The organism is Kitasatospora purpeofusca (assembly GCF_036010405.1).
GTDB classification, from domain to species: Bacteria; Actinomycetota; Actinomycetes; order Streptomycetales; family Streptomycetaceae; genus Kitasatospora; species Kitasatospora purpeofusca.
In genome coordinates this window covers 4,337,989-5,255,045 of the sequence record NZ_CP108561.1, presented here as the reverse complement: position 1 = coordinate 5,255,045, position 917,057 = coordinate 4,337,989, and the positions used below count along the sequence as shown (strand labels likewise).

General features: G+C 73.3%; 809 protein-coding genes, 19 tRNA genes, 3 rRNA genes, 11 pseudogenes and 2 riboswitches (2 of these 844 only partly in view). Of the genes and pseudogenes, 459 read left to right on the top strand and 383 right to left on the bottom strand.

Annotated elements, in window-relative coordinates; translation table 11 throughout:
* Both OG715_RS23310 and OG715_RS23305 read left to right on the top strand, forming a co-directional pair.
* On the top strand, positions 1-755 hold the 3' portion of the coding sequence (locus OG715_RS23310; protein ID WP_266270802.1) for an ABC transporter ATP-binding protein. It extends 13 nt beyond the left edge of the window; the window shows 755 of its 768 coding nt (coding positions 14-768); its start codon lies beyond the left edge, outside the window; its stop codon occupies positions 753-755.
* Positions 756-784: 29 nt separating this feature from the next.
* Entirely contained in the window at positions 785-3,082 is a 2,298-nt protein-coding gene (locus OG715_RS23305; protein ID WP_327064156.1) for an ABC transporter permease, read from the top strand.
* 87 nt (positions 3,083-3,169) lie between these two features.
* On the opposite strand, the gene OG715_RS23300 is transcribed toward OG715_RS23305, so the two are convergent.
* Both OG715_RS23300 and OG715_RS23295 read right to left on the bottom strand, forming a co-directional pair.
* On the bottom strand, positions 3,170-4,012 hold the full coding sequence (locus OG715_RS23300) for an NmrA family NAD(P)-binding protein (RefSeq protein ID WP_266270800.1): 843 nt from the start codon (positions 4,010-4,012) through the stop codon (positions 3,170-3,172).
* Between the two features lie 175 nt (positions 4,013-4,187).
* Positions 4,188-4,670, bottom strand: a complete 483-nt coding sequence (locus OG715_RS23295; RefSeq protein WP_266270799.1) for a CBS domain-containing protein — start codon at positions 4,668-4,670, stop codon at positions 4,188-4,190.
* Between the two features lie 326 nt (positions 4,671-4,996).
* Here OG715_RS23295 and OG715_RS23290 point away from each other — a divergent pair, with 326 nt between their 5' ends.
* Positions 4,997-5,398, top strand: coding sequence for a DUF5994 family protein (locus OG715_RS23290; RefSeq protein WP_266270798.1), 402 nt, complete (start codon positions 4,997-4,999; stop codon positions 5,396-5,398).
* A gap of 206 nt (positions 5,399-5,604) precedes the next feature.
* Complete coding sequence (locus tag OG715_RS23285) at positions 5,605-6,198, top strand: DUF5994 family protein (protein ID WP_266270796.1); 594 nt, start codon at positions 5,605-5,607, stop codon at positions 6,196-6,198.
* A gap of 77 nt (positions 6,199-6,275) precedes the next feature.
* Here the strand turns inward: OG715_RS23285 and OG715_RS23280 are convergent, their stop codons facing one another.
* The 3 genes from OG715_RS23280 to OG715_RS23270 all read right to left on the bottom strand — a co-directional run bounded on the left by OG715_RS23280 (position 6,276) and on the right by OG715_RS23270 (position 8,268).
* Complete coding sequence (locus OG715_RS23280; protein WP_266270795.1) at positions 6,276-6,527, bottom strand: hypothetical protein; 252 nt, start codon at positions 6,525-6,527, stop codon at positions 6,276-6,278.
* Positions 6,528-6,598: 71 nt separating this feature from the next.
* A complete protein-coding gene (locus OG715_RS23275) occupies positions 6,599-6,844 on the bottom strand; it encodes a hypothetical protein (protein ID WP_266270794.1) in 246 nt (81 codons plus the stop codon).
* A 215-nt stretch (positions 6,845-7,059) separates the two neighbouring features.
* Positions 7,060-8,268: a PP2C family protein-serine/threonine phosphatase gene (locus OG715_RS23270; protein ID WP_266270793.1), complete on the bottom strand. Its 1,209-nt coding sequence runs from the start codon at positions 8,266-8,268 to the stop codon at positions 7,060-7,062.
* A gap of 340 nt (positions 8,269-8,608) precedes the next feature.
* On the opposite strand from OG715_RS23270, the gene pdxR (OG715_RS23265) reads away from it, so the two are divergent.
* Entirely contained in the window at positions 8,609-10,156 is a 1,548-nt protein-coding gene (gene pdxR, locus OG715_RS23265; RefSeq protein ID WP_266270792.1) for a MocR-like pyridoxine biosynthesis transcription factor PdxR, read from the top strand.
* Here pdxR (OG715_RS23265) and OG715_RS23260 read toward each other — a convergent pair.
* The 8 genes from OG715_RS23260 to OG715_RS23225 all read right to left on the bottom strand — a co-directional run bounded on the left by OG715_RS23260 (position 10,125) and on the right by OG715_RS23225 (position 18,176).
* Positions 10,125-11,630 carry a UbiD family decarboxylase gene (locus tag OG715_RS23260; protein WP_266270790.1) on the bottom strand — a complete coding sequence of 502 codons (1,506 nt, stop codon included), beginning with the start codon at positions 11,628-11,630 and terminating at the stop codon, positions 10,125-10,127. The two genes, pdxR (OG715_RS23265) and OG715_RS23260, sit on opposite strands and share 32 nt — an antisense overlap.
* Positions 11,627-12,070: a chorismate mutase gene (locus OG715_RS23255; protein WP_266270789.1), complete on the bottom strand. Its 444-nt coding sequence runs from the start codon at positions 12,068-12,070 to the stop codon at positions 11,627-11,629. Before OG715_RS23255 ends, OG715_RS23260 begins: the two co-directional genes overlap by 4 nt.
* On the bottom strand, positions 12,067-12,462 hold the full coding sequence (locus OG715_RS23250; RefSeq protein ID WP_266270787.1) for a cupin domain-containing protein: 396 nt from the start codon (positions 12,460-12,462) through the stop codon (positions 12,067-12,069). Before OG715_RS23250 ends, OG715_RS23255 begins: the two co-directional genes overlap by 4 nt.
* A 52-nt stretch (positions 12,463-12,514) precedes the next feature.
* Positions 12,515-13,195 carry a flavodoxin family protein gene (locus OG715_RS23245; protein WP_266270786.1) on the bottom strand — a complete coding sequence of 227 codons (681 nt, stop codon included), beginning with the start codon at positions 13,193-13,195 and terminating at the stop codon, positions 12,515-12,517.
* 192 nt (positions 13,196-13,387) lie between these two features.
* Positions 13,388-14,689 carry a TrpB-like pyridoxal phosphate-dependent enzyme gene (locus tag OG715_RS23240; protein ID WP_266270785.1) on the bottom strand — a complete coding sequence of 434 codons (1,302 nt, stop codon included), beginning with the start codon at positions 14,687-14,689 and terminating at the stop codon, positions 13,388-13,390.
* A gap of 52 nt (positions 14,690-14,741) precedes the next feature.
* Positions 14,742-16,049 (bottom strand): MFS transporter, encoded by a 1,308-nt coding sequence (locus tag OG715_RS23235; protein ID WP_266270784.1) that lies wholly within the window; start codon positions 16,047-16,049, stop codon positions 14,742-14,744.
* Between the two features lie 5 nt (positions 16,050-16,054).
* Complete coding sequence (locus OG715_RS23230) at positions 16,055-17,275, bottom strand: ATP-grasp domain-containing protein (RefSeq protein WP_266270783.1); 1,221 nt, start codon at positions 17,273-17,275, stop codon at positions 16,055-16,057.
* Positions 17,276-17,330: 55 nt separating this feature from the next.
* Positions 17,331-18,176 (bottom strand): B3/B4 domain-containing protein, encoded by an 846-nt coding sequence (locus OG715_RS23225; protein ID WP_266270782.1) that lies wholly within the window; start codon positions 18,174-18,176, stop codon positions 17,331-17,333.
* A 228-nt stretch (positions 18,177-18,404) separates the two neighbouring features.
* Here OG715_RS23225 and pdxR (OG715_RS23220) point away from each other — a divergent pair, with 228 nt between their 5' ends.
* A complete protein-coding gene (gene pdxR / locus OG715_RS23220) occupies positions 18,405-19,898 on the top strand; it encodes a MocR-like pyridoxine biosynthesis transcription factor PdxR (RefSeq protein WP_456077713.1) in 1,494 nt (497 codons plus the stop codon).
* Between the two features lie 127 nt (positions 19,899-20,025).
* Here the strand turns inward: pdxR (OG715_RS23220) and OG715_RS23215 are convergent, their stop codons facing one another.
* On the bottom strand, positions 20,026-22,233 hold the full coding sequence (locus OG715_RS23215; RefSeq protein ID WP_266270779.1) for an MMPL family transporter: 2,208 nt from the start codon (positions 22,231-22,233) through the stop codon (positions 20,026-20,028).
* Between the two features lie 234 nt (positions 22,234-22,467).
* On the opposite strand from OG715_RS23215, the gene OG715_RS23210 reads away from it, so the two are divergent.
* Together OG715_RS23210 and OG715_RS23205 are read left to right on the top strand one after the other, a co-directional pair.
* Positions 22,468-23,739, top strand: a complete 1,272-nt coding sequence (locus tag OG715_RS23210; protein ID WP_266270778.1) for a sensor histidine kinase — start codon at positions 22,468-22,470, stop codon at positions 23,737-23,739.
* A complete protein-coding gene (locus OG715_RS23205; protein WP_266270777.1) occupies positions 23,736-24,446 on the top strand; it encodes a response regulator in 711 nt (236 codons plus the stop codon). Before OG715_RS23210 ends, OG715_RS23205 begins: the two co-directional genes overlap by 4 nt.
* 9 nt (positions 24,447-24,455) lie before the next feature.
* On the opposite strand, the gene OG715_RS23200 is transcribed toward OG715_RS23205, so the two are convergent.
* Positions 24,456-26,009, bottom strand: coding sequence for a PLP-dependent aminotransferase family protein (locus OG715_RS23200; RefSeq protein ID WP_266270775.1), 1,554 nt, complete (start codon positions 26,007-26,009; stop codon positions 24,456-24,458).
* Between the two features lie 159 nt (positions 26,010-26,168).
* Here OG715_RS23200 and OG715_RS23195 point away from each other — a divergent pair, with 159 nt between their 5' ends.
* The gene (locus OG715_RS23195) at positions 26,169-26,657 is read left to right on the top strand and encodes an Lrp/AsnC family transcriptional regulator (protein ID WP_266270774.1); all 489 of its coding nucleotides are present in this window, start codon (positions 26,169-26,171) and stop codon (positions 26,655-26,657) included.
* A gap of 48 nt (positions 26,658-26,705) precedes the next feature.
* Here the strand turns inward: OG715_RS23195 and OG715_RS23190 are convergent, their stop codons facing one another.
* Positions 26,706-27,524, bottom strand: a complete 819-nt coding sequence (locus tag OG715_RS23190) for an isocitrate lyase/PEP mutase family protein (RefSeq protein ID WP_266270772.1) — start codon at positions 27,522-27,524, stop codon at positions 26,706-26,708.
* Positions 27,525-27,692: 168 nt separating this feature from the next.
* Here OG715_RS23190 and OG715_RS23185 point away from each other — a divergent pair, with 168 nt between their 5' ends.
* On the top strand, positions 27,693-28,415 hold the full coding sequence (locus OG715_RS23185) for an ArsR/SmtB family transcription factor (RefSeq protein WP_266270771.1): 723 nt from the start codon (positions 27,693-27,695) through the stop codon (positions 28,413-28,415).
* A gap of 35 nt (positions 28,416-28,450) precedes the next feature.
* Here the strand turns inward: OG715_RS23185 and OG715_RS23180 are convergent, their stop codons facing one another.
* The 3 genes from OG715_RS23180 to OG715_RS23170 form a co-directional block, all read right to left on the bottom strand.
* Entirely contained in the window at positions 28,451-28,981 is a 531-nt protein-coding gene (locus OG715_RS23180; RefSeq protein ID WP_266270770.1) for a DinB family protein, read from the bottom strand.
* Complete coding sequence (locus OG715_RS23175) at positions 28,978-29,781, bottom strand: VOC family protein (protein WP_266270768.1); 804 nt, start codon at positions 29,779-29,781, stop codon at positions 28,978-28,980. The genes OG715_RS23180 and OG715_RS23175 overlap by 4 nt, the downstream gene beginning before the upstream one ends.
* Positions 29,782-29,942: 161 nt before the next feature.
* A complete protein-coding gene (locus tag OG715_RS23170; protein ID WP_266270767.1) occupies positions 29,943-32,417 on the bottom strand; it encodes a terpene synthase family protein in 2,475 nt (824 codons plus the stop codon).
* Positions 32,418-32,666: 249 nt separating this feature from the next.
* Here OG715_RS23170 and cyaB point away from each other — a divergent pair, with 249 nt between their 5' ends.
* Together cyaB and OG715_RS23160 are read left to right on the top strand one after the other, a co-directional pair.
* Positions 32,667-33,275, top strand: coding sequence for a class IV adenylate cyclase (cyaB, locus tag OG715_RS23165; RefSeq protein ID WP_266270766.1), 609 nt, complete (start codon positions 32,667-32,669; stop codon positions 33,273-33,275).
* 146 nt (positions 33,276-33,421) lie between these two features.
* Positions 33,422-34,042, top strand: a complete 621-nt coding sequence (locus tag OG715_RS23160) for an HhH-GPD-type base excision DNA repair protein (protein ID WP_266270765.1) — start codon at positions 33,422-33,424, stop codon at positions 34,040-34,042.
* 96 nt (positions 34,043-34,138) lie between these two features.
* Here OG715_RS23160 and OG715_RS23155 read toward each other — a convergent pair whose 3' ends face one another.
* The gene (locus OG715_RS23155) at positions 34,139-35,575 is read right to left on the bottom strand and encodes an MFS transporter (protein WP_266271796.1); all 1,437 of its coding nucleotides are present in this window, start codon (positions 35,573-35,575) and stop codon (positions 34,139-34,141) included.
* Between the two features lie 180 nt (positions 35,576-35,755).
* Here OG715_RS23155 and OG715_RS23150 point away from each other — a divergent pair, with 180 nt between their 5' ends.
* Positions 35,756-36,721, top strand: a complete 966-nt coding sequence (locus OG715_RS23150) for a helix-turn-helix transcriptional regulator (protein ID WP_266270764.1) — start codon at positions 35,756-35,758, stop codon at positions 36,719-36,721.
* Between the two features lie 108 nt (positions 36,722-36,829).
* Here OG715_RS23150 and OG715_RS23145 read toward each other — a convergent pair whose 3' ends face one another.
* Positions 36,830-37,348 (bottom strand): YbhB/YbcL family Raf kinase inhibitor-like protein, encoded by a 519-nt coding sequence (locus OG715_RS23145; RefSeq protein WP_266270762.1) that lies wholly within the window; start codon positions 37,346-37,348, stop codon positions 36,830-36,832.
* Between the two features lie 119 nt (positions 37,349-37,467).
* On the opposite strand from OG715_RS23145, the gene OG715_RS23140 reads away from it, so the two are divergent.
* Positions 37,468-38,142 carry a rhomboid family intramembrane serine protease gene (locus tag OG715_RS23140; RefSeq protein ID WP_266270761.1) on the top strand — a complete coding sequence of 225 codons (675 nt, stop codon included), beginning with the start codon at positions 37,468-37,470 and terminating at the stop codon, positions 38,140-38,142.
* A 170-nt stretch (positions 38,143-38,312) separates the two neighbouring features.
* A complete protein-coding gene (locus OG715_RS23135) occupies positions 38,313-39,476 on the top strand; it encodes a hypothetical protein (protein WP_266270760.1) in 1,164 nt (387 codons plus the stop codon).
* Between the two features lie 64 nt (positions 39,477-39,540).
* Here OG715_RS23135 and OG715_RS23130 read toward each other — a convergent pair whose 3' ends face one another.
* Positions 39,541-41,136: a helicase HerA-like domain-containing protein gene (locus OG715_RS23130; RefSeq protein WP_266270759.1), complete on the bottom strand. Its 1,596-nt coding sequence runs from the start codon at positions 41,134-41,136 to the stop codon at positions 39,541-39,543.
* A gap of 180 nt (positions 41,137-41,316) precedes the next feature.
* Here OG715_RS23130 and OG715_RS23125 point away from each other — a divergent pair, with 180 nt between their 5' ends.
* Together OG715_RS23125 and OG715_RS23120 are read left to right on the top strand one after the other, a co-directional pair.
* Complete coding sequence (locus tag OG715_RS23125; RefSeq protein ID WP_030061387.1) at positions 41,317-41,613, top strand: type II toxin-antitoxin system VapB family antitoxin; 297 nt, start codon at positions 41,317-41,319, stop codon at positions 41,611-41,613.
* A gap of 243 nt (positions 41,614-41,856) precedes the next feature.
* Positions 41,857-42,525, top strand: coding sequence for a LytR C-terminal domain-containing protein (locus OG715_RS23120; protein WP_266271795.1), 669 nt, complete (start codon positions 41,857-41,859; stop codon positions 42,523-42,525).
* An 80-nt stretch (positions 42,526-42,605) separates the two neighbouring features.
* Here the strand turns inward: OG715_RS23120 and upp are convergent, their stop codons facing one another.
* Positions 42,606-43,241 carry a uracil phosphoribosyltransferase gene (gene upp, locus OG715_RS23115; protein WP_030392574.1) on the bottom strand — a complete coding sequence of 212 codons (636 nt, stop codon included), beginning with the start codon at positions 43,239-43,241 and terminating at the stop codon, positions 42,606-42,608.
* A gap of 173 nt (positions 43,242-43,414) precedes the next feature.
* On the opposite strand from upp, the gene OG715_RS23110 reads away from it, so the two are divergent.
* The 8 genes from OG715_RS23110 to OG715_RS23075 all read left to right on the top strand — a co-directional run bounded on the left by OG715_RS23110 (position 43,415) and on the right by OG715_RS23075 (position 48,521).
* Positions 43,415-43,651 (top strand): hypothetical protein, encoded by a 237-nt coding sequence (locus tag OG715_RS23110; protein WP_266270758.1) that lies wholly within the window; start codon positions 43,415-43,417, stop codon positions 43,649-43,651.
* A 241-nt stretch (positions 43,652-43,892) separates the two neighbouring features.
* Positions 43,893-44,438 (top strand): tRNA adenosine deaminase-associated protein, encoded by a 546-nt coding sequence (locus tag OG715_RS23105; RefSeq protein ID WP_266270757.1) that lies wholly within the window; start codon positions 43,893-43,895, stop codon positions 44,436-44,438.
* A gap of 57 nt (positions 44,439-44,495) precedes the next feature.
* On the top strand, positions 44,496-45,005 hold the full coding sequence (tadA, locus tag OG715_RS23100; protein WP_266270756.1) for a tRNA adenosine(34) deaminase TadA: 510 nt from the start codon (positions 44,496-44,498) through the stop codon (positions 45,003-45,005).
* Positions 45,006-45,074: 69 nt separating this feature from the next.
* A tRNA-Ser gene (locus OG715_RS23095) sits at positions 45,075-45,164 on the top strand.
* 555 nt (positions 45,165-45,719) lie between these two features.
* Entirely contained in the window at positions 45,720-45,860 is a 141-nt protein-coding gene (locus OG715_RS23090) for a hypothetical protein (RefSeq protein ID WP_266271863.1), read from the top strand.
* Positions 45,861-45,920: 60 nt separating this feature from the next.
* Complete coding sequence (locus tag OG715_RS23085) at positions 45,921-46,214, top strand: Dabb family protein (RefSeq protein WP_030304383.1); 294 nt, start codon at positions 45,921-45,923, stop codon at positions 46,212-46,214.
* Positions 46,215-46,515: 301 nt separating this feature from the next.
* Complete coding sequence (locus OG715_RS23080) at positions 46,516-47,385, top strand: RNA polymerase sigma factor SigF (RefSeq protein ID WP_380391018.1); 870 nt, start codon at positions 46,516-46,518, stop codon at positions 47,383-47,385.
* 176 nt (positions 47,386-47,561) lie between these two features.
* The gene (locus tag OG715_RS23075) at positions 47,562-48,521 is read left to right on the top strand and encodes an RNA polymerase sigma factor SigF (protein ID WP_266270755.1); all 960 of its coding nucleotides are present in this window, start codon (positions 47,562-47,564) and stop codon (positions 48,519-48,521) included.
* Positions 48,522-48,557: 36 nt separating this feature from the next.
* Here OG715_RS23075 and OG715_RS23070 read toward each other — a convergent pair whose 3' ends face one another.
* Entirely contained in the window at positions 48,558-49,484 is a 927-nt protein-coding gene (locus OG715_RS23070) for a tyrosine-protein phosphatase (protein ID WP_266270754.1), read from the bottom strand.
* Between the two features lie 412 nt (positions 49,485-49,896).
* Between OG715_RS23070 and OG715_RS23065 the strand changes: the two genes are divergently transcribed.
* From OG715_RS23065 to OG715_RS23030, 8 genes and pseudogenes are all read left to right on the top strand, one after another.
* Entirely contained in the window at positions 49,897-52,275 is a 2,379-nt protein-coding gene (locus OG715_RS23065) for a type IV pilus biogenesis protein PilM (RefSeq protein WP_266270753.1), read from the top strand.
* Positions 52,276-52,379: 104 nt separating this feature from the next.
* Positions 52,380-53,885, top strand: coding sequence for a GT4 family glycosyltransferase PelF (gene pelF, locus OG715_RS23060; RefSeq protein ID WP_266270751.1), 1,506 nt, complete (start codon positions 52,380-52,382; stop codon positions 53,883-53,885).
* A 52-nt stretch (positions 53,886-53,937) separates the two neighbouring features.
* Positions 53,938-55,449, top strand: a complete 1,512-nt coding sequence (locus OG715_RS23055) for a hypothetical protein (protein WP_266270750.1) — start codon at positions 53,938-53,940, stop codon at positions 55,447-55,449.
* 154 nt (positions 55,450-55,603) lie between these two features.
* Complete coding sequence (locus OG715_RS23050; protein WP_266270748.1) at positions 55,604-56,596, top strand: SDR family NAD(P)-dependent oxidoreductase; 993 nt, start codon at positions 55,604-55,606, stop codon at positions 56,594-56,596.
* 72 nt (positions 56,597-56,668) lie between these two features.
* Positions 56,669-57,370, top strand: a pseudogene (locus OG715_RS23045) (nucleotidyltransferase family protein); the annotation flags it as partial.
* A 164-nt stretch (positions 57,371-57,534) separates the two neighbouring features.
* Positions 57,535-58,440 (top strand): NAD-dependent epimerase/dehydratase family protein, encoded by a 906-nt coding sequence (locus OG715_RS23040; RefSeq protein ID WP_266270747.1) that lies wholly within the window; start codon positions 57,535-57,537, stop codon positions 58,438-58,440.
* Complete coding sequence (locus OG715_RS23035; RefSeq protein WP_266270746.1) at positions 58,437-59,141, top strand: spherulation-specific family 4 protein; 705 nt, start codon at positions 58,437-58,439, stop codon at positions 59,139-59,141. The genes OG715_RS23040 and OG715_RS23035 overlap by 4 nt, the downstream gene beginning before the upstream one ends.
* 22 nt (positions 59,142-59,163) lie before the next feature.
* A complete protein-coding gene (locus OG715_RS23030; protein ID WP_323182154.1) occupies positions 59,164-60,273 on the top strand; it encodes an endo alpha-1,4 polygalactosaminidase in 1,110 nt (369 codons plus the stop codon).
* A gap of 54 nt (positions 60,274-60,327) precedes the next feature.
* Here the strand turns inward: OG715_RS23030 and OG715_RS23025 are convergent, their stop codons facing one another.
* Complete coding sequence (locus tag OG715_RS23025; RefSeq protein ID WP_266270745.1) at positions 60,328-60,522, bottom strand: hypothetical protein; 195 nt, start codon at positions 60,520-60,522, stop codon at positions 60,328-60,330.
* A 127-nt stretch (positions 60,523-60,649) separates the two neighbouring features.
* Here OG715_RS23025 and OG715_RS23020 point away from each other — a divergent pair, with 127 nt between their 5' ends.
* Positions 60,650-61,615, top strand: a complete 966-nt coding sequence (locus tag OG715_RS23020; protein WP_266270744.1) for an aldo/keto reductase — start codon at positions 60,650-60,652, stop codon at positions 61,613-61,615.
* Between the two features lie 66 nt (positions 61,616-61,681).
* Here OG715_RS23020 and OG715_RS23015 read toward each other — a convergent pair whose 3' ends face one another.
* From OG715_RS23015 to OG715_RS22990, 6 genes are all read right to left on the bottom strand, one after another.
* Entirely contained in the window at positions 61,682-62,872 is a 1,191-nt protein-coding gene (locus OG715_RS23015) for a C40 family peptidase (protein ID WP_266270742.1), read from the bottom strand.
* Positions 62,869-64,209 carry an SPFH domain-containing protein gene (locus OG715_RS23010; RefSeq protein WP_266270741.1) on the bottom strand — a complete coding sequence of 447 codons (1,341 nt, stop codon included), beginning with the start codon at positions 64,207-64,209 and terminating at the stop codon, positions 62,869-62,871. Before OG715_RS23010 ends, OG715_RS23015 begins: the two co-directional genes overlap by 4 nt.
* Positions 64,210-64,394: 185 nt before the next feature.
* Positions 64,395-67,859: an Ig-like domain-containing protein gene (locus OG715_RS23005; protein ID WP_266270739.1), complete on the bottom strand. Its 3,465-nt coding sequence runs from the start codon at positions 67,857-67,859 to the stop codon at positions 64,395-64,397.
* 318 nt (positions 67,860-68,177) lie between these two features.
* Positions 68,178-68,253, bottom strand: a tRNA-Arg gene (locus OG715_RS23000).
* 31 nt (positions 68,254-68,284) lie between these two features.
* A tRNA-Arg gene (locus OG715_RS22995) sits at positions 68,285-68,360 on the bottom strand.
* Between the two features lie 164 nt (positions 68,361-68,524).
* Positions 68,525-68,615 (bottom strand) — tRNA-Ser (locus OG715_RS22990).
* Between the two features lie 180 nt (positions 68,616-68,795).
* On the opposite strand from OG715_RS22990, the gene OG715_RS22985 reads away from it, so the two are divergent.
* On the top strand, positions 68,796-72,542 hold the full coding sequence (locus tag OG715_RS22985; protein ID WP_266270738.1) for a PAS domain-containing protein: 3,747 nt from the start codon (positions 68,796-68,798) through the stop codon (positions 72,540-72,542).
* A 90-nt stretch (positions 72,543-72,632) separates the two neighbouring features.
* Here OG715_RS22985 and OG715_RS22980 read toward each other — a convergent pair whose 3' ends face one another.
* Positions 72,633-74,294 carry a long-chain fatty acid--CoA ligase gene (locus OG715_RS22980; protein ID WP_266270737.1) on the bottom strand — a complete coding sequence of 554 codons (1,662 nt, stop codon included), beginning with the start codon at positions 74,292-74,294 and terminating at the stop codon, positions 72,633-72,635.
* Positions 74,295-74,473: 179 nt separating this feature from the next.
* Here OG715_RS22980 and OG715_RS22975 point away from each other — a divergent pair, with 179 nt between their 5' ends.
* Positions 74,474-74,671 (top strand): hypothetical protein, encoded by a 198-nt coding sequence (locus OG715_RS22975; RefSeq protein ID WP_266270736.1) that lies wholly within the window; start codon positions 74,474-74,476, stop codon positions 74,669-74,671.
* 7 nt (positions 74,672-74,678) lie between these two features.
* On the opposite strand, the gene OG715_RS22970 is transcribed toward OG715_RS22975, so the two are convergent.
* A complete protein-coding gene (locus OG715_RS22970) occupies positions 74,679-75,557 on the bottom strand; it encodes a DUF1906 domain-containing protein (protein WP_266270734.1) in 879 nt (292 codons plus the stop codon).
* Positions 75,558-75,709: 152 nt separating this feature from the next.
* Between OG715_RS22970 and OG715_RS22965 the strand changes: the two genes are divergently transcribed.
* The gene (locus OG715_RS22965; RefSeq protein ID WP_266270733.1) at positions 75,710-76,780 is read left to right on the top strand and encodes an EamA family transporter; all 1,071 of its coding nucleotides are present in this window, start codon (positions 75,710-75,712) and stop codon (positions 76,778-76,780) included.
* 144 nt (positions 76,781-76,924) lie between these two features.
* Here OG715_RS22965 and OG715_RS22960 read toward each other — a convergent pair whose 3' ends face one another.
* From OG715_RS22960 to OG715_RS22925, 8 genes are all read right to left on the bottom strand, one after another.
* Positions 76,925-77,695, bottom strand: coding sequence for a pyridoxal 5'-phosphate synthase (locus tag OG715_RS22960; RefSeq protein WP_266270730.1), 771 nt, complete (start codon positions 77,693-77,695; stop codon positions 76,925-76,927).
* 480 nt (positions 77,696-78,175) lie between these two features.
* The gene (locus tag OG715_RS22955) at positions 78,176-78,505 is read right to left on the bottom strand and encodes a hypothetical protein (protein WP_030392549.1); all 330 of its coding nucleotides are present in this window, start codon (positions 78,503-78,505) and stop codon (positions 78,176-78,178) included.
* 425 nt (positions 78,506-78,930) lie between these two features.
* Positions 78,931-80,295, bottom strand: coding sequence for an FAD-binding oxidoreductase (locus OG715_RS22950; RefSeq protein WP_266270729.1), 1,365 nt, complete (start codon positions 80,293-80,295; stop codon positions 78,931-78,933).
* 147 nt (positions 80,296-80,442) lie between these two features.
* Positions 80,443-81,789 (bottom strand): MFS transporter, encoded by a 1,347-nt coding sequence (locus OG715_RS22945; RefSeq protein ID WP_266270727.1) that lies wholly within the window; start codon positions 81,787-81,789, stop codon positions 80,443-80,445.
* A gap of 61 nt (positions 81,790-81,850) precedes the next feature.
* Positions 81,851-82,687 carry a MerR family transcriptional regulator gene (locus OG715_RS22940; protein ID WP_266270725.1) on the bottom strand — a complete coding sequence of 279 codons (837 nt, stop codon included), beginning with the start codon at positions 82,685-82,687 and terminating at the stop codon, positions 81,851-81,853.
* Between the two features lie 86 nt (positions 82,688-82,773).
* A complete protein-coding gene (locus OG715_RS22935) occupies positions 82,774-83,901 on the bottom strand; it encodes a peptidoglycan-binding protein (RefSeq protein ID WP_266270724.1) in 1,128 nt (375 codons plus the stop codon).
* Positions 83,902-84,112: 211 nt separating this feature from the next.
* Positions 84,113-84,200 (bottom strand) — tRNA-Ser (locus OG715_RS22930).
* Between the two features lie 60 nt (positions 84,201-84,260).
* On the bottom strand, positions 84,261-86,063 hold the full coding sequence (locus OG715_RS22925; RefSeq protein WP_266270723.1) for a S1C family serine protease: 1,803 nt from the start codon (positions 86,061-86,063) through the stop codon (positions 84,261-84,263).
* A gap of 327 nt (positions 86,064-86,390) precedes the next feature.
* Between OG715_RS22925 and OG715_RS22920 the strand changes: the two genes are divergently transcribed.
* From OG715_RS22920 to OG715_RS22905, 4 genes are all read left to right on the top strand, one after another.
* Positions 86,391-87,782, top strand: coding sequence for a purine-cytosine permease family protein (locus OG715_RS22920; RefSeq protein WP_266270722.1), 1,392 nt, complete (start codon positions 86,391-86,393; stop codon positions 87,780-87,782).
* Between the two features lie 329 nt (positions 87,783-88,111).
* Positions 88,112-88,975, top strand: a complete 864-nt coding sequence (locus OG715_RS22915) for a glycerophosphodiester phosphodiesterase family protein (protein WP_266270721.1) — start codon at positions 88,112-88,114, stop codon at positions 88,973-88,975.
* 497 nt (positions 88,976-89,472) lie between these two features.
* Positions 89,473-89,892, top strand: coding sequence for a hypothetical protein (locus OG715_RS22910; RefSeq protein ID WP_323182153.1), 420 nt, complete (start codon positions 89,473-89,475; stop codon positions 89,890-89,892).
* A gap of 166 nt (positions 89,893-90,058) precedes the next feature.
* Positions 90,059-91,045, top strand: coding sequence for a DUF5926 family protein (locus OG715_RS22905; RefSeq protein ID WP_266270719.1), 987 nt, complete (start codon positions 90,059-90,061; stop codon positions 91,043-91,045).
* 281 nt (positions 91,046-91,326) lie between these two features.
* On the opposite strand, the gene OG715_RS22900 is transcribed toward OG715_RS22905, so the two are convergent.
* The gene (locus tag OG715_RS22900) at positions 91,327-91,983 is read right to left on the bottom strand and encodes a bifunctional DNA primase/polymerase (protein WP_266270718.1); all 657 of its coding nucleotides are present in this window, start codon (positions 91,981-91,983) and stop codon (positions 91,327-91,329) included.
* Between the two features lie 715 nt (positions 91,984-92,698).
* On the opposite strand from OG715_RS22900, the gene OG715_RS22895 reads away from it, so the two are divergent.
* Both OG715_RS22895 and OG715_RS22890 read left to right on the top strand, forming a co-directional pair.
* Positions 92,699-94,324 (top strand): PP2C family protein-serine/threonine phosphatase, encoded by a 1,626-nt coding sequence (locus tag OG715_RS22895; RefSeq protein WP_266270717.1) that lies wholly within the window; start codon positions 92,699-92,701, stop codon positions 94,322-94,324.
* A gap of 234 nt (positions 94,325-94,558) precedes the next feature.
* Complete coding sequence (locus tag OG715_RS22890; protein ID WP_407661007.1) at positions 94,559-96,064, top strand: aminopeptidase P family protein; 1,506 nt, start codon at positions 94,559-94,561, stop codon at positions 96,062-96,064.
* A gap of 130 nt (positions 96,065-96,194) precedes the next feature.
* On the opposite strand, the gene OG715_RS22885 is transcribed toward OG715_RS22890, so the two are convergent.
* From OG715_RS22885 to OG715_RS22875, 3 genes are all read right to left on the bottom strand, one after another.
* Positions 96,195-97,829, bottom strand: a complete 1,635-nt coding sequence (locus OG715_RS22885) for a hypothetical protein (RefSeq protein ID WP_266270716.1) — start codon at positions 97,827-97,829, stop codon at positions 96,195-96,197.
* Complete coding sequence (locus tag OG715_RS22880; protein ID WP_266270715.1) at positions 97,826-98,512, bottom strand: RNA polymerase sigma factor; 687 nt, start codon at positions 98,510-98,512, stop codon at positions 97,826-97,828. The genes OG715_RS22885 and OG715_RS22880 overlap by 4 nt, the downstream gene beginning before the upstream one ends.
* 233 nt (positions 98,513-98,745) lie before the next feature.
* Positions 98,746-99,777, bottom strand: coding sequence for a hypothetical protein (locus tag OG715_RS22875; protein ID WP_266270714.1), 1,032 nt, complete (start codon positions 99,775-99,777; stop codon positions 98,746-98,748).
* Between OG715_RS22875 and OG715_RS22870 the strand changes: the two genes are divergently transcribed.
* From OG715_RS22870 to OG715_RS22855, 4 genes are all read left to right on the top strand, one after another.
* Positions 99,770-100,084, top strand: a complete 315-nt coding sequence (locus OG715_RS22870) for a hypothetical protein (protein WP_266270713.1) — start codon at positions 99,770-99,772, stop codon at positions 100,082-100,084. The genes OG715_RS22875 and OG715_RS22870 overlap by 8 nt on opposite strands.
* A 270-nt stretch (positions 100,085-100,354) precedes the next feature.
* Positions 100,355-101,482 (top strand): helix-turn-helix domain-containing protein, encoded by a 1,128-nt coding sequence (locus OG715_RS22865; RefSeq protein ID WP_266270712.1) that lies wholly within the window; start codon positions 100,355-100,357, stop codon positions 101,480-101,482.
* A gap of 198 nt (positions 101,483-101,680) precedes the next feature.
* Positions 101,681-102,163: a hypothetical protein gene (locus tag OG715_RS22860; protein ID WP_266270711.1), complete on the top strand. Its 483-nt coding sequence runs from the start codon at positions 101,681-101,683 to the stop codon at positions 102,161-102,163.
* 40 nt (positions 102,164-102,203) lie between these two features.
* Entirely contained in the window at positions 102,204-103,211 is a 1,008-nt protein-coding gene (locus OG715_RS22855; RefSeq protein ID WP_266270710.1) for a hypothetical protein, read from the top strand.
* Positions 103,212-103,293: 82 nt separating this feature from the next.
* On the opposite strand, the gene OG715_RS22850 is transcribed toward OG715_RS22855, so the two are convergent.
* Positions 103,294-104,091: a MerR family transcriptional regulator gene (locus tag OG715_RS22850; RefSeq protein ID WP_266270709.1), complete on the bottom strand. Its 798-nt coding sequence runs from the start codon at positions 104,089-104,091 to the stop codon at positions 103,294-103,296.
* A 171-nt stretch (positions 104,092-104,262) separates the two neighbouring features.
* Here OG715_RS22850 and OG715_RS22845 point away from each other — a divergent pair, with 171 nt between their 5' ends.
* On the top strand, positions 104,263-105,066 hold the full coding sequence (locus tag OG715_RS22845; RefSeq protein WP_266270708.1) for an aquaporin: 804 nt from the start codon (positions 104,263-104,265) through the stop codon (positions 105,064-105,066).
* On the opposite strand, the gene OG715_RS22840 is transcribed toward OG715_RS22845, so the two are convergent.
* The 5 genes and pseudogenes from OG715_RS22840 to OG715_RS22815 all read right to left on the bottom strand — a co-directional run bounded on the left by OG715_RS22840 (position 105,063) and on the right by OG715_RS22815 (position 110,345).
* Complete coding sequence (locus OG715_RS22840) at positions 105,063-106,391, bottom strand: hypothetical protein (RefSeq protein ID WP_407661006.1); 1,329 nt, start codon at positions 106,389-106,391, stop codon at positions 105,063-105,065. The two genes, OG715_RS22845 and OG715_RS22840, sit on opposite strands and share 4 nt — an antisense overlap.
* Positions 106,392-106,532: 141 nt before the next feature.
* Positions 106,533-107,792: an LPXTG cell wall anchor domain-containing protein gene (locus OG715_RS22835; RefSeq protein ID WP_266270707.1), complete on the bottom strand. Its 1,260-nt coding sequence runs from the start codon at positions 107,790-107,792 to the stop codon at positions 106,533-106,535.
* A 283-nt stretch (positions 107,793-108,075) separates the two neighbouring features.
* A pseudogene (locus OG715_RS42450) lies at positions 108,076-108,966 on the bottom strand (NAD(P)-dependent oxidoreductase); the annotation flags it as partial.
* Between the two features lie 134 nt (positions 108,967-109,100).
* The gene (locus OG715_RS22820; RefSeq protein WP_266270706.1) at positions 109,101-109,514 is read right to left on the bottom strand and encodes a YunG family protein; all 414 of its coding nucleotides are present in this window, start codon (positions 109,512-109,514) and stop codon (positions 109,101-109,103) included.
* Between the two features lie 267 nt (positions 109,515-109,781).
* Positions 109,782-110,345 carry a GlcG/HbpS family heme-binding protein gene (locus tag OG715_RS22815; RefSeq protein WP_266270705.1) on the bottom strand — a complete coding sequence of 188 codons (564 nt, stop codon included), beginning with the start codon at positions 110,343-110,345 and terminating at the stop codon, positions 109,782-109,784.
* A gap of 289 nt (positions 110,346-110,634) precedes the next feature.
* On the opposite strand from OG715_RS22815, the gene OG715_RS22810 reads away from it, so the two are divergent.
* From OG715_RS22810 to OG715_RS22795, 4 genes are all read left to right on the top strand, one after another.
* Positions 110,635-111,930, top strand: a complete 1,296-nt coding sequence (locus OG715_RS22810; RefSeq protein WP_266270703.1) for a sensor histidine kinase — start codon at positions 110,635-110,637, stop codon at positions 111,928-111,930.
* Complete coding sequence (locus OG715_RS22805; RefSeq protein ID WP_266270702.1) at positions 111,927-112,571, top strand: response regulator; 645 nt, start codon at positions 111,927-111,929, stop codon at positions 112,569-112,571. Before OG715_RS22810 ends, OG715_RS22805 begins: the two co-directional genes overlap by 4 nt.
* 610 nt (positions 112,572-113,181) lie before the next feature.
* Positions 113,182-113,832 (top strand): TetR/AcrR family transcriptional regulator, encoded by a 651-nt coding sequence (locus OG715_RS22800; RefSeq protein WP_266270701.1) that lies wholly within the window; start codon positions 113,182-113,184, stop codon positions 113,830-113,832.
* A gap of 155 nt (positions 113,833-113,987) precedes the next feature.
* Positions 113,988-115,784, top strand: a complete 1,797-nt coding sequence (locus OG715_RS22795) for a hypothetical protein (RefSeq protein ID WP_266270700.1) — start codon at positions 113,988-113,990, stop codon at positions 115,782-115,784.
* On the opposite strand, the gene OG715_RS22790 is transcribed toward OG715_RS22795, so the two are convergent.
* Positions 115,723-117,861, bottom strand: a complete 2,139-nt coding sequence (locus tag OG715_RS22790) for a tetratricopeptide repeat protein (protein WP_323182152.1) — start codon at positions 117,859-117,861, stop codon at positions 115,723-115,725. The genes OG715_RS22795 and OG715_RS22790 overlap by 62 nt on opposite strands.
* A gap of 282 nt (positions 117,862-118,143) precedes the next feature.
* Between OG715_RS22790 and OG715_RS22785 the strand changes: the two genes are divergently transcribed.
* From OG715_RS22785 to OG715_RS22775, 3 genes and pseudogenes are all read left to right on the top strand, one after another.
* The gene (locus tag OG715_RS22785) at positions 118,144-118,839 is read left to right on the top strand and encodes a response regulator transcription factor (protein ID WP_266270699.1); all 696 of its coding nucleotides are present in this window, start codon (positions 118,144-118,146) and stop codon (positions 118,837-118,839) included.
* Positions 118,832-119,941, top strand: a pseudogene (locus OG715_RS22780) (sensor histidine kinase); the annotation flags it as partial. The gene OG715_RS22785 and the pseudogene OG715_RS22780, both read left to right, overlap by 8 nt.
* Positions 119,942-120,026: 85 nt before the next feature.
* A complete protein-coding gene (locus OG715_RS22775; protein ID WP_266270698.1) occupies positions 120,027-121,094 on the top strand; it encodes a serine hydrolase domain-containing protein in 1,068 nt (355 codons plus the stop codon).
* A gap of 52 nt (positions 121,095-121,146) precedes the next feature.
* Here OG715_RS22775 and OG715_RS22770 read toward each other — a convergent pair.
* A tRNA-Gly gene (locus tag OG715_RS22770) sits at positions 121,147-121,220 on the bottom strand.
* A 275-nt stretch (positions 121,221-121,495) separates the two neighbouring features.
* Between OG715_RS22770 and OG715_RS22765 the strand changes: the two genes are divergently transcribed.
* Both OG715_RS22765 and dcd read left to right on the top strand, forming a co-directional pair.
* Positions 121,496-121,717 carry a hypothetical protein gene (locus tag OG715_RS22765; RefSeq protein ID WP_030392517.1) on the top strand — a complete coding sequence of 74 codons (222 nt, stop codon included), beginning with the start codon at positions 121,496-121,498 and terminating at the stop codon, positions 121,715-121,717.
* Between the two features lie 82 nt (positions 121,718-121,799).
* Positions 121,800-122,375: a dCTP deaminase gene (gene dcd / locus OG715_RS22760; protein WP_266270697.1), complete on the top strand. Its 576-nt coding sequence runs from the start codon at positions 121,800-121,802 to the stop codon at positions 122,373-122,375.
* A gap of 67 nt (positions 122,376-122,442) precedes the next feature.
* Here the strand turns inward: dcd and OG715_RS22755 are convergent, their stop codons facing one another.
* The 4 genes and pseudogenes from OG715_RS22755 to OG715_RS22740 form a co-directional block, all read right to left on the bottom strand.
* Positions 122,443-123,357: an alanyl-tRNA editing protein gene (locus OG715_RS22755; protein ID WP_266270696.1), complete on the bottom strand. Its 915-nt coding sequence runs from the start codon at positions 123,355-123,357 to the stop codon at positions 122,443-122,445.
* Between the two features lie 150 nt (positions 123,358-123,507).
* A complete protein-coding gene (locus OG715_RS22750) occupies positions 123,508-124,557 on the bottom strand; it encodes a YIP1 family protein (RefSeq protein WP_266270694.1) in 1,050 nt (349 codons plus the stop codon).
* 235 nt (positions 124,558-124,792) lie between these two features.
* A pseudogene (gene manB / locus OG715_RS22745) lies at positions 124,793-125,866 on the bottom strand (mannose-1-phosphate guanylyltransferase); the annotation flags it as partial.
* A gap of 397 nt (positions 125,867-126,263) precedes the next feature.
* Positions 126,264-128,486 (bottom strand): (Fe-S)-binding protein, encoded by a 2,223-nt coding sequence (locus OG715_RS22740; RefSeq protein WP_266270693.1) that lies wholly within the window; start codon positions 128,484-128,486, stop codon positions 126,264-126,266.
* Positions 128,487-128,819: 333 nt separating this feature from the next.
* Here OG715_RS22740 and dnaK point away from each other — a divergent pair, with 333 nt between their 5' ends.
* The 6 genes from dnaK to OG715_RS22710 all read left to right on the top strand — a co-directional run bounded on the left by dnaK (position 128,820) and on the right by OG715_RS22710 (position 135,568).
* Entirely contained in the window at positions 128,820-130,667 is a 1,848-nt protein-coding gene (gene dnaK, locus OG715_RS22735; RefSeq protein WP_266270692.1) for a molecular chaperone DnaK, read from the top strand.
* Complete coding sequence (grpE, locus tag OG715_RS22730; protein WP_266270691.1) at positions 130,664-131,299, top strand: nucleotide exchange factor GrpE; 636 nt, start codon at positions 130,664-130,666, stop codon at positions 131,297-131,299. Before dnaK ends, grpE begins: the two co-directional genes overlap by 4 nt.
* Before the next feature lie 158 nt (positions 131,300-131,457).
* Entirely contained in the window at positions 131,458-132,609 is a 1,152-nt protein-coding gene (dnaJ, locus tag OG715_RS22725) for a molecular chaperone DnaJ (protein ID WP_266270690.1), read from the top strand.
* Between the two features lie 7 nt (positions 132,610-132,616).
* Positions 132,617-133,144 carry a heat shock protein transcriptional repressor HspR gene (locus OG715_RS22720; protein WP_323182151.1) on the top strand — a complete coding sequence of 176 codons (528 nt, stop codon included), beginning with the start codon at positions 132,617-132,619 and terminating at the stop codon, positions 133,142-133,144.
* Between the two features lie 203 nt (positions 133,145-133,347).
* Positions 133,348-134,379, top strand: coding sequence for a TrmB family transcriptional regulator (locus OG715_RS22715; RefSeq protein WP_266270688.1), 1,032 nt, complete (start codon positions 133,348-133,350; stop codon positions 134,377-134,379).
* A gap of 562 nt (positions 134,380-134,941) precedes the next feature.
* Complete coding sequence (locus OG715_RS22710; protein WP_266270687.1) at positions 134,942-135,568, top strand: TIR domain-containing protein; 627 nt, start codon at positions 134,942-134,944, stop codon at positions 135,566-135,568.
* 160 nt (positions 135,569-135,728) lie between these two features.
* Here OG715_RS22710 and OG715_RS22705 read toward each other — a convergent pair whose 3' ends face one another.
* Positions 135,729-136,763, bottom strand: coding sequence for a LuxR C-terminal-related transcriptional regulator (locus OG715_RS22705; RefSeq protein WP_266270686.1), 1,035 nt, complete (start codon positions 136,761-136,763; stop codon positions 135,729-135,731).
* Positions 136,764-137,369: 606 nt separating this feature from the next.
* Positions 137,370-138,494: a TDT family transporter gene (locus tag OG715_RS22700; protein ID WP_266270685.1), complete on the bottom strand. Its 1,125-nt coding sequence runs from the start codon at positions 138,492-138,494 to the stop codon at positions 137,370-137,372.
* 71 nt (positions 138,495-138,565) lie between these two features.
* Here OG715_RS22700 and OG715_RS22695 point away from each other — a divergent pair, with 71 nt between their 5' ends.
* From OG715_RS22695 to pyrE, 8 genes are all read left to right on the top strand, one after another.
* Positions 138,566-139,633, top strand: a complete 1,068-nt coding sequence (locus OG715_RS22695; protein WP_323182150.1) for a LysR family transcriptional regulator — start codon at positions 138,566-138,568, stop codon at positions 139,631-139,633.
* Positions 139,634-139,704: 71 nt separating this feature from the next.
* Entirely contained in the window at positions 139,705-142,311 is a 2,607-nt protein-coding gene (clpB, locus tag OG715_RS22690) for an ATP-dependent chaperone ClpB (RefSeq protein WP_266270684.1), read from the top strand.
* Between the two features lie 182 nt (positions 142,312-142,493).
* On the top strand, positions 142,494-143,060 hold the full coding sequence (locus OG715_RS22685; RefSeq protein WP_266270682.1) for a type III secretion system chaperone family protein: 567 nt from the start codon (positions 142,494-142,496) through the stop codon (positions 143,058-143,060).
* 149 nt (positions 143,061-143,209) lie between these two features.
* Positions 143,210-144,400 (top strand): pyridoxal phosphate-dependent aminotransferase, encoded by a 1,191-nt coding sequence (locus tag OG715_RS22680; protein ID WP_266270681.1) that lies wholly within the window; start codon positions 143,210-143,212, stop codon positions 144,398-144,400.
* A 443-nt stretch (positions 144,401-144,843) separates the two neighbouring features.
* Entirely contained in the window at positions 144,844-145,371 is a 528-nt protein-coding gene (locus OG715_RS22675; RefSeq protein ID WP_053642292.1) for a DUF2617 family protein, read from the top strand.
* 142 nt (positions 145,372-145,513) lie between these two features.
* Positions 145,514-147,163 (top strand): spermine/spermidine synthase domain-containing protein, encoded by a 1,650-nt coding sequence (locus OG715_RS22670; protein WP_407661005.1) that lies wholly within the window; start codon positions 145,514-145,516, stop codon positions 147,161-147,163.
* Positions 147,164-147,301: 138 nt separating this feature from the next.
* Positions 147,302-148,468 (top strand): SRPBCC family protein, encoded by a 1,167-nt coding sequence (locus OG715_RS22665; protein WP_266270680.1) that lies wholly within the window; start codon positions 147,302-147,304, stop codon positions 148,466-148,468.
* 212 nt (positions 148,469-148,680) lie between these two features.
* A complete protein-coding gene (gene pyrE, locus OG715_RS22660) occupies positions 148,681-149,217 on the top strand; it encodes an orotate phosphoribosyltransferase (RefSeq protein WP_266270678.1) in 537 nt (178 codons plus the stop codon).
* 92 nt (positions 149,218-149,309) lie between these two features.
* Here the strand turns inward: pyrE and OG715_RS22655 are convergent, their stop codons facing one another.
* A complete protein-coding gene (locus OG715_RS22655) occupies positions 149,310-150,035 on the bottom strand; it encodes a DedA family protein (RefSeq protein WP_266270677.1) in 726 nt (241 codons plus the stop codon).
* Between the two features lie 362 nt (positions 150,036-150,397).
* Here OG715_RS22655 and fbaA point away from each other — a divergent pair, with 362 nt between their 5' ends.
* The 3 genes from fbaA to OG715_RS22640 all read left to right on the top strand — a co-directional run bounded on the left by fbaA (position 150,398) and on the right by OG715_RS22640 (position 153,124).
* Positions 150,398-151,426: a class II fructose-bisphosphate aldolase gene (gene fbaA, locus OG715_RS22650; RefSeq protein ID WP_266271787.1), complete on the top strand. Its 1,029-nt coding sequence runs from the start codon at positions 150,398-150,400 to the stop codon at positions 151,424-151,426.
* Between the two features lie 56 nt (positions 151,427-151,482).
* A complete protein-coding gene (locus OG715_RS22645) occupies positions 151,483-151,896 on the top strand; it encodes a DUF3151 domain-containing protein (RefSeq protein WP_266270676.1) in 414 nt (137 codons plus the stop codon).
* 385 nt (positions 151,897-152,281) lie between these two features.
* A complete protein-coding gene (locus OG715_RS22640) occupies positions 152,282-153,124 on the top strand; it encodes a DUF3152 domain-containing protein (protein ID WP_266270675.1) in 843 nt (280 codons plus the stop codon).
* 40 nt (positions 153,125-153,164) lie between these two features.
* Here OG715_RS22640 and OG715_RS22635 read toward each other — a convergent pair whose 3' ends face one another.
* From OG715_RS22635 to purS, 4 genes are all read right to left on the bottom strand, one after another.
* Entirely contained in the window at positions 153,165-153,992 is an 828-nt protein-coding gene (locus OG715_RS22635) for a sterol carrier family protein (protein ID WP_266270674.1), read from the bottom strand.
* A 68-nt stretch (positions 153,993-154,060) separates the two neighbouring features.
* Positions 154,061-156,316: a phosphoribosylformylglycinamidine synthase subunit PurL gene (gene purL, locus OG715_RS22630; protein WP_266270673.1), complete on the bottom strand. Its 2,256-nt coding sequence runs from the start codon at positions 156,314-156,316 to the stop codon at positions 154,061-154,063.
* On the bottom strand, positions 156,316-156,993 hold the full coding sequence (gene purQ / locus OG715_RS22625) for a phosphoribosylformylglycinamidine synthase subunit PurQ (RefSeq protein ID WP_266270672.1): 678 nt from the start codon (positions 156,991-156,993) through the stop codon (positions 156,316-156,318). The genes purL and purQ overlap by 1 nt, the downstream gene beginning before the upstream one ends.
* Entirely contained in the window at positions 156,990-157,250 is a 261-nt protein-coding gene (gene purS / locus OG715_RS22620; RefSeq protein WP_078879748.1) for a phosphoribosylformylglycinamidine synthase subunit PurS, read from the bottom strand. Before purS ends, purQ begins: the two co-directional genes overlap by 4 nt.
* A 459-nt stretch (positions 157,251-157,709) precedes the next feature.
* Here purS and OG715_RS22615 point away from each other — a divergent pair, with 459 nt between their 5' ends.
* From OG715_RS22615 to OG715_RS22585, 7 genes are all read left to right on the top strand, one after another.
* Positions 157,710-158,027, top strand: coding sequence for a histone-like nucleoid-structuring protein Lsr2 (locus OG715_RS22615; RefSeq protein WP_266270671.1), 318 nt, complete (start codon positions 157,710-157,712; stop codon positions 158,025-158,027).
* A gap of 126 nt (positions 158,028-158,153) precedes the next feature.
* Positions 158,154-158,226: transfer RNA gene (locus tag OG715_RS22610), tRNA-Gly, on the top strand.
* Positions 158,227-158,265: 39 nt separating this feature from the next.
* Positions 158,266-158,341, top strand: a tRNA-Gly gene (locus OG715_RS22605).
* A 164-nt stretch (positions 158,342-158,505) separates the two neighbouring features.
* Positions 158,506-159,510, top strand: a complete 1,005-nt coding sequence (locus tag OG715_RS22600; RefSeq protein ID WP_266270669.1) for an ABC transporter ATP-binding protein — start codon at positions 158,506-158,508, stop codon at positions 159,508-159,510.
* The gene (locus tag OG715_RS22595; protein ID WP_266270668.1) at positions 159,507-160,361 is read left to right on the top strand and encodes an ABC transporter permease; all 855 of its coding nucleotides are present in this window, start codon (positions 159,507-159,509) and stop codon (positions 160,359-160,361) included. Before OG715_RS22600 ends, OG715_RS22595 begins: the two co-directional genes overlap by 4 nt.
* Before the next feature lie 98 nt (positions 160,362-160,459).
* On the top strand, positions 160,460-161,686 hold the full coding sequence (locus tag OG715_RS22590; protein ID WP_266270667.1) for a sensor histidine kinase: 1,227 nt from the start codon (positions 160,460-160,462) through the stop codon (positions 161,684-161,686).
* 25 nt (positions 161,687-161,711) lie between these two features.
* Complete coding sequence (locus OG715_RS22585; RefSeq protein ID WP_266270666.1) at positions 161,712-162,332, top strand: response regulator transcription factor; 621 nt, start codon at positions 161,712-161,714, stop codon at positions 162,330-162,332.
* 28 nt (positions 162,333-162,360) lie between these two features.
* Here the strand turns inward: OG715_RS22585 and OG715_RS22580 are convergent, their stop codons facing one another.
* The 4 genes from OG715_RS22580 to purD all read right to left on the bottom strand — a co-directional run bounded on the left by OG715_RS22580 (position 162,361) and on the right by purD (position 168,655).
* Positions 162,361-163,260 (bottom strand): phosphoribosylaminoimidazolesuccinocarboxamide synthase, encoded by a 900-nt coding sequence (locus OG715_RS22580; protein ID WP_266270665.1) that lies wholly within the window; start codon positions 163,258-163,260, stop codon positions 162,361-162,363.
* A 117-nt stretch (positions 163,261-163,377) separates the two neighbouring features.
* Positions 163,378-164,919 (bottom strand): N,N-dimethylformamidase beta subunit family domain-containing protein, encoded by a 1,542-nt coding sequence (locus tag OG715_RS22575; protein WP_266270664.1) that lies wholly within the window; start codon positions 164,917-164,919, stop codon positions 163,378-163,380.
* Between the two features lie 235 nt (positions 164,920-165,154).
* The gene (locus OG715_RS22570) at positions 165,155-166,732 is read right to left on the bottom strand and encodes a M48 family metalloprotease (protein WP_266270663.1); all 1,578 of its coding nucleotides are present in this window, start codon (positions 166,730-166,732) and stop codon (positions 165,155-165,157) included.
* Between the two features lie 678 nt (positions 166,733-167,410).
* Positions 167,411-168,655: a phosphoribosylamine--glycine ligase gene (purD, locus tag OG715_RS22565; RefSeq protein WP_266270662.1), complete on the bottom strand. Its 1,245-nt coding sequence runs from the start codon at positions 168,653-168,655 to the stop codon at positions 167,411-167,413.
* Positions 168,656-169,126: 471 nt separating this feature from the next.
* Here purD and OG715_RS22560 point away from each other — a divergent pair, with 471 nt between their 5' ends.
* Complete coding sequence (locus OG715_RS22560; RefSeq protein ID WP_266270661.1) at positions 169,127-169,912, top strand: SLATT domain-containing protein; 786 nt, start codon at positions 169,127-169,129, stop codon at positions 169,910-169,912.
* A gap of 118 nt (positions 169,913-170,030) precedes the next feature.
* On the opposite strand, the gene OG715_RS22555 is transcribed toward OG715_RS22560, so the two are convergent.
* The 3 genes from OG715_RS22555 to OG715_RS22545 form a co-directional block, all read right to left on the bottom strand.
* Complete coding sequence (locus OG715_RS22555) at positions 170,031-170,678, bottom strand: hypothetical protein (RefSeq protein ID WP_030392479.1); 648 nt, start codon at positions 170,676-170,678, stop codon at positions 170,031-170,033.
* Between the two features lie 120 nt (positions 170,679-170,798).
* Complete coding sequence (locus tag OG715_RS22550; RefSeq protein ID WP_323182149.1) at positions 170,799-171,914, bottom strand: GntR family transcriptional regulator; 1,116 nt, start codon at positions 171,912-171,914, stop codon at positions 170,799-170,801.
* Between the two features lie 201 nt (positions 171,915-172,115).
* The gene (locus tag OG715_RS22545) at positions 172,116-172,913 is read right to left on the bottom strand and encodes a carbon-nitrogen family hydrolase (protein ID WP_266270660.1); all 798 of its coding nucleotides are present in this window, start codon (positions 172,911-172,913) and stop codon (positions 172,116-172,118) included.
* 176 nt (positions 172,914-173,089) lie between these two features.
* Here OG715_RS22545 and OG715_RS22540 point away from each other — a divergent pair, with 176 nt between their 5' ends.
* The gene (locus OG715_RS22540) at positions 173,090-173,911 is read left to right on the top strand and encodes a maleylpyruvate isomerase family mycothiol-dependent enzyme (RefSeq protein ID WP_266270658.1); all 822 of its coding nucleotides are present in this window, start codon (positions 173,090-173,092) and stop codon (positions 173,909-173,911) included.
* 149 nt (positions 173,912-174,060) lie between these two features.
* Positions 174,061-174,900, top strand: a complete 840-nt coding sequence (locus tag OG715_RS22535) for a BRO-N domain-containing protein (protein WP_266270657.1) — start codon at positions 174,061-174,063, stop codon at positions 174,898-174,900.
* 62 nt (positions 174,901-174,962) lie between these two features.
* Here the strand turns inward: OG715_RS22535 and OG715_RS22530 are convergent, their stop codons facing one another.
* Both OG715_RS22530 and OG715_RS22525 read right to left on the bottom strand, forming a co-directional pair.
* On the bottom strand, positions 174,963-176,336 hold the full coding sequence (locus tag OG715_RS22530) for an MFS transporter (RefSeq protein ID WP_266270656.1): 1,374 nt from the start codon (positions 176,334-176,336) through the stop codon (positions 174,963-174,965).
* Positions 176,337-176,411: 75 nt separating this feature from the next.
* Positions 176,412-177,647 (bottom strand): M64 family metallopeptidase, encoded by a 1,236-nt coding sequence (locus OG715_RS22525; RefSeq protein ID WP_266270655.1) that lies wholly within the window; start codon positions 177,645-177,647, stop codon positions 176,412-176,414.
* 177 nt (positions 177,648-177,824) lie between these two features.
* Here OG715_RS22525 and OG715_RS22520 point away from each other — a divergent pair, with 177 nt between their 5' ends.
* Complete coding sequence (locus OG715_RS22520) at positions 177,825-177,992, top strand: hypothetical protein (protein ID WP_266270654.1); 168 nt, start codon at positions 177,825-177,827, stop codon at positions 177,990-177,992.
* An 81-nt stretch (positions 177,993-178,073) separates the two neighbouring features.
* On the opposite strand, the gene OG715_RS22515 is transcribed toward OG715_RS22520, so the two are convergent.
* Genes OG715_RS22515 through pdhA (OG715_RS22505) form a run of 3 tightly spaced genes read right to left on the bottom strand, consistent with a single transcriptional unit; the run spans position 178,074 to position 181,654 of the window.
* On the bottom strand, positions 178,074-179,522 hold the full coding sequence (locus tag OG715_RS22515; RefSeq protein ID WP_266270652.1) for a dihydrolipoamide acetyltransferase family protein: 1,449 nt from the start codon (positions 179,520-179,522) through the stop codon (positions 178,074-178,076).
* Between the two features lie 15 nt (positions 179,523-179,537).
* A complete protein-coding gene (locus OG715_RS22510) occupies positions 179,538-180,512 on the bottom strand; it encodes an alpha-ketoacid dehydrogenase subunit beta (RefSeq protein ID WP_407661004.1) in 975 nt (324 codons plus the stop codon).
* Complete coding sequence (gene pdhA, locus OG715_RS22505; protein ID WP_045938867.1) at positions 180,512-181,654, bottom strand: pyruvate dehydrogenase (acetyl-transferring) E1 component subunit alpha; 1,143 nt, start codon at positions 181,652-181,654, stop codon at positions 180,512-180,514. Before pdhA (OG715_RS22505) ends, OG715_RS22510 begins: the two co-directional genes overlap by 1 nt.
* A gap of 380 nt (positions 181,655-182,034) precedes the next feature.
* Here pdhA (OG715_RS22505) and OG715_RS22500 point away from each other — a divergent pair, with 380 nt between their 5' ends.
* Positions 182,035-182,694 (top strand): response regulator, encoded by a 660-nt coding sequence (locus OG715_RS22500; protein ID WP_045938868.1) that lies wholly within the window; start codon positions 182,035-182,037, stop codon positions 182,692-182,694.
* Between the two features lie 65 nt (positions 182,695-182,759).
* Positions 182,760-183,848, top strand: coding sequence for a phosphotransferase enzyme family protein (locus OG715_RS22495; protein WP_266270651.1), 1,089 nt, complete (start codon positions 182,760-182,762; stop codon positions 183,846-183,848).
* Between the two features lie 53 nt (positions 183,849-183,901).
* On the opposite strand, the gene OG715_RS22490 is transcribed toward OG715_RS22495, so the two are convergent.
* From OG715_RS22490 to OG715_RS22440, 11 genes and pseudogenes are all read right to left on the bottom strand, one after another.
* Positions 183,902-185,716 carry a protein kinase domain-containing protein gene (locus OG715_RS22490; RefSeq protein ID WP_266270649.1) on the bottom strand — a complete coding sequence of 605 codons (1,815 nt, stop codon included), beginning with the start codon at positions 185,714-185,716 and terminating at the stop codon, positions 183,902-183,904.
* Between the two features lie 110 nt (positions 185,717-185,826).
* Entirely contained in the window at positions 185,827-187,236 is a 1,410-nt protein-coding gene (locus OG715_RS22485) for a protein kinase domain-containing protein (RefSeq protein ID WP_266270648.1), read from the bottom strand.
* Between the two features lie 331 nt (positions 187,237-187,567).
* Positions 187,568-188,125, bottom strand: coding sequence for a bacterial proteasome activator family protein (locus tag OG715_RS22480; protein ID WP_266271785.1), 558 nt, complete (start codon positions 188,123-188,125; stop codon positions 187,568-187,570).
* 288 nt (positions 188,126-188,413) lie between these two features.
* On the bottom strand, positions 188,414-189,367 hold the full coding sequence (locus OG715_RS22475) for a hypothetical protein (protein ID WP_266270647.1): 954 nt from the start codon (positions 189,365-189,367) through the stop codon (positions 188,414-188,416).
* A gap of 150 nt (positions 189,368-189,517) precedes the next feature.
* On the bottom strand, positions 189,518-190,495 hold the full coding sequence (locus tag OG715_RS22470) for an NAD(P)H-quinone oxidoreductase (RefSeq protein WP_266270646.1): 978 nt from the start codon (positions 190,493-190,495) through the stop codon (positions 189,518-189,520).
* Between the two features lie 99 nt (positions 190,496-190,594).
* Positions 190,595-191,590, bottom strand: coding sequence for a potassium channel family protein (locus OG715_RS22465; RefSeq protein WP_266271784.1), 996 nt, complete (start codon positions 191,588-191,590; stop codon positions 190,595-190,597).
* Between the two features lie 77 nt (positions 191,591-191,667).
* The gene (locus tag OG715_RS22460; RefSeq protein WP_407661125.1) at positions 191,668-192,870 is read right to left on the bottom strand and encodes a molybdopterin molybdotransferase MoeA; all 1,203 of its coding nucleotides are present in this window, start codon (positions 192,868-192,870) and stop codon (positions 191,668-191,670) included.
* Positions 192,871-192,875: 5 nt separating this feature from the next.
* Positions 192,876-193,160 (bottom strand): annotated as a pseudogene (locus OG715_RS22455) (DUF6457 domain-containing protein); the annotation flags it as partial.
* Between the two features lie 106 nt (positions 193,161-193,266).
* Positions 193,267-193,836: pseudogene (mobA, locus tag OG715_RS22450) on the bottom strand (molybdenum cofactor guanylyltransferase); the annotation flags it as partial.
* Between the two features lie 22 nt (positions 193,837-193,858).
* Positions 193,859-194,809 (bottom strand): MBL fold metallo-hydrolase, encoded by a 951-nt coding sequence (locus OG715_RS22445; RefSeq protein ID WP_266270644.1) that lies wholly within the window; start codon positions 194,807-194,809, stop codon positions 193,859-193,861.
* A gap of 230 nt (positions 194,810-195,039) precedes the next feature.
* Positions 195,040-195,801 (bottom strand): polyprenol monophosphomannose synthase, encoded by a 762-nt coding sequence (locus tag OG715_RS22440; protein ID WP_266270643.1) that lies wholly within the window; start codon positions 195,799-195,801, stop codon positions 195,040-195,042.
* 321 nt (positions 195,802-196,122) lie between these two features.
* Between OG715_RS22440 and manA the strand changes: the two genes are divergently transcribed.
* A complete protein-coding gene (manA, locus tag OG715_RS22435) occupies positions 196,123-197,322 on the top strand; it encodes a mannose-6-phosphate isomerase, class I (protein WP_266270642.1) in 1,200 nt (399 codons plus the stop codon).
* Between the two features lie 41 nt (positions 197,323-197,363).
* Here manA and dnaB read toward each other — a convergent pair whose 3' ends face one another.
* Positions 197,364-198,851, bottom strand: a complete 1,488-nt coding sequence (gene dnaB / locus OG715_RS22430; protein ID WP_266271782.1) for a replicative DNA helicase — start codon at positions 198,849-198,851, stop codon at positions 197,364-197,366.
* Between the two features lie 596 nt (positions 198,852-199,447).
* Here dnaB and OG715_RS22425 point away from each other — a divergent pair.
* A complete protein-coding gene (locus tag OG715_RS22425; RefSeq protein WP_266270641.1) occupies positions 199,448-200,773 on the top strand; it encodes an MATE family efflux transporter in 1,326 nt (441 codons plus the stop codon).
* A 138-nt stretch (positions 200,774-200,911) separates the two neighbouring features.
* On the opposite strand, the gene rplI is transcribed toward OG715_RS22425, so the two are convergent.
* The 4 genes from rplI to rpsF all read right to left on the bottom strand — a co-directional run bounded on the left by rplI (position 200,912) and on the right by rpsF (position 202,693).
* Positions 200,912-201,358, bottom strand: coding sequence for a 50S ribosomal protein L9 (gene rplI / locus OG715_RS22420; RefSeq protein WP_030392448.1), 447 nt, complete (start codon positions 201,356-201,358; stop codon positions 200,912-200,914).
* A 17-nt stretch (positions 201,359-201,375) separates the two neighbouring features.
* The gene (rpsR, locus tag OG715_RS22415) at positions 201,376-201,612 is read right to left on the bottom strand and encodes a 30S ribosomal protein S18 (RefSeq protein ID WP_030304537.1); all 237 of its coding nucleotides are present in this window, start codon (positions 201,610-201,612) and stop codon (positions 201,376-201,378) included.
* Positions 201,613-201,689: 77 nt separating this feature from the next.
* Positions 201,690-202,307, bottom strand: coding sequence for a single-stranded DNA-binding protein (locus tag OG715_RS22410; protein ID WP_266270640.1), 618 nt, complete (start codon positions 202,305-202,307; stop codon positions 201,690-201,692).
* 95 nt (positions 202,308-202,402) lie between these two features.
* Positions 202,403-202,693 carry a 30S ribosomal protein S6 gene (gene rpsF / locus OG715_RS22405; RefSeq protein ID WP_030304539.1) on the bottom strand — a complete coding sequence of 97 codons (291 nt, stop codon included), beginning with the start codon at positions 202,691-202,693 and terminating at the stop codon, positions 202,403-202,405.
* Between the two features lie 299 nt (positions 202,694-202,992).
* Between rpsF and OG715_RS22400 the strand changes: the two genes are divergently transcribed.
* From OG715_RS22400 to OG715_RS22390, 3 genes are all read left to right on the top strand, one after another.
* Entirely contained in the window at positions 202,993-203,292 is a 300-nt protein-coding gene (locus OG715_RS22400) for a hypothetical protein (protein ID WP_266270639.1), read from the top strand.
* Positions 203,293-203,517: 225 nt separating this feature from the next.
* Positions 203,518-204,636 (top strand): lipid II:glycine glycyltransferase FemX, encoded by a 1,119-nt coding sequence (locus OG715_RS22395; RefSeq protein WP_266270638.1) that lies wholly within the window; start codon positions 203,518-203,520, stop codon positions 204,634-204,636.
* A 58-nt stretch (positions 204,637-204,694) separates the two neighbouring features.
* Entirely contained in the window at positions 204,695-205,729 is a 1,035-nt protein-coding gene (locus OG715_RS22390) for an alanine racemase (RefSeq protein ID WP_266270637.1), read from the top strand.
* A gap of 34 nt (positions 205,730-205,763) precedes the next feature.
* Here the strand turns inward: OG715_RS22390 and OG715_RS22385 are convergent, their stop codons facing one another.
* The gene (locus tag OG715_RS22385) at positions 205,764-207,302 is read right to left on the bottom strand and encodes a glycosyltransferase family 87 protein (RefSeq protein ID WP_266270636.1); all 1,539 of its coding nucleotides are present in this window, start codon (positions 207,300-207,302) and stop codon (positions 205,764-205,766) included.
* 191 nt (positions 207,303-207,493) lie between these two features.
* Positions 207,494-210,283 carry a transglycosylase domain-containing protein gene (locus OG715_RS22380; protein WP_266270635.1) on the bottom strand — a complete coding sequence of 930 codons (2,790 nt, stop codon included), beginning with the start codon at positions 210,281-210,283 and terminating at the stop codon, positions 207,494-207,496.
* Between the two features lie 352 nt (positions 210,284-210,635).
* Between OG715_RS22380 and OG715_RS22375 the strand changes: the two genes are divergently transcribed.
* The 5 genes from OG715_RS22375 to OG715_RS22355 all read left to right on the top strand — a co-directional run bounded on the left by OG715_RS22375 (position 210,636) and on the right by OG715_RS22355 (position 215,913).
* Positions 210,636-211,334, top strand: coding sequence for a PadR family transcriptional regulator (locus tag OG715_RS22375; protein WP_030392441.1), 699 nt, complete (start codon positions 210,636-210,638; stop codon positions 211,332-211,334).
* A gap of 128 nt (positions 211,335-211,462) precedes the next feature.
* Positions 211,463-212,545, top strand: coding sequence for an inositol-3-phosphate synthase (locus tag OG715_RS22370; RefSeq protein WP_266270634.1), 1,083 nt, complete (start codon positions 211,463-211,465; stop codon positions 212,543-212,545).
* Positions 212,546-212,674: 129 nt separating this feature from the next.
* Positions 212,675-214,012, top strand: a complete 1,338-nt coding sequence (locus OG715_RS22365) for an MFS transporter (RefSeq protein WP_266270633.1) — start codon at positions 212,675-212,677, stop codon at positions 214,010-214,012.
* 109 nt (positions 214,013-214,121) lie between these two features.
* Positions 214,122-214,793, top strand: coding sequence for an LppU/SCO3897 family protein (locus OG715_RS22360; RefSeq protein ID WP_266270632.1), 672 nt, complete (start codon positions 214,122-214,124; stop codon positions 214,791-214,793).
* A gap of 34 nt (positions 214,794-214,827) precedes the next feature.
* A complete protein-coding gene (locus OG715_RS22355; protein WP_266270630.1) occupies positions 214,828-215,913 on the top strand; it encodes an LppU/SCO3897 family protein in 1,086 nt (361 codons plus the stop codon).
* Positions 215,914-216,015: 102 nt separating this feature from the next.
* On the opposite strand, the gene OG715_RS22350 is transcribed toward OG715_RS22355, so the two are convergent.
* Positions 216,016-217,437, bottom strand: coding sequence for a CCA tRNA nucleotidyltransferase (locus tag OG715_RS22350; RefSeq protein ID WP_266271781.1), 1,422 nt, complete (start codon positions 217,435-217,437; stop codon positions 216,016-216,018).
* 380 nt (positions 217,438-217,817) lie between these two features.
* Between OG715_RS22350 and OG715_RS22345 the strand changes: the two genes are divergently transcribed.
* The 7 genes from OG715_RS22345 to trxA all read left to right on the top strand — a co-directional run bounded on the left by OG715_RS22345 (position 217,818) and on the right by trxA (position 228,563).
* Positions 217,818-220,307 carry a DUF6049 family protein gene (locus tag OG715_RS22345; protein ID WP_266270629.1) on the top strand — a complete coding sequence of 830 codons (2,490 nt, stop codon included), beginning with the start codon at positions 217,818-217,820 and terminating at the stop codon, positions 220,305-220,307.
* 56 nt (positions 220,308-220,363) lie between these two features.
* Complete coding sequence (gene murJ, locus OG715_RS22340) at positions 220,364-222,931, top strand: murein biosynthesis integral membrane protein MurJ (RefSeq protein WP_266270628.1); 2,568 nt, start codon at positions 220,364-220,366, stop codon at positions 222,929-222,931.
* Positions 222,932-223,162: 231 nt separating this feature from the next.
* Entirely contained in the window at positions 223,163-225,205 is a 2,043-nt protein-coding gene (locus OG715_RS22335; protein ID WP_266270627.1) for a protein kinase family protein, read from the top strand.
* Between the two features lie 43 nt (positions 225,206-225,248).
* A complete protein-coding gene (gene sigM / locus OG715_RS22330) occupies positions 225,249-225,986 on the top strand; it encodes an RNA polymerase sigma factor SigM (protein ID WP_266270626.1) in 738 nt (245 codons plus the stop codon).
* Positions 225,983-226,963 (top strand): anti-sigma factor family protein, encoded by a 981-nt coding sequence (locus tag OG715_RS22325; protein WP_266270625.1) that lies wholly within the window; start codon positions 225,983-225,985, stop codon positions 226,961-226,963. Before sigM ends, OG715_RS22325 begins: the two co-directional genes overlap by 4 nt.
* A gap of 173 nt (positions 226,964-227,136) precedes the next feature.
* Entirely contained in the window at positions 227,137-228,102 is a 966-nt protein-coding gene (gene trxB / locus OG715_RS22320) for a thioredoxin-disulfide reductase (RefSeq protein ID WP_266270624.1), read from the top strand.
* A 134-nt stretch (positions 228,103-228,236) separates the two neighbouring features.
* Entirely contained in the window at positions 228,237-228,563 is a 327-nt protein-coding gene (gene trxA, locus OG715_RS22315) for a thioredoxin (protein WP_045938899.1), read from the top strand.
* Positions 228,564-228,689: 126 nt separating this feature from the next.
* On the opposite strand, the gene OG715_RS22310 is transcribed toward trxA, so the two are convergent.
* The 9 genes from OG715_RS22310 to rpmH all read right to left on the bottom strand — a co-directional run bounded on the left by OG715_RS22310 (position 228,690) and on the right by rpmH (position 235,528).
* Complete coding sequence (locus OG715_RS22310) at positions 228,690-229,307, bottom strand: GNAT family N-acetyltransferase (protein ID WP_266270623.1); 618 nt, start codon at positions 229,305-229,307, stop codon at positions 228,690-228,692.
* Positions 229,308-229,430: 123 nt separating this feature from the next.
* On the bottom strand, positions 229,431-230,504 hold the full coding sequence (locus tag OG715_RS22305; protein WP_266270622.1) for a ParB/RepB/Spo0J family partition protein: 1,074 nt from the start codon (positions 230,502-230,504) through the stop codon (positions 229,431-229,433).
* Positions 230,501-231,478: a ParA family protein gene (locus OG715_RS22300; RefSeq protein ID WP_323182148.1), complete on the bottom strand. Its 978-nt coding sequence runs from the start codon at positions 231,476-231,478 to the stop codon at positions 230,501-230,503. The genes OG715_RS22305 and OG715_RS22300 overlap by 4 nt, the downstream gene beginning before the upstream one ends.
* A gap of 268 nt (positions 231,479-231,746) precedes the next feature.
* Positions 231,747-232,592, bottom strand: a complete 846-nt coding sequence (gene rsmG / locus OG715_RS22295; protein WP_266270621.1) for a 16S rRNA (guanine(527)-N(7))-methyltransferase RsmG — start codon at positions 232,590-232,592, stop codon at positions 231,747-231,749.
* Positions 232,593-232,767: 175 nt separating this feature from the next.
* On the bottom strand, positions 232,768-233,304 hold the full coding sequence (locus OG715_RS22290) for a Jag family protein (protein WP_266270620.1): 537 nt from the start codon (positions 233,302-233,304) through the stop codon (positions 232,768-232,770).
* Between the two features lie 84 nt (positions 233,305-233,388).
* The gene (gene yidC / locus OG715_RS22285; RefSeq protein ID WP_266270619.1) at positions 233,389-234,579 is read right to left on the bottom strand and encodes a membrane protein insertase YidC; all 1,191 of its coding nucleotides are present in this window, start codon (positions 234,577-234,579) and stop codon (positions 233,389-233,391) included.
* Positions 234,576-234,947, bottom strand: a complete 372-nt coding sequence (gene yidD / locus OG715_RS22280) for a membrane protein insertion efficiency factor YidD (protein ID WP_045938903.1) — start codon at positions 234,945-234,947, stop codon at positions 234,576-234,578. The genes yidC and yidD overlap by 4 nt, the downstream gene beginning before the upstream one ends.
* Positions 234,944-235,372: a ribonuclease P protein component gene (gene rnpA, locus OG715_RS22275; protein ID WP_078896308.1), complete on the bottom strand. Its 429-nt coding sequence runs from the start codon at positions 235,370-235,372 to the stop codon at positions 234,944-234,946. Before rnpA ends, yidD begins: the two co-directional genes overlap by 4 nt.
* 18 nt (positions 235,373-235,390) lie before the next feature.
* Positions 235,391-235,528: a 50S ribosomal protein L34 gene (gene rpmH / locus OG715_RS22270; protein WP_030392420.1), complete on the bottom strand. Its 138-nt coding sequence runs from the start codon at positions 235,526-235,528 to the stop codon at positions 235,391-235,393.
* A gap of 353 nt (positions 235,529-235,881) precedes the next feature.
* Between rpmH and dnaA the strand changes: the two genes are divergently transcribed.
* From dnaA to OG715_RS22205, 13 genes and pseudogenes are all read left to right on the top strand, one after another.
* On the top strand, positions 235,882-237,732 hold the full coding sequence (gene dnaA, locus OG715_RS22265) for a chromosomal replication initiator protein DnaA (protein ID WP_266270618.1): 1,851 nt from the start codon (positions 235,882-235,884) through the stop codon (positions 237,730-237,732).
* A 953-nt stretch (positions 237,733-238,685) separates the two neighbouring features.
* Positions 238,686-239,816: a DNA polymerase III subunit beta gene (dnaN, locus tag OG715_RS22260; protein WP_093861215.1), complete on the top strand. Its 1,131-nt coding sequence runs from the start codon at positions 238,686-238,688 to the stop codon at positions 239,814-239,816.
* Positions 239,817-240,011: 195 nt separating this feature from the next.
* Positions 240,012-240,908, top strand: a pseudogene (gene gnd, locus OG715_RS22255) (phosphogluconate dehydrogenase (NAD(+)-dependent, decarboxylating)); the annotation flags it as partial.
* A gap of 61 nt (positions 240,909-240,969) precedes the next feature.
* Positions 240,970-242,103 (top strand): DNA replication/repair protein RecF, encoded by a 1,134-nt coding sequence (recF, locus tag OG715_RS22250; RefSeq protein ID WP_266270617.1) that lies wholly within the window; start codon positions 240,970-240,972, stop codon positions 242,101-242,103.
* A 183-nt stretch (positions 242,104-242,286) separates the two neighbouring features.
* Positions 242,287-242,805, top strand: coding sequence for a DUF721 domain-containing protein (locus tag OG715_RS22245; RefSeq protein ID WP_266270616.1), 519 nt, complete (start codon positions 242,287-242,289; stop codon positions 242,803-242,805).
* Between the two features lie 259 nt (positions 242,806-243,064).
* Positions 243,065-245,086 (top strand): DNA topoisomerase (ATP-hydrolyzing) subunit B, encoded by a 2,022-nt coding sequence (gyrB, locus tag OG715_RS22240; RefSeq protein WP_266270614.1) that lies wholly within the window; start codon positions 243,065-243,067, stop codon positions 245,084-245,086.
* A 122-nt stretch (positions 245,087-245,208) separates the two neighbouring features.
* On the top strand, positions 245,209-247,755 hold the full coding sequence (gyrA, locus tag OG715_RS22235) for a DNA gyrase subunit A (RefSeq protein ID WP_266271779.1): 2,547 nt from the start codon (positions 245,209-245,211) through the stop codon (positions 247,753-247,755).
* 158 nt (positions 247,756-247,913) lie between these two features.
* Positions 247,914-248,651 (top strand): DUF3566 domain-containing protein, encoded by a 738-nt coding sequence (locus OG715_RS22230; protein ID WP_406091051.1) that lies wholly within the window; start codon positions 247,914-247,916, stop codon positions 248,649-248,651.
* A 284-nt stretch (positions 248,652-248,935) separates the two neighbouring features.
* A complete protein-coding gene (locus OG715_RS22225) occupies positions 248,936-250,330 on the top strand; it encodes an SAM-dependent methyltransferase (protein WP_266270612.1) in 1,395 nt (464 codons plus the stop codon).
* A 16-nt stretch (positions 250,331-250,346) separates the two neighbouring features.
* Positions 250,347-250,423, top strand: a tRNA-Ile gene (locus tag OG715_RS22220).
* Positions 250,424-250,563: 140 nt separating this feature from the next.
* Positions 250,564-250,959, top strand: a complete 396-nt coding sequence (locus OG715_RS22215) for a DUF6191 domain-containing protein (RefSeq protein ID WP_323182147.1) — start codon at positions 250,564-250,566, stop codon at positions 250,957-250,959.
* Between the two features lie 256 nt (positions 250,960-251,215).
* On the top strand, positions 251,216-251,344 hold the full coding sequence (locus OG715_RS22210) for a DLW-39 family protein (protein ID WP_014137031.1): 129 nt from the start codon (positions 251,216-251,218) through the stop codon (positions 251,342-251,344).
* Positions 251,345-251,535: 191 nt separating this feature from the next.
* Positions 251,536-251,608 (top strand) — tRNA-Ala (locus OG715_RS22205).
* Between the two features lie 72 nt (positions 251,609-251,680).
* Here OG715_RS22205 and OG715_RS22200 read toward each other — a convergent pair.
* Positions 251,681-252,388, bottom strand: a complete 708-nt coding sequence (locus tag OG715_RS22200; RefSeq protein ID WP_266270611.1) for a DUF5324 family protein — start codon at positions 252,386-252,388, stop codon at positions 251,681-251,683.
* Positions 252,389-252,663: 275 nt separating this feature from the next.
* Here OG715_RS22200 and OG715_RS22195 point away from each other — a divergent pair, with 275 nt between their 5' ends.
* On the top strand, positions 252,664-253,572 hold the full coding sequence (locus tag OG715_RS22195) for a rhomboid family intramembrane serine protease (RefSeq protein WP_266270610.1): 909 nt from the start codon (positions 252,664-252,666) through the stop codon (positions 253,570-253,572).
* A 361-nt stretch (positions 253,573-253,933) separates the two neighbouring features.
* Here the strand turns inward: OG715_RS22195 and crgA are convergent, their stop codons facing one another.
* Entirely contained in the window at positions 253,934-254,185 is a 252-nt protein-coding gene (crgA, locus tag OG715_RS22190) for a cell division protein CrgA (RefSeq protein WP_266270609.1), read from the bottom strand.
* A 120-nt stretch (positions 254,186-254,305) separates the two neighbouring features.
* Between crgA and OG715_RS22185 the strand changes: the two genes are divergently transcribed.
* From OG715_RS22185 to OG715_RS22165, 5 genes are all read left to right on the top strand, one after another.
* On the top strand, positions 254,306-255,061 hold the full coding sequence (locus OG715_RS22185) for a DUF881 domain-containing protein (RefSeq protein WP_266271778.1): 756 nt from the start codon (positions 254,306-254,308) through the stop codon (positions 255,059-255,061).
* A 74-nt stretch (positions 255,062-255,135) separates the two neighbouring features.
* Positions 255,136-255,315, top strand: a complete 180-nt coding sequence (locus OG715_RS22180; RefSeq protein WP_266270608.1) for a hypothetical protein — start codon at positions 255,136-255,138, stop codon at positions 255,313-255,315.
* A 57-nt stretch (positions 255,316-255,372) separates the two neighbouring features.
* Entirely contained in the window at positions 255,373-256,035 is a 663-nt protein-coding gene (locus tag OG715_RS22175) for an aminodeoxychorismate/anthranilate synthase component II (protein WP_266270606.1), read from the top strand.
* 5 nt (positions 256,036-256,040) lie between these two features.
* Positions 256,041-257,483: a class E sortase gene (locus tag OG715_RS22170; protein WP_266270605.1), complete on the top strand. Its 1,443-nt coding sequence runs from the start codon at positions 256,041-256,043 to the stop codon at positions 257,481-257,483.
* A 34-nt stretch (positions 257,484-257,517) separates the two neighbouring features.
* Positions 257,518-258,342, top strand: a complete 825-nt coding sequence (locus OG715_RS22165; RefSeq protein WP_407661003.1) for a class E sortase — start codon at positions 257,518-257,520, stop codon at positions 258,340-258,342.
* A gap of 261 nt (positions 258,343-258,603) precedes the next feature.
* Here the strand turns inward: OG715_RS22165 and pknB are convergent, their stop codons facing one another.
* The 6 genes from pknB to OG715_RS22135 form a co-directional block, all read right to left on the bottom strand.
* Complete coding sequence (pknB, locus tag OG715_RS22160; RefSeq protein ID WP_266270604.1) at positions 258,604-260,769, bottom strand: Stk1 family PASTA domain-containing Ser/Thr kinase; 2,166 nt, start codon at positions 260,767-260,769, stop codon at positions 258,604-258,606.
* 310 nt (positions 260,770-261,079) lie between these two features.
* Positions 261,080-262,537, bottom strand: a complete 1,458-nt coding sequence (locus OG715_RS22155) for a peptidoglycan D,D-transpeptidase FtsI family protein (protein WP_266270602.1) — start codon at positions 262,535-262,537, stop codon at positions 261,080-261,082.
* Positions 262,534-264,003 carry an FtsW/RodA/SpoVE family cell cycle protein gene (locus tag OG715_RS22150; protein ID WP_266270601.1) on the bottom strand — a complete coding sequence of 490 codons (1,470 nt, stop codon included), beginning with the start codon at positions 264,001-264,003 and terminating at the stop codon, positions 262,534-262,536. The genes OG715_RS22155 and OG715_RS22150 overlap by 4 nt, the downstream gene beginning before the upstream one ends.
* A 127-nt stretch (positions 264,004-264,130) precedes the next feature.
* The gene (locus OG715_RS22145) at positions 264,131-265,813 is read right to left on the bottom strand and encodes a PP2C family protein-serine/threonine phosphatase (RefSeq protein ID WP_266270600.1); all 1,683 of its coding nucleotides are present in this window, start codon (positions 265,811-265,813) and stop codon (positions 264,131-264,133) included.
* A 53-nt stretch (positions 265,814-265,866) separates the two neighbouring features.
* A complete protein-coding gene (locus OG715_RS22140; RefSeq protein WP_266270599.1) occupies positions 265,867-266,403 on the bottom strand; it encodes an FHA domain-containing protein FhaB/FipA in 537 nt (178 codons plus the stop codon).
* A gap of 13 nt (positions 266,404-266,416) precedes the next feature.
* Entirely contained in the window at positions 266,417-267,292 is an 876-nt protein-coding gene (locus tag OG715_RS22135; protein ID WP_266270597.1) for an FhaA domain-containing protein, read from the bottom strand.
* A 417-nt stretch (positions 267,293-267,709) separates the two neighbouring features.
* Here OG715_RS22135 and OG715_RS22130 point away from each other — a divergent pair.
* Positions 267,710-267,793, top strand: a tRNA-Leu gene (locus tag OG715_RS22130).
* 124 nt (positions 267,794-267,917) lie between these two features.
* On the opposite strand, the gene OG715_RS22125 is transcribed toward OG715_RS22130, so the two are convergent.
* Both OG715_RS22125 and OG715_RS22120 read right to left on the bottom strand, forming a co-directional pair.
* The gene (locus OG715_RS22125) at positions 267,918-269,000 is read right to left on the bottom strand and encodes a sensor histidine kinase (RefSeq protein ID WP_266270595.1); all 1,083 of its coding nucleotides are present in this window, start codon (positions 268,998-269,000) and stop codon (positions 267,918-267,920) included.
* A 53-nt stretch (positions 269,001-269,053) separates the two neighbouring features.
* Entirely contained in the window at positions 269,054-269,704 is a 651-nt protein-coding gene (locus OG715_RS22120) for a response regulator (RefSeq protein WP_266271776.1), read from the bottom strand.
* 356 nt (positions 269,705-270,060) lie between these two features.
* Here OG715_RS22120 and OG715_RS22115 point away from each other — a divergent pair, with 356 nt between their 5' ends.
* Positions 270,061-271,827, top strand: coding sequence for a phosphatidylglycerol lysyltransferase domain-containing protein (locus tag OG715_RS22115; RefSeq protein ID WP_266271775.1), 1,767 nt, complete (start codon positions 270,061-270,063; stop codon positions 271,825-271,827).
* Positions 271,828-272,045: 218 nt separating this feature from the next.
* On the top strand, positions 272,046-272,813 hold the full coding sequence (locus OG715_RS22110; protein ID WP_266270594.1) for a hypothetical protein: 768 nt from the start codon (positions 272,046-272,048) through the stop codon (positions 272,811-272,813).
* A gap of 139 nt (positions 272,814-272,952) precedes the next feature.
* On the opposite strand, the gene OG715_RS22105 is transcribed toward OG715_RS22110, so the two are convergent.
* Entirely contained in the window at positions 272,953-275,778 is a 2,826-nt protein-coding gene (locus OG715_RS22105; protein ID WP_266270592.1) for an ATP-binding SpoIIE family protein phosphatase, read from the bottom strand.
* 266 nt (positions 275,779-276,044) lie between these two features.
* Here OG715_RS22105 and OG715_RS22100 point away from each other — a divergent pair, with 266 nt between their 5' ends.
* The 5 genes from OG715_RS22100 to OG715_RS22080 all read left to right on the top strand — a co-directional run bounded on the left by OG715_RS22100 (position 276,045) and on the right by OG715_RS22080 (position 281,808).
* Positions 276,045-277,205: a rhodanese-like domain-containing protein gene (locus OG715_RS22100; protein WP_266270591.1), complete on the top strand. Its 1,161-nt coding sequence runs from the start codon at positions 276,045-276,047 to the stop codon at positions 277,203-277,205.
* A 35-nt stretch (positions 277,206-277,240) separates the two neighbouring features.
* A complete protein-coding gene (locus OG715_RS22095) occupies positions 277,241-277,540 on the top strand; it encodes a hypothetical protein (RefSeq protein WP_266270590.1) in 300 nt (99 codons plus the stop codon).
* A 94-nt stretch (positions 277,541-277,634) separates the two neighbouring features.
* A complete protein-coding gene (locus OG715_RS22090) occupies positions 277,635-278,294 on the top strand; it encodes a DUF5819 family protein (protein ID WP_266270588.1) in 660 nt (219 codons plus the stop codon).
* Positions 278,295-278,332: 38 nt separating this feature from the next.
* Complete coding sequence (locus OG715_RS22085; RefSeq protein WP_266270587.1) at positions 278,333-279,655, top strand: HTTM domain-containing protein; 1,323 nt, start codon at positions 278,333-278,335, stop codon at positions 279,653-279,655.
* 5 nt (positions 279,656-279,660) lie between these two features.
* Positions 279,661-281,808 carry an FUSC family protein gene (locus OG715_RS22080; RefSeq protein ID WP_266270585.1) on the top strand — a complete coding sequence of 716 codons (2,148 nt, stop codon included), beginning with the start codon at positions 279,661-279,663 and terminating at the stop codon, positions 281,806-281,808.
* A gap of 75 nt (positions 281,809-281,883) precedes the next feature.
* On the opposite strand, the gene OG715_RS22075 is transcribed toward OG715_RS22080, so the two are convergent.
* Positions 281,884-282,540, bottom strand: coding sequence for a hypothetical protein (locus OG715_RS22075; RefSeq protein WP_266270584.1), 657 nt, complete (start codon positions 282,538-282,540; stop codon positions 281,884-281,886).
* A 102-nt stretch (positions 282,541-282,642) separates the two neighbouring features.
* Between OG715_RS22075 and OG715_RS22070 the strand changes: the two genes are divergently transcribed.
* Both OG715_RS22070 and OG715_RS22065 read left to right on the top strand, forming a co-directional pair.
* Complete coding sequence (locus OG715_RS22070) at positions 282,643-283,296, top strand: TetR/AcrR family transcriptional regulator (RefSeq protein ID WP_266270583.1); 654 nt, start codon at positions 282,643-282,645, stop codon at positions 283,294-283,296.
* 5 nt (positions 283,297-283,301) lie between these two features.
* A complete protein-coding gene (locus OG715_RS22065; RefSeq protein ID WP_266270582.1) occupies positions 283,302-284,066 on the top strand; it encodes a TrmH family RNA methyltransferase in 765 nt (254 codons plus the stop codon).
* Between the two features lie 43 nt (positions 284,067-284,109).
* Here OG715_RS22065 and OG715_RS22060 read toward each other — a convergent pair whose 3' ends face one another.
* The 4 genes from OG715_RS22060 to OG715_RS22045 form a co-directional block, all read right to left on the bottom strand.
* Complete coding sequence (locus OG715_RS22060) at positions 284,110-285,513, bottom strand: peptidoglycan-binding protein (protein ID WP_266270581.1); 1,404 nt, start codon at positions 285,511-285,513, stop codon at positions 284,110-284,112.
* Positions 285,514-285,785: 272 nt separating this feature from the next.
* Complete coding sequence (locus tag OG715_RS22055; protein WP_266270580.1) at positions 285,786-286,718, bottom strand: pyridoxamine 5'-phosphate oxidase family protein; 933 nt, start codon at positions 286,716-286,718, stop codon at positions 285,786-285,788.
* Between the two features lie 153 nt (positions 286,719-286,871).
* Positions 286,872-287,339 carry a VOC family protein gene (locus OG715_RS22050; RefSeq protein ID WP_266270579.1) on the bottom strand — a complete coding sequence of 156 codons (468 nt, stop codon included), beginning with the start codon at positions 287,337-287,339 and terminating at the stop codon, positions 286,872-286,874.
* Between the two features lie 200 nt (positions 287,340-287,539).
* Entirely contained in the window at positions 287,540-288,562 is a 1,023-nt protein-coding gene (locus OG715_RS22045; protein WP_266270578.1) for a hypothetical protein, read from the bottom strand.
* A gap of 340 nt (positions 288,563-288,902) precedes the next feature.
* Between OG715_RS22045 and OG715_RS22040 the strand changes: the two genes are divergently transcribed.
* Positions 288,903-289,469 carry a CGNR zinc finger domain-containing protein gene (locus OG715_RS22040; RefSeq protein ID WP_266270577.1) on the top strand — a complete coding sequence of 189 codons (567 nt, stop codon included), beginning with the start codon at positions 288,903-288,905 and terminating at the stop codon, positions 289,467-289,469.
* Positions 289,470-289,552: 83 nt separating this feature from the next.
* On the opposite strand, the gene OG715_RS22035 is transcribed toward OG715_RS22040, so the two are convergent.
* The 3 genes from OG715_RS22035 to OG715_RS22025 all read right to left on the bottom strand — a co-directional run bounded on the left by OG715_RS22035 (position 289,553) and on the right by OG715_RS22025 (position 294,353).
* The gene (locus tag OG715_RS22035; protein WP_266270575.1) at positions 289,553-291,046 is read right to left on the bottom strand and encodes an FAD-dependent monooxygenase; all 1,494 of its coding nucleotides are present in this window, start codon (positions 291,044-291,046) and stop codon (positions 289,553-289,555) included.
* Between the two features lie 168 nt (positions 291,047-291,214).
* The gene (gene paaN / locus OG715_RS22030; protein WP_266270574.1) at positions 291,215-292,915 is read right to left on the bottom strand and encodes a phenylacetic acid degradation protein PaaN; all 1,701 of its coding nucleotides are present in this window, start codon (positions 292,913-292,915) and stop codon (positions 291,215-291,217) included.
* Positions 292,916-293,084: 169 nt separating this feature from the next.
* Positions 293,085-294,353: a glycosyltransferase family protein gene (locus tag OG715_RS22025; protein ID WP_266270573.1), complete on the bottom strand. Its 1,269-nt coding sequence runs from the start codon at positions 294,351-294,353 to the stop codon at positions 293,085-293,087.
* A 126-nt stretch (positions 294,354-294,479) separates the two neighbouring features.
* Between OG715_RS22025 and OG715_RS22020 the strand changes: the two genes are divergently transcribed.
* Positions 294,480-295,064: a TetR/AcrR family transcriptional regulator gene (locus OG715_RS22020; protein ID WP_266270572.1), complete on the top strand. Its 585-nt coding sequence runs from the start codon at positions 294,480-294,482 to the stop codon at positions 295,062-295,064.
* Between the two features lie 73 nt (positions 295,065-295,137).
* Here the strand turns inward: OG715_RS22020 and OG715_RS22015 are convergent, their stop codons facing one another.
* Positions 295,138-295,584, bottom strand: coding sequence for an Lrp/AsnC family transcriptional regulator (locus OG715_RS22015; RefSeq protein WP_078879731.1), 447 nt, complete (start codon positions 295,582-295,584; stop codon positions 295,138-295,140).
* A gap of 164 nt (positions 295,585-295,748) precedes the next feature.
* Here OG715_RS22015 and pdhA (OG715_RS22010) point away from each other — a divergent pair, with 164 nt between their 5' ends.
* From pdhA (OG715_RS22010) to OG715_RS21995, 4 genes are all read left to right on the top strand, one after another.
* Positions 295,749-296,888: a pyruvate dehydrogenase (acetyl-transferring) E1 component subunit alpha gene (pdhA, locus tag OG715_RS22010; RefSeq protein ID WP_266270571.1), complete on the top strand. Its 1,140-nt coding sequence runs from the start codon at positions 295,749-295,751 to the stop codon at positions 296,886-296,888.
* On the top strand, positions 296,885-297,895 hold the full coding sequence (locus tag OG715_RS22005; protein WP_407661124.1) for an alpha-ketoacid dehydrogenase subunit beta: 1,011 nt from the start codon (positions 296,885-296,887) through the stop codon (positions 297,893-297,895). The genes pdhA (OG715_RS22010) and OG715_RS22005 overlap by 4 nt, the downstream gene beginning before the upstream one ends.
* Before the next feature lie 5 nt (positions 297,896-297,900).
* Positions 297,901-299,262, top strand: coding sequence for a dihydrolipoamide acetyltransferase family protein (locus OG715_RS22000; protein ID WP_266271774.1), 1,362 nt, complete (start codon positions 297,901-297,903; stop codon positions 299,260-299,262).
* 230 nt (positions 299,263-299,492) lie between these two features.
* Positions 299,493-301,373, top strand: coding sequence for a globin domain-containing protein (locus OG715_RS21995; RefSeq protein WP_266270569.1), 1,881 nt, complete (start codon positions 299,493-299,495; stop codon positions 301,371-301,373).
* Positions 301,374-301,417: 44 nt separating this feature from the next.
* On the opposite strand, the gene OG715_RS21990 is transcribed toward OG715_RS21995, so the two are convergent.
* Positions 301,418-301,945, bottom strand: a complete 528-nt coding sequence (locus OG715_RS21990; protein ID WP_266270568.1) for an NUDIX domain-containing protein — start codon at positions 301,943-301,945, stop codon at positions 301,418-301,420.
* 169 nt (positions 301,946-302,114) lie between these two features.
* Positions 302,115-302,489, bottom strand: a complete 375-nt coding sequence (locus tag OG715_RS21985; RefSeq protein WP_030392367.1) for a phage holin family protein — start codon at positions 302,487-302,489, stop codon at positions 302,115-302,117.
* 103 nt (positions 302,490-302,592) lie between these two features.
* On the opposite strand from OG715_RS21985, the gene OG715_RS21980 reads away from it, so the two are divergent.
* The 3 genes from OG715_RS21980 (at position 302,593) to OG715_RS21970 (ending at position 304,055) form a co-directional block, all read left to right on the top strand.
* Positions 302,593-302,910 (top strand): cupin domain-containing protein, encoded by a 318-nt coding sequence (locus tag OG715_RS21980; protein ID WP_266270567.1) that lies wholly within the window; start codon positions 302,593-302,595, stop codon positions 302,908-302,910.
* Positions 302,911-302,947: 37 nt separating this feature from the next.
* Positions 302,948-303,616 carry a thiaminase II gene (tenA, locus tag OG715_RS21975; protein ID WP_266270566.1) on the top strand — a complete coding sequence of 223 codons (669 nt, stop codon included), beginning with the start codon at positions 302,948-302,950 and terminating at the stop codon, positions 303,614-303,616.
* 238 nt (positions 303,617-303,854) lie between these two features.
* Complete coding sequence (locus OG715_RS21970) at positions 303,855-304,055, top strand: DUF5326 family protein (protein ID WP_266270564.1); 201 nt, start codon at positions 303,855-303,857, stop codon at positions 304,053-304,055.
* Between the two features lie 71 nt (positions 304,056-304,126).
* Here the strand turns inward: OG715_RS21970 and OG715_RS21965 are convergent, their stop codons facing one another.
* The 7 genes from OG715_RS21965 to OG715_RS21935 all read right to left on the bottom strand — a co-directional run bounded on the left by OG715_RS21965 (position 304,127) and on the right by OG715_RS21935 (position 311,648).
* A complete protein-coding gene (locus tag OG715_RS21965) occupies positions 304,127-305,059 on the bottom strand; it encodes an NAD-dependent epimerase/dehydratase family protein (protein WP_266270563.1) in 933 nt (310 codons plus the stop codon).
* A complete protein-coding gene (locus tag OG715_RS21960; protein ID WP_266270562.1) occupies positions 305,050-306,294 on the bottom strand; it encodes a cytochrome P450 family protein in 1,245 nt (414 codons plus the stop codon). Before OG715_RS21960 ends, OG715_RS21965 begins: the two co-directional genes overlap by 10 nt.
* Entirely contained in the window at positions 306,291-307,778 is a 1,488-nt protein-coding gene (locus OG715_RS21955) for a class I adenylate-forming enzyme family protein (protein ID WP_266270561.1), read from the bottom strand. The genes OG715_RS21960 and OG715_RS21955 overlap by 4 nt, the downstream gene beginning before the upstream one ends.
* A gap of 83 nt (positions 307,779-307,861) precedes the next feature.
* Positions 307,862-308,602, bottom strand: coding sequence for a glycosyltransferase family 2 protein (locus tag OG715_RS21950; RefSeq protein ID WP_266270560.1), 741 nt, complete (start codon positions 308,600-308,602; stop codon positions 307,862-307,864).
* A complete protein-coding gene (locus OG715_RS21945; protein ID WP_266270559.1) occupies positions 308,599-309,612 on the bottom strand; it encodes a 3-oxoacyl-ACP synthase III family protein in 1,014 nt (337 codons plus the stop codon). The genes OG715_RS21950 and OG715_RS21945 overlap by 4 nt, the downstream gene beginning before the upstream one ends.
* 81 nt (positions 309,613-309,693) lie before the next feature.
* Complete coding sequence (locus OG715_RS21940; protein ID WP_266270558.1) at positions 309,694-311,271, bottom strand: SPFH domain-containing protein; 1,578 nt, start codon at positions 311,269-311,271, stop codon at positions 309,694-309,696.
* A gap of 170 nt (positions 311,272-311,441) precedes the next feature.
* Positions 311,442-311,648, bottom strand: coding sequence for a hypothetical protein (locus tag OG715_RS21935; RefSeq protein WP_266270557.1), 207 nt, complete (start codon positions 311,646-311,648; stop codon positions 311,442-311,444).
* Positions 311,649-312,029: 381 nt separating this feature from the next.
* Between OG715_RS21935 and thiC the strand changes: the two genes are divergently transcribed.
* Positions 312,030-313,802 (top strand): phosphomethylpyrimidine synthase ThiC, encoded by a 1,773-nt coding sequence (gene thiC, locus OG715_RS21930; protein ID WP_266271773.1) that lies wholly within the window; start codon positions 312,030-312,032, stop codon positions 313,800-313,802.
* A gap of 134 nt (positions 313,803-313,936) precedes the next feature.
* On the opposite strand, the gene OG715_RS21925 is transcribed toward thiC, so the two are convergent.
* Complete coding sequence (locus OG715_RS21925; protein ID WP_266270556.1) at positions 313,937-315,349, bottom strand: LPXTG cell wall anchor domain-containing protein; 1,413 nt, start codon at positions 315,347-315,349, stop codon at positions 313,937-313,939.
* A gap of 300 nt (positions 315,350-315,649) precedes the next feature.
* Complete coding sequence (locus tag OG715_RS21920) at positions 315,650-316,042, bottom strand: VOC family protein (RefSeq protein WP_266270554.1); 393 nt, start codon at positions 316,040-316,042, stop codon at positions 315,650-315,652.
* Between the two features lie 123 nt (positions 316,043-316,165).
* On the opposite strand from OG715_RS21920, the gene OG715_RS21915 reads away from it, so the two are divergent.
* Positions 316,166-317,113: a LysR family transcriptional regulator gene (locus OG715_RS21915; protein ID WP_266270552.1), complete on the top strand. Its 948-nt coding sequence runs from the start codon at positions 316,166-316,168 to the stop codon at positions 317,111-317,113.
* 12 nt (positions 317,114-317,125) lie between these two features.
* On the opposite strand, the gene OG715_RS21910 is transcribed toward OG715_RS21915, so the two are convergent.
* From OG715_RS21910 to OG715_RS21900, 3 genes are all read right to left on the bottom strand, one after another.
* Positions 317,126-317,809, bottom strand: coding sequence for a hypothetical protein (locus OG715_RS21910; protein ID WP_266270551.1), 684 nt, complete (start codon positions 317,807-317,809; stop codon positions 317,126-317,128).
* A gap of 322 nt (positions 317,810-318,131) precedes the next feature.
* Positions 318,132-319,349 (bottom strand): metallophosphoesterase, encoded by a 1,218-nt coding sequence (locus OG715_RS21905; protein WP_323182146.1) that lies wholly within the window; start codon positions 319,347-319,349, stop codon positions 318,132-318,134.
* Positions 319,350-319,497: 148 nt separating this feature from the next.
* Positions 319,498-320,655: a LacI family DNA-binding transcriptional regulator gene (locus OG715_RS21900; protein WP_078879728.1), complete on the bottom strand. Its 1,158-nt coding sequence runs from the start codon at positions 320,653-320,655 to the stop codon at positions 319,498-319,500.
* Positions 320,656-320,988: 333 nt separating this feature from the next.
* On the opposite strand from OG715_RS21900, the gene hisC reads away from it, so the two are divergent.
* The 8 genes from hisC to OG715_RS21860 all read left to right on the top strand — a co-directional run bounded on the left by hisC (position 320,989) and on the right by OG715_RS21860 (position 330,063).
* Positions 320,989-322,059, top strand: coding sequence for a histidinol-phosphate transaminase (gene hisC / locus OG715_RS21895; RefSeq protein ID WP_266270550.1), 1,071 nt, complete (start codon positions 320,989-320,991; stop codon positions 322,057-322,059).
* Positions 322,060-322,379: 320 nt separating this feature from the next.
* The gene (locus OG715_RS21890; RefSeq protein ID WP_266270548.1) at positions 322,380-323,888 is read left to right on the top strand and encodes an efflux RND transporter periplasmic adaptor subunit; all 1,509 of its coding nucleotides are present in this window, start codon (positions 322,380-322,382) and stop codon (positions 323,886-323,888) included.
* Positions 323,888-324,748, top strand: a complete 861-nt coding sequence (locus tag OG715_RS21885) for an ABC transporter ATP-binding protein (RefSeq protein ID WP_266270547.1) — start codon at positions 323,888-323,890, stop codon at positions 324,746-324,748. Before OG715_RS21890 ends, OG715_RS21885 begins: the two co-directional genes overlap by 1 nt.
* A complete protein-coding gene (locus OG715_RS21880; RefSeq protein ID WP_266270546.1) occupies positions 324,745-325,956 on the top strand; it encodes an ABC transporter permease in 1,212 nt (403 codons plus the stop codon). The genes OG715_RS21885 and OG715_RS21880 overlap by 4 nt, the downstream gene beginning before the upstream one ends.
* Positions 325,957-325,972: 16 nt before the next feature.
* On the top strand, positions 325,973-326,641 hold the full coding sequence (locus OG715_RS21875; protein WP_266270545.1) for a hypothetical protein: 669 nt from the start codon (positions 325,973-325,975) through the stop codon (positions 326,639-326,641).
* Between the two features lie 335 nt (positions 326,642-326,976).
* A complete protein-coding gene (locus OG715_RS21870; RefSeq protein WP_093861266.1) occupies positions 326,977-327,732 on the top strand; it encodes a response regulator transcription factor in 756 nt (251 codons plus the stop codon).
* Between the two features lie 20 nt (positions 327,733-327,752).
* Positions 327,753-329,324 (top strand): sensor histidine kinase, encoded by a 1,572-nt coding sequence (locus OG715_RS21865; protein WP_266270544.1) that lies wholly within the window; start codon positions 327,753-327,755, stop codon positions 329,322-329,324.
* 127 nt (positions 329,325-329,451) lie between these two features.
* A complete protein-coding gene (locus tag OG715_RS21860; RefSeq protein ID WP_266270543.1) occupies positions 329,452-330,063 on the top strand; it encodes a Uma2 family endonuclease in 612 nt (203 codons plus the stop codon).
* On the opposite strand, the gene OG715_RS21855 is transcribed toward OG715_RS21860, so the two are convergent.
* Positions 330,041-330,721 carry a helix-turn-helix domain-containing protein gene (locus OG715_RS21855; protein WP_266270541.1) on the bottom strand — a complete coding sequence of 227 codons (681 nt, stop codon included), beginning with the start codon at positions 330,719-330,721 and terminating at the stop codon, positions 330,041-330,043. The genes OG715_RS21860 and OG715_RS21855 overlap by 23 nt on opposite strands.
* 57 nt (positions 330,722-330,778) lie before the next feature.
* On the opposite strand from OG715_RS21855, the gene OG715_RS21850 reads away from it, so the two are divergent.
* Positions 330,779-331,696 carry an oxidoreductase gene (locus OG715_RS21850; protein WP_266270540.1) on the top strand — a complete coding sequence of 306 codons (918 nt, stop codon included), beginning with the start codon at positions 330,779-330,781 and terminating at the stop codon, positions 331,694-331,696.
* Between the two features lie 97 nt (positions 331,697-331,793).
* On the top strand, positions 331,794-333,170 hold the full coding sequence (locus OG715_RS21845) for an EF-hand domain-containing protein (RefSeq protein ID WP_266270538.1): 1,377 nt from the start codon (positions 331,794-331,796) through the stop codon (positions 333,168-333,170).
* Between the two features lie 3 nt (positions 333,171-333,173).
* Here OG715_RS21845 and OG715_RS21840 read toward each other — a convergent pair whose 3' ends face one another.
* Complete coding sequence (locus OG715_RS21840; protein ID WP_266270537.1) at positions 333,174-333,683, bottom strand: hypothetical protein; 510 nt, start codon at positions 333,681-333,683, stop codon at positions 333,174-333,176.
* Between the two features lie 296 nt (positions 333,684-333,979).
* Between OG715_RS21840 and OG715_RS21835 the strand changes: the two genes are divergently transcribed.
* From OG715_RS21835 to cydD (OG715_RS21825), 3 genes are read left to right on the top strand one after another with little or no spacing between them, the layout of a single operon-like run.
* Entirely contained in the window at positions 333,980-335,530 is a 1,551-nt protein-coding gene (locus tag OG715_RS21835) for a cytochrome ubiquinol oxidase subunit I (protein WP_266270536.1), read from the top strand.
* Positions 335,531-335,561: 31 nt separating this feature from the next.
* The gene (gene cydB / locus OG715_RS21830) at positions 335,562-336,587 is read left to right on the top strand and encodes a cytochrome d ubiquinol oxidase subunit II (protein ID WP_266270535.1); all 1,026 of its coding nucleotides are present in this window, start codon (positions 335,562-335,564) and stop codon (positions 336,585-336,587) included.
* Positions 336,588-336,591: 4 nt separating this feature from the next.
* The gene (gene cydD / locus OG715_RS21825; protein ID WP_266270534.1) at positions 336,592-340,089 is read left to right on the top strand and encodes a thiol reductant ABC exporter subunit CydD; all 3,498 of its coding nucleotides are present in this window, start codon (positions 336,592-336,594) and stop codon (positions 340,087-340,089) included.
* 101 nt (positions 340,090-340,190) lie between these two features.
* Here cydD (OG715_RS21825) and OG715_RS21820 read toward each other — a convergent pair whose 3' ends face one another.
* Both OG715_RS21820 and OG715_RS21815 read right to left on the bottom strand, forming a co-directional pair.
* Complete coding sequence (locus OG715_RS21820; RefSeq protein WP_266270533.1) at positions 340,191-340,412, bottom strand: DUF397 domain-containing protein; 222 nt, start codon at positions 340,410-340,412, stop codon at positions 340,191-340,193.
* Positions 340,409-341,266: a helix-turn-helix domain-containing protein gene (locus OG715_RS21815; RefSeq protein WP_266270532.1), complete on the bottom strand. Its 858-nt coding sequence runs from the start codon at positions 341,264-341,266 to the stop codon at positions 340,409-340,411. The genes OG715_RS21820 and OG715_RS21815 overlap by 4 nt, the downstream gene beginning before the upstream one ends.
* 357 nt (positions 341,267-341,623) lie before the next feature.
* Between OG715_RS21815 and OG715_RS21810 the strand changes: the two genes are divergently transcribed.
* The 15 genes from OG715_RS21810 (at position 341,624) to OG715_RS21745 (ending at position 358,831) form a co-directional block, all read left to right on the top strand.
* Entirely contained in the window at positions 341,624-342,145 is a 522-nt protein-coding gene (locus tag OG715_RS21810) for an ATP-binding protein (RefSeq protein ID WP_266270531.1), read from the top strand.
* Positions 342,142-342,438, top strand: a complete 297-nt coding sequence (locus OG715_RS21805; protein ID WP_266270530.1) for a hypothetical protein — start codon at positions 342,142-342,144, stop codon at positions 342,436-342,438. Before OG715_RS21810 ends, OG715_RS21805 begins: the two co-directional genes overlap by 4 nt.
* A gap of 63 nt (positions 342,439-342,501) precedes the next feature.
* On the top strand, positions 342,502-343,245 hold the full coding sequence (locus tag OG715_RS21800; RefSeq protein WP_266270529.1) for a nucleotidyltransferase family protein: 744 nt from the start codon (positions 342,502-342,504) through the stop codon (positions 343,243-343,245).
* Between the two features lie 19 nt (positions 343,246-343,264).
* Positions 343,265-344,083 (top strand): STM4013/SEN3800 family hydrolase, encoded by an 819-nt coding sequence (locus OG715_RS21795; RefSeq protein WP_266270528.1) that lies wholly within the window; start codon positions 343,265-343,267, stop codon positions 344,081-344,083.
* 108 nt (positions 344,084-344,191) lie between these two features.
* Complete coding sequence (locus OG715_RS21790) at positions 344,192-346,054, top strand: sensor histidine kinase (protein WP_266270526.1); 1,863 nt, start codon at positions 344,192-344,194, stop codon at positions 346,052-346,054.
* A 275-nt stretch (positions 346,055-346,329) separates the two neighbouring features.
* Positions 346,330-346,752 carry a DUF1508 domain-containing protein gene (locus OG715_RS42445; RefSeq protein ID WP_327073738.1) on the top strand — a complete coding sequence of 141 codons (423 nt, stop codon included), beginning with the start codon at positions 346,330-346,332 and terminating at the stop codon, positions 346,750-346,752.
* Complete coding sequence (locus tag OG715_RS21785; protein ID WP_266270525.1) at positions 346,742-347,149, top strand: hypothetical protein; 408 nt, start codon at positions 346,742-346,744, stop codon at positions 347,147-347,149. Before OG715_RS42445 ends, OG715_RS21785 begins: the two co-directional genes overlap by 11 nt.
* Positions 347,150-347,547: 398 nt before the next feature.
* Complete coding sequence (locus OG715_RS21780) at positions 347,548-348,615, top strand: substrate-binding domain-containing protein (RefSeq protein WP_266270524.1); 1,068 nt, start codon at positions 347,548-347,550, stop codon at positions 348,613-348,615.
* Positions 348,616-348,789: 174 nt separating this feature from the next.
* A complete protein-coding gene (locus OG715_RS21775) occupies positions 348,790-349,374 on the top strand; it encodes a hypothetical protein (RefSeq protein WP_266270523.1) in 585 nt (194 codons plus the stop codon).
* A 405-nt stretch (positions 349,375-349,779) separates the two neighbouring features.
* Positions 349,780-352,461, top strand: coding sequence for a hypothetical protein (locus OG715_RS21770; RefSeq protein ID WP_266270521.1), 2,682 nt, complete (start codon positions 349,780-349,782; stop codon positions 352,459-352,461).
* A gap of 111 nt (positions 352,462-352,572) precedes the next feature.
* Positions 352,573-353,592: a phosphate ABC transporter permease subunit PstC gene (gene pstC / locus OG715_RS21765; RefSeq protein ID WP_266270520.1), complete on the top strand. Its 1,020-nt coding sequence runs from the start codon at positions 352,573-352,575 to the stop codon at positions 353,590-353,592.
* Between the two features lie 58 nt (positions 353,593-353,650).
* Positions 353,651-354,907, top strand: a complete 1,257-nt coding sequence (pstA, locus tag OG715_RS21760) for a phosphate ABC transporter permease PstA (RefSeq protein ID WP_266270518.1) — start codon at positions 353,651-353,653, stop codon at positions 354,905-354,907.
* A gap of 65 nt (positions 354,908-354,972) precedes the next feature.
* Positions 354,973-356,907 (top strand): substrate-binding domain-containing protein, encoded by a 1,935-nt coding sequence (locus OG715_RS21755; RefSeq protein WP_266270517.1) that lies wholly within the window; start codon positions 354,973-354,975, stop codon positions 356,905-356,907.
* On the top strand, positions 356,904-357,845 hold the full coding sequence (locus OG715_RS21750) for a class E sortase (protein WP_266270516.1): 942 nt from the start codon (positions 356,904-356,906) through the stop codon (positions 357,843-357,845). The genes OG715_RS21755 and OG715_RS21750 overlap by 4 nt, the downstream gene beginning before the upstream one ends.
* A gap of 209 nt (positions 357,846-358,054) precedes the next feature.
* Positions 358,055-358,831 carry a phosphate ABC transporter ATP-binding protein gene (locus OG715_RS21745; RefSeq protein WP_266271771.1) on the top strand — a complete coding sequence of 259 codons (777 nt, stop codon included), beginning with the start codon at positions 358,055-358,057 and terminating at the stop codon, positions 358,829-358,831.
* Positions 358,832-358,866: 35 nt separating this feature from the next.
* On the opposite strand, the gene OG715_RS21740 is transcribed toward OG715_RS21745, so the two are convergent.
* A complete protein-coding gene (locus OG715_RS21740) occupies positions 358,867-359,706 on the bottom strand; it encodes an HAD family hydrolase (protein ID WP_266270514.1) in 840 nt (279 codons plus the stop codon).
* Between the two features lie 186 nt (positions 359,707-359,892).
* Between OG715_RS21740 and OG715_RS21735 the strand changes: the two genes are divergently transcribed.
* Positions 359,893-360,069 carry a hypothetical protein gene (locus tag OG715_RS21735; protein WP_266270512.1) on the top strand — a complete coding sequence of 59 codons (177 nt, stop codon included), beginning with the start codon at positions 359,893-359,895 and terminating at the stop codon, positions 360,067-360,069.
* A gap of 48 nt (positions 360,070-360,117) precedes the next feature.
* On the opposite strand, the gene OG715_RS21730 is transcribed toward OG715_RS21735, so the two are convergent.
* The 5 genes from OG715_RS21730 to OG715_RS21710 form a co-directional block, all read right to left on the bottom strand.
* The gene (locus OG715_RS21730) at positions 360,118-360,519 is read right to left on the bottom strand and encodes a DNA-binding protein (RefSeq protein ID WP_266270511.1); all 402 of its coding nucleotides are present in this window, start codon (positions 360,517-360,519) and stop codon (positions 360,118-360,120) included.
* A complete protein-coding gene (locus tag OG715_RS21725) occupies positions 360,516-360,764 on the bottom strand; it encodes a type II toxin-antitoxin system CcdA family antitoxin (RefSeq protein WP_266270509.1) in 249 nt (82 codons plus the stop codon). Before OG715_RS21725 ends, OG715_RS21730 begins: the two co-directional genes overlap by 4 nt.
* A gap of 99 nt (positions 360,765-360,863) precedes the next feature.
* Positions 360,864-361,589 carry a hypothetical protein gene (locus tag OG715_RS21720; RefSeq protein WP_266270508.1) on the bottom strand — a complete coding sequence of 242 codons (726 nt, stop codon included), beginning with the start codon at positions 361,587-361,589 and terminating at the stop codon, positions 360,864-360,866.
* Between the two features lie 94 nt (positions 361,590-361,683).
* On the bottom strand, positions 361,684-362,487 hold the full coding sequence (locus OG715_RS21715) for a hypothetical protein (protein ID WP_266270507.1): 804 nt from the start codon (positions 362,485-362,487) through the stop codon (positions 361,684-361,686).
* On the bottom strand, positions 362,484-362,966 hold the full coding sequence (locus tag OG715_RS21710; protein ID WP_266270506.1) for an RNA polymerase sigma factor: 483 nt from the start codon (positions 362,964-362,966) through the stop codon (positions 362,484-362,486). The genes OG715_RS21715 and OG715_RS21710 overlap by 4 nt, the downstream gene beginning before the upstream one ends.
* Before the next feature lie 148 nt (positions 362,967-363,114).
* Here OG715_RS21710 and OG715_RS21705 point away from each other — a divergent pair, with 148 nt between their 5' ends.
* Together OG715_RS21705 and OG715_RS21700 are read left to right on the top strand one after the other, a co-directional pair.
* Positions 363,115-364,026 (top strand): serine/threonine-protein kinase, encoded by a 912-nt coding sequence (locus tag OG715_RS21705; RefSeq protein WP_266270505.1) that lies wholly within the window; start codon positions 363,115-363,117, stop codon positions 364,024-364,026.
* Between the two features lie 46 nt (positions 364,027-364,072).
* Positions 364,073-364,312, top strand: a pseudogene (locus OG715_RS21700) (LLM class flavin-dependent oxidoreductase); the annotation flags it as partial.
* A 36-nt stretch (positions 364,313-364,348) separates the two neighbouring features.
* Here OG715_RS21700 and OG715_RS21695 read toward each other — a convergent pair.
* Complete coding sequence (locus OG715_RS21695; RefSeq protein ID WP_266270504.1) at positions 364,349-364,741, bottom strand: type II toxin-antitoxin system VapC family toxin; 393 nt, start codon at positions 364,739-364,741, stop codon at positions 364,349-364,351.
* Positions 364,738-365,019, bottom strand: a complete 282-nt coding sequence (locus OG715_RS21690) for a hypothetical protein (protein WP_266270503.1) — start codon at positions 365,017-365,019, stop codon at positions 364,738-364,740. The genes OG715_RS21695 and OG715_RS21690 overlap by 4 nt, the downstream gene beginning before the upstream one ends.
* Positions 365,020-365,111: 92 nt before the next feature.
* Here OG715_RS21690 and OG715_RS21685 point away from each other — a divergent pair, with 92 nt between their 5' ends.
* The 5 genes from OG715_RS21685 to OG715_RS21665 all read left to right on the top strand — a co-directional run bounded on the left by OG715_RS21685 (position 365,112) and on the right by OG715_RS21665 (position 369,784).
* Positions 365,112-365,999 carry an LLM class flavin-dependent oxidoreductase gene (locus OG715_RS21685; RefSeq protein ID WP_266270502.1) on the top strand — a complete coding sequence of 296 codons (888 nt, stop codon included), beginning with the start codon at positions 365,112-365,114 and terminating at the stop codon, positions 365,997-365,999.
* 106 nt (positions 366,000-366,105) lie between these two features.
* The gene (locus OG715_RS21680) at positions 366,106-367,152 is read left to right on the top strand and encodes an ABC transporter ATP-binding protein (RefSeq protein WP_266270501.1); all 1,047 of its coding nucleotides are present in this window, start codon (positions 366,106-366,108) and stop codon (positions 367,150-367,152) included.
* Entirely contained in the window at positions 367,136-368,047 is a 912-nt protein-coding gene (locus OG715_RS21675; RefSeq protein ID WP_266270499.1) for an ABC-2 transporter permease, read from the top strand. The genes OG715_RS21680 and OG715_RS21675 overlap by 17 nt, the downstream gene beginning before the upstream one ends.
* Before the next feature lie 9 nt (positions 368,048-368,056).
* Positions 368,057-368,974, top strand: a complete 918-nt coding sequence (locus OG715_RS21670; RefSeq protein ID WP_266270498.1) for an ABC transporter ATP-binding protein — start codon at positions 368,057-368,059, stop codon at positions 368,972-368,974.
* Positions 368,975-369,067: 93 nt separating this feature from the next.
* Entirely contained in the window at positions 369,068-369,784 is a 717-nt protein-coding gene (locus OG715_RS21665) for an ABC transporter permease (protein WP_266270497.1), read from the top strand.
* Between the two features lie 71 nt (positions 369,785-369,855).
* Here OG715_RS21665 and OG715_RS21660 read toward each other — a convergent pair whose 3' ends face one another.
* Positions 369,856-371,121: a CynX/NimT family MFS transporter gene (locus OG715_RS21660; protein ID WP_266270495.1), complete on the bottom strand. Its 1,266-nt coding sequence runs from the start codon at positions 371,119-371,121 to the stop codon at positions 369,856-369,858.
* Positions 371,122-371,194: 73 nt separating this feature from the next.
* Entirely contained in the window at positions 371,195-371,935 is a 741-nt protein-coding gene (locus OG715_RS21655; RefSeq protein WP_266270494.1) for a FadR/GntR family transcriptional regulator, read from the bottom strand.
* A 255-nt stretch (positions 371,936-372,190) separates the two neighbouring features.
* Here OG715_RS21655 and OG715_RS21650 point away from each other — a divergent pair, with 255 nt between their 5' ends.
* Positions 372,191-372,955: a sporulation protein gene (locus OG715_RS21650; RefSeq protein ID WP_266270493.1), complete on the top strand. Its 765-nt coding sequence runs from the start codon at positions 372,191-372,193 to the stop codon at positions 372,953-372,955.
* A 64-nt stretch (positions 372,956-373,019) separates the two neighbouring features.
* Here OG715_RS21650 and OG715_RS21645 read toward each other — a convergent pair whose 3' ends face one another.
* The 10 genes from OG715_RS21645 to OG715_RS21600 form a co-directional block, all read right to left on the bottom strand.
* Entirely contained in the window at positions 373,020-374,870 is a 1,851-nt protein-coding gene (locus tag OG715_RS21645) for an LCP family protein (RefSeq protein ID WP_266270491.1), read from the bottom strand.
* A gap of 281 nt (positions 374,871-375,151) precedes the next feature.
* Positions 375,152-376,000: an HAD family hydrolase gene (locus OG715_RS21640; RefSeq protein WP_266270490.1), complete on the bottom strand. Its 849-nt coding sequence runs from the start codon at positions 375,998-376,000 to the stop codon at positions 375,152-375,154.
* Between the two features lie 54 nt (positions 376,001-376,054).
* Positions 376,055-377,329, bottom strand: a complete 1,275-nt coding sequence (serS, locus tag OG715_RS21635; RefSeq protein WP_266270488.1) for a serine--tRNA ligase — start codon at positions 377,327-377,329, stop codon at positions 376,055-376,057.
* 502 nt (positions 377,330-377,831) lie between these two features.
* The gene (gene pheA, locus OG715_RS21630; protein ID WP_266270487.1) at positions 377,832-378,767 is read right to left on the bottom strand and encodes a prephenate dehydratase; all 936 of its coding nucleotides are present in this window, start codon (positions 378,765-378,767) and stop codon (positions 377,832-377,834) included.
* A 173-nt stretch (positions 378,768-378,940) separates the two neighbouring features.
* Entirely contained in the window at positions 378,941-380,245 is a 1,305-nt protein-coding gene (efeB, locus tag OG715_RS21625) for an iron uptake transporter deferrochelatase/peroxidase subunit (RefSeq protein ID WP_266270486.1), read from the bottom strand.
* Between the two features lie 13 nt (positions 380,246-380,258).
* Complete coding sequence (locus OG715_RS21620; protein ID WP_266270485.1) at positions 380,259-382,544, bottom strand: copper resistance CopC/CopD family protein; 2,286 nt, start codon at positions 382,542-382,544, stop codon at positions 380,259-380,261.
* 11 nt (positions 382,545-382,555) lie between these two features.
* On the bottom strand, positions 382,556-383,059 hold the full coding sequence (locus OG715_RS21615; RefSeq protein WP_266270484.1) for a copper chaperone PCu(A)C: 504 nt from the start codon (positions 383,057-383,059) through the stop codon (positions 382,556-382,558).
* Complete coding sequence (locus tag OG715_RS21610) at positions 383,056-383,736, bottom strand: SCO family protein (protein WP_266270483.1); 681 nt, start codon at positions 383,734-383,736, stop codon at positions 383,056-383,058. The genes OG715_RS21615 and OG715_RS21610 overlap by 4 nt, the downstream gene beginning before the upstream one ends.
* Positions 383,737-383,836: 100 nt before the next feature.
* Complete coding sequence (locus OG715_RS21605) at positions 383,837-384,607, bottom strand: YcnI family copper-binding membrane protein (protein ID WP_266270481.1); 771 nt, start codon at positions 384,605-384,607, stop codon at positions 383,837-383,839.
* Positions 384,608-384,812: 205 nt separating this feature from the next.
* Positions 384,813-385,646 (bottom strand): hypothetical protein, encoded by an 834-nt coding sequence (locus tag OG715_RS21600; protein ID WP_266270480.1) that lies wholly within the window; start codon positions 385,644-385,646, stop codon positions 384,813-384,815.
* A gap of 228 nt (positions 385,647-385,874) precedes the next feature.
* On the opposite strand from OG715_RS21600, the gene OG715_RS21595 reads away from it, so the two are divergent.
* Positions 385,875-386,528: an ATP-binding protein gene (locus OG715_RS21595; protein ID WP_266270479.1), complete on the top strand. Its 654-nt coding sequence runs from the start codon at positions 385,875-385,877 to the stop codon at positions 386,526-386,528.
* A gap of 17 nt (positions 386,529-386,545) precedes the next feature.
* Here the strand turns inward: OG715_RS21595 and OG715_RS21590 are convergent, their stop codons facing one another.
* Together OG715_RS21590 and OG715_RS21585 are read right to left on the bottom strand one after the other, a co-directional pair.
* A complete protein-coding gene (locus tag OG715_RS21590; RefSeq protein ID WP_266270477.1) occupies positions 386,546-387,577 on the bottom strand; it encodes a hypothetical protein in 1,032 nt (343 codons plus the stop codon).
* A 103-nt stretch (positions 387,578-387,680) separates the two neighbouring features.
* The gene (locus tag OG715_RS21585; protein ID WP_266270476.1) at positions 387,681-388,778 is read right to left on the bottom strand and encodes an LAETG motif-containing sortase-dependent surface protein; all 1,098 of its coding nucleotides are present in this window, start codon (positions 388,776-388,778) and stop codon (positions 387,681-387,683) included.
* 168 nt (positions 388,779-388,946) lie between these two features.
* Here OG715_RS21585 and OG715_RS21580 point away from each other — a divergent pair, with 168 nt between their 5' ends.
* The 4 genes from OG715_RS21580 (at position 388,947) to OG715_RS21565 (ending at position 392,770) form a co-directional block, all read left to right on the top strand.
* Positions 388,947-389,855 carry a LysR family transcriptional regulator gene (locus tag OG715_RS21580; protein ID WP_266271770.1) on the top strand — a complete coding sequence of 303 codons (909 nt, stop codon included), beginning with the start codon at positions 388,947-388,949 and terminating at the stop codon, positions 389,853-389,855.
* A 59-nt stretch (positions 389,856-389,914) separates the two neighbouring features.
* Positions 389,915-391,015 (top strand): allantoicase, encoded by a 1,101-nt coding sequence (alc, locus tag OG715_RS21575; RefSeq protein ID WP_266270475.1) that lies wholly within the window; start codon positions 389,915-389,917, stop codon positions 391,013-391,015.
* 90 nt (positions 391,016-391,105) lie between these two features.
* Complete coding sequence (locus OG715_RS21570; protein WP_266270473.1) at positions 391,106-391,381, top strand: hypothetical protein; 276 nt, start codon at positions 391,106-391,108, stop codon at positions 391,379-391,381.
* A 48-nt stretch (positions 391,382-391,429) separates the two neighbouring features.
* The gene (locus tag OG715_RS21565; protein ID WP_266270472.1) at positions 391,430-392,770 is read left to right on the top strand and encodes an amidase; all 1,341 of its coding nucleotides are present in this window, start codon (positions 391,430-391,432) and stop codon (positions 392,768-392,770) included.
* Positions 392,771-392,811: 41 nt separating this feature from the next.
* On the opposite strand, the gene OG715_RS21560 is transcribed toward OG715_RS21565, so the two are convergent.
* A complete protein-coding gene (locus OG715_RS21560; protein WP_266270471.1) occupies positions 392,812-393,456 on the bottom strand; it encodes a TetR/AcrR family transcriptional regulator in 645 nt (214 codons plus the stop codon).
* 154 nt (positions 393,457-393,610) lie between these two features.
* Here OG715_RS21560 and OG715_RS21555 point away from each other — a divergent pair, with 154 nt between their 5' ends.
* The 3 genes from OG715_RS21555 (at position 393,611) to OG715_RS21545 (ending at position 396,288) form a co-directional block, all read left to right on the top strand.
* Positions 393,611-394,516, top strand: coding sequence for an alpha/beta hydrolase (locus OG715_RS21555; RefSeq protein ID WP_266270470.1), 906 nt, complete (start codon positions 393,611-393,613; stop codon positions 394,514-394,516).
* Complete coding sequence (locus OG715_RS21550; RefSeq protein ID WP_266270469.1) at positions 394,513-395,157, top strand: TIGR03086 family metal-binding protein; 645 nt, start codon at positions 394,513-394,515, stop codon at positions 395,155-395,157. The genes OG715_RS21555 and OG715_RS21550 overlap by 4 nt, the downstream gene beginning before the upstream one ends.
* Before the next feature lie 309 nt (positions 395,158-395,466).
* A complete protein-coding gene (locus OG715_RS21545; protein WP_266270468.1) occupies positions 395,467-396,288 on the top strand; it encodes a protein phosphatase 2C domain-containing protein in 822 nt (273 codons plus the stop codon).
* Positions 396,289-396,351: 63 nt separating this feature from the next.
* On the opposite strand, the gene OG715_RS21540 is transcribed toward OG715_RS21545, so the two are convergent.
* Together OG715_RS21540 and OG715_RS21535 are read right to left on the bottom strand one after the other, a co-directional pair.
* Positions 396,352-397,311, bottom strand: coding sequence for a pirin family protein (locus OG715_RS21540; protein WP_266270467.1), 960 nt, complete (start codon positions 397,309-397,311; stop codon positions 396,352-396,354).
* Between the two features lie 141 nt (positions 397,312-397,452).
* Positions 397,453-397,953, bottom strand: a complete 501-nt coding sequence (locus OG715_RS21535; RefSeq protein WP_380518932.1) for an SseB family protein — start codon at positions 397,951-397,953, stop codon at positions 397,453-397,455.
* Between the two features lie 227 nt (positions 397,954-398,180).
* On the opposite strand from OG715_RS21535, the gene OG715_RS21530 reads away from it, so the two are divergent.
* Together OG715_RS21530 and OG715_RS21525 are read left to right on the top strand one after the other, a co-directional pair.
* Positions 398,181-400,010: an acyl-CoA dehydrogenase gene (locus tag OG715_RS21530; RefSeq protein ID WP_266270466.1), complete on the top strand. Its 1,830-nt coding sequence runs from the start codon at positions 398,181-398,183 to the stop codon at positions 400,008-400,010.
* A gap of 271 nt (positions 400,011-400,281) precedes the next feature.
* On the top strand, positions 400,282-401,595 hold the full coding sequence (locus OG715_RS21525; protein WP_266270465.1) for a M18 family aminopeptidase: 1,314 nt from the start codon (positions 400,282-400,284) through the stop codon (positions 401,593-401,595).
* Between the two features lie 103 nt (positions 401,596-401,698).
* Here OG715_RS21525 and OG715_RS21520 read toward each other — a convergent pair whose 3' ends face one another.
* From OG715_RS21520 to OG715_RS21510, 3 genes are read right to left on the bottom strand one after another with little or no spacing between them, the layout of a single operon-like run.
* Positions 401,699-403,513 (bottom strand): NHL domain-containing thioredoxin family protein, encoded by a 1,815-nt coding sequence (locus tag OG715_RS21520; RefSeq protein ID WP_266270464.1) that lies wholly within the window; start codon positions 403,511-403,513, stop codon positions 401,699-401,701.
* Positions 403,514-403,564: 51 nt separating this feature from the next.
* Complete coding sequence (locus OG715_RS21515; RefSeq protein WP_266270463.1) at positions 403,565-404,794, bottom strand: glutathionylspermidine synthase family protein; 1,230 nt, start codon at positions 404,792-404,794, stop codon at positions 403,565-403,567.
* A 6-nt stretch (positions 404,795-404,800) separates the two neighbouring features.
* Entirely contained in the window at positions 404,801-405,172 is a 372-nt protein-coding gene (locus tag OG715_RS21510) for a hypothetical protein (protein ID WP_323182145.1), read from the bottom strand.
* Positions 405,173-405,349: 177 nt separating this feature from the next.
* On the opposite strand from OG715_RS21510, the gene OG715_RS21505 reads away from it, so the two are divergent.
* Positions 405,350-405,772 carry a DUF350 domain-containing protein gene (locus tag OG715_RS21505; RefSeq protein WP_266270462.1) on the top strand — a complete coding sequence of 141 codons (423 nt, stop codon included), beginning with the start codon at positions 405,350-405,352 and terminating at the stop codon, positions 405,770-405,772.
* 31 nt (positions 405,773-405,803) lie between these two features.
* On the opposite strand, the gene OG715_RS21500 is transcribed toward OG715_RS21505, so the two are convergent.
* Positions 405,804-406,118: a winged helix-turn-helix transcriptional regulator gene (locus OG715_RS21500; RefSeq protein ID WP_266271767.1), complete on the bottom strand. Its 315-nt coding sequence runs from the start codon at positions 406,116-406,118 to the stop codon at positions 405,804-405,806.
* 156 nt (positions 406,119-406,274) lie between these two features.
* Between OG715_RS21500 and OG715_RS21495 the strand changes: the two genes are divergently transcribed.
* Entirely contained in the window at positions 406,275-407,207 is a 933-nt protein-coding gene (locus OG715_RS21495) for an NAD(P)-dependent oxidoreductase (RefSeq protein WP_407661002.1), read from the top strand.
* Positions 407,208-407,240: 33 nt separating this feature from the next.
* Here the strand turns inward: OG715_RS21495 and OG715_RS21490 are convergent, their stop codons facing one another.
* Positions 407,241-408,299: an aldo/keto reductase gene (locus OG715_RS21490; RefSeq protein WP_266270461.1), complete on the bottom strand. Its 1,059-nt coding sequence runs from the start codon at positions 408,297-408,299 to the stop codon at positions 407,241-407,243.
* 202 nt (positions 408,300-408,501) lie between these two features.
* On the opposite strand from OG715_RS21490, the gene OG715_RS21485 reads away from it, so the two are divergent.
* Positions 408,502-409,512, top strand: a complete 1,011-nt coding sequence (locus OG715_RS21485) for an NAD(P)/FAD-dependent oxidoreductase (protein WP_266270460.1) — start codon at positions 408,502-408,504, stop codon at positions 409,510-409,512.
* Positions 409,513-409,541: 29 nt separating this feature from the next.
* A complete protein-coding gene (locus tag OG715_RS21480) occupies positions 409,542-410,453 on the top strand; it encodes a class I SAM-dependent methyltransferase (protein ID WP_266270459.1) in 912 nt (303 codons plus the stop codon).
* 46 nt (positions 410,454-410,499) lie between these two features.
* On the opposite strand, the gene OG715_RS21475 is transcribed toward OG715_RS21480, so the two are convergent.
* The 3 genes from OG715_RS21475 to OG715_RS21465 form a co-directional block, all read right to left on the bottom strand.
* On the bottom strand, positions 410,500-410,838 hold the full coding sequence (locus OG715_RS21475) for a DUF6087 family protein (protein WP_266270458.1): 339 nt from the start codon (positions 410,836-410,838) through the stop codon (positions 410,500-410,502).
* Positions 410,839-410,950: 112 nt separating this feature from the next.
* Positions 410,951-411,271 (bottom strand): DMT family transporter, encoded by a 321-nt coding sequence (locus tag OG715_RS21470; RefSeq protein WP_266270456.1) that lies wholly within the window; start codon positions 411,269-411,271, stop codon positions 410,951-410,953.
* 66 nt (positions 411,272-411,337) lie between these two features.
* Positions 411,338-411,715 (bottom strand): DMT family transporter, encoded by a 378-nt coding sequence (locus OG715_RS21465; RefSeq protein WP_266270454.1) that lies wholly within the window; start codon positions 411,713-411,715, stop codon positions 411,338-411,340.
* A 117-nt stretch (positions 411,716-411,832) separates the two neighbouring features.
* On the opposite strand from OG715_RS21465, the gene OG715_RS21460 reads away from it, so the two are divergent.
* Positions 411,833-412,309: a MarR family winged helix-turn-helix transcriptional regulator gene (locus OG715_RS21460; RefSeq protein WP_323182144.1), complete on the top strand. Its 477-nt coding sequence runs from the start codon at positions 411,833-411,835 to the stop codon at positions 412,307-412,309.
* 139 nt (positions 412,310-412,448) lie between these two features.
* On the opposite strand, the gene metG is transcribed toward OG715_RS21460, so the two are convergent.
* From metG to OG715_RS21440, 4 genes are all read right to left on the bottom strand, one after another.
* Positions 412,449-414,179: a methionine--tRNA ligase gene (metG, locus tag OG715_RS21455; RefSeq protein WP_266270453.1), complete on the bottom strand. Its 1,731-nt coding sequence runs from the start codon at positions 414,177-414,179 to the stop codon at positions 412,449-412,451.
* Between the two features lie 293 nt (positions 414,180-414,472).
* Positions 414,473-414,664 (bottom strand): DUF397 domain-containing protein, encoded by a 192-nt coding sequence (locus OG715_RS21450; RefSeq protein WP_030392270.1) that lies wholly within the window; start codon positions 414,662-414,664, stop codon positions 414,473-414,475.
* 34 nt (positions 414,665-414,698) lie between these two features.
* Complete coding sequence (locus OG715_RS21445) at positions 414,699-414,899, bottom strand: DUF397 domain-containing protein (protein WP_266270451.1); 201 nt, start codon at positions 414,897-414,899, stop codon at positions 414,699-414,701.
* A gap of 2 nt (positions 414,900-414,901) precedes the next feature.
* Entirely contained in the window at positions 414,902-415,798 is an 897-nt protein-coding gene (locus tag OG715_RS21440) for a helix-turn-helix domain-containing protein (protein WP_266270449.1), read from the bottom strand.
* A 185-nt stretch (positions 415,799-415,983) separates the two neighbouring features.
* On the opposite strand from OG715_RS21440, the gene OG715_RS21435 reads away from it, so the two are divergent.
* On the top strand, positions 415,984-416,400 hold the full coding sequence (locus OG715_RS21435; protein ID WP_266270447.1) for an ATP-binding protein: 417 nt from the start codon (positions 415,984-415,986) through the stop codon (positions 416,398-416,400).
* 140 nt (positions 416,401-416,540) lie between these two features.
* On the opposite strand, the gene OG715_RS21430 is transcribed toward OG715_RS21435, so the two are convergent.
* Together OG715_RS21430 and OG715_RS21425 are read right to left on the bottom strand one after the other, a co-directional pair.
* Positions 416,541-417,143, bottom strand: a complete 603-nt coding sequence (locus tag OG715_RS21430) for a GNAT family N-acetyltransferase (protein ID WP_266270446.1) — start codon at positions 417,141-417,143, stop codon at positions 416,541-416,543.
* 123 nt (positions 417,144-417,266) lie between these two features.
* Positions 417,267-418,550: an adenylosuccinate synthase gene (locus tag OG715_RS21425; protein WP_266270444.1), complete on the bottom strand. Its 1,284-nt coding sequence runs from the start codon at positions 418,548-418,550 to the stop codon at positions 417,267-417,269.
* Positions 418,551-418,880: 330 nt separating this feature from the next.
* Here OG715_RS21425 and OG715_RS21420 point away from each other — a divergent pair, with 330 nt between their 5' ends.
* The 3 genes from OG715_RS21420 (at position 418,881) to purM (ending at position 422,696) form a co-directional block, all read left to right on the top strand.
* Positions 418,881-419,642, top strand: a complete 762-nt coding sequence (locus tag OG715_RS21420; RefSeq protein WP_266270443.1) for a diacylglycerol kinase — start codon at positions 418,881-418,883, stop codon at positions 419,640-419,642.
* A 304-nt stretch (positions 419,643-419,946) separates the two neighbouring features.
* Positions 419,947-421,530, top strand: coding sequence for an amidophosphoribosyltransferase (gene purF, locus OG715_RS21415; protein WP_266270441.1), 1,584 nt, complete (start codon positions 419,947-419,949; stop codon positions 421,528-421,530).
* An 80-nt stretch (positions 421,531-421,610) separates the two neighbouring features.
* Positions 421,611-422,696 (top strand): phosphoribosylformylglycinamidine cyclo-ligase, encoded by a 1,086-nt coding sequence (gene purM, locus OG715_RS21410; protein ID WP_266270439.1) that lies wholly within the window; start codon positions 421,611-421,613, stop codon positions 422,694-422,696.
* A gap of 200 nt (positions 422,697-422,896) precedes the next feature.
* Here the strand turns inward: purM and OG715_RS21405 are convergent, their stop codons facing one another.
* Positions 422,897-423,160, bottom strand: a complete 264-nt coding sequence (locus tag OG715_RS21405) for a DUF3073 domain-containing protein (RefSeq protein WP_266270437.1) — start codon at positions 423,158-423,160, stop codon at positions 422,897-422,899.
* 373 nt (positions 423,161-423,533) lie between these two features.
* Positions 423,534-424,649, bottom strand: coding sequence for a Glu/Leu/Phe/Val dehydrogenase dimerization domain-containing protein (locus tag OG715_RS21400; RefSeq protein ID WP_266271765.1), 1,116 nt, complete (start codon positions 424,647-424,649; stop codon positions 423,534-423,536).
* A 278-nt stretch (positions 424,650-424,927) separates the two neighbouring features.
* On the opposite strand from OG715_RS21400, the gene OG715_RS21395 reads away from it, so the two are divergent.
* Positions 424,928-425,839: a hypothetical protein gene (locus tag OG715_RS21395; protein ID WP_407661001.1), complete on the top strand. Its 912-nt coding sequence runs from the start codon at positions 424,928-424,930 to the stop codon at positions 425,837-425,839.
* Positions 425,840-426,381: 542 nt separating this feature from the next.
* A complete protein-coding gene (gene bldC, locus OG715_RS21390) occupies positions 426,382-426,588 on the top strand; it encodes a developmental transcriptional regulator BldC (RefSeq protein WP_014137253.1) in 207 nt (68 codons plus the stop codon).
* 408 nt (positions 426,589-426,996) lie between these two features.
* Here the strand turns inward: bldC and OG715_RS21385 are convergent.
* The 6 genes from OG715_RS21385 to OG715_RS21360 all read right to left on the bottom strand — a co-directional run bounded on the left by OG715_RS21385 (position 426,997) and on the right by OG715_RS21360 (position 435,427).
* Positions 426,997-427,070: transfer RNA gene (locus OG715_RS21385), tRNA-Asp, on the bottom strand.
* Between the two features lie 146 nt (positions 427,071-427,216).
* The gene (gene hrpA, locus OG715_RS21380; protein WP_407661000.1) at positions 427,217-431,215 is read right to left on the bottom strand and encodes an ATP-dependent RNA helicase HrpA; all 3,999 of its coding nucleotides are present in this window, start codon (positions 431,213-431,215) and stop codon (positions 427,217-427,219) included.
* 155 nt (positions 431,216-431,370) lie between these two features.
* A complete protein-coding gene (locus tag OG715_RS21375) occupies positions 431,371-431,943 on the bottom strand; it encodes a hypothetical protein (protein WP_266270435.1) in 573 nt (190 codons plus the stop codon).
* Positions 431,944-432,044: 101 nt separating this feature from the next.
* Positions 432,045-432,830 carry an alpha/beta fold hydrolase gene (locus tag OG715_RS21370; protein WP_266270434.1) on the bottom strand — a complete coding sequence of 262 codons (786 nt, stop codon included), beginning with the start codon at positions 432,828-432,830 and terminating at the stop codon, positions 432,045-432,047.
* 53 nt (positions 432,831-432,883) lie between these two features.
* On the bottom strand, positions 432,884-434,344 hold the full coding sequence (locus OG715_RS21365) for an MFS transporter (protein ID WP_266270433.1): 1,461 nt from the start codon (positions 434,342-434,344) through the stop codon (positions 432,884-432,886).
* Between the two features lie 99 nt (positions 434,345-434,443).
* The gene (locus OG715_RS21360) at positions 434,444-435,427 is read right to left on the bottom strand and encodes an NADPH:quinone reductase (RefSeq protein ID WP_266270432.1); all 984 of its coding nucleotides are present in this window, start codon (positions 435,425-435,427) and stop codon (positions 434,444-434,446) included.
* A gap of 232 nt (positions 435,428-435,659) precedes the next feature.
* Here OG715_RS21360 and OG715_RS21355 point away from each other — a divergent pair, with 232 nt between their 5' ends.
* The 3 genes from OG715_RS21355 to OG715_RS21345 all read left to right on the top strand — a co-directional run bounded on the left by OG715_RS21355 (position 435,660) and on the right by OG715_RS21345 (position 439,131).
* On the top strand, positions 435,660-436,850 hold the full coding sequence (locus OG715_RS21355) for an acyltransferase family protein (protein ID WP_266270431.1): 1,191 nt from the start codon (positions 435,660-435,662) through the stop codon (positions 436,848-436,850).
* Positions 436,851-436,892: 42 nt separating this feature from the next.
* Complete coding sequence (locus OG715_RS21350) at positions 436,893-437,741, top strand: NAD(P)H-binding protein (protein ID WP_266270430.1); 849 nt, start codon at positions 436,893-436,895, stop codon at positions 437,739-437,741.
* A 187-nt stretch (positions 437,742-437,928) separates the two neighbouring features.
* A complete protein-coding gene (locus OG715_RS21345) occupies positions 437,929-439,131 on the top strand; it encodes an IS701 family transposase (RefSeq protein WP_327064155.1) in 1,203 nt (400 codons plus the stop codon).
* A gap of 31 nt (positions 439,132-439,162) precedes the next feature.
* On the opposite strand, the gene OG715_RS21340 is transcribed toward OG715_RS21345, so the two are convergent.
* Positions 439,163-441,202 (bottom strand): helix-turn-helix domain-containing protein, encoded by a 2,040-nt coding sequence (locus OG715_RS21340; protein WP_266270428.1) that lies wholly within the window; start codon positions 441,200-441,202, stop codon positions 439,163-439,165.
* Positions 441,203-441,574: 372 nt separating this feature from the next.
* Entirely contained in the window at positions 441,575-442,738 is a 1,164-nt protein-coding gene (locus tag OG715_RS21335; RefSeq protein ID WP_266270426.1) for a transaldolase family protein, read from the bottom strand.
* A 303-nt stretch (positions 442,739-443,041) separates the two neighbouring features.
* Between OG715_RS21335 and OG715_RS21330 the strand changes: the two genes are divergently transcribed.
* The 8 genes from OG715_RS21330 to OG715_RS21295 all read left to right on the top strand — a co-directional run bounded on the left by OG715_RS21330 (position 443,042) and on the right by OG715_RS21295 (position 451,723).
* Positions 443,042-443,659: a flavodoxin family protein gene (locus OG715_RS21330; RefSeq protein ID WP_266270425.1), complete on the top strand. Its 618-nt coding sequence runs from the start codon at positions 443,042-443,044 to the stop codon at positions 443,657-443,659.
* A 30-nt stretch (positions 443,660-443,689) separates the two neighbouring features.
* On the top strand, positions 443,690-444,865 hold the full coding sequence (locus OG715_RS21325) for a 3-deoxy-7-phosphoheptulonate synthase (RefSeq protein ID WP_266270424.1): 1,176 nt from the start codon (positions 443,690-443,692) through the stop codon (positions 444,863-444,865).
* A gap of 124 nt (positions 444,866-444,989) precedes the next feature.
* Positions 444,990-445,763 (top strand): 2,3-dihydro-2,3-dihydroxybenzoate dehydrogenase, encoded by a 774-nt coding sequence (locus OG715_RS21320; RefSeq protein WP_053648643.1) that lies wholly within the window; start codon positions 444,990-444,992, stop codon positions 445,761-445,763.
* Entirely contained in the window at positions 445,756-447,756 is a 2,001-nt protein-coding gene (locus tag OG715_RS21315; protein ID WP_323182143.1) for an anthranilate synthase family protein, read from the top strand. Before OG715_RS21320 ends, OG715_RS21315 begins: the two co-directional genes overlap by 8 nt.
* A 181-nt stretch (positions 447,757-447,937) precedes the next feature.
* Entirely contained in the window at positions 447,938-448,741 is an 804-nt protein-coding gene (locus OG715_RS21310; protein ID WP_266270423.1) for an arylamine N-acetyltransferase family protein, read from the top strand.
* 8 nt (positions 448,742-448,749) lie between these two features.
* Entirely contained in the window at positions 448,750-449,157 is a 408-nt protein-coding gene (locus OG715_RS21305; protein ID WP_266270421.1) for a YybH family protein, read from the top strand.
* 17 nt (positions 449,158-449,174) lie between these two features.
* Positions 449,175-450,287 carry a phenylacetate--CoA ligase family protein gene (locus OG715_RS21300; RefSeq protein ID WP_266270420.1) on the top strand — a complete coding sequence of 371 codons (1,113 nt, stop codon included), beginning with the start codon at positions 449,175-449,177 and terminating at the stop codon, positions 450,285-450,287.
* Positions 450,288-450,361: 74 nt separating this feature from the next.
* Positions 450,362-451,723 carry an aldehyde dehydrogenase family protein gene (locus OG715_RS21295; RefSeq protein ID WP_266271762.1) on the top strand — a complete coding sequence of 454 codons (1,362 nt, stop codon included), beginning with the start codon at positions 450,362-450,364 and terminating at the stop codon, positions 451,721-451,723.
* 98 nt (positions 451,724-451,821) lie between these two features.
* Here OG715_RS21295 and OG715_RS21290 read toward each other — a convergent pair whose 3' ends face one another.
* From OG715_RS21290 to OG715_RS21260, 7 genes are all read right to left on the bottom strand, one after another.
* Positions 451,822-453,237 (bottom strand): lyase family protein, encoded by a 1,416-nt coding sequence (locus tag OG715_RS21290; RefSeq protein WP_266270419.1) that lies wholly within the window; start codon positions 453,235-453,237, stop codon positions 451,822-451,824.
* On the bottom strand, positions 453,234-455,372 hold the full coding sequence (locus OG715_RS21285) for an FAD/NAD(P)-binding protein (RefSeq protein WP_266270418.1): 2,139 nt from the start codon (positions 455,370-455,372) through the stop codon (positions 453,234-453,236). The genes OG715_RS21290 and OG715_RS21285 overlap by 4 nt, the downstream gene beginning before the upstream one ends.
* Positions 455,369-456,604 carry an FAD-dependent monooxygenase gene (locus OG715_RS21280; protein WP_266270416.1) on the bottom strand — a complete coding sequence of 412 codons (1,236 nt, stop codon included), beginning with the start codon at positions 456,602-456,604 and terminating at the stop codon, positions 455,369-455,371. The genes OG715_RS21285 and OG715_RS21280 overlap by 4 nt, the downstream gene beginning before the upstream one ends.
* Entirely contained in the window at positions 456,601-458,181 is a 1,581-nt protein-coding gene (locus OG715_RS21275; protein ID WP_266270414.1) for a class I adenylate-forming enzyme family protein, read from the bottom strand. Before OG715_RS21275 ends, OG715_RS21280 begins: the two co-directional genes overlap by 4 nt.
* A 116-nt stretch (positions 458,182-458,297) precedes the next feature.
* Positions 458,298-458,855: an SRPBCC family protein gene (locus OG715_RS21270; RefSeq protein ID WP_266270413.1), complete on the bottom strand. Its 558-nt coding sequence runs from the start codon at positions 458,853-458,855 to the stop codon at positions 458,298-458,300.
* 134 nt (positions 458,856-458,989) lie between these two features.
* On the bottom strand, positions 458,990-459,421 hold the full coding sequence (locus OG715_RS21265; RefSeq protein ID WP_266270411.1) for a GNAT family N-acetyltransferase: 432 nt from the start codon (positions 459,419-459,421) through the stop codon (positions 458,990-458,992).
* 22 nt (positions 459,422-459,443) lie between these two features.
* Positions 459,444-460,148: a TetR/AcrR family transcriptional regulator gene (locus OG715_RS21260; protein WP_266270410.1), complete on the bottom strand. Its 705-nt coding sequence runs from the start codon at positions 460,146-460,148 to the stop codon at positions 459,444-459,446.
* Positions 460,149-460,265: 117 nt separating this feature from the next.
* On the opposite strand from OG715_RS21260, the gene OG715_RS21255 reads away from it, so the two are divergent.
* From OG715_RS21255 to OG715_RS21240, 4 genes are all read left to right on the top strand, one after another.
* On the top strand, positions 460,266-460,649 hold the full coding sequence (locus OG715_RS21255) for a VOC family protein (protein WP_266270409.1): 384 nt from the start codon (positions 460,266-460,268) through the stop codon (positions 460,647-460,649).
* A 152-nt stretch (positions 460,650-460,801) separates the two neighbouring features.
* Positions 460,802-462,148: an FAD-binding oxidoreductase gene (locus OG715_RS21250; RefSeq protein WP_266270408.1), complete on the top strand. Its 1,347-nt coding sequence runs from the start codon at positions 460,802-460,804 to the stop codon at positions 462,146-462,148.
* Between the two features lie 159 nt (positions 462,149-462,307).
* On the top strand, positions 462,308-462,829 hold the full coding sequence (locus OG715_RS21245; protein ID WP_266270407.1) for a SigE family RNA polymerase sigma factor: 522 nt from the start codon (positions 462,308-462,310) through the stop codon (positions 462,827-462,829).
* A complete protein-coding gene (locus OG715_RS21240) occupies positions 462,826-463,761 on the top strand; it encodes a hypothetical protein (protein WP_266270406.1) in 936 nt (311 codons plus the stop codon). Before OG715_RS21245 ends, OG715_RS21240 begins: the two co-directional genes overlap by 4 nt.
* 87 nt (positions 463,762-463,848) lie before the next feature.
* Here the strand turns inward: OG715_RS21240 and OG715_RS21235 are convergent, their stop codons facing one another.
* Together OG715_RS21235 and OG715_RS21230 are read right to left on the bottom strand one after the other, a co-directional pair.
* A complete protein-coding gene (locus OG715_RS21235) occupies positions 463,849-464,535 on the bottom strand; it encodes a 2-phosphosulfolactate phosphatase (RefSeq protein WP_266270405.1) in 687 nt (228 codons plus the stop codon).
* Between the two features lie 270 nt (positions 464,536-464,805).
* Positions 464,806-465,030: a hypothetical protein gene (locus tag OG715_RS21230; protein WP_030392229.1), complete on the bottom strand. Its 225-nt coding sequence runs from the start codon at positions 465,028-465,030 to the stop codon at positions 464,806-464,808.
* 376 nt (positions 465,031-465,406) lie between these two features.
* Here OG715_RS21230 and OG715_RS21225 point away from each other — a divergent pair, with 376 nt between their 5' ends.
* On the top strand, positions 465,407-465,610 hold the full coding sequence (locus tag OG715_RS21225) for a cold-shock protein (protein WP_030918248.1): 204 nt from the start codon (positions 465,407-465,409) through the stop codon (positions 465,608-465,610).
* Between the two features lie 282 nt (positions 465,611-465,892).
* Here the strand turns inward: OG715_RS21225 and OG715_RS21220 are convergent, their stop codons facing one another.
* Positions 465,893-467,005 carry an EcsC family protein gene (locus OG715_RS21220; RefSeq protein ID WP_266270404.1) on the bottom strand — a complete coding sequence of 371 codons (1,113 nt, stop codon included), beginning with the start codon at positions 467,003-467,005 and terminating at the stop codon, positions 465,893-465,895.
* Between the two features lie 525 nt (positions 467,006-467,530).
* On the opposite strand from OG715_RS21220, the gene OG715_RS21215 reads away from it, so the two are divergent.
* From OG715_RS21215 to OG715_RS21205, 3 genes are all read left to right on the top strand, one after another.
* On the top strand, positions 467,531-467,761 hold the full coding sequence (locus OG715_RS21215; RefSeq protein ID WP_266270403.1) for a FitA-like ribbon-helix-helix domain-containing protein: 231 nt from the start codon (positions 467,531-467,533) through the stop codon (positions 467,759-467,761).
* A complete protein-coding gene (locus tag OG715_RS21210; protein WP_266270402.1) occupies positions 467,758-468,162 on the top strand; it encodes a type II toxin-antitoxin system VapC family toxin in 405 nt (134 codons plus the stop codon). The genes OG715_RS21215 and OG715_RS21210 overlap by 4 nt, the downstream gene beginning before the upstream one ends.
* A gap of 86 nt (positions 468,163-468,248) precedes the next feature.
* Complete coding sequence (locus tag OG715_RS21205; RefSeq protein WP_266270401.1) at positions 468,249-470,672, top strand: helicase-associated domain-containing protein; 2,424 nt, start codon at positions 468,249-468,251, stop codon at positions 470,670-470,672.
* Between the two features lie 134 nt (positions 470,673-470,806).
* Here the strand turns inward: OG715_RS21205 and OG715_RS21200 are convergent, their stop codons facing one another.
* The 6 genes from OG715_RS21200 to OG715_RS21175 all read right to left on the bottom strand — a co-directional run bounded on the left by OG715_RS21200 (position 470,807) and on the right by OG715_RS21175 (position 472,625).
* Positions 470,807-471,232, bottom strand: coding sequence for a cytotoxic translational repressor of toxin-antitoxin stability system (locus tag OG715_RS21200; protein WP_266270400.1), 426 nt, complete (start codon positions 471,230-471,232; stop codon positions 470,807-470,809).
* Positions 471,229-471,645 (bottom strand): prevent-host-death protein, encoded by a 417-nt coding sequence (locus OG715_RS21195; protein ID WP_266270399.1) that lies wholly within the window; start codon positions 471,643-471,645, stop codon positions 471,229-471,231. The genes OG715_RS21200 and OG715_RS21195 overlap by 4 nt, the downstream gene beginning before the upstream one ends.
* Before the next feature lie 171 nt (positions 471,646-471,816).
* Positions 471,817-471,893 (bottom strand) — tRNA-Phe (locus OG715_RS21190).
* A gap of 27 nt (positions 471,894-471,920) precedes the next feature.
* A tRNA-Asp gene (locus tag OG715_RS21185) sits at positions 471,921-471,994 on the bottom strand.
* 65 nt (positions 471,995-472,059) lie between these two features.
* Positions 472,060-472,132: transfer RNA gene (locus tag OG715_RS21180), tRNA-Glu, on the bottom strand.
* A gap of 151 nt (positions 472,133-472,283) precedes the next feature.
* On the bottom strand, positions 472,284-472,625 hold the full coding sequence (locus OG715_RS21175; protein WP_266271761.1) for a metallopeptidase family protein: 342 nt from the start codon (positions 472,623-472,625) through the stop codon (positions 472,284-472,286).
* A 98-nt stretch (positions 472,626-472,723) separates the two neighbouring features.
* Here OG715_RS21175 and crcB (OG715_RS21170) point away from each other — a divergent pair, with 98 nt between their 5' ends.
* The 8 genes from crcB (OG715_RS21170) (at position 472,724) to OG715_RS21135 (ending at position 480,513) form a co-directional block, all read left to right on the top strand.
* Entirely contained in the window at positions 472,724-473,185 is a 462-nt protein-coding gene (gene crcB, locus OG715_RS21170) for a fluoride efflux transporter CrcB (RefSeq protein ID WP_407661123.1), read from the top strand.
* On the top strand, positions 473,182-473,616 hold the full coding sequence (locus tag OG715_RS21165) for a DUF190 domain-containing protein (protein WP_266270398.1): 435 nt from the start codon (positions 473,182-473,184) through the stop codon (positions 473,614-473,616). The genes crcB (OG715_RS21170) and OG715_RS21165 overlap by 4 nt, the downstream gene beginning before the upstream one ends.
* Positions 473,613-473,987 carry a fluoride efflux transporter CrcB gene (gene crcB, locus OG715_RS21160; protein WP_266270397.1) on the top strand — a complete coding sequence of 125 codons (375 nt, stop codon included), beginning with the start codon at positions 473,613-473,615 and terminating at the stop codon, positions 473,985-473,987. Before OG715_RS21165 ends, crcB (OG715_RS21160) begins: the two co-directional genes overlap by 4 nt.
* A 205-nt stretch (positions 473,988-474,192) precedes the next feature.
* Positions 474,193-475,038, top strand: coding sequence for a hypothetical protein (locus OG715_RS21155; protein WP_266270396.1), 846 nt, complete (start codon positions 474,193-474,195; stop codon positions 475,036-475,038).
* A gap of 210 nt (positions 475,039-475,248) precedes the next feature.
* Positions 475,249-477,609: a DEAD/DEAH box helicase gene (locus tag OG715_RS21150; RefSeq protein ID WP_266270394.1), complete on the top strand. Its 2,361-nt coding sequence runs from the start codon at positions 475,249-475,251 to the stop codon at positions 477,607-477,609.
* A 173-nt stretch (positions 477,610-477,782) separates the two neighbouring features.
* A complete protein-coding gene (locus OG715_RS21145) occupies positions 477,783-478,637 on the top strand; it encodes a TIGR02452 family protein (RefSeq protein WP_266270392.1) in 855 nt (284 codons plus the stop codon).
* 209 nt (positions 478,638-478,846) lie between these two features.
* Complete coding sequence (locus tag OG715_RS21140) at positions 478,847-480,052, top strand: low temperature requirement protein A (RefSeq protein WP_266270391.1); 1,206 nt, start codon at positions 478,847-478,849, stop codon at positions 480,050-480,052.
* Positions 480,049-480,513, top strand: a complete 465-nt coding sequence (locus OG715_RS21135) for an RICIN domain-containing protein (protein WP_266270390.1) — start codon at positions 480,049-480,051, stop codon at positions 480,511-480,513. Before OG715_RS21140 ends, OG715_RS21135 begins: the two co-directional genes overlap by 4 nt.
* Positions 480,514-480,612: 99 nt before the next feature.
* On the opposite strand, the gene OG715_RS21130 is transcribed toward OG715_RS21135, so the two are convergent.
* The 3 genes from OG715_RS21130 to OG715_RS21120 all read right to left on the bottom strand — a co-directional run bounded on the left by OG715_RS21130 (position 480,613) and on the right by OG715_RS21120 (position 483,529).
* Complete coding sequence (locus OG715_RS21130) at positions 480,613-481,341, bottom strand: tyrosine-protein phosphatase (protein ID WP_266270389.1); 729 nt, start codon at positions 481,339-481,341, stop codon at positions 480,613-480,615.
* A 90-nt stretch (positions 481,342-481,431) separates the two neighbouring features.
* The gene (locus OG715_RS21125; protein ID WP_266270388.1) at positions 481,432-482,220 is read right to left on the bottom strand and encodes an SDR family oxidoreductase; all 789 of its coding nucleotides are present in this window, start codon (positions 482,218-482,220) and stop codon (positions 481,432-481,434) included.
* Between the two features lie 46 nt (positions 482,221-482,266).
* Positions 482,267-483,529: a DNA glycosylase AlkZ-like family protein gene (locus OG715_RS21120; RefSeq protein WP_266270387.1), complete on the bottom strand. Its 1,263-nt coding sequence runs from the start codon at positions 483,527-483,529 to the stop codon at positions 482,267-482,269.
* A gap of 104 nt (positions 483,530-483,633) precedes the next feature.
* Between OG715_RS21120 and OG715_RS21115 the strand changes: the two genes are divergently transcribed.
* The 5 genes from OG715_RS21115 (at position 483,634) to OG715_RS21095 (ending at position 487,970) form a co-directional block, all read left to right on the top strand.
* On the top strand, positions 483,634-484,347 hold the full coding sequence (locus OG715_RS21115; RefSeq protein WP_266270386.1) for a nucleotidyltransferase domain-containing protein: 714 nt from the start codon (positions 483,634-483,636) through the stop codon (positions 484,345-484,347).
* 324 nt (positions 484,348-484,671) lie between these two features.
* On the top strand, positions 484,672-485,496 hold the full coding sequence (locus OG715_RS21110; protein WP_266270385.1) for a hypothetical protein: 825 nt from the start codon (positions 484,672-484,674) through the stop codon (positions 485,494-485,496).
* 89 nt (positions 485,497-485,585) lie between these two features.
* Positions 485,586-487,181: a hypothetical protein gene (locus tag OG715_RS21105; protein ID WP_266270383.1), complete on the top strand. Its 1,596-nt coding sequence runs from the start codon at positions 485,586-485,588 to the stop codon at positions 487,179-487,181.
* Positions 487,182-487,257: 76 nt separating this feature from the next.
* Positions 487,258-487,509: a hypothetical protein gene (locus OG715_RS21100; RefSeq protein WP_266270382.1), complete on the top strand. Its 252-nt coding sequence runs from the start codon at positions 487,258-487,260 to the stop codon at positions 487,507-487,509.
* Positions 487,488-487,970: a TIR domain-containing protein gene (locus tag OG715_RS21095; protein ID WP_323182178.1), complete on the top strand. Its 483-nt coding sequence runs from the start codon at positions 487,488-487,490 to the stop codon at positions 487,968-487,970. The genes OG715_RS21100 and OG715_RS21095 overlap by 22 nt, the downstream gene beginning before the upstream one ends.
* An 81-nt stretch (positions 487,971-488,051) precedes the next feature.
* Here the strand turns inward: OG715_RS21095 and OG715_RS21090 are convergent, their stop codons facing one another.
* Complete coding sequence (locus OG715_RS21090) at positions 488,052-488,939, bottom strand: macro domain-containing protein (protein WP_266270381.1); 888 nt, start codon at positions 488,937-488,939, stop codon at positions 488,052-488,054.
* A 107-nt stretch (positions 488,940-489,046) separates the two neighbouring features.
* On the opposite strand from OG715_RS21090, the gene OG715_RS21085 reads away from it, so the two are divergent.
* A complete protein-coding gene (locus OG715_RS21085; protein WP_266270380.1) occupies positions 489,047-490,399 on the top strand; it encodes a macro domain-containing protein in 1,353 nt (450 codons plus the stop codon).
* Between the two features lie 286 nt (positions 490,400-490,685).
* On the opposite strand, the gene OG715_RS21080 is transcribed toward OG715_RS21085, so the two are convergent.
* On the bottom strand, positions 490,686-494,000 hold the full coding sequence (locus OG715_RS21080) for an SdrD B-like domain-containing protein (protein WP_266270379.1): 3,315 nt from the start codon (positions 493,998-494,000) through the stop codon (positions 490,686-490,688).
* Positions 494,001-494,082: 82 nt separating this feature from the next.
* A complete protein-coding gene (locus OG715_RS21075) occupies positions 494,083-494,883 on the bottom strand; it encodes a helix-turn-helix domain-containing protein (protein WP_266270377.1) in 801 nt (266 codons plus the stop codon).
* Between the two features lie 239 nt (positions 494,884-495,122).
* On the opposite strand from OG715_RS21075, the gene OG715_RS21070 reads away from it, so the two are divergent.
* A complete protein-coding gene (locus OG715_RS21070; protein ID WP_266270376.1) occupies positions 495,123-495,782 on the top strand; it encodes a DUF4097 family beta strand repeat-containing protein in 660 nt (219 codons plus the stop codon).
* A gap of 101 nt (positions 495,783-495,883) precedes the next feature.
* Here the strand turns inward: OG715_RS21070 and cydC are convergent, their stop codons facing one another.
* From cydC to OG715_RS21050, 4 genes are all read right to left on the bottom strand, one after another.
* On the bottom strand, positions 495,884-497,599 hold the full coding sequence (gene cydC, locus OG715_RS21065; RefSeq protein WP_266270374.1) for a thiol reductant ABC exporter subunit CydC: 1,716 nt from the start codon (positions 497,597-497,599) through the stop codon (positions 495,884-495,886).
* Positions 497,600-497,688: 89 nt separating this feature from the next.
* Complete coding sequence (gene cydD / locus OG715_RS21060) at positions 497,689-499,461, bottom strand: thiol reductant ABC exporter subunit CydD (RefSeq protein ID WP_266270373.1); 1,773 nt, start codon at positions 499,459-499,461, stop codon at positions 497,689-497,691.
* Positions 499,462-499,543: 82 nt separating this feature from the next.
* Positions 499,544-500,626: a cytochrome d ubiquinol oxidase subunit II gene (locus OG715_RS21055; RefSeq protein WP_266270372.1), complete on the bottom strand. Its 1,083-nt coding sequence runs from the start codon at positions 500,624-500,626 to the stop codon at positions 499,544-499,546.
* Between the two features lie 60 nt (positions 500,627-500,686).
* Positions 500,687-501,982, bottom strand: a complete 1,296-nt coding sequence (locus OG715_RS21050) for a cytochrome ubiquinol oxidase subunit I (RefSeq protein ID WP_266270370.1) — start codon at positions 501,980-501,982, stop codon at positions 500,687-500,689.
* A 248-nt stretch (positions 501,983-502,230) separates the two neighbouring features.
* Here OG715_RS21050 and OG715_RS21045 point away from each other — a divergent pair, with 248 nt between their 5' ends.
* The 12 genes from OG715_RS21045 to OG715_RS20990 all read left to right on the top strand — a co-directional run bounded on the left by OG715_RS21045 (position 502,231) and on the right by OG715_RS20990 (position 512,904).
* Complete coding sequence (locus tag OG715_RS21045; RefSeq protein ID WP_266270369.1) at positions 502,231-503,154, top strand: LysR family transcriptional regulator; 924 nt, start codon at positions 502,231-502,233, stop codon at positions 503,152-503,154.
* Between the two features lie 248 nt (positions 503,155-503,402).
* Positions 503,403-503,726, top strand: a complete 324-nt coding sequence (locus OG715_RS21040) for a 2Fe-2S iron-sulfur cluster-binding protein (RefSeq protein ID WP_266270368.1) — start codon at positions 503,403-503,405, stop codon at positions 503,724-503,726.
* Complete coding sequence (locus tag OG715_RS21035; protein WP_266270367.1) at positions 503,726-504,991, top strand: NAD(P)/FAD-dependent oxidoreductase; 1,266 nt, start codon at positions 503,726-503,728, stop codon at positions 504,989-504,991. The genes OG715_RS21040 and OG715_RS21035 overlap by 1 nt, the downstream gene beginning before the upstream one ends.
* Positions 504,992-505,324: 333 nt before the next feature.
* Positions 505,325-505,813, top strand: coding sequence for a PhzA/PhzB family protein (locus OG715_RS21030; protein ID WP_266270366.1), 489 nt, complete (start codon positions 505,325-505,327; stop codon positions 505,811-505,813).
* 36 nt (positions 505,814-505,849) lie between these two features.
* Positions 505,850-507,025 (top strand): 3-deoxy-7-phosphoheptulonate synthase, encoded by a 1,176-nt coding sequence (locus OG715_RS21025; protein WP_266270365.1) that lies wholly within the window; start codon positions 505,850-505,852, stop codon positions 507,023-507,025.
* Positions 507,026-507,118: 93 nt separating this feature from the next.
* A complete protein-coding gene (locus OG715_RS21020; RefSeq protein ID WP_266270364.1) occupies positions 507,119-507,742 on the top strand; it encodes an isochorismatase family protein in 624 nt (207 codons plus the stop codon).
* Positions 507,739-509,691: an anthranilate synthase family protein gene (locus tag OG715_RS21015; RefSeq protein WP_266270363.1), complete on the top strand. Its 1,953-nt coding sequence runs from the start codon at positions 507,739-507,741 to the stop codon at positions 509,689-509,691. Before OG715_RS21020 ends, OG715_RS21015 begins: the two co-directional genes overlap by 4 nt.
* 297 nt (positions 509,692-509,988) lie before the next feature.
* Positions 509,989-510,825, top strand: a complete 837-nt coding sequence (locus OG715_RS21010; protein WP_266270362.1) for a PhzF family phenazine biosynthesis protein — start codon at positions 509,989-509,991, stop codon at positions 510,823-510,825.
* Positions 510,818-511,513 carry a phenazine biosynthesis FMN-dependent oxidase PhzG gene (gene phzG / locus OG715_RS21005; protein ID WP_266270361.1) on the top strand — a complete coding sequence of 232 codons (696 nt, stop codon included), beginning with the start codon at positions 510,818-510,820 and terminating at the stop codon, positions 511,511-511,513. Before OG715_RS21010 ends, phzG begins: the two co-directional genes overlap by 8 nt.
* 55 nt (positions 511,514-511,568) lie before the next feature.
* On the top strand, positions 511,569-512,051 hold the full coding sequence (locus OG715_RS21000) for a PhzA/PhzB family protein (protein WP_030397798.1): 483 nt from the start codon (positions 511,569-511,571) through the stop codon (positions 512,049-512,051).
* A 50-nt stretch (positions 512,052-512,101) separates the two neighbouring features.
* Positions 512,102-512,725: a hypothetical protein gene (locus tag OG715_RS20995; protein WP_266270359.1), complete on the top strand. Its 624-nt coding sequence runs from the start codon at positions 512,102-512,104 to the stop codon at positions 512,723-512,725.
* Positions 512,726-512,748: 23 nt separating this feature from the next.
* Complete coding sequence (locus OG715_RS20990) at positions 512,749-512,904, top strand: hypothetical protein (RefSeq protein WP_157855447.1); 156 nt, start codon at positions 512,749-512,751, stop codon at positions 512,902-512,904.
* Between the two features lie 183 nt (positions 512,905-513,087).
* On the opposite strand, the gene OG715_RS20985 is transcribed toward OG715_RS20990, so the two are convergent.
* The 7 genes from OG715_RS20985 to OG715_RS20955 form a co-directional block, all read right to left on the bottom strand.
* Positions 513,088-514,263: a hydroxymethylglutaryl-CoA synthase gene (locus tag OG715_RS20985; protein ID WP_266270357.1), complete on the bottom strand. Its 1,176-nt coding sequence runs from the start codon at positions 514,261-514,263 to the stop codon at positions 513,088-513,090.
* A 2-nt stretch (positions 514,264-514,265) separates the two neighbouring features.
* Positions 514,266-515,324 (bottom strand): hydroxymethylglutaryl-CoA reductase, encoded by a 1,059-nt coding sequence (locus OG715_RS20980; RefSeq protein WP_266270356.1) that lies wholly within the window; start codon positions 515,322-515,324, stop codon positions 514,266-514,268.
* Entirely contained in the window at positions 515,321-516,403 is a 1,083-nt protein-coding gene (gene fni / locus OG715_RS20975) for a type 2 isopentenyl-diphosphate Delta-isomerase (RefSeq protein WP_266270355.1), read from the bottom strand. Before fni ends, OG715_RS20980 begins: the two co-directional genes overlap by 4 nt.
* Entirely contained in the window at positions 516,400-517,587 is a 1,188-nt protein-coding gene (locus OG715_RS20970) for a phosphomevalonate kinase (protein ID WP_266270353.1), read from the bottom strand. The genes fni and OG715_RS20970 overlap by 4 nt, the downstream gene beginning before the upstream one ends.
* Complete coding sequence (gene mvaD / locus OG715_RS20965; RefSeq protein ID WP_266270352.1) at positions 517,584-518,657, bottom strand: diphosphomevalonate decarboxylase; 1,074 nt, start codon at positions 518,655-518,657, stop codon at positions 517,584-517,586. Before mvaD ends, OG715_RS20970 begins: the two co-directional genes overlap by 4 nt.
* A complete protein-coding gene (gene mvk, locus OG715_RS20960) occupies positions 518,647-519,654 on the bottom strand; it encodes a mevalonate kinase (RefSeq protein WP_327064154.1) in 1,008 nt (335 codons plus the stop codon). The genes mvaD and mvk overlap by 11 nt, the downstream gene beginning before the upstream one ends.
* Before the next feature lie 190 nt (positions 519,655-519,844).
* Positions 519,845-520,756 carry an aromatic prenyltransferase gene (locus OG715_RS20955; protein ID WP_266270349.1) on the bottom strand — a complete coding sequence of 304 codons (912 nt, stop codon included), beginning with the start codon at positions 520,754-520,756 and terminating at the stop codon, positions 519,845-519,847.
* Positions 520,757-521,186: 430 nt separating this feature from the next.
* Between OG715_RS20955 and OG715_RS20950 the strand changes: the two genes are divergently transcribed.
* The 8 genes from OG715_RS20950 (at position 521,187) to OG715_RS20915 (ending at position 530,674) form a co-directional block, all read left to right on the top strand.
* Positions 521,187-521,259 (top strand) — tRNA-Lys (locus OG715_RS20950).
* 386 nt (positions 521,260-521,645) lie between these two features.
* Entirely contained in the window at positions 521,646-523,463 is a 1,818-nt protein-coding gene (locus OG715_RS20945; RefSeq protein ID WP_266270348.1) for an LCP family protein, read from the top strand.
* Positions 523,464-523,650: 187 nt separating this feature from the next.
* Positions 523,651-524,436, top strand: coding sequence for a VOC family protein (locus OG715_RS20940; RefSeq protein ID WP_266270347.1), 786 nt, complete (start codon positions 523,651-523,653; stop codon positions 524,434-524,436).
* A gap of 126 nt (positions 524,437-524,562) precedes the next feature.
* Positions 524,563-525,345 carry an HAD family hydrolase gene (locus OG715_RS20935; RefSeq protein ID WP_266270346.1) on the top strand — a complete coding sequence of 261 codons (783 nt, stop codon included), beginning with the start codon at positions 524,563-524,565 and terminating at the stop codon, positions 525,343-525,345.
* Positions 525,342-527,753, top strand: coding sequence for a glycoside hydrolase family 65 protein (locus OG715_RS20930; RefSeq protein ID WP_266270344.1), 2,412 nt, complete (start codon positions 525,342-525,344; stop codon positions 527,751-527,753). The genes OG715_RS20935 and OG715_RS20930 overlap by 4 nt, the downstream gene beginning before the upstream one ends.
* Before the next feature lie 117 nt (positions 527,754-527,870).
* The gene (locus OG715_RS20925) at positions 527,871-529,610 is read left to right on the top strand and encodes a pyruvate dehydrogenase (RefSeq protein ID WP_266271758.1); all 1,740 of its coding nucleotides are present in this window, start codon (positions 527,871-527,873) and stop codon (positions 529,608-529,610) included.
* Positions 529,611-529,707: 97 nt separating this feature from the next.
* The gene (locus tag OG715_RS20920; protein ID WP_266270342.1) at positions 529,708-530,415 is read left to right on the top strand and encodes a helix-turn-helix domain-containing protein; all 708 of its coding nucleotides are present in this window, start codon (positions 529,708-529,710) and stop codon (positions 530,413-530,415) included.
* A gap of 31 nt (positions 530,416-530,446) precedes the next feature.
* Positions 530,447-530,674: a DUF6126 family protein gene (locus tag OG715_RS20915; RefSeq protein ID WP_266270341.1), complete on the top strand. Its 228-nt coding sequence runs from the start codon at positions 530,447-530,449 to the stop codon at positions 530,672-530,674.
* 28 nt (positions 530,675-530,702) lie between these two features.
* On the opposite strand, the gene pdxR (OG715_RS20910) is transcribed toward OG715_RS20915, so the two are convergent.
* Positions 530,703-532,355 (bottom strand): MocR-like pyridoxine biosynthesis transcription factor PdxR, encoded by a 1,653-nt coding sequence (gene pdxR / locus OG715_RS20910; protein WP_266270340.1) that lies wholly within the window; start codon positions 532,353-532,355, stop codon positions 530,703-530,705.
* A gap of 165 nt (positions 532,356-532,520) precedes the next feature.
* Here pdxR (OG715_RS20910) and OG715_RS20905 point away from each other — a divergent pair, with 165 nt between their 5' ends.
* The gene (locus OG715_RS20905; RefSeq protein WP_266270339.1) at positions 532,521-533,435 is read left to right on the top strand and encodes a hypothetical protein; all 915 of its coding nucleotides are present in this window, start codon (positions 532,521-532,523) and stop codon (positions 533,433-533,435) included.
* A gap of 31 nt (positions 533,436-533,466) precedes the next feature.
* Here OG715_RS20905 and OG715_RS20900 read toward each other — a convergent pair whose 3' ends face one another.
* Positions 533,467-533,937 carry a carboxymuconolactone decarboxylase family protein gene (locus tag OG715_RS20900; protein ID WP_266270338.1) on the bottom strand — a complete coding sequence of 157 codons (471 nt, stop codon included), beginning with the start codon at positions 533,935-533,937 and terminating at the stop codon, positions 533,467-533,469.
* Positions 533,938-534,041: 104 nt separating this feature from the next.
* Between OG715_RS20900 and OG715_RS20895 the strand changes: the two genes are divergently transcribed.
* From OG715_RS20895 to OG715_RS20880, 4 genes are all read left to right on the top strand, one after another.
* Entirely contained in the window at positions 534,042-534,935 is an 894-nt protein-coding gene (locus OG715_RS20895; RefSeq protein WP_266270336.1) for a sigma-70 family RNA polymerase sigma factor, read from the top strand.
* Positions 534,936-535,149: 214 nt separating this feature from the next.
* Positions 535,150-535,524, top strand: coding sequence for a YciI family protein (locus OG715_RS20890; RefSeq protein ID WP_266270335.1), 375 nt, complete (start codon positions 535,150-535,152; stop codon positions 535,522-535,524).
* A 98-nt stretch (positions 535,525-535,622) separates the two neighbouring features.
* A complete protein-coding gene (locus OG715_RS20885; RefSeq protein WP_266271757.1) occupies positions 535,623-536,873 on the top strand; it encodes an RNA polymerase sigma factor in 1,251 nt (416 codons plus the stop codon).
* Entirely contained in the window at positions 536,870-537,673 is an 804-nt protein-coding gene (locus tag OG715_RS20880; protein ID WP_266270334.1) for an alpha/beta fold hydrolase, read from the top strand. The genes OG715_RS20885 and OG715_RS20880 overlap by 4 nt, the downstream gene beginning before the upstream one ends.
* Positions 537,674-537,756: 83 nt before the next feature.
* On the opposite strand, the gene OG715_RS20875 is transcribed toward OG715_RS20880, so the two are convergent.
* Positions 537,757-538,338, bottom strand: coding sequence for a GNAT family N-acetyltransferase (locus tag OG715_RS20875; RefSeq protein WP_266270333.1), 582 nt, complete (start codon positions 538,336-538,338; stop codon positions 537,757-537,759).
* A gap of 143 nt (positions 538,339-538,481) precedes the next feature.
* Here OG715_RS20875 and OG715_RS20870 point away from each other — a divergent pair, with 143 nt between their 5' ends.
* Both OG715_RS20870 and OG715_RS20865 read left to right on the top strand, forming a co-directional pair.
* Complete coding sequence (locus OG715_RS20870) at positions 538,482-540,329, top strand: serine/threonine-protein kinase (protein WP_266270331.1); 1,848 nt, start codon at positions 538,482-538,484, stop codon at positions 540,327-540,329.
* 113 nt (positions 540,330-540,442) lie between these two features.
* Positions 540,443-540,943 (top strand): hypothetical protein, encoded by a 501-nt coding sequence (locus tag OG715_RS20865; RefSeq protein WP_266270330.1) that lies wholly within the window; start codon positions 540,443-540,445, stop codon positions 540,941-540,943.
* 103 nt (positions 540,944-541,046) lie between these two features.
* Here OG715_RS20865 and OG715_RS20860 read toward each other — a convergent pair whose 3' ends face one another.
* A complete protein-coding gene (locus OG715_RS20860; protein ID WP_266270329.1) occupies positions 541,047-541,844 on the bottom strand; it encodes an NRDE family protein in 798 nt (265 codons plus the stop codon).
* A gap of 279 nt (positions 541,845-542,123) precedes the next feature.
* Between OG715_RS20860 and OG715_RS20855 the strand changes: the two genes are divergently transcribed.
* Both OG715_RS20855 and OG715_RS20850 read left to right on the top strand, forming a co-directional pair.
* Complete coding sequence (locus OG715_RS20855) at positions 542,124-542,618, top strand: carboxymuconolactone decarboxylase family protein (RefSeq protein ID WP_266270328.1); 495 nt, start codon at positions 542,124-542,126, stop codon at positions 542,616-542,618.
* Positions 542,619-542,632: 14 nt separating this feature from the next.
* The gene (locus tag OG715_RS20850; RefSeq protein ID WP_266270327.1) at positions 542,633-543,457 is read left to right on the top strand and encodes an isocitrate lyase/PEP mutase family protein; all 825 of its coding nucleotides are present in this window, start codon (positions 542,633-542,635) and stop codon (positions 543,455-543,457) included.
* Here the strand turns inward: OG715_RS20850 and OG715_RS20845 are convergent.
* The 9 genes from OG715_RS20845 to OG715_RS20805 all read right to left on the bottom strand — a co-directional run bounded on the left by OG715_RS20845 (position 543,447) and on the right by OG715_RS20805 (position 552,380).
* Entirely contained in the window at positions 543,447-543,773 is a 327-nt protein-coding gene (locus tag OG715_RS20845; RefSeq protein ID WP_266270326.1) for a hypothetical protein, read from the bottom strand. The two genes, OG715_RS20850 and OG715_RS20845, sit on opposite strands and share 11 nt — an antisense overlap.
* On the bottom strand, positions 543,770-544,036 hold the full coding sequence (locus tag OG715_RS20840) for a hypothetical protein (protein ID WP_266270324.1): 267 nt from the start codon (positions 544,034-544,036) through the stop codon (positions 543,770-543,772). Before OG715_RS20840 ends, OG715_RS20845 begins: the two co-directional genes overlap by 4 nt.
* 59 nt (positions 544,037-544,095) lie before the next feature.
* A complete protein-coding gene (locus tag OG715_RS20835) occupies positions 544,096-545,202 on the bottom strand; it encodes a cytochrome P450 family protein (RefSeq protein ID WP_266270322.1) in 1,107 nt (368 codons plus the stop codon).
* Positions 545,166-546,782 (bottom strand): cytochrome P450, encoded by a 1,617-nt coding sequence (locus tag OG715_RS20830; protein WP_266270320.1) that lies wholly within the window; start codon positions 546,780-546,782, stop codon positions 545,166-545,168. The genes OG715_RS20835 and OG715_RS20830 overlap by 37 nt, the downstream gene beginning before the upstream one ends.
* Positions 546,779-547,405: a GTP-binding protein gene (locus tag OG715_RS20825; protein WP_266270318.1), complete on the bottom strand. Its 627-nt coding sequence runs from the start codon at positions 547,403-547,405 to the stop codon at positions 546,779-546,781. The genes OG715_RS20830 and OG715_RS20825 overlap by 4 nt, the downstream gene beginning before the upstream one ends.
* Positions 547,383-547,733, bottom strand: a complete 351-nt coding sequence (locus tag OG715_RS20820; protein WP_266270317.1) for a DUF742 domain-containing protein — start codon at positions 547,731-547,733, stop codon at positions 547,383-547,385. The genes OG715_RS20825 and OG715_RS20820 overlap by 23 nt, the downstream gene beginning before the upstream one ends.
* Positions 547,730-548,143 carry a roadblock/LC7 domain-containing protein gene (locus OG715_RS20815; RefSeq protein ID WP_030397833.1) on the bottom strand — a complete coding sequence of 138 codons (414 nt, stop codon included), beginning with the start codon at positions 548,141-548,143 and terminating at the stop codon, positions 547,730-547,732. Before OG715_RS20815 ends, OG715_RS20820 begins: the two co-directional genes overlap by 4 nt.
* Positions 548,127-549,737, bottom strand: coding sequence for a sensor histidine kinase (locus OG715_RS20810; RefSeq protein WP_266271756.1), 1,611 nt, complete (start codon positions 549,735-549,737; stop codon positions 548,127-548,129). Before OG715_RS20810 ends, OG715_RS20815 begins: the two co-directional genes overlap by 17 nt.
* Before the next feature lie 153 nt (positions 549,738-549,890).
* Entirely contained in the window at positions 549,891-552,380 is a 2,490-nt protein-coding gene (locus OG715_RS20805) for a SpoIIE family protein phosphatase (protein ID WP_266270316.1), read from the bottom strand.
* Between the two features lie 191 nt (positions 552,381-552,571).
* Between OG715_RS20805 and OG715_RS20800 the strand changes: the two genes are divergently transcribed.
* Positions 552,572-552,645 (top strand) — tRNA-Ile (locus OG715_RS20800).
* A 111-nt stretch (positions 552,646-552,756) separates the two neighbouring features.
* On the opposite strand, the gene OG715_RS20795 is transcribed toward OG715_RS20800, so the two are convergent.
* From OG715_RS20795 to OG715_RS20785, 3 genes are all read right to left on the bottom strand, one after another.
* Positions 552,757-553,323 (bottom strand): TetR/AcrR family transcriptional regulator, encoded by a 567-nt coding sequence (locus OG715_RS20795; protein WP_266270315.1) that lies wholly within the window; start codon positions 553,321-553,323, stop codon positions 552,757-552,759.
* Between the two features lie 126 nt (positions 553,324-553,449).
* A complete protein-coding gene (locus OG715_RS20790; RefSeq protein WP_266270314.1) occupies positions 553,450-554,277 on the bottom strand; it encodes an alpha/beta fold hydrolase in 828 nt (275 codons plus the stop codon).
* A gap of 107 nt (positions 554,278-554,384) precedes the next feature.
* Positions 554,385-554,675, bottom strand: coding sequence for a YiaA/YiaB family inner membrane protein (locus OG715_RS20785; RefSeq protein ID WP_030397838.1), 291 nt, complete (start codon positions 554,673-554,675; stop codon positions 554,385-554,387).
* 245 nt (positions 554,676-554,920) lie between these two features.
* A riboswitch (cyclic di-AMP (ydaO/yuaA leader) is annotated at positions 554,921-555,091 on the top strand.
* A 12-nt stretch (positions 555,092-555,103) separates the two neighbouring features.
* Between OG715_RS20785 and OG715_RS20780 the strand changes: the two genes are divergently transcribed.
* Positions 555,104-555,973 (top strand): M23 family metallopeptidase, encoded by an 870-nt coding sequence (locus tag OG715_RS20780; RefSeq protein WP_266270313.1) that lies wholly within the window; start codon positions 555,104-555,106, stop codon positions 555,971-555,973.
* Positions 555,974-556,043: 70 nt separating this feature from the next.
* Here the strand turns inward: OG715_RS20780 and OG715_RS20775 are convergent, their stop codons facing one another.
* Positions 556,044-557,069: a hypothetical protein gene (locus OG715_RS20775; protein ID WP_266270312.1), complete on the bottom strand. Its 1,026-nt coding sequence runs from the start codon at positions 557,067-557,069 to the stop codon at positions 556,044-556,046.
* A 43-nt stretch (positions 557,070-557,112) separates the two neighbouring features.
* Between OG715_RS20775 and OG715_RS20770 the strand changes: the two genes are divergently transcribed.
* From OG715_RS20770 to OG715_RS20760, 3 genes are all read left to right on the top strand, one after another.
* On the top strand, positions 557,113-557,712 hold the full coding sequence (locus OG715_RS20770; RefSeq protein WP_266270311.1) for a GNAT family N-acetyltransferase: 600 nt from the start codon (positions 557,113-557,115) through the stop codon (positions 557,710-557,712).
* A gap of 124 nt (positions 557,713-557,836) precedes the next feature.
* Entirely contained in the window at positions 557,837-558,589 is a 753-nt protein-coding gene (locus tag OG715_RS20765; protein ID WP_266270309.1) for a sensor domain-containing protein, read from the top strand.
* A 127-nt stretch (positions 558,590-558,716) separates the two neighbouring features.
* Positions 558,717-559,490: a hypothetical protein gene (locus OG715_RS20760; protein WP_266270308.1), complete on the top strand. Its 774-nt coding sequence runs from the start codon at positions 558,717-558,719 to the stop codon at positions 559,488-559,490.
* Between the two features lie 13 nt (positions 559,491-559,503).
* Here OG715_RS20760 and OG715_RS20755 read toward each other — a convergent pair whose 3' ends face one another.
* The 8 genes from OG715_RS20755 to OG715_RS20720 all read right to left on the bottom strand — a co-directional run bounded on the left by OG715_RS20755 (position 559,504) and on the right by OG715_RS20720 (position 570,125).
* Positions 559,504-560,601, bottom strand: coding sequence for a hypothetical protein (locus tag OG715_RS20755; RefSeq protein WP_266270307.1), 1,098 nt, complete (start codon positions 560,599-560,601; stop codon positions 559,504-559,506).
* Positions 560,602-561,128: 527 nt separating this feature from the next.
* Positions 561,129-562,847, bottom strand: a complete 1,719-nt coding sequence (gene ltrA / locus OG715_RS20750; protein ID WP_266270305.1) for a group II intron reverse transcriptase/maturase — start codon at positions 562,845-562,847, stop codon at positions 561,129-561,131.
* A 792-nt stretch (positions 562,848-563,639) separates the two neighbouring features.
* A complete protein-coding gene (locus tag OG715_RS20745; RefSeq protein ID WP_266270304.1) occupies positions 563,640-564,422 on the bottom strand; it encodes a hypothetical protein in 783 nt (260 codons plus the stop codon).
* Between the two features lie 236 nt (positions 564,423-564,658).
* A tRNA-Met gene (locus OG715_RS20740) sits at positions 564,659-564,732 on the bottom strand.
* Positions 564,733-564,782: 50 nt separating this feature from the next.
* Positions 564,783-566,201, bottom strand: a complete 1,419-nt coding sequence (locus OG715_RS20735) for a PrsW family intramembrane metalloprotease (RefSeq protein ID WP_266270303.1) — start codon at positions 566,199-566,201, stop codon at positions 564,783-564,785.
* A gap of 126 nt (positions 566,202-566,327) precedes the next feature.
* On the bottom strand, positions 566,328-567,158 hold the full coding sequence (gene trmB / locus OG715_RS20730; protein WP_030398586.1) for a tRNA (guanosine(46)-N7)-methyltransferase TrmB: 831 nt from the start codon (positions 567,156-567,158) through the stop codon (positions 566,328-566,330).
* Positions 567,159-567,298: 140 nt separating this feature from the next.
* A complete protein-coding gene (gene lhgO / locus OG715_RS20725; protein WP_266270302.1) occupies positions 567,299-568,537 on the bottom strand; it encodes an L-2-hydroxyglutarate oxidase in 1,239 nt (412 codons plus the stop codon).
* A 160-nt stretch (positions 568,538-568,697) separates the two neighbouring features.
* Complete coding sequence (locus OG715_RS20720; RefSeq protein ID WP_266270301.1) at positions 568,698-570,125, bottom strand: MFS transporter; 1,428 nt, start codon at positions 570,123-570,125, stop codon at positions 568,698-568,700.
* Between the two features lie 725 nt (positions 570,126-570,850).
* Here OG715_RS20720 and OG715_RS20715 point away from each other — a divergent pair.
* From OG715_RS20715 to OG715_RS20705, 3 genes are all read left to right on the top strand, one after another.
* Positions 570,851-573,154, top strand: a complete 2,304-nt coding sequence (locus tag OG715_RS20715; protein WP_266270300.1) for an asparagine synthase-related protein — start codon at positions 570,851-570,853, stop codon at positions 573,152-573,154.
* Positions 573,155-573,338: 184 nt separating this feature from the next.
* Positions 573,339-573,860 carry a universal stress protein gene (locus OG715_RS20710; protein WP_266270298.1) on the top strand — a complete coding sequence of 174 codons (522 nt, stop codon included), beginning with the start codon at positions 573,339-573,341 and terminating at the stop codon, positions 573,858-573,860.
* 79 nt (positions 573,861-573,939) lie between these two features.
* Positions 573,940-574,644 (top strand): DsbA family oxidoreductase, encoded by a 705-nt coding sequence (locus OG715_RS20705; protein WP_266270297.1) that lies wholly within the window; start codon positions 573,940-573,942, stop codon positions 574,642-574,644.
* 33 nt (positions 574,645-574,677) lie between these two features.
* Here the strand turns inward: OG715_RS20705 and OG715_RS20700 are convergent, their stop codons facing one another.
* Together OG715_RS20700 and OG715_RS20695 are read right to left on the bottom strand one after the other, a co-directional pair.
* On the bottom strand, positions 574,678-577,053 hold the full coding sequence (locus OG715_RS20700) for a sigma-70 family RNA polymerase sigma factor (protein WP_266270296.1): 2,376 nt from the start codon (positions 577,051-577,053) through the stop codon (positions 574,678-574,680).
* A gap of 335 nt (positions 577,054-577,388) precedes the next feature.
* A complete protein-coding gene (locus tag OG715_RS20695) occupies positions 577,389-578,459 on the bottom strand; it encodes a TetR/AcrR family transcriptional regulator (protein WP_266270295.1) in 1,071 nt (356 codons plus the stop codon).
* Positions 578,460-578,994: 535 nt separating this feature from the next.
* On the opposite strand from OG715_RS20695, the gene OG715_RS20690 reads away from it, so the two are divergent.
* The 13 genes and pseudogenes from OG715_RS20690 to pstB all read left to right on the top strand — a co-directional run bounded on the left by OG715_RS20690 (position 578,995) and on the right by pstB (position 597,563).
* Entirely contained in the window at positions 578,995-580,389 is a 1,395-nt protein-coding gene (locus OG715_RS20690; protein ID WP_266270294.1) for an NAD(P)/FAD-dependent oxidoreductase, read from the top strand.
* Positions 580,390-580,562: 173 nt separating this feature from the next.
* Positions 580,563-581,978, top strand: a pseudogene (locus OG715_RS20685) (SpoIIE family protein phosphatase); the annotation flags it as partial.
* Between the two features lie 630 nt (positions 581,979-582,608).
* Positions 582,609-584,132 (top strand): 16S ribosomal RNA (locus OG715_RS20680).
* A 280-nt stretch (positions 584,133-584,412) separates the two neighbouring features.
* Positions 584,413-587,535: ribosomal RNA gene (locus OG715_RS20675) — 23S ribosomal RNA — on the top strand.
* An 87-nt stretch (positions 587,536-587,622) separates the two neighbouring features.
* Positions 587,623-587,739, top strand: a 5S ribosomal RNA gene (gene rrf / locus OG715_RS20670).
* The 16S, 23S and 5S rRNA genes sit together here, the layout of an rRNA operon.
* Positions 587,740-587,812: 73 nt before the next feature.
* Positions 587,813-588,844, top strand: a complete 1,032-nt coding sequence (mshD, locus tag OG715_RS20665) for a mycothiol synthase (RefSeq protein WP_266270293.1) — start codon at positions 587,813-587,815, stop codon at positions 588,842-588,844.
* Between the two features lie 343 nt (positions 588,845-589,187).
* Positions 589,188-591,341: pseudogene (locus OG715_RS20660) on the top strand (RNA degradosome polyphosphate kinase); the annotation flags it as partial.
* A gap of 240 nt (positions 591,342-591,581) precedes the next feature.
* Entirely contained in the window at positions 591,582-592,667 is a 1,086-nt protein-coding gene (locus tag OG715_RS20655; RefSeq protein ID WP_266270291.1) for a CHAD domain-containing protein, read from the top strand.
* Positions 592,668-592,683: 16 nt separating this feature from the next.
* Positions 592,684-593,160 carry an NUDIX hydrolase gene (locus tag OG715_RS20650; RefSeq protein WP_407660999.1) on the top strand — a complete coding sequence of 159 codons (477 nt, stop codon included), beginning with the start codon at positions 592,684-592,686 and terminating at the stop codon, positions 593,158-593,160.
* A 246-nt stretch (positions 593,161-593,406) separates the two neighbouring features.
* Positions 593,407-594,540: a phosphate ABC transporter substrate-binding protein PstS gene (gene pstS, locus OG715_RS20645; protein WP_266270290.1), complete on the top strand. Its 1,134-nt coding sequence runs from the start codon at positions 593,407-593,409 to the stop codon at positions 594,538-594,540.
* Positions 594,541-594,687: 147 nt separating this feature from the next.
* Positions 594,688-595,665 carry a phosphate ABC transporter permease subunit PstC gene (gene pstC / locus OG715_RS20640; RefSeq protein ID WP_030397518.1) on the top strand — a complete coding sequence of 326 codons (978 nt, stop codon included), beginning with the start codon at positions 594,688-594,690 and terminating at the stop codon, positions 595,663-595,665.
* Complete coding sequence (pstA, locus tag OG715_RS20635; protein WP_266270288.1) at positions 595,662-596,738, top strand: phosphate ABC transporter permease PstA; 1,077 nt, start codon at positions 595,662-595,664, stop codon at positions 596,736-596,738. The genes pstC (OG715_RS20640) and pstA (OG715_RS20635) overlap by 4 nt, the downstream gene beginning before the upstream one ends.
* Positions 596,739-596,786: 48 nt before the next feature.
* The gene (pstB, locus tag OG715_RS20630; RefSeq protein ID WP_266270286.1) at positions 596,787-597,563 is read left to right on the top strand and encodes a phosphate ABC transporter ATP-binding protein PstB; all 777 of its coding nucleotides are present in this window, start codon (positions 596,787-596,789) and stop codon (positions 597,561-597,563) included.
* Positions 597,564-597,748: 185 nt separating this feature from the next.
* On the opposite strand, the gene OG715_RS20625 is transcribed toward pstB, so the two are convergent.
* Entirely contained in the window at positions 597,749-598,741 is a 993-nt protein-coding gene (locus OG715_RS20625) for an inorganic phosphate transporter (RefSeq protein ID WP_266271754.1), read from the bottom strand.
* 11 nt (positions 598,742-598,752) lie between these two features.
* The gene (locus OG715_RS20620; RefSeq protein WP_030312623.1) at positions 598,753-599,373 is read right to left on the bottom strand and encodes a DUF47 domain-containing protein; all 621 of its coding nucleotides are present in this window, start codon (positions 599,371-599,373) and stop codon (positions 598,753-598,755) included.
* A gap of 419 nt (positions 599,374-599,792) precedes the next feature.
* Between OG715_RS20620 and OG715_RS20615 the strand changes: the two genes are divergently transcribed.
* Complete coding sequence (locus tag OG715_RS20615) at positions 599,793-600,185, top strand: metal-sensitive transcriptional regulator (RefSeq protein ID WP_266270285.1); 393 nt, start codon at positions 599,793-599,795, stop codon at positions 600,183-600,185.
* A gap of 35 nt (positions 600,186-600,220) precedes the next feature.
* On the opposite strand, the gene OG715_RS20610 is transcribed toward OG715_RS20615, so the two are convergent.
* Together OG715_RS20610 and OG715_RS20605 are read right to left on the bottom strand one after the other, a co-directional pair.
* Positions 600,221-600,463, bottom strand: coding sequence for a hypothetical protein (locus OG715_RS20610; RefSeq protein WP_266270283.1), 243 nt, complete (start codon positions 600,461-600,463; stop codon positions 600,221-600,223).
* Between the two features lie 172 nt (positions 600,464-600,635).
* On the bottom strand, positions 600,636-601,547 hold the full coding sequence (locus OG715_RS20605; RefSeq protein WP_266270280.1) for a hypothetical protein: 912 nt from the start codon (positions 601,545-601,547) through the stop codon (positions 600,636-600,638).
* A gap of 165 nt (positions 601,548-601,712) precedes the next feature.
* Here OG715_RS20605 and OG715_RS20600 point away from each other — a divergent pair, with 165 nt between their 5' ends.
* A complete protein-coding gene (locus tag OG715_RS20600; protein ID WP_266271861.1) occupies positions 601,713-601,904 on the top strand; it encodes a hypothetical protein in 192 nt (63 codons plus the stop codon).
* Between the two features lie 15 nt (positions 601,905-601,919).
* Here the strand turns inward: OG715_RS20600 and OG715_RS20595 are convergent, their stop codons facing one another.
* Both OG715_RS20595 and OG715_RS20590 read right to left on the bottom strand, forming a co-directional pair.
* Positions 601,920-602,660, bottom strand: coding sequence for a phosphatase PAP2 family protein (locus OG715_RS20595; RefSeq protein ID WP_266270278.1), 741 nt, complete (start codon positions 602,658-602,660; stop codon positions 601,920-601,922).
* Positions 602,661-602,855: 195 nt separating this feature from the next.
* Positions 602,856-604,043, bottom strand: coding sequence for a C40 family peptidase (locus tag OG715_RS20590; protein ID WP_266271753.1), 1,188 nt, complete (start codon positions 604,041-604,043; stop codon positions 602,856-602,858).
* A 248-nt stretch (positions 604,044-604,291) separates the two neighbouring features.
* Between OG715_RS20590 and OG715_RS20585 the strand changes: the two genes are divergently transcribed.
* From OG715_RS20585 to OG715_RS20560, 6 genes are all read left to right on the top strand, one after another.
* Positions 604,292-604,642: a hypothetical protein gene (locus OG715_RS20585; protein WP_266270277.1), complete on the top strand. Its 351-nt coding sequence runs from the start codon at positions 604,292-604,294 to the stop codon at positions 604,640-604,642.
* A 293-nt stretch (positions 604,643-604,935) separates the two neighbouring features.
* Entirely contained in the window at positions 604,936-605,760 is an 825-nt protein-coding gene (locus tag OG715_RS20580) for a hypothetical protein (protein ID WP_266270275.1), read from the top strand.
* Positions 605,750-607,111, top strand: a complete 1,362-nt coding sequence (locus OG715_RS20575) for a hypothetical protein (RefSeq protein WP_266270274.1) — start codon at positions 605,750-605,752, stop codon at positions 607,109-607,111. The genes OG715_RS20580 and OG715_RS20575 overlap by 11 nt, the downstream gene beginning before the upstream one ends.
* Positions 607,112-607,118: 7 nt before the next feature.
* Positions 607,119-608,693, top strand: coding sequence for an SCO6880 family protein (locus OG715_RS20570; RefSeq protein ID WP_266270273.1), 1,575 nt, complete (start codon positions 607,119-607,121; stop codon positions 608,691-608,693).
* 38 nt (positions 608,694-608,731) lie between these two features.
* Positions 608,732-610,081, top strand: coding sequence for an ATP-binding protein (locus OG715_RS20565; protein ID WP_266270272.1), 1,350 nt, complete (start codon positions 608,732-608,734; stop codon positions 610,079-610,081).
* A 257-nt stretch (positions 610,082-610,338) separates the two neighbouring features.
* Entirely contained in the window at positions 610,339-612,132 is a 1,794-nt protein-coding gene (locus OG715_RS20560; protein WP_266270271.1) for a bifunctional metallophosphatase/5'-nucleotidase, read from the top strand.
* Between the two features lie 83 nt (positions 612,133-612,215).
* Here OG715_RS20560 and OG715_RS20555 read toward each other — a convergent pair whose 3' ends face one another.
* From OG715_RS20555 to OG715_RS20535, 5 genes are all read right to left on the bottom strand, one after another.
* Entirely contained in the window at positions 612,216-613,718 is a 1,503-nt protein-coding gene (locus OG715_RS20555) for a sensor histidine kinase (protein WP_266270270.1), read from the bottom strand.
* Positions 613,715-614,491, bottom strand: a complete 777-nt coding sequence (locus tag OG715_RS20550; RefSeq protein WP_266270269.1) for a response regulator transcription factor — start codon at positions 614,489-614,491, stop codon at positions 613,715-613,717. Before OG715_RS20550 ends, OG715_RS20555 begins: the two co-directional genes overlap by 4 nt.
* A gap of 57 nt (positions 614,492-614,548) precedes the next feature.
* Positions 614,549-615,718: a S1C family serine protease gene (locus OG715_RS20545; protein WP_323182141.1), complete on the bottom strand. Its 1,170-nt coding sequence runs from the start codon at positions 615,716-615,718 to the stop codon at positions 614,549-614,551.
* A gap of 106 nt (positions 615,719-615,824) precedes the next feature.
* Positions 615,825-616,871, bottom strand: coding sequence for a LacI family DNA-binding transcriptional regulator (locus OG715_RS20540; RefSeq protein WP_266270268.1), 1,047 nt, complete (start codon positions 616,869-616,871; stop codon positions 615,825-615,827).
* 147 nt (positions 616,872-617,018) lie between these two features.
* The gene (locus OG715_RS20535; RefSeq protein WP_266270267.1) at positions 617,019-617,753 is read right to left on the bottom strand and encodes a response regulator transcription factor; all 735 of its coding nucleotides are present in this window, start codon (positions 617,751-617,753) and stop codon (positions 617,019-617,021) included.
* A 686-nt stretch (positions 617,754-618,439) separates the two neighbouring features.
* Between OG715_RS20535 and OG715_RS20530 the strand changes: the two genes are divergently transcribed.
* The 7 genes from OG715_RS20530 (at position 618,440) to OG715_RS20505 (ending at position 623,372) form a co-directional block, all read left to right on the top strand.
* Positions 618,440-618,739 carry a MoaD/ThiS family protein gene (locus tag OG715_RS20530; RefSeq protein WP_266270266.1) on the top strand — a complete coding sequence of 100 codons (300 nt, stop codon included), beginning with the start codon at positions 618,440-618,442 and terminating at the stop codon, positions 618,737-618,739.
* A 5-nt stretch (positions 618,740-618,744) separates the two neighbouring features.
* A complete protein-coding gene (locus OG715_RS20525) occupies positions 618,745-620,325 on the top strand; it encodes a hypothetical protein (protein WP_266270265.1) in 1,581 nt (526 codons plus the stop codon).
* Positions 620,326-620,527: 202 nt separating this feature from the next.
* On the top strand, positions 620,528-621,244 hold the full coding sequence (locus OG715_RS20520) for an LmeA family phospholipid-binding protein (RefSeq protein ID WP_266270264.1): 717 nt from the start codon (positions 620,528-620,530) through the stop codon (positions 621,242-621,244).
* A 236-nt stretch (positions 621,245-621,480) separates the two neighbouring features.
* Positions 621,481-621,561 (top strand): Ms5788A family Cys-rich leader peptide, encoded by an 81-nt coding sequence (locus tag OG715_RS42440; protein WP_350517234.1) that lies wholly within the window; start codon positions 621,481-621,483, stop codon positions 621,559-621,561.
* 257 nt (positions 621,562-621,818) lie between these two features.
* Positions 621,819-622,652, top strand: a complete 834-nt coding sequence (locus OG715_RS20515; protein ID WP_266270263.1) for a sulfurtransferase — start codon at positions 621,819-621,821, stop codon at positions 622,650-622,652.
* Between the two features lie 40 nt (positions 622,653-622,692).
* Entirely contained in the window at positions 622,693-622,983 is a 291-nt protein-coding gene (locus OG715_RS20510) for a DUF1416 domain-containing protein (RefSeq protein ID WP_030397542.1), read from the top strand.
* 83 nt (positions 622,984-623,066) lie between these two features.
* On the top strand, positions 623,067-623,372 hold the full coding sequence (locus tag OG715_RS20505) for a DUF3099 domain-containing protein (RefSeq protein WP_266270262.1): 306 nt from the start codon (positions 623,067-623,069) through the stop codon (positions 623,370-623,372).
* Here OG715_RS20505 and OG715_RS20500 read toward each other — a convergent pair.
* Together OG715_RS20500 and OG715_RS20495 are read right to left on the bottom strand one after the other, a co-directional pair.
* Positions 623,366-623,734: a DsrE family protein gene (locus tag OG715_RS20500; RefSeq protein ID WP_030397544.1), complete on the bottom strand. Its 369-nt coding sequence runs from the start codon at positions 623,732-623,734 to the stop codon at positions 623,366-623,368. The genes OG715_RS20505 and OG715_RS20500 overlap by 7 nt on opposite strands.
* A 10-nt stretch (positions 623,735-623,744) precedes the next feature.
* Entirely contained in the window at positions 623,745-624,698 is a 954-nt protein-coding gene (locus tag OG715_RS20495; RefSeq protein WP_266270261.1) for an IS481 family transposase, read from the bottom strand.
* 379 nt (positions 624,699-625,077) lie between these two features.
* Between OG715_RS20495 and OG715_RS20490 the strand changes: the two genes are divergently transcribed.
* From OG715_RS20490 to ygfZ, 3 genes are all read left to right on the top strand, one after another.
* On the top strand, positions 625,078-625,680 hold the full coding sequence (locus OG715_RS20490) for an FABP family protein (RefSeq protein WP_266270259.1): 603 nt from the start codon (positions 625,078-625,080) through the stop codon (positions 625,678-625,680).
* A gap of 103 nt (positions 625,681-625,783) precedes the next feature.
* Positions 625,784-626,248 (top strand): Fur family transcriptional regulator, encoded by a 465-nt coding sequence (locus OG715_RS20485; RefSeq protein WP_045938991.1) that lies wholly within the window; start codon positions 625,784-625,786, stop codon positions 626,246-626,248.
* 19 nt (positions 626,249-626,267) lie between these two features.
* Positions 626,268-627,230 (top strand): CAF17-like 4Fe-4S cluster assembly/insertion protein YgfZ, encoded by a 963-nt coding sequence (gene ygfZ / locus OG715_RS20480; RefSeq protein ID WP_266271752.1) that lies wholly within the window; start codon positions 626,268-626,270, stop codon positions 627,228-627,230.
* 32 nt (positions 627,231-627,262) lie between these two features.
* Here ygfZ and dtd read toward each other — a convergent pair whose 3' ends face one another.
* Positions 627,263-627,703 (bottom strand): D-aminoacyl-tRNA deacylase, encoded by a 441-nt coding sequence (gene dtd / locus OG715_RS20475; protein ID WP_030397548.1) that lies wholly within the window; start codon positions 627,701-627,703, stop codon positions 627,263-627,265.
* Between the two features lie 523 nt (positions 627,704-628,226).
* On the opposite strand from dtd, the gene OG715_RS20470 reads away from it, so the two are divergent.
* From OG715_RS20470 to OG715_RS20460, 3 genes are all read left to right on the top strand, one after another.
* Positions 628,227-628,808, top strand: coding sequence for an RsiG family protein (locus OG715_RS20470; protein ID WP_266270258.1), 582 nt, complete (start codon positions 628,227-628,229; stop codon positions 628,806-628,808).
* A 75-nt stretch (positions 628,809-628,883) separates the two neighbouring features.
* Positions 628,884-629,840 carry an asparaginase gene (locus tag OG715_RS20465; protein ID WP_266270257.1) on the top strand — a complete coding sequence of 319 codons (957 nt, stop codon included), beginning with the start codon at positions 628,884-628,886 and terminating at the stop codon, positions 629,838-629,840.
* 272 nt (positions 629,841-630,112) lie between these two features.
* Positions 630,113-630,328, top strand: a complete 216-nt coding sequence (locus tag OG715_RS20460) for a dodecin (RefSeq protein WP_266270256.1) — start codon at positions 630,113-630,115, stop codon at positions 630,326-630,328.
* A gap of 13 nt (positions 630,329-630,341) precedes the next feature.
* On the opposite strand, the gene OG715_RS20455 is transcribed toward OG715_RS20460, so the two are convergent.
* Genes OG715_RS20455 through OG715_RS20445 form a run of 3 tightly spaced genes read right to left on the bottom strand, consistent with a single transcriptional unit; the run spans position 630,342 to position 633,261 of the window.
* Entirely contained in the window at positions 630,342-631,166 is an 825-nt protein-coding gene (locus tag OG715_RS20455) for a heme ABC transporter ATP-binding protein (protein ID WP_266270255.1), read from the bottom strand.
* Positions 631,163-632,236 carry a FecCD family ABC transporter permease gene (locus OG715_RS20450; protein ID WP_407660998.1) on the bottom strand — a complete coding sequence of 358 codons (1,074 nt, stop codon included), beginning with the start codon at positions 632,234-632,236 and terminating at the stop codon, positions 631,163-631,165. Before OG715_RS20450 ends, OG715_RS20455 begins: the two co-directional genes overlap by 4 nt.
* A complete protein-coding gene (locus OG715_RS20445) occupies positions 632,233-633,261 on the bottom strand; it encodes a heme/hemin ABC transporter substrate-binding protein (protein ID WP_266270253.1) in 1,029 nt (342 codons plus the stop codon). The genes OG715_RS20450 and OG715_RS20445 overlap by 4 nt, the downstream gene beginning before the upstream one ends.
* Positions 633,262-633,433: 172 nt before the next feature.
* Between OG715_RS20445 and OG715_RS20440 the strand changes: the two genes are divergently transcribed.
* Both OG715_RS20440 and OG715_RS20435 read left to right on the top strand, forming a co-directional pair.
* Positions 633,434-634,987, top strand: coding sequence for an HtaA domain-containing protein (locus tag OG715_RS20440; RefSeq protein ID WP_266270252.1), 1,554 nt, complete (start codon positions 633,434-633,436; stop codon positions 634,985-634,987).
* A gap of 39 nt (positions 634,988-635,026) precedes the next feature.
* Positions 635,027-636,691 (top strand): HtaA domain-containing protein, encoded by a 1,665-nt coding sequence (locus tag OG715_RS20435; protein ID WP_266270250.1) that lies wholly within the window; start codon positions 635,027-635,029, stop codon positions 636,689-636,691.
* A gap of 84 nt (positions 636,692-636,775) precedes the next feature.
* Here OG715_RS20435 and OG715_RS20430 read toward each other — a convergent pair whose 3' ends face one another.
* Both OG715_RS20430 and OG715_RS20425 read right to left on the bottom strand, forming a co-directional pair.
* Positions 636,776-636,967, bottom strand: coding sequence for a DUF397 domain-containing protein (locus OG715_RS20430; protein WP_266270248.1), 192 nt, complete (start codon positions 636,965-636,967; stop codon positions 636,776-636,778).
* Positions 636,968-636,977: 10 nt separating this feature from the next.
* A complete protein-coding gene (locus tag OG715_RS20425; RefSeq protein WP_266270247.1) occupies positions 636,978-637,838 on the bottom strand; it encodes a helix-turn-helix domain-containing protein in 861 nt (286 codons plus the stop codon).
* 258 nt (positions 637,839-638,096) lie between these two features.
* On the opposite strand from OG715_RS20425, the gene OG715_RS20420 reads away from it, so the two are divergent.
* The 4 genes from OG715_RS20420 (at position 638,097) to OG715_RS20405 (ending at position 640,047) form a co-directional block, all read left to right on the top strand.
* Positions 638,097-638,462 carry an ATP-binding protein gene (locus tag OG715_RS20420; RefSeq protein WP_266270246.1) on the top strand — a complete coding sequence of 122 codons (366 nt, stop codon included), beginning with the start codon at positions 638,097-638,099 and terminating at the stop codon, positions 638,460-638,462.
* Positions 638,459-638,692 carry a hypothetical protein gene (locus tag OG715_RS20415; protein ID WP_266270245.1) on the top strand — a complete coding sequence of 78 codons (234 nt, stop codon included), beginning with the start codon at positions 638,459-638,461 and terminating at the stop codon, positions 638,690-638,692. The genes OG715_RS20420 and OG715_RS20415 overlap by 4 nt, the downstream gene beginning before the upstream one ends.
* Positions 638,689-638,865, top strand: coding sequence for a hypothetical protein (locus tag OG715_RS20410; protein WP_266270244.1), 177 nt, complete (start codon positions 638,689-638,691; stop codon positions 638,863-638,865). The genes OG715_RS20415 and OG715_RS20410 overlap by 4 nt, the downstream gene beginning before the upstream one ends.
* Positions 638,866-639,108: 243 nt before the next feature.
* Positions 639,109-640,047, top strand: coding sequence for a TolB family protein (locus OG715_RS20405; RefSeq protein ID WP_266270243.1), 939 nt, complete (start codon positions 639,109-639,111; stop codon positions 640,045-640,047).
* 39 nt (positions 640,048-640,086) lie between these two features.
* Here OG715_RS20405 and OG715_RS20400 read toward each other — a convergent pair whose 3' ends face one another.
* The 3 genes from OG715_RS20400 to OG715_RS20390 all read right to left on the bottom strand — a co-directional run bounded on the left by OG715_RS20400 (position 640,087) and on the right by OG715_RS20390 (position 642,183).
* Positions 640,087-640,674, bottom strand: a complete 588-nt coding sequence (locus tag OG715_RS20400; protein WP_266270241.1) for a hypothetical protein — start codon at positions 640,672-640,674, stop codon at positions 640,087-640,089.
* Positions 640,675-640,794: 120 nt separating this feature from the next.
* Positions 640,795-641,469, bottom strand: a complete 675-nt coding sequence (locus OG715_RS20395; RefSeq protein ID WP_266270240.1) for a biliverdin-producing heme oxygenase — start codon at positions 641,467-641,469, stop codon at positions 640,795-640,797.
* A 222-nt stretch (positions 641,470-641,691) separates the two neighbouring features.
* Entirely contained in the window at positions 641,692-642,183 is a 492-nt protein-coding gene (locus tag OG715_RS20390; protein WP_030397564.1) for an inorganic diphosphatase, read from the bottom strand.
* 77 nt (positions 642,184-642,260) lie between these two features.
* On the opposite strand from OG715_RS20390, the gene dacB reads away from it, so the two are divergent.
* The 6 genes from dacB to folE all read left to right on the top strand — a co-directional run bounded on the left by dacB (position 642,261) and on the right by folE (position 650,296).
* The gene (gene dacB, locus OG715_RS20385) at positions 642,261-644,000 is read left to right on the top strand and encodes a D-alanyl-D-alanine carboxypeptidase/D-alanyl-D-alanine endopeptidase (RefSeq protein WP_266270238.1); all 1,740 of its coding nucleotides are present in this window, start codon (positions 642,261-642,263) and stop codon (positions 643,998-644,000) included.
* Positions 644,001-644,082: 82 nt separating this feature from the next.
* Positions 644,083-645,261, top strand: a complete 1,179-nt coding sequence (locus OG715_RS20380; protein ID WP_266270237.1) for a zinc-dependent metalloprotease — start codon at positions 644,083-644,085, stop codon at positions 645,259-645,261.
* Positions 645,262-645,528: 267 nt separating this feature from the next.
* Complete coding sequence (tilS, locus tag OG715_RS20375; RefSeq protein WP_266270235.1) at positions 645,529-646,668, top strand: tRNA lysidine(34) synthetase TilS; 1,140 nt, start codon at positions 645,529-645,531, stop codon at positions 646,666-646,668.
* A 70-nt stretch (positions 646,669-646,738) separates the two neighbouring features.
* Positions 646,739-647,293, top strand: a complete 555-nt coding sequence (gene hpt, locus OG715_RS20370; protein ID WP_030059589.1) for a hypoxanthine phosphoribosyltransferase — start codon at positions 646,739-646,741, stop codon at positions 647,291-647,293.
* A 230-nt stretch (positions 647,294-647,523) separates the two neighbouring features.
* Positions 647,524-649,578, top strand: a complete 2,055-nt coding sequence (gene ftsH / locus OG715_RS20365; RefSeq protein ID WP_266270234.1) for an ATP-dependent zinc metalloprotease FtsH — start codon at positions 647,524-647,526, stop codon at positions 649,576-649,578.
* A gap of 112 nt (positions 649,579-649,690) precedes the next feature.
* Positions 649,691-650,296 carry a GTP cyclohydrolase I FolE gene (folE, locus tag OG715_RS20360; protein ID WP_093861483.1) on the top strand — a complete coding sequence of 202 codons (606 nt, stop codon included), beginning with the start codon at positions 649,691-649,693 and terminating at the stop codon, positions 650,294-650,296.
* A gap of 43 nt (positions 650,297-650,339) precedes the next feature.
* Here the strand turns inward: folE and OG715_RS20355 are convergent, their stop codons facing one another.
* A complete protein-coding gene (locus OG715_RS20355) occupies positions 650,340-651,128 on the bottom strand; it encodes a ferritin-like domain-containing protein (protein ID WP_266270233.1) in 789 nt (262 codons plus the stop codon).
* Between the two features lie 130 nt (positions 651,129-651,258).
* Complete coding sequence (locus OG715_RS20350; RefSeq protein WP_266270232.1) at positions 651,259-652,413, bottom strand: alpha/beta hydrolase; 1,155 nt, start codon at positions 652,411-652,413, stop codon at positions 651,259-651,261.
* A 377-nt stretch (positions 652,414-652,790) separates the two neighbouring features.
* Between OG715_RS20350 and OG715_RS20345 the strand changes: the two genes are divergently transcribed.
* From OG715_RS20345 to OG715_RS20315, 7 genes are all read left to right on the top strand, one after another.
* Positions 652,791-654,629: a phosphatidylglycerol lysyltransferase domain-containing protein gene (locus OG715_RS20345; protein WP_266270231.1), complete on the top strand. Its 1,839-nt coding sequence runs from the start codon at positions 652,791-652,793 to the stop codon at positions 654,627-654,629.
* Positions 654,630-654,805: 176 nt separating this feature from the next.
* A complete protein-coding gene (folP, locus tag OG715_RS20340) occupies positions 654,806-655,678 on the top strand; it encodes a dihydropteroate synthase (RefSeq protein ID WP_266270230.1) in 873 nt (290 codons plus the stop codon).
* 24 nt (positions 655,679-655,702) lie between these two features.
* Entirely contained in the window at positions 655,703-656,203 is a 501-nt protein-coding gene (locus OG715_RS20335) for a nuclear transport factor 2 family protein (protein ID WP_380507270.1), read from the top strand.
* Positions 656,204-656,460: 257 nt separating this feature from the next.
* Positions 656,461-656,820 (top strand): dihydroneopterin aldolase, encoded by a 360-nt coding sequence (folB, locus tag OG715_RS20330; protein ID WP_266271750.1) that lies wholly within the window; start codon positions 656,461-656,463, stop codon positions 656,818-656,820.
* Between the two features lie 61 nt (positions 656,821-656,881).
* Positions 656,882-657,481 carry a 2-amino-4-hydroxy-6-hydroxymethyldihydropteridine diphosphokinase gene (folK, locus tag OG715_RS20325; RefSeq protein WP_266270228.1) on the top strand — a complete coding sequence of 200 codons (600 nt, stop codon included), beginning with the start codon at positions 656,882-656,884 and terminating at the stop codon, positions 657,479-657,481.
* 205 nt (positions 657,482-657,686) lie between these two features.
* Entirely contained in the window at positions 657,687-658,181 is a 495-nt protein-coding gene (locus OG715_RS20320) for a DUF3180 domain-containing protein (RefSeq protein WP_266270227.1), read from the top strand.
* A gap of 122 nt (positions 658,182-658,303) precedes the next feature.
* A complete protein-coding gene (locus tag OG715_RS20315; RefSeq protein WP_266270226.1) occupies positions 658,304-659,602 on the top strand; it encodes a hypothetical protein in 1,299 nt (432 codons plus the stop codon).
* 194 nt (positions 659,603-659,796) lie between these two features.
* Here the strand turns inward: OG715_RS20315 and OG715_RS20310 are convergent, their stop codons facing one another.
* Positions 659,797-660,372, bottom strand: a complete 576-nt coding sequence (locus OG715_RS20310; RefSeq protein WP_030397579.1) for a TerD family protein — start codon at positions 660,370-660,372, stop codon at positions 659,797-659,799.
* Between the two features lie 112 nt (positions 660,373-660,484).
* Positions 660,485-660,973, bottom strand: a complete 489-nt coding sequence (locus OG715_RS20305) for a hypothetical protein (RefSeq protein ID WP_266270225.1) — start codon at positions 660,971-660,973, stop codon at positions 660,485-660,487.
* A 78-nt stretch (positions 660,974-661,051) separates the two neighbouring features.
* Here OG715_RS20305 and arfB point away from each other — a divergent pair, with 78 nt between their 5' ends.
* A complete protein-coding gene (gene arfB, locus OG715_RS20300) occupies positions 661,052-661,486 on the top strand; it encodes an alternative ribosome rescue aminoacyl-tRNA hydrolase ArfB (protein WP_266270224.1) in 435 nt (144 codons plus the stop codon).
* Positions 661,487-661,522: 36 nt separating this feature from the next.
* Here arfB and OG715_RS20295 read toward each other — a convergent pair whose 3' ends face one another.
* Entirely contained in the window at positions 661,523-662,050 is a 528-nt protein-coding gene (locus tag OG715_RS20295; RefSeq protein WP_266270223.1) for a flavin reductase family protein, read from the bottom strand.
* Between the two features lie 395 nt (positions 662,051-662,445).
* Between OG715_RS20295 and OG715_RS20290 the strand changes: the two genes are divergently transcribed.
* Together OG715_RS20290 and OG715_RS20285 are read left to right on the top strand one after the other, a co-directional pair.
* Entirely contained in the window at positions 662,446-664,290 is a 1,845-nt protein-coding gene (locus OG715_RS20290; protein ID WP_266270222.1) for a GGDEF domain-containing protein, read from the top strand.
* Between the two features lie 181 nt (positions 664,291-664,471).
* Complete coding sequence (locus OG715_RS20285; protein ID WP_266270221.1) at positions 664,472-665,479, top strand: carbohydrate-binding protein; 1,008 nt, start codon at positions 664,472-664,474, stop codon at positions 665,477-665,479.
* A gap of 78 nt (positions 665,480-665,557) precedes the next feature.
* Here OG715_RS20285 and nagA read toward each other — a convergent pair whose 3' ends face one another.
* Both nagA and OG715_RS20275 read right to left on the bottom strand, forming a co-directional pair.
* Complete coding sequence (gene nagA / locus OG715_RS20280; protein WP_266270220.1) at positions 665,558-666,730, bottom strand: N-acetylglucosamine-6-phosphate deacetylase; 1,173 nt, start codon at positions 666,728-666,730, stop codon at positions 665,558-665,560.
* Positions 666,727-667,671, bottom strand: coding sequence for an ROK family protein (locus tag OG715_RS20275; RefSeq protein WP_053647100.1), 945 nt, complete (start codon positions 667,669-667,671; stop codon positions 666,727-666,729). The genes nagA and OG715_RS20275 overlap by 4 nt, the downstream gene beginning before the upstream one ends.
* Positions 667,672-668,033: 362 nt before the next feature.
* Between OG715_RS20275 and OG715_RS20270 the strand changes: the two genes are divergently transcribed.
* Positions 668,034-669,317 (top strand): extracellular solute-binding protein, encoded by a 1,284-nt coding sequence (locus OG715_RS20270; protein WP_266270219.1) that lies wholly within the window; start codon positions 668,034-668,036, stop codon positions 669,315-669,317.
* A gap of 69 nt (positions 669,318-669,386) precedes the next feature.
* Here OG715_RS20270 and OG715_RS20265 read toward each other — a convergent pair whose 3' ends face one another.
* Entirely contained in the window at positions 669,387-669,737 is a 351-nt protein-coding gene (locus OG715_RS20265; protein ID WP_045939548.1) for a cupin domain-containing protein, read from the bottom strand.
* 103 nt (positions 669,738-669,840) lie between these two features.
* On the opposite strand from OG715_RS20265, the gene OG715_RS20260 reads away from it, so the two are divergent.
* Positions 669,841-670,161 carry a DUF3263 domain-containing protein gene (locus tag OG715_RS20260; RefSeq protein WP_266270218.1) on the top strand — a complete coding sequence of 107 codons (321 nt, stop codon included), beginning with the start codon at positions 669,841-669,843 and terminating at the stop codon, positions 670,159-670,161.
* 67 nt (positions 670,162-670,228) lie between these two features.
* Entirely contained in the window at positions 670,229-671,080 is an 852-nt protein-coding gene (gene otsB, locus OG715_RS20255; RefSeq protein WP_266270217.1) for a trehalose-phosphatase, read from the top strand.
* Here the strand turns inward: otsB and OG715_RS20250 are convergent.
* Positions 671,055-672,533, bottom strand: coding sequence for an alpha,alpha-trehalose-phosphate synthase (UDP-forming) (locus tag OG715_RS20250; RefSeq protein ID WP_266270216.1), 1,479 nt, complete (start codon positions 672,531-672,533; stop codon positions 671,055-671,057). The two genes, otsB and OG715_RS20250, sit on opposite strands and share 26 nt — an antisense overlap.
* A 47-nt stretch (positions 672,534-672,580) precedes the next feature.
* On the bottom strand, positions 672,581-673,591 hold the full coding sequence (locus OG715_RS20245) for a glucosyl-3-phosphoglycerate synthase (protein WP_266270214.1): 1,011 nt from the start codon (positions 673,589-673,591) through the stop codon (positions 672,581-672,583).
* 175 nt (positions 673,592-673,766) lie between these two features.
* A riboswitch (SAM riboswitch) is annotated at positions 673,767-673,898 on the top strand.
* A gap of 18 nt (positions 673,899-673,916) precedes the next feature.
* Here OG715_RS20245 and thrC point away from each other — a divergent pair.
* The 7 genes from thrC to OG715_RS20210 all read left to right on the top strand — a co-directional run bounded on the left by thrC (position 673,917) and on the right by OG715_RS20210 (position 682,531).
* Positions 673,917-675,224, top strand: coding sequence for a threonine synthase (gene thrC, locus OG715_RS20240; protein ID WP_266270213.1), 1,308 nt, complete (start codon positions 673,917-673,919; stop codon positions 675,222-675,224).
* Positions 675,225-675,274: 50 nt separating this feature from the next.
* A complete protein-coding gene (locus tag OG715_RS20235; RefSeq protein ID WP_266270212.1) occupies positions 675,275-675,550 on the top strand; it encodes a MoaD/ThiS family protein in 276 nt (91 codons plus the stop codon).
* Positions 675,551-676,135: 585 nt separating this feature from the next.
* On the top strand, positions 676,136-676,339 hold the full coding sequence (locus OG715_RS20230; RefSeq protein WP_030289665.1) for a cold-shock protein: 204 nt from the start codon (positions 676,136-676,138) through the stop codon (positions 676,337-676,339).
* Between the two features lie 406 nt (positions 676,340-676,745).
* Positions 676,746-678,368, top strand: coding sequence for a chaperonin GroEL (gene groL, locus OG715_RS20225; RefSeq protein ID WP_266270211.1), 1,623 nt, complete (start codon positions 676,746-676,748; stop codon positions 678,366-678,368).
* A gap of 153 nt (positions 678,369-678,521) precedes the next feature.
* Entirely contained in the window at positions 678,522-678,878 is a 357-nt protein-coding gene (locus tag OG715_RS20220) for a hypothetical protein (RefSeq protein ID WP_030393674.1), read from the top strand.
* 147 nt (positions 678,879-679,025) lie between these two features.
* Entirely contained in the window at positions 679,026-679,772 is a 747-nt protein-coding gene (locus tag OG715_RS20215) for an ABC transporter ATP-binding protein (protein ID WP_266270210.1), read from the top strand.
* A complete protein-coding gene (locus tag OG715_RS20210; protein WP_266270208.1) occupies positions 679,769-682,531 on the top strand; it encodes an FtsX-like permease family protein in 2,763 nt (920 codons plus the stop codon). The genes OG715_RS20215 and OG715_RS20210 overlap by 4 nt, the downstream gene beginning before the upstream one ends.
* 65 nt (positions 682,532-682,596) lie before the next feature.
* Here the strand turns inward: OG715_RS20210 and OG715_RS20205 are convergent, their stop codons facing one another.
* Positions 682,597-683,286, bottom strand: a complete 690-nt coding sequence (locus OG715_RS20205; RefSeq protein ID WP_266270207.1) for an HD domain-containing protein — start codon at positions 683,284-683,286, stop codon at positions 682,597-682,599.
* Positions 683,287-683,366: 80 nt separating this feature from the next.
* Here OG715_RS20205 and OG715_RS20200 point away from each other — a divergent pair, with 80 nt between their 5' ends.
* The 3 genes from OG715_RS20200 (at position 683,367) to OG715_RS20190 (ending at position 685,630) form a co-directional block, all read left to right on the top strand.
* The gene (locus OG715_RS20200; protein WP_266270206.1) at positions 683,367-683,774 is read left to right on the top strand and encodes a PadR family transcriptional regulator; all 408 of its coding nucleotides are present in this window, start codon (positions 683,367-683,369) and stop codon (positions 683,772-683,774) included.
* A complete protein-coding gene (locus tag OG715_RS20195; RefSeq protein ID WP_266270205.1) occupies positions 683,771-684,736 on the top strand; it encodes a hypothetical protein in 966 nt (321 codons plus the stop codon). Before OG715_RS20200 ends, OG715_RS20195 begins: the two co-directional genes overlap by 4 nt.
* A gap of 207 nt (positions 684,737-684,943) precedes the next feature.
* A complete protein-coding gene (locus OG715_RS20190) occupies positions 684,944-685,630 on the top strand; it encodes a copper homeostasis protein CutC (RefSeq protein ID WP_266270204.1) in 687 nt (228 codons plus the stop codon).
* Between the two features lie 65 nt (positions 685,631-685,695).
* On the opposite strand, the gene OG715_RS20185 is transcribed toward OG715_RS20190, so the two are convergent.
* On the bottom strand, positions 685,696-687,747 hold the full coding sequence (locus OG715_RS20185; RefSeq protein WP_266270203.1) for a HelD family protein: 2,052 nt from the start codon (positions 687,745-687,747) through the stop codon (positions 685,696-685,698).
* Between the two features lie 342 nt (positions 687,748-688,089).
* On the opposite strand from OG715_RS20185, the gene OG715_RS20180 reads away from it, so the two are divergent.
* Positions 688,090-688,251 carry a hypothetical protein gene (locus OG715_RS20180; protein ID WP_266270202.1) on the top strand — a complete coding sequence of 54 codons (162 nt, stop codon included), beginning with the start codon at positions 688,090-688,092 and terminating at the stop codon, positions 688,249-688,251.
* Positions 688,252-688,312: 61 nt separating this feature from the next.
* Here the strand turns inward: OG715_RS20180 and OG715_RS20175 are convergent, their stop codons facing one another.
* Together OG715_RS20175 and OG715_RS20170 are read right to left on the bottom strand one after the other, a co-directional pair.
* A complete protein-coding gene (locus OG715_RS20175) occupies positions 688,313-689,950 on the bottom strand; it encodes a DNA repair helicase XPB (protein ID WP_266270200.1) in 1,638 nt (545 codons plus the stop codon).
* 115 nt (positions 689,951-690,065) lie between these two features.
* Entirely contained in the window at positions 690,066-690,470 is a 405-nt protein-coding gene (locus OG715_RS20170) for a hypothetical protein (RefSeq protein WP_266270199.1), read from the bottom strand.
* Between the two features lie 129 nt (positions 690,471-690,599).
* On the opposite strand from OG715_RS20170, the gene OG715_RS20165 reads away from it, so the two are divergent.
* Positions 690,600-690,878, top strand: a complete 279-nt coding sequence (locus tag OG715_RS20165; protein ID WP_266270198.1) for a hypothetical protein — start codon at positions 690,600-690,602, stop codon at positions 690,876-690,878.
* A gap of 25 nt (positions 690,879-690,903) precedes the next feature.
* Here the strand turns inward: OG715_RS20165 and OG715_RS20160 are convergent, their stop codons facing one another.
* On the bottom strand, positions 690,904-693,408 hold the full coding sequence (locus OG715_RS20160) for a helicase C-terminal domain-containing protein (RefSeq protein ID WP_266270196.1): 2,505 nt from the start codon (positions 693,406-693,408) through the stop codon (positions 690,904-690,906).
* Positions 693,409-693,826: 418 nt separating this feature from the next.
* Between OG715_RS20160 and OG715_RS20155 the strand changes: the two genes are divergently transcribed.
* The 3 genes from OG715_RS20155 (at position 693,827) to OG715_RS20145 (ending at position 697,368) form a co-directional block, all read left to right on the top strand.
* A complete protein-coding gene (locus tag OG715_RS20155; protein ID WP_266270195.1) occupies positions 693,827-694,927 on the top strand; it encodes a hypothetical protein in 1,101 nt (366 codons plus the stop codon).
* Positions 694,928-695,238: 311 nt separating this feature from the next.
* The gene (locus OG715_RS20150; protein WP_266270194.1) at positions 695,239-696,924 is read left to right on the top strand and encodes an alkaline phosphatase D family protein; all 1,686 of its coding nucleotides are present in this window, start codon (positions 695,239-695,241) and stop codon (positions 696,922-696,924) included.
* 69 nt (positions 696,925-696,993) lie between these two features.
* A complete protein-coding gene (locus OG715_RS20145) occupies positions 696,994-697,368 on the top strand; it encodes a VOC family protein (RefSeq protein WP_266270193.1) in 375 nt (124 codons plus the stop codon).
* On the opposite strand, the gene OG715_RS20140 is transcribed toward OG715_RS20145, so the two are convergent.
* From OG715_RS20140 to OG715_RS20125, 4 genes are all read right to left on the bottom strand, one after another.
* Entirely contained in the window at positions 697,365-698,126 is a 762-nt protein-coding gene (locus OG715_RS20140) for a potassium channel family protein (protein WP_266270192.1), read from the bottom strand. The two genes, OG715_RS20145 and OG715_RS20140, sit on opposite strands and share 4 nt — an antisense overlap.
* A gap of 237 nt (positions 698,127-698,363) precedes the next feature.
* Positions 698,364-698,663: a Sec-independent protein translocase subunit TatA gene (tatA, locus tag OG715_RS20135; protein ID WP_266270191.1), complete on the bottom strand. Its 300-nt coding sequence runs from the start codon at positions 698,661-698,663 to the stop codon at positions 698,364-698,366.
* 175 nt (positions 698,664-698,838) lie between these two features.
* A complete protein-coding gene (locus OG715_RS20130) occupies positions 698,839-699,477 on the bottom strand; it encodes a class I SAM-dependent DNA methyltransferase (RefSeq protein WP_266270190.1) in 639 nt (212 codons plus the stop codon).
* Positions 699,478-699,618: 141 nt separating this feature from the next.
* Positions 699,619-701,169, bottom strand: coding sequence for an MFS transporter (locus tag OG715_RS20125; protein WP_266270189.1), 1,551 nt, complete (start codon positions 701,167-701,169; stop codon positions 699,619-699,621).
* Between the two features lie 136 nt (positions 701,170-701,305).
* Here OG715_RS20125 and OG715_RS20120 point away from each other — a divergent pair, with 136 nt between their 5' ends.
* Entirely contained in the window at positions 701,306-701,932 is a 627-nt protein-coding gene (locus OG715_RS20120) for a TetR/AcrR family transcriptional regulator (RefSeq protein ID WP_266270188.1), read from the top strand.
* Positions 701,933-701,935: 3 nt separating this feature from the next.
* Here the strand turns inward: OG715_RS20120 and OG715_RS20115 are convergent, their stop codons facing one another.
* The gene (locus OG715_RS20115) at positions 701,936-702,253 is read right to left on the bottom strand and encodes a cupin domain-containing protein (RefSeq protein ID WP_045939570.1); all 318 of its coding nucleotides are present in this window, start codon (positions 702,251-702,253) and stop codon (positions 701,936-701,938) included.
* A gap of 191 nt (positions 702,254-702,444) precedes the next feature.
* Here OG715_RS20115 and OG715_RS20110 point away from each other — a divergent pair, with 191 nt between their 5' ends.
* Positions 702,445-702,711: a hypothetical protein gene (locus OG715_RS20110; RefSeq protein ID WP_266270187.1), complete on the top strand. Its 267-nt coding sequence runs from the start codon at positions 702,445-702,447 to the stop codon at positions 702,709-702,711.
* 99 nt (positions 702,712-702,810) lie between these two features.
* Here the strand turns inward: OG715_RS20110 and OG715_RS20105 are convergent, their stop codons facing one another.
* A complete protein-coding gene (locus tag OG715_RS20105) occupies positions 702,811-703,968 on the bottom strand; it encodes an acyl-CoA dehydrogenase family protein (protein WP_266270186.1) in 1,158 nt (385 codons plus the stop codon).
* A 354-nt stretch (positions 703,969-704,322) separates the two neighbouring features.
* On the bottom strand, positions 704,323-704,637 hold the full coding sequence (locus tag OG715_RS20100; protein WP_030393697.1) for a hypothetical protein: 315 nt from the start codon (positions 704,635-704,637) through the stop codon (positions 704,323-704,325).
* Between the two features lie 261 nt (positions 704,638-704,898).
* Here OG715_RS20100 and OG715_RS20095 point away from each other — a divergent pair, with 261 nt between their 5' ends.
* From OG715_RS20095 to OG715_RS20080, 4 genes are all read left to right on the top strand, one after another.
* On the top strand, positions 704,899-705,606 hold the full coding sequence (locus OG715_RS20095; protein WP_266270184.1) for a DedA family protein: 708 nt from the start codon (positions 704,899-704,901) through the stop codon (positions 705,604-705,606).
* A gap of 127 nt (positions 705,607-705,733) precedes the next feature.
* Positions 705,734-707,611, top strand: coding sequence for a threonine/serine exporter family protein (locus OG715_RS20090; protein ID WP_266270183.1), 1,878 nt, complete (start codon positions 705,734-705,736; stop codon positions 707,609-707,611).
* 69 nt (positions 707,612-707,680) lie between these two features.
* On the top strand, positions 707,681-708,811 hold the full coding sequence (locus tag OG715_RS20085) for a hypothetical protein (protein ID WP_266270182.1): 1,131 nt from the start codon (positions 707,681-707,683) through the stop codon (positions 708,809-708,811).
* Between the two features lie 321 nt (positions 708,812-709,132).
* Complete coding sequence (locus OG715_RS20080) at positions 709,133-710,554, top strand: C40 family peptidase (protein WP_266270181.1); 1,422 nt, start codon at positions 709,133-709,135, stop codon at positions 710,552-710,554.
* A 45-nt stretch (positions 710,555-710,599) separates the two neighbouring features.
* Here the strand turns inward: OG715_RS20080 and OG715_RS20075 are convergent, their stop codons facing one another.
* Entirely contained in the window at positions 710,600-711,208 is a 609-nt protein-coding gene (locus tag OG715_RS20075) for a hypothetical protein (RefSeq protein ID WP_266271749.1), read from the bottom strand.
* A 164-nt stretch (positions 711,209-711,372) separates the two neighbouring features.
* Between OG715_RS20075 and OG715_RS20070 the strand changes: the two genes are divergently transcribed.
* Complete coding sequence (locus tag OG715_RS20070) at positions 711,373-712,686, top strand: GNAT family N-acetyltransferase (protein WP_266270180.1); 1,314 nt, start codon at positions 711,373-711,375, stop codon at positions 712,684-712,686.
* 81 nt (positions 712,687-712,767) lie between these two features.
* Here OG715_RS20070 and OG715_RS20065 read toward each other — a convergent pair whose 3' ends face one another.
* On the bottom strand, positions 712,768-713,568 hold the full coding sequence (locus tag OG715_RS20065; protein WP_266270179.1) for a TetR/AcrR family transcriptional regulator: 801 nt from the start codon (positions 713,566-713,568) through the stop codon (positions 712,768-712,770).
* Positions 713,569-713,765: 197 nt separating this feature from the next.
* Between OG715_RS20065 and OG715_RS20060 the strand changes: the two genes are divergently transcribed.
* The gene (locus OG715_RS20060; protein ID WP_266270178.1) at positions 713,766-714,308 is read left to right on the top strand and encodes a GNAT family N-acetyltransferase; all 543 of its coding nucleotides are present in this window, start codon (positions 713,766-713,768) and stop codon (positions 714,306-714,308) included.
* On the opposite strand, the gene OG715_RS20055 is transcribed toward OG715_RS20060, so the two are convergent.
* A complete protein-coding gene (locus OG715_RS20055; RefSeq protein ID WP_266270177.1) occupies positions 714,293-714,784 on the bottom strand; it encodes a macro domain-containing protein in 492 nt (163 codons plus the stop codon). The two genes, OG715_RS20060 and OG715_RS20055, sit on opposite strands and share 16 nt — an antisense overlap.
* 10 nt (positions 714,785-714,794) lie before the next feature.
* On the bottom strand, positions 714,795-716,054 hold the full coding sequence (locus OG715_RS20050; RefSeq protein ID WP_266270176.1) for an MFS transporter: 1,260 nt from the start codon (positions 716,052-716,054) through the stop codon (positions 714,795-714,797).
* Between the two features lie 172 nt (positions 716,055-716,226).
* Here OG715_RS20050 and OG715_RS20045 point away from each other — a divergent pair, with 172 nt between their 5' ends.
* Entirely contained in the window at positions 716,227-717,195 is a 969-nt protein-coding gene (locus OG715_RS20045; RefSeq protein ID WP_266270174.1) for a LysR family transcriptional regulator, read from the top strand.
* Positions 717,196-717,417: 222 nt separating this feature from the next.
* Here the strand turns inward: OG715_RS20045 and OG715_RS20040 are convergent, their stop codons facing one another.
* The gene (locus OG715_RS20040; RefSeq protein WP_266270172.1) at positions 717,418-718,044 is read right to left on the bottom strand and encodes a YceI family protein; all 627 of its coding nucleotides are present in this window, start codon (positions 718,042-718,044) and stop codon (positions 717,418-717,420) included.
* Positions 718,045-718,233: 189 nt separating this feature from the next.
* Here OG715_RS20040 and OG715_RS20035 point away from each other — a divergent pair, with 189 nt between their 5' ends.
* From OG715_RS20035 to OG715_RS20020, 4 genes are all read left to right on the top strand, one after another.
* Positions 718,234-719,376, top strand: coding sequence for a DNA polymerase III subunit beta family protein (locus OG715_RS20035; RefSeq protein ID WP_266270170.1), 1,143 nt, complete (start codon positions 718,234-718,236; stop codon positions 719,374-719,376).
* Between the two features lie 109 nt (positions 719,377-719,485).
* Positions 719,486-719,923 carry a helix-turn-helix domain-containing protein gene (locus OG715_RS20030; RefSeq protein WP_266270169.1) on the top strand — a complete coding sequence of 146 codons (438 nt, stop codon included), beginning with the start codon at positions 719,486-719,488 and terminating at the stop codon, positions 719,921-719,923.
* Between the two features lie 20 nt (positions 719,924-719,943).
* Entirely contained in the window at positions 719,944-720,471 is a 528-nt protein-coding gene (locus tag OG715_RS20025; protein WP_266270168.1) for a hypothetical protein, read from the top strand.
* Positions 720,472-720,609: 138 nt separating this feature from the next.
* The gene (locus tag OG715_RS20020; RefSeq protein WP_030393714.1) at positions 720,610-720,963 is read left to right on the top strand and encodes a DUF2516 family protein; all 354 of its coding nucleotides are present in this window, start codon (positions 720,610-720,612) and stop codon (positions 720,961-720,963) included.
* A gap of 111 nt (positions 720,964-721,074) precedes the next feature.
* Here the strand turns inward: OG715_RS20020 and OG715_RS20015 are convergent, their stop codons facing one another.
* On the bottom strand, positions 721,075-722,649 hold the full coding sequence (locus OG715_RS20015; RefSeq protein WP_266270167.1) for a PP2C family protein-serine/threonine phosphatase: 1,575 nt from the start codon (positions 722,647-722,649) through the stop codon (positions 721,075-721,077).
* Positions 722,650-722,887: 238 nt separating this feature from the next.
* On the opposite strand from OG715_RS20015, the gene OG715_RS20010 reads away from it, so the two are divergent.
* The gene (locus OG715_RS20010) at positions 722,888-723,439 is read left to right on the top strand and encodes an O-acetyl-ADP-ribose deacetylase (RefSeq protein ID WP_266271748.1); all 552 of its coding nucleotides are present in this window, start codon (positions 722,888-722,890) and stop codon (positions 723,437-723,439) included.
* Between the two features lie 182 nt (positions 723,440-723,621).
* Here OG715_RS20010 and OG715_RS20005 read toward each other — a convergent pair whose 3' ends face one another.
* Positions 723,622-724,455 (bottom strand): class I SAM-dependent methyltransferase, encoded by an 834-nt coding sequence (locus OG715_RS20005; protein ID WP_266270166.1) that lies wholly within the window; start codon positions 724,453-724,455, stop codon positions 723,622-723,624.
* A gap of 364 nt (positions 724,456-724,819) precedes the next feature.
* Between OG715_RS20005 and mshA the strand changes: the two genes are divergently transcribed.
* Together mshA and OG715_RS19995 are read left to right on the top strand one after the other, a co-directional pair.
* The gene (gene mshA / locus OG715_RS20000; RefSeq protein WP_380514385.1) at positions 724,820-726,211 is read left to right on the top strand and encodes a D-inositol-3-phosphate glycosyltransferase; all 1,392 of its coding nucleotides are present in this window, start codon (positions 724,820-724,822) and stop codon (positions 726,209-726,211) included.
* Positions 726,212-726,332: 121 nt separating this feature from the next.
* Complete coding sequence (locus OG715_RS19995) at positions 726,333-726,875, top strand: type III secretion system chaperone family protein (protein ID WP_266270161.1); 543 nt, start codon at positions 726,333-726,335, stop codon at positions 726,873-726,875.
* A gap of 36 nt (positions 726,876-726,911) precedes the next feature.
* On the opposite strand, the gene OG715_RS19990 is transcribed toward OG715_RS19995, so the two are convergent.
* The gene (locus tag OG715_RS19990; RefSeq protein ID WP_266270160.1) at positions 726,912-728,255 is read right to left on the bottom strand and encodes an MDR family MFS transporter; all 1,344 of its coding nucleotides are present in this window, start codon (positions 728,253-728,255) and stop codon (positions 726,912-726,914) included.
* A gap of 148 nt (positions 728,256-728,403) precedes the next feature.
* Between OG715_RS19990 and OG715_RS19985 the strand changes: the two genes are divergently transcribed.
* From OG715_RS19985 to OG715_RS19975, 3 genes are all read left to right on the top strand, one after another.
* Entirely contained in the window at positions 728,404-729,162 is a 759-nt protein-coding gene (locus OG715_RS19985; RefSeq protein ID WP_053651102.1) for a phosphoglyceromutase, read from the top strand.
* 199 nt (positions 729,163-729,361) lie between these two features.
* Complete coding sequence (locus OG715_RS19980; RefSeq protein WP_266270159.1) at positions 729,362-730,171, top strand: protein phosphatase 2C domain-containing protein; 810 nt, start codon at positions 729,362-729,364, stop codon at positions 730,169-730,171.
* Positions 730,172-730,417: 246 nt separating this feature from the next.
* Positions 730,418-731,005 (top strand): lytic polysaccharide monooxygenase auxiliary activity family 9 protein, encoded by a 588-nt coding sequence (locus tag OG715_RS19975; protein WP_266270157.1) that lies wholly within the window; start codon positions 730,418-730,420, stop codon positions 731,003-731,005.
* Positions 731,006-731,547: 542 nt separating this feature from the next.
* Here OG715_RS19975 and phoU read toward each other — a convergent pair.
* A complete protein-coding gene (gene phoU / locus OG715_RS19970) occupies positions 731,548-732,231 on the bottom strand; it encodes a phosphate signaling complex protein PhoU (protein ID WP_266270156.1) in 684 nt (227 codons plus the stop codon).
* A 309-nt stretch (positions 732,232-732,540) separates the two neighbouring features.
* Between phoU and OG715_RS19965 the strand changes: the two genes are divergently transcribed.
* Entirely contained in the window at positions 732,541-733,812 is a 1,272-nt protein-coding gene (locus tag OG715_RS19965; protein WP_266270155.1) for a sensor histidine kinase, read from the top strand.
* Between the two features lie 2 nt (positions 733,813-733,814).
* Complete coding sequence (locus OG715_RS19960; protein WP_030305055.1) at positions 733,815-734,507, top strand: response regulator transcription factor; 693 nt, start codon at positions 733,815-733,817, stop codon at positions 734,505-734,507.
* Positions 734,508-734,637: 130 nt separating this feature from the next.
* Here the strand turns inward: OG715_RS19960 and OG715_RS19955 are convergent, their stop codons facing one another.
* Positions 734,638-735,294, bottom strand: coding sequence for a DUF461 domain-containing protein (locus tag OG715_RS19955; RefSeq protein WP_266270154.1), 657 nt, complete (start codon positions 735,292-735,294; stop codon positions 734,638-734,640).
* Between the two features lie 413 nt (positions 735,295-735,707).
* On the opposite strand from OG715_RS19955, the gene OG715_RS19950 reads away from it, so the two are divergent.
* The 7 genes from OG715_RS19950 to OG715_RS19920 all read left to right on the top strand — a co-directional run bounded on the left by OG715_RS19950 (position 735,708) and on the right by OG715_RS19920 (position 742,915).
* A complete protein-coding gene (locus tag OG715_RS19950; RefSeq protein ID WP_030244332.1) occupies positions 735,708-736,190 on the top strand; it encodes a CarD family transcriptional regulator in 483 nt (160 codons plus the stop codon).
* A 257-nt stretch (positions 736,191-736,447) separates the two neighbouring features.
* Entirely contained in the window at positions 736,448-737,206 is a 759-nt protein-coding gene (gene ispD, locus OG715_RS19945; protein WP_266271747.1) for a 2-C-methyl-D-erythritol 4-phosphate cytidylyltransferase, read from the top strand.
* Positions 737,196-737,696: a 2-C-methyl-D-erythritol 2,4-cyclodiphosphate synthase gene (ispF, locus tag OG715_RS19940; protein ID WP_266270153.1), complete on the top strand. Its 501-nt coding sequence runs from the start codon at positions 737,196-737,198 to the stop codon at positions 737,694-737,696. Before ispD ends, ispF begins: the two co-directional genes overlap by 11 nt.
* A 188-nt stretch (positions 737,697-737,884) precedes the next feature.
* Positions 737,885-738,280, top strand: coding sequence for a PPOX class F420-dependent oxidoreductase (locus OG715_RS19935; protein ID WP_266270152.1), 396 nt, complete (start codon positions 737,885-737,887; stop codon positions 738,278-738,280).
* Between the two features lie 140 nt (positions 738,281-738,420).
* The gene (gene cysS / locus OG715_RS19930) at positions 738,421-739,815 is read left to right on the top strand and encodes a cysteine--tRNA ligase (RefSeq protein ID WP_266270151.1); all 1,395 of its coding nucleotides are present in this window, start codon (positions 738,421-738,423) and stop codon (positions 739,813-739,815) included.
* 140 nt (positions 739,816-739,955) lie between these two features.
* Positions 739,956-740,951 carry a 23S rRNA (guanosine(2251)-2'-O)-methyltransferase RlmB gene (rlmB, locus tag OG715_RS19925; RefSeq protein WP_266270150.1) on the top strand — a complete coding sequence of 332 codons (996 nt, stop codon included), beginning with the start codon at positions 739,956-739,958 and terminating at the stop codon, positions 740,949-740,951.
* A 203-nt stretch (positions 740,952-741,154) separates the two neighbouring features.
* The gene (locus OG715_RS19920) at positions 741,155-742,915 is read left to right on the top strand and encodes a DoxX family membrane protein (RefSeq protein ID WP_266270148.1); all 1,761 of its coding nucleotides are present in this window, start codon (positions 741,155-741,157) and stop codon (positions 742,913-742,915) included.
* Between the two features lie 119 nt (positions 742,916-743,034).
* Here OG715_RS19920 and OG715_RS19915 read toward each other — a convergent pair whose 3' ends face one another.
* The 3 genes from OG715_RS19915 to OG715_RS19905 form a co-directional block, all read right to left on the bottom strand.
* Positions 743,035-743,814, bottom strand: a complete 780-nt coding sequence (locus OG715_RS19915; protein ID WP_266270147.1) for a nucleotidyltransferase family protein — start codon at positions 743,812-743,814, stop codon at positions 743,035-743,037.
* Between the two features lie 136 nt (positions 743,815-743,950).
* Positions 743,951-744,394 (bottom strand): hypothetical protein, encoded by a 444-nt coding sequence (locus OG715_RS19910; protein ID WP_266270146.1) that lies wholly within the window; start codon positions 744,392-744,394, stop codon positions 743,951-743,953.
* A gap of 191 nt (positions 744,395-744,585) precedes the next feature.
* Positions 744,586-745,677, bottom strand: coding sequence for an ABC transporter ATP-binding protein (locus OG715_RS19905; protein WP_045939607.1), 1,092 nt, complete (start codon positions 745,675-745,677; stop codon positions 744,586-744,588).
* Between the two features lie 321 nt (positions 745,678-745,998).
* Between OG715_RS19905 and OG715_RS19900 the strand changes: the two genes are divergently transcribed.
* Positions 745,999-746,072: transfer RNA gene (locus OG715_RS19900), tRNA-Thr, on the top strand.
* 86 nt (positions 746,073-746,158) lie between these two features.
* Here OG715_RS19900 and OG715_RS19895 read toward each other — a convergent pair.
* Positions 746,159-747,115, bottom strand: coding sequence for a site-specific integrase (locus tag OG715_RS19895; RefSeq protein ID WP_266270145.1), 957 nt, complete (start codon positions 747,113-747,115; stop codon positions 746,159-746,161).
* Here OG715_RS19895 and OG715_RS19890 point away from each other — a divergent pair.
* The 3 genes from OG715_RS19890 to OG715_RS19880 all read left to right on the top strand — a co-directional run bounded on the left by OG715_RS19890 (position 747,114) and on the right by OG715_RS19880 (position 749,434).
* A complete protein-coding gene (locus tag OG715_RS19890; protein WP_266270143.1) occupies positions 747,114-748,472 on the top strand; it encodes an MFS transporter in 1,359 nt (452 codons plus the stop codon). The two genes, OG715_RS19895 and OG715_RS19890, sit on opposite strands and share 2 nt — an antisense overlap.
* Before the next feature lie 51 nt (positions 748,473-748,523).
* Entirely contained in the window at positions 748,524-748,760 is a 237-nt protein-coding gene (locus OG715_RS19885) for a hypothetical protein (protein WP_266270142.1), read from the top strand.
* Positions 748,761-748,882: 122 nt separating this feature from the next.
* The gene (locus OG715_RS19880) at positions 748,883-749,434 is read left to right on the top strand and encodes a methylated-DNA--[protein]-cysteine S-methyltransferase (RefSeq protein ID WP_266270141.1); all 552 of its coding nucleotides are present in this window, start codon (positions 748,883-748,885) and stop codon (positions 749,432-749,434) included.
* Positions 749,435-749,453: 19 nt separating this feature from the next.
* Here the strand turns inward: OG715_RS19880 and OG715_RS19875 are convergent, their stop codons facing one another.
* Positions 749,454-750,539 (bottom strand): ATP-grasp domain-containing protein, encoded by a 1,086-nt coding sequence (locus OG715_RS19875; protein WP_266270140.1) that lies wholly within the window; start codon positions 750,537-750,539, stop codon positions 749,454-749,456.
* A 371-nt stretch (positions 750,540-750,910) separates the two neighbouring features.
* Here OG715_RS19875 and OG715_RS19870 point away from each other — a divergent pair, with 371 nt between their 5' ends.
* Complete coding sequence (locus tag OG715_RS19870; protein WP_266270139.1) at positions 750,911-752,338, top strand: family 2B encapsulin nanocompartment shell protein; 1,428 nt, start codon at positions 750,911-750,913, stop codon at positions 752,336-752,338.
* A gap of 135 nt (positions 752,339-752,473) precedes the next feature.
* On the top strand, positions 752,474-753,523 hold the full coding sequence (locus OG715_RS19865; RefSeq protein ID WP_266270138.1) for a family 2 encapsulin nanocompartment cargo protein polyprenyl transferase: 1,050 nt from the start codon (positions 752,474-752,476) through the stop codon (positions 753,521-753,523).
* A 174-nt stretch (positions 753,524-753,697) separates the two neighbouring features.
* Here the strand turns inward: OG715_RS19865 and OG715_RS19860 are convergent, their stop codons facing one another.
* Positions 753,698-754,729, bottom strand: a complete 1,032-nt coding sequence (locus tag OG715_RS19860) for an NAD-dependent epimerase/dehydratase family protein (protein WP_266270137.1) — start codon at positions 754,727-754,729, stop codon at positions 753,698-753,700.
* A gap of 231 nt (positions 754,730-754,960) precedes the next feature.
* Here OG715_RS19860 and OG715_RS19855 point away from each other — a divergent pair, with 231 nt between their 5' ends.
* Positions 754,961-756,301 carry a DUF1254 domain-containing protein gene (locus OG715_RS19855; protein WP_266270136.1) on the top strand — a complete coding sequence of 447 codons (1,341 nt, stop codon included), beginning with the start codon at positions 754,961-754,963 and terminating at the stop codon, positions 756,299-756,301.
* 82 nt (positions 756,302-756,383) lie between these two features.
* Here the strand turns inward: OG715_RS19855 and OG715_RS19850 are convergent, their stop codons facing one another.
* A complete protein-coding gene (locus OG715_RS19850) occupies positions 756,384-758,519 on the bottom strand; it encodes a BACON domain-containing protein (RefSeq protein ID WP_266270135.1) in 2,136 nt (711 codons plus the stop codon).
* Positions 758,520-758,686: 167 nt separating this feature from the next.
* On the opposite strand from OG715_RS19850, the gene radA reads away from it, so the two are divergent.
* Complete coding sequence (radA, locus tag OG715_RS19845; protein ID WP_266270134.1) at positions 758,687-760,186, top strand: DNA repair protein RadA; 1,500 nt, start codon at positions 758,687-758,689, stop codon at positions 760,184-760,186.
* 142 nt (positions 760,187-760,328) lie between these two features.
* Complete coding sequence (disA, locus tag OG715_RS19840) at positions 760,329-761,435, top strand: DNA integrity scanning diadenylate cyclase DisA (protein WP_051741604.1); 1,107 nt, start codon at positions 760,329-760,331, stop codon at positions 761,433-761,435.
* A gap of 98 nt (positions 761,436-761,533) precedes the next feature.
* Here disA and OG715_RS19835 read toward each other — a convergent pair whose 3' ends face one another.
* Complete coding sequence (locus tag OG715_RS19835) at positions 761,534-762,481, bottom strand: hypothetical protein (RefSeq protein ID WP_266270132.1); 948 nt, start codon at positions 762,479-762,481, stop codon at positions 761,534-761,536.
* 182 nt (positions 762,482-762,663) lie between these two features.
* Between OG715_RS19835 and OG715_RS19830 the strand changes: the two genes are divergently transcribed.
* A complete protein-coding gene (locus OG715_RS19830) occupies positions 762,664-763,638 on the top strand; it encodes an HhH-GPD family protein (RefSeq protein WP_266270131.1) in 975 nt (324 codons plus the stop codon).
* Positions 763,639-763,722: 84 nt separating this feature from the next.
* On the opposite strand, the gene OG715_RS19825 is transcribed toward OG715_RS19830, so the two are convergent.
* On the bottom strand, positions 763,723-765,348 hold the full coding sequence (locus OG715_RS19825) for an MDR family MFS transporter (RefSeq protein WP_266270130.1): 1,626 nt from the start codon (positions 765,346-765,348) through the stop codon (positions 763,723-763,725).
* 253 nt (positions 765,349-765,601) lie between these two features.
* Here OG715_RS19825 and OG715_RS19820 point away from each other — a divergent pair, with 253 nt between their 5' ends.
* Entirely contained in the window at positions 765,602-766,228 is a 627-nt protein-coding gene (locus OG715_RS19820; protein ID WP_266270129.1) for a TetR/AcrR family transcriptional regulator, read from the top strand.
* 132 nt (positions 766,229-766,360) lie between these two features.
* Here OG715_RS19820 and OG715_RS19815 read toward each other — a convergent pair whose 3' ends face one another.
* From OG715_RS19815 to OG715_RS19730, 18 genes are all read right to left on the bottom strand, one after another.
* Positions 766,361-767,287 (bottom strand): M23 family metallopeptidase, encoded by a 927-nt coding sequence (locus tag OG715_RS19815; protein WP_266270128.1) that lies wholly within the window; start codon positions 767,285-767,287, stop codon positions 766,361-766,363.
* Between the two features lie 402 nt (positions 767,288-767,689).
* A complete protein-coding gene (locus OG715_RS19810) occupies positions 767,690-770,038 on the bottom strand; it encodes an immune inhibitor A domain-containing protein (RefSeq protein ID WP_266270127.1) in 2,349 nt (782 codons plus the stop codon).
* A gap of 350 nt (positions 770,039-770,388) precedes the next feature.
* Positions 770,389-772,908 carry an ATP-dependent Clp protease ATP-binding subunit gene (locus OG715_RS19805; RefSeq protein ID WP_266270125.1) on the bottom strand — a complete coding sequence of 840 codons (2,520 nt, stop codon included), beginning with the start codon at positions 772,906-772,908 and terminating at the stop codon, positions 770,389-770,391.
* 670 nt (positions 772,909-773,578) lie between these two features.
* Positions 773,579-773,929: a histone-like nucleoid-structuring protein Lsr2 gene (locus OG715_RS19800; RefSeq protein WP_266270123.1), complete on the bottom strand. Its 351-nt coding sequence runs from the start codon at positions 773,927-773,929 to the stop codon at positions 773,579-773,581.
* Between the two features lie 92 nt (positions 773,930-774,021).
* Positions 774,022-774,558 (bottom strand): amino-acid N-acetyltransferase, encoded by a 537-nt coding sequence (locus OG715_RS19795; protein ID WP_266270122.1) that lies wholly within the window; start codon positions 774,556-774,558, stop codon positions 774,022-774,024.
* Positions 774,559-774,567: 9 nt separating this feature from the next.
* Positions 774,568-775,017 (bottom strand): BlaI/MecI/CopY family transcriptional regulator, encoded by a 450-nt coding sequence (locus tag OG715_RS19790; protein ID WP_266270121.1) that lies wholly within the window; start codon positions 775,015-775,017, stop codon positions 774,568-774,570.
* Positions 775,018-775,157: 140 nt separating this feature from the next.
* Positions 775,158-775,280 (bottom strand): hypothetical protein, encoded by a 123-nt coding sequence (locus OG715_RS19785; RefSeq protein ID WP_030393758.1) that lies wholly within the window; start codon positions 775,278-775,280, stop codon positions 775,158-775,160.
* Between the two features lie 4 nt (positions 775,281-775,284).
* Entirely contained in the window at positions 775,285-776,841 is a 1,557-nt protein-coding gene (gene lysX, locus OG715_RS19780) for a bifunctional lysylphosphatidylglycerol synthetase/lysine--tRNA ligase LysX (protein WP_266270120.1), read from the bottom strand.
* A gap of 99 nt (positions 776,842-776,940) precedes the next feature.
* On the bottom strand, positions 776,941-778,743 hold the full coding sequence (locus OG715_RS19775) for a hypothetical protein (RefSeq protein WP_266270118.1): 1,803 nt from the start codon (positions 778,741-778,743) through the stop codon (positions 776,941-776,943).
* A gap of 204 nt (positions 778,744-778,947) precedes the next feature.
* Positions 778,948-779,721: a hypothetical protein gene (locus OG715_RS19770; protein ID WP_266270117.1), complete on the bottom strand. Its 774-nt coding sequence runs from the start codon at positions 779,719-779,721 to the stop codon at positions 778,948-778,950.
* A gap of 86 nt (positions 779,722-779,807) precedes the next feature.
* The gene (locus OG715_RS19765) at positions 779,808-780,611 is read right to left on the bottom strand and encodes a type III pantothenate kinase (RefSeq protein ID WP_266270116.1); all 804 of its coding nucleotides are present in this window, start codon (positions 780,609-780,611) and stop codon (positions 779,808-779,810) included.
* A 57-nt stretch (positions 780,612-780,668) separates the two neighbouring features.
* A complete protein-coding gene (gene nadC, locus OG715_RS19760; RefSeq protein ID WP_051741594.1) occupies positions 780,669-781,661 on the bottom strand; it encodes a carboxylating nicotinate-nucleotide diphosphorylase in 993 nt (330 codons plus the stop codon).
* A gap of 4 nt (positions 781,662-781,665) precedes the next feature.
* On the bottom strand, positions 781,666-783,339 hold the full coding sequence (locus tag OG715_RS19755) for an L-aspartate oxidase (protein ID WP_266270115.1): 1,674 nt from the start codon (positions 783,337-783,339) through the stop codon (positions 781,666-781,668).
* 16 nt (positions 783,340-783,355) lie between these two features.
* Positions 783,356-783,805 carry an aspartate 1-decarboxylase gene (panD, locus tag OG715_RS19750; RefSeq protein ID WP_030393765.1) on the bottom strand — a complete coding sequence of 150 codons (450 nt, stop codon included), beginning with the start codon at positions 783,803-783,805 and terminating at the stop codon, positions 783,356-783,358.
* Positions 783,806-783,943: 138 nt separating this feature from the next.
* On the bottom strand, positions 783,944-784,849 hold the full coding sequence (gene panC, locus OG715_RS19745) for a pantoate--beta-alanine ligase (RefSeq protein WP_266270114.1): 906 nt from the start codon (positions 784,847-784,849) through the stop codon (positions 783,944-783,946).
* Positions 784,849-785,805 (bottom strand): Rossmann-like and DUF2520 domain-containing protein, encoded by a 957-nt coding sequence (locus OG715_RS19740; protein WP_266270113.1) that lies wholly within the window; start codon positions 785,803-785,805, stop codon positions 784,849-784,851. The genes panC and OG715_RS19740 overlap by 1 nt, the downstream gene beginning before the upstream one ends.
* Before the next feature lie 187 nt (positions 785,806-785,992).
* On the bottom strand, positions 785,993-786,685 hold the full coding sequence (locus tag OG715_RS19735; protein ID WP_266270112.1) for a response regulator: 693 nt from the start codon (positions 786,683-786,685) through the stop codon (positions 785,993-785,995).
* A 77-nt stretch (positions 786,686-786,762) separates the two neighbouring features.
* Positions 786,763-787,992, bottom strand: coding sequence for a sensor histidine kinase (locus OG715_RS19730; RefSeq protein ID WP_266270111.1), 1,230 nt, complete (start codon positions 787,990-787,992; stop codon positions 786,763-786,765).
* A 139-nt stretch (positions 787,993-788,131) separates the two neighbouring features.
* Here OG715_RS19730 and OG715_RS19725 point away from each other — a divergent pair, with 139 nt between their 5' ends.
* Both OG715_RS19725 and OG715_RS19720 read left to right on the top strand, forming a co-directional pair.
* Positions 788,132-789,187 carry an SAM-dependent methyltransferase gene (locus OG715_RS19725; protein WP_266270109.1) on the top strand — a complete coding sequence of 352 codons (1,056 nt, stop codon included), beginning with the start codon at positions 788,132-788,134 and terminating at the stop codon, positions 789,185-789,187.
* Complete coding sequence (locus OG715_RS19720) at positions 789,184-790,353, top strand: NADH-quinone oxidoreductase subunit D (protein WP_266270108.1); 1,170 nt, start codon at positions 789,184-789,186, stop codon at positions 790,351-790,353. Before OG715_RS19725 ends, OG715_RS19720 begins: the two co-directional genes overlap by 4 nt.
* A gap of 62 nt (positions 790,354-790,415) precedes the next feature.
* Here OG715_RS19720 and OG715_RS19715 read toward each other — a convergent pair whose 3' ends face one another.
* Complete coding sequence (locus OG715_RS19715; protein WP_266271746.1) at positions 790,416-791,240, bottom strand: hypothetical protein; 825 nt, start codon at positions 791,238-791,240, stop codon at positions 790,416-790,418.
* A 324-nt stretch (positions 791,241-791,564) separates the two neighbouring features.
* Between OG715_RS19715 and OG715_RS19710 the strand changes: the two genes are divergently transcribed.
* The 5 genes from OG715_RS19710 to OG715_RS19690 all read left to right on the top strand — a co-directional run bounded on the left by OG715_RS19710 (position 791,565) and on the right by OG715_RS19690 (position 797,253).
* Positions 791,565-792,530: a Ppx/GppA phosphatase family protein gene (locus OG715_RS19710; protein WP_266270107.1), complete on the top strand. Its 966-nt coding sequence runs from the start codon at positions 791,565-791,567 to the stop codon at positions 792,528-792,530.
* A 455-nt stretch (positions 792,531-792,985) separates the two neighbouring features.
* Positions 792,986-793,789: a sugar phosphate isomerase/epimerase family protein gene (locus OG715_RS19705; RefSeq protein ID WP_266271745.1), complete on the top strand. Its 804-nt coding sequence runs from the start codon at positions 792,986-792,988 to the stop codon at positions 793,787-793,789.
* Between the two features lie 32 nt (positions 793,790-793,821).
* Positions 793,822-794,610, top strand: a complete 789-nt coding sequence (locus OG715_RS19700) for a class I SAM-dependent methyltransferase (protein ID WP_266270106.1) — start codon at positions 793,822-793,824, stop codon at positions 794,608-794,610.
* Between the two features lie 189 nt (positions 794,611-794,799).
* On the top strand, positions 794,800-796,644 hold the full coding sequence (ilvD, locus tag OG715_RS19695) for a dihydroxy-acid dehydratase (protein WP_266270105.1): 1,845 nt from the start codon (positions 794,800-794,802) through the stop codon (positions 796,642-796,644).
* Positions 796,645-796,725: 81 nt separating this feature from the next.
* Positions 796,726-797,253, top strand: a complete 528-nt coding sequence (locus OG715_RS19690) for a hypothetical protein (protein ID WP_266270104.1) — start codon at positions 796,726-796,728, stop codon at positions 797,251-797,253.
* Between the two features lie 21 nt (positions 797,254-797,274).
* Here OG715_RS19690 and OG715_RS19685 read toward each other — a convergent pair whose 3' ends face one another.
* Both OG715_RS19685 and OG715_RS19680 read right to left on the bottom strand, forming a co-directional pair.
* Positions 797,275-798,612 carry an SCO2583/SCO2584 N-terminal domain-containing protein gene (locus tag OG715_RS19685; RefSeq protein WP_266270103.1) on the bottom strand — a complete coding sequence of 446 codons (1,338 nt, stop codon included), beginning with the start codon at positions 798,610-798,612 and terminating at the stop codon, positions 797,275-797,277.
* A 107-nt stretch (positions 798,613-798,719) separates the two neighbouring features.
* On the bottom strand, positions 798,720-799,169 hold the full coding sequence (locus OG715_RS19680; RefSeq protein WP_266270102.1) for a hypothetical protein: 450 nt from the start codon (positions 799,167-799,169) through the stop codon (positions 798,720-798,722).
* Positions 799,170-799,341: 172 nt separating this feature from the next.
* Between OG715_RS19680 and proC the strand changes: the two genes are divergently transcribed.
* Positions 799,342-800,169, top strand: coding sequence for a pyrroline-5-carboxylate reductase (gene proC / locus OG715_RS19675; RefSeq protein WP_030393780.1), 828 nt, complete (start codon positions 799,342-799,344; stop codon positions 800,167-800,169).
* Positions 800,170-800,199: 30 nt separating this feature from the next.
* Positions 800,200-800,856, top strand: a complete 657-nt coding sequence (locus OG715_RS19670; protein WP_266270101.1) for an HAD family hydrolase — start codon at positions 800,200-800,202, stop codon at positions 800,854-800,856.
* 83 nt (positions 800,857-800,939) lie between these two features.
* Here the strand turns inward: OG715_RS19670 and OG715_RS19665 are convergent, their stop codons facing one another.
* The gene (locus OG715_RS19665) at positions 800,940-801,302 is read right to left on the bottom strand and encodes a peptidoglycan-binding domain-containing protein (protein WP_051769304.1); all 363 of its coding nucleotides are present in this window, start codon (positions 801,300-801,302) and stop codon (positions 800,940-800,942) included.
* Positions 801,303-801,707: 405 nt separating this feature from the next.
* On the opposite strand from OG715_RS19665, the gene OG715_RS19660 reads away from it, so the two are divergent.
* Positions 801,708-802,910, top strand: a complete 1,203-nt coding sequence (locus OG715_RS19660) for an MFS transporter (protein WP_266271744.1) — start codon at positions 801,708-801,710, stop codon at positions 802,908-802,910.
* 40 nt (positions 802,911-802,950) lie between these two features.
* On the opposite strand, the gene OG715_RS19655 is transcribed toward OG715_RS19660, so the two are convergent.
* Positions 802,951-803,436: a MarR family winged helix-turn-helix transcriptional regulator gene (locus tag OG715_RS19655; RefSeq protein WP_266270100.1), complete on the bottom strand. Its 486-nt coding sequence runs from the start codon at positions 803,434-803,436 to the stop codon at positions 802,951-802,953.
* 106 nt (positions 803,437-803,542) lie between these two features.
* On the opposite strand from OG715_RS19655, the gene OG715_RS19650 reads away from it, so the two are divergent.
* The 6 genes from OG715_RS19650 to OG715_RS19625 all read left to right on the top strand — a co-directional run bounded on the left by OG715_RS19650 (position 803,543) and on the right by OG715_RS19625 (position 808,313).
* A complete protein-coding gene (locus OG715_RS19650) occupies positions 803,543-803,950 on the top strand; it encodes an HGxxPAAW family protein (protein WP_266270099.1) in 408 nt (135 codons plus the stop codon).
* A gap of 69 nt (positions 803,951-804,019) precedes the next feature.
* Positions 804,020-805,216 (top strand): acetoin utilization protein AcuC, encoded by a 1,197-nt coding sequence (locus OG715_RS19645; RefSeq protein ID WP_266270098.1) that lies wholly within the window; start codon positions 804,020-804,022, stop codon positions 805,214-805,216.
* Positions 805,217-805,466: 250 nt separating this feature from the next.
* Positions 805,467-805,676: a helix-turn-helix domain-containing protein gene (locus OG715_RS19640; RefSeq protein WP_045937940.1), complete on the top strand. Its 210-nt coding sequence runs from the start codon at positions 805,467-805,469 to the stop codon at positions 805,674-805,676.
* Between the two features lie 173 nt (positions 805,677-805,849).
* Entirely contained in the window at positions 805,850-805,966 is a 117-nt protein-coding gene (locus tag OG715_RS19635; RefSeq protein ID WP_425311139.1) for a 30S ribosomal protein bS22, read from the top strand.
* Between the two features lie 196 nt (positions 805,967-806,162).
* Complete coding sequence (locus tag OG715_RS19630) at positions 806,163-807,293, top strand: NAD-dependent epimerase/dehydratase family protein (protein ID WP_266270096.1); 1,131 nt, start codon at positions 806,163-806,165, stop codon at positions 807,291-807,293.
* Positions 807,294-807,299: 6 nt separating this feature from the next.
* Positions 807,300-808,313, top strand: a complete 1,014-nt coding sequence (locus OG715_RS19625; RefSeq protein ID WP_266270095.1) for a lysophospholipid acyltransferase family protein — start codon at positions 807,300-807,302, stop codon at positions 808,311-808,313.
* Positions 808,314-808,405: 92 nt separating this feature from the next.
* Here OG715_RS19625 and OG715_RS19620 read toward each other — a convergent pair whose 3' ends face one another.
* From OG715_RS19620 to OG715_RS19610, 3 genes are all read right to left on the bottom strand, one after another.
* Positions 808,406-809,758, bottom strand: coding sequence for a DUF5667 domain-containing protein (locus OG715_RS19620; protein ID WP_266270094.1), 1,353 nt, complete (start codon positions 809,756-809,758; stop codon positions 808,406-808,408).
* A 280-nt stretch (positions 809,759-810,038) separates the two neighbouring features.
* The gene (locus tag OG715_RS19615) at positions 810,039-810,803 is read right to left on the bottom strand and encodes an ECF subfamily RNA polymerase sigma factor, BldN family (protein ID WP_380299901.1); all 765 of its coding nucleotides are present in this window, start codon (positions 810,801-810,803) and stop codon (positions 810,039-810,041) included.
* Between the two features lie 657 nt (positions 810,804-811,460).
* A complete protein-coding gene (locus OG715_RS19610; RefSeq protein ID WP_266270093.1) occupies positions 811,461-812,504 on the bottom strand; it encodes an HAD family hydrolase in 1,044 nt (347 codons plus the stop codon).
* A gap of 118 nt (positions 812,505-812,622) precedes the next feature.
* Between OG715_RS19610 and OG715_RS19605 the strand changes: the two genes are divergently transcribed.
* The 7 genes from OG715_RS19605 (at position 812,623) to hemB (ending at position 819,972) form a co-directional block, all read left to right on the top strand.
* Positions 812,623-812,907: a glutaredoxin family protein gene (locus tag OG715_RS19605; protein ID WP_266270092.1), complete on the top strand. Its 285-nt coding sequence runs from the start codon at positions 812,623-812,625 to the stop codon at positions 812,905-812,907.
* 144 nt (positions 812,908-813,051) lie between these two features.
* On the top strand, positions 813,052-813,837 hold the full coding sequence (locus tag OG715_RS19600; RefSeq protein ID WP_266270091.1) for a 3'-5' exonuclease: 786 nt from the start codon (positions 813,052-813,054) through the stop codon (positions 813,835-813,837).
* Between the two features lie 101 nt (positions 813,838-813,938).
* Positions 813,939-814,835 (top strand): redox-sensing transcriptional repressor Rex, encoded by an 897-nt coding sequence (locus tag OG715_RS19595; protein WP_266270090.1) that lies wholly within the window; start codon positions 813,939-813,941, stop codon positions 814,833-814,835.
* A 34-nt stretch (positions 814,836-814,869) separates the two neighbouring features.
* Positions 814,870-816,204, top strand: coding sequence for a glutamyl-tRNA reductase (locus OG715_RS19590; protein ID WP_266270089.1), 1,335 nt, complete (start codon positions 814,870-814,872; stop codon positions 816,202-816,204).
* Positions 816,205-816,245: 41 nt separating this feature from the next.
* The gene (hemC, locus tag OG715_RS19585; RefSeq protein ID WP_266270087.1) at positions 816,246-817,259 is read left to right on the top strand and encodes a hydroxymethylbilane synthase; all 1,014 of its coding nucleotides are present in this window, start codon (positions 816,246-816,248) and stop codon (positions 817,257-817,259) included.
* Entirely contained in the window at positions 817,256-818,926 is a 1,671-nt protein-coding gene (locus OG715_RS19580) for a bifunctional uroporphyrinogen-III C-methyltransferase/uroporphyrinogen-III synthase (protein ID WP_266270086.1), read from the top strand. Before hemC ends, OG715_RS19580 begins: the two co-directional genes overlap by 4 nt.
* 65 nt (positions 818,927-818,991) lie before the next feature.
* Positions 818,992-819,972 (top strand): porphobilinogen synthase, encoded by a 981-nt coding sequence (gene hemB, locus OG715_RS19575; protein ID WP_266270084.1) that lies wholly within the window; start codon positions 818,992-818,994, stop codon positions 819,970-819,972.
* 80 nt (positions 819,973-820,052) lie between these two features.
* Here hemB and OG715_RS19570 read toward each other — a convergent pair whose 3' ends face one another.
* From OG715_RS19570 to OG715_RS19560, 3 genes are all read right to left on the bottom strand, one after another.
* Positions 820,053-820,319: a hypothetical protein gene (locus OG715_RS19570; protein ID WP_266270083.1), complete on the bottom strand. Its 267-nt coding sequence runs from the start codon at positions 820,317-820,319 to the stop codon at positions 820,053-820,055.
* Between the two features lie 251 nt (positions 820,320-820,570).
* Positions 820,571-820,915: a hypothetical protein gene (locus OG715_RS19565; RefSeq protein ID WP_037779809.1), complete on the bottom strand. Its 345-nt coding sequence runs from the start codon at positions 820,913-820,915 to the stop codon at positions 820,571-820,573.
* 81 nt (positions 820,916-820,996) lie between these two features.
* Entirely contained in the window at positions 820,997-821,341 is a 345-nt protein-coding gene (locus OG715_RS19560; RefSeq protein WP_093861613.1) for a rodlet layer protein, read from the bottom strand.
* A 300-nt stretch (positions 821,342-821,641) separates the two neighbouring features.
* Between OG715_RS19560 and OG715_RS19555 the strand changes: the two genes are divergently transcribed.
* On the top strand, positions 821,642-822,298 hold the full coding sequence (locus OG715_RS19555) for a hypothetical protein (RefSeq protein WP_266270082.1): 657 nt from the start codon (positions 821,642-821,644) through the stop codon (positions 822,296-822,298).
* Positions 822,299-822,394: 96 nt separating this feature from the next.
* Here the strand turns inward: OG715_RS19555 and OG715_RS19550 are convergent, their stop codons facing one another.
* The 3 genes from OG715_RS19550 to OG715_RS19540 all read right to left on the bottom strand — a co-directional run bounded on the left by OG715_RS19550 (position 822,395) and on the right by OG715_RS19540 (position 823,516).
* On the bottom strand, positions 822,395-822,769 hold the full coding sequence (locus tag OG715_RS19550) for a hypothetical protein (protein WP_266270081.1): 375 nt from the start codon (positions 822,767-822,769) through the stop codon (positions 822,395-822,397).
* Positions 822,770-822,888: 119 nt separating this feature from the next.
* The gene (locus tag OG715_RS19545; protein ID WP_045937921.1) at positions 822,889-823,164 is read right to left on the bottom strand and encodes a chaplin; all 276 of its coding nucleotides are present in this window, start codon (positions 823,162-823,164) and stop codon (positions 822,889-822,891) included.
* Between the two features lie 109 nt (positions 823,165-823,273).
* Entirely contained in the window at positions 823,274-823,516 is a 243-nt protein-coding gene (locus tag OG715_RS19540; RefSeq protein WP_266270080.1) for a chaplin, read from the bottom strand.
* A gap of 476 nt (positions 823,517-823,992) precedes the next feature.
* Between OG715_RS19540 and OG715_RS19535 the strand changes: the two genes are divergently transcribed.
* From OG715_RS19535 to OG715_RS19490, 10 genes and pseudogenes are all read left to right on the top strand, one after another.
* A complete protein-coding gene (locus tag OG715_RS19535) occupies positions 823,993-824,232 on the top strand; it encodes a chaplin (protein ID WP_030393803.1) in 240 nt (79 codons plus the stop codon).
* 332 nt (positions 824,233-824,564) lie between these two features.
* Positions 824,565-825,893 (top strand): glycosyltransferase family protein, encoded by a 1,329-nt coding sequence (locus OG715_RS19530; RefSeq protein ID WP_266270079.1) that lies wholly within the window; start codon positions 824,565-824,567, stop codon positions 825,891-825,893.
* A gap of 85 nt (positions 825,894-825,978) precedes the next feature.
* On the top strand, positions 825,979-826,467 hold the full coding sequence (locus OG715_RS19525) for a MarR family winged helix-turn-helix transcriptional regulator (RefSeq protein WP_266270077.1): 489 nt from the start codon (positions 825,979-825,981) through the stop codon (positions 826,465-826,467).
* A 126-nt stretch (positions 826,468-826,593) separates the two neighbouring features.
* Positions 826,594-828,041 (top strand): annotated as a pseudogene (locus tag OG715_RS19520) (DHA2 family efflux MFS transporter permease subunit).
* A 230-nt stretch (positions 828,042-828,271) separates the two neighbouring features.
* Positions 828,272-830,059, top strand: coding sequence for an LCP family protein (locus tag OG715_RS19515; RefSeq protein WP_266270076.1), 1,788 nt, complete (start codon positions 828,272-828,274; stop codon positions 830,057-830,059).
* Between the two features lie 489 nt (positions 830,060-830,548).
* Positions 830,549-832,681 (top strand): ATP-dependent nuclease, encoded by a 2,133-nt coding sequence (locus OG715_RS19510; protein ID WP_266270075.1) that lies wholly within the window; start codon positions 830,549-830,551, stop codon positions 832,679-832,681.
* 478 nt (positions 832,682-833,159) lie between these two features.
* Positions 833,160-833,891, top strand: a complete 732-nt coding sequence (locus OG715_RS19505) for a hypothetical protein (RefSeq protein ID WP_266270074.1) — start codon at positions 833,160-833,162, stop codon at positions 833,889-833,891.
* A 222-nt stretch (positions 833,892-834,113) separates the two neighbouring features.
* Positions 834,114-834,749, top strand: coding sequence for a hypothetical protein (locus OG715_RS19500; RefSeq protein ID WP_266270073.1), 636 nt, complete (start codon positions 834,114-834,116; stop codon positions 834,747-834,749).
* 54 nt (positions 834,750-834,803) lie between these two features.
* Entirely contained in the window at positions 834,804-835,421 is a 618-nt protein-coding gene (locus OG715_RS19495) for a hypothetical protein (protein WP_266270072.1), read from the top strand.
* Between the two features lie 189 nt (positions 835,422-835,610).
* On the top strand, positions 835,611-836,672 hold the full coding sequence (locus OG715_RS19490) for a phosphotransferase (protein ID WP_266270071.1): 1,062 nt from the start codon (positions 835,611-835,613) through the stop codon (positions 836,670-836,672).
* Here the strand turns inward: OG715_RS19490 and OG715_RS19485 are convergent.
* The 8 genes from OG715_RS19485 to OG715_RS19450 form a co-directional block, all read right to left on the bottom strand.
* Complete coding sequence (locus OG715_RS19485; RefSeq protein WP_266270070.1) at positions 836,662-837,870, bottom strand: DegT/DnrJ/EryC1/StrS family aminotransferase; 1,209 nt, start codon at positions 837,868-837,870, stop codon at positions 836,662-836,664. The genes OG715_RS19490 and OG715_RS19485 overlap by 11 nt on opposite strands.
* A gap of 28 nt (positions 837,871-837,898) precedes the next feature.
* Positions 837,899-838,867, bottom strand: coding sequence for a phosphotransferase family protein (locus OG715_RS19480; protein ID WP_266270069.1), 969 nt, complete (start codon positions 838,865-838,867; stop codon positions 837,899-837,901).
* A complete protein-coding gene (locus OG715_RS19475) occupies positions 838,854-839,822 on the bottom strand; it encodes a Gfo/Idh/MocA family protein (protein ID WP_266270068.1) in 969 nt (322 codons plus the stop codon). The genes OG715_RS19480 and OG715_RS19475 overlap by 14 nt, the downstream gene beginning before the upstream one ends.
* Positions 839,819-840,436 (bottom strand): AAA family ATPase, encoded by a 618-nt coding sequence (locus OG715_RS19470; protein WP_266270067.1) that lies wholly within the window; start codon positions 840,434-840,436, stop codon positions 839,819-839,821. Before OG715_RS19470 ends, OG715_RS19475 begins: the two co-directional genes overlap by 4 nt.
* Positions 840,433-841,941, bottom strand: a complete 1,509-nt coding sequence (locus tag OG715_RS19465) for a glycosyltransferase family 2 protein (RefSeq protein ID WP_266270064.1) — start codon at positions 841,939-841,941, stop codon at positions 840,433-840,435. Before OG715_RS19465 ends, OG715_RS19470 begins: the two co-directional genes overlap by 4 nt.
* Positions 841,938-842,816: a glycosyltransferase family 8 protein gene (locus OG715_RS19460; RefSeq protein ID WP_266270063.1), complete on the bottom strand. Its 879-nt coding sequence runs from the start codon at positions 842,814-842,816 to the stop codon at positions 841,938-841,940. Before OG715_RS19460 ends, OG715_RS19465 begins: the two co-directional genes overlap by 4 nt.
* Positions 842,813-843,799, bottom strand: a complete 987-nt coding sequence (locus OG715_RS19455) for a UDP-glucuronic acid decarboxylase family protein (protein WP_407661121.1) — start codon at positions 843,797-843,799, stop codon at positions 842,813-842,815. The genes OG715_RS19460 and OG715_RS19455 overlap by 4 nt, the downstream gene beginning before the upstream one ends.
* A 94-nt stretch (positions 843,800-843,893) precedes the next feature.
* Positions 843,894-844,100: a hypothetical protein gene (locus tag OG715_RS19450; RefSeq protein WP_327064153.1), complete on the bottom strand. Its 207-nt coding sequence runs from the start codon at positions 844,098-844,100 to the stop codon at positions 843,894-843,896.
* Between the two features lie 158 nt (positions 844,101-844,258).
* On the opposite strand from OG715_RS19450, the gene OG715_RS19445 reads away from it, so the two are divergent.
* Positions 844,259-845,605, top strand: a complete 1,347-nt coding sequence (locus OG715_RS19445) for a transcriptional regulator (protein ID WP_266270059.1) — start codon at positions 844,259-844,261, stop codon at positions 845,603-845,605.
* Positions 845,606-845,636: 31 nt separating this feature from the next.
* Here the strand turns inward: OG715_RS19445 and OG715_RS19440 are convergent, their stop codons facing one another.
* The 10 genes from OG715_RS19440 to OG715_RS19395 all read right to left on the bottom strand — a co-directional run bounded on the left by OG715_RS19440 (position 845,637) and on the right by OG715_RS19395 (position 856,173).
* Entirely contained in the window at positions 845,637-846,596 is a 960-nt protein-coding gene (locus tag OG715_RS19440) for a hypothetical protein (RefSeq protein ID WP_266270058.1), read from the bottom strand.
* 259 nt (positions 846,597-846,855) lie between these two features.
* Positions 846,856-848,706 (bottom strand): hypothetical protein, encoded by a 1,851-nt coding sequence (locus OG715_RS19435; protein ID WP_266270057.1) that lies wholly within the window; start codon positions 848,704-848,706, stop codon positions 846,856-846,858.
* The gene (locus OG715_RS19430; RefSeq protein ID WP_266270056.1) at positions 848,703-849,164 is read right to left on the bottom strand and encodes an ABC-three component system middle component 2; all 462 of its coding nucleotides are present in this window, start codon (positions 849,162-849,164) and stop codon (positions 848,703-848,705) included. Before OG715_RS19430 ends, OG715_RS19435 begins: the two co-directional genes overlap by 4 nt.
* Positions 849,161-850,258, bottom strand: a complete 1,098-nt coding sequence (locus OG715_RS19425; RefSeq protein ID WP_266270055.1) for an ABC-three component system protein — start codon at positions 850,256-850,258, stop codon at positions 849,161-849,163. Before OG715_RS19425 ends, OG715_RS19430 begins: the two co-directional genes overlap by 4 nt.
* A gap of 182 nt (positions 850,259-850,440) precedes the next feature.
* Entirely contained in the window at positions 850,441-850,815 is a 375-nt protein-coding gene (locus OG715_RS19420) for a hypothetical protein (protein WP_266270054.1), read from the bottom strand.
* A 130-nt stretch (positions 850,816-850,945) separates the two neighbouring features.
* Complete coding sequence (locus OG715_RS19415) at positions 850,946-851,326, bottom strand: hypothetical protein (protein WP_266270052.1); 381 nt, start codon at positions 851,324-851,326, stop codon at positions 850,946-850,948.
* A 201-nt stretch (positions 851,327-851,527) separates the two neighbouring features.
* The gene (locus OG715_RS19410) at positions 851,528-853,249 is read right to left on the bottom strand and encodes a relaxase/mobilization nuclease domain-containing protein (protein ID WP_266270051.1); all 1,722 of its coding nucleotides are present in this window, start codon (positions 853,247-853,249) and stop codon (positions 851,528-851,530) included.
* Positions 853,246-853,800, bottom strand: a complete 555-nt coding sequence (locus OG715_RS19405) for a MobC domain-containing protein (protein ID WP_266270049.1) — start codon at positions 853,798-853,800, stop codon at positions 853,246-853,248. Before OG715_RS19405 ends, OG715_RS19410 begins: the two co-directional genes overlap by 4 nt.
* A gap of 859 nt (positions 853,801-854,659) precedes the next feature.
* Positions 854,660-855,829 carry a DUF3631 domain-containing protein gene (locus tag OG715_RS19400; RefSeq protein ID WP_266270048.1) on the bottom strand — a complete coding sequence of 390 codons (1,170 nt, stop codon included), beginning with the start codon at positions 855,827-855,829 and terminating at the stop codon, positions 854,660-854,662.
* A 128-nt stretch (positions 855,830-855,957) separates the two neighbouring features.
* The gene (locus tag OG715_RS19395) at positions 855,958-856,173 is read right to left on the bottom strand and encodes a helix-turn-helix domain-containing protein (protein WP_266270047.1); all 216 of its coding nucleotides are present in this window, start codon (positions 856,171-856,173) and stop codon (positions 855,958-855,960) included.
* Positions 856,174-856,770: 597 nt separating this feature from the next.
* Between OG715_RS19395 and OG715_RS19390 the strand changes: the two genes are divergently transcribed.
* The gene (locus tag OG715_RS19390; protein ID WP_266270046.1) at positions 856,771-858,072 is read left to right on the top strand and encodes a tyrosine-type recombinase/integrase; all 1,302 of its coding nucleotides are present in this window, start codon (positions 856,771-856,773) and stop codon (positions 858,070-858,072) included.
* A gap of 66 nt (positions 858,073-858,138) precedes the next feature.
* On the opposite strand, the gene OG715_RS19385 is transcribed toward OG715_RS19390, so the two are convergent.
* A complete protein-coding gene (locus OG715_RS19385) occupies positions 858,139-858,621 on the bottom strand; it encodes a hypothetical protein (RefSeq protein ID WP_078879960.1) in 483 nt (160 codons plus the stop codon).
* 467 nt (positions 858,622-859,088) lie between these two features.
* Here OG715_RS19385 and hemL point away from each other — a divergent pair, with 467 nt between their 5' ends.
* The 7 genes from hemL to OG715_RS19350 all read left to right on the top strand — a co-directional run bounded on the left by hemL (position 859,089) and on the right by OG715_RS19350 (position 866,290).
* Positions 859,089-860,417, top strand: a complete 1,329-nt coding sequence (hemL, locus tag OG715_RS19380) for a glutamate-1-semialdehyde 2,1-aminomutase (RefSeq protein ID WP_266270045.1) — start codon at positions 859,089-859,091, stop codon at positions 860,415-860,417.
* A gap of 94 nt (positions 860,418-860,511) precedes the next feature.
* Entirely contained in the window at positions 860,512-861,159 is a 648-nt protein-coding gene (locus tag OG715_RS19375; RefSeq protein WP_045937916.1) for a histidine phosphatase family protein, read from the top strand.
* 267 nt (positions 861,160-861,426) lie between these two features.
* On the top strand, positions 861,427-862,032 hold the full coding sequence (locus OG715_RS19370; protein WP_323182140.1) for a TlpA family protein disulfide reductase: 606 nt from the start codon (positions 861,427-861,429) through the stop codon (positions 862,030-862,032).
* Positions 862,029-862,802 (top strand): cytochrome c biogenesis CcdA family protein, encoded by a 774-nt coding sequence (locus OG715_RS19365; protein WP_037779811.1) that lies wholly within the window; start codon positions 862,029-862,031, stop codon positions 862,800-862,802. Before OG715_RS19370 ends, OG715_RS19365 begins: the two co-directional genes overlap by 4 nt.
* Before the next feature lie 3 nt (positions 862,803-862,805).
* On the top strand, positions 862,806-864,620 hold the full coding sequence (gene resB, locus OG715_RS19360; RefSeq protein WP_266270043.1) for a cytochrome c biogenesis protein ResB: 1,815 nt from the start codon (positions 862,806-862,808) through the stop codon (positions 864,618-864,620).
* 3 nt (positions 864,621-864,623) lie between these two features.
* Complete coding sequence (gene ccsB, locus OG715_RS19355; RefSeq protein ID WP_266270042.1) at positions 864,624-865,757, top strand: c-type cytochrome biogenesis protein CcsB; 1,134 nt, start codon at positions 864,624-864,626, stop codon at positions 865,755-865,757.
* A gap of 125 nt (positions 865,758-865,882) precedes the next feature.
* Complete coding sequence (locus tag OG715_RS19350) at positions 865,883-866,290, top strand: hypothetical protein (RefSeq protein ID WP_266270041.1); 408 nt, start codon at positions 865,883-865,885, stop codon at positions 866,288-866,290.
* Positions 866,291-866,355: 65 nt separating this feature from the next.
* On the opposite strand, the gene OG715_RS19345 is transcribed toward OG715_RS19350, so the two are convergent.
* Positions 866,356-867,435 (bottom strand): ScbA/BarX family gamma-butyrolactone biosynthesis protein, encoded by a 1,080-nt coding sequence (locus OG715_RS19345; protein ID WP_266270040.1) that lies wholly within the window; start codon positions 867,433-867,435, stop codon positions 866,356-866,358.
* A 361-nt stretch (positions 867,436-867,796) separates the two neighbouring features.
* Between OG715_RS19345 and OG715_RS19340 the strand changes: the two genes are divergently transcribed.
* Complete coding sequence (locus tag OG715_RS19340; protein WP_266270039.1) at positions 867,797-868,456, top strand: ScbR family autoregulator-binding transcription factor; 660 nt, start codon at positions 867,797-867,799, stop codon at positions 868,454-868,456.
* Here OG715_RS19340 and OG715_RS19335 read toward each other — a convergent pair.
* The 4 genes from OG715_RS19335 to OG715_RS19320 all read right to left on the bottom strand — a co-directional run bounded on the left by OG715_RS19335 (position 868,453) and on the right by OG715_RS19320 (position 872,038).
* A complete protein-coding gene (locus OG715_RS19335) occupies positions 868,453-869,070 on the bottom strand; it encodes a ScbR family autoregulator-binding transcription factor (RefSeq protein ID WP_266270038.1) in 618 nt (205 codons plus the stop codon). The genes OG715_RS19340 and OG715_RS19335 overlap by 4 nt on opposite strands.
* Before the next feature lie 237 nt (positions 869,071-869,307).
* Positions 869,308-869,517 carry an acyl-CoA carboxylase subunit epsilon gene (locus tag OG715_RS19330; protein WP_030393819.1) on the bottom strand — a complete coding sequence of 70 codons (210 nt, stop codon included), beginning with the start codon at positions 869,515-869,517 and terminating at the stop codon, positions 869,308-869,310.
* A gap of 77 nt (positions 869,518-869,594) precedes the next feature.
* On the bottom strand, positions 869,595-871,196 hold the full coding sequence (locus OG715_RS19325) for an acyl-CoA carboxylase subunit beta (RefSeq protein WP_266270037.1): 1,602 nt from the start codon (positions 871,194-871,196) through the stop codon (positions 869,595-869,597).
* A gap of 440 nt (positions 871,197-871,636) precedes the next feature.
* A complete protein-coding gene (locus OG715_RS19320) occupies positions 871,637-872,038 on the bottom strand; it encodes a PLD nuclease N-terminal domain-containing protein (protein WP_266270036.1) in 402 nt (133 codons plus the stop codon).
* 131 nt (positions 872,039-872,169) lie between these two features.
* Here OG715_RS19320 and OG715_RS19315 point away from each other — a divergent pair, with 131 nt between their 5' ends.
* Entirely contained in the window at positions 872,170-873,627 is a 1,458-nt protein-coding gene (locus OG715_RS19315) for a menaquinone biosynthesis decarboxylase (protein ID WP_266270035.1), read from the top strand.
* Positions 873,624-874,529 (top strand): menaquinone biosynthesis prenyltransferase MqnP, encoded by a 906-nt coding sequence (gene mqnP, locus OG715_RS19310; protein ID WP_266270033.1) that lies wholly within the window; start codon positions 873,624-873,626, stop codon positions 874,527-874,529. Before OG715_RS19315 ends, mqnP begins: the two co-directional genes overlap by 4 nt.
* Positions 874,530-874,564: 35 nt before the next feature.
* Here mqnP and OG715_RS19305 read toward each other — a convergent pair whose 3' ends face one another.
* A complete protein-coding gene (locus OG715_RS19305) occupies positions 874,565-874,789 on the bottom strand; it encodes a DUF4287 domain-containing protein (protein ID WP_266270032.1) in 225 nt (74 codons plus the stop codon).
* Positions 874,790-875,157: 368 nt separating this feature from the next.
* Here OG715_RS19305 and OG715_RS19300 point away from each other — a divergent pair, with 368 nt between their 5' ends.
* The 3 genes from OG715_RS19300 to OG715_RS19290 all read left to right on the top strand — a co-directional run bounded on the left by OG715_RS19300 (position 875,158) and on the right by OG715_RS19290 (position 878,969).
* The gene (locus OG715_RS19300) at positions 875,158-877,677 is read left to right on the top strand and encodes a collagenase (protein ID WP_266270031.1); all 2,520 of its coding nucleotides are present in this window, start codon (positions 875,158-875,160) and stop codon (positions 877,675-877,677) included.
* A 103-nt stretch (positions 877,678-877,780) separates the two neighbouring features.
* On the top strand, positions 877,781-878,260 hold the full coding sequence (locus OG715_RS19295; protein ID WP_266270030.1) for an HIT family protein: 480 nt from the start codon (positions 877,781-877,783) through the stop codon (positions 878,258-878,260).
* Between the two features lie 85 nt (positions 878,261-878,345).
* A complete protein-coding gene (locus OG715_RS19290; protein ID WP_266270029.1) occupies positions 878,346-878,969 on the top strand; it encodes a DJ-1/PfpI family protein in 624 nt (207 codons plus the stop codon).
* 36 nt (positions 878,970-879,005) lie between these two features.
* On the opposite strand, the gene OG715_RS19285 is transcribed toward OG715_RS19290, so the two are convergent.
* Positions 879,006-879,761 (bottom strand): alpha/beta fold hydrolase, encoded by a 756-nt coding sequence (locus OG715_RS19285; RefSeq protein WP_266270028.1) that lies wholly within the window; start codon positions 879,759-879,761, stop codon positions 879,006-879,008.
* Positions 879,762-879,802: 41 nt separating this feature from the next.
* On the bottom strand, positions 879,803-880,933 hold the full coding sequence (locus tag OG715_RS19280) for a GNAT family N-acetyltransferase (RefSeq protein WP_323182139.1): 1,131 nt from the start codon (positions 880,931-880,933) through the stop codon (positions 879,803-879,805).
* Positions 880,934-881,023: 90 nt separating this feature from the next.
* Between OG715_RS19280 and OG715_RS19275 the strand changes: the two genes are divergently transcribed.
* Positions 881,024-881,398 (top strand): VOC family protein, encoded by a 375-nt coding sequence (locus OG715_RS19275; RefSeq protein ID WP_266270027.1) that lies wholly within the window; start codon positions 881,024-881,026, stop codon positions 881,396-881,398.
* A gap of 61 nt (positions 881,399-881,459) precedes the next feature.
* Here OG715_RS19275 and OG715_RS19270 read toward each other — a convergent pair whose 3' ends face one another.
* From OG715_RS19270 to OG715_RS19250, 5 genes are all read right to left on the bottom strand, one after another.
* On the bottom strand, positions 881,460-882,461 hold the full coding sequence (locus OG715_RS19270; protein ID WP_266270026.1) for an ABC transporter permease: 1,002 nt from the start codon (positions 882,459-882,461) through the stop codon (positions 881,460-881,462).
* Complete coding sequence (locus OG715_RS19265) at positions 882,458-883,360, bottom strand: ABC transporter ATP-binding protein (protein WP_266270025.1); 903 nt, start codon at positions 883,358-883,360, stop codon at positions 882,458-882,460. Before OG715_RS19265 ends, OG715_RS19270 begins: the two co-directional genes overlap by 4 nt.
* A 24-nt stretch (positions 883,361-883,384) precedes the next feature.
* Positions 883,385-883,792, bottom strand: coding sequence for a GntR family transcriptional regulator (locus tag OG715_RS19260; protein WP_407661120.1), 408 nt, complete (start codon positions 883,790-883,792; stop codon positions 883,385-883,387).
* A gap of 107 nt (positions 883,793-883,899) precedes the next feature.
* On the bottom strand, positions 883,900-884,616 hold the full coding sequence (locus tag OG715_RS19255) for an MOSC domain-containing protein (RefSeq protein WP_266270021.1): 717 nt from the start codon (positions 884,614-884,616) through the stop codon (positions 883,900-883,902).
* A gap of 66 nt (positions 884,617-884,682) precedes the next feature.
* Complete coding sequence (locus tag OG715_RS19250; protein WP_266270020.1) at positions 884,683-885,426, bottom strand: cyclase family protein; 744 nt, start codon at positions 885,424-885,426, stop codon at positions 884,683-884,685.
* Between the two features lie 54 nt (positions 885,427-885,480).
* On the opposite strand from OG715_RS19250, the gene OG715_RS19245 reads away from it, so the two are divergent.
* The 6 genes from OG715_RS19245 to OG715_RS19220 all read left to right on the top strand — a co-directional run bounded on the left by OG715_RS19245 (position 885,481) and on the right by OG715_RS19220 (position 891,600).
* Positions 885,481-886,146 carry a UbiX family flavin prenyltransferase gene (locus OG715_RS19245; RefSeq protein WP_266270019.1) on the top strand — a complete coding sequence of 222 codons (666 nt, stop codon included), beginning with the start codon at positions 885,481-885,483 and terminating at the stop codon, positions 886,144-886,146.
* Between the two features lie 129 nt (positions 886,147-886,275).
* The gene (locus OG715_RS19240) at positions 886,276-886,737 is read left to right on the top strand and encodes an Lrp/AsnC family transcriptional regulator (protein ID WP_266270018.1); all 462 of its coding nucleotides are present in this window, start codon (positions 886,276-886,278) and stop codon (positions 886,735-886,737) included.
* A 114-nt stretch (positions 886,738-886,851) separates the two neighbouring features.
* Positions 886,852-887,814 carry a threonine ammonia-lyase gene (locus OG715_RS19235; protein WP_266270017.1) on the top strand — a complete coding sequence of 321 codons (963 nt, stop codon included), beginning with the start codon at positions 886,852-886,854 and terminating at the stop codon, positions 887,812-887,814.
* A gap of 91 nt (positions 887,815-887,905) precedes the next feature.
* Positions 887,906-889,069, top strand: a complete 1,164-nt coding sequence (gene mqnE / locus OG715_RS19230) for an aminofutalosine synthase MqnE (protein ID WP_266270016.1) — start codon at positions 887,906-887,908, stop codon at positions 889,067-889,069.
* Positions 889,070-889,689: 620 nt separating this feature from the next.
* Entirely contained in the window at positions 889,690-890,493 is an 804-nt protein-coding gene (locus OG715_RS19225; protein ID WP_407661119.1) for a L,D-transpeptidase family protein, read from the top strand.
* 162 nt (positions 890,494-890,655) lie between these two features.
* Positions 890,656-891,600: a beta-ketoacyl-ACP synthase III gene (locus OG715_RS19220; RefSeq protein ID WP_266270015.1), complete on the top strand. Its 945-nt coding sequence runs from the start codon at positions 890,656-890,658 to the stop codon at positions 891,598-891,600.
* A gap of 257 nt (positions 891,601-891,857) precedes the next feature.
* Here the strand turns inward: OG715_RS19220 and OG715_RS19215 are convergent, their stop codons facing one another.
* Positions 891,858-892,505, bottom strand: a complete 648-nt coding sequence (locus OG715_RS19215; protein ID WP_266270014.1) for a TetR family transcriptional regulator — start codon at positions 892,503-892,505, stop codon at positions 891,858-891,860.
* Between the two features lie 457 nt (positions 892,506-892,962).
* Here OG715_RS19215 and OG715_RS19210 point away from each other — a divergent pair, with 457 nt between their 5' ends.
* Entirely contained in the window at positions 892,963-895,359 is a 2,397-nt protein-coding gene (locus OG715_RS19210) for an outer membrane protein assembly factor BamB family protein (protein WP_266270013.1), read from the top strand.
* 52 nt (positions 895,360-895,411) lie between these two features.
* Here the strand turns inward: OG715_RS19210 and galE are convergent, their stop codons facing one another.
* Positions 895,412-896,395: a UDP-glucose 4-epimerase GalE gene (gene galE / locus OG715_RS19205; RefSeq protein ID WP_266270012.1), complete on the bottom strand. Its 984-nt coding sequence runs from the start codon at positions 896,393-896,395 to the stop codon at positions 895,412-895,414.
* A gap of 232 nt (positions 896,396-896,627) precedes the next feature.
* Here galE and OG715_RS19200 point away from each other — a divergent pair, with 232 nt between their 5' ends.
* On the top strand, positions 896,628-897,725 hold the full coding sequence (locus OG715_RS19200; RefSeq protein WP_407661118.1) for a S1C family serine protease: 1,098 nt from the start codon (positions 896,628-896,630) through the stop codon (positions 897,723-897,725).
* Positions 897,726-898,024: 299 nt separating this feature from the next.
* On the opposite strand, the gene OG715_RS19195 is transcribed toward OG715_RS19200, so the two are convergent.
* On the bottom strand, positions 898,025-899,242 hold the full coding sequence (locus tag OG715_RS19195; protein WP_407660997.1) for a sensor histidine kinase: 1,218 nt from the start codon (positions 899,240-899,242) through the stop codon (positions 898,025-898,027).
* Between the two features lie 325 nt (positions 899,243-899,567).
* Between OG715_RS19195 and OG715_RS19190 the strand changes: the two genes are divergently transcribed.
* From OG715_RS19190 to htpX, 11 genes are all read left to right on the top strand, one after another.
* Complete coding sequence (locus OG715_RS19190) at positions 899,568-899,984, top strand: NADH-quinone oxidoreductase subunit A (RefSeq protein WP_045937876.1); 417 nt, start codon at positions 899,568-899,570, stop codon at positions 899,982-899,984.
* Entirely contained in the window at positions 899,975-900,691 is a 717-nt protein-coding gene (locus tag OG715_RS19185) for an NADH-quinone oxidoreductase subunit B (RefSeq protein WP_266270011.1), read from the top strand. Before OG715_RS19190 ends, OG715_RS19185 begins: the two co-directional genes overlap by 10 nt.
* Positions 900,688-901,848, top strand: a complete 1,161-nt coding sequence (locus OG715_RS19180; RefSeq protein ID WP_266270010.1) for an NADH-quinone oxidoreductase subunit C — start codon at positions 900,688-900,690, stop codon at positions 901,846-901,848. The genes OG715_RS19185 and OG715_RS19180 overlap by 4 nt, the downstream gene beginning before the upstream one ends.
* Positions 901,845-902,804 carry an NADH-quinone oxidoreductase subunit NuoH gene (nuoH, locus tag OG715_RS19175; RefSeq protein ID WP_380383369.1) on the top strand — a complete coding sequence of 320 codons (960 nt, stop codon included), beginning with the start codon at positions 901,845-901,847 and terminating at the stop codon, positions 902,802-902,804. Before OG715_RS19180 ends, nuoH begins: the two co-directional genes overlap by 4 nt.
* On the top strand, positions 902,801-903,358 hold the full coding sequence (locus tag OG715_RS19170; protein ID WP_266270009.1) for a NuoI/complex I 23 kDa subunit family protein: 558 nt from the start codon (positions 902,801-902,803) through the stop codon (positions 903,356-903,358). Before nuoH ends, OG715_RS19170 begins: the two co-directional genes overlap by 4 nt.
* Entirely contained in the window at positions 903,355-904,050 is a 696-nt protein-coding gene (locus tag OG715_RS19165) for an NADH-quinone oxidoreductase subunit J family protein (RefSeq protein ID WP_266270008.1), read from the top strand. Before OG715_RS19170 ends, OG715_RS19165 begins: the two co-directional genes overlap by 4 nt.
* Positions 904,050-904,445, top strand: coding sequence for an NADH-quinone oxidoreductase subunit NuoK (gene nuoK, locus OG715_RS19160; RefSeq protein WP_266270007.1), 396 nt, complete (start codon positions 904,050-904,052; stop codon positions 904,443-904,445). Before OG715_RS19165 ends, nuoK begins: the two co-directional genes overlap by 1 nt.
* Positions 904,442-906,493 carry an NADH-quinone oxidoreductase subunit 5 family protein gene (locus OG715_RS19155; RefSeq protein ID WP_266270006.1) on the top strand — a complete coding sequence of 684 codons (2,052 nt, stop codon included), beginning with the start codon at positions 904,442-904,444 and terminating at the stop codon, positions 906,491-906,493. Before nuoK ends, OG715_RS19155 begins: the two co-directional genes overlap by 4 nt.
* Positions 906,494-906,543: 50 nt before the next feature.
* Positions 906,544-908,100, top strand: coding sequence for a complex I subunit 4 family protein (locus tag OG715_RS19150; RefSeq protein WP_266270005.1), 1,557 nt, complete (start codon positions 906,544-906,546; stop codon positions 908,098-908,100).
* Between the two features lie 2 nt (positions 908,101-908,102).
* On the top strand, positions 908,103-909,713 hold the full coding sequence (locus OG715_RS19145) for an NADH-quinone oxidoreductase subunit N (RefSeq protein ID WP_266270004.1): 1,611 nt from the start codon (positions 908,103-908,105) through the stop codon (positions 909,711-909,713).
* A 152-nt stretch (positions 909,714-909,865) separates the two neighbouring features.
* Positions 909,866-910,726: a zinc metalloprotease HtpX gene (gene htpX / locus OG715_RS19140; protein WP_266270003.1), complete on the top strand. Its 861-nt coding sequence runs from the start codon at positions 909,866-909,868 to the stop codon at positions 910,724-910,726.
* Between the two features lie 27 nt (positions 910,727-910,753).
* Here the strand turns inward: htpX and OG715_RS19135 are convergent, their stop codons facing one another.
* A complete protein-coding gene (locus OG715_RS19135; protein WP_266270002.1) occupies positions 910,754-912,223 on the bottom strand; it encodes an aminotransferase-like domain-containing protein in 1,470 nt (489 codons plus the stop codon).
* On the opposite strand from OG715_RS19135, the gene OG715_RS19130 reads away from it, so the two are divergent.
* The gene (locus tag OG715_RS19130) at positions 912,222-913,208 is read left to right on the top strand and encodes a DMT family transporter (RefSeq protein WP_266270000.1); all 987 of its coding nucleotides are present in this window, start codon (positions 912,222-912,224) and stop codon (positions 913,206-913,208) included. The two genes, OG715_RS19135 and OG715_RS19130, sit on opposite strands and share 2 nt — an antisense overlap.
* 51 nt (positions 913,209-913,259) lie before the next feature.
* Here the strand turns inward: OG715_RS19130 and OG715_RS19125 are convergent, their stop codons facing one another.
* On the bottom strand, positions 913,260-913,733 hold the full coding sequence (locus OG715_RS19125; protein ID WP_323182138.1) for a DUF7144 family membrane protein: 474 nt from the start codon (positions 913,731-913,733) through the stop codon (positions 913,260-913,262).
* 270 nt (positions 913,734-914,003) lie between these two features.
* On the opposite strand from OG715_RS19125, the gene ctaD reads away from it, so the two are divergent.
* The 3 genes in view from ctaD to OG715_RS19110 are tightly spaced (at most 36 nt apart) and all read left to right on the top strand, a layout consistent with a single transcriptional unit that may run on beyond the window.
* On the top strand, positions 914,004-915,662 hold the full coding sequence (gene ctaD / locus OG715_RS19120) for an aa3-type cytochrome oxidase subunit I (RefSeq protein ID WP_266271736.1): 1,659 nt from the start codon (positions 914,004-914,006) through the stop codon (positions 915,660-915,662).
* 36 nt (positions 915,663-915,698) lie between these two features.
* A complete protein-coding gene (locus OG715_RS19115) occupies positions 915,699-916,139 on the top strand; it encodes a BlaI/MecI/CopY family transcriptional regulator (RefSeq protein WP_266269999.1) in 441 nt (146 codons plus the stop codon).
* A gap of 10 nt (positions 916,140-916,149) precedes the next feature.
* Positions 916,150-917,057: the 5' portion of a M48 family metalloprotease gene (locus OG715_RS19110; RefSeq protein WP_266269997.1), read on the top strand. The gene runs 43 nt beyond the window's last position; 908 of the gene's 951 nt are visible here — the first part of the coding sequence; the start codon lies at positions 916,150-916,152; the stop codon falls past the right edge of the window.

Below are 917,057 nucleotides of genomic sequence, written 5' to 3'. Positions count from 1 at the left end.
GCGGTTACGAGGAACGGGACGTCGTCGTCCGACTCACGGACGTGCGGAAGGACTTCGGTGACTACGCGGCCCTGGACGGCGTCTCGCTGACGATCGGCGCGGGCGAGTCGGTCGCCGTGATGGGGGCTTCGGGCTCCGGGAAGTCGACGCTGCTGAACATGGTGTCCGGGCTGGACCGGCCGTCCGCCGGATCGGTCGTCGTCGGCGGGGAGGACCTGGTCGGGCTCGACGAGAAGGGCCTGGCCCTGTTCCGCCGCCGCCGGGTCGGCATGATCTTCCAGTTCTTCAACCTGCTGGACGACCTGCCGGCCCTGGACAACATCGCCCTGTCCGGGCAACTGGTCGGGCTGAAGGCCGCGGTGGCCCGCAAGCGCGCCCTGGAGCTCATGGACGAACTCGGCATCGCCGACCGGAGGAACGTCTACCCGGCCTCGTTGTCCGGCGGCGAGCGGCAACGGGTCGCCACCGCGCGGGCCCTGATGAACCGGCCGGCGCTGCTGCTGGCCGACGAGCCGACCGGTGCCCTGGACAGCCGCTCCGGCGACCAGGTGATGCAGTTGCTCATGGATCTGAACGGGCTCGGCCAGACGCTCCTGGTCGTCACCCACGACCCGCGGCTCGCCGCGCGGTGCGCGCGCCGGGTCGTCGAGGTCGCGGACGGGCGCATCGCCCGGGACAGCGCCATGAACGGCGCGGCGGACACGGTGGCCACGACGGTCGCGGCGGACACTGCGGCCACGGCGGTCGCACGATGAGCGCCGTCTGGCGGGCCTCCCGGGCAGCCGTGAAGCGACGCAGGTTCCAGACCTTCGTCCTCGGTGTCGTCGTCATGGTCTCCAGCGCCATGGCCATCGCCACGCTGGGCCTGCTGGCGGCCGTGTCGGGCCCCTTCGACCGGGCCTACGACGCCGCGAACGGGGCGCACGTGGTCGCCGAGTTCGACAGTTCGAAGGTGACCGCGGCGCAGCTCGACCGGGCCGCGAAGGCCCCCGGCGTCGAGGCCGCCGCCGGCCCGTACCCCGTGGCCGTCCTCCACTCGCCCTCGGAGACCGGCGACCACCCGATCGGGATGTCGGGTTCGTTCACCGTCGTCGGCCGCGACCGGCCGGACACCCCGGTCGACACCCTCGGACTCAGCGCCGGCCGCTGGCCGTCCGGCCCCGGCGAGATCGTCCTGAACGCGCCCGCGTCCCTCGGCCGGATGGAGATCCGGTCCGAGCACGAGGTCGTCACCCCGGACGGCGTGAGGCTGAAGGTCGTCGGTTACGCCTCCTCGGCGAGCCGGTCCGCGGGCGGCTGGGTCGCACCGGACCAGGCCCGGGCCCTGGGCGCGGCCTCGTTCCAGATGATGTACCGCTTCGAGGACGCCGGGTCGGAGTCGGCGCTGAAGGCCGGCACCGCCGCCGCCACCGAGGGCCTGCCGTCGGACGCCCTGACCGGGACCGGCTCCTACCTGGCCCTCAAGGCGGAGCTCGCCAAGGGACCGAACACCTATGTGCCCTTCCTGACGGTCTTCGGCGTGCTGGGTCTGATCGTCTCGGTCCTGATCGTCGGCAACGTCGTCAGCGGCGCGGTCGTCTCGGGCTTCCGGCACATCGGCGTCCTCAAGGCCCTCGGGTTCACACCGAACCAGGTGACGGCGGTCTACCTCGTCATGGTCACCGTCCCCGCCGTGATCGGCAGCGTGCTCGGCTCGGTGGTCGGCGGCCTCGTCGGCAGGAAGCTGGTGCGCCAGGCGTTCTTCGGGATCTTCGGCAACGATCTCGTCGTCGACGGGGCGACCGTGCCGAGCTGGGTCCATCCGGTCGTGCTGGTCGGGATGCCGGTCCTGGTCGCGCTGTCCGCGCTCGTCCCGGCGCTGCGCGCCCGCCGCCTGCCCGCCGCCGTCGCCATCAGCGCGGGCGGCGCCCCGCGGACCGGACGCGGACTGGCGGTCCAGCGCAGGCTCGGCGGGCCCCGGCTGCCGCGACCGGTGAGCCTGGGCCTGGGGTGGCCGTTCACCCGGCCCGGCCGCACCGCCCTGACGCTGTCGACCGTCGTGCTCGGCGTCATGACGGTGACGATGGCGCTCGGCGTCTCCGCCTCGGTGGTCGAGTTCGGGAAGCTGCGGGACCAGACGGACCGGGTCCAGGTGCGCGTCGACCTCAACAACCCCAAGTGGAACCAGCCCGGCCCGACCCACTCCGACGCCGAACTCTTCGCACTGCTGCGCGCGCTGCCCGGCACCGCCCACGTGTCCGCGCGGAGCGTGGCGGAAACCCGGATGGCCGGCTCGCCGGACATCGTCCGGGTGGGCGTCGAGAGCGGCGACACGGCCGAGCTGCACCCGGACCTCGTCCGGGGACGCTGGATCGAGGGGCCGAACGAGATCGTGGTCTCGTCCGAGTTCTGGCACCGGCACAAGGTGTCCCTCGGCGACACGATCACGCTGGACACGAGCGACGGGCCGCAGCCGCAGAAGATCGTCGGCGAAACCACCGAGGGCTGGGACGTGACCACGCTCGACTGGGACCGCTTCGTCCCGCTCACCCCGGTCCAGCGCGCCCAGGGCTTCTCCGTCCAGCTCACCAAGGGCACCGACGCGCAGGGCTACGCGACCGCGGCCGCCGGCACGGATCCGGGGCTGAACGCGTCGGTGAACGGCGCTTCCGACACCGTCGAGAAGGTCATCATCGGTGTGGTGTCGACGCTCACCCTGATGCTGGTCCTCGTCTCCGGCCTCGGCGTGTTCAACACGGTGCTCCTCAACACCCGCGAGCGGCGCAAGGACCTGGGGATGCTCAAGTCCATCGGTATGACTCCGCGCCAGGTGATCGCCATGACGGTGACGTCCGTGGCGGCGATCGGGGCGGTCGGCGGGATCGTCGGCGCGCCGCTCGGGATGCTGGCGCACCGGATCGTCGTCCCGCTGACCGGACGCGGCACGGGGCTCGATCTGCCGGACTCGCTTCTGCAGGTGTGGAGTTGGCCGACGGTGGCGCTGCTGGTCCTCTCCGGCCCCGTGATCGCCGCGCTGGGGGCCTACCTCCCGTCCCGGGGCGCGGCGAGGGCACCTGTGGCGGAGGTCCTGCGGACGGAGTAGCGGGGGCGAGCGGACGGACCGCGAGCGGCACGGAGGGCCCGACCGCGCACGCGGCCGGGCCCTCCGGCGTTCCGCCGGGGCGGGTGGTCAGCGGAAGGCGGCCAGGTTGTCCGCGGCCCACCGGGTGTACGGGCGGGGCGGGTGACCGGTCAGGTGCTCGACGGTGTCGTTGACCGGGGCGGGCTTGCCGACGGTGTCGGCCATCAGGTCCAGCAGGGCGGCCACGAAGTCGGCGTCCATGAACTGGCTGAGCTGCTGGCGCACGGCCGGCGCGGGCACCTCCTCGAAGCGCAGCTCGCGGCCGAGGGCCCGGCCGAGCGTCTCGACCTGTTCGGTCTGGGTGAGCGACTGCGGGCCGGTCAGCTCGTACACCCGGCCGAAGTGTTCGGGGCTGCCGAGCACGGCGGCGGCCGCGTCGGCGACATCGCGCTCGTGCACCACCGAGGCGGCGGCCGCGGCGTGCGGGCCGCGGAGGACGTCGCCGCCGCCCTGCAGCTGCATGGCCCAGGCCAGCGAGTTGATCGCCGGGAAGAACAGCCGCAGGAACGTCCGGTCGATGCCCATCGCCGTGATCTCCTCTTCCACCCGTGCGTGGTAGGCGCCGATCACATCGGGCTGCGGGTCCGCGCCGTCGACGACGGCGCCCGAGGACAGGAACACGATCTGCCGCACTCCCGCCTGCCGCACCCGGTCCAGCAGCGGCTGTACGTCCATGCCGTAGGGCAGCACCAGGAACAGCTCGGTGACACCGTCCAGCGCGGGCCCGAGTGTCTCCGGACGGGCCAGGTCCCCGCGCACCACCTCCACGCCCTCGGGAAGTCCGGCCTTCTCGGGGGTCCGCGAAAGGGCCCGGACCTTCCGCCCGGCACCCGCCAGCGCCTCCACCGTCTGCCGTCCGAAGTGCGCGGTCGCGCCGATCACAAGAATCATGGCGGATCCCTCCCCATCACCGTTCCGGTCACTGCCTTCGGGAGAGACAGTAGGGACCGTCTAGGACAGATTCCGTCCTAGACGGAGCCGATCACGAAGCCGATCACGAAGTCGGCCACGAAGTCGGCCACGAAGCCGATCACGAAGCCGATCACGAAGTCGGCCACGGAGCCGGTCACGGGGTCGGCGCGGTGGTGGCGAGGAGGCCGGTGACGAGGAGGCCGGAGGCGCGGTCCGCGGTGAGTACGCCGAGGATGTAGCCGTCCTCGTCGACGACGGGCCAGACCGCCAGGTGCTTGATCCGCATCGCGATCGCGGCCAGGGCCAGGCCCATCGTCGGCCAGGCGAACGGGCCCCGCTGGTGGGTGGTCGCGCTGATCGCGGTGCGCTCGGTGGACCGGGCGCGCTCCAGGAAGGGGTGGAGTCCGGTGCGGGTGACCAGCCCCTCGCACCGGCCGTCGTGGTCGCGGACCAGCAGGTACTCGATGTCGGCGCCGTGCAGGATGTCGTCGGCCTGGTCGACGGTGCTGTCGTCGGCTATCTGGTACTCGCAGGGTTCCATGGCGTCCGCGACCGTGAGGCCGTGGCCGGGCCGTTCCGTCTGCGGGGAGCAGGTGGTCACGTCCGTGTGCGGGGAGTAGGTGGTCACGGTGTTCACCGGTCCCGTCTCCGGTCGCCCACCGGGGGCCACCGGATCGCCCTTCACCCAGAACGAAGCCGGAACGGGTACCGGAATGCGTCATGCCCTGGATGTCTACGACCCTACTCCGGCGGCGGGCGGACCGGACCGGACGGACCGGACCCGAACGGACCGGAGCAGCCCGGAGCGGACCGCCGCGGAGTACCGTGAAGGACAACCGAGGACATCCCGCACACCGGCATCAGCGTCGACGTCGCCCTGGGTCATGACGGGTCCCTCGTGGACCGGACTGGCGGCCTTCGATGATGCCGATCCCCCTCCCCGTATCCGCAGGGCGGTGGTCGGTGCCCGGTGTGCCGCTGCTGCCCCGCCTGCTGCTGGAACCGACGATGTCCCGCGACGGGGTCTTCGACGGCGCCTGGTGGCCCCGTACCAACCACCTCGCCGCCGAACTGCCGGACCTGATCACCGCGCTCGGTGCCCACTTCGGACGCATCGTCCGGGTCGGCCTCGACAGCTCGGCCTGGGACAGCGTGCCCCGCTCGGTCGCCGCGAACGGCCTGACGGTCAGGATCAACTGGTTCACCGGCAGCGACGCGACGATCAGCGTCACCCGCGGCTTCCAGGACCACTTCCTCCTGCTGGTGGTACCGCCCGGCACCAGCGCGGCGACGGCCTTCTCCGCGATGGCCGGCGCATCGACGACCGGGAACCGCACTCCGGCGGCGGAACTCCTGCTCGGCTGAACGGTGGCCGACCGCACGGTGGTCCGCTCCGATGCCGGGCGCCGGAACCGGCCACCGCGACCATGCCGGGTTCGGAGCGGACGGGGAGTAACCTGGGTATTACCGAAGGCACTTCGCATGCCGGCACCGGACACTGGCGTCGTCTCCGGCGCTCGGCAATGCCGGACCCGGCCTCGTGGGCCGGGCCCGGGGACAGGTCCTTGACCATGACCACGACGCTCGATCGTGCGACGACGCCCACCGCCCCGGATCCCCCCGCCCGGCTCTCCCTCGTGCCCGACGGCGCGCGGCCCGGCGGCGTGCGACCCGGCCGCCTGGACGGAGCCTGGTGGCCCCGGTCGCGCGATCTTCTCCTCGAACTCCCCGCCCTGGCCTCCGACATCGACCGGCGGTGGGGCCGGATCACCCGGATCACCCTGAACCCCGCGCAGTGGCCCGTCATCCCCCGGCGGATCCCGGTCGCCGGGCACACCGTGCACGCGGGCTGGTTCACCACCGAGCAGGACGAGCACACGATCGCGGTGTTCTCGTACGCCCCGCGCAGGCTGAACCTGCTGGTCGTCCCGCCGGAGACCGACGCCGACGACGCCGCCCGGCTGATGGCCGAGGCCGCCGGTTCCGCGAACACCACGGGCGCAAGCGGTCTGCTCGCCGCGGGAACGGGCGGCGGAGGCCGGGGGCCGGGATCCCGTGCCGACTTCCTGCCGTCGGCCCTCGCTCCCTCCGACAACGACGGTGCGGCGGCCAGGAGGGCGGACGTCGCCCGCGGCCGGGCCGCCTCCTGGCCGGTGCCCGCGTAGCCGGCCAGTGCCCGCACAGTCGGACCGGTTCCCGCGCAGCCGGCCGGACACCGACCGGTCCGGTCGCGGGCCGGATGTCACTCGCGTGACCACTCGGCCTCGGCCTGGGGCCGGCCGGCGATGTCGGCACCGTCCCAGAGGCGGATCCTGATCGCCCGGGGACCTGGCGCGGGCCGGGAGAGCGTGCGTACGAACACGTCCCGCAGGTGGTTGGCCGCCCGTTGGGGAGGCCCGTCGTACTCCAGTGGATCCGGCAGGGCGGTGTGGTCCTGCCGGGACCAGTGGCCGCCGTCGTCCTGCGTCTCCAGGGCCCATCGGTAGTGGGGCATCCTGACCTCCGCCTCCCGTTTCGGGGATCGCCGGGCAACCGCCGCCGATGCCGGTGCCGGTGCTGATGCCGTCAGTACTCGGCACCGCTCCGCAGGTAGCTGCCCGCGACCTGGAGCCACGCCCCGGGGCCGAAGCAGACCTCGATCCGGTACGGAGTGTCCTCGTAGACCCGCAGGACGCGCAGCGCACCGCTGGGATGCAGGTCGTACTCGAAGGTGACGCCGTCCGCGCCGTCCTCGTACTGCAGGTCCAGCGGCCCCTTCGACGGCTCCGCCGGAGCCCGGGCTTCGGCCGAGAGCTTCACGTAGACGGACATCTCTCGCCCCGCCTTTCCTGTTCGCCCGAGGGAGCGCCGCACCCGAGGAAGCGACGCACGACGCACCGGGGAAAGCGGGCTACGCCCGAGGAAAGCCGACCCGCTCCGACATCCCCACGGTACTCCGCCGCCACCGAGCCGACCCGCCGGGACGGAGGCCGGGACGGAGGCCGGGACGGAGGCCGGGGCCGCGGCCGGGGCGGCAGCCGGGGGTCTCAGCGCCACTCGATCAGGAACAGGGTGGCATCGTCGCTCGTCCGACCGCCCCGCCGCTCCTTCAGGACGTGGGAGAGCGCACGCACCACGGCCCGCACCCCGGTCTGCGAGCGCTCGACGCGGTTGACCCAGTCGATGAGCTGATCCTCCCCGAACTGCTCCCCGCCGGCCTCGCGCTCCTCGACCAGGCCGTCGGTGAAGCACAGGACCCGGTCGCCGTGCCGCAGTACCCGCTCGCTGATCACCGGCTCCTCCCCGCCGAAGCCGACCGGCAGGGTGGTGGCGCTCTCCAACCGCTCGACGACGACGTGCCCGCGGATCAGCAACGGCTGAGGATGCCCGGCGTTGACCCACTGCAGGTGGCCGGTCCCGGTGTCCAGGCGCATCATCTGCGCGGTGACGAAGTGGTCCGGCCCGAACTGCTCGGCGATGGCCCGGTCCATGAACGCGTAGATCTCGGCCAGTCCGATGTCGGCACGTCGGGCGTGCCGGTACGCGCCGATGGCCACGGTCGCCATGGTCGCGGCGTCCAGCCCGTGACCCATCGCGTCGATCGTGGCCACGTGCAGAACGTCGTCGTTGAGCGCGTAGTCGAAGCTGTCACCGGCCACCTGGTAGGCGGGTTCGAGGATGCCGGCCACGGCGACCCGGGGCACGGCCATCGACAGCGGCGGCAGCAGTGACCACTGGATCTCGGCGGCCACGCTCATCGCTTCGACGCGCCGGGCCTGGAAGATCCGGTCGGTGTAGCCGCTCTTGGTGACCAGCAGATCGGTGACCATGGCGGCGAAGCGCCGCAGCAGCGGCCGGTCGTCCTCGTCGACGGCGTCCAGTGTGAGGGCCAGGACCCCCACCTCGTCGCCGCCGTCCAGCAGCGGCAGGTACAGCCGCACCCCGTCGGCCGTCGGCTCCTCGACCGGGACACCGCCCAGGAAGGCGGCACCCGCGGGGGTGCCGTCGATCGGCACCGGCTCCCCCGCGACCGACCCCCGCCCCGGCAGCGGCGCGAGCACCGTCTGGCCGTAGTCCTGCAGCAGGAGCACCGGGTCACGGCCGCCGAACCCGTGCACCACGGCGGCGACCAGCGGGACGATCAGCTGGGGCGGCAGCTCGCGGGACCGGTCGAGCAGCTCCCCCAACAGGCGTTCGCCCCGCCCCTCCGACCACCGGTCCCGACCCGCCGGACCGGACTGCCGCTCATCGCTCATCCTCGTTCACCACCGTCCTCCTTCGGTCGCGGCACTCGGCACCGGCCGGATCAGAACCGGCTAGACCGGCACCGGCTCGACCGACCCCGGGCCCGGTCGACCCCGGCGCCCCGGTGCGGTGCGCGCGGGGGCGGGTCCTTCCATTACGCCCGACAACGGGGCATCCCGCCCCCGGTCGCCCTCCGCCGGGCCGACCGGTACCCCGCGGGAGCCCGGATCCCGTCCCCTCCGCCCACCGAAGGACCGGAACGGCACGCGGGGAGGGCGGGCCTGCGGCCGGACGGCCCCACCAGGTGTCGTGCATGCGACACTTCGGGAAAACGGGGCCGGAGGGAGAGGCGTGGGATCGTCGGAGCTGCTGATCGTGCTGGACCGGGGCAGTGCGACGCCCCTGCAGCAGCAGGTGTGCGACGGCATCGCCGGGCTGGTCAGGTCGGGGCGGCTGCGGGCCGGGGAGGCGGTGCCCGCCTCGCGCGAGCTGGCCGCCCAGCTCGGGGTGTCGCGCACGGTGATCCTGCGGGCGTACGAACTGCTCACCGCCAACGGCCTGCTGACGGCCCGCCGGGGATCGGGGACCAGGGTCGCGGAGCGGGCCGCCGGGGAGGGCTCCGCGCCCGGTCCGGCCCGGACGGCGCTCGCGCCGCAGCCGCCGCTCGCCACCGACGGCGGGGACGCGCTGTGGCAGCCGTGGGAGCCGCCGCCGATGCAACAGGCCGGCGCGGCGCTGGACTTCCGGCACGGGACCCCGGCGCTGGCCAACTTCCCGGTGTCGCGCTGGCGGCAGTCCGTGCACGAGGCGTACGCGCGGGCGGACGTCGCCGCGCTCGGGTACGGGCCGGCCGAGGGCTCCGCCGCGCTGCGGGCGCAGATCGCCACCCTGGTCCGGCAGAGCCGGGCCCTGGACGCCTCGCCCGACAGCATCCTGGTGACCAGCGGGGCCACCCAGGCGCTGGACATCCTGGCCCGGCTGCTGGTCGGCCCGGGCGACGTGGTGGTGATCGAGGACCCGAGCCACACCGTGCTGCGCCAGGTCTTCGGCTCCACCGCCGGGACCGTGGTGCCGGTGCCGGTGGACGAGGAGGGGCTGCGGGTCGCGGACATCGACGCCCACGTCCGGGCGCACGGCCAGGACCCGGACCGGGTGCGGCTGGTCTACGTGACGCCCTCGCACCAGTTCCCGACCGGGTTCATCATGTCCGAGGACCGGCGGCGGGCCCTGCTGGCCTGGGCCGGGCAGCGCGGGGCGACCGTGCTGGAGGACGACTACCACAACGAGTTCACCTTCGCCGCCGAACGGCTGCCGGCCCTGGCCGCCGCCCGGCACCAGGGCACGGTGGTCTACGTCGGCAGCTTCAGCAAGACGCTCTTCCCGGCGCTGCGGATCGGCTACGCGATCCTGCCGCAGCGCCTGGTGCGGCCGTTCCTCGGGATCAAGTGGATCACCGACCGGCTGACCCCGACGGTCGACCAGGAGGCGCTGGCGCACTTCGTCGCCACCGGCGCCTACGCCCGGCACGTCAGCCGGATGACCCGGCTGTACCGGGAGCGCCGCCGCTCGCTGCTGGACGGCCTCTACACGCACTTCGGCGCCGAGGTGCGGATCTCCGGGGCCGCCGCCGGCCTGCACGTCCTGGTCGCCCTCACCGGGGCGCGCGGCGTCGGCGAGGACGAGATCGTCCGCCGGGCCGCGGCGCTCGGTGTGCGGGTGTACCCGGCCTCGGGGTACTTCGTGCGGGAGCCGCCGGCCGAACCGACCTTCCTGATGGGCTACGCCGCCCTGCCCGGCGCCCGGATCGCCGAGGGCACGGCGCTGCTGGCCGCAGCGGTCCGTGAGGCCACGGCGGTCCGGGAGGCCGCTACCGCCGGTCGGAGCCGGGGGCGTCGGTGAACCGGGCCCGGCGGAAGCGGCGCCGCTGCGCGTACGGCACGGTGCAGTCGAACACCGCCTTCGCGGTGCGGCCGTCCGCCGACAGCGCGGGCGAGTAGGCGACCGACTGGGTCGGGTCGAGCGGGAAGCCCTCCCGGTCCGGCAGGACCAGCAGGTCCCGGTCGGCCTGCCACCGGGTGACCATCGCCCACCACAGGTCCTGGTCCGACTCCAGGTCCACGTCCTCGTCCACCGACAGCACCAGCTTGGCCATCCGGAACTCCTCCAGGACGGCCCGGGACGCCTCCCGCACCAGCGCGTCGTCCTCGGCCGAACGCTTGGCCGCCCACTGGAGCACGACCATCAGCTGCCCCCCGCCGGCGGTGTGGCAGTGCACCGCCCGGACGGGGGCGCCGCGGCGGCGCAGCGCGGCCAGCACGGCCGCCTCCATCCCGAAGCCGAGCAGGACGGACTGTTCGTGGCCCGGGCCGGAGACCGCCTGGAGGATCGGGCCGCGCCGGGCGGTGATCCCGGTGATCCGGACGGTCGGCAGGGCCGGGTGCGCGGTGCCCTGGTAGCCGAGGAACTCCGGGGTGGCGGCGGTGCCCCGGGGGTTCTCCGGCATGGTGTCCGGCAGCAGCTCGCCCTCCAGCACGTACTCGGCGTGGGCGATGTACTCGGCGTCCACCGTGCGGCAGGGCAGCAGTTCCACCGGCGCGCCCGCGAGCGCCCCGGCCACCGCCAGTTCGTCCGTCCCGGTCGGGACGAGCGAGGTGGGGCAGCAGGAGGCGAGCAGCACGGCGGGGCCGAGGCCGAGGTGGATCGCCACCGGCAGCGGCCGTCCGGCGGCGAGGGAGTTGCGGTGGGCCTGTTCGAGGTCCCGCCCCGGCACCATCCAGATGGTGAGCAGGTCGGGGCCCTGGACGCACATCCGGTGGATCGACAGGTTGCGCACGCCGGTGGCCGGATCGGTGGCCAGCACGGCGCCGAGGGTGAGGTAGGGGCCGGCGTCCTCGTCGGTGAGCACCGGGACGGGCAGCGTGGTCAGGTCCGGCTTCCGGTCGCTGCGGGCCCAGCGGTCGGGGTCGGCGGCGGGCACCGGCGGCAGCGGCGCGGCCACCGCGTCCAGCAGCCGGTGGGCCAGCTCGGCGGGGGTGGCGCCGAGCAGGGCCGCCGCCCGGCGCCTGGTCCCGTAGAGGCCCATCAGGACGGCACTGGCCCCGGGTTCCGCACCGTCCCCGGCCCCGTCGTCACCGGCGCCGCCGTGCCCGCTCCCGCTGTCCTCGGCCGCGCCGCCCGACGGCGTCACCTGCTCGAACAGGACGGCCGGGCCGGGGCCGGTGGGCGGCGCCGCCGGGGCGCCGGCCCACCGGGCGTAGCGGGAGGAGACCCCGAACCGCGCCGGGACCTCCTCCCGGACCCGGACCAGTTCTCCTGGCATCAGGTCCAGCGCGGCCAGCGCCGCCCGCAGGTCGGCCGGGTGCCGACGGCTCATGGCCCTTCCCCGGCGGCGACCCCGGCAGCGGCCCCGGCCACGGAACCGGCGGCCGCCGCCGCGGCGGCGGCGGCCCGGCGCTCCTCCAGGAGCACCATCTGCATCCCGGTCAGCTCGTCGATCAGCGTGCGGTAGGTGGCCTCGGCGATCCCCGGCGGCATGCCGTGCTCGTCCGCCAGGCCCCGGACCTTGGCGACGACCTGCTCGACCCGGCCCGGGGAGCGGACCGTCTCCTCGTCCCGCTTGAACCCGGTCAGCTCCCGCACCACGGCGGTGCGCTCCGCCAGCAGCCCGACGATCCGCCGGTCGAGGGCGTCGACGGAGAGCCGCAGTTCCTCGATCCGGGGATCGATCGCGGGCGACGACGGGTCGGCCCCCGTACCGTCGGCCCCCGTGCGGTCGGCACTCGTACGGTCGGCGTTCGTGCGGTCGGTGCTCATGCGGTCGGCACCACCTTGTCGACGACGTACACGACGGTCGGCTCGCCCTGCGCGCCCTGCGAACGGTGCTTCTCGTCGTCCGGGATCACGAAGCCCATGCCGGGGCGGCACGGCACCGAACGGTCCTCGAAGTGGATGGTGAACTCGCCCTGCAGCACATAGCCCTGGTGGCCGCGGTGGCACCACTCGTGCTCGTCGAAGCCGGCGGGCAGCTCCATCAGGCGGACCCGCAGGCCCTGGGTGTAGGCAATCTTCACCCGGCCCTCGGCGCCCGGCTTCTGCCACTTCTCCCAGGGGATCAGGTCGAAGTCGACGCCGACCAGGACGGGGTCCGCGGTCCGGTCGACGGCCTGGCTGCCGTGCTGGTCGCCGGTCTCGGTCTCGGTGGACATGGCACTCCTCAACAACACGTCGGAAAGGGGATATCGGTGGATCGGCGGCGGTTCAGCTGACCTGCTTCTCCGAGGAGGTCCGCTGCCCCGGCAGGACGACGCGGGTGGCGCGGGAGACGCGCTCGTTGCGGTCGTCGACCGGCAGGACGGGCCGGCCGTCGGCCGTCTGGTTGCGGCGGAGCAGCTGGGTCATGTCGATCATGCGGTGGAGCATCCGCTCCAGTGCCTCCAGGCCCTCGGCGTCCTGGAGCTGGGGCTGCGGCGAGGTGTTGCGCAGCAGCGCCGGAAAGCCGCTGCCGACCAGGATCATGCGGTTGAGCAGCAGGTTGTCGACCAGTTGGCTGTGCACTGCGGCGTCGCTGTACCGGCGCGAGACGACGATGATGCCGCCCACCTTGTTGGCCAGGGGGCGGTCGAAGCGCAGGAAGCCGACGCCGGCCCGTTCGATGAAGATCTGCATCAGGTGGGCGGGGCCGAAGCCGTGCACCGGGGTCGCGTAGACAATGGCGTCCGCCTGCTTCATCTGCTCGACGATCGCGGGCATGTCGTCGCGGAGTTCGCAGGGAGTGGTCCGCTGGTTGCAGTCGCCGCACGGGCTGCACGGCGAGATCCGGTGCTCGCGCAGGTGGACGGTCCGGAACTCGGCGCCCCGTTCGCGGACCAGGCGGCCGGCGTACTCCAACGCGAGGTCGGTGTTGCCGCCCGGCCGCTCGGAGCCGCAGATCCCGAGCACGATCGGAGTCGGAGTTGATCCTTGCACGTGGGTCCCCCTCGTAGTCTGCCCCTACGGGGGCGGGCGGCCGGACGGGCCCGTGGTGCGAGGGCCCGTCCGGCTGTTCGCCCGCCTGTCACCGCTCAGTACTCGTCAGTCCTTGAGCTTTCTCGCCGGTCCTAGATCGTTCTTGTCGGTCCTTGGGCGTTCTCGTCAGTCCTTGAGCTTGCCGGCGAAGTAGTCCGTGTAGGCCTGCATGTCGAAGTGCCCGTGGCCGGACAGCGTGAACAGGATGGTGCGGGCCTCGCCGCTCTCCTTGCAGGCCAGCGCCTCGTCGATGGCCGCCCGCACCGCGTGGGTGGACTCCGGCGCCGGGACGATGCCCTCGTTGCGGGCGAACAGGACGCCGGCCTCGAAGCAGGCGGTCTGCGGGACGGCCCGGGCCTCCAGCAGGTCGAGGTCCTTCAGGGCGCTGATGATCGGCGCCATGCCGTGGTAGCGCAGGCCGCCCGCGTGGATGCTCGGCGGCACGAAGTCGTGGCCGAGGGTGTGCATCATGGTGAGCGGGGTGAGGCCCGCGGTGTCGCCGAAGTCGTACTCGTAGCGGCCCTGGGTGAGGGTCGGACACGAGGCCGGCTCGACGGCGAGCGCCCGCACCGAGCGGCCGCCGCGCAGCTGCTCGCGCAGGAACGGCAGGACCAGGCCGCCGAAGTTGGAGCCGCCGCCCGCCGCGCCGATCACGATGTCCGGGTAGTCCTCCGCCAGCTCCATCTGGAGCAGCGCCTCCTGGCCGATCACCGTCTGGTGCGTCAGCACGTGGTTGAGCACCGAGCCGAGCGCGTACTTGGCCCGGCCGCCGCTCCTGACCGCGGCCTCCACGGCCTCGGAGATGGCCAGTCCCAGGCTGCCGCTGGCGTCGGGGTCGGCGGCGAGCGCGGCCCGGCCGGCGTCGGTGAGCACACTGGGGCTGGCGTGCACCGTCGCCCCGAAGGTCTCCATCAGGGCCCGGCGGTAGGGCTTCTGCTGGTGGCTCACCTTCACCATGAAGACCTCGCACTCGAGGCCGAAGTAGGCGGAGGCCATCGCGAGCGAGCTGCCCCACTGGCCGGCGCCGGTCTCGGTGGTGAGCTTCTCCACACCGGCCTGCTTGTTGTAGTACGCCTGCGGCACCGCCGTGTTGGGCTTGTGGCTGCCGGCCGGGCTGACGCCCTCGTACTTGAAGTAGATCCGCGCCGGGGTGTCGAGCGAGCGCTCCAGCCGGTGGGCCCGGACCAGCGGGCTGGGACGCCACTGGCGGTAGACGTCGATCACCGCGCCGGGGATGTCGATCTCGGCCTCGGTGCTGAACTCCTGGGCGATCAGCGACTCGGGGAACAGCGGCGCCAGGTCGGCCGGGGTGAGCGGCTCCCTCGTCCCGGGGTGCAGCATCGGCGGCACCGGCTTCGGCAGATCCGCCAGCACGTTGTACCAGGTGGTGGGGATTCGGTCCTCGGGCAGCAAGAACTTGGTGATCATCGGGCCCTCCCGGAATGCATGGATACGGCGGTCGATCGGACGGTCACACGGTTCAGGCACCGGAGCGGACGGCATCGGCCGGTCCGGGTCCGGCTTCGACGGAAGCGGAAGTGGGAGTCGAGGCGGCCGGCGCGCTCGCGGCCGAGGACCGGATCCGGAGCACCGCGAACACCGCGATGCCGACCAGCGGCGTGACCAGCATGGTGTGCAGCACCGGACGCGCCCCGTGGTTCTGCCAGATCACCCCGAGGCCGAACGGCACCACCAGCCGGGCCAGGCCCAGCACGAAGCCGTTGAGCGCCATGAAGCGGCCGACCCGGTGCTCGTCGACGTGGTCGGCGATGTAGGTGGGCACCACCACGGAGGCGATGATCTCGCCGAGCGTCCACACCACGGTGGAGGCCAGCACCGCCGCGAGCGAGAAGCCGAAGTCGAGCACGGCCAGGCCCAGCGCCCACAGCACCCCGGCCACCAGCAGCAGGGTGCGGATCGGGTAGCTGGCGATCCGCTTCTCCAACTGGAGCCCGAGGCCCACCACCACGACGCTGTTCACCGTGTACACCACGCCGACCAGCCCGGCCGAGGCGTTCAGCTCGGTGGTCACGGCCAGCGGCAGCACGTACTCGAGGCCGATCAGCGGGGCCACGTAGAAGAAGGAGGCGAGCACCATCCACAGCACGTGGCCGTGGACGCCGCCGAACCGGAGCCTGCCGCCGCCGGCCGCCTTGGGCGCGGCGGTGCCGGACTTGGTGTCCCGGGGCACCCAGATCCGGATCACGACCGCGCACAGCAGCCCGACGACGATGTTGCCCGCGAACATCACGTGGTACGAGTACGCGGCCGCGACCCCGCCCAGCAGCGGGCCGATGCCCATGCCCAGGTTGTTGCCGATGTAGCTGACCGTGTACGAGAACGGCCGCTGCTCGGGGGTCGCCAGGTCGGCGATCAGGGTGTTGGCCGCCGGACCGAACATGCCCATCCCCACCAGGGCGACGAACAGCAGCAGGGCGTACGTCCACGGCGCGCCGTCCAGGGTGCCGAGGCCGAGGTAGCCGACCGCGTTGAGCACCAGGGCGGCGACCAGGGCGTCCCGGCGGCCGCGCAGGTCGCAGACCGGCCCGCTGAGCAGCGAGCCCACCAGCAGGCCGGTCGAGCCGACCGAGATCAGCAGGCCCGCCTCGGCCGTGCCGAGGCCCTTGCTGCGCACCAGGTACACGGCGAGCAGCGGGAAGACGAACATGCCCGCGCGGTTGACGAAGGACGTCACGAACAGCACCCGCAGCGGGAGCGGTAACTCCTTGAACCTGGCCGTCCAGGTCTTCGGGGCGGCGGCGGCCCCTTCTCCGGTGCTCGTGGCCATCCCGCTCAGACCGCCGACTCGGTCTCGACCCGGAAGGCCTGGCGGACGGTGCGGAACCGCGCCAGCACGTCGTCGTAGTCGCTGCCCTCGCAGACGTACCAGCCGAGCACGTCGTTGGAGGCGACCGGCGGGGCCAGCACGTCGCCGACGGCCTTCCAGACGTCCGCGTCCAGGACGCCGTCGAGCTCGTTGAGCTCCCCCGGCGAGCTGATCCCGGTGATCCGGCCGTACTTGCCCGAGGACAGGTACTCGGTGCCGATCTCCGGGCCGAGCCGGGCCTCGGTGCGGTGCTCGGGGTCGAGTTCGAGCCGGGCCCACTCGCCGGCCAGGTTGATGCCGCGCCCGGCCTGGATCGCAGGGACGATCGAGCCGCCGCCGGCCCGGGCACCCGCCTCGCCGAACACCGCCTCGCCGTCCTCGTCCAGGAAGAACTCGACGTGCGCGACGCCGGTGCGCATGCCGAAGCCGCGCAGCACCGCGGCGTTCAGCTCCAGGATCCGCTGCTCGTGCTTGCTGAGGTCGTGCTTGCGGGAGATGGTGCCGCCCGGCTCGTCCCGGTACTCCAGCACCGAGTAGGTGTAGCGGGACAGCTGCTCGAAGACGACCTCGCCGTCCTGGAGCAGCGCGTCCACGTGGAACTCGGTGCCGCGGACGAACTCCTCGACCCGGTACTCGTGCCGGTCGTCGCCCATCTCCTCCCACACCTCGGCCAGCCGCTCCGGACCGTCGACCCGGTAGGTGCTGCCGCAGGCCCAGCCCGCGTACGGCTTGATGACCAGCGGGTAGCCGGTCCGCGCGGCGAACTCCTCGACCGCGCCCAGGGTGTCGGGACGGCAGGAGCGGGCCACCTTGACGCCCAGCTCCTCGGCGCGACGGTGCATCACGTTCTTGTCGCGGAAGTTGAGCGCCTGGTCGGGCGTCAGTCCGGGGATGCCGTGGTCCCGGCGGGACCGGGCGGCGGGCAGGACGTCGCCCTCGAAGAGCGGGAAGATCCGGACCAGCCGGTGCTCGGCGGCGACCGCGTCCACGGCGGCCCGGAAGGCCGGGGTGGAGTCCAGGTCGGCCTCCCGCACCGTCAGGCCCTCTACCTCGGGCGGGACCTCACCGGTGGGGACCAGGACGACGGGGTGGTGGCCGAGTTCGGTGGCGACCTCGACCACGCTGCGGAACTGCGCGAGGTAGCGGCCGGCGGCGGGGCGGTAGACGATCAGAATCGCGGGGTTCATCGGGTTCTCCTGGAGGTAGCGGTCGGTCCGGCACCGTGGCCGGCTCCCACGACGATCAACCCGCGACGACGGACGACCCGGCCGCCGACTCCACTGCCGACTGCTCCGGCACGGTCTGCTCGGACCCGGACTGCTCCGGCACGTCCTGCTCGGACACGTCCTGCTCGGGCACGAACAGCTCGGCCCCGGGCCCGGCGGCGTCCAGCACGATCGGCCGCTGACGCACCGCCCCGAGCGCGTCGAGCGCGGCGGCGAGGCGGTCGAGCGCCCGCTCCACGTCCGCGCGCCCGCCCTCGTGCACCGCCTCGACGGTGAGCAGCAGCCGGCGTCGGCCGACGTCGGTCCTGATCACCTCGCTCTGCCGCCAGTTCCACCGCCGCGAGTGCGCGCGGTCCTGGGTGTCCGCGTAGACGACCTCGCCCGGCTCCGGGTGCTCCGGTGCCTCCGGCGCGCCCAGCGGCAGGTAGGTCTCGCCGCCGTGGGCCAGCCGGACGGCCAGCTCCCCGGTGATGTCGCCGACGTCGCAGGAGGCGACCGGCAGCCGGCTGTCCAGCGAGACGGCGTTGCAGAGGTTCACCAGGGCGTTGATCCGCGGCAGCCGGTCGCCCTTGGCCACCCGCCGCAGCACCGATTCCGCCGCGCAGGGGAAGCGGTTGGGGTTGACGTCGACGCTGCGGTACGCGTCCCGCCAGGCGGCGATCGGGGGCAGGGCGGAAACCTCCGCCTTGCCCAGGGAGAGGCCGTGGACGGCGTCCTCGGCGGCGGTGAGGAGGTCGTCGACCTCCGCCGCGGCCGCCGCGACGTCGACCACCGGGACGGCGATCAGTCCGAGGACGTAGCCGGGCACCCGCGCCAGAAGGCTTTCGTCGACGATGACCTTCAGGGCGCTGGTCCGGTCCATGAGGTGAGTCCTTCGCGTCCGAGCTGGGTTGATGACCTGACCGACGATAGGGAGCCGGGCCGCGTCCGACTGCGGCCAATTCCCGGACATCTGTTGGTGCCACTTCCGTCCACTCGGCCACCCGACGGCGCCCGGTCGGCAACCCGCCGCTCCCGCGACGGGCCCCGGGCCCCTCGCGCGTTCCCGCGCGGCGGTTGCCTGTGCGGAACGAGTCCATCAAATGTGACAATGCTCGGTCCATACCACTTCGCCCTCTGCACAGGAGGCCACTTGGCCTGGCATCTGGCCCTCGACGTCGATCGCGGCTCACGCGTCCCACTGGCACTCCAAGTGCGTGACGCGGTACGTCGCCTGGTCGAGGACGGGACCCTCCGCCCCGGAACCCGATTACCCTCCAGCCGCCAACTCGCCACCGACCTGGGCGTCTCGCGCAGTGTCGTGGTGGAGGCGTACGAACAACTCACCGCCGAGGGCTACCTCGTGACCCGGCGCGGCTCGGGCACCTCGGTCGCCGAGGACGGCGGCGGCCTGGCCCCGGTGTCCTCCGCCCTCACCGCCGCGGCCGCCACCTCCGCCTCCGCCCCGGTGGACGGCGACGGCACCGAGGCCGCCTGGGACCTGCGGACCGGCACCTCCAACCTGCTGGCCTTCCCGCGCCAGGAGTGGATCCGCTGCGTCACCGTCGCACTGGGCGCCGCCGGGCACCGCGAACTCAGCTACTCCCCGCCCGCCGGGGTCCCGTTGACCCGTCACATCCTGGCGGGCTACCTCGGCCGGGTCCGCGGGGTGCGCACCCGCTCCGAGGACCTGATGATCACCTCGGGTTTCGCCCAGGGCCTCGCCCTGCTCTGCCGCGTCCTCGGCGACCGGGGCCACCGGACCCTGGCCGTGGAGGACCCGGGGCACCCCGGCGAACGGGAGTTCATCGCGAGCGCCCGGATCCGGCCGGTCGGCATCCCGGTCGACGCCGAGGGCATCCGCGTCGACCTGCTCGAACAGTCCGGCGCCCGCGCGGTCCTGACCACCCCCGGCCACCAGTTCCCCACCGGCGCGTGCCTGAGCCGGGCCCGCCGGGAGCAGCTGATCGCCTGGGCCCGGGCGGTCGACGGCTATGTGATCGAGGACGACTACGACAACGCCTACCGGAGCCGCTCCGGCCAGCCGTCGGCCCTGCAGAGCCTGGCGCCGGACCGGGTCGTCTACGCGGGCAGCGCCAGCAAGGTCCTCGCCCCCGCCCTGCGGCTGGGCTGGCTCGCCGCGCCGTCCGAGCTGATGGCCTCGCTGGAGCACGTCCGCGCGGGCTGGGACATCGGCTGCTCGGGCCTGGAACAGCTCGCCTTCGCCCGCTTCATCGACACCGGCGGACTCGACCGCCACCAGCGGCGCCTGCGCGCGGAGTTCGCCGGCCGCCGGGAGGTCGTCCGGCGGGAGGTCGCCCGCCGGTTGCCCGGCACCCGGGTGCTGGGCGGGGACGGCGGCCTTCAGGCCTACCTCGAACTGCCGCCCGCCGTGGACGAGGACGCCCTGATCCGCGCGGCCCGCGGCCGCTCGGTGCTGATCCGCGGCGGGCGCTTCCACACCCTCACCGACACCGGCCGGCCGCCGGCCCTGGTCCTCAGCTACGCCACGGTCGGGTGCGAGGGACTGGCCCGCGGGATCACCGAACTCGGCGTCGCCTACCGGCGGTTGCTGCCGGGAGCGGAAGAGGGGGAAACGACGTGACCCCCGGTGCCCGGCCTGCGGGGGCAGGCCGGGCACCGAGGGGGTACCGGGGGTTGCGGGCACTCAAGCGCTCAAGCGCTCAAGCGTTCAAGCGCTCGGCTGTTCGAGCACTCGGCTGTTGGAGCGCTCAGACGTTCAGTCGCTCGGGGACGGGCTCCCGGTGCGGCGCCGCCTCCTCCGCCCCGGCGGACGCGTGCCGCGGGGCGGTCCGCAGCGGCCACCAGAGGCCCCGGCCGAGCAGCGCGGCCATGGCCGGCACCAGGACCAGGGAGAGCACGAGCGCCGAGAGCAGGATGCCGAGCGTCAGCGCGAAGGCGACCTGCTCGCTGCCCGGGGTGGTGGCCAGGGTGGCGAAGGAGCCGGCCAGGACCAGGCCTGCGGTGGCGATGGCGGGCGTGGTGTGGCGGACGGCGCGGGCCACGGCGCCGCGGACCGGGCCGGGCTGCTCCATCTCCTCCCGGATCCGGTCGGTGATGAGGATGTTGTAGTCCGTGCCCAGCGCCACCACGAACAGGAACAGCACCAGCGGCAGGGTGAAGCTGACACCGGGCTTGTCCAGCAGGTGCTGGAACACCAGGGTCGAGGCGCCGAGGGTGGCGGCGAAGCCGAGCCCGACCGCGAGCATCAGCACCAGCGGGGCGAGCAGGCTGCGCAGGAGCAGCAGCAGGATCAGGGCGATCAGGGCGGCGGCGACCGGGAAGACCACGGTCAGGTCGTGGTCGACGGCGACCGAGATGTCCGCGAAGATCGCCGCCGTGCCGCCCACATGGGCGCTGGTACCGGCCGGGGTGTTCGCGGCGACGGCGGCGCGGACCGGGCCGGAGACCAGCTCGCGGGCCTTCGCGCTCTGGGTGTCGGCGGTCAGGTAGAGGTCGATCCGGGCGGCGCGGCGGTCCGGGCTCAGCACGGTGCCGCCGACCTGGCCGACCCCCTCGACCTTGCCGAGGGCACGGGAGAGGCCGTCCAGCTTGCCCGGGTCCACGTCACCGCCGCCGGTGGCGGTGACGTAGACGCCGGTCGGATCGGACACGCCGGCCGGCAGCGCCCGGGAGATCTCGGTGGCGGTGGCCGCCGCCGCGGTCTTGGAGCCGCCGCCCTGGCCGTAGTCCATCGTGATGCCGGCCGTCCCGGCGGCCAGGGCGCCGAGCAGCGCGACGGAGGCCAGCAGCATCGCGGCCGGCCGGCGGGCGACCAGTGCGCCGAAGCGGGCGGCGACACCCTCGCGCGGCTGCCGGCGCAGGCTCCGGGACGGCCAGAAGATCTTGCGGCCGCAGGCGGCGAGCAGGGCGGGCATCAGGGTGAGGCTGCCCAGCAGCATCACCAGGACGGCGACCGCGATGGCCGGGCCGAGCGAGCGGAACTGGCCGAAGCTGGCGACACCCAGGGTCGCGAAGGCGGCCACGATGGTCAGGGCGGCGGAGGTGATCGCCGTACCGACCCGGCCGGACACCTCGGCGGCGGCCTCCCGGGCGGGCTGCTCGGGCCGGGCCCGCAGGTGCTCGCGGAACCGGAAGAGCAGGAACAGCAGGTAGTCGATCCCGATGCCCAGCAGCACCACGGAGATCAGGCCCGGGGTGGAGGCGTCCAGCTTGAGCCCGGTCAGCGACGCGGCGCCGGCCACGGCCCCGCCGGCCGCGCCACCGATGAAGGCGACGGCGAGCAGCGGCAGCACGGCGGCCAGCACGCTGCGGAACACCAGCACGTTGAGCAGCACGATCAGGCCCATCACCAGGGCGCCGCCGACCGTGGTGGCGGTCCGGTTGTCGTCGGCCGAGTCGGCGGCCTCCGCCAGACCGCCGGTGAACCCGGTGCGCATCCCGGCCTCGGCGAACTGCGCGCGGGTGGCGTCCCGGAAGGCGCGGTAGACCTTCTGGACCCCGTCGTCCCCGGCGTTGCCGGTCAGTTCGGCGCTCAGCAGCTCGAAGCTCCGGTCGGGAGCGACCATCGCGGGGGCGACCTTGGGGGTCTGGGAGCGGTCCGGCAGCAGGAAGCTCGGCTCGTCCTTCATCCGGGGCATCTCCACCCGGCGCTGGCCGAGCTTCGCCGCCTCGGCCCCGATCCGCTTCTCGTCGGCGGGGGTGAGGGCCTTGCCGTCGGTCCTGGCGACCAGCACCGTCACCGTGGTGGCGTCCGGGTCGATCCCGAAATTCTTCTCGGCGATCCGCAGGGCCGCCGCCGAGTCGTAGCTCGCGGGCAGGAAGTCGCCGCTCTGCGACTGGGTGACGCGGGACATCAGCATCGGGCTCAGCAGGGTGAGCCCGATGCCGAGGACCGCCCAGAGGGCGATGACCTTCCACGCGTTCCTGGTCGAGAAACGGGTCAGTGCGCGGATCACGCTGCCCTCCGGTGGCTGGACGCGAACGTCGGCTTGGGAACCGGGGGTTCCCGGCCTGTTCCAAGACCATCAGGCGGAAGGGGGGTCCGGCGTCGGGGCGACGGACGATCCGGGCCGGGGGTCCTGCTCCCCCGGCCCGCCCCGACCCGGGACCGTGGTCCTGGGCCCGGCCCCCGGCTCTCGGCCGCGGGGACCACGTCCGGCCCGGCGGGCCGGTGCCAGAATGGGGGCGTCATGGCTGATCAGCCGGGGAGGACCGAGATGGACGGGCGTCAGCGCCCCGCAGCGGGCACGGCCGATGCCGGGGGTCCGCCCGGGAACACGCCCGGCACAGCGGACGGCACCCCGTGGAGCCACACCGACGGGCTGGTGGCCGTCGGCGCCGGCCTGCTCGACCTGGTGGCCTACCTGCTCTTCAACCAGGTCGAGGGCGGCCGCGGCATCAGCGTTCCGGGCTTCCTCGTCCTGCTGCTGTCGGGTCTGCCGCTGGTCGCCCGGCGCCACCGCCCGCTGGGGACGCTCGCCGCCGTCCTGGTGCTGGGGAGCCTGGCCAATGTGCTCGCGCCGATGGGGGCTCACTTCGGCGCCGTCCTCACGGTGGCCGTGTACTCGGTCGCCCGGCACTGCAGCGGTCGCGCCACCGCCGCCGCGAGCGCGGCGACGGCATTGGCGACCATGATCAGCCAGAGCGGCTTCGGCGTCCCGGGCTCGGGGGAGGCCATCGCCGCCACCGCCTCCACCGCGCTGGTGGCCGCCGGCGGCCTCGCGATCTCGCGCTGGCAGCGCGAGGTCGCGGCCAACCGCCAGCTGCTGGCCGACCGCGCGGTGGCCGAGGAACGCCGCCGCATCGCGCGGGAGCTGCACGACATCGTGGCCCACCACATCACCACCATGCAGCTGATGTCGGGCGGCGCCCGGGCCAACCTCGCCAACCCGGAGGTGGTCCGGGACGCCCTGGTCACCCTGGAGTCCTCCGGCCGGCTGGCCCTGCGCGAGATGCGCCAGCTGCTGAACGTCCTGCGGGCCGGCGACGAACCGGACGCCGCCCCGCCCTCGCCCCAACCCGGGGTGGAGGACCTCGACCGGCTGGTCGAGGAGTCCCGCCGGGCCGGACTGCCCACCGAGCTCAGCATCCACGGCGCCCCGCAGCCGCTCCCGCCGACCCTCGGCCTGACGGTGTTCCGGATCGTCCAGGAGGGCCTCACCAACGCCCGCAAGTACGCCGGACCGGCCCGCGCGTCCGTCCGGATCGACCACCGTCCGGACGGGATCACCGTCGAGGTGCGGGACGACGGCGCGGGCTTCGCGTCGCCGGACACCGGACCGGCCGCCGGGGAGCGGGGCGGGTACGGCCTGATCGGCATGCGCGAACGGGTCGCCCTGCACGGCGGCACGCTGCGGACCGGTCCCCGGCCGGAGGGCGGATTCGCCGTCCTGGCCGAACTGCCGCTGGCCCCCGACGAGACCGCAGAGGCGGCCGTCCAGCACGGGAAGGTGACCCGATGACCACCACGACGCCCCCGATCCGGGTCCTCCTCGTGGACGACCAGCCGCTGGTCCGGCGCGGCCTGTCGCTGATCCTCTCGCCGGACCCGTCCGTCGAGGTGGTGGGCGAGGCCGAGGACGGCGAACAGGCCGTCGCCCTCGCCCACCGGCTGCGCCCCGACGTCGTGGTGATGGACATCCGGATGCCCGTCCTGGACGGCGTCGGCGCCACCGAGGAGCTGTCCCGCACCCTGCCGGACTGCAAGGTCCTGGCGCTCAGCACCTTCGACATGGACGAGTACGTGGTGGCCGCGCTACGGGCGGGCGCCCACGGCTTCCTCCCCAAGGACGTCTCGCCGGAGGACCTCGGCGCGGCGATCCGCACCGTCCACGCCGGTGAGGCCGTGGTCGCGCCGCGCCTGCTCTCCCGACTGATCTCCACCTACGTCCGGGCGCCCCTCGACACCCCGCCGCCGCCCGCCGCCGCCGTGACGGGCGAACTCACGCCGCGCGAGGTGGAGGTCTGGCGGCTGATGGCCACCGGCCTCGACAACACCGGGATCGCCCGGTCCATGGACATCAGCCACTCCACGGTGAAGAACCACATCACCAGCATCTTCGGCAAGCTGGACGTCCGCGACCGCGCCCAGGCGGTCATCGCCGCCTACGAATCCGGCCTGATCACCGCCCGCACAGGGAGCGGCGACCAGGCCGGGGGCCAGGTCTAGGCCCTGACGTCACTCGGTGCCGAGGATCACCGGGTCTCGGGCGAGGTCGGCGAGGAGGGCGTCCAGCTTGGCGCGGTCGACCGAGGGCATCAGGAAGACGTGCACATAGCCGCGCAGGCCGGCCGGGTCGCCGGGGGTGGTCGAGACGTTCTCGGAGGAGAGCGACCACTTGGCCACCAGGGCGGGGCCGGGCTTGCGGAAGCGCACGGTGATCGCGCCGGGGGTGCGGGCGGGCCAGAGCTCGGCGCCGGTCTCCCGCTCCAGGGCGCGGAGCCCGCGCTCCAGGTACTCGGCCAGCTCCTGGGAGCGGCGGATCCGGTCGACCTGGTCGCGGTAGGAGAGCCGGGACAGGTGGTCCCACAGCACCAGCGGCGAGAACCCGTTGCGGGAGCCGGCGAAGGTGCTGTCCGGGGCGCCGATGTACTCGGGCTGGGTCGGCGGTTCGAGCTGGTACTTGGTCTTCGTCATGAAGACGCCGCACGGCCACGGCACACCGGCCCACTTGTGGCCGCTCATCGCGATCGACGCGACCATGTCGATGTCCCCGGACTCCCCGGACTCCCCGGTCGGCAGGGTGAGGCCGAAGTCGAACTCCGGCAGCTCCGTCTCCGGCGTCCAGCCGAACGCCGGGTCCGCCGCGGCCATCCGCAGGAACGGCGCGTAGCCGGCGCCGAGCGCGCCGTCCACGTGGATCCAGAAGCCCCGGCGGGCGTCGTCCCCGGCGCGCGGCAGCAGCCCGTGCCGCTCGAACACCGGCAGCAGCCGCTCGCACGCGCCCCTTACGTCGTCGTGGGCGCCCTTGAAGGTGCTGCCGAGGTTGAAGTTGACGAAGACCGGGTGCCCCTTCGCCGCGAAGAACTCCACCAGGACGGCGAGCGCTTCGGTGTCGACGGCCCCGGTTCCGTCCCAGGAGCGGCCGGACGGGCCGGGCGTCGAGGGCACCTCGGCCGGCCAGTCCCCGCCGAGCGGGCACTCACCGGGGTAGTCCGCCTCGCCCACGGCGGCGAAGGTGTCGACACCGAGCACCCGGACGGCCTTGGCGAAGGAGTAGTGGGTGTCCTCGGAGTAGAAGGCCACCGGCCGGGGCGCGCCGGGCCGGGTCAGGTAGTCGCGCGCGTTCCAGAGCGCGTACATGTTGCCCTCGGTCGAGCCCATGGACAGCATGTAGCCCCAGTAGGACTCCGGGTCGGCCGGGTCGTACGACGGCCCGGCGTGCCAGAGCCGCGCGTAGTAGTCGAGCACCGCGCGCTCGACGACCTTGGTGTTGGGCTTGTAGCCGCCGCTCTGGAACGGGTCGCCGAGGTTGTTGATGTTGCTGAGCATGAAGCGGGCGAGGTCGAGCGCGCTGCCCGCGAGCTCCTGGGTGGCCTGGTAGCCGACCAGGTTCCGGCGCTTGCGGGTGAGGTAGCCGTCCATCCGGTCGAGCGCGCGCAGCCGCTCGCCGTCGGTGAGGCCCTCGGCGGGTATCGCGAAGTCCCCGTGCTCCGGCTCCGCGTCGAGGTCGGCGAAGGGGGCCGGGGCCTGGGCCGGGAGCGCTGGGGCGGGGACGGTGGTGGGGCTCATGGGCGCGGCGCTCCGGTTTCGCTGGGCGGGGGTCGGCCGGGGCCGCTCACCCGCCAGAATGGAACTTCTCCGCACCCCGGCGATAGCCTTCCGAACAAGATTCGAAATCGATCATGTTTGTCTTGCCAATGTGCGGCCGGGTCGGCGACTCTGGGCGACGTGCCGAATTTTCCGCAGGCCCACCGGGCGCCCGTCGACGACATCGACCGCGCGATCCTGCGCGTCCTCGCCGAGAACGCCCGCACGCCGAACAACGCGCTCGCCGAGGCCGTGGGCATCGCCCCCTCGACCTGCCTGGCGCGGGTGCGCACCCTGCGCGAACGCGGCATCATCCGCGCCTTCCGGACCGAGATCGACCCGGCGGCGATCGGACTGCCGCTGCAGGCGATGATCTCGGTCCGGCTGCGGGCGCACACCCGCGAGCAGAACGAGAGCTTCCGCAGCACCGCGCCCGACCTGCCCGGCGTCCTGGCGGTGTTCCACATGGCCGGATCCGACGACTACCTGCTGCACGTGGGCGTGGCCGGGCCGGAGGAACTGCGCGACTTCGTCGTGGACCACCTCACCACCCACCCGGCGGTGGCGCAGACCCGGACCAACCTGATCTTCGAGCAGATACCCGGCCGCCGGTACCTCACGAACGACTGACGCTCCCCGACCCGTCCCCGGAGTGCCGTCGCAGGCCCGGCCCCGCCCTCACCGCCCGTCGGCGTACAGCGACTGGACGGCGGCGTACCCGGGAGTCCCGGCCGCGGCGGCCGGAGCACCGTCGCGGACGGCGAGCGCGGTCGAGACGGCGGCCGCGAGAGCGGTCCGGTAGAGCAGCGAGCCGAGGCTGACCCGGGCGACCCCGAGGCCCGCGAGTTCGGCCAGGGTGGGGCCGGTCGGGGACCAGAGGATGTTCAGCGGGGCGGTGACGGTGCCGCAGATCCGCGCGACGGCGGCCGGGTCGGTCAGCCCGGGGACGAACAGGCCGTCCGCGCCCGCCCGTTCGTAGGCGGCGAGCCGGCGGTCGGTCTCCCCGGCGGGATCCGGCACGGCGAGCCAGTGGGTGTCGGTGCGGGCGTTGACGAACAGCGCCGGCACGGCGGCCTTGATCGCGGCGATCTTGGCGGTGTGCACGGTCGCGGGGGCGAGCGTGCCGTCCGGACGGCCGTCCTCCAGGTTGATGCCGACCACCCCGGACTCCGCCAACTCGACTGCCAGCTCGGCGACTTCGGACGGGTCGTCGCTGAACCCGTTCTCCACGTCGACGGAGAGCAGATAGCGCCCGGACCGACCGAGGCGCCGGGCCAGCCGGAGCGTCTCGTCCCGGGTGGCGGCGGCGCCGTCGGGCAGCCCGGCCGCCGCCGCGACGCCGAGGCTGGTGGTGCCGATCGCGGCGAAGCCCTGCTCCGCGAGGACGGCGGCGGAGGCGTGGTCCCAGGCGTTGGGGAGCAGCAGCGGCACGCCCGGGCGGCGGTGGAGGGCGGCGAACGGGGTGTCGAGCGGGGTGTCGAGCGGGGCGGTGCTCATCGGACGGTCCTCTCGTACGAACGGGGATCGGGTCGGCCCCACCGGCTTCGGGCTCCGGGGGCTCGCCCCCACCGGCTCGGGGCGTCGGAAGCGGTGATCCCGGGGTACCGACCCTAGGACCACGACATTTCGGCGCCCGCCGAACCGTCCCCGGGGCACCATGGACCCATGTCCCTCGCCCGACTGGCCGCCCTGCTCGCCGATCCCACCCGGGCCGCGTTCTGCACGGCCCTGCTCGACGGCCGCGCCTGGACTGCCGGCGAACTCGCCCGGCACGCGGGCGTGGCGCCGTCCACCGCCAGCGAGCACCTCTCCCGACTGATCGGCGGCGGACTGCTGGCCGAGGAACGCCAGGGCCGGCACCGCTACGTCCGGCTGGCCGGACCGGAGGTCGCCACGCTGATCGAGGACCTCTCCTCGTTCACACCCCCGGCAGGAGCGCCCGGCGGGCCGCCGGCCGCCGGCTCCCCCGCCCCGCGCTCCCTGCGCGAGAGCACCCGGCAGAGCGCCGAGGCCCGCGCCCGGACCTGCTACGACCACCTCGCCGGCCGGCTGGGCGTGACGGTCGGCGACGCCGTCCTCGCCCGGGGCCTGGTGACGGAGGAGGACGGTCCGACCCTGACCGCCCTCGGCCGGGCCTGGCTGACCGACCTCGGCGCGGAGCTGCCGCCCCGGGCCGGACGCGCCGGTGCCCGCCCGGTGGTCCGCACCTGCCTGGACTGGACGGAGCGGCGCAACCACCTGGGCGGAGCCTTCGGCGCGCTGCTCTGCCGGACGGCGCTGGAACGGAGCTGGGTGGAGCGGATCGGCACCGGCCGCGCGCTGCGGGTCACGCCGGACGGCGAGCGGGCCCTGCGCGAGCTGCTCGGCGTGGAGCCCCTGACCGTCTGACCCGACGGCGCCCCGGCGCCCTTCGGGTCAGGTGATCAGCCCATCGTCCTCGCCCCGTCCAGCGACTCCCGGATGATGTCGGCATGCCCGGCGTGCTGCGCCGTCTCCGCGATGATGTGCAGCAGCACCCGCCGCGCCGACCAGGCGGCGCCGGGCTCGAACCACGGCGCGGCGGGCAGCGGATGCGCCAGGTCCAGGTCCGGCAGGCTCGCCACCAGCGCGTCCGTCGCGGCGGCCACCTGCTCGTACTCGGTCAGCAGCCCGGCCAGGGTCTCCCCCTCGACCATCCTGAACTGCGCCTCCCAGTCGCCGGGGTCGGACACCATCGCGTCCGCGCCGCCGACCACGAACCGCATCCAGCCGGCCTCCGTCCCGGCCACGTGCTTGATCAGCCCGCCCAGGCACAGCGCGCTGGCCGTGGTGCGCCGGGCGGCCTGCTCGTCGGTGAGGTCGCGGACCGTGAAGCGCAGGAACCCCCGGTGCTTGTCGAGGGTCTGCAGCAGGTCCGCCCGCTCGCCGCCGAGCCCGGACGCCCCCGCCGCCCCCGCCGACTGCGGCGCGCTCACTCCGCGACCATGACCGGCATGTCGCCGGCCGTCCGACCGAGGTCGATCACGCCGAACGCCGCGCCCTGCGGGTCGCCGACCGCCGCGAACCGGCCGAACGGGCTGTCCATCGGACCGAAGTACAGCTTGCCGCCCCGGTCGGTGACCTTGGCGACGGTGGCATCGCAGTCGTCCACGGCGAAGTACACGCTGAGGTAGTTCGGCGCCTCGGCCGGCAGGTCGGTCGGCCCTGCCAGCATCCGGCCGAGCACCGGCTGCTCCCGGACGTGGAAGATCTTGTAGTCCACCTGCTCCGAGTCCATCCGCTTCACGGCGTAGGGGAAGACGGCGGGGAAGAAGCGGTCGGCGGCGGTCTCGTCGCGGGTGATGACCTCGGCCCAGGTGTACGCGCCCGAAGCTCCCTGCTTCTCGAAGCCCTCGTGGGTACCGGCCTGCCAGACGCCGAAGACGACCCCGGCCGGGTCCTTGGCGATCACCATCGAACCGAAGTCGCCCACCGCCATCGGGCCCATCAGGACCTCGCCCCCGGCGGCGCGGATCTTCTCGGCGGTGGTGGCGGCGTCGGGGGAGGCGAGGTAGAGGCACCAGGCGGACACCGAGGTCCCGTCCTGGCCGGGCATCGGCGGGACGATCGCCGCGACCGCCTTGCCGTCGGAGTAGGCCTGGGTGTAGTTGCCGTACTCGGAGGAGGACTCACCGAAGGTCCAACCGAGTACGTCGCCGTAGAAGGCCTTCGCGCCCTCCAGGTCGGTGAACATCGCGTCGGCCCAACAGGGCGTTCCTTCGGGTAGCACGGGCATGGCAAAGCCTCTCGTGTGGCGTTTTGTCCCGATTCGCCACCCTAGCCAGTACCCTGCCTCCGCGCGCGCCAAGAGCCCGCGGCCCGCCGGGAGGACCAAGCCCCCGGCGGGCCGCCGCAGACGTCCGATCGGCCCCGCGGCCTCCCCGGCCGCCGGCCTCCTCAGGACCCGACCGCGACCCGGCCGAAGGCGCCCGCCACCGAGGCCGCCGAAGTCCCGAGCCCGGTCGGCCCCACCAGCAGCGCGCCCACCGCGGCACCGGCCGACTCCACCGCCGCCTCCGCCACCGGCACGGCCGCGTCCTGCCCGAAGTGCCGCAGCAGGTCCTCCTCCCGGTACCGGCGGCAGTCCCGGTGCCAGATCAGGATCCCGGCGAGCCAGTTCTCCAGCTCCTTCACGTACCCGGCGAGCGTCGCCCGGGCCGGCCCGTCCAGCCCGAAGTCCTCGAACATCACCGGGAACTCCTCGACCGCCACGTGCCGGAACTGGTCGAGCCGCGAGTGCATCAGGTCGTCGACGATCCGCACCGCCGCCGGGTAGTCGCAGTCGAAGAAGTTCTGCACCACCAGGACGGCGTTGTGCACCTCGCCCTCGAACTCCACCTCCTTCTGGTACGAGTGGAGGTCGTTCATCAGCGCCGCGTAGTCGGCGGACGCGTTCTCCAGCGACCGCATCGGACCGCTCGCGTAGACGCCGTCCGGCACGACCTTCCCGTGCGCCAACCGGGACAGGGCCATGGTGAGGTCGGAGCCGAAGGTGGCGCGGCGCATCTCCAGGTAGTCGACCGGGTCCGGGATCCGGTTCTGGACCTGGTTGTTGAGCTCCCAGATCCAGCTCTCCACCATGGTGTCGACGGCCGTGCGGAACTTCCCCCGCGCCTCGGGCGCCATCGGGCCGGCGGTCCGCGCCCAGAGGTCGGCCAGCGCGCGCTCCAGCGCGTTCAGCGGCTCCGCGCCCGGTTCCCCGTCCACCGGCATGAGCAGCAGGTACCGCTCGCGCACCGCCTTGGCCCCGGCCAGGTCGCCGGTCCGGCCGAAAGCCCGCGGGAACCAGTCGTCGGCGTACGTCCCCCACAGCAACCAGTCGGTGGTGAGGTCGAGTTGGTCGGCACTGGCGTCGGGGTGGATGCCGGCCGCGCAGAGCGCGAGGTCGTAGTCGGCCGCGTCCGCCGTGCTCCAGACGCCCGCGGTCGGGTCCCCCGGCCGGGCCTCCAGCAGGCCCATCCGGCCCGCCCACTCGACCGCGTGCAGCCGCGAGGCGTCCAGGCAGGGGTTCAGCTCGACCGTGAACGGCAGCCGGAACTCCGGCAGTCGGGACGGCCCGACGGCCTGGAAGGGCACATGCGCGTGCGTCCGCGTCCGCCGCACCCCCGGCTCGACGTCCCCGCGCGAGCCGCCGATCAGCCCGGTCCCGGGCGACTCCAGCGAGGCGCCGGCCCCCCGCAGCGCTCCGAGCAGGGCCGCCACCGGTGACTCCCCGACCGTCGGCGCCCAGTCCCGCGTCACCGGCCCGCTCCGGCTCAACGAGCCCAGCTCCTCGGCCAGATCACCCAGCGCCCCGCCGGACCGCAGGACGTCCAGCGCCGACGTCCCGACCCCTCCGATCGCGAACGGGTCCCACCAGGTGGTCGCGTCCGCCGCAGCGCCGCCGCCGTTCATGTACCGGCTGGACCGCATGTGCCACTCGTGCCCGCCGGCCTGCCAGTCCTGCAGCCCCTTGACGTACGCCAGCACCCGGGCCTGCTGGTGCGCGTCCAGCCCGGTGTCGGCGAACAGCTGCGGCAGCTCCGTCACCACGGTGTTCTCGAACTGCTGGAGGCGCGAGGTGAGCAGGCCGTTGACGGCGTCCGCCGCCTCCTGCGTCGTGCACTCCAGGAACTTCTCCAGCACCAGCACGCCGTTGCTGAGCTCGCCCTCGTCCTCGACCTCGCGCTGGTAGGAGAACAGGTCGTTGCGCAGGTGGACGCCGTCCGAGAAGGCGTCCATCAGCACCCGCAGTGGCCGCGACCCCGACACCCCGGCCGGCACCTCGGCCCCGGCCGCGTACTCGATCAGCCCGGCGGACCACGGCGCGCCGCCCACCTTGCGGCGCATCTCGATGTACTCGACCGGGTTGGCGACCCGGCCCGCGTTGATGTTCGCGAGCTCCCAGAGCGACTCGTTGAGCAGGTTCCGGGTGCTCTCGGCGAACCGCACCCGCCAGTCCTCGCCCATCGCCGGCACCGTCCGCCGCCAGAGGTCCGCCAACCCGGCCTCGACCGGGTTGGTGGGCTCGGGCATCTCCGCCGCCGGATCGGCCGGCATGAACAGCGGCAGCCGGTCCAGGTACGCCTTGCCGCCCACCCGGTCGTTGGTCCGCTTGAAGACGTCCAGGAAGTGGTCGTCGAAGAAGAACACCCACACGTACCAGTCGGTGACCAGCGACAGCACCTCGGCCGACGCGTCGGGGTGGGTGTAGGCGCAGAGCAGCCCGTAGTCATGGGCGTCCAGGTCCGCCCGGGTCCAGATGCCCGACCCCTCCAGCATGCCCATCTCCCGGGCCCACACCGAGGAATGGGCCCGGGCCTCGTCGAGATGCGGATTGAGCCGCGCCGGGTGCGGCACGTAGAAGGAGGGCAGTTCGAACGGCTGGGACACCGGGCGAGCCTTTCTGGACGCGTCGACGAGGCCGACACAGCATTACCCGACTCCACCGCTCTCAGCCGGAGAACCGGAACAGTCATATGAGATAGCCCAGTTCGAGCCGATCCAGTCGAACACCTGACCAGTCCCGCCCGATTAAATGGATCACCCGTACGACTGATCGGCTCCACCCCACCCTTCCGACGCCTGCCGACCCACTACGCTCGGACCGCGCCGGTCGAGGGCGTCACCACGCCGCCCACCATGGCGAGTTCGGCATCCGACAACCGACAGGGGCACACCGCCGTGGAGTACACCGAGGTCGAGCAGAAGTTCCGACTCGTCGGCCCGGCCGACGGGTTGAAGGAGCGGCTGGCCGCGCTCGGCGCGCGGCCGGGGAGTCCGACCCGGCAGGTCGACACGTACTACAACGCGCCGCACCGGGACTTCCTCGGCCAGGAGGTGGTCTCCGAGTGGCTGCGGGTGCGGGTCGAGGACGGTGCGGCTTCGGTCAACTTCAAGCGGTTCCATCCGATCGCCTCGCCGGTGAAGACGCACTGCGACGAGTACGAGAGCACGGTGGGGGACGCGGAGGCGGTGCGGCGGCTGCTCGCCTCGCTCGACTTCACCGAGCTGACGGTCGTGGACAAGACCCGCGAGGAGTGGCACGTCGACGGGATCGCGGTGGCCTTCGACCGCGTCGCCGGGCTGGGCGAGTTCGTCGAGTTCGAGTTCAAGGGGGAGGCCGCCACCGTCGCCGGGGCGACCGCCCGGCTGGAGGCGTTCATCGGCGGCCTCGGCCTCGCGCCCGGGGCCGGGCTCGGGGAGCGGATCCGCCTCGGTTACCCCCATCTGACCCTCGGTCTGGAGTGACGGCGCCGCCGGCGCACAGAAGTCCGCCGACGAACCAACCCGCGCTTCCAAGGAATCAGCTGGTCATGGCGTGTTGACGCGGCCCCCTCGGCGCCCGCCCGGCAGACTGGGCGCGACCCGAATCCACGCTCCGAGGAGGTCAGCCCATGAACGTCACCGTGCGGCTCGCGCAGCAGCCCGAGGCCGACGAACTGCTGGGGCGGAGCCCGCTCGCCGCGCTCGTCGGGATGCTGCTGGACCAGCAGGTGCCCATGGAATGGGCGTTCACCGGACCGCTCACCATCGCCGGGCGGCTGGGGCACGAGGACCTGGACGCGCACGAGATCGCCACGTACAACCCGGAGGAGTTCGTCGCCCTCCTCTGCGAGAAGCCGGCGGTGCACCGGTACCCGGCGGCGATGGCCAAACGGGTGCAGCAGCTCTGCCAGTTCCTGGTGGCGCAGTACGACGGGGACGCCGCCGCGCTCTGGAAGGACGTGGCGACCGGGCGGGAGCTCCTCAGCCGGCTCAACGCCCTCCCGGGGTTCGGGAAGCAGAAGTCGCAGATCTTCCTCGCCCTGCTCGGCAAGCAGTACGGCGTGCGGCCGGAGGGCTGGCGCGAGGCGGCCGGGGCGTACGGCGAGGACGGGGCGTTCCGCTCGGTCGCGGACATCACCGGCCCCGAATCGCTGGAACGGGTGCGCGCCACCAAGCAGGAACTGAAGCTGGCCGCCAAGGAGGAGAAGGCGGCGAAGGACGCCCGGGCGAGGACCAGGGTCCGCGCCTGAGCGTCCGACCGCACCGGGAGCCGGACGCCTGGGCGCCGGGTGTGCGAGAGGGGCCGGAGAGAAACGTCTCTCCGGCCCCTCGGCACAGGACGCCCCCTAGACCAGGGCGAGTTCCCGCTCGGTCTCCCCGGCCTCCCCGGCCTCCCCGGCGGCGGCCGGAGCGGCCTGCGCCGACTGCTTCCCGGGCAGCGCGAACATCAGCAGGAACACCACCGCGAGCACCCCCAGCACCCACCACATCGCGTGCTGGAACGCGCCCACGAACGCCGGGCCAGCCGCCGCCCCGGCCGGCACCGCGTCGAAGAACGCCACCGACACCAGCCCCAGGCCGAGCGCCAGGCCCACCTGGTTCACCGTGTTGATCAGCCCGGAGGCCGAGCCGGCGTGCTCCTGCGGGACCTCCGCCAGCACCGCGTTGGTGATCGGCGCGACGATCAGGCCCATCCCGGCCCCCATCACCACCAGCGGCAGCGCCATCTGCCAGGGCGCGATGCCGGTCCCGTACCGGTGCGCCTCCGCGATGTAGACGAGCACGCCGACGGCCATCACCAGGGCCCCCGCCTGGAGCACCTTCCGCCCGAACCTGGGCACCAGCTGCTGCACCGAGACCCCGGCCGCCGTCGACACCGCCAGCGAGAACGGGATACCGGTCGCACCGGCCTTCAACGGGCTCCAGCCCAGGCCGAACTGCATGTAGAGGGTCCAGACCAGGAAGAAGATCCCGGACACCACACCGAAGGTCAGCTGGACGCCGATGCCCGCCGCGAAGGACTTCACCCGGAACAGCGACAGCTCCACCAGCGGCGAGCCGTCCCGCCGGGTCTTGACCCGCTCGTACGCGACGAACAGCGCGAACACCGGCAGGCTCCCGGCCATCACCAGGTGTCCCCAGAGCGGCCAGCCGGCCTCCCGGCCGTGGGTCAGCGGGTAGATCAGCATCAGCAGTCCGGCACTGGCCAGCAGCACGCCCGGCAGGTCCAGCCGGAGCGCCTTCTCGGCCTTCGACTCGCCGATGTAGATCCGGCCGAGCACCAGACCGGCGATCCCGACCGGCAGGTTGATCAGGAAGATCGGCCGCCAGCCGAGCCCGAGCACGTCCCACTCCGTCAGGAGCGCGCCGATCAGCGGTCCGCTGACCGCGCCCAGCCCGACCACCGCGCCGAACAGGCCGAACACCTTGCCGCGCTCCTCCGCCGGGAAGGTCGCGTGGACGATGGACAGCACCTGCGGCACCATCAGCGCCGCCGTCCCGCCCTGGAGGATCCGCATCGCGACCAGCACCTCGGGGCCGCTCGCGAGACCGCAGAGCGCGGAGGCGAGGGTGAAGCCGGCCATGCCGATCAGGAAGAGCCGCTTCCGGCCGTGGATGTCGCCCAGCCGGCCGCCGGTGATCAGCCCGATCGCGAAGGCCAGCGCATACCCGCCGGTCACCCACTGCACGGCGGAGAACGACGCTCCCGTGGACTCCTGGATGCTCGGGATCGCGATGTTCACGATCGTGACGTCCACCAGGTCCATGAAGGAGGCGGTCATCACGATCGCCAGTGCGATCCACCTCCGCCGGTCCGACACCGTCACCGGTCCGGTCGCCGCGCCCGAACCCGAATCCTTCTGCACCACACGCTCCTCGTCGCCGTTCCTCATCAGCACGTGGACCACATTAGGAAGCATGTAGGTCAGATCCTGGCCTCGACTTCCGGCACCCTGGACCTCATGACCGATACCCCGGCACGACTCCTCAGCCTGCTCTCCCTGCTGCAGACCCCGCGCGAGTGGCCCGGCAGCGAGCTCGCCGAACGGCTCCGGGTCAGTCCCCGCACCATCCGCCGCGACATCGACCGGCTCCGCGAGCTCGGCTACCCGGTCGAGGCCGCGATGGGCCCGGTCGGCGGCTACCGGCTGGTCGCGGGCACCGCGATGCCACCGCTGCTGCTGGACGACGAGGAGGCGGTGGCGATCGCGGTCGGCCTGCGCGCCGCCGCCGGACACGCCGTGGTCGGCATCGAGGAGGCCTCGGTGCGCGCCCTCGGCAAACTGCTCCAGGTGCTGCCCTCCCGACTGCGCCACCGGGTCTCCACCCTCGACCGGGCCACCCTCCCGCTGCTCGGCGGCGACGGCCCGACCGTCGACCCGGAGGACCTCACCGTGATGGCCAACGCCGTCGCCAACCACGAGCGCCTGCGCTTCGGCTACCGGGCCGGCAACGGCGCCGAGACCCGCCGCCAGGTCGAGCCGGAGCGCCTGGTCTCGGCCGGCCGCCGCTGGTACCTGGTCGGTTTCGACCTCGACCGGGACGACTGGCGGCTGTTCCGGGTGGACCGGGTCAGCGAGCCCTTCGCCACCGGCGCCCGCTTCACCCCGCGCCCGCTCCCCGCCGAGGACGCCGCCGCGTACGTCGCGAGCAAGCTCCGCCGACAGTCCTCCGCCTACACCCTGGACGCCACCCTGCGACTCCCCGCCGAGGACGCCCGGCACCGCCTGGGCGGCTACGGCGACACCGAGGTGGAACCGGTCGACGAGCACAGCTGCCGGCTGCGCTCCCGCACCGACTCCCTGGAATGGCTGGCGATGCGCCTGCTGATGGTCGGCTGCGAGTTCGAGGTGCACTCGCCGCCCGAGCTGCGGACCCTCCTGCGCACCATCGCCGACCGCGCCGGGCGCGCGGCCGACCCGGCCTGAGGCGGGACGGCAACGGGACCCGACCGGACCCGGAAACGGACGACGACGACGACGCCGCCGCCCGCAGGGTCGCGCGGGCGGCGACGGTACTGCTGTCGGGACCGGTCCTCAGACCCCGAACTCGGCGGTGAGCACGGCCCGCGCCAGGGTGTGGAAGGTGATGTGGAAGCCGATCTGGGCCGCCGGGGTCTCGGCCGCGACGTCCAGGGCGTCCACGTCGAGGGCGTGCACGGCGAACGCGTAGCGGTGCACGGGCCCGGGCGGCGGGGCCGCGCCGTCGTACTGGTTGCCCGGGAAGTCGTTGCGCCCGTGGAAGGAGCGCTCGCCCGGCAGGTCGCCGTCGGAGGCACCGGCGCCGCGCGCCAGGCCGGCCGTGTCGGCGGGCAGGTTCAGCGCCAGCCAGTGCCACCAGCCGGAGCCGGTCGGCGCGTCCGGGTCGTAGCAGGTGACCGCGATCGAGCGGGTGCCCTCCGGCAGGCCCGACCAGGCCAGCTGCGGCGAAAGGTTGCCCCCGGCGTGGATGAACTCCTGCGCCAGCGTGCCGCCTTCGGCGATGTCCTCGCTGGTCAGCTCGAAGGACGGCACCTGCGGCAGGAATTCGTACGGCAGCGGCGGACGCACACTCATGGAGGGTCACCTCTCGGCACGGCGGGATAAGGGGAGGCCCGGGCCCGGACGCGGGCCGTCGGACAGGATTCACTTTAGTAGGGTGACCAACCGCCCGGCGCGGCCCTACAGTCGGGCACATGGCTCCGCGATCCGCCCGACTGCTCCGCGACTCCCGTGCCGCGCTCCTCACGATGCTCGGCGTGCTGGCCGTCATCTGGGCGGTCCAGGTGGCGAACTGGCTGGACGACTACCGGCTCTCCTACGAGTACGGCATGAGCTCGGGACGGCTCGACGAACTGCCCGACCTGCTCACCATGCCGTTCCTGCACTTCGGTTGGGAGCACATCGAGGCCAACTCCTGGCCGCTGTTCGCGTTCGGCTTCCTGGCCGCGTACCGGGGCATGAGGCGCTTCCTGCTCGCGACCGCGCTGATCGTGGTGTCCAGCGGTCTGACGGTCTGGTGGTTCGAGCGCCCCGAGGCCGTCACGGCGGGCGCCAGCGGCGTGGTCTACGGGTACTTCGGCTATGTGGTGCTGCGCGGGATCTTCGACCGCAACCTGGTGGACACGGTGATCGGCGTGGTCGTCGCCGCGCTCTACTCCTACCTCCTGCTGGGCGTGCTGCCGAGCGCCCAGGGAGTCAGCTGGCTGGGCCACCTGGGCGGACTGGCCGGCGGGCTCCTCGGCGCCTGGCTGCTGCGCGACCGAGGGCCCCGGCGGTCCCCGGAGACGCCCGCCGCGGCCGGCCCGGGCACGGCGACCGGCAGCCCGGCCTCCGCCCTGCTCAAGGAACTCGACGACCTCGGCATCTGAGCCCCGGCTACCGGCACCCGTCCCCGCATCCCCCTCGGCATCCCCCTGCTTCCCTCCCGGCACCCGCTCCGACCGGCCGAAACGGCGCGCCGTCGCAGCCAGGTATAGACCATTGCGCACCCCGCCGGTTAGCGTGGGCGGGCACCCGCCCCCTGCTCCGGAGCCGCACCGTGGAGTCGTCCGTCCTCGCCTTCGCCACCGACCTCCTCGACGAGGGCGCCGACACCTTCTTCGGCAACCTCACCGACCGGGCCGGGGTCGGCGGTGTCACCCTCGCCTCGGTCTACCACGAGGCCCGCGACGTCTTCCCGCACAACCCCCGCCGGGTGATCCGCTACCTGGAGCCGGGCGCGGCGTACTTCCGCCCCGACCCGGCCCGCTGGTCCGGCCGCCGGCTGCGGCCCGCGCCGTCCACCGCGATCGGCGACCGCGACCCCTTCGCCGAGGCCGCCGCGGAGGCCGGCCGGCGCGGCCTGAAGCTGCACGCGTGGACGGTCTTCTGCCACAACGACCGGCTCGGCTTCGAACACCCGGACTGCGCCCCCGCCAACGCCTTCGGCGACCGCCACCTCACCGAGCTGTGCCCGGCCCACCCGGAGGTCCGCGAGTACGCCCGCACCCTGGTCACCGAGCTGGCCCGGTACGGCGTGGACGCGATCCGGGCGGAGTCGCTGCACTTCCACGGCCTGCGCCACGGCTACCACCACGAGCGCTACTTCGAGGAGCTGGGCCCGGCCGCCGAGGCGCTGCTCGGGCTCTGCTTCTGCGCGCACTGCCGGGCCGCCGCCGTCCGTGCGGGCGTCCCCGCCGAGGAGGTGGCCGCGACGGTCCGCGCCGAGGTCCGCCGCCGGCTGGCCGACGAAGCGGCGGCCGCCGAACCGGCCGCGCTGGACGAGCTGGCGGACGGCGCGGTCGCCGCCTACGTGGACGCCTCGGCCGCGACGGTGACCTCGCTGGCCGCCGAACTCGCCGAGGAGGCGACCCGCCACGGCATGCGGCTGAGCTTCATGGACGGCGGCGGCCCGGGCACCGGCTGGCTGTCCGGGATCGACCTGCCGGGGCTGGCGAAGGCCGCCCACCAGATCGAGACCCTCGGCTACGCCCGCACCCCCGAGGCGGTCCGCGAGAAGGTCGCCGCCTTCGCCCTGCACGGGGTGCGCCCCCAGGACATGGCGGTGATCCTGCGTCCGATGGCCTCGGACTGCGACGGCCCCGCCGACCTCGCCGCCAAGATCGCCGTGCTGCGCGACCTGGGGGTGCCGGAGGTCGAGTTCTACCACTACGGCCTGATGCGGCTGTCCTCGCTGGACCGGATCGGCGCCGCGCTGGCCTGAGGCCCCGGCCGGGCCTCCACCGACGGTCCCGGCCGACCCTTCACCGGCGACCCCGACCGGCCTCTCAACGGCGCCGCCGCGAGGTCCCGAACAGGCTCCGGGAGATCTCCCGCCCGAGCTGCGTCCCGGCGGAACGGGCGAAGGACTTGAGCGCCGGGTTGCTCATCAGCGACCCCAGCAGCCCGCCGCCGCCCTCCTGCGTCCGTTCCGCCGCCCGCTCCGACGACCGCCCCGGCGACCGCTCGCGCGCGGGCTCCGCACCGCCCGCAGGCGCCGGGTCCGGCACCGGCTCCGCCTCCGGCCGGGCCGCCCGCGCCGCCAGCTTCTCGTACGCCGACTCCCGGTCGATCGCGTCCCGGTACTTCCCCGCCAGCGCCGACCCGTCCACCGCGGCCTGCAGCGCCGCCGGCGCGATCGGCCCCATCAGCGACTGCGGCGCCCGCAGCCTGGTCGCCGCCACCGGCGTCGGCGCGCCCTTCTCGGACAGCACCGTGATCACCGCCTCACCGGTCCCGAGCGAGGTCAGTACCTCCCCCAGGTCGTAGGCGGGCGACTTCGGGAAGGTCGAGACGGTCGCCTTCAGCGCCTTGGCGTCGTCCGGGGTGAACGCCCGCAGCGCGTGCTGCACCCGGTTGCCCAACTGCGCCAGCACGTCCGCCGGCACGTCCTTGGGCGTCTGGGTGACGAAGAAGATCCCGACCCCCTTCGAACGGATCAGCCGGACGGTCTGGGTGATCGCCTCCAGGAAGGCCTTGGAGGCGCCCTTGAACAGCAGGTGCGCCTCGTCGAAGAAGAACACCAGCTTCGGCCGGTCGAGGTCCCCGACCTCCGGCAGCTCCTGGTAGAGGTCGGCGAGCAGCCACATCAGGAAGGTCGAGAACAGCCTCGGCCGGTCCTGCACCGCCGGCAGTTCCAGCACCGAGACCACGCCCGCGCCCCCGTCCGCCGTCCGCAGCAGCTCGGCGGTGTCGAACTCCGGTTCGCCGAAGAACGCCCCCGCCCCCTCGTTCTCCAGCAGGGTGAGCGAGCGCAGGATCACCCCGGCGGTGGCGGCGGAGATCCCGCCGATGCCCTTCAGCTCCTCCTTGCCCTCCGGCGAGGTGAGGAAGGTGATGACCGCCGTGAGGTCCTTCAGGTCGTACAGCTCCAGGCCGTTGCGGTCGGCGTAGTGGAAGACCAGGCCGAGTGAGGACTCCTGGGTCTCGTTCAGGTCCAGCACCTTGGACAGCAGCAGCGGGCCGAAGCTGGTCACGGTGGCCCGGAGCGGGATGCCGCTGCCCAGGCCGCCGAGCGCGTAGAACTCGGCCGGGCAGCCGCGCGGCTGCCAGTCCTGGCCCACCTCGGCGGCCCGGGCGGCGGTCCGCTCCCCCGGCTCGCCGGGCGCGGCCACCCCGGACACGTCGCCCTTGATGTCGGCGAGGAACACCGGCACGCCCTGGGCGGACAGCTGCTCGGCGATCAGCTGGAGGGTCTTGGTCTTGCCGGTGCCGGTGGCCCCCGCCACCAGCCCGTGCCGGTTGAGCACCGCGAGCGGCACCCGCACCGGGGCCTCGGCGTACGCGGTGCCGTCCAGCAGCACCGCGCCGAGGTCCAGTGCGGGCCCGGTGAAGGCGTACCCGTCGGCGATCTCCCGGACGGCGGACGGAACGAGAGCGGACATCGGGCACCCTCCCGGGCGGTGCGGCGGCCCCGAGGGCCGGAGGAACGGGCGTCGATCCCGAGGGATCTACACGACATTTCCCATGAAACAGCCGCAATCCCCCGCCCGCAGCTCGCACCGGTGCGCGTGGCGACGCCACGGCTGCTGGGCCATCCGCCGCCCAAACGGTAGGCTTTCCGTGTGATCTTCAAGCGCATCGGCAATGGTCGGCCGTACCCGGATCACGGCCGTACCAGCACCCGCCAGTGGGCGGACGTCGCCCCGCGCCCGGTGCGACTCGACCAGCTGGTGACCACCAAGGGACAACTGGATCTGGAGACCCTCCTGGCGGAGGACTCCACCTTCTACGGGGACCTCTTCGCGCATGTCGTGAAGTGGCACGGGGACCTGTACCTGGAGGACGGACTGCACCGCGCGGTCCGCGCCGCGCTCCAGCAGCGCCAGGTGCTGCACGCCCGTGTCCTCGAAATGGAATGACCACCGGGCCGGTCCACCAGGCCGCACGTGTCGGACCGCCCCCCGGTCAGTACCGGGGGGCGGTCCGTTCGTACCGGGGTGCCGCCATTCGGGTCCCGGAGTACTCCGGATGATGATCGTTTAGTACCTTCGCGGCAGTACGGCACTAATCTGCTGACTACGGCCGCGATCGCCTTCCCGCGACGCCGCGTCCCACCTTCACCCGATCCCCGCCCCGGCACGAGGGGGAGACAAACCGTGAGCATGTTGACTCCCCAAGGTCTGAAGGGGAAGCAGTACCGGATCACCGGCAACGCGTATCCGCGGCTGGGCCGCCCACCGAAGAAGAGCCGCAAGGTGTTCGCACTGCTCGGCGCGCTGCTCGCGCTGGCACTGATCGGCCTCGGCGGCGTCCAGCTCTGGGACATCTTCAGCGGCAAGGGCAAGAACGCCTCCGCCCAGGCCTGCGCCGGCCCCTCCGGCAAGCCGCTGGCCGCCCCGACCCCGGAGGCGCCGACCGTACCCGGCACGGCCGCCGCCCCGATCGACCCCGCGGCGGTCCCGCAGCCCGCGGCCGTCACCGTGAACGTCTACAACGCGACCGCCAAGGCGGGCCTGGCCGCCCGCACCGCCGAGGAGCTCAAGAAGCGCGGCTTCACCATCGGCAAGGTCGGCAACGCCCCGGCGGAGCTCGACAAGAAGGTGCCCGGCACCGCCCAGGTGGTCGCCGGCCCGGCCGGCGCCGGGGCGTCCACCCTGGTCGGCTCGGTGATCGCCGGTGCCACCAGCACCGCCGACGCCCGGACCGACGGCACCGTGGACTTCGTCATCGGCGACAGCTACAACACCCTGCTCGACGACACCCAGGCCGCCGCCGCGCTGGCCCTGGCCACCCGGCCGGTCCCCGCCCCGAGCAGCACTGGCAGCTGCTGACCGGCCACCCCGGACACGGATACGACGGAGCCCCCCGGTCCTGGACCGGGGGCCTCCGCCGTATCCGTGTCCGGACGGGGTCAGCCCGCCGTGCCGTACAGCCGGTCGCCGGCGTCGCCGAGGCCCGGGACGATGTAGCCGTTCTCGTTCAGCCGCTCGTCGACGGCCGCGGTGACCACGGTGACCGGCAGGCCGGACAGCTCGCGCTCCATCACCGCGACGCCCTCCGGGGCGGCAAGCAGCACCACGGCGGTGACATCGGTGGCGCCGCGCTCGATCAGCATCCGGATCGCCGCGACCAGCGTGCCGCCGGTGGCCAGCATCGGGTCGAGCACGTACACCTGGCGGCCGGACAGGTCGTCCGGCATCCGGGTGGCGTAGGTGGAGGCCTCCAGGGTCTCCTCGTTGCGCACCATGCCCAGGAAGCCGACCTCGGCGGTCGGCAGCAGCCGGGTCATGCCGTCCAGCATGCCGAGGCCGGCGCGCAGGATCGGCACCACCAGCGGGCGCGGGTAGGACAGTCGGGTACCGGTGGTGACGGCCACCGGGGTGGTGATCTCCACCTCCTCGGTGCGGACGTCCCGGGTGGCCTCGTACGCGAGGAGGGTCACCAGCTCGTCGGTCAGGCGACGGAAGGTCGGCGAGTCGGTGCGCTCGTCGCGCAGGGTGGAGAGCTTGTGGGCGACCAGGGGGTGGTCGACGACGTGGATCCGCATGCGTCGAGGTTAGCCCGCGCCCGGACGCCCGTACGACACGCCGTGCCAGGCCGCGCCGCGCGCCGCCCGGGCCGGTGCTCACTCTGCTGTGACGCGCGGTGACGCACCGCGAATGTCCGGACGGAACCGCCTCCTGTGGTATCAACCCGGCCGATCTGGGAAAGTCAGGTCCTATGACGAGCAACCCGAACCACGGGAACGGCTCGGCGGACGGGGCCCCGACCCCGTCGGGCGGCCTCTCGGGCCCGCCCCCGGACCGTCCGGAGACCGAGGCGGAGCGCCGCAGGCGCCGCGCTGTCTTCCTGCGCGAACTCACCGAGGCCCGCGAACTGCGCGAGCGGGTCCAGCCCCGCCGCACCAAGGAACGCCGGATGCGCGAGGCGATGCGGATGCGAACCTTCCGGATCTGACGGCCTCTCCACGGGTTCTCCACAGTCCCGCTGCCACCCGGTCGCCGTACACCGTCCGGCGGCCAGCCCTTCCGACACGACCTGCAAAGACGCGCTGCAGAACACCCCCCGCAGAGCCTGGCTTTCTGTCACGATTCCGATGGGACGGTCCGAACAGCGGGCCGCTTCTGGCGCGGGGGCGGCCAGTTCCGCGCCGCCCGAGCGTGTCGACAGCCGAGACGAGATCTTGGGAGTGTTCCTGGTGGCGTACTTCGCTGCAGTGCTTGCTCGCTCCGAGGACGGGTGGGATGTGAGCGAGACGGAGCTGGACTCCGTCGAGACCCTCGCCGACCTGGCCGATCTGGCCCGCGGGGCGGCCCAGGACGACGACAGCGTCCTGGTCTTCATCGAACAGGAGGACGCCTGGTTCGCCATCGTCCGGGTGGACGGCGAGGAGGACCCGCGCATCTTCGTGTCGGACGGCGCCGCCGCCGCCCGCAGCTCCTACGGCTCGGTACTCACCGACGAACTGGTGGACCAGGCCGGCGAGAGCGAGTTCGGCGACCTCGACAACCTGGTCGCCGAGCTGGAGGAGGAGGCCGGGGCCGAGGAGCAGGACGACGAGGACGGCGAGGGCCACAACGGGGTCCCGGTCGGCCCGCTCGGCGACGCCCACCTGCTGACCGAGTTCGGCCTCGCCGCGGACGCCCTGCTCTCCCTCAGCGGCGAGGGCGCGGTGCCCGGTGACGCCCTGGAGGAGATCGCCGAGGCGCTCGGCTGCGGCGAGGTCCTGGAGGCCGTCCGGTAACGCCCCGTGTCCACCGCCCGGACAACCGGGCCCCCGACATACCCGACACTGGATGCCATGCAGTCCGCCCGCCCGATCCCGCCGCTGCCCGCTCCCGTCCGCCCCGATCCGGTCCGCGACCGCTGGGCGGCGCCGATGCGCCTCGCCATCGCCGAGGCCGCCCTGGCGCCGGCCACCGGGGACGTCCCGGTCGGGGCACTCGTCCTCGGCCCGGACGGCGGGATCATCGGCCGGGGCCACAACGAGCGCGAGGCCGTCGGTGACCCGACCGGCCACGCCGAGGTGGTCGCGGTCCGCGAGGCCGCGCGCAGGGTCGGCGAATGGCGGCTGAGCGGCTGCACCCTGGTCGTCACCCTGGAGCCCTGCACCATGTGCGCGGGCGCGATCGTGCTCTCCCGGATCGACCGTGTGGTCTACGGCGCCCTCGACGAGAAGGCCGGCGCGGCCGGCTCGCTCTTCGACGTGATGCGCGACCGGCGGCTCAACCACCGCCCCGAGGTGATCCCGGGCGTCCTCGCCGACGAATGCGGCGCGCAGCTCCGCGCCTTCTTCGACACCCAGCGCTGACCCGCCCCCCGCGACCGCCCCCGGATACGGATTTCGTTCCCGCGCCACCCGTCCGGTAGAGTTCCCCTCGGTAGCGTGTCCGAGCGGCCAAAGGAGCACGCCTCGAAAGCGTGTGTGGGGGCAACTTCACCGTGGGTTCGAATCCCACCGCTACCGCCAGCCAGACCGAGAGCCCGTCCGGAGATCCGGACGGGCTCTCGGCGTTCCCGCGCACCGCGGACGGGCGGGGCCTCCCCGGACGCGGATGGGGACCCGGACGCGAGCACGCGTCCGGTCCGGGTCCGGGTCCGGGTACGAAAAATGGCTCCGTACCCGTCGGCCGATGACCACCAACGCCTGTCGAGTACGGAGCCTGGAAGGGGGGAGCGGCTCGGGGGGACTGACCGCTCCCCCGGGCGGAGTCCCACAACCGGGAGCCGCGTCGGGGGGGAAGTCGCGGCGCCCGGTCCCACAGCGGGGGCTCCGGATCCATGTACCGGTGATTCCTGCCAGATCCCTCGGTACATCAACCATCCTGCCGTCCGCGCCGGGCCGCGGCACCCGGAGAAAGGCCCCTGTCGCGGGGACCTTCGTCCCGCCGAGTGAACGCGTCGCACACTTGATAGACCGTCCGGGTGGATAAGCTGCCCGTTGCACGGGCCGCTCGGGGACCGAACGGCGGCGGCCCACGGCAGGGAAGAAGGTCACCGGATGGCGCAGGCGAAGAAGATCGGAATGGTCCTCCTGCTCATCTTCGTGCTCTACACGATCATCACCTCGCCGGCCCGCTCGGCCGAGCTGGTGCAGTTGGGCTTCGAAGGCATCTCCAACGCCGCCAAGGCGATCGGCACGTTCATGACCGGCCTGGTGAAGTAGTCCGGGACCCACCGGCTACGGTGGGCCCGACATCCGACCCCGTCCGCGAGGAGCGGCACCGTGATCCGCCACCTGGTCCTGTTCAAGCTCAACGAAGGCGTCAGCAAGGACGACGAGCGCGCGCTCGCCGGCGCCGAGGCCTTCGCCGGGCTCGGCCCGGTCGTCCCCGAGCTGCGCGAGTGGGAGTGCGGCTGGAACACCACCGACCGCGACATCGCCCACGACTACGCCATCAACAGCCTGGTCGAGGACCGTGAGGCCCTCCAGGCGTACCTCACCCACCCGGCCCACCAGGCCGCGGCCGCCCAGTGGCGCGAGTTCGCCACCTGGGTGATCGCCGACATCGAGGTCTGACCCCGGCGGACCCTTCTCCGGACGCCCCGGCCCCGGCCGGCGCGTCCCCCGGACGGCCCTCGGCGCCCCGCCCGGCACCCGGGCGGGGCGCCTTGCTCTGTCCAGGAACCGTCCCCGGCCCACCCCTCCGACGGGACCGCCCGGCACCGGGCTCCGCACCAACACACCTCTGCGCGGTACTTGCCCGACACACGCCCGCCTTGTGATGCTATGACCGGTTTTGCCGGACATGGTGAGGTGAGGAACGAGACAGGGCACCCGGTCCGCAGGTCCCACCGTTGTCAACATTGGGAGGGGTGACGTGTCCGTGCGGACACCAGGGAGCGCACCGGACGACGAGGTGCTCGCCACCGTGATCAGCCCGGCCGGAGAGCTCCGCCCGGACGGCCTGCGCGGCCCCGGCGGACGTCCCACCGTCGATGTCCGGACCCTCACCCGGGTGCTCTTCGAGCGGCTGGCCGAGCTGCCCCCCGAAGCCCCCGAGCGGGAACGGGTCCGGGCCGCGCTGATCGAGGTCAACATCCCGCTGGTCCGGTACGCCGCCACACGCTTCCGCAGCCGCAGCGAGCCGATGGAGGACGTCGTCCAGGTCGGCACCATCGGGCTGATCAACGCCATCGACCGCTTCGACCCCGGCCGGGGCGTGCAGTTCCCGACCTACGCGCTGCCGACCATCCTCGGCGAGATCAAGCGCTACTTCCGCGACAACGTCCGCACCATGCACGTCCCGCGCCGGCTCCAGGAGCTCTGGGTGCAGGTCAGCGGGGCGATGGAGGAGCTCACCGTGACCCACGGCCGGACTCCCAAGGTGCCGGAGATCGCCGCCAGCCTGCGCATCCCCGAGGAGGACGTCCGGGCCTGCCTGGACGCCGGGCGGGCCTACAACGCGGCCTCCCTGGAGGCCGCCCAGGAGCACGAGGGCGGCCTGGCCCTGCTCGACCGGCTCGGCTACGAGGACTCCGCGCTGGCCGAGGTCGAGCACCGGGACATGGTCCGCCACCTGCTGGTCCAGCTGCCCGAGCGGGAGCGGCGGATCGTCATGCTGCGCTTCTTCGCCAATCTGACGCAGTCGCAGATCAGCACCGAGCTGGGGATGTCCCAGATGCACGTCTCCCGGCTGCTGTCCCGGATCCTGACCAGGCTCAGGACCGGCAACTCCTGGGACGAGTGACCGGCCCGCCGCGTCACGGCCCGACAACGGGGCGTCACCGCCGCGTGACATCTTGCGACGTTCGGGTTTGCCGGGGAGCGTGAGCCGGTATGGAGGGGGGAAGAGGGCCGGCCGGGAGCACGGGAACGTTCCCCCGGCGGCACCCGTTGGACCGTCAGTCACGAGGGGGTGGGTGCATGTCCGGAGACCTGGGCACTGCGGAGATCCACGCTGAAGCGGCCTCCGCCGCGCAGATCCCGCTCCAGCGGGCCGGTACCGCACCGGACTCCGGGACGGCGCCGGACGTCGGGACGCCGCCGGGCCCCGGGGCCGCGGCGGACGCCGGAGTCGCAGCGGACACCGGAGCCGCGCCGGGCACCGGAGCGCCGGCCTCCGGGCTCGACACCCGGACGCTCTCGCGCTCGCTGTTCGTGCGGCTGGGTGCCCTCGAACCGGGCAGCACCGAGCACACCTACGTCCGTGACACCCTCATCGAGCTCAACCTGCCGCTGGTCCGCTACGCCTCGGCGCGGTTCCGCAGCCGCAACGAGCCGATGGAGGACATCGTCCAGGTCGGCACGATCGGCCTGATCAAGGCGATCGACCGCTTCGACCCGGAGCGCGGGGTCGAGTTCCCGACCTTCGCGATGCCGACGGTGGTCGGCGAGATCAAGCGCTTCTTCCGCGACACCAGTTGGTCGGTGCGGGTGCCCCGGCGGCTCCAGGAGCTGCGGCTGGCGCTCACCAAGGCCGGCGACGAGCTCGCCCAGCGGCTCGACCGCTCCCCGACCGTCGCCGAGCTGGCCGCCTGCCTCGGCGTCAGCGAGGAGGACGTGGTCGAGGGTCTGGCGGTCGGGAACGCCTACACCGCGAGCTCGCTGGACTCCAGCCCGAGCGACGAGGACGGCGAGGGCCCGCTGGCCGACCGGCTCGGCTACGAGGACCTCGCGCTGGAGGGCGTGGAGTACCGGGAGTCGCTCAAGCCGCTGCTGGCCAAGCTGCCGCCGCGCGAGCGCCGGATCATCATGCTGCGGTTCTTCGGCAATCTGACGCAGTCCCAGATCGGCGAGGAGATCGGCATCTCCCAGATGCACGTCTCGCGACTGCTCACCAAGACCCTCACCCAGCTGCGCGCGGGCCTGACCACCGAGGGCTGAGCGGGCCCGCGCGGCGGGCAGTGGGCCGGGGGCGGCTCAGGCCTCCGGCACATCGGCGCCCACGGGCGGCTCCGCGGCCGTCCGGGGGGCCGTCGCGCCCACCGGGGCCGCGAGGTCCGAGTGCACGCCGGGCTCCAGCAGATTGGCCCGCAGGCCCGCCAGCACGCCCCCGTCCAGACCGAGGCCGTCGGCCCAGAACGCGTCGAAGTCCGGCCAGCCGGCCCCGACCTCCGCGAAGGCCGCCTCCAGGTAGTGCCGCTCGGCCCGGAAGACCGGAAGCAGCAGCTCCGGCTCGCTCATCAGACCGCGGACCCGCAGGCTCTCCAGGACGGTCCCGACCACGGCGGCGGAACGCTCGTTGGTAAGCAGATAATCCGTGAACACCGTTTCCCGGTCCACGCCCAGCGCGGTCAGCAGTACCGCCGCCGTCCACCCCGTCCGGTCCTTTCCGGGCGAGCAGTGGAAGAGCAGCGGCGAGGCGCCCGGTTCGGCCAGGAGCCTCAGCACCCGGCCGAATTGTTCGCGGGCAATGGAATCGGTGACGAACCACCGGTAGAGGCCGGTCATCATCGCCCCGGCGCGACCGTCCCCGAGCAGGGCGCGCTGCCCGGCCGGGTCCCGTTCGGCCAGCGCCGAGCGCAGGGTCGCCTGGATGTCGAAGTCCACCGCGAAAACCGGTAGGTGATGCAGGGTCATGCCGTCGGCCGTCCGGTCCGCCCCGGCCTCGCGGACCTCGTCCCGACTGCGCAGGTCGACGATCCGGCGCAGGCCCAGCCCCGCCAGCCGCCCGAGGTCCTCGTCGGTGAGGCGGTTCAGGCCGTCGCTGCGCAGCGCGACGCCGGCCCGGAGCACCAGCCCCTCGGCCGTGCGGTAGCCGCCGAGGTCGCGGGCGTTCACGGCACCGAACAGGCCCAGGCTGCGGGCGGCCGGGAAATGGGCGGCTCCGGTCGGCCGATCGGTCACACTGCGCCCCCCATTGGATATTCGGACGGTGACATGGCACAACCGTGAGCGATATTGCATGAACCTGCCCATCAAAACGGCAGGATGTGCAAGAGTGTCACGGGCAACGCGGCCAGTGTAGGGTCCGGTTCATCCGTCGGGTCGCACGATGGGTGAGCAGCGGTAACGCTCGGTTCCAGGCTTTAATTTTTAATTGATTATTTGCGCAGCCGGCACGTTTTCGGCCACAATCAGCGCCCTCATGGCCCGACCATGAACGTTGGTAACAGATTCGCTGCACTCCTGCCCATTCGGTCCCGCCAGGAACGCAAGTTCCACCAGGATGGGCGGCGGGCAGCCTGCTGCCCTCGAACAGCTACAGGGCAGGTGAACGCGAGCAGCGGAGCGCCCTGCCCAGGGGAGGAAAGACAACATGGGTCGAGCGACCCGAAGAGTTGCCGCCTGCGCGGCAGCCGTTCTGCTGGCCGGCGGCCTGCAGTCGTCCCTCGCGCACGCCGCCACCACTACGCCCCGGATCGACCTCACCGTGCTGGTGATCAGCGACGGCGGTCCGGCCACGGCCGCCATCGCGGCCGAGCTCAAGAGCCAGGGCACCCCGTACAAGCTCGTCGATCTCAACGACGCCGGCCGTCCGCTGATCGACACGGCCTTCCTCAGCGACACGCTGAACGGCCAGCCGCGCGGCAAGTACCAGGGCATCGTCCTGCCGAACGACAACCCGTTCACGGCCGGCTCCGCGGAGACGGCCGCGATCGCCGCGTACGAGGCGGCGTTCGGTGTCCGTCAGGTCGACGCCTACACCTACGCCCGCCCCGATGTCGGCCTGAACTGGGCGGTCAACCCGGGTTACATGGGCACCCTGGACGGCTTCCAGGGCCAGGTCACCGCCTCGGGCCTGGGCGGATCGTTCGGGTACCTCAAGGGCACCATACCCTTCGAGGACAACGACCCGGCCATCTCGGAGAGCTACGGCTACCTGTCCACTCCGAGGACCGACCTGCCCGCCGGCTCCACCTTCACCCCCCTGGTCGAGGTGCCGATACCCGGCAGCACCGCCAAGGGCTCGCTGGTCGGCGAGTACGCCCACGACGGCCGCAAGGAACTGGTCGTCACCTTCGTCTACAACCAGTACCAGCAGCAGTACCGGCTGCTGGCCCGGGGCATCGTCGACTGGATCACCCAGGGCGTCCACCTCGGCTACGACCGCAACTACTTCGCGGCCCACGTCGACGACGTCTTCCTGGCCGACGACCGCTGGGACACGGTGCTGAAGTGCACCCCCGGTGATGTCACCTGCCCGCCCGGCACCCCGGAGACGGCCAACCCGATCCGGATGACGGTCGCCGACGCGCAGTTCGCCAAGCAGTGGCAGCTGGACCACAACTTCACCATGGACATGGTGTTCAACGGCGGTGGCAGCGAGGACTGGAAGGCCGACCACGAGACGACCACCGACCCGGTGGTCGACCAGATGATCGCCGACCAGACCAGCTACCGGTGGGTCAACCACACCTACACCCACCCGTACCTGGGCTGCCTCCAGGACGTCTCGGTGGTCCCGTGGAAGTGCACCAAGAACGCCGCGGGCAGCACCGTCTGGGTCGACCAGGCCACCATCACCTCCCAGATCAAGAACAACCTCGACTGGGCGACCGCCCGGGGCCTGACCCTGGACAAGTCCGAGCTCGTCACCGGCGAGCACTCCGGTCTGCTGACCGCCCCGCAGGAGACCAGCGACAACCCGTACCTGGCCCCGTCGCTGGCCGCCAACGGGGTCAAGTGGACCGCCAGCGACGCCTCCCGCGAGCCCGCCCAGCGGGCCGTCGGCGCGGCGCTGACCGTCCCGCGGTACCCGATGAACGTCTTCTACAACGCCGCCACGGCGAAGGAGGAGACCGACGAGTACAACTGGATCTACACCAGCGCGGCCAACGGCGGCAGCGGCGTCTGCGAGAACAACGCCAACTCCACCTGCCTGCCGACCCCGCTCGACGTGAACACCGGCTACCAGTCGTACATCGTGCCGCTGGAGGCCCGGATCGACCTCGGCCACGTGCTGAACAACGACCCGCGGCCGCACTTCATCCACCAGTCGAACCTGTCCGAGGACCGGATCGTCTACCCGGTGCTGGAGAAGGTCCTCTCGACCTACCGCTCGCTGCACGCCGACAACACCCCGGTCGTGAACCTGGCGCAGAAGGACCTCGGTCTGGAGTTCCAGCGCCGCGCGGCCTGGAGCAGCGCCGTCAGCAACGGCCAGGTCACCGCCTACCGCGTCGGCAACGCGGTCCGGGTCAGCGCCCCGTCCGGCGTCCAGGTCCAGGCCACCATGCCGACCGGCACGGTCCAGCAGCTCGCGATCGGCACCGCCGCCTTCGGCACCGCCTACGCGGGCTCGCTGTCCGGCTGGGTCAAGCCCGGCCAGCTTCAGAGCGCCGTCCAGCTGCAGCTGCCGGCCGCGCCGGCCGCCCCGGCGCCCGTCAGCCCGTCGGTCGCGGCCAAGTCCGTCGCGGCCCCGGCCCCGGCCGACACCAAGGTCGTCCCGCAGGGCACCGCGGACGCCGTCCCGGCCGGTCCGGGCGACACCGACCGCACCGACGCGCCCACCCTGGTCCCCGGTAGCGGGGCCCCGGTGGCGGGCAAGAACGTCGCTCCTGGTACCACTGCTGGTAAGGCGACCGGTACCACCGGGAAGGCCGCCGGCAAGGGCGACACCGCACAGCACGGCAAGGCCTCCGGGGGGAAGGCCGAACCCGTCAAGAAGACCGCCGGTACGTCCGGCACCCGCTAGACAGGTGAACCCGGTGGCGGGTCGGCTCCCCCGGCCCGCCACCGGCACCACCCACCGGCCGAATCGGCCGGGAGCTTGAGGCAAGAACAGGAGGGGGGACAGGAATGCGCGTCACCCTGCTCACCGAGGGGACGTACCCGCACCAGCACGGCGGTGTGAGTGTCTGGTGCGACCAACTCGTACAGGGCATGCCCGACGTCGAGTTCGACATCATCGCCGTCACCGGTACCGGACACGAAGCACTGGCCTGGGAGCTGCCCGCCAACGTGCGGTCGGTCACTACAGCCCCGCTGTGGGGCCCGGCCTCGGAGGGCAAGGCACCGCGCGGCAAGGAGATGCGCCGCTTCCTCAACGCGTACGAGCGCTTCCTGCACTCCATCCTGGACCCGGTCTACACCACCCACTTCGGCACCGAGCTGTACGGCTTCGCCGACCTCGCCCGGCGCGGGCTGCTCAGCCCGGCGCTGCGCAGCGAGCGGGCCCTGCGCACCCTGCAGCACGTGTGGACCCGCGAATACCTCACCACCGCGGTCTCCCGGCCCACCATGCACGACGCGCTGAACGCCACCGACCTGCTGGAGCACGCCCTGCGGCCGCTCTCGGTCGAGCCGCCGCGCGACGGCGTGGCGCACGCCGCCAGCGGCGGCCTCGCCACCCTGCCGGGTCTGATCGCCTCCCAGCAGTACGGCGTACCGTTTCTGCTGACCGAGCACGGCATCTACCTGCGCGAGCGCTACCTCGGCTACCGCACCGGCCCGTACCGCTGGCCGGTCAAGGCACTGCTGCTCGGCTTCTACCGGATGCTCGCCGAGGAGAGCTACCGACGGGCCGCGCTGGTCACCCCCGGCAACCGGTACAACCGGCGCTGGGAGGAGCGCGGCGGCACGCCCTCCACGCACATCCGCACCGTGTACAACGGCGTCGACCCGGCGGCCTTCCCGCCCGCCGGTCCCGAGCCGGAGACCCCGACGCTCAGCTGGGCCGGCCGGGTCGACCCGATCAAGGACCTCGAAACGCTGATACGCGCGTTCGCGATCGTGCGGCGCGAGATACCCGACGCCCGGCTGCGGCTGTTCGGTGGCACCCCCAAGGGCGGCGAGGCGTACCGCGAGAAGTGCGAGGCGCTGGCCGCCGAACTCGGCACCGGGGACTCGGTGGTCTTCGAGGGCCGGGTCGCCGACATCACCGACGCGTACGCGGCCGGGAACGTGGTGATGCTCTCCTCGATCAGCGAGGGCTTCCCGTTCACCCTGATCGAAGCGATGTCCTGCGGCCGCGCCACCGTCTCGACCGACGTCGGCGGTGTGCGCGAGGCGGTCGGCGACACCGGCCTGGTCGTCCCCCCGCGCGAGCCCGAGCCGATGGCCGCGGCCGCGATCGAGCTGCTGCGCGACACGGAGCGCCGGGCCCGGCTCGGCGAGCAGGCCCGGCTGCGGGTGATCGACCAGTTCACCCTCCGCCAGAACATCGACGGCTTCCGCGGCATCTACACCGAGCTGCTGGGCACCGCCCGCTGGCTCCCCGAGGGCGTGGTCGCCGTCACCGACGGCCCGCCGGACCCGGACTGGGAGCAGGCGACCGAGCAGGAGCGCAGCGAGGTGACCGCATGAGCGGGTACAGCGGGATCATCATCGACGAGCGCGCGTACCGCGAGGTGACCGCATGAGCGGGCCCCTGCGACTGGTTCCCGGCGAGGCGGTCGACGAGACCGTCCAGCTGCGGGTCCTGCCGCTCAAGCGACGCCGCCCGACCCTGCCGCCCCAGCGCCCGCAGGCACCGGAGCTCGACCTCTCCGCCGACCCGCTGGACGAGCTCGCCGAGCGGCTGCGCGACATCTGCGCGGACGCGGTCCACCCCTACGAGATCGCGGCCATCCTGGAGTCGGACGGCCTCTCCGACGAGCAGGCGGCCCTGCTGTACGGCCGCCCCGATTCCTTCACCCTCGCCGAGGAGCTGTTCGAACGGGTCGAGCGCCGCTACCCGGGACCGAGTGCCGAGTTCGCCAACCCCTGGCGGGCCGACCCCTGGCGGTGCGTCGTGCGCGGCCTGGTGTTCGCCCTGCCCGGCCTCGGCTACCTGCTCGGCGCCAACCTCTTCGCCGCCGACCGGATGCGCTTCGGACTGCCCTCGGGCATGCTCGCGCTGTCCGTCGCGACCCTGGTCAGCTGGTCCTGGAACCAGGCCCTGGCCCACCGCTCCTACGCCTGGCTGGGCCGGGGGCGGCGGCGGTCGGCCGCGGCCTGTCTGGCGATCGGGGCGCCGCTCGGCGCGCTGACCGCGGCCGTCGCCGGCTATGTGGTCGGCGGACCGCTGGGCGCGCTGTGCTTCGCCGCCGGACAGTCCGGCTACCTCGCGGCGGCCACCGTGCTGCTGGTGCTCGGCCGGGAGAAGTTCCTGCTGCTGGCGCTGGCACCGTCGGCCGTCGGCGCGGGGGTCGTGCTCGCCGTCGACGTGCCGCAGGTCGTCCGCACCGCGGTGCTGCTGGCCTCGCTCGGCCTCGCGGTCTGGCTCGCCGCCCGGGAGCTGCTGCGCTGCCGACGCGCCGAGGCCGAACCGGTCCCGCTGCGGCTGCCGCTGTTCAAGGAGCTCCCGCACCTGCTGTTCGGCCTCGCGGTCGGCACCCTGACCCTGATCGCCGGACTCGGTGTCACCGTGCACCAGGCGGTGCGCACCGGCAGCGCCGAGGGCGTCTCGACCAGCCCGACGGGGCCGGCCATGATCGCCCTGACGCTGAGCCTCGGACTCGCCGAGTGGCTGCTCTTCCGCTACCGGGCGATGGCCGTGGCCGCGCTGCGCACCAGTCACACCCCGGTCGAGTTCGCCCGCCGCACCGGCGGTGTGCTGCTCGGCTGCCTCTTCATCTACCTCACCACCGTGGCCGCCCTCGACGCCGCCGCCACCGTGCTCTGGCCCGGCGCCCCGGCGCTGGGCGTCCCGGAGCTCGGCGCGCTGCTGCTGCTGGGCGGCTCGCTCTGGCTGGCGCTGCTGCTGAACGCCTTCGGGTTCAGCTGGAGCACCGCCCTCATCTGTCTGGCAGCCGCGGGCGCCGAGTGCGCCGGACTGCTGACCGGTGCGGACCCGACCGTCCTGCAGCTGTTCGGCTGCGGGGCCGCGGCGGCCGTCCTCACCGCCCTCGCCGGGCCCGTGCTCGGCCGCACCACCAAGCACCGCTGATGCGGGGCCCGCTGAACCGGCACCGCTGAACAGCTGAACAGCGCACCACGGAACCAGCACCGACCGAACCACCTCCGGCCGGGTCACCACCGTCACCGCACCCGGCCGGTCCGTGCAGTAACACGTCCCCGAAAGACACAGGAAGCGAATCACCATGAGCAGCGTCGCCGTCACCGGAGCCGAGGGTTTCATCGGCTCCCACCTCGTCGAGGCCCTGGTCGCCGACGGGCACCATGTCCGCGCGATGGTCCAGTACAACTCGTTCTCGTCCTTCGGCTGGCTGGAGACCCTCTCCAAGGAGGTGCTGGACTCCGTCGAGATCGTCCTCGGCGACGTCCGCGACCCCGGCTCCGTGAACGGCCTGGTGAAGGGCACCGAGGCGGTCTACCACCTGGCCGCCCTGATCGCGATCCCGTACTCCTACCAGGCCCCGCACTCGTACATCGAGACCAACGTCACCGGCACCCTGAACGTCCTGGAGGCCGTGCGCCACCTCGACATCCCCCGCCTGGTGCACACCTCGACCAGCGAGACCTACGGCACCGCGCAGACCGTGCCGATCTCCGAGGACCACCCGATCAACACCCAGTCCCCGTACGCCGCCTCCAAGGCCGGCGGGGACCGGCTGGCCGACAGCTACCACGCCAGCTTCGAGACCCCGGTCGTCACCCTGCGCCCGTTCAACACCTTCGGCCCGCGCCAGTCGATGCGCGCCGTCATCCCGACCGTGATCGCCCAGCTCGCGGCCGGCGAGACCGAGATCACCCTCGGCGACCTGCGCCCGACCCGTGACTTCATGTTCGTCAAGGACACCGCGCTGGCGTTCCGCACCGTCGGCACCGCCCCCGCCGAGTCCGTCGTCGGCCGCACCTTCAACGCCGGCACCGGCGGCGAGATCTCGGTCGGCGACCTGGTCACCCTGGTCGGCAAGCTGATGGGCGTCGACGTCACGGTCAAGGAGGACGAGCAGCGCATCCGCCCGACCAACTCCGAGGTCATGCGCCTGGTCGCCGACGCCACCCGGCTGCGCACCGCCACCGGCTGGGCCCCGCAGTACTCCCTGGAGGAGGGCCTGGAGCAGACCATCGAGTTCTTCCGCGACCCGTCGAACCTGGCTCGCTACAAGACCGACATCTACAACGTCTGACCCGGTCCCGCCTTCCGGCCGCTCCCGGCACCGAAGGTCCCTTGTCGCATCGACTTCCGTGGGGGAACCACCATGCACGCAGTGATCCTGGCCGGCGGTAAGGGCGTTCGACTCCGCCCGTACACCACCGCGCTTCCCAAGCCGCTCGTCCCGATCGGCGACCAGCACGCGATCCTGGAGATCGTGATGCGCCAGCTCGCCGCCGCGGGCTTCCAGACCGTCACCCTGGCCATCGGCCACCTCGGCCACATCATCCGCGCCTACGTCGGCAACGGCTCCCAGTGGGGGCTGCGGGTCGGCTACGCCGTCGAGGACAGCCCGCTCGGCACCCTCGGTCCGCTGCTCACCATGCAGGACCGGCTGCCGGACAACTTCCTGGTGATGAACGGCGACGTCCTCACCGACCTGGACTTCGCCGGGGTGCTCAAGCACCACGAGTCGTCCGGGGCCCCGCTCACCATCGCCACCTACGCCCGCCAGGTGAGGATCGACTTCGGCGTGCTGACCGCCGAGGACGGTGCCATCACCGGCTTCCAGGAGAAGCCGAGCATCGACTACCGGGTCTCGATGGGCGTGTACGGCGTCTCCCGCGCCGCGCTCGCCAAGTACACCCCGGGGCTGCCGCTGGGCTTCGACGAGCTGGTGCTGGACCTGCTCGCCGCCAAGACCCCGCCGTCCGCCTACGAGTTCGACGGCTACTGGCTCGACATCGGCCGCCCGGACGACTACGACCGGGCGAACGCCGAGTTCTCGCTCAACCGCTCGCTGCTGCTCCCCGACGAGCCGGCCACCGCCGGCCCCGTCGCGGGAGAGGGCCTGTACGCGGTGCCGAACGGCCAGGAGCGGTCGGTCCCCGCCGCCCGCACCGCCGTCGACGCCGCCGACGGCCAGTCGGCCGCGGCGGTGCCCACCGGCCCCGAGAACGACGGACGGGCCGCGTGAGGATCCTGCTGCTCGGCGCCGACGGCTTCCTCGGCCGCCACGCCGCCACCGCCCTGCGGTCCCTGCCGGGTGCCACCGTCCTGACCGCCGGGCGGCGGCCCGACCACGACCTGCGGCTCGACCTGGCCACCGCCCAGGCCGGCCCGCTCGGCGAGGAACTGGCCGCGCACGCCCCGGACGCGGTGGTCAACTTCGCGGGTGCGGTGGCCGGCAGTGCCGTCAAGCTCGCCGAGGTCAACGCCCGGGGCCCGGCCGTGCTCTGCGAGGCGCTCGAACAGGGCGCCCCGAAGGCCCGGCTGGTGCACATCGGCTCGGCCGGCGAGTACGGCGTCTGCGCCCCCGGCAGCTCGCTCGCCGAGGACGCCGACGCCCGCCCGGTCGGCGTCTACGGCGCCACCAAGCTGGCCGGCTCCCTCGCGGTGGCCGGCTCGCCGCTGGACGCCGTGGTGCTCCGGGTGTTCAACCCGGTCGGCCCCGGCGCCCCGGCCGGCTCGCTGCCCGGCCGGCTCGCCGCCGAGCTGCGCCGGGCCGCGCCGGAGGGCACCGACGGGGTGGTGCGGGTCGGGGACCTCTCGGCCCACCGCGACTTCGTCGACGCCCGGGACATCGCCCGCGCGGTCGCCCTCGCGGTGGCCGCCGAGGGTCCGCTGCCGAGGCTGCTCAACCTGGCCTCCGGGCAGGCCCGGCCGGTCCGGGCGATCGCCGAGGGCCTGGTCGCGGCGGCCGGTTTCGTCGGCCGGATCGACGAGAGCGGCGCCGGCTCCGAGCGCTCCGCCGCCGTCTCCTGGCAGCAGGCCGACGTGTCGGCCGCCGCCGGGGTACTCGGCTGGCACCCGGAGACCGGGCTCGACGAGACCCTGCGCGACCTCTGGCTCTCCACCGAACCGCTGGTCACCGCATGACGGGCGGGAGCCACCACGACGGCCGCCTGCTGGTGCCGCTGTACGTCCACCCCGCAGTGGACCCGGCGGCCTGGCAGGCGGTCGCCGCCGCCGACCCGAAGCGGATCGCCGCCGTCGTGCTCAACCTCGCCGACGGGCCGGGCGACCCCGACCATGTGTTCGCCGAGGCAGCGGAGGAACTCCGTGAGGCCGGTCTGCCGCTGCTCGGCTACGCCGACACCGACTACGGCCGACGGCCGCACGCCGCCGTGGTGAACGACATCCTGACGTACCGTCAGCGCCACGGCATCACCGGCGTCTACCTCGACCAGGTGTCGGCCGCGCCCGGCGCACTGCCGCACTACCGGCGCCTCGCCACCGCGGCTCGCGCCGCCGGCTGCACCACCGTGGTGTTCGGCCACGGCGACCACCCGGACCCCGGCTACGCCGAGGTCGGCCTGGCCGACCTGCTGGTCACCTTCGAGGGCGACTGGACGGCGTACCAGGAGCTGGCTCTGCCGCTGTGGACCGGCCGGCACGCCGCCGCCCGGTTCTGCCACCTGGTCTACGACGTGCCCGCCGAACGCTCCGGGGAGGCGGTCGCACTGATCGCCGCCCGCCGGGCCGGCGTCGGCTGCGCCGTACCGGGCACCGGCGACAACCCCTGGCGCACCCTGCCGCACGAGCTGACCGTCGGTCGGCCCGTCACCGAACCCACCTGACCCCACTCGGAGTTCGAGCACCGTGACCCGCCGCACCCGGCCCCTGGCCGCCGCCCTCGCCCTCGCCACCGCCGTCGCCCTGCTGGCGACCTCGTGCAGCAGTTCGGGTTCGGAGGACGAGGACGACCCCTCGGCCGACGCCACCGGCGCGCAGCCCCCGGCGGCCACCGCCGTCCCCGTCCCGGGCACTCCCGGCACCCCGGACGCCCCGTCCTCCCCCGCCGACGCGGGCTCGCCGACGGCGCCGGCCCCCGGGACCCCGTCGGCCCCGCCCGGCACCCCGGGCACGCCTTCCGTACCGGGCACTCCCAGCGCTCCTGGTACTCCGGGCCACCCCGTCACGCCCGGCACCCCGACCGGACCCGGTACCCCCGGCACTCCGGCCGCCCCCGGCACCCCGAATGCGCCCGGCACGCCGGCCGCCCCCGCCGGAGCCCGCTGGCAGCCCACCCCCGGCCTCGCCTGGCAGTGGCAGCTCGGCGGCGGCGTGGACCAGTCCGTCGACGTCCCGGTCTACGACATCGACGGCTTCGAGACCGACGCCTCCGTGGTCGCCGCGCTGCACGCCAAGGGCCGCAAGGTGATCTGCTACATCAACGCCGGTTCCTGGGAGGACTTCCGCCCCGACGCCGCCGCCTTCTCCCAGGCCCTCCAGGGCACGAGCAACGGCTGGAAGGGCGAGAAGTGGTTCGACATCCGCAAGCTCGACCAGCTGAAGCCGCTGATGGCGGCCCGCTTCGACATGTGCCGGCAGAAGGGCTTCGACGCCGTCGAACCCGACACCATCGAGGCGTACAACCAGAAGAGCGGCTTCCCGCTGACCGCGGACGACCAGCTCCGCTACAACCGCATGCTCGCCGGGCTCGCCCACGACCGCGGCCTGGCGATCGGTCTGAAGAACGACCTGGAGCAGGTCCCCGCCCTGCTGGGCGACTTCGACTTCGCGGTGAACGAGGAGTGCGCCCAGTTCGACGAGTGCGGCCGGCTCTCGCCCTTCATCCAGGCGGGCAAGGCGGTGTTCCACGTCGAGTACAAGCTCGGCACGGACCGGTTCTGCGCCAAGACCAAGGCCCTGGGCTTCAGCTCGATGCAGAAGAAGCTCGAACTGGACGCCTGGCGGAAGCCCTGCTGACGCAGGGACGGGGGCCGCGCGGCCCCCGGACCGCCAGGCGAGCAGCCACGAGGATTACTTGACCGCCAGCCAGATGACGGCACCCACCACCACGAGCACGGCCACGGCGATCGCCGCGACCTTGCCCGTGCGGCCGCCGCTGGCGCCGTAGGTGTTGACGGAGCCCGGCGCCTGGGGTGCCGGGGTCTCGTCGACGAAGGCCCGGAACATCTGGGTGCTGCCGGCGGGGTCGTAGTCGTTGTCAGCCATGGCAGGGACTCTAACGAATCCGCGGACCGCCCCGACACCCGGTCTCCGCACTACGACTGTGCGACAAGCATGTGAAGTCCCCCACGACCCCGGAATGCCCGCCCCACCGATCGGGTTGACTCGCACCATGACCGATTCCCGCAGCGACGCCCCCCGTTACGCGCAGCTCGGTGACTCCGAGCTCTCGGTGTTCCCGCTCTCCCTCGGCGGCAATGTCTTCGGCTGGACCGCCGACGAGGCCGAGTCCTTCGCCGTCCTCGACGCCTACGCCGCGGCCGGCGGCAACTTCGTGGACACCGCCGACACCTACTCCTCCTGGGTCCCGGGCAACACCGGCGGCGAGTCCGAGACGATCATCGGGAATTGGCTGCGCAGCCGCGGCAACCGCGACTCCGTCGTGGTCGCCACCAAGGTCGGGCTGCACCCCGAGGCGCGCGGGCTGCGCGCGAGCACCATCAAGTCCTCCGCCGAGGGCTCGCTGCGCCGTCTCGGCGTCGACCACATCGACCTCTACTACACCCACCAGGACGACGACACCCCGGTGGAGGAGTTCGTCACCGCCCTTGACGAGTTGGTGCGCGAGGGCAAGGTGCGCGCCGTCGCCGCCTCCAACATCGGCGCCGACCGGCTCGCCGAGGCCCTGGCCTTCGCCGAGCGCGAGGGCCTGGCGAAGTACGTGGCCGTCCAGCCGCACTACAACCTGGTCTCCCGCGGCACCTTCGAGGGCCCGCTGGCCGAGGTGGTCGCCGCGCACGGCCTCGCCACCGTCCCCTACTACGCGCTGGCCTCGGGCTTCCTCACCGGCAAGTACCGCCCGGGCGGCGCCTCGGTGACCAGCGCCCGCGCCGAGGGGGCCGGCCGCTACCTGGACGGCCCGCGCGGCCCCAAGGTCCTGGAGGCGCTCGACACCGTGGCCGCCGAGCAGGAGGTCGAGCTCGCCACCGTCGCCCTGGCCTGGCTCGCCGCCCGGCCGACCGTCGCCGCCCCGATCGCCAGTGCCCGCACCGTCGACCAGCTCCCGCCGCTGCTGGCCGCCGCCGCGCTGGAGCTCACTCCGGCGCAGACCGCGCTGCTGGACGACGCCTCCGCCTGACCGCCGGCCCCGTCGCCACTGCGGCCCGCGTCGTCCACAGGCTGTGGACAACGCGGGCCGCCGCCGTCACGGGCGGCCGAAGTGGGTCGGCCGGAAGCCGCTGCTGATCACCGACACCCGGACGGTCCTGCCCGGCCGGGGCGCCTCGACGAACTTCCCGCCGCCCAGGTAGATCCCCACATGGTGGATCCCCGAGGCCCGGCCGCTGTCCGACCAGAACAGCAGGTCGCCCCGGCGCAGCCGGTCCTGCGCGATCGGGGTGGTCGCCGCGTACTGGTCGTCGGCCACCCTCGGCAGCTGGACCCCGGCCCGGCGGAAGGCCTGCTGCACCAGCCCGGAGCAGTCGTAGCCGGAGGGACCGTCGCCGCCCCACACATAGGGCTTGCCGAGCTGGGCCAGCGCGTAGCCGATCACCGATTCCGCACGGGCGTCCGCCCGATCGGCGGAGGCGGGAACCCGGTCCTGGGTCTGCGTCCCGCCGCCCGACCCGCCGGTGCGGTCGAGGTAGATGTCGTAGTGGCTGGTCCAGCGCCACTCGCCCCGCGCGTTCCTGAACCAGTACCTGGAACCGTCCCAGCCCTGGCGCGGTCCGGCGGACCGCACGGCTGCTTCGGGAACGACCGGCTGCGCGGTGGACCCGGTGGAGCCGGTCGAGCCGGTCGAGCCGGTGGAGCCGGTGGAGCCGGTGGACCCGGTGGACCCGGTGGACCCGGTGGACCCGGTGGAGCCGGTGGACCCGGTGGACCCGGTGGACCCGGTGGAGCCGGTCGGGACGACGGCTGTGGACGAGCCACCGGTGGAGGGCGAGGAGCCGGAGCCGCCCACGGCCTTCACGTACACGCTGTAGTGGCCGGTCCAGCGCCACTCGCCCCGGGCGTTCTTGAACCAGTACTTGGAACCGTCCCAGCCCTGCTTGCCCGGCGCCGCCTGCGCGGCCCCGGCACCGGCGGTCAGTCCGACCACCCCGGCACCGGCCAGCACGGTGGTGGCCAGGCAGGCGGTGCGCACCGCCCGGTGTATTCGGCCGCCCCCGGACGGCCGCGCCGATGGGGCGGTGCGCGGCCGGGCCGCACAGTGGAGGCAGCCGCAGTCCGCGATCGCGGGACCACCGAGGCGTTCCTCGAAACCGTCCGGGGCGTCGAGGCCCTCGAAGCCCTGGTCGGCGTCGAAGCCGTCGAGCTCGTCGAACCCGTCGAACCCGTCGGCGGTCCCGTCCACGAACGCGAGGCCGACGTCCGTGCCGCTGGCTATCCTCATGCCGGTCGTCCTTCCTTCCGCCCGGCCCGGGCGGCCGGGGGCGGTACCGAGGCGGCCACTCCGGCCGGGGCGACGAACGCGACCAGCAGGTGCTCCATCAGCGCGCTCCGGGCGGCCTCGTCCAGCTCGTGCGCGGTGGCCCGCTCCAGGCGGCGCACGGCGAGCGCCGCCGCCTCCACCGCGTCGTCCACCAGCACCGTGCGCAGGCCCGCGTCCAGATCGGCCAGCCGGCGCCGGCGCATCGACTCGGCCACCTCCGGCGCGTACTCCAGCGCCAGCGGCTGCGCCGAGTAGACCTCCAGCCCGGCCGGGGCGACCTCGGCGGCCAGCGCCCGGGTCAGCTCGTCGGCGAACCACTGGCCGTCGCGCAGCGCCGGGCCGGGTGCCGCGTTGCTGTCGCAGGGCAGGATGGAGGCGGTCCGGGTGAGCACCGCCTGGACCTGCTCCCGCAGATAGCGCTCGTGGTCCTCGATCGCCAGCACCGCCCGGGCGGTGTCCTTGACCCGCCACACGATCAGCAGCCGGACCACGATCGGCGTCCCGGTGCGGTCGACCACCTTGGCCGGCTCGCTGCGCCAGTGCCGCAGCCGGACGTCCACCCGGCGACGGCGCAGCAGCGGGTTCACCCAGACCAGGCCGGTGCGGCGGACGGTGCCCCGGTAGCGGCCCCAGCGGGTGAGCACCCGGGTCTCGCCGCCGGCGTTGGCCAGCAGCCCGGCGAGCGCGAGCACGACGAGCAGCCCGGCGGCGGTCACGGCGGCCACCGAACGGGCGGTCACCTCGGCCCGGCCACTGGCGCGGGCGGCGTCCGCGCGCAGATCGGGCAGCGCGTCCCAGTGCGGGACGACTCCGTCGCGCACCAGCACCAGCAGGACGGCGGCCGTGCCGAGCAGCAGCGCCAGCAGCGCGACCCAGCCCGGCAGGCCGGCCGCGTTCCGCTCGCGGAGCGCCTGGTCGGCGCGCGGCGGCCGGCGCGAGGTGGCGGCGGCGGGCATCCCGGCCGGGACCGCCTCCGGGTCCGCGACCGGGAACGGGTCCACGACCGGCACCGGGGGCAGCGGGGCCGGGGGCAGCGGGGCCGGGGGCAGCGGGGCCGACTGGACCGTCCGGGCGGCCGGCTCCACCGCCTCCAGCGGATCGCGCGGATCGGCGGAGGAGCCGGCGGGCCCGGGGAGGACCGTGAGCGGGGTGGTCGGCGGACCGCTGTCGGCCGGTCCGGACGTCCGCAACACCTTGGCGAGCGGGCTGGAGCCGGAGGCGGAACGTTCCGGCAGCGCCGGGGGAAGTGCTTTGGGCAGGTGGTCGGGTCGCTGCGAAGAGTCGCGGGTGACGTCCATGCACGGATCCTCAGGTTCAGTGTGTCGCGCAACGGGCGGCCCGGATCTGACGGGCAGTGCCAGAGTCAGGCTAAGTTCATACGTCATCAAATGCGACATTTGAGCTTATGTGTGTCGACATTTCCTGACGAATCATCTGAAGCCGGAGCTGACGCGCAGGCACATGAGCGGATGGTGGGAGCGGTTCAGCGCCGCCTGGCCCCGGTCCCCCGGGCGAGCACCCGACGGGTGATCAGCCCGAGCCCGGTGAGCACCAGCAGGATCCCGGCGAACGCACCGCGCCAGGCGTCCGACCGCTGCCGGTCGGCAGCCACCGGCGACGAGAGGTCCACCGGCTCGGCCGCCCGCTGCTGTCCGCGCTCGGGCGGGGCAGCCGGACCCCGGGCCCGGTCGGACCGGTCCCGGTCCGGGGCGGAGACGTCCGCCGGAACCGGGTCCGCCCCGGTCGGGTCGGCGGCCGCCGTCGCCGTCGCAGTCGGGCTCGGGGTGGCGGTGGCGGTGGCAGTGGAAGTGGGCGTGGGAGTAGAGGGGACGGTGTGGGCGGGGCTCGTGGGCTCGGTCACGGCCGGGGCCGGGCTCGGGCTCGGGGATGTCGGGGCGGAAGCGGTCGGGGAGGCGGTCGGGGAGGCGGTCGGGGACGGACTGCCGGCGACCGGAGCCGCCGTCACCGGAGCCGCGGTCGGCGAGGGCGAGGCAGCCACCGGCGGCACGACGATCGGCAGCACCCCCGGCGGGACCGGGCCGAGGGCAGGATCGAGGACCGGCTCGGCAACGGTCGGCGACGGCACCGAAGGAACGGACGGAGCGGACGGAGTCGACGGGACTGACGGGGTCGACGGGCTCGACGGGGTCGACGGGCTCGACGGGGTCGGCGACACCGGTACCGAGGGCGAGGCAGGCACCGAGGGCGAAGCCGTCGGGGACGGGCTGGACGGAACCGGGGCGGAAGCGGTCGGGGAAACGGCCGGGGACGGACCGCCGGCGACCGGAGCCACCGTCACCGGTGGCACCACCACCTCCGTGACCGGCGGCACGACGACCGGCAGCACCCCCGGCGGGACCGGATCGAGGGCAGGATCGAGGACCGGCTCGGCAACGGTCGGCGACGGCACCGAAGGAACGGACGGAGCGGACGGAGTCGACGGGACTGACGGGGTCGACGGGCTCGACGGGACGGACGGCGCCACCGGGGTCGGCGACACCGGTACCGAGGGCGAGGCCGTCGGGGACGGGGAGAGCGAGGGCGCGGGGCTCGCGGATGTCGTGGGCTCGGCCGAGGGCGACGACGGCACGACCGTCACCGCCGTGGGCGTCACCGAAGGCGTCGGGACAGCACTCGCCGTCGGAGCCGGAGTCACCGACGGCGCCACCGTGGGAGTCACCTCCGGCGTCGCCTCCGGCGTCGCCTCCGGCGCGGGTGTCGGCGTCGGCGTCGGCGTGGCAGCCCCGCCCGCCGGAGCGACGGTGACCGCCACGGCCTCCGCCGCCGTCCCGTTCCCCGCCAGGTCGGTCGCGGTGACGACCAGCCACTGCTCCCCCACCGGCAGATCACGGTTCGCCGTGCACGCCCAGCTGCCGTCGAAGGCCGCCGTCGTCCCGCAGGCGACGATCCGCGCGGCCTCGGCGGCGCGCTCCGCCCGCGCGGTGACGAGCACCTGGGCCCCGGGCTCGGCCCTCCCGGCGAGCCAGGGCCTGGCGACCCGGAGGGTCTCCCCGGCGGTCGGCGCGGTGAGCACCGGACGGTCCGGCGGCACGGTGTCGACGACCAGCTCGACCGCCCGGCCCGGGGTCCGGTTCCCGGCGAGGTCGGCAGCGGTCGGGGTGAGCCGGTGCCGACCGTCCGCCAGGTTCTCCACCGGCAGGCAGGACCAGCCGCCGTCGGCCCGGACCCCCGTGCTGCACAGGTCGGTCCCCTGACCGCCGGAGCCTCCGCCCCCGACGGCGGCCTCGCGCGTTCCGGCCGACCGGTCGACCACGGTCACGGTGCTGCCCGGCTCACCGGTGCCGGTCAGCTGCAGCCCCGGGTCGTTGGTGAACTCGGGCAGGGTGAGCACCGGTGCGCCGGGGGGCGCGGTCTTGACGGTGACCCGCACCGGCTCGCCGCGCAGCACCACTCCACCGCCGGTGGTCTCCACCGGGGTGAGGCTGTGCCGGCCCGGGGCCAGCGCCGTGTCCGGACGGCAGGACCAGTCGCCGCCCCGGGCGACCCGGGTCCGGCAGAGCACGGTGTCGCCCTCGCGGATCTCGACGGTGGCGCCGGCCACCGCGCCCTCACCGGCGATCCGGGGGCGGGCCTCGGCGAGGGTGGTGCCGTCGACCGGTTCGGCGATCTCCGGGCGGGCGGCCCCGACGGTCAGCCTGATCCGCTGGTCCGAGACCTGCCCGGAGTCGGCGAAGCCGCCGGCCGGCACCAGCTGGGCGGCGTCCCGGCCGATCCGCAGCCGGGCCCAGGTCTCGCCGGAGGCCGCGTCGGCGGGGACGGTCCACTCCAGCGAGGCGCTGTGCTCGCCGGGGGCGACCTCGGTCTGCACCCGCTCGGTGGGGTCGAAGCGGCCGTCGCGGTCGAAGTCGACCCAGCCGGCCAGGGTGGCGGAGGAGTCGCCGACGGCGACCGGGACGGTGAGCCGGTAGTTGTGGCCGATCGCCGCCTCGGCGGGGTAACCGACGGCCGGGTCGGCCCCCTGGTACTCGCCCCGGCCGGGCTGGAGCTGCGGCGGTGGCGGATTGGCGCCGCCGCCCTCCCCGTCGCCGCCGCCGGTACCGCCGTCCCCGCCGCCGGTGCCGCCGTCCGCCCGCCCGGCGTCGGGCCGCCGGAACAGCCAGCCGGGCCGCCCGTCGGCCTTGGCACCCTGAGTGGCCGCGTCACCGCCCAGGTAGAGGTCGGAGAGCAGGTGGGAGGCGTTGCCGTAGCCCTGCGGCGCGGTGCCGACCCCCTCGTCGAGGGTGACCGTGTAGGCCTGGGTGAGCGGGGCCGGGGCGGTCGTGGAGCCGGCCCGGGCGGTCGAGCGCCGCTCGACCCGGAAGACCGCCGTGCGGAAGGTGCCGGCCAGCTCCAGGCTGCCCTCGGCGGCGGACCCGGGGTCGCCGTCGGCGCCGCCGTCGGCCCGGGCGGGGGCGAGTGTGTTGCCGTCGACCGTCCAGCCCGGCCAGTCGGTGCGGTTGACCAGGGTGGGGGCGGCCGGTGAGCCGCCGGTCAGGACGAGCCTGGTCGCGGTGCCGGTGGAACCCGTTTTCCCGGTGGTGATTCCGGCGAGTCCGCTGAGGTGCAGCCGGGGATTGCGGACGGCCCGGGAGAATGCCAGCCGGAGCGTTCCGACGGTGCGCCAGGAACCGTCCGTCTGCGGACGGTCCTCGGAGATCCGGAAGGACTGCGCGGGATCCCCGGGCCGGAGTCCGTCGGCGTAGAGCGTGCGGGAACGGCCGCCGCCGGCGCGGTCCGCCAGCTTCCCCGGGCCGGCGGTGACCGACATCCCGGGGTCGGCGGAGAACTCCAGTCGGACGGAGAGCCCGGACGGCAGCACCGCGCCGCGTTCGGCGCTCCAGCTGCCGGGGGACTGCTGGGCGGCCGAGGGCGGCGGGTTCCAACCGATCAGCAGCCCGGCCGCCAGGACCGCGGCGGTACCGGCCGCAGCCGGGAACTGTCGGTTCATCCGGCTCTCCTTCACATCGGCTGCCGGGCGGCCTGGATGACCGGGCAGTCTGGACACAAGATGTGACAAAACGGAATCACGATCCTGGTCCGGTCATACCGCGACACTTGCACTGTTGGCCGTATGACACCCGATTGGCAGCCTCAGGCCCCCGGCAGGACGGGATGTACCCGAAAGGACCGCATTCCACCCATTGGCCCCCGCGCGGGACGGACCGCCCGCGCCCGCCCGGAGCGCGACAGGGGCAGCGGCAGGCGCGGGGCAGTGGAATCACGGAAACGAAAGAACCCCCGGCCACCAGGGCCGGGGGTTCTCTTCTGGTGCGCTCAGCAGGATTCGAACCTGCAACCTCTTGATCCGTAGTCAAGTGCTCTATCCGTTGAGCTATGAGCGCAAGTGCCGGACGGATCCGGACTTGCGGGGTTTGGTGCGCTCAGCAGGATTCGAACCTGCAACCTCTTGATCCGTAGTCAAGTGCTCTATCCGTTGAGCTATGAGCGCTCGCCCTGGTGAACGTTGCCAGCGGGGCGGTGCGGGGACAACATTACATGACCTGCGGCGCGGGACGAAATCGATTGATCCGGGCACCTCGGGCGCCCCGGGCCGACGCGCCCCGGACATGCGAAGAGCCCCGCCGACAAGATCGTCGACGGGGCTCCCGGCTGCGGAGGCTGAGGGATTTGAACCCTCGATCAGGAATAACCCCGAAACCGCATTAGCAGTGCGGCGCCATAGACCGGACTAGGCGAAGCCTCCTCCACATGGACCAAGCCCGCGTGCGCGGACCCGTTCCTTGTGCCTGTGATGATGCCACAACCCGGGGGCCCGGCACCAACCGCCGACAACGTTACTAGGCGGGTCGTCCCCGCCGCAAAGAAGAATGAGATACTGCCTTCTCCGGAGAGAGCTGCCCTGAAGCCGAGGAGACCTGTCGACGTGAGCAGCAGGCCGATCCGAGGCGCTGCTCGCCTCGCCGCCATACTCGACGCCCTGCCCGATGCGTTGTTGCTGGTCAACAGCAACGGCACGGTCGTCGATGCCAACACCGCGGCCGTACAGGCGCTCCAGGCGCCCGGCACCTCGCTGGTCGGCATGGGCGTCCTCGATCTCCTGCCGGAGTTCGACCCGAGCCGGATCCCCGGTTCGATGCGACCGGCCAGCAGCGAGGACGAGGCGCTCGACCGCCCGGTCCGGATGACGGCCCGGCGCACCGACGGCAGTACCTTCCCGGTCGAGGTCTCCGGCAACGACTTCGACGACGACGGCTCCGGCGCGGGCGAGGGCCGGGGCTACGCCGTCTCCTCGCTGGTCCCCTACGACCCGTACCGCGAGGGCTCCCGCTCCTCCGACCTGCTCCTGCTGCTGGTCCGCGACCTGACCGGCCGGCTCGGCGTCGAGGCCGAGCTGCGCCGCCAGCACAAGCAGACCGAGATGATCCTGCGGGCCGCCGCCGAGGGCGTGCTCGGCGTCGACCTCGAAGGCCGCTGCGTACTGGTCAACCCGGCCGCCGCGCACATCCTGGAGTACCGGGCCAGCGAGCTGGGCGGCCGTGAGCTGCACCCGCTGATCCAGCACTCCCGGGCCGACGGCACCCCGCTGTCGCTGGAGGAGTCCGCGCTGCTGGACACCCTGACCTCCGGCCGCAAGCACCGGGTGCGCGGCACCGTGCTGTGGCGCAAGGACGGCCGACCGGTCACCGTCGACCTCACCACCGCCCCGGTCCGGGACGGCGACCAGCTGGTCGGCGCGGTCATGACCTTCACCGACCGCAGCCGCGAACTCGCGCTGGTCGCCCGCAACGAGCACCTCACCGCCGTCCTGGAGAGCGAGCTCGGCGGCGCGCTGACCGCGCTGCACCGGCGGATCGACGCGCTGGCCGCCGACCCGGCCGGACAGCTCTGGCCGGAGGCCAACTGGACGCTGCGCCGGCTCGCCGACGAGTGCCGCCGGTTCGGCAAGCTGATCGACGGTGTGCTGGCCCACCAGCGCTCCGAGGCCGGCGAGAGCGCCGCCTCGGACGCGGACGGCAAGGGCGGGCCGAAGCCCGCCGAGCGGGTCCCGGTCGCCCTGGACAAGGTGGTCCGCCGGGCCGTCGAGCACGCGGGCGAGCTGGTCGGCGCCGGGCGGGTGCGGTTCTCCGTGCACGCGGCCGCCGTCGAGGTGATCGCCGACGAGAAGCGGCTCGCCCAGGCGCTGGCGCACCTGGTCGCGGACGTCAGCGGGGTCGGCCTGTCGCTGGACGCCGAACCCGAGCTGCCCTCCCCCGGGCTCGCCGCCCCCGGCACCCCGGCCCTGCCGCCGGGCGGGGGCGACACCCCGGCCGTGGTGCTCGCCGCCGCCCAGCGCGGCGAGGTCGCCCGGGTGGAGATCCGCGGCCCCGGTCGCGGCGGCAGCCCCGTCCACCTGCCGATAGCCCGCGCGGTGGTCGAGCGCCACGGCGGGGTGCTCCAGCCGCACGAGCTGCCGGGCCGCGCCGGCACCACCTATGTCGTCGAACTGCCGCTGGACCCGGTCGCCGCGAAGGCCGCCGCCGAGCGCGCGGGCGCCGAGGGCCGCTCGGACCGGCCGAAGGAGAGCGACAGCGCCGTCCTGCCCGATCTGCCGGGCATCCCGCAGCTGCCCACCGCCCGCGCCGAGGAGCCGTCGGCCGGGAGTGCCCCGCCCACCGGTCCCGGTACCGCGGGCGCCGGGGCCGGTCGCGACTCCGCCGCCACCCCGGCCGAGGGCACCGCCCGGGAGGACGGGCGCGGTGACTCCGCGACCGCCGCCCCCGACGGTCCGCCGGCCGACCCGGCCGCCGAGCCCGGCACCGACCCGGCGCCGGTCGTCGAGCAGCGCCGGGGCCGGCGCGGGCGCCCCGCCGTCGAGCAGCCGACCACCGACCACGACACCGCCCAGGACGCCCCCGCCCCCGGCGGCCGCCCGGACATCCCGGCCGACCAGTGGCCGAACGCCCCGGCCCGGATCGAGCGCGCCGTCCCCGAGCAGTGGAACGGCACCGGCAACGACCCCGCGTACGGGCGGCAGGGCCTCGGCGGCCCGAACGACCCGCAGAGCGACCCCTGGGGCAAGGACGACGGCCGCTCCGGCACCGCCTACGCCGTTCCGGTCGACGCCGGACGCCCGGGCCCGGGCCCCGGCGACGGCCCCACCAGCGCGGACGGCGAGCGCCGGACCGCCGACGCTCCGGCCGGTCCGCGCACGCCGATCGCCCTCGGCCCCGGCCCCTCCTCCGAGGAGCCGCCCGCCGGCCAGGACGGCCCGGGCGCCCGGGACGGCTCGGGCGGTCCGGACGGAGCAGGTGGTCCGGACGAGTCCGGCACCGAGCCCCGGCCGTCCCGGCGCCGCCGCGCGCTGCCCGGCAACGAGGACTCCTCCGGCGGCTTCGCCCTGCCCGGCGTACCCGAGACCCCGGTCTACCCCGGGCTGGAGCACGCCCTGCCGACCGGTCCGGCCCCGGCTCCGGCCGAGCCCGCCGGTCCCACGCCGACCGGCCGCCGCCGACGGCTGGCCGTCCCGCCCGGTCCCGGTGGCGAGAACGGCGGCCCGGCCGCGTCCGACGGCGCCGGAGCGGGTGCGCCCACCGCACTGCCCTCGCTGCCGTCGGCGGCCCTGGCGCTGCCGGACGGCGACCGCTCCGAGGGCGCCGAGAGCGGCGCCGGACCTCGGCCGGTCGGCACCGGCCTGGGCGAGCTGGCCCCGCCGCGCCCGCTCGGCGGCACCGGCCTGCCCGGTGCGCCCGGCGGATCGGGGCCGGGGGCCCAGATCGGCCCGGTCGCCGCCGTCGCTCCCGTCCTCGCGCCGGCCCCCGCCGAGGCCCGGCCCGCGCCGAGACCGATGGCCGAGCTGCCCGCCGCGCCCACGCCGGCGGTCCCGACGGCCCTGCCGCTCGCCCCGGCGGGCACCGCCGCAGCCGTCGAACGCCCGGTGCCCGCGCCCGCCCCCGACGGCGGACCGCGCCGGCTGCTGGTCTGGCCCGAGCCCGACCCGGCCACCAGCCAGGCACTGCAGGAGCGCGGCTACCGCCCGGTGATCGTCCGCTCCCGCGAAGAGGTTGACGCACAGGTCTCCGGCTTCCCCGCCGCGCTCTTCGTCGACCCGCTGACCGGCCCGATCACCCGCACCGCGCTGCAGTCGCTGCGCACCGCCGCGTTGAACAGCCGGGTGCCGGTGGTGGTCACCGCCGGTCTCGGCCAGGCCACTCGGGACGCCGCGTACGGCGCCGACCCGGCCGTGCTGCTGCGCGCCCTCGCCCCGCGCGACGGCGAGAACCACGCCCCGCGCGTCCTGCTGGTCGAGAGCGACCCGGACATCGCCGTCGCGATGATCGGCAGCCTGGAGCGGCGCGGCATGCACGTCGAGCACGCGGTGGACGAGAACGACGCCGTCGCCCGGGCCAGCAGCGTCCAGCCCAACCTGGTGGTGATGGACCTGCTCCAGATCCGCCGCCGCCGGGTCGGCCTGCTGGACTGGCTGCGCGCCAACGACCGGCTGCACCGCACCCCGCTCGTCGTCTACACCTCGGTGGACCTCGACCCGCGCGAGCTGCCCCGGCTGCGCACCGGCGAGACGATCCTCTTCCTCGCCGAGCGCTCGACCAGCGAGGACGTCCAGTCCCGGATCGTCGACCTGCTCGGGCGGATCGGCGCCATGGGCGAGGCGGGCGTCGCCGCCGCCGGCTGAGCACACGGGTACGGAACGCCCGGGGCCGGCCGCCCCCTCCTCGGGGGGCGGCCGGCCCCGGTGGTTCCGGCGGGGGTGGCCCGCCGGGTGTCACTCCTTGCCGAGCAGCGTGACGTCCAGCTTCTGCTCCGCGTAGTCGGCGCGGATCACCTTCTTGTCGAACTTCCCGACCGAGGTCTTCGGCACCGCCTCGACGATCGCCCAGCGCTCGGGCAGCTGCCAGGACGCGATCCGCCCGGCCAGGAAGGCCCGCAGTTCCGGCAGCCCGACGGTGGCACCCGGCCGCAGCACGACGGTCGCCAGCGGGCGCTCGCCCCACTTCTCGTCCGGCACGGCCACCACGGCGGCCTCGGCCACCTCCGGGTGCGCCATCAGGTGGTTCTCCAGGTCCACCGAGGAGATCCACTCGCCGCCGGACTTGATCACGTCCTTGGCCCGGTCGGTGAGGGTCAGGTAGCCGTCCGGGGTGATGGTGCCGACATCGCCGGTGCGCAGCCAGCCGTCCTCGGAGAACTTGTCGTCCGGGCGCTCCGGGTCCTGACCGGCGCCGCCGTAGTACGCCCCCGCGATCCACGGGCCGCGCACCTCCAGCTCGCCCGCCGACGCCCCGTCGTGGGGCATCCGCTCGCCGCCCGGGCCGATCAGCCTGGCCTCGACGGAGGCCGGGAAGATGCCCTGGCTGACCCGGTAGGGCCACTCCTCCTCCGGGGTGAGGCCGCCCGGCGGCTGGGCGAAGGAGCCGAGCGGCGAGGTCTCGGTCATGCCCCAGGCGTGGATGACCCGGATGCCGTGGCGCTCCTCGTACCCCTTCATCAGCGAGGGCGGACAGGCCGAGCCGCCGATGACGACCATCCGCAGGCTGGAGGTGTCGTAGTCGCCGGCGTCCAGCTCGTCCAGCAGCCCGCTCCAGATCGTCGGCACGGCGGCGCTGACGGTGGGCCGTACGGCGGCGATCATCTCGGCCATCGGCCGGGGCTGGAGGAAGCGGTCCGGCATCAGCAGGTTGGCGCCGGACATGAACGCGGCGTGCGGGATGCCCCAGGCGTTGACGTGGAACATCGGCACCACCGGCAGGGCGGTGTCGCGCGGGGTGAAGGCGAAGTTGTCGCCGGTGTTGACCTGGAGGCAGTGCAGGTAGACCGAGCGGTGGCTGTAGAGGACGCCCTTGGGGTCGCCGGTGGTGCCGGAGGTGTAGCAGAGCACGGCGGCCCGGCGCTCGTCGATGTCGGTGAGCCAGGGGTACTCGGCCGGCCGGTCGGCGATCAGCTCCTCGTAGTCGTGCACGCCGCCCGCGAAGCCGGCCAGCACCGAGCGGTCGCCCGGGCCGCTGACCACGATGTGCTTGAGCGTCGGGGCGAGCCTCGGCAGGACGGCGGCCAGCAGGGGGAGCACGGTGCCGTTGACGATGATCACGCGGTCGGCGGCGTGGTCGACGATGAAGGACAGCTGGTTCGCGGGGAGCCGCAGGTTGAGGGTGTGCAGCACCGCGCCCATCGCCGGCACGGCGAGGTAGGCCTCCAGGTGCTCGGCGTTGTTCCACATCAGGGTGGCCACCCGGTCGTCCTCCGTGACGCCGAGCTCGTCCCGCAGGGCCCAGGCCAGCCGCGCGGCCCGCGCCCCGACCTCCGCGTAGGTCCGGACCACCGGTCCGGTGCCGTCCCAGGTGGTGACGGTCGAGCGGGCGTGGACGGTCGCCCCGTGCTCAAGGATTCGGGCGACGGTGAGCGGAACGTCCTGCATCGTGCTGAACACGGGTCCTCCTCGACCTGGGCTGCACTGCGGCGGTGCTGCCCCCGGCCCGACCGGAGACCGGCTACTGGGCGGTAATACGGGGCAGTAGAGCCCGATTGTGCCGCGCCGCACCCTCGCTGTCAGCATTCCGGCACAGTTGCCCCGGTCACGGCCGCCGGGACGGGCGGGATACTGGGGGCATGGGTGACGGGCGTGACGAACGACCGGCGGGGCCGCTGCGGACCGGGCCCCGGATGCCGTGCCCGTGCTGCGCGGAGGGCGTGCGGACGGAGGCGCGGATGGGCCTGCGCGCGGGTCGGACCGGCACCGGGCTCATCCCGCAGACCTGCCGCCACTGCGGCGGCCTGGGTTTCCTGGGGCTCGCCCTGCGGGAGTGACGCCGACTCAGCCGGCCAGCGGGGCGTCCACCTGGTTGCGGTCGACGGTGAGCGTCGCCCCGCCGTAGGTCTCCTCGACATTGCCCCGGTACTGGTGGACGCGCTGGCGCAGGGCCCAGAGGTCCGGGTCGAGCGCCCCGCCGCCCGCCGTGTCGGCCCGGTCGTCCCAGCGCGCGTACCAGAGGGTGTCGGGCAGCGGCGTACTGCCGGCCCGGGCGGCCGCGGCGAGGTCGGCGATGCCGGAATCGAGGCTGGAGTAGAAGCCGGAACCGTAGCCCGCCAGGTGCAGGGCCTGGGTCCAGCCGAGGGTGAAGTCGACCACGGCCTGCCCGCAGGCCGGGTCGCGCGACGGGTATGCCTCGATGTCCAGGAAGACCGGGCTGCCCTTGCCGAGCCCGACCGCGTCGAGGCCGCGGACCGCCTCGATCGCCTCCTCCCGGCCCTGCTGGACGGCCCGGGCGGGGTCGATCCGCTTCGGCTTGCGGCTCAGCCGGCTGCACGGCGCCTGGAGGCCGACATGGACGGGAAGGAAGCGCCAGCCCATCGCCCTGGCCTGCCGCACCCAGTCGGCGCCGAGCCTCGGCTGGGCGCAGCCGCGCTGGCTCCCGCTGGTGTAGATGCCGACCGCCCCGTACGGCGAGTTGTCGCGCCAGGCCCGCATGGTCTCCAGCGGTGGCGCGGTGCAGGCGTCGAAGGCCGCGCCGGTGAAGAGGTCCCGGGCCCGGGCGGCGGGCGGGCCGAACCGGTCGGGGAGGGCGGTGGCCCGGATCCGGGGAGCGGCGGCGACCACCGGTGCGGTCTCGTCGGCGCTCGCGCCCGGACCGCCGGCGGCCAGCAGCAGGACGAAGGAGGCGGCGGCGATGGCCGCGGGGCGGAGATAGCGCACGCCGCCTTGATACTGACGGAACGTCGGACAACTGCGGCAGCCGCGCCGTGCACGCCGGAAAAGCCCACCCTTTCGGACGCACCCGTCCGTATCCGTCCCGATATTTGTAACGAGCTTGCTGCCCAGTGGCTCCTTACGGCAAACTCACCTCCATGCCCACGCCCCACCTCAGCGAAACCTCCGCCCCGACGACGGCCGCCGCCGTCGCCGAGGCGCTTGTCATGCCGCCCGCCCCCAAGGGCGAGCCCGCCGGCGAGCGGGGCGGCTGGCGACGAGGCGGGGCGCCCGCGGAGGGGCTGCCACCGGACCCGCGACCCGGCCGACCGTCCGGCCGGCGGTTCCCGAACTTCCTGCGGCGCCCGGAGAGCATCCCGGCGCCGCTGCTCTGTCTGACGGCGATGTTCCTGGTGCAGACCGGGATCGCGTTCTCCAAGCCGCTGTTCGGCCCGCTCGGGGTCAGCGGCACCACCTTCCTCCGGCTGGGCTTCGCGGCGGTCGTCCTGCTCGCCGTCACCCGGCCCCGGCTGCGCGGGCTCCGGCCGCGGGACCTGGCCGCCGCGGGCCTGCTCGGCATGGCCTCGGCCGGGATGACCCTGCTGTTCGCCGGGGCGATCGACCGGCTGCCGATGGGCACCGCCGCCACCATCGAGTTCCTCGGCCCGCTCGCGGTGGCGCTGTTCTTCGCCCGCCGTGCCAGCCACCTGCTGTGGGCGCTGCTCGCGGCCGGCGGGGTGGCGCTGCTGACCCTGCTCGGCGAGGGCGGGGAGGGCGGGAGCGGACTCGACCCGGTCGGCCTGCTCTGCGCCTTCGGGGCGGCGGCCTGCTACGCCGCGTACATCCTGTTCACGGACAAGGTCGGCGCGGCGTTCCAGGGCTTCCAGGGGCTGGCCGTGTCGATGACGGTCGGCGCGCTGGTGGTGGCGCCGTTCGGGCTCGGCGAGGCCTGGGACGGGCTGTCGGCGCCGGACGCCTCGCCGCTGGTGCTGCTGCTCGCGGTCGCCGGGGTGTCACTGCTGCTGCCGGTGATCCCCTACGCGCTGGAGATGACCGCGCTGCGGCGGATGCCCCAGCGGGTGTTCAGCGTGCTGGTGAGCCTGGAGCCGGCGGTCAGCGCGCTGGTCGGGCTGGTGGTGCTCGGACAGCTGCTGGGCGCCGCCCAGCTGGCGGGGATCGGCTGTGTGGTGGTGGCCAGCGTCGGGGCCACCCTGACCGGGCGGCGCTGAGACGAGCGGACCGCCGGAACGACCCCGGACCACCTGGAGCGCCGGACGGCCGGGGCGCGCATCACATCGATGCGCGCCCCGGCCGTCCGCCGTGGCGCTCCGGACACTTCCGGTGCTCCGGACACTTCCGGTGCTTCGGCCGCGTCAGGGCCAGAGCAGGGTGCGCGACCACTCCGGGGTGAGCACCGGTCCGGTTCTGGTGTAGCGGAGGCGGACGTGGTGGCGCTCGGCCTCGCCCTGCCAGAACTCGACCTCGTGCGCCCAGAGCGTGTAGACGGCGTGCCCGGCGGCGACCGCGTCCGGGGTGGCCTCCAGGCGGCGCCGGGCCACCGACACCGCCTCCTCGTACTCGGCCGGCGAGGCCAGCGGCTCGCTCTGGCGCCCGACCAGCGCGCCGATCCGGGCGTCCGGGGAGCGGGTGGCGAACTCGGCCGCCGCGACCAGGTCGGCGGCCCGTTCGACGGTGCCGCGGACCCGCACCTGGCGGCCCAGCCGGGGCCAGTAGACGGTGAGCGCGGCGGCCGGGTGGTCGGCGAGCTGGCGGCCCTTGGGGCTGTCGGCGGCGGCGGAGAAGACCCAGCCGGTGCCGGACGCGTCCACGTCGCGCAGCACCAGGACGCGGGCGTCCGGCAGGCCGTCGGCGTCGACCGTGGAGAGGGTGAAGACCTGCGGGTCCAGCACCCCGGCGTCGAGGGCGGTGGCGAGCCAGTCGACGAGCAGCGGGCCGGGCTCGGCCGGGGCCGCCGCGGTGTCGAAGCCCGGCAGCGGGCGGGCCATCGGCGGACGGCCCAGCATCAGCTCGGGCACGGACCGGGGCTCGGGCCGCGTTTCCGGGCGCGGCTCCGGGCCCGACCCGGGACCGGGTGCGGGCGTGGTCCCGCCCGGGCCGCTCAGGTCCTCGTCCTCGGCTGCCATCGCGCCCTTCCTTCCGGTTGCCGCCGCCGCAGCCCCTCGCCGGACGGGCCACCGGGGGGGGCGCCGGGCTCGGGGGTGCACTGTCGGAGCGCAACCGTACCGCCGCAGGGTGACGAGTCAGGGCGCGGGCCCTGCACCGGCCCGCCCGTGGACGCCCCGGCCCGCCCCCCTGCGCGCCCGGACATGCCCGGCTCGTCCGGACACGCCCGGATACGCCCGTGGGCGGCACCGAAACTCGGTGCCGCCCACGGGACCGGTTCGCGGTGACCCTTTCCGCTGCCCGGTTGCGCGCTGTGCGATCCGTTCCGATCGCCGTTGTTCCGATCCGCTCCGCGGTCCGCTCCGGACCCGTCGCGGGTGCTCAGCCCACCCGCGTCCGCCCCGGCCGGCCCCGGTGCTTCGTCGACGGCGCCCCCGCCGTCGACGGCTCCCGGTCGGTGCCGGCACCCGGGGCTCCCCGGTGCCCGATCGCCCGGGGGCTCAGCCGAAGATCGGGGCGAAGACGATGCTGTAGTTCTTGTTGGACTGGCCGGCCAGGATGGTGCCCGAGTTGTCCTTCACCGCGAGGGTGTTGGCCTGGTTCGAGGCGCCGGAGCCGGTCGCGGTCTGCTGGTTCGAGATGTAGTTGCCGTCGACCGAGCCGAAGACGTTGCCCGTCCCGACGTTCGACACCACACCGCTGTTGGACCCGTCGTTGGCGAGCGCGCCGTTGTCGGCGGCGGCGGCGCCGGCACCGGCGAGCAGCAGTCCGGCGGCGAGCGGGGCCGCGAGCAGCACACCGGCGGTGCGACGGATTCGGTTGCGAGCCATGGGAGCCTCCAAGAAACGGTAATCGTGCATTGGGTGCGGGAGTTCGCCGGCCAGACGAACACCTGCGGGCTGCGACGCCGGGTCACAGACTTCCGCAACAAATCGACAAAGCACCACCTCCCGGTGCCCTTTTCGCCCTTTAGCGTGATATCCAGCAGCCCCGCGCATAACTGCGACCGATCCTGGAAGCCCGCCGACACATCGCCGCCGACCTGCGATGTCGCCCGAACGGTCGGATGCGACCGAGTGATCGGGGGAGGCGCGAAGGGGGCACACGGACAACCCGGCGCACCACCCTGGCGCGCGGCGGAAACAAACACGCCCCCGACGGTGCGGTCACGCTACCGTGTCGATAATTCCGGCCATCCTGCGACAGTCTGAAAATCCGGAGAACAATACCTTCGTTGCCCGGCCCGAGGGGGCGGTCAAACCGCCTTGCCGGGATTGAGGATCCCCAGCGGATCGAAGACCGCCTTCAGCTGCCGCTGCAGCTCCATCGCCACCGGCCCCAGCTCCCGGGCCAGCCACTCCCGCTTGAGCAGCCCCACCCCGTGCTCCCCGGTGATCGTCCCGCCCAGCTCCAGCCCCAGCGCCATGATCTCGTCGAAGGAGCGCTGCGCCAGGGCCGACTGCTCGGGGTCCGCCTCGTCGAAGATGACGATCGGATGGGTGTTGCCGTCCCCGGCATGGCTCACCACGCCGATGGTCAGCCCGTGCCGCTCGCCGATCGCCGCGACCCCCTCCAGCATCTCGGCCAGCCGTGAGCGCGGCACCGCCACGTCGTCGATCATCGTGGTGCCCAGCCGGTCCAGCGCGGGCAGCGCCAGCCGGCGTGCCTCCAGCAGCAGTTCGGACTCGGCCTGGTCCTCGGCCGGCACCACCTCGGTCGCCCCGGCCGCCCGGCACAGCTCGCCGACCGAGGCGAGCTCGGCCACCCGGTCCGGGCCGTCGAAGGCGACCAGCAGCAGCGCCCGGGTCGACTCCGGCAGGCCCATCCGCCCCAGCTCGTTGACCGCGCGCACGCTCACCGGGTCCATCAGCTCCATCAGCGAGGGGGTGAAGCCGCGCGCCATCACCTCGCAGACCGCCGCGCCCGCCGAGGCCGTGCTCGGGAACTCCGCCGCCAGTGCCAGCTGCGGGGCCGGGGCCGGGCGCAGCGCCAGCACGGCGCGGACCACCACCCCCAGCGTGCCCTCGGAGCCGACCAGGAGCCGGGTCAGGTCGTAGCCGGCCACGCCCTTGGCCGTCCGGCGGCCGGTGGACAGCAGCCGTCCGTCGGCCAGCACCACGTCGAGGCCGAGCACGTACTCGCTGGTCACGCCGTACTTGACGCAGCAGAGCCCGCCCGCGCCGGTCCCGATGTTGCCGCCGATGGTGCAGGACTCCCAGCTCGACGGGTCGGGCGGGTAGGCGAGCCCCGAGGCGGCGGCCGCCCGGGAGAGCTCGGCGTTGACCACCCCCGGCTCGACCACCGCGATCCGGTTCACCGGGTCGATCTCCAGGATCCGGTTCATCCGCAGCATCGACAGCACGATGCAGCCGTCGACCGCGTTGGCCGCGCCGGACAGACCGGTCCTGGCCCCCTGCGGGACCACCGGGACGCGCAGCGCGGTGGCGGTGCGCAGCACGTGCTGCACCTGCTCGACCGTCTCCGGGAAGACCACCACGGCGGGGGTGCCGGCCGGGCAGAAGTCCGCCATGTCGTGCCGGTAGGCGTCCGTCACGTCCGGGTCCACGGCAATCGCTCCGGGCGGGAGTCCCTCCGCCAGCCGGTCCGTCAGGTCACTCATCGCCGCCTCAGCCCTCCGCCGCCCGTCCCGGACTCGCACTCTGCCCGCCGCCCGCCCGAGCGGCAAGTACACCGGGGCGGTCGGGACCGGTGCAGTACCGGGGTGGTACGGACCGGTGCAGTACCGGGGTGGTCGGGCCCGGGACGGTCAGGCCCGGCGCAGGACCGGGGAGGCCAGGGCGAGGAGCCCGGCGGCCCCGGCGGCCAGCGCGCAGAGGGAGATCGGCACCCGGGGTCCGGCCGTGTCGGAGAGCAGGCCGAGCGCCCCGGTCGAGAGCACCAGCGCGGCGCTCTGCACCAGGGTCAGCAGGGCCTGCACCCGGGAGAGATGGGTGTCCGGCGCGGCTCCCAGCACCAGCGGCCCGAGCCGGACGACGAACACCCCCGACCCCGCGCCCGTCAGCAGCCCGCCGATCACGGCCACCGCCGGGACCGGCGCGGCGGCCAGCAGCGCGATGCCCGCGGCGGCGGCGCAGAGCCCGGCCGCCGCACCCGCCCCCGCCCCGCGCGGGGGCCGGCCGGCCCCCGCGCCCCGGCGGGCGAGCAGGGCCGAGACCACCAGGACGCCCGCACCCTGGGCACCCGCCACCAGACCGGCCGCCCCCGCGCCCCACCCGGCGGTCCGGGCCAGCAGCGGCCCGAGCAGCGAGACCACCGGCAGCACCGCCCCGGCCGCGGCCCCGGCCAGCAGCAGCGCCGCCCGCAGCAAGCGGTCCCCCGTCGCCAGCCGCACCCCGGCGGCCGCCTCCCGCAGCAGCCCGGACGGTCCGCCCGTGCCGGTGCCGGCCGACCTGTCCGTACCGGTGCCGGTGCCGGTGCCGGCCGATCTTTCCGTCCAGTTCCCGGCCGCCCGGGCCCGCCGCGGGTCGGACACCGGCAGGAACAGCAGCACCAGCAGCAGGACGGCGAAGCTCGCCGCGTCCGCCAGCGCCGCCGCGGGCAGCCCGCCCACCGCGACCAGCGCACCGCCGAGGGGTGCCCCCAGCAGGGCGGCGAGCTGACCGCCCGCCTGCCGCAGGGCCAGGGCCCGCGGCAGTTGCTCGGCGTCCACGAGCAGACGGGGCATCGACCCGCTCGCCGGGAGGTAGAACGCGTCCACCACGCCGATCACCAGCGCCGCGAGCAGCAGCAGCCCGAGCGCGCTGCCCCGGACTACGGCCGCGGCCGCCAGCGCGAGCGTCGTGGCCAGCATCACCGCGTCCCCGGCGAGCATCACCCGGCGCGCGCCCAGCCGGTCCGCCACCGCGCCGCCGACCAGGACCAGCACCGTCCGGGCCACCGTGATCACGGTGAGCACCAGTCCGGCGGCGGTTCCGCCGTGCGCGGCGGCGGCCCAGCCCAGGGCGAAGGCGAGGGCGGCGTCGCCCAGGGCCCCGAGCTGCGCGCCGGCGAGCCAGCGCAGATACGGCGCGGGCAGCGCCGGCCGACCCGGGCTGGCCGGGGCGGAGGGATCGGCCGCGGCGTCGTCGGTCGCGAGGGAACCTGTGGTCGTCATGCGCGCCGACGCTAGGACCCTCGACCGGCTTCAGGGCAAGCGCCGGGCCGACGGGCGCGGATCAGGCGCGGACCACCGGCTCCTGCAACTCCGTCACCCAGTCCGCCGGGTCCTCGGGGCACTCCAGGTAGAGCTCCCGGGCGTAGCCGGCCGAGCGGTAGCCGTTCTCCTCGACGAACCGCGCCAGCACCTGGAACGAGCCCAGCGAATCGTCCATCGAGCCCCGGTGCACCACCGTCGCCGCCGCCTCGACGGCCGGCAGGTCGACCACCGCGAAGCCGTGCTCCTCGCCCGTGGCCGGGGCGGTCCCCGCCGCGACCGGCACCGCGACCCGGATCAGCACCGAACCGTCGCCGTCCCCGGTGTCCTCGTACCGGGCGACGGACGGGCCGGCGGCCGCGACACCGGCCGCCGCCAGGCGACCGCAGAGCTCCTCGAACAGCGGGCCGATCACCGGCCCGATGTCCTGCGGCTCGTAGCTCGCCGCGACACCGGCCAGCTCGGCCGCCCGGACCGACGGCAGCCGCTTCACCACAACGTCCTGTGCGGACATGGTCCCCTCGCTCTCGATCGTCCGGAGCCTCGCCTCGACCCGGGCCAGCCGTTCGGCGTCCGCGGCCATGGCTGCGGCGAGCTCGGCCCGCCGCAGCCGCAGCATCCCGCGCAGCTCCGCCGGGTCCACCTCCTCGTCCAGCACGGCCCGCACCTGGTGCAGTGTGAAGCCGAGCTCCTTGAGGGCGATGACCCGGTTGAGCCGGGCGAGTTGGGCCGCCTCGTAGCAGCGGTAGCCGCTCGACGGGTCGACCCGGGCCGGCCGGACCAGCCCGATGGCGTCGTAGTGACGCAGCATCCGGACCGACACCCGGCCGTGCTTGGCGAAGTCTCCGATGTTCAACATGGTCCCTCCAGTGCAGGCCCTCACACGGTGTCATGGTCAAGCCCGGGGACCATCGCCGGTCCCGCCGTCCCCGGCGGGACCGGCGCTCAGTCGGTCACGTCGAACCCCCGCCGGTCCCCCAGCGTGCGCAGGCTCCGCTGGCCGGGGACCCCGTTGGCGTCCTCCCCCGCGTAGCCGAGGCTGCGCTGGAAGGCCGCGTACGCCTGGACCGTCCGGGTGCCGAGCGAGCCGTCCACCCAGCGCTGCTCCAGGAAGCCCTCGTCCGCGAGGGCCTGTTCGACGATCCGCACCTCGCCCCCGTAGGTCTGGTGCCCCTGCTCGGCGCCCGGGTCGGTGCGGGCGGCCGCGACCACGTGGGCGAGCGACACCCGGCGCGGCGAGGGCAGCCGGCCGAGCAGCCGGCGCAGCGACCCCTCGCCCGGCACACCGTCGGCGTCCGGCCCCGAGTACCCCAGACTGTGCTGGAAGTCCTGGTAGTTGAGGGTGTCGGCGTCCCGCCAGTCCTCGTCCGGACCGGAGGCGTAGTGCCGGCCGAAGCCCTGCCGGACGAGCGCCTCGCCGACCTCCCGGACCTGCGGCCCGTGCGCGCCGTAGCCGTACTCCAACCCGTTGATCGTCACCCGGTACCGGGCCGGTCCGGAGTCACCGGTCGGGCCGGAGTCCCCGCGCGGCGTGGGCACCGGCGCACCGCCGGCCGCCGCGACGATGCCGGGCAGCACCACCTCGCGGAACTGCCGGGCCCGGGCGTCCCCCGGGCAGGCCGTGCCGCCGGCCGACCACTCCGGGAACATCCGGTGCACCCCGAAGCCGGGCGCGTCCCACCGCGGGCAGATCCGCACCGGGATGCCGTGCCGCTGGTGCAGCCACGCCCCGAGCGCGACCAGGGCGGCGACCTGCGCGTCCGTCCAGGGATCGGTGCTCGCGTCGTCGCTGGCCGTCTCCACGCTGATCGCGCCGGTGCCGTCGGCTCTGCGGTTGGCGCCCATATTGGCGTCGGCACGCGTCTCGGTACCGACGAACTGCCCCACGCCGCCGTCGTATCCGACCCCGAAGTGCGACTCCAGGTTGGTCGAGTCCCGCCAGTACTCGTACATCCGCCGCGGCGTCCACGGCGCCGCCACACTGTGGAAGACCACCTGCGTCGGCGTGATCGCCGGCTGCTCGTCCGACTCTGGCTGGAGCTCCATCTTCTCCGCGCCGGGGTACCAGGCCATCCGTCTCTCCTTGCCGGGCCCAGGGCAGTTCGCCCTTTACGCCCGAACACACGAGACCCGGCCCTCCCCGGAACGACGTTTCCCCCACAAACCCCCCGTTCAGGTGAAAACGGGGCACCTCCCCACCTTCCCCACCCCCGACAAGCACAAAGGCGGGTGCCGACCCTGAGGTCGACACCCGCCTTGAGCAGGTGGTTCTTTCTCCTACCGGCGGAGAGCGTGGGATTCGAACCCACGGTACGGGGTCACCGCACGACAGTTTTCAAGACTGTTCCCTTAGGCCGCTCGGGCAGCTCTCCAGGCGGAGGTCAGCCTAACGGGTCCGGTGGGGTTCGGTGCACCGGGTTTCCGGGCGGGGGTCAGTCGCCGACGCGGGTGCCGAGGGTGACCTTGGTGGTGGCGGTCTGGCCGTTGCGGGTGTACTCGACGTCGACGGTCTCGCCCGGCTTGTGCGTCCAGATCTTGCTGACCAGGGCGGGGCCGTTCTCGATCGGGCTGCCGCCGAGCTTGGTGATCACGTCGCCCGGCTTGAGGCCGGCCTGGTCGGCGGCGCCGCCGGGGGTGACGGCCGGCTGGCCCTGGATGTCGCGGGTCTGGATCTGCGCGCCGTCGCCCTTGTAGTCGTCGTTGCGCAGCACGTCGAGCTTGGCGTAGACCGGCTTGCCGGTCTTGATCAGGGTGTCCGCCACCCACTTGGCCTGGTTGACCGGGATCGCGAAGCCCAGGCCGATGGAGCCGGCCCGGCCGTTGCTGGAGGCGTTGGACTGGATCGCGGAGTTGATGCCGATCACCGCGCCCGAGGAGTCCAGCAGCGGACCGCCGGAGTTGCCGGGGTTGATCGAGGCGTCGGTCTGCAGCGCGTTCATGTACGAGGCCTGCGCGCCGGTCTCGTCGCCGGAGGCGACCGGGCGGTCCTTGGCGCTGATGATGCCGGTGGTGACGGTGGACTCCAGGCCGTACGGGGCACCGATGGCGATGGTGGAGTCACCGACGTTGACCTTGTCGGAGTCGGCCAGCGGAAGCGGCGTCAGCTTGCCCTTGGGCGGGGTGTCGAGCTTGATCACCGCGACGTCGTAGCCCTCGGCGCGGCCGAGCACGGAGGCGCCGTAGGAGCTGCCGTCGGCGAACTTGACGGTCAGTTTGCCGCCGCTGGTGGACGCGGGCGCCACCACGTGGTTGTTGGTGAGGATGTGGCCCTCGGTGTCGAAGACGAAGCCGGTGCCGGTGCCGGACTCGCCGTTGCCCTGGGCCTTGATGGTGACGACGCTGGGCAGCGCCTTCTGCGCGATGCCGGCGACCGAGCCCGGGGCGGGCTCGTTCCTCTGGGTGTTGTTGGCCTGGACCGTGGTGGAGCTGCGGTCGGCCTTGGCGCTGACGGAGGTGTCGTCGCGGTCGGCGACGGCCACTCCGACCGCGCCGCCGGCCACACCGGCCACCAGGGCCACGGCCGCGACCAGGGCGATCAGGCCGCCGCGCTTCTTGCGCGGGCCGCCGGGGCCGGGGGCGCCGGGGTACTCGCCCGGGTAGCCGAGCGGGCCGCCGGGACCACCGGGGGCCCCGGGCGCGCCCGGGGTGATGTCGTGGGTGCCCCAGCCGCCGAGCGGCTGGCCTGCGCCGAACGGGTGGTGGTGCTGCCCGGTGGCGCCCGGGGCCGGCGGGGCGGCGGGCGTCCCGTACGGGTCGTGCTGGGCCGCGGCGGGCGCCGCGTAGGGGTCGTGCGGGGCGGACGGCGCCGCGTACGGGTCGTGCGCGGCGAGGGCCGGGGGCACCGGGGTGCCGGGGGCCGGGGTCGCGTACGGGTTGCCGCCCTGCGGGCCGGCCGGGGCGGCGGGCGCGGCCGGAGCCGGAGCCGGCGGCAGGACCGGCGGCGGGGCGTCCAGGTAGCCGGGCTCGACGGCCGGGGGTGCGGCGGGTGCGGCGGGCGCCGGCACCGGGGCCGGCGGGACCGCCGGCTCGGGGGCGGTCAGCTTGCCGAAGGCCACGGTGGGCGTGAACCCGCCGGAACCCCCCTCGACGGCGGGAGCCGACTGCTCCGCAGCGGGGGACGGGACGGCCGCATTCTGCTGCGCCGGACCGTCAGCCGGGGAACCCACCACCCCCTGGCCGCCGGAGGGCTGCTCCTCCTGCGGCCCGGTGGACCCAACCTCGCGCTCGGTGCTCACGGACGACCTCCATCGCTGACAGGACCAACAACCATAGTTTTTCGCACACTCGATTCGATTGCCGTAAGGAGCCTTCTGAAGAACTCATAAGAATCCTTAGCCCGACCAGACGGACGCCCCCCGGCGCCGCCCGCCCGACCCCCTGGCCTTGGCGTTCTCCCCCGTGCCCGCTAGCCTGTCGCTCCGAACTGACACGCGGGAGCTTGGACCCACCAGGCTGAGAGTGCGCCGGTCGACCGTACGCCACGGGATCCGTGGACGGACCGTCGAGGGGGCGCAGACCGCCGGAACCTGTCCGGGTAATGCCGGCGTAGGGAGATATCGGCCATGCCGCCTGCCTCGACGTCCTCGTCGTCCCCGTCCTCGGCCACCGCCGTCCTGGAGCCCCCGGCCCGGGTCGAGGCCCCGCTGGTGCTCGACACCGAGCCTCCCCGCACCCTCCGCTTCCGCGACCACTTCGCGCTCTGGATGAACCTCGGCGTCTCGCTGATCGGCTTCACCACCGCCGCGACCGTGCTCGGCGCCAAGGGCAGCGAGCTGTCGCTGGCCGCCGCCGTGACCGCGATCGTGGCCGGCACCGTGGTCGGTACGGCGATGCTCGGCGTCGCCGCGCTGATCGGCGCCCGCACCGGCGCGCCCGCCATGGCGACCCTGCGCGGACTGTTCGGCACCCGGCTGTCCTACGTGCCGACGGTGCTCAACATCGTCCAGTGCATCGGCTGGGGCGTGTACGAGCTGCTGACGATCGCTCTCGGCGCGCAGACCGTCGTCGGCACCGAGGGCTACCGCTGGCTCTTCGTCGTGCTGGCCGGCGCGATCACCACCGCGCTGACCATCTGGCCGCTCGGCGCGATCGCCGTACTGCGCCGCTTCGTCGCCGTCGCGGTGGCGGTCGCGATGATCTACTTCACCGTCCAGCTCGGCCGGAACGGCGTCACCGACCCGGGCGCGGGCAACTGGCACGGCTTCCTGCGGGCGACGGACGCGATGATCGCGGTGTCCATCTCCTTCGTCCCGCTCGCCGCCGACTACACCCGGCACTCGCGCACCCCGCGCTCGGCGTTCTGGGGCAGCTTCTCCGGCTACACGGTGGCCCAGGTCTGGTGCTACGTGCTCGGCCTGATGGCGCTGCTGCAGGCGGACGGCGACCCCGAGCGGATCTTCGGCTCCTTCCTGGGCGTCTGGGCGGGCTGGCTGTTCCTGCTGGTGCTGGTGCTGCGCGAGACCGACCAGTCCTTCGCGAACGTCTACTCGACCGCGATGTCGATCCACAACCTGCTGCCGAAGGTCGACCGCCGGGTGCTCACGGGCGGCACCGGTGCGCTGATCACCGTGCTCGCCCTGCAGATCACCGCGTTCACCGACTCGTACTACGCCTTCCTGGGGCTGATCGGCTCGGTCTTCGTGCCGATGTTCGCGGTGCTGGCGGTCGACTACTTCCTCGGCGCCGGGCGGCGCGGCTGGGACCTCTCGGACGGGGCGCCGTCCCGCTGGCTGATGCTGCTGCCGTGGGCGCTGGGCTTCGCGGTCTACCAGCTGATCGCGCCGACCGCGGTGGCCGGCTGGTGGACGGACTTCTGGACGTCCGCCCAGGAGCTGCTGCACTTCACCCCGCAGGAGTGGACCTCGGCCTCGCTGTTCGGCTTCCTGGTGCCCGCCCTGGCGACCTGGGCGCTCACCCCGCTCACCCGGGGCCGGGCCGCCGCCGACGCGCGCTGACCGGACGGGCCGGGGCGGCCTCGACCGGGGCCTCGGAGAGGGGCCGCCGCGAGGGGCCGCCGGAATACCCTGCGGAATGTTCGTGGAATTCCGGCGGAACGGCCACGGAACGCCCACGGAACACCGGTGGAACGCCGCTCGGAACGACTGCGGAACAACTGCGGGGCCCCGGTGCGAGTCCGACCGGGGCACGGCCGCGGAACCGCCCGCGGAACGGGCCGCGGCACCGCCCGGAACGACCCCGGCCGCGCGACGGAGTGACGAAGTCGGCCCTCCGGGTTGGCGCCGACGTCGCCTCCGTGTCACTTCCGCCGCCTATCGTGGGGGGCGTGACCAGCCCTGATGTCTCGCCCGTGACGGCCCGCACCACTCGGCCCGTCCAGGTGATCGCCCACCGCGGTTCCTCGCACGCCCTGCCCGAGCACACCCTCGCCGCCTACCGCAGGGCGCTCTCCGAGGGGGCGGACGCACTGGAGTGCGACGTCCGGGTGACCGCCGACGGACAGCTGGTCTGCGTGCACGACCGGCGGATCGGCCGGGTCTCGGACGGCCGGGGCACGGTCTCCGCGATGACCCTGGCCGAGCTGGAGGCGCACGACTTCGGCGCCTGGAAGACCGGCCGGCCGAGCGAGGACCCGGAGCTGCGCGGCGTGCTGCGGCTGGAGAGCCTGCTGGAGCTGGTCGTGGACTCCGGGCGGCCGGTGGACCTCGCGATCGAGACCAAGCACCCGGTGCGGTTCCGCGGCCGGGTGGAGTCCGAGCTGCTGCGGATGCTGGACCGGTTCGGCATCGGCGGCGCGGCCGGGGCCGGAGGCCGGGGTGCCGAGGCGTCGGGGACCGGCGCGGGCCACGGCGTCAACGCCCGGATCATGAGCTTCTCCTCCGTCGCGCTGGCCCGGGTGGCGGCCGCGGCGCCGCAGTACCCGAGGGTGTTCCTGTTCGAGCGCGGCCTGGTGCTGCGCGGGCGGCTGCGCCCCGGCGCGCCGCTGCCGGGCGGGGCGCGGATCGCCGGTCCCGGCATGGACCTGGTGCGCGCCCGGCCGGGGCTGGTGACCAGGCTGCTCGAACTGGGCCACCAGGTGCACGTGTGGACGGTCGACGAGCCGGCCGACGTCGAGCTCTGCCTGGAGCTCGGTGTGTCGGCGATCATCACCAACCGCCCGGCGGAGGTCCTGGCCCAGCTCGGCCGGTGATGGCACGCGGTCCTGCGCCGTGCCGAGTCGTGCAGCGCCGTACCGAGTCGAGCCGTACCGAGTCGAGCCGTGTCGCACGGGCATGCCGTGAAGCCGTGGTGAACCGTTCAACCACCGTGACAAGCTGACCGTCTTGGTAGGGACTCAAACCTTTCGGCAACGATTTCTGCCGCAATTCATACAGTTTCACGACGGAGGGTGAGCACGGAATCACCTGTCGCGCACCCTCGGTACACCGGCCTGAAATGACTGCGCGGGATCGCCGCGCGGTCGTTTCCGACGTATTGCCAAGGGGCATCCATCCCTCGGCATACGCTGAAGGAGGTCCGGGGGTGGCGTTGATGGTGGCGCGTGAAGTGCCGACTTCATCGACCATGGCAGTGCCGCACGGCCCAGCGAGTGTCGGGGTCGCACGGCGCCGACTGCGTCGAGATCTGGGAGACCGGTCGATACCGGAGCCGGTCATTGATGATGCTGTTCTGATCCTTTCCGAACTTTTGAGCAACGCCTGTCGCTACGCCCGGCCGCTCGGGCCCCTGCCGGCCCTCGGCCGGGGCGCCCGCGCCGAGGCGGCGGAACCGCTGCTGGTCGGCGGACCGTCCCGGGCCGTCGGCCCGGCGGCTCCGGCCGCCGCCCCGGGCGAGCCCGACGAGGACGCCGGCGGCGTACTGGTCCGCTGGCAGATGCACGCCGACGGGGTGCTCACCCTGGAGGTGACCGACGGCGGGTCACCGACCCGGCCGTCGCCGTCCAGCCCCTCGCTGACCTCGCACGGCGGCCGAGGGCTGAGCATCGTGGACCAGCTGGCGAGCGACTGGGGCGTGCGCGACGCCCCGGGCGAGGTGACGGTGTGGGCGGCCCTGCCGGCCCGGGCCCGGCACGCCCGGCGGACGGCCGGCGGACACCGGGAGGCCTGAGGCCGACGGACGGCTCCGGACCGCGCGGGCACCCGCCGCGCGGCCGGTCGCCGGTCGGCACCGCCCGGCGGCGGGCCGTGCCCGCGCCCCGGTGTGCGCCACACTCCCGGGGAACGTCAGTAGGCTGCCCGGAGCACAACACCACCGTTCCCGGGAGAGCCGCACCATGGGCAAGAAGGCCGCCAAGAAGGCGCCGCAGCGCAGCCAGTCCACCCCCGCCGTCACGGGCGACATCCCCGTGGTCGGGGCCCGCGAGGACTGCCCCTGCGGCTCGGGCCGCCGCTACAAGGCCTGCCACGGCCGCGAGGCCTCGCACGCGGTCCAGGAGCTCGTGCACCGCCCGTTCGAGGGCCTGGCCGGCGAGGCGGACTGGGTGGCGCTGCGCGAGCTGGTGCCCGCCGCCACCGTGCCGCTGACGCTGGCCGCCGGGGTCGCCGAGGCCGCCAACGGCGAGGTCCCGTCGGTCACCCTGGCCACCGTGCTGCCGCTGGCCTGGCCCGCGCTGCGCCGCCAGGACGGCTCGATCCTGCTGGGCCTGCAGACCCAGTCCTCCTCCGGCGACCTGAGCCGCGACCTCGGGGACGCCCTGGAGCTGGCCCTGGCCGCCGAGCCGGGCTCGCCGGTGCCGGCCCGCCGGACCGTGCCGGGCGGCCGCCGCCTGCAGGACCTGCTGGACCCCGCCGCCGCCTTCGAGCCGGCCGTGCACACCGGCTTCGAGTTCTGGCTGGAGGACGCCGAGACCGCCACCGGCGAGGTGGCCGCCTCGCTGGAGCGCGCCAACGCCTCGGCGATCCCGACCGAGAAGCTCGCCGGCCTCGACTCGGCGTACTGGTGCGGCACCCCGGACAAGAACCACCTGCGCTGGGTGATGACCGTGCCGGAGGAGCAGCTGCTGGACGCGCTGGCCCGGCTGACCGCCGCCGAGAAGTCCTCGCTCGGCCCGGACACCCGGCTGGTCGGCTCGTTCCGGGCGCACGGCCTGACCGTGCCGGTCTGGGACCTGCCGGTCGACATGACCGCGGCCGACTGCGAGAAGCCGGCCGCCGAGTTCGCCGAGCTCCTCGCGGCGACGCTGGCCGACCCGGCCCCGCTGACCGCGGACGAGCGGCGGGCCCGCGCCAACCTGGTGAACCGTCAGGTCACCCTGAACTAAAGGCGGGTCGCAAGGAACGCGGCCACCCGCCCGTTCGACGTGATACGCGTCACATTGTCGCCCGTAACCCGCAATTTCCGGGCTGCGACGGCGTCTTGGAAATTGGCGCGGGCGCGGATCCTTGTTACTGTCTAAAGAGTCCGGTCGCTGGTGCATCCCCCGTCGCCAGCGGCCGGATCTTTTGTTTTTCCGAACATCCCACGCCAACGCGGGTCGGCCGTGCCCGATCGATACGCCGGACGACCCGGTCGCACCGCGCGGGCAGCGGCCCGGCCGCGCCGTCAGTACGCCGAGCGGCCGCTGTCCAGCTGGACCGCCGCGTCCACCAACTCGCCCAGCAGTGGACCGACCTGGGGCAGCCAGACGCCTCCGTCGGCGCCCTGACGGGGCGGCAGCACCCAGCGCACCCGGTCACCGGCCCCGCCGCCGGGCGGCAGCGGCAGGAATCCGCCATTCCCGTGGTAGCGCAACGATCCGGGCACCCAGGGGAGTTGGACGAGCATCTCGCCGAGCGCGTCGAGCGAGTAGGGGGCGACCAGCATCGCGTAGCGGTCGGGCATGGCCAGTACCGGGCCGAGCCGCAACCGGAGCGCGGCCAGGTAGGCGAGCGCGCGGGCCCCGGCCGCCGCCGGCAGGCTGACCGCGGAGACCGTCCGGCCGGTCGCGACCAGCACCGGGGCGTCGGGGCAGCGCTGCTCCCACCACCAACGCACCATCCGGGCGTCGGTGGTGGCCGCGAGCAGGGTCGGGTCGTGCGGGTGGGCCCCCGGCACCGGGCAGTCCGGGTCGCCGCAGGAGCAGACTCCGCCGGCGAGCAGGACGGTTCCGGGGACCACGGGCCAGCGGTGTTCGGTGGCTGCCGACAGGGCCCCGGCCAGCCGGGCCGCCCGGGCCGCCGACCGGTTCCTCGGGTCGTCGCGCAGTGGGTTGTCACGCATTGGCACCCGTTCCTTTCCGTGACCGCTCGAAGGCTCCGACCCGCGGCCGCCGGGCCGGCCGCCGCCGCCGCCGGCCGGGGACGCCGGACGGCCCGCGTACCGGACGGAGGGAACGGACCGGGAGCCGGGCCGGGGCCGAACGGCGGGCAGGGCGAGCGGCGGTGCGGACGGCGGTGCGAACTGCGGCGCGGGCCTGGAGCACGCGGTGGAGCACGATGTGAAAGGGCCGCGGAATAGAACAGCCCTTGGAACGAGAATCCCGTATGCGACCGGATGGACGCCGCCCGGGCGCGGTTGGTTCCACCGTACGAGTGAGTCGCTTCCGGCCGGCCCGGCCGGCCGGCGGTAAAGGCATACGATCCGGACGGCCGCCGGAACCGTCCCCTCGGTTCTGCCCGTTCACCAGCCGCTCCATGCCCGCCGGGCGGAGCCGTCGCGCCCCGCCGGACCGTGGCGCGACCGACCGGCGCGCGCGGAGCAGAACGCGCCCCCCGACCGGGCCCACCAGGCCCGGAACCGGCCACCCGCCTTGTCATGACTCTGGACATGCCCCGAATGGCCTGTGTAGAAGTGGTGGCATTGCTGTCGATCAATGACGAGTAGTAGCGAATCGAGGCGAAACGCGCCCCTTTGGTCGTGCTCGCTCCAGAACGGCCGTTCCCGGGGGGTTCCGCATGATCCGCGTGACACGTACCACCGCGTCAGGAGTGGCGGCATGACCGAGTCCCCCCCACCGTCGGCGTCCTCCGAGCCGGCCGAGCCCGGCGGCACCAGCGGGCTCTCCGTCCTCGACCCGCCGGGCTTCCACGGCGCGGCCCCGGCCCCGGCCGCCGGCGCGGGCCAGCCGTCCCCCGGACGGCCCGAGGGCACGGACCGCCGCCCCGAGGACGGCGTCTCCCCGGCCCCCGGCACTCCCGACGCCGGTCCCGACGGCGCTCCCGACGGCACGACCCCGGCGTCGACCGGCGCGCAGGACCGTTTGGCCGGACGACTGTCCGATTTCGCCAGCCTGCACGAGCACACCGAGCGGCTCGCCCGCGCCCGGGGCCTCGGCGCCACCCTGGACACCGTCCTCGCCTCCGGCACCGCGCTGCTCGGCGCCGACCGCGCCCTGCTGGTCACCGTGCTGCCCGGCGGCGGCCCGAGCCAGCCGCTCGGGCTCGGCCTGGACCGCGCCAGCCTCGGCGCGCTGGAGACCGTCCCGGCCGACCAGAGCCTGCTCGCCCGGCTGCTGCGCGAGCACGACCGGCCCTCCGAGGTGCGGTCGCACGACCTCGCCGAGGACCCGGCGATCGGCGCCCGGCTGCGCGAACTCGCCGGGCAGCTCGGCCTCGGCGGCTGCTACGGCCTGCCGCTCGCCACCGAGGAGGACGGCCCGCTGGCCGCCGCCCTGTGGTTCTACGACGGCCCCGCCGGCCCCACCGACCGCCGCCGCGAACTGGCCCGCCGGTACTCCGAGGTCGCCGCGCCGCTGCTGGCCAAGCAGCTGGACGCGGAGAAGGTCCGGCGCACCACCGAGGCCCTGCGCCGCGGCCTGCTGCCCGACCGCCTCCCGCAGCCCGCCGGGCTCCGGCTGGCCGCCCGGCTCGTCCCGGCCGGACTCGACCGCTCCTGCGGCAGCGACTGGTACGACGCGATCCCGCTGCCGGACGGCACCGTCGGGCTGACCGTCGGCTCGGTCTCCGGCGACGGCCCCGGTGCCGGGCCCGGCTCCGCGCCCGGCGCGGCCGCCGCGATGGGCCGGGTCCGGGCCGCGCTGCGGGCGTACGCGGTGCTGGAGGGCGAGGACCCGGTGTCCGTCCTGGGCGACCTCGAACTGCTGCTCAAGACCACCGAGCCGACCCGCAGCGCCACCGCCGTCTACGCCTGGGTGGAACCGGAGGAGCGCCGGGTCACCCTGGCCGGGGCCGGCCACTGCCCGCCGGTGCTGGTCACCAGGTACGGCGCCGAGTTCGTCGAGACCTCGCTCTCCGCGCCGCTCGGCATGCTCTCCTGCTGGGAGGCGCCCGGGGTCGAGTTCACCGCCGAGCGCGGGGACACCCTGATCCTCTACACCGAGGGGCTGGCCCGCCGCTTCGGCCAGACCCTGCACTCGGGACAGGCCGATCTGCGCCGGGCCGCCGCCGACGCCCCCCGGGACGTCCGGACCGACCCCGAGCGGCTCTGCGCCCACCTGCTGGCCGCCGCAGCCGAGCGGGACGCCGACCGGCGGCAGCGCGCCGACCGCCGCGCGGCGGGCCAGGACCCCGCCGACCGGGACGGCGGATCCTCCCCCCGGCGCTCCACCGCCCAGGCTCCGGCCACCGACGACCTGATGCTGCTCGCCGCCCGCTTCGAGTGACGGCCCCGGTGCCGGGCCCGGACCGGAGCCGGTGCCGGTGCCGGTGCTGGGGCCGAAGCCGGAACCGGACCGGTGCTGGCCCCGGTGCCGGCCCTGTGCCGCAAGGCCCGGCACGAACGGATGAAGGCCCGAACGGGTGAACGGCCGGGCGTCCGTACCATGGACGCACGGCCGCCCACCCGTGTCGTGATCCGACGCGCCCCGGGCGGCACCACGCGCAAGGAGGCGACGTACGTGACCGAGGACCGCACCCCGGCGGTGGCCGAGAACCCCGAGGCCGCCGGCGGCGACGAGGAACCGCAGCAGTTCAAGGGCCGCAAGAACGGCCTCTACTCCGAGGTCTCCGACGAACTCGCCGCGTCGATGAAGTCCGGCTGGGCCGACACCGAGCTGCACGGCCTGACCCCGGTCCCGCAGGCCGGCTACGCCGCCGAGCGCCGGGCCGCGGTCTCCGCCGCCCACCCCGGCGTGCGCCTGGTCGTCCCGGCCGGCACCCTCAAGATCCGCTCCAACGACACCGACTACGGCTTCCGCGCTTCCAGCGAGTACGTGCACCTCACCGGTGACCGCACCGAGGACGCCGTGCTGGTCGCCGAGCCCACCGGTGCCACCGGCCACGACTTCGTCCTCTACCTGCTGCCCCGCTCCGACCGCGAGAACGGCGAGTTCTGGCTCGACGGCTACGGCGAGCTGTGGGTCGGCCGCCGGCACAGCCTCACCGAGCAGGAGCAGCTGCTCGGCCTGCCGGTCCGCGACGTCCGCAAGGCCGCCGACGAGCTGGCCGACCGCGCCGCCGACGGCGTGCCGACCCGGATCGTGCGCGGCTACGACGCCGGCCTGGAGGCCGCGCTCGCCGATGTGCTGGACGCCGACGAGGACGCCGGGTTCAAGGAGTTCCTGAGCGGCCTGCGGCTGGTCAAGGACGAGTGGGAGATCGGCGAGCTGCGCGCCGCCTGCGCCGCCACCGTCAACGGCTTCACCGACTGCGTGCGCGAGCTGGGCCAGGCCGTCGCCACCTCCGAGCGCTGGATCGAGGGCACCTTCTGGCGCCGCGCCCGCGTCGAGGGCAACGACGTCGGCTACGGCTCGATCTGCGCCGCCGGCGCGCACGCCACCACCCTGCACTGGGTGCGCAACGACGGCGAGGTCCGCCCCGGCGAGCTGCTGCTGCTGGACGCCGGGGTGGAGACGGAGACCCTCTACACCGCCGACGTCACCCGCACCCTGCCGATCAACGGGCGCTTCGGCGAGCTCCAGCGGAAGATCTACGACGCGGTCTACGACGCCCAGGAGGCCGGGATCGCGGCCGTGAAGCCCGGCGCCCGCTTCCGCGACTTCCACGACGCCTCGCAGCGGGTGCTCGCCGAGCGGCTGCTCGCCTGGGGCCTGCTGGACGCCTCGGTGTACGACGTCGAGAAGGTCCTGGAGCTCGGGCTCCAGCGCCGCTGGACCCTGCACGGCACCGGCCACATGCTCGGCCTGGACGTCCACGACTGCGCCCACTCGCGCACCGAGGAGCACGTCGACGCGCTGCTGGTGCCGGGCATGGTGCTCACCGTCGAGCCCGGCCTCTACTTCCAGCAGGACGACCTGACCGTGCCCGAGGAGTACCGGGGCATCGGCGTCCGGATCGAGGACGACATCCTGGTCACCGCCGACGGCAACGAGAACCTCTCGGCCGGCCTGCCGCGCCGGGCCGAGGACGTCGAGGCGTGGATGGCCTCGTTCGGCCAGGTCTGACGAACGACACCCCGGGGCGGATGCGCCCCGGACGAACCGGCCGTCGGCGGTCCGGCCCCCGAGCAGTGGGGGCCGGACCGCCGGCAGCCTCGTCGTGGGCCGGCGGCCGCCGGCCCACGGGCCCGGGCGGTCAGGAGTCGACCGCCGCCGTGAACCTCGGCTTGATCACCACCGGCGGCGCGTCCCGGCCGTCGCCCCTGGCCCCCACGACCACCGCGAAGTCGGCGTTGGGCTTCCAGTCCTCCGGGACGCTGACCTGGAACTCCAGGTACTTCGATTCGTGCGGACGGATCAGCCGCTCCAGCAGTGAGGTGTCGACCACCAACTGCCCGTTGCCGTCCGGCGCGACCGGGAGCCGGCGGACCCCGACACCGGCGCCGTACCTGGTCTCGACGACGACCTTGGCCGCGTCCGCTCCGGTCAGCGCCAGGGTCGGCACCACCGAGGCCAGCGGCGCCGCCCCCGGATTGCCGATGGTGATCGCGAACGCGCTGGGCCGCCCGGCGACCACCCCGTCGCTCGGCGTGAAGTTGAGCCTCAGCTCCGGCGCCATCCGGCCGGCCGCCGGGGCGCTCGTCAGCAGCAGGGGCGCCAGCGCCGAACCCTCCTCGAACCGCTCCGGCGTGGTCGACAGCACGGCCAGGGCCTCGATCAACAGCGTCCCCTCCGCGCTGTCGATCGAGGGGTCCAGCCGGTAGCGGAGCGTCCGGGCAGCCCCCGGGCCGAGCGGGAACGCGGCCGCGTCGCCCGAGGCCAGGTAGGCGCCCGAACCCACGGTCAGCGGGACATCCGTCCAGCCGCCGCCCTCCTCCTCGCGCTGGAGCCGGCCGCGCACCGACCGGCCGGAGCGGATGGCGCCGGTGAGCGTCCGGACCGACACCACCGGGGCCACCGCGTCGAACAGCCGCTGGGTGGTGTTGCGCCAGGTCACCGAGAAGGTCGTCGGGCCGGCGCCAACGATCGCCTCCGTCCCCGTCAGGCCGTCGAAGCTCAGCGCGACGCCGTCGCCGCGGCGGACCGTGCCCGAGGGAGCGGGCGCCGCCGGGGACGGTCGGGCGGACTGTCCTCCGGGCGGAGGGGAGGGCGCTCCCGCCCCGGCCCCCGGCGGGGCAGGGGCCTCCCCCTCGCCGGGCAGCACCGGAACGGGCCCGGTGCCGGGCCCGGCACCGGTGCCCGGGGCGGCCGCCGACGGGTCTCCGGCCGTCCCCCGCGCCGCCTCCCCGACCGGCTGGGCGGGGTCGTCGGCGGGCGGTGCGGGGAAGCCGGTCGGGGATGCCCCGTCGGCGCCCCGGGTCGGCACCGGGCCGTCGCTCATCGTCGCCGCCGGCGCGTCGTCGCCCTTGTCGGCGAGCGTGTCGCTGGGGACGGTGAGCACGCCGACGACCATGGCCGCGGCGAGCCCCATCAGGGGCAGGCCCACCAGGTAGGCGGGCCGCCTGCGGTTGCGGGGGCCCTTCGGCGGGTCGGCCGGGCGCAGGTCCTGGGCGGTGATCCGGGCGGCGCGGGCGGCCAGGGCTTCCCGGAGCAGCCGCTCCATCGGCGACTCGCCGCCGACCGGGGCGGTGAGGCCGGTACCGGCGCCGCCCCCCGCACCCCGGTTGCCGCGCGGGCCGTCCCCGTCGGGGCCGGGGCGCTTCGGGCCGTCCCCGTCGGGGCGCTGCGGATCGGGGCGCTTCGGATCGGGGCGCTTCGGGTCGGGACGCCGGGCGCCGGACGCGTCGCCGGACGGCTCGTGGTCGGACGTGGAACGCCGGTCGTCACTCATCGGGCGTCCCCCAGCTTCCGTTCCAGGGCGTCCAGGGCCCGGCTCGCGGTGGACTTCACGGTGCCGCGCGACACCGCGAGGATCTCGGCGATCTCCGACTCCGACAGGTCGGACCAGTAGCGCAGCACCAGCACCTCGCGCTGGCGCGCGGTCAGTTCCTGCATGGCCAGCAGCACCCGCCGGTGCTCGTCGTGGAGGACGGCGTGGTCCTCCGCCGAGGGTGCGTCCGCCTCGTGCGGCGGCACGTACTCGCGGGCCGTGCGGCGGCGGCGCAGCACCGAGCGCGCCCCGTTGACCACGGCCGTGCGCAGATAGGCCAACGCGTTGTCGAGGTCGTCGAGCTCGTCGCCGTGCCGTTGGTACAGCTTGGCGAAAGCTTCCTGCACGACGTCCTCGGCCTGGTCCTGATGGTCGACCAGCAGGACGGCGAGCCGGACCAGGCTCAGCCGGTGCGTGAGGTAGAGCTCGGTCAGCGTCGGCCCGGCCTCGCGGGTCCGGCCGCCGCCGGCGAGCAGCCGGAACCCGGCCCGGCGCCGGCCCGCCGTCTGCGCGGCGACGGGGACGTCGAGGATCTCGCCCGCGCCCTGCGTCTCCCGGGCGCCGAACAGCAGCGCCAGCAGCCGACGGAGGCCGAACCCCCGCTCCTGGGCGGCCGGGGCGGCCGGCCCGATGGCCATGGACATCCGTCTTCGCCTTCCCCCCGACCGCGGCCCGGCTGCCGCCGGTGCGTCAGGACATCGTCGATTGGGTGGCCGGCCCGGTCGAAGGACCGCGCCCCGCCGGGCAGGTCGTACCGGGTCGGGCGTACCGGGCAGGTCGTACCGGGTCGGGCGTGCACCGGCCGGTGGGACGCCGGTTCGCCGGAGCGTGCGCCGGATCGCCGGTGCGCGGCCCGGCGTGATCCGGACGAAACGCCCTAGGAGGTCGCCTTCGGCGTGTCGTCCGCCATCCAGGTGATCCTCGGCCGGGCCTTCTGGGTCGGGAGGGCGCCGCCGTCGGCCGTCCCGCCGACCGTGAACTCCAGCCCGCTGCCGGCGCTCCAGCCCTTCGGCAGGTTGAAGCGGAACGGGTAGACGGCTGTCTCGCCCGGCACCAGCACCCTGGTCAGCACGGTGGTGTCCAGCCGGACCTGGCCGTCGGCGTCGAGCGCGCCCGACAGCCGGTGCCAGTCGCCTTTCACCAGCACCTCGGCGGAGAGGTCGCCCGGCACCAGGCCGTGCGTGGTGTTCCGGCCGAGCGGGTCGGTCACCCTGACCGTCGGGACCACCGTGTGGTTGCCGGTGGCGTCCAGGTTGGACAGCTCCACCCGCAGCTCGGAGGGGATCCGGCCGACGGTCATGTCGGTCGCCTTCGTTGCCGAGAACAGGACCGGCTGCCCCGTCGTCACGTTCATCCGCGCCTGGGTGCCGCCGACCGACAGCGCCTTGGCACCGCGTCCGACGTAGGCGTCGGCCGCGATCGGCAACCGGCCCGACATGCTGTCGGCCCCCAGGGTCAGGCGGTAGCGGACGGCCCGGCTCTCGCCCGGGTCGAGTGCGAACGCCCCCTGCTGGGGCCCGCTGTCCACGCCCTTCTGGTCCGGCTTGACCTCTCGCCACTCGTCGATGTCCTTGCGGTCCAGCACGCCCTTCGCCGTCGCACCGAGCCGCGCCACGGCGGCCGGGTAGTCGAACGGGAGCACCCGGACCACCGGGACGATCTCGTCGAAGCGCCGGTCGGTGGCGTTGCTCCAGGTCACCTCGAACTCGAAGTAGCTGCCGCCGCCGCGGATCTCCCAGGCACCGCTGAGCGAGCGGATCGCGACGTCCACCCGCTCGCCGACCGCGGAGGGCACCTCCTCCGGCCGGTTCGGGGCGGTGCCGGTCGCGGGGGCCGGGCCACCGCTCGGGGTGGTGACCGGGGCGGAGCCCGGCGCGGGGCTCTCGGGGCGGGCGGACCCGGTGGGCACGGGCACGCCCTTGGAGGGCTCGGCCGGCTTCGCCGCGGCGGGCGCCGGAGCACTCGCCGACACCGGCCCGCTCGCGGTGGCCGGGGCGGTCGCGGTGGACCCCGTCGGTACGGCCGGCGTCCTGCCCGCCGGGCCCGGCGTGCCGGCCGGGGCGGTCGCGGCCGGTGCCGTCGCCGCGGGCGACGTCCCCTCCGGGGCGGACCGCGCGTCGGCCACCGGTGCGACAAGTGCCACGCCCGAGGGTGCCGGAGCCGCTGACCGGGCCGGTCCGGCGCCCGCGCCGGCCTCGGCCGGAAGCAGCGCGTAGCCGGCCGCACCGGCGACGACGGCCGCCAGCGGAACGGTCCTGACGAGACGCCGGACAGTGGACGGACGCATGGTGGGTTCCCCGTGGTAGTCGGACTCGGCCAGTGAGCGAGACCCGGCACCGGTGCGGTCGTGCCCGCGCCGGATCGGCCCTCACCCTTTCAGACGCCCATCCTCGCCAGGAGTTGTGGGTGCTTCGAAGGAAATTTCGAACTGGCCGGAACGGCTACACTCACCGGAATTCCGCCACCGCCCGTCCGCAGGGGGTCCCATGGCCGAGCAGTACCCGACCGGTCCGACGACCGCCGTCGGCGCCACCGTCACCGCCGTCACCGACCCGGCCGCCGGTACCGGCGCCGATGCGCTGGCAGGTACCGGCGCCGGCCCGGTGGCCGTCAGCATCGGACGGCGGCCGGAGCCGGTGCACGAGGTCGCCGTCTACGCCTTCGACGGCATGACCCCGTTCGAACTCGGCGTCGTGGTCGAGGTGTTCGGCCTGGCCCGGCCCGAGCTGAGCGGACTGCTGGCCGCCCCCTGGTACGGGCTGCGGGTGTGCGCCGACCGCCCCGGCACGCCGCTCCGCTCGGTCGGCGGGTTCACCCTCACCGCCGAACACGGCCTCGACGACCTCGCCGCCGCCGACACCGTGGTCGTCCCCGGCGTGCCGAACGCCTTCGGCGGGACGGTCTCCCCCGCCCTGGTCGAGGCGCTGCGCACCGCGCACGAGCGCGGCGCCCGGATCGTCTCGATCTGCTCCGGGGCCTTCGCGCTGGCCGCCGCCGGCCTGCTCGACGGCCACGAGGCCACCACCCACTGGCGGTACGCCGAACTGCTGCGGCAGCGCCACCCGGCCGTCCGGGTCAACCCGGACGTGCTCTACGTGGACAACGGATCGGTGCTGACCAGCGCCGGCAGCGCGGCCGGGATCGACCTCTGCCTGCACCTGGTCCGGCGCGACCACGGCGCCAGGGTCGCCAACAGCGTGGCCCGCCGGTTCGTCGTACCGCCGCACCGGGACGGCGGCCAGGCCCAGTTCATCGAGGCCGCCGTCCGGCCGGTCGAGGAGGAGGACGACGGCGTCGCCCGCTCGATGCAGTGGGCACTGGACCACCTGGCCGACCCGCTCACGGTCACCGGGCTGGCCCGGGCCGCCCGGATGTCCGACCGCTCCTACCTGCGTCACTTCACCGCCCGCAACGGCACCAGCCCGATGCGCTGGGTGATCAGCCAGCGCGTCGCGGCCAGCCTGCCGCTGCTGGAGGCGCCCGACGGCACCGTCGAGGAGATCGCCGGCGCGGTGGGGTTCGAGAGCGCCGCGACGTTCCGGCACCACTTCGGGCGCGTCATGCGCACCTCCCCCACGGCCTACCGCCGCTCCTTCGGCCGCGGCGCCGCCTGACCCCGCCGCCCCGGGGACCAACGGAACCCTCCGGGCCGTCGGCCGACCGCACGCCCCACGCCCCGCGCCTACCCGCCCGTCGACTCGGGCACGGCCTGAAAAGCTCGCCACGGCTTGATAGTTGCTCGCGGTTCTATCGAGCGGCGTAACGATTCCGCATCGCCCCCAGGCGTTTTCCCATCCGCCCCGAAGAGCTATATGCGAACCATCGACCAGAAGACCGACATGCAGGGCCTGATCTTCTACTCGGCGTTCCGTCCGAAGCGCGACAAGGCCCGCTCGGCAGAGACGATCAAAGAGCTCCCCGTGATCAACCTCGCCGCGCACAGCTACGACCTCTCGGTGGAGGACATGTTGGCCCACCTCGGGGACATGAAGGGCAATCACCGGTCCCGGAACCTCGTGAGCTGCCTGGTGCTGACCACAGCGATACAGCAGGGGGAACAACTGGACCAGTTCGCCGATCAGTGGAACGGTTTCGCCAAGGACCTGATCATCACCGAACTCGGCGGCGCCTTCCTGGCGGGAACCGGCGGGGCGCTCATCCCCGCCCTGCGCGGCGGCCGTGCGCTGTCGATCCTGGAAGTACCCGGACGATCCTCCTCCGTCGGCGGACTGACTCCGCTGGTACCCCGGCTTCCCGCTACGTGGGGCCGGGGCGGCTTCGAACTGGCAGCCTGACACCACGACACTCGGATCCCCACGAGAGGAGATACGGACGATGCTGCGCAGGGAGGGCGACGGGGTCACATGGTGGATCCGTCGGGAGCAGCTTGAGGGACGCACCGGCGAGCCGCACCGGAGCCTCGTGCTGACGCTCGCCACCCGGGGCGGCGCCGACGAACAGGCCCGACTCGGTTCGCTCCTCCTGGAGTTGTTGGAGGACGGGTTCCAGGAGGCCGGAGCTTCCGCCGTGTTCCGCGGGGCCGCCGTCACCCGGCACGACTTCAGCCGCGAGCCCTTCGGTGAACGCCACTTACTGGACGGGCTGCTGGATGTGCTGGCCACCGGTGAGGTGTTCCAGAGCAACTGGCTCTGGGCGGTGACCGGGACCGGGGTCGCGGAGGAGGCGAAGCCCGGCCACGTCGGACTGGACCTCCGGGGCGGCCGATTCGGGTCGGACATCTGGCAGTGGCAGATCTACACCGGCACGGAGACCGGATCGGACGCCTTCCGAGACCACCTGGCCGTGCTCTGGACCGACAGCCTGCGGGTCGTCGGTGAGCGCGCCGACCTGCTCTGGGGCGGCGTCTACCACGACGTCTACGCGATGATCGAGCCCCCGTACGAGCGCTACCACGGCATCCTGCAAGGGCTGCAGACGGCCGACCGGCATCCGCGCGGCTACTACTGGTGCAACCACCTGTCGGCCGGACAGCTCGACCGGCTCGGCGGGATCGACACGGTGGCGAGGCGCGCCGCCGAAGCGGGTCTCGCGGCCGAGCCGGTCCTCCGGGCCGGCGCACCGGCGGGGCTGCTGGTCACCGTGCGGGAGCCGGTGACTGCCCTCTCGGACGAGGCGCTCGCGGCCGTCCGGGACCTCGTGGCCCCGGCGCTGCACCCGCAGCCGTACCACTGGTACGGCGGACCGCCGCTGCGGGTGCTGAAGGAACCGGGAACGGCGTTCCGACCGATCCCGGCGGACATCATCACACCCTGGTTCGAGGACGATCCGCCGATCGAGCCCGACGGCGGGATCGCCCGGCGGCTGGTACCCGACGAGGACTGAGCCCGGCCGGGAGGCCCGCTCGACCCACCGGCCCCGGTCGGCCCCCACCCCGTGGGAGTCCGGCCGGGGCCGTGTCGTGCGGTCAGGCCTGTCCGCCGGTGCGGCGGGCGGCGTTGGCGAGGATGGCGTCGTGCAGCCACCGGGCGAGGCCCGGGGCGAGTTGCTCGTAGACGGCGGTGAAGCGCGGATCGGCGACGTACATCTCGGCGAGGCGGCAGTGCATCTCGTGGCCGCACTCGTAGAAGTTGCCGGTGATCTGCTGCCGGTGCTCCTCGGCGAGGTCGGTCGCCGGGCCGCCGTCGGCCGGTTCGCCGGCCGTGAAGGCCTCGGCCAGACGGGCGTTGAGCGCGTCGCCCTCCGCCTTGATCCGCTCCCAGTCGGCCTTGCCGTAGCCGCCGGTGCGGCGCTGCGACTCCGCCCAGGCGCCGGTGGAACCCCAGCGCTGTTCCGCCTCGGTCTCCCACTCCTCCCGGTAGGAGTCGCCGAAGAGCTCGAACTTCTCCTCCGGGGTCAGCTGAATCCCCATCTTCTCTGCCTCCATGGCGTGTTCGACGGCTGCGGCCAGTTTCTGGAGGTGGGCGATGCGGTCGGTCAGCAGTCGGTGCTGACGCCGCAGATGCTCGCTCGGGCTCACCGAGTCGTCGTCCAGAACGGCCGCGATCTCCTCCAGGGGGAACCCGAGTTCGCGGTAGAACAGGATCCGCTGCAGCCGGCCGAGGTCGGCCTCGTCGTACCGGCGGTAGCCGGCCGGCGTACGGCCCCGGGGGGACAGCAGGCCGATCTCGTCGTAGTGGTGCAGGGTCCGGACGGTCACCTTGGCGATCCGCGCCACCGCGCCGACCGTGCGGCCGGTGCGGCCGTCCTCGTCTCCACTGTTCATCGGGGTACTCCCTTCCTGCTGACCACGACCCTGCCTCCTCCCGTTGCGTGAGGGTCAAGCCCAGTGTCGGGTGCCGGTGGAGGAGTCTCCGATCCGGCCAGGCCGGACGGGCGCCGGTTTGTGGGGTCCGGCCAATTGCCGGGACGGGCGGACGGCCACCAGCATGTGCGCGTGACCACGCCCGTACCGTCCGGAACGCCACTGCCGAAGCCGACGCCGCCGACCGACCCCCTGCCGACCGACCCCCTGCCGACCGCCGTCCCGGCGACCGGTTCCTTGCCGGCCGCCGCACCTCCGCCGGGCCGCCGGCTGGCGGCGGAACTGGTCGGCACCGCGCTGCTGGCCGTCGTCGTGGTGGGCTCCGGCCACCAGGCGGACGCCCTGACCTCGGACGCGGGGCTGCGCTTCCTGGCGAACGTCGGCGCCTCGGCGGCGGCCCTGACGGTGCTGATCACCCTGTTCGGCCCGGTCTCCGGCGGACACCTCAACCCGCTGATCACCGCGGGTGCCTGGTGGACCGGCCGGGGCACCCCCGCCGGGCTGCCGCTGCGCGAGGCGGTCGGGTACGCCGCCGCCCAGACGGTCGGCGCGGTGGCGGGCACCGGACTGGCCGACGCGATGTTCGGGCACCCCGTGCTCCGGCTGTCGGCGGTGTCGCGCGGGAGCGCCGCGCTGTGGCTCGGCGAGGCGGTGGCCACCGGGACCCTGCTGCTGGTGGTGACCGGGGCGACGGCCGCCGGGCGCGGCCGGCTGGTCCCGGCACTGGTCGGCCTCTGGGTGGTCGCGGCCTGCTGGACGACCTCCTCGGGCGGCTTCGCCAATCCGGCCGTGACGCTGGGCCGGGCGCTCACCGACGGCTGGACCGGGATCGCGCCCGGATCGGTCCCCGGTTTCGTCCTCGCCCAGTGCGCGGGAGCGGCGGCCGGGATCGGCCTGGCGGCGCTGCTGTTCGACGGCCGGAAGCACGCGCCCTAAGGCACCTGGACGCCCGCCGTCGGCCTGGGCCCCGGGGGCGGCGCGGTCCGCCGACGGCCGCTCCGTCGCCGGCCCGTCCGCTGCTGCGGGAGGCCGCCACCGCCACCGGGACCGCCGTCCGGACCGCCCCGGCCGGGGGGACGGCGGCCGGAGCCGCGCCGCCGCTGGGCGGGCAGGAGCAGCACGCACCCCGCCGAGACCACCACGAAGGCGAGCCGGACCAGTCCGCGCGCCGGGTCGGACGGCAGGAACAGCGTGCCCCCGTACAGCGCGACCAGCGCGATCCAGCTCCACCAGGGCACCAGCCGCCGCTGCCCCACGGTGTCCCAGAGCAGCGTGCCGAGCATGATCGACGCGGTGTAGTACGTGTAGACGCTCGGGTCGAGCAGGATCCGGGCGTCCGCCCCGAGCAGGACGACGGCCGGCCAGCGGCCGCGCCACACCGCCAGACCGCCCAGGCCCAGTCCCAGCGCGAACTGCGCCGGACGGTCCCACCAGGGCGTCGTCGGATCGGACACCCCGAACCAGCGCAGCGCCGAGGCGGTCTGGTTGGGGATGGTGAACTTCGCGGCCGCCACGGTGTCCAGGTCACCCAGGTAGAACGGCAGCCAGGCGACCGCCACCAGCCCGGCGAACCAGAGCCCCGTCCGCACCCATCTGGCCCTGGGCAGGGCGAGGATCAGCGGCGCGAACGCCAGCGCCCACGGTTTGGAGTCCACCGCCAGCGCCAGGCACACGGCGAGCGAGGTGGCCCGGCCCCGGCTGAGCTCGTGCGCGGCGAGGGTGGTGAAGAACAGCGCCAGCACGTCGTCCAGGTGCGCGAAGCGGACCGACACCTCGACCCACATCGGGATGAACGCGAGGCCCGCGACCAGCAGCCGCTGCTGGAGCCGTCGGTGATTGGTGCCGGTGCCCAGGTGGTACTGGGCGGCCGTGCGGCCCACCAGGACCAGCATCGCCAGCCCGAGGCCGGACATCACCGCCTCGGCCAGCACCTCGCCGGAGTGCCCCCGGAACGGTGCGAAGAGCCGGGCCACGGCCAGGCTGACCGGGCCGATCTGCAGTTCGGGGTGGTGGGCGTAGAGGGAGAGCCCGCCGTCCGACCTGTCGCTGAAGAGCAGTTCCTCGCCCTGGCGCAGGTAGTGCCAGGAGAAGCCGCCGCTCGGCTCGACCAGCAGGAACCAGAGCACCGTCCAGGCCAGCAGCAGGACGTGGTGTCTGCGCACCGGCAGGCCCGCGATCCGGCCGGTGGCCGCCTCGTAGTCGGTCCGGGTCCGTCCCGGCCGCCCCGACCGCTCCCGGCGCCCCGCGCCCGTTCCACGCACCCCAGTACCTCGTCCGCCGTGCCGCCCCCTCGGCCGGTCATCCTAGGCGACCGAACGGAACCGCCCGTGCCCCCGGGTACGGGGTCACGGGCGGTCCGCTTCGGGCGAGGTGCCCCGGCGCGGTGCCGGGACGGTCCGGGCTCAGCCCTGCTGCGCGGTGCGGCGGCGGCGGAGCACGACCAGGGTGCCGACACCGGCGGCGAGGACGGCGCCGCCCGCGATCGCGATGGCGGTGGTGTCGTCACCGCCACCCGTGGTGGCGAGCGCCTTGTCCGCATTGGACTTGGCCTTGGCCACGCCCGCCGGGGTGATCGGCAGCGGCTTGATCTTCGGAACGCTCACCGGGAAGTCGATCGCCCCGGCGGTGTCGTCCTGGGTCGGCGCGGGGCTCGACGGGGCGGCGGTCGCGGGCGCGCTCGGGGAGGTGCTCCCGCTCGGCGTCGCGGTGGCGCTCTCCGAGGGCGAGGCCGTGGTCGACGGGGTCGTCGACGGGGTGGCCGTCGTCGAGGGCGTCGTCGACGGCGTCGCCGTGGTGGACGGGGTGGCGGTCGTCGACGGCGTGGCCGTCGTGGAAGGCGTGGCCGTGGTCGACGGGGTCACCGGCGTGCTCGGGGTCGTCGAGGCGCTCGGCGACGGCGAGGTGCTGGTGCTCGGGCTACCGGTCGGCTTCACCGTCGGGCTCGTGCTGGGGGTGGTCGGCTTGGTCGTCGATGGCGTGGCGGTCGGGCTCGGCTTGACCGGGCCCTCGGCCACGATCTTGAAGCGCTTGCCGCGGATGCCGTCGCAGCTGAACTCGGCCTCGCCGGTCGGGTTCTTGCCCTCGGCCTCGGCGGAGAAGACCACCGGGACCACGCCGGCGTTGCCGCGCGGCGCGTCCTTGGCCACGGTGACGCGGACGGCGACCGTCAGGCTGCTGCCCTTGGTGACGGCCAGCAGCGAGTCCTCGAAGTCCGGGTTGCCGTCGCCCTGGAGCTTGGCGAGCAGGAACAGCACGCCGTCGTCGTCGGACTCGGCACCCGGCGCGGCCCCGGCCGGGTGCCAGGCCTTGGTCTTGTCCAGCGCCTCGGGCAGCTGGTACTCGACCTTCAGGTCCTTCGCCTCCAGGGTGTCCTGGGCGTTCTTGAACTTGAGCAGCGGGTAGAAGACGAAGTCCGTCTTCGTGTTGTTGTCGATCGTGAAGCTGAACTGCTTCGAGTCGCCACCGGCGACGAAGGTGCCCGGCACCCCGTCCAGCGACAGGTCGAGCTGGCGGTGGGCGGCCTTGTCGGCCTGCGGCGCGGCGGCGGCCGAGGGCGAGCCGGTGGCGGCGGCGAAGGCACCCTGGGCGCCGGTGAGGGCCATCGAGGCGGCGAGCGCGGCGGCGCCGGCCAGGGCCAGACTGCGAGGTATGGAGATGGACAAGGAGAACCTCACGGGAGTGTCCGGGCGCGGCCCGGGAGCGCGGGTGGACCCGGTGGTTGTCCGAGCCGCGATCCCCCCGCGAAGGCTGAAAGTCCGACGGAGACTACCGAAGGCCCCCGCCGTCCCGGAAGGTGGGTGCCGGTTTGGAACGGCACCAGGTCGTTTTCTGTCCGATTGGACCGACTCTGGGACGGAAAGGGCCTTTTGCCCTCGGCCGTAGGGGCGTTGGGGGTGCTTGGTACACGGTGGGGAAGGTGCGCCGCGCGGGGTGCTACGCCGGGCGCTACGCCGGGAGCCCGGCCCGTCGGCGCGCGACCGCCGCGACCGCCGCCCAGTCCTTCTCGCCGTCCCCGTGCGCGAGCGCGTCCAGGAAGGCGTCCCGCAGCACACTGCCGAACGGCAGTGGCACCCGCGCCGAGGCCCCGGCGGTGAGCGCGAGATCGACGTCCTTGAGTCCCAGCGGCAGCTTGAACCCGGCCGGCTCGTAACGGCGTTCGGCGACCATCGCGCCGTACCCGGAGTAGATCGGGCCGGGGAACAGCGTGCCGCTGAGCATCTCGATCAGGTCGGTCGGCCGGACCCCGTTGGCCTCGGCCAGGCTGCACGCCTCCGCCATCGACTCGATCGCGCAGGCCAGCAGGAAGTTGGTGCTGATCTTGGCGGTGTTGGCCTGCGCCGGGCGCTCGCCGAAGTTCCAGACGCGCCGGCCCATCGCGGCGAGCAGCGGTTCGGCCGCCGCCAGCGCCCTGGGGGCCCCGGCGGCCAGGATGTCGAGCTCTCCGGCGGCGGCCACCGGCGGACGGCCGAGCACCGGCGCGGCGACGTACCCGATGCCGTGCTCGGCGTGCAGGGCCTCGGCCCGCTCGGCCAGGCCGACCGAGACGGTGGCCGTGTTGATGTGCAGGGTGGCCGCGGCACCCGCCAGCAGGACCGGGTCGAGCAGCAGCCGTTCGACGGCCTCGTCGTTGGCGAGCATCGAGACGACCGCGTCGGCCGCGAAGACCTCGGCCAGGCCCTCGGCCGCCTCGGCGCCCAGGGCGACCATCGCGGCCACCGGCTCGGGCGAGCGGTTCCACACCCGGACGGCGTACCCGGCCCGCAGCAGGCTGCCGGCCATACCCCGGCCCATCGCGCCCAGTCCGACGAAACCGACCGTCGTCCCGCTCATCGCACACTCCCGCTGTCGCCCGGCGGACGGACCGGTCGTCCGACCACGAGCAACCGACTGTACGTCAGCCCGTCGGGCCGCCGACCGACCCGATCCGGCTCACGGAGGGGCGGGCGGACGGGCCGTCGGACCGGGGGCGGTCAGGCGGCCGCCGCGCGGTGCCCGTCCGCCGCTCCCGCCTCCAGCCGCGCGGCCACCCGGTGGCGCAGCAGCTGGTACTGGACCTGGAGCCGGCCCGGACGCTGCGGGCGGGCGACCGGGCGGCCGGGGCCGACCTCCTCGTCCGGGCCGAAGCGGGAACGGGTCATGTCGACCTCGGTGCCGGCGGCGGACCGGTTCCACCAGTGCAGGTCCGTCCGGACCCCGCCGACGTACACCTCGCCCATCATCAGCTCGCCGCCCAGCAGGTCGTGCACCACCAGGGCGGTCGCCCGGCACTGGCCGTGGGCGGGATTGTCGGGACGCCAGTGGGCCTGGTCCTCGGGCGCGCAGGTGTCGACACCCCAGGAGGAGCGGATCGCACGTTCGATGTCGTTGAGGGTCCACGCCGTCATAGCGGGAAGCCTGCCACGCGGCACCGACAGCGGCAGCGGCTTTTCGGCCAAAGTGCCCGTGTTCTGCGACGACCCGGGTGACCTTCACCCGTACGGGGAGCCCGCGGGGCAGAGGCCGGGAGGCCGTTCCGGGGCTGCCGGGGCCCCGACCGCCGCCCGGACGGGCGCGACGCGGGTCCAGGTGCGGGCGCGGGCCGGTGCGCGCCGGAGCGGTCGGGGGTCCGCTCCGGCGCGTGTTCCGGTCCCGCGTGCTTCACCCGCCGGGTGTCACTTGCCGAGCGCCTCGACGCCCGCCTGCGCGAACTGCTCGTCCAGGTCTCCGCTGGGGGCGCCCGCGACACCGATGCCCGCGACCGGCGCACCCTTCGACTGCACCGGCGCACCGCCGGCCAGGAACAGGGTGCCCGGGATGTCCTTCAGGTTCGACGCCTGCGCGAGCCGCTTGGCCAGCTCGGAGGTGGGCGCGTTCCAGGAGACGGCGGTGAAGGCCTTCCGCACGGCCGACTCCGGCGACTGCGGGCCGGCGCCGTCGCCCTTGAGCAGCACCCGGGTGACACCGTCACGGTCGACGACCGCCACGGAGACCTTCTGACCGGCCTTGGCCGCCGCGTCCAGGGTGGCCTGGGCGGCCTTGGTGGCGGCGGCGATGGTCAGACCGGTGGTCTGGGCGAGGTTCTTGTTCTGGGTGTCGGCCTTGACCGCGGCGGCGGCGACGGACGGGGTGTCGGTGGCCTCGGCACTGGCCGAGACGGCGCCGAGGGTGGCGGCGGCCAGCGCGGCGGCGGCGACGGTACCGGTCAGCACCTTGGTGCGAACGGAGATCTTCTTCATGGTCCGGCTCCTCGTCGGATGGTGTCGCTGGGAACGGGATCGATCCTCCGGCGACGGGCCCCGTCGCCGCATCGGCGGTCCGGACAGCTCCCGCGGGCATGATGGACGACGGACCCGTCAGCCGATCGGCTGATGCGGCCCCGGGCCGGACGGGTCACCATCGAGGGATCGCCCCGGCCGGGGCCGCGGCCGGCACCGCGACGGGCCATGAGGACCAGCGATCACCGGCCACCGGCCACCGGCCACCGGCCACCGGAAACGAACGAGCGAGCGAGCGAGGAGCGGCCTTGTGCACCACCCCGGCCCCCCGCTCGACCCGGACGCCGGCCGACTGGCCGTCCTGCTCGACTCCGCGTTCCTGCTGCTGCTCGCCACCTCGCTGAGCCGCTTCCTCACCCACCACCCGGGCAGTCCGCGCATCCCCTGGGTGCTCGGCCTGAGCATCGCGCTCGCCGTCGTCCAGCCGCTCGGCTCCTGGCTCGCCCACCGCCGCCCGCCCGCCCCCGGGCAGCGCCGACCCGCCTGGCCGCTGGCCGTGGTGACCGTGCTCTGGGTGGTCCTGGTGCTGCTCGCGCCGAGCTTCTCCTGGTGCGCCGTGCCGCTGGTCTACACGGCCCTGCGCACGCTGCCCACGCCTGCGGCCATCCCCCTCGTGGCGGCGCTCACCCTGCTGGTGGTGGTCGGCGAGGTGCGGCTGCCCGGCGCGACCGACGCCAACCTCCTCCTGCTGCCGCCCGCCGTCGCCGCACTGGCCACCGGCGTCTTCCTGTACATGGAGCGGCAGGCCGAACGGCAGCGGGTGCTGATCGCCGACCTGGTCCGCACCCGGCGCGAACTCGCCGCCACCGAACGGCGGGAGGGCACGCTGGCCGAGCGGGAACGGCTCGCCATGGAGATCCACGACACCCTCGCCCAGGGCCTCTCCAGCCAGCAGATGCTGCTCCAGGCCGCCGACCGCACCTGGGACGGCGACCCGGCGACCGCCCGCAGCCACGTCCGGACCGCCGCCGAGGTGGCCGCCCGGAACCTCGCCGAGGCCCGCCGCTTCGTCCACGACCTCGCGCCCGCCGAACTCGCCGACGGCCGCACCCTCGACCGGGCGCTGCTCTCGCTCGCCGAACGGGAGTCCGCCGAGAGCGGGCTGCCGGTCCGCTTCCACCTGGACGGCGCGCCGGTGCCGCTCCCGGCAGCCGCACAGTCCGCGCTGCTGCGGATCGCCCAGGGCGCGCTCGCCAACGTCCGCGAGCACGCCGGGGCCTCGACCGCCGCCCTCACCCTCTCCTTCCTCGGCGACCAGGCCGTCCTGGACATCGCCGACGACGGCCGCGGCTTCTCCCCCGACGACACCGCCCCCACCGGGAGCCGGGGCCACGGCCTGCCCGCCATGCGGGCCCGGCTGCGCCAGCTCGGTGGGACCCTGACCGTGGAGAGCGCCCCCGGCGAGGGCACCGTCGTCTCGGCCGCGGTGCCGCTCACTCCCGCCGTCCCTCTCCCTCCCGGCACCGCCGGTGCCCCCGGTGCCCCCGACACACCCGATGCCCCTGACGTCCCCGACCGTCGCCAGGGCCCAGGAGCCGTCCGATGAACCCCACCCCCGCCCCGTCCCCGGTCCGGCTGCTGGTCTGCGACGACCACGCGGTGGTCCGGGCCGGTCTGCTCGCCCTGCTGGCCAGCGCCGGCGACATCGAGGTGGTCGGCGAGGCGAGCAACGGCGAGGAGGCGGTCGAGCTCGCGGCCCGGCTGGCCCCGCAGGTGGTGCTGATGGACCTCCAGCTCGGCGACGGCATCGACGGGGTGGAGGCCACCCGGCGGATCACCGCCGCTCCCGACGCGCCGCACGTCCTGGTCCTGACCACGTACGACACCGATGCCGACATCACCCGGGCGATCGGCGCGGGCGCTACCGGCTATCTGCTGAAGGCCGAGCGGCCGGAGGAGCTGTTCGCCGCGGTGCACTCGGCCGCCCAGGGCCGCACGGTGCTCTCGCCGCCGGTCGCCTCCCGGGTGATGGCGCAGATGCGGGCCCCGGCGCCGCAGCTCACCGAGCGCGAGACGGAGATCCTCGCCCAGCTCGCCCAGGGGCTCGGCAACCGGGAGATCGCCCGCGCGCTGTTCATCAGCGAGGCGACGGTGAAGACCCACCTGGGCCGGATCTACGACAAGCTGGGCGTCGACACCCGCTCGGGCGCGGTGGCGGTCGCCAAGGAACGCCGCCTGCTGCGCTGACGGCAGCGAATACCGACATTCCGTTCGGAATATCGGTATTCCGCACCCCTGGGTCGCGACCTCCGCCGCGAATGCCCCGGCACCCGAACGACCGATCCCACCAGCCGCGTCCGCCAGTCCCCGGCTGCCCCTTGCCGTCTCCTGCCACCCCTTGCCAACCGGACGGCCATCCCCGATTGTGGATGTTTCATGGATTAAGGGTATTGACAAACCAACCATGCGGTTTGTTACCGTAACGATCAACGACGCCCTGCAACAAAGGGGGCCTGCCGGGCCTGTGCGGAACGCTCTCGCCGGAGAGTGCTGCCAGGGGGGACGGCGGAGTCCGGGGTGGTCGGGGGGAGCGGCGAACAGCCGCGCGTCGACGCGGCGCGGAGCGGGTCCGGGGGGACTCGCTCCGCGCCTCCCTGCTTTCCGGGCCCTTTCCGAACCCCTTCCGGGCCCCTTGGTGCCGCTCCGGCCACCGCTCCGCGCACCGCCTCGTTCGCCACTCCGTTCGCCGCTCTCCGTGGTGGCGCCCCTTTTCTGCGCTCGCCACCGTCCGCACTTCACGGCCCTCCAGGTAAACTGCACCGGGTAGTGCAACACGCCGAGGAGGGGAACCCGCCCGATGAGCACAGCGAACCCGGCAGCGACCACCGGCTCACGCCGCATGCCCGAGAAGCGCCGGGCCATCGCCCGCGCGGCGAGCACGGTGTTCGGCCGCGAGGGCTACACCCGGGCCAGCGTCGACGCCATCGCCTCCGAGGCCGGCGTGTCCAAGCGCACCATCTACAACCACTTCGGCGACAAGGAGAAGCTCTTCCTCTCCGTCGCCCTGGAGACCGCCGGCGAACTCACCGAGATCATCGCCGGCCTGGCCGACCGCCATCTGCACAAGATCGTCGACCTGGAGGCCGATCTCACCGCCTTCGCCGTCGACCGCGCCAAGGCCGTCCTCGCCGCCGGCGAGCACTACGCCCTCGGCCGCACCATCCGCGCCGAGGCCGGCAACATCCCGCCCGACGTCCTCGCCGCCTGGCTCGCCGCCGGCCCGCTCGCGTCCCAGCGCGACCTGGCCGACCACCTCGTCCGCCTCGCCTCCCAGGACCTGCTCACCCTCGGCGACCCCGACCTCGCCGCCACCCACTTCACCCTGCTCACCTTCAGCGGCGCGGCCGACCAGTCCTTCTACGGCGCCGTCCCCATCTCCGACGCCGCCCTCCACACCACCGTCACCACCGGAGTCCAGGCCTTCCTCCGCCTCTACCCCCGCCCCTGAGGGTTCTGGCAGCCCTGGCGGCTCAGGCGGCGCTGGCGGCTTCATCGGCAGGACGGCCAAGGGTTCACTCCTCGACGCGATACGTTGGAAGTTCCGATTCCAAGATCGGACACGACGGCCGCAGGGGTCTCGAACCGGAAGGGCTGGGAGGCGGCGTGGGCGAGGACCTGAAGCACTGGGTTCGCGTACCGGTGGGGCCCGAGGCGGCCAGGTGGGCCACCCGCGGACGGTGCCGGCGGGTCCTGCTGGTCGTCCACAACGTGACGGCGGCGACGCGGCTGATCGATGTGCTTCCACTGTTCCGCGACGACCTGCGGCTCCAGGTGCTGGCGACCTGCACCGGTTCGTCGCCGTTCCGGTCGGGCGTGGCAGAGCTGCTGGCTTCGGTGGGCGTCCCGGTCCTGCCCTGGGAGCAGGCCCTCGCGACTCCCGTGGACCTGGCGATATCGGCCAGCTTCGGCGGCCAACTCGGCGACCTCAAAGGAACGTTGACGGTCCTCTCGCACGGTGTCGGATACAATAAGACGCTCACCGCACCGAACACCGAACACCGAACACCGAACACCGGACGCCGGACGCCGGACGCCGTGTTCGGGCTCGGGCCGGAGTGGATCCTCACCGCCGAGGGCACCCCGATCGCGGACGCCATGGTCTTCTCCCACCCCGAGCAGATCGACCGACTCGCCAAGTCCTGCCCCGAGGCCCTGCCGACCGCCGTACTGGCCGGCGACCCCTGCTTCGACCGCATCCTCGCCGCCCGGCACCACCGGGACCGCTACCGGCGGGCGTTGGGGGTGCACCCCGGACAGCGCCTCGTCCTGCTGAACTCCACCTGGAATCCGACCTCGCTCTTCGGTGACTCCGGCCCCGAGGACGTCCTCCCGCTCCTGCTGCCCCGGCTGACGTCCGAACTCCCCGCCGACGAGTACCGGGTGGCGGCCGTCCTCCACCCGAACATCTGGCACGGCCACGGCCCCGGTCAGGTCCGCCTCTGGCTGGACCGGGCCCGTCGGGCCGGGCTCGCCCTCGTCGACCCGCTCGAAGGCTGGCGCCAGGCCCTGATCGCCGCGGACGTGGTCCTGGGCGACTTCGGTTCGGTCAGCTACTACGCCGCCGCCTGCGGAACCCCCGTACTGCTGGGCGCCACCGACCCGGAGGCCCTCGGAACGGAGTCACCCGTCGCGGCGTTCGTCCGGTCCGCGCCCCGACTCGACCCGTACCGGGCGCTGCCGCCCCAGTTGGACCGGCTGCTGTCCGAACACCGCCCCGCCAACGGGCCGACCGAGCTGACCAGTTCGGCGCCGGGCGACTCCGCGGCCCTGCTGCGCGGCCTCTTCTACCGGCTGATCGGCATCACCGAGCCGGCCGCCCCGGCCGTGCTCGACCCGCTGCCGCTGCCGCCGTACGAGCCGCCGCTCCGCACCGCGCCCCTGCTCGTCCTCACCTCGACCGCCGCCGACGGGACCATCACCGTCCGGCGCTTCGCCGAACCCCGGTACGAACCCGACGACGCCCGGGGCGAGGCCGGGGCCGGGGGGCACCTCGCCGTGCACGAGGACACCCTCGATCCCGGCGTGCTGGCGTCGGCCGACATCATCCTCCGGTACGGCGAACCCGACGATCCCCGGTTCGGCTCGCCCGGCGAGTGGGCGGCCGAGGTGCTCGACCGGTACCGGTCCGCCTCCCTCGCCGCCTACATCACCGGTCCTCGCGAGTGCGAGGTGCTGCACCGCGGCGGACTGCGGTGCAGGCTGACCTCCGACAGCGCGGGCGACCCGGCCGTGCACGCCTCGGCGCTGCTCGCGCGGCTGCACACCGGCCCCGAGGTCACCGCACCGGTGCCCAGCACCCTGACGGTCGCGACCGGCACCCGTCTCGCGCGGGTCCGCCTCACGGTCGATCGGGAAGCTCATCGGGAAGGCACTGGGCGCGCAGCCCGGCCAGGTAGGTGAGGTGGACGGTGGCGTTCTCCTTGCTCAGCAGCGCCACGGCCTCGTCGACCAGTGGCAGCGCCCCGGTGCGGTCGGCCGCGTCGAGGCGCAGCTCGGCGAGGTCCGTCAGCACCCGGGCGGTGTTGTAGCGCTCGCCGCTCTCGCGGAAGAACTCCCTTGCGGTGGAGAGCCGTTGCTCCGCCTCCTCGAACCGGCCGAGCCCCCTCAGTGCCCGCCCCCGGTGCCGGTGCAGCAGCGCACGGGCCCGAGGCACATCGGCGGCGCCGTCGTCGGCCGGGCCGATCCGGCCCAGCAGCCCGTCCGCCTCCTCGAAGCACTCCAGGGCCTGCCGGAACCGCCACTGCCGCAGCCGCAGCAGCCCCAGCGACTCGACCGCCGTCGCCCGGCCGCGCGCGTGCCCGGCCAGGGCCTCGTCCTGCGCGGCCGCCAGCAGCTCGCGCTCCGCCTCCTCGTCCTGCCGCAACTCCATGAGGGCAAAGGCGAGTTGGATGCGCATCCGGCCGGCCGTCCGGGTCCCCGGGCAGTGCCGACCGGCCGTCCGGGCCCCGGCCCTCAGCGCGGGCAGCAGAACATCGTGGCAGCCGGCCTTCAACTGCGCGGCCCAGAGCGCCTCGACGGTCTGGCACACGGTGTCGAAGCGGCCGAACTCCTCGGCAGCGAGCACGGCTTCCACCAGATTGCCCGCCTCGGCAACCAGCGCGGCGACCGCCGCCCCCTCGTCCTCGTACGGCCCCGGACCCAGCTCGGCGTACAACGGGCCGAGGTGCCAACGTTCCTTCAGCGCCGCGTAGTCGGCGCGGACGGCGAACCGCAGGTACCAGTCCGCGGCGCGCGCCACGGCCGCAGCGCAACCCGCCAGGCCGTCCTCGCGGGCCGCCGCCTCCTCCGCGTGCGCACGCACCGCCGGACGGTACCGGTAGCGACCGTCCCCGGTGCTCTCCAGCAGCTGGAGCTCCGCCAGTTCGGCCAGCGCCCGCCCCGCGTCGTCCTCCGGGACCTCGGCCGTCGCCGCCACCACGGCCGCGCCCAGCGAGGACCACGGCCGCAGCGACCCGAGCCGGTAGATCCGCGCCGCCTCCACCCCGAGCCGCCGGTAGGCCTCCTCGGCGACCGCCCGCACCGGACCCTCCGGCGGGGGATCCGTCCGCTCGCCGCCGAACGACCCCGTCGCCAAGTACGGGGCCATGGCCCGCAGCGCGAACGGGGAGCCGGCACACCGCTCCAGCACCGAGGGAAGCGTGGCGCGGGCCGTCGCCATCGCGGACCGCCCCGCCAGTTCGGCCAGCAGCCGCTTGGCGTCCTTGTCGGACAGCGGGCCCACGGGGACGGTGACCGCGTCCAGCCCGGTGAGCGGACGACGCGCGACGACCAGGGTGAACACGCCGGGCGCCGCCGTGATCAGCGGATCGACCTGGGCCGCCGACTGCGCGTGGTCGAGCACGACCAGCAGCCGCCGACCGGACAGCAGGGAACGGAAGAGGTCGACCCGGTCCTCCACGGCGGGCGGAACGTACTCCGCCGGCACGCCCAGGCGCAGCAGGAAGTGCCGCAGGACCGTCGCGGCCGTCGGAGCGGTGCTCGCCGAACCGCCCCGGAGATCCGTGTACAAGGTCCCGTCCGGGAACCGCCCGGCCTCGCGGCCGCCCCAGTGGAAGGCGAGCGCACTGGTACCGATCCCCGCCGGACCGTGCAGGACGGCCACCTTCGGCAGACCGTCGGGCTTGCGGTCCGCCTCCCGGTCCAGCAGCGCCAACGGCCCCTTCCGGTCGGTGAAGAACCGCGCCGAAGCCGGCAGCGACCGCGGCACCCCGTGCGCCGCCGCCCCGCCGGCACCCCTCCCACTCATCACCGCGGCGAGCGCCCTCGCCTGCTCGGGACTGCGCAACGCCTCCGCCACGAGCAGCCCCGCCACCGACTCCCGCTCGGCCACCCCCACCGGCGCCGGCACCTCCCGCCCCACCACCCGGGCCACCAGCCCGCCCACCGTCTCCCAGGCCCGCTTCCCCGCCTCGTTGGCCATCCCCGCCCCGGCCGCACCCAGGAAAGCCGTCACCATCGACAACGACAGCGGATCCACCGCCCCACCCCCGGTCCTCCATGAGGCAGAGGTTCTCCAATGCCCCGACCTGTTGCACCCGCCCCCCACGGTAGCCTGCCGCACCACCCCACCGAGGGACGTCCGACCATCACTACAGCGGAGAGGTTCCGAACCTCCCCCACCGGCCCGCCGGCGTTGCCGCAGGACTCCGCCAACTCCCCGGCTCCACACCCCTCATGACCTCCCCGCGCCACTCCTCGGCCCCACTCCCGGAGGGCATCGCATATGTCGGCGATATGCCCTGCTGCCTAGGCTCCGGGTATGCGCGTGCTGATCGTGGAGGACGAGCCCTATCTGGCCGAAGCCGTCCGGGACGGTCTCCGCCTGGAATCGATCGCCGCCGACATCGCCGGCGACGGCAACTCCGCTCTGGAACTGCTCGGCGTCAACTCCTACGACCTCGCGGTCCTCGACCGCGACGTCCCCGGACCCTCCGGCGACGAGATCGCCCGACGAATCGTCGCCTCCGGCAGCGGCATGCCGATCCTCATGCTCACCGCCGCCGACCGGATCGACGACAAGGCGTCCGGGTTCGAGCTCGGCGCCGATGACTACCTCACCAAACCGTTCGAGCTCCGGGAACTCGTCATGCGACTGCGGGCGCTGGACCGCAGCCGCGCGCACACCCGACCGCCGGTCAGCGAGATCGCGGGCCTGCGACTGGACCCGTTCCGCCGACAGGTCTTCCGCGAGGGACACTACGTCGCGCTCACCCGGAAACAGTTCGCCGTGCTCGAAGTCCTCGTCGCCGCCGGAGGCGGCATCGTCAGCGCCGAAGAACTCCTGGAGCGGGCCTGGGACGCCAACGCCGACCCCTTCACCAACGCGGTCCGCATCACCGTCTCCGGCCTGCGCAAACGACTCGGCCTACCATGGCTCGTCGCCACGGTGGCCGGCGTCGGCTACCGAATCGACACCGGTGTGGACACCACCCGCCCCGGCGGCACTCGTGAATAGGCGCCCGGGGCTCAGCGCCCGCCTGAAACTCACCATCAGCTACGCCGGATTCCTCCTCGTCGCCGGCACTCTCCTGCTGGCCGTGGTGTGGGTGTTCCTGCTGCGCCACGTACCCGACAGCCCCCGGGGCCTTCTCGGCGTCGCGCCCAACCGCTACGTACTCGTGCGCACGTTCGCCCCCGCCGCGGCCACGGCGCTGGCCTTCCTACTGGCGTTCGGACTCCTGGGAGGATGGATCCTCGCCGGCCGGATGCTCACACCACTCGCACGGATCGCAGCCGCGGCACGGGCGGCCGCGAACGGATCACTGTCCCACCGGGTCCGCATGCCAGGCCCCCAGGACGAATTCCGCGAACTCGCCGACGTGTTCGACCTCATGCTCGAAAAGCTCGAATCCCACGTCGCCGAACAGCAGCGATTCGCCGCGAACGCCTCCCACGAACTGCGCACCCCGCTGGCGATCTCGAAGACACTCCTCGACCTCGCCCACCACGACCCCACGCGGGACCGGGGCGAACTCGTCGAACGACTCCGCACCGTCAACACGCGGGCGATCGACCTCACCGAGGCCCTGCTGCTGCTCAGCCGCGCCGACCGCAAGAGCTTTACCCGCGAGCCCGTCGACCTGTCCCTCATCGCCGAGGAGGCCGCCGAAGCGCTGCTGCCCCTCGCCGAAAAGCGCCGGATCGTGCTCGACGTCACCGGTGAGAAGGCACAGACCCTCGGCTCCGCGGCGCTCATCCTGCGGATGGTGACCAACCTCGTCCAGAACGCCGTCGTCCACAATCTCCCCTCCGGCGGCACCATAACCGTCCACACCGAACCGCAGCACGACGCGAGCATGCTGCGGGTCGAGAACACCGGTCCTCCGCTCCTTCCGGAACTGGTACCGACTTTCACCGAACCCTTTCGACGCGGAACAGAACGCTCCCGCACCGACGAACACGTCGGGGTCGGCCTCGGGCTGGCCATCGTGCACAGCATCGTCCGGGCACACGACGGGACCATCGACCCCGCACCCCGCCCCACTGGCGGTCTCCTGGTCACGATTCGACTTCCCGGCACGCCACATACCGGGGATTCGGCGTATCGCGGGCGTATCGAAAACCGGCCGAGCCGACCCGGCCCCGACCGACGACTACGACACCCCACCGGCCACCCGTCCTGGCGGAGCCTACGACCGCTACGTGGCGAAGCCGGCGGCCGAAGGGAGGTTCTCCGGCGTGGTGCTGTTGTCGCACCGGGGCCGGACGGTACTGTCCCGCGGCTACGGCATGGCCGACAGGGAGAAGGGGATCCGCAATCACGAAGGCACCGCGTTCAGCCTCGGCTCGGCGGGCAAGCCGTTCGGAGCGGTGGCCGTCCTGCAGCTGGCACAGCAGGGCGAGCTGAGCCTGTCGGACACGGTGGGCACCCACCTGAAGGGCTACGCCAGGGACATCGCCGAGCAGGTGACCATCCACCACCTGCTCTCCGGCACCTCCGGGCTGAACACCCCGGGCGAGGACGTGCAACGCATCTTCCGGAGCCGGGAGGAGGTGCACGAGTACTACGAGTGGTGGGTCCGGCAGTCCGAGCTGGTGGCTGCCCCCGGCACCCGCACCAGCCACTCCGGCGCCGATGTCGGCATCCCCGCCTTGATCGTGGAGGCCGTGAGCGGCGAGACGTACTGGGACTACGTGCGGGAGAACATCTTCGGGCGCTGCGGCATGACCGGCTCGGCGTTCTGCACCAGGCCGCAGTGGCTCACCGACGAGCACATCGCGCACCCGTACATGACTCTGGCCTACGGCAGCCAGGTGGACGCGGTCCGCAATCTCGACCAGGGCAGCCCGTACCCGGACGTGCTCGGCAAGAACCCGGGCCGCAGCTTCGTCGACACCCCCGGGGACGGCGGCTTCGCCACCGCGCCGGACCTGGTCCGGTTCGCACGCGCGCTGGGCGACGGCACGGTGCTGCACCGGCCCTGGGCCGAGTCGCTCACCGGCGCCAAGATCCCCCACAGCGCCTCGTCGTTCGGGGCCTACGACATGCCGACCCGTATCGTCAACGGCCAGTGGGTGTTCGGGCGCGGCGGTGGCAACCCCGGTGTCAGCGCCAACTGGAACATCTACCCCTACACCGGCTGGGTCGGCGTGATACTCGGCAACTGCGACGGCCAGCCGCTGCAGGAGATCATCGGGCGGGAGACGCAGGCCGTCACCGGAGCCTCGCCCGGCGACGGCGACGGCGGTGGCGGTGGCGGTGGCGGCTGAGACGGTCTGGACAACACAAAAGCCGCAGGTCATTGACCTGCGGCCTTACCTATGGAGCGGGCGACGAGAATCGAACTCGCGCTATAAGCTTGGGAAGCTCATGTTCTACCATTAAACTACGCCCGCCTGACGAGTCGTCAGAGACGCTCGATCTGTCCTCACTGTACCCCATCCGTGACGGTCGTTGCACGGGTGGCCGGAGGTCGTGGCGGAGCCGCGCGGGGTGGGGGCGGGGGCGTACTGTGTGGGCCGCGTGAGACTGCCCCGGCGGGTGGTGCGGGCGGCGAGCCTTGGTGTGGAATGTCCGGAACTTCCCCTAATGTGACGCTGGTCCCGGGGGCTCCGCCGTTCGGGGCGAACGAGTACGGGTGAGTACCGGGGTAAGGATGGGAAGGGGATCGATGGAGCAGCGCGCCGTCGTTCGTTGTGCCGAGGGGCACCTGTTCAGCACCACCACGTTCCCGATGCAGAATCTCGGCGCCGGCCGGCTGGGGCCGGGTCGGCTGATCCGGTGCCCGCAGTGCGGGCGGCTGAGGAGTTCGGTGCTGGCCGACGTACGGGAGCTGTCCGAGCCGCAACTGGCCCGGGCACTGCGGCTGGAGGCCGCGGAGTTCCTCGCCTGACGAGGGCGGTCGTGGGAGAGATGTGACAGCTGCGGCCCCGGGCGATTCGTCCGGGGCCGCGTCGTGCACGTAATCTCGAAGCGTGCTGCTCTCTGACAAGGACATCCGGGCCGAGATCGACAAGGGCCGCGTGGTGATCGACCCGTTCGACCCCGCGATGGTCCAGCCGTCGAGCATCGACGTACGACTTGACCGCTTCTTCAGGGTCTTCGAGAACCACCGCTACCCGCACATCGACCCCTCCGAGGAGCAGCCGGACCTGACCCGGCTGGTCGAGCCGGAGGGCGACGACGCTTTCATCCTGCACCCGGGCGAGTTCGTGCTGGCGTCGACCTACGAGGTCATCACGCTGCCCGACGACGTCGCCTCGCGGCTGGAGGGCAAGTCCAGCCTGGGCCGGCTCGGTCTGCTGACGCACTCCACGGCGGGCTTCATCGACCCCGGCTTCAGCGGGCACGTCACGCTGGAGCTGTCGAACGTCGCGACCCTGCCGATCAAGCTCTACCCGGGGATGAAGATCGGGCAGCTCTGCCTGTTCCGGCTCTCCTCGCCGTCGGAGCACCCGTACGGCTCGGAGCGGTACGGGTCGCGCTACCAGGGGCAGCGCGGCCCGACGCCGTCCCGTTCCTACCTGAACTTCCACCGCTCCGAGGTCTGAGCGGCGAAGCGGTAACAACGAACGGCGCGGGCGGCCACCCTGGACGGGGTGGCCGCCCGCCGCCGTGTCAGGCCCGCTTCGGGCGGGTGACGGCGACCAGCTCGCTGCCGTCCTCGGAGAGCCGCAGTTCGGTGCGGAGCTCGGCCAGCTCGCCCAGGTGGTGCAGGTGGGTGCCGCCGCAGAAGATCCGCGCCGCGCCCTCGGGCAGCTCGCAGTTCCACTCGCGGCGGGCGGTCAGCTCCGGGCCGGGGACGTCGATGCGCACTGCGGCGTCGGCGGCGACCCAGCCGGCCAGCCGGCGGTTGACGGCCTCGGTCAGCTCGGGGAGGGCGTCGGCGAGGGCCGGGAACTCCTCGGTGGCCTCGGCGGTGAAGCCCTTCTTGCGCAGCGACTTGCCGAGCCGGTAGGTGTCGGTGCTGGCCTCGATGTCCATCACCGAGCTCGCCATGGCGAGGCTGTCGAAGTCCGGGTGACCGAAGGCGTCGGTACGGCCCGGGTCCTTGCGCCAACGCGGTGCGAGCGCCTCGTTGAGGGCGAGGGCGAGCAGGTGGCAGCCGCTGTGGGAGGCGCTGAGCGCCCCGCGGCGGCCGGCGTCGACGGCGAGGGCGGCGGTCCGGCCGACGATGTCGCCCGGGTCGGCCGCGAGCACGTGCAGGACCAGCCAGGACCATTCCTCGTCGCCGCGCCGGACCGGGATGTCGGCGCCCACCAGCACCGGGCCGCCCTCCGGACCGCCGTCGGATCCACCGTCCGGGCCGACCGCGCCGGTGAGGCAGTCGACGACGGCCAGCTCGACGCCGTCCACGGTGAGCGTGCCGAGGTCGGCGGGCTGGTCGGGCCAGGTGTGGTCGAGCGGGTGGAACGGCGTCGCCCCGGTGACCACGGCGTACCGGCCGCCGTCCAGCGGGTGCACCGCGAGCACCGTCGACTCGCCGGTCACCGCCCCGGCCGGGAAGCTGACGTGCGTGGTGGGGAGGGTCATGCCTGGCTCCGTGCGGGTGAGGGTGTACTGGACAGGACGAACAGCGCGGCCCGAGCGGGACGGCCCGGACAACGGCAACGGGCCCCGCGAGGCGAGGCCCGTGTTCCATTGTCCCCGAGGTCCGCGGGCGCGCCCGGGAGGGGGACGGGGTCAGCCGAGGGTCGGCAGCTTGATCAGCACCAGCAGCGCCAGCAGCTGCAGCGCCGCCGCACCGGCCGCCTTGCCCCAGGGCAGGTCGTGCACCCGGCGGACCATGCTGGTCAGCAGGAACGCGCAGAGCAGCCAGGTCGCCCAGCCGACCACCTGGACCAGCAGGTTGTCGGCCGGCAGCACCAGCGCCAGCAGCAGCCGGGGCGCGTCCGTGACCCAGCCGATCAGCACGGCCAGGCCGACCGTGGACTGCCACGGGCCGTCGCCGCCGAACTGCCGGGCCAGCGCGTAGGTGACCGCGCCGAGCATGCCGCCGGCCAGGGTGAAGCCGATCGCCGCCGCCAGCAGCGCGGTGAGCGCCACGGTGAAGGTCGAATTGACCACGTCGTCGCGGGTCATGCCGAGGCCGAGCACGGCGAGGGCGCCGTACAGCAGGGAGACCGTGACGGCGGGCAGCCAGACCTGGTGGTCGCGGGTGCGGTCGAAGATCGCGGTGGGGGTGCGGAAGAGTCCGGTCAGCAGTTCGCGCCAGCTCGGCCTGGGCCCGGTGGCCTGCGGCGCGGACTGGCCGCCGGCCCGGTAGACGGCGACGTTGTCGTCGCCGTAGCCCTGGGCCTGGCCCTGCTGCCCGTAGCCGTCGGGGTACGGCGGCTGCTCCGGGGCGTAGGAGGACGGCTCGCCCGCGTACGGGTCGCCGCCGGCCGGGAAGGCCCGGGTGTGACCGGGCTGGTCGGCCGCGTAAGGGTCCCGCTGCGGCGCGCCGTAGGGCTGACCCGGTTGCCCCGGCTGCCCCGGGTAGGGCTGCTGCGCCGGGTAGGGCTGCTGCCCCGCGTACGGGTCCCGCTGCCCGCCGTACGGGTCCTGCTGCGAGGCGTAGGGGGAGCGGGGGCCGGGACCGTACGGGTCCGTCGGGCCCTGCTGCGGACCGGTGAAGTACTCCGGCCCGTCCGTCGGCCCGTGCCCCCCGGGCGTCGCCTGCTGCTGCGGGGGCGCCGACCACCCGCCACGGGGGTCGGCGCCCTGACCGCTGTCGTATCGATTGCCAGCCACGTTCCGAAGGTACCCGTCCGGCGGGCGCCCCGGTGGCCGGGCGCCGGACCGGTTCCGGTTTGCAGCGAGCCTGTTACTGCCGCGGGACCACGGCCCCTGGCACGGGCTCACGGCCCCTGCCGCAGGATCACGCCCACTGCCGTGGCGTCACAGCCGGGCGCTACTGCCCCACGGCCACCTTCGGCCCGTGCACGGAGGCCGCGGCGCTGGTACCGGCCGGGCATCCGCCCGGACCGGCCGAGGTGCGGACGGCGCCGACCGGCAGCAGGGTGCCGCAGGCGATCCGGATGCCGTTCGGCAGCTCGTTGTCGGACTCCACGATCGCGCCGTCACCGATCACCGCGCCGTCCAGCGCGGTGCGGTCGCCGACGGTCGCGAAGGCGCCCACGATCGAGTCCTTGACCAGGGTGTCGGCACCGATGACGGCACCGGGCAGGATCACGCTGCCCTCGACGATCGCGCCGGCCTCGACCACCGCGCCCTCGGCGACCACGGTGCCGCCGCTGAGCACCGCGCCGTGCCGGACGGTCGAGCCGGGCAGCAGCAGGGCGTCACCGGTCGGGCCGGGGACGGCGGGCGAGTCGACCTTGCCCAGCACGAGGTCGGCCGAGCCCCGGACGAAGGCGGCCGGGGTGCCGAGGTCGAGCCAGTACGAGGTGTCGACGACGCCGCGCAGCAGCGCGCCGGTGGCCAGCAGCTCGGGGAAGGTCTCGCGCTCGACGGAGACCTCGCGGCCGGTCGGGATGCGGTCGATGACGGAGCGGGTGAAGACGTAGCAGCCGGCGTTGATCTGGTCGGTGACGATCTGCTCCGGCGTCTCCGGCTTCTCCAGGAACTCCAGCACCCGGCCGTGCTCGTCGGTCGGGACGAGGCCGAAGGCGCGCGGGTCCTCGACCCGGGTGAGGTGCAGGGTGACGTCGGCCCCGGCGGCCACGTGGCCGTCGCGCAGGGCGGCGATGTCGACGCCGGAGAGGATGTCGCCGTTGAAGACCAGGACCGGCTCGTCGGGGCCGCAGGTGAGCCCGGTGGCCGCGTTGCGGATGGCGCCGCCGGTGCCGAGCGGCTCGCGCTCGGTCAGGTAGACCAGCTCGATGCCGTAGGGGGTGCCGTCCTGGAAGTGGTCCTCGAAGACCTCGGCCAGGTAGGAGGTGGCGAGCACCACGCGGGTGACCCCGGCCGCCGCCGCGCGCGCCAGCTGGTGCGCGATGAACGGAACGCCTGCCACCGGCAGCATGGGCTTGGGGGTGTGGGTGGTCAGCGGACGCAGGCGCGTGCCCTTACCACCGACCAGCATGATCGCCTCGGTCATGGTCTGCGCTGTTCCCCTTGTGCTCTGTGCGGCCCGGCCCGGCGGGCCGATACCTCCGTCGGTGTGGTGAACGCCGTTCCGGGGGCCGGAACGGATCGACCGGCTCACGGCCGGTCCGGCGCCTACTGTATTTCCTTCTGACAGGAGCGCCGCGCGGTGGTCCTGCCCCCGGTGCCCGGGACGGGACCGGGCCGCGGCCGGGAGCACCCGGTGCGGTCACCGGAAAAGCCCGTGGCGGTCACCGGAAAAGCCCGTGGCGGTCACCGGAAGATCCCCGTGCGGATGCCGGAAAGGGCCCGGCCCGGGCGGATGCCGGTGGCACCCCCCGGGCCGGGCGGTTGTTGCAGAACTGTCGAACAACCGGGCCGGTTCACGGCCCCGTCGGGCGGAACGCCGCTCAGGCGTCGACCGTCTGCGGCTCCTCGGCCTCGGCCGGCGGAACCGCCTTGACCGAGTCGAGCAGCAGCTGGGCGACGTCGACGACCTTCAGGTGCTCCTTGGCCGCGCCCTCGTTCTTCTTGCCGTTCACCGAGTCGGAGAGCATGACCAGGCAGAACGGGCAGGCGGTGGAGACGATGTCCGGGTTGAGGGACAGCGCCTCGTCCACGCGCTCGGTGTTGATCCGCTTGCCGATGCGCTCCTCCATCCACATCCGCGCGCCGCCGGCGCCGCAGCAGAAGCCGCGCTCTTTGTGGCGGTGCATCTCCTGCTGGCGCAGACCGGGGACCTTGTCCATGATCTCGCGCGGCGGGCTGTAGACCTTGTTGTGCCGGCCCAGGTAGCAGGGGTCGTGGTACGTGATCAGGCCCTCGACCGGGTTGACCGGCACGAGCTTGCCCTCGTCGATGAGGTGCTGCAGCAGCTGGGTGTGGTGGATGACCTCGAAGTGGCCGCCCAGCTGCGGGTACTCGTTGGCGATGGTGTTGAAGCAGTGCGGGCAGGTCGCCACGATCCGCTTGACCGGGGCGTCCTCCAGCGCGGCGTTCAGGGTCTCGACGTTCTGCGCGCCGAGCATCTGGAAGAGGAACTCGTTGCCCAGGCGGCGGGCGGAGTCACCGGTGCAGGACTCCTCCTTGCCGAGGATCGCGAACTGCACGCCCGCGGTGTGCAGCAGTTCGGCGAAGGCCTTGGTGGTCTTCTTCGCACGGTCCTCCAGGGCGCCGGCGCAGCCCACCCAGTACAGGTACTCGACCTCGGCGGGGTCGATGTCCTCGCCGATCACCGGCACCTCGATGCCGGTCTCCTTCTTGAGCTCCTTGACCCAGTCGAGGCGGGCCTTGGTGGCCATGCCCCAGGGGTTGCCCTTGTTCTCCAGGTTCTTGAGCATGGTGCCGGCCTCGGTGGGGAACGAGGACTCGATCATGACCTGGTAGCGGCGCATGTCGACGATGTGGTCGATGTGCTCGATGTCGACGGGGCACTGCTCGACGCAGGCGCCGCAGGTGGTGCAGGACCACAGCACGTCCGGGTCGATGACCCCGTTCTCCTCGGCGGTGCCGATCAGCGGGCGCTCGGCCTCGGCCAGGGCGGCCGCCGGGACATCGGCCAGCTGCTCGGCGGTGGCCTTCTCCTCGCCCTCCGCGTCCTTGCCGCCGCCGGCCAGGAGGTAGGGGGCCTTGGCGAAGGCGTGCTCGCGCAGGCTCATGATCAGCAGCTTCGGCGAGAGCGGCTTGCCGGTGTTCCAGGCCGGGCACTGCGACTGGCAGCGGCCGCACTCGGTGCAGGTGGAGAAGTCGAGGATGCCCTTCCAGGAGAAGTGCTCGACCTGGGAGACGCCGAAGACGGCGTCGTCGGCCGGGTCCTCGAAGTCGATCGGCGCGCCGCCGCTGGTCATCGGGCGCAGCTCGCCGAGCGCGGTGGAGCCGTCCTCCGCGCGCTTGAAGTAGATGTTGAAGAAGGCCAGGAAGCGGTGCCAGGCGACGCCCATCGAGGGGTTGATGCCGATGGTGATCGCCCAGGCGAAGGAGGTGCAGATCTTCAGCATCGCGAAGATGTAGACCAGGTTCTCCAGGGTCCCGTGGGACAGGCCGCGGAAGGCCGCCACCAGCGGGTAGGAGATCAGGTACTTGGCCTCGTAGGAGCCGACGCCCTCCAGCGCGCCCTCCAGGCCGCGCAGGATCATGATGCACAGGCCGATGCCGAGGATCGTGTACTCGACGTAGAAGGCCTGCCAGGCGATCGAGCCGGCGAAGCGGGACTTGCGGCCCGCCCGGCCGGGCAGGCTCAGCAGGCGGATCACGATCAGGGCGGCGATGCCCAGCGTGGTGAAGGTGCCGACCAGTTCGGTGAAGAGCTCGTACGGCAGCCAGCCGCCGAGCACCGGCAGCACGAACTCGGCGTCGAACAGCTGGAAGAACGCGGTGAGCAGGGTCAGGCCCAGGGTGAAGAAGCCGACCGCGACGAACCAGTGGGCGACGCCGACGATCCCCCAGCGGTTCATCCGGGTGTGGCCGACGAACTCCACCGCCACGGTCCTCGCCCGCTGGGCGGGCTGCCCGAAGCGGGTGGCGTCCGGCTGGCCGGTCCGCACCACCCGGTAGATGTACAGCGCCGCACGAGCGGCGAGCGCGGTGCCGACCACGAACGTGACCAGCGAGATGACGATCGCTGCTAGCTGCATCGGCTCTCCGTCTCCTGCGGCTTGCTTGTTGCGGGTGTGCAGTGTCTCCGGGGCAGTGTACTCGTCGGTAACTTCCTGGGCCGACGGCCCGGACATTACCGTCGGGCACCACTTCTCCTGAAGATGCTCAAGGTATGGCGGCAGTCACGTGAACGCACGCCCGGGGGCACCCCGGCCGTGTCCCGGCGGCCGCCGCAGCCGCCCTCGACCCATCCTCGACCCATCCTTGGCTCACCAAAGTTGAGCGCTCCGGACTCATAGCTGTTGACGCGTCCCGGCCTGTCATGCATCCTTGAGCCTGTAAAGCTCAACTCTTCCGTGGAGGTATTTACGATGGCACGCGCGGTCGGCATCGACCTCGGCACGACGAACTCGGTCGTCAGCGTTCTGGAGGGTGGCGAGCCCACCGTCATCACGAACGCCGAGGGCGCGCGGACCACGCCGTCCGTCGTCGCCTTCGCCAAGAACGGCGAGGTGCTCGTCGGCGAGGTGGCCAAGCGCCAGGCGGTCACCAACGTGGACCGCACCATTCGCTCGGTCAAGCGCCACATGGGCACCAGCTGGAAGATCGGGCTGGACGGCAAGGACTTCAACCCGCAGCAGATCAGCGCCTTCATCCTGCAGAAGCTGAAGCGCGACGCCGAGTCCTACCTGGGCGAGACGGTCACCGACGCCGTCATCACCGTCCCGGCGTACTTCTCCGACTCCGAGCGCCAGGCGACCAAGGAGGCCGGTGAGATCGCGGGCCTCAACGTCCTGCGCATCGTCAACGAGCCGACCGCGGCCGCCCTGGCCTACGGCCTGGACAAGGACGACCAGACCATTCTGGTCTTCGACCTCGGCGGCGGCACCTTCGACGTCTCGCTGCTGGAGATCGGCGACGGGGTCGTCGAGGTGAAGGCCACCAACGGTGACAACCACCTCGGCGGCGACGACTGGGACCAGAAGGTCGTCGACCACCTGGTCAAGGTCTTCCAGGCCGGCCACGGCGTCGACCTGTCCAAGGACAAGATGGCGCTGCAGCGTCTGCGCGAGGCCTCCGAGAAGGCCAAGATCGAGCTGTCCTCGTCCTCCGAGACCTCGATCAACCTGCCCTACATCACGGCCTCCGCCGAGGGCCCGCTGCACCTGGACGAGAAGCTCACCCGGGCCCAGTTCCAGCAGCTCACCTCGGACCTCCTGGAGCGCTGCAAGGTCCCGTTCCACAACGTCATCAAGGACGCGGGCATCGCCCTCTCCGAGATCGACCACGTCGTCCTCGTCGGCGGCTCGACCCGCATGCCGGCCGTCGCCGAGCTCGTCCGCGAGCTGACCGGCGGCCAGGACGCCAACAAGGGCGTCAACCCGGACGAGGTCGTCGCCATCGGCGCCTCGCTCCAGGCCGGTGTCCTCAAGGGCGAGGTCAAGGACGTCCTGCTGCTCGACGTCACCCCGCTGTCCCTCGGCATCGAGACCAAGGGCGGCATCATGACCAAGCTGATCGAGCGCAACACCACGATCCCGACCAAGCGCTCCGAGATCTTCACCACGGCCGAGGACAACCAGCCGTCCGTGCAGATCCAGGTCTACCAGGGCGAGCGCGAGATCGCGGCGTACAACAAGAAGCTCGGCATGTTCGAGCTGACCGGCCTGCCGCCGGCCCCCCGCGGCCTGCCCCAGATCGAGGTCACCTTCGACATCGACGCCAACGGCATCATGCACGTCGGCGCGAAGGACCTCGGCACCGGCAAGGAGCAGAAGATGACCGTCACCGGTGGCTCCGCGCTGCCGAAGGACGACATCGAGCGCATGATGCGCGAGGCCGAGCAGTACGCGGACGAGGACCACAAGCGCCGCGAGGCCGTGGAGACCCGCAACCAGGCCGAGCAGCTCGTGTACTCCACCGAGAAGTTCATCGCCGACAACTCCGACAAGCTCCCGGCCGACGTCAAGACCGAGGTCGAGACCGCCATCGGCGAGCTCAAGGAGGCCCTGAAGGGCGAGGACATCGCGGCGATCCGCGACGCCTCGGAGAAGGTCTCCACCACCGCCCAGAAGCTCGGCCAGGCGCTCTACGCCAACGCCGACGCCGCCGGTGCGGCGGGCGCGGCCGGCGACGCCGGTGACGCCGGTGCCAAGGACGACGACGTCGTCGACGCCGAGATCGTGGACGACGAGAAGCCCAAGGGTGGTGCGGCATGACGGAGAAGCCGCAGGGTGCCGAGCCCGGCGACGACTCCGCCGCCGAGGAGGCCGTGATCAAGGCCGCCGAGGAGGCCGCCTCCGCCGGTGCCGAGGGCGCCGGGGCGGGCACCCCTTCGGGGGACGCCGCGGCCAAGCAGCTGGCCGAACGCACCGCCGATCTCCAGCGCCTCCAGGCCGAGTACCAGAACTACCGCAAGCGGGTCGAGCGCGACCGGCTGACGGTCCGCGAGATCGCCGTCTCCAACATCCTGGAGTCGCTGATCCCGGTCCTGGACGACATCGGCCGGGCCCGCGACCACGGCGAGGTGACGGGCGGCTTCAAGTCCGTCGCCGAGTCGCTGGAGACGGTCGTGGCCAAGCTGGGCCTGCAGCAGTTCGGCAAGGAGGGCGAGCCCTTCGACCCGACCATGCACGAGGCGCTGATGCACAGCTACTCCTCGGAGGTCACCGAGGACACCTGCGTCCAGATCCTCCAGCCCGGCTACCGGATCGGCGAGCGGATCATCCGCCCGGCGATGGTCGCGGTCGCGGAGCCCCAGCCGGGCACCCAGACCGCGCCCGGCCCGGACGCCGACACCGCCAAGGGCGGGGAGAAGAAGGACCAGGCCGACGGTGGCTCGGACAGCTGACCACCGGTGACAGCTGACAACCTTTGCGCTGCGGAGTCGTACGCCGGCCAGTACGGCGGACGGCTCCGCAGCGCGCTGTCGAGGGTCCCCGGCACCACTGACCGGGTTCCGACCGTTGACAGCACTGTGACGATGGACCTCGGGAGGTGGCGTCGGCCATGAGCGGCAAGGACTACGTGGAGAAGGACTACTACAAGGTCCTCGGCGTGCCGAAGGACGCCAGCGCCACAGAGATCAAGAAGACCTACCGCAAGCTGGCGCGCGAGTTCCACCCCGACGCCAACAAGGGCGACGCCAAGGCCGAGGAGCGGTTCAAGGACATCTCCGAGGCCTACGACGTCCTCTCCGACGAGAAGCGCCGCAAGGAGTACGACGAGGCCCGCAGCCTCTTCGCCAACGGCGGCTTCCGGTCCGGCGGCCCCGGTGGCACCGGCAGCTACAGCTTCGACTTCGGCGACCTGTTCAACGGCAACCAGGGCGGCGGCAGCGGCGGGATCGGCGACGTCTTCGGCGGCCTCTTCAACCGGGGCGGCCGGCAGGCCCAGCCGCGGCGCGGCTCCGACGTCGAGACCGAGGTGACGCTCTCCTTCGAGGAGGCCGTCGACGGTGCGACCGTCCCGCTGCGGATGACCAGCCAGGCCCCCTGCCGTCTCTGCAACGGCACCGGCGCCAAGTCCGGCACCACCCCGCGGGTCTGCCCGACCTGCGTCGGTTCCGGCACCGTGAGCCGGGGCCAGGGCGCGTTCGCGCTCTCCGAGCCCTGCCGGGACTGCCGCGGCCGCGGCATGATCGTCGACGACCCGTGCACCGACTGCCACGGCAGCGGCCGGGCCAGCTCCGCCCGCACCATGCAGGTCCGGATCCCGGCCGGCGTTCAGGACGCCCAGCGGATCCGGCTCAAGGGCAAGGGCGCCCAGGGCGAGCGCGGCGGCCAGCCCGGCGACCTCTACGTCTCCGTGCACGTCGACCCGCACCCCGTCTTCGGGCGCAAGGGCGACAACCTGACCGTGACCGTGCCGGTCACCTTCCCCGAGGCCGCCCTCGGCGGCACCATCGAGGTGCCGACCCTGAACGGCCCGTCGGTGAAGCTCAAGCTGCCCCCGGGCAGTGCCAACGGCCTGACCCTGCGGGCCCGCGGCAAGGGCGCCACCCGCAAGGACGGCACCCGCGGCGACCTGCTGGTCACCGTGGAGGTCGTGGTGCCCCAGACCGTCACCGGCGACGCGCTGACCGCACTGGAGCAGTACCGCGAGGCGACCGCCTCCGACGACCCACGAGCCGCTCTGTTCAGAGCGGCGAAGGGAGCGTGACGACCAGATGATCCCCGACGAACCCATCGGACCCGGCCTCGGTGACGGCCTGCCCGGTGGTGGCCTGCCCGGCGGCGGCGCCCGTCGCACCACGCGCCGCAGTGCCCCGCAGCCCCACTACGTGCTCACCGAGGAGACCCCGGTCTACGTGATCTCGGTCGCCGCCGAGCTCTCCGGTCTGCACCCGCAGACCCTCCGCCAGTACGACCGGCTCGGACTGGTCTGCCCCGACCGCACCGCCGGCCGGGGCCGACGCTACTCCGCGCGCGACATCCAGCAGTTGCGCGAGGTCCAGCGGCTCTCCCAGGACGAGGGCATCAACCTGGCCGGCATCAAGCGGATCATCGAGCTGGAGAACCAGGTCACCGCGCTGCGGTCCCGCATCGCCGAACTGGCCGACTCCCTGGAGGGCGCGGCCACCGCGCTCCAGCAGCGCGAGGCCACCATCCACGCCTCCTACCGCCGCGACCTGGTCCCCTACCAGCCGCCCACCCCGCACTCCAGCGCCCTGGTCGTCTGGCGCCCCAAGCGCTGACCTCCCGCGCCGCCGCGCCGTCGCCGCCGGTTTCCCCCTGGCCGGGGGGTGCCGGCGGCGCGGCGTTTGGTGAGAGAGTGCTCGGTGCAGGCAACAGCAGATCGAGAAACACCGATGCCGGCCCTCGAAGGCTCTGTCCAAGATCCCCGTAGAAGTCGGCGCCCCGGCTTCACACAGCCCTATCCGACACCAGGGAGCCGCAGATGAGCGACCCGGCCGATCCCGGACTCACCTCAGGCGGTCTCGGCGTCCTTTCGGATAATGCGCGCAAGCTGTATCTCGACATCCTGCACACCCACGGTCGCCTGATGCCCGAAAACCGCGAGGCCGCCGACGCCGAGTACCTTCAGGAGCTTCTCGACATCGGCCTGGTGGTGCCGGACACGGACGATCCGAACGTCCTCGTCGCCGTGGACCCCCAGCAGCTTTCGTCCGGGCTCATCGCCTCCTGGCAGCGCAGGGCCCTCGACCTGCTCTCCCGGGCCGAGGCGCTGCCGATCGACCTGAAGGACCTGACCGAGGCTTTCCACACGCCGAAGCAGACCGGCGGCAGCATCGAGTACGTGCGCGGAAAAGTGCTGATCAATCAACGGCTGGGCCAGTTGACCACCAGCTGTACCGAGGAGTTCCTGGCCGCGCAGCCGGGCGGTCCCCGCCCCCCGGAGGCCCTCGCCAGCAGTCGGGACCGGGATCTGGCGCTCCTCCAGCGAGGCGCCTCGTTCCGGACGATCTACCACCCGAGCACCCGCTACCACCCGGCCACCAGGGACTACGTCCTGGCGATCACGGACGGGGGCGGGGAGGTCCGCACGCTGGACGAGCCCTATACGCGACTCATCGTCGTCGACCGGCGTACCGCCATCATTCCTGTCGCCGACGACCTGAATGTGGCCGCGTTCATTCACGACAGGGCGATCATCAGCTATCTGGTCTCCGACATCTTCGAGCGCAACTGGAACCGCGCACTCGAATTCGACGGCGCCCGAGCGGTACCTCAGGAAGTCATCTCACGCCTGCGGCAGACGATCATCGATCTGCTGCTGAAGGGCACCAGCCACCGCGTCATAGCCAGGAGTCTCGGCATCAGCGAACGCACCCTCGCACGCCACATAGCGGACATGCGGGAGGACTACAAGGTCGATTCACTGTTCCAGCTCGGATACGTGCTGGCCCGGACCCCTCAGCACGGTCACCCCGAGAGCCGGCCGGACGGGCTGGACCAGGTCACCGACTGACCCGGCGAGCCCTCCGACGGACCGGCTCAGGTCCAGTTGCTGTCGCTGTCCGTCAATGCCAGCGTCCGCAGCTCCGAGGACGCGGGGCTGTGCGAAGCGGGCTGGTGGCCGGAAGCTGCCGAGACAATCTGGCTGCTCGCGGTCAATACTGCTACAACGGCAGCGATCGAAGCCGCCACAATGCGAACGTGCCGGCGCAGGCGAAGCATGCGATCACGCCTTCCTGAGTAGTCGCAAGGTATCGAGCAATGGGAACAGCTGAGCAATCGACCACATAATGCCCCAGCTCGAACGCGCGCGCCACATGCCCCCTCTGCAGAAGTGCGTCATCTCCATGCCAGGCAGTCAGATGCCACCTCGAAGCAGTGGACTCGGCCGCCCCGCACGATGGACGATCAGTTCGCTCCCGATGGTCCCGGCAAGCTCACCACACTTGCCGATGTACCTTCAATTCACCATTCGGCCCCGCCCCTCGAGCGGAGACCGCAGCCACGCCGATCGGAACCCCTGACCCAACCCTGCCGGACCTGGTGAACCCGATCAGCCACTCCCCGGAGTCGACATGACTGAGCCCTACCTGCGTCACCATGACAGCCAGGCCCACGAGGGTCGGCGTGCACGAGTCTTCCTGGCCGCGCCGCTGATGCGGTTGACCGGGCCGGCGGACAGCGTGGTGACTCTCGCCAGCCGGACGCGGCTGACGACCCTTCGCACCACCCTTCTCCGCAGTGGTGCCGCCGTCTACAGCGCCCACCACAGTGACGCCTGGACCGTCGCCGGGCGCGCTCCCGAGCCGCGGGTGCCGTCGGACTTCCGCGCGCTGCAGTCCGCGGACCTGGTCTTCGCCTACGTGGGTGCGCCGCTCTCCGCCGGCGTCAGCCTGGAGCTGGGCTGGGCGTCCGCCCTGCGCAAGCCGATCGTCCTGCTGGTGGACGAGGCCATCACCCACAACCCGCTGATCGCCACCATCGAGCAGGTCGCCCCCGTCCTGCCGCTGGTCTTCGACGACACCTGGTCCCAGGAGGCGCTCCACCACACCGTGGAGACCGCCCTCGACTGGGCCGGCATGGCGCTCTCCCTGCGCGAGGGCTTCTGGACCGCCCCCGGCGAGCAGTTCACCGTCCCCCGGCAGCAGCCCCCGGCCGTCGGCCCGACCGGCTACTGGCCCACCGGCGCGGCCGCCGGCTGATCGCGGTTCGGGCACCGGGCCCCCGCCCGGGCTCCCCGCGTCCGCCGGCCGAGCCGGAACAGCCTCTCCACGTCGTGGAGTTCCCGCGGCCGGGGCGGTGCGAGCGGTGACGGTCCGTTCGCGCCGCCCCGGCCGCGGGGCGACCGGGGCGGCGGCGGGGTCAGCCGTCGTCACGGCCGCCCCGCATCAGCCAGCCGAGCTGGAAGAGCGTCTGGGCGCCGTAGCGGTCGCGCAGGCGGGAGATGTGGGCGGCGACGGTGCGTTCGCTCAGGCCCAGCCTGGTCGCGACGGCGCGTTGGGTGAGACCTCGGGCGAGGAGGCGGCCGACGCGTTCGGGCGCGCTGTGGGCGGCGCCCCGACCGGGCGCGGTGGAGCGGCCGATGGCGTCGGCGCGGCACCAGTCGCGTTCGAAGGCGTTGACGATGAAGGCGATCCCGGCCGGGTCGGTGATGAACGCGGCGGTGCTGTGGTCGTCCGAGGCGGAGATCACGGCGACCGAGCGGTCGAAGATCATCAGCCGCTGGATGGGCTCGTCCAGGATCCGGATCAGCGAGCCGCGCCGGGTGACCTCCTCGGCGTAGGCGAGGGCGGGCGGTTCGGACATCGCGACCGGCTGGTAGATGGTGCGCAGCGAGCAGCCGCGCCGGAGCAGTTGGACGTCCTGCTGGATCGCGATCTTGAGCGCGTCGGCCGGGCGGGGTCCCGGCTGGGCGGTGAGGACCTCGGTGCGGCAGTCGGAGACCAGCTGCGAGATCCGGTGCCGGATGTGGATGTGGCCCTCGATGTAGACGGCGCCGCCGGAGCGCTCGGGCGGGCGGGGCATCGCGTCGTAGGCGCGGGTGAGGGCGTCCAGGGTGCCGGGGAGGTTCTCGGCGCGGACCAGGAGCCGGGTGGCCTCGCTGCGGAGTTCGGCGCCGAGGCGGTCGCTGACCGAGCGGGGGCTCACGGCGGTGTAGCAGGCGTCCATCGGGTTGGGCATCAGCAGGCCGATGGAGACCAGCCGGCGGACGGCGTCCCGGTCGGCCTCGGGGACGTCGGCGACGCGGATGCGGCCGCCGTCGGCGAGGATCGCCAGATAGAGGCCGCGGGCGCTCTCGTCGGGTTCGCCGGCGGTTGCTCCGGTGCCGGCCGTTCCCTCGCCGTCGGGGGTGCCGCCCGGGGCGTCCTTCGGATCCGCCGTCGCTCCGAACGTCACGTCGAACGCTCCCTGCCGGGTTCTCTCGGGGGTGTGGTGCTCCTCGCGCGCCGCGCGGTGGCCGGCGGCCTCACGGTACTGGGGACCGACGGGCCCCCGGACTCCGGGTGCCGTCGCACACGGGTCCGGGGAGCCGTCGGTCCACGCCGCGGTCACAGTGCTTCCGGCGAGGCGGAGCAGCAACGCCTCGCCGGCTCCGGTCCCGGGGGCCATCACCACACATGGCGTCCCGGCCGGCGCTCTTCCCCCCGATATGCAGGCACGTACGGACGTGCCGGTCGCATCCAGCTTTGAAGAGCAAGTCACCGTCGTCGGGCTGCGGTTGCCCGGTCGACCTGGCGTGACTCCACCCTCACAGCGTGACGGCCGGTGAACAAGTGCCGCCCTGCTGCATGTTCTCGCAATTGCAGAAACCTGCAGCGCCGGACCGGCACCGACTGCAACGGGCCGCTGCCGGTTCCTGCGAAGTCCCAGGTCAGCGGGGTGCGGTGGAAGTTCTCCGACCGTCCGTCCGGTCGGTGGCGGACGCGCGGAGTCCGGAAAACCGGACGCGGGAGGCCGTCGGAGCCGGTCCTGCGGCGCGGTCGGAGCCGGTTCCTGCGGACCTCAGCGGGCCAGCAGCCGTCCGTCGGCCAGCGCGCGGGCCGTGCCGCCGGCCGCGAGCGCCCAACCCGCCAGCAGCAGCGCGAACAGGCCGACGGCGAGTCCGGTGAACCCGGCGAAGCCGGTGTGCCGGGCCAGCGCGGCGGCTCCGGTGACGCAGGTGCCGATCGGGAAGGTGAACGCCCACCAGGTCATCCCGAAGCCCATCCCGGCCCGCCGGGCGCGCAGGTTGGCGGCGAGGGCGAGCAGCAGCCACAGCATCGCGACGCCGAGCACGGCCACGCCGTACAGCTCGGCCAGCGGCACCGCGACCGGGGCGAGCCCGGGGAGGACCGGTCCGGCGGCGTCGGCGAGCTGGTGCACGGCGGTGGTGGACTGGCCGAGCGGGCCGAGCACCAGGAACAGGGTCGGGGTGAGCGCCAGGGCGGACAGCTTGCTGTGCACCAGGCCGGTGAGCACCACCGGCAGCAGGGCCAGGGTGGCCAGCAGGCCGATCCCGAACAGCGTCGCGCAGCCGTACAGCAGGGCCTCCCGGGCGCCGCCGGCGGGCAGGTGCGGGACGAGCGCCGGGCCGGCGGCGGAGGCGACCAGCGGGGCGACCACGGGCAGCAGCCAGGTCGGGTTGGCCCCGAGCGGGGAGACCTTGTGCCGGGTGATCATCAGATAGGGGATGCCGACCGCGACGGCCAGCGCGTACAGCGTGCCCGCCGTCCACAGCACCAGGTCGATCGCGACGGCCGGGCCGGTGCCGAGCACCCGGGAGCCGACGGTCAGGGTGCCGAGGCCGACCGAGAGCAGCGCCATCGGCGGACAGCCGTAGAAGACGGCGGTGGCCGGGTTCTCCAGCAGGTGCTCCCTGGCGGCCTCGCGGTGCCGGGTCAGGTGGACCGCGCGGGCGGTGCCGAGCAGCAGCAGGGCGGCCAGTCCGAGCGCCCACACCACCTCGGCGAACCCCAGCAGGCCGGGCCACCGGACCGGGAGGGCCGCCGCGCCGTTCGCCACGATCGCGGTCCCCATGACCACCGCGTACCAGTTCGGGGTGAGCTGGGAGAGGTCGAGGCGGCGGGCCCGGTCGACGAGGCGGGCCCGGACGGACAGGGGGGGAGCGGCGCTGAGCAGGGTGACCATGGCATCAACCGTCCCCCGGGAGGTCGGCCGCCGGTAGCGCCGCCCGCTCTATGAGGGCATAGCCTGAATCTATGCCCCTCTCCCCGCGCGTCCCCGAAATCGGTGCCCTGGAGCTGCTGCTCGCGGTGGCCCGGCTCGGCAGTGTCGGCCGGGCCGCCGCCGAGATCGGGGTGAGCCAGCCGACCGCCAGCGCCAGGATCAAGGGGATGGAGCGGCAGATCGGCGTCCCGCTGCTGGAGCGCTCCCCGCGCGGCTCCCGGCCCACCGAGGCGGGCCGGCTGGTGGTCGAGTGGGCCCGGCAGGTGGTGGAGGCGGCGCAGGCGCTGGACGCCGGGATCGACGCGCTGCGCGAACGCCGGGACGCCCGGCTGACCGTGGTGGCCAGCCTGACCGTCGCCGAGTACCTGATGCCGGGCTGGCTGCTGGCGCTGCACGCGACCAATCCGGGGACGGCCGTGACGCTGCGCACCGCCAACTCGGCGGACGTGGCCGGGCACGTGCTGGCCAGGGACGCCGACCTGGGGTTCGTCGAGGGGCCGCTGCCGCCGGCCGGTCTGGCGGGCGCGGTGGTGGCGGCGGACCGGCTGGTGGTCGTGGTGGCGCCGGACCATCCGTGGGCGCGGCGGCGCTCGCCGCTGTCCGGGGCGGAGCTCTCGGCGACCCCGCTGGTGCTGCGCGAGCCGGGCTCGGGGACCAGGGAGGTGCTGGAGATGGCGCTGGCCCCGTACGGCGGCGCCGCACCGCCCCGGCTGGAGCTGGCCTCGTCGACGGCGCTGAAGGCGGCGGCGATGACCGGCGCCGGGCCGGTCTGCCTGAGCGAGCTGGCGGTGGTGGAGGAACTGGCGACCCGGCGGCTGGTGGCGGTGCGGCTGGCGGAGGAACTGGACCTGCGGCGGCCGCTGCGGGCGGTCTGGCCGTCCGGGCAGCGGCCGACCGGGCCGGCCCGGGACCTGCTGGCGCTGACCCGGCGGACGGCGGGGACGCACCAGGCGAGGATGGCCCAGGCGCGGACCCTCCCGCCGCGGTCGGCGGCCCGGCCGCAGACCGGGACGGGCGCGGCCCCCGGCGCGACCGGGACGGCCGCGCGGAGCGAGCGGCCCGTTCTGCGGGCCCGCCCCGACCGTTCACGCAAAAGTTGAGCGGAATAGACTCAACTTAGTGCATGCTGTAGAGAGCAGACATCAGCTCGACGAGGGAGGACCCCCCAGCAGTGGACGCCAGCAAGTTCACCACCAAGACGCAGGACGCCCTGTCCGCCGCGATCCGGCAGGCCGGCGCGGCCGGCAACCCGGACGTCAAACCGGTGCACATCCTGATCGCCCTGCTGGAACAGCCCGAGGGCATCGCCAAACCGCTGCTGGAGGCGGTCGGCGCGGACGTGTCCGCGATCGACGCCGAGGCCCGCCGGCAGCTGGCCGGACTGCCCAGCGCCTCCGGCTCCACCGTCGCCGCGCCGCAGCTGGCCCGCGACACGATGGCCGTGCTGACCGAGGCCGGCAAGCGCGCCGACGACCTCGACGACCAGTACGTCTCCACCGAGCACCTGCTGGTCGGCCTGGCCGCCGAGGGCGGGGCGGTGGCCGAGCCGCTGGTGCGGCAGGGCGCCACCGCCAAGGCGCTGCTGGCCGCGTTCAAGGACGTCCGCGGCAGCGCCCGGGTCACCTCACCGGACCCCGAGGGCACCTACAAGGCCCTGGAGAAGTACGGCACCGACCTCACCCAGGCCGCCCGGGACGGCAAGCTCGACCCGGTGATCGGCCGGGACCAGGAGATCCGCCGGGTGGTGCAGGTGCTCTCCCGCCGGACCAAGAACAACCCGGTGCTGATCGGCGAGCCCGGCGTCGGCAAGACGGCCGTGGTCGAGGGCCTGGCCCAGCGCATCGTGGCCGGCGACGTGCCGGAGTCGCTGCGCGGCAAGCGGCTGGTCTCCCTGGACCTCGGCGCGATGGTGGCCGGGGCCAAGTACCGCGGCGAGTTCGAGGAGCGGCTGAAGGCCGTCCTCAACGACATCAAGCAGAGCAACGGCCAGGTCGTCACCTTCATCGACGAGCTGCACACCATGGTCGGCGCGGGCGCCGGCGGCGACTCCGCGATGGACGCCGGCAACATGCTCAAGCCGATGCTGGCCCGCGGCGAGCTGCGGATGGTCGGCGCCACCACCCTGGACGAGTACCGCGAGCGGATCGAGAAGGACCCGGCCCTGGAGCGCCGCTTCCAGCAGGTGCTGGTCGGCGAGCCGAACGTCGAGGACTCGATCGCCATCCTGCGCGGCCTCAAGGGCCGCTACGAGGCGCACCACAAGGTGCAGATCGCGGACGCCGCACTGGTCGCCGCGGCCACCCTCTCGCACCGGTACATCACCTCCCGCTTCCTGCCGGACAAGGCGATCGACCTGGTCGACGAGGCGGCCTCCCGGCTGCGGATGGAGATCGACTCCTCGCCGGTCGAGATCGACGAACTCCAGCGCTCCGTCGACCGCCTGCGGATGGAGGAGCTGGCCCTGGAGAAGGAGTCGGACCCGGCCTCGGTCGACCGGCTGGCCAAGCTCCGCCGCGATCTCGCCGACAAGAACGAGCAGTTGAGCGTGCTCACGGCCCGGTGGGAGCAGGAGAAGAAGAGCCTGAACCGGGTCGGCGAGCTCAAGGAGCGGCTGGAGGACCTGCACGGCGCGCTCGAACGCGCCCAGCGGGACGGCGACTTCGAGCGCGCGTCGAAGCTGATGTACGCCGAGATCCCGGCCGCCGAGAAGGAGCTCGCCGACGCCCAGGAGCGCGCCGCCGGCGAGGACACCTCCGACTCGATGGTCAAGGAGGAGGTCGGCCCGGACGACGTGGCCGATGTGGTGGCGTCCTGGACCGGCATCCCGGCCGGCCGGATGATGGAGGGTGAGAGCTCCAAACTCCTGCGCATGGAGGAGGAGTTGGGCCGACGCCTGATCGGCCAGCCGGAGGCCGTGCAGGCCGTGTCGGACGCCGTGCGGCGCACCCGCTCCGGCATCGCCGACCCGGACCGCCCGACCGGCTCCTTCCTCTTCCTCGGCCCCACCGGCGTCGGCAAGACCGAACTCGCCAAGGCCCTGGCCGACTTCCTCTTCGACGACCAGCGGGCGATGGTCCGCATCGACATGAGCGAGTACGGCGAGAAGCACTCCGTCTCCCGCCTGGTCGGCGCCCCGCCCGGGTACATCGGCTACGAGGAGGGCGGCCAGCTCACCGAGGCGGTCCGCCGCCGCCCGTACAGCGTGGTGCTGCTGGACGAGGTGGAGAAGGCCCACCCCGAGGTCTTCGACGTGCTGCTCCAGGTGCTCGACGACGGCCGGCTCACCGACGGCCAGGGCCGCACGGTGGACTTCCGCAACGCGATCCTGATCCTCACCTCCAACCTGGGCAGCCAGTTCCTGGTGGACCCGACCACCCCGGACGAGCGGAAGAAGGACCTCGTCCTGGAGTCGGTGCGGTCCGCCTTCAAGCCGGAGTTCCTCAACCGGCTGGACGACATCGTGGTCTTCGACCCGCTCGGCACCGCCGAGCTGACCCGGATCGTCGACCTCCAGGTGGCCCGGCTCGCCGACCGGCTGCGCGACCGCCGGCTCGACCTGGAGGTCTCCGCCGCCGCCCGGGACTGGCTGGCGCTCACCGGCTACGACCCGGCGTACGGCGCCCGGCCGCTGCGCCGGCTGGTGCAGTCCGCGATCGGCGACCAGCTGGCCCGGGCGATCCTGGCGGGCCAGGTGCACGACGGCGACACCGTGCTGGTCGAGCGGGACGAGACCGGCGACGGCCTCACCGTCCGTGCCCGCGGACCACTGGAGAAATGACCCTCCGGGACCGGTCGACCGGGCCCGCCGCGCCCCCGGATCACCCGGGGGCGCACCGTGATCCGGCCATGCCATCCCCTCTTGCGGGCACCCCTGTGAGGTGGGGCCCGGATGAGGCAGGATGGACTCGGAAGGGCGGCCTCTCATTGCCGACCACCATGTGCACTGAGGAAGAGGACCCCATGAGCATCGACCCGTCGTCCATCCCGTCCTTCGGCGCGCCGCAGGGCGGTCAGCCCGGCGGTCAGGGCGGCCGACCGGCCGGCCCGCCGCCGATCATCGTCCCGGACCAGGCCCTGGTCGGCCAGCTGCTCGACCAGATGCAGCTCAAGCACGTGGTCGACGAGGAGGGTGACCTCACCGCTCCCTGGGAGGGCTTCCGCGTCTACTACATGTTCCGCGGCGAGCAGAAGGAGCTCTTCGCGGTCCGGGCGTTCTACGACCGCGCGTACCCGCTGGAGAAGAAGGGCGAGATCCTCGACCTGATCGACGAGTGGAACCGGGAGACCCTGTGGCCCAAGGTCTACACCCACACCCACGAGGACGGCGTGGTCCGGCTGATCGGTGAGGCCCAGATGATCGTCGGCACCGGCGTCAACCTGGACTACTTCGTCACCACCACCGCCAACTGGACCCAGGCCGCGGTCGGCTTCGAGCAGTGGATCGTCGAGCGGCTGGGCCTCCAGGACGAGATCGAGGGCGAGGGCGGCGAGGACAAGCCGTCCGCCGACGGTTCCGAGGAGAACTGAGCCCGCGGGGAACCCCCGTGCACGGCCCGCCACCGGCACCCGGTGGCGGGCCTTCCTTGTCCCCGGGACCCTTCCGGCCGCAGGATGGGCCCCGACCGGGCCCCGGAACGGGCCCGACCACCGCCGACACCGAGGTACGAGGAGCCGTGATGGGTGCGAGGCCGCTGCTGAACCGTCGTCTGGACGGGCTCGGTACGACGATCTTCGCGGAGATGTCCGCACTGGCCACCGCCACCGGCTCGATCAACCTCGGCCAGGGGTTCCCCGACACCGACGGTCCCGAGGAGGTCCGCGAGGCCGCCGTCCGGGCGCTGCGCGACGGGCGCGGCAACCAGTACCCGCCCGGCCCGGGCGTCCCCGAGCTGCGGACCGCGATCTCGGCGCACCAGCGGCGCCGCTACGGCCTCGACTACGACCCGGACACCGAGGTGCTGGTCACCGCCGGCGCCACCGAGGCCATCGCCGCCGCCCTGCTCGCCCTGCTGGAGCCCGGCGACGAGGTCATCGCCCTCGAACCGTTCTACGACTCCTACAGCGCCTGCATCGCGATGGCCGGCGCGGTCCGGGTCCCGCTCACCCTGCGTGCCCCCGACTTCCGCCCCGACCTGGACCGGCTGCGCTCCCTGGTCACCCCCCGCACCCGGCTGCTGCTGCTCAACTCGCCGCACAACCCGACCGGTCTCGTCCTCTCCCCCGAGGAGCTCGCCGCCGTCGCCGAACTCGCCGTCGAGCGCGACCTCCTGGTGGTCACCGACGAGGTCTACGAGCACCTGGTGTTCGAGGGCGCCCACCACCCGATCGCCGCCCTGCCCGGCATGCGCGAGCGCACCGTCTCGATCTCCTCGGCCGGCAAGACCTTCTCCTTCACCGGCTGGAAGGTCGGCTGGGTGACCGGCACACCCGAGCTGGTCGCCGCCGTCCGCACCGCCAAGCAGTACCTCACCTATGTCAGCGCCGGCCCGTTCCAGTACGCCGTCGCCGAGGCCCTCGCCCTGCCCGACAGCTACTTCGACGGCTTCCGCGCGGATCTGCTGCACAAGCGCGACCTGCTCTCGGACGGCCTCGCCGCGGCCGGGTTCCGGGTCTTCCGCCCCGGGGGCACCTACTTCGTCACCACCGACATCACCCCGCTGGGCGAGCAGGACGGCATCGAGTTCTGCCGCGGCCTGCCCGAGCGCTGCGGGGTCGTGGCCATCCCCAACGCCGTCTTCTACGACGACGTCGCCGCGGGCCGCCCGCTGGTGCGCTTCACGTTCTGCAAGCGGGTGGACGTGCTGGAGGAGGCGGTCGACCGACTGACCCGGCTCCGTCCCGTCGACCGGACCTCTCGCACGTCCTGACGATTCGTCAATTCTCCCGGCGGGCGGCGGATTTGCTGCCTGTCGGGCAATCCGTCGTGCCTGCGCGGCAGGGTTTCGCCGAAGGCTGCTGCCGTGCGCCCGGCGCGTCCGGGGCGAGGGCGTACGCGTGGTGCGAACAGCGTGCGAGCCGCGCACACGGCGTGCGGGCCGGGGCGAAAGGCGCGCGCGGTGCACAGTCGCACACCGGGTCGATCAGAGCAGCGAAGCCGATGTGCTCGAAACGGTGAATGCTTGACAAAGTTGGGTAAATCACCGACGGACCCGGCGTATTCGTGCTTCTCTGCTGCTGAATCTCCAGCCGGAATCCTTCCTTCCACGGTCGGCCGCGCCCTGGACCGCACAGCCACGAACAGCCCCGCCTTGACCCGGGCCCATCGCTGCTGCTCGGAGGGCGCGCACGGAGCTGAAACGCGGAGCCGAGCATGCTCACCACTTTGCAGACCTCCTACACGGACACCCGCGCGGGTGACCTGGCCTGGTGCCTGGGCGGCGAGCCGCTGCCCGCCCTCGCGGTCCGCGACCTGAGACTCGACGGCCCCGGCCACCCCGGCCCGTCCGGCACCCTCCAGCTGCGCCTGCTGGGCGCCTCCCACCAGGTGGTGATCGCCGCCGGCCCCGGCCACTGCCTGGAGACCGTCGCCTGCCTGCCCGGCCGCCGGACGCCGCTGCCCGCCCGGGTGGCCAAGCAGGTCGACGGCTGGGAGTACGAGTTCGCGGCCCGGATCGAGGCCCTCCCGCCGCACGACTTCGCCGCCCGCGCGCAGGAGTTGCTCGCCCTGGTCGAGGGCCACCCGCGCGGCCTGGCCGGCGTCTTCCCCGGCGACCCCAGCGCCTTCACCGCGCTGGTCACCCAGGGCGGGGTGGACCGCCTGCTCTGGCGCACCTGGCACGCCTATCCGCAGGAAGGGCGGCTGGTCTGCACCCGCTCCTCGCTGGTGGTCGCCCGATGACCGGCACCGACCCCACCGCGCCGTCGATAGCCCCGGTCGTGCGCCTTCATTCGTACGCAGGAACGATTCGTCAACCTGCGATACCGCCCTGTCCGTCGAATGGGCGCAGCCGTCCGTCCCGAACGTCGCCTAGCGTTTGTTCGTGATCAATCATCCGGTCGGTCCGCCCCCCGCACAGCCGGGCCTCGACCTCGACGACGGCAGCCCACCGCGGCCCGGGCGGAGCCTGACCTCCCTGCCCGCCCGCCGTCGGTCCCGCCTGCGTGCCCGCCCCAAGCTCGCCCGGCTGGTGGTGCTGCTCGCCGCGTTCGTCTGCGCGGCCTGCGGACTCGTCTACGAGCTGGAACTCGTGGCCCTCGGCGACTATCTGCTCGGGGACTCGGTCACCCAAACCTCGGTCGTGCTCTCCGTCATGGTGTTCGCGATGGGCCTCGGCTCGCTGCTCGCCAAACGCTTCACCCGACGGCCCGCCACCGCCTTCGCCCTGGTCGAGTGCGCCCTCGCCCTCACCGGCGGCCTGTCCGTACTGGCGCTCTACTCCTGCTGGGCCTGGATCGGCCGCTACCAGGCCGCGATGGTCGGCCTGACCTGCCTCATCGGCGTCCTCATCGGCGCCGAGATCCCGCTGCTGATGACCCTGATCCAGCGGATCCGCCGCGAGGACGCCGGACGCGCCGCCGCCGACCTCTTCGCCGCCGACTACGTGGGCGCGCTGATCGGCGGCCTCGCCTTCCCGTTCCTGATCCTGCCCCTGCTCGGCCCCGGCAGCGGCGCGCTGGTCACCGGCGCCGTCAACGCCGTCGCCGGGGGCGCCCTGGTGCTCTGGCTCTTCCGCGAGGAACCGGACCCCCGGGCCCGGAGGCTGCTCTGGGGCGGCTGCGCTCTCGTCCTCGCCCTGCTCGCCTCGGCCGCGCTGTGGTCCGGCGCGGTCGAACGGGCGGCCCGGCAGGCCCTGTACGGCGGGCAGATCCGCTCCGTCAGCCAGAACCGCGACCAGGAGATCGTGCTCACCGGCCCGGCCGAGGGCCCGCTGCGGCTGTACGTCGACGGCCGGCTCGCGGTCTGCGGACCGGACGCCTACCGGGGCGACGAGGCCCTCGTCCACCCCGCCATGGCCGCCGGACCGGACGGACGGGTCCTGCTGCTCGGCGGCGGGGACGGGCTCGCGCTGCGGGAGGTGCTGCGGCACAGCGGCGTCCGCTCGGTGCTGGTGGTCGACCCTGACCCGGAGCTGCCCCGGCTCGCCCGCACCGACCCGGGCCTCGCCGCGCTCTCCGGCCGGTCCCTGGACGACCCCCGGGTGCGCACCGCCGAGGCCGACCCGCTGGACTGGCTGCGCGGCGTCCGGCCCTCGCCCGGCCAGTCCTTCGACGTGGTCCTCGCCGACCTGCCCGCCCCCGCCGACGGCGGGCCGGTGAAGTTCCACTCCCAGGAGTTCTACGGCCTCACCACCCGGCTGCTCGCCCCGGGCGGACGGCTCGCCGTGCGCGGCGGCGAGGAGCAGCCCGGACGGCAGGGGCTGTGGCAGGTGGAGTCCGGGCTCCGGGCGGCCGGGCTGCGGACCGTCCCGTACGCCGTCACGGGCGGCGCCACGGCCAGTTGCCGGCCGGGGCCGGCGAGCAGCCAGAGCTTCCTGCTCGCCGCTGCCGCCCAGCCTCCGCTCACCCTGTCCCCCGACGCACCGCCGCCCCTCGCCTTCACCGCGGACGGCCTTCGCGCCTCCGCCGCCCGGCTCACCGCCCTGCGTCCGCTCCGGCCGCCCGCCGCCCTCACCCTGCTCGGCCCGCACTGACCGGATCCGCCGCCCCGTCGGCCCGCTCCGGCCCCCGCCGGTCGGGGGCCGGCGGCCGGGCGGCGCCCGGACGAGCCACGGCGACAGGTAGGGGACAGGGCGGGGCCGGGCGCGGGTTCGGTCGGTAGGCTCCGTGCCATGGAGCATGAGGTTGTCGTCCCGATGCCGGCCGGGCAGGTCAGGCAGGCCCTGCAGGATCCGGCGCTGCTGGCGCGTTCCGTGCCGGGGCTGAGCACCGAACCGGCCGCCGTCGGCGGTGGCCCGGCGGAGGAGATCGGGGGGCGGCTGAAGCTGCGGATCGGCACCTCCACCATCACCTACAAGGGCGTGCTCTCACTGATCGAGGGCCGCGAGGGCGTGCTGACCGCGTTCGCCGAGGGCCAGGAGGCCCGCGGCAGCGGCGAGGCGACCGCCACCGTCCGGATCAGCGTCACCGAGGGCACCGAGCAGGGCACCTCGGTGGTGCGCTTCACCGGTGACCTGAGTGCCACCGGGCGGCTGACCGAGTTCGACGGCGAGACGCTCGACGCGGCCGGCCGCCGGCTGCTGGACCGCTTCGCCGCCACCCTGGCCTCGCCGGACGGTAGCGCCGGGGCAGGGGCGGACAGCGACGCCGAGGGCGAGGCGGAGACCGGGACGGACGCGGAGGCCGGGACCGACGCGGACGCCGCCGAGGACGTCCAGGATTCCGAGGGCTCCGGCGACACCGAGGACTCCGGCGACACCGACGACGTCGAGAAGGCCGAGGACTCCGAGGACTCCGCCACGGTGGTGTTCCTGGAGAACCGCCACGAGGCCCTCGACGAGGACCGCGAGGACGAGCCGGGCGACGACCTCGACGACGACCTCTCCGACCTCATCGCCTTCTCCGACGCCGACGCGGAGCGCTTCGGCCTCCCGCTCGGCGACCCGGACGAGGCCGACGACGTCGACGAACCCGCCGCCGGCGGGGCCGCGGACGACACGCCCGCCGCCGGGATCGAGCGCGAGGTCTCCGCCGAACTCCCCGCCGAGCCGCCCTTCGGCTACGAGCCGGAGCCGGTGCTCGGCGGCCCGGTCCGCCGCAGCATCGTCGGCCGCTCCGCCGAGGAGGTCGACCACGCCCCGCCGCGCGGCCCGTACGCCCCCGCCCTGCCGGCCCGCAGCGCCCGCGCCCGGGCGGCCTCCCGCTGGGGCGGCGACGCCGGCGGCATCGTGGTGCCCGGAGTGGGCGGCCGCAGCACGGTGCCGTGGATGATCGGCGGCGGAGTGGCCCTGCTGGGCGGCACCGTCGTGCTGGTCAGGGCCCTGCGCCGCCGCCGCTGACCGGCCCCGGGGTGGGGCAGGCCCAGGGCCTGCCTTCGGCCCCCCGTCGTCCGCCCGCAGGGCGGGCGGGGCGGCGTTGGGGTGCGTGCATCGGCGGTGCCGAGGAGGGAGTCCATGCGGAGCATCGGCGACCGACGAGAAGCCGTCGAGGTGCGTGCCCCGGCGGCGCACCGCAGGCGGGGGGCCGAAGGCAGGCCCTAGACTGAATGTCCATGAGCAACGACCGCGACGCCCTGCTGGCACAGATCAAGAACAAGGCCGTCGTCCACGGCAAGGTCACCCTTTCCTCCGGCAAGGAGGCCGACTACTACGTCGACCTGCGCCGGATCACGCTGGACGGCCAGGCCGCTCCGCTGGTCGGCCGGGTGATGCTGGACGCCACCGCGCACCTGGAGTACGACGCCGTGGGCGGGCTGACCCTGGGCGCCGACCCGGTCGCCGCCGCGATGCTGCACGCCGCCGCCGCGCGCGGCCGTGAGCTGGACGCCTTCGTGGTCCGCAAGGCCGGCAAGGCGCACGGCCTGCAGCGCCGGATCGAGGGCCCGGAGGTCAAGGGCCGCCGGGTGCTGGCCGTCGAGGACACCTCCACCACCGGCGGCTCGGTGCTGACCGCCGTCGAGGCCCTGCGCGAGGCGGGCGCCGAGGTGGTCGGCGTCGCGGTGATCGTCGAGCGCGGCGGCGCCGCCGCGGTCGAGGCCGAGGGCCTGCCCTACGTCACGGCGTACGACCTGGACGACCTGGGCCTCTGAGCCCCGACTCCCCGCACGACCGAACGGCCGGGGCCCGGCACTGTTTCACGTGAAACAGTGCCGGGCCCCGGCCGTTGTCCTGGGTGGAAGGCTCAGCCGCGCCGGTGCCGGCCGCCGCCGGCCTGGACGGCATCGGCGTCGGCGTTCTCGGCCTCCGGGCCGGCGGCCTTCTTCTTCCGGCGCTCGCGCAGCACCTCGACCAGCATCGGCGAGATGGAGAGCAGCACGATCAGCAGCACGGCCGGGATCAGGTACTTGTCGATCACCGGAGCGAGCGCGTCACCGAAGAAGTAGCCGATCAGCAGCATCGACTCGGTCCACAGCACGCCGCCGATGACGTTCCAGAGGAAGAAGGTCCTGGCCGGCATCTCCAGCGTGCCCGCGACCGGGTTCAGGAAGGTCCGGACGATCGGCATGAAGCGGGCGAGCACGACGGCCTTGCCGGGGCCGAAGCGGTTGAAGTACTCCTCGGCCTTCTGCACGTACTCGCGCTTGAAGATCTTCGAGTCGGGCTTGTCGAACATCTTCGGTCCGACCTTCACCCCGATCTGGTGCCCGAGCTGGGCCCCGGCGATCGCCGCGATCGGCGCCCCGATCAGCAGGGTCGCGATCGGCAGTCGGTGGCCCTCGCCGAGGACCGACGAGGCGGCGCTGGAGGCGGCGACACCCGCGATGATGAGCAGCGAGTCACCCGGGAAGAAGAACCCGACCAGCAGGCCGGTCTCCGCGAAGATGATCGCGATCAGCCCGATCGCACCGAGGGACGAGATCAGTGATTTGGCGTCGAGCAGATTGACGGCCAGCTGGTTGTAGTCCACGGCCGCAGGATAGCGGGCCCGTCTTTGTTCGAGCCTCGCCCCAGGGGGTCGGTGGGTGATCGTCCTTTCGTCGCACGTCACCGCCGCACCCGGGACGCGGCCCCGGAACGGCGGGCCGCCGGGGCCGCCGTCCCGACTGGCGGGCCGCATGGTGGAGGCGGTGGGCATTCTGGGAAGATGGCACCGGCGACCGGCCCGCGGTGGCGAACACCCTCATCGCCGCTCCGCGGCCGCTGCCTCTGACCTCGGTACCGGTCAAGCCGCACGCAGAGCCGCGCACCGGCCCCGGTACCCCGGAGTCGTCACCAGGCGTACACAGCGTCGGACAGCACCGTCCGTACGCCGCACACCGACAGGAGCGGATTCGCATGCCCATCGCAACTCCCGAGATCTACAACGAGATGCTGGACCGGGCCAAGGCGGGCAAGTTCGCCTACCCGGCGATCAACGTGACCTCCTCGCAGACCCTGCACGCCGCGCTGCGCGGCTTCGCCGAGGCCGAGAGCGACGGCATCATCCAGATCTCGACCGGCGGCGCGGAGTTCCTGGGCGGCCAGCACAACAAGGACATGGTGACCGGCGCCGTCGCCCTCGCCGAGTTCGCGCACATCGTCGCCGCCAAGTACGACATCACCGTCGCGCTGCACACCGACCACTGCCCCAAGGACAAGCTGGACGGCTACGTCCGTCCGCTGCTGGCGGTCTCCGCCGAGCGCGTCGCCAAGGGCCAGAACCCGCTCTTCCAGTCGCACATGTGGGACGGCTCCGCCGAGACGCTGAGCGACAACCTGGCCATCGCCCAGGAGCTGCTCGCCGTGGCCGCCGCGGCCAAGATCATCCTTGAGGTCGAGATCACCCCGACCGGTGGCGAGGAGGACGGCGTCACCCACGAGATCAACGACGAGCTGTACACCACCGTCAACGACGCCGTCCGCACCGCCGAGGCCCTGGGCCTGGGCGAGAAGGGCCGTTACCTGCTGGCCGCCTCGTTCGGCAACGTGCACGGCGTCTACAAGCCGGGCAACGTCGTGCTGAAGCCGGAGCTGCTGCGCGAGCTCCAGGACGCGATCGGCAAGCAGTACGGCAAGAACGACCCGTTCGACTTCGTCTTCCACGGCGGCTCGGGCTCGACCGCCGAGGAGATCGCCACCGCGCTGGAGAACGGCGTCGTGAAGATGAACCTGGACACCGACACCCAGTACGCCTTCACCCGCCCCGTCGTGGCGCACATGTTCCAGAACTACGACGGTGTGCTGAAGGTCGACGGCGAGGTCGGCCGGAAGAACACCTACGACCCGCGCACCTGGGGCAAGCTCGCCGAGGCCGGCATGGCCGCGCGCGTGCTGGAGGCCGCTCAGCAGCTGCGTTCGGCGGGCAACCGCCTGAAGTAGCGGCCCCTGCCCCCAGTGGTCCTGCACTCGTGCCCCCCGGTGGTTCACTGGGGGGCATGAGCATTCACGAGAACCTCCTCGGGGGTCCCGCCCCGACGCACCTGCCCGCCGAGCCCGGCCCGCTGGAGCTGCTGGCCGGCGGCGCCTCCCCGGCCGAGGTGGCCGCGAAGTTCCCGACCTCCTCGTTGGCCTGGGCCCAGCTCGCCGACGACGCCTTCGCGGCCGGCCGGGTCGTGGAGTCCTACGCCTACGCCCGCACCGGCTACCACCGCGGCCTGGACTCGCTGCGCCGCAGCGGCTGGAAGGGCCACGGCCCGGTGCCGTGGGAGCACGAGCCGAACCGCGGCTTCCTGCGGGCGCTGCACGCGCTCGGCCGGGCCGCCGCCGCGATCGAGGAGAAGGAGGAGGCGGAGCGCTGCTCGCAGTTCCTCCGGGACAGCTCGCCGACCGCCGCCGCGACCCTGGGCTGACACCAGCCCCGGGCCGACACCCGCCCCGGGCCTAGGCCCGGACGGCCGGTGCCCCGACCGCCCGTGACCCGCCGCCCCCGGTGCCCGACAGGACACCGGGGGCGGTTTTTGTCCGTTCTGTGCACATCCCGTACATGGACATTCACCGGTCCGCCATGCCAGGGTGGGCTGGCCAGGGGGGCGCGCACGTCAGTTCGAGGTTCCGCGGCCCCACGGGTCGACAGAAAGCCCCAGCGTGCCCGCAAGCAGTCCCGCCCGCCGTTCCCGTACCGCCGCACACCCCGGGGGGCGCCCGGCGCCCCGCACGGGCGGAGCCGGCGGTCGGCCCCGCGGCGGGGCAGGCTCCCGCCGCAGGCGCCCGCCCCGCCGCCGGCTCGGGCCCGGCATGCTCACCGCGCTGGTCGCCGCGGTGCTGATCCTCGGCGGCACCCTGTCCACCCTGAACCGCCCCGACGCCCTGCCCGGCGCCGACCGGACCGCCCAGGCCAGGGTCGCCCCGCCGGACGGCACTGCCGCCGCGCCCGCCGCCCCGGTGCCCCCGGCGCCGCAGTCCGGCCCCCCGGCGGCCGCCGCCCCGGCACCGGTCACGCCCAGCGCCCCGCCCTCGCCCCCGGCTCCGCCCGCGCCCGCCGCCACCCCGCAGCCGGGCGGCCCGGAGACCCCGCCGGCCAAGGGCGCCGGCACCTTCACCGTCGCCCAGGGCTCCGCCGACCCGGTCGGCCGGGGCACCGTCCGCCGCTACCGGGTCGAGGTCGAGGACGGCATCGGCATCGACCCGACGGCCTCCGCCGCCCAGATCCAGGGCATCCTCGCCGACAGGCGCGGCTGGACCAACGACCGCAGGAACGGCTTCCAGCTGGTCTCCTCCGGTGCCTACGACTTCACCGTGAAGATCGCCTCCGCCGCCACCGTCGACCGGATCTGCGGCGCGGCCGGTCTGGACACCCGCGGCGAGGTGAACTGCAACGTCGGCAACCAGGTGGTGGTCAACGTCAAGCGCTGGACCATCGGCTCGCCCCAGTTCAGCGGTCCGATCGACGAGTACCGGGCCCTGGTGATCAACCACGAGGTCGGCCACCGGATCGGCCACGGCCACGAGGGCTGCCCCGGCCCCGGCAAGCCCGCGCCCGCGATGATGCAGCAGATCTACGGCCTCAAGGGCTGTACGGCCAACGCCTGGCCCTACAGCGCCGAGGGCAGCTACCTGAGCGGTCCCGCGGTCCCCTGAGGCCCGGCCGGGGCGAGCCGCCCGACCGGAGCGGGACCGCTCAGCCCAGGACCGGCAGGTACGTCCGCAGGTCGCTGCGCTCGCCACTGGCCGACAGCGCGGCGGAGTCGACCGCCTCCGCCCAGTCGGCGCGGCCGGTCGCCAGCCGGATCCAGGTCAGCGGATCGGTCTCGACCACGTTCGGCGGGGTGCCCCGGGTGTGCCTCGGCCCCTCGACGGCCTGCACCACCGCGAACGGGGGCACCCGGAGTTCCACCGCGCCGCCCGGCACCAGCTCGGCGAAGGCGTCGGCGAGCATCCTGGTCACGGCGGCCACCGCCTGCCGGTCGTGCGGGAAGGCCTCGGGACCGAGCGCCTCGGCCAGGTCGTCGGCGTGCACCACGGTCTCGACCAGCCTGGTCACCAGGAACTCCGTGAGCGCCATCGAGCCCAGCCGGATCTCGAAGCGCCGGGCCGGATCGGCCGCCTCCGGCCGGGCCAGGGCGCCGAGCAGCGCGTCGGCGGCACGGTCGAAGGCCGCCGCCACCGAGGCCGGGTCACCGTCGAACCCGTCCGCCGACCGCGCCCTGGCCTGCTCGTCGAGCAGCGGGGCGAGGGTGCCGACCCGCTCCGCCCACCGCGGCAGGTCCAGCGGCGGCCGGCCCTCCGCCGGATCGTCGAGATGCGCCGGCAGCCACTCGATCTGGACGGCGAGGTGCGCCAGCAGCTCGCGCACCCGCCACTCCCCCAGCCTGGTCGGCCGGGCCAGGCACTGCTCGGCGTCGGGGCGTTCGCACAGCCGCCGGACGGCGTCGCGCAGCGCACCGGTCTGCGCCGCGAGCGCGGCGACCACCCTGGCCGGCTGGTAGGTACGGGACTTGGCAGGCATGGCCCCCAACATACGCCCACGGGCGGACGGTTCTCGCGAACCGTCCGCCCGTGGGAAAGGGGGCCGAATCAGGCCAGCAGGGCCTCGATGACGCCGGTGTGGGCGTCCTTCAGCTCCGCCAGCGGGACGGTGAACTGGCCCTGGACGTCCAGGGAGTCGCCGTCCACCACACCGATGCGGACGGCCGGCAGGCCCCGCGCGGTGCACATGTCGTTGAACCGGAGCTCCTCGCTGCGCGGCACGGCCACGACGGCACGGCCGGCCGACTCGGAGAACAGGAACACGAACGGGTCCAGGCCCTCGGGCACGACGATCCGGGCACCCCGGCCGCCCTTGAGGCAGCTCTCCACCAGCGCCTGGCCCAGGCCGCCGTCGGAGAGGTCGTGCGCGGCGTCGACCATGCCGTCCCGGGAGCCGGCGATCAGGATCTCGCCGAGCAGCCGCTCGCGCTCCAGGTCGACCTTGGGCGGCAGGCCGCCCAGGTGGTCGTGGACCGCCTGCGACCAGGCCGAGCCGCCCAGCTCGTCCTCGGTGTCACCGAGCAGGTAGAGCAGCTGCCCCTCCTCGGCGAACGCCATCGGGGTGCGGCGGGTGACGTCGTCGATGACGCCGAGCACCGCGACCACGGGGGTCGGGTGGATGGCGACCTCGCCGGTCTGGTTGTACAGCGAGACGTTGCCGCCGGTCACCGGGGTGCCCAGGGTCAGGCAGGCGTCGGCGAGACCCCGGGTGGCCTCGGCGAACTGCCACATCACGTCCGGGTCCTCGGGGGAGCCGAAGTTGAGGCAGTCCGAGACGGCGAGCGGCTTGGCACCGCCGGCCGCGACGTTGCGGTACGCCTCGGCGAGGGCCAGCTGGGCACCGGTGTACGGGTCCAGCTTGGTGTAGCGGCCGTTGCCGTCGGTGGCGACCGAGACACCGAGGTTGGTCTCGTCGTCGATCCGGATCATGCCCGAGTCCTCGCCGTGCGAGAGCACGGTGTTGCCGAGCACGTACCGGTCGTACTGGTCCGTGATCCAGGACTTGGAGGCCTGGTTCGGGTGCGAGGCGAGCTTCAGCAGGTCCGCCTTGAGGCCCTCGCCGGTGGTCGGGCGGGCCAGCCGCTCGGCCGTCGGGGCGTCGGCCTGCAGCGCGTCCTGCCAGCTCGGGCGGGCGTACGGGCGCTGGTAGGTCGGGCCCTCGTGGGCGACGGTGCGCGGGGGCACGTCCACCACGAGCTCGCCGTGCCAGAAGATCTCCAGCCGCTCGCCGTCGGTGACCTCACCGATGACGTTGGCGATGACGTCCCACTTCTCGCAGATCTCCAGGAAGCGGTCGATCTTGTCCGGCTCGACGATCGCGCACATGCGCTCCTGCGACTCGCTCATGAGGATCTCCTCGGGCGAGAGCGTGTGGTCGCGCAGGTGCACCGTGTCGAGGTCGATCCGCATGCCGCCGGAGCCGGCCGAGGCCAGCTCGGAGGTGGCGCAGGACAGCCCGGCGCCGCCGAGGTCCTGGATGCCCTTGACCAGCTTCTCCCGGAAGATCTCCAGGGTGCACTCGATCAGGAGCTTCTCCTGGAACGGGTCGCCGACCTGGACCGCCGGGCGCTTGGCCGGCTTGCTGTCGTCGAAGGTCTCGGAGGCGAGCACCGAGACGCCGCCGATGCCGTCGCCGCCGGTGCGGGCGCCGTACAGGACAACCTTGTTGCCGGCGCCGGAGGCCTGCGCGAGGTGGATGTCCTCGTGCTTCATGACACCCACGCAGAGCGCGTTGACCAGCGGGTTGCCCTGGTAGCAGGAGTCGAAGACGACCTCGCCGCCGATGTTCGGCAGGCCCAGGCAGTTGCCGTAGCCGCCGATGCCCGCGACGATCCCGGGCAGCACGCGCCGGGTGTCCGGGTGGTCGGCCGCACCGAACCGCAGCGGGTCCATCACGGCGACCGGGCGGGCGCCCATCGCCAGGATGTCGCGGACGATGCCGCCGATGCCGGTGGCCGCGCCCTGGTAGGGCTCGATGTACGACGGGTGGTTGTGCGACTCGACCTTGAAGGTGACCGCGTAACCCTGGCCGACGTCGACCACACCGGCGTTCTCGCCGATGCCGACGAGCATCGCGTCCGTCTCGGGCTTCTTGTCGCCGAACTGCTTCAGGTGGACCTTGGAGCTCTTGTACGAACAGTGCTCCGACCACATGACCGAGTACATGGCGAGTTCCGCGCCGGTCGGGCGGCGGCCGAGAATCTCCCGGATCCGGGAGTACTCGTCCTGCTTGAGACCGAGCTCGGCCCAGGGCTGGGCGGCGTCCGGGGTCTGCTCGGCGTTCTTGACGGTGTCGAGGCTCATCAGGCGTTCACCAGCTGCTTCAGAACGGAAGTGAAGAAGCCCAGGCCCTCGGTGGTGGGACCGGTGAGCGGCTCCACGGCGTGCTCGGGGTGCGGCATCAGACCGACGACATTGCCGGCGGCGTTGGTGATGCCGGCGATGTCACGGTACGAACCGTTGGGGTTGACGTCGAGGTAACGGGCGACCACCCGGCCCTCGGCCTCCAGCTCGTCCAGGACCCGCTCGTCGGCGACGAAGCGGCCCTCGCCGTTCTTCAGCGGCACGACGATTTCCTGCCCGGGGGTGTAATCCCGGGTCCAGGCGGTGCCGTTGTTCTCGATCCGCAGCTTCTGGTCGCGGCAGACGAAGTGCAGCGAGTCGTTGCGGGTGAGCGCGCCGGGCAGCAGGTGGGATTCGCACAGCACCTGGAAGCCGTTGCAGATACCGAGAACGGGCATTCCCAGCCGGGCCTGCTCGATGACGGTCTCCATCACCGGCGAGAACCGGGAGATCGCACCGCAGCGCAGATAGTCGCCGTAACTGAATCCGCCCGGCAGGACGACGGCGTCGACCTGGTGGAGATCCTTGTCACGGTGCCAGAGGGCGACCGGCTCGGCGCCGGCCAGGCGGACCGCGCGCCGGGCGTCGCGGTCGTCGAGGGAGCCGGGGAAAGTGACGACGCCGACGCGGGTGGTCACTTGCCGTCCTCCTCGACGCGGACGGTGAAGTCCTCGATCACGGTGTTGGCGAGAAAGGTCTCGGCGGCTTCGCGGATACGGGCGAGCGCGGCGTCGTCGACCGGGCCCTCCAGCTCCAGCTCGAAACGCTTGCCCTGGCGGACGTCGGAGATCCCGGTGAATCCGAGACGGGGCAGCGCACGCTGCACCGCCTGTCCCTGGGGGTCGAGGATCTCCGGCTTGAGCATGACGTCGACTACGACGCGTGCCACTGGCACTCCCGGTGGTGTCTTCGTGAGGCGGGGGAACTCCAGACTACCGGGGGTTTCGAGCGTGTTTGCTGGCCGGGGACGGTGACGCGCGTAGACCGACGACCCTTACGCCACAAGGGCTCCACCTGCCCGCCACCCCCGCCGGGTGCCCCTTTTCGCCGGATTCCGGAACCCCCGCGAGAACCACCGAAGAGCACCCGAATACCGGCACTCCGGACAGATCGGCCAGTCGAGTGCACCGGTATCCGGCACCCGGCGAAGACACGTGAATATCCGGAAAAGAAAGCCGGACTCTTCGATTTCTCCCCGCTTCGGGTGCAGAATAGGGCCACCTGCCGCGGCGAGTGCTGCGTATCCGGCACGGCCATCCGGCCTGCCCGTATGCACTTGCGCGAAGGGTGCACATCAGGCCCCGGGGCGCACCCGCACCCTTGTCGGCCGAATTGCCCGAGAGGATTGACACCCATGGCTCAGCGTGTAGTTGTCACGCTCTCCGACGACCTGGACGGCGGCGCAGCCGCAGAAACCGTCCACTTCGGCGTCGACGGGAAGTCGTACGAGATCGATTTGTCCGTGGACAACGCGGAAAAGCTGCGGGAGGCCCTCGCCCCGTTCGTCGCGGCCGGCCGCCGCCAGAGCCGTACCGGAAAGTCCTTCCGCCGCACCGCCCTCACCCCCGACCCGGCCGCCGTGCGCGCCTGGGCCCAGTCCCGCGGCATGGAACTGCCCGCCCGCGGCCGCATCCCGAAGCACGTCTACGAGTCCTTCGCCGAGGCGAACTGACCACCCGGCCCCGGTCGTCCCGCCCTCGGCAGAAGGGTGGGGCGACCACCCCGAAAGATGCTGTAGAGTATTCCTCGTCGCCGCAACGGAGAGATCCGGAGAGGCGGCAGGTGCCCCAGGCACCAGGCGGACGTGGCTCAGTTGGTAGAGCATCACCTTGCCAAGGTGAGGGTCGCGAGTTCGAATCTCGTCGTCCGCTCGCAGTAGCGAGCACAGTACAACTCAATAGTTACATCCTGCGGACGTGGCTCAGTTGGTAGAGCATCACCTTGCCAAGGTGAGGGTCGCGAGTTCGAATCTCGTCGTCCGCTCCAGTACGAAGGGTCCTCTCGGAAGAGAGGGCCCTTCGGCGTTTCCCGCTCCCGGCGGAATCCCGAAGGCACCCATGACATTTGTCATCGCCCACCCGTGGATCCGCACCGGGTTCCGGTGAGACCGCGCACTGCCCGCGCGGCCCGGTCGGCGGAAGGCTTGAGGCATGGAAACGAGCCAGCCCCACGCCGCCGGCGACCACGTGATCGAGGTCACCGACCTGCACCGCCACTACGGCGCCGGCGGTGACCGCTACCACGCGGTCCGCGGCGTCGACCTGACCGTCGGACGCGGCGAGCTGTTCGCCCTGCTGGGCACCAACGGGGCGGGCAAGACCTCCACCATGGAACTCGTCGAGGGCCTCGCCGCCCCGACCGGGGGCCGGGTCCGGGTGCTCGGGCAGGATCCGCACCGGGAGCGGGCCTCCGTCCGCCCCCGGATCGGCATCATGCTCCAGGAGGGCGGCTTCCCCGGCGACCTCACCGTCGGCGAGACCGGCCGCGCCTGGGCCGGCATCACCAGCCACGCCCGCCCCGTGGACGAGGCGCTGGAGCTGGTCGGCCTCGGCCACCGCCGCGGTGTCCGGGTGAAGCAGCTCTCCGGCGGCGAGCGCCGCCGCCTCGACCTGGCGATGGCCCTGCTCGGACGTCCCGAGGTGCTGTTCCTGGACGAGCCGAGCACCGGCCTCGACCCGGAGGCCCGCGCCTCCGTCTGGCAGCTGGTCCGCGAACTGCGTGCCGAGGGCACCACGGTGCTGCTCACCACGCACTACCTGGAGGAGGCCGAGGAGCTCGCCGACCGGCTGGCGATCATGCACGGCGGACAGATCGTCATGGCCGGCACGGTGGCCGAAGTGATCGCCGGGCGCCCGTCCCGGATCGGCTTCGAGCTCCCCGCGTTCGCCGGCACCTCCCTCCCGCCGCTGGCCGGCGCCACCGTCACCGTCGACGGCCGGAAGGTCACCGTCAGGACGCCCGCCCTCCAGGCCACCCTGACCGAGCTGCTCGGCTGGGCCGACCGGCACGGGATCGCGCTCGGCGCCCTCGACGCCCGCAGCGCCTCGCTGGAGGAGGCCTTCCTGGCCATCGCCTCCGAGGCCGGCCACCGGCCCCCCGCCGACACCCCCGCCGCTCCCCCCGCCCGCCGCAAGCTGATCGGACTCTCCCGATGACCACCGCCACCACCACCGCCGGTCCGCAGCGCACCCGGTCCTCCGGCGTCGGCCCGCGGAGCACCGTCGTCCGCCGTCTGCTCGCCCTCGGCCGGGCCGAGGGGGTCCTGCTGCTCCGCAACCGGACCGCCCTGTTCACCGCCCTCCTGCTGCCGGTACTGCTGATCGGCGGGCTCAAGAACGTGCTCGACCAGCAGGCCGAGACCAGCCCGGGCCTGGACGTCGACTCGCTGCTGGTCAACGGCGCGGTCGGCATGGTGCTGGCCTTCGTCGTCTACTACAACCTGACCGCCGCCTACGTGGCCCGCCGCGGCGAGCTGGTGCTCAAGCGGCTGCGCACCGGGGAGGCCAGGGACATCGAGATCCTGGTCGGCACCGCCGTCCCCTCGGTCGGCCTGGCCCTGCTGATGTGCGGGGTGATCGGTGTCGTCGGCGCCACCGCCCTGCACCTCACCGCACCGGTCAACCCGCTGCTGCTGGTGGTCGGCCTGGCCCTGGTGGTCGCGACGCTGATGGCCCTGGCCGCCGTCTCCAGCGCCTTCACCCGGACCGTGGAGAGCGCCGGCATCACCACCATGCCGGTCCTGCTGCTCACCCAGTTCGGCTCCGGGCTGTTCGTCCCGCTGGAGGTCATGCCCGAGCGCGTCGCCGACATCTGCCGCCTGCTGCCCTCCACCCCGGCCTTCCAGCTGGTCCGGGTCGGCTGGTTCGGCACCGACGGCTCGGCCGCCCCGACCGGTTTCGCCGGCACCTGGGCCACCGCCGCTCCGCACCTGGTCACCGGGAGCGTCTGGCTCGCCCTGGCGGTCTGGGGCGCCGTCCGGTACTTCCGCTGGGAGCCGCGCCGCTGAGCGCCCGTCCGCCCGGTACCGATCCGAAGGCCCGCTCCCCGTTCGACCTCTGATAAGAAGGCCGCAGCACGATCATGACGGAACGGGGAGCGGGAGAAATGGGTGTCGTGAATCCGGTGCGCGCGTGGCGGGGCCGTTCCAAGCCCCAGCGCTCCGAGCTCTACCTCCGCTGGTCGCTCTATCTGATGGCGCTGGCGCCGCTGCCGCTCACCGTGATGATCAATCTGGCCGACCCGGACTCCGGGAGCGACCCGGCCTCCAGGGTCGCCCTGGTGCTCGGCCTCGCCCAGACCCTGGTCACCCTGCGCGCCTACCGCACCTCCCTGGACCACTACCTGAACCGGCCCACCGACCACCTGCGCTGGCTCGCCCTCAACGGCGGCCTCGCGGTGGCCGGCTCCTGGGCGCTACTGCTGCTCGGCCCCCGGGTCGACGCGGCCAACGGCGGGGAGCTCGTGTCCTTCACCGCCCCGGTCGCCAGCACCATGCTCTTCTCCGCCTTCGGCCCGGCCTCGGTCGGGCTGCGCCCGCTCCGGGCGGCCCTCGCCGGGGCGGTCGCGCTGCTCGCCGTCCTCCCCGCGATGCTGCTGACCGGCGCCACCCCCGGTACCTCGCTCGGGGTCCTGACCGGCAGCGGGCTGGTCATGCTCCTCATCGGCTGCAGCTGCCGCAGCTTCGCCTGGCTCCAGTCGGTGGTCCAGGAGCTGGACACCGCCCGCGAGGCCCAGGCCCGGCTGGCCGTCGCCGAGGAGCGGCTGCGGTTCTCCCGCGACCTGCACGACGTGATGGGCCGCAACCTCACCACCATCGCGCTCAAGAGCGAGCTGGCCGTCCAGCTGGCCCGGCGCGGCCGACCGGAGGCCGCCGAGCAGATGGCCGAGGTGCAGCAGATCGCCCAGGAGTCCCAGCGCGAGGTCCGCGACGTCGTCCGCGGCTACCGCACGGCGGCCCTGCACGCGGAGGCGGTCGGCGCCCGCGCGGTGCTCCGCTCCGCCGACGTGGCCTGCGAGATCGACCTCGGCGAGCACGCCGAGACGCTGCCGGAGGCGGTCCAGTCGGTGCTCGGCTGGGTGATCCGCGAGGCCACCACCAATGTGCTGCGGCACAGCGAGGCGGGCCACTGCTCGATCAGGCTCCGCCGCGAGGGCGGCCGGGCCCTGCTGGAGCTGGAGAATGACGGGGTGCCGGCCGTACCTCTGCCCTCCCAGGGCGGCGGGACGGGCCTGAGCGGCCTGCGGGAACGGCTCGCCGCCCACAACGGCGAGCTGACCGTCCCGGAGGCCGGGCCGGGGCTCTTCCGGCTGCTCGCCAGCGTCCCGCTCTGACCCCCGCCGTACGGAAGGCCCGCCGATGACCGACCCCGCGCCCGTCCGCGTCCTGCTCGCCGACGACGAGCACCTGATCCGCGGCGCGCTCGCCGCGCTGCTGGCCCTGGAGGAGGACCTCACCGTGGTCGCCCAGGCGGCCTCCGGCCCGGAGGCGCTGGCGATGGCCGAGGCGCACCGGCCGGACATCGCGGTGCTGGACCTCCAGATGCCCGGTCTGGACGGCATCGAGGTGGCCACCCGGCTGCGCGCGCTGCTGCCGGACTGCCGCTGCATGATCGTCACCGGTCACGGCCGCCCCGGCTATCTGAAGCGGGCGCTGGAGGTCGGTGTCCGGGGCTTCCTGCCGAAGACCGTCTCCGCGGCGGACCTGGCCGGGATCATCCGGACCGTCCGGGCCGGCGGCCGGTACGTGGACCCGGAGCTCGCGGCGGACGCGATCTCCGCCGGGGAGACGCCGCTGACCCCGCGCGAGACCGATGTGCTGGAGCTGGCCGCCGACGGCACCTCGATCGCCGGGATCGCGGAACGCGCCTCGCTCTCCCAGGGCACCGTGCGCAACTACCTGTCCTCGGCCGTCGCCAAGCTGGGCGCGGAGAACCGGCACGCGGCGGTGCGGATCGCCCGCGAGCACGGCTGGATCTGACCGCCGGCCCGCGGGCGCCCGCCCGGTCTCAGACCCAGGTCAGGCCGGTGATCCGCTCGTAGGCCTCGACGTACTTGGCCCGGACCCGGTCCAGGACCTCGGCCGGCAGCTCCGGCGGCGGCTGCTCGCTCCTCCGGTCCCAGCCGGAGGCCGGGGAGGTCAGCCAGTCGCGGACGATCTGCTTGTCGAAGGAGGGCTGGGGGTGGCCCGGCTCCCACTCGTCGGCCGGCCAGAAGCGCGAGGAGTCCGGGGTGAGCACCTCGTCGCCGATCACCAGCTCGCCGTCCAGCAGACCGAACTCGAACTTGGTGTCGGCCAGCACGATGCCCCGGTCACGGGCGATGTCCCGGGCGCGGGAGTAGACGTCCAGGGTGGTCCGGCGCAGCTGGTTGGCCAGCTCCGCGCCGATCCGGCGGGCGGTCTCCTCGTAGGAGACGTTCTCGTCGTGCTCGCCGACCTCGGCCTTGAGGGCGGGGGTGTAGATCGGGGCGGGCAGCTCCGAGCCGTCGACCAGGCCCTCGGGCAGCGCGATGCCGCAGACGGTGCGGGAGACCCGGTACTCCTCCAGGCCGGAGCCGGCCAGGTAGCCGCGGGCGACGCACTCGACCGGCACCATCTCCAGGCTGCGGCAGACCAGGGTGCGGCCCTTCCAGTCGGCGGGGGCGCCGGCCGGGACGTCGGTGGAGACCACGTGGTTGGGCACGATGTCGGCGATCCGCTCGAACCACCACAGCGAGAGCTGGGTGAGGATGCGGCCCTTGTCCGGGATCTCGTTGGGCAGCACCCAGTCGTAGGCCGAGGTGCGGTCGCTGGCGACCATCACCAGCTCGCCCGACTCGGCGCGGTACAGGTCGCGCACCTTGCCGGTGTGCAGGTGGACCAGGCCGGGCACCTGGACCGGCTCGGGCTTGGTGACAAATCCGCTCAAGATCGTCTCAGTCCTCAGGGGTCGTTCGCGGGCGTGGGGCGCGAAAGGGGAGGTCACTGGGGTCGAGTCTGTCATGGGCACCGGCCCGGCCCGGGGGCCGGACCCGGGCCGGGCCGGTCAGCCGTTCTTGCAGAGCCGGTCCAGCAGGTTGGCGGTGGCCCGCTGGATCCGCTCGTCCGTGAGCCCCGGGCGGTCCAGTGCGGGCGACCAGGCGAAGGTGCCGGCGGCGAAGACGTACGCGCCGCTGGGCGCCCGGTAGAGCGAGGTCTCCTGGTAGCGGGTGCGGCCGGCCAGGTCCCGGTACGGGGAGTGGGCGAGCAGCACCCGCTCGCTGTGCTCGGGCAGGGCGACCTTGGGGTAGTAGCGGTCCGCCTCGCCGGCCACCAGCCCGGGCAGTTCCTCGCCCTCCTGGACGCCGGTGCCGTCCCAGAGCCAGTGCGCGGTGTGCCGGGCGACCAGCGGGACCGGCGCGGCGACCCGGCCGGAGTACTGCAGCCCGAGCAGGTGCTGCTCGGGCTCGCCGGCGTCGCGCCACAGCGCGCTGGCGGCGCCGGGCACCCCGGCCGCCGGGCTGCCCGGACCGACCTTCTGGCGCTTGCGGCAGTTGAGCATCCGGTTGGGCTCCCCGGACGGACCGGGGCTCAGCTCGACCCGCCAGTACATGGTGTTGGCGGAGAGGAAGACCAGCGAGGTGCCGCCGTCCCGGGCCCGTTCGGCGGCCCGGCGCATCGGCTCGGACCAGTACTCGTCGTGGCCGGGGAAGACCAGCGCGCGGTGCCGGGAGGCGTCGACCAGGCCGGCGTGCAGGTCGGTGGCGGTGGCGTAGGAGAGGTCGTAGCCGTAGCGCTCGGCCCAGCGGATGAAGTCGTAGGCGTGGCCCACGTGCAGCGGCAGCCCGGCCGTGGCGTGCGGCCGGTCGAAGGAGACGGTGACGGCCGCCTCGGGCTCGCCGACCAGCCGGCCGCCGTCCCAGGCGTGGTAGAGGCTGGCGCCGCTGCGGCCGTCCTCGGGGAAGAGGTTGTACGCCTGCCAGGTCACGTCGGGGAGCACCAGCAGCAGCTCGGCGGAGCGGTTCTGGTCCTCGAAGTCCCGCACGGTGAAGGGGATGTGGCTGCGGTGCAGCATGTCGGCGGTGGTGAGCACGGCGACGTAGGCGCCGGGCCGCCAGTGCTGCGGGATCTGCAGCCGCCAGGTGTGCCACCAGTGGTGGCAGGAGACGGTCCGGCCGACCACCATCGGGGCCGGCTGGGACATCCCGGCGATCAGCGGACTGGACGTCATGTGGTGGGCGCCGTCGCCCGCGTAGTGGCCGATCCGGAAGACGTCGACGGTGAACTCGCGGGGCGGGTTGACGGTGACCCGCAGGTCCACCGAGCCGCCGGGGCGGACCACCCCGGCCGAGGCGAAGCCCTTGATCTGCTGTTCCTCGTCGTTCGCGCCGAGCGGGCTGCCGACCGCCGGTCTGCCCCGCACCCCGGCGGACAGCGGGCGCTGCCCGGGCGCGTCCACCGAGACGTACCAGGGCACCTCGTCGCCCTCGGCACCGGCGACGTACTGGTCCGGGCTGCGGAGCCAGGGCAGCGGGCCCTGGCCGAAGGGGTCGGAGACGCTGTGCGCGTGCGTCCCGGACTCCCAGCGGCGGTTGAGTTCGGTCCCCACGCGCGCCCCTCCCAGGTGCACCTTCGCCGGTTGGCACGTGCCTCCCGGATGTGCGTGCGGTCTAATACACCACACCGTGCTGGCGCTGCGTCACCCCACGGTAGCAACTAGTGGCGGGAATCTTCCGGGCCGTCGGACGGACGGCCTCCGGCCTGCGAAGACCCGGGGCGGCCTGCCCGGCCGGGGGCGCTCACCGTCGGAGCTCGCGCCCCCGAGGGGCCGGTCGGCGGCGGGGTCAGAGCCGGACCGGCTTCTCCAGCCGGACGTCCGCGGCGTCCAGCCAGGCCCGCAGGGGCCCGTCCTGGCCCTGTTCGACGGCCTGGGCCACCGGCTCGGCCAGGTCGGTGCGGCGGACCCCGCCGAGCAGCAGCACCGGGCCGTCCAGCCAGTCGAGACCGGGGACGGCGCCCGCGGTGTCCACGGCGGCGCAGCAGACCATCGCGGTGACGTGGTCGACCAGGACGTCCCGCCCGGACCGGACCGGTTCGAGCAGCGGCGCGGGCGCGGTGGTGCGGGCCAGTTGGGCGGCGAGCGCGGCGGCCAGCCGCTCGCCGTCGCCGTCGGCCAGCCGGCCGAGCAGCCGGGTCAGCGTCGGGGCGCCGGGGCGGGCCTGCGGGGCGAGCAGGTCCAGCGCGGACTGCAGGGCGGCGGCGCGGGCCCGCCAGCCGGCGTCCACCACCTCGGCCGGGTAGTCGACCCACTCCAGCTCGCGCCAGGCACCGGAGGCGGGCGCCCCGAAGAACAGCTCGGCGGCGAGCCGGGAGACCGCGGCGTCCACCTCGCCCGGCTCCTCCAGCAGGTCGCAGGCCGGGCGGTCGCCGAGCCGGCTGCTGTAGCCGTCGGCCAGCCGGTCGCGCCGGGACAGCTCGGTGAGCGCGGCCACCACTCCGGCGTTCAGGTGCGCGGGGTGCCGGCCGAGCCGCCAGGCGGGCAGCGCGACCCGGGTGAGCAGCCGGTCCCAGCCCGCGTAGGCGAGGCCGACCTGCTCCTGGGCGGCGATCCGCAGGCCGTAGTCGACGCTGCGGGCCTGCTCGGAGGCCCAGCCGGCGACGGAGCGCTCCAGCTCGGCGGCGTGCTCGCGGCAGGCGCCCAGCAGCCGGCGGGTGATCCGGTCGGTGAGGCGGTCGGTCAGGGCGACCGGGCCCCGGCGGGGCGGACGCGGTGCGCAGCCCCCGGGGAGGCCGGCCGGTCCGTCGGCGGGGCCGGCGTCCAGGCTGGCGTCCAGCGAGCGCAGGAAGTGCCGGGCGGCGGCGATCTCCGGGTCGGCGGCGGCCGCGGTTCCGGCCACCACCGGGGCGAGCAGGGCCCTCAGCTCACCGGCCCGCATCCACCAGAGGAACGGCGAGCCGACCACCAGCACCGGGGCGGTCGGCTCGTGGCCGGCCGCCCGGGAGCGGCGGGGCCTCGGCGCGGGGACGTCCTCCAGCCAGCTGTCGCAGTCCGGGGTGAGCGCCACGGCGGACGGCGCGGGGACCTCCAGCCGGTCCGCGAGTTCGTCGATCAGCCGGTACAGCTCGGGGGCCTGGGCGCGGTCCAGCGGCACGGCCGGGGTCTGCGGCGGGACGGCCCGGCGGTAGGCGCGGGCGGCCAGCCCGGCCACCAGGAGGGTCAGCGCGGCCACCGCGCAGACCGTCCAGCGGGCGATGTCCCAGGCCGCCCCGTCGGGGGAGCCGGGGGCACCGATCCGCCCGGTGAACCGGCCGGCGAGCAGCACCACCGCGGTGGCGGCGGGCAGCGCGGCGGCGGCCAGGGCGAGGCCCCTGATCCGCAGGACCGCCTGGGCGTGAGCGCGCGCGGTGTCGACAGCGGCCATACGGTGCGGCACCCCCTTCGGAGCCCCGGGACACCCGTGACGGGGCCCTGAGCCGATTCGAAACGATCAGTTCCGACCGGGAAACGGTGGTGTCCGAGCCCCGGTAGTACATGCTGCGTGGCGCTTCCGACATTTTCGACGCCCGGGTGCGGGTGGGTGTTCCGGATCGCCCCGGTTTCCACTCGTCCCGGTGACACCGCCCGAAAACCGGACGACCGCCCCCGGGAAGCGCCCGGCGGGTCCGGTCCGGCCGGACGCCGTCCAGCATCCCCCCGCACGACCACCCCTACCCGGCGGCGGCCGGAAGCGGCCCGACCTGTGGTGCCGTGGTCCAGCGCACCATAAGGCCGGGCAGCCGGTTACGTCAGCCGGATGCGGTCGCTGTCACTCGATGGGCTGGATTCCGGGGACCGAACGGTGTGGCGGCACCGGGTGTCGCTCCCGTCCCACCCGGTTCGGAAACGCCGGGGCGCGCTGCGGCCATGGGGGTTGTCCAGGGGGGTGCGGAGGAGGGTGCCGGGGCCCGCCGGGCGTCCGCGCCGGGGCTCGCGCCGGGCGGGCCCGCGAAGCCGCGCCGACGGCCGCCGCCGGGGCGGCCGGACGCGGCCCGGAACGCCCGGGCCCCCGGCGCGCGGAGGCGTGCCGGGGGCCCGGGGACGGAACGGGGGCGGGCGGCCGCTACTGCGCGGCCTTCAGCGCGATGTCCCCGCGGTGCTGGCCGCCGGCCAGCGAGATCCGCCCGACCGACCGGTACGCCCGCTCGCGCGCCTCGACGAGGTCGACACCGGTCGCGGTGACCGACAGCACCCGGCCCCCGGCGCTCAGCACGCGCTCGCCGTCCGCCTTCGTCCCGGCGTGCAGCACGTACGCGGTGCCGTCGGCGGCCTCCGCCTCGGCCAGGCCCTCGATCGGGTCGCCGGTGCGCGGCGCGGCCGGGTAGCCCTCGGCGGCGATCACCACGGTGACCGCGGCGCCCTCGTCCCAGCGCAGCGGCTCCAGCTGGTCCAGGGCGCCGGTGGCCGAGGCGTGCAGCACGCCCGCCAGCGGGGTGCGCAGCCGGGCCAGCACGACCTGGGTCTCCGGGTCGCCGAAGCGGGCGTTGAACTCGATCACCCGGGTGCCGCGCGAGGTCAGCGCCAGACCGGCATAGAGCAGGCCGGAGAACGGGGTGCCGCGGCGGCGCAGCTCGTCCACGGTCGGCTGCAGCACGGTCGCCAGGACGTCCTCGACCAGGCCCTCGGGGGCCCAGGGCAGCGGCGAGTAGGCACCCATGCCGCCGGTGTTGGGACCCTGGTCGCCGTCGAGGGCGCGCTTGAAGTCCTGGGCGGGCTGGAGCGGGAGGACGGTGGTGCCGTCGGTGATCGCGAACAGCGAGACCTCGGGGCCGTCCAGGTACTCCTCGATCACCACCCTCTCGCAGGCCTCGGCGTGGGCCAGCGCCTCCGCGCGGTCGGAGGTGACCACGACGCCCTTGCCGGCGGCCAGGCCGTCGTCCTTGACCACGTAGGGCGGGCCGAAGGCGTCCAGGGCCTCGGCGGCCTCGGCGCCGGTGGTGCAGACGTAGGAGCGGGCGGTGGGTACGCCGGCGCCGGCCATCACGTCCTTGGCGAAGGCCTTGGAGCCCTCCAGCAGGGCGGCCTCCGCGGACGGGCCGAACACCGGGATGCCGGCCGCGCGCACGGCGTCGGCGACGCCCGCGACCAGCGGGGCCTCCGGGCCGACCACGACCAGTTCGGCGCCGAGCAGCACGGCGAGCGCGGTGACCTGCGCGCCGTCGAGCTGGTCGACCGGGTGGACCGTCGCCACCTGCGCGATCCCGGCGTTGCCCGGGGCACAGTGCAGCTCGGTCACGGCGGGATCTTGGGACAGAGAGCGGCACAGGGCGTGTTCGCGGGCGCCGCCGCCGATGACGAGGACCTTCACGCTGGGTAAGGGTAGTCGGTGGCCGGTTCAGGCCGCTCTCCGGTCCCGTAGGAAGAGACGATCGAGGGGCTCGGGTACACGCACTGCCTCGGAGGATCGTCCAGTCCCGGGGGTGCCGAAGTCGCCTCTCGGTGCCCGGGTCAGGACAGCGGGTCACCGACGGCTCCCTCGGACGGGTGAAATCCTGCCGACCGCCGCAACCCTCCCACCTCGGGATCCGGTGGCCGAATCCGATAACGATCATTGGTGAAGCGCCCCCACGGTCAGCCATTTGGCGGTAAGAAGTGCTGTTGGACCACCGTCGGCGACCGTCGGCGGTGCCGTCCCGGGACACCCGCACCCGCACCGGAACGGCGGCGTGTTCGGCGCGTTGTCCGGCGTTTCACCGGCCGTCAGGCCGACGACACGTCAGTCCGCGCAGAGTCGGGACCAGCCAGACCAGCCGTCCGCCCGCCACAGGGAGCCCCACAGGTGAGCCAGCCGGAAATGCAGCCCGAGGAGAGTGCCTGGGGCAAGGAGATCGGCGAGGAGGATCCGCCCGCCGCGACCCTCGCGCCCCGCGCGTCGACCCGCCACCGGTCCGACCTGAGCGCCCGCCAGTTCCCGCTCGGGGACTGGGGCGAGCCCGCGGAGCGGCTGGAGGAGCTGTACCGCTGGTCCGAGGAGCGGGCGGTCGAGGCGATCGACTGGTACCGCCGGGACCGGATCTGGAAGCGCCGCTGGGCCCGGCTGCTGCGGTTCGGCACGACCGGCTTCGCGGTCGGCGGGGTCACCGCCCCGCTGGTCGACCTCACCGGGACGGTCGCCCACGCCGCCGACTGGGGCTACGTCGGGCTGGCGCTGGCCGGCGCCTGCTACGGCGCGGACCGGGCGTTCGGACTGACCTCCGGCTGGATGCGCGACGTCTCCACCGCGCAGGCGCTGCAGCGCCGGCTGGAGGCCTTCCAGTTCGACTGGGCGTCGGAGTGCGTCCGGGAGGTGCTCGGCCCCACCGAGGGGACCGCGGGCGAGGCCGCAGAGCGGTGCCTCGGGGTGCTGCGGCGGTTCTGCGAGGACGTCTCGGACATGGTCCGCACGGAGACCTCGGAGTGGATGCTGGAGTTCCGGGCCGGGATGACCCGGCTGCCCACCCAGGCCTCCGGCAGCTGGGGCGGGCGTACCGAGCCGGGCGTCGGGGCCCAGGTCCGGGTGCTGCCGCCGCCGGGGGCCAGGCCCACCATGCCGCGCCAGCGGCCGCCGGAGGGCCCGCTGCGGTAGGCGGGGGCGGGGCGGAGCGGTCCGGGCGCGGTGCGCGCGGTGGCCTGCGGCCAGGGGCTCGGCCCCGGACTCCTGCTACGGCTCGGACCCGGGCTCGGACCCGGACTCCGGATCGGGCTCAGGCGAAGACGACCATCGAGCCCTGGTGCAGGCTCCGGGTCGCCGCCGCGTACAGGCCCGCCCAGGCGTGCCGCTCCCGGGCGAACGGGTGCAGGTCGTCCAGCGGCGGACCGAACGGCTGCTCCAGGCCGGTCGGACCGAGCGGCCTGGTCGGTGCCGGCGGGTCCAGCGGGTCGATGCCCAGCGCCGGGGCCACGGCCTGGAGCTCGCGCAGCAGCCCGTGGCTGGAGCCGAGCGGCCCGCCCGAGGCCAGCAGCGACTCCTCCACCAGCGGGGCGGCGAACTCGATCGGCACGTAGGCACCGGCGTGGTCGAAGTGCCAGACCAGGTGCGACTGCTCGGCGCTGCTCTCGAACATCTCCAGCAGCTGCTCGTAGTCCCCGCCCAGCGCGTCCACCGGGGTGATGTCCAGGCCGGTGAGGCCCAGCAGGTAGGCCCGGCGCAGGAAGTGCAGCGAGTCGTAGTCGAAGGCGGCTATCGGCTCGACCGCCCCGCTGAGTCCCGGCACGTACCGGTAGACCGGCATCTCGGGCAGGCCGTTGTCGGCCAGCACCCGGTTGTAGAGCGCGAGGTCGTCCCGGAACGGGTTGTCGGGGCTGTGGCTCAGTACGTCCACCAGCGGGACGAGCCAGAGGTCGCAGGCCATGGGCCGGCTCTTCCTCTCCGGGCGGCGGGAACCGGCCGCGCGGCGGCGGACGGCGGATGGACGGGGGTCGGTACCCGGACGGTCGGTACGAGGAGCGGCCGGGACGAACGACCGCCCACCCTACCGGCCCGGCGCGCGATGCGGATCGGGCCGTCCCTCGGGCAGTTGGCCGGAGGGCGGTTCGGGCAGCCGGCGGCCGAACCGTCCGTACGGGACCGACCTCGGCTGCGGCACCAGGCCGAGGCCCAGGCCCAGTTCACGGCCCAGTTCACGGCCCAGCTCGCGGCCCAGCTCGCGCTCCCGGCCCCGGGCACCGGGCTCCCGGCCCGGCTCCGCCTGGTGGTGCGCGGTACCCGGCTCCGGCTGCTCCGGCCCGGGGCCGCCCGGGGTCCGCGCGGCACCCTCCGACCGCTGGGCGCTCCCCGGCTCCGCGTCCTCCCCGGTCCGGGGCGCCCCGGCCGCCACCGGGCCGTGCTCGGCCCCGGGGCCGCCAGGTGTGCCGACCGGGCGGCCGGTCAGCAGCGGCAGCACCCCGACCGTCTCCACCTGCTGCCCGGCCAGCTCGGCCAGCAGCCCGACGGTGAAGAGGTTGTACTCGCAGACGATCCGGTGCACGCGCGGCACGTCGCGCACCTCGATCGCGTCCACCAGATCGAGGTGGCTGTCCCAGCAGACGCCGCCCAGCTGCGGCATCGACCGCAGGTACCGCGCGGCGAACATCCACGACTGCACCCGCAGCCAGTCCAGGTAGTCCGCGATCCGGCGGTTGCCCAGCAGCCCGGCGACCTCCTGCCAGAACCGGCGGTCGCAGCCCACCATCACGTCCAGGTTGCCCGCCCGGGCCGCCCGCACCGCGGCGTCCGCCCGGCGGCGCAGCGAGGGCAGCCGGCTGTCGTCCGGCCGACCGGGGTTCACGGCCAGCCGACGGAAGTAACTGTCGGTGATCAGCACCCGGGACTCGAAGATCTCCCGGAAGTCGTCCCAGCCGAACTCGGGGACGGTGAAGCCCCGGTGGTGCTCGGCCCGGAGCAGCCCCTGCGCGGCGAGGTCGACCAGCGCCTCGCGGGCCGGGGTCGCCGAGACCCCGTAGAGCTCGGCGATCTCCTTGACGGTGAAGTTCCGCCCGGCCGCGAGCCGGCCGGCCATCATCTCCTCGCGCAGCGCGCCCGCGATCTGCTCGCGCAGGCTGTTGCGCTGGATCACGGGACGGGTGCCGCCCGCGCCGGTGCCGAACATGCGCGCGACCTCCTCGGGCGGGCTGGCGGCCTGACGGGACAGACCGGCGGAAGAACGGCTGGTAACACGACGAGGGCTCATCTTCTCAAAAGGGACACGGCTGTGTACAAGCCCCCCACATGTGCCCGCCCGCACCCCTGCCCGCCCGGTCCGCGCTCCGCACCGGCTCGTGCTCCGCTCCGGACCGCTCCGGGGGTGCCGTCAGCGCTGGACCGGTGCCGGGATGCCGAGCAGCCGGTCCCGGTGCACCGGGAACTCCGCCCGCGCCTTGGCCACCTCGGCCGGGTCGAACTCCACGGTCAGCACTTCCTCCCCGGGCCCCGCCTCGGCCAGCACCCGGCCCCACGGGTCCACCGCGATGCTGTGGCCGGCCTGCTCCACCCCGCCGTGCGTGCCGGCCGTGTTGCAGGCCAGGACGTACGCCTGCTCCTCGACCGCGCGCGCCCGGTTCAGCAGCGTCCAGTGCTCCCGCCGCCGCGCCGGCCAGGCCGCCGGGACCACCAGCACCTGCGCACCGGCGTCCAGCAGCGCCCGGAACAGCTCCGGGAAGCGCAGGTCGTAGCAGGTCGCCAGGCCCAGCGTGCCGACGTCGGTGGCCGCGGTGACGATCTCCTGCCCGGCGCCCATCACCACCGCCTCGCCGCTGTCGAAACCGAAGCGGTGGATCTTGCGGTAGGTGTGCACCAGCTCGCCGTCCGGGGCGAACAGCAGCGAGGTGTTGTAGATCGGCCCGTCCGGATCGCGCTCGACGATCGAACCGGCGTGCAGCCAGACGCCCGCCGCCTTCGCCGCCGCCGCCATCGCGTCCGAGGTCGGCCCGTCCAGCGCCTCGGCGCCGTCCGACCAGAGGTCGTAGGCGAAGCCGCCGAGCGCCCACAGCTCGGGCAGGACCACCAGGTCGGATCCCCGCTGGGCCCGCACCAGGGCGGCCGCACGGGCCCGCCGTTCGGCCGGGGGCTCCGTGTCGGAGACCACGAGTTGGATCAATGAAGCGCGCACAGTACCACCGTCCACGGCAAGAGTCCTACGATCGTCACCCGAAAGCGCTGCCCTGCTCTCACCCGGCAGCGTAACGTGCGGTTAGCGTGTGCGCCCGGGACCCGGACCTTTCCCGGCCGGTCCCGGAACGCGCGGACACGCGTGGCAAGGCAGCTGACGGAGGGCCGGAGATTCCCGTGACGGACAACCAGACCGTGCAGGCGTACACCGACGCGTGGACGCAGTCCATCGAGGCGATATCCGAACTGGTGGCCCCCCTGCCGGAGGGCTCCTGGAACCGGGCCACCGAGTGCCCCGGCTGGTCGGTCCGCGACGTCGTCTCGCACGTGATCGCCGTCGAGTCCGAACTCCTCGGCGACCCGCGCCCGATCCACTCGCTGCCCCGCGACCTGCTGCACGTCACCACCGACGCCGCCCGCTACCTGGAACTGCCCGTCGACAAGCGCCGCTGCCACACCGCGCTGGAGATGACCGGCGAGCTGGACTACACGATCATCCGCCGCTCCCGGGCGCTGCGGAACGCCAAGCAGATGCCGAACGAGCCGGTCCGCTGGCCGGCCGGCCCGCAGAGCCGCGACATCCCGTACCACGAGCTGCTCCGGCTGCGCGCCTTCGACGTCTGGGTGCACGAGCAGGACCTCCGCCGCGCCCTCGGCACTCCGGGCAACCTCGACTCGCCGGCCGCGCTGGTCTCCCGCGACGTCCTGATCCAGGGCCTGCCGAAGGTCGTCGCCAACCGGGTCGGCGCGCCGGCCGGCAGCACCGTGGTCGTGGACGTCACCGGCCCGGTCGAGTTCCTGCGCACCGTCCGGGTCGACTCCTCCGGCCGCGGCAGCGTGGACGAGTCCATCAGCCTGGCCCCCGACGTCCAGCTGACCCTCGACTGGGAGACCTACGTCCGCCTCGCCTGCGGCCGGGGACGCCCCGGCTCGGTGATCGTCGAGGGCGACCGGGAGCTCGCCGAGCGGGTCCTGGCCAACTTCTCCGTCACCCCGTAGTCCTTCCGTTCACTCGCCCGGCGTACACGGACCGTGCGCGCCGGGCGAGTGCGCCTCGTGCTCCCGTACGCCATGTTGGAACCAATACCCCCCCCTGTTCGCCGTCGTTGTTCCGGGCAGCGTCACCCGGAAGAAGGAGGGGCGTCCAGATGGACGACGAACAGACGATGCAGGGGCGGATGGAGCTGGTCCGGTCGAGCTTCCCGGTCACGGGCCAGCCGATCAGGGTGGTGATGATCGACGGCGAGCCGTGGTTCGTCACGGCGGACGTGTGCCGAGTGCTGGGGCGGGGAAATCCGACCGATGCGGTAAAAGTCCTGGACCCGCACCAGCACCGAACCGTCGATCTGCGGTCGGTGACCCTTGTTCGGAACAAGGGTCACGACGTTTCCGCAGATCAGAAAGCCTATCGACGCGGTAATCCGATCCTCGGCGTAGTCAGCGAGCCAGGGCTCTACGGGCTGCTCATGCGCTCCGACAAACAATCGGCCCGCCCCTTCCGTGACTGGGTCACGGAAGAGTTGCTCCCGTCCATCCGACGGGGGGACACCGACATCCCCACCCAGCAGCGGCGGATGGCGGAGACGCTCAGCGAGGCGATCGGGCAGCAGGTGTACGTCGTCGCGCGGATCGAGCACGAGGACTGGCCGGGCCTGACCGTCCACTCCGACGGCACGGTCCACTGCCGGCACGGGGAGATGCGTCTCCGGCTGCCCGGCCAGGACGACAGCGGGCCACCGTTCGGCCCGTACTTCGAGTGCCCGGGCGGGGAGCACGTCGGGATCCGGGGCAGCCGGCCGGTCCCGGGCTGCCCGAAGCTGCGGATCGTGGACCTGGTCCGGATGCGGGACGAGGCCCGGGCCGAGGACGAGACCGGGGCGGCACCCGAGCCCCCTCTCATGTACGCGGTCGTGGACCACGGCCGGATCGATCGGATCCACGGAACACCACGGCAGTTCGCCGAGTTCATGCGCGAGTACCGGGACTGACGGGAATGGGGGTTACCCTCAGAATTTCTGAGGGTAACCCCCATTCCCACAGGTCAGAAACCCTACGCCGCCGCCGCCGAAAGCCTCCGCCGCAGCCGCAGGATCATCACCGTGCCCACCGCCATCGGCACGTACTGCCAGCAGAACGCCCAGCGGAAGGCGCTCGCCGAGTACCCGTCCGCCCCGGCCGGGGTCAGGACGTCGAGCAGGACGCCGATGCCGAACAGGGTGATCATCGTGCCGATGAAACCGCCCATGTTGACGATGCCGGAGGCGGTGCCGAGGCGCTCGACGGGGTTGCGGGCGCGGGCGTAGTCCAGGCCGACCAGTGAGGCGGGGCCGTTGCTGCCCATCACCAGGATGATCGAGACCAGCAGCCAGAGCGGCGGGTGGCCCTCGGGCCAGGCGAGGGTCACCGCCCACAGCAGCGAGGTGACGCCGATGGTGGTGAGCACGATCGGCATCCGGGCCCGGGAGGTCCGGGAGAGCAGCCGGCCGAAAAGGAAGCCGAAGCTCATGTTGGCGAGCACCAGCAGGGTGAGCATTCCGCCGGCCTCGGTACGGGTCATGCCCTGGGCCTGGACCAGGTAGGGCAGGCCCCACAGCAGGCCGAAGGCGTTGCCGGGGAACTGCGTGGTGAAGTGGATCCAGAGCCCGAGCCGCGTGCCCGGCTCCCGCCAGGCGTCCCGGACCTGCCGGCCGACGGCGGGCCGGGACCGTACGGCCGCCCCGACGGCCGATGACGGCTCCTCCCGCACCTCCGGAGACTCCCGGAGGAAGAGCGCGACGAGCGCGAAGACCGCGATGCCCAGCAGGGCGATGGCGGTGAAGGTGGGCGTCCAGCCCTCGCTGTGCAGGGCCTGGGCGAGGACGACGGTGGTCACCAGGTTGCCGCTCATCCCGGCCAGGCCGGTCAGCTGGGCGACGAGCGGGTTCTTCGCGGCGGGGAACCAGCGGGCGGCGATCCGCAGCACGCTGATGAAGGTCATGGCGTCGCCGCAGCCGAGCACGGCCCGGGAGGCGAGCGCGGGGCCGAAGGCGTCGGAGAAGGCGAAGGCGAGCTGGCCGGTGCTGAGCAGCAGGACGCCGAGCAGCAGGACCTTGCGCGGGCCGAACCGGTCGACCAGCACGCCGACGGGTATCTGCATGGCCGCGTAGACGAGGACCTGGAGGATCGAGAAGGTGGAGAGCGCCGAGGCGCCGATGCCGAAGCGGTCGGCGGCGTCCAGGCCGGCGACGCCGAGGCTGGTGCGGTGGATGACGGCCAGGACGTAGACGCTGGCCCCGATGGACCAGGCGATCCACGCGGCCCGGCCCCCGGGCGGCTGCCGGGGGCCCGTGGCGGGAGCGCCGGTGGTCCCACCGGCGCGGTCGGCTGTGGCGCGAGGAGCGGAGGCGGACAGGGGACGGGCTGAACGGGCTGGCTCCACGGTCATAGTGGCCCCAGATTAGTCATCCCATCATTGGATGCCCAGGGGTGGGGGCCACCCAGGGCGGCCTCCCGCCCCGCCTCAGCCGGGCACCGTCCAGGAGACCGAGCGGGTCATGTAGCGCTCCCGGAAGGCCTCGTCGCGCACCCAGTTCGTGGTGTCCCGGACGGTCGCCGTGACGGTCGCGGCGTGCCCGGGCTCCAGCGGCAGCGACGCGGTGTCCAGCCAGCTGCGGTCCGCCGCCTGCGGCTCGACCGGGACGCCGTCCACCGTCCAGTCCACCCGCAGCTGCCGGGCGCCGGTCAGCGGGACCGGCCGGACCTCCAGCCGGGGCCGGCCGGTGACGTCGCCGGGGGCCGGTACGGCGGTGTCGGTGGGCCGGATCCGGCGGTAGATCTCCTCGATGATCGCTTCCCGGGAGGGCAGGTTGTAGGCCCCGCCGAGGGTGCGCATCACCGAGTCCGGGGTGGGCCGGAAGATGCCGTTGGCGCTGCGGTAGGCGCCGATGGTCCCGGCGCCGTCCGGGGACTCCGCGCCGAGCCAGCGCCACCACTTGGACTGCTTGCGGCGCATGTCGTCGGCGTTCTCGGTGGAGAGGTTGGGGTAGTCGGCGTCGTCGGGCGCGCTGTCGTACTCGTCGCCGAGGTCGCCGACAGTGTGCCCGATCTCGTGCTGGATGATCCGGCCGGCGTCGGGGCTGCCGCCGGCCAGGGTGGTCACCCCGGTGCCGCCGGCGCCGCCGTACTCGGTGGAGTTGGCCAGCGCGATCAGGTACTGCGGACCCTCGCCGCGCCCGGCGAACCGGGCCGTCGCGTCCTCGTCGGCGCAGAGCAGCCGGGCGGTTCCCTCGCACCAGAAGTGCATGCCGAGCGGGGTGGCGGGGCTGCGGCCCCGGCTCTCGGTCTCGGCGATGCCGGAGACCGGGGAGACCACCTCGACCCGCCTTATGTTGAAGAACCCCTGGTAGCTGCGGAACGGCTCGATCTCCATCAGCGCGCGCCAGGCCCGGTCGGCCTGTTCGCGGAACACGTCCTGTTCCTCGGCGGTGTAGCCGTCGCCGAGCAGGACGAGGGTGATCCGGTTGGCCGGGTCGCCGGTCCGCCGTATGTCGACGGTCGGCGCGTCCCCGGTGGTGCGCAGATCGGCGTGCTGCACCGCGGTGTGCGGTGGGACCGCGCGGTCGGCCGGGGCACCGGCCCCGATCACCCCGAACGGTGAGGGGCCGGCCAGTTCGAGCGCGGCCGGGAGTACGGCGGTGGACACCAGCACGAGCGCGGCCAGACTCCGGACGATCCGGCCAGGGTTGCCAGGCGGCATACGGGTGCGTCCTCGACGTTCCGGTCACCCGCGTCGCCCGGGTGGTGGACGCGAAGACGTACCCGCCCCGGCGTGTCGTCCTCACAGAACAGCGAAAAAGTCACCGAACTGGACGAACCACAAGGATCTGACCAGTCATACCTATGAGTCCAACCAGGCGTTTCTCGATCATCGGCCGTGACCCCGCCGGGGAAGGTGCGGAAGTTCCCGCAGAACGGCGACAACCCCGCCCGGAGTCGGACGTCCCATTCATCAGAGGACGAAACCTGGAGCCGCGCCATGTACGAGCAGACCTACGAGCACACCGCCGTCGACCGCACCGACGACGACACCGCCTGGTCCTGAGCCCCGCCGGGACCCCAGAACGAAGGGGCCCGACTCCGCACGGCGGTGCGGAGTCGGGCCCCTTCATGTCTCCCTGGCGGGTCAGCCCCAGGTGATCAGGCGCTTCGGGTACTCCAGGATGCCCGCGATGTCGGCCAGCACCTTGGAACCCAGCTCGCCGTCCACCAACCGGTGGTCGAAGGAGAGGGCCAGCGTGGTGACCTGACGCGGGACGACCTTGCCCTTGTGCACCCACGGCAGTTCCCGGACCGCCCCGAAGGCGAGGATGGCCGCCTCGCCGGGGTTGAGGATCGGGGTGCCGCTGTCGACGCCGAAGACGCCGACATTGGTGATCGTGATCGTGCCGCCCTGCATGTCGCCGGGCGCCGTCTTCCCCTGGCGGGCCGTCTCGATCAGCTCGCCGAGCGAGACCGCCAGGCCGGAGAGGGTCCGGGCGCCGGCGTCCTTGATGTTGGGGACGATCAGCCCGCGCGGGGTGGCCGCGGCGATGCCGAGGTTCACCTGGCCCTTGATGACGATCTCCTGGGCCGCCTCGTCCCACTGGGCGTTGATCCCGGGGTGGCGCTTGACCGCGGTGAGCAGTGCCTTGGCGACCAGCAGCAGCGGGCTGACCCGGACGTCCCGGCCCAGCTCGCCGCTCTCCTTGAGCCGGCGGACGAACTTCATCGTCCGGGTCACGTCGACCTGGACGAACTCGGTGACGTGCGGGGCGGTGAAGGCCGAGGCCACCATCGCCTGCGCGGTCGCCTTGCGGACGCCCTTGATCGGCACCCGGACGTCGCCCGCGCCGGGCAGGACCGCGGCGGTGGACACCGGGGCGGCGACGGCCGGCTCGGCGGCCGGGGCCTCGACGGGGGCCTGCGCCGGGGCGGCGGCGGCCGCCGCGTGGGCGTGCAGGTCCTCGCGGGTGATCACGCCGTCCGGACCGGTCGGGGTGACGACCCGGAGGTCGATCCCGAGGTCCTTGGCGAGCTTGCGCACCGGAGGCTTGGCCAGCGGCCGGTCACCGGACACCTCGACGGCCGCCACCGGCACCGGCACCGGGGCCGGGACGGCGACGGGCGCCGGAGCCGGCACGGCCGCCGCGGCGGTCGCCGTGACCGTGGTGCGCCGCGCCCGGCGCTGGCTGCCGCCGGTCCGCGGACCGTAGCCGACCAGCACCTCGCGCCGCTCGGGCTCGGGTGCCTCGGGGGCCTCGACGACGGGCGCCGGGGCCGGGGCCGGGACCGGGACCGGGGCGACGGCAGCGGCGGCGACGGGCGCCCCCGCCGCTCCGGCCACCGCGACCGAGATGATCGCGGTGCCGACGTCGACGGTCGCGCCCTCCGGGAAGAACAGCTGCTCGACGACCCCGGTGAACGGGATCGGCAGCTCCACGGCGGCCTTGGCGGTCTCCACCTCGCAGACGACCTGCCCGTCGGTGACGGTGTCACCCGGCTTGACGTACCAGCTGAGGATCTCGGCCTCGGTCAGGCCCTCGCCCACATCGGGCATCTTGAACTCGCGGAGCGAGCGAACTTCGGTGGTCATCAGCGCTCCCCGGGATCAGTACGCGAACGCGCGGTCGACGGCGTCGAGCACGCGGTCCAGGTCGGGGAGGAAGGACTCCTCGACCCGGGACGGCGGGTACGGCGCGTAGTAGCCGCCGACCCGCAGGATCGGCGCCTCCAGGTGGTAGAAGCACCGCTCGGTGAGCCGGGCGGCCAGTTCGGCGCCCATGCCCAGGAACACCGGGGCCTCGTGCACCACGATGCCGCGGCCGGTCCGCTTGACGGACTCCTCCAGGGCGGCGAAGTCGACCGGGGTGAGCGAGCGGAGGTCGACGACCTCCAGCCGGCGGCCGTCCTCCTCGGCGGCCGCGGCGGCCTCCAGGCAGACCTTGACCATCGGCCCGTAGGCGATCAGCGTGGCGTCGGCACCGGGGCGGACGATCCGCGCGTCGTGCAGGCCCAGGTCGGCGGAGTCGCCGACCTCGCCCTTGTCCCAGTAGCGGCGCTTGGGCTCCAGGAAGATCACCGGGTCGTCCGACTCGATGGCCTGGCGCAGCATCCAGTGCGCGTCGTGCGCGTTGGACGGGGTGACCACCCGCAGACCGGCGGTGTGGGCGAAGTACGCCTCGTGCGACTCGCTGTGGTGCTCGACCGCGCCGATGCCACCCGCGTAGGGGATACGGACGGTGACCGGCATCTTGACGTGCCCGAGCGCGCGGGCGTGCATCTTGGCCAGCTGGGAGACGATCTGGTCGAAGGCCGGGTAGACGAAGCCGTCGAACTGGATCTCCACGACCGGGCGGTAGCCGCGCAGCGCGAGGCCGATCGCGGTGCCGACGATGCCGGACTCGGCGAGCGGGGTGTCGATCACCCGGTCCTCGCCGAAGTCCTTCTGGAGGCCGTCGGTGATCCGGAAGACGCCGCCGAGCTTGCCGATGTCCTCGCCCATCAGCAGGGTCTTCGGGTCGCTCTCCAGCGACTTGCGCAGCGCCCCGTTGAGCGCCTTGGCGATGCTGAGCTGGCCGGCCATCAGTGGTTCTCCCCCGCCTCGAAGGAGGCCGCGTACTCGATGTACTCGGCCCGTTCCTCATCGACCAGCGCGTGCGGCTCCGCGTAGACGTGGTCGAAGATCAGGGTGGGGTCGGGGTCCGGCATGCTGCGCACACCCTCGCGCACCCGCAGCCCGAGCTGCTCGCTCTCGGTCTCGATCGAGGCGAAGAACTCCTCGTCGGCCAGGCCCTCCTTCTCCAGGAGGGTGCGGAGCCGGGTGATCGGGTCCTTGGCCTTCCAGGCCTCGGTCTCGTCGGCCGCCCGGTAGCGGGTCGGGTCGTCGGAGGTGGTGTGCGCGCCCATCCGGTAGGTGAAGGCCTCGATCAGCACCGGGCCGTTGCCGGTGCGGGCGTGCTCCAGGGCCCAGCGGGTCACCGCGAGGCAGGCCAGCACGTCGTTGCCGTCGACCCGGATGCCCGGGAAGCCGAAGCCGGAGGCCCGGCGGTACAGCGGGATCTTCGTCTGGGTGGTGGTGGGCTCGGAGATCGCCCACTGGTTGTTCTGGCAGAAGAAGACCACCGGCGAGTTGTAGACCGAGGCGAAGGTGAAGGCCTCGTTGACGTCGCCCTGGCTGGAGGCGCCGTCGCCGAAGTACGCGATCACCGCGTCGTCGGCGCCGTCCTTGGTGATGCCCATCGCGTATCCGGTGGCGTGCAGGGTCTGCGCGCCGATCACGATGGTGTAGAGGTGGAAGTTCTTCTCGTTCGGGTCCCAGCCGCCGTGGTTCACGCCGCGGAACATGCCGAGCAGGTTCAGCGGGTCGACGTCGCGGCACCAGGCCACGCCGTGCTCGCGGTAGGTGGGGAAGGCGTAGTCGCCCGGTCGCATCGCGCGGCCGGAACCGACCTGGGCGGCCTCCTGGCCCAGCAGCGAGGCCCACAGGCCCAGCTCGCCCTGACGCTGCAGCGAGGTCGCCTCGGCGTCGAAACGACGCACCAGCACCAGGTCACGGTAGAGGGCCCGGAGCTCGTCCGCCTCCACGGTGAGCGGGAAGTCCGGGTGCTCGACCCGCTCGCCTTCCGGGGTGAGCAGCTGTACGAGCTCCGGCTGGGCGTCCTTGGCCGTGGCGCGGACGCCGGGGGCAGCCTTCTTGCGGGCCCTCGCCGTGCTTTTGACGGTCACGTTCACTCCTCGGTCTGTCCGGCCGCCCGGGGTCGCCGGTGACCGGTCCGGTCACCGCCTCGCGGGGCGCGCGTGGGTGTGCGCACCCGCAGCGGGGCAGGTGGTGATCCTTTTCCGACGGCGTCCCTCACGAGAACGTTACCCAGCGTCCGTCCTCGACGCGTCTGCGCTAGGACGTCCTACTTGTTCGGGGTCTACAAACCGCGCGTGTGGCGCAGCTCTCAATTCGGTCGCGTTCAGGACACCAGCGCACGTTATCCGGGCGGAGGCTCCGGCGTAAGGGGGTTACCGGCATCGGTTTGGACCGCTCTGGCCGGATCGTGACCCCGGCGCGGTACGGGCGAGAGGTCTTTCGTAGGGTGATATGGGAGGCTTTGCGCGTGACTGATAACGGACAAATCACGGTATTCCTCCTCGACGACCACGAGGTCGTCCGGCGGGGTGTCCATGAACTCCTCTCCGTCGAGGAGGACATCGAGGTGGTCGGCGAGGCCGGCACCGCCGCCGAGGCGCTGACCAGGATCCCCGCCGTCCACCCCGATGTCGCGGTGCTCGACGTCCGGCTGCCGGACGGCAACGGCGTCGAGGTCTGCCGGGAGATCCGCTCCCGGATGCCGGAGATCAAGTGCCTGATGCTGACCTCGTTCTCGGACGACGAGGCCCTGTTCGACTCGATCATGGCGGGTGCCTCCGGCTATGTGCTGAAGGCGATCCGCGGCACCGACCTGATCACCGCGGTCCGGGACGTCGCGGCAGGCAAGTCACTGCTCGACCCGGTCGCCACCAGTCGGGTGCTGGCCCGGCTGCGGGACGGCGGCGAGAAGGAGGACGAACGGCTCGCCCAGCTCACCAAGCAGGAGCGCCGCATTCTGGACCTGATCGGCGAAGGGATGACCAACCGTCAGATCGGCAATGAACTGCACCTCGCCGAAAAGACGGTGAAGAACTACGTCTCCAGTCTGCTCGCCAAGATGGGGATGGAGCGACGGACCCAGGCGGCGGCGTTCGTGGCGCGGCACCAGGCGGACCAGCAGCACTGATAGGGCCCCAGCACATAACTGACGACCTGTCAAGGACCCCCGCCGAGAGGTCCTAACCTCTGGCTGTGACTTTCAGCCAGACCCTTGCCTGTGCACCAGCCCGTCCCGACCTCACCGCACCCCCGATAGGAACGCTCAGCCCTCCCGTCCCCCACGCGGCGCTCGCCGAGGTCCTGCGCCGCTACCGGGTGGGCCGCCTGCTCACCGCCGAACCAGTCGCCGAAGGCTTGCTGAACCGCGGCTACCGGGTCACCACCGAGGCCGGCGGCTACTTCCTGAAGTGCTACGTCGACGCCGCGACCGCCGGCCGCGAGGCGGTCGCCGGCCACCACCGGGCGATGGCCGCACTCGCCGCCCTGGGCCTGCCCGTCGAGCCCCCGCTCGCCCTCGCCGAACGGACCGGCACCATCGCCCCGTTCGGCGGCCGGCTGTTCGCCCTCTTCCCCTGGGTGGACGGCGGGCACCGCCACGGAACCGAACTGTCCCCGCCGCAGTGCGCCGAGCTGGGCGCGCTGCTCGGCCGGCTGCACGGCGCCCTCGACGAGGTCTGCGCGCCCGTCGCACAACCCTCCGGCTACCGCAGCGCCGATCCGCTCGACAGCTCCGCACTCGCCCACGACCTGCGCGAACGGGCCCGCGAGCACCACCCCCACGGCGAACTGGACGCGCTGGTCGAGCGCCGGCTGGACGAACGGCTGGAGCTGCTCGCCGAGCACGCCCACCGGCGTCCCGCCCCGGGCGCCGCCCCGCCCACCGGCTGGACCCACGGCGACTTCCACGGGCTCAACCTGCTGCACCGGGACGGACGGATCGCGGCCGTCCTGGACTGGGACAAGCTGGGACGGCAGCCGCGCGCCGAGGAGGCCGTCCGCGCGGCCACCCTGCTCCTCAACGACCGCGCCACCGGGGTGCTGGACCTCGTCCGGGTCCGGCACTGGTCCCAGGCCTACCGGGCCACCGGGGCCGCCACCGCCGAGCACCTGGCCGCCGCGACCCACCGGGTCTGGTGGGAGCGGCTGAACGACTTCTGGATGCTCCAGTGGCGCTACCAGCGGGGCGACCACCGGGCCGACCCGCTCTACCCCGCCTCGGCGGGCCAGTTGGCGTGGTGGTGCCAGGAGTACGAGCAGGTCCTGGACGCCTTCGCCAACTGACCCGGCGGCCGGACCCCCGCGGCCGATCACGGCCCGGGGTCCGGCCGGATCAGTCAGGGAACGGCCGGGGTGGCCGCCCCGCCGGTCGGCTTCGGGGTGGTGCCGCCGGCACCGCCCCCGGCCGGCGGCGTCTGGCTGCCGCCGGTCGGCGGCGGGTTGGTCGCCGGCGGGGCCGTGGCCGGGGGCGTCGTCGCGCCGCCGCCCGTCCCGGTGGTCGGGGTGTTGGTCGGCGGGGCGCTGGCCGTGCCGGTCGGCGTCGTGCTCGGGCTCGGCGCCTTGCTGCCGGTCGTGCTCGGTGTCGCCGGCGCCGGGCTGGTCGGGTGCTTGCCGGTCGGCTGGCTCGGCGGCTGGGTCTGGTTGCCGCCGTTGTTGTTGGGGTCGCTCGTCTGCGACTGCTGCGGACGACGCGAGTTCTGGCCGCTCGGGGCCGTGGTCGTGGTCGAACCGGAGCTGGGCGTGGTCGCCTCCGGCGCCGTCGACACCACCCCGGTGCTCGGGCCGAGGTCGCTCGGCTTCCCGCCGCCGCCGCCGTTGTCGTTGCCGCTCAGCGCCATGGCGATGCCCGCGCTGGCCGCGACGACCACCGCCACGACGGCTGCCACCCAGCGCCACGGACCGCGCCGGCCGCCGCCACCGCGCCCGTGCCCGCCGCCCTGCCCGTCGTCCGAACCGTCGCCGCCGTAGGCCGGGTAGCCGGAGGACGGCGTGTGCGGGCCGCCCGGCACCTGGTACGGCAGCATCGCTGTCGGGTCGCCCGGGACGCCCGCCCCGAGCACCGCCGTCTCGTCCACGCCCAGCGGGGGCATCCCGCCGTGGCCCTGGCCGGCCGCGGCCAGCCCGGCCGTCGCGCCGAGCGGCCAGCCGCCGGTGCCGCCGGTGAGCTCGCGCAGCGCGTGCTCGATGTGCGCGCGGAACTCGTCCGCGTCCTGGAAGCGGTCGTCCGGGTTCTTCGCGAGCGAGCGCAGCACCAGGTGGTCCAGGCCGGCCGGGACCCGCGGATTGGCCTGCGAGGGCGGCACCGGCATGTCCTGCACGTGCTGGTAGACCACCGACAGCGGGGTGTCACCGGTGAACGGCGGCCGCAGCGCCAGCAGTTCGTACAGCATGCAGCCGGCCGCGTACAGGTCGGAGCGGTGGTCGACCGGCTTGCCCAGCGCCTGCTCCGGCGAGAGGTACTGCGGGGTGCCCATGACCATGCCGGTCTGGGTCATGGTCGAGGCGGTGCCGGTGAGCGCCCGGGCGATGCCGAAGTCCATCACCTTGACCGCGCCGGTGGTCGTGATGATCACGTTGGCCGGCTTGATGTCACGGTGCACGATGCCGTGCCGGTGGCTGTAGGCGAGTGCCTCCAGCACCCCGGCGATGATGATCAGCGCCTGGTCGACCGGCGGCTCCTCCTCGTCCACCAGCAGCTCGCGGACGGTCCGGCCCTCGACCAGCTCCATCACGATGTACGGCGTCGACTCCTCGCCGACGTACTCCTCGCCGGTGTCGTACACCGCGACGATCGCGTGGTGGTTGAGCGCCGCGACGGCGTGCGCCTCCCTGGTGAAGCGGAGCCGGGCGATCTCGTCCTGGGCCAGTTCACCGCGGAGCAGCTTCACCGCGACGGTCCGCCCGAGCCGGACGTCCTGGGCGGCGAGCACCTCGGCCATACCGCCCCGGCCGAGCCGGTGGGTCAGCCGGTAGCGGCCGTCACCGACCGTGCCCAGCGGGGCGGCGGTGCCCCGGCCGGGCGTCTGCGGGCCGCCGTACGGCGGGAGCGCGGTCGTGGCCGCGTCGCCACCGGGCTCGGGCATCCCGGGGGCCCCGCCGCCCGGACCGGTCGCCCAGGCCCCGTCGTCGTCCGGATGCTGCGTCTGTGCCATCGCTCCTCGCCCCGGGCCTTCGCTCGGATCGCGGTGCCCTGTCGCTCGTGTCCCCGAACGCTACCGCCTCCGGCCGACCCCCGGAGCACGCGTGTTCCGGGTGGAATCCGTCAGAGCAGGCCATTCCGGTCGGCCTGGCCGTCCAGTCGCAGCACCGTGACCGCCGCGCCCGAGACGCCCCTGGTCGACCCGCTCTTCGTCGTGTCCTCGGCCCGGTTGACCACGATCGCGATGATGATGACCGCCAGCACGATCACACCGACGATGATGCCGATGATCACCAGGGCGGTCGAGCAGCCACCGCTGTTCGACGCGGGCACCGGCTGCGGCTGGAACGGCGGCGCCGGCATCGGGTGCGGCGGCGGGGTGTGCGCCTGCTGCGGGAAGGGGTGCGGCGTGTGCGGCGCCTGGAACGCCGGCGGCGTCTGGAACGGCTGCGGCTGCGGGAAGGGGTGCGGGGTGTGCGGCGCCTGGAACGCCGGCGGCGGCGTCTGGAACGGCTGCGGCTGCGCGAACGGCTGCGGCTGGAAGGGCTGCGGCTGCACGAACGGCTGCGGGGTCTGCGGCGCGGCGTGCACCGACCGAGGACCGTCGGTGATCACCAGCGGGTTGCTGGCCGCCAGCGGGCTGCCGCCGCCCTTGCCGGCCGCGATCAGCCGCTCGGCCTCGTCCCGCATCGCCGCCGCACTCGGGAAGCGGTGCGCCGGGTCCTTGCGCAGCGCCGTCGCGACGAACCCGTCGACCGCCGGAGCGAGCCGCGGGTTGAGCGTGGACGGCGCCGGCGGCTCCTCCTGGACGTGCTTGTACGCGATCGAGAAGGCCGAGTCGCCGTCGAAGACCAGCTGACCGGTGATCATCTCGAAGAGCATCACCCCGACCGAGTAGAGGTCGGAGCGGGCGTCCACCGGCTTGCCCAGCGCCTGCTCGGGCGAGAGGTACTGCGGGGTGCCGACCACCATGCCGGTCTGGGTCATCGAGGTGACCCCGCTCTCCAGCGCGCGGGCGATGCCGAAGTCCATGACCTTGACGTTGCCCTTGCGGTCGAACATGACGTTCCCGGGCTTGATGTCACGGTGCACCAGGCCCATGTCGTGCGAGGCCTCCAGCGCGTTCAGCACACCGATGGTGACCCGCAGCGCCTCCTCGACCGGCATCGCGCCGTGCTGGCCGACCGCCTCGTTGATGGCGTCCCGCAGGCCCTTGCCGTCGATCAGCTGCATCACGATGTACGGCGTGCTGGAGCCGTCCTGGGCGATGTCCTCGCCGCTGTCGTAGACGGTGACGATGTTCGGGTGCTCCAGCCGGGCCACCGCCTGGGCCTCGCGGCGGAACCGCTCCTTGAACGAGTCGTCCCGGCCCAGCTCGGCGTGCATGCTCTTCAGCGCGACCTGCCGGTCCAGCACGCTGTCGTACGCGAGGTGGACCGAGGCCATACCGCCCTCGCCCAGCACCCGCTGCAGCACGTACCGCCCGTTGCCCAGGGAGTAGCCCTCGGCCGCCGCGTTGCCGTGCTCGCTCATGGTCCTCTGCTCCCCCTCGGCGCGGCCGTACCGCCGCGACCGTGACATTCGGTCTCGTCCGTGCGTGTTCTCCGGGCCCGGCCCGCTGGCCTGCCCGACCCCTGCCGCGACGCTCGCCCGGACTGCGACAGGGGGTCAGGGTATCGGCTCGCGAGGACACCGAACGGCCCAGGGCCGACACTGTGTCCAGGTCGCGACCCGGTACCCGTCGGTAGTGCTCGCGCCGCCGGGACGGCCGGCCGCGCCCCGTACCGTGCCGCCCCGGCGGGGCTTCGGCGGTACGGGTACGGCCGACGTCCACGGGTGGGCGGACGCCTTCGGGTGGGGACGGCTACAGGTACGGACCGGAGCGGATGCCGCGGCCCTCGCCCGGCTCGTCCCCCTCCGGCTCCCCGCCGTGCAGACCGGGCGGCAGCGCCCGCCGCATCTGCTCCAGCTGCGCCCGGGCCGCCATCTGCTGCGCGAACAGCGCGGTCTGGATGCCGTGGAACAGGCCCTCCAGCCAGCCCACCAGCTGCGCCTGGGCGATCCGCAGCTCGGCCTCGGTCGGGATCGAGTCCTCGGTGAACGGGAGCGACAGCCGCTCCAGCTCGGCCACCAGCTCGGGGGCCAGGCCCAGCTCCAGCTCCTTGATCGAGCTGGCGTGGATGTCCTTCAACCGCGCCCGGCTGGCCTCGTCGAGGGGAGCCGCCCGGACCTCCTCCAGCAGCTGCTTGATCATGCTGCCGATCCGCATGACCTTGGCGGGCTGTTCGACCATCTCGGTCACCGGCAGTTCACGCGGACCGTCGCCGAGGTCCCCCATCGGGCCGGTCGTCGCCGAACCCACCGGCAGCCCGTCCGGTCCGACGATCAGCACCTTCTGGCCGTCCTGCGGCTGCCCGCCCATGGCCTGGTGGAACTCCTGCGACGAGTACTCGTTCATCGGATTCGTCATGAACCACATTCTCCCTCACTGGGGTTGCCGGGGAGGAGGCCCCCGACCGACCCGCCCCGCCCCGCCCCGACCGCCGGCGGTGCCGCGACTGGCCGCGCACCCGCAACCGGAAACGACGCTACGCCCGGGGGGCGGGGCAGCGGTATCCGTACGGATACTCAGTCCGCCCCGGGATCCGGGGCACCGGGGCACCCCCGTCCGAGCACCGGTCCGGGCCTGTTCGACCGCCGGGGACGCGGCTCAGTGCCGGCGCAGCCGCAGCCCGATCAGGCCCAGACCGCAGCCGATCAGGCCCAGACCGGCACCCAGCGGGAGCTGGCGGGTGGCCGCGTCGTCCCAGCGGGTGGGCAGCAGGGCCGGGCCGACCAGCACCGCCTGCGGCCCGGGCCGGCCGAGTGCCAGGGTCTCGCTGCCGGAGCCGTCGTCCGGCACGGCCGGGTCCACCGCGCCGTCGGCACCCCCGACCGCCGGGCCCGGGGCGGCGTCCGCTGCGGCGACCTGCTGCTCCGGCGCCTGCTCGGCCGCCTGCGCCCGGCCCGGGTCCGGCGCCCCCTCGGGGGCCGACCCGGTGCGCTCGGGCGCCGAGGCGGGGCGGTGGCGGCCGTGGCGCTGCTCCCGGTCGGCCCAGGAGGGGCCCGGGCGGACCCGGCCGACCGCCTGCCACGCCACCGCCGTGGCGGCCGGAACGACCGAGGACGGCGACACCGGAGCGGCCGGCCCGGGCACGATCGGCTCGGGGGAGGACGGCCCGGCGGTGGAGGGCTCGGACGCGGTCGGCGCGGCGGGGGTCTCCGCGACGGCCGTCGGCTCCGGCCCGGTACCGGCGGACGACTGTTCCGACTCCTGCTGCGGCTCGGGCACCGGCTCCGACTCCTGGTGCGGCTCCGGCTGCGGCTCCGGGGAAGCCACCGGGGAGAGCCCGTCCGAGGGCACCGCCGATCCGGACGGCGCCGGGGCCTCCGACTGCTCCGACGGTTCGGCGGCGACGACCGGGGCGGGGGCCGCACCGGCGGCACCCGCCGGAGCGCTCGGCAGCGCGATCGCGGCCGGCCCGAGCACCAGCGGCACGGCGAGCCCGAGCACCGCCACCGCCAGCAGCCGCCGGCCGGTGCGGCGGGGGGAAGGGGAAAGGGAAGGGTGCGGCGGCAGTGCCGCAGGCAGCGGCCCGAGGAACGCGGACGAGGGTGCGGGCACGGTCGAGGTCCTTCCGCGACGGCCGACCGCGCTGGGCGGGGTCGGCGGCGGGACAGCTCCCGTCCAGACTCACACAGTCCGACATTCCGGGCATGTCGTACGGCGGGCCCGGGCGGCCGACAGGCCCCCGGACCCGCCGGACCCGCGGCCTCAGACCTTCAGGACCACCTTGCCGACCTGCGCCCCGCCCTCCAGCACCCGGTGCGCCTCGGCCGCCTCCGCCAGCGGCAGCACCCGGTCGACCACCGGCCGCACCACGCCCGACTCCACCAGCGGCCAGACGTGCTCGCGCACCGCCGCCACGATCGCCGCCTTCTCGGCGAGCGGCCGGCCGCGCAGATTGGTCGCGATCACCGCGGCGCGCTTGCGCAGCAGCGTGTTGAGGTTCAGCTCGCCCTTCACCCCGCCCTGCAGCCCGATGATCACCAGCCGCCCGTTGACCGCCAGCGCGTCCACGTTCCGCGACAGGTACTTGGCGCCCATGATGTCCAGGATCACGTCCGCCCCGGCGCCGCCGGTGGCCTCCCCGAGCACCTCGACGAAGTCCTGCTCGCGGTAGTCGATCAGCACATCGGCGCCCAGTTCGGCGCAGCGGGCCAGCTTCTCGGGACCGCCCGCCGTCACCGCGACCCGGGCGCCGACGGCCTTGGCCAGCTGGATCGCCATCGTCCCGATGCCGCTCGCGCCGCCGTGCACCAGCACCGTCTCGCCGGGCCGCAGCCGCGCGGTGAGGAAGACGTTGGACCACACCGTGCAGACGACCTCCGGCAGCGCGGCGGCCTGCTCCGGCGTCAGCCCCTTCGGCAGCGGCAGCAGTTGGCCGACCGGCACCGCGACCCGCTCCGCGTAGCCGCCGCCGACCAGCAGCGCGCACACCTCGTCGCCGACCGCCCAGCCGGCCACCCCGGGCCCCAGCGCGGCGATCCGGCCCGCGCACTCCAGGCCCGGATAGCGCGAACTGCCCGGCGGCGGATCGTAGAAGCCCTGCCGCTGGAGCAGGTCGGCCCGGTTGACGGCGGTGGCCGCCACCTCGACCAGGACCTCGCCCTCCCCGGGCACCGGGTCCGGCACCTCCGCCCAGCGCAGCGCCTCGGGGCCGCCGGGTTCAGGAATCGTCATCGCATGCATGGGCCCGACGCTACTGCGCCCCGACGGCCGGAGCCCCGTCCAACCCGCCGGACGGGACCGCGGCCGGGCCCGCCGGAAGGGCCTGCCGAACGGGCAACCCTACGCCGGGGAGGCCGACTTGATGACGATCACCCGGTCCGTGAGCTGGAGCGTCTGCGCCTCCGGCTCGGTGTAGTTGATCACCCGTCGGCCGCGGACCACCGCGACGACCAGGTCCTCGCACTCGCGCGGGCTGTGCCCGGCCTCGGCCCGGGTGACCGGGCGTTCGACCACGTCCAGGCCGTCGCCGTAGGTGAGGAGGTCCTCCATCACCGCGCCGGTGTGCGGGCTGAGCATCGACATCCCGAGCAGTCGGCCGGCCGCACTGGAGCTGGTCACCACCACGTCGGCGCCGCTCTGCCGCAGCAGCGGGGCGTTCTCGTCCTCGCGCACCGCCGCCACGACGGTCGCCGTGCGGGTGAGCTGGCGGGCGGTCAGGGTGATCAGGGCGGCGGTGTCGTCCCGCTCCGGTGCCACCACCACCCGGGCGGCGGTGGGGAGTCCGGCCCGCAGCAGGGTGTCGGTCCTGGTGGCATCGCCGAGCACGGCCACCAGACCGTGCTGGGCGGCCTGGTCGACCGCCTTGCGCTGCGGGTCGACCACCACGATCTCCTCCTTGCGCACCCCTTGGAGGAGCAGGGTGTCGATCGCGCTGCGGCCCTTGGTGCCGTAGCCGATCACGACGGTGTGCTCGCGCACGGTGGACCTCCAGCGGTTCAACCGCCACTGCTGACGGGTGCGTTCGGTGAGCACCTCCAGGGTGGTGCCGACCAGGATGATCAGGAACAGCACCCGCAGCGGAGTGATCACGAAGATATTGGTGAGCCGGGCGGTGTCGCTGTACGGCGTGATGTCACCATAGCCCGTGGTGGAGAGCGTCACCGTGGCGTAGTAGGCCGAGTCCAGCAGGCTCACCCCGCCCCCGGCGTTGTCGTTGTAGCCCTCGTTGTCCAGCCAGACGATCAGTGTGGTGGCCACCAGCACGGCCAGGGCCAGCAGCAGCCGGAAGCCGACCTGCCGGAGCGCCGGGGCGCTGCGCCGGGCCGGCAGCACGATCCCGGCGTCCGCCCAGGACTCCGCCTCGGCCGAGGCGCGGCCGGAGAAGCGGCCGAACCCCCGTCCTCCACCGGCGCTCACGGTGCCTCCAGCAGTTCGACCACGGCACCAGCCGCCGCACCGCCCGGCGGCACCACGGCGAGCGCCTCCGCCAGCGCGACCCCGCGCAGCATCGCTGGTCCGTCGTAGGGGAGTTGGACCACCCCGTGGGCGGTCCGCCGGACCGGCAGCAGCCGGGTGTCCACCGGATGTCCGGGCAGGGCGGCGACCGCGACGGCCCGGACCGGCTCACCCAGGCCGCGCCCGGCCAGCGCGTGCAGCAGCGGCAGGGCGAGCGTGACCGCCCCCGCGACCGCGGCCAGCGGGTTGCCCGGAAGGCCCACCAGGTGGCGCCCGCCGGGCAGTTCGGCCAGCAGCATCGGATGGCCGGGGCGGACGGCGACCCCGTCCACCAGCAGCCGGGCGCCGACCTCGGCGAGCGCCCGGTGCAGGAAGTCCACCGGACCGGCCGCCGTCCCGCCGGTGGTGACCACCAGATCGGCCGTGGAGTGCCGCAGCGCGTCCCTGAGCAGTCCGAAGTCGTCGCGGACGGCGCGCGGTTCGCCCATCTCCGCGCCGGCCGCCCGCAGCCACGGCGGCAGCAGCGGGCCGAGCGCGTCCCGGACCAGGCCGGGCCGGGGCAGTCCGGAGCCGAGCAGTTCGTCGCCGAGCACCAGCAGTTCCACCACCGGGCGGCGGTGCACGGCCAGCCGGTCGTGGCCGCCGGCCGCGGCCAGACCGAGCACGGCCGGACCGATCCTGGTCCCGGCCGTGAGAAGTTCCTCGCCGCGCCGGCACTCCTGGCCGCGCGGCCGGACGTCCTGGCCGGTGGTCAGCGCCCCGGGGGCGCGCTCGCGCAGCAGCGAGCCGTCCGGTTCACCGTGCTCGCGGCGGAGCACGGCGGTGGCGCCCGGGGGGAGCTGGGCGCCGGTGGCGATCTCGACGGCGGCGCCGTCGGCCAGCGGGCCGTCCGCGGGCCGCCCGGCCAGCAGCCGTCCGGACACCCGCCAGGGGCCGGGGCCGGCCACCGCCCAGCCGTCCATCGCCGAGGTGTCGAAGGCGGGCAGGTCGGTGAGCGCGGTCAGCGGCTCGGCGAGGGTGCGGCCGAGCGCCTCGGCCAGTGGGACGCGCGGCGGCGCGGACGCGGGCCGGCCGGCCCGGCGGGCGGTCTCCCGGGCCGCCGCCCAGCCCGTCGGGCCGGTCGGGGCCGGCGGCTGGTCGAGCACGACGAGGTCCTCCACCGCGCTCACGGCTGTCCCTGGTCCGGGGCCGCGGCGGCCCAGCGCTCGGCGAGCGCGGCGGCCCGCCGGGACGCCTCGGCGACCGCCTCCGGCCCGCCGCCGCGCTGCGCGGCGGCGTACCCGATCAGAAAGGTGGTCAGCGGGGCGGCGGGCCGGTCCACCCCGTGGGCGACCACCCGGGCCAGGTCGAGCAGACCTTTGACATCGACGTCCAGGTCGATGCCCAGCTCGGTACAGGCCTCGGCGATCCAGTCATCCAGCGTGCGCTCCATGCGGACATGCTGCCTGATCGGCGGTTTCCCCGGGATGTTTGCCCGGTGAGCGCCGCGCGTCGTTTCCCGCACACCCGGGTGCGGGGCGGGGTGAGGAACGGGGTCGGGACGGCTACCGGCCGTCGCGCTCCCGGGCCCGGGCGAGGTCCTCCCAGGTGTCGCAGTCGTAGGTGACGTCGTCGGTGTCGGCCAGCCGCAGGGTGCGCAGGGAGCCGGTGAGGCGGCGCAGCGGGAGGCCGGCGGGGTCTCCGACGGCGGCCAGCGCGGTGCGCAGGGCGGCGGTGCGGTAGGCGGCGGCGAGCGGCTGGTCGCGGCCGGCGGCGTCGACCAGGACGGCCGCCCCGGTGTCGGGACCGGCCTCGTCGAGGGCGGTGACCAGCCGGTGGACGGTCCGCTCGTCGAGGAACGGCAGGTCGGCGGCGAGCAGCAGCACGAGTTCGGCGGTGACCTCGGCGAGGCCGGCCGCGACGGCCGCCACCGGTCCGCCGCCGGGCGGCTGCTCGCGGGTCGACCGGACCCCGGGCCGGGCGGTGGGGCGGACCGGGCCGACCACCACGGTGGTCCCGGCGCCCGCGCAGGCGGCGAGCACCCGGTCCAGCAGGGTGGTCCCGCCGACGGTCAGGGCCGGCTTGTCCGCACCGCCGAGCCGGCGGGCGGCTCCCCCGGCCGGGACGATCACGTCGTACGGCGTCATGCCGCCAGTATCCGCCGCCCGCTCAGCCGGCGGTACGGCCGGGCGCTTCCCCGTCGACCGCGCCGGCAGCGTCCTCGGCGACCTCGGCGTCCTCCTCGGCGATGTCGGCGACCTCCTCGGCCGCGGCCGGGGCGGCGGCGGTGTTGGCAGCCGCGCTCAGCTCCAGCACGGCCGGCAGGGTCAGCTCCCCGTACCGCTCGTTCACGGCCGCGACCAGCGCCTCCGCGTCGTCCGGGTGCTCGGCCAGCAGCCGGTCGAAGTCCTGCAGGTACTCCCCGGTGAAGGCGAGCACCCGGGCCGCGTCGTCCCCCTGCTCGGGCGCGCGGTGTCCGGCGATCACCCGCTCCACGCCGAGCTCGGCGATCCGGCCGAGGTTGCGGATCCACTCGGTGCGGCGTTCCGGCGTGGTGTCGGCGGTCCAGACGTGGGTGCCGTTGTAGACGAAGTCGCCGGCGATCACGGTACGGATGCTGGGCACGTGCACCACGGTGGAGCCGTCGCAGTCGCCCTGTCCGAGCAGCAGCACCGGGATCGCCTGCCGGTCGATCATCAGCGGCTGGGGGAGCAGCGGGGCCGGGACCAGCGGGTGGTCCGGGATGTCGTCCCCGAACACCGGCTTCCACTGGGCGACCTTCGCGGCGGCGGTGCGCAGGATGCCGTCCACGACCGGGGGCGCGGCCAGCAGCCTGGCGTCCGGGAAGAGCCGCAGCACCTCCTCGGCGCCGAAGTAGTGGTCGGGGTGGTGGTGGGTGACCACGATGGCGAGCAGCCGGCGGCCCTTGCCCGCGACCCACTCGGCCAGCTCGCGGCCGGCGCTGCGGGTGAGCTGGGCGTCGACCAGGATCGCCGTGTGCTCCCCGAGGATCAGCGTGGAGGTGGCGAAGAAGGCCGACTCGGGGCCGGTGAAGACGGCGACCTCCAGCGGCCGGACCGGCGCCTCGGCGGTGTTCTGATCGGACGGGGACGGCGTCACTGGTTGCTCCCTCTGGTTCGGCTGCCCCGGTCCCGGTCCGGCTCGGCGGTGGTCTGTGCGGTGGTGGTGCGGCGGTGGTGGTGCGGCGGTGTGCGGTGGTGGCGGGTACGGCGCCCCGGCACGGCCGGGCCTCGCGCCCTACAGCATGGGAGCAGGGCACGCCGAAAACGCGGAAGGCGCGCCCGACGGGGCACGCCTTCCCGCTCACGTGTCCGGGTGGCCCGGCGGCGTCAGCGCTTCTTGCCGGTCAGCCGGGCGAAGCGGTCGGCGACACCCCAGGAGGTCACCCGCCAGAGCGCCTCGACCACGATGTTCCGGCTCATCTTGGACGCGCCCAGCTCCCGCTCGACGAAGGTGATCGGCACCTCGGCCACCTTGAAGCCGGCCTTCACGGTGCGCCAGGCCAGGTCGACCTGGAAGCAGTAGCCGGCCGAGGCGACCTCGTCCATGCCCAGGCCCAGCAGGGTCTCCTTGCGGAACGCCCGGTAGCCGCCGGTGACGTCCCGGATCGGCACGCCGAGCATCAGCCGCGAGTAGGTCGAGCCGGCCCGCGAGAGCAGCAGCCGGGACTTCGGCCAGTTCACCACCCGGCCGCCGGGCACCCAGCGCGAGCCGAGCACCAGGTCGGCGCCGCGCAGCGCGGTCAGCAGCCGGTCCAGCTCCTCGGGCCGGTGGGACCCGTCGGCGTCCATCTCGACGAGCACGTCGTAGCCCTCGTCGATGCCCCAGCGGAAGCCGGCCAGGTAGGCGGCGCCCAGGCCCTCCTTGCCCTTGCGGTGCAGGACGCGCACGTGGGAGTCCTCGGCCGCGAGCTTGTCGGCGAGCTCACCGGTGCCGTCCGGGCTGTTGTCGTCGGCGACGAGGATGTGCACCTCGGGGACGGCGGCGCGGACCCGGCCGACGATGCGCTCGACGTTCTCCACCTCGTTGTAGGTGGGGATGATCACCAGCACCCGGCCGAGATCAGCAAAACTCTGCTGGTTGACGGTCACGTACTAACCTCTCGGCCGGTGGCGGGAAGTGCCAGTCACCGTTGCCCGCACTCATCAGGACTCACAGCCCCGGCCGGCACCCGCCGACTGGGGGACACTGTGGAAAACACTGGGTCCTGGCATCCTACTACCGCGTTCTCGAACCGACCCGCCGCCCGAGGCACTCCCCACCGGCCTCCGGCGTTTCCCCTGCGGAGGCACCGGTCGGCTAGGGTCGATGCCCGGCCTTTGCCCGGATGCCCACCGCCGGCACCGCCCGCGGGGCGCCGCCCGGCGGCCGGGCCCGCCAGCCCACCGCAGCAAAGGAGCAGGACCGCCCCCATGGACAAGCTCGTCAACACCGTCCGCCCGTACGCCTGGGGATCCGTCACCGCGCTCCCCGCGCTGCTCGGGCAGGAGCCGACCGGCGAACCGCAGGCCGAGCTCTGGATGGGCGCCCACCCCGGCGACCCCTCCCGGGCCGACCGGGGCGAGGGGCCGCGCCGGCTGGACGAGCTGATCGCCGCGGACCCCGAGGGCGAGTTGGGGGCCGCCTCGGTGGCCCGGTTCGGGCCCACCCTGCCGTTCCTGCTCAAGGTCCTCGCCCCGGCCATCCCGATCTCCATCCAGGCCCACCCCTCGCTCGACCAGGCCCGGGCCGGTTTCGCCGCCGAGAACGCCCTGGGGATCCCCCTGGACGCCCCGCACCGGAACTACCGGGACGCCAACCACAAGCCCGAACTCATCTGCGCCCTGGGCGACTTCGACGGCCTGTGCGGCTTCCGCCGGCCCGCCGACGCGGCCGCGCTGCTGGCCGGTCTCGGCGTCCCCGCACTGGAGCCGGTGATCGCCCCGCTCCGGGCCGAGGACGAGTCCGAGGCACTCAGCGGCGCCCTGGCCGCCGCCCTCGGCCTGGAGGGCCCGGCCGCCGCGGCCGTGGTCCGGGACACCGCCGAGGCGGTCGGCAAGGCGGCCGCCGAGGACCCGGACGGGCCGTACGCGCCGTACGTCCGGATCGCCCGGGACTTCCCCGGCGACCGGGGGCTCATCGCCGGAATGCTGCTCAACCACGTCCTGCTGCGCGCCGGCGAGGCGCTCTACCTGGGCGCCGGCGTCCCGCACGCGTACCTGCACGGCGTCTGTGTCGAGCTCCAGGCCAACTCGGACAATGTGCTGCGGGCCGGCCTCACCCCCAAGCACATCGACGTGCCCGAGCTGCTCGAGGTGGTCGAGTTCGCCGCCACCGCGCCGGAGCCGCTGCTGCCGGTCACGGTGGACGCGACGCCGGGCGAGGAGCTGTACCCCGTGCCGATCGACGAGTTCCGGCTCTCCCGGTTCGTCCTCGACGGCGGGGAGCGGACCCTGCTCGGCGACGCGCCGCAGATCCTGCTCTGCACCGCGGGCACCGCCCGGCTGGACTCGGCCGACGGCGACAGCCTGGAGCTGGCCCGCGGCGAATCGGCCTTCCTCCCGGCCACCGGCGCCACGATCCGGCTGACCGGCACCGGCGCCACCGTCTTCCGGGCCACCGTCACGCTCTGAGCCGTCCGCCCGTACCGCCCCGGCGTGATCCGCGAGACGGTTTAGTCGCGGGTCATGTCGACGAAGCGCGAGTAGTGGCCCTGGAAGGCCACGGTGATGGTGGCGGTCGGGCCGTTGCGGTGCTTGGCGACGATGAGGTCGGCCTCGCCCGCGCGGGGGGACTCCTTCTCGTAGGCGTCCTCGCGGTGCAGCAGGATGACCATGTCCGCGTCCTGCTCGATCGAGCCGGACTCACGCAGGTCGGAGACCATCGGCCGCTTGTCGGTGCGCTGTTCGGGACCACGGTTCAGCTGGGACAGCGCGATCACCGGCACCTCCAGCTCCTTGGCCAGCAGCTTCAGGTTTCGCGACATGTCGGAGACCTCCTGCTGACGGTTCTCGGCCCGGCGGGAGCCGCCGGACTGCATCAGCTGGAGGTAGTCGATGACGACCAGTTTGATGTCGTTGCGCTGCTTGAGCCGGCGGCACTTGGCCCGGATCTCCATCATCGACAGGTTCGGCGAGTCGTCGATGAACAGCGGTGCCTCGCTGACGTCCGGCATCCGGCGGGCGACCCTGGTCCAGTCGTCGTCCGTCATCGAGCCGGAGCGCATGTGGTGCAGCGCCACCCGCGCCTCGGCGGAGAGCAGACGCATGGCGATCTCGTTGCGGCCCATTTCGAGCGAGAAGATCACGCTCGGCAGCTTGTGCTGGATCGAGCAGGCCCGGGCGAAGTCCAGCGCCAGGGTGGACTTTCCCATCGCGGGACGGGCCGCGATGACGATCATCTGGCCGGGGTGGAGCCCGTTGGTGAGCGCGTCGAAGTCGGCGAAGCCGGTCGGGACACCGGACATCTGGCCGTTGCGGGAGCCGATCGACTCGATCTCGTCGAGGGCGCCCTCCATGATGTCGGCGAGCGGCGCGTAGTCCTCGTTGGTGCGCTGCTCGGTGACGGCGTAGATCTCCGCCTGGGCCGCGTTGACGATCTCGTCGACGTCGCCCTCGGCGGCGTAGCCCATGCCCGCGATCCGGGTGCCCGCCTCGACCAGTCGGCGCAGCACCGCGCGCTCGTGCACGATCTGCGCGTAGTACTCGGCGTTGGCGGCGGTCGGGACGGAGTTGACCAGGGTGTGCAGGTAACCGGGGCCGCCGACCCGCTGGAGCTCGCCGCGCTTGGTCAGCTCACCGGCGACGGTGATCGGGTCGGCCGGCTCGCCGCGCGCGTACAGGTCGAGGATCGCGCCGTGCACCAGCTCGTGCGCGGGGCGGTAGTAGTCGGCGGGCTTGAGCACCTCGACCACGTCGGCGATGGCGTCCTTGGACAGCAGCATGCCGCCGAGGACGGACTGCTCGGCCGCGAGGTCCTGCGGGGGGACCCGCTCGAAGCCCTCCAGGCCGCCCTCCCCGGAGCGCTCGTCCTCGCCGCCCTGGCGCCGCTTGCCGTCCCGCTGGAAGCCGCCCGAACCGCCGGAGCCGCCCTTGCCGCCCTTCTGGAAGCCGCCGCCCTCCCCCTTGCCCTGACCGTTGCCGCGGCCGCGCGAGACCGGCAGCCGGTCGCCGGGACCGTCCGGGAAGGGGGCGTCGGCGAAGGCACCGACCGGGAAGGGGTCGTCGGCACCCTGCCAGTCGTCCTCCGGCGGGGGCGGGGCGTCGTGGTCGTCGTACTGGGGGCCGGTCACGCGTGTTCCCCGATCAGCGAGTGGTGCGAGTTGGAGCGGGCCTTGCCGGTGGCGGCCGGGAGGGAGCGGAGCCCGACTCCCCGCCACCGCATTTCTACGCCACCGCACCGACAAATCGGACGCCGGGGCGGGTGGGAGTGTCGGCCGGAGGCCCCACGCTAAGGCGCCGGGAGCCTTTCGGCCAAGGCGGTTATCCACAGGGGGTGTGGACGAGCGCCCGATGGCTGTGGAGAAGTACCGCAAACCTGTGGACGCCCCTGTGGAAAGCCCTGTGGATAACCAGACCATCGATCCACCGTCAACTCGCTGACCTGGGATTCCCTCCTCCAGGGCCTGTGCATGAGAAATTCTTCACACACAGTCGGGTGGCGGTGGACACAGACCCGGACGGCCCAGTCGCCCAGCCGTACGAGTAAGCTTCTCTATGCCCTGGTGGCACTTACCTGTGGATGAGTAGCCTGGACCCCATGACCCTCACCGCCGACCGCCGCCGCCACGACCGGGAGATCCTCGCCCTCGCCGTCCCCGCCTTCGGCGCCCTGGTCGCCGAGCCGCTCTTCCTGATGGCCGACTCCGCCATCGTGGGCCACCTCGGCACGGCCCAGCTGGCCGGTGTCGGCGTCGCCTCGGCCGCCCTCACCACCGCGACCGGGGTCTTCGTCTTCCTCGCCTACGCGACCACCGCCGCGGTCGCCCGCCGGATCGGCGCCGGGGACCGCCGGGCCGCGATCCAGCAGGGCATCGACGGCATCTGGCTGGCCCTGGCGCTCTCCGCCGCCGTGGTCGCGCTGACCCTGCTGCTCGCCCCCCGGGTGGCCGAGGCCCTCGGCGCCTCGGCGACCGCCGCCCCGTACGCGGTGACCTATCTGCGGATCAGCGCGCTCGGCATCCCGGCCGTCCTCATGGTGATGGCCGCCACCGGCGTGCTGCGCGGCCTCCAGGACACCCGGACCCCGCTCTACGTGGCCGTCGCCGGGTTCGCCGTCAACCTCGGACTGAACGTCGGGCTGGTCTACGGCGCCGGGCTCGGGGTGGCCGGCTCGGCCTGGGGCACGGTGATCGCCCAGACCGGCATGGCCGCCGTCTACGTGTTCGTGGTGGTGCGCGGGGCCCGCCGGGAGCGGGCCTCGCTCCGGCCGGACGCCGCCGGGATACGCGCGAGCGCCAGGGCCGGCGGGCCGCTGATGGTCCGCACCCTGAGCCTGCGCGCGATCCTGATGATCGCCACCGCGGTGGCCGCCGGGCTCGGCGACAAGGAGATCGCCGCACACCAGATCGCGATGACGGTGCTGCTGTTCATCGCCTTCGCGCTGGACTCCATCGCGATCGCCGGCCAGGCCATCATCGGCCGCTACCTGGGGGCCTCGGACGTCCCGGGCACCCGGGCGGCCACCCGGCGGATGATCGAGTGGGGCGTAGGCGCCGGGGTGGTGCTGGGCGTGCTGGTCGTCGTCGCCCGGCCGCTGTACGTCCCGCTGTTCAGCCCGGACCCGGCGGTGCAGCAGGAGCTGAACACCGTCCTGCTGCTGCTCGCGCTCTGCCAGCCGGTCTCCGGACTGGTCTACGTCCTGGACGGCGTGCTGATGGGCGCGGGGGACGGCACGTACCTGGCCCGGGCGATGCTCGCCACCCTCGTGGTGTTCGCCCCGGCCGCGCTCGCCGTGCCGGCCAGCGGCACCGGGCTGGCCGGGCTCTGGTGGGCGCTGAACCTCTTCATGCTGGTCCGCGCGGGCTTCCTGGCGGTGCGGGCCCGGGGCGGCAAGTGGCTGGTCACCGGCGCCGTCCGGAGCTGAGCCCCCGTAGCCCCGCCGGGCCCGGGAGCACCGCACCGCACCGGGTCGGCCCCCGGAACGACCCCCGGAACGACCGAGGGCCGGCCTCCCCCGAGGGGGAGACCGGCCCTGCGGCCACTGCTACGGCGTTGTCGCTGATCAGGCGGCGACGACGGCGATGTCCAGGTTGGCCTGGACGTCCGAGTGCAGCTTGACCGAGACCTTGTGGGTACCCACGGTCTTGATCGGCGAGGCGATCGCGACGGCGCGCTTGTCGACCGCCGGGCCGCCGGCGGCCTTGATGGCCTCGACGACGTCGGCCTGGGTCACCGAGCCGAACAGACGGCCGGCGTCGCCCGAGCGAACGGCCAGCTTGACCTGGACGCCCTCGAGCTTGCCCTTGACCTCGTTGGCGGCCTCGAGGGTCTGGATCTGGTGGATCTTGCGGGCGCGACGGATGGCGTCGACGTCCTTCTGACCACCCTTGGTCCAGCGGATGGCGTAGCCACGCGGGACCAGGTAGTTGCGGGCGTAGCCGTCCTTGACCTCGACGACCTCGCCGGCGGAGCCGAGACCCGGCACCTCGTGAGTGAGGATGATCTTCATTATTCGGTCACCCTCTCTTAGCGCGCGGTGCTGGTGTAGGGCAGCAGCGCCATCTCACGGCTGTTCTTCACGGCCGTGGCGACGTCACGCTGGTGCTGGGTGCAGTTGCCGGTGACCCGGCGGGCACGGATCTTGCCACGGTCGGAGATGAACTTCCGCAGCAGGTTCGTGTCCTTGTAGTCAACGTAGTTGACCTTGTCCTTGCAGAAGACGCAAACCTTCTTCTTCGGCTTGCGAGCAGGCGGCTTCGCCATTGTGTGCTCCATTGGGTTCACGACCGGGCCGGCGTCTCACGACGCCGGGCCCCTGGCCGCACGAAATCTGTCAGCTCTTAGAACGGGGGCTCTTCCGAGAAGCCGCCACCGGACGGGGCACCCCAGCTGCCGCCGCCCTGGTTTCCACCAGAGGGAGCGCTGGACGCCCAGGGGTCGTCGGAGGGGCCGGACTGGCCACCGGAGTTTCCACCCCAGTTGCCGCCCTGCTGGCCTCCACCGCCGCCGCCCCAGTTACCGCCGCCCTGGCCGCCGCCCTGAGGGCCGCCGCCGAAGCCGCCGCCACCGGGAGCGCCGCCGGGACCACCGGACCGGTTGGCCCGGGTGACCTTCGCGGTCGCCGAGCGCAGGCTCGGACCGACCTCGTCGACCTCGACCTCGAAGACCGTCCGCTTCTCGCCTTCCTTGGTCTCGTAAGACCGCTGGCGCAGTCGGCCCTGCACGATGACGCGCATGCCACGCTGCAGCGACTCGGCCACGTTCTCCGCCGGCTGCCGCCAGACGTTGCACGTGAGGAAGAGGCTCTCGCCGTCCTTCCACTCGTTCGTCTGACGGTCGAAGGTGCGGGGGGTGGACGCGATGCGGAACTTCGCGACCGCCGCACCCGACGGGGTGAAGCGCAGCTCGGGGTCGTCGACGAGATTGCCGACGAGGGTGATGACGGTCTCGCCTGCCATGTGGTGATGACCTCTCGGGAAGATGTCCGTTCACCGCTGTTTCACGTGAAACAGCGGACGCGAGCTACCCGAGACCCGAAGGCCTCAGAGGTGGCTCAGTGGGTGTCCGGGCGCAGGACCTTGGTCCGGAGAACCGACTCGCTCAGGCCCATCTGGCGGTCGAGCTCCTTGACGACCTCAGGCGTGGCCTGGAGGTCGATGACCGAGTAGATGCCCTCGGACTGCTTGTTGATCTCGTAGGCCAGACGGCGGCGACCCCAGGTGTCGACCTTCTCGACCTTGCCGCCCGCGTTGCGGACGACAGCCAGGAAGCTCTCGATCAGGGGGGAAACGGCGCGCTCCTCGACCGAGGGGTCGAGGATGACCATCACCTCGTAGTGACGCATGAGTAACCCACCTCCTTTGGACTCAACGGCCACGGTCTCTCCGTGGCAGGAGGGTTGTGCAGCGTCGACACCGGTGCAGTGACGACTTCGGCCACCGTAGCGGCCGGGTCGGACAGCCCGTCCCCGTTCACCCGAAAGAGGGCAGCGGAGGGCACAACTACACCAGTGCAGACGACCCACCCTACCCGCACCCGGACGGACGAACAAAACGCATAGGGGTTGTGAGACCGACCCAACCGCCGCAATCTGGACGGAACGGGTTTCCTGCTCGTTCGTCTCCACGCCAGGAGGTGGGACACATGGCCCAGACCGTCCACCGCATGCCGGCCCTCACCCTGAACACCGACGGCCACCCGCACCCCCGCGAGAACACCCTGGTCGGCGCTACCGCCGTACTGGGCGTGATCGCCTTCACCACCTCGTTCTTCCACAACCTGCATCTGCTGACCTCGTGGACCGGCCTGTTCGGGATCATCACGGGCCTGCTGGGGATGTACATCTCCGTGACCACGGCCGAGCGCTTCGTCCTGATGGTCACGCTCGGCGCCTCGGCGATCGGCTTCTACCTCGGCATCGCCCGCGGCGGGCTCTGGGGCTAGCCCCTCCCCGCAAGGAACCCCCGGCGCCCCTGCGGCGTATCTGTCTTCGACGGACCGGTACGCCGCGGGGGCGTCGCCGTGCCCTCAGCAGACGACCGCGGCGGACGAGATCCACCGCGAGGAGCCCCGCAGCCGACGGGACCCGCAGCCGGCGGAACCCCGGACGATAGGGTCAGCCCGAGAACACGGGGCCCACCGCAGCCCGACCGACGAGGAGCACCGAGCATGAGCCTGCGCCTGAGGACGATCACCCGCGAGGAGCACCTCGCCTTCATCAGGAGCCGCGCCTCGGCCAGCCACATGCAGGTGCCGTCCTGGGGCGACGTGAAGGCCGAGTGGCGCACCGAGTCGATCGGCTGGTTCGACCAGCAGAACCAGCTCGTCGGCGCCGGCCTGGTGCTCTACCGCCAGCTGCCCAAGGTCAAGCGCTACCTCGCCTACCTGCCCGAGGGCCCGGTGATCGACTGGTTCGACCGCGACCTCGACCGCTGGCTGCAGCCGATGCTCGCCCACCTGAAGTCCCAGGGCGCCTTCTCGGTGAAGATGGGCCCGCCGGTGGTCATCCGCCGCTGGAACGCCCCGACCATCAAGGAGGCCATCGCCGGCAAGGAGGCGAAGCGCCTGCGCGACATCGAGGCCGACTGGTACGAGCCGCGCGCCTTCGAGGTCGCCGACCGGCTGCGCAAGGCCGGCTGGCTCCAGGGCGACGACGGCGGCGCCGGCTTCGGCGACGTCCAGCCCCGCTACGTCTTCCAGGTGCCGCTGGCCAACCGCTCGCTGGACGACATCCAGAAGGGCTTCAACCAGCTCTGGCGCCGCAACATCAAGAAGGCCGAGAAGAGCGGCGTCGAGGTGGTCCAGGGCGGCTACGACGAGCTGCCGATCTTCCACCAGCTCTACCTGGTGACCGCCGAGCGCGACAAGTTCACCCCGCGCCCGCTGTCGTACTTCCAGCGCATGTGGAACGCCCTCACCTCCGAGGACCCGAACCGGATGCGCCTGTACATCGCCTACCACGAGGGCGAGCCGCTGGCGGCGACCACGATGCTGGTCGTCGGCGAGCACGTCTGGTACTCCTACGGCGCGTCGGCCAACCACAAGCGCGAGGTCAAGCCGTCCAACGCGATCCAGTGGCGGATGATGCGCGACTCCTACGCGCTGGGCGGCGGGGTGTACGACCTCCGCGGCATCTCCGACACCCTGGACGAGAACGACCACCTGTTCGGCCTGATCCAGTTCAAGGTCGGCACCGGCGGCCAGGCCGCCGAGTACCTCGGCGAGTGGGACTTCCCGCTCAACAAGCTGCTGCACAAGGCCCTCGACCTCTACATGTCGCGCCGCTGAGCAGCACCCCGCCGAGCCCCCGAGCCGCCGTGCCCAACACCCTCTGGGAGATGACCCGATGACGCTGTCGCTCTATCTCGACACCGAACGCTGGCGTACCCACCAGCGCTCCGTCCTGGCCGAGTTCCCCGGCCTGGTGCCGGTGGCGAAGGGCAACGGCTACGGGCTGGGCAACCACCGCCTGGCCGAGGAGGCGACCCTCCTCGGCACCGGTGTGCTGGCCGTCGGCACCGCCTACGAGGCCGCCGACGCGGCCGACTGGTACGGCGGTGAGCTGCTGGTGCTCACCCCCTACCGGGTGGGCGAGGAGGCGCTCCCGCTGCCGCACGCCCGGGTGATCCGGACGGTAGCCAACGTGGCCGGCGTGCGGGCGCTGCACGGCGCCCGGGTCGTGCTGGAGTGCATGACCACCATGCGCCGGCACGGCGTCTCGGCGGCCGACCTCCCGGCGGTCGCCGCCGAGCTGGACGGCATCGCCTTCGAGGGCCTGGCGCTGCACCTGCCGATGGACCGGCCGGACGGCTCCAGCCCGGTCGAAGAGGTCGCGTACTGGGTGGAGACCGCCCGGGCCGCCGGTCTCCCGGTGCACACGGTCTTCGTCAGCCACCTCGGCGCGGCGGGCATGGAGCAGCTGACCCAGCGCTTCCCCGGCACCGTCTTCCGGGCCCGGATCGGCACCCGGCTCTGGCTGGGCGACCACGGCGCGCTGGAGGTCAGGGCCACGGTGCTGGACGTGACCCCGGTCAAGAAGGGCGACCGCTACGGCTACCGCCAGCACCCGGCGCCGGCCGACGGCCACCTGCTGGTGGTCGCCGGCGGCACCGCGCACGGCATCGGCCTGGAGGCGCCCAAGTACGTCCAGGGCATGTCCTCGCGGGCCAAGGGCATCGCCCGGGCCGGTCTGGCCACCGTGAACAAGACCAAGTCGCCGTACCACTGGGCGGGCAAGCAGCTCTGGTTCGCCGAGCCGCCGCACATGCAGGTGTCGCTGCTGCTCCTGGACGGCGAGAGCGAGCCGCCGGTGATCGGCGACGAGCTGGGCCTCCAGGTCCGGCACACCACCACGCACTTCGACCGCGTGGTCGACCGCTGAGGCCCGGGGCCGGCCCCCGCGGGGGCCGGCCCGGTCAGGCCTTCTCGGCCGGTTCCGCGGCGGGCGGCTCCTCCAGCCACGCCTCGGGGCCGGCCGGCGCGTACCCGGCGTAGCTCTCCTCCTCGCGCAGCCGGCGGGCGCTGCCGAGCACGAACACGTCCGGGGACCCGTCGAGCACCCCGCCGGACGGGTCGTCACTGCCGTCCCAGCGGACCGGGTCGCGGTCCGGCAGCAGGATGTCCCGGACCACCAGGCCCACCAGGTAGAGCGTGCCGAGCAGGTGCAGCACGATCGCGAAGTGGTACCAGGACTCGCCGACGCCGTGCTGCTTGGCCCCGGTGACGAAGCCCAGGTGGGACCAGATGCCCAGGGTGTAGAGCACCTCGCAGGCCTGCCAGATCAGGATGTCCCGCCAGCGCGGCCGGGCCAGCACCGCCAGCGGCAGCAGCCAGAGCACGTACTGCGGCGAGTACACCTTGTTGAGGAGCACGAACGCGGCCACCACCAGGAAGGCCAGCTGGACCACCCTCGGCCGGCGGGGCGCCGCGAGCCCGAGCCACGCTATCCCCGCGCAGCTCAGCAGCATCAGGACGGCGATGAAGGTGTCGAGGTTCGCCAGTCCGACGCCGCGGTTCTGCATCAGGATCAGCCACAGCGAGCCGTAGTCCTCGGTGCGGTGCTTGCTGAAGACGTAGAAGGTCGACCAGCCCTGCCAGTTCGCCATCATGATCGGCAGGTTGACCAGCAGCCAGGCGCCGACCGCGCCGCCGAGCAGTGCCCGCAGGTCGCGCCCGCGCCCGGCCCGCCAGCAGAGCACCACCAGGGGGCCGAGCAGCAGCAGCGGGTAGAGCTTGGCCGCGGTGGCGAGCCCGATGAACACACCGGCCCAGAGCGGTCGCGAGCCGGACCACCAGGCGAGCGCGACGGCGGCCAGCGCGACCGCCAGCAGGTCCCAGTTGACGGTGGCGTTGAGCAGCAGCACCGGCGCCAGGGCGAACATCAGCGCGTCCCAGGGGCGGCGCCGGTGGGTGCGGGAGAGCGCGACCACCGCGACCACCGCGCAGGCCATCAGCAGGCCCGCGTTGATGGTCCAGAACCAGCGCTCCTGGTCCTGGAGGGCGCCGCCGCCGGGCGTCAGCCAGGCCGAGACCTGCATGAACAGGCCGGTCAGCACCGGGTACTCCAGGAACTGCAGATCCCCGGAGGTGCCCGGGATCCGGTCCACGTAGGGGTGCAGTCCGGCCGCGAAGCCGCGCCCGGAGAACAGGTGCGGGATGTCGCTGTAGCAGGCGTGCACGTACTGCGGCGAGCCGGGCTGGAACCAGGCGGCGTTGTAGCAGGGCAGCTTCTGCGCCATGCCCAGCACCGAGACCACGATCACCACCAGCGCCAGGAAGCGGGCCGGGATCCACCAGGAGACGCCGAGCAGGGCGCGCCGTCCGGGCGGGCCGCCGATCACCTCGCTGCCGGCGGCCGCGACCGGGTCCTCGTCCGCCGGCACCACCACGGTGTTGGCCTGCGGACCGGCCGCCGGCGCGGCCCGGTCCTCTTCCTCGCGAGTGCTGGACGTCATGGCGGACATCCTGCCGCACCCCGCCCGCCCGTACGAGGAGGCCCCTGCCCCTTTTCCCGGGACCGGGGCCGCCGGATCGGCCCGGAGCCGTCCGCCCGGGGCCCGGGTACCAACACGAATCGCTCCGAATACGGCGAAACGGCGGTGGGAGGCTCCGGGGAGCCTCCCACCGCCGTTCCGGTCACCGTGTCCTACGGCACCGCGACGCTGCCGTTGCCGCCGCCCGGCGAGGCCGAGCCCGAGGGCTTCGGCGGCCTGGTGGTCGGGCCGCCGGTCGCACCGCCCGCACCGCCGCCGGCCCCGCCGCCCGGGTCGGTGGTCGGGGTGGTCGGCTGGGTCGGCGTGCTGCAGCCGATCGGACCGAGCAGGCAGCTCGGCGAGGGGGTGGTGCCGCCGGTCGTGCCGCCGGTCGTGCCGCCACCGTTGGCAGCACCACCGTTGGCAGCGCCGCCGGTCGTGCCGCCACCGTTGGCAGCGCCACCGCCGGTCGTGCCGCCGCCCGGGTTCGGGTTGGTCTTGGTCGGACCGGGCTGGGTGGGCACCGTGCCCGGGCAGTCGACGCCCGGGACGCAGGCCGGCCCCTGGGTGACCGGCGGCTGGGTCGGCTGACCGGCGTTCGGGTCGACCGGGGGACCGGTGACGGTCTCGGTCGTGGTCGGGGTCGGCACGGCGCTCGCCGTGCTCGGCGCGCCCGAGGAGTCGACCTGCGAGCCGACCGGCTGCGGGGTCGGGAAGTTCAGCTTCTTCTCGTTGGCCAGCGCGGCCTTCATGTACCGGGTGAAGACGTCCGCGGGGACGTCACCACCGTGCACCGAGTCCTTGCCGCCGGTGCCGTTCAGCGAGAGCCGCTCGTGCGCGGTCGGGTCCTCGCGCCACATCGCCACGCTGGTGGCCAGCTGCGGGGTGTAGCCGACCCACCAGGCCGACTTGTTCTCGTCGGTGGTACCGGTCTTGCCGGCCACCGGGCGGCCGAGGGTGTTGGTCTTCTTACCGGTACCGTTCTGCGCCACGTTCACCAGCACGTCGGTGATGTTGTCGGCGACCACCGCCTCCACCGCCTGCTTGGTCTCGTGCTTGTCGAAGCCGGTCCGCTCCTTGCCGTCCACCAGGACCTTGGTGACCGAGTAGGGCTCGGCCTGCTTGCCGCTGGCGGCGAAGGTCGCGTAGGCGTCCGCCATCCGGATCGGGCTGATGGTGGAGACGCCGAGCGGGAAGGTCGCCGTCTTCGACTCCTTCTCGATGCTCTCCTTGCGGATGCCCAGCGCCTCGGCGGTCTGCATCACGGCCTGGCCGCCGACGTCCTGGTTCAGCTGCACGAAGGGCACGTTGTAGGAGTACTGCATGGCCATCCGCAGCGAGACGTAGCCGCGCTTGCCCTTCTCCTCGTTCCGCTGCCGGTACGGCTTGCCGTCGTCACCGAGCACCAGCGAGCCGTCCGGCTTGCGGATCTCCGAGAGGTCGTCGGACAGGTAGCGGCTGTCGGCGTTGATCCGCTTGGGCTTGCCCTTGTCGTCGGTCGCGGTCAGCACGCCGGTCTGCATGGCGGTGGCCAGCACGAAGGGCTTGAAGGTCGAGCCGACCTGGACGCCCTGGGCGTCGGCGTTGTTGCCGAAGTTCCCGTTCTCCACGCCCTCGCCGCCGTAGATGGCGACGATGGCGCCGTCACCGGGGACGATGCTGGAGGCGCCGAACTGGATGAAGTTGTCGTTGTTCGGGCGCTTCTGGACGTTGAGGGTCTCCGCCTTGACGTCGTCCACGGCCTTCTTCAGGGCGTCGACCTTGTCCTTCTGGAAGGTCGTGTAGATCTTGAAGCCGCCCCGGTCGATCGCCCGCTGGTCGATCGTCGGGTCCTTGGCCATGACGTACTTGTTGGCGGTCTCGACCATGTAGCTGATCTGACCGTTCATGTTGGCCGACGGGACCTGCTTGATCGGGGTGGGGAAGGCGGTGCACTTCGCCCGCTCCTCGGCGGTGGTGTTCTTGGTCTCCACCATCCGGTCGAGGATCCACTTCCAGCGCTCCTCGGCGCGGGCCTGGTTCGCCTTGATGGTCGGGTCGTAGTACGACGCGCCCTTGAGCAGGCCGGCCAGCATGGCGCTCTGGCACAGGTCGAGGTCCTTGGCGTTGACGCCGTAGTACGCCTGGGCGGCGGCCTGGGCACCGGTCGCGCCCCGGCCGAACCAGCTGGTGTTGAGGTAGCCCTTGAGGATGTCGGGCTTCTCGTACTCCTGATTGACCTTCAGGGTGATGAAGAACTCCTTCACCTTGCGGCTGAGGGTCTGCTCCTGGGTCAGATAGGCGTTCTTGACGTACTGCTGGGTGATGGTCGAGGCGCCCTGGGTCTGACCGCCCTTCGCCATGTTGACCACCGCGCGCAGCATGCCCTTGGGGTCGATGCCGCTGTCCGTGCGGAAGGTCTCGTTCTCCGCCGCGATGACCGCGTTCTGGAGGTTGGGCGAGATGTCGGTCAGCTCGACGATCTGCCGGTTGGTCTCGCCCTTGCGGACCATCTCGGTGCCGTCGGCCCAGTAGTAGATGTTGTTCTGGTCGTTCACCAGGGCGTTCAGCGGCGGGATCTTGGTGCTCTGGTAGATGTAGAAGACCGCCCCCACGCAGACCGCGGCGAAGAGCAGCACGGCGCTCAGCCACTGCCGCCAGGAGGGCAGCCAGCGGCGGACGCCCTGCTTGCCGAAGCGCGGGTAGTCGATGAACCGTTTCTTGCCGGGGGCACCGCCCCCGGCGGCGGCCGCGCCGGCGGCGGCGGCCGTCCCGTCCCCGCGACGCCCGCCCTTCTGGGCGGCCTTCCGCATTTCGGCACGGGTCATCCGGGGCTGCTGGGCGGTGTCCCGCGTGCCCGGCGGGCGCCGTCGGCCCAGACCCGCCGAGCCCAGCTCGTCGGGCCCGGCTCCTTCCGACCGCCCGTTGCCGTCACCCGGCGGGCGACCGTCGCCGCCGGGCGACCTGCGCCGTCGTTCGCTCATCTTCCAGCTACTCCTCGCCAGGCCGGTCGAGCCTGAAGGCAGGGTCCACGTCCGATGCCCGTAACCGCCCTAACCCCGGAGGTGGTCCTCGTGCACACGCGACAGCGTACGCAGCTCCGAATCCGAACTAATCGGGCATCAATCGCCAATAACCGCAAAACGGCAACAGATCATTACACGCCCGTTGCCAAGCACAGCCGCGCGTCGTCTTGTGATCACCTTCACGCGCGTCCCCCTTGCCCGTTCGCGGAGCCAGGCTTACTGTTCTCGATATATCGAGCCGATACATCGGAACGGCATAGCGCCGGTCGAGGCGGGTCGCGGACCGACCGGAGAGGGGAGGACGAAGGCAGTGGGCAGACGCTCAGGAGTGCTGGAGTTCGCCGTTCTCGGACTGCTCCACGACGCCCCGATGCACGGTTACGAGCTGCGCAAGAGGCTCAACGTCCTGCTCGGCTCGTTCCGCGCCTTCTCGTACGGGACGCTCTACCCCTGTCTGAAGAGCCTGGTGGCCCAGGGTTTCCTGGTCGAGGACAACCCGGACGTCGAGTACGTGCCGGCCACCGCGCTCAACGGCAAGCGGTCCAAGATCGTCTACCGGCTGTCCGCCGAGGGCAAGCAGCGTTTCGAGGAGCTGCTCGCCGACGCCGGCCCGGACGCCTGGGAGGACGAGCACTTCGGTGTGCACTTCGCCTTCTTCGGTCAGACCGACCGGGCCGTGCGGATGCGCGTCCTGGAGGGCCGCCGCAGCCGGCTGGAGGAGCGCCTGGAGCGGATGCGCAACTCGCTGGCCCGGGCCCGCGAGCGGTTCGACGACTACACGGTCGAACTGCAGCGGCACGGACTGGAGTCGGTGGAGCGCGAGGTCCGCTGGCTGAACGAGCTGATCGAGACCGAGCGGGCCAACCGCTCCGGCCGGACCGGGGCGCCCGCCGACGGGACCGGCTCCGCAGTACCCCAGACTTCGGACGGCCGAGGCCAGGAGGACGGGTCCGTGGACCCGCCCGGGCCACCGCACGACCGCCCGGGGCGTTCCGCCCAGGAGCGCTGAGACCGCGTCAGCCCCGTGCCGCGCGGCAGGAGTGGGCGCGTCATGCGCCCGTTTGCAGTCATCGAAGAAGCAGGACGAGTACCGCCGACCTTCGGCGGCGCTCATGAGATCACAGGGAGCAACCGGGAATGGGTTCGGTTCGCGTAGCCATCGTGGGTGTGGGCAACTGCGCCACGTCGCTGGTGCAGGGTGTCGAGTACTACAAGGACGCCGACCCGGCCGGCAAGGTCCCCGGGCTGATGCACGTCCAGTTCGGTGACTACCACGTCAGTGACGTGCAGTTCGTCGCCGCCTTCGACGTCGACGCCAAGAAGGTCGGCCAGGACCTCGCGCACGCCATCACGGCGTCCGAGAACAACACCATCAAGATCTGCGACGTGCCCCCGACCGGCATCACGGTCCAGCGCGGTCACACCCTCGACGGCCTCGGCAAGTACTACCGGGAGACCATCGAGGAGTCCGACGAGACCCCGGTCGACGTCGTCCAGGTCCTCAAGGACGCCCAGGTCGACGTCCTGGTCTGCTACCTGCCGGTGGGCTCCGAGGCCGCCGCCAAGTTCTACGCCCAGTGCGCCATCGACGCCAAGGTCGGCTTCGTGAACGCCCTCCCGGTGTTCATCGCCGGCACCAAGGAGTGGGCGGACAAGTTCACCGAGGCCGGTGTGCCGATCGTCGGTGACGACATCAAGTCGCAGGTCGGCGCCACCATCACGCACCGCGTGATGGCGAAGCTGTTCGAGGACCGCGGTGTCGTCCTCGAGCGCACCATGCAGCTGAACGTCGGCGGCAACATGGACTTCAAGAACATGCTCGAGCGCGAGCGCCTGGAGTCCAAGAAGATCTCCAAGACCCAGGCCGTCACCTCGCAGATCCGCGACCGCGAGCTGGGCGCCAACAACGTCCACATCGGTCCCTCGGACTACGTGGCCTGGCTGGACGACCGCAAGTGGGCGTACGTCCGCCTCGAGGGTCGCGCGTTCGGCGACGTCCCGCTGAACCTCGAGTACAAGCTCGAGGTCTGGGACTCCCCGAACTCCGCCGGTGTCATCATCGACGCCGTGCGCGCCGCGAAGATCGCCCTCGACCGCGGTATCGGTGGCCCGATCCTCTCGGCCTCCTCGTACTTCATGAAGTCCCCGCCGGTCCAGTACTTCGACGACGAGGCCCGCGAGAACGTCGAGAAGTTCATCAAGGGCGAGGTCGAGCGCTGAGCTCGCTCCGCCGGGTGCTGAGTCCTTGAGCACCGACCGGGCCCGCGGTCGTCGACCGCGGGCCCGTTCACCTTTTCCCGGCGGATGTTTCACGTGAAACACCGCCCGGATCCATGGCACCCTGAGCGGGTGGCGATCACCGAGAACGGCAGTACCCACCGTGCCGCGCACCGCGCCACGCTCTTCGGCCTGCTCCGGGGCCGCGACTTCCGCCGGCTGCTGACCGCCAGGGTGCTGTCCCAGCTCTCCGACGGCGTGTTCCAGGTGTCGCTCGCCGCCTACGTCGTCTTCTCCCCCGAGAAGCAGTCCTCGCCCGCCGACATCGCCTCGGTACTGGCCGTGATGCTGCTGCCGTTCTCGGTGATCGGCCCCTTCGCCGGCGTCCTGCTGGACCGCTGGCGCCGCCGGCAGGTGCTCTACCTGGGCAACCTGGGCCGCTTCGGACTCGGCCTGCTCACCGCCGGACTGCTCCTGGTCCAGGCGCCGACCTGGCTCTTCTTCGCCTCCGCGCTGCTGGTCACCGCGCTCAACCGGTTCATCCTGGCCGGACTGTCCGCCGCGCTGCCCCGGGTGGTGCGGGCCGAGCAGCTGGTGACCGCCAACGCGCTCTCCCCCACCCTGGGCACCGTCGCGGCGGCCTGCGGCGGCGGTCTCGGCTTCCTGCTGCACCAGGTGATGGCGCCGGGCCCCCGGGCCGACGCCGCCCTGGTGAGCCTCGCCGCGCTGCTCTACCTGTCCGCCGCGCTGGCCGCGCTGCGGATGGACAAGGACCTGCTCGGCCCGGGCAACCACCCCGGCCGGCCCGCGATCGGCCAGGCCCTGGCCCAGGCCGCCCGCGAGCTGCGGGCCGCCGTCACCCATCTGGTGCGGGACCGCCGACCGGCGGCGCACGCGCTGGCCGCCGTGACCGCCGCCCGGTTCTGCTACGGCGTGCTGATCGTCGTCGTGGTGATGCTCGCCCGGTACACCTTCAACGACCCGGCGGACAGCGCGGCCGGACTGGCCACCCTGGGACAGGCGGTCGGCCTCTCCGCCGCCGGGTTCTTCATCGCGGCGGTGATCAGCCCCTGGTGCAGCCGCCGGCTCGGGCTGGCCGGCTGGATGACGCTCTGCCTGGCCGCCCCGGTGGTCTTCGTGCCCGTGCTCAGCCTCGGCTTCAGCCTGGTGCCCTGCCTGATCGCGGCACTGCTGCTCGGCGTGGTCACCCAGGGCACCAAGATCTGCGCCGACACCGTGGTGCAGGAATCGGTCGAGGACGAGTTCCGGGGCCGGATCTTCGCGATCTACGACGTGCTCTTCAACGTCGCCTTCGTGGCCGCCGCACTGGTCACCGCACTGGTGCTGCCGCTCTCCGGCCGCTCGGTCACGGTCGTGGCCGGCGTCTCCCTGGTGTACGCGGCCTCGGCCGCGCTCTACCTGCGCGCGGCCCGCCGTACCGGCCCGCTCCCCGGCGACCCGGCCCGCTGACCACGGCCGTCCGCCCGGGCGGCCCCTGCACCCCGGCGGCGTCGTTCCGAGTCGCTAAGGTACGTCAGATCTGTCGCAGCGGCAGCACTCTGTCTCGGGGGACAATCTGATGAGCACACCACCCGGTCCGTACGGCCCGCCTCCCGGCTACGGCGCCGCGCCGCAGCCCTACGGTCCCCCGGCTCCCCAGCCGTACGGCCAGCCCCAGCCGGTGCCCGCGGGCTACGGCGCCCCGCCGCCCCCGCCCGGGTACGGCCACCCCGGCGCGCCGCAGGCGGCCCAGCCCTACCCGCAGCCCGGTCACCCCCAGCCCGTCCACCCGCAGGGTCCCTACCCGCCCGCGCCGTACCCGCAGGCCCCGCAGGCGCCCGGTCCGTACGGGCACGCCTCGCCGCACGGCTACCCGCCGGCCGCGCCGCCGCCCGGACCGGCCGCGAAGGGCCGCGGCAAGGCCCGGCTGAAGGCGGTCGGCCTGGTCCTGGGTGTGATCGCCCTGATCGTCGGCTACTTCGTCAGCGACCCCAGCGTCAGCAGCGCCAAGGCCGGCGACTGCGTCAAGGCCTCCGGCTCGCGCGACGTCTCGGTGGTCAAGTGCACCGACAGCAAGGCGAACTACAAGGTGCTCGCCAAGTTCGAGTCCACCACCGACACCGGCAGGTGCCGCGAGACCGCGGGCACCACCAGCACCGTCTCGGGCAAGAGCGGCCGCCGCTGGAACAAGAAGCGCTACGTGCTCTGCCTCGGCCCGCTCGCCGGCGTCCCGCCGGTCAAGAAGTCCTGACCGTCCGCCACCTGATTTTCCCCGGGGGATCCCCTTGTCCGTTCCGCCCCAGATGCCGTACGGCTCGCCGCCGCCCGCCGACGGTGCCAACCCGTACGCCACCGGCAACCCGTACGCCGGCGCACCGGCCCCGCAGCCGGTGGGCGCGCCGGCCCCGGCCGGCTACGGCTACCCGGCCGCACCGCCGCCGGCCGCACCCGGCTACGGCGCGCCCGCCCAGGCCCCGCCGGGGGGCTACGCGTACCCGCCGCAGGCCGGGGGCTACCCCGCACCGGCCGGCTACGCCCCGCACGGCGGTCCGGTGTGCCGGTTCTGCGGCGGCTTCCCGGCCGTCGAGACGACCGTCCGCGGCCACCAGGGCATCATCGTCATCATGCGGTTCCTGAAGCAGCCGGGACCGTTCTGCCGCACCTGCGGCACCGCCGTGGTCCGCGACATGTCCGCCCGCACCCTGGTGCAGGGCTGGTGGAGCTACCTCTCCGGCATCTTCACCGTGGTCACCCTGCTGCGGAACCTCGCCGCCCACAACAGGATCAAGGACCTGCCGCCGCCGGCGCCCGGCACCCACGGGCCGCAGCTGGACCCGGGCGTGCCGCTCACCAAGCGGCCGCACATCTTCATGCTGCTGCTGCCGGTGCTCGGGATCGTCTCGTGGATCGTCCTGATCTCCACCGGCGCGCTGTTCGCCGCCACCAAGCACGACGACAGCCCCTACCGCCCGCTGGTGATGCCCTCGGTGACCGTGCCGGCCTTCCCGTCGCCGACCTTCCCGTCCGTCCCGGCGGCGACGGTGCCCCCGGCGACGGCCCCGGCGGTCCCGGTGCCGACGATCACCCTGCCGACGCCGTCCGCGACCAAGGTGGCCAGCGACATCGACACCGCCAAGGCCGGCGACTGCCTGCGCAACGAGAACGGCACCACCGCCACCCACGACGCCAGTCCGCGGATCACCATGCTGCCCTGCGGCGACCCGAAGGCCCAGTACAAGGTGCTCAAGAAGGTCTACGGGACCAGCGACAACGACAAGGCCTGCGAGAACGTCACCGGTGCCGAGAGCACCTACACCCGTGATTCCACCACCGAGGCGCTCAGCTTCGTGCTCTGCCTGAAGAAGCTCTGAGCCCGCGCGCGGGCCCGTACCCGGGCCCGCGCCGACCGCGCGCCGACGGACGAGGGGTGGCCCCGGGAGGACCCGGGACCACCCCTCGCGGCACCACGCGCGCTACTGCTGGGCGGCCCACCAGTCGCGCAGCGCGGCGACCGCCGCGTCGTGCTCCATCGGGCCGTGCTCCAGCCGCAGCTCCAGCATGTGCTTGTACGCCTTGCCGACCGAGGGGCCGGGCCTGAGACCGAGCAGCTCCATGATCTGGTTGCCGTCCAGCGCGGGGCGGACGGCGTCCAGCTCCTCCTGCTCCCTGAGCTCCTCGATCCGGCCCTCCAGGCCGTCGTAGGTGCGGGAGAGCGCGGCCGCCTTCTTCCGGTTCCGGGTGGTGCAGTCCGAGCGGGTCAGCTTGTGCAGCCGCTCCAGCAGCGGGCCGGCGTCGGTGACGTAGCGGCGCACCGCCGAGTCGGTCCACTCGCCGCCGCCGTAGCCGTGGAAGCGCAGGTGCAGCTCGACCAGCCGCGAGACGTCCTCGGTGAGCTCCTTGGAGTACTTCAGGTCCCGCATCCGCTTGCGGGTCATCTTGGCGCCCACCACCTCGTGGTGGTGGAAGGAGACCCGGCCGTCCTGCTCGAAGCGGCGGGTGCGGGGCTTGCCGATGTCGTGCAGCAGCGCGGCCAGCCGCAGGGTGAGGTCGGGGCCCTCCCGCTCCAGGTCGACGGCCTGCTCCAGAACGGTCAGCGAGTGCTCGTAGACGTCCTTGTGGCGGTGGTGCTCGTCCCGCTCCAGGCGCAGCGCCGGCAGCTCCGGGAGGACGTGGTCGGCCAGGCCGGTGTCGACCAGCAGCCGCAGGCCCTTGACCGGGTGCGCGGCCAGCAGCAGCTTGTTCAGCTCGGCCTGCACCCGCTCGGCGGAGACGATGGTGATCCGCTCGGCCATCGCGGTCATCGCCGCGACCACCTCGGGGGCCGGCTCGAAGTCCAGCTGGGCGGCGAACCGGGCGGCCCGCATCATCCGCAGCGGGTCGTCGGAGAAGGACTCCTCGGGCGTGGCGGGGGTGCGCAGCACCCGGGCCTCCAGGTCGTCCAGGCCCCGGTGCGGGTCGACGAAGGCCCGGCCGGGCAGGTCGACGGCCATCGCGTTGACCGTGAAGTCGCGGCGGACCAGGTCCTGCTCGATGGTGTCGCCGTAGCTCACCTCGGGCTTGCGGGAGGTGCGGTCGTACGCCTCGGAGCGGTAGGTGGTGATCTCGATCAGGAAGGAGCCCTCCGGGGTGTCCTTGCGCGCGCCGACCGTGCCGAAGGCGATGCCGACGTCCCAGACCGCGTCGGCCCAGCCCTTGACCAGCTTCAGCACCTGTTGCGGACGCGCGTCGGTGGTGAAGTCGAGGTCGTTGCCGAGCCGGCCCAGCAGGGCGTCCCGGACCGAGCCGCCGACCAGCGCGAGCCGGTGCCCGGCCGCCTGGAAGCGGCGGGCGATCTCGTCGGCGACCGGGGAGACCCGCAGCAGTTCCTGCAGACCCAGGGTCTGCGCCTCGCTCAGGCCGGGGACGACCTGGACGGCGGAACTGGAATGATGGGTGCCGGTCGGGTGGGCGGTGGGCTCATTGGCAGTGGACACGGCTCACAAGGGTACGTGGCCCGGCGGCCCGGTCGCCCGCGTGTTTCCGACGGCTCACTCCCCGGCCCGCAACACCGCACCCCTCACCACATCGTTACCATGCCGGTGGAACGAGTCCGGATGCACCGAGCACGGGCCGCGGTGCTGTGCGCCGCCACGGCCACCGGGGCACCGGACCACCGCATTTTCTTCACGGCTGCTCCTCACGGCATCCCACGGCCGACGGAACATCCGCAGCAGCACGGCAGCAGCAGCAGCGATCGAGAACGGCGAGGGCGAACCCGTGAGCGAGGGCGAACCGCGTGAGTGAGCCGGCACGGCACCCCGGTCCGGAGGCGGACCGGCGCCCCGGGCGGGTCCTGGGACGAACCGTCCGGCGGCTGGCGGGCGCGCTCGGCGCCGCGCTGGTGCTCGCCTCGGCGCTGCCCGGCGGCTCCGCCGGCGCGGCTCCGGCCGGGGGGACCAGGCCGGTCTCCGACACGGCGGTCAGCGCCGAGCTCCCGGTGACCATGACCATCGAGTCGGTGAGCAAGCCGGTCGCCGTCCAGAGCGGCACCGTGACGATCACCGGGCATGTCACCAACGCCGGCAGGTCGGTGCTGAAGTCCGCGCACGCGGCCGTCCGCCGCCCCTGGCCGAGCAAACCGCTCACCACCCGCAGCGAGCTCGCCTCGGTGTCCTCCCGGAGCGTCCCGCTCAACGCGGACGGCATCTCGATGGACAGCCCGCAGTACGCCCTCAACGAGCTGGGCCCCGGCCAGAGCCAGCCGTACACCCTCAGCGTCGCCGTCGCCGACCTGCAGTTCTCCGGCGAGGGCGTGTACGAGCTGGCGGTGGACGTCTGGGGCTCGACCGCCGACAACCAGCGCGACCGGCCGCTGGGCATCGCCCGCAGCTTCCTGCCCTACAACCCGTCCCCGGCCGACGCCCAGCCGTCGAAGGTGACCACCCTCTGGCCGCTGGTGCACGCGCCGGTACTGGCCGCGCAGACCCTCTCCGAGAACGACCAGACCGTCCCGGTGCTCCGGGACGACAGCCTGGCCACCGAGTTCGCCCCCGGCGGCCGGCTGTACGCGCTGGTCGACACGGGCGCCGCGCTGACCGGGCTGACCTGGTTGGTGGACCCGGACCTGCTGGACACCGCGTTCGCGATGACCAAGCGCTACGTGGTGCAGAAGCCGGGCACCGCGGGCAACGCGGCCAAGGAGGACAACACCGTCGCCGGCACCGGCACCGCCGCCGCCACCGCCTGGCTGGAGAAGCTGCGGGCCGCCGTGGCCAAGCCGGGCAGCCAGGTGGTGGCGCTGCCGTACGCCGATCCCGACCTCGCCTCGATCGCGCACAACGCCCCCGAGCTGGAGGGCATCGACACCGCCCTCGGCAAGGCGGCCACCGCCGGGCAGCTGACCGTCGAGGGACGGCTGTCGGTGGACACCCGGGCCGATGTCGCCTGGCCCTACCGGGGCTACCTGGACCAGCGGATCGCCGCCGTCGCCCAGCGCACCGGCAACAACCTGGTGCTGGTCAACGGCGGGAGCATGCCCGAGTCCGACACGCTGAAGTACACCCCCTCGGCCACCCGGCAGATCGGCAACGGGCAGACCGCGCTGGTCGCCGACCAGCTGATCTCCTCGCTGTTCGAGGGCGGGCTCACGACCCAGGAGGAGCAGACCCGGGCCGTCCAGCGGTTCCTCGCGGAGACCTTCGTGATCTCCCGCCAGGAGCCGCAGAACCCGCGCGGCCTGCTGGTGATGCCGCCGCGCGAGCTCGACGCCGACGGCGCCAAGGTGCTCGCGACCGCCCTCCAGGCGGCCCAGGACGGCAAGTGGGTGGAGCCGGTCAAGCTGGACGCCCTCGCCCAGCTGCCGGCGGACCCCAAGGCGAACGCGACCGTCCCGGCCCCCGCCGACTACCCGGCCCGGGCCCGCGACTCGGAGCTGTCCGCGTTCGACCTGACCACCACCACCCGGATCCAGACCGACCTGGACACGCTGATGCGGGTGCTGACCCTGCCGCAGCGGGTGCGCGGCCCGTTCAGCGCCGCCATGGTCCGCTCGCTGTCCACCGAGTGGCGCGCCGAGGGCTCGGCCGGGGCCGACTACCGGGAGGGCGTGAAGCGCTACCTCAAGGAGCTGACCGGCGCGGTGAAGGTGCCGCCGAAGCGGGAGATCACCTTCGCGGGCGACACCGGAGTGCTCCAGGTCAGCGTCCGCAACGACCTGACCCAGACGGTCACCAACCTGAAGCTGGTCCTCACCCCGGCCCAGCCCAACCGGCTCCGGGTCGAGCTGCCGACCGAGGAACTGGTGCTGCCCGCCTCGCAGAGCGTCACCCTGCGCTTCCCCGCCGAGGCGAAGAACAACGGGCCGGTGAGCATGACCGCCCAGCTCTACACCACCGGGCCGAACCCGCAGAAGTACGGCGAGCCGGTGACGTTCACCGTCCAGGTCACCTCGGTGACCAACGGGGTGCTGTACGTCTTCGGCGGCGGCGTGCTGCTGCTCCTGCTCGCCGCGCTGCGGTTCGTCCGCCAGCGCAAGCGGCGGGTGGCGCACGGCGACGAGGGCGACGCGCCGCTCGCCCCGCGGGACGGCGGGACCGGCCCGGACGGCACCGACGGACCGGGCCGGGCCGAGGGCGGGGACGGCCCGGGGACCGCCGCGGACGCCGCTGAGGCGGACCGCCCGGCCGGCCCGGAACGTCCGGAAGGACGCGGAGCGGCGCGGACACCGCGCGACAGCAGCGCGGATGGCCGGGATCGGGCCACCAGTGATGAGAAGGTTGGTCCTTGACAGCGCCGATACCGCCCGACTCCGGAGCGGCCTCCCCACGACAGCGAAGAGGTGACATGACCGGGCGCAGCGAGGAGCGGCCTCCGGGCCGCGGAGAGGGCCGCCCCGGGGCCGAGTCGCCGTCCGGCGACTGGTACGTGGCCGACACCTACGCCCAGGACCCGTACGCGGCCGACGCGTACCGCGACGGTCCGGGCGAGCCGGACCCGTACGGTCTGCGGACCGCCCCGCCCGCCGCGCCGCAGCAGCCGGTGGCCGCGTACGACGTGCCGCCGCAGCTGCCGCCGCAGGGCGGCGACTACCCGGCACCGGTGCCGCCGACGCCGTTCGGCCCGCCGGTGCCCCCGGTCCAGCCCGGCTGGGACACCCCCGCGGGGGCGGACTGGCGCGACGACCGGCCGCAGCAGCAGAACGTCCCGGCGACCCCCGCGGCCCCGGTCCCCCCGGCCGAGGGCTGGGGCGGGCAGCAGCAGCAACAACAGTGGCAGCCCGGACCGGCGCACTCCGCCTGGGACTCGGAGTCCACCGAGTACGTCGGGGTGGACTCGCTGTTCGGCGGCGGCCGGACCACGGCCGAGGCCCCGCGCCCGCCGGCCCAGGCGTCCCCCCAGCAGCACCCCGCCCAGCAGCACCCGGTCCAGCAGCCCGGCGCGCAGCCGCCGGCCGCCTCCGTCCCGCCCGCGCCGTTCCCCCCGGCCGGCGCGTACCCGGGACAGCACGCGCCGCAGCACGGCCCGCAGCCCCCGTACGGCCACGGCGGCCACGGCGGCCACGGCGGCCGCGGCGGGCAGGACGGCCCCCGGCCGTTCGTGCCGCCGATCGAGTTCGACCCGCCGCTCTCCGAGGAGGAGGCCACCCTCCAGGTGGCCGCGGTGCAGCTGCCGCCCGCCGTGGAGCCGCTCGCCGACCTCGCGGCCGAGGAGCACGCCCGCCCCGCGGACGCCGCTCCGGCCGCGCCCGCCGAGCAGCCCGCCGCCGGCGGGAAGATCGCCTCGGTACTGAGCTCCAGCGCGATCATGGCGGCCGGCACCCTGGTCTCTCGCGGCACCGGCTTCCTGCGCACCATGGTGATCGCCGGCGCGATCGGTATCGCCGTGATGGGTGACTCCTACAACGCCGCCAACACCCTGCCGACCCTGCTCTACATCCTGATCGGCGGCGGCGCGCTGAACGCCGTCTTCGTGCCGCAGCTGGTCCGCAGCATGAAGAACGACGCGGACGGCGGCACCGCCTACGCCAACCGGCTGCTCACCCTGGTGATGGTCGGCCTGGCCGGCGTGGTCTTCCTGGCCGTGCTCGGGGCGCCCGTGCTGGTCCAGCTGATCGCCCACCCGATGATGGAGAACCCGGCCCGCGCGGACACCACCGTGGCCCTGGCCCGATACTGCCTGCCGACCATCTTCTTCATGGGCATCCATGTGGTGATGGGCCAGATCCTCAACGCCCGCGGCCGGTTCGGCGCGATGATGTGGACCCCGGTCCTCAACAACCTCGTGGTGATCTTCACCTTCGGCGCCTACATCTGGGTCTACGGCGGCTTCGACGGCACCCAGGTCAGGCCGGAGACGATCACCCCCGAGGGCGTCCGGCTGCTCGGCATCGGCACCCTGGTGGGCCTCGCCGTGCAGTCCCTGGCGATGATCCCGTACCTGCGGGCGGCCGGCTTCTCCTTCCGGCCGCGCTTCGACTGGCGCGGGCACGGCCTGGGCAAGGCCGCCCGGCTGGCCAAGTGGACGTTCTTCTTCGTCCTCGCCAACCAGGCCGGCTACCTGGTCATCACCCAGCTGGCCACCGCCGCCGGCGCCGACGCCGAGACGGGCGGCCACGGCGGCGTGGGCCTCGCGGCCTTCTCCAACGCGCTGCTGATCTGGCAGCTCCCGCAGGCCGTCATCACCGTCTCGATCATGAGCGCGGTGCTGCCCCGGCTGTCCCGCGCGGCCGCCGACGAGGACGCCGGCGCCGTCCGCGACGACATCTCCTACGGACTGCGCACCACCGCCGTCGCGGTCGTCCCGGCCGCGTTCCTCTTCCTGGCGCTCGGTCCGGCCATCGGCCAGTCCATCTACGCGGTGGGCGGCGGCGACACCGCCCTGGACAACGCGCGCAACGTCGGCCTGATGCTCTCCGCCTTCGCCCTCGGCCTGATCCCGTACTCGGCGCAGTACGTGATGCTCCGCGGCTTCTACGCCTACGAGGACACCCGCACCCCGTTCTCCAACACCGTGTGGGTGGCCGCCTGCCAGGCCGGCTTCTCGCTGCTCTGCTGGGTGCTCCTGCCCCCGGAGTGGACGGTCACCGGGATGGCGTTCGGCTACGGCCTCGCGTACGCCATCGGGGTGACGGTCGCGGTGCCCAAGCTGAAGAAGAAGATCGGCGGGCTGGACACCAAGCGGATCGGCAAGACCTACTCCCGCCTCACGACGGCCTCCGTCCCGGCCGCGGTGGTCGGTCTGGCCGTCAGCCTGGCGGTCACCAGGGTCGTCGGCGGCTGGGCCGGCGCGGTCCTGACGGTCGTCCTGGCCGGCGGACTCCAGCTGGCCGTCTTCGTGATCATCGCGAAGAGGCTGCGGATCGAGGAACTCAACGCCATGCTGGGTATGGTGCGCGGCCGACTGGGCCGCTGAATCGGGGTCGGGCCGCCACCGGGCCCCGGGTCGTCCCGGGACCGGCAGGGCGGCCCGGCGTCGGATCTGCACCACATCTCTCCACCAACAGGCAACCGCGCGGACCTTTCGGCGGTCGTACCCGGTGGAGAACAGTGGGCACAATTGTCCTGGAGCACCGGAGTCACCCGCCGATGCGCTCCAACGACTCTCTCTCAGGCCCGGGGCGACACAAGGGGAGGCAGGACCACGGTGGCTGATGGCACCAAGGCGGTCGTCGACACATCGGCAGCTGACGGGGCGGCGGACGAGGCCGCGCTCGCGGCGGCGATCGACGAACTCGCCGACGGCACGGCCCGGGCCACCTCGGCCGGATCCCCCGCGAAGAAGGACGGCGGCGGCACCGACAGCCGCGCGGCCGCCGGGACCACCGACGGGGAGGCCCGGGCCGCGCGCCCGACCGCTCCGGCCGTGACCGCCCCGGCCCCGACCCCTCCGGCCGCGAGCGCGCCCGCCACGACCGCTCCGGCCCCGGGCGAGCCGACCCCGGAGACGACCGCCCCGCTGTCGGTCTCCGAGATCGCCGCCGAACTGGCCTCGGGCGACGCCGGCACCGGCCGGACCGACCCCGCCCCGGCCGCCGCGGCACCCGCCAAGCGCCCCCCGCGGGACCCGCAGCCGACCCACGACCCCCGGGACACCGCCACCCTGCCGCAGACCCTGCCCGCCCCGCAGCGGCGCAGCGGCGACATGATCGGCCACCGCTACCGGCTGGAGGAGTGCATCTCCTCCACCGAGACCTTCAGCAGCTGGCGCGCGGTCGACGAGAAGCTCCGCCGGGCGGTCGGCGTCCACCTGATGGCCTCCGGCCACCAGCGCGCCCGCAAGGTGCTGGCCGCCGCCAAGTCCGCCGCCCTGCTCGGCGACCCGCGCTTCGTGCAGGTCCTGGACGCCGTCCAGGAGGGCGAGCTGGTCTACGTGGTGCGGGAGTGGCTGCCGCACGCCTCCGACCTCGCCAAGCTGCTCTCCGACGGGCCGCTGGAGCCGCACGAGGCCTACCAGATGGTCCGCCAGGTCACCGACGCGGTGGCCGCCGCCCACCGGCGCGGCCAGGCCCATCTGCGGCTCACCCCGCGCTGCGTGCTGCGCACCGACAGCGGCCAGTACCGGATCAACGGCATCGCGGTGGACGCCGCGCTGCGCGGCCTCGGCGGCGAGGGCGGCGAGGTCGGCGGGGAGGACGCCGAGCGCGTCGACACCCGGGCCATCGGCGCCCTGCTGTTCGCGGCCCTCACCCACCGCTGGCCCTACCCCGAGGACCGCTACGACCTCAAGGGCCTGCCCAGGAACCTCCGCGAGGTGGCACCGGAGCAGGTCCGCGCTGGCGTCCACAAGGGCCTGTCCGAGCTGGCCGCCAGAGCCCTGCTCGACCACCCGCCGCACCACGCCGAGCCGATCACCACCCCCGACGGCCTGGCCCGCGCGATCGCCCTGATGCCGCGCATCCGCCAGCCCCAGCCCGAGCTGCCGGCCTTCACCAGCCCGCCGCGCCACAACACCCACGCGCTGCCGACCGCGCCCAACCCGACCCGGGTGGTCGCCGCCCCCGGCACCGCGCCGGCCCCGGTGGTCGCCCCGGTGCGGCGCAGCGGACGACGGCTGCGCACGGTGGTCAAGGTGACCGCGTCGGCGGTCGCCCTCGGCGCCATCGGCGTCGCCTCCTGGCAGCTGGTGGACAACCTGCGCACGGGGAGCACGGCCGTCGCCTCCCCCCAGGCCAGCTCCACCTCCGCCACCCCCACCGCCCACACGGCCACCCACGACCCGGCTCCGATCCCGGTCAAGGACGCGCTGTCCTACAACCCGCTGGGTGAGAAGGCGGACGGCGCGGCCAGCCTGCCCAAGGCCATCGACGAGGACCCGGCCAGCGAGTGGCAGACCAACTGGTACAGCGACGCGTTCGGCTCCAAGCCCGGCACCAAGGAGGGCACCGGGCTGCTGCTCGACCTCGGCTCGGCGCAGACGGTCTCCAAGGTGACCCTCAAGTGGAGCACCGCCACCACGGCCGAGCTCCGGATGCCCGGCAAGAGCGTCGGCAACGCGCAGACCGCCAAGCCGGGTGATTTCACCGTCCTGGGGAAGAAGGCCGGCACCGCGGTCGAGTACAACCTGGACAGCCCGGTCACCACCCGCTATCTCTTGATCTGGCTGACCAACCTGTCCAAGAATCCGGACAGCGGTCCGAACCCGGGCAAGTACCAGGCTTTCCTCGGCGACGTGAAGGTCTTCGGCTAACCCGCCGACCGCGGTGGCGGGGCACGAACGACGAGGGGTGGACGTGGCGCAGGACGGACCGGAGCGGGCCGACGACGACGCGGCGCTCCTCGCCCGGCACGTCGGCGGCGACCGGGAGGCCTTCGGCCTGCTGGTGAACCGCCACCGGGACCGGCTCTGGGCCGTCGCCCTGCGCACCCTCGGGGACCGCGAGGAGGCCGCCGACGCCCTCCAGGACGCCCTGGTCTCCGCCTTCCGCTCCGCCCACACCTTCCAGGGCCGTTCGGCCGTCACGACCTGGCTGCACCGGATCGTGGTCAACGCCTGCCTGGACCGCGCCCGCCGGGCGGCCACCCGTCGGACCAAGCCGCTGGACGACGACCCGCAGCGGCTGGACGCCCTGGTCGGCTCGGCCGAGCCGGCCGACTCCCCGGTGGTGCGCGCCGAGGTGCACCGCGAGCTGTCCGCCGCGCTCGCCGAGCTTCCGGTCGAGCAGCGGGCCGCGCTGGTCCTGGTCGACATGCAGGGCTATCCGGTCGCCGAGGCGGCCGAGCTGCTGGGGGTGCCGGTGGGCACGGTGAAGAGCCGCTGCGCCCGGGGACGGGCCCGGCTGCTGCCGCTGGTCCGGCATCTGCGCGAGGAGCCGGACCCGGGGTCGCGGGGGAGCGGTGTTTCACGTGAAACACCGCCCTCGGGCGACACCTCCCGACCGCCGGGGAACCCACCCGGCCGCCGCACCGTCACAGGGACAGCCCCGGATCCAGCCCGGCCGATTCTGGAAGGAGATGCGAGCACGCGATGACGGCACCGCCCTCCTCCCCCGACCCCACCGCCGGACCGCACCCCTCGGTCGGCGAACTGGCCGACCTCTCCGAGGACCTGCTCGCCCCCGCCGAGGCCGGGGCGCTCCGGGATCACCTGTCCGGCTGCGCCGACTGCCGGGAGACCGTCGACGCGCTCGGCGAGGTGCGGGACCTGCTCGGCGCGGCCGAGGCCCCGGCCGTGCCCTTCGATGTCGCCGCCCGGATCGACGCCGCCCTGGCGGCCGCCGCCGGAGCGCCCACACCGGCCACAGCGCCCACCGCGGCGCCGGTTGTACCGGCCGCCCGGCCCGCGTCCGGCACGCCGCCGAAGGCCCCCCCGGCCCGCTCCGCCGCCGGCACCGGCCCGGGACGGGCCCGGCGCGGGCGCCGGAGGGCCCTGCTGCTCGGCTCGGCCGCCGCGCTGCTCGCCCTCGGCCTCGGGGGCGCCTTCCTGTCCCTGTCCTCCTCCGGGCGGCAGGACCTCAGCGCCACCGCCGACGCGGCCGCCCGCCCCGCCGCCGGCACGGCCGCCCCGGAGAGCTCCGCCGCCGGGGCCAGGACCGACCGTTCCCCCGACGGCACGGTCTACCGGGACGACCTGCTCGCCGCCCAGGTCGGGCAGCTGCTCGCCGCCTCGGGCACCGCCCGCCCGGTCAAGCCCTCCGCGGGCCCCGGTTCGGTCCCCGGTTCGGGTGCCGATCCGGGCCCCGCCACCGAGTCCTCGAAGGCCCCCGGAGCGTCCGCCGTACCGCCTGCGGGGAGCGACCAGGGCCTCGTCGGCGGCAACCGCTCCACCCCGGCCTGCCCGCCCCCCAGCACCGCCGCCCTGCTGGCCACCGACCGGGGCAGCTACGCCGGCACGGCCGCGGACCTCCTGGTGTACGCCCTGCCGGGCCGCCCCGAGCTGCTCGACGTCTACCTCCGCGCCCCCGACTGCGGGCCCGTCCTGCGGCATCTGACCGTCCCCAAGCCCTGACCTGTGGTTCCCGTGCGATCCATGCCCCCGGCCGCGCGACACTCCCACAGTGCGGTCGCCTGGTACTGATCCCCCTGGGAATGCGAGACACTGGTCAGTCGTTGTCCCGGGCGGCGGAGCAGGACCGCCCTCCCCGCAGCAAACGCGGGTCGCGATGCGAACCAGGAGATGCAGTGAGCGACGTCCGTAACGTGATCATCATCGGTTCCGGCCCCGCCGGTTACACCGCCGCCCTCTACACGGCCCGCGCCTCCCTCAAGCCCCTGGTCTTCGAGGGTGCCGTCACCGCCGGTGGCGCGCTGATGAACACCACCGAGGTCGAGAACTTCCCGGGCTTCCGGGACGGCATCATGGGTCCCGAGCTGATGGACAACATGCGGGCCCAGGCCGAGCGCTTCGGCGCCGAGCTGATCCCGGACGACATCGTGTCGGTCGACCTCACCGGCGACATCAAGACCGTCACCGACTCCGAGGGCAACGTCCACAGGGCCCGCGCGGTGATCGTCACCACCGGCTCCCAGCACCGCAAGCTCGACCTGCCCAACGAGGACAAGCTGTCCGGCCGGGGCGTCTCCTGGTGCGCGACCTGCGACGGCTTCTTCTTCCGCGACCAGGACATCGCGGTGGTCGGCGGCGGTGACACCGCCCTGGAGGAGGCGACTTTCCTCTCCCGCTTCGCCCGCAGCGTCAAGGTGATCCACCGCCGGGACACCCTGCGCGCCTCCAAGGCGATGCAGGAGCGCGCCTTCGCCGACGAGAAGATCAGCTTCGAGTGGGACAGCGCCGTCGAGGCCATCCACGGCGACCCGAAGCTGACCGGTGTCACCCTGCGCGACACCACCACCGGCGAGCTGCGCGAGCTCCCCGTCACCGGCCTGTTCATCGCGATCGGCCACGACCCGCGCACCGAGCTCTTCAAGGGCCAGCTGGAGCTCGACGCCGAGGGCTACCTCAAGGTCGAGGCCCCCTCCACCCGCACCAACATCCCGGGTGTCTTCGCCGCCGGCGACGTCGTCGACCACACCTACCGCCAGGCCATCACCGCCTCCGGCACCGGCTGCTCCGCCGCCCTGGACGCCGAGCGCTACCTGGCCTCGCTGGCCGACCTGGAGGCCCAGGCCGCCACCGTCGCGGTCTGACCCGAAGCGATCCACCGTCCGGACGGGTGTGTTCCACGTGAAACACACCCGTCCCCGCCGGGCCGAAACAGATCCGCCCCGTGCGGTGTTGTAGACCTGGCAGCCCCTCGCCCGCTTGACCCCTAGGAGTGACCGTGGCCGGCGCCACCACCACCGTGACCGACGCGACGTTCGATGCGGACGTCCTCAAGAGCGACAAGCCCGTTCTCGTCGACTTCTGGGCCGAATGGTGCGGCCCGTGCCGTCAGGTCGCCCCGGTCCTGGAGGAGATCGCGGCCGAGCACGGCGACAAGCTCACCATCGCCAAGCTCGACGTCGACGCGAACCAGCAGACCGCCGCGACGTACAACGTGATTTCCATCCCGACCCTGATCCTCTACAAGAACGGCGAGCCGGTGAAGCAGATCACCGGTGCCCGTCCGAAGGCCGCGCTGCTGCGCGAGCTGGACGGCCTGATCTAGGTCCGTCCCCCGGAACGCCACGAGGGCGGGACTCCCCACCGGGAGTCCCGCCCTCGTCCGTCGTCCCCGTCCTTGTCCGTTGGCCCCGCCCTCCGGTGCCTCCGGCTCCGGGCCCCCGCGGCCCGCTCAGAACGGCCGCAGCGCCGGTTCCTTCCGGCCGCCGCCCAGCAGCCGCTCCAGCGCCCCCTCGACGTCCCCCCGCCAGGAGAGCGCGGTCCGCGCCTCCAGCCGCAGCCGCGGGTAGCGGTGGTGCGGGCGGACCGTCTTGAAGCCCACCGCCAGCAGGTGCTCGGCCGGCAGCACACAGCTGACCGGCTGGCGCCCCACCGCCCCGAAGGCCTCGATCGCCCGGAACCCCCGGCCCAGCAGGTCCTTGGCCACCGTCTGCACCAGCACCCGGCCGATCCCCTGCCGCTGGAAGCCCGGCAGCACCCGGCTGACCATCAGCTGAACGGCGTCCGAGGCGACCGGGCTGGTCGGGAAGGACTGCGAACGCGGCACGTACGCGGGCGGGGCGTAGAGCACGAACCCGGCCGGCTGCTCGTCCACGTAGACGACCCGGCCGCAGGACCCCCACTCCAGCAGCACCGCGGAGATCCACCCCTCCTTCTCCAGCTCGGGCTTGCCGGACTCCACCGCCGCCCGGCCGCTGACCGGGTCCAGCTCCCAGAACACACAGGAGCGGCAGGTCGACGGCAGGTCCGCGAGGTTGTCCAGCGTCAACGGAACGATCCGGCGTCCCATGCCCCGCACCTCCTCGTCCACTCCACAGTCGAGCGTTCCCCCCGAATGCCGATGGGTGCATGTTTCACGTGAAACAGCGCCCACGTGGAACATGCACCCATCGCGTGCCGCGATCGGCCCGGCTCAGCCCTGCGACAGCCGCAGTCCGTCCTCACCGGGCGCGAGGCTGTCCAGGATCCGGTTGAGGTCCTCCACGGAGCCGAACTCCAACACCACCTTGCCCTTGCCGAGCTTGCCGGCGCGCTGCGAGACCTCGACCTTCACCCGGGTCTCGAAGCGGTCGGAGAGCCGGCTCGCCAGATCGTTGAAGGCCGGCGAGAGGATCTTCCCGGCCTTGGGCGCCTGGCGCTTGGGCCGCTCCTCCCGGTCCATCAGCGCGACGATCTCCTCGGTGGTCCGCACCGAGAGCCCCTCCGCGACGATCCGCTTGGCCAGCTCCTCCTGCCGCTCCGGGTCCGGCGCCCCGAGCAGCGCCCGGGCGTGGCCCGCGGAGAGCACCCCCGAGGCCACCCGCCGCTGGACCGCCGGCGGCAGCTTCAGCAGCCGCAGGGTGTTGGACACGTGCGAACGCGAGCGCCCGATCCGGTCCGCGAGCTCGTCATGGGTGCAGGAGAAGTCCCGCAGCAGCTGGTCGTAGGCGGCCGCCTCCTCCAGCGGGTTGAGCTCCGCCCGGTGCAGGTTCTCCAGCAGGGCGTCCAGCAGCAGCTTGTCGTCCTCGGTGGCCCGGACGATCGCCGGGATCTGCTCCAGCCCGGCCTCCCGGGAGGCCCGCCAGCGCCGCTCGCCCATGATGAGCTCGAAGCGCCCCGGGGCGGACTGGCGCACCACCACCGGCTGGAGCAGGCCCACCTCCTTGATCGAGGCGACCAGCTGGGCCAGCTTGTCCTCGTCGAACACCTCGCGCGGCTGACGCGGGTTGGGGGTGATCGCGTCCAGCGGGAGTTCGGCGAAGTAGGCACCCTCCACCCGGGCCAGCTCCGCCTCGGCGGCGGCCTGCTCCCGCAGGCTCTCCGCAGCGGCCTTCGCCGCCAGCGTGCCCCGGCCCGAGGGCAGCGTCGGCACCGCCGTGGGCGACACCGCGCCGGACGGGCCCACCGGGACCGCGGGCTGCGCCGCGCCCCCGGCTCCTCCGGCTGCCGGGGCCACCGGGGAGATCAGCGCCCCGAGTCCTCGTCCCAGACCCCTGCGACCACTCACCGATTGCCCTCCGTCGTACCGTGCTGTGCCACCGGGGCGCCCTGCTGCCCCGAACCGTCCCGCTGCTGCCCCACCAACGAGCCGCCGCCCGCGACGGACACCGCCCGCAGCGCCAGCTCCCGGGCGGCCTCCAGGTAGGAGAGCGCACCGGTGGAGCCGGGGTCGTAGGTGAGCACCGTCTGACCGTAGCTGGGCGCCTCCGAGATCCGCACCGAGCGCGGGATCGCGGTGTGCAGGACTTCCTGCGGGAAGTGCGTCCGGACCTCCTCCGCCACCTGGGCGGCCAGTCTGGTCCGGGCGTCGTACATGGTGAGCAGGATCGTGGAGACGTGCAGCGCCGGGTTGAGGTGCGCCCGGACCAGCTCGACGTTGCGCAGCAGCTGGCCGAGGCCCTCCAGCGCGTAGTACTCGCACTGGATCGGGATCAGCACCTCCTGGCCGGCGACCAGGGCGTTGACCGTCAGCAGGCCCAGCGAGGGCGGGCAGTCGATCAGGATGTAGTCCAGCGGCTGCTCGTACGCGGCGATGGCGCGCTGCAACCGGCTCTCCCGGGCCACCAGCGACACCAGCTCGATCTCCGCGCCGGCCAGGTCGATCGTGGCGGGGACGCAGAACAGCCCCTCGACCTCGACCACCGGCTGGACCACGTCGGCCAGCGGCTTGCCCTCCACCAGGACGTCGTAGATCGAGGGCACCTCGGCGTGGTGGTCGATGCCGAGTGCGGTCGAGGCGTTGCCCTGCGGGTCGAGGTCGACCACCAGGACCCGCAGCCCGTGCATGGCCAGCGAGGCGGCGAGGTTGACGGTGGTGGTGGTCTTGCCCACCCCGCCCTTCTGGTTGGCCACCACCATCACCCGGGTGGCGGCCGGCCGGGGCAGTCCTTCGCCCGCTCGGCCGATGGCCTGGACCGCAGCCTGGGCGGCACGCGCGATGGGCGTGTCATCGATCTGGTCGATGGTCTCCGAGTCCTGCATGGGGCTCAGTGTTTCACGTGAAACCGGAGCGGCAACAGTCACCGCCCGGCTGCGGGCGAGGATTCCCGAGAGCAGAGAGCGACGTTTCACGTGAAACACCATGCCCGCAATGTCGGAATTCTGACGATGCGACACTCCGGGGAACCCCGAGTCGTCCTGTCGGCCGCCCTCCCGTCACCAGAACGTCGGACGGGCTCCGCGAGGGCCGGGGACGACCACGGGCGGGTGGTCCGAGGACCACCCGCCCGTGTCATGTCCCACCCGGGTGTCAGCGGGGACGCCGCCGGGGGTTGCGGGTGCGGTCGCCGCCGCGGGTCGCGCCACCGGCACCGGCCCGGCCGGCCCTGGCGGCGGCCCTGGCCCGACGGGTCGCCGCCCGCACACCGCCCGGGCTCTCGCCCACCTTGACCTGGATCACCCGGGTCGAGGTCTCCAGGGTGCCGTCGCCGACCGAGATCACCGACCACTCCACCCCGCCGAGCTTCGACAGCCCGGCCCGCGAGTCGGCGAGCTCCTGCTCCGCACTGTCACCCTTGAGCGCCAGCATCTGGCCGTACGGCTTCAGCAGCGGGAGGCCCCAGCCGGCCAGCCGCTCCAGCGGCGCCACCGCACGCGCGGTCACCACCTCCACCGCGACCTTGCCGACCATCTCCTCGGCCCGGCCGCGGAGCACCGTGACGTTCTCCAGACCGAGCTCGCGGACCACCTCCTCCAGGAAGGTGGTCCGGCGCAGCAGCGGCTCCAGCAGGGTGACCGAGACGTCCGGGCGGGCCAGTGCCACCGGGATGCCGGGCAGCCCGGCGCCGGAGCCGACGTCGCACAGCGTCGTCCCGGCCGGCAGCAGCTCGGCGAGCACGGCGCAGTTCAGCACATGGCGGTCCCAGAGCCTGGGCACCTCGCGCGGGCCGATCAGCCCCCGGGTCACGCCTTCGGTCGCCAGCAGCTCGGTGTAGCGGACGGCGGCGTCGAACCGCTCGCCGAAGACCTCCCGGGCGACGGCCGGCGGGGCCGGCGGCGGCTCGACCGCCGGTCGCCCGCCCGCGGACGCGCTCCCGGCGTCCGGACCACCGGCCCCCGACTCCGGCTCTCCGGCAGGCACGCTCTCCGTGTCCATCTCGACCTCTCCGCTCCCCGGATCCACCGACCCGCTCCTGCACCGTTTCACGTGAAACATCTCTCGCCGGGCCAGCGCCCCGCGAAGGGACGACGACCCCGCCCGCGCGTGGCGGACGGGGTCGGGTCCTCGTGTCGCATGCCGGCCGCCCTGGCGGCCGGCGGTCGCCCGGCCGTCAGGCCGGCAGCACGACCACGCAACGCTGGGGCTCCTCGCCCTCCGACTCACTGCGCAGACCGGCCGCGGCCACCGCGTCGTGGACGACCTTGCGCTCGAACGGGGTCATCGGACGCAGCTTGACCTGCTCCCCGGAGCTCTTCACCTGCTCCGCGGCCTGGGACCCGAGGGTCGCCAGCTCCGTGCGCTTGCGGGCCCGGAAGCCGGCGATGTCCAGCATGAGGCGGCTGCGCTCGCCGGTCTCCCGGTGGACCGCCAACCGGGTCAGCTCCTGCAGCGCCTCCAGCACCTCGCCGTCCTGGCCGACCAGCCGATGCAGGGCCCGGTCGTTGCCGTCGCTGACGATGGAGACCAGGGCGCGGTCGCCCTCGACGTCCATGTCGATGTCACCGTCGAGGTCCGCGATGTCGAGCAGACCCTCCAGGTAGTCCGCCGCGATGTCGCCCTCCTGCTCCAGGCGGACGACGATGTTCTCGTCGGCGCCGGGGGCGGCCTCGGCCTCGGCCTCGACGGCGGAGGTGGTGCCTTCCGTCACTGATGGACTCCTTCGGGGATGGGCCCGCTTGGTGGGCCGGTAACGAGGTTCAGGGGGCCGCGGAGGTGGTTCGGACCGGGCCGGTCACTTCTTCTTCGGCCGCTGCCCGCCGCGCTTGGGCTGCTGTCGGCCGCCCTGCTGACGGGTCCCGGCCGGCTTGGCGCCCGCCGGACGGGCCGCGGTCTGCTTGGCGGTACCGGCCGCACCGGCCGCACCGGTGCTCGCGCTGTCGGTCGGGTCCGCGGACACCGAGTCCGTCGGCGCCGAGTCCGCGGGCTGCTCGGCCGGGGCGTCCTTGGTCAGGCTCGCCGGCTGGCCGGCACCGTGCTGGCGCTGCGACTTGGTCTGCTTCCGCGGCTGCTGGCGGCGCACCTGCACCGACTCCTCCACCACGGCCTCGGCGGTGGCGGCCGACTTCTTCGCCGGCAGCAGGCCCCACAGCGGGCCCTGGATCACCGAGCCGTCCGGGTTCAGCCGGCCCTGCTTCTTCAGCCGGTCCTGACGCTCGTCCCAGGCCTTGCTGCCCGGCGTCGGGTTGTTGCGGATGACGATCAGCTGCTGGCCCATCGACCAGATGTTGGTGGTCAGCCAGTAGACCAGGACGCCGACGGGGAAGTTGATGCCCATCACGGCGAACATGATCGGGAAGACGTACATCAGCATCTTCTGCTGCTGCATGAACGGCGTCTTCACCGTGAGGTCGATGTTCTTCGTCATCAGCTGGCGCTGGGTGATGAACTGCGAGAGCGACATCAGGACGATCATCACGGCGACGACGATCTTGACGCTGACCTCGCTGCTGCCGACGAAGGTCGCCGAGAGCGGGGCACCGAAGATGTGGGCCTGCTGGGCACTGTCCAGCAGGGTGCCGTCGATCACGCCGATCGGCTTGCCGTCGGCGACCTTGGCGAGCACGCCGTAGAGCGCGGTGAAGAACGGCGCCTGCACGATGATGGGAAGGCAGCTGGAGAACGGGTTGGTACCCGCCTCCTTGTACAGCTTCATCATCTCTTCGGACTGGCGCTGGCGGTCGTTCTTGTACCGCTCCTGGATGGCCTTCATCTTCGGCTGGATCGCCTGCATGGCCCGGGTCGCCTTGATCTGCTTCACGAAGAGCGGGATCAGGCAGATCCGGATGACGACCACCATCGAGGCGATGGCCAGACCCCAGGCCCAGCCACCGTTCGGATCGAAGACGTGGCTGTACAGCGAGTGGAACTGGACGATGATCCAGGACACCGCTGTGTACAAGGGGTTGAGGAAGGAGAAGGTCACCGGTCAGGCTCCTTGGACATTGGAATCGGCCCCACAGGGCCAATGGTCGCCGGGCCCTCTGGGTCCGGACCGGCGGGGGGCATGATCACCGGCTGGTCGGCGGCGGACCGGCCCTTCAGCCGGTCCCGCAGCCGGCGGTGCCACACCGGATGCTTGCGCGGCGGGACATGGTCGACCCCACCGGGCGTCCATGGATTGCAGCGCAGGATGCGCCACACGGTCAGTGCGCCGCCCTTCACCGCTCCGTGCGTCCGCACGGCCTCGAAGCCGTAGTGCGAGCAGGAGGGGTAGTAGCGGCACACCGGACCGAGCAGTGGGCTGATGGTCCACTGGTAGACCCTGATCAGACCCATCAGCAGGTACTTCATCGACCTGCTCCCGTCGGCGCCGAAACAGCATGCTCGGCCTTGAGCAGCCGTTTGAGCGCCGCGTCCAGGTCACGTTCGAGTTCCTGGTACGAGGCGGACGCGGCCGGAGGCAGCGCACGCACCACTATCAGGCTACCGGCGGGCAGCCGGGACAGACGATCACGCACGAGGTGCCGCAACCGGCGCTTGACCAGGTTGCGAGTGACCGCCGGGCCGACGGCCTTGCTCACGACGAAACCCGCACGCGCCGAAGGAGTCCCCTCGGCGACGTGCGGGCGGATGTCGCTGGCCCGGTCGGTATGGTCCCCGGAGCCGTCCTCTCTGGCGAGATGGACGACCAGCAGGGGCTTACCGGCCCGACGACCGCGTTTGACCGCGGTCGCGAAGTCCTGGCGCCGCCGCAGCCGATTCTCGGAGGGCAGCACAGCAGACTCTGGTGCGGATCAGGCGGACAGGCTGGTGCGGCCCTTGCCACGGCGGGCAGCCAGGATGGCGCGGCCGGCGCGGGTGCGCATGCGCAGACGGAAGCCGTGGGTCTTCGCGCGACGACGGTTGTTCGGCTGGAAGGTGCGCTTGCTCACTCGGGGGCTCCTGAGGTGAATCGTAGGATGACGGGTGATCGCTTGGCCGTCACCGTGCGTCCGCGTGATCTCCCCGATTACGGAAATCCGGCCCATCACCCCAGTTCGGCTGGGGTTTGAGGCAATCCACGGCGCCCGTGCTGCGCGCCTTATGGAGCGGGTGGACCCGCGGACATGCGGCAGCGGCCATCGACAACTCGACCTGGTTACGGTACGCGGGACGGGGCACGAGGGTCAAACCAGCCGCCTGGAGGCGGTTTGCCCACAGCCTGTGGACAACGACTTGATCCGGCTCTGTTCGCTGACTACCGTTGCAGGACTTGTCTGGTTTGTTCATTGGAAAGCGTGCACCAGTGGCTGATGTCAACAGCGACCTAGTCCCGGTCTGGGCTCGGGTCGTCGAGCGGCTGGTCGGCGACCCGGACATCGGGGAGATGGACAAGCAGTGGGTGGAACGCACCCAGCCGATGTGGATGATGCACGACACCGCACTGCTGGCGGCCCCGAACGAGCGGGCCAAGCAGGTGCTGGAGGGACGGCTGCTGCCGCAGCTGACCGAGGCGCTCTCCCGCGAGCTGGGCCGCCCGGTGCGGATCGCCGTGATGGTCGACGCCAACGCGATGCCGACCGCGCCCGCCGCCCAGGCGCCCGCGGAGCCGTACCCGAGCCCCTCGGGTCACGACGACCCCGACGACCGGCACCGGCAGGACGAGCGGCCGCGGCAGGACGAGCGCCACGGGCAGGACGAGGGCCACTACGGCGGCCCGGGCTACCCGCGCCCCTACGAGTCCGACTACGACCGGCCCCGCTACGACACCGGCGGCTACGAGCAGCGCCCCGCGCCCTACGGCGGCCCGGCGGCCGGCCCGGTCTGGCCCGGCTACCAGGAGCAGCAGTCCGGCTACCGCGAGCCCGACGAGCCGATGGACCGGCCCGCGCCGAGGGCCCTGCCCCCGTCCTCGACCACCCAGGGCGACCTCTTCGGCGGTGCCTACGGCCCCGGCCCCGGCGAGCACCCGCGGACCGCCGCCGGCCGCCGCGGCCCGGGCGGCCGTCCCGCCGCGCGCCCGGACAAGGCTCCGGCCGAGCGCGCCACCGACCGGCCCGCGGTACCGGGGGTCCCCCCGCCGCCCGGCGCACCGCCCGCCGGCGGGTCCCGCAAGGACGAGCCGGCCGCGCGGCTGAACCCCAAGTACCTCTTCGACACCTTCGTCATCGGCGCCAGCAACCGCTTCGCGCACGCGGCGGCGGTGGCGGTCGCCGAGGCCCCGGCCAAGGCGTACAACCCGCTCTTCATCTACGGCGAGTCCGGGCTGGGCAAGACCCACCTGCTGCACGCCATCGGGCACTACTCGCGCAGCCTGTTCCCGGGCACCCGGGTGCGGTACGTGTCCTCGGAGGAGTTCACCAACGAGTTCATCAACTCGATCCGCGACGGCAAGGCGGACACCTTCCGCAGGCGCTACCGGGACATGGACATCCTGCTCGTGGACGACGTGCAGTTCCTGGCGAGCAAGGAGTCCACGCAGGAGGAGTTCTTCCACACCTTCAACACCCTGCACAACGCCAACAAGCAGATCGTGCTCTCCTCCGACCGGCCGCCGAAGCTGCTGACCACGCTGGAGGACCGGCTGCGCAACCGCTTCGAGTGGGGACTGATCACCGACGTCACCCCGCCGGAGCTGGAGACCCGGATCGCGATCCTGCGCAAGAAGGCGATTCAGGAGCAACTCAACGCCCCGGCCGATGTGCTGGAGTTCATCGCGTCCCGGATCACCCGGAACATCCGGGAGCTGGAGGGGGCCCTGATCCGGGTCACCGCCTTCGCCAACCTCAACCGGGCGCCGGTCGACCTGGAGCTGGCCGGGATCGTCCTCAAGGACCTCATCCCGGGCGGCGACGAGGACGCCGGGCCGGAGATCACCGCCCAGGTGATCATGCAGCAGACCGCGGCCTACTTCGGCCTCGGCGTGGACGACCTCTGCGGATCCTCGCGCAGCCGGGTGCTGGTGACGGCCCGTCAGATCGCTATGTACCTCTGCCGCGAGCTGACCGACCTCTCGCTGCCGAAGATCGGCGCGCAGTTCGGCGGCCGCGACCACACCACGGTGATGCACGCCGACCGCAAGATCCGCTCACTGATGGCGGAGCGGCGCTCGATCTACAACCAGGTCACCGAGCTCACCAACCGCATCAAGAGCTGACTTCCCGGCCCGCCGCGGGGTCGGGCGGCGGGTGGCCGGAAAAGGGCGCCAGGAGCGATCCTGACGCCCTTTCGGCATATCCACAGGTGTGCCCCGCCGGCCGGCGGGGCAGGGATGCCGGTGACGGACGCTCCGCCAGTCCGAGGCCCGCACCGAACATCTGACCAGGGATTCGAACGCCCGGGGTGCGCGAGGCCGAAATCCACAGGCAGGACGGGTTCTCCACTGTCCACAGGGCCGTCGGCCGGAAGTTATCCAGAATTCCTCCACAGGGCCGCCGCCGCTACGCTCTTCCGCGCAGGTCAGGTGCCTGTGGACTTGTGCACAACCGTTGTCCACAGGCTGTGGACAACGGGCGGCCCGTCATTGGGCCGTCCGGGTTGTCCACCGGTTGTCCCCAGGAAGAGGGCGGTTGTCCCCAGGTTGTCCACAGCTTTGTCCACAGTTCGACAACCTTCTGTGGGCGTTCACCCCCAGGTGTGAAAGGCGTCACGAAAAGTTGACCGGGGCCCGTGGATAACCGGGTCCGGATCTGGGGACGGAGCTGGGGATAACCTGTGGATACCCAGCGTGCCCTGTGGGTAACGCTCCGCCGTCCACAGCGGGCCGTGTTCGTCCACAGCCGCCGTCCACATGTCCTGTGGACAAAAAACCGGGCCTGACCTGCTAAAACAGGGTTATCCACGGTTTCCACAGGCCCTACTACTACCACTACACCTATAGACCCATGGACTTGCTCAAAAGCAGGTGGGCCCGAAATCTGTGGACAACCGGGCCCCGACATCCGTTCGAGTTGCTTCCGCCCGTCTGCCCCGTCTGTCGGTGGAGTACGTCAGACTGTCCTCGGCGACTGGAAGCGGAGCGGCCGAGCTCGGCGGACAGCCGCGGCGAAGACCAAGATCAGAAGAACCAGACGTGCGAGCGGGAGCGCTCGATCCAGGAGGCGGTTACCGGTGAAGTTCCGGGTGGAGCGTGACGTCCTCGCGGAGGCGGTGGCCTGGGCTGCTCGCAGCCTCCCGGCACGGCCGCCGGTGCCGGTGCTGGCCGGCCTGCTGCTGACGGCGCAGGACGGCAGCCTGGCCCTGTCCGGCTTCGACTACGAGGTCTCGGCCCGGGTCGGGCTGGAGGCCGACATCGAGGAGGCGGGCACCGTGCTGGTGTCCGGCCGGCTGCTCAACGACATCTCGCGCAACCTGCCCAACCGGCCGGTGGAGATCTCCACCGACGGCCAGCGGGTCAGCGTGGTCTGCGGCAGCTCCCGGTTCACCCTGCCGACCCTCCCGGTGGACGAGTACCCGGCCCTGCCGGCGATGCCGACCGCGACCGGCACCGTTCCGGGCGACGTCTTCGCCTCCGCGGTCAGCCAGGCCGCCGTGGCCGCCGGCCGCGACGACACCCTGCCGGTGCTCACCGGCGTCCGGGTCGAGATCGAGGGCGACCGGATCACCCTGGCCGCCACCGACCGCTACCGCTTCGCGGTCCGCGAGCTGATGTGGAAGCCCGAGCAGTCCGACATCTCGGCGGTCGCGCTGGTCCCCGCCAAGACCCTGCAGGACATCGCCAAGTCCCTGGGCAGCGGCGACAGCGTCTCCATCGCGCTCTCCTCGGGCGGCGCGGGCGAGGGCCTGATCGGCTTCGAGGGAGCCGGCCGGCGGACGACCACCCGGCTGCTGGAGGGCGAGTTCCCCAAGTACCGCAGCCTCTTCCCGACCGAGTTCAACGCGATCGCGGCGATCCAGACCCAGCCCTTCCTTGAGGCGCTCAAGCGCGTCTCCCTGGTGGCCGAGCGCAACACCCCGGTCCGGCTGAACTTCGAGGAGGGCGTGCTCACCCTGGAGGCCGGCTCCGGCGACGACGCCCAGGCCACCGAGCGGATCGACGCCTCCCTGGAGGGCGACGCCATCTCGATCGCCTTCAACCCGGGCTACCTGGAGGAGGGCCTCAAGGCCATCGACTCCCCCTTCGCCCAGCTGAGCTTCACCACCCCGACCAAGCCCGCGCTGCTCAGCGGCAAGGCCGCGGTGGACGCCGAGGCCGACGAGGCGTACCAGTACCTGATCATGCCGGTCCGCCTCTCCGGCTGAGCCCGGGACACCCGGCCGGGCACTCCGGCCGGGTCCGCGCACCGGCCGGATCCCGGTCCGCCGGGCCGTTCGCCCACAGCCCTGTGAACAAACCTGTGGAAGCCTCCCCCGGTCGGCCCCGATCGCGGGGAGGCGCTCGCGCTCCAGCACGTAGGCTCAAGGAAGCGCGGCAACGGCGCCGCCCGCAGAGACGTCACCACAGGTAAGGATTTGGCTATGGAGCTCGGCCTCATCGGTCTCGGCAAGATGGGCGGCAACATGCGCGAGCGGATCCGCCGCGCCGGCCACACCGTCATCGGCTACGACCGCAACCCGGACGTCTCCGACGTCGAGAGCCTCCAGGCGCTGGTCTCCGAGCTGAAGGGCCCGCGCGTCGTCTGGGTCATGGTCCCGGCGGGCGCCGCCACCCAGGCCACCGTGGACGAGCTGGCCGAGCTCCTGTCCCCCGGCGACGTGGTCGTCGACGGCGGCAACTCCCGCTGGACCGACGACATCAAGCACGCCGAGGCGCTGGCCGCCAAGGGCATCGGCTTCGTCGACTGCGGCGTGTCCGGCGGCGTCTGGGGCCTGGAGAACGGCTACGCGCTGATGTACGGCGGCGACGCCGAGCACGTCGCCCTGGTCAAGCCGGTCTTCGACGCGCTCAAGCCCGAGGGCGACTTCGGCTCGGTGCACGCGGGCGCGGTCGGCGCCGGCCACTTCGCCAAGATGGTCCACAACGGCATCGAGTACGCGATGATGCAGGCCTTCGCCGAGGGCTGGGAGCTGCTGGAGGCCGCCCCCGAGGTCACCGACGTCCGCGAGGTCTTCCGCAGCTGGCAGGAGGGCACCGTGATCCGCTCCTGGCTGCTCGACCTGGCCGTCCGCGCCCTGGACGACGACGAGCACCTGGCCAAGCTCAAGGGCTGGGCCGCCGACTCCGGCGAGGGCCGCTGGACCGTCGAGGCCGCCATCGACCACGCCGTCCCGCTGCCGGCGATCACCGCCTCGCTGTTCGCGCGCTTCGCCTCCCGCCAGGACGACTCGCCGCAGATGAAGATGATCGCCGCGCTGCGCAACCAGTTCGGCGGCCACGCGGTCGAGTCGAAGTAGTCCCGAGGCTCCTCCACAGGATCCGAGGCTCCTCCACAGAAGGCGAGCGCAGTCCACCGCCATGCACGTCGCGCACCTGTCGCTCGCCGACTTCCGCTCCTACGCCCGGGCCGAGGTTCCCCTCGACCCGGGCGTGACGGCGTTCGTCGGCCCCAACGGCCAGGGCAAGACCAATCTGGTCGAGGCGGTCGGCTACGTCGCCACCCTGGGCAGCCACCGGGTCGCCACCGACGCCCCGCTGATCCGGCTGGGTGCCGAGAGCGCCGTGGTCCGCACCTCGGTGGTCGACCGGGGTCGCTCCACCCTGGTCGAGCTGGAGATCACTCCGGGCAAGGCCAACCGGGCCCGGATCAACCGCTCCGACAACGTCCGCCCGCGCGATGTGCTGGGCCTGCTGCGCACCGTGCTGTTCGCCCCCGAGGACCTCGCCCTGGTCAAGGGCGACCCGGGGGAGCGCCGGCGCTTCCTGGACGAGCTGCTGACCGCCCGCGCGCCCCGGCTGGCCGGGGTCCGGCAGGACTACGAGCGGGTGCTCAAGCAGCGCAACGCACTCCTGAAGACCGCCGCGATGGCCCGCAGGGCCGGTGGCGGCAAGGGCGCCGACCTCTCCACCCTGGAGGTGTGGGACGGCCATCTGGCCCGGGCCGGCGCCGAGCTCACGGCCTTCCGGCTGCAGCTGGTGGCCTCCCTCCAGCCGCTGGTCCGGGCCGCCTACGGGCAGCTCGCGCCGGGGGGCGGCGACACCGCGCTGGAGTACCGCAGCTCCTTCGAGGGCGAGCTGCCGACCAGCCGCGAGGAGGCCGAGGAGCAGCTGCTCCAGGCGCTGCGGACGGTCCACAAGCAGGAGGTCGACCGGGGGATCACCCTGGTCGGCCCGCACCGGGACGAGCTGCTGCTCAGGCTCGGTCCGCTGCCCGCCAAGGGCTACGCCAGCCACGGCGAGTCCTGGTCGTTCGCGCTGGCGCTGCGGCTGGCCTCGTACGAGCTGCTGCGCTCGGACGGGGGAGAGCCGGTGCTGATCCTGGACGACGTCTTCGCCGAGCTGGACGCCACCCGCCGCGACCGGCTGGCCGAGCTGGTGGCCGGCGGCGAGCAGGTGCTGGTCACCGCGGCGGTCGCCGAGGACGTGCCGAAGGCGCTGGCCGGGGCCCGGTACACGGTCGCCGACGGTGCGGTCCAGCGCGTCACCGCCTGATCCCGCCGTCCGCCGCACCCGCCCCGCGGCGGCTCTCCCCCGCCCCGCCGGGGGCTGCCCGGGCCGGTCCCGGCCGCTTCCGGACGGCTCCGTACGACACCCACCCGCGCCGCCCGGGCCCGTCCGGCTCCCGTACGCTGGACGGCTCACCGTTGTCCACAGGGTGGGGATAAGGAGATCGCCGTGAGCGAGTCGGAGCACCCCGGGCCGACCGGTGCCGATCTGGCGCGCTCGGCGCTGCGGGCGGCCCGGGCGCAGGCCCGCCAGCGCGGTGAGCAGGTGCGCGAGAAGCGCGAGGCGAAGCGCACCGGCCTGCGCAGCGGAGCCCGCTCGGACGGCCGTGACCCGGTGCCGCTGGGGGCGGCGCTCAACCGGCTGCTGACCGAACGCGGCTGGGAGTCCTCGGCGGCGGTCGGCGGGGTGATGGGCCGGTGGCCGCAGATCGTCGGGCCCGACATCGCCGCGCACTGCACCCCGACCTCCTACGACGACGAGGCGGCGGTGCTCACGGTGCAGTGCGACTCCACCGCCTGGGCGACCCAACTGCGCTGGCTGGCAAGACAGTTGGTGGCACGCCTGAACCACGAGCTGGGCCACGGCACGGTGCGCACGATCAAGGTGCTCGGCCCGGCCGCCCCGGTGCGCGGCTACGGCCGGCTGCGCGCTCCCGGCAGCAAGGGGCCGGGTGACACCTGGGGGTGACCCCGGAGGGTGCCGGGAGGGAGCGGACCGTAATCCTCCGGAACCCCTGACGGCCCTTCCAGGCGCTCTGAGCCCCCCGGTCGAGTATCGGGACATGTCCCGAGGGGATTCAGGGCGGCATTTCTGCCCTCAGAGGCTGCCAAACGCCCAGCGATGTCAGTCGTACCGGTAGACTGAAGGGCAAACACTGTTGCTAGTGGCAACCGAGTCGAAACGCCGTGGTCGCACGCCCGCCCGTAGGGGAGCGGGGATGCGGCCCGTGCTGTGCCAGAGAGGGCGCTTCGTGGCCGATTCCGGCAACCCCAGCCAGATCCCAGACCAGACCGACCAGGCCGAGAGGTCGTACGACGCCAGCGCCATCCAGGTGCTGGAGGGCCTCGACGCCGTCCGCAAGCGCCCCGGCATGTACATCGGCTCCACCGGCGAGCGCGGCCTGCACCACCTGGTGCAGGAGATCGTGGACAACTCCGTCGACGAGGCGATGGCCGGGCACGCGGACACCATCACCGTGTCGCTCCTGGCCGACGGCGGCGTCCGTGTGGTCGACAACGGCCGAGGCATCCCGGTCGGCATCATGCCGGGCCAGGGCAAGCCCGCCGTCGAGGTCGTGCTGACGGTCCTGCACGCGGGCGGCAAGTTCGGCAACGGCGGCTACGCGGTCTCCGGCGGTCTGCACGGCGTCGGCGTCTCGGTGGTGAACGCGCTGTCCACCCGCCTCGCCGTGGAGATCCTCACCGACGGCCACCGCTGGACCCAGGAGTACAAGGTCGGCGCGCCGACCGCCCCGCTGTCGCAGCACGAGGCCACCGAGCTCACCGGCACCACCGTCACCTTCTGGGCCGACCCGGACATCTTCGAGACCACGGTCTACTCCTTCGAGACGCTCTCCCGGCGCTTCCAGGAGATGGCGTTCCTCAACAAGGGCCTGACCATCGCCCTGACCGACGAGCGCCCCGAGCACGTCGACGAGGAGGGCAAGCCGCTCTCCGTCACCTACAAGTACGACGGCGGCATCGCCGACTTCGTCGCCCACCTCAACTCCCGCAAGGGCGACGTCGTGCACCCCTCGGTGATCGACTTCGAGGCGGAGGACAAGGACAAGGCGATCTCGGTCGAGGTCGCCATGCAGTGGAACTCCTCGTACACCGAGGGGGTCTACTCCTTCGCCAACACGATCCACACCCACGGCGGCGGCACCCACGAGGAGGGCTTCCGCGCCGCGCTGACCGGCCTGGTCAACCGCTACGCGCGGGACAAGAAGCTGCTCCGCGAGAAGGACGACAACCTCTCCGGCGAGGACATCCGCGAGGGCCTGACCGCGATCATCTCGGTCAAGCTCGGCGAGCCGCAGTTCGAGGGCCAGACCAAGGACAAGCTCGGCAACACCGAGGCGAAGACCTTCGTCCAGCGGGTCGTGCACGAGCAGCTGAACGACTGGCTGGACCGCAACCCCAACGAGGCCGCGGACATCATCCGCAAGTCCATCCAGGCCGCCACCGCGCGCGTCGCCGCCCGCAAGGCCCGCGACCTCACCCGCCGCAAGGGCCTGCTGGAGTCCGCCTCGCTGCCGGGCAAGCTGAGCGACTGCCAGTCCAAGGACCCGGCCGAGTGCGAGATCTTCATCGTCGAGGGTGACTCCGCCGGCGGCTCGGCCAAGCAGGGCCGCGACCCGCGCACCCAGGCCATCCTGCCGATCCGCGGCAAGATCCTGAACGTCGAGAAGGCCCGGATCGACAAGGTGCTGCAGAACACCGAGGTCCAGGCGCTGATCTCGGCCTTCGGCTGCGGCATCCAGGAGGACTACGACGAGTCCAAGCTGCGGTACCACAAGATCGTGCTGATGGCCGACGCCGACGTCGACGGGCAGCACATCCGCACCCTGCTGCTGACCCTGCTGTTCCGCTTCATGCGGCCGCTGGTCGAGTCGGGCTACGTGTACCTCGCGATGCCGCCGCTGTACAAGATCAAGTGGGGCAAGGACGACTTCGAGTACGCCTACTCCGACCGCGAGCGCGACGCCGTGATCGCGGCGGGCGTCGAGGCCGGGCGCCGGCTGCCCAAGGACGACGCGATCCAGCGGTTCAAGGGTCTCGGCGAGATGAACGCCGAGGAGCTCCGCGTCACCACCATGGACGCCGAGCACCGCCTGCTCCTCCAGGTCACCCTGGAGGACGCCGCCCGCGCCGACGAACTGTTCTCGGTCCTGATGGGCGAGGACGTCGAGGCCCGCCGCTCCTTCATCCAGCGCAACGCCAAGGACGTCCGCTTCCTGGACGTGTGACGCCTGCCGCAGGCGCCCCGCACGTACCAGTCCGCGTGAAAGGAAACTGACCACCAGTGGTCGACGACAACCGTCCCGACGGCGAGCAGCCCGAGACCCCCGAGGCCGCCGCCACGGCGACCATGCGCATCGAGCCGGTCGAGCTCGAGACCGAGATGCAGCGCTCGTACCTCGACTACGCGATGAGCGTCATCGTCAGCCGGGCGCTGCCCGAGGTGCGTGACGGCCTGAAGCCGGTCCACCGCCGGGTGCTGTACGCGATGTACGACGGGGGCTACCGCCCCGAGAAGGGCTACTACAAGTGCGCCCGCGTCGTCGGCGACGTGATGGGCAACTACCACCCGCACGGTGACACCTCGATCTACGACACCGTGGTCCGGCTGGCCCAGCCGTGGTCGCTGCGGATGCCGCTGGTCGACGGCAACGGCAACTTCGGCTCGCCGGGCAACGACCCCGCCGCGGCCATGCGCTACACCGAGTGCAAGATGGCGCCGCTGGCCATGGAGATGATGCGCGACATCGACGAGGACACCGTCGACTTCGCCGCCAACTACGACGGCCGCTCGCAGGAGCCCACCGTCCTGCCGGCCCGCATCCCCAACCTGCTGGTCAACGGCGCCACCGGCATCGCGGTCGGCATGGCCACCAACATCCCGCCGCACAACCTCCGCGAGGTCGCCTCCGGCGCGCTCTGGGCGCTGGAGCATCCGGACGCCTCCAACGAGGAGCTGCTGGACGCCCTGATCGAGCGGATCAAGGGCCCCGACTTCCCCACCGGCGCGCTGATCGTCGGCCACCGCGGCATCAACGACTACTTCCGCACCGGCCGGGGCTCGGTCACCATGCGCGCCGTGGTCGAGGTCGAGGAGATCCAGGGCCGCCAGTGCCTGGTGATCACCGAGCTGCCGTACCAGGTCAACCCGGACAACCTCGCGCTGAAGATCGCCGACCTGGTCAAGGACGGCCGGGTCGCCGGCATCGCGGACGTCCGCGACGAGTCCTCGTCCAGGACCGGCACCCGCCTGGTGGTCGTGCTCAAGCGCGACGCGGTCGCCAAGGTCGTGCTGAACAACCTGTACAAGCACACCGAGCTGCAGACCAACTTCGGCGCCAACATGCTGGCCCTGGTCGACGGCGTGCCGCGCACCCTGTCGCTCGACGCCTTCATCCGGCACTGGGTCAACCACCAGGTCGAGGTCATCGTCCGGCGCACCACCTTCCGGCTGCGCAAGGCCGAGGAGCGCGCCCACATCCTGCGCGCGCTGCTCCGCGCCCTGGACATGATCGACGAGGTCATCGCCCTCATCCGGGCCTCGGCCAGCGCCGACGCCGCCCGCAGCGGCCTGATGCAGCTGCTCTCGATCGACGAGCTCCAGGCCAACGCGATCCTGGAGATGCAGCTGCGCCGGCTCGCCGCCCTGGAGCGGCAGCGGATCATGGACGAGCACGACGAGCTGCAGCGCAAGATCGACGAGTACAACGCGATCCTCGCCTCGCCGGTCCGCCAGCGCGAGATCATCTCCGAGGAACTCACCGCGATCGTCGAGAAGTACGGCGACGAGCGGCGCTCGACCCTGATCCCCTCCGACGGCGACCTCTCGATCGAGGACCTCATCGCCGAGGAGGACATCGTCGTCACGATCACCCGCGGCGGCTACGTCAAGCGCACCCGCTCCGACCTCTACCGCTCGCAGAAGCGCGGCGGCAAGGGCGTGCGCGGCGCCCAGCTCAAGCAGGACGACATCGTCGACCACTTCTTCGTGACGACGACCCACAACTGGATCCTGTTCTTCACCAACAAGGGCCGGGTCTACCGCGCCAAGGGCTACGAGCTCCCGGACGCCGGGCGCGACGCCCGCGGCCAGCACGTGGCCAACCTGCTGGCCTTCCAGCCGGACGAGCACATCGCCCAGGTGATGGCCGTGCGCACCTACGAGGACAAGCCCTACCTCGTCCTCGCCACCCGGGCCGGCCTGGTGAAGAAGTCCCCGCTCAAGGACTACGACTCCCCGCGCTCCGGCGGTCTGATCGCGATCAACCTGCGCCAGGACGACGAGGGCCGGGACGACGAGCTGATCGGGGCCGAACTGGTCTCCGCCGCGGACGACCTGCTGCTGGTCTCCAAGAAGGCCCAGTCGATCCGCTTCACCGCGACCGACGACGCGCTGCGCCCGACCGGGCGTGCCACCTCTGGCGTCAAGGGCATGTCCTTCCGCGAGGACGACGAACTGCTCTCGATGAACGTGGTCCGCCCGGACACCTACGTCTTCACCGCGACCGACGGCGGCTACGCCAAGCGCACCGGGGTGGACGAGTACCGTGTCCAGGGACGCGGCGGCTACGGCACCAAGGCGGCGAAGATCGTCGAGGGCCGGGGCTCGCTGGTCGGCGCCCTCGTCGTGGACGAGAGCGACGAGATCATGGCGATCACCCTGTCCGGTGGGGTGATCCGTACGAGGGTTTCCGAGGTTCGTGAAACCGGACGTGACACCATGGGCGTCCAACTGATCAACCTGGGTAAGCGCGATGCGGTCGTGGGCATGGCCCGCAACGCGGAGGCCGAGGACGAGGAGTCGGTCGAGGACGAGGTGGGCGTCGAGTCCACCGGATCCACCGAAGCGGCCGAAGGTACGGGAACGGCGCCGGGCGAGCAGACCGCCCAGGCCTGACCTCGTACCGCGTCGGCCGGTACCGTCACGCCCGTGCATACGTGCGCGACGTGCCGGTACCGGCCGACGACCAGTACCGGGCAATCCCGCCGGGCGCTGGCTGACGAGTGACGAAGCAGGGCGGTGCGGCCGTCCTGGTGGGAAGTGCGGGAGGACCAGTGAGTGGAGCCACGGGTGCTGCGGGAGGAGCCACCGGCGGCCGTCCGGGCGCAGCACAGGGCGGCGGGGGGTACGGCGTGCCGCAGCCGCCGGCCGAGCACCCGGCCGCGTCCACCTCGCTGATGCCCCCGGTGGGCGGTGCGGGCCAGGGCGGCGCTGGGTACGGCGGCCAGCCGGCCCCGCCGCCGGGTGCGCCGGCGGGTGGCGGGAGCGGGTTCTCCCAGCCGACCACCTACACCAAGGGGCAGCCGACCCCGCCCCGGGGCACCCGGGTCGGCGGCGGCCCGACCCCGCCCGGCGGGACGCCCGCCGGCGGCACCCGCCGCCCGGCCGCCCCGCCGGTGGCCTCGGGCGGCCTGGGACGGACCAGGAAGGCCCGGCTGCGGGTGACCAAGGCCGACCCGTGGTCGGTCATGAAGGTCAGCTTCCTGCTGTCGCTGGCGGTCGGGATCATCATCATCGTGGCGGCCGCGGTGCTGTGGATGACGCTGGACTCGCTCGGTGTCTTCGACTCGCTCGCCAAGACGCTGAAGGACGTCACCGGTTCGGACACCAACGGCGGCGGCCTGAACCTCATGGACTACGTGGGCTTCGGCAAGGTGATGACCTTCACCTCGCTGATCGCCGTGGTCGACGTGGTGCTGCTGACCGCGCTGTCCACGCTCTCGGCGTTCATCTACAACGCGGCGGCCGGCTTCACCGGCGGCATCGAGCTCACCCTGGCCGAGGAGGACTGACCGTCCGGGCGTGACCCGGGCTCAGTTCCCGCCCCGCACGGGGCGTTTCCGTCCAGGGGCGGAATCAGCGGGCCCCACCGGCTGTTGCAGCCGGTGGGGCCCGTCGGCATTTCGGGTGACAGCCGCGGCGCGCGGCGCGCCTCCCGGACGGGTCGGGCGGGTGGTGGGCTTAGCTTGGTCAGCCCGTTCCGCGTCTCCCGGCCGCCGCAGGCCCCCCGGTCCCTCCCGGACCCACCCGTCGGGACCGGTACGGCCGCAAAGGCACGGCAGGACGGAGGCGCGCGGTGGCGGAGCTCGCAAGGCGACTGGTCGAGGCCCTGGACGGGCTGCTGGGGGTCACGGTGCCCCTGCGACTGCAGACCTGGGACGGCAGTGCCGCCGGCCCGCCCGGGGCGCCCACCCTGGTGCTGCGCAACCGCCGGGCGCTGCGCCGGCTGCTCTGGCGGCCGAACGAGCTGGGCCTGGCCCGTGCCTACGTCGCGGGCGACCTCGACGTCGCCCCGGGCAGCGACCTGTACGAGGTGCTGCGCGCCGTCGCGCACGTCGCCGAACTCCCGGAGGTGCGCCGGCAGCGGTTCGGCCCCGGTGACGTGCTGGGCGCCAGGGGCCGCCGGGCGGCGGGCGCCCTGCTGCGGGCCGGTGCGTTCGGCCCCGAGCCGGCCCCGCCGGCCGAGGAGGCGCCGGACGGCCTCGGCCGGGTGCACAGCCGCCGCCGGGACCGCGCCGCGATCCACCACCACTACGACGTCGGCAACGACTTCTACGCCCTGGTGCTGGGCCCTTCGATGGTCTACTCGTGCGCGTACTGGGAGCCCGCCGCCAAGAGCCTGGAGGCCGCCCAGGAGGCCAAGCTGGACCTCATCTGCCGCAAGCTCGGCCTGCGGCCCGGGATGCGGCTGCTGGACGTCGGCTCCGGCTGGGGCTCGCTGGTGCTGCACGCGGCCCGGCACTACGGGGTGACGGCGGTCGGGGTCTCGATCTCCGCGGAGCAGGTGGCGCTGGCCCGCCGGCGGGTCGAGGAGGCGGGCCTCGCGGACCGGGTGGAGATCCGGCTCCAGGACTACCGGGAGGTCCCGGACGGCCCGTTCGACGCGATCTCCAGCGTCGGCATGGCCGAGCACGTCGGCGAGGCCCAGTACCAGGTGTACGCGGAGCACCTGTACCGGCTGCTGGCGCCCGGCGGCCGGCTGCTCAACCACCAGATCGCCCGCCGGCCGGACCGCCCCGGCGAGCCGTACCGCCCCAGCCCGTTCATCGACCGCTACGTCTTCCCGGACGGCGAGCTGTCCCCGCTCGGTTCCACGGTGTCCAGGCTGGAGGCGGCGGGCTTCGAGGTGCGCGACGTCGAGTCGCTCCGCGAGCACTACGGGCTGACCCTGCGTGAGTGGGTGGCCAATCTGGAGGCGCACTGGACGGAGGCGGTCCGGCTGGTCGGCCTCGGCCGGGCGCGGGTCTGGCGGCTCTACATGGCGGCCTCCGCACTGGCCTTCGAGGAGAACCGGATCGGGGTCAACCAGATCCTCGCGGTCCGTACCGGCGCGGACGGCGCGGCCCGGCTGCCCGCCACCCGCGCCGCATGGCTGGCCGCCGCGGGCACCGCCTCCGACCTGCCCCTCCCGGAGGGCGCCGGCGGAGGGCCGGGCGTATCGGATTTGGGGGATCGGCGATCGGTCCGCTAATCTTTCAGTGCGGCAAGGGGCTATAGCTCAGACGGTTAGAGCGCTTCCCTGATAAGGAAGAGGCCACAGGTTCAAGTCCTGTTAGCCCCACCACCGCGAAGGGCCCGGAGCACCGCTCCGGGCCCTTCGGCGTTTTCCCGGCCCGGAGCCGGAACCACGGGCCCCGCCCGGGGGTTGTACCGGGCGGGACCGGGACTCCCCGGCGGCTTCCGACGGACGAGGCGGTGGCGCAAATGGCGTTGGTCTTCGCGATGACCATTCCGGGGCTGGTCTGTGTGCTGGTGGCGCTGTCCTTCGTCGACCAGCTGGCCCTGCGGGCGCGCCGGTCGCGGCTGGTGCCCTGGCGGGGGACCGGCCGGGAGGGACAGATATCCGCGACCGGCTTCGAGCAGCTGCACGCGCAGTTCGCGGCCGGAAAGCAGCACCAGCTCGACGAGCGGCAGAGCAGCCTGATGCTGCGCGACGAGGAGGGCGAGGGCGCTCCGCCGCGTACCAGGGTGGACCTCGCGGGCGGAGTGGCGGTGGTGGTGCCGCCGACGGCGTCCGCCCCGGCTCCCGCTCCGGCGTCCGCGCCCGCTCCCGACCGGGCTCCCGGCCCGGTTCCGGGCCCGCTCGGGCAGGAACGGTGACGACCCTGCGGAGGGTCTGCGCCGGGCGGAACGTACGACAGGAGGTGTGGCGTCAATCCTCCGACCGGACGGGTCGGTTGGAGGCAGCGGTGGCTGGTCACGATTGGGACACCGGTGTGTATCATCGGCCGCAAGGGCAGTCCGGCCAGCCGACAGCCCGTTCGTGCTCGTAACAAACCATGGACTCGTCGGCCCGATCGGAACGATCGGCGCACGGCTGCTGAGTCCGTCAACGCAAGAAGGACGAGGTCCCGCGGTGAAGAAGCTTCTCCTGGTCGCCCTGGTCGCCCTCGGCGGCTTCTTTGTCTACCGTCAGGTCCAGGCGGACCGCGCCGAGCAGGACCTGTGGACCGAGGCCACCGACCCGGTTCCGGCCGGTCGCTGAGGCCCCGGACGATCTGACGATCGACAGTCTTCGGAGGCGCCGGACGGTGCCTCCAGGGCCGGTCGGCCCGGTCGCGTGACCGGGTCGGCCGGACGTTCCCGGCCCCGCACGGCGGCAGCGCCGGAACCGGGCACCGGATTCGCGCCGGAACCGGGTACGCTAGTGCCCGGTGGTACGCAGGGTGCTACCCCGGGGCTTTAGCTCAGTTGGTAGAGCGCTGCCTTTGCAAGGCAGATGTCAGGAGTTCGAGTCTCCTAAGCTCCACAGTGTGTCCACCGCGTGTGGACGGCCCGGCGGCCGCCGACCTGAATTCGGGTCAGCGGCCGCCGGGCTTTTTCAGTGCGGTTTGCGCGGGTCGTGCGGCTTGGGACGGTCGTCGTCGTGGTGGGCCGGGTCCGGCCCGGGCCGGTCCTCCGCCGGGGCGGCTCCGGCCGGGGTGTCCGCCGAGCCGTTCACGGCGCTGCCGCCGGTGCCCGAGGCGTGCGCGCCGACCGGACCGGAGGCGGCGGCCGGCGGCTCGACCAGCCACTCCGGGTTGCTGCGGTGCCGCCACCACTGCCAGGCGACCAGGCCGCTGCCGATCGCGACCACGCCGGCCACGGCCAGCCCGGTGGCCCAGCCGCTCCGGCAGGACCGGCGGGCGTTGCGGGCCGCGAGGTCGCCGATCTCGGCCGAGGTGACGTTGCCGCGCATCGCGGTCAGGGCGGCGGCGCCGCGCATCTGGGCCTCCTGCGCCACCGGGACGACGGTGGCGCGGGCCTCCTCGACGGCCTGCGCGACCCTGGGGGCGACGGTGGAGCGGGCCTGGTCGGCGGCCCGGGCGGCGGACAGGCGGGCGGCCAGCGCCTTCTCCTGGGCGCGGTGCAGCGCCTTGAGGGCGTTCTGCTGGGCCTCCGGTGGCAGGCTGGCGAAGGCGTGACCGACCTGGGGGGCGATGTGCCGGTCGTACTGGACGCGCGCGGTGTGGGCGGCCTGGGAGGCCTGCTGCCGGGCGTTGTCCGCGAAGTTGCCGGCCGTCTCACGGGCCGAGTCCAAACGGGTCACGAGAGTCTCTCCTCCTGGTGGCGTCCTATATGCACATATCCACCTGAATGCTGATCATGCATCCGTATTTGTCCGACGGCATGCCGGAGTGGGCCGTACGCGGGGCACCGGTCCGGGGCGGCGGGGTCGGACGGCGGGGCGGGAAGCCGTGCGGGGCGGGGGTGCGTGGGCCGGTCGGACGCGGGTAGGGCCGCAGTAGGCTGGCGGTTCCGGCGGGTCCCCGTCGGGAGCGCGCGCGTGTCGTCGCAGCAAGTCGTGGCAGAAGGGGATAGCCGATGCTCCCGGACGGGCCCAGGCCGCCGATCGACCGGACTCCGGGGCCCGAGGGCGGGCCCGGGCCGGCCCGTTGCTACCGGCACCCCGAGCAGGAGACCGGCATCGGCTGTTCGCGCTGCGGCCGGCCGATCTGCCCGCAGTGCATGGTGAACGCCTCGGTGGGCTTCCACTGCCCCGAGTGCGTCCAGGAGGGCGGCCGGCAGGTCCGGCGCGCGACCACCCGGTTCGGCGGGCGCCCGGCCGGCGGGGACCCCCTGGTCACCAAGGCGCTGATCGGCATCAACCTGGTGGTGTTCGTCCTGGCCGCCTACGTGCTCACGCCGTGGCTGGCCTACGACCTCGAACTGCGCAGCTTCGCCCCCGACCCGTCGTACCCGTTCACCAACGGCGTCGCCGAGGGGCCGGGCCAGTGGTACCGGCTGCTGACCGCCGTCTTCCTGCACACCGCGCCCTGGCACATCGCCACCAACATGCTGGTGCTCTGGGTGCTCGGCCCGCAGCTGGAGGCCGCCCTGGGGCGGATCCGCTTCCTCGCGCTCTACCTGCTCTCCGGGCTGGCCGGCAGCGCCTTCGCGTTCCTGGTGGCGGGCGACTCGATGCGGTCGCTGGGTGCCTCGGGCGCGGTCTTCGGCCTGCTGGGCGCGACCGTGGTGCTGTACCGCCGGGTCCGGGCGCCGCTCGGGCCGATCGTCGCGCTGCTGGTGTTCAACCTGATCGTCACCTTCTCGGTGCAGGGCATCGACTGGCGGGCCCACCTCGGCGGGCTGGTCGCCGGGATGCTGACCGCGGCCGGCCTGATGTACGCCCCGCAGGCCCACCGGGCGGCGGTGCAGGGGCTGACGCTGGCGGGGGTGGCGGGCCTGGTGCTGGTGATGCTCCTGGTCGGGACGGCCGCCTACGGCGGGTGATCCGTGCCGCCGGACGGTGCGCGCGCGGGTGCGAGGGCCGCACGGTTGTCCACAGCGGGTGCGGGGTTGTGCACAGGCGGTGCCGGCCGATGGGCGCGAACGGCCGTTCTACGCGTGTCCTGCTGTGCGTATCCCGTATTCGGGGGAGGGCGCGCGGCGGTGTGGAAAGCGCCCCCGGCGTGAGTTATCCACAGGCCCGCAGGACTTTTCCCCAGTGTGGATAACCATGTGGATAAACGAGATAAGCGGATAACCGCGAACGCCGGAGCTCCGCCCGGCCGTCCCGGCGCACCAGGAAGCCGCCCCGGCGACGAACCGTACCGGGGCGGCGGTGGAGGAACTCAGGGCCGGGGCCCGAACGTCATTTCCACTGGGTGGAGACGCCGAAGCCCGCCGCGATGAAGCCGAAGCCCACCAGGATGTTCCAGTTCCGCCAGCTCTCGACGGGCCAGCTGCCACTCGTCACGTAATAGGTGACGATCCAGACCAGACCGATCAGGAACAGCGCCAACATCAAGGGGGCAACCCAGCCGCGGCCCGAACTGATCTTCACCGACGTCGTCGTCGTCGGCGGCGTGTAGTCGGACTTCTTGCGGAGTCGGGACTTCGGCACGAGGAGCTCTCCTGTCGATGCGCTGTGACCGCGCAGGGGTTCACGGTGGTGTGGCGGCGTCCGTTAGCGTAGTGGTTCGGCGGGTCCGAAGGAGATAAGGGTACGGTGCCTAATTTGTCGATTCCCCCTCGGCCCGTCCGTACCCGCGTCTCCGGCACCCGAATTGTCGGACGTGCCCTGACCTGCGCCGTCTTCGCGCTCGCCGGACTGCTCTTCTACATCAGCGCGCAGACCGCCCGCGGCACCGATCTGCGCACCGACAACTCGCTGCTCAGCCTCTCCGACGTGATACGGCAGCGCAGCGCCCAGAACCAGCAGTCCCAGGCCCAGCTCGCCGACCTCCAGGACCGCTCCCAGCGGCTCACCGAGCAGCAGGGCGGCAGCCCGGCCGACGCCGCCCGGCTGGGCGCCCTGGAACAGGTCGCCGCGCTGGAGCCGCTCCAGGGCCCCGGCCTCACCGTCACCCTCAACGACGCCCCGCCGAACGCCACCTCGCGCGTCCCCGGGGTGCGCGAGCCGGACGTCAACGACCTGGTCATCCACCAGCAGGACATCCAGGCCGTGGTCAACGCGCTCTGGCGAGGCGGCGCCGAGGGCGTCCAGGTGATGGACCAGCGGCTGATCTCCACCAGCGCCGTCCGCTGCGTCGGCAACACCCTGCTGCTCCAGGGCCGGGTCTACTCCCCGCCCTACGTGGTCAGGGCGGTCGGGCGGACCGACGCGCTGCGCGCCGCCGTCGACACGGACCCCTCGATCCGCACCTACCAGAAGTACGTGCAGGCCTACGGCCTGGGCTGGAAGCTGCAGGAGAGCGGCGACCTCGCCCTGCCCGGCTACTCGGGCACGGCGGACCTCCGCTCGGCCACCGGCCAGTAGCGGACCGGTGCACCGGACCGCCCCCGTGGGCCGGGTCTACTCTTGACCCCAGTCCAATACGTCAAGGGAGCACCATGTACGGCTGGATCTGGCGTCATCTGCCGGGGAACATCCTGGTCAAGGCCGCGATCTCGGTGCTGGTCGTGCTGGGACTGGTCTACGTCCTCTTCACCTACATCTTCCCGTGGGCGGAACCGCTGCTCCCCTTCGGTGACGTCACAGTGGACGGGAACGGCGACGGCGCCGTCGGCTGACCCGACGACCCGCCCCGTCCCGTCCCGGTCCCCGCACCCCTCGGAGAACGCGCGCCCATGACCTCCCGGCCGACCCAGCCCCGCATCCTGGTCGTCGACAACTACGACAGCTTCGTCTTCAACCTGGTCCAGTACCTCTACCAGCTCGGCGCCACCTGCGAGGTGGTCCGCAACGACGAGGTGACCGTCGAGCACGCGGTGCGCCGCGACGGCGACCGGGGCTTCGACGGGGTGCTGCTCTCCCCCGGCCCGGGCGCCCCGGAGGAGGCCGGCGTCTGCATCGAGATGGTGCACCACTGCGCGCGGGCCGGCCTGCCGGTGTTCGGCGTCTGCCTGGGACTGCAGTCGATCGCGGTGGCCTACGGCGCGGTGGTGGGCCGGGCGCCGGAGCTGCTGCACGGCAAGACCTCGCCGGTCGAGCACGAGGACGGCGGCGTGTTCGCGGGCCTGCCCTCGCCGCTCACCGCGACCCGGTACCACTCGCTGGCGGTCGAGCCGGCCACCGTGCCGGACGAGCTGGTGGTCACCGCGCGCACCGGCAGCGGCGTCATCATGGGGCTGCGCCACCGGGACCTCGCGGTGGAGGGCGTGCAGTTCCACCCGGAGTCGGTGCTCACCGAGGGCGGTCACCGGATGCTCGCCAACTGGCTGGCCGAGTGCGGTGACCCGCGGGCCGTCGACCGGTCGGCCGGGCTCGCCCCGGTGATCGGCCGGGGCTGAGCGGCGTGACCGCGGTGCGTCCGGAGGGGCGATACCAGCCGGGGGCGGACCCGGAGGGCGGTGACGCGTACCGCGTCCCCGGGCCGTTCGAGCAGCACCCCGGCCCGTACGGGCAGCAGCAGGACCCTTACGGGCAGCAGTACCCCCAGGGGGGCCCGTCCCCGTCGGTCCCGCAGCAGTACACCCAGGGCGGCGCGGGACCGTACCCGCCGCAGGGCGCGTACCCGCAGCAGGACCAGTACGGCCAGTACGGGCAGCAGCCCCAGCAGCCGCAGCAGCCCCGGCCGAGCCAGCCGAGCCAGTACGGGCAGCAGCAGCCCCAGCAGGGTCAGTACGGGCAGCAGGGCCAGCAGGGTCAGTACGGGCAGCAGCCCCAGCAGGGCCAGTACCAGTCCTACGACCCGTACCAGGCCGAGCCGGTCCAGCACGGCCGGGGTCCGGACGGGAACCCCGGCGCGAACCGGGCCTGGCCGGCGCAGCCCGGGGCCGAGGACGGCTGGGGCGTCTACGAGCAGGCGGCACCGCCCGTCGAGCCGCTGCCGGTCGAGGCGGTGCTGACGGCACCGTCCGCGCCGGACCCGGCCGGGACGGTGCTCGCCGCCGCCGAGACGGTCACCATGGCCGCCGTGGCGGGTGAACGGCAGCCGCCCGCCCCGGGCGGCCGGGCCGAGCGCCGCCGCGCCGCGCAGGGGCACGGCCGGCGCCGGGCGGGCGGGCGTGCCGCCGCAGGCCCCCGGGCCAAGGAGCCGGCGGCGGTGGTCTTCGCACGGTTCCTCGGCGAGCTCTGCATCACCCTCGGCCTGGTGATGCTGCTCTTCGTCTCGTACCAGCTCTGGTGGACCAATGTGCAGGCCGACGCGGCCGCCGACGGTGCCCGCAACCAGCTGGAGCAGCAGTTCGACGCGGGCCCGGCCCAGGGCGCCCCGGCGCCGGGACAGCCGGCCCCGGACCCGGCCAAACCGGAGACCTTCGAGCCCGGCAAGGGCTTCGCGATCATCCACCTGCCGAAGCTCGGCCAGAAGTTCCCGATCGCCGAGGGCACCGCCAAGGCCCCCGTGCTCGACAAGGGCCTGGTGGGGCACTACACCGGCACCGGCATGCCGGCCGACAAGGCGGGCAACTTCGCGCTGGCCGCGCACCGCAACACGCACGGCGAGCCGTTCCGCCGGATCAACCAGCTCGGCAAGGGCGACAAGATCGTGGTGGAGACCGCGACCGCGTACTACACCTACGAGGTCACCGGGGGCATCCCGGAGACGCCGCCGTCCAATGTGAGCGTGATCAAGTCGGTTCCGAACGGCTCCGGGTTCAGCGGTCCGGGCCGCTACATCACGCTGACCACGTGCACCCCGGAGTTCAGCTCCAAGGCGCGCCTGATCGTGTTTGGCAAGATGATCGAGGAAAAGCCGCGCAGCCAGGGCAGGCCGGCCGCCCTCGCGGGGGGCTGACCGCGGGCGGGCGGGCGACGACAGAGGGAGAGACGTGACCCAGGGGACCGAGCCGGTGGCCGAGGAGGCCGCCCCGTCGTCCGAGCCGGAACCCGGCGGCGGACCCCGGCGACGCCGCGGGCGGGGCGGCTGGGCACTGGCCGTCCTGGGCGTCGTCGGTGAGCTGCTGATCACCCTGGGGCTGGTGCTCGGCCTGTTCGTCACCTACTCGCTGTGGTGGACCGACGTGCTGGCGGACCGTTCCGCCTCGGCGGCCTCGGACCACCTGCGCGAGTCCTGGGCGGCCGGCGCCCCGGCCGCTCCCCCGTCCGGCGGGCCGTCGGCCGGGTCGGCCACTGCCGGCGGTGCCACCGCGCCGTCCTACGCGGCGGGTGACGGGATCGGCTTCCTGCACGTCCCGGCGATGGGCCGGGACTACCAGGTGATGATCCGGATGGGCACCGACACGGAGACCCTGGCCGAGGGTGTGGCCGGGGTGTACGAGCAGCCGTACCGCTCGGCGATGCCCTGGGACGAGTCCGGCAACTTCGCGCTGGCCGCGCACCGGGACGGGCACGGGGCGAAGTTCCACGAGCTCGACGCCGTCGGCAAGGGCGACGCGATCGTGGTCGAGACCCGCGACAAGTGGTACGTCTACCGGGTCGACAGCACCCTGCCGGAGACGTCCAAGTACGACACCGGCATCGTCGCCCCGGTGCCGAAGGGCTCCGGCTACGCCGGGCCGGGCCGGTACATCACGCTGACCACCTGCACCCCGGTCTACACCTCGCGCTACCGGATGGCGGTCTGGGGGAGCCTGGTGCGGGTGGACGGCATGGACGCCGCGCGCACGCCGCCCGCCGAGCTGCGGCAGCGCTGAGGCCCGCGCGAAGGCCCCCGGGGACGCCCCGGGGGCCTTTCCGCATCCCCGGGGCGGGCAGGCCCCACGTGGGCCCCTGCGGGCCGCCGGAGGCCCTGTACGGGGCCCGGGGAGCCCGCAGGGGCCGGGAGCGCCGCAGGGCCCGGGTGAACGCCCGAGGGCCCGTCGACGCGGTGTCGACGGGCCCTCGGGCTCACTGCCGGGAAACAACTCGGCCGGTCGGTCCGGCCCCGAGGGGCTCAGAACCAGGGGAACCAGGGCTTAGTTGTTGGGTCCCCCTTTGGTGTTGCTGGGGGTGGGGAGGCCGGGGATCCCGGGGAGGGTCGGTGTGTCGCCCCCTTTGGGCGGATCCACCGCCTTGGTCATCAGCCCGATCGAGGTGTTCGGGTCCACCTGGGTCCCGGCCGCCGGGTTGGAGGCGATCACCGTGGCGTTCGGGTCCTGCGGGCCCTGGACGACGGTGTACTGGAGGCCCATCCCCTGGAGGGTCTTGATGGCCTCCTTGAGCTGCACGTTCTGCAGCGGCGGGACCGAGACCTTCTCCGGCGCCTTGAAGATGGTCAGCGTGATCTTGGTGTTGGCCGGCTGCTTGCCGCCGGACGGGTTCTGCGAGGCGACCGTGTTGACCTTGGCGGGATCGGTGGTCGTCTGGGTCTTCGAGGAGTCCACCTGGAAGCCGGCGCCGGTCAGCGCGGCCTCGGCGGCCTCCTTCTGCTGGCCCTGCACATTGGGCACGTTGATCTTGGCCTTGCCCTGCGACACGATCAGCTTGACCGGGGCGGTCGGGTCGGCGCCGCCACTGGCCGGGTCCTGGGTGAGCACCTGGTCCAGCGGGGCGTTGTCGTCGTCCTTGTAGTCGGTCGTCACATTGGTGAAGCCGGCGTCGGCGAGCAACTTGGTCGCCTGCTCCTTGGACTTGCCGACCACGTTGGGCACGGTGGTCTTGGCCGGACCCGAGGACAGCTGCACGGTGATCGTGGCGGCCTCGGCGACCTGGTTGCCGGCCGTCGGGTTCTGCGTGCAGACCTGGTCCTTCTTCACGTTGGCGTCCGGGCAGGCGATCCTGTCGCCCTCGGCGACCACCAACTTGGGACCGGCCTGGGCGACGAGCGCCTTGGCCTCGGCCAGGGTCTTGCCGACGAGGCCCGGCGCCGCGATCTTCGGCGCCTCCTTCTTGTCCTCGCCGTCCTTCTTGTTGCCGAACATCGCCTGGGCGACGAAGAAGGTGCCGACCAGGACCAGCACGGCGGCGACCGCCAGCACGATCCAGGAGGTGTTGCTCTTTTTCGGCGGCTCCTCGCCGCGCCGGCCGGCCCGGCCGTAGCCGTCGTCGTAACCGTCGCCGCCACCGGCCGCGGGGGCGCCGGCGTAGGTCTGGCCGTAGCCGTCGTCGTAACCGGGCTGGGGCTGGGCGGCGTAACCCGCCGGAGCGGCCTGCGGCAGGACGGTGGTCGGACCGCCGGGGACCTGCTGCGGCAGCAGGTTGGTCTGGCCGTACGGGTCGTGCTGCGGGTAGCCGTTCTGGTCGTAGCCGTATCCGGCCGCTCCCATGCCGTAGGCGGCGGCCTGCTGGGCGGCGGCCACCGGCAGGCCGTCGAGGAAGCGCTCGATGTCGTCGCGCATCTCGTCGGCGCTCTGGTAGCGGTAGTCGCGGTCCTTGGCGAGCGCCTTGAGCACGATCGCGTCGACCTCGGGGCGCACCTCGGGGTCGAAGACGGACGGCGGCTGCGCCTCTTCCCGGACGTGCTGGTAGGCGACCGCGACGGGGGAGTCGCCGACGAACGGCGGGCGCACCGTGAGCAGCTCGTAGAGCAGGCAACCGGTGGAGTAGAGGTCGGAGCGGGCGTCCACCTGCTCGCCCTTGGCCTGCTCCGGGGAGAGGTACTGGGCGGTGCCGATGACGGCGGAGGTCTGCGTCATCGTCATGCCGGCGTCGCCCATCGCCCGGGCGATGCCGAAGTCCATCACCTTGACGTTGCCCTGGCGGGTGAGCATGACGTTGGCGGGCTTGATGTCGCGGTGCACGATGCCGGCCCGGTGGGAGTACTCCAGGGCCTGGAGGATGCCGATGGTCATCTCCAGCGCGCGCTCCGGCAGCAGCCGGCGGCCGGAGTGCAGCAGCTCCCTCAGCGTGGACCCCTCGACGTACTCCATCACGATGTACGGGATGGAGATGCCGTCGATGTAGTCCTCGCCGGTGTCGTACACGGCGACGATGGCGGGGTGGTTCAGCGATGCCGCGGACTGTGCCTCGCGGCGGAATCGGGCTTGGAAGGACGGATCGCGGGCCATGTCGGCCCGGAGCGTCTTCACGGCGACGGAGCGGCCGAGCCTGGTGTCATGGCCGAGGTACACCTCGGCCATGCCGCCGCGCCCGAGGACGCCGCCGAGCTCGTACCTGCCGCCGAGGCGACGAGGCTCTTCCATAGTTGCGACCCTCTCCCTCACCCGCCGGTGAGGTTGTGACGTAGGTGTCCCCGCACGCTCCCTGTGACGCCGCCCGGGCCCCGGATGGTTCTGCGGTCAGGACCGGTTCGGCACCGCACGGACGGCAACGGGTACACCCGCTGCTGCGGACACGCTACCGGTCGGACCGTACCGGACCCGAGTCGGCCGCAGGCCGATATCAGACCGGTATCCGGACCGGGGGTGCCGATCGTGACATTTCCCTCACCCGCCGGGGCTCCCGCCGGGGCTCCCGCCGGGGCTCCTGCCGGGGCTCCTGCCGGGGTTCCCGTCACTTGCCGAGGACGGCCTGCATCACGGACTTCGCGATCGGAGCGGCCAGCCGGCCACCGCTGATGCCGTCGCGGTTGTTGGAGCCGTCCTCGACGACCACCGCGACCGCGACCGTGCGGCCGTCGGCGGCCTTCGCGTAGGAGGTGAACCAGGCGAACGGCAGGCCCGCGTTGCCCTCGCCGTGCTGGGCGGTACCGGTCTTGCCGCCGACGGTGACGCCCGGGATCTTGGCGTTCTTGCCGGTGCCGTTCTCGACCACCGAGACCATCAGGTCCTGCATCTTCTGCGCGGTGGCCGGGCTGATCGGCTGCGAGAACTGCTTCTCGCTGTGCTTGGAGATGGTGGTCAGCGAGGCGGAGCGCTCCTCGGCGACCAGGTACGGCTGCATCAGCGAGCCGTTGTTGGCGATCGCCGCGGAGACCATCGCCATCTGCAGCGGGGTGGCCTGGGTGTCGTGCTGGCCGATCGAGTCCTGGGCGGTGCCGTCCGGGGTGGAGTTGGACGGGTAGACGCTCTTCTCGGACCGGATCGGGGTGTCCACGGTGCTGTTGAAGCCGAACTTCTCGGCCTGCACCCGCATCTTGTCCTTGCCGAGGTCGGCGCCGATCTTGGCGAAGACGGTGTTGCAGGACTGGTCCATGCCGGACTTGATCGTGGCGTTGCCGCACTGCTCCCGGTCGGACTCGTTCTTCAGCACGAAGTTGGTGCCCGGCAGGGTGTACGGGTCCGGGGTCGCGGTCTGGTCGTCGATGTTCTGGTAGAGGCCGTTCTCGAACGCCGCCGAGGCCGTGACCAGCTTGAAGGTCGAGCCGGGCGGGTAGGTCTCGCGCAGCGCCCGGTTGAGCATCGGCTTGTTCGGGTCGGCGTTGAGGTCGGTCCAGGCCTTGGAGTCGGTGGACTCGTTGCCCGCGAAGCTCGCCGGGTCGTAGGACGGCGTGGAGACCAGGGCCAGGATCGCGCCGGTCTTCGGGTCGAGCGCGACGACCGCGCCCTTCTTGTTGCCGAGCCCGTCGAAGGCCGCCTTCTGGGCCTTGGAGTTGATCGTGGTGACGACGTCGCCGCCGCGCTTCTGCTCCCCGGTCAGCATGTCCAGGGTGTTGCGGAAGAACAGCCGGTCGTCGCTGCCGGAGAGGACGCCGTCCTCCAGCTGCTCCAGCTGGCTGGCACCGAAGGCCTGCGAGGAGTAGCCGGTGACCGGGGCGTACATCTGCGGGTCCGTCCAGGACCGCTTGTACTTGTAGCGCAGGCCGTCCACGAAGGTGGACTGGGTGATCGGCTGGCCGTCGACGATGATGTTGCCGCGCGGGTAGGCGTAGCGGTCGTAGACCTGCCGCTTGTTGTACTTGTTGCCCGCCCAGGCGTCGGCCTGCACGCCCTGGACCCAGTTGGTGCGCACCATGAGGGCCAGGATCAGCACGAGGCAGAAGATCGAGACCCGGCGGATCGGCTTGTTCACGAGGCGGTGCCCCCCTGGATCTCGGGTGTGGGGGTGGGCTCCACCCCGGGACGGCGGGCGTTGTCGCTGATCTTCAGCAGGATCGCGACCAGCGCCCAGTTGGCGACCACCGAGGACCCGCCCTGGGCGAGGAACGGCATGGTCATACCGGTCAGCGGGATCAGGCCGGTGACACCGCCGGCGACCACGAACACCTGCAGCGCCATCGCGGAGGAGAGCCCGACCGCGAAGAGCTTGCCGAAGGGGTCGCGGGCGGCGACCGCGGTGCGCAGACCGCGCTGGATCAGCAGGGCGTAGAGCATGAAGATCGCCATCATGCCGGTGAGCCCGAGCTCCTCGCCGAAGGAACCGAGGATGAAGTCGCTCTTGGCGGCGAAGTCGATCAGCCAGGAACGGCCCTGGCCGAGGCCGGAGCCGGTCACCCCGCCGGAGCCGAAGGACATCAGCGCCTGGCCGATCTGCTCGGTGGCCCCCGGCGGGTGCTTCGGCTCGAAGGCGGCCATCGGGTCGAGCCAGGCGTCGATGCGGGTCTTGACGTGGCTGGCGGTGGAGGCCACCGCGACCGCGCCGCCGACCGACATCAGCAGGCCGACGACGATCCAGCTGGTCCGCTCGGTGGCGACGTAGAGCATCACCACGAAGAGGCCGAAGTACAGGAAGGACGAGCCCAGGTCGTTCTCGAAGATCAGGATCAGCAGGCTGAGCAGCCAGATCACGATGATCGGGCCGAGGTCGCGGCCGCGCGGCAGGTACAGGCCCATGAAGCGGCGGCTGGCCAGCGCCAGGGCGTCGCGCTTGACCATCAGGTAGCCGGCGAAGAACACCGTCAGGATGATCTTGGCGAACTCGCCGGGCTGGATCGAGAACGCGCCCATCCGGATCCAGATCTTGGCGCCGAGGTCCTCCTTGCGCTCCGGGAAGAACGCCGGCGCGGCGAGCAGCACCAGGGCCGCCGCCATCGAGATGTAGGTGTAGCGCTGCAGGACCCGGTGGTCCTTCAGGAACACCATCACCACGATGAAGAACGCGATGCCCAGACCCGACCACATCAGCTGGTTGGAGGCGGCCGGGAAGTTGTTGTGCAGCAGCGGCCCGGCCTTGTCCAGGCGCCAGATCATCACCACGCCCAGCCCGTTCAGCAGGGTGGCGATCGGCAGCATCAGCGGGTCCGCGTACGGCGCGAACTTCCGCATCAGCAGGTGCGCGATCAGGGCGAGCGCGCCCATGCCCAGGCCGTAGCCGAGCATCCCGGCGGGCAGCTTGTCGTCCATCGCCAGGCCCACGTTGGCGTACGCCAGGACCGGCAGCAGCACCGCGAACGCCAGCATCGCCAGCTCGGTGTTGCGCCGGTTCGGCGTCGCCTGCGGCGAGATGGTGGTGTTGCGGCGGCGCCGCGAGGACGCGCGGTCGGCCGGAACGCCGGCGGACCGGCTGTTCGGATCGCTGCTCACATCGAAGGTACTCATGCTCCCGCCTCGCTCCGCTCGGCCGGGGCATCCGCCCACACGCGCTTCTCGATGGCTCTGTCGCTTCGCTCGCTCAGGTGCCGGCCGCCCTCGGACGACCGGCCGGGCCTATGTCGGGTCGCGTCCGTCACGGCTTCGGGCAGGAGTCGGCGCGCTGCCGCTCCTCGTCGCTCAGGCCGGGCAGGTCGCTCTGCGGGGCCGCCGGGGCCGCTGCACCCTGGCTGGGTACGGGGGCCGGGGCGGTGGTGCTCGGCGTGCTCGGACTCGGGGTGGTCGTGGGGACGCCGGCCGCCGGGGCGCGTCCGCTCGCGGACGGGCTGGGCGCGGCGGTCGCCGTCACGAACCCGGCGTGCGTGGCCACGGTCCCGGCGGCGGCCTGCTGGGTCGGCTGACCGGTCGCCGGGGTGCCGCCCGGGGTGGACAGGCTGCCGGCGGCGGCCCGGACGTCGGAGACCCGGCGGCAGAACGCGGCCTGCTCGCCCAGCTTCTTCACCTTGTCGTCGGCGTCGCCGAGGCTGGTCGCCGAGATGGTGTTGGTGACGTGGGTGCGCTGGTCCTGCGGGAGGAACTTGAGCTCGATGTCCTTGTACGGGGTGTGCACCGAGGACAGGTTCAGTCCGGCCAGGCTCTGGTTCACGCCCTGGAAGACCGCGACGTGGTCGCCCTCGGCGCCGACGTAGTACTGGCTCTGGGTCCACTGGTAGCCGAAGAAGCCGCCCGCGCCCAGCAGGCCCACGGTGACCAGGCCGACCAGCGAGAACGCCAGCGCCCGGTTCTTGCGCCTCGGCCGCCGGCGCGCGTCGTCGTCGTAGTCCTCGGTCCCGTGGACCGAGGGATCGGCGGCGCCGCCCTCCGGGTAGCCGCCCTCGTAGCCGCCGGCCGGGCCGAACCCGGCGTCGGGGTGGCCGGCGCCGTAGCCCTCGGCGGGGCCGAAGGCGCCCTGCGGGCCGCGGCCGAGCCCGGCGGCGCGGCCGGCCGGGGTGTCGCGGATCGACTGGTCCGCGGCGGCCGAGGACGGCGGGGTCTCGGCGACCGCGCCGACCACCACCGGCACGTCGTTGAACCGGCCGCTCAGGGTGTCCGTCGCGCCGACGTCGAGGACGTCCGCGACGATGCAGGTGATGTTGTCCGGGCCGCCGCCGCGCAGCGCGAGCTGGATCAGCTCCTGCACGGTCTGCTCGGGCGAGTAGTAGCTGCCCAGGGTGTCCTGGAGGGTCTGGTGGCTGACCGGGCCGGAGAGGCCGTCGGAGCAGATCAGATAGCGGTCGCCGGCCCGCACCTCGCGGATCGAGAGGTCCGGTTCGACCTGGCCCCGGCCGTCGAGCGCGCGCATCAGCAGCGAGCGCTGCGGGTGGGTCTCGGCCTCCTCCGGAGTGATCCGGCCCTCGTCGACCAGCCGCTGCACCCAGGTGTGGTCCTGGGTGATCTGCACCAGCGAGCCGTCCCGCAGCAGGTAGGCGCGGGAGTCCCCGACGTGGACCAGGCCCATCCGCTGACCGGTCCACAGCATCGCGGTGAGGGTGCAGCCCATGCCTTCGAGCTGCGGGTCCTCGTCGACCATCTGCCGGAGCCGGTCGTTGGCGCCCTGGACCGCGTCGCCGAGGAGGGTCAGCAGGTCGGCGCCCGGCACGTCCTCGTCCAGGCGGACGATCGAGCCGAGCACCTCGGAGGAAGCGACCTCACCGGCCGCCGCCCCGCCCATGCCGTCGGCCACGGCCAGCAGCCGCGGGCCGGCGTAGCCGGAGTCCTCGTTCCCCTCCCGGATCAGTCCCTTGTGGGAGCCGGCGGCGAAGCGCAGCACCAGGGTCATGCGACCTGTGCCCCCCTCTGGGTCATGGACGGGATGCTGTCCCTCATGCGCTACTACTTCCGCAGTTCGATGACGGTCCTGCCGATACGGATCGGCATGCCCGGCTGGAGCGGGGTCGGCGCGGTCAGGCGCTGACGGTCCAGATAGGTGCCGTTGGTGGAGCCTAGATCCTCCACCGTCCACTGCCCAGTCTGGTCGGGATAGATCCTGGCATGCCGGGAGGACGCGTAGTCGTCGTCCAGCACGATGGTGGAGTCGTGCGCCCGGCCCAGCGTGATGGTCTGGCCCTGCAGCGCGACGGTGGTCCCGGCCAGGGAGCCCTGGACCACGACCAGCTGGGTCGGGGCGCCGCGACGGCGCCCGCCGCCCTGGGTCGGCGGACCGCCGGCCGGGGGCTGGCCCTGCGGGGCCCGCCCGGCCGCACCGGCCGCGGTCGCCGCCGCGGCGGCACCGCCGCCCCGGCGGGAGGACCGGGGGTTCACCCTGGTCCCGAAGAGGTCGCTGCGGATCACCTGGACCGCGACGATCACGAACAGCCACAGCACGGCCAGGAAGCCCAGCCGCATGACCGTGAGGGTCAGTTCTGACATAACCGCGCCCGCTCTACCCTTCGACCTGTCGGTAGACGATGGTGGTGGAGCCCACGACGATTCGAGAGCCGTCGCGGAGCGTAGCGCGCTGGGTGTGCTGCCCGTCCACCACGATGCCGTTCGTCGACCCCAGGTCCAGCACCATCGAGGGGGTTCCGGGGCGGATCTCGGCGTGCTTGCGGGACACTCCGGGGTCGTCGATGCGGACGTCCGCCTCGGTGGAGCGGCCGAGCACGCAGGCGTTCCCGGAGATCTGGTGGCGGGCGCCGTTCACCTCGATCCAGCGGCGCGTCGAGGTGCCGTGGCCGGCGCCCGGGAAGGGGCGCACATTGCCGCCGGCGGGGGCGGCCGGCGCGGTCTGCGCGGGCGGGGTCGCGGGGGGCGCGGCCGGTGGCGGCGGGGGCGCGGCGTACTGGGCGCCGCCCTGCTGCCACGGCGCTCCGGGGGCCGGAGCGGCCGGCGGGCGGCCGTAGCCGGGCTGGGTCGGCTGCGCGGGGGCCTGCTGCTGCGGCTCCTCCGCGGCGAGGGTGCGGCTGCGCACCCGGTACAGGCCGGTGTCGAGGTCGTCGGCCTTCTCCAGGTTCACCTGGAGCGGGCCCATGAACGTGTATCGCTGGGCCTCGGCGTACTCGCGGACCATGCCGGCGAGCTCGTTGCCGAGCTGCCCGGAGTAGGGGCTCAGCCGCTCGTGGTCGTGCGGGCTGAGTTCGACGATGAAGTCGTTGGGCACGACGGTCCGCTCGCGGTTCCAGATGCTCGCGTTGTTGTCGCACTCGCGCTGCAGCGCTCCGGCGATCTCCACGGGCTGGACCTCGGACTTGAACACCTTGGCGAAGGTGCCGTTGACGAGACCCTCAAGTCGCTGCTCGAACTTCTTCAGCACTCCCATGGGGCACCCCCTTCCAGGGTTCGTTCGCCTGCCTGCCGACCGGTTTCCGGGGGGATCCGGTCGCGCCTACTTGCGGTACTTCCGTACTGATCGTATCCACGCCGGGGCCATCCGTACGGTTCCCGGACCACGTGGTGCCCGGGGGTGGGCTCGGACACACAGGGTGACGCATGCGGGCGGCAGCATGCCAGGGCTACCCGTCCGGCGGGCCCGTCATCCCTCGCTCGCCTGTTCGCCGGGCATCCGTTCGGATGCGCTCCGCCTCCCCCGGAACGGATTCGGAGGTGACCCGCAGGTCGTGCTACTGTTTTGCATGTCGGAAGGGGCGCCCAGCGGGTGGCCCGATCGAAGAAACGCGAAGGCCACATGGTACCGAGCGGATCGGCTGATCGACCGGCAAGCGGTGAAAACACCCATGCGCGGGTGGCGGAATAGGCAGACGCGCTGGATTCAGGTTCCAGTGCCCGAAAGGGCGTGGGGGTTCAACTCCCCCCTCGCGCACAGCGAAGCCCCGCAGATCTTCGGATCTGCGGGGCTTTTTTGTTCCCCGGCACCGGCACCCGGACCCGCACCGGCACCGGTCGGGTCCGGCCGGGTCGGTCCGGCCGGGTCGGTCGGGCCGGTTTCAGGAGGACGGTGCCGGGAGGTCGGCGCGGACCTCGAAGCCGCCGTCCGCGGTCGGGCCGGCGTCGAGCGAGCCGCCGAGCAGCTGGGCGCGTTCGCGCAGGCCGACCAGGCCGTGGCCGCCGCCGGGCAGGATCCGGTCGGGGCGGACCGGCGGGGCGTCGTTGCGCACCTCGACCCGCAGCCGTCGGCCCCGGGCCCGGATCCGGACGTGCACCGCGGCCTGCGGCGCGTACTTGGTGATGTTGGTCAGCGCCTCCTGGACGGTGCGGTAGGCGGCCCGCTCGACCGCCTCCGGCCAGGGGCGGTCGCCCGGCGCGAGCTCGGTGTCGGCGGCCAGCCCGCTCTCCTCGATCAGCCGGGGCAGGTCGGCCAGCCTGGGCTGCGGGGTCAGCGGGGCGCCGGTCCGCGGGCCGCCGGCCCGCAGGACGCCGACCATCTGCCGCAGCTCCTCCAGGGTGCGCACGGACAGTTCGCGGATGGTCGACGCGGCACCCGCGGCCGCCGGGTCGGCGGTGGACACCTGGAGCGCGCCCGCCTGGATGCTGATCAGACTGACCTGGTGCGAGACCACGTCGTGCATCTCGCGGGCGAGCCGGCCGCGCTCCTCCGCGAGCACCCGGTCGGCCAGCAGCCGGCTCTCCCGGGCCTGGCCCCGGGTGAGCTCGTCCAGCCGGGCCGCCAGCTCGCGCCTGGTCCGGGACAGCAGGCCGGTGGCGGCCGGGCCCGCCGCGAGCATCACGGACTGGATGACGTACAGCGCGGTGTCCCGGGTCGGCTCGAAGGACTGCTCGGAGAGCGGCCAGTGGAAGAACTCCACCAGCGCGAAGAGCGAGGCGCAGGGGATCACCACCCGGGAGTGGGGGCGTTCGGCCGCGACCGTGTAGACGGCGGTGATCGGGGCGAGCCAGATGTCGTCGAGGTAGCTGCCGGGCATCGTCAGCAGCAGCACGGTGACCGGGAACCGGCGCCGCCACAGCAGCGCCACGGCGGCCAGGACCGACAGCAGGGTCTGCCAGAGCGGGGCGCCGCGGGCCACCAGGGCGGCGTCCATCAGGGAGTAGACGGCGGGCAGCAGGATCATCAGCCAAGGCGCCGTGAACCCGGCGGGAAGACGTCGTGCGGGAGAGGGGTCGCTCATGCCCCGTCGCTCGGCTTCGGCCGGACCAGCCCGGCCCGGTGGGCGACGACGGCCGCCTGGACCCGGTTGGCGGCGCCGAGCTTGCCGAGGATCGCGCTGATGTGGTCCTTCACCGTGCCGGTGCCGAGGAACAGCCGGTCGGCGATCTCGGCGTTGGACAGGCCCTCGCCCAGCAGCGCCAGCACGTCCAGCTCCCGGCCGGTCAGGGTGCGGGCCAGGGTGGCGGCCTCGGCGTCCGGGCCGCCGCCGTCCACGTAGCCGCCGATCACGGTGCGGGTCACGGTCGGGGAGAGGATGTTGCCGCCGGCCGCGAGCACCCGGACGGCGTGCACCAGCTGGTCCGGGGCGGTGTCCTTGAGGAGGAAGCCGGAGGCGCCGGCCCGCAGCGCGGTGCCGATGTGCTCCTCGGTGTCGAAGGTGGTCAGCATCGCCACGGCCGGCGGATCGGGCAGGGTCCGCAGCCGGCGGAGCACCGAGATGCCGTCCAGGTCGGGCATCCGGATGTCGAGCAGCACCACGTGCGGACGCAGCCGCCGGACGTACTCCTCGGTCTGCGCGCCCGAGCAGTCGCCGACCACCTCCAGGTCGGGGGCGGAGCCGACGATGAGGCCCAGCCCGGACCGGACCAGGATCTCGTCGTCCACGATCAGCACGCGGGTGGTGGTGATGGGTCTCTCCTCGGTTCGGCGGACGGGTCGGGCCGGTCCGCATGACTGGAATCGAGAGTAGGGCCTGACCGGCGGCTTCGCCGGGCCCGGCCCTCCGGGGCAACCCCCGCCGAACGGCGGGGGTGTGAATCCGCTGCCTGGTTCACGCGATTCTCACCGATGGTGGGGAACCATTGGAATCGGCTGCCGTTCGGTCGGTCCGCGGCCGGGGTGGGTGGCCGGCCGGGCCGCGTGCGGATGCGGCCCACCATCTGATCGTTTGGAATTGAGCTGTGTCGTCCACTGTGAAGCCGGAGCCGTCCACCTCCCCCACCGGATCCGGGTCCGGCGCCCTCATGGCGCGCTGGCGCCCCCGGGCCGCGACGGCGACCGTCTGGTACCTGCGGCTGATCGCCCTGCTGAACCTCGTCGCCGTCCTCTCCGTCCCGTTCCGGGACCAGATCAGGACGCACAACGAGGGCGAGTACTTCACCCCGTACATGATGACCGCCGGACTGAGCTTCGCGGTGATCTCGGTCTTCCTGGCGATCGCGATGCGGCGCCGCAAGCGGGCCGCCTGGATCTTCAACACGGCGCTGGCCGGCCTGTTCGCGGTGCTCTACCTGCTCGCCATGACGCTGCTCGACGGCTTCGACAGGCACCCGCTCAACTACATCTCCATCGTGCTGACCTGGGGCTTCCTGCTGGCACTGCTGATCGGCCGGAAGGAGTTCACCTCCAAGGGCGACAGCTCCAACCCGAAGACCGCCGCCGCCACCTTCGTGCTCGGCCTGGGTCTCGGCGGCGTGATCGGCGCGGCCCTGGTGGCCCTGACCAACAAGCTGCCCGGTGCCGCCGACTTCTGGGACATGTTCCGCTACTCGGTCGGCCGGATGATCAGCATCGACCCCAGCGAGCACCTGCGCTCCGTCATCGTCGCGCCGACCTGGGTGAACGCGGTCATCAACGTGATGGGCGGCGTGTTCCTCCTGCTGGTCTTCTACGCGGCCTTCCGCAGCCCCAGGGACACGGAGCTGCTCACCGCAGAGGACGAGCAGCGGATCCGGGGACTGCTGGAGAAGCAGGGCGAGCGGGACTCGCTGGGCTACTTCGCGCTGCGCCGGGACAAGGCCGTGATGTTCTCGCCGAGCGGCAAGGCGGCGGTCACCTACCGGGTGGTCGGCGGCGTCTCGCTGGCCTCCGGCGACCCCATCGGCGACCCCGAGGCCTGGCCCGGCGCGATCGACGCCTGGCTGACCGAGGCCCGCGAGCACGCCTGGGCGCCGGCCGTGATGGGCGCCTCCGAGGAGGCCGGGGTGATCTACGCCCGGCACGGGCTGGACGCGCTGGAGCTCGGTGACGAGGCGATCGTCGAACTCGACGAGTTCTCGCTGGACGGCCGGGCGATGCGGGTGGTGCGCCAGGCCTACAACCGGGTCAAGCGGGCCGGCTACACGGTGCGGATCCGCCGGCACGAGGAGATCCCCGAGTACGAGATGGCCGAGCTGGTGGCCAAGGCCGACCAGTGGCGCGACGGCGCGACCGAGCGCGGCTTCTCGATGGCGCTGGGCCGGCTCGGCGACCCGGGCGACGGGCGCTGCGTGATGCTGGAGTGCCACGACGGCCAGGGCGAGCTGAAGGCTCTGCTCAGCTTCGTGCCGTGGGGTGCGGACGGGCTCTCGCTGGACCTCATGCGCCGGGCCAGGGACACCGAGAACGGCCTGATGGAGTTCATGGTGATCGAACTCCTGCAGCGCGCCGGTGAGGTCGGCCTGGCCAGGGTCTCGCTGAACTTCGCCATGTTCCGTTCCGTTTTCGAGCGGGGCTCGAAGCTCGGGGCGGGACCGGTGCTTCGGCTCTGGCGCTCCGTACTCGGCTTCTTCTCGCGCTGGTGGCAGATCGAATCGCTCTACCGGGCCAACGCCAAGTACCGGCCGATCTGGGAGCCGCGTTATCTGCTGTTCGAGAAGAGCAGCGAGATTCCGCGGATCGGCATCGCCAGCGCCCGGGCCGAGGGCTTCATCACCGCACCGAGCCTGCCCGCGCTGTTCCGTCGCCGGCACCAGGGGCCGTCCGGCACGGAGCCCCGGGTGCCGGTGGCGGCACAGGACGGGAAGGGGTAGCCCTCCGCCGGGGGGCGGAGGGGGCCGGGCAGCCGTCCGGGGGGATCTCATGGATGTTTCTCCCCCTTGAGGATGACTGGGATCCGCACAAATGCCGATGTGGATTCGTTAACCGGCTTCTAATGTGGAGGTAGTCGAGAAGGCGCTTGCGCCAACGGGGATTCGGAGAACCGGTTGTGATGCGGAGGACCCACGCGGGGGGCGTGCGAAAGGGGCCGGTGGCTATTGCCAAAGAGGCCGCTGTCGCCGAGTGGGGAGCGTTGTTCGGGACGGTCCGGGAGCAGGTCGCGCGGAAGAAGTTCGCGGCCGTTCCACTGGCCACTGCGGCGACCTGTCTGATCCTGCTGTTCAGCATCGTCCAGCACCTTCCGGGTGGCGCGCAGTTCGTCACCCGGATCGGCGTGGTCAAGGCGGCGCTGCCGCTGGACGTCTCGCTGCTGCGCACGCCGCTGTCGCTGTACGTGCCGGCCCTGGACCTGCCGGTGTGGGGGGCGCTGGCGCAGGTCTTCGTGGTCTTCGGCATCGCCGAGATCGTGCTCGGCCGGCGGCTGACCCTGGTGGTCGCCTACACCTGCACCCTCGCCGGGACGCTGTTCGCCCGGGTCGGGGTGGCGATCGGCCCGGACCACCTCTTCGGGTTCCCGAAGTGGGTCGCGCACGTGCGGGACACCGGGCCCTCGGCCGCGGTGGTGGCGCTGGCGATCTGCATCGCGTTCCGCTGCCGGGCCTGGTTCACGGCCGGGCTGGTCGTGGCGACGATGGTCGGCGAGGCGATCGTGCTGCCGAACCTGGCCGGGATGGAGCACGTGGTCGCGGTGATAGCGGCGCTGCTGATCGCGGTCTCGGTGGAGGTGTTCGGGGACTTCTGGCCGCGGGTGCTGGCCGGGGTCGGCGCGGCGGCCGTGGTGGCGACGGCCACCGCCTCGCTGGAGGCGGCGGCCGCGGATGTCCGCCGCCGCACGTCGGCCGGCGCGGCCGTGCCGTAGCGGGGCCGACGGGGACGACGTACGAGCAGAACGCGCAGGAGCCCGCGGACCGGACGGTCCGCGGGCTCCTGTCGTTCACGGCTTCACGCTTCACGCTTCACGCTTTACGGCTACGCGGTGGGCGTGGTGCGCGCGGCGTTCAGAGCGGCAGTTCGAACCAGACGACCTTGCCGACTGCCTTGCGGGCGGTGCCCCAGCGCTCGGCGAGCTTGGTGACCAGGGTGAGGCCGCGGCCGGTCTCGCCGAGCTGTTCGGCGGGCTCCAGCGACGGCAGGTTGTGGTTGTCGTCGCTGACCTCGACCAGCAGCTTGTCCACCCGGATCAGCTGGAGCTGGACCCGGTCCCGGGCCACCCGGACGGCGTTCGTGACCAGCTCGCTGACCAGCAGCACCACGGTGTCGCCGATCGACTCCAGGTGCCAGGCGGCCAGCTGCTCGCGGACCAGGGCGCGGGCCCGGCCGACCTCGCGCTGGTCGACGGTGAGGTCCCAGGTGGCGACCTCGCTCGGCGCGACCCCGTCGAAGCGGGCCACCAGCAGCGCGACGTCGTCCTTGCGGTCGTCGGAGTGCAGCCGGTCCAGGACCACGTCGCAGGCCTCCTCCGGGCTCTGCCGGGGGTCGATCAGATTGCCGCAGAGCGCGGCCAGCCCCGCTCCTATGTCACCGCCCCGGACCTCGACCAGGCCGTCGGTGCAGAGCACCAGCATCGAGCCGTCCGTGACGTCGATGGTCTTGGCGACGAACGGCACCCCGCCGACGCCGATCGGGGCGCCGGCCGGGATCTCCAGCAGCTCCCCGGTGCCGTCCGGGTGGACCAGGACCGGTGGCACGTGGCCGGCGCTGGCCAGCTCGCAGGTCCGGTTGATCGGGTCGTAGACCGCGTACAGGCAGGTGGCGAGATGGTCGTCGCCGAGCTTGTGGGCCAGGTTGTCGAGATGGCGCAGCAGCTGGCCGGGCGGCAGGTCGAGTGCGGCCAGGGTCTGCATCGCGGTGCGGAAGCGGCCCATCGCGGCGGCCGAGTGGAGGCCGTGGCCCATGACGTCGCCGACCACCAGCGCGACCCGGCTGCCGGGCAGCTGGATCGCGTCGAACCAGTCGCCGCCGACCTCGGCCCGGGAGTCGCCGGGCAGGTAGCGGTGGGCGATCTGGACGCCGGGGATCTGCGGCGGGCGGGTCGGGATCATCGAGCGCTGGAGGGTGGTGGCGACCCGGGACTCGGCCCGGTGCAGCCGGGCGTTGTCGAGCGACAGCGCGGCCCTCGCGGCCAGCTCCTTGAGGGTCGCGGCGTCGCCCTCGTCGAACGGGTCCCGGTCGGGGAGCCGGAGCAGTTTGAGGATGCCGAGCACGGTGCCTCGGGCGGACAGCGGCACCACCAGCATCGAGCGGCCGGACACCACCGGGACGAGCTCGGGGCCGCCGAGCGCGGCGGCGTAGTCGACCGCGACGTCCCGGGTGACCACCGGGACCAGCACCGGCTGGTTCAGCTGGAGGGCCATGCCGGGCGGGGTGCGGCGGGGCATGGCGACCAGCGAGCCCTCGGCGAGCACGTGGTCCCACTGGCCGGCCGACTCGTTGCGGGCCAGGGCGACCCGGCGGAGCATCGTGTCGTCGTCGGGGCGGGCTGCGGGCAGCTCGGAGTCGGAGATCAGGCCGTCCACAAGGTCGACGCAGGCGAAGTCGGCGACCCGGGGGACGAGTACCCGGCACAGCTCGTGGGCGGTGAAGCCGAGGTCGAGGGTGGTGCCGACCTTGCCGCCGACCTCGTTGAGCAGGGCGAGCTGCTCGCCGGCGTGGCCGTTGGTCAGGAACGGGCCGAACCGGCCGGCCGACGGCCCGGGCGGGGCCGCGGCGGCGGGGCCGGGGACGGTGATCGGTGCGACGGGTGCGACGGGTGCGACGGGTGCGGCGGGTGCGGTCGGCGCCGTCGGTGCGGCCGGGTCGCCCGGGTGGAGCCGGTGCCCGTTGGCGGACGGTCCGACGGTGGTCTGCTCGATGGTGGTGCCTCCTCTCGGCGGGGCCGGGACGCCGCCGGTCGTGAGATCGACCCCGGGGCGGTCGGAGCGGGCGGTCCGGTCCGCGGCGGCCGGGGCGGCCGCGGCCTCGCGCTGGGCGGGCAGCGGAGCGGTCGGCGGAGCTGCGGCGGGACGGCGTCCGGGCGCGGACTGCTCGGGCGGGGCCGGCGGGCCGAGCCGGGCGGTGCGCTGCTGCGCGGTCGGGTAGCGGCGGCCGATCCCGGCCGCCGCGTGGGCGGTGCCGGCCGCCGGGTCGGCCGGGTGCAGCGGCAGCACGGTGCTCGGATCCAGCCGCAGGGCCGGCAGTCCGCCCCGGGCGAGCGCGGCCAGCAGCGGCCCGCGGCGCTCGGCGGCGCCGGGCAGTACGGCGGCGAGCGTTCCGGGCACCGGCCGGCCGGCGGCGCCCAGCGCGGCGGACAGCCGGTGGAAGCCGCCCAGGGCGCCCGCGGCGGCGGCGAACGGCAGCAGCCGCTCGCCGAGCGCCAGCCGGGGGCCGGCGGTGCGCAGCGGGCGGGCGTCGGCGGCCAGGGCCAGCAGCCGCCCGGCCGGTCCGGCCAGCGGGTAGGCCCACCAGAGCACGTCCCGCAGGTGCTCCTCGCGGTCGACCACGGGCAGCTGCCCCGCCCAGGCGGCGCCGTCCGAGGTCAGCTCGGCGAGAGTGGTGAAGGTGTCGCGGCGGCGGCCGGTGGTGCCCGGCCCGGCCTGGCCCGGCACGCTGCGCGGCTCGGCGGCGGGCAGCAGCCCGGCGGCCGGCCGGTCGTGGACGGCCTCGGCGCGGTGTCCGAACAGCTCCTCGGCGGCCCGGCTCCACTGGGCGATCCGCCCCTCGCGGTCGACCAGCACGACGGCGAGCCGGACCAGGGCGACCACCCCCGACGGCTGGTCGCCCGGTGCGGTGCCGGGCTCCGGAGCGGTGCCCGTCGGACGCGGTGTGGAGTTCGGGTCGTCCACCATGGATTCGGTCTGCTCCCGCCTGGCCGCCACGCCTGGAGACGGCCGGTTCTCCGGAGGAAGGCATGCTGTGCGGATACCAGCGAAGCACGGACCGGCCGGGACTCGATAGCGAAACGGGGAGATTCCTCGGTATCAGTTGCGTGTCACGCGCCGTGCGCCCTCCCGCACTCCCCGTCCGGCCCGCAGGCCGGGCCCGGTACGGACGGTAGGGTCGCAGCACGGGCCCGGCCGGCCCCGCACCGGACAGCAGGAGACGGAGGCCAGAGGTGACCGCGCAGATCCCCGTCCGCTGGACGGACCCGCAGCAGGGGGAGCTGGAGGAGCGGGTCGAGGCCGCCGAACTCGCCTGGCTGACCATGGACGTCGACGTGCGGACGCTGCGCGTCGAGATCGACAACTTCGCGCTGATCCACCACCAGCTGCTCGGTCCGCTCTACGCCCGGCTGGACGAGCTGGACGCGCTGCTGGCCGAGGCCGTGGCCACGCGCACCGGGCTCCCGGAGGACCTCCGGCGGGCCCACGAGGCCCGGCAGCGGGTCGAGGACATGCCGGACCTGGACGCGCTGTTCGACAGCGTCCAGGCACAGGAGGACGCCCCGCCGCCGCCCGCGCCGGTCCGGGTCCGTCCCGGCCGGGACGCCCAGCGGATCTACCGCGAGCTGGTGCGCCGGGCCCACCCCGACCTGTCCACCGACCCGGCCGAGCAGGAGCGCCGCGCGGCGTTCCTGGCCCGGGTCAACGAGGCCTACGCGTACGGCGACACCGGCGTCCTGGAGGCGCTGTCCGCCGAGTGGTCCACCGCGCCCGAGGCCGCGCCCGCGACCGACTCCCCCGACCGGCTGGGCTGGCTTCGCCGCCGGCTGGAGTGGCTGACCGGGCGGATCGGCGAGCTGGCCGCCGAGCAGGTCCGGCTGGAGCGCAGCGCGATGGGCGAGCTGCTGGCGCTGGCGCCGGAGGACCCGGACGGGCTGCTGGCCGAGCTGGCCGAGCAGTTGCTGGCCAGGGCCGCCGCGCAGCAGGCCGAGCTGGAAGGGCTGCTCGGCGGCCGTCCGGTGGGGGAGAATGACGGCGCCGATCCCGAAGCCCAGGAGAACCAGACGATGTTCGCGCAGATCCCCACCATCGACGCCGCCGCCGTGCCCGCCGACGCCGCCCTGCTGGACGTCCGGGAGCAGGACGAATGGGACGCCGGACACGTGGCGGGCGCGCTGCACATCCCGATCGGCGAGGTCGTCGCCCGGCTCGGCGAGCTGCCGGACGAGAAGCTGTACGTGCTCTGCCGGGTCGGCGGGCGCTCCGCGCAGGTCGTCCAGTACCTGGTCCAGAACGGCCGGGAGGCGGTCAACGTGGACGGCGGCATGTACGCCTGGGACGGCGCCGGCCGCCCGATGGTGGGCAGCGGCGGGCAGGACGCCTTCGTCCTGTAGGGCGTTTCTCGGGGGAACGAACGACGGGGGGAACCATGAGCGGGGAGAGCGGGACGCGGTCGGCCGGGGCCGAGGAGGTGCCGGCCGAGGTCGCCGCGGCGCTCGCGGCACTGCGGCGCTCGGTGCTGCTGGTGTCGGGGTCGGCGCTGGTGGTCGAGGTGGTCGGCCAGCTGCTGCTGGCGGCCGGCCACTCGGTGGCGGCCATCGCGGCCGCCGCGGTCGGCGGGCTGCTGCTGCTGATCGCCGTGCCGCTGCTGCGCCGGCGGCGGCGGGCGCTGCTCGCGGTGCAGGAGGCGGTGTCGGAGCCGGGGCAGGTGCCGGAGCGGACCGGCTGAGGCAGGGGGGATCCGTCCGCCCCGGGGAGTAGGGCAGGATGGGCGCGCGAACGGGCCGGCGCGGTGCCGGCCCCACCCGTCCCCGGGGGAGTTCATGGCCGAGAGTACGGACCCGCCGCCCGTCCGCCGGCCCTGGTCGACGCCCGCGCGGGTCGTCCTGGGCGTGGCGGGAGCCCTGCTGACCGGCGCCACCGGGCTCTTCCTCGCCGCGGTCTTCCTGCATGTGGCGCCCGCCAATTCGCTGTCCCGGGAGTACCGGGAGCAGGTGGACGGCCTGATCTATCCGGAGTTCGAGCAGAACTGGAAGCTGTTCGCGCCCAATCCGCTGCAGCAGAACATCGCCGTGGACGCCCGGGTGCGCACCGGGTCGCCGGACGGGGAGGCCCGGATCCACGAGTGGGTCGGGCTGACCGCGCGGGACATCGCCGCGATCCGGGGCAATCCGGCGCCCAGCCACGCGGACCAGAACCTGCTGCGGCGCGCGTGGGACTTCTACGACGGCTCGCACAGCGCCCAGGACGAGTCGGCGACCAATCCGCGCGGCACGCTCGCCGAGGAGTACCTGAAGCGGATCGCGGTGCAGCGGATCGGTCCGAGCGTGGACGGGCGGCCGGTGGTGGCGGTCGAGCTGCGGGTGACCAGTACGACGGTCGCGCCGCCGGCGTGGAGCGAGGAGGCGGCGCCCGCCGCGCCGAAGGTGCGGGAGCTGCCCTGGTGGCCGGTGAAGGCCGGGGACCTGCGGGGGCTGCGGTGAGCGCGGCGGGGCCCGGCGGGTCGGGCGAGGTGACCGGTGTGGCCGAGGCGGCTGCTCCGGCCGAGGTGGCCGACGCGACCGAGGCGGCTGATACGGCCGATCCGGCCGGGGACGCGGCCGGGGACGCGGCCGGGGCGGCGTTGGCGGCGGCCGTGGTGGCCGTGGTGGCCGGGATCCCCCGGCAGCCCGGCCCGGAGACGGCCGGCCCGCCCGCCGGCGCCCGCCGGTCCGGCCCGGCCGGGCTCGCCGGGCGGGCGCTCGCGGTGTTCACCGGGCGGGTGCTCGGGCGGTACCAGGCGGCGACGGTGCGGATCGGCTTCGGGCTGGTCTGGCTGGCCTACCTGCTGCGGGAGTGGCCCAACCGGCGGCTGCTGTACGGAGACACCTCGCCCTGGTCGACCGACCTGGCCCAGCGGCTGCTGGCCGACAACGGGGCGCTGACCGTGCTGCCCTGGTTCGGCGGGCGGCTCTGGTTCGAGCTGGTCTACCACCTGGCGGTGCTGGCCGCGCTGGCCGTCCTGCTCGGCTGGCGGACCAGGGCGAGCACGGTGCTGTTCCTGGTCACCGTGCTGTCGCTGCAGAACCGCAATGTCTTCCTCGGCGACGGCGGCGACAACATCGTCCACCTGATGGCGATCTACCTGGTCTTCACCCGGTGCGCCGAGGTGTGGTCGCTGGACGCCCGCCGGGGCGAGCACGGGCGGAGCGGGGTACCGCTCTGGACACTGCTCGGGGCGCTGCTGCTGGTCTGCCAACTGGGCGGCTTCGCCGGGACGAGCCTGGACTGGACGAGCCCGGCGTTCCCGTACGTCGGCTGGGCGCCGCTGTTCTGGGGGCTGTGGGCGGTGGCCGGGCTGTGGTGGCTGGCCGACCGGCTGGCGCCGGAGGGCGAGACCCGGGCGGTACTGGACGCGCTGGCGACCATGGTGCACAACTGCGCGATGCTGGTGATCGCCGTCGAGGTGGTGCTGATCTACGCCACCGCCGGCTGGTACAAGGTGCAGGGCTCGCGCTGGCAGGACGGCACCGCGCTCTACTACCCGCTGCACCTGGACTACTTCACGCCCTGGCCGGGGCTGTCCGGGCTGGTCGGCGGGGCGCTGCTGCCGGTGTTCCTGATCTCCTACGGGACGGTGCTGCTCCAGGTCGGCTTCCCGTTCACGCTGGTCGACCGGAGGGTCAAGAACGCGCTGCTGGTGGTGATGATGGCCGAGCACGTCGGGATCGCCGTACTGCTCGGGCTGCCGGTGTTCTCGCTGGCGATGATCGCGGCGGACGCGGTCTTCCTGCCGACGGCGGCGCTGTGCTGGGCCGGGGCGCGGGTCGCTCGGATCCGGCTGCGGAGGGCGCCACTAAGCTGACCGTTATGTCCTGGTTCACCGCACTTCGAGACACCGCGCGGACCGGACTGACGGTCGACCGGGCGCTCACCGACCCCAAACGGGCGGTGCGCGGGGCGGTCGCCGTCGCCCTGGTGCTCTTCCCGACCCTGGCCCTCGGCGGCGCCCGGCTCGCCACCTCCGCCGCGATGGGCGCCTTCATCGCCGGCACCGCGACCTTCCAGCGCAGCTTCCGGCCCCGCGCCACCCTCGCCGTCGCCGCCGGGACCGGACTCGGCATCAGCACCTTCCTCGGCTACCTGGCGGTCGGGATCCCCGGAGCCTTCCCGGTCCTGCTCGCCGTCTGGGCCTTCGGCGCCGGACTCACCTGGGCGATCGGACCGACCGCCGGGATCGTCGCCGCCAACACCCTCTCGGTGATGCTGATCGTCGTCCAGCTGCCCGTCAGCCCGCTCACCGCACTCGGCCACGGACTGGTCTGCGCGCTCGGCGGCGCCGTCCAGGCCCTGGTCATCACCGTCTGGCCGATCGGCAGCTGGACCGCCCAGCGCGAGGCGCTCGCCGACACCTACGCCGAACTGGCCGACTACGCCCGGCGGCTGCGCCAGGACCCGACCGCCCACGTCGACCCGGCCCCGTTCATGACGGCCCGGCACGCCGCCGCGCTCACCCCCTGGCAGGACCGCAACCGCCCGCCCGAGCTGCGCGGCCTGCGGGGCCTCGCCGAACGCATCCGGCCCACCCTGGCGGCCATCGCCGACCCCAAGGTCGGCGCCCCCGAGGAGGGCCCCGAACGCGACCGGGCCCGCGAGGTCCTGGCCGCCGCCGCCGAGGCGATGGACGCCCTGGCCCGGGCGATCCGCACCGGCGACCCGCTCCGGCTGCCGTCCTCCGCCCCGGCCCTCACCCTGGTCGCCCGGACCGAGGGCCCGGAACTGCGCGGCGCCGCCCGCCGCGCCGCCCGCCGACTGGCCGGGCTGCTCCGCGGCGCCGCCGACGCGCTCGACCGGGGCGCCGAGGACACCATCGACACCCCCGACGTCCGGCCCGGCGGGACGCTGCGCAAACCGCCGCTGATCCGGATGCTGCCGACGGCGCTTCGCGCGGTGCGGCGGCAGTTCCGGCCGCACTCGGCGGTCTTCCAGCACGCCGTCCGGCTGTCCGGAGTGGTCACCGCCGCCTATCTGCTGGCCCGGCTGGTCGGCTTCGAGCACGGCTACTGGGCGCCGATGACCGCCGCGATGGTGATGCGCCCGGACTTCGCCCAGACCTACAGCCGGGGCGTGGCCCGGCTGGCCGGGACCTCGGTCGGGGTCGCGGTCTCCACCCTGGTGGTGCAGCTGGCACAGCCCGGTGAGTGGGTGCTGGCGGCACTCGCCGTGCTCTCGATCGGCGGCGCCTATCTGGCCTTCCGCACCGGCTACGCCGTGGTCACCGCCTGCATCTCCTCCTACGCCGTCTTCCTGCTCGGGCTCCAGGAGGGGAACCCGCTGGTCACCGCCGTCGAACGGGTCGGCCTCACGCTGCTCGGCGGCTCGCTGGCCCTGCTCGTCTACGCGCTCTTCCCCACCTGGCAGACCGCCAGGCTCGGCGAGCGGCTGGCCGAGTGGCTGGCCGCCGCCGGGCGGTACACGGCCGAGGTGATCGCCGTCTACGAGCGGCCGGCCGCCCCGCGCGGACGGGAGGTGCGCGGGGCGCTGCTGGACTCCCGGGAGGCGCGCTCGGAACTGCTGCAGGCGATGCAGCGGGCCGACGCCGAACCCGGCCGGCACGCCTCCGGCCTGCCCGGGGTCAGCCGCCGCCAGCTCGACCGGGCCCGGGCGGCGGTCGGCCACCTCGGGCGGGTCGCCGTCCTGCTGGAGGCCCACCTGCCCGGGTCCGACGCCGAGCCGGTGCCGGGGGCGGCCGAGTTCGCCGAGGAACTGCGGCTGGCCACCGCGGTGGCGGCGGGTGCGCTGCTGACCGGGCGGCCGGTGGAGTTCGGCGCCGTCCGGGAGGCCCAGGAGCAGTTGGAACGGCGGTTGGCCGACGCGCCGCCCGGGGTGCAGCGGGACGTGGTGCGGGCCGGGACCAGGCTGCTGCTGCAGGCGTTGAAGGACCTGGAGCGGGCGCTGCGGGGCGGTGGCACGGCGGGTTCCGCCGAGCGGCGCGAGCCGGAGCCGACGGGGCGCTAGGCCCTCCGGCTCGCGTCGCTCGGCGGTCGGTCCTCGTGCCGGGCGGTGGTCGGTCCGGCTCGTGCCGGGCGGGCGTCAGGAGGCTGCCGCTGCCGCCTCCAGCCAGTTGGCGAACTCGCACGCGAAGTGCCACTGATGACCGGTCGACAGCTCGACCGGGGTCGCGGCCGGGAACTCGACGGTGAGCCGGATCCGCAGCCCCCGGGGGGAGTCGGCGAACTCGTGCATCACCCGCAGCACCTCGGAACCGTCCGCCAGGTGGCCGGTGCCGCCGATCCGCACCGGGTACTCCGGGGTCGCCGGGGTGGGGTGGAAGCGGAGGTGGAAGCGGAGCGGCCCGGCGCCGACCGTCTCGATGATCTCGACCGTCCCGCCGGTGGAGTCGGCCAGGTAGTGCTCGGGGTTGGCGGCCAGCAGGGCGTCCCGGTCGGGAGCCCGCAGCCGGCCGTGCCACCAGGGGAGGAAGGTCCCGGCGTCGATACCGGTGGCGGTCAGTTCGGTGACGGCCGCGCGCCACCGGCCGCCGGAGGCGTGCAGCCAGCCGGCCATCGCGGCGTCGGCCGCGGCGGTGTCGGGGGCCAGCAGGTCGCGGACCCGGTCGTCGCCGAGGCGCTGCTTGAGCAGCCGCAGGGCGGCCCGGGAGCGGTCCAGCTCCCAGGCGAGGACGGCCGGGCGGTCGTGCCCGGTGCCGTCGATGTCGGTGCGGACGGTCGGCGGTGAGGTGGTCGTCATGGCGTCGCTCCTCGGATCGGGTGCTCCGATAAGCGGAGAGAATTTCTCCGCCTTGTGGACGGTAGCATAGGAGGAGAAAATTCCTCCGGTTAAGGGCTGGCGATGAGAGCGGACGCGGAACGCAGTCGACGCAGGATCCTGGACGCCGCCTGCGAGGTCTTCCTGGAACGAGGCCCCGACGCCCCCCTCGACGCCGTGGTCCGCCGGGCCGGCGTCGGCCCCGGCACCCTCTACCGGCGCTTCCCCGACCGCGAGGCACTGGTCCGGGCCCTCGTCACCGACCTGCTCACCCGGCTCGCCGAAGCCGCCGTCCGCGCCCGGCAGGACGAACCGGACCCCGACCGCGCACTGCGCCGCTTCGTGCACGCCGCCGCCGACCTGCGGATGGGCGCGGCGATCGTCGTGCTGCTGGAACGACTCGTCGTCGACGAGGAACTCGCCGCCGCCCGGTCCGCCGCCGTCACGGCCGTCGGGGAACTGCTGCGGGCCGCCCAGGACGCCGGCCGGCTGCGCACCGACGTCGGCATGGGCGACCTCGTACTGCTCTGCGTCCGGGTCTCCCGCCCACTCCCGGGCGGACTGGCCGCACTCGACGCCGACGGCACGCTCGTCCACCGGCACCTCGACCTCGCACTGGCCGGACTGCGCCCCGGAGCCTGCGACGATCGGACCGACGGGCAGACCGGCGAACCGCTCACTTTCGACCAGGTGATCGCCGCCGCCGGCCGTCCGGGCGAGCCCGTGGTGGCAGAGTGAGCGGGATGAACGAGGAACTGCTGCGCGCCTGGCGGACCGGCGCCGAGGAGCCCGGCGCGGTCCTGCTGGACGGCTTCCACCCGCTGAAGCACGCACTGCGCTTCGGCGGCGCCGTCCGACAGGTGCTGACCGCCGACCGCGCCGCACTGCTGGCACTGGCCGCCGAACTGGCCCCGGACGTCGCCCCCGCACTGGACGCGCTCGCCGTCGAACTCCCGGAGGCCGCGCTGCGCACGCTCGCACCCCGGTTGAGCCCGACCGGGGTGGTCGCCCTGGCCGTGCGCCCCACCGCCGAGGCCAACCGCGCCGCGCTGGCCGTCCGGCCCCGGCCGGCACCCGTCGTACTGCTGGAGAACCCGCGCAACCTCGGCAATGTGGGCGCCGTGATCCGGCTGGCGGCCGGCTTCGGCGCGGCCGGCGTGGTCACCACCGGCGAACTGGACCCCTGGCACCCCGCCGTGCTCCGCGGCAGCGCGGGCCTGCACTTCGCCACCGCCGTCGAACGGCTGACCCTGCCGGAGCTGCCGGCCGGTCCGCTCCACGTGCTGGACCCCGAGGGCACCGACATCCGGGAGACGGCCTTCCCGGACGACGCGGTGCTCGCCTTCGGCACCGAGCGGCACGGCGTCTCGGCGGAGCTCCGGGCGCGGGCCGACCGGCTGGTCGCGGTGCCGATGCGGCCCGGGGTCTCCAGCTTCAACCTGGCGACCAGCGTGGCGATGGGACTGTTCCACTGGATGTCCGGGCGCCCGCCGGGCGGGGCGGTCTGACCCGGTCGAGGGGTAGGGCGACGTGTCGGCAAGGCCGGGCGGGTCAGGAGAACAGCAGCCGCCAGGTGTCCGGCCCGGGGTAGCCGTCGGCCTCGGCGCCGCTCCAGCCCGCGGCCTCTTGGAACGCCCGCACACCGCTCCGGTCGGCATCCGTCCAGCGCGGACCCGGGCCCTCCGTGTAGGCGTCGCCGAACCCCTTGCGGACCAGCTGACCGCCGAGCAGCTCGACCTGGGCACCTACCGCGCCCGGGCCGAAGGCACCCGGGCCGGGAAAGGCCGGCGAGCTGCCGCCGGAAGACGGGGAAGCGGACGGCGGTGACGGCGGGGGCGGGGGCAACGGGGCGGCGGGGGCGATGTCCCGGCCCTTGCCGTTCACCAGGTAGTCCCAGGTGTCCTTGCCCGGGACACCGTCCGCCTCACCGCCGCGCCAACCCTGCGCGAGCTGGAACGCCTCGGTGGCCCGCCGGTCCGACTCGCTCCAGCGCGGCCCCGGCCCCTCGGTGTAGAACCGGCCGCCGCCGCGCCGCACCAGCATCTCGCCCAGCCTGGTGACGAAGGCGTTGTCGGCGCCCGGACCGAACTTGTCCGCCCCCGGGAAGGCCGTGGCCGCCGCGCCGTCACTGCTGCCCCCGCCGGTGGTGAGCGCCTTGTAGCGGTACGGGAGGTAGGTGGCCGAGTTCGACCAGTACGCGTACGGGGTCACACGCTTCGTGGCACCCGGCGAGGTCTGCTCGTACGCCACGTAACGCGTGCGGGCCGAATCCGTCCAACCGCCGAAGACCGTCACGTGCGAGCCGCTCCGGGGACTCGCCGGGTCGTTGTGGATCAGGACGTCACCGGGCTGGAGCTCGGCCTTGGTGATCCGCTCGGCGAAGTCCGGCAGCGTCCACGTGGTCTGGCTGCTGCCCAGCCCCCAGGCCATCGAGACGAAGCCGGAGCAGTCCTGGCGGTACCCGTCCGACCAGTAACGGCTCATGCTGTACGGGACCTTCTGGTCCACCCAGCGCTGCGCCCGTTCGATGATCGAGGCCCGGGTGACGGGTTGCGCGGCGGCCGCCCGTTCTTCGGTGCCGGTCTCGCCGTAGAGGCCGCCGACCTCGCCCTGCGGGGTGTCGACGCGGGGGACGGCCGGGCCGCCGGGGGTCGGGGCCGGGGCGGGCGCCGCGGTGGCGGCCCCGACCGCGCCGCCGCCGAGGGCGGTGCCGACGGCGGCCATCAGGACGGCGGCCCGGCGGCGGACGCTGCGGGCCGCCGCGTGGCCGCCCTCGTGCACCGGTGCGGCGTGCAGCCGGGCCCGGCGGCGGGCGGCGCAGCCCCCGCATATGCAGTCGTCGGCCGGTTCGACCTCGTCGAACCGCAGCGAGTCGGACCACTGCGAGTCGGACCGTGGGTCGGACTGCGGCAAGTCGGACCGGGGCAACGGGGCCGGTCGGCCGGTTCTGGTCATGCTCCGCCTCTTTCTCCTGGTGGGGGAGGGTGTCCGGCGGGCCGCTGACGGCGCGACAGCACGTTCCTTCCCAGGGCGACACCGGGTGTCGTCCGCACCAAAGTCCCAAGGCGGACACCTGGTCGGCGCGGTGGGATGCGCCGCGCGGGTGACGATCGTTCGGTATCCCGGGCGTGGCGCGTGGTCGGGGCAGGATCGGCGTGGGATCGGCGCGTGGTCGGGGCAGGATCGGCGTGGGATCGGGGTGGGCGGGCCGGTGGGCTGTCCCGCCGTCAGCTGACGGGGCGTACGGAGGAGGGCGGGTTGGCGGGCGAGTACTCGGGCTCGGTCCAGCTCAGCGGAGTGGCGTCTGCCAGTTCCACGACGCCGGTGACGGTCAGGTCGACCACCCGTTCGGCTCCCGGCAGTCCGGCGGCGGCCGGGTCGGACCAGTCGGTCCTGGCCTCGCCGGTGACCAGCAGCGCGCCGCCGGTCTCCCAGTCCGGGACGAGCAGTCCGGCCCGGGGGTCGAACTCCAGGTTGCCCAGGGTCATGAACATGTTGTTGCCCGCGTAGTCGGGCCAGCGCAGCCGGTCCGGGCCGAGGACCCGCAGGAAGCCGGGGTTGCCGCCGCGGTGCGAGGCGTCCGTCCGGCCGTCCGGGCCGGCGGTGGCGACGAAGAAGGTGTCGGCGGTGCTCAGCAGCAGTTGCTGGGCGGTGCTCAGCAGCGGTCCGGCCGCCACCCGGCGCGGGGCGCCGGCCCCGGGGCGGTCCAGCGGGTGGCGGCGCTGGATGTACTTCGGGCAGTTGGCGTAGACCTGCTCGGCGGCGATCACCAGGCCGCCCCGGCCGTCCGGAGCGGAGCGGCCGTTGACCCGCATCCGGCGGCGGGCGGCCGGGTCCAGGGCCACGGTGCCGACCTCGGCGGGGCGGGCCAGGGCGGCGGCCAGCGGGTCGGCCTCGGCCGGGTGGGCGGCGACCGTCACCGTCCGCTCGTCGGGGGCCCGCAGGAAGCCGGCCGGTCCGCTGAGCTGGGTGGCCCAGAGCCGGCCGTCGGCGTCGGCCGCCCCGACCACCAGCATCCGCCGCTCGGTCAGGAAGCGGGCGGCCACGGCGGGGACGGTACTGCCGACGGAGCGGCCGGAGTGGTCGGCCCGGTCGGTGCGGTCGGCCCGGGCCTGAACGGCCCGTTCGCCGGGGTGGTAGGGGGTGCCGGTGGCGGTCATGGCGGGTTCCTCCCTCGCGTCGGGCGGGCAGGGCGGGCAGGGCGGGCCGGACGGGCGATGCGGGCCGGGCGGTACGCCCTGTGGGGACTTTGCAAAGTCACACTTTGCAAAGTCCCGGAAACTCTTTGCAAAGTGTGACTTTGCAAAGAGTTGTTAGAAGAAGCCGCAGGTCGGGGCGGTGCCGGAGGGGGCCACGGCGTCGGTTTCGTCGACGCCCGCCGGGGTGTAGATCTCCAGCCGGATGCCGTCGGGGTCGGTGAAGAAGATCCCGCCGGAGGCGGCGCCCTCGCCGTGCGGGACGACGCCGTCGTGGGCGAAGGAGGCGCCCAGCTCGCGCAGCAGGGCCTCGGCGGCGCGGACCTCGTCGAGCGAGTCGACCTGGAAGGAGAGGTGGTGCAGGCCGGGAGCGGTGGTGGCGAAGGCTCCCTCGCTCTGCTGCCAGAGGGTCAGCACCAGTCGGCCGTCGCGGCCGAGGAAGGTGTAGCGGTGCTCCGGGTCGGTGCCCTCCGCGACCGGCTCCAGTCCGAGCACGCGCTGGTAGAAGGCGGTGGAGCGGGCGAGGTCGGTGACGTTCAGGCCCACGTGGCCGGTCTGCAGGGTGCTGCTGATGGTGCCGGACATGCCTGATCACTCCCGTGGCCGGGGCGCCCGGGGGCGCCGCTTTCTAACCGTTGCTAACGACAGTAGTGGTTATTCTTGAGGAGGGTCAACCGCTACAGGTGGTTTCAATGGTTAGAAATTTCGATCATGGCTGTGCCATGACAAATCCGGAAGGACGGGGTGGGGAGGAGTCGGCGCGCGGGCGCCGGGCCGGGGTGCGGCTACTCCCACTCCCACCGGGCGCCGATGTGGCCCGGCTGCTGGTCGGGGGCCAGCACCTGGGCGCTGGCCGAGGCGCCGATCCAGAGCTGCTCGCGGCGGCGGTCGACGTCCGCGCCCGGGTCGCGGTCGTAGCGCTCGCAGTGCACCGGCACGGTCGCCGGGTCGAAGTGGACCTGGAGCACGTACTCGCGCACCGGGGTGGCGAAGCGCCGGCTGTACTCGGTGGTCTCGGCGCCGCCGGAGGGGATCTCGACCTCGTACTCGAAGACCGTGCTGTCGCCGAGGCCCAGCGGGCGGTCCAGCATCACCTCGCCGACGATCAGGCCGGTGTCCGGGCGGCGGCGCACCCGGCCGAGCCGGCCGTGCCGGACGCCGGTGATCTCCGGGCAGCCGGTCGCCTCCTCGTCGGCCTTGTGCACGACCAGGCAGCGGGTCACCCCGGACACCGTGGCGCGGACCACCTGGCGCATCCGCAGCAGGTTGCCGCGCCGGTCGGCGTCCACGAAGTACGAGTCGTGGACCGAGAGCCGCTCCAGCTCACCGGCCGGCGGCGCGTCCAGTTCGGCGAAGACGTCGGCGATCTGCTGCTCGCCCGGCCAGACGTCCTCCAGCCGCAGGTGGCTGGCACCGGCGGTGGCCGCCCAGCGGCCGCGCGGGCGCGGCGGGCCGAGCAGCGCGGACAGCGTGGAGTGCGGCAGGCCGAGGAGTTCCTCCAGCAGGTGGACGGCGCGCAGCGAGCTGGCCCGCTCGGGCTGGCTGCGGCCTCGCCGCCAGTAACTCAGCGTGGTGACACTGACCCTGACGCCGCGTTGGGCCAGGGCGGCGCGGATCCGGTCCAGGCTGAGGCCGCTGGCCTCGATCGCCACGTGCAGGGTGTCGGCGAAGCCGCCGGTCGGGCTGGGACGCCCCGGCGTCGGCGCGGGCGACAGCGGGGGCACGGGCGGCCGGGGTGCGGGCGCGGCCGTGTCAGGGCGCGGCCCGACCAGTCTGAGTCGGGCGTCCTGGGGATGCTGTGAGGCCATGTGGTTACCTTCCCCACCGAGCGGGTGCGGCAGACCCGGAACGGCGCCGGAACGCGCCGTCAACGGCCTCGCCGAGCTGTGGGGAACCCTATGCACGGTCGAGAGGCTACGTCATCAGTCGTGCGTATGACAGTGGTCACGGGCGGTGTACCGCAGGGTTAGCGATCTTGAAACAGTGCGGAAACAGACGGGCCTTTTTCCGGACGGGTGGTGCGTTCCGGACCGGTGGCGGCAGGTTCCGGCCAGGGGTGCCGGGTCGGGGGCCCGACGTAGACTCGGGGACCGGTCCGGAGCGAGGAACGACCGGGACCGAGGGACGGCCGAGAGCGAGGGAGCGTCGATGACCGAGCGGACAGCAGACCCGCGGGACCCGCGCCCGCTGCTCGGTGAGCCGCTCGCGCTCGACCTGCTGAACACGCGGTGGGCCGGTGAGCCGGTGAACGATCTGCTCGCCGAGCCGGACGGCTTCGCGATCTGGCTCTCCACGGCCGGGCTGGCCGACCGCTGCCCGGCGGACGGGCCCGGGCTCGCCGCCCTGCGGGAGGCCCGGGAGGCGGTCGGGGCGGCCGTCCGGGAGCTGGACGCGGGCGGGGTGCCCGGGGCCGGTGCGCTGGCCGGGCTGGACGCGGTGCTGCGGCACGGGCGGGTCCGGCGGGAGGCCTCGGCGGCCGGGCCGGTGGACCGGGTCGAGGTGGACGAGCCGCGGTGGCTGGCCGCCTGGCTGGTGGTGGACGACTTCCTGGGGCTGCTGGCGCAGGGGCCGGGGCGGATCAAGAAGTGCGCGCACGAGGCGTGCATCCTGCACTTCTTCGACACCTCGCAGAACGGCCGGCGCCGCTGGTGCCGGATGGCCGTGTGCGGGAACCGGGCCAAGGCGGCCCGGCACTACGAGAAGGCGCGTCCCTAGCGCGTCAGCGGCGTACCAGTGGCCGGGCGGGCCCGGAGAAGCGTCGCTCCTCCGGGCCCGCGCCGACCGGCAGCGCGGGCGGGTCAGGCCTCGCCGAGCCATTCGGTGAGGGCGGCGCGCAGTTCGCCGGCGCCCGGGTCGACGGCGGCCCAGGCGGCGTAGCCGTCGGGGCGGATCAGCAGCACGGTGTCGCGCAGCTTGCCGTGCGGGTCGGCCGGGGCGACCGTGACCAGGCGCTCCCGCCACGGGTCGGCGGCCGTCACCTCGTCATTGCTGACCAGGACGAACCTTCCGGCCCGCAGGGCCTCGTAGAGCCGCTGCGGGGCGGCCGGACCGTCCTCGCGGGGCGGTTCGAGACCGGTCAGCCGCAGGTCCGGGACCCGCTTGCCGACCTGCGGGTGGGCGTCCTTGGGCGCGGCGTAGGAGATGCCGAGGCCGGAGACGGTGCGGGCGCCCCGGTCCACCACGGCGTCGACCCGCCCGGCGACCTGGACCAGTGCCCCGCGCAGTGCCCGGGTGGCGGCGGACTGGGCGAGCGCGACCCGGATCATCGCGCCGGAGGCGCGCAGGGCGGTCCGGCCGACCGGGTGCCGCTCGCTCTGGTAGCTGTCGAGCAGGGTGTCGTCGGCCCGGTCGCGCAGGACGGCGACGAGCTTCCAGGAGAGGTTGGCGGCGTCCTGGAGGCCGGTGTTCATGCCCAGGCCGCCGGCCGGGGAGTGGCAGTGGGCCGCGTCGCCGGCCAGGAACACCCGGCCGGAGCGGTAGTCGGGGACCTGCCGCTCGTCGCTGTGGAAGGTGGAGCTCCAGCGGACGTCGTGCAGTCCGTAGTCCTCGCCGAGGGCGCGGCGGGTGATGTCGGCGAGCAGCTCGGGCCCGGGCGCGGTGCCGTCCGGGAGCTGCTCGGCGCGGTCCCGGGCGAGGACGCGGTACCAGCCGTCGCCGAAGGGCACCAGCAGCGCGAAGCAGTTCTCGTCGGCGCCGGCGGCGATGCCGTCCTCGGGCTCGCGCTCCAGGCGGACGTCGGCGAGCAGCACCGAGTCGACCACCGATTCGCCGGGGAAGGGCAGGCCGAGCAGGTCGCGGACGGTGGAGTGGACGCCGTCGGCGCCGACCGCGTAGCGGGCCCGGTGGGTGCTGGTGGCGCCGTCGCGCACCGTTTCGACGGTGACGCCCTCGGGGTCCTGCCGCAGTCCGGTGACCTCGGTGCCGCGCAGGACGGTCGCGCCGGCCTTCACCGCCCGGTCGAGGAGCAGCCGCTCGGTGTTGTACTGCGGGGTGAGCAGGACGAACGGGAAGCGGGTCGGCAGGTGGCCGAGGTCGATCCGGACCCGGTTGAAGGCCTTCAGCGCCTCGACCGGGCGGCCGGTGGCGATGAGGTCGTCGGCGAGGCCCCGGGCGTCGAGGAGTTCGAGGGTGCGGGCGTGCACGGCGAACGCCCGGGTGAGGTCGGACTCGGTACCGCGCTTCTCCAGCACGGTGACGCCCAGGCCGGCCGCGGCGAGGTCTCCGGCCAGCAGCAGGCCGGTCGGCCCGGCGCCGACCACGATGACGTCGGTGACGGTCTGCTTCTCGGTCATGTGTCAGCTCCCGGTGCTCGAACAGCGGCTGGACGCCGTGCGTGGCGTTTCCCCGGCCCCCATCATCGCTTCCCGGGAGTGGCGTTGTGAATCTCCGGTCCCCGGCGCGTGGCCGGGGACCGGGGGCGCGGGCCACCGGGAGGGTGGCGCCGGCCGGGTCGGGGCGGCTCAGCTGTGGCGGCGGATCTCCACGGTGCGGAACCGGTTGGCGACGAACGCGCCGTCGCAGTAGGCGGAGTTGGCGGCCGGGTTGGCGCCGGTGCCGTGCAGGTCGGAGAAGGCGGCGGTCTGGTTGGCGTACACCCCGCCGGTGAGGTTGAGGGAGAGCGAGACGCCGGCGTCGAGGGCGGCCCCGACCAGGGCGGCCTCGACCTCGGGTGAGGTGGTGTAGGCGGCGGCGGTCATCGCGCCCTGGGTGCGGACGGTGTCGCGCAGCAGCTCGACGGCGGCGGCGGTGTCCTCGACGGCGACGGCGAAGGAGACCGGGCCGAAGCACTCGGCGCGCAGGACCGCGCGGTCGTCCGGCTTGTCGGCGTCCAGCTTGACCAGGGCGGGGGTGCGGACGGTCGCGCCCGGGAACTCCGGGTGCTCCACGGCCCTCGGGGCGAGGGCGAGTTCGCCGTACTCGCCGCCGGCCGCGGCGGCCGAGCGCTGCAGCACGCCGGGGTTGACCACGGCGCCGAGGACGGCCGCGGCGCGGGCGTCGTCGGAGAGCAGGCCCTCGACGGCGGCGGCGAGGTCGCGGACCACCTCGTCGTAGGACTTGGCGCCCTGGTCGGTGTCGATGCCGGTGCGCGGGACCAGCAGGTTCTGCGGGGTGGTGCACATCTGGCCGCTGTACAGCGAGAGCGAGAAGGCCAGGTTGTTCAGCATGCCCTTGTAGTCGTCGGTGGAGTCGACGACGACGGTGTTGACGCCGGCCTTCTCGGTGTAGACCTCGGCCTGCTTGGCGTGCTCCTCCAGCCAGTCGCCGAAGGCGGTGGAGCCGGTGTAGTCGATCAGCCTGATCTCGGGGCGGACGGCCAGGGTCCGGGCCACCGTGCCGCCCTCGTGCTCGGCGGCCAGGCAGACCAGGTCGGCGGCGAAGCCGGCCTCGGCCAGCACCTCGCGGGCGATGCGGACGGTGAGCGCCAGCGGGAGCACGGCCCGCGGGTGGGGCTTGACCAGCACCGGGTTGCCGGTGGCGAGCGAGGCGAACAGGCCGGGGAAGCCGTTCCAGGTGGGGAAGGTGTTGCAGCCGATCAGCAGCGCCAGGCCGCGCGGGACGACGGTGAACTCCTTGGTCATCACCAGCGGGTCCCGCTTGCCCTGCGGCTTGGTCCAGCCGGCGCTCTCGGGCAGCCGGGTCTGCTCGGCGTACGCGTAGGCGACGGCCTCCAGGCCGCGGTCCTGGGCGTGCGGGCCGCCGGCCTGGAAGGCCATCGCGTAGGCCTGGCCGGTGGTGTGCATGACCGCGTTGGCGAACTCGTGCGAGCGGGCGTTGATCCGGGCCAGGATCTCCAGGCAGACCGCGGCGCGGGTGAGCGGGCCGGCGGCGGCCCAGGCCGGGCGGGCGGCGGTCAGCGCGGCGATCAGGGCGTCCGGTCCGGCGTGCGGGTAGCCGATGCCGAGTTCGAGGCCGTACGGGGAGACCTCGCCGCCGACCGTGTCGCCGTCGGCGGGGTGGCCGGGCAGCTCGAACGGCTGGTTCAGCAGGGCTTCGAAGGCGGCCCTGCCGTCCGCGGCGGCGCTCTCGCCGTAGGCCTTCGGGAACTCGGGGTAGGGCGACCAGTAGTCGCGCTTGGCGGCGGCGTCGACCGCGGCCGCCAGGGTGGCCCGGTGGCGTTCGACGAGTTCGGCGACGAGGGGGTGGGTGACCGCTGCGGACATGGTGTGCGCTCCTCAGAGGGGAGGACGGGACACGTCACAGAGTAACCGAACGATCGGTCGGCTCAAGAGGGCGAACGGGATCGGGGTACCGGAGCGCGAAGAAGGCGGGCGAAAACGCCGGGGGCGCGTCCGTGACGGACGCGCCCCCGGGGCCGGGCAACCGGAGCGGTTACGGGATGCCCAGCTCGAAGATCACGTACCCGCCGTACCAGCCGGAGGCGACCGCCCCGGAGCCCAGCACCGCCGCCAGCACCGGCCAGCTCAGCTTCCGCATCGCCACCGCGAGCGCGATCAGCAGCGGGAAGGCCGGCAGCAGGTAGCGCGAGGTGTTGCCGAAGATGCCCAGGCTGCCGAGCACCGAGACGATGGTGGCCAGGGTGTACGCGGTCAGCACCAGCGGCGGGCGCAGCCGGACCAGCAGCACGATCAGCACCGGCAGGCTCAGCACGATCAGCGTCGCCAGCATGTCGGCCGTGTGCCAGGCGAACGGGTAGTCGTTGCGGCCCAGCAGCACGCCGCGGAGCGCGGCCCAGGTGCCCTGGCCCCAGTCGAAGTAGTGCAGCCAGGCGTCGTGCTGGAGGGTGAAGTAGCCGCCCCACTCGCCCGTCCGCCAGCCCACCCAGCCGACGTAGCCGAGCAGCCCCAGCGGGGCCAGCAGCATCGCGGTCAGCGGGCGCGCCACCCCGCTCTCCCGCCGGTAGAGCTCCACCAGGGCGGCCAGGCCGACCGCGCCGATCAGCGCCGCCGAGGTGGGCCGGTTGAGGCCCGCGACCAGGGTGAGCACCCCGGCCGCCACCCACTGCTTGGTCATCACGCAGTAGCAGGACCAGGCGGCCAGCGCGACGAACAGCGAGTCCGAGTAGAGCGCCCACTCGGCGCCCGACCCCGGGGCGATCGCCCACAGGCCGGCCGCGATCACGCCCGCGCGCGGGCCGGCCATCCGGTCCACCACGGCGTAGATGCCGGCCGCGGCGAACAGCGAGGCGACCACCGAGACGATCATCCCGGCCCCGTACAGGCCGAACGGGCTCACCTCGGAGACCAGCCGCATCAGGCCCGGGTAGAGCGGGAAGAAGGCGGCCGAGTTCTGCTCGATCGTGAAGCCCGGGACGCCGTTCGGGACGGCCACCAGCGCCGGGTGGTAGCCGAACCGGGCGACCTGCTGGTACCACCAGCCGTCCCAGCTGGCCAGCACGTCCCAGGGGTTGGCGCCGCCGCCGAAACGGGGGTGCTTCTTCAGGTAGTCCCCGGAGAAGGAGAGCAGCTTCATGAAGACGGTGAAGCCGACCAGCTTCAGGACGGCGTAGCACCACACGGCCGGCCCGAAGCGCAGGACGAGGTCCCGGGCGCGTTCACGCCAGTCGAGGGCGGGCTCGGTCGTGGTGACGCCGCTGCGCTGTTCGGGCAGATCGGATTCGACTGCCGGTATTGCGCTCATGCGACTTCCCCACCTGCTCGGCCTTGGACGGATCGTCCGCCGAGTCTAGGGTCTGGGTCCGGGCTTTGGTGTGGACCAGGTCACCCCGGGCGCCGTCGGGACGGGGCGGGCGGGGATACTCGGGGAATGGCCGATCACACCCCGCGCACCGCCTACACCGTGGAGTCCCTGCTCGCGGTCACCGTCGACGTGTTCAACGAGCGCGGGTACGACGGCACCTCGATGGAGGACCTGTCGCGTGCGGCCGGGATCTCCAAGTCCTCGATCTACCACCATGTGCGCGGCAAGGAGGAGCTGCTCCGGCTGGCCGTCGGGCGGGCGCTGGACGGCCTGTTCGGGATCCTGGCCGAGCCGGCCGCGGTCGAGGGTCCGGCGGTGGAGCGGCTGGAGCACGTGGTGCGGCGGACCGCCGAGGTGCTGCTCGCGGAGCTGCCCTACGTCACCCTGCTGCTGCGGGTGCGCGGCAACACGGTCACCGAGCAGTGGGCGCTGGAGCGCCGCCGGGACTTCGACCACCAGGTGGCCGAGCTGCTGCGGGCCGCCGTCGCGGACGGTGCGCTGCGGGCGGACGTCGAGCCGCGGCTGGCCACCCGGCTGCTCTTCGGCATGATCAACTCGATCGTGGAGTGGTACCGGCCGGGCCTCAAGGCCGCCGACGGCGTCGCCGACGCGGTGGTCCACCTGGCCTTCGACGGCCTCCGGGCCCGGTAGGGCGCTCCCCGCCCGGCCGCCCGGCGAGGCGGGCCGGTGCGGGGCGGTGCGGGCCGGCGCGGGGAGCCCGCCGTCAGTCCGGCGGGACCTGGTCCGTCTCCTCGAAGACCAGCATGGTCCGGGTGCCGAGCACCTGGGGGATCGACTGGATGCGGTTGAGCACGAGCTCCCGCAGGGCGTGGTTGTCGGCCGTGTGCACCAGCAGCAGGACGTCGAAGTCACCGCCGACCAGCGCGATGTGCGCGACCCCCGGCAGGGCCAGCAACTGCTCCCGCACCGTCCGCCAGGAGTTCTGCACGATCTTCAGGGTGATGTAGGCGGAAGCCCCCTGACCTGCGCGTTCGTGGTCCACCCTGGCGGTGAAGCCGCGAATCACGCCGTCCTCGACCATCCTGGAGATCCGGGCGTACGCGTTCGCCCGGGACACGTGCACCCGCTCGGCCACCGAGCGGATGGAGGCGCGGCCGTCCTGCTGCAGCAGCCGCAGGATCGCCCGGTCGACCCGGTCGAGTCTGGACATCTGTTCAGCCGACATGACCCCCCACCCCCGACGATTGGACGCAATGCCACCAGTCGACCGCCACCCGGGCCGATTGTCCACCACCTTCGCACGCTTCTGGTCAAGATGAACAGACGACCGAACAATCGGTAGGGAGCCCCCGCCACCCCTGGAGGTGCCCCGAGATGACCGTTCTCGACCACAGACACCACACGGCCGTGCCCGGTTGGCTGCCCGGGGCCACCGCCCCCCGCACCGACCCGGCCCCGCTGCTCCCCGACCCCGCTCCGGTCCGGGTCCTCGGTACTCCCGCGCTGGAGAAGTACGATCCCGTGCTGCTCCGCGAGCTGTACCGCCGCCTCGTCGTCGGCCGCCGCTACAACCAGCAGGCGACCACCCTCACCAAGCAGGGCCGGCTCGCCGTCTACCCCGCCTCGACCGGCCAGGAGGCCTGCCAGGTCGCCGCCGCGCTGGTGCTGGAGGAGCGCGACTGGCTCTTCCCCAGCTACCGCGACACCCTGGCCGTCGTCTCCCGCGGCGTCGACCCGCTGGAGGCCCTCACCCTGCTCCGCGGCAACGCCCACACCGGCTACGACCCCAGGGCCACCAGGACCGCGCCGCTCTGCACCCCCCTCGGCACCCAGGGGCCGCACGCGGTCGGACTGGCGCACGCCGCCCGGCTGAGCGGCGAGCCGGCGGTCGCGCTGGCCATGCTCGGCGACGGCGGCACCAGCGAGGGCGACTTCCACGAGGCACTGAACTTCGCCGCCGTGCTCCAGGCCCCCGTGGTCTTCCTGGTCCAGAACAACGGCTACGCGATCTCCGTCCCGCTCAGCGCCCAGTCCGCCGCCCCGACCCTGGCCCACAAGGCCGTCGGCTACGGCATGCCCGGCCGGCTCGTCGACGGCAACGACGCCCCCGCCGTGCACGGGGTACTGGCCGAGGCGGTCGAACGGGCCCGCACCGGCGGCGGCCCGACCCTGGTCGAGGCCCTCACCTACCGGGTCGAGGCGCACACCAACGCCGACGACGCCACCCGCTACCGGACCGAGGCCGAGGTCGCGGCCTGGCGGGAGCACGACCCGATCCTGCTGATGGAGCGCGCGCTGCGCGAGCTCCGGGTACTGGACGAGGACCTGGTCCGGGACGCCGCCGAGGAGGCCGAGGCGCTCGCGGCCCGGATGCGCGCCGAGTTCCACGCCGAGCCCGAGCTCGACCCGATGTCCCTGTTCACCCACGTGTACGCCGAGCCGACCCCGCAACTGCGCGAGCAGGCGGCGCAGCTGGCCGAGGAACTGGCCGCCGAGGCCGAGGTGCAGCCCTGATGACGACCGCTGTCTCCCCCGCCGCCCCGGCCCGCACGGCCAGCATGGCGCAGGCGCTCAACACGGCGCTGCGCGACGCCATGCGCGAGGACCCGACGGTGCACATGCTCGGCGAGGACGTCGGCGCGCTCGGCGGCGTCTTCCGCATCACCGACGGACTGACCGCCGAGTTCGGGCCCGACCGCTGCCTGGACACCCCGCTCGCCGAGGCGGGCATCCTCGGCACCGCCGTCGGCATGGCCATGTACGGGCTGCGGCCGGTGGTCGAGATGCAGTTCGACGCCTTCGCCTACCCGGCGCTGGAGCAGCTGTTCTCGCACGTCGCCAAGATGCGCAACCGCACCGCCGGCCGGCTGCCCATGCCGATCACCGTCCGGATCCCCTACGGCGGCGGCATCGGAGGCGTGGAGCACCACAGCGACGCCTCCGAGGCGTACTACGCCTCCACCCCCGGCCTGCACGTGGTCACGCCCGCCACCGTGGCCGACGCGTACGGGCTGCTGCGGGCCTCGATCGCCTCGGACGACCCGGTGGTCTTCCTCGAGCCCAAGCGGATGTACTGGGGGAAGGACGGGTTCGACCCCGCCGCCCCGGTCGAGCCGATCGGGCGGGCCGCGCTGCGCCGGACCGGCACCTCCGCGGTGCTGATCACCTACGGCCCCTCGCTGCCGGTCTGCCTGGAGGCGGCCGAGGTGGCGAAGGCCGAGGGCTGGGACCTCGCGGTGCTGGACCTGCGCTCCCTGGTGCCGTTCGACGACGAGACGGTCTGCCGGGTGGTGCGCTCGCTCGGCCGGGCCGTGGTGGTGCACGAGGCGGGCGGCTTCGGCGGCACCGGTGCGGAGATCGCCGCCCGGGTCACCGAGCGCTGCTTCCACCACCTGGCGGCGCCCGTGCTGCGGGTCACCGGATTCGACATCCCGTACCCGCCGCCGATGCTGGAGCACCACCACCTGCCCGGGGTGGACCGGATCCTGGACGCGGTCGCCCGGCTGCAGTGGGAGGACTGAGGATGATGCCCGTCGTGCGCGAGTTCACCCTGCCCGACCTCGGTGAGGGACTCACCGAGGCGGAGGTCGTGCGCTGGCTGGTCGAGGTCGGCGAGGTGATCGCGATCGACCAGCCGGTGGTGGAGGTGGAGACCGCCAAGGCGGTGGTCGAGGTGCCCTGTCCCTACGGCGGGGTGGTGACCGCGCTGTTCGGCGCGGTCGGCGAGGAGGTCCTGGTCGGCGCGCCGCTGGTGACGGTCGCGGTGTCGCCGGGCGAGGGCGAGCCGCCGCTCGCGGCGGTGCCGGTGGTGGAGCGGGCGGCGGCGGTGGAACGGCCGCTGGTCGGGTACGGGGTCGCCGAGCCGGACCGGGGCGGACGGCGGCGCCGGGTCGGGGGCGGCGGGGCTTCGGCTCCGGTGGCCCGGGCTGCGGTCGCGGTGGCCCCGGTCGCGGTGGCTGCTCCGGTGCCGGTGCCGGTGGCCGCTGCGGTGCCGGTCGTCGCCGGCGGTGTGCCCGCCGTGATCTCGCCGCTGGTACGGCGGTTGGCGCGGGAGCAGGGCGTCGAACTGACGGCGGTCGCCGGCAGCGGGCCGGACGGCCTGATCACGCGGGCGGACGTCGAACGGGCGGTCGCGGCCAAGGTCGCCGCTGCGCCTGCTGTCGCGCCGGTCGAGGCGGTGGGGGCGCTGCCCTCGGGTGCCGGGTCCGTCGTCCCGCTGCGCGGGCTGCGCAAGGCGGTGGCCGAGAAGCTCGGCCGCAGCCACCGGGAGATCCCCGCCGCGACCTGCTGGGTGGACGCCGATGCCACCGAACTGATGGCACTGCGGCGGCAGTTGAACGCCGTGCCGGGGCCGAAGGTGAGCGTGCTGGCGCTGCTCGCCCGGATCTGCGCGGTCGGGCTGGAGCGCTTCCCCGATCTCAACTCCAGCGTGACTCCGGACGGTTCGGCGATCCTGCGGCACTCGGCGGTGCACCTGGGCTTCGCGGCGCAGGGCGAGCGCGGCCTCGTCGTCCCGGTGGTACGGGACGCGCAGCGCCTCACCACCGAGCAACTCGGCGAGGAACTGGGCCGGTTGACCGAGGCGGCGCGGACCGGGGCGATCGCCCCGGCCGAGCTGACCGGCGGCACGTTCACCCTGAACAACTACGGGGTGTTCGGCGTGGACGGTTCCACCCCGATCCTCAACCACCCGGAGGCGGCGATGCTCGGGGTGGGCCGGATCGTCGCCAAACCCTGGGTCCACCAGGGCGAGTTGGCGGTGCGCGAGGTGACCCAGCTGTCGTTCACCTTCGACCACCGGGTCTGCGACGGCGGTACCGCGGGCGGGTTCCTGCGGTTCGTCGCGGACTGTGTCGAACAGCCGGGCGTGCTGCTGCGGCGGCTCTGAGCCCGCGTTCCGGCCGGCGGCCTGCTCGCCCTGGGTGGTGGAACCGACACCCAGGGCGAGCGCGGCGGGGAGAGTAGCGCGTCCGGGGGGCGGGTGTCCGGGCTTCACGCTATTTGTCGGATGAGCACTTCGGGCATGCCACGCTTCCTGGGCGTCAACAGAGACAAGCCAGGTGGTGGCGTAGGCCGGCCGGAGGCGAAACGATTCTCTTGGGTACTCGAAACGTTGCGGTGAAGTCCCGCAGAACACTCCTGGTCCGTACCGGGCACGGATCGGCGGCGGCCTCGGCCGTTCCCGGCCTGCCGGAGGCCGCGCCGGGCGTCGTACCGGAGGCCGGGGCGGAGACCGGGGCGGACGGGGCGGACGGGGCGGACGGGGCGGACGGGGTGACGGGCTCGGTGACGGACGCGGTCGTGGACGTCGCTCCGCCTGCGGAGCCCTCCGCGCCGCCGGTTCCGCCGGACCTGCCGCCGGTGTTCGGGCCGGTCGCGCCAGGACCGGTGGCGCTCGGGCCGGTGGTGCTCGGGCCGGTGGTGCTCGGGCCGGTGGCGCCCGGGCCGATCGTGACCGGGCCGGTCCTGCCGATGGCCCCCGTGGAACCCGTCCTGCCCGTGGTGCCGGTGCAGTCCGTCCGGCCGGTGGCCCCGGCGCCGCCGACCGCGCCGCCCGCCGTCCCGCCGCCGTTGGTCGTCCCCCCGCGCCCCGTCGAACCGCCCGCCGTCCCGGCCCCGCCCGCAGCGGCGGCGACCGGCGGCCCCGTGATCGAGCCGCTGTTCACCAGCGCGCCCGGTCTCAACTGGGCCGGACCCGGCGACCAGTGGTCCCGCGCGTGGGCGCTGCGCACCCTCGGCGGCGCCACGTCACCGGACGTGTCACCGGACGCTCCGCCGGCTGCGGAAGCGCCGCAGGCCCCGTTGCCCGCCGCGCTCCCGGAGCCCCGCGACGCCGCCGAACTGCCGCCCACCGCCCGGGACATCGAACTGATCCGGACCAGCCTGGCGGTCGTCGAGCCGGTCGCGGACCGGGCCACCGCGCACTTCTACGCCCTGATCTTCCTCGGCCACCCCGAGATCAGGGCGCTCTTCCCGGCCGCCATGGACGTCCAGCGCGACCGGCTGTTCCGCGCCCTGCTGACGGCCGCCCGCAGCGCCGGCGACCCGGAGGGGCTGCGCGCCCACCTGGGCGCGCTGGGCCGGGGCCACCGCCGCTACGGCACCCTGACCGGCCACTACGGCCCGGTCGGCGAATGCCTGGTGGCGGCGCTGGCCAAGTACGCGGGCAGCCGGTGGAACGCCGAGACCGAGCTGGCCTGGCGCCGGGTCTACCGGCTGGTCTCCTCGATCATGATCGAGGCCGCCGAGGAGGCCGCCCGCACCTCGCCGCCCTGGTGGCAGGGCGAAGTGGTGGCGCACGAGCGCCGGACCCCGGACGTCGCGGTGCTCACCGTCCGCCCGGACCAGGCCTACCCGTACCGCGCCGGGCAGTACACCAGCCTGGAGACGCCCTGGTGGCCCCGGGTCTGGCGGCACTTCTCGTTCGCCTCCGCGCCCCGGCCGGACGGTCTGCTGACCTTCCACGTCAAGGCGGTGCAGGCGGGCTGGGTGAGCAACGCCCTGGTCCACCGGGCCGCGCCCGGGGACATGCTGCGGCTCGGCCCGGCGGTCGGCGGGATGACCCTGGACGACACCGACGACGGCGACCTGCTGCTGGTGGGCGGGGGCACCGGGATCGCGCCGCTGCGGGCACTGGTCGAGGAGGTCGCCGGGCGCGGCGCCGGGGGCCGCTCGGTGGAGGTGTTCCACGGTGCGCGGACCTCCGCCGAGCTCTACGAGCTGGCGGCGCTGCGGGAGTTGGCCGACCGGCACCGCTGGCTGACCGTGCGCGCGGTGCTGTCCGGCCCCGGCGCGGGGACGGCGGAGGCCGCCGCCGCGGGTCTGCTCGCGGGAGAACTCCCGGAGGCGGTGGCCCGGTTCGGGCCGTGGACCGGACGGACGGCCTACCTGTCCGGCCCGCCCGCGATGGTCCGGCGGACGAGCGGGGTGCTGCTGCGGTCCGGGCTGCCGGCCGAGCGGATCCGGCACGACCTGGTCGGCGACCTGGCCGCGCCGTGAGCCGATCCACGGCGTCGTGAGCCGCCCGGTCGGGCCGCGGACCGTCAGACGAGGTCGGGGGCGAGCAGGGCGCGGACGCCCTCGATGTTGGCGGCGAGGTAGGCCCGCAGGGCCGGCGGCACCACATTGACCGAGGTCACGCCCTCGCGGGTGAACGGCACCCGCACCACCTCGTAGTCGCCGTTGGGCTCCTCCACCTCGGGCCCGTGCCGGCGGTCGAGATCCATCGAGGCGAGCCGGCAGACGAAGAAGTGCTGCACCTTGACCCCGTGCGGGTGGAGCAGGCTGCCGTCGTCGTGGTGGGTGTGGCTGATGGTGTCCACGAAGGCGGAGACCACGTCGACCACCTTGCCGCCGAGCTCCTCGTCCACCTCGCGGTGCAGGGCCTCGACCACGGTGCGGTCGCTCCGCTCGACACCCCCGCCGGGCGTGATCCAGTACGGGTGCGGGGAGCCGGGGCGGGTGCGCCTGATCAGGACCAGCGAGGCCGGTCCGTACGGGTCGTTCGGATCCGTCTCCAGCACGATCGCCCGGGCGGTGCGCTTGACGACTGGGCGGGGCGGGGTGCGCACGGCGACCTCCGGGGCTGGAGCGTTGTGCGGGATTCTCCCGCAGCCCGGACCGGCCGAAACGCGCCCCGCCCCGGTTGCGTCCGTCCGGGGCGGGCGGTGGCGTTCGGGGCGGGGCGAGGGCCGTTCGGTGCGGGCGGTGGCGTCCGGGGTGGGGCGGCGGCGTTCGCGCTCAGTCCTCGTCGAGGGCGAGGCTCAGGCCCCAGGAGACCAGGCTGACGATCAGCGCGCCGAACAGCGCGGCCCAGAAGCCGTCGACGTGGAAGTCGAGGTCGAGTTTGTCCGAGGCCCACGAGGTGAGCCACAGCATCAACGCGTTCACCACGAAGGTGAACAGGCCGAGAGTCAGGATGAACAGGGGGAGGGAGAACAACTTCACCACCGGCTTGATCAGCCAGTTGACCACGCCGAAGACCAGCGCCACGGCGACCACCGTGAGCGTCTTGTGCTTCCAGTCGTCCCCGGTGAGCGTGATCGCGGGGACGATCCAGGCGGCGACCCAGATGGCCGCCGCGTTGATCAGTGTCTTGATGACGAAACCCTTCATGGGGCCAGCGTCCCAGGTCGGTCAAGGGGTGACGCCGCCCCGGGCGGCCCGGTGGTGTTGAATGCCGGTGGTTCGAGGTCCGTACGAGAAGGGGTGCTCCCCGATGAAACTGTTCCGACTGGACCACCTGGACGCCGAGCGCGCCGCCAACGACGGCGCGTACCTGCGCTTCCTGCGGGAGCCGAGGATGTCGGCCGGCCTCTACGCGCTCGCCCCCGGCGACACCGACACCCAGACCGCGCACGCCCAGGACGAGATCTACCAGGTCATCAGCGGCCGGGCCGAGCTGACGGTCGGGGACGAGACCGCCACCGTCGGCCGGGGCACCGTCGTCTACGTGCCGGCCGGCACCCCGCACCGCTTCCACCACATCACCGAAGAACTGCGGGTGCTGGTGGTGTTCTCCCCGCCGGAGGACTGAACCGGGGGTCCGGAGGAGGGCCGGTTAGGGTCGGGGCATGAGCCTGAGCCTGACCGAAGAACTCTGGGCGGCGATCGAGCCGGTCTACGCCGAGATCCTCGACCACCCCTTCATCTCCGGCCTCACCGACGGCACCCTGCCGCGGGAGGCGTTCCGCCACTTCGTCGTGCAGGACTCGCACTACCTGCGCGACTACGCCCGCGCGCTGGCCGTCTGCGCGGCCAGGGCCCCGGGCGAGGAGGAGGTGCGGGCCTTCGCCGACGACGCGATCGGCGCGCTGGCCGCCGAGCAGGGGATGCACGCCGAGTTCCTCGACGCCTTCGGCGACACCGCCGAGGAGGCCGCCGCCGAACCGGTGCTGCCGACCACCCGCGCCTACACCAGCTACCTGCTCGCCACGGTCTACGGCGGCTCCTTCGCGGAGGCGGTCGGCGCCGTGCTGCCCTGCTACTGGATCTACGCCCGGGTCGGCGAGCGGCTGCTCGCCGAGGGCTCCCCCGACCCGCTCTACGCGAAGTGGATCGCCACCTACGGCGACGAGGCGTTCCAGTCGGTGGTGCGGCGGGTGCTGGCGCTGACCGACCGGCTCGGCGAGGAGATCTCCCCCACCGAGCGGCGCCGGGTGGTCGAGCACTTCGTCACCACCTCCCGGTACGAGTGGATGTTCTGGGACGCCGCCTGGCGCCGGGAGTCCTGGCCGGTCTGAGGCCCGCGACGGGGGCGCGGACGGGGCACGGACGGGGTAGGGGCGGGCCGGGGTCAGGGGTCGTTCCCCGAGGTCGGGGGCGGGTTCACCCGGGGTCCGGGGTCGGGGTGATCTCCGGGTTCTCTCGGGGCCGTTGGCCCTCGTTCCGCCCCTCCGGCCGCCGTACGATCGAAGTACGAAAGCGAGCGGGATGCGGCACCGGACGGCAGCCGACCCCAAGGGGAGAGAAGGAACGGACATGGCTGAGCTCTGGAAGTCGCTGCCCTCGTGGGTGCGGAACATCGTTGTTCCGGTACTGGTACTGATCCTGGCGTGGAACCTGCTGATGTTCGTCTTCGGTGTGGTCGGCGCGCTGCTGGCCTTCGCCGTCAAGGCGCTGGTGGTGGTCGGTATCGCCGCCGCCGTGGTGGTCCTCGTCAAGAAGGCCGCAAAGAACTAGCAACCCGGACCTGCCCCGACGCCCGCGCCCCCTCTCCGGGGCGCGGGCGTCGGGCGTTCACGGTTCACGGTTCACGGGCGGGGCGCGGGGTGGGCGGCGCTCTCCTCGGTCTCGCGGAGGAAGGCGTCCAGGTCCCGGTGCGGCCGCCAGCCCTGGGTGCGGGCCCGGGTGAGGTCCAGCACGACGTCGCGGGAGAGCTGGTCCACCGCGTACGGGGTCAGGCCGGGCAGCCGCCCGGTGCGGGCGGCCAGCCGGGCCAGCGGCGCCGGCACATGGTGGATCCGGGCGGTCACGCCGTGCGCGGCCAGCACCGCGCGGACCACCTCGTCGCGCCGGTAGGGGCGGGCGTCGGCGATGTTGTAGGCGACCGGCGTCCACGGCCGGTCTCCCGTGCGGCCCGCGCCGACCGCGGACAGGCAGGCGTCGGCGAGGTTCTGCACCGCGGTGAGGCTGAGCCGCACATCGCCGCCGGGCAGCAGCAGCCGTCCCCGCCGGACCCGCTCCAGCAGCCGGGGCACCAGATGCGGGTCGCCGGGCCCGTACACCGCGCGCGGGCGCAGCACCACGGCGCCCGCGGCGAGGGCGAGCCGCTCACCGGCGGCCTTGGTGCGCCCGTACGCGTTGAGCTGGCCGGCCCCGGTGGGGTGGTCCTCCCCGACGGAGCCCCGGTCGGCCCTCGGGTCGTAGACGCTGGCGCTGGAGACCCAGACCAGTGGGCGGTCCCCGGCGGCCCGCAGCAGCCGCTCGGTACCGGCGACGTTGACGGCGTACTGGGCGGCCTCGGCCCCGGTGTTCCGGGGCAGGTCGGCGACGGCGGCGGCGCAGTGCACGACCGCGTCGGCGCCGGTGAAGTCGGGCTCCCCTGCGGTGGCGTCCCAGGGGACGTGGCGGCCGGCCGGTCCGGGGCGGCGGCCGTGGCAGGCCACCTCGTGGCCGGCGGCGAGGGCGGCCCGGACGACGTGGGAGCCGCAGAAGCCGCTCGCGCCGGTGACGGCTATCCGCATCGGGTCTCCTGGGTGGGTCCTGCTTCGGTGGATCTTGGTTCGGTAGGTCTTTGATCGGTGGGTCTTTGATCGGTGGGCCGCGGTCCGGTCGGGCACGGGCCGGCCGGGGCGGGGGCGCGGGTGGCGCGCAGGGTGAGTTCGGCCCAGCCGGGCAGCGCGGCCCGCCGGTCGACCCGGGCCCGGACGACCACCGGCCGGTACGGCGCGAGCGCGACCAGCAGTTCGGCGAGCAGGGCGCGGGCCACCCCGGCGCCCGGGCAGGCGTGCGGGCCGGCGCCGAACACCGCCTGGGTGGCGGCGGGCCCGGGGGCGGGCGCGGGCCGGTGCGCCCCGGCGGCGTGCCGGGCGACCAGGACCAGCCGGTCCCCGGCCCGGACCCGCCGCCCGGCCAGCACGGCCTCGGCGGCGGCCACCCGGGGGAGCAGCGGCGAGGGTGCGGTGAGCCGGAGCAGTTCGGCGGCCAGCGCGGGCGCTCCGGCGGCGTCGGCCGAGGACCAGAGTCCGGCGTCCGCGCACCACGCGGCGGCCCGGGGGAGCGCGGCGACGCTGGTGTTGACGGCGGCGACCGCGACCATGGCGTCCCGGGGGTCGGGCAGCAGCACGGCGAGTTCGGCGGCCCGGGCGGCGGCCGTCCGGGCCGCGCCGGGCGGGCGGGGGCCGGGCAGATGGTCGCGGGTGGCGGCTGCGGCGGCCTCGGCGGCGGCTCCGGCCAGGGCTCTCGGGCAGGCCGCCGCCCCGGTCAGCGCGGCTGCCGTGACTCCGGCCAGCTCCCTTGCCAGGGAGACGAGTTCGAGGTCTTCGTTGGCGAGCACGGGGAGCCGCTCGGCGAGCACCGCCTGCCAGGACGGGCGGAGCCGGTCCACGGCGGATGCGTCCAGTTCCACTGCCAACGCCCGCCGGGCAGAACGGTGTTCGGCGCCTTCCTGGTCGAACAGCATTCCGCCGGAGGTGAGTTCGGCGGCGGCCCCGCCGGTGGTGCCGTGAGCGGTGCGGTCCAGCGGGATCCGGGTGAGTGCGGTGCGGTACGCCTCGGCGTCGTGCACCAGCACGGTGCGGCCGAGCCGGGCGACCGGGCGGCGGCGGGTGGCGGCGAGCAGCGCGAACAGCAGGGGGTGGCTGCGCAGATACACCCGGCGGTCCCGGCGGCGGGCGGCCCGGTGCGCGGCCGGTACCGGCGTCGTGCGGTCCGTCGCGCGGTCCGTCGCGCGGTCCGCCACGCGTGCGTTCCCGCTCATCCGGCCAGCTCCCGGGCGCACCGGGCGGAAGCCGCCGCGCGGTCCGGCTTGCGGGAGCGCCCGGCCAGCGGAACCCGGCCGAACAGCACCGCGTCCGGGCGGGCCGAGCCCATCCGCGCCAGCGGTCCGGCCAGCGCGGCGCGCAGCTGTCGCGGTTCGGTGCCGGGCGAGGGCTGGACCAGGGCGACCAGCCGTTCGTCACCGTCCCCGTCCGGGACGCCGACCAGCACCGCGAGCTCGACGCCCGGCAGGTGCAGGGACGGTTCGTAGAGACCGGGATAGATGTTCTCGGCGCGGCGCAGCACCATGTCCTTGAGCCGACCGCCGAGCACGATCCGGCCGTCCGGGTCGAGCGTGGCGAGGTCGCCGGTGCGCACCCAGGGGTCGGGCTCCTCGCCGAGGTAGCGGTGCCGGGCGCCCGGTCCGCCGAGCAGCAGTTCGCCGTCCGGCGCGAGCGCGGTGCGCACGCCCGGCAGCGGTGCGCCGACCAGGTCGCCGGGCCCGGTGAAGGCGCTCTTCTCGGCCTCCTCGACGGCGGCCGCCGGGAACAGCTCGGTGAGCGCGTAGACGCCCCAGGCCTGGTCCGCCCCGGCCTGCTTGACCCGGCGGAGCAGGGTGGCGTCGGCGGGTGCCGAGCCGGTCCAGACCCGGCCGGTGAACCGGGCTCCGGCGCCGAGCGCGGCGCGCAGCTGCGGCGGGGTGAGGTAGGTGTGGGCGGGGGTGAGCCGGGAGAGCTGGCGGGCCAGCGCGGCCGGTTCGCGGGCGGGCAGGGCGACGGCGGCCCCGGCGCTCAGCGCGGGGACGAGCACGAAGAAGGTGCCGCCCAGGACGACGGAGCCGGGGCGCGGGTCGACCAGTTCGCCGACGGTGCGCAGACCGGTGGCGAGGCCGCCCCGGGAGTGCACCACGGCGCGCGGGCTGGCGGTGGTGCCGGAGGTGAAGACGATGACGGCGTCCGTGTCGCGCGCGGGTGCGTCGGAACCGGGGATGCTCGGTACCGACGCGCCGAACCGTCCGACCCGCAGCCTGGGTGCGCAGCCGGGCAGTCGGCGGCCGAGGGTGGCGACCGGGCCGAGCAGTTCCAGCGGGGGGAGGGCGAGGTCGGCGCGGCGGGCCAGTGGCCGGGCCCAGCCGGCCACCGCCTGGGCGGCGGCGTCGGCGAGGACCAGGTCCGGGCGGGCCAGTGCGAGCCGGGCGGCCAGGACGTCGGGGCCCGCGGTCGGGTCGAGGACGGCGATCCGCAGGCCGAGCCGGTGCGCGGCGAGCATGACGGCGAGTGCGCGCGGGCCGGGGCGCAGGGCGAGGCCGAGGGTGGTGTCCTGGCCGAGGCCGCGGGCGTTCAGGGCGACGGCGTAGGTGTCGGCGAGGGCGGCGAGTTCACCCCGCCGGATCCGGACGCGGGTGCCGCCGAGCCGGGTGTGGGCCAGGACGGCGGGGCGGTCGGGGTGCCGGGTGCGCAGGTCGTGGGCGAGCCGGTCGAGCACGGGGTGTCCTCGGGTTGCGGTGGATCCGGGGCCTGGGGGCCGGTGGTGGGGACGGCCGTGGCCGTGGCAGGGGCGGCCGGCAGTCACCGGACGTCGACGGCGCGGGTGCCGGCGCCGCGCTCCAGGTACCAGCGGGCGGTGCCGACCACCCCGTAGGCGCGGATCCGGCGGGTGGAGTTCTGCACCACCATGTCCCGGCGCTGCGTGATCGCGGTGGTGTGCCGGCGGACCCGGTTGATGAACATCCGGTCGGTGGGCGAGGGCCGGCGCGGCATGCCGCCGACCGCCAGGTACAGCTCGGCGGTGATCGCCATGTTGTTGCCCGCGTGCATCCGGTACGGCGTGAGGTAGCCGTGCCGCCGGTGGTGCGCGGGCCGGATCCGGCCGAAGAACGCGCCCAGCGCGACCAGCACCAGGAAGACGGCGCGCCCGGCCGGCCCGTGCTCGTCCCGGCGGGCGGTGACCCGGCCGCAGACCAGTCCGCCCCCGTCGAGCAGGGCGGCCCGGGCGGCGGCGGTCCAGCCGGGGGTGGGCAGGCAGTCGGCGTCGGTACGGGCGAGCAGGGTGGCGCCGCGCGCGATGGCGTGCCGGAACGCGGTGTCGACCGCCGAACCGACGCCCTTCTCGGGCTCGACCAGCACCTCGACCGGGAAGGGTGCCCGGGCGGCGAAGGCACGGACGGCCTCGACGGTGCCGTCGGTGGAGCCGTTGTCGGCGACCAGCAGGGTGAACTCCCGGTCCCGCTGGACGGCGAGGGCATTCAGGGTGGCGGTGATCCTGGCCTCCTCCCGGTAGGCGGGGACGACCACCCAGAGCCCGGTCACGACGCCTCCCAGACCATCGTCATCAGGCTCACGCCGCCGCCGAGGCCGAGCATCAGCACCTTGTCGCCCGGTGCCAGCTCCTCGCGTATTCGGTCGAGCTGGATCCCGATCGTGGCGCTGGCGACATTGCCGAGCTCGGGCACCGTCACCACCAGCTTCTCCTCCGGCACCCCGGTGGCCTCCACGAAGCGCTCCAGGTAGGGGACGGTCACCTGGTGGACCAGCACCCGGGCGTAGTCCTGCCAGCCGAGGCCGGTGCGGGCGGCCACCCGGGTCAGGATGTCCAGGCCGATCTTCTCGAAGACACCGCGCAACTCCGTTCCAGCGCCGCGGAAGTAGCTGTACTCGTCGCCGCGCGGGTGGCGCGAGCCGCCGCCGGGGATGCCGCCGGTCCGCCAGTGCTCGGAGGCGGTCTCGGTCTCCACGTCGAGGATGCCGCCGCGCTCCACCGCCTCCACCACGACGGCGGCGCCCGCGTCGCCGAAGGTGTAGCCGGCGAAGCCCTCGCGGAACTCCTCCGCCCCGCCGGGGTCCCGCCGCATCGCCCGGCTGGGTGTCTCGCCGGTGACCACGAGGGCCCGCCGGGCCCGGCCGGCCAGGATCATCGAGCGGGCCAGGTCGATCCCGTTGAGGAAGCTGTTGCAGGCGTTGCTGACGTCCAAGGCGTGGGCGCGCGAGCCGAGTTCGGACTGCACCAGATGGGCGGTGGCGGGTTCGGCGACATCCCGGGTGGCCGAGGCGAACAGCAGCAGGTCGATGTCCAGCGGGTCCAGGCCGCGGCTGTCCAGGGCGCGCCGGGCGGCGCCGAGGGCGAGGGTGGAGGCGTACTCGCCGTCGGCCGCGAAGTGCCGGGTGACGATGCCGGTGGCCTTCTCGAAGGTCCGCTCCGGCAGGCGCAGCCGGCCGCCGGCGGTGATCTCGTCCTGGAGCTGCCGGGAGGTCAGTCGGCGGGCGGGGAGCTGGGATCCGACGGCGGTGATGCCGATCCGCGCGGTGGCTGCTGGGTGCATGGCCCCATCGTGCTGCGGACGGGGCGGCGCCCGCCTGAGTACGGGTACTCAGGCGGGCGCCGCGGGGCTACTCGGGCCGGGTCAGTCCTGCTCGGACTCCTCGTCCTCGCGGCGGTCCGCACCGTCGCGGGGGAGGAAGCCGGCCGGCACGGCGTCCACCGGTACGGGGACGGAGACCGTAACCGCAGCCGCGGGAGCACCGGACCCGGGAGCACCGGCGGCAGAAGCGCCAGCGCCGGCGGCAGGTGCACCGGTGCCAGGAGTGCTGTCCCCGCCGACGGTGGACAGCAACTGCCGGGCCAGCCCGAGCCCGGTGCCGCCCATCGCGAGCGCCTTGGCGAACATCTCCCCCATCCCGTCCGCGCCGTTGAGCAGCACCATGTGCTCCACATTGCCGAAGGACTCGGCCGCCGCCCGCACGATCTGCGGCCACTGCTCGGCCAACTCCTGTGCCACCACGGCCTCCTGGTTCTCGGCGAGGGCGGCGGCGCGGGCCTTGATGCCCTCGGCCCTGGCCAGCGCGACCGCCCGGGCCGAGGCGGCGTCGGCCAGGCCGCGCGCCTCGACCGAGGCCGCCTCCGCCCGCCCGGTGGCGGTGGTCGCCTCGGCCTGCGCCAGACCGCGCGCCCGGGTGGCATCGGCGTCCGCCTCGGCGGCGATCCGCACCCGGCCGGCCTCGGCCGCGGCCGCCAGCTCGGTCTCCTGGGCCTGCGCCTGGGCGGCGGAGATCCGGGCGTCACGGGCCGCTTCGGCGCTGGTGCGGGTGTCGTAGGCGCGGGCGTCGGCGGGCTTGCGCACCTCGATCTGGAGCTGCTGCTCCTTGCGCCGCGCCTCCAGTTCGGCGACCCGGGTCTCCTGGACCACCACCTCCTGCCGGGAGGCGGCGTCGGCGAGCGGGCCTGCCTGCCGGGCGCGGGCCGTCGCGGTGTCCATCTCGGCCTGGTAGGACGCCTGTTGGATCTCGCTGTTGCGGGTGGCCTCGGCCTTGCGGGCGGCCGCCTCCTGCTCGGCCTCGGTGGCCACCCGGTCGGCCGCCGCCTGGGCGATCCTGGCGTCCCGCTGGACGGCGGCGGCATGCGGGATGGCGAGGTTCTTGATGTAGCCGGTCGGGTCGATGATCTCCTGGATCTGCAGGGTGTCGATGATCAGCCCGAGCTTCTCCATCTCCAGCCCGGAGGCGGCCCTGGTCTCGCCGGTGAGCCGCTCGCGGTCGCGGATCATGTCCTCGACGGTGAGTCCGCCGACGATCGACCGCAGGTGCCCGGCGAAGACGTTGTGGACGCGCTGGCTGATCAGTTTCTGCTGGTCCAGGAAGCGGCGGGCGGCGTTGGCGATGGAGACGTCGTCGTCGCCGACCTTGAAGATGACCACGCCCTTGACCCGGACCGGGATGCCCTGCGTGGTGACGCACTCGACGTTCAGGTCGGCCTCGTTGAGGTCCAGCGAGAGCCGCCGGACGCCCTGGAGACCGGGGGTGACGAGGGTCCCCCGGCCGGTGACGATCCGGAAGCCCAGCCCGTCACCGACCCCCTCGGTGCGGTGGCGGGAACCGGAGATGATCAGTGCCTCGTTCGGCTCGGCCACCCGCCACATCAGCTTGAAGAGCGTGATCCCGGCCACCAGGGCCCCGGCGACCGCCCCGACGATGACGAATCCCATGGTTCAACTCCCCCTTCCGGCGCAGAAGATGCGCCGAAATGGATTGTCCGCCCGGTCCGGTCGCGGGGAAAGGGACCTGACATGACACACCGTCACAAGGTCGTCACGGGACGGTCCGCGGATCGTCACGGACCGTCGGGCCTGGCAGCAGGGGCCCGACCGGCCGGGCCTCAGGGCCCGAGCGGCGCGACATAGACGGTCCGCGGCGGCTGGTACTCGATCACGACCACCGGAGTCCCCACCACCAAGCGGTCCCCGGGGACGGCCAGGTAGGCGAGGAACGCCTCGGCGCCCCGCCGCTCCGGGACGTGCACCATCACCTCGCCGACCAGCCCGGCACCCACCGCTCCGGTGACCCGCCCCGTGCTCCCGATCACGCCGGCCTCCCTCGACTCGTCAGCTCCGAAGCCAGTCTGCCCGCCGGAGGGCCTCCGTGCCCCACCGTTCACCCGCCGGACCTCGCCGTTCTCCCGCGGGGACCCCCTCTGGACCTCCGGCGGTCGGCTCGCTACGGTGTTGGACGTCATGCGCGGGCAACACCGCCTGCGGACGCGGGAGCTCGGAGCACCGGGCTGAGAGGGCGCTGAACGGGACGTCGGACGACGGACCGGAGGCTGCGTCGACCGCAGGAACCTGACCGGGTAATGCCGGCGTAGGGAGTTGAAGGTCCGTTGACCACCTTTGAGGCACAGCCGCAGTCTGCCCAGTCGCCGTCTGCCCAGTCGCCGTCCGCCGAGTCGCCGTCCGGGCACGGCGCCGTGACCAGCGCCGGCACCGGCTACCCCACCCCCGCCTGGCGCAAGGCCTACCGCGAGGGTTCCCGCCCCGACCTGCGCGTGCCGTACCGCGAGGTCGTGCTGACCAACGAGAAGACCGTCCCGCTGTACGACACCTCCGGGCCGTACACCGACCCGGCCTACGAGCCCGACGTCCGGCGCGGGCTGCCCGCACTGCGGGACGCCTGGATCCGCCAGCGCGGCGACGTCGAGGAGTACGACGGCCGCGAGGCGCGCCCCGAGGACGACGGCATCAAGCACACCTCGCCGCGCGGCGGGAACCTCCGCAACCTCGACGCGGTGTTCCCGGGCCGCCCGCGCCGTCCGCTGCGCGGCCGCGGCGAGGTCGCGGTCACCCAGCTCGGCTACGCCAAGCGCGGCATCGTGACCCCCGAGATGGAGTTCGTCGCCCTGCGCGAGGGCCTGGCGCCCGAGTACGTGCGGGACGAGGTGGCCCTCGGCCGGGCCGTCATCCCGGTCAATGTGAACCACCCCGAGGTCGAGCCGGCGATCATCGGCACCAACTTCCTGGTGAAGATCAACGCCAACATCGGCAACTCCGCGGTCACCTCCTCGATCGAGGAGGAGGTGGAGAAGATGACCTGGGCCACCCGTTGGGGCGCCGACACCGTCATGGACCTCTCCACCGGCCGCAACATCCACACCACCCGCGAGTGGATCCTGCGCAACTCCCCCGTGCCGATCGGCACCGTGCCGCTCTACCAGGCGCTGGAGAAGGTCGACGGCCGGGCCGAGGACCTCAGCTGGGAGGTCTACCGGGACACGGTCGTCGAGCAGTGCGAGCAGGGCGTCGACTACATGACCGTGCACGCGGGCGTGCTCCTGCGCTACGTGCCGATGACCGCCCGCCGCAAGACCGGCATCGTCTCGCGCGGCGGCTCGATCATGGCGGCCTGGTGCCTGGCGCACCACCGGGAGAACTTCCTCTACACCAACTTCGAGGAGCTCTGCGACATCCTCGCGCGCTACGACGTCACCTTCTCGCTCGGTGACGGCCTGCGCCCCGGCTCGATCGCGGACGCCAACGACGAGGCGCAGTTCGCCGAGCTGCAGACCCTGGGCGAGCTGGGCCGGATCGCCCGCGCCAAGGACGTCCAGGTGATGATCGAGGGCCCGGGCCACGTCCCGATGCACAAGATCAAGGAGAACATGGATCTCCAGAAGGAGATCTGCGACGAGGCCCCGTTCTACACCCTGGGCCCGCTCACCACCGATGTGGCGCCCGGCTACGACCACATCACCTCGGGCATCGGCGCCGCGATGATCGCCTGGTGGGGCACCGCGATGCTCTGCTACGTCACGCCCAAGGAGCACCTGGGCCTGCCCAACCGGGACGACGTGAAGACCGGCGTCATCACCTACAAGATCGCCGCCCACGCCGCCGACCTGGCCAAGGGCCACCCCGGTGCCCAGGACTGGGACGACGCGCTCTCCGACGCGCGCTTCGAGTTCCGCTGGGAGGACCAGTTCAACCTGGCCCTCGACCCGGAGACGGCCCGCGAGTTCCACGACGAGACCCTGCCTGCCGAGCCCGCCAAGACCGCCCACTTCTGTTCCATGTGCGGTCCGAAGTTCTGCTCGATGAAGATCTCCCAGAAGATCCGCGAGGAGCACGGCGACGGCTCGACCGCCGTCGAGGCCGGCTACGCGGAGGACGCGCTCGCCGGGATGGCCGAGAAGTCGGCGGAGTTCGCCGCCCAGGGCAACCGGGTGTACCTGCCGCTGGCGGACTGAGCGGGTCCACCGGAACGGCGGGGCCGCCCCGCGACCCGTGGGGGGAGCCGCGGGTCGGCCCCGCCGTGGTCCGAGCCCGGAAACGCCAGTGCCCCCGGACGGCCTCGGCCGTCCGGGGGCACCCGCGTGCCGGGTCAGCCCTGGGTCTGGGTGCGGCGGCGCTTGGCGTAGAGGACCGCGCCGGAACCGAGCAGCACCAGGGCGCCGGCGGTGCCGAACATGGCCACGGAGTTGCCGGCCCCGGTCGAGGCCAGCGTGGTGCCGGTCGCGCCGGTGGCCGTGGTGGTGGTGCCGGCCTGGCTCCCGGAGTTGTACGCCGCCGCGACGACCTTGGCGCCGGCGGTCGCGCTCGGGGTCGCGGTCGGGACGGTGACCGGGGCGGCGGCCGTCGTGGTCGCGGAGGGCCGGGCGGTGGTCGGCGCGGCGGTCGGGGTCCCGGCGGGGGCGGTGCTCGGGGTGTCGGTCGGCGCGGTGGTCGGGGCCGGGGTGGTCGCGGTCGGCGTCGGCTCGGGCCGGGGGGTCGGGGTGGCGCGGTAGCCGTCCACCTTCACCAGCGCGCCCTCGGCGACGTCGATCGTGCCCTGGTCGGTGTTCGGCATGAGGCTGAGCCATCCGGAGAAGAAGGTCCCCGTCCCGGTGAGGCTGACGAGCGAGAGCCGGGCCTTGTAGTGGTAGCTCTCGCCCTTTGCGATACCGCCGGTCACCGACGGCAGCTGCCAGGTGTTGTTCGCGCCCACGATCGCCGCCCAGGTGCCGTCCGGCCGCTGCACGTCCAGCTTGAGGACGGCGTCGGTCTCGGGGTACCGCAGCGTCGGGGTGATCGGCGAGGTGATGGTGGCGCCGTTGTTGAGCAGGGAGATGTCGGTCTCCCACGGCTGGTCGAACTTGATGGTGCCGTCGGAGGGGCTGAAGTGCTGGAACAGGGCTTCGGTGTGGGCGGCGACCGGCAGGTTGATCGGCGCGCTGTTGGTGCTGTTGTCCCGGTCGTTCAGCAGAGTGAGCTTCACGGCGGTGTTGTCCGCGGGCAGGGCGGCCCGCACCTTGACGGTGACCGACCAGCTGTAGGTCGTACGGGCCGGGACGGTGAAGGTCCTGAACGTCATGGCGTTCTTGGGGAGGACGTAGCCCGTGAAGCCGCTGCTCCCGAAGGTCTGCACGCCGTAGCTCTCCTCCGCGCCCGAGATCTCCTTGGCGCTGAAGTCGATCCAGCTCCAGCTGGTCGGGGCGGTGCCCAGGGGGGTGACGGAGATCGCCGGGTGGTACTGCTGCTCCTGGTCGGAGTTGTTGGTGACGGTCAGCTTCATGGTCGCGCCCTCGCCGCCGCGAGTGATCGGGGCCTGCCCCGGGGCCGTCTCCAGGGTGGCGGCCAGGGGCTTGGCGGCGTTCTCGTCGGCCTTCGCGGCCGGGGCGGCCGAGGCCGGGGCGACGGCGGCCGGCGTGGTGTCGGCGAAGGCCGCGGTGGGGGCGAGCACGGTGACGCCGGTGGCGGCGATCAGCGTGGCGGCGGCGAGCAGACGGGAACGGCGGGTCAGGGAGTGCGCGAGCATGAGTGAGGTCCCCCAAGGACTGATGACCAGCAGCTGTTCGACGGTTCGTCCACCGCGTTCTCGCGGGTACCGCAGCTGCGATGTGGAGATCTTCTCAGGAGATTCGTCCACCCACCATCGCTCGATCGTCACCGCTGTGTAACAGGGCGCCGGGCCGTTCCCCCGACGCCCGGGGGGTGGGTCGTACCGGTACTCAAGGCCCTTTTCTCCCAGGACGGTTGGGCCCGGACCGCCGGACCGCCGGACCGCCGGACCGCCGGACCGCCGGGCCTCGCCGACCGGCGGTCCGGGGCCCTGCGGTCAGGCGGCGTCCTCGGGGTACCAGCGGAGTTCGACCGTGTTGCCGTCCGGGTCCTGGACGTAGACGGAGGTGGCGCTGCCCCGGGCGCCGTAGCGGGGGACGGGGCCCTCCAGGACCTTGAAGACGCCGGTGCCGATGACCTGCTGCCAGTCGAGGGGGTCGACGGTGAGACAGATGTGGTCGACGTTGGACTCGCCGCGCGGGCGGGACATCAGGTCGATGATCGTCTCGGGGGTGACCCGGAGGGACGGGAAGGAGACCTTGCCGGCGCGCCACTCGTCGACCCGGACCGGCTCCAGGCCGAGCAGGCCGCCGTAGAACTCCAGCGAGCGTTCGATGTCGCGGACGTTGAGCACGAGGTGGTCGAAGGCCTTCACACGGATGGCGGTCATGGTGGCTCCAGTCGGGAGGGTGCTGCCGGTGACGTGTTCCACGATCCGCCAGGCGGCCGGTGCCATCAAGACGGCATCGGTCAACGATCATTGAGCCGGAGTAAACGGTGGAGGGGGCGGACAATGCTGGAACGGGTCGAGATCGAGGTCTTCCTGACCCTCGCGGAGGAGCTGCACTTCGGCCGTGCCGCCGAACGCCTGCGGCTCAGCACCGGCCGGGTGAGCCAGGTGGTGCGGCAGCTCGAACGGCGGCTCGGGGGCGCGCTGTTCGAGCGCACCAGCCGGTCGGTGCGGATCACCCCGGTGGGCCTGCGGCTGGCGGAAGAGTTGGCGCCGCTGGTGGCCGGCATCACGGCGGCGGTGCGCCGGGCGGCCGAGGCGAACCGGGGTGTCGCCGGTGAGCTGCGGGTGGCGTTCCTCGGCGAGGGGACGGCGCCGGTGCTGCTGAGGGCGGTCGCGCTGTTCAACGAGCGGCACCCGGACTGCCGGGTGGACGTCCGCGAGGCCCAGCTGGCGAACACCCGGTCCAGCCTGCTGGACGGTTCGGTGGACGTGCTGATCGCCGCCTTCCCGTTCGACGGCATGGCGAACGGCCCGGTGCTGATGACCGAGCGCCGGGTGCTCGCGGTGGCGGCCGGGCACCCGCTGGCGGGGGCCGCCTCGGTGTCGCTGGAGGTGCTGGGCGACCACCCGGTGGTGCAGTACCCGGCCGTGACCTCGGCGGCCTTCAAGCGGGACCGCACGCCGGACCGGACCCCGTCGGGGCGGCCGGTGCCGCCCGGCCCGGTCGGCGCGACCTTCTCGGAGATGCTGACGCTGGTCGCGCTGGGCCGGGGCGTGCTGCCGGTCGGCGAGCTCTCGCTGCGGTACCACCCGCGTCCGGACCTCGCCTATGTGCCGATCGAGGACGCCCCGCCGATCGTGCGCGGTCCGGTCTGGCGGGAGGGGAACACCACCGAGCGGGTCCGCGAGTTCGTCCGGGCGGCGGCGGACTCGGTGGCGGCCGGTTCGGTGGCGGTCGACACGGCGGCCGGCTCGGCAGCGGCGGCCGGCCCGGCGGCCGGCTCCTAGCGGCGGCGCCGGTCAGCTGTCGTCGGGCCCGGTGAGGGCCGGGGCGCCGCCGGCCCGGGCGGCGGCGGTGAGGTGGGGGACGAGCGCCCGCTCGCGCAGGGCGCGCTGCCAGTCGCGGCGGGCGTCGTCGAGCTCGGCCGCGAGCTCGGGGTCGGTGCCCTGCGGGAACGGGACGGTGGGCGGGGCCGAGCCGTCGCGCAGGGCGGTGAGGATCAGCCCGACGATGCCGACCGCCATCGCGGCCACCCCGGCGGCGAGGGCGAGCCACCCGGCGGTGAGCAGCGAGCGGGCCAGGGCGCTGTCCGGGGAGGCGGCCCGCAGCGCGTAGCCGAGCAGCAGCAGGACCAGGGCGGCCGTCCAGGCGAGGATCGGGGTGAGGACGGTGAGGACCGGGAGCAGTCCGGCGCCGCCGTTCTCCGAGCGCAGCTGGGTGAGCAGTCCGGGGGCGGCGGGTTCGCCGGGTGCGGGCGGGGCGGCGCGGAGGTTCTCGCGCAGCCGCAGGTAGTGCTGGTACTCGGTGGCCGCCGGGGCGGCGACGTGGTCGGCCGAGGCGAGCGCGTGGGCGCGCAGGTCGTCGGGGGGTGGTGCGCCGGGTGAGCGCAGGACGGTGCGGAGGGTGTCGTCGCGCAGTGCCGCGTCGAGGAGGCGCTCGAAGTCCGGGCGGTCCTCGGCGAGCAGGTGCGGGGCGTCGTTCATGGGGACCCCGTTCGTGCGGACCCCCGCGCTCTTTGCCCCGATGGGCACGGGGCGGGGCGCGGAGTCGGGCCGCCGGAGGGGCGGCCGGGTGTGGTGTGCCCCCGATGGTAGGGGTGGGTGCGGCCGGGTCGACAGTGGCTTTCCGGAATTTCGCGCCCCTGGATGCGCGTGCGCGACCGTCCGGGCGCCGGGAACGCGCGTTCGGTCGACGGTCCGTCACCTGCGGTGGGCGGAGGGTGTTCCGGGGAGCCGGAAGGTGTGCCGGGACGCCGGACGGGCCGGACCGCGTGCGGCCCGGCCCCGGGGTCGGCGTGCCGCCGCCTCAGATCGGCAGGCGGGAGACCAGCAGCCGGCCCTCCATGGTCACTCCGCCGTCCATGGCGACGGCGAGGTCCTCCGCGTAGACGTACGGGCCGGGGACGTGCGGCGGCATGCCGTCGTCGGCGTGCACCGCGCCGGTGAGGTACGGGATCGGGCTGTGGCCGTGCACGACGCGTGCGCCGCCGTAGGTGTCCAGCAGCTCGCGGACGGCGGTCGGGCCGGAGTCGCCGCGGAAGGCGAAGCGCTTGGTGAACCGGCGGAAGCAGTCCCACCACTCGTCGACGCCCTCGTCCGCGAGCAGGTTGTGGACGGCGTCGTTGACCTCGGGGATGGACTCGCCGTACTCGAGGTACGCGGTGGTGTCGGAGTGCAGCAGCAGGTGGCCGTCCTCCAGGGCGATCGCGGGGAGCCGGGAGAGCCAGCTGATGTGGTGCGCCTCCAGGCGCTCCAGGTCGCTCTGCTGCCCGCCGTTGAGCCGCCAGGCGGCGAGGAAGGAGGCGGTGCCGGCGGTGGACTGGACCGGTTCGTCGCCGTACCGGGCGGCGCCGAGGAAGAGCAGTTCGTGATTGCCCATCAGGGCCCGGCAGTAGCCGCCGGCGGCCGCCGCCTCGGCGGCGAGCTGCATGACGAGGTCGATGACGCCGATGCCGTCCGGGCCCCGGTCGGTGAAGTCGCCGAGGAACCAGATCCGGGACCGGCCGGCGGACCAGTGGCCGTCGGCGTCGATCAGGCCCTGGTGGCGCAGCTCGGTGCGGAGCTCGTCGAGGTAGCCGTGCACGTCGCCGACGACGTAGAGCGGGCCGACCGGCTCGCCGGGGGCGGGGGCCGGGTACGGGTGGTAGGGCTGGCCGGGTTCGGGGAGCGGGGGGCCGAGCTCGATGGTCGGCGGGTCGTCGCTCTGCGGTCCGGGGCCGGGGTGGCCGCCGTGGGCGGGGGAGGGGTGGTCCGGCAGGGTGGGCTCGTAACCGGCCTGCTCGTGGGGGCCGTTCTGGGCGTGCACGGTGTGGCCCTGTTCGGGGCCGGTGACCGGCCAGTGCTGTTCGAGGTACCGGGCGCCGCCGTAGCCGCTGTAGGTCTCGGCCTCGTAGCCGGTCGGGGAGTACCCGCCGTTGGGGTCCGGTTCGTAATAGGTGCCGTACGGCAGCACGTCGAGGTCCGGCTGGTGGCGTGGGCCTGAGTCCGGGTGTTCAGGCCCGGGGAAGCGGTCCTCGGGTGTCATTCGCCCATCATAGGAAGACCACTCTCCCGGCGTCGTCACCTGGTGGGTATCCAATCCTCCGGAGCGTCAGCCGGGCGGTCCGTCAGGTCCGTTTTGTCCCGACTCGGCATGGGCCGGGCCGCAGCCCGCTGGGGTGCGGTCGCGGGCGTCACACCTCACCCGGCGGGCGGGGCGGGCTGACCGTGGTGCGCGGGCTCCGCCGTTGCGAGGAGGCGCGGACGATGAGCTCGGTCGGCATCAGGGTGCCGGGCGGCGGCCCGGTGCCGGCGGTGCGGAAGCGCGGCGGGAAGAGCCGGGCGATGTCCACGCCGGTGCCGGAGTCCACCCCCTCGATGGCGTCGATCAGGAGGTTCACCACGGTGGTGCCGATCCGCCGGGGCTTGAGCGACAGGGTGGTGATGGGCGGCTCGGTGGTCGCGTAGACGTCGCTCTCGCTGCAGCAGACCAGCAGCAGGTCGTCCGGCACCCGCAGGCCGTAGCGGCGGGCGGCGGCGAGCAGGTCGGTGCCGTTGGGGTCGAACAGGCCGTAGACGGCGTCCGGCCGGTCCGGGCGGGCGAGCAGCCGGTCGGCGGCGACGGCGCCGGCGGCCGGGTCGTGCGCGGGGTAGGTCTCGTAGACCGGCTCCTGGCCGACCTTGGCGCACCAGCCGAGGTAGGCCTCGGTGGAGAGCCGGGTGTAGGTGTCGGTGCTGGTGCCGGTGAGCAGGCCGATCCGGCGGGCGCCGGCCTCGGAGAGGTGGTCGAGGATGCCGAGCACGGCGGCCTCGTGGTCGTTGTCGACCCAGGCGGTGACCGGGCAGTTCCCCGGCTTGCCGTCGCTGACGACCGGGACGCCGGACCGGTAGAGCTCGCTGACCAGCGGGTCCTGGTCGGGCGGGTCGATCACCACGGTGCCGTCCAGGGCGATGTTGCCCCAGACGTCGTGCCGGGACGAGGCGGGCAGGACCACCAGGGCGTAGCCGCGGCCCAGGGCGGCACTGGTGGCGGCCCGGGCCATCTCGGCGAAGTAGGCGAACTCGGTGAAGGTGAACGGCTCTTCGCCGTAGGTCGTGACGGTCAGCCCGATCAGGCCGGACCGTCCGGTGCGCAGGGTGCGGGCCGCCGCCGAGGGGCGGTATCCGAGGCGCTCGGCGACTTCGCGCACCCGGCTTCTGGTCTCGTCGGGCAGGCGGCCCTTCCCGTTCAGCGCGTCGGAGACGGTGGTGATCGACACTCCGGCGGCTGCTGCCACATCCCGGATGCCGGCCCGCTCCAGACGCCGTGAGGTGGTGGGCCGCCGACCGCTCTGGTTGGCTGCTGCTGTCATGGCGGACCGATCGTATGGCTCCTGACAAGGGTCTGTGACCGGCGCATTGGGAGCCTGTGGAGATACGTTTCTCCGTGAGTGAGCCCGTGTGCGCCCCTTTGATCCCCGTACGAAACCAGCTGGTTTACCTCTGACATGTGCCAAAGGAACCCAGCAGAATGGCTGATCCGCGTCTGTGATCCGACCGGGCATCTCACCCCTACGGGTGAGTGCGATCGGTATCGTTCAGGGCACCCGACCGGGGTGGAACCGCACGCGTTCCGACTGCCCGGGCACGGCGGTGACCCCGACCGTGGCGGGCGAACGCAGCGGAAAGACAGAAGGAGACCGACCGTGACCGCAGCACAGGGCCCCCGCCTCAGGCCGAGCCTGGACGGCATTCCCACCTACAAGCCCGGCAAGCCGGCAGGCCCCGACGCCTACAAGCTGTCGTCCAACGAGAACCCGTACGAGCCGCTCCCGGGCGTGCTGGAGGCGGCGGTCGCCGCGGCCGGCAACCTCAACCGCTACCCGGACATGGCCGTCACCGGGCTGACCGCCGAACTGGCGAAGCACTTCGACGTGCCGGTCGAGCACATCGCCACCGGCACCGGTTCGGTCGGCGTCGCCCAGTCGCTGATCCTGGCCACGGCGGGTCCGGGCGACGAGGTGATGTTCGCCTGGCGCTCCTTCGAGGCATACCCGATCATCACCCAGGTCGCCGGCGCGATCCCGGTCCCGGTGCCGCTGACCGCCGGCGGCGACCACGACCTGGACGCGATGCTGGCCGCGATCACCGAGCGGACCAGGCTGATCTTCGTCTGCAACCCCAACAACCCCACCGGCAACGTGATCCACCGCGCCGAGCTGGAGCGCTTCCTGGACGCCGTCCCGGCCGAGGTGCTGGTCGTCGTCGACGAGGCGTACATCGAGTTCATCCGCGACCCCGAGGTGCCCAACGGCCTCGACCTGTACCGGGACCGCCCGAACGTCTGCGTGCTGCGCACCTTCTCCAAGGCCTACGGCCTGGCCGGCCTGCGGGTCGGCTTCGCGGTGGCGCACGAGCCGGTCGCGAACGCGCTGCGCAAGACCGCGGTGCCGTTCGGCGTGGTCCAGATCGCCCAGGACGCCGCCGTCGCCTCGCTGCGGGCCGAGGCCGCGCTGATGGTCCGGGTGGACGCGCTGGTCGAGGAGCGGACCCGGGTGGTGGCCGGGCTGCGCGCCCAGGGCTGGGAGATCCCGGACTCGCAGGCCAACTTCGTCTGGCTGGAGCTGGGCGAGCGCTCGCAGGACTTCGCGGCCGCGTGCGCGGCCGCCGGGGTGATCGTCCGGCCGTTCCCGGAGGGCGTGCGGATCTCGATCGGCGAGGTCGAGGGCAACTCGATCTTCCTCTCGGTGGCGGAGGCGTTCCGCAAGGAGCTGTAGCCCCCGCGCGCAGTCCGGCCCCGCGGCGGAGCGGGGCGGCCCGGTCCCGGACCCGGCCGCCCGCTCCGCCGCGACGCGTTCCGGGGCTGTTCCGGGGAGCGTTCCGCGGGCCCGCCGCGCCCCCGGGCCACGGCTCCGGACGTTCAGGAGTGCCTGGGGTTTTCTGGGAGACGGCTGGGAGAACGGTCAACGGATCGTCCGGAACCGGCCAAGTCGGCCCCGGTGGCGGGCGGAGCGCGGCAAATGCCCGGTTCGGCCGGTCAGCCTTCTCCCAGTCGACGCCCAGGACGGTGCAAGAGCGCCCCGGGAAGCTGTCCGCCATGAAGGTGTTCCCGCGACGGCGAGGTGCCGTCCTCGTCAACTCAGCGCTCGGTGTGGCCCTGCTCGGTGCCGCAGCCCTGGCGTACACCGTGCTGGACGACGGCTCCGGCACCACGGCCGCCAAGGCCCCCGTCCGCACCGCGACCGTGACCAAGGGCACGGTCCTGGCCACGGTGTCCGGAACCGGCACCCTGGCCTCGCCCACCGACGCCGCCCAGGACTTCACCACCGGCGGGCGGCTCACCGCGGTCAAGGTCGCGGTCGGGGACCAGGTGACCAAGGGCCAGGTGCTCGCCACCGTCGACACCACGGCCGCCCAGCAGCAGGTGGACGCGGCGCAGGCGGCGCTCAACACCGCCTCGGTCAATCTGACCAAGGCCAGGGCGGGCGTCACCACGACCACCGTCCAGCAGCTGCCGGCCAGGGCCAACGGGTCCTCGGGCTCCTCGGGTGCGTCGGGCGGCGGCGGTACGTCCGGCGGTGCGTCCGGCGCGAACACCGGCGGTACGGCCGGCCGGGGGGCGGGCGGGAGCAGCGCGTCCGCCCCCTCGGCCGACCCGTCCGGGCAGACCGCCCCGTCCGCGCAGGCCACCGTCCCGGCGGCGCCGGTCGCCGTCCCCGAGCCGCAGACCACCACCATCTCCACCACCAAGGTGGACGAGGCGGCGGTCGCCCAGGCCGAGCAGCAGCTCGCCACCGCGCAGACCAACCTCTCCAACGCCCGGACGGCGCTGGCCGGCACCACGCTCACCGCCTCGGTGGACGGCACGGTCGCCTCGGTGGCGGCCAGGGCGGGCGACACGGTCGGCGCGACCGGCGGCTCCTCCTCCGGCAGCGGCACCAAGGCGACCGGGAGCTCCGCCACCGCCCCCAGCGGCTTCATCGTGCTGACCAACCCGACCGGCATGCAGGTCACCGCGAACTTCTCCGAGCTGGACTCGCTCAAGCTCAAGAAGGGCGAGGCGGCCACCGTCACCCTGAACGCGCAGTCCGACAGCAGGTTCAACGCGTCGGTGCTGTCGGTCAGCCCGCTGCCGGTGAGCGGCTCCGGGGGCGGTGCGGCGGCCGTGCAGTACTCGGCGACGCTCCAGATCTCCGGTGACACCAGCAAGTTGCGGACCGGCCTCAGCGCGACCGTCTCGGTGGTCACCGGCGAGGCGGACAACGCGCTCTCGCTGCCCACCTCGGCCCTGTCCGGGACCGGGTCGAGCCGTACCGCGACCGTGGTCCACCAGGACGGCAGCTCCGACCGGGTGACCGTCGAGGTCGGCGTCGAGGGCGACACCACGGTGCAGGTGCTGACCGGCCTGAACGAGGGCGACAAGGTCGAACTGGCCTCCACCAGCGGCTCCAACGGCTTCCCCAACGGCTCCTTCCCGGGCGCGACCGGCGGCCAGGGCGGCCGGAACGGCGGCGCGGGTGCCGGTGTCGGTGCGGGTGTGGCCGGGGTCGGCGGCGGCGGGGCCGCAGGCGGCGCGGGCGCCGCCCGGGGCGGCGGTGGCCGCTGATGGCCCGCCGCTCCCTCCTCCGCACCCGGCCGGGCGCCGGCCCGGTGCGGCCGGACCGCCCGGACCGCCCGGACCCGGCTCACCCGGACACGGCGCCGCCGGTGATCCGGATCCGCCGCCTCACCAAGTCCTACGGCCACGGCGACGCCACCGTGCACGCGCTGCGCGGCCCGGACGACCCCGCCACCGGCGCCCCGCTGGGCGTGGACCTGGACATCGAGCAGGGCGACTACGTCGCCGTGATGGGCAGCTCCGGCTCCGGCAAGTCCACGCTGATGAACATCCTCGGCTGCCTCGACGTCCCGACCGACGGCCGCTACCTGCTGGACGGCATCGACGTCGGCCACCTGGACGAGCAGCAGCTCGCCCTGGTGCGCAACCGCAAGATCGGATTCGTCTTCCAGTCCTTCAACCTGGTCCCGCGCACCACCGCGCTCGCCCAGGTCGAGCTGCCGCTCGCCTACGCGGGCGTGCGGGCCGCCGAACGCCGCCGGCGGGCGCTCGCCGCGCTCTCCCTGGTCGGCCTGGCCGAGCGGTCCGGGCACCGGCCCAACGAGCTCTCCGGCGGCCAGCAGCAGCGCGTCGCGGTGGCCCGGGCCCTGGTCACCGCGCCCGCGATGCTGCTCGCCGACGAGCCCACCGGCAACCTGGACAGCCGCTCCACCGAGGAGGTCCTCGGGCTGATCGACGGCCTCAACGCCACCGGCCGCACGGTCGTGCTGATCACCCACGAGGACGAGGTCGCCCGGCACGCCAAGCGGGTGCTGCGACTGGTGGACGGCATGATCGTCTCGGACGTCCGGCAGGCTCCGGTGGACGGGCCGCCGCCCGCGCCGCACCGGGCGGGGGTGCCCGCGTGATCCTCTGGCAGACCCTCCGTTTCGCGGCCGGCGGCCTGGTCGCCAACAAGGTCCGCTCCGCGCTCACCATGCTGGGGGTGCTGATCGGCGTCGCCTCGGTGATCCTGCTGCTGGCGGTCGGCAACGGCTCCTCGGTCGCGGTCAAGGAGTCGATCACCTCGCTCGGCACCAACTCGCTCACCGTCACGTCCGGTTCCTCCTTCGGCGGCGCGCGCTCCGCGAGCGGCGCCAAGAAGCTGACCGTCGCCGACGCCAAGGCGCTGGCCACCGAGGCGGACCCGCACGCCGTCCGCTCGGTGGCGCCGGTGGTGACCGCCAGCGGCACCGCGCTGAACGGGGACATCTCGTACAGCCCCGGCTCGATCGTCGGCACCTACCCGGCGTACTTCGAGACCGCCAACCAGAAGGTCGACCACGGCGAGTACTTCACCCAGGACGACGTGCTGGCCTCCCGCAAGGTGGCGGTGCTCGGGGCGACCACCGCGAAGCAGCTCTTCGCCACCGCGGACCCGGTCGGGAAGCCGATCGTCGTCGGCGGCACCCCGTTCACCGTGGTCGGCGTGCTCAAGGCCAAGGGCGGCACCGGCTTCACCGACCCGGACGACGTGCTGATCGCCCCGCTGCCGACCGTGCAGAACGCCTTCACCGGCTTCGGCTCGGTGAACCAGATCATGGTGCAGGCGGCCTCGGCGGAGAGCACCGCGCAGGCCCAGACCGAGATCACCCGGATCCTGCTCGGCACCCACGCGATCGCCGACCCCGCCAAGGCGGACTTCCGGATCAGCAGCCAGACCTCGCTGCTCAGCGCCCGGGAGTCGACCACGAAGACCTTCACCGTGCTGCTCGGCGCCGTGGCCGCGATCTCGCTGCTGGTCGGCGGGATCGGCATCACCAACATCATGCTGGTCACCGTCACCGAGCGGACCAGGGAGATCGGCATCCGCAAGGCCCTCGGCGCCCCCCGCGGCGTCATCCTCGGGCAGTTCCTCACCGAGGCCACCCTGCTGTCGGTGGTGGGCGCCGGACTCGGGGTGCTGGCCGGGATCGCCGGCTCGCACTTCAGGATCGTCGGCATCGAACCGGTGGTGATCCCCGAATCGGTGCTCGGCGCCTTCGGGATCGCCGTCGCCATCGGCCTGTTCTTCGGCAGCTACCCCGCCAACCGGGCCGCCTCGCTGCGCCCGATCGACGCCCTCCGGCACGAGTGACCAAGGACCGCAGACCATGAGCAACGAGACCGAGCCGTCCACCCCGTCCACCCCCGCCGAGCAGGTCGTGCTGCTCTCCACCGCGCCGGACGGCAGGGACGTCACCGCCGAGCTGGCCGCGCCGCCGAGGCGCCGGCTGCCCTGGGTGCCGCTGGTGCTGTCCGCCGCGGTGATCGCCACGGCGGCCTTCGCCGGCGGCGTCTGGTACCAGCGCGACCAGGCCCCCGAGCGGTCCTCCGGCCGGACGGTCGCCGCGGGCGGCGGCGCGCAGCAGCCCCGGCCGGGCGCGACCGGTGCCGGAGCGGGCCAGAACGGCAACCGCCGCAACGGCCAGGGCGGCCAGGGCGGGGGCCAGGGCACCGGCGGCGGCCAGGGCGGCTTCACCCGGGGCACGGTCAAGGCCGTGGACGGCACCACCGTCTACCTGACCGACGCCAGCGGCAACACCGTCAAGGTGACCACCGGCGACTCCACCAAGGTGCAGCTCAACAAGGAGGGCAAGGTCGGCGACCTCCAGCCCGGCCAGAGCGTCACCGTGGTCGGCACCCCGACCGACGGGGGCTACGCCGCGACCCAGCTGGTCGAGGGCGCCGCCGCCGGTGGCTTCGGGGGAGGCGCGGGCGGCTTCGGCGGCGGGGCGGGCGGCCCCGGCGGAGGCGCCACCCGGAACCCGTCCGGCGGCTGACCGGCCGCCGTACGTCCGCGCGGCCCGGCCCGACCTCCTCCGGGGGCCGGGCCGCGCATCCCCGCTCGTTCCCGCTCGTTCCCGCGCATCCCCGCGCACCCCCGCGCACCCCCGCGCACCCCCGCGCCGACCTGCGCCGGAGTACTGTCGGGGCGGTGCGCACACCACCGAGGCCCGACCTGGGGGTCTGTCCGTACAAAACCGCCCGATAAGGTGTTAATCCAACATTCATCGATGGCCCTTGGCCTCCCCGAGCTAGCCTCGAGCTGAACGCCATCGTCCGACCGGGAGGCGGAACCCCCGTGCAAGGCACTGTGTCGACAGGAACTTCGGCGGTGAACAACGGCGGCCAGGGGGAGGCCTACCTGCTCGTCGTCGACGACGAACCGAACATCCGCGAGCTGCTGTCCGCCTCGCTCCGCTTCTCCGGCTTCCGGGTCGCCTCCGCCGCCAGCGGCGCCGAAGCGCTGGAACTGATCGCCGTCGACCGCCCCGACCTGGTCGTCCTGGACGTGATGCTCCCCGACCTCGACGGCTTCACCGTCGTCGAGCGGCTCCGGGAGCAGACCAGCCGCGGCCTCATCGCCGGCCCCGGCCACGGCCACCCCGGCGACCACCTGCCGGTGCTCTTCCTCACCGCCAAGGACGGCGTCGGGGACAAGGTCCAGGGCCTCGCGGCGGGCGCCGACGACTACGTCACCAAGCCGTTCAGCCTGGAGGAGCTGATCGCCCGGATCCGCGCCATCCTGCGCCGCTCCGGCGGACCGGCCGAGGACGGCCGGCTGATCGTCGCCGACCTCGTGCTCGACCCGGTGGCCCACGAGGTCACCCGCGGCGGCGTCGTGGTCGCGCTCTCCCCGACCGAGTTCAAGCTGCTGCACTACCTGATGGCCAACGTCGGCCGGGTGGTCTCCAAGGCACAGATCCTCGACCACGTCTGGGCCTACGACTTCGGCGGCGACCTCTCGATCGTCGAGTCCTACATCTCCTACCTGCGCCGCAAGCTCGACTCCGGGCCCAGCCACGGACCCAAGCTGATCCACACCGTGCGCGGCATCGGCTACGCCCTGCGCCGCCCCCCGCAGAGCTGAGCCAGGACCCCGCCGCCCCGATGCCCCTCCCGCTCCCCCGCCGCGCGTCCGCGCGCACCGCCGCCCGGCCGCCCAGCCGCCGCCCCGGCCTGCCGCTCGGCCGGCTGTCGCTGCGCGCCCGGCTGCTGGTGCTGGTGCTCGCCCTGGTCACCACCGGCCTGGTGGTCAGCGACACCGTGGTGCTCGGCACCGTCCGCCACCAGCTGGTCCAGCGGCTCGACGAGCAGCTGCAGCGCTTCGGCGAACCGCTGGCCCGCCGCGCGCCGACCCGCAACAGCTGGGTGGAGCCCAAGCAGCAGCAGCCCTCGCTCGGCGGCAAGCGGGCCACGCCGCTCCTTGCCGCGCTGCCCAGCCAGTACCTGGTCCAGTACCTGGGTGTCGACGGCAAGGTGCAGTTCGTGGTGCGCCAGCCGATGTCCGAGAACGAGCCGGCGCCGCAGCTGGACGGCTTCGACCCGGCCGCGGTCGGCGCCGACACCCCCGTCGACCTGCCCGACCGGCGCGGGCGGGCCAGCTGGCGGGCGATCGTCCTGCCGGTCCAGCGGCCGAGCGCCCCGGCCAGCGTCTTCGCCGCGCCCGCGCCCAGCGCCGCCTATGTGATGGTCGCCGTCTCCCGCGAGGACATCGACACCACCGTCAACCGGCTGCGGACCGCCTTCCTGGCGATCGGGGGCGTCGTCCTGCTGGTGATCGCGGCGCTCGGCTTCTTCGCCGTCCGCACCGGGCTGCGGCCGCTGCGCCGGATCGAGGAGGGCGCCCAGCTGATAGCCGCCGGCGAACTCTCGCACCGGATGCCGGCCCTCCCGGCGAACACCGAGGTCGGCCGGCTCTCCATCGCCCTCAACGGCATGCTGGCGCAGATCGAGGCCGCCTTCGCCGCCCGGGCGGAGTCCGAGGGCCGGATGCGGCGGTTCGTCGCGGACGCCTCGCACGAGCTGCGCACCCCGCTGGCCGGCATCCGCGGCTTCGCCGAGCTGTACCGGATGGGCGCCCTGCCCGCCGAGGCCGACGTCCGGCGCACCATGGGCCGGATCGAGAACGAGGCGATCCGGATGGGCACCCTGGTCGAGGACCTGCTGGTGCTCGCCCGGCTGGACGAGGAGCGCCCGCTCGACCTCGCGCCGATGGACCTGCGCACCCTCGCCGCGGACGCCCTGCACGACCTCACCGCCCTCGACCCGAGCCGCCCGGTCGCCCTCACCGGCCCGGCCGGCAGCGGCCCGCCCGGCCCGGCGCCCGTGCTCGGCGACGAGGCCCGGCTCCGCCAGGTGGTCACCAACCTGGTCGGCAACGCCGTCAAGCACACCCCGCCCGGCACCCCGGTCCGGATCGGGGTGGGCCACGAGGGCGGCCTCTGCCTGCTGGAGGTCGCCGACGCCGGCCCCGGCCTCACCGCCGACCAGGCCGCCCTGGTGTTCCACCGCTTCTACCGCGTCGACGCCTCCCGCAGCCGCAACGACCAGCGCGGCGGCGCCGGCCTCGGCCTCGCCATCGCCACCGCCCTCACCCACGCCCACGGCGGCGCCCTCACCCTCCACACCACCCCCGGCACCGGCGCCACCTTCCGCCTGGAACTCCCCCACCAGCGCTGAAACCCCCCGATCGGGTGAATCCACTTCGTTCACCCCGGTAGCGGGGCGACCGGGTGCGAGTGTGCGAGTACGGCTTGTGCGGGGTTGTACGGGCTGATCACACTGGACGGGAATGAGGGGTGTCTCAATGTTCGCGCTCGTAGCCGAGGAGACCGTCGTGGACCTGGACCAGGCGCTGTGGCAGGTGTGGAAGGCGATGGAGGTCCCCGAGGGCTTCCGTGCGGAGATCATCGAGGGAGCTATTGAGATGTCACCCACCGGTGGGCACCGTCATTTCAGCGTCAATCGGCGGTTGAGCAAGGCGCTGGACCGGTACCTGGCCGGCACCGGGTTCAGCTCCGCCCAGGACGGAAACGTCATCGCGGGACTCAAGGTGTTGATCCCCGATGTCTTCGTCGCGCCCGACGAGGACGACGAGATCGAGCATCCCGAGGGTCTCGGGGTGGTCGCATCGAGTGTGGCGCTGGTGGTCGAGACGGTCTCACCGGGCAAGGAAGGCCGGCAACGCGACCGTGTCCTCAAGCACCGCGCCTACGCCACCGCCGGCATCCCCGTCTACGTGATCATCGACGACTACGACGACGGCGGCGCCGTCACCGTCCTCTCGGGGCCGGACCCCGAGCGAGGGGCCTACGCCCGGTCGGAGCGGACGCCGTACGGGGAGGACGCCGTGGTCCCGGAGGGGCCCGCCAAGGGGTTCGTGGTCGGCCCCGGGATCACCGGGGAGCGGCGGGGCTGACCTCCTCCCGGAGGAGGTCCCGGGCGAGCAGGCCGGCCTGGAAGCGGGAGGCGGCGCCGAGGGTGGCCATGAGGTCGGCGACCCGGCGGCGGTAGGTGCGCAGGGAGACGCCGAGGAGGCGGGCGCCGGTCTCGTCGGTGTGGCCGGCGGAGAGGGTGCGCAGGGTGTCGCGGGCCTGCTCGGTGAGCGGGGGCGGCGGGGCGGCGCAGTCGGCGAGGGCGGTGGCGGTCTCCCAGGTGGCGCGGAACAGCGAGCGCACGCCGTCGACGACCTCCGGCGCCTGCACCACGGTGTACGCGCGCACGCCCCGCACCGGGGCGCCGGCCAGGATCGCGGTGTGCCGGTCGATGACGATCGCCTCCCGGGCTATCGGCCCGTCGGAGATCCGGACCTCGATGCCGGAGGCGGCGATCCGCCGCAGCCGCCGGAGCGACTCGGGGTCGGCGAGGGCCCGGCGGCTGTAGAGCTTGCGCATGGTGAGGCCGGGGACGACGTGCGGCCGCTTCCCCTCCCGGAAGGCCGCGTTGACGCCCGTGGAGAAGGTCACCAGATCGGTGGCGGCGACCAGGAACTCCTCGTGGGAGGCGACGAAGAGGTGCCCGGCCCGTTGGACGAGCTCCTGCTCGCCGTGCAGGGTGATGATCCGATCGGTGCTCATGGCAGCAAGGTGCCAGATCGGTCGGGGCCGCGGCGAGCCGGGCCGAGGCTTGGGGCCATGACGACGACTCCCGCCTCCCCCGCCTCCCCCGCGAACGCCGCACTCCCCGCGAGCGCCGCCGGCACCTTCCTCCTCGGCGGCGACCTGCCGGTGTCCCGGATGGGCTTCGGCGCGATGAAACTGCCGTCCCGCGACTGGGAGGGGCCCGCCTGCGACCCCGAGCAGAGCGTCCGGGTGCTGCGCCGGGCCGTCGAGCTGGGTGTCGACCACATCGACACCGCCTGGTTCTACTTCTTCCGGGACGTCTCCGCCCACGGTCTGATCCGGCGGGCCCTGCACCCCTACCGGGACGGCCTGGTGATCGCCACCAAGGTCGGCCCGGGCCGCGACCCGGAGGGCCGCTGGCTGGACCCGGCCGACCGGGAGGCGCTGCGGGCCGCCGTCCACCGCGATCTGCGCGAGCTCGGGGTGGACCGGCTGGACGTGGTCCACCTGCGCCGGATGCCCAGTCAGTCCTCGATCGCCGAACCCTTCGCCGCGCTGGCGGAGCTGCGCGAGGAGGGCCTGATCCGGCACCTGGGCGTCAGCAATGTGACCGAGGCCCAGCTCGCCGAGGCCGAGGCGATCGCCCCGGTCGTGACGGTGCAGAACAAGTTCAGCCTGCTGGAGCGCACGGCGGAGCAGGACCGGCTGCTGGCGGACTGCACGGCGCGGGGCATCGCCTTCGTCCCGTTCTACCCGCTGGGCGGTTCCGGGGTGCCCGACCACCCGGCCCTGCGCCGGGTCGCCGAGCGGCACGGCGCCACCCGGGCCCAGGTGATGGTGGCCTGGCTGCTGGCGCTCTCGCCGTCGGTGCTCGCGATCCCCGGCACCTCCTCGCCGGCGCACCTGGAGGAGAACATCGCCGCCGCCGCGCTGCGGCTGTCCCCGGCGGACCTCGCGGAGCTGGAGAAGCTGGCAGCATCCGACAAGTAGGACTGTCTGATGAATACCGCTCCCGGTTTCCCCGCCGATCCGCCGGGAAGAGCCCCGCCCGTACCCGAAGGTTCCCGAACTCCCAGGAGCGGTCCGGATGGCAGCGTCAGCAGCGGGTCCCGGGGCGTCCTTCCGGCGGGACCTCTCGGAGTGGCGGATCGTGCTCGTCGCCTGGCGGCTGGTGGTGCTGCAGGCCGCCCACCCGGTGGTCGCGGCCGGGATGGCCGAGCACTCCACCTACCGGGGCCACCCGTGGCGCCGGGTCGAGCACACCATGGCCAGCGGACGGCGGCTGTTCCAGGCCGACGAGGAGCAGCTCTGGCGCGAGGTCCAGCGGCTCGACCGGGCGCACCGGCGGATCGGCGGCACCACCGGGGACGGGCGCGGCTACGACGCCCGGGACCCGGACGCCCGGGCCTGGGTGCTGCTCACCCTCTTCGAAAGCGTCGTCGCGATGCGGGAGTTGAGCGGAGATCCGTACCCGGCGGAGGAACTCGAAGCCTCGTACCGGGAGTTCGCCGGGGTGGCGGCGGTGTTCGGGCTGTCCTCGGGGGAGTTGCCCGCCACCGCGGCCGAGCTGCGCGGCCGGCTCCACCGGACGGTGGTCGAGCGGCTGGAGTTCGACGGGACGGCGCGCCACCTGCTGTACGACCTGCTGGCCGAGACGCCCTGCCCGCGCCGGCTGCGCTTCCTCGGCCCGGTGGGCTGGCGGGCGCTGAGCGCGGTGGTCGGCCGGCTGGCCGCCGAGCTGACGGTCGCGGACCTCCCGGCGGTCTTCCGGGAGCGCTTCGGCCTGGTCCCCACCCGGCGCGGGCGGCTGCTCTCGCTGCTGCTGCACCGCGGTGCCCGGGTGGTGGTCACCAGGCTGCCGGACCGCCACCGCTACCGCGCCCCCGGGGCGGGCTCCTCGTCCAGGCCCCGGCGGCAGCCGCGGCAGGACACCCGGCCGCCCCGGCTGGACCGGTTCTTCCGGGAGGTGCTCGACCAGACCGGGGACGGCCACCTCACCGCCCACGACCTCCGGGCGATGGCGCACAACGTGTGCTGGCAGCTGGAGCTCTCCGAGGAGGGGGAGGCCCGGGTGTACGACGCCTTCGAGCGCTGGTGGGAGGAGCTGCGGGCGGGCATGGACACCGACGGCGACGGCCGGGTGAGCAGGGCCGAGTACATCGCCGCCACGCTGGCCGGCTGCGACCGCGACCCGGCGTACCTGGAGCGCGGACTGCTGCCCGCGCTCCGGGCGGTGTTCGAGGCGGCCGACGCGGACGGGGACGGCCTGCTGGACTTCGCCGAGTACCGGGTGCTGTTCGGCGGCCGCCGGGTGCATCCGGCCGAACTCTCGCACGGCTTCCGGCAGTTGGATACCGACGGGGACGGCGTGATCACGGCGGCGGAGTTCCTGCGCGGCTTCGTCGACTACTTCACCGCCCGCGCCCCCTCCGCCCCGGGCACCCAGCTGCTCGGCCGGGCCTGACAGCTACCGGGCCTCGCGGAGCGCCGCCTCGGTGTCCTCGACCAGGCCGCGGGCGGCGGCGACGGTGGCGGTGAGGGCCGCCGGGTCGCCGCCGGGGGCGGCGAGCAGGGCGCGGGCGCGCGGGCCGAAGCCGGGCGGGGCGGTCGGCAGGGTCTCGGCCACCGCCAGGGCGCCCTTCTCGTTGAGGCACCAGCGCCGGTCGGCCGCGTACAGCGCCTGCACCAGGACGCCCACGGCGTGGGCGAGGCAGAGCGCGACGTACAGGGTGTCGCCGCAGGCCGCGCCCTTGGCGGCGCCGTCGACCCAGGGACCCCAGCCGCCCGGTCCGGCCACCTCGACCCCGGGGCCGGCGAGGGCGCGCAGGGCGTCGAGGTCGAGGCCGGACCTGTAGTAGTCGGAGCCGGGGGTGTGCTCGCCCCGGGCCCGGCTGCCGCCGAGCACGACGCCGACCACGCCGGGCACCCCGGCCAGCCGGCCGGCCATCGCTTCGATGATCGCTCGCACGGTGAACATGCCTTTCTGTCAGGGCAGTAGGTGTCAATGCTACGGACCGTCCACATTCTCCTCCCCACCTTCCCGGCTGCTCGTTGTGGCCCGGCCGCCCGGTTCGCAGACTGTGCGCACGGCATCGCCGCCGGTAGAACCCCACCCCGCCCGCTCCCACCGCGTAAGGGTGGTGGATACTGAGTTTGTGAACGTGTTCACGTTCACAAGCGGGCAAGCGTGCACCCCTGGGCAGCGGTCCCCGGCTATAGATGAAGTTTGTCTGAAATGTGACCTCGAACGAGGTCGGTTGGAGAGAGGGCGACGTGGACCTGGCAATCGCTCACGAAACCATCGCGCGATGGCAATTCGGCATCACCACCGTCTACCACTTCCTCTTCGTACCGCTCACCATCAGCCTCGCCGCGATCGTGGCGGGGCTGGAGACCGCATGGGTGCGGACGGACAAGGAGAAGTACTTCCACGCCACGAAGTTCTGGGGGAAGCTCTTCCTGATCAACATCGCGATGGGCGTGGTCACCGGCATCGTGCAGGAGTTCCAGTTCGGCATGAACTGGTCCGACTACTCCCGCTTCGTCGGCGACGTCTTCGGTGCCCCGCTCGCGATGGAGGCGCTGATCGCCTTCTTCTTCGAATCGACCTTCATCGGCCTGTGGATCTTCGGCTGGGACAAGCTGCCGCGGAAGCTGCACTGCGCCTGCATGTGGATGGTCGCGCTCGGCACCGTGCTCTCCGCCTACTTCATCCTGGCGGCCAACTCCTGGATGCAGCACCCGGTCGGCTACGTGATCGACCCGGCCACCGGCAAGGCCCAGCTGACCGACATCGCCAAGGTGCTGTTCCAGGACACCACCGTCACCGTCGTCCTGCACACCCTGACCGCGGCCTTCCTCACCGGCGCCGCGTTCATGGTCGGCATCGCCTCGTTCCACCTCTGGAAGGCCGAGCGCAAGCCGGGGAGCGCCGCCGCCGCCCCGGAGAGGGTCGCCGTGATGCGGACCTCGCTGCGGCTCGGCCTGGTGCTCGCGGTGGTCTTCGGCCTGGGTACCGCGCTCAGCGGTGACTCGCTCGCCAAGGTGATGTTCCGCCAGCAGCCGATGAAGATGGCCGCCGCCGAGGCGCTCTGGGACACCAAGGCGCCGGCGCCGTTCTCGGTCTTCGCGGTCGGCGACGTCAGCAAGGGCCACAACTCGGTGGAGCTGGAGATCCCCGGGATACTGTCCTTCCTCGCCAACAGCGACTTCAGCTCCTCCGTCCCCGGCATCAACGACACCGCCGAGGCCGAGGCCGCCAAGTACGGCGGCGACCCCATGGACTACATCCCGAGCATCTTCGTCACCTACTGGGGCTTCCGCCTCATGATCGGCTTCGGGATGACCTCCTTCGTGGCCGGGGTGATCGGGCTCTGGACCACCAGGAAGAAGCGCTTCCTCGCCCCGGAGTTCCGCACCGGGGACACCGAGGTGCCGAGGCTGATGCTCACCCCGAAGCGGGAGCTGGGCCCCTTTCTCACCAAGTGGAGCTGGCGGATCGGCATCCTCACCATGGGCTTCCCGCTGATCGCCAACAGCTTCGGCTGGATCTTCACCGAGATGGGCCGGCAGCCCTGGGCGGTCTTCGGACTGATGACCACCGCGAGCGCCGTCTCGCCCAACGTGGGCATCGGCACCCAGATCGGCGCCCTGGCGACCTTCACCACGCTGTACGCGATCCTCGCCGTCGTCGAGGTGAAGCTGCTGGTCAAGTACGCCAAGGCCGGACCGGTCACCGACGAGCGGCCGCCGACCGAGGACCCGACCCTGCGCGGTCCCGGCTCCGGGGACGACGCCGACAAGCCGCTCGTCTTCGCCTACTGAGGCCACCCAGGATCGACGGGAACGACACACCATGGAACTTCACGACGTCTGGTTCGTCCTGATCGCCGTCCTCTGGATCGGCTACTTCTTCCTGGAGGGCTTCGACTTCGGCATCGGCATCCTCACCAAGCCGCTCGCCCGGAACACCGCCGAGCGCCGGGTGCTGATCAACACCATCGGTCCGGTCTGGGACGGCAACGAGGTCTGGCTGCTGACCGCCGGCGGCGCCACCTTCGCCGCCTTCCCGGACTGGTACGCGACCCTCTTCAGCGGCTTCTACATCCCGCTGCTGCTGATCCTGGTCTGCCTGATCGTGCGCGGCGTCGCCTTCGAGTACCGGGCCAAGCGGCCCGAACCGCGCTGGCAGCGGAACTGGGAGGAGGCGATCTTCTGGACCTCGCTGGTCCCGGCCTTCCTCTGGGGCGTCGCCTTCGCCAACATCGTCCGCGGCGTCGACATCGACGCCGAGAAGAACTACGTCGGCGGGTTCTGGGACCTGCTCAACCCGTACGCACTGCTCGGCGGCCTGGTGACGCTCAGCCTGTTCACCTTCCACGGCGCGGTGTTCGCCGCGCTCAAGACGGTCGGCGACATCCGCGACCGGGCCCGGGCCGCGGCGCTGCGGGCAGGTCTGGCGGCCGCGGCGCTGGCGGCGGTCTTCCTGATCTGGACCCAGGCCGCCAACGGCAACGGCTGGAGCCTCGCCGCCCTGGTGGTCGCGGTGCTCGCCCTGGTGGGCGCGCTCCTCGCCAACCAGGTGGGCCGCGAGGGCTGGGCCTTCGTCCTCTCCGGCGCGACGATCGTGGCCGCCGTCGCGATGCTCTTCCTCGCGCTCTTCCCCGACGTCATGCCGTCCACCCTGAACCCGGAGTGGAGCCTGACCGTGACCAACGCGGCCTCCTCGCCGTACACGCTCAAGCTGATGACCATCGTGGCCGCCGTGTTCACCCCGCTGGTGCTGCTCTACCAGAGCTGGACGTACTGGGTGTTCCGCAAGCGGATCGGCGTCCAGCACATCCCCGGGCACGACCCGGCCGCCGCCCTCGACCAGGGCTGAGGCCATGAAGCCGGTCGACCCCCGACTCCTCGCGCACGCCCGCACCACCCGGGCCTTCCTCGCCGGATCCGTCCTGCTCGGGACGGCGAACGCGGCCCTGGTGGTGGCCCAGGCGGGCCTGATCGCCGAACTCGTGGTCCGGGGCTTCCAGCAGCGGGACGGGCTCGGAGAGCTCGGCACGCCGCTGGCGCTGCTGGCGCTCACCTCGGTCGGACGCGGGCTGGTCGGCTGGCTCACCGAACTGGTCGCGCACCGGTCCGTCGCCCGGGTGAAGTCCACCCTGCGGCGCCGGCTGCTCGACCACGCCACCGCGCTCGGCCCGGCCTACCTGGCGGGCCGGCGCACCGGCGAACTCACCACCCTGGCCACCCGGGGCGTCGACGCGCTCGACGACTACTTCGCCCGCTACCTGCCGCAGCTCGCGCTCGCCGTGGTCGTCCCGGCCACGGTGCTGCTGCGGATCGTCGGCGCCGACGTCACCTCGGCCGCGATCATCGCCGGCACCCTGCCGCTGATCCCGCTGTTCATGGTGCTGATCGGGATGGCCACCCAGGCCCGGATGGACCGTCAGTGGGAGGGGCTGTCCCGGCTCTCGCACCACTTCCTGGACGTCGTCGCCGGACTGCCCACGCTCAAGGTGTTCAACCGGGCCCGCGCCCAGGCCGCCACCGTCGCCAGGATCACCGCCGACTACCGCCGGGCCACCCTGCGCACCCTGCGGATCGCGTTCGTCTCCTCCTTCGCGCTGGAACTGCTCTCCACCCTCTCGGTCGCGCTGGTCGCCGTCACCGTCGGCTTCCGGCTGGTCGACGGCACCCTCGACCTGGAGACCGGGCTGCTGATCCTGGTCCTCGCCCCCGAGGTCTACTTCCCGATCCGCCAGGTCGGCGCGCTCTACCACTCCAGCGTCGAGGGCCTCACCGCCGCCGACCGGATCTTCGAGGTGCTGGAGACCCCGCTGCCGCCGCGCGGCACCGTCCCCGCACCCGCCCTGGCCGGGGCCGCCGTCACGGTCGAGGACCTCGTGGTGGCCTTCCCCGGCCGGAGCGCGCCCGCCCTGGACGGCGCCTCGCTCACCCTGCGCCCCGGCGAGACGGTCGCCCTCACCGGGCCCTCCGGGGCCGGCAAGTCCACCCTGCTCGGCGTCCTGCTGGGCCTCACCGCGCCCACCGCCGGGACGGTCCGGATCACCGGCGCCGACGGCCGGACCCACGACCTGGCCGAGCTGGAGCCGGACAGCTGGCGGCGGCAGATCGCCTGGGTGCCGCAGCACCCGCACCTGTTCGCCGGGACCGTCGCCGACAACCTGACCCTGCACCGGCCCGGCGCCACCGAGGAGCAGCAGCGCGAGGCCCTGCGCTCCGCGCACGCCCTCGACTTCGTCGACCGGCTGCCGCAGGGCCTCGGCACCCGCCTCGGCGAGGACGGCGCCGGGCTCTCCGCCGGGCAGCGCCAGCGGCTCGCGCTCGCCCGGGTGCTGCTCGCCGACGACCGCCCGCTGGTCCTGCTCGACGAGCCCACCGCCAACCTGGACGGCGCCTCCGAGGCGGCCGTCGTCGACGCCGTCCGGGCGCTGGCAGCCGACCCGGCGCGCACCGTCTTGGTGGTCGCGCACCGGCCCGCGCTGCTCGCCGCCGCCGACCGGCGGGTCCGGCTGGCCGGCCCGGCCGCCGTTCCCGCCCCTCGGGCGGCCGTCCCGGTGCTCGCGCACCGGGGGCGTCCGACGCCCCCGGCTCCGGACCAGGACGGACCGGCCCCCGCCGCGGGCGCCGTCCGCCCCCGGCTGGCGCTCTCGGTGCTGCTCGGCGCGCTCGCGCTCGGCTGCGCCGTGGCGCTGATGGCCACCTCCGGCTGGCTGATCTCCCGCGCCTCCGAGATGCCGCCCGTGCTCCACCTGATGATGGCCGTCACCGCGGTGCGCGCCTTCGGCATCGGCCGCAGCGTCTTCCGCTACGCCGAGCGGCTGGTCTCGCACGACGCGGTGCTGCGCGCCCTCGGCACCCTGCGCGCCGCCGTCCACCGCCGGCTCGCGGTGCTCGCCCCGGCCGCGCTGCCCGCGTTCCGGCGGGGCGACCTGCTCTCCCGGCTGGTCGCCGACGTCGACGCCGTCCAGGACCACTACCTGCGCTGGCGGCTCCCGGCCGCGGTGGCGGCGGTGGTCTCCGCGGCCGCCGCGCTCGCCATGGGCGCCTTCCTGCCCGCCGCCGGGCTGGTGCTCGGGCTCGGACTGCTGCTCGCCGGTCTGGTGGTGCCGGTGCTGACCGCCCGCTGGTCGGCCGGTGCCGAGCGGCGGCAGGCCCCGGCGCGCGGGCGGCTCGCCACCGCCGTCCTGGACGCCTTCAGCGGCACCGCCGAACTCACCGTGGCGGGCGCGCTGCCGGGCCGGCTGGCCGCCGTCCGCGCCGCCGACGCGACGCTGACCGGGCTGGCCGCCCGCTCGGCCGCCACCGCGGCGCTCGGCACCGGTCTGATCACCCTGCTCACCGGCCTCACGGTGGCCGCCGCCGCGGCCGTCGGACTGCGCGGCGTGGCGTCCGGGGCGCTCGCCCCGGTCTGCTTGGCCGTGGTCGTACTGACCCCGCTGGCGGCCTTCGAGGCGGTCACCGGGATGCCGGCCGCCGTCCAGGCCCGCCGGCGCAGCCTGGCCGCCTCGGAGCGGCTCGCCGAGGTGCTGGACGCGCCGGAGGCCGTGGCCGAGCCCGTCGCGCCGGTGGCGCTGCCGGAGCGGCCGCTGCCGATCGCGGTGCGCGGCCTGACCGCCCGCCACCCCGGGCAGGGCGCCGACGCGCTGGCCGGGGTGGACCTCGACCTCGGGCCCGGCCGGCGGATCGCCGTGGTCGGCCCGTCCGGCTCCGGCAAGACCACGCTCGCGCAGACGCTGCTGCGCTTCCTGGACCAGCGCGCGGGCAGCGTGGTGCTCGCGGCCGGTCGTCCACAGGCTGTGGACAGCCGCTCGCTCGCGGGGGAGGACGTCCGCCGGGTGATCGGGCTCTGCGCGCAGGACGCCCATGTCTTCGACAGCTCGCTCCGGGAGAACCTGCGCCTCGCCCGGCCCGACGCCGACGAGGACGAGCTGCGGGCCGCGCTCGCCGCCGCCCGGCTCCTGGACTTCACCGAGAGCCTGCCGGACGGGCTGGACACCATGGTCGGCGAGCACGGCGCCCGGCTCTCCGGCGGCCAGCGGCAGCGGCTCGCACTGGCCCGGGCCCTGCTCGCCGACTTCCCGGTGCTGATCCTCGACGAGCCCGCCGAGCACCTCGACCTGCCCACCGCCGACGCCCTCACCGCCGACCTGCTCGCCGCCACCGCCGGGCGCAGCACCTTGCTGATCACCCACCGGCTGGCCGGACTGGACGACGCCACGGTGGACGAGGTGCTGGTCCTGGAGGCCGGCCGGGTGGTCGAGCGGGGCGCCTGGTCGGAGCTGCTGTCCCGCCCGGAGGGGCGCCTGCGCGCCATGCACGACCGCGAGCGGGAGACGGACGGCGTACTGGTGGCCTGACCGGCCCGGCCGGTCCCCCGAGAGTTCGCGCGGGATGCGGTACAACAGCGGGCACGGTCCGGCGCGCTTCGTCCGCGCCGGACCGTGCCCGCTGCCGGAGGTCAGACGAGGCCGAAGTCGAACTCGCCGTGCGCGACCGCCTCGATGAAGGCGGCGTGCCCCTCGGCGGTCAGGGCCAGGGCGGGCCCGTTGGGGTCCTTCGAGTCACGGATGAACGATCCCGGCGCGTCGGGGAAGGCGAACTCGACGCAGTTGTCGCGTTCGTTGCTCCGGCTGGACTTCCTCCAAGTCACGGGCAGGGAGGACGCATTGGTGATGGTCATGTGAGTTCGTCCCTCTTTCGGATGATGAAATCGAGGGAGTCGTCCACGTTCAGGGCCGCAGCCATGATCTCGTGGAAGCCCCCTCGGTAGGTATCCACCTCCGCCGGATCCTCGACCCAGCTGCTGCGGACCGTGCCGCCGGTCAGCACGATGTCGAGGGCGCGTTGTGGAAACTCAAGGAGCGTGAACGCCCCGTTGAGCCCAGGGTTCGGGCGGGTGTTCGCCGGCATGACCTGGATCTGGATGTTCGGGAGCCGGCTCATCTTCGCCAGGCGGTTGAGCTGCTCACGCATGACGCCCTCGCCGGCGTTTATCGCCAGGGCGGCTTCGTGGACGACCGCGCAGAGCTTCACCGGGTTGTCCCGGGTGAGGACGCGCTGCCGTGCGATGCGCACATCGACCATCGCCTCGACGCCCGTGGTCACGGCAGACAGCCTGGAGATGATCGCGGCTGCGTAGTCCGGAGTCTGGAGAAGGCCGGGAACGAAGCCCAGCTCGAATGCCTTCACCTCAACGGCCTGCGATTCCATCGAGATCAGGTCGGTGTAGATCGGATTGATGGTGTCGCTGTAGCCCTTCCACCAACCGCGTTGGTCCTTCTGCCCCGCGATCTCCAGCAGAACCGTGCGCAGTCCCTCGTCGCACCCGTAGAGGTCGAGCAGAGCCTCGACGATCTCGGGTTTGGCGCCGGATCTGGCGTTCTCGTACCGGCTGAGCTTGGGCAGATTGAGGATGCCCGGGAACTTGCCGACGACCTGTTCGGCCGACAGTCCCTTCTCTTCGCGCAGGCGCCGAAGATCTGCTGCGAGTCGACGCTGACGGACTGTCGGCACGCGTGGCTCGGCTGTGGCCATGGTGATCGCCTCTCCTGAGTATCGCCGGACCAGTGTGCCTGTCCCGTGAGCCTGCTCGCCACCATTCGCCCATGCTTCAACTGGCCGAATTCAGGTTCGAATTGAATGTTTTCATTTCACTCCTGGATGGGTTGCATTGATGAGTGAGTAGGCGACATCCTGTTAGCGCCGGACTGCGGAGAGCCAGCTGGATGGCTTCACTGGCCCGCGCCCGTCGCGTGCTCTGCGCGCCGCCTGTGAACCAGCAATCGGCCGGCGAGCGGTAGTTCGCCACCGCTCGACGATCACCTGCGACCACTGAGGTCGCTCCCCCGGAAGCACCCTCACGCCGTCTGATCGGCCACGGGAGGAACTGCCATGTGCGAGACCAGCTTCAACTTGTCGGCTGTGCCCGAGAGCGTCGGCGTTGCCCGGCATCGGCTCCGGGATGTCCTGCGCATAGCTGGGGTCGGCCTGCCGGAGGACAGGGCGGACAGCGCCGAGTTGCTCGTCTCCGAGCTGGTCACCAACGCGCTGCGGCACGCGGCGGGCGAGATCGGGGTCGAGGTGGCGATCGGCGTGGCCGTGTTGCGGGTGTCGGTCAGGGACGGGAGCGACCGCCCGCCGCAGCTCCGGGTGGCGGGCGACCTGGACACCGGCGGCCGTGGGCTCGCGCTGGTCGAGGCGCTGGCCTCCCGGCACGGCTGGGAGCCGGCCGAGGGCGGTGGCAAGGTCGTCTGGTTCGAGCTGCCGCTCGCGGGCCCGGCCACGACCGGACCGACGGGCGCCACGGTGGCCGTCGCCGGGGCCGCCCTGTGGATGGCCGCCCTGGGCGCGCACGCGTTGCTGTGGGCGGCGGACCGCCGCCCACAGTTGCGTGATCCGGTGGTTGCGGCGTGAGCGCGCCGATGGTCCGCCGTGGGCCCAGGGGCTTCGTCGGGCGGTCGGCGGCGGCGCGCCGGATGCGCGCCGCCGCCGTCCGGCACTCGGTTCGGGCCCATGCCCGCCGGGAGGACCGCCGATTCGACCGGATCTGCGCCGAGGGGGCGGACGGCGAGGTGCCGGAGGTCGAGGACGGCTTTGCGGGCGCACTCTCGGACTTCGTCCAGAACGAGGTGCGGGTGCATCTGGGCCCGCACCTCGACGAGATCCGCGACGTGCTGAGGCAGGTGCGCATGACTCGGTCCGCATAAATCGGCCTGTAGGACAAAGTAGTTGATGAATCGTCATGTCACGACGATGGGAGGATTTGCGACATGGAGACACCCACTCAAGCGATCATCCTCGCCGGTGGTCAGGCCACCCGGATGCGGCCCTACACCGACGACGCGCCGAAGGCGATGGTGCCGGTCGCGGACGTGCCGATCATCGGCTACCAGTTGGTCTGGCTAGCGCGGCAGGGCATCACCGATGTCGTGGTCTCGGGCGGCTACCGGCACGAGATGATCAAGCACTACGCGGGCGACGGTGCCCGGTTCGGCGTGCGTCTGACCTACGCCATCGAGAGCGAGCCGCTCGGCCGGGGCGGCGCGCTGAAGTTCGCCACCGCGTTCCTGCGCGACCCGGCCGATCGGGCGCCGGTCGCCGTCCTCAACGGCGACATCGTCACCGGCTTCTCGTTCGTCGAGATGGCCGAGCGGCACCGGATGCGGCAGGCCGCCGTGACGATCGCCCTGAGCCAGTACCGCTCGAACTGGGGGGTCGCCGATCTGGACGAGCGCACCGACCGGATCTTCGGCTTCACCCAGAGCCCCGTACTCCCGTACTGGATCAACGCGGGCGTCTACCTCATCGACACCCGCACCTTCCCGCTCTTCCCCGACAAGGGCGACCACGAGGACTCCACCTTCCCCGAGCTGGCCAAGGACGGTCGGCTGTTCGCCCACCGGATCGACGGCTACTGGCGCGGGATCGACACCGTGAAGGACGTCATCGTGGCCGGAGAGGAAGCCGTCAGGCACGGCTTCGCCCTCGGGGAGGAGTTCCGCATCACCTCCTGAACGAAAGGGCTCCCCACCGGTGTCCCCCCAGCTGAACGCCAATGCGATCATCGGCACCCACCACGTCCTGTTCATGACGTTCGACTCGCTGCGCTACGACGTGGCCCGCGCCACGATGCACGCCGGTCGGACCCCCGACCTGGAGCGGATCCTGCCCGAGGGGCTCTGGGAGGAGCGTCGGACCCAGGGCACCTTCACCTACCCGGCGCACCAAGCCTTCTTCGCCGGATTCCTGCCGGTACCGTCCGGCCCGAACCGGCCGCCCCGACTGCTGGCCTGCCAGGCCGTTCCGGGCAGGGGCCGCACCATCGCGCCGACCACCTACGTCTTCGATGCGCCGGACATCGTCAACGGCCTCGCCGGTATCGGCTACCGCACGGTGTGCATCGGAGGCGTCGGTTACTTCAACTCCCGTACGAAGCTGGGCCGGGTCCTGCCCGGTCTGTTCCAGGAGGCGTACTGGGCCGAGGAGACCGGCCCGGACTGCTACGAGTCGACCCGGCACCAGGTCGATCGAGCGTTGACCGTGCTCGCGGAGCAGTCCTTCGAGCAGCGGCTGTTCCTGTTCGTGAACGTCTCGGCGACCCACGAGCCGACGGCCGGCTACCTCCCCGGCGAGGCGGAGGACAGCTGGGAGAGCCAGTGTGCGGCTCTGTCCTACGCGGACGGTGAGCTGGGCCGGCTCTTCGAGGAGCTGCCGCACCACGGGCCGTGGCTGATGATCGCCTGCGCGGACCACGGTGACGCCTTCGGCGAGGACGGCCACACCGGGCACGGCATCGCTCACCCCTGTGTCGCCTCGGTGCCGTACGCGCAGGCTCTCGTCGCGGCGGTCTGACCCCTGGGCGGGTGTCCCCGGGGACGTTTCCGACCGACCGCCGATCGCGTATCGGCGGTCGGTCGTGCCGTCCATCGGCAGAAATCAGCACAAACTACGCTCATCAGCATGGACCCCACGCCAGACCTGCCCGAGCCCGCCGAGCCTGCCGGGACCGCCGTGTCCGGAGGGGCCGCCGTCCCTGGTGATCCGGAGGCGGACCAGGCGCCGCACCGCGTTCCCGAGATCTCGTCGCTCGGGCTGGACACCCTGGTCACCGAGGTGGCCGAACGGCTGCAGTCCGCCGCCGCGGTCACGGACCGGATGCAGCGGCTGCTGGAAGCGGTTGTCTCGGTCGGGTCGGGCCTGGATCTGCACGCCACCCTGCACCGGATCGCCACCGGCGCGGCCGAGCTTGTCGACGCCCGTTACGCCGCCCTCGGCGTGATCGCCCCCAACGGGCAGGGGCTCTCCGACTTCATCCACGTCGGGGTGGACGACGCGGTGGCGGCCCGGATCGGCGAGCTGCCGGTCGGGCGGGGCATCCTCGGCGCGCTGATCGACCGCCCCGAGCCGCTGCGCCTCACCGAGCTCGGCGCCGACCCCCGCTCGTACGGCTTCCCGCCGCACCACCCGGAGATGAAGACCTTCCTCGGCGAGCCGATCCGGATCCGCGACGAGGTGTTCGGCAACCTCTACCTGACCGAGAAGAAGGGCGGCGGCGCCTTCACCCCCGAGGACGAGCAGGTGGTGCACGCGCTGGCCGCCGCGGCCGGGGTCGCGATCGAGAACTCCCGCCTCTACGAGGAGGGCCGCCGCCGCGAGCGGTGGATCGCCGGGGCGGCGGCCGTCACCACGGCGCTGCTCTCCAGGGACGAGGCGGAGATCGCCCTCACCGTCGCCGCCGAGCAGGTCAGGGAACTGGCGGACGCCGCGCTGGGCATGATCCTGCTGCCGGTCGCCGACGAGGACGCCGGGACGGTGCGGATGCGGGTCGCCCACGCCTCCGGGGAGGCGGCCGAGTTCGTGCGCGGCGAGCTGCTGCCGCCGGACAGCTTCGCCGCCCGGCTGCTCGCCGGCGAGAGCGTGCACCTGGACGACATGTCGACCGATCCGACCGTGGTGATCCGGCTCGCCCGCAGCTTCGGCCCCTCGCTGGCCGTGCCGATGGTCGCCGCCCGCCGGGTGCTCGGCGGCCTGTGCGTCTGGCGCCCGCGCGGGGCGCTGCCGTTCACCGACGGCGAGAAGCAGCTGGCCGAGACCTTCGCCTCGCAGGCCGCGCTCGCGCTGCGGCTCGCCGAGGGCCAGCGCGACCAGCAGCGGCTCGCGGTCTTCCAGGACCGCGACCGGATCGCCCGCGATCTCCACGACCTGGTCATCCAGCGGCTGTTCGCCACCGGGATGATGCTGGAGGGGGCCGCCCGGCGCGCCGTCGTCCCCGAGGTGAAGGTCCGCATCGGTGAGGCCGTCGACGAGCTGGACGCCACCATCCAGGAGGTCCGCACCACCATCTACGCGCTCCAGCACGACGACCACGGCGACGCGCCCGACACCCTGCGGACCCGGGTGCTGCGCGAGTGCAGCCAGACCGCGGCGGCGCTCGGCTTCAAGCCCTCGGTCTCCTTCGTCGGCCCGGTGGAGAGCCTGGTCGGCGAGAAGACCGGCCGTCAACTGCTGGCGGCGCTGCGGGAGATGCTCTCCAACGCGGCCCGGCACGCCCGTGCCTCCCGGGTCGGTGTCGAGGTCGACGCGACCGTGCACCTGGACGACGACGGCCGGCCGGTCGGCGGCGACCCGGAGTCGCTCGACCGGGGCGGGCGCCCGGGCGTGCTGCTGACCGTCACCGACGACGGCGTCGGCATTCCCGAAGGCGGGCGGCGCAGCGGCCTGCGCAATCTGACCCGGCGGGCCGAGGCGCTCGGCGGGGACGCCTGGCACGAGCCGGGGCCGTACGGCCGGGGGACCAGGGTGCGCTGGACGGCGCGGCTCTGACGCACTGGTCGGAAGGCTGCGGAGCTCCGTCCGGAGCGTCTGACCGTTCGTCGGAATGGTCGGGGCGACTCGGGACATTCTCGAACGGTTGGTGAACGACGCGCAGCGCGGGCGGGAGTGCTTGGCGCGCGGAAGGTGTGCAGTCGGTGAAAGTTTAACGAGAGAGAACTTCGCGGCCAACGGAGAAAGTTGTGCATTTCGTGGCCTTCCGGCGCTCTCGTGTGCACACATAGCTTTATTCCCGTCTCGGAGAGAAACCGGACCGTGGGGGAGCAGTGGACGCGTCTGGCCGCGGTCACACCGCAGCAGGGGCAGGTCGAGGGGGATTCCGGGCCGAACGGGCACCGGACGGACGGTACCGCTGGCAACTGAAGGCGCCGAACGGGCGTGTTGTCGCGGTCACCGCGGCCGCGTACGAGACGGCCGCGGAGGCGGAGCGCGGCTTCGACGGCCTACGGGTCGTCGCGGACGGGCTCACCGCCCGGATCACGCACGTCCGGGACGGTATCGGGTGGGTCTGGGTCGTTCCGGGCACCCGCAACCTTCCGGAGGTGCGGTCGAGCCGTGCCTACGAGCGGTACGCGACCTGTCAGAACGCCTTCCGGCGCTTCGTCGTGCTGCTGGCGAAACAGCAGCCCCTCGAACGTCCCGAACCGATCGAGCGGGGGCCGTCGTTGAGAACGTCCGATGTCCGCTGAGCGACGCGGGCCGCGCCTGCTCACCGTCCCGGTCGGCGACCGTTCGCTGTCCTGGGCGCTGCGTGCGGCGAACGGCAGACAGCTCGGCGCCGGCGTGCGCACCTACCGCAACGAGCAGGAACTCGCGGACGCCGTCCGTGAGTTGATCATCGAGCGGGCCGCACTGCGGTGCACCGTCGGCCAGTCCGAGGCCCGGCTCTGGGTGTGGACGGCGTACCTGCCGGTCCGCACCACCCGTCCGGGCGCCGCCGAGGCGGCCGGGCCGGTGGCCCGCAGCGCCCGGGGCTACCTCCGGCGCGACCAGTGCCAGGCCGGTGTGACCGGGTTCCTGTCCGGTCTCCAGCGCCTGGGGCAGGAGTCGCGCCGTCCCGGCCGGGAGGACAGCTGGCCGTTCTGACGGCCCGTCCTGCTTTTCCGACGGCTCGTCCCGCCGTCCCGCAGCCGCCTTCGGGCGGCTGTTCGTGCTGGCCCCGCACCAGAACCCCCTTCCCCCTCTTCCGGTGAAGCGCAGGTTTCCGGCAACCCCCCGAGTCGCCACCTGGAGAAGAACGTCACCGGCCTCCCACCTGCGACTTTCCCACCCTCCACGGCCGGGCTGACCTGTCGCTAAACCTGTCCGAACCGAGAAATCGACAATCGGCGGCGGCCCCGGTCGGCCCTTCCGACGGAACCGGGCCGACCGACAGGATCGGCACTGCCGGAGCGGCCACTGCGGACGTGGCCACCGGCCCCGGGAACTGACCACCAGTACTCGGGCACAGCGATGTACTGCTCTCCCACCGGAGGAAGAGGAACATGCGCAAGACCGCTGCCAAGCTGCTCGCCATCGCCGCCATCGCCACCTCGGTCGCCACCGTCGCCGCCGGCACCGCCGTCGCCGACCCGTCGACCCTGCCGGCCGCGCAGGACATCGTGGGTGTCGGCTCGGACACCACCCAGGCCGTCCTGAACCAGTTCTCCACCGACTACAACGCGTTCCTGGGCGCCAGCAGCACCCTGCCGCGTCTGTACAGCTGGGACGCGACCGGCACCTCGCCGATCGTCACCAAGACCGGCGCCACCACGCCGTTCAACCGTCCGAACGGCTCGAGCGCCGGCATCTCCGCGCTGGACGCCACCTCCAAGACCACGGTCGACTTCGCCCGCTCCTCGCGTGGCCCGAAGAACAGCACCCCGACCGTCCCGGGTGACCCGACCACCGACCTGTTCGTGGCCTTCGCCAAGGACGCGGTCTCCGTCGCCACCAAGACCACGGGCAGCAACGCTCCGACCAACCTGTCCAAGAACGACCTGATCAACATCTACAACTGCACCTACACCAACTGGAACCAGATCCCGGGCTACACGGGCGCCGGCGGCACCATCAAGGCGTTCCTCCCGCAGGTCGGCTCCGGCACCCGCTCCTTCTTCCTGTCGGCCCTCGGCCTGAGCAACGGCGGCGCCTGCGTCCTGGCCAACCCGACCGTCCAGGAGAACCAGGGCACCGACCCGATCCTGAACGACGCCAACGCGGTCGTTCCCTACTCCGCCGCCCACTACATCGGCCAGGTCTTCAACGGCCACAGCAGCGGCACCGACGCTGCGGGCAACCTGACCCTCCGTTCGATCGACGGCATCTCCCCGATCGACGCCACCAACGCCCTGGCGGCGACCTTCGCCAACACCTCGTTCGGCCGCGTGGTCTACAACGTGGTCCGCGAGGCCAACTGGAACGCCACCGACACCCAGGGCACCGCGCTGCGCGCGATCTTCGGCACCAACGGCTGGGTGTGCAAGAACGCCACCGCCGCCGCCGACATCAAGAGCTACGGCTTCCGCACCCTGCCGGTCGGCGCCTGTGGCAGCACCACCCACGCGGTCTGATCCAGACCTTGTACTTCCGGCGGCCAGGGGCTTCCGCCCCTGGCCGTCGGGCCACGCCGGGCCGTCCGGAGCGACTCCGGGCGGAGCCGGCGGCACCACCGCAGGACCGCACGACCGCACCAACCCACGGCCTCATGGCCGGACCGTTCCATGTTGCACACCTAGGAGAGCAGTATGTCCCGCACCAGCGCCCGTCTCGCCGCCGTTGCCACCGCTGTTGTGCTCGCCACCACCGGCGCGGCCACCTCGGCCTCCGCCGCCACTCCGGCCACCGGCAGTGCCGTGGTGAACGAGAGCAACACCTTCCTGATCAACTCCCTCTCGGCGGGCGTCATGGTCTTTGCCCTCCCGACGGCCACGGGCTCCTACGACAGCGCCACGGGCCTGTCCGCCGCGTTCCCGGTGACCGGCGGTTCCGCCAACCTCCCCGGCTACTACGGTGACGTTCAGCTGGGTGGCGGGCTGCTCTTCATCAACCTGCACACCGGCAAGAGCGCCGTCTTCAAGAACCTGTCCTTCAGCGTGGGCACCTGGCAGATCACCGGTGTCCCGCAGGGCGGCACCACCCCGGTCGCGCTGCTCGACCCGGCCGGCGACACCACGGTCGCCGGCAACGCCGCCGCCAGCACGCTGACCGCCAGCGACCTCCAGGTGGACGAGGAGGGTGCGAAGTACCTCGACACCAAGCTGAACACCTCCTTCTTCACCGCGGGTCAGTCGGTGGGTTCGCTGAACCTCACCTTCAAGGCCGGCAGCTGACACGCACCAGGTAACGGCGGCGGGGTCCGGATGTCCGGGCCCCGCTGTTCCGCGCTTCGGGGAACGGGCCGTCGAAGTGATCAAAGAGTGTTGTTCGCAGGCGAGTTGTGGCCTCGTACATCCTGTCGATCCACGGCGTCCATGTACGGCTGGCCGAATGGTGACTGACCATCGGCGGCATCTGGCCAACTCGCGCCGGGGTCCGGCCGGTTCCCCGTCTACGCGCGAAGCGCGGTCCTGGAGGTGCACGTCATGAGAGTCCGTCCACCGGGTTCGAGAGCCCAGGGGAGGTGGAGGAGAGGACTGCTGGCACTGGGGACGGCCTGGGCGGTCGTGGGGGTCTCGGCGATCCTTCCGCTGGGTGCGGGAACGGTTCCGCAGGCGGCCGCGGCCACCGCGACGACCGTGGACGGGCCGGCCGTCTGGCACCCGGCCACCAAGGATTACGGCCCCAAGGGCAAGGTCACCGTCTCCTCCACCACCAACCTCAGCAACCAGGTCGTCCATGTCTCGTGGGAGGGCTTCACCCCGACCGTGGACCCGATGGGCAACCCGGTGAAGTTCGTCAAGCTCAACAGCCCCACCGGCCAGGAGCTCTACCCCGTCCGGGTCTACCAGTGCCGGGGCACCAACCCCACCGTGCACGACTGCTACGGCAGCACCAAGTTCAACCAGGACCCGGCCAAGGGCTTCCTCCAGCCGGCGCCCCCGCCGGGCACCGTCACACCGGAGTTCCCCTTCAACGGCGCGGTCCGGGTCACCGGCCCCGACGGCCGCGGCGAGGCGGACGTCGAGGTGTGGACCTCCCAGGAGAGCCAGAGCCTCGGCTGCGACTCCACCCACCCGTGCTCGCTGGTGGTGGAGGCCAACTACGGTGGCGACTCGCTCGGTTGGACCACCGACAACCAACAGATCGACTGCTCGAACCACTCCCTCGACAATCCGATCGAGAGCGAGTTCTTCGCGATGGCCTCGGAGTCGGTCTTCCCCCTGAGCGGTGCGGAGAACGACACCTGGAACCCGGGCGAGAGCTGCGCCTGGGCGAACCGGGTCGTCATCCCGCTCTCCTTCTCGCCTACCGCGGGCGACTGCCCCAACGCGGCGCAGGACCTGCTGGTCGGCAGCCTGGCGATGGCCAACCGCGCCATGCAGCAGTGGCGCGCGGGTCTGTGCCAGGGCACGAAGCCGCTCGGGGTGGACTACATCTCGAACACCGGCGAGCCGCAGGCACGGGCGAACTTCCGGAACAAGTCCGGGCCGGACATCGCCCTGACCGCGCTCCCGGAGACCGAACCGGCGACCCGGCCGTACGTCTACGCGCCGCTCGCGACCTCGGCGATCTCGGTCGCCTACGTGGTCGACGACATGGCGAACTCCGGCCAGATCAAGACGCTGAACCTGACGCCGCGGCTGCTGGCGAAGATGCTGACCCAGTCCTACGCGATGGTGAAGGGCGTCACGATCGAGTCGGTCGGGAACAACCCGGTCTGCATCTTCGAGGACAAGGACTTTCTCGACCTCAACCAGCTCGACCCGGCCGGCGGTCAGCGCTGGCCCAAGTGCACCGAGCAGGCCTGGCTGGCCGACTCGGCGCCGATCGTGCTCGGCGGCACCACCGACCTGATCTACCAGCTGACCTCGTGGATCGCCGCAGACCCCGAGGCCGCGGCCTTCATGCGGGGCGATCCGGACCCGAACGGCATGCGCATCAACACCTTCTACCGGCAGCCGGCGTTCGCCGGTTACCCGGTGGACGCCATCCGGGTGCAGGACTACTCCGGTCCTGACGCGTGGAAGATGTACGAGATCAACCCGCTCAACAACGGTCTGGCCCAGGTCGCGCGCAACCTCCTGATGGCCAAGCCGACCTGCCAGTCCCCGTTCGCCGACGTGGACGGCAAGCACCCCGGCTGCGCGCCGGTCGACCCCGGCCGCCGCGGGCTGTTCGCGATCATGGACAGCGGCCAGGCCAAGGCCTACGGCATGCCGGAGGCCGCGCTCCGCAACCCGGCCGGACAGTTCGTGAAGCCGACCCAGGACACCCTCCGGGCCGCCGTCGCGACGATGCCCGTCGACCCCGCCACCGGCACCCAGAAGCTGCCGTACGGCGTGGCCGGAACCGAGTTCGCGAGCTCGGCGCAGGCGTACCCGCTGTCGGTCGTGCAGTACGCGATGATGCCGACCGGCGGCCTCTCCACGGAGAAGGCGAAGGCGGCTTCGGAGTTCCTGCGACGGGTGACCGACCCGGCCGAGGGCCAGCGTTACGGCAACGAGCCCGGTCAGCTGACCCCCGGGTTCCTCGCCCTGACGGACGACCAGCTGGCGCAGGCGCGGTCCGCCGTGACGCACGTCGCGGCGCAGGACGGCACCTACCCCGGCAACCAGCCAGGCCCCAAGCCGACCGAGCCCGAGGGCGAGACCGGCGGCCAGACCGGCGGTAACGGCGAGAACGGCGGGACCACGGGCGGTACCGACGGTGGAACCACCGGCGGCAGCGACGGCGGTACGACCGGCGGGACCACGGGTGGAACCACCGGCGGGACCACCGGCGGCAGCGACGGTGGGACCACCGGCGGGACGACCGGCGCGACCACGGGCGGGACCACCAGCGGTTCGACCGGTGGCACGACCGGTTCCACGGGCTCCACGGGGTCCACGGACACGACCGGTTCCACCGGCTCGACCGGAAGCACCGGTTCGACCGGCACCTCGGGCTCGACCGGCAGCAGGACGTCCACCGGCTCGGGCACGACCGGTGCGGCCGGTACCGGTTCGGGCGCAGGCACCGCCGCGGCTCCCGCCGCCGCGCCCGCCGCACCCGCGGCGTCCGCGGCCCCGGTCAAGGCGAACGCCGCTCCGGCCGCCACCACCGGGCCGCTCGCCGCCGCCCCGGTCGCTGCCGGAACGCCGGCCGCCGACCGTTCCGGCGGGGCCAGGCTGCTGTTCCCGATCGCGCTGATCGCCGGCGCGGTCCTGCTGGTGGGAGGCCCGTTGGCGCTCGTCCTGGCCGGTACTCCGGCCGGCGCGAGGATCGCCGCCGGGGCGTCCGGGGTCTGGGCGCGCCTGCGTCCGGGCCGCCGCGTCTGACGACGCACGTTCCGACTCGGCGGGGCCGCTGTCCCGGCCCCGCCGAGTCCCTTCCCCGTCCCCGCCAGTCCCCCGCACCTGTCCCGTACCGAGCGCGCCGGAGAGCAGACCATGACAGCCGCCGCCGAGCCCGCGACACCGTTCGCCGAGACTCCAGGCCAGCCGGACCACGATGTACCCCGCACCATCACCGCCCCGTCCACACCCGGTGACCGGGTGTTCCGCGGTTTCCTGCGGGCGGCCGGGCTCTCAGTCTTCGCGATCATGGGCCTGATCGCCTTCTTCCTCGTCCTGCGCGGCGCCGACGCGCTCCGCGCGGTCGGCTTCTCCTTCTTCACCGAGCAGAAGTGGCTGACCCAGGCGCACAACTTCGGCATCGCCTCGGTGCTGCCGAACGGCCTGCTGATCGCCGTCATCGCCCTGGTGATCGCGGTCCCGGTGGCGCTGGCCTCGGCCGTGTTCATCTCCGAGTACGTACCGGTCCGGCTCCGGGCGACCCTGATCTCGCTGGTCGACCTGATGGCCGCGATCCCCAGCATCGTCTACGGCCTCTGGGGGCTGTTCTTCCTCCAGCCGCGGATCATCGGCTTCGTCCGCTGGATGTCCAACCACCTCGGCGACACGATCCCCTTCCTCAAGGTGCGCACCGGTGACATCGCCAGCTCCTACACCTCTTCGACCTTCATCGCCGGCGTCGTCGTCTCGCTGATGATCATCCCGATCGTCACCTCGCTCAGCCGCGAGGTGTTCTCCCAGGCGCCGCAGGGCGAGCGGGAGGGCGCCTACGCGCTCGGCTCGACCCGCTGGGGCATGGTGCGCACCGTGGTGCTGCCGTTCGGGCGCGGTGGGGTGATCGGTTCCGTGATGCTCGGCTTCGGGCGCGCGATGGGCGAGACCATCGCCGTCGCGCTGATCATCTCGCCCAACTTCGAGCGGATCAGCCACGTCCTGGAGAACGGTGCCAACTCGATCTCCGCGCTGATCGCCCTGCGCTTCGGCGAGTCGGACCCGCTCTCGCTCTCGGCGCTGATGGCGGCCGGCCTGGTGCTGTTCGGGCTCACCCTGCTGGTCAACGTGGCGGCCGGGTTCGTGATCAACCGGTCCCGCTCCGGCGCGGCTACGGCGGACTGACCGTGGACCGTACATCCCGCCCCCGCCTGCTGCCGCCCCGTCGTGAAGGGACGACCCGATGACCACACTCGATCTGCCGGCCGAAACCACTCCGGCCCCGGACCCGGCCCCGCGGAAGACCGCGCCACCGCCCGAGCGCCGGATCAGGATCGGCGGGGTGACCCGTGAGGACGTGCTGACGATCCTCGGCGCCGCGACCGGATCACTGGCGCTGGACTGGATCCTCTACGAGCGCGTCATGCCGTTCAGCGGCGCGTTCGGCTTCGTGCTCTGCTGGTACCTGCTGTTCCTCGTCGGCTACGCCGTGCTCGGCCGGCTCCAGTGGGGTCCGCTGCTGGTGCGCGAGCGGCTGGTGTCGGTGCTCGCCTGGAGCGCGGGCCTGGCGGTGGTGGCGCTGATCTTCGACCAGATCGGCTACGTCGCGATCCGCGGCTACGAGGCGGCCCAGCACCTCAACTTCTTCACCGAGTCGATGGAGACGACCTCCGCGCTCTCGCCGATCACCTCGGGCGGCGCGCTCCACGCGATCATCGGCTCGCTCGAACAGCTGGGCCTGGCCACCCTGTTCGCGGTGCCGCTGGGCATCTCGGCGGCGGTCTTCATGTCCGAGGTCGGGGGCCGGATGGCCCGCCCGGTGCGGACCCTGGTGGAGGCGATGACGGCGCTGCCGTCCATCGTGGCCGGTCTCTTCATCCTCGGCGTCGTGATCATCACTCTGGGCTTCGAGAAGAGCGGCTTCGCCGCCTCGCTGGCCCTGACGGTGATGATGATGCCGATCGTCACCCGTGCCGCCGAGGTGGTGATCCGCCTGGTGCCGGGCACGCTGCGGGAGGCGTCCTTCGCCCTCGGCGCCAGCCAGTGGCGCACGGTCTGGAACGTCGTGCTGCCGACCGCTCGGCCCGGTCTGGTGACCGCGGTGGTGCTCGGCATGGCACGCGGTGTCGGTGAGACCTCGCCGGTGCTGCTGACCGCGGGTTTCACCACCCAGCTCAACGCCAACCCGTTCCACGATCGCCAGGTGTCGCTCCCGCTCTACATCTGGAACTACGTCAAGCAGCCGTACCCCGACATGGTCGCGCGGGCCTTCGCGGCGGCCCTGGCCCTGATGGTCATGGTGCTGATCCTCTTCGTCACCGCGCGTGTGCTCGGCGGACGCCGCCCCGGTCAGCTGACCCGCCGCCAGCGCCGCCGGATCGAACGGGGGGCCCGGGCCGCCGAGCGCTCCGCCCTCGAGCGCCGGACGGTCGTGGCCGCCGGACCCGCCGTGGCGGGCGCGCACCGTACTTCCGGAACCGCCGCGGCAGGAGCGAGCTGATGTCCGTAACAACCACCCACCGTACCCGAGGAGTTCCCATGTCGTGGGAGGCTGTTCGCCGACCCGTGGCACGTACCGCCGCCATGCTGCTCACCCTGTGCCTCACTGCGGCGGCACTGCTGCTGGGGCAGGCCGTCCCGGCGTTCGCGGCCACCTCGCTGAACGCCGACGGGTCGAGCTGGGCCGGTCCGGCCATCGACCAGTGGCGCAATGACGTCAACCCGCTGGGCATCAAGATCAACTTCAGTCCGTCCGGCTCCGCCGCCGGCCGCAACCAGTGGGCGATCGGCCAGAACGACTTCACCGCCTCCGACGTGCCCTTCCGCACCCAGCAGGACACCGGCATCGGCCAGGGCGGCCACGACGGCGGTGCGGGCAACGTCGAGAACCCGGTGTACGGATACTCCTACGTCCCGATCACCGCGGGCGGCACCGCGTTCATGTACAAGCTGACCGTCGGCGGCAAGCAGGTCCGCGACCTGCGGCTCTCGCCCAAGACCGTCGTCGAGATCTTCACCGGCAAGATCACCAACTGGAACGACCCGAAGATCACCGCCGACTACGGCAAGGCGCTGCCCTCGATCCTGATCACCCCGATCGTCCGCTCGGACGGCTCGGGCGCCACCGCCCAGTTCACCCGGTGGATGCAGCACACCTTCCCGGCGGAGTGGGAGGGCTACTGCAAGGGCATCAACAATGTCCCCTGCGGCGACTACACGGAGTTCTTCCCGAGGTCCGGCCGGATGATGGCGCTGAACGGCTCCGACGTCGTCGCCAACTACATCATGGGCTCCGCGGGCGAAGGCACTATCGGCTACGACGAGTACGCCTTCGCCAAGGGCAGCAACTGGCCGGTCGTCAAGGTGCTGAACCCGGCCGGGTACTACACCCTGCCCACCGCCTCCAACGTCGCCGTCGCCCTGACTGCCGCCAGGATCCGCGGCGTCGACGACAACACCCCGGCGAGCGACCCGAACTTCCTGCAGCAGAACCTCGACGGCGTCTACACCAACAACGACCCGCGGTCCTACCCGGTCTCCAGCTACAGCTACCTGATCGTCCCGCGCAAGGACGCCGCGCTCCCGCCGCCGCCGCGCTTCAACGACGAGAAGGGCAGCGCGCTCAGCCGCTTCATCTCCTACGTGCTCTGCGCCGGCCAGGGCAAGGCCGACGAGCTGGGGTACTCGCCGATCCCCCGCAACCTGGTCCGCGGCGGCATCCTGCAGACCACCCACATCCCGGGCAACGCCAGCACGGTCGACCCCGACTCGCTCGCCAACTGCCCCAACCCGACCTTCACCGGTGAGGAGCTGACCGTTCTGAAGAACGCCCCGCAGCCCAGCCCCTGCGACGCCAAGGGCACCCCGCTGGACTGCAAGGTGGAGAACGGCAAGCCGGTGTCGGGCGGAACCACCTCGGGCGGCTCCGGCTCCACCGGTGGCGCGGCAGCGGGCGGTTCGGGCTCCGGATCGGGTTCCGGCTCGGGCGGCGCGGCCACCGGAGGAGCCGGCGCGGCGGGCGGTGCGGCCACCGGCGGCTCCGGTTCCACCGGCGGCGCGGCCACGGGCGGCGCCGCGAACACCGGCAAGGCCACCACCACCAAGACCCCCGGCTCCACCGGCACCGGCACCACCGGCGGCGCGGGCACCACCGGCGGCGCCGGCACCACGGGCGGCACCGGCGGTGACGGCGGCACCGGCGCGGTCGCGGCCGACCCCAACGCCCCGGCCGCCGGCGCCGACCCGAACGCCGCGGCCGACGGGGGCGACGGCCAGGGCGTCGAGGAGGTCGTCGACCCGCAGACCGGCCAGGTGGTCGCGCGCGGCCGGGGCAGCGGCACCGCCACCGAGGTGGCCGCCGACGTCGTCGAGGTCGCGGGCCGCCCGGAGGACTGGACCCTGAGCACGCTCACCGCGCTCGAACTGCTCGCCGTCGTCATCGTCCCGCCGCTGCTCGGCCGCCGGCTGCTGCGCCGCCGGCAGACGGGCGGCCGGTCATGACGGCGCCCGCTCTGGAGAAGCCCGCCGGGACGGCGCCGTCCGCGCCCGCCCCGGCGGGCGCGGCCCCGCCCGCCGCCCCGGCCCCGGAGACCGCTCCGGCCGGGTCGGACGGCTCCGGCCGGACGGCCAAGCGGATCAGGTTCCTGCAGGCGGCCTGGGCGGTGAGCCTGCTCGCGGCGCTCACCATGGGCTTCGTCGGCTACCTGTTCACCCTGTCCCACGTCCAGCAGAAGCACTTCCAGTCCACCGCCTACAAGTCCTTCCGGGACCAGCTGGGCAAGGCGACCGCCCCGACCGGAAAGGCCGCCGACGGCTCGCCCGTCGCGCTGCTGGACATCCCGGCGATCGGGCTGCACCAGGTGGTCGTGGTGGAGGGCACCACCGGCCGGGACCTCATGCGCGGCCCCGGCCACCGCCGGGACACCGCCCTGCCCGGGCAGACCGGGGTGGCGGTGCTGTTCGGCCGGGGGGCGACCTTCGGGGCGCCGTTCGGCGAGCTGAACAAGCTGCGGGTGGGCGACCGGATCGAGGCCACCACCGGCCAGGGCAAGTTCACCTACACCGTCAACGTGTACGGCGACGAGGACCACCCGATCGTCGACCCGGTCCGCAACCGGCTGGTGCTGGTGACCAGCGACTCCAACTGGATCCCGGAGTCGACGGTGATGATCGGGGCCCGGCTGGACGGCGACCCGGTGGCCAACCCCGGCGGGCGCCCCGCCACCGTGCCGTACGACAAGGCGCTGGCCGCCGACAAGGGCGCGCTGGCCGCGCTGCAGCTGTGGACGCTGGGACTGCTCGGCGCGGTGGTCGCCGTCGTCGTGCTGGCCCGGTACTGGCACCGCTCGGCCGCCTACCTCAGCCTCGCGCCGGTCGTCGGCGCGCTGCTCTGGGCGGTCTACGAGAACGCCGCCGCCCTGCTGCCCAATCTCTACTGACGCGCGCCCGGAGGACCGTACCGATGACGGATGCACCGATGACCGACGTACCGCCCAGCCACGGGCCGGGCGACTCGGCCGAGACCACGATCACCCTGCCCGCCGTCCCCGCGGGAGTCGGCGGCGGCTACGCCGCACACGGCGGACACGACGGGCAGCAGCTGCTCTACCCGCAGGACGCGCACTACCAGGGCTACCCCGAGGAGCCGGTGCTGGCCGGGCTGGAGACCCGCGACGTCTCCGCCTGGTTCGGCGCCCGCAAGGTCCTGGAGCGGGTCTCGCTCGCCATGCCGGCCGGCGAGGTGACGGCCCTGATCGGACCGTCCGGCTGCGGCAAGTCCACCTACCTGCGGATCCTCAACCGGATGCACGAGATGGTCCGGGGCGCCGCGCTCTCCGGCGAGGTGCTGCTGGACGGCGACGACGTCTACCGCCCCGGCCGCCGCCCGGCCGAGGTGCGCCGCCGGATCGGCATGGTGTTCCAGCGGCCCAACCCGTTCCCGGCGATGTCCATCAAGGACAACGTCGCCAGCGGGCTCAAGCTCGCCGGCATCAAGGTCACCAGGGACGAGCGCGAGCACCTGGTGGAGACCAGCCTGCGCCAGGCCGGCCTCTGGGACGAGGTGGCCGGCCGGCTGGAGGCCCCGGGCGGCTCGCTCTCCGGCGGCCAGCAGCAGCGCCTGTGCATCGCGCGGTCGCTGGCGGTCTCGCCGGACATCCTGCTGATGGACGAGCCGTGCTCGGCGCTCGACCCGACCTCGACCCGCCGGGTCGAGGAGACCATCGCGGAGCTGCGCGGGCAGCTCACCATCGTGATCGTCACCCACAACATGCAGCAGGCCCAGCGCGTCTCGCAGAGCTGCGCGTTCTTCCTGGCCACCCACGACACCCCGGGCCGGATCGTCGAGCACGGGCCGACCGAGCAGGTCTTCCACCACCCGCGCGACCAGCGGACCTCGGACTACGTCAACGGCCGCTTCGGGTAACCGGGTCCGCCCGGCCGATCCGTCCGTCTGCTCGACTACTCGCCGCGGTGCCGGAGGATCTCCTCCAGCACCGCGGCGACGCCGTCCTGCTCGTTGCTCACCGTGTGCAGCGCCACTGCGGCCAGCACCTGCGGGTGGGCGTTGGCGACGGCGTACGCGGTACCCGCCCAGGCCAGCATCTCCAGGTCGTTCGGCATGTCGCCGAAGGCCACCACCTCGCCCCGGTCGATCCCCCGCCCGGCGCACCAACGGGCCAGCGTGCTGGCCTTGGTGACGCCGGGCGCGCTGATCTCCAGCAGCGGGATCGGCGCCGAGCGGGTGATCTCGGCGAGGTCCCCGGCGGCCTCCCTGGCCTCGCCGAGCAGCTTGTCCGGGTCCAGGTCCGGGTGCTTGGCGAGCAGCTTGAACAGCCCGCGCACCGGCCCGCCGGCGCCGAGCAGCTCCTCCGTCGGACCGACCGGGTGGTTCTCGTCCTGCCCCCACATCCGGACCTCGTAGCCGGGCTCGCGGGCGAACCCGGCCGGGTACTCGAAGGCGAACGCGATGCCCGGCAGCTTGGCCCGCAACCGCCCGACCACGGCGAGCGCCTCCGCCTTCCCCAGCGGGAACGACTCCAGCAGCTCGCCCCGGTGCACGTCCACCACGGCGCCGCCGTTCGAACAGATCGCCACCCCGTGGCCGCCGATGTGCGCGCTCACCTGCTGCATCCAGCGCGGCGGCCGGCCGGTCACGAACACCACCTGGATCCCGGCCGCCTCGGCGGCGGCCAGGGCGGCGGCGGTGCGCCCGGTGACGGTGCCGCCGGAGCAGAGCAGGGTGCCGTCCAGGTCGGAGGCGATCAGCCGGATCGGGGGAGCGGTGCGCGGTGTGGTCACCGACCCATCTTCGCCCACGCACCGCCGGCAGGTCACCGGGGCGGGTGGCCCGGCCCCGGATCGATCTTTGCGGCACGTTTCGGCCCCGGCCGCACCGGTTTCCGGCCGATCACCCCGCCCCCGGGGTGTCCCACCGCCCCCGACCGGGCAGGACTCCCCTCGGCCACCCCGTCGGCAGGAAGAGCCATGCCAACTCGCCAGGTCCGAGACGAGAGCCCCCCGACCGCCCCCGAGGACGCCCCGCCGCCCTCCCGCGAGCCGGTCCTGATCGGCGACATCCTCTTCGACACCCTCGCCGACCTCGCCCGCCGCACCACCCCGACCCACCCCGTCCACCTCCCCGCCCCACGGCCGCACCCCTGAAGCAGGGAGGCTGTGCGGTCGGCGTCACCGCGTTCGGCCAGGTCCGGCTCAGATCGCGATGAGCCGGACCCGGTCGCCGCAGAGCCTGGCCATGTCGTCGACGTCCGAGGTGAGCATGGCCACCGGCCCCGGTTGGCGGAGGGCCATCTCGGCGACGGTAGCGTCGATGGCGTACTTGTGGCCGTGCAGACCGGCCTGCTTGAGCAGTGCCGCGGAGGCCCTGGCGGCATGCTCGGTCACCGGCTCGATCCTGACCTGTGAGAGGACCCAGTTCAGTCGGGCGGTGTTCGCTTTGGCGTGCGAGATCTCCACGATGGTGTTGGCGCCGATCACGAGACCGGCGGCCATCGAGTGGAACGCGCTGATCATCGCGAGCACCGCACGGTCCTGCGAGATCCAGGCGGACATCCCCTGGGAGTCCAGGACGACGGTCCCGATGCGCTCGCTCACGCGGCGGCCGCTCCGCTGCCGGATTCGGACGAACCGAAGATCCTCGCGTGCGCGGCTGTGAGTTCCTCCTCCGTGAACGCGCCGTGCTCCTCCTCGTACCGGCGCAGCTCTTCACCGAGCAGTTGGTGCCTGATCTGTCGGGCGACCGCCTCGGCGACGTAGCCGGAGACGTTGTCCGTGAGCTTCTTCAGCTCGGCTACCTGCTCGGTGGGCAGGGTGACGGTGATCCGCGTGGTGGCTGCCATGGGGCAAGCATACCGCCGGTATGCGCGTCCCGGTGGTGCGAGAGACAGCAGCCGGCCCTGGCCGCCGGCCCCGCCCGCCGGCGCGGGCGGGGCCGCGGTTCAGGAGGCGAGGCGCTTCAGCGCCGCGGTGGTGATGGCTTCGACCGAGGCCGCGGGGCCGGTGAGCTCGACGAGGGCGACCCGGGTGCCGCTGCGCAGGACGGCGACCCCGCCACTGGCGGCGCCGTCGCCGTTGTAGGAGGGGTACCAGTGGGCGGTGCCGCCGGCGGCGGTCAGGGTGTGGGCCGCGCCGTAGTACCAGTGGCCGGCGGGCTCGTGCTGGCAGTCCTGGACGAGCGCGACGAGCTGCTGCTCCCAGGTGGCGGCCACAGGGCCGGTGGGGGCGCTAGCGGCCGACTCGATCAGCAGGCCGTCGGTGGCGAAGGTCCAGGTCACGGAGGCGTACGCGGTGGCCCGGCCCTTGGTCAGGTCGCGCATCGTCTGCTCGCCGGAGCACGCGGACAGCCCCTGGCGTCCGGTCAGCGCGACGGTCGCGCCGACCGGGTTCAGGCCCTGCTGGAGCTGGTCCTCGCTCTGGACGAGGGCGGCGGAGCCGAGTCCGGGCGCGGGGATGGCGACCACGGCCGGTCGGGCGTCGGCGATCGCGCCGGAGGTGATCGGGGCGGCGGCGCCCGGGGCGGCGGCGCCCGGCTGCGCGGGCCCGTCGGCGGTGGCCGACCGGGTGCCGACGACGCTGACCGCGATCAGCGCGGCGGCGACGCAGGCCGCGGCGGCGACCCGGTTGCGGCGGACGGACTTCTGCTGGACGGCCTGGTTCTCGGTCATCTGTTCCCCCTGCTGGTCGGGACGCCCGCTGCGTCCTCCTACAACCGGGGAGATGCCGCCGGAGGAAGGAAAGTCGGATCCCCGGCCGGCTGTTTCACAGCCGTGACAGAGCGGTCCTGACGACGCGGTCCATCGCGGCCGTCCCCAGGCAGGCATGGACCTCCAGCACCCCGTAGTGGCTGCCGTTGCGCAGCACGGCGATGCCGCCGCAGGGCTCCTCGCCCTCCGGTGCTCTGCCGGTGGTGTTGAGGAGTCCCTCGTAGCTGCCCATCCAGCTCGCGGTGACGTCCGGGGCGAGCCGCAGCGTCGTGGTCCTTCCGTAGACCCAGTGCCCCGCCGGTTCCTCCTGGCAGGACACCTGTTCCAGCAGCAGGCGCTCGGCGAAGTCCTGCGCCAGGGAGGGGCTCGGGGCCTCGGCGGCGACCTCGCGGGCGACCTGGTCGACCTGGTCGGTGGCCCGCGTGGGGTCGTCCGGACCGGTGCGGAGGCTGGTCGTCAGTCCGCGGAAGTGGGCACCGGGCCCGCCCAGGGTCTGCGTGAGGGTCTTCTCGCCGGTGCAGGCCGGGTTGGCGTAGAACCCGTCGCCGTACCGGTCGGTGACGTGGATCCGGCCGACGGGGACCTCCGGGCGGAACGCCACGGGTTCCAGAAGGTTCTCGGTCGTCACCGGCCCGGGCGCACCGGTCGCACCGCTCGGCGAGGCGGAGCCGGAGTCGGGGCCCGAGGAAGCGCCCGAGGACGCGGACGCCGGGACGGACCCGCCGGCCCCGCCCGGGGGCGGCGGCAGGACGAACCGGCCGGTCGCCAGCCCGAGCGCGGCGGCCGCCACCAGGGCGGCGGCGGCCGACCGGAGCCGGACGACGGCGTGGCCGCCGCCCGCCGCGGGACCGCCGCTCACGGACCGGTGACCAGGCGCTCGCGCATGAAGCGGCGGGCCTTCTGGATACGGTCCTTGACCGTGCCCATCGGGGTGTCCAGTTCCTCGGCCACCTGGGCGTAGGTCAGGTCGCCCAGGTCGCGCAGCACGAAGGACTCCACCAGGGCGGGGTGCTGCTGCTCCAGCGCGGCCAGCGCCTCCATCACGTCGAGCCGGGTCCCGGCGATGACGCTGGTGGTGCGCGGGTCGACGGGCTCGGGGAGGTCGGCGTGGCTGTCCTCGGCGCGCCGGCGCATCGAGCGGTAGGTGGACCGGGCGGCGTTCGAGGCGATCACCGTCACCCAGCCCAGGAAGGAGCCCCGGCCGTCGTACCTGCCCAGGTTCCTGCTGATGGACAGCAGCGCGTCCTGCGCTGCCTCCTCCGCGTCGGCGTGGTGGGGCAGGAAGCGCGAGCAGCGGCGCAGCACCACCGGCCGCAGCTTGGCCAGCAGGTACTCCATCGACCCCGGGTCCCCCGCCCGAGCAGCCGCCACGAGCCGTTCCGACTCGCCTTCCTCGAACACCCGGATCCCCCCGTTTCGTCCCGCTCGGCGTCCCCCGTCGAAGGGGAGTTCCGCACTCCCCGCGACTCCGGCAGAATGCTGCCACATGCGCAAGCTCGGCCGTTACCTCCTGTTGGAGCGGCTCGGCGCCGGCTCCTTCGCCACGGTCTGGAAGGCCTACGATCCGGAGCTCGACACCGAGGTCGCGGTGAAGGTGCTGGCCGAGAACTGGGCCGCCAACGCCGATGTGCGCGAGCGGTTCCTGGCGGAGGCGAGGCTGCTGCGCCGGATCGCCAGCCCGCGGGTGGTCCGGGTGCACGACGTCGGGGTGCAGGAGGACCGGCCCTACTTCGTCATGGACTGCGTACGCGGCGGCACCCTGGCGGACCGGGTCGGGCAGTGCGACCCGCCGGAGGCGCTGCGGTTGGCCGCGGAGGCGGGCTACGCGGTACAGGTCCTGCACGAGGCGGGCGTGGTGCACCGCGACGTCAAGCCGTCCAACCTGCTGCTCGCCACCGGCTCCGCGCCCGCCGCTGTGCTGGTGGCGGACCTGGGCAGCGCGAAGCGGCTGGCCGACGCGTCCGGGCTGACGGTGACCACGGGCACGCCCGCGTACATGGCGCCGGAACAGGCCTTCCAGACCGGCGGGTTCGACGGGCGGGCCGATGTGTACGCGCTGGCCGTGGTGGCCTACGAGCTGCTGACCGGACAGAAGCCGTTCGGCCCGGGCGGGCGCGCCACAGCCCTGATGACCGACCGGCCGACCGCCTCGACGCTGCCGGCCCTCCCGGCCGGGGTGGAGCTCCCACCGCACCTCGCCGTGCTGCTACGGGCCGCGATGTCCGTCGAGCCGGCGGACCGGCCGCCGACCGCCCGGGCCTTCGCGGACGCGCTGCTGGCCCCGGCCCCGCAGTCCCGGCCCCCGGAAGGCGCCGGGTGGCTGACCCCGCGCGCGGTCCGCCTGGCGTCGGCCACGGTGTTCACGGCGGCGGCCCTGCTGAGCTGGCTGTTGCGCTGAATCCGACGGGGGGCCGGCCGCGGACCGCTCCCGTAGGGTCGACGGCATGCGACTCAGTACGGTGATCCTCCCCATCCACCGGTGGAGCGAGGGGCAGAAAGTCTGGCGGCGGGCCGAGGACCTCGGCTTCCATGCCGCGTACACCTACGACCACCTGTCGTGGCGGTCGTTCCGGGACGAGCCGTGGTTCGGCTCGTTGCCGACGCTGACCGCGGCGGCCACCGCGACCGAGCGGATCAGGCTGGGGACGCTGGTGACCTCAGTCAATCCTCGTTCACCTATCACGCCCTGAGCTGCGAAAACGAGGCTAGCGGCGGGCGAGTCAGATCAGCTCGACTGCGACGCGCGGGTGACACAGCCGCCGCAGATCATCGAGGTCGCTCGTCACGACTGTCACGTCACCGTGTTCCAGATGGGCGGTGGCGGCAAGCATCGCGTCGATGGCGTACTTGTGCCCGTGCAGGCTTTCGGACACCAGCAACTTGCTTGCAGCACGGGCGATCTCTTCTGTGACGGGCCGCACCTTGGTCAGGGACACGGCGTGGTCGAACGCAGCCTGCGGCACCTTGGGATCGCGGGCCTCCACCAGCGTGGCCGCGCTCGTCACGACCAGGAGGTCCAGCGTGCGGGCGACGTCCAGCCACACGGTCATGTCGCGGTGCCGCCGGGAGAGCTTGGAGAGTGCCTCGCTGTCGAGAACGAGGGTGCCGCTCATGCGGCGTCCGCCGGAGCGGCGTCTCCACGGTGAGCGGCGTGGTGCGCGCGGATGCGCTCGGCCTTGGCCGCCACCTCGGCCGGCTCGACCGGCCCGTGTTCGGCTTCCGCGACCGCGATGTACTCGTCGATGGCTTCGCGCTGGAGCTGTCGCTGCACGGCCTCCTCAATGTAGGAGGAGACGCCCTGCCTGCCGGCGCGCGCGCGGATCGCCTCCAGGGTCTCGGCGCGCAGGGAGACGCTGGTGACTCTCGTTTTGCCAGGGCGCGGAGTGTCCATAACAGAAGTGTATTACATCGTGTGTGAGCTACGAGGGTCTTTCTCGGCTCCGTTCCTGAAGAGGCGGACGGGGCTCCCGTAAGGTCGGGATTATGCGACTGAGCACAGTGATCCTCCCCATCCACCGGTGGAGCGAGGGGCAGAAAGTCTGGCGGCGGGCCGAGGACCTCGGCTTCCATGCCGCGTACACCTACGACCACCTGTCGTGGCGGTCGTTCCGGGACGAGCCGTGGTTCGGCTCGCTGCCGACGCTGACCGCGGCGGCGACCGCCACCGAGCGGATCCGGCTGGGGACGCTGGTGACCTCGCCGAACTTCCGGCACCCGGTGACGCTGGCGAAGGAGCTGATCACGCTGGACGACGTGTCCGGCGGACGGCTGACGCTCGGGATCGGGGCCGGGGGGACGGGGTACGACGCGACGGCGACGGGCCAGGAGGCCTGGTCGCCGAAGGAGCGGGCGGACCGGCTGGGGGAGTTCCTGCCGCTGCTGGACGAGCTGCTGACCAACGACGCGACGACCCGTGAGGGGACGTACTACTCGGCGGTGGAGGCGCGGAACATCCCCGGCTGCGTGCAGTCGCCGCGGGTGCCGTTCTACGTGGCCGCGACCGGCCCGCGCGGGCTGCGGCTGGCCGCCGAGTTCGGGCAGGGCTGGGTGACCTACGGGGACCCGAAGGGCCCGGCGGACGTACCGGTGGAGCAGGCGCCCGCCGTGGTCGCGGCGCAGATCGGGAAGCTGACGGCGGCCTGCGAGGCCCGCGGGCGGGACGTCGGCGAGCTGGAGAAGGTGCTGCTCCAGGGTTCGACGGCGGAGAAGCCGCTGGAGTCGCTGGACGCCTTCGTGGACTGGGCCGGGACGTACCGGGAGCTGGGGATCACCGAACTGGTGGTGCACTGGCCGGTGCCGGACTCGATCTTCGCCAACGACCCGGCGGTCTTCGAACGGATCGCCACCGAGGGCCTCGCCCAGCTGGGCTGAGGGCTGAGGCACGCGGGCGGTCCCGGGCCGTCCGCGTGGTGATCCCTTAGGGGACGGGCGGGGCGGTGTCATCCCGGAGTTGCAGGCGGGCTCGTCATCGCAGCCCATGTTCACAAGGGCACACGCGCACTACGTTGACCCTGTGTCCACTGTCATCAAGACGGACGGCCTCACCAAGAGGTTCCCCCGGGTGACTGCCCTCGATCAGCTGACCGTTGAGGTCGAGCCCGGGGTGGTCGGCCTGGTGGGAGCGAATGGCGCCGGCAAGTCCACACTCATCAAGATCCTGCTCGGGCTCTCCCCGGCGACCTCCGGTACCGGGCGGGTGCTCGGGCTGGACATCGCCACCCAGGGGTCGGAGATCCGCGAGCAGGTCGGCTACATGCCGGAGCACGACTGCCTGCCGCCGGACGTCTCGGCCACCGAGTTCGTGGTCCACATGGCGCGGATGGCCGGGCTGCCGGCCGCCGCCGCCAGGGAGCGGACGGCGGACACGCTGCGGCACGTCGGCCTGTACGAGGAGCGGTACCGTCCGATGGGCGGCTACTCGACCGGTATGAAGCAGCGGGTGAAGCTGGCGCAGGCGCTGGTGCACGACCCGAAGCTGGTGCTGCTCGACGAGCCCACCAACGGTCTGGACCCGGTCGGCCGCGACGACATGCTGTCGCTGATCCGCCGCGTGTACAGCGACTTCGGCATCTCGGTGCTGGTCACCACCCACCTGCTGGGCGAGCTGGAGCGCACCTGCGACCACCTGGTGGTCATCGACGGCGGCAAGCTGCTGCGCTCCTCGTCGACGGCTTCCTTCACCGGCGCGACGGCCACCCTGGCGGTCGAGGTGACGGACCACCCGGAGGACCACGGCCTGGACGCGAGCGCCGCGATGCGCACGCGGCTGGTGGCGGCGGGCCTGTCGGTGGAGACGGAGGGGACGCGGATCCTGCTGGTCCGGCTGGCGGGCGACGAGACCTACGACGCCATCCGGGACGCGGTCGCGGGGCTCGGGCTCGGCCTGGTCCGGCTGGAGCAGCGGCGGCACCGGGTCGCGGAGCTGTTCACCGGGAGCGCGGACGGCGCCGAGAGCAGTGACAGCACCGGCAGCACCCGGACGACGGAGAACGAGGGGAGTACCGCAGATGTCGCTTCCTCCTGAGTCCCGGCCGGCCGACACCGGCGTCATCCACGACATCGGCTACCGCGGCTACACCGGGCCCCGGCTCGGCCGGGGGTACGCCGCACGCTCGCTGTTCACCCAGAGCCTGCGCGCCGCGTACGGCCTCGGGCGGTCCGGCAAGTCCAAGGTGCTGCCGATGCTGGTGCTGGGCGTGGCCACCGTGCCGGCCCTGATCATCGTCGCGGTCGCCGTGGTCACCGGGGTCGACAAGCTCCCGGTGGACTACGCCCAGTACCTGAGCGCGATCGGCCTGGTGGTCTCGATCTTCCTGGCCTCGCAGGCGCCGGTGCTGTTCTCCCGGGACCTGCGCCACCACACCGTGCCGCTGTACTTCTCCCGGCCGATCACCCGCACCGACTACGTCCGGGCCAAGTTCGGGGCGATGGCCTGCGCCCAGCTGCTGCTGATGCTGGCGCCGCTGCTGGTGCTCTACATCGGCTCGCTGCTGGTGGGGCTGAAGTTCGGGGACCAGACCGCGCACTTCTTCTACGGTCTGACGGCCGCCGTGCTGTACGCGCTGGTGCCGACCTCGGTCGCGGTGGTGATCGCCGCCACCACGCCGCGGCGGGGCTTCGGGGTGGCCGCGATCATGGGCTACCTGGCGGTGACCACCGCGGTGGTCGGGGTCGTGGTGGGGCTGTCCATCACCACGACCGGCTTCGACGAGCCGCTGCCGACCTACCCGCAGTGGGCCGCGCTGCTGTCGCCGGGCGGGCTGGTGGAGAGCCTGACCAACGAGCTGTTCGACCTCGGCACCGGCTCGCAGCGGATGCACGCGCCGGGCGGGCTCGGCCTGCTGGTGTTCACCCTGGTCGCCGTCGCGATGGTGGCCGGCTCGTACCGGCTGCTGCTGCGCCGCTATCGGAACGTTTGAGAGGGCGTCATGGCCACCATCACCATCGACAAGGTCTCCCGCTGGTTCGGGAACGTGGTCGCCGTCAACGACGTCAGCATGACGATCGGCCCCGGCATCACGGGTCTGCTCGGTCCGAACGGTGCCGGCAAGTCGACCCTCATCCACATGATGAGCGGCTTCCTGGCGCCGTCCACCGGCACGGTCACCCTGGACGGTGCGCCGATCTGGCGCAACCAGGAGGTGTACCGGCAGATCGGCCTGGTCCCCGAGCGGGAGTCGATGTACGACTACCTGACCGGCTGGGAGTTCGTTCTCGCCAACGCCGAGCTGCACGGTCTGCCCCACCCGGGCGCCGCCGCCCGCAAGGCGCTCGCCCTGGTCGAGATGGAGTACGCCCAGGAACGGCGCACCGGCACCTACTCCAAGGGCATGAAGCAGCGGGTCAAGATGGCCTCGGCGCTGGTCCACGACCCGGCGGTGCTGCTGCTCGACGAGCCGTTCAACGGTATGGACCCGCGCCAGCGGCTCCAGCTGATGGAGCTGCTGCGGCGGTTCGGCTCGGACGGCCGGACGGTGCTGTTCTCCTCGCACATCCTGGAGGAGGTCGAGCAGCTGGCCCGGCACATCGAGGTGGTGGTGGCCGGCCGGCACGCGGCCTCCGGGGACTTCCGCAAGATCCGCCGGCTGATGACCGACCGCCCGCACCGCTACCTGGTCCGCTCCAGCGACGACCGGCAGCTCGCGGCGGCGCTGATCGCCGACCCGTCGACGGCCGGCATCGAGCTGGACTGGCAGGAGAAGGCGCTGCGGATCCAGGCGGTGAACTTCCAGGGCTTCACCACCCTGCTGCCGCAGGTCGCCCAGCGGGCCGGTATCCGGCTGTACACCGTGGCCCCGGCGGACGAGTCGCTGGAGAGCGTGTTCTCCTACCTCGTCTCCGCGTAGTCCCGGCCCCCCGGCCCCCCGGGGCCCATCGACCGCCGACCGCCGACCGGCACCCCTCACCAGGACCAGGAACCCCAGGAAGGCCGACCCACCATGAACCCGACCGTCGCCAGGCTGACGCTGCGCGGCCTGCTCGGCCGCCGCCGCGGCCTGCTGCTGCTGGTGGTCCCCGTCCTGCTGCTGCTCGTCTCGGCCTTCGCCGCCGCGGCCAGCGGAAACCACCACGACCTGGTCGTCGACATCCTCGGCAAGCTCGGTCTGGGGACCCTGCTGCCGATCCTCGGACTGGTCGTCGGGACCGGTGCCATCGCCACCGAGATCGACGACGGCTCGATCGTCTACCTGCTCGCCAAGCCGCTGCCGCGCTGGAAGATCATCACCACCAAGCTGACGGTGGCGATCGGCATCACCTGGGCGTTCTCGGCGGTGCCGATGCTGCTGTCCGGCCTGATGATGTACGGCACCAAGGAGGGCCTGGCGCTCGCCTACACGGTCGCCGCGCTGGTCTCCGGCGCCGCGTACAGCGCGCTGTTCCTGCTGCTGGGCGTGGTGACCCGGCACGCGGTGGTGGCCGGGCTGGCGTACGCGCTGGTGTGGGAGGCGGTGATCGGCAACTTCGTCGAGGGCGCCCGCAAGCTGAGCATCCAGCAGTGGGGGATGGCGGTGGCCGAGTCGGTGGCCGCCGAGGGCTCGATCACCTCGGTGGTCTCGCTCGGCGCGGGCGTCGCGCTGCTGCTGGTGGTCGGGGTGGCGGCGACGGTGCTCGCCTCGGTGAAGCTGGCCGGGCTCACCCTGGCCTCGGAGGAGTAGCACGCGTCCCGGACCGGAGCAGCACACGGCCCGCACGGCTCACCGAGCCGTGCGGGCCGTTCGCGTCGGCGTCAGAGCGTGCGGTCGCGCCCGGCGCCCCAGCCCGCGACGGCCACCACGCTGACCAGGACCAGCATCAGCGCCAGCACCGTGGTCCAGCCGCCGGTCGCCTGGCGCAGCGCCCCGGCGCCGACCGGCCCGGCCGCCGCGACCAGGTAGCCGACCGCCTGCGACATCCCGCCCAGCTGGGCTGCGCCCGCGGCGCTGTCGGTCCGCAGCACGATGAAGGCGAGGCCGAGGCCGAGCGAACCGCCCTGGGCGACGCCGAGGATGACGGCCGCCACCCAGGCGCCGGGCACCGGGGCGATCAGCAGGACGGCGATGCCGACCGCGTTGAGCAGGGCCATCGAGACGGCGAGCGCCCGCTGGTTGGTCATCCGCCCGGCGAACAGCGGCACCAGGAAGGCGCCGGCCACCTGGACCAGGTTGGAGAAGGCGAAGACCAGGCCGGCCTCGCCCCGGTCCATCCCGTGGTCGGCCAGGATCGTCGGCATCCACGCGACCAGCGTGTAGACCAGCAGCGACGAGATGCCCATGAACAGGCTGATCTGCCAGGCCAGCGGCGAGCGCCAGATCCCCTGGATCGGCCGGACCGGGGCGGCCGGCGCGGCGGCGGCACCGGGGACGGCGTTGGCACCGGCGCCGTCCCGGGCGGCCCGGGCCCGCAGCACCTGCGGCAGCCAGGCCACCGCCGCGACCAGCGCGAGCAGCGACCAGGCGCCGAGCGAGGCCTCCCAGCCGCCGCCGAGCGCGTGCTCCAGCGGCACCGACAGACCGGCCGCCATGGTCGCGCCGACCAGCATGGTGGTCGAGTAGACGCCGGTCATCGCGGCGGCCCGGTCCGGGAACTCGCGCTTGACCAGGCCGGGCATCGAGACGTTCAGTACGGCGATCGCGACCCCGATCACCACACACCCGGCGTACAGCGCCGCCACCGAGGGCAGTACCCGCAGCAGCACCCCGGCGCCGAGTACCAGGACCGCGCCCAGCACCACCCGCTCGGTTCCGAAGCGCCGGGTCAGCCGGGGGGTGAGCGGCGCGCCGACGCCCTGGAAGAGCACCGGCACGGTGGTGATCAGTCCGCTCGCGGTGGCGGAGAGACCGAAGGAGCGCTGGATCTCGCCCACCATCGGCGACACCGCCGCCAGGCAGGCGCGCATGTTCAGGGCGACCAGCAGGATGCCGGTCAGCAGCAGTGCGGGGTGGGCGAGCCGGGAGCGGACGGGCAGCGGGAATGAGGTGGTGACAACCGGCTGCTGGGCACGGGTGACGGCCATGCGTGGTGCTCTTTCGTGGGATTCGGAGTGCGTCCGGGCAGGCGGACGGAACGGAAGGGGGGCCTCGGCCCGCTCACTTCCGGGCGGCGATGGCGGCGAGGAGCTGCTCGACGGCCGCGGTGGGTTCGGCGAGCAGCTCGCGACAGGCGCGTTCGGCCCGGTCCGGGTCGCCGCTCTCGATCGCGTCGACCAGCGCGGCGTGGGTCGCCACGACCACCTCGGGCATGTCGTGGTCGCCGAACGCCGTCCGCATCGACTCGCGCACCGAGGCGCCGAAGTAGCGGTACACCTCGGTCAGCGCCGGGTTGTGCGCGGCCTCGACGATGGCGGTGTGGAACTCCAGGTCGTGCTCGACGGTGGCCTCGCGGCCGGCCCGCTCGGGGTGCGAGGCGATCACCTCGGCCTCGCGGGCCAGCGCGGCCCGCATCCGGACGATGTCCTCGGGGGTGTGCCGCAGCGCCGCCAGCCGGGCGGCCTCGGCCTCCAGGGCGGCCCGGACCTCCAGGACGTCCCGCACGCCGGAGCGCTGCACCCCGCGCAGCACGGCGGCCGGGTCGCTGGTGGAGCGGACGAAGGTGCCCTCGCCCTGCCGGGAGACCAGCATCCCCGCGTGCACCAGCACCCGGATCGCCTCGCGGACGGTGTTCCGCCCGATCCCGAGGCGTTCGGCGAGCTCGTGCTCGGTCGGGATCCGCGAGCCGACCGGCCAGACGCCGCCGCTCAGCTGCTCCCGCAGCTGGTCGATCGCGGTGTCCACCAGGGAGCGCCGCCCGGCGGTCTGCAGCGTGTCGTTGCCGCTGTGCGCGCTGCTCATGGCGGGCTCCTCCCGGTGCGTCGAGCTCGGTGCGTCAGGGCTCGGTGTGTCGAGCCTCGGAGGTGGTGTGTCGAGGCTCGGTCGTCGGTCATCCTACAACTGCTTGCCCGGTCATCCTACAACTGGGGATGAACGGCCCGGGAACCGTCCGCGGCGGCCTGGCGTTCCTCCGGACGACCGGCGCTCCGGACCGCCCCGGAACGATCCGGGAGGACGGGCCCGGTCCACACCCCCTGATGCGAGGAGAACGTCCGCATGGTGTTCAAGAAGCTGCTCGGTGCCCTGGGCGTCGGCGGTCCCGGTGTCGACACCGTCCTGAGCACGCCGGTCGTGCGGCCCGGCGGGACGATGGCCGGCACGGTCGAGCTGACCGGGGGGACGGTGGAGGCGGACATCCGGGGGATCACGCTGACCCTGGTCGCCCGGGTGGAGGTCGAGCACGAGGACGGCGAGAGCACCGGCCTGTACCCGTTCGCGCGGTTCTCGGTCACCGCGCCGCTGAAGCTCGCGCCCGGCGAGAACCGCTCGATCCCGTTCGCCGTCCAGGTGCCGTGGGAGACCCCGGTCACCACCGTCGCCGGGCAGCGCCTGAACGGCATGCAGCTCGGTGTGCGCACCGAGGTCGACATCGCGGGCGCGCTCGACAAGGGCGACTCGGACCCGCTGGAGGTCGAGCCGCTGCCGGTGCAGCACCGGATCCTGGAGACCCTGCTCCAGCTGGGCTTCCGCTTCCGCGCGGCGGACCTGGAGGCCGGGCACATCCGCGGCACCGGGCAGACCCTGCCGTTCTACCAGGAGATCGAGTACTCGGCGGCGCCGCAGTACGCGCACTCCTGCAACTCGCTGGAGGTCAGCTTCGTGACCACCCCGGACAAGGTCGAGGTGGTGCTGGAGGCGGACCGCCGGGGCGGCCTGTTCGGCGGCGGCGGGGACGTGATCCGCACCCACGTGGTCGGCCACGGCCAGGCGGACGAGGACCTCACGGCGCTGGTGGACGGCTGGATCCGGGCCGCGCTCTGAGGTCCGGCCCGGTCCTGCAGCGCGGTTCCGGCCCGGCCCCCGCGGCGCGGGCGCCGGGCCGGGGTCAGCCGTAGGAGACGTTGCTGCAGATGTCGTCGTCACCCGACCTGGCCTCGTTGACCACCTCGGTGGGCAGCGGGGCCGGGGCGCCGGCCGGGCCGGTGGCGGCCGGGGACGGGGAGCCGCTCGCGGCGCCGACCGCCGCGTAGTCCCGGCCGAGCCGCAGACTGATCCCGGCCGCCTGCCCCGGAGCCACCGCGGCGCCCGGGAACAGCGCGGCGACCTTCTCCGCGGCGGCCCGCTGCCCCGCCGCGCCGTACTCGACCGTGGTGGTCGCCCGCGCGGTGCCGCGGCTGGACGTCCCGGCGACGGTGACCCGGGCCGCCCGCAGGGTCTCGGCGGCCCGGGCGGCCAGGCCGGCGGCGTTGGTGGCGTTGTAGACGGTGACCCGGATCGGCGCGCCGTCGGCCCCGACCGCCGGGGTGGGCTCGGCGCTCGGCGTGGGCGAGGGCGTCGGCTCGGCCGTCGGCGCACCCGCGGCGTCCTGCTGGCCGGTGGCGTCCTGGCCGTCGATGGTCCGATCGGCCTGCAGGGTCCGCCACAGGGTGTCGACCGCGGGGTGCACCAGATCGATCCGGGAGCCGGAGTAACGCCAGGGCGTGGTCAGGAACTTGACCTCGTGCAGGTCGATGCTCTTCAGCGTCAGCGCGAAGTCCACCAGCTTGGCGGCCGAGTCGAGGCCGGGGTCGACGGTCATCGAACGGGTCGCGGCGTCGGCCAGCGGCAGCAGGGTGCCGGGGCTCAGGCCCTTGCTCTTGATCTTCGCCAGCAGTGAGGACAGGAAGGCCTGCTGACGCTTCATCCGGCCGACGTCCGAGTCGTCGCCGATGCCGTGCCGCAGTCGCACGTAGTCCAGCGCCTGCTGACCGGAGACCCGCTGGCGGCCCTTGGCGAGCACCACCTTGCCCTTCCGGCCCAGATTGGGGTTGATGTTCCCCTCGTGGATGTCGTTCGGCAGGCAGACGTCGACCCCGCCGACGGCGCCGGTCATCGCGGCGAAGCCCTCGAAGTTGACCTCGATGGTGTGGTCCACCCGGATGCCGGTGAGCCGCTCCACCGTGTTCAGCGTGCAGGCCGGGTTCCCGGTCTCGGAATTTCCCACCGAGAAGGCCGAGTTGAACATCTGTCCGGGTTGCTCCCGGGTCCACTTGCCGTTCGGCAGCTTGCACCGGGGCACGGTCACCAGGGCGTCGCGCGGGATCGAGATGCCGACGGCGTGCCGGTGGTCGGCGTACACGTGCAGCAGGATCGTGGTGTCCGAGCGGGCGCCGGCCTCGTCGCCGCCGCCCAGGTCGCTGTTCTTCCCGGCGCGCGAGTCGGAGCCGATCAGCAGCAGGTTGACGGGCCGGTTCCCGTGCGCGTCGGCGGCCGATTCGGGCGGCCGGTCGGGGGAGATGGCATCCGCGTCGAAGGACCGCAGATTGCCGTTCAGCTTGTAGTACACCGCGCCGCCGGCGCCGGCCAGGACCACCAGCACTCCGGCCACGGACCAGGCGATCAGCCGCCGGGCGCCGCCGCGGCCGTCCCGTTCGGGGCTCCGGGCGGCGGTCCGCCGCCCGCTCCCGGCGCTCCCGCCCCGGCCGTCGGCGCGGGCCTCCCTGGGGGTGTCCCGGCGTCCGGCCCGGGCGGCCGTGCGACCGCCCTCGCCGGTCCCGCCCCGGCCCGGGCGGACCGGGACGGCGCGGTCCCGGGCGGCCCTGCGGGCCTCGGCCCGGCCGCCGGGGCGCGGCGCCGGGAGCCGGCCGGGGCCGTCCTCGGGCCACTCGGGCCGGACCGCGTCGTCGGTCCGGACACCGCCGTCGGCGCGCCCCCGCCCCGCCGGATCCGGCGGGTCCCCGTCCCACTGGACTGACATGGCGCGCACCTCTCAGAGACCGAAGCGGGCAACCCTGGGAGCATACAAACTCTGCCGCCGCCGCCCGGCCGTCGATCCGGGCCGCACCCCCGCCGACCCGGGCGTTCGCCGTACCGGGCCGCCGTACGGTCACTCCAACGGCTGAACCGGCGGGCGGCGCGGGCAGGTTCACCCCGGCGTGCGGCGGACATGCCGCGACCCCGGTGCGGTACGGCACCGGGGTCGCGGGGAGTTCGGTTCGGGCGCGGCGGGGACCGCCGGGTCGCCGGGGCGGCCCGGGGTCAGAGCGCCGGGTAGAGGCGCTCCAGCACGGCGGCGACGCCGTCCTCGTCATTGCTCAGGGTGACCTCGTCGGCCACCGCGAGGAGCTCCCGGTGGGCGTTGGCCATCGCGACGCCGTGCCGGGCCCAGCCGAACATCGGCACGTCGTTGGGCATGTCGCCGAAGGCGATGGTGTCGGCCGCCGTCACGCCGAGCCGTCGGGCGGCGACGGCCAGCCCGGTGGCCTTGGAGAGGCCGAGCGGCAGCAGCTCGACCACACCGGCGCCCGCCATCACCACGCCGACCAGGTCGCCGGCCGCGTTGCGGGCGGCCTCGGCGAGGGCGTCGTCGCTGAGTTCGCTGTGCTGTATGTACAGCTTGCTGATCGGGGAGGTGAGCAGTTCGTGCGCCCCGACCTGGACGACCGGCAGCTCGGAGCCGATCTGCAGCCGGTAGCCGGGACCGGCCAGGACGTCGCCCTCCAGGCCGTCCTGGTTGGCGGCGATCGTCAGCGGGCCGGTCTCGGCCTCGATCTTCTCGATCGCGAGCGCGGCCACCCGGCGGTCCAGGGTGAGCGAGGTGAGCAGCTTGTGCGCGCCCGCGTCGTAGACCTGGGCGCCCTGGCCGCAGACCGCTATGCCCCGGTAGCCGATCTCGTCGAAGACGGGGCGGGCCCAGGTGGCCGAGCGGCCGGTGACGATGATGTGCAGCGCCCCGGCCGTGGTGGCGGTGGCCAGCGCGGCGCGGGTGCGCGCGGAGACGGTCTCGGAGCTGCTCAGCAGCGTGCCGTCGAGGTCGGTGGCGACCAGCTTGAAGGGCAGGCCGCCACCGTCCGAGGGGGAGACGGGGCTGGGGCTGGTGGTGCTCATGGGCCGTGCGTCTCCCGGGAGTTGCTTCTTCGCTGCGGACCGGCGGGGCCGGTGCTACTTGACCGGCTCCAGCACGGTGCGGCCGCCGAGGTAGGGGCGGAGCGCCTCGGGGACGACGACCGAGCCGTCGGGCTGCTGGTGGTTCTCCAGGATCGCCACGATGGTGCGCGGAACGGCGACCAGGGTGCCGTTCAGCGTGGCCAGCGGGCGGGCCTTGCCGTCCTCGCGCATCCGGATGGAGAGGCGGCGGGCCTGGTACTCGGTGGTGTTCGAGGTCGAGGTGACCTCGCGGTACTTGCCCTGGGTCGGGACCCAGGCCTCGATGTCGAACTTGCGCGCGGCCGAGGAGCCGAGGTCGCCGGAGGCGACGTCGATGACCCGGTAGGGCAGTTCGAGCGCGTTGAGGAAGTCCTTCTCCCACTGGAGCAGGCGGCGGTGCTCGTTCTCGGCGTCCTCGGGGGTGGTGAAGACGAACATCTCCACCTTCTCGAACTGGTGGACGCGGATAATGCCGCGGGTGTCCTTGCCGTAGGTGCCGGCCTCGCGGCGGAAGCAGGACGAGTAGCCGGCGTAGCGCAGCGGCAGCTTGTCGGCGTCGATGATCTCGTCCATGTGGTACGCCGCGAGCGGGACCTCGCTGGTGCCGACGAGGTAGCGCTCGTCGTCCTCCAGGTAGTACACGTTCTCCGCGGCCTGGCCGAGGAAACCGGTGCCGTCCATGGCGGCCGCGCGGACCAGGGCCGGGGTGATCATCGGCACGAAGCCGGCGGCGGTGGCCTGGGCGATCGCCATGTTGACCAGGGCGAGCTCCAGCAGCGCGCCGACGCCGGTCAGGTAGTAGGACCGGGCACCGGCGACCTTGGCGCCGCGCTCGGTGTCGATCGCGCCGAGCAGCCGGCCCAGCTCGACGTGGTCGCGGGGCTCGAAGCCCTCGGCGGCGAAGTCGCGCGGGGTGCCGATCTCCTCCAGCGTGACGAAGTCCTCCTCGCCGCCGACCGGGGCGGCCGGGTCGATGAGGTTCGCCAGCGAGCGGAGCAGGCGCTCGGCCTCGTCCTTGGCCTCGCCCTGCTCGGAGTCGGCGGCCTTGACCTCGGCGGCCAGCTCCTTGGTGCGCTGGAGCAGGGCGGCCTTCTCGTCGCCCTGGGCCTTGGCGACGAGCTTGCCGAGCGACCTCTGCTCGGCGCGGAGTTCGTCGAAGCGCGTGCCCGAGGACCGGCGGCGTTCGTCGGCGGAGAGGAGGGCGTCGACCAGGTCGACGTCCTCGCCACGGACGCGCTGCGAGGCGCGCACTCGGTCAGGGTCCTCACGGAGCAGGCGAAGGTCAATCACGGGGCCAAGCCTACCGGGCGGGGGCCCGTCCCCCGGTACCGGTTTTCCCCTGGGGATAACTCGCCCCAGCCTGTGGATAACTCTTGTGGGAAACGGTCCGCCGCCCGGTTATCCACAGGCTCGGGGCCGGGGCTGTGGATCGTGGGACGGCGCCGGTGGGCTGCGGAATGAACCATGGAATTCAGGTTTGAAACCTCATTTGACCTTCCCGGGTGAGGGAATTGAAGCACTCGGACGGGTGATTTGCCGACACCCGGGTGACTCTGGTCCGATTAGTCATCTCTGCGACGCAAACCGATGATCCGACCGATGTGCGTAGTGGCTATACCGGTTTGTCGACTCGTCCCCAAGCCTGTGGATAACTCGGGCCTGTGGACAGTGGAGGCCCCTGTGGACAAGCCGGGGGCCGGGGCGGCCGCCCTGTGGACGACCGCCCGGCGGTGCAGAAAACGGTTCTAAAAGGACACGTGGACGGCGAATGTCCCCCGGATGTCCTCGGATGTCAGATGTCCCCGCGCCCGTCGAGGCAACGGGAGAGCCAGTCCGCGGCCGCGCCGAAATCCGCGTCCGAGGTGCCGGGCCGCTGGTGCCCGGACACCTGCCGGTCGGCGCGCGGATAGGAGCCGAGGAACCGCACCTGCGGGCAGATCCGCTTGAGGCCCATCAGGGCCTCGCCGACCCGGCGGTCGCTGAGGTGCCCCTCGCAGTCGATGAGGAAGCAGTAGTTGCCGAGCCCCTCGCCGGTCGGCCGGGACTCGATCCGCATCAGGTTGACCCCGCGCACCGCGAACTCCTGGAGCAGCTCCAGCAGCGCGCCCGGGTGGTCGTCCGGCAGCCAGGCCACCATCGAGGTCTTGTCCGCCCCGGTCGGCGAGGACACCCGCCCCGGGCGGCCCACCAGGACGAACCGGGTGGTCGCGCTCTGCACGTCCACGATGTCCTTGACCAGCGGGTCCAGCCCGTAGATCGGGGCCGCGAACTCGCCCGCGAACGCCCCGTCGTACCGGCCCTCGGCGACCAGCCGGGCGCCGTCGGCGTTCGAGGCGGCCGACTCCCAGTGCGCGTCCGGGAGGTTGGCGGCGAGCCAGCGGCGGACCTGGGCCTGGGCCACCGGGTGGCTGGTGACGGTCTTGACGTCCGTCAGCCCGGTGCCCGGCCGCACCAGCAGCGCGAACGTGATCGGCAGCAGCACCTCGCGGTAGATCATCAGCGGGGCGCCGGAGGCGAGTTCGTCGTTGGTGGCCGTGACGGCGCCCTCGACCGAGTTCTCGATCGGCACGAACGCGCCCGAGGCCGCGCCGCCCCGCACCGCGTCCAGCACCAGCTGCACCGAGGACATCGGCACCAGCTCCCGGGTCGCCGCCTCCGGCAGGGTGCGCAGGGCCGCCTCGGTAAAGGTGCCCGCCGGCCCGAGGTACGTGTAGCGGGTGGCCGACATGACGCCTCCAAGGGGAAAAGGACCGACGGGAGTTCGGCGTACCGCCGAAAGGAGCCACCTTAGCCACTCCTGGAGCCGTCCACGATCGCGTCCCGCTCCGTGGGAGGAGTCCGGACGACCGGTGGACGGCGGGCCCGGGGCGTGCCGTCCGGAGGAGACGCCCCGGGGGCCGGTCACTCGAACAGGGTCTGCCCGACGTACCCGTCCGGCGGCGCCCCCGGCGGGACGGCGTACAGCCCGCTCGCCTCGTGGCGCAGGAAGCGGGACAGCCCGTCGCCCCGGGCCAGCTTGCGCTGCACCGGGGTGAACCCCTTGCGCGGGTCGGCCTGGAAGGCCAGGAAGAGCAGCCCGGCGTCCGGCGACCCGTCGGCCAGCAGCCCGTCGTGGTACGAGAACCCGCGCCGCAGCATGGCCGCCCCGCCGTTGGCGGCCGGGGCCGCGACCCGGATGTGCGCGTCCGAGGGCACGGCCAGCGACCCGTCCGCCGCCTGCGCGGCGAGGTCCACCGGGGTGCGCTCGCCCGCGTCGGCGGCCGCGCCTAGCGGTGCGCCGTCCGACTTGCGGCGGCCGATCACCCGCTCCTGGCGGTCCACCGGCAGCGCCTCCCAGTGGTCCAGCAGCATCCGGATCCGCCGGAGCACCAGGAACGAGCCGCCCGCCAGCCAGGCCGGCTGCTCGCCCCCGGCGGCGACGAAGACCTTGGCCGCGAAGCCGTCCTCGTCCGGCCGGGGGTTGTTGGTGCCGTCGACCTGGCCCATCAGATTGCGTCCGGTCATGGGGCCGGCGGTGGCCCCGGGGGTCCGGGCGAAGCCGGACATCTGCCAGCGCAGCGCCGCGGTGCCGGCCGCCTGGCGCTGGAGCACCCGCAGCGCGTGCACCGCGACCAGGGCGTCGTCGGCGCCGATCTGCACGAACAGGTCGCCGTCGCCGCGGGCCGGGTCCAGCGCGTCGGCGGGGAAGGCGGGCAGCGGCTCCAGCCCGGCCGGGCGCCGGTCGGCCAGCCCGGTCCGGTCGAACAGCGATCCGCCGAAGCCGAAGGTGACGGTGAGCGAGCAGGGACCGGCGTCCAGGGCGATCTGGTTCTCGAACTCGTCGGCCGGCTCGCCCGCCGCCATCCGGGCGGCGGTGCGCGACCAGCGCCGGAGCAGCGTCCGCACGCCGTCCCGGCCGACCCCGCCGGCCAGGTCGAAGGCGGCCAGCTGGACCCGGGCCTGCTGGGGTTCGAGGATCCCGGCCTGGCGCTCGCCGTGGAACGCCACCGCGGCCGGCCCCAGGCCGGGGCCCGCCCCGGTCGCCGCCCTCGGCGGGCTCGGGTCGCGCCGCTCGGCGGCCAGGGCCGTCGCGGCTCCGGCACCGGCGCCGACCACCAGGCCGGCCCCGGCGGTTCCCAGCAGCGTCCGCCGGGTCAGGCCGGCGGCACGGCCGGCGCTGCTGTCCCCGGCGCTGTCGGTGCCGGGGGTGCTGGTGCTGGTCTCCATGGAGTGGTCCGCCCTATCCGATCTTCAGCTGCTTGATCTCCGTGGTCTGGTCGATGTCGGAGGATCTGATCACCACCGACACCACCCAGTTCCCGGCGAGCGGCAGCTGCGCCGTCCCGGTCCAGCGCCCGGTGCCCTCGGTGGTGAGCGGGACGGTGAGCGGGCCGAGGTCGCGGTCCGGCAGGGTGAAGGCGAGCTCGACCTCGGGCACCTCGACGGGCGAGCCGTCGGTGCCGTCCAGCTTCAGGTGCACCTCGTTCGACCCGGTGCCGGCCGGGTTGAGGGTGACGGTCGCGGTGCCCTTGGCGTTCGGCGTCCGGCCCTTGGTGTCGTACGGGAGCTTGAGCTCCACGGTCCGGCCGGGCACCGTCTGCGGGGCGGGCGCCCCACCGGTGGCCCCACCGGTGGCCCCACCGGTCGTGCCGCCGGTGGTCCCGCCGGACGTCGTGGCGGCGCCGTTCGCCGCGGCGGCGGCGACCTCGCCCGCCACCCGTCCGGGCGGGGAGTTGGTGAGCAGGGTGGTGACCACCAGGACGGCCACCGCGACCGCCGCCTCGACCAGTACCGAGCGGCGCAGCCCGGCCCGGGTCGGGGTGAGTCCGCGGTCCCGGTCGGCGTTCGCCCGGGCCGCCCGCTGACGGGCCAGCTGGGTCTGCCGGACCGGGTCCGCGGTGTCCGCGCCGCCGGTGGAAGAGGTGTCGGTGGAAGAGGTGTCGGCGGCGGAAACGGGAGCCGCGGCGACCGCGACCGGCTCCGGCGCGGCCCCGGCCGCCTCCTCCGGGGCGGCGCGCAGCCGGGCGAGCCAGGTGCGGGACATCCAGGCGACACCGAGCATGGCGATCACACAGCCGGTCTTCACCAGCAGCAGCCGCCCGTAGTCGGTACCGGTCAGCGCGCCCCAGCTGCCGACGCCGCGCCAGGACTGGTAGACGCCGGTGCCGACCAGCACCAGGACGGCGCCGAACGCGATCTTCGAGAAGCGGTCCGCGACCTCCGCGCCGATCCCCTCGCGCAGCCCGACCAGCATCGCGGCCAGGCCGCCCAGCCAGAGCGCCATGGCGACCAGGTGGAGCATGCCGAGCGGCAGCGCCAGCCAGACCTGGATGCCCACCGAGGCGTGGTCCGCGCCGGCCCAGGTCGCCGAGAGCGCGACGGCCAGCACCAGTCCGGCCACCCCGAGGCCCAGCCGGGCCTCGCGCTGGGGGCGTTCGGCGGCGCGCCGCTCCAGCTCCCGCAGCTCGGCCTCCTCCGGGTCGCCGTCCGTACCGGCCCCGGCGGTCCCCGGTCCGGGCTTGCCGGTCCCGGCCGTACCGGTCCCGGCCGTACCGGTCCCGGCCGTACCGGCCCCGCCGCTCGCGGCGGCCTTCGCGCCGCCGCCCTGCGGCAGCCCGAGCTGACCGACCAGCAGGGAGAGGAACACCCCGCTCGCCGCGAGCAGCAGCAGCCGGGCCGCCAGCGCCGTGCCGATCCGCTCGTCCAGGGTGGCCCGGACCAGCGACAGGTCGAAGGCCTTGCCGATCCCCGAGCCCCGCTCGTACGGTCCGCGCAGCATCAGCACCGCGACGGTGGAGACCAGCAGGGCCACCCAGCCCGTCATCAGCAGCCGCTGGACCGGGCGCCGGGACGCCCCGGCCGGCCAGCAGAGCAGCACGAAGCCCGCCGCGCCGGCGAGCAGTGCGAACGCCGCGTAGGCGACCGTCCGGCCGGTGCCGTAGAGCGCGGCGACCAGGCCGTCGGCCTCGGCGGACTGCAGGGCGGTGGTGGAGACGGTGGTGGCCGAGGGCGCGCCGATGGAGAAGGTGAAGGCCCCGCCGATCGGGTGCGAGTCCTCCGAGACGGCCCGCCAGGCGATGGTGTAGGTGCCGTTGGCGAGTCCGGTGCCGAGCCCGACCCGGGCGGTGTTGTCCTTGCCGTCGGCGTGCGCGGGGCTGCCCGAGTCCACCGCCCGGCCGGCCGGGTCGAGCACCCGCACCGAGTCCGAGGAGAGCGAGACGGCCTCGCTGAAGGTCAGGGTGACGGTCTGCGGCGCGACGGGCAGGACGGCGTTCTGCGCCGGGTCGGTGGACTGCAGGGCGGCGTGCGCGGACGCCGGTCCGGCACCGGCGAGCAGCAGCGCGAGGACCGCGCCGAGCACGCCGAGCAGCCCGGTGATCCGCCGTCCCAGCAGTCCCGGCGCCGCCGTCCGCGCGGTCGCCGTGCGCGCGGTCGCCGTGCGCGTCGTCGACCGCGTCGTTGTCCGTACTCCCGTCGCCGCCCGCGCCGTTGCCGGCCGTGCCTTCGGCGTCCGTCCCATCAGCATCCTGCGATCCCTTACTGCTGGCCGGGCCGGTAGGTGAGCTCCTTGACCGGCACCTTGACCGAGATGGTGCCGGTGCGGGTGAAGGTCAGGTCGAGTTCGAGTTCGTCACCCAGGACCGGGGCCTTCTGCCACCCCATGATCATCAGATGGGTGCCGCCCCGGGCGAGCTGCAGCGCGCCGTGCGCGGGGACGTCGAGCTTCTCGACCTGCTCCATGGTGCTGGCCGTGGAGCGGTGCATGGTGACCGAGGAGGCACCGGGGCTGGAGACCTTGACCAGCTCGTCGCCCTCGCCGCCCTCGTTGCGCACCGTCAGGTAGCCGGCCGCCGTGCCACCGGCCGGCGGCATCGGGATGTAGGAGTCCGCGACGCTGAGTCGGGCGGCCCCGGCCGCGGAGGCTCCGCCGCCGTCCTGTCCGCCGGCCCCGCAGGCGACCAGGAAGGCGCCGCCGCCCAGTGCCGTCGCCAGCACCGCCCCTGCCAGTGCCGTCCGGCGGAAGCCGAGGGCGCCCTTCATGCGGCTACTCCCTTGGCGAGCAGCGGCAGGTCGTGCTCGAAGGTCTTCACCTCGGTGCCGCTCAGGTAGAGCAGGTGCGCCTTGTCGTCCGAGGGCAGGAAGGCCAGCACCTGGGCGCCGTGGGTGGAGGTGACGGTGCCGTCGGCGTTGGTCACCGGGTCCTCGATCAGGATGCCGAGCGCCTTGGCGGCCGTCTTCACCTTGGCCAGGTCCCCGGTCAGGCCTATGAAGTCGCTGCCCATCGAGTCCAGCCAGGCGCGCAGCACCTGCGGGGTGTCGCGCTGCGGGTCGGTGGAGACGAACACGACGTCGACCTTCTGCCGCTCCTCCGGGGTGAGCTTCTTCATCGCCACGCCGATGTCGCCCATGGTGGTCGGGCAGACGTCCGGGCAGCTGGTGTAGCCGAAGAACAGCAGGGTGGTCCGGCCGCCGGTCTTCTGCCGCAGGTCGTAGGGCTGGCCGGAGGTGTCGGTCAGCTGGAGGTCGGGCTTGTCGAAGTGCTTGCCGAGCACGGTGCCCTCGTAGGGCGAGTCGGCCTTCTGCTGGACCACCTTGGCGGGGCCGGCGGTGCCGGAGCCGGAGGAGCCGCAGGCCGTCAGCGCGAGTGCGGCGGCCAGGGCGACGGCGGTGGCCCCGGCCAGGCGGGCGGCGCGGGGGGTACGGGCGGAGCGGGGCATGGGAGGGTCCGATCGTGTGCGGTGGATCACCGGCGGGGCCGCGCCCGGGACGCGGGCGCGGCCGCGACGGGTGCCGGACGCGGCCCCGCCGGTGCTGGGGTCAGGAGGCCGAGCCGCCGTTCCGGCGGCGCAGGCCGAGGACACCGACGGCGGTGCCGATCACACCGACCACGATGCCGACCACGCCGAGCACCCGGGCGGTGGAGTCGCTGGCCTTGTCGTCGGAGGCGGCGTCCTTCTTGGCCGCGTCGCCGTGCCCGGTGCCGTGGCCGTCGGCGGCGGCCGACGGGGTGGCGGAGGCGGTCACGCCGTGGCCGTCGGCCGAGGTGGCCTTGGTGAGCTTCAGCACCGGGGCGGGCTTGGCCGGCTCCGGCTGGCCGTCCTTGGCCTCGTCGATCCAGCGGACGACGTCACCGTTGTCGTAGGTCTGCAGGGCCTTGAAGACCAGCGAGTCGGCGTCGGTCGGCAGCGGGCCGAGCGAGACGCGGAACTCCTGGAACTGGCCCGGGGCGACCTTCACACCGGCGTCGGCGGTCCAGGTGATCTTGGCGACGGCCTCGTTGACGTCGTTGCCGTGGACCTTGATCGGCTTGTCGAGCTTGGCCTTCTCGACGGTGGAGGTCCAGCCCGGCAGCGGCTGGGTGCGGACCGAGGCCAGCGGGTGGTCCAGCGGGAGGTTGACCTCCAGCTTCACGGTGCCGGCGGCGTCGTTCTCGTTCGGGACCCGGAAGTCGACGGCGGTGTAGCCGCCCTGCTCGGCACTGCCCGGGTTCACGGTGACGTGGGCGAAGGCGGGACCGGCGAGGGCCACCACCGAGGCGGCGGCGGCGAGGGCGACGGCGGCGGTACGACGGGCGGGAAGGGAACGCATGGGGTTCGTGTCTCCGATCGGAGGCTCGGCAGGCCCGCTCCCGGGCACGGAGGGGTCCGTGCCTCGGCGGGGCCGCGCGGCGGGGGAAGAAGTGGGGGGAGGCCGCAGAACCGCACGGATCGGGCGGGTACGGCACGGCGCCGCGTACTTCCGACCGCCGCCGGACCGCTACCGGTGGGGGGACACCGGGGACACGGGGGGCGGGTCAGTACGCGAGGGCCCCGAAGGGCGGCCCGCGCCGCACCACGCTGTGCCGCAGCACGGCACCGGTCGGCAGCGGGTCGTCCCCGCCGCGGCCACCGGACCGGCGGACCGGTCCGCCGGTCAGGCCCAGCAGGCCGCGCAGCAGCACCGCGGCCAGCGCGCACGCCGTCCGCAGCGGCTCCGCCGCCCGGGTCCGCGCGGCGGAGGCGGTGATCCGCACCAGTCGCCAGAGCGCCGCCTCGCCGCGCCGCAGCCACCAGCCGGCCAGCAGCGCCGCGCCGAGGTGGGCCGCCAGCATCGCCGGCGTCATCCCGAGCACGCCGCCCTGCCACCAGGGCGCGGCCGCGTACGCCTGCGGGTCCAGACCCGCGCCGGCCACCACCTGCTCGGCGGTCGGACTCCCGGGCAGACCGATCAGGGTGCCCGGGCGGGACTCGTTGCAGACCAGCCGGCTGGCCACCTGCGGCAGCGTCAGCGGGCCGGAGCCCAGCGGGCCGCCGTGGTGGTGCGCGCCGGTCGCGCCGTGGCCGCCGTAGGAGTGGAAGAGGAGGTGCAGCCCGAGCTGCCCCGCGCCCAGCGCCCCGGCGATCGCGCCGAGCGAACGCTCCCGCCCGCCGAGGGCGGTGGCGAGCACCAGCACGGCGGCGAACCCGGCCGCGAGCGTGGGCGGTGCGACCTCGCCGCCGGCCGCGAACGCGTGCCCGGCGGCCGCGATCAGCGTGCACACCAGGGCGAACGGAACCGCCCGGGCAAGCCGCAGGTCCCAGGCGGCGGCCCCCACCGGCGCGTCCGGTGCGGGGGCGCCCGGGTGCGGGGCGGCGGCTGGGGCATTCATGGCCGGGACATCATCTCATCGCCCACACCCACCGGATCGGCAGGGTGGGAAATCCCTACGAATGCCCCGTTCGGCCCCGCGCACGGCCCCCGGTGTGCGCTGCTCGGCACATGCCCGTCCCCCCGTCCATCCGCCGAACGGGCGGTAGCGGGCCCCCGGCACGGTTCACCTCCGCACCACCCGGAGATACCTCGTTATATGTGGAGCCGCAGCCAGGAGGGACCTCCCGTGGACATCTGGTGGACTCTGCACCTCAAGCGCGACCCGGCCAGCGTGCCGCTCGCGCGCCGCATACTGCTCGGCGCGATGGCGACCGCGGGCGTCGATCCGCAGATCGCCCACGATCTCGGCGTCGCCCTCAGCGAGGCCTGCGCCAACGCGGTCGAGCACGGCGCGTGCGGGCGCCCCGACGACGGCTACCAGGTCACCGCGTCGATCAGCGGCGACCTGCTGCGGATCGAGGTGACCGACTCCGGTCCCGGCCTGCCCTGCCCCGACCGCCCGGCCCGCCGTCCGGCCCCCGCCGCCGTCCCGGCGGCGCCGCCCGCCCGACCGGCGGGCCGGGCGCAGCCCCGCCGCCGCGCCCGGCGCGGCCGCGCCACCGTCCCCGGCCCGCTGCTCACCACCCACCGCCCGCGCCGCGACGGCCGCCCGTACGACACCCACGTCCTCCCGCCCGCCGCCGACCCGGTGCCCACCTTCCGGCCGGTGGACCTCGACACCCTGCCCGACCTCACCGCGGAGTCCGGCCGGGGCCTCTTCCTCATCCACGCCCTCACCGACCACGTCCAGCTCCGCAACCATCCGCTGCGGGGGGCGATCGTCAGCTTCGACAAGATCCTCAAGTGGCAGGACGGCGCGCTGCTGCGCCGGGCGTCCTAGGGGCTGGTCGTTCGGGGTCAGTCGCGGGTGGCGGACGGGGCGGTGGCGGCCCGGTGGCGGCGGCGGGCGACGACGACGGCGGCGAGGCCGAGGGCGATCGCCATGCCACCGGTGACGGCGAGCGGCACGTTGCTGGAGCTCGCGCCGGTGCCGGCCAGCCGGGGGCCGGTCGGGGCGCCGCCGGTGGTGGCGGGGGAGGGCGAGGCGGCCGGTGCGGTCGGGGAGGGGCTGTCGGAGGGGGTCCCGGAGGAGGTCGGGGCCGAGGCGGCCGTCGGGGAGGCGCCCACCGGCGGGGCGGTGGTGACCGGGGCCGGGTCCACGACGGTGAGCCTGCTGGTGAGCGAGCCGAGCAGCCGGTTGCAGCGGTACTCCACGTTGTCCGGTCCCACCCCGTACGGGAGCACCTCCGAGGAGCCGGCGACGGTGACGGCGTAGTCCCCGGAGAGCGTGCCGGGCCCGTCGGCGAACTGCAGCTCGGCGGTGACCATCTCGTGCGCCGGGACCTGGAAGGAGCCGACGGCGGTCGTCCCGGTGCCGTCGTTCGGCTCGACCGGGGTGAAGGGGCCGCCCTGGACCCTGACCAGGGGCTTGAACGGGGAGCTGCCCTGCGGGCCCTCGATCCGGTAGGTGATCCGGAAGTCCGTCAGCACCGTGTCGCTGCTGTTGTAGAAGGAGAAGGCGAGGTTCTGCGGAGGCCCGCTCCTGACCAGCGTCGCCGCGGTCGGCACGGCGTGGGTCGGCATCGTGACCCGGTACTCGGACTCGCAGCCGGAGGGCAGGGTCGCGGTGGCCGAAGGGGTGGCCGAAGGGGTGGCGGTCGTGGTGCCGGTGGCCGACGGCGTCGCCGTGCCGGAGGCGGTCGGGGTGGGCTCGCCGGTGGTGGCCGTGGCCGTCGCCGTGGTGGTGGCGGTCGCCGTCGGCTCGGCCGTCGCGCTCGCCGAGGGCGACGGGCTGCCGTCGGCGGCGGCCGCGACAGTGGTTCCGCCGGCCAGCACGCCGCCGGTCAGGACGAACAGGGTGGCGGTGGCCGCCAGGCGGGAAGTGCGCACAGGGGAGCTCCGGTGGGGGTCGGACGAAACCGCTTGCGCATGGGGGACGTTCGACGGGTCCGCACGGTTGTACGGACCCGTCGGGCGTTCCGGCGGTGGTGCGTCAGCTGTGCGCGCCGGCCTTGCGGCGGCGCAGCACGAGCAGCGTCCCGGCACCGGCCGCGAGCACGGCGGCGCCGCCGACGGCTATCGGCAGCGTGTTGGAGCTGGAGCCGGTGTCGGCCAGGTGCGGGCCGCTCACCGCGGACGGCGAGGCGGCCTTGGGCGATCCGGAGGAGGACGGGGCGCCGGTGGCGGTACCGGCCTTGGCGAGCTTGAAGGTGCCCTCGTAGTAGTTGAGGTACTGGGTGCAGCCCTTCTTGTCGTCCCGGGCCGGGTGGGGCAGCGTGCTGTTGTCCAGGACGTCGCCACCGCCGCCGAAGTTGCCCCAGAAGGTGCCGAGCGGCGCCTTGTCGGTGGGCGTGACGCGGAACTGGAGGGTGAGCTTCTCGCCCTTGGCGAGCTTGAACTCCCCGGTGGAGACGTAGCGGTCGTCCAGGACGCCGGACTTCCAGTCCTGGCCGGGCACCCGGTACTGGACCGTGAAGAAGTCCTTGCTCCAGGCGACCGGGCGGCCGTCGTCCTCCGCGTGGGAGTCGGTCAGATAGAGGTAGGTCTGGAACATCGGCAGGTCGACGCCGCTGAGGTTCTCCCAGGTGACGGACACGTCCTGGGTGGAGCCCGGCGCCCCGCTGCCGCCCCACAGCCCGGTGCCGGTGACCTTGAGCCAGTCGAAGCCCTGGTACACACCGCCGGTGCAGGCGAGACCCGGTGCAGTGGTCGGGAACAGGCTCGGAGGGACGGTGGGGTGCTGGGTCGGGGTCGTCGGCGGCTTCGTCGCGGTGGCCGACGGGGAGGCGCTCGCCGACGGCGAGGTGGAGGCGCTCGGGGAGGTGGAGGGGTTCGGCGAGGTGGGCGCCGTGGGCGTGTCGCCGGCGCTCGGGGAGCCGCTCGGGGCCGCCGTGGTCGGGGCCGCGGTCGTCGGGGCCGCCGTGGTCGGGGCCGCGGTCGTCGGGGCCGCCGTGGTCGGGGCCGCGGTCGTCGGGGCCGCCGTGGTCGGGGCGGGGGAGACGGCGGCGGCACCGGCGGTGGCCGCGCCGACCGTCGCGCCGAGGGAGAGCGCGATCAACGTGGACGCGGCCAGAAGGCGGGAAGTGCGCACGGTCTTGGCTCCAGCTTGATGAAGTCTGTCCGAATATGGGCGACTTGGCGCCTTGGTGTGATCACCGGCGCGTCGCAGGAGCGGCACCATACCGGAGGGTGGGCGAAGCGTCCGGCCCGGGGGCGCGGAAGGCGGTCGGCGACGGCCTACCCTGGCGCGATGGGTGCGGTGGGCGAGTGGGACCTGAGGCGGCTGCGGGTGCTGCGGGCGGTCGACGAGTGCGGGACGGTGACGGCGGCGGCCGAGCGGCTCCACCTGTCGCCCTCGGCGGTCTCGCAGCAGGTCTCGGCGCTGGCCCGGCAGGTGGGTGCGCCGATGCTGGAGCCCTACGGCCGGCGGGTGCGGCTGACCCCGGCGGCCCGACTGGTGCTGCGTCACGCGGAGCTGGTCTTCGGGCAGTTGGAGCAGGCCGAGGCCGAGCTGGCGGGCTATCTGCACGGCGAGGCGGGCGAGGTCAGGGTGGGGGCCTTCGCCACCGCGATCACCGGGCTGCTCGTCCCGGCGGTGGCCCGGCTGCGGGAGGCCGCGCCGAGGCTGACCGTACGGGTGGTCGAGGCCGAGGCGGACGAGGCGGTCCGGCTGCTGGCGGCGGGGGACGTCGACCTGGCGCTGTCGCTGGCCGTCGGACCGGTCGGCCGGGGACCCGGTTTCGTCGAGACGGAGCTGCTCAGCGACCCGTTGGACGTCGCGCTGCCGCCGGACCACCCGCTGGCCGGCACGCCGGGGCTGCGGCTGGCGGACCTCGCGGCGGAGCCGTGGATCTACGGCGCGGCCGGGCCCTGGCGGGAGATCACCGCGGCGGCCTGCGCCCAGGCCGGTTTCACCCCGGAGCGGGCGCACACGGCCGCGGACTGGACGGCGATCCTGGCGATGGTGGCGGCCGGGCTGGGGGTGGCGCTGGTGCCGCGGCTGGCCTCGGCCGGGCGGGGCGGCGCGGCGGTCGTCCGGGCGCTGCCGGCGGACCTGCCGACCCGCCGGGTGGTGGCGGCGGTCCGGGCCGGGACGGAGCGGACGCCCCCGCTGCGCCGGGTGCTGGCGGAGCTGGCGGCCGTCGCCGGAACTCTTCAGTCGGGCTGAACGGTTTGCTCAGTTCTTTGTGATGGACCTGATGGGTCGCCCGGCCCGAGGGTGGAGGCATGACCACCGACCGGAACCCAGGGCCCCGTCCCGACCAGCTGTCCGACGCCGACGCCCCGCCGTACGGGGGCGGCAACCCCTACGCCGACTACCGCGCCGCCGAGTTCCCCTTCACCGGCCTGGTCGACCTCGCCGACCGCCGGCTCGGCGGCGCGGTCCTCGCCGCCAACGACGAGCTGTTCGCCGAACGGGAGAACCTGCTGCTTCCGGGCGCGGCCGAGTTCCGGCCGCACACCTTCGGCAACAAGGGCCAGATCATGGACGGTTGGGAGACCAGGCGGCGGCGCGGCACCGGCGCCGGGCACCCGCACCCGACCGCCGAGGACCACGACTGGGCGCTGATCCGCCTGGGTGTGCCGGGAGTCGTGCACGGCGTGGTCGTCGACACCGCCCACTTCCGCGGCAACCACCCGCAGCGGATCGCCGTCGAGGGCGCCGAACTCCCCGGCACCCCGGGCCCGGAGGAGCTGCTGGCCCCGGAGGCCGAGTGGCATCCGCTGGTCCCCCGCTCACCGGTGCGCGGCCACGCCGCCAACGGCTTCGCCGTCGAAGACCGCCGCCGCTTCACGCATCTGAGGCTCAGTCAGTTTCCGGACGGCGGCGTCGCCCGCTTCCGGGTGCACGGCGAGGCCCGTCCGGACCAGGCCTGGCTGGCCGCGCTCGGCACCTTCGACCTGGCCGCGGTCGAGAACGGCGGCGCGGTCGAGGACGCCTCGGACCGCTTCTTCTCCTCCCCGGTCAACCTCGCCCTGCCCGGCAAGTCCGGTGCCATGGGCGACGGTTGGGAGAACCGGCGGCGCCGGGACGACGGCCACGACTGGGTCCGGCTGCGGCTGGCCGGGCGGGGCGCCGTCCGGGCGGTGGAGATCGACACCGGCTACTACGTCGGCAACGCGGCCGGCTGGGCGGCGCTGTCGGGCCGGGACGAGCGGGGCGCCGACCCCGAGGCGTGGTTCGAACTGGTGCCGCGCACCCGGCTCCAGCCGGACGCCGTGCACCGGCTGGTGGTCGACACCCCGCGCCCGGCCACCCACGTCCGGCTGGACGTCTTCCCGGACGGCGGCATCGCCCGGCTGCGGCTGTACGGCGGACTGGTCTGAACCGGCGCCGCCGGGCGGGCCGGTGCCACCGGACGCCCGGCGGCTCCCGCTCCGTTTGCCGGGTCCGGCGGCCCGCCGGACGATGGGGGCATGATGCACCAGATGCGGGCCGAGTTCGGCGCCGGCGGCGCGTCCGCCGGGGTGCGGCTGTGGCACATGGTCCGGGGCGGCGAGGACGCGGCGATGTGCGGCCGGGAGATCGCCGCGGCGGCACCCGCCCGGGAGTCGACGGACTGGGGGAACACCCCCGAGCTCTGCTGCCACACCTGCGGCGCCTATGTCCTGCGCGAGTCCCCCTACCTGGGGGACGAGCACCGGCCGGGGCCTCCCGGCGAGCAGCCGGACGCCGGCTGGCCGACGGGCTGACCGGGGCGGCGGCGCGGTCCCGGGCGGGCCGGGGCTACCGTGGGCGCCATGGACAAGTCCCTGGTCCGGCCCCGCTCGCTCGTGCGTGAGGCCGCGTCGCTGCGGGCCGGTGTGCCGACCCCGGCCGTCCACGTCGACCGGCTCTGCGCCCGGATCGAGCAGGTGGACCCGCTGATCCACGCCTTCGTCCCCGAACCCGGCCGGGCCGACCGGCTGCAGGCCGAGGCCCGGGCGCTGGCCGCCCGGCATCCCGACCCGGCGCAGGCGCCGCCGCTGTACGGGGTGGCCGTCGGGATCAAGGACATCCTGCACGTCGACGGCCTGCCCACGCACGGCGGTTCGGTGCTGCCGCCGGGCGTCCTGGCCGGGCCGCAGGCCACCGTGGTGGACCGGCTGCGGGCGGCCGGCGCGCTGGTCGCCGGCAAGACGGTGACCGCCGAGTTCGCGGGCAGCGCGCCCGGCCGGACCCGCAATCCGCACCGCCCCGAACACACCCCGGGCGGCTCCAGCAGCGGTTCGGCGGCGGCGGTCGCGGCCGGACTGGTGCCGCTGGCGATCGGCACCCAGACGATCGGCTCCGTGGTCCGCCCGGCCGCCTACTGCGGGGTGGTGGGCTTCCGGCCGACCTTCGGGCGGATCCCGACGGCGGGCGTGCTCCCGAACGCGCCGAGCCTCGACACCGTCGGCCTGTTCACCGCCGATCTGGCGGGCGCCGCGCTGGCCGCCCCGCTGCTGTGCGACGACTGGGACGACGCCGCCGGGCCGGACGACGGGGAGAACGGCGGGGCGTGGTCGGACGGGGCGCCCGTGCTCGGCGTCCCGGTGGGCCCGTACCTGGACCGGGCCGGGCCGGAGGCGCGGCAGGCGTTCGACCGGCAGCTGGCCCTGCTGGCCGCGCGCGGGCTGACGGTCCGCAGGCTCGATCTGCTGCCGGACTTCGACGAGTTGGAGCGGCAGGCGCAGACGGTCAACCGCTTCGAGATGGCCGCGAGCCACAAGGACTGGTTCGCCCGCTTCGGCGACCTCTACCGGCCGGAGACGGCGGCGAGCATCCGGCACGGGCGGACCGTCGACCCGGCCGACCGGGCGGCCGCGCTGCGCGCCCGGACGGCCTTCCGGGAGCGGCTCGCCGAGCGGCGGCAGCGGGCCGGGGTGGACCTGCTGCTGGCGCCCTCGGCGACCGGCCCGGCCCCGCTCGGGCTGGGCAGCACCGGCAGCGCGGTGATGTCACTGCCCTGGAGCTTCGCCGGTCTGCCCGCGCTCAGCCTGCCGGCCGGGGTGACGGCGGCGGGCCTGCCGCTCGGCCTCCAGGTGGTCGGCGAGGCCGGGGCGGACGAACGGCTGCTGGCGCTGGCGGCGGTCCTGGAGCAGGTGCTGGACGGCGGCTGAGCCGTGCGGCGGGGCCTCGCCGACCACCTGGAGGCCGGGCCTCAGGCCGTGAACGCGGGCCCGTCCGGGTCGGTGGCGTCGGAGCGCAGCCGCCGCAGCACGGCGCGGTGCGCCCGGTCGTACGGGGTGTCGTCGTCGAACAGCAGGGCCTGCGGGTTGGCGTTCTCCAGCAGGGCGATCAGGGTGAAGGCGATGTCCTCCGGGTCGGCGTCGGGCCGCAGTTCACCGGTGTCGATCGCCTCGGCGACCAGGCCGAGCACGGTGGCGTGCCACTCCCGCCAGTTGGCGGCGAGGACGTCGCGCAGCGGGCCCGGACGGGCGTCGTACTCGGCGTTGACCTCGTAGAAGAAGCAGCCGCCGGGGAAGATCCGGGCGCGCGAGTAGGCCAGCCAGGACTCGCAGAGCAGCCGGACCTTGCGCAGGCCGGGGGGCTCGTCGCGGACCGGTGCGAGCACCGCGTCGGCGAAGATCCGCCGGGCGGCCCGCACGGTGGCGAGCTGGAGCTCCTCCTTGGAGCCGAAGCCGGCGAAGACCCCGCTCTTGCTGAGGCCGAGGTCGGTGGCGAGCCGGCCGATCGACAGCGCGTCCAGCCCTTCGACCGAGGCGATCCCGACGGCCCGGCGCAGCACCGTCCGCCGGGTCTCCTCGCCGCGCAGCACCCGTCCGTCCGTGGTCGATCCGGCCACCGCTCACCCCAGTCCTCCGGCCGTTCCCCGGCCTTTCCGTCCGTGTGGCCAGGGTAGCGGGGAGCGTCCTCCGATCTGAAAAAAGCACGAACGGTCGTGCTAATATCTCGCCGAGTTCGGCTCTCTTGCCCCTCGGCACCCACAGGAGTTCCGCATGGACCCGGCCGTCGCACTGATCCGCACCACCCTGAACACCGCCTCGAAGGCCGCCCCCGGGCTCGCAGGCCGGGCCGCCTTCGAGATCTACCGCCACCCCTTCCGCCGCAGCCGGGTCCGCCCCGGCGAGCGCGAGGTCCACGACCGGGCCGTCACCGGGACCCTCCGGCACGGGGGCGTGCGGGTCGTCGTCCACCACTGGGGCGACGGCTCCCGGCCCGTCCTGCTGATGCACGGCTGGCGCTCGCGGGCCTCCCGCTTCGCCGAGCTGGTGCCCCGGCTGCGCGCGCTCGGCCTGACCGCGGTCGGCTACGACGCCCCCGGGCACGGCGACTCCGGCGGGCGCACCGCCACCGTGCTGGACCACCGCGCCGTCGCCCTGCGGCTCCAGGAGCGGTACGGCGGCTTCGAGGCGGTGGTCGCCCACTCGCTGGGCGTCAACGCGGCCTTCCTGGCGCTGCGCGAGGGCCTGCGGGCGGAGCGGCTGGTCGCCTTCTCCGGCGCCTCCGAGCTCTCCTGGCTGCCGACCGCGTTCTGCGACCGGCTGGGCCTGAACGCCACCGTGGAAAGGGAGTTGCGCCGCCGGGAGGCGAGCGGCGCGATGTTCCCCGGGGTGGCGGACATCCGCACCCACTTCGACGCCGCCCGCGAACCCGGGGAGATCGCGCTCCCGATCCTGGTCGCGCACGACGAGGACGACGACGTGGTCCCGTTCTCGCACGCCCGCCGGCTCCGGGCGGCGTACGGGGAGCGGCTGGAACTGCTGGCCACCCGGGGCCTCGGCCACCGCCGGATCCTCACCGAGCCGACCGTGCTCGACCAGGTGACGGGCTTCCTGGCCGCCGGGACGGCCCTCGACCCCCGGACCGCGGACGGACCGGGGACGGCGGTGGGCGCGGTATGAATCTCCTCGAACTGCACACCCGCGCACTGGAGTCGGCCGCCGCCGTGGTGGACACCGTGCAGCCGGAGCAGCTGGTGCTGGCGACGCCGTGCGCCGGATGGCCGCTGCGGCGGCTGCTGGAGCACGCGGTCGGGCAGCACCGGGGCTTCGCCGCGGCGGCCCTCGGCGCCGGGGCGGACCGCGCGCACTGGCGCGACGTCCCGGTCCACGGCGATCCGGCGGGCGCGTTCCGGCGGTCGGCGGAGCGACTGACCGCCGCGTTCGCCACCGCCGGCGCGGCGGCGGACCCCGCCCCGCTCCACCTGCCGGAGATCGGCGACGGCGGGCCGTTCCCGCTCGACCGGGCGATCGGCTTCCACCTGCTGGACACCCTGGTGCACGCCTGGGACGTGGCGGTTGCGCTGGGCTCGCCGGCCCGGCTGGTGGCGGCGGTCGAGGCCGAACCGCCACTGGTAGGGGCGCTGCTCGCGGTGGCCGGGGCCGTCCCGGCGGGCGCCGGGGCACGGGGGTCCGGGCAGGCGTTCGCGGCCGTCCGGGCGGTACCGGCCGGGACCGGGCCGTTCGACCGCGTGCTCGCCCTGCTGGGCCGCGACCCGTCCTGGTCCGCGGCCGTCCTGCCTGCTTCGAAAGGCGCGCGCTAGCGGTCGTCGCGCCGCTCGTCCGGGAAGCGCGGTCCGCCGATCAGGAACAGCAGGGTGGCGGTCGGGAAGCCGATCGTCGCCACCAACAGCACGATGAACTGCCAGAACATCTCTCGCTCCTCGCCCTCGTCAGCGCCGGGGGCGAGGATCCCCCGAAGGTGGTCCCAAACCCGGACGGCCCTGATCGGCCGAAATGTCCACTCGTGCTCCGACGGTATGGCCGGATCACCCGCGCTGCCACCGGGAGCGCGCGGCGCGGCGCGTGCAGGGGTCTGGGCGCGCGCCGCACCCGGCGCGCACACTGTCGGGATGCAGGTACAGCTCGCAGGGGAAGCACGGCGGCCCGACCGCGAGAGCGAGGACTTCGCGGCGGCCACCTCCGAGGCACTCGTCCTCCTCGACGGATCGAGTTCGCCGACCGGCCTGGAGTCCGGCTGCCGCCACGGCACCGCCTGGTACGTCCGCAGACTCGGGGTCCACCTGCTGGCCCGGCTCACCGACCGCCCGGACCGTTCGATCGCCGAGTGCCTGGCCGACGCCATCGCGGAGACGGCGGCCCTGCACGGCGGCCGCTGCGACCTCGCCCACCCCAACACGCCCGCCGCGATGGTGGTCGCCGCCCGTCGGCACGGCGCCTCGCTGGAGTACCTGGTGCTCGGTGACTCCCTGCTGGTGCTGGAACCGGCCGACGGCCCGCCCCGGGTGATCGGCGACAACCAGCGCTTCCCCGGCGGGGAGGAACTGCGCCGGCAGGTGTGGTCGACGGTGCCCGGCTCCGCCGAACGGGCCGCCCTGCACCTGGAGTACACCCTGGCCGTCCGCGCCGCCCGGAACTCCGGCACCGGCCCCTGGATCGCCGCTGCCAGCCCCAAGGCCGCCACCCACGCCGAGACCGGCTTCGTGCCCCTGGCCGGACTGCGCGCGGTGGCCGCCCTCTCCGACGGCGCGGCCCGCTTCACCGACCGCTTCGGCCTCGGCAGCTGGGGCGACGCCCTGCGCCTGCTCGGCGAGTCCGGCCCGGCCGAGCTGATCGCCCAGGTCCGCGCCGTCGAACGCACCGACGCCGGCTGCGAACGCTGGCCCCGCGGCAAGGCCCACGACGACGCCTCGGCCCTCTACGCCCTGTTGTAGGGGTGACGCACGAGGGAGGGGCGGAGCCGGTAGCCCGGCTCCGCCCCTCCCTCGTGCCCGGACTCAGTGGCCGTCGGCGGGGATGGTGCCGAGGCGGCCGGCCTGGAAGTCCTCCATGGCCTGCTGGAGTTCGCGGTGGCTGTTCATGACGAACGGGCCGTAGTGGGCGACGGGCTCGCGGATCGGGAGGCCGCCGAGGAGGACGACCTCGAAGTTGTTGTCGCGGGAGTCCTGCTTCTCGTCCGCGCGCAGGGTGATCGAGCCGCCGTCGCCGAAGACGACGGCCTGGCCCCGGTGGAAGGGGCGGTGCTCGGTGCCGGCCGTGCCGCTGCCGGCGAGGCCGTAGGCGAGGGCGTTGAAGTCGGGACGCCAGGGCAGGGTGAGCTGGGCGCCGGGGCTGATCGAGGCGTGGACCATGGTGATCGGGGTGTGGGTGCTGCCGGGGCCCTGGTGGCCGTCCAGGTCGCCGGCGATGACGCGGAGCAGGGCGCCGCCGTCCTCGGTGCTGAGGAGCTTGACGCTGCCGCCGCGGATGTCCTGGTACTTGGGGGCGATCATCTTGTCCGAGGCGGGCAGGTTCACCCACAGCTGGAGGCCGTGGAACAGGCCGCCGGAGCGGACCAGCGACTCGGGCGGGGTCTCGATGTGCAGCAGGCCGGAGCCGGCCGTCATCCACTGGGTGTCGCCGTCGGTGATGGTGCCGCCGCCGCCGTGCGAGTCCCGGTGGATGAAGGTCCCGTCGATGATGTAGGTGACCGTCTCGAAGCCGCGGTGCGGGTGCCAGGGGGTGCCCTTGGGCTCGCCGGCCGCGTAGTCCACCTCGCCCATCTGGTCCATCATGATGAACGGGTCGAGGTACTTCTGGTTGATCTTGGCGAAGGCGCGGCGGACCGGGAAGCCCTCGCCCTCGAAGCCCTCGGGGGCGGTGGCCACCGTGAGGACCGGCCTGGCGCCCGTGACGGCGGGGTCGGGGGTGGTGACGCGCGGGAGGGTCAGCGGGTTGTCGACGGTCACGGCGGGCATGTCGGCCTCCTTCGGGGGATGTTCCTCTGGCCTACGTCCACGAGATTAGTTCAATCATCAACTAGAAGCAAGTTGAATTTTTAACCAAATGGGTGCGGGAGATCGGACCGGGGGCCGGGCGGCCCCCCGGCCCATCGTCGGTCAGCCGTACATCCGGCGCATGGTGAAGTCGACCATCTGCTCGACCGCCTTGGCGTCGAACACCATCCGGTGCTCGCCCTCCATGTCCAGCGCGAAGCCGTAGCCGGTCGGCAGCAGGTCGAGGACCTCGGCGCCGGACACGCTGAAGTACTTGGACTCCTTGCCCGCGTAGCGCCGCAGCTCCTTGAGCGAGCTGAACATCGGGATCACCGGCGTCGGCGTGTTGTGCAGCGCCAGGAAGCCCGGCCGCTCGCCGCGCGGGCAGTGCACCTTGGAGGTGATGAAGATGGCCTGGAAGTCCTCGACCGCCATCGAGCCGGTGGTGAAGGCCCGGACGGCGTCCGCCAGGGACGGCGGCGAGGGCTCCGGGTAGAGGGACTGCTGCGCTCCCGGTGGCTGCTCGCCGTACGGGCCGGGGCCGGGCATGCCGTTCATGCCCGGCTGCGGCCCCGCCTGCTGGTAGGGATCGCCCGGGTATGCGTTCTGGTCATAGCCGTACACACGGACAGGCTATCGGGAGCGCGGCCACCCGTGCGGGCGTCGATCCTGACAAGGAGTGGCCGCCCCGGCTTGTGGGACGTGACCACGTTCATAGCGGAATCCACGAGGGATTCACCGGCTGGGGCTTGAAACAAGTTACCGCTGGGTAGCATCATGAGGCCTACTGGTGGGTACGGGGCGCCCGAACGCGGCGGTCTCCCGGAAGCGACGAACCGGAGAAAACGGCCATGGGTCACTACAAGTCCAACCTGCGGGACGTGGAGTTCAACCTCTTCGAGGTGTTCGGCCGCGAGCAGGTGTACGGCACCGGACCGTTCGCGGACATGGACGTCGAGACCGCGAAGAACATCCTGAGCGAGATCGCGCGCCTGGCCGAGAACGACCTCGCCGCGTCCTTCACCGACACCGACCGCAACCCGCCGGTGTTCGACCCCGAGACCAACACCGCGCCGGTCCCGGCGACCTTCAAGAAGAGCTACCAGGCGTACATGGACGCCGAGTGGTGGCGCCTGGGCATCCCGGAGTCGATCGGCGGCCAGGTCACCCCGAGCTCGCTGATCTGGGCCTTCGCGGAGCAGATCCTCGGCTCCAACCCGGCCATCTGGATGTACTCCTCCGGCCCGGCCTTCGCCGGCGTCGTCGCCGACGAGGGCACCGAGGAGCAGCTGAAGGTCGCCCAGCGGATGACCGACCGCCTGTGGGGCTCCACCATGGTCCTCACCGAGCCGGACGCCGGCTCGGACGTGGGCGCCGGCCGCACCAAGGCGATCAAGCAGGAGGACGGCTCCTGGCACATCGAGGGTGTGAAGCGCTTCATCACCTCGGGCGAGCACGACATGTCCGAGAACATCATCCACCTGGTGCTGGCCCGCCCCGAGGGCGGCAAGCCGGGCACCAAGGGCCTGGGCCTGTTCATCGTCCCCAAGTTCGACTTCGACTGGGAGACCGGCGAGCTGGGCGAGCGCAACGGCGCCTACGCCACCAACGTCGAGCACAAGATGGGCCTCAAGGCCTCGAACACCTGCGAGATGACCTTCGGCGCCAAGCACCCGGCCAAGGGCTGGCTGCTGGGCGAGAAGGTCGACGGCATCCGTCAGATGTTCAAGATCATCGAGTTCGCCCGGATGATGGTCGGCACGAAGGCCATCGCCACCCTCTCCACCGGCTACCTGAACGCGCTGGAGTACGCCAAGGAGCGCGTGCAGGGCGCCGACATCTCGCAGTTCCTGGACAAGACCGCCCCGCGCGTCACCATCACCCACCACCCGGACGTCCGCCGCTCGCTGCTGACCCAGAAGGCGTACGCCGAGGGCATGCGCGCCCTGGTGCTCTACACCGCGTCCGTCCAGGACGACATGATGGCCGCCAAGCTGCGCGGCGAGCACGACGGCGCCGCCGAGCGCCTCAACGACCTGCTCCTGCCGATCGTCAAGGGCTACGGCTCGGAGAAGTCCTACGAGCAGCTCGCCCAGTCCCTGCAGACCTTCGGTGGCTCCGGCTACCTGCAGGAGTACCCGATCGAGCAGTACATCCGGGACGCCAAGATCGACACCCTCTACGAGGGCACCACGGCCATCCAGGGCCAGGACTTCTTCTTCCGCAAGATCGTCAAGGACGGCGGCCAGGCGCTCACCGCGCTGTCCGAGCAGATCCAGAAGTTCCTGGGCTCCGCCGAGGGCGGCGACGCCCTGGCCGCCGAGCGCGAGCTGCTCGCCAAGGCCGCCGGCGACCTGGAGGCCGTCGTCGGCAAGCTGCTCGCCGACCTCTCCTCGGTCGAGCAGGACGTCAAGAACATGTACAAGGTGGGCCTCAACACCACCCGCCTGCTGATGGTCTCCGGCGACGTCGTGGTCGGCTGGCTGCTGCTGCGCCAGGCCGCGGTGGCCCTGGCCAAGCTGGAGGCCGGCGCCTCCGAGAAGGACGTGCCGTTCTACCAGGGCAAGGTCGCGGCCGCCCGCTTCTTCGCCAAGAACATCCTGCCGACCGTCGCCTCGCAGCGCCTGATCGCCGAGGGCATCGACAACGAGATCATGGACCTGGCGGAGGGGGCGTTCTGACGCCGCCCGCACCGACTGCCTGACCCACCCTCGCGCCGAAGGGCCCGGTCCCACGACCGGGCCCTTCGGCGCACCCCGGGGCGGTCCGGCGGATGCCCGGAAGGGCACCGTCCGGGCGTCCGGCGGGCCGTCAGATCCCGGCAGTTCACGTTTCTGTCTGCGTTCTGCATCCGTTGGGATGCTCCGAGTGTCATGTCCGTGTACGGGCATATGCTCAAGGTGCGAAGCCGATTCCCATTCGGCCTCGGCCCTCCCTCGACCCAGGAGCAGCATGTCGACCGCCGCCCGCCAGGCCTTCTTCGACCGGACGCACACCGATGACCTGATCGCCTTCCTCGGCACCTCGCCATCGCCCTACCACGCGGTCGCGAGCGCCGCCGAGCGGCTGGAGAAAGCCGGTTTCCGGCAGGTACTGGAAACGGACGCCTGGGACGGGGTCGCCGGCGGCCGTTACGTCGTCCGCGGCGGCGCGCTGATCGCCTGGTACGTGCCGGCCGGCGCGGGCCCGGAGACACCGTTCCGCGTGGTGGGCACCCATACCGACTCGCCCAACCTGAGGGTCAAGCCGATCCCCGACACCGGGACGGCGGGCTGGCGGCAGGTCGCGGTGGAGATCTACGGCGGCGTGCCGCTCAACACCTGGCTCGACCGGGACCTCGGCCTCTCCGGGCGGATCACCCTGCGTGACGGCAGCCGGCGGCTGGTCCAGCTGGACGAGCCGCTGCTGCGCGTGCCGCAGCTGGCGATCCACCTGGACCGCCAGGTCAACGAGGGCATGAAGCTCGACAAGCAGCGCCACCTGACGCCCATCTGGGGCCTCGGGCCGGTCGACGAGGGCGCGCTGATCGAGTACGTCGCCGAGCGCGCCGGGGTCGACCCGGCGGAGATCAGCGGCTGGGACCTCATGACCCACGACGTCCAGCCCGCCTCCTACCTGGGCCGGGACCGCGAGCTGCTGGCCGGTCCGCGACTGGACAACCTGCTCTCCGTGCACGCGGCCACCGCCGCGCTGGCCGCCGTGGCCACCGCGGCCGAGACGGAGGGCGCGGCCCTGCCGTACATCCCGGTGCTGGCCGCCTTCGACCACGAGGAGACCGGCAGCGAGTCGGACACCGGCGCGCAGAGCCCGCTGCTCGGCAACGTCCTGGAGCGCAGCGTGTACGCGCGCGGCGGCGGCCTGGAGGACCGGGCCCGGGCGCTGGCCGGCACCGTGTGCCTGTCCTCCGACATGGGCCACGCCGTCCACCCGAACTACAGCGAGCGGCACGAGCCGGGCCACCACCCGCTGCCGAACGCCGGGCCGATCCTCAAGGTCAACGTCAACAACCGGTACGCCACCGACGGCGTCGGCCGGGCGGTGTTCACCGCGGCCTGCGAGAAGGCCGGCGTGCCGTGGCAGACCTTCGTCTCCAACAACGCCATGCCCTGCGGGACGACGATCGGCCCGATCACCGCGGCCCGGCTCGGCATCCAGACCGTGGACTGCGGCATCGCCGCGCTGTCCATGCACTCGGCGCGCGAGCTGTGCGGCGCGGAGGACCCGTACCTGCTGGCGAGCGCGATCAAGGCGTTCCTGGAGGGCTGAGGCCCCCGGCGCACGACACGGAAGGGCCCGGCGAGCACGCGCTCGCCGGGCCCTCCGCGCAGGTCGTGGCGACGGCTGTGACCTGCGGGGTCGTGGCGTTCGGCTACTCCATGCCCGCCAGCACCAGCGGCAGCCGGCGCGCGCCGTCGGCGGTGAGCCGTACCGGCACGCCCCAGTCCTGCTGGTGGACGTGGCAGGCCGGGTACTCGATCGCCGGATCGTCGTCGCAGGAGGCGGCCATCGCCGAGACGTGCAGCACGCCCTCGGCCACCTCGGCGGAGAGCACCAGCTCACGGGAGAGCGCGGAGTCCGCGCCCGCCCCGGAGACCAGCAGCTCGGGCGGGGTTGAGCTGACCAGCAGCCGGGTGGACGGGCCGTAGCGCTCGTCCAGCTTCTGGCCGGTCGGCGCCCGGAACACCACGTCCAGCCGGAGGACGCCCGGCGCCACCTCGGTCGCGGCCCGCCGGGTGCGGTGCGCCACCGCCTCCACCCGGACCGCCTCCTCGGGCAGCCGCAGCCTGGTCAGCCGGTGCCGGGCGGACTCGACCACCACGATGTCCTGGTCCACCAGCACGGCGCCGGAGGGCTCGCGCAGATCGGTGGCCAGCGTGCTGACCTCGCCGCTCGCCGGGTCGTAGCGGCGCAGCGCGTGGTTGTAGGTGTCGCTGACGGCCACCGAGCCGTCCGGCAGCACGGTGACGCCCAGCGGGTGCTGGAGCAGCGCCTGCTCGGCCGCGCCGTCCCGGTGCCCGAAGTCGAACAGGCCGGTGCCGACGGCGCTGTGCACCTCCTTGGTTTCACGTGAAACCCAGCGCAGCGAGGAGGTCTCGGAGTCCGCGACCCAGAGCCGCTCGCCGTCCGCCGACACCGCCAGGCCGGAGGGCTGGGCGAACCAGGCCTCGGCGGCGGGGCCGTCGACCAGGCCCTCGTTGGTGGTGCCGGCCGCGACGCCGACCGTGCCGGCGGCCGGGTCGTACGCCCACAGCTGGTGCACGCCGGCCATCGCGATCCAGACCCGGCCGTCGAACCAGGCGACGTCCCACGGCGAGGAGAGGTCGACCTCGCGGGCCGCGCCCTCGGTCGCCGAGCCCTGCCACCACTGCCGGCCGGTGCCGGCCAGGGTGGTCACCTCGCCGTCCGCGAGCCGGACGCCGCGCAGCGCGTGGTTGACGGTGTCGGCGACGATCACGTCGTACGCGGACCCGGCCGGGAGCAGCGCGAGCCCCTGCGGCTCGCTGAACCGGGGGCCGGTGCCGTCCACCAGGCCGCGCACGCCGTCGCCGATCCGGCGGACCACGGTCTCGCCGTCCGCCTCCAGCTCGACCAGCGAGTGGTGCCCGGAGTCGGCCACCAGGAAGTGGCCGTTCGGCAGCCGGACCGCCTTGCCCGGGAACTTCAGGTCCCCGGCGGTCGGCTCGGGCGCCACGTACGGGCCGTCGCCGCGCCGCAGCGTCCCCTTCGCGGCGTGCTCCGCCTCCAGCTCCTCGACCAGCCGGGCGATCGCGTGCGCGTGCCCCTCGCCGGCGTGCTGGGCGACCACGTACCCCTCGGGGTCGATCACCACCAGCGTCGGCCAGGCCCGCACCGCGTACTGCTTCCAGGTGACGAGCTCCGGGTCGTCCAGCACGGGGTGGTGCACCTCGTACCGCTCGACCGCGTCCACCACGGCCCGGTGGTCGGCCTCGTGCACGAACTTGGGGGAGTGCACGCCGACGATCACCAGGGTGTCGCGGTGCTTCTCCTCCAGCTCCCGCAACTCGTCGAGGACGTGCAGACAGTTGACACAGCAGAAGGTCCAGAAGTCCAGGACGGTGATCTTGCCCCGGAAGTCGGCGAGCGTGAGCTCCTTGCCACCGGTGTTGAGCCAACCGCCTGCCCCGACCAGCTCGGGGGCGCGTACACGTGCACGGGATGCCATGAGCCAATCAAACAGCACCGCCGCCGTCCGCATTCCGGTGCGTCCGGGGATTCAGACGATGAGGTGGGGGAGGAAGCGGGCGCCCTGGTGGGTGATCGGGCTGTCGTCGGTCTCGCGGATGCCGAGGCCGGCGGCCTCGCCGTCGACGACCCAGGTGCCGAGCACCGGGCGGTTGCCGTCGAAGTCGGGCAGCGGGTGGAGCTGCTGGTAGCAGTGGCCCTCGGCGCCGTAGCGGTCCGGGTCGCCGGCCCAGTCGGCGAGCCTGGTCTCCCGGCCGCCCGGTTCGACGATCCGTACGCCCGCGCCCTCCCGGCCGAGCAGCGGCTTCGCGGCGTAGCCGGGGCCGTCCGGGTCCGCGAGCTCGCGCGGGCCGTCCAGGTAGGCGGGCAGCAGGTTGGGGTGTCCCGGGTACAGCTCCCAGAGCACTGCCAGCAGCGCCTTGTTGGAGAGCAGCATCTTCCAGGGCGGCTCGATCCACAGCGTGGAGCCGGTGGAGCCGCCGAGGTCGACGACGTCCAGCAGCTGCTCGCCGAACTCGTCGGAGACCAGCCACTCCCACGGGTAGAGCTTGAACGCGGAGCGGACGAAGCGGTGCTCCAGGTCGACGAAGCGGCCGGACAGGCCGTCCCAGCCGATGTCCTCCATGGCGATGCCGACCGTTTCGAGGCCCGCCTGCTCGGCGCACTCCTGGAGGTAGAGGGTGGTCATCCAGTCCTCGCCCTCGGTGTCGCCGCGCGAGTGCGCGAAGTGCACCGGACCGGGCGGCAGCAGGTGCTTCTGCCGGGTCCAGGCGGCCACCAGCCGCTCGTGCAGCGAGTTCCACTGGTCGGCCTGCGGGAACCGCTCCTCCATCCAGAACCACTGCGGACCGGCCGCCTCGATCAGCGAGGTCGGGGTGTCGGCGTTGTACTCGAACAGCTTCGCCGGGCCGGTGCCGTCGTACGCGAGGTCGAACCGCCCGTACAGGGAGGGCTGCTCGTCGCGGCGGTGCCAGGACTCGGTGACGGCGGCGACCAGCCGGGGGTCGGTGATGCCGTACTCGGCGAACCGGCCGGTGCGCACCACGTGGCCGGCGGCGGCCAGCGACATCCCGTGCAGCTCCTCGACCACCTCCTCCAGCGCCTCCACCTCGGGCAGCGAGAACTCGTAGTACGCGGACTCGTCCCAGTAGGCGTGCGGGCCGCCCTGGTTGCACGGGTCCGAGCACATCGCGTAGATCAGGCCCTGGCCCTCGACGGTCGTCAGCCAGTCCGGGCGGGGTTCGACGGTACGGCGGCGCACGGCGGATCAGCCCCCGCCGGAGCCGCTGGAGCCGGCCGGGCAGCCGAAGCCGCCGCGCTTGGTGGCGGCCTTGTCGAAGGTGCCGCCGACGGCATCGGCGGCACCGGAGCCGCAGTAGTACCAGCGGCCGGCGGTGGCTCCGGCGGCCTTGCCGCCGGAGCAGGAGTGGCTGTCGAGGACCTTGAGGGTGTTCGGGTCGACGCAGCGGCTCGGCGGGTTGCCGCCGGAGGAGGACGAGCAGCCGGAGAGCGCGAGCGCGAGGGTGCCGACCATGCCCAGGGCGACGAACCCGGACCGGCGGCGGGTGCCGGTGCCCGGTGCTCCGGGCACCGCGGGCTCGGGTCTCGGGGCGGGGCTGGCGGGCGGCGGCTGCGTCATGGCGTCAGATGGTACGCGTGGGCCCGGATAGTACGGGAGGGACCCCGGTTCCCCGGCCCGATCCGGCCCCGATGCGTTATCTTTTGCCGATCCTTGACCGCGGGACCGGGCCCCACGCGGGCGGCCCGCCCGCACGAGGAGCGACCTGCGACACGGACCCGGGGGGCTGGACAACCCATGAACGACATCCTGCACGGACTCGGCGCGGCGGCGGCCTTCGGCGGCGTCGGCGTCGTCCTGCTGCTGCTCGGCATCCTGCTGGTGGACGCCCTCACGCCGGGGCGGCTGGGCCACCAGATCTGGGTGGAGCGCAACCGCAACGCCGCCCTGCTGCTCAGCTCGGCGCTGCTGGGCATCGGCGGCATCGTCTTCACCGCGATCCTCTACACCTACGAGGACTTCGGGAAGGGCCTGGTCTCCACGGTCTGCTTCGGGGTGCTCGGCCTGGTGCTGATGGCCGTCGCGTTCTGGGTGGTGGACGTGCTGACGCCGGGCAAGCTGGGCGCGATCCTGGTCGACCCGGAACCGCACCCGGCGGTCTGGGTGACCGCCAGCTGCAACCTCGCGGTGGCGGCGATCGTGTCGGCCTCGATCGCCTGACCCCCGGCGGGGCCGCGGTGCCGGCGGGGCGCTACGCCTCCTCGGCGGGTCCCACCGCTTCCGGGGCGCCGTCCAGCACGTGCCGCCTGCCCCAGGCGCCCAGCGGGGCCAGCGCCTCGTTGAGCCGCCGCCCGGCCGCCGTGAGGGAGTACTCGACCCGCGGCGGCACCTCGTCGTACGAGGCGCGGTGCACGATGCCGTCCGCCTCCAGCTCGCGCAGATGGGCGGCGAGCACCTTCTCGGTGATCCCGGGGACGTGGCGGCGCAGCGCGCCGAAGCGCAGGCTCGGCCGCTCGCCGAGGGCCCAGAGGATCAGCACCTTCCACTTGCCGCCGATCACGTCCATCGCGGCATCGATCCCGCACACGTACGCGCCGGGCCTCGGTCTGGTCGCCACGTCCTGCCCCCGCCCTCCGCCGACCTGCTCGCTCACCTCAGGGTAACCACCCACTCCGAAGTGCGTACTTGAGCACTTCCGGGGCGGGCGACGAGCCTGGTGGGCATGACGACGAACGACACCGGCACCCGCCCCGCAGCCACCGACCCCACAGCCACCGGCCCCGCCCCGCTCACCCCGCTCACCCTGCTCGGACTCGGCGCGATGGGCACCGCGCTGGCCGGGGCCTGGCTGTCCGCCGGGCACCCGCTCACGGTCTGGAACCGCACCGCCGCCCGCGCCGAACCGCTCGCCGCGAAGGGCGCCGCCGTCGCCGCGTCCCCGGCCGAGGCGGTGGCCGCCAACCGGCTGGTGGTGGTCTGCCTGCTGGACGACGAGTCGGTCGGGGAGGCCCTGGCCGGGGTCGACCTGACCGGCAAGGACCTCGTCGACCTGGTGACCGGCACCCCGGGCACGGCCCGTGCCCGGGCCGCCTGGGCCGCCGACCGGGGCGCCCGCTACCTGGACGGCGGCATCATGGCCGTCCCGCCGATGATTGGCGTCCCGCAGGCCGGTCCGTACGTCTTCTACAGCGGCTCGCCGGAGCTCTTCGAGGAGCACCGCGAGGTCCTCGCCGTTCCGGCCGCCACCCGCTGGGTCGGCGAGGACGCCGGCTTCGCCGCGCTGCACGACGTGGCCCTGCTGAGCGCGATGTACGGGATGTTCGCGGGGGTCGCGCACGCCTTCGCGCTGGTGCGGGAGGAGTCCGTCGACCCGGTCGAACTGGCGCCGCTGCTCTCCTCCTGGCTCACCGCGATGACCGGCTCGGTCGCGACCACGGCGCGGCGGCTGGCGACGGGGGACTACACCGAGGGCGTCGTCTCCGATCTGGCCATGCAGGTCGCCGGTGTGCCGACCTTCCTGCGCACCGCCGAGGAGCAGGGCGTGAGCGCCGAACTGCTCACGCCCTGGTTCGACCTGATGGGGCGCCGGCTGGCGGCCGACCCGCGCCACGGGGTCGAGGACCTCGCCGGCGTGGTCGACCTGCTGCGCGGGTGACCGGGACCGAGACCCCGATGCTCCCCCCGGTGCTCAGCCGGCTGCCCGGCGGTCGGCCTCCGGCCTCCGGCGGAGCGCCGGTTCGGTGAGCGCGCGCGGCTGCCAGACCCCGTCCGGGTGGTAGACGTTGGTGCCGGGCGGGACGATCGCGTCGATCCGGTCCAGGGCCGCGTCGTCGAGCACGAGGTCGGAGCCCTTGAGGGCCGCCTCCAGCTGGCCGAGGGTGCGCGGGCCGATGATCACCGAGGTCACCGCCGGGTGCGCGAGCGGGAAGGCCAGGGCGAGTTCGGGCAGGGTGCGGCCGAGGTCCTCGGCGACGGCGGTCAGCTCCTCGACGGCGTCCAGCTTGGCCTGGTTCACCGGCAGCGCCGGGTCGAACCTGGCCGGCATCAGGGCGGCGCGACCGGTGCCCATGTCGATCGGCCGGTTCTTGCGGTAGCGGCCGGTGAGGAAGCCGGAGGCGAGCGGCGACCAGGTCAGCGCCCCCATGCCGAGCCGCCGCACGGTCGGCAGGACGTCCCGCTCGATGCCGCGCGCGAGCAGCGAGTACGGCGGCTGCTCGGTCCGGAAGCGCGGCAGACCGCGCCGCTCCGCGACGTGGTGGGCCTCGACGAGCTCCTCGGCCGGGAAGGTCGAGCAGCCGAAGGCGAGGATCTTGCCGGCCCGCACCAGGTCGCCGAGCACGGCGAGGGTCTCCTCGACGTCCGTGCCGGGGTCGGGCCGGTGCACCTGGTAGAGGTCGATCCGGTCGGTGCGCAGCCGCCGCAGGCTCTCCTCGACCTCGCGGACGATCCACCGGCGGGAGTTGCCGCTCCGGTTGCGGCCCTCGCCCATCGGGAAGTGCACCTTGGTGGCGAGCACGACGTCGTCGCGGTCGCCGCGGGCCTCCAGGGCCTTGCCGACGATCTCCTCGGACTCGCCCTTCGAGTACATGTCGGCGGTGTCGACGAAGTTGATGCCGGCGTCGAGCGCGGCGTGGACGATCCGGGCGCAGTCGTCGTGGTCGGGGTTGCCGATGGCGCCGAACATCATGGTGCCGAGGCAGTAGGTACTGACCTCGATGCCGGTGCCGCCGAGGACGCGGTAGCGCATGGTGGTTCCTCCTGGTTCAGCGGTCGCGGGGTGCCCGCGCCGAGGTCCGGGGTGCCGGGTCGGCCGTGCCGACCTTAGGAGTTGGAGTGCGCTCGAACGCAAGGGGCGCTTCACCCGGTAGGGCAGGAGGCGTTGCCGAAACAGCAACGAAAGTTGCCTCCCGGGCGGTGGTCGGCGCAGCCTGGCAGTGGAGGTGATCGCGATGAGCGACACACACAGCGACGTGCGCGTCCGGGCCGCCGACGGCGGCTACGACGTGGTCGTGGTCGGCGGTGGCGCCGCCGGGCTGAGCGCGGCCCTGGTCCTGGCCCGGGCCCGCCGCCGGGTGGCCGTGGTCGACGCCGGAGAGCCGCGCAACGCCCCGGCCGCGCACCTGCGGGGCTTCCTCACCCGCGACGGCATGCCGCCGGGAGAGCTGCTGGCGGCGGGCCGGGCCGAACTGAGGGGCTACGGAGTGGATCTGCTCGACGGCCGGGTGGACCGGATCGTGCCGGTGCCGGGCACCGGTGCCCCCGCCTTCGACGTCCACCCGGCCGAGGGCCGAGCTCTGCGGGCCCGCCGGGTGGTGGTCGCCACCGGTCTGCGCGACGGGCTCCCCGAGCTGCCCGGCCTCGCCGCACGCTGGGGCCGCGACGTGCTGCACTGCCCGTACTGCCACGGCTACGAGGTGCGCGACCGGCCGCTCGGCGTGCTGGGCACCGACCCGGGCTCGGTCGGGCAGGCGCTGCTGCTGCGCCAGTGGTCGGCGGACGTGGTCCTGCTCGCGCACACCCTGGACCTCGCCGGCGCGGACCGGGCCCGACTCGGCGCCCGGGGCGTCCGGGTCGTCGAGGGCGAGGCCGTGCGGGCGGTCGTCGTGGACGACCGGCTGCACGGCGTCGAACTGGCGGACGGCGCGGTCGTGCCGCGCGAAGCGCTGTTCCTCGTGCCGCGCCCGGAGGCCCGGGACGCCCCGCTGTTCGGCCTGGACTGCGACCGGGACGCGCAGGGCTGGGTCGCCACCGACCGGACGGGCCGCACCGGTGTGCCCGGGGTGTGGGCGGTGGGCAACCTCACCGACCCGCGCGCCCAGGTGATCACCGCCGCCGGGGCGGGGTCCGCGGCCGCCATCGCGCTCAACCACGACCTGGTCGACGAGGACACCGCGCTCGCGCTCGCCGCCGTCACCGCTCCGCTCGCCACCGCAGTCCCCACCGCCGCACCGGCGCGGTGACCACCCACCTCGAAGGAACGGAGTACCCGATGACCGGGCACACTCACCAGCACGGCCACCAGAACGGCCCCGGCCACGACCACGGCCACCATCGCGGCCACGACGGCGACTTCGACTGGGACGCCCTCGCCGTCCACCTGGAGCGCGAGGCCGACCTCCAGTCCCCGGCCGTCACCGAGGCCGCGCACTGGCTGCGCGGCCTGCTGGACGGCACCCCCGTCCAGCGGGTGCTCGACGTGGGCAGCGGGCCCGGGGTGATCGCCGGGCTGCTCGCGGACGCCTTCCCGGCCGCCGAGGTGGTGGCGGTCGACCAGTCGGCGGCCCTGCTGGAGCGGGCCCGGGTCCGTTCGGTCGGCCGCGTCGGCACCCGACAGGCCGACCTGCCGGGGGACTTCGGCACCCTGGGCAGCGCCGAGCTGATCTGGTCCGGCAACGCGATCCACCATCTCGGCGACCAGCAGGCCGCGTTGACCGCCCTGGCCGGGACGCTGCGCCCCGGCGGCCTGCTGGCCGTCGCCGAGCGCGGCCTGCCCGCCCGCTACCTCCCGCGCGACCTCGGTCTCGGCCGTCCCGGCCTCCAGGCCCGGCTGGACGCGGCGCACGAGGAGGTGTTCGCGCAGATGCGCGAGTCCACGCCCGGCGCGGTCGCGGCGGTGGAGGACTGGCCGGCCATGCTGGCGGAGGCCGGGCTCGTGCCGAGCGGCACCCGCACCTTCCTGGTCGACCGTCCGGCCCCGCTGGACACCTCGGCCCGCGAGTTCCTGCACGTCCAGCTCTCCCGCCGGCGCGAGCAGTTGGACACCCAGCTGGACGCGGACGACCGGAAGGTTCTGGACGCCCTGCTGGACCGGGAGGCGCCCGCCGGCATCCTGGCCCGGCCGGACGCCTTCTACCTCACCGCGATCACCGTCCACACCGCCCGCGCGGCCGCCGACCGCTAGCGGATCCTCGGGAGGATCGCCGGTCAGCGGCTCACTGGTCAGTCGCTCACCGGTCGGGCTTGCGGTGCCGTCCGGTGCCCTTCCGCAGCAGCGGCACCGGGGTGTCCGCCTGCGGGAACACCGGCCCCGGCGCGGCGTCCGACCCCTGGCGGACGATCAGCGGGTACGCCTCGGCGTAGTTCTCGGCCACCGCGACCGGTTGCCAGGCGTGGCCGTCCCACTCGACCACGAGGCGCGGCACGTCCTGGAAGAGGTGCGCCGCGCGCCGGGGGCCGGGGGCGAGGGTGATCGCGTCCCTGGCCCCCGGTGCCCGGCGGCGGCGCGCCCGCTCGGCGTACCACTCGGCCAGCGGTCGGTCGGTCGGCGGCCCCTCCTCGGCGTCCATCGTCCGCGCCTCCCTCGGGTATCGGTCGGGGACGGCCAGTCTTCCCGATCCGTCCCCGGCCGGGCGATTCCACGATCGGGTGAAAACGCCTCCGGCGAGGGGGATCCCGGGGTCAGAGCCCGGAGGAGAGCTTGAGGGTGACCGCGCCGGCGATGATCGCGGCGAAGGAGACCAGCTTGGGCAGGGTGATCCGCTCCTTGAAGATCAGCGCGCCGAACACCACCGTGCCGATCGAGCCGAGCCCCGTCCAGATCGTGTAGCCGACACCCACGTCCAGGGTGCGCAGGGCGAGGCTCAGGGTGTAGATGCCGCCCGCGGCGGCGGCCAGGGTGAGTACGGAGGGCCAGAGGCGGGTGAAGCCCTTGGTGGCGTTGGTGCCGAGTGCGAAGACGATCTCGAAGACGACGGCGACTGCCAGGTAGGCCCAGGCCATGACGGTTCAACTCCTTGGTGGGGATGCTTGCCGGTGCGGAGGGTCGGTCGGAGTGGCGGAGGGGATTCAGGCGGACGCGGACGCGGTCACGGGAGCGGCGGCCGGAGCTGAGGCGCCGCGGCTGCTCAGCCGGTCGGCGAGCTTGAGGCCGAGCACCCCGCCGATGATGAGGACGAAGGCGAGGGCCTTCCCGGCGTTCATCTCCTCGTCGAAGATCACCGTGCCGAGGGCGACGGTGCCGACCGAGCCGATGCCGGTCCACACGGTGTAGCCGACGCCGACGTCGAGGGTGCGCAGCGCGAGGCTGAGGAAGAAGATCCCGCCGGCGGCCGCTGCGGCCGTCAGCAGGGACGGCCCCAGTTCGGTGAAGCCGTGGGTGGCGTTGGTGGCGAGGGCGAAGACGACCTCGAAGACGGCGGCGACGAGCAGGTGGATCCAGGCCATGGGACGAGCCCCCCGAGTAGTTGTTGCATGTATGTGCAAACACTTTCTGCTGGGCAAGAGCATGCATGTACAAGTAAGCTTGTGTCAACCACCCAGCCCGGCCAGGGAGGAACCCCCGTGCCCACCCCCGACACAAGCCCCGACGCCACCCCGTCCGAGGCTCCCGACGGCGCGGCCGACGCCCGGATGTGGAACCGGCTCACCGCGCTGCACGCCCAGGTCGAGGGCCGGCTCGCCACCGTCCTGCAACGGCGGCACGGACTCGGGCTCTCCGAGTACCGGGCCCTCGGCCTGCTCGCCGAGGCGCCCAAGTCCGAGCTGCGGATGCAGGAGCTCGCCACCGGCCTCGGCCTCAACCAGAGCTCCGTGACCCGGCTGGTCGCGCGCCTCGGTGCCGCCGACTTCACCTACCGGGACCTCTGCCCGGACGACAAGCGCGGCGTCTACACCGTGCTCACCGACGCCGGCCGGACCCGCCACCGGGAGGCCCGCGCCACCTACGAGGAGGCCCTCACCGGCGCCCTCGACGAGGCCGCCGTCGGTGCCCCCGAACTGGCCCCGCTGCTCGGCGCCGCGCGCGGCGCCCTGGGCTGAACCCGCGCCGGTCGCCCCCCGAACGCGGCTCGGCCGCCCCTCCCACGAACGGGAGGGACGGCCGAGCGGTCGTGCCGTGCGCTACTGCTCCGCGCCTACGTTGTGCCGGTTCCTCGCCTGATCCCCGCCTACTCGCCGCCTACTCGCCGCCGCCGAAGCGGGCGGACCAGGTGGCCAGGTCCTCGTCCGTGATCTTCGCGAACAGCACCGGCGGCACGGTGAACGGCGTTCCCGCCGGCACCGCGTCCAGCGCCCGGGCCCCGGCCGCGTCCACCCAGTCGAGGCCGCGCGCCGGAGCGTCGGCCGGCAGCGCGAACGCCTCGCGCATCGCCTGCGCCGCCGTCGGGACGAACGGCTCGGAGACCACCGCGTACAGGTGGATCAGGTTCATCGCGGTGCGCAGCGTCAGCGCCGCCGCCTCCGGGTCGGTCTTCACCTGGAGCCAGGGCGCCTTCTCGTCCAGGTAGGCGTTGCCCGCGCTCCACAGCGCGCGCAGACTCTGCGTCGCCTTGCGGAAGTTGAGCGCCTCCAGCTGGGTCTCGTAGTCGGCCAGCAGCTCCGCGATCTGCGCGCCCAGCCGCTCCTCGGCCTCGCCCGCCGCGTGCCCGGCGGGCACCTCGTCGCCGAACCGCTTGCGGCTGAACGTCAGCACCCGGTTGACGAAGTTGCCGAGGGTGTCGGCGAGGTCCTTGTTGACCACGGAGGCGAAGAGGTCCCAGGTGAAGCTGGAGTCGTCCGACTCGGGCGCGTGCGCCATCAGGAAGTAGCGCCAGTAGTCGGCGGGCAGCAGCTCCAGCGCGACGTCCGTGAAGATGCCCCGCTTCTGGCTGGTGGAGAACTTCCCGCCGTAGTACGTCAGCCAGTTGAAGGCCTTGACGTAGTCGACCTTCTTCCACGGGCGGCGCGAGCCGAGGATCGTCGCCGGGAACATCACGGTGTGGAACGGGACGTTGTCCTTGGCCATGAACTCGGTGTAGCGGACGGTCTCGTCGGCCTCGTACCACCAGGACTTCCAGTCCCGCAGCTCGCCGGCCGGAGCCGCGTCCGACCACTCCTTGGTCGCGCCGATGTACTCGATCGGGGCGTCGAACCAGACGTAGAAGACCTTGCCCGAGGCCGCCAGCTCCGGCCACACGTCGGCGGGCACCGGCACGCCCCACTCCAGGTCGCGGGTGATCGCCCGGTCCTGCAGGCCCTCGGTCAGCCACTTGCGGGCGATCGAGGAGGCGAGCACCGGCCACTCGTCGGCGTGCGCGGCGACCCAGTCCTCCACCTGCGCGGTCAGCTTCGACTGCAGCAGGAACAGGTGCGTGGTCTCCCGCACCTCCAGGTCCGCGCTGCCGCTGATCGCCGAGCGCGGCTCCAGCAGGTCGGTCGGGTCGAGCACCCGGGTGCAGTTCTCGCACTGGTCGCCGCGCGCCTTGTCGTAGCCGCAGTGCGGGCAGGTGCCGACGATGTAGCGGTCCGGCAGGAAGCGGCCGTCGGTGTTGGAGTACACCTGGCGGATCGCCCGCTCCTCGATGAAGCCGTTGGCGTGCAGCTCGCGCGCGATCTCCTGGGTGATCTCCCGGTTCTGCGGCGAGGAGCTGCGGCCGAAGTAGTCGAACGACAGCCGGAAGCCGTCGTACACCGCCTTCTGCTGCTCGTGCGCCCGCGCGCAGAACTCGGCCACCGGCAGCCCGGCCTCCTGCGCGGCCAACTCGGCGGGCGTGCCGTGCTCGTCGGTCGCGCAGATGTAGAGAACGTCGTGGCCGCGCAGGCGCAGGTACCGCGAGTAGACGTCCGCAGGCAGCATGGACCCGACCATGTTGCCCAGGTGCTTGATCCCGTTGATGTACGGAAGGGCGCTGGTGATCAGGTGCCGAGCCATCCTCGGATGCTCCGATTTCTCCCGCACGCACCCCTGTCCCGGAGTGCCGTGACAGGCGCAGGCTCTGGGACGGCGGCGGGATCCGGGCACACTCGCCGACTCCCGGTCGGCCGGCCAGAGCGACGTTCCACTGTGGGCTGCGCAATCCTATCCACGCCGGCCCCGTCCCTTCGCTCCCATTTCCCCGGGGCCCCAAGCTCCCCCGCCCGCACAGCAAGTCGGCCCCTCCGACTTCCCGCGCGGCCGTCGCCCCCTCGCGAGGCGCGAGGGGGCGACGGGAGGGGAGCGGGCCGCTAGGCGACGAAGTGGTCGAACTCGCCGGCCTTCACGCCGAGGACGAAGGCGGCCCACTTGCGGGGGGTGGTGCGGACGATGATGGCGTCGTTCTTGGGGTCGCGGAGTTCGACCATGCCGTTGACGGTGCGGATTTCGAGGGCGTCCTCGCCCTCGCCGCCGGGGGCGGCCTTCTGCCAGGTGGTGTCCATGGGGGTGGGGCTCCTTCGGGGTTCGGTCGGTGGGTCAGGCGTGGGTGAAGTGGTCGAACTCGCCGCGCTTGACGCCTTCGAGCCAGAGCGCGAACTTCGTGGGGGTGGTGGTGACGATGGATTCGGGGGCGTCGGACTCGCGGATCTCGACGAGCCCTTCGGCGTTGGTGGACACCTCTACCGAGTTCCCGCCGTCCTGCGAGCTGCTGGTCGACTTCTGCCAGGTGCGCGACATGACTACCTTTCCAATTCCAGTCCGTGCTTGATGTGTTGGATCACTCCCCAGGAATCCCGTTCGGAGTCCGGGAGCGCGGACGTACCCGCGCTCCCGGGACCCAGTGCGAGTCGGCCGAGGGCTTCGAAGCGGCCTCGGAACGTGTTGACCGTCTCGGGGTGGGCGTAGGAGATCGGAACTCCTGGCGTGTCGATGACCACGGTCGAGAGGGCACGTGAGGCCGGTTCGGTGAGGAGGAAGGGGCCGCTGTACGGCGGCGTCGCCCTGACGCTGAACGGGAAGACCTGGACCGTGACGTTGGGTTTCTCCGCGACGGCCAGGAGATGGGCCAACTGGTTCCGCATGACGTGGCGCCCGGCGAACGTCATCAGTAGCGCGGCCTCGTGGACCACGAAGTGGAACGCGGTCGACGTGTCGAGGATCTGTTGGCGTTCGAGGCGGAAACGGACCGTGTCGGCGATCTCCTCGGGCGAGAGCGGAGTCTCGCCGGTCCCGAACAGCTGGCGCATGTAGTCCTCGGTCTGGAGCATGCCCGGAATGAGGAAGGTCTCGTAGTTGAGGTAGGCCGCCGTGGTCCAGTGCTCCAGCTCGGCCAGATCGAGGGCGAAGTCGGGGACCTTCCGCTTGTGCCGGCTCCACCAGCCCTTGCCGTCGCTGGCTCCGATGGCGGCGAGTGTGCGGAGAAACTCTTCATCCGTGCAGCCGTAGAAGGCAGCCAGTGATCGCAGGCGTTCCTCGTCGAGACCGGTGCGGGCGGCTTCGATGTGGTTCAGCTGGGGACCACGGATACCGATGTGGGCTGCCGCGACCTGGACCGGCACATCGGCGTCCAGTCGGAGTCGGCGGATCTCGGTGCCGTACCGTCGCTGCCGCTCGCTGATGTGCGCTCGCAGAGCCAAAGTCCATCCCTTCCCGTGGCACCGGCAGTGTTGCGCGCACGGGTGGGTCCGCGCCAGCCGTTGAGGGCGGATCCGCAGGATCACCCATTCGAGTGGTTGCATTAATGAAGGCCCGAGCCTACCTTGAGTAGCGCAACGCTCACTGATGGTTGATCAGTTTCCCTCAACTGGACTGGAGACAGTCGATGTTGCTTCCGCTCCTGCGCCCTCTCGACGCCGACCCCGACCGCGAATTTCGGGTCGACCTCTTCCCGCCCGCGAGCCTCGAAATGGTAGGTGCGGTGCGGCGGCTGTTGCGGGACATGCTGACGGCGACCGGCGCCGATCCGGACGGGCCGTGCCTGATCCTCTCCGAACTCCTCGCGAACGCCCTGCTCCACGGCGCCGGAGCACCCAGCGTCGCGCTCGAACTCCGGTGCGGGCGCCTCTACATCGCCGTCACCGACGGGTCGCCCGCCCCGCCCGCCAGACCCGAGCCGGATGTGGCTCGAACGTGCGGTCGGGGGCTTGACCTCGTCGCCGCTTTGGCCGATGACTGGGGTGTGGAACTCATCGGGGTGTGCGGCAAGGCGGTCTGGGCCGTGGCGGCGGTCGATCGCTGATGGCCGTGGTGTTGCTGACGGGCCTGTTGGTGTCGGTGGTCTTCGTCGGGGTGGTGGCGCAGATCATCGCGACCCGTCAGCCGAGGGAACGGCGCCCCGGCAGAGGTGACTTGGCGCCGCGGAAGGACACGACCTGACGCTCAGCCCGCCGCGAGCCGCTGCTCCAGCCGCCCCTTCGCGGCCGGCCACTCCTCGCGCAGCATCGAGAAGTACGCGGTGTCGCGCCACACGCCGGTGGCACGCCGCTTCTCACGCCGGTGGACGCCCTCGAACTGCGCACCGAGCCGCTGGATCGCGTTGCGCGAGCGGTCGTTGAGCGCGTCGGTCTTCCAGAACACCCGGCCCATACCCAGGTCGTCGAAGGCGTGGGTGAGCAGCAGCAGCTTCGACTCGGTGTTGACGGCGGTGCGCCACACGGACCGCGCGTACCAGGTGCCGCCGATCTCGACGAGCTCGTCCTCCGCGTCGAACGCGTAGTAGCCGGTGACGCCGATCGCCCGCCCGCCCGCGAGCTCGATCACGGCGAACTTCACCGCCTTCCCGGTCGCCACCTCGCCGAGGCGGACGTCCAGCATCGCGCCCAGCTCCTCCTCCGACGCGGGTGCGCTGAACGGGACCCAGCGCCACACCTCGGGGTCCGGGCCGACGGCGGCCCACAGGTCGGACAGGTGGCGGCGGTCCAGCGGCTCCAGTCGGACGTGGCGGCCGGTGAGGGTGGTGGGGGAGGGAAGCTTCGCGGTCATGATCGAAAGGTAACGCGTGACTGCACTAGATGCAATGGACTATTGCCTTAGTTCAAACATCGAAAGCCAAGAGCAGGGCCCCGCAGGAGAACCTGCGGGGCCCTGTCGCGAAAGCCGTGAGGCCTAGACGAACGAGTTGATCTGGATCGTCTCGTACCGGCCCGGGCCGACGCCGATGGCGGAGATCGGCGCGCCCGACATCTCCTCCAGCGCCTTCACGTACGCCTGGGCGTTCTTCGGCAGCTCGGCGAAGGTCTTCGCCCCGCTGATGTCCTCGGTCCAGCCGGGGAGGTTCTCGTAGATCGGCTTCGCGTGGTGGAAGTCCGACTGGTTGTACGGCAGCTCCTCGACGCGCTTGCCGTCGATCTCGTACGCGACGCAGACCGGGATCTGCTCCCAGCCGGTCAGCACGTCCAGCTTGGTGAGGAAGAAGTCGGTGAGGCCGTTGACCCGGGTCGCGTAGCGGGCGATCACCGCGTCGAACCAGCCGCAGCGGCGGTCACGGCCGGTGGTGACACCGCGCTCGCCACCGATCCGGCGCAGCGCCTCGCCGTCCTCGTCGAGCAGCTCGGTCGGGAACGGGCCCGAGCCGACGCGGGTGGTGTACGCCTTCAGGATGCCGATGACCCGGTCGATCTTCGTCGGGCCGATGCCGGCACCGGTGCAGGCACCGCCGGCGGTCGGGTTCGACGAGGTGACGAACGGGTACGTGCCGTGGTCGACGTCCAGCAGGGTGCCCTGGCCGCCCTCCAGCAGGACGACCTTGTTCGCCTTCAGCGCCTCGTCCAGGACGAGCGTGGTGTCGGCCAGGAACGGGCGGAGCTTCTCGGCGTAGCCGAGGTACTCCTGGACCACCAGGTCGGCCGGGATGGCGCGGCGGTTGTAGAGCTTGACCAGCAGCTGGTTCTTGTCGTGCAGCGCCGCTTCGACCTTCTGGATCAGGATCGACTCGTCGAAGAGGTCCTGCACCCGGATGCCGACGCGGTTGATCTTGTCCGCGTAGGTCGGGCCGATGCCGCGGCCGGTGGTGCCGATCCGGCGCTTGCCGAGGAAGCGCTCGGTGACCTTGTCCAGGGTGCGGTGGTACGGCGTGATCAGGTGGGCGTTGCCCGAGATCAGCAGCTTGGAGGTGTCGATGCCGCGCTCGATGAGCCCGTTGAGCTCGGAGAGCAGCACGCCCGGGTCGATCACGACGCCGTTGCCGATGACCGGCGTGACGTTCGGGCTGAGGATGCCGGAAGGCAGGAGGTGCAGCGCGTACTTCTGGTCGCCGATGACCACCGTGTGACCGGCGTTGTTGCCGCCCTGGTAGCGGACGACGTAGTCGACGGAGCCGCCGAGCAGGTCGGTCGCCTTCCCCTTGCCCTCGTCTCCCCACTGAGCGCCAACGAGCACGAGTGCCGGCACAGGCGTACACCCCTTCCGGTTGGGGCATCCTGCGTAGGCCGCAGTCTGCCCCGAGATAGACGAAGCCCCTGGCGCAATAGCGCAAGGGGCTCTTGCACCGAGAGATTACCTGAGGAAGGACCGGTTGTGTCGTCCCTGTCCACGCCCGCAACCGGCGGCCCGGAGCCGCTTCTCCTGCTCCTCGACCCGGCGGCCCGGCAGTCCGACGGGGAGTCGGTGCGGATCGCGAAGGACGTTCTCTCCGGTGGGACGGACGTCAAGGTGGCCTGTCCGGAGACACCTTCCGAGCTCGATCGGGTGCTTTCGCACCGGGGTCGGAGGCGACCGGTGGTGATCGGTTCCGACCTCGCGCTGCAGCGCGTGCTCCAGGCGCTGTACCGCCAACGCGAGCTGGGCGCCGACCCGGTGGGCCTGGTGCCGGTCGGCCGGCCGGAGGAGCTGGCGGCGGCCCGGGCGCTCGGGGTGCCGGGCGCGCCGGTCGCCGCGGCGCGCGCCGTGCTGACCGGGACGGCCCGGAAGCTGGACCTGCTGGTGGACGACGGCGGCGGGGTGGCGCTCGGCGGGGTGCGGATCTCGGGCGGCGGGGCGCGGCGTCCGGGGGGCCGTCCCGGACGTTGGCGTTCGCTATGGGCGAAACTGGCTGCGGCCGAGCAGGCGACCGTACTCACCCCGGAACGGACCGGTACGGGCACGGCGGCGGACGGCGCCGGCGGCGGTGCCGGCGGGAGCACCCGGACGGGACGGACCGGCCCGACCGGCCGCCCGGAGCGGGGCGAGCCGGCCAGGGGCGAGCACAGCGCCCGGCTGCGGGTCGAGGCCGACGGCCGGCTGCTCGCCGACGTCCACCGGCCGGTCCGGGTGGTCCAGGTGACCCTGCCGTCCGGCGCGGCCGCGGGCGAGGGCGTGATGGAGATCGTGGTCCGCGCCCCCGGCGCCCTGCTGCGCGCCCGGGCGGCCAGCATCTCGGTGGCGGGCCGGGGCTTCGGCTACGAGGCGGACGGCCGCCCGGTCGGCCCGGTGCGGGCCCGCACCTGGACGGTCCACGCCGGGTGCTGGGGCCTGCTGCTGCCGGTCACCCAGGACACTCCGTAGCTGTCCCGGAGTGACCTTCGGGCCGCCCCCGCCCCGCCCCTGGGCCGTCCGTGCGGCGCGCGGCCCCGGGTGAGCAGGCTCACGTTGGGCGAACGGCGGACCAACGCCGGGCGAAGCGCCCGCCGCCCGCGGAACACGCCAACGGGCGCGAACCGCAAGGGCAAGCGCGTCGCCGCCGAATCCGGGGCCGTCGAAATCCGCGCCGGGTAAGGGGTTTTGTCTACGCGCGTTACTCGGAGCGGCCCGCACAACAGCGGCCGCCCGGGGTCCTGAAGGCCGGTCCGACTGTCCTAGACTCGAAGGCGTGCCACGTGGTGACGGAAGACTCAACCACGATCTTCTTCCCGGTGAGAAAGGCCCCCAGGACGCTTGCGGCGTCTTCGGTGTCTGGGCTCCCGGCGAGGAGGTCGCCAAGCTCACGTTCTTCGGCCTTTACGCCCTGCAGCACCGCGGTCAGGAATCCGCGGGCATCGCAGTGAGCAACGGCTCCCAGATTCTCGTCTTCAAGGACATGGGGCTTGTCTCCCAGGTCTTCGACGAGGCCTCCCTGGGGTCGTTGCACGGGCATATCGCCGTCGGACACGCCCGCTACTCGACCACCGGTTCCTCGGTCTGGGAGAACGCCCAGCCGACCTTCCGGGCGACCGTCCACGGTTCGCTGGCCCTCGGGCACAACGGAAACCTGGTGAACACCGCCGAACTGGCGGCCATGGTCGCCGAACTCCCCGGCGAGGAGCACGTCTCCCGCTCCGGGCGCTCGGCCGCGACCAACGACACCGACCTGGTGACCGCGCTGCTCGCCGGCCACCCGGACCTCTCCATCGAGGAGACGGCCAAGGTCGTCCTGCCCAAGGTCAAGGGCGCGTTCTCGCTCGTCTTCATGGACGAGAACACGCTCTACGCCGCCCGCGACCCGCAGGGCATCCGCCCGCTGGTCCTGGGCCGGCTGGAGCGCGGCTGGGTCGTCGCCTCCGAGACGGCGGCGCTGGACATCTGCGGCGCCTCCTTCATCCGCGAGGTCGAGCCCGGCGAACTCATCGCCATCGACGAGAACGGCATGCGGACCTCCCGGTTCGCCGAGGCCAAGCCCAAGGGCTGCGTCTTCGAGTACGTCTACCTCGCCCGCCCCGACACCTCCATCGCCGGCCGCAACGTGCACCTCTCCCGCGTGGAGATGGGCCGTCGCCTGGCCAAGGAGGCCCCGGTCGAGGCCGACCTGGTGATAGCGACCCCCGAGTCCGGGACCCCGGCCGCGATCGGCTACGCCGAGGCCAGCGGGATCCCGTACGGCTCCGGCCTGGTGAAGAACGCCTACGTGGGCCGCACCTTCATCCAGCCCAGCCAGACCATCCGCCAGCTCGGCATCCGGCTGAAGCTGAACCCGCTGCGCGAGGTCATCCAGGGCAAGCGCCTGGTCGTCGTGGACGACTCGATCGTCCGCGGCAACACCCAGCGCGCACTGGTGAAGATGCTCCGCGAGGCGGGCGCGGCCGAGGTCCACATCCGGATCTCCTCCCCGCCGGTCAAGTGGCCCTGCTTCTTCGGCATCGACTTCGCGACCCGCGCGGAGCTGATCGCCAACGGCATGACCATCGAGGAGATCGGCCGCACCCTCGGCGCGGACTCGCTCTCCTACATCTCGATCGACGGCATGATCGAGGCCACCAAGCAGCCGAAGGACCGGCTCTGCCGGGCCTGCTTCGACGGCGAGTACCCGATGGAGCTGCCCGACCCGGCGCTGCTCGGCAAGCTCCTGCTGGAGGCCGAGATCAAGGGCAGCCAGCAGGCCCCCGCCGTCCGCGGCAAGCCGACCAGCGGCAGCGACCTGGACGGCGTCCAGTCGCTGCTCGGCGGGGCGGGCGCGGCCGACGCGCTGCGCCGCCCGTAAGAACCCTCGGTGGGGTCCCGCGAACCGGGACCCCACCGCTGTTCCGTCCCCCACCACAGACCCGAAAGGGCCGCACAGCAGTGACTACCGACCAGAACGGTGCCACCTACGCCGCCGCCGGCGTCGACATCGAGGCGGGCGACCGCGCCGTCGAGCTCATGAAGCAGTGGGTGAAGAAGGCCAACCGCCCCGAGGTGGTCGGCGGTCTCGGCGGCTTCGCCGGCCTCTTCGACGTCTCCGCCTTCAAGAACTACGAGCGGCCGCTGCTGGCCTCGGCCACCGACGGGGTCGGGACCAAGGTCGCCATCGCGGCGGCCATGGACAAGCACGACACGATCGGCCACGACCTGGTCGGCATGGTCGTCGACGACATCGTCGTCTGCGGCGCCGAGCCGCTGTTCATGACCGACTACATCTGCGTCGGCAAGGTCGTCCCGGAGCGCGTCGCCGCGATCGTCAAGGGCATCGCCGAGGGCTGCGCCCTGGCCGGCTGCGCCCTGGTCGGCGGCGAGACCGCCGAGCACCCGGGCCTGCTCGGGCCGGACGAGTACGACGTCGCGGGCGCCGGTACCGGTGTGGTCGAGGCGGACGCGCTGCTGGGCGCCGAGCGCGTCCGGGCCGGTGACGTGGTGATCGCGATGGCCGCCTCCGGCCTGCACTCCAACGGCTACTCGCTGGTCCGCCATGTGCTGCTGAACCAGGCCGGCTGGAAGCTCGACCGCAAGGTCGAGGAGTTCGGCCGCACCCTCGGCGAGGAGCTGCTGGAGCCGACCCGGATCTACTCGCTGGACTGCCTGGCGCTGATCCGGGCCACCGAGGTGCACGCCTTCTCGCACGTCACCGGTGGCGGCCTGGCGGCCAACCTGGCCCGGGTGATCCCGGCCGGGCTGCACGCACGCCTGGACCGCGGCACCTGGACCCCGCTGCCGGTCTTCCGGACCGTCGCCGAGGTCGGCAAGGTGGCGACCCTGGAGATCGAGAAGACGCTCAACATGGGCGTCGGCATGGTCGCGGTCGTCCCGGCGCACTCGGTGGACACCGTGCTGTCGGTCCTGGAGGACCGCGGCGTGGAGTCCTGGGTGCTGGGCGACATCGTCGACCGCACCGCCGAGCACGCGGACGGCGCGGCCCTCTACAACGCCTACGAGGGCTTCGTGGCCGGCTGAGGCACGGGCACGTGAACGCGGGGAGGCCCCGTCGGCAGCACGCCGGCGGGGCCTTCGCGCAGGCTCTTCGCGCGGGGTCCTCGGGGAGGCCGCCCGGGTGCGGGTCCGGGGCTGCCGGAGCGGCGGTCCGCAGGGTGCGGGAACGCCGAAGACCGGCCTGGTGCGCTGGGCACCTGGCCGGTCCGGGTCAGACTGGGAGACTACGCGCGACGGCGGGCCTGGGAAGGCCCGGTACCCGATTCGGCGTCGTCGTCCTCGTCGTCATCGGCGTAACGAGCCGCGTACTCCGCGTACGGGTCGTCATCGTCCTCCTCGTCCTCCTCGATCGGCTCCGGCTCGATCGGGGAGGTGGAGGGCGATACGCCCAGCTCGCTGGAGAGACGATTGGCGTCGAACCCGCCGCTGTTGTACTTCAGCTCGCGGGCGACCTTCGTCTGCTTGGCCTTGGCCCGGCCGCGCCCCATGGGTCGACCCCCTCAACGATGGGGCTCACGGCCCCGAGTCTGACACGTGTTCATGATCAAGAGCGGCCTGCCCGAATGGGGAGGACCGTCCCTTGGAGCATTAACGGTACCTGTTTCTGCCGCTGGACGGTACGTCGTCGGTGTGACGTGGCGCGCACCGGCCGCACCCGCGACCAGGTCGTCCCAGGTCAAGGGAGGTTTTGCGGCTTTCTGCACGCTGTCCGGAGGTGTCTCGGGTCCGTTGTTCCCGGATCGATTATCCCCCCTAGGGGGGCTTCGGATCACCCGATCGGAGGCAGAATCGAGAATCCGGTTCCACATCGTGATGCGCGGGGGACGGCGCCCGGCCGTCCCCCGCGCACCCCGGTCCGGATCAGGCCCGGCGGGCGCCCGGCAGCAGCACCGACCGCAGCGCGCTGATCTCGCGCATCCGCTTCTCCGCGAGACGGTCGGCCGCGACGGCCGGCGGCACGCCGTCGGCGGCGGCCCGGGTGAAGATCTCCAGGGTGGTGTCGAAGATCTTCGTCGCCTTGTTCTTGGCGCGCTCGAAGTTGAAGCCGTCGATCTCGTCGGCGACCTGGATCACGCCGCCGGAGTTCACCAGGTAGTCCGGGGCGTAGAGCAGGCCGCGGTCGGCGAGGTCCTTCTCGACGCCGGGGTGGGCCAGCTGGTTGTTGGCGGCGCCGCAGACCACGGAGGTGCCGAACTCGCCCAGCGCGGCCACGGTGTCGTCGGTCAGGGCGCCACCGAGCGCGCAGGGGGCGTAGACGTCCAGCTTGGCCTGGAGCAGCGCGGCGGTGTCGGCGACGACCTCCACCTCCGGGTGGGCGGCCCGCACGCGGTTGACGGCGGCCTCGAAGGGGTCGGTGACGACCACGACGGCGCCGTCCGCGACCAGGTGGCCGACGAGGTAGTGGCCGACCTTGCCGACGCCGGCGACGCCCACGCGCTTGCCGCGCAGGGTCGGCTGGCCCCAGCGGGCCTGGGCGGAGGCGCGCATGCCCTGGAACACGCCGAAGGCGGTCAGGATCGAGGAGTCGCCGGCGCCGCCGTTCTCGGGCGAGCGGCCGGTGACGAACTCGGTCTCGCGCGCCACGACGTCCATGTCCTGGACGTAGGTGCCCACGTCGCAGGCGGTGATGTAGCGGCCGCGCAGCGACTCGACGAAGCGGCCGTAGGCGCGGAGCATCGCCTCGTTCTTGTCCTTGTTCGGGTCGCCGATGATGACGGCCTTGCCGCCGCCGAGGTCGAGGCCGGCGAGCGCGTTCTTGTAGGACATGCCGCGGGAGAGGTTGAGCGCGTCCTCCAGCGCCGCCTCCTCGGAGGCGTACGGGAAGAACCGGGTGCCGCCGAGGGCCGGGCCGAGGGCGGTGGAGTGGACGGCGATGATCGCCTTCAGCCCGGAGGAGCGGTCGTGGCAGAGCACGACCTGCTCGTGGCCGTCGCCGGTGGCGCCGTCCTGGGAGTTGCCGAAGATCCTGCCGAGCACGCCGGGTGCGGGGTGCGTGGTGGCGGCGGTCTGTACGTCGGTCACTGTGGTGACTCCAGTATTCGAGGCCCGCTGCTGTGGTGCGGGCGCCTAAGGCGAAGCGTAGTCGCGCGGGCCGCGCCGGTCGGCCCCCTTGGCGAAGCTCGGTACCGCTGTCCGAATGCTGGGACGGCAGGGCCACCATCAGCCCGTTCGCGCACTTCGGGTGCGTCCGCGAACGGGCCGCCGCAGGACCGGTCCGACCGGCCACTCCCGGGCGGCGGGGGGTGCGTGGGACGATGCGGGACGTGACCGTCGTCCGTACTTCCGTGCTGCCGCCCTACGCCGCGCACCTGCGGGTCTACGAGCCGCTGGCCGCCTACCCGGAGCCCGAACGGGCGCGCTGGCAGGCCTACGCGGCGGAGCACGGCCCCGACGCGCCCGAGGCGGGCCGCTCGGTGGCCGCGGCGGCCCTCGCGGAGCAGCGCTCGGCCCTGGCCGAGCTGATCGGCCGGACCCCGCGGGCGCTGCCGGAGCGCGAGGCCGAGCGGGCCTTCGTCCGGCTGGTGGACGGGGTGCTGTACGTCTGCCCCTGGGCGACCAGGCTGCGCACCTGGCAGGCGCTGGAGGAGCTCCGGGCGGGGGCCCCGGTGGCGCTGCTGGACACCGCGCTGCCGCCGGCCACCCGGGAGGTGGCGGAGACGGACCGGGAGCGCTGGCGGGCCGAGCACCCGGACGCCCGGCCGTGGATCCTCACCAGCCGCTGGGAGGTGCCGGTGCGGTGGTTCCTCCCGTTCGGGGACGAGGATCGATGCTTCGTTCCCGCAGAGAGGGGGGAGAAGGGGGAGGAAGGGGAACGGGGGGACGGGGCGTCACTGTTCTATCTGACGCCCATGGCGCAGGCGCGCCGCCGGGTGGCCCGGGCGTACCGGGCGCTGCGCGAGGCGGTGCCGGAAGGGGAGCTGGTGCGGGGGGCGGAGCAGGTCGGGCGGTGGCTGGAGGAGTTCCATCCGCGGTCGCTGGTGGAGCTGGACTACGGGGGGCTGGTGCATCTGCTGGGGCCGGAGCGGCTGTTGGCGGACCGTTCGGCGGGGGAGCTGGAGGACGGGCTGCGGGCGCTGCGGGCGGGGGACGCGGCGGAGGCGCTGCGCGCGTACGAGGCGCTGACCGTGCGCTGGCGGCGGGTGCTGGCGCTGCGCCACGCCAACTGAGCGGCCGGAGCCGGTGGGAGGGGCGGGCGGAGGCGGCGTCATCGCTGGCCGGTGGGGGTGTCGGTGGTACTTGTAAGACTGTAAGAGTCCTACGGCCCGAGCCGCATGACCAAGGTCCTGGTTCGGGTCAATACCTACCGAACGTGACACTACTCACCGTTGACGCGAACTTACCCCTATGTGCAAAAATGGGACAACCAGCCCAACTTCACGTGAGCGTGCCCACTTTTGGGTGGTTCTGGAGTCGATGTGCGCTTTGCGGGAAAACGGCGGGTCTGGTCCGCTCGTAACCGAATGTCACTATAAGGTGACTGCCCGTTATGGGGTGGTCCATCGCCATCCGTCGGCCTTGAACCCGTGAGGGGTCAATTTTGGCGGTTTGGTCGATAGGGCTGGACGGATGGTGTAGTTGTAGACACCAGGACAAGCCGTTCGTCCTATAACCGACTCGGCCCGTCTATGCCATTTCGGGCATCGCGGGCCAAGGTGCAGAATTTGAAGGATAGAACCGCCCTGGTTCGGTTCTCCCGAGGAGGCCGCTCATGACCGCTCGTACCCCCGATGCCGAACCTCTGCTGACGCCGGCAGAGGTCGCCACCATGTTCCGTGTGGATCCCAAGACCGTGACGCGCTGGGCCAAGGCCGGCAAGCTCACGTCCATCCGCACGCTGGGCGGGCACCGCCGATACCGTGAGGCGGAGGTGCGCGCCCTGCTGGCCGGTATTCCGGCCCAGCGAACCGAGGCCTGACAGAGCCTCGCTCAAGGCTCTTGTAAAGGGGCTGCTTACCGGACTCCGCCGGGTCCGGTAAGCAGCCCCTTTTTCTGTGCCCGCGCACTTCTTCTACAGCTCTGTCGAACCGGCTGCACCGCTCGCCGGATCGACTGTCGTACTCGCGCGATCCACCGGAATGTTGAACTCCGGATAACGATTCGATGGTGGGGAGGTGGGGGGGATTTACTGTGAATAACAGTACAATTTTACATATTAAATTAGCGGGTTCGGGGAAGGGTGTCCGAACGGTCGGTTCCCGGAAGGGGTACGTGACGACCGTCACGCGGACGTCGACTTGTGATCCGTGCCGACTCCGGGATAGAGGAGTGGCCGGTGAAACGCGAGAGGCCCGGAACCAAGCGGTTCCGGGCCTCTCGACTACGGCGATCCTGACGGGACTTGAACCCGCGACCTCCACCTTGACAGGGTGGCGAGCTAACCAACTGCTCCACAGGACCAGAGTGTTTCCTGATCTGTTCGCTTCGTTTGCTGCGCTGCGAACAAGACAGACTGTAGCCCATGCGGGGCCCCCAGGTCGAACCGGCTCCCGAGCCCCTCCTCCGGCCCGTCCGCAGCTCAGGCGGGCCGGAGGGAGGCCGAGGGGTCAGAGCGCCGCCCTGGCCGCCTCCATGGCCTTCAGGATCCGCTTCTCGGAGACAGGTGACGGGGTGCCCAGCGACTGGGCGAAGAAGCTGACCCGCAGCTCCTCGATCATCCAGCGGATCGCCAGCACCTCCGCGGCGGGCTGCCGCCCGGCCGGCACCGCCGCCAGCAGCTCCCCGTAGGCCTGCTGCACCTCCTGCACCTTCAGCAGCTGCTGGGCGTCCCGCTGCGGATGGTTGGGCAGCGCCTCCAGCCGGCGGTCCACCGCCAGCAGGTAGCGCTTGAGGTCCGGCAGCCGCTGCCAGCCCGTCGCCGTCACGAAGCCCGGGTGCACCAGCGAGGCCAGGTGCAACCGGATGTCGTTCACCGCGTTCAGCAGCACCGGACTGCTCACCGACTTCAGCCGGGTCGTCGCCCGGTGGAAGGCGATCAGCGCCGTCGCCGTCTTCAGCGTCGTGTCCGCCGAGAGGTCGTACAGGTCCGCCCTGACCTTGTCCCGCAGCACCGCGAACGCCGCCTCGTCCCAGGCCGGACCGCCGGCCCGGGCCATCAGCCGGTCCGCCGCACAGGCCACCACGTCCTCGAACAGCGCCGCGACCGACCCGTGCGGGTTGTACGACAGCGCCAGCTTGGCCTGGTTGCCCAGCCGGCCCTGGATCGCCTTCGCGGGCGAGGTGGTCGAGAGCATCAGCAACCGCCGGGTGCCCCCCCACATCGCCTGCTGCTGCGCCTCCGGGGTGTCGAACAGCTTCACGCCGACCGACTCGCCCTCGTCCACCAGCGCCGGGTAGGCGCGCAGCGAGTGGCCCCGGGAACGCTGCTCGAAGGTCCGCTGCAGCACCGGCAGCCCGGCCGGCCAGGCGGTCAGCCCCGACTGCTCGATGCCCTGGCCGGAGGCCGCCGAGGACAGCGTCTCCTTCAGCTTGGGCTTCATCCGCAGCCGCAGCTCCTCCAGGTCCTTGGACTCGGCGAGCTTCTTGCGCCCGTCCACCACCCGGAAGGTCACCTTGAGGTGCTCCGGGACCCGCTCCTCGTCCCAGGCCTCCGGAGGCACGGTGACCGCCGTCAGGCGCTTCAGGATGTGCTCCAGGGCCGGCAGCAGCGGCTCCTGGCGCTCCTGGTGGTTCCTCAGCTCGCGCAGCGCGGCCCGGGCGAAGTCCGGGGCGGGGACGAAGTTGCGCCGCACCGCCTTCGGCAGCGACTTGATCCAGGCCGTCACCAGCTCCTCGCGCAGGCCCGGGATCTGCCAGTCGAAGCCCTCCGCGGTGACCTGGTTGAGCACCGGCAGCGGGATGTGGACGGTCACGCCGTCCGCGTCGCTGCCCGGCTCGAACTGGTAGGTGAGGACGAACCGCAGCTTGCCCTGCACCCAGTGGTCCGGGTAGTCGGCCTCGGCGACGCCGCCCGCGGCGTCGTTGATCAGCATCGACTTCTCGAAGTTGAGCAGGTCGGGCTGCTCGTGCCGGGCCTTCTTCCACCAGGCGTCGAAGTGCCGGGTGGAGACGATGTCCTCGGGCAGCCGGCCGTCGTAGAACTCGAACAGGGTCTGGTCGTCGACCATGATGTCCCGGCGACGGGCCCGGTTCTCCAGCTCCTCGACCTCGCCGAGCAGCTTGCGGTTCTCCGCGAAGAAGCGGTGGTGGGTCTCCCAGTCGCCCTCGACCAGGGCGTTGCGGATGAACAGCTCGCGGCAGAGCTCCGGGTCGATCCGGCCGTAGTTGACCTTCCGCGCGGCGACCACCGGCACCCCGTAGAGGGTGACCTTCTCGAACGCCAGGACGGCCCCGGACTTCTTCTCCCAGTGCGGCTCGCTGTAGCTGCGCTTCACCAGGTGCGCCGCCAGCGGCTCGACCCACTCCGGCTCGATCTTCGCGTTGATCCGGGCCCACAGCCGGGAGGTCTCCACCAGCTCCGCCGACATCACCCAGCGCGGCGGCTTCTTGAACAGGCCGGAGCCGGGGAACACCGCGAACCGGGCGCCCCGGGCGCCGCCGTACTCCCGCTTCTCCACGTCGAACAGGCCGATGTGCGACAGCAGGCCGGCCAGCAGGGACTGGTGGATCCGGTCCGCGTCCGGCTCGGCGTCCTCGTGCGCCTCCTCGATGGTGACACCGAGCTGCTTGGCGACCGTGCGCAGCTGGGAGTAGATGTCCTGCCACTCCCGTATCCGCAGGTAGTTGAGGAACTCCGCCTTGCACATCCGGCGGAACGCCGAGGAGGAGAGCTCGCGCTGCTGCTCCCGCACGTAGCGCCACATGGCGAGGAAGGAGAGGAAGTCGGAGCTCTCCGAGCTGAACCGGCGGTGCCGCTCGTCGGCGGCCTGGCGCTTCTCGGCGGGACGCTCGCGCGGGTCCTGGATGGAGAGCGCGGCGGCGATCACCATGACGTCCCGGACACAGCCGTTGCGGTCCGCCTCCAGCACCATCCGGGCCATCCGCGGGTCCACCGGCAGCTGGGCCAGTTTGCGGCCGAGCGGGGTGAGCCGCTTGCGGACGTCCTTCTCGGCCGGGTCGAGCGCGCCCAGCTCGTGCAGCAGGCTGATGCCGTCCTTGATGTTGCGCGAGTCCGGCGGGTCCAGGAACGGGAAGGCGGCGATGTCGCCGAGGCCCGCGGCGGTCATCTGGAGGATGACCGAGGCCAGGTTGGTGCGCAGGATCTCGGCGTCCGTGAACTCGGGGCGGGAGAGGAAGTCCTCCTCCGAGTAGAGCCGGATGCAGATGCCGTCCGAGGTGCGGCCGCAACGGCCCTTGCGCTGGTTGGCGCTGGCCTGGCTGATCGCCTCGATCGGCAGCCGCTGGACCTTGGTGCGATGGCTGTAGCGGGAGATCCGGGCGCTGCCCGGGTCGATCACGTACTTGATGCCGGGGACGGTGAGGCTGGTCTCGGCGACATTGGTGGCCAGCACGATCCGGCGGGAGGAGGAGCGCTGGAACACCTTGTGCTGCTCGGCCGAGCTCAGCCGGGCGTAGAGCGGCAGGACCTCGGTGTGCTTCAGCCTGAGCTTGTCGAGCGCGTCCGCGGTGTCCCGGATCTCGCGCTCGCCGGAGAGGAAGACCAGGATGTCGCCCGGGCCCTCGGCCTGGAGCTCCTCGGCGGCGTCGCAGATCGCCTGGATCTGGTCGCGGTCGCGGTCGACCTCGTCGGTGTCGCCGTCCTCGTCCTCGTCCACGATCGGGCGGTAGCGGACCTCAACCGGATAGGTGCGGCCGGAGACCTCGACGATCGGGGCGTCCCCGAAGTGCCGGGCGAACCGCTCCGGGTCGATGGTCGCCGAGGTGATGATCACCTTGAGGTCGGGGCGGCGGGGCAGCAGCTGCTTGAGGTAGCCGAGCAGGAAGTCGATGTTGAGGCTGCGCTCGTGCGCCTCGTCGATGATCAGGGTGTCGTACTGGCGCAGCTCGCCGTCGGTCTGGACCTCCGCGAGCAGGATGCCGTCGGTCATCAGCTTGACCAGCGTGTTCGGCCCGACCTGGTCGGTGAACCTGACCTTCCAGCCGACCGCCTCGCCCAGCGGGCTGTCCAGCTCCTCGGCGACCCGCTCGGCCACCGTGCGGGCGGCGATCCGGCGGGGCTGGGTGTGGCCGATCAGACCGCGCACGCCGCGGCCCAGCTCCAGACAGATCTTGGGGATCTGGGTGGTCTTGCCGGAGCCGGTCTCACCGGCCACGATCACCACCTGGTGGTCGCGGACGGCGGCGAGGATCTCGTCCTTCTTCTGGCTGACCGGGAGCTCGGCGGGGTACCGGATCTCCGGCACCGCGCTGCGCCGCCGTTCGACCAGCAGCTCGGCCTTGTCGATGTCGGAGGCGATCTCGGCGGCGATCTGCGCGCGGGCCTCGTCCTTGCGGACCCGGCGGGCGCCGTCCAGTCGGCGGCCGATCCGGACCTGGTCGCGCAGGGTCAGCTCGGGCAGGCGCGCGGCCAGCTCGCCGATGCCGGGCGCCTCGCTCCGGGCGGGCTCGGCGGCGGACTGGACTGCGGGAGAACTCACGGCGGGCATCCCTCTAGGTTCGCAAGGAGGGGCGGCGGAGCGCACCTCGGTTTTCGAGCGCCTCCAGTGTCACAGGGGACGCCCGTCCGCTGCCAACGGCGGTCCGGCACGCCGCGGCGACCGTCCGGATCGGGGCGGTCGCGGTGGGTGAGGGGGCCCGGTCGCTACGGCTGCCGGAGGACGATGAAGGCGGCGGCGCCGGCGGCGATGACCAGGGTCGCGAGGACGGCGGCCACGGTCACGGTGATCCGGTCCCGGAACCGCCGGACGGGCTCGACCCGGGCCGAGGCCTCGGTGCTCAGCTCCCACCAGTTGCGGACCCGGTGGAACTGCTCGTCGAAGTCCGGGGACGGGTACAGGTCGCTGTGCAGCAGCCCGGGCAGGGCCCGGCGCCGCCCGTTGGCGATGAACATCCGCACCTGGGAGCTGGTGCCGCCCTGGGCGTCGACCGTGCGGACGTCGATCCAGCGGATCCGGTCCCAGGGGTAGGTGCGGCCGCGCCCGAAGCCCCAGCAGATGGTGATGCCCTCGGGGCCGACCCGGCTCCAGCTGCGGACCGTGACCCACAGGCCCAGGCCGGAGAGCGCCAGCGTGCCGCCGGCGAGCCAGAGGAAGCCCTTGGCGCCGAGTCCGTGCGCGGCGGCGAAGCCCTGGGCGACCAGCAGTACGAGCAGGATCAGCAGCTGCGACCAGGAGGGGCGGTAGCGGTCACGCCCCCGGAATATCAGTTCGTCCACGGCGGGCACCCTACGCCCCGGGTGATGACGGGTCAGCACCCGGGGCGGGAGGGGTTGGGGGTGGTGCTGAGGCGCACTTTGCAAAGTCGCCCCGGGCGGGCTCAGCCCTCCTGGAGGACGAACTCGCGGACCAGTCGGGACCACTCGGCGCCCTGCTCGTAGACGACCACGTGGCCGCTGTCGATCTCCGCGTAGGTGCTGCCGGCGATGGTGTCGGCCAGCTCGCGGGAGAGCCCGACCGGGACGGTGGCGTCCTGGGTGCAGCCGATCACCAGGGTGCGGGCGGTGATCCGGGGCAGCAGCGGGCGGATGTCGGCGCTCAGGTTGAGGTCGATGTGGCGCAGCGCGCCCTCGGTGGGCTCGTTGCCCTTGATGATGCCCTCGAGCGCGTCGGGCTCCAGCGAGTTCAGGTGGTCGCGGCTGAACGCGGTCAGGGTGCCGAACCGGCCGAAGGCCTCGGCGTCGCCGCTGATCGCGCGCCAGGTGGTCATGTGGTTGCGCAGGTAGGCGTCGTCCGGGCGGCTCCAGCCGGCGGTGAGCACCAGGCTGCGCACCAGCTCGGGGCGGAGCGCCGCGAGGGTCGCGGCGACCACCGAGCCGAGCGAGAAGCCGACCACGTCGGCCGGGCCGTCGCCGGCCGCCTCGATCACGGCGGCGATCTGCTCGGCCAGCAGCTCGGGGGTCAGCTCCCGGCCGTCGTCCTCGGTGTCCCCGCAGCCCGCGAAGTCCGGCAGCAGGACAGTACGGCTGTCGGTGAAGTCACCGGTGAGGTGGCCGAAGGTGCCCCCGGCGCCGAAGCCGGTGCCGTGCACGAAGACCAGGGGCGGGTGGCCGGAGCCCTCGACGGTGTAGGAGACGCGGGCGCTGGGGCTGGCGGCGAAGGGCATGACGTGGTTCTCCTCGGGAGTGGGGAAGGGTCGGTTCGGGGGGAGGCGCGGGGTCAGGCGAGGCTCTTGGCGGAGGCGTTCTCGGCGGCGGCCGCCGTCCGGCCGGGGGCGCGTTCGAAGCCGAGCGCGACCAGGACGAGTGCGACGATGCCGCCGGTGGCGACCAGGACGGCGGTGCGCAGGCCGTCGCTGGTGGCGGAGCGGAGCGCCTCGCCGGCCAGGCCGTCGGTGCCGGCGTTGGCGATCGCCACCAGGATGCCGAGGCCCACCGCGCTGCCGACCTGCTGGCCGGTGGAGACGATGCCGGAGGAGATGCCCTGCTCGTAGGGGTGCACGCCGGTCGCGGAGGCGGAGAACATCGTGGTGAAGATGACGCCCTGGCAGAGGCTCAGCACGATCAGGCCGGGCAGCAGCGCGACGTAGCTGCCGTCCGGTGCCATGGTCAGCGCGGTCGCGGTGGTGCCGAGCGCGCCGAGCAGGTAGGAGGCGATCAGGGTGTTGCGGGCGCCGAACCGGGTGGCGAGCCGGCCGCCCAGCATCGAGCCGACGAAGCCGCAGACCATCGGGATCAGGAAGGCGACGCCGGTGCGCAGCGCGCTGTACTCGTGCACGGTCTGGAAGTAGACGGTCAGGAAGTACAGCAGGGTGCCGAAGCTGGCCATGAACAGGAAGGTGGTCAGCACGCCGGTGGACAGGTTGCGGTTGCGGAACAGCCGCAGCGGCATCAGCGGGTCGGCGGTGCGGGACTCGATCGCGACGAAGGCGCCGAGCAGGCCGAGGCCGAGCACGGCGGTGGTGAGCACCGTCGGCGAGGTCCAGCCGGAGGCCGGGCCCTGGACCAGGGTGAAGACCACCAGGGTGGCCCCGGCGGTGGCGGTCAGCGCGCCGGGCAGGTCGAACGAGCGGGAGGCGTCGCGCGGTCCGTCGGCGCCGATCAGCCGGGGGGCGAGCAGGGCGGCGCCGCCGGCCAGCGGCACGTTGACGTAGAACACCGCCTCCCAGCCGAAGGCCTGGGTGAGCACTCCGCCGGCCAGCGAGCCGATGATCATGCCGCTGGCGCCGGCGGCGGCCCAGACCGAGAGCGCCCGGTTGCGTTCGCGGCCCTCGGTGAAGCTGAGGACCACCAGGGCGAGGGTGGCGGGGAACAGGAAGGCGCCGCCGAGGCCCTGGAGGGCGCGGGCCGCGATCAGCAGGCCGGGCGTGTTGGCCAGGCCGCCGAGCAGCGAGGAGCCGGCGTACAGCAGCAGGCCGAGGACGAACATCCGGCGGCGGCCGAACAGGTCGGAGGCGCGGCCGCCGAAGAGCAGGAAGCCGCCGAAGGCGACCGCGTAGGCGCTGACCACCCACTGCAGGTTCTGGGCGGAGAAGTCGAGGCCGCTGCCGATCTCCGGGAGCGCCACGTAGACGATGTTGTAGTCGATCGAGACGATCAACTGGGCGAACGCCAGCAGGGCCAGCAGGAGGCCCGAACGGCGTGGCCCGGCGGCCTGCTCGGCACCGGCGGACGGGGACATGGGGAGCCTTTCGGGGGCGTCGGGGAGGCGGACGGGGGACGGGGGACACAAGACGGGGACACAAGACGGGGGACACAAGACGGGGGTGGCGGTCGGCGGCTACCGCCCCGGTGTGGTCAGGACTACCCGGCGGCCGTTCAACTCGCCCTTCTCCAGCCGCTGGTGGGTCTCGGCGGCGGCGCTCAGCGGCCGTATCTCCAGGGCCCGGGGCCGCAGCCGGCCGGCCGCGAGCAGCCGGTTGACGGTGGCCGCCGCGTCCGCGAGTTCGGCGCCGGAGGCGTGCGAGATGACGAACCCGCGGATCGAGCCGTCCTTCATGTAGAGCTGTCCGGCGGGCAGTTCGGGGCGGGAGCGGGCGCCGGCGAGCAGCACGATCCGGCCGCGCGGGGCGAGCAGGTCGACGGCGGTGGTGAGGTCGTTGGTGCCGGAGGTGTCGACGTGGAGGTCGACGCCGCCGGGGCAGGCGGCGCGGACCAGGTCGGGCAGGTCGGCGGCGCGGTAGTCGAGGACCTCGGTGGCGCCGAGGGCCCGGCAGTGCTCCGCGTCGGCGGGCCGCGCGGTGGCGACCACCCGGGCGCCGGCCTCGGCGGCCAGCACGATCAGGGCGCCGCCGACGTTGCCGCCGCCGCCCGCGACCAGCACGGTCTCGCCGGTGCGCAGCCCGCCGTGGGTGAACAGGGCGAGGTACGCGGTGGCGGCGGGGTGGACCACGGCGACGGCCGTCGTCGGGTCCACGCCGGGGGGCAGGTGGTAGAGCCGGTCGGCCGGGACGGCGGCCCGTTCGGCGGCCGCGCCCTGCCGGCCGTCGTGGCCGAGGCTGTTGGTCCAGACGCGGTCACCGGGGGTGAAGCGGGGGGCGCCGGGGCCGGCCAGGGCCACGGTGCCCACGAGGTCCCGGCCGATCACGAACGGGAAGGGCAGGGGGGTCCGGAAGAGCCCCGAGCGGACGAAGGTGTCGACCGGGTTGACCGAGACGGCGGCCACGTCGACCAGGACATCGGTGGGCCCGGGGACCGGCTCGGGCACCTCGCCGTAGCGGATGTCCGACGCCGGTCCGAGCCTCGGGATGAACGCTGCACGCATGGGGCCGATCCTGCGGGAGGCGCGGACGGGCGGCGGCGGATCGCGGCATCGTTCGTCAACTCCCTGGTCTCGGGCGGAAAGCCGGACGGGGACGGGGTGTCCCCCGACCTGACATAGATGCTACACCGATCGGTGCAATCTCTCATCTGCACGGAGTAGTTTACTTGGCCTCCGGGTCGGGACGGCCTGCTACCGGTCCGACCCACCGCTCGACACCCAAGGACGGAACCACATGGCCACCGACCGACTCCTCGCCCAGCCGGGACCGAGACCCGCCGGCGGGAGCGGAGCGCGGACGACGCAGCCCTCCGCCAGTCGTCTGCCGTCCCTGACCGGCCTGCGCTTCCCCGCCGCCCTTGCGGTCTTCGCGTACCACGCCGCCCTGCCGATCCCGACCCTGCGGTTCTTCGCCGACGACAGCACCGAGTTCCGCTTCGTCGACCTCGCCGACCAGGCCGGCGGCCTCGGTGTGGCCTTCTTCTTCGTGCTCAGCGGCTTCGTGCTCACCTGGTCGGCCCGCCCGGGCGACACCGCCACCGGGTTCTGGCGGCGCCGGATGGTCAAGATCGTCCCGAACTACGTGGTCGCCTGGGCGCTGGCCATGATCTTCTTCGCGGGCTCCTACACCCCGGTCCGCACGGCCGTCCTGAACCTGCTGATGCTGCAGGTCTGGATACCCGACTTCAACACCTACTTCAGCGTCGACCCGCCGAGCTGGTCGCTCGGCGCCGAGCTGGTCTTCTACCTCTCCTTCCCGCTGCTGCACCGGGCGCTGCGGCGGATCCGGCCGGAGCGGCTGCTCCACTGGATCGGCGGCGCCGTCGCCGCCATCGTCGCCACCCCGGCGCTGGCCTACCTGGTGCTGCCCGACACCCCGGGCGTCCCCGGCGGCTACGAATCCTCGGTGGTGCAGTACTGGTTCTCCTACGTCCTCCCGCCGGTGCGGCTGCTGGACTTCGCGCTCGGCATCCTGGTCGCCCTGGCGGTGCGCTCCGGCCGCTGGCGCGACATCGGCATGGTGTGGTCCGGCCTGCTCCTGGTGGCCGGCTACGTCGCCACCCGCTGGGTGCCCTACCTGTACGCCCAGCGGGTGACCACCGTGGTGCCGATCGCGCTGCTGGTCGCCTCCGCCGCGATCGCCGACCGGGACGGCCGGTTCACGCCCTTCCGCAACCGGGCGATGACCTGGCTCGGGGAGATCTCCTTCGCCTTCTACCTGCTGCACTTCATCGTGCTGACCGAGATGCGCGACCTGCTCGGCACCAAGCTGTACTCGACCCCCGAGGGCATCGGCCTGCTGCTGCTCGCGATCGGGGTCACCGTGCTGCTCTCCTGGATCCTGTACCGGCTGGTCGAGGCACCGATCACCAAGCGGTTCTCCTCCCCGCGCCGCAAGCCGGCCGGCCCCGCTCCCACCTCCTGACTCCCACCTCCCACCTCCCACCTTCGAAAGCGAGCCGTACCCATGGGCAAGATCCTCGTCACCGGGGCGACCGGCCAGGTCGGCGCCGAGGTGCTGGCGCAGCTGCTGGCGGCCGGCGCCGACGTCCGGGCCGGCGCCCGGACCCCGGAGAAGCTGGCACCGCCCGCCCCGGTCGACACCGCGGCGCTCGACCTCACCGACCCGGACACCTACGGCCCGGCGCTGGCCGGCGTCGACAAGGTGTTCCTCTACGCGGTGCCGCAGGGCACGGCCGGCTTCCTCGCCGCGGCGCGGGAGGCCGGTGTGCGGCACGTCGTGGTGCTCTCCTCGCAGACCGTCGTGGACGCCTTCCCGGTGCAGAAGCCGATCGTGGAGATGCACCGCGCGGTCGAGGACGCCGTCCTCGCCTCCGGGATCGCGCACACCTTCCTGCGGCCGCACAACTTCGCCACCAACATCCTGATGTGGGGCTGGCCGGAGTCGATCCGGGCCGAGGGGCGGATCCGCTTCCCGTACCCCGAGTCGCACAGCGACGCGATCCACGAGAAGGACATCGCCGCGGTCGCGGTGGCGGCGCTCACCGGCGAGGGCCACGAGAACCGGGCGTACTTCATCAGCGGCCCCCGGTCGATCACCCAGCGCGAGCAGCTCGCCGACCTGGCCGAGGCGCTCGGGCGGCCGCTGGAGTTCGAGGAGCTCACCGACGCCGAGGCGCGCGAGGCCCTCGCCCCGATCGTCCCGATCTGGGTGATGGACGCGGTGGTCGGCTACTGGGCCAACTCCGACGGCGTCCCGACCGAGGTGTCCGACACGGTGGAGCAGCTCACCGGCCGCCCCGCCCGGACCTTCGCCGAGTGGGCCCGCGACCACGCGGCCGACTTCACGGCCTGACCGGCCACCGGGCCCGGCACACCGGAATCCGGATCCGCCGCACCGGCGGGCGGGACCCCGGTGGCCGGGCCACCACCGTCCGCGCCGGACGGGTGGGCCGCGCACCTTAGCGGAGCGGGGTGCGCGCCCTAGCGTGAGCACGGCGCAGTCATCCGCCATTCGAGGGAGACCGATGAGCGGCCCGGCCATGATCAGAACCCTGCCGACGGACCCCCAGGCTCCGCCGGAGGACGCGCAGTTGCTCGACGCCTCGCACGAGGTGCTGCTCAAGGAGCTGTGCGGCGTGCTGTTCGCCTCGCTGCCGCGCAGCGACCAGCGGCGCAAGGGCGCCCAGTACCTGCGCGGGCTGCTGGGCGCCCGCGGACGCAAGTCGATCCGCAACATCGCCACGGTGGTCGGCGGCCCGGCCGCCGAGCAGAGCCTGCACCACTTCATCACCAGCTCCACCTGGGACTGGGGCCCGGTCCGCCAGGCCCTGGCGCAGCACCTCGCCCGGATCGCCCCGCCGCAGGCCTACGTGCTGCGGCCGATGGTCGTCCCCAAGGCCGGCGACCACTCGGTGGGGGTGGACCGCCGTTTCATCCCGGCCCTCGGCCAGGTGCTCAACGCCCAGCAGGCGGTGGGGGTCTGGGCCGCCTCCGAGAGCTTCAGCGGCCCGGTCAACTGGCGGCTGCACCTGCCGCGGACCTGGCTGGAGGACGCGCCCCGGCGCAGCCAGGCGCTGATCCCCGACGAGGTCGACGCGGAGAGCCTCGGCGACTGCGCCCTGGAGGCGGTGCTCGGACTGCCGGCCCGCTGGGGGCTGCCGGTGCGCCCGGTGGTCGCGGACGCCAGGGACGCCGACGGGCTGCGGCTGGTGCGCCGGATACGGGCCGAGCGGCTGCCGATGCTGGCCCGGATCGCGGGCTCGTTCCCGCTGCGGCCGGTCGCGCCGCTGCCCGGCCACCCGGCCGGCCCCGGGCCCGCCTGCCAACTGCTCACCGCGGCGCGGGAACTGCGCCGGCCGGTGGTCTGGTCCGACCCGTCCGGGGAACTGCGCGGCGGGCTGGTGGCCGCCGTCCGGGTGCGTCCGGCCGGGCCCGGGGGCGCCCGGCAGGGCCGGGGCCGGCGCGGCGGCGGGGAGCTGCTGCTGCTCGGGACGGGCGCGGCCGGCGGGCGCTGGCCGGCCGAGCTGTGGCTCACCGACCTGGTGGACCTGCCGGTGGCCGCCCTGGTGCGGCTGGCGCGACTGGTCGACCGGGTGGACCTGGACTTCACCAGGACCGCCGACCGGGTCGGGGTGCGGGACTTCGCGGGTCGCTCGTTCGGCGGCTGGCACCGGCACATCACCCTGGCCTCGGCGGCGCACGCGGTCGCGGTGCTGGCCCGCGGTGACGACCGGCTGTACTGAGGTGACGACCGGCTGTACCGAGGTGGCGGGGTCAGTTGGCGGGGCCGGTCCGGTCGGGCCGGTCGGTCGGGCTGCCGGTCGGACCGCCCGACCGGTCGCCCGCGGCGCCGCCCGTCGGGCCGTCCGCCGCGTCGCCGGGACGGCCGGGGTCGGCGCGGGCGACCCGGTCGAGCAGGGTCCGGCGCACCCGGCTGAGCCTGAGCGCGAGCTGGATCTCGAAGGAGCGCTCGGGCTTCAGCCAGTCCGGGCCGAGCAGTTCGCCGATCCGCTCCAGCCGCCGCGCCACCGTGTTGGGGTGGACGTGCAGCCGCTGGGCGGCGTGGGTCGGGCTGTTGCCGGTGTCGAACCAGGCCTGGAGGGTGCGGGTCAGCTCGGTCAGCCGCTGCCGGTCGTAGTCGAGCACCGGGCCGACCGCCGACTCGATGAACCCCTCGACATCGTGGTTGTCGGCCAGCAGGACGCCCACGAAGCCGAGTTCGCGGGCCGAGGCGGCCCGGCCGACCGCGCCCAGCGAGGTCATCGCGTCCAGGCAGCGCAGCGCCTCCTGGTAGCCGTGGAAGACCGAGGTCGGATCGCTGACCGGCCCGGCCGCGCCGACCGTCACCGGGAGGCCGAGCAGCGGGGTGAGCTCCTCGGCGACCGCGCGGGCGGCCCGGCCCGGGTCGCTGCCGGGCAGCAGCAGCACCGCCCGGCCGTTGTGGACGCGTTTGAGGCCGCTCATCCGGTGGGCGTACAGCCCGGCCCAGGTCGCGGTCCTGCCCTGGGCCTCGCCCTCGGGCCGGGCGACCACCAGGACGTGCGCGGCGGACAGGTCGATGCCGAGCCGGCGGGCCCGGACGTCGAGCTGGCGCGGCGGGCGCTGCGGACTGCTCAGCAGTTCGTCGAGCAGTTCGTCGCCGACGTGGCGGACCGGGGCGGCCGAGCGCTGGCCCTCCAGCAGCAGGGCGACGGCGACGGCCTGGGCGATGCTCTGGCAGAACTCGGCGGCGAGGTCCGCGCGGCGGCCGGTCGGCCGGGCGAGCAGGGTGCCCAGATCGGTGGAGCCGGCCCGGACCGGGGCCGCCCAGAGGGGTCCGGCCAGTCGGACCGGGCGGCCGGCCGCGTGGGTGTCGACGGCGGTGGCGACCACGGTCGGCCCGTCGAGTTCGGGCAGTTCGCCGGTCGAGGCGAGGACGGTGCCGTCGCTCGCGTACACCCGCAGGCCGAGGTCGAGCCGGCGGCCGGCGTCGCGGACGAGTGCGTGCGGGTCGCGGCCGGAGAGCGCCAGGTCGACCAGGGCGCGGTGGGCCTCGGCGAGTTCACCGGCCGGGTCGGCGGCGCCGGCCGGGGCCGCGGCGGGGGGAGTCCGGGCGGCGCGCTCCAGCAGCCGGGCCTTCTCGATCGCCACCCCGGCGAGGTCGCCGAGCGCGGCCATCAGCGAGATCTCGTCGGTGGTGAAGTAGCGCACGGCGCGTTCGGCGACGTACAGGGTGCCGAACGGGCGGGCGCGGTGGCCGAGCGGGACGGCCATCACGGCGCGCAGCCCCTCAGCGCGGATCGCCCCGTCGACCGCCGGGCTGCGCCGGATCCGCTCGTCCACGAGGAAGTCCGGGGTCCAGAACGGTCCCGGGTCGGCCGGTACGCCGCCGCCCAGGCCGAAGCCGTCGGGGACGGCCAGGCCGACCCGCAGCGAGCCGCTCGGGCCGTCGGTGGTGCGGATCCGGACCGGGCCGGGGGCGCTGTCGCCGCCGGCCGGTTCGGAGGTGGTGAGGCAGGAGACGTCGGCGCCCAGCAGCAGCCGGGCCCGGCGGGTGATCACCCGCAGCAGGCTGTCCAGTTCGTAGGGCAGGGCCAGGTCGCGGGCGGTGTCGGCGAGTGCGGCCAGTCCGGCCTCGCGGCGGCGCCGCTGCTGGGACCGGGAGCGGATGGACAGGCCGAGCTGCTCGATCCGGCAGATCGCCTCCCGCTCCGGGGCGGACTCGCAGCTCCGCCGGGCCTGCTCGACCAGTTCCGCCAGTTGGGCGGCCGGAGCCTCGCTGGCCAGCAGTTCCAGGACGTTGAACGCGATTGAGTCGGCGGACCGTCGCGTCATGACCTTCCCTCCCCCTGGGGCGTGTCGTGTGGATCGGCCCTGGTCCGCGACGCTCCCCCGGCCGTCGGCCGGGAGGTACCCCCAGGGCACGCGCGCCCCGGCCCTGCGGCCGGGAGGTGCCCCCATCGCAGCGGCTCCGCCCCCAGCACGGTGGCCGGGAGGTGCCGCTACCTCCGCCTTGCGGTGCACGCACCCCGACGCCGCGGCCTCGTCCGGGCTGATCCACAAGACGCGCCCGGACCCCGTGAACGGAAGGAGTGCGTGACGGCCTGCAATCCGGAAGGTATGCGGGGGCGGTTGTTCCCGTCAAGAACAGGTCCGGGTCGTCCGGGCGGGGCCCGTGGTACCCGAGTGACGGATCATCAGGATGATTCAGCGGAAGGGAAGTCGGGCCGGTTCTTGATCGTCCGGCCGGGCGGCCGGGCGTCCCTCGACGGCGGCGTGCAGGCGGAGCCAGTGGTCGACCAGCAGCGGGACGCTCTGCTCCTCCAGCCGCCGGGCGACCGCGCAGTAGTCGATGCCGAGCCGGCCCAGCCGGTCCAGCACCACCCGGGCCGCCTCGTACTGGCCGAGCAGGGTGTCGCCCTCCAGCCGGAGCTTGCGGACCGCCTCGTCCAGTACCGGCCTGGTCATCGCGTGCGCGGTGCCCCAGGAGACCAGCCCGGCCACGTACCGGGCCTGGGCGGCGGCCCCGCCCAGCGCCGAGTCGGTCCACAGCAGCCGTTGCGGGCGGGCCCCGGAGGCGCGCAGGGTGCGCCAGCGGCCGTCGCCGAGCCGTTCCTCGTACGCCCGGTACATCAGCCGGGCCGCCGCCTGGGCGGTGAGGCCGCGCAGCGCGGCGGCGTCCGGGCCGGCGATCGCGGCCAGCCGCCGGTCGATCTCCCGGTCCACCCGGCCGACCGGGAGCGAGGCCACCGAGGCGATCGCGGCCAGCGGGAGGCCGGCCGCGAGCGCCTGCTCCAGGCCGTCGAAGTAGGCGTCCACCACCTGCCCGTAGCGCCGCACCGAGTACAGGCCGGTGGCGTGCACGCCCAGCCCTCGGCCCACGCAGTCGCGGATCGCGGTGAGGCCGGCGGGGGTGGCCGGGATCTTCACCAGCAGATTGGGCCGGTCCACCGCGCGGGCCAGTTCGACGGCCTCCGCGACGGTCGCGACGGCGTCGTGCGCCAGCCGGGGGTCCAGGTCGGCCGAGACCAGGCCGTCGTGGCCGTGGGTGGCGCGGTGGACGCCGAGGAACTCCTCGCAGACCAGCCGCAGGTCGTGCACGGTGGCGGCCCAGACCGAGCCCTCCGGGGAGACGTGGTGCTCCGCCAGCCGGGCCAACTGCTCCGCGTAGAGCGGGTCGTGGCGCATCGGGCCGGTCAGCAGGGCGGGGTTGGTGGTGGCGCCGCGCAGACCGGTGCGGTCGATCAGCCGGCCGAGCAGGCCCGAGGTGACCAGGCCGCGGTTGATCCCGTCCAGCCAGGGCGAGACGCCCTCGGCGATCAGCGGCCGCAGGTCTCCGGTTCGGGGTTCGGCGGCCGGCGGTTTCTTCACTGCGGGATCACTGCTCCTCGGCTCTGTGACGGACCGAAAACGGTGCCGTGGCCGAGGATAGGCAGCAATTCGTGCCCGGAAAAGTGAGCGCCCCGGTCAATGTCAGGTCGGCCCCGGGTCAATGCCGGGCCGGGCGGGGGTCAATGCCGGGCACGGTCATTGCGGGGCGCCGGAGAAGTGGCCGCCGAGTATTTGATGGAGTGCGGCCCCACCTGACGAAGTGCCGGGAACTCCGTTGGCCGGTCGGCCGTCCACGGTCAACGATCGGTGGAAGGCGCCCACGTCACCGAGGAGTTCACCGCCATGACCACCATTGCCGTCATCTATTGGTCCTCCACCGGAAGTGTCGCCAGGCTGGCCGGGGCGGCGGCCGACGCCGCCGGGAAGGCGGGCGCCGAGGTGCGGCTGCGCCGGATCGCCGACCTGCCGGACGACACCTATGTCCCGGGCACCGAGGAGGCCGCGCGGGAGCTGCGGGACCGCACCGCGGACGTCCCGGTGGCCACGCTCGACGACCTGGCCTGGGCGGACGGCATCCTGATCGGCACCCCGGTGCGGTTCGGCCTGCCGGCCGCGCCGGTGCTGCGGTTCGTCGACGCGACGGCGCCGCTGTCGATCCCCGGCGGGCTGGCCGACAAGGCGGTGTCCGCGTTCACCTCGGGTTCCGCGCCGCACGGCGGCCACGAGACGGCGATCCTCGCGCTGCACAACGCCTTCTGCCACTGGGGCTCGCTGATCCTGGCCACCGGCTCCACCGACCCGGTGCTGTTCCGCCCGCAGAACGGCAACCCGTACGGGGCCAGCGCGGTGTCCCGGAACGTGCCGGGCCAGGTGCACGAGGAGAACATCGCCGCCGTGGAGTTCCAGGCCCGCCGGGTGGTCCGGGTGGCCGGACTGCTCGGCGGCCTCGCCGACCAGTAGCAGCCCCGCCGGTCCGGGAGGGAGACGTCAGTGGACCACCTGCTCCTGGGACAGCTCGCCGACCGCCCCGCCGGGCAGCAGCCGGACTGGCCCGATCCGTTCGAACTCGCCGCCGCGAAGAAGGAGTTGGCCGACCGCCCGCCGCTGGTCGCGGCCACCGACGTGCACCGGCTGCGGGCCCTGCTCGGCCGGGTCGCGCGGGGGGAGGCGCACGTCCTCCAGGCCGGCGACTGCGCCGAGGACCCGCAGGAGTGCACCGCCGGGGACACCGCCCGCAAGGCCGCGCTGCTCGACCTGCTGGCCGGGCGGCTGAAGCTCACCACCCACCGCCCGGTGCTCCGGATCGGCCGGATCGCCGGCCAGTTCGCCAAGCCCCGCTCCAGCCCCACCGAGCTCTGCGACGGCGTCGAACTCCCGGTCTACCGGGGGCACCTGGTCAACGGCCCGGAGCCCGACCCGGTCCGCCGCACCCCCGATCCGCGCCGGCTGGCGGCGGGCTACGAGGCGTCCCGCCGGGTGCTGGACCACCTCCACCGGCTCGCCCCCGGCGACCCGTCCGTCGCCTGTCCGCCGGTGTGGGCCAGCCACGAGGCGCTGCTGCTGGACTACGAGCTGCCGCTGCTGCGCCGGGACGCGCGGGGCCGCCCGCTGCTCGCCTCGACGCACTTCCCGTGGATCGGCGAGCGGACCAGGGACCCGGACGGCGCGCACGTCGCCCTGCTGGCCTCGGTGGTCAACCCGGTCGGCTGCAAGGTCGGTCCGAGCACCACCCCGGCGGAACTGCTGCGGCTGTGCGCCCTGCTCGACCCCGGCCGGGAACCCGGCCGGCTCACCCTGATCGCCCGGCTCGGCGCCGACCGCGTCGCCGAGGTCCTTCCGGGGCTGGTCAGGGCGGTGCACGCGGCCGGCCACCCGGTGGTCTGGCTCGGCGACCCGATGCACGGCAACACCGTCGCCGGGCCGCACGGGCTCAAGACCCGGCTGGTGCCGGACCTGGTCCGGGAGGTCGAGGCGTTCCAGCGGGCGGTCCGGGCGGAGGGCGCCGTCGCCGGGGGCCTGCACCTGGAGACCACCCCCGACGACGTGACCGAGTGCGCCGACGACGCGGCCGGGCTGGCCCGGGTCGGCGACAAGTACACGAGCCTGTGCGACCCGCGGCTCAACCCGCGCCAGGCGGTCGCGGTGGTGTCCGCCTGGCGCGCCTGAGCGCCGGGCGCGCGGCCGCGCACCCCTTCCGAACTCCCCGCACCATCCCGTTCCGACCCGTGCACCACCCCCAACCCACCCGCGGCCCGAGCTGTTGGTCCGCGTCCCCCAGGGAGGTCCGCACATGAGAAACAAGGTGACACTCGTCACCGGCGCGGCGGGCGGCATCGGCGCCGCCGTGGTCCGGCTGCTGGCCGTTCGCGGCGCGCTGGTCGCGGCCGTGGACCGGGACGCCGACCGCCTCGCCGAACTCACCGGCAAGCTGGCCGCCGAGGGCCTCACGGTCGCGGCCGTCCCCGCCGACGTCACCGACAGCGCCTCGGTCGAGGCCGCCGTCGACACCGCCGAGCGGGAGCTCGGCCCGATCGACCACCTGGTCAACAACGCCGGGGTGCTGCGGCTCGGCGAGGTCCGCGACCTCACCGACGAGGACTGGCGGACCACCTTCGCAATCAACGCGGAGGGCGTCTTCCGGGTCTCCCGGGCGGTGGTGCACCGGATGATCCCGCGCCGCCGCGGCGCGATCGTCACGGTCGCCTCCAACGCGGGCCTCACCCCGCGCGCCGAGATGGCCGCCTACGCGGCCTCCAAGGCGGCGGCCACCCACTTCACCAAGAGCCTCGGCCTGGAGGTCGCCCGCTACGGGATCCGCTGCAACGTGGTCGCGCCCGGCTCCACCGACACCCCGATGCTCAGCGCGATGTGGGCCGACGGCGTCGACGGCCGGGCCGCCACCGTCGCCGGGGTACCGTCGGCCTTCAAGGTCGGCATCCCGCTCGGCAAGCTGGCCCGGCCGGAGGACGTCGCGTACGCCGTCGCCTTCCTGCTGTCCGACGAGGCGGGCCACATCACCCTGCACGACCTCACGGTGGACGGGGGTGCCGGGCTCGGTGCGTGACGAGACCCCCGGCGCGCCGGAGCCGCCGGACCCGCTGGACCGGGTGCTGGCCGCCCGGCCGCCCGCGTTCGCGCTGCTGCACCGGCCCGAGGCCACCGGCCCGGGAGTGGTGGAGCTGCTGCTCGGCGAGGTGTCGGCGCCGGCCACGCTGGCCGACCTGCCGCTGGCCGAGCTGTCCCCGGACCACGCACAGCCCGGCGGCGAGCGGCACGAACTGCTCGCCCTGGTCCCCTACCGGCAGATCGCCGAGCGCGGCTTCGAGGCGCCGGACGACGGCACCCCGCTGCTCGCGCTGACCGTCACCGAGCAGTCCGAACTGCCGCTCGCCGAGCTGCTCGACCGCCTCCCCGACGGCCCGGTCGACCTGACCGGCGGCGCCTTCGACATCGGCGACGAGGAGTACGCGCAGACCGTCCGCCGGGTGCTCGCCGAGGAGATCGGGGAGGGCACGGGCGCCAACTTCGTGCTCAGGCGCTCCTTCGTCGCCGCCGTCGGCGGGGACACCACCACCGCCGCGCTCACCCTGTTCCGCCGGCTGCTCCAGCGGGAGAGCGGCGCCCACTGGACCTTCCTGGTGCACACCGGGGAACGGACCCTGGTCGGTGCCACGCCCGAGCGGCACATCAGCGTGCACGGCGGGCGGGCGGTGATGAACCCGATCAGCGGCACCTACCGCTACCCGGAGCAGGGCCCGGAGCTGGCCGGGCTGCTGGAGTTCCTGGCGGACCGCAAGGAGACCGACGAGCTCTGCATGGTGCTCGACGAGGAACTCAAGATGATGGCCCGGATCTGCCCGGGCGGCGGCCGGGTGGTCGGCCCGTACCTCAAGGAGATGGCCCGGCTCGCGCACACCGAGTACTTCATCGAGGGCCGGACCGACCGGGACCCGCGCGAGGTGCTGCGCGAGACGCTGTTCGCGCCCACGGTCACCGGCAGCCCGCTGGAGTCCGCCGCCCGGGTGATCGCCAAGTACGAGCCCGGGGGCCGGGGCTACTACAGCGGAGTGGCCGCGCTGATCGGCCGGGACGCGGCCGGCGGGCGCTCCCTGGACTCCGGGATCCTGATCCGCACCGCCGACATCGACCCGGCCACCGGCCGGCTGGGGATCGGCGTGGGGGCGACCCTGGTGCGGCACTCGGACCCGCGCTCCGAGGTGGCCGAGACGGACGCCAAGGCGGCCGGGCTGCTCGCCGCGAGCGGGGCCGGGCCGGCCGGGCCGCTCACCCCGGCGGACGGCCGCCGGGCCGGGTTCGCCGCGCACCCCGAGGTGCGGGCCGCCCTGGCCGGGCGCAACCGGGACCTCTCCGGATTCTGGCTCGCCGAGGTGGACGGACGGGCCCGTCCGCGCCCCGAACTGGCCGGCCTGCGGGTGCTGGTGGTGGACGCCGAGGACACCTTCACCGCGATGATCGGCCACCAGCTGCGGGCGCTCGGACTGGAGGTCGGGGTGCGCCGGTTCGACGAGCCGTACTCGCGCGAGGGGGCCGACCTGGTGGTGCTCGGGCCCGGGCCCGGCGACCCGCGCGACACCTCCCATCCGAAGATCGCCCATCTCCGCGCGGCGGCACGGGAGTTGCTGGCCGAGCGGCAGCCGTTCCTGGCGGTCTGCCTGAGCCACCAGGTCCTCTCCGCCGAGCTGGGCCTGCCGCTGGTCCGCCGCGCGGTGCCCAACCAGGGGGTGCAGCGCCCGGTCGACCTGTTCGGCGCCGCCGAGCGGGTCGGCTTCTACAACACCTTCGCCGCGGTCTGGGACGCCTGCCCGGGCGGGCCGGGGGAGTTCGAGGCGCCCGGCGGCGGCGCGGTCCGGGTCGCCGGGGACGCGGCGACGGGCGAGGTGCACGCGCTGCGCGGGCCCGGCTTCGCCTCGGTGCAGTTCCACGCCGAGTCGGTGCTCACCCTCGGCGGCGTCCGGATCACCGGTGATCTGATCGCCCACGCGCTCGGATTGCCGGACTCCGTTCGAATATCGCCCGAAGCTCCCGAATTCCCCTGACAGGTTGTACGCGTCCCACAGCCGTTCCATCCGGAAAAGCATTACCGGAGCCGGAAAAGCCCGCCCGAAGGCACCGGACCGCCGAACCACCGAAGCACGGAACCACCGAACCACCCGGATCACCGAACCACCCGGATCACCGGACCACCGATCACCGGAACACCGACCAGAGGAGATCACCGTGCTGGACGACGCCATGGTGGACGCGTACCTCGCCCGGATCGGCGCCGAACGGCCCGAGCGGGCCGACCTCGCCGCGCTCACGCACCTCCAGGAGCGGCAGGTGCTGTCCGTGCCGTTCGAGAACCTCGGCTACCACCTCGACGAGCCCATCCACATGGACGAGCAGGTCCTCGACAAGATCGTCCGGCAGCGCCGGGGCGGCGGCTGCTACGAGGTCAACCCGGCCCTCTCGTTCCTGCTCACCGCCCTCGGCTACCAGGTGGAGATCCTCCCCGGCCGGGTCCACCGCCCCGGCGGCACCCTCGGCGCGGCCCTGTGCCACCTCGCCCTGCGGGTCACCGTCGACGGCGAGCAGTGGCTGGTCGACACCGGCTTCGGCCGCAACAGCCGGCACCCGCTGCGGCTGGACTCGCGCGAGGTCCAGCAGGACCCGGACGGCGAGTACCGGCTGGCCGACGTGGAGGGCGGCGGCTTCGACGTCTTCCTCAACGGCAAGCCGCTGTACCGGCTGGAGGACCGCCCGGTGCGGATCGAGGACTTCCGCCCGACCCTCTGGTGGTACCGCACCGCGCCCGAGTCCCCGTTCATGCAGGACGTGTTCTGCTCGCTGCGGACCGAGGACGGCCGGATCACCCTCAAGGGCAACCAGCTCTCCACGGTGGCCGGCGGCGAGCGCGGCAGCCAGGAGTTCGGCACCGACGCCGCCGTCCTGGAGGCGTACAAGACCTACTTCGGGTTCAGCCTCGACCGGCTGCCCGACCAGCCGTCCGGCGGGGTCACCGCCGCCGTCCAGACGGGATGAGCCCCGACATGACCACCACCACCGGACCCGACCCGGACGCCGGCCTCCCGCCCACCGACCCGGCCCGGCTGCCCCTGGTCTTCGCCGAGGCCTTCAACGCCGGCGACGCGCAGGCCGTGGAGCGGCTGTTCGAGCCCGGCGCGGTCTTCGTCAACAAGCCCGGCGAGGCGGTGACCGGTGACGAGCGGCGCGCCGCCACCGGCCGGTTCCTCGCCTTCGGCCTGCCGATTCGGATCGAGGTCCGGCACTGCTACGTGGCCGGCGACCTCGCGCTGCTGATCGGGGACTACCTGATCGAGGGCGAGGGCCCGGACGGTCCGCTCCGCGACGAGGGCACGGCCACCGACGTCGCCCGGCGCGGCGCCGACGGCCGCTGGCGCTACGCGATCGACAACCCGCCCGGCACCGCCCGCTGACCCGAGGAAGGACCGCTGTGCCTGCTGCAGCCAACCCCGCCGCCGACCCGCTGCTGGACCTGCCGTTCGACGCCGTGCCGGATCCCGACGAGTACCTGCGCGCCGCGATGCGCTGGCACTTCTCGCCGGAGACCGGCTCGCCGTTCTGGCTGGCCCGGGCCGCGGGCCTCGGCTTCGACCCGCTCACCGAGGTCCGCACCCACGCCGACCTCGTCAAGTTCCCCAACCTCGCCGGCGAGCTGCGCACCGCGCGGGTCGAGGACCTCGTCCCGCGCGGCTACGGCGACCGCCCCGAGGTGGTCGGCGTCTACGAGAGCGGCGGCACCACCGGCGCGCCCAAGCGGATCGTGCTGCTGCGCGACTGGCTGGACCGGCTGCTCGGTTGGTCGAGCGCCCAACTGGACGGCCACGGCGTGCCGCAGGGCGTCAACTGGCTGGTGGTCGCCCCCACCGGCCCGCACATGGTCGGCGACGTGATCAAGGCCCAGACCGCCTACCGGGGCGGCCTGGCCTTCACCGTCGACCTCGACCCGCGCTGGGTGAAGCGGCTGATCTCCGACGGCAAGGGCGCCGAGGCCGGCGCGTACGCCGAGCACATCGTCGACCAGGTCGCGTACCTGCTGGAGACCCAGGACATCGGCGTGCTGATGTGCACCCCGCCGGTGCTGGAGCGGATCGCCCGCCGCGACAACCTGGCGAAGCTGGTCGGCGAGAAGATCCGGGCGATCAACTGGGTCGGCACCCAGATGGACCCGGACACCCGCCACCTCTACCGCACCGAGGTCTTCCCGAACGCCGTGCTCTACAGCGGCTACGGCTCGACCATGATCCTCGGCAACGCCAGCGAACGGCACGGGCTGACCGACGACGACCCCTGCGTCTACGACCCCTACTCCCCGTACATGAGCTTCGGCGTGATCGACCCGGAGACCGGGCGGACGGTGGAGTACGGCGAGCGCGGGCAGGTGGTCATGCACCACGTGTCCAAGAGCCTGCTGATGCCCAACAACCTGGAGCGCGACCGCGGCACCCGGATCGCCGCGCTGCCGGGACACCTCGGCGACGCGGTGGCGGACATCGCCCCGGTCCAGGAGTTCGACAACGAGACCGTGATCGAGGGGGTGTACTGATGACGCAGCCCGCGCAGCAGCCCGCACAGCCCGAGCCGCCCGGGCAGCAGCCCGCACAGCCCGGGCCGCAGCCGCTGCTCCAACTGGACGCGCTCGGCCCCGGCGAGCCGTTCCGGGCCCGGCGCCGCACCGAGGTGGCCGACGTCACCGGCGCGCCGTTCGCCGAACTCAGCCTCGTCCCGAAGCTGTTCGTCACCCGGGCGATGCGCGCCCTGCACGCGGCCGAGTCGCTGCCGGCCGAGGAGCGCTTCGCCGCGCTGGCCCGGGCCGGCCGGATCTTCACCTCGGAGACCATCGACGGCCTGGACTTCCCGTCCTACGAGCGCGCCGTCGCCCGGGTCTCCGGGGTGCCGATCACGGTCGTCCGGGACGCCACCCGGGCCATCGCCGACTCCGCCGAGAAGGCCGGCTGGTCCGCCTACCGGGCCCGCCCGGCCGGCGCGGTGAGCGACTGGCGGGACGGCGCCACCCTCGACGGCAGCGCCGTCTGGACCAGGCGCGGCGAGGTCTTCGCCGTCCACGCGGCCGGCAACCACCCCGGCCCGCACGGGCTCTGGCTGGAGGCGCTGGCCCTCGGCTACCGGGTCGCCGTCCGCCCCTCGCGCCGCGAGCCGCTCACCCCGCACCGGCTGGTCACCGCGCTGCGGCTGGCGGGCTTCGCCGCCGACCAGGTGATGCTGCTGCCCACCGACCACGAGGCCGCGGACGAGATCCTGGCCGGCGCCGACCTGGGCATGGTCTACGGCGGCGACGAGGTGGTCCGCAAGTACGCGGGCAGCACCGTGCTGCCGCAGGGCCCCGGCCGGTCCAAGATCCTGGTCACCGCGGACACCGACTGGCGCGAGCACCTGGACACCATCGTCGACTCGATCGCCCACCAGGGCGGCGTGGCCTGCATCAACGCCACCGCCGTCCTGGTCGAGGGCGACCCGGCGCCGCTGGCCCGGGCGATCGCGGAGCGGCTGGCCGGGATCCCGAGCCTGCCGCCGGAGGACGAGAAGGCGGTGCTCTCGGTCCAGCCGGTGGCCGAGGCCCGGGCGATCGAGGCGTACCTGCTGCGCCGGGCGGCCGGCACCAGGGCCTGGCTCGGCGGGGACGGCGTGGTGGCCGAACTCGGCGACGGCAGCGCGGTGCTGCGCCCGGCCGTGCACCAGCTGGACCGGCCGGACGCCGATCAGACCGGCGTCGAACTCGCCTTCCCCTGCGTCTGGGTGGCGCCGTGGACGCCGGAGGCGGGGGTGGCGCCGCTGCGGAACTCGCTGGTGCTGACCGCGCTCACCGGGGACGACGCGCTGTTCGACCGGCTGCTCCGGGAGCCGAGCATCAGCAACGTCTACCGGGGCGACCACCCGACGTACTGGATCCGGCCCGGGGTGCCGCACGACGGCTACCTGGGGGAGTTCCTGATGCGGACCAAGACCGTCATCCGGGGCTGAAGCCGGGGCCGAACCGGGACCGAACCGGGGCCGAACCGGACGGGGACCCCGCGGGCCGCTGCCCGCGAGGTCCCCGCTCCGTTCGCCCCGAGCCGTGCCTAGTGGCGCAGCGCCCGGTCCACCAGGGCGCCGGCCATGCCGGTGTACCCGGCCGGGTCGCACAGCTCCGCGATCTCCGCGGAGGTGAAGTGGCCCTCCAGCCCGCCCTGTTCGGCCAGTACCTCGGCCAGCGGCCGGCCCTCCCGGTCGGCGGTCAGCGAGGCCTCGGTGAGCAGCTGCCGGGCCACCGCCTTGCCGAGCTTCGGCGCCAGCCGGGCGGCGATCCGCTCGGAGACCAGCTGTCCGCCGGTGAGCCCCAGATTGGCCCGCATCCGCTCCGGCCGGACGAGCAGCCCCTCGGCCAGCTCCACCGAGGTGTGCGCGGCGCCGCCGGCCAGCCGCAGGCACTCGCGCAGCAGCAGCCACTCGGCGTGCCAGGCGCCGCCGGAGCGCTCGTCCTCGGTGACCAGGCACTGGGTCAGTCCGGCGGCGAGCACCGGGACCTGGAGGGCGGCGCTGCGCAGCAGGGTCGCCAGCACCGGGTTGCGCTTGTGCGGCATCGCGGAGGAGGCGCCGCGTCCGGCCGCCGCCGGTTCGACCACCTCGCCGACCTCGGTGCGGGTCAGCGACTGCACGTCCACCGCGATCTTGCCGAGCGCGCCGGCGGTGAAGGCCAGCGCGGCGGCGAGGTCGGCCATCGGGGTGCGCAGCGCGTGCCAGGGCAGCGCCGGGCGGGCGAGTCCGGTCTCGGCCGCGAAGGCGTCCAGGAGCCGGTCCAGGTAGGCGCCGGCGTCCACCTCCGGGTCCGGGCCGTCCAGCCGGGCGTACTCCAGGTAGCCGGCCAGGGTGCCGGCGGCGCCGCCCAGCGCGACCGGCAGCCCGTCCGCGAGGACGGCGGCGATCCGGCGGTCGGCGTCTAGCACCAGTTGGCGCCAGCCGGCCGCCTTGAGGCCGAAGGTGGTGGGGACGGCGTGCAGGGCGAGGGTGCGTCCGGCGAGCACGGTGTCCCGGTGCTCGGCGGCGAGGCCGGCGAGCGCGTGGGCGGTGCGGCCGAGGGCGGCGCGGACCAGGGCCAGGGCCCGGGCGGCGACCAGCATGGCGCCGGTGTCCAGGATGTCCTGGCTGGTCGAGCCCCGGTGCACGTACTCGGCGGCGGCCGGGTCCTCGGCGGCCACCGCGAGGGTCAGGGCCTGGACCAGGCCGACGACCGGGTTGGCGGTCTCCCGGCAGGCGAGGGCCAGCTCCCGGACGTCGAACCGTTCGGCCCGGGCGGCGCGGGTGATGGCGGCGGCCGCGGCGGGCGGCACCGTGCCCAGCGCGGCCTGGGCGCGGGCCAGTGCCGCTTCGGCGTCCAGCATGGCCTGGAGCCAGGCGCGGTCGGTCACGGCCGCCTCGACCGGGGTGCCGGCCCGGACCGGGGAGAGCAGTCCGGTGTCGGGCTCCGCCGGGGCCGGCGGACGGGGGTGTGCGGTCATACGACGACGCCTCTCGGTTCGGACTCGGCTGACCCGGCGGACTCTACGGAGCCGCCGGACGCCCCGGTCCCGGTGGACCCGGTGGACAACGCGGGCCCGGCCGGGCCGGGGGCGGCGGTCGGCCACTCGGGGGCCGGCGAGAGCGCCAGCACCGCCCGGGCGATGGCGTCGGAGTCGCCGAGGGTCACCGAGTCGACGCCGGGCCGGATGCCCGCCGCGGTGACCCAGTGCACGGACTCGGTCGGCACCCCGTACGCGAAGCGGCGCGGGTGCGCCCGGCCCCGGGCGTCCAGCAGCCGGTAGGGCCGCTCGGTGACGGAGAGCCCGCCGGTCGGGTAGCCCGTCCCGGCGGGGCCGGGGATCCGGTAGGTGGCGCACTGCTCGGTGTCCAGCAGGTGCCGCAGCAGGGGGTCGTCGGTGCGCCGCAGGTCGGGTTCCGGCAGCCGGGCCTCGACCAGGACCGAGGCCCGGACCGTCGGGCCCGGCACGGCGGTCGAGTGCGCGGCGAAGGCCGGGTCGACGGGGTCGATCCGGATCTCGGTGCCGGGGCCGAGGAGTTCCACCACTCCGGCCTCGATCAGCGCGATCAGCTGCTCGATCCGCTCCACCGGCGGTCCGATGGAGAGGAAGGCGTTCAGCGGGGTGTACCAGCCGTCGAGGTCGTCCCGGTAGGAGTCGCCCGCGATGCCGCTGTGGTCGACCGCCATCCGGATCTCGTTGCGCAGGTCGCGCAGGACGTCCAGGGCGGCCTTGAGCGGGCCGCTGAGGTTCCCGGCCCGGGCGTCGGCGACGTCCTGGCGCAGATGGCCGAGCAGCCAGTCGCGGAAGTCCGCGCGGTCGGTGAACTCGCGTCCGGCGTAGGGGCGGGAGAGCCGGTCCCAGCTCCACCGGTCGGCCTCGGGGACGCCGTGCTCGTCGAGGACGGCGGCCGGGTCGTCGGCGGTCAGGAAGCGGTCGGTGAACGCCTCGCGCTCGGCGCCGCGGTCCCGGGCGGTGAGCAGCGCGCCGTAGTAGACGGCCTCCACCTCGCGGGAGACCAGCGGCCAGAGGTCGGTGGCGAACCGGACCGGCCCGCCGGTGCGGGTGCGTTCCCGCAGTTCGGCGACCACCTCGGTGGTGAGCAGCCGGGGCAGGTGGCGGCCGTACGCGCCCTTCTCGTTCTCGCCGCGCGCGTGGTACGGGATGCCGCGCCGAGAGGTGGCGTACAGCCGGGGCTCGGCGCCGGAGGGCCGGTAGACCAGGCCGCCGTCCGTCTGCTCGAACCGGCCGCCCCGGCCGAGGGTGAAGAGGGCCATGTGGTCGAAGAAGTTGAGTCCGAGGCCGCGGAGCAGGACGGTCTGGCCGGGGCGCGCGGTGACGTGGACGTCGGCCGGGTTGGCGGGGGTGATGTAGTCGAGGTGGTGGATCCTGGCCAGGCTGGCGGTGCGGGCCTCGCGCGGGGTGGGCCGGGCGGGGAGGTGGCCCTGGGCGAGCACGATGGCGTCCAGGCGGTTCAGCCGGGTGCCGTCCTCCAGCCGGACGCCCTGCGGGCCGCCGGGGAAGCCGTGCGCGTCCGCCATCGCGACCGCCCGGGAGCGGTGCACCCGGACGGTCACGGTCGGCGGGGCGGCGGCGACCACGGCGCGGAAGGCGGCGTGCAGGTAGTGGCCGTAGAAGGCGCGGGTCGGGTAGGTGTTGGGCCCGAGCGCGGCGGCCTCGGCCAGGGCGGCCGGGTCGGGACCGTCCGGTCCGGGCAGGGCCGGTCCGGGCACGGCCGGTCCGTGCCCGTTGGGTCCGGGCACGTCCGGTCCGGTCGGTCGGTCCGGTTCCCGGCCCGGGGTCGCGTCGGGACTGCCCTCGGGGGCAAGCGACTTCGCCCATTCGTACAGGCTGGGCCCGGGTTCGACGGGTCCGTCGATCCGCACGCTGTCGTCGGTGTACACGGTGATCTGGGAGGCCACCGTGTTCATCAGGAGGTGTCGGGACTGGTCGGTGCGCCAGACCCGGCCCGCGCCGGGGGGTGCCGGGTCGACCACGTGCACGGTGACGGTGGCCCCGGCGGGGCTGGACCGTTCGTTCGCGCAGAGTCGTTCCAGCACCGAGAGGCCGCGCGGACCGGCGCCGATGACACAGATCTGGAGGTGACTGTCGATCATGCCCACGGCTCGAAATCGTAGTTGTGATCATCGGATGATGAAAAGGTCTTGACTCCGTGCATCCAGGCCACCCGCTCGTGCAGTTCGCCCTCGGAAAGCGCGCTGAGCAGGCGGTTCCTGGTCCGCGCGGCCTCGCCGGCCGGGTGCCAGAGCCGGATGGATTCCCGGGCGGCGCGCTGCACCGCCGCCGTCCGCGCCTGCCGTTCGGAGGCGAACCGGGCCAGGGCGCCGGTGATTTCGGTGGTCTGGACCATCAACTCGCCCAGCAGCACGGCATCCTCCAGCGCCTGGCAGGCGCCCTGGGCGGCGTAGTGCAGCATCGGGTGCGCGGCGTCGCCGAGCAGCACCACCCGGCCGTCCGTCCACCGCCGCACCGGGTCCCGGTCCACCAGCACCCAGGAGCGCCAGCCCTCGCCGAGCGCCAGCAGCCGCTGGGCGTTCGGCGCGGTCAGACCGGCCAGCTGCTCCCCGACCAGCTCCTCGTCCACCGCCACCCCGGCGAGCGCCTCGGTGGCGCCGTTGTCCCGGGAGGCGGCCAGGTTGAGGAACGCCCCGCCGGCGATCGGGTAGTGGACGAAGTGGCAGTGCGGGCCGGTCCACCAGGTCACCGAGGTGGGCAGCCGCAGCTCCTCGGGGACCAGCTCCATCGGGACCACCGCCCGGTAGACGGTGATCCCGGAGATCCGCGGCTCGCCGTCGCCGACCAGCTGGGCGCGGACCGCCGAATGGATGCCGTCCGCCCCGACCAGCACGTCGCCGCGCACCGAGCCGCCGTCCGCCAGCAGCGCGACGGCGCCCCCGGCGTCCTGCCGGTAGCCGGTGACGGCGGTCGCGGCGCGCAGCTCGATCCGGGGCTCGTCCCGGCAGGCGCGCAGCAGCAGCCCGTGCAGCTCGGCCCGGTGCACCACCACGTACGGGTTGCCGAACCGCTGCCGGTAGCGCTCGGTGAGGGTCAGGCTGGTGACGTGCTCGCCGGTGACGCCGTCCATGAAGCGCAGTTCGGCCATGTGCACCCCGGCCGCCCGGACGGCGTCGCCGAGGCCCAGCCGCTCCAGTGCGAGGATGCCGTTCGGCGCGATCTGGATGCCCGCCCCGATCTCGGCGAACTCCGGTGCCCGCTCCAGGACCACCGCCCGGTGGCCGGCCCGGGCGAGGGCCAGCGCGGCGGCCAGCCCGCCGATCCCGCCGCCGGCCACCAGGACGGTGGCGGGGGCGTCGTGGCGCGCCGTCACCGGACCGGCCCCTCGTTCTCGCCGGCCGCCAGCCGGCGTGCCAGTTCCAGCCGCTTGATCTTGGTGGTGGCGGTGGCCGGGAGCTCGCCCAGCCGCCACTGCACCGGATCGGCCATCGGCGGCAGGCCCGCCGCGGCGGCCCGCCAGGCGGCCGGGTCGACCGGCAGGTCGTCCTTGGTGCAGATCACCGGCACCGCCCGGCCGTCCGCGCCGGGGACGATCACCACCTCGGCGAGCTGGGGGAGGCGGGCGAACAGCGCGTCCTCGGCGGCCAGGGTGGAGCCGAAGCCCTCGATCAGGTCGACCTCGCGGTCCAGCAGGTGCACACAGCCCCAGCGGGTGCGGTAGCCGACGTCGCCCATCCGCCACCAGCCGTCCTCGACCTGCTGGTCGTACCGGGCCTGCTCGCCGAGGTAGGTGACGATCCGGCCGTCGCTGCGGACCTCGATGTACCCGGGGTTCTCCACCGACGGCGGCCGGCCGTTGCGGCTCACCACCCGGACGTCGGTGAAGCCGGGGAAGGGCATGCCCACGCAGCGGCCGTCCGCGTCCGCGCCGCGCCGCCGGGAGAACGAGCGCACCACCGCCGGGCCGACCTCGCTCTGCCCGTACAGCTGGCCGAAGACCGGCGCGGTGCGGGCGGAGGCGGCGAGCATGGTCCGCACGGTGCGGGGGTGGATCGCGTCGAAGGTCGAGGAGAACAGCTTGACGTTGCCCAGCGGGCGGCGCGGGTCCCCGGCGAGCTCCTCCCACTCCATGAACGAGTTGGGGTGGGCCTCCAGGATGCCGGGGCGCAGCCGGGCGAACAGCTCGGCCACGTGCCCGGGCTCCGAGTGGGCCAGCACCAGGATCGGGAAGCCCCGGAACAGCGAGATCGCCAGCGCGGTGATCAGCCGGGAGTGGACGAAGGAGACATGGATGGCGATGGTCTCCCGGCCCGGGACCACCGGGCGCAGCACCAGCGCCTGCGGCCGGTAGCGGGCCTCCAGGGTGCGGCCGGTGTGCACGGCCAGCTTGGGCGTGCCGGTGGTGCCGGAGGTGTGGGTGATCAGCGTCGGGTGGTCCGGCGGCGCGGTGACGGGCGCGACCCGGGGCGAGCCGGCCAGGGCGGCCAGCTCGACCGCGCCGGGGTGGCTGCCGGAGGCCAGCAGGACGGTGGCGGCCAGGTCGAAGACCTCGGCCGGCAGCTCCTTGGCGAGCTTGACCGCGTCGGTGACCAGGAACGGCTCGTCGGTGCGGCGGACCAGCTCGGCGACGGTCGCGCCGTCCAGATAGGGCGAGAGCAGCACCGGGACGGCGCCGATCCGGGCCGCGGCGCAGGCGAGCAGGGTGATGTCGAAGCTGTTCGACTTGTGGACCACCACCCGGCGGCCCGGCCGGACCCCGGCGGCCCACAGCCGGGAGGCGTGGTCGTCGACCAGGTCGGCGAGCTCGGCGACGGTGGACCGCCGGCCCAGCTCGGGGGCGATGTCGAGGTCGTGGTCGAGGATCACGACGTTCGCGCCGTTCCGGACGGCGGCCCGCTCGAAGAGTGTGCCCAGTCGGATTCCCCGGTTGGCAATGCGCTGAAGGAGCACCGTTCCGCCCTCTCGTGGGATTAGGGTCGCTGTGCTTTCAGGGGTTTCGTCCCGGGGGCGCGCCGCCGGGACTTCGTGCCAGGAGCCTTGTCCGGAATCTCTTCCAGGGGGGCTGTTCAGCTTTCCTTCTCGACGACCCGCTTGATCCGCTCCAGGGTCACGCCGAGGTCGGTGGCGACCTTCTCGCCCCACTCGGCGAAGAAGCGGCTCTTCGCGTCCTCGTCCATCCCGGCGGTGATGCCCCGGATCCCCTCGGTGGCGGAGCCCATCCGGAAGTGGTGCACCAGCACGCTGTGCTCGGCGTCCGGGCCCGGGCCGGGGGCGACGTCGAAGGCCCAGACGCTGTCCTGGGCCCGGCCGCCGGTGTCCCGCATGGCCCAGCGGAAGGTCCGGCCGGGCTCGGCCGCGACCACCTCGGCGTGGGTGTACCAGACGCCCCGGACCACCGGCGCCCAGGCGACCACGTCCGGGCTGCGCAGGTTCTCGCCGCGGAACACCGAACCGACCTCGGCCGGCGCGCCGGAGACCCAGCTGCCGCCCTGGCATTCCGGGCTCCACTCGCCGCAGCGCGGGAGGTCGCTGATCACCGAATAGATCTCGTCGGGGGTGGCGGAAATCCGGATCTCGGCCCGGGAACGGAAAAGCGGGGCGTTTTCTGCGGTGTTTTCTCCCATGGCCGGAATCCTGGGCGGCGTCCCGCGGGAGGGTCAAAGGCGTACCGACGGGTCCGTCAAGTCCGGCCGTGGACCTGACACATCGCAGCCGGAACCGGTTCGGCGACCGCCCGGCGTGATCCGAAAGACGCGCCCTACAGGTCGAGGCCGAAGTGCAGCGCGGTGACCGCCATCCGGTGCGCGTGGTAGAACCGGTGCGCGCCGTGGTTGGCCGTCCCCGAGTCCAGCTCGATCCGGTCGCAGCCGGCCGCCGAGGCCCGCTCCCTGAGCACCGCGAACAGCCGCCCGCCGACCCCGGCCGAGCGGGCCGACGGCGCGGTCACCAGGTCGTCGACGAAGAACAGCCGCCCCCGGCTGGTGGCCAGCACCCGGTGGGCGGCCACCGCCAGGCAGCGCCCCCGCCCGTCGTACGCGGCGGTGAACACCAGCCCCTGGGCGTGCGCCTCGGCCGCGAACGCGGCGAAGCCGTCCGCCCCGAGCGCCGGACGCAGCGCCAGCACCAGCGGTGCGACGTCCCGCAGCAGCGCGGGCCCGTCCGGCCCGACGTCCACGAAGGTGAGTTCCATCTGCCCTGCCCCCGGATTCCGGCTAGCCCGGCGTGCCGTACACCGCGAGGAACGCCGCCACACCGTGCTCCACGACCTCGGCGATCCGCTCGGCCGGCATCGGCAGCGCGCCGTAGAAGGTGGGCTGGGCGACGGCGAGGAAGGTCAGCAGGTTGAGCATCCGGGCGGCCTCGGCCGGGTCCGGCACCACCAGCAGCCCGCGTTCGGCGAACTCGGCCATCCAGTGCGTCAGCACCCGGTGGGTCTCCCGGGGCCCGGCGTCCTGCCAGGCCTCCAGCACCGCGGGGCGGATGTGCAGTGCCTCGGCCTCGATGGTGCGGACCAGTGCCCAGTGCTCGGCGAAGGTGGTGAGCGAGTCGACCCGTTCCAGGCCGAAGTCGACCAGGTCGGTGCGCAGGTCGACGATCTTCCGCAGATGGCGGTCGGCGATCTTCGCCTGGGTGGCGGCCACCGTGGTGGCGCCCTCCAGGATCACCGACCGGAACAGCTGCTCCTTGTCGGCGAAGTGGTTGTAGATGGTCCGCTTGGAGACGCCGGCCTCGGCGGCGATGGCGTCCACGCTGGTGCGGGTGTAGCCCTCGCGGCCGAACACGGTGCGCGCCGCGCGGGCGATCGCCACCCGCTTCTCCGGCATGCCGCGGCGCGCGGCGGCCGGGGCGTCCGGGATCGCGTCCGGGGTGGTGGCCGGGTCGGCGGGTCTCGCGTCCGGGGCGGTCTGTTCGGTCACGGGGAAATCCTCCTTGCAGTGCACTACATCGTGTAGTTTACGACATGCTTGACGTGAAGCGGACTTCAAGTCCTACGCTCGTCGGTACGTCCGGAAGTCCCAGGAGGGAAGCGTTCCATGGCCGTTCAGCTGAACCACACCATCGTCCCGGCGCGGGACGACGAGGAGACCGCCCGCTTCCTGACCGAGGTCCTCGGTCTGGCCGCCCCCGTGCGCAGCGAGCCCTTCCTCGTCGTCCGGCTCGCCAACGACGTCGCGATGGACGTGATGCGGATCGACGGGCCGGTCCCCACCGGGCACTACGCCTTCCTGGTCGGGGACGAGGAGTTCGACGAGATCCTCGGCCGGATCCAGGATCGGGGGATCACCTACTGGGCCGACCCGTTCCACCGCCACGCCGGCCGCGTCAACGACTGGTTCGGCGGCCGGGGCGCCTACTTCGAGGACCCGAACGGCCACAACCTGGAGATCATGACCCGCGCCTCCGGCGACAGCCGTTAGGGCGCCTCCTGACTGCCCGGCCGCGGCCCCGGGGGGAGGCCGCGGCCGGGCCCCGGATCCGTGACCGTCCGTCAGAACCCGTTCGCCGGCGACCTGACAGAGATCGGATACGGACGGGATTGCTCCGCCCCCGCGCGGGTTAGCCTCCCGGCATGATCGAGACCAAGGGGCCGGTGCACCGGCCGGGAGACGACGAGTACGACGCCCGACGGACCGGCTACAACCTCGCGCTGGACCACCGCCCGGCGCTGGTGGTGTCCGCCGCCGACACCGCCGATGTGATCGCCGCCGTCCGGTACGCCGCCGAGCACGGCCTCGCCGTCGCCGTCCGCGCCACCGGCCACGGCATCTCCGTCCCCACCGACGGCCAGCTGGTGATCGACACCGCCGCCCTGGACGAGGTCACCGTCGACCCGGCCGCCCGGACCGCCACCGTCGGCGCCGGTGTGCGCTGGCGCCAGGTGCTCGACGCCGCCGCACCGCACGGCCTCGCCCCGCTGAGCGGCTCCAACCCCGACGTCGGCGCCGTCGGCTACACCCTCGGCGGCGGCATCGGCCTGCTCGGCCGACGCCACGGCTTCGCCGCCGACCACGTCCGCCGGCTGGAGGTCGTCACCGCCGACGGCCGCCTGGTCGAGACCGGCCCCGCGACCGAACCCGACCTGTTCTGGGCCCTGCGCGGCGGCAAGGACAACTTCGGCATCGTCACCGCGATGGAGATCGACCTCGTCCCCTGCACCGGCCTCTACGGCGGCGGCCTCTACTACCCCGCCGAGTCCGCCGCCGCCGCGCTGCACGGCTGGGCCGAGTGGAGCCGGACCGTCCCCGAGGAGCTCGCCACCTCCGCCCAGCTGATCGGCTACCCCGACATCGACGCCGTGCCGGAGCCCATCCGCGGCCGCTACGCCGTCGTCCTGCGGGTCGCCTGGAGCGGCCCGGCCGAGCAGGGCGAGGACTGGGTCCGGCCGCTGCGCGCCTTCGGCACCCCGCTCCTCGACACCGTCCGCGAACTGCCCTTCACCGAGGCCGGCACGATCCACCACGAACCGCCGTTCGCGCACCCCGCGTACGACCGCAACACCGCCCTGCGCGAGTTCACCGGCGCCACGGCCGACGCCGTCCTGGAACTCGCCGGACCGGACGCCGACAGCCCGCTGATCGTCGAGTTCCGGCTCCAGGGCGGCGCCTACTCGCGCGAGCCCGCCGTCCCGAACGCCGTCGGCGGCCGGGACGCCGGCTACCTGGCCTTCTCCACCAGCATGATCGGCCCCGTCCCGCTGGACGGGCTGCGCACCGCGCACGCCGCCCTGCACGAGCGGCTGCGCCCGTGGTCCACCGGCGGAGCGCTCGCCAACTTCTTCGGCCTGGACGACGCCGACCCGGCCGTGGTGCGCACCGCCTACCCGGAGCCCGTGCACCGGCGGCTCACCGAGCTCAAGGCGGTGTACGACCCGGGGAACCTCTTCCGGCTGAACTTCAACATCCCGCCCGCCGGCTGACCCGCCCGCTCCTCGGGTCCGCCGGTCTTCCAACCTTCTGACCTCCAGGCTCCTGACCTCCTCGTCTGCCCGTTCGGACTGCCCTCGCGGACCACTCCGCGGACCGCCCCGGCAACGGTTCGCGGCCGGAGCGGGCTCTGGGTGGACGAGGAGGTACTCATGGGAGCCAAGAAGGCCGAGCGGGACGCCGATTTCAACGCGTTCGTGACCGGTGCCTGGCCACGTCTGATGCGAACGGCGTTCCTGCTGACCGGGGACCGCTACCTCGCGGAGGACGTGGTGCAGACCGCACTGGAGCGGACCTACGCCGCCTGGGGGAGGGTCACCAAGGCCGACGAGCCGTACGCCTACGTGCGCCGGATCGTCATCAACGAGCACGCCCGCCGCTTCCGGCGCCGGGTCCCGGAGCAGTTGGTCACCGCGGTGCCGGAACGGTCCGGCCCGGACGGCTTCGCCCGGCTGGACGAGCGGGCCGCCCTGCTGGAGGCGCTCGGCACCCTGCCGCCGGGCCAGCGGCAGGCGGTGGTGCTGCGCTACTGGGAGGACCTGAGCGAGTCCCAGGCCGCCGCCGCCATGGGCTGTTCGGTGGGCACGGTCAAGAGCCAGGCGTCGAAGGGCATCGCCAAGCTTCGCGAGCTCTCCTCACTCATCACCATGACGAGCATCGGAGGTGCGGCATGAACCGCGACGAGGCGCAGGCGACCGAGGTGGCGGGCGGCGAGGAGGTGGCCCGGGCCCTGGCCGGGCTGGTGGAGACGATGGAGACCGGTCCGGCGCCGTACCAGGCGGTGCTGGCCGGCGGCCGGCGGCGGGTGGTCCGGCGGCGCACGTCCCTGGGCGGGGCGCTGGCGCTGGCCCTGGTCGCCGCCCTCGGCGGCGTGGCTGCGGTGAACGGCGGGGCCGGCGGACTTGGCGGCGGCACGAGGGCCGTGGTGGCGAGCGTCGACGTGTCGACCGTGCTGACCCCGGCCGCCGGAGGGCCCGCCGCGACCCCGGGCGCCCCCCGCGACCCGCTCGTCCCGACCCGGATCCAGGTGCTCGCCGGCACCAAGGACGGCAAGCCCTGGAGCGTCTGGGCGGCCCTGTGGCCGGCCCCCGGCAAGGAGGGGATCCGCGAGCAGTCCCGGCTGATCTGGCAGGAGGACGCCGACGCCGGCTCCCCCTGGCCCGCGCCCACCGAGGACTACATCACCCGGTACGGGACGCCGGACGCCGACCACGTGGTCTTCTACTACCTCCAGGACGGCAAGCGGCTCGCCCGCTCCGAGGAGCGCTTCGTCGCGCCGCCCGGGGGCCCGGTGGGCTTCTACCGCGCGGACGGCGTGACGGTGGACGACTTCGCCCACTTCTGGCTCGGCGCCCAGGCCAAGAACGGCACCGAGGACCCGCTGTACACCGTCCCCAAGGTGGACATCGGTCTGGTGCCCCCGGGCGCCGCCCGGGCCGTGGTCGAGTGGGCCGACGGTGTGACCGCCGAGCCCGCCATCCTGTCCCTCGGCGACTCCGGGGCCCGCTGGATCGGCGCGGCCAAGCGCGGCATCCCCGCCGAGCTCCGCCTCTACGCGGCCGACGGCTCCCTGATCGGCGCCAAGAAGGGCTGGGCGGAGAACTGATCGCCGGCTGACCCCGGTCCGACGCGGCGGGGCCCCGGGGAGTCCGCTCCCCGGGGCCCCGCCGTGTGGCGGTCGGGGCGCCGCTCTTCAGGTCGCCGCGGGCACGGCGACCGGCCGCAGCACCGTCAGCGAGTCCTCCTGGGACGCCACCATGGCGAAGGGGAACCGGTCGAGTTCGAGGCAGAGCGCGACGTCGTCCGGATGGGCCCCCTCGCGCACCCCCTGCGCCAACTCGGCGGCGGCCCGCGACCCGGCGGCCCGGCGGAGGTACGGGTCCGCGGCCGTGTCCTCCCCGGCGGCCCTCCCGGCGATGTACTGGGCGCACGCCAGGTCCTCCTCGGCCCGCCCGTCCTCGCCGGTGACCACATAGGTGACGCTCCCGCACCCCCGGTCCCGCAGCAGCCGCGCCGTCGCCCCCGCCACCACGAAACCGGCGCACAGCACCAGCGGGGCGTCCTTCACCGCGAGCGCGCCGACCGTCCCGGCTGTGGTCTTCTGCACCACCGTCCGCCCGCCGAGGTCCACGTCCCGCAGCAGCCCCGGCGAGTTGACGGCGTCGAACCCGGGCGCCGCCGCCCCGTCCTTGAGCGCCACCCACCCCGGCCGCCGGGCCTTGAGCGCCAACGCCTCGTCCAGCGACCCGGCGAGAACGATCTTCTCGGCCCCCCGCTCGAAGGCCCAGGCAGCCACGGTGAACGCGCGCATCACATCGACCACGACCGCGACCGCCGGAACCCCGGCCACCTCGTCGATCCCGAGAAATCTGGAGTCCATGCCCGCCATGATCGCGGAGCCCGCCTCCCCCGCCCACCCGTTTTCGGGTGATCCAGGGTGACCCGGGGTGATCCACTTCCCGTCCGCGGCAGGTGGCGCCCAATCACCGGGCCCGGACATGCGGAAGGCCCGGAGAGCGGGCTCTCCGGGGCGGGGTGGCGTCGGCACCGGCGTCAACCGGCGCCGCACGTCCTCATGCTTCTGGTGGGCGGAGTCCGTGGCTGTCCGCCCTCGCGCCGGTCGGCGTGGGAGTCGACCGGGCGCCAGGGGTCACAGCCGGAAGAGCTTGGCGAAAGGTGCAGTGATCCGCTCCGTTCGTGAGCCGAAGTCGACCAGGACGGCGAGCTCGCCCTCGACACCGATGGCGCGGCCGAGGCCGTACTCGTCGTGCGTCACCCGGTCTCCGACAGCGAATACCTTGGGCGGCGGCGGGGCCGGAGCCCGACGGAAGGGGCTGGTGGGGAGGTGGCGCCGGGGCGCGGCTGAATTCGTCATCATGGCCAGTATGCGCTTGATTTCGGCGGAGCGGGTGGCTTGATCCGCGGGATATTTTGGATCTTGACCGCGGGCGCGGGCGACGGCGGGCACCCCCCGGCGCGCGGGGAGCCGCCGGAGGGGGCGATCGCCCGGCGTCACCGCCGGTCGGAGCCACGCCGACGAACTGGCCAGGGAGAACCACCCCGTTGGGGTGCGGACCCTGCTACAGTCGTGATAGTTGCAGTTGTGGTTCCCATGAACTTTGTGTGCGCCTGCTGGTTCTGACCGCAGGCGTATTTTGTTACCCGGCCATTCCCCGGGTGGGTCATCATCGCGGCGACGCGAAACTCGCGACCTGTGAGTTTCGGACGTCCCATTCGAAGGATATTTTTAAATGGCTAACGGCACCGTGAAGTGGTTCAACGCGGAAAAGGGCTTCGGCTTCATCGAGCAGGAGGGTGGCGGCCCGGACGTGTTCGCCCACTACTCGAACATCAACGCCAACGGCTTCCGCGAGCTGCTCGAGGGCCAGAAGGTCGAGTTCGACGTCACGCAGGGCCAGAAGGGCCCGCAGGCGGAGAACATTCGTCCGCTCTAGTACTTCCCGCTGACCGGCTCCGCCGGTCGGCCCGAGGCCCGCACCGCGCACGCGCGGTGCGGGCCTTTTCGGTTTTTACGGGGAACTGGCCGTCCGCCGTACCCATGGGCATCGAACGAATCGAACGTATGAAAAGGCCCCCGCAGCGAATTCGCTGCGGCGGCCTCCTGGTAGCGGCCAGGGCCGGGTTCGAAAGGGAACGACGGCGACAACAGCGTTGCGCCGGCGTCGTTGGCGGGGCGTCAAGTCCTGCCGAGCGGCAGGGCGGGACCGCCCGGTGGATCAGGGAAGGTCGGGTCCGCCTGCCTCGGCCAGCTCGGCGAGGACGCTGATCGGCCGGTCGGCGGAGTCCGCGCCGTCCTCGTCGGCGTCGAAGAAGGAACCGGGCGGCTCCTCGTTGCCGAGGTGCGGGTACTTCTCGATGAGGAAGCGGCGCCGGTAGGCCATGTCGGCGGTGTCGACGATCCGCTCCAGCATGGACCAGTTGAGGGTGCTGCCCACGAGGATCCCGACGCCGGGAACGACCTTGCCGAGGCCCTTCTTGGTGAGGCGTATGCCGAATGCTCCGGCGAACCGCACCGAGACCCCGGTGACCACGGACTCGCTCAGGACGTCCCACGCCTTGCCCCGCACGAGTGCCTGGGTGAGCCGGGATATGTCGCTCATCGCGGCGATCTTGGCGGAGCTCGACACCGCCGTACCGGCGTTGACCACGGACATCACGAACAGTTTCTCGGCGGGCGATTCGGGGTCGTAGCCGTAGAACAGCGACACATGGCCGACCACCCGGGACGCCAGGCCGAGGACGATCGCGGCGTCGCCGGCGAGGGCGCCGACGATCATGCCTCCCGTGGGCGCTGCCGCAGCCCCTGCGGAGGCGACGACGACCAGCTCCCCACCCGAGATCACCAGCCCCGCCGTCGCTCCCGACAGCGCTGCGGCGGCCGGGTAGTACCAACTGGCCGCGTTCCCCCGCGCCGCGTCGATCTGCTCCAGGTCGAGCCGCCGAAGGTCGGCCAGCGACGACACGTCGTGGCCGCGCTTCTGGTGGCGCTTCACCACCCGTGCGGAGGTCAGTCCCGCTCGCGACAGCCGTCCCACCGTCTCCCGGGTGGACCGGAGGACCACGTCGCTCCAGTCGGGCAGCGCGTTGGTGGCACTGCGCGCGGCGTTGCCCGCCTTCCGGGCGCCCTTGGCGACGATCTCCTGTCCGCGCGTCACCGCGGAGAGGGCCCGCGGGTGGCTCTCCAGCCGCTCGGCTGCGCGCCTGCCGAGCTTCGCCGCGCCGACGGCCAGGTGCTCGCCGGCCTCGCCCATGCTCCGGGACAGCGGGCGGCCCTTGAAACGCTGGATGTCACGCCACGCTTCGAGCTCGTACGCCGAGGGTTCAGTCACTCCGGGATCGTAGGCTCTGCTGCGGGACCCGCGTGGGGTGTTGGGAAGTTCTCCCGGGAATCGGTCCGAGTACGGGGCGGGACGGGAGTCACCGCGCACGCGGAACGGCACCTGCGCCGGCAGGTCGACGCACGGGTGGCCGCGGACGGAGCTGATCCGCCCGGTGCCCCGTGCCCCCCCCGTGCTCCCGGAGGCGGGGCGTTGCGGAGGACGCGGGCTTCAGGGATCGGCAGGGCCTGACGTGTCGCCCGCCAAGGGCACGAAAATGCCCCCGAAGCATTCTGCTTCAGGGGCATTGGGCCTTTTCAGGCGATGTGGCCAGGGCCGGGGTCGAACCGGCGACCTTCCGCTTTTCAGGCCTAGCCAGGGCGGCGGGATACCCCACTTTGCACCGCTCTGCGGTCCGTAGCCGTCCGCCGTCGGACGCCATCGCCCAGGCCGGTTGGCGTCAGCGCTGGCGTCAACCGGCAATCCTGGGCAGTGCTCGCGATGGCACTTTGCAGGCGTTGCAGCTAAAATGCATGCATGACTGCGATCACCATTCGTGAGGTCCCGGACTCGATTCTCGAAACTCTGAAGGTCAAGGCAGCCCAGAGCGGAAAGAGCCTTCAGGCGTACCTGCTCGACCTTGTCGCCCGTGAGGCGGCCACGCCGACCTTGGCCGAGATGATGACCCGCCTCGACCGGGAGACCCGCGCTGAGGTCAGTACGTCGGACATCCTTTCCGCGATCGACGAGGGTCGGGAGCGCCGGTGAACCTGAGCGTCGTCATCGACTGCTCCGCGCTGGTTCGGGTGCTCACCGACCACGGTCCCGCCGGCCGGGCCGTCCGCGACCGACTCCGCGGGCTGGACGCGCTCGCTGCCCCCGGCCTGCTCGACTACGAGCTCGTCTCGGCCCTTTTCGGTATGGTGCGCGGCGGAAAGCTCGCGGAGAAGGAAGCGGCGAAGGCCGTCGCCGACTACCAGGCCCTCGCCATCACGCGACACGAGACGCTGATCCTCTGGCAGCGGGTCCGAGAACTCCACCACAACATCAGCGCCTATGACGCACAGTATGTGGCGCTGGCCGAGACCCTCGGCGTGCCACTCGTCACCAGCGACGCCCGAATCCAGCGCAGCGGCGCGGCCAAGTGCAGCATCGAGGTCTTCGCGTAGTAGCCGGAGACCGGGCGGTGAGGGCGGTCCAGCCGACTTCAAGCCTCGTGGCCCGTCCCCGTCGGCGATTCACTACGCTTGGTGCGGTGAAAGCCGCACGAAGCCTCGCGATCTGGCTGGCCGACCGTACTCCTTCGCAGCTGACCGAACTGCTGGAGCAGCGCGAACTCCCCTACGCGGCCAGGGTGGCGAGCCTGACCGACCTGGCCGACCACTTGCTGACGGACGCCTCCACGGCCCTGGGGCTGAGCGAGATCAGCCTCGGGGACCTGCAACTGCTGGTCGCTGTGGCGACCTCGGCCGAACGGTTGCACGGTCCGCTACCGGCCGGTCCGCCCGCTCATCACCTGTTCATGGGCTACGGCGGCCGTTCACCACGGCTCGACGCGCCTCCGGTCGACCCCACCGACCGGTCCGTGACCCGCGGCCAGCTCTTCCGATTCCTGCAACTCGACGGTGCGGGTCGGTCGGCGGCCGAGGCCGCACTGTCCCGGCTGGCCGAGCGGGCCCTGGTGCTGCCCTCGTCCGGAAGCAAGGTCATCGTGCCGATCCTGGTCCACCGCCAGGCGGGCGAAGCCGGCGGATACGGCCGACCAGCCGAACAACTGCTCACCGAGGCATTCAACGCTCCGGAGATCCATCGCATCGCGCAGGGGCTGGGGCTCGCGAAGGCGCGGACCCGGGACGAGGCGCAGCGGCAGATCGTGGACGTGCTCAGGGACGCGAAGCGCGTGGGCGCCATGGCCGCCGAGGCGCCGCCCGCAGCCTCGGACCTGCTGGACAAACTGGTCCCGGGCCCGCCACTGCTGCGCACGCACTGCTTCGTCTCCCGCTACGGCGGTTTCTACCCGGGCTCCGGAGGCAAGTTCACCTTCCGGGAAGGCGGCTCGGGAGATCCCGGCACGGACTGGCTGGCCGCCCGCGGCCTGGTCCTTCCGGTGGATGAGGACCTGGCGGAACTGCCGCGCGAGGTGGCCGACGCGTTGCGCGACCACGATCGCGCGCCGAGCTACCAGCCTGCCCCGCCCCCGGTCGAAGGCGCGGTGGAGATCGCCGGTGGCGCGGTCGAGAGCCAGGCCCAAGCGGCGTTGGCCGAGGCAGCCTCCCGGGTCGAGCTGATGCTCCGCCAGGTGGCCGTGCAGCCGCTCGCCCTGCGCAAGGCGGGCGGAATCGCGGTCCGGGACACCCGCCGGCTGGCGAAGGCGGTCGGCCTGCCGGAGGAACACGCTCGGCTGTGGCTCGACCTGGCGAACAACGCGGACCTGATCACCCCGTGCGCCGAGGAAGCGGAGGCTCTGGCGAGAGGCCGGGGCCGCGCGCGTCGGCCGGAACCGCAGCCACCTGCCCGGATGCTGCCCACCGAGCGGTACGACGCGTGGCTGGCGGCTCCACCCGCTCGGCGGCTGCTGCCGCTCCTCGCCACCTGGGCGGTGGTGCCCGAGGTGTTCAGCTACTGGCCGGACGAGAACGACAGCCCGGTCGCGCTGGTCACGCCGGATGACGGCGAGGCCGTCGATCTGCGCTACGCCGTGCTGGAGGCGCTGGCCACCCTTCCGGCCGGGCGCGGAGTCGCCACCGGCAAGTCCGCTCGCACGCGGGCGACCGCGCTCGCCGGTCTCATCGCCACAGCGGCCTGGTTCCGTCCGACCGCCCTTGCCCAAGGCCCGTGGGAGGTCGAGCGGGTCGAGGCGACCTTGGCGGAGGCGGAACTGCTCGGGGTCGTCGCCCACGGAGCGCTGACTCCTCTCGGGCACGCCGTGCTCGGGCTCCTGAGGGCGGGTGCACACCGCCACTTCCCTGCCGTTCCGGGTGCCGGGCCGACGCTGCGCGACCGTCCTGCTCTGGACGACGCGGTTCGGCAGCTGTCCGCAGCCCTGGACGCGCTGCTGCCCGCGCCGCAGACCACCGCCCGGTTCCAGGCAGACCTCACGGCCGTGGTCGCCGGAGCTGCGGCGTCGGAGCTGACCGATCTGCTGGCCGCCTGTGCGGAGCGGGAGTCGGAGGGCCATGCCGTGGTGTGGCGGATCACCCCCGCGGCGGTCCGCCGGGCGCTGGACTCCGGATGGGACGCCGCCGACCTGCTGGCTCGGCTGGCCGACGTCTCCGAGGGCGGGCGGCCGCTTCCGCAGCCCCTGGCGTACCTGATCAAGGACACCGCGCGGACCCACGGCCGGATGCGAGTAGTGCGCTCCGCCTGCTGCATCCGCTCCGACGACGAGGCACTGGTGTCGGAGCTCGCCGCGGCCCGTGCGCTGGCCAAGCTCGGGTTGCGACGGATCGCGCCGACCGTGCTGATCAGCACGGCCGAGCCCGAGGCAACCCTCGCCGCGCTTCGGTCTGCCGGCTACGCCCCCGCGCTGGAGGCGGAGACCGGGACGACGGTCATCGAGAAGGCGCGCCGGGAACGCGGTCCCAACCGCATGCCGTCACTGTCCGGAGCGCGACCGCGCCACGGCAAGGGGCCGGGCACTGCCCAGTCGCTGGCGGGCGCGTTGCTGGCCGGCCGGTGACCAGGGGATCACCCCGAGCCTTCGGGCAGGGCGATGCGCGCCGCGTCGTGGCGGTGAAGTCGCCTCGGAGCTCCCAGGCCAGGGTGAGGAACTCGGCAAGCTGGGCGCGTCGAATCGACGGTGAGGACAGTGTGTCAGCGGCCCTCGGTCCAGAACTGCTCGAGTCGCGCGATTGCCTGGGTCTTGTTCAGCTCGGCGACCTGGCCCTCGGTGAGTCCGACGCGGTTGATCAGCATGTGGACCAGGTCTACGGGAAGCGCCTCGCGTGGCGGCTCGGGCGCGCCTCGATCGGGAAGTGTGCCGTCCAGGACGCAGGGCCAGAAGACATCCTCCGTCACGTCCAGCTGATCGCGGAGGATGTGCGCCCACATGCCGGCGCCGTACACGGTGCGGTCCACTGGGTGCGACACCCGGGTGCGCAGGATCCGCCCATCGGGGAGCCCGAGCTCATAGGTGACGTGGTGGGTGCCGGTGCGGCCGCGCGCGTCGCGTACGCGTTCCCAGCATTCGACCTTGCAGAACTGCTCGTGTCGTTCGCGTGTCGGCTGAGGCCAGGTCACTTCGCGACTCCGAGCAGCCAACCACGGAGCTGCGCGTCGTCGCTGAGGCCGATCAGCTGGACCAGGCCCCAGTTATCGCGATGGTTGGGCGCGTTCAGGAGCCGGTCCTGCCAGTCCTCCGCGTACTCGCGGAGCGCGTCGACCATCTCGTCGATGGCCTCATCGAACGTGCCGCCATCCGCGGCGACCGGGAGGCCGGGGAAGAACACAGACCAGCCACCGCCCTCGGCGACCACTTCGGCCTTGGACGGGCACAGCAGTGTGAGGGCATGGCGCAGACGTCCCGCGTCGACCACGGCCGCACAGTCGGTGTCCCGGCGAACGGTCGCGACCCGGCCCTGCCCGGCTGCGTCCAGTAGGTCCTTCAGGTGCGCTCGGGCTTCGGTGTAGCTCTCGTAGTGGACCGCTGTCATTGGAAGCCTCCTCGTCCGAGAACCAGGGTCGCGCCCGGCGTGAAGTACGTCAAGTACTTCACGTACTTACTCGGCAGGAGGACAGTGACCGTCCGCCGTCCCGTTGGCGTCAAGCGACGCGAAAATGCCCCCGAAGCGAGCTGCTTCAGGGGCATCGTGCCTGGTCAAGGCTGGTGGCCAGGGCCGGGGTCGAACCGGCGACCTTCCGCTTTTCAGGCGGACGCTCGTACCAACTGAGCTACCTGGCCGTACTGCACCGTCTCTTGCGAGACGAGCGATCCCGACGGGACTTGAACCCGCGACCTCCACCTTGACAGGGTGGCGAGCTAACCAACTGCTCCACGGGACCTAGAAGTGGCGAACCACTCAGGTCTTACTGGGTCTTGCTTCACTGCACTGTACTACGGTACTGCGTGCCCCCAACGGGATTCGAACCCGTGCTACCGCCTTGAAAGGGCGGCGTCCTGGGCCACTAGACGATGAGGGCTTGCGGCCTGTCCCGCCGTTTCCGGCGTTCGGGGACGTCGAGAAGCATATGGGATGTCGGGCCGATCGCCAAAACGGGTTTGGGCCAGGTGGGCGGGCGGGCCGTGCGGGCGGGTTACGGGCCGGTTCCGGGCGGGTTCCCGGCCCCGGCCTCAGGACCAGCCGAGCTCGTCCAGCTCGTGGTCGTCGAAGCCGAAGTGGTGGGCGACCTCGTGGATCACCGTGGTGCGGACCTCCTCGACCACCTGCGCGCGGTCCTCGCAAAGGCGCAGGGTCGGGCCCCGGTAGACGGTGATCCGGTCGGGGAGGACGCCCGCGTACCACTCGCCGCGCTCGGTGAGCGGGGTGCCCTCGTAGAGGCCGAGGAGTTCCGGGTCGGCCGGGTCGGGCTCGTCCTCGACGAAGACGGCGACGTTGTCCATCATCGCGGCGAGCTTCGGCGGGATCAGGTCGAGGGCGTCCGCGACCAGTACCTCGAAGTCTTCCGGGGTCATCTCCACCGGATCATTGTCGGGTCTGCGGTGACGGTGTGCCAGGCGGTCGGTGCCGCTGTCCGCCGGTGTTTGATGGGGCCGTGGCGACTTCGGAGGACTTGGTGGCGGACGGTGCCGCGCCCGGCCCGGCGGCGCGGCGGCGCCCGCCGGTGCTGCGCGGGCAGGGGCCGGCGGTGGCGGTGGTCGCGGTCGGCGGGGCGCTGGGGGCCGTGGCCAGGTACGGGGCGGGACTGCTCTGGCCGACCGGCCCGTCGGCCTTCCCGTGGACGACCCTGCTGGTGAACGTGGTGGGGTGCGCCGTGATCGGGGTCTTCCTGGTGGTGATCACGGAGGGGCGTCCGGCCCACCCGTTGGTGCGGCCGTTCTTCGGGACCGGTGTGCTGGGCGGGTTCACGACCTTCTCGACGTACGCGGTGGACTTCCGCCGGCTGGTGGCGGAGGGGCGGCCCGGCCCGGCCGCGGGGTACCTGGCGCTGACGCTGCTGGCGGCGCTGGCGGCGGTCTGGGCGGCCGCCGCTGCGACGCGGGCCCTGCTGCGGCGGACCGGGGTGCGGGCATGACGGCCGCCGCGCCCGGGGAGGGCCGGGCTGCCGGGTCCGCCGGGGAGGGCGACCGGCTGGGCGGCCCCGCGCTGCGGCTGACCGTGCTGGTCGGCGAGAACGACCGGCACCACCACCGCCCGCTGTACAGCGAGATCGTGCACCGGGCGCGGGCCGCCGGGCTGGCCGGGGCGAGCGTGTTCCGGGGGATCGAGGGCTTCGGCGCGTCCTCGCTGGTGCACACGGCGCGGCTGCTGTCGCTGAGCGAGGACCTCCCGGTGGCGGTGGTGATCGTGGACACGGAGCAGCGGGTGCGGGCCTTCCTGCCCGAGCTGGACGGGCTGCGGCCGGCCGGGCCGGTGACCCTGGAGCGGTGCGAGGTGCTCCGGTACGCGGGGCCCGACGGTGCCGACGGTGCCGCCGGGCGCGGCGCGGGGGAGGGCGGGGCGTGAACTGGCTGCTGGTGGTCCTCGGTGCGACGGTCGGCGCGCCGCTGCGGTACCTGACCGACCGGGCCGTGCAGTCCCGGCACGACTCGGTCTTCCCCTGGGGGACCTTCGCCGTGAACGTGGCCGGCTGCCTGGTCCTCGGGCTGGTGACCGGGGCGGTGGCCGCCGGTGCGGCCTCCTCGCAGGTCCAGCTGCTGCTGGGGACGGGGCTGTGCGGCGCGCTGACCACGTACTCGACGTTCTCGTACGAGACGCTGCGGCTGGTCGAGGGCGGGGCCGGGCGGTACGCCCTGGCGAACGTCCTGGGCAGCATCGTGGCGGGCCTGGCGGCGGTGTACGCGGGCGCCGGGCTGGCCGGGGCCCTCTGGGGCTGAACCGCACCCGCCGCCCGGTCCTCCGTCGAGCCCTCGGGCCGTCGAACCCACGGACGAAGGGGGTCCGCCCGGCGCTCGTTCGAGTGCTCCCGGTGCGTCCACCCGTGTCCGTGCGCCGGGGGCGCGCGTTGGGCACCCGCAAGGGTGGCCGTGCGCGCGTGGTGGGCGGCCCGGGCGGGGCGGGAGAGGGAGCTCGGTGGCGGCGATGCGTGCGATGCGTGCGGTGGCGGAGCGGGAGACGGCGGTGGACCGGGACGGACCGGCGCGGACCGGCGCGGACCGGACCGGGGCGCTACGGACCGGAGGGCCACGGCCGCGAGCGGTGCGGACCGGGGCGGTCCGGGCGGTGGCGGCCCTGGCGGTGGCCGGGCTGGGGCTGACCGGGTGCATGTCGGTCGGGCCGGGCGCGGAGGAGAAGCACCGCTCGACGCCGGTCGGCCAGGCCGGGACGCCGACCAGGCCGGGGCCGACCGCCTCGGCCTCGCCCAGCGGCGGACACCAGGGCGGCGCCGTCGGGCGCTCGGAGCGGGCGGGAGGCGCCCAGGCCCAGAGCGCCTCGGCCGGCGGCATGAACGCGGCCCCCGGGGAGCAGGCCGTCGGCGCGAACGGCGCGGCGGGCGCCGGGGGCGGAAACGGCGCGGGCGGCGTCAACGGCGCGCCCGCCGTCGCGGAACCCGTACCGGTGGCGGCCCCCGGTGAGCCCGCGCCCGGCGCGAGCGGCACCACCGGGGGCGCGAGCGCCAGCCCCGCACCTCGTCCGGGCGGTGCCGCCGCCGCGGGCGGGGCGGCCGGGGGTACCGCGGGCACGGGCGCCGCCGCCGGCGGCACCGGTCACCCCACGGGCGGCACGGGCGCAGGCACGGGCACCGGCACCGGCGACGGCCGCTCCGGCGGAGCCACCGCCTCCGCCCCGGCGGCCAGCCCCTCCGGCCACCCGACCACGCCGGAGCCCGGCCACACCACACCCGCCCCGACCGCCACCCCGGCCCCGGAACCGACGGTCGCCCCCAGCGCCACGGCGGCTCCCAGCGCCGGACCGGGCGCACACTGAAAGGGACTTGAATCACAGCCTGGCCTCGGCATTTGCCTCCGATCCCCAGGCTCGTCTATGGTGGTAGATCGTTCGTTTGATTCATTTGTCTGGCGCCCTACATCCATCTGGCGCCCTTGGCGCGTTCCGGCGATCCGTGGCTGACCGCATAGAGGCGGTTGTGAAACAGAACCCCGGACTTTGGCGCGTGCCACTTCCGGAAGGTTTTGCATGTCTCTCGTTGACGACGCCCGCTTCGCCATGCCCGCGAGCGAGTCCGCCGCCGATGTCACCACCACCGCCCCCGAGGCCGACGCCGAGCTGATCGCCGCCGTCGACGCCGTCGAGGACGCCACCGCCGAGGCCGTCGCGGACGACGCCGCCGAGGCCGACGACACCACCGACGCCGCCGAGGGCGACGACAAGGCCGCCGAGGCCGAGCCGACCCTCACCTTCGGCGACCTGGGCCTGCCGGACGACATCGTCCGCGCCCTCGCCAAGCGCGACGTCACCACCCCGTTCCCGATCCAGGCCGCGACCATCCCGGACGCCCTGGCCGGCAAGGACGTGCTGGGCCGAGGCCGCACCGGCTCCGGCAAGACCCTCAGCTTCGGCCTGCCGCTGCTGACCCGCCTCGCCGCCGGCGAGCGCACCCGTGCCAAGCACCCGCGCGGTCTGATCCTCGTCCCGACCCGTGAGCTGGCGATGCAGGTCGCCGACGCCCTGGAGCCCTTCGGCTCGGTGCTCGGCCTGCGGCTCAAGGTGGTCTGCGGCGGTACCTCGATGTCCAACCAGATCTACGCGCTGGAGCGCGGCGTCGACGTCCTCGTCGCCACTCCCGGCCGTCTGCGCGACCTGATCAACCGCGGCTCCGCCAAGCTCGCCGACGTCCAGGTCGCCGTGCTCGACGAGGCCGACCAGATGGCCGACATGGGCTTCCTGCCCGAGGTCACCGAGATCCTCGACCAGGTCCCGGCCGGCGGCCAGCGCCTGCTGTTCTCCGCCACCCTGGAGAACGAGATCGACACCCTGGTCAAGCGCTACCTGAACAACCCGGTCACCCACGAGGTCGACCCGTCGGCCGGCGCCGTGACCACCATGACCCACCACATCCTCGTGGTGAAGCCCAAGGACAAGGCGCCGATCACCAACGCGATCGCCGCCCGCAAGGGCCGCACGATCATCTTCGTCCGCACCCAGATGGGCGCCGACCGCGTCGCCGAGCAGCTCGTCGAGGCCGGTGTGAAGGCCGACGCGCTGCACGGCGGCATGACCCAGGGCGCCCGTACCCGGGTCCTCGGCGACTTCAAGGACGGCTACGTCAACGTCGTCGTCGCGACCGACGTCGCCGCGCGAGGCATCCACGTCGACGGCATCGACCTGGTGCTGAACGTCGACCCGGCCGGCGACCACAAGGACTACCTGCACCGCTCCGGCCGCACCGCCCGGGCCGGCCGTTCCGGCACCGTCGTCACCCTGGTGCTGCCGCACCAGCGCCGCAGCGTCTTCCGCCTGATGGAGGACGCGGGCGTCGACGCCGGCCGCCACATCCTCGACCACGCCTTCGACCCCGAGGTGGCCCGGATCACCGGTGCCCGCTCGCTGGTCGAGGTCCAGGCGGAGAGCGCGGCGAACATCGCCGGCGCCGCCGAGCGCGAGATCGCCGACATGACCCGCCAGCTGGAGCGCGCGCAGCGCCGCGCCACCGAGCTGCGCGAGGAGGCCGACCGGCTCGCTTCGCGGGCCGCGCGCGAGCGGGCCGACCTGGGCATCGTGGACGAGGCCCCGGCCGCCGAGGGCGAGGAGACCGCTGCCGCGACCGTGACCGAGCCGGCCGCCGTCGCCGCCGAGCCGACCGAGGAGCGCACGCCGTCGTACCGCGAGGCGCGCACCGAGCGTCCGGCCCGTTCCTTCGGTGACCGTGACCGCGGTCAGGGTGGCGGCTTCAACCGTGACCGCGGCGACGACCGTGGTGGCCGTTCCTTCGGTGACCGCGACCGCGGTCAGGGTGGCGGCTTCAACCGTGACCGCGGCGACGACCGTGGTGGCCGTTCCTTCGGTGACCGTGACCGCGGTCAGGGTGGCGGCTTCAACCGTGACCGCGGCGACGACCGTGGTGGCCGTTCCTTCGGTGACCGCGACCGCGGTCAGGGTGGCGGCTTCAACCGTGGCGGTGGCTTCAACCGCGACGACCGTCCGGCCCGTTCCTTCGGTGACCGCGACCGTGGCCAGGGTGGCGGCTTCAACCGTGACCGCGGCGACGACCGTGGTGGCCGTTCCTTCGGTGACCGCGACCGCGGTCAGGGTGGCGGCTTCAACCGTGGCGGTGGCTTCAACCGCGACGACCGTCCGGCCCGTTCCTTCGGTGACCGCGACCGTGGCCAGGGTGGCGGCTTCAACCGTGACCGTGACGAGCGCGGCGGCAGCAACAACCGTCCGTTCGCCCGCCGTGACGACCACCGCTCCGGTGGCCGTCCGCAGGCCGGCGGTGGCTTCAACCGTGACCGCGGCGACGAGCGCGGTGGCCGCTCCTCCGGTGGCTACAACGCCGGCTTCAACCGCGACGACCGCAAGCCGCGCTGGAAGAACTGACGCCGGCTAGTACCCGCACCTCGCACCACGGCCACGGGCCCGCTCCGCACCACCGGAGCGGGCCCGTGGCCGTTCGGCGTTCCCGGGCGCCTGCTTCCGGGCCCGCGAGCGTTGTTCTACTGCTGAGAATAACCAGTGGCGCGGCGCCCGCCCCGTCACCTACGGTCGGTCGCATGAGCAGCAGACTGCGTGATGTGGCGGCGGTGAACGAGGGCATCGCCGAGCGGGGGAGCTACCGCGCGTCCGGGGGCGAGGCCGTGGATCTGGCCGAGCGGCTGGCGGCGGTCAGGGCCGGGACGGTGTCGTACGACCCGGCCGGGCTCGACGAGCTGGTCGCGGCGGGCGGCCCGGGGCCGACGGCGGGGTCCGGCAGCGGCGAGGTCACCGTCGAGGTCACGGCCGAGGGCAGCGTCCAGGCGGCCCGCCGGCTGTTCGAGGCGGGGGCGGGGCCGGTCGGGGTGCTGAACTTCGCGTCCGCGCGGAACCCGGGCGGCGGCTATTTGCGCGGAGCCCGCGCCCAGGAGGAGGACCTCTGCCGCAGCGCCCTCCTCTACACCAGCCTGGTGGAGGCGCCGGACTACTACGAGGCGCACCGCGCCTCCGGTGACCTCCGGTACAGCCACCGGGTGATCGTCTCGCCCGGCGTGCCGGTGATCCGGGGCGACGACGGCGGGCTGCTGGCGCGGCCGTACCCGGTGACGTTCCTGACCTCGCCCGCGCCGAACGCCGGCCAGCTCGCGCTGCGGGCCGAGGGCGGCGGGGTGGACGTCCGGGGAGTGCTTGCCGAGCGGGCCGAGCGGGTGCTCGCGGCGGCTGCCCGGCACGGGATCCGCGCGCTGGTGCTGGGGGCGTGGGGCTGCGGGGTGTTCCGCAACGACCCGGCCGAGGTCGCGGAGGCCTTCGAGCTGGCGCTGGCCCGGTACGGGGCGGCCTTCGACCGAGTGGTCTTCGCGGTCTGGGACCGGACGCCGGTCTCGCCGAACCGGGCCGCGTTCGAGGCCCGGTTCGGCGGTGGGGGAGCGGAGTGAGGGGAGAGGAATGAGCGGGGTGAGGGGAACGGGGTGAGGGCGGGGCCGCTCGGCTCCTCCGGGTGACGAGCACCGTGGTGGCGGCCGGAGCGGCGGTGACCACCCCGGTGGCCGGCCGGCGTCCGGCCGGTGTCGACCGGGCGTCGGGTCGCCGCCCGACTGGCGGAAACCCCGGCGGGGCGGGGCCGTCGTCCCCCATACTCGCGCGGGTGATCGCGACCAGTACCTCCGCCCCCGGCGGAGCCACCGCCCCCGTTCCCGCCCCCGCTCTCCTCGACGCCACCGCCGAGCCCTCGCTCCGGGCGGCGCCGCTGGAGCTCTTCCTCGATCTCGTCTTCGTCTTCACCGTCACCCAGCTGACCGGCAGTCTGGCCCACCACCTCACCCCGGGCGGGTTCACCCAGGTGGTGGTGATGCTGGCGGTGATCTGGTGGATGTACGACGCCTTCATCTGGCTGACCAACGCCATGCCGCCGAGCACCCACGGCCGACGCGGCCTGCTGATGCTCGCGATGGCCGGCTTCCTGGTGATCTCGCTCTCCGTGCCGCACGCCTTCGAGGGCAGCGGTGTCGCCTTCGGCTGGGCGTACCTGCTGGTGGTGGCCGTGCACACGGGCATGTTCGCGATGTCGGGGGTGGCGCTGGGTTCGGTGCTGCGGATGGGCGGGCTCAATCTGCTCAACACCGGGCTGGTGGTGGCCGGCGGCTACCTCACCGGCTCGGTCCAGCTGACCTTCTGGGCGGCCGCCTTCGCCCTGCAGTTCGCGATACCCCGGTTGGTCGACCTGCCCAGCTTCCAGCTGCGCGCGGACCACTTCGTCGAGCGGCACGGCCTGGTGGTGATCATCGCGTTCGGCGAGTCGGTGATCGCGATCGGCGTCGGCGCGGGCACCGCCGAGCCCTCTGCCCCCCTGGTCGGCGTCGCCCTGCTGAGCCTGGCCGTCTGCGTGGGGCTCTGGTGGGCGTACTTCGGGCACGACGACGACGGCCGCGCCGAGCACCACATGGCCGCGCTGCCCTCCGACCGGCGCAACCGGCTCGCCGTCAGCGTCTACAACCTGGGCCACTACGGGCTGCTGCTCGGGGTGCTGCTGTTCGCCGCCGGGGTGAAGTCGGCGGTCGCGCACCCGGCGGCGCCGATCACCGCCGCCCAGGCGGCCGCGCTGGCCGGCGGAGTCGCGGTCTTCCTGGTCGTCAACACCGCCGTCCGCCGGACCTTCGCCCTCGGGCCCAATCTGCCGCGGCTGCTGGCCGCCGCCGCGGTCGCGGCCGGCACGCTGCTCGGCACCACCGTCTCGGCCCTGGCGGAGGTCGCCGCGGTGGTGCTGGCCCTGGCCGCGGCCTTCGGCTGGGAGCAGCGGACCTCGGCGCGGCGGGCGGGACTGTCGGTGCCCGGTGGGACACTCCACGGGTGACCGAGCACAAGATCACCGACGGCAACTACCGGATCCGGAACGTCGCGACCTGCCTGCTGCTGGAGGTCCCCGGCGGCAGCCGCCGCAGCGGCGTCAAGGTCCTGCTCGCCCCCGAGGACGGTTCGGACGCCCAGCTGTGGCGGCTGACCGCCGTCCACCCGGGCGGCGCGCTGTTCCACGTCGAGAACGTCGCGGGCGGCAAGCGGCTGGACGTCACCGGCGCCGCGACCGACAACGGTGTGCCCGTCCAGCAGTGGTCCGCCAATGCCTTCGGCGCCCAGGAGTGGCTGGTCGAGCACCACCTCGACGCCCCCGGCACCTGCACCCTCACCAGCTTCGTCAGCGGCAAGGCCCTCACCGCCCCGGCCGCGCCGTCGGACCAGGCCGCCCCGCCGACCCCGGTCCACCAGTGGGAGGACACCGACTCCCCGACCCAGTGGTGGCACCTGGAACGCCAGTAGGCCGACCCCGGTCGCCCCGGTCGCCCCGGTCGCCCGGGTCGCCCCGGTCGCCCCGGTCGGCCGCGTCGCCGCGTGCCGGCCGGGGCCGAGGGGCCCGCCCTACGCGGAGAGGTTGGCCCGGAGGGCGGCGAGGTCCTCGTCGGTGCTGCCGTGGGCGAGCAGATAGGCGGGGACGGTGCCGTGGTGGTCCCGGATCCAGGCGAGGGAGGAGGCGAGCAGTTCCTCCGAGATCGGGCGGGAGATCCGCTCGGCACCGGTCTCGTCGACGTACGGGGCCGGGCCGTCCAGCAGGCCCAGACCGGCGTTGGAGAGCAGGTAGTCGGCCGTGATGTCGTCCTCGGAGGCGCCCAGCAGGGTCTGCACGACGGCGATGGTGAGACCGGTGCGGTCCTTGCCGACGGCGCAGTGGACGACGGCCGGCAGGGCGCCCGGGGTGCCGAGCTGGCGGATCGCGGCGACCAGCGACGGGCCGGCCGTGGAGGCCATGAACGGGTACAGCTCCTCCTGGCCCGCGGGCCACGGCCGGTCGGTGTCCTCCCGGTCGGCGGGCAGGGTGGGAAGGCTGAGCGCCTCGTGGTCGAGGCCGTGCCGCAGGTCCGGCCAGAGCTCGATCTCGACCGGGCTGCGCAGGTCGATCACGGTGCGCAGGCCCAGGGCCTTCAGCCGCTGGGCGCCCTCCGGGGCGAGCGTGTGGAAGGAGCCGGAGCGGAACAGCACGCCCCGGCGGAGCGCACCGACGCCGCCGGCGTCGCGGAAGTTGCGCACTCCGGGGATGTCGATGAAAGAGGACGGCAGGTCGGCTTCACGGTCCGGCAGGTCGTCGGTCATGGCCCCACCGTAAGGTCGCGGACCGCGCCAGGGGAAGGAATCCCGCATTCCGCCCGACCCGCGACCGTCGGCCTCACCGACCCGCCCGCCTCAGCGCCCGCCGGCGATGTCCAGGAAGGCACCCGTGGTGTACGAGGAGGCCGGCGACAGCAGGAAGAGGATCGCCTCCGCGACCTCCTCCGGCTGCCCCCCGCGCTTCATCGGCAGGTTCGGCGCGACCCGGTCGACCCGCCCGGGCTCCCCGCCCAGGGCGTGGATACCGGTGTGGATCAGGCCGGGGCGGACGGCGTTGACCCGGATGCCCTCGTCGGCGACCTCCAGGGCCAGCCCCCGGGTCATCGAGTCGACGGCCCCCTTCGCCGCCGCGTAGTCCACGTACTCGTTGGGCGAGCCCAGCCGGGAGGCGGCGGAGGAGACGTTGACGATCGCGCCGCCCTGCCCGCCGTGCCGGGTGGACATCCGGCGGACGGCCTGTGCGGCGCACAGGAACGGTCCGGTGATGTTGGCGGCCCAGATCCGGTTGAGCCGCTCCTCGTCGATGTCCTCCAGCCGGCTCTGCCGCTCCAGCGTCCCGGCGTTGTTCACCAGCCCGGTGAGCGGCCCGAGTTCGGCGTCGACGGTGGCGAACAGCCGGGCCACCTCGGCACTGCGGGTGACATCGGCGCGGACGGCGAGCGCGACGCCGCCCCCGGCCCGGACGGCGTCCACCACCTCGGCGGCGGCGGCCTCGTCCGAGCGGTAGTTGACGCAGACCCGGTAGCCCCGCCGCCCGGCCAGCAGGGCGGTCGCGGCGCCGATGCCGCGACCGGCGCCGGTGATCAGCAGCACGCCGGACGGGTCGGACCGGTGCGGCTGGGCGAACTCTTTCGAAGTCGACATGGTTCGTACTCTATGCCGACCCCAGGTGGCCCGGCCGGAACGCCTGTTAGCCCGAACTCTCCCGCAGCGCGGCGATCTTGGGCACCCGGCTCCTCGGCGAGTCGAGGCCGAAGCCGCGCGCGTCCCCCAGCTCCGTCCGGACGAACTCCTCGGTCCGGGCCACCGCCGACCGCAGCTCGGCGTTCGACGGCACGAAGGACAGGTGGACGATCTCGGCGCGCTCGGTGTCGTACTCCCAGAAGCCGACGATCCGCCCCCGGTCCAGCACGATGTGCGTCTGCGGGTCGGCCTCGGAGCCGAAGCTCCGCCCGGCGCGGCCGGCCGGCAGCGGACGGGCCGCGTCGGCCGGGTCGACCAGCCGGGCCAGCTCGCGGTGCAGCAGATGGATGCCGTCGATCCCGGCCAGCAGTGTGTAGTGCGGCTCGGCCGGCACCGTGAACGCGGCGAAGGCGTCAACGAGTTCGGGCAGCATCAGCAGCTCCGAACCGGGTGCCACCGGTACCGCGCCCGCCTCGGCGAACGCCTGCCGGGCGGTGGCGGCGCCGAAGCCGGAGAACCATCGGAAGTGCTTCAGCGAGGCCGGGCCGGCCCAGGTCAGGTAGCGCCGGGCCAGGTCCGCCGTACCGCCGCCGACCGGCTGGTCCCACCGCTCGTAGCCGTACCGCTGCTGGTCCAGGCGGCCGTTGGCCGGCACCCGGCGCAGCTGTCCGCGCGACTGCATCAGCCCGAGGGCCAGCGGCAGGGTGGTGGACAGCCCGCGCTTGCGCCCCGGCTCGCCCAGCGACCGGACGGCCTCGCCGACCGCCACCCGGATCGCCGCCGGGTCCAGCGGCCCCGGCGCCTCGGCGAGCGCGCGGTCCACCGCCAGGCAGAGCCGCTCGACCTCGCCCGAGGTCACCCCCAGGTGCTTCGCGGCCGCCGCCACCTCGCCCTCGGGCACCGCCGCGCCGGCCGCCAGGGCGAGTGCGAAGTCCTCGGCGGGGACGATGTAGGTGCAGCCGCGCGCGGCGGGCAGCTCGTGCGCCTCCAGCCGGGCCACCGCCGCGTCGACGGCCGCCCGGCCCAGCCCGGCCCGGGCGAACAGGCCCAGGTAGGGCGCCGCCCCGCCCACCGACCGGGCCCACCCGGTGGCCGCCAGCACCTCGCCGGCCGACGCCTCCGGGTGCACGCCGTCCAGCCACTGCCGGTGCGACCACCAGGCCCGCAGCTTCGCCGTGCCGATGCCCGTCCCCGTTCCCGTCCCCGCCGCCGCACCGCCGTCGCCGTCGCCGTCGCCGTCGCCGTCGCCGTCGCCGTTCGCCCTCGCCATGCGGCCCAGTATCGGCCCGAGGGCCTCCCCGGCCCCGGAATTCGCTGGCCCGGCGCGGCCCGACCCGGCAGACTCCTGCGGACCGGCCGACGAGAGGAGCCCCGATGACCACCGCGCCCACCTCCCCGCCCGGCAGCGTCCTGCTGTCCGGCATCGTCGGCTCGACCGCGTACGGACTGGCGCACGCCGGTTCCGACATCGACCGGCTCGGCCTGTTCGCCGCTCCGACCGAGGGCTTCCACGGACTGCACAGCCCTGCCGAGTCGCACGTCTCCACCAAGCCGGACCGCACCCTGCACGAGGCCGCCAAGTGGTGCCGCCTCGCGCTCAGCTGCAATCCCACCGCCACCGAACTGGTCTGGCTGCCCGACGAGCTCTACGAGGTGCGCGGCCCGCTCGGCGAGGAGCTGATAGCGATCCGCCGCTCCTTCCTGAGCGCCCGGGGCGTCCGCAACGCCTATCTCGGCTACGCCACCCAGCAGTTCCGCAAGCTGCTGACCCGCGACACCTCCGACCCGGTCACCCGGGCCCGGGCCGCCAAGCACGCCCGGCACCTGGTCCGGCTGCTCGAACAGGCCGTGCACCTGCACGAGGCCGGCCACAACCTGGTCCGGCTGCCCGAGCCGGAGCGCGTCCGTGCCCTCGGCGAGCGGATCGCCGACGACCCCGCCCACGCCGAACGCCTGCTCGCCGCCGCCACCGACCGCCTCGACCGCCCCGGCGTCCTCCCCGAGCACCCCGACGAGCGCCCCGCCGAAGCCTGGCTCCACCGCGTCCGCGCCGCCCACTGGACCCCCGCCCCGGCCTCCGCCGGGTAGCACCGCGCAGGCCCACCCCGAGGGGCCCGGGTCGGCACGGGCCGGCGCGGGCCCCTTCGTCGTGCACGGGTACCGCCGGGCGGTACCCGCGTACCGCCGCGGACGCCCGGCGCCGCACCTGTCACCGGGTCCTCCAGCGCATCGGAAGCGGATCGGAAGAGCTCCGGTTGTGGCCGCGGAAGCAGGAGGGCTGGTCGGATCGAGCCGGGGGCGGTGACCGGCGGGTCCGCGGGCCCGGGGCCGACGGTCAGGACGGCCGGGGCGCGCGGCCGGATGTGCCGGGTACCGCACCCGCTCCGTCGGTGACCGCACAGGAGGTCCGCGTTGAACGACATGATCCCGGAGCCGCCGCTCCCGGCGGACGGACAGATCCGGGTACCGGGGGCGGCCCGGCCCGTGCACCCGCCGCCGTCGCTGCTGCCCCCGCCCGGGGACGTCCGCACGGGGGTGCTGGCCGTCGCGGGGGGTTCGCTGGCGGTGCTCGTGCTGCTGCTCGGGCTGGGCGGCGGCATCTCGTTCGGGACGGACGACGGGGGCGGCATCGACGGGAGCCGGCTCACCGGCGGCCTTGGCAGTGGCCTGAGCGGGGGCGGCCTGAGCGGGGGGTCCGGGGGTTGGGACGGGCCGCCGCCGTCGCCCTCGCGGACGGTTCCCACCGCCACCCGGACCCGCACGCCCTCGCCCTCCTTCTCGTTCTCGTTCTCGCCTTCGGCCTCGGTCTCGGCGTCGTCGTCCTGGTCCGGCGGGTCGCCGTCACCCTCGCGGTCCGGTTCGGCGACGGCGACGACTACGGCGACAGCTACGACGACGACAACGACAACGACGACGCCAACGACGGCCACGGCCACGGCGACCGGGGACGCCCGGCCCGACGCGGTGCTGAACGCCTACTTCGCGGCGGTCAACACCGGTGCCTTCCGCACGGCCTGGCAGCTCGGCGGGCGCAACCTCGCCGGCGACTACGACACCTTCGTCGCCGGCTTCGACGAGACCACCTCCACCACGGTGGCCGTGCTCTCGGTCGACGGCGCCGCGGTCACCGCGACGCTGGAGGCCCGGCAGACGGACGGCACGGTCCGGCACTTCCGCGGCGTCTACACCGTCACCGACGGCGCCATCGCCAGGGCGACCGTCACCCGGACGGGATGACGGTGGGTCGGCACGGGCGCGAAGACGTCCCGGCCGCCCGCCGGCCGCGGCAGGACGGTTCCCTCCACGACAGGAGCTCTGAACGACGGATGACTATCAACGGCGCCTCCCTCACCGCGCCGCCGCCCCCGCCCCCGGGCCAGGACGGGCCCACCGGCCCTCCGGGGGTGGACGCCCGCAGCCGGGCCACCCGGCTGCTCGCGGCCGGAACCTACCTCTCCCCGGACTACCGCCGCGCGGTGATCAGGGAACTGCTGACCAACCGGGCCAGGGCGGTCGCCCCCTCGTTCGGCTACGACGCCGTTCCGGTGCTCGCGCACGCGCTGGCGGCCCGCGCGCTGCAGCGCAACGCCTGGGTGTACCTCGGCGTCGGGGTCGTCCTCCTGTTCGTCCTCGCCGGCACCGGCGTGATCGGCTTCTTCTCCTTCCTCCTGCTCGTCCTCTGGCTGTGGTGGTCGGCCGACTACCTGCGGCGGGTGGCCACCCTGCACACCCTGGTCACCCGGCTCAAGGAGCGCGGACCGGGCGGCGGGCCGGGTGGCTTCGAGGGCGGCCGTCCGTCGGCCGCCCTCCTCGACGACGCACTCGTCGAGAAGATCGACCGCGAGCAGTCGGCCCGGGACGGCCTCGCCTACTTCGGTGGCTACCGGCCGTTCGTCGGGGCGGGAGCGCGGCTGCGCCGGTGGTCGAACGCGCAGTTGCTGCTCGGCGCCCCGGAGGACGGGGAGGACCTGGCGGACCTGGTCGCCAGGCTCGCCGGCCGGACGGACCCGGTCGGGCCCAAGGAGCCCCTCGCTCCGGTCGTCACCAGGCGCCGGCCCGTCGTACCGTTCGACGTCGCGGACCTGGCCGCCTTCGTCCAGCACCACCTCGCCGCCGAACTGCGGGACGAGGCGAGGGAGTCCGAGCGGATCGCGACGCTCACCGTGGAACGCCGCAGCTACGCCAAGGCGGTCACCGTGCACGACCGGTCCGCGGGGGCGGGCTGGACCGCGCTGCCCGCGATCGGCGCGGCCGGGGGCGAGCACTGGGCGGAGGGCTACGGCGCGTCCCGCGAGTACCTGTGCGCCCGGATCGGCTCCTGGGACGAGGAGTTGGTCACCTCGCTCTTCGTGGGGTTCGACATCCGCGGCAACACCCTGCACACCGAGTTCCACAGCCATGTGCTGACCCCGGTGATCTCCGACTTCCACCTGGTCGACCGGCTGCCGGAGCGGCTGGACGGGCGGCTGCTGCTGCGGGCGGCCTGGGACTCCCTGCGCCAGGTGCTGGGCCGGTCCTGGCAGGTCCTGCTGCCCCTGGGCCCGCTGCTCTCGGGGTTCGCCCGGCTGCGGCGGCACTACCGGGAGGGCCGCCGCTTCGAGTTCGAGCTCGTCGGGGTCGCGGACAGCAGCGAGTTCCGCCTCGGCCGGTACGCGACGCTCGCGGTGAACCGCGGCGCGCGCACCAGCATCCGCGAACTGGCCTGCAGCAACGACTACCACCACTACTTCCAGGAGTCGGACGCCGACAAGTACACCCGGATCGTGGAGCGTCGCTTCCTGCACCTCGTCGAGCGCTTCCTGCGCGAGCACCAGGTCGACCTGGCGGACCACCGGCGCAACCAGACCAACGTCCTGTCCGGCAACCACTTCGGCACCGGTGACATCGACAACTCGCGCAACAAGCAGGTCAACCACAACTGATCCCCGCACCACCGCCACCGGGCCGGCCGCGACGACGGCCGCCGCACGAACACCGAGGACAAGGACAACCGACCCCATGACGGACCAGGGAACGGGCCGCGGCGCGGCCGTCCAGGGCAACCACTTCGGCAACGGGAACATCGACAACTCCACCAACAAGACCGTCAACCGGGGCGGTGCCCGGCAGGCCGAGGGGGCGACGGACGCGCGGGCGACGGGTGCGCGGGCGACGGTCGCGCCCGAACTGAGCCGCAACGTGTTCGTGGTCCACGGCCGCGACGAGCAGGTCCGGCGTGAGATTTCGGGCTGCTGCGCAGACTGGGACTGAACCCCCTGGAGTGGGAGCACCTGGTCGGGGCGACCGGCCTGCCCTCCCCGTTCATCGGCGAGGTGGTGGCCCACGCGCCCTCGGTGGCCGGGGCCGCGCTCGTCCTGCTCACCCCGGACGACGTCGCCGTGCTCCACGACGACCTGAAGGGGCCCGTCGAGCCGCCGCACGAGCGGACCCCCTTCGGCCAGCCGCGCCAGAACGTGCTGATCGAGCTGGGCATGGTGCTGATGGCCTATCCGGAGCGGACCGTGATCGTCGAGTTCGGGGACGTCCGGCCGGCCTCCGACCTGGCGGGCCGCAACGTGATCCGGTTCACCGCGGACGGGAACCCCGTCTTCGCGCTGCGGAAGGTGGCGCAGCGGTTGCAGGTGGCGGGCTGCCCGGTGGACGACCGGGGCAACGACTGGCTGGACACCGATCCGTTCCGGGACCTCGGGGCCTACCGCCGCCGGGGCTGACCCGGCGGGGGAGGGACGGGCGACGGGCCCGGCCGCGGTGCAACACCGCGGCCGGGCCCGTCGCCCGTCCCACCGGCACCGTCACCGGCCGGCCAGGCCCTCGGCCATGCTCCCCAGGAACGCCCGGACCTCCGGCACGGAGACGTTCGCCAGGTCCGCCGGGCGCAGGACGATCCGCAGCTCCCGGCAGATCGCGCCCTCCCGGGACCGTGCGACGAACGACATCAGGATCAGCCGCAGCAGGCTGTCCTGGTCCAGGTAGTCCATCCTCGCCAGCCCGGAGCCCACCAGCGGCATCGCCACCGAGTCGGTCCGGGCCCGCCGGTCGACGGCGTCCCAGAGCCGGTTGAGTCCGAACCAGAGGTCCTCCACGCCGGAGGACGCCACCAGGTCGCGGCCGAGCCTGCTGTAGGCGGTGGCGAAGACCAGCCGGGGCGGGGCGCCGAGGACGGCCACGGTGCCGAGCGGGTAGCGGTCGAGCTTGCCGAGCGGCTTGTCCGCCCTGAGTTCGCGGGACTGCGGGACGACGTGGGCCAGGGCGGCGGAGAGCTCGGCGTCCAGCCGGTCGAGGTCCCCGTCGTAGCGCCGTCGCAGCAACTGGGCCTGCACACTGTCCTCGTGGATCAGCCGCCCGTCCGCCGGAGCGGTGTCGAAGGTGTCGCAGAAGCCGACCACGAGGTGGCCCGGGGCGGCGAAGAGGTCACCGGCCTCCACCACCACGGTGGTGTCGGGCCGCCGGAACTCCTGGCGCACCAAAGGGACCGGGCGCGCCCGGTACGCGCCCCAGAGCACGCAGACCGCGGCCGAGCCCGCGGTCACCCAGCCGGGCGCGGGCAGACCGCGGGGGAAGAGCGGTCCGGCGAACTGGCCCGCCACCGCCACCCCGCCGAAGGCGGTCGCGGTGTGGCGCAGGAATGCGCCCGTGGTGCGCCGGGACACCCGCGCGGCGCCCGGCAGCCGGCGGATCATACGACACGCCGATCATCAACCAGCTTGCGCGGCAAGGTGGTTGCTATCCTGCTCGGTGCTCCGGGGGAGGCTTCTCCCGGCCGGGGCCGAGGCAGGTGGGGGTGCCGATGACGGGTGTCCGGGTGAGCGTGCTGGGGCCGGTGCGGGTGGAGTCCGACGGGGTGCCGGTCCGGCTCACCCCGCTGACCAGGCGGTTGCTGGTCCGGCTGGTGGCGGCGGACGGCGAGGCGGTGCCGGTCCACCGGCTGCGCCGGGACGTCTGGGGCCGGCAGGCCGACCTCCCGGGGCAGGGCGCCCGGGGCCGCAACGAGGTGCACAAGAGGGTGGTCGAACTGCGACGCGCGTTCGGCGGGGGCGACCCGGTCTCCGGCGCGCGGCTCCTGCACACCGAGCAGCTGTCGACCGCACGCGGCTCGGAGACCGCCTACCGGCTCAGCCTCGCGTCGGCGGAGCTGGACTGCGCCCGCTTCACCGAACTGGTCAACGAGTCCTTCCGGGTCGGACCGGCGATGGCTGCCTGGCGGCTGGAGGAGGCGCTGGGCCTGGTCCGCGGTAGACCGCTGGCGGAGGCCGCCGGCGAGGAGTTCGCCGAACCGCTGATCCGCCGGCTGACCGGCCTCCAGGACACCGCCCGCCGGGAGCTGATCTCCTGCCGGGTCAGACTCGGCCGGCCGGAGCTCGCGCTGCCGGTCGCCGAGGCGGCGGTCCGGGAACGTCCGGACGACCCGTCCTGGGCCTCCGAACTCGGCCGGCTGCGCACCAGGCTGCGCGGCCGCTGGGACGACGAACTGCTGCGCGCCGCACTGCCCGACCGGGCGGTCGAGGTCGTGGTGGTCTGCGGCGACCTCTTCGACCAGGAGGACGCCAACCTGGTCGCGGGCTTCACCGACACCTTCGACACCGAGATCGACCAGGACGTGGTGATCAGCCGGTCGAGCATCCAGGGGCAGCTCGTGGAACGGCTGTTCGGCGGCCGCAGCGAGCAGCTGGACGCCGAGCTGGAGCGGGCGCTGCGGCCGGTGCCGGCGGTCGAGCGGGAGCGGAGCCGGGACAAGCCCCGGGGGCGCCGGCTGCGCTATCCGATCGGCACGACGGTGGCGGTGCCGCACGGCCGCCGGCAGGTCTTCGCGACCGCGTACTCGCGGTTGGGCAACGACATGGTGGCCCGGTCGCGCCCGGAGCACCTCGCGTCGGCCCTGGAGCGGCTCTGGGAGGCGGTCGCCCTGTACGGGCGGTACCGCCCGGTCGCGGTGCCGATGCTCGGCTCCGGCCTGGCGCGGATCGTGGACCTCGACCGGGGCCGGCTCGCCAGGATGATCGTGGAGTCCTTCGTCCGGGCCTGTGCGGACGGCACCCCGGTCGCGCCCGAGCTGCGGCTCGTCGTGCACTCGGACGATCTGCGCCGTACGGACCTGCTGGAGCTGGAACGCTTCCTGCGGGACCCGTACGGGCGGGGCTGACGACCGGGCCGGTCCGGCGGCGTTCCGCGGCCCGCGCCTTCGCATGCTGCTCCTCCCGCCGCGGTGGTGGGCGGGAGCGGACCTTGCCGTCCCCCGTGCGCCGCGGTCCGCCCCGCCTCCGGACGACAGCACACCAGTCCGGTCGCTTCCGGGGAAAGACGCCGCCGCTTCCGGCCCGCTTCCGACCGGTGCCCCGCCACCGTGCCGGGCCCGGGCGGACGCGCCAGTGGCGCCGCCCGGGGGCGACGCCACTGGTGGTCCTGCTCCTCAGTTGTTCACCGGTGGATCAGCTGTGCCGTCCCGGGCGGCGGTAGGCGACCAGGCACAGGAGCAGTCCGCCGAGCACGGCGAGGCCTCCGAGTGCCGCGATCAGTCCGTCGGCGGCCGAGCTGCCGGTGTTCGGCAGCGGCTCGCCGGTCGGCTTGTGGGTCGGCCGGTGGGTCGGGGTCGGGACCGTGGACGCGCTGGTCGTGGTCGTGGCGGAGGGGGACGAGGACGTCGGGGACGCGGTCGGCGACGGCGAGGCGGTCGGGCTGGGCGACGAGGTGGGCGACGGCGAGGCCGTCGGGCTCGGCGACGAGGTCGGCGAGGGCGAGGACGTCGGGGACGGGGAAGGTGACGGGGACGGGGACGAGGTCTGGAGGACGATGCCCATGTCGAGGTCGAGGTAGCGCTGTCCGCCGGAGAGGGTGACGGACTGGGTCAGACCGGTGGTGGGGTCGGCGTCCGAGTCCTTGGTGGGGTCGGTGCCGGCGCCGCGGGTGGTGACCTTGGCGCCCTGCGGGAGGGTGGTGAGGTCGAACTGCACCTGGTAGGTGCCGTCGGGCAGGTTGTCGAAGAGGTAGAGGCCGTTGGCGTCGGTCGTGGTGGTGACCGGCCGGCCGTCCTTGTCGCGCACCGGCTGGCCGCTCTCGTCCAGGAGGTTGACCTTCACACCGGGGACGCCGGTGTCGCCGGGCTTCTGGATGCCGGAGCCGTCCTTGTCGACCCAGACGAAGTCACCGAGCGCGTTGTTCTGCTCGGTGACCCGCTTCACCGCGACGCCGACCTTGGCCGGCTCGGCGGGCAGCAGCTGCCGGCCCTCGTTGTCGGTGGCGGTGAAGGCGAAGCTGTTCCACGCGTACTCGGTGTCCGGCGCGTCGAACGGGGCGACCATCGGCCAGGTCAGGGTGAACGACTCGCCCGAGGCCATGGCACCGGCACGGTGGATGCGGAACCAGGTCGCCGTCCCGGGGGCGGGGAAGGTGGCGCTCCAGACCGCGTTCGTGTTGCAGCCGGTCCTGTCGACGAGCACGCTCTCGACACAGGGGTTGGGGTCGGTGGTGTACTCGACCACCACGGTCGGGTCGCTGCTGACGATCGGCTCGCTCAGCGACGGCATCCAGGTGCTGCCGCGCTGGGCGTCCTGGGTGAGGACGTAGTTGTCGCCGGGGGTGGGCAGCTTGTCGTAGGCGATGAAGTCGGTGACCGGGTCCGGCGAGTCGTTGCGGACGGTCATCCGGTAGGAGATGTGACCGCCGGGGGTGGTGCTGCCGATGCTCACGTAGTCGGAGTCGAGGTCGCCCTTCACCTCCTTGAACGAGCGCAGCACGCTCGGCACGTCCACCTGGATCTTGGAGGAGGCGTGGCAGAGCAGCTCGGTGGTGTTGCCGTTGCCGTTGAGGTCGAGCACGTCGGGGGTGCTGCCGCTGTCGGAGCCGGAGAACATGCAGGTGACCGGCTCGGTCGGCTGATCGACAGTGACGTAGACGTCGTTGGTCAGCTCACCGGAGCGGATGCTGCTGGCGACCTGGACGTCGAAGAGCATCCGGTAGGCCAGCGGGTCGTGCAGGTAGGTCGAGTCGGGCGCGCCGGCCGGCCACTGCATCCTCAGCAGCTGGCGGCCGTCGGGGCCGGGGGTGACGGTGATCGACTCGGGGGCCTTGGCGTCCGGGTAGTTCGGGTCCGGCCGGGCGGAGCCGTCGATGTAGACGACGCCGGGCGGCAGCAGGTCGAGCAGGACGAGCGGGCGGTCCAGGTCATGGGCGCTGCGGTTGTAGGGGATGACCTGGAAGGTGGCCGTGCCGCCGGGGGTGGACAGCTCGCCGGCGACGGTGGTCTTGGCCGCACCGAGGTTGGTGGCCCGGGTGATGGTGGTGCTGGCGCAGGAGTTGGCGTCGGCGTTGTTGGTGCCGTCGGTCGCGGAGGTGTCGACACAGTTGGTCAGCGGGACGGGGGCGGGGCGCCCGTCGTGGCCGGGGGTGGCGACCTGGGTGACCAGCTGCACCGCGTTGCCGGGGCTCCAGCCGGTGGGGATGGGGCCGTTCCAGACGAACCGGAGGCCGTCGAGCCAGCGGCCGGCGGGGATGCCGAGGACGTCGTTGGCCGGGTCGCCGGCACCCTCCGCGAAGGTGATCCGGCGGGCGGTGGCGCCGTTGAACGCGGTGCCGGGGGTGAAGGTCAGCCAGGTCGGGTCGCCGTTGAGCCGGTACTGGAAGGTCAGCTGGATGCTGGTGGGGTTCCACGGCTCCAGCTGGAGCGACTGGGGGAAGATCCAGTTGTAGAGGCCCTCGGTGGTGCCGGCGCCCGGGTCGGTGATGGTCAGGCTGGTGGCCGGGCCCGAGGTGTTGGTGGCCGACAGGCTGAAGCTGTTGAGGTCGCCGGAGACGACGGTGTCGCGCCACACCTTGCTGGCGGTCACCGCCACGCCGGTGGCGGGGGGCTGGAACTGGCCGGTGGTGGCGGAGGCGGAGTCCAGCGTGGTCTCGGCGTCGGCGCCGAGCGGGTCGCCCAGCAGGTCCACGGTGTTGGTGGAGGTGGTGCCGCTGGGGAAGTCGGCCTCCGGGTAGTACACGACCAGCGCGCCGGGGTTGCGGCAGCCGCCGCGGCCGTTGCCGGAGACGAACGGGCCGATGTCGTAGCCCCAGGTGTTGGGGCCGGGGGCGACCTGGGTCCAGCCGGGCGAGCGGCCGGTGTCGACCACCGCGCCGGGCGGCAGGGTGTCGAGCAGTCGGCTGGCGTCCAGGTCGACGTTGGGCACGTTGTCGGTGGCGCAGGGGCTGAACTGGTAGGTGACGGTGCGCCCGTCCTGGCTGCTGGTCTGGATGCCCTTGGTCACCGTGTACTGCGGCTGGACCTCGGCCTTGGTGTCGGCGCTGGCGTTCTGCGAGGTCTCACCGGTGGCGCTCATGGTGGCCGTGTTGGTGGAGGTGGCGCCGTTGGGGGTGGAGAAGTTGGGGTACTTCATGACCACCGTGATGGTGGCGGTGGTGCCGGGGCTGAGGTTCTGCAGCTTGATGTCCATCGTGCCGCCCATCGCGCCCGTCGCGGGCACGGTGGAGGCGGCCTGGTCGACCGAGGAGGGGTCGGGGGTCCAGCCGACGAACTGCATGTTCGAGGGCAGGGTGTCGAGGATCTGGCCGCCGGTGCACTCGTTGATGGAGCAGGTGTACCGGAGGGTGTAGGTGACGTTCTCCCCCGGGGAGGCGGTCGCCTTGTCCACGCTCTTGGTGAAGGAGATCGCGGCCTGCGCCGGTGGGGCGATCAGGCCGCTGCCCAGGAGGGTTCCTCCTAGGAGGGCGAGAACCGAGGCGATCCGCCCGGTCCGGAAGGGAATACGCATACCGGACAGTTGATCCGACGGTTCGTCACGCGCCCGGGCGACGCGAGCGCGGGTGACGGTGTTTCACCTTGTCAGACGAGCGTCAAATCCCATCACCCGGGTGGGTCGGGGCGGAGGCCGGGTTCGAGGCCGGCGCCGGGGTCGGTGACGGGGCCGGTGCCGAGGCCGGGAGCGCGCCGGTGTGGAGGACGTCGCGGGCCTGTTCGGCGGAGCGGCTGATGCTCTCGCCGACGAAGTCCATGAAGCGCGCGATGTTCTCCAGGCGGACGGCCGCCGGGGTGCCGGTGCCGAGGACGCCGACGCCCTCCCGGGCGGTCTCGGCGAACCGGGCGTGGGCCTGGGCGGCGGCGATCATCGACTGGTACCAGACGTCGCCGTCGACGGCGTAGCGCTCGCGGCGGCGCTCGTCGCGTTCGCGGCGGACGAGGCCGTGGGCCTCCAGGAAGGCGACCGCCTTGGAGACGGACGCCGGGCTCACCTGGAGGCGCCGGACGAGTTCGGCCGCGGTGACGCTGCCCTCGTCGGTGGTGAACACGCAGGTCAGGACGCGGGCCATCATCCTGGGCAGGCCCTGCTGCATCACCAGGGTGGTGAACACCTCCTCGTACGCGCGCACGGCCTCCGGGTCGCGCCCGTGGGCGGTCGGCTCGGGCGGCTGCGGCCCGCGGGGGGCGGCCTGACGGCTCCGGTGGGCGCGGCGCTCGGTGGCGCGGTGGGCCGCGTCGGCGCGGTAGGCGGCGGGGCCGCCGTTGCGCATCACCTCGCGGGTGACCGTCGAGGTGGGGCGGTCGAGGCGCCTGGCGATCTCCGCGTAGGCGAGCCCGTCGGCCACCCCGAGTGCGATCTGCTGGCGTTCCTGCTGGGTGAGTCTGCCTCCCGGCACGGCGGTCTCCCTTCGTCTGGTCCCCGGCCTGCCGAAGCATAGCGTTCATGCACCGTCAATGCAACGATCCACCGCGGCGACGTTGCGTTGAAACGGGATTCGTTGCAACGATATTCACTCTCTGGCCTGCGGAAATGGCAGTTCTGCGCAACAAGGCTATTGATGGATTCGCAAACGCAACGTAGCGTTCGTGATGTCAGAAAGCAGCACGACAACAGAGAGCACAGGAGATCGGCATCATGGAGAAGTTCGCCACCACCACCCCCGTCACCGCCGTCGTCAACCTGCCGGCCGGCCGGGTCCAGGTGATCGCCGCCGACCGTGCCGACGCCACCGTCGAGGTGCTGCCCGCCGAGTCCGGCCGGGGCCGCGACGTCCGCACCGCCGAGCAGACCGCCGTCGGCTTCCAGGACGGTGTCCTGCGGATCGACACCGTGCCCGGCGGCCGGCTGGTCGGCGCCGGCGCCGTGGAGGTCACCCTCCAGGTGCCCGTCGGCTCCCGGATCGAGGTGACCTCCGACAGCACCGAGTTCCGGGCCGTCGGCCGCCTCGGTGACGTCGTCGTCGGGGGCGCCTACCGCCGGATCAAGATCGACGAGGCCGACAGCGTGCGGCTGACCGCGGTCGACGGCGACGTCGAGGTCGGCCGGCTCAACGGCCCGGCCGAGATCAGCACCTCCCGGGGTGCCATCCGGATCGCCGAGGCGGTGCGCGGCGCGGTGGTGCTCCGCACCGAGTCCGGCGACATCGAGGTGGCCGCCGCGGCCGGGGCCTCCGCCGCCCTGGACGCCGGCACCGGCCACGGCCGGATCAGCAACAGCCTGCGCAACGACGGCGCCACGGTCCTCGACATCGGCGCCACCACCTCCTACGGCGACATCGCCGCCCGGAGCCTGTGACCGGCCGGGGTGCGAGTGGCCCGGGTGCGCGGTGCCCGGGTGCGCGCGGGAGCCGGACACCGCGGACAGCGCCCCACCCGCCCCCCGGCGGGCGGGGCGGGTCAGAACGCGGCCGCGGCCGCGGCCGGTGCGGCGCCCGGCACGAGCCGGCCGCCGCACAGGGTCAGCACCTCGTCGACGGCGTCCAGGGCGGCGTGGTCGTGGGTGACCAGCAGCGTGGTGCGGCCCCGGGTCGCGTCGAGCACATCGGCGAGGACGGCGGCGGCGGTGTCCGGGTCGAGGCCCTCGGTCGGCTCGTCCAGGACCAGCACCGGCGGGTCCGCGAGCAGGGCGCGGGCGAGCAGCAGCCGTCGGCGCTGACCGCCGGAGACGGTGGCGCCGTCCCCGCCCAGCATGGTCTCCCAGCCCTCGGGGAGGGAGTCGATCCAGTCGAGCAGCCGGGCCCGGCGGGCCGCGTCGCGGAGCTCCTCGTCGGTGGCGTCGGGGCGGGCCAGCCGCAGATTGGCCCGGATGGTGGTGTGGAAGACATGGGCGTCCTGGGTCATGCCGGTGATCGCCCGGCGGACGTCGGCGCCCGCGCAGTCCCGCAGTTCCCGCCCGCCGACGCGGATGCTGCCGCCCTCGTAGGGGAGGAACCGCATCAGCGCCGCGATCAGGGTGGACTTGCCGGAGCCGCTGGCGCCGACCAGCGCGACCCGGTGGCCGGGCGGCAGCCGCAGGCTCACACCGTCCAGGACGGCCGGACCGTCCGGGCGGTGACGCACCCGCAGACCCGAGATCTCCACGCCGAGCGGTCCGTCCAGGGGGAGAGGGGCCGGGTCGGCCGGGTCGGTGACCGGGGCCGGGGTGTCCATCAGGTCGGCGAGGCGGCGGGCCGAGGCCCAGACGTCGGCCAGCCGGCGGGCCGCGGTGGGCAGGCCGGCGAGGGCGTCGAAGGAGACCAGGGCGAGCACCGCGAGGACGGTGAGCCAGACGGCGGACAGCCGGCCGTCGGCGTGCGCGCGCAGGCCGAGCCAGGCGACCCCGACCGTGGCCGCCGCCTGGAGCAGCAGGACCACGGCGGAGGCGAGCGAGGTGGTGAGCGCCCGGCGCTCCTCCAGGGCGGCGATCCGGGCGGTGGCCGCCGAGGTCCGGGCGTGGGCGCGGCCCCGGGCGCCGTACGCGGCGAGGTCGGCCGCACCCCGGGTCAGGTCGACGGTGAGCGCGGCCAGTTCGGCGCGCGCGGTCTTCTCGGCGCGGCCGTCCCGGCGGGACAGAGCGAGCACCAGGACGGGCACCACGAGCCCGGCGAGGGCCAGCAGCAGGCCGAGCAGCAGCCCGGCCGCCGGGAGCAGCACCAGCGCGGTGCCGGTGGCGGCCGCGGCGACCAGGACGGCGGCGGTGACCGGGAGCAGCACCCGCAGCAGCAGGTCCTGCGCGGCGTCGACGTCGTCGACCAGACGGGTCAGCAGGTCGCCGCCGCGGAAGGCGGGGGTGCCGGCCGGGGCGAGCGGGACGAGCGACTCGTACACCCGGGCGCGGAAGTCGGCCACGGCGCGCAGCACGCCGTCGTGCCCGAGCAGGCGGTCGGCGTAGCGCAGGGTGCCGCGGCCGAGGGCGAGGGCGCGGACGGCGACGATCGCGACGGCGACGGCGGCGATCGGCGGCTGTTCCGCGGCGCGGGTGATCAGCCAGGCGGCGGTGGCCATCAGCGCGGCGCCGCTGAGTTCGCTGCCGGCGGCGGCGAGCGCGGCGGGCAGCAGCCGGCGCCAGTGCGGCAGCAGCAGGCGCAGCAGCCGGAAGGTGGGGTGGGAGCGGGAGGCGGCGGGGTCGGGCATCGGAGCTCCGGGGGCGGGCGGGCGGGGCGCGGGGAGGACGGCCGGGGGAACGGCGTCGGCGGGTGCGGCGGCTGCGGGGGCCGGGCGGGTCATGAGCGGACCAGCCCGCCGAGCCCGGCGGCGGCCGGGCGGGACGGGGCGGGTTCGACGGTCCCGGCGCGGACGGTGAGGATCCGGTCGGCGTGCGGCAGCAGGCCGGTCCGGTGGGCGACCACGATCGCGGTGCGCCCCCGCATCAGCTCGGCGGTGGCCCGGGTGACGGCGGCCTCGCTCTCCGGGTCCAGGTGGGCGGTGGGCTCGTCGAGCAGCAGGACGGGCGCGTCCTTGAGGAAGGCGCGGGCCAGGGCGGTGCGCTGGCGCTGGCCGGCGGAGAGTCCGGCGCCGTGCTCGCCGAGGACGGTGTCGTACCCCTGCGGCAGCGCCGCTATGAAGCCGTCGGCGCAGGCGGCCCGGGCGGCGGCCCGGACCTCGGCGTCGGTGGCGTCCGGGCGGCCGAGGCGGATGTTGTCGGCGACGGAGGTGGCGAACAGGTGCGGGCGCTGCGGGACCCAGGCCACCTGGGCGAGCCAGGCGTCGGGGTCGAGCGCGGCGAGGTCGGTGCCGTCGACCAGGACCCGGCCCGCGCCGGGGGCGACGAAGCCGAGGAGGAGGGCGAGCAGGGTGGACTTGCCGGCGCCGCTCGGGCCGACCAGGGCGAGGTGCTCGCCGGGGTGGACGGTGAGCGAGACGTCGGCGAGGGCGGGTTCGGTGCGGTCGGGGTGGTGGACGGTGACGCCGTCGAGGACCAGCCGCGCGGTGCGGGCCTCGGGGACGGGGGCCGGGGCCCTGACCAGGAGCCGGGCGGCCGGTGCGGCGGCCGGGTCCGTGGCGTTCTTACCGTCCGCGCCGTCCGTGTCGTCCGTGCCTCCCGCGCCGTCGGTGTCGTCCAGGAGGGTGAAGACCCGCTCGGCCACCGCGATGCCCTCGGCGCTGTCGTGGAAGGCCGCGCCCGCCGCGCGCAGCGGCAGATAGGCCTCCGGCGCGAGGAACAGCACGATCAGCGCGGTGCGCAGGTCGAGCGCGCCGTCGAGCAGCCGCAGGCCGACCGGGACGGCGACCAGCGCGACGGACAGGGTGGCGACCGTCTCCAGGACGAGGGAGGAGAGGAAGGCGACCCGCAGGGTGCGCATGGTGGCCCGCCGGTGGGCGTCGGCCATCTCCCGCACCACCCTGGTCTGGTGCCGCTCGCGGCCGAACGCGCGCAGGGTGGGCAGCCCGGCGACGACGTCCAGGAAGTGGCCGCCCAGCCGGGCCAGCAGCCGCCACTGCCGGGCGGTGCGCCGGGCGGTGTGCAGGCCGACGAGCGCGCCGAACACCGGGATCAGCGGCAGGGTGATCACCACGATCAGCGCGGAGGTCCAGTCGGCGAGGCCGAGCCGGACGACCACGACCAGCGGGACGACGGCGGTGGCGGCCATGGTGGGCAGGTAGCCCGTGAGGTAGGGGTCGAGGGCGTCGAGGCCCCGGGTGAGCAGGGTGGCGGTCTCGCCGTGCCGCCCGGCGGCCAGCCGCCGGGGGCCGGTGTCCCGCAGGTGGGCGGTGAGGCGGTCGCGCAGGTCCCGTTTGGTCGCGGCGGCGGCGCGCTGGGCGAGGGCGCCCCGGGCCCAGGCCAGCAGGGCGCGCAGGGCGAGGACGGTGCCGAGCGCGACCAGCGGGCCGGTCCACCGGCCGCGTCCGGCGAAGCCGTCGGCGAGCAGGCCGGCCAGCAGTTCGGCCTGGCCGAGGACGAGCCCGGCGCCCGCCAGGGCGAGGACGGTGGACATGGTCAAGTGGCGCCGGAGCGCCGGGATCTCGCGCCGCAGGCGGCGTTCGGCCGGCTTCATCCCGTGGTCCCTCCGTGGTCCGCCAGGCGGTCGGACGCCGCCGGCCGGCCGCCGCGGTGGGCTGCCGGCCGACGGCGGTCGGTCAGAAGTAGCTGGGGTGGCGCCGGCCGGTGCGGCCGCGGAACGCCCACCAGCTCCAGCCCTGGTAGAGCAGGATCAGCGGGACGACCACCACGCCGAAGCCGATCAGCACCTTCAGCGTGGCCCCGTCGGCGACGGCCTCGTCGACGGTGATCCCGCCGCCGGCGGAGGCCGACAGCAGGTAGGGGTACTGGCCGGCCCCGATCAGCAGCACCGGCAGCGCGGTCGCCAGGCAGGTGGCGGTGAAGGCGAGCGTGTCGCGGCCCTTGCCGAGGAACCACCACCCGGCCGCGAGGGCCGCCACGACCAGGGCGAACAGGACCACCGAGGTCCCCGTCCTGGTCATCGAGGCACCGGCCCCGAACACCGAGAGCAGCAGCGCCAGGGCTCCGGCGGCGCCCGCCGCGGCGAGCAGGGTGGCGCCCAGGCGCCGGGCCGCGGCGGCGGTCCCGGGCTCCGAGCGGAGCGCGACGAAGGCCGCGCCGTGCCCGGCGAAGAGCAGGGCGGTGGCCACCCCGCAGGTCAGCGCGAACGGCCCGAACACCTCGCCGGCGCCGACGTGGAAGGAGCCGTCGGCCCGGCGGGGCACGCCGTGCAGCAGCAGGCCGACCACGATGCCCCAGCACACGGCGGGCAGCGCGCCGCCGAGGACCACCAGGGCGTTCCACACCTTGACCGCCCGCGCGCCGCGGGAGCGCCCGCGCAGCTGGATCGCGGCGTTGCCGAGCACCAGGCCGGCCAGGATCGCCACGATCAGCGGGTAGAGGCCGGACAGCAGGCTGCCCTCCAGGTGCGGGAAGGCGCCGAACATCACGCCCGCGAAGGCGACCAGCCAGACCTCGTTGCCGAGGAAGAACGGGGCGATCGCGTCGAGCGCGGCGTTCCGCCCGTCCGGTCCGGTGCCGGTGCCGGTGCCGGGTCCGGCACCCGCTCCGGCGCCCGGGCCGGTGTCCGGCCGGGGCCCCGCGTCGGCGGAGCCGAGGAACGGGGACAGCATCTGGGCGCCGTAGTCGTAGCCGCCCAGTACGAAGTAGCCGGCGAGCAGCAGGCCGAGGAGGGCCAGCCAGAGGGTCTCCAGGCTCATTTAGCCCAACCTTCCGTCACATCAGAGGAGTTCGTCTCGGTCCGGGAGCGGTCGGCCCGCTCAGAAGACCGGGACCGGCTGCTTCTCGTCGGCGCCGCCCGTGCCGGGCAGGTCGTCGGGGAGCGGGTCGCCGGCGCCGAGCTGGGCGCCGTCCGGGCCGCGGCGGGCGAAGCGGGTGATCAGCGTCCAGTTGGTCACCGCGAGGGCGAGGAAGATGGCGACGAACACCGTGCAGGACACGACCAGGGAGCCCTTGCTCACGTTCGAGACGGCGTCGTCGACGGTCAACTGGCCGTAGACCAGCCAGGGCTGGCGGCCGACCTCGCGCACCACCCAGCCGCCGACGGAGGCGATGAAGGGCAGCGGGATGATCGCGGTCATCAGGTAGGCGAGCCAGCGCTTGCGCACCAGCAGGTCCTTCAGCAGCAGGAAGACGGCGATGAAGGTGATGGTCGAGACCGTGTTGCCGAGGATGGTCATCAGGTCCATCGAGTTCTTCACCCAGGCCGTCCAGGGCAGGTAGTCCCCGGGACCGTGCGCGGCGACCTCCTGGGCCTGCGCCGCGGCGAGGTCGCCGCCGCTCAGGATGGCGGCCTTGACCGGCTGGGTCTTCTCGATGACCGGGACCTGGAGGTTGCCCACGATGATGACGAAGAAGGAGGAGAGCATGCTCACCCAGACGCCCAGGCGCAGCGAGCTCCGGAAGAGCTCGGTCTCCTTGGTTCCCTTGGCGAAGTGCCAGGCGCTGATGCCGGCCACGAAGATGCCGCCGGTGGTGAGCGCGGCGAGCGCGATGTGGAGCAGGGCCACCTGGGCGTTGGCGTTGGTGACCAGCGCCCAGAAGTCGGTCAGGTAGGCGACGCCGTCGCGCACCTCGTAGCCGACCGGGTGCTGGAGGAAGCCGTTGGCGACCAGGATCCAGAACGCCGAGAGGTAGGCGGTCAGCGCGACCAGCCAGATCAGCGCGACGTGCACGCCGCGCCGCATCCGGCCCCAGCCGAAGATCCACATGCCGAGGAAGGTGGACTCGGCGAAGAAGGCGATCAGGGTCTCCAGGGCCAGTGGCGCGCCGAAGACATTGCCCGCGAACTTGCTCAGTCCGCTCCAGCTGAGGCCGAACTGGAACTCCATGACGAGGCCGGTGACGATGCCGACCGCGTAGTTGATGACGTAGAGCTGGCCCCAGAAGCGAGTCATGCGCTCCCGGACCGCGCGTTTGGCGAGGTCGCGGGTGTACGCGGCCCGGGTGTGCATGATCGCCACGATGGGGACCAGCCCCATGGTGAGGATGACGAACAGCCAGTGCACGCTGGTGGTGGCCGCGAACTGGAGTCGGGCCAGATCCGCAGCGCTCATGATGCGACCTTCCTGGGGGGCGGTTGGCCTCCGGGTCGGCGGACGGATGAGGGAGTCGGGGAAGCGGACGCGGGGAGCGGACGCTGGGAAGGTGAGGGCTCCTCGCTCGCGTGTGCAGGTGGCGGGCATCGCTGCCCGCCACCTGCGCGACGAACCCCGCCGATGACGTTAGGGGAGGAGTGCTTATGCCTTCCAAGACCGGTTTTGCTATGTATGCATAACCCGCAGGACATGAGCAGAGGTGAACCGTGGATTTGCTGCAACTCCGCTACTTCCAGGCCGTCGCCCGTTTCGAGCACATCAGCCGGGCCGCCGAGGAGCTGAACGTCGCCCAGCCCTCGCTCAGCCGCACCATCGCCCGGCTGGAGGCCGAGCTGGGCTCGCCGCTCTTCGACCGGCTGGGCCGGCGGATCCGGCTCAACCAGTACGGCGCGGTGTTCCTGCGGCACGTCGACCGGGCGCTGAGCGAGCTCGACGACGGGCGCCGGGCGCTGCGCGAGGCCAGGGAGACCGGGCTCGGCCGGGTCGGCGTCGCCTCCGAGACCCTGCTGACCGTCGCCCATCTGATGGGCAGCTTCCGGGCCGCCTTCCCCGGCGCCGAGGTGCGGCTCTTCCAGTCGAACGTCGAGGAGATGGACCGTCAGCTGCGGGCCGGCGAGGTGGACTTCTGTGTCGCCTCGCAGCCGCTGACCGCCGCCAACCTGGACTCGGTGGAGCTGCTGCGGGAGGAGGTGCTGCTGGCCGTCCCACGCGGGCACTGGCTGGACGGCCGGGAGAGCGTGACGATCGCCGAGATCGCCGACGAGCCGTTCGTCACCACCCGTCGGGGCAACTGGCAACGCGCGCTGCTGGAGCGGCTGTTCGCGACCGAGGGCCTCACCCCGAGGCTGTCCTGCGAGGGCGACGAGCCGGGAGCCAGCCAGGACATGATCAGCACCGGGCTGGGCATCGGCCTGATCCCGGCGATGTCCCGGCTGGCGGGCACCGACTCGCACGTCCCGGTGGCCTGGGTGCACGTGGCCGCGCCGAACTGCTACCGGGTGCTCAACCTGGTCTGGAACCGCGACGCCTACCTGTCCGACGCGGCCCGCCGGTTCCGTGAATTCACCGTCAGCAGGCCGCTCATGACGCACCGTCGGCCGGACCCGAGACTGGGCCGGGAGTCGGTCTGAGCCGCGCCGGCGCACCGAAGATCGATCCTGGCGTGCTCCGGACTCCTTTGCTACGCTCCAAAGCGCTGCCGTGTCCTGGCCGAGGGCTTCGCGTGTCCGAATGGCCGGTATGAGATGGCGGGTTGGCAGGATCGACGTTTCCTGCGGCAACCACCGGCGGCGCCGTCCTTCCTCCATTCACCCACTTGACCGGTGCCGTGTGTCGGCGTGCCCATGAGCGCGCCCGGGCGCCATCGAGGAGTTCCGTCATGCCCAAGATCACGTATGTCGCCGTGGACGCGGCCGAGCGCACGATCGACGTCCCGGCCGGCACCAGCGTCATGCGCGGGGCCGTCTTCAACGACATCGACGGCATCGTCGCCCAGTGCGGCGGGAATCTGCAGTGCGCCACCTGCCACGTCTACGTCGACGAGTCGACGGCCGACAAGCCGGAGCCGATCCAGCCGAACGAGAACGAGATGCTGGACTTCACCGCCTGCCCGCGCCGTCCCAACAGCCGCCTCAGCTGTCAGCTCACGGTGACCGAGGCGCTGGACGGCCTGATCGTGCACCTTCCCGAGCGGCAGAAGTGATGGCCGAGGGATCCCACCCCGACCCGGTCGTCGTCGTCGGCGCCGGCCAGGGCGGCTACCAGACGGCGGCCTCGCTGCGTGAGCACGGCTACCGCGGACGGCTCGTCCTCATCGACGCGGAGGACGAACTCCCCTACGAAAAACCGCCCCTGTCCAAGGCCTACCTCCAGGGGGAGGCGGACGAGGCGCAGCTCTGGCTGCGGCCGGTGAGCTACTACGCACGGCAGTCGATCGAACTGGTCGCGGGCTCGGTGACGGCGGTCGACCCGGCCGCCCGCACGGTCCGGCTGGCCGACGGCTCGGTGTACGAGTACGGCCACCTGGTGCTGGCCACCGGGGCGACCCCGCGGACGCTCGGCGTGCCGGGGGCCGGACTGCGCGGCGTGCACACCCTGCGCACCGCGCAGGACGCCGCCGCGCTGCGCACCTCGCTCCGGGCGGCCCGGCACGCGGTGGTGGTCGGGGCCGGGTTCATCGGACTGGAGTTCGCCGCCGCGGCCCGCCGGGCGGGCTGCGAGGTGACGGTGGTCGAGGCCCTCGACCGCCCGCTGGCCAGGGCCGTCTCGGCCCGCACGGCCGAGCACTTCACCCGGTTGCACCGGCGGGAGGGCTCCCGGCTGGTCTTCGGCCAGGGTGTCGCGGCCCTGCACGGCGACGAGCGGGGCGCGGTCGCGGCGGTGGAGCTGGCCGACGGCACCAGGCTGCCGGCCGACCTGGTGCTGGCGGGGATCGGCGTGATCCCGCGCACCGGTCTCGCGGCCGCGGCCGGGCTGCGGGTGAGCGGTGGCATCGTCGTCGACGCCCACCTGCTGACCAGTGATCCGCACATCTCGGCGATCGGCGACTGCGCGGCGTTCCCGCAGGTGCGCTCGGGCAACCGGCTGCGGCTGGAGTCCGTGCAGAACGCGGTGGGGCACGCAGAGCTGGTGGCCGCGCGGCTGACCGGCGAGAGCCGGGGCTACCGCGAGCTGCCGTGGTTCTGGAGCGACCAGTTCGCGACGACCGTGCAGATCGCCGGCCTGGACGAGGGCCACGACACGCAGGTGGTGCTCGGCGACGACCCGGACGCGTTCTCGGTGCTGCTGTTCCGGGGCGGCGAGCTGCAGGCGGTGGAGTCGGTCAACCGGCCCACCGACCACCTCGCGTCCCGGCAGCTGCTGGACCGGGGGGTTCCGCTGAACCCGGTCGAGGCCGCCGCGCCCGGCTTCACGCTCCGGGGCCACCTCGCGAGCCACCGGGGGGAGCCCGCCGTGCCCGTGGGCTGACCGGACGTCCGGTTGGCCGATACTCGCCGGACCGCGCCCGGATCGCGTCCCTGCCGCGCCCGCGCCGCCGCACCGCGGCGCGGGCGCCCGGCAACGGAACAAAGGATTCCGAAAAACATTGGCCCCACCGCTTTCAAAAGTGCGGTCGAAGAACAACCGTTTTTTTATCCCCGGACGGTTTTCGGCCATGCCCGGGGCGGGCCCGCCGGGCCCGAACCTTCACAGTTAGTTCATAAGCCGCTGTTGCGGAAACATCTGCCTGTGAGGCAGGATTCAAACAAGATCGCTTGCTTGCTCATTCACTCGTCCGAATAACAAACAGGGGATACCACCGTGCCTGAATCCGTCAGCCCGCAGGGATTCACCGACGAGGCCGAGCTGCGCCGCCTCAACCGGGCCGTCGTGGAGCGGTACATGAAGACCCTCGGCCAGGACCGGCTGAGCCGGCACGAGCTCTTCACCGAGGACGGCGTGGGCGGCCTGTGGACCACCGACACCGGTTCCCCGGTGGCCACGCACGGCCGGGACCGCCTCGGCGAGCACGCCGTCTGGTCGCTCAAGTGCTTCCCGGACTGGGAGTGGTACAACGTCGAGATCTTCGAGACCCAGGACCCGAACCGCTTCTGGGTCGAGTGCGACGGCCGCGGGAAGATCCTCTTCGGTGATTACCCCGAGGGCTGGTACGAGAACCACTTCATCCACTCGTTCGAACTGGAGAACGGGCGGATAAAGCTGCAGCGGGAGTTCATGAATCCGTTCCAGCAGCTGCGTGCCCTGGGCATTCCGGTCCCCGAGATCAAGCGGACCGGAATACCCACCTGAGAAATCAATAAATAGACCGCCGGATCGGAGTACGTCGTGGAAGACGTTATACGGGAGATTCGTATCCGCGGGGCGTTGCAACAACCCGAATGGAGCGACCTACCCCAGGTCAATCGGGTGGGCGAGGCACTTGCCTCTCGCCCTGCCCTGGTCCAGCCGGACGACCTTGCGACCTTGCGAACCCTGCTGGGAAAAGTCGCGCTCGGAGAAGCGCTCGTGCTGCAGTCCGGGGACTGCGCCGAGGATCCGCAGGAGTGCACACGTCAACATGTGGCGCGGAAGTCCGCGCTGCTCGACCTGCTCGCAGGGACCCTCGGTCTGCGGACCGGAAAGCCGGTCCTGCGCGCGGGCCGTATCGCGGGGCAGTTCGCCAAGCCCCGTTCCAAGCCCACCGAAGTCATCGACGGGGTCGAACTTCCGGTTTTCCGCGGGCACATGGTGAATGGACCGGAGGCGGATCCGGAGATCCGCCGGCCCGATCCGCTGCGCATCCTCACCGGCTACATGGCGGCCGGTGACATCGTCGAGCACCTCGGCTGGCGCGACCGCGCGGCCGGCCGCGACGTGGTCGAGCCCCTCGTGTGGACCAGCCACGAGGCACTGCTGCTCGACTACGAGGCGCCGATGCTGCGCGTCGACGACAAGGGCCGGCTGTTCCTCGGCTCCACCCACTGGCCGTGGATCGGCGAGCGCACCCGGCAGGTCGAGGGCGCCCACGTCGCACTGCTGTCGCAGGTGGCCAATCCGGTGGCGTGCAAGGTCGGCCCCGGCATGGAGCCCGACGAACTGCTCGCGCTGTGCGAGAAGCTCGACCCGTGGCGCGATCCGGGCCGGCTCACGCTCATCGCGCGGATGGGCGCCGAGAACGTGGCGGACCGGCTGCCGAAGCTCGTCGACGCGGTCCGCGGCGCGGGCCACCCCGTGGTCTGGCTCAGCGACCCGGTGCACGGCAACACCGTCACGGCGCCCGGCGGGTACAAGACGCGCCTGGTGGAGACGGTGGCGCTGGAGGTGTCGCGGTTCGTCGAGGCCGTGCGCGGCGCGGGCGGCGTGGCCGGCGGGCTGCACCTGGAGACCACCCCGGACGACGTGACCGAGTGCGCCTCGACCGAGGCCGACCTCGGCTCCGTCGGCGACCGGTACACCTCGTGCTGCGACCCCCGGCTCAACCCGGCCCAGGCCGTCGCCGTGGTGTCGGCCTGGACCGTCTGACCGGTCGGCCCGCACCGCGTCCTCCGCGCCACATCCTCCGCACCGCTCTGCGCGCCCCACTCACGCCCGCGCATCAAGCAAAGAACCGGAGCCATGACCGGCATACCCCCCATCCAGTCGTACCCGTTACCGGCCGAGGGCGAGCTGCCGCCGGCCACCGTGTCCTGGACCGCCGAGGCGGACCGCGCGGTCCTCCTCGTCCACGACATGCAGCGGTACTTCCTAGAGTCCATCCCCGAGAGCACCAGGAACGAACTCGTCGGCAACGCGGCGCGGTTGCGCGACCGCTGCGCCGGCCTGGGCGTCCCGGTCGCCTACACCGCCCAGCCGGGCGGCATGACCGACGAGCAGCGCGGCCTCCTCAAGGACTTCTGGGGCCCCGGCATGCGCCCCGCCCCGGAGGACCGCCAGGTGGTCGACGCGCTGGCGCCGGCCCCGCAGGACTGGCTGCTCACCAAGTGGCGCTACAGCGCCTTCTTCCGGACCGACCTGCTGGAGCGGATGCGCGACACCCGCCGCGACCAGCTGGTGCTCTGCGGCGTCTACGCCCACGTGGGCGTGCTGGCCACCGCGATCGAAGCCTTCACCAACGACATCCAGGTGTTCTTCGTCGCCGACGCCACGGCGGACTTCTCCGCCGAGTACCACCGCTCCGCCCTGAAGTACGCCGCCGAGCGGTGCGCCCGGGTCACCACGGTCAAGGGGCTGTTCGGATGACCCGCGACCTGCCCGGGACCCCCGGGCCCGAGGACGGTCCCGACCTGCTCGCCGAGGTGCTGGCGGGCCGGCCGGAGGCCTTCGCGCTGCTGCACCGGCCCGGTGCGGCCGGGGGCACCGGTCCGGTGGTGGAGGTGCTGACCGGCTCGGTCGCGCTGCCCGCCACGCTGGCCGGGATCCCGCTGCCCGGCTCGGCGGCGGCCGCCGCGGCGGCACCCGTCGTCGGGGACCGGCACGAGGTGCTCGTGGTGGTCCCCTACCGGCAGCTCGCCGAGCGCGGCTTCGAGGCCGCCGACGACGGGACCCCGCTGGTGGCGATGACCGTCACCGGCCAGCAGCGGCTGCCGCTGGAGCGGGCGCTGGCCCGCATCCCGGACGTGCCGACGCCGCTGGCCGGCGGTGCCTTCGACGTCGACGACGAGGCCTACGGCGAGGTCGTGGGCCGCATCGTCAAGGAGATGATCGGCACCGGCGAGGGCGCGAACTTCGTCATCAAGCGCACCTTCGTCGCCGACATCACCGACTTCGGGCCGCTGAGCGCGCCGGCGCTGTTCCGCCGGCTGCTGGAGCGGGAGAGCGGCGCCTACTGGACCTTCCTGGTGCACACCGGGGAACGGACCCTGGTCGGCGCCTCGCCCGAGCGGCACGTCAGCCTCCGCGACGGCACCGCGGTGATGAACCCGATCAGCGGCACCTACCGCTACCCGCCGTCCGGGCCGACCCTCTCCGGAGTGCTGGAGTTCCTGGCGGACCGCAAGGAGACCGACGAGCTCTACATGGTGCTCGACGAGGAACTCAAGATGATGGCCCGGATCTGTCCGGACGGCGGCCGGGCGGTGGGTCCCTACCTCAAGGAGATGGCCCGGCTCGCGCACACCGAGTACCTGATCGAGGGCCGGACCGATCGCGATGTGCGGGACATCCTGCGCGAGACGATGTTCGCGCCCACCGTGACGGGCAGCCCGGTGGAGAGCGCCTGCCGGATCATCCACCGGTACGAGCCCGGCGGCCGCGGCTACTACAGCGGGGTGGCCGCGCTGATCGGCCGGGACGCGGCGGGGGAGCGGGTCATGGACACCGCGATCCTGATCCGCACCGCGGACATCTCCGAGCGGGGCCGGATCGGCATCGCCGTGGGCTCCACCATCGTCCGGCACTCCGACCCGGCGTCGGAGGCGGCCGAGACCCGGGCCAAGGCGGCCGGGCTGGTCGCCGCGCTCGACGGCGGGGAGCAGCAGCGTTTCGCCGGCCACCCGAGCGTGCTCAGGGCGCTGGAGTCGCGCAACGACTCCATCGCCGACTTCTGGCTCGCCGACACCGCGTCCCGGGTCTCCGCCCGGCCCGAACTGGCCGGGCGCAGCGTGCTGGTGATCGACGCGGAGGACACCTTCACCTCGATGATCGACCAGGAGCTGCGCTCCCTGGGCCTGCGGGTCACGGTCCGCCGGTTCGACGAGGAGTACGCCTTCGAGGGCCACGACCTGGTCGTGATGGGGCCGGGGCCGGGCGATCCGCAGGAGGCCGCGCATCCCAAGATGCGCCACCTGCGGGCCGCGCTCGACACTCTGCTGGCCGAGCGCCGGCCGTTCCTCGCGGTCTGCCTCAGCCACCAGCTGCTCGGGCTGCGGCTCGGGCTGCCGATCCGCCGCCGCACCGTGCCCAACCAGGGCGTGCAGAAGGCGATCGACCTGTTCGGCGGCGCCGAGCGGGTCGGGTTCTACAACACCTTCGCCCTGGTCGCCGAGGCGGAGGAGTTCGCCGCCGAGGGCGTGGGCCGGGTCCTGGTGAGCCGGGACCCGGAGAGCGGGGAGGTCCACGCGCTGCGCGGTCCCGGCTTCGCCTCGCTGCAGTTCCACCCCGAGTCCGTCCTCACCAGGGAGGGGCCGCGGATCGTGGCCACCGCCCTGTCCGGACTGCTCGGTCCGGCGCGGGTCCCCGACCCCGCCTGAGCCGCCCGCCGCCCGGCACCGCCGGGCGGCCGGGCCGCCCCCAGGACCGCCGGACCGGCGCTCTCCCCCGTGAGTGCCGGTCCGGCTCCCCCTGCCCGTGGCCGCGTCGCGATCCGGCACACGGCCCGGCGCACCGCGCTGTCCGAACGAGCACACCCGCGCCGTCCGAACGAGGCGCACCCGCGTGCTCCGGCCGGGGCGCACCCGCGCGCCCGGCGCCCGGGACGCGAGCCGCCCCCGCCGCCGAGCCGCGGCCGGCATTCCCCATGACGAGATACGACGAGAGCGGGAGGACCCATGCACAAGTACGTCGTCGTCGACGCGTTCGCGCGCCGGCCCCTCACCGGCAATCCGGTGGCGGTCTTCTTCGGGGCCGACGACCTGTCCGGCGAGCAGATGCAGCGCATCGCCCGGGAGATGAACCTCTCCGAGAGCACCTTCGTCCTCACCCCCAAGCAGGGCGGGGACCACCATGTGCGGATCTTCACCCCGGTGAACGAACTCCCTTTCGCGGGGCACCCGTTGCTCGGCACGGCGATCGCGCTGGGCGGGCACACCGAGGCCGACAGCCTGCGGATCGAGACCGCGATGGGCGTCATCCCGTTCGACCTGGAGCGGGTGGACGGCCGGACCGTCGCCACCAGCATGCGCCAGCCGGTGCCGGTCTGGGAGCCGTTCGAGCGGGCCGAGGAGCTGCTGTGGGCGCTCGGGGTGAGCTCCTCGACGCTGCCGGTGGAGATCTACCGCAACGGCCCGCGGCACGTCCTGGTCGGTTTCGAGAGCGTCGAGGCGCTGTCCAAGGTGGACCCGGACCACCGCGCGCTGGCCCGGTTCCCGGACATGGCGACCAACTGCATCGCCGGCTCCGGCACCACCTGGCGCAACCGCATGTTCTCGCCCGCGTACGGGGTCGTGGAGGACGCCGCGACCGGCTCCGCCGCCGGTCCCATCGCCATCCACCTGGCCCGGCACGGCCTGGGCGTCTACGGGCGCCGGATCGAGATCACCCAGGGCGTCGAGATCGGCCGCCCCTCGCCGATGGGCGCGCTGGTGCACGGCGAGGGCGACCGCGTCGACAGCGTCGAGGTCTCGGGCCACGGCGTCGTCACCATCGAAGGAGTGCTGCATGTCTGACCAGTCCCACAACCCTGTGGAGTCCGGGCCGTCCGCACCGGCCGACCGGAAGCGGTCCGAGTCGCTGACCGGGACCGTCGCGCTCGACTTCCCGGAGTTCCGCGACCCGCCGGCCGAGCCGATGGGCCTGCTGAACTCCTGGCTGGCGGCCGCGGCCGAGCACGGCGTGCGGGAGCCCCGCGCGCTCGCGCTGGCCACCGCCGACGCCCGGGGCCGCAGTTCGTCCCGGATCCTGGTGATCAACCGGATCACCGAGGCCGGGATCGTCTTCGCCACCCACGCCGACAGCCAGAAGGGCCGGGAGCTGGTGGAGAACCCGTGGGCGTCCGGCGTCCTGTACTGGCGCGAGACCAGCCAGCAGGTCGTGCTGGCCGGCCCGGTGCGGCAGCTGCCCGACGCCACGGCGGAGGAGCTGTGGGCGGCCAGGGCGGTGTTCACCCACCCGATGACCACGGTGTCCCGGCAGAGCCGGCCGGTGGAGGACCTCGACCACTTCGAGGAGCTGCGGGCGAAGGCCCTGGAGCTGGGCCGGCCGGGGCAGCCGCTGCCCCGCCCCGCGTCCTACGTGGCCTTCGAACTCGTCCCCGACGCACTGGAGTTCTGGGCCGACGGCACCGACCGGCTGCACGAGCGGCTGCGCTACGACCGCACCGCCGACGGCTGGGGGGTCACCCGGCTGCAGCCCTGACGCCCGGCGCGGCCCGCCGCGCACCCCGACCGGCCCTACCTCCCGAGGAGATGTCATGACCTCGCCACAGATCTTCACCGACCACCACGACCTGCGCGCCCGCAACCGCCGGGCCGTCGAGCAGTACCTGGAGACCGGCCCGGAGGCCCGGCTGCGCCGTTACACCCTCTACACCGAGGACGGCACCGCAGCGCTCTTCTACACCGACATCGGCCGGCCGATCGTCGTCACCGGCCGGGAGAAGCTCAAGCGGCACAACGAGCTCTCGCTCGAAGTCCTGCCCGACTGGCGGTGGTTCGACGTCCACGTGTACGAGACCCAGGACCCGGGCCAGGTCATGGTCGAGTGCGACGGCGAGGGCACCATCCGCTTCCCCGGCTATCCCGAGGGCCACTACCGCAACCACTTCATCCACGGATTCACGCTCCGGGACGGCCTCATCGCCGCCAGCCGCGAGTACACCAACCCGATCGAGCACATGAAGTCGCTCGGCATCGAGACCCCGCACATCAGGCGGGACTGGATTCCCACCGACTGACCCGTCGGGCAGGGAGTCCGGGTGCCGGACGCGCGCACGAAGGAGATTCGATGGAGATCCACTCGTGTCCCAGGAAGCACGGACGGGAGGTCCCCGCGGCCGCGGGGTCCGTCCTCTGCGGCCCGTGCATCAGGCAGTTGGAACACACCCTGCGGGCCCTCCCGGAGCTGCACCGGGAGTGCCTGCACCACATCCAGACCGAGCCCCGGCGGCGCAACCCGACCAGGGTCTCCGGGACCCGCCGCCGGGACCGGCTGAACCTGTCCGCGATCGACGCCCGCAACAACATCGTGGCGATCCTGGAGTCCTGGTCGCGGTTCGCCGCCGAGCGGCTCGGCACCACCGCGGTGATCCGCTCGGTGCCGCACCTGACCCGGTTCCTCGACCGCCACCTGGACTGGCTCACCGCACAGCCGCCGGCCGCCGACTTCGCCGACGAGATCGAGGACCTGCGGCTCGAACTGCTCAACGCCATCGACCCCGAGGCCGGCGACCGCGCGGTGCCCACCAGGGCCTGCGTGGTGGACGGCTGCCCCGGGACGATCGACGCCTCACCGCAGCACCACAACGGGGGACGGAGCAGCGTCGGCTGCTCGTCCGGACATTCATGGGGGATACGCGAATGGCTCACGCTACGGCACCTCTTGGAACAGCCGCGAACGGCGGCCGTCTGAGCCGGCCGCCCAGACACCGGCTCGTGCCGACGAACGTGGCCGCGCTCGCCGCGGGCGTCTCGGAGGCGACCATCCGCAAGTGGGTCAGCCGCGGCAAGATCACCCGCTACGGCACGCCGGGCCGCTCGGAGTTCGACATCCAGGAACTCACCGAGATCGCCCTGCGCCGCCGGTCCTGACCGGCCGCCGGGTGCGGACCCGGCGCGGCACAACCCCGCGGATCCATTGCCGGGCGGGCGGGAACACCGCCCGTCAACGGACCCGCGGGAGCTCCGGAACCGGCCGCGCACAGCGGCCGGGAGCGCCGGCCGAGGGGCCGGGGGCTCTCCGCTCAGGAGAGCCCCCGGCCCCTCGGCCCGTCGTCAGCGCTTCTCGTAGATCCGCTTGTGCCCGGCGATGCCCGCCAGCCGGAACGGCCCGGTGGTCCCGGCCGGGGTCGGGTGGTCGCCGCCGTCGGTCGGGAAGCCCCACTCGTGCAGCTCGCGGTAGCGGTCGTGGCCGATCGGCTGCCGCCGCTCGACCGCCGCCCGGTGCGCCTCCGTCCGCAGGTGCTCCCGGTAGCCGGGCACCACCGTCCCGGCGAAGAACTCCGCGACGCTGCCCGAGCCGTAGCTGAGGAAGCCCACCGCCTGCCCGTCGAGGTCCTCCGCGTCGTCGAGCAGCGCGGCCAGGCCCAGGTACACCGACGCGGTGTAGCTGTTGCCGATCACCGCGTTGTACCCGGTGGTGCGCCCGAGGGCCCGCTCGACGGCGGCCTCGTCGGTGTCGTGCCCGGCGGAGTTCAGCAGGTGCCGGTGCGCCTTGTAGGCCATCTTCGTGAACGGCTGGTGGTAGCAGAAGGCACCGAAGTCCTCCAGCGGCCGGCCGCCCTGCTCGGAGTAGTCCTTCCAGGTGCCCTGCACCGCCTGGAGGTAGGCGCCGATGGACTCCTGGCCGTCGACCAGTGCCGCGTCGCGGTAGTTCGGCCGCCAGAAGTCCATCACGTCGGCGGTGAACAGGCCCGAGGGGTCCTCGATCCGCACCAGCGCCGGGTCCGCGGTGACCAGCATCGCCACGGCGGCCGCGCCCTGGGTCGCCTCGCCGGGGCTGTCCAGCTCGTACTTGGAGACGTCGCTCGCCACCACCAGGACCTTCTGGGACGGGTCGCGGTGGATCAGGCCGAGCGCGAACTGCAGGGCGGCGGTGGCCCCGTAGCAGGCCTGCTTGAGCTCGACCACCCGGGTCGCCGACGGCAGGCCGAGCAGCGAGTGGACGTACACGCCCGCCGCCTTCGCCTGGTCGATCGAGGACTCGGTGGCGAACACCAGGGTCCGGATCCCGTCCGTGCCGTGCCGGGCGACGATGGGCGCGGCCGCCGCCGCGCCCAGGGTGACGATGTCCTCGTCGGCGGCCGGCACGCTCATCGACCGCTGGCCGATGCCCGTGTGGTACTTGCCGACCGGCGTGCCGTTGTACTCCGCGAGCGCGGTGTGCGGCAGCACGAACTCGGTGGTGGCGAACGACAGATCGTGAATTCCGACAGTGGCCCCGTTGGACATTCCTAAACCCCGACCTTCTCCGTGTTGCCGCGTTCCAGGTGGACGTGGGCGCGCATCAGCTCGCCCGGGTTGGTCTGCGCCGCGAGCAGCGACAGCTCGCCGCAGAGCACGGTCGCCGCCGCGATCACGGCGAGCCGGCGGGCGTTCTCGCCGGTCTCGCGGTCGGCCCGGCAGCCGAGGCGGGCCAGGTTGGTCTCCACGAAGGCGAGCCCCTTGCCGTTGCCGACCGTGCCGACGATCAGGTTCGGCAGGGTGCAGGCGAAGTACAGGTCGCCGTCGCGGTCCTCGGCCATCACGACGCCCTGCGAGCCCTCGACGATGTTGGCCGCGTCCTGGCCGGTGGCCAGGTAGAAGCCGAGCAGCATGTTCGCGAAGTGGGCGTTGGCCGAGCGGATGCCGCCGGCGAGCAGGGTGCCGAGCATGTTCTTGCGGATGTTCAGCTGGACGATCTTCGCCGCGGTGGTGTGCAGCACCCCGCTGACGACCTCCCGCGGCACCAGCAGCTCGGTCACCACGTTCTTGCCCCGGCCCAGGATGCCGTTGACCGCGGTGGCCTTCTTGTCGGTGCAGTAGTTGCCCGAGATCGACCCGTAGGAGATGCCGGGGACGGTCTGCAGCAGGTGCTGCAGCAGCACGTCGGAGGCGAGGGTGGCCATGTTGTGCCCGGAGGCGTCACCGGTGGTGAACTCGAACCGGACGAACAGCAGGTTGGCGTTGATCTCGTGGCGGACACCGACGAGTTCGGCGAACCGGCTGCAGCCGCGCACGACCTCCTGCAGCTCCGCGAAGCGGTCCCGGATGCTCCGGGCGGCGGCCAGCGCCGTCCCCGCGTCGGTCGCCTCGACCAGCACCGAGCGGGTCATCCGCTCGTCGACCAGGGTCGCGACGATGCCGTTCTCGGTGAGCATCGAGACCTTGGCGCCCCGGCCCACCGAGGGCCACAGCGGCGACTCGTAGGTGGCCAGCGGGACATGGGTCTCGGTGGTGGCGACGTTGCCCGAGATGCGCACCGGACCCACCCAGCGCATCGGGACGCCGGCGATGGCGTGGTCCTCGGTCATCGGAGGCCTCCGGTGGTCGTGGTCCCGGCGGCGGAACGCCGGGCGAACTGCGCGGTGTCGATGCCGCGGTCGGCGCAGAACTCGCGCAGGGTGCCCTGGATCAGCAGGTCGCGGCCGGTCAGCTCGGCCGGGGTGGCCGCGCCGAGCATGGTCATCAGCGCCGCCAACTGGTCCAGCCAGCTGGACAGCTGGGTGATCAGCGCCTCCACGCCCTCGTCCATCAGGGTGCGCAGGAAGGTGCCGGACGCCCCGACGCCGTGGGCGCCGAGCGCCAGGGCGCGGGCCACGTCCAGCGGGTGGCGCACACCGCCGGAGGCCAGCACCGGCAGGCCCACGTCCCGGCTGTCCAGCAGACAGGCGGCCGTGGAGAGGCCCCAGCCCTCCAGGAAGGTGTAGTCGCGCAGGTCGCGCCGACCGTTCTCGATCCGGGCGAAGTCGGTGCCGCCCCGGCCGCCGAGGTCGGCCACCCGCACGCCCAGGTCGCGCAGGACCCGGACGGTCTCCCCGCTGAGGCCGAAGCCGACCTCCTTGACGATGACCGGGACACCCACGCCCTCCACGATCCGGCCGATCTGCGGCACCCAGGCGGAGAAGGAGCGGTCGCCCTCCGGCATCACCGTCTCCTGGACGGTGTTGATGTGGATCTGCAGCGCGTCGGCCTTCAGCAGGTCGACGGCGCGGCGCGCCCTGTCGACCGAGGCGGTGGCGTTGACGTTGGCCAGGACGAAGCCGTCCGGGTTCTCCTCGCGCAGCACGCTGAAGGTGCCGGCGCAGGACTCGTCCTTGAAGTAGGCGCTCATCGAACCGGAGGCGATCGGCACCCCGGTCTCCCGGGCGGCGATCGCGAGGTCCCGGTTGATCCTGCCGGTCATCTCGCTGCCGCCGGTCATCGCGTTGATGTACAGCGGCACCGGCCAGGAGAAGCCGGCGAACTCCGTGGCCAGCGACACGTCCGGGCGGTCGATCCCGGCCAGGGCGTGGTGGACGAACGTCACCTCGTCGAACTGGTTGCGCCCGACGTGGCCGTGCTGCTGCTCGACCGCGAGCCGGACGTGGTCGTCCTTGCGTTGAGAGATCATTCCTCGTTCCCTTCCGTGGCGGGACGCAGGTCCAGGGGTCGCACCCCGGCCGCGGTCCACCGTTCGCGTAGGTGGTCGATGTCCGGCGAGGCTCCGGTGGCCCCGGCGTGGGAGTGCTGGGAGGTGTGCGGCCCGGCGGTGCCCGGGCCGGTCCGGGTGTCCGGCACCTCCAGCAGGGCGATGCCGCAGTCACCGCCGCCCGCGCCGGAGGGCTTGGCCGCGCCGCCGACGGCCTCGGCGGCGTCGCACAGCGCCGTCAGGGCCGGTGTGAAGACGCCGAGCCCGGCCTCCTCGTCGAGCCGGGCCAGCTCCCGGCGGGCGCGCCGGACGCTGTCCAGCAGCGCGGGCCGGTCGTCGTGGTCGATCGCGTCGGCGGCGGCCCGCACCAGTTCGGCGCTGGCGGCCACGAACCGGCGGTGCGGCGGGGTGCCGCGCCAGGCCCTGCGGTGCAGCCCGGACACCAGCTCCGTGGTGGAGGCGGGGGTGCCGGTCCAGCCGACCTCCAGCGCCACCCCCCGGGGCGAGGGCAGCCGGCGCACCTCGAAGCCCGGCCAGGGCTCCGCCAGCGCCCCGGCCACTCCCCGCCGGCGGACCAGGTCGAGCACGGCGGCCCGGTCGGGCGCCCGGTAGGCGATCCAGCCGCCCCAGGTGCTGGCGGCCAGGTCGCCGCCGGAGCCCTTGGGGTCGAGCTCGGCCGAGGCCAGCAGCGCCAGCCGGTACCGCTCCTCGGCCGACAGCGTCAGACCGCAGTGGGCGGCCACCGCGGCTACGGTCGCCACGGTCACCGCACCGCTCGACCCGAGGCCGAACTTGACCCCGCCCCGGTGCAGTTCGCTGCTGATCGCGATGTCCAACTCGGGTGCCGGACGGCCGTGCTCGGCCAGCAGCCGGGTGACGGTCCGGAGCGCGGCGAGCACGTGGGCGAGCTCCCGGCGGGCCCGGTCGGCGTCCTCTACCCCGACCGGGTCGAGCCCCTCGCCCCGGCGGATCCAGCGCACCGGCGCCGCGAGCAGGTCGGAGGAGACCAGCACGCCGGGCCCGGCGGGCTCGGTGACGGTGGCGGTGACCCCGCGGTCGACCGCCACCAGGACCGCCGGGTTGCCCGGCTCCACCACCGCGTACTCGCCCGCGACGAACAGCTTGCCCGGCGCGCGCCGGACCACCGGCGGGCGGCCGGTGGTCACGCGTCCGCGTCCAGCAGCCGGGCGCCCGGTCCGGGGCCGGCGATGTGCACCGAACCGCCGCGGACGGCCTCGCGGACCACCCCGGCCACCCGGTCCGCCTCGGACCGCCGGCAGAGCACCTTGACGTTGGGTCCGGCGTCCATGGTGGCCCAGGCCGACACCCCGGCGCGGCGCAGCTCCAGCACCGCGTCCAGCACGGTCACGGTGGCCGCCGAGAGGTAGCGCACCGCCGGGCGGGCGGCCAGCATGGTGGCGTGCATCCCGAGCGCGTTGCGCTCGGCGACCTCGCCCACCGCGTCCAGGTCGGCCCGGTGCAGCGCCTCCCGCATCTCGGCCAGGTCGGCCTGGCTGGAGGCGGCCCACGGCCGGTACAGCGGCGAGGTGGCGACGGTGCGCCGCATCGCCTCGCGGCTGGACACCGCCTTCGGGCCGGCGTCGACCACCGCGACCACCAGCGCCGGGTCCAGCGCGGCCACCGGCACCGGGACCGGCTCGGCGTAGGAGCCGAGGTCGGGGTCGCCCCCGCGGTCCGGCTGTCCGGCGTGCCAGATCGCGAAGCCGCCGAAGACGGAGCGCGAGGCCGAGCCGGAGCCGCGCCGGGCCAGCCGGGACAGCCCGGTGGCGTCCAGGCCGAGTCCGTACGCCGCCCCGGCGGCGGTGGCCAGCGCGGCGAAGCCGCTCGCGGAGGAGGCCAGTCCGGCGCCGGTGGGGACGGTGTTGCGGGTGTCCACGACGGCCCGCAGCGGGCTTCCTGCGCGTTCCCTGACCAGGTCGAGGAAGGCCGTCACCCGGCGGCGCGGCTCGCCCTCCAGGGGCTCCCCGTCGAGCGTCACGGTGTCCTCGCCGGCCCCGGGGTCGAGCCGGACCCGGGTGGTGGTCGGGAACACGTCCAGGGTCAGCGAGAGGCTGTCGGTCCAGGGCAGGACGAGCCGCTCGTCCCGCTTGCCCCAGTACTTGACCAGCGCGATGTTCGGATGGGCGACGGCGGTGGCGTCCCCGGCGGGGCCGCCGGCGGGGCCGCCGGGGCCGGGGCGCGGGCGGGTGGTGGCGGTCGGCTGCTCAGCGGCCATGGCCGGGGTACTCCCTCAGCGGTACGGACCAGGTCTGGACGGCGCCGGCGGCGAGCAGCGCGCGGGTGACGTCCGCGGCCGACTCCTCGGAGGCCAGCGCGATCACGCAGCCGCCCATGCCGCCGCCGGTGATCTTGGCGCCGAGGCCGCCGGCGGCCAGCGCGGCCGAGACCATCCCGTCGATCCGGTCGGTGCTCAGGCCGCCCGCGCGGAGCAGCTCGTGGTAGTCGGTGAGCTGGGCGCCGAGTTGCTCGGGACGGCCCTCGGCGAGCGCGGTCCGGGCGGTCCCGGTCAGTTCGGAGGCCCGGCGCAGGAAGGCTTCCTGGGTGCCGGGCCGCTGCCGGAAGCCCTCGCGCAGCAGCTCGACGGCGTCCTTGGTCCGGCCCGCCACGCCGCTGTCGGCGACGATGAACAGGCCGTCGCAGCCGATCGGCAGCTCCTCCGCCCGTCCGGCCCGGAACAGCAGCGGGGCGGTCGCGCCGACGGCCGTCGCGTCGACGCCGCTGGCCCGGCCGTGCGCCACGTTCTCGGCGGTCTGCACCAGGTCGAACGCCAGCTGCGGGGTGACCTCGCGCTCGAACAGGTCGGCCAGCGCGTGCACCACGGCCCGCGCGCAGGCGGCGCTGGAGCCGAGGCCCCGGCCGACCGGGATCGCGCAGTCGATGATCACATCGAGGTGCAGGCTGTCGGGCACGCCCATGGCGGCCCGGAACTCGGCGGTCAGCCGGTGCAGTCCGTCGGAGGCCTGGGCGGGCTTGGGCCGGGACTCGGAGCCGGTCATGGTGAGGGAGAAGTCGTCCGGGTCGGCCGGGGACTGCGCGGAGTACCCGGCGGTGGCGGTGACGCCCAGCTGCGGGAGCGGGAGCGCGAGCGCCGGGGCTCCGTAGACGACCGCGTGCTCACCCAGCACGATCGCCTTGGCCCGGGCCCGGCCGGTGCCGACCGGCCGGGCGCCGCGGTTCTCCGACAACCCCTCGGGTGCGGCGGGTAGGGACAACGAACTCAGCTCCCCGTTTCGTTTCTGCATGGAGATCGCTCATCCAGAGTTCTCGGAAGGAAGGAATCCGGTGGCGGCACGGAAAAGGGCCCGCCGGGGACCGTGCGAGGTCCCCGGCAGGCCCGGGTGGTGCGGGTGTCGCGGGTGGTGCAGGTGTCGCGGGTGCCGCCGGTGGTGCGGGTGTCGCGGGTTACGACTCGGCGACGAGCATCTTCTCGACCGGCCGCCGCCACTGGTAGTACGACTGGATCTTGTGGTACTCGCCCTTGGGCGTGACCGTCACGCCGTAGACGAAGTTGCGGCCCTCGGTGCTGTACGGGGCGTCCTGGACCAGCCGGACGATCTGCGGGGCGACGGTCACCGGCAGCGCCAGCGGCTCGGGCGTCATGACCGAGTAGGTGATCCGCGAGATCTTCGGGGAGTCCCAGCTCAGCGTGGCGTACATGACGAACGCCTTCTCGTTGAACGTCAGCAGCTCCTCGCTCGGGGCCGGCAGGCCCAGTTCGGCGAGCAGCGAGCGGACGCCCTCGGGCTCGAAGGTCGTCCGCGGCACCCGGCCGGAGGCGCCGCCGCCGAAGTAGAGGTTGACGGTCCGGCTGCCGTAGTCGATGCCGACGGTGCTGACGATGTCCGACAGGCCGTAGCGGTCGAAGAGCTCCAGGTTGGCGGTGATGCCCTCCGGTGCCGACGGCAGCGCGGCGACCTCACGGACCGTCAGCAGCCGCTCGATGGTGGGGAAGGACCAGGTCTTGGTGAACCCGGCCCGGACTCCGAAGTCGACGCCGCAGCTGTCGATCGGGAGCTCGCCGTGCACCTCGGCCAGCAGCTTGCCGACGGGGTGGTCGGTCTTCTCGGCCAGGCCGTTCGCCAGCGCGACGGCGTAGGGGTCCAGGCCCCGGGGGAGCATGGTGAACCGGCAGTCGAGGTCATCGGCACCGAGCGGGCTGTTCTGCACCCGGAAGGAGATCACCGACTCCGGCAGCACGTCCTGGTACGCGGTCAGGATCGGCCACACCGTCTCGCGCTCGAAGGGTACGTCCACCACGCGGGCGGTTCCCTCGACGGCCGCGTAGAAGTTCTCCAGGAAGGCGCTTTCCGACATTCTTCTTCCACCTGTCCAATCGTGGCGTCTGTGTGGATCGGGGGTTGGATCTTGGGGGTTCGCCGCGGGTCGTACACGCCGCGACGTCGCACAGCCGTCAGCCACGGGCCGCGCACCCGCGCCGGGGACCGGGCGGGTGCGTACGCCGAGGCACACGTGGGTGACGGACGGACCGAGGGAATCAACACCGTGCCGACCTAAGACCTGGTCCGACCTGCGGGGACCGGCGGTTCTGGCACTCAACACCCGCCCCCGGAACGGGTTTTGGGCAGGGTGGGCGTGCAGAAATAGTGACACGCGCCCCGCCCCGGGCCAAGCCCCCCGGAAAGTGACCTGGGTCACGCCCCCCGATGCCGGCCCCGGGCCCCCGGACGCGGGGCGGTATTCGGCGGCACGGGGCGGCCCGGTCTGGCATGATGTCCACGGTGTCGGGGTGCTAGCTCAATGGGTAGAGCAGCGGACTTTTAATCCGTAGGTTCAGGGTTCGAGCCCCTGGCGCCCCACCGACGCGAAAGGCCCGGGCCGGAGACCTCCGACCCGGGCCTTCGTCGTTCCACCGGTGCCGAACGGCGCCCGTCCGGGCGGGCCGTGCCGCCGCTCGGCCCGGCCGCGCCGCATGTCGAGGAGTTCGGGCGCCGGAGGCTGCCGGGGGTGCGGCCGGTGACTCAGAGCATGCGAACAATGCATTCTGACGATCGGTTTGTATGATCCGAGCCGGGCCCGTTGGGGGACATCGGGCCCGCGCGGAGGGCTGCGGACGGCGCGGCCGGGAGTGTTCGTCGGTTATTGCGACTGTCGTACGTGCAACCCGGGGGCGGTCCCGACCGTCTCTCTGTGTGCAGTGCGTCCGGCGTAGTGGACGCAGCGTCCGCCGGTGAAAGGTTCAGGCATGTCAGGTCAGTGGGGCGAGGGTCCGGCTCGCGGTGACGACGCGCCCGGTGCGTTCACGGCCGACGGTGCCGCCGGCGGCGCGTCCGGCACACCCGGCGCTCCGGTGCCCGGGCCCCGGCCCGGCGGTCGCGCCGAGGCCCGACGGGCCGCCCAGGGCAAGCCGGGCCCGGCCCCGGCCCAGGCCCAGGCCGGGACGCCCGCGGCCGGTGGCGGACGGGCCGCGGCCAGGGCCGCCGCCCGCAGGCCGAAGCGCAACGTCAAGAAGATCGTCGCCTGGTCCGCCGCCGGCGTGCTCGTGCTCCTGGCGGGCACCGGCGGGCTGATCTACTACCAGCTGAACGGCAACATCAAGTCCTTCGACGCGGACGCGATAGCCAAGGACCGCCCGCCGGAGGCGCAGGCCGACGCGGACGGCAACAAGCCCGTCAACCTCCTGCTGATCGGCTCCGACAGCCGGGGCAAGAACAACTCCGACCTCGGCGGCGGCGATGACGGCGGCGCCCGCTCGGACACCACGATCCTGCTGCACGTCTACGCCGACCACAAGCACGCCGTGGGCATCTCGATACCGCGCAACGCGATGGTGGCCATACCGTCCTGCAAGCTGCCCAACGGCAAGTGGAGCAAGGGGTCGAACAGCGAGCTGTTCAACGCGGCCTTCTCCGTCGGCGGCACCGACGAGGGCAATCCCGCCTGCACCCAGAACACGGTGGAGAAGCTCACCGGGATCCGGGTCGACCACACCATGGTGGTGGACTTCCAGGGTTTCGCGGCGATGACCAAGGCGGTGGACGGCGTGGACATCTGCCTGCCCGAGGACATCCACGAGAAGGACCTCAACGACAAGCTGCCCGCCAAGGGCGCCGTGGTCCTGAAGAAGGGCCCGCAGAAGGTGCAGGGCCAGCAGGCGCTCGACTACGTGCGGCTGCGGCACGGCATCGGCGACGGCTCCGACATCGGCCGGATGAAGCGCCAGCAGGCGTTCATCAGCTCCCTGGCGGCCAAGATCAAGAAGCAGGGGCTCAACCCGACCACCCTGCTGCCGCTCGCCAACGCCGCCACCAGCTCGCTCACCGTCGACCCCGGCCTCGACAGCGCCGACAAGCTGATGTCCTTCGGCCTCTCGCTGCGCAACATCGACCTGCACGACCTCAAGTTCGTCACCCTGCCCTGGCGCTTCCGCACCGTGGACAAGAACATCGACATCGACGCCGCCGTCGCCAAGAAGCTCTGGGACACCCTCAAGGCCGACCAGACCATCGACGGCCAGAACGCCACCGGCGAGCAGCCGGCGGAGGCCCCCTCCCCGACCGCCCCGCCGGCCGTCGCCGCGACCACCGCGACCACCCCGGCGGCCGCGGCCCACGCCGCCGCGGCCGGCTCCCCGCTCGCCGACACCAAGAACATCAAGGTGTCGGTCTACACCGGCACCAGCGCCACCGGCATGGCCGGCAAGGCGGCCGAGCAGCTGACGGCGGCCAAGTTCACCGCCACCGCCGTCGGCCGGGCGGACAACCTCAAGTACACGACCACGATGGTCCAGTACGGCTCCGGGCAGAAGGCGAACGCGGAGAAGGTCGCCGCGGTGTTCCCCGGCGCGGTGGTCGAGCCCGGCACCTCGGCCGGGGTCACCGTGATCGTCGGCAAGGACTTCGCGGCGGCCAACGGCGCCGCCGCTCCGGGTGCCTCGGGCAGTGCCTCGGCGGCCCCGTCCGCCCCCGCCGTGCCGCAGCCGCTGCCCAGCAGCATCGTCGCCGACGCCCGCTCGGCGGACGACAACATCTGCGACAACACCACCTACGGCTCCGGCGGCTGACCGCCCCGTCCCCGGCCCCGCGCCGGGGAGGGAGGCGGTGGCGGAGGCGGCGCCGGGACGCCGTCCGGTGGCGGGATCGCGGAGGCACGGCGATCGTGGGCGGTGTACGGCCGTCCGGCCGCGCGGTCCGAGCGGGCCTGCGCCCGGCGGCCCGTCCGGCGGAGGACCATCGCTTGGAGGCCCAGGAATGCCCGTAGTCACCGCACCGTACAAGCCCGGCACCCCGTGCTGGGTGGACCTGATGGCGAGCGACCAGCAGGCCGCGCTCGACTTCTACCGCGACCTGTTCGGCTGGCAGGGCGAAGTCGGCCCGCCCGAGTTCGGCGGCTACGCCGTGTGCTCGCTCAACGGCAGGCCGGTCGCCGGGATCATGGCCCGCTCCGGCCCGGAGGGGCAGCCGCTGCCCCCGGTCTCCTGGACCACCTACCTCGCCGCCGACGACGCCGACGCGGCCGGGCAGGCCATCTCCGGGGCCGGCGGCACCATCCTCTACCCGGTCATGGACGTGGGCGACACCGGCCGGATGCTGGTCGCGGCGGACCCGACCGGCGCGGTCTTCGGCGTCTGGCAGAAGCTGGAGTTCATCGGCGCGGGCGTCGTCAACGAGCCCGGCGCGCTGGTCTGGAACGAGCTCAACACCACGGACACCGCGGTGGCCGGACGGTTCTACCAGCAGGCGCTCTGCCTGCGCCCCGCCACGGTCCAGGGCATGGACGGCTTCTACTCGCTCAACGTCGGCGACCACACGGTGGGCGGCATGCAGCCGGTCGCCGGGTACCTGCCGCCGGGCACCCCCTCGCACTGGATGACCTACTTCTCGGTGGACGACACCGACTCCACGGTGGACGCCCTGGTGAAGGCCGGCGGCTCGGTGGTCCAGCCGCCGTTCGACATGCAGGCCGGGCGGATGGCGGTGGTCACCGACCCGCAGGGCGCGGTGTTCGCGCTCACCTCCACCCCGGACTCCCCCTGAGCCCCGCACCGCCCACGGGGCCCGGACGCCTCCCGGGCCCCGCCCGTGCCGCCCCGGCCGCCCGTTCCCGCGACGCGCCGCCGGGAATGGGCGGTCGAACGCGCCCCAGCGGGTAAGACTGCACCCATGCTGGGGCTACCGGACGACATCCGCGCTTTCCTGTTCGACCTCGACGGGGTGCTCACCCAGACCGCCACGGTGCACGCCGCGGCCTGGAAGGACACCTTCGACGACTTCCTGCGTGCCGAAGCCGCCCGCACCGGCGGGCCGTTCACCCCCTTCGACGCCGTCGCCGACTACGACGCGTACGTGGACGGGCGGCCCAGACTCGACGGCACCCGCGCCTTCCTCGGCAGCCGGGGGATCGAGCTGCCCGAGGGCACCGACGCCGACCCGCCCGGCACCCGCACCGTGCAGGGCATCAGCCGGGCCAAGAACGACACCGTGCTGCGGATGATCCGCGAGCAGGGCGTCGCCCCCTACCGGGGTTCGGTCGACTACGTGCGCCGGCTGCGCGCGCTCGGCCTGCCCACCGCCGTGGTCTCGTCCAGCGCCAACTGCCGCGACGTGCTGCGCGCCGCCGGCATCGAGGGCTACTTCGACGTGATCGTGGACGGCCTCGTCGCCGCCCGGGACGGACTGCCGGGCAAGCCCGCGCCGGACACCTACCTGGCCGCCGCCCGGGCCCTGGGCGTCGAGCCCGCGCACGCCGCCGTGTTCGAGGACGCGCTGGCCGGGGTCGCCTCCGGCCGGGCCGGCGGCTTCGGCGCGGTGGTCGGGGTGGACCGGGTCGGCCAGGCCGACGAACTGCGCCGCGACGGCGCCACCGCGGTGGTCCGGGACCTCGCCGAACTGATCCCCGACCCCGGGCCGCAGGCCCCCGACAAGCCCGAGGAGACACCGGCATGACCGGCCAGGAGCAGCCCTTCGTCGTCGACCCGTGGCAGGTCGTCGAACCGGGCCTCGACCTCACCTCGATGGCCCGCGCCGAATCCGTCTTCGCGCTCTCCAACGGCCACATCGGCCTGCGCGCCAACCTCGACGAGGGCGAGCCGCACGGCCTGCCCGGCACCTACCTCAACGGTGTCTTCGAGCTGCGCCCGATGCCGTACGGCGAGGGCGGCTACGGCTACCCGGAGTCCAGCCAGAGCGTCATCAACGTCACCAACGGCAAGATCGTCCGACTGCTGGTCGACGACGAGCCCTTCGACCTCCGCTACGGCGAACTGGTCAGCCACCGACGCTGGTTGGACTTCCGCGACGGCCTGCTGCGGCGGTCCGCCGAGTGGACCTCCCCGGCCGGGCGGACCGTCCGGGTCGACTCCACCCGGCTGGTCTCGCTCACCCAGCGGGCGGTCGCCGCGGTCGAGTACACCGTGGAGGCGGTGGACGCCCCGGTGCGGATCGTGCTGCAGAGCGAACTCGTGGCCAACGAGCAGCTGCCCGGCGGCGCCGACGGCGACCCGAGGGCCGCCGCCGTCCTGGAGGCCCCGCTGATCGCCGAGGCCAACCACGCCGGCGGGACGAAGGCGGTGCTGGTGCACCGCACCCGCTACAGCGGCATCCGGGTCGCCGCCGGCATGGACCATGTGATCGAGGGGCCGGACCGGCTGGACACCGTCGCCGAGGCGGAGGACGACCACTGCCGGATCAGCGTCACCACCGTGCTGCGCCCCGGCGAGCGGCTGCGGCTGGTGAAGTTCATGGCCTACGGCTGGTCCGCGACCCGCTCGCTGCCCGCCGTCCGGGACCAGGTGGAGGCCGCGCTGACCGCCGCCCGGTACACCGGCTGGGACGACCTGGTCGCCGAACAGGCCGAATTCCTGCGGGAGTTCTGGGAGACCAGCGACGTCGAGATCGACGGCGACGTCGAACTCCAGCAGGCCGTCAGGTTCGCCCTCTTCCACGTCCTCCAGGCCGGGGCCCGCAGCGAGGAGCGCGCCATCCCGGCCAAGGGGCTGACCGGCCCCGGCTACGACGGCCACAGCTTCTGGGACACCGAGGCCTTCGTCCTGCCGGTGCTCACCTACTGCCTGCCGTCCGCCGTCACCCAGGCCCTGCGCTGGCGGCACACCACCCTGCCGATGGCCCGCGAGCGCGCGGTCCAGCTCGGCCTCGCCGGGGCGGTGTTCCCCTGGCGGACGATCCGCGGCGAGGAGTGCTCCGGCTACTGGCCGGCCGGCACCGCCGCGTTCCACATCGGCGCGGACATCGCGGTCGCCGTCGCCCGCTACGTCCGGACCAGCGGGGACGTCGAGTTCGAGCGCGAGTACGGGCTCGAACTCCTGGTGGAGACGGCCCGGATGTGGCGCTCGCTCGGCCACCACGACGCCGCCGGCCGGTTCCGGATCGAGGGCGTGACCGGCCCCGACGAGTACAGCGCCGTCGCCGACAACAACGTCTACACCAACCTGATGGCGCAGACGAACCTGCTGGCCGCCGCCGAGTCCGCCGCCCGGCACCCGCGCGAGGCCGCGGCGCTCGGCGTCGACACCGAGGAGACGGCGGCCTGGCGGGACGCCGCCGCGGCGATGTTCGTGCCCTACGACGCCGACCTCGGCGTCCACCCGCAGGCCGACGGCTTCACCGACCACCAGGTCTGGGACTTCGAGAACACCCCGGCGGAGAACTACCCGCTGCTGCTGCACTACCCGTACTTCGACCTGTACCGGAAGCAGGTGGTCAAGCAGGCCGACCTGGTGCTCGCCATGCAGGTGCGCGGCGACGCGTTCACCGACGAGCAGAAGGCCCGCAACTTCGCCTACTACGAGCGGCTGACCGTCCGCGACTCCTCGCTCTCCGCGTGCACCCAGGCGGTGATCGCCGCCGAGGTCGGGCAGCTCGACCTCGCGTACGACTACACCGCCGAGGCCGCCCTGATGGACCTCCACGACCTCGGCGGCAACACCCGGGACGGCCTGCACATGGCCTCGCTCGCCGGGGCCTGCATCGCGCTGGTGGCGGGCTTCGGCGGACTGCGGGACCACGGCGAGGCGCTGTGGTTCCGGCCCAGGCTGCCGGCCGGGCTGACCCGGATCGGCTTCTCGCTGCTGATCCGCGGCAAGCTGCTGCAGGTGCGGATCGACCACGACGAGACCACGTACACGCTGCGCCGGGGCGATGTGATCCACCTGGGGCACGACGGGGAGCCGGTGCAGGTGAAGGCCGGCGAGCCGGTCTCGCTGCCCACCACCGCGCCGCCCGCCCAGGAGCGCTGCGCCCAGCCCCCCGGGCGGGAACCGGCCCGCCGCCAGCCCCAGGCGGGCGTGCCCGGCGGCCGCATCTCCTCCGGCCCGGACCACCTCGCGGCCGAGTAGGCCCGGTACCTCCTCCGCCGCCTCCCTCACTCCGACGGCCGTCCCGGGGTGCGGGGGGCGGCGGAGCGGCGGAGGGTGCTGGTGTCGTGCGTCCCCGGCAGTCCCCGACGGCAGGAGATCCCCGTGGTGAGTGTGGCCGAGCAGATGGTGGCGGTGCTCCGGCAGGCCGGCGTGGAGCGGGTCTACGGCGTGGTCGGCGACAGCCTCAACCCCGTGGTGGACGCCATCCGCCGGACGGACGGCATCGCCTGGGTGCACGTCCGCAACGAGGAGGCCGGTGCCTTCGCGGCCGCCGCCGAGGCCGAGCTGACCGGCCGCCTCGCGGTCTGCGCCGGCTCCTGCGGCCCCGGCAACACCCACCTCGTCCAGGGCCTCTACGACGCGCAGCGCAGCGGCGTCCCGGTACTCGCCCTGGCCTCGCACATCCCCTCCGGCCAGATCGGCACCGGCTTCTTCCAGGAGACCCACCCCGAGCGGGTGTTCACCGACTGCAGCGGCTGGTGCGAGATGCTCTCCACCGCCGCCCAGATGCCCCGGCTGCTGCGGATCGCGATCCAGCACGCCCTCGGCGCCCGGGACGTCTCGGTGCTGGCCTTCCCCGGTGACGTCGCGGCGCTGTCCGCCGCCGCGCCGACCGGCGGCAGCCACTTCCTCACCGAACGGGCCGTCGCCGCCCCGCCCTGGTCCCAGGTGCAGGAGCTGGCCCGGCTGCTCGACGCCGCGCCCAAGGTGGCGCTGTTCTGCGGCGCGGGCGTCCGCGAGGCGCACGCCGAGGTGATGGAGCTCGCGGCCGCCCTGTGCGCGCCGGTCGGGCACTCCCTGCGCGGCAAGGAGTGGATCCAGTACGACAACCCGTACGACGTCGGGATGAGCGGCCTGCTCGGCTACGGCGCCTGCCACGAGGCCCTGCACTCCGCCGACCTCGTGCTGCTGCTCGGCACCGACTTCCCCTACGACTCCTTCCTGCCCCAGGCCCGCACCGTCCAGGTGGACCACGACGCCACCCGGCTCGGCCGCAGGACGGCGCTGGACCTGGCGGTGCACGGCGACGTCCCGGCCACCCTGCGGGCGGTCCTGCCGCTGCTGGAGCGCAGGACCGACCGGTCCTTCCTCGACGACATGCTGCGCCGCCACTGCCGGGCGCTGGAGGACGTGGTCGGCGCCTACACCCGGGACATCGGCAAGCACCTGCCGATCCACCCGGAGTACGTGGCCTCGGTGCTGGACGAGGTGGCCGCCGAGGACGCCGTCTTCACCGTCGACACCGGCATGAACAACGTCTGGGCCGCCCGCTACCTGCAGCCCAACGGGCGCCGCCGGGTGATCGGCTCCTTCCTGCACGGGTCGATGGCCAACGCGCTCCCGCACGCGATCGGCGCCCAACTGGCCTTCCCCGGGCGGCAGGTGGTGGCGATGTCGGGCGACGGCGGGCTGTCGATGCTGCTCGGCGAGCTGCTCACGGTGGCCAGGCACCGGCTGCCGGTGAAGACCGTGGTCTTCAACAACGGCGCGCTCGGCATGATCAAGCTGGAGATGCTGGTCTCCGGCTACCCGGAGTCGGAGGTCGACAACGGCGACGTCGACTACGCCGGGATCGCCCGGGCGATGGGCATCCCGGCCAAGCGGGTCACCGAGCCGGCGCGGGTGCGGGAGGTCCTGGCGGAGGCGCTGGAACGGCCCGGCCCGGCGCTGGTGGACGTGGTCACCGACCCGAACGCGCTCTCCGTGCCGCCGCACATCACCGCGGCCCAGCTGAAGGGATTCGCGCTGGCCGCCGGGCGTACGGTGCTGTCGGGCGGGGTCGGGCGCATGATCGACCTGGCCCGGTCCAACCTGCGGAACATCCCCCGGCCGTAACCTTCGGTCCTGGGGCGGTTCGGCCTCCGGCCCCGGAGCAATTTGCCTCTTGGGCAAAAAGTTTGCCCGGGCGGCACAAGAGGTGTCCACTGGGCACATGACCACCAGCCCAGCCGGTCCGCCCGCCGGACCCGGTGCCCCCGCCGACCTCGGCAGTCTCTCCGACCCCGGCAGCCCCGCCGCCGTCCCGGACGCTCCCGCGGAAGAGCACGGGACGCCGGAGGTGGCCGGCCTCGCCGCGAGGCTGCGCGAGCACCGGCTCGGCAGCCGCCTCACCCTGGAGGTCGCCGCCGCCCGGGTCGGTCTCTCCCCAGCCTACTTGTCCCGGCTGGAGACGGGGCGCCGACAGCCCTCCCTGCCCGTCCTGCTCGGCCTCGCCCGCGCCTACGGCACCTCCGTCTCCGGTCTGCTCGGCGAGGCGTTCACCGAGCCCGACCCGGTGGTGCGCGGCGGCGCGATCGAACCGGGCCGGGCCGGCGGCTGGGGCTACCGGCGGGCCGGCGCGCCCGGCCGGGCGATGCAGGCGCTGCGCGTGCACGTCCCCCCGGGCGTGCAGGACGCGGTGGTCCGGGTCCACCCGGGCGAGGAGTGGCTGTACGTGCTCCGCGGCCGGCTCAGGCTGACCCTCGGCGAGCGGGTCCACCTGCTCGACGAGGGCGACTCGGCGCACTTCGACTCGCTCACCCCGCACTGCATCGCCGCCGACTCCTCGTCCGGGGTCGAGCTGCTCTTCATGCACACCCTGCTGCAGAGCCCCGGCGGCGAACTCTGTCTCGGCGGCGGTCCCGCCGCCCCGCACCACTGATCCGACGTCAGGACATCCGGAGGAGATCACCATGGCCGATCCCACCACCACCGAGACCGGGGCCGTGTCCGCCCCCGCCGCCGTCCCTGCCACCGTCCCGGCCCCCGCGGCCGTGCGCGCGAAGCCGGCCAAGACCATCGACGCGGGCAAGCAGGCCAACCGCCGCATCGGCGTCCGCCTGGTGATCTACACCGTCGCCACCCACGCCTTCGCCGGCTTCATCCTGCTCCTCTTCGAGCTGGGCAACCGCAACAAGTAGCCCGCCGCCGGGGGCGGTTCAGCTCTCTTCAGCTCTCGCGGAGGACCCCGCAGAGGGCGTCCAGGGCGGCCGGGAAGGCGCGGTCGGACGGGGTCGCGTAGCCGACCACCAGGGCCGGTCCGGCATCCGGTGCGGCGTCCGGTGCGGTGTCCGACCGGTTCTCGGGAGCGGGCAGGCCCAGGGCCCGTTCGGCGTCCGGCCCGGCCCGGTACCAGTCGAGCCCGGTGAGGACCAGGCCGGCCGCGCGGGCCCGCTCCAGCAGCTCCGCCTCCGGGCGCGAGCCCGGCGGCAGCTGCAGGACGGCGTGCAGTCCGGCGGCGATACCGGTGACCCGGACCTGCGGGGCCCGCTCGGCGAGCGCCGCGACCAGGAGGTCCCGGCGGCGCCGGTAGTGCAGCCGGCAGCGCCGCACATGCCGGTCGTAGCGGCCCGAGGCGATCAGCTCGGCGAAGGTGAGCTGGTCGGTGACCGGGCTCATGGTGTCCGCCAGGGCCTTGAGCCGGGCGACCGGTTCGACCAGCTCGTCCGGGAGGGCCAGCCAGGCCAGCCGCAGACCGGGGGCCAGGCTCTTGGCGGCGGTGCCGCCGTACACCACGCGGTCCGGGTCGAGCGCCTGCATCGCCCCGAGCGGCTGCCGGTCGTAGCGGAACTCGCCGTCGTAGTCGTCCTCGATCACGTACCCGTCCCGCTCGCGGGCCCAGCGGACCGCCGCCGCCCGGCGGTCGGCGGACAGCGCGGCACCGCTCGGGAACTGGTGGGCCGGGGTGAGCAGCACCGCCCCCGGGCGCTCCGCGGTCCCGCCCGCCCCGCCCAGGTCGTCCAGCAGGTCGGTCCGGGCCCCGTTGCAGTCCAGCGGCAGCGGGGCCAGGCCGAGCCCCGCCGCCCGCAGCACCTCGCGCTGCGGCGGCAGCCCGTAGCCCTCGACCGCGATCCGGCCCGCCCCGCGCCCGCGCAGCGCGGCGGCCAGCAGGCCGAGGCCCTGGCCGAAGCCGGAGCACACCAGCAGCCGGTCCGGGTCGGTGCGCACGCCCCGGACCCGGGCCAGGTAGTCGCAGAGCGCCCGCCGCAGCTCGATCCGGCCGAGCGGCGAGCCGTAGTCGAAGGCGTCGTGCGGGGCGACGGCCAGCGCCCGGCGCGCGCTGGCCAGCCAGGCGCTGCGCGGGAACAGCGAGAGGTCGGGCCGCCCGGCGAGCAGGTCGTGCCGCCCGGTGGGGCGGCGGTCGGCGCGGGCGGCGGCGGGGCGCCCGGCGGGCCGGGGCGCGGCGCGGTCGGCGACGGTGGTGCCGGAGCCCGGCCGCGCGCCGAGCCAGCCCTCGGCGGTCAACTGCCCGTACGCCTCGACGACGGTGTTGCGGGCGATGCCGAGGTCCTCGCCGAGCGCGCGGGAGGACGGCAGCCGGGTGCCCGGGGCGAGCCGCCCGTCCTGGACGGCCTCGCGCAGCGCGTCCTCCAGGGCGGCGCGCAGCCCGGCCCCGGCGGCCCGGCGTTCGGTGAGGTCGAGGTGCAGATCGCCGCCGAACGCCGTCCACGGGGCGTGGCCGCGGGCCCGGCCGCCGCGGGGTGCGTCGGGGGAGGCGTCGGGAGTGGCGGCGGGGGTGTCCCGGGGGGCGCTCCGGGGGGTGTCGGGAGCGTTCCGGGGGGCGCTCGGCACGGGGCCGGGGGTCGTTCGGGGGCGGCTCATGGCGGGATTATCGCCGCACTCCCCGCGGCCTGCGGATCTCCGGTACATTGCGCCGGACGCACGACCGCGGTGGGGGTGGCGAACATGGGTTACCAGTACGGGAGTTCAGCGGTTCCGCGGCGAAGAAGGCGACCCGGCGGCGGGGGCTGCCTCGGGGCCTTCCTGATGCTGCTGTGCTGCGCGGCGCTGGGCTACCCGCTGGCCCTGCCGGTACTGCTGCCGGCCCTGATGGGCGCCCAGGCCCCGCCCCAGCACACCACCCCCGGGCAGGTCGCCGTCCTGGCCGCGATCTCCTACGCGGTCGCCCTGCTGCTGGACGGGCAGGCCGCCCGGCGCCGCCGCCGGGTCGCGCCCTGGGTGGTGCCCGCCCGGGCGGCCGTCCTGGCCGGCGCCTGCTCGCTGCTCGCCCACCTGGTCGGCGCGTACGCGGTGCCGGAACTCCTCGGCACCCAGGACCCGGCCTCGGCGAACGGCTACGCCCTGCAGTGCCTCGCGGTCGGCGCCTTCGCCTGGGGGTGGCGGACCTCGGTCCGCGCCTGGTCCGGCGACCTGCTGGAGCGGCCCCCGGTCCGCCCGGCCCGCACCGGCGCCGGGCGTTCCTCCGCGCGCACCACCACCGTCTCCCGGCCGTCGGCGGGGGAGGTGTGGGTGGCGATGGTGCCGTTCCGGGACCGGGCCGAGGCCGCCCGGCACTACTGCGTCGTGGTCGGCACCCGGCCCGGCCACGCCGAGGTGCTGCAGATCACCAGCAAGGACAAGGGCCACCGGGACGACTACATCCGGATGGAGAACGAGGGCTGGGACCGCACCGGCAAGGCGTCCTGGGTCGAGATCGGGATGGCCCCGCGCCGGGTGCCCTACGAGAGCTTCCTCTCCGACCACCCGCAGGGCCCGTGCCCGCCGCGGATCTGGCGGGAGATCCAGCGCCGCCAGGCCGCCCTCGGCGCCGCCCCGGCCCCGGCCCCGGCCCCGCGTCCGGCCCCGACCTCGGCCCCGCGTCCGCGTCCGGTCGGCGGCCCGGCCCCGACCGCCCGCGGCCCGCGCCGCCCCCCGACCTCCGCCGGCGGCCGCCAGTCCTGACCCTTTCGGCGGCCGTCGGGCCGGACCCGGATCAGCTCCAGGTCGCGCCGGCGGGCTCCTGGACGGTCGCGTTGATCCGGTTGAAGAAGTTCGTCAGCCCGATCATCAGGATGATCGCCGAGAGCTGCTCCTCGTTGAAGTGGTCCGCCGCCGCGTCCCAGACCGTGTCCGGCACCGCCTGGCCGGAACGGTCGGCGATCCGGGTCGCCGCCTCGGTGAGTTCGAGCGCGGCCCGCTCCTCCTCGTCGAAGAACGGCGCCTCCCGCCAGGCGGCGACGGCGTGCAGCCGCTCGTCCGTCTCCCCGGCCTTCTTGGCCCCGGTGACACCGGCGAACACACAGGCGCTGCACCCGTTGATCTGACTGGCCCGCAGGTGCACCAGCTCCAGGATCCGGTGCGGGACCCCGCCCTGGTACATCGCCTTGTAGATGCTCTGGATGCCCTTCATCGCGTCCGGCAGGACCATGGCGGGGTTCTTCATACGGGCGGTGCGGCTGGTCATCGGTGGATCCTCCGGGTCTGGGTGGTCCGCGTCGGCCTCGGCGTCACGCGGAGCGGTTAACGTCCGTCGAAGAACTGACGGATCCCGACGCGAGGATGTGACAGGTGGACGGGGAAGACTTTCTGGCGGCCCGCTTCGAGGAGCAACGGCCCCATCTCCGGGCGGTGGCCTACCGGATGCTCGGCTCGCTGAGCGAGGCCGAGGACGCGGTGCAGGAAGCCTGGTTCAAGCTGAGCCGCTCCGACGTGAGCGAGGTGGCCAACCTGGCGGGCTGGCTGACCACCGTGGTCGGACGGGTCTGCCTCGACCTGCTGCGCTCGCGGGCGTCCCGGCGCGAGGACCCGCTGGAGCACCAGGACGGCCAGGAGGTCCGGCTGCCCGATCCGATCATCGGCGGCATCCGGGCCCTCGACCCCGAACAGGAGATACTCACGGCCGACTCGGTCGGCATCGCCCTGATGATCGTCCTGGAGACGCTGGGACCGGCGGAACGGCTCGCCTTCGTCCTGCACGACATGTTCTCGGTGCCGTTCGACGAGATCGCCCCGATCCTCGACCGCACCGCCGCCTCCACCCGCCAGCTCGCCAGCCGCGCCCGGCGACGGGTCCAGGGCGCCGCACCCGCGCCGGACGCCGACCTGGCGCTGCGCCGCGAGGTGGTGCGGGCGTTCCTGGCCGCCGCCCGCGGCGGGGACTTCGAGGCGCTGCTCGCCGTCCTCGCCCCCGACGTGGTGGCCCGTTCCGACGGCGGCACCCTGCGCCCCGCCACGCTCCGGCGCGGCGCGACCGAGGTGGCCACCGGGGCGAGCCTGTTCGGATCGCAGTTCACCGGCGAGTCCCGGATGGTGCTGGTCAACGGGGAACCGGCGGTGGCCAGCTTCCTCGACGGACACCCGCTCTCGCTCGCGGTGTTCACCGTGCGCGGCGGCAAGGTCGTCGCACTGGACATCTTCACCGACCCGGAGCGGCTGGAGCGACTCGGCCTGTCGGCCGCCTGAGGCCGTGCCGACGGCCTGACGCCGTGCGCGCCGCCGTCGGCCGGGTCGTGGGACACCCCCACGGCCCGGCCGGCGGCACACCCCTACCCCCGGTCGTCCCCGTGCGGCAGGATGTCGAAAAGATCTTGTCCAGGATGTCGAGGCCCCGCGGCCCGCTCCGACCGAAGGGTGAGAGCGCGCCGGACGGAGCGCACCGACCGGGAGGACACCCGAGATGAAGTACCTCGCCATGATCTACGGCAACCAGGCGAAGTGGGACGCGTTCCCGGCCGAGGAGTGGCCGGAGGCGATCGCCAAGCAGGAAGCCTTCAACACCAAGTACCGCGAGAGCGGCGAACTCCTCGGCGCCTACGGCCTCGCCGACGCCGCCGCCGCCCAGCTGGTCCGCCGCGCCGACGGCCTGCCCGTCGTCACCGACGGCCCGTACCTGGAGACCAAGGAGTACCTGGCCAGCTTCTACGTCCTCGACTGCGAGAGCCTGGAGCGCGCCCAGCGGATCGCCGCCGACATGCCGTACGCGGACGTCGACCCGGTCGAACTGTGGCCGATCCTGCACGAGTCCCCGTCCCCCGACGCGGCGGACGTGTGAGCGGCGGCCCACAGCCCGGACCGGGCGTCCCCGAGGGCCCGACGCCGGGACCGGGCGTCCCCGAGGGCCCGACGCCGGGACCGGGCGTCCCCGAGGGCCTGCTGCGCGAACTCGCGCCGCAGGCCCTCGGGGCGCTGGTGCGCCGCCACGGCCGGGGCCTGTTCGACGCCTGCGAGGACGCCGTGCAGGAAGCGCTGCTGGCCGCCGCCACCCAGTGGCCGGCCGACGGCCTGCCGGAGAACCCGCGCGGCTGGCTGGTGACGGTCGCCACCCGGCGGCTGGTCGACACCGTCCGCAGCGAGGCGGCCCGGCGCCGCCGCGAGGACGCCCTCGCCCTCGCCACCCCGCAGTCGGCCCTGCTCGGCCCCGCCCCGGACGCGGCCGCCGACGCCGACCGGGACGACTCCCTGCACCTGCTGTTCCTCTGCTGCCACCCCGAACTGTCCGCACCCAGCCGGATCGCCCTCACCCTGCGCGCCGTCGGCGGCCTGACGACGACACAGATCGCGGCCGCGTTCCTGGTGCCGGAGGCCACGATGGCCCAGCGGATCAGCCGCGCCAAGCAGACCGTCCGCACCTCCGGCCTGCCCGCCCGACAGCAGGCCGAACGCCTCGCCGAGGTCCGGCAGGTCCTCTACCTGATCTTCAACGAGGGCTACACCACCAGCGGCGGCGAGGACCTGACCGCCCCCGAACTGTCCACCGAGGCGATCCGGCTGACCCGGCTCCTGCTCCGGCTGGTCCCGGACGACCCCGAGACCGCCGGACTGCTCGCCCTCATGCTGCTCACGGACGCCCGCCGACCCGCCCGCACCGGCGCGGGCGGAGTCCTGGTGCCGCTGGCGGAGCAGGACCGCTCGCGCTGGAACCGGCCCCTGCTGGATGAGGGCGTGGCCCTGATCGGCCGGACCCTGCCGCGCGGCCCGGTCGGCCCGTACCAGGTCCAGGCCGCGATCGCCGCCGTCCACGACGAGGCGCCGGACGCGGAGTCCACGGACTGGCCGCAGATCCTGGCCCTCTACGACGTGCTCGAAGGCTTCGGCGCCAACCCCTTCGTCACCCTCAACCGCGCCGTTGCCCTCGCCCTGGTGGAGGGCCCGGCGGCCGGCCTGGCCGCGCTCGCCCCGTTGGCGGAGGACCGGAGGTTCGCCCGCCACCACCGCCTCCTCGCCACCCGGGCCCACCTGCTGGAACTGCTCGGCGACCCGACCGCCGCCACCGTCTACCGCGACGCCGCCCGCCGCACCACCAGCGCCCCCGAACGCCGCCACCTCACCGACCGGGCCCGCCGACTGGAGACCGACCGGCCTTCGGAGACCGACCGCCGACTGGAGACCGAGCAGCCATGACCGAACGCACCGTGGTCCGCGACGACGTCACCCTCCTCTGCCACGACCGGGGCGGCGACGGCCCGCCGCTGCTCCTGCTGCACGGCCTGGCCGGGTACGGGGGCGAGTGGGACACGCTCGCCCGGCACCTCTGGCCGGGGTTCCGGGTGGTCACCGTGGACCAGCGCGGCCACGGCGCGAGCACCCGCCGTCCGGCGGACGTCTCCCGGGCCGCCCACGTCGCCGACGTGGTCGCCGTGATCGAGCAACTGGACCTCGGCCCGGTGACCCTGCTCGGCCAGTCCTACGGCGGGCACGCAGCGATGCTGGCCGCCGCCGCGCATCCGGAACTCGTCGAGCGCCTGGTGATGGTCGAGGCCGGACCGGCCGCCGGCTCCGCCGAGACCGTCGCCGACATCGCTGCCTGGTTCGCCTCCTGGCCCACGCCGTTCGCCACGGCCTCGGCCGCCGTCGAATTCCTGGGCGGCGGCCCCGTCGGCGAGGCCTGGGCGGCCGGGCTCGAAGAACGCGCCGACGGCCGGCACCCGCGCTTCGACCCCGACGTCATGGTGGCGGCCCTCACCGACAACACCCACCGCTCCTGGTGGCCCGAGTGGGCCCGGATCGCCTGCCCCACCCTGGTCGTCCTCGCGCAGTCCACCATCATCGACGCCGAGCAACTCGACCGCATGCACCACGACCGCCTCGACATCCTCATGGCCAGCATCCCCGGTACCACCCACGACCTCCACCTCGAACGCCCCGAGGCACTGGCGGAGCTGCTCGAAGCCTTCTGCGCCACCGGAGCCGCTCGCCGGTAACCCGGCCGCCCGGCTCCCGCCCGCCGACCCCTCCGGCCCGCCCGGCCACTGCCACTGGCTCTTTCGCCGCGACCGCCGTGCCCCTACCGGAGTTGTTGCGGCGCCGTGCGCAGCCGGGCGTGCAGGTGGCCGTCGAGGGGGAAGGCGGGCGGGGTCGCGGGGAGGACGCGGTCGAAGGCGTACCGGCTCTTCTCCGCGACCCGGCAGGAGGCGGAGTTGTCCACCTGGTGCAGCAGTTCGAGCCGCTGGAGCCCGTCCGGGCCCAGGGTGTCGAGGGCCCAGTCGGTGAGCGCCTCCAGTGCGCGCGGTGCGACGCCCCGGCCTCGGGCGGGGGCGGCCGTCCAGTAGCCGACCTCGGCGGTGGACCCGCCGGGGGAGACCCGCTTGAGCACGAGGTTGCCCAGTAGCGGCCCCGGTTCCGCGTCCGGCCGCGCCTCCAGGACGGCGAAGGCGAACCGGTGCCCCGCCGCCCAGGCCTCCTGTTGGGTGTCCACCCAACGGAGCGCGTCCGCCTCGTCTTCCAGGACCGAGGTCGTCCAGCGGCGCAGCACCGGGTCCCGGTACACCTCGACGAGTGCCGGCGCGTCCTCGCTCCGCCAGGGCCGGAGCAGCAGAGCGGGGGTGGACGGGGTGGCGTCGACGCGCAGGACCACGGTGTCGTTCATCGGAGGATCGTATCCGGGCGATCGGCCGACGCCTGGTCAACAGCCATGACACCGCAGGCCGATGGGGGTGCCGTCGCCCGAGGGGCGCGTGGCAGACTGGGCGGCCGACGGACAGTTCGTTCGAGTAGGACACGGGGGCGGGCATGAGCGGTCGGGGGACGGTGCTCGGCGGGCGCTACACCCTGACCGAGCGCATCGGCGGCGGCGGGATGGGCGCCGTCTGGCGGGCCGAGGACTCGGTGCTGGGGCGTCCGGTGGCGGTGAAGATCCTCCATCCGGCGCTGCTGGCGGACGTGACCTTCGCCGAACGCTTCCGCCGCGAGGCGCGCATGCTCGCCCTGCTGGACCACGCCGGCATCGTCGATGTGCACGACTACGGCGAGGAGGAGCCGCCGGACGCGGACGGCGACCGCCTCGCTTACCTGGTGATGGAGCTGGTCGACGGCCGGCCGCTGGACCGGGTCCTCGCCGCGGACGGCGCCTTCCCGCCCGCGCGGGCGCTCGGACTGCTCGCCGAGGCGCTGGACGCCCTGCACGCCGCGCACCGGCGCGGCATCGTGCACCGGGACGTCAAGCCGTCCAACCTCATGCTCCGGGCCGACGGCCGGGTGACGGTCACGGACTTCGGCATCGCCCGCTCCATGGCCGGGACCAGGCTCACCGCCTCGCACGCGGTGATCGGCACCGCGCTCTACATGGCCCCGGAACAGGCCGAGGGCAAGGCCGTCACCCCGGCCGTCGATCTCTACGCGATCGGCGTCGTCTGCTACGAACTGCTCGTCGGCAGGCCGCCGTTCACCGGCGGGGGCATGCTGGAGGTGGCGCTCAAGCACCTGCGCGAGCCCGCGCCGGAGCTTCCGGGGGACATCCCGCCGGCGGTGCGCGCGTTCGTCGCGACGGCGCTGGCGAAGGACCCGGGGGACCGGTTCGCCGACGCTGCCGCGATGGCGGCTGCGGCCCGGGCGGCGGCGGGCGGCGAAGGGCCGTCGGCGCTCCCGGCGTCCGCGGTCGCGGACGCGAAGCCTTCCGCCGCGAAGGGTGCCGCCGCGAAGGACGCCCCCGCGGAATCCGTCGCCGCCGTGGTTCCTGTGCCGAGCACGGAGCCGGCCGGGCGGATGCGCAGGCGCGGCTTCCTGGTGCCGGTGGTCCTGCCGATCGTGATCTCGGTCGGTACGGCCACCGTGCTGCTCGTCGACCGGGTGCCGTTCACCTCGCAGGCGCAGGAGCCGGGTGCGCCGCCTGCGGTCACGGTGACCATGACCGCCTGGCCGGCCGGTGCGTCGCCGACCGGGAGTCCGCCCCCGTCCCTGTCCGCCGTCCCGACCGCGCCGGGTGCTCCGTCGGGTTCGCCCTCGCCGTCCTCGTCGGCCACCCCGGCCGGGAAGCCCACGCCTTCGCCCACGACTCCGCCACCGGCCTCCGCCTCCCGGTCGGGCGGGTCCCCGTCCGCCGCCGCGAGCGCTCCGCCGCCGCCCCAGCAGTCGCCCGCCCAGGCCCAGCAGACCACCCCGGCGGCCCCGTCCACTGCTGCGACCACCGCGCCCCCGGCCGCGGTGCCCCCGGCGACCACCGCCCCCGGCGGCGCTCCGGCGAGCGGCTGCGGCGGCACCAACTGGGGCTACATCACCAATGTCGCCGACGGCCTCCGGATGGGCCTCTCCCAGGACGGCCTCGCCGGCGGCCAGGCCGTGGTCATGGGCGGCGCGACCGGCTACGGCTGGGTGCACACCGTTCCCAGCAGCTGGCACCAGTTCAACCCCTGCAAGCTGAACGCCCCCGTCCTGGTGCAGGAGATGGACAGCCGGGTGGCGCTGTCCAACGGCTTCAGCTTCCTCACCAACTGGACGGTCACGGCCGCGACCACCCCGGGGGCCTTCTACCTGAAGGACTACATGGGCCAGAACTGCCTGACCGACAACGGCGTCGGCGCCCAGCTCACCATGACCGCCTGCACCCCCGGCAACAAGTCCCAGGAGTTCCGCATCCCCTAGTGGCTGCTAACAGCTATTAGTAGCCGTTAAAGGCTGGACGTCGGCGCTGACGATGTGCCAGGATCGTCCTGCGGCCGACCGCAGGGGGCGGTCGCAGAAGGGGAGGACCAGTCATGTCCCAGGAGAACCCGGAGTACGTGTCGGTGCCGGTCCCGGCCCACCTTGTCCCGGCCGTGTACGCCTTCATCGCCGAGCGCAGCGGTGTCACGGCAGCTGCTGGCGCCACGCCCACCGCTGCGGACCTCGCGATCAGGTCCCCGCAGGGCGAGCAGCAGCGCCGCCGCGACGAGTGGACCGTCGAGGACCTCCGCACGCTGATCAGCGACCGCCGCGACTCCGTCCAGGTGGTCGTGGCCATTCTCGACATCCTCGCCGAGCAGCCCGGCACCCGGGTCGGCTACGGCGACCTGGCCGGGGCGCTGAAGCTCGACCGGACCCGGCTGCGTGGCGCGCTGTCCGGCTTCACCCGCGTCCTGAAGGCCCACTACGAGCGGGAGTTCTGGCCGATGTGGTGGACCGAGGTGCCTGCGGGCGAGGGTCGGGGCAGCGAGTTCGTGTACTACGTCAGCGATGTCGTCGCGAGGCGCTGGCGCGAGGCCCGTGCCGAAGTGTGAGCGGCGGTGAGAGGGGTCGAGTGGCGGTCAGCGTCACTCGGCACCTGCCGTCCGCCCGGCACCGTCCGCCCGGTTCCGTTCGTTCGTCGCTGGCGCGCGTCGCTCACAGCTCCACTCGTCGCCAGCCGTCGCCGCCCGGGCCCACCGGGGCAGGGGTGAAGTCGTAGCGGACGCCCTCCGGTCCGAGGGCGAGCAGGGAGATCGAGGAGGAGCCCCAGATCCGGCCGTCCCCGAAGTCGCGTCGCTGGACCAGGGCGGCGGGCGCGTCGAGGGGCAGTCCGTCCCCGGTGACGATCGGCAGCCAGGCGCCCCAGGCCCGTTCGGTCCCCGGGTCGTCGAGCTGCGGCAGTGGGCGGGGCTCGGCCTCGAACCGGGCCCGGAAGTGGTCGGCGCGGGCGGCCATCAGCGAGCGGATCCGCTCGGAGGCGGTGCGGTTCTCGGCCAGGCCCTCCGGTCCGTCGTTGAGGACCACGCTCAGCCCGGTCGGCAGGTCCAGTGCGGCGAGGCGGCCGCCGGTCCCGCCGCCCCAGCTCAGCACCCGGGCGCCGTCGGGTCGGACGACGACCAGATGGAACGGGTCGTACCGGTCGAGCTCAAGAGTGTCGATCCGGCCACCCCGGACGGCGAGCAGCGGCAGTTCACCGCGCGAGAGCCGGGCGGCCTCCGGTGCCGAGGTGCCGAAGCCGTTCAGCAGGCAGGCCGCGACCGGTCCGGAATCCCCGGAGCCCGTGCCGCCCGGCTCCACCGCGAGCCACGTCCCGCCGGCGACCAGATCCAGTCCGCCGACCGCCGAGGGCTGCGCGGGCCAGTGACTGCCGGGCGGCGACCAGCGCCGTCCCGTGTATTCGTCCCGCACCGACAGCAGCAGTACCGGCACCGCCGCGGACGGCTCGATGCTCACGAACGCCGTACACACGTCCAGTCCCCCTGACCTCGCCCTCCCCGCGATCCTCGCACGCCTGTTCGCCGGTCGGGAGGGGCAGGTCAACGGAGGGGTCCTGGGTGTGGGGTGTGCGGGGCACCTCGGGTGCCCCGCACCCCGCACCCCTCCGCCGTGCCACACTCGGCGCACCCGCCCCGAGGCCCGGGCGGCACCGGCTGCCCGCCACTGGAGTGGCCCATGATTTCCGCGCCCGAACGTACCGAACCGCCAGGCCACCGCGCCCCTAGGCTGAGCGCTATGACGACCACGAACAACACCCCCGTCACCTCCGCCGACGCCCCGGTCCCCGCGCCCGCCCAGCGCATCTCGCTCCCGGACCTCGCCCCCGACTTCTACAAGGCGATGATCGGCCTGGACCGCCGGGCCCGCCACGGCGTGGACCCGGTGCTCGCCGAGCTGGTCAAGGTGCACGCCTCGATGATCAACGGCTGCGCCTTCTGCATCGACATGCACAGCACCGACGCCCTTGGGGCCGGCGAGCAGAACCACCGCCTGCTCTCCCTCCCGGCCTGGCGCGAGACCCCGTGGTTCACCGCCAAGGAGCGCGCCGCCCTGGCGCTGACCGAGTCCTTCACCCTGCTCACCCAGGGCCATGTGCCGGACGCCGTCTACAACGAGGCGGCCGCGCACTTCGAGGAGGCCGAGCTGGCGCAGCTGATCGCGCTGATCATCACCATCAACGCCTGGAACCGGATCGGCGTCGGCACCCGGCTCAGCCCGGCCGCGAAGTAGCGGGGCGGCGGACGATGACGGTCGAGCAGCGGGAGAAGGCCCGCGTCCTGCGTGAACTCCACCGCCCGGGCGAGCCGTTGGTGCTCGCCAACGTCTGGGACGCGACGAGCGCCCGGCTGGTCGCGGCCGCCGGGGCGCGCGCCCTCGCCACGGCCAGCGCCAGCGTCAGCTGGGCGCTGGGGAGCGCCGACGGCGAGGGCGCCGACCGCTCGCGGGTGCTGGCGCAGACGGAGCTGATCGTCCGCGCGGCCGGCCCGCTGCCGGTCACGGCGGATCTGGAGAGCGGGTTCGCCGGGACCGCCGCGGGTGTCGGCGGGACGGTCGAAGCACTGCTCGCCACCGGCGCGGTCGGCGTCAACCTGGAGGACAGGGGCCGGCCGGTCGCCGAGGCGGCCGAGCGGATCGCGGCGGCCCGGGCGGTGGCGGACGCGGCCGGGGTGCCGCTGTTCGTCAACGGCCGTACCGATGTGTTCCTGCACGCCGGGGGCGACGCGGACCCGGCGGAGCTGCTGGACGAGGCGGTGGCCAGGCTGCGGGCCTACGCGGAGGCGGGCGCGGACGGCGTGTTCGCCCCGGGGGTGTCCGATCCGGCGGTGATCGCCGCGCTGGTCGCGGCCGTCCCGGCGCCGCTCAATGTGCTGGCCGGGCCGGGCTCGCCGTCCGTGCCGGAGCTGGCGGCGCTGGGCGTGGCCCGGATCAGCCTGGGGCCCGGCCTGGCGAAGGCGGCGTACGCGGCGGTGCGCCGCGCCGCCGAGGAGGTGTACGGGGACGGAACGTACTCCGCGCTCGGCGGCGGGCTCGACTACGGGGAGTTGCAGGGGCTGTTCGTCACCCGGTGAGCGCGCCGAGGGTGCCGAGGGTGCCCACGGCGTGGTTGACGATGTTGCCGTTGGAGCAGGTGGTGGGCCCGGCGCCGTGGCTGCCGAGGGCGGGGACGGCCGCGAACTCCTGCAGGCAGGCCGCGGCGGACGCGAAGTCCGGCCCGGTCGCCGCGCCACCACCGGAGCCCGAGCCCGAGCCCGAGCCCGAGCCCGAGCCAGCGCCGGAGTCCGGACCAGAAGCGGAGTCCGAGCCCGCCGCGAACGCGGCGGTAGGTGCGGCGGCCAGCGCCAGCGCGGCCAGCAGGAGCGCGCCGGGCCGCCGCACGCCGCTCACAGGCCGTGCCCGATCTCGCCGCTGAGGCCCGGGTGGGTCATCTGGTTGGTGCCGATGGCCTCGATCTCGCTCGCCGTACCGCCGACCACCGGCAGGTCCTTCGCCTCGTGCAGCAGGAGGTCGGCGGGGGAGAGGGTCATCCCGTTGGACAGGCCGCCGAGCGCGTCCGGGGAGGCCGCGGTGGAGGTGGCGGCGGACGCGGACGGCACGGCGGCGGCGAGACCGGCCACGGTGAGGGCGGCCAGGGCGGCGAGTTTCTTCATGAACCCCCCAACGACCCGGCCGCCCCGAGGTCACCGCGGCGCGCGCGGGGACCGGCGGGTCAGACCGTGACCCGCAGCGTGCGCACGCTGTTGCTGACGAACGAGGCGATCGGCTCCGGCTCCGGCCCGTCCGCGAGCGCGAGCCGGGGGTAGCGCTCGAACAGGAACCGCAGTGCCGTCTCCGCCTCCAGCCGGGCCAGCCCCGAACCGAGGCAGAAGTGCGGGCCGTGCCCGAAGGACAGGTGCCGGTTCGGCTGCCGGCCGAGGTCGAAGCGGTCGGCGTCGGGGTAGTGGGTCTCGTCCCGTCCGGCGGCCGCGTACGAGGCGAGCAGTGCCTCGCCGCGCCGGATCACCACGTCGCCGACCCGGATGTCCTCGGTGGCGTAGCGCAGCGGGAACTGCCCGACCGGCGAGTCGTACCGCAGCGTCTCCTCGACCACGGCCGACCACGGCACCGTGCCGTCCAGCACCGTCCGCAGCTGCTCGGGGTGGGCGAGCAGGGCGCGCACCGCGTTGGTGATCAGGTTGAGCGTGGTCTCGTGCCCGGCCACCAGCATCAGCAGCAGGGTGCCGACGAGTTCCGCCTCACTGAGCCGGTCGTCCTCCGCGCGGGCGGCGATGAGGTCGGTGGTGAGGTCGTCCCCGGGTTCGGCCCGCTTGGCGGCGACCACCGAGGCGAGCAGGGCGAACAGCGACCGCTGCGCGGCGGCGGCGGCCCCGGGGGTGGCGGAACTGGAGACCAGGGTGTCGGACAGTTCGTGCAGCTCGTCCTGCTGCTTGGGCGGCAGGCCGAGCAGTTCGCCGATCACCTGCATCGGCAGCGGGTAGGCGAAGTGCTCGCGCAGGTCGAACGTGCCGTCCAGCTCGCCGATCCGGTCGAGCAGGGCGGTGGTCCTGCTCTCGACGGCGGGCTGCAGGGCGGCCACCCGGCGCGGGGTGAAGGCCTGGGTGACGAGTCCGCGCAGCCGGCGGTGGTCCTCGCCGTCGACGGTGATCATGCCGGGGACGGTGACGAAGTTGATCAGCGGCCAGCCCTCGGGCAGCCGGCCCTCCCGGAACACCGTCCACAGCTGGGGGTCCTTGCCGACGCGGGGGTCGGCGAGGAGCTCCTGGAGGGTGTCGTGGTGGGCTATCGCCCAGACCACCACCCCGCCAGGGAGTTCCACCAGGACCGCCGGGCCGGCTCCGCGGAGCCGGGCGTTCTCGCGGTGCTGGTCGCGTCCGAAGGCGTCGAGGACGACAGGCTCGGGTCTTCCGTCCCCGAAGCCGTCCCCGAGGCCGTCCCCGAAACCGTCCCCGGAGCCGCCCCCGGCGTCTGCGGAGTCTGCGATATCTGCGGCGGTGTCCATGCGGAGGGCCTCTCGGGAGCTGGCGGGCGGGGCGGGGTGAAGGCGCTGTAGAGCACCGGGAGGCTGATCAGGGCGCGCGACCAGGGGGACGGGCGCCAGGCCAGCTCGTGCGGGGGGACGGCGAGTTGGAGGTCCGGCAGGCGGTGCAGCAGGGTCTCGACGGCGGTCTCGACGATGATCCGGGCCGGGTGCTGGGCCGGGCAGACGTGCTTGCCCGCGCCCCAGGCCAGGTGGGCCCGGTTGCCGCCGATCGACGCGTGCCCCATCGAGGCGTGCCCGTGGGCGCCGGGGCCCTGGGCGGCCGGGTCGGCGTTGGCCGCGGCCAGGCCGAGCACCAGCATGTCGCCGCGGGCGATGAACTGGCCGCCGAGCACGGTGTCCGAAGTCGCCCACCGACCGGGGAAGTTCTGCGTCGGCGGGTCGCGCCAGAGCACCTCCTCCAGCGCGTCGGCGACGGTCAGCCGGCCGCCGGTGAGGGTGGCCCGGAAGCGCCGGTCGGTGAGCAGCAGCCGCAGGGTGTTGCCGGTCCAGCAGATGGTGGTCTCGTTCCCGGCGATCATCAGGACCACCAGGTGGTGCACCGCTTCCTCGTCGGTCAGCGCGGCCGGGTGGGCGAGCAGCCAGGAGGTGAGGTCGGCGCCGGGTGTGGTTCGGCGCTGTCGCACCAGGTCGACCAGGAGGGTCTGGAACTCCTGGTTGGCGCGCACCGATTCGGGGCCGCTGTCGGCGATGTGGCTGATCAGCCGGATGAGGTGCGTGCCCGCCTCGTCGGGCAGGCCGAGCAGTTGGGTGAAGACCAGCAGCGGCAGCCGGCGCGCGTACTGGGCGACCAGGTCGGCGGTGCCGTCGGGGCCCCAGCTGTCGATCAGCGCGTCGGCGGCGGCCTCGGTGGTCTCGCGCAGCTGCCGGTGGTCGACCCGGGCGAGGGTGTCGGCGACGGCGGCGCGCAGCCGCTGGTGCTCGGCGCCGTCCAGGTTGAGCAGGGTGGGGCGCCAGGAGGTCATCGGCTGGAGCCGTGAGTCGGCGGCCAGCCGGCCTTCGGCGGGGACCCGCCAGCGGCGCGAGTCCTTGGAGAACAGCGCCTCGTTGCGGGTGAGTTCGAGCAGTTCGGGGTAGCCGAGGACGAGCCAGGACTCGACCCCGGGTTCCAGTTCGATCGGTGCCACCGGTCCGTACTGGGCGCGCAGCCTGGCGTACAGGCCGTGCGGGTCGTCGGCGACGGCGGAGCCGTGCAGCGGGGTGAGCGGCACCCCGACCGGCAGCCCGCCGGGCAGGGTGCCGCCGTGGGCCTCGGCCGGAGGGACGCTGCGGGCCGTGGCCGGTGGGGCGCCGCCGGCCGCGTGGGCGGGGCACCCGGGCGGCGGGACGGCCGTCGTGCCGGGCTCGGGAACGGTCATCGCTGCGGCTCCAGGACGGCGGTGCGGTACAGGTGGTCGACGAAGTCGATCAGCAGGTCGTACGAGGCCCGCCGGTCCCGGGCGTCGCAGTACAGGATCGGCGCCCCGGGCAGCAGGTCCAGTGCCGACCGCAACTCGTCCTCCGGGTAACTCGGCGTGTCCGGGAAGGTGTTGACGGCGACCGCGAACGGGATCTGCTGCTCCTCCAGCCGCCCGAGCACGTCGAAGCTCTCGTCCGGACGCCGCAGGTCGACCATGGCGATCGCGCCGAGCGCGCCGCGCGACAGGTCGTCCCAGAGCGGCCAGAACCGCTGCTGGCCGGGCGTGCCGAACAGGTACAGGGCGAGCCGGGGGTTGAGCGTGATCCGGCCGAAGTCCAGCGCCACCGTGGTGGTGGTCTTGCCGCCGCGCCCGGTGAGGTCGTCCACGCCGGTGCTGGCGGCGGTCATGGTCTCCTCGGTGCGCAGCGGGGAGATCTCGCTCAGCGAGCCGACCAGGGTGGTCTTGCCGACGCCGAACGGGCCGGTGACGAGGATCTTCACCGCGCCCTGGACGGACGGCGGCAGGTACTGCGGTGCGGCGGGAGCGCCGGCGACCGGGTCAGCGGAGTTGGCGGAGGCCAACGAGTACCTCTTCCAGAAGGGTGGTGGGCAGGCGTTCGGCCTGCGGAACGGGCGGGAGTACCTGGACGGCGCCGAGGTCCCAGAGGTCGCCTACCAGGACCTTGACGACTCCGAGCGGCAGACCCAGGTGGGCCGACACCTCGGCGATCGACAGCAGGCTGTGGCAGAGGTCGAGGATCCGCCGGTGCTCACGGTTGAGCAGGGCGTGCTCGGGGAGTTCGGGCCGGTCCGGTAACGCGACGACCAGGCTCTCGAACGCCAGCTCGGCGCGGGTGGGCCGGCTGCGGCCGCCGGTGATGACGTAGGGGCGGACCGGGCCGCCGCTCACCGCTGGCCCCCCGCCGCGAGATCGGCGCGCGGGGGACTGGTGAGGTGGGTGCCGATCCGCTCGACCAGGACCTGCATCTGGTAGGCCACCAGGCCGGCGTCGACGTCGTCGCCGGTCACCACCGCCAGGTGGGCCCCGGCCCCGGCGGCGACGATGAAGAGGTAGCCGCCGCCGTACTCGATGACGATCTGCCGGGTCGCGCTGCCCCGGCCGCCGAAGCCCTGGGCGACACCCCGGGCCAGCGACTGGAGGCCGGAGCAGGCCGCGGCGAGCCGCTCCGCGTCCTCGCGCACGATGCCCTCGCTGCGCCCGATCTCCAGGCCGTCGTTGGACACCACGACGGCGTGCTGGACCTGCGGGACGTTGACGATGTCGGCGAGCAGCCAGCCGAGGTCAGGGGTGGTGGTCATGGAACTCTCCGGGGCGCTGGGGAAGCTGGGGGGAAGGGGGAAGGGAAGGGTCGTGCGGGTCCGGGGTGCCGGCCCGGGCGGCCGAGCGGCCGCCGGCGGTGCCGGCCTGGAACATCGACATGAACGCCTGGGCCTGCTGTGCCGAGCGGTACGGCGGGGCCGGCGGCGGAGTGGGGGCGGCGTTGGCGGCGTGCCGGGTGGCGGCGCGGCCCCGGCGGTGGCTGCGACGGGGCAGCGGCGGCGGGGCGGCGTCCGGTTCGTCGCCGGTCGTCGGGGAACCGGCCAGCGGGGAAGCGGTCAACGGGGAGCCGGCCGTCGGGTAGCCGGCGACGGGCGGGTACACGGGCGGGTAGCCGGTGGCCGTCGCGGGGTCGTACGGCGCCGGGTCGTCCAGGTCGTACGGGACGCCCTGCGGCGTGTACGGCGAGTGCGGCGTGTAGGGCTGGTACGGCTGGTAGGGCTGGTACAGGTTGTGCGGCGCGTGCGGGTCCTGCGGTGCATACGGGTCGTTCGGTGCGTGCGGTGCGTGCGGTGCGTGCGGCTCGTAGGGCGCGTGCGGGCGGTCCGCCGCGGCGTCCGGGTACGCCGCCGGATCGGGCAGGTCGGGCCGGGCCGGCGGGACGGCCCGCCCCCGGGGCCCGGACCGCGCGGGCGCGGCCGATCCCCCGAACACCGCGTCGCCCCGGCCCAGGCCCGGCACGGTCGGCGGCAGCGGCTCGGTCAGCAGCGCGTTCGGCAGCAGCACCACGACCCGCACCCCGCCGTACGGCGAGGGCGCGGAGCCGATGGTGACCCGGAACCCGTACTGCTCGGCGAGCCGGCCGACCGCGGCCAGGCCGAGCTGGGGCACCTCGCCGAGGCGGGAGACCTCCAGCGTGGAGCCGCCGGCCAGGGCGTCGGAGGCCTTCTCGACGGCGAGTTCGGGCATCCCGACACCGCCGTCGTCGATCTCGATCACGGCCCCGTTGTGCACCGGCATCAGGGTGACGTACACCTGGGTGCTGGGCGGGGAGTAGCGGGTGGCGTTGTCGAGCAGTTCGGCCACGGCGTGGATCAGCGCCTCGGCGGCCGCTCCGACCACGGCGGTCTCGATCCGGCTGCGGATCATCACCCGCTGGAACGGCAGGATGCGGGACTGGGCGCCGCGCACGACGTCCTCCAGCGAGACCGGCTCGGGCCAGTGGCGGCCTGCCCGGGCTCCGCAGAGCACGGCCAGGGTCTGGGCGAGGCGGGCCTGTTGGGCGGCCGCGTGGTCGGCCTTGAGCAGGCCCTCCAGCAGGGTCGGGTCGTCGTGGGTGCGCTCCATCTCGTCCAGCAGGGCCTGCTGGTCGTGGGCCATGACGAGGATCCGGCGGGCCACGCTGAGGAAGGCCCGCTGGGTGGAGGCGTTGAGTTCGTGGTCCTGCTGGGCGGCGGCCAGTTCGGTGCCGCGGCGGGAGAGTTCGGCCGCGAGCTGTTCCCGGAGGCGGTTGATCTCGTGTTCCTGCTGGGTGACCCGACGGCGCTGGGTGGTGGAGACCGCGCGGTAGCGGGCGGCGGCCACCAGGGCGAGAGCGGCGAGCACGCCTGTTGCCGTTGCGCACCACTGAGTCATCGTCACGCGGCGAATTCTAGGGCGATGATCCTATGAAGGTGCGACCGGATCTCGCCAGGTGACCGGATCTCATCGATATCCCGTCAATACCGCGCCGGTCCGTACTGGTTCGGACGCGATCGGACTGTCCGTGGGCAGTCGACCGGTGTCCCGTCAGCCCCGCTGGTGCACAGCCGACAAGCGGTGCAACAGCAGCAACGCGACGTCGTCCGGGCGCGAACGCCGCTCGGTCACGTTCAGGGTGAGCAGATCGGCCAGCTTTTCCAGGTCCGGCCCCGGTTCGGGCCGGACCGGACCGGCGTTGCGCGCCCACAGTTCCAGCCCGCCGAGCATCCGGTGCACCGACTCGTCGTAGTCCTCCTCGCGGTCCTCCACCAGGCCGTCGGTGTAGGCGAGCAGCGTCTCGCCGGGCGGCAGGTACTCGACCGCCAGCGGGTAGGGCCGCTCGGGGGCGACGCCCAGCGGCGGGCCGCCGGGCAGGTCCAGCTCCACCGCCCGGGCGTCCGCGGTGACCCGGACCGGCGCCGGGTGCCCGGCCCGGGCCGCCCGCAGGGTGCCGTCGGCCGGGTCGAGGGTCAGGTACAGGCAGGTGGCGAACAGCTCGGTGTCCAGTTCGGTCAGCAGCCGGCTGGTCCGGGCGAGCGTGGCGGCCGGGTCGTGCCCGTCGGTCGCGTAGGCCCGCAGTCCGCTGCGCAACTGCCCCATCACCGCCGTGGCCTCGGCGTTGTGGCCCTGGACGTCCCCGATCACCAGCCCGATCCGGCCGTCCGGCAGCCGGAGCAGGTCGTACCAGTCGCCGCCGATCTGCATGCCCTCGGTGCTCGGCAGGTAGCGGGCGGCGCTGGCGATCCCGGGCAGCTGGGGCAGGGTGCGCGGCAGCATCGCGCGCTGCAGCTCGGTCGCCCGGTGGTGGTGGGTGTCGTAGAGCCTGGCCCGCTCCAGGGACTGGGCCAGGATGCCCGCGAACGAGGAGTAGAGGGTGCGGTCCTCGCGGCCGAACGCGCGCTCGGTGGCGAAGGTGATCAGGCAGGAGCCGACCTGCCGTCCGGAGGCGATCAGCGGCAGCACCGCCCACGCGGCGGGGGCGAGCGGACTGCCGGTCCCGCCGCCCTCCCCGGCGGGCCCGACCGGCTGCTCCGGTCCGCGCCCGCGACCGCGTCCGCGCCGGGCCGGCTCGCTGAACAGCGGGGCCGACCGGGCCAGGGCGCGCTGCATCACGCCCTCCGAGAGGTCGGCCAGCCGGGTCAGCTCGGTGCGCCGCTCGCCCCCGTAGACGGTGTGCGAGACGGGCAGCAGCCGGCCCTCGTCGACCAGGTCCAGCACGATGCCGGCCGCCCCGAAGGCCGGTCGGCAGATGTCGGTGACGGCCGTGGTGACGTCGTGGACGGTGACCGCCCGGGACAGCGCCCGGGTGAGCGCCAGCAGCAGCGCCGACCGGGCCCCGGCGGCGGAGGTGCCCTCGGCGGCGGCCTCCGGGCCCGGGGCGGACGGGTCGGACGGGTCGGACGGGGTGCCCTCGGCGGACGGGGCCGGGGACCGTCCGCCGGGCGGTCCGTCCCGGCGCGGTCCGTCCCCGGGCGGGCGTTCGCCGGGGGCCCGGCCGTGGTCGAGATCGGCGATCAGGCCGGCGATCCGCACCGGGCGGCGGTGCACGTCCCGCATCACCTCGCCGGTCTCCTCGATCCGGATCACCCCGCCGCCCCGGCGCGGCACCCGGTAGCGGAGCCGGTACGGGCCGCCGGTGGCGAGTGCCTCGGCCATGGCGGCCTGGACGTCGGGGAGGTCCTCGGGGTGGACCACGAGGTCCAGGGAGGGCGCGGGGGAGGTGCCGCCGCCCTCCGGTGCCGGCCGGCCGACCAGCCGCAGTGCCTGGGCGTCCCAGTGGGTCTCGCCGGTGACCAGGTCGCGCTCGAAGGCCCCGTGCCCGGAGGCCCGGACGGCGAGCGAGAGCATCGAGTGGGCGGTCGCGGCGGCCGGGTCGCCGACGCCGGCGCACAGGCCGGGGCGCACCCCGTCCGCCGCACCCCGGTCGGAGCGCCCCTCGTGCCCCGGGTGTCCCTCGTGTCCGGAGTGCCCCTCGGGCCCGGCGCGGCCCCCGGAGCCGTCCGCTCCGCCGAGTGCCCCGGTGCCGGCCCTGGCGTGCTCCAACAGGTACCCGAGCCGGTGCCCGCAGGCGTCCGCGAGGGTCTCCAGCACGTCCAGGTCGCGCCGGGGGACGGTCCCCCGGTGGGCGAGCGCGAGGGCGAGGACGCCCAGCGGCCGGGTGTCGACGACCATCGGCAGGGTGGCGACGGCGACCATCCCGGTGCCCATCCCGGCGTTCCGGTTCGGATAGTCGGTACTGGTGCGTTCGGGGCTCAGCAGATAGGGGCGGCGCAGCCGCAGCGCCATCGCGGCGGGCAGGTCCCCGGCCGGATCGACCACGCTGTAGCGCTCGTGGGCCCAGTCGGGCAGGCCGTGGGAGGCCGTGAGCCGGAGCATCCCGGTGGAGTCCAGCAGGTAGAGCGCCGAGCCCTCACCGGTGATCCAGCTCGGGCCCTCGGCCAGGACGGTACCGAGCAGTTCGGCGGCGCCGGCGCAGCCCAGCAATAAGCGGACGCAGCGCATGGCACTGCGCGCGGTGGGGCTGCTGCGCGGGTCCACGGGATGGCCGGCCTCTCCGGTGCCTTATGGGGCAGTTAATTCTTAATACCTTATTTCTTAATCGGGTGAGGGGAGAGTCGAACGGTGTGCCCCCGGGCGCCCGGGCCGCCTGGTGTGCGTGGGTCCCCGCCGGGTCCGGTACCCTTCTCCGTACGACGTGCCGCCCCCGCGGTGGCGGGTCGCAACGGCGCGGGGCTATAGCTCAGACGGTTAGAGCGCTTCCCTGATAAGGAAGAGGCCACAGGTTCAAGTCCTGTTAGCCCCACACCAGTCCGAAGGGCCCGGAGCAGCACGCTCCGGGCCCTTCGGCGTTCCCGCCCCCGCCAGCCCCCGCCAGCCCCCGCCAGCCCCCCGCTCGCTCCGCGCCCGTCCGGGCTCAGCGGGGCCAGTCGCGCAGCCCGGCGGTCATGACGGTGATCATCCGCTCCTGGGTCTCCCCGAGGTCCTCGGCGAGCTGGAAGCCGCCGGCCGCCGACAGCGCGGCGAAGCCGTGGGCCAGCGAGCGGAAGGTGCGGGCCGCGTGGATCGCCTCGGAGCCCTCCAGCCCGTAGCCGCGGAGCACCGCGACGATCACCCCGACCAGTCGGGCGGCCGCGCTCGCCAGGTCCTCGTCCTGCTGCGGGGCCTGCGGCAGCGCGGCGTAGCGGTGCGGGCGCTCGGTGGCGTACGCGTGGTAGGCCCGCAGGACGGCGGCGACCGCCTCGTCCCCGCTCCGGCCCAGCGCCGCTTCGGCGAGCCGGTCGGCCAGCTCCTCGGTGACCCGGACGGCGATCAGCCGGCGCAGTTCGGCCAGTCCGCCGCTGACGTGCTTGTAGAGCGACGGGGTGGCGACCTTGGCGCGGGCGGCGACGGCGGCCAGGGTGAGGGCCTCGGGGCCCTGCTCGTCGACGAGGGCGAGGGCGTGGTCGACGACCTGCTCGGGGGTGAGTCCGACTCGGGGCATCGTGGGTTCTCCTGGTGGGCGTGGTGGCTCGGCGGGGGGCGTGCGGGCGAGTGCGACGGCGGCGGGAGGGCGGGGCGGCGACGGACGGCGCGCTGGCGTCAGGCGCGGGGCGTCAGGCGCGTGGCTTCAGGCCAGCTCGGCGAGGAAGCCCAGCAGCGCCCCGGCGGTGGCCTCCGGGTGGTCGGCCATCGGGTAGTGCCCGGCGCCCTCCACCATCACCCTGCGCGCCCCGAGCGCGGCGGCCTGCCGGTCGGCGACCAGCTCCGGGTCGCCGAAGTCGGGGTCCTTGGAACCCATCACCACCAGCGCCGGGCAGCGCACGGCCGAGGTCCAGCCGACGGGCGAGGCGTCGCCGTGCACATAGCCGCGGGTGGCGGTCCGCCGGCCCGGGGTGCGCAGCGCGGAGACCAGTCCGGCCACGTACTCCTCGTGGTCGGCGGGCTTGGGGCCGGGGAAGGCGGCCTTGCGCAGGTAGAGCCCCCAGAACGCGGGCGAGCGGACCAGCAGCGCGCCCATCGCCCGGACCATCGCCCGCTGCAGGGCGGTGGGCGGCACGTTCTCGACGAAGGCGTCGATCAGGACGATCCCGGCGACCCGCCCGGGGGCGTCCGCGGCGGCCCTGACCACGCTGGCGCCGGTGTAGGAGTTGCCCGCCAGTACGGCCCGGTCGATGCCCAGGTGGTCCAGCAGGGCGAGGACGTCGCCGGCGATCGCGGCGGGGGAGTAGTCCTCCCAGAGGATCGAGGACTCGCCGAAGCCGCGCAGGTCCATGGTGATCACCCGGCGGCCGGCGGCGGTCAGCAGCGGGCGCAGGTGCCGGTACGCGGCCCGGCTGTCGAGCATCCCGGGGAGCAGGACGACGGGGGCGCCGTCGCCGTGCCCGGTGTCGTCGAAGGCGATCCGGCCACCGGGGAGGTCGAGGTAGCGGGTGGCGGGGGCGATGGTGCCGTTCATGGGAGCCTCCTCGGGGCGGGTCGTCGGCGAGTGCCGATAGCCATAAAGCTAAGGCTAATAGCCTTAGCCGTCAAGCCCTCCCGAGCGGCGGTCCGCACCCGGGCCGGTCAGACTCCCTCCACCTTGAACGGGTCGTGCTCGGTCAGCAGCTTGTCCAGCCGGGCCTGGTCGACCCTGGTGACGAGGTCGGTGGTCTCCTGCCGGTCCCGGACCACCTTGGCCAGGGTGAACGCGGAGGTGACCGTCCAGAGCAGGCCGACGGCGAGGAAGGCCCTGGTCCACGGCTCGACCGGGAGGAAGGCGATCCCGAAGCCGAGGGCGGCGCCGGACAGGGCGAAGGACAGGACGGCCTGGATGTAGTAGGCGGCCGTGGTGCGTGACTGCATCGGTGCGCTCATGGCGCCCAGAATGGCCGCGCGGTCCCGGCCGCACATGAGTAGTCGTACTCAGATGGGACCCCGTTCGTTGACGTCCCCTCACGTTCGGTAGCGTCAGCTGTCATCAATCGTCACAAAACGCCCATCCAGCCCCGTAGCGTCCGATCCGTGTCCGGTCGTCACCAACGGATGGCTTGGAATCGGGGGACTCTCGGATTAACGTTTGATAACGCAGCGCGGTCCGCAACGCCGTACCCAGACGGCACCGTGCGCCGTCGCCTAATCCCGCCGGCCGGCCTCCGGGCAGGTCATGGGAGCCGGGGAACCATGTTCCTTGGGGTGAATCGGCAGGGTCAGGGCACCGCCCGGGCTCAGCCGTAGGAGACCTTCCTGCTCCGAACCCGTCAGCTAACCCGGTAGGCGCGAAGGAAGGAAAGGAGCGCGCCTCCGTGGCGTCGACGCACACCCAGGCACACCCGTCCGGGTCCTCCACCGGCACCCAGCTGCTCGATCATCCGGGCCCGTTCGCCGGCCGCGGCCCCTTCGGCGGGCCCGCCGACGAGAGCGCCCCGCCGGCCGCCGACACCAGCCGGCACCGGATGCCCCGTCAGACCCGCGGCGCCGCGCCGCTGCTCGGCGTCACCGCCGTCGCCGCCACCCTGGGCGCGACCGGCTTCGCCTCCGCCACCCCGGCCGCCGCGCCCGCCGTGGAGAGCCCCGACGAGACCCCGGTCGCGCTCTCCGCCGACCCCGGCCTCGCGCTCGCCGCCCGGATCCAGCAGCAGGCCGACAGCCAGCGCACCGCGGCCGAGGAGACGGCCCGGGTCCAGGCCGCCCAGGAGGCCGAGGCCAAGCGCGCCGCCCAGGTCGCCCAGCAGGAGCAGGCCAGGCGCACCGCCGAGGAGGCCGAGAAGGCCAAGCTCGCGGCCATCAAGCTGCCGGTGCGCGACTACCGGCTCTCCGCCCACTACGGCCAGAGCGCGCGCTACTGGGCGCACCTGCACACCGGCCTCGACTTCGCCGCCGACCAGGGCGAACCCGTCTACGCGGTCGGCCAGGGCACCATCACCTCGGCCGGCTGGGCCGGCGCCTACGGCTACCGGATCGTCGAGACCCTGCCCGACGGCACCGAGATCTGGTACTGCCACCTCTCCTCGATCATCAAGGGCTCCGGCAAGGTCCTCCCCGGCCAGCAGATCGGCAAGGTCGGCGCGACCGGCAACGTCACCGGCGCCCACCTGCACGTCGAGGTCCGCCCCGGCGGCGGCGCCCCGGTCGACCCGGAGACCTGGTTCGAGCAGCGCGGCGTCACCCCCTGACCCCGCCTCCCCCCGAACAGGACGAGGGACCCCGGCCGCACCGGCCGGGGTCCCTCGCCGTCCTCCGCGTCTACTCCGGGGCCGGTTCCCCCGCCTCCGCCGGCCACTCGCCGTCCGCAGGCTCCTCGGCGTCCGCCGGCCACTCGCCGTCCGCAGGCTCCTCGCCGTCCGCAGGCTCCTCGGCGTCCGCCGGCCACTCGCCGTCGGCCGGCTCCTCCGCCCAGGCCGCGTCCAGCCCGGCCAGATAGGCGTCGATCTCCGCCGGCCCCGGCTCCGGCGCCAGCTCCGGGAACTCCGCCACCAGCAGCTCCGGCAGCCCCGGCACCGTCCAGGTGCCGGCCAGCTCCAGAGCCGCCCGCGCCGCCGCCTCCTCGAACGCCCCGAAGTCCCCGGCCAGCTCCTCCGGCATCGGCCGGCCCAGCGCCGTCAGCTCGGCCAGGTTCCGGTAGCTGCGCCGCATCAGCCCCTGCTCCAGCAGCCGCCGCGCACCGTCCGTCGCCATCCCGACCGCCAGCGTCCGGCCGCCCGCCTCCCAGCCCCCGTCGTCCACCGGGTCCAGCGTGCCGTCCGCCTCCAGCGCCTCGAACGCCGCCGTCCGCTCCTCCTCCGGCAGCTCCCGGAACCCCTCCAGCCAGGCCCGTACCGCCGCCCCGTCGGCGGTGTCCACCCCGGCCGCGCGCAGCAGCAGCGTGTACAGCCGGGGCCAGGTCACCAGGTCCGCCCGGCGCAGCAGCCCGGCCGCCACCTCACCCTGCCACTCGGCCTCCGCGTGCAGCCGCTCCTGCCGCTTGGCGTTCAGCCGCTTCGCCGCCCGCCGGTGGTCGATCAGCAGCCGCACCGCCGCGCCGTACGCCAGCGGGTCCTGGCCCGGCTCCGGCTGGACGTACAGGTACAGCCGCTCGTACAGCAGGTGCTCCACCGCGGCGGAGGTGACTTCGGGCCAGCCGTCGTGCATCCTGCCCTCGCCCAGCTCCAACAGCGCCAGCACCGCTCGCAGCGGGCTCTCGGCGACCGGCTCGCGGCCCTCCGCCTCCGCCCATACGAGCAGCTCGGCGGCCTTGGTGCGCGGGGCGAGCCGCAGGTCTTCGTCTTCCATAACCACGAACCGTAACCGCTGGTCGCGGGTAGGGTCGGGAGCCATGGTCCCCGTTCGACTCACCGGCCCCCGGCTTGCCGTTCGCGAGTTCCACCACAGCCCCGAGGACGTGGCCGCGCTGCACGCCGTGTTCGGCGACCCGGAGGCCACCCGCTACCTCCCGTTCGCCCCGCGCGACCTGGATACCTGCGACGACCAGGTCGCCCAGTTCGTCGAGGAGGCCGAGAAGGAGCCCCGGGAGGTCTACCGGCTCGCCGTCACCCTCCGGGCCGACGCCGACGACCCGGCCCGCGCCGTCCCGATCGGCAACGCCGCGCTCGGCCTCGTCCCGTACCGCGCCGCCACGATCGGCTACGCGCTGCGCCGCGACGTCTGGGGCTCCGGCTTCGCGGGGGAGCTGGTCACCCTGCTGCGCGACTTCGCCTTCGGCCCGCTCGGCGTGCACCGGCTGGAGGCCCGGGTCGACGTCGACAACGCCGCCTCGATCCGGGTGCTGGAGCGGGCGGGCTTCCGGCTGGAGGGGCGGGTCCGGCACGACTACCGGGGCCCGGACGGCTGGCGCGACGCCCAGCAGTACGCCCTGCTCGCCGACGACCCGCCGGCCGGGAGCGCGGTGCCGGGGGGACCGCTGCAGGGGGGATAGCCCCACCCCCGGTTCGCCGGGGAGCCGGATGTCCGGCGGCCGCGCGTTTTGACAGGCTTCAGGAGTCGGGGGAGACGCCCGACGAGCCCGAACCGCGACCGACCCGAGGGACCGTGACCCGGCCATGAGCACCCACACCACGCAGCGCAGCGAGTACGAGGCGTACGACGGCCGCACCGGGTACGCGAAGGACGACGCGGACGGCCACCGCCCCGGCGCCGTCCACCGCACCGAGGAGCCGCCGTACGCCTGGCGGGCCCCGTTCAGCTCCTACTTCTACCGGGAGGTCGGCTACACGCTGACCGGTCTGCCGGTGGCGATCCTCGGCTTCGTCACCGCCGTCACGCTGTTCGCCATGGGCGTCGGCACCTTCGTGACGGTGCTTGGCCTGCCGGTCCTGGCCGCTCTGACCACGGCGGCCCGGGGCTTCGGCCGACTGGAGCGGGCCCGGGTCCGCGGCCTGCTGGCCCTGGACGTCCCCGGTCCGGCCCCGGTCCGGCCCCGGCCCGGCTTCTGGGGCGCCATCACCGCCCGGCTGGCGGACGCGGCCGGCTGGAAGGCCGTGCTGTACCAGGTGGTGATGTTCCCGTGGGCGATCCTCGGCATGACGCTGTCGCTGGTCTTCCTCTGCGTCGGCTGGACGCTCGCGCTCTACCCCGCCTACCACTGGGTCTTCGCGCGCTGGACGGACTGGCCCGGCTACCGGCTCTTCGACTTCACCAACGGCTCCGGCCACCACGTCTACTACATCGAGTCGCCGCTGCAGATCGCGGGCGTCTGCCTGGTCGGCCTGCTGTTCGTCTTCGTCACCCCGCAGCTGGTGCGCGGTCTGACCAACGTCAGCCGCCTCGCCGCCCGGGGCCTGCTCGGCCGCTGAGCCGCTCGCACCGCTCGCCCCTGTCTCCTCCCCGTCCCGTCTAGTCCCGTTCCGTCCCCGGCCGGCCGATCCTTCGGCCGGCCGTCTGCGGATGCGGCCCCCGGCGGGCCGTGTTCGGATGGCCGCGATGGCCGACCGAACCTCCCCGGCCCCGGCAGCCGCCCTGGTGACCTCCCGTCCGCTGGACGAGTACTGCGGCCTCTTCGGCCTCACCCGGGCCGCGCTCGCCGACCTCCGGGGCCCGCTGCTCGACTGCCCCGGCGGAGCCGCCGCCCTGGCCGCCGAGGCCCGTCCGCTCGGCTGCCGGGTCATCGCCACCGACCCGGTGTACGCCCGGCCCGCCGACGAGATCGCCGCGAGCGCGCTGGCCGCCCGGGCGGCCATGGCCGCCGCGATGGACGCCAGCCCCGAGCTCTACCCGCCCCGCCGCCACCGCCCGCCCGAGCGCTACCTGCGCAGCTGGGACCGGGCCCGCCGGCTCTTCGCGGCCGACCGCGCGGCCCACCCCGGGCAGTACGTCGCCGCCGCGCTGCCCAGGCTCCCGTTCGCGGACGGCACCTTCGCCCTCACCCTCAGCGGCTACCTGGTCTTCGCCTATCCCGCGCTGTTCGGGCCCGAGCGGCAGCTGGCCGCGCTGACCGAGCTGGTCCGGGTCACCGCGCCCGCCGGTGAGGTCCGGGTCCATCCGCTGTTCGACGGCACGGGCCGCCGGGCCGGCCACCTCGACACCGTCCGGTACCTGCTCGGCGAGCGCCGGATCGCCAGCGAGATCCGGACCCTCCCGCCGGTCACCGAGGGCGCCCGCCCCCGCCGGATGCTCGTACTGCGCCGGGCGGACCACCGGGAGCGCCGCCCCCGGTCCGCGCCCGGTCCGCCCACCCCGGGGCGTCCGCGACGGTGACCTCCGGGTCCGGCTATCCGGCGCCGGGCTGTCCGGCGCCCGGCGCCGGAGCATCCGAACCGGCCCCGGCCCCAGTACCGCCCCCGGGCGCGGCCGGTGTGCCCGCGCCCGCCGTCGGCCCGCTCTGCTGCTGCGGCAGGAACACCACCGGCTCCAGCCGGGAGAGGATCTTCTCCGCCAGCCAGCTGCGGTCCGAGCCGTAGGGGATCCCGTCCGGCGCCATCAGCCGGCCCGCCACCGCCTCCCGCAGCTGCTGGGTCTCCTCGGCCGGCAGCCGGGACAGCAGACCGCGCGCCGCCAGCAGCGCGTGGTACTGCTCGAACCCGGAGCGCGGGTGCTCGATCGCCTCCAGCACGCTCGGCAGGTCGCCCAGCGCCGGATCGCCCTGCATCAGGGCGAGTGCCTGGACCCGCCGCCCCTCCGAGCCGTCCGCGAACAGGTCCCGCACCTGCGCGGCCGTCAGCGCCGAACGCCGGGCCGTCGACCGGACCTCGGCCACCAGCCCCTCCGGCCCGCCCGCGGGGTCCGTCGGCAGCATCGACCCGGGCAGGTCGTCGGGCTTGCCGGTACTGGTGCCCACCAGGCCCAGGTGCTGCATCGCCCGCATCCGCAGGTCGTCCGCGCCGACCCGGTCGCCCTTGCGGTCCCGGTCCTGCCCGGCCAGGAAGAGGTCCAGCGCCCGGTCCGCGTCCGAGAGCACCCGGGGCAGCGCCAGCCGGGTCAGCAGCCAGCCGGCCAGGAAGCCGAGCAGCACGAAGTAGAGGACGAGCGCGGCGGCGAACGGCGAGGCGTCCGCGCCCCCGCCCAGGACGGGCGCGAGGGTCGAGCCGAGCTGGTCGAGCCGCTCGCCGATCGAGCCGAGCTGGGTCAGGCCCACGCCCAGCAGCACCTTGGTGAGCCAGTCCGAGACCTGTTCGAGGTTGGTGTTGGGCACGTAGGAGCCGTGCGGTTCGGTGTCCGCCGCGTTGGCACGCACCCGGGGCACCCCGAACAGGAACCCCAGCGCCCCGCCGACCAGGGTCGCCGCGCAGGCCACCACCAGCCCGCCGCCCAGGGCCTGCCACGGGTGCGGCCGCCCCAGCGAGAACAGCGCCAGCCCCAGCAGGCCCACGCCGGGAAGCGTTCCCGCCGCGGCCCGTCGAGCCGTCCGCACCGCCGCCGTACCGTCGGCCCGCCGTGTCGCCATCGCCCACACCCCCAGTGCCCGCACCCCGCCCCTGCGGAGCGCGCGCCGACTCTAGACCCTCTCCGAAGAGAGGGCCCACGCGCCGGCTCCTTGCCGGGGCCGGCCGACTCCTAGCGGGGATGCCCTCCGGGCGGTCGCGGAAACCCGTCGAAATCCCGTCGGGAAATCCGTCCGGGAACGCAGACGGCCCGCGGGCTGCTCCTCGGTGCCGGACCCACGAGGGGCCTGGCGCCGAGGCACCGTGGATGTACCGGTGAGCCCGCGGGCCGGGTGACTGCTGGAAATTTCGCCTGGCCGGGGACCATGGGCCCCACCTTGCGCAGGCAAGGGCGGCTCTAGCGAGCAGCCACCTCACACATCCTGATGGAACTCAACTCAGTCGGGTAGCCGGAGCGCATCGCTGCGCCCCGGCCCCCTCAGAACCGGACGTGCGGCTGTTCACCGCATCCGGCTCAAGCGGGCTTTTGGCCACTGTTCAGGTCCTTTCTCCGGTCCCCGGCATGTAGTTGCCGGTGACATAGCGTGTGAATCAGCTCCAGATTGTTGGGGTGGTCGCTGCCACCCTTGCTGCGGTAGGTCAAGTGGTGCACGTGCACTCCCCGATACGAGGCGGTGAACCACCTCGCCCAATCGCGGACGTCATCGGGGTCGTACCCCGCGCCCTCGATCAGGTCCTGCCCGCATCTGGGACACAGCCCCTTCTGCCGATCCGCCATCGCCAGAATCCGCTTGGATTCCACGTTGGGCATCCGCTTCCGGGCCCGGTTCCTCCAGTAGTCCTCCAGTGCCGGGTCATCACGGGAAGAATCCCCCTTGACCGCGATGTGTCGGACGATCGGCGTCCAGGAGAACTTCGTCAGGTGTCTGTCGGCACTGCCGAACACCCACCTGTCGTTCCTCCCCTTCCGATGCTGACCCCAGTACCTTTCCCGAATCCATCGGCCGGTCTTGTTCGGATGGCAGTACAGTGCCCACCGTTTCAAGGCCCAATAGGTATAGGTGTCGAGCGTCCCGAAGGTGTCTTTCGAGACAACGTGCCGGTAGTAGGTTGACCAGCCGCGGACGTACGGGTTTAGGTTCTCAACCAGCTTTTCGGCCGGTTGTCCCCGATGACTGCGAATGGTCTCCTTAATCCTATCCCTGGCCCGCTGTGCCGCGTCCTTGCTCGGTTTGATGATCGCCTTGCCGTTGTACTTACGGACGTTGAACCCCAGAAAATCGAATCCATCGTCGAGGTGGACGACGCGCGTCTTCTCCTCATTGAAAGAAAGACCCCTGAGCGCCAGCCATTCCGCGAGTTCACGTCGGCGACTCTCCGCTTCCTCCTTCGTGCCGCACAGCACCACGAAGTCATCCGCGTACCGAACGAGAGCCGGCGACGCCTTGGCCTTCCCTCCCGACGGGAGGTTCGCGCCGATGGCGTCACCCATCCCGTGCAAGGCCACGTTCAACAGCAAGGGGCTGATGACCCCGCCTTGCGGGGTGCCCTCCACCGTGTGGGCGAACGTGCCCTGTTCCATCACACCGGCCCGCAGCCACCCCCGGACCTGCTCGCGCCCCGGGAAGAGGCCGATCGAGTCCATCAGGTGCTTGTGGCTGATGCGATCGAAAGCCGCCGACAGATCCGCATCGAGAACCCACGGCCTGCGGCAGCCCTTCTTGGCGATTACTACGAAGATCGCTTCGATCGCGTCCTGGCAGTTCCGGCCGGGGCGGAAGCCGTAGCTCCGTGCCTCGAACCGGGCTTCCCATTCTGGTTCAAGAGCGTTCTTGACCCGTGCCTGGTGGACCCTGTCCCGGATCACCGGGATGCCGAGCGGTCTCGTCCTGCCGTTCGCCTTCGGGATGTGCACACGCTTGACGGGTGTGGCGGGGAAGCCCGGCGTGGCGATGACCTGCCTCGCCAACCTTCCTCGCTTCGCGGGATCGAGGGCCGTTACCCCGTCGATCCCTGCCGTCCTCTTTCCGGTGCTCTGCTGGGTTACCCGCCTGACACTCGTCAGGGTGTTGGCCCTGGACCTCAGCATGAGCTTTTGCAGGTTGCGTACCTGCTTCAGGTTTCCTTCACGAGCGGCCCTGTAGATCCGCTGACGGAGTCGCTTTACGGACTCCTCCTCCTGGCGCCAGTCGGTGCTGTGCCAGAATTCGGCGTCGCCCTCGGTTCCGTTCATCGAGGGGATTTCACCTGTGACGAGCACCTGCGTCCCCCTCTCAGTCCAACTTGCGCCTTGGAGCAAGTCGCTGCGTCATCATCACTACATGGCCTACCAGGTCCACGTCTGCCCGCTTTCGCGCCCGGCACCTGCCGGTATCCGCCGGGTTATGGCCGGAGGGAGAGAGTTCCCTTGATTCCGGCGGTTCCCCCGAGCTTTCGCCCTGGCGGCCTTCGCTTCTTGGACCTTCCTGTTCCCGCACCGGAGTTCTGCCTTCATTGCTTCCGGCCTACCGGCTGACACACCGGACCGATACGGGGTTCCCGCGTTCCACTGCCCTCAGTTGCGCTCGGGGTGGGTGCCCTCTTTAAGCCGACCTCCACGGTGACCTACGCACGGGGTGATTCAACCCCACGAGCCACGATCAAGAGCTCTGCGCCGTGTCGTGCTTCGCAGCACCAGAGGTTTTCCGCCGCCGATTCCATGCCATTGACGCGGCGTAAGGATAACGACCTGTAAGAACAAGGGTTCGCTTCCGCTCACCCGTCCGAGCTTCCCCTTTGCCTGTTGCTGGACGATGGCCCGTCCTGCTCTTGGGCTTGACCACCTCGGCTCAGCACCCCGGCGTTACCGCCGACGCACCCGAGGCTGGGGACCGACCATCGGTCACAGGTCGGGGCCCACGTCTCTCTCCTGGCTGTGGGCCACTGAAAGGCAGCGACTTTCGCGTCGCACGGATCACCTCCTTTCAGTGTGCCGCCACTGTAGGCAGCGCCCCGGAGGGAGGGCAACGGATTTATCGCCGCCGGATCAGGCGGCCTGCACCTTGTCCTTGAACAGCGAGAAGTCGAGCTGCTGATCGGCCGGCGGGGCCTGGACGGTCAGCGGCTTGTCGATGTCGGTGAGGTCCATCTGGCCGCCGCCCTTGCCGCTCTTCTCGAGCCGCAGCGGGTACGGCTTGCCCTCGGTGGCGACGTGCAGGGTGACCTCCCCGCCGGAGCTGTTCTTCGACTTGACGCTGAAGGTCTTCGCGCCGTTGACGGTGCCGGCCGAGCCCTTGGTGATGTTGGTGGCCTTGCTGTCGTCGAAGGTCTTGGTGAGCTCCTTGAGGTCGCAGGCGCTGGTGAGCTCCTTCAGCTCCGGGTCGCTCTGCGCGCCCGTGATCCAGCGGCCCTTCAGCAGCTCGACGGCCTGCGGGTTCTTCCCCCCGGTGGCGCTGTTCAGGAACTCCGCGTCGGGCTTCAGGTAGACCTGCTTGCCGTCGCCGAGGAGCTCGAACTTGCCTGCTCCCGGCAGGCCCAGGGTGCCCTTGCACTGGCCCTTGGTGTCCACCGCCAGGTCGATGGCGATCTGGTCGGTGTCCTTGTTGAAGCTGCCCGTGATCTTGACCGAGGCGGCGCCGGCCAGGGCCTCCTTGGCCTGCTTCTGGATCTCCTCGGCGGTGAGCTTCTCGGTGTCCAGCCCCGGCGCGGCGGCGGTCTTGCCGCCGGTGGCCTTGTCGGCGGCGGCCTTGTCGTTGTCGCCGCAGGCGGTCGCCCCGGCCACCAGCAGCAGGCCGATCGCGGTGGTGCTGGCAAGGCGCTTCGACAGCATGAGTGTGTGTCCTAACTCGGCGCGACGGTCCGCGCCCGGAGGAGTCGTTTTTGCACTCAGTATGATCGTCGGCCCCGACGGGTCGATCTTGCCCCGGGGTGCTGTTACCGCGCGGTGGCAGGACTGTGGCGCGGAGCGGACGCCCGCGACCCCGGGCCCCGGCCCCGGAGCACCCGTGCCCCGGGGAACGACGAAGGCCCGGAGGACGAGTCCTCCGGGCCTTCGTTGCTACTGAGTAGCGGGGACAGGATTTGAACCTGCGACCTCTGGGTTATGAGCCCAGCGAGCTACCGAGCTGCTCCACCCCGCGTCGGTGAACACAACAATACGGGGAGATCGCCCGGATGGGAAATCCGTTCCTCAGGGGCCCCCGGCCGGCCCCCCGAGCCACCCCGCGAGCCGGGCGGCGCACCGCCGGCCGAGGAGGCCGGCGGTCCGCACCCCGGTCCGGGCCCGCGGCGTCGGCGGCCCGGCCCGCTGCGGCGGCCCTTCTCGCCCCGGGTGGCGGGCGGCCCGCGACCGGGCCCAGGCGGAGAAGCAGACCAGCGCGGCGAAGCAGGGCACCATCAGCACCGCGTAGACCAGCAGGAAGCCGTGGGTGCCGAGGTCGGCGGCGGCGTTCCAGGTCCCGTGCAGGGCCATCGACAGGACCAGCCCGGTCGGCGCCGCCAGCCGGGCCAGCCGGCGGCGCCCGGTGGTGAGGGTGACCGCCAGGCCGAGCCCGGTCAGCGCGGTGAACAGCGGATGGGCGAACGGTGAGAGCAGGCCGCGCAGGACGAAGGTCTGCACGGTGCTGTCGAAGTCCCGCAGGCTGGGCGGCTCGCCGAGGCCGATGCTGTCCAGCCGCTGCTGCTGGTCGTCGGTGAACGCCCGCCCCAGGTAGAGCGCGTTCTCGGTGAAGGCGAAGCCGCAGGCGGTGATCCCGCCGAGGACCACCCCGGCGGCCAGGGTGCGCGGCCGGGACCGGGCCCGCCGGTGGCCGGCGGCGGACCCGGCCGCCGGGTGCGGCAGCGGGCGCGGGTAGGGGCGCAGCCGCAGCCGGGCGCGCGCGTGCGGCCCGGCGAGCCGGCGCTCGTACCCGCGCGGCTGCCGGGGGCCCGGCAGCCGGCGCAGCACGTCGGCGCAGGGGCGTCCGCCGGGCCCGGCGGCGCAGTGCAGCCGCCGGCCGATCGGCAGCAGCAGGACGAGCAGGGCGGCGCCCTTGGCGCTCTCCTCGATCACCGGGGTGACCAGGTCGGCGCCCAGTGCCTCGCCGAGGCTGCCCTGGTGGGTGCTCAGGTAGGTGCTGGTCCAGCCGTTGGCGAGGATGGCCACGGTGGTGGCGGCGCAGGCGCCCCAGCCGAGGCAGAACACGGTGTGCCGCAGCGGCACCCGGGCGGTCTGGTTGAGCCAGGCGATCCCGCCGAGCACGAAGGGCAGCGGGACCATCGCCAGCCCGAGGCCGACCAGCAGTCCGGCGGTGCCGGTCTGGCGGCGGACCAGGTGGAGGATCAGCACCCCGCAGCCGGCCAGGGTCAGTACGGCCGTCGCGGTGACGGCGGAGAAGGCGGCCGGGCGCAGCGGTCGGCGGCGGCCGGGGGCCGGTCCGGGCGCGGTCGGGCCGTCCCGGCGCGTGGCGGGGCCCTGGGGGTCGGCGCGGCCCGGCCGGGGCACGAACCGCTGGGCCCGGCGCCTCCGCGGCCCCGGGATGGTCCGGGTGTCGGCGGTGGGCGTGGGCATCTCTCGGTCGTCGGCGGCCCGCACGGTGAGGTGGTACCCATCGCCGGACGGGGTGCTCACCCGGCACAGGGTAGGCCAAGCCGCCGGGCGGCCGGGCGGAGTCGGGAGGAACCGTCCGCGCCGGGCGCGCCCGCCGGTGGCGCCGGGGCCCGTGCGGGCGCGCCGGGTCGAACGCCCGGCGTGCTGTCAGCGGCGGCGGAACAGCAGGTCGTGCACCACGTGGCCCTTGGCGATGCCGGCCCGTTCGAACTTGGTGACCGGGCGCCAGTCCGGTCGCGGCGCGTAGCCCGGGACGGAGCCGTCCGGGTGGTCCGCCGGTTCGGTCCAGCCGGTGCCGTCACCCTCGGGGTGGAGGTTCTCCAGCTCCGGGGAGGCGGACAGCACGGCGAGCATCTGCTCGGCGTAGGGCTCCCAGTCGGTGGCGCAGTGCACCAGCGCGCCGGGTGCCAGCCGGGGGAGGACCAGCTCCAGGAAGGACGGCTGGACCAGCCGCCGCTTGTGGTGCTTCGGCTTGGGCCACGGGTCAGCGAAGTAGACCCGCAGACCGGCCAGCGAGGCGTCCTGGAGCATGTCGCGCAGCAGGATCACGGCGTCACCGGCGGCGGGCCGGACGTTGGTGCTGCCGTCGCGCTCCAGCATGCCGAGCAGGTTGCCGTGGCCGGGGGTGTGGACGTCGGCGGCCAGGATGCCCATGGCGGGGTCGGCGGCGGCCATCGCGGCGGTGGTCTCGCCCATGCCGAAGCCGATCTCCAGGGTGACCGGCAGGCCGTCGAAGAGCGCGGGCAGGTCGAGCGGGGTGCCGTCGATCGCGATGCCGTAGGTCTCCCAGCTCCGGTCCAGCGCGCCCGCCTGGGCGTTGGTCATCCGGCCCCGGCGCGGCTGGAAGCTGCGGATGCGCCGCTCGCTGTGCTGGGCCTCGGTGGCCTTGTGCGGGTACATCGGCGCCGGGTAGGCGGCGGGGGCCGCGGAGAGCCGGGCGGAGGGCGAGGGCTGGGGGATCGGGGCGGTGGCAGTCACAATCAACCGAGTCTACGGGGCCGCCGGGCGGGGGCCGAGGGGGCTGTGACGGGCCCCACGTCCGCCGCCGGGGCCGGTCCGGGCCGACCTCCGCGGCCGTCCTCCCGGCCCGCCCCCGCAGTCCCCCTCGCTGTCCGCCCTCACCGTCCGCCCGCGTCCAGTGCGGCGAGCGCCCGGCGGGCCACCTCCCGGCCGATCGGCAGCGAGGCCGTCGCGGCGGGGGAGGGCGCGTTCAGCACGTGCACCAGGCGTCGGGCGGAGCGCGGGTCGTCGGGGTCGAAGCCGGCGAAGGCGAAGTCGTCCAGCAGCGAGCCGTCCCTGGCGACGGCCTGGGCGCGGACCCCGGCGCCGGCCCGGACCAGGTCGGCCGGGACGACGGCCGGCAGAAGCCGCTGGACGGCCGAGGTGAACGCCCGTTTGGAGAGCGAGCGGTGCAGCTCGCCCACCTCGTAGCGCCAGTGCCGGCGGGCGATCCGCCAGGTGCCGGGGAAGGCCGCGGTGCCGGCCAGGTCGCGGGCGCGGACGGTGCGCCAGTCGTAGCCCTCGCGGGCCAGCGCGGGCACCGCGTTCGGGCCGACGTGCACGTCGCCGTGCACGCCCCGGGTCAGGTGGACGCCCAGGAACGGGAACGCCGGGTCGGGCACGGGGTAGACCAGTCCGCGGACCAGCTCCCGCCGCTCCTTGACCAGTTCGTAGTACTCGCCGCGGAAGGGCACGATCCGCAGGCCGGGGTCGTCGCCCGCCAGCCGGGCGATCCGGTCGCTGTGCAGGCCCGCGCAGTTCACCAGGACCTGGCAGCGGAGCTCCCCGGCCGAGGTCTGCACGGTGACGCCGTCGGCCCGTCGGGCGATCGCGCGCAGCTCGGTGCCGGTGCGGATCTCCGCCCCGGCCTCGCGGGCGAGGCGCGCGTAGGTGGCGGCGACGGCGGGGAAGTCGCAGATGCCGGTGCTCCCGATGTGCAGGCCGGCGACACCGGTGACCTGCGGCTCGTACTCGGCGATGCCCCGGCGGTCCAGTTCGGTGACCGGGATGCCGTTGGCCCGGCCGCGTTCGGCCAGCGCGCGCAGCCGGTCGAGTTCGGCCGGTCCGGTGGCGACGATCAGCTTGCCGGTGACCTCGTGCGGGATGCCGTGGGTGCGGCAGAACTCCACCATCTCGGCGGCGCCGGCCACCGCGTAGCGGGCCTTGAGCGAGCCCGGCCGGTAGTAGACGCCGCTGTGGATCACCCCGCTGTTGCGGCCGGTCTGGTGGGCGGCCAGTCCGGGTTCCTTCTCCAGCAGGGTGAGCCGGAGTCCGGGGCGGGCCCCGGTCAGGGCGTGGGCCGTGGCCAGCCCGACGATCCCGCCCCCCACCACCAGCACGTCGACGTCGTACCGCACGGCCCGCTCCTCGTCTCGTCCGACCGCCCCGTCCGTCCGCGATGCTGCCACGGCGGCGGGGGCCGGTCGAGTGGGCCCGGGGGCGTTTCGGCCGGGCGCGCGGGGCACCTGTCCGGAGTCCGTCCGGGGTCCGTCCGGGGTCCTGCGGTGCCGCCGTCGGTCAGGCCGGGGCGACGATCACCGCGCGGGCGCGCTCGGTCAGGTCGCGCACCCGGCGCTCGCCCTGGAAGGGCTCCAGCCGGCGCAGCATCTCCACCACGTACTCGCGGCTGCGCTGGGAGGAGATCCGCCCGGCCACGTCGACGGCGCGCTCGCCGGCCGCGACCGCCGCGTCCAGGTTGCCCGCCTCGGCCTCGGCCATCGCGGAGACCACCAGCCGCAGGCCGTGCGAGCGCACGAACCCCTCGGTGGGGCGGGCCAGCGCCTCCCGGGTGAACTGGCGGACCTTGGCGGGCACCCCGAGGTCGCGGAAGCACTCGGCGGCGTCCGCGGCGAGCCGGTCGTAGGCGTAGAAGTCGATCCACGCCGGATCGGGATCCCCGGCGCGCGCCCGCTCCAGCGCGCTCTCCGCGGCGCCGAGCGCGGTCGCGCACGCCGCCGCGTTCCGGGCCTTGGCCTGGGCCCGGGCCTCGACCAGGTGGAAGAAGCTCATCGTCCGTGCGGTGGCCAGGCCCCGGTTGCGCTCCAGCGCGGCCTGGGCGAGGTCCACGGCCTCCTCGGCGAAGCCCCGGTAGCCGGCCTGCAGGCTCATCGAGGCCAGCACATAGCCCCCGAGCGGGACGTCCGCGGCGGCCCGGGCGAGCCGCAGGGCCTGGATGTAGTAGCGCTGGGCGGCCTCGTGCTGGCCGGTGTCGAAGGCCATCCACCCGGCCAGCCGGGTGAGTTCGGCCGTCGCGCCGAACAGCGCCCGGCCCACCGCGTCGCTGTACGAGGCGAGCAGCAGCGGCGCCGCCTCGACCCGCAGGCACTCCGGCACCATCGACGAACGCCAGTCCCCGCCACCGTACTTGGAGTCCCAGCGGCGGGCCTCCTGGGCGGCCTCGCGGAGTTTGGCGGCGTCCGAGTGGCCCACCCGGTACGAGCCCGACTCGGCCGGGGCGCGGGGCAGTTCGCGCGCCACCGAGCCGTCGGCGGGGTTGATCAGCCAGCGCGAGACCGGGGTCGCGTAGGCGGCGACCGAGAAGGTGCCGGCCAGGCTGTCGCTCCAGCGGCCGCCGCCGGGGCCCCGGCGCAGGTCGAGGTCGACCCGCCAGAGGTCGGTGGCGGACCGGACCGCGTCGGGCACCTCGCGCGGGAAGGCCAGGCCGAGTTCGGGCGCCGGGTCGGTGTCGCCGAGGCCGATCTCCTCCAGCGGCACGGGCCGGCCGAGCTTGCCGCCGATCGCGGTGGCGATCAGGTGCGGCACCGGGCCCTGCGGCACCATGCCCTTGCTGACCCAGCGGGCCACCGAGGTCTTGTCGTAGCGGAGCGTCAACCCGCGCTGCGCGCCGAGGTCGTTGACCCGGCGGGCCAGACCCGCGTTGCTGATCTGCGCCAGGGTCAGGAGCGTGCCGAGCCGTTCGTTCGGTCCTCGTGGGCTGACGGTCATGGTGGCGGCGGCACCTCCTGCGGCCTTGTGCGCGGGGCCCGGGCGGCACCGGGCCGAAGCTGCTGTACCTAGAGTAGTCGGACGCGTTCCGAGGGTTAAGAGGCCGCATTCCGGATGGCGGGATCGCGCGCCCGGCGCCGGGCGTCGGGCGGGCCGCGAAGTTGGTCAGGACCGCCGGGATCCGGCCGTCCGGCGGTCTCCCGGCGGCGCGCCGGAGTGCCGTGCTCCGGTCCCGTGTCGATGTGCGCCCGGCCGTGCCCCCTGGCCCGACCGGCTGGTCGGCGATTCGCTGGTGGTCGTGGGTCGGCCCGCCGTCGAGGACCCGGCGGGCCGGGGGATGCCGCCGCCTTCATCCCCGCGGGCGGCGGCGACGTCCGGGAGGGCATGCGGATGCCCTCCCGGGCCGAGCGACGCCTTTCGGCCATCTCGCGATGGCCATGACAGGGCGACCCACGGGGCGGTCCGGGCCGGGGAGGGGAAGGCCCGGGCCGCTCCGGTGGAACGGCTCGTCCGGGTGTTCGAAACCCCGCGCCGTCACCGTCGTCCGCCCGGTGCGGTCCGAAGGCCGCGCCCCTACGGCAACGGCCCCGCCCGCGCACCGGAAACGACAACTCCGGTCACCGGACGCACAACCGGTGGCACCATGTCCTCTGACGGCGCGCCGGACGCGGGCCGCGGGATCCGGACCCGCCGAGCGGTGCAGGTCCTCGTCCGGTGGAGGCGCGATGCGGTGGCTGACGGGCTGGTGCACGGGCGCGCCCCGGCCGGTCGCACCGGCGCACGAGCCGCCCGGTGCCGTGGCCCCGATCGCCGCGCGCACCCTGTGGACCGGTCCCGACCCGCTCTGGGCGGTCGGCGACTGGCGCCCCGAGGAGATCCGCCTGGCCGTCCTGCGGCCCGGGACCGGCGCCTCGGTCACCACCGGACCCACCGCGCCCGACCCCTTCGAGGCGAACCCCGCCACCCTCCGGCTCGCCGTGTTCGGCCACTGCGGTGCCACCGACGCCGAACTCGCCGCCGGCCTGGCCGCCGCCCGCGGCGGCGCCGTCCGCCACCTCACCGGCTGGCCCGGCAGCTACACCGTGGTGCTGCGCAGCGGCACCCGGTCCACCGTGCTGCTCACCGACCTGGCCGGGGCCCGGCCGGTCTTCCACACCCCGTGGGGCGACGGCACCGCGTACGCCACGGCGGCCCTGCCGCTCGCCGACCTGGTCGGGGCACCGCTGGACACCGGCCACCTGGCCGCCCGGCTCGCCTGCCCCGAGGCGCCCGAGGCGCTCGGCACCGGCACCCCCTACCTCGGGGTGCGGCGGGTGCCGCCCGGGCACGCGCTCGCAGTCCGGAGCGGGCGGCCGTACCTCACGCAGTACGACGGCCCGGGCGCCGAGGGGGTGCCGGGGCGCGGGGAGGCGGCGGCGGTCCGGGAGCTGACCCGGGCGCTGCTGGAGTCGGTCCGGTTCCGGGTCCGCACCAGTCCGGCCGGCCCGGCCGCGCTGCCGGCCGGCCGGTCCGGGCGGGCCAGGCTCGGGGTCGACCTCTCCTACGGGACGGCCTCCGCCACCGTCGCGCTGCTCGCCGCCGCGGTCCCGCCTGCGGCGGGGCCGGCCGCCGTCGGGCCGGCCGGAGCGGTGGCGCCCTACCCGTCCGGGCCGTACCGGGCCGTCCCGGCGCGGACCGGACCGCCGTCCGAGGAGTCCGGGCCCGGGGCCGGGTCCGGAGCCACGTCCGCGTCCGGCTCGGCGTCCGCCGCCCGGTCCGGCGGCCCGGTCCGGACCGGGGCGGTGAAGGGCTCCTGGGCCCGCTCCGGCGCCCGGCCGCGCACCGCCTCCGAACCCGTCGCCGCCGTCACCTTCGGCGAGACCACCGGCACCGGGACCGTCCCCGCCGCCCCGGCGCTCGCCCCGGACGTCCCGCGGCTGCGCCGCACCGTGCTCGCCCCCGGCCCCGACACCCTCCCGTACGCGGACCTGCGCGCCGACCCGACCGCCGGGCCGCTCACCGACGAGCCCGGCCCCGAGCTGGTCACCGCGGCCTGGGCCGAGGCCCGGTTCGGGGCGGGCGGCACCGACCACCTCACCGGCCACGGCGCCCGGCAGGTCCTGGACGGGCACCCGGCCCGGCTGGCCGACCTGGTCCGGGCCGGCCGCTCCCGCGAACTCCTCTCCCCGGTGGCCGCGCTGGCGGGCGCCGACCGGGCGGCCGCCGGCGTCCTGACCGGTGCGCTGCGGACCCCGTTCACGGTGCTGCGCGCCGCCCACCGGCTGGCCCGGATCCGCTACCCGGACGCGCTCGACGACGCCGCCGTGCGGCTGACCCTCCGCCGGACGGCCGACGGCTCCGGCACGGCCGGAGCGCGCTCGGCGGACGACCTCGCCTGGGTGGTCCCCGGTCCCGCCGCCCGCTGGCTGTCCGACGAGGCGCTCTCCGCGGTCGCGCTGCGGCTGCGCCTGGCGGCGCGCGAACCGGCGCCCGGGGACAACCCCGGCGCGTACCGGGCCCGGCACGCCCTGCACCGGCACGCGCGCGGCTTCCGCACGCTGGTGCACGCCACCGAACAGCCGGGCCAGCGGCTGCACGCGCCCTTCCTCGACAACCAGGTGGTGCGGGCCGCCCGGCTGCTCCCGGACGAGGTCCGGCTCCAGCCCGGCGCCCGGCCCGCGCTGCTGCACGCCGTCCTGGCCGGCGCCGGCCGGACCGACCTGCCGCCCGACTGGGGCCGGGGCCCGCGCCCCGACCGCGCCAGCACCGTCCGGGCGGGCCTGCGGCTCGCCGCCGACGGCCTGGCCGAACTCTTCGACGCGCCGCTGCTCGCCGAGGCCGGGCTGATCGACCTCCCCGCCGTCCGGGCCGCGCTCGACCGCGCCGCCGACCCGGCGGCCCCGCTGCCGCCCGCCGCCCTGGCGGGCCTCGCCGACCTGGTCGCCACCGAGCTCTGGCTCCGCCGGGTCCGCGCCCGCCGCCACGGCGCCTGCTGGACCGGCCTGCCGCGCCCCGTCCACCCCGCCCTGTCCCCGCCCCGCCTCTCCTGACCCCGTCCCGCCCTGATCCCGCGCACCTGCCCCGCGCACCTGCCCTGCCCCGCGCACCTGCCCCGCGCACCGGCCCGACCCCGCTCCCGGCGCTCCTGCGGCTCCCGGCGCGGCTCGGGCACGCGGCGGCACCGGACGGCGATCATGGCGAACGTCCCGACCCCTTCCCCGCCCGGAGGCCGTGGTGACCAGTGCCGGTCCCGACCCGTCCGTCCCCGTCGTGCTCTCGGTGCTCGGCCGGCTCCCGACCAACCGCCCGCCCGGGGTGCTCGCGGCCTGCGACGGCTCGGACGGCTCGCTCTGGGCCCTGGACCGGGCGATGACCGAGGCCGAGGCCCACGACCTGCCGCTGTACGTGCTCGCCGTCGTCAACCCGGCGCCCACCGGCTACCCGCCGGGGATGGCCGAACTGGTCCAGGAGAGCGTGGAGACCCTGGTCGAGTCGATGGCGGACGGCCTGCGCCGTGCGGTGGTCGCCGTCCAGCGGGCCCGCGCCCAACCCTGCACCGCCGAGATGTCCCTGCACGTGGTGCTCGGCAATGTGATCGAGGTCCTGCTCGCCTCCTCGGCCCGGCAGCACACCGTGGTGGCCGGCACCCGGGGCAACGGCGGCTTCGCCCGGCTCCTGCTGGGCTCGGTCAGCGGCGCCCTGGTCCACCACGCGGCCTGCCCGGTCCTGGTCGTCCCCGCCCCTCCGGAGGGCTGAGCACCCGCCGGGAATGTCCCGAGATGGTTCATCGTTCATCCATCTCGGACCCGTCCCCACCCCCTCTGGAGCCCCCGTCATGAAGGTCGAGATCTACTCCGACATCGCCTGCCCCTGGTGCTACATCGGCAAGCGCCGCTTCGAGCAGGCGCTCGACGGCTTCGCGGGCAAGGAGAACGTCGAGGTGGTCTACCGGCCGTACCAGCTGGTGCCGGACGCCCCGGCCACGGCGAGCCCGCACCGGGAGTGGCTGGCCGAGCGCTACGGACCGCAGTCGGTCGCGATGGACGCCCGGGTCGCCGAGCTGGGCCGGGCCGAGGGCATCGGCTACGACTTCGACGCCGCCCTGCACGCCAACACCTTCCTCGGTCACCGGCTGCTGCACCTCGCCGAGACCGAGTACGGCGCGGCCGCCCAGGGCCGGCTCAAGGAGGCCCTGCTCAAGGCGCACTTCAGCGACGGCGTGGACGTCGGCGACCGCACCGCGCTCGCCGAGGTCGCGGTCGGCGCGGGCCTGGACCGCGACCGGGTGACGGCCTACCTGGCCGGCGAGGAGGGCGCCGCCGAGGTGCGCGCCCAGCTGGCCGAGGCCCGGGAGATCGGCATCACCGCCGTGCCGACCTTCGTCTTCGAGGGCAAGTGGGCGGTCCAGGGCGGCCAGGAGGCCGAGACCTTCCGCCAGGTGCTGGAGCAGGTCGCCACCGAGATCGGCGAGCGCCGGCCGGCCCCGGTGCAGGTCGCCCCGGCCGGCGAGGCGTGCGCGGACGGCTCCTGCGCCGTCTGACCCGACGGTCCGCAGACGCCCCCGGGGCCCGCTTCAGACGCACCTGAAGCGGGCCTCGGCCCAGTCGGCCATGTTCAGCGCCGACCAGATGCCGTTCGCCGGCACCACCACCAGCCGGATCGAGGTCTGCCCGCCGAGCGGCACGTGCACCGGCACCGCCGGGTCGCCCGCGCGCAGCGTGGGCGAACTCCACAGCGTCCGCCCGTCGCGGCCCTGCACCGAGAAGACCACCCCGCCGAGGGCGAAGGTCAGGTCGTCCATCCCGGCCACCGCGTCGAAGGACGTGCAGCTCCGGTTGAGGTCGATCACCGTGGTCGCGGGCGCGTGCACGCTGATGCCGTGCCGGTGCTCGGTGCCGGCGACCGAGACGCTGTCCCGCTGCCAGAACCAGTCGCTGCCGTTCTCCCGGATGCTCGGCCGGGGCGGCGGCACCCGGTTCTGGGACGACCTGACCACCGGCAGGTCGTCGGCCCAGAAGTCGGTGGGCACCGGCGGGGTCGGTACGGCCGTGGGCGGCGCGGTCGGCAGGCTCGGCGTCACGGTGGGTGTCGGCACCACCACCTCGGGCACGGGCGGCAGCGGCACCTCGGGCACCGGCACGGTCGGCGGGGTCGGCACCGGCACCGCCGGGACGGTCGCGGGCGGGGTCGGGGTGGGCGTCGGCGTCGGAGTGGGCCTCGGGGGCGCGGGCGTCGGCGAGGGGGCCGCCGCGGTCGCCGGCGGGCTGCTCGGCGCCGCCGGCACCGGCCTGGGCGCGGCGGCGGGCGGCGGGGGCGCGGACGGCGCGGGGGCCGGCTGCTCCACCGGCACCGGGGCCGGGCTCTCCGGCGCGGGCGGCGGGGCCGGTTCCGGGGCGGGCGGCTCGGGCTCGGCGGACGGCGGCGCGGGAACGGCCGGCGCGGAGACCGGGGCAGCGGCCACCGGGGGCCTGGGCTCGGGTGCGCCGGTGAGCGCGTACGCGGCGACGGCCGCCGCCGCCACCGCGACGGCGGCGGCGATCCCGGCCTTCGCGGCGGTGCCCAGGCCCTCCGCGGCGGCGCTCGCGGCGCCCCCGCCCCCGCCGGAGGCCCCGGCGCCCGCACCACCCGCGGCCCCGGCCGTCCCGGCGCCCGCTGTCGTTCCGGTCGCGGCACCGGCCGCACCGCCGGCCGCACCGCCGGCCGCACCGCCGGCCGCACCGCCGGCCGTGCCGCCGGCCGTGCCGCCCGCCGCGGCGGCCGCGGTCCCGGCGGCCGCGCCGCCCACCGCCGCCACTCCGCCGACGGCGGCCGCGGCGGCACCGAAGCCGCCCGCGCCGATCCAGACCAGCACCCCACCGGGCAGCAGCGCGCGCAGCCCGTGGTTGATCTCGGACAGCTCCAGGCACGCGGCCGTGCACCGGTCGCACTCCTTGAGGTGCCGGCCGACCTCCGCCGAGGCACGCTTGCGCAGCGAGCCGCGCGCGTACGCGCCGAGCCGGTTGGCGTACGCCTCGCAGTCCCGGTCCTGGCTGCCCGAGACGTGCGCCTGCAGGAAGCCGGCGGCGAGCCGGTCGCGGGCCCGGTGGGCCTGGACGGCGGTCGCGTTGGCGGTCTTGCCGAGCATCACCGCGACGGTCTTGGGGGACTCCCGCTCGACCTCGGTGTGCCAGAGCACCACCCGGTCGTCCTCGGGGAGTTCGGCGTAGGCCTGCATCACCATGCGCTGGTCGGCCAGCGCCATCGCCCAGGCGTCGGCGCCCGGATCGGCCAGATCGAGGTCCACCACGGCGGCCGAGCTGTGCGCGAACAGGCTGAAGTCGTCCACGAGTTGCTCGCGCCGCTCGCTTCGGGTCCAGGCCGCCGCGACGTTCCGGACCGCGGTCAGCAGATAGGCGCGGACGGCGAACTCCGGTCCCTTGCCCGCCCGAAGCGCCTGCAGGGTGCGGGCGAACACCTCGCCCGCCAGGTCCTCGGCGGTGAAGCTGTCCCGGCAGCAGGTCCGGGCGTAGCGGCGCACCGAATCCACGTGCCGGCGGTAGATCTCCTCGTAGGCGGTGTCGTCGCCGGCCCGGACGAGCGCGGTCAACTCCGCGTCGGAGGGCGGCCGTTCGCCGTCGACGGGATCGGCCGGCGCGGGCACGGTGGGGCGCGCCGACGCCCCGGTGCCGACGAAGGCCTCCGGGACGACACCACCGCGCCCGGCGCCGGCCTGCCCCGGGACCCGGCCCTGGGGGAGCGCCGCGGCGGAGGCGGAGAGGGTCTCGCGGCCCGGCATCCCGGCCTGGTCCGGCACCTGGCCCGCCGGCACCGGCCCGGGCGGAGTGCCCGGCCCGCCGCCGGGTGCCCCGGGGCCGGCGGCCGGTCCGTCAGGACCGCGGTCGGGCCCGCCCCCGGCGGACCGCCCGAAGTCGAGGCCGTAGCCGTAGTCGTTCTGTTCCTCGGCGCTCACAACGGACCCCAGACTCCACGACAGCCCCCGTAGTGTGGCAGGGCGCGCGGGAGTGCGTGGGCGCACGATTCTCCGCCGCACGGCGCCGAGGGCGCGCGAACGGCGCGCATCGGGACATTGGCTCCAACCACGGGCAAAGGATGGCATAGCGCAGAGTTGGGCGGTAGCCGGACCGGCCGTGACCCACTCTTCCGTGGGGCCGTCGCGGATGTGTTCGCCCCGCGCACGGCGCCCCGGGCGGCGTCACCCGCCCCGGGCGAACGGTCCGAAGCCGTCCGCCCCCGCTCACCAACCTCCTTGCCCGCGCCGGACGTCGGGTCCCGGTGCGGTCCGGCTCAGCGGGCCCGCAGGCCGTCGAGCAGGATCTGGAGCAGCCGGTCGGAGGGTCCTTCGGCGGACTGACCGTCCGCCTGCGGGCCGTCCGTCGGCTGCGGGGCGTCCCCGTTGCCCGCGGGCAACGGGCCGGCCGCCGCGCCCGCCGCACCCACCACGACCGGGCCGGCCGGCGGCCCGCCGCGCCAGGCGTGCACCGGTACCGACGCGGTCAGCACCAGCACCACGTCCGCGACGGTCACTCCGGGCCGCAGCTCGCCGGCCGCACCCGCGCGGGCCACCAGGGCCGCGAGCAGTTGCAGCAGCAGCCGCGGGTCCGCGTCGGCCACCAGGACCGCGATCTCGCCCTCGGTCGCCGCCCCGACGCCGACGCCGAGACCGGTGACGGCCCCGACGGGCCCTCCGGCCGCCTCGCCGGACACCTGGCCCGGCACCGGACCGCCGAGCGGACCGGGCGCCGAACCGTACGCCGTCCCGGTCAGGCCGGTCGCCGTCGGCTCGTACCGCGCGGAGCCGAACGCGCTGCCCGACCCGACCGGGTCCGGCGAACGCTGCTCGGGCACCCGCCCCAGCTCCTCGGCGTACCGGAACGCCTCCGGCGGCAGCAGCCGCCCGGCCCCGGTGGACACCGCGCGCGCCAGATAGCCGGCCAGCGCCTCCCAGGCGCCCGCGCCGCCGTACAGCGAGTCGCGGGCCTGGGCGGTCAGCCAGGCGACCTCCTCGGCCGCGATCCGCTGGACCAGCACCTCCTTGCTCGGGAAGCGCCGGTACACCGTGCCCACGCCGACCCCGGCCCGCCGCGCCACCTCCTCCATCGGCGCGCCGTAGCCGAACTCGCCGAACACCTCACGAGCCGCGCGCAGCACGCTCTCGAGGTTCCGCCGCGCGTCGACCCTCAGCCGGGCGCCCGGGCCCGGCCCGCCGCCCTGTGCCGCCTCGCCGCCCCGGTACGGGACGGCCGCGTACGCCGCCCCCGGTGGACCGGCGGCCTCGGCCGGGCCGCGTTGCTCCGGCACCACGCCCTGGCCGGGGTGTGCCGCACCCGATAGCCCCAACAGTCGCTCCTGTTCCATCATCCCAACTCTCCCCCGCAGGCGTCCGGTTCCGGACCCTGTCGTCGCCCGCCCCTGCACCCCCCGGTGCAGCTACGCCTGAAAGAAATGACCGATGACCCATCGCTCGTGCCGTTGGTGCCGCCCGGGTGCCGCCCGGCCGCGGGTGCGGCCGCGCGAAGGTCCACCCGGACCCCGCTCCGGAGGGCGCCGCCGGGCCGATCGCTGCGATCGGGCCGGCGCGTCGGCGCCCGTTCGGGGCCCTGTCCGGGAACTACCCTTCCCCGGATCACGGTCCCGCAGTCGGGTTCTCCCGCCAACACTAGAACTGGCCGTAATGACCGATCCACGGTGCGTCGCCACCAGTTGACATGGCAGTGGCCGCGCCGCCACACAATCCGACCATAGTTCACCGCCGTTCGAGGCCGAAAGTGCGTCAGAAACTCACCCCGGCAGTACTTCTGTCCCCTTCCGGTCCCAACAGTCCCGTCCGCCACAGCACGGACGGTGGACAAGAGGGCTCCGGCGGTCCTTTATTGGTGGGCGTGATGGGGGCATGCCCGGTCGAAGGCGGGCCGCGGAGCCCATCGACAGGAGGTGCGCCATCAGGATCCTGATCGTCGGCGGCGGGTGCGCGGGCATGTCGACCGCCCTGCACCTCCAGCGCGGCCTGCGCGAGCGGCTGCGCCGCGGCGAGGTCCACCTCACCCTGGTCGAGCCGCAGGCCTACCTCACCTACCACCCGCTGCTCGCCGAGGTCGCGGCCGGCACCATCGACCCCCGCCACGTGGTCGTCCCGCTCCGTCGCGAACTCACCGAGTGCAGGGTGCTCACCGCCCGGATCACCCGGATCGAGCACGCCTCCCGCCGGGCCTGGGCCGACGCGGCCGGCCCGGGCGAACCGCCCGCGCCGGTCGAACTCGACTACGACGTCCTGGTGCTCGCCCCCGGATCGGTCTCCCGCACCGCCCCGGTGCCCGGACTGGCCGAGCACGGCCGGGGCTTCTCCACCGTCGGCGAGGCCGTCGGCCTGCGCAACCACGTCCTGGAACAGCTCGACCTCGCCGCCACCACCCGCGACCCGGCGCTCCGCCAGGCCGCGCTCACCTTCGTCTTCGTCGGCGCCGGCTACGCGGGCGTCGGCGCGCTGGCCGAACTGGAGGACATGGCCAGGTACGCGGTCCGGGGCCACCAGCACACCACCCCCGACGACCTGCGCTGGGTCCTGGTCGAGGCCACCGACCGGATCCTCACCGAGGAGTCGCCCGAACTCGCCGCGCACACCCTGGACCAGCTGCGCGAGCGCAATGTGGACGTACGGCTGCGCACCACCCTGGAGTCGGCCGCCGGCGGGGTGATGGCGCTCTCCGACGGCAGCCGGTTCGCGGCCCGCACCCTGGTCTGGACGGCCGGGGTCCGCCCCAACCCGCTGCTGCGCGACACCGACCTCCCGCTGGACACCGCCGGCCGGGTCCGCTGTCTGCCCACCCTCCAGGTGCTCGGCCCGGACGGCCGCGCGCTGCCCGGGGCGTGGGCCGCCGGGGACGGTGCGGCCGTGCCCGACCCGCACACGGACGGGGCGCCGTGCGCGCCGAACGCCCAGCACGCCTTCGCCCAGGCCGAGCTGCTGGCCGCCAATGTGCTGGTCGCGCTGGACGGCGGCCCGCACGCGTCCGGCATCGCCGAGTACCTGCCGGGCCCGCCGGCCTGCTCCACCTCGCTGGGCCTGGGCCGCGCGGTCGCCCACACCCGGGGCGGCGGGCGGCTCACCGGCCGCCGGGCCTGGTGGCTGCACCGGGCCCGCCACCTGCGGCGGCTGCCGAGCGGCGAGCGCCGGGTCCGGATCCTCGTGGACTGGGCGCTGGCCGGGCTGTTCTCCCGTGAGGTCGTCCCGATCGGCCGGCCCGAGCAGCCGGACCGGCCGGAGCGGGCCGACGGGCGGCCGGTGTGAGCCGGTCCGGCGGCCCCGTCGCCGCCGCCCGGGCGGAGTACCGGCACGGCTTCGGGACCGACCCGACGACCGCGCCGGGCGCGGACGACTTCCGGAATCGGGCCTCCGCCTGACAGGATCGGCCCGACCGAGTCATTACCCCGTGTGCTGACGAGTGCACAAAAAGTGATGATATGCCTGGAACCCGAGGAAGCGGCCGTCGTTTGAACCTCATGCGCTGGAGCGCCCGGCTCACCGGAGTCCCGTGGCGTGCCACCCCGCCGTCCGGGGCCGGCACCGACCGCGGCACGCCGTCCGGCGACGCCGTAGTGGTGCCCGGCCCCCGCGACCCCACCAGCCCCACCGGCCCGGTCGACATCCCGGACGCCCTCGACCCCACCGGCGTGCTCGACCCCCACCGGCCCCAGGACCTGCGCGAGGTCCTCAACCGCATCCCCGCCCCCGTCGCCGTCACCTACGGGCCGCTGCACCAGCTCGGCTACGCCAACCGCGCCTACCGCGAACTGTTCGGCGAACGCCCCACCGGCCTGCCCGCCTGCGACGCGCTGCCGGAGCTCGGCACCCTCGGCGTACTGCCCCTGATGGACCAGGTGATCCGGGGCGGCAGCCCGCGCAGCGTCAAGGCCCGCTGCATCCTCGGCCTCACCGGCAACCGCTACTACAACGTGTCCTGCGTGCCGCTCACCCGCGACCCCGGCGACCCGGCCACCGTTCCTTCTCAAGCCCCGGCCGGATCCACCCCCACGAGTGCCCCCGGAACGACCCCCACCGCCGTCGACACCACTCCCACGGGTGACGACCCCACCTCCGGCGTCCTCATCTTCGCCGCCGAGGTCACCGACCAGGTCCTCGCCGCCGCCCGGCTGCGGGAGTCCGAACGCCGCCAGCGCGAGGCCGCCGTCACCCTCCAGCGCAGCCTCCTCCCGCAGAAGCTCGACCAGCCCGCGGACCTCCGGGTCGCCGCCACCTACCAACCGGGCGGCGCCGAGGCCGCGGTCGGCGGCGACTGGTACGACGTCATCGCCATCGACGGGGGCCGCACCGCCCTCGTCATCGGCGACGTCATGGGCCGGGGCCTGCGGGCCGCCGCCGTCATGGGGCAGCTGCGCACCGCCGTCCGCGCCTACGCCCGCCTCGACCTCCCGCCGCACAAGGTGATGAGCCTGCTCGACGGCCTCGCCATGGAGATCGACGCCAACCAGATCGCCACCTGCACCTACGCCGTCTGGGACCCGCAGCGCCGGACGCTCGGCTACGCCTCCGCCGGCCACCTCCCGATGCTGCTGCGCTGCCCCGACGGCACCGTCCTGCGCAGCGAGGAGCAGAACGGCCCGCCCCTGGGCACCGGTGGCGGCGTCCACCTCTCGCACACCCTCCGCCTGCTGCCCGGCACCACCGGCGTCCTCTATACGGACGGCCTGGTCGAACGCCGGGACGAGGACATCGACCAGGGCCTCGACCTGCTCGCCCGCACCCTCACCGGAGCGGTCGGCGCCCCCGACGTGGTCTGCGCCCGTCTGCTGCGCGCCATGGGCGTCACCTCCGAGCACGACGACGACGTCGCGGTCCTCGCCTTCCAGCTGCCGGCCGAGGAGGAGTCCCCCGAACGGACACCCGCGGTTGACGTGGTCTCCCAAGAGGTCTAGTGTTCTTCGAGCTGCCTGGCTGGGAGCACCGGACACGCATCGGCGCGGACGGTCCCGAGGCAGCCAATCCTCTGAAACACCACCTTTTCCCGGTACGGGCCGAGGCGTGTCGTTATTTCTTTCGATACGTTCCGGCGCAGGGTCTATTAGGTGTGCCTGCTTTCAGGGATTGCGGCCGGATTCGCTTTTCGGAGCGGGGATCGGCTAGAGTTTGAAACGTCGGACGGGGCGTCAAGCCGCAGAAGACACCAGCGAGTTGGATGAGGGAAGCGCCGGGAACGGCACGGAAAACATCTGATAAGCTGGGAACACGAAAGAACGAAGCGCCCGGAGGGCCGGTGTGAAAGCCGCCTGAAGGAAGTGTCCGCTCCTTGAGAACTCAACAGCGTGCCAAAAGTCAACGCCAGATATGTTGACATCCCCGGCCTCGGACTTGTTTCGGGGTTGGAGATTCCTTTTGAAGTAAAACACTAGCGAGGACGCAGTGCGCGGGATCACCTAATTCCGGTGGTTGCCGTGCCGCTCGACGCGAGTGCTGACCCGCGCTCTTAATTGAGCACTGTCGGGTAGACATTCACGGAGAGTTTGATCCTGGCTCAGGACGAACGCTGGCGGCGTGCTTAACACATGCAAGTCGAACGGTGAAGCCCTTCGGGGTGGATCAGTGGCGAACGGGTGAGTAACACGTGGGCAATCTGCCCTGCACTCTGGGACAAGCCCTGGAAACGGGGTCTAATACCGGATATGACCTGGGACCGCATGGTCCCGGGTGTAAAGCTCCGGCGGTGCAGGATGAGCCCGCGGCCTATCAGCTTGTTGGTGGGGTAATGGCCTACCAAGGCGACGACGGGTAGCCGGCCTGAGAGGGCGACCGGCCACACTGGGACTGAGACACGGCCCAGACTCCTACGGGAGGCAGCAGTGGGGAATATTGCACAATGGGCGAAAGCCTGATGCAGCGACGCCGCGTGAGGGATGACGGCCTTCGGGTTGTAAACCTCTTTCAGCAGGGAAGAAGCGCAAGTGACGGTACCTGCAGAAGAAGCACCGGCTAACTACGTGCCAGCAGCCGCGGTAATACGTAGGGTGCGAGCGTTGTCCGGAATTATTGGGCGTAAAGAGCTCGTAGGCGGCCTGTCGCGTCGGATGTGAAAGCCCGGGGCTCAACCCCGGGTCTGCATTCGATACGGGCAGGCTAGAGTGTGGTAGGGGAGATCGGAATTCCTGGTGTAGCGGTGAAATGCGCAGATATCAGGAGGAACACCGGTGGCGAAGGCGGATCTCTGGGCCATTACTGACGCTGAGGAGCGAAAGCGTGGGGAGCGAACAGGATTAGATACCCTGGTAGTCCACGCCGTAAACGTTGGGAACTAGGTGTTGGCGACATTCCACGTCGTCGGTGCCGCAGCTAACGCATTAAGTTCCCCGCCTGGGGAGTACGGCCGCAAGGCTAAAACTCAAAGGAATTGACGGGGGCCCGCACAAGCAGCGGAGCATGTGGCTTAATTCGACGCAACGCGAAGAACCTTACCAAGGCTTGACATATACCGGAAACGGCCAGAGATGGTCGCCCCCTTGTGGTCGGTATACAGGTGGTGCATGGTTGTCGTCAGCTCGTGTCGTGAGATGTTGGGTTAAGTCCCGCAACGAGCGCAACCCTTGTTCTGTGTTGCCAGCATGCCTTTCGGGGTGATGGGGACTCACAGGAGACTGCCGGGGTCAACTCGGAGGAAGGTGGGGACGACGTCAAATCATCATGCCCCTTATGTCTTGGGCTGCACACGTGCTACAATGGTCGGTACAAAGGGCTGCGATGCCGCGAGGCGGAGCGAATCCCAAAAAGCCGGCCTCAGTTCGGATTGGGGTCTGCAACTCGACCCCATGAAGTTGGAGTTGCTAGTAATCGCAGATCAGCATGCTGCGGTGAATACGTTCCCGGGCCTTGTACACACCGCCCGTCACGTCACGAAAGTCGGTAACACCCGAAGCCGGTGGCCTAACCCGTAAGGGGAGGAGCCGTCGAAGGTGGGACCAGCGATTGGGACGAAGTCGTAACAAGGTAGCCGTACCGGAAGGTGCGGCTGGATCACCTCCTTTCTAAGGAGCAATGTGCCGCTTGCAGGCGAATGTCCTGCACGGTTGCTCATGGGTGGAACGTTGACTATTCGGCACACTTGGTTGGCATCCGTCAGTACTGCTTCGGCGTGGAAAACGGATTGTTGATCGGGTGTGTCGGGCACGTTGTTGGGTCCTGAGGGAACGGCCGTGAGGCTGTTGCTTCAGTGATGCCGGTCTCATGCGAGGCAAGTTTTCGGACTTGTCGAGTGTGGGTGTCTGGTCGTTGTTTGAGAACTGCACAGTGGACGCGAGCATCTGTGGCCAAGTTTTTAAGGGCGCACGGTGGATGCCTTGGCACCAGGAACCGATGAAGGACGTGGGAGGCCACGATAGTCCCCGGGGAGCCGTCAACCAGGCTTTGATCCGGGGGTTTCCGAATGGGGAAACCCGGCAGTCGTCATGGGCTGTCACCCATACCTGAACACATAGGGTATGTGGAGGGAACGCGGGGAAGTGAAACATCTCAGTACCCGCAGGAAGAGAAAACAACCGTGATTCCGGGAGTAGTGGCGAGCGAAACCGGATGAGGCTAAACCATGAGCGTGTGAGACCCGGCAGGGGTTGCGCTGATGGGGTCGTGGGATTTTTCTTGACCGGTCTGCCGGCCGGTCGGCGAGTCAGAAACCGTACAGGTAGTCGAAGGACATGCGAAAGGTCCGGCGTAGAGGGTAAGACCCCCGTAGACGAAATCTGTACGGCTCGTTTGAAGAACTCCCAAGTAGCACGGGGCCCGAGAAATCCCGTGTGAATCTGGCGGGACCACCCGCTAAGCCTAAATATTCCCTGGTGACCGATAGCGGATAGTACCGTGAGGGAATGGTGAAAAGTACCGCGGGAGCGGAGTGAAATAGTACCTGAAACCGTGTGCCTACAAGCCGTGGGAGCGTCGGACATGCAGCTTGCTGTGTGTCTCGTGACTGCGTGCCTTTTGAAGAATGAGCCTGCGAGTTTGCGGTGTGTAGCGAGGTTAACCCGTGTGGGGTAGCCGTAGCGAAAGCGAGTCCGAACAGGGCGATACAGTTGCATGCCCAAGACCCGAAGCGGAGTGATCTAGCCATGGGCAGGTTGAAGCGGAGGTAAGACTTCGTGGAGGACCGAACCCACCAGGGTTGAAAACCTGGGGGATGACCTGTGGTTAGGGGTGAAAGGCCAATCAAACTCCGTGATAGCTGGTTCTCCCCGAAATGCATTTAGGTGCAGCGTCACGTGTTTCTTGCCGGAGGTAGAGCACTGGATAGGCGATGGGCCTCACCGGGTTACTGACCTTAGCCAAACTCCGAATGCCGGTAAGTGAGAGCGTGGCAGTGAGACTGTGGGGGATAAGCTCCATGGTCGAGAGGGAAACAGCCCAGAACACCGACTAAGGTCCCTAAGCGTGTGCTAAGTGGGAAAGGATGTGGAGTCGCAGAGACAACCAGGAGGTTGGCTTAGAAGCAGCCACCCTTGAAAGAGTGCGTAATAGCTCACTGGTCAAGTGATTCCGCGCCGACAATGTAGCGGGGCTCAAGCACATCACCGAAGTCGTGTCATTGCAGCACATAGGGCCAACGCCTGCTGTGATGGGTAGGGGAGCGTCGTGTGCCGGGTGAAGCGGCGGTGGAAACCAGTCGTGGACGGTACACGAGTGAGAATGCAGGCATGAGTAGCGATACAAGAGTGGGAAACTCTTGCGCCGATTGACCAAGGGTTCCTGGGTCAAGCTGATCTGCCCAGGGTAAGTCGGGACCTAAGGCGAGGCCGACAGGCGTAGTCGATGGACAACGGGTTGATATTCCCGTACCCGCTTTGAAGCGCCAACGCTGAACCAGGTGATGCTAAAGCCGTGAAGCCGGCCCGGAGTCTTCGGACGAAGGGACGTGGTGGAGCCGCTGGACCAAGTCTGTACTAGGTGAGCGATGGGGTGACGCAGGAAGGTAGTCCAGCCCGGGCGGTGGTTGTCCCGGGGTAAGGGTGTAGGCCGAGTGATAGGCAAATCCGTCACTCATCAAGGCTGAGACCTGATGCCGAGCCGATTGTGGTGAAGTGGATGATCCTATGCTGTCGAGAAAAGCCTCTAGCGAGTTTCATGGCGGCCCGTACCCCAAACCGACTCAGGTGGTCAGGTAGAGAATACCGAGGCGTTCGGGTGAACTATGGTTAAGGAACTCGGCAAAATGCCCCCGTAACTTCGGGAGAAGGGGGGCCATTCCTGGTGACGGCACTTGCTGCCAGAGCTGGGGGTGGCCGCAGAGACCAGCGAGAAGCGACTGTTTACTAAAAACACAGGTCCGTGCGAAGCCGTAAGGCGATGTATACGGACTGACGCCTGCCCGGTGCTGGAACGTTAAGGGGACCGGTTAGCTCTGATTCGTCGGGGCGAAGCTGAGAACTTAAGCGCCAGTAAACGGCGGTGGTAACTATAACCATCCTAAGGTAGCGAAATTCCTTGTCGGGTAAGTTCCGACCTGCACGAATGGCGTAACGACTTCTCGACTGTCTCAACCATAGGCCCGGTGAAATTGCATTACGAGTAAAGATGCTCGTTTCGCGCAGCAGGACGGAAAGACCCCGGGACCTTTACTATAGCTTGATATTGGTGTTCGGTTCGGCTTGTGTAGGATAGGTGGGAGACTTTGAAGCCGTGACGCCAGTCATGGTGGAGTCGTCGTTGAAATACCACTCTGGTCGTGCTGGATGTCTAACCTGGGTCCGTGATCCGGATCAGGGACAGTGTCTGGTGGGTAGTTTAACTGGGGCGGTTGCCTCCTAAAGAGTAACGGAGGCGCCCAAAGGTTCCCTCAGCCTGGTTGGCAATCAGGTGTTGAGTGTAAGTGCACAAGGGAGCTTGACTGTGAGACTGACGGGTCGAGCAGGGACGAAAGTCGGGACTAGTGATCCGGCGGTGGCTTGTGGAAGCGCCGTCGCTCAACGGATAAAAGGTACCCCGGGGATAACAGGCTGATCTTCCCCAAGAGTCCATATCGACGGGATGGTTTGGCACCTCGATGTCGGCTCGTCGCATCCTGGGGCTGGAGTAGGTCCCAAGGGTTGGGCTGTTCGCCCATTAAAGCGGTACGCGAGCTGGGTTTAGAACGTCGTGAGACAGTTCGGTCCCTATCCGCTGTGCGCGTAGGAGTGTTGAGAAGGGCTGTCCCTAGTACGAGAGGACCGGGACGGACGAACCTCTGGTGTGCCAGTTGTCCTGCCAAGGGCATGGCTGGTTGGCTACGTTCGGGAGGGATAACCGCTGAAAGCATCTAAGCGGGAAGCCTGCTTCGAGATGAGCACTCCCACCTCCTTGAGAGGGTAAGGCTCCCAGTAGACGACTGGGTTGATAGGCCGGATATGGAAGCCCTGTGAGGGGTGGAGTTGACCGGTACTAATAGGCCGAGGGCTTGTCCTCAGTTGCTCGCGTCCACTGTGTTGTTCTGAAACAACGACCCCCACACGTCTGGTCACGGTGTGGGTGCGGTTGACAGTTTCATAGTGTTTCGGTGGTCATAGCGTGAGGGAAACGCCCGGTTACATTCCGAACCCGGAAGCTAAGCCTCACAGCGCCGATGGTACTGCAGGGGGGACCCTGTGGGAGAGTAGGACGCCGCCGAACAATCATTGTGAAGAACCCCCGTCGGGAAACCGACGGGGGTTCTTTGCGTTGACCGTTGACGTATCGTCAGGGCATGGACGATGGAACGGCAACAACGGGCGACGCGGCCACGGTCCTCGCCTCCGACGTACTGCGGCCGGCACAGCGGGACGCGGCCCTTCGGGTCCTGGCGGAGGCCCAGGCGGTGGACGGCCGGGCGGCCGTGTCCGAGCAGGGGCGGCTCCGCCTGCGCTCCCCGGAGACGGCCCGGCCCGGAGTGACCCACTTCCTCGCGCTCGCCGACCCGCCGGCCGACCCGGACGGCACCGCGGCCGCCGCCGTCGTCGGCTACGGCCAGCTGGAGGTGCCCGACAGCGGCGGGGCCAACCCGGCCGCCGAGCTCCTCGTCACCCCGGCCGGCCGGGGCAAGGGCTTCGGCCGTCCGCTGGTGGACGCCGTGCTCGCCGAGGCCGGGAAGGCCGGCCGGGACCATGTCGACTTCTGGGTGCACGGCGGCCATCCGGCGGCCCGCCACCTGGCCGACGCGTACGGCGCCGAGCTGGTCCGCGAACTGCGGCAGATGCGCCGGACCGGGCCGCAGACCGAGGTGGCCCCGCCCCCCGCGGGGATCGAGCTGCGGACCTTCCGCCCCGGCGAGGACGACGCCGAGTGGCTGCGGCTGAACGCGCTCGCCTTCGCCCACCACCCGGAGCAGGGCGCCTGGACCGGGGCGGACCTCGCCGACCGGCTGGCCGAGCCCTGGTTCGACCCGGCCGGCTTCTTCCTCGCCACCCGGGAGGGCAGGCCGGTCGGCTTCCACTGGACGAAGGTGCACCCGGCCACCGCCACCGAGCCCGAGCTCGGCGAGGTGTACGTGGTCGGCGTCGATCCGGCGGAGCAGGGCAGCGGCCTGGGCCGGGCGCTGACCGCGGCGGGCCTGCGCCATCTGACGGGTCGCGCCGCCGGCGAGCGGGGGCTGGACACCGTGCTGCTGTACGTCGACGCGGACAATCCGGCGGCGGTGCGGGTGTACGAAAGGCTCGGGTTCACCGTGCACGAAATCGACCTGATGTACCGCGCCGGAGTGGGCCCGGTCGGGGCCGTTCCGCCGCCCCTTTCCGCGTAACGGAGAGTGACGGTCGGAATAGGGCGCCCCGGCGGCTCCTAGCGGAGAGACGGAGGCCGCGGCAACGGTTGTGCACCCGCTGCCGCAGCACCGACCGCCTCAGCTTTCCTCCTGGCCATGCGGTGTTTACCGTGGATTCAATTAATGCCGCGAAGATCACAGGATGAAGTCCGTAGTGTCTCGCTCGTGCAGCGTCGGCCCACACGTGGCCGCTGCTGTGGCAGCCGCGCCGGGTGGGTGGGCGTGGGCGACGGGCGAGGGCGACGGCTCGAAGAGCATTTCGTGTCCGGACGCCGTCCTGCTGGAGGAGCTGGAGCCCATGAGCATCCCCCGCCCCGTCCCTGCCCCGCCCTCCCCACCCGCGCGGATGTCCAGCGCGCTGGGGATACCGCCGGAGCCGACCGTCACCGACGAGCAGGACGCCGAGGAACTGCCCCAGGGCCGCTTCCTGGACCGTGAGCGCAGCTGGCTCGCGTTCAACGAGCGGGTCCTGGAACTGGCCGAGGACCCGGGGATCCCGCTGCTGGAACGCACCAAGTTCCTGGCGATCTTCGCGAGCAACCTCGACGAGTTCTTCATGGTTCGGGTGGCCGGCCTCAAGCGCAGGATCGCCACCGGCGTGGCCCAGCGCAGTGCCTCGGGCCTGCAGCCGCGCGAGGTGCTGGACCTCATCTGGACCCGGTCGCGCGAGCTGATGGCCCGCCATGCCGCCGCGTTCCAGCAGGAGGTGCTGCCGGACCTCGCGGCCCAGGGCATCGAGGTGGTCCGCTGGTCGGAGCTGGCCGAGAAGGAGCAGGCGCGGCTGCACTCGCTGTTCCGGCAGAAGATCTTCCCGGTCCTCACCCCGCTGGCGGTGGACCCGGCGCACCCCTTCCCCTACATATCGGGGCTCTCGCTCAACCTGGCCGTCGTCGTGCGCAACCCGGTGTCCGGGCACAAGCACTTCGCCCGGGTGAAGGTGCCGCAGTCGCTCGCGCGCTTCCTGGAGGCCTCCCCGCAGCGGTACGTGCCGCTGGAGGACGTCATGGGGGCGCATCTGGAGGAGCTCTTCCCGGGGATGGAGGTGCTCGCCCACCACGCCTTCCGGGTCACTCGCAACGAGGACCTGGAGGTGGAGGAGGACGACACCGAGAACATCCTCAAGGCCCTGGAGAAGGAGCTGATGCGGCGGCGCTTCGGCCCGCCGGTGCGGCTGGAGGTCGAGGAGTCGATCGACCCCTACATCCTGGACCTGCTGGTGCGGGAGCTGAACATCACCGAGGCGGAGGTCTTCCCGCTGCCCGGCCCGCTCGACCTGACCGGGTTGTTCGGCATCGCCGGGCTGGACCGGCCGGAGCTGAGCTACCCGAAGTTCGTGGCGGGCACCGCGCGCGGCCTGAGCGATGTCGAGTCGGCCTCGCAGCCGGACATCTTCGCCGCGATGCGCGAACGGGACGTGCTGCTGCACCACCCGTTCGACAGCTTCTCCACCTCGGTGCAGGCCTTCCTGGAGCAGGCCGCCGGCGACCCGGACGTGCTGGCGATCAAGCAGACGCTGTACCGGACCTCCGGGGACTCGCCGATCGTGGACGCGCTGATTGACGCGGCGGAGTCCGGCAAGCAGGTGCTGGTCCTGGTCGAGATCAAGGCGCGCTTCGACGAGCAGGCCAACATCAAGTGGGCCCGCAAGCTGGAGGAGGCCGGCTGCCACGTGGTCTACGGCCTGGTCGGGCTGAAGACGCACTGCAAGCTGTCGCTGGTGGTCCGGCAGGAGGGCGACACCCTGCGCCGCTACTCGCACGTCGGCACCGGCAACTACCACCCGAAGACCGCCCGGCTCTACGAGGACCTGGGCCTGCTGACCTCGGACCCGCAGGTCGGCGCGGACCTCTCGGACCTCTTCAACCGGCTCTCGGGCTATTCGCGCCGCGAGTCCTACCGCCGGCTGCTGACCGCGCCGCGGGGGCTGCGGGACGGTCTGGTGGGGCGGATCCACAACGAGATCGCCAACCACCGGGCCGGGCGTCCGGCGCATGTGAAGCTCAAGGTCAACTCGATCGTCGACGAGGCCTTGATCGACGCGCTGTACCGGGCCTCGCAGGCCGGGGTGCCGGTGGACGTGTGGGTGCGCGGCATCTGCGCGATCCGGCCCGGGGTGCCGGGGCTGAGCGAGAACGTCCGGGTGCGCAGCATCCTGGGGCGGTTCCTGGAGCACTCGCGGGTCTTCGTGTTCGGCAACAACGGCGATCCGGAGGTGTGGATCGGCAGCGCCGACATGATGCACCGCAATCTGGACCGCCGGATCGAGGCGCTGCTGCGGATCACCGACCCGGCGCACCGGGCCGAGCTGTCCGGGCTGCTCGACCTCGGGATGTCGGACGAGACGCAGTCCTGGCACCTCGGGGCGGACGGGTCCTGGACCCGGCACGCCCAGGACGCCGACGGCAAGCAGCTGCGGCACGTCCAGGACCTCCTCATCGACTCGCGTCAGCGCCGTCGGGCCGTTGCGGCCAGATGAGCGCCGGTCGCCGCCACGACCCCGGTGACGCCGGACGTGACGACGTGAGCCGCGACACCGCGCGGCGTGCCCGCACCGGACCGAACGGTGCGGGCCACGCCGCCGGGGGACACGACGGCACGAGGTTCGACGACGCGACCGCGCGACCCACCGACGCGAGCCGCTGAGCGGCAGGGACCCGCTGAGCGGTCGGCCACCAGCCCCGGGGACGGCCCCGGGGGAACGGGGATCTACCTAGCCATGACCGAAGCGCCGATGACGGACCGGGCGGCCTCCACCGCGACCGCCGGGGACATCCTCTCCAGCCATCTCACCGGCCTGGCGGGTGCGTTCCTGCGCGCCCTGCCGCTGGCGGTGGGCGAGGTCGGCGCGAGACCGGGTGCGGCGGCCGTCCCGGCCGCGGGCACGGGGGACCTGCTGCGGGCGGTGCGGCGGATCGGCGGGCTGCTGCACACCTTCGGGGGGTCCTTCGAGTCGGGCTGGGTGCAGGAGTCGCGGGCGGAGCTGTCCTGGCTGCTGAACCTGCTGGCGCTGGAGCCGGGTCTGGTGCGGCGGGCGGCCCGGCTGCTGGGCGCGCTGGACGGGCTGAGCGGCAGCGAGGCGGAGGGGCCGGGCATGCTGGCCGGTCACGCGGGGGCACCCAAGGCGCGGGCGCTGCTGGACCGGCAGCTCACCCTGGCCCGGACGAGGGCGCACTCGACGGTGCTGCAGGAGTTGCGGTCGGCGCGGCTGCACGCCCTGGCGGACCGGATGACGCTGCTGGTGGCGGACGCGCCGCTGGCGAAGCAGGCCGAGGGCCGGGCCGGGGCGGTGCTGATGCCGCAGGCGGCGGCGGCGTTCGGGGCGCTGGCGGCGAGTACCCAGCTGCTGCCGCTGCAGCGGGCGGCGACGCCGTACGGCGGGGACGGGCTGCGTCGGCTGGGGTCGGTGCCCAGTGCGCGGGGGGCGCTGGACGCGGACGCGGCGCTGGCCGCGGACGACGCGCCGTGGCACCGGACCCGGGTGCTGGTGAAGCGGGCCCGGTACGCGCTGGAGGTGTGCGGGCGGCCGTCGGCGGTGCTGGACGACCTGGACCAGGTGCTGCTGCGGCACCAGGAGGCGTCGGAGGCGGCGGTGACGGCGGCGACGGCGGCGCGTACGCCGCGGATCACCCCGGCGACGGCGTACGTGCTGGGCGTGGTGCACGCGGACCAGCGGCTGGAGGTGGAGGCGGCGCGGTACGCGTTCGGCCGGCGTTGGCCGGAGCTGCCGCCGGGGGCGGAGGCGTGGTTGGAGCTGCCTCCGGCCGAGGGCTGGGGGTCGGCGCCGGAATCGCGGACGGCCTGAGGTGGGCGGGAGGCCGGTGCCGGCGGACCGGTGGCCGGTCGGCCGCGGGCCGGTGGTGCTGGCGGCGGGGGCGGTGCTCTGGCTGCCGGGGCGTCCGAAGCGGAGCGGGCGGCTGGGCCGGCCGAGGCTGGCGGTGATCCACCGGCCGAAGTACGACGACTGGAGCCTGCCGAAGGGGAAGCTGGACCCCGGCGAGGGCGTGGTCGAGGCGGCGCTGCGGGAGGTGCGGGAGGAGACCGGGTTCTCCTGCGTGCTGGGGGCGGAGCTGCCGACGCAGCACTATCTGGCGCAGGGCCGGCCGAAGGAGGTCCGGTACTGGGCGGCGGTGCCGACGGAAGGCGCGTTCCGGCCGAACCGGGAGGTGGACCTGCTGGAGTGGCTGCCGGCCGGGAAGGCGCGGGCGCGGCTGACCCATGAGCGGGACCGGCGGTTGGTGGACGCGCTGCTGGCGCTGCTGGGCGCGAAGCCGGTGCGGGCGCGGGGCCGGGAGTAGTGAAGGAAGCGTGGAAGTGATCTTCCCGCGCTCTTGCCGTGATGCAACCGTTACTACCTGACGTAGTTTCCTGTCATCCGTCCGAGGTTCACTCTGCGTTCACTTACGACCGGCTGACGCGTCACCTGCCCGGCTTACTTTCGGTATCACCGGCGGGCCGAAGGGGCCCCGGACCTCAGCAAAACCCGTGCTGCGTCGTGCTTGCCACGACCCGCGCGTCGGGCAATGCCACAGAAAGGGACACCTGTGAAGCTCCAGCGGAACGGCCGCTCCAAGGCCCTCGCGATCGGTGCCATGGCGCTCGTCAGCTCGCTGTCGCTCGCGGCCTGCGGCTCGGACGATAACAACACCACCGCGACCGGCTCCGGCGGCTCCTCGTCCGCTGCCCCGGCGATCGACTGCGGCCCGAAGCAGGCCCCCCTGGTGTCTGCCGGCTCCACCGCCCAGGGCAACGCGATCGACATCCTGAAGAACAACTTCGGCGCGGCCTGCAAGGACACCACCATCAACTACGGTGGCGGCGGCTCGGGTGCCGGTGTCCAGCAGTTCAACCAGGGCAAGATCCAGTTCGCTGGTTCGGACTCGGCGCTGAAGCCGGCCGAGGTCGACGCCAGCAAGGCCGTCTGCACCGGTGGCCAGGGCATCAACCTGCCGGTCGTCGCGGGCCTGATCTCGATCGTCTACAACGTCGAGGGTGTCGACAACCTCGTCCTGGACGGCCCGACGATCGCGAAGATCTTCGACTCGCAGATCACCAAGTGGAACGACCCGGCCATCGTCGCGCTGAACCCGAGCGCCAAGCTGCCGGACGCCGACATCCAGGCGTTCCACCGCACCGACGACTCGGGCACCACCGAGAACCTGACCAAGTACTTCGCCAAGACCTCGGCCGGAGCCTGGTCCTACCCGGCCAGCAAGGCCTGGGCGGGCAAGGGCGGCCAGGGCGCCAGCGGCTCGGCCGGCGTCTCGGCCCAGGTGAAGCAGGTCAAGAACTCGGTCAGCTACGCCGAGCTGTCGTTCGCCCAGACCAACAACCTGAAGAGCGCCTCGATCAACACCGGTGCCGCCAAGCCGGTCGAGGCCACCGCCGTCAACGCCGCGAACACCTTCGCCAAGGCGCAGATCGCCGGCACCGGCAGCGACCTGGCGCTGACCCTCGACTACGCGACCAAGGACGAGGGCTCCTACCCGCTGGTCCTGGTCACCTACGAGATCGTCTGCGACAAGGGCAACAAGGCCGACACGCTGGACGCCCTCAAGGCCTTCCTGACCTACTCCATCAGCGACGCGGGCCAGAAGGCGATCGGCGACGCGGGCTACGTCCCGCTGCCGAAGGAGCTGACCGGCAAGGTCACCGCCGCGGTCAAGGCCCTCGCCTGATCCAGTAGCACCTCCGCTGGGGCGGCCCCGTGAACGAGGGGGGCCGGGGCCGTCCCCAGCGGAACGTACCGACAACGCACCACGTCCGGGGCACCGCCGCCATGGTGCCGCCCCCTCGGGGCCGCACCACCAGACCGGAGTAGACCAATGACTTCAAACACCCCTGCCGCCCCGCCCGGCGGGGAGCGCCGCCGGCGCGACAGCCGGGTCGGCGACAAGATCTTCATGAACCTGTCCCGCGGGTCGGGCATCCTGCTGCTGGTGGTCATGGCCGCCATCGCGGGCTTCCTGACCTGGCGCTCGGGCATCGCCCTGAGCAAGAACGAGGGCAACTTCTTCACCACCTTCGAGTGGACGCCGGACGCCCCGAAGCCGGTCTTCGGCATCGCCGTCCTGGTGTTCGGCACCATCGTCAGCGCGACGATCGCGATGGTGATCGCGGTGCCGGTGGCGATCGGGATCGCGCTGTTCATCTCCCACTACGCGCCGCGCCGGATCGCCCAGCCGTTCGCCTACCTGGTGGACCTGCTGGCGGCCGTGCCCAGCATCATCTACGGCCTGTGGGGCGCGCTCTTCCTGGTGCCGCACCTGGAGGGCCTGACCAGCTGGATGGACGACTACCTCGGCTGGACGTACATCTTCGACCAGTCCCGGGCGACCACCCCGCGCAACCTCTTCACCGTCGGCATCCTGCTGGCGATCATGGTCCTCCCGATCATCACCGCGGTCAGCCGTGAGATCTTCCGGCAGGTGCCGCGGATGCACGAGGAGGCCGCGCTCGCGCTCGGCGCGACCCGCTGGGAGATGATCCGCACCGCGGTGCTGCCGTTCGGCCGCCCCGGCATCATCTCGGCCTCGATGCTCGGCCTCGGCCGCGCGCTCGGCGAGACCATCGCGGTCGCCATCGTGCTCTCCTCCAGCAGTGTCCTCTCGCTGCACGTGCTCGACCCGGGCGGCGGCACCTTCGCGCAGAACATCGCGCTGAAGTTCAGCGAGGCCCAGCCCTTCGGCCGGGACGCGCTGATGGCCTCCGGTCTCGTCCTGTTCGTCATCACCTTGCTGGTGAACGGTGCCGCGCGGCTGATCGTCGCCCGCCGCAAGGAGTACTCGGGGGCCAACGCATGAGTGCCGCTACGACGTCGGTCCCGGCGGACGCCCGTCCGCTGGGCCGGCCGCTGACCGCCAACCGGCTGCCCAAGTGGGCCCCGGCCGCCGTGGCAGCCGGCTCCATCGCCCTCGGCTGCGGTATCGGCGCGGTCGGCGGTCTGGAGAGCAAGCTCCAGTGGGGCCTGATCTCCGCGATCCTCTTCGTGGTCATCAGCTACGTGCTCTCGGCGCAGGTCGAGGGCCGCCGCCAGGCCAAGGACCGGCTCGCCACCTCGGTGGTCTGGGTCGCCTTCATCCTGGCCGTGATCCCGCTGCTGGCCCTGACCTTCTACACCTTCCAGCAGGGCGCCAAGGTGGTGGACGGGAACTTCCTGTCCCACTCCATGCGCGGCGTGCGGGCCTCCGGCCCCGGCGGTGGTATCTACCACGCGCTGATCGGCACCCTGCAGCAGGTCTTCCTCGCCAGCCTGATGGCCGCGCCCATCGGTCTGCTGACCGCCGTCTACCTGGTCGAGTACGGCCGGGGCAAGCTGGCCAAGGCGGTCACCTTCTTCGTCGACGTCATGACGGGTGTCCCGTCGATCGTCGCCGGTCTGTTCATCCTGTCCGTCTGGAACCTCGCCCTCGGCTTCAACTACTCCGGCTTCTCGGGCAGCCTCGCGCTGGCCATCCTGATGCTGCCGGTCGTGGTCCGTTCCACCGAGGAGATGCTCAAGCTCGTCCCGAACGAGCTGCGCGAGGCGTCGTACGCGCTCGGCGTGCCGAAGTGGAAGACGATTCTCCGGATCGTCATCCCCACCGCCATCGGCGGCATCACCACCGGTGTGATGCTCGCGGTCGCCCGCATCACGGGTGAGACCGCACCGGTGATGCTGCTGGTCTTCGGCGCGGACTACATCAACAACAACCCGTTCGACGGGCCGCAGCAGTCACTGCCGATGTACATCTGGATGCAGTACTCCCAGGTGAACAACCAGTACGGCTACGCCCGTGCCTGGGGAGCCGCGCTCGTGCTGATCGCCTTCGTGATGGGGCTCAACCTCATTGCCCGGGGCATCGCCCGGTGGCGTTCGCCCAAGGCCGGGCACTGAGCGACCGACTGACGTACGACGACGAAGACTGAGAGAAGACGAACGATCATGGCCAAGCGCATCGACGTCAGCGGACTGTCCGCCTACTACGGCTCCACCAAGGCCATCGAGGACATCTCGATGGCGATCGAACCCCGCTCGGTGACGGCCTTCATCGGCCCCTCCGGCTGCGGCAAGTCCACCTTCCTGCGGACCCTCAACCGGATGCACGAGGTGATCCCGGGCGCCCGCGTCGAGGGCAAGGTGCTCCTGGACGACGAGAACCTGTACGGCAGCAGCGTCGACCCGGTCGCCGTCCGCCGCTCGGTCGGCATGGTCTTCCAGCGCCCGAACCCGTTCCCGACCATGTCGATCTACGACAACGTGATCGCCGGTCTCAAGCTCTCGGGCATCCGCAAGAAGTCCGTGCTGGACGACAAGGTCGAGAAGTCCCTCCAGGGCGCCAACCTCTGGAACGAGGTCAAGGACCGGCTGAACAAGCCCGGCGCCGGCCTCTCCGGCGGTCAGCAGCAGCGCCTCTGCATCGCCCGCGCCATCGCGGTCGAGCCGCAGGTCCTGCTGATGGACGAGCCCTGCTCGGCCCTCGACCCGATCTCGACCCTCGCCATCGAGGACCTGATCGGCGAGCTGAAGACCCAGTTCACCATCGTCATCGTGACGCACAACATGCAGCAGGCGGCCCGCGTCAGCGACCGCACCGCCTTCTTCAACCTGGCCGGCGTCGGCCAGCCGGGCAAGCTGATCGAGCTCGACGACACCCAGCGGATCTTCTCCAACCCGTCCGTGCAGGCGACCGAGGACTACATCTCCGGCCGCTTCGGCTAAACCGCCGGACCGCGCGGGCAGCGCGTCACAGGCTGCTTCGCGGTGCTGCATGGCGGTGCCGCCGCGAAGCATGAAAAGGGCCCGCCCCCGAGATCTGGGGGGCGGGCCCTGTCGCGTCCGTGTGCGCGTCCGTGTGCGATTCCGTGCGCGTGCCCGGGTTCCGCGGCCGGACGGCCGGGGGCCGGTCAGCCCCAGAACAGGTGGACGAACCAGTACACCAGCGCCGCGACCAGGGCGGCGGCCGGCATGGTGATGAACCAGCCGAGCACGATGTTCTTGGCGACGCCCCAGCGCACCGCGCGGATCCGTTTGGTGGCACCCGCGCCCATGATCGCCGAGGTGATCACGTGGGTGGTGGAGATCGGCGCCTTGAAGACGAACGAGGTGATGTACATGACCGTCGAGGCGGTGGCCTCGGCGGCGAAGCCCTGCGGCGGGTCGAGCTCGATGATCTTCCGGCCCAGGGTCCGCATGATCCGCCAGCCGCCGGCGTAGGTGCCGAGCGAGAGCATGGCCGCGCAGGAGATCTTCACCCAGACCGGGATCGGGTCGTCCGGGCTCTCGTGGCCCGAGATCACCAGTGCCATGACCACGATGCCCATCGTCTTCTGCGCGTCCTGCAGACCGTGCGCGAGCGCCATCGCGGCGGCCGAGGCGGTCTGAGCGACCCGGAAGTTGCGCTTGGCCCGGTGCGGGTTGGCCCGGCGGAACAGCCAGAGGATCGCCAGCATCACCAGGAAGCCGCCGACCAGGCCGACCACCGGGGAGACGATCATCGGGATGATGATCTTGTCGATGACGCCGCTCCAGATCACCTCGGTGCCGCCGGCCAGGGCCGCGCCGACCATGCCGCCGAACAGCGCGTGCGAGGAGGAGGAGGGCAGGCCGAAGTACCAGGTGACGAGGTTCCAGGCGATCGCTCCGACCAGCGCGGCGAACAGGATCGCCATCCCCTGGTTGCCGGTCGGGGTCTCGATGATGCCCTGGGAGACGGTGTGCGCCACCCCGCTGCCCAGGAAGGCGCCGGCCAGGTTCATCACCGCGGCCATCGCCAGCGCCGCCCTGGGCGTCAGCGCCCGGGTGGAGACCGAGGTCGCGATCGCGTTGGCCGAGTCGTGGAAGCCGTTGGTGTAGGTGAAGAAGAACGCAACGCCGACGACGGCGAAGAGTGCTGCCATGTCCACGGGGGTCAGGACTCCTTGACCGCGATGGTCTCCACCGTGTTGGCGACGTGCTCGAAGGCGTCCGCGGCCTGTTCGAGGACGTCCACGACCTGCTTGAGCTTGAGCACCTCGATCGCCTCGTACTGGCCGGAGAAGAGGTGGGCGAGCAGCTTGCGGTGGATCTGGTCGGCCTGGTTCTCCAGCCGGTTGACCTCGATCCAGTACTCGGTCAGGTTGGACATGCTCCGCAGGTTCGGCATCGCCTCGGCGGTCAGCTCGGCGGCGCGGGCCAGGACCTCGATCTGCTGCTCGATGCCCTTCGGCAGGGTCTGGATGTCATAGAGGACGACCAGGTCGACGGCCTCCTCCATGAAGTCCATGATGTCGTCCAGCGACGAGGCGAGGTTGTAGATGTCCTCGCGGTCGAAGGGCGTGATGAAGGACGAGTTCAGCTGGTGGAAGATCGCATGGGTGGTGTCGTCTCCGGCGTGCTCGGCGGCGCGCATGCGCTCGACGATCTCCGCGCGGGCCGACACGTCTGATCCCAGCAGTTCCAGCAGGAGCTTCGAGCCCACGACCAGGTTCTCCGCGGCGGCGGCGAACATGTCGTAGAAACTCGTCTCCTTCGGGGTCAGGCTAAAACGCACGGAAATCTCCGATGTGCGGGGTAGGGGACTGAACGATGCTAGGTGCAACCGCGCGTGGGAACGCAAACGGGGTGGCCGAAAAGGAGCCGGAACCTCCCCTTCCGTTGAGCTGCCGCAGCGGTGGGTCCGATGCACCACAGGTACGGGCGTGCGCCCCCAGTCTGACGGAACCTCGCCCGGATTGCCCCTGCCGTGCGGCCGGAACGGCGGGGTGTTCCCCGGACGGGGGAACCCGGGGCCGACCGGGCGTGACGCGGCCTCTCCCGGCCCGCTGCCGTCCCGGGCCCGCCGTCGACCCCTTGTCGGCCCGCCGTCGCCCCGTTCCGGGCCGACGGCGGCGGAGGAACACCACGACGGGTCCCGGTGTTGGACACTGGAGGCCGACGCAGCCACCCAGGCACCCAGACGAAGGCGGGCCGATGACCACCACGCAAGCGCGTACCGGGCCGGAGCAGACGCCCGGGGCGGAACCGCAGGGCGAGCACGAGGTCTCCCCGGACGCCGCCGGGGGCGCCCACGCCGGTCACGGGCCGCACGGGTACAGCGCCCAGAAGGACGCGCACCTCAAGCGGCTGCGCCGGATCGAGGGCCAGATCCGCGGCCTCCAGCGGATGGTCGACGAGGACGTCTACTGCATCGACGTGCTCACCCAGGTCTCGGCCGGCACCAAGGCCCTGCAGTCCTTCGCGCTCTCCCTGCTGGAGGAGCACCTGCGGCACTGCGTCGCCGCCGCCGCCGAGGAGGGCGGGGCCGAGCTGGACGCCAAGGTCGCCGAGGCCACCGCGGCGATCGCCCGACTGCTGCGCAGCTGAGCCCGGCGCGGCCGACGGCGGCACCGGCCCGGGTGCTACGGGTTCCGCGGGTCCGGCGGTGCCTGCGGGTCCGGCAGCCGGCGCGGGTCCGGCAGTTCCCGCGCGGCTTCGGCGGCCGGGCCGCCCTCGGGCCGGTCGAGCAGCACCTCGTCGATCCGCTCGGTCGGCAGCCGGTCACCGCTGCTGGCCGTGGCGGCGATCATCAGCTCACCGGCCAGCTCGATCTCGTCGAGGGCCGCGTCGTCGTGGCCGCCGCTGCGGTCGCCCGTGGACGCCATCACCTGCACCACCCCTTCAGCGCCTCACCAGCCCGGGCGGCAGCCACCCGACGTCCAGCCTAGGCACTTCGGAGCCCGTCCACATGGCACGGACGGGCCATCTCGGCGCCGCCGAAACGGGTGGGCTCCGGGACTCCCGGGCCCACCCGGACCGGCGGCCTCCCACGCCGAGCTACTTCGGGTTCTCACCGGGCTTCATGGTGAAGATGTCCGCGGCGGCGGGCTCGGCGGCCTCCACCGGCTTGCCGAAGTCCGTCAGGGTGGTGGTCGAGACCACCTTCACCTGGTCCTTCGGCTCCTTGGACCCGGCCACCCCGGCGAAGGTGAAGACCTCGACCACCTTGTGCAGCCGGCCCTGGTCGTCCAGCCAGGCGTCGTAGGGGATGTCCTTCACGGTGAAGGTCTGCGCCCCCATCCGCAGGCCGTCCCCGCCCCGGCCGCCGGTGGCGTCGGCCGCCTTGGCGAGGTCCAGGGTGCCGCGGAAGTGCTTCAGGGACACCCCGTCCACCGTCTCGGTGCCCACCACCTCGGCCTTCTGCGCCCCGCGCAGCGCGCCCGCGGCGGAGGCCGGGTCGGTGGCCCCGCCGCTGACCAGGTTGCCGTCCGGCAGCTGGCGCACGTCCAGCTTGACCCACTTGCCCTCGGGCACCTTGGCGCCGCTGTTCTGGAGGTAGACGGTGCCGGGCAGCAGCACCTCGACGATCTTGCCGGTGGTCGCGGCGCCGGGCGGCACCTGCACCTCCAGCCGGCCGATCCGCTTCACGTAGTCGTAGCCGCCGGCGCCGGTGAAGACGGCCTTCTTGTCGGCGGACTCGGTCACCAGCTCGGTGACGGCGTGCGCCGAACCGGCCCGGCCGGTGATGTCCGCGGTGCCGCGGACCGCCGTCAGCGGGTCGGTGGAGAGCTGGTCCGGGGTGCTGCTCGCCTGCTGGTCGGCCGAGGCGCCCCCGGCGCTGTCCGGCGAGCAGCCGGCCAGTCCGGCCGCGCCGGTGAGGACGGCGGCGAGCAGCACGGCCCCCGCCGCCGGCCGCGGCCGCCGCTCCGCCCGGCCGACCGTTCGGCCGTTGCGCTGCTGGTCGGTCATGTTCATCCTCGCGAAACCCCCTCGGGCCCGACTGCCCCGCCGACCACCGTCGGGGGGTGGGCAGAGCTCTTTCCGGGCAAACGAGTTGGGGCGTGAGGGGTTACGCGGGACCCGGCGCGTTCCGGACCTCGCGCGCCGGTGATCCGGCGCGTTACCGTGAACCACGTGCACAGTGAGCTGCCGGACGTTCCCGGCACCGTCCGGATGCCCGAGCACCGCGTCGTGATCAGCGAACGCGGTTCCTTCTGCTTCGCGACCTGCAGCTGCGGCTGGTTCTCCCCGGCCCGGCGCTCGCGCGACCTCACCCGCCGCGAGGCCGACGACCACCTGACCGGCAGCGGCGCCGCCCCGGGGTAGCCGCCGTCCCTCGGGCTACGCGGCCAGGTCGGACTCGGGCCGGGGCTCCTCGGCGCGGACCGTGCCGCGCGTCCCGCCGCCGCGCCGCCCCCGTCCGCCGCGCCCCGGGCCCCGTCCGCCGCCGCCGAGCTCGCCGCGCCGTCCGGCGCGGATCAGCGGGGCGAGCGGGGTGCGGGTCAGGGCGTGGCAGAGCGGGACGAGCACGGCCATCGCGATCGGCGCCAGCAGCAGCACCACGGCGACCGCCAGCGCGAAGCCGCCGATCACGTCGGTGGGGTAGTGGACGCCCATGTACATCCGGCAGAAGCCCTGCAGCAGGGCCAGGCCGCCGGCGATCCAGCCGAGCCGGCGGTTCACCAGGAAGAGGGCCACCGCGATGCCCATCGACATCGTGGAGTGGTCGCTGACGAAGGAGTAGGTGCCGGCCTTGCCCTCGACCAGCACCTCCAGGTCGGGGTGGTCCACGAAGGGCCGGGGGCGGTCCACGATCGCCGCGATCGGCAGGTTGGCGAGCTCGGCGATGGCGACCGACAGCGGGGCCCAGAGCAGCCCGGCGACCGCCACCGGGGCGTCCGGCCGCCGCCGGGCCTGCAGCCAGCCGATCAGGCCCAGCAGCGCGAGGCCGATCAGGATGCCGTACTCGCCGATCCAGGAGACCAGGTGGTCCAGTCGGGCCGGGGCGTGTTTGGCCAGGCCGTTGACGGCGTGGAGCAGGCCGAGGTCGGGGTTGGTCGTGTCGGCAAGCGGCGTCGACACGCCGTACCTCCTTCTGGTCCGTTGCACCTGGATCGTTCCGGCCGCGGCCGTCCGCCGTCGCCCGGGTCGGGGCGGCTGACGGAAGGCCAACGGACACAACGTCATAACCGACGGACAGCGTTCCACGGAAACGCGCGGTTATGGAAACTTGACTCAGCGTCCACGCCGCGCGCACACCGGCCGGGCGGTCGGGGATCAGTTCTTTGCGGGGGTTTGACCGGAACGGGCCGGTCCGCCGCCGGCGGCGGCCGCGGTGGGCCGGGCGGCCGGGGCCGCCTGTGCCACCTGGGCCGCCGGGGCGGAGGGGGTCGCCGGGGACGAGGGGGTGGGGGCCGGGTCGCCGGGGCGGCTCGGGGCGATCACCCCGCCGTCGGCGTTGCGGTTCGGCAGGGCCTGGGCGGCGTCCGAGGTCACCCGGGTGGCGCCGATGTACTCCTTGGTGTCGATCTTGTCGTAGCGGATCACCGCACCGGTGTGCGGAGCGTTGATCATGTACCCGCCGCCGACGTAGATGCCCACGTGGTGGATGGAGCGCGGGTCGGTCAGATCGGTCGCCCAGAACACCAGGTCGCCCGGACGCAGCTGGTCGCGGGACGGGTGCGGGCCCGCGTACCACTGGTCGTTGGCGACCCGGGGCAGGAGGATGCCGACGCTCTCGAACGCCGCCTTGGTGAGCCCGGAGCAGTCGAACCGCCCGTTCTGCGAGTCCAGCCCGTCACCGCCCCACAGGTACGGGGTGCCCAGCTTGTCCTGGGCGAAGTAGATCGCCCCGGCGGACTGCGCGGAGACCTCCACGGGCGCGCCCGGTGCGACCGGGGCGGCGAAGCTGCGGGACGTGGCCAGGATGTTCCGCACGTACCCCTGGGTCTCCCGGTACGGCGGCACGCCCTGGTACTTCGTCACCGCGCCCGGCCCGGCGTTGTAGGCGGCCAGCATGTTCGACTGGCGGTCGCCCGGGACCTTGCCGACGAGGGTGGCGAGCGCGCAGTCGAAGGTGGCAGCCGAGGCGATCGCGTCCAGCGGCTCCCAGGGGTCCTTCCGGCCGTCGTTGTTGCCGTCCGTGCCGTACGCCGCCCAGGTGCCCGGGATGAACTGCGCCAATCCCTCCGCCCCGACCCCGGAACGGGCCCGCGGGTCGAAGCCGCTTTCCTGGTACAACTGCGCCGCGAGCAAAGGGGGGGAGAGGTCGGGGCAGAGCCGGCCCCACTGTTCGATCGGCCCTTGGTACGCGGCCGGAACGGTTCCCGGGGAGAGTCCGGCGGCATTGCCCTGACTCTGCGGAGTCCCGCTCGCCGCATACGTCCCGAACGTCACCAGCCCGATGAAGCCGACCGCGACAACTCCTGCGGCAGCGGCGGCCGTAGCGCCCTTCCGGAGTACCATCAGCACCATCCCGACGAATCGTCAGTCGAAGTGTCCCGGAAGGCGTTGCTCACCGCAATCATCAGAGATACAAAGAGTGAGCGCTATCCTTCGTACGGTGGACATCCTCGCGTACGTGTCCGATGCCTCACGACCAATCCGCGAGAAGCAGCCAAGTCGACATCAGATCTGGCCAAGAATAGGTACCGACCCTTCGCGCGGGCGGGGTCTGGGCCCTTGAATTTGCCTGATCGGGCGGTGAGATGGAAATGAACCAGAGCAGCGTGCACAGCATCGCGATCGGCCACCTGGCCGAGGACCCTCCAAAGAAGCCGAATATCGACACCATCATCGGCGGGATCGCCCCGGACTGGGGGCCGTTCGCGAGCCTCGGCTCGGAGGCCCGGGTGATGATCGAGGTCGTCATGGCCGTGGCGATCCTGGGCTGCCTCGGCCTCGCCGTCTGGGGTGCGGCCAAGCAGCGGATCGGCGCCACCGCGATGCGTGACAGTTTCGGCGCCGAACAGGGCAAGGGGCTGATCATCGCCGGCCTGACCGGCGTGTTCATCATTGGATCACTTGGCACTCTGTTCACCATTGTGTACGGCATGGCGATCTGACGATCGGGCAGCACGGGCCGGACTGACGGAGCGGACTGACGGAGCGGACAGCCGGGGCTGAGCCGACGGCGCCCATGGGGCGGACCGTCGTGACGCGCCGGCGGACGGCGCGGCATCCTTGCCGGTCGACCTGTCCGATCGTCCGACCTTCCGACTGCCGGACCGTCCGACCGGGCATCCGTGCATGTCCGGCGCCACGCCGGGAATCCATCCACCACCCCTTCCCTCCCGCCCGCCCACGGCCGGAGGGGCCCCCGGAGCCGCCCCCGGCTCCCCGCACCAGGAGGGCCGCCGTGCCGTTGTCCGACGACCAGCCGCACACCCGAACGCGGCTGCCGGTCGGCGAACAGCCCTCGTCGCAGATGAGCGCACGTCAGGCGCGCCCGCTGCGGACCCTGCTGACCGTCCTGGTGATCGTCACCCTGCTCGTCCTGGCGATCTCCATCGCCAACCGGGGCAAGCCCGACCCCGGCACCGCCGCCACCGGACGCTCCGCCGACCGGGCCGCCGCGGCCACCGCCACCTCCGGCGCGGGCCCCGCGCCCAGCGGTGACCAGCCGGTGACCGCCACCGTCAACGGCATCGGCGCCGGCTTCCCGCACACCGACCAGGGCGCCCAGTCCGCTGCCGCCAACTACGCCGTGGCCATCGGCTCCGCCGAGATGTTCCGCACCGACAGCCGCCACACCATCGTCACCACCATCGCCGACCCGGCCGCCGCGCCGACCCTCCAGTCCCGGCTGGACCAGGGGTTCGGCGCCGACACCGTGGCCCGCTACGGACTGGACGCCCAGGGCCGCGCGCCCAAGGGCCTCACCTTCGTCAGCCGCACCGTCCCGGTCGGCGCCAAGGCGGTCGGCTACACCGACACCGAGACCAAGGTCGAGGTCTGGTGCACCGGTCTGACCGGGCTGGCCGGCGAGCGCTCGGTGCAGCCGGTGCTGGCGAGCTGGTTCACGCTCACCCTTGGTCTGCGCTGGACGGGTGGCGACTGGAAGCTCACGGACTACGCAAGCCGGCAGGGGCCCGCGCCCATGCCGGGCGACGAACAGGCCGCCACCGCCGAGGAGATCACCGGCGCCGTCCAGCAGTTCGGGGGTTTCCGCTATGCCCGTTGACCTGACCGCCGACCAGTCGGCCGGCCGCCGAGCGGGGCGCGGGGGGGCCGCCGCCGGCGGTGCCGTCCGGCCCGCCGTCCGCCGCGCGGGGACGCTGGCGGGAGCGCTGGCGACCGTGCAGCTCGCGGCCCTGCTCGCGGCGCAGCGCGTCTTCGCCGAGCCGTCCCCGACGGGGACGGCGACGCCCTCCCCGTCGGCCACACCCAATGCGAGCTGTCCCGATCTCCCCATCTCCGGCAACGGCATTCTGTGTGTCGACAAGCCGGGCGGCGGGGCCTCGCTGCCCGGGGGCGGGACGGTCGGGGCGGTGACGGATCCGCTGGGGGCGCTGGCGAAGGGGTGTGCGCAGGCGGCGGTGTGGGTGGTGCGGAAGCTGTCGGGGGCGATCGACGGGACGACGGAGGTGGACTTCACCAATGCGTCGTTCCTGCAGCAGTACGCGGTGGTGTTCGCCGCGTCGACGGTCGTCACCCTGGTGCTGTGGCTGCTCGCGGTGACCAAGCGGGCGGTGCGCGGGGCGCCGTTGACGACGGCGATCTCGGAGGCGATCGGGTTCCTCTGGCTGACGGTGGTTGCGTCGGCGTTCACGCCGTTGATCCTGTACACGGTGGTGAGCGCGACCGACGGGCTGACCAAGGCGATCGCGGTGGGGACGAAGTCGGACACCGGGACGTATCTGGGCGGGTTCGCGGACACCCTGGAGAAGGGTGACATCGGCGGCGGGCCGCTGATTCTGATCATCACTTCGCTGGTGGCCGTGCTGGCCGCGGCGGTGCTCTGGATCGAGCTGCTGATCCGGGCGGCGATGCTGTACGTGGGCGCGCTGCTGGGGACGGCGGTGTACGCGGGGCTGGTGGACAAGCAGCTGTGGAAGCACGTGCGCCGCTGGGCGGGGGTGATGCTGGCGGTGGACCTGGCGAAGCCGATCATCGTGATCATCCTCGGGCTGGCCGGTGCGGTGTCGGCCGGGGCGGGGGCGAGCGACGACTTCGCCCGGGTGCTGTCGGGGCTGGCGATCCTCTTCCTGTCGATCTTCGCGAGCGCCGCTGTGTACCGCTTCGTGCCGGGCTTCGGCGACGAGATCATGAACATGCGCCATGCCCGGGCGAGCGCGGTGTCCGCCGGGTCGGCGATGATCAACGGGACCGCGAACTTCATGCGGCAGGGCATCAGCACGCACGGCGACCGCGGTGCGCCGGGCGGCGGGGGCGGTGGGGGTGCCGGTGGCGGTTCGGTCGCCCCGGGCATCGCCGCCCACGCGTCCCGGGCGCCCTCGACGCCGCCGCAGGCCGGGCCGCCGGCCCAGGCCACGGGTCCGGTCCGCGACAGCAATCCAGCGAAGGGAGGGTGACGGGTAAGTGAGCAGCGAACCGCTCGGCCAGTACGGGGCCCAGTACGCCCAGCCGTATGTGCACCAGCGCCGCACCTACCTGATCGGCAAGGCCCGCCCGAACGCGCCGATCGGCCGGAACCGGGAGTCCGGCGAGATCGTGCTGATCATCTTCGGCGCGTTCCTCGGCATGCTCTGGGGTCTGCTGATGCCGGTCCTGCCGTTGCGCATCGCGGGTCTGGTGGGTCTGCCGGCGCTGGCGATCGCGGCCGTGTACGTGCCGTACCGGCGCCGGACGTTCTACAAGTGGGTGGAGATCAACCGCACCTACCGGCGGACGGTCCGCAGCGGGCGGGCGGTGTGGAAGTCGGACGCGGTCGACGCCGGGACGCGGCTGGACGGCCGTGAGGTGGAGATCGGCCCGCCGCCCGGGGTCGGGCGGCTGCGCTGGCTGTCGGCGCCGTTCGGGCCGGACGAGGTCGCGGTGCTGATGCACCTGGAGCGGCGCACGGTGACGGCGGCGATCGAGATCGAGGGCCCGGGTGTCGGGCTGCGCGACTCGGAGGACCAGGAGGCGCTGGTCGACCGGTTCGGGACGCTGCTGAAGCACGTCGCGAACGGGGACGGCTTCGTGACCCGGCTGCAGATCCTGGCCCGGACCCTGCCGGCCGACCCGGACGCGCACGCCAAGGACGTGGAGCGGCGCGGCGACCCGGGTGCGCCGCACTGGCTGCAGGACTCGTACGACCAGTTGCAGTCGATGGTGTCGACCTCGTCCGAGCAGCACCGGGCGTACCTGGTGGCGTGCATGCACTACACCCGGGACCTCGCCGCCGAGGCGCACGCGATGGGGCGGACGGCCACCGGCCGGCGGGCCCGGGACGACGAGGGCCTCGCCTCGGTGATGGCCCGCGAGCTGACCGACATCTGCGCCCGGCTGGCGGAGGCGGACATCCGGGTGCGGCAGCCGCTGGGCCAGGCCCGGCTGTCCTCGCTGCTGCACTCGATGTACGACCCGGACCACCCGATCGACCACATCCAGGCGATGTCGAGGCGCAACGCCTGGCCGGCCGAGCTGGACGCCACGCACCCGCAGCTGCTTCAGGCGAAGACCCGGGAGTCGGCGACCCGGGAGCCGTGGTGCCACGCCACCGCGTGGATCAAGGAGTGGCCGCTGACCCCGGTCGGCGTCAACTTCCTGGCGCCGCTGCTGGTGCACACCCCGGACGTGATCCGGACGGTGGCGGTGACGATGGACCTGGAGCCGACCGATGTCGCCATCGAGCGGATGCTGACCGAGAAGACCAACGACGAGGCCGAGGCCAGCCGCGCCGCCAAGATGAACCGCACGGTCGACCCGCGCGACCTGGCCCACACCGGCCGGGTGGACCAGCGGGGCGACGACCTGGCGTCCGGCGCGGCCGGCGTCAACCTGGTCGGGTACATCACGGTCTCCTCGCGCAATCCGGACGCGCTGGCCCGGGACAAGCGGACGATCCGGGCCTCGGCCGGCAAGAGCTATCTGAAGCTGGAGTGGTGCGACCGCGAGCACCACCGCGCGTTCGTCAACACCCTGCCGTTCGCCACCGGTATCCGCCGCTGAGCGGGTCCCGGCCGAGCGACTGATCTGGAGGCCCCCGTATGGCGATCGGCAACCTCACCGACGCGTTCACCAGCCTGGCGTTCGGCAAGGTGGAGACCACCCGGCTGCCGGTGCGCACCTCGACCGGCCAGGCGCAGGCGGTGTACCTGCCGACCGCCGCGCCCGGGCTGGGCGACTCCGGGGTGATCATCGGGCGGGAGGTGTACAGCGGCAAGGGGTACGTGTACGACCCGTTCCAGCTGTACGGCCAGCAGCTGCCCGCCCCGCACTGGCTGGTGCTGGGGGAGTCCGGCAACGGCAAGTCGGCGCTGGAGAAGACCTATGTGCTGCGCCAGCTGCGGTTCCGGGACCGGCAGGTGGTGGTCCTGGACGCGCAGGGCGAGGACGGGGTCGGCGAGTGGAACCTGATCGCGAACGCGCTGGGCATAAAGTCGATCCGGCTGGACCCGATGGCGGCCAGGGACGGCGGGGTGAAGCTCAATCCGCTGGACCCGGCGATCACCCAGACCGGGCAGCTGTCGCTGCTGCGGACCATCGTCGAGGTGGCGATGGGGCGCGGTCTGGAGGAGCGGGCCGGCTTCGCGCTGAAGGCCGCGCACGGGCATGTGGTGGCGACGGTCCGGGACCGGCAGCCGGTGCTGGACGACATCATCGACACCCTGCGCAGCCCCGACCTGTCCTCGGTGGAGTCGCTGGGGGTGGCCGTGGACGAGGTGCAGTCCTGGGGCCTGGACGTGGCGCTGGTGCTGGACCGGCTGGTCGACGGTGACCTGCGGGGCATGTTCGACGGGTCGACCACCGACGGCATCGACCTGGACGCTCCGCTGATCGTCTTCGACCTGTCGCACATCGACCGCAACTCGATCGCGATGCCGATCCTGATGGCGATCGTCGGCGTCTGGCTGGAGCACACCTGGATCAGGCCGGACCGCAAGAAGCGGATCTTCCTGGTCGAGGAGGCGTGGCACATCATCAACAGCCCCTTCGTGGCGCAGCTGTTCCAGCGGCTGCTGAAGTTCGGCCGCCGGCTCGGCCTGTCCTTCGTGGCCGTGGTGCACCACCTGTCGGACGTGGTGGACGGGGCGGCGGCCAAGGAGGCCTCGGCGATCCTCAAGATGGCCTCCACCCGGACGATCTACATGCAGAAGGCCGAGGAGGCGCGGGCCACCGGGCGGGTGCTCGGGCTGCCGCGCTGGGCGGTGGAGATCATCCCCACACTTTCGCCGGGCATCGCGGTCTGGGACGTCAACGGCAACGTCCAGGTGGTGAAGCACATCATCACCGACGCGGAGCGCCCACTGGTCTACACCGACCGGGCGATGACCGAGGACGCGGTGGCCGAACGGGTGCGCGCCGACCACCAGTTGGCGGCCGAGCCGGGGATCTGAGCCCGGATCCGGCGGGCCCGGGGCGCGGTCCCGGGCCCCGGGCCCGCGCCGTGGGGCGCCGGTCCGGGTGCGGTGCGGGGGACGTCGCGGCGGGCAAAGTCCGACGACGATTCGTCAGTAGGTAACCCTGTCGTTACGTCCAGGGGCCTGACAGCTACGCGCGTTGACCCTAGGCTGCACTCGCGCAACGACACTCGTCTCGCGCGCCCGGGCCTGTCCACAGCTGGGCGCTCTCACAGGTGCAGGGGACCCCCTACATGCTCTCCGTCAGAACCCGACGGTCTGCGTTGGCCGTCGTCGCCGCCGCCGGCCTCGTCGGCACGGTGGCCATGCCGTCCGCGGCCCAGGCCGCGACCGCCAAGAAGCCCAAGACCGTCAACCTCCAGTTGCTGGCCATCAACGACCTGCACGGCAACCTGGAGCCCCCGGCCGGTTCCTCCGGCACGATCCGGGAGATCGACCCGGCCACCGGCCAGCCGGTCAGCACCCCGGCCGGCGGCATCGAGTACCTGGCCACCGCGCTGCGCCAGGCCCGGATCCCCGCGGACGACTCGATCACCGTCGCCGCCGGCGACCTGGTCGGCGCCTCGCCGCTGACCTCCGCGCTGTTCCACGACGAGCCCACCATCGAGGCGCTGGACAAGCTCGGCCTGGACGTCACCTCGGTGGGCAACCACGAGTTCGACGAGGGCTCCGCCGAGCTGCTCCGGCTCCAGGACGGCGGCTGCCACCCGACCGACGGCTGCTACGAGGAGGGGCGCACGTTCAAGGGCGCCAACTTCAACTACCTCTCGGCCAACGTCACCAACGAGAAGACCGGCAAGCCGCTGCTGGCCCCGTACTGGGTGACCAAGTCGCAGGGCGTGAAGGTCGGCTTCATCGGCGTCACCCTGGAGGGCACGCCGAACATCGTCACCGCCGAGGGTGTCAAGGGCCTCAAGTTCGCCAACGAGGTCAGCACGATCAACAAGTACGCCGCCGAGCTGAAGGCCAAGGGCGTCAACTCGATCGTCGCGCTGATCCACGAGGGCGGCCTGCCGGCCAGCAGCACCTACAACTACGACTGCGGCGCGGCCGGCGAGGGCATCTCCGGCCCGATCGTCGACATCGCCAAGCGGATCGACCCGGCGGTCGGCGCCATCGTCACCGGCCACACCCACAACGCGTACGCCTGCACCATCCCCGACCCGCAGGGCGTGCCGCGTTCGGTGACCAGCGCCGCCTCGTTCGGCCGGCTGTACACCGAGATCGACCTGAAGCTCGACAAGACCACCGGCGCGATCGTCCGGCCGTCGGTCAAGGCCGAGAACCACATCGTGCGCCGGACCGTCGAGAAGGCTCCGGACATGACGGAGCTGATCTCGCACTACTCCAAGCTCGCCGCCCCGATCGCCAACCGTCCGCTGGGCTACATCGCCTCGGACATCAACGGCCGTGGCAACAGCGACCCGGAGAAGCCGCTCGGCGACGTCATCGCCGACGCCCAGCAGGCCGGTCTCGCGGCCGCCGACAAGGGTGGCGCGCAGATCGCCTTCATGAACCCCGGCGGCATCCGCTCCGACCTGGTCTACAAGCAGAGCGGCGCCGAGGGCGACGGTGTGGTGACCTACGGCGAGGCGTTCACCGTCCAGCCGTTCACCAACATGATGCAGGTCAAGACGCTGACCGGGGCCCAGCTGATCCAGCTGCTGCAGCAGCAGGTGAGCGGCTCCAACGACGCCTCGCCGAAGATCCTGCAGCCGTCCAAGGGCCTCGCCTACACCCTGGACATGCGCAACAAGGGCGCCGACCGGGTCGTCGTCGACTCGATCCGCCTGAACGGCGCGCCGATCGACCCGGCCGCCAAGTACCGGGTCGCGGCCAACGAGTTCCTGGCCGGCGGCGGCGACGGCTTCCCGGCCTTCGCGGCCGGCACCGACAAGCTCGTCGGCGCCTCCGACCTGGACGTCTTCGCCACCTACCTCGGTGCCAACAGCTCGGCCGCCGCGCCGCTGAAGGCGCCGGCGCAGGACCGCATCAAGGTCATCGGCCCGGGCAGCACCATCGACTGAGTCGAGGGTCGCTGGCCGTGAGCGGGCCGGGGCGGGGCGCTGTCGGGGCGCCCCGCCCTTTTTTCGTGCCTGCGGGCCGGGCTCTACTCGGGGGAGGGGCCGCCGGGGAGCCGGACGGTGGCCAGCGCGCCCGGGCCGCCGTCCTGGGCCGGGCCGAGCGACACCTCGCCGCCGGCCTCCCGGACGCTCTGCGCGACGATCGACAGGCCGAGGCCGGAGCCCGGGAGCTGACGCGAGGACGGGGAGCGCCAGAACCGGTCGAAGACGTACGGCAGCTCGTCCTGCGGAATGCCGGGACCGTGGTCGCGGACGGTCAGCACACCCCCGTCCAGCCGGACCGCGATGGTGCCGCCGGGCGGGCTGTACTTGACCGCGTTGTCCAGCAGGTTGATCACCGCCCGCTCCAGTCCGGCGGCGTCCGCGTGGACGAACCAGGGCGCGGTGGAGGTCTCGAAGACCAGCCCCGGGCCGCGCAGCTTGGCGCGTTCGACCGCCCGCTCGGCGATCTCGTGCACGGCCACCACGGAGGGCGTGCGGACCGGCTTCGGCGAGTCCGGCCGGGAGAGCTGGAGCAGGTCGCCGATCAGCAGGGTGAGCTCCTGCATCTGGGCCTTCATATTGCCGAGCAGCTTGGTGCGGGTGGCGGGCGGGAGCGGCCGGCCGGTGTCGTCGCTGCGGATCAGCAGGTCGACGTTGGTGCGCAGCGAGGTGAGCGGGGTGCGGAGCTCGTGGCCCGCGTCGGCGATCAGCCGGGTCTGCCGTTCGCGGGAGTTGGCGAGGGCGGTGCTCATGGAGTTGAACGAGGTGGAGAGCCGGGCGATCTCGTCGTCGCCCTGGACCGCGATGGTGCTGCCGACCTCCTCGGTCCGGGCGATGTGCTCGACGGCGTCGGTGAGCTGGTCGACCGGCTTGAGGGCGGAGCGGGCGACGAGCCGCCCGGCGACGGCGGCGAGGACGATCCCGCCGAGGGCGACGCCGCCGAGCAGGAAGGCGAGCTGGCGGAGGGATTCCTCGACGGGCTTGGTGGACAGCGCGTTCATCACCACGACCCGCTGGCCGGTGTCACGGTCGTAGTACCAGGCGAGCTTGACCATCGCGGGTGTGCCGTCGGTGTAGTTGCCCGCCCGCGTCCGGGATTCACCGGCCTTGAGCGTCAGGATCGTCCGGTCGCTGGGGTGGAGTTCGATGGCTCTGGTCGACGTGATGCGCAGACACACCGTGGACCAGTCGGCGGAGACCAGCTGGAGGTCGAAACGGGGAGGGTCGGTGAGGACGGTCTGGGTGGCGGCCACCATGGACAACGCCGCTTGCGGAGTGGTGGCGCAGATCGGCTTGGTGAGCTGCGGCGGAGCCGGCTGCAGCGGTGGTGCTCCGGCGAGGTCCTGCTTGACCAGGTCGTACTGCTTCCGTTCCACGATGAACCAGCAGGCCAGGGCTGACAGGGCGATCGCCACCGCGACCGCCGCCGCGGTGAGGAGGGCGAACCGGCTGCGCAGGGAGCGGGCTTGGTACCAGGTGATGAGCCGGCCGTGGCGGCGCGGGATGCGCGGCGGGGCTAGCGGCGGCGGCGGGACGGTGGGGCTCACGCCGCGGTGCCGGCTGCCGGGCGGAGCGCGTAGCCGACCCCGCGGACGGTCTGGATGACCCGGGGCAGGCCGCCCTGCTCGGTCTTGCGGCGCAGGTACATCACGTACACGTCCAGCGAGTTGGAGGAGGGCTCGAAGTCGAAGCCCCAGACCGCCTTGAGGATCTGCTCCCGGGTGAGCACCTGGCGGGGGTGGGCGAGGAACATCTCCAGCAGCATGAACTCGGTGCGGGTCAGTTCGACCGGCTGGCCGGACCGGGTGACCTCGCGGGTGGCGGTGTTCATCCGCAGGTCCGCGAAGGCCAGGACGTCGGTCTCCTCCTCGACGGCGGCCGCCCGGGCGGCGGCCTCGTTGGCGAGCGCGTTGCGCCGCAGCAGGGCGCGCACCCGGGCGAGCAGCTCGTCGAGTTCGAAGGGCTTGGCGAGGTAGTCGTCGGCGCCGACGTCGAGGCCGGTGACCCGGTCGCCGACGGCGTCGCGGGCGGTGAGCATCAGCACCGGGACGGTGTCGCCGCGCGAGCGCATCCGGCGGACGGCGGTGAGGCCGTCCATCCGGGGCATCATGATGTCGAGCAGGACGAGGTCCGGCCGGTCGCGTTCGACGGATTCGAGGGCCTCGTAGCCGTCGGTGGCGGTGGCGACCTCGTAGCCCTCGAAGACGAGGCTGCTCTCCAGGGCGTCCCGGAGGGCGGGTTCGTCGTCGACCACGAGGAGCCGGGCGGTGTTCTGCTGCCCGGGCTCGGCGGGGGTGCGGTCGTCGGCGGACGGGGTCATCGGCGGTTGCCCTTTCTGGTGGCGGGAGGCCCTGCTCGGGTCAATTGTCGGACGTGCTCAGACGTTCTGGCCGGACTGCAGCTTGGGCAGCACCTGCTTGATGTCGTCGATCGGGATGGCGAAGCCGAGGCCGACGCTGCCGGCCGAGCTGCCGCCGGCGGTGGCGCTCGATCCGCTCGGCGAGTACATCGCCGAGTTGATGCCGATGACCTGCCCCGAGGCGTTGATCAGCGGCCCGCCGGAGTTGCCCGGGTTGAGCGCGGCGTCGGTCTGGAAGGCCTGGTAGGTGGTGGTGCTGCCGCTGTTCTGCGGGGCGCTGCCGCGCAGTCCGGGCAGGTTGGGGAGGCCGAAGCCGCCGTTGCCGCTGGTGGTGCCCTCGTCGAGCTGGACGGTGACCTCGCGGTGCTCGGCGCTGATGATGCCGGAGGTGACGGTGCCGGTGAGGCCCTCGGGGTTGCCGATGGCGACGACCGGGTCGCCGACCGCGACGGCGGAGGAGTCGCCGAGCACGGCGGGGGTGAGCTGCTTGGCGCCGCTCGCGGTGATCACGGCGGCGTCCAGGCTCTTGTCGGTGCCGGTGAGGGCGGCGGTGGCGGTGGAGCCGTCGTGGAAGGTGACGGTGATCCGGCCGCCGCCGGCCGCGCCGGAGACCACGTGGTAGTTGGTGAGGATCTGGCCGCCGGCGGTGAGCACCACGCCGGTGCCGGTGGCGGTTCCGTTCGCGGTCTGCACCGTGATCTGGACGACGCTGGGCGAGACGGCGGCCGCGACGGCGGCGACGTCGGCGCTGCCGTCGGAGCGGGCGACGACCGGGCTGGCGACGGTGCCGGTGCGGCTCACCGAGCCGTGGCCCTGGGCGGCGACGACGCCGCCGGTGACCCCGCCGAGGACGGCGGCGACCGCGGCGACGGCGGTGACCAGGGCTAGCCGCCCGCGCAGCAGGCCGCGCCGGGCCCGGTGGCCGGGGCCGCCGGACGGTGCCGGGCCGGTCGGCTCGGGCGGGAACGGCGGGAGCGGGGGAGGGGGAGGGGTGCCGGCGGCGGGGTGGGCGGCGCTGCCGTACCCGGTGCTGTCGTGCTCGGTGCTCTCGTGACCGGTGCGCTCGTACCGGCTGCCGCCGAGGACGGTGCCCGGGACGACCCGGTCCTCGTGGGACCCGGCCGGGTACTCGGACGGTCCGTCGTTCGGGCCGTCGGTGCGGTGCTGCCACTGCTGGTGATCGCTCATGGCGACCAAGCTCCGCCCGGCGGATGAGAATCCGGTGAGAGTGCGCTCAGAAGGGTCCGAGAAGCCCGTTGACTTCTCATAAAGCCTGGTCAGGCCGTGGCCCGCGCTACGATCCGGCGCCGTCCGGGGAGCAGCCGCAGGAACGCCGTACGACCAGGCGGGACGGGAATTTGCGGACCCGCTCGGTGTCCGATCCGGGCACCATCAGCGAGTCGTCCAGGACGAGGTCCACCGCGGCCCGGGCCATCGCGTCGCGGTCGGAGGCGACGGTGGTCAGCGGCGGGTCGGCCAGCGCGGCCTCCGGCACGTCGTCGAAGCCGGCCACGGCGAGGTCCTCCGGCACCCGCAGGCCCACCTCGCGGGCGGCCCGCAGGACACCGATGGCCTGGTCGTCGGTGGAGCAGAAGATCGCAGGGGGGCGGTTCTCGGAGCGCAGCACGCCGAGGGCGACGTCGTAGGCGCCGTAGCGGTGGAAGGGCGCGTCGATCAGGTGCGGTTCGGTCGGCAGGCCGTGCGCGTCCATGGCGCGCTGCCAGCCCTCGACGTGGTCGATGACCGGGTCGCCGGGGGCGGGGGACTCGACCGGGCCGCCGAAGCAGGCCACGTACGGGTGCCCGTGCACCTCCAGCAGGTGGCGGACGACGGTCTCGGCGCCGCCCACGTCGTCGGTGACCACCGCGACGTCGTCGATCGCCTCGGGGCGGCGGTGCAGCAGCACGACCTTCGCCCCCTCCATGGCGGCGAACTCCTCGGCGGCCCGCTGGGAGGGACCCTGGCTGACCAGGATCAGGCCGGAGACCCGCATGCCGAGGAAGGCGCGGACGTAGTGGACCTCGCGGTCGTCGACGTAGTCGGAGTTGCCGATCAGCACCAGCTTGCCGCGTTCGGAGGCGGCCCGTTCCACGGCGTGCGCCATTTCGGCGAAGAACGGCTGGCGGGCGTCCGGGACGACCATGCCGATGAGGTTGGTGCGGCGGGAGGCCATCGCCTGCGCGACGCTGTTCGGCCGGTAGCCGAGCTGCTCGATCGCGGCGAGCACCTTCTCCCGGGTGGCGGGCGCGACCGGCCGCGGCCCGTTGTTGATCACGTAGCTGACGACCGCGGTCGAGGTACCAGCCAGTCGGGCTACATCGTCGCGCGTCACTTTGGCCACGGGGGGAGTCTACGCGTGTGGTGTGCGGCCGGGCAGTGGGGATCGCACCCGGTCGGGGCCGTTCCGGGGGCGGCTCCAGGACGGGGTGGGGCGAATCCGGACAGGCCGGGCCGGGCGGTTCGGGGTGGGCCCGCCCGGCCCGCCGGGTCAGGCCTCCAGGACCGTCGCGGGGCGCCGGGCGGCCTGGTCGGGGCGCTCGCCCTTGTCGGGCTTCTCCGGGACGACGAAGCGGTAGCCGACGTTGCGAACGGTGCCGATCAGGCCCTCGTTCTCGACGCCGAGCTTGGCCCGCAGCCGCCGGACGTGCACGTCGACGGTCCGGGTGCCGCCGAAGTAGTCGTAGCCCCAGACCTCCTGCAGCAGCTGCGCCCGGGTGAAGACCCGGCCGGGGTGCTGGGCGAGGTACTTGAGCAGCTCGAACTCCTTGAAGGTGAGGTCGAGCACCCGGCCCTTGAGCTTGGCCGAGTAGGTGGCCTCGTCGACCGAGAGGTCGCCGTTGCGGATCTCCATCGGGCTGTCGTCGGTGGTGACCTGGAGCCGGCCGAGGGCGAGCCGCAGCCGGGCCTCGACCTCGGCCGGGCCGGAGGTGTCGAGCAGGACGTCGTCGATGCCCCACTCCGCGGTGACGGCGGCCAGGCCGCCCTCGGTCACCACCAGGATCAGCGGGCAGCCGATGCCGGTGGAGCGCAGCAGCTGGCAGAGGCTGCGGATCTGCGGCAGGTCGCGCCTGCCGTCCACCAGGATGACGTCGGCGCTGGGGGTGTCGACCAGGGCGGCACCCTCGGCGGGCGCCACCCGGACGCTGTGCAGCAGCAGGCCGAGCGCGGGCAGTACCTCCGCGGAGGGCTGCAGCGCGTTGGTGAGGAGGAGCAGAGAACTCATACCCGGTAGTCCCCTTTCCGGGTCGTCGCGGTCGCGTTCCGGCTGCCGCCACAGCCGGATGGCGCACGTGCTGGTGAGGGGGAGGAGGCGGACGCCCGGTGGGAACCGTTGGATCCGCCGACGCGGACGGCCGAACGGGGCGCGCGCCGGGGGTCCCGCAACCCGCGATGCACCGTTTCTGCCCTGTTCATCCCGCGAACCTTCCGGTCCTGGCCCGTCCCGGGCGGCGGCCCGGAGCCGGGGTTGTCCGACGCCCCTGCCGGGCCCGGCACGTCGTTGTGCCGCGCGGGTGGCGGGGGCGGTTCCCGCGGACCGCCGGGGGTGGGCCGACAATTCGCAAGAACGTCCGTACTGGCGTCCTGAAAGCACAAAAGGACCCGGGGGCGACTCTGCCCGGATCCCTCAGGGGTCGAGGATAGCCGACCGGTCCCCGGGCCGGGAGGGCTCCGACCCGGCGGTTCGGCCCTTTTCGGGCGCGCCCCGGGTGAGCCCCGCCACAGCTTCGCGACGGCGCCACCGGCGGCCGGGCCAGGGCGATTGCCGCTCGTGCGGGCGAACACGACATCATGGGACGCACATCGGCGGCACCGTGCGAGTACACCTTTCGGGCGAGGCGCGGACGCTTCCGGTGGTGGACCCGGCCGGGGTACCCGGGAACGGGCGAGGACGAACAAGAAGGGGTTGCCATGGGTGCGACCACCGGGCACGACCCGGCGGCCGCCGTCCGGGTGAGCGGAACCATCCGCTACTGGGCGGCTGCGAAGTCGGAGGCCGGGCTGGCCGAGGAGCCGTACCTGGCGGCGACCCTGGCCGAGGCCCTGGCGGAGGCCAGGGCGCGGCACGCCGACCGGCCGAAGCTGGTCCTGCTGCTCGGCCACTGCTCCTACCTGGTGGACGGTTCGCCGGTGGGCGGCCGTGACCACACGACGGTGGCGCTCAGCGAGGGCGGCAGCGTCGAGGTCCTCCCGCCGTTCGCGGGCGGGTGAGCGGCGTGACCGGGACGAACGGGGCCCCCGAGGGCCCGCCGAGGCAGCACCGGCCGCAGCCGCCGCAGTACCCGTACGGGCAGCCTCAGCCTCAGCCTCAGCAGCAGGCGCCGCAGGAGCAGCAGCCGGGGGCGCAGGGGTACCACCCCCAGCAGCCGCCGTATCCGTACGCCCCCCAGCAGGGGTACGCGCCGGATCCTTATGCGCAGCAGGGGCTCGCGGCGCAGCCGCACGCCCCCGGGACGGGTGTGCCGCCGTACGGCGGACCCTCGGCGCAGCAGCCGGGGCACCCGCAGCAGCAGCCGTACGGACAGCAGGCCTACGGGCAGCCGCCGTACGGCGCGGGGCCGGGCGTGGACGACGCCGCCACGGCGCTGCTCCCGCCGGTGCCGCCGCTGGACGACGCCGCGACGGCGCTGCTCCCGCCCGTGCGGGTGTCCGGCGCGGTGCCGCCGGGCGGCCAGGGCCGGCCGGCGGAGCCGTTCCCCGGCCACGACCGGCCCCGGGCCCGGCACGGCCGGCCGCAGGGCCAGGCCCCCGCCGGGGCCCCGTACGGCCAGGCCCCGGCCCATGCGCAGGCCCCGGCCCCGGTGCAGGCCCACGCCCCGGCTCAGACGCCCGTGCCGGACCAGGGGCAGGGCCTCGACCAGCCGACGATGACCCTGAAGCTCCCGGAGCCGCCGGCCCCCGTGCTGACCGACCCGGCCGCCGCCCGTGCGGCCAGGGCGGCCCGCGCCGCGCAGAACGCGCACCCGGCGCCCGGTGGCCACGGCGCCCCTGCGGCTCCGGCCGCGCCGTTCACCGCGCCGTTCACCGCGCCGTTCACCGCCCCGGCCCCGGTCCCGGTCCGGGCCGCCGCTCCGGCGGCGCCCGCCGTCCGGACCGGTTCGCCGATCAACGACCCCGGCCTCCAGCCGGCGCTGATCACCGCCGGTGCCGCCGCCCTGCTGGCCGGTGGCGCGGCGCTCGGCCAGATCGGGCTGGCACTGGTGCTCGTGCTGCTCCAGGGCCTGACGGCGGCCGGCTGGTTCCGGCTGAACGGCATGTGGCCGGCCCGCCAGGGCATCGCGCTGGCCGCGTTGTCCGGCGTGGTGGCCGACGTGGCTGTGCTGCTGGCCGACGAGGACGGCGGCACGGCGGCGGTGGTCGGCACGCTCGGCGGGTTCTTCCTGCTGGTCCTGGTGCTGCAGACGTTCCGGCCGGCCGATCCGAAGGAGCGGTTCTACGCGCTCACCGTGCTCGGTTCGGCCACCGTGGTGACGGTGCTCTGCACGGCGCTGCTGCTGTCGGACTGGGTGCCGGCGGCGGTCGGGGCGGTCGCGCTGGCGACGCTGCTGGCGGCCGCGCCGCTGCCCGGGCCGAAGTGGCTGGGCCCGCTGCTGGGCCTGCTCGCGGCGGTCGGGCTGGGCCTCGCGGTCGGCGCCCCGCCGGCGCTGGGCGCGGCGGCCGGTCTCGGCGCGCTGATCGGCCGCCGGGTGGCGGGGTACGACTTCCCGTCCCGGTTCGTGCACATGACGGCGGGCGTGGCACTGCCGCTCGCGGTCGCGGCGCCGCTGGTGTGGATCGCCACGGACCTGCTCGGCTGACCGCCGCCGCGACGCGGCCTTCCCCACGACGTCCCGCCCCGGAACCATGCTCCGGGGCGGGACGTCGTACGGTCGGGCGCAGCGGCCGTACCGGAGCACCCGGATCCGTCGCCGCGCGGACCGACCGCGGCGTGATCGCGGTGCCAGGACGGCGCAGTGCACAACAGCGAACGACAGCGACCGGCGACGACGGGGGAGAGCGATGCGCGGCTGGCTGAAGACGACCATCGGCCTGGTGGTGCTCTCGGGGGTGCTGGTGGGGGCCGACCGGATAGCCGTGGGGGTCGCCGAGGACGAGGCGGCCGACCAGATCCTGAAGAGCGGCCGGATGAGCCAGAAGCCGCACGTGTCGATCGAGGGCTTCCCGTTCCTCACCCAGGTCGTCACGCAGAAGCTGGACGATGTGCGGATCTCCGCGGACGGGCTGACCGTCGGCGAGGGCAAGGACAAGGTCGCGCTGCACTCCTTCTCGGCCAGACTCTCCGGTGTCGAGGTCAGCGACAACATGAGCAGCGCCACCGTGGACACCGGTTCCGGGTCCGGTCTGATCGACTACGCGGACCTGTCGCGGCTGCTGCCGCCGGCCTCGGAGCTGGTGCCGAACGCGGGCCGGCTCTCGCTCGGCGGCGGCACCAGGCTGAGCCTCTCCTACGGCGGGCCGGGCAAGGTCAAGGCCTCGCTCGGGCCGTTCCCGGTCGGCGAGGCCTCGGTCCACAACAAGGGCAACACCGTGACGGTGGACGGCTTCCGGATCAGCGCGATGGCCTCGCTGCTCGCCGGGGTGTCCGACCAGGCCATCGCCCCGATCAGCTTCACCCTCGCCGCGCTGCCCGCCGGGCTGAACCTCGCCTCGGTGACGCCGCAGGAGGACGGCTTCCGGCTGGCCTTCGACGGCAAGGACGTCAAGCTCATCGGCTGACCGTCGGCCGGCCGGACCGCGCCGTCCGCCGTTCCGCTCCGCGAGACGGGCTGTCCAGCACCGGCCGCGGAGCGGTGCTGTCCCCGCCCCCGGACCGGCCCCCGGGGCCCCGTCGGCCGGGCCGTGGCCGGTTCCCGTTGCCCATAGAAGGGTCAAATCCCAGCATGCGAGCGATCTGGTCTCGGTATTCGATACGCTGATGACAGCGGGCCTCGGGTGTCCCTAGCATCGTCGGCATGAAGCGACAGACGGACCTCACGAAGCGGCGGGCGGTAGACCTGTGCCGCGTGGCCGCCTGTCTGTGTCGAATGCGCTGACTCGGCGTCCTGGCAGGGCAGTTGCCGCCCGCCGCCGATTTCTCCGGTGACCTGTGCCGGCCCCTCGGGCCGGGCGCGGCCGCCCAGCTCCGCACCTCTCGCCCGCTCGCACCGCACGCCGCCGCATGTCCCACTATTCGGACAGGAATTCGGACCGGCGCCCGGCGGGCGACCGCACCCCCGCTGCGCCGCAGCACCCGAAGCAGCCATCAGCAGCACCACCTTCCGCAAACCGCCCCCGGATGGAGAACATCACCATGAGCCGCAGCGACGTCCTGGTCGACGCCGACTGGGTCCAGGCCCGCCTGGACGACCCGAAGGTCGTCATCGTCGAGGTCGACGAGGACACCTCCGCCTACGACAAGAACCACATCCGCAACGCCGTCCGGATCGACTGGAAGTCCGACCTCCAGGACCCGGTCCGCCGCGACTTCATCGACCAGGCCGGCTTCGAGGCGCTGCTCAGCGCCAAGGGCATCGCCAACGACGACACCGTCGTCCTGTACGGCGGCAACAACAACTGGTTCGCCTCGTACGCCTACTGGTACTTCAAGCTGTACGGCCACGGCGACGTCCGCCTGCTCGACGGCGGCCGCAAGAAGTGGGAGCTCGACTCCCGCGACCTGGTCGCCGAGGTGCCGCAGCGCGCCGCGACCGAGTACACGGCGCAGGCCGTCGACTCCTCGATCCGCGCCTTCCGCGACGACGTGCTCGCCGCCATCGGCACCCTCAACCTGGTCGACGTCCGCTCGCCCGACGAGTTCTCGGGCAAGCTGCTCGCCCCGGCCCACCTCCCGCAGGAGCAGTCGCAGCGCCCCGGCCACGTGCCCTCCGCGCGCAACATCCCGTGGGCGAAGAACGCCAACGACGACGGCACCTTCAAGAGCGACGACGAGCTCAAGGCCCTGTACGAGGCCGAGGGCGTCGACCTGGCGAAGGACACCATCGCCTACTGCCGCATCGGCGAGCGCTCCGCGCTCACCTGGTTCGTCCTGCACGAGCTGCTCGGCCAGGAGAACGTGAAGAACTACGACGGTTCCTGGACCGAGTACGGCAGCCTCGTCGGCGTGCCGATCGAGCTCGGCAACTGAGCCGCCTGCTCCACCCGTAAGGCTGAAGGGAAGACAAGACATGTGCGGTGCGAAGGCCGGTGGGCCTGACCTGGCAGGAGTTGACGTGGCGAACGAGACGATCATCCAGGGTTCCGTGACCCGCGACGGCGAGCCGGTCAACGGCTACGTCCGACTGCTCGACGAGGGCGGCGAGTTCACGGCTGAGGTGCCCACCTCGGCGACCGGCCAGTTCCGGTTCTTCGCCCGCCCGGGCAAGTGGACCCTGCGGGCGCTCATCCCGGGCCAGACCGTGGACCGCCAGGTGGTCGCCTCCCAGGGCAACCTGACCGAGGTCGCGATCGCGGTCTGACCGTCGCGGTCCGACCGTCCACGACGGACCGGCGTCACCGAGGGCCCCTGCCACGCGGGGGCCCTCGGGCATACCGTGGAGGTGTGCATGCACGTCGGCGACACCGCTACTACTTCGCCATGATGGGCGTCTGCCTCGGGCTGTTCGTCCTGGCCTGGGGCGTCGTGCGGTTCTGGTCCGTCCCGGCCGCGGTCGGCATGTGCGTGGTCGCGATGGTGATCCCTCCCGTCGCCGCGGTCTTCGCCAACAAGCGGGACCCCGAGGACGACTGGTGGGACGACCCGCGCTGGGAGGACCCGAAGTGGGGCGAGCCCGGCCACGACCGGGACCGCCCCGACCGTCCCGACCGAGGCCGCCCCGACGGTGAGGACCCGTGGCGGGATCAGTAGACGAGCGCCTGCACGCCGTCGGCCATGATCTCGCTGACGAAGACCTGGGCGCCCGCGATCCGGACACCCTCGACGGTGTCCTTCTGCTCGATCCCGCGCCGCACCGCGCACTGGGTGCAGAGGGTGACCGTGCCGGCCGCCAGGACCGACTCCAGCAGGTCCGGCAGCGGGGCCGCGTGCGGCAGCTCGAACTCCGCCGCCCGCCCGGGCAGGGCGAACCAGGACGACTCCCCGGTCAGCCAGAGCGAGACCTCGACCCCGCTGGCGACGGCGACCGCCGCCACCGTGAACGCCTGCGAGCACCGCTCCGGCGCGTCCGCTCCGGCGGTGACCTTGATGACGAGCTTCTTCTGAGACGACATGCCCGACACCCTAGATGTACTGACCCGTGAGGTTGGGAACGCGGCTGGCGGGTGGCTTGCCTGCGAGTGCGGTGTGTCCGCGGTGGTGATTGTAGGTGTGCAGCCAGGCGGGGTAGGCGTCGCGGCGCTCCTGCTCGCTGCGGTAGGGCTGGGCGTAGGCCCATTCGTCGAGCAGGGTGCGGTTGAAGCGTTCGACCTTGCCGTTGGTCTGTGGCCGGTAGGGGCGGGTGCGTTTGTGCGCGATGCCCTCGGCGGCGAGGGCATCGCGCCAGGCGTGTGACTTGTAGCAGGAGCCGTTGTCGGTCAGCACGCGCTGGACGGTGATTCCGGCCCGGGCGAAGAAGGCGTTCGCCCGGGCCCAGAACGCCGTGGCGGTGTCCTTGCGCTCGTCGGGCAGGATCTCGCTGTAGGCCAGGCGGGAGTGGTCGTCGACGGCGTTGTGGAGGTAGCTGTAGCCGGCTCCGGAGCGGTTCTTGCGGCCTGCCTGGCGTCCGAGGGCCTGGTGGCCTCCGCCGTCGGGGATGTTGCCGAGCTTCTTGATGTCGACGTGGACCAACTCGCCTGGTGCGCAGTGCTCGTAGCGTCGGATGACGCGGCCGGTGGTGCGGTCGAGGTGGGCCAGGCGGGCGAGGCGGTAGCGGGTCAGGACGCGGTGCACGGTGGCCGGGTTGAGCCGCAGCAGGTAGGCGATGCGGGCGGGTCCCCAGCGCCGGAGGACGCGGACCTTGATGATCCGCCGCTCGGTGCGGGTCGGGGTCTGCCAGGGGCTGCGGTGCGGGCGCGAGGACCGGTCCGCCATGCCGGCCTCGCCGAGAGCGCGGTAGCGGTCGGCCCAGCGCTTGGCCGTGGTGGGCGAGACCTGGAAGCGCTCGGCGGCCCGCCGCAGCGGCCAGCCGTCCTCGACCACGCAGCGGGCAAGGCGCAGGCGTCCGGTCTCGGTCAGCGGTGCGTTACGGTGTGGCATGAGGGCCTTTCTGGCGCTGGGGTAGATGTCGCAATCCACACCTGGCCAGAAGGCCCTCACTCATTTCAAGATCACCGCACCGTGAACCCCGTCACCAACCTCCGTGGTCAGTACACCTAGATCGCCGACATGGTGGGGCTCGCCGAGACCCGTCGATGCCCGCCGGATAGAGTGAGCCGCAGCAAAATCCACACACTGTCGCCGCCCTGGGAGCCCCCCGTGTCCGGTCTGGAAATCTTCTTCGACGGTCTGCTGGCCCTCATGGCCGTGCTGATCACCTGGTTCGCCGTCTTCTCGGTGATGAAGCTGTACCAGGGCCAGCGCTGAGCGACTGCCGTACGGTTGAAGTGATCCCGCACCGACGACAGCGACCAGGAACATGATCGAGATCCCCTCTGACCTCCACAAGGACGTCGTCCCGCTGGCCTTCCTCCTCGGCACCTGGGAGGGCGCGGGCGTCTACGCCCCCCTGCCGGGCGCGGAGGGCCAGGACACCGAGAAGTGCAACTTCGGCCAGGAGATCGTCATCCGTCACGACGGACGGCCCTTCCTGGAGTTCCGCTCCCGCAGCTGGGTGCTGGACAACGAGGGCGAGAAGGTCCGTCCGCTGGAGAACGAGCACGCCTTCTGGCGTGTCACCAGCAACCAGCACGGCGCCAGCGGTGCCCGCGGGATCGAGATCTCCTCCGTCCGCGACGACGGCACGGTGGAGATCTGGTACGGCGAGCTGGCCGACGGCAAGCCGCAGATCGACGTCTCCACCGACGCGGTGGCCCGGATCGAGGGCTCCCCGGAGTACTCGGGCGGCAAGCGGCTCTACGGCTTCGTCAACGAGGAACTGCTCTGGGTCGGCGAGAAGGCCGCCCCGAACGTCCCGCTGCGCCCGTACATGTCCGCCCAGCTGAAGAAGGTGCTCTCGCCCGCCCAGCTGATCAAGGACATCAACGACCTGCCGGACGACGGCATCGCGTTCTTCAAGTAGGAAGCACGCGGCGTCCGCCGAGGCGCACAGGTGCAGGGACCGGCCCGTCGGCCGGTCCCTACACTTGCTTCAGGACCCCCGACGTTTGGCAGGGAACAGGACCGTGGCGGACACCGGCACCACCGACTGGCAGCTCTCCGGCGACTGGAAGGCCGACCTGCGCGAACGCGGCTACCGGCTCACGCCGCAGCGACAGCTCGTCCTGGAGGCGGTCGACGCGCTCGACCACGCCACCCCGGACGACATCCTCTGCCACGTCCGGCAGACCGCCAGCGGCGTCAACATCTCCACCGTCTACCGGACCCTGGAGCTGCTGGAGGAGCTCGGCCTGGTCTCGCACGCCCACCTCGGCCACGGCGCCCCGACCTACCACCTGGCCGGCCGGCACCACCATCTCCACCTGGTCTGCCGGGACTGCGAGAAGGTCACCGAGACCGGCACCGAGATCGCCCAGCCGCTGATCGACAGCCTGCGCGCGCAGCACGGTTTCGACACCGACCTCAAGCATTTCGCCATCTTCGGCCGCTGCGCCGACTGCTCCGCGAAGCGCGCCGCCGAGCGGTCGTAAGCTTGCCGGTATGACCGGTCTGAAGAGCCCGCTGCTTGCGCTGCCCGGAGCCGTCCCCGCCGAGGGCGCCGACGAGGGCGTCGCCGCCCACTACGGCGACATCTTCCGCGAGCAACGCAGCCTCGCCCAGGGGTCCGGCTTCGTCGACCTCTCGCACCGCGGGGTGCTCACCGTCACCGGCGACGACCGGCTGAGCTGGCTGCACCTGCTGCTCACCCAGCACGTCAGCGCGCTGCCGTCGGGGCAGGCCACCGAGGCGCTGGTGCTCTCCCCGAACGGGCACGTCGAGCACGCCCTCTACCTGGTCGACGACGGCACCACCACCTGGGCGCACGTCGAGCCGGGCACCCAGCAGGCTCTGATCGGCTACCTGGAGAGCATGAAGTTCTTCTACCGGGTCGAGGTGGCCGACGCGACCGCCGACTTCGCGGTGGTCCACCTGCCGGCCGGCTCGACCGTCTCCGCCGAGGGCGCGGCCGCCGTCCGCGAGCTGACCTACGGGCGGGACCTCTTCCTGCCGCGCGCCGAACTCGCCGCGCTGACCTCGGGCTACGGCCCGGCGGCCGGCGTCTGGGCGTACGAGGCGCTGCGGATCGAGGGCCACCGGCCGCGGCTCGGCTTCGAGACCGACCACCGGACCATCCCGCACGAGGTGGACTGGCTGGAGACCGCGGTGCACCTGCAGAAGGGCTGCTACCGGGGGCAGGAGACGGTGGCCCGGGTGCACAACCTGGGGCGGCCGCCGCGCCGGCTGGTCTTCCTGCACCTGGACGGTACCGAGGAGGTGCTGCCCCCGCACGGGACGGAGGTGCGGCTCGCCTCGGACCCGCAGGGGCGCTCGCTCGGCTTCGTGACCTCCTCGGCGCGCCACCACGAGCTCGGGCCGGTCGCGCTGGCCGTCGTGAAGCGGAACGTGCCGGTGGACGCGGTGCTGCTGGCCGGCACGGTGCCGGGCACGCAGGACGTGATCGTCCCGCAGTAGCGGCGACCCGGCGGGGTGGATCCCGGAGGGGGTCAGACCTCGACGAGGACGGTGAACGGGCCGTCGTTCACCAGCGCCACCTTCATGTCGGCACCGAAACGGCCGGTCTCGACCTCGGCGCCGAGCGCGCGCAGCTGGGCGACCACCTCGTCCACCAGCGGCTCGGCGACCGGGCCGGGCGCGGCGGCGTTCCAGGTGGGGCGGCGGCCCTTGCGGGCGTCGCCGTAGAGCGTGAACTGGCTGATGACCAGCAGCGGCGCCGCGATGTCCGAGCACGACCGCTCGACGCCGTCCCCGTCGGCGGGCAGCAGCCGCAGGGTCCAGAGCTTGCGGGCGAGCTGGGCCGCCTTGGCGGGGGTGTCGTCGTGGGTGACGCCGACCAGGGCGCAGAGCCCGGGCCCCTCGATCGCGCCGACGGTCTCCCCGGCCACCGTCACCCGGGCTTCGCTCACTCGCTGCACCACTGCTCGCATGCGGTCATTCTGCCGGAGGCGGTGGGGGCGCGAGCAGGCCCCCCAGGGGCGCCCTGCGGCCTGGCGTGCGCCGGGTAGCGTGCGCCTGCGCGCTCCTTGGCGCCGCTCCTGCTGCGAAAAGCTTCGGTCGTATCAACCACCCCTCTTCGCCAGGGGGCCGTTCGGGTGCACGGGCGGTGCGGCGGCGGTGGGCGGGGTGGCACGCTGGGGGACCGTACAAGGGCGGATCCGGCCGTCCGCCGCGTCATGCGGAGGGGGCCGGGTACGACCCTGGCCCGGGGCGCCGAAGGTCCGCCGCGCCGGGCCCGGTTCGGCCGGGCGGTCGAGCCGGTAGGTCAGGCGTTCTGGTCGTGTCGCCCCGGTGGGTGGCCACGGCCGGGGGAGGGAACCATCGCGGGCGTCCGGGCGTGCCTCCGGACGGGAACGCGCCGACGGCGCGCGCGGCGGTGACGGGCCGGACCGGCGGCAGACGACGGGGTGCCGCGAGCGGGCGGGATCGGGACGACGGCAGGTGGGTTGGTTGATGGACGCGATCGGCACGGCACAGGACCGGTACGAGCGGGCGCCGGAGGACCCCGGCTCCGAACCGGCCCTCGAAGGGCTGGGCCTGGACCAGCTGCGGACCCTGCGCCGGGACACCCTGGAGCAGGAGGAGGACCTCTCCTACCTGCGGCGGCTGCTGCACGGCCGGATGGACATCCTGCTGGCCGAGCTGGACCGCCGGCCCGACGGCGGCGCGGCCCGTCCGGCGGACCGGGCGGAGCCGGTCGGCGCCCTGCTGGACCGGCTGCCGGCCATCCTGACCGACGCGGTGCCGACCGTCCGCCGCTCGGCCCGGCACGTCACCCTGGGGCCGCCGCGGGGGCAGCAGTCCCAGCTGGAGGCGGACACCTTGATGGGTGACGTGCAGTTGGCCGACCTGTCCGCGCACCCGGCGGCGGAGCTGCTGGCGGCGCTGGAACGGCTGCGCGCGCACGAGCGCGAGGTGTCCGGGCGGCGGCAGCGGCTGCTGCGGACGGCGGACGGCTGCAACGCCGAAATCACCCGCAGGTACCGTGATGGGGAAGCACGGGTCGAGGACCTGCTCGCAGGCGGCCCGCTCTGATCGGACGAGGCACCCGGGGTGGGGACGGGCCCGGCTCGCCCCCGGCCCACCCTCACCTCCGGAAGGCTCTTCGCCATGTCCAACCCCGCCCTGCCCGTGCTCGCCGAGGTGGTCCGCTCGGGCTTCGTCGAGGGCCGGCACCACGGCTCGCTGGTCCTGCTCGCCGCCGACGGCTCGGTCGAGTTCGCCCTCGGCACGCCGGACGCCCCGGTCTTCCCCCGCTCCTGCGCCAAGCCCTTCCAGGCGGTGGCCACCCTGCGGGCCGGCCTGCCGCTGGAGGGCGAGCTGCTGGCGCTGGCGGCGTCCAGCCACTCCGCAGAATCGTTTCACCTTGCCGGTGTGCGACGGATACTGGCCGACGCCGGCCTCGACGAGAGCGCCCTGCGTACCCCGGCCGACCTCCCGCTGGACGAGATGGAGGCCGAACTCCACCTGCGCTGGGGCGGCGACCACGAGCCCGTGCTGATGGACTGCTCGGGCAAGCACGCCGGCTGGCTGGCCGCCTGCGTGGCCAACGACTGGCCCACCGACAGCTACCTCGACCCGGCCCACCCGATCCAGCGGCTGGCCCTGGAGGCCCTGGAGGAGGCCGTCGGCGAGACCTCCGCGCACGTCGGGGTGGACGGCTGCGGCGCACCGCTGCTGGCCGTCAGCCTGACCGGCCTGGCCCGCGGCTACCGCTCGCTGCTGCTGGCCGAGCCCGGCACCCCGCAGCGCCGGGTCGCCGACGCGATGCGGGCGCACCCCGAGTACGTGGCCGGCACCCGCCGCGCCGACACCCGGCTGATGCGGGCGGTGCCGGGCGCGCTCGCCAAGATGGGCGCGGAGGCCGTCCAGGCGGTCGCGCTGCCGGACGGCCGGGCGCTCGCCTTCAAGATCGACGACGGTGCGGAGCGGGCCCGCGGCCCGGTCCTCGCCGCCGCCCTGCGCCGGCTCGGGGTCAGCACCGAGGACGGCACGATCGACCGGCTCGCCGCCGCGCCGCTGCTGGGCGGCGGCATTCCGGTGGGCGAGGTCCGCGCGGCCTTCTGAGCTGTCGCCCGCTCGCCTCCGGGGCGCTTCTGTCCGGTGCCGACGGTCGGCGCTCCGATGCCCCTTCGTTCCTCAGGGGCCTCCTCGCGCTCTCCCTTTCGGCACCGGCGCGCCCCTTCGGCTCGGGGCGGGTGGACGAGTGGGTCCCGGGGCGGGAGCCGTCCCGCCCCGGGACCTTCTGACACTCTCCGTCCGGCCGTTGCCGGAGTGCGGACGGGCGGGGGCCGGTGCACGGTGGACCGGGGGCCGTCGCACAGCTGAGGGAGTCCGTCATGAGCGAGCACGTGTACCGGGTGACCGAGATCGTCGGGTCCTCGCCCGAGAGCATCGACGCCGCGATCCGCAACGGCGTGGAACGGGCCTCCCGGACCCTGCGCAACCTCGACTGGTTCGAGGTGACGCAGGTCCGGGGCCATCTCGCGGACGGCGGGATCCAGCACTTCCAGGTCGGCCTGAAGATCGGCTTCCGGCTGGACGACGAGAGCTGAGGACGGCGCCGGTCTACCCGCGCTCGGGCAGCACCAGCGGCACACCCGTCCGCGGGTGCGGCAGCACCTCGACCGGGTGCCCGTACACCTCGCTGAGCAGCGGCGCCCGCAGCACCTCCGCCACCGGCCCGTCGGCGACGGTGGCGCCGTCGGCCAGCAGCACCACGCGGTCCGCGTAGGCCGCCGCCAGCGACAGGTCGTGCAGGACGACGACCACGCCGTCCCCGGCGGCGGCCCGGGTCCGGGCGAGCCGCAGCACGAGTTCCTGGTGCCGCAGGTCGAGCGCGGCGGTGGGTTCGTCCAGCAGCAGCAGGGCAGCGCGCTGGGCGAGCACCCGGGCCAGGGCGACCCGGGCCCGTTCGCCGCCGGAGAGGGCGGTGAACGGCCGTCCGGTGAACGCGGCGGACTCGGTGGCGGCCATCGCCTCGGCGACCACCCGTTCGTCCTCCTCGGCGGCGGCGGTGCCGGCCCAGGGGGCGCGGCCCATCCGGACCACCTCGTCGGCCGGGAACGGGAAGGACAGCGCGGCCGCCTGCGGGAGCAGCGCGCGCCGCCGGGCGAGGTCGAGGGGCCGGTAGTCGGCCAGCGGGCGGCCGTCCAGCCGGACTTCGCCCGCGCTCGGGACGAGGTCGCCGGACAGGACGGAGAGCAGGGTGGACTTGCCGGCGCCGTTCGGCCCGAGCAGGGCGACCACTTCGCCGGCCGTGACCCGGACGTCCGCGCCGGCCAGCAGCTCGCGGCCGCCGAGGCTCAGCCGGACGGCCTTCGCGGTGAGCAGTTCGGTGCCCGGGGCGGGGCGTTCGGGTACCTCGGGGCGGTTGCGCAGTCCGAGTCTCATGCCCAGCCTCCCTGCTTGGTCCTGGTGCGGCGCAGCAGCCAGAAGAAGAACGGGCTGCCGATCAGCGCGGTGAGCACGCCGAGCGGGAGTTCGGCCGGTTCGGCCAGGGTGCGGGCGGCGAGGTCGGCGGCGACCAGGACGAGCGCGCCGGCGAGCGCGGAGGCGGGCAGCAGGAAGCGGTGACCAGGGCCGGCGAGCATCCGCAGCAGGTGCGGGACGACCAGGCCGACGAAGCCGATGATGCCGCTGACGGCGACCGCGGCGGCGGTGAGCAGGGCGACGACGGTGATCAGCACCAGCCGCATCCGCTCGACGTCCACGCCGAGGTGCCGGGCGGGCCGTTCGCCGAGCGCCAGCAGGTCCAGCGAGCGGGCGTAGCGCGGTGCGACGGCGAGGCCGACGAGTGCGAACGGGAGCACGCCGAGGACCTTGCCCCAGGTGGCCTGGGAGAGCGAGCCGAGCTGCCAGAAGGTGACCTGGCTGATCGCGGCGGTGTCGGCGGTGAAGAGGAACAGGCCGATCAGCGCGCCGCAGAAGGCGTTCACGGCGACGCCGGTGAGGATCAGGGTGACAACCTCGGAGCGGCCGCCGGAGCGTGACATCGCGTACACCGCGAAGACCGTCAGCAGGCCGGTGACGAAGGCGGAGGCGGTCACCGTCCAGGTGCCGAGCGCGTCCAGGCCGAGCACGATGCAGCCGACGGCGCCGACCGCGCCGCCGGAGGAGACGCCGATGACGGCCGGTTCGGCGAGCGGGTTGCCGAACACGCCCTGCATCACGGCGCCCGCGCAGCCGAGCGAGCCGCCGACCAGCAGGGCCAGCACCACCCGGGGCAGCCGGACGTTCCAGAGCACCGACTCGGGGACGCGGTCGAGTTCGTGGCCGCCGAGGCCGAGCCGGTGGCCGAAGGAGGCGAGGATGTCGCCGAGCGGGATCCGGTAGGCGCCGATCCCGGCGGCGAGGACGGCGAAGACCACCAGGGCGACGGCCAGGCCGACGGTGAGCAGGGTGGTGCGGCCGGGCCGCCGCACGGTCGTGGCGGCGCTGCCGCCGGTCGCGGTGGCGGTCACTTGGCGGCCTTGGGGTAGAGCTGTTCGGCGATCTCGTTGATCACCTGGGGGGTGCGCGGGCCGTAGCTGAGCAGCTGGCCGTCCTCGATCGAGACGATCCGGCGGTCGAGGCCGGCCGGGGTCTGGGCGACGCCGGGCAGCTTGAGCAGGCCGTCGACGCCGCCGACGGAGTCGAGTCCCTTGCTCATCACGAGGATCGCGTCGGGGGCGGCCTTGACCAGGGCCTCGCTGGTGAGCGGGGTGAAGTCGCCGGTGAGGCCGGCGGCGGTGCCGGCGTCCTCGCCGCCGACGGCCGTGATCAGCGAACCGGCGTCGGAGGCCGGGCCGCCGAGCAGGTAGACCGAGGCGCTGCCGCGCAGGTAGAGGAAGGCGACCTTGGGGTGGCGGTCGACGGCGGGCAGGGCGGCCCTGGCGGCGGTGATCCGCTGCTCTGTGCGCTCCTTCAACTGCTTGCCGGCGTCCGGGACCCCGAGTGCGGCGGCGACGGTGTCGATGCGCGGGCCGACGTCCTCCAGCCGCTTGGCGTCGTCGAGGACGAGGAGGGGGACGCCCGCCGCGCGGATCTGGGCGATCGCCTCGGCCGGACCGGTGGAGCGGTCGGCGAGGACGAGGGTCGGGTGCAGCGAGAGCACGCCCTCGGCGGAGACGTCGTGGGCCTGGGTGATCACGGGCAGGGCGGTGGCCTGCTGGAAGGTCGTGGAGACGTCCCGGGCGACGACCTTGGGGCCGAGGCCGAGGCTGAAGACGATCTCGGCCAGGCTGCCGTTGAGCGGGATGATCCGCTCGGCGCTGGCGACGGTGACGGACCGGCCGTCGGCGGAGGTCGCGGTGGCCGGGAGGGCGGGGACCGGTGCGTCGGGCAGCGGTTCGACCGCGTCCGGGGCGCGCGAGGTGCCCGCTCCGGCGGCTGCGCCGGCGCCGCCGGAGGCCGAGCCGCAGGCGGTCAGGGCGAGCAGCAGACCGAGGAGCAGCAGCAGGATCGCGGGCCCGCGGGCGGCCCTGGTACGGGGGGTACTGCTGCTCAAGGTCGTTCCCTTCGATGGGAGTTGACGCCGCCGGGGGTGGGGGGTGCGGGGGCGGTCGACGGGGCTCTTGACTCATATATTAGGTTAGCCTTACCTAAAGCCCGCAAGGGGGTCCGTGCTGCGCCGACCCCGATTCCGACCTGCCTTCCCGTCCCGCCGAGGAGTGATCCGCGTGCCTCTGCCCCATCGGCTCCGCCGCATGGCCGCCGCCCTGGTGACCGCCCTGGCGGCCCTGCTGACCGTTGTGGTCCTCCCCGGCCAGGCGGTGGCGGCCGAGGGCAAGGTGTCCGGCGGGCGGCTGGACTGGGGGATCAAGCAGTCCTTCCTGACCTACGTCACCGGTCCCATCGCCAAGGGCACTTGGGCGCTCACCGGGGGAGCGGCCACGGTGTCGGGCAGCGGCTTCCGGTTCCACTCGGCCGCCGGCTCGTACGACCCGGCGAGCGGCGCGCTGACGGCGGCGTTCTCGGGCGGGGTCCGGTTCACCGGGCACCAGGAGAACGGCGCGAACGCGCTCGACCTGAGCATCGGCCGGCTCACCTTCCGGGCCGCGGCGGGCGGCGCGGCCGGGCTCTACGCGGACGTCAGCAGCAAGTCCCGGGAGACCGGGCAGGTCAGCAACGCGAGCCAGGCCAAGCTGGCCGAGCTCTCGCTGGCCGGTGTCGACCTGCGCGGCGCGGCCGGGACCCTGACCCTCGGCAATGTCCCGGCGACCCTGACCGACGCGGGGGCCAAGGCCTTCGGCGGCTTCTACACCGCCGGGACGGCCCTCGACCCGGTCAGCCTCTCGGTCAACCTCCCGGCGGCGCAGGCCACCCCGACGCCGACGGCCCCGGCCTCGCCGACAGCGGCGGCGCCGACCACGGCGTCCCCGTCCGCTCCGGCGCCGTCCGCTCCGGCGCCGTCCGCTCCGGCTCCGACGGTGCCCGTGCCGAGCACGACCGCGCCGACCGTTCCGGCCGCGACCGCCACCGAGTTCGCCAACGGCGCGCTCGACTGGGGCGTGCGTCGGACCTTCCGCGACTACGTCACCGGCACGATCGCCCAGGGCCGCTGGGAGCTCTCCGGCGGCGCGGCCGACGGCGGCGCGTTCTACCGCTGGACGCCCGCCAAGGGCAGCTACGACCAGGCCACCGGCGCGCTCACCGCCGCCTTCACCGGCAGCGTCCGCTTCACCGGGCTGAAGACCGGTGACAGTTACGGCCTGGACCTCACCCTGGCCAACACCGCTGTCACCGTGGCCGACGGCAAGGGCGTGCTGCGCGCCGACGTCTCCGGCCGCACCCCGGACGGTGCCGCCCAGCAGCTCACCGGTGTCGAGCTGGGCACCTTCGACCCGGCCGGGCTGGCCGCCGAGGGCGGCCTGCTCAAGGCCGTCGAACTCCCGCTCACGCTCACCGAGGCGGGCGGCAAGGCCTTCGGCGGCCTCTACCCGGCGGGCACCGCGATGGACCCGCTGTGCTTCGCCGTCGCGCTCGACCCGGCGGCGGCCCTCCCGCCGCTGCCGGACCTCGGCAGCGCCCCGGTGGTCGCGCCGACCCCGTCGGCCACCACCGCTGCGCCGACCACGCCCGCCGCAGCGCCGGTGGCCGCGGACGCCGGTGACTCGGGCGGCGTCCCGACGGCGGCCCTGGTCGGCGGCGGACTGCTCGCCGCCGCGCTGGCCGTGACCGCCGGCCTGCTCGTCCTCCGCCGCCGTCGCGCCACCCCCGCCGACGCGGCCTGAACCCCCTTCCACTTCCCCGCTCACCGATCGGAGACGCCCATGTCCCGCAACCGCACCCGGATGGCCGCCCTGGCCGCCGTCACCGCCGGCCTCGGCCTGACCGCCTTCGGCGCCCCGGTCCTGGCCTTCGGCGCCGGCGCGCCGAGCAGTGTCACCTACGACACCGGCTCGCTGGACTGGGGTGTCAAGGCCAGCTTCCGGAGCTACGTCACCGGGCCGGTCGGCCAGGGTGCGGTGGAGCTGAGCGGCGGCGCGACCACCAACGCCGACGGCAGCTTCCACTTCGGGCTGGCGAGCGCGAGCTACGACATGGGCACCCACGCGCTGACCTCCGCCTTCACCGGCGGCGTGCGGTTCACCGCCCACCACGGCGCGCTGGACGTGGGTCTGAGCGACCTGAAGATCACCACCGCCGGTACGGTCGGCACGCTCACCGCCGACACGGCGTCCAAGGAGGCGGTGGGCGCCCCCGAGGTCACCCGTCGCGACGATGTCCCGCTGGTGACCTTCACGGTCGGCCGGGACACCACCAACGGCTCGCCGACGGCGGCGAAGCTGACCGAGGAGGGCGCCAAGGCGTTCGCCGGCTTCTACGCGGCCGGGTCGGACATGGACCCGCTGTCGCTGTTGCTCAAGCAGAGCCCGGTCACGCCGTCCCCGACCGCCACGCCGACGCAGACCCCCACGGCCACCGCCACGCCGACCGCGACGGGCAGCCCGACGGCCACCGCGTCGCCGACCGCCACGGCCTCGCCCACCGCCACGGCTTCGCCGACGGCGACCGCCACGCCGACCGCGACGGCCACCGCGTCGCCGACCGCGACTGGTTCGCCGAGCGCGACCAACTCGCCCTCCGCGACCGGCAGCCCGTCCACCGCGCCGGGCACCGGTGAGCTCGCCGTCGTCAACGGCACCCTGGACTGGCAGGTCAAGGAGAGCTTCCGCAAGTACCTGCAGAGCCCGGTGGCCAACGGCAAGGTCGAGTTCGCGGTCGGCGCGGCCGACTACAAGTTCAGCGGCGCCAAGGGTGCGTACAACACGAAGACCCACGCGCTCTCGGCTGGCTTCGCCGGTTCGGTGCGCTTCCTCGGCCACCCGGCCGAGGGTGGCGGCTACCAGCTGGACACCACCTTCTCGAAGCTGGGCCTGAGCATCGACAAGGCCGGCGCGTTCCTGACCGCCGACGTCAACGCCAAGTCCCTGGACGGGAAGACGTCCACGCTGTCCGGCGCCCGGATCGCCGAGCTGGACCTCTCCAAGGCGAGCCTGGCGCCGGTCAACGGTGTGGTGACGCTGAACGCCGTCCCGGCCAAGCTGACGGCCGAGGGTGTTCCGGCCTTCGCCAACTACAAGGCGGGCGAGGCGCTCGACCCGGTGACTGTGTCGCTGGCCTTCGACAAGAACGCCCAGCTGCCGACCGGCGGTTCGGCCGGTGGCACGGGCACGACCACCGGCGGTGCGGCCGGTGGTGCCGGTACCGGTAGCGGCACGGGCACCGGTTCGGGCACGGGCGGCACGGTGGGTGGCGCTTCGCTCACCACCACCGGCAGCGGCTCCTCGTCGCTCGGTGGTGGCGGCGTGCTGGCCTCGACCGGTTCCGACACCCCGGTGGTCCCGCTGGTGGCGACCGCTGCCGGCCTGCTGCTGATGGGTGGTGGCGCCACCGCCCTGGCCCGCCGCCGCCGCGCGTCCCTCGGCGCCTGATCCTTCGGCTGGTAAGTGCTTGGGCCCTCGCTCGATCCGAGCGAGGGCCCAAGCATTTGGTGCAGGAAGCAGATGACACCAGGGTCATGCGTGGTGGTCGAGTTTCCCGGCCTTGATGGTGCTGAGGAGGTCTGCGAAGGCGGCCGGGTTGGTGTGGAGGATGACGTTGCCGTCGTCGGACTCCCGGAGTTCGACCAGACCAGCCCCGACGCGGACCTCAACACAGTTGGCCTGGTCGCCGCTGAAGCTGGATTTCTGCCAATCGAGCTCTGACATGTGCGCCTTCCTAAAGGGTGTAGCGGACGTGCTGGATCAGTCCCAAGGAGTCGTGCTCGGTTCGGGCGCGCAGACTGCGGGTCGCATCCAGCTCCGGAAGCGCAAGGGACTTCAGGCGTTCGAACTTCGATCGAAAAGCGGTGAGTGAATCCGGATCACCATGGAAGGTCGAGCCGCCCGGGTGCTCCATCAGGACGGTGTCCAGCTCGGAGTGCGGGCCGTGTACAAGCATGAAGGGTGTGTCGGTCGAAACGTACTCGGTGCAGCGGAAAGGCAGGATCTGGATCGTGACGTGAGGAAGTTTGCTCACCTCGACCAGATAGTCCAACTGCTCCCTCATCACCTCGGGTCCGCCGAATTGCGTGCGCAGCGCCGCTTCGTGAATCACGGCATGGAGGGGAACGGCCCCGTCGCCGCTTATGACCTGCTGGCGGCCCCGACGGAACTCGACCTTCTTCTGGTCGCGGCTGAGGATGGTCTCGCTGTAGCCGGATACCTGCAGCAGTCCGGGGATCAGCAGGGTCTCGTAGCTGGACAGAGCAGCGGCTGACGACTCGGACTCCGCGAGATCAAGGGCCGAGGACATGACGAACCCCTTGAAGGAGCTCCACCAGCCCTTCCCATTGCTGAGCCCCATCTGCTGGAGCGCCGCGACGTAGGTCTCATCCATGTGACCGTAAGCGCCCAGTAGAACAGTCAAGCGATCAGGATCCAGCCCCGTCCGCCCGGCCTCGATGTGGCTCAGCTGCGGCCCGCCCATGCCGACGAGTGCTCCGGCGTCTTTGACCGCCAGCCCCGCGCCCTCGCGGAGGCGCCTCAGCTCGGCGCCGAATCGCCGCTGCCTCTCACTGATTTGGGTCCTGAGTGCCAAGGGGTGTCCTTCCGTGTCGGAGCAGTCTCCCGCTGCTCGGGTCCGGGATGCCACTCGCGCGAGTGAGACCTCTCGTTCCCGACGGCTCATCTTCCCGGATCGTGTTGCACGCGTGGAACTTCATGACCTACCGTCAGTGTTGCGTCGGTCACATGGCGGCTCGTCAGTAATGCCTTGGGTCCGGGCAGTAGGTGCATGCTGCCCCTCCGGCCCGCCGACGCTTCTCCGTTCCCCCTGCCTCTCCCACGGAGGTCTGTCATGCGTGCCCTCAACCCGCCCGACTGCTCCCTCGCCCGTGCCGAACTCCGGGCCGCCCTCTCTTCCGCCGGCTGGCCGCCGGACATCATCGACGATGCCGAACTCGCTTTTCACGAGCTGTACATCAATGCCTGGCAGCACGGGGGCTGCCAGGCGCCCTCCGTGCTCGTCTGCCTCCGGCCCGCCGTGCTCCGGGTCTCCGTGTGCGACGACTGCCCGGACCTGCCCTCCCCCTCCCTCCCCACCGACCTTTACTCCCTCTCCGGCCGTGGCCTCCACCTCGTGCGCGCCCTCACCCACCGCTTCGGCGTCGACCCCGCCAAGACCGGCAAGGTCGCCTGGTTCGAGCTGGACGCCGCCGCGTGAACAGCCCGCTCGAATCGCACGACCCCTACCTCCGCACCTGCACCGAGCCCGAAGTGACCTCCCTCATCCGCGAACTCCACGAGCGGGGCAAACCCTTCGGTATCCGCTGGGGCTCCGTCGCCGTCAACGGCGCCACCGTCGACGGCCGCCTCCTCGTCGACTTCGGCGACACCTCCGTCGCCACCCTCCTCAACCTCCTCGCACTCCTCCGCGAAGCGGCCCAGGAATGACCACCTTCCTCATCGGCACGGCCTTCGCCGTCCTCCTCGCCCTCGCCATCGCCACCGTCATCACCGGCGTCGTCACCGCGCTCAGGATCGGCCCGCCTCCACCACCGATCACCTGCCGAGGGTGCCGGGGACCCCACATCCCCGTGGACGGCACCCTCGACCAGGCCCGATGAAGCGCCTCGGAACGGGAAGTCGACCGTTCCGACCTCCCGTCCCGTCGCATTTGTGCAGATCGCGTGACGCTGTTTCACATCCGTGACGGTTGGCGCACAGATCAGCGAAGGTCGACTGACAGGCTTCTCTCATCGCACAGAGCAGCGAGGGGCCGAACAAGCGGACGACAGTCCGCCGGGGACGGTGGACACGGCTCTGGTGCGGAATCCAAGCATCACGTCGTTCCAGGGGGACAACCGATCATGAGCAAGGCCCTTTCGTTCCGCAAGTCCTCGTCCCGCGCCGCGAAGTTCGCCGCCGTCGCCGCCCTGTCGCTCGCCCTCGCGGCCACCGTCAGCCCGGCCGCCCAGGCCGCCTCGCTCGGTGCGTCGGGTGCGAAGGGGCTGAAGCACAACGTGCTGACCGTCAGCAACGGCACCCGTTACGTGCAGATCGACGGCAAGTCGGTCGACTTCCGCACCGTCGTGCGGGACCTCGCCTGGTCCCCGGACGGCAACAAGGCCGTCTTCATCGACGGTTCGAGCAACCTCGTCGTCTCCGACGCGGACGGCGGCAACCGGGTCACCGTGGCCAAGAACCCCGGCGGACAGAACTGGAACCACCCCACCTGGAAGTCGACCCCGGCCGTCCCGGAGGCGGGGGTGCCCGCCACGAACAGCATCGTCTTCGTCGCCAGGAAGAGCGGTGTCTCCCGACTGAAGACCGTTCCCGCCTCGGCCGTCCAGGGCCAGCCTGTCGATCTGAGTGTCTCGGGCAGCGACGGCGCGCTCGTGCCGCAGACGGGCAACATCTGGCCGAACGCGGGCAACAGGACCGGCACCACCGTTTTCGCCAACGCCGACAACGGCACCGTCTACATCCGCGACGAGGTCCTGCGTTCGCAGACCGACGAGCTGGCCAAGGGCTCCCAGCCCGCGCTCTCGCCCGACGGCGAGGACGTCGTCTTCGTCCGTTCGGTGAAGGGGCACGACCACCTCTTCGTGAAGAGCCAGGGCGACAAGGCCGCCCCCAAGGACCTCACCCCCAACGCCACCACCGACTACACCCAGCCGACCTTCTCGCCGGACGGCCGGACCATCGCCGCCCGGACGCCGAAGGGCATCGTCACCCTCCCGGTCAGTGGTGCCGCCAAGCCCGTCGTGGTCACCAGCCGGGTCGGCCTGCCGGCCTACCGCGGCTGACAGCGGCGAGCACGCGAACCGTTGGACCGCCCGGCCTGGTCACTGACCGGCCCGGCGGTCCAACTCCGTTTTCAGGTCCGCGAGATGCTCGTCCGCATTGTCGTGGGGCAGGAACTCCACCACGTCCACGAAACGGAACAGCACCCGGGTCTCGGTGATCCCGTACTCGTAGTCGGCGAAGCCCACCACGGCGCCCGTCGTGCCCCGCACCGAGCCCCGGACGACATGTCCCGTCATCTCGTCGGGCTGCTCGGCCGACTGCCTGCGCCGCGCGTTGGGCCGGGCCAGGTACGGGCAGACCATCGACGCGTAGAGCATGCACGCGCGGTGGCCGGGGCCCTCCAGGGTCGGGGCGAGATTGCGGTAGGGCCGCCCGGCCGCCAGGGCCTCGGCGATCGCGGCGCTCTCCGTCTCACCGACCACCCGCCACACCGGCCCCTGGGGAATCAGCAGGTTGCAGACCGAACAGAGCCGCTCCCGCGCGCAGTCGGCGCTTCGGCCGTAGTCCGTCAGTGCGAACTGGGGCTGGTCGCCCTCCCACGGTGTGATCGCCGGAACGGGGTAGCCGCGCGCATCGCGGGGCCGGGCATCGATGGACGGCGGTATCGGGACGTTGTCAAAGCGCACGCCCCATCAGTACCAGGAACCGCCCTCACCGCACACCTGTCGGAGTCCGGGACGCCCGCCGAAACGCCCCGGAGCAGGAAGTCGGCCGGACCGACTTCCTGCTCCGGGGTATTCGGGTACTCAGGCGCTCAGCGGGTACTGGGTGTCCAGGTCCTGGAAGAGCGCGCCGTTCAGCTGGAAGGCGCGCTTGCACTCCTCGACCACCCGGCGGAGCTCGACCTCGTCCAGCGCCAGCCCGGCGGCGTCCAGCTTGGCCCGGTAGTCGCGCTTGAACGCGGCCGGGTTCTCCACCTGCTCGAAGACGTAGAACCGCACGCCGTCGCCCTTGCGCTCGAAGCCCCAGGTCTTCTCGGCGATGCCGCGGATGATCTGACCGCCCGAGAGGTCGCCGAGGTAGCGGGTGTAGTGGTGCGCTATCCAGCCGGCCGGCCACTCGCGGGCCAGCTCCTCCAGTCGGGCGACGTACGCGGCGGTGGTCGGCAGCGGGACGAGGCCCTCGCGCCAGTCCGGCCCCCGCAGGTGGGCGAGGTCGCGCTCGATGGCGGCGGTGCGCAGGATCGTGCTGTCCACGAACGGCCCGGCCACCGGGTGCTCCGCCAGCTCCTCGGCCCGCTCCTCCAGGGCGCGGTAGACGAACCAGAGCTGGCCGGTGAGGTCGGCGTAGGCCTCGATCCCGAGGTGCCCGCCGAGCAGGCGGCTCATGAACGAGGACTGTTCGGCGGCCTCGTGCTCGGCGCTGCTCGCGGTGCGCAGCACGGTGGAGAACGGGACTACGGGCTGCTCGGGAGTGGGCATGCGGGCCTCCAGTGGTCGAGTACGTCCCCGATTGCTTTGGTTAGCCTAACCTAAGGCTGCGTTATACCGACAGGGTGTCGGGAACCCATCCTCTCCCGGCCCCGGGAACGGCGAAGGCCGGGGCCCGCGGAAGTACTCCGCGAACCCCGGCCTTCGACTGCCTCGCCTACCCCGAAGCGCCCGGGCGGACGGGCCGCCGGACGAACGAGACGGGCGGACGGCTCAGTGGCCGCCCTGCTCCGCCAGGCGCTTGATCGACGCGGTGACCTCGGCCTCGGCCTCGGCGCGGCCGACCCAGTTGGCACCCTCGACGGACTTGCCGGGCTCCAGGTCCTTGTAGACCTCGAAGAAGTGCTGGATCTCCAGACGGTCGAACTCCGACACGTGGTGGATGTCCTGCAGGTGCTCCCAGCGCGGGTCCGTCGCCGGGACGCAGAGCAGCTTGTCGTCGCCGCCGGCCTCGTCCGTCATCTTGAACATGCCGATGACGCGGCACTTGATCAGGCAACCGGGGAAGGTCGGCTCGTCCAGGATGACCAGGGCGTCCAGCGGGTCACCGTCGTCCGCCAGGGTGCCCTCGACGTAGCCGTAGTCGGCCGGGTAGCGGGTCGAGGTGAAGAGCATCCGGTCGAGCCGAAGGCGACCGGTCTCGTGGTCGACCTCGTACTTGTTACGAGAGCCCTTAGGGATTTCGATAAGGACGTCGAACTCCAACGGTTCCTCCAAGGTAGGGACTGACAGAATCCAAGTGTCTCCTACGGGAGTGAGTGCTCAGGAAAGGGGCCGGGTCGGTGCGAGCAGGGGCTGGGTCGGGGCGCCGGCACGGGGGGACGGCCGCGGGGCTGTTCGGGGCGTCGTTGCTGGTCGCCGCGACGGTGCTGGGGGCGGGAGGCGCGTTCGCGCTGCCGTCCGCGCCGCCGTCCGGATCGGCCTCGCCGGGCGGACCGGGGACCGGCGGTACCCGGGGCGACCAGGACGAGAGCAACGGCAGGCGGGGCGACCGGGAGGACAAGGGCGACAAGGGGGACAAGGGCGACCGGGGGGACCGCAGCGAGGAGCCGGGCGGGCCCGGGAGCTCGGGCAGCGGCTCCGCCCGCCCGACCACCACCCCGCCGTCCACGGCCGCTTCCGGCCCGTCCACCGCCGGGTCCGCATCGACCTCGCCGTCTCCGTCCGCCTCCGCTTCGGCCTCTTCCTCCGGGTCCGCCCCGGTGTCCGCGTCCGCCAAGCCCTCCGCCGTCGCCCGTCCGGCCCCGGCCGGTGCCGTGCTGGCCGCCGCCGAGGCCGGTCCGGGCGCCGGACTGCCCACCGCGCAGGGCCTCCAGCAGGCGCTCGCCACCGTGCTCACCGACCAGAACCTCGGCACCGTCGGCCTCGCCGTCGCGGACGCCGCCGACGGCCAACTCCTCTACGGCAAGGGGGAGAACACGGCCGCCACCCCCGCCTCCACCACCAAGCTGGCCACCTCGGTCGCGGCCCTCTCGCTGATCCCGGGCGACACCCGGCTGGCCACCCGGGTCGTCAAGAACGCGGCGACGGGCGGGATCACCCTCGTGGGTGGTGGTGACCCGACGCTGACCGCGCTCGCCGCCGACCAGGTGCAGATCGCCGGCGTCCCCGCCGATCCGGACACCGCCCCCGCCTCGCTGGACGCGCTGGCCCGGCAGACCGCCGCCGCGCTGAAGGCCGCCGGCACCACCACCGTCGTGCTCGACTACGACGTCACGCTCTACACCGGCCCCCTGCTGCACAAGAACCACGACGCCGAGAACATCGCCGCGGTGACGCCGCTGATGGTGGACGAGGGCAAGGTCGACCCGAAGAGCCTCGCCGACGCCCCCGCCCGGGTCACCGACCCGGCCGGCGCGGCCGCCGAGTCCTTCGCCAACCTGCTCAAGGCCCAGGGCGTCACCGTCCAGGGCAAGGCGAAGGCCGCCGCCGCCCCGGCCGCCGCCGACGCCCCGGTGCTCGGCCGGGTGGACTCGCCCACCATGGCCCGGCTGGTCGAGCGGATGCTGACCACCTCCGACAACACCCTCGCCGAGGCGATCGCCCGCCAGGCCGCGATCGCGGCCCACCAGCCGGCCGCGTTCGAGGGCGCCGCCACCGCCGTCACCCAGGAACTCACCCGGCTCGGCGTGCCGATGACGGGCGTGGTGCTCAACGACGGCAGCGGTCTGCACCCCGGCAACGCGATCCCGCCGGCGGTCCTGGTCAAGCTGCTCGCCCTGGCCGCCTCGGCGCAGCACCCGACGCTGCGCCCGGTGCTGACGGGCCTGCCGATCGCCGGTTTCACCGGCACCCTCGGCAAGCGCTTCGGCGCCGGTTCCGGGGCGGCCGACGCGGCCGGCCTGGTCCGGGCCAAGACCGGCAGCCTCAGCGGCGTCAACACCCTGGCGGGCACCGTGGTGGACGCCGACGGGCGGCAGCTCGCCTTCGCCCTGATGACCCGGACCGCCGCCCCCGTCGACACCGCCCGCGCCGCGATGGACCGGGTGGTGGCCAGGCTGGCGGCCTGCGGCTGCCGCTGAGCGGCCACGGGTCGGCCACCGGGCCGCCATTGACCGGCCGTTCCGGCTCCCCCAGGCGCACGGGAGCACGTACGGTGAGGGCATGACGAGCGCGAGCGGCGGGGCCGACATGGTCGACTGGAATCTCGCGGTCGCGACCGCGACCAGGCTGGTGCGGCCGGGGCCGGAGGTGAGCCGGGCCGAGGCGGCCGCGGTGGTCGCCGAACTGCGCCGGCACGCCCTGGCGGCGGAGGAGCACGTCCGGGAGTTCACCGGCATGCGCTCCAGCAGCCTGGCCGACGCCGCCGCGACCCCGGTGCTGATCGTGGACCGCCCCGGCTGGGTCCGGGCCAATGTGGCGGGCTTCCGCACCATCGTCCAGCCGCTGGTGGAGAAGCTCCAGGCGCGCCGGACGGGCGGTTCGGCCTCCGCCGTGCTCGGCACGGTGGGGGAGAAGGCCACCGGGATCGAGGTCGGCGCGCTGCTGGCCTTCCTCTCCACCAAGGTGCTCGGCCAGTACGAGACCTTCGCCCCGGCCGAGCCCTCGCTGGAGGCGCCGGACAGCCCGGCCGCGCTGTTCGACAAGCCCCGGCTGGGCCCCGAGGGCCCCGGCCCGGGCCGGCTGCTGCTGGTGGCGCCCAACATCGTGCACGTCGAGCGGGAGCTGGACGTCGACCCGGCCGACTTCCGGCTCTGGGTCTGCCTGCACGAGGAGACCCACCGCACCCAGTTCACCGCGGTGCCCTGGCTGCGCGACCACATCCAGTCCGAGGTGCAGTCCTTCCTGGCCGAGACGGACGTCGACCCCGGTGCGCTGGTGGAGCGGCTGCGGGACGCCGCCGGCTCGCTCGGCGCCGGGCTGCCCGGCCTCGGTGGCCGGAACGGCGACGCCCCGTCGGCCGGCCTGCTGGAGATCGTCCAGTCGCCGGCCCAGCGGGAGATCCTCGGCCGGCTGACCGCCGTGATGTCCCTGCTGGAGGGGCACGCGGACGTGGTGATGGACGGCGTGGGCCCGGCCGTGGTGCCGAGCGTCGCCGAGATCCGGGAGAAGTTCCAGCAGCGCCGGGACCGCGGTGCCAACCGGCTGGACCTGGTGCTGCGCCGGCTGCTCGGGATGGACGCCAAGCTCCGCCAGTACCAGGACGGCGCGGTCTTCGTCCGGGGCGTGGTCGAGCGGGTCGGCATGGAGGGCTTCAACCGGGTCTGGACCTCGCCGAACACCCTGCCGACCAAGGACGAGATCCACGACCCGGCCGCCTGGGTCGCCCGGGTGGCCCGCTGACGGCCCCGTCCGGGGCGGGGTCGGGCAGGTCCCGGGGCGGTCGGTTCCGTTCGCACGCGTGGTCCAGTCGTGCACATGGCGGGTGAAGATTCGTTTCTTCATTCACCCGAACGTGGGACGGTGGTCGTACCGGTGGCGCGGGTGGCGTAGCGGGTGCCTCCTTTCTGCCACCATCTGTGAGCGCCCGGTAACAGGGTGCTCATGGATGCGCGGTCCCCGCCGCGCCCACCGCAGTCCTGTCCCCCCTCCGTCGAGGAGTCGTCCGCCGTGGGCCCACACCCCGCTGTAGCCGCGATACGCCTGGCCGTACGCCGCACCCTCGCCGACCTCGCCGCCGAGGCCGGCTCCACCTTCACCGCGCCGGCCCGCGAGCCGCGCGAGCGCGTCCCCGGCGTGCCGGTGGCCGCCGCCGCGCTGCCGGCCGCCGTCGGCACCACGCTGATCGGCAACGCCCACCGCCACCCGTCCGGGCTGCCCCGCACCCCCGCCGCGCCCGGCTCGCCGCTGGTCCTGGTCGCCGTCAGCGGCGGCGCGGACTCCATGGCGCTCGCCATCGCCGCCGCCTTCGAGGCCCCCAAGATCGGTCTGCGGGTCGGCGCCGTCACCGTCGACCACGGCCTCCAGTCGGGCTCCGCCGAGCGGGCCGACCAGGTCGCCGACCGGCTGCGCGAGCTCGGCCTCGACCCGGTCGAGGCGATCGCCGTCCGGGTCGGCCGCGAGGGCGGCCCCGAGGCCGCCGCCCGGGACGCCCGGTACGCGGCCCTGGACGCGGCCGCCGAGCGGCACCGCGCGGTCGCCGTCCTGCTCGGCCACACCCGCGACGACCAGGCCGAGACCGTCCTGCTGGGCCTGGCCCGGGGGTCCGGCGCCCGCTCGCTGGCCGGCATGCCGGCCCAGAAGGGCCGCTACCGCCGCCCGCTGCTGGAGCTCGACCGGGCCGCCACCCGGCAGGCCTGCTCCGCCCAGGCGATCCAGGTCTGGGACGACCCGCACAACTGCGATCCGGCGTACACCCGCGCCCGGGTCCGCCACGAGGTGCTGCCGGTGCTGGAGAAGCACCTGGGCGGCGGCGTGGTCGAGGCCCTCGCCCGCACCGCCCGGCTGTTCCGCGACGACGCCGACGCGCTCGACCAGTGGGCCGCGCTGGCCGAGCGCGACATCCGGACGGGCGAAGGCACCCTGGACGCCGGGAAACTGTCCGAGCTGCCCCCCGCCGTGCGCCGCCGGGTGCTGCGCCGGGCCGCGCTGCGGGCGGGCTGCCCGGCCGGGGACCTCTTCGCCCGGCACCTGGAGACGATCGACCTGCTGGTCACCGGATGGCGGGGTCAGGGACCGCTGCACCTACCCGGGGGCGTCGAAGCCACCCGGCGGTGTGGCACGCTGGTCTTTCGGCGGCAGGGCGACTGACGGGCGGGCATGCCCGGGGGAGCCGGCCGCCGGCCATCCAGACCCCGACACGTTTGAGGACGTATCCCCGGTGGACCAGAACGACATGGGCGCTGACCTCGCGAAGGTGCTCATCAGCAAGGACGAGATCGACGCGAAGCTCCTGGAGCTGGCCGAGCGCATCGACCGGGACTACGCAGGCAAGGACCTGCTGATCGTCGGCGTCCTCAAGGGGGCCGTGATGGTCATGGCGGACCTCGCCCGCGCCCTGCACTCGCAGGTGACCATGGACTGGATGGCGGTCTCCTCCTACGGGATGGGCACCAAGTCCTCCGGCGTCGTCCGGATCCTGAAGGACCTCGACACCGACATCGCCGGCCGTGACGTGCTGATCGTCGAGGACATCATCGACTCCGGCCTGACGCTGTCCTGGCTGCTCGGCAACCTGGGCTCGCGCGGCCCGGCCTCGCTGGAGGTCTGCACCCTGCTGCGCAAGCCCGACGCGGCCAAGGTCGAGATCGACGTCAAGTACGTCGGCTTCGACATCCCCAACGAGTTCGTGGTCGGCTACGGTCTCGACTACGCGGAGAAGCTCCGCAACCTCCCCTTCATCGGCACCCTCGCCCCGCACGTCTACGGCGGCTGAGAACCCGTTCGGACGACGGGCGGGAACAGGATCCTGTTCTCGCCCGTTGGATCGGGGGACCATAGAAGAACGTCGTATCGCCGTGCTCCCGCCACCTGGGGGGCGTCCTGCGGTACGGTCCAATAAAACCGCTCTTCACATGAGCACTGACTGACCGAATGCGCCGGTGGCCCACAGCCCCGCGGCGCCGTTGAGTGGCAGGAGGGACGGGGCGGCAACGCCCCGCATGGATGGACGTTAAGCGATACTTCCGTGCGCCGATCATGTGGATCGTGTTGGCCGTCCTCGCCGTCATCGTGCTGATGCAGGTCGTTTCGGATTCGAACGGCTACAAGACGGTGGACACCGGCCAGGTCGTCGCAGCGATCGACGCGAAGCAGGTCAAGTCGGCGCAGATCACCACGGGTGACTCGAACACGATCAAGATTCAGCTGAAGGACGGCGCGAAGCTGCCTGCCGTTGGCACCGGCAAGCCGCAGTCCGGCAGCAAGTTCCAGGCCTCCTACATCGGGGACCAGGGCGTCGGCATCGCCGACAAGCTGCAGGCCCAGATCAATGACAACGACCAGAGCACGCTGACCGAGGGCTACACCATCAGCCCCGAGAAGCAGAGCACCCTCGTCAGCCTCCTGCTGTCGATGCTGCCGATCGTGATCATCGTGCTGGTCTTCCTCTTCCTGATGAACCAGATGCAGGGCGGCGGCTCGCGCGTCATGCAGTTCGGCAAGTCCAAGGCGAAGCTGCTCACCAAGGACACCCCGAAGACCACCTTCTCCGACGTCGCGGGCGCGGACGAGGCGGTCGAGGAGCTCCACGAGATCAAGGAGTTCCTCCAGGAGCCGGCCAAGTTCCAGGCCGTCGGCGCCAAGATCCCCAAGGGTGTGCTGCTCTACGGCCCGCCCGGGACCGGCAAGACCCTGCTGGCGCGTGCCGTCGCGGGCGAGGCCGGGGTGCCGTTCTACTCGATCTCGGGTTCCGACTTCGTCGAGATGTTCGTCGGTGTCGGCGCCAGCCGGGTCCGCGACCTCTTCGAGCAGGCCAAGGCGAACGCCCCGGCGATCGTCTTCGTCGACGAGATCGACGCCGTCGGCCGGCACCGCGGTGCGGGCCTCGGCGGCGGCCACGACGAGCGCGAGCAGACCCTCAACCAGCTGCTGGTCGAGATGGACGGCTTCGACGTCAAGGGCGGCGTCATCCTGATCGCCGCCACCAACCGCCCGGACATCCTGGACCCGGCGCTGCTGCGTCCGGGCCGCTTCGACCGTCAGATCGCGGTCGAGCGTCCCGACCTCCAGGGCCGTCTGGACATCCTCAAGGTGCACCAGAAGGGCAAGCCGATCGCGCCCGACGTCGACCTCAAGGCCGTCGCCAAGCGCACCCCCGGCTTCACCGGTGCCGATCTGTCGAACGTCCTGAACGAGGCGGCGCTGCTGACCGCCCGCTCGGACAAGAAGCTGATCGACAACTTCATCCTGGACGAGGCCATCGACCGCGTCGTGGCGGGTCCGCAGAAGCGCACGCGGATCATGTCCGACCGGGAGAAGAAGATCACCGCGTACCACGAGGGCGGTCACGCCCTGGTCGCGGCGGCCTGCCAGTACAGCGACCCGGTGCACAAGATCACCATCCTGTCCCGCGGTCGTGCCCTCGGCTACACCATGGTGCTGCCGGAGGAGGACAAGTACTCCACCACCCGCAACGAGATGCTCGACCAGCTGGCCTACATGCTGGGCGGGCGCGCTGCGGAGGAGCTGGTCTTCCACGACCCGACCACCGGTGCCTCCAACGACATCGAGAAGGCCACCGCCACGGCGCGGGCCATGGTCACCCAGTACGGCATGACCGAGCGCCTCGGTGCCATCAAGTTCGGCAACGACGCCTCGGAGCCGTTCCTGGGCCGTGAGATGGGCCACCAGCGCGACTACTCGGAAGAGGTCGCCGGGCTGGTCGACGAAGAGGTCAAGAAGCTCATCGAGAGCGCGCACAACGAGGCCTGGGAGATCCTGGTCGAGAACCGCGACGTGCTCGACAACCTGGTCCTGGAGCTCCTCGAGAAGGAGACCCTCAACAAGGAGCAGATCGCCGAGGTCTTCGCGCCGATCGTCAAGCGCCCGACCCGTCCGGCCTGGACCGGCTCCGCCCGTCGGACGCCGTCCACCCGGCCGCCGGTCCAGTCGCCCAAGGAGCTGGCGCTCACCAACGGCGCCGCCGCCACCACCGAGGCCGCTCCGGCCGACGTGGTCAAGCTCCCGCAGCTGCCCGTCGAGCCGCCCACCGAGGGCTGACGAACCGCCCGGCACCCGCCGGAATGGATGCCGCGTCACCGGGGTTTGTACCCTGGAGGCGCGGCATCCGTGCTGTTCAACCCCTGTTCGCCAACGAGTTAGCGAGGCCCGCATGATCGACCCGGTGACGCTCGACGGTCCCCCCGCCGTCGGCACGTTCGACCAGAAGCGGGCCGAGAACGCGATCCGTGAACTCCTGCTCGCGGTCGGTGAGGACCCGGACCGCGAGGGCCTGCTGGAGACCCCCGCCCGGGTGGCGCGGGCCTACAAGGAGATATTCGCGGGCCTCTGGCAGGAGCCCGAGGACGTCCTGACCACCACCTTCGACCTCGGCCACGACGAGATGGTGCTGGTCAAGGACATCGAGCTGACCTCCGTCTGCGAGCACCACCTGGTGCCGTTCCGGGGTGTCGCGCACGTCGGGTACATCCCGTCCCCCAGCGGCAAGATCACCGGCCTGTCCAAGCTGGCCCGACTGGTCGACGTCTACGCCCGCCGGCCGCAGGTGCAGGAGCGGCTCACCAGCCAGGTCGCCGACGCGCTGATGCGGATCCTGGAGCCGCGCGGCGCGATCGTGGTCGTGGAGTGCGAGCACATGTGCATGTCGATGCGCGGCATCCGCAAGCCCGGCGCCAAGACCATCACCTCCTGCGTGCGCGGACAGCTGCGCGACCCGGCCACCCGGGCCGAGGCGATGAGCCTCATCATCGGGCGCTGACCGGGTCGCGACGGCCCCGCACGGGCGGCCGGGAGGCGGCCGCTCAGAGCGGCTCGGGCCCGGAGTGCGGCGGGGCCGGGGTGCCCAGCGCGTCGCGCCGGGCGGGCATCCGCAGCCGCACCATCCGCCGCCAGCCGTACAGCAGGTCGTAGAGGTAGAGCGCGTGCAGCCCGGCCGTGACCACGGCCAGCTGCCAGCGCGGCCAGGCGAGGATCCGGGCCATCCGGGACGTCACCGCCAGCCCCACGTCCCGGTGGGTGCGGATCTCGCCCCGGGCGCAGGTCTCCAGGACGTGCCGGATGTACGGCCCGTGGCCCGCCGCGGACAGCCGCAGCAGCTCCTCGTGGCAGTAGGCGAGGTGGTTGTCCTCGTCCGCCGAGATCATCCGCATCGCCCGGCCGAGGTCGGGGTCGTCCCCGTACACCTTCACCAGCTGGCGCATCTGCTCGGCCGCTCGCTGCTCGGTCACCCGGCTGTGCGCCAGGTAGGTGATGATCTCGCGCTCGGTCAGCGGGATGTCGGTGGTGAGCCGCTCGTGGGCGAGGCCGACGCCCTGCCGCTCCAGCAGCATGCAGTAGTCGGCCTCGGCGGGGACGTCGACCCTGGGCAGGCCGCGCTTGTGCAGCAGCTGGGTGAAGATCCGGCCGTGCTTGCGTTCGTCGGCGCCGTGCCGGGCGATCTTCGGGGCGAGGACCGGGTCACGGGTGAGTTCGGTGATCCGCTCGTTCTCCCAGCCGCCCTGGTCCTCGCCGCCGGCGGCGATGCTGCAGAACAACTGGTAGGCCTCGTCGTTCCGGTAGATCGCCTCGAAGAGCGATCGGGTGCTGAGCATGGGGCCTCCTGCCCGGATCCGGGACCGCACCGGCCGTCGGTCGGCCGGGGAGGTCGCGATACGTCCCCCGCGGCGGCGCGCGCTGCGCCCGACCCGCCGGTAATCACTCAGGTGTCCTAGCGGCGGAGTGTCAGCCGAGGTGGTTGCCCACCCACTCCAGGGTGGCCGGCAGCTCGCGGATCCAGCTGTCGAAGTTGTGGCCGCCGTCGTCCAGGTACATCGACTCCACCTGGAACTGCGGATTGCCGGCGGCCACCTGCTGGGCCAGCTCGACGAACTGGACCGTCTGCGGGTAGTCGGCCTCCTTGCGGGTGGAGACCACCAGCATCGACAGCGGCGGGGCGGGCAGGTTCTGCAGCCGCCAGGTGAGGTCGCTCTGCTCGGCCAGCGTCCGGTCCCCGCCGAACAGGCTGCCGCCGGTGAACTGGTCCTCGACCACCTTCACGTCGCCGTGCAGTGCGGCCGTGGCGCCGAACACGTTCGGGAAGCGCATCCCCAGGCGCAGCGCGCAGCTACCGCCGGTCGAGTAGCCGAAGACGGCCCAGGAGGCGGGGGAGCGGCCGATCCGGTAGGCGGAGTGCAGCGCCTCGGGGACGTCCTTGGTGAACCAGGTCTCGGTGCGGGGCCCGCCGACGACGTCCACGCACTCGGTGTTCCGCGGCGGGTCGAGGGTCGGGCGGGCGAGCACCACGACGGTCGGCTGCATCTTCCCGGTCCGCTGGAGCTCCACCGCCTGCTGGACGACCGGCAGCTCCTTCATCAGGTTGACCGTGATGCCCGGGTAGCCGGCGATCGCCAGCATCACCGGGAACCGGGTCAGGGCGAGCTTGGGGGCGAAGTACTCCGGCGGCAGGTAGACGAACATCTGGTCGGACAGTCCGGTCTCCTTGCCGGTGATCCGGACCGACTCCACCCTGCCGACCTCCTCGGGAGGCCCCTTGGGGAGGTCCCCGACCGTCTCCAGGCCGCCCTCCTCGGTCGGCCGGACCAGCGCGTCGCCGACCGGCGCGCCGCCCTTGTGGTTCTCGCTGCTGGTGAGGGCGAGCTTGGTGCCTCCCGAGCCGAGCAGGTCGTCCCAGGAGGTGTAGAACCCGAAAGAGTTGTTCACGCTGAGCGCCAGCACCGACACCAGCACGATCTGAGTCACCGTCAACAGGCCGACCCGGCCGAGCACCGGGAGTGGGCGCTGCCTGGCCAGCCTCGGCCACAGCCACAGGGTGATCACGAGCGCGGCCGAACCCAGGGCAAGCAGCGAGTTCATCAGCGCGTCGCTGGTCAGTTCCATGCTGTCGGCCTTCCGGTGGGACACTGACAGTGCAGGTTTCATCGTCTGGCGGTGCGTCAGCCCGAGCCACCGCGGCTAGGCTGTCCGGACGCCGGGACGGGTCGGGATCCCGGTGGCGCTCGCGCGCAACCGACGCCCTAAAATGCGGCGTCCACCGTACGTAGCACGTACGCGGGGGCTCGTCGCGCCACGCGGCGAGGGGCCCCCGGGACCCACCCCTCGGCTCAATTCGCAGCGCCCCCGGGGCGCCGGTTTACCCTTCGTTGCCGGTTCCTTGGTATGCGTCTTGCCAGATGAAGGAAAACGCATGAAGGTCCATCACGGCTCCCACCCCGGAGTGACCGGACACCCCGCGACAGCCTCTACGCTGAACCCCCATGAGCGTTCCCGTGTCCGTTGAGCCGAGCCCCGAGCAGCCGCAGCGCCGTCGCGGCCTGCAGACGCTTCGTACCCAAGCGGCCGCCGTTCCGAGGGCCTGGCTCCCGGGTGCGGTCGGCTACGCCTGCCTGCTGATCGGACTGGTCGACATCGCCAGCGCGGTGTTCCCCAAGCTCCGGCACACCAAGGTGCACACCTTCGCCGGGCAGCTGCCGGGCGGCACCACGACGCTGGCCGCGGCCGGCACCCTGATGATCGGCCTGCTCCTGGTGCTGCTCGCGCACGCGCTGCGCCGGCGCAAGCGGCGCGCCTGGCGGGTGGTGTGCGTGCTGCTGCCGGTGGGCGCGGCGCTGCACCTGCTGCGCTGGCACCAGCTCGGCCCGGCGGTCATCTCGATGGTGCTGTTCGTGGTCATGCTGGTCCACCGGCGCGAGTTCTACGCCAAGGCCGACCCGCGCACCCGCTGGCGCGCGGTGGTCAACCTGGTCGTCCTGGGCGCCGTCGGCGTGCTGATCGGCCTGCTGATCGTCAGCACCCGGACCAAGTACGAGCTGGGGCACCCGGGCCTGTACCAGCGGCTGGAGCACGTCCTGTACGGGCTCTTCGGCTTCGAGGGGCCGGTGCACTACAACTCGGACCGGATGGAGGACCTGGTCGGGTACCTGCTCGGCGCGATGGGTCTGATCACCGCCTTCACCACCACCTACCTCGCGCTGCGGCCGGAGAAGCCGAAGCCGGAGCTGACCGCCGAGGACGAGGTGCGGGTCCGGGCGCTGCTGGACCGGCACGGCGAGCGGGACTCGCTCGGCTACTTCGCGCTGCGCCGGGACAAGAGCGTGCTGTTCTCGCCCACCGGCAAGGCGGCGATCTCCTACCGGGTGGTGTCCGGCGTGATGCTGGCCTCCGGCGACCCGGTCGGTGACGTCGAGGCCTGGCCGGGCGCGATCAAGGTGTTCATGGCCGAGGCCCGCGAGCACGCCTGGGTGCCGGCCGTGATGGGCTGCAGCGAGGTCGGCGGCGAGGTCTGGACCCGGGAGGCCGGGCTGGACGCGCTGGAGCTGGGCGACGAGGCGATCGTCGACACCGCCTCCTTCTCGCTCGCCGGGCGGGCCATGCGCAACGTCCGCCAGATGGTCAAGCGGATCGAGCGCAACGGCTACTCCTGCCAGGTGCGCCGGGTCTCCGAGCTCGGCTGGGAGGAGCGGCAGCGGATCGCCGACGCGGCGGCCCGCTGGCGCGGCACCGACACCGAGCGCGGCTTCTCGATGGCGCTCGGCCGGTTCGGCGAGCCGGGCGACGACGCCTGCGTGGTGGTCACCGCCCACAAGGCGCCCGAGGAGGGCGAGAGCGGCGACGACCTCAAGGCGGTGCTGCACTTCGTGCCCTGGGGCGAGGACGGCATCTCGCTGGAGCTGATGCGCCGTGACCGGGCGGCCGACCCGGGCCTGAACGAGCTGCTGATCGTGGCCGCGCTCCAGGCCGTCCCGGCGATGGGGGTGCGCCGGGTGTCGCTGAACTTCGCGATGTTCCGCTCGGCGCTCGCGCGCGGCGAGCGGATCGGCGCGGGACCGGTGCTGCGCGCCTGGCGCGGGCTGCTGGTGTTCCTGTCGCGCTGGTTCCAGATCGAGTCGCTGTACAAGTTCAACGCGAAGTTCCAGCCGGAGTGGGAGCCGCGCTTCCTGGTCTTCCCGAACACCAGGGACCTGCCCAGGATCGGCTTCGCGGCGATGCAGGCGGAGGCCTTCATCACCCTCGGCATGCCGAGCTTCGGCCGCAAGCCGCGGCGCCAGGGCTTGCAGCCGGCGGGGGCCAGGCCGGAGGTCACCGAGGCCGCCTGAGCCGGGCGCACGGCCGCCGGCCCCCGTCGAGGACGCTCCTCGGCGGGGGCCGGCCCGTTGTCCGGCACAGGGGCGGCCCGGGCCCGGGACGGGTGCGCCCCGGGCCGGGGCAGGGCACGGGCCGGGGGAGGGGCGGGTGCCGGGGCGCCCGGTCAGGGCCACCGGATAATGGGGGCATGAGCAATTCGGTGCCCTACTCGCTGCCCTCCGGACTGCCGCGGCTGGACCGCTGCGCGGTCATGGGCGTGGTCAACGTGACCCCGGACTCCTTCTCGGACGGCGGCCTGTGGCACGACCCCGCCAAGGCGATCGCCCACGGCCTCGCGCTGCGCGCCCGGGGCGCCGACCTGGTCGACGTGGGCGGCGAGTCCACCCGGCCGGGATCCCAGCGGGTGCCGGAGGAGGAGGAGCTGCGCCGGGTCGTCCCGGTGGTGCGGGAACTGGCCGCCGCCGGGGTCGCGGTCTCCGTCGACACCATGCGCGCCTCGGTGGCCGAGCAGGCGGTGGAGGCCGGCGCGCTGCTCGTCAACGACGTCTCCGGGGGGCTGGCCGACCCCGCGATGGCCCGGGTGGTGGCCGCGACCGGCGTGCCCTTCGTGGTGATGCACTGGCGCGGGCAGTCCGCCGACATGGACCGGCTGGCCGTGTACGACGACGTGGTCGCCGACGTGGTCGGCGAACTCACCGCCCGGGTGGACGCGCTGGTCGCCGACGGGGTCGACGAGCGGCAGCTGATCCTCGACCCGGGGCTCGGCTTCGCGAAGACCGCCGAGCACAACTGGACGCTGCTCGGCCGGCTCGACGCCCTCACCGCGCTCCGCCGTCCCGTCCTGGTCGCCGCATCGCGCAAGCGGTTCCTGGGTACGCTGCTGGCCGACCCGGAAACCGGGGAGCTGCGCCCGGCCCGGGAGCGCGACGACGCCACTGCCGCGGTGTCGGTGCTGTCGGCGGGGGCCGGGGCCTGGGCGGTGCGGGTGCACGACGTGTCCGGGACGGCGGATGCCGTCCGCGTGGTCGCGGCCTGGCAGCGCGCGGCCCGGCAGGAGTGAGCGCTTGGCGAAGACGGGAGGGTCATGGCAGGTGACGGCAGGTTGAGCGGGGAGACAGCGGGCCGGCGGTCCGTCGAGGCGGACCGCGAGGCGGCCCTGGAGGCGAACCGCGCGCTCTACGAGGCGCTGGAGAACGGCGACCAGGAGGCGGTGGAGGACGCCTGGCTCGGCGCGGGCGAGGCGGACGACAAGGGGGGCGTCGTCTGCGTCCACCCGGGGTGGCCGGTGCTGCGCGGGCGGGCCCAGGTGACCCGCTCCTACATGCTGATCATGGCGAACACCGAGTACATCCAGTTCATCCTCACCGACGAGGAGGCGGAGGTGCAGGGCGATGTGGCCCTTGTCACGTGCACCGAGAACATCCTTTCCGGCGGCGAGGCGGAGGAGGAGGGCGAGCTCGGTCCGCTGGTCGGCGGAAAGGTCGTGTCGACCAATCTCTTCCGGCGCACTCCGGCCGGGTGGAAACTGTGGTCGCACCACGGTTCACCCGTTCTGACCAGCGCCGACGAGGACGACGAGGACTGATTCCGGGAGCAGGCCGGAAATCCGGGGAAAACGGCCCCGGCCGGTGGCCGGGGAATTCCCGGCAGGTCACCGAACGTTCACGTCAATCGCCGATACGGCGTGCGTGACGACGGTTCGTGCCGGGTAGGACGGTCGGGTGTTGTCGGCGCGCGCGGGTAGATTCAAAAAGGTCAGCGGCGGGCGCGACGCCCGTCTCCGCCCTGCCCGCCGTTCTCGTCCGGGTGGGGCCCGTCCGACTTGGAGCAGTGATTCGTTTGCTGGACCGCGTCACTCTGCGGGGCCTGCGTGCCCGCGGCCACCACGGTGTTTTCGAGCGTGAGCGGGCCGAGGGCCAGACCTTCTCGGTCGACCTGGTGCTGTTCCTGGACACCCGTCCCGCCGCCGCGGGCGACGACCTGACCCGCACGGCGCACTACGGCATCGTGGCCGAGGAGGTCACCGCGATCATCGCCGGCGAGCCGGTCGAGCTGATCGAGACCCTGGCCCAGCGGATCGCGGACCAGTGCCTGAAGCACGAGCCGGTGCAGGAGGTCGAGGTGACCGTGCACAAGCCGGACGCGCCGATCACCGTGCCGTTCGACGACGTGACCGTGACCATCCACCGGGCCCGCGGGTGACCCGTACCGCTTGTCCGGTGTCCGCCGCAGCGCGGCCCGTCTCAGCCCTAGGGGAAGTGCGATGACCACCAGTGACCCGACCGCCGCGCCGAGCACCTTCGACCTGGAGCAGCGGGTCGACTCGGTCGACACCACCCTGCACAGCCAGCGCTGCGCCGTGATCGCCCTCGGCTCCAACCTCGGCAACCGCCTGGACACCCTCCAGGGGGCCGTGGACGCCCTCGCGGACACGCCCGGGCTGAAGATCAAGGCCGTCTCCGCCGTGTACGAGACGGACGCCGTGGGCGGTCCCTCGGAGCAGCCCGCGTACTACAACGCGGTGGTCGTGCTCCGCACCACGCTGCCGCCCCGCGACCTGCTGGAGCGCGGCAACGCGATCGAGGACGCCTTCGGCCGGGTCCGCACCGTCCACTGGGGCCCGCGCACCCTGGACGTCGACATCCTGGCCTACGAGGGCGTCCTCAGCGAGGACCCGGAGCTGCTGCTGCCGCACCCGCGCTCGCACGAGCGCGCCTTCGTGCTCGCGCCGTGGCTGGACGCCCAGCCGGAGGCCGAGGTGCCCGGGCACGGGCCGGTCGGCGAGCTGCTGGCGGCCCTCGGCGGCCCGGACGCCCAGGGCGTCCGCCGCCGCGAGGACATCCGGCTGACCCTGCCGGAGTAGGTCCGCGCTCTCCCGGCCGGGCGGGCCGGGGAACTCAGGCGGGGCCGTCGGGCGTACCCATGGTGTCGGCCCCGGACCGGGGACCCCTCCGGGCCGGGCCCGGTACGGTGGCCTGACGCCGTCGCACCGGAGCCCCGGGGCGGGCGGCTCCGTCGTCCGTCGTCCGTCGCCCCTCGCCCGCTGCCCGGGAAAGGACCCCGTCCGAGTGAAGCTGCTCCGCCTCCGTCTGCTGGTCGGCATCACCGTCGTCACGGCGGTGCTGTCCTGGGCCGGTGCCAAGCTCTGGGCCTCCCTGGACACGCTGCCCGCGGTGCCGGGCGCGGCGCCGGTGGTGCTGGCCGCGGTGGCGGTGATCCTGCTGGCGACCGCGCTCTCGCTGCGCTCGCGGCTGAAGGCGGCGCGCGAGCGGCAGCCCGGCGCCAAGCGGGTGGACCCGCTGGGCGCGGCCCGCGCGGTGGTGCTCGCCCAGGCCAGCGCGCTGGTCTCGGCGGTGGTCACCGGGATCTACGCGGGCGCCGGGATCCAGCTGCTCGGCGAGCTCGACGTGCCGGCCCGCAAGGACCAGGCGATCACCGCCGGGCTCGCGGTGCTGGCGGGCGTGGCCGTGATCGCGGCGGCGCTCTGGCTGCAGCACATCTGCCGACTGCCGGAGAACCACGACGACCCGGGTGCGCACGGGCCCGCGGCCACCCATCGCTGACCGACCCCGTTCCGGTGATCCCGGGTGATTTCCCGGGCGTGTCCGGTCGGTCCGGCGCGGTGTCAAGGGCCGAAGCCGACCCTGGGCTGACACGGCCCCAATTCGCACGCTAGTTTCTTGGCATGTCTCGCGGACGCCACCGTCATTCCTCCGTCCTCGGCCGGGTCTTCCCCCCCACCGCCGCCGGCGTGCTCCTCGTCGCCGCGCTGGGAGCGCTGCTGTTCAGTCAGGACACCGTGCTGGTGCGCTCGGTGGGTGCCGCCGCGGTGCTCGCGACGCTCGGCTTCGCCGTGCTGCTGCGGCAGCGCGACCGGGCCGCCCGGGCGGCGGCCGAGGTCTCCGCGGCGCAGCGGCTGCGGGCCGAGGAGCGGTTCGAGGAGCAGCTCGCCGAGGCCGAGTACGCGGCCGAGGTGGCCGAGGAGCGGGCGACCAGGTTCGGGCGGCGGCTGACCGCCGAGAAGTCCCGGCTGGCGAAGGCCGAGACGGAGATCGCCCGGCTGCTCAAGGAGCGGGCCGTGGCGGTCGCCGCGCAGGCGCTCAAGGAGGTCGAGGCGGCCCAGCGGGCCCTTGCCGCGAGCCGCCCCGAGTACCCGGCCAGTCCGGCCGCCTTCGTCCGCGCCGGGTCCGTGCTGCGGCAGCTGGAGCGGCGGGCGGCACAGGCGGAGGCGCAGCGGGAGCGGGCCGCCCTGCGGGAGGCGGAGCGCGCCGCCGAGCGGGAGCGCGCGGCGGGTGCGGAGGTCGCGCTGCGGGCCCGTACGGCGCCCGCGACGACGTCCGCGCCGGTGTCCGAGCCGAAGCCCGAGCGACCGGAGCCGGCGGTGCCGGCTCCGGTCGCTCCCGGGGTGCCCGCGCCCGGCACGGCGCCGTCCGCGCGGTCCGCCTCCGGCGCGGCCACGCCCGTTCCTGCGGCGCCGGTCCGGCCGGTGCTGACGGCGACCGTGGGGCAGCTCGGCGGGGCGCCCTCGGCGCAGCCGGTGCGGCCGGCCGAGCGGCAGCGGCCCCGGCCGACGGTGCCCGCGACCGCGCGGCCCCAGGGCTTCAGCTTCTTCGGCCGGGGTGCCGGTGCCGGCGCGGGGGCCCGGCCGGCCGCTCCGACGCCGGTGGTGGGCAGTGTCGCGGAGCTCGGCGAGCGGGCCGACCTCGCGGACGTGGTGGGGGACGAGGTGGTCGCCGCCCAGGCGCAGGAGCAGGCCCAGGCCCAGGCCCAGGCCCAGATAAAGGCTGAGGCCGAGGCCGAGGCCCGGGCCGAAGCCCGGGTGCAGGACGCGGTGCCGGCGGCGGGAGGGGTCCCGGAGGACGCCGAGGAGCGGACCCAGGTGCTGCCCCGGGTCGGCCGGCCGACGGCCCCCGAGGTGGTCGACCTGACCCCGCACGACGAGACCGAGCAGATCGAGGTGCCGGAGCTCCGCGCCTCCCGCTGAGGCGGCGCGGGCGTCCGGTGCCGAGCGGCGCGGGCGGACGGTTCTCCGTCCGTCCGGCGCCGCTCCGTCGTTACGGGCCCGGTGCCGGGGACGGCCGCCGGGTCGGGAGGGCGGTCGGGGCCGCCGGGAACGACGCGGCGCCCGCCCCGCCGGGTGGCGGGACGGGCGCCGGGAGGCACCGCGGGGGCGGAGCGTCAGAGCTGGACGCCGAAGTCCTGGGCGATGCCGGCCAGGCCGGAGGCGTAGCCCTGGCCGACCGCGCGGAACTTCCACTCGGCGCCGTTGCGGTAGAGCTCGCCGAAGATCATGGCGGTCTCGGTCGCGGCGTCCTCGGAGAGGTCGTAGCGGGCGATCTCGGCGCCGCCGGCCGCGTTCACCACGCGGATGTAGGCGTTGCGGACCTGGCCGAAGTTCTGCGACCGGGCGACGGCGTCGTAGATCGAGACCGGGAAGGTGATCCGGGCGGCCTCGGCCGGCAGCGTGGCGAGGTTGACGTTGATCGCCTCGTCGTCGCCTGCGCCCTCACCGGTGCGGTTGTCACCGGTGTGGACGACCGTGTTGTCCGGGGTGCTGGTGTTGTTGAAGAAGACGAAGTGGCTGTTGGACAGCACCTTTCCGTCCGCGTTCAGCACGATGGCGCTGGCGTCCAGGTCGAACTCGGCACCGGTCGTGGTGCGGACGTCCCAGCCGAGGCCGACGGTGACCGCGGTCAGGCCGGGGGCCTCCTTGGTCAGCGAGACGTTGCCACCCTTGGAGAGGCTCACTGGCATGGTGTGTGCTGTCCCTTCGATTGCTGTTGCCGGGGATAACGCGGGAACCGCGAGGGATGGTTCCGCGCGGCCGGTTCTTTTCCGCCGCCGGCACGCTTCCGGGTATTCCCCGTCAGACGCGCCGGAACCTGCCCTGGAGTTCCCAGACAACCGGATTGTCGGCGAGATCCGGGTGCATGTCGAAGAGGTCGGCAAGAGTGTCCTGGAGGAAATCCCTGGCCTCGCGGCGCAGATCGGTGTGGCGGACCACCACCGGCGGCTCGTCCGGCAGCCAGGTGGCGGTGACCTCGACCCAGTTGAAGCGGCGGGCGAACCGCAGCAGATGGGTGTTCTGGGTGAAGTCGAGGTCGGCGGTCTGCACCCGGGCGGCGCGGCCGCCGTCCGGGTCGCGGTCGAGTTCCTCGACGATGTCGCACAGGGCCCAGGCGAAGTCCAGCACCGGGACCCATCCCCAGGCTGTGGACAGGTCCGATTCCTCGTCCTCGACGTGGACGTCGCCGCAGAACAGGTCGTACCGCAGCTCGCGCACGCCGGCGGACCGGTAGTCGGTCTGCGGGGGGTCGGGGAAGCGGTTGGAGAGGGAGTAGCCGAGCTCGATCACAGGGACATTGTCGGGGTTGGCGGGGGACGGCCGGATAACCGGGTGACCCGGCGTGGTCCGGCGCGGGATGATGGGCCCATGCCTGAGCCCATCCGCGTACGGGGGTCGGTGGTCGTCCCCGACGCCGAGCTCGTCTGGCGCTTCTCCCGTTCCTCCGGCCCCGGTGGCCAGCACGTCAACACCTCCGACACCCAGGTCGAGCTCCGCTACGACGTGGCCGCCTCCGCGGCGCTGCCCGAGGTGTGGAAGGAGCGCGCCCTGGAGCGGCTGGCCGGGCGGCTGGTGGACGGCCGGGTGCTGGTGGTCCGGGCCTCCGAGCACCGCTCGCAGTGGCGCAACCGGGAGGTCGCCGCGGCCCGGCTGGCCTCGCTGCTCGGCGAGGCGACCGCCCCGCCGCCGAAGGCGCGCCGGGCGACCAGGCCCAGCCGGGGCATGGTCGAGCGGCGGCTCACCAACAAGAAGCACCGCTCCGAGCTGAAGCAGGGGCGGCGCTCCCCGCGCGGCGGCGAGTAGCGTCGGCGGTGCCCGGCGGGTCCGGCGGCGCCGGGGTCAGCCCAGGGAACGGTAGCCGCCGCGGAAGTACAGCAGCGGGCGGCCGCCGGGGTCGGGCACCCTGGCCTCCAGGACCCGGCCGAGCAGCAGGGTGTGGTCGCCGGCGGGCATCCGCTGCTCGGTGCGGCACTCCACGGTGGCGAGCGCGCCACTGATCAGCGGGGCTCCGCTGTACGGGCCGCGGTGGTGCGGGGCGTCGGCGAACAGCAGCCGGTCGCTGAGCCGGCCCTTCATGGCGAACCGCGAGCCGAGCGTCTTCTGCTCCTCGGACAGCAGCGAGACCGCCCAGGTCCCGGCCCGGGAGAGCACCTCGTCCATCCGGGAGTCCTCGCGGACGGAGATCAGGACCAGCGGCGGCTCCAGCGACACGGACAGGAAGGACGTCGCGGTCATGCCGACGTCCTCGCCGTCGTCCGGGTCGTGGACGGTCACCAGGCTGACACCGGAGGCGAGCTGGGAGAGCGCCGCCCGGAACTCGTCGGGGGTCGCTCGGGAGGCAGCTTCGGGCTGCGGGGACGGGTACACGTAGGCACGCTAGCCCGCGACCGGGGGAAACGACATCGGGCCCTGGTCGTAGGACCAGCGACGCAGCGCGGCTCGGTCCGCCGGGGCACCGGGAAGGTTACGGTTCGCGCCCGCCCTCACTCCCAGGAGTGAAGGGGAGGGCCTGCCCGGCGGTCAGTCGGCTACAGCCCGGGGCCGATACGACCGACCACCGGAAATGTGCCGATGAGGCTTTTTGTCCCGTTATGGGGCAGATGAACCGATTAAGGGTGCATTAGCGTCGTGTGATTTAAGTCACAAGTGCTGACCTATTGCTGACCGAGCGTGCCGAACGCTGTGCTCCCTGTGATTCAGTTCTTCTGGCAATCGGACGATAACCAATCAAGACCTATCCGAAGCAGCCGGGGAGCCCCCGCATGGAAGCCGAGTCGGAGCCTTATGTCCGTCTCGCGACCCTCCGCACCTTGCACCGGGTCGTGGCGGACCTCAACGCTGCCCGCAGCCTGGCGGGAACGCTGCAGGCCGTGGTCGAGGGCGCCGTGCACGGGCTCGGATTCGACGCCGCCGCGGTCAGCCTGGTCCGGCCCGACGGCGACCTGGTGGTGGCGGCCGTCTGGGAGCTGGAGGAGAGCGCCATGGGCGGCCCCTCCGTACTGCTCGGCCAGGTCGGCTCCCGCGAGTCCTGGGACCGGCTGCTCGGCGTCAGCGACCACTGGGGCACCCTGCGCTTCCTCCCCTACGACCGCGGCTGGGCGGTGGCCAGCGACATCCCGCGCTGGATCGGGGACGGCGCGATGCCGGTCTACGCCAACGACTGGCACCCGGCCGACGGTCTGCTCGCCCCGATGTACAGCGCCGGCGGCGACCTGCTCGGCGTCCTCTCGGTGGACCGGCCGCGCAGCGGCAAACGGCCCGGGGCCTGGACCCGCGAGGCGCTGGAGATGTTCTCCCTGCAGGCCTCCATCGCGATCGGCAACGCCCGGCTGCGCGCCGAGATGCAACGCGCGCTGGCCCGCCTGGAGAAGGAGCAGCAGGCGCTGCGGGCCAGCGAGGAGAGCTTCCGCCAGGCCTTCGAGTACGCCCCCAGCGGGATGGCCATCACCGAACTCCACGGCGCCGGACGGGGCCAGCTGACCAGGGTCAACGACGCGCTCTGTCGTCTGCTCGGACGCCCCCGGGCGGTGCTGCGCCAGCAGAGCTTCGCCGATCTCGTGCACCCCGACGACCGGACGCTGCTGGAGCGCACCAGCGCCGAGAGCGGCCGGGCGGAACTACGGCTCTCCCGCCGCGACGGCGGGTACCAGTGGGTCTGTCTGCGGAACTCGATCGTGGCCGACGCCGCCGAGGGCCCGAGCTTCCTGCTCACCCACGTCGAGGACATCGAGGACCGCAAGCGGCACGAGCTCCAGCTCGCCCACCGGGCCAGCCACGACGCGCTCACCGGACTGCCGAACGGCGCCGAGCTCAAGGCCAGGCTCGGGCGCCGGCTCTGCGCCCTGCCGCAGGCGATCGCCGCCGGGCACCAGGCCGCCCCGCCCGGGGGCTCCGACCACGGCGGCGCCGGGTACGCGGCCGCGCTCCGCCCCGAGGACGGCTTCGGCGGGTACCCGGAGCACCTGTTCGGCGACGCCCACCGCACGCCCGGCGGGTACGAGGTCGCGGACCAGGCGCACGGCTACGGCCTCCCGGAGGGCTACCCGGCGGCCGCGTCCGTCGGCGCGCCGGACGGGGCGAACGGCTACGGCGACCATGTGCACGCCGTGGTGCCGCCCGACCACGGCCCGGGCGGGGAGGTCAGGACCGGCCCGTTCCGTTCGAGCCCCCCGGTCGCCGTGGAGAAGGGGCTCGCGGTGCTCTTCTGCGACCTCGACGGCTTCAAGTCGATCAACGACCGCTTCGGGCACAACGCCGGGGACGCCGTCCTGGTCGAGGTCGCCCGCCGGCTCAGCGGGGCCGTCCGGGACGGCGACACGGTGGCCCGGTTCGGCGGCGACGAGTTCGTGGTGCTGGCCGACGGCATCGGCCGCGACGAGGCGAAGGACCTCTCCCACCGGCTGCGCAACGCGATCATCCCGCCGATGCGGATCGACGGCCGGGCGATGCGGGTCGGGGTGAGCCTCGGGATCGGCTGGGCCGGCTGCGGGATGAGCATCGAGGAGGTCCTGCACACCGCCGACGAGCGGATGTACGACGAGAAGCGGGCCCGGGGCGGGTCGGTGCGCGGCACGCGCGGCGAGCGTTCGCACCGGCGGGCCGGTTAGGTCGTGTTCTTCCGGTCGGCCGGCGGGCCGACCCCGGGGTCGGGCGGGCCCAAGCTACCCGTGGGTTGTCAAGGGGTCTTTTCGGGGCGTAGCCGACGACAGGTAGTGTTCCGGGGGTACGAGCGACCACGATCAGCGTCCGACGGCACGGAAGTGCGGCGGCGCGACCGCGATGGGGGAGTTGACCACCGTGACCACCGCCGGCAGCAGCGGGGAGCCCCAGGGCCCGGAGGGCGGCGCCCCTCAGGACGACGATCCGTTCGGCTACCTCTACCGTCCGGCCGACGGCGCCTCCGGGCAGCCGGCCGAGCCGCAGCAGGGTGTGCCCCGCACCTCGTACAGCCGCCCGATGGAGGTCGGCCGCGCCCAGTACGGCCAGCCGCCCAGGGCGCAGCAGCCCCACCAGCAGCAGCCCGGCTACCCGCAGCAGGGCTACCCGCAGGCCCAGCCGCCGCAGCAGCCGTACCCGGCGCAGGGCGACTTCGGTGCGGCCCCCACCCAGCAGACCCGCTACGCCGAGCACTCCCGCCCGCAGCCGGGCGAGGAGCGTCCGAGCGGCGGCGGCCGGGGCAAGGGCGCCGTGATCGGCGCGGTGGCCGTGGTCGCGGCGATCGCGATCGGTGCCGCGGTGGCCCTCACCGGCGGTGACCCGGACACCGGCAAGGACAAGGACACCAAGGGCGGTGCCTCGGCCAGTGCCTCGGCGGGCCCGGGCAGTGGCACCGGCAGCGCGAACCCGACCGGCTCCGCGTCGGCCACGCCGGCGGCGACCGCCTCCGGCACCGGCGGTCTGGGCCCGGTGGACGCGAGCCAGCTGCAGGCGCAGAACGCGCCGGCCGGCAACACCGTCAAGGGTGCCAAGTCGGCGGACGGCAGCTATCTGACGCTCAACCCCGGCGGGACGATCACCTGGACCGGTGACCTGGCGGCGGCCGGCACCTACAAGTTCACCGTGCACTACAGCAACGCCGCCGCCGACGTGCGGGCGGCGGCGACGGTCAACGGCAAGGACTGGCCGGGCGGACTGGGCTTCAAGAACTACTCCCCCGGCAAGGACCCGGCCTCGTCCTGGTTCAACACCTACATAACGCCGCCGATGGTGGCGGGCCCGAACACCGTGGTGATCTCGGTGCCGGCGGGCAGCGGCACGATCCTGGTCGACCAGGTGATGCTGGAAGCCGCTTCCTGAGGCCTTCCTGAGCCATGACGAACGGCCGTCCGCCCCCTGCGAGGGGGAGCGGACGGCCGTTCGTCGTGCCGGGAGGGGTCAGGCGGTGGTGATCGGGGCGAAGCGGTCGCCGCCGGTGATCCACTCGCCGCGGCGCATGACGGCGACCAGGTCGTAGCCGGTGGAGTCGACGACGACGAGGTCGGCGAGCTTGCCGGTCTCCAGGGTGCCGACCCGGTCGGCGAGGCCGAGCAGTCGGGCGGGGACGGTGGAGAGCGACTCCACGGCCTGGTTCAGGCCGAGGCCGTTGACCGTCACCGAGCGCTTGAACGCGACGTCCAGGGTGAGCGTCGAGCCGGCGATCGCGCCGCCCTCGACCAGTCGGGCCACGCCGTCCTTGACCTCGACCTGGAGCGGGCCGAGGGGGTAGAGGCCGTCGCCCATGCCGGCGGCGCCCATGGCGTCGGTGATGAGGGCGACCCGGGAGGCGCCGGCGGTGCCGTAGGCGAGGTCGAGCACGGAGGGGTGGAGGTGGACGCCGTCGTTGATGAGTTCGACGGTGACCCGCTCGTCCTCCAGCAGGGCCACGATCGGGCCGGGGGCGCGGTGGGCGATGCCGGGCATGGCGTTGAAGAGGTGGGTGGCGACGGTGGCGCCGGCGCCGATCGCCTCCAGGGTGCGGCCGTAGTCGGAGTCGGTGTGGCCGACGGCGGCGATGACGCCGAGGTCGGCGAGCATCCGGACCGAGTCGAGGCCGCCGGGAAGTTCGGGGGCGAGGGTGACCATTCTCGCGTGGCCGCGGGCGGCGTCGACGAGCTTGCGGACCAGGGCGGGGTCGGGGTCGCGCAGCAGGTCGGGGCGGTGGGCGCCGCAGCGGTTGCGGGAGATGAAGGGGCCCTCGAAGTGGACGCCGGCGACGACGCCGTCCTCGGCGAGTTCGGACAGGACGGCGGCCTGGCGGGCGAGGTCGTCGATCTCGCCGGTGACGGTGGAGGCGACGGTGGTGGTGGTGCCGTGCTCGAGGTGGGTGCGGGCGGCGCGCAGGGCCTCCTCGGCGATGCCGGAGGCGTAGGAGGCGCCGCCGCCGCCGTGCACGTGCAGGTCGACGAAGCCGGGCACGACGGTGTACCCGGTCAGGTCGAGGTCGCCGGGGGTGGCGGTACCGCCGAGGCCGGCGATCCGCTCGCCCTCGACGGCGAGACGGTCGCCCTCGACCACGCCGCCGGGCAGGACCAGCCGGGCGCCGGACAGTGCGAGTCGGTCCGCGGTCACGCGGTCACCTCCATGGAGAGCAGATCCCAGGCGAGCAGGCCGGCGCCCAGCGACGCGGCGGTGTCTTTGAGCATGGCGGGTACGACCTCGGGGGGCATCTGGAACGTCAGGCGCTCCGTGACCGCCGCCCGCAGGGGGGTGAAGAGGGTGTCCCCGGCCTCGGCCAGGCCGCCGCCGACGATCACCCGGGACGGGTCGAGCAGGCTCTGGGCGAGCACGATGCCGTCGGCCAGGGCGTCGACCGCGCGCTGCCAGACCGCGACCGCGCGCGGGTCCCCGGCGTCCACCGCGACGGCGCAGGATGCCGCGTCGGCGTCGGGGTCGCCCACGGCCTCGGCCCAGGCGCGGGAGACGGCGGAGGCGGAGGCGAGGGTCTCCAGGCAGCCCCGGGCGCCGCAGCCGCAGGCGGGGCCGCCGGGGCGGACCACCACGTGGCCGATCTCGCCGCCGTAGCCGTGGGCGCCGGCCTCGATCCGGCCGTCGATGCCGATGGCGCCGGCGATGCCGGTGCCGAGGGCGACGAAGAGGAAGCGGTCGACACCCCGGCCGGCCCCGAGTCGGCCCTCGGCGAGACCGCCGGAGCGCACGTCGTGGCCGAGGGCGACCGGCATCGCGCCGCCCGGGCCGGCCAGGCGCCCGCCCAGCAGGGTGCGCAGGGGCAGGTCGCGCCAGCCGAGGTTGGCGGAGAAGACCGCGATCCCCCGCTGTTCGTCGATCGTCCCCGGGACGGCGACACCCGCCGCCAGGGGCGCGACGCCGAAGCGGGCGCGGCCCTCGTCCGCCAGATCGGCGGCGAAGTCGAGGATGGCGGCGACCACGGCGTCCGTGCCGTGTTCCCGCCCGGTCGGGCGTCGTGCTTCGAACAGCACGGAGCCGTCCTGGGCGAGCAACGCGGCTTTCATGCCGGTGCCGCCAACATCGAGTGCGATCACGTGCTTCACGGGGGACAGTTTCCCTCGGTCCGGTCTAAGAGGTCTAGTCCAGTTGTCGCATTGGTCTGGTCCAAAGGGGTGAGCTTTGTCGCAGAAGTGTGCGGTGTGCGGCACTTTGAGCGGGTCGCCGGGTGGGCCGCGGGGGCGGTGCGGAAGGGCAGGACAGGGCGTCCGGGAGGTCGGATTCGCGGATTTTGTTGCGCGGTGTGCAACAAATCCCGCACTTCGATAACTACCCGGCCGTCGGGGGCCGGAGGTCTGGACCACCGCATGCCCGGTTTGGCACCCTTGCGGCCTCCCCCCGGCCGGATCTCCCCCCGATCCGGTCCGTTCCCCCCTCAAGCAGGATCCCCCCGAAGGCGGTACCCGCGTTGGACAGGCGCGCCCAGGTCCCCACCCGGTTGTTCGGCGTCACGATGGCCGGCGCCCTGGCCGGAGCCCTCGTGCTCACCGGCTGCGGTGGCCAGGACAACGGTCCGGTCACTCTCCGGCTGGTGGCGGCCGACTACGGCGAGAGCGCGGACACCAGCTCCAAGCTGTACTGGGACGACGTCGCCGCCCGCTTCGAGGCCGCCAACCCCGGCATCAAGGTCGATGTCGAGGTGGCGAGCTGGACCGACATCGGCAAGCGGGTCGACGAGCTGGTCAGGACCGGCAAGTCCCCCGACCTGCTGCAGACCGGCGGTTTCGCCGACCAGGCCGCCGCGGACCGGCTGTACAACGCCTCGGACGTGCTCTCGCTGGAGACCCAGGCCAACATCATGGAGTCGTTCTCGCACGCCGGGCAGGTGCTCGGCACGCAGTACGGCATCCCGTTCGTCTCCTCCTCCCGGGTGCTCTTCTACAACAAGGCGATCTTCCAGAAGGCGGGCATCGCCCAGCCGCCGACCACCTGGAACGAGCTCAAGGCGGCGGCCGAGAAGATCAAGGCCAAGGTCCCGGGCGTCACCCCGTACGGGCTGCCGCTGGGGCCCGAGGAGGCGCCGGCCGAGTCGATGCTCTGGACGCTGAGCGGCGGCGGCAGCCTCTCCGACGACGTCGGCAACTACACCATCGACAGCGACAAGAACCAGGCCACCTTCAACTGGCTGCGGACCAATCTGGTCGCCACCGGTCTGACCTACCCCGAGCCGGGGAAGATGAACCGCACCCCGGTCTACAGCGACTTCGCGGCCGGCAAGGTGGCGATGCTCAACGGTCACCCCACGCTGCTGCGGATGGCCACCAACGGCAAGATCGACTTCGGTACGACAGCGATCCCCAAGAAGGACGGCCTGGCGAAGACCGGCAGCCTCGGGGTGGCCGACTGGATGATGGCGTTCAAGGCCAACGGCCACAAGAACGAGATCCGCCGCTTCCTCTCCTTCGCCTACGCGAAGGAGAACCAGCTCAAGTTCGACGAGACCTACAACCTGCTGCCGGTCACCCAGGACGCGTTCGACGCGATGACCTCGGACCCGAAGCACGCGGACCTCAAGCAGTTCGCGGCCGGGCTCGGCAACGCGAGCTTCTACCCCTTCGGCGACCCGGCCTGGGCCGAGGTCTCCAACCGGATCAAGACCGGCATCGGGGCGGCGGCGACCGCCGAGCCCAAGCCGGTGCTGGAGGACCTCCAGCAGGCGGCGGTGAAGGAGGCGGCCCGGATCCGCAAGTGATCCGGGCCCCGGCGGCGGTCGGCGGGTGAACGCGGTCGGCGGGTGATCGCGGTCAGTAGGTGATCGCGGTCAGTAGGTGATCGCGTAGACCTTGCGGAGCGTCTCCAGGACGGTCCAGGTGGTGCGGTCGCCCTCCTGGAACACCCCGGCGACACCCGGGCCGAGCTCCAGCACCGGGCCGCCGTCGACCACGACGGTGGCCCGGCCGCTCAGCACCACGAAGACCTCCGCCGCCTCGGTGTCGGTGACCACGCCCGGGGTGATCTGCCAGATGCCCGACTCGCCGGAGGCGGACTCGGAGAGCACCAGGCCGGACACCTCGGGGGTGCCGGAGACGATCTGCGCCGGGTCGAGCGGGTCGGGTTCGAGCTCGGCGGTCGGCACGTGCAGGGCGAAGGCGGCGGTCGGGATGCTGGTCATGGGGGCGACGCTAGTCGGCGGACCGGGGCGGCGCAGCGGGCAGGGTGTGTCGGGTCCGCGGGGGAGAATGACACTCCGTAGTGATGGGCGGAGGTGGGCCCGGATGGGCGCGGACGAGGAAACGGCACGGCCGGAACCCGAGCGGACGGGACCGGAGCAGCCTGACGGCCCGGAGCCGCAGGACAGGCCGGCCGGGCCGGTCGGGCTGGACGCCAGGGACCGGGCCGTGCTGGCGCTGGAGGCCAGGAGCTGGCGGACGGCCGGCGCCAAGGAGCGGGCCGTCCGGGAGGAGCTGGGGCTCTCCAGCACCCGGTACTACCAGCTGTTGAACGGGCTGCTGGACCGGCCGGAGGCGCTGGCGCACGCCCCGGTGCTGGTCAACCGGCTGCGCCGGGTCCGCGACGCCCGCCGGGCGGCCCGCTAGCGGAGGTCCGCCGGCGTCGGCCCGGCCCGACCGGTTGCCCCCGCCCGGGCTGGGTACGGTCCCGGGCATGGGCCTTTCCGACATGACGCGACCGCTGACGGACGCCGGGCGCGCGGGGCTGGCGGCGCTGCTCGCCGCACCCCGTGACGCCGTGATCGCCCTCGACTTCGACGGGACGCTCGCCCCGATCGTCCCGGACCCGGACCGGGCGAGGGCGGACCCCGGCGTGGCGCCCGCGTTGCGCGCGCTGGCCCCGCGGGTCGGCGCGGTCGCGGTGGTGACCGGCCGGCCGGCCGCCCTGGCGGTCGAGTACGGCGGGCTGGCCGGCATCGACGGGGTGGTGGTGCTCGGCCACTACGGCGCCGAGCGCTGGGAGGACGGCCGGCTGACCGCGCCCCCGCCGCACCCGGGCGTGGCCGAGGTGCGGGCGGAGCTGGCGGAGCGGCTGGCGGCGCTCGGCGCGCCCGAGGGCACCTGGGTGGAGGACAAGGGCCGCTCGGTGGCCGTGCACACCCGGCGGACGGCCGAGCCGGCGGCCGCGTTCGAGCTGCTGCGGGCGCCGATGGAGCAGCTGGCGGCCGAGCACGGGCTGGTGGTGGAGCCGGGCCGGCTGGTGCTGGAGCTGCGGCCGCCGGGGGTGGACAAGGGGGCGGCGCTGACCGGGCTGCTGCGCGAGCGCGGGGCCCGTTCGGTGCTCTACGCGGGCGACGACCTGGGGGACGTGCCGGCCTTCGCCGCGGTGGAGGGGCTGCGCCCGGAGGGTCTGGCCGGGCTGCTGGTGTGCAGCGGCGCGGTGGGGGACGCGCCGGTGCGCGAACTCGCCGACCGGGCGGACCTGGTGGTCCCGGGCCCGGCCGGCGTGGTGGAACTGCTGGTCGCGCTGGGGGAGGAGCTCAGCCGCCCGGCCGCAGGGCGTTGAGCTGGTCCAGGAACCACTGCTGCGGCGGCAGTGCCGTCGCCGCGGCGGCCAGCCGCTTGGTGCGGTCGGCCCGTTCGTCGGCCGGCATGGTGAGCCCGGCGTGCAGCGCCTCGGCGGTGGCAACGATGTCGTAGGGGTTGACGCTCAGCGCGTCCTGGCCGAGCTCGGCGTGCGCGCCGGCCTCCCGGGAGAGCACGAGCGCGCACCCCTGGTCGGAGACCACCGGGACCTCCTTGGCGACGAGGTTCATGCCGTCCCGGATCGGGTTGACCAGGGCCACGTCGGCCAGCCGGTAGGCGGCCAGCGAGCGCGGGAAGTCGTCGTCGACGTGGAGGACCAGCGGCCGCCAGTCGGGGGTGCCGAACTCCGCCTCGATCTCGGCTGCGAGCGCCCGCACCTGGTCGGTGTAGGCCCGGTACTCGGCGAGGTCGGTGCGGGACGGGTAGGCGAAGGCGATGTGGACCACCCGGTCGTGCCACTCCGGGCGGGTGCGCAGCAGGTGCCGGTAGGCCAGGAAGCCGCGGACGATGTTCTTGCTCAGCTCGGTGCGGTCGACCCGGACGACGGTGCGGCGGTCGCCGACGGTCGCGCGCAGGGTGGCGAGCCGCTCGTCGACGTCCGGCCGGTGGGCCCGCTCGCGCAGGAAGTCGGCGTCGGCGCCGAGGCCGTGGACGCCGAGGGCGGTGGTGCGGCCGCCGTGCGTCACGGTGAGCGCCTCGCGGTCGACGTCCGCGCCGAGGTAGCGCTCGCAGCAGTCGGCGAAGGCGAGCGCCCAGCGGCGGGTCAGGAAGCCCGCCCGGTCGGCGCCGAGGATGCCGGTGAGGACGGCCTCGGCGATGTCGTCGGGCAGCAGCCGCAGGTACTCGGGCGGCGCCCAGGGGGTGTGCGAGAAGTGGCCGATCCGCAGGTCGGGGCGGGCGGCGCGGAGCAGCTCCGGGACCAGCGAGAGGTGGTAGTCCTGCACCAGGACGGCGGCCCCGGGGGCGGCCTCGGCGGCGAGGGCCTCGGCGAAGGCCGTGTTGTACGCGGTGTAGGCCGCCCACTCGGTGCGGAAGCCGGCGTCGAAGACCGGGGCGGTCGGGGTGTTCCAGAGCAGGTGGTGGACGAACCAGAGGGTCGAGTTGGCGATGCCGTTGTAGGCGCGGGCGAAGGTCTCCGGGTCGATGCCGAGCATCCGGACGGCCTGGCCGCCGACGTCGTGGCCGGCCCGGTCGAGCCGGCCGTCCGGGGCCTCGCGGGCGGCCCGGCGGTCGGCGTCGGAGAGGGCGGCGCAGACCCAGACGGCGTCCGGGTCGTCGATCGCGGACAGCCCGGAGACCAGTCCGCCGCCGCCTCTGCGGAGGGTCAGTGTGCCGTCGTCCGCGGTGCCGAAGGACACCGGCCCCCGGTTGGACGCCACCAGCACGGGGGCGGCGCCGGTCGGATTCGAACGCTCGGTCGTGAGATCACCCATGGTTGGTTCGTTGCCGGGGGTCCGGGGCGGCAAACCCGCGGGACGGGTCATCGGTGTCGGGTGGCGTACTCGGGCACGGTGTGCATCGGCGGCCGCTCGGTCGCGGTGACCGGGTGGGTGTGGGCGGCGAAGGCGCGGGTCAGCGGGTCGCGGGTGAACTGGGTGAGCAGCGGGCGGACCAGGTCGGCGGAGGCCTTCAGCCGGTGGGTGCGGTCCAGTCGCTCCAGCGCGGTGCGGTAGATGGTGGCCGCCATCCGGCCGAGTGCCTGGGCGTCCTGGTGCCGGTGGTGGCGGATGCCGACGTCCACCTGGGCGAGCGCGTCCAGTCCGGCCGTCTCCAGGGCGTCGACGAGCAGGCCGAGCTCGACGCCGTAGCCGGTGGGGAAGGGCAGCCGTTCGAGCAGTGAGCGGCGGGCCGCGTACTCGCCGCCGAGCGGTTGGACGAAACCGGCGAGTTCCGGCCAGTGCAGATTGAGCAGCGGACGGGCGACCAGTTCGGTGACCCGGCCGCCGCCGGCCGGCACCACCGCGCCGTCGGTCTCCAGCGGCCGGTCGTACATCGCCTTGACCAGCTGGAGGTCCGGATCGGTGAGCAGCGGGCCGATGATGCCGGAGACCAGGGCCGGGTCGAACTCGCGCAGGTCGGCGTCCACGAAGCAGACGATCTCGCCGCGGGTGACCAGCAGCGAACGCCACAGCACCTCGCCCTTGCCGGGGGCGGCGGGCAGTCGGGGCAGGATGGCGTCCCGGTGGACGACGGTGGCCCCGGCCCCGGCGGCGACCTCGGCGGTGGCGTCGACGGAGCCGGAGTCGACCACGACCAGCTCGTCCACCAGCGGTAGTCGTTCCATCAGCTCCCGCCGGATGACCCGGACGATCTCGCCGACGGTGGCCTCCTCGTCCAGGGCGGGCAGGACGACGCTGACGGTGCCCGCCGGACCGAGGGCGCGCTTGGCGGCCGGGAGGGTGTGAACCGGTCGGTCGGCCGCGGTCCACGAGCGCCGGCGCAGCCAGGACGCGGTCTCGGGGAGGAGCGCGGAGGTCGGTTCGGCGGGCACGGTGCTCTCCTCGACGGATGGGGGTCCCCGGCCGAGGGCCGGGGGAGGTTGGGACGGGTCATCTCGCGTGGCGGACGGTCGGGTTCGGGGCCGACGCCTTCGGATACAGTCTTCGTACAGCGATCGGACCTTCGCACGCCGGGGTCACCGCTGAGCAGAACCCACAACTTCACAGAGCTCATCCAGAGGGACTGAGGGAACGGCCCGTTGAAGTCCCGGCAACCTTCTCGCACGGCTGGCTTCACGCCCCGGCGGGACAGGTGCCAATTCCGTCCCGGGCGCGACCGCGTCACGGGGAAGATGAGGAGAGAGGCCTCCGCCCATCATGGCTATCGACACCGCCGCACCCTCCCCCAACCTTCGGCCGGGGGGACCCCCATCCGTCGACCTCGGCCCCGCCACCGCGCTGTCCTGTCGCGAGTGCGGCACCCGGTTCCCGCTCGGTCCCAGCTTCGCCTGTCTCGAGTGTTTCGGTCCGCTGGAGATCTCCTACGACTTCGGCAGCGAGGGCGCCGAGGAGCTGCGCAAGCGGATCGAGGCCGGTCCGGCGTCGATCTGGCGCTACGTGCCGCTGCTGCCCGTCCCGGCCGACGTGGCGACCAAGCCGAACCTCAACCCGGGGTGGACCCCGCTGGTGAAGGCGGACAACCTGGGCCGCGAGCTCGGCTTCACCGGGCAGCTGCACATCAAGGACGACTCCGGGAACCCGACCCACTCCTTCAAGGACCGCGTGGTGGCCTGCGCCATCGAGGCGGCCCGCGTGTTCGGCTACACCACGCTGTCCTGCTCGTCGACCGGCAACCTGGCCGGCGCGGTCGGTGCGGCGGCGGCCCGGGCGGGCTTCCGGTCCTGCGTGTTCATCCCGCACGACCTGGAGCAGGGCAAGGTCGTGATGGCCGGGGTGTACGGCGGCGAGCTGGTCGGCATCGAGGGCAACTACGACGATGTGAACCGCTTCTGCTCCGAGCTGATCGGTGACCCGGCCGGCGAGGGCTGGGGCTTCGTCAACGTCAATCTGCGGCCGTACTACGGCGAGGGCTCCAAGACGCTCGCCTACGAGATCTGCGAGCAGCTCGGCTGGCGGCTGCCGGAGCAGATCGTGATCCCGGTCGCCTCGGGCTCCCAGCTCACCAAGATCGACAAGGGTCTGCAGGAGCTGATCAAGCTGGGCCTGGTCGAGGACCGGCCGTACCGGATCTTCGGCGCCCAGGCGGAGGGCTGCTCGCCGGTCTCGGCGGCCTACAAGGCCGGCCACGACGTGATCCGGCCGGTCAAGCCGGACACCATCGCCAAGTCGCTGGCGATCGGCAACCCGGCCGACGGCCCGTACGTGCTGGACATCGCCCGGCGCACCGGCGGCGCGGTGGAGGACGTCACGGACGAGGAGGTCGTGGCGGCGATCCGGCTGCTGGCCCGGACCGAGGGCATCTTCGCGGAGACCGCGGGCGGCGTGACCGTCGGCGTGCTCAGGAAGCTGGTCGAGACCGGCCAGCTGGACCCGTCGAAGGAGACCGTCGCCATCAACACCGGTGACGGGCTGAAGACCCTCGACGCCGTCTCCGAGGCCGGTATGACCGCCGTCATCCGGCCGACCCTGGACGCCTTCCGGGGTGCCGGCCTGGCCTCCGCCTGATCCCGACGCGATCCGAACGACACGCCCCAGCCCGTAACGAGGAGACCCCCATGAGCGCCAACGTCCGCATCCCGACCATCCTGCGCACCTACACCGGCGGTGTCAGCGAGGTGCCCGCCGAGGGCGCCACGCTGGGCGAGGTGATCACCGACCTGGAGCGCAACCACGCCGGGATCGCCGCGCGGATCCTCGACGACACCGGCAAGCTGCGCCGTTTCGTCAATGTCTATGTGAACGACGACGACGTGCGGTTCGCCGAGGGCCTGGAGACGGAGATCAAGGACGGCGCGAGCATTTCGATCATCCCGGCGGTCGCCGGCGGGTGATCCGCGGGCGGTTCGTTCCCCCCGGGGCGGGCGCGTCGTCGACGGCCGTCCGCGGCACGGAATTCCGTGCCGCGGACGGCCGCGCGCATTTTGGCGGGAATATCTTCGGTCCCGGGCGGAGTAAAGTGTCGCTGGACCGGGAACAGGGCGCGCCCGTCACCCTGGTCCGGGAACGAATCCACCGCACCGCCACCGCCGCCGGCTCCCCTCCGGCGAGAGTCGGGACGGACCCGGGACCTGGATACATGTCAGGCCGGTGTCAGAATTCTGGCGGGGATTTCTGGTAATACGTCCGCTATGTCCGGCGGAGAATGCAGGACTTTCTCCCGATTGGGCCCGTCCTGTCCTGCGCTGCCGCGGGTGAATTCCCCGCCATTGACCCTGTTGCAGAGGGCGTCGATCCGGATACATTCAGCCGCGGTCGACGCAATCGCCCGTTCGCCGGATGCCGTTCGGCGTCATCGGGAGGATTGTGGCGTGCGCGGCTGTGCCCAGGGGGGGTTCCCCGGGCCGGCCTCCAACCAGACCCGGGCCCGCAGACCTGCGGGCGCGTGAAGGGCCAGCACAGCACTAGGGGAGTTCGGAATGGCTCAGGGCACCGTCAAGTGGTTCAACGCGGAGAAGGGTTACGGCTTCATCGCGGTCGACGGTGGTGCGGACGTCTTCGTCCACTACAGCGCGATCCAGATGGACGGCTACCGCACCCTTGAGGAGGGCCAGCGGGTCGAGTTCGAGATCTCTCAGGGGCAGAAGGGTCCGCAGGCGGACATGGTCCGCGCGGCGGTCTGACCTTTCCGACACCCGGGAGCTCTGCTCGGCCCATCGGCTGGCGCACCTCTTGATTCTCACTGCGGGCCCGTGCGACCTCGGTCGTACGGGCCCGCAGTCATGTCCGCCGCCGCGCCCGGGACGCTGCGGTCGGGGCCGGGTCGGGGCCGGTCGGAGGCGGTCGGGGGCGGCCCCGGAGGGGTGCGCGGGGCGGGCGGCGCGGCTCGCGGATTGCCCGATTGGGCTTGCACTCACCTACCCGGAGTGCTAATCATTGGCGTTAGCACTCACAGCTTGAGAGTGACAGCGGACCGGGTCGGTGAGGCCCCAGGGAGCGGTAGGGGAATGGACCCCCGCACACCAGGGCCGTCCGTCGCGGGCACCCCTTGGTCCGAGCAGTCGACCGTGTCCCGGAGGACCACTTCTGATGGCCAAGATCATCGCCTTTGATGAGGAAGCTCGCCGCGGCCTTGAGCGCGGCATGAACCAGCTTGCCGACGCAGTGAAGGTCACGCTCGGCCCCAAGGGCCGCAACGTCGTTCTGGAGAAGAAGTGGGGCGCCCCCACGATCACCAACGACGGTGTCTCCATCGCCAAGGAGATCGAGCTCGAGGACCCGTACGAGAAGATCGGCGCGGAGCTCGTCAAGGAGGTCGCCAAGAAGACCGACGACGTCGCGGGTGACGGCACCACCACCGCCACCGTGCTGGCCCAGGCGCTCGTCCGCGAGGGTCTGCGCAACGTCGCCGCCGGCGCCAACCCGATGGCCCTGAAGCGCGGTATCGAGAAGGCCGTCGTCGCCGTCTCCGACCAGCTCCTGGCCCAGGCCAAGGATGTGGAGACCAAGGAGCAGATCGCCTCCACCGCCTCCATCTCGGCCGCCGACACCCAGATCGGCGAGCTCATCGCCGAGGCCATGGACAAGGTCGGCAAGGAAGGCGTCATCACCGTCGAGGAGAGCAACACCTTCGGTCTGGAGCTCGAGCTCACCGAGGGCATGCGCTTCGACAAGGGCTACATCTCGGCCTACTTCGCCACCGACCTGGAGCGTATGGAGACCTCGTTCGAGGACCCCTACATCCTGATCGCCAACTCCAAGATCGGCTCGGTCAAGGACCTGCTGCCGCTGCTGGAGAAGGTCATGCAGAGCGGCAAGCCGCTCGTCATCATCGCCGAGGACGTCGAGGGCGAGGCCCTGTCGACCCTGGTCGTGAACAAGATCCGCGGCACCTTCAAGTCCGTCGCCGTCAAGGCCCCGGGCTTCGGCGACCGCCGCAAGGCCATGCTCCAGGACATCGCCATCCTCACCGGCGGCACCGTGATCTCCGAGGAGGTCGGCCTGAAGCTGGAGAGCGCCGGCGTCGACCTGCTGGGCAGCGCCCGCAAGGTGGTCATCACCAAGGACGAGACCACCATCGTCGACGGTGGCGGCGACAGCGAGCAGGTCGCGGGCCGGGTCAACCAGATCCGTGCCGAGATCGAGAACAGCGACTCGGACTACGACCGCGAGAAGCTCCAGGAGCGCCTCGCGAAGCTGGCCGGCGGCGTGGCCGTCATCAAGGCCGGCGCGGCCACCGAGGTGGAGCTCAAGGAGCGCAAGCACCGCATCGAGGACGCCGTCCGCAACGCCAAGGCCGCTGTCGAGGAGGGCATCGTCGCCGGTGGTGGCGTCGCGCTGCTGCAGGCCTCGGTCGCCTTCGACAAGCTGGAGCTGGAGGGCGACGAGGCCACCGGTGCCAACATCGTCAAGGTCGCGCTGGAGGCCCCGATCAAGCAGATCGCGACCAACGCCGGCCTCGAGGGCGGTGTCGTGGTGGAGAAGGTTCGCAACCTCCCCGCCGGTCACGGTCTGAACGCCGCCACCAACGAGTACGTCGACCTGGTCGCCGCGGGCATCATCGACCCGGCCAAGGTCACCCGCTCCGCGCTGCAGAACGCCGCCTCCATCGCGGCGCTGTTCCTCACCACCGAGGCCGTCATCGCCGACAAGCCGGAGAAGGCCTCCGCGGCCGCCGGCGGCGGCATGCCGGGCGGTGACATGGACTTCTGATCCTGATCGTTCCGATCGGATCAGCAGGTCTTTCGTCCGCGAGGGCGGTTCCCCGACGGGGAGCCGCCCTCGCGGCGTTCCCGGGAACGGTCCCCGGGGCGGGGGGTTCTGGTGGGTTCCCGGGTTTCCGGGCGTTCTTGGGAGACTGGACGGATGGCTACGACAGACGACATCGAGACGGCGCTGCACACCGCGCGGGCGCTGATCCTGGCCGACCTGACCGCGCGGGACGCCGCCGACCCCGCCGTGGTGTCCCTGGTGGAGCAGGCCGTGACGCACCGCCGCTGGTGGCTGGAGCAGTGGCCGGACGGCACCGAGTACGTGCTGGGCCTGGTCGCCCAGGACGTCCAGGACGCGCTGCTGGAGAGCCACGGCCGCTGGCCGCTGTGCGCGGACTGCGCGGCCGACGGCGACCCGCACGCGCTGGGCGTGGAGCCGGAGCTGGGGCCGGAGCCGCACTGGGTGTGCGGCAAGCGCGGCGCCGTCGTGGCCGCCGTGGGCGAGTTGTAGCCGGCCCTCCTCCCTCCGTACCGCCGTCGCACCTCCGGGTGCGGCGGCGGTTTTTTCGCGCCGATGAAACCGTCGGACTACATATGCAGTCCAACGACATATATAGTCCGTCCGAGTCCTTCTTTTCGGCAATGAGTGGGGAGAACCATGTCCCAGCCCGATCCGACCCGTCCGGTCCTCGAACTGCGCGCCGTCACCCGGACGCACGGGCACGGCGAAGCCGAGGTGCATGCCCTGCGCGGCGTCGACCTGGCCGTGCACGCCGGCGAGTTCGTCGCCGTCATGGGGCCCTCCGGCTCCGGCAAGTCCACCCTGCTGACCCTGGCCGGCGGCCTCGACCGGCCCAGCGGCGGGCAGGTGCTGGTCGAGGGCGTCGAGCTGAGCGGGCTGAACCGGACCCGGCTGGCCGCCGTGCGCCGCCGCTCGGTCGGCTACGTCTTCCAGGACTACAACCTCGTCCCGGCGCTGACCGCCGCCGAGAACGTCTCCCTGCCCCGTGAACTCGACGGGGTGTCCGGTCGGACCGCCCGCCGGGAGGCGCTCACCGCCCTGCGCGAGATGGGCATCCCCGACCTGGCCGACCGCTTCCCCGAGCAGCTCTCCGGCGGCCAGCAGCAGCGCGTCGCGATCGCCCGGGCCCTGGTCGGCGACCGCCGCCTCGTCCTGGCCGACGAGCCCACCGGCGCGCTCGACTCCGCCACCGGCGAGGCCGTGCTGGCCGTGCTGCGCGCCCGCTGCGACGCCGGCGCCGCCGCGATGATGGTCACCCACGACGCCCGCCACGCCGTCTGGGCCGACCGCGTGGTCGTCCTGAACGACGGCGGCGTCGTCGACGGGGGCGTCGGACAGGCCGCGCACCCGCTGCTCACCGGTGGCAACGGGGGACGGCGATGAAGCTCTCCGCCCTGCGCGTCGCGCTGCGCATCGCCCGCCGCGACGCCCTCAAGGCCAAGGGCCGCAGCGCCCTGGTGATCGCCATGGTCGCGCTGCCGGTGCTCGGTGTCACCGGCGCCGACATCGTCCACCAGAGCGGTTCGCTCACCCCTGCCGAGCGGGTCGAGCGGCTGATGGGCGGGGCGGACGCCCTGGTCTCCGCCCACCGCCCGGGCCGCTCCGTCGAGCAGGCGCCCTTCGCCGAGGACGGCGTCCTGGTGCTGCCGGAGGCCCGGACCGACCCCGCTTCCGCACCTGCGGCCGCCGGGGCGGCGAGCTCGGTCGAGCAGCTGGGCGGGCTGCTGCCGGCCGCCTCGGTGCTGCTTCCGGCCACGTCCGGGCCCGAGGTCAGCGCCTCGACCCGGGAGGGCCTGTTCACCACCTCCACCGCCGAGGCCGATCTGACCGACCCGATCTGGTCGGGACGGCTCGACCTGGTCGAGGGCCGGGCGCCGGCCGCGCGCAACGAGGCCGCCGTCACCCGCGCCTTCCTCGACGAGGCCGGACTGAAGCTCGGCGACTCCACCACGGTCAAGGGACTGGAGCAGACCCCGTTCCTGCTGACCGGCGTGGTCGAGCACCCCGGTGAGCTCAAGAAGGTGGAACTGGTCGCCCGGCCCGGCCAGGTGATCTCCCCGCTGGCCGCGGTGGCCGCCGCCGCGCCGGACGCCCCGGGCGGACCGGTGGCCGGGGGCCGGGACGAGGCCGTCCGCACCGAGAGCTGGCTGGTCCGGCTGCCCGCCGGCGCCGGACTCGACTGGACCGCCGTCCAGAAGCTCAACCGGTACGGCTTCACCGTGACCTCCCGGGCGGTCGCCCTCGACCCGCCGCCGACCTCCGCCGTCCCCTACAACGTCAACAAGTGGGTCTCCCCCGAGAGCGACAACCGGACCGTCATCCTGGTCACCGTGATCGGCATGGCGCTGCTGGAGGTCACCCTGCTGGCGGGCCCGGCCTTCGCGGTCGGCGCCCGGCGCTCCCGGCGGCAGCTGGCCCTCGTCGGCGCCGCCGGCGGCCACCGGGGCCACGTCCGGGCCATCGTGCTCGGCGGCGGACTGGTGCTCGGACTGGCCGGAGCCGCCCTCGGGGTGGCGCTCGGCACCGGTCTGGTCGCCGCGCTGCGGCCCTGGCTGGAAGGGGCGGGCGGCAGCCGCTTCGGACACTTCGCGATCGCCCCGCTCGACCTGCTGGCGATCGCCGCCGTGGGAGTGCTGACCGCGCTCGCCGCCGCCGTGCTGCCCGCGGTGCAGGCGGCCCGCCGGGACGTGGTGGCCGGACTCACCGGCCGCGACACCGTCGCCACGCCCAGCCGCCTGCTGCCGGTCCTCGGGCTGCTGCTGGTCGGCGCCGGAGCGGCGGTGGCGCTGTACGGCGCCGGGACCTACCAGAGCGGCACCATGCCGGTGGTCGGCGGGCTCAACAAGCGGGCGCTCTCGGTGCTCGCCGGTGCGGCCACCGCCGAGGTCGGCATCCTGTTCTTCACCCCGATGCTGATCGCCCTCTTCGGCCGGTTCGCCGGCCGGCTGCCGCTCGGCCCCCGGCTGGCCCTGCGCGACTCGGCCCGTCACCGCGGCCGGACCGCGCCGGCCGTGGCCGCCGTGATGGCCGCCGTCGCCGGAGCCGTCGCCGTCGGCGTCTACAGCACCGGTACCGAGGCCCAGGAGCGGGCCTCCTACCGGCCGACGGCCCCGCTGGGCGCCGTCGTGCTCGACGCCCCCGCGGCGCCGGGCAGCCCGGAGACGGTCCGGCTGCGCCGCGCCGTCGAGCAGGCCCTGCCGAACCTGGGCGCCCGCGCCGACGTCCAGGACGTGACCTACGTGTTCTGCGACAACTGCTCCAGCACGGTGCAGGCCAAGGGGACCGGTGCGCGCTCGGAGTTCGGCGGCGCCCGGAGCCGGGTGCTGTCCGGCGACACGACGGTCCTGCACAGCCTGTTCGGCGTGCGCGACCGGGCGGCCGAGGAGGCCCTGGCCGCGGGCCGGGCGGTGGTCTTCGACTCCGCCTACCTGAACGGCGGCCGGGTGACGCTGACGATGCAGGGCGCCGCCGGCGGACCGGTCCAGCCCGGACAGGTGCCGGGGACGGAGAAGATCGAGGTCCCGGTCGAGGCCGTCCTGGTGGAGAACCCCGACGCGGCCCGGTACGGGGCGGTGCTGATGGGACCGGAGGCGGTGCGCAGGGCCGGACTCACGGCCAGGCCCAACGGATCGGTGTGGCGTCCCGACGTCGCGCCCGACCGCAAGGCGCAGCAGCGCGCCGAGGCGGCCGTGGCCCAGCTCGCCCCGCACGCCCAGCTGGCGGTGGAGCGCGGCTACCAGTCCAAGGACGACATGAACACCCTCGCGCTCGGCGGGTTCGCCGTGGTGGTGGTGCTCGGAGCCGCGGCCGTGGCCACCGGGCTGGCCGCCGCCGACTCGCGCAACGACCGGGCCACGCTGGCCGCGGTGGGTGCGCCGCCGAGGATGAACCGGATCCAGGCCGGGCTGCAGTGCACGCTGATCGCGGGCATCGGCGCGGTGCTGGGCACGGTGAGCGGGTTCGTGCCCGCGCTGGGGCTGCTGCGCTCGCACGCGGCCGGGGAGCTCGGCGCGCCGGCGGTGCCGTTCGCCGCGCCCTGGGGGCTGCTGGTGCTGATCACGGTGGTGCTGCCGGTGGTCGCGGGGCTGGGGGCGGCCGCCTTCAGCCGGGGCCGGCTGCCGCTGGCGCGGCGGGCGGGCTGACGGCGGCGTCCGGGCCCGTGCCGGTGGTCGGCCACCGGTACGGGCCCGGACGCGTTCGGGGGCTGTCAGTCGAAGCTTTCGGGTGTTCCAGGACCGGTGAGCCCGGCGAGCTCGGCCGCGAGGTTGGCCCGGGCGGGGGCGTCGAAGCGCCGGTGCGCGGTCGTCGTGCGGTAGAGCGCGGGCAGCGCGAGCAACTGGCGCAGCACCGCCGCGCGCCCGGCGCGGAAGTCCGGCTCGGGCACGAAGACGTACTCCTCCCGGACGGCCGCCGCGTACACCGCGTAGGCCGCCGGCCCGCCGCCGAGCACCGCGAGGTCGGCGTCGCACAGCACCTCGCCGTCGCGGTCGCCGGGCTCGGGGCGGTGGGTGACGGTGAGCCGGACCAGCCGGGCGACCTCCGCGACCCGGGCCGCCGGGAGCCCGCTGCCGCCGAGCGCCCGGACGGCCAGGGCGGCGCTGCGCTCCTCGTTCTCGGAGCGGTCCGGCCGGTAGACGGCGTCGTGGAACCAGGCGGCCAGCCGGACGGCGTCCGGGTCGTCGGCGTGCTCGGCGAGGGTGTCGACGTGGCCCAGTACGGCGCGCAGGTGGTCGACGGTGTGGTACCGGCGCTGCGGCTCGGACCAGCGGCGCAGCAGCTCCCGTCCGGCCGGTCCGGGGTCGGTGGCCGCGCCGCAGCGGTGCAGCAGGGCGGTCCAGGCGGCGAGGAGGTCCTCGGTGGCGGGGGCGTCGGTGGCGGGGGCGTCGGCTTCCGGCATGGCGCCATTGTGCTGGGCCGGGCCGGAGCACCAAAGATTCCGCTGGACATGATATGTCGACGAAAGGTATATGTAGCTCCATGACTGAACGGGCGATGCAAGAGCCGACGCTGCTCCTGCTGACCGCGCTGGCCGACGCCCCGCGGCACGGCTACGCGCTGATCCAGGAGATCGCCGCGATCTCGGACGGCCGGGTGAAGATGCGCACCGGCACCCTGTACGGCGCGCTGGACCGGCTGCTGCAGCAGGGGCTGATCGAGGTCGCGGCCGAGGAGATCGTCGACGGCCGGGCCCGGCGCACCTACGCCCTCACCGAGGGCGGGCGCGGTGCGCTGACCACCGAGGCGGAGCGGCTGAGCGCCGTCGCCGAGGAGGCCCAGCGGCGGCTGGCCGCCGTCCGCGAGCCGTCCGCGCGCCCGGCTGCCGTCCGCCCCGCGGCCGGGGGCGGCAAGCTGGCGTTCTTCAAGGTCAGGGGGACATTCGTATGACGATCCAGTTCTTCCCGGGGTCGGCGGACCCAGTGGCGTTCCGGGCCGCGCTCCGGCTCTATCCGGCCCGCTACCGGCGTGAGCGCGGCGACGAGCTGTCCGCCGTCTTCGCCGACTCCACGGCCGAGGGCGGCAAGCTCGCCACCGCGCGCGAGGCGCTCGACCTCGGGGTGTACGGGCTGCGGATGCGCACCGGCCTGACCGCCTCGTCCACCGCCGGGCGGCTGCTCGCGCTGGCGGCGCCGCTGGTCGCCGGGGCGATCGCGGGACTGGGGCTGACCCGGGTCCTGCACGACGCGACCGGCCAGGCGCCGGAGTGGATGTGGGAGCTGCCGGACCGCGCGGTGCAGGTCCCCGCCTATGCCTCGTACTACGGCGCGCTGCTGGTGCCGTTGCTGCTGGTCGGCGCGGTGTTGGCAGGCCGGTCGCGGCTCGCCCGGACGGCGGCCGTCGCCCTGGCGGCCGTGGGCGCGCTGGGGGTGGCGCTGGCGGTGCTGGCCCAGCCCGACTTCTGGCTGGTGTTCAACAAGTCCTGCGAGGCGACTCCGCAGCTGTTCGCCGGACTGCTGTTCGCGCTCGCGCCCCACGAGCTGCTGCGGCGGCGGCCGACCCGGAGCGACCGGGCGATGGTGCTGGCCGCGGCGGCGGGCGGCGGGCTGGTCCTGGTGGCGGAGGACTTCTACAGCTCCTGGGTGCTGACGGACGGATGGGCGGGCGCGGCGCTGGTGGTCGTCCCGCTGCTGACGCTGCTCTTCGTGGTGCGCGACCGGCTGGTCCCGGCCGCGATGGGGCTGGCGGTGCTGCCGCTGACCCTGACGTTCAGCCTGTTCCGGATCTGGCAGTCGATCGGCGGCGTCTGGCGGCTGCTGCCGGTGGTGGGCCTGGTGCTGGTGGGGACGATGGTGGCCGCAGGGCTGCTGCACCGCGATACCGGGGCGGGAGGTCGCCGGAGCCTCGCCTGAGCGGGGACGGCCGGGGCCTCGCCGCTCCGAACGGCCGGACGACCGGGTTGTGGACCCGGGCCGTCCGGCCGTTCCGCTTTTCCGGGGGTGTGCCGTTCCGTGTTCTCCGGGGCGCGCCGTTCCGCGCTTTCCGGGGCATGGATGTTGTCCGGCCAAGTGGCCGCACGGGGCTCGCCGGGGCCGGGGCGATGTGGCACTCTGTCTAATATGTCTAGACCAATTTTCGAAGTCATCGCGCTGACGCCCCAGGATGCCCAGGCCGCCGAGTCGGGCGGCGCCGACCGGCTCGAACTGGTCACCGACATGGCCGCCGACGGCCTCACCCCCGGGGTGGAGGACTTCGCCAAGATCCGGGCCGCCGTCGACCTCCCGCTGCGGGTGATGCTCCGGATCCGGGACGGCTTCGCCCCCGGTGACCTGGACGTGCTGCGCGACCGCGCCGCCGCGCTCCGGGCCGAGGGCGCCGACGAGTTCGTCCTCGGCTTCCTCGACGCCGACGGCGCGGTCGACCTGGCCGCCACCGAGGCTGTCGCCGAGGCGATCGCCGGCTGCCGCTGGACCTTCCACCGGGCGATCGACCACAGCGCCGACCGGGCCGCCGTCCGGTCCGCCGTCGGCGCGCTGCCCGGACTGGACACCTTCCTCACCTCCGGCGCGGCCGGCGGCGTGGACGCGGGCCTCGACGTCCTGCTGGCCGAACTGGCCCGGGCCGGCGAGCCCGGCTACACCCAGCGGATCCTCATCGGCGGCGGCCTGCGGGCCGAGCACCTGCCGGGGCTGCGCGGCGCCGGCTTCGACGCCTTCCACGTCGGCGGCGCGGTGCGGGTCGACGGCTGGCAGTCGCCGGTGGACGCCGCCAAGGTCGCCGAGTGGCGGGCGCTGATCGACGGCTGAGCAGCGGTTCCACGACGGCGGGCGGCGACACCGGAACCGGTGCCGTCGCCCGCCGTCCGTCGGGCTCAGCCCAGCTGCGCCGGCAGCGGCTCGGCGTGCAGCACCTCCAGGCCGGAGACCGCGCGGGTCAGCGCCACGTACAGCCGCCGCAGCCCGGTCCGCTCGTCCGGCTCGCCCGCGACCACCGCGGCCGGCTCGTCGAGCACCACGTAGTCGTACTCCAGACCCTTCGCCAGCGAGGCCGGGACGAGGGTCAGCCGGGCCTCCGCACTGGTCTCGGCGCCCGGGGCGAGGTGCGGCAGCCCGGCCGCCGTCAGCGCCTCGGCCAGCAGCGGCACCCGCGCGTCGGCCGCGATCAGACCGGTCGAGCCCTCCCGGCCGAGCGCCCGCAGACAGGCCTCGACCACCGCGTCGGTCCGCTCCTCCGGATCGACCCGGCGGACCGTCAGCGAGCCCGGGGCGTCACGGACCGAACCGGCCGGCGCCAGACCGGGGGCGATCGACGGCAGCAGCCGGGAGGCGTACGCGATGACCTCCTCCGGCACCCGGAAGCCCTTGGTCAGCTCCTCGATGTGCGCGGCCGGCTTGCCCAGGTGGTGCAGCGCCTCCGGCCAACTCGCCGTCGCCCAGGGGGTGGTGCCCTGGGCGAGGTCGCCGAGCACGGTCGCCGAGCCGGTGCTGCAGCGGCGGCCGACGGCGCGGTACTGCATCGGGGAGAGGTCCTGCGCCTCGTCCAGCACCACGTGCCCGAGCGACGGGGTGCGCCGCACCAGGTCCGTCGCCTCGTCGACCAGCACGGCGTCGGCGGCGGTCCAGCGGGCGGTCCGCACCGAGCGGCCCGGCCTGGGCCACAGCACGGCGGCCTGTTCCTCGGCGGTCAGCACGCCCTCCGCGCACCCGGCCAGGAACTCCGGGTCGGACAGCAGCCGCAGCACCAGCTTGGCCGGGTCGACCGGGGGCCAGCACTGCTTGACCGTCGCCTTCACGGCGGCGTTGCGGGCCACCGCGTCCTGCACCCGGTCGTCCGGGGCCTCGCCGGACTGCTCCATCTTCAGCAGCACGGCGTGCGCGATCCGCTGCGGCAGTGCCTCCGCGGCCGCGCCGTAGCGGGTCTCCCGGCCCTTCAACTCCTCGATGATCTCGGTCAGTTCGTGGACCGGGACGCGCCAGCGGCGGGAGCCGCGGACCACCACGCAGGGCTCGGTGGGCAGGGTGATGCCGGAGCGCACCGCCCGCCGCAGCACCTCGGCCATCCGGGCGTCGCCCTTCAGCCGGGCCGCCCCGGCGGAGTCCTCGCCGCGCACCTCGACATGTGCGACCAACTGCTGCACGGTCGCCTGGGCGACGTCCAGCTCGCCGAGCGCGGGCAGTACCTGCTCGATGTAGGAGAGGAAGGCGTTGTTCGGGCCGATCACCAGGGTGCCGGTGCGGGCCAGCCGCTCCCGGTGCGCGTACAGCAGGTACGCCACCCGGTGCAGGCCGACGGCGGTCTTGCCGGTGCCGGGCGCGCCCTGCACGCAGAGGGTGCCGGAGATGTCGGCGCGGACGATCTCGTCCTGCTCCGGCTGGATGGTGGCCACGATGTCGCGCATCGGGCCGACGCGCGGCTTCTCGATCTCGGCGGCCAGCAGGGCGGAGGCGGTGTCGCCCTCGGCCGGATCGGTGAGGTGCTCGTCCTCGTACGCGGTCAGCTCGCCGCCGGTGTAGCCGAAGCGGCGGCGGCGTTCGACGTCCATCGGGGCGGTCCGGCTGGCCCGGTAGAACGGCTGGGAGACCGGCGCGCGCCAGTCGATCACCATCGGGTCGCCGTGGGCGTCGTGCACGTGCCGGCGCCCGATGTAGAAGCTGTCCCCGCCGGAGCCCTCGCTGAGGTCCTCGCCGATCGGGTGCAGGTAGTCGAGCCGGCCGAAGAACAGCGGGGTGTGGGAGAGGTCGGCCAGGGCGGCGATCCGGGCCTCGATCTGCTTGGCCAGCACGACGGCGGTGACCCAGGTGCCGGTCACGTCTCTGATGTCGAGCGACTCGACGTCCTCGCGCATCGAGCGCAGGGCGGACCTGGACGCGGCCAGGTGGTCCCGCTCGCGCTGCAGGGGGTCGGTGGTGGGGGTGGCGGGCACAGCGAACCTTTCCGGCTGCCCCGGGGACCGGGCGCAGCGGATCGTAGGAGCTCACGGTGGATACAGCCGACCGGTTGCCGTGCGGTCGGCACCTCCCCCGGCTGCCCGCGCGACTACAGCGGGTACCACGGTTCGGGAGGGGGCAGGCGGACGATCCTAGACCCTCTCTTCCGGATCACGCCAGGCGACGTGGTCCGGAAGAGAGGGGCCGGCCGCGTCGGCCTCCGGGTCCCACCCCCGACGGACTCGGGGCCTCCGTACTCCGCGAGGACGACCTACGTCCCGCCGGGTACGGCCTTCGGGGTGATGGCGGCGGCCGTTCGGGTGCCTACCGTGGAATGTATGAGCACATCACAGCACCGCACCCGCACCGCCCCGGCCGGCGCCACCGCCACCACCGGCCGCCGCCGCCACCCCCTCACCACCACCGTCCGCAACGTCGGCATCGCCCTGGACACCGCCGCGCGCGTGATCCTCCTCGGCCGCGACGGCGTCCGCTACTGAGCGCTCCGCCCTGCCGGGCCTCTCGGCCCTGCTGCCCCGGCGTGCGGCTCCGCCCCGCCCGCTACAGCACGTCGTCCGCGTCGATGATGCGGTAGGCGTAGCCCTGTTCGGCGAGGAAGCGCTGGCGGTGGGCCGCGAAGTCCTGGTCGACGGTGTCCCGGGCGACCACGGAGTAGAAGTGGGCGGAGTGGCCGTCCGCCTTGGGCCGCAGGACCCGGCCGAGGCGCTGGGCCTCCTCCTGCCGGGAGCCGAAGGTCCCGGAGACCTGGATGGCGACGGTCGCCTCCGGCAGGTCGATGGAGAAGTTGGCCACCTTGGAGACGACCAGGACGCCGATCTCCTTGTTGCGGAACGCCTCGAACAGCTTCTCGCGCTGGGCGTTGCTGGTCTCGCCCTTGATCACCGGGGCGTCCAGGACCTCGCCGAGCTCGTCCAGCTGGTCGATGTACTGGCCGATGATCAGCGTCTGGTCCTTCTCGTGCTTCTTGACCAGCGCCTCCACCACCCGGCGCTTGGTCGCCGTGGTGGCGCAGAACCGGTAGCGCTCCTCCGGCTCGGCGGTGGCGTAGGCGAGCCGCTCGGAGTCGGTCAGGGTGACCCGGACCTCGCAGCAGTCGGCGGGCGCGATGTAGCCCTGCGCCTCGATCTCCTTCCACGGCGCGTCGAAGCGCTTCGGGCCGATGAGGCTGAACACGTCGCCCTCGCGGCCGTCCTCGCGCACCAGGGTGGCGGTCAGGCCGAGCCGGCGGCGGGCCTGGAGGTCGGCGGTGAACTTGAACACCGGGGCCGGCAGCAGGTGGACCTCGTCGTAGACGACCAGGCCCCAGTTGCGCGCGTCGAACAGCTCCAGGTGGGCGTAGACGCCCTTCCGCTTGGTGGTCATCACCTGGTAGGTCGCGATGGTGACCGGGCGGATCTCCTTCCGGGTGCCGCTGTACTCGCCGATCTCGTCCTCGGTCAGCGAGGTCCGCTTGACCAGCTCGTGCTTCCACTGGCGGGCCGAGACGGTGTTGGTGACCAGGATCAGCGTGGTCGACTTGGCGTGCGCCATCGCCGCCGCGCCGACCAGGGTCTTGCCGGCGCCGCAGGGCAGCACGACCACGCCCGAGCCGCCGTGCCAGAACCCCTCGACCGCCTGCGCCTGGTAGGGGCGCAGGCTCCAGCCGTCCTCGGCCAGCTCGATCGGGTGCGCCTCGCCGTCCACGTAGCCGGCGAAGTCCTCGGCGGGCCAGCCGAGCTTGAGCAGCACCTGCTTGATCTGGCCGCGCTCCGAGGGGTGCACGACCACGGTGTCCGGGTCGATCCGGTCGCCGACCAGCGGCACGATCTTCTTGGAGCGCAGCACCTCCTCCAGCACCGGGCGGTCGGTGGTGGACAGCACCAGGCCGTGGGTCGGGTGCTTGGTCAGCCGCAGCCGCCCGTACCTGGCCATCGTGTCGGCCACGTCGACCAGCAGCGCGTGCGGCACCGGGTAGCGGGAGTAGGTCACCAGGGCGTCGACGACCTGCTCGGCGTCATGGCCTGCGGCGCGCGCGTTCCACAGCCCGAGCGGTGTCACCCGGTACGTGTGCACGTGCTCCGGCGCCCGCTCCAGTTCGGCGAACGGCGCGATGGCCCGCCGGCACTCGGCGGCCCTGGGGTGGTCGATCTCCAGGAGGAGAGTTTTGTCGCTCTGGACGATGAGCGGTCCGTCGTTCACGCGGGGAAGCCCTCCACTGGCTGACAGGTCGGTCGGGTCCGCGGGTCGTGCGGCACGCCGACCCTCCAGTGTCGCGCATCCGGCGGGGTGGACGGGGACCGCCCTCGGCGAGCGGCTACTTCCACTCGTAGTACACGCCGGTGGACTTGCCGTCCGGGGCGACCTCGTACTCGAAGAGGCCGACGACGTGGTTGAGGCGGTCGAGCTGCGACGAGGCGGTGGAGAAGAAGAGGGCACCGCGCCAGCTGGTGCCGCCGCCCTCGGTGAAACGGCCGAGCGCGGTGCCGTGCCAGATGACGCTCTGGCCGTCGGCCGTCATGTCGACGCCCTGGCCCTCGCCGCGCAGATTGCCGTCGGGGCGCATCTCGGACTCGTAGGTGCCGAAGCCGTTGACCGGAGTGTCGTAGTAGCTGCCCTTGGACTCGAACGAGACCTCGACCACCACGTGGCCGTCCCCGGCGTCGAGGACGCGGCGGCCGGTGTCCCGGTTCTCGGTCCGGCCGATGAGATCGCCGAGCATGATGACTCCTTTCGTCACCCCCGTGATTCCGGACTACGCCGGTGGAGGCGGGGCGTCAACCGGTGGCACGGGCCGTGCGGCCGGGGACGCGGGGGGTGACCGTGGCGGGAGTGGCTCGTTGATCCCTGCATGAACAAGTCGAAGCGTGTTCTCACCGCTCTCGCCCTCGCCGGTACGGCCTTCGCCGCCACCGCCTCCTCGGCCGGTTCCGCGCACGCGGTCGCGGGTGTCGGCGAGGGGCCCGGCGGGCTGCTGGCGGCGCCCGGGTTCCTGCTCGCGGACCTGGCCGGCGCGAACTCCGTGATGCCGGTCGGGCAGGGCGACCTCGCGGCCATGGCGGACAAGGCGATGAAGCAGAAGCAGGCCGAGGAGGCCCAGCAGCAGCAGGCCCAGTCGCAGGGCCACTGAGTCGCAGGCCCACTGGGCCCGGGGGTCACTCGTCGAGTTCGGCGACCCCGGTGATCCGGTGCAGCGCGAAGGTGCGCAGCTCGCCGTCGTGGTGGTCGAAGGCGGTCACGTAGCCGCCCTCGACCTTCACCGGGTCGATGATCCGCTGGCTGGCGAGGCCCTCCGCGTTGAGGTAGCCGATCCACATCCGCTCGCCGAGCAGGACCGCCGTCTGCAGGGTCGCCAGGGTCTCGGCGGCGGCGGTGCGCGGCAGCTGCCGCCCGGACGCGGCGGCGGGCTCGCGGCGGACGGCGGTGGCCGCCCGGTCCCCGGCCCGGATCGCCTTGACGGCGGCGGCGAGCAGGGTGTCGTCCGGGGTCGGCGGGCCGTCCGGGACGGGCACCGGAGCCGCCCGGGGCGGGGTGCGGTGGCTGTCCGGGCGGGTGATCAGTACATCGCCCTCGGCGGACTCGGCCGCGGGCGCGTACCCCATCGAGCGCAGCGTGCCGAGCAGGACGTCCGGCGCGGCCTGGGCGGCCAGCACGGTCGGAGCGAGCAGCCGCAGCCGCAGGTCGGCGGAGCGGCGGTCGGCGAGGATCTCGTTCAGCAGGGCCGGGTCGTCGCAGCGCAGGTACGACGAGGCGGCCCCGACCCGCAGCAGGCCGTGCCGGCGGGCCACGTCGTCGATCAGGTAGCCGAGCGGCTGCGGGAGCGGCGTGCGGGAGTGCTGGTCCAGGAAGGCCCGCAGGTCGGCGGCGCTGCGCCCGGCGTCGAGGGCGCGCCGGACCGACTCGGGGGTGAAGCGGTAGACGGTCGCGCCGCCCTTGGACTCGATGTCGGCGCAGAGCGCGAGCGCCTGGGCGAGCGGGGTGAGCAGCGGGCCGGGCGCGATCGCGGTGAGGTCCGGCTGGAGGATCACGTGGTCGAGCGGCTGCGGCAGCAGCGGGGCGAGCACGGTGGCGGGGTCGGCCTCGGCGGTGAGCAGCGCGCGGGCGGGGGCGGCGAGGGCGCCGCGGCCGGTGACGCCGAGGAGTTCGGCCTCGGCCAGGGTCCAGCCGACCAGGTGTTCGCGCAGGTCGCGGCCGTCGGGGTCGGTCTGCCCGCCGCGCAGCGGGCGCTGCCAGCGCAGGGTGGGCAGGAGTTCGGCGGGGGTGGCCGCGGTGCCGGGCGGGAGTTCGGCGAGCAGGGCCAGGGCGGCGCGGCGGACCGACGGGGCGAGGGTGCGGTCCAGTTCGGGGCCGAGCGCGGCGCGCTGCTTGCCCTTGCCGTCGGCGGTGCCGGCCAGGGCCGGGACGCGGGTCGCGGCGAGCCAGGCGCGGGCGAGCACGGTCCAGCGTGCGGCGGTGTCCAGGCGCAGCCACTCGTCGTACCCGGGCGTCGGCGCCCAGTGCTCGTCGACCTCGCCGTCCGGGGCCAGCAGGCCCGAGGTGTGGGCGAGTTCGAGCCAGAACGCGGTGGTCTGCTCGGTGCTCTCCAGAGCCTGGGCGGTGCGCTTGAGATCGCGCACCCCGAGGCCGCCGGCGCGCAGGGTGGGCGGCGGGGTGAGGCCCCAGAGCTCCAGCAGTTCCTCGACGGTCCGGACGGCGGTGTGCGCCTGCCCGGCGGCCGCGCCGTCCACGGTCCCGGGATCGCGCGGCGCGGCGGCCGGCGCGGGCTCGGGCTGGAGCGGTTCGACGGTGCGGTGCGAGCGTCCGCCGCGCAGGTGCAGGGCGAGTTCGCGGGGCAGGACGACGCTGCCGGGGCTGGTGGGCAGCAGCAGGCCCCGGGCCAGCAGCCATTCGACCGGGCTCTGGGCGTCCTGCGCGGTGACCGGGCGGGTGGCGTCCGGGACGGTGCCGGTGGGCGGTCCCCAGACCAGCCGGTCGAGCAGGCGCAGCGCGGGCTCGGGGGCGGTGGCGAGCAGGGCCTCGCAGCGGGCGCGGTCGCCGAGCAGGGTGGTGAACGCGGCGACGGCGGTGACCGGGTCGGGCGTCGCGGGCTGCCCGGCGGAGGCGAGCAGTTGCTGCAGCCGGGCCGGGGACATGCCGGTGCTCGCCTCGGCGAAGGTCGGGCCGAGGCCGGTGCGGCCGGGGTTGGCGGCGGTCGGCGCGAGCGCCTCGCGGGCCGCGATGACCAGGCGCAGACCGTTGTCGGGACCCCAGAGCAGGGCCCGGTCGCGCAGGGTGGCCAGGGCGCGGGGCAGTGCGGCGGCGACGGCGGCGCGGTCGGCGGCGCTCAGCGGGGTGGCCTCGGGGTGCGGCTTCACCTTCGCCGGGCCGGCCAGCAGGGTGCGCACGGCGGCCGGCGAGGAGGCGTCGGGGAGCGCGGCCAGGGCCTCGGCGGTCTGCAGGGTGAAGCGGTCCAGGCGTTCCAGCGCGCGCAGGGCGGAGGCGCGGGAGGAGAGCCGGGCGGTGAGCTGGGTGAGGTCGCCGGGCACGGGGTTGAGCAGGTCGGGGCGGGACCGGAGCAGGGCGACGAGGTCGTCGTCGGGCCGGGCGCGCAGCTCCTCGGCGAGGGTGCGGGCGCCCGCGAGGGACTTGGCCTGGCGCTGTGGGCCCTGCTGTGTGGTCATTCGACCTAGGTTAGTCGGGCGGCGGCGGGGTGGAAGGGCCCCGGCGCCGGTGGATCCGGGGGCGGCGGCGGGTTGCGCGGGGGGCGGCGGGCGCACGGGGGTTGACGGGAACGGCGGGGTGGTGGGCGCGGTGGGGGAGGGACCGGCGGTGCGGGTGGGGGCCGGTGCCTCGGCCGCCGGGCCCGGTCGGGTGCCGCCGGGGCGAACGCGGGTGCGGCCGGGCGGCGTTCCGGCTCGCGTGGTGGGGCGGTGGGTGGGTAGCGTCACGGTCGGCGGGGACGACGCCGCGTCCGGACCGGTGGCGGGTCCGGTCCGGGACGGACTTCGGCAGGGGTTCTCGGTACGGGCAAGCGGTACAGGCCATGGGTACAGGCCATCAGTACGGGCGATCGGTACGGGCAAGGCGGGGTGCGTGGGGATGTCGGACGGCGAGTGGTGGCGCAAGCAGGGGCCCTGGAGCGAGCCGCCGGGGGGTGCGGGGGCCTCCGGCGCGGGTGGCGACGGGGACAGCGTGTACGCGGGCGAGCCGGCGCCCGCCGTTCCGCCGCGCCCCCAGGGGCCGCCGCGTCCGGTCGCGGCGCCGTCCGGTGGGTCCGACGCCGGGGCGTCCGGTGGGCCGGGCACGGGTGGTGAGGCGTCCGGGGCGCCCGCCGCGTTCCTGCCGCCGCCCGCGCGGTCCGGCCAGGGCCGAGGTGCGACCCGGGGCACGGACCGGGGTGACGGACCGTCGTGGCTGGCGAAGCCGGTCGAGGACGCCCCCGCGGACCCGGAGTCGCTGCCACCGGCCTACCGCGCCGTGAGCACGGGCGACTGGGACTACGTGACCATCGACTTCGGGGACGGCCCGGCCGCCTCCAACCGTCCGATCCCGGAGCAGCGGACCGCCGCCGACGCCGGTTCGGCGCCCGGGGTGGACGAGGACGCCGCCCCGGGCGACCCGGCGGCGCCGGACGCGGGGGCCACGGGCGACACGGCGGAGCCGACGGAGGGAGGGGCGGCCGGGAAGGGCAAGCGGAAGGGCAGGGCCAGGGGCAGCGGGAAGGAGCCGGCCGGGAAGAGAACCGGCGGGAAGAAGGCCCCGGCCCGGGGGAAGGACGGCCCCGCCGAGGGTGCCCCCGCCGCGAAGGGCGGTCCGGCGAAGGCCCCGGGCGGGCGGCGCCCCTCGCCCCTGCTGCTGCTCGCCGCCGCAGTGCTGATCGGCGGCGCCGTCACCGGTCAGCTGATCGCGATGCTGATCGGCTGGGCGCTCGGCTACCTGTCCCGTCAGCTGTCCGACTTCATGAAGAAGTTGGTGGTGTTCGGGATCCCGCTGATGGTGATCAGCGGCAGCTCGCTCTTCTACTGGGGACGCGCACAGGGCCGCTGGGGCGCGGCCCCGCCGCCGGGCGAGCAGGGCTCCCACGCGATGTGGGTGGCGGCGCCGGGGGTGCTGCGGGTGGCAGCGGTGCTGTCGGCCGTCCTCCTGCTTCTGATGTCCCTGCGCCGGAAGGGCGGCGGAGCGGCGGGCGGCGGGCAGTAGCGGCGGCCGACCGGGGGCTGTCGCCGGTCCGCCGTCGCCGGTCCGCCGTCGTCGGTCCGTTGTTGTCGGTCCGCCGTCGTCGGTCCGTTGTTGTCGGTCCGCCGTCGTCGGTCCGTTGTTGTCGGTCCGTTGTTGTCGGTCAGCTGCCGTCGGTCCGCCGGGCCCGGCCAGCTGTCGCCGGGTCAACTCCGTTGGCGGGGGCGGGAAAAAGGGCGAAGACGTCGCCTGCCGTTCACGGGGCGCTCCATCCCCGTCTGATGGAATTGCCGGCCGTGGTGTCACCGATGCGCAACAGCTGCAGGAGGTCTCCCGTGCCGTCGTCCCCGCCCCCGCCCCCGTCGCCCTCGCTCTCCCAGGTGTCCCCGGCGCCGTCGCCGTCCGCCCCCGGGCGGCCCCCGGGCGCCGCGATCGGCCGCCGCGGCCTGCTGGTCGGCGCGGCCGTCGCCGTGGGCGCCCAGGCGCTCAACATCCGTACGGCGCACGCGGAACCGGTCCGCCGGGACCCGTTCCTGCTCGGCGTGGCCAGCGGCGACCCGCTGCCGGACGCCGTCGTTCTGTGGACCAGGCTGGTCGCCGACCCCTTCGACGCCGCCGCCATGGGCCCCCGCTCCGTGCCGGTGTCCTGGGAGGTCGCGGCGGACCAGGGCTTCCGCCGGATCGTCCGGCGCGGCGTCGCCGCCGCCGAGGCCGGCCGCGGGCACAGCGTGCACGTCGACGTGCGCGGGCTCCAGCCCGGCCGCGACTACTGGTACCGCTTCCGCGCGGGCCGCCACCTGAGCCCGTCCGGCCGCACCCGCACCGCCCCGGCGGCCGGCGCCCGCCCCGGCCGGCTCCGCCTCGGCGTGGTCAACTGCCAGGACTGGCAGAACGGTTACTGGCCCGCGTACACCGCCCTGGCCGCCGAGGACCTCGACGCCGTCGTGCACCTCGGCGACTACATCTACGAGACCGACCCGCACAGCCAGTACCCGGACCGCCTGCACACCACCCCCGGGACCCCCGGGATCAACCAGCTCCTCACCCTGGCCGACTACCGGGCCAGGCACGCGCTGTACAAGACCGACCCGGCCCTCCAGGGCGCGCACGCCGCCTTCCCCTGGATCGTCACCTGGGACGACCACGAGGTCGAGAACAACTACGCCGGCCCGGTCGACGAGATCGACGACACCGGCGCGCGCCACCAGGACACCGCCGCCTTCGCCCGCGAGCGCGCCGCCGCCTACCAGGCCTACTACGAGCACATGCCGCTGCGGAACCCGTACCGCAACGGCTCGTCGGACTACCGCCTGTACCGCCGCTTCGACTTCGGCGACCTGCTGCGCCTCAACGTGCTCGACACCCGCCAGTACCGCTCCGACCAACCGGGCGGCCACTCCCAGGACTTCGGCCCCGTCGCGGACGGACTGGGCAACACCGGCGGCACCCTGACCGGCGCCGAGCAGGAGCAGTGGCTGCGCCGGGGCCTGTCCGGCTCCCGGGCGCGCTGGAACGTCATCGCCCAGCAGGTGATGATGAGCCAGATCCGCTTCCCCAACTTCCTGGACCCGGCCCACCCGCTGCCGCCGCTCGCCAACCTCGACCAGTGGGACGGCTACGACCCGGCCCGCACCCGGCTGCTGCGCTTCCTGCGGGACGCGGCGGTCGCCAACCCGGTGGTGCTGGCCGGTGACATCCACTCCTCCTGGTTCAGCGACCTGCGGATCGACCGCGACGACCTCGCGTCCGCGCCGGTCGCCGTCGAGTTCACGGCGACCAGCGTCAGCTCCGACTTCCCGGCCGCGTTCGACGGGCCGCTCAAGGCGCTCAACCCCACGCTCAACCCGCAGGTCCGGTACTTCGACGGCCTGCGCCACGGCTATCTGCGCCTGGACGTGGACCGCGAGCGTTGGCTGACGGACGCCCGGACGGTGGACAGCATCGCCGTCCGCGAGTCGCCGGTGCGGACCTCGGCCTCCTGGGCGGTGGTGGCCGGCGAGCCGGGCCTCGTCCCGGCCTGACCGTGCGTCGCCCCTCCGGTCGGCCGGTGGCCCGGTCGGCCGGTCGGCCGGTCGGGCACAATCGGCGGCATGCTGAGAGTCGGTTCGGTGGTGCTCGGAGTGGTGGACGTCGGCCGCGCGGCGGCGTTCTGGGGCGGGGCCCTGGGGTACGCGCCCCGGGACGGCGAGGCCGGGGACGACTGGGTGGTGCTCGTCCCGGCGGACGGCGTCCCCGGGGTGCAGGTGGCGCTCGGCCGGAGCGCCACCCCGCCGCAGGTGCACCCTCGGGTGCACCTGGACCTCTACGCGACCGACGCGGCGGACCAGGCGGCCGAGGTGGAGCGGCTGGTCGGCCTCGGCGCGAGCCGGGTCGACTGGGACCTCTACCCGGAGGACCCGGACTTCGTGGTGCTCGCCGACCCGGACGGCAACCGGTTCTGTGTGATCGACAGTAGCCGGTCCTAGTCGTCCTCGCGCCCACCGCTCCCGCGCCCACCGCCCTGGTGTCCACCGCCCTGGTGTCCACCACCCTGGTGTCCACCACCCTGGTGTCCGCCGCCGTCCTCGTAGTGCTTGCGGCCGCGCAGGAGGCCCCGGCTGCGTCGGCCCTGGCCCAGGCCGGGGTGCGATCCGGCCCCGTGGCCGTGGCCGTGGCCGAGTCGGTGACCGGGAGGGGGGTCGTCCTCGGAGCGGTGGGCGCGGACCTCCATCCCGGAGCGGACGGTCCGGCTCAGGGCACCGGCGGCGGCCGCCAGGAACACGAAGTTGTAGGCGATCTGCAGGAGCACCACCAGCCGGGGCCCCTGGCCCGCCGCGGTGATGTCGCCGTAGCCGATGGTCGCCATCGTGACGACCGTGAAGTACAGCGCGTCCAGACGGGTCACCAGCCCGTCGAACTCGCCCGGACGGTCGGCCAGGACGTAGTAGGTGCCGGCGAAGACGGTCAGCGAGAAGCAGATCAGGAAGGCCAGCCAGACGCCGGGATGGCGTCCGGTGCCGCGCATGCTGTCGACGATCCGGGCCAGCAGCAGTCCGGTCAGCAGGGTCAGCACCGCGGCGAAGAGCACCCAGCTCAGCAGCGGGTGGTCGTCGCCCAGGGCGCGCAGCGGCAGGGTGAAGTAGCCGAGCATCAGCAGGGCGAACGAGCCCAGCAGTAGTCCCCAGGCCCGCAGGTCGGGACGGTGCAGGGGCTGGGGCGTCGGCGGCTGCTGGTTCGCGGACATCCCGGCCAGCCTGCCCCGGCGCGGCCCGGCCCGCCGCCCGGGCTGCTCCGTCCGGGCCGTTCGGGCCGTCCGGTCCGGGCAGTTCGGTCCCGGCCGAGCGCCGAGCGCCGAGCGTCGATGGCCGAGCGTCGATGGCCGAGCGTCGAGGGCCGCGCGAGTCGCCGGTGCCGGTGCCGGACACGACGAAGCCCCCGCCGTTTCGGGCGGGGGCTTCGGTCGACTTCGTACCGCCGTGGATCAGGCGGTGGTGGACCGGGGCGTCTCGGTCGCCTTGGTCACGTTGGTCGGGTTGACGGCGGCCGGGCGGGGCTGCTCGGCAGCCGGCTGCGCCGGGGCGGCGGTGCTCTGGGCGGTACCCGGCGCGGCGTCGGCGGCGGGAGTGTCGTCCTCACGCATCGCCTTCGTCTCCGCCTTGAGGATTCGCATCGACTTGCCGAGGCCGCGGGCCATCTCCGGCAGCTTCTTCGACCCGAACAGCAGGATCACGACAGCCAGCACCACAAGCACGTGCCAGGGCTCAAGACCGTTACGCAGCATCCCTGGCCACCGGTCCCTTCTCGTCTAGAGTCATACGTCACAGTTGGGCAAAGCGCCCGTCCCCTGGCCAGTATGCCTGTCCGCAGCGGCGAACGTATACACCGGCCGGGAAACGCTGGTCAAAAACCAGGTGCTGCGCGGACGGACGACCGAGGGGTGCGGAACGCCCCTCGGATCAGGTCCGACGGGCCAGCAGACTGCCTCGGCGGGTCGGTGCCTCCTCGGGGTACGGGTCGCGTTCCAGCCGGGCCGTGACGGTGAAACCGGCCTCCGTCAGGAGGTCGGCGACGGTGTCGGTCTCCAGGGAGCGGAAGTCCACGTCCACCCGGTGGCCCCACCACTCGTCCAGTGTCCTCACCTCGCTGCCCAGGTGGAACGAGACCAGCAGCACCCCGGACGGCCGCAGCACCCGCCGCATCTCCTCGAAGGCCGGCCGCAGCTCGCCCGGTTCGAGGTGGATCACCGAGTAGAGCGCCACCGCGGCGGCGAACTCCCCGTCGGCGGCGGGCAGTGCCAGCAGGTCGCCGACCCGGAACTCCGTCCCGGGCTGCTCCCGCCGGGCGACCGCCACCATCGCGGGCGACAGGTCCACCCCGACGGCCGGCCCCCGCTCGCCCAGCCACCCGGTGACGTGCCCCGGCCCGCACCCCAGGTCCGCCACCGTGCCCCCGGCGGCCTCCTCCAGCACCACCCCGAGCAGCGCGCGGTCCATCACCTTGAACGCCAGCTCGCCCCCGATCCGCTTCCGGTACTCCTCCGCCACCGTGTCGTAGCTCGCCCGCACCCGCCCGTGCCCACCGTCGTCGTCGCTCATCCCGGCAGCCTGGCACGCGGCCCGGTCCCGCACGGTCGAACGGCGGAACGGGTGGGCCTGCCGCCGAACGCGGCAGCCCCCGCCCGGGGTGGGCGGGGGCTGCGATGACGCGCGTGCGGGGGACCGGGTGGAGCGGGTGGGTCAGACGGTGGCGGGCTCGGGGCTCTTGGCGGCCGGGGCGGCGGCGGGGAGGTGGCGCATCAGGCGGTAGGCGAGGAGGGAGGCGCCGATCGCGAGGACCAGGCCGACCACGGCGGCGATGTGCAGCCCGTCGGTGAAGGCGGCCCGGGCGGTGACGAGCAGGTCGGTGCCGAGCCGGCCGGGCAGCTGGGCGGCGACGGTGACGGCGCCGCCCAGGGTGTCCTGCGCGGTGCGGGCGGCCTCGCCGTCCAGACCGGCCGGGAGGGCGCCGTCCATCCCGGAGCGGTAGACCGCGGCGCCGGCCGCGCCCAGCAGGGCGATGCCGAGGGAGCTGCCGAGTTCGACGGCGGTCTCGGAGGTGGCGGAGGCGGCGCCGGCCCGCTCGACCGGGGCGGCGGAGACGACCATCTCGGCGGTGAGCGTCATGGTGCCGACGGTGCCGGCGGCCAGCACACCGGCCGCGGTGAGGATGAGCGCCAGCGGCGAGTCCGGGCCGACCAGGGTCATCATCGCGAAGCCGGTCGCGCCGATCAGGAAGCCGCCGGCCATCATCACCGCCGGGCGGACCTTGCCGGCGAGCGCCGCGCCGAGACCGACGGCGGCGCCGACACCGACGCTGGGGACGAGCGACCAGAGCGAGGCGGTGAGCGGGCTCATGCCCTTGACCAGCTGCAGGTACTGCGAGGTGAAGAGGGTGAAGCCCATCATCGCGAACATCGCCACGGTGTTGACGGTGATCGCCCCGCTGAAGGTGCGGATCCGGAACAGGGCGAGGTCGAGCAGCGGGTCGGCGGCCGTGCGCTGGCGCCAGTAGAACGCGCCGGCCAGCAGCAGGCCGACCGGGACGGCGAGCGCGGCGACCGGGTCCCAGCCGTCCACCGCGAGCGTCTTGACGCCGTAGACCAGGGGCAGCACGGCGCTCATCGAGAGGACGGCGCCGAGCAGGTCGAAGCCGCCGCGACGGGGGGAGCGGTACTCGGGGAGCAGGGCCGGGGCGGCGAGCAGGACCAGGGCCATCACCGGGACGGCGAGCAGGAAGACCGAGCCCCACCAGAAGTGGTCGAGCAGCAGGCCGCCCGCGACGGGGCCGAGGGTGGCGCCGGTGGTGAGGATGCCGCCCCAGGCGCCGAGCGCGATCTGACGCTGCTTGGGGTCGTGGAACATGTTGCGGATCAGCGCGAGGGTCGAGGGCATCACGGTGGCCCCGGCGATGCCCAGCACGGCGCGGGCGGCGATCAGCTGGCCGGCGCCGTCCGCGTAGGCGGCGAGCAGCGAGGCGCCGATGAATCCGGCCGCACCGATCATCAGCAGCCGGCGGCGGCCGATCCGGTCGCCCAGCGCGCCCATCGTGATGAGCAGCCCGGCCAGCAGGAACGAGTACATGTCCATGATCCACAGCTGCTCGGTGCCGCTCGGCGCCAGCGTGGTGGAGATGTAGGGGACGGCGAAGAAGAGCACGCCCATGTCCATGGTCAGGACGAGGGTCGGGAGCAGGAGGACGGCGAGGCCGATCCATTCGCGACGGCCTGCGCGGCCGGTGGTGGCGGTCATGAGGAAGACGGTACGGGTGTGTCAGACGCTTGTCTAGTACAAGCGTCTAAATCGATCGTGCGAGACTCGCGTGCCAGACGTATGTCCGAGACGTATGTGCAAGACAAGCGTCTTGATCGGACGTAGCATTGCGGGCATGGGAAATCGTGAGGACCTCATGGCCGGTGCCAAGCAATGCCTCTTCGAGAAGGGCTACGCGCGCAGCACCGCCCGGGACATCGCCACCGCCTCGGGCGTCAGCCTGGCGGCGATCGGCTACCACTTCGGCTCCAAGGAGGCGCTGCTCAACGCGGCGCTGATCGAGGCCACGGAGGAGTGGGGCGCCGTGCTGGCGACGGTGGTGGCGCGGGCGAGCGAGGCGTCCGAGGACCCGGCGGAGCGCTTCGTCGCGGTCTGGGACGGTGTGCTCGGGACCATCGCAGAGCACCGCGGCCTCTGGGCCTCGCAGTTCGAGGTGATGCTGCAGGCGGAGCGGGTGCCCGAGCTGCGGGAGGCGCTCGCCGGGATCCAGAAGCACGGGCGGCTCGGACTGTCGGCGCTGTTCCAGGGGCTGCCCGAGGTGCCGGACACCGAGGAGGAGCTGTCCCGGGGCATCTTCTACCAGGCACTGCTGGTCGGCCTGGCCGGTCAGTGGCTGGCCACCCCCGACCTGGCGCCCCGCGGCCAGGACTTCCTGCGCGGTCTCGAACTGGTCGGCGGCTCGGTGCTGAAGCCGAAGGGCGCCCCGGCGGACGGGCCGCAGTGGCACGGCCCCACCGGCTGAGCCTCAGGCGGTGACGGCCGTCAGCAGCACCACCGAGTCGATGTGCGCGAGCAGGCCGTGCCGCTCCTGCGGGACGGTCTGCAGCTGACCGGCGGATAGTTCCTCCCGCCGCCCCGCGACGGTGAGCGACACCCGTCCGCGCAGCACCTGGAGGCTGGCGGCGGCCGGGGCGTTGTGCTCGTCGAGCGAGGTGCCCGCGGTCAGGGCGATCACGGTCTGCCGCAGGACCCCGTCGTGCAGCACCAGATGGGCGCTGCGGCCGTGCGGGCTCTCGGCCGCCCTGGCCGCGTGTTCCGCGACGAGCTGTTCGAGATCCACCATCGCGCGTCCTCCTGCCGTCCTGTTGTCCTGCTGCCGCCCCGCCGGGCCGGCGGGGCCGCCGTCCGGCTGCCGTGCCGGGGGCCCTTGCGGCCCAGCGTCCCGGACCCGCCCCGCGCCCGCACGCCGAGCGGCGCCCGCGTGCGGACGCGCTCGGCGTGCGGAGGCGGCCGACTGCATCCATGGTGGAGGGCATGGCGACCAACGAGCGTTCTTTCAGCGGGTTCCAGGTCAACCGCTCGCTGCTGGCCGGCGGCGCGGTGCTCACGGGCATCGGCGCGCTGTTCGGGACGGCGGGTGCGGTGATGGTGTGCGCGGCACTGGCCACGGCCGGCCGCGAATGGGTGCGGCGGCTGGACACCCCGCCGACGGCCCTGGCCCAGCGGGCCCTGCACGAGGCCAAGGTGGCGTCCTCGGCGGGTTGGGAGGCCTGGCGCACGGAGCACCACTCGCCCAACTGATCACCGGGCCGGGGCCGTCGGCCCGCGGTCCGCGGCGTCCGCCCGTCCGCACGGACGGGCGGACGCCGCGGACGGCCCGGCGCCCCGGGGCCCGGCCGGCTACAGGCCGAGCGACTTGGCGACGATGCTGCGCATGACCTCGCTGGTGCCGCCGTAGATCCGGAAGACCCGGTTGTCGGTGTAGAGCCGGGCGATCGGGTACTCCAGGATGTAGCCGTAACCGCCGTGCAGCTGAAGGCACTTGTCGATGACGCCGGACGCCGACTCGGTGCAGAACAGCTTCGCCGCCGCGGCGTCCGCGACCGTCAGCTCGCCGTTCTGGTACAGCTCCAGCGCGCGGTCGACCATCGACTGCTGCGCCACCACCTGCGACTCGCAGTCGGCCAGGGTGAACTTGGTGTTCTGGAACTCGGCGACCGTCTTCCCGAACACCTTGCGGTCCTTGACGTACTGCACCGCGAACCGCACCGCCGCCGCGGCGGCCGCGTACGCGCCGACCGCGATCGCCAGCCGCTCCTGCACCAGGTTGTGGGTCAGGTAGGTGAACGCTCTCCCCTCGTCGCCGAGCAGGTTCTCCACCGGCACCTTGACGTCCGAGAAGGCCAGTTCGGCGGTGTCCGAGCTGCGCAGCCCGATCTTCTGGAGCTTGCGGCCGACCGTGTAACCGGGGGAGGCGGTGTCCACGCAGAGGATGGAGAGCCCGGCCCGACGGTTGTCCGGGTCGTACGGCGAGGTGCGGCAGACCACCAGGACGAGGTCGGCGAGGACGCCGCCGGTGATGAAGGTCTTGGCGCCGTTGAGGACGTAGTGGGTGCCGTCCTCGGAGAGCCGGGCGGTGGTGGAGATGCCGGCGAGGTCGGAGCCGGCGCCCGGCTCGGTCATCGCGATCGCGGTCATGATGTCGCCGGAGACGAAGCCGGGCAGCCAGCGCGCCTTCTGCTCCTCGTCGGCGTACTCCAGCAGGTAGGGCAGCACCAGGCCGGTGTGCACGCCCGAGGACCCGAAGCCGACGCCGGCCCGTGCGGTCTCCTCGGCCACCACCGCCTGGTACTTGAAGCCGCTCTCGCCCGCGCCGCCGTACTCCTCGGGCACCTCGATGCCGTAGACGCCGAGTGCGCCCAGCGTGCGGTAGAAGTCGCGCGGCGGGTGGCCCGCGGCCTCCCACTCCTCGTACACGGGGACGACCTCGTTGGCGATGAAGTCGCGGATGGTCTCGCGGAAGGCCTCGTGGTCCTCGGTGAACACGGTGCGGCGCACGGCGGTGCTCCCTTCGACGTGCCCGGCACGGCGCGGCCGGGCGGCCCGCCGATGGCCCCACAAGTTAATCGGGGGTAGCTTCGGCTGTCCAGGGTCGGCGGAGCGGCGTTCGCACTGTTCTCGCTGGTCAGCGGCGGGGTGGCAGGCTCCGGTCGCACAGTGCCCGGCCGGATCCGGGCGACTGCCTGCGACGGCCCGGCCGGGCCGTCCACGGTCTCCCGGAGCCGCCGGACCCGGGAGACCGCAGGAGCGACGCGGCCGGGTGGGCACCCCGCCGGCGTGGGGTGCCCACCCGGCCGCGATCGGCGGATGTGCCAGGGGCTGTCAGAGAACCCCTCGGAGGTGGAGCGTCGCTCAGCCGCCGATGTGCGGGGCGAACAGGGCGGCGAGGTTGCCGTTGCCCTGGAGGGCGCCGATGTTGCCGGCGTTCCCGGTCGCCGCGAGGGTGTTGCTCTGGTTGCTGGCGCCCGACCCGGTGGCGGTCTGCTGGGTGCTGACCACGTTGCCGTGGACGTTGCCGATGATGTTGCCGGAGCCGGTGTTGCTCACCACGCTGCTGTTGGAGTGGTGGTCCGCGCCGGCGCCGTTGTCGGCGTGGGCGGTGCCGATGCCGGCGAGGAGGAAGGCCCCGAGGGCGGTGACGGCGGCGGCTGCGCGGATACGGGACACGATGGTCTCCCTGAGGGTGGAGTGCGAATGGTGGCGCGTTCCGGAGTGGCCGCTCCGCAGCGCCGTTGCCTGACGTCGCACGGCCAGGATTCATCAGGGCCCGGGAGGAACTCCACCGAATGGCCGAGGATTCGCCCGATGGTGGTACCCGGATGATTGTCCGACTGCTGCCCGGACCAGGGGTGTTCGAAGGTTTCTTGGTGAATGCTTTACTGTTTCATTGCCAAGAGTCGACCCTTCAGGCCCTCAGGAGTCCGCCCCGTGACCAGCCTCGCCCTCGGCCCGTCCTGGCTCGATCCGACCTACCTGATCTCCACCTTCGGACTGATCGGCATCCTGGCCATCGTCTTCGCCGAGTCGGGCCTGCTGATCGGCTTCTTCCTCCCGGGCGACTCGCTGCTCTTCACCACCGGTCTGCTGGTGGCCGGCGGGACCTATCTGCACCAGCCGCTCTGGCTGGTCTGCGCGCTGATCGTGCTGGCGGCGGTGGCCGGGGACCAGGTCGGCTACCTGTTCGGACGGAAGGTCGGACCGGGCCTGTTCCGCCGCCCCGACTCCCGGCTGTTCAAGCGGGAGAACGTGGAGAAGGCGGCCGCCTTCTTCGACCGGCACGGCCCGAAGGCGATCGTGCTGGCCCGGTTCGTGCCGATCGTGCGCACCTTCACCCCGATCGTCGCCGGGGTGGGCGCGATGAACTACCGCGTCTTCGTCCTCTTCAACGTCATCGGCGGCGTGCTCTGGGGCGCGGGCGTCACGGTGCTCGGCTACTTCCTCGGGCAGATCCCGTTCGTCCGGGAGAACATCGAGGCGATCCTGGTCGGCATCGTGCTGGTCTCGGTGGTCCCGGTGGCCGTCGAGCTGCTCCGCGCCCGGCGCTCCGGCCGGACCGCGCCGGCCGACGGAGCCGGGCACCCCGAACGCGCCGCGGCGCCGACCGCCGGGGCCGGCGGCCGCCATCGCGCCGGGTAGGCGTCCGCACCCGGCCGGTCCCGCCGTCCCGTACATGTGCGTCCGGCAGTTCGATCGGGCATGGTGTATCCCGAGATCGAACGGCGGCCCGGGGGACCGGCACCGCCAGGGGCGGCAAGGAGCGGAAGTGCCGAAGCGGGGCCGACCGGGCGGCGGCAAGAAGGCCAGGGGCGGCCGGGGCGGCCGACCGCCCCGGCCGCAGTCCCGGCCCGCCCCGGAGTCGCGCCCGCTCCACCCGTCCGCCGCGCCGCCCACCGAGGGCCTGCTCGGGCACCCCGCCCCGGTCGTCGAACCGACCGTGGAGATCCCGCTCCTCCTCCCCGCGCCCGAGACCAAGGGCCTGCTGGCACCCGAGCCCGAGCCCGAGCCCGAGCCCGAGCCGGAGGCCCAGCCCGAACCCGGTGCGCCGGCGGTCGACGCGCCACCCGCGGAGGCGGTGCCGGCCGACGGCGAGCCGGCCGCCCCGGGCCGACGCCGCCGTTCGGTGGCCGAGGACACCCTCACCCCCGAGGAGTGGCGGGCCGCCGGCTACACCCCGCCGCTCGGCATCCCGGTCGGCGCCCTCAGTCCCGGCGCGCCCGGCGAGGCGCCGTGGCCGGACCGGATGCGCACCCTGCTGCGCACCCCGATGTCCGAGCGCCCGGCCTTCGAACGCACCGCCCGCGAGCTGCACCCCTCGGTCGCCGTCGGCCGCAACGTCCCGCGCGTCCTCGACCTGACCCTGCGCATCGGCGAACTGCTGCTGGCCAGCGGCGAGGCCGCCGAGGACGTCGAGGCGGCCATGCTCGGCATCGCGCACGCCTACCGGCTGGACCGCTGCGAGCCGCAGGTCACCTTCACCCTGATCGGCATCTCGCACCAGCCCTCGCTGGTCGAGCCGCCGATCACCGCCGACCGGGTGGTGCGCCGCCGCACCTCCGACTACACCCGGCTGAACGCGGTGTACGAGCTGGTCGCGGACATCACCGCCGAGAAGGTGAGCGTCAACGACGCCTACCGCCGGCTCGCCGCGATCCGCCGCAACCGCCACCCGTACCCGGCCTGGATGCTCGCCCTGAACACCGGTCTGCTGGCCGGCGCGGCGACATTCCTGGTCGGCGGGCGGCTCGACGACAAGGCCGGGCTGGTCTTCATCAGCGCCTTCGTCGCCGCCGTGCTCGGCGACCGGCTGGCCTCGCTGATCGCCCGTCGCGGCCTGCCGGAGTTCTACCAGTTCGTGCTGGCCGCGATGCCGGCCGCGGCCTCCGGCATCGTGCTCTCCTTCAACGACCTGGGCCTGCGCGGCTCGGTGGTGATCACCGGCGGGCTGTTCGCGCTGCTGCCCGGGCGCGCCCTGGTCGCCGCGGTCCAGGACGGTCTGACGGGCTTCTACATCACCGCGGCGGCCCGGCTGCTGGAGGTGATCTACCTGGTGGCGGGCATCGTCATCGGCGTGATGCTGATCCTCTACCTGGGGGTCGGCTTCCAGGCGAAGCTCAAGCCGGACGAGTCACTGGTCGGGATCAGCTACCCGCCGGTCCAGATGGTCGCGGCGCTGGTACTGACCTGCGCCTTCGCGATGCTGCTGCAGACCGACCGCCGCTCGCTGGCCCTGGTCACGCTGAACAGCGGCATCGGCTGGGCCAGCTACGGGGTGCTGGCCTACAACGCCCAGCTCTCGCCGATCGTCGCGACCGGTGTGGCGGCCGGCCTGGTCGGCCTCTTCGGCCAGCTGATGGCGCGCTACCGCAACGGCTCCGCGCTGCCGTACGTCACCGCCGCGATCGGGCCGCTGATGCCCGGTTCGGCGCTCTACCTCGGCATGCTGTCGTTCGCCCAGGGCCACCCCAGCGGCGGCCTGGTCCAGATCACCAGGGCCGCGGCGATCGCCCTGGCGCTGGCCATCGGGGTGAACCTGGGCGGGGAGATCGCCCGGCTCTTCATGAAGCTCCCGGTCGGGGTCGAGCGGCCGTCGCTCGCCCCGGTGATCCCGCGCCGGGCGGCCAAGCGCACCCGCGGTTTCTGACGCCGATCGTTGGCCTCCGGGCCATGTCGTGGCAGACCGTACGCAGCACCAGGAACGAAGGTAAGACGCATGACCACACTGCTGGACGGCTACCGCGAGCACATCGTCCTCGCGCACAAGCAACCGCTGTTCCTGCTGCTGGTCGGGTTCATCACCTCGTTCGTCTTCATCCGGTTCAGCGTGCGGATGATCAGGGCCCAGGTCCGCTGGTGGCCCGGCAACGTGACGCCCGGCGGGCTGCACATCCACCACATGGTCTTCGGCCTGGGCTTCCTGCTGGTCGGCGGCATCGGGGTGTTCGCCACCTACGGCGGCCACCCGTGGATCGACCTCTTCGGCCTGCTCTTCGGCATCGGCTGCGGTCTGGTGCTGGACGAGTTCGCGCTGATCCTGCACCTGGACGACGTCTACTGGAGCGAGCAGGGCCGCAAGTCGGTGGACGCGGTGATCTTCGGCATCCTCTTCACCGGCCTGCTGCTGGTCGGCTACGTGCCGCTCGGCGCGGAGCCCACCGGGGAGACCAGGTGGGGCCTGGTCACGGTGATCTCGGTGAACGCGCTGGCCATGGTCGTCACCCTGCTCAAGGGCAAGATGTGGACCGGCCTGCTCGGCATCATGGTGCCCGGCCTGTCCTGGGTCGGCGCGATCCGGCTGGCCCGGCCGAGCAGCCCCTGGGCGCGCTGGCGGTACGCCGGGCGCCCGCGCCGCCGGGCCCGGGCGCTCCGGCGCGAGCGTCGTCTGCACCGGCGCGCGGACATCGCCCGCACCTGGCTTTTCGACCTGATCGCCGGGGCACCGGACAAGGTGTCGGCCAACCACCCGGCCGCCCACCGGGTGGCCGAGCGGATGGCCGCCCGGGCCAGCGCGCACCTGGACGCGCACGCCGCCCGGGCGCTGACCCGGCGCTCCGCGCGGCTCGCCGACCGGCGCTCGGCGGCGGGCGGGGAGCACCCGTCGGGCAACCACCGGACCGCCGGGGCGAACGGCAACGGGGGCGCCGGCAACGGGGCGGCGTACGGCGGGGCGGGCGGCTACGGCGGGCCGGCCGATCAGGCGGGGCCGCGGGACGGGTCCCAGCGGCGCCGTCGCACCGTCCGGGCCGGCCGGGACCGGACGTACGCCGTCCGGCCGACCGGGCAGCCCCTCCGTCCGGGGCGACACCGCTGGCTGCGGCCGAGGACACGTCGGATGAGCCGTTAGTTCGTATACTCTGGCCGCCCGGTTGGGGCCGTTCTGCGGTCGGATCATCAGATGGTCACCCGGCCGGCGGTGCGGACTTGAGGTGTGAAACCCGCCCCGCTTGAGAACATGACGAGCAGTGACCGTCTTGTCACGGAATGAGCTGTTCTGTCGCACCTCTCGGTACCGGACAGGTGAGCGGCGGACGGTGGGCGGGCGACGGACCGGCGAGCCGCCGGAGCCGGTCGGCCCCCGCCGCCGCCCCCGGTCCCGGTGCCGCCCCGGCCGCACTGCGGCGCGGGTGCGCGGCCGCTCCCTCGTGACCGTTCGAAGGGATGAATCGTGGCGCGCAGATTCCTGCCGACCCTCCTGTTGTCCCTCACCGCGCTGCTCGGACTGCTGCCCGTCGCGGCGGCCGCCCCGGTGGAGCCGGGCGAGCCCAGTGCGGCCGCCGAGCCGTCCGGGGCCGGGGCCGGTTCTTCCGGCAGGCCCGGTTCCGCCGACGTTCCGGGGGAGGGGGCGTACCCCTCCGCCGAGGAGATCGACCGGTCCCGGGCCGAGGCCGACGCCACGGCCGGCTCGGTCGCCGCCATCGAGGCCGGCCTCACCGCCGCCAGGGCCGAACTCGACACCACCGCCCGGACCGCCGAGCAGGCCGTCGAGGCGTACAACGGCGCCCAACTGGCCCTCGGCCGGGCCCGGGCCGAGGAGTCCGCCGCCGCCGACCGGTCGGCGGCCGCCGAGGCCGAACGGTCCGCCGCCGCCGAGGACGCCGCGGCCCTGGCCGCCGAAACGTACCGGCAGGGCACCAGCGCCGAGCTCTCCGCGATCAACGCCCTGCTCGGTGCACGCGGCCCGCGCGAGGCCGGGGACCGGGCCGCCGTGGTCGGGATCGCCAGCGACCGCTCCCGGCAGATCCTCGACGCGGCCGTCTCCACGGCCGCCGGGGCCGGCCGGGCCGCCGCCGCCGCGCGCACCGCGGCCGAGACCGCCGAACGGGCCGCCGCGGCGGTCGGCGCGGCCCGGGAGCAGGCCGAGGCCCGGCTGACGGACCAGCAGAACCAGGTCGCGGCCACCGGCCTGAGACGCGAACGACTGCTCGCCGAACTGGCGGCCGCCCGCCACACCACGGTCGAACTGGAGCGGCAGCGGCGCGAGGCGCTGGAGGCGATCGCGGCCCGGGAGGCCGAGGCGGCGGCGCGCGCGGCCGCGGAGAAGGCGGCCGCCGAGCGCGAGGCGGCGGAACGGGCCGCGGCCGAGCTGGCCGCGGCGGAGAAGGCTGCCGCCGAACGGGCCGCCGCCGAGGCTGCTGCTGCCGCCGCCGCTTCCGCGGCTGCTTCCACCCCCGCGAAGACCGGCCAGGCCGCCGCCGCGCCTCCGGCCGGGCGGCCCTGGTCCGCGGAGAGCGCGGCCTCCGCCGTGGCCTTCGCCCGCGCCAGGATCGGCCTGCCCTACATCTGGGGCGGCGAGGGCCCGGCCGGCTACGACTGCTCCGGGCTGACCATGATGGCCTGGCGCGAGGGCGGCAAGCGGCTCAACCACTTCGCCGCCGACCAGTACGCGCAGTCCACCCCGGTCACCTACCGCCAGCTACGGCCCGGCGACCTGGTCTTCTGGAGCGCCACCGGCCGGGCCGCCGACATCCACCACGTCGGCCTCTACATCGGCGACGACCAGATGATCGAGGCCCCCCGCGTCGGGATGCCGATCAAGCAGGCCAGCCTCTGGATCATGGGCACCCCGGACTTCTACGCCCGGCCCTGACCGGCCGCAGACCGGCCGTGGTCCGGCTGTGGTCCGGCCGTGGTCTCACAGGTCCAGGGCGTCGGCGAGGGCGGCGGTGACCGGGCCGGCGTGGTCGGGCAGGTGAAGGGCGGCCCACTCGGCGGCCAGGGCGTGGAAGGCCGTCAGGTCGCGCTCGACGCCGGCGAGCAGTCGCCGGGCCTCGGCGGCCGGGAGCTCGATCACCGGTCCGTCGTCCAGCTCCGCGTCGAGGAGGAGGCGGACGGTGTCGCCCGCGCGTTCGACCTGGGCGACGGGGTTGTGCCCGAACCAGGTCGCGCCACCGTCGTCGAGCACGCCGAACCAGTCGCGCCACTCCCCGATCCCCGCGCAGCAGCCCGGCAGGAACGTGGTGCCGGTGATGCTGTCCGTCACCCGCAGCCCGCCGGCCGCGTACAAGGAGTCGAAGGTGAGCAGCCCGTGCAGGAAGGAGTCGAGCGGTTCGCGCGGGCGCGGCGGACGGCGGGGGCGCTCCCGGGGCTCGGGGTCGAGGTCGTTGAAGCCGACGATGCGCATCACCGCGGTGCCGACCTCGGCCGGGGCGAGCCGGCCGTGGAGCGTCAGGTACGGGTCGACCTCGGCGACCGGCCAGAGTTCGAAGCCGTCGGTGTCCCAGAAGTCCAGCACGGGCTGCATCACGATCACCCGGGCCAGTGTTCCGCAGGCCCCGGGCCTCCCGCACCGGGATTTCGCGCGCCGGGCGGCCGTGGATCGGGGGCACCGGGCGGCCCGTCAGGGTCGGCGCCCGGGCCCGGAATAAATCGGATGCCGTCGCCGAAACCCCGCCGTACGGTGAACGGATGGGCAACGAGACGAACGGCGGGCCCCGGGAGCCGGGCAGCGGCCGACCGGGGGAGCAGACCGACGCGGGTGACGGGATCGAGATCCGCGCGATCGGCGAGGACGAGGTCGAGGCGTGGGACCGCGCGCTGGCCCTGGGCTTCCTGCGCCCGCACGTGGGCCGGGCGACGGAGTTCCGGCGCCGGCAGTGGGAGCCGGGCCGGATGGTCGGGGCCCTGGCCGACGGCCGCTTCGTGGCCACCTTCCGGAGTTTCGACACCGAGCTGACCGTCCCCGGCGGCGCGGTCGTCACGGCCGACGCGATCACCGCCGTCACCGTGACCGCCACGCACCGTCGGCGCGGCCTGCTCCGCCGGATGATGGCCGCGGACCTGGACGCCGCCCGGGAGCGCGGCGTCCCGGTCGCGATCCTGATCGCCGCCGAGTACAACATCTACGGCCGCTACGGCTTCGGCCCCGCGACCCGGGGCCACGGCTGGAACATCGACCTGCTCCGGGCCGGCGGCCTGCGGGACGGCCTGCCCACCGTGCCCGGCGGGCGGATCGACCTGGTGGAGATGGCGGAGCTGCGCAAGATCGGCCCCGAGCTGTTCGACCGCTGGCGGGTCACCCAGGCCGGTGTGATCGACCGGGACGAGCTGACCTGGCAGCGCCAGACCGGCGAGATCGAGGTGCCCGGCTTCGACTGGAAGGAGCCGTTCGCGGCCGTCCACCGGGACGCCGACGGCACCCCGACCGGTCTGGCCGTCTACCGGATCGACGACGAGTGGGACGGCTCCTACCCCAACTGCACGCTCACCCTCGTCGACCTGTTCGCCCTCGACCGGCCCACGGCCACCGAGCTGTGGCGGTTCGTCTGCTCGATCGACTGGGTCCGCAAGGTCGTGGTCGAGAACATCGGCCCGGACGACCCGCTGCCGGTGCTGCTGAACGACCCGAGGGCGGCGACGCCGCACGTCGACAACGCCGACTACATGTGGCTGCGGGTGCTCGACATCGAGGCCGCGTTCAACGCCCGGACGTACGGCGCGGCCGGCCGAGCGGTGCTGGAGGTCGAGGACGCGGCGGGCTATGTCGCCGGGCGCTGGGCGGTCGAGGTCGCCGCGGACGGCACCGGACGCTGCGTCCGGACGACCGACGAGCCCGATCTGGCGCTGGACGCCTCGGCACTGGGCGCGCTCTACCTGGGCGGCGAGACGCTGCCGCGGCTCGCCGTGGCCGGGCTGGTCACCGAGCTGCGCCCCGGCGCGGCGGCGGCCGCGGACCTGCTGTTCCGCACGCCGCTGGCGGCCTGGAACATCGACGGATTCTGATTCGCCCGTACGGATCGGAAACGGCCGGCCCGCTTCCTGCGGGCCGGCCGTTCCGCTTTACTGCTTGCGGTTTTCCGTGCGCTATTTGACGGCGGTCTTCCCGATGGTGGGAAGGATGAAGTCCTGGATGAGTCCCTTGGCGTCGCGGACGATCGGCCGGAACACCCGGTAGCGCGAGAGGTTGATCACCCGGGCCGCCATGGGGGTGGACCGGCGGACGAATTCCCGGGTCCGCTCGGTGTCCTCGGTCCGGTCGAAGACCCAGTAGAGGACGACGACCATGAGGTGCAGCCAGAGCACGTCGGGCAGCAGCTCGACCAGTTCGGCGTCCAGCTTCGGCGCCAGGTCGGAGCCCTGCAGTACGTCGCGGAACAGTGCGACCGCGGTGGCCCGGGCCGGGTGCGACTCGTTGGAGAACGGGCTCAGGGCGCTGGAGGGGTCGGCCGCCGTCCGGAAGAACTGCGCGGCGAACTCGTGGTACGGGGCCGCCGTGTCGAGCCAGGAGACCAGGGCGATCTCCAGGCGCTCGGCGAAGTCCCGGGTATCGGCCATGCGATTCCTGGCGTCCGCCGCATGGTCGTACGTCATCCGGTCGTAGAAACCCTGGATGAGAAATTCTTTTGCCGAGAAGTAGTAATAAGCATTTCCGACCGAAACACCCGCCTCGGCGGCGATGGCGCGCATGGTGGTCTTCTCGTAGCCGCGCTCCTGGAAGAGCCGCATCGCGGTCTCCAGGATCAGGGCCCGGGTCTGCTCGCTCTTGTCGGTCTTCGGCTGGGCGCGGCTGCCACGTGCCTCGGCGGGTGCCGAAGGGGTGCCGCCGTCGGTGCCGCTGCCGTCGTTCGTCGCGCTCGGGCCGTTCGTCGCTGCCAGGTCGTCCACGGCCCCGAGCCTAGCCCGATCGGCCGAGTCCCTGGTGGTGTCGGCACGGACGGCACCGGATGCCCCCTCCGCATCCGGTGCCGACACGGGCGCCGTTCTCCGTGAACTCTCTTCGAATCTCTTCGAACGCGTTCAAAAGCATGCCATGACTTCGAGCAGGGCTTGAACGCGTTCAGGCCGGATGAGAGGCTCGTTCCGTGATCACCACCATCCGCCGGGGGAACGCCCGGGACGCCGACGCCGTCGCCGCACTGCACGCCGTCAGCTGGCGCAGCGCGTACACCGGTATCGTCCCCGACGGCGCGCTCGGCGACGGGCTGGCGGACGAGCGGCGCGAGATCTGGGAACTGCGGCTGAGCGTCGACTACGGCGCCCCGGAGGCGACCCCCGAACTGCTGATCGCCGAACGGGCGGGCGACACCGTGGGATTCGCCTACCTGGTCCCGATGCCGGACGGTCGGGTGCTGCTCGACAACCTGCACGTCCGCCCCGGGCTGACCGGCTCCGGAATCGGTGGGGACCTGATGGACGCCGCCCGCGCGCACGTCGCCCGACAGCACCCCGGGGCCGACCTCTACCTGGAGGTGCTGCAGGCCAACACCCGCGCGATCGCCTTCTACGAGCGCGCCGGAGGCAGGCGCACCGCGGCCGGGCAGGGCGTCTTCCCCGGCGGTCACACGCTGCCCGAGTACGAGTACACCTGGTCGGCCGTCACGCCGGCCGGTCAGTCGCGGTCGTAGACCGTCACCGGCACCCCCCGTTCCGCCAACCGGGCCCGCACCAGGGGCTCCACCGACTCCCAGCGCCCGCCCGCCAGTCCGCAGCCGATCCGCGGCATGTGCACCGAGGCGCCCAGATCCAGCGCGTGCCCGCCGAGAGTCGCCAGCGCGGTGTCGATCGCCTCGTACCGCACCGGGGGCCCGGAGGAGCGGCCCGTCCGGATGCCGCGCTGGCCGACGATGTTGGCCACCCAGAGGTACTCCGCCACCCGGACCAACTGCACCGAGCCGAGCCCGAAGTCGTTCCCCGCACGCTCCCGGTGCCACCGCCGGTACGCCGCCTCAGGCTCGCCCCAGCGCCGGGAGACCGCCAGCACAAACCCCTTCCCCCAGCCCCCGAGGTCATTACAGACGTGGGCGATCACCTTCACCCCCTTGCCCAGGGGTGCCGTGGCGTCGCCCCGGACGTAGTCGATGGTGCTCGCCGTGCTGGTCATGCCCCGAAAGCTAGCGCGTGGCACTGACAGTGGGTTCGGAAGCCGTCCGGCCCGGGGGGCGGGGCCCGGCGCCCAGGTGGCGGCGGCCCGCGAGGGCGATCAGCAGGGCGAGTGCCGCCGCGCCCGCCGGGATCCAGTACCCCGCGCCGGGGCCGGCGTGTTCGGCGAGCGCGCCGGCCAGTGCCGAACCGGTGGATATGCCGATCATGATCCCGGACACCGCGATCGCCATCGCCTCGTTCAACTGCCGCTGGGGCAGCAGCTCCTGGATCAGCGTCATGCCGGTGACCATGGTCGGCGCGGTGCCCGTTCCGGCCACGAACAGGGCGACCCCGAGCAGTGCGAGCCCCGCGCCGCCCAGCCCGGCGGCGAGCGGCAGGAGCAGGAGCCCCGCCATCGCCGCCACGCCCCGCAGGAAGCGCGCACCCGCGGGGCCGGTCGGCCGCAGGGTGCCGAACACCAGCCCCGCCACACAGGATCCGGCCGCCACCAGGGCCAGCAGCCCGCCCGCGACCGGCCGGTTCCCCAGCGCGTCCGCGTACGCGACGGTGGTCAGGTCGAGTGCGCCGAAGACCATGCCGGTGCTGAGGAAGGTCAGCGTGAGCACCCGGAGCGCCGGCACCCGCAGCGGCGAGCGCGTTCCGTCCGTGGCGCCGGTGGCGGTGGGGCGGGCGGCCGTCGGCGGTTCGGTCCGCCGCTGGGCCGCGAAGAGCAGCGCGCCGCCCGCGCCGGCCCCGCCGGCGGCGAGCATCCCGGCCTCCGGGGCGACCGTCGTGCACAGGACCATGCCGAGCACCGGTCCGACCATGAAGCAGAGCTCGTCCAGGGCCTGTTCGAGGGAGTTGGCGAGGTGCCGGTCGTCCGGCGCGTCACTGAGCAGGTGCGCCCAGCGGGCCCGCGCCATACCGCCGAGGTTCGGCACCGCCGACCCGGCCGCCCAGCAGAGATGGAGCGTCCAGTCGGGCGCGCCGAGGCGGACGCAGAGCAGTAGTCCGCCCAGCGGCACCAGGTTGTACAGCACCGCCGGGACGGTGACCCGGGCCTGCCCGAACCGGTCGACGAGCCGGCCGATCAGCGGCATGCCGATCGCCACGGCGACCAGCCCGGCCGCGGCGACGGTGCCCGCGAGCGCGTAGGAGCCGCGCCGTTCGGCGATCAGCACCACCAGGGAGACGCCGGTCATCGACATCGAGAGCCGGGCGAGCAGTCCGGCCAGGGTGAAGGCGACGGTGCCGGGCCGGGTGAACAGGCGTCGGTACGGGGCGAGCACGGGACTCCGCGGGAGAGAGGGGGGAGGGGAAGGGCTCCAGCCTCGGGCCGCCGGTGGTTCGCGGTCCAACACCTGTTCCGCCGGACTGACAACAAAGTGCTGTTGACGGGGGCCGGGCGGCCTTCGTGCGGCACCGTCCGACCGCTCGGCCCCGCGTTGCTAGCCTGCCGCCATGCCCCACGACCTGCACCCCCGTCTGCTGCGAGGCTTCGTCGCGACCGCCGAGACGCTGCACTTCGGCCGCGCCGCGGAGCGGCTGCACGTGGCCCAGCAGGCGCTCAGCCGGGATGTCCGGACGCTGGAACGGCTGCTCGGCGACACGCTGTTCCTCCGTACCACCCGCAGCGTCGAACTCACCACCGCCGGGCACGGGTTGCTGCCCAAGGCGCGCCGACTGCTGGCCCTGCACGACGAGATCCTGGCCGGTGTCGCGCACCGGCCGCTGCTGCTCGACCTCAACAGCGACGTCACCGGCCCGGACCTCACCAGCGACCGGCTGCTCCAACGGGCCCGCGCCGCCTGGCCGGAGGGCGAACTGCTGGCGCGTTTCCACGGCGGTCTGGCGGCCGCGGCCACCGAACTGCTCGCCCACCGGCTGGACGTGTCGTTCGGCCGCTACGCCGGTCTGCCCGCCGGGGCGAGGGCCCGGCTCGCTCAGCGTCCGGTCAGGTTGGAGGCGGTCTCGGTGATGATGGCGGTCGGCCACCCGCTGGCGGGCCGGCCGGCGCTGCGGGTCGCCGAACTGGCCGGGCACCCGGTGGACATCTGCGCGGGCAATCCGGCGACCACCGAGTGGGCCGACCTCGGCCGGCGGCTGCTGGACGAGCACGGTCTGGACGCGGCGCCCCCGCGGGTCCCGCCGGTGGGCGTGGACGAGACGGCCCGCTACCTGGCCCGGCACGGCGACCCGATGCTGACCACCGTCGGCGGCCCGGTGCTGCCGGGCGTGGTGAACGTGCCGCTGGTCGAGCCGGTGCCGCTCAGTCTGGTGAGCCTGGTGCACCGCCCTGACCTGCGGCATCCCGGGCTGACCGCGCTGCTGGCGGCGGCGGCCGAACTCGGCGCGCGCGAGAGCTGGTTGCGCCGCCCGGCGGGCAGTTGGCTGCCGGCGGCGGACGCCGCGCTGCTGGCGGTCCAGTAGGGAACCGGCCTGCCGATCGGATTCGATCGATTCGCCGGACCGGGATTCGCCGGATCAGGAATCACCGTGCCACGACGGGGTGTTGTGGCGGGATACGACTCCGCCCCTGCCGCTCGGGGGTCGGCAGGGGCGGAGTCGGGTGCGGGCGGGCGGTCGGCCGGGGGCCGACGCGCGCGCCCGCGCGATCGGGGGCCGCGGGGCCCGCAGGCGAGGTCGGCCGGGTCAGGCCGCCTTCACGGCGGAGATGTCGAAGGTGAGCTTGACCTTCTCGCCGATCAGCACGCCGCCGGTCTCCAGCGCGGCGTTGTACGTCAGGCCCCAGTCGGTACGGTCCAGGACGGCCTTGCCCTCGAAGCCGACCCGGTCGGCACCGTAGGCGTCGACGGCGTGGCCGGTGAAGTCGAGGTCCAGGGTGATCGGGCGGGTGACGTCCTTGATGGTCAGCTCGCCGCTCATCCGGTAGGACTCGTCGCCCACACGCTCCGCGGCGGTGCTGCGGAAGCGCATCTCCGGGAAGCTCTCGGCGGCGAAGAAGTCGCTGGTGCGCAGGTGCTCGTCACGCTGGGCCTGGTTGGTGTCGATGCTCGCGACCTTGATCACCAGATCGGCGCGGGAGTTGGTCGGGGTGGTGCCGTCCAGGTGCAGCTTGCCCTCGTACTCGGTGAAGCGGCCCTTGACGTTGGTGACCATCGCGTGGCGGACGGCGAAGCCGATCTCGCTGTGGGTGGTGTCGATGGCCCAGTCGCCGGTCAGGTGCCCCAGCCCGAGGTCCTGGGTGGCCGGGTTCTCGGCGACGGCGACGGCGGTGGTCGCGGTGTCGGTGGTCTTGGTGCGGTTGAACAGGCCCATGGCTCCTCCTCGGGTTCGAAGCCATTTGTTTAGGCTTCAACTTGATGACTCCACTGTAGGCCCAACTCGTTCAAAGTTCAACCATCAATCGCGAGATCCCCGTCCGGCGTGTCGGCCGGCGGTATCGTCGGAGCCGGTCCGGCCGCCCCGCTTGACCCTCGACCCGGTCGAGGCCCCAGAGTCCCCGGCATGGAGAGCGACCTGCGCAGCATCGGCGAGTTGGCCCGCGACAGCGGTCTGAGCATCAGCGCCCTGCGTTTCTACGACGGCGCCGAGGTGCTCGCCCCCGCCCGCGTCGACCCGCGCACCGGCTACCGCTGGTACGCCCCCGGGCAGCTCGCCGACGCCCGCCTGCTCGCCCGGCTGCGCCGGGTGGGCCTGCCGCTGGCCGACATCCGGGCCGTGCTCGGCGCGGCTCCCGGCAGCGGCGCCGCCCAGCGGCTGATGGACGAGCACCTGCGCCGGCTGGAGGGCGGCCTCGCCGACGCGCGCCGCGAACTCTCCGCGATCCGCCGGTTGATCGACCAGAGGGAGAACCCGATGACCACGACCCCCGTCGAGTACCGCTTCACCGTTCCCGCCCGCGAGCTGGCCGAGGCCCTGGACGCGGTCCGCTTCGCCGTCGGCGGCGACCCCGAGCTGCCGGTGCTGTCCGGCGTGCTGTTCGACCTCGACGGCGGTCTGCTGCGGCTGGTCGCCACCGACCGTTACCGGATCGCCCTCGCCGAGGTGCCCGTGGAGTCCTCGGGGCCCGAGGAGTCGGTCGCGTCTGCGGCGTCCGCAGCGTCCGACGCGCCTGCCGCGTCGGCCGTCGTGCCGGTCGCGCTGGCCGACGCCCTCCGTGCGCTGCTCGGCCCCGCCGAGGGGGCGGTGGAGCTGGCGCTCGGCGCCGGAACGGTGCAGGTCACGGTGGGCGGCCACCGGATCGAGGGCGCCGCGCTCGACCACGACTACCCCGACTACCGGCCCCTGGTCCGGCTGGAGCCGGTCCACCGGATCGGCCTGCCCACCGCCGAGCTGCGCGCGGCCCTCGTGTCCGCCGCGACCAGCAGCCTGCCGTCCGGGCCGCACGGCGCGGCCTGCGAGGTCGCCCTGCTGACCGTCGACGGCGAGGGCCGGTTCGCGGTCGGCGCGCCGGACGCCGGGGTCGACGGAGTCGACGGGGCCTTCCGGGTGGCGGTCAACCGCGACTTCCTCCTGGAGGCCCTCCCGGCCGACGCCCCGGGGCAGCTGGTCCTCGAACTCGGCGGCCCGATCACCCCCCTCGCCGTCCGCCCCGCCGTCCGCCCCGGCACCTTCTCCGTCCTGATGCCGGTCCGCCTCCCCGCCTGAGCCCGGGCCTCCCCGTCCGGCGGCGGGGCCGGTCCGCCACCGACGCCGGCTGTTTGCTGGTGCTAGCACTGTGCTTGCAATTGCAAGCGCGGTGGGGCAGGGTGTTCGCATGGCCTCACTGAACGTCGGCCCGCTGGGCGAGTACATCCGCGAGCAGCGGCGCAATGCGCAGTACTCGCTGCGGCAGCTGGCGGAGGCCGCCGGCGTGTCCAACCCCTACCTCAGCCAGATCGAGCGAGGGTTGCGCAAGCCGAGCGCGGAGATCCTGCAGCAGATCGCCAAGGCACTGCGGATCTCGGCGGAGACGCTCTACGTCCAGGCCGGGATCCTGGAGGAACGGCGGGGTGAGGGCCTGGAGCTGCGGGCCTCGATCCTGGCCGATCCGCTGATCAACGAGCGGCAGAAGCAGGCGCTGCTCGCGGTCTACGACGCCTTCCTCAAGGAGAACGCTGCGGCGGCGGACCAGGTGACCGCGGCGGACGGAGCCGAGGACCCGGCCGGAGGCGTGGGCGGGAGTACGGACGAGCACCGGGGCGAGGCACCCTAAACACCACGGGAGGACCGGCCATGCCGATCACGGACGACATCAAGAAGACCCTGACCGACCCGACCCCGCTCTACGCGCTCGCCGGAGCCGGCGACCTCGCGTACGAGAAGCTGCGCGAGGTGCCGGGCCGGGTGGAGGCGCTCGCGGCCGACCGCAAGGGCACCCAGGAGAAGGCCACCGCCGCGCTGGCCGAGGCCCAGGCCCGGCTGGTCGACGCGCAGGCCAAGGTCAGCGGCTCGGTGACGGCCCTGCCGACCGACCTGAAGGCGCTGCAGGAGAAGGCGCAGAGCTTCGCCCTCCAGCAGGTCGGCCGCGCCGTCGAGCTGGCGGTCAAGGCCAAGGAGACGTACGACGAGCTGGCCGAGCGCGGCAAGGTCGCGGTGGACCGGGGCCTCGGCGCCGACGCCGGGGCCGGTGCGGGCGAGGCCGTCGCCGAGCGGGTGGACCCGGAGTCCGCCGAGGCCGGCGAACTGGTCGAGGGCGAGCTGGTCGAGGACGAGGCGCCCGTCGCCCCGAAGCGCGTCCGGTCCCGAAAGAGCGCGGAGTAGCTCCGCGCCGGCCGGGCCGGAGGCCCGGCACCCCGGGGCACGTCGGGTGCCGCCGGGCCGTTTGACCCCTTGGTGGACCGTGCGCCGTGCCAGGATGGGCGGGCAGGTGTGCCGCAGCGAGACGCAGAGGAGGCCGTGATGGGCGGAGTGGCCCAGATTCTGATCCTGGACTACTTGAACCCGTTCTGGTGGCTGGCCGTCGCCATCCTGGGCTACAAGCTGTTCGCCCTGGTCGACGCCGCCACCCGCCCGGAGGACGGGTACCGGGCGGCCGACAAGAAGACCAAGGGCTTCTGGCTGGCGATCCTCGGTGTCGCGTTCGGTCTGGACCTGCTCTTCGGCGCCAACTTCATGACCAGCTTCCTCACCCTGGGGGGCCTGGTCGCCGCGATCGTCTACGTGGTCGACGTCCGCCCGGCGATCCGCGCGCTCACCAATCGCGGCGGCGGCCGGGGCGACCAGCGCAACATGGGGCCGTACGGACCCTGGTAGCCGTCCGGGGCCCGGCGACGGGCCCCGCCCCGACAGCAGTGGACAGCCGAGCCCCGGTCCGTCCGGCGGGTGCACCCGCCGGACGGACCGGGGCTCGGTCGTCCCCGGCCGTCAGCCCAGGATCAGCTGCGTCGGGTTGCGCTCCAGCAGCAGCACCGCGACATCGTCCGTCAGGGCGCCGCCGTTCAGTTCCTCGACCTCGGCGATCGCGCTGTCGACCAGCCGCCCCCGGGTGAGCCCGGCGGACTGGTGGTCGCCGATCAGCTCGGCCAGGCCGTCCTGGCCGAGGCGGCGCGAACCGGCGCCGATCCGGCCCTCGATCAGTCCGTCCGTGTAGAGCAGCAGCCGCCAGCCGCGGCGCAGCTCGAAGACGTGCGACGGCCAGACGGCCTGGCCGTCGTCGCAGGGGAGCAGTCCGAGGGCGGGGCCGGCGTGCTCGGCGGGGAGCCCGATCGGAGTGTGGTCCTCGCCGAGCAGCAGCGGCGGGGGATGGCCGGCGAGGTAGAGCCGGGCCCGTTCGACGGCCCCGGGGTTGCCGGCGTCGACCGGATCGATGACCAGCATGCACAGCGTCGCGAAGATCTCGTCGCTGCGCCGTTCGTGCTCCAGGACGTGCTGGAGGGTGGTCAGCAGGGTCTCGCCGGTGAGGCCGGCGAAAACCAGGGTGCGCCACGCTATCCGGAGCGCCACCCCGAGCGCGGCCTCGTCGGGGCCGTGGCCGCAGACGTCCCCGATCACCACGTGGACGGTGCCGTCGTCGGTGCGGACCGCGTCGTAGAAGTCGCCGCCGAGCAGGGCGCGGCGGCGGCCGGGGCGGTAGCGGCGGGTGAAGGAGAGGTTGGCGCCGTCGAGCAGCGGGGTGGGCAGCAGATGGCGCTGGAGGCGGGCGTTCTCCTGGCCGCGCAGCTCGGCCTCGACGAGCCGGCGCTGCGACTCGTCGGCGCGCTTGCGTTCGACGGCGTACCGCAGGGCGCGGGCGAGCAGCGGGCCGTCGGTCTCGTTCTTGATCAGGAAGTCCTGGGCGCCGGCGGCCACGGCGGCCGCTCCGAGTTCGGCGCCGGCGGCGTCGGTGAGCACCACGACGGCGGTGTGCGGGGCCCGGCGGAGCAGCTCGTGCAGACCCTCCAGACCGTCGGAGGGGTCGGAGGGGTGGGGCAGGTCGGCGGGGGCGGCGAGGTCGAGCAGGACGCAGCTGAAGTCGCCGCTGCGGCCGGGGTCGCCGCCGCGCGACCGGCCGCGCCGGGAGCCGGACGAGGTGGGGGCGAGCAGGGCGAAGGCCTGGTCGAGACCGCGGGTCCAGTGGATCTCGATCGGGGCGCCGCTGTCGGCCACCGCGGCCTTGAGCAGGTGGGCATCGGTGGCGTCGTCCTCGATGACCAGCAGCTTGAGCGGGGCGGTGACGGGGGAGCCGACCGGTCCGGTGGTCGGCGCCGGTCCGGCGGCGGCCTTCGACCGGGGGTGGGGTATCGGCGCGGTGGCCCTGGCGGTGCGGTCCGACCGCCGGTCCGCCCGGCGCTCCGGTGGCCGGGCCGGGTGCTTCGCCGGCGTCGGGGTGCGGTCGGGAGCGCAGCCGTGGGCGGGCGCTTCGGGGGCGGACCGGTCCTGGGCGTGCCCGGGCCGGGCGCCGCCCTGGGCGCCCGGCGAGCCCGTGGCACCAGGTGCCCGCCCGTCTCCCGTTGCGGGCATCGACTGATCCTCCCTTTCCCCGAGTGCGTAACGGCCGAGGTCCGTCCGCAGTGCCCGCTCGGCACCCTGCGTCGGGGAACTTCTCGCGACCATAACGTGATCTCCGGGGATTTCTCTGGCCGGCCGGCGTCGTTGTGGCTCGTGCCGTGCCGGTGGCAGTGTGACGGATGGGGCGGGGAAGCGAGCGGTGGCCCAGGGGGTGGGCGCCGGGTCGGGTCTGGAAAGGGGTTGTGACATGGTGACGCGCATCACCCTGGTCGAGGGTGACATCACGGCGCAGCAGGTGGACGTGGTGGTGAACGCCGCCAATTCCTCACTGTTGGGCGGCGGCGGGGTGGACGGTGCGATCCACCGCCGGGGCGGACCGCGGATTCTGGCGGAGTGCCGCGAGCTGCGGGCCTCACAGTACGGGCGGGGGCTGGCCACCGGGCGGGCGGTGGCGACCACGGCGGGTGACCTCCCGGCCCGCTGGGTGGTGCACACCGTGGGGCCGGTCCATCTGGCGGACGAGTACGAGGAGCGGGCGGAGCTGCTGGCCTCCTGCTACCGCGAGTCGCTCCGGGTGGCGGCGGAGCTGGGCGCGCGCACGGTGGCCTTCCCGGCGGTGTCGGCCGGGATCTACGGGTGGCCGCCGGCGGATGCGGCCAGGATCGCGCTCGGGACCGTCGCGGCGGTGGTGGCGGAGCGCGAGGACGGGCCGGAGGAGGTGCGGTTCGTGCTGTTCGGGGCGGAGATGTACGAAGTCTTCGCCGACGTCGGACGGGAGCTGGGGCTGACGGGGCAGGAGTGAGGTGCTGACCGGGTGCTCCCATGGTGGCGTGACGGGGCGTCAACACGCCAGAGATATTCGATAACTCGTTCGAGTGAATCCGTGGACTCGCTCGCGGCCCCCGGTGAGCTGCCCGTTCGGTGAGCCGCTGGTCGGGGGAGCGGGACGGAGGAGGGGAGCGGGACGGGGAAGGGCGCCGGCGGCTACGGCGCCAGGGCCGTCCACGGCAGGGTGGCCTCGCCCTGCCGCCACCGGCCGCGCGCGTCCACCAGCGGCCAGGCCCCGGCCAGCGCGGTGCAGGCGGCCACCCAGCGCTGCCGGGCGCCGAACGCCCCGTAGGGCGCGGCCGCGGCCCAGGCCCGGTCGAAGTCGCGGAGGAACGCGTGCACCGGCCGGCCCGGCACGTTGTGGTGGATCAGCGCCTTCGGCAGCCGTTCGGCCAGGTCGGACGGCCGGTCGAGGCCGCCCAGCCGGGCCGCGAAGGTGACCGTCCTGGGCCCCTCCGGGCCGAGCGCCACCCAGACGTGCCGGCGGCCGATCTCGTCGCAGGTGCCCTCGACCAGCAGCCCGTCCGGGGACAGCCGGGAGCACAGCCGCTCCCAGACCGAGGCCACCTGGGACTCGTCGTACTGGCGCAGCACGTTGGCGGCCCGGATCAGCTGGGCGGACCCGCCGCCGTCCAGCGGGACCTCGAAGCCGCCGCGCCGGAAGGTCAGCAGCGGCGGCGCCGCGTACGGCAGCGCCGCGGCGACCCGGGCCGGTTCGATCTCGATGCCGACCACCCGGACGTCCGGCCGTACCGTCCGCAGCCGCCCGGACAGCTCGACCGCCGTCCACGGGGCGGCGCCGTACCCGAGGTCGACGGCGGTCGGCGGGCGGTCGGCGGACCGCAGCGCGGGCCCGAGCGTGTGGGCGATCCAGCGGTCCATCCGCCGCAGCCGGTTGGTGTTGGTGGTGCCGCGGGTCACGGTGCCCACCGGCCGCCGGGCCGGTCCGCGGGCGGGCGCGGTCGCGGAATCGAAGGAGGAGGCGGCCATGTCCCTCAGGGTACGGGCCCGGCCCCGACCGGACGGCGGGCGCCCTGCGCCGGGCCCGCGGGCACTCGACGGCCGGGCCGCGACGGGGCCGCGAGCGGAGCCGCGACCGGGCCCGCGGGCACCGGGCCCCGGCCACGTGGGCCATCTTGTCCGGCGATCCGGGAATGCGGGTCGCCGATCGCGTGGTTGGCAGACTGGTGGTGATGTGTGCCCGGACGGGGCGGCAGGCCGACGCACGCCCCGGGCGGACGTCCGGCCGGGCGGCGCGGGCGGCGGCGCACACACCGGAACAGCAGGAAACAGGCAGTAGGCAGCAGGCAAGGGCTGCGAGGCGGGCAGCACACGAGGAGGCTTCAGCCAGGTGATCCAGCACCCCGTCCGTTCGGTACGCCGTGCCCAGCCGGCCACGCCCGCGCGCGGCCGGCTCCAGTCGCTCGTCCAGGCCGGCCGGCGCCGCCCGCGCCGGATAGCGATGCTCAGTGTCCACACCTCCCCGCTGCACCAGCCGGGTACGGGCGACGCGGGCGGCATGAACGTCTACATCGTGGAGCTGGCCAAGCGCCTGGCCGCGCTCAACATCGAGGTCGAGGTCTTCACCCGGTCGATCTGCTCGGACGACGAGCCCACTGTGGAGCTGGCCCCGGGCGTGCTGGTGCGGCACGTCACGGCCGGTCCGTACGAGGGCCTGGTCAAGGAGGACCTGCCGGCCCAGCTGTGCGCCTTCACCCACGGGGTGCTGCGCACCGAGGCCGGCCACCGGCCCGGGCACTACGACCTGGTCCACTCGCACTACTGGCTCTCCGGCCAGGTCGGCTGGCTGGCCGCGCAGCGCTGGGGCGTCCCGCTGGTGCACACCATGCACACCATGGCGAAGGTGAAGAACGCGGCGCTGGCCGAGGGCGACACCCCCGAGCCGACGGCCCGGGTGATCGGCGAGACCCAGGTGGTGGAGGCGGCCGACCGGCTGATCGCCAACACCACCGAGGAGGCCGCCGAGCTGGCCCGCTTCTACGCGGCCCGCCCCGAGCAGCTGGCCGTGGTCCACCCGGGCGTCAACCTGGACGTCTTCCGCCCCGGCGGTGCCGGCGCCCCGGGGACGGCGGAGGCCCGCCGCGCCGCCCGGGCCCGGCTGGGACTGCCCGCCGACGCGGCGGTGCTGCTCTTCGCCGGCCGGATCCAGCCGCTGAAGGCCCCGGACGTGCTGCTGCGCGCGGTCGCGGTGCTGCTGGAGCGCCGTCCGGAGCTGCGCGAGCGGCTGGTGGTGCCGGTGGTCGGCGGTCCGTCCGGCACCGGCCTGGCCCGTCCGGAGAGCCTGCACAAGCTGGCCGCCCAGCTGGGTATCGGCGATGTGGTGCGCTTCCACCCGCCGGTCGGCCAGGCGATGCTCGCCGAGTGGTACCGGGCCGCGACCGCGCTGGTGATGCCCTCGTACAGCGAGTCCTTCGGGCTGGTCGCGCTGGAGGCGCAGGCCTGCGGCACACCGGTGGTCGCGGCCGCGGTGGGCGGTCTGCCGGTCGCCGTCCGGGACGGTGTGACGGGCACCCTGGTGCACGGCCACGACCCGGCGGACTGGTCGCGGGCGCTGGAGCCGTACGTCGTCGATCCGGAGCTGGTGGTCCGACGGGGCGGTGCGGCGGCGCGGCACGCGGCCGGGTTCGGCTGGGACACCGCGGCCGCGACCACCGCCGAGGTGTACGCCGGCACCCTGGCCCGCCCGGCCGGCCGGCTGACCGGGGCCCGCAGGCTGCTCGCCTGAGCCCGAGCCGACCGAGCGGGGCGCGGGCGGCGACCCGACCTGACTGCCTGCCGCCCGCTGCCAGGCCCCGGCTCGACCTGCGCTGCTGCGCGCGGCCGTACTCCCGAGTAACGTCAGCCCCATGGCATTCCGCACCAAGGACGAGGCCCTGACCCTCCTGCGCACCGCCCTGGACGAGGCCGGGGTGGCCTGGGAGACGGCCGCCGCCGACCCGTTCACCCTGGTGGCGACCCTCCCGGGCACCCGGAAGCTGAGCACCACGTGTGCGCTGCGGATCGGTGACCACACCCTCTCGGTCAACGCCTTCGTGGTCCGGCGCCCCGACGAGAACCACGAGGCCGTCTACCGCTGGCTGCTGGAGCGCAACACCCGCCTGTACGGCGTGGCGTACGCGGTCGACCGGCTCGGGGACGTCTACCTGGCGGGCCGGCTGCCGCTGGAGGCGCTGACCCCGGACACCGTGGACCGCCTGCTGGGCACGGTGCTGGAGAACGCCGACGAGCCGTTCAACACGCTGCTGGAACTGGGCTTCGCCACCGCGATCCGGCGGGAGTGGGAGTGGCGCACCAAGCGCGGGGAGTCGACCCGCAACCTGGCGGCCTTCGCCCACCTCGCCGGACCGGTCCCGGACCCCGCCGCGTCGGCGCCCGCAGCCGCCGAGTAGCGGGCCGACGGCGGACAGCTCGTAGGCCCGGCCGGCTCAGCCGCCCGTCGCGGCCCGCTCCGGTTCGGCGGCCTCCGCCGGGACCACCCGCACCGCTCCCGGCTGCGCGGTGCCCGTCGCCACCGTTCCCGTCCCCACCACGTCCGACTTCGCCAGCGCCGCCCCCGGCCGCCGGCCGAGCAGGACGTACCCGCCTGCGGCGACCGTGCCGAGCACCGCGCACGCTCCCCACATCACCCCGCTGCCGGCCCGCTCCAGCAGCACCCCGCCCGCGGCCGGCCCGAGGAACGAGGCGAGCGACCAGGAGAGCGAGTACACGCCCTGGTAGCGGCCGCGTGCCTCGGCCGGCGACAGCTCGGCGACCAGGCCCATCATGGTCGGCGCGTTCAGGATCTCGCCGAGCGTCCAGACGGCCACGGTGAAGGCGTAGAACCAGGCCGACGAGCCGGCCAGCGCGGTCAGCCCGAAGCCCCAGCCGATGAACAGCGCGCTGGCGACGAGCAGCGCCGTCCGGTCCCGGCCCGCCATCCACCGGGTGAGCGGGATCTGGAGCACCACGATGAGCAGGCCGTTGAGGCCGATCACCAGGCCGTACTGGGTGGCGGTGATGCCGGACCGGCCCATGTCCACGGCCAGCGTGGTGGAGCCCTGCTGGGCGACCAGGGCGAGCAGCAGGTTGAGCACCACCACCGCCATGAAGCGGCCGTCCCGGAAGACCGCGCCGAGGCCGATCGCCGGCGGCGTCTTCGGGCCGTCCGAGGCCACGACGGGCGAGTCGGGCCTGGTCTCGGGGATGCGGACGAAGATGACCACCGCGCAGACCACCGTGGAGAGCGCGTCCAGCAGGAAGAGCGTGAGGTAGCCGTGGGTCGCGATCAGGCCGGCCGCCGCCGCGGAGAGGCCGAAGCCGATGTTGATCGCCCAGTAGTTCAGCGCGAAGGCGCGGACCCGGTCCTCGGCGGGCACGATGTCCGCGATGATCGCCGAGGTGGCGGGCCGGGTCGCGTTGTTGCAGAAGCCGACCAGGAAGGCGACCACCGCGATGGCCACCTGGCCGTCGGTGAAGCCGAGCACCGCGGTGAACAGCGCGGTGCCGAGCTGCGCGGCGACCAGCGTCGGCCGCCGTCCGATCCGGTCGCTCAGCACCCCGGCGACGAGCGAGGCGAACGCCGAGCCCAGGCCGAACAGCGAGGCGACCAGCCCCGCGTAGGAGGCCGAGTAGCCCCGCTCGGTGGTCAAGTAGAGTGCCAGGAACGTGACCACGAACGCGCCCAGCTTGTTGATCAGGGTGCTGGTCCAGAGCCACCAGAACTGCCGCGGCAGTCCGCTCATGGCTTCGACGACGGCTCTGACCACGCGGGCGTGGACCGAAACGGGCATGTGGGGGCTCCCGGGCAGGCGGCAGACCACCGAGCACTCGGGCAGGACCGCTCGGCGGTAAGGTAAGTGTCACTGATGCATTGCACACCTTACCCATCGGGGGGTCCGCCCACCAGGGGTTTTATCGGGCTCCACTAAGCTGGGCGCCATGGCTGACACGACGTACCGACTCATCCTGCTCCGCCACGGCGAGAGCGAGTGGAACCAGAAGAACCTGTTCACCGGTTGGGTCGACGTCGACCTCAACGAGAAGGGCGAGAAGGAGGCCGCGCGCGGCGGCGAGCTGCTCGCCGCCGAGGGCTACCTCCCGGACGTCCTGCACACCTCGCTGCTGCGCCGCGCGATCCGCACCTCGCAGATCGCCCTGGACAAGGCCGACCGCCACTGGATCCCGGTCAGCCGCAGCTGGCGCCTGAACGAGCGGCACTACGGCGCGCTCCAGGGCAAGGACAAGGCCCAGACCCTGGCGGAGTTCGGCGAGGAGCAGTTCCAGCTCTGGCGCCGTTCGTACGACACCCCGCCGCCGGTGCTGTCCGACGACTCCGAGTACTCGCAGGCCGGCGACGCCCGTTATGCCGGGATCCCGAGCGAGCTGCGTCCGCGCACCGAGTGCCTCCAGGACGTCGTCGAGCGGATGCTGCCGTACTGGTACGACGCCATCGTCCCGGACCTCACCGCCGGCCGCACCGTGCTGGTCACCGCCCACGGCAACAGCCTGCGCGCGCTGGTCAAGCACCTCGACGGCATCTCCGACGCCGACATCGCGGGCCTGAACATCCCGACCGGCATCCCGCTGGTCTACGAGCTGGACGCCGACTTCAAGCCGACCGTCCCCGGCGGCCGCTACCTCGACCCGGACGCTGCCGCCGCCGCGATCGAGGCGGTCAAGAACCAGGGCAAGAAGTAAGCCACTTGCCGGAACGGCCCCCCACCTGCGCGTATGGCGCTGGTGAGGGGCCGTCTTCGTCGCCCGCCTCGGCGGGCTGCGTCGCGAGGCCCGGACGGGGCCTTCCTCCGTGCCCACCTCCTGCTGTTGCGCACCGGGGGCTCCGGAAGCTCCGGCGAGCAGTGAGGCCACTCCGATCCACCGACACGAGGCCTGACAGATGCGCGTTTCCGTCGCGACCGCCCCGGGCGGCTCGAACCCCAACGAGGACTGGGTGGCGGCCACGTCCACGCTCGCCGTCGTCCTGGACGGCCTGAGCACGGCCGGGCTGGACACCGGCTGCCGGCACGGCGTCCCTTGGTACGTCGCCCAGTTGGGCGGTCACCTGGTGGCCGCGCTGGCGGAGCCCGGCCGGCCGCCGGCCGACGGGCTGGCCCAGGCCCTCGACCGGGTCGCCGCGCTCCACCCCGGGTGCGACCTCGGCAACCCGGGTACGCCGTCGGCCACGGTGTCGGTCCTGCGGGCCGGGGCCGACAGCTTCGACTACCTGGTTCTCGCCGACTCGCCGATCGTCTTCGAGTTGGACGGCGAGCACCAGGTGGTCACCGACCTGCGGGTGGACGCCACGGTGCCCGAACTCCGCGCCGAGGCCGAACGGTTCCCCACCGGGACGCCCGAGCACACGGAGGCCGTCCGCCGGATGGTCGAGGCCCAACGGCTCACCCGGAACACCGCGGACGGCTACTGGGTGGCCGCCTCCAGCGGCGATGCGGCGCAGCACGCGCTGACGGGCACTGTGCCGCTCGCCGACGTCCTGGCGGTGGCCGTCCTGTCCGACGGGGCCTCGCGACTCGTCACCGAGTACCGCGCCGCATCGTGGGCGGACGCTTTCGCGACGCTCCGGCGGGACGGTGCTGACGGGCTGATCTCGGCGGTGCGGAAGGTCGAGGCCACGGATCCGGAGGGGCTCCGCTGGCCGCGCTTCAAGTCCGGCGACGACGCAACGGTGGCCTTCTGCCAGATCTCTTGATCCGCCGCATCCGCCGCATCCGCCGCATCCGCTCCCGCTCCCACTGCCGGACAGGCGGGGCCTCTCGCGTTCAACTTCCCTTTGGAGGCCGGGAGTTCGGCGTGCCGCAAAAGTGGTTCAGACCATTGACGGCCCTGGTGGCGGCTCCTACCGTGTGAGCAGCCACCCGGCGCAGGCATGCCAAGCCCCCCACGCGCGCGTGTCCGCGCTCGGCGCACTCTCCATCCACCCCCACGGAGGAGCACCATGCGCACACGTCATGTCGTCGGAGCCGTGATCGCCGCACTGTCGGTGCCGGTCGCGGTCGCCCTGCCGGCCCAGTCGCACGGCTACATCAGCACTCCGCCCAGCCGGGCCGCGCTGTGCGCGGCGGGCACCGTCCAGAACTGCGGCGCGATCCAGTGGGAGCCGCAGAGCGTCGAGGGGCCGAAGGGCTTCCCGAGCAGAGGTCCGGCCGACGGCGCGATCTGCGCCGGCGGCAACAGCCGGTTCGCCGAACTGGACGACCCGCGCGGCGGCGGCTGGCCGACCACCGCCGTCTCGGCGGGCCAACGGCTCACCTTCACCTGGAAGTTCACCGCCCGGCACGCCACGACCGGCTTCAAGTACTACCTGACCAGGGCGGGCTACGACGCCACCCAGAAGGTCACCCGGGCGAACCTGGAGTCGACCCCGTTCCTGAGCGTCCCCTACAACGGCACGCAGGTGCCCAGCACCCTCAGCCACACCGCGACCCTGCCGAGCGGACGGACCGGGCACCAGGTGGTCGTCGCGGTCTGGGAGATCGCGGACACCGGCAACGCCTTCTACTCCTGCACCGACGTCAGGTTCTGACGCCGGTCGTCCCGGTCGTCCCGGTGGTACCACCAGGCCCCGTCGGCGTCCCGGCGGTGAGGAGTCCGGGGCGCACGGCCGTCTCCCACGGCGGCCGCGCGCCCCGGAGCTCCGCGGCGGTACCGGAGGCGGATCCGGCGGAGCGGACGAGCAGGACGCCGCTCAGTGGCCGCAGCAGCCGCCGTCGACCCCGCCGCACTGGCAGGGTGCGCCGGACTGACAGCCGCAGCCGCAGCCCGGACCGCAGCCGCATCCGGCGGCGAGGACGGGGAGCAGCCTCGGGGCGGGCGGTTCCACGGTGTCGGGAGCCGATGCCTGGCCGGTCGGGTTTGCCTTCATCGCGCGGACCCCTCCTTCTGACGGGCACGCTTCGGTGCCCACGGGATCGAGTGAAACCGCCGACCGGAGGAGGCGTCAACAGGCGCGCGGTGGTGGGGAGTCCACGCTCGTGTGCTTCCCCACCACCCTCGGCCGGGGTTTACCCGTTCCCGGGGCCGGACGCCGCCCGGGACAGGAGTCCGGGACGGGCGTCCGGCGGGAGGTCAGTCGAGCTGGGCCGCGGCCTCGGAGGCGGCGACGAACTCGTCCACGTGCTCGCCGGTCACCAGGTACACCACGCGCTTGGCCACCGAGACGGCGTGGTCGGCGAAGCGCTCGTAGTAGCGGCCGACCAGGGTGACGTCCACCGCAGTCTCGATGCCGTGGTGCCAGCGCTCGTCGATGAGGTGCGCGAACAGCTCGCGGTGCAGCGCGTCGATCGCGTCGTCGTCCTGCTCCAGCTCCAGCGCCTTGTCGACGTCCTTGGTGGCGATCACCAGGCCGGCCTTGGCCACCAGCCGCTGGGCGAGCTGGCCCAGCTCCAGGACGGTCGCGTGCAGGTCGGCCGGGACGGCGCACTCGGGGTAGCGCAGCCGCGCGACCTTGGCGACGTGGCGGGCGAGGTCGCCGCAGCGCTCCAGGTCGGCGCTCATCCGCAGCGACGTGACGACGATGCGCAGGTCGGTGGCGACCGGCTGCTGGCGGGCGAGCAGGTCGATCGCCCGGTTCTCCAGGTCGTGGTGCAGGTCGTTGACCTTGCCGTCGGCGGCGATCACGCTCTCCGCCAGCGCCAGGTCCGCGTCGAGGAGGGCGGTGGTGGCCCGCCCGAGGGCGGAGCCGACCAGCCGGGCCATCTCGACCAGGCTGTCGCCGATCGAGTCGAGTTCCTCGTGGTACGCGTCGCGCATTGTTCTCTCCTCAGTAGCTGTGTCGGTGGCGGTGCCGACCGGTCATCCGGTGCGACCGTCCGTACGGCGCACCCATGACCGCTGCTGGTGGCGCGCATCGTACGCGCGCACCCGGGGTGGCCGGACGGTTGTTCGGCCGGGCCACCCGTCCCACACGGGCTCCGGCGCCCACTCTGGGCCGTCCGGGCGACCGCGCACGACCTGTCCGGTGAATCAGCAGCTACTTGAAGGTGAATTCTCGGCAACGCATGGTCGATCCCTTGACCCGGACCTGGGGGAACGGCCGCATCGTGCGCTTAGGCTGGCGCCATGGACGTGAACGTGGCCGCCGCCGCTGCCTGCGCCATAGCCGGGCTCGGCGTCGGCCTCACGGCCTCGATCGCTTTCCGTTGGAGCGAGCGCGAGCAGGCGAAGGGCAGGCACAGCGGCACCAATCGGAATCAGGGCCTCGGCCCCGCGCAGGAACCCCCGCTCCCGCCGGGCGTCGACACGGTCCTCTCCGTGCTGCGCTCCTGCGCGATCGTGCTCGGCGAGGGCGACGAGGTGGTCAAGGCCAGCTCGGCGGCCTACGCGATGGGCCTGGTCCGCGGCGGCGCGGTCGCCCTGGACCAGCTGCTCGCGCTGGCCAGGGGCACCCGCCGGGACGGCGAGATCCGGCAGCTCGAGCTGGAGCTGCCCCGTCCGGGCGCGGCGCGGGCCGCCGAACCGCTGGCGGTCTCGGTCCGGGTCGCCCCGCTGGGCTCCCGGCTGGTCCTGGTCCTGGTCGAGGACCAGACCGAGCGCCGCCGGGTGGAGGCCGTCCGCCGGGACTTCGTGGCCAACGTCAGCCATGAGCTCAAGACCCCGGTCGGCGCGCTGTCGCTGCTCTCCGAGGCGGTCGCCGACGCGGCCGACGACCCGGAGGCGGTGCAGCGCTTCGCCGGCCGGATGCAGATCGAGGCGACCAGGCTGGCCAGCCTGGTCCAGGAGATCATCGACCTCTCCCGGGTCCAGGACGACCGGCTGATGGTCGACCCGGAGCCGGTGGCGGTGGACGAGCTGATCGCCGAGGCGATCGACCGCTGCCGCCAGCAGGCCGCCGCCAAGCAGATCCTGATCGCGGCCGGCGGCATCGCCGGCCTCTACCTGCACGGCAACCGGGGCCAGCTGGCCGCCGCACTCGGCAACCTGGTCGAGAACGCGGTCAACTACAGCCCGCCCCGGACCAGGGTCGCCATCGCCACCCGCCGGATCTCCAGCGCCGCCGCCCTGGGCGAGGCGGACGGCGAGCTCATCGAGATCTCCGTGACCGACCAGGGCATCGGCATCTCGGAGAAGGACCGCGAGCGGGTCTTCGAACGGTTCTACCGGGTGGACCCGGCACGCTCGCGGCAGACCGGCGGCACCGGTCTCGGCCTCTCCATCGTCAAGCACGTGGCCGCCTCCCACGGCGGCACCGTCTCGGTGTGGAGCGTCGAGGGCCAGGGCTCCACCTTCACCGTCCGCCTGCCCGCAGGGCAGGCCCCCGTTGACCGTCCCCTGGTGGGCGGGTCCCCGCAGTCCCTGTCAGAAACAACCCCACAGCTTGCCCCGGAGGCCTGATCGTGACCCGAGTACTGGTGGTCGAGGACGAGGAGTCGTTCAGCGACGCCCTCTCGTACATGCTCCGCAAGGAAGGCTTCGAGGTGGCCATCGCCGCCACCGGCCCCGACGCCCTGGAGCAGTTCGAACGGAACGGCGCCGACCTCGTCCTGCTCGACCTGATGCTGCCGGGGCTGCCCGGCACCGAGGTCTGCCGCCAGCTTCGGGTCCGCTCCAATGTGCCGGTGATCATGGTCACCGCCAAGGACAGCGAGATCGACAAGGTGGTCGGGCTGGAAATAGGCGCGGACGACTACGTCACCAAGCCCTACTCCACCCGTGAGCTGGTGGCCCGCATCCGCGCGGTGCTGCGCCGCCGCGGCGAGAACGAGGGCCCCGGCGACGGCGGCGGCCCGGGTGCCCTGGAGGCGGGCCCGGTCCGGATGGACGTCGACCGGCACGTGGTGACCGTGGACGGCGCCAAGGTGGACCTCCCGCTCAAGGAGTTCGACCTGCTGGAGATGCTGCTGCGCAACGCCGGCCGGGTGCTCACCCGGATGCAGCTGATCGACCGGGTCTGGGGCGCGGACTACGTCGGTGACACCAAGACGCTGGACGTCCACGTCAAGCGCCTGCGGGCGAAGATCGAGCCGGACCCGGGCGCGCCGCGCTACCTGGTCACGGTGCGCGGCCTCGGCTACAAGTTCGAGCCGTAAACCGGCCGGCCGGCCCCGACGGGGCGGCCCGAAGCCCAGACGAACGCCCCCTCCGGATCCTTCCGGAGGGGGCGTTCCCCTGTGGCCCTGCTGCGGCCCTGGCTGCGCGGCCCCGAGCCGGGGCCGCGACTCAGTGGGCGGCCGGAGCGGTCGTACCCGTGGCCGGAGCGGCGGGAGCGGTCGTACCCGTGGCCGGAGCGGCCGGGGTGGTGGCGCCGGTGGCCGGGGCGGTCGCCGGCGCGGTGGCCTTCGGCGGCACGGCGGCCGGGGCGGCGGTCGGGCCGTAGCCCTTGTAGAGGCCCTTGTTCGGGCTGACCTGGGCCTCGGCCTCGACCTTGTCGTGGTTCTTGAACCCGAACGAGGCCGGCACGTAACCGCCCACGCTCACGGTGGTGGAGGCGATCTTGGCGGTCGGGGCGCCCGGGCCGCCGAGCAGCAGCGCGGCGCCGGCCGGGACGACGATGGCGGGCAGCGCGGCGCCCTTGTCGTCGGCGAAGGAGGCGGTCGCCCCGGTGCCGACGGTGATGGACTGCAGCTCGATCGGCTCGGTCCCGCTGTTGCTGATGTTCACCGTCACGTTGGCGGGGCCGGTGTGCTCGCCGGAGGACTCGTCCCCGGTGACCACGACGATGTTGTTCAGGCGGATGTCGGTGCCCAGGGTCGCCGACGCGTTGTCGGGCTTGACCTCCAGGGTCTCCGGGGTGTTCCCGGCGGCGCAGGAGGACAGCGAGGCGATGGCGAGGGCGGCGATGGCGGCGATGCCGCCGCGTCGAAGGCTGCGGCTCACGGCGGCGGCTTCTCCTAGGTCACGTGTCGATAGGTCAGGTTCAGATTATCGACCACGCTTATGCCGTCCTCACGGGGTGGTCCCTTCGTGTCACGATCCGCCCGCCCGGACCTCCGGACGGCGGTACCTCCGCGTGTTCAGGTCAATCGGCGACCAAGATCGGATCACGATCGGGAAACGGCCCGATAAACGGTGAAAACCCAAGATCCAATCATGGTTTCGGGAGTGTTGCCAGAGGTTTCGGCAGGCAGTGGAACCGCCTCCGACCTGCGGGAAGCCCTCCTCGAACACCGGTCGCAGCACGTCATGGGGGTGCTTGTCAAGCCCCGAGACCGGCCCTGACCTGCGAAAACGCCCTTCGGGTGCGCCGAAAAGCGTGTTATTCTGGAAAGCCACGGAAGGGGTCCTGTCACATGACGTTCAAGGTTGGCGACACGGTGGTCTACCCCCATCACGGGGCCGCACTGATCGAGGCCATCGAAATTCGCCAGATCAAAGGTGTGGACAAGACCTACCTGGTGCTCAAGGTGCAGCAGGGAGACCTGACGCTCCGCGTGCCCGCCGAGAACGCGGAGTTCGTCGGCGTTCGCGATGTGGTCGGCCAGGAGGGTCTGGACCGGGTCTTCGAGGTGCTTCGCGCACCGTACACCGAAGAGCCGACCAACTGGTCCCGTCGCTACAAGGCGAATCTGGAGAAGCTCGCCTCGGGTGACGTTATCAAGGTCGCCGAGGTTGTGCGCGACCTCTGGCGTCGCGAGCGCGAGCGCGGCCTCTCCGCAGGTGAGAAGCGCATGCTCGCCAAGGCGCGCCAGATCCTCGTCAGCGAGCTCGCGCTGGCGGAGAACACCAACGAGGACAAGGCGGAGACGCTGCTCGACGAGGTGCTCGCCTCGTAGCGGCCGTCCGCTCCACAACGCTCACAGCGCCCGATGCCGGCGCGCCGCCCACCGGATCCATGGTCCGTGGGTGGTGCAGTGGCACTTCGGGCGCTGAGGCGTGTCCGGACGACGCCCCGCACCCGGTGGCCCGGTCGGCCTCGGGTCTGCATGACCGTTTCTGCTGATCTTGCGGGCGGAAGACGGTGGTGCTTCGGAAGGGGTCCGCGCCCGTCGTGCACGCCATGGCCATACCCACTTCGCCGAAGGAGTGAAACCTGAACGCCACAGGAGCAATCGCAGCAGCAGTGGTTCCCGCCGCCGGCCGCGGCGAGCGGCTGGGACCCGGTGCCCCGAAGGCCCTGCGTGACCTGGGCGGCGTGCCGCTCCTGGTGCACGCGGTCCGGGCGCTGACCCGCAGCCGCGCGGTCGGCCTGGTCGTGGTCGCGGCCCCGGCCGACGGCGTGGCCGAGGTGGTCGCCCTGCTCGACAGCCACGGTCTCGAGGGCAAGGACATCCGGGTGGTGGCCGGCGGGGACACCCGCCAGGAGTCGGTCCGCCTGGGACTGGCCGCCATCCCGGCCGAGGTCGGGATCGTGCTGGTGCACGACGCGGCCCGGCCGCTCGTCCCGGTCGAGGTGGTGGACGCGGTCGCGTCCGCCGTCCGGGCCGGGGCCGAGGCGGTGGTGCCGGCGGTGCCGCTGGCCGACACCGTCAAGCGGGTCGAGCCCGTCCGGGGCGGGCCCGAGCCGGTGCTCGACACACCCGACCGGTCCACTCTGCGCGCGGTGCAGACCCCGCAGGGCTTTCGCCGGGACACGCTGGCCGAGGTGCACGCCAAGGCACTGGCCGAGGAGTCGGCGGGGGCCGGGGACGCGCTGCCGCCGGTCACCGACGACGCCGGGCTGGTGGAGCGCTTCGGCGGCCGGGTGGTCGTGGTGCCCGGTCACGAGGAGGCCTTCAAGGTGACCCGTCCGCTGGACCTCGTCCTCGCCGAGGCCGTACTCGCCCGCCGGAGGGCCGCCGATGCCTACTGATCCGCACGCCCCCGTACTGCCCCGGGTGGGCATCGGCACCGATGTGCACGCCTTCGAGCCCGGCCGCCCGCTGTGGGTGGCCGGACTGGAGTGGCCGGACGCCGAGGTCGGCCTGGCCGGGCACTCGGACGCCGACGTGGCCGCGCACGCGGCCTGCGACGCGCTGTTCTCGGCCGCCGGGATCGGCGACCTGGGCGCGCACTTCGGCACCGACCGCCCGGAGTGGGCCGGCGCTTCCGGGGTGAAGCTGCTCGGCGAGGCGGCCCGGCTGGTGCGCGAGGCCGGGTTCGAGATCGGCAACGTGGCGATCCAGGTGATCGGGATCCGGCCGAAGATCGGCAAGCGCCGGGCGGAGGCGCAGGCCGCGCTCGGTGCCGCGGTCGGCGCTCCGGTCTCGGTCTCCGGCACCACCACCGACGGACTCGGCCTCACCGGCCGGGCCGAGGGCCTCGCCGCGATCGCCACCGCCCTGGTGTACGAACGGCGTTGACCCGCCCGGGCACCCGTCGCCCGTCGGCGGCGGTGGCCCGGCGCCGGACCGGGGTGCCCGCAGCGAAATAGACCGGGGGTGACGGGTGTTCAACACCCTTTGCCGGAGCCCGAATCGCTACTCTTCGATGCGGGTTCGCCCCAGCAGTCGCCTTTCCACCGCCGCTCGACGAGAAGAACGAGGTCCCGATGGCCGCAAACCTCTCCGACCAGGCCAAGGCCCTGATCGACGACAAGAGCTTCGCCGTGATCACCACCATCCAGCCGGACGGCAGCCCGCAGTCCTCCGTGGTCTGGGTGAAGCGCGACGGCGAGGACATCCTGTTCTCCACCGTCGAGGGGCGCCGCAAGCACCTCAACCTGGTGAAGGACGCGCGGGTTTCGCTGCTGGTCAACCCGCCGGAGAACCCGTACACCTACCTGGAGGTCCGCGGCGAGGTCTCGCTGACCCGGGAGGGCGGCCGGGAGCTGATCGACGAGCTGTCGCTGAAGTACCGGGGCGAGGGGACGTACGGCTTCGACGGTCCCGAGGACGTGCGGGTGGTCGTGCGGCTCACCCCGCGGAAGGTCGTCGGCTCGATCTGAGCCCGCAGGGAGGGAGGGGGTGTCCCGCGGCGGTCCCTCGGGGCACCGCCGGGACGTCACCCGGCGGAAAAGCATCCGCCGCGGTCTTGACATTTCGGAATGTCGCGAGGCACCCCCTGCTGCCCACTACGCTTGACGCTGTGAGCATTCGCCTGTACGACACCAGCACCCGCCAGGTACGCGACTTCGTCCCGCTTGTACCGGGTTGTGTCTCGATCTACCTGTGCGGCGCTACCGTCCAGTCGGCGCCACACATCGGGCACATCCGGTCCTACCTCAACTTCGACGTGATGCAGCGGTGGTTCGCCTACCGCGGCTACCAGGTGACCTTCGCCCGGAACGTCACCGACATCGACGACAAGATCATCGCCAAGGAGCGCGAGTTCGGCACGCCGTGGTGGCAGATCGCCTACGAGAACGAGCGCGCCTTCAACGACGGTTACGACGCGCTGGGCTGCCTGCGGCCGACCGTCGAGCCGCGGGCGACCGGGCACATCCCCGAGATGGTCGCGATGATGCGCGGACTCATCGAGAAGGGCCACGCCTACGCGGCGGAGGGCAACGTCTACTTCGACGTGAAGTCCTACCCCGACTACCTCGCGCTCTCCAACCAGAAGCTGGAGAACCTCCAGCAGCCCAGCGGCGAGGGCGAGACCGGCAAGCGCGACCCGCGCGACTTCGCGATGTGGAAGGCGGCCAAGCCGGGCGAGCCCAGCTGGGACACGCCGTGGGGCAGAGGCCGTCCTGGCTGGCACCTGGAGTGCTCGGCGATGGCCCACAAGTACCTGGGCGAGGCCTTCGACATCCACGGCGGCGGCCTCGACCTGATCTTCCCGCACCACGAGAACGAGATCGCCCAGTCCAAGGCCTTCGGCGACGACTTCGCCAACTTCTGGGTGCACAACGCCTGGGTCACCATGGCCGGCGAGAAGATGAGCAAGTCCCTGGGCAACTCGGTGCTGGTCTCCGAGATGGTCCGCCGCTGGCGGCCGATCGTGCTCCGCTACTACCTGTCCGCCCCGCACTACCGCTCGATGATCGAGTACAGCGAGGAGTCGCTGCGCGAGGCCGAGGCGGGATTCGGCCGGATCGAGGGCTTCATCCAGCGCGCCGTGGAGCGCTGCGGCACGGTCGACGCGGCGCCCGAGGTGCCGCCGGCCTTCGCCGAGGCGATGGACGACGACCTGGGCGTGCCGCAGGCACTCGCGGTCGTGCACACCGCCGTCCGCCAGGGCAACAGCGCCCTCACCGCGGACGACAAGGAGAACGCGGTGGCGCGATTGGCCGAGGTCCGTGCGATGCTCGGAGTACTGGGACTCGACCCGCTCGACCCGCAGTGGGCCGGGGCGGAGCGCGGCGAGGACCTGCACGGCGTCGTCGACTCGCTGGTCCGCCTGGTCCTGGAGCAGCGCCAGGCGGCAAGGGCCCGCAAGGACTTCGCCACCGCGGACGCCATCCGCGACCAGCTCGGCCTGGCCGGGCTGGCGATCGAGGACACCCCGTCCGGCCCGCGCTGGACGATCAACAGCCAGTAACCCCCGGGTGACCGAGGGGTGAGCGGTGGGCCGTACCGGACCGGTGCGGCCCTCCCGCATGACGGAACGCATGCCGTCGACCGCACCGGCCCGAGCCGGCGCGGTCGGCCATGCCGGACAGACAGACAGGAAGTACAGCCATGGCCGGCAACAGCCAGCGCAGGAACCGCCGCAACCCCGGGTCGAAGAAGGGCGCGAGTGTCGGTACCGGCGGCCACAGCCGGAAGGCACTCCAGGGCAAGGGCCCGACGCCGCCCGGAGCGGACCGCAAGGGCCACCCGAAGCAGCGGGCCGCCAACGCCGCGGTCAAGCGCGAGCGGGACGCCAAGGCCCGCGCCGGCATGCGCCGGGCCGGTGCCGGCGGCCGGGGCGGCCGCGGCGGCGCCGGCTCCGCCGAGCTGGTCTTCGGCCGCAACTCGGTGGTCGAGGCGCTGCAGGGCGGTGTGCCGGCCAACGCGCTGTACGTCCAGCAGTTCATCGACTCCGACGACCGGGTCCGTGACGCCTTCCAGGCCGCCAACGACCGGGGCATCCCGCTGATGGAGGCCCCGCGCCCGCAGCTGGACCAGATGACCGGCGGGATGAACCACCAGGGCCTGGTGCTCCAGGTCCCGCCGTACGAGTACGCCCACCCCGAGGACCTGCTGGCCGGGGCCGCAGACTCCGGCGACGACGCGCTGATCGTCGCGCTGGACGGGGTGACCGACTCCCGCAACCTGGGCGCCGTGGTCCGCTCCGCCGCCGCCTTCGGCGCGCACGGCGTGGTGATCCCGGAGCGCCGCGCGGCCGGTATGACCGCCGGTGCCTGGAAGACCTCCTCGGGCGCCGCGGCCCGGCTGCCCGTCGCCCGGGCCACCAACCTGACCCGCACCCTGGAGGCGTACCAGAAGGCCGGTCTGACCGTGGTCGGCCTGGCCGCCGACGGCGAGGCCGAGATCGGCGACCTGGAGGCGCTGACCGGGCCGGTGGTGGTCGTCGCGGGCAGCGAGGGCAAGGGCCTGTCCCGGCTCGTCTCGGAGACCTGCGACGTGCTGGTGCGGATCCCGATGTCCGGGCTCACCGAGTCGCTGAACGCCGGTGTCGCGGCGGGCGTCGTCCTGTACGAGGCGGCCCGGCTGCGCCGCAAGGTCGGCTGACCCTCCGGTCCGGCCGGCGGTAGCCGCACACGGCGGGTGCTCGGCGCAAGGCGTTCTCCGGAACCGCCCACCGTCCGCCCGCAATCAATGGAAAGCGATCGGATCCGCCCGGATCCGATCGCTTTTCTCATGATCACTTCAAGGGGACTCCCGATATCCACTCGGGAGAGTGTCCTAACCGGGTGTCACCCGGTTAGACGGGCGTGGACACCAGAACACCTCGGCGCCCGCTCCTGGGCGGTGGCAGCACCGGGATAGAAGCGGGCCCCGGCCTCAACACCGCCAAGGTGCCGTCGGACCCGGCACGCCTCAGCAGCACCCAGGCGAGCTTCCGGCTCCGGCTCGGCACCCCGGTGGCGCCGCTGATCGACGCCCCGGCCGGACTGCTGTCCACCGGCGCCGCGTTCGGCGACCCCTACGGCACCCAGGGCCTGATCCGCCGCCCGTCGGTCACCCCGCAGGTGGTCGTCCCCGTCGGCGACGTGTCGGCGCTCGCCGGGGCACCGCCGCGCCGCAAGGGCCGGGTCACCCCGGTCACCTGGACCGGCGAGGCGCGGCCGGACGACATCGCGGCCACCCGGCTCCTGGAGGCCGTCCGACTGGGCGGCGTCCCGGCCGGGGTCGGCGGACGCGGGGGCGGCCTCCCCGGCGGCTCCCTGGCGGACGCGGACACCCAGCTGGTCCCGCCGTACGGCGGCGCCCGGACGGTGCCGCGCCAGCCGCGCGAGGGCGACGGCACCGCCACCGAGGGCGGCGTCGGCCCGGTCGGAGCGCCGCAGGGCTGGACGCCCAGCGGCGAGCTGCCCGAGGTCTCGGCCGCCGGGGCCGAGGGCAAGCAGCCCTGGTACCCCGGCCGCCGGGTGGACCTCGGCCTGGTGCTGCTGCCGCTGCGCGCGGTGCTCGGCTCGCTCTCCGTCTACGCCGGGTTCAGCAAGCTCTGCGACCCGGTGTACTTCGACGGCGGCGAGCGCGGCTCGATGATGCGCTGGCTGTCCTCGCTGCACCCCTGGAAGGTCGCCGAGCCGCTGCTGGCCTTCGCCATGGCGCACCCGGTCGGCTCCGGCCTGGTGGTGTCGTTCACCGAGATCGTGGTCGGGGTGCTCACCCTCCTCGGCCTCTGGCAGCGGCTCGCGGCCGGGGCGGCGATGGCGCTGTCCGCCGTACTGCTGTTCACGGTGAGCTGGCGGGCCGTGCCGGTGTACGACACGCCCGACCTGATCTTCCTGGCCGCGTGGAGCCCGCTGCTGATCGCCGGGGCGCCGTTCGCCTCGCTGGACGGGCGGCTCAACCTGGAGGCCTGGCGGCGGTACGGCGCGGGCGCGCCGGCCGCGCTGCGCCGCCGGGTGCTGCGGCGCGGTGCCGTGGTCACCGCGGCGGTGGTCGGTCTGACGCTGCTGCTCGGCTCGATGCTGGGCGGGGCGGTCCGGACCGGCGCCCGGCCGCACCCGGCGCCGTCCCGGCCCGCCACCGACTTCGGTACGCCGGTCTGGCCGAGCGGCGGGCCGTCGGTGACCCCCGGCGGCAAGAACCCGGCCGGCTCGGCGCCCTCGCCGGCCCCGTCCCGGCCGGCCGCGCCGAGCGCCGCGGCCACCACCGCCGCGCCGTCCGGGACCCCGGCCTCGCCGAAGGCGGCCCAGGCCACCCCGAGCGGCAAGGCGAAGCCCTCGGCGAAGCCGGAGACCGGCCCGGCCGCTCCCGCCGCTCCGGCGGCCTCCGCGCCGCCGGCCGCCCCGGCCGGGTCGACGCCCGCGCAGCGCGCCACTCCCGCCGCCCCGGCGGCCGGGACCGGGACGGCGCCGAAGCCGGCCCCGAGCACCGGGACGGGCGGTACCCCGAGCGGGTCCGGCGGGTCGTCCCCGGGCGGCTCGGGCCTGCTGGGCGGGGTGCTGGGCAGCGCGCCGCTGGCCGAGCTGTCCGGCGGCGGCGCCCGCAGCTCCCGTCCGGAGCCGGCCACGGCGACCTGACGGGCGGGCCGGGCGAACCGGCCCGGGAACGGCGACCGGCCGGGTGCTCCGTGGGGGAGCACCCGGCCGGTCGGCGTTGTGCGTGCGGAACCTCGGTCGAGCGCTCCGCCGGGCCCGTTCTACTGCGGGGCGCGGCCGGCGCCCCCGGCGAGCTCCTTGGCGGCCTCGGTGAGGTCCTTCGCGGTGTCGATGGCCCGCCAGTAGACGCCCTGCGGCAGCTGGTAGCCGGCCAGCCGCTTGCTGCGGGCCAGCTGCGGGAAGGTGGTCCGCTCGTGGTCGCCGACGTCCGGCAGCAGCTCTGCGAAGTCCGGGCCGAAGACGTAGAGGCCGGCGTTGATGAGGAACGGCGAGGGCGGCGCCTCGATGAAGTCGAGGACGTTGCCGAACTGATCGGTCTCCACCGCGCCCCACGGGATCCGCGGCCGGGCCAGCGCGAGCGTCGCGACGGCGTCCCGCTCGTGGTGGAAGGCGGCCATGTCGCGCAGGCTGAACCTGGTCCAGATGTCGCCGTTGGTGGCGTACCAGGGCTCGTCGGGGCGGGGCAGCGCCTTGGCGGCGTACTTGAGGCCGCCGCCCCGGCCGAGCGGCTCGGCCTCGACCACCGTGCGGACCCGCAGCGGTAGTTCGGCCTTGTCGAGCCAGTCCTCCAGCACGTCGGCCAGGTGGCCGCAGGAGATGACCGCGTCGGTGACGCCCTCGGCGGCCAGCCAGGCGAGCTGGTGGCCCAGGATGGGCGTGCCCGTGCCCGGGATCTCGACCAGCGGCTTGGGGCGGTCGTCCGTGTAGGGGCGCAGCCGGGAGCCCTGGCCGCCGGCCAGGATGACGGCCTGGGTCACCGGCACCGGGCCGATGGCGGGAGCGGGCGTGGGAGTGGCCGTGGGGCCGGAGTCAGCGGTCATGGCTGAACAATAGGCGCGCCGGGGCCGGACGGGGCGGCCGTCCGCCGGGGTCGGCCGTGCCCGCGGCCGGCCCGGTGGCGGGCTCCCGTCGGCTCCCGGTGGCTCTGCGGTGGCTCTCCGCGGGCTCCCGGCCGGGTCAGCCCGCCGCGCCGGCGGCGAACGAGCCGTCGCAGACCGCGCGGGCGAAGGTCCGGGCCCGCTGGACGTCGCCCTGGTACTTGCGCACCGCCGCCTTGCCGAGCTCGCCGGCGAGCGAGCTGCAGTAGGGCGTGAGCGCGGGCTGCTCGCGCATCGCGCGCTCCAGCAGGTCGAGCGCGCTGCCCGGGTTGTGGGCCCGCAGCTCGTCCATGAGCGCGACGCGCAGCGCGTCCTGCGGGGCGAGCCCGTCGGACGTCGTGGTGGTGGCGGCGGTCCGGCCGATCCCCGCGCCGTCCCCGCTGGACGCCGCCACGACCTGCTGGTCCAGCGAGGTGGGCGGGGCCCACGGGACCCTGGTCACGGCGAGGGTGCCGGTGGTCACCAGGACGACGGGCAGGGTGAGGGCGACGGTCTGGCCGATACGGCGAACTAGCTGCTTCACGGACAGGAGAGTAGCGGTGGGTAGGGCTCGGATCGCCCTCCGTTACACCATCGAGTGACACGGTGTCCTGGTTCGTCCTGTCACCGTGTTGACGCCGTCGTCCGTCGGAGTGGTCCGGAACGGCGGGAGCCCCGCCGGACCGGGTAACGGTCGGACGGGGCTCCGTACGGCGGGCGTCGGCCCGGCGGGGCTCAGCTGGAGAGGCGGGCACCGGTGCTGCTGGAGAACACGTGGGTCTCGTTGGCGACGGGGACGACGTGGATCGTCTCGCCGCGGGCCGGGATCTGGCGGCCGTGCACGCGGACGACCAGGTCCTTGTCCTCGCCGCCGATCTTGGTGGTGCCGTAGACGAAGCCGTCCGAGCCGAGCTCCTCGACCACGTTGACGGTGACCGCGACGCCCTCGATGCCGCCGCCGGGGACGATCTCGAAGTGCTCGGGGCGGATGCCGACGGTCACGTTCTTGTCGGTGCCGGCGCCGGCCAGGTCCTCGCGGGAGATGTTGACGACCGAGCCGCCGAACTTCACGCCGCCGTCGACCAGCGGCACCTCGACCAGGTTCATCGCGGGCGAGCCGATGAAGCCGGCCACGAAGAGGTTGGAGGGCCGGTCGTACATGTTGCGCGGGGTGTCGACCTGCTGCAGGACGCCGCCCTTGAGGACCGCGACGCGGTCGCCCATGGTGAGCGCCTCGGTCTGGTCGTGGGTCACGTAGACGGTGGTGATGCCCAGGCGGCGCTGCAGGCCGGCGATCTGGGTACGGGTCGAGACGCGGAGCTTGGCGTCCAGGTTGGACAGCGGCTCGTCCATCAGGAAGACCTGGGGCTCGCGGACGATCGCGCGGCCCATCGCGACACGCTGGCGCTGGCCGCCGGAGAGCGCCTTCGGCTTGCGGTCCAGGTAGTCGGTGAGGTCGAGGATCTTGGCGGCCTCTTCGACCTTGGTGCGGATCTCCGACTTGTTGACGCCCGCGATCTTGAGCGCGAAGCCCATGTTCTCCGCGACGGTCATGTGCGGGTACAGCGCGTAGTTCTGGAACACCATCGCGATGTCCCGGTCCTTCGGCGGCAGGTGGGTCACGTCGCGGTCGCCGATGCGGATGGCGCCGCTGTTGACGTCCTCGAGGCCGGCCAGCATGCGGAGGCTGGTGGACTTGCCACAGCCGGAGGGGCCGACCAGGACGAGGAACTCGCCGTGCTCGATCTGGAGGTCGAGCGCGTCGACCGAGGGCGTGGTCGCCCCGGGGTAGACACGGGTCGCCTGGTCGAACGTCACAGAAGCCATGGCTGTGCTCTCCTTCACCGGCAGGAACGTGCCGGACGATCCGAAGTAAAGGGTGGGGGATCACCAGTCGGCCGGTTCCCAGGGGTGGTCTGAACCTCTGTACGAATCCGGCTGCGGGCGACGCTACCTGCGTGTACGCCGGTTGTCAGCCCCTCGACGGACGGATTTCGGCATCGGTTCCATCACGCGTGCCCCGCCCGGCCCGCCACCGGCCCGTCACCGCGCCCGCTGCCGCCCGACCCCGGATATCCCCCCACCGCCCGCTCCCCGCCCGGTAGACTTCCCCCGGTGCCGCCGTGATCCGTCGCGGACGGTCACCATGCCTCCTTAGCTCAGCTGGCCAGAGCACCGCTCTTGTAAAGCGTAGGTCGTCGGTTCGAATCCGACAGGGGGCTCCGCAGGCCCTCGACGAAGGCCCCCCGGCGTGCAGCCGGGGGGCCTTCGTCGTTCCCCGGTGCGCGGCGGTCGGGTCCGCCCGCCGTCAGGCGAGGGGGCGGTGGGCGGGGCGGAGCTGACGCAGGGTGCGGTCGGGGGCGTGGGTGGTGAAGAGTTCGGCGGCGCGGCGGTAGGACAGCCGGGCGCGGCGGTCGGTGAGGAGGAGCGGGCCGGCGGTGCGGCCGGCGAGGTGGAGCGGGAGCAGTCGGGCGGTGCCGGCCTGCCAGGTCAGCGGCGGGGCCGAGGGGTGGGTGCGGCGGTGCGGGAGGTCGAGGTCGTCGACGTCCAGGGCGAGCACGGTCTCGACGGGGGCGCCGCTCTCGTGGAGGAGGCGCCAGAGGAGTTGTTCGCGGAGCGGGACGCGGAGGGCGAACAGGGCGCGCAGCTCGTCCGGGGTGAGCGGGCCGGTGCCGGGGGCGGGGGAGGGGAGCGGGAGGGGGCGCAGTCCGTCGGCGGGGTCGGTGCCGATCCAGCCCCGGGCCCGCCACCAGGCGAGGGCGGCGCGCAGGGTGGACAGTTCGCGGTTGAGGGTGCGCGGGTCGGTCCCGGTGCGACGGCGGTCGACGGCGGTCCGCAGCCGGTCGGCGGCCGAGGGGTGGTCGAGCAGCGCGAGCGGCAGGACGGGCGGCCGGGCGCGGCGACGGGCCGGACCGGCCGGGACGGGGCGGTCGGCGAGCGCCCAGGCCCAGGTGTCAAGGGCGATCCGGTAGACGCGGCGGGAGCCGTCGCCGAGTCCGGCGGCGGCAAGGTAGCGCTCGACGGCGACCGCGTACTCGACCGGGGGCGGGATATCGATGCGACTACCTTCTTTCCGCAGTAAACGATGATGGCCGGATCCTCGGAAAGGATAGCCGCAGGCGCAGTAAACAGCAGGTGGAAGCCATTTTTTGTGCTGCTTGCTGCGGCAGTGGGGGTGCGGTCGGAAATTGATACGGAAAGGCTCAATCTTTTCTTCGGAAAGCCTTGCCGCCCGCTCCCGCCGGTGGGCAGAGTGGGTGCCCATGACAGGGGAGACGGAACGGTTCCCGGCCCGCCGTCGACGGCTTCCGGGCCGTCCGGCCGTGCTGGGCGAACGCGACTTCAGGTGGTTCTTCGTCGGCTACGCGACCTCGCTGGTCGGCTCCTCGATGGCGCCCGTGGCGGTGGCCTTCGCCGTGCTCGACGGCGGGGGCGGCGGGACGGAGCTGGGCTGGGTGATGGCCGCCCGGATCCTGCCGATCGTGCTGGTGATGCTGTTCGGCGGAGTGGTCGCCGACCGGCTGGGCAGCCGCCGGGTGATGCTCGCCGCGGACGTGCTGCGCTGCGCGGTGCAGGGCGTCTTCGCGGTGCTGCTGCTCACCGGGCACGCGCGGCTCTGGGCGATGGTGGTCCTGGTCGCCGTCTGGGGTCTGGGCGAGGGCGTGTTCCTGCCCTCGCTGGGCGCGCTGGTGCCCTCGCTGGTCCGTCGGGAGGAGCGGCTGCCGGACGCCAACACCTTGCTGGGGCTGGCGCGTTCGGTGTCGACGGTGGCCGGTCCGGCGCTCGCCGGTGTGATCACGGCGGGGCGCGGGCCGGGGGCGGTGCTGGTGATCGACGCGGTGACCTACGGGGTCGGCGCGCTCGCGCTGGCCCGGCTGTCCGTCGCTCCGCCGACAGCGGCGGGGGAGAAGGCAACGGCGGGGGACAAGGCGACGGCCGGGCCGGGCGGGCGCGAGGGCTCGATGGTGGCCGATCTCCGCGAGGGCTGGAGCGCGTTCCGCTCCCGGCGCTGGCTCTGGGTGACCACCGTGCAGATGGGGCTGTTCAACCTGCTGGTCTGGGCGCCGTTCCTGGTGCTCGGCCCGCTGACCGCGCAGCGGGAGCTGGGCGGGGCGCGGGCCTGGGGCCTGGTGATGGGCGTGTACGGGGTCGGGGCGGTGCTGGGCGGGCTGCTGATGCTCGGGCGCCGGCCCGGGCGGCCGCTCGCGGTGGCGACGGTGGCGACGATCGGCTGGGCGCTGCCCTCGGCCTCGCTCGCGGCGGGGCTGCCGCTGGGCTGGACGGTCGCGGCGGCGTTGGTGGCGGGGTCCGGTTCGGCGGTCTGCGGCTCGCTGTACGAGTCCACGCTGCAGCGCTGGGTGCCGGCCGAGGTGCTGGCGCGGGTGACGGCGTTCGGCGGGCTGGGCGCGTTCGTGCTGGGGCCGCTGGGCCTGGCGGCGGCCGGCCCGCTGGCCGACCGGGTGGGGGTGGCGGCCGTGCTGGCCTTCGGCGCGGGGTGGCAGCTGCTGGCCGCGGCGGCGGTGCTGGCGGTGCGCGCCGTGCGCCGCCGGGGCTGGGACGGGGAGCCGGTGGCCGACGCGGCGGCGGTGGAGCCGGCCCGGTCCGCGGCGGGTGCCGGGTGAGGCGGGCGGTCGTACCGTGGGGGGAGCGGGGGCGAACGGAGGAGGCAGACCATGCCCGGTTCTCTCACCATCGGCCACCACGAGGCGGCCGCGTCGCTGGACCACACGGATGCCGTGCGGCTCGCGACCGTTCTGGACGAGCTCGCCTACCTGCTGGAGGTCCCGGGGCCGAACCGGATCAACGACGCCCAGCTCGCGGCCCTGTGCGAGGGCATGCCCGCCGACCGGGCCGAGCTCGCGCGCTGGTCGCGGTCGGCCGCCGCGGAGCTGAAGGGGCGGCGCTCCTGACCACCGCCGCGCCGGGGCGTCCGCCCGGTCCGCCGTACGATGGCGCGCGGGCCGGGTGGCCGGTGCGCGTCCGGACGGGTCCGGGCGGCACCTCCGGCGCGGCGGACAGCAGGGGGGAAGGCATGGCGGGGAGTACGACGGCGCCGTTGTCCTGGCTGACGGTGGAGACGCCGCTGCCCAGCGGACCGCTGCACATCGCGGTCACCGCGCAGGGCGTGGCGGCGGTCGGCTACCTCGGGCGGGAGGGCGAACTGCCCCGCTGCACCGACGGGTCGAAGATCGCCGCGGTCACCGACCGGGTCGGCGAGTACCTGGCGGGACGGCGGCGGGAGCTGGGGCTACCGATCGACTGGAGCCTGAGCACCGGCCCGCACCGGGAGGTGCTGCGGACCCTGTTCCACGGGGTGCCGTACGGGAGCACCATCACCTACGGCGAACTCGCCGCCCGCAGCGGGGTGTTCGCCGGGGTCGAGGAGCCGGGCCTGGCGGCCAGGACGGTCGGGCAGATGATGGCCGCCAACCCCGTCGCGCTGCTGGTGCCCTGCCACCGGGTGGTGGCGGCGGACGGGATCGGCGGCTTCGGCGGCGGCCGGGTCGGGATCGACGTGAAGCGCTGGCTGCTGACCCTGGAAGGGGTGCTGGAGCCGACGCTGGACTGGAACGGGCCGCTCTAGCCGAGCGGGTGACGGTGCGTCAGTGCACCAGCTCGCCCGCCGGGCGGCCGTCCGGGACGAACGGCGGCAGCCGGTGCGGCAGTACTGGCTGGATGCCGGACACCAGGGTGTACTCGATCCCGGTCGGGTCCCCGGCCCAGTCGGTGTCCGGGCGTTCGCCGAGCGCCAGCTGCACCGCGTTCCAGGGGAGGTTGAGCCCGCACAGGCGCAGCTGGTGCAGTCCGCCGGAGGGGCGGGTGTTGACGTCGATGACCACCGGCTCCCCGTGCAGGTGGCGGAACTGCACATTGGAGAGGTAGGCCATGCCGGTGGCCTCGACCAGGCGGCGGGCCGGTTCGAGGTACCGGGGCTCGGTGGTGAAGCTGCGGCGGCGCGAGTGCTTGCTGCGGCCGACGGCGGCCAGCAGGGTGCCGTCCAGGTCGGCGAGGCAGTCCACGGACACCTCGGGGCCGTCGAGGTAGGGCATGACCAGCAGGTCGGCGGAGGTGCCGGGGGTCTCGCGGGCCGCCAGGTCGAGCGCGGCGGCCACCTGGTCGACCTGGACGCGGCTGTCCCAGCCGGCCAGCCGGTGCAGTCCGAAGGGTTCGCGGGTGAGCATCCGGAAGCCCTCGCCGCCGGCGCCGGAGGCGGGCTTGAGGCAGGCGGTGAGGCCGGCCGCCTCGATCAGGTCGACGGCGCCGACCAGTTCTTCGGCGGTGCGCACCAACCACCAGGGCGGGGTGGGCAGTCCGGCGGCGGCGATCGCCGCGTAGCCGTCGGCCTTGCTGCCGAAGGCGGCGATCGCGGTGGCGGGCGGGCAGGCGAGGGCGGTGCCGACGGCCTCGAACTCGTGGCGGTGCAGGGATATCGCGAGCTGGTGCAGCCGGGGCACGAACACGTCGACGCGGTGGCGGGCGCAGTGGTCGAGGGCGTAGGCGACGTAGGCGTCGGGGGTGAGGTCGGCGGGTTCCAGGCCGGCGGTGTCGGCGGCGGCGAGGACGGGGGAGTCGGGGTCGACGTGGGTCGCGTGGACCCGGACGGCGCGCGGGGCGGCGTGCAGCTGTTCGATGAAGAACACGTTCTCGGCGTACGTGCGGTTGAGCCAGACGGTGACGGGGGCGCTCAAGGGGGCTCCCAGGGCAGGGGTGAACGAGGGGGAAGGGCTGTGGTTCGGCCGCATTCGTCCTGGCTCCGTGGCCCTTTGAGGTCGCACCTTAGCGGTCTGTCGAACGGGCCCGAACGCGGGGTGGGTCCGTCGTGGGTCCGTCGTGGGTCTGCCGCCCGCGGGCCGGGGCAACGAACCGGACCGTCCTGTTCCGGTACCTATTGGATCACTTGATCGATTCAATATCGATCAGACATTCTATTCGTACTATTTTTTCAGCCATTCCGACCACTCGAAAGAGTGATTGCGGCGACCCTCCGAATGGGCCCACCATGATTGTTGCAAGTTGCAAGGCGACACTTCATCGGGTACGGGTACGCGAAGGGCTCCCTATGTCGACCGAAACCAACACCGGTATTCCTGCACCGGGCGGTGAAGCGCAGACCCGGGACCAGCAGAGTCTCGCGACCGCGGCCGCGCGCAACCTCGCGACGACGACCAAGTCCGCGCCGCAGATGCAGGAGATCAGCCCCCGTTGGCTGCTCAGGACGCTCCCCTGGGTCCAGGTCTCGGGCGGCACCTACCGGGTCAACCGCCGGCTGCGCCACGCCGTCGGCCGGGGCCGGGTGAGCTTCGACCGGACGGGCAGCGAGGCCCGGGTCCTGCCGCAGACCCTGCGCGAGGTGCCGGTCCTGCGGGGCTTCCCGGACGACGCGGTGCTGGAGGAGCTGGCCGGGCGCTTCGTCCAACGCGAGTTCTCCGCGGGTGAGGTCCTGGTCGCCGCCGGAGCGCCGATCGACGAAGTCCTCATCATCGCGTACGGGAAGCTCAACCGGTTGGGAACGGGAAAGTACGGCGAGGAGACCGTGGTCGGCACCCTGGCCGACGGCGACCACCTCGGCGACGAGGCGCTCCGGCAGGAGGGCGGCGACTGGCCGTACACCGTCCGGGCGGCCACCGCCGGCACCGTGCTGTCGCTGCGCTGGGCCGACTTCCAGGCGCTCGCCGACCGCTCCGACGCCCTCCAGCTGCAGATCATGGAGTACCTGGAAGGCTTCCAGCAGCCGCAGAACAAGCACGGCGAGGCCGCGATCGGCCTGTCCGCCGGCCACCACGGCGAGTACGAACTCCCCACCGCCTTCGTGGACTACGAGCTCAGGCCGCGCGAGTACGAGCTCAGCGTCGCGCAGACGGTGCTCAAGGTGCACTCCAGGGTCGCCGACCTCTACAACCAGCCGATGAACCAGACCGAGCACCAGCTCCGGCTGACCGTCGAGGCGCTGCGCGAGCGCCAGGAGCACGAGCTGATCAACAACCCGGAGTTCGGTCTGCTCCGGAACGCCGACCACGAGCAACGGATCCAGACCCACTCCGGCCCGCCCACCCCGGACGACATGGACGAGCTGCTGAGCCGCCGCCGCGGCACCAAGCTCTTCCTGGCCCACCCGAGGGCCATCGCCGCCATCGGCCGCGAGTGGAACCGGCGCGGCCTCTACCCGGACACCGTCGAGCTGCAGGGCCGCCAGGTCCTCGGCTGGCGCGGGGTGCCGCTCCTGCCGTGCAACAAGATCCCGATCACCGGTGGCAGCACCACCTCGATCCTCGCGATGCGCACCGGAGAGCAGAACCAGGGTGTCATCGGTCTGCACCAGACCGGAATTCCGGATGAAATCGAGCCGAGCCTTTCGGTGCGATTCATGGGAATCGACGAGAAGGCCATCATTTCCTATCTGGTGAGCGCCTACTACTCGGCCGCGATTCTGGTGCCGGACGCCGTCGGCGTGCTGGAGGACGTCGACATCGCCCACCGCCAGGACTGACCGGGTCGGCCGGGATCGCGTCGTCCGTCCGGCCGGGGAAGCACCCCGGCCGGACGGCGCCCCTGACGATCCCGGCCCGCCGCGGGGCCCGTCCGCCACCGGGCCGGCCCGTCGTACCACCAAGGGGGAGGACCCATGGGAATGTTCACGCTGGAGCGCGACCATCGTGAGGGGCACGAGGCGCGGGACGTCCTCGCGCGCACCCGCACCCTGGTCGACCCGGTGCTGCGGGCCGCCGTGGACTCGCTGCCCGGCACCATGCGCCGGGTGGCCGGCTACCACTTCGGCTGGTGGGAGGCGGACGGTTCGCCGTCGGCCGCGCCCTCCGGGAAGGCCATCCGGCCCGCCCTGGTGCTCGCCGCCACCCAGGCCCTGGGCGGGGACCCGGCCAGGGCCACGACCGCCGCGGCCGCCGTCGAGCTGGTGCACAACTTCACGCTGCTGCACGACGACATCATCGACCGGGACGAGACCAGGCGGCACCGACCCACCGCCTGGCTGGTGTTCGGCACCACCGAGGCCATCCTGGCCGGCGACGCGATGCACTCGCTGGCCCTGCGCCTGCTGGCCGAGGACGGCCACGCGGTGGCGGGCGACGCCGTCCGCCGGCTGGCCGACTGCGTGGTGGAGCTGTGCGAGGGCCAGCAGATCGACTGCGCCTTCGAGCAGCGCAGCGACGTCTCGCTGACCGAGTGCCTGGCGATGGCCGAGGCCAAGACCGGTGCCCTGCTCGGCGCCGCCTGCGCGATGGGCGCCCGGTACGCGGGCGGCTCCGAGGAGGCCGCGCAGGCGCTGGACGGCTTCGGCCGGGAGATCGGCCTGGCCTTCCAGCTGATCGACGACCTGATCGGCATCTGGGGGGATCCGGCGGTCACCGGCAAGCCGGTCGGCGCCGACCTCCTGGTCCGCAAGAAGTCGCTGCCGGTGGTCGCCGCGCTCCGCTCCGGGACGCCCGACGGGGAGCGTCTGGCGGAGCTGTACGCGCTGGAACGGCAGCTGACCGCCGAGGAGTTGGCGAGCTGCGCGGCCGCCGTCGAGGGTGCGGGCGGGCGGGCCTGGGCCCAGGGCGAGTCCTGTGAGCGGATGGCGGCGGCGATGTCCCAGCTGGCCCTCGCGGTGCCCGAGCCCTCGGCGGCCGACGAGTTGCTCGCGCTCGCGGAGCTGGTCACCCGCCGGACCCACTGAGGCCGGGCGACGCCGCCGGGGGAGCGGGCACCCCGCTCTCCCCGGGGCCGGGGCCGGACCCGGAAGCCGGCCCGGAGGCCGGGGCCGCGACGGCGAGGCCGGGACGGCGAGGCCAGGACACCGGGCCACGAACCGCCGGGGCGGGCGGGCCTCGGCCCGGGCCCGCCGCCGCCGTCAGGCCGAGGCCGCCAGCAGCCGCTGCTCCTTCGCCGGCTCGATGCCGTGGATGATCCGCCCGCGCTTGCGCCCGTCCGGCTCGGTGTCCTCGGCCGCTTCGCGTCGGCGCAGCCAGTCCCAGGTGTCCCTGGCGGTCTCGGCGAAGGGGCGGCAGCGCAGTCCGGCCGCCTCCGCCCGCCCGGTGCCGACCCGCCAGGTTCCCGCCGAGTCCTCCTCCTCGGGCAGCCAGAGGGGCAGTTCGCTCCACGGCTGGACGCTGTCCGGGCCCTCCTTCAGCAACTGCCCGTCCGGGACCCAGACCAGCTCGACGTCCGCGCCGCCGGCCACCGCCGCGCACCCCGCCAGGAACTCCCCGTAGGTGAGCCGGTCGGGCGGCGCCGTGGTCAGGAAGCGCCCGGTGGTGCCCGCCGTCAGCAGGTCGAGACCGAAGGCCGCGAAGTCCCGGACGTCGATCAGCTGCATCGGCCGGCCCGGCTCGCCCGGCGCCAGTACCCGGCCGCCCCGAGCCATCCGCTCCAGCCACCAGGGCAGCCGACCGCCCCGCTCGTACGGGCCGATCAGCAGACCGCTGTTGAGGACCAGCGCGCGGTCGGCGCCGAAGTACTCCAGGACGGCGCGCTCGCACCCGGCCTTGAGCGAGGCGCTGAACTCCTGCGCGGGCGGGGTGTCGGCGGGGCAGGGGTGCAGCGGCGAGGTCTCGTCGACGGCCCGGGCCGGCCAGTCGGCGAAGGCATGGACGGAGGAGATCAGCGTGTAGTGGCCGGCGCGGTCGCGCAGCAGCCGGGCCGTGGCCGCGGCCTGGGCGGGCTGCTGGGCCGAGGTGTCGACCACGGCGTCCCAGTGCCGGCCCTCGACCAGCCGCGCCAGGTCCTCGGCCGAGTCGCGGTCGCCGCGTACGGCCTCGACGCCGGACAGGTCGGAGGCCGTGCGGCCGCGGTTGAAGGTGGTGACCTGGTGGCCCCGGGAGAGGGCCTCGGAGGCGAACGCCCGTCCCAGGAAGGATGAGCCGCCGAGCAGAAGGATCTTCATACCGGCAAGGCTGTCCCGGCCACTCGCTCCGCATACCGCCGTTCGCCCTGGGCGGAGGCCCGGCCTCCGGCACGCCGCCCCGTATCGGCCTCTCCGCGTCCCCCGCGCCCGTCCACCCCTGCCACCCCTGCCACCCCTGCCACCCCCTTGCCACCGCCGTCACCGGGATGCCGCCGCCCGGGGACCCGCATAGCATCCGATGTGTACCCCGGGCCCGGGAAGGACGCCCCCATGACCCAGCCCGAGCTGGAGGCCATGGCCGCCGACGCCTACGTCTACGGCTACCCGCTGGTCGCCGGCCTCACCATGCTCGACCGCTTCGTCAACGGCGGTCTGGGCGTCCTGCCGCCCGCCCCGTTCAACCGCTTCGCCCACGCCGCCCGCCGGGCGGGCCCCGAGGACGACTTCGGTTCCGCCAACGTCGACGTCCTCTACTCGGTCGCCCCGCTGGACCTCTCCGAGGGGCCGCAGCTGCTGCGGGTGCCCGAGGCCGGACCGGCCTACTACGTGCTGCAGTTCGTCGACGCGTGGACCGCCAACTTCGCCTACCTCGGCAGCCGGGCCACCGGCACCGCCGCCCAGACCTGGCTGATCGTCCCGCCCGGGTGGCACGGCACCCCGACCGACCCGGACCGGGTGATCGTCGCGCCGACGACCGTCGCCGTCCTGGTCGGCCGGTTCGCCTGCGCAGGCCCGGACGACCTGCCCCGGGTGCGGGCGCTCCAGGCCGGGCTGGTCCTCGAACCGATGGAACCGGGCGGCCTCGCCGCCGGACTGCCGGCGCCGGACCCGGAGGTGCCCGAGCGGCTGGCCTTCTTCGAACGGCTCCGGATCTGGGCGGCCGCCTTCCCCTCGGCCGGGCCCGACCAGGACTACCAGCAGCGGTTCGCGCCGCTCGGCCTGCTCGACCCCGGGCCCTCCCCGTACCGCCGGGCGGTCCCGGACTGGACGCTCGCCCTGGCGAGCGGCCTCGCCGCCGGCCGCGAACGGGTCGAGGACGCCACCCGGCCGCCCGAGGACCACCCGCCCGGCGAATGGCGGGCGGCGCTCCACCTGTTCGACCACAATGTCGACTTCCTCGGCCCGGGCACCCTGGACGGCCCCGAGTGGCGGATCGGGGACCGCCGCGCCGCCTACCTCAGCCGGGCCGCCGCCGCCCGGGCCGGCCTCTGGGGCAGCCACGCCTACGAGGCGCTGTCGGCGGCCACCACCGAGGACGCCGACGGCCGCCCGCTGGACGGCGCCCACCACTACACCCTCCGCTTCCCGCCGGACGGTCTGCCGCCGGTGGCGGCCTTCTGGTCCCTCACCGTGTACGGCCTGCCCGACCACCGCCTGGTGCCCGACCCGGGCGGCCGGTACGCGATCGGCGACCGGACCCCCGGCCTGGTCCGCGACCCGGACGGCGGCCTCACCCTCCACCTGGGCCACGAACGGCCCGCCGACCCGGCCGGGGCCGCCAACTGGCTGCCCGCGCCCGACGGCCCGTTCCGCCCGGTGATGCGGCTCTACCGGCCGGGCCCGGCGGCCCTGGACGGGTCGTACCGCCTCCCGCCGCTGCGCCGGGGGTAGCGGCGGCAGGCGTCCCGTCCCGTGCCGTCCCGTGCCGTCCCGTGCCGTGCTGCCCCGTGCTGCCCCCGCCCTCCCGAGCGGCTCAGTGCGCCGAAGGGCCCGGCGAGGCGGGCGGCTGCGAGGGAGCGGTGGTGGACGGGGCGGGGGACGGGGTCGCCGACCCGGTCGGGCTCGGCGTGGACGTGGGGGTTGGCGTCGGCGTCGGAGTCGGCGGCGTGGGCGTCACGGTCGGGCTCGCGCCGCCGGTCGGGGTCGTCGTCGGGGCCGGGGTGCCCGTCGGCGCGGCGGTGGGTGCCGGGGTGCCGGACGGGCCCGGCCCGCCGGTGGGGGTGGGGCTCGGCGCGGCGGTCGGTTCGCCGGTGCCCGGCTCGGCCGGGGCCGAGGTGGACCCGCCGCGGTGCTGCGGTCCGCCCTCCAGGGTGACGACGGCCTGCGAGGGCGGCAGCGCGATCCGGGCGGTCCAGCGGGTCGCCGGGGCGAGGTCCTCGTCGACGCTGACGATCACCGTGATCCGCTGCCCGGGCGCGAGCGTCCCGGAGTCGCGGCTGAGCCGCAGCCAGGACACGTCCACCACGGCGTGCCAGCGGATCTCGGTGCCGCCGGAGTTGGTGAGGGTGAGCACCGTCCGGTTGCCGTACTCGCCCGCCTCGACGGTCAGCAGACCGGACGGTGCGGGCGCCCCGTTCGAGGAGGCGCCCGGCCCGGACGGCACCACCGCCGTCCCGCCGACAGGGGCCGGTGCCGCGACCAGGGTGGGGCTGGCGAGCGGGGTCGCGCCGTGGGCCGGGACCGGGATCAGCGGGCCCTGGATCCCAGGGAGCAACGTTTCTGCATTGATTGGCCCCGCCCCGGCGAGCTCCATCCCGGCCACCGCAGGTCCGGCGCCCCGGCCCGGGGCCCCGCCGATTCCGCCGGTCCCCCCGGCCGCGCCGATCACGGCGCCGAGCACCGTGCCGTCCACCGGGACGGCCGAGGCGTCCGGCCCCCGGCCCGCCGTACCGTCAGCGGCGTCCCCGGGACGTCTGCCGCCCGCCGGACGCCCGTGCTCCTCGACCCGGACCGAGGAGACCGCCGCGGCGGCCCCTGGTCCGCCGCCGCTACGGTGCCCGGCCCACAGTGCGACGACCGGCGCGGCCAGGACGGCGGCCAGCACTCCGGTGGTCACCACCCGGCGCCGCACCGTGGGCCCGCGCCCGGAGTCCGGTGCGCGGTGGCGGGGGAACCCGCCCTGGTCGAAGCGGAGCCCCGGCTCGGTCACCGGGACCGGCGTGCCCGCCCGCCGCCCGGTCGGCTCCCGGGTCGCCGGCGGCAGGAACGCCAGGGTGCCCGCCGGAGCGCCGGACCCGCCGACCGGTGAGCCCGCCGCGCCCGGTCCCGGTCCCGCCCCTGCTCCCGGTCCCGAGTCCGGCCCGGACCTCGCCCCGGCCGGAGCGGTGAGCACCGGCAGCCCGGACAGCCCCGGGCCCTGCGGCACCTCGCCCGCGACCCGCTCCGCCGTCCCCCGGCAGGTCGGGCAGTCCACCACGTGCTGCACCAGCTCCCGGCGGAGCGCCGGGCCGAGCACCCAGTCCCGCCAGCTCTCCGCCCCGGCGCCGCCGAGCCGGTCCAGTTCGGGGCAGCTGCCCACGCCGAGCACCAGCAGGGCGGCCCTGGTCCGGTCGACCTCGGCCCGCGCGGAGGCGAGCAGTACCCGGACGGTGTCGAAGGGCCGGCCCAGGACGGCCGCCACCTCGATCGGGCTGAGCCGGTGGCGGACGGCCAGCTCCAGAGCCTCGCGCTGCTCGGGATCGGTGCCGGCCGCCTCGGGCCAGGCCAGCGAGGCCAGCTCGCGCCGCTGCCGGGCGGCCTCCGTCCCATCGTCGCCGTCCCCGCCCGCGGCCTCCCGGCTCGCGCCGACCGCCCAGGTCCCGCGCGCGCTCCACGCTGTACCCGCAGTACCCGCCGTACCCGCCGTACCCGTCTCCGGACCGCCCTGCGGGCCGTCCGCCAGCCGCCGCAGGCAGCAGTACCGGGCCAGCGAGTAGAGCCAGGCCCGGAGCAGCCCGGGCTCGGCCAGCCGGGCACCGTGCCGCACCGCCAGCTCGCGCACCTCCCGCAGGGCGGCCGCCGCGGCCTCGTGCTCGCACAGCACCGAGAGGCAGTAGGTGAAGAGGCCGTCGACCTGTCGCTCGTATGCCGCGAGGACGGCGTCGCGCGGCCCTTCCGTACTCGTCGTCACCCGTCCGACGGTAGAGACGGCGGCGGTCCGGCCCGGGCCATTCCGCCCGGTTGTACTTCTTTCGGGTAACAACATCGCTCATTCGTGGACCGGATCCCGCTCCGGCCCCGCGCCTTCCCGGCCCGGCCGCCCGCCGCGTTGTCGTACCCGGGCGCTACGGTGACCGCATGGCTGCCCGTACCAAGACCACCGCCAAGCCGCGCCCGGCCTACCGCTGCACCGAGTGCGGCAACCAGCTGCCCAAGTGGGTCGGCCGCTGCCCGGAGTGCAACGCCTGGGGCACGGTCGAGGAGTACGGCGCGGTGCCGATCCGGACGACGGCCGCCGGGCCGGTCAGCTCGCCCGCCCGCCCGATCGGCCAGGTGGACGGCCAGGTGGCGACGGCCCGCTCCACCGGCGTGCCCGAGCTGGACCGGGTGCTCGGCGGCGGCCTGGTCCCGGGCGCCGTGGTGCTGCTGGCCGGCGAGCCGGGTGTCGGCAAGTCCACCCTGCTGCTGGACGTCGCGGCCAAGGCCGCCAGTGCGCAGCACCGCACGCTCTACGTCACCGGTGAGGAGTCGGCCGGCCAGGTGCGGCTGCGCGCCGACCGGATCAACGCGCTCTCCGAGCACCTCTACCTCGCCGCCGAGTCCGACCTCGGCGCCGTCCTCGGCCACATCGAGGCGGTCGACCCCGGTCTGCTGATCCTGGACTCGGTGCAGACCATCGCCTCCGCCGAGCTGGACGGCGCGCCCGGCGGCCCGGCCCAGGTCCGCGAGGTGGCCGGTGCGCTGATCCGGGCGTCCAAGGACCGGGGCATGGCCACCCTGCTGGTCGGCCACGTCACCAAGGACGGCCAGATCGCGGGCCCCCGCCTGCTGGAGCACCTGGTGGACGTCGTCCTGAGCTTCGAGGGCGACCGCCACGCCCGGCTGCGGATCATCCGAGGGATCAAGAACCGCTACGGCGCGACCGACGAGGTCGGCTGCTTCGAGCTGCACGACGAGGGCATCGAGGGCCTGGCCGACCCGTCCGGCCTCTTCCTGACCAGGCGTGACAAGCCGGTGCCCGGGACGTGCCTGACCGTGACCCTGGAGGGGAAGCGCCCCCTGGTCGCCGAGGTGCAGGCGCTGATGGTGGATTCGCAGATCCCCTCGCCCCGCCGGACCACCTCCGGCCTGGAGTCGCCCCGGATCGCGATGATCCTCGCCGTGGTCGAGCGCCACGGCGGTGTGAAGCTCGGCAAGCAGGACATCTACACCGCCACCGTCGGCGGTGTGAAGCTCTCCGAGCCCTCGGCGGACCTCGCGATCGCCCTCGCGGTGGCCAGCTCCTCCTCGGACACCCCGCTGCCCAGCAACCTGGTCGCGATCGGCGAGGTCGGCCTGGCCGGTGAGGTACGGCGGGTGACGGGTGTGCAGCGGCGGCTGGCCGAGGCGCACCGGCTGGGCTTCACCCACGCGCTCGTCCCGCCGGATCCGGGCAAGGTCCCGCCGGGTATGAAGGTGGTCGAGGTGGCGGACATCGGCGAGGCGCTGCGCGCGCTCCCGGGCCGCCGTCGGGCCGCCGCGAAGCCGAAGGGTGAGGCCCCGTCGGCGCCGCCGGCCCCCCGCGCGCACCGGCCGGCGGCCTACCCGGAGGAGGTCATGGAGGGGTGGGAGCCGCTCGACTCCGACGAACTGCACTGACCCAAGCCCTGTCGTTGCCGCACGCAGTTAGACTTTCCCCTGTCTCATTGGTGATAAGGCAGTACTAAGCGACAGAGCAACAGACCGCAGGCCGGCGCCCCCCGCACGAGGCGCCCGGTACGGGGTCGACCGGAGGAGTCACGTGGCAGCCAGCGACCGGGCGGACAAGTCCTCCCGCGAGGAGGCCCTGCTGCGGGCCTCCCTCACCGCCATCGCTCCCGGCACCGCACTGCGTGACGGTCTGGAGCGGGTGCTCCGGGCCAACACCGGCGGTCTGATCGTGCTCGGCTTCGACAAGACCGTGGAGCCGATCTGTACCGGCGGCTTCGTGCTCGACGTCGAGTTCACCGCGACCCGGCTGCGCGAGCTGTGCAAGCTCGACGGCGCCGTGGTGCTGGACAAGGACATCACCAAGATCGTCCGGGCCGGCGTCCACCTGATGCCGGACTCCACCATCCCGACCGACGAGACCGGTACCCGGCACCGCACCGCCGAGCGGGTCAACCGGCAGACCGGCTTCCCGGTGGTGGCGGTCTCGCACTCGATGCGGCTGATCGCCATGTACGTCAACGGCACCCGCCGGGTGCTGGAGGACTCCACCACCGTGCTGTCCCGCGCGAACCAGGCGCTGGCCACCCTGGAGCGCTACAAGCTGCGCCTGGACGAGGTGGCGGGCACGCTCTCCGCACTGGAGATCGAGGACCTGGTGACGGTCCGGGACGTCACCGCCGTCGCGCAGCGGCTGGAGATGGTCCGGCTGATCGCCACCGAGATCGCCGGCTACGTGCTGGAGCTCGGCATCGACGGCCGACTGCTCTCGCTCCAGCTGGACGAGCTGATCGCGGGCGTGGAGCCGGAGCGCGAGCTGGTCGCCCGGGACTACTTCCCGGAGCGCGCCGCCAAGAAGGGCCGGACCGTCACCGAGGTGCTGGCCGACCTGGAGGCGCTGACCCACGCCGAGCTGCTCGACCTCACGACGGTGGCCAAGGCGCTCGGTTACTCGGGCACGCCGGAGTCGCTGGACTCGGCGGTCTCGCCGCGCGGCTACCGGCTGCTGGCCAAGATCCCGCGTCTGCCCAACACGGTGATAGAGCGCCTGGTGGAGCACTTCGGCGGACTCCAGAAGCTGCTGGCCGCCAGCATCGACGATCTGCAGACGGTCGAGGGCGTCGGCGAGACCCGGGCCCGCTCGGTCCGCGAGGGCCTGTCCCGCCTTGCCGAATCGTCCATCCTGGAGCGCTACGTCTGACCGGACGCGGGCGCCACTCGGTGCCCGGCCCCCGACCACGCAGAAGGCCCGGACCGTGGGAACGGTCCGGGCCTTCTGCGTGGTCGGAAGGGCCGGCCTCAGTTCTCCAGCCGGATCGGGGAGCGGGCCGAGGCCTGGCCGCCGGAGAGGCCGGTGAGGTCGGCGACCACCAGGTAGTTGCCGGCCGGGGCAGCCGCCGGGTCGGCGGTCGCGCACTGCGGCTTGCTGCGGACCCGGTCCCAGCCGAAGGTCTCGGTCAGCCCGCCGTTGGCCGGGAGCTGGACCCAGGCGCTGCTCCGGTCGGCCGGGCAGTCGCCGGAGGACCAGATGCGCTCGCCGTTGCTGGCGGTGACGGTGATCGCGGAGGCGGTCCGGCCGAGGTCCACCCGGCAGTTGGCGGCCGAGGAGTTGTTGATGGTCAGCGCCAGCTTGGGCTTGTCCTTGGGCTGGTAGGAGTTCTGGGCGCTGGCCAGATTCAGCGTCACCTGGGAGGAGGCGCAGACCGGCAGGGCCATGATCTCGGTGGTGTTCACCGGGGGCTGGCCGCCGTTGCCGCCCGCGCCGCCCGAGGTGCTTCCGCCGGAGGCGCTTCCGCCCGTGCCCGCGCCACCACCGGTGCCCGCGGCACCACCGGTACCCGCGCCGCCCGCGCCGCCTGTGCCGCCCGCCGCCCCGCCGGTGGCGAGTGCCGGGGCGGTGCCGCCGGTGGTGCCGCCGGTGCTGAGGCTGACGTCGCCGCCGCCGGAGCCGCCCACCGCGCCGCCGGAGGCGCTGCCGCCGCCACTGCCGCTGCCGGGACGGGAGTTGTTGGCCGGTCCGCTCGGCGAGGCGCCCGGCGTGATCGCCTGGGCGGGCGTCTGGTTCTGCGACTGGGTCGGGACGGCCTGTGCGGCCTTGTCCTTCGCTCCGTCGCCACCCCCGCCCTGATCGGCCATCAGCCAGATGACGAGGGCGGCGACCGCGACGGCGGCGACGATCACGACGACACGCCGACGCCAGTAGATCGAGGCCGGCAGCGGTCCTACGGGTTGACGGAGAGAGGGCACGCCCAAACTCTACGAGACGGTGTGTGTCCCTTGACGCACCAACACCGCACAGTCACCCCTTCCTTCACATGATCCGCCATTTGCGCCGTTCGGGCGAGGCTGAATGGGGTGTTTTGCACGTCTAACCGGAATCTCATGATCCGCTTCAGTGGCCGGTCCGGGCATGGGAGGATCGAAGGGCCATGGCTGCCAACACCGTCACCCCCGTCCTCCCCGCCCCCGCCGGCCCCGTCGCGCCCCCGGGGCCCGGGACGCCCGCCGAGGCCGCGCCGAAGCTCGGGCTGCCCCTGCCGGTCCTGCACGCGACCGTGCTCGACTGGTACGCGGCCAACGCCAGGGACCTGCCCTGGCGGACGCCGGACGCCTCGCCCTGGGCCGTGATGGTCAGCGAGTTCATGCTCCAGCAGACCCCGGTGAAGCGCGTCCTGCCCGTCTGGGAGACCTGGATGGAGCGCTGGCCCACCCCGGCCGACCTGGCCGCCGAGGCGCCCGGCGAGGCCGTCCGGATGTGGGGGCGGCTGGGCTACCCGCGCCGGGCGCTGCGCCTGCACGGCGCCGCGGTGGCGATCACCGAGAAGCACGGCGGTGAGGTCCCGGACGACCACACGACCCTGCTCTCGCTGCCCGGGGTCGGCGAGTACACCGCGGCGGCGGTGGCCTCCTTCGCGTTCGGCCAGCGGCACGTGGTGCTGGACACCAATGTTCGCCGGGTGTTCGCCCGCGCCGTGACCGGCGACGAGTACCCGGCGCAGGCCACCACGGCGGCCGAGCGGCGGACCGCGACCGCGCTGCTGCCCGCCGCCGACCGCACGGCCGCCACCTGGGCGGTCGCCGTGATGGAGCTGGGCGCGCTGGTCTGCACGGCCCGGGGCCCGGAGTGCGGGGACTGCCCGCTGTTCACCTCCTGCGCCTGGCAGCGGGCCGGCCGCCCGCCGTACGAGGGCCCGGCCCGGCGCGGCCAGACCTACGAGGGCACCGACCGCCAGGTGCGCGGCAAGCTGCTCGCGGTGCTGCGCGAGGCGCACGACGAGGTGCCGCAGGCCCGGCTCGACGAGGTCTGGCCGGACGCCGTGCAGCGCGCCCGCGCCCTGGACGGGCTGGTCGCCGACGGACTGGTCGAGCCGGTCGAGCAGGGCGTCTACCGGCTGCCCAGGTAGCGCTCCCGCTCCCGGGGACGACAGAGGGCCCCCGCCCGCCGGTTCGGCGAGCGGGGGCCCGGTGCGTTCCGGGGGCGGACCCGGTCAGATCGCGACGGCCTCGGTGTTGCCGACCGGGGCGCCGCCCTCGGCCTCGTCCTTGGCGTCGGCGGGCGGCCCGCCGGCCCCGCGCAGCGGCACCTCCCGCATGAAGACCGCGGCGGCGACCGAGATCAGGGCGGCGGCCGCACCCCAGAGGAAGACGGTGTGCATGCCGTTGGCCACCGCGTGGTGGTAGGCGTCCTGGACCGGCGCGGGCAGCGCCTTGAGCGCGTTCGGGCTCAGCTGGGCCGGGTCGCCGCCCTGGGCCGAACCCGCCCCGGCGGCCGAACCGAGCCGCTCGTTCATGGTCTCGGTGACCCGGTTGTTGAACAGTGCGCCGAACAGCGCCACACCGAAGGAGCCGCCGATGGTGCGGAACAGGGTGGCGGTGGAGCTGGCCACACCCATGTCCTTGAGCTCGACGCTGTTCTGCGCGACCAGCATGGTGATCTGCATCAGGAAGCCCATGCCGGCACCGAGCACCACCATCCAGCAGGCGGAGGTGAAGCCCGAGGTGTCGGTGGAGAGGGTCGACAGCAGCACCATGCCGGCGGTCATCACGACGGTGCCGATGATCGGGTAGATCCGGTACTTGCCGGTCTTGGTCACCGCCTGGCCGACCACCAGCGAGACGACCAGCATTCCGAACATCATCGGCATCAGCAGCAGGCCGGAGTTGGTCGCCGAGGCGCCCTGCACGGTCTGCTGGTAGAGCGGCAGGAAGACGGTCGAGCCGAACATCACGAAACCGACCACGAAGCCGATGATCGAGACCAGGGTGAAGTTCAGGTTCTTGAACAGCGACAGCGGCAGCATCGGCTCCTCGACCCGCTGCTCGACGTAGCAGAAGCCGATCAGGGTGGACGCGGCCAGCGCGCTCAGGCCGAGGATCTGCTTCGAGCCCCAGGCGTACTCCTGGCCGCCCCAGGTGGTGATCAGGGTGAGCGAGGTGATGCCGGTGGTGAGCAGCAGCGCGCCGAGGTAGTCGATCCTGGCCTTGCTGCGGACCTTCGGCAGCTTCAGGGTGACCACGACGACGGCGAGCGCGACGGCGCCGAGCGGCAGGTTGATGTAGAAGGTCCAGCGCCAGTTCAGGTGGTCGGTGATGAAGCCGCCGACCAGCGGGCCGCCGATGGTGGCGAGCGCCATCACCGCGGCGAACATGCCCTGGTACTTGCCGCGGTCGCGCGGCGGCACCAGCGCGCCCATGATCGACATCACGCCGACCATCAGACCGCCGGCGCCCAGGCCCTGGAGGGCACGGAAGCCGATGAGCTCCGTCATGTCCTGGGAGAGGCCGGAGAGCGCCGAGCCCACCAGGAAGATCACGATCGAGGTGAGGAAGACGCCCTTGCGGCCGTAGAGGTCGCCGAGCTTGCCCCAGATCGGGGTGGAGGCGGCGGTGGCCAGGGTGTAGGAGGTGACCACCCACGAGAGGTGTTCGGCGCCGCCGAGCTCGCCGACGATGGTCGGCATCGCGGTGCCGACGATCAGGCCGTCGAGCATGGCGAGCAGCATGGTGACGACCAGGCCGATCATGACCAGGCGGATCTCGCGGGCCGAACGGGGCTGCTCGTCCTCGGCCGGTTGCTTCTCGGGGGCCGCGGTGCCGGCCTTGGGGTGTGACATGGGTGGGACTCCCGGACAGGGGGGCGGGCGACCGGTGGGGCCTGCGGAAGCCCCCTTACTTGTCGCCCGGCTAGTTTGTGGACCGTGGGCACGGTAGGTTGTTCACTAGCCGGTCGTCAAGCCAGTTTTTCGGTGGACTCCCGGGGCAGGAAGAATGGGGCGCACCAGTGTCGCCGGTCGGGGCGCCCGCCGCTCATGCCGCGGCGGCCGCAGGTCGCCGGGGACCGAACCACGACGCAGTCAGAGGCAGGCGATGGGCACGACGCAGAGCCCCCGTAGCGACACCCGGGCGCGCATCGTCGCGATCGCCCTGGAGCTCTTCTCCGAGCAGGGCTACGAGCGCACCTCGCTGCGGGAGATCGCGGACCGGCTGGGCGTCACCAAGGCCGCGCTCTACTACCACTTCAAGACGAAGGAAGACATCGTCCACGGCATCGTGGCGACCACCGCCGCGCCGATCGACGAGCTGATCAGCTGGGGCCGCGAGCAGACCTGGACCCCCGAGGTGCGGGACGAGCTGATCCGCCGGTTCGCCGCCGGGATGGCCGACCGGGCGCCGCTGCTGCGCTTCTTCCAGGAGAACCAGCCCGCGTTGCGCGACCTGCCGGCCGGTCAGGAGTTCCGGGACCGCATGATCGCCCTGGTCCGGCTGGTGCACGGCCCCGGGGCGACGTTCGAGGACCGGCTGCGGGCGATGATGTCCCTGTTCACCATCAACTCGGCGCTCTTCCTGCTGTACCAGGACCGGCGGCCCGAGGTGGACCGCTTCGTCGGGGACATCCCGGTCGCCGAGGCCACCCGCGAGGAGGCGATCGAGGCCGCCCAGCACGTGGCGCTGGAGATCTGCCGGCTGATCGTCCGGCCCACCCCGACGGACTGAGTTGTTCGAGGGGCGCGCACCGACCGGCCCGCGCCCCCGACCGGCCCGCGCCCCCGAACGGCCCGCGCTCCCGAACGGCCCCCGGCCCCGAGCGGCCCTCGCCCCGCTGCCCCCGCCCCCGTTGCCCGGGGATCAGAAGTCGGTGACCCCGCGCGCGGCGAGGTAGGCGATCGGGTTGATCACCGCGCCGTACTGGTTGGCCGAGCGGATCTCGAAGTGCAGGTGCGGCCCGGTGGAGTTGCCGGTGTTGCCGGAGCGGCCGATCTGCTGCCCGGCCGCGACCTTCTGGCCCGGCGACACAGCGAGCGCCGACATGTGCGCGTACTGGGCGAAGCGGCCGTCGGCCAGCCGCAGCACGACCTCCTTGCCGTACGCGCCGTCCCAGCCGGCCGACACCACGGTGGCGTTGCCGACCGCGAGCAGCGCGGTGCCGGGGGAGACCGCGAAGTCCACGCCGGTGTGGTACCCGGCCGCGTACTCGGGGTTGCGCACGCCGTAGGGGTTGCTGGTCGGCGCTCCCGGGATCGGCGCGGACCACTGCCGGGCCGGGGCAGGTGCAGGCGCGGGTGCAGGAGCGGGCGCGGGCGCGGCGGGCGCGGGGGCCTGCTCCGGCGCGGCGGCCTCCGGCTCGGCGCCGGGTGCCTGTCCCTCGGCCGGGGCCCCTCCCTCGGCCCCTCCCTCGGCCTGTCCCTCGGCCGGGGCCTGGTCGGCCGACGGCGCCGGGGCCTCCGCCTGAGCGGTCAGCAGATTGGCGGCGATCGCCACCGAGTCCTGGGCCGAGGACTGCTCCGACGGCAGGGTGTACGGGCTGGGGCCGGCGACCTGGACCAGCGCCGGGGCCGGGGCCGCGCTGTGCGGCGCGGTGAACACCGAGCTGCCGGGGGTGGTCGGGGCGATGGTCTGCGCCGAGGCGCTGACTGCGGCGGTGAGCACCAGGGCACCGGTCAGGACGGCCGCCCCGGCCGCGGCGGCGGTGGTGGAGCGGTTCCGGTCGGTCTGCCGAAGGAAGGCATCGGCGAGCCGGCACAGGGTCGGCCCGAGCGGCGGGACAGGAGACATCGGAACCTCACGAACACGTACGGGGCAGCACGCTGAGCCCGTTCGGGCGTGCAGAGTGGGGGACCACTCAGGTGTAACCGTCACCGACCGGAGTCCCAAACCGTGTGACGTACTACGGCGTGTAGTCATCATCGGGCCGGAAATTCAAACCGACGGAGTAACGATCATGCGATCGGATGCTCCGTTCATGGGACGAGGAGCGGACCCGCCCGTCCCGCCGTCCTACTACCCCCGCTCGTACCGCCCGCGAGGGCTGTGAGGAGCACCACCCGCCCGGCGGGTTTGGACCGTCCGGGTACAAAGGATCCAGCAAAGAATCCGGCCCGCCCCCGCGGGTGCGGGAGCGGGCCGGATCGGCTCAGCGGTGCCTGGTCACGGACCGGGCGTCAGAGCTCGGTTCGATCAGTTGTCGACCGGGCGGACGCGGATCCAGGTCTCCAGGTAGTTCGAGGACTCGTTCTCGACCTCGATGCTGGTGCCCGTCTTCGGGACGATGACGCTGCTGTACGGGTTGTCCTTGGTCCAGTAGGACTTCAGGTCGGAGAACTCGTCGACACCCTTGGCCTTCGGGATGACCGTCTCGACGCCCGCCCTGTGCAGGGTCAGACCGTCGGTGCGGCGCGAGCCGAAGGTGGAGTCGTAGCCGTTGATGCGCGGGCGCATCAGCGAGCCGTCCTTCCACTTCAGCGGGGTCGGGTGCGAGTCGACCGGCAGGATCAGGCCCTGACCCGGGTGGTTGGTGACGTTGTTGTCGGTCTGCGACTCGTCCCAGTACCAGATCAGCAGACCGGCCTGGTAGGGGTAGTGCTCGACGAAGAGCGGCTTGTCGGCGAAGCCGAAGTTGTACGGGCCGACCTTGAGGGTGCGGTCGTACGAGACGTACTGCCGGTTCTCCGCGATGTAGTACTGGTTGTAGTCGTTGGTGAACGAGCCGGTGGTCCGCGAGAAGCCCTTGGCGGTCCAGCCGTTGTCACCGTTCTCGGCACCGTCGGTGAAGACGTTGGCGCCGTCCGCGGTCACCGCGATGTCGTCCAGGGCCAGGCCCTTGAGGTGCAGACCGCCATCGGTGGTGTAGCGGAAGCGGACCTTGACGGCCTTGCCGGCGTAGGCGTCCAGCGGGAAGGCGAGGTCGCCCCACTTGTCGCCCGAGTTGCCGGTCAGCGAGGCCTTGCCGGAGGGGTCCTTCGGCAGCGCGACGCCGTTGTAGGTGCCGTCGAGGGCGGCCCAGTTGGCGCCACCGTCGGTGGAGACCTCGGCGTAGCCGTAGTCGAAGTCCTGCTCGATGTCGTACCAGGCCTTGGCCGACAGCGAGGCCTTGGCCTTGCCGGTCAGGTCGAGGTCGCGGGTCAGCGAGACGTTGAGGTCGTCCGCGCTGCCGCTCCACCACTCGTTGGCGCCCGCGAAGGGCTTGTTGATGGTGGTGGTGACGGCCTTCTTCGGCAGGTCGACGACGAGCGCCTGCGGGAGCGCGCTGTTGTACTCGACCGGGCCGATGTGGTGGGTCGACTCGGTGCCGGCCTTGGCCTTGTCGAACTTCAGCCAGCCGAGCTTGAGCTTGCTCCAGGCGTCGAGGTCGTTCGGCATGTCGCCGATCGAGTTCTTGCCCTCGCCGAGCCAGGAGCCGGACGACATCAGCGACCAGAAGCCGACCGAGTTGTCGATGCCGCTGCCGGAGGTGTCGTAGAGGTCCGGCAGACCGAGGTCGTGGCCGTACTCGTGGGCGAAGACACCGAGGCCGCCGTTCTCGGGCTGCATGGTGTAGTCGCCGACCCAGACGCCGGTGCCGCCGACGGGGGTGCCGCCGAGCTTGTTGGTGTCCGGACCGGTGGTGCCGGCGCCGGTGCCGTAGGCGTACGAGCGGTGGGCCCACAGGGCGTCAGTGCCCTGCTTGCCGCCGCCGGCCGACTGGTCCTCACCGGCGTGCACGATCTGGAAGTGGTCGATGTAACCGTCCGGCTCGTTGAAGTTGCCGTTGTGGTTGTAGTCGTACCGGTCCCACTGGTCGTACTGCGCGATGGTGGCCTTGATCTGCGCGTCCGTCTGGCCCTTGGCCTTCTGGTCGGCGACCCAGGTGTTGATCGCGTCGCGGATCAGGTCCTGCGCGTTGGCGCAGACGTGCTGGCCGCAGTAGTCCGAGCCGTAACGGGCCTCGTTGTACTTGACCTTCACCCAGTCGGTGACCTGACCGTCGACCGAGTAGCGGCCCGAGGACTGCTTCTCGTAGTAGGTCTTCAGCGAGTCACCGGACTTGTTGAAGTACAGGTCCTGGTAGTGCTGCTGGTTGTAGTCAGCCTGCCAGAGGGTGGAGTTGTTGGTCGCGGCGTCCGGCTTCTCGATCTGGTTGCGCTGCGGGCCGGGCTGGCCGCCGTACTTGATCTTGCCGTCCGGGGTCTTGGTGGTGCTGTCCACCTCGTCGCCGAACTCCACCAGGATGGTGAAGATCTTGTCCGTGCGCTCACGGGCCAGCTCGACGTACTTGTCCTTGCCCAGCTTGATGCTGGAGCCGCCGCCGTGCTGCTCGATCTGGGCGGTGCCGGCGAGCAGCTGCTCGGTCGCGGCCTTCTGCTCGGCCTCGACCTTCTCGGTCAGCGGGCCGGGAATGTTGTGCTCAGTGCTGGTCTGAACGGCGTCGGCCGGGTCCTGCGGGACGGGGGCGGCACCGGCGGCGACCGCCGTGCTCGGGAGCAGTCCCGCGCCGAGCGCGGCTATGACCGCCGCGACTGAGACGGCCGAAGCGGCTTTCCTGGTCATCTTCAACGTTGTGACGTCCTCCCCAAACCGTCCGGCTCTTGGCCTTCCGGTAAACCAATGAAAGACAGGTGGACGTCATTTGATCCAAGCGTGGACGGAAAAGATAGACCTTGACCGTGACATGGCCACAGCGCTATCCTCCGCGACTGCGTATCAGCTGACGTCCTGTCAACATCATTGTCATTAAAGATGACCATAGCTTCGATCGCACCCGCACCGGCCCCCGTTCAGGCCAACGACCTGCCGGTTCGTGGTTCTGATCACAGTTTCGACGGGCGCGCGGAAAACGGTCAGGGCCCCCGGCGCGAACGCCGGGGGCCCTAACCGTTGCTGTTGTCTGTTAAATGTTGCTACTTCGTCAGGTCCGGACCCGGCGAGGCGACGGCGGCCGGAGTGTCCGCGACTGCGGACTTCTCCTCGCCGCGGAAGGTGAACTTCGCTTCCTTGCCCTCGCCCTCGACACCGACGACCACGATGTGGCCGGCCCGCAGCTCGCCGAAGAGGATCTTCTCGGAGAGGTGGTCCTCGATCTCGCGCTGGATGGTCCGACGCAGCGGCCGGGCGCCCAGGATCGGGTCGTAGCCGCGCTTGGCCAGCAGCTTCTTGGCCTCGACGCTGAGCTCCAGGCCCATGTCCTTGTCCTTGAGCCGCTCGTCCACCTTGTCGATCATGAGGTCGACGATCTGGATGATGTCTTCCTCGGTCAGCTGGTGGAAGACCACGATGTCGTCGACGCGGTTCAGGAACTCGGGGCGGAAGTGCTGCTTGAGCTCCTCGCCGACCTTCGCCTTCATCCGGTCGTACCCGGTCTGGGTGTCGCCCTGGGCCGCGAAGCCCAGGTTGAAGCCCTTGGAGATGTCCCGGGTGCCGAGGTTGGTCGTCATGATGATGACGGTGTTCTTGAAGTCGACCACGCGGCCCTGGGAGTCGGTCAGGCGACCGTCCTCCAGGATCTGCAGCAGCGAGTTGAAGATGTCCGGGTGGGCCTTCTCGACCTCGTCGAAGAGGACGACGGAGAACGGCTTGCGGCGCACCTTCTCGGTGAGCTGGCCGCCCTCCTCGTAGCCGACGTAGCCGGGGGGCGAGCCGAAGAGCCGGGAGACGGTGTGCTTCTCCGAGAACTCCGACATGTCCAGCGCGATCAGCGCGTCCTCGTCGCCGAAGAGGAACTCGGCGAGCGTCTTGGACAGCTCGGTCTTACCGACGCCGGACGGGCCGGCGAAGATGAACGAGCCGCCGGGGCGCTTCGGGTCCTTGAGGCCCGCACGGGTGCGCCGGATGGCCTGGGAGAGCGCCTTGATGGCGTCCTTCTGGCCGATGACGCGCTTGTGCAGCTCGTCCTCCATGCGCAGCAGCCGGGAGGTCTCCTCCTCGGTCAGCTTGAAGACCGGGATGCCGGTGGCGGTGGCCAGGACCTCGGCGATGAGCTCCTCGTCGACCTCCGCGACGACATCCATGTCGCCGGCCTTCCACTCCTTCTCCCGCTTTGCCTTGGCCTGCAGGAGCTGCTTCTCGTCGTCGCGCAGGGACGCGGCCTTCTCGAAGTCCTGCGCGTCGATCGCGCTCTCCTTCTCGCGGCGCACATCGGCGATCTTCTCGTCGAACTCGCGGAGGTCCGGCGGCGCGGTCATCCGGCGGATGCGCATCCGGGAGCCGGCCTCGTCGATCAGGTCGATCGCCTTGTCCGGCAGGAAGCGGTCCGAGATGTACCGGTCGGCCAGGGTGGCGGCGGCGACCAGGGCGGCGTCCGTGATCGAGACCCGGTGGTGGGCCTCGTAGCGGTCGCGCAGGCCCTTGAGGATCTCGATGGTGTGCGGCAGCGAGGGCTCGGCGACCTGGATCGGCTGGAAGCGGCGCTCCAGCGCGGCGTCCTTCTCCAGGTGCTTGCGGTACTCGTCGAGCGTGGTGGCACCGATGGTCTGGAGCTCACCGCGGGCCAGCATCGGCTTGAGGATCGAGGCGGCGTCGATGGCACCCTCGGCGGCGCCCGCGCCGACCAGGGTGTGCAGCTCGTCGATGAACAGGATGATGTCGCCGCGGGTGCGGATCTCCTTGAGGACCTTCTTCAGGCGCTCCTCGAAGTCACCGCGGTAGCGCGAGCCGGCCACCAGGGCGCCCAGGTCCAGCGTGTAGAGCTGCTTGTCCTTGAGCGTCTCCGGGACCTCGCCCTTGACGATCGCCTGGGCCAGGCCCTCGACGACGGCGGTCTTGCCGACGCCGGGCTCACCGATCAGGACCGGGTTGTTCTTGGTGCGGCGGGACAGCACCTGCATGACCCGCTCGATCTCCTTCTCGCGCCCGATCACCGGGTCGAGCTTGGCCTCGCGGGCGGCCTGGGTGAGGTTGCGGCCGAACTGGTCCAGGACCAGCGAGGTCGACGGGGTGCCCTCGGCCGGCCCGCCGGCCGTGGCCGACTCCTTGCCGCCGGGGGTCTGGTAGCCGGAGAGCAGCTGGATGACCTGCTGACGGACCCGGTTCAGGTCGGCGCCCAGCTTCACCAGGACCTGGGCGGCGACGCCCTCGCCCTCGCGGATCAGGCCGAGCAGGATGTGCTCGGTGCCGATGTAGTTGTGGCCGAGCTGCAGGGCCTCCCGGAGCGACAGCTCCAGCACCTTCTTGGCCCGCGGGGTGAAGGGAATGTGACCGGACGGGGCCTGCTGGCCCTGGCCGATGATCTCCTCGACCTGCTGGCGAACGGCCTCAAGAGAAATCCCGAGGCTCTCCAGGGCCTTAGCGGCGACACCCTCACCCTCGTGGATCAGACCCAGGAGGATGTGCTCGGTGCCGATGTAGTTGTGGTTGAGCATCCGGGCTTCTTCCTGAGCCAGGACGACAACCCGCCGCGCGCGGTCGGTGAACCTCTCGAACATCGTTTATCGCTCCTCAGAGCGGTCGGGCAGTTCGGGGTCCGTCCCCGCCCTGTCCTTCCGCATGCTAGTCCCGCTCAGCGGCGCGGCCCACGGATTCGCTCCCCTCGCGAGGAGCGACATGCTGCGCGACCAGCCGACACCAATCCCAACCCGATGTTGGGAGACGGTGTTCCCGCACGCGGGCCGGATGCACCGGATACCGCTACGCCATCGGCGAACAACCGCCGCCGCGGCGCAGTCGGTGGGCGTCCGACCGGTCACGCGTACTGCCCCGGACGGGGTCGCGGACCCCGTCCATCTGCATTCATACCCGGTATCGGGGCGGTTCTCGCGCAGTTTCCGCGGTGGCGGTGTTCGCCTGGCGAGAAGTCGGCCGCCACTGACGGTCGGTCAGCCGCGGTCGCGGTGGCCGGTACGCCATCCCGGTGGTGTCCGCGTTACCGCTTCGCCCCTCCAGCGTTGCACAGGCCGTGACCGTTCTGCCGCCCGAGTCCGTACCCGGCCCGCTGCCCGAACGGGCGGCCGCGCCCGCGCCGGGCCGCCGCGGCGCCGTCCGGACGTACGCCGCAGGGCGCGGAGGGAATCCCTCCGCGCCCCGCGCGTGTGCCGTGGACGCTCCGGCCGGTGCCCGGGGCACCGCACCCGTCCGGGCGGCCGGGCAGTGCCCGGATCAGGCCGCGTTGGCCTTCTCGTAGGCCTCGCGCACATTGCTGGGGACACGACCGCGGTCGTTGACCTCCAGGCCCTGCTCCTTGGCCCACGCGCGGATCTTGGCGGTGTCCGGGACGCTGCCGGACGGGCGCGGGGCGGTGCTGCGGCCCGCGCGGCGGGGGCCTGCGAGGCGGCCGCTCTGCTTGCGCCCCTTCTCGACGAACGGCGCCAGCAGACCGCGGAGCTTGTCCGCGTTGGCGCTCTTCAGATCGATCTCGTAGGCAACGCCGTCGAGCGCGAACGTCACCGTCTCGTCCGCCGACCCGCCGTCGAGATCGTCTTCAAGAATGACCTGCACCCTCTGTGCCACGGGCTTCCCTTTCCGCTAAACGACCCATTGCCTAAGGAAAGGAAAGCGCCTTTTCCCGGAAAACACAAACCCCTGACCGTCCCGGGGGCGGCTCACAGGTGCAGCAGCATGCGCGAGTTGCCCAGCGTGTTGGGCTTCACACGCTCCAGGTCGAGGAACTCGGCAACACCTTCATCGTACGAGCGGAGAAGTTCTTCATAGACATCCGTAGCGATCGCCGCCGGGTCTGTCGTACCATCATCGGTTTCCTGGGCCTCGCCGATCTCCACGAAACCGTGTTTCGCGAAGAACGGGACCTCGAACGTCAAGCAGAAAATCCGACGGACGCCGAGCCAGCGGGCGGTCTCCAGCAGCTTCTCCAGCAGCAGGTGTCCGACGCCGTGGCCCCGGCAGGACTCGTCGACGGCGAGCGTGCGGACCTCGGCGAGGTCCTCCCACATGACGTGGAGCGCTCCGCAGGCCACTACCGTCCCGTTGTCGTCGCGTTCCGCGACCCAGAACTCCTGCACCGATTCGAACAGCATGACGGTGGGCTTGTCGAGCAGAATCCCGTCACGCGAGTAGGTGTCGATGAGCCCGCGCACTGCCCGCACGTCCGTGGTCCGCGCCCGGCGGATGGTGACCTCCATGGCGGGACGTTATCGTGCCGGCCCCGATCCGGTCTCCCCGGTATCCGCTCCGCCCCCCGGTCCGCTCTCCGGGGAATCCGGGGCCGCCGGATCGGTCGGGAACAGAGCGGCCACCCGCAAGGCGTCCCGCAGCGCCTCCCGTTGCTCCGGCGACATCAGGCCGAAGAAGTGCACCAGGGCCGCGGCCGGATTGTCGCCGGTCGCCCACGCGTCGTTCATCAGGGCCGCCGTGTACGCCTCGCGCGAGGAGACCGGTTCATATCGATAGGCCCGGCCGACGCGCTCCCGGCGGAGCCAGCCCTTTCGGTGCAGCTTGTCCAGGACGGTCATCACCGTGGTGTACGCGATTTCCCGTTCCGACCGCAGATCCAGAAGGACCTCGCGAACCGTGACCGGTCGGTTCCACTGCCACACCCGGGTCATGATGGCGTTCTCAAGTTCGCCGAGTTGCCGGACCATAGTCCGGCCAGGATAGGGAGTGAACAGGGCAAAACTTGTGAAGTGCCGCGAAACCGGCGCGCCGCCACCCCCGGAATCCGGGAATGGCGGCGCGGGGTGCGACGGGGCGTCCGGCGGATGCCGGGCGGCCGTGCGGCGACTCAGTCGACCAGGTCCTCCTTGGCCTTCTGGGCGCCGCCCTGGGTGCGGATGATGGCCCGCACCAGGAAGCCGAAGCCGATCGCCATGACCAGCGGTGGGACGATCGCGCTGACGTAGTCCATCAGGTCACTCCTCCTCGGTCTGCTCCGCCGTACCGGCGGACGCCTTGGGCTCCGGCTTCACCAGCGGGAAGAGCACGGTCTCCCGGATGTTCTTGCCGGTGAGCAGCATGATCAGGCGGTCCACCCCGAGCCCGAGGCCGCCGGTGGGCGGCATCGCGTACTCCAGGGCCCGCAGGAAGTCCTCGTCGATCTGCATCGCCTCGACGTCGCCGCCGGCCGCGAGCAGGGACTGCGCGGTGAGGCGGGCGCGCTGCTCGACCGGGTCGATCAGCTCGGAGTAGGCGGTGCCGATCTCGGTCCCGAAGATCACCAGGTCCCACTTCTCGGCCACGCCCGGGATCGAGCGGTGCTGGCGGGTCAGCGGGGAGACCTCGGTCGGGTAGTCCTTGATGAAGGTCGGCCGGACGGCGTTCTCCTCCAGCAGGCGCTCGACCATCTCCAGCACGATCTGGCCGTGGCCCCAGGACTTCTCGAAGGGGATGTCGTGCTCGGAGGCCAGCCTGCGCAGCTCCTCGACGCCGGTCTCCGGGGTGACCTCGGTGCCCAGGTGGGCGGAGATGCCCGGGTAGACGCTCACCTCGGCCCAGGGCTCGGCCAGGTCGATCTCGTGCTCGACGCCGTGCGGGTCCAGGCCCCTGATCACGGTGGTGCCCAGCGCGTCCCGGGCCGCGTTGACGATGGTGGCCCGGATCAGCTCGGCCTGGGTGTCGTAGTCGCCGTAGGCCTCGTACGACTCCAGCGAGGTGAACTCCGGGTTGTGGGTGGAGTCCGCGCCCTCGTTGCGGAAGTTGCGGTTGATCTCGAAGACCTTCTCCGCGCCGCCGACGACCAGCCGCTTGAGGTAGAGCTCGGGGGCGATCCGCATGAAGAGGTCGATGTCGTAGGCGTTGATGTGCGTCTTGAACGGACGCGCGTTGGCGCCGCCGTGCACCGGCTGCAGCATCGGGGTCTCGACCTCGATGTAGCCGCGCTCCTCGTAGGTGCGGCGGATCGAGCGGACCACCTTGGAGCGCAGGTGCAGGATCTCGCGGGCCTCGGGGTTGACGATCAGGTCGACGTACCGCTGGCGGACCCGGGCCTCCGGGTCGGTCAGGCCCTTGTGCTTGTCGGGCAGCGGGCGCAGGCACTTGGCGGTGAGCTCCCAGCGGTCCACCATCACCGACAGCTCGCCGCGGCGGGAGGTGATCACCTCGCCCTCGACGCCGACCTGGTCGCCCAGGTCGATGTCCGACTTCCAGGCCGCCAGCCGCTCCTCGCCCAGCTTGTCCAGGGACAGCATCACCTGGAGGTCGCCGGAGCCGTCGCGCAGGGTCGCGAAGCAGAGCTTGCCGCCGGTGCGGGAGAGGATCACCCGGCCGGTGATGCCGGTCCGCTCGCCGGTCGCGGTGTCCGGGGCCAGGTCCGGGTGCTTGTCCCGGAGGTCGGCGATGGTGCTGGTGCGGGGGAAGCCGACCGGGTACGGGTCGATGCCGGCCGCCCGGAGCCGGTCCAGCTTCTCGCGCCGGACGCGCATCTGCTCGGGAAGGTCGTCGGTCGCGGTGATGGGACTCTGATCGCTCACCCCACCAGGGTAGCCAGCCCGCGGTGGTGCTCCGCCACGGGATTACCGCGCCGCGCGGGACGGGGGCGGGGTACGCCGCCCGCGCCCCGCGCGACGGGTTCAGGAGCGCCGGCGGCCGAGGCGGCGGGAGGTGAGGAACGCGGCGCCGCCCAGGGTCAGCGCGGTGGCGGAGGCCCAGGCCAGCGGGACGGCGTCACCCCGGCCGCTGTCGGCCAGCTCGCCGCCGTCCGCGAGGTCGAGCGTCGCCGTGCCGGTGCTCCCGGCCGTCCCGGTGGTACCGGTCCGGGTGGCGGTCCGGCCGGCCGCGGTGGTGGTGGCGGTGCCGCCGGTGGAGCCGGTCCCGGTCACGCTGCCGGAGCCGGTGCCGGTGGAGTCCGCCGCCGAGGCCGGTACGACCGGCTCCTCCGGGGCCCCGTCCCCGCCGTCCGGGGCGGGCGTCCCGGGCGCGGGGAGCGAGCGCAGCGCGACCTTGATCCGGTTGTTGTCCGGGTCGGGGTCCCAGCTCATGGGGGCGCTCGGGTAGCCGTCCTCCAGGTCGCTGACCTCGTTCTGGAACGAGACGACGGCCGACAGCGGGACGGTGCCCTCGTCCAGCTTCACGCCCAGGACGCGAGTGCTGGACGCGCCGTTCGCGATGTAGAAGGCGAAGGCGTCGCAGTCGAACCTGTTGAGCGGGTGGTCCTGGGGCACGCCCTGGACGCGGTTGTTCGCCCGGCAGTTCTTGGGCAGGTCGGTGACCGAGGCGCCCTCGGGCAGCTGGATCCGGACGAACGGGGTGGCGTCGCCGCCGCTGCGGTCGAAGATCGCGGCCGGGCCCCGGTTGGTGGCGGTGATGCTGAGCGTGCCGGCGCGTCCGGAGGAGTCCGGGGTCCAGCTGCCGGTCAGGCCGAAGTCGGCGCCGTTGTCCGCGAACACCTCCTGCTCGGTGAAGTGGCCGTTGATGTCGGGGTACCCGGAGGGGATGCCCTCGGCGAAGTCGCGGGGCAGGGTGGCGGGCGCGCCGGTGCCGTGCTCGAAGGCGAGCCGCCGGCGCAGCGCCGGCCCCTGCGCGCCGGGCGCGTCCGGGTCGGTGAAGACCATGAAGTCCGTGAAGGTGTAACGGGCCTCGGAGGTGACGGTGAGGTCGAGGCCGTTCAGCCGGACCGGCTCGTTGGGCAGGATCTCGCCCTCGACGGTGCAGATGGCGTGGGTGGTCGCGATCGGCGCGCCGAAGCCCTCCTGGCCGATCTGGCCCGGGTCGGTGGCGTACTCGCAGTTGGACGGCCAGTTCTCGACCTTCAGCCCGGGCAGCATCATGATCTCGACGATCGCCCGGGCGGCCGAGACGCCGCCGCGGTTGGCGAACCGCACGGCCGGGGTGAAGGTGCTGCCGACCTCGGCCTGCGTCCTGGGGGCGATCTCGGCGGCCCGGAACACGGCGCCGCCGACCTCGACCGAGAAGTCCTTGTTCGCCGACTCGGCGCCGGGCGCGGTCAGCGCGGCGTGCACCACGCCCTTGGTACCGGCCCTGGCCCCGGGGACGGCGCTCAGCCACAGGGAGCCGGGAACGCTCTCGCTGTCGCTGTTGAGGTAGGCGAGGTCGCAGGTGATCGTCCGGGCCGCGGTGACGCAGCGGCCGCCGGAGACGGTGAGCACGGCGATGCCGTCCAGCCCGGTGGTGTCGAGGGTGAGCTTGGCGTTCTGGACCGGGGCGGTGCCGGTCCGGCCGGCCCGGAGGAAGACGTTCTCGCCGAACTGCGGCTGGGTGGTCGGCTCGCCCGAGATCTTGATCATGGGGCCGACGTCGAGCCTGAGGGCCGGTCCCGCGGCGTGGGCGGGGACGGCGAGCGTGCCGACGGACAGGGCGGCGACGGCCGTGGCCGCGGCCGCGCCGAGCACCCGGCGCGTACGGGTCGAGTTCACGGGGATCCTCTTGATGGTGGAGTGTCCCCGCGACCCTATGGACGGTCGGCCCGACGTCAAGCCGGTTGATCGCCCATCAATTCGTACAGGACGGGAGCGATCCGGCGGCCCGCCCGGTGATGGTTATCGAGTTGTGACCCGAACGATCCGCCCAGGGAAGGGAATTGTCGACAGACGGACCGGGGAGGCGGTGGCGGGGCGGGCTCAGCCGGTGCCGGTGGCCAGTTCCAGGTCCTCGGGTGCCGCCGGGTGGACCGGCCGGTCCGGATGCGGCGCGGCCTTGGGGCGGCGGCCGAACAGTTCGGCGGGGGTGGGCATCCGGTGCGGCCGGGCGGGCCGCTGGTCCTGCGGGCCGCGGGGGGCGCCCTTGCGGGCGGCGGCGGGCTGCTCGGCGGGGTGCTCGGTGCTGCTCATCGGGATCCGTCCTCCAACAGGGATGAGGGGACTGCTCGGGGGTGCGGCGGGGCTCGGTACGGCGACGAGGTGGCGCTGGCCGCTGGTGAGGGCGAGCCGTTCGCGGACGGCGGCCTCGGCCAGCGCGTGGCAGCGGCCGGCCAGCCGGGAGCGGCGGGAGCGCTCGTGCTGGCCGCAGGGCTGGCGGGACAGTCCGCGCAGCGCGGTGAGGTCCTCCGGTCCCGGGAGGTAGCCGTCGGTCACCGCCTCCTCCAGCCGTTCCAGGTAACCGCTGGCGCTGCCGGGCAGGGCGGCCCGGTAGCGGGTGAGGTCGGCGAGGAGGAAGGCGCGCAGCCGGCCCCCCTCCTGGACGGCCTCGTCGATCGCCTCGGTCAGGCGCAGTGCGTCCTGGACGTCCTCGGCCCACAGGGCGGCACCCGCGTCGGCGTACAGCAGCGGCCGGTCGGGGAGCTGGAAGTGGACGGGGACGGCGGGGTGCAGGGCTTGGGCGAGGGCGCGGCGCAGCACGCGGACTTCGTCGGCGCTGAAGGCCATGCCGCCGCGCGATCCGTGTGGCGTAGGCATGGGCTGACACTACGTGAGGAATATCCGATTTGTCGGTAGTGTCGCGCCGAGCCCCCACGTTCGGACGCTGCGGCGCGACCCCCGGGTCAGCTCGGGCGGTTGCGTTCGAAGACCAGGCGCAGGCCGATGAGGGTGAGCCAGGGCTCGTGGACGTCGAGGGAGCCGGCCTCGCCGAGGACGAGCGGGGCCAGGCCGCCGGTGGCGATCACCTGGACGTCGTCGGGGTCCTTGGACAGCTCCCGGGCCATCCGGTCGACCAGGCCGTCGACCTGCCCGGCGAAGCCGTAGAGGATGCCGGACTGCATGCCCTCGACGGTGTTCTTGCCGATCACATTGCGCGGGCGGGTCAGTTCGATCTTGCGCAGCAGGGCGCCGCGGTTGCCGAGCGCCTCGACCGAGATCTCGATGCCGGGGGCGATCGCGCCGCCGACGTAGTCGCCGCGGGCGTTGACCGCGTCGAAGGTGGTGGCGGTGCCGAAGTCGACCACGATGCAGGGGCCGCCGTAGAGGTGGTTGGCGGCCAGCGCGTTGACGATCCGGTCGGCGCCGACCTCCTTGGGGTTGTCCATGAGGACGTGCACCCCCGTCTTCACCCCCGGCTCCACGATCACCGCGGGGACGTCGCCGTAGTACCGGCGCGCCACCTCGCGGAACTCGTGGAGCACGGAGGGGACGGAGGAGCAGATCGCCAGGCCCTCGACCTTCGCGTCCGCGATCGCGGTGCGCGAGCCGTTCGCCCCCTGGGAGCCCATCAGGCCGTGCAGCAGCACCGCCAGCTCGTCCGCCGTGCGGCGCGGATCGGTGGAGATCCGCCAGGTCTCGACCACCTCCTCACCGCCGAACAGGCCGAGGGTGGTCTGGGTGTTGCCGACGTCGATGGTGAGCAGCATCAGGTGCTTTCTGCGTCGAGGACCAGGGGCGAACGGGCGAACGGGCCGGACGGACGGTCAGGCGCGCAGGTCCAGGCCGATGTCCAGGATCGGCGAGGAGTGGGTCAGCGCGCCGACCGCCAGGTACTGGACACCAGTCTGGGCGACCTCGCGCGCGGTGGCCAGGGTGAGTCCGCCGGACGCCTCCAGCTCGGCCCGGCCGGCGACCAGGGCGACCGCCTCGCGCAGCTGCGGGACGGTGAAGTTGTCCAGCAGGATCAGCTCCGCGCCGGCCTCCAGGACCGGGGCGATCTGCTCCAGGGTGTCGACCTCGACCTCGACCGGCAGCTCCGGGTAGGCGGCCCGGACGGCCCGGAACGCCTCGGCGACGCCGCCGGCCGCGACCACGTGGTTGTCCTTGACCAGGGCCGCGTCCGAGAGCGCCATCCGGTGGTTGGCGCCGCCGCCGCAGCGGACCGCGAACTTCTCCAGCGCGCGCAGGCCCGGGGTGGTCTTGCGGGTGTCGCGGACCACCGCGTCGGTGCCCTCCAGGGCGTCCGCCCAGGCGCGGGTGGCGGTGGCGATGCCGGACAGGTGGCAGAGCAGGTTCAGCGCGCTGCGCTCGGCGGTCAGCAGGTCCCGGGTGCGGGAGCGGACCGAGAGCAGCACCTGGCCGGCCTCGACCCGGTCGCCGTCCTGGACGTGCCGCTCGACCTCGAACTCCTCCTCGCAGACCAGCGAGACGACGGCCTCGGCGATCCGCAGGCCGGCCACCACGCCCGCCTCGCGGGCGGTGAAGTCGGCGGTGGCGACGGCGTCGGCGGGCACGGTGGCCACCGAGGTGACGTCCTCGCCGCCGGCGAGGTCCTCGGCCAGCGCCAGGGTCGCGATGTCCTCGACCTCGACCGGGTCCAGCCCGGCCTCCTCCAGCAGCTCGGCGAGCTGGGGGTCCAGGCCGGTCTCGTAGCCCTCGCCGTCCCCGCAGGCGCAGCCGTCGCCGCAGCCGCCGGCCAGCGGGAGCTCGTCGTGCTCGTGCTCGTGCAGGTGGGTCACGTCGGTCGCGTCGGTCATGGTGTTACGGCTCCTCGAGGGTGCTGACGGGTCCGCCGGAGGCGGTGAGGGTGGTGATCAGATGGCGTTGCCAGTGCGCGTCGTCGCGCTCCGGGAAGTCCTCGCGCCAGTGGCAGCCGCGGGTCTCCTCGCGCTGCGCGGCGGCGGTGACCAGGGCGTCGGCGACCAGCAGCAGGTTGGCGGCCTCCCAGGTCTCCACCCGGGGGTCGGCCGGCTTCTCCTCGGCGACGGCGGCGCGGGTCTGGTCGGCGAGCAGGGCGAGGCCCTCCGCGGTGGCGGCCATCGACGCGGCCGAGCGCAGCACGCCGGTGCCGCGCGACATCAGCCGCTGGATCTCGGCCCGGGCCTCGGGCGCGGGCAGCGGCACCGGGCGGGCCGCCCTGGCCGCCTCGACGTCGACGACGCGCTCGGGCAGGTCCCCGGCGGCGTGCCGGGCGGTCAGGTCGGCGGCGATCCGCTCGGCGAAGACCAGGCCCTCCAGCAGGGAGTTGGAGGCCAGCCGGTTGGCGCCGTGCACCCCGGTGCAGGCCACTTCGCCGCACGCGGAGAGGCCGGGCACGGACGTCCGGCCGCGGGTGTCGGTGCGCACCCCGCCGGAGGCGTAGTGGGCGGCCGGCGAGACCGGGATCGGCTCGGTGACCGGGTCGATGCCGTGCGCGCGGCAGGAGGCCAGGATGGTGGGGAAGCGCCGCTGCCACATCTCGGCGCCGAAGTGCCGCCCGTCCAGGTACATGTGGTCGGTGCCGTGCTCCCGCATCCGGCGGGTGATCGCCTTGGCGACGATGTCGCGCGGGGCGAGTTCGGCCAGCTCGTGCTGGCCGAGCATGAACCGCACGCCGTCCGCGTCGACCAGGTGCGCGCCCTCGCCGCGGACCGCCTCGGAGACCAGCGGCTGCTGGCCCTCCGCCTCGGGGCCGAGCCAGAGCACGGTGGGGTGGAACTGGACGAACTCCAGGTCGGTGACCTCGGCGCCGGCCCGCAGCGCGAGCGCCACGCCGTCGCCGGTGGAGACCGCCGGGTTGGTGGTGGCCGAGAAGACCTGGCCCATGCCGCCGGTGGCGAGCACCACCGCGCGGGCGCGGACGGCGCCGACGCCGTCCCGCTGGCCCTCGCCCATCACGTGCAGGGTGAGTCCGGCGGCGTGCCCGTCGGCGTCGGTGAGCAGGTCGAGCACCAGGGCGTGCTCGATCAGCTCGACGTCCGGGTCCCGGCGGACGGCTTCGACCAGGGCGCGGGATATCTCGGCGCCGGTGGCGTCCCCGCCGGCGTGGGCGATCCGGTTCCGGTGGTGGCCGCCCTCGCGGGTGAGCAGGACGTCGCCGTCCTCGCCCCGGTCGAAGGCCGCGCCGACCGCGATCAGCCGGCGGACCGCGTCCGGGCCCTCGGTGACCAGGGTGCGGACGCTGTCCCCGTCGCACAGCCCGGCGCCCGCCACCAGGGTGTCGGCCAGGTGCTGCTCGGGGGTGTCGCCCTCGCCCAGGGCGGCCGCGATGCCGCCCTGGGCCCAGCGGGTGGACCCGTCGTCCAGCATCGCCTTGGTGACCACCATGGCCCGCAGGCCGGCCCGGCGGACGTTGAGGGCGACGGTGAGCCCGGCCACGCCGGAGCCGACCACGACGACGTCGGTGTCGGTGGTCCAGCCCGGCGCGGGGGCGGTGAGGCGGTGGGTGACGGACATGACTTCAGTGGCTCCTTCAGCGCGCGACCGGGTCGGCCGCACCGTTGTCGCCACGGTACGCCGCGTCGCCGCGCAGCAGTCCGGTGCCCTCCCCGGCCTCGGCCGGGTCGCCGCCGGTGCCGGTGACCCGGTTCCGCTCGTCGACGAAGACGACCTTGGGGAGGTAGCCCTTGGCCTCGGCGGTGTCCATCTGCCCGTAGGCGATCAGGATGACCAGGTCGCCGGGGTGGACCAGGCGGGCGGCGGCGCCGTTGATGCCGATGACGCCGGAGCCGCGCGGGCCGGCGATGGTGTACGTCTCCAGCCGGGCGCCGTTGTTGATGTCGACGATGTGGACCAGCTCGCCGGGGAGCAGGTCGGCGGCGTCGAGCAGGTCCTCGTCCACGGTGACCGAGCCGACGTAGTGCAGGTCGGCCTGGGTCACGGTGGCCCGGTGGATCTTGGACTTGAGCATGGTGCGGAGCATTGCGGGTCACGCCTCCTGTGAGTGCATGCCTAGGGGGTACTTGCTGCCCAACGCTCTGCGGGCGAGCGTTTGTTTCGGTCCGGCGTGCCGGTCCGGTCCTGCGGTCCTGCGGTTCGGTGGTGCGGTCCGGCGCGGTGGCTACCGGACGACGACGCGGACGTTGTCGATCAGACGGGTCGCGCCCGCCTTCGCGGCGACGGCCAGCACCGCCTCGCCCCGGAAGCCGTCCGGCGCCTCGGTGAAGTCGTACGGATCGATCAGGGCGAGGTAGTCGAGGTCGACGCCCTCGGCGGCGTCGAGCACGGCGGAGGCGGCGTCGAGCGCGGCCTTCGGGCCGCGCGCGGCCGCGTCCCGGCCGGCGAACAGGGCCCCGGACAGGGCCAGGGCGTGGGAGCGCTCCTCGGCCGAGAGGTAGCGGTTGCGGGAGGAGAGCGCCAGGCCGTCCTCCTCGCGGACGGTCGGCACGCCGACGATCTCGACGTCGAAGTCCAGGTCGGCCACCATCCGGCGGACGACCGCCAGCTGCTGGGCGTCCTTCTCGCCGAAGAACGCGAAGTCCGGGTCGGTGATGTGCAGCAGCTTGGCGACGACGGTCAGCACCCCGTCGAAGTGTCCGGGCCGGGTGGCGCCCTCGTAGCGCTCGCCCATCGGGCCGGCCGCCATCCGCACCTGCGGCTCGCCGTTCGGGTAGACCTCGTCGACGGACGGCGCGAAGACCACGTCGGCGCCGTTGGCCTCGGCCAGCAGCACGTCGTCGTCCAGGCTGCGCGGGTAGCGCTCCAGGTCCTCGCCGGCGCCGAACTGCAGCGGGTTGACGAAGACGGTGACGGCGACCCGGCCGTCCCGGCCGACCTGCTTGCGGGCGGCCCGGATCAACGCGGCGTGGCCCTCGTGCAGGGCGCCCATCGTCATCACGACCGCGTTGTCGACCGGCTGCTCGTCCGGCCAGAACGCCGACTCGAAGTCGTCGACGGTGCGGGTGACGACGGCCCGGTGGACCTTCGGGGCGTGCTGGGTCTTGCCCAGCTGCTTGCCGCGTGCCATTACTGCGTCTCCTCGTTCAGTACGTCCAGCAGCGCCGCCGCCGACGTTTCGTCGATCGTCCCGCGGGCCAGGGCCCGCTGGGCGGTGGCCCGGGCCATCGCCCGGTAGGCGGCGGGGATGTCCGGGGACACCGTACTGAGCTGCGCCAGGTGGCGGCGTACGGTGCCGGCGTCGCCCCGGGCGACCGGGCCGGTGAGGGCCGCGTCGCCGGAGCGCAGGGAGTTGTCGAGCGCGGCGCCGAGCAGCGGGCCGAGCATCCGGCCGGGCTCGGCGACGCCGGCCGTGCGCAGCAGCTCCATCGCCTGCGCGACCAGCGTGACCAGGTGGTTGGCGCCGTGCGCGAGGGCGGTGTGGTACATCGGGCGGACGCCCTCCGGCACCCATTCGGGTTCGCCGCCCATCTCCACCACCAGTGCCTCGGCGACCGGCCGCAGCTCCTCGGGGGCGGTCACCCCGAAGGGGCAGCCGGCCAGCCGGGCCAGGTCGACGGAGGTGCCGGTGAAGGTCATCGCGGGGTGCAGCGCGAGCGGCAGCGCGCCGGTCGCGGCGGCCGGCTCCAGCACGGCCACGCCGTGCGCGCCGGAGGTGTGCACCAGGATCTGGCCGGGCCGGACGGCGCCGGTGGCGGCGAGGCCGGCGACCAGGTCGGCCAGCGCGTCGTCGGGGACGGTGAGCAGGACCAGGTCGGCGGCGGCCAGCACCTGCGGCGGGGTGACGATCCGTACGCCCGGCAGCAGGGTCTCGGCCCGGCGCTGCGAGGCGGCGGACACCCCGGAGGCGGCGACCACCTTGTGGCCGGCGAGCTGGAGGGCGGCGCCGAGCGCCGGGCCGACCCGGCCGGTGCCGACCACGCCGACGGCCAGGCGGGCGGGTCGGTTGCCGGGGTCGGCGGGGTCGCCGAGGCCGTCGGCGAGCGGGGCGAACTCGCCTCGGTCGGCGAAGTCGGACGGACTCACGCGTCCACCTTTGTCCAGGGGTTCCGTTCCAGTCCACTGCCGGGGTACCGGACGTACCGGCCCATTCTACGGGCGGGGCCGGGCCCGCGGAGCGGTTCGCTCCGGACCGGGCGCGGGGCCGGGTCCGGAGCCTGGACGGGGGCGGAGCGCGGGCGGGCGGCGGAGCGCGGGAGAGGGCGCGGGCGGGTCAGTCGGTGGCGCCGGCCCGGATCAGTCCGGCCTCGTAGGCCAGGACCACGGCCTGGACCCGGTCCCGCAGGCCCAGCTTGGCCAGGATCCGCCCGACGTGGGTCTTCACGGTGGCCTCGGAGAGCACCAGCCGGGCCGCGATCTCCCCGTTCGACAGGCCCTGGGCGACCAGCAGGAACACCTCGCGCTCGCGCTCGGTGAGCGGGCCCAGGGTGTCGGAGCCGCCCGGGCCGCTCTGCGGGGTCGGCAGCACCTCGGCGAAGCGGTCGATCATGCGGCGGGTGGTGGTCGGCGCGACCACGGCGTCCCCGCCGTGGACGGCGCGGATCGCGGCCACCAGCTCGGTCGGCGGCACGTCCTTGAGCAGGAAGCCGCTGGCCCCGGCCTTGAGCGCGGCGAAGGCGTACTCGTCGAGGTCGAAGGTGGTGAGGATGAGCACGTGCGGGGCGTCCGGCACCGGGCTGCCGTCCTCGGCCAGGCAGATCCGCCGGGTCGCCTGCACACCGTCCAGCCGCGGCATCCGGACGTCCATGAGGATCACGTCCACCTCCGTGTGCCGGAGCTTCTCCACGGCCTGGGCGCCGTCCCCGGCCTCGGCGGTGATCTCGATGTCCCCCTGCGACTGGAGGATCATCCGGAATCCGGTGCGCAGCAGCTCCTGGTCGTCGACCAGCATCACGCGGATGGTCATGGGTGGCTCCTCTGGGTTCCTCGGGGAGGACGGCGGGGGCGGTGGTGCCCGTCGGCGGGTCTGCGGGTGTCCGGGGGTCAGGCGGCCTTGAGCGGCAGGACGGCGCGGATCCGGAATCCGCCGCCGGGGCGCGGCCCGATGTCGAGGCTGCCGCTGACCATACCGACCCGCTCGCGCATGCCGATCAGGCCGTGGCCCTGGCCGTCGGGGCCGCCGGAGGCGAGCTGCTCGTCGGTGCTGCCGCGGCCGTCGTCCTCGACCAGCACCGCGAGCTCGCGCTCGCCGAAGTCGACCGCGACCCGGGCGTGGACATCGGGGCCGCCGTGCTTGCGGACGTTGGTCAGTGCCTCCTGGACGATCCGGTAGACCGTCAGCTCGACGCCGCGCGGCAGTTCGCGCGGGTGGCCCGAGGTGGCGAAGTCCACCTGCAGGCCGGCCGTGCGGACCTGGTCGAGCAGCTCCGGCAGCTCCTCGACGCCGGGCTGCGGCACGTACTCCTCGCCCTTGCTGTCGGCGCTGCGCAGCACGCCCAGCAGCCGGCGCATCTCGACCAGCGCCTGCCGGCCGGTGGAGGCGATGGTGCTCAGCGCCTCCTTGGCCTGCTGCGGTGAGTTGTCCAGGACGTAGGCGGCGCCGTCGGCCTGCACGATCATCACCGAGACGTTGTGCGCGACCACGTCGTGCAGCTCCCGGGCGATCCGGGCCCGCTCGGCGGCGACCGCGACCTTGGACTGGGCGTCCCGCTCCCGCTCCAGCCTGGCCGCGCGGTCCTCCAGCTCGACCAGGTACGCCCGGCGCACCCGGGTCAGCCGGCCCCAGCCCCAGCAGAGCAGGAACGGGGTGGTCATCAGACCGATGATGAGCAGCGCCTCGGGGGCGGAGTAGTTCACGAAGTGGACGTCGGAGTCGCCGACCGACTGGATCTTCTGCGGATGCAGCCGCCAGTACACCAGCGGGCCCGCGAGCAGGCCGCCGAACAGGGCGAACCGGGACGTCCACGGCCTGCCGAACGCGGCGCCCGTGTAGGCGAAGATCAGGTAGGCGATGCTGGAGATGGCCGGGTTGACGTCCAGCAGGACCTGGGCGATCCCGATCAGGCCCGCGGCGGCCACGGTCGCGTCGGGGAAGCGCCGGCGGAACACCATCAGCAGGGGCAGTGCGACGGCGATGGCGTAGTGGACCCCGAGGCGCCAGCCGCCGTCCTCGCTCCCGTCCTCCGGCAGCACGCCGACGAAGAGCACCATCGCGGCCCAGACGGAGTCGATCACCATGGGGTGACGGCGGAGCCAGGCGTTGAGTCGATGCACGACTCAAGCGTAGGCAGTCGCACACCGTGCCCAGGTCCGCCGGGAGGGCGATCCGCCCTACTCCCTAGGTCGGAGAGCCCGGCATGCCGTTGCCGTAGGGATTGGGCGGGTACGGACCGGGTGTGTAGCGTCCCGCCCCATGACCTGGATGCGGTGGGCGCCCGCCACTGAGCGTGCCCTCTACGACCCCGACGGCGGCTTCTACCGCAGGCCGGAGGGCCCGGCCGGGCACTTCCGCACCTCGGTGCACGCCTCGCCGCTGTTCGCCCGGGCGGTGGCCCGGCTGCTGCTGGAGGTGGACGCGGCGCTCGGCCGTCCGGAGGAGCTGGCCCTCGTGGACGTCGGGGCCGGTCGGGGCGAGCTGGTCGCCGGGGTGCTGGCCGAACTGCCGGAAGAGGTGGGGGAGCGGCTGCGGGTGTGGGCGGTGGAGCTCGCCGACCGCCCGGACCTCCCGCCCGCCGCTCCGTCCACAGGCCTGTGGACGGAGCGGGCCCGGGCCGCGACGCTGTGGACGGCGGAGGTGCCGCGCGGCGTCACCGGGCTGCTGTTCGCCAACGAGTGGCTGGACAACGTGCCGCTGGACACCGGCGAGGTCGACGAGGACGGGCTGCTCCGCTACCTGGAGGTGGACCCGGCGACCGGCGAGGAGCGGCTCGGCGGGCCGGTGGACGCGGCCGACGCCGACTGGGCCGCCCGCTGGTGGCCGGCCGAACGGCCCGGGGACTTCGTCGAGTTCGGCGCGCCCAGGGACGCCGCCTGGGCGCACGCCGTGGCCGGCCTGGAGCGGGGACTGGCCGTGGCCGTCGACTACGGGCACACCGCCGGCCGCCGGCCGCCGTTCCCCACCCGGACCGGCTTCCGGGCCGGACGCGAGGTGGCCCCGGTGCCCGACGGCTCGTGCGACGTCACCGCGCACGTGGCACTGGACGCGGTGGCGGCGCCCGGTCTCCACAGCCTGTGGACGACGCAGCGGGAGGCGCTGCGGGCGCTCGGCGTCAGCGGCGCCCGGCCGCCGCTGGCCCTCGCCTCCAGCGACCCGGTCGGCTACCTGCGCGCGCTCGGCGGCGCGGGCGAGGGCGCCGAGCTCACCGACCCCGCCGGCCTGGGCGGATTCGGCTGGCTCTCGCAGGCCGTCCGGATGCCGGTACCGCCGAGCCTCGGGGCGCTGCCGGGATGGCAGACTCTGACCCCATGAGGGAGACCACGGTCGGCATCGGGGCGGGAGCCGAGAACTTCGCGGGCGGGGCGGGCAGCACCGACATGGTGCTCAACATCGGCCCGCAGCACCCGGCGACCCACGGTGTGCTGCGCCTGCGCCTGGTGCTGGACGGCGAGCGCATCGTCAGCGCCGAGCCGGTGATCGGCTATATGCACCGGGGCGCGGAGAAGCTCTTCGAGGCCCGGGACTACCGGCAGATCATCATGCTGGCCAACCGGCACGACTGGCTCTCGGCCTTCTCCAACGAACTGGGCGTGGTGCTCGGCGTCGAGCGGATGCTCGGCATGGAGGTGCCCGAGCGGGCGGTGTGGATCCGCACCCTGCTGGCCGAGCTGAACCGCGTCCTCAACCACCTGATGTTCCTCGGCTCCTACCCGCTGGAGCTGGGCGGGATCACCCCGATCTTCCACGCCTTCACCGGCCGCGAGGACCTCCAGCACGTGCTGGAGGAGGCCTCCGGCGGCCGGATGCACTACATGTTCAACCGGGTCGGCGGCCTCAAGGAGGACCTGCCGGCCGGCTGGCTCGGCCGGGTCCGCGCCGCCGTCGCCGTCGTCCGCTCCCAGCTTCCGGTCTTCGAGGACCTGGTGCTGGGCAACGAGATCTTCCGCGCCCGTACCGCCGGGGTCGGCGTCCTGACCCGGGCGCAGGCCGAGGCGTACGGCGCCAGCGGCCCGATCGCGCGGGCGAGCGGGCTGGACCTCGACCTGCGCCGGGACGAGCCCTACCTGGCCTACGGCAGCGAGGAGCTGCGGCAGGTGCTGACCGTGGTCACCCGCGAGGAGGGCGACTGCCTGGCCCGCTTCGAGTGCCTGCTGGAGCAGACCGTCAACGCGCTCGACCTCGCCGACGCCTGCCTCGACAAGCTGGCCACGCTCGCCCCGGGACCGGTGAACCTGCGGCTGCCCAAGGTGCTCAAGGCGCCGGAGGGCAGCACCTACGCCTGGACCGAGAACCCGCTCGGCGTCAACGGCTACTACCTGGTGTCGCGCGGCGACAAGACGCCGTGGCGGCTGAAGCTGCGCTCGGCCTCGTTCAACAACATCCAGACGCTGACCGAGCTGCTGCCGGGGACGCTGGTCGCGGACATGGTGGCGATCCTGGGCTCGATGTTCTTCGTCGTCGGCGACATCGACAAGTAGCCGGCGATCGGCAGGTGGCCGGGGGCGGGCCGGCCCGCCCCCGGGACGCGCCCGGGGGCGCGCTACTTCTTCGGTGCCTTGGGCCGCTTCACCGGGTCGGCCGGGTGCGGGGCCACCTTGCGGTCGCCCTTGGTGGCGATCCGCTCCTCGCAGAGGCCGGCCAGCACCCGGTACGCGGCCCGGCCCATCAGCTCGGTGAGCTCCGGGCGGTAGCTGACGAACACCGGGTCGGCGCCCTGGTGGGCGTCCGGGCTGCCGGTGCACCACCAGTGCAGGTCGTGGCCGCCCGGGCCCCAGCCCCGGCGGTCGTACTCGCCGATGGTGACCTGGAGGTAGCGGGTGTCGTCGGGCCGGTCGATCCAGTCGTAGGTGCGGCGGACCGGCAGCTGCCAGCAGACGTCCGGCTTGGTCTCCAGCGGCTCGCGGCCCTCCGCGAGCGCCAGCGCGTGCAGGGCGCAGCCCCCGCCGCCGGCGAAGCCGGGGCTGTTCACGAAGATGCAGGCGCCGTCGACCCGCCGGGTCTGGCGGTCGCCGTCCTCGTCGAACATGGTGATGCCGCCGTCGACCTTGATCCGGCCCTTGGCGTCCGTGCCGTGCGCGTGGTTCTCCCACAGCTCCGGGGTCAGCCGGGCGGCGTGGCCGACGACACGCTTCTCGTCGTCCTCGTCCGAGTAGTGCGCGCCCAGGGTGCAGCAGCCGTCGGACTCGCCCCGGCCCTCGCGGATGCCCTGGCAGCCCTGGCCGAAGATGCACGACCAGCGGGAGGTCAGCCAGGTCAGGTCGCAGCGGAAGACCTGCTCCTCGTCCTCCGGGTCGGTGAACTCGACCCAGGCGCGCGCGAAGTCGAGCGGGACCTCGGGCCGGAGCTCGGAGCGGAGGGTCGGCATCGCGAGGTCGACGGCGCCCGGGCCGTCGTTCCCGGACTTCTTCTTCCCGCCCTTGGAGGTGCCGCTGTGCTGGGACGTGTCTGCTGCTGCCACCCGGCAAGGGTAGAGCCTCCGCGGAGCTGCGAACCGTCCGTGGTCGCGCGGTTCACGGCGAGTTCACCGCCGGGTGCGGTGAACTGCGGGCCAACACCGGCCGAATGCCGTTCGAACCGGGCCCCGGTCCGGCCCGGTCGGCCCGTCCCGGGCCGCGATCAGTACCCGGACCAGCACGAACACCGGCACGACCGGTCTCCTCCGGCGTGAGATCGCGTAGCGTGGAGGGTTATGCGACTCGGTGTACTCGACGTAGGTTCCAACACGGTCCACTTCCTGGTGGTCGACGCCCACCCGGGCGCCGCACCCCTGCCCGCGTACTCCCACAAGGCCGAGCTGCGGCTCGCCGAACTCCTCGACGAGCAGGGCGCGATCGACGGATCCGGGGTCGAGAAGCTGATCGGCATGATCGCTTCCTCGCTGCGGGTCGCCGAGGACAAGGGCGTCGTCGACATACTGCCCTTCGCCACCTCCGCCGTGCGCGAGGCCGCCAACGGCGAGGAGGTGCTCCGCCGGGTCGCCGAGGAGACCGGGGTCGAACTGCGGGTGCTCGCCGGCCAGGACGAGGCCCGGCTCACCTTCCTCGCGGTGCGCCGCTGGTTCGGCTGGTCCTCCGGCCGGCTGCTCAACCTCGACATCGGCGGCGGCTCGCTGGAGATCGCCTGCGGCCTGGACGAGCAGCCCGACGTGGCCTGCTCGGTGCCGCTGGGCGCCGGCCGGCTGACCGCCCGCTGGCTGCCCGGCGACGTCGCCGACCCCGAGCGGCTGCGCGAGCTCAGACGGCACATCCGCGCCGAGATCGCCACCGTCGTCGGCGAGGTCTCCCGGCTCGGCGCGCCGGACCACGCCGTCGCCACCTCCAAGACCTTCAAGCAGCTGGCCCGGATGACCGGCGCGGCCCCGGCCGACGCCGGCCCGTACACGGACCGCCGGCTCACCCGCCACAACCTCGCCGCCTGGCTGCCCCGGCTGTCGGCGATGACCGTCGCCGAACGGGCGCAGATCCCCGGGGTCTCCGAGGGCCGCGCCAAGCAGCTGCTCGCGGGCGCGCTGGTCGCCGACGCGGCGATGGACCTGTTCGGTCTGGACGAGCTGGACGTCTGTCCCTGGGCGCTGCGCGAGGGCATCATCCTGCGCCGGCTGGACGCCATGGACAGCCCGGCCGACCGCCGTCGGCCCGTCGCGCTCACTCCCTGACCCCGGGAGCGGGGCGGCCGGGCGCGCGCCGACCGGCTCCCCGTTCGGGGCGCGATCCGCTTACGCTGTCTCCCGTGGCGCAACCAGCGGACGAGGACGGGACGCGGGAGGGCCGCGCGCCCCAGGACGGGAAGCCGCGGTCGGACGCCCCGCGCCGCCCCGGGCGCCGCACCGGCCCGGACCCCGCTCCGGACGCCGCCCCGACGCCCGCCCCGACCCCTGGTCCGGACGCCGGCCCGGGGGCTCCCACGCAGACCCGCAAGCTCGGCAAGGCGGTCAAGGGCGTCAAGGACCCCAAGGCCCCTGGCGCCGAGCCCACCCGCACCGCCCGGGCGGCCGGCGCCGCCAAGGCCGCCGTCCAGTCCGTGAAGTCGGTCAAGGCCGCCCGCCAGGCCGCCGCCCGCCCGCCGCTGCTGCGCACCACCGACCGCCTGGTCCTGCCCCCGCACCCGGCCCTGCACATCCCGGACACCAAGGTCGTCCTCTCCACCGCCTCGGTCTACCCGGCCACCACCGCGGTCGCCTTCGAGCTGGCCGCCAAACTCGGCTACGACGGTGTCGAGGTGATGGTCTGGAACGACCCCGTCAGCCAGGACATCGAGGCGCTGCGCAGGCTCTCCGACGCCCACCGCATGCCGATCCTCGCCGTGCACGCGCCCTGCCTGCTGATCACCCAGCGGGTGTGGAGCACCGACCCGTGGACCAAGCTGGTCCGCGCCCGCGCGGCGGCCGAGAAGCTCGGCGCGAGCGCGGTCGTCGTCCACCCGCCGTTCCGCTGGCAGCGGCAGTACGCCCGGGAGTTCGTCGAGGGCATCCACCGGATGGCGGGGGAGACGGACGTCCGCTTCGCGGTCGAGAACATGTACCCGTGGCGGTACAAGGACCGCGAGATGCTCGCGTACGCGCCGGGCTGGGACGTCACCGAGGAGGAGTACCGGCACTTCACCATCGACCTGTCGCACGTCGCCACCTCGCGGGTGGACGCCTTCGCGATGGTCGAGCGGATGGGGGACCGGCTCGCCCACATCCACCTGGCGGACGGCTCCGGCTCCGGCAAGGACGAGCACCTCATCCCCGGCCGGGGCAAGCAGCCCTGCGCCGAACTGCTGGAACACCTCGCCCGGACCGGCTTCGACGGCCACGTCGTGCTGGAGGTCAACACCCGCCGCTCGACGTCGCCCGCCGAACGCGAGGCCGATCTCGCCGAGGCCCTCGCCTTCACCCGCCTGCACCTGGCCACCTCCGCGCGCGTACGCTGACGGCACACGAACTGCCGTCCACAGGAGGACACATGGCGGAAAAGACCGGAACCGGGCCCAGCAGCGACTTCCGTGAACTCGCGAAGTCCTTCGGCGGCGTGGCGGCGGAGTACGACCGGGCCAGGCCCTCGTACCCGCAGGAGTTGTTCGACGCGCTGGAGCGGCTGGCCGGGCGCGGTCTGGAGGGCGCGCGGGTGCTGGACGTCGGCGCCGGGACCGGCATCTCGACCCGGCTGCTGGCCGGCCGCGGCGCCGACGTGGTCGCGGTGGAGCCGAACGCGGGCATGGCCGCGCAGTTCCTCGCCGGCTCGTCCGGGCTCGGGCTGGTCCGGGGCAGCGGCGACGAGCTGCCGTTCCACGACGACTCGGCGGACTTCGTCACCTACGCCCAGGCCTTCCACTGGACCACCCCGGAGAAGTCCGTGCCGGAGGCGGTCCGGGTCCTGCGGCCCGGCGGCGCGCTGGCCCTCTGGTGGAACGTGAAGGACAGCGGCGTCGCCTGGGTGCGGGCGCTGGGCGAGCGGCTGCACGCCGCGCTGCCCGCGACCTACCACGGCTACGGCGCCGTCGACGAGGTCACCTCCCACCTCGCCCCGTACGACCTGAGGACGGAGCACGCCCGGCTCCGCTGGGAGCGCCGGGTCTCCGTGGAGCATGTGATCACCGACCTCACCTCCCGCTCCTACCTCGCCGCGCTCACCCCGGAACAGCGCGCGCCGCTGCTGGCCGTCGAGCGCGAGGCCCTGCTGGCGGAGTTCCCGGACGGCACGGTCGTCGAGCCGTACGTGCTGGACCTGACCGTCGCGATCACCCCGTCCTGAGCCGCGCCGGGGGCGGCCCGGCCCCGCGCCGGGGGTGACCGGCGCCCCGCACGGCGGCCACCCGGCTGACCGCATCGCGGACGCCGTGTCCGCCGCCCGGACGTCGGGCGTAGGCTCGACAGACACAGTGGCCCCGCACCCTCCTGATCGAGCGGGGCCGCCAGTCAGCCTCCGAAGGAGTGGAGCACAGTGCCCGAGCTGAGGTCCCGTACGGTCACCCACGGTCGCAACATGGCAGGCGCCCGGGCGCTTCTCCGGGCGGCCGGCGTAGCCCGCGAGGACTTCGGCAAGCCGATCATCGCGGTCGCCAACTCCTTCACCGAGTTCGTCCCCGGCCACACCCACCTCCAGCCGGTCGGCCGGATCGTGTCCGAGGCGATCAAGCAGGCCGGCGGCATCCCCCGCGAGTTCAACACCATCGCGGTGGACGACGGCATCGCGATGGGCCACAGCGGCATGCTCTACTCGCTGCCCTCGCGCGACCTGATCGCCGACTCGGTCGAGTACATGGTCAACGCGCACTGCGCGGACGCGCTGATCTGCATCTCCAACTGCGACAAGATCACCCCCGGCATGCTGATGGCCGCACTGCGGCTGAACATCCCGACGGTCTTCGTCTCCGGCGGCCCGATGGAGGCCGGCAAGGCCACCCTGGTCGACGGCACGGTGCGCAAGCTCGACCTGGTCGACGCGATCTCGCAGGCGGTCAACGAGAACGTCTCCGACGAGGACATCGCGATCATCGAGGAGAACGCCTGTCCGACCTGCGGCTCCTGCTCGGGCATGTTCACCGCCAACTCGATGAACTGCCTCACCGAGGCGATCGGCCTCTCGCTGCCCGGCAACGGCTCGCTGCTCGCCACCCACACCGCCCGCCGCGCCCTCTACGAGGCCGCCGGCCGGACCGTCGTCGAGATCACCAACAGGCACTACGGCCAGGACGACCACTCCGTCCTGCCGCGCTCGATCGCCTCCCGCGCCGCCTTCGAGAACGCCATGGCCCTCGACATCGCCATGGGCGGCTCGACCAACACCATCCTGCACCTGCTCGCCGCCGCCCAGGAGGCCGAGCTCGACTTCGACCTGCGGGCCATCGACGCCACCTCCCGCAAGGTCCCGTGCCTGTCCAAGGTCGCGCCCAACGGCGCGTACTACATGGAGGACGTGCACCGGGCCGGCGGGATCCCGGCCATCCTCGGCGAGCTGCACCGCGGCGGGCTGCTGAACGAGGACGTGCACACCGTGCACTCCGACTCGCTCACCGAGTGGCTCAAGACCTGGGACGTCCGGGGCGGCTCGCCGTCCGCCGAGGCCGTCGAGCTGTGGCACGCCGCCCCCGGCTGCGTCCGCTCCGCCGAGGCCTTCTCGCAGTCCGAGCGCTGGGAGTCCCTGGACACCGACGCCGCCGGTGGCTGCATCCGCAGTGTCGAGCACGCCTACTCCGTCGAGGGCGGACTCGCCGTGCTGTACGGCAACCTCGCCGAGGACGGCTGCATCGTGAAGACCGCCGGCGTGGACGAGTCGATCTGGACGTTCAGCGGCCCGGCCGTCGTCGTCGAGTCCCAGGAGGACGCGGTCGAGGCGATCCTCGCCAAGCGGATCAAGGAGGGCGACGTCGTCGTCATCCGCTACGAGGGCCCCAAGGGCGGCCCCGGCATGCAGGAGATGCTCTACCCGACCTCCTTCCTCAAGGGCCGGGGCCTGGGCAAGGCCTGCGCGCTGGTCACCGACGGCCGCTTCTCCGGCGGCACCTCGGGCCTGTCGATCGGCCACGCCTCCCCGGAGGCCGCGTCCGGCGGCACCATCGCCCTGGTCGAGGACGGCGACACCATCGCCATCGACATCCCGGGCCGGCGGATCTCGCTGGAGGTCCCGGCCGAGGTCCTGGACGAGCGCCGCCGCGCCCTGGAGGCCGGCCACGGCTACCGGCCGAAGAACCGCGAGCGCCACGTCAGCCAGGCCCTGCGCGCCTACGCCGCGATGGCCACCTCCGCCGACAAGGGCGCCGTCCGGGACGTCAGCAAGCTCGGCTGACCCCCACCGCACCAAGAGGCGCCGTCCCGGCCACCGGGACGGCGCCTCCGCCGTTCCCGCCCACCGGGGATAATCGGACCCGTGACCCAGGAACGCACCCCCACCACCCAGCCCGCCGGCACCCCCGAGCCGGAGCCGATCCGCTGGTTCGGCACCAGCTGGGTCGAACGCGGCGGCGACTACCGGCTGCGCCGCGTCCTCGTCCCGCTCGGGGCGCTGCTCGCCGCCGCGGCCGGCGCCTTCGTGCTGCGCCTCGCCGTCGACGGCATCCGGGTCGCCGACAACGGGGGCTTCCTCAACGGACTGCTGGTCGCCGCCGTCGCGATCTGCTCGCTGCTCGCCGCGCTGCGCACCTGGAAGCTGCTCACCGAGGGCCGGGACGCGCTGACCGGCTGGATGGCCGAGGACAAGTCGCTCGGCGTGGTCTGGGTGATCGGCGGGGTCGGCTCACTGCTCGCCTACTTCCTCCGCGCCCTGCGCGAGGCCCCCGGCGAGGCGCTGCACCGGGCCCGCTACGAGAAGGCGCTCGCCCAGCACGACCGCCGGCAGGCCGGCCGCAGCGGCCGGCCCGGCACCGGCGCCCAGGGCCGGGGCCGGCGCCGGCGCTGACCCGGCGCCGACCCGGCCGGGTCAGCTGCGGCTGACCGTGCCGCAGACGCCGTCCGTCCGCAGCTCCTGGCTGCGGTCGTACGGGTCCGAGGTCGGCCCGGACGGCGCGGGGGACACCCCTCCGACGGCCGCGAACTGGTCGAACTGCGGGTGGTACCAGCCGTCGTACACGTCGCACTCGGTGTTGCCCGCGTCGGTCATGGTCTTCTCGAAGTAGAGCCGGTCCCGCTCGACGCCGAACTTCGCCGGGTCGTAGAAGCGGTAGGTGTCCACCCGGCGCACGACGGTCCGCGCCGTCCAGGTGTCCCCGGCCGCGTCGGCCGCCGGGGTGAGCAGGCCGACCGGCTTCGCCACGCCGCTCCCGCCGGGTGCCGGGCTGCCCGTCGGCCGCGGCGGACCGGAGGGCTTGGGCGCGGTGGCGCGCTTGGCGGCGTCCGGGCCGGGCCGGAGCGGGTAGACGAAGGTGAAGTCGGTGTGCACCAGCACGCCCCGCTTGCCGTCCCCCTCGACGCTGATCCGGCCCTGGAGCCGGTAGGTGTCGCCGACCGGGATCGCGTCGCGCCCGTCGAAGCGGCTGAACCAGCCGGTCGGGTCCTGGTCGCGGGAGGGCGCGGCCAGCGCCTTCTCGGCCTGTGCCCGGCCCTCCGGGCTCAGCATGGCCAGGGCCGCCTCCGGGCGGCCGCCGGCCACCGTGTGCGGGTCCAGATTGGCCGCCGTCAGGTACCGCTTGACCAGCTCGACCTGCGCGGCGACCTGGTCGGCGTCGAACACGCCGATCCTGGTGACCGTGCCCGGTTCGGGCCCGAACGCGTCGACGGAGGTGGGCCACCCCTCGGCGGGGGAGCCGGCCCACGGGCGGTCGACGGTCGGCTGCGCCGGGTCGACCGGCGGCGGAGCGGCGGTCGGCGCCCCGGTCTCCGGAGCGACGGTCGCCACCGGCGTGCCGGCCGTCGTACCGCCGGAGCCGTCGCCGAACCGGGTCGAGTACCAGGACCGCAGGCCGTCGACGTTCAGTGCGGCGAGCACCAGGGCGACGGTGAGCACCACGAACAGCGGTGTCCGCCACCACCCGCCGCGGCGCGGCCGGGGGTTGCCCCACGGGTCGACCGGCCGCGCCCGGCGGGCGAAGCGCTTCCGCGGCCGGGGCCCGTCGTTCACCGAGCGGCGGCCGCCGGGGTCGACCGGCGGCGTGTGCTGCCACCGGGCGGCGAGCATCCGGGTGCGGCCCGTCTGCTCCTTCACGGCGGCGCCGCGGACGAACTCCTCGTCGAGCACGAGGTCGGCGAACGGGTCCTTCCCGTCCGTCCCGTCCTTCGGCTCCTCGGACGGACGCGGTTCGGGGTCTTCGGCGATCGGCATCGCGCCAGTATGCCGACGGGGTGTGACGGATGTTCGATCGGGGTCGCACCGTCGGGTGAACACCCGGCCGGCGCGGGCCGGCAGACCATCCGTTTCCTCCCGGAACGTCAGTCCTTGGCCCGGGCACGCTTCACCGAGCCGACCACCCCCGCCACACCCAGGACCATGGCCGCCGGGAACAGCGAGAGGAAGAACGCCTCGAACACGCCCGCGTCGCCGAGGAACAGCTGGGCCAGCGTGTTCAGGAAGAGCATTCCGCCCGCCGCCGGGAGCGCGGCCTGCCAGGGGTGCTCGTTCGCCCACTTCTGCAGCCGCCGGTCGGCGGTGTCCCGGCGCAGCCGGCCGCCCACCGTGCCGACCAGGAAGAAGAAGAACAGGGCGACGCCGGCCGGACCGGCCAGCATGCTCAGCGACCAGTCCCCGTCGATCAGATCGATCACCAGGTCCGTCGCCCCCACCAGCGCACCGACCCCCGCGGCCGTCCGCCACGGGCCCAAGGTCGCCGCTGCGACGGCGACCTGCCGGTTCTCACGTCGGGACATCTCTCCGTGTGCCATGCCTCCACGGTGCGCCCGTGCCCACCGCCGGGCCATAGGGGAGAACCCGGAGTTTCGCCCTAGGGGCTGCACTGCACTGGTGCCCGCAGGGTGGACGGTGCCGCCCCGGGGCGGGGCGCGGTGCGAGGATGGCCGGGACGACGGGACGCGGCACCGGAGGCAAGGAGCGGCCATGACCAGCAGCGCGGCACACGGACAGAAGATCGCCTTCCTCGGCACGGGCAAGATCGGGGAGGCCCTGCTCTCCGGTCTGCTGCGGGCCGGCAAGGACCCGGCGGACGTCCTGGTGACGGCCCGCCGGCCCGAGCGCGCCGCCGAGCTGGCCGCCAGGTACGGGGTCGGCGCGGTGGGCAACGCCGAGGCCGCCAAGCTCGCGGACACCCTGATCCTCGCGGTGAAGCCGCAGGACATGGGCACCCTGCTGGACGAGCTGGCGCCGCACATCGACCCCGACCGGCTGGTGATCTCGGCCGCGGCCGGCATCCCCACCGCCTGGTTCGAGGCCAGGCTGGCGCCCGGCACCCCGGTGGTCCGGGTGATGCCGAACACGCCCGTGCTGGTGGACGAGGGCATGAGCGTCATCTCCGGCGGGTCGCACGCCGCCGAGGCGCACCTGGAGCGGGCGGAGGAGATCTTCCGCTCGGTCGGCAAGGCGCTGCGGCTGCCCGAGTCCCAGCAGGACGCGGCGACCGCGCTCTCCGGCTCCGGCCCGGCGTACTTCTACTTCCTGGTCGAGGCGATGACCGACGCGGGCATCCTGCTCGGGCTGCCCCGGCAGGTGGCGCACGACCTCATCGTGCAGTCGGCGATCGGCGCCTCGGTGATGCTGCGGGACTCCGGGGAGCACCCGGTGAAGCTGCGCGAGGCGGTCACCTCGCCGGCCGGCACCACCATCGCGGCCATCCGCGAGCTGGAGAACCACGGGGTGCGGGCGGCCCTGCTGAGCGCCCTGGAGGCGGCCCGGGACCGCTCCCGGGAGCTGGCCTCCGGCGGCAAGTGACCTGCGGGGACGGCCGGTAGGGTCGCCCGTATGGCCTACGAACTGGTGATCTTCGACAACGACGGCGTCCTGGTGGACAGCGAGCCGCTCTCCAACCGGGTGCTCGCCGAGTACCTGACCGAACTGGGCTACCCGACCACCGTCGAGGACTCCTACCGGGACTTCATGGGCACCGCGGCCCACCGGGTGCACGACGTGATCGCCGAGCGGTACGACGGCGCCCTCCTCCCGGAGGGCTTCGACGATTCGTTCCACGGCCGGGTCTTCGACACCTTCACCGCCGAACTCGCCGCGGTGCGGGGCGCGGAGACGCTGCTGAAGGAGCTCCGGCAGCGGTCCGTGCCGTACTGCCTGGCCTCGTCCGCGCACCACAGCTGGATCCGCGCCGCGCTGGACGTCACCGGTCTGCGCGGGTGGTTCCCGGAGGAGCGGATCTTCAGCGCCCAGGACGTGGGGGTGGGCAAGCCGGCCCCGGACCTGTTCCTGCACGCCGCCCGCACCCTCGGCGTCGACCCGGCCGCCTGCCTGGTGCTGGAGGACAGCCCGAACGGCGTGCTCGCCGCCCGCGCGGCCGGTATGGACGTGTACGGCTACACCGCGCTGACCGACCCGGCGAAGCTGACCGCGGCCGGTGCCACCGGCCTGATCGGCGACCTCGCCGAGGTGCTCCCCCTGCTCGACCGCTAGGGCCTCGAACCCCCGAGGGGTGGGGCACCGGCGCCGGTGCCCCACCCCTCGGTCCTGCGGTGGACCGCTCCTGTGACGGACGGTCAGCAGGCGTAGTTCGGCTGCACGTTCCAGTAGTCCAGCTTCGACCAGGTCTGCGGGCCGACCTCGCCGTCCTGCTGGATGTGCACACAGCCCTGGAAGTAGATCACCGCGTTGCGGGTGGCCTGGCCGAACACACCGTCGGCGATCAGCTTGTAGCCGCGGTCCGGGTGGATGGAGCGGTTGAGCTCGCACTGCAGCTCGCGCACCGCGTCACCGGTGGCGCCGGCCTTCAGCAGCGGCTCGGAGGTGCTCCACTCGGAGCAGGGCTGGCCGCTGCTCGCGGCGGAGGCGGTGGTGGCGGTGGAGACGCCGCCGGCGAACACGAGGCCGGCAACGGCCAGGCCGGTGATGATCTTGCGCATGAGGGTTCCCTCCCTGTGAACGTGTGCCGCGGTCGGCACACGGTCGGTGCGTCCGGTGCGGCACCGGACTGGCGACGACTCTGCTCGTTCGAGGACGGACGGCCAAGGCCCGGACTGTCTCAATCTGCTCCGCGGGCCGATCATGAGACAGCTGTGGGACAGCTCCGGAGGCGATGCCGCAGGTGGCACGAGGTCGGTCGGCGGGCCTCCGCGCGGGTGTCTCACGCGCGCACCCCCTCCCGCGAACGCCCGTCAGCGCCTACGCTCTCGCCACCGACCCCCGTACCGGCCAGTAGCGAGGTGGATGTGCCTACCGAGAGTGCCTACCGTTCCGGGAGCGACGCGGGGGACACGGGGGACGAGCACGCCCCGGTCACGCCGCGGCTCCGGGCCGGGCGGGCGGCGCTGGCCGCGAGCTTCCTCCTCCAGGGCGTCACCTTCGCCCTGCTGGTCACCTGCATCCCGGAGATCCAGGACCGGTACGGGCTGAGCGACTCCCTGCTGCCGCTCTTCCTGGCCGCGGTGCCGGTGCTGGCCGGGGTGGGGTCGATCGCCTCCGAGCGGCTGGTGCGCCGGACGAGCGCGCGGGCCGTGCTGCGGGTGGTCCAGCCGGCGGTCTGCGCCACCCTGGCCGCCGCCGGTCTGGGGGACCGGCTCTGGCAACTGGCGCTGGCCCTGGGCGCCTTCGGCCTGCTGGTCGGTGCGCTGGACGCGAGTATGAACATGCTCGGGGTCGGGCTCCAGCACCGCTACGGCCGCTCGGTGATGCTCGGCTTCCATGCCGCGTTCAGCCTCGGCGGCATCGTCGGCGCGGCCGTCGCCGGGCTCGGCGCGCACGTCGGGCTCGGTCTGCCGGTGCTGTTCGGGACGGCGGCCGGGGTGGTCGCCCCGCTCGCGCTGCTGGCCGGCACGAGGTTCGCCGGACCGGCCGAACTCGGCGACGCGGTACGGGAGGCCGCCGCGGCGGCCTCCCGGTCGATCCCCTGGCGGCCGCTGCTGCCGCTCTGCCTGGTGATGGCCTTCGCCTACATCGCCGACGCCTCGGTCTCCAACTACAGCGTCAAGTACCTGACCGACGGTCTGGGCAGCCCCGAGGACGTCGCCAAGCTCTCCTACCTCGGCTACATGGTGGCGATGCTGCTCGGCCGGGCGCTCGGTGACCGCGCGGTGCAGCGCTGGGGCGCCGTTCCGGTGGTGCGGTCCGGTGCCGCGCTGTCCGCGCTCGGGTTCGCGCTGGCCGCCGCCGCGCCCGCCGCCTGGGCCGGGATCGCCGGGTTCACCGTGCTGGGGCTGGGGATCTGCGCCATCATCCCGCAGGTGTTCGCGGCCGGCGGGCGGCTGTTCCCGGCCGATTCGGACGCCGCGGTGGCCCGGCTCAACCTGTTCAACTACGTGGGGTTCCTGGTGGGTTCGCCGCTGGTGGGGGCGCTCGCGGACGCGAGTTCGTACCGCTGGGCGCTGCTGGCGCCGATGCTGCTGGTGCTGGCGGTGCTGCCGCTGGCGGACCGCTTCGCCGCGCCGGCGGCGTCCTCCCCGGCGCCCGCCGGTCCGGCCGCCGGTTCGCCCGCCGGTCCGGTCGTGCGGGACGCCGTCCGGGGCACGCCGTAGGGCGCGCCGCCGTCGGGGGTCCGGTCCAGGGGGGTCGGCCTCAGGGCGTCGCCTCCCTGATCTCCGCCAGCGACTCGTGCAGGATCGCCTTCGCGCGGGTGAACCAGTCGGTGAGTACGGCGATCTCGGCCGGGGTGTAGTCGGCGAAGAGGCCGTTGATCCGTCCGTAGAACGGGCCGTAGACCTCCATGATCCGGTCCTGCGCGGCGGCCTCCAGCACCACCCGTACCCGGCGGCGGTCGTCCGGGTCGGCCTCGCGCCGGGCGTACCCGGCCTTCTCCAGCCGGTTGAGCACACCGGTCACCGCGCCGGTGGTGAGCTGCGCGCGTTCGGCGAGGTCGCCCGCGGCCAGGGCCTCGCCGGCCATCGCCGCCTCGATCAGGAAGCCGACGCAGGTGAGGTCGGTGACGTTCAGGCCGAGCCGCGCCGCGATGTCCTGCTGGCCGAACTGCGCGAGCGCGATCATCCGGTCCATCGCGTAGAGCGCCTGCTCGGGCGACGCCTCGGGGCGCGGCTTGCCCTCCACGGGAAATCTCCTTAGCATCTAAGTTACTTACCTCGTGAGATAAGACATCAGTCCGTTCGCGGACGGGAGCCCGGGTGGACCCGTCCATCACACCAAACGAGGACACATGGGCGCACACGCCGATCACGACATGGGCCACACCGTCGCCGGCTGGACCGGCACCGCCGTCGTCACCCTGGGCTTCGCCGTCGCGGGCGCGGCCTTCGTCGCGGGCTCCGGACCGGGGCTCTGGGCCGGGGCGGCGCTGGTCCTCCTCGGGGCGGTCGCCGCCTGGGTGCTGCACCTGGCCGGGCGGGGCAAGGCCACCGGGCCGCGCCCGCCGGGACTGCGGCACTGGCGCACCCCGGACCCGGCCGGGCGCCACGGCCACCCCGACTGCCTCGGCTGCCGGCTGGCCGGCCGCCGGACCGCCCGCGCCGCCGTCCCGGCCGCAGTCCGTGCTGCCGCGCCCGCTGCCGCGCCCGCCCCCGTCGGCGCCGCCGCGCCCGCCCCGGGGACGAGCGCCCGGGTCTGACTCCCGTACCGCGGGCGTTCAAGGACCCGTTGCCCGGCCGTGCGGCCGTCACCCACTACGGTGGAGGCCATGCCCGACGCCGAGCGTGACCCCTCCTGCGGCCTGCACCTCTTCTGGGACGAGGCGGTCACCGCCTACGACTTCGGCCCGGGCCACCCGATGGATCCCACCCGGCTGTCGCTCACCATGCGCCTGGTCGAGGACCTCGGCCTCGCCGCCGGACCGGGTGTCACCGTCCGCTCCGCGCCCGCCGCGGGCGACTCCACCCTCCGCCTGGTGCACACCGCGGCGTACGTCGAGGCGGTCAAGCGGGCCGCCGCCGACCCCGACCGGCAGGACCCGCGGCACGGCCTCGGCACCGACGACAACTGGTCCTTCCCCGCCCTCCACTCCGCCTCCGCGCTGATCGCCGGCCAGTCGGTCGCCGCCGCCGAGGCCGTCTGGCGCGGCGAGACCCCGCACGCCGTGAACTTCGCCGGCGGCCTGCACCACGCGATGCCCGACCGCGCCTCCGGCTTCTGCGTCTACAACGATCCGGCGCTCGCCATCGCCCGGCTGCTCGAACTCGGCGCCGAGCGGATCGCCTACGTCGACGTGGACGTCCACCACGGCGACGGCGTCCAGCAGGCGTTCTGGGACGACCCCCGGGTGCTCACCGTCTCGCTGCACGAGCACCCGGCCACGCTCTTCCCGCAGACCGGCTGGAGCACCGAGACCGGCGGCCCGGGCGCCGAGGGCTCCGCCGCCAACCTCCCGCTGCCGGCCGGCACCGGCGACGCCGGCTGGCTGCGCGCCTTCCACGCCCTGGTGCCCGAGCTGCTCGCCGCCTTCCGCCCGCAGGTCCTGGTCACCCAGCACGGCGCCGACACCCATCTGGAGGACCCGCTCGCCCACCTCGCCGTCACCGTGGACGCCCAGCGGGCCATCGCCGAGGAACTGCACGGGCTGGCGCACGAGCACGCCGACGGCCGGTGGATCGCGCTCGGCGGGGGCGGCTACGCGGTCGTCGACGTCGTCCCGAGGGCCTGGACCCATCTGGTCGCCACCGCCGCGGGACGGCCGGTCGACCCGGCCACCGAGACGCCGGAGTCCTGGCGCGCCGAGGTCTACCGGCGCACCCGGGGCCCCGCCCCGCTGCGGATGACCGACGGCGCCCGTCCGGTCTGGCGCGACTTCGACGCGGGATACGATCCGGCCGACCGCCTCGACCAGGCGATTCTGGCCGCCCGCCGCGCCGTCCTGCCGCACCACGGCCTGCTGCCCTGACCGGAAGGCGAAGGGGCGCCGTCCGCTTGTGAGGACCTGGTGCCCGGTCGCGTTCCGTGCGCAGGCCGACCGGTACAGATCGCCGATCGACTACGTACTGCAACCGACTTATCCCTCACCGTACGAGGACTGGGCTTCTCCCTCTTCCCACTGGTACCACCCATAACTACTCTGGGGATACACGTGTGCCGGTGGAGTCACCGGAGGGGAAGCCGGTGCCTTGCACACGGGTAAGGGTCGGGTGATGGTCATGAGTTCCGGCGAACGCCCCTTGCAGGACGTCGTCTTCCTGACCGTGGCCGAAGTGGCCGCGGTCATGCGGGTCTCCAAGATGACGGTCTACCGGTTGGTGCACAGCGGTGAGCTGCCTGCCATCCGGGTCGGCCGCTCGTTCCGGGTGCCCCAGCAGGCAGTGCACGAGTACCTCAAGGAGTCCTACGTGCGGCTCGAAAGCGCGTAGGCAAAGGCCGGTCCGGGCGGGGTCCACCACCGGTGGACCCCGTCTCCGTTCGCTCCGGATTCGCCTGCGGTTCGCCTGCTCCCGGGGTGCGATTACGACCCTGGGCGAGTGGACGGTAGGCTGGGCCCTCACGTCAGTCGTATGGACTCCGTCTCTCACGGGCGAGAGTCTCAGTGAGCGAGGGTTGTTCCGTGGGCTCTGTCATCAAGAAGCGTCGCAAGCGTATGGCCAAGAAGAAGCACCGCAAGCTTCTCAAGCGCACGCGCGTTCAGCGTCGCAACAAGAAGTAAGCGTCCCCGGCCGCGCTCGCGCGCCCAGCGCTTGACACCGCCCGTCCTGGCCCTCCGGCCCGGGCGGGCGGCGTCGTTTCCGGGCCGTGCCGCCTTCCCGTACCAGGTGCCACCGGCCCGGTCGTTTCCCGGCCCGCCGGGGCGGCGCGGTACGGTGCACCCAGGTCTCCCGGGCCGAGGAATGGGGTGCAGCGCTGTGGGAACGGTCGTGCTCGTCACCGGCGTCGGCCGGCACCTGGGCGCCCGCTTCGCCGCCGAGCTGCGCCGCCGGCCGGGGGTGGACCTGGTGGTCGGCGTGGACGTGCAGCCGCCGGGCCCGGCCCTGCGCGCGCTCGCCGAGCCGGACGGGCCCGCCGCGCCGTACCGCTTCCACCAGCTGGACCTGCGCCGCCCCGCCGTGGCGCGGGTGATCGCCGAGCACGGCGTCGACACCGTGGTGCACCTCGCGGTCAGCGCCACCGGACTGGGCTCCACCAACCGCTCCGCGGTGAAGGAGGCCAACGTCATCGGCACCATGCAGCTGCTCGGCGCCTGCCAGAAGGCACCGGGGGTGCGCCGGCTGGTGGTGAAGTCGACCACCGGCGTCTACGGCTCGGCGCCGCGCGACCCGGCCGTGTTCACCGAGCGGACCCAGCCGAAGACCCTGCCGGGCGGCGGTTTCGCCAAGGACGCGGTCGAGGTGGAGGGCTACGTCCGGGGCTTCGCCCGGCGCCGTCCGGACGTCGCGGTCACGGTGCTGCGGTTCGCCAACATCGTCGGCCCGGGCGCCGACACCCCGCTGACCGACTACTTCGCGCTGCCGGTCCTGCCGACCGTGCTCGGCTACGACCCCCGGCTGCAGTTCGCGCACGAGGACGACGTGGTCGAGGTGCTCTGCCGGGCCTCCTTCCCGGCCGAGCCCGGCACCGTGAACACCGGCACCGTCAACGTCGCCGGGGAGGGCGTGCTGCTGCTCTCCCAGTGCGCCCGCCGACTGGGCCGGCCGACCCTGCCGCTGCTGCTGCCGGCGGTCAGCTGGATCGCCGGACTGGCCCGGCAGACCCGGTTGGTCGACGTCTCGCCCGAGCACCTGCGGCTGCTGACCCACGGCCGGGTGGTGGACACCGCCCGGCTGCGCGAGTCCTTCGGCTACCGCCCGGTGTTCAGCACCCCGGAGGCCTTCGCGGACTTCGCCGCCGCGCAGTCGCCGGGCCTGCTGCCGCCGCGGCGGCTGACCGCCGTCACCGACGGACTGGCCGCGCTGCTCGGCCCGGAGGCCGGCCGGACCACCGGCCCGGGCACCACCACCCCGGGCGCCCCCGCCCGACCGCACCGACCCAGGAGCTGAGCCCGCATGAGTGCCGCCGCCGAGAACGCGCCGGGTGAGGCGAAGGTCATCCCGATCGAGTCCGCCCCCAGCTGGAGCGAGCCGCCGGCCGACGGCTCCGGCCTGGCCGACCGGGTGGCCGGCGCCGTCGGCGGCGCGCTGGCCGGACGGCTCGGCACCGCCGCGACCCGCGCGTTCGGCAAGGGCTGGGAGGACCGGGCCGCCGACGGCCTGGCCTTCCTGCGCCGCCGGATCACCGGCGACTACGAGGTGGACGAGTTCGGCTTCGACCGGGAGCTCACCGAGGAGGTGCTGCTCGGGCTGCTGCGGCCGCTGGCGGAGAAGTACTTCCGGATCGAGGTGCGCGGGATCGAGAACATCCCGGCCGAGGGCGGCGCGCTGATCGTCGCCAACCACTCCGGGACGATCCCGCTGGACGCCCTGATGACCCAGGTGGTGATACACGACCACCACCCGCACCACCGGCACCTGCGGATGCTCGCCGCCGACCTGGTGTTCGTCCTGCCCGGGATCAACGAGCTGGCCCGCAAGGCCGGGCACACCCTGGCCTGCAACGAGGACGCCCAGGCCCTGCTGGAGCGCGGCGAACTGGTCGGGGTGTGGCCGGAGGGCTTCAAGGGGGTCGGCAAGCCGTTCTCCGAGCGGTACAAGCTCCAGCGCTTCGGCCGCGGCGGCTTCGTCTCATCGGCGCTGCGGGCCCGGGTGCCGATCGTGCCGTGCTCGATCGTCGGGGCCGAGGAGACCTACCCGATGATCGGCGACTTCCGGACCCTGGCCCGGCTGCTGGGCCTGCCGTACGTGCCGATCACGCCGACCTTCCCGTGGCTGGGCCCGCTGGGGGCGGTGCCGCTGCCGACCAAGTGGATCATCGAGTTCGGCGAGCCGATCGCGACCGACCGGCACCCGGTGGAGGCGGCGGACGACCCGATGCTGGTCTTCGACCTGGCCGACGAGGTCCGGGAGACCATCCAGCACACGCTGTACCAGCTGCTGGTGCGGCGGCGCTCGGTGTTCTTCTGAGTCCAACCGCGTCCTTCCGGGTCTCTCGGGAAAGGGCGGGGCCCCGGCGGACAGCACGTCCGCCGGGGCCCCGCCCTTTCCGCTCGGCCGGGTCAGCCGCCGAGGATCCGCAGACCGGGCAGCAGGCCCGGGATCAGCGGGGGCACCTCGACCCCCTGCTGCTGGGCGGGGCCGCCGCTCGCGCTGGGCGACCCGGACGGCTGCGCCGGGGACCGGTCCGGCGCGGGGGCCGGGGCCGGCGCGTCCGCGCTGGGCGAGGGCTTCGCCCCGGTGAGCCCGCTGGTGAGGTTGTCGACCAGGCCGCCGACCGGGGCCGGCACGACGTTGGTCTCACCGCTGGGCACCGGTGCGGCCGGTGCGCCGGGGGCCGCGGGCGCCGCCGGTGCGGGCGCGCCGCCCTGCGGCGGGACCAGCGGGGTGCTGCCGGGCCGACCGCCGACCGAGGTGCTGGCCGGTCCGCCGCTGGCACCGCCCTGGACCGGTGCCCCGCCGACCGCCGGGCCGCCGGGCGAGGTGCCGGCGGAGGGTCCGCCCTGCCCGTCCGGTCCGCGGGTGCCGTCGCCCGCCCCGCCGTCGTCCGGCATCCCGCTCTTGGCGGGCTGCTGGACCAGACGCAGGGGCGCGACGTCCTGGCTTATGTCGTCGAAGAGCTGGTCCACCAGGTGGGCCTGCGGGACGAGCTGGTCCGGGAGCCGGGACTGGACCTCGGCCCAGGTGCCGTCCTCGTCGTGGGCGAAGCCGGCCAGGGTGCGCATCGGGTCGAGCGAGCCGTTGTTGCGGTAGACGGCGCGCAGCAGGTCGCGGCCCTTGAGGGCGTCGTTGTGCATGTCGTCGAGGGCCTTGCGGACCTGCTCGACGGTGCCCGGACTGAGCGAACCGCCGGTGCCGGACCGGCCCACCAGTGACCGGGCCTCGCCGAGCCGGGTGGCCGCGTTGTCGAGCAGCAGCTCGCCGCGCTCGCTGTCGGTGTCCGCGAGGTTGAGCCGCAGCCCCTCCAGTCCGCGCTTCATGCCGTACAGCGGGTCGCCGGGGAGGGCGTTCCCGCTGGCGGCCGCGGCCCCGGCGAAGCTGCCGACGGCGAGCCCGGCGACCAGCCCGCCGATCGCGAACCGGCGGCTCCAGCGTCCGCGCGGCGCCGTGCGGACGGCCCGGTGGCGGCGCTGGCGCGGCACGGTGATGCCCGGTCCGCCCGCGAAGGCCTGCTCGAACGCGGCCATCAGCTGGGCGCGTTGGACGGTCCGGACCTCTCGGTCGAGCTCCGGGACGGGCAGCGCGCCGAGCGCGCCGACCGTGTCGATGAGTTCGGCCATCGCGACCGAACCGGCGTTGCCGGTAGCGGTGGTGGCCGTTCCGTTGCCGTCGGCAGCGCGTTGCTCCGCCTGGTGGGCCTCCAGCGCCTCGGCGAAGGCCTTCGCCCGCCGGTGCTCCAGCACGTTTGCCGTCACGGGCCACACCTCCCTTCGTCGTTGTCGACACCCCGGCCTGCCGGACGGTTGCCCCGGCAAGCCAAAGCCACTCCATCGGGTGAGAGGTCGCAATTCGACTTGACCGCACGCCTGGTGGAGGCTTGCAAGCTGGCCAACGAGCGGTGCGGGTGGTCGGTTACGCACGACTGATCATCGGACCGACCCTTCACCCGGATGTGTCGGGCCGCCGCCCAGGGTGACGGCCCGCCCACTATCTCTCCCGCCGCTTCCCCGGGGGCCTCCCCGGACCGCCGCCGGTTCACCGGGCGTCGGGCGGGAGCAGACGGGCCAGGGTGCGCACGGCGCGGTACTGGAGGGTCTTGATGGCACCCTCGTTCTTGCCCATGATCCGGGCGGTCTCGGCGACCGACAGCCCCTGCAGGAAGCGCAGCGTGACGCACTCCTGCTGCTGCGGGTTCAGCCGGCGGACGGCCTCCAGCAGCGCCGCGTTGGAGAGCGACTCCAGCACCGAGTCCTCGGGGCTGCGTTCGCACTCGTTGGAGTCGAGCATCTCGCCCGTGGTGACCTCCAGCCGGAACCGGCTGGACTTGAAGTGGTCGGCGACCAGGTTGCGGGCGATGGTCACCAGCCAGGCGCCGAAGTCCCGGCCCTGCCAGGTGAAGGTGCCGATCCGGCGCAGTGCGCGCAGGAACGTCTCGCTGGTGAGGTCCTCGGCGGTGGCCCGGCTGCCGACCCGGTAGTAGATGTAGCGGTAGACGGTGTCCGAGTAGTGGTCGTAGAGCCGGCCGAAGGCCTCGCTCTCGCCGGCCTGGGCGCGCTCGACCAGCTCCATGATCGGGTTGTGCTCGGTCTCGTAACCGGGGCCCGTGGTGGTGCGGGAGCGGCTGCGGCCGCCGGTGCTGCCGGCCCGGCCCCGGGTGCCGGCCCCGGCCGAGCCGGCGGCGGTGGTGCGCAGCAGGGGGGTGCCGGGGCGGTCCTGGGTCTGGCCGAACGCGGCTCCGGCGGGCACCAGTTGGGGGGTGACGGGGAGCTGGCTGCGGAGCAGGGTGCGCAGCAGCTCCAGGCCGGTGGAGATCTGCCGGGGCGGGACCGGGCGGCCGCGGAGGCTGGTGCGGGAGCGCAGGGGCGCGGACGACGGGCGGGAGGGTGCAGGCGCGTCGTTCCGGACGGGTGGGTACACGGGACTCCCAGAGGCAGAACTGTGGACGGATCACCTCCGCCTGCGCGGAGAGCACGTCCGCGCCCCCCGGGTCGCGCTGGGGCGGTTGGGTGACGTGCATCCAGGAGAGAATAACGCTTTGTGCAATGACAGCTACACCGTGTGGTCGAAGTGGTCGTTTGGGATCCGCATTGGACGGATATCCGGCCGACAGTGACCGAACATGTCGGCGATCGCCTGGCTCAACGTGACAGAACGGGTGCGCCTGGTGACCAATTCGGTGGTGAGGCGGGCGGTTTCCCGGTTCCGGGGCCCGATAACCCCCGACTTTGGCGAGCTGGCGAACGATCAGATCCGGTCACTGACTGGCGAGTTCGGTCGAGGGGGCCGGACGGACCCGCGACGCGCGGGAGTTCGCCCGTACGGGCGGCATCGTCAGCGCGCGAATTGACCGGACTCACCCTCGGCGCGGGCCGCCGGCGGCCCTCCGCGCGGTCCGCTCCGCCCGGCCGCTCGGCCGAGCCGTTCGGCCTGCTCCGCCCGGCGCGGGGTCCGCTCCGTTCAGCAGCGGTGCCGACGGTGCAGCGCGGCCCAGGCCGCGACGGCGCCCGCGGCCACGCCGAGCGCGGCGGCGGCCGGCAGCCCGACCCGGGCGGCCTTCCGCCCGGTCCGGAAGTCCCGGACCCGCCAGCCCTGCGCGCGGGCGTGGCGCCGCAGCGCGCCGTCCGGGTTCACCACGTAGGGATGGCCCACCAGCGAGAGCATCGGGATGTCGTTGGCCGAGTCGCTGTACGCGGCGCAGCGGTCGAGGTCGAGCCGCTCCCGCCGGGCCAGCGAGCCCACCGCCGCCGCTTTGGCCGGCCCGTGCAGCAGCTCGCCGACCAGTCGGCCGGTGTACGCGCCGTCGCGGGCCTCGGCGACCGTGCCGAGCGCCCCCGTCATGCCGAGCCGGGCCGCGATGATCCGGGCCACCTCCACCGGCGCGGCGGTGACCAGCCAGACCCGCTGCCCGGCGTCCAGGTGCATCTGGACCAGGGCACGGGTGCCCGGCCACACCTTGTCGGCGATGACCTCCTCGAAGACCTCCTCGCAGAGCGCCTCCAGCTCGGCGGTGCGCTTGCCGGCGACCAGGCCCAGGGCGGTGTGCTGGGCGTCGGCCATGTGGTCCGGGTCCTCGGCGCCGTACAGCCGGAACCAGGCCTGCTGCCAGGCGAAGCGCGCGATGTCGCGGCGGGTGAGGAAGCCCCGGCGGTAGAGGCCGACCCCGAGGTAGAAGATCGCGGCCCCGCGCAGGATGGTGTTGTCGCAGTCGAAGAAGGCGGCGGCGCGCGGGTCGTCCGGCTCGGGGGTGTGGTTCTCGGCGGGGGGCCTCGGTGCCCTGCCGCGCCGGGCGGACTCGGCGTCCCCGGCGGGCTCCGCCTCCTCGGCCGACCGGGTGTCCGCCGCCGGTCCGGTGCCTCCGGCCGGCTCCGCCGGGGCCTCCCCGGCCGGTGCCGGGGCGGCCCGCAGGGCGGCCTCCGCCGCCTCCGCCGCGGCCTCGCCCGCCAGCGCGGCCCGCGAGCCGGTGGGGCGCCTTGACTGGGTGAGCCTTCGGAGCACGGCCATGCCATCGAGCATAGCCAGCCACCTGTGCGGCGGCCGTGACGGCGACGTGCCCGACGGGTGAACGGCGGAAGGGGCGGCCGGGTCCGGCCCGCGCGTCGGGGCGTCGCACAATGGCGGGGTGAGTCCACTGCTGCGACGTGACAAGAACCGGGGCCCGGGGCCGGCCGACCGGACGGTGACCCTGGTGGCCAAGCCCGGCTGCCATCTGTGCGACGACGCCCGGGAGGTGATCGTCCGGGTGGCCGCCGAGCTCGGCGCGGCCTTCGAGGAGAAGGACATCACCCAGGACCCGGAGCTGCACCACCTCTACTGGGAGCAGATCCCGGTGACCCTGATCGACGGGCGCCAGCACGACTTCTGGCGGGTGGACGAGAAGCGCCTGCGCAGCGCGCTCGGCGCCTGACCCGCGCCCCCGCCGAACGGCGGGGGCGGTTCGCCGAATCGTTGTGAAGATTCCGCGTTCCCGGCTTGGGGCACCGGCCGTCGGTCGGCTTACGATCGAACTCGTCCGCGCCCATGGGGGGCTGAGCACACGAGGAGTGCCTCCATGCTTCCCGGTCCGCCCTTAGGCACGCCCGCCGAGCCGTCCCCCGCGCGCGGGGGCTTCGCCGTGGTGGACGTGGAGGCGACCGGCCGCAGCCCCTGGCGGCACCGGGTGGTCGAGGTGGCGGTGGTGCTGCTGGACGAGCGGCTCCGCCCCGAGGGCGAGTTCTGCACCCTGCTGGACCCGGTCGGCCCGGTCGGACCGACCCATGTGCACCGGATAGCGCAGGAGGACGTCGAGGGCGCCCCGCGTTTCCGCGAGATCGCGCCGCTGCTGCTGGAGCTGCTGACCGGCCGGGTGCTGGTCGGCCATCACGTCACCTGCGACCACGCCTTCCTGGACCGTGAGTTCGCCCGGATCGGGGTCCCGCTGCCGCCGGTGCCCTCGCTGTGCACGATGCGGCTGGCCCGGGCCCACCTGCCGGAGGCCGGCGGCTTCGGCCTGGCGGCCTGTGTGGCGGCGGCCGGCCTCGGCGGCTTCGCCGCGCACACCGCGCTCGGCGACGCCCGGGCCACCGCCGGTCTGCTCCGCCACTGCCTGGACGCGCCGTCCTGCCCGCCGGACGACTGGGCGCGGCCGCTGCGGGAGGCGGCCGGGGTGCCGTGGCCGAGGCTGGGGCGGGCCCGGTCCCGCCCGTCCGGGGAGCCGGTGCCGCTGGTCCTGCGGGGGTCCTCCCGTCCGGCTCCGCCGGTGCTGCCGAACGGCCTGCTGTGCGGCCCTCGGCCACCCCTTGAACCGCCCCCGGCGGCGGCCCGGAAAGCCGCCGGTGCTATGGGGTCCACGGCGTGATGCGCATCACTGTGTGTGGACAAATCGGACACCATCTTTGTGCACACGTTCACAAACGCATAGCCTGGCTGCCAAAGCCCAGCTTCACCCACAGGAGCACCGTGGCAATCGGCCGATCACCACAGAGCAGTTCGCAGACGCCCGACCAGGGCGCCGCGCGTCGACCTTCGCGCGCCCGGGGCATCCCGGAGGCGACGGTCGCCCGGCTTCCGCTGTACCTGCGCGCGCTCACCGCGCTCTCCGAGCGCTCGGTCCCGACCGTCTCCTCCGAGGAGCTGGCGGCCGCGGCCGGGGTGAACTCCGCCAAGCTGCGCAAGGACTTCTCCTACCTGGGCTCGTACGGCACCCGCGGGGTCGGCTACGACGTCGAGTACCTCGTCTACCAGATCTCCCGCGAGCTGGGCCTGACCCAGGACTGGCCGGTCGTCATCGTCGGCATCGGGAACCTCGGCCACGCGCTCGCCAACTACGGCGGCTTCGCCTCCCGGGGCTTCCGGGTGGCCGCCCTGCTGGACGCCGACCCGACCGTGGTCGGCAGCAGCGCGGCCGGCCTGCCGGTGCGCCACATGGACGAACTGGAGTCCATCGTGGAGAGCCAGCACGTCTCGATCGGTGTCATCACCACGCCGCCCGGCGCCGCCCAGCAGGTCTGCGACCGGCTGGTCGAGGCCGGTGTCACCAGCATCCTGAACTTCGCCCCGACCGTGCTGACCGTCCCGGACGGCGTGGACGTGCGCAAGGTGGACCTCTCCATCGAGCTGCAGATCCTCGCCTTCCACGAGCAGCGCAAGGCCGGCGACGAGCCGGACCGCACGGAGTCCGTGCTCGACCGCGCCCCCGGCCCGGTCCGCGCCGCCGCGGCCAAGCTGCGCCGCGCGGCCGGCGGCAGCACCAAGCCCCGCACCGCCGCCGAGACGGCCAAGGACGCCGAGCCGACGGCACCGGGCAAGCCCGGCAAGCCCGGCGAGGGCGAGCTGTCCGCGGTGATGCCGGCATGAGCGGGACCGAGAATCGTGGGACCAGGGGGCGGGCGTGAGTCTTCTCGTCGTAGGGCTGAGCCATCGCACGGCCCCGGTCGGCGTGCTGGAGCGGGCCGCGCTGACCGGTGAGGTGCCGACCCGGCTGCTGCACGACGCGGCCGCGTCCGCGACCGTCGCCGAGGCGGCACTGGTCAACACCTGCAACCGGATCGAGCTGTACGCGGACGTGGACAAGTTCCACGCCGGCGTCGCCGAGCTGTCGCTGCTGCTCGCCCACCACAGCGGGGTCGACCTGGAGGAGCTGACCTCCCACCTCTACGTCCACTACGAGGACCGCGCGGTCCACCACCTCTTCTCGGTGGCCTGCGGCCTGGACTCGATGGTGGTCGGCGAGGGCCAGATCCTCGGCCAGCTGCGCGACGCCCTGGCCAAGGCGCAGGAGGAGCACACCGCCGCGCGCGGCCTCAACGAGCTCTTCCAGCAGGCCCTGCGGGTCGGCAAGCGGGCGCACAGCGAGACCGGCATCGACAAGGCCGGCCAGTCCCTGGTGACCTTCGGCCTGGAGCAGGTCGCGGCCGGCGCGGGCGCGATCGCGGGCAAGCGGGCACTGGTGGTCGGCGCGGGCTCGATGAGCTCGCTGGCCGCCGCCACCCTGGTCCGCACGGGCGTGACGGACCTGCTGATCGCCAACCGGACGCCGGAGCGCGCCGAGCGGCTGGTCGAGATCCTCGGCGGGGACGTCGCCCGCACCCTGGACCTGGCCAAGGTGCCCGAGGCGCTGGCCGACGTCGACCTGGTGATCTCCTGCACCGGCGCGGCCGGCACGGTGATCGGGGCGGACGACGTCGCCGCCGCCGTCGCTTCGCGCGCCGCCGCCACCCCCCTCGCCTTCCTCGACCTCGCCATGCCGCGCGACGTCGACCACGCCGTGCACGAGATGCCCGGCGCGCTCCTGGTCGACCTGGAGAGCCTCTCGCACGCCCACGCCGCCACCCCCGGCGCCGGGGACGTCGACGCCGTCACCGGCATCGTCGCCGAGGAGGTCTCCGCCTTCGGCGCCGCCCAGCGGGCCGCGCGGATCGCCCCCACCGTGGTGGCGCTGCGCGCGATGGCCTCCGGAGTGGTCGCCACCGAGCTGGCCCGCCTGGACTCCCGGCTGCCCGGTCTCGACGAGCGCTCGCGCGCGGAGATCGGCCAGACCGTCCGCCGGGTCGTCGACAAGCTGCTGCACGCGCCCACCGTGCGGGTGAAGCAGCTGGCCGCCGAACCCGGCGGCGCCTCCTACGCGGAGGCACTGCGTGAACTGTTCGACCTCGACCCGGCCGCCGTCCACGCGGTCTCGGGCACTCCGATCGGCACCCAGCCCGCGGGCGGGGTCGCCGGATGAACCGTCAGCCATCCCACGAGTACCACCGGGACGATCACCCCATGAACGGTCAACCGCTCACCGGCCAGGCACCGGACACCACCGCGGCACCCCTGCGGCTCGGCACCCGGCGCAGCGCGCTCGCCATGGCCCAGTCGGGCATGGTCGCCCGCGACGTGACCCGCCTCACCGGGCGCCCCGTCGAGCTGGTGGAGATCACCACCTACGGCGACACCTCCCGAGAGGCGCTGGCCCAGATCGGCGGCACCGGTGTGTTCGTCTCCGCGCTGCGCGACGCGCTGCTGGAGGGCCGGATCGACTTCGCCGTGCACTCGCTCAAGGACCTGCCCACCGCGGCCCCCGAGGGCCTGCTGCTGGCCGCCGTCCCCGAGCGCGAGGACAGCCGCGACGCCCTGGTGGCGCGCGAGGGCCTGACCCTCGGCGAACTGGTGGAGAAGCTGGCCGGAGCCGGCCGCCCGGCCCGGATCGGCACCGGCTCGCCGCGCCGCATGGCGCAGCTGAACGCCTGGGCCCGCGAACGCGGCGACCGGCTGGAGACCGTCGCGATCCGCGGCAACGTGGACACCCGGATCGGCTTCGTGGCCTCCGGCGAGCTGGACGCCGTGGTGCTGGCCACCGCGGGTCTGAACCGGCTCGGCCGGTCCGCGGAGATCACCGAGCACCTCGACCCCGAGCTGATGGTCCCGGCCCCCGGCCAGGGCGCGCTCGCGATCGAGTGCACCGCGGCCGACACTGGTCTGGCCGCCGCGCTGGCTGCTCTCGACCACGCCCCCACCCGGGTCGCGGTGGCCGCCGAGCGGGCCCTGCTCGCCGCCCTGGAGGCCGGCTGCTCCGCACCGGTCGCCGCACTGGCCGGCTGGGACCACCGATCCGAACTGCGGCTGGAGGGCGTGGTCGGCACCGTCGACGGCGCCGACCTGCTGAAGATGTCCGCCCACGGTCCGATCGTCCTCGACGAGACCGCCGAGCAGCAGGCGGTGGCCCTAGGCCGCGCGCTGGCCGCCCGGCTGCTCGACGCGGGCGCGGCCGCCCTGATGGGGGAGCGAGCCCGATGAGCCCCACCGCCGCCACCGACAGCCCGTTCCCGGCCGACAGCCCGTTCGGGGGCACGGTGCCCGCCACCGGCCGGTGCACCTTCCTGGGCGCGGGCCCCGGCGACCCGGGCCTGCTGACCCTGCGCGCGGTCGAGGTCCTGGCCTCGGCCGACGTCCTGGTCGCCGACCCGCTGACCGCGGCCGCCGTGCGCAGCCACTGTCCCTCCGGCGTGCAGGTGCACGCCCCCGGCACCGAGGGGCCGGACTTCGACCTGGCGCGCCTGGTCGCCGAGGCCGTGCGCTCCGGCAAGCACGTGGTGCGGACCGTCGACGGCGACCCGGGCCTGGACGGCTGCGCAGCCGAGGAGATGCTCGGCTGCGCCGGGGCCGGGATCGCCTTCGAGGTGATCCCGGGCGTCGCCCAGTCGGTCGGCGTGCCGGCCTACGCGGGGGTGCCGCTGCGCGGTGCCGCCGGGGCGGACGTCCGCTTCGTGGAGGCCGCCGCGCTGCTGGCCGGCTCCCCGGTGGACCTGGGCGCGCCGGAGACCACCCTGGTCGTGCGCACCACCCTGGGCCAGCTGCCGGCCACCGCCAACGCGCTGGTCTCCAACGGCCGCAAGCCGGAGTCGGCGCTCAGCGCCACGCTCTCCGGCACCACCAGCCGCCAGCGGACCTTCACCGCGACCCTGGCCACCATCGCGGCGGACCTCAAGGCCGCCCGGGTGCTGCCCGCGCCGGTGTCCGCCCCGGTGGACCCCGCCACCCCGGTCATAGCCGTGGTCGGTGAGCAGGTCGCCCACCGCTCCTCGCACTCCTGGTTCGAGACCAAGCCGCTGTTCGGCTGGAACGTCCTGGTGCCGCGCACCAAGGAGCAGGCGCACGGCCTGTCCGAGCAGCTGCGCTCGTACGGCGCGGTGCCGCAGGAGGTGCCGACCATCGCGGTCGAGCCGCCGCGCACCCCGCAGCAGATGGAGCGGGCGATCAAGGGCCTGGTCACCGGCCGGTACGAGTGGATCGCCTTCACCTCGGTGAACGCGGTGCGCGCGGTGCGCGAGAAGTTCGAGGAGTACGGCCTGGACGCCCGGGCGTTCGCCGGGATCAAGGTCGCGGCGGTCGGCGAGACCACCGCGCAGGCGCTGGTCGACTTCGGTGTGAAGCCGGACCTGGTGCCGTCCGGGGAGCAGTCCGCGGCCGGGCTGCTGGAGGACTGGCCGCCCTACGACCCGGTGTTCGACCCGATCGACCGGGTGCTGCTGCCGCGCGCCGACATCGCCACCGAGACCCTGGTGGCCGGCCTGGTCGAGCTGGGCTGGGAGGTCGACGACGTGACGGCGTACCGGACGGTGCGCGCCTCGCCGCCGCCGGCCGAGACCCGGGAGGCGATCAAGGGCGGCGGCTTCGACGCGGTGCTGTTCACCTCGTCCTCGACCGTGCGGAACCTGGTCGGCATCGCGGGCAAGCCGCACAACGTGACGGTCATCGCCTGCATCGGCCCGGCCACCGCGAAGACCGCCGAGGAGCACGGCCTGCGGGTCGACGTGATGGCCCCGGCCCCGTCGGCCGCGGCGCTGGCCCAGGCCCTGGCAGACTTCGGGGCCAAGCGCCGGGACACCGCGACCGCCGCCGGAGAGCCGGTCTACCGGCCCAGTGAGCGCCGCCCCGGCTCGCGCCGCAAGGCCGCGCGCTGAATCGAGGCCGGGGGCGGACCACCCGCCGCCCCCGGCACCAGCACCACCGTTCGGAGAGAGAAGCCGTGTCCGCTGAATTCCCGTACGTCCGCCCGCGCCGACTGCGCTCGACCCCGGCGATGCGCCGGCTGGTCGCGGAGACCCGGCTGCACCCGGCGGAGCTGATCCTGCCGCTGTTCGTCCGCGAGGGCGTGCGCGAGCCGGTCCCGGTCTCGTCGATGCCGGGCGTGGTCCAGCACACCCGGGAGACCCTGCGCAAGACCGTCACCGAGGCGGCCGAGGCCGGCCTGGGCGGCGTCATGCTGTTCGGCGTCCCCGAGACGCAGGACGCGACCGGCACCGAGGGCACCAACCCGGACGGCATCCTCCAGCAGGCGATCCGGGACGTGGTCGCCGAGGTCGGCGACTCCCTGGTGGTCATGTCGGACCTCTGCCTGGACGAGTACACCGACCACGGCCACTGCGGTGTGCTGGCCGAGGACGGCTCGGTGGACAACGACGCCACCCTGGAGCGCTACGCCGAGATGGCCCGGGTGCAGGCGGACGCGGGCGTCCACCTGGTCGGCCCATCCGGGATGATGGACGGCCAGATCCGGGTGGTCCGCCGGGCCCTGGACGAGGCCGGCCACCAGGACGTCGGCATCCTCGCCTACACCGCCAAGTACGCCTCGGCGTTCTACGGCCCGTTCCGGGAGGCGGTCGGCTCCTCGCTGAAGGGCGACCGCAAGAGCTACCAGCAGGACCCGGCCAACGCCCGGGAGGCGCTGCGGGAGCTGGAGCTGGACGTCGCCGAGGGCGCCGACCTGGTGATGGTCAAGCCCGGCATGGCCTACCTCGACATCCTGCGCCAGGTCGCCGACGCCTCGCCGGTGCCGGTCTCCGCGTACCAGGTGTCCGGCGAGTACGCGATGGTCGAGGCGGCCGCGGCCAACGGCTGGATCGACCGCGAGCGGATGATCCTGGAGACGCTGACCTCGCTGCGCCGGGCCGGCGCCGAGCAGATCCTCACCTACTGGGCCCTCGAGGCCGCCGCGATGGTGAAGTAGCCGGACCGGGACCGGGACAGGATCCCCGGACACGGCGGAGGCCGGGCCCCCTTCGGGAGGGGGCCCGGCCTCCGTGCTTGCTACCAGTCGGCGATGTGGGCGAAGCCCTCCTCGCCGCCGACCGCGTCGGTGGAGGTGGCGGCGCCCCAGCCGTGCGCACCGGTGTGGATGTGCGAGGTGTGGGCGATGCCACCCCACTCGCCGGCCGCGAACACCGGGTGGGCCGAGGCGGCGAACTCGGCGCCGCCGGCCAGGCCGACGTGCGCGGACGCCGCCGGGGCGGCCAGGCCGGCCAGCGCCAGCGCGCCGACGGCGGTCAGAGTGACCTTGACCAGCTTGTTCTTCATGGATCTGCCCTCTCTTCCGGAGCGCCCCGTGCGGACGCTCTGCCTCTGACGTGTGCTCCGGTCCGTTGCCGGGAGCCGGCCCTGACACGGGACCACACGCTGCCGTCCGTCGCGGCGCCCCACGCGCCCCGCCGACGGCCTGTCACCCGGCCGGACGCCGCCGGTGCGGCCCGGTCGGCGTCCGGCCCGGTACGCCCGGAGGGCCCGGGGACCAGACGTCCCCGGGCCCTCCGTCGCGCCGTGCGGCCTGATCAGCCGATCAGGTGCGAGACACCCGCGTCGCCCGAGGACTGGGTGTTCTGGCCGACGTTGCAGATCTGCTTCGGGGTGCTGTTGAGGATCGGCACCTCGACCGGGACGGCCACGCCGAGGACGGCGACCGCGATGTTGTGGACCTCCGGCAGGCAGATGTTCGCGTTGTCGAGGGTGTGGAAGTTCGGGCTGTGGTCGCCGTGGGTGCCGGTCTGGTTGGTGCCGCCGTTGCCCTGGGCGGAGACGGCGGCGCCGTCCGAGTCGGCGATGGCGGAGGCGGAACCGGCGGACATCGCGATGGCGGCGGCGGCCAGACCGGCGGCGGCGAGAGACTTCTTGATCATTTCGGTGTTCCTCTCAGGGGTGAATCGGGGAGCGATTCGAAGGGTGGATCAGGAGGGGTGACGCAGCTTGGGACGAGCAGGTCAGCCGATCAGGTGGGAGACGCCCGAGTCGCCCTTGCTCTGGGTGCCCTGGCCCTGGGTGCAGTACTGCTTGCCACCGCTGTTGGCGATCGGGACCTCGACCGGGACGGCCACGCCGAGGACGCCGACCGCGATGTTGTGGATCTCGGGCAGGCAGACGTTCGCGTTGTCCAGGAAGTGGAAGTTCGGGCTGTGGTCACCGACGGTGCCGGTGAAGTTGGTGCCGCCGTTGCCCTGGAACGACCCGGCGGAGCCGTCCGAGTCACCGATGGCCGAGGCCGGCGCCGCGGCGGCGGCCAGCGCGGCGGCGGCCAGGCCGGCGGCCGCGAAGGACTTCTGGATCATGGGGAGATCCCTCTCTGAAAAGCTCTTGGTTTCCGTGCGTACAACGCGTACAACGCTCAGACCCGGTCTGCGGTCACTGACGCTCAGATCAAAGAATGACGGCACGGAAGGTTACGGGGATTTCTGAAAAGAGTCCGGGAGGCGCGACGGCCGGGTGTTTCTTGTCGGATTATTAGCCCGAACCGGTTAACGGCCGCAATCCGGGATCCGGGTCGCTCGTTGAGCACATTGCTTTCGGCTGCGCCCGCGCAGCCTTCCCTGTAGAGATCTCCACTACGGACAGGCAGAACGGTGAAAAGCATGAGGTTCTCCAAGCGGGCCGGCGCGATGCTGCTGGCGGTCGGTGCGGGCATGCTCGCCTCCCAGGGGGCGGCCTCCGCCGCCCCGGTCGGGCCCGAGCAGGTGGGGGCGCTGGAGGAGCAGCTGGCCACCCAGCAGGTGCCGGTGGACATCCCGCTCGCGCCGCTGGACAGCCGGATCTCGGGCGGCATCCCGACCTCGCTGCTGATGCCCCCGGTGCCCGCCCACACCACCGGGGACGCGCTGATCCCGGAGCGCATCGTGCCGCCGCTGGGCACCGGCCGGGTCGGTCCGACCGCCAAGGCCGAGCTGCCGCTGCCGCTGCTGGACCAGGGCGCCGACCTCGGCGAGCTGCTGCTGGACGCCCCGGCGGCGCCGCTGCACGCCGACACCCCCGGGATCGGTCTCGGCAAGCCGCTCGCGCTGGCCCAGGACGGCACCGGTCAGCTCGCCGACGGCCGGGTCAAGGTGGACGAGATCGACCCGCGGCTGGTGACCGGCGCGGTGCAGGCGGTGCCCGGCGCCAGCGCCACGCTGGGCAACGAGGACGAGCGGATCTCGGTGACCGACTCGGTGGACAACCTGGCGACCACCACGACCGCGACCACCACCGGTGTGGTCCAGGAGACCGGCCTGGCGGGCCTGGCCCAGCTGTAGGGAGGGCCGTCCGGCCCCGGACAGCCCGGGAGCCCGGTACCCCGTGTCGCAGGACGGGGTGCCGGGCTCCGGCGTGCGCGGTGCCGGTGCGGCGGCTCAGCCCGGCAGCGTGCCGAGCACTCCGCCGACCAGCGGCAGGTCGCGCGGACCGCCGCCGGCGCTGAGTGGCCCGGTCAGCAGGTCGGTGCCGATCGGTGCCAGGCCGGAGTTCTCCGGCTGCACGGTCGCGCCGTTGTTCAGCACGTCGGCCGAGGAGTTGGCCCACGGGTCCAGGCGGAGGTCCTTGACCGGCGCCACGGCGTAACCGAGCCCGGTGGTGGTGCCGCCGAGCGCCTGGTTGACGTCGGTCTTGGCCAGGGCGGCACCGCCCTCGGCGGGGGCCGCGTGCGCCGCGCCCGCACCGGCACCGCCGAGCAGCACCGCGGCGCCCAGGGCGGCGGCGAGGCTGGCCCCGCTCTTCTTCGAAACCATGCGCAATCACCTTCGGGGGGAGGGGTGCCCCGGGCGGCCGGACCGCGCCCGGGTACGCCGAACCGCCCCCCGGCCGACGGGCCGGGGGGCAGTGCGGGCGGAACGCGTGCCGATGGGGATCAGCAGTCGTCCATGTCGTGGTGGTGGTGCTCGGCCTCCGCGTTGATGCAGGTGTTGCCGAACGCGGGGTTCAGCAGACCGATCACGTTGATGGAGTTGCCGCACAGGTTGACCGGGATGTGCACCGGGACCTGGAGCTGGTTGCCGGAGGCGACACCGGGCGAGCCGGCGGCGACGCCCTCCGCGCCGGAGCTGGCGGCGGCACCGCCCGCGGCGCCGAGCACCAGGCCGGCGGCGGCGGCGGAGAGGACGGCGGCCTTCTTCACGTTCTGCATGGGGGTTGATCTCCTAGATCACACACGGGTTGAGCGGGCCGCACCGCGCTCGTGGCGGGTGCGGCCCGGGCACGGCCGATCGACTGTCGCCGGTGCGGCGACGGCCGGGTCAGCCGTGGTTGATGCAGGTGTTGCCGAACGCCGGGTTCAGGATGCTGACGACCCCGATGGAGTTGCCGCAGACGTTGACCGGGATGTGCACCGGGATCTGGATCTGGTTGCCGGAGAGCACACCCGGGGAACCGGCGGCGACGCCCTGGGCACCGGAGCTGGCGAACGCGCCACCGGCCGCACCGACCACCAGGCCGGCGGCGGCGAGGGACAGGGCGGCAGCCTTCTTGAGGTTACGCATGTGGTTCTTCCTCCGATTTCTGCCCGACCGTCTGTGGAATAGTCGGGATCCGGGCGAGGTGAAATCCTGGCCCGGTGGCTTCTGGGAATACCGTGATTGTCACTCGGGCGGCCCAGATGGCGCGTGTCGCCCGTGGCGCGGGCGATGAGCGGCCGCCGCGGTACCGTGCGCCGCGAACGATTCCCGCACGGCCGGGAAGAATTCGCATCGACGCGCGACCGGGAGGAATTCCGGACGGGCTTGGACCGGCGGCGGATCTCCTCGTCGTAGCGGGCAGGTGGAGCGTGTTCCGACTGTGAGAACGAGGCAGCGCGCCGGGGGAAACGGTCGGATGCGGCAGTCACCCGAATGCCCGGACGGGGGTCCGTTCGTCCGGATGGGTGACAGTGGGCATGCCCTCGCAACCGGCTCGACCGGGTCTCGTTGGAGATGTCGCACTCCCCGTGCATCTCTGTCGAACAGTCAGGAGGCTCCTCATGAGCATCAAGAAGACGGCCGCCGTCGGCGCCGCTGTTGTCGGCATCGTGGCCGCCGGTGCCGGTTCCGCGATGGCCAGCTCCGGCGCCGAGGGCGTCGCCGCCGGTTCCCCGGGTGTCATCTCCGGCAACCAGCTCCAGATTCCGGTGCACGTGCCGGTCAACCTGTGCGGCAACACGATCGACATCATCGGTCTGCTGAACCCGTCCTTCGGCAACACCTGCGTCAACAACGGCTGATCGTTCCTCGGTCCGGCCGGTGCGAGCCGCCGCTCCCGCGCTTCCCTCCTGGGGTGCGGAGTGGCGGCTCGCGGCGTTGCCGCCCCCGGTGCCGACGGCGGACGCCGTCGGCACCACCTCCCCACCTCCCCTACCTCTCCCACCTCTTCCGGGTCTCCCGGCGGGGCCGGGCCCGACCCCGCCGCTCCGGCGGCCGGTCCGTCCACGACCCGCCCGTCCGCCCGCGGGGCGGGCTGCCCGCCCGTGCGGCGACCGGGGTGTCGTAGGCTCGCCCGGCGTCGCGGTGTCGGTCGGCGCGCCGGACGCGAGTGGGGCGGGGAGTACCAGAGCTGATGAGCACGGCATCGAGCACCGAGTCGTCGGGCGGGGGCGCGGGCGTGCCCTCGTCGTACTCCTCCTCTTCGTCGCCGCCGTCCGGGTCGGTGGACCCGGAGGAGACCGGTCGGCCGGACAGCCCGGACGCCCCGGCCCAGGGCCCGGGCCGGATCGGCGCCCTGGTGGACCGCTTCGCGCCGGCGCTCGGCGCGTACGCGGTGGTCAAGGCGACCGGGCTGACGGTCTTCCTGCTGCTGCTCTCGCACACCGAGGACTTCCTGAAGAAGGACCCGGGGCGCGGCGGCGGCGCCCGCCCCTGGGACGTGCTCGGCACCTGGGACGGCATCTGGTACCAGCGGATCGCGGAGAACGGCTACGACCCGCAGCTGATCCCGCTGCACGGCTACCCGCTGGCCACCTACTACGAGAACTCGGCGGCGTTCTTCCCGCTCTACCCCTGGCTGATGCGGCTGGTCGGGGCGGTGACCGGCCTCGGACCGTACGGCTCGGGGATCGTCGTCTCGGTGCTGGCCTCCTTCGTCGCCGCCGCCGGGATCTTCGCGATCGCGGAGCGGCTCGGCGGCTTCCGGGCCGGTGTGACGGCGGCGGTGATCTGGGGCCTGTTCCCGGGTTCGGGCGTGGAGTGGGCGGTCTACTCCGACTCCCTGTTCGTCGCCCTCTCGGCCTGGGCCTGCTACTGCGTGATGACCCGCCGCTGGATCGCCGCCGGGACCCTCGCCCTGGTGGCCGGTCTCAACCGGCCGACGGCGGCCACGGTGATCGCCGCGGTCTCGATCTCGGCGCTGGTGGCGCTGGTTCGGCGCACCGACGGGGTGGCCCGGCCGCTGACCGCGATGCTGATCACCCCCTGGGGCATGCTCGGGTACATCGCCTGGGTCGGCTGGCGGATGGGCGACTGGACCGGGTACTTCAAGCTCCAGCGCGGCGCCTGGAACCGCTACTTCGACTGGGGCTCGTCCACCCTGAGCAGCACCCTGGACACGGTCACCGGGCACTGGACGTTCTGGCAGTCCAATCCGGCGCCGGACCTCATCGCGGTGTGCCTGCTGATCGCCCTGCCCGGACTGCTGGTGCTGCTGCTGCGGCTGCGGCCGCCGCTGGTCCTGGTGATCTACACGCTGCTGACCGTCTTCATGGCGCTGAGCAGCAACCAGATCTACGGCAACATCTCGCGCTACCTGCTGCCGGCCTTCCCGCTGTGCGTCGGCCTGGCGGTGGCGCTGCGCCGGCTGCGGCCGAGCACGGTGGCCGGGCTGTTCGCGATGCCGGCGGTGGCGGCGGGCTGGTACGCGGGGTACGCGCTGTTCGAGCTCGGCATCCCGTAACCCGGCGTACTGCGGTGCCCGCTGGTCGGAAACAGTCCCGCACGGGATCGTCCGTCGGCGGACGGTCGTTGCTAATCTCGAAGGCATGACGACCAGCCCGCCCGTGCGGCAGATCCGTGACCTCTCCGGCCTGCTGGACCACGCCAGCCATGTGCTCGCGACCCGGATGTCGGCCGCGTTCACCGAGCTCGGGATCACCCCGCGCGCCTACTGCGTGCTGTTCCACGCGATGGAGGCCGAGCGCACCCAGATCCAGCTGGCCGAGCTGGCGGACCTGGACAAGACCACCATGGTGGTCACCGTCGACGAGCTGGAGAAGGCCGGGCTGGCCGAGCGCCGGCCGTCCGCCGTCGACCGCCGGGCCCGGATCATCTCGGTGACCGAGGCGGGGGAGCGGGCCGTCGAGCAGGGCACCGCGATCGCCGACCGGGTGCACCGGGACGTGCTGGAGGCGCTGCCGGAGGACGAGCGCACCGCCTTTCTCGTGGCGCTGACCCGGCTGGTGGGCGGGCCGCTGGCGGAGCCGGTGGAGAGCGAGCGGACGGTCCGCCGGGCCCGTCGTTCCCGAGGCTGAGGCCGTTCCCGAGGCTGAAGCAAGGAAGAGGATCATCCCCAGGAAGATTCTCTCGCAAGAGATAGTCCACAACAAAACCATCTGCTAAACGTCTTACCCGGTAGCCGACCCACCGGGAGACCCGTTATGACCACGCACGCCCCGACCGCCCAAGCGTCGAAGGCAGCCGCTCCGAGCGCGCCCGCCCCGACCCGCTCGCGAGCCCTCGCCCTGGCGGTGCTCTGCGCGGGGATGCTGATGATCGTCCTGGACGGCTCGATCGTCACGGTCGCCCTGCCGGCCATCCAGCAGGACCTCGGCTTCACCCCCGCCGGCCTGACCTGGACCGTCAACGCCTACCTGATCGCCTTCGCCGGGCTGCTCCTGCTCGCCGGCCGGCTCGGGGACCTCGTCGGCCGCCGGAAGGTGTTCGTCTCCGGCCTGGCGCTGTTCACCGCGGCCTCGCTGCTGTGCGCCCTCGCCACCGGCCCGGAGCTGCTGATCGCCGCCCGCTTCCTGCAGGGCGTCGGCGGCGCCCTGGCCTCCTCGGTCAGCCTCGGCATGCTCGTCACGCTCTTCCCCGAGCCGGGCGAGCGCGGCCGGCCATCGGCGTGTTCAGCTTCGTCGGCGCGGCCGGCGCGTCGATCGGCCAGGTCCTCGGCGGCGTCCTCACCGAGGCGCTGGACTGGCACTGGATCTTCCTGATCAACCTGCCGCTCGGCCTGACCGCCGCCCTGCTGGCGCTGCGCGTCCTGGCCCCCGACCGGGGCCCCGGGCTGCGGGTCGGCGCCGACGTCCTGGGCGCGGTGCTGATCACGGCGGCGCTGATGCTCGGCATCTACACCGTCGTCGGCACCGCCGAGCACGGCTGGACCTCCGCGCGGACCCTCGGCCTCGGCGCGCTCTCGCTGGTCCTGCTGGTCGGCTTCCTGGTCCGGCAGGCGCTGGCCGCCACGCCGCTGCTGCCCCTGCGGATGTTCCGCTCGCGGGCCGTCTCCACCGCCAACGCGGTGCAGGTGCTGGTCATCTCCGGGATGTTCGGCTTCCAGGTCCTGGTGGCCCTCTACCTGCAGAACGTCCGCGGCTACGGGCCCGCCGCCACCGGTCTCGCCATGCTCCCGGCCGCCGTCGCCATCGGCGCCGTCTCCCTGCTGCTCTCCGCCCGGCTGAGCGCCCGGTTCGGCGAGCGCGCCGTCCTGCTGGCCGGCCTCGGGCTGCTGGTCGCGGCGCTCGGACTGCTGGCCCGGCTGCCGGCCGACGCGGGCTACCTGGTCGACCTGCTGCCGACCATGCTGCTCGTCGGCGGTGGCGGGCTGGTGCTCTCCGGCCTGGCCGCGCTGGGCATGTCCGACGCCGGCGAGGAGGACGCCGGGACCGCCTCCGGGCTGTTCAACACCACCCAGCAGGTCGGCGCCGCGCTCGGGGTGGCCGTGCTCTCCACCCTGGCCACCTCGCGCGGCGAGGCCCTGGCCGCCGCCGGCCGCCCCGAGGCGGAGGCGCTCACCGGAGGCTTCCGGCTCGCCTTCACGGTCGCCGCCGGGCTGCTGGCCCTGGCCTTCGCCGTCACCGCGCTGCTGCCGCGTCAGAAGAAGTGAGGACCCCTCCGGGATCGTCCGCGACCCCGGGGGAACCGCCCCGCCCGTCCTCCGGGCGGGCTGCGGCGGTTCGACGGCGACCCCAGGCCCCGGAGCGGCGACAGGTCGTTTCCGGTCGGCTTGTATGCTCCACGTGGCGCCGGGGTGGACGTGCTGGCAGCCGATCGTTCGAGGACACAGCCGTGAGAGGTGCGGGGATGTCGGGTCGCCGAGACAGGAGTCGGTCCAGCGTGGCCAGGCCGCGTTCGGAGGACCCGACCGGCTCGGCGGGTCCGGGCGGGCCCGGGAGCGGCTCCGCGGACGGCGCTGCCGCGGGCGGTTCCGGCACCGGTACGGCCGGCGCCGGTGGCTCGATCCCGGCCCCCAGGGCCGGTGGCCGGGCCGAGGCCAGGCGCGCGGCCCAGGGCAAGGGCGGCCGGGGCGGAGCGGGCGGCGACGGCGGGTCGGCCGGCTCGGGCCACCGCAAGGCCGGCGGGCGCGGCAAGAAGCCCGAGCGCAAGATCAAGAAGATCGTCGGCTGGACGGCCGTGGGCGCCCTGGTGCTCATAGCCGGGACCGGCGGGGCGATCTACCTCAAGCTCAGCGGCAACATCAAGACCATCGACTCGGACGGGCTCAGCAAGGACCGTCCGCCGGAGTCCGCGGCGGACGCCAACGGCAACAAGCCGGTGAACATCCTGCTGATCGGCTCCGACAGCCGGGGCGCCGGCAACTCCGACCTCGGCGGCGGCGACGCCGAGGGGGCCCGCTCGGACACCACGATCCTGTTGCACGTCTACGCCGACCACAAGAACGCCATCGGCGTCTCGATCCCGCGCAACACCCTGGTGACCATCCCGCCCTGCAAGCTCCCCAACGGCAAGTGGACCAAGGAGCAGAAGGGCAAGGACATCCTGTTCAACGCCGCGTTCTCGCAGGGCGACGCGTCGGAGGGCAACGCCGCCTGCACCCAGAACACGGTGGAGAAGCTCACCGGGATCCGGGTCGACCACACCCTGGTGGTCGACTTCTCGGGCTTCGCGGCGATGACCAAGGCCGTCGGCGGCGTCGAGGTCTGCCTGCCCAAGGTCATCTACGAGGGCGACATCAACCCGAACCTCCAGAAGAGGGGCGCCCAGGTGCTCCCGGCCGGACGGCAGAAGGTGGAGGGCCAGAAGGCGCTCGACTACGTCCGGCTGCGGCACGGCATCGGCGACGGCTCCGACATCGGCCGGATGAAGCGTCAGCAGGCCTTCATGAGTTCGATGATCAGCACGGTGAAGAAGAAGGGCCTGGAGCCCACCACCCTGCTGCCGCTGGCCGACGCGGCCACCAAGTCGCTGCGGGTGGACGAGGGGCTCAACTCGGTCGACAAGCTGATGTCCTTCGCCCTCTCGCTGAAGAACATCGACCTGCACGACCTCAAGTTCGTGACCCCGCCGTGGCGTTTCAGCGATGCCAACCTCGACCTGGTGAAGCCCGACGTGGACAAGCTGTGGGAGGCCATCAAGGCCGACCGCACCCTGGACGGCAAGGACGCCACCGGCGAGCAGGCCGCCGCAGCACCGGAGGCCCCGGCCGCCCCCGCGGTCACCCCGGAGGCCCCGCCGACCACCACCGCGCCGCCCGCGCGCACCTCGGCGGCCCCGATCAGGGTCGCGGTCTACAACGGAACGACCGTCAACGGGCTGGGTGCCAAGGCGGGTGACGCGCTGAAGGCGGCGCAGTTCACCGTCACCGGCGTCAACCAGGCGAAGTCCACCAACAAGCTCACCACGACGGTCGAGTACGGCGCCGGGCAGAAGGCCAACGCCGAGAAGGTCGCCGCGCTGTTCCCCGGAGCCACCCTCACCTCCACCACGGCGGCCGGCATCAGCGTCGTCCTCGGCAAGGACTACGCCGACGCCAACGGCGGCGCCGGCACGACCGCTCCCGGCACCCCGGCCGCCCCCGCCCCGCTGCCCAGCTCGGTCACCGAGGAAGCCCGCTCGGCGGACGACGACATCTGCGCCAACACCAGCTACGGCTCCGGCGGCTGACCCGCCGGCGCCTGCCCCGACACCGACGGGCGGGCCCCCGGCACCACGCCGGGGGCCCGCCCGTCGAACGTCCTGCGGAGCGGGTGGGTCAGGGCCAGACCAGGCAGTACAGCTGGTGGCCCGCGTCGTGCAGCCGGTTGGCGAAGTCCTGCCACTCGTGCAGCTATTGGCCCCCGCAAGCCCGCGACCTGCAGTTTTGTCGCCAAAGCACCGCTGACCAGCGAAAACTACCTTCAGTAGTTGACGCTGGTCAGCGGCGTTTTTGGCCCCCATGTGCCCTGGATGTGCCCTCATCTCGGCTCGGTTCGCAGCGCCGTGCGTTCGGACTTCGTTCATGTTTCCGAATGAGCTGGCCTGCGATGCTGCTGGCACACGGACGAAGTCTTCCCAGCCTGTCGGCTGGTTTGCGGGGCCCGTGGCCGCTCAGTCCACGGTGCATCGACTCCTTGGCGTGCACCGACAGGCTGCCTGGCTCGGAGCCGATCCTCTATGGTGATCGACGGTGGGGTGGACTACAGCGAGGAACCGGCTTTGCGCATTTCCCAGTTGATCATTAGGAACTTCCGAGGGATCCGGGAGTTGACGCTGCCGATGTCGTCCTTCGGGTGCATCATCGGCGAGAACAATGCCGGGAAGTCCACCGTCCTACAGGCACTGGACGTGTTCTTCAACGGGCCGTCGCTCAAGCCGACCGACTACTACGACCGCAGGCTCAACCTACAGATCGAAGTCACCCTGACCGAGATCGGTGATGCCGACCTGGCTCGACTCGTGCCAGAGCACCGGCAGCGGATCACAGAGGTCGTCGAGGACGGGCGGCTGGTGCTGGCAAGGGTCTACGGTGAGAGCGGTAAGGGTGCGCTCCGTCGAATGGCCATGGTGCCCAAGGCAGATCGGTTCCGTCCGGAGGTCGTTGCCGAGGTGGTGGCCAAGAAGGCCGGCGCGGAGCTGCGCGAAGCCGCTGTCTTTGTCTTTCCGGAGTTGCAGGGCGTCTTGGCTGCGAAGACGACTCAGAAGGCTGTCAAGGAGGCCGTGCAAGACCTGATCGATGCTCTGCCGGAGACAGAGTTGGAACTCAGGGACATCGGGTTGTCGACCGGCATCGATAGCTCAGTACAAGCGCTCCTGCCGGAGGTGATCTACATCCCGGCGGTGAAGGATCTCAGCGACGATCTCAAGACGAGTGAAGCGGCATCCTTTGGCAAGCTTCTTGGTATCTTGTTCAGCCAGACAAAGGGGCATTTCGGCGAGATGGAGGAGGTTTTCAGTCAACTGCACAGAGCACTGAACCTCCAGGTGCGGGCTGATGGCTCAACCAAGGATGAGCGGCTTCCTCAAGTCCAGACGATTGAGGCAATGTTGGAGGGCAACCTCCAGCAAGCATTCCCGCGGGCATCGATCAGTATCGAGTTCCCGCCGCCGGAGCTTCGCAGCGTCCTGTCGAACGCCCGGATCGCGATCGACGACGGTATTCGGAGTGACTTCAAGAGCAAGGGTGACGGACTGCGCCGATCGGTCACCTTTGCGATCCTGCGAACTTATGTCGACCTTCGCGCTAGTGAGCGGGAAGTTGACCAGGGTGCGAGCCTTCGCCCCTACCTGTTGCTCTTTGAGGAACCTGAACTGTTCCTCCACCCGCAGGCGCAGCGTCAGCTGTTCGAATCTCTCAAGGTGTTTGCGGAGGACAACCACGTCCTGGTCAGTACGCACTCCAGTAGCTTCTTCAGTCCTCAGGCCACTGGAACCTTCGTCAAGCTGGCCAAGGACTACACGGTGTCTCCGCCTGAAGCCAAAGCATTCCCTATCGATCTATCAGACCTTGCACTGAAAGATCAGTTCCAGCTGATTCGGCAAGAGAACAACGATGCTGCCTTTTTCTGCAACGACGTTCTGTTGGTGGAAGGGGACAGTGACCACATTCTAATGCCGCACCTGGCCAAATCGCTGAACGAGAAGTGGGATTTCGAGCAGCGCTCCATCGCGATTGCTCGCCTTGGCGGAAAGGCTCGGGTGGCAAGGTGTCGGGGTTTCTTCGAGCGATTCGGGGTCCGGGTCGCCGTCCTGGTTGACCTAGACGCCATTACTGATGGTTTCGACAAGCTCGGGGCCGGTAAGTCCAGCACCGAAATTCAGCAGCAGCTGGTGAAGAGGTTGGGAGATTTGGCGTCGGCAGGGGGAGAGCTGTCGCGTAAGCAACTGCAGTCGATGCAGAAGTCAGGGGAGATCAAGCGGCAATGGCAGGCTGTAAAGGGCGCTAGAGAGAAACAGGCCGCAGGGGTCGGAACGCTTGACGAGGTTGTAGCCGCGATGGATGCCTTCTTTGAGGGGAATGAAACACGGGGGCAGCGTCGAGCCGAGCTGGAGAACCCGACTGACGAGCAGGTTAGTGAACTCAAGGCACAGCTCCTCGAACAGCTTCGCACTGAGCGAATCTATGTCCTCGAACGTGGTGACATCGAGAGCTACTACCCGCGAGGTAGGGGGACGGATAAGCCCGCCCAGGCGCAAGAGTTCTGTGAACAGTATCCGGACGGCGACTCAATCCGGGTGCTGCTGAACGGTGGATCTGCTGCCGACGGCTGTGAGTTCGATGCGATTTTTGCCAGCCTGTTCGAGGGGTGAGCCTAATGCTGTCGATTATTGGAAGGCATGCGCTTCGCGAATATGGGCCCGTCGAGGTGCGGCCAGTAGCGGCCGGTCGGGTCGGGGTGTTGCCGCGGTGGGGACTGGGCTCACCTCCCTTGGCCTGGGAACGGAGCAGGTGCCGGCGGACCGGCACTTCTCATGGAGCATCTGCACGCGGACGCTGATCGTCAGCAGGGTGCCGTACCAGCTCTGGGTGCCCCGAGCTGGAGGCACCGAGGTTTGGCAGTGGGACGCTCCATGCCAAGGGCCTGCCTGCGTCGTCCCGGCCTCTGGTAGGCCAGCAGATGGGGCCGGATCCGGTGCTCTGTATCCACCAGTCGGATGCGAACTCACGGCCCGGGCAGCGTACCTGTCGGGCGACGCGCGTCAGCACGGTTTCCCAATCTAGATCCAGTTGCTCGGCGGTCGCTGCGAGAGTCAGGAATAGGTCGATTCCCGCTACCTACGGAGCGATATGCCGGACAATGCCTTCCCTATCCGTCTCCCTGAGCAGCCCGCCGTGCTGCCGGGCCCGACCTCGGGGCTGAGGGCCACTGCGTCGGGTGCTCAGCGGTGCACCGGGATGCCCGGTTGCGTCATCGATCACTCGGCCCCGGCCAGCTATGGGGCTCCGTGCAACCAGTTCGACCACCACGGTCCCGAGCACACGATCCACGGTCCCTTCGGAAAACCGGTCTTCACCGTCCGGCGCACCTGGCTCGCAGAGGAGGGCTGCGAACCGGTCATCGAAGGCTGGGGCTACGGTGCTGACCTGGAAATGAACCAGGCCGAGGCTCGCGGATTCGCCGCACAGCTGCGCGACCAGGCCAACCGGATCGATGAAGAGGCCGAGCGTCTCGGTGCTGTCGGATCCCCTCGAGCCGTCGTCGATGGCTGCCGTGCTCATCCGTGGTGCGTGAAGGGTGTTGCACCGCATTCGGACTGCGAGGGTACCGAGATCACCCTTGAGGCGGTCGACCGCCTCAACCCCGGCCGAGTCGGGCCCTATCTCAGTGCGTACCTGGCAACCTTCGATGGCGAACCGTCCTGTGGGATGCTCCTCGACAACTGGACGGATCTCAACGCTGCCGACCTCCGCCGGGTGATCGACGACATCGAGGCCCACCTCCCGAAGCTCAGGATCCTCGCCGCGCAGCTTGCGGAGGCCGAAGTCAGGAGCGCGGCTGCTCAGAGCATCTCGGCTTGAGTATTTGGCCACCCATACCAATGACCACAAGCGCCGCCTGACGGAACAACTGCCGGGAATCGTGACCGAACGGGCCGAACTTGCTGGTCTCTGGCTCACCCTGCGGCGTCCAGGCCCGCCGGTTCCGGCCGACAGCGGCCACCTCCGACGTGTCGGAGGTGGCCGCTAACGTGATCGATCAGGTCGCGTGTCGGCGATCTGCTTGCGGGAGAGGACTCGACCATGGCGAACAGCATCGTGCGGGCAGCCTGGGTGCCGGACGACGATCCCGAGCGGGATTGGGAACTGGCTGCGGACCTTGCTGTGGTGTGGGTCCGGCGGGAGTGCGCCGAGCAGGACGCCGCCGGTGTGCTTGTGGTCAACGCTTTCGGCGTGGAGCAGCAGATTCCGTCGTTGCGCACCTTCGCGGTCGAACACACTGTCACCACGCCGCGCGCAGCGCGGAGTCGTGTGGGCAGTGGCGTCGGGCCTGTCCTGGCCTACGTTCCTGACGAGAAGACTCTCAACTTCGCCGTGGGACTCGCTCGCGGATCGTCGCTCGCCGTCGTGGAGAGTATCGGTGGCTTTCCGCTCCGCGGCTGGGCCAGTCAGTTGGGTGCGGTTGATCTGACCAGGCCCGATGAGCAGCCAGCAGGGCTCCGTCCCGAGGTGGCGAAGGCCATCGAGCGACTGGACTTCTACAAGAACAACGGCTTCGGTGACCAGTTCGGCAAGGAGCAGGCCCATCGCATCCTGCAGAGCCTGCAGAGCGCGGGGGCACTGGAACGAGACGTCGTCCTGGGTGTGCTGGCAGCCCGCGGCGCCTCTGCCCGGGCCGTGCGCAACCTCGGCAAGCTGATCGACGGACTCGCCCACTGAGCGCTCGAAGAAGGTGATGGCAGCTCATCCCACACACGAGTATCGTCCGGCGCCATGGACGAGACGTTCTGGACCGCGGTCAGTGCGATAGCGGCTCTCGCGGCTGTCGGTCTGACGGTGTGGGCGACGCGGCAGGCGGCCACTGCCGCGTCTGCGTCCGCAACGGCGGCTCAGGAGATGACGAGGATCGAACGGGATCGCTGGCATCGGGACCTCACGCCCGAACTGCGGTTCACCTTGGACGGTTCCTCGGGCTCTCCCAGGGCGCTGCGGATCGAGTTGGTGGGGCCGGTCGGTCTCGATCGTCTTGATCGGATCATCCTGTCGGTGCGGGACGAGGCCGGCATTGACCACGCGGCGCTCGCTGCAGATCCTGATCACCGGCCTCAGGAACTGGCCCGGATGATCTGGGGGCCCTATCGCTTCCGGCCGGATGTCAACGGCGTCATGGAGCCGGGCCGGGAAATCGTGCTCGATGGCCTGGAGCGCGGTGAGCAACTGATCCGCCTCATGGAGTACACGCCAGCTCCGAGCTGGTTCGAGGGTGACCCGTTGGGCTGGCACACCCGCAACGCAACGCAGCCTGTACGTCTGCGAGCGGAGTGCCACCGCGACGGACACCGGCCGTGGACTGTGGTCACCGAGCTCCCCTCCCAAGCGAGCGGAGAATGACCACGACGATCACCAGATCTGCGTCCGGCGACAACTGGCAGTGCCGTTGACCTTGGCGCTCAGCGGCGTTACCGGACGAAGAGGCCTACCCGGCGACTTGGTGGGACTCGTAGTCCGAAACACGACGAGGGCGGCTGAAACCTCCTGAACCGACCGCTTCGATCCCTCGGCTCGGCTAGCCTGCTTGGGGTGACGGAAGCGACGTACGAAGCCCCCAGTGGCACGCGCTACAGCGAGATCGCAGAGGATCTGACAGTTCTCAGCGAGGCTTTCGGGCTGGGTGAGGTCCGCGAGTGCCGCTTCCTGTCGGACGGCTTGATGAATGGGAACTGGCGGCTGGATACGGCCGAGGGCTCGTTCGCGTTGAAGCGGATCATGGATGTGCCGTTGCCCCTGGCGCGGCGGAACCTGGCTGTGCTGTCGGGGCTGGCCGACGATGGACTGCCGGTGGGCAGGGCGAGGGTCTCCTCGGCGGGGGATGCAGTGGTCGAGGTCGCCGGCCGCGGGTACTGCTTGAGCCCGTGGATGGAGGGGAGCCATCTGCCAGGGACGGCGCTTTCGATCAGGCAGGCTGCTGACCTCGGCGTTCTCCTTGGTCGAATCCACCGGAGCTTGAACGAGGAGCGGCTGGACGGACTGCTGCCGCCCGGGCCGGAGCAGGTGGCCGTCGCGGTGACCACACCCGCCGAGGCATACCAAGAGGCGGACCGGTTCCTCACCCTGATCGCGGGGCTGGAGCGCCGGACAGCGTTCGATGGAGAGGCAGCCGCGGCCGTGGCCGAGCGCAAGGTGCTGTTGGAGAAGTACGGGCACGAGCGCCCGGCTGGCGAGGTGGCGGTCGGCCCGGTGGGGTGGACGCACGGTGACGTACAGCACCGGAACGTGCTGTGGCGCGACGGCGTGATCGTCGGGGTGATCGACTGGGACCGGATCCGGGTCCGGCCGTTCGGCGAGGAGGTCGCCCGCACCGCCACGGTGCAGTTCGGCGGTGAGGACGGCTTCCTCGACTTGGAGCGGACGTCCGCGTTCGTGGCCGGCTACCGGTCGGTGGTGCCGATCCCGCTGCCGGCGCTGGCGGACGCGGTGGAGCGGCTGTGGTGGAAGCGCATGTCGGACTACTGGCAGCTGGTCTTCCACTACGACCGCGACGATCACTCCTGCGACCACCTGTTCCTGCCCGCCGAGCGCTTCCTGGCCTGGTGGACGGAGCGGCGCGAGGCCGTGCAGGAGGCGTTCGCGGCTATGCCGTGAACACGGTGTGGGACAGGACGGTGGCGAGGGCTTCGGCCACCTGCTCCATGTAGTCCGTGGCGGGGATCTGCGGCACCTTGAGGACGATCATCTGGCGCAGGGTCTTGTAGTAGTTCGGCAGCGCGGCCCTGCTCGGCGGCTGGTAGGGGCTGTCGGCGAGGTGGGGCCAGTATCGGGCGGCCAGGTCGAGACGCTGCAGCAGCGGGGTCTGGGTCCAGTCCTCGTACTGGGAGCGGAGGGGGATGCCGGCGGCCCGGCACTTCTCGTGGAGCGTCTTCGGGTCGGGCACGCGAAGGTTGATCGCCAGCGGGGTTCCGTACCAGCCGCGGACGGAGAGTTCGCCGATCTCCGGCCAGGCGACGGGTGCGTCGTGTTCTTCCAGGGCTTCGCGGAGGGTGGCCAGGTTCTGTTCGGCGGCGAGCATCCGGTTGGGCAGGGAGCGGAGCTGCCGGCGGGCGATGACGGCGGAGAGGGCGGGCATCCGGTACTTGTAGGCGGCCCCGGTGGTGGCGAGCGGCTTCAGTTCAGGGAGGGTGAGTTCGTCGGCCAGCCGGGCGGGGTGGTGGCCGAGGGTGAGGGCACGCTCGTAGACCTCCCGGTCGGAGGTGGTCAGGATGCCGCCTTCGCCGCCGGAGACGGACTTGGACTCCTGGAGGCTGAAGCACCCTGCGGCTCCCCATGAGCCGACGGCCCGGCCCTGGTAGACGGCGCCATGGGCGTGCGAGCAGTCCTCGACGATCGGCAGGTTGGTGGCCTTGGCGAGCTGATCCATGCGAGCGGGGATGCCCCAGGTGTGGGTGGCGAGGACGGCGGAGCACTCGTCGGCGACCTGGGCGACGGAGGTGGCGGCGATGTTGGGGCTGTCGGGCTCGATGTCGCAGAAGACGGGGTAGCTGCCGGCCTGGAAGACGGCGGTGATGGCGGAGATCCAGGTCATCGGAGAGACGGCTACGCCGGCTTCGGGGTTGGCGCCGACCGCGTGGAGCGCGGCGTGCAGGGAGGCGGTGCCGGAGTTGAACGACAGCGCATGGCGGGTGCCGGTGAGGCGGGCGAAGGCCGCTTCGAGGGCGTTGGTGGCCGGGCCTCGGTTGATCTCGGAGAGGTGCCCGTCGTCGAGAAGCTTGAGGACGGCGTCCTTCTCGGCCTGCCCGTACTTGGGCTCGCGGGGGAACGGGAGGGTGACCTTGGGGTCGTTCATGGCGTCCTTCCAGTCGGGGTTCGGCTGCCTACGGGCGGCGGCGTCCGGAGGAGTGCTCGTTGGGGGTTATGCGGGGCACGGCGGCGAGGTGGCCGTGGTCGAGGTCGTCGAGGTCGGCCTGGATCTGGGCGGCCCGCAGCCGCACCATGTCCTGGTCGTCGAAGGCAACATGAACGTGCAGGAGCGAGACCGCGATGCGCAGGCGGAACAGGACGAGCGGCAGCAGGCTCTCGGCAGGCAACGGTCCGTCGAAGTAGCCGACGAGGAGGGCTTCGGTCATCGGCCCGGGTTCGCGCAGGGACCATCCGGCGAGTTCGGCCAGCGGGTCGCCGCCGCGGGCGCTCTCCAGGTCGACGACTCCGGTGATGCGGTGGCCGTCGGTGAACAGGTGGCGGCCGACCCAGTCTCCGTGCAGGAGCTTGGGCGCCGTTGCCGGGAGGCGGTCGGCTCCGGCTTCGAGGACGAAGCGGGCGCGGTTCAGCAGCCCGGGCAGGTGAAGGCCGTTCAGGCTGGGGGCTCGGCGGTCGGGTAGGGCGAGGAACCATCCCTGGATGGTGGAGTGTTGGCCGACGCCCTGTCCGTCGAGCTGACCGAAGCTGCTGACCTTGATGGTGTGCAGGCGGCGGAGGATTTCGCCGGCTCGGACGGCGGCGTCCAGGTCCGGCGGTCGCGGCGGCTCCGCTTCGATCGGCTGGCCAGGGCATCGGGTCTCGACGCAGGCCTCTCTGCTGTACCAAAGGACGCAGGCGGCGGGGACTCCCGCTTCGCGCATCCGGGCGGAGGCCCAGGCAGCGGTCGGGTAGCGCGAGCGGCTCCCCGCACGGCGGACCTTGACGACCAGTTCTTCGCCGTCGCGGGTGGTGGCGGCGAAGGGGAGGCTGTCGGTTCCCGACCGCATGGTCGTGAAGCGCGCGCCGGTGGCGTCGAAGCCCGCTTCGGTGAGCGCGTCGAGCAGCAGGGGGTGCGGGCGGTTGATCACCTCGTCAGGGGCGGACATCGGGCACCTCCGGCACCGGGACGGGGCGGCGGCTGGCGGCCGACCGGAGGGCGGCGTCCAGCAGGGCGATGGAGCCGAGGTTGCCGACGGCCGGGACGGGGGCGGTGCCGGGTTGGTGGAGGGCGTCCACCATGGCGGTGATGCAGCGCTGGTACGCCGGCGGGCCGGGTTCGGCGGGCTTGCGGCTGCTGGTGGGGTCAGGTGCCCAGCGGCTGGCGAAGTCGTGAGCCTCCACGCGCCAGTCGCCGTTGGCGTCGGTTCGCAGGAGCGGGTCCGCGATGTACCCGCCCCGGTAGGTGAACAGGGAGCCGTCGGCGAACCGCACGATGATCGTGGCGATCGCGCTGTGCGGGGCAAGGAAGCCGGTCGGTGTCTCGGTGCAGGTGACCTCGGTCGGCGGCGCGGTGATCAGGGCGCGGACCTGGTCGAGGGCGTGCACCGCGAGGTCGGTGGTGACGGGCAGGTGCTGGCTGCTGCGGAAGCCCGGGCTGGGAAGGGTGACGAGGGTGTCGGTGGTGATGGCGAAGGGTGGCTCGGCGTTGAGGTGGACCGTCGCGCAGAAGGCGAGGAAGCCGGGGTCGGTGCCTCGGTTCTGCATGACGGCCAGGAGCAGGCCGCGCTCGCGGGCGAGGTGGACGAGGTCGAGGGCGTCGGGCAGGCTCAGGGCCAGGGGTTTCTCGGTCAGGACGTGAAGGCCGTGGGCGAGGGATTCGCGGCTGACGCTGTAGTGGTGGTCGGGCGGGGTGAGGTTGACGACGACGTCGACCGGGGCCAGTGTGAGCGTTTCGTCGAGCGTCGTGGCGAACACGGGGCTCAGTTCGTACCGGTCCGCGAGAGCGTGTGCCGCCTGCTGGTCGGGGTCGACGAGGACGGCGATCTCGATGCGGCCGTCCGCGAGCAGGGAGCGGATCCAGCGGCCGGCTATGGCGCCGCAGCCGATCAGCGCGGCCTTCATCGTGCCTCCCGGATCGGGTGTTCGCCGACCCGGTGGCGACGGAGATGGTCGAGGGCGCGCGTGGCGAGTTCGTCGGGCGAGCCGGTAGTGGTGTCGAGCCGGACGACGGCGGGGGCGAGCGCGTGGTCGAAGTAGGCGTTGAAGTGCTCGCTGAAGTGTCGGTCGTAGAAGATCGTCGGCATGCCTTTGCGCAGGCGGGCCCGGCGGGCCAGCACGTCCGGGTCGGCGGTGAGGACGATCGTCAGGTCGGGCATCGCCACGGCCCTTCTGGTGACGGTGTGTCGGGCCTGGTCGTCGCAGTCGAAGCCGTTCATCCGGCCGACGGCGTGCGCGTGCGCGAGGAGGGTGTCCACGGTGCGGTCGAGGATCACGTCCCGGCCTCCGGCGAGGGCTTGCTCGGCCCGGGCGAGCCGCAGGTCCTCGACTTCCAGGAACCGGGAGATATTGGCCAGTTGGTGGTCCGCGGTGAAGGGTTCCGGGGTCGGCAACCTGGTGGGGTCGGGGCTGGCGTGGAAGTAGCAGGGGATGACGGCGGGGTGGTCGAGGTGAGGGGCGAGCATGGCGGCGAGCGTGGTCTTGCCGACGCAGCTGACGCCCTCGATGGCGAGGATCACGGTGCCTCCCTGTCCTTGGAGCGGCGATTGCTCTTGGGGGCGAGTACTGAGTGCCTGGTGCCGGTCACGGCCCAGCGGCCGAGGGCGGTCATCGGGCCGATGCTCTTGAGCAGCAGCCCGGCCAGCGTCTCCACGCTCTGCTCGGCGGTCTCCCGTGCAGTCAACAAACGGCCTTCGGCCTCGGCGAGCAAGCGGACCGGTGCGACGGTGGCCGCCCAGAGCGCGGCCGTGGCTGCTGCCCGGACCGGTGGGCTAGTGCGCGGTCCGAGTGCGAGGGCCAAGCAGCCGACGGTGGCGGGCGAGACCAGCAGCCAGGCCATGCCCCGGTAGGCGCCGGTGGTGAGCGCCGCGACGTGGTCGAGGCGGCTGCCGTGGCCCTGGGCGTGCCAGCGGGTGGCGCACTGCGGGTAGTCGAGGTAGCTCTGGAACCAGCGCTCGCCCTGGGACAGCAGCTCGGGCAGGTACTCGGCCGCCGGTACGGCGGTGGTGAAGGGGAGGCTGTCGACCGGGACGCCGTCCAGGGTGAGCCGGTAGCCGAAGGCGACGTCGTCGAGGACGGTGAAGTCGGGCAGCCCGCCGACCTGCCGGAAGACGTCGGCTCGGACGAGCAGGCCGTGGCCGACGGTCTGGGCCAGGCCCCGCCCGCCTCGCGCTCGGTGGGCGGATTCGGCGTACCGGCGGAGGTTGGGGATCTCGCGGCGGAGGGTCCAGAGCGTCTGCGCTCGGGCAGCGCCTCGGCACAGGGCTCGTTCCCACCAGGTGCCGGCGGCGCCCTGGGTGGCGAAGCGGGCGGACTGCTGGACGACGGGAGGCAACTCGCCGTGCTCAGCCCGGTGGCGAAACAGGAACTCGGCGGTGCGTTGCAGCAGCTCCGGGCTGGGGCGGGAGTCCACGTCGTAGACGGCGACGTACTCGTCCGCGGAGTCGGCCGCGAGCTGTTTGACTGCGGCGTTCACCTGCGCGGCCTTCCGCCCGTCGCCCTCGTAGTGGACGTGCCGGACCACCGGCTCCCGGAGACGCGCGATCTCGCTCGCGATGACGTCCGCCGTCATGGGGAAGGGCAGCAGGGCCTCGGTGGCCGTCGCCAGGGTGAGTGCACGCTCGCCCGTCTTGGCGAGGGCTTCGGCCAGGGCGGCCAGCTCGTCGTCGGTCAGCTGCGGGAAGCGCTGCACCCTGAGGTCAGTCGCCGTCGCCCCGGCGAGCCGGCCGACGAGGTGTGCACGTTCGCGTTCCTCGCGCGCCGTGGACACCAGGGTCAGCGTCGAACCCGGGAAGTCGCGCAGGAGCGGTACGAACCACGCCAACGCGCCGGCGATGTGCTGCTGCTCGCGCAGCACCGGCATAACGATGTGCAGCACCGTCGGCTCCGCTTCCGAGGGCGGGGCCGGCTGGTCAACCCGGGCCAGCGTCCGGCGGACCTGCCGTAGCCCGTTCACGTTTCGCGCGGCCACGGCGGCGGCGATCCACCAGGACGGCCGCCGCCAGAACGACTTCCTGCCGTTCACTCGGCTCCTCCCGCGTCGGCGTAGTCGTGGAACAGCCGGTAGGTGTCCCGGAGCCGGCCGTCCGGGTAGCCGTCCTGCCAGGGCTTGTCGGGGCCGGCGAAGTGCACCAGGGCGGCGGTCTGCTCGTCCTCCAGGAGCTGGGCGAGCGGGCTGTCTGCCTCGGCGTAGTGGACGAACCCGGACTGGCTAGCCTGCGGGGACATGGCGAAGGTGTTCCAACGCCGCTCCAGCCGGTGCCAGTTGTCGTCGACGGCCCAGTTCAGCGCGTCCTGGTCCCAGAACCGGACCTTGTCCGGGTGCTCGGACAGGAACTGCCGCGACCGCTCGAAGAGGCCGAGCCGATGGCAGCGGTCGAGGTCGATGAGCATGACGCCGCTGTTGAAGTAGTCCCGGCCGTACGGGACGCCGAGATTCTCCCAGCCCGGCAGCTGGATGCCTCGGCCGATGACCGGGTTCTGCGGGTCTCGCACCGCGCCGATCGGGCGCCCGTCGAGGGACTGCCGCAGCAGCGGGCGCAGGTCCCCGAGCACCAGGGTGTCGGCGTCCAGGTACAACACCCGGCGCTCGTCGGGGATGACCTCCGGGATGGCCAGGCGCACGTACACCGCGCCGCTCACCCAGTCGGAGACCGGGTAGCGCGGGTCGGTCGTGGGCGCCGACCGCAGCTCGGTCCGCAGGCCCGTTCGGTCGGCGTCCCGCAGGATCGCCCGCCGGTTGGCGTCGCTGATCTGCTGGTCGAGGACGATCAGGCGGAGCTCATCGACAGCGCCGGGGTGCGCGGCGGCGATCGAGCGCATCAGCGTCCGCAGTGGGCGGGCGTATCCGTCGTCGACTCCGCAGACGATCGCGGGCAGCGGGTGGGAGGTGGTGTTCACGAGGCACTCCTTCCGGTGGCGGCGGCCTGGCGGGGGAAGTGCTGCTCGGCCCAGTCGAGGGTCCGGCGCAGGCCGTCGCGCAGGTGGGTGGTGGGCTCCCAGCGGAGGTGGGCGCGGGCCGAGGCGATGTCGGGGCAGCGGCGCTTCGGATCGTCGGCGGGCAGCGGGACGAAGGTGATCGCGGACGAGGAGCCGGCCAGCGCCCGAATCTGCTCGGCGAGCTGGAGCATGGTGATCTCGTGCGGGTTGCCCAGGTTCACCGGGTCGGTGTGCTCCGCAGTGGCGGCGGCGAGCAGGCCCTCGACGGTGTCGGCCACGAAGCACAGGGAGCGGGTCTGGCTGCCGTCGCCGGCCACGGTGATCGGCTCGCCCGCCAGCGCCTGCTGGATGAAGGCGGGCACAGCGCGGCCGTCGTCGGCGCGCATCCTCGGCCCGTAGGTGTTGAAGATCCGCACGATGCGGGTGCGGATGCTGCCGGAGCGCTGGAAGCACGAGGTCAGGGCCTCGGCGTATCGCTTGGCCTCGTCGTAGACGCTGCGGGGCCCGACCGGGTTCACGTTGCCCCAGTACTGCTCCGGCTGCGGGTGCACGAGCGGGTCGCCGTACACCTCGGACGTCGAGGCGAGCAGGAACCGGGCGTGCTTGGCCTCGGCCAGCTCCAGGGCGTTGAGTGTGCCCAGCGCGCCGACCTTCAGGGTGGCCAGCGGGTGGCGGGCGTAGTCGAGCGGCGATGCGGGCGATGCCAGGTGGAAGACGAAGTCCACCGGCCCGACCACGCTGAACGGCTGAGTGACATCGTCGCTCTGGAAGCGGAAGCCGCCGGCCGAGCGCAGGCCCGACAGGTTGTCGAGGCGGCCGGTCAGCAGGTTGTCGACGCCGATCACCTCCGCTCCCAGGTCGAGCAGGCGCTCGCACAGGTGCGAACCGATGAACCCGGCGGCCCCGGTGACGACGGCGGTACGGCGGACGAAGGCGCTGGTCACTGCCGTGGGCGGCAGTGGTTCTTGCGGGTAGGACACGGTGCTTTCTCCTCCAACTCGCTGGCGGGTGGCGGGCTGAGCACAGAGCCGTGGCTCCTCAGGCGGTCGGCTCCCGATCCGGGACGGCGCGTGCCGGCGGCGCCGCGAATTGCTGCTCGGCGCCGAGCTGGTGCTGGGCGGCGGTCCCGAGCAGCACCAGCGCCGCGACGTGACCGAGCCCCCACAGCACCGTGAACCTGACTCCCAGCGGGTCTTGGTGCGCGCCTCGATGGCGGCCTCGCTGTGCGCTCGCGGCTCTCTCCATGGGCCCTTCCCTCCGCTCTCCTCGGACGACGGCCGGTCCAGCGTCACGGCCGGACGGAGCGTAACGGAACGTTTCCAGGGGGTTTCTCTCCGAGAGCGCCCCGGCTGTGGCGGGTAGCAGTACGCTCACCAACAGGGCCTGAAAAGCCGGGGGTTGAGATGATCGAAGGCACGCTGGCGGTCCACCCGCTCACCTACCTGCTGCAGTCGCGCCGGTGGGGAAAGAACCAGTTCGCGGGCATGATGCGGGACCGCGGCGCCGCGCTGAAGATCCATCTGGCGACCAACCGGACCTTGGTCTGGAAGTGGGAGCAGGGCCAGGAGCCGGAGCCGGACGCGCAGTACGTGCTGGCCGACCTCCTGGGCGTCAATCCCCGTACCCTGGTTGCCAATCCGTGGCCGGGATGGCTTCCTGTGTGGGAGGTGACCGGCGTCACGGCGCCGTGGACGAAGGCCGGTACCGTGGACGTACTGGTGGAACTGGTCAGGAGTGGTCGTATGGATCGGCGTGGCTTTCTCACCATCACCGGGGCCGCCATGGCCACCGTCGCCGCGAGCTGGGCCTCGGCCTCGCCCGCCTTCGCCTCCGCCCTGAACGGCGACCAGGTGACCGACTCCATGGTCGACACCCTCGAAGCCCGTGTCGCTACCCTCCAGACGCTGGATGCCCAGATGGGCGGCGCCCGCCTCATCGAGCAGGCCCGCGGCGACCTCGCGATCATCACCACCCTGCTCAAGCAGGGCCGTCACACCGAAGCTGTCGAGGCCCGCCTGTACGGGCTGGCCGCCCAGGTCAACTACATCGCTGGCTGGATGGCCTACGACAGCGGCCTGCGCTCAGCCGGCCAACAGCACTACCTCGGCGCCCTCCGCGCCGCGAAGACCGTCGGCGACGACGCCCTCGGCGCCTTCCTCCTCGCCGAGATGGGCGTCCACCTCTCCGACGCCGGCAACCCCGCCGAGCGCGTCGCCCAGGTCGAGACCGCGCTCGCCAACACCCCCTCGACGATGCAGCCCGGCGTCCGCAGCTACCTCGAACTCCACCACGCCGAGAGCCTCTCCCGCGACGGCCAGCACCAGAAGGCCGGCTCCGCCCTCAACCGCGCCCACGACCTCTGGTCCAGGAGCGGCGGCGACCAGCTCCCGACCTGGCTCTCCTGGTACGGGGGCGCCCAGCTCAGCTCCACCGAGGGCAAGATCATGCTCCGCGCCGGCCAGGTCGAACGCGCCACCAGCGCTCTCGCCTCCTCCATCGACCACGCCGTCCCCCGCGACCAGGCTGTCCGCGCCGGCCGCCTCGCCACGGCCCGCCTCGCCGGCAAGGACCTCGACGGCGCCCTCGACGCCGCCAACCGCGGCCTCGGCCTCCTCGAAACCAAGGTCCACTCGGTCCGCGCGGTCAGCCGCCTCACCAAGTTCGACGGCTACCTCAAGCCGCACGCTGCCGAGCCCGCCGTCGCCGAGTTCCGCGAGCGCCTGCACGCGCTGCCGGCCATGGCGGCCTGACGGCTGTCGGCTCAGTGGTACTGGGGCCGCACTACTGGGCTGCCGCCAGGCTGCCCAGGTGCAGGCCAGCAGTCCTGGCGGCGCGCAGGGCGTCCCTGGCGCGGGCCGCGCCGCTGCGGGTGGCGGCCTCGCCCCCGCCGACGCCGACCGTTCGCGCACCGAGGCCCGCGCACGCCCGGCAGATGCCCGGCTGGGGCACAGGGTCGTGGCACTTGGCGCACTCGCTGTACCGGGCCGCCGCGGGCCGCACAGCGGACTGGACGGGCGGCATCTTGCGCTCCAGGCGGTAGCGGAGCACCGAGACCGCCGAGTGCATCGGGGCGGGCAGGCCCGGCAGCAGGGTCTGGGCGAGGTCGGCTTGGGTCGCACCGCGCTCCAGCCACTGCGCGACGAGAGGTGCGAGTTCCTCGGCTTCGCTCTGGCCGAGCCGCAGGCGTGGCTCGGGGCGGATCACCCGGAACAGCGCGGCGACCGCCTCGCGGACCTGGTCGTCCGGGACCAGCACGGGCTGCTCGTCGGCCTCTTCCTCGGGGTGTTCCTCCCGCCCTCCCGTCCTCGCCTGCGGCTCGTCGGCGAGAACCGGCTCGACGGCCTGCTCAGCGGGGAGGGAGGTTCCTTTGTGCCGGTTCTTTACAAGGGCGTCAGCACCGCCGGTGGTCGCTTCACCGGAGACTGGACGGGTGGCACCCGGCAGCGCAAGCTGCGCGGTGTCGTAGACGTGGGTCTCGGTGATGATCGTGCCGTCCGGCATACGGATCTTCTCAACCCGGTAGAAACCGGCGTCGGTCAGCTCCTTCAGGGCCTTGCGGATCGCGCCTCGGCCCTGGGGGCTGGTGTCGGCCATGTGCCGGCCGTCCTCGCGCCAGCCGTCCGGGCGGGAGAGGAGGTCCGCGAGCAGGCCGCGGGCGGTGTAGGACAGCTGCCGGTACTGCAGCATGGCGTTGGGCAGCACGGTGAAGTTGCGCACATGGGCGCTACGATGGACACGCATCGGGAGTTAGAGCTCCTGTTGCCGGACCCCGGAGCGTTGGCGCGCTGCCGGGGTCGCCTATTTTCGGTTGGATCACGGAACGTAGCACACGTACCGTTCGAAGATCGACACGATCGGCGAGCGATCACGATCACACTTCAGTCGGTCGCCACCAGTCGCGTATCGATCTCCCAGATGCTAGAGGTGGATGTCCATTTGGGGTGTTAGGTGTGACTCATGATGGGTGCGTTGACATCGGATGATGCCGTCGAGTGGGCCCTCACCGGAGGAACTGCGGGAAGAAGCCGGGGCGACCGTCGGTATCTGCTGTGAAGGTATAGGTGGTGGCCTCGGAGAGAACCTGGACCGGCGGATCTCCGTTCTCCACGATGATCGCCTGCCCCGGAAAGGTCAGCATGTCCTTGTAGAAGCGTTCGACGACAGTGGAGTTGATCAGCACGTCGGGAACATCGGGGTCGGGGTCGGCGCTGGCCTTCACTGGGTCTCGATAGGTGACAACAGGCGAATCCAGGACGACGAAGCCGAGGTGGTGGAGGTCCTGATCGATGCAGTAGCGGGCCAAAGCGGTGGTGAAGGCCGAGTGCAGGACGGATCGGACGCCCTTGCCTCGTCCGGCGCGGGAGCGGCCGCCGGCTCGGACTTCGACGTTGTACTGGTCGTACTCGGCGCGATCGACCGCTGGGACGCGCCAGGTGTCCAGGGTCTGCTGCAGGATGGTCTCGAAAGCCGCCAGGATCCGGCCCGGAATGTACTGGGCGGGGCGTGTGGTCGAGGTGGCGCTTTCTCCGTCCAGCTGGGAGCGCCGATCTTCTAGTTCCTCGATACGTTCGTGCAGCTCCAGCTCTCGCTCCACCTTTGAACGCTCATCAAGAAGTTCATCCAGGGCTGCGCGCGTGGGTACCAGCCGAGCCTCTGCGTCGGCGATGACACTGTCCCGGAGCTGCAGGACCTCCTGCACGTTCCGGCGGCGTTGGGAGAGCATCACCTGTTCATCGGTGAGGTCCGAGATCGTGGGTAGCAGGTCACTCAGCAGTGCGGTGGTCTTGGCCGCTTCGGCGTGGACGGCCGCGTGGAGTTGGGTGGTTTCCTCTTGGTTGTGGCCAGGATGCTGGTGCTCGGGTTCGGCGCCGCAGAACACGCAGGTGCCGACACGGAAGTAGCCCAAGATGCTTCCCGCTTCATTGACCATGGCCAGGCGGTCCAGGTCGGAGCGGTACTGTGCCTCCAGCAGGCGGAACCGACCGAGCAGGTCGCTGACCTCGTCGAGCCGTTCGTTGACGACAGCGAGCTCGCGGGCACTGATCATGCGGTCCTGAACAGCTCTCCGGTGGTCGTCATCGGCCTCTTGCAGGGACCGAGAGTTCTCCTCGATCGACATGCGGATCCGGTCATGCCGACCACGGAGAGTGCGGACATCCTGCTCAGTGGCTAGCTTGGCCGACAGGTCCAAGACGAGCCGGTCAAGGAGTTGGATCTTGCCGCGGTGCACGCGACGCTGACCGGCGTTGGGCCCGGTTTCTAGTGACGGGTCGCTTTCCCCGGTCAGCAGGAACCGCATCACCGAGGTCTCAGCCGTGCGAGTGGTCGGCGCCCCGGTCCGCAGAACGGGCGACCGCGAGGCGATCATGCGGCTCTCGGTAACCAAGGAAAGGTGCACGAGGTCGGTCAGCGTGAGTTGTCGGGTTCCGCCGGCCTCGTTCTTGCGGATCAGGACCTGCTCCAGGCCAAGAGCACGCATCAGGCGTAGGGACAGGCTGTTCTTGGAGCGGGCATTGTGGACGGCTGTGACAGTCGCCTGCGGAGTCTGGGTCACCAGGTCGCGCAGATCTGCGGAGTGCAGGTGGATGCTGTTGGTCTCAGGCCGCCGAACTAGCGTCAACGGGCTGCCGTCAGGCAGGAGCAGCCCGAGAATGATCTGCGAGTAGCCGTGCGCCTCGGGCACCATCGTCAGGTCGGCGCCGCCGAGCATGTACTCGATCGACTCAACAATGAAGGACTTGCCGGTGTCGGAGGCCCCGTAGATCACGGTCAGCTCCGGGCCGAAGAGGATCTGAGCTAGTGGCCGACCCGAACCGGCGTAGGTCAGGTGGACGAGTTGGAGGCCGGTCACAGCATCCCCTCGGTCGGAAGAACGGTCTGAGCGGGTGCGCTTACCAACGCGTGGGTTGCGGTCCGAACGTCAATGCCAGGCGCCCATTGGTGTATGGCCCAGGCAGCACGCTCACGCAAGTGCTCGACGTACGGGGCCTCAAGGACGTCCACGAACGCTGGACCGCGATCCGTCGCCCGATAGACCAGGCCGCTGCTGTCGGGTTCCACGCCCGCAAGGCCAGCGCGGATTAGCACCAGCAAGGCTTGCTCAAGCACTACACGCTTCATCCCTAGCTCGCCCATGCGCGCAGGAAGTCCGGGGTGCAGGCTGGGCGGCCCGCCCTCGAGCTCACCGCTGTGAAGAACCGCGTGATCAAGTAGTGCGAGCTGTGCCAGGTCCAATGGCTCGGGGTGACTCTCTGCCAGCAGCACCAAGGCGCGCACGCCAATCTCCAGAGGGCTGTTGAGCGGGTTCACGTTTCTCCTCCCTCGCACCAGGTGAGACGGTCTTCGTTCGCCAGGTGGTGGCATACCCCTTTACGGTCCAGAGGTCTCACATAGCAGGTGAGAACCGTCTCGGTCAGCTGGACGCTCCCCGCTTCCGTGATCACCTTGTCCATGCGCTCCCAGCCGCTCTTAAAGGGGCCGGCGGCGATGTCCCCGACGATCGCGTCGATGTCATCGAGGATTGCTTCAAAGTGGCCTTCGGGGTAGGCGTCGCGAGCGAAGCGGCGCAGCGACTCGGCGCTGTAGAACGCCTCCCGCTGTCGGCGAAGGTGTGCGCCCGCGACGCCGTGGGCTGCGGCCTGCTCCAGCGTGCTGGCAGGTTCTCCCCACCGCTCGGCATAGACCTGTACCAGCTTCTGGACGTACTGGGCCTCTTTGGTTGCATGTTCCGGTGGCGGCTGCATGATTGCTGGCCGCTGCCGACGCTCGGGAGGGAACCGGGTCACCCAGTGTGGGGTCTTCTTGTGCTGCTCGATCATCGTGCCCAAGTCGATGGCGCTGAAGATCGAGAACTCGGTGTCCGCGGCAAGGTCATCGACCTTCCGCCTTGCCTCGGGCGTGAGCCGAGTGATGATCGGATCGGTGGTTCTGGCCAGCTCGTCCAAGAACTTTGTGCGGGTTGCGCTGGGTCGGTCGAAGTCCTGGCGCAGGCTGCGGCTGATCTGCGGGGCAACGAAGATGTACTGCGTTGGCGTGATGAAGTGCCCCAGGGCCGCGCCGGCGAACATCTTGCGGATCTCGGCCGCAGCAACGCTCCAGCTCACCGGGCCCTTGTACCGCTTGCACTGGTAGTTGTGCCAGTCGCCTTCCAGGCCCTGCGGGGTGAGGTATCCCGCTACATCGATGCCATGGTCCCCAGTCCCTCCGTGGCGGGACACCCGAACGTACTCCTCGTTCAGCGCAGGAACCCACTCTTTGACGAACACCTCGAACTGGTCGGGGTCGTAGGTGAAGACGATCTGCTCGGGGCTGGGCATCGCAGGGAAGTGCATCGCCGGGCCCGCCAACACCAGCGTCGGTGCCGGCAAGCCTTCCGTGGCTTCCGCGGGTATGCGATCCGACACGTTCCCCCCTGCCTACCCCGGAGGTGATCGCTACCGAGGACGCATCAATGGATACCATCAGTGAGACGTCCACGAAAAGACCACATCCGAGAGAGGTTGGGCGGGATTCAGCAGCAGCTGACGATGGCTGGCTGTCTGGCTGGACACCGGCATCCTGCCTGGTGCCACGGACAACCCTGCTCTCACGTCCCATCCGGGAACCTCCTGGAGCAGGGACGCGCGTTATACCGGCGGAGGTTGGTGTACCGGAAGAGGCCGTCGAAGCCGAGGCTGCGGTACATCTCCTCGAAGGAAGCCCACTCCTGCTCCTCCCCGCTGTCGCCTCGGGTGGCGGTGACGTCGGCGGCGTCGAGGTCGTGCTCGTGCCATTCGTGGGCGCAGCGGCATCGCACGAAGATCAGGTCGGGTTGGACATGGATCAGGAGCCAGTCGCGGGCGGCGTTGCACATGGCGCAGGTGATGGTGATGCCGCGGGGGTTGAGGGGTTCATGGTGGGGGACGGCGAGGGTGGCGTTGCGGTGGTGGGGGTTATGGTCGGCGTCGGCGGGGTTGGTCATGTGGTGCCCTTCGTGTCGCTTGCAAGCACCACACGACATCTGGCGGGCTGGGATGCTTCCCGATCACGGAAGAAGACATCGAACCGACACCCCGGCCGAGCGGTGGCCCGGCCAGGGGTGCGGTGATTGGTCAGCTCTTGATGAGGGCGATGCGCTGGGCGGGGGTGAGGGCATCGAGGAGGCGCTGGTACTCGGCGCGGTGCTGGTCAGTCATGGCGGCGAGGAGGTCCGTGCCCGTGGCAGTGCGGTCGGAGAGCGTGATCCAGTAGCGGTAGGTGAGGACGCGGACGGCATCGAGCGGCTCGACGAGGTCGCGCTCGAGCAGGAGCTTGTAGACGTCGAAGAGGGCTTCGAGCTCCTCCTCTCCGGCGGCTTCGGCGATGGCCTGCTCGGGCTCGCTGAACGGGCGCCCGTCCTGGTGGGACCAGGTGTCGGTGTCGTCGCGGTACACGAAGTCGGCGTCGAACAGCAGCTTCACGATGTTGCGGCTGACGAAGGTGGGGGCGGTCAAGACTTCTCCTTGGGGAGCGGGATGGGTGTGGGAGGGGGGCTGTCGGGGGAAGGGCGGTCGTTGTCCGGCGGTGGGCGGGCGACCGGTTTCCGCACGGCCCGGCTGGAGGCGTCCGGCTGGGCCGGTCGTGGCCCGAGAGCGGGTGCCGTCGCCCTGGCCGGGGCTGCGGTCCGGCGGTGCGGGCCTGCCGGGGTGGGGAGCTCAGCGCTTGCGACGGTGTGAGTCAGTGCCGGGCCGGTACAGCGGCGGAGTGGGCTTGGCTGCATCGCGGCTGGGCGTGGTGAGCCTGGTGGTGCGGAGGCGGGCGGCGTCGGCGGCGCGGTTGGGCTTGGGGTTGCGGCTGGTGTGCTGGATGCGGCCGAGGAGGACCTTGGCGGGCTGGCGGGCTGTGGCGAGTTCGCGGCGGGCGGCTGCCTCGGTGAGGAGTTGGCGGGGCTGGTGGCCGCCGGCTTCGGCGTCGGCGAGGGCGGTGGCGAGGGCGGGCCACGTGGGGTCGGTGAGGATGCGTGTGGCGTGGTCGGGGACGGCGGCGCGCAGGTCGTGGGCGAGGTCGTTGATCGTCTCCTGGGCGGGCTGGCGGTGGACAAGGGCGGTGAGGTGTTCGGCGGCGGCCTGGTCGTAGGCGGCCTGGAGGTGCTGGACGGCGAGGTGGGCGGCGTGGGCCTGCTGGTGGTGGCCTCGGGCCCGGTGCCAGCGTCCGGCGAGGATTGCCGCCCAGACGAGGGCGGCGATCAGTGCGGCGAGGGCGCTGCCGCCGGGTCCGTCTGCAGTGTGGAGGATGTCGCGGGCGGCCCGTCGCAGGTCGGCGGCGGCCTGGTGGTCGGCGCGCACCTGGGAGCGCTGGGCGCGGGCGTACACGCGGGTGGCGGCTCGTAGTTCGGCGCGCAGCTCGTGTGGTGCGGCCTGGGTGGTGGCGTTGATGATGTCGCCGAGGGCGGTGATCTGGGCCTGCGCGAGGGCGTCGGCCTCGGTGTCTCCGTCGGTTTCGGCGAGGTGGAGGGTGTCGAGGGCGTTGGTGGTGCGCTGCCAGCTGGTGCTGTGGCGGTAGCGGCGGGCGGTGGGGTGTTCCTCCGGGGTGCTGGTGGTGAGGAGTGCTTGGAGTTTGGACAGGGAGAGGTCGGGGGCGATCTTGCTGCCGGAGAGGTAGTTGGGTGTGCCGTCGGCCTTGAGGTCGCCGGGCCGGGCGACGGAGTAGCCCTTCAGGTCGCCGGAGGGAAGGCGGCGGATGTTGAGCTCGATGCCGTCGGCCTGGAGGTAGGCGAGGAACTCCTCGATGCCGGCGGCGTGGGGGATGGCGTCGCGGATGCGGTCTTCGAGCCAGGCGCGGCTGGTCTGCTTCCAGCCGAGGCGCTTGGCCTTGTGCATCTCGGCCTGGGTGGGGCGTTTGGCGGCGGTGCCGTCGCCAGGCTGGAGGCGGCGCAGGCCGTAGTCCTTCTCGATCTGGCGGCAGGCGTCGGCGGCGCGTCGCCCGCTGCCGTGGAGCTTGGGGCGGCAGCCGTCCTCGCGGACGGTGGTGGCGACGATGTGGATGTGGTCGTCGGCGTGGCGTACGGCGATCCAGCGGCAGGCGAGGTCGTCGCCGTCGGGGGCGATGCCGGCTGCCTGCACGATGCGGTGGGCGATGTCGGCCCACTCGGTGTCGGAGAGGTAGCGGTCCTCGGGTGCTGCGCGGACGGGGCAGTGCCAGACGTGGTTGGTGAGCTTGAGGCCGACTTCACTGTTGCGCAGGTCGACGGGCTCGTCGAGGTAGCGGGCGAGCTGGGTGAGGGTCGCCTGCTCCTCGCGGCCGGGGTCGGGCATGGCGAGCATCGCGAAGCCGGCGACGATGTGCGGGTCGCGGTGCTCGTCGTGGCGCCCGGGGCCGTAGAGGTAGGCGAGCAGGCCGCGGGTGTTGGAGCCGGGGTCCTTGATGGCGGCGATCACGGGTGGGGCGGGGTCTCCTGGGTGGCGGGTGGGCGGAAGGCACGGGCGATCTCGGTCTGTAGGCGGAGCAGCTGGTCGATGGTCCGGGGGCTGTGGTCCGGCCGGTCGTAGCCGCCGTTGTCGGCGCGGGCGATCTGGTTGAGGTTGTTGCCCAGCCGGTCGTGCCTGCGCAGGAAGACCGAGCGGAAGTGGTGGGTGACCCGGCGCTCCTCGGAGAGGGGGAGGTCGATGAAGAACCGGCCGTCGATGAACGCCATGACGACGTCCGCGGCGAAACCGGACACGCCGTTGTAGCCATGGGCGAGGGCAGCCGCTTGCAACCTGGCGTGCTCGTCGGGCCTGAACCGCAGCGGTCCGACGCGCTCCTCGCGCTTGACGCCCTCGAACCGGCGGTTGCGCGGCTCGGCTCCGCCGACCTCGCCGGCGCTGTCATGCCGGCGGCGGTCGGTGAGGATTGCGTTCTGCACGGTGTGGAGTTCGTCCGGTTCGGGGCCGCCCTCGGCCTCGAACCCCTGGCCCGGCGCGCCCTCGCGCCGGGACCGCTCCGCCACCCCCGGGGCGGAGCCTCCCCGTGTCCGGCCGCGAGTCGGACTCGGGGTACTACTGGCTCCGCCAGGGGCATCCGGGCCGAACGCCCGCCCCAGATCGCGGGTGAGGGTAGGCGAGCCGAGGAGCGCGTCCAGACCGGCATCGAGGTGGTCGGCGTGCTCGGGGTCGTGCTGGCGATCGGTCAGAGTGTCTCCTGGTTCTTCGGACGGATCGGTCATACAGGCGAAGTACGGCCGGACCGTGAGGCGGTCGGTCCGACGGTCCGGTCCCTGAACGGACCGTCGGACCGGACCGAGCGGACCAAGCGGTCCGGTCCACCGGTCCGGTCCACTTGGTCGGTGAGCGGATTTCGGTCCGAACGGTCCGGTCCGCCGACGCGGTCCGCGAGCGGACGGTCGGCAGATTTCGGTCCAGCGGCCCGGACGGACCGACCGGTCCAGCGGACCGCTGGACCGGTCCATGCGTGCCGACCGGGCGGACCGGCCGGACCGGACGGTCCGATGGGCGTGGCCAGTGCGGGAGATGGTCCGGCAGCCTCCGGACCGTGCATCCAGACCGGCGCCGGACACCGGACCGGACCGCACGCTGCGGACTCCGGACCGGTCCGGCCTGGTTGGGTGCCGCGGTCCGTCCCGTCCGTCTCGCGCGCCGAAGTCCGTTGTCGTGCCCGGACCGTGTGCGGTGGCGCTCCGTCCCGCTACCGTCCTGGTCCGGTAACGCCGAATCGGTCCGGTCCGGTCGCCCGCCTTGCGGTCGGCAGGACGTGCGGACGGGTCCCGAGAGGTTGCCGTCCTGGTGGTGGGGGTGTGGGAGAGCGGATGGGACGTCGGCGACGGCATCTACCGCACCCGGGGGCCGGGGTCAGCCGGCCGGGGCGCGCTCGGGGAGCGGGTGGATCCTGGGGCAGTAGCGGCGCCAGGAGTCGGCGAACTTGTTGAAGGTGTAGCCCTTGCGCTGGGTGCCGTCGGGCAGGCGGATGTTGGCCGAGGAGATCCGGTAGTCCTTGAGCAGCCCGGCCAGCCCGCGGGCGGTGAGGCCGCCGCGCCCGTGCTCGGCCCACGGCGCCTCGGGGTCGTCGTTGAGCGCCGCGAGGATCGCCGTGGTGGGCAGGGTGTCCGTGTCGCCGTGGGTGAAGTAGATCCGGCGGATGTCGGCGAGGATCCGCGCGCCGCCGCAGCTGTCCTCCTCGATCTCCTCCTCGGCCGCGACCATCCGGACGCACGCCAGGCGGGCACGGTCCGGCCACGAGCCGCCGGCGAGGTCGGCAACGGCCACCAGCGGTTCCCAGGTGTCGGCGGCGCGGTCCTCGACCGGCATGTCCGGGTGCAGGGCCTCGGCCTTCTCCCGCACGAGGGAGGCCCACAGGGTGAGCTTGGCGCGGGTCGCCCGCAGCAGGACGCCGTCGCGGCGGTCCCGCAGCGGGGCGACAACCTCGCCGTCGGCGCGACGGCGCATGCGGATCACGATCGACCGATCCATGATCGTGTCGGGCAGGTCGCCGATCCCCGCGAGGGCGGCCATGGCGAAGGTGTCGAACTCGCGGGCATGGTGGTCGTTGCCGACCGACCGGGTGACGGGCCGGTTGCGCTGGTGGCCGGCATTCAGCAGGCCGCGCAGGCCCTCGTTCATCTCGGCCGTGCGGGGGTTGCCGAAGATGGTGTCGATCTCGTCGACCAACAGGGTCCTGGGCCGGTCGCTGAGCGAGCGGTAGATCGCCGCCGCGCTGGTGTTGACCGTGATCAGCGGGTCGTGGACGGTCTCGACCAGGATGTCGAGCAGGCGGGACTTCCCGCACCGCCGGGTCGGGGCCACGATCGCCAGGCGCGGCGCGTGGTGCCACACCGCCTGCAGGTGCGTCGCGGCGACCCACAGTGCGACCGCGTCGAGCGCCTCCTCGGAGGGCAGGACCGCGTACCGGCGGATGTGGTCATGCAACTCGGCCAGCAGGGCGGCGCCCGGCGACTCGGACGTGGTCGGCGCCGCGCCGGTGGTCTGGAGGATGTCCGTCGTGGCGCCGTTCGTGGTCGGCATCTCCACGGCGGCGTCGGTGGCGAGAGGGCGGGCCGGAGAGGTGATGGTGAGGCTCCAGATCGGGCGCGCGGTGGGGCACCGCGCGCCGGGGGGCGTAACGGGAACGGATGCGGTGAACGGCGGTTGGGTCAGGCGGCCTGGTCGGCGCTCTGGCCGTCCAGCCAGGCTTCCACCGCCGTCCAGCGGTAGCGCAGGTGCCGGCCGACCTTGATCGCCACGGGGCCCTGGCCGCGGTGCCGCCATGCGTACACGGTCCCGAGCGGGACTCCGAGGTACGCGGCGAGCTCCTCTGCGGTGGCCAGCGGGCGGCGATCGGGGGTGGTGGCACGGGAGGTCGTGGGCAAGAGGTCTCCGGTAGGCAGGGGATAGGGGAGTGAGGGCGCGCCGAGGGGCCCCTGGAAAAGGGGTCGCTCTGCGCGGGGGAGAGAAGTTTCCACGCAACCCGGCTCGGAACCTAAAAGGCTCCAGGCCGGTCGGCGGACCCGCCCGGCGCGAAGCGAAGCGTCGCGACCTCGCTGGGCGGCGATAACGAACGTAAGGCCCGCCATATCTCCCCGGCAAGGAACTCGAGAAAATCCACCAAAAGATCTCGATCGCCCTGTCGGAGATGGCTTGATCGGGCAACTTGCCAGGTCCAGGCATGTTGTGTCGGCGAGTGGATGCTGTGCTCGGCCTTGAGCGACGGTGAGCGCGCATGGGCGCCAGCGAGCTCGGGACTATCCGGCACCTTCGAGCACGAATTGGCCCTCAAGCGCCTCTCCGGGAATCTCCCATTTGACAAACCGGCTGCGGTCGATAAACATCCAACACCCGCCCCGAGGGGCGCTTCCGCGAGCGTTCCGCATTCGCGGTTCACCGGCGCCGCCGTTCGCGCGCCACCACTTCAACCCCACCACCGGCCACAGGCCGTGCCCCCTCATGCCCCAGCGCGAAGGAGCCGAATGGCGACCGTCTACGACACCTGGCACAAGACCTACCCCCGCCCGACCGACAAGCCCTGCCGCGAGCACAAGGGCAAGTACCCCACTGCCGACCACGGCAAGGGCAAGCGCTGGCAGGTCCGCTACCGAGACCCCCAGGGCGCACAGAAGAAGGAGGACTTCGAGCTCAAGACCAAGGCGGACAGCCGTGTCGCCGAGCTCAAGGCGGCCCTGGACGACGGTACGTACATCGACCCTGCGGCGACCAGGATCACCCTCGGCGCGTACGCCGAGAAGTGGTTCAGGAACAACACCGCAGGCCCGACGACCGAGGTCCGCTACGAGGGCGTGGTCCGGAACCACATCGTCGGACGCCTCGGCCACCACGAGATGAGGGTGTTCAACGATCCCGAGCCGGTCCGTGCGTGGATCAGGGAGCTTCTGGAGGTCCCGCTGGCGGCTTCCACGATCGGTGGCATCGGCGACGTGCTCAGCAGCATCTTCGATGCCGCCGTCGACTCGGGCATCCTGAGGCGCAACCCCTGCAAGGCGTCCTCCGTGTCGTGGCCGAAGGTCCCGCCGAAGCCCGTCGTCCCGTGGACCCGCGAGCGGGTGCTGGCGGTCCTGGAGGGGCTCCCCGAAAGCTTCCGTGCTGGCGGCGCGGTGGGTGTCGGCTGCGGCCTCCGTCAGGGCGAGATCTTCGCGTTGACGGAGGATGACATCGACTTCGAGGGCGGCTGGTTGCACGTGAACCAACAGATCCGCTTCGTTGGCTCAAAGATGGTGTTCGCGCTGCCGAAGGGCGACAAGATCCGCTCCGTCCCGCTGTCGCCGGCGACGGCCAAGGCTCTGCGGGCCCACCTTGCGGCGTTCGGGCCGACATCCGCGACGCTGCCGTGGCACAAGCCCGACGGCAAGCCGAAGACCCGCGAGCTGCTCTTCGTGGACGCCAAGGGGAAGCCCCACAACCGGAGCGTCTTCAACCAGGGCCTCTGGAAGCGCGCCCTGGTGCACGCGGGTGTGATCCCTCCCCGCACGAGCGGCTCGCAGTACTTCGAGGCGGCACCCGACGACGGCATGCACGCCCTCCGCCACACGTACGCCTCGGCCCAGCTCGAAGGCGGTACCAGCATCAAGGCCCTCGCGGTCTACCTCGGCCACTCGGACCCCGGCTTCACGCTCCGGACCTACACCCACCTCATGCCGAGCAGCGAGGGTCGCGCCCGCTCGGCCACCGACGACTTCCTCCTCGGTGCGGCCGAGCAGGAGCGCCGCCAGGGCACTTCCGGGCCCGTGTGCCCTGGATGTGCCCTGGCGGCCTGACAGCACCTTTCGGGCGCCCGCCCCGGAGCGCGTTGACGAGCGCTCAGAAGCGGGCGGCCCCGCAGGTCAGGGCCAGACCAGGCAGTACAGCTGGTGGCCCGCGTCGTGCAGGCGGTTGGCGAAGTCCTGCCACTCGTGCAGCATGCTGTAGATCACGAAGGCGTCGCGCGGGCCCCGGCGGTCGGGGACGGTGGACCAGATGAAGGCGGCGGCGCCGAGTTCGGTCTCGTCGGCCTTCCGAAGCGGTTCGACGACGTTGTGGGGGAGCTGGACGACGGCGTAGTCCGGGTGCAGCACGACCAGTTCCAGCGGGGGCACCTGGTGCAGCGGCACGCCCTGGATGCCGGTCAGGACCATCGCGCTCATGGTCTCCGGCTTGATCTTGGTGGAGAGGTGGCCGTTGGGCGAGCCGCTGGTCTCCATCAGATCGCCGAGCCGGCCGAGCGAGCCGAGCTCGCCCGCGTCCAGGCCGAGCCCGCCGGGGCCCAGCGCGGTCGGGACCCGGGCCGCGGTCGCCCGGTCGGGTGCGCCGAAGTACTTGTACGTCACCCCCACGCGTCCCTCACCCCGCCTCTCACGGCCACGGCCGCCACGCCCCGTTCCCGCTCCCGTACCCCCGCGTGCGGTCTCGGCGGGCCGGCGGGGGCCACCCGCGGCCTCGTCGTAGCCGTCCTGCGCCTCGGACACTCGGACCATCCTCACCGGAACTCGCCGGAATCGACAGACCCCCGCACGTCCGGTGTCCTCCGGACGTGCTCCTTACCCGTCATGCGCCGCCGTACCCAGTCGCGGTACGCGGCAGTCCTCTTCACACCCCTGCATCGACCCGGGGTTCCTGCCCACCCTCGCGGCCGGACGAACCCCGGAGACACTCCGGGTACATAGTCTGACTGGTCCGGGTGGCCGTCGCAGCCAGGGGTCCTGTTGTACGGATAACCGTACAGACTCGGGCGCCCGGATCATCGTTCCAGATGATGAGGTCCGACATGCAGAGGTGGAGGACACGATTTGAGACCATGTCTCCCGTGAGCTACCCCTACGAAGCACCCCAGTCCCAGTCGCTCTTCGATCGTGCCTCGGTCGTCACGCCCGGCGGCGTCAACTCCCCGGTGCGCGCGTTCCGCGCCGTCGGCGGTACGCCGCGCTTCATGGTGTCCGGATCCGGCCCCTACCTGACCGACGCCGACGGCCGTGAGTACGTCGACCTGGTCTGCTCGTGGGGTCCGATGATCCTCGGCCACGCGCACCCCGCCGTCCTGGACGCGGTGCGGGACGCGGTCTCCCGCGGCACCTCCTTCGGCACGCCCGGGCAGGGCGAGGTCGAGCTGGCCGAGGAGATCGTCGCCCGGGTCGCCCCGGTCGAGCAGGTCCGGCTGGTCTCCTCCGGCACCGAGGCCACCATGTCGGCGATCCGGCTGGCCCGGGGCTTCACCGGCCGGGCCAAGATCGTGAAGTTCGCCGGCTGCTACCACGGCCACGTGGACGCGCTGCTGGCCGCCGCCGGTTCCGGCCTCGCCACCTTCGGGCTGCCGGACACCCCGGGCGTCACCGGCGCCCAGGCCGGCGACACCATCGTGCTGCCGTACAACGACCTCGCCGCGGTCGAGGCGGCCTTCCGGGCCCACCCCGGCGAGATCGCCTGCGTGATCACCGAGGCCTCGCCCGGCAACATGGGCGTCGTCCCGCCGCTGCCCGGCTTCAACGGCGGCCTGGCCCGGCTCTGCCGGGAGAACGGCGCGCTGTTCGTCTCCGACGAGGTGATGACCGGCTTCCGCGTGTCGAAGGCGGGCTGGTACGGCCTGGAGGCGGAGCACGAGGGCTGGGCGCCCGACCTGCTGACCTTCGGCAAGGTCATGGGCGGCGGCTTCCCGGCGGCGGCCTTCGGCGGCCGCGCCGACGTGATGGCCCACCTCGCCCCGGCCGGACCGGTCTACCAGGCCGGCACGCTCTCCGGGAACCCGATCGCCACCGCGGCCGGCCTGGCCCAGCTGCGGGGCTGCACCGACGAGGTCTACACGGCCGTCGACCGGGTCGCCGCCGAGGTCTCCGGCCTGGTCTCCGCCGCGCTCGCCAAGGAGGGCGTGACGCACCGGCTGCAGACCGCCGGGAACATGTTCTCGGTGTTCTTCACCGAGGACGCCGTGACGAACTACGACGAGGCGAAGACCCAGGAGTCCTTCCGCTTCACCGCGTTCTTCCACTCGATGCTGTCGCAGGGCGTCTACCTGCCGCCGTCCGCCTTCGAGTCCTGGTTCGTCTCCTCGGCGCACGACGAGCGGGCGATCGAGCGGATCGCCGCCGCCCTGCCCGCCGCCGCCCGGGCCGCCGCCGAAGCCGCGGCCTGAGCCACCGCCGGGGCCACCGGGCCCGGCGCCCAGCCCTTACGAGTCCCAGGAGTACTGAGAAGTGAGCGCCAAGGACATCACCGTCGTCCATCTGATGCGGCACGGTGAGGTGCACAACCCGGAGGGCGTCCTCTACGGCCGCCTCCCGGGCTACCGGCTGTCCGAACTGGGCCGGGAGATGGCCGAGCGGGTCGCCGAGGACCTGGCCGGGCGGGACATCACCCACGTGGTGGCGTCCCCGCTGGAGCGCGCCCAGGAGACCGCCACGCCGATCGCCCGGTCGCACGGCCTGGACCTCGCGTCGGACGAGCGGCTGATCGAGGCGGAGAACATCTTCGAGGGCAAGACCTTCGGAGTGGGCGACGGCTCGCTGCGCAACCCGTCCTACTGGAAGTACCTGACCAACCCGTTCAAGCCCTCCTGGGGCGAGCCGTACCTGGAGCAGGCGGTGCGGATGATGGGCGCGCTGGCCGCCGCCCGGGACGCCGCGCGGGGGCACGAGGCGGTCTGCGTCAGCCACCAGCTGCCGATCTGGATCGTCCGCTCCTTCGTGGAGCGCCGCCGGCTCTGGCACGACCCGCGCAACCGGCAGTGCTCGCTGGCCTCGCTGACCAGCTTCACCTACGAGGGCGACCGGATCGTCTCGGTGGGCTACCGCGAGCCGGTCCGCGACCTGCTGCCGGCCCATCTGGTCGGCAAGGGCGGCAAGAGCAAGCCGGTGGGCAAGAGCTTCGGCGCCTGACGCCGGCTCCGGGGCCGGTCGGCGCCGAGGGTCGAACAGGGGCCGACCCGGAGTTTCCGGTTCCGGGTACGCCGAGGAGGACCGGACGAGCGGAACGGTGTTCATGGTTCCCGAATCGGTGTAAGAGCCGTGTGAGTAAGACCTGGGTCACACTCCCGCGACACCCCGGGGATCGATCCCGCCGCAGGTCAGAGGGGGTTCGGCAGACAATGCCGGACCCCCCGGTACCTGCCCGTGACTCCATGCGAAACTTTTCACATGTCTGGCATGACGCGCCCCCGTCCCCGTCTCGCCGCCGCCGCGGTCACCGCCGCCGCTGCCGCGCTGGTCCTCACCGCCTGCAGCTCCTCCGGTTCCTCGGCCAGTGGTGACGGGCAGATCGGTTTCGTCACCGCCAAGGGCAGCAACATCTCCACCGCCGCCGTCGGCCACCGCCAGGAGGCACCGGACATCGGCGGCGACACCCTGGAGGGCGCCCCGGCCAAGCTCTCCGACTACCGGGGCAAGGTCGTCGTGCTGAACGTCTGGGGCTCCTGGTGCGGCCCGTGCCGTTCGGAGGCCGACGACCTCCAGCGGATCTGGGACAAGTACAGGGACCAGGGCGTGCAGTTCCTCGGGATCAACACCCGGGACACCGAGATCAAGAACGCCGTCCGCTTCGAGCAGGAGAAGGGCGTCACCTTCCCCAGCATCTACGACCCGGCCGGCGCCCAGCTGCTCAAGTTCCCCAAGGGCAGCCTCAACCCGCAGTCCATCCCGACCACCCTGGTGGTCGACCGGGACGGCCGGCTCGCCGCCCGGGCCGTCGGCGGCCAGACCGACGACGCCCTGGAGACGATGCTCCAGCCGGTGCTGGCGGAGCAGCAGCGGTGAGCGGGACGCTGCAGCTCGCCGACAACATCGGGACCATCCAGAGCGGGGCGCTGCTGGTCGCGGCGCCGATCGCGCTGGCGGCGGGCCTGGTGTCGTTCTTCTCGCCCTGCGTGCTGCCGCTCGTCCCCGGCTACCTCTCCTACGTGACCGGCTTCTCGGCCGCCGACCTCGCCGACGCGCGCGGGGCCCGGCGCGGCCGGATGCTGGCCGGCGCGGGGCTGTTCATCCTCGGCTTCACCGCCGTCTTCGTCTCCAGCGGCGCGCTGTTCGGCCAGTTCGGCGACACGCTCAAGGAGCACCAGGCGGTCATCAGCAAGGTGCTCGGGGCGCTCACCATCGTGATGGGCCTGGCCTTCATGGGGCTGGTGCCGGGACTGAGCATGCGCGAGGTGCGCACCCACCGCCGCCCGGTGGTCGGGCTGCTCGGCGCGCCGCTGCTCGGTGTGGTCTTCGGGGTCGGCTGGACCCCGTGCATGGGGCCGACCCTGGCCACCGTCACCAACCTCGCGCTCAACCAGGCGGACGCCCAGCGCGGTGCGCTGCTGATGGTCTTCTACTGCCTCGGTCTCGGCGTACCGTTCATCGTGGCCGCGCTGGCCTTCCGCCGGGCGCTGGGCGCCTTCGGCTGGGTGAAGCGGCACTACCCGCTCGTCATGCGGATCGGCGGCGGCATGCTCGTCGTGGTCGGTCTGCTGCTGGTCACCGGAGTCTGGGACGCCATGGTGAGTGACCTGCAGAACCAGTTCGCCGGCTTCCAGATCGGAATCTGACCCGTGACCAACACGACGACCGACCGTGAACGGGCCGGTGACGCGGCGCAGGGCGCCACCGAGGCCGCGGCCGAGCGGCTCACCACCGCCCCGGCCGAGTCCGACGGCCCCACCGGCATCGGCGTGGTCGGCTGGCTGCGCTGGATGTGGCGCCAGCTGACCTCGATGCGGGTCGCGCTGATCCTGCTCTTCCTGCTGTCGCTGGCGGCCATCCCGGGCTCACTGATCCCGCAGAACGGGCAGAACCAGTTCAAGGTCGAGTCCTGGAAGGCGCAGCACACCGCGGTCGCGCCGATCTACGAGAAGCTCCAGCTGTTCGACGTCTACAGCTCGGTCTGGTTCTCCGCGATCTACATCCTGCTGTTCGTCTCGCTGGCCGGCTGCATCGTGCCGCGCACCTGGCAGTTCGTCGGGGTGCTGCGCTCCCGGCCGCCGGCGGCGCCGCGCAACCTGACCCGGATGCCGGTGTACGCGGTCTGGCGGACGGACGCGGACGCCGCGGCCGTCAACGCCGCCGCCCACCGGCTGCTGCGCGGGCGGCGCTTCCGGGCGCACCTGGACGGCGGCGCGGTGGCGGCCGAGAAGGGCTATCTGCGCGAGGTCGGCAACCTGGTCTTCCACCTGTCGCTGTTCGCGCTGCTCGGCGGCTTCGCCTGGGCGAGCCTGGCCAGCGGCACCGGCGGCAAGCTGCTGGTCGAGGGCGAGGGCTACTCCAACACGATCACCCAGCTCGACGACTTCACCGGCACCCGGTTCTACGGGACCGAGGACCTCGACCCCTTCTACGTGAAGCTGAACAGGTTCACCTCGAAGTTCCAGAACAACGGCTCGCAGATCGGCAGCGCGCGGGAGTTCACCGCGAACGTCGACTACTACGCGGGCAGCGACCCGGCGAAGCTCAAGCAGGGGAAGATCGAGGTCAACCACCCGCTGGAGATCGGCGGCAGCAAGTTCTTCCTGATCGGGCACGGCTACGCCCCGGTGATCACCGTGCGCAACGCCGCCGGCGACATCGTCTACACCGGCGCCACCCCGTTCCTGCCGCAGGACGGCAACCTGACCTCCACCGGCGTCATCAAGGTCTCCGACTACGGCGAGAAGGACGGGAAGCGGACCCAGCTGGGCCTGTCCGGCTTCTTCCTGCCGACCGCCCCGGTGGCCTTCGACCGGAACACCGGCCCGCGCTCGCTGTTCCCGGGTGACGCGGACCCGGTGATCGTGCTCAACGCCTACGCGGGCGACCTGGGCACCGACTCCGGCCTGCCGCAGAACATCTACCAGCTCAACACCAAGAACCTGACCCAGCTCCAGCAGGACGGCCAGCCGGCCAAGGTCCGGATGAAGCCGGGCGAGGCCTGGGCGCTGCCGGACGGCTACGGCTCGGTCACCTTCGAGGGCTACAAGCAGTGGGCCAGCTTCAACGTCTCGCACCGTCCGGGGAACGCGATCGCGCTGATCGGCGCGGTGCTGGCGATCGCCGGCCTGATCGGCTCGCTGTTCATCCAGCGGCGCCGGATCTGGGTGAGGGCGGTGGCCCTGCCGGGCGGCGGGACGCAGGTCGAGCTGGCCGGGCTGGGCCGCAGCGAGTCGGCGAAGATCGCCGAGGAGCTGGCCGCGCTCGCGGTGGACCTCCAGGACGACGCCCCGGCGCTCGACGACGAGCCCGAGAACGAGCCCGAGAACGAGCCCGAGAACGAGCCCGGGAACGAACCCCACGACGAGTCCGACGACGAGTCCGAGGACCGCTCCGCGGAGGCCGACGAGGCCTCGGCACCCGCAGAATCCGCAGTTCCCGCCGATCAGAACTCCAAGGAGTAGACGGTGCACCTCGCCTCGTCGGTCGACCCGCAGCTGGCCGACCTGTCCAACAAGCTGATCTATTCGGCGATGGCGGTCTACCTGATCGCCATGTTCGCCTACATGTTCGAGTGGACCTTCGGTGCCAAGGGCGCCGTCGCCGTCCGCTCCACCGAGCAGGCGGGCCTGGCCGGGACCGTCGCCGCGGCGGAGGCCAGGGCCAAGGGCGCCAAGAAGGTCACCGTCACCGTCGCCTCGGCGGGCGGCGGCACCACCACGCTCACCCGCACGGCGCTGGCCGGCGAGGGCGCGACGGTGGTGACCAGCGGGCGCGGCGACGAGGAGGTCGACGGCCCCGGCGCGGCCGGCACCAGCGAGAAGGCCGACCTGTCCGGTCGGATCGCGGTCTCGCTCACCGTGCTCGGCGCCCTGCTGCACATCGGCGGCGTCCTCACCCGCGGCCTCTCGGTGTCCCGCTGGCCGTGGGGCAACATGTACGAGTTCTCCTGCGCCTTCGCGCTCGCGATGACGCTGGCCTTCATCGGCCTGCTGCTCTCGAAGAAGCCGGTCCGCTGGCTCGGCCTGCCGGTCACCCTGGCCGTCGTGCTCACCCTCGGCATCGCGACCGAGGTGCTGTACACCGAGTCCGAGCAGCTGGTCCCGGCCCTGCACTCGTACTGGCTGGCGATCCACGTCTCCACCGCGATCGTCTGCGGCGGCGCCTTCTACGCGGGGTTCATCACGACCCTGCTCTACCTGGGCAAGGACTCCTTCGACAAGCGGACGGCGGCCGGCCTGGCCAAGGGCCCGCTCGGCACCTCGCCGTCGATCTGGCGCCGGCTGCCCGCCGCCTCGACCCTGGACAAGCTGTCCTACCGGATCAACGCGCTGGTCTTCCCGCTCTGGACCTTCACCATCATCGCGGGCGCGATCTGGGCCGAGGCCGCCTGGGGCAAGTACTGGGAGTGGGACCCGAAGGAGACCTGGTCGTTCATCACCTGGGTCGCCTACGCGTGCTACCTGCACGCCCGCGCCACGGCCGGCTGGAAGGGACGCAAGGCCGCCTACCTGGCCCTCGGCGCCTTCGCCTGCTGGCTGTTCAACTACTACGGCGTGAACATCTTCGTGACCGGCAAGCACTCCTACGCGGGGCTCTGACCGGAACCGGAACCACACACCGGCCCGGCGCTCCAGACCAGGAAGCCGGGCCGAGGTGCGACGGGGGTAGTGCGTGCCGGGCCACCCGGTCCGGCACGGGGAGGAACTGAGGAGGAAATCGCGCAATGGAGTGCGACGAGGTCATGCTGACCGTCCGAATCACCGCCGCCGAGCAGCTGCTGCTCCGTCGGCTCGCCCAGGGGCACCGCAGCGACGTGTCCGAGGTGGTGGCCGACGGACTGCTGGACATCATCCCGACGTTCGTCTCGCCGGCCGACGCCCATCGGCTGCTGGGTGCCCTCGCGGCTCCCGCGCCGTGCGCGCTGACCGTCTGGCTGCCGACGCCGCTGGCCGATCTGCTGGTGCCGGGCGCGGCCCGGATCGCCCAGGTGACGCAGGTACGGATCGGTTCGGCCAGTGCGATGCTGGGCGCCGCGCTGCGGCTCTGGCTGGCGCAGGACCCGGGGCGGCTGGCGGAGAACCTCAGCGTGATGCACGCGGGGCGGCCGGCCTCGGCGCTGGTGGCGGCCTGACCCGGCGGGGGTAGCGGCAGCGGGGCGGGGCGCGGGGGGAACGGGGGAGCGGCGCCGGTCCGGGTTCAGCTGGCGAGCGGCAGACCGCGACGGGCGGGGGCCGGGGCGGCTGCGGACCGGCCCCCGCCGACGGGAGCGCCGTCGGCCGGGGCGCCGATCAGCCGGACCTCGGCCACCGTGCGGCCGTCCTGGACCAGGACGACCCGGACGGGCGCCCGGCGCCCGCCGCAGCCGTCCTGACCGGACTCCGGCCCGGCCTCCCGGACGGCCCGCACCACACAGGGGCGGTCCGGCGCGATCGGGTCGTGGAAGGCCGTCACCAGGTCCACCGGCACCACCCGGTCCGGGTGGTGCAGCCGCTGGGCGGCCTGCCGGGCGGCCTCCAGGACGAGCATCCCGGGCAGGTGCCCCGGCGCCGGGTCCATCGGGTCGAACAGCACCGGGTGGGCGGCGTCGGCGCGCAGCAGCCAGCTGCCGGGCAGCAGGGCGGGCCCGAGCACCACGTCGGCGGCCTGCTGGCGGCCGACCAGTTCCGGCGCGACGACCTGCTCCGGGATCCGCGGCGGGGCGGCCGGGCGGCGGGGACCGCGCAGCCGGTCGTAGGCGGCGGGGGAGAGGATCCGCAGGCCCCCGACACCTCGGCCGACCGGACGGCCGTCCCGTTCGATCTCCGCGTGCACCCGCAGCGCGACCAGTCGGCCGTGCCGCATCCGGACGTCGTGGCAGCTGATCCTGAGCATCAGTTCGGTGGGGGCGGCGCCGACCGCGAGGCCGTCGAGGCCCGCCGGGCCGAGGGTGTAGCCGAGTTCGTCGAGGACGGCGTGGTGGTCGTGGGGGACGCCGAAACCGGCGTGCCCGACCAACAGGGCGGCCTGCCTGACGGTTTCGGCCATCAGCACCGGGTCGTGGTGCCGGTCGCCGGGCAGCCGGTAGAAGCCGTGCAGCCGCGGCCACTGGGCGCCCAGCAGGAAGTCGTACGGACCGGTGGACTGCCAGCCGGTGATGAGTACTTCGGCGACCGAGGAGCGGTGGACCAGCTGACGGGAGACGGTCCGTTCGTGGAAGTCGTAGCGGCGCTGGCCCGGTTGGCCGGGGCCGGGGTGGGGATACGGAGCGTCGCCGTCCATCGTGGTGAACACTGGCATGACTGGCCCCACTCCCGGGTGTCGGTCGGCCGGCCGTACGGGCGGCCTGCGCAAAACATACAGGCCACCCGGTTTCTGCTCCCCCTGCGGGGTAGTCGCCGGCGCGCACCCGGCGGGCTCACCGTACCCGCGTTCCGGCCTGCGGTAACGCCCGGGCGGCCCGCCCGGGACCTTGGGCGGGGGTCGGTCCCCTCTGGACGGCGGGGGTCGGGCAGGGGCTAGATTAGATACCAACCATGCGGTTTCGGGCGGGCGCGGCGCGCCACCGACGGTCCGCAGAGGCGCCGCACCATCGACGACGGCGCCGTGACAGCAACCGGGCGAGCCGGAGCTCGCCACGGCCGGGGGCCGGAGGGACCGAGTGGCCAAGCAGGAACGGGCAGGGCGGACCAGGCAGGCCGTGCTGCTCGCAGCGGCGGACACCTTCGCCGACGCGGGCTTCGAGTCGGCGAGCCTGGTCGACATCAGCCGCCGGGCGGGTGTCAGCAAGGGCGCGCTCTACTTCCACTTCGTCTCCAAGCAGGCGCTCGCGGACGGGGTCCGCACCGCGGCCGCCGACACCATCGGCCTGGCCGTGCTGCGCGCGCTGCGCGGCCGGGGGCGGGCCGTCCAGGAACTCCTCGACCTCACCCACGAACTGGCCCGGCTGCTGCGCGAGGACGTGGTGGTCCGGGCCGGTGTGCTGCTCGGCCTCGGCGGCCGCCCGGCCGGCTGCGGGGTGGGGGCGGTGGTGGCGCCGGCCGGGTCGCCTCCGGAGCCCTCGGCGGACGCGTGGTGGAGCCTGACCGCCGTCTTCCGCACCCTGCTCGACCGCGCCGCCGCGGCCGGCGAGCTGCGGCCCGGGCTGGACCGGGAGCAGGCGGCCGGGCTGCTGACCACCCTGGCGGCCGGGCTGGTGCTGTTCGCCGCCGAGTCCACCGGCCGGCTGGCCGCCGAGGCGGTCGGCGGTCTCTGGACGACGGCCCTGCCGTCCCTCGTCCCGGCCGACCGGGTGGCGGACTACCGGATCCGGCTCCTCTAGTCCTGGTCGAAGTCGAAGGTGTTCAGCCGGGCGAGGGTCCGCGGCTCGACCAGTCCGGGCAGCAGCAGCGTCCAGAGGTCGGCCATCCGCCGCAGCAGGTCCTTGCGGTCGGTCAGGACCTGCGAGCTGAGCTGGATGCCGGTCACCGCGCCGGTGATCACGCCCGCGGCCGCCGCCGGCCGCACCCCCGGCCGCAGTTCGCCGGCGTCCCGGGCCCGCTCCAGCAGCTCCCGCGCGGCGTCCGTCCAGCCCTGGTAGGCGCCGATCTGCGGCTGGGTGAAGGTGCCGTGCTCGATGGTCAGCCGGATCGAGGCGCGCAGCAGCGGGTCGTCCAGCAGGGAGTGGGCGAAGGCCTGCCCGAGGTCGATCACGGTCTGCATCGGGCTGTCGGAGGTGGGCTGCCGGGTGGCCAGCCAGGCGCCCTGGCCCTCGATCACGGCGAGCGCCAGCTCCTCCTTGGACGGGAAGTGGAAGTAGAGCGCGCCCTTGGTGACTCCGGCCCGGTCCAGGATCTCGGCCATGGTGGCGCCCGCGTAGCCGCGCTCGTCGAACACCTCGGCCGCGGCGCGCAGCACCGTCTGGCGGGTCGCCAGCGCGCGGGCCTGCCTGGCCATCGCAGCCTCCCTGGTGGTTCCGTTCGTCAGCTGCTGGATCCTACGGGGGCGGGCCGGGCGGCTGCCCGCATACCGTCCGGTAGGGACCCTTTCGAGCCGTTTCGGGTGGCGGTGCGGAGTTCCGGCCCCGTCCGTCCCTGCCGCCCGGCCCGGGGAACGCCGTCGGCCGGCCACCCCGGTACTGCGGGTGGCCGGCCGACGGCCGAGCGGTCTCCGTGCGGGCCCTCGGGCGAGGCGTCAGGCGGCCCACTGCCAGCTGACCGGCGAGAAGTACGCCGGACGGCGCTCCAGGCGCTGCCAGTTGGCGATCGGCTCGACCGGCGAGGAGGCGGCCGCCTGCTGGGCGGCCGCGGCGCGGGCCATCAGCACGGCGGTCAGGGCGGCGAGCTCCTCGTCGGAGAGCGAGCCGCGGACGATTCGGACGAGTGGTTCGGCGGAAGCGGTCATGGTCCGGATTTCTCCCGGCGTCAGTGGTGAGTGGGCGTCGGCGCGGTCGGCCGCACTGCTGCGGCCGGGCGGCGTTGCTACATCGGAGGGTTGCCGTGCTTGCGGCTCGGCAGGTCCGCGTGCTTGGTGCGCAGCATCGCCAGCGAGGACGCCAGGACCTGGCGGGTCTCGGCGGGGTCGATGACGTCGTCCACGAGGCCGCGCTCGGCCGCGTAGTACGGGTGCATCAGCTCGCTCTTGTATTCCTTGATCTTCTGGTTGCGCATCGCGTCCGGGTCGTCGGCGGCGTTGATGTCCCGGCGGAAGATGACGTTGGCGGCGCCCTCGGCGCCCATGACGGCGATCTCGTTGGTCGGCCACGCGAAGGAGAGGTCGGCGCCGATCGAGCGGGAGTCCATGACGATGTAGGCACCGCCGTAGGCCTTGCGCAGGATCAGCTGGATCCGCGGCACGGTCGCGTTGCAGTAGGCGTAGAGGAGCTTCGCGCCGTGCCGGATGATGCCGTCGTGCTCCTGGTCGACGCCGGGCAGGAAGCCGGGGACGTCGAGCATGGTGACCAGGGGGATGTTGAAGGCGTCGCACATCTGGACGAAGCGCGCGGCCTTCTCGCTGGCGTTGATGTCCAGGACGCCGGCCAGCGACTGCGGCTGGTTGGCGATGATGCCGGTGACATGGCCGTCGATCCGGGCGAGCACACAGAGCACGTTGGTGGCCCAGCGCTCGTGGACCTCCAGGTACTCGCCGTGGTCGACGATCTCCTCGATGACCTTGCGCATGTCGTACGGGCGGTTGCCGTCGGCCGGCACCAGGTCGAGCAGGGTCTCGTTGCGGCGGTCCACCGGGTCGTCGTTGACGACGGGCGGGGGCATCTCGCGGTTGTTCTGCGGCAGCAGCGAGAGGAGGTAGCGGACCTCCTCGATGCAGGACTGCTCGTCGTCGTAGACGAAGTGCGAGACGCCGGAGACGCCCGCGTGGACGTCGGCGCCGCCGAGCCCGTTCTGGCTGATCTTCTCGCCGGTGACGGCCTGGACGACGTCCGGGCCGGTGATGAACATCTGAGAGGTCTCGCGGACCATGAAGACGAAGTCGGTCAGGGCCGGGGAGTAGGCCGCACCGCCGGCGCACGGGCCGAGCATCACCGAGATCTGCGGGATCACGCCGGAGGCCCTGGTGTTGCGCTGGAAGATGCCGCCGTAGCCGGCCAGCGCGGTGACGCCCTCCTGGATGCGGGCGCCGGCGCCGTCGTTGAGCGAGACCAGCGGGGCACCGGCTGCGATGGCCATGTCCATGATCTTGTGGATCTTCTGCGCGTGGGCCTCGCCGAGCGCGCCGCCGAAGATCCGGAAGTCGTGGGCGTAGGTGAAGACCGTCCGGCCGTGCACGGTGCCCCAGCCGACGATCACGCCGTCGGTGTGCGGCTTCTTCGCCTCCAGCCCGAAGCCGGTGGCCCGGTGCCGGCGAAGCGGCTCGACCTCGCGGAACGAGCCCTCGTCGAGCAGGAGCTCGATCCGCTCGCGGGCGGTCAGCTTGCCCTTGGCGTGCTGGGCCTCGGTGGCCTTCTCGCTGGGACCCCGGCGGACCTGCTCGCGGAGTTCGTGCAGTTCCGCGACTCTTCCCCGGACGTCCGTGGGGATCTCCGGGACGTCGTCGTCGACCGGCGCCTGGTGCACAACCGTCATCTCGAACCACTCCAAAGGTGAGGGAACTGTCCGACAGCCAACGTCTGCGATGCCCCCGGCTGCGAATCACTTCTTCACTTATGACTGTACGAGGGGCCGCGCGCTGGTTTCGGCGTCGATTCCGTACAAGGTCGCGTCCGTTTAGATGTCAGGGCTGCACAGAAAGCGAAGCGTTTCAGCCCGTCCTGCCGGTAGCTGTTCGATTACCCCGAGCTGTCGTCCAGATGGCGGTCGGGTGAGCGTAACCTGAGGAAACATGCAGGTCACAGCTGTCCCTCTGAAGGGCGGTGGGGCTTCCCGAGGGGGTGTCCGCGGGACGCCTGGTGCGGCGGTGAAGGCCGTGCCGGCGGGCCGGTGGTGTCCGACCAGTCGTAGGGATGCACCAAAAAGACCGCAGCCCACCCGGTGGATGCCGGGTGGGCTGTCCGAGCGACACGGGCTCAGCCGCGACGCCCTTCGTCCGGGTCGTCCTTGCCGCGCAGCTCGTTCTCGCGGCGGCGCAAATCCGCCTCCCACTGCTTGAGCATGTCCTCGTGCTCGTTGTTGTTCTTCTTCAACGAGGCGAGGAACTCCGGGTTGTCGTCCGGCGCCACCGGCCGGCCGTCGCGCCGGGGGGCGTACCCCGGGTCGTCGGCGCCGCCGGCCGGAGCGGTCCGCAGCGCCCCGCGCTGCTTGCCGGCCACCAGCCAGGCGATCGAGCCGACGAGCGGGAAGAGCAGCACGATGATCACCCAGACCACCTTGGGCAGGTGCTTCACCTCGTCCTCGGGGGTGGTCAGGCAGTCGATGAAGGCCCACACCCACAGGGCGAGCGGGAGTACGAAGGTCAGGATCCTCAGCACGGCGGCGGTCTCCCCCGGGTGACGTCGGTGGCGGGCGCGTTCTCGTGGCGGCGGTTCGGCCCGTCGACCGGTGCCGCTTCGAGGGGGCCCTTGACACAGGCCAGGCTAGCGGGTGGCGGATACTGGCAGGCATGGCATACGACGATCTCCGCTCGTTCCTGCGGGCGCTCGACCGCGAAGGCGACCTCAAGCGGATCAAGGCGGAGGTGGACCCCTATCTGGAGATCGGCGAGATCGTCGACCGGGTGCAGAAGGCCAAGGGCCCGGCCCTGCTCTTCGAGAACGTCAAGGGCTCGTCGATGCCGCTGGCGATGAACGTCTTCGGCACCGAGCGCCGGCTCTCCAAGGCGCTCGGCCTCAAGGGGCCGGAGGAGATCGCCGACCGGATCTCCGGGCTGCTGAAGCCGGAGCTGCCGCAGGGCTTCACCGGCTTCCGGGACGCCTTCGGCAAGCTGGCCTCGATGGCCCATGTGCCGCCGAAGAGCGTGAAGTCCGGCGACGCGCCCGTGCACGAGGTGGTGCTGACCGGCGAGGACGTCGACCTGGACGAGCTGCCCGCCCTGTTCACCTGGCCGCTGGACGGCGGCTCCTTCTTCAATCTGGGCCTGACCCACACCAAGGACCCGGACAGCGGCATCCGCAACCTCGGCCTGTACCGGCTCCAGCGGCACGACCGCCGCACCATCGGCATGCACTGGCAGATCCACAAGGACAGCCGCAACCACGCCGCGGTGGCCGCCAAGCGCGGCGAGCGGCTGCCGGTCGCGATCGCCTTCGGCTGCCCGCCGGCCGTCACCTACGCGGCCACCGCGCCGCTTCCGGGCGACATCGACGAGTACCTGTTCGCTGGCTTCGTCGCGGGCGAGCGGGTGCGGATGGTGGACTGCAAGACGGTCCCGCTGCAGGTCCCGGCGGACGCCGAGGTGGTCCTGGAGGGCTGGCTGGAGCCGGGCGAGATGCTGCCCGAGGGGCCGTTCGGCGACCACACCGGCTTCTACACGCCGCAGGAGCCGTTCCCGGCGCTGACGATCGACTGTGTGACGATGCGCCGCCGCCCGATCCTGCAGTCGATCGTGGTCGGCCGGCCGCCGACGGAGGACGGCCCGCTGGGCAAGTTCACCGAGCGCTTCTTCCTGCCGCTGCTGAAGATCATCATCCCGGACATCGTCGACTACGACCTGCCCGAGGCCGGCGGCTTCCACAACTGCGTGATCGTCTCGATCGACAAGAAGTACCCGAAGCACGCCCAGAAGACCATGCACGCCATCTGGGGTGCGCACATGATGTCGCTGACCAAGCTGATCATCGTGGTGGACTCCGACTGCGACGTCCACGACTACCAGGAGGTCGCCTGGCGGGCCTTCGGCAACGTCGACTACAGCCGCGACCTCACCGTGGTCGAGGGCCCGGTCGACCACCTCGACCACGCCTCCTACCAGCAGTTCTGGGGCGGCAAGGCGGGTATCGACGCGACCCGCAAGCTGCCCGAGGAGGGCTACACCCGCGACGGCGGCTGGCCCGAGATGGTCTCCTCCGACCCGGAGACCGCCGCCCTGGTGAGCCGGCGCTGGAAGGAGTACGGCCTGTGAGCACCGCCGCCGCACTCCCCGAGGTCCCGCCCGGCAAGGTCAAGTCCTTCCTGCGGCTGGTGATGATCGAGCACTCGGTCTTCGCCCTGCCGTTCGCCTACATCGCGGCACTGACGGCGATGTTCCGGGCCGACGAGCGGGTGCACTGGGGCGAACTGTTCGTCGTCACGGTCTGCATGGTCGGGCTCCGGACCTTCGCCATGGCGGCGAACCGGATCATCGACCGGGAGATCGACGCCCGCAACCCGCGCACGGCCGGGCGCGAACTCGTCACCGGCGCGGTGTCCCTGAGGACCGCGTACGTCGGCTCGGCGCTCGCCCTGGTGGTCTTCCTGGGCGCGGCCGCGCTGCTGAACCCGCTCTGCCTCGCGCTGGCGCCGGTCGCCGTGGTGCCGATGGTGGTCTACCCGTACGGCAAGCGGTTCACCGACTTCCCGCAGGCGATCCTCGGACTGGCCCAGGCGATGGGCCCGGTGGGCGCCTGGCTGGCCGTCACCGGCACCTGGTCCTGGGACGCGGTCGTGCTCGGCGCGGCCGTCGGCATCTGGATCGGCGGCTTCGACCTGATCTACGCCTGCCAGGACGTCGCCTCCGACCGGGCGGGCGGGGTGCGCTCGGTGCCGGCCCGGTTCGGCATCCCGGCCGCGATCCGCGGCGCGCGCGGCTGCCACGTGCTCACCACGCTGCTGCTCGGCTGGTACGCGGTGCTCACCGACGCGGGGCCCGCGTTCTGGATCGGCCTGCTGGTGGTGGCCGGGGCCTTCGCCTACGAGCACACCATCGTGAAGCCGAACGACCTGTCCCGGCTGAACCGGGCGTTCTTCCAGACCAACGGCTTCGTCGGCATCTCGCTGTTCTTCTTCGCGCTGGTGGACCTGGTGGTGCGCGGCCTCGGCATCTGAGGCCGCGCCCCGCGGCGCGGTCCGAAAGGCGCGGCCTACTTCCCGCCCTCGTCGAGCGTGTGCTTGACGAGGGCGTTCGCGTGCCCGTGGCCGATGCCGTGCTCGGCCTTGAGCCAGGCGACCAGCTCCATGTGCTTGGTCAGCGGGGAGGAGCGGATCAGCTCCTGCCAGTGGGCGACGGGCTGCCCGTACTTCTTCTCGATGGCGGGGAAGTAGCTGAAGGGGCCGTTGGCGGTGCGCGCGGTCGTCGTGTTCGTCATGTCCTTAGGACCGGGGCCGGTGCGGAAACTCATCGGAGGACCGGATGTGACCTGCGTCACCTGTCCCCGAGGCGGGTCCGCCGCGCATCCGGGGGCGCGGATCGGCCAGACCGGACGGCCCGTCGGCCGGTTCGGCCGCCCGGCTCGTGACCCGACGCCCCCATTGCCGCCCGCCTGCCGGTTCGTTCCGGCCGGAACCGTCGCAGGTCGGCCGTGCGGGGGCGCCGAGTGCGGTGGGGTGGCTGAAAATCTCATGCAATATAACCTGTGACATTGTTCTGATCTCCAGACGATGACAGGATCCACGCCGATCTCCTTCCTTCAGCCCGACCCCAACTCGGGCTGCCCCCACTCACGAAGGATTCGGCGTGCTCCTGCGCACCAGACTCTCCATGCTCGCAGCCGGCGTCGTCGCCTGTTGCGCCACGGCCACCGCCGTGCTGCCGACCCAGGCCTTCGCGGCGCCCCCCGCCGCCACCGCCGCCACCGCCGTCCCGGCTCCGGCCGCGACCTCGGCCGGCCCGGTCGGCCTCACCGCCCCGACCGTGACGACGGGGTCCGAGGACCTCGCAAAGCCTGCCGCCGCGCTGACCCCGGCGCTGATCGGCGCGACCCGCCTGGACGACCCGGCCGGGGCGAGCGCCCCCGCCACGTTCAAGTCCCTCGCCGTGCAGAGCTGCACCCCCGCCGACTTCGCGGCCCGCACCGGGGCCGACCTGGTCGCGTTCGTCAAGAGCTCGACCGTGGACTGCGTCAAGTCGCTGTACAGCAGCGGCAGCGCCGACCCCAGCATCTTCCAGCAGTCCCGGATGCTGTCCGTCGCGGCCGCCCTCAAGGACCTCGCGGCCGGCTACGCCGGTGACAACTCGACCGGCATCACCCAGCTGGTGAAGTACCTGCAGGTGGGCTACTACATCCAGTTCTACAACCCGGACCGGACCGGTCCGTACACCGGCGAGCTCACCACCGCCGTCACCTCCGCCCTGGACACGCTCTTCGCCGGGACCCGCTGGCGCGACGTCAGCGACAGCAACGGCAGCCTCCTCAAGGAGGTGGTGTGGCTCACCGACAGCGCCAACGTCCAGGCCCGGTACATCGGTGCCTACAAGCGGATCCTGGACGAGTACAACAACACCTACAACGCGTTCCCGCAGATGATCAGCGCGGTCAACTCGGTGCTGTTCTACCCGCTCTGGGGCGGCTACCGGAACCAGGACTTCGTCCGGGCGCTCGCCGCCGACCCGGGCCTGGTCGCCTCGCTCGCGGACTTCGCGATCAAGCACCGCGACCTGCTCAGCGGCCCCCAGGCCGTGCTCGACACCAACGCGGGCAACGACCTGGCCCGGTTCGCCGGCACCAGCCCCGCCGCCGAGGCCGTGGCCAAGCCGCTGGTCAAGAAGGTGCTGGACTCCGCGCCGCTGCTCACGCCGTTCGGGTCGCTGTACGTGTACACGGCCGTCCAGGCCGCGTACTACAACAACGGCCAGTGCTCGTACTACGGCATCTGCGACCTGCCGGCCAAGCTCACCTCGGTGGTCCTGCCGAACCAGCTGGTCTGCGACAACCGCACCATCCAGGCCCAGGCCCTGTCGGCCGCCGAGCTCCAGGCCGCCTGCACCAGCCTGCGCGGCGAGGACACGTTCTTCCACAACGTGGTCAAGGACAACGGCCCGATCCCGAACCAGTACGCCAAGACCGTCACCCTCGGGATCTTCGCCAACAAGGCCGACTACACCACCTACTCGTGGGCGATCTACGGAAACTCGACCGACAACGGCGGCCAGACCGTCATGGACCCGACCGACCCCAACCGCCGGGCCGTGAACGTGATGTACCAGAAGGCCTGGAACACCAAGGACACCGCCCGGGTGTGGAACCTCAACCACGAGTACAGCCACTACCTCGACGGCATCTACGACATGAAGGGCAACTTCTCGACCCAGACCTCCGTCCCGGACATCTGGTGGGTCGAGGGCTTCGCCGAGTACATGTCGTACAGCTACCGCGCCACCACCGACACCGACGCGATGACGCAGGCCGGCCTGCACACCTACAAGCTGAGCACCGTCTTCCAGAACACCTACGCCAACTCGGACTCGACCCGGGTCTACCCGTGGGGCTACCTGGCCGTCCGCTACATGCTGGAGAAGCACCCGGCCGACGTGCAGGCCATGCTGGCGCGGTTCCGCGTCGGTGACTACACCGGCGGCTACGCGGTCTACAACAACCTCGGCACCTCCTACGACGCCGACTTCGACGCCTGGCTCACCGCCTGCGCCGCCGGTGCCTGCTACGCGGCCGGCCCGACCTCGCTGTTCGACACCACGGTGAACGGCGCCACCGTCAACGTGAGCGAGCGGTCCGTCCAGACCGGCCCGGGCCGGATCACCGCCTGGCACTGGACCTTCGGCGACGGCACCACCTCGGAGGAGCGCAACCCGAGCCACACCTACGCGCTGGCCGGCTCCTACACCGTCGCCCTCACCACGACCGACGACACCGGCCGCACCGCCGTCACCCCCGCCACGGTCACCGTGACCGCCCCGGCGACCTCCCTGGCGCCCTGCACCGAGCAGCGCAACGACGCGATGGGCCTGAACTGCTCCCGGTCCGGCCGCGCCGCGACCGCCGGCAACTCCGACTACCTGTACGTCTACCTGCCGGCCGGCACCACCACGCTGAAGGTCTCCACCACCGGCGGCACCGGCACCGCGTACCTGTACTACAACGCGGACACCTGGGCCTCGCCGACGGCCTGGACCGCCGCCTCGACGGCCGCCGGTGCCACCCAGTCGATCACCGTCACCAACCCGACGGCCGGCTACCGCTACCTCAGCCTGTACGCCGTCACCGACTTCAGCGGCGTCACCGTCACCACTCAGGTCTGACAGCTCCTCGGATTCGCACGCCCGGCCGGGACTTCCCGGCCGGGCGTTTCCGCGTCTCCATGAGCCCGATCGCCCGCCACCGGAGGGTCGTTAGCATCGATCCATGATCGACAACGAGAACGACTGGAAGTCCGACCGCGTCGGCAGCGCGCTGCGCGGGGAGAACCCCACCGTCCTCCGGCGGCTGGAGTCCGGGTTCGCGGTGATCGGGGACGTGCAGTTCCTGCCCGGCTACGCGATCCTGCTGACTGACCAGCCGGGCGTGCAGCGGCTCTCCGACCTGCCCCGGCCGCGCCGCCTCGCCTACCTGGAGGACCTCGACCGCCTCGGCGAGGCCGTCGAACGGGCCTGCCGCGCGGCCGATCCCGCGTTCCGGCGGGTCAACCTGGAGATCCTCGGCAACACCGACCCGATGCTGCACGCCCATGTCTGGCCCCGCTACGACTGGGAGCCCGCCGACCTCGTCCGGCTGCCGGTCTGGCTCTACCCGCGCGACCGCTGGACCGACCCGGCGCACGCGCTCGCGCCCGCCCACGACCCGATCCGCGCGGCCGTCGGCGCGGAGTTGGATGCGCTCCGGTAAAGGCCAGTGGTGCAGACCACTCGTTCTCGTGAATCCGCTGCCCAGGGGCGGTACGCGGAGCCGACCCGCCTCTACGCTGCGGGACATGGACATCGTCATCCTGCTCTTCCACGACTTCGAGCCGCTGGACGCGATCGGCCCGTACCAGGTGCTCGGCCATCTGCCGGGCGCCACCGTGCGGTTCGTCTCGGCGGGGGAGAAGGGGGTCGTGGCCGACAGCATCGGCGGGATGCGGCTGGACGTGGCCACCGGCCGGGCGGAGGTCGAGTCCTGTGACGTCCTGCTCGTCCCGGGCGGGCACGGCACCCGGCCGCTGATGGCGGACGCCGCGCTCCTCGACTGGCTGCGCCGGACGCACGCGACCACCCGGTACACCGCCTCGGTGTGCACCGGCGCGCTGCTGCTCGGGGCCGCCGGGCTGCTCGACGGCCTGGACGCCACCACCCACTGGGCCGCCGCCGGCGAACTCGCCGCCCACGGCGCCGCCTACCGCCCCGAGCGGGTGGTGCGGCAGGGGCGGATCGTCACCGCCGCCGGGATCTCCGCCGGTATCGACATGGCACTGCACCTCGCCGCCCTGCTCACCGACGAGACCACCGCCCGGGCGATCCAGCTGCACGCCGAGTACGACCCGGCACCGCCCTTCGACAGCGGGTCGTGGGCCAAGGCCTCGCCCGCCGTCCGGGAGCGGATCCGGCAGCTCGGCTAGCTCGGCCGGGGCGGACGGGCCGGACGGCTCGGAGCGCTACTCGCCGAGGAAGGCCTCCAGGGCGGCCGCCAGGGCGACCGGGGTCTCGTGCATCGGGTAGTGGCCGCTGCCGGGCAGCTCCGCCACCTCCGCGTTGGGGTAGTGGGCGAGGAAGGTGCCGCGCATCGCCTCGGCGGTCAGCAGCAGGTCGTGCTCGCCCACGAACACCCGGACCGGCGCCGGGTGCCCGGCGACCCGGTCCACCAGGTCGGCGGTGGTCCAGTCGCGGACGTAGCCGCCGAAGGCCTCCCGGGTGGACAGCTCCAGCGAGCGGTCCACCATCAGGTCGAGCCAGACCCGGCCGGCCCGCCGCCCGGTCACCAGGTCCAGGATCTCGTAGCGCTTCGCCCGGTCCTCGGCCGCGCCGTAGAACAGCGCCTCGCCGTCCGCGTCCATCGGGTACGGGCCGGCCGGAACGGGCGCCAGCCCGGCCAGCTTCCGTACCCGCCCGGGCGCCTGGGCGAGCACCTGCTGGACGGCCTTGCCGCCCATCGAGTGCCCGACCAGCGAGAACTCCGGCCAGCCGAGCTGGTCGGCCAGCGCGAGCGCGTCGTCCGCGATCTCGGCAAGGGTGTAGGCGCCGGTCACGTCCTTGCGGTCGCCGTAGCCCCGGTAGTCGAGGAACGCGTAGCTGAACGCGGAGCCGTCCAGGTAGTCCGGGAACGGGCCCCAGCCGGCGCTGGTGCCGAACCAGTCGTGCAGGACCAGGGCCTTGTGGGCGCCGCCGCCGATCATGCGGTGAGGGATCGTCATATCGATACCGGTGCCCGCCGATCGGGCCGTCGAACCGCCGCTCAGAGGGCCCGGCGGTAGGCCATGACCTTCTCGCCGTCGATGCGCCGCTCGCCCTCCTCGCTGAATCCGGTGCGGGTGAGCAGGGCGCGGGATGCCTCGTTGTCCAGGGAGCTCACGGCGGTGAGCGCGCTCAACCCGTAGGAGGCGGCGGCCAGTCGGCAGACCTCCTCGACGGCGGCCCGGGCCACACCCTGTCCGGTGTCGACCTCCGCCACCCGGTAGCCGAGTTCGGCGCTGCCGTCGGCCACGTCCACCAGGTTGACCCGGCCGACGATCCGGCCGTAGCTGTTCAGGACGACATGGAAGTGGCAGCGGCCCTCGGCCTGTTCGGTGAGCAGCGCGCGGTGCCGGTCGGCGAAGCCGTCGGGAGTGAAGTACTTGTCCCCGCGGTCGGGCACCGAGCAGCGGAAGAAGTCCCGGTTCTCCCGCTCGAACGCGAGGACGCCGCCCGCGTGTTCGGCCGTCAGTCGCTCCAGGACGGGGCCGGGGCCGAGCCTCGGGGCCTCCGGGTGGTAGAGCCGCTGGCGTCTGGGCTCGATCTCGCTCAGGTCGTAGTCGCTGTCGAACAGCACGTCGCCGACGCCGACCAGGACACCCGGGGCCCGGCCGATTCCCTTGAGGACGCCGCCGCGGCCGTCCGGGTCCGGGTGGGTGTACGGCAGGCCGGGGGCGAGTTCGACCGAGCGGGCGGAGACCGGGCCGAGGATCTGGGAGCCGTGGCCGAGCAGGCTGTCGCCGAGCACCTCGGCGCCGTCCGTCAGCCGGACCTCGTCGCCGATGGTGATGCTCTCGTGGGCCCCGGCGAGGATCCGGGTGCCGCCGTCGCCGATCAGCGAGCGGGCGCCGACGGTGATGCTGCCCCCGTCGGCGGCGGCGATCCGGGTGCCGCCGTACAGGACGTTGCCGGGGCCGATCGAGCAGTGGCTCCGCTCGTCGCACTCGATCACCACGCCCGGGTGGAGCACGTTGTCCGGCCCGATCTCCACCCGCCGGGAGACGATCACCGAGAACGGGTCGAGCACCGCGACCCCGTGCTCGGCGAGGTCGAGCAGTTCGGCGGGCGTCAGCAGCCCGCGGTCGCGGCGCAGTCGGTCGAGGCGCGCGTGCACGGATTCGTCCGTAGTGGTCATCCGAGCATGTTTACGATCTTCGGTCGGCTTGTCCAGCAAGGCCACCGGAGCCCGCGGCCGCCGACCCCGGACCCTCCCGAAGGAGCCCCGATGATCGGCCGGTTGCAGTGCGTCGTGCTCGACTGTCCGGACCCGGCCGCGCTGGCCCGGTTCTACGCCGGACTGCTCGGCGGCGAGGTGGACCGCCCGGATCCGCGCTGGTCGCTGGGCGAGGACTGGTCGACCCTGCACACCCCGGACGGCCGAGTGCTCTGCTTCCAGCGGGTCGCCGGGTACCGCCCGCCGCGCTGGCCGGACCCGGAGCACCCGCAGCAGGCCCATCTGGACGTCGACGTGCCCGACCTCGCCACCGCCGGGCCGGCGGTGCTGGCCCTCGGGGCGACCCTGCTCCAGGACGCCGGGTCCTGGAACATCTACGCCGACCCGGCCGGTCACCCGCTGTGCCTGCTCCCGGAGCGCCGCTGATCCCGCTGCCGCGACGGGCCGGGAAGGGGCGGGCCGGCCCCGTGCCCGGCCCGCCCCGGCCTCAGGAGATCCGGCGGACCCGGCGGACGGCGACGGTGACCAGCAGGACGGTCAGGGCGAGGAAGATCCCGGTCTCGATCGCCTGGAAGGTCCAGAAGCGGTCGGCCGGCTGGTACTCCTGCCAGTTGGTGTGCGGGCCGGGGCCGTAGTCCTGGGCGATGCGGGCCAGGCACCCGGCGCTGCCGCCGTCGGGGCCGCCGCCGCCCGCGGGGCCGCAGCCGATCCGGCCGTCCGGGAGGACGAGGGTGCCGGTGCCGTTGCGGACGCCCTCCTGGTAGATCCAGGAGCCGGCGAAGCGGTTGGCCGTCAGCGGGCTGTCGATCGCGTAGCTGAGCGTCCTGGCCGGCTGGAAGTACGGGCGGGCGAACAGCTCGACCGCGGCGCGGACGGCGATGAACGCGGCCAGCGAGATGCCCATCGCGGGCAGCACCCGGCGGGCGAGCGTGCCGGCGAGGATGCCGAGCGCGACCGCGAACAGCGTGTACCCGATCGGTGCGATGCCCTGGACGTCGAAGACCAGGTAGCGGAAGCGGCCGAGGCCGTTGTCGGCGAGCGGCTGCAGCCACCAGGCGGCGCCGAGCGCGTAGCCGACGGACAGCACCAGCGCGACCGCGCCGATCAGGCCGAACTTGGTGAGGATCCAGCGCCGGCGGCTGATGCCCTGGGTCCAGACCAGCCGGTGGGTGCCGTTCTCGACCTCCCGGGCGACCAGCGGGGCACCGAGGAAGACGCCGGCCAGGACCGGCAGCAGGACCAGGAGCACAGCCAGGTAGGCGGTCGAGTCGTACTTGTTCTGGAGACGCTCGCTCAGCGCCTCGCAGCCGCCGCTTTCGTTGACGAGTCGGGCGTGGCCCAGTGCGCGCAGGCAGGCGCCGAGGCCGGAGTCCTGGAAGGAGGAGCGCATGGCCAGGCCGGTGGGGACCAGGACGGCGGCGAGCGCGAGGATCGCCGCGGCCGTCCACAGGGCCTGCTTGCGGTGCTGGCGCCAGGTCAGCCAGATCATGCGGCCACCTCCGAGGCGGACAGGCCGGTGCTCGTACCCGCCGAGGCGCCGAGGTGGGCGAGGACGAGGTCCTCCAGGGTGACGTCGTGCACGGTCCAGCGGCTCTCGTCGACCGGGCCGTCGGTGCGGACGAGCAGGGTGGACTGCCGTTCGGTGTGGCTGGCCCTGATCACCTCGGCCACCCCTGGGACGGCGGCGCCGTCGGGGGTCCTGGGGCCGACCAGTCGGCAGTGCGAGGCGAGCAGATCGTCCACCGGGGCGGAGAGCCGGACCTGCGAGGTGTGCAGCAGCACCAGGTGGTCGCAGACCCGTTCCAGGTCGTTCAGCAGATGGGAGGAGAGCAGGACGGTGGTGCCGTACTCGCCCACGGCGCCCATCAGGGCCTGCATGAACTCGTGCCGGGCGAGCGGGTCCAGCGCCGCGACCGGCTCGTCGAGCAGGAGCAGCCGGGGCCGTTTGGCCAGGGCCAGTGCCAGCGCGACCTGGGCGCGCTGGCCGCCGGAGAGCCGGTCGACGCGCTTGTCCAGCGGGAGGCCGAGCCGGGTGAGCCGGTCGCGGGCGATCGAGTCGTCCCAGCCGCGGGGGTTGAGCCGCCGGCCCATGGTGATCAGCTCGGCGGCGGTGAAGTCGGGGTAGAGCGGGGTGTCCTGGGCGACGAAGCCGAGGTCGGCCCGGGCGTCGGGGTCCTCGCGCGGGTCCCGCCCGAAGACGCGGACCTGCCCGGTGTCGGGCCGGAGCAGGCCGACGGCGAGGTGGAGCAGGGTGGACTTACCGGCGCCGTTGGGCCCGACCAGGGCGGCGATCCGCCCGGCCGGGAGCTCCAGCGAGCAGTCCCGGAGTGCCCAGGTCTGTCCGTAGCGCTTGCCCAACGCCTCGGTGTGCAGAGCGACTTCCGTCATGTTGTTCTCCCCCAGGAATGACTTTCAGGCCGGTGCGGCGCCGTCGGTGGGCGGCCGGTCCGGGGTGGCTCGCAGGGTGGTGTCGACGAGTGCGGTGATGTCCTCGCGGGTGAGTCCGGCGGTCTGCGCCCGGTGCAGCCAGGCCACCAACTCCGCCCGCAGTTCGGCCTGCTGGGCCAGGGCCGGTCCGGCCAGGGTGCGGACGAGGAACGTCCCGACCCCGGGCCGGCCCTCGGCGAGGCCTTCCAGCTCCAGTTCCCGATAGGCCTTGAGCACGGTGTTGGGGTTGATCGCCAGCGCCTGGGCCACGTCGCGCACCTTGGGGAGCCGGTCCCCGGGTTGCGCGAGTCCGACCCGCAGCGCCTGTTTCACCTGCAGGACCAGCTGCATGTACGTGGCCACCCGCGAGCGGCCGTCGAGCACGAACTCGATCACCAGTTGTTCTCCTGTCCTACGACAGTAAGACAGGATAGGCGTACGTCAGTCAAGTGGCGAAGCGGGAGAGTGAATTGACGGACAGTGGGGTGACGGCCCGGCGGTCAGCCGATCGTCAGGGTGTCCCCGACGGCGAGGCGTCCCGGGGCGGCGACCTCGGCGAGGGCGTCGAGCCGGGTGTCGTGGGCCTGGGCGATCGCCCTGAGGATCTCGGGGGCGTGCGGCAGGCCGGGCTGCGCGACGGTGACCATCGCGCAGCGTTCGCTGGCGCGGACGAAGGCGAGCCGGGCACCCGACCGGGCGCTTCCCCGGGCCTCCCGTCCGAACCAGGCGTCCTCGCCGAACGGCGGGGTGCCGGGCGGCGTGCGCAGCAGGATGTTCGGGCGGAAGCGGCGGACGTCGACGGCGGCGGTCGGCACGGCCCGGGCGACCCAGTCCAGGGTGGCGGTGGTGAGCACGCTGACCGGGAGCTGGTCGAAGTGGGAGACGGCGTCCTCGCGGGCGAGTTCGACGTCCTCGCGCTGGAGGTAGGCGCGCAGGAAGGCGGTGGGGTCGACGACCGGCTGCCCGAGCGGGTCGAACAGCTCGGGGCCGTCGAGCCGGTGGCCGAGTCGGGAGGAGAGGCGCAGCAGGCCGTCCATCCGCCGGAAGCGGCGGGTGTTCTTGCCGGAGCCCAGCTTGCCCTGGCTGTCGCGCACGGCGTAGAGGCGGTCGCCCGCGAACCCGCGGTCGTCCACCTCGACGGCGTCGAGCCGCTCGCCGCCGGTGGATTTCACGGGGTAGCGCCAGAGCTGCTCGACGACTCCGATGATCTCTGCCATGGCCGGACAGCGTACCGCCGCCCGCCGATGATGGTCTAGACCAAGTGCCGGAGTCCGGCGAGGGGTTCACCCCAAACGGGCCACCGCCCGGACCGGAGCCCCGTCCGCCGCGACCAGCCGGAGCGGGAAGAGCGACACCTCGACCGCCCGCCCGGCCTCCTGCGCCGCCAGCAGCGGCCGCAGATCGGTCAGGTTCTCCGCGATCACCCCGCCGCCCGGCGCCCCGAGCAGCACCCGGTGGGCCGCCAGCGTGGGCTCCTCGGCGGCGGGTTGGTCGTGCTCGTCGGTGAGGTCGGCGAGCAGCGCCGCCACCGCCGGGTCGCCCGGGCCGGGATCGGGGGTGGGGTCGACGCTCAGCGCGTCCACCCCGACCGTGCGAACCCCGGCCGCCACGATCGCCTCGGCGGCACCGGCGGTCAGCGAGGGGTGGGCCAGGTAGGTGTCGGTGCCCCAGTGCCGCGCCCATCCGGTGGCGAGCAGCAGGACGGTGCCCTCGCCGGCCAGCTCCAGGGCGGGCGCGAGCTGCTCGGCGGTGACCTCGGCGCGCGGCTCCAGACCGCGCAGGTCGGCCACCACGGCCGGGCCGGTGAACCGCTCCAGCGGCAGGCCGTCCAGGGTCGGCCAGGTGACGTCCACGTGGTACGGCGCGTCGACGTGGGTGCCGGACTGCGAGCCGAGGTGCACGGCGAGCACGTTCACCCCGGCGGTGGCGGTGGTGAGGGCGGGCTCCAGGAGGACGGCCGGATCGCCGGGGTAGACCGGCATCGCGGTGGTCACCTGGTGGGTCAGGTCGACGAGGGTCGGGGCCATGCGGCCATCCTCCCAGGGCGGGCCGGGGCGGGGTGGGGATAGAAAGGAAGCACTATGGAAAAGCCTGAGCAGCCCGTGCGCCGCCCCTGGATCGTCGGGGTCTCCGGCGCGTCCGGCACCCCGTACGCCGCGTCCGTGATCCGCGCCCTCCTCGCCGCCGGCGAGTCCGTCGACCTGGTGGTCAGCCGCGCGGCCCGGCTGACGATCCTCGACGAGACCGGTATCGCCTTCCGGGACGCGCACTGGCGCGCGGACCTGGCGTTGTGGCTGGGGGCGGCGGCGGAGGACCTGGAGGACGTCCGGTACTGGCCGGCCGGGGACTTCGCGGCCGGACCGTCCAGCGGCTCGTACCCGGCGAAGGGGATGCTGGTGGTGCCCGCGACCACCGGCGCGGTGGCCGGGATCGCGCTGGGCCTCAGCAAGGACCTGCTCCAGCGTGTGGCCAGTGTCACCCTCAAGGAGCGGCGTCCGCTGGTCGTCTGCGTCCGGGAGGCGCCACTCAACGGGGTGACGTTGAAGCACTTGGTGGAGCTGGACGCGCAGGGCGCGGTGGTGCTGCCCGCCTCGCCCGGGTTCTACGCCGGCGGCTCCACCGTCCGCGAGCTGGTCGACTTCGTCGCCGGACGGGTCCTGGACGCCGTCGGCGTGCCCCACACGCTGTACCGGCGCTGGGAGGGTGAGTTGGGCGGGGCGGCGCGCGCGGCCGAGCGACCGGCCTGAGGGGGAGTGAGGAGCCGCAGGACGGGAGAGTATGTTCTCTGCGATATCCGGGTTGGTGCGAGCATGGCGCCTTTGAATCCGGATAATGATCTGTGGGTCTGGTGAGGTTCGGAAGGACGCGGACGGTATATGGACACGGTGGACAGACAGCTCATCCAGGCGCTCCGGGAGAACGGCCGCGCGTCCTACGCCGAGCTGGGCCGGCTCGTCGGCCTCTCCGGCCCGAGCGTCACGGACCGGATCAACCGGCTGGAGCAGGCCGGTGTGATCACCGGCTACCGCGCGACGGTCAACCCGGCCTCGCTCGGCTTCGGCGTGACGGCCCTGATCGGCCTCCAGCTGACCGACGCGGCGGACCACGAGGACGTCGCGTTCCGGCTGAAGGACCTGGGCGAGGTCGAGGACTGCTGGTTCATCGCCGGCGACGACTCGTACATGCTCAAGGTCCGGGTGCCGGACGTCGAGGGCCTGGAGTCGGTGGTGAAGCGGATTTCGGGCACGAAGGGTGTGGCCCGGACCCGGACCACCGTCGTACTCTCCACCAAGTGGGAGAGCCGGGTCAGCGAGCTGCCGTTCGCCGACAGCGAGTGACCGCCGCAGCGAGCAACCGCCGAAGCCGGTGACGGCCGCGGTGAAGGACGCCCGCGGCGGGTGACCGCCGCGGGGCGGACCGGACGAACGAGAGCACACGGGGGAGTGGTGGACATGGCACTGGTCGGTCTGGAGGAGCTGCGCGCGGCCCGGCGGCGGATCGAGGGGGTCGCGGTGCGCACCCCGCTGGTCCCCGCGCCCTGGGCGGCGGACGGCGAACGCCGGCTCTGGCTGAAACCGGAGAACCTCCAGCCGACCGGGGCGTTCAAGACCCGGGGCGCGTACAACCGGCTCGCCGCGCTGAGCGAGGACGAGCGCGCCCGCGGCGTGGTCGCCCAGTCCAGCGGCAACCACGCGCAGGCGGTGGCGTACGCCGCGCAGCTGCTCGGGATCAAGGCCGTGATCGTGATGCCGGACACCTCGCCGGCGGTCAAGGTCGAGTCCACCCGGTCGTTCGGCGCCGAGGTGCTGCTGGTGTCGCCGGAGCAGCGGGACGTGGTGCCCGGCGAACTGGCCGAGCAGCACGGCTATGTCTGGGTGCCCCCGTACGACGATCCGTTCATCATCGCGGGCCAGGGCACGGTCGGCCTGGAGATCGCCGACGACGCCCCGGCGGAGCTGGACACCGTGCTGGTGCCCGTCAGCGGCGGCGGGCTGATCGGCGGCACGGCCGCCGCGCTCAAGCTGACCCGCCCCGGGGTGCGGGTGATCGGCGTCGAGCCCGAGCTGGCCGCCGACGCGCAGGCGAGCCTGCGGGCCGGCGAGCGGATCACCTGGCCGGTCGCCGACACCTACCGGACCATCGCCGACGGTCTGCGCACCCCCTCGGTGGGCGTGCTGCCGTACGAGCACATCACCGCCTACGTGGACGACATCGTCACCGTCACCGAGGACGAGATCCGCGCCACGGTGGCGCTGCTGGCCCGGCGCGGGCGGATCGTCGCCGAGCCGTCCGGCGCGGTCGCCCCGGCCGCGTACTTCCACCGGGCCGCCGAGACCGGCGGGCGGGCCGTCGCGGCCGTCGTCAGCGGCGGCAACATCGAGCCCGCGCTGCTCGCGGAACTCCTGGCCGGCTGACCCGCTCGGGGCGGCTGCCCGCGAGTCGGCGCCGGTGGGGGCGTACGCTCGTTCCGGCAACGATTCGAAGTCGGAGGAGGCGGGGCACCGCATGGACGCAGGGCTCAAGCGCGAGCTGGAGGCGAAGGTCTACGCGGGGGAGCGGCTGACCCGGGAGGACGGGATCGCGCTCTACGAGAGCGACGACCTGGCCTGGCTGGGCGGGCTCGCCCACCACGTGCGGACGGTGAAGAACGGCGATGTCGTCCACTTCAACGTCAACCGCCACCTCAACATGACCAACGTGTGCAGCGCCTCCTGCTCGTACTGCTCGTTCCAGCGCAAGCCGGGCGAGAAGGACGCGTACACGATGCGCATCGAGGAGGCCGTCCGCCTCGCCAAGGCGATGGAGGTCGACTCCCTCACCGAGCTGCACATCGTCAACGGCCTCCACCCCACCCTGCCGTGGCGCTACTACCCGCGCTCGCTGCGGGAGCTCAAGGCCGCGCTGCCGAACGTCTCGCTCAAGGCCTTCACCGCCACCGAGATCCACTGGTTCGAGCGGATCAGCGGCCTGTCCGCCGACGAGATCCTGGACGAGCTGATCGACGCCGGTCTGGAGTCGCTCACCGGCGGCGGCGCGGAGATCTTCGACTGGGAGGTCCGCCAGCACATCGTCGACCACGACACCCACTGGGAGGACTGGTCGCGGATCCACCGGCTCGCCCACAGCAAGGGCCTCAAGACCCCGGCCACCATGCTGTACGGCCACATCGAGGAGCCCCGCCACCGGGTGGACCACGTGCTGCGGCTGCGCGAGCTCCAGGACGAGACCGGCGGCTTCCAGGTCTTCATCCCGCTGCGCTTCCAGCACGACTTCCACGACTCCAAGGACGGCGTCGTGCGCAACAAGCTGATGGCGCGCACCGAGATGGCCACCGGCGCCGAGGCGCTGAAGACCTTCGCGGTCTCCCGGCTGCTCTTCGACAACGTGCCGCACGTCAAGGTCTTCTGGGTGATGCACGGCGTCACCACCGCCCAGCTGGCGCTCAGCCACGGTGCCGACGACATGGACGGCTCGGTGGTCGAGTACAAGATCACCCATGACGCGGACAACTTCGGCACCCCGAACAAGCTGGGCCGCGAGGACCTGCTCGACCTGATCCGGGACGCCGGCTTCCGCCCGGTCGAGCGCAACACCCGCTACGAGGTCATCCGCGAGTACGACGGCCCCGACCTGGCCCGTCGGGAGACCCCGCAGGCGATGCGCCTCTGACGCACGCTCCGCCGTCCGGGCCCCCGAGGCCCGGGCGGCGCGCCTTCTTCACCGGGCCCGCACAGCCCCCGGGTTTCCCAACACGGCCTCCGTTTGGCAGGATCGGCCACATGTCCGGTCACCGTCGTACCTCCCCGTACCCGTCGTACGAGCCGGTGCACGAGGCGCCGCAGCCGTCGTACGGCGAGCACCAGCAGGAATACGGCACCGTCCACGAGGGCCAGGACCCCGGGTACGGCTACCGGAGCCTCGCCGACCACGATGTCTACGACCGGCCCTTCCAGGCGCACGCCGACGGGTCGGCCTTCCCGGCGGACCGGCTCCCGGCCGACCAGCAGCCGGTGTACCGGACCGCCCCGCAGGACGGGTACGGCTACCAGGACGTCCACCACGGCGCCCACCCCGGCTACCACCAGGGCTACCAGCAGGACGGCCACCAGGGCTCCCACCAGGACGGCCACGCGGACGCGTACCGGCCCGAGCCGCAGGACCCGGCGCCGTCGGCGGTGCCGCAGCAGCGCAGCGCCGCCCCCGCTCCCGGACCCAGGTCGGCCGCCCGGGGCCACCGCCGCAAGCCCAGGAAGAAGCGCACCGGCCGCGCCGTCACCGCCGGCACCGCCCTGCTGCTGGCGGCCGCCGCCGGCTGGTACACCGTCGGCGAGGACTCCGCCAAGCCCGGTGTGACCAGCGCCGACGGCCCCGGCGCCGAGGGCGTCGCCGCGCAGCCGACGGCCGACCGGCCCTCGCCGACCGCAGCCCCGGCCGCCCGGGCCGCCGACGCCCGGCAGACCGAGACCCCCGCCGCCGACCGCAGCGAGCGCACCGACGGCTCGGTGGCCGCCATCCCGGGCCTCGGCGCCTCCTTCGCCGGCCGGATACCCGCCGGCACCACCCAGGTGGTGCTGGCCTCCGGAGAGGGCAAGGACACCAACCGGGCCGCCGTCACACTGTGGACCCGCACCGGTGAGGGCCGCTGGCTGGCCGGCGAGACCTGGCAGGGCCACAACGCCTTCAAGGGCTGGACCACCGACCACAACGAGGGCGACCTGCGCAGCCCGATAGGCGTCTTCTCGCTCTCCGACGCCGGCGGGCGCAAGGCCGACCCGGGCAGCAAGCTCCCGTACGACCGGGACTCGAACTTCGTGGTCTCCGGCAGGGGGTTCGCCGGCGAGCAGCTGGCAGGCTCCTTCGACTACGTGGTCGCGATCGACTACAACCGGGTGCCCGGCAACTCGCCGCTGGACCCGCGCCGCCCCAACGGCTCGACCAAGGGCGGCGGGATCTGGATCCACGTCGACCACGGCGGGCCGACGCACGGCTGCGTCTCGGTGCCGGAGGACAAAATGGCGGAGTTGATCCGCACCCTCGACCCGGCCGCCCAGCCGGTGATCGTGATGGGGGACGCCGGCTCGCTGGCGGCCTGAGCGGCCCGGACCGGGCGGTCGTTCGTCCACGGCTGTCTTTGCGCGTCCGATCGGGACCCGCCTGCCGCAACGGTCCTTGTCGGCCTCCTACAGCATCCCGGCGCGGATCCTGTAGCCGGTCGCGCCCGACTGACCAGCGGGTAACCGGGTTGAGTGGGCAGTATGACCGGTTCGCGCATCGTGGCACTCGGCCACTACCAGCCCCCCAAGGTCCTCACCAACGACGACCTGTCGAAGCTGGTCGACACCGACGACGAGTGGATCCGCAGCCGCGTCGGCATTCGGACGCGGCACATCGCGGAGGACGAGACCGTCGTCGACCTCGCCACCGAGGCGGCACAGAAGGCCCTGGCGAACAGCGGCCGCTCGGCCGCCGAGGTCGACCTGGTCGTGGTGGCCACCTGCACCGCGGTGGAGCGCAGCCCCAACACGGCCGCCGCCGTCGCCGCCCGGCTCGGGATCCGCTCCCCGGCCGCCTACGACATCAACACGGTCTGCTCGGGCTTCTCGTACGCGCTGGCCACCGCGGACCACGCGATCCGGGCCGGGGCGGCCACCAAGGCCCTGGTGATCGGCGCTGAGCGGATGTCGGACACCCTCGACTGGACCGACCGGACCACCTGCGTGATCTTCGGCGACGGCGCCGGCGCGGCGCTGGTCGAGGCCCAGGAGGACGGCGCCGAGCCCGGCATCGGCCCGGTGGTCTGGGGTTCGGAGCCCGAGCGGGGCGACGCCGTGGTGATCACCGGCTGGGACCCGGTGATCAGCCAGCAGGGCCAGTCGGTGTTCCGCTGGGCGACCACGCAGATCGCCCCGCTGGCCCGGCAGGCCTGCGAGCGGGCCGGGATCGACCCGTCCGAGCTCAAGGGCTTCGTGCCGCACCAGGCCAATCTGCGGATCATCGACGCGATCGCCTCCCGGCTGGGGGTCACCGACGCGGTGGTCGCCCGGGACGTGGTGGAGTCCGGCAACACCTCGGCCGCCTCGGTGCCGCTGGCCTTCTCCAAGCTGGTCGAGCGGGGCGAGCTGTCGCCCGGCGACCCGGTGCTCCTGTTCGGCTTCGGCGGCGGCCTCGCCTACGCGGGCCAGGTCGTCCGCTGCCCGTGACGCCCCCGTCCGCCCCGCCAGGGCCCTCGGGCCCCCGGGGCGTTCCGGGGCCGCTGTAGGCCCCCGCAGGGGCCCAGGACGGCCCGACATGCCTGTGGGCGGTCACCCCCTTGCACGGGGTGACCGCCCACAGGCGTGTCGTGGCGCGCAGCGGACCGCCGGCGGACCTCCCCCGAGGACACGGCCGCCGTCCGTCGTACCCCGGACAGGAGGCCGGGGCGCGCGCGAAGCGGAAGGGTGGGTCGATGCGGATCGGTCTACTTGGGCGCCTTCTTGCCGGTGACGCCCAGGTACACCAGGGGAGCGAGGTTGGGCTTGAGGTCCTTGACCTTGACGCCCCAGGAGGTGAAGGCCTTCTGGTGCTCGGCCGCGGAGGCGAGCAGCGAGACCAGTGACCCTGCCACGGCGGCCGGATCCAGTGACTTGTCGGCCTGTCCCTTCGCCTGGAGTTCCTTGACGGCTTCCGCGAGTGGCTTGGCGACCGCGTTGAGGACGGTCATGCGGATCTTGAAGAACCGCTTGTCCCCTTCCGCGGCACCGAGCGTGACCACTCGGAGAATGGCGTCGTTCTTGCGCCAGAAGGCGAGGAATCCGTCGACCAGTTCTTCCGAAGTGGCCGTGCCGGACTTCCCTGCCCAGGACTTTCCGGCCACCAGCTCTTTGAGCGTGTCGGCGTCCTTGGCCATTTCCTCGGCGATTTCGAGGACAGCGCCCTCGACATCCGGGAAGTACTGGTAGAAGGTCGCGGGGGAGGTACCCGCCATACGGGCGACGTCGATGACCTTGACGTCCCGATAGGGCGACGTGCTGAGCATCTCGCGGAGGCAGTCGAGCAGCTTCTGCCGCGTCTCCTGTCCGCGTCGCCCGGCGACGCGACCGTCGACGGTGCGAACTTGTCCTGTCATGCCGTCAGCTTACCGTGGCCCGATCTTGGCGCGATTCGGTGATGTGACAATTACTCCGCCCGGGGGTTGGTATAGGGGCTCCGGGGCCTTCGGACGGATATTCATCGGCCTCCGGAGGGCGTCATGACGCCCCCCCGTGCACCGATGACGCCACAGGGTGACGACCCCTTCGCTGAGGGGTTATCGAGTAACGGAGCGTGACGAAGTAATCGGGGGTGTGAGTCGCCCCTCACGGTTGCTCCGGGCGTGTCGGGCGCAAGCCCGGGCCGGAGCGGACGTCAGGATCCGGCCGTTCCGGAGCCGCTGACCGGGCCGTGGCCCCGCCCGGGGGCCGGACGGCGCTCTGGCGGGGGAGGTTGGAGATGGGCCGGGCGGCATTGGAGAATCGGGTCCGGCACCACGCGGTGGGGTGCTCGGCACCACGCGGGCGGTGCTCAATACGGGGAGGTGGCAGCGGGTGGACCAGCTGACGGCGCACGATCCGAGGCGGATCGGGCCCTTCGAGGTGCTGGGGCGGCTCGGGGCGGGGGGAATGGGCCTGGTCTACCTGGCGCGGTCCGCGTCCGGCCGCCGGGTGGCGATCAAGACCGTGCGGGGGGAGCTGGCCGAGGACGAGCTGTTCAGGGTCCGGTTCGCACGGGAGATCGCGGCCGCCAAGACGGTCGGCGGGTTCTACACCGCGGCCGTGGTCGACGCCGACGCGGACGCCCGGGTGCCCTGGCTGGCCACCGCGTACGTGCCGGCGCCCTCCCTGGAGGACCTGGTCAACGACTGCGGGCCGCTGCCGGTCGGGGCGGTGCGCTGGCTGGTCGCCGGCATCGCCGAGGCGCTGCAGTCCATCCACGCCGCCGGACTGGTCCACCGCGACCTCAAGCCGTCCAACGTCCTGGTGGTCGAGGACGGCCCCCGGGTGATCGACTTCGGTATCGCCGCCGGGGTCTCCAGCACCCGGCTCACCATGACCAATGTCGCGGTCGGCACCCCGGCGTACATGTCGCCGGAGCAGGCCAGGGACAGCCGCGGCGTCACCGGCGCCAGCGACGTCTTCTCGCTCGGCTCGCTGCTGGTCTTCTGTGCCACCGGCCACCCGCCCTACCGGGGCGCCAACCCGGTGGAGACGGTGTTCCAGCTGCTGCGCGAGCAGCCGGACCTCTCCGGCCTGCCGGCCGAGCTGGTCGACCTGGTGCGGGCCTGCATGCGGCCGGCCCCCGAGCACCGGCCGACCCCGGAGCAGATCCAGGTCGAGCTGGCCCCGCACCTGTTCTCCCGGGACGACGCCTCCGGCGAGGCCGGGGACTGGCTGCCGCCCGACGCGCTCGCCCTGATCGAGCAGAAGCGCCGCCGCCCGGCGCCCGCGGCGCAGCCCCAGGCCGTGCGGCCGCCGGCCGTCCCGCCGCAGCAGGTGCCGCCGCACCAGCAGCAGCACCAGGTCGGCCACGGGGCGGCGCCGCACTCCGCCCCGCCGGTGGGGCCGCGGCCCGGCCAGGACGATCCGCGCACCCGGCAGGTGGCCGGGCACGCGCCGCCGTCCGCCGGTCCGGTGCACAGCGCGCCGCCCGGCCCGGACACCGAGGCCGCCACCGAGAAGATCTCCGCCCCCAGCCGCCACCGCCGCCCGGCCGGCGAGGACGAGGCGGAGGTCCGGCTGCCCGGGGCCTCGGTCCGGATAGGACCCGGCCCGCGCGCCGAACAGACCGGCCCGGGCGCGCCGCCCGCCGAGACGGACTGGGTCCGCCGGATCACCCCGCCCCCGGCCCGCGCCGCCCGCTGGCGCCCCTGGCGGTTCCGGATGTCCAACGACGTCTGGGGTACCCCCGTGGTCGCCGACGGCACCCTGTTCGTCTCCAGCTTCGAGGTGCACGCCCTGGACATCGCGTCCGGGCAGCGCCGCTACAAGACCCGGGACGTCGCCTGGGCCCTGGCCGTGGACGCCGGGCGGGTGCACGCGGCGGACGGCCCGCACCTCTACACGGTCGACGTCGCGGACGGCACCGAGCGCTGGCGGCACTCGCTGGACGGCTGGGTGTACACGCTGGACGCGGCCGACGGCGTGCTCTGCTGCGGGATCCGGGGCGGCGGCGTCCAGCTGCGCTCCGCGGTCACCGGTGCCGAGCTGTGGCGGGCCGACGACGCCCAGCAGGACTACGAGAACCCGCAGTCCGGGCCCGCCCTGGTGGCCGGTTCGGCGTACTACTACGGCGGCGGCCGGCTGCGCTGCGTGGACCCGCGCGGCTCCGGCCTGCGCTGGTCGGTCCCGGTCGGCGAGGACGTGCCGTCCCGCCCGGTCGAGCGGGCCGGAGTGCTCTACGTGACGGCCGGGACCAGGGTGTACGCGCTGGACGCGGCGAGCGGCGTCGAGCGCTGGCGGTTCGAGGCCCCGGTGGTGCTGTTCACCCCGCCGGCGCTGGACGCGGACGCGGTCTACGTGGCCGACTACCTGGGCACCGTGTACGCGCTGGACGCGGCCACCGGGCGGGACCGCTGGCGCGCGGCCACCGGCACCCGGCAGGGCGCCGAGCCGGTGGTGGTGGGCGACGGCACGGTGCTGGTCGGCAGCGGCGAGGTGCTGTACGCCCTGGAGACGGCCGGCGGCCGGGAGCGCTGGCGCTACACCGCGCGCGGCGAGATCGTCGGCTCCCCGGCGGTCGCCGACGGGCTGGTCCACCTCGGCAGCCGGGACCACTCGCTGCACACCCTGGACCTGGCCAGCGGTCAGCTGCGCTGGGAGCTCGGCACCAAGGGCGAGCTGACCGGCTCGCCGGTCGCGGTCGGCGGGAAGGTGTTCGTCGGCAGCAAGGACCGCTGCGTGTACGCGCTGGACGCCTTCTACGGCACGGCGGTGCCCTCGCACTGACCCGGGCGCGGCGGGGGCCGGAGCCCCCGCCGCGCCCGGTGTCGGGCGGACCCTACTTGCGGGCCTCCGGGTGGCGGCTGCACCAGCCCTCCCAGGCCGAGGCGACCATGTCCTCGACCTCGTGCCGGGCGGTCCAGTCCAGCTCGCGGCGGATCAGATCGGCCGAGGCCACCACCCGGGCCGGGTCGCCGGCGCGGCGGGGGGTGATCTCCGGCGTGGTGTCGTAGCCGGTGACCTTGCCGATCACGTCCAGCATCTCCCGGACGCTGACGCCCTCGCCGCGGCCGATGTTGAGCACCAGGGAGGTCTCCCCGGCCGGGTCGGCGGCCAGGCGCTTCGCCGCGGCCACGTGCGCCGAGGCGATGTCGGAGACGTGGATGAAGTCGCGGACGCAGGTGCCGTCCGGCGTCGGGTAGTCGTCGCCGAAGACCAGCGGGGCCCGGCCGGCGGTGAGCCGCTCGAAGACCATCGGGATCAGGTTGAAGACGCCGGCGTCGGAGAGCTCCGGCGAGGCGGCGCCGGCCACGTTGAAGTAGCGCAGCGCGACGGTGGACATGCCGTGGGCCTTGCCGGCCGCGGCGACCAGCCACTCGCCGGCCAGCTTGGTCTCGCCGTAGGGGCTCATCGGCGCGCACGGCGTCGACTCGGTGACCAGGTCGACGTCCGGCATGCCGTAGACGGCGGCGGAGGAGGAGAACAGGAAGCGCTTGACGCCGCCCTCGGCCGCGGCCTCCAGCACGGTCTGGAGGCCGATCATGTTCTCGCGGTAGTACAGGAAGGGCTGCTCGACCGACTCGCCGACCTGCTTCTTGGCGGCGAAGTGGAGGACGCCCTCCACCTGGTGGTCGCGGACGGCCGCGTCCAGCGCGGTCCGGTCCAGGGTCGACCCCTCGACCAGGACGACCTCCTTCGGCAGCCGGGCCCGGTCACCGGTGCTCAGGTCGTCCAGTACGGCCACGCGCTCGCCCGCGTCGAGGAGCTGCTGCACGACGTGCCCGCCGATGTATCCGGCACCGCCGGTGATCAACCAAGTCATGGCCGAATCCTAGGGTGTGCGGGTTTCGTGCCGGTGCCGCGGGCGAGTCGGAGCCTGGCAATCGGACATTTCGGTGAAATGCTGACAAAGATCTCTGCGTCCTGTCCGAGCGGCCCCGTGCGGCCGCGTGCCGAGGAATCCGGAGGCGTCACCGGTGAACCGCAAGAAGGAGCCCACCCGTCCGATTCCGGCCGGACCGCGCCCGACCGGGCCGAAGGCGGTCGACCGGAGGCTGCTCGCGCCCGCGGCCGTCGCGGTGCTGACCGCGCTCGTGGTGGCCGGGTGCAGCAGCGGATCGTCCTCGTCCTCCTCCTCCTCCTCGTCCTCGTCCTCGTCCTCCTCGGCGGCGACCGCCTCCGCCGGGGCCTCCGGCAGCGCCGCCGCCCAGCCGGGCGGCGGCAACCAGCTCCAGTCCGACTACCAGAAGGTGATCAAGGACGTCCTGCCCTCGGTGGTGCAGATCACCACTTCGACCGGCCTCGGCTCCGGGATCGTCTACGACGACAAGGGCGACATCGTCACCAACGCCCACGTGGTCGGCACCGCCACCAGCTTCACGGTCACCCTGGCCGGCAGCACCAAGCCGTTGGACGCGACCCTCGTCGGCAGCTACCCGGACTCCGACCTGGCGGTGATCCGGCTGAGCAGCCCGCCGGGCGGACTCAGGCCAGCCGCCTTCGGGGACTCCAACAAGGTCGAGCTGGGCCAGATCACCCTCGCCATGGGCAGCCCGCTCGGACTCTCCAGCAGCGTCACCCAGGGCATCGTCTCGGCCACCGGCCGGACCGTCTCCGAGCCGCGCACCGAGGGCTCGCCGGGTGCCGTGATCGGCAATATGGTGCAGACCTCGGCCGCCATCAACCCCGGCAACAGCGGCGGCGCCCTGGTCAACCTGGACAGCCAGGTGATCGGCATCAACACGCTCGCCGCCACCGAGCCGGAGGCCAACGGCGCCGCCGCCCCCGGCATCGGCTTCGCCATCCCGGCGTCCACCGTGACCAGCATCACCGATCAGCTGATCAAGGACGGCAAGGTCACCAACTCCGGCCGGGCCGCGCTCGGCATCACCGCCCGGACCTACTTCGACCAGAACTACCGCCCGGCCGGCGCCGTCGTGGTCGCCGTCGCGGACGGCGGTCCGGCCGCCTCGGCCGGCCTCCAGCCCGGGGACGTGATCACCAGGATCGGGGACGCCCCGGTCGACTCGCTGAACTCGCTCACCACCGCCCTGGCCTCGCTCGCACCGGGCAGCAAGGTCACCGTGACCTACAGCCGGGACGGCAGGAGCACCACCGCCGAGGTCACCCTCGGCACCCTGGCGACCCCGTAGGGGCGCCCACCGGCCCCCGGACGGCGGGCGCCCCGCACACCGCGCAAGGGTTCGCGGGGTGCCGCCGTCCGGGACTGCGTTGTCGCCCGCTCGCCTCCGGGGCGCTTTTGTCCGGTGCCGACGGTCGTTGCTCCCTCGCTCCTTCGTCGCTCCCTCGCGCCTCCCTTTCGGCACCGGCGCGCCCCTTCGGCTCGGGGCGGGCTTACTCGCCCGCTCGCGGGGGAGGGTCTCGGGGCGCGAGTCGCCCGCTCGTTGAGAAGGGGGCTCGGGGCGGGAGTCGCCCGCTCGCCTCCGGGCTGTCAGCGGCGGGTGGCGCGGGTGTGCCAGGGGAGCTCGACGGTCACCGAGGTCGGGCCGCCCTCGGGGCTCTCCACCAGGAACACCCCGTCCACGGCCCGCACCCGGTCGGCCAGTCCGGCCAGGCCGCTGCCCAGGTAGGGGGCCGCGCCGCCCTTGCCGTTGTCCTGGACCAGCAGCATCAGGTGGTCGCCGGCCCGCCAGACGTCCACGGTGGCGGAGCGGGCGCCGGAGTGCTTCGAGATATTGGTCAGCAGCTCGCTCACGGTGAAGTAGGCGATGCCCTCCACCGCGGAGTCCGGCCGGTCGGTGCCGCCGTCCGGGGCCTTCAGGTCGACGTGCACCCTGACCCCCTCCGGCACCGTGCAGCGCGCGGCCACCGAGGAGAGCGCCGCGTCCAGGCCCCGGTCGGTCAGCACCGCCGGGTGGATGCCCCGGGCGAGGTCCCGCAGCTCCTGGAGGGCCAGCTTCACCTCGCCGTGGGCGTTGTCCACCATCTTCGCGGCGGCGGCCACGTCCTGCGGGGTCTCGGTCTCCCGCAGCCGCTCCTTGGCCATGCCGAGGTCCATCGCCAGCGCCACCAGCCGGGCCTGGGCGCCGTCGTGCAGGTCGCGCTCGATCCGGCGCAGGTCGGCGGCGGCGGTGTCGACGACGGTGCCGCGGTCGTCCTCCAGCTCGCGCACCCGCTCGGAGAGCGCGCCCGGGGTGAGCAGGACCTCGACCAGCATCCGGTCCACCGCCGACTCGGCGCGGACCACCCAGGGCAGGGCCGGCCAGCCGACCAGGACGAAGACCAGGGTCACGGCGAAGCTCAGGATCCCCCACGGCAGCATCAGCACGTGGTAGAGCGCCGAGCGCCAGGAGAGCGCGTCGGTCAGGTGGGCGATCGCGAAGCCGGTGACACCCGGTCGGCGCGGCACCGGCTCCGGCTCGTGCACCCCCGAGCCGTACAGGGCCCGGGCCCGGCCCCGGGCGAAGCCGCCCATCCCCCGGCAGCCGGCCAGGCCGGCGGCGAGCAGCGGCAGCCCGATCACGGTGACGGACAGGGCGAGGCCGACCGACAGGGTCACGATCGTGAAGACGAAGCCCGCGATCCCGAGCGGCAGGTTCAGCAGCAGCCGCCCGACCTGCCGCCACATCCGCGCGCCGTACAGCGGGGTGCGTCCGGCGGGCGGCGTCTGCGCGCCGGTGTCCCCGGCGTCGCGGTCCTTCGGTTTCATCTCGGTCTTCCGTCCCTCTCGGTCGAGCTGTGCCCTGCGCCCCTAGCTTCGCCGGTCGGGGGCGGGCGGGGCCATGGGGGTGATCCGTCTCCCCGACCGGGGGTTATCCCCACCCCGGTCCCGGGCGCCCGGGTGACGGCGGGGTGACCGCCGCGTTCCGCCGGATGTCCACCGGCCGTCCATCGGATGTCTTGCGGACCGGGCAGGATGCCGGGCACGGGGGCGGTGCACTTAGACTCACGCACTGGCGATGGTTATGAGCGTGTAAAGGAACGTCGTAGAACCGCCCCGAGGGCGGGTTCCGCGGCCGATGTGGAGGCGAGGCATGGTGGGGCAGCAGGCGGCTGCGGTCGCGGCCGACCCGGCGGCCGGCAGCGGTTACTTCGACGCGTACGCCGCGATGGGCCTGCTCGCCGTCGTCGGCGTGCTCTTCGTGACGGTGGCGTTCACCGCCAACCGACTGCTCCGGCCGGTGGTGTACTCGCCGGAGAAGCTCCTCGCCTACGAGTGCGGCGTGGACCCGGTGGGGGAGGACTGGGCGCACACCCAGGTCCGCTACTACGTCTACGCCTTCCTGTACGTGATCTTCGCGGTCGACGCGATCTACCTGTTCCCGTGGGCGACCGTCTTCGCCTCCGCCGGGTACGGCGCCGGGACGCTGGTCGAGATGTTCGTCTTCATCGGCTTCCTCGCGGTCGGCCTGCTCTACGCCTGGAAGAAGGGCGTTCTCGAATGGACGTGACGCACAGCCACGCGCAGGGGCACCCGCACGGGCACGGCGCCGCCGGCGGTCCGGTTCCGCTGGGCGTGCCGGACCCGTCGAACCCCGGTGCCGCCGTGGAGCGGCGCGGCATCGGCCCGCTGGCCCGGCTCGCGCCGGACCCGGTCAAGGTGGTGCTCAACTGGGGGCGGCGCTACAGCCTCTGGTGCTTCAACTTCGGCCTCGCCTGCTGCGCGATCGAGTTCATCGCGGCGTCGATGGCCAAGCACGACTTCATCCGGATGGGTGTCATTCCCTTCGCGCCGGGCCCCCGGCAGGCCGATCTGATGATCGTCTCGGGGACGGTGACCGACAAGATGGCGCCCGCCGTGAAGCGCCTCTACGAGCAGATGCCCGAGCCGAAGTACGTCATCTCCTTCGGCGCCTGCTCCAACTCCGGCGGCCCGTACTGGGACTCCTACTCCGTCACCAAGGGCGTCGACCAGATCATCCCGGTCGATGTCTACGTGCCCGGCTGCCCGCCTCGGCCCGAGGCGCTGCTCCAGGGCATCCTCAAGCTCCAGGAGAAGATCGCCGCCGAGTCCCTGCCCGACCGCTACGCCGCGCCCGTGTCGGCGCTGCGGCGTCCGCCGGTGCCCGGGCCGGAGGCTGTCGCGAGCACGCGTGGCAGCGGTACCGACAGCGGTACGGCCGGGGGCCCCGGAACCGTCGAGGGAGGGGTCTCGTGACCACGGCCGAGCAGTACGCGGCGTCGGTCGGGGAGTGGGCGACCGGCGCCGAGGCATACGGGCTGATCACCGTCGACGTGCCCGCCGAGCACTGGATCGAGGCGCTCACCTCGGCCCGGGACACCCTCGGCCTGACCTTCTTCGACTGGCTCAGCGCCGTCGACGAGCTCGCCGACGGCTTCTCGGTGGTCGCCCACCTCGCCGCCGTCGACGCCCCCGGCGTGCGCCACCTGGCGGTGCGCACCCGGGTGCCCCGGGCCGGGGCCGCGCTGCCGACCGCCGTCGCCGTGTACGCCGGGGCCGCCTGGCACGAGCGCGAGACGCACGAGATGTTCGGCATCGACTTCCCCGGGCACCCCCACCTGGTCACCCTGCTGCTCCCGGACGGCTTCGAGGGGCACCCGCTGCGCAAGGAGTTCGTGCTCGCGGCGCGGGTCGCCAAGGCCTGGCCGGGTGCCAAGGAGCCGGGCGAGTCCGAGGGCGACGGGCCGGCGAGGCGCAAGATGCAGCCGGCCGGGGTGCCGGACCCGAACGAGTGGGGGCCGCTCAAGGGCACCCTGCCGCCGGTGGCCGAGCGTCCTGCCAGGGCTGCCAGGGCCGCCGGCGCGGCCCGGACGCCGCGGGCCGCCGCGGGTGCGGCCGGTGCCGCCGGTGCGGCGGGTGCGGCGGGTGCGGCGGGTGCCGAGAGCGCTGCCGGGGCCGAGGGCGCTGCCGCGGTGCGGGCGGACCGTCCGCGTCGGACCAGGTCGGTCTCCGACGGGTCGACGAGCCAGGCGGGCGCCGCTGCCGAGGGTGTCGCCGCCGTGGACGACGCTGCCGCGCCGCCGGTACGGGCGGACCGTCCCCGGCGGACCAGGTCGGTGTCCGACGGCTCGGTGAGCCAGGCGGAGGCCGGTGCGGCCGCCGCTGCCCCGGAGCCCGGGCCCGCGCGGACCGCGCCGTCCCGGACGCAGTCCTCCGACGCGCCCTGGCACAACCCGGTACCGGCCCACGACGGGCCTGCGGACGAGGCGAAGGCGGCTTCGGACGAGCGCGCCGCTGAGCCCGCCGAGCCTTCGGACGGGCCCGCCGAGCCCTCGGACGGGACCGCCGCCGGGGAGCGGAAGACGAGCGAGCCGCCGGCCGGGTCGGCCGGCCAGGACGGAGACGGCGCGTGAACCTGCTCGACACGGTGCTGCGCTGCGTCGCCACGCTGGTCGTCTTCCTCACCCTCCCCCTGGTCATCGGCCAGACCGAGCACAAGGTGATGGCGCACATGCAGGGCCGGCTCGGCCCGATGTACGCCGGTGGCTTCCACGGCTGGGCGCAGCTGATCGCGGACGGGGTGAAGTTCGCGCAGAAGGAGGACATCGTCCCGGCCGGGGCCGATCGCCGGATCTTCCAGCTGGCCCCCGCCGTCTCGCTGCTGCCGTACCTCTTCGTGCTGCTGGCGATCCCGGTCGGCCCGGACGGCTTCGTCGGGCAGGCGATCGACGCCGGCCTGTTCTTCGTGCTGGCCGTCATGGGTGTCGGTGTGATCGGCAAGCTGATGGCGGGCTGGGCCTCGGCCAACAAGTTCTCGCTGCTCGGCGGTCTGCGCACGGCCGCGCAGCTGATGTCCTACGAGCTGCCGATGGTGCTCGCCGCGGCCTCGGTCGCGATGGCCGCCGGGACGCTCTCGCTGCCCGGGATCGTGGACGCCTGGCAGTGGTACTGGATCCCGTGGCAGATCATCGGCGCCTTCGTGTTCTTCACGGCCGGTCTGGCCGAGCTGCAGCGCCCGCCGTTCGACATGCCGGTCGCCGATTCGGAGATCATCTTCGGCGCGTACACCGAGTACACCGGTCTGCGCTTCGCGCTGTTCCTGCTCTCCGAGTACGTGGGCATCCTGGTGGTCTCCGCGCTGACCGCGGTGCTGTTCCTCGGTGGCTGGCACGGCCCGCTGCCGGACCAGCTCGGCTGGCTGTGGACCCTGCTGAAGACCTTCGCGCTGGCCTTCGTGGTGATCTGGCTGCGGGTCACCTACCCCCGGCTGCGCGAGGACCAGCTGATGCGCTTCGCGTGGACGGTGCTGATCCCGCTCGCCCTCGTCCAGCTGGCCCTCACCGGCATCATCAAGGTGGCGATCTCATGAGTTTCCCCGGTGCGGGCCTGGCCAAGGGCCTGGCCGTCACCCTGCGGACGATGACGAGGAAGACCGTCACCGCGCAGTACCCCGACACGCAGCCCGCGCTCCCGCCCCGTTCGCGCGGGGTGATCGCGCTGCTGGAGGAGAACTGCACGGTCTGCATGCTCTGCGCCCGTGAGTGCCCGGACTGGTGCATCTACATCGACTCCCACAAGGAGACGCTGCCGGCCGCCGACCCGAACGCGCGCGCCCGCACCCGCAATGTGCTGGACCGGTTCGCCATCGACTTCTCGCTCTGCATGTACTGCGGGATCTGCATCGAGGTGTGCCCGTTCGACGCGCTGTTCTGGTCGCCCGAGTTCGAGTACGCGGAGACCGACATCCTGGAACTGACCCACGAGCGGGACCGGCTCCGGGAGTGGATGTGGACGGTGCCGGTGCCGCCGGCGCTGGACCCGGCGGCCGAGGAGCCCAAGGAGATCGCCACCGCGCGGAAGGCCGCCGACAAGCTCGCGGCGGCCGCCGCCGCGGCTCTCGAACAGGGGGGTGACGCGCAGTGAGCGCCGCCGCCCTGCTCGCCGCGACCGGGCCGCTGGACCCGGCCGCGCGCTCCTTCCTCTCCCCGACCGGGGTGGAGATCGTCTTCCTGCTGGTCGGCATCGCCGTGCTCGGCTCGGCCGTGGTCGCCGTGACCACCAGGCAGCTGGTGCACGCCGCGCTGTGGCTGGTCGCCGCGCTCGGCGGGCTGGCGGTGGAGTTCCTGCTGCTCACCGCCGAGTTCATCGCCTGGGTCCAGGTGCTGATCTACCTCGGCTCGGTGGTCGTGCTGGTGCTGTTCGGACTGATGCTCACCAAGGCGCCGATCGGGCGCTCGCCGGACGCCGACTCCAACAACCGCTGGGTCGCCCTGGTGGTCGCGCTGGCCTCGGCCGGGACCCTGGTGACGCTGGTCGTGGACGCCTTCCGGACGTCCTGGATCGACCTCGGCGCGGGCGGCGGCTCGGCCGCGGTGACCGGGGCCAGCCTGTTCCGCACCTGGGTGCTGCCCTTCGAGGCGCTCTCGGTGCTGCTGCTGGCCGCGCTCGTCGGGGCCATCGTGCTGTCGCGCGGTGCGGGCCGGCGGGTCCCGGTGCCCCGGGCCGGGCGGATCCGGGCCGGCCGCCCGGTGGGCTCCAACGGGACGGTCGCCCAGCGGGCGGCCGCCGCGCCCGCCGCCGAGGCCCCCGAGACCGCTCCGGCGGAGGAGAGCTGATGCACCTCGCCTACCCCGTCGTCCTCGCCGCGCTGCTGTTCAGCGTCGGCGTCTACGGCGTCCTCGCCCGGCGCAACGTGATCCTGGTGCTGATGTCCGTCGAGCTGATGCTCAACGCCGTCAACCTCAACCTGGTCGCCTTCGACGCCTGGCTGCGCGACTCGCTGCACGCCGGCCAGGCGCTGACCCTGTTCACCATCACGATCGCCGCCGCCGAGATCGGGCTCGGGCTCGCCATCGTCCTGCTGCTCTTCCGGGCCCGGGGCACGGCGGACATCGACCGGGTCACCGCGCTCGGCGACCCGGCCGAATCCACCGCCGATGTCGACGAGGTGCCGGTCGGGACCGGGACATCGGTCGGGACCGAGGCGCTGAAGGGCCGGTCCGCCGCATGAACCTCGCCCTGCCCGTCCTCGTCCCCGCCCTGCCCGCGCTCGGCGCGGCCGCCACCCTGGCCGTCGGCCGCCGCTCCCCGGGCCTGGCCCGGCCGCTGGCGATCGTGCCGGTCGCGGTCTCGGCCGTGCTCGCCCTGGTGGTCGCGATCCAGCTCGGCACCGGCCAGGTGCTGGACGCCGCCACCCGGCTCACCCCGACCGGCGGCCCGGAGATCTCGCTCGCGATCCACCTGGACGGCTACAGCTCGCTGATCTCGGTGCTGGTCGGCCTGGTCGCCACCTGCGTCCAGGTCTACTCGACCGCCTACCTCAAGGACGATCCGCGCTACCCCTCGTACGCGGCGCTGGTCTCGCTGTTCACGGCGGCGATGTTCCTGGTCGTGTACTCCGGCGACCTGATCGTGCTGCTGGTCGGCTGGGAGGTCATGGGCATCTGCTCGTACTTCCTGATCGGCCACCACTGGGAGACCGAGGACGCCCGCTCCGCCTCGCTGAAGGCCTTCCTGGTCACCAAGCTGGGCGACGTGCCGTTCCTGTTCGGCATCTTCCTGCTCGGCGCCGACGCCGGCAGCTTCCGGATCGAGGACGTGCTGCGGGCCGCCGGCGACGGGCAGCTCGGCCACCCGACACTGATCGCGCTGCTCCTGCTGGCCGGGGTGGCGGGCAAGAGCGCGCAGTTCCCGCTGCACACCTGGCTCCCGGACGCGATGGCCGGTCCGACGCCGGTCTCCGCCCTGATCCACGCGGCGACCATGGTCGCCGCCGGCATCTACCTGGTGGCCCGGCTGCTGCCGGTCTTCCTGCTGTCCGGGGCGGCGCTGGTGGTCCTGGCGGTGATGGCCGCCGTGACGATGATCGGCTCGGCGCTCTGCGCGCTGGCCCAGGACGACCTCAAGCGGGTGCTCGCCTACTCGACCGTCGGCCAGCTCGGCTACATGGCGGGCGCGCTCGCCAGCGGCGACCGCGAGGCCTCGGTCTTCCACCTGGTCAGCCACGGCGCGTTCAAGGCGCTGCTGTTCCTCGCCGCCGGTGTGGTGATCCACGCCGCGCACACCAACTCGATCTCGGCGATGTCCAGGATCCCCGGGCTGCGCAAGCGCGTCCCGGACGCCTACTGGACCATGGCCATCGCGCTGGTCGCCCTGATCGGCCTGCCGCCGTTCTCCGGCTTCTTCAGCAAGGAGGCGGTGCTGACCGCCGCCGAGCACGCCGCCAACGGCGAGGCGCTGACCAACGGCCTCGGCCCGGCCTCGGCGGTGCCGCAGGCGGCCGGCTGGATCGTGCTGATCTCGGCCGGGCTCACCGCACTGCTCACGGCGGCGTACGCGGCCAGGCTCTTCCTGGTGGCCTTCCACAGCCCGGCGGGCGCCGCGGTGCCCGCTGCCGCAGCGGCGCCCGGGCTGTCGGCCGCCGCCGACCACGAGCCCGACGCGCCGTACTCGCCCGAGCCGGACGAGGCCGACCCGGCCGTCGCCGAACCGCCCGCGATGCGCTGGCCGCTGTGGGTGCTGGCCGTCCCGACCATGGGCTTCGGCATCGCCGGCCTGCGCTCGGACTGGCTGCCCGCGCTGCTGGACGGCGGCTCGCTGAAGCCCTCCGCGGTCACCGCCGTCACCGGTACCGGCCTGGCCGTGGTCGGCGTACTGCTCGCCTACGGCGCCTGGCGCTCGGCCACCGCCCGGGTCACCGACGGCCTGCCCGCCCCGGCGGAGCACGGCCGGGTGCCCGAGCAGGCCGGAGCCCCGGCCGCCGAGGTGATCGTCGCCGATCCCGGGCGCGCCCTGCTGGGCCCGCTGTTCGGCCCGGCCCGGCACGGCTTCGGCGTCGACCGGCTCTACAGCGCGCTGTTCGTCCGCCCGGTGGAGGCCGCGGCCCGGCTCGTCCGCTTCCTCGACCGCGAGGTCGTGGAGACGTACGTGCGCGGCAGCGGTGCCGGGGCCGACCTGCTCGGCCGGGTCGTCCGGCTGGCGCAGACCGGCAACGCGCAGACCTACCTCAGCGCGCTGCTCGCCGGTGTCGTCCTGCTGGCCGTCCTGGTGGCGGTGTAGCCGATGCCGTACCTCCCGTCCTCGCCCGCGGCTGTTACTAGGAGCGCCCGATGAACGCGGTCCTCATCGCCCTCCTGGTGCTGCCGCTGCTCGGCGCCGCGCTCACCCTGGCCCCGGTGTTCGGCCCGGACCCGGCCGCCGCCGACCGGAGGGCGCTGCGCTTCGGCACGGTGCTGACCGGCGCCGTCCTGGTGCTCACCGTCGCCCTGGCGGCCGGCTTCGACCACGACCAGCCCGCCCGGATGCAGGCCACCACCGACGTGGCCTGGATCCCGGCCATCGGGGTGCGCCTCCACCTCGGGGTGGACGGCGTCTCGCTGCCGCTGCTGGTGCTGACCTCGCTGCTCACCTTCCTCTGCGCGCTGTACTCGGAGCGGCGGCTGCCGTCCGGCGAGGGCGTGCCCTCGGCCCGGTCCTTCGTCGGGCTGTTCCTCCTCCTCGAAGTGGGCATGCTGGCCACCTTCGCGGTGCTGGACCTGGTGCTCTTCTTCCTGGCCTTCGAGATCGTGCTGATCCCGATGTACTTCCTGATCGCCCGCTGGGGGAGCGGCGCCAAGGTGCCGGCCGCGAACCGGTTCATCCTGTACACGCTGCTCGGCTCGGCCGTGATGCTGCTCGGCTTCCTGCTGGTCGGCCTCAAGGCGGGCACCTTCGACATGCAGGCCCTCGCCGCCGCCCGCGGCTCCGGCCTGAGCCACTCCACCCAGGTGATCGCCGCGCTGGCGATCATGGTCGGGCTCGCGGTCAAGGCCCCCGCCTGGCCGCTGCACAGCTGGCTCCCGGACGCGCACACGGCCGCCCCGACGGTGGGCTCCGTCCTGCTCGCCGGCGTGCTGCTGAAGATGGGCACCTACGGCCTGGTCCGCGTCCTCCTCCCGGTCGTCCCGGACGGCACCACGACGCTCGCCCCCTACCTGGGCGCGTTCGCCGCCGTCGGCATCGTCTACGGCTCGCTGGCCTGTCTCGCCCTGGCCCGGACCGGTGCCAAGGGCGACCTCAAGCGCCTGATCGCCTACTCCTCCGTCGGCCACATGGGCTTCGTCCTGCTGGGCATCGCCTCCCTCACCCCGGTGGGGGTCAACGGCGCGCTGTTCGCCAACATCGCGCACGGCCTGATCACCGGCCTGCTGTTCTTCGTGGTCGGGGCGCTCAAGGACCGCTACGGCACGGCGGACCTCGACACCCTGGCCGGTGCCACCGGCGGCGCCCTCTACGGGCGGGCGCCCCGGCTCGGCGCGCTGCTCGCCTTCGCCGCCGTCGCCAGCCTCGGCCTGCCGGGCCTGGCCGGCTTCTGGGGCGAGCTGCTCGCGATGTTCGGCGCGTTCGACCCGGCCGAGGGCCTCTCGCGCCCCGCGTTCGTCACCTACATGGTCCTGGCCGGTCTCGGCACCCTCCTCACCGCCGCCTATCTGCTGATCGTGGTCAGGCGCGTCTGCATGGGCGACCCGAAGCAGCCCGCGCCGGTGGCGGAGCTCGCCGACCTCCGCCCCTACGAGGCCGTCAGCTGGACGCCGCTGGCCGCCCTCACCCTGCTCGCCGGCCTCTGGCCCGCGCTCCTGCTCGGCCTCTCCGACCCCGCCGTCAAGCACCTGCTCGGCGGTGGCTGACCATGCTCGGCACCGCACTCGGATCTCACTCCACGGGGCAGACCACTGTGACCTCCCTCGCCGTCGCCAACCCGGGCAGCCTGATCCAGTCCGTGGACTGGCTGGCGATCGCGCCCCCGCTGATCGCCGCGCTGGCCGCCCTCGCCGTGCTGGTCACCGACCTCTTCCTGCCCGCGCGGCACAAGCGCTGGCTGGGCCGGCTCACCGCCGCCGGACTCGCCCTGGCCATCGTCTCGCTCCTTCCGCTCACCGGCGGATCACCCCGAGCCACCTTCTGTGCGCAGAACGTAACAGGAGCCACTGACAACGCAGGCTGCTCCTACGTCGCCGACCACTTCGCGCTGGTCTTCCAGCTGCTGGCGCTCGGCGGCGCGCTGATCGCCGCCCTGCTGTCCGCCCACACGGTGGAGCGCGAGGAGCTGCCCGGCGGCGAGTACTGGTTCCTGCTGCTCTCCAGCGCCACTGGCGCCGCGCTGCTGCCCGCCTCCCGCGACCTCGCCACCCTGGTGATCGCCCTGGAAGTGGCCTCGCTGCCCGCCTTCGCCCTGGTCGCGCTGCGCCGGGACGGCCGGGGCGCCGAGGCCGCGCTCAAGTTCTTCCTGTCCTCCGTCACCGCGACCGCCGTGATGCTGCTCGGCATCGGCTTCGTCTACGCGGCGAGCGGCAGCCTGCACCTGGGCGCCGTCGCCACCGGACTGGAGCACGCCCCCGCGCAGCTGAAGCCGCTGGCCGAGGCGGGAGCCGTGCTCACGCTGGCCGGCTTCGCCTTCAAGGTCGCCGCCGTGCCGTTCCACTTCTGGGTGCCGGACACCTACACCGGCGCCCCGCTGCCGGTGGCCGGCTACCTCTCGGTGGTCGGCAAGGCGGCCGGTCTGGCCGGACTGGCGCTGGTCACCACCATCGCCTTCCGCCCGTACGCGCACACCTGGGGCCTGGTGCTCGCGGTGCTGGCCGCCGTCACCATGACGGTCGGCAACGCGGGCGCGCTGCGCCAGCGCTTCGACACCCGGTACAGCGCGGTCCGGCTGCTCGCCTGGTCCTCGGTGGGCCAGGCCGGCTACCTGCTGGTGCCGCTGGCCGCGGCCGGCTACGCGCCGACCACGACCGATCCGCTGGGCGCCACCGCCGCGTACGCGCTGATCTACGGCGTGGTCAACCTGGGCGCCTTCGGCGTGGTGGCGGCGGTCGGCCGCCGTTCCGAGGCCGGCGTGGACGACTTCCGCGGGCTGTTCGCCCGGCGCCGCTGGACGGCGCTGGCGCTGGCGTTCTTCCTGCTCTGCCTGGCCGGGCTGCCGCCGGGCGTGATCGGCCTGTTCGGCAAGGTCGTGGTGTTCCGGGCCGCCGTCGACGCCGGGCTGGGCTGGCTGGCCGTGGTGATGGCCGTCAATGTGGTTGTCGCGCTGTACTACTACCTGCGCTGGACCGCCGTGCTGTTCGCCCCGGCCCCGGAGGCGGCCCCCGCGGAAGGGGCGGGGGAGCGCGCGGCCGCGGCCCCCGAGCGGCGCCTGCCGGTGTCGCTGACCGCCACCCTGGGCCTCACCGCCTCGGTCGCGGTGGTGCTCTCGGTGGCCCCGCAGCTGGTGCTCCAGGTGGTCGGCGGTTCGCTGTTCTGAACCCCGCCCGGCGGACGCGCCGGGACGGGGCCGCGTCCCCCGGTCGGGTGTCATGCCGGTCACAAGGGAACAAGGCCCCGGCCCCCACCCGTTGACCGGGCAGGAGGGACGAGGCAGAAAGGGCTTCCCCACGCACCATTGGAGGGCCACCCGTGCATCGCCGGCACAACGGACTGAGGACCGCCGCCCTGCTCGGGGGCCTCTCGGCGCTGATCCTGGTGATCGGCTCCTTCTTCGGCCGTACGGGCTTCGTGATCGCCCTGCTGGTCGCCCTCGGCACCAACGCCTACGCCTACTGGAACAGCGACAAGCTCGCCCTGCGCGCGATGCGGGCCCGTCCGGTGAGCGAGATCGAGGCGCCGCGGCTGTACCGGATCGTCCGGGAGCTCTCCACCTCGGCGCGCCAGCCGATGCCCCGGCTCTACATCTCGCCGACCCCGGCCCCGAACGCCTTCGCCACCGGCCGCAACCCGCGCAACGCGGCGGTCTGCTGCACCGACGGCATCCTGCAGCTGCTCGACGAGCGCGAGCTGCGCGGAGTCCTCGGCCACGAGCTGAGCCACGTCTACAACCGGGACATCCTGATCTCCTCGGTGGCCGGCGCGCTCGCCTCGGTGGTGATGTTCCTGGTGAACTTCGCCTGGCTGATCCCGTTCGGCCGGGGTGACGACGACGACGGCCCGGGCCTGTTCGGGCTGCTCGCGATCATGATCCTCGGCCCGGTCGCCGCCTCGCTGATCCAGCTGGCGGTCAGCCGCTCCCGGGAGTACCAGGCCGACGCCGACGGCGCCCGGATCACCGGCGACCCGCTGGCCCTGGCGAGCGCGCTGCGCAAGCTGGACGCGGGCACCCGGCAGCTGCCGCTGCCGCCGGAGCCGCAGATCAAGACCGCCAGCCACATGATGATCGCCAGCCCGTTCCGGCCGGGCGAGGCCGGTACGAAGCTGTTCTCGACCCACCCGCCGATGGCCGAGCGGATCGCCCGGCTGGAGCGGCTGGCCGGCCACCGGTAGCGGTACCGGACGAGGTCGAGGCCGCCGTCAGCCCGTCGTGACCTCGTCCAGGACCGCCCGGAGCCGGTGGATCCCCTCCACCACCTGGGCGGAGGTCTCGGCGGCGGCGTAGCTGAGCCGCAGATTGGCGGCCGGCGGTTCGGCCGCGTGGTACGGGCGGCCGGGGGTCACCTGGACACCGGCCCGCATGGCGGCGGCGGTGAGCACACCGTCGTCGACGCCCTCGGGCAGCCGCAGCCACAGGTGGTAGCCGCCGGGGCGGTAGCTGCCGAGCACGCCCGGGAGCTCGCGGTGCAGGGCGGCGACGGCGGCGGTGCGGCGGTTGCGCAGCTCGGTGCCGAGCGCGCGCAGATGACGGGCCCAGCCCGGGTCGGCGACGAGTTCCAGCGTCGCCTCCTGGAGCGGCCGGGGCACGAAGAAGCTGTCCACCACCTGGGTGGCCCGCAGCCGGGCCAGGGCCGGGCCGCGCGCGGTGAGGGCGCCGACCCGCAGGTTGGGCGAGGCGGCCTTGGTGAGCGAACGCAGGTGCACCACCACCCCGTCGCGGTCGTCGGCGGCGAGCGGCCGGGGCAGGGCGGGGGCGTCCGCGTGGACCAGCAGCCGGGAGAAGTCGTCCTCGACGACGAAAGCCCCGGCCGCCCGGGCGATCCGGAGCACCTCGGCCCGGCGCTCGGGGGAGAGCACCGCGCCGGTCGGGTTCTGGAACAGCGGCTGGCAGACGAAGACCCGCGCCCTGGTGGCCTCGAAGGCGTCCGCCAGCAGGTCGGTGCGGACGCCGTCGGCGTCGACCGGCACCGGGACGGGCCGCAGTCCGGCCGCCCGGACCACCGCCAGGATGCCCGGGTAGGTCGGCGACTCCACCAGGACCGGTGCGCCGGGCGCGGCGAGGGAGCGCATCGCCACTGTGAGGCCGCTCTGCCCGCCGGAGGTGAGCAGGACGTCCCCGGTGGCGATCGGCCCGTCGTGGCCGCCGATGTCGCGGGCGAACCAGCCGCGCAGCTCGGTGAGGCCGTCGGTGGGCGGGCGCTCCCAGGCTCCGGGGCGGCGTCCGGCCCGGGCCAGGGCGGCGGCGAGCAGCCGTTCGGGCAGCAGGGAGGCGTGCGGGTAGCCGCTGTTGAGGTCGATGACGTCGGGCGGCGGTACCCGCAGGGTGGCGAACACCGGGGCGGCCAGCAGGTCGCGCGGTCCGCCCTCGCTGCTGAGGGCGATCTCCTGCCAGGAGAGGTCGCCGGGGCGGGCGGTAGCGGACGGGGCCCGGCGGCCGCCGGTCGCGGGGCCGGTCGTGAAGGGCGCCGCGCGGAACACCCCGGCGCCCGGGCGGGAGACGACGAGCCCCTCGGCGGAGAGCACGGCGATGGCGCGGGAGACCGTGCCCGGGCTGACCTGGTGGCGTTCCATCAGGGCCCGGCTCGACGGCAGCTTCCGTCCTTCCGGGTAGCGCTCGACTTCTCGCCGCAGACTGTCGGCGAGTTCGGTCACACTGCTACGCTCACTCATGAGAGTACAAGATAGCGCTACCCTCCGTTCGGCGATAGCGGACCGGCCCGCTACGGCGCGTACGACGGCCCCGGCCGCTGCAGAGGCGACCGCGCCGCCGAAGGCCGCACCCGGGACGGGGGGCTCCGCCGGTACCGCGCAGGCCGCCCTGGGTGTCCTCTGCTTCTCCTTCAGCTTCCCCGCCACCGCCTGGGCGCTGACCGGCTTCGGCCCCTGGACCGCGACCGGCCTGCGCGGAGTGCTCGCCGGAGTGCTCGCCGCGCTCTGCCTGGCCGCGGCCCGCGTCCCACTGCCCGAGCGGCGGCACTGGCCCGGCCTGCTGGTGGTCTCGGCGGGCTGCGTCCTCGGCTTCCCGCTGCTCACCACGCTGGCCCTGCGCACCTCCTCGACCGCCCACTCGGCGGTCGTCATCGGAGTGCTGCCGCTGGCCACCGCGGCCGTCGCCGCGCTCCGGGCCGGCCGCTCCGGCGCCCGGCCGTCCCGGCTCTTCTGGGGCGCGGCCCTGGCCGGGGCGGTGGCCGTGCTCGGCTTCACCCTGCTGCAGAGCCACGGGCGGCCCGGCCTCGCCGACCTGTACCTGTTCGCGGCGCTGCTGGTCTGCGCGGCCGGGTACGCGGAGGGCGGGCGGATCTCCCGGGAGCTGCCCGGCTGGCAGGTGATCGGCTGGGCGGTGGTCGCGGCGCTGCCGGTCACCGTGCTGACCACGGCGCTGGCGCTGCCCGCCGAGCCGGTGGAGTTCGGCGGGAAGGCGCTGGCCGGACTGGCGTACACGGCGGTGGTGTCGCAGTTCGGCGGGTTCGTGGTCTGGTACCGCGGGATGGCGGCGATCGGCGTGCCGAGGGCGAGCCAGCTCCAGCTGGCGCAGCCGCTGCTGACGCTGATCTGGTCGGTGCTGCTGCTCGGCGAGGTGCTGCCGGCCGCCGCGCCGGTGACGGCGGTGGTGGTGCTGCTCTGCATCGCGCTCACCCAGCGGGCGCGGGCGTGACGCGTGGTGGTCCGGACCCGGGCGGGGTCCGGACCACCACGGTCGGCGGGATCAGTGCCCGGCGGCGTCGGGCTTGTGGATGCACAACGCCCAGATGATGAAGACGTCCAGCGCGATCACCACGATGGACCAGCCCGGGTAGTACGGCATCGCCAGGAAGCTGTCGACGGCGCTCACCGCGGTGAGCACGATACCGGCGTAGCGGGCCCAGGTGGCGCCCGTGAGGAGGAACGCGCCGACCAGCGCCACCAGCGCGCCGACGACGATGTGGATCCAGCCCCAGCCGGTGAGGTCGAACCGGAAGACGTAGCGGTCGGTGGTCAGGAAGACCTCGTCGTCGTGGACCGCCATGATGCCCCGCAGGACCTCCATGATGCCGTTGATCAGCATCAGGACACCCGCGAACACCACGAAGCCGGGCGCCCAGTCGCGGAACCCGCCGTGCGACGTCGGAGGCGGTTGGCCTGTGCCCGAGCGCCAGGGCGGGGGCTGGTCGGGAGGCGTGGACGACGTGCTGCTGCTCATGGATTCCTCCAGGACCGGACGCCGGGGCCGGACAAGCGCCCCGGACAGGTGTGCGGAGTGACGTACGGACTTCGACCGTCCGACCCCGCCCGCCTTCCGGCAACCGGACCGCACCTGTTCGGGTGACCCGCCCCGCGCGCCCCCGGCCGCCCCGGCGGGCCGACCGGTACTGCTGGTCCGACCCCTGCCCGGACCTGGAAGGCGCGGCACGTGACTCTTCTACCGAAGGACCCCGTGGAGCAGCCCCCACGCCGTTCGCGCGCCCCGCACCTGGAACGGCGCCGCGCCGCCGCCCGCCGCCGGCGCGGCCGGGCCCTGGTCGGCTGGCTGACCACCACCGACCACAAACGGATCGGCACCCTCTACCTCACCACCGCCTTCGTGTTCTTCCTGCTCGGCGGGCTGATGGCGATGCTGATGCGGATCGAGCTGGCCCGCCCCGGGCTGCAACTGCTCTCCAACGAGCAGTTCAACCAGCTCTTCACCATGCACGGCACGATCATGCTGCTGATGTTCGCGACCCCGCTGTTCGCCGGGTTCGCCAACTGGATCATGCCGCTGCAGCTCGGCGCCCCCGACGTCGCCTTCCCCCGGCTGAACGCGCTCGCCTACTGGCTCTACCTGTTCGGCTCGCTGATCGCCGTCTTCGGTTTCCTCACCCCGGACGGCGCGGCCGACTTCGGCTGGTTCGCCTACGCACCGCTCAACAGCGCCGAGCACAGCCCCGGCGTCGGCGCGGACCTCTGGATCATGGGCCTGGCCTTCTCCGGCTTCGGCACCATCCTCGGCTCGGTCAACTTCGTCACCACGATCATCTGCTTCCGCGCCCCCGGGATGACGATGTTCCGGATGCCGATCTTCGTCTGGAACACCCTGCTCACCGCCGTCCTGGTGCTCTTCGCCTTCCCGGTCCTGGCGGCCGCGCTGCTCTGCCTGGAGTCCGACCGCCGGTTCGGCTCGCACGCCTTCGACGCGGCCAACGGCGGGGCACTGCTCTGGCAGCACCTGTTCTGGTTCTTCGGACACCCGGAGGTCTACGTCATCGCGCTGCCGTTCTTCGGCATCGTCACCGAGATCATCCCGGTGTTCAGCCGCAAACCGGTCTTCGGTTACACCGGCCTGATCGCCGCGACCATCGCCATCACCGGCCTGTCGATCACCGTCTGGGCACACCACATGTTCGTCACCGGACAGGTGCTGCTGCCGTTCTTCGCCGTCATGACGATGCTGATCGCGGTGCCCACCGGGGTGAAGTTCTTCAACTGGATCGGGACCATGTGGCGGGGCTCGCTCAGCTTCGAGGCCCCGATGCTGTGGACGGTCGGCTTCCTGGTCACCTTCCTCTTCGGCGGCCTCACCGGGGTGCTGCTGGCCGCCCCGCCGATCGACTTCCACGTCTCCGACTCGTACTTCGTCGTCGCCCACTTCCACTACGTGGTGTTCGGGACGGTGGTCTTCGCGATGTTCGCCGGCTTCCACTTCTGGTGGCCCAAGTTCACCGGCCGGATGCTCGACGAGCGGCTCGGACGGATCCACTTCTGGACCCTCTTCACCGGCTTCCACAGCACCTTCCTGGTCCAGCACTGGCTCGGCGCCGAAGGCATGCCCCGCCGCTACGCCGACTACCTCGCCACCGACGGCTTCACCACCCTCAACACCGTCTCCAGCATCGGCTCCTTCCTGCTCGGCATCTCCACCCTGCCGTTCCTGTACAACGTCTGGCACACCGCCCGGAACGGGCAGCGGGTCACCGCCGACGACCCGTGGGGCTACGGCCGCTCGCTGGAATGGGCCACCTCCTGCCCGCCGCCCCGGCACAACTTCACCACCCTGCCCCGGATCCGCTCCGAATCGCCCGCCTTCGACCTCCACCACCCCGGGATCGCCGCACTCGACCGGCAGCGGAACGTCCGCGAACCACAGCGCTGATTCCCGGCTCCCCGCCCTCTCGTTAGGATGACCGGCATGGCAGAGGACACCGCGGACACCGCAGAGGACACCAACGCCCCGGTGGCCGGCGACCCGCGGGCCCGACGGCGCGGGCAGGGCGAACTGGAGGCCCAGGTACTGGCGGTGCTCCAGCACGCCCCCGGCCCCGCCACCGCCGGCTGGGTCCAGGAACGCCTCGACGGCGACCTCGCCTACACCACCGTGATGACGATCCTCTCCCGGCTGCACGCCAAGGGCGCCGTCAGCCGGACCCGCTCCGGCCGCTCCTACCTCTGGCAGGCCTCCTCGGACGCCGCCGGCCTCGCCGCCCTGCGGATGCGCCGCGTCCTGGACGGCGAACCCGACCGGGACGCCGTGCTCGCCAGCTTCGTCACCGCCCTGCTCCCGCACGACGAGGAACTGCTGCGCACCCTGCTCGACAGCGTCACCGCCCCGGCCCCCGACCGCGAAGGCTGACCTCCTCACCGTGGGTTTCTTCGTCTTCCTCCCGCTCGTCCTGCCGCTGACGGCGCTGCCCATCGCCCGCCTCACCGAGCAGCACCTCCACCCGCGCGGCGCCGCCCGGCTGCTCACCGGGTTCAGCATCGTGATGGCACTGTGCAGCGCGGTCAGCCTCGGCCTGATCGGCGTCGTCGGCACCGCGCAGCTCCCCGGCAACCCACTGCCCGACAGCTGGTCCGACCCCGAGGTCAGGGACGCCCTGCCCTACCACGAGACCGTCGGCACGGCGGCGCTGCTCGTCCTCGCCGTCGTCCTGCTCGCGGTCGGCCGCACGCTGGTCCGGCACCTGCGGATCCGTGCCCGCGCCCGGCGCGCCCTCGGCCGCGCCCTGCCCGCAGCCTCCGACGTCGCCCTGCTGCCCGACCCGGCCCCGTACGCCTACGCGCTGCCCGGCTCGCCGCGCTCCCCCGGGCGGGTGGTCGTCTCCACCGGCATGCTCGAAGGCCTGGCCGAGGACGAGCGGGCCGCGCTGCTCGCGCACGAACGCGCCCACCTCACCCATCGGCACCACCGCCACCTGCTGGCCACCCAGCTGGCCGGCTGCGTCAACCCGTTCCTGCGGCCGCTCCAGCGGGCCGTCGCCTACAGCGCGGAGCGCTGGGCCGACGAGGAGTCCGCGCAGGCCGTCGGCGACCGCCGGATCACCGCGCGCGCCGTCGCCCGGGCCGCTCTCGCCTCGCGCACGGCCCCCGCCGCCTACATGGTGTTCCCCGCCTTCGCCGCCCCCGGCCCTGTCCCCCGCCGGGTCGCGGCCCTCCTCGGCCCCGTCCCCACCGCCCGCAACTGGCCCCCCGCCCGCACCCCCGCCGGCCTCGCCGCCCTGGTCGCCGCCCTCGGCACCGCCGCCTCCGCCCTCTGCGCCCTCAACGCGGC

Bases quoted from the DNA above. Each gene is read 5' to 3' on its own strand.
- OG715_RS23300 (WP_266270800.1), bottom strand. From the start codon at position 4,012: ATGATTCTTGTGATCGGCGCGACCGCGCACTTCGGACGGCAGACGGTG.
- OG715_RS23285 (WP_266270796.1), top strand. From the start codon at position 5,605: ATGACCACGACGCTCGATCGTGCGACGACGCCCACCGCCCCGGATCCC.
- OG715_RS23280 (WP_266270795.1), bottom strand. From the start codon at position 6,527: ATGCCCCACTACCGATGGGCCCTGGAGACGCAGGACGACGGCGGCCAC.
- OG715_RS23275 (WP_266270794.1), bottom strand. From the start codon at position 6,844: ATGTCCGTCTACGTGAAGCTCTCGGCCGAAGCCCGGGCTCCGGCGGAG.
- OG715_RS23270 (WP_266270793.1), bottom strand. From the start codon at position 8,268: ATGAGCGATGAGCGGCAGTCCGGTCCGGCGGGTCGGGACCGGTGGTCG.
- OG715_RS23260 (WP_266270790.1), bottom strand. From the start codon at position 11,630: ATGAGCCGTCGGCACCCGGCCGACCTGCGGGCGGCGCTGGCCGCGCTG.
- OG715_RS23255 (WP_266270789.1), bottom strand. From the start codon at position 12,070: ATGAGCACCGACCGCACGAACGCCGACCGTACGAGTGCCGACCGCACG.
- OG715_RS23250 (WP_266270787.1), bottom strand. From the start codon at position 12,462: ATGTCCACCGAGACCGAGACCGGCGACCAGCACGGCAGCCAGGCCGTC.
- OG715_RS23240 (WP_266270785.1), bottom strand. From the start codon at position 14,689: ATGATCACCAAGTTCTTGCTGCCCGAGGACCGAATCCCCACCACCTGG.
- OG715_RS23235 (WP_266270784.1), bottom strand. From the start codon at position 16,049: ATGGCCACGAGCACCGGAGAAGGGGCCGCCGCCGCCCCGAAGACCTGG.
- OG715_RS23230 (WP_266270783.1), bottom strand. From the start codon at position 17,275: ATGAACCCCGCGATTCTGATCGTCTACCGCCCCGCCGCCGGCCGCTAC.
- OG715_RS23225 (WP_266270782.1), bottom strand. From the start codon at position 18,176: ATGGACCGGACCAGCGCCCTGAAGGTCATCGTCGACGAAAGCCTTCTG.
- pdxR (WP_456077713.1), top strand. From the start codon at position 18,405: ATGCTCGGTCCATACCACTTCGCCCTCTGCACAGGAGGCCACTTGGCC.
- OG715_RS23210 (WP_266270778.1), top strand. From the start codon at position 22,468: ATGGCTGATCAGCCGGGGAGGACCGAGATGGACGGGCGTCAGCGCCCC.
- OG715_RS23205 (WP_266270777.1), top strand. From the start codon at position 23,736: ATGACCACCACGACGCCCCCGATCCGGGTCCTCCTCGTGGACGACCAG.
- OG715_RS23200 (WP_266270775.1), bottom strand. From the start codon at position 26,009: ATGAGCCCCACCACCGTCCCCGCCCCAGCGCTCCCGGCCCAGGCCCCG.
- OG715_RS23190 (WP_266270772.1), bottom strand. From the start codon at position 27,524: ATGAGCACCGCCCCGCTCGACACCCCGCTCGACACCCCGTTCGCCGCC.
- OG715_RS23185 (WP_266270771.1), top strand. From the start codon at position 27,693: ATGTCCCTCGCCCGACTGGCCGCCCTGCTCGCCGATCCCACCCGGGCC.
- OG715_RS23175 (WP_266270768.1), bottom strand. From the start codon at position 29,781: ATGCCCGTGCTACCCGAAGGAACGCCCTGTTGGGCCGACGCGATGTTC.
- cyaB (WP_266270766.1), top strand. From the start codon at position 32,667: ATGGCGAGTTCGGCATCCGACAACCGACAGGGGCACACCGCCGTGGAG.
- OG715_RS23160 (WP_266270765.1), top strand. From the start codon at position 33,422: ATGAACGTCACCGTGCGGCTCGCGCAGCAGCCCGAGGCCGACGAACTG.
- OG715_RS23155 (WP_266271796.1), bottom strand. From the start codon at position 35,575: ATGACCGCCTCCTTCATGGACCTGGTGGACGTCACGATCGTGAACATC.
- OG715_RS23150 (WP_266270764.1), top strand. From the start codon at position 35,756: ATGACCGATACCCCGGCACGACTCCTCAGCCTGCTCTCCCTGCTGCAG.
- OG715_RS23145 (WP_266270762.1), bottom strand. From the start codon at position 37,348: ATGAGTGTGCGTCCGCCGCTGCCGTACGAATTCCTGCCGCAGGTGCCG.
- OG715_RS23140 (WP_266270761.1), top strand. From the start codon at position 37,468: ATGGCTCCGCGATCCGCCCGACTGCTCCGCGACTCCCGTGCCGCGCTC.
- OG715_RS23130 (WP_266270759.1), bottom strand. From the start codon at position 41,136: ATGTCCGCTCTCGTTCCGTCCGCCGTCCGGGAGATCGCCGACGGGTAC.
- OG715_RS23120 (WP_266271795.1), top strand. From the start codon at position 41,857: ATGTTGACTCCCCAAGGTCTGAAGGGGAAGCAGTACCGGATCACCGGC.
- upp (WP_030392574.1), bottom strand. From the start codon at position 43,241: ATGCGGATCCACGTCGTCGACCACCCCCTGGTCGCCCACAAGCTCTCC.
- OG715_RS23110 (WP_266270758.1), top strand. From the start codon at position 43,415: ATGACGAGCAACCCGAACCACGGGAACGGCTCGGCGGACGGGGCCCCG.
- tadA (WP_266270756.1), top strand. From the start codon at position 44,496: ATGCAGTCCGCCCGCCCGATCCCGCCGCTGCCCGCTCCCGTCCGCCCC.
- OG715_RS23090 (WP_266271863.1), top strand. From the start codon at position 45,720: ATGGTCCTCCTGCTCATCTTCGTGCTCTACACGATCATCACCTCGCCG.
- OG715_RS23075 (WP_266270755.1), top strand. From the start codon at position 47,562: ATGTCCGGAGACCTGGGCACTGCGGAGATCCACGCTGAAGCGGCCTCC.
- OG715_RS23065 (WP_266270753.1), top strand. From the start codon at position 49,897: ATGGGTCGAGCGACCCGAAGAGTTGCCGCCTGCGCGGCAGCCGTTCTG.
- pelF (WP_266270751.1), top strand. From the start codon at position 52,380: ATGCGCGTCACCCTGCTCACCGAGGGGACGTACCCGCACCAGCACGGC.
- OG715_RS23055 (WP_266270750.1), top strand. From the start codon at position 53,938: ATGAGCGGGCCCCTGCGACTGGTTCCCGGCGAGGCGGTCGACGAGACC.
- OG715_RS23050 (WP_266270748.1), top strand. From the start codon at position 55,604: ATGAGCAGCGTCGCCGTCACCGGAGCCGAGGGTTTCATCGGCTCCCAC.
- OG715_RS23035 (WP_266270746.1), top strand. From the start codon at position 58,437: ATGACGGGCGGGAGCCACCACGACGGCCGCCTGCTGGTGCCGCTGTAC.
- OG715_RS23025 (WP_266270745.1), bottom strand. From the start codon at position 60,522: ATGGCTGACAACGACTACGACCCCGCCGGCAGCACCCAGATGTTCCGG.
- OG715_RS23020 (WP_266270744.1), top strand. From the start codon at position 60,650: ATGACCGATTCCCGCAGCGACGCCCCCCGTTACGCGCAGCTCGGTGAC.
- OG715_RS23015 (WP_266270742.1), bottom strand. From the start codon at position 62,872: ATGAGGATAGCCAGCGGCACGGACGTCGGCCTCGCGTTCGTGGACGGG.
- OG715_RS23010 (WP_266270741.1), bottom strand. From the start codon at position 64,209: ATGGACGTCACCCGCGACTCTTCGCAGCGACCCGACCACCTGCCCAAA.
- OG715_RS23005 (WP_266270739.1), bottom strand. From the start codon at position 67,859: ATGAACCGACAGTTCCCGGCTGCGGCCGGTACCGCCGCGGTCCTGGCG.
- OG715_RS22975 (WP_266270736.1), top strand. From the start codon at position 74,474: ATGGGTGACGGGCGTGACGAACGACCGGCGGGGCCGCTGCGGACCGGG.
- OG715_RS22965 (WP_266270733.1), top strand. From the start codon at position 75,710: ATGCCCACGCCCCACCTCAGCGAAACCTCCGCCCCGACGACGGCCGCC.
- OG715_RS22960 (WP_266270730.1), bottom strand. From the start codon at position 77,695: ATGGCAGCCGAGGACGAGGACCTGAGCGGCCCGGGCGGGACCACGCCC.
- OG715_RS22955 (WP_030392549.1), bottom strand. From the start codon at position 78,505: ATGGCTCGCAACCGAATCCGTCGCACCGCCGGTGTGCTGCTCGCGGCC.
- OG715_RS22950 (WP_266270729.1), bottom strand. From the start codon at position 80,295: ATGAGTGACCTGACGGACCGGCTGGCGGAGGGACTCCCGCCCGGAGCG.
- OG715_RS22945 (WP_266270727.1), bottom strand. From the start codon at position 81,789: ATGACGACCACAGGTTCCCTCGCGACCGACGACGCCGCGGCCGATCCC.
- OG715_RS22940 (WP_266270725.1), bottom strand. From the start codon at position 82,687: ATGTTGAACATCGGAGACTTCGCCAAGCACGGCCGGGTGTCGGTCCGG.
- OG715_RS22935 (WP_266270724.1), bottom strand. From the start codon at position 83,901: ATGGCCTGGTACCCCGGCGCGGAGAAGATGGAGCTCCAGCCAGAGTCG.
- OG715_RS22920 (WP_266270722.1), top strand. From the start codon at position 86,391: ATGCCGCCTGCCTCGACGTCCTCGTCGTCCCCGTCCTCGGCCACCGCC.
- OG715_RS22905 (WP_266270719.1), top strand. From the start codon at position 90,059: ATGGGCAAGAAGGCCGCCAAGAAGGCGCCGCAGCGCAGCCAGTCCACC.
- OG715_RS22900 (WP_266270718.1), bottom strand. From the start codon at position 91,983: ATGCGTGACAACCCACTGCGCGACGACCCGAGGAACCGGTCGGCGGCC.
- OG715_RS22895 (WP_266270717.1), top strand. From the start codon at position 92,699: ATGACCGAGTCCCCCCCACCGTCGGCGTCCTCCGAGCCGGCCGAGCCC.
- OG715_RS22885 (WP_266270716.1), bottom strand. From the start codon at position 97,829: ATGAGTGACGACCGGCGTTCCACGTCCGACCACGAGCCGTCCGGCGAC.
- OG715_RS22880 (WP_266270715.1), bottom strand. From the start codon at position 98,512: ATGTCCATGGCCATCGGGCCGGCCGCCCCGGCCGCCCAGGAGCGGGGG.
- OG715_RS22865 (WP_266270712.1), top strand. From the start codon at position 100,355: ATGGCCGAGCAGTACCCGACCGGTCCGACGACCGCCGTCGGCGCCACC.
- OG715_RS22860 (WP_266270711.1), top strand. From the start codon at position 101,681: ATGCGAACCATCGACCAGAAGACCGACATGCAGGGCCTGATCTTCTAC.
- OG715_RS22855 (WP_266270710.1), top strand. From the start codon at position 102,204: ATGCTGCGCAGGGAGGGCGACGGGGTCACATGGTGGATCCGTCGGGAG.
- OG715_RS22850 (WP_266270709.1), bottom strand. From the start codon at position 104,091: ATGAACAGTGGAGACGAGGACGGCCGCACCGGCCGCACGGTCGGCGCG.
- OG715_RS22820 (WP_266270706.1), bottom strand. From the start codon at position 109,514: ATGACGGCGTGGACCCTCAACGACATCGAACGTGCGATCCGCTCCTCC.
- OG715_RS22815 (WP_266270705.1), bottom strand. From the start codon at position 110,345: ATGAAGAAGATCTCCGTTCGCACCAAGGTGCTGACCGGTACCGTCGCC.
- OG715_RS22805 (WP_266270702.1), top strand. From the start codon at position 111,927: ATGAACCCCACCCCCGCCCCGTCCCCGGTCCGGCTGCTGGTCTGCGAC.
- OG715_RS22800 (WP_266270701.1), top strand. From the start codon at position 113,182: ATGAGCACAGCGAACCCGGCAGCGACCACCGGCTCACGCCGCATGCCC.
- OG715_RS22785 (WP_266270699.1), top strand. From the start codon at position 118,144: ATGCGCGTGCTGATCGTGGAGGACGAGCCCTATCTGGCCGAAGCCGTC.
- OG715_RS22765 (WP_030392517.1), top strand. From the start codon at position 121,496: ATGGAGCAGCGCGCCGTCGTTCGTTGTGCCGAGGGGCACCTGTTCAGC.
- OG715_RS22755 (WP_266270696.1), bottom strand. From the start codon at position 123,357: ATGACCCTCCCCACCACGCACGTCAGCTTCCCGGCCGGGGCGGTGACC.
- OG715_RS22740 (WP_266270693.1), bottom strand. From the start codon at position 128,486: ATGCAGCTAGCAGCGATCGTCATCTCGCTGGTCACGTTCGTGGTCGGC.
- dnaK (WP_266270692.1), top strand. From the start codon at position 128,820: ATGGCACGCGCGGTCGGCATCGACCTCGGCACGACGAACTCGGTCGTC.
- grpE (WP_266270691.1), top strand. From the start codon at position 130,664: ATGACGGAGAAGCCGCAGGGTGCCGAGCCCGGCGACGACTCCGCCGCC.
- dnaJ (WP_266270690.1), top strand. From the start codon at position 131,458: ATGAGCGGCAAGGACTACGTGGAGAAGGACTACTACAAGGTCCTCGGC.
- OG715_RS22720 (WP_323182151.1), top strand. From the start codon at position 132,617: ATGATCCCCGACGAACCCATCGGACCCGGCCTCGGTGACGGCCTGCCC.
- OG715_RS22715 (WP_266270688.1), top strand. From the start codon at position 133,348: ATGAGCGACCCGGCCGATCCCGGACTCACCTCAGGCGGTCTCGGCGTC.
- OG715_RS22710 (WP_266270687.1), top strand. From the start codon at position 134,942: ATGACTGAGCCCTACCTGCGTCACCATGACAGCCAGGCCCACGAGGGT.
- OG715_RS22700 (WP_266270685.1), bottom strand. From the start codon at position 138,494: ATGGTCACCCTGCTCAGCGCCGCTCCCCCCCTGTCCGTCCGGGCCCGC.
- OG715_RS22695 (WP_323182150.1), top strand. From the start codon at position 138,566: ATGCCCCTCTCCCCGCGCGTCCCCGAAATCGGTGCCCTGGAGCTGCTG.
- OG715_RS22685 (WP_266270682.1), top strand. From the start codon at position 142,494: ATGAGCATCGACCCGTCGTCCATCCCGTCCTTCGGCGCGCCGCAGGGC.
- OG715_RS22680 (WP_266270681.1), top strand. From the start codon at position 143,210: ATGGGTGCGAGGCCGCTGCTGAACCGTCGTCTGGACGGGCTCGGTACG.
- OG715_RS22675 (WP_053642292.1), top strand. From the start codon at position 144,844: ATGCTCACCACTTTGCAGACCTCCTACACGGACACCCGCGCGGGTGAC.
- OG715_RS22665 (WP_266270680.1), top strand. From the start codon at position 147,302: ATGGAGCATGAGGTTGTCGTCCCGATGCCGGCCGGGCAGGTCAGGCAG.
- pyrE (WP_266270678.1), top strand. From the start codon at position 148,681: ATGAGCAACGACCGCGACGCCCTGCTGGCACAGATCAAGAACAAGGCC.
- OG715_RS22645 (WP_266270676.1), top strand. From the start codon at position 151,483: ATGAGCATTCACGAGAACCTCCTCGGGGGTCCCGCCCCGACGCACCTG.
- OG715_RS22640 (WP_266270675.1), top strand. From the start codon at position 152,282: ATGCTCACCGCGCTGGTCGCCGCGGTGCTGATCCTCGGCGGCACCCTG.
- OG715_RS22635 (WP_266270674.1), bottom strand. From the start codon at position 153,992: ATGCCTGCCAAGTCCCGTACCTACCAGCCGGCCAGGGTGGTCGCCGCG.
- purL (WP_266270673.1), bottom strand. From the start codon at position 156,316: ATGAGCCTCGACACCGTCAAGAACGCCGAGCAGACCCCGGACGCCGCC.
- OG715_RS22615 (WP_266270671.1), top strand. From the start codon at position 157,710: ATGGCTCAGCGTGTAGTTGTCACGCTCTCCGACGACCTGGACGGCGGC.
- OG715_RS22600 (WP_266270669.1), top strand. From the start codon at position 158,506: ATGGAAACGAGCCAGCCCCACGCCGCCGGCGACCACGTGATCGAGGTC.
- OG715_RS22595 (WP_266270668.1), top strand. From the start codon at position 159,507: ATGACCACCGCCACCACCACCGCCGGTCCGCAGCGCACCCGGTCCTCC.
- OG715_RS22590 (WP_266270667.1), top strand. From the start codon at position 160,460: ATGGGTGTCGTGAATCCGGTGCGCGCGTGGCGGGGCCGTTCCAAGCCC.
- OG715_RS22585 (WP_266270666.1), top strand. From the start codon at position 161,712: ATGACCGACCCCGCGCCCGTCCGCGTCCTGCTCGCCGACGACGAGCAC.
- OG715_RS22570 (WP_266270663.1), bottom strand. From the start codon at position 166,732: ATGGCCGCTGTCGACACCGCGCGCGCTCACGCCCAGGCGGTCCTGCGG.
- OG715_RS22555 (WP_030392479.1), bottom strand. From the start codon at position 170,678: ATGGCCTGCGACCTCTGGCTCGTCCCGCTGGTGGACGTACTGAGCCAC.
- OG715_RS22550 (WP_323182149.1), bottom strand. From the start codon at position 171,914: ATGTTCGGCACCGGCGCGGGCGGCACCCGTCCCGTGATCCAGCGCAAC.
- OG715_RS22535 (WP_266270657.1), top strand. From the start codon at position 174,061: ATGGACGACGAACAGACGATGCAGGGGCGGATGGAGCTGGTCCGGTCG.
- OG715_RS22530 (WP_266270656.1), bottom strand. From the start codon at position 176,336: ATGACCGTGGAGCCAGCCCGTTCAGCCCGTCCCCTGTCCGCCTCCGCT.
- OG715_RS22525 (WP_266270655.1), bottom strand. From the start codon at position 177,647: ATGCCGCCTGGCAACCCTGGCCGGATCGTCCGGAGTCTGGCCGCGCTC.
- OG715_RS22515 (WP_266270652.1), bottom strand. From the start codon at position 179,522: ATGACCACCGAAGTTCGCTCGCTCCGCGAGTTCAAGATGCCCGATGTG.
- OG715_RS22510 (WP_407661004.1), bottom strand. From the start codon at position 180,512: ATGGCCGGCCAGCTCAGCATCGCCAAGGCGCTCAACGGGGCGCTGCGC.
- OG715_RS22490 (WP_266270649.1), bottom strand. From the start codon at position 185,716: ATGGCACAGACGCAGCATCCGGACGACGACGGGGCCTGGGCGACCGGT.
- OG715_RS22485 (WP_266270648.1), bottom strand. From the start codon at position 187,236: ATGAGCGAGCACGGCAACGCGGCGGCCGAGGGCTACTCCCTGGGCAAC.
- OG715_RS22480 (WP_266271785.1), bottom strand. From the start codon at position 188,125: ATGGGCGGGCAGCCGCAGGACGGCCAGAAGGTGCTGATCGTCGGACCG.
- OG715_RS22470 (WP_266270646.1), bottom strand. From the start codon at position 190,495: ATGCATGCGATGACGATTCCTGAACCCGGCGGCCCCGAGGCGCTGCGC.
- manA (WP_266270642.1), top strand. From the start codon at position 196,123: ATGGACAAGCTCGTCAACACCGTCCGCCCGTACGCCTGGGGATCCGTC.
- OG715_RS22425 (WP_266270641.1), top strand. From the start codon at position 199,448: ATGACCCTCACCGCCGACCGCCGCCGCCACGACCGGGAGATCCTCGCC.
- rplI (WP_030392448.1), bottom strand. From the start codon at position 201,358: ATGAAGATCATCCTCACTCACGAGGTGCCGGGTCTCGGCTCCGCCGGC.
- rpsR (WP_030304537.1), bottom strand. From the start codon at position 201,612: ATGGCGAAGCCGCCTGCTCGCAAGCCGAAGAAGAAGGTTTGCGTCTTC.
- OG715_RS22410 (WP_266270640.1), bottom strand. From the start codon at position 202,307: ATGGCAGGCGAGACCGTCATCACCCTCGTCGGCAATCTCGTCGACGAC.
- rpsF (WP_030304539.1), bottom strand. From the start codon at position 202,693: ATGCGTCACTACGAGGTGATGGTCATCCTCGACCCCTCGGTCGAGGAG.
- OG715_RS22400 (WP_266270639.1), top strand. From the start codon at position 202,993: ATGGCCCAGACCGTCCACCGCATGCCGGCCCTCACCCTGAACACCGAC.
- OG715_RS22395 (WP_266270638.1), top strand. From the start codon at position 203,518: ATGAGCCTGCGCCTGAGGACGATCACCCGCGAGGAGCACCTCGCCTTC.
- OG715_RS22390 (WP_266270637.1), top strand. From the start codon at position 204,695: ATGACGCTGTCGCTCTATCTCGACACCGAACGCTGGCGTACCCACCAG.
- OG715_RS22385 (WP_266270636.1), bottom strand. From the start codon at position 207,302: ATGACGTCCAGCACTCGCGAGGAAGAGGACCGGGCCGCGCCGGCGGCC.
- OG715_RS22380 (WP_266270635.1), bottom strand. From the start codon at position 210,283: ATGAGCGAACGACGGCGCAGGTCGCCCGGCGGCGACGGTCGCCCGCCG.
- OG715_RS22370 (WP_266270634.1), top strand. From the start codon at position 211,463: ATGGGTTCGGTTCGCGTAGCCATCGTGGGTGTGGGCAACTGCGCCACG.
- OG715_RS22360 (WP_266270632.1), top strand. From the start codon at position 214,122: ATGAGCACACCACCCGGTCCGTACGGCCCGCCTCCCGGCTACGGCGCC.
- murJ (WP_266270628.1), top strand. From the start codon at position 220,364: ATGACCGGGCGCAGCGAGGAGCGGCCTCCGGGCCGCGGAGAGGGCCGC.
- OG715_RS22325 (WP_266270625.1), top strand. From the start codon at position 225,983: ATGACGGCACCGCCCTCCTCCCCCGACCCCACCGCCGGACCGCACCCC.
- OG715_RS22310 (WP_266270623.1), bottom strand. From the start codon at position 229,307: ATGGGACGCCGGATCGTTCCGTTGACGCTGGACAACCTCGCGGACCTG.
- OG715_RS22300 (WP_323182148.1), bottom strand. From the start codon at position 231,478: ATGCAGGACTCGGAGACCATCGACCAGATCGATGACACGCCCATCGCG.
- rsmG (WP_266270621.1), bottom strand. From the start codon at position 232,592: ATGGACACGGAGAGCGTGCCTGCCGGAGAGCCGGAGTCGGGGGCCGGT.
- yidD (WP_045938903.1), bottom strand. From the start codon at position 234,947: ATGAAGTACCTGCTGATGGGTCTGATCAGGGTCTACCAGTGGACCATC.
- recF (WP_266270617.1), top strand. From the start codon at position 240,970: ATGCACGTCGCGCACCTGTCGCTCGCCGACTTCCGCTCCTACGCCCGG.
- gyrA (WP_266271779.1), top strand. From the start codon at position 245,209: ATGCGCATCGAGCCGGTCGAGCTCGAGACCGAGATGCAGCGCTCGTAC.
- OG715_RS22215 (WP_323182147.1), top strand. From the start codon at position 250,564: ATGGCGTTGGTCTTCGCGATGACCATTCCGGGGCTGGTCTGTGTGCTG.
- OG715_RS22195 (WP_266270610.1), top strand. From the start codon at position 252,664: ATGCTCCCGGACGGGCCCAGGCCGCCGATCGACCGGACTCCGGGGCCC.
- OG715_RS22180 (WP_266270608.1), top strand. From the start codon at position 255,136: ATGTACGGCTGGATCTGGCGTCATCTGCCGGGGAACATCCTGGTCAAG.
- OG715_RS22175 (WP_266270606.1), top strand. From the start codon at position 255,373: ATGACCTCCCGGCCGACCCAGCCCCGCATCCTGGTCGTCGACAACTAC.
- pknB (WP_266270604.1), bottom strand. From the start codon at position 260,769: ATGGAAGAGCCTCGTCGCCTCGGCGGCAGGTACGAGCTCGGCGGCGTC.
- OG715_RS22150 (WP_266270601.1), bottom strand. From the start codon at position 264,003: ATGAGTACCTTCGATGTGAGCAGCGATCCGAACAGCCGGTCCGCCGGC.
- OG715_RS22145 (WP_266270600.1), bottom strand. From the start codon at position 265,813: ATGACCCTGGTGCTGCGCTTCGCCGCCGGCTCCCACAAGGGACTGATC.
- OG715_RS22140 (WP_266270599.1), bottom strand. From the start codon at position 266,403: ATGTCAGAACTGACCCTCACGGTCATGCGGCTGGGCTTCCTGGCCGTG.
- OG715_RS22135 (WP_266270597.1), bottom strand. From the start codon at position 267,292: ATGGGAGTGCTGAAGAAGTTCGAGCAGCGACTTGAGGGTCTCGTCAAC.
- OG715_RS22125 (WP_266270595.1), bottom strand. From the start codon at position 269,000: ATGATCCTGCTGCCCGCCGTCTACTCCCTGATGGACGCCGCCCTGGTG.
- OG715_RS22115 (WP_266271775.1), top strand. From the start codon at position 270,061: ATGGCGCGCTGGCGCCCCCGGGCCGCGACGGCGACCGTCTGGTACCTG.
- OG715_RS22105 (WP_266270592.1), bottom strand. From the start codon at position 275,778: ATGGTGGACGACCCGAACTCCACACCGCGTCCGACGGGCACCGCTCCG.
- OG715_RS22095 (WP_266270590.1), top strand. From the start codon at position 277,241: ATGAGCGGGGAGAGCGGGACGCGGTCGGCCGGGGCCGAGGAGGTGCCG.
- OG715_RS22090 (WP_266270588.1), top strand. From the start codon at position 277,635: ATGGCCGAGAGTACGGACCCGCCGCCCGTCCGCCGGCCCTGGTCGACG.
- OG715_RS22080 (WP_266270585.1), top strand. From the start codon at position 279,661: ATGTCCTGGTTCACCGCACTTCGAGACACCGCGCGGACCGGACTGACG.
- OG715_RS22075 (WP_266270584.1), bottom strand. From the start codon at position 282,540: ATGACGACCACCTCACCGCCGACCGTCCGCACCGACATCGACGGCACC.
- OG715_RS22070 (WP_266270583.1), top strand. From the start codon at position 282,643: ATGAGAGCGGACGCGGAACGCAGTCGACGCAGGATCCTGGACGCCGCC.
- OG715_RS22065 (WP_266270582.1), top strand. From the start codon at position 283,302: ATGAACGAGGAACTGCTGCGCGCCTGGCGGACCGGCGCCGAGGAGCCC.
- OG715_RS22060 (WP_266270581.1), bottom strand. From the start codon at position 285,513: ATGACCAGAACCGGCCGACCGGCCCCGTTGCCCCGGTCCGACTTGCCG.
- OG715_RS22055 (WP_266270580.1), bottom strand. From the start codon at position 286,718: ATGACCGCCACCGGCACCCCCTACCACCCCGGCGAACGGGCCGTTCAG.
- OG715_RS22050 (WP_266270579.1), bottom strand. From the start codon at position 287,339: ATGTCCGGCACCATCAGCAGCACCCTGCAGACCGGCCACGTGGGCCTG.
- OG715_RS22045 (WP_266270578.1), bottom strand. From the start codon at position 288,562: ATGGCCTCACAGCATCCCCAGGACGCCCGACTCAGACTGGTCGGGCCG.
- OG715_RS22040 (WP_266270577.1), top strand. From the start codon at position 288,903: ATGACCGAGCGGACAGCAGACCCGCGGGACCCGCGCCCGCTGCTCGGT.
- OG715_RS22035 (WP_266270575.1), bottom strand. From the start codon at position 291,046: ATGACCGAGAAGCAGACCGTCACCGACGTCATCGTGGTCGGCGCCGGG.
- paaN (WP_266270574.1), bottom strand. From the start codon at position 292,915: ATGTCCGCAGCGGTCACCCACCCCCTCGTCGCCGAACTCGTCGAACGC.
- OG715_RS22025 (WP_266270573.1), bottom strand. From the start codon at position 294,353: ATGAGCGCAATACCGGCAGTCGAATCCGATCTGCCCGAACAGCGCAGC.
- OG715_RS22020 (WP_266270572.1), top strand. From the start codon at position 294,480: ATGGCCGATCACACCCCGCGCACCGCCTACACCGTGGAGTCCCTGCTC.
- OG715_RS22015 (WP_078879731.1), bottom strand. From the start codon at position 295,584: ATGTCCAGACTCGACCGGGTCGACCGGGCGATCCTGCGGCTGCTGCAG.
- pdhA (WP_266270571.1), top strand. From the start codon at position 295,749: ATGACCGTTCTCGACCACAGACACCACACGGCCGTGCCCGGTTGGCTG.
- OG715_RS22000 (WP_266271774.1), top strand. From the start codon at position 297,901: ATGCCCGTCGTGCGCGAGTTCACCCTGCCCGACCTCGGTGAGGGACTC.
- OG715_RS21985 (WP_030392367.1), bottom strand. From the start codon at position 302,489: ATGAAGGGTTTCGTCATCAAGACACTGATCAACGCGGCGGCCATCTGG.
- OG715_RS21980 (WP_266270567.1), top strand. From the start codon at position 302,593: ATGAAACTGTTCCGACTGGACCACCTGGACGCCGAGCGCGCCGCCAAC.
- tenA (WP_266270566.1), top strand. From the start codon at position 302,948: ATGAGCCTGAGCCTGACCGAAGAACTCTGGGCGGCGATCGAGCCGGTC.
- OG715_RS21970 (WP_266270564.1), top strand. From the start codon at position 303,855: ATGGCTGAGCTCTGGAAGTCGCTGCCCTCGTGGGTGCGGAACATCGTT.
- OG715_RS21965 (WP_266270563.1), bottom strand. From the start codon at position 305,059: ATGCGGATAGCCGTCACCGGCGCGAGCGGCTTCTGCGGCTCCCACGTC.
- OG715_RS21960 (WP_266270562.1), bottom strand. From the start codon at position 306,294: ATGAGCGGGAACGCACGCGTGGCGGACCGCGCGACGGACCGCGCGACG.
- OG715_RS21945 (WP_266270559.1), bottom strand. From the start codon at position 309,612: ATGCACCCAGCAGCCACCGCGCGGATCGGCATCACCGCCGTCGGATCC.
- OG715_RS21940 (WP_266270558.1), bottom strand. From the start codon at position 311,271: ATGGGATTCGTCATCGTCGGGGCGGTCGCCGGGGCCCTGGTGGCCGGG.
- OG715_RS21925 (WP_266270556.1), bottom strand. From the start codon at position 315,349: ATGCTCGCGCACTCCCTGACCCGCCGTTCCCGTCTGCTCGCCGCCGCC.
- OG715_RS21920 (WP_266270554.1), bottom strand. From the start codon at position 316,042: ATGACCGCCATCCGTGTGAAGGCCTTCGACCACCTCGTGCTCAACGTC.
- OG715_RS21915 (WP_266270552.1), top strand. From the start codon at position 316,166: ATGCTGGAACGGGTCGAGATCGAGGTCTTCCTGACCCTCGCGGAGGAG.
- OG715_RS21910 (WP_266270551.1), bottom strand. From the start codon at position 317,809: ATGAACGACGCCCCGCACCTGCTCGCCGAGGACCGCCCGGACTTCGAG.
- OG715_RS21905 (WP_323182146.1), bottom strand. From the start codon at position 319,349: ATGACACCCGAGGACCGCTTCCCCGGGCCTGAACACCCGGACTCAGGC.
- OG715_RS21900 (WP_078879728.1), bottom strand. From the start codon at position 320,655: ATGACAGCAGCAGCCAACCAGAGCGGTCGGCGGCCCACCACCTCACGG.
- OG715_RS21890 (WP_266270548.1), top strand. From the start codon at position 322,380: ATGAAGGTGTTCCCGCGACGGCGAGGTGCCGTCCTCGTCAACTCAGCG.
- OG715_RS21885 (WP_266270547.1), top strand. From the start codon at position 323,888: ATGGCCCGCCGCTCCCTCCTCCGCACCCGGCCGGGCGCCGGCCCGGTG.
- OG715_RS21875 (WP_266270545.1), top strand. From the start codon at position 325,973: ATGAGCAACGAGACCGAGCCGTCCACCCCGTCCACCCCCGCCGAGCAG.
- OG715_RS21865 (WP_266270544.1), top strand. From the start codon at position 327,753: ATGCCCCTCCCGCTCCCCCGCCGCGCGTCCGCGCGCACCGCCGCCCGG.
- OG715_RS21860 (WP_266270543.1), top strand. From the start codon at position 329,452: ATGTTCGCGCTCGTAGCCGAGGAGACCGTCGTGGACCTGGACCAGGCG.
- OG715_RS21855 (WP_266270541.1), bottom strand. From the start codon at position 330,721: ATGAGCACCGATCGGATCATCACCCTGCACGGCGAGCAGGAGCTCGTC.
- OG715_RS21850 (WP_266270540.1), top strand. From the start codon at position 330,779: ATGACGACGACTCCCGCCTCCCCCGCCTCCCCCGCGAACGCCGCACTC.
- OG715_RS21845 (WP_266270538.1), top strand. From the start codon at position 331,794: ATGGCAGCGTCAGCAGCGGGTCCCGGGGCGTCCTTCCGGCGGGACCTC.
- OG715_RS21840 (WP_266270537.1), bottom strand. From the start codon at position 333,683: ATGTTCACCGTGCGAGCGATCATCGAAGCGATGGCCGGCCGGCTGGCC.
- cydB (WP_266270535.1), top strand. From the start codon at position 335,562: ATGGAACTTCACGACGTCTGGTTCGTCCTGATCGCCGTCCTCTGGATC.
- cydD (WP_266270534.1), top strand. From the start codon at position 336,592: ATGAAGCCGGTCGACCCCCGACTCCTCGCGCACGCCCGCACCACCCGG.
- OG715_RS21820 (WP_266270533.1), bottom strand. From the start codon at position 340,412: ATGACCATCACCAATGCGTCCTCCCTGCCCGTGACTTGGAGGAAGTCC.
- OG715_RS21815 (WP_266270532.1), bottom strand. From the start codon at position 341,266: ATGGCCACAGCCGAGCCACGCGTGCCGACAGTCCGTCAGCGTCGACTC.
- OG715_RS21810 (WP_266270531.1), top strand. From the start codon at position 341,624: ATGTGCGAGACCAGCTTCAACTTGTCGGCTGTGCCCGAGAGCGTCGGC.
- OG715_RS21800 (WP_266270529.1), top strand. From the start codon at position 342,502: ATGGAGACACCCACTCAAGCGATCATCCTCGCCGGTGGTCAGGCCACC.
- OG715_RS21790 (WP_266270526.1), top strand. From the start codon at position 344,192: ATGGACCCCACGCCAGACCTGCCCGAGCCCGCCGAGCCTGCCGGGACC.
- OG715_RS21785 (WP_266270525.1), top strand. From the start codon at position 346,742: ATGTCCGCTGAGCGACGCGGGCCGCGCCTGCTCACCGTCCCGGTCGGC.
- OG715_RS21780 (WP_266270524.1), top strand. From the start codon at position 347,548: ATGCGCAAGACCGCTGCCAAGCTGCTCGCCATCGCCGCCATCGCCACC.
- OG715_RS21775 (WP_266270523.1), top strand. From the start codon at position 348,790: ATGTCCCGCACCAGCGCCCGTCTCGCCGCCGTTGCCACCGCTGTTGTG.
- pstC (WP_266270520.1), top strand. From the start codon at position 352,573: ATGACAGCCGCCGCCGAGCCCGCGACACCGTTCGCCGAGACTCCAGGC.
- pstA (WP_266270518.1), top strand. From the start codon at position 353,651: ATGACCACACTCGATCTGCCGGCCGAAACCACTCCGGCCCCGGACCCG.
- OG715_RS21750 (WP_266270516.1), top strand. From the start codon at position 356,904: ATGACGGCGCCCGCTCTGGAGAAGCCCGCCGGGACGGCGCCGTCCGCG.
- OG715_RS21735 (WP_266270512.1), top strand. From the start codon at position 359,893: ATGCCAACTCGCCAGGTCCGAGACGAGAGCCCCCCGACCGCCCCCGAG.
- OG715_RS21725 (WP_266270509.1), bottom strand. From the start codon at position 360,764: ATGGCAGCCACCACGCGGATCACCGTCACCCTGCCCACCGAGCAGGTA.
- OG715_RS21720 (WP_266270508.1), bottom strand. From the start codon at position 361,589: ATGACCGAGAACCAGGCCGTCCAGCAGAAGTCCGTCCGCCGCAACCGG.
- OG715_RS21710 (WP_266270506.1), bottom strand. From the start codon at position 362,966: ATGGAGTACCTGCTGGCCAAGCTGCGGCCGGTGGTGCTGCGCCGCTGC.
- OG715_RS21705 (WP_266270505.1), top strand. From the start codon at position 363,115: ATGCGCAAGCTCGGCCGTTACCTCCTGTTGGAGCGGCTCGGCGCCGGC.
- OG715_RS21695 (WP_266270504.1), bottom strand. From the start codon at position 364,741: ATGAGCGGCACCCTCGTTCTCGACAGCGAGGCACTCTCCAAGCTCTCC.
- OG715_RS21690 (WP_266270503.1), bottom strand. From the start codon at position 365,019: ATGGACACTCCGCGCCCTGGCAAAACGAGAGTCACCAGCGTCTCCCTG.
- OG715_RS21685 (WP_266270502.1), top strand. From the start codon at position 365,112: ATGCGACTGAGCACAGTGATCCTCCCCATCCACCGGTGGAGCGAGGGG.
- OG715_RS21680 (WP_266270501.1), top strand. From the start codon at position 366,106: ATGTTCACAAGGGCACACGCGCACTACGTTGACCCTGTGTCCACTGTC.
- OG715_RS21675 (WP_266270499.1), top strand. From the start codon at position 367,136: ATGTCGCTTCCTCCTGAGTCCCGGCCGGCCGACACCGGCGTCATCCAC.
- OG715_RS21670 (WP_266270498.1), top strand. From the start codon at position 368,057: ATGGCCACCATCACCATCGACAAGGTCTCCCGCTGGTTCGGGAACGTG.
- OG715_RS21665 (WP_266270497.1), top strand. From the start codon at position 369,068: ATGAACCCGACCGTCGCCAGGCTGACGCTGCGCGGCCTGCTCGGCCGC.
- OG715_RS21660 (WP_266270495.1), bottom strand. From the start codon at position 371,121: ATGGCCGTCACCCGTGCCCAGCAGCCGGTTGTCACCACCTCATTCCCG.
- OG715_RS21655 (WP_266270494.1), bottom strand. From the start codon at position 371,935: ATGAGCAGCGCGCACAGCGGCAACGACACGCTGCAGACCGCCGGGCGG.
- OG715_RS21650 (WP_266270493.1), top strand. From the start codon at position 372,191: ATGGTGTTCAAGAAGCTGCTCGGTGCCCTGGGCGTCGGCGGTCCCGGT.
- OG715_RS21645 (WP_266270491.1), bottom strand. From the start codon at position 374,870: ATGTCAGTCCAGTGGGACGGGGACCCGCCGGATCCGGCGGGGCGGGGG.
- OG715_RS21640 (WP_266270490.1), bottom strand. From the start codon at position 376,000: ATGAGCACCACCAGCCCCAGCCCCGTCTCCCCCTCGGACGGTGGCGGC.
- pheA (WP_266270487.1), bottom strand. From the start codon at position 378,767: ATGTCGGCCACCCGCTACACGTACCTCGGGCCGGCGGGCACCTTTACC.
- efeB (WP_266270486.1), bottom strand. From the start codon at position 380,245: ATGGAGACCAGCACCAGCACCCCCGGCACCGACAGCGCCGGGGACAGC.
- OG715_RS21620 (WP_266270485.1), bottom strand. From the start codon at position 382,544: ATGCTGATGGGACGGACGCCGAAGGCACGGCCGGCAACGGCGCGGGCG.
- OG715_RS21615 (WP_266270484.1), bottom strand. From the start codon at position 383,059: ATGAAGGGCGCCCTCGGCTTCCGCCGGACGGCACTGGCAGGGGCGGTG.
- OG715_RS21610 (WP_266270483.1), bottom strand. From the start codon at position 383,736: ATGCCCCGCTCCGCCCGTACCCCCCGCGCCGCCCGCCTGGCCGGGGCC.
- OG715_RS21605 (WP_266270481.1), bottom strand. From the start codon at position 384,607: ATGCGTTCCCTTCCCGCCCGTCGTACCGCCGCCGTCGCCCTCGCCGCC.
- OG715_RS21600 (WP_266270480.1), bottom strand. From the start codon at position 385,646: ATGAATGCCCCAGCCGCCGCCCCGCACCCGGGCGCCCCCGCACCGGAC.
- alc (WP_266270475.1), top strand. From the start codon at position 389,915: ATGACCACCGACCGGAACCCAGGGCCCCGTCCCGACCAGCTGTCCGAC.
- OG715_RS21570 (WP_266270473.1), top strand. From the start codon at position 391,106: ATGATGCACCAGATGCGGGCCGAGTTCGGCGCCGGCGGCGCGTCCGCC.
- OG715_RS21565 (WP_266270472.1), top strand. From the start codon at position 391,430: ATGGACAAGTCCCTGGTCCGGCCCCGCTCGCTCGTGCGTGAGGCCGCG.
- OG715_RS21555 (WP_266270470.1), top strand. From the start codon at position 393,611: ATGGACCCGGCCGTCGCACTGATCCGCACCACCCTGAACACCGCCTCG.
- OG715_RS21550 (WP_266270469.1), top strand. From the start codon at position 394,513: ATGAATCTCCTCGAACTGCACACCCGCGCACTGGAGTCGGCCGCCGCC.
- OG715_RS21545 (WP_266270468.1), top strand. From the start codon at position 395,467: ATGCAGGTACAGCTCGCAGGGGAAGCACGGCGGCCCGACCGCGAGAGC.
- OG715_RS21540 (WP_266270467.1), bottom strand. From the start codon at position 397,311: ATGCCCGCCGTGACCGTCGACAACCCGCTGACCCTCCCGCGCGTCACC.
- OG715_RS21530 (WP_266270466.1), top strand. From the start codon at position 398,181: ATGGGTCACTACAAGTCCAACCTGCGGGACGTGGAGTTCAACCTCTTC.
- OG715_RS21525 (WP_266270465.1), top strand. From the start codon at position 400,282: ATGTCGACCGCCGCCCGCCAGGCCTTCTTCGACCGGACGCACACCGAT.
- OG715_RS21520 (WP_266270464.1), bottom strand. From the start codon at position 403,513: ATGGCATCCCGTGCACGTGTACGCGCCCCCGAGCTGGTCGGGGCAGGC.
- OG715_RS21510 (WP_323182145.1), bottom strand. From the start codon at position 405,172: ATGACGCAGCCGCCGCCCGCCAGCCCCGCCCCGAGACCCGAGCCCGCG.
- OG715_RS21505 (WP_266270462.1), top strand. From the start codon at position 405,350: ATGAACGACATCCTGCACGGACTCGGCGCGGCGGCGGCCTTCGGCGGC.
- OG715_RS21500 (WP_266271767.1), bottom strand. From the start codon at position 406,118: ATGGACGTGATCGGCGGCAAGTGGAAGGTGCTGATCCTCTGGGCCCTC.
- OG715_RS21495 (WP_407661002.1), top strand. From the start codon at position 406,275: ATGACGACGAACGACACCGGCACCCGCCCCGCAGCCACCGACCCCACA.
- OG715_RS21490 (WP_266270461.1), bottom strand. From the start codon at position 408,299: ATGCGCTACCGCGTCCTCGGCGGCACCGGCATCGAGGTCAGTACCTAC.
- OG715_RS21485 (WP_266270460.1), top strand. From the start codon at position 408,502: ATGAGCGACACACACAGCGACGTGCGCGTCCGGGCCGCCGACGGCGGC.
- OG715_RS21480 (WP_266270459.1), top strand. From the start codon at position 409,542: ATGACCGGGCACACTCACCAGCACGGCCACCAGAACGGCCCCGGCCAC.
- OG715_RS21475 (WP_266270458.1), bottom strand. From the start codon at position 410,838: ATGGACGCCGAGGAGGGGCCGCCGACCGACCGACCGCTGGCCGAGTGG.
- OG715_RS21470 (WP_266270456.1), bottom strand. From the start codon at position 411,271: ATGGCCTGGGCCTACCTGGCAGTCGCCGTCGTCTTCGAGATCGTCTTC.
- OG715_RS21465 (WP_266270454.1), bottom strand. From the start codon at position 411,715: ATGGCCTGGATCCACCTGCTCGTCGCCGCCGTCTTCGAGGTCGTCTTC.
- metG (WP_266270453.1), bottom strand. From the start codon at position 414,179: ATGGCTCGGCACCTGATCACCAGCGCCCTTCCGTACATCAACGGGATC.
- OG715_RS21450 (WP_030392270.1), bottom strand. From the start codon at position 414,664: ATGGACACCACCTGGCAGAAGGCCGCCCCCGGCGGCGAGGGCGAGGAC.
- OG715_RS21445 (WP_266270451.1), bottom strand. From the start codon at position 414,899: ATGTCGCGCACCTGGCAGAAGTCGACCAGCAGCTCGCAGGACGGCGGG.
- OG715_RS21435 (WP_266270447.1), top strand. From the start codon at position 415,984: ATGTTGCTTCCGCTCCTGCGCCCTCTCGACGCCGACCCCGACCGCGAA.
- OG715_RS21430 (WP_266270446.1), bottom strand. From the start codon at position 417,143: ATGACCGCGAAGCTTCCCTCCCCCACCACCCTCACCGGCCGCCACGTC.
- OG715_RS21405 (WP_266270437.1), bottom strand. From the start codon at position 423,160: ATGGGGCGCGGCCGGGCCAAGGCCAAGCAGACGAAGGTCGCCCGCGAG.
- OG715_RS21395 (WP_407661001.1), top strand. From the start codon at position 424,928: ATGCGGGACGTGACCGTCGTCCGTACTTCCGTGCTGCCGCCCTACGCC.
- bldC (WP_014137253.1), top strand. From the start codon at position 426,382: ATGACCGCTCGTACCCCCGATGCCGAACCTCTGCTGACGCCGGCAGAG.
- hrpA (WP_407661000.1), bottom strand. From the start codon at position 431,215: ATGCCCGCCGTGAGTTCTCCCGCAGTCCAGTCCGCCGCCGAGCCCGCC.
- OG715_RS21370 (WP_266270434.1), bottom strand. From the start codon at position 432,830: ATGCCCTTCGCCGCCAGCCCCAGCGCCCGCGTCTCCTACACCGTCGAG.
- OG715_RS21365 (WP_266270433.1), bottom strand. From the start codon at position 434,344: ATGTCCCCGTCCGCCGGTGCCGAGCAGGCCGCCGGGCCACGCCGTTCG.
- OG715_RS21360 (WP_266270432.1), bottom strand. From the start codon at position 435,427: ATGCGTGCAGCGTTCATCCCGAGGCTCGGACCGGCGTCGGACATCCGC.
- OG715_RS21355 (WP_266270431.1), top strand. From the start codon at position 435,660: ATGGCCACCGACCGACTCCTCGCCCAGCCGGGACCGAGACCCGCCGGC.
- OG715_RS21350 (WP_266270430.1), top strand. From the start codon at position 436,893: ATGGGCAAGATCCTCGTCACCGGGGCGACCGGCCAGGTCGGCGCCGAG.
- OG715_RS21345 (WP_327064155.1), top strand. From the start codon at position 437,929: ATGATCAGAACCCTGCCGACGGACCCCCAGGCTCCGCCGGAGGACGCG.
- OG715_RS21340 (WP_266270428.1), bottom strand. From the start codon at position 441,202: ATGACGCGACGGTCCGCCGACTCAATCGCGTTCAACGTCCTGGAACTG.
- OG715_RS21330 (WP_266270425.1), top strand. From the start codon at position 443,042: ATGACCACCATTGCCGTCATCTATTGGTCCTCCACCGGAAGTGTCGCC.
- OG715_RS21320 (WP_053648643.1), top strand. From the start codon at position 444,990: ATGAGAAACAAGGTGACACTCGTCACCGGCGCGGCGGGCGGCATCGGC.
- OG715_RS21305 (WP_266270421.1), top strand. From the start codon at position 448,750: ATGACCACCACCACCGGACCCGACCCGGACGCCGGCCTCCCGCCCACC.
- OG715_RS21290 (WP_266270419.1), bottom strand. From the start codon at position 453,237: ATGACCGCACACCCCCGTCCGCCGGCCCCGGCGGAGCCCGACACCGGA.
- OG715_RS21285 (WP_266270418.1), bottom strand. From the start codon at position 455,372: ATGATCGACAGTCACCTCCAGATCTGTGTCATCGGCGCCGGTCCGCGC.
- OG715_RS21270 (WP_266270413.1), bottom strand. From the start codon at position 458,855: ATGGGAGAAAACACCGCAGAAAACGCCCCGCTTTTCCGTTCCCGGGCC.
- OG715_RS21265 (WP_266270411.1), bottom strand. From the start codon at position 459,421: ATGGAACTCACCTTCGTGGACGTCGGGCCGGACGGGCCCGCGCTGCTG.
- OG715_RS21255 (WP_266270409.1), top strand. From the start codon at position 460,266: ATGGCCGTTCAGCTGAACCACACCATCGTCCCGGCGCGGGACGACGAG.
- OG715_RS21250 (WP_266270408.1), top strand. From the start codon at position 460,802: ATGATCGAGACCAAGGGGCCGGTGCACCGGCCGGGAGACGACGAGTAC.
- OG715_RS21245 (WP_266270407.1), top strand. From the start codon at position 462,308: ATGGGAGCCAAGAAGGCCGAGCGGGACGCCGATTTCAACGCGTTCGTG.
- OG715_RS21240 (WP_266270406.1), top strand. From the start codon at position 462,826: ATGAACCGCGACGAGGCGCAGGCGACCGAGGTGGCGGGCGGCGAGGAG.
- OG715_RS21235 (WP_266270405.1), bottom strand. From the start codon at position 464,535: ATGGACTCCAGATTTCTCGGGATCGACGAGGTGGCCGGGGTTCCGGCG.
- OG715_RS21230 (WP_030392229.1), bottom strand. From the start codon at position 465,030: ATGACGAATTCAGCCGCGCCCCGGCGCCACCTCCCCACCAGCCCCTTC.
- OG715_RS21225 (WP_030918248.1), top strand. From the start codon at position 465,407: ATGGCTAACGGCACCGTGAAGTGGTTCAACGCGGAAAAGGGCTTCGGC.
- OG715_RS21215 (WP_266270403.1), top strand. From the start codon at position 467,531: ATGACTGCGATCACCATTCGTGAGGTCCCGGACTCGATTCTCGAAACT.
- OG715_RS21195 (WP_266270399.1), bottom strand. From the start codon at position 471,645: ATGACAGCGGTCCACTACGAGAGCTACACCGAAGCCCGAGCGCACCTG.
- OG715_RS21175 (WP_266271761.1), bottom strand. From the start codon at position 472,625: ATGACCCCGGAAGACTTCGAGGTACTGGTCGCGGACGCCCTCGACCTG.
- OG715_RS21165 (WP_266270398.1), top strand. From the start codon at position 473,182: ATGACGGCCGCCGCGCCCGGGGAGGGCCGGGCTGCCGGGTCCGCCGGG.
- OG715_RS21155 (WP_266270396.1), top strand. From the start codon at position 474,193: ATGCGTGCGATGCGTGCGGTGGCGGAGCGGGAGACGGCGGTGGACCGG.
- OG715_RS21150 (WP_266270394.1), top strand. From the start codon at position 475,249: ATGTCTCTCGTTGACGACGCCCGCTTCGCCATGCCCGCGAGCGAGTCC.
- OG715_RS21145 (WP_266270392.1), top strand. From the start codon at position 477,783: ATGAGCAGCAGACTGCGTGATGTGGCGGCGGTGAACGAGGGCATCGCC.
- OG715_RS21130 (WP_266270389.1), bottom strand. From the start codon at position 481,341: ATGACCGACGACCTGCCGGACCGTGAAGCCGACCTGCCGTCCTCTTTC.
- OG715_RS21125 (WP_266270388.1), bottom strand. From the start codon at position 482,220: ATGTCGACTTCGAAAGAGTTCGCCCAGCCGCACCGGTCCGACCCGTCC.
- OG715_RS21120 (WP_266270387.1), bottom strand. From the start codon at position 483,529: ATGGCGAGGGCGAACGGCGACGGCGACGGCGACGGCGACGGCGACGGC.
- OG715_RS21115 (WP_266270386.1), top strand. From the start codon at position 483,634: ATGACCACCGCGCCCACCTCCCCGCCCGGCAGCGTCCTGCTGTCCGGC.
- OG715_RS21105 (WP_266270383.1), top strand. From the start codon at position 485,586: ATGACTATCAACGGCGCCTCCCTCACCGCGCCGCCGCCCCCGCCCCCG.
- OG715_RS21100 (WP_266270382.1), top strand. From the start codon at position 487,258: ATGACGGACCAGGGAACGGGCCGCGGCGCGGCCGTCCAGGGCAACCAC.
- OG715_RS21090 (WP_266270381.1), bottom strand. From the start codon at position 488,939: ATGATCCGCCGGCTGCCGGGCGCCGCGCGGGTGTCCCGGCGCACCACG.
- OG715_RS21085 (WP_266270380.1), top strand. From the start codon at position 489,047: ATGACGGGTGTCCGGGTGAGCGTGCTGGGGCCGGTGCGGGTGGAGTCC.
- OG715_RS21080 (WP_266270379.1), bottom strand. From the start codon at position 494,000: ATGCGTATTCCCTTCCGGACCGGGCGGATCGCCTCGGTTCTCGCCCTC.
- OG715_RS21070 (WP_266270376.1), top strand. From the start codon at position 495,123: ATGGAGAAGTTCGCCACCACCACCCCCGTCACCGCCGTCGTCAACCTG.
- cydC (WP_266270374.1), bottom strand. From the start codon at position 497,599: ATGCCCGACCCCGCCGCCTCCCGCTCCCACCCCACCTTCCGGCTGCTG.
- cydD (WP_266270373.1), bottom strand. From the start codon at position 499,461: ATGAAGCCGGCCGAACGCCGCCTGCGGCGCGAGATCCCGGCGCTCCGG.
- OG715_RS21055 (WP_266270372.1), bottom strand. From the start codon at position 500,626: ATGAGCCTGGAGACCCTCTGGCTGGCCCTCCTCGGCCTGCTGCTCGCC.
- OG715_RS21050 (WP_266270370.1), bottom strand. From the start codon at position 501,982: ATGAGCGCTGCGGATCTGGCCCGACTCCAGTTCGCGGCCACCACCAGC.
- OG715_RS21040 (WP_266270368.1), top strand. From the start codon at position 503,403: ATGCCCAAGATCACGTATGTCGCCGTGGACGCGGCCGAGCGCACGATC.
- OG715_RS21035 (WP_266270367.1), top strand. From the start codon at position 503,726: ATGGCCGAGGGATCCCACCCCGACCCGGTCGTCGTCGTCGGCGCCGGC.
- OG715_RS21020 (WP_266270364.1), top strand. From the start codon at position 507,119: ATGACCGGCATACCCCCCATCCAGTCGTACCCGTTACCGGCCGAGGGC.
- OG715_RS21015 (WP_266270363.1), top strand. From the start codon at position 507,739: ATGACCCGCGACCTGCCCGGGACCCCCGGGCCCGAGGACGGTCCCGAC.
- OG715_RS21010 (WP_266270362.1), top strand. From the start codon at position 509,989: ATGCACAAGTACGTCGTCGTCGACGCGTTCGCGCGCCGGCCCCTCACC.
- phzG (WP_266270361.1), top strand. From the start codon at position 510,818: ATGTCTGACCAGTCCCACAACCCTGTGGAGTCCGGGCCGTCCGCACCG.
- OG715_RS21000 (WP_030397798.1), top strand. From the start codon at position 511,569: ATGACCTCGCCACAGATCTTCACCGACCACCACGACCTGCGCGCCCGC.
- OG715_RS20995 (WP_266270359.1), top strand. From the start codon at position 512,102: ATGGAGATCCACTCGTGTCCCAGGAAGCACGGACGGGAGGTCCCCGCG.
- OG715_RS20985 (WP_266270357.1), bottom strand. From the start codon at position 514,263: ATGTCCAACGGGGCCACTGTCGGAATTCACGATCTGTCGTTCGCCACC.
- OG715_RS20980 (WP_266270356.1), bottom strand. From the start codon at position 515,324: ATGACCGAGGACCACGCCATCGCCGGCGTCCCGATGCGCTGGGTGGGT.
- fni (WP_266270355.1), bottom strand. From the start codon at position 516,403: ATGATCTCTCAACGCAAGGACGACCACGTCCGGCTCGCGGTCGAGCAG.
- mvaD (WP_266270352.1), bottom strand. From the start codon at position 518,657: ATGGCCGCTGAGCAGCCGACCGCCACCACCCGCCCGCGCCCCGGCCCC.
- OG715_RS20955 (WP_266270349.1), bottom strand. From the start codon at position 520,756: ATGTCGGAAAGCGCCTTCCTGGAGAACTTCTACGCGGCCGTCGAGGGA.
- OG715_RS20945 (WP_266270348.1), top strand. From the start codon at position 521,646: ATGTCAGGTCAGTGGGGCGAGGGTCCGGCTCGCGGTGACGACGCGCCC.
- OG715_RS20940 (WP_266270347.1), top strand. From the start codon at position 523,651: ATGCCCGTAGTCACCGCACCGTACAAGCCCGGCACCCCGTGCTGGGTG.
- OG715_RS20935 (WP_266270346.1), top strand. From the start codon at position 524,563: ATGCTGGGGCTACCGGACGACATCCGCGCTTTCCTGTTCGACCTCGAC.
- OG715_RS20930 (WP_266270344.1), top strand. From the start codon at position 525,342: ATGACCGGCCAGGAGCAGCCCTTCGTCGTCGACCCGTGGCAGGTCGTC.
- OG715_RS20920 (WP_266270342.1), top strand. From the start codon at position 529,708: ATGACCACCAGCCCAGCCGGTCCGCCCGCCGGACCCGGTGCCCCCGCC.
- OG715_RS20915 (WP_266270341.1), top strand. From the start codon at position 530,447: ATGGCCGATCCCACCACCACCGAGACCGGGGCCGTGTCCGCCCCCGCC.
- pdxR (WP_266270340.1), bottom strand. From the start codon at position 532,355: ATGAGCCGCCCCCGAACGACCCCCGGCCCCGTGCCGAGCGCCCCCCGG.
- OG715_RS20905 (WP_266270339.1), top strand. From the start codon at position 532,521: ATGCTGCTGTGCTGCGCGGCGCTGGGCTACCCGCTGGCCCTGCCGGTA.
- OG715_RS20900 (WP_266270338.1), bottom strand. From the start codon at position 533,937: ATGACCAGCCGCACCGCCCGTATGAAGAACCCCGCCATGGTCCTGCCG.
- OG715_RS20890 (WP_266270335.1), top strand. From the start codon at position 535,150: ATGAAGTACCTCGCCATGATCTACGGCAACCAGGCGAAGTGGGACGCG.
- OG715_RS20880 (WP_266270334.1), top strand. From the start codon at position 536,870: ATGACCGAACGCACCGTGGTCCGCGACGACGTCACCCTCCTCTGCCAC.
- OG715_RS20875 (WP_266270333.1), bottom strand. From the start codon at position 538,338: ATGAACGACACCGTGGTCCTGCGCGTCGACGCCACCCCGTCCACCCCC.
- OG715_RS20870 (WP_266270331.1), top strand. From the start codon at position 538,482: ATGAGCGGTCGGGGGACGGTGCTCGGCGGGCGCTACACCCTGACCGAG.
- OG715_RS20865 (WP_266270330.1), top strand. From the start codon at position 540,443: ATGTCCCAGGAGAACCCGGAGTACGTGTCGGTGCCGGTCCCGGCCCAC.
- OG715_RS20855 (WP_266270328.1), top strand. From the start codon at position 542,124: ATGACGACCACGAACAACACCCCCGTCACCTCCGCCGACGCCCCGGTC.
- OG715_RS20850 (WP_266270327.1), top strand. From the start codon at position 542,633: ATGACGGTCGAGCAGCGGGAGAAGGCCCGCGTCCTGCGTGAACTCCAC.
- OG715_RS20840 (WP_266270324.1), bottom strand. From the start codon at position 544,036: ATGAAGAAACTCGCCGCCCTGGCCGCCCTCACCGTGGCCGGTCTCGCC.
- OG715_RS20830 (WP_266270320.1), bottom strand. From the start codon at position 546,782: ATGACCGTTCCCGAGCCCGGCACGACGGCCGTCCCGCCGCCCGGGTGC.
- OG715_RS20815 (WP_030397833.1), bottom strand. From the start codon at position 548,143: ATGACCACCACCCCTGACCTCGGCTGGCTGCTCGCCGACATCGTCAAC.
- OG715_RS20810 (WP_266271756.1), bottom strand. From the start codon at position 549,737: ATGACTCAGTGGTGCGCAACGGCAACAGGCGTGCTCGCCGCTCTCGCC.
- OG715_RS20795 (WP_266270315.1), bottom strand. From the start codon at position 553,323: ATGCCCCGAGTCGGACTCACCCCCGAGCAGGTCGTCGACCACGCCCTC.
- OG715_RS20790 (WP_266270314.1), bottom strand. From the start codon at position 554,277: ATGAACGGCACCATCGCCCCCGCCACCCGCTACCTCGACCTCCCCGGT.
- OG715_RS20785 (WP_030397838.1), bottom strand. From the start codon at position 554,675: ATGAGCGCACCGATGCAGTCACGCACCACGGCCGCCTACTACATCCAG.
- OG715_RS20775 (WP_266270312.1), bottom strand. From the start codon at position 557,069: ATGGAAGACGAAGACCTGCGGCTCGCCCCGCGCACCAAGGCCGCCGAG.
- OG715_RS20770 (WP_266270311.1), top strand. From the start codon at position 557,113: ATGGTCCCCGTTCGACTCACCGGCCCCCGGCTTGCCGTTCGCGAGTTC.
- OG715_RS20765 (WP_266270309.1), top strand. From the start codon at position 557,837: ATGAGCACCCACACCACGCAGCGCAGCGAGTACGAGGCGTACGACGGC.
- OG715_RS20760 (WP_266270308.1), top strand. From the start codon at position 558,717: ATGGCCGACCGAACCTCCCCGGCCCCGGCAGCCGCCCTGGTGACCTCC.
- ltrA (WP_266270305.1), bottom strand. From the start codon at position 562,847: ATGAACGGAACCGAGGGCGACGCCGAATTCTGGCACAGCACCGACTGG.
- OG715_RS20745 (WP_266270304.1), bottom strand. From the start codon at position 564,422: ATGCTGTCGAAGCGCCTTGCCAGCACCACCGCGATCGGCCTGCTGCTG.
- OG715_RS20720 (WP_266270301.1), bottom strand. From the start codon at position 570,125: ATGACCGTCAGCCCACGAGGACCGAACGAACGGCTCGGCACGCTCCTG.
- OG715_RS20715 (WP_266270300.1), top strand. From the start codon at position 570,851: ATGCGGTGGCTGACGGGCTGGTGCACGGGCGCGCCCCGGCCGGTCGCA.
- OG715_RS20705 (WP_266270297.1), top strand. From the start codon at position 573,940: ATGAAGGTCGAGATCTACTCCGACATCGCCTGCCCCTGGTGCTACATC.
- OG715_RS20695 (WP_266270295.1), bottom strand. From the start codon at position 578,459: ATGGAACAGGAGCGACTGTTGGGGCTATCGGGTGCGGCACACCCCGGC.
- OG715_RS20690 (WP_266270294.1), top strand. From the start codon at position 578,995: ATGCCCGGTCGAAGGCGGGCCGCGGAGCCCATCGACAGGAGGTGCGCC.
- mshD (WP_266270293.1), top strand. From the start codon at position 587,813: ATGGACGATGGAACGGCAACAACGGGCGACGCGGCCACGGTCCTCGCC.
- OG715_RS20655 (WP_266270291.1), top strand. From the start codon at position 591,582: ATGACCGAAGCGCCGATGACGGACCGGGCGGCCTCCACCGCGACCGCC.
- pstC (WP_030397518.1), top strand. From the start codon at position 594,688: ATGACTTCAAACACCCCTGCCGCCCCGCCCGGCGGGGAGCGCCGCCGG.
- pstA (WP_266270288.1), top strand. From the start codon at position 595,662: ATGAGTGCCGCTACGACGTCGGTCCCGGCGGACGCCCGTCCGCTGGGC.
- pstB (WP_266270286.1), top strand. From the start codon at position 596,787: ATGGCCAAGCGCATCGACGTCAGCGGACTGTCCGCCTACTACGGCTCC.
- OG715_RS20625 (WP_266271754.1), bottom strand. From the start codon at position 598,741: ATGGCAGCACTCTTCGCCGTCGTCGGCGTTGCGTTCTTCTTCACCTAC.
- OG715_RS20615 (WP_266270285.1), top strand. From the start codon at position 599,793: ATGACCACCACGCAAGCGCGTACCGGGCCGGAGCAGACGCCCGGGGCG.
- OG715_RS20610 (WP_266270283.1), bottom strand. From the start codon at position 600,463: ATGGCGTCCACGGGCGACCGCAGCGGCGGCCACGACGACGCGGCCCTC.
- OG715_RS20605 (WP_266270280.1), bottom strand. From the start codon at position 601,547: ATGACCGACCAGCAGCGCAACGGCCGAACGGTCGGCCGGGCGGAGCGG.
- OG715_RS20590 (WP_266271753.1), bottom strand. From the start codon at position 604,043: ATGGTACTCCGGAAGGGCGCTACGGCCGCCGCTGCCGCAGGAGTTGTC.
- OG715_RS20585 (WP_266270277.1), top strand. From the start codon at position 604,292: ATGAACCAGAGCAGCGTGCACAGCATCGCGATCGGCCACCTGGCCGAG.
- OG715_RS20575 (WP_266270274.1), top strand. From the start codon at position 605,750: ATGCCCGTTGACCTGACCGCCGACCAGTCGGCCGGCCGCCGAGCGGGG.
- OG715_RS20565 (WP_266270272.1), top strand. From the start codon at position 608,732: ATGGCGATCGGCAACCTCACCGACGCGTTCACCAGCCTGGCGTTCGGC.
- OG715_RS20560 (WP_266270271.1), top strand. From the start codon at position 610,339: ATGCTCTCCGTCAGAACCCGACGGTCTGCGTTGGCCGTCGTCGCCGCC.
- OG715_RS20550 (WP_266270269.1), bottom strand. From the start codon at position 614,491: ATGACCCCGTCCGCCGACGACCGCACCCCCGCCGAGCCCGGGCAGCAG.
- OG715_RS20545 (WP_323182141.1), bottom strand. From the start codon at position 615,718: ATGAGCGATCACCAGCAGTGGCAGCACCGCACCGACGGCCCGAACGAC.
- OG715_RS20535 (WP_266270267.1), bottom strand. From the start codon at position 617,753: ATGAGTTCTCTGCTCCTCCTCACCAACGCGCTGCAGCCCTCCGCGGAG.
- OG715_RS20530 (WP_266270266.1), top strand. From the start codon at position 618,440: ATGGGTGCGACCACCGGGCACGACCCGGCGGCCGCCGTCCGGGTGAGC.
- OG715_RS20520 (WP_266270264.1), top strand. From the start codon at position 620,528: ATGCGCGGCTGGCTGAAGACGACCATCGGCCTGGTGGTGCTCTCGGGG.
- OG715_RS42440 (WP_350517234.1), top strand. From the start codon at position 621,481: ATGAAGCGACAGACGGACCTCACGAAGCGGCGGGCGGTAGACCTGTGC.
- OG715_RS20515 (WP_266270263.1), top strand. From the start codon at position 621,819: ATGAGCCGCAGCGACGTCCTGGTCGACGCCGACTGGGTCCAGGCCCGC.
- OG715_RS20510 (WP_030397542.1), top strand. From the start codon at position 622,693: ATGTGCGGTGCGAAGGCCGGTGGGCCTGACCTGGCAGGAGTTGACGTG.
- OG715_RS20500 (WP_030397544.1), bottom strand. From the start codon at position 623,734: ATGTCGTCTCAGAAGAAGCTCGTCATCAAGGTCACCGCCGGAGCGGAC.
- OG715_RS20495 (WP_266270261.1), bottom strand. From the start codon at position 624,698: ATGCCACACCGTAACGCACCGCTGACCGAGACCGGACGCCTGCGCCTT.
- OG715_RS20490 (WP_266270259.1), top strand. From the start codon at position 625,078: ATGATCGAGATCCCCTCTGACCTCCACAAGGACGTCGTCCCGCTGGCC.
- dtd (WP_030397548.1), bottom strand. From the start codon at position 627,703: ATGCGAGCAGTGGTGCAGCGAGTGAGCGAAGCCCGGGTGACGGTGGCC.
- OG715_RS20470 (WP_266270258.1), top strand. From the start codon at position 628,227: ATGGACGCGATCGGCACGGCACAGGACCGGTACGAGCGGGCGCCGGAG.
- OG715_RS20465 (WP_266270257.1), top strand. From the start codon at position 628,884: ATGTCCAACCCCGCCCTGCCCGTGCTCGCCGAGGTGGTCCGCTCGGGC.
- OG715_RS20460 (WP_266270256.1), top strand. From the start codon at position 630,113: ATGAGCGAGCACGTGTACCGGGTGACCGAGATCGTCGGGTCCTCGCCC.
- OG715_RS20455 (WP_266270255.1), bottom strand. From the start codon at position 631,166: ATGAGACTCGGACTGCGCAACCGCCCCGAGGTACCCGAACGCCCCGCC.
- OG715_RS20435 (WP_266270250.1), top strand. From the start codon at position 635,027: ATGTCCCGCAACCGCACCCGGATGGCCGCCCTGGCCGCCGTCACCGCC.
- OG715_RS20430 (WP_266270248.1), bottom strand. From the start codon at position 636,967: ATGTCAGAGCTCGATTGGCAGAAATCCAGCTTCAGCGGCGACCAGGCC.
- OG715_RS20420 (WP_266270246.1), top strand. From the start codon at position 638,097: ATGCGTGCCCTCAACCCGCCCGACTGCTCCCTCGCCCGTGCCGAACTC.
- OG715_RS20410 (WP_266270244.1), top strand. From the start codon at position 638,689: ATGACCACCTTCCTCATCGGCACGGCCTTCGCCGTCCTCCTCGCCCTC.
- OG715_RS20405 (WP_266270243.1), top strand. From the start codon at position 639,109: ATGAGCAAGGCCCTTTCGTTCCGCAAGTCCTCGTCCCGCGCCGCGAAG.
- OG715_RS20395 (WP_266270240.1), bottom strand. From the start codon at position 641,469: ATGCCCACTCCCGAGCAGCCCGTAGTCCCGTTCTCCACCGTGCTGCGC.
- OG715_RS20380 (WP_266270237.1), top strand. From the start codon at position 644,083: ATGACGAGCGCGAGCGGCGGGGCCGACATGGTCGACTGGAATCTCGCG.
- ftsH (WP_266270234.1), top strand. From the start codon at position 647,524: ATGGACGTTAAGCGATACTTCCGTGCGCCGATCATGTGGATCGTGTTG.
- folE (WP_093861483.1), top strand. From the start codon at position 649,691: ATGATCGACCCGGTGACGCTCGACGGTCCCCCCGCCGTCGGCACGTTC.
- OG715_RS20355 (WP_266270233.1), bottom strand. From the start codon at position 651,128: ATGCTCAGCACCCGATCGCTCTTCGAGGCGATCTACCGGAACGACGAG.
- OG715_RS20350 (WP_266270232.1), bottom strand. From the start codon at position 652,413: ATGGAACTGACCAGCGACGCGCTGATGAACTCGCTGCTTGCCCTGGGT.
- OG715_RS20345 (WP_266270231.1), top strand. From the start codon at position 652,791: ATGAGCGTTCCCGTGTCCGTTGAGCCGAGCCCCGAGCAGCCGCAGCGC.
- folP (WP_266270230.1), top strand. From the start codon at position 654,806: ATGAGCAATTCGGTGCCCTACTCGCTGCCCTCCGGACTGCCGCGGCTG.
- OG715_RS20335 (WP_380507270.1), top strand. From the start codon at position 655,703: ATGGCAGGTGACGGCAGGTTGAGCGGGGAGACAGCGGGCCGGCGGTCC.
- folK (WP_266270228.1), top strand. From the start codon at position 656,882: ATGACCACCAGTGACCCGACCGCCGCGCCGAGCACCTTCGACCTGGAG.
- OG715_RS20315 (WP_266270226.1), top strand. From the start codon at position 658,304: ATGTCTCGCGGACGCCACCGTCATTCCTCCGTCCTCGGCCGGGTCTTC.
- OG715_RS20310 (WP_030397579.1), bottom strand. From the start codon at position 660,372: ATGCCAGTGAGCCTCTCCAAGGGTGGCAACGTCTCGCTGACCAAGGAG.
- arfB (WP_266270224.1), top strand. From the start codon at position 661,052: ATGCCTGAGCCCATCCGCGTACGGGGGTCGGTGGTCGTCCCCGACGCC.
- OG715_RS20290 (WP_266270222.1), top strand. From the start codon at position 662,446: ATGGAAGCCGAGTCGGAGCCTTATGTCCGTCTCGCGACCCTCCGCACC.
- OG715_RS20265 (WP_045939548.1), bottom strand. From the start codon at position 669,737: ATGACCAGCATCCCGACCGCCGCCTTCGCCCTGCACGTGCCGACCGCC.
- OG715_RS20260 (WP_266270218.1), top strand. From the start codon at position 669,841: ATGGGCGCGGACGAGGAAACGGCACGGCCGGAACCCGAGCGGACGGGA.
- otsB (WP_266270217.1), top strand. From the start codon at position 670,229: ATGGGCCTTTCCGACATGACGCGACCGCTGACGGACGCCGGGCGCGCG.
- OG715_RS20250 (WP_266270216.1), bottom strand. From the start codon at position 672,533: ATGGGTGATCTCACGACCGAGCGTTCGAATCCGACCGGCGCCGCCCCC.
- thrC (WP_266270213.1), top strand. From the start codon at position 673,917: ATGGCTATCGACACCGCCGCACCCTCCCCCAACCTTCGGCCGGGGGGA.
- OG715_RS20235 (WP_266270212.1), top strand. From the start codon at position 675,275: ATGAGCGCCAACGTCCGCATCCCGACCATCCTGCGCACCTACACCGGC.
- OG715_RS20230 (WP_030289665.1), top strand. From the start codon at position 676,136: ATGGCTCAGGGCACCGTCAAGTGGTTCAACGCGGAGAAGGGTTACGGC.
- groL (WP_266270211.1), top strand. From the start codon at position 676,746: ATGGCCAAGATCATCGCCTTTGATGAGGAAGCTCGCCGCGGCCTTGAG.
- OG715_RS20220 (WP_030393674.1), top strand. From the start codon at position 678,522: ATGGCTACGACAGACGACATCGAGACGGCGCTGCACACCGCGCGGGCG.
- OG715_RS20215 (WP_266270210.1), top strand. From the start codon at position 679,026: ATGTCCCAGCCCGATCCGACCCGTCCGGTCCTCGAACTGCGCGCCGTC.
- OG715_RS20210 (WP_266270208.1), top strand. From the start codon at position 679,769: ATGAAGCTCTCCGCCCTGCGCGTCGCGCTGCGCATCGCCCGCCGCGAC.
- OG715_RS20205 (WP_266270207.1), bottom strand. From the start codon at position 683,286: ATGCCGGAAGCCGACGCCCCCGCCACCGACGCCCCCGCCACCGAGGAC.
- OG715_RS20200 (WP_266270206.1), top strand. From the start codon at position 683,367: ATGACTGAACGGGCGATGCAAGAGCCGACGCTGCTCCTGCTGACCGCG.
- OG715_RS20195 (WP_266270205.1), top strand. From the start codon at position 683,771: ATGACGATCCAGTTCTTCCCGGGGTCGGCGGACCCAGTGGCGTTCCGG.
- OG715_RS20190 (WP_266270204.1), top strand. From the start codon at position 684,944: ATGTCTAGACCAATTTTCGAAGTCATCGCGCTGACGCCCCAGGATGCC.
- OG715_RS20180 (WP_266270202.1), top strand. From the start codon at position 688,090: ATGAGCACATCACAGCACCGCACCCGCACCGCCCCGGCCGGCGCCACC.
- OG715_RS20170 (WP_266270199.1), bottom strand. From the start codon at position 690,470: ATGCTCGGCGATCTCATCGGCCGGACCGAGAACCGGGACACCGGCCGC.
- OG715_RS20165 (WP_266270198.1), top strand. From the start codon at position 690,600: ATGAACAAGTCGAAGCGTGTTCTCACCGCTCTCGCCCTCGCCGGTACG.
- OG715_RS20160 (WP_266270196.1), bottom strand. From the start codon at position 693,408: ATGACCACACAGCAGGGCCCACAGCGCCAGGCCAAGTCCCTCGCGGGC.
- OG715_RS20155 (WP_266270195.1), top strand. From the start codon at position 693,827: ATGTCGGACGGCGAGTGGTGGCGCAAGCAGGGGCCCTGGAGCGAGCCG.
- OG715_RS20145 (WP_266270193.1), top strand. From the start codon at position 696,994: ATGCTGAGAGTCGGTTCGGTGGTGCTCGGAGTGGTGGACGTCGGCCGC.
- OG715_RS20140 (WP_266270192.1), bottom strand. From the start codon at position 698,126: ATGTCCGCGAACCAGCAGCCGCCGACGCCCCAGCCCCTGCACCGTCCC.
- tatA (WP_266270191.1), bottom strand. From the start codon at position 698,663: ATGCTGCGTAACGGTCTTGAGCCCTGGCACGTGCTTGTGGTGCTGGCT.
- OG715_RS20130 (WP_266270190.1), bottom strand. From the start codon at position 699,477: ATGAGCGACGACGACGGTGGGCACGGGCGGGTGCGGGCGAGCTACGAC.
- OG715_RS20125 (WP_266270189.1), bottom strand. From the start codon at position 701,169: ATGACCGCCACCACCGGCCGCGCAGGCCGTCGCGAATGGATCGGCCTC.
- OG715_RS20120 (WP_266270188.1), top strand. From the start codon at position 701,306: ATGGGAAATCGTGAGGACCTCATGGCCGGTGCCAAGCAATGCCTCTTC.
- OG715_RS20115 (WP_045939570.1), bottom strand. From the start codon at position 702,253: ATGGTGGATCTCGAACAGCTCGTCGCGGAACACGCGGCCAGGGCGGCC.
- OG715_RS20110 (WP_266270187.1), top strand. From the start codon at position 702,445: ATGGCGACCAACGAGCGTTCTTTCAGCGGGTTCCAGGTCAACCGCTCG.
- OG715_RS20085 (WP_266270182.1), top strand. From the start codon at position 707,681: ATGACCACACTGCTGGACGGCTACCGCGAGCACATCGTCCTCGCGCAC.
- OG715_RS20075 (WP_266271749.1), bottom strand. From the start codon at position 711,208: ATGCAGCCCGTGCTGGACTTCTGGGACACCGACGGCTTCGAACTCTGG.
- OG715_RS20070 (WP_266270180.1), top strand. From the start codon at position 711,373: ATGGGCAACGAGACGAACGGCGGGCCCCGGGAGCCGGGCAGCGGCCGA.
- OG715_RS20055 (WP_266270177.1), bottom strand. From the start codon at position 714,784: ATGACCAGCACGGCGAGCACCATCGACTACGTCCGGGGCGACGCCACG.
- OG715_RS20045 (WP_266270174.1), top strand. From the start codon at position 716,227: ATGCCCCACGACCTGCACCCCCGTCTGCTGCGAGGCTTCGTCGCGACC.
- OG715_RS20040 (WP_266270172.1), bottom strand. From the start codon at position 718,044: ATGGGCCTGTTCAACCGCACCAAGACCACCGACACCGCGACCACCGCC.
- OG715_RS20035 (WP_266270170.1), top strand. From the start codon at position 718,234: ATGGAGAGCGACCTGCGCAGCATCGGCGAGTTGGCCCGCGACAGCGGT.
- OG715_RS20030 (WP_266270169.1), top strand. From the start codon at position 719,486: ATGGCCTCACTGAACGTCGGCCCGCTGGGCGAGTACATCCGCGAGCAG.
- OG715_RS20025 (WP_266270168.1), top strand. From the start codon at position 719,944: ATGCCGATCACGGACGACATCAAGAAGACCCTGACCGACCCGACCCCG.
- OG715_RS20020 (WP_030393714.1), top strand. From the start codon at position 720,610: ATGGGCGGAGTGGCCCAGATTCTGATCCTGGACTACTTGAACCCGTTC.
- OG715_RS20015 (WP_266270167.1), bottom strand. From the start codon at position 722,649: ATGCCCGCAACGGGAGACGGGCGGGCACCTGGTGCCACGGGCTCGCCG.
- OG715_RS20005 (WP_266270166.1), bottom strand. From the start codon at position 724,455: ATGGCCGCCTCCTCCTTCGATTCCGCGACCGCGCCCGCCCGCGGACCG.
- OG715_RS19995 (WP_266270161.1), top strand. From the start codon at position 726,333: ATGGCATTCCGCACCAAGGACGAGGCCCTGACCCTCCTGCGCACCGCC.
- OG715_RS19990 (WP_266270160.1), bottom strand. From the start codon at position 728,255: ATGCCCGTTTCGGTCCACGCCCGCGTGGTCAGAGCCGTCGTCGAAGCC.
- OG715_RS19985 (WP_053651102.1), top strand. From the start codon at position 728,404: ATGGCTGACACGACGTACCGACTCATCCTGCTCCGCCACGGCGAGAGC.
- OG715_RS19980 (WP_266270159.1), top strand. From the start codon at position 729,362: ATGCGCGTTTCCGTCGCGACCGCCCCGGGCGGCTCGAACCCCAACGAG.
- OG715_RS19975 (WP_266270157.1), top strand. From the start codon at position 730,418: ATGCGCACACGTCATGTCGTCGGAGCCGTGATCGCCGCACTGTCGGTG.
- phoU (WP_266270156.1), bottom strand. From the start codon at position 732,231: ATGCGCGACGCGTACCACGAGGAACTCGACTCGATCGGCGACAGCCTG.
- OG715_RS19965 (WP_266270155.1), top strand. From the start codon at position 732,541: ATGGACGTGAACGTGGCCGCCGCCGCTGCCTGCGCCATAGCCGGGCTC.
- OG715_RS19950 (WP_030244332.1), top strand. From the start codon at position 735,708: ATGACGTTCAAGGTTGGCGACACGGTGGTCTACCCCCATCACGGGGCC.
- ispF (WP_266270153.1), top strand. From the start codon at position 737,196: ATGCCTACTGATCCGCACGCCCCCGTACTGCCCCGGGTGGGCATCGGC.
- OG715_RS19935 (WP_266270152.1), top strand. From the start codon at position 737,885: ATGGCCGCAAACCTCTCCGACCAGGCCAAGGCCCTGATCGACGACAAG.
- rlmB (WP_266270150.1), top strand. From the start codon at position 739,956: ATGGCCGGCAACAGCCAGCGCAGGAACCGCCGCAACCCCGGGTCGAAG.
- OG715_RS19915 (WP_266270147.1), bottom strand. From the start codon at position 743,814: ATGACCGCTGACTCCGGCCCCACGGCCACTCCCACGCCCGCTCCCGCC.
- OG715_RS19905 (WP_045939607.1), bottom strand. From the start codon at position 745,677: ATGGCTTCTGTGACGTTCGACCAGGCGACCCGTGTCTACCCCGGGGCG.
- OG715_RS19890 (WP_266270143.1), top strand. From the start codon at position 747,114: ATGACAGGGGAGACGGAACGGTTCCCGGCCCGCCGTCGACGGCTTCCG.
- OG715_RS19895 (WP_266270145.1), bottom strand. From the start codon at position 747,115: ATGGGCACCCACTCTGCCCACCGGCGGGAGCGGGCGGCAAGGCTTTCC.
- OG715_RS19885 (WP_266270142.1), top strand. From the start codon at position 748,524: ATGCCCGGTTCTCTCACCATCGGCCACCACGAGGCGGCCGCGTCGCTG.
- OG715_RS19880 (WP_266270141.1), top strand. From the start codon at position 748,883: ATGGCGGGGAGTACGACGGCGCCGTTGTCCTGGCTGACGGTGGAGACG.
- OG715_RS19870 (WP_266270139.1), top strand. From the start codon at position 750,911: ATGTCGACCGAAACCAACACCGGTATTCCTGCACCGGGCGGTGAAGCG.
- OG715_RS19865 (WP_266270138.1), top strand. From the start codon at position 752,474: ATGGGAATGTTCACGCTGGAGCGCGACCATCGTGAGGGGCACGAGGCG.
- OG715_RS19860 (WP_266270137.1), bottom strand. From the start codon at position 754,729: ATGAAGATCCTTCTGCTCGGCGGCTCATCCTTCCTGGGACGGGCGTTC.
- OG715_RS19855 (WP_266270136.1), top strand. From the start codon at position 754,961: ATGACCCAGCCCGAGCTGGAGGCCATGGCCGCCGACGCCTACGTCTAC.
- radA (WP_266270134.1), top strand. From the start codon at position 758,687: ATGGCTGCCCGTACCAAGACCACCGCCAAGCCGCGCCCGGCCTACCGC.
- OG715_RS19830 (WP_266270131.1), top strand. From the start codon at position 762,664: ATGGCTGCCAACACCGTCACCCCCGTCCTCCCCGCCCCCGCCGGCCCC.
- OG715_RS19825 (WP_266270130.1), bottom strand. From the start codon at position 765,348: ATGTCACACCCCAAGGCCGGCACCGCGGCCCCCGAGAAGCAACCGGCC.
- OG715_RS19820 (WP_266270129.1), top strand. From the start codon at position 765,602: ATGGGCACGACGCAGAGCCCCCGTAGCGACACCCGGGCGCGCATCGTC.
- OG715_RS19815 (WP_266270128.1), bottom strand. From the start codon at position 767,287: ATGTCTCCTGTCCCGCCGCTCGGGCCGACCCTGTGCCGGCTCGCCGAT.
- OG715_RS19810 (WP_266270127.1), bottom strand. From the start codon at position 770,038: ATGACCAGGAAAGCCGCTTCGGCCGTCTCAGTCGCGGCGGTCATAGCC.
- OG715_RS19805 (WP_266270125.1), bottom strand. From the start codon at position 772,908: ATGTTCGAGAGGTTCACCGACCGCGCGCGGCGGGTTGTCGTCCTGGCT.
- OG715_RS19795 (WP_266270122.1), bottom strand. From the start codon at position 774,558: ATGGAGGTCACCATCCGCCGGGCGCGGACCACGGACGTGCGGGCAGTG.
- OG715_RS19790 (WP_266270121.1), bottom strand. From the start codon at position 775,017: ATGGTCCGGCAACTCGGCGAACTTGAGAACGCCATCATGACCCGGGTG.
- OG715_RS19785 (WP_030393758.1), bottom strand. From the start codon at position 775,280: ATGGACTACGTCAGCGCGATCGTCCCACCGCTGGTCATGGCGATCGGC.
- OG715_RS19770 (WP_266270117.1), bottom strand. From the start codon at position 779,721: ATGCCTACGCCACACGGATCGCGCGGCGGCATGGCCTTCAGCGCCGAC.
- OG715_RS19765 (WP_266270116.1), bottom strand. From the start codon at position 780,611: ATGCTGCTCACCATCGACGTCGGCAACACCCAGACCACCCTCGGCCTG.
- nadC (WP_051741594.1), bottom strand. From the start codon at position 781,661: ATGACCGACGCGACCGACGTGACCCACCTGCACGAGCACGAGCACGAC.
- OG715_RS19755 (WP_266270115.1), bottom strand. From the start codon at position 783,339: ATGTCCGTCACCCACCGCCTCACCGCCCCCGCGCCGGGCTGGACCACC.
- panD (WP_030393765.1), bottom strand. From the start codon at position 783,805: ATGCTCCGCACCATGCTCAAGTCCAAGATCCACCGGGCCACCGTGACC.
- panC (WP_266270114.1), bottom strand. From the start codon at position 784,849: ATGGCACGCGGCAAGCAGCTGGGCAAGACCCAGCACGCCCCGAAGGTC.
- OG715_RS19735 (WP_266270112.1), bottom strand. From the start codon at position 786,685: ATGACCATCCGCGTGATGCTGGTCGACGACCAGGAGCTGCTGCGCACC.
- OG715_RS19725 (WP_266270109.1), top strand. From the start codon at position 788,132: ATGACCTGGATGCGGTGGGCGCCCGCCACTGAGCGTGCCCTCTACGAC.
- OG715_RS19720 (WP_266270108.1), top strand. From the start codon at position 789,184: ATGAGGGAGACCACGGTCGGCATCGGGGCGGGAGCCGAGAACTTCGCG.
- OG715_RS19715 (WP_266271746.1), bottom strand. From the start codon at position 791,240: ATGCCGACCCTCCGCTCCGAGCTCCGGCCCGAGGTCCCGCTCGACTTC.
- OG715_RS19710 (WP_266270107.1), top strand. From the start codon at position 791,565: ATGCGACTCGGTGTACTCGACGTAGGTTCCAACACGGTCCACTTCCTG.
- OG715_RS19700 (WP_266270106.1), top strand. From the start codon at position 793,822: ATGGCGGAAAAGACCGGAACCGGGCCCAGCAGCGACTTCCGTGAACTC.
- OG715_RS19685 (WP_266270103.1), bottom strand. From the start codon at position 798,612: ATGCCGATCGCCGAAGACCCCGAACCGCGTCCGTCCGAGGAGCCGAAG.
- OG715_RS19680 (WP_266270102.1), bottom strand. From the start codon at position 799,169: ATGGCACACGGAGAGATGTCCCGACGTGAGAACCGGCAGGTCGCCGTC.
- proC (WP_030393780.1), top strand. From the start codon at position 799,342: ATGACCAGCAGCGCGGCACACGGACAGAAGATCGCCTTCCTCGGCACG.
- OG715_RS19670 (WP_266270101.1), top strand. From the start codon at position 800,200: ATGGCCTACGAACTGGTGATCTTCGACAACGACGGCGTCCTGGTGGAC.
- OG715_RS19665 (WP_051769304.1), bottom strand. From the start codon at position 801,302: ATGCGCAAGATCATCACCGGCCTGGCCGTTGCCGGCCTCGTGTTCGCC.
- OG715_RS19650 (WP_266270099.1), top strand. From the start codon at position 803,543: ATGGGCGCACACGCCGATCACGACATGGGCCACACCGTCGCCGGCTGG.
- OG715_RS19645 (WP_266270098.1), top strand. From the start codon at position 804,020: ATGCCCGACGCCGAGCGTGACCCCTCCTGCGGCCTGCACCTCTTCTGG.
- OG715_RS19640 (WP_045937940.1), top strand. From the start codon at position 805,467: ATGAGTTCCGGCGAACGCCCCTTGCAGGACGTCGTCTTCCTGACCGTG.
- OG715_RS19625 (WP_266270095.1), top strand. From the start codon at position 807,300: ATGAGTGCCGCCGCCGAGAACGCGCCGGGTGAGGCGAAGGTCATCCCG.
- OG715_RS19610 (WP_266270093.1), bottom strand. From the start codon at position 812,504: ATGGCCGTGCTCCGAAGGCTCACCCAGTCAAGGCGCCCCACCGGCTCG.
- OG715_RS19600 (WP_266270091.1), top strand. From the start codon at position 813,052: ATGCTTCCCGGTCCGCCCTTAGGCACGCCCGCCGAGCCGTCCCCCGCG.
- hemC (WP_266270087.1), top strand. From the start codon at position 816,246: ATGAACGGTCAACCGCTCACCGGCCAGGCACCGGACACCACCGCGGCA.
- OG715_RS19580 (WP_266270086.1), top strand. From the start codon at position 817,256: ATGAGCCCCACCGCCGCCACCGACAGCCCGTTCCCGGCCGACAGCCCG.
- OG715_RS19570 (WP_266270083.1), bottom strand. From the start codon at position 820,319: ATGAAGAACAAGCTGGTCAAGGTCACTCTGACCGCCGTCGGCGCGCTG.
- OG715_RS19565 (WP_037779809.1), bottom strand. From the start codon at position 820,915: ATGATCAAGAAGTCTCTCGCCGCCGCCGGTCTGGCCGCCGCCGCCATC.
- OG715_RS19560 (WP_093861613.1), bottom strand. From the start codon at position 821,341: ATGATCCAGAAGTCCTTCGCGGCCGCCGGCCTGGCCGCCGCCGCGCTG.
- OG715_RS19555 (WP_266270082.1), top strand. From the start codon at position 821,642: ATGAGGTTCTCCAAGCGGGCCGGCGCGATGCTGCTGGCGGTCGGTGCG.
- OG715_RS19550 (WP_266270081.1), bottom strand. From the start codon at position 822,769: ATGGTTTCGAAGAAGAGCGGGGCCAGCCTCGCCGCCGCCCTGGGCGCC.
- OG715_RS19545 (WP_045937921.1), bottom strand. From the start codon at position 823,164: ATGCAGAACGTGAAGAAGGCCGCCGTCCTCTCCGCCGCCGCCGCCGGC.
- OG715_RS19540 (WP_266270080.1), bottom strand. From the start codon at position 823,516: ATGCGTAACCTCAAGAAGGCTGCCGCCCTGTCCCTCGCCGCCGCCGGC.
- OG715_RS19535 (WP_030393803.1), top strand. From the start codon at position 823,993: ATGAGCATCAAGAAGACGGCCGCCGTCGGCGCCGCTGTTGTCGGCATC.
- OG715_RS19530 (WP_266270079.1), top strand. From the start codon at position 824,565: ATGAGCACGGCATCGAGCACCGAGTCGTCGGGCGGGGGCGCGGGCGTG.
- OG715_RS19525 (WP_266270077.1), top strand. From the start codon at position 825,979: ATGACGACCAGCCCGCCCGTGCGGCAGATCCGTGACCTCTCCGGCCTG.
- OG715_RS19510 (WP_266270075.1), top strand. From the start codon at position 830,549: ATGGTGATCGACGGTGGGGTGGACTACAGCGAGGAACCGGCTTTGCGC.
- OG715_RS19505 (WP_266270074.1), top strand. From the start codon at position 833,160: ATGCCGGACAATGCCTTCCCTATCCGTCTCCCTGAGCAGCCCGCCGTG.
- OG715_RS19500 (WP_266270073.1), top strand. From the start codon at position 834,114: ATGGCGAACAGCATCGTGCGGGCAGCCTGGGTGCCGGACGACGATCCC.
- OG715_RS19495 (WP_266270072.1), top strand. From the start codon at position 834,804: ATGGACGAGACGTTCTGGACCGCGGTCAGTGCGATAGCGGCTCTCGCG.
- OG715_RS19485 (WP_266270070.1), bottom strand. From the start codon at position 837,870: ATGAACGACCCCAAGGTCACCCTCCCGTTCCCCCGCGAGCCCAAGTAC.
- OG715_RS19480 (WP_266270069.1), bottom strand. From the start codon at position 838,867: ATGTCCGCCCCTGACGAGGTGATCAACCGCCCGCACCCCCTGCTGCTC.
- OG715_RS19475 (WP_266270068.1), bottom strand. From the start codon at position 839,822: ATGAAGGCCGCGCTGATCGGCTGCGGCGCCATAGCCGGCCGCTGGATC.
- OG715_RS19450 (WP_327064153.1), bottom strand. From the start codon at position 844,100: ATGGAGAGAGCCGCGAGCGCACAGCGAGGCCGCCATCGAGGCGCGCAC.
- OG715_RS19445 (WP_266270059.1), top strand. From the start codon at position 844,259: ATGATCGAAGGCACGCTGGCGGTCCACCCGCTCACCTACCTGCTGCAG.
- OG715_RS19440 (WP_266270058.1), bottom strand. From the start codon at position 846,596: ATGCGTGTCCATCGTAGCGCCCATGTGCGCAACTTCACCGTGCTGCCC.
- OG715_RS19420 (WP_266270054.1), bottom strand. From the start codon at position 850,815: ATGACCAACCCCGCCGACGCCGACCATAACCCCCACCACCGCAACGCC.
- OG715_RS19400 (WP_266270048.1), bottom strand. From the start codon at position 855,829: ATGCCGACCACGAACGGCGCCACGACGGACATCCTCCAGACCACCGGC.
- OG715_RS19390 (WP_266270046.1), top strand. From the start codon at position 856,771: ATGGCGACCGTCTACGACACCTGGCACAAGACCTACCCCCGCCCGACC.
- hemL (WP_266270045.1), top strand. From the start codon at position 859,089: ATGTCTCCCGTGAGCTACCCCTACGAAGCACCCCAGTCCCAGTCGCTC.
- OG715_RS19375 (WP_045937916.1), top strand. From the start codon at position 860,512: ATGCGGCACGGTGAGGTGCACAACCCGGAGGGCGTCCTCTACGGCCGC.
- OG715_RS19370 (WP_323182140.1), top strand. From the start codon at position 861,427: ATGACGCGCCCCCGTCCCCGTCTCGCCGCCGCCGCGGTCACCGCCGCC.
- OG715_RS19350 (WP_266270041.1), top strand. From the start codon at position 865,883: ATGGAGTGCGACGAGGTCATGCTGACCGTCCGAATCACCGCCGCCGAG.
- OG715_RS19345 (WP_266270040.1), bottom strand. From the start codon at position 867,435: ATGCCAGTGTTCACCACGATGGACGGCGACGCTCCGTATCCCCACCCC.
- OG715_RS19335 (WP_266270038.1), bottom strand. From the start codon at position 869,070: ATGGCCAGGCAGGCCCGCGCGCTGGCGACCCGCCAGACGGTGCTGCGC.
- OG715_RS19330 (WP_030393819.1), bottom strand. From the start codon at position 869,517: ATGACCGCTTCCGCCGAACCACTCGTCCGAATCGTCCGCGGCTCGCTC.
- OG715_RS19325 (WP_266270037.1), bottom strand. From the start codon at position 871,196: ATGACGGTTGTGCACCAGGCGCCGGTCGACGACGACGTCCCGGAGATC.
- OG715_RS19315 (WP_266270035.1), top strand. From the start codon at position 872,170: ATGGCATACGACGATCTCCGCTCGTTCCTGCGGGCGCTCGACCGCGAA.
- OG715_RS19305 (WP_266270032.1), bottom strand. From the start codon at position 874,789: ATGACGAACACGACGACCGCGCGCACCGCCAACGGCCCCTTCAGCTAC.
- OG715_RS19295 (WP_266270030.1), top strand. From the start codon at position 877,781: ATGATCGACAACGAGAACGACTGGAAGTCCGACCGCGTCGGCAGCGCG.
- OG715_RS19290 (WP_266270029.1), top strand. From the start codon at position 878,346: ATGGACATCGTCATCCTGCTCTTCCACGACTTCGAGCCGCTGGACGCG.
- OG715_RS19285 (WP_266270028.1), bottom strand. From the start codon at position 879,761: ATGACGATCCCTCACCGCATGATCGGCGGCGGCGCCCACAAGGCCCTG.
- OG715_RS19280 (WP_323182139.1), bottom strand. From the start codon at position 880,933: ATGACCACTACGGACGAATCCGTGCACGCGCGCCTCGACCGACTGCGC.
- OG715_RS19275 (WP_266270027.1), top strand. From the start codon at position 881,024: ATGATCGGCCGGTTGCAGTGCGTCGTGCTCGACTGTCCGGACCCGGCC.
- OG715_RS19270 (WP_266270026.1), bottom strand. From the start codon at position 882,461: ATGATCTGGCTGACCTGGCGCCAGCACCGCAAGCAGGCCCTGTGGACG.
- OG715_RS19265 (WP_266270025.1), bottom strand. From the start codon at position 883,360: ATGACGGAAGTCGCTCTGCACACCGAGGCGTTGGGCAAGCGCTACGGA.
- OG715_RS19255 (WP_266270021.1), bottom strand. From the start codon at position 884,616: ATGGCAGAGATCATCGGAGTCGTCGAGCAGCTCTGGCGCTACCCCGTG.
- OG715_RS19250 (WP_266270020.1), bottom strand. From the start codon at position 885,426: ATGGCCCCGACCCTCGTCGACCTGACCCACCAGGTGACCACCGCGATG.
- OG715_RS19245 (WP_266270019.1), top strand. From the start codon at position 885,481: ATGGAAAAGCCTGAGCAGCCCGTGCGCCGCCCCTGGATCGTCGGGGTC.
- OG715_RS19240 (WP_266270018.1), top strand. From the start codon at position 886,276: ATGGACACGGTGGACAGACAGCTCATCCAGGCGCTCCGGGAGAACGGC.
- OG715_RS19235 (WP_266270017.1), top strand. From the start codon at position 886,852: ATGGCACTGGTCGGTCTGGAGGAGCTGCGCGCGGCCCGGCGGCGGATC.
- mqnE (WP_266270016.1), top strand. From the start codon at position 887,906: ATGGACGCAGGGCTCAAGCGCGAGCTGGAGGCGAAGGTCTACGCGGGG.
- OG715_RS19220 (WP_266270015.1), top strand. From the start codon at position 890,656: ATGACCGGTTCGCGCATCGTGGCACTCGGCCACTACCAGCCCCCCAAG.
- OG715_RS19215 (WP_266270014.1), bottom strand. From the start codon at position 892,505: ATGACAGGACAAGTTCGCACCGTCGACGGTCGCGTCGCCGGGCGACGC.
- galE (WP_266270012.1), bottom strand. From the start codon at position 896,395: ATGACTTGGTTGATCACCGGCGGTGCCGGATACATCGGCGGGCACGTC.
- OG715_RS19195 (WP_407660997.1), bottom strand. From the start codon at position 899,242: ATGAAACCGAAGGACCGCGACGCCGGGGACACCGGCGCGCAGACGCCG.
- OG715_RS19190 (WP_045937876.1), top strand. From the start codon at position 899,568: ATGGTGGGGCAGCAGGCGGCTGCGGTCGCGGCCGACCCGGCGGCCGGC.
- OG715_RS19185 (WP_266270011.1), top strand. From the start codon at position 899,975: ATGGACGTGACGCACAGCCACGCGCAGGGGCACCCGCACGGGCACGGC.
- OG715_RS19170 (WP_266270009.1), top strand. From the start codon at position 902,801: ATGAGTTTCCCCGGTGCGGGCCTGGCCAAGGGCCTGGCCGTCACCCTG.
- nuoK (WP_266270007.1), top strand. From the start codon at position 904,050: ATGCACCTCGCCTACCCCGTCGTCCTCGCCGCGCTGCTGTTCAGCGTC.
- OG715_RS19155 (WP_266270006.1), top strand. From the start codon at position 904,442: ATGAACCTCGCCCTGCCCGTCCTCGTCCCCGCCCTGCCCGCGCTCGGC.
- OG715_RS19150 (WP_266270005.1), top strand. From the start codon at position 906,544: ATGAACGCGGTCCTCATCGCCCTCCTGGTGCTGCCGCTGCTCGGCGCC.
- OG715_RS19145 (WP_266270004.1), top strand. From the start codon at position 908,103: ATGCTCGGCACCGCACTCGGATCTCACTCCACGGGGCAGACCACTGTG.
- OG715_RS19130 (WP_266270000.1), top strand. From the start codon at position 912,222: ATGAGAGTACAAGATAGCGCTACCCTCCGTTCGGCGATAGCGGACCGG.
- OG715_RS19135 (WP_266270002.1), bottom strand. From the start codon at position 912,223: ATGAGTGAGCGTAGCAGTGTGACCGAACTCGCCGACAGTCTGCGGCGA.
- OG715_RS19125 (WP_323182138.1), bottom strand. From the start codon at position 913,733: ATGAGCAGCAGCACGTCGTCCACGCCTCCCGACCAGCCCCCGCCCTGG.
- OG715_RS19115 (WP_266269999.1), top strand. From the start codon at position 915,699: ATGGCAGAGGACACCGCGGACACCGCAGAGGACACCAACGCCCCGGTG.